The organism is Paenibacillus sp. FSL R5-0341 (assembly GCF_037975235.1).
Classification (GTDB): Bacteria; Bacillota; Bacilli; order Paenibacillales; family Paenibacillaceae; genus Paenibacillus; species Paenibacillus amylolyticus_A.
Window position 1 is genome coordinate 1 of sequence record NZ_CP150241.1, and the last position, 922,746, is coordinate 922,746.

Consider the following 922,746-nt stretch of genomic DNA (forward strand, 5'->3'; position numbering starts at 1 on the left):
GTGGACAGCCATACTTCTGATTTATGGCAGCAAATTTTATCAATCATACAAAACAAACTCAGCAAACCCAGCTTTGACACCTGGTTCAAAGCAACCAAAGCCACCAAGCTGAATGACCGTTCAATCGTCATTTCCGCACCAACTACATTTGCCGTCGAATGGCTGGAGAGCCGTTACACCAAATTGGTTGGCTCGACGGTATACGAGCTGCTTGGCAAGCAAGTCGATGTGAAATTTGTCATCGAGGAGAACAAGCCTGCTGAACCGGACCCGCAACTGCCGGCGCCAACGCCTACAGTCGTACAGGAAGAAGCGGTACTCAGCATGCTGAATCCGAAATATACGTTCGATACATTTGTCATCGGGCCGGGCAACCGTTTTGCCCATGCCGCATCGCTGGCGGTCGCTGAAGCGCCCGCCAAAGCTTACAATCCTCTCTTTCTGTATGGAGGAGTAGGTCTCGGTAAAACTCACTTGATGCATGCTATCGGACATTACGTACTGGAGCATGATCCGGGCAGCAAAGTCGTTTATTTGTCGTCTGAGAAATTCACGAACGAATTCATTAACTCGATCCGTGACAACCGCGGGGAGAGCTTCCGTAACAAATACCGGAGCGTCGACATTCTGCTCATTGATGATATTCAGTTTTTGGCGGGAAAAGAATCAACACAAGAGGAATTTTTCCATACGTTTAATGCGCTGCATGAGGAACGGAAGCAGATCATCATCTCCAGCGACAGACCACCGAAGGAAATTCCGACACTGGAAGAACGACTTCGTTCTCGCTTTGAATGGGGGTTAATCACGGATATCCAGCCTCCAGATTTGGAAACACGGATCGCTATTTTGCGGAAAAAGGCACGTGCGGAAAACTTGGATATTCCAAATGAAGCGATGATGTACATTGCCAACCAGATTGACACCAACATACGTGAACTGGAAGGCGCCCTGATTCGGGTAGTTGCTTATTCTTCACTGACTAATCAAGATGTAACCACTCATCTCGCAGCTGAAGCACTGAAGGATATTATTCCTTCCAGTCGTCCAAAAATGATCACTATTCATGACATCCAACAAAAGGTCGGCGAGTACTATAGCCTTAAGCTTGAAGATTTCAAAGCACGGAAACGGACCAAGGCAGTTGCTTTCCCAAGACAGATTGCCATGTATCTCTCTCGTGAACTGACAGACTTTTCTCTGCCCAAAATCGGGGAAGCATTCGGAGGACGAGATCACACCACTGTCATTCACGCTCACGAAAAAATCTCCCAAGCGATTAAAAACGATCAGGATCTCTATAAAGTTATCAACAACTTAACCGAAAAAATTAAGAATCCAACCTGAACAAGTCCCAAGCCTATGCACAACGTATACACATGTGGATAGGCTTGGGTGTACGGGTTTATACCCACTTATCCACATATTCAGTGCCCCTATTACTATTATTACTAAAAAGATCTTAAAGATATCATCTCCAAAATAGCCATTTCGGAGCTTAGCCTTCGGCCTTTGAAAAACACCTTTCAACACCCCAACACCCAAAAAATCAGCTAGGAGTGAAACCATGAAAATCAGCATAATGAAAAACTACTTAAACGATTCCATACAGCAAGTATCCAAAGCGATCTCGAGCCGTACAACGATTCCGATTCTGAGCGGTATCAAATTCGACGTGAATCATCAAGGTGTAACGTTGACAGCAAGCGACACCGATATATCCATTCAATCCTTCATCCCGCTTGAAGATGGAGATAAAAGCGTGGTTCAGGTAGAACAACCGGGCAGTGTAGTTTTGCCAGCCAAGTTTTTCGTGGAGATCATCAAGAAGCTGCCATCCCAAGAAGTGCACATGGAAGTCAAAGAGAACTTCAACACCTTTATCTCTGCAGGTGCTACCGAGATTCAACTGGTAGGTCTGGATCCGGAAGAATTCCCGGTACTGCCGAGCATTGAAGAAAACCAAACCGTCTCCATTCCAGGAGATTTGCTGAAAAATATGATCAAACAAACCGTCTTCTCCATTTCCACACATGAGACAACGCCAATCCTTACAGGCGTACTCTGGAGTTTGGGTGATAACGAATTGAAATTTGTGGCAACAGACCGCCACCGTCTTGCTACTCGATCAGCAATGCTGGATAATGCAGAAGGTATTCGCTTTAACAACGTGGTCATTTCCGGTAAAACGCTGAACGAGCTCAGCAAAATCGTTCCGGATCAAAATACCCTTGTGGATATCGTTGTTGCAGATAACCAAGTCCTATTCAAAATCGACCGTGTATTGTTCTACTCTCGTATTTTGGACGGAACATATCCCGATACTTCTAGAATTATTCCAACGTCATACAAAACAGAACTTGTTTTAGATACAAAAAAATTAAGTGAATCCATTGACCGGGCTTATTTGCTGTCGCGTGAAGAGAAAACAAACATCGTGCGTATGCAAACGATGGATTCGGGAACAGTCGAAATTTCCTCAAGCTCTTCCGAGCTAGGTAAAGTAAGAGAAGAAATCGAACCTGCCGAGTTTACAGGAGATCCGTTAAAAATCTCGTTCAACTCCAAATACATGCTGGATGTGCTGAAAGTCGTCGAAAGTGAGCAGCTGATGATCGCTTTTACAGGTGTCATGAGTCCAATCATCTTGAAACCACTGGATGACAGTCACAGCCTTTACGTCATATTGCCATACCGGACGACCAACTAACGAAAGGAAGATCACAGTGAACCAAGTTACGATTCGAACGGAATATATTAAGCTTGATCAATTTTTGAAACTCGCTGATTGCATCCCAACTGGAGGTATGGCCAAAGCTTTGCTTCAGGAGGGACTTGTACGTGTGAATAAAGAGCCTGAGGAACGCCGGGGACGTAAGTTATACCCTGGGGATATCGTTGAAGTGGACGGAGAAGGCACATTCGAAGTTGCCGCAGAATAAGAAGACCAGTTCGATCCTGCTGCCTCCTGACGGACGGGATAAAAGGGAGGTTACCGCGTGTTTGTGAACAGCATTGATCTGCAGAATTTCCGCAATTATGAACATCTGAGACTGGACTCTTTTGGTCCTGTAAACTTATTGATCGGGCAAAATGCTCAAGGCAAGACCAATCTTGCAGAGGCGATTTTTGTACTTGCACTCACCAAGAGCCACCGTACATCCCGTGACAAGGAGTTAATCCGTTTTGGTGAGGAACGTGCCAGACTTGCAGCAGAAGTCGACAAAAAGTACGGAGCGGTCAAGCTTGAACTGTCTCTGTCACAACAAGGCAAAAAAGCGAAGATTAACGGACTGGAGCAGCGCAAGTTAAGTGATTTTGTCGGCGCGCTTAATGTCGTGATGTTTGCACCGGAAGATCTGGAGATCGTAAAAGGCACACCGGGGGTCCGCCGCCGGTTTCTTGACATGGAGATCGGACAGGTTGCACCCGGCTACCTGTATCATCTGCAGCAATATCAAAAAGTGCTGGTCCAACGAAACAATTTGCTCAAGCAGCTATGGGGACAAGGGGCATCGGCCCAGACCATGCTTGAGGTATGGAACGAACAACTGGTTGAGCATGGTGTTAAAATCGTCAAAAAAAGGAAACAATTCATAAAGAAACTGCAAAAGTGGGCAGAAACGATTCATCAAGGGATCACCGGAGGCGGAGAAGTCCTGCGGCTGGCCTACCTTCCTTCCTTCAGCGAAGCCGCTGAAGAAGATGAAGCTGTCTTAATGGACCAATTTATGATAAAATTATCACAAATGAAAGAGCAGGAGATTCGCCGAGGCACAACCCTTAGTGGGCCGCATCGGGATGACCTGTCCTTTTTCATTAACGATCGGGAAGTACAAACATATGGCTCGCAGGGGCAGCAGCGCACAACGGCGTTGTCCCTTAAACTTGCGGAAATTGAACTGATTCACGAAGAAATCGGAGAATATCCGGTCCTGCTGCTCGACGACGTCCTGTCCGAACTGGATCCTTTTCGCCAGACACAGCTGATCGAAACGTTCCAGAGCAAGGTGCAAACCTTTATTACGGCTACGGGGATCGAGAGCCTGAACGTTGACAAGCTCAAAGATGCCAGTATTTATCACGTTCATGCCGGACAGGTTGAACGCTAAGGAGTGAGGGCTTATGTACATTCATCTGGGCGGTGAGAAGATTATCCGTTCTTCCGAATTGGTCGCTATTTTTGATATATCGATTGAAAAATCCTCAAAGATCTCCAAGCAGTATGTCACGCATGCCGAGCAGGAAAAAACAGTGGAACACATCGGCGAAGAGGAAGCCAAGTCCATTGTGGTGACCAAAAACATTGTGTACTACTCGCCTATTTCCTCAGCCACGCTGAAGAAGCGGGCTCACATTTTTCCTGATCTCTAGCATTGGATTGGCATAAAAGGTGTGTCTTTTACTGCTTGTCTTTATGTGGACAGCTGGCTGAATGAAGGACGTTGCCTATTTCAGCAAACATTCTTAGTTAACGCATATTTACGATATTGAATCTATAGAAGTAGGTGAAAGGCATGTCTATGAATCAACCGTCATATGATGCGAATGAAATTCAGGTCCTTGAAGGATTGGAAGCCGTACGGAAGCGTCCGGGGATGTATATCGGTTCCACCAGTTCCAAGGGCCTGCATCATCTGGTCTGGGAAGTAGTGGACAACAGTATCGACGAAGCGCTTGCTGGTTACTGTGACCACATTGAGGTCAGTATCCATGAAGATAACAGCGTAACTGTAGTCGATAACGGACGGGGTATTCCTGTCGGCGAACATGCCAAAATGAAACGTCCTGCACTTGAGGTAGTTATGACTGTCCTCCACGCAGGAGGAAAATTTGGCGGCGGCGGATATAAAGTATCCGGTGGTTTGCATGGTGTTGGTGTGTCCGTTGTAAATGCTCTCTCTGAAAAAGTGGTTGTAACGGTTAAACGTGAAGGACATATCTACCAACAGGAATATCGCCGTGGAGCTCCACAGTATGACCTGAAAGTGATCGGTACAACTGACGAAACAGGAACAACAGTTAGGTTCCATCCGGACCCTGAAATTTTCACGGAAACGAGAGTTTATGAATATGACATCTTGCTTGCCCGTATTCGTGAGCTGGCGTTCCTGAACAAGGGTATTGGTCTTACATTGACGGATGAGCGTACAGGTGCAACCAACTCGTTCCTGTACGAAGGCGGCATTATCGAATACGTCTCCTTCCTCAACCAGAAGCGCGAAGTATTGCATGAAAATCCAATTTACGTTGAAGGTTCCAGAGATAACATTCAGGTGGAAGTTGCCCTGCAATACAATGACAACTACACCGAGAACATCTATTCCTTCGCGAACAATATCAACACGCATGAGGGCGGAACGCATGAATCAGGCTTCAAGAGTGCCCTTACACGGATCATCAATGACTACGCCCGTAAGGCGGGAGTAATCAAGGACAGCACCGGCAACCTTTCCGGAGATGATGTGCGTGAAGGTTTGACGGCTATTATTTCGGTCAAGATTCCGGAACCGCAATTTGAAGGACAGACGAAGACCAAGCTTGGTAACAGTGAAGTACGTGGTATTGTCGAATCCTTGTTTGCCGAGAAGCTGCAGGAGTTCCTGGAAGAGAATCCTTCCGTATCCCGTCGCATTTTGGAAAAAGGTCTGCAAGCTGCCCGTGCACGTGAAGCTGCTCGTAAAGCACGGGAACTGACACGGCGTAAAGGTGCACTGGAAGTAAGCTCACTTCCAGGTAAACTGGCCGACTGTTCATCCAAGGATGCTTCAATCAGCGAATTGTACATCGTCGAAGGTGACTCTGCGGGCGGATCAGCGAAGCAAGGTCGGGATCGTCATTTCCAAGCGATTTTGCCGCTCCGTGGTAAGATTCTGAACGTGGAAAAAGCTCGTCTGGACCGGATCTTGGGTAATGCGGAGATTAGAGCGATTATTACGGCGATGGGTACAGGTATTGGTGATGACTTTGATATTGCCAAAGCTCGTTATCACAAAATCATTTTGATGACCGATGCCGATGTCGATGGTGCTCATATCCGAACACTGTTGCTGACATTCCTGTATCGGTACATGCGCAAAATCATTGAGGCAGGTTATGTATATATTGCGCAACCGCCATTGTTCAAGATTGAGCGTAACAAAGTGATTCGCTATGCTGGTTCCGAGAAAGAGCGCGATGAAATTATTGCAACGCTCGGTGAAAATGCGAAATTCAACGTTCAGCGTTACAAAGGTCTCGGTGAGATGAATGCCGGACAATTGTGGGAAACGACGATGGATCCGGAGAGCCGGACCATGATGCAAGTATCGATCAACGATGCCATACTTGCTGATGCCATGTTCGACACCCTCATGGGGGATAACGTTGAACCGCGTCGTGACTTTATCCAGGAAAATGCGAAATACGTGAAAAACCTCGACATTTAACGATAAGAAGAGGCGCCTGAGAGGGCGCCTTTTTATATTATTGGAAATATCGAAGAGGGAGACTAATAGACTCCCGTATTGGTTTTTATCGACGTACACGTCTTTTGGTAGCTGAGGCCTGTGCTTTAGGGGATGGACGAGAGCTTTTGCTCTTTTTGGAGGGCAGACGACCGTAGGCAATCGCATATCGTTTGATCTTCCGGTAGGTCTCCTTGTCCGGTAGTAAGCCAAAAGCATAAATGCCTGGCAGTGTATTGACTTCAAGAATCCAGGGGCGTCCTTCTTCGTCTAGTGCAATATCTATACCAATCTCCTTGAGCCTTGGAAATGATGTTTGCAATTGCACGGCGGTATGAATGCCTAATCGGTACAGCTCATGGCGAAGCTTCTTGAAGCCATCCTGATGCAGATGGGGGAGTACGAGTTCTTCGAACGTGGCCAATCGTCCACCACCATGAATGTTGGTGATGATTTTTCCCGGGGCGGCGACTCGTCCCAGTACACCTGTTGTCTCCCAGTTGTGTTGCAGATTTTTCTGGGTTAACACGCGCAAGTCAAAAGGCAAACCTTCATGCTTCATCAGCGGGATCCCTTGTTGAATGATATAGTCACGTTTCTGTATACGATCATTCAGTGCCCGTTCAAGATCGTCCAAGGAATGAAATAACCTTTCCTCTGTTCCATATTGGAGTTGATATGTTGTTGTGAGTTGGGTAGCTCTGGAGGTAACAACACTTGCTTCGGTATCTTCGGATAGGTTCCGATCATTGTGTTCTTCAGTAACCTCTGTATCTGTGGTGGAATCTTCGGAATAAAACACAGGTTGGTACATACGGGTGGTTTTCACCCGCATAACTCCATTGCCGTAAGTGCCACGGTCCGGTTTGATATAGTTCGACTCGAATAATTCAGTCATCCGTTCCAGGGTTTGACGGCTATATTTTCGGGTCACAGGGATATATTCATTCACATTGCGACTGCGTTGTAACACAGCTGTTTTGGCCCATTTGCTGGAGACACGCTGAATACCCAAGATTCATCAGTCCTTTCATGTTTTGCTCAGTTCTCAAGAGGGGAAGACACGGAGAAATCGAAGGACAAGAGACGATTTCAGTGGTATAATAGAGAAATATGGCGTTTTGTGCGATGAGCTGCACAATTTGCAGTTTGATCGTAGAACGGGAACGGCTTTAGCCTCGGTGGGCACAGTACATATGCCGCTTTTTCTAGCATTGTATGTGCAATTGGGGAGGAAGGCAGGGCGAATCCCCAGAGACGCAGAAGTTCCCGGAAGAAAGGCTATTGCCCAGCGGACGTTTAATTGTGTAACTTTTGTGAAAGTAATATAATAAAGAGTAGCGTTCTTGCGCGGTTTTAGCCTTGTTAGGCTTTTCACATATAATCAATTTTTTTAGCATGACGGAATGGAACGTTTGTTTAGGACAAGAAGGAGGTCCAGCATGGCGGAAGAAATGAACTCGCAGATTACAGATCGGGATATTGGCGTCGAGATGCGTGAATCGTTTATGGATTATGCGATGAGCATCATTGTTAGCCGTGCCTTACCTGACGTGCGTGATGGATTGAAGCCGGTTCACCGGCGTATTCTGTACGCAATGTCGGAGCTTGGCATGACACCCGATAAACCACATAAAAAATCAGCCAGAATCGTCGGCGAAGTTATCGGTAAGTATCACCCGCACGGTGACTCTGCTGTTTACGAGACGATGGTACGGATGGCACAGGATTTCTCCCTGCGTTATATGCACGTAGATGGACATGGTAACTTTGGATCGGTCGATGGCGATATGGCAGCAGCGATGCGTTATACCGAAGCTCGTCTGTCCAAGATTGCAATGGAAATGCTCAGAGATATCAACAAGGATACGATTGACTTCCAGCCGAACTATGACGGTGAAGAACATGAACCAATCGTTCTGCCTGCTCGTTTCCCCAACTTGCTTGTCAATGGGGTCGGCGGGATCGCGGTAGGTATGGCGACCAATATTCCTCCTCATAATTTGGGAGAGGTCATTGACGGCGTACAGGCCATGATTCAAAATCCTGATATTACATCCATGGAACTGATGGATTACATTCAAGGACCAGACTTCCCAACGTCCGGTTACATTTTGGGACGCTCCGGCATTCGTCAAGCGTATCAGACCGGACGTGGTTCAGTAACGATGCGGGCCAAAACCAACATCGAAGAGAATAACAATAAAGCGAGAATTATCGTTACAGAGCTCCCTTATCAGGTGAACAAGGCGAGACTCGTTGAGAAAATCGCTGAGTTGGTACGTGATAAAAAGATTGATGGCATTACAGATCTTCGTGATGAGTCTGACCGTAACGGTATGCGGGTTGTAATTGAGCTTCGCAGAGACGTGAATCCGGGGGTTGTTCTGAACAACTTGTACAAACATACATCGATGCAATCCACTTTCGGAATTAACATGCTTGCGATTGTAAATAAAGAGCCTAAAATCCTGAACTTGCGTGAAGTGTTGTATCACTATCTGCAGCATCAGATTGAGGTTATTCGCAGACGTACGCAGTTTGAACTGAAGAAGGCTGAAGCTCGTGCACACATTCTGGAAGGCTTGCGCATTGCGCTGGATCATATCGATGAGATTATTACGTTGATTCGTTCATCCAGTAATGCAGATGCAGCCAGAGAAGGTTTGATTGAGCGTTTCTCACTCAGTCATGATCAGGCTCAAGCGATTCTCGATATGCGTTTGCAACGCCTCACAGGTTTGGAACGCGAACGTATTGAAAACGAGTATAACGAACTGATGGTCAAAATCAGGGAGTATCGTGAAATCTTGGCTAATGAGCATCTGGTGCTTGAGATTATCAGTACGGAGCTTCAAGAGATTCGCGACCGCTTTAGCGATGATCGCCGTACAGAGATCACGGTAGGTGAAGAGAGTATTCTGGATGAGGACCTGATTCCACGTGAAGAGGTTATTATCACGATTACCCATACAGGCTACGTGAAACGTCTGCCGGTATCCACATACCGCAGCCAGAAGCGTGGTGGACGTGGCGTTGTAGGGATGGACACCAAAGATACCGACTTTGTTGAGCATCTATTTGTGACCAACTCTCACAATTACCTCATGTTCTTCACTGACAAAGGTAAAGTGTATCGTCTCAAAGCTTACGAGATTCCAGAGCTTGGACGTACCGCACGGGGAACACCAATTATCAATCTGATCCAGATCGAGCAGGGTGAATCGGTTAATGCCGTGATTCCAGTTCAGGAATTTGAAAGTGACAGATACTTGTTCTTTGCTACCCGTCAAGGGGTTGTGAAGAAGACGCCACTTGAGGATTACACCAATATCCGCAAAGGCGGCCTGATCGGTATTTCCTTGCGTGATGATGATATCCTGATTGATGTTAAGCTGACCGATGGACAGCAAGAGATCATTATGGGTACAGCTCACGGGATGTCTATCCGATTCTCGGAAGGTAATGTACGTTCCATGGGACGTAGTGCAACCGGGGTTAAAGGGATCACTTTGGATGAACAGGATGCCGTTATTGGCATGGATGTAGTCGATAAAGAGCTTGATGTTCTGATCGTTACAGCCAAAGGTTACGGTAAACGTACACCTGTCAGTGATTATCGGATGCAGACTCGTGGTGGTAAAGGGATTAAAACCATCAATGTCACAGAGAAGAACGGCGCTGTAGTCAGCCTCAAAATGGTTAAAACCGAAGAGGATCTGATGATTATCACGTCTAGCGGTACTTTGATCCGGATGAGCATGGAAGGCATATCGACCATGGGTAGGTACACGCAAGGTGTGAAACTGATTCATATTCGTGATGAGGATTCGGTGGCCACAGTCAGCCGAATTGATAAGAATGAAGAAGAACCAGACGACGAATTGCTTGAAGGATCGGAAGGCGGGGAGACCCAAACTCCGGCAGTAAGCCTGGAAGAAGGCACCATTTCTGACGCGGAAGCTGATGCTGAAGTTGATGGCGACGATTCCGGTTCGGAAGCATAAGAATAGAATTTCTGAAAACCAATCTCTTGGAGATTGGAATAAGACTAAGAGGGCTCCCACTGGGGGCCCTTTTGTTGTATAAAGGAACCATCACTTTGATTAATCAGAATCTAGGATGTACAGCCTGATTTTTGAGTAATATAATGGGAAATATCATGAAAAAACCGGGACTATGGTCTTGTTTTGTTATTAACATAGAAGAACGATGAGTGAGGAGAATAAACATGGGATTAATCACCCTGTCAGAAGTCAAACCAGGACTCAAACTTGGAAGTGATGTGCAAACGCTTCGCGGCAACGTTCTGCTTCAGAAGGGCAAAGTCATTTTACCCAAGGATATGGAAGTTCTCAGAGCCTTTATGATTCACCAGGTAGATATTGAACAAGAAAGAATGGTATCAGGCAGTACAGGCACCAAAAGTGCATCTGGGCCCGCAGGAGGTACAACAAATGAGAATAATGGGGAACGGTCAGGGAAGACAGGGAACGTCACCACAGCTCCTGCAGTAACGTCTCTACAGGATGAGTATGAGAAGATGGTCGGACTAACCAAAAATGCATTCCTGTCCTCTCTGGCGGCTGAATTGCCTGTATATGAGTTGCGTACACAGTTGGAGTCTGTGTTTGTACATCTCAAACAATATAATGTACTTACCTTCAGCCCACGAGTAATGCAAGAACATGATTATGTATATCACCATGCTGTACTGAGCGCGATCACATCGTATCAATTGGCCCAATGGATGGATCTCCCCTCTAAGGATTGGATGCAGGTTGCTTTTGCAGGCTTGTTCCATGATATTGGTAACAACAAAGTAGATCCGCAGATTCTCCATAAACCATCCACATTGACGGTAGCAGAGCAGGAAGAGATCCGCCAGCATACCAAATACGGTTATCAGGTGCTTAAACAGGCAAAAGCCATTAATGAGGGGGCTAGACTTGCAGCCTTGCAGCATCACGAAAAAGTGGATGGATCGGGCTACCCATTACAGCTTAGCGGAACGCAGATTCATATTTACGCGAAAATTGTAGCTATCGCTGATATTTTCCACGCCATGACGTTAGAGAAGATCTATCGTAAGGCACAATCACCGTATCTGGTCCTGGAACAGATCCAGAGTGAAGCGTTCGGGAAATTAGATCCTGCAATTGTAAGTGTATTTGTTCAACGGTCGACCCAGATCCATAATGGCATCCGAGTAAAACTGAGCAATAACCAAATTGGAGAGATCATATTCTCTGATCGGGATCATCCTACGCGGCCTATGGTGTCAGTAGAAGGAACCATCATTAACTTAATGCAGCAGCGGCAGCTCCACATTCAAGAGGTTATCGGTTAATTATAGATAGTAGAGAAACTTGATGAGAGGGTCTTTCTTTTATAGAGAGGCCTTTTTATGTGAAAAAAGTGTAGTCATGTAGATAAATCACGATGATTATAGATAAATTAATAATTAAACAAAAAAAGACTTGCAATCAAAATCTGTACATGGTATATTCTAATTCCGGCCAAGAAAACACGATTTACACGGTGCGGCAAGCAAAACAAATAAGCTTCGAAAGAAACTTAAAAAAAGAGCTTGCAAAGTTGGTTCGGATGTGATAAGATATAAAAGTTGCTGAAGAGAACAACATTCGGTAACGAAACAAGTTTGATCTTTGAAAACTGAACAACGAGTGAGTAAATATTCTGCTTGCAGAATGAACGCGAAAGTTGAGACGAGCCTTGGCTTGAATCGACTGGAGCACAAATGAGATTTTTAATCTCGTCAGATTCAAAATGAGCTTATCGCTCTTTTCAATACTTTATTGGAGAGTTTGATCCTGGCTCAGGACGAACGCTGGCGGCATGCCTAATACATGCAAGTCGAGCGGACTTGATGAGAAGCTTGCTTCTCTGATGGTTAGCGGCGGACGGGTGAGTAACACGTAGGCAACCTGCCCTCAAGTTTGGGACAACTACCGGAAACGGTAGCTAATACCGAATAATTGTTTTCTTCGCCTGAAGAGAACTGGAAAGACGGAGCAATCTGTCACTTGGGGATGGGCCTGCGGCGCATTAGCTAGTTGGTGAGGTAACGGCTCACCAAGGCGACGATGCGTAGCCGACCTGAGAGGGTGATCGGCCACACTGGGACTGAGACACGGCCCAGACTCCTACGGGAGGCAGCAGTAGGGAATCTTCCGCAATGGGCGAAAGCCTGACGGAGCAATGCCGCGTGAGTGATGAAGGTTTTCGGATCGTAAAGCTCTGTTGCCAGGGAAGAACGCTTGGGAGAGTAACTGCTCTCAAGGTGACGGTACCTGAGAAGAAAGCCCCGGCTAACTACGTGCCAGCAGCCGCGGTAATACGTAGGGGGCAAGCGTTGTCCGGAATTATTGGGCGTAAAGCGCGCGCAGGCGGTCATTTAAGTCTGGTGTTTAATCCCGGGGCTCAACCCCGGATCGCACTGGAAACTGGGTGACTTGAGTGCAGAAGAGGAGAGTGGAATTCCACGTGTAGCGGTGAAATGCGTAGATATGTGGAGGAACACCAGTGGCGAAGGCGACTCTCTGGGCTGTAACTGACGCTGAGGCGCGAAAGCGTGGGGAGCAAACAGGATTAGATACCCTGGTAGTCCACGCCGTAAACGATGAGTGCTAGGTGTTAGGGGTTTCGATACCCTTGGTGCCGAAGTTAACACATTAAGCACTCCGCCTGGGGAGTACGGTCGCAAGACTGAAACTCAAAGGAATTGACGGGGACCCGCACAAGCAGTGGAGTATGTGGTTTAATTCGAAGCAACGCGAAGAACCTTACCAGGTCTTGACATCCCTCTGATCGGTACAGAGATGTATCTTTCCTTCGGGACAGAGGAGACAGGTGGTGCATGGTTGTCGTCAGCTCGTGTCGTGAGATGTTGGGTTAAGTCCCGCAACGAGCGCAACCCTTATATTTAGTTGCCAGCATTTCGGATGGGCACTCTAGATAGACTGCCGGTGACAAACCGGAGGAAGGTGGGGATGACGTCAAATCATCATGCCCCTTATGACCTGGGCTACACACGTACTACAATGGCCGGTACAACGGGCTGCGAAATCGCGAGATGGAGCCAATCCCAACAAAGCCGGTCTCAGTTCGGATTGCAGGCTGCAACTCGCCTGCATGAAGTCGGAATTGCTAGTAATCGCGGATCAGCATGCCGCGGTGAATACGTTCCCGGGTCTTGTACACACCGCCCGTCACACCACGAGAGTTTATAACACCCGAAGTCGGTGGGGTAACCGCAAGGAGCCAGCCGCCGAAGGTGGGATAGATGATTGGGGTGAAGTCGTAACAAGGTAGCCGTATCGGAAGGTGCGGCTGGATCACCTCCTTTCTATGGAGAATCGTTTCCTGCAACGGAAACATTCAAATATGTAGCTAAGCTACAAAACACTCACTCGTTGCTCAGTTTTGAGAGCTCAAACTCTCAAACAGCTTGCTTTTGCATGGAGCTTGTTCTTTGAAAACTAGATATCGAAACGAAACAAACGCGAATTAGAACATTCCTTTTTAGCTGAACTTGTGTTAAACAAGTTTAATAAATTGGTACTTAATTGCTTTTGCGATGGTATTGGGTGGGAGCGACTTTTGGCTTTGGACGTAGTCCAAAACAAGGGAAGCGAGCAGTCAAAACCGGAGCAATATGGTTAAGCTACTAAGAGCACACGGAGGATGCCTAGGCGCTAGGAGCCGATGAAGGACGTGGCGAACAACGAAACTGCCTCGGGGAGCTGTAAGCAAGCTTTGATCCGGGGGTGTCCGAATGGGGAAACCCAGCTGGGGTAATTTCCAGTTACTCATAACTGAATACATAGGTTATGTAGAGGCATACCAGGGGAACTGAAACATCTAAGTACCCTGAGGAAGAGAAAACAATAGTGATTCCGTCAGTAGCGGCGAGCGAACGCGGAGAAGCCCAAACCAGAGAGCTTGCTCTTTGGGGTTGTGGGACGTCTCACATGGAGTTACAAAGGAACCGATTAAGCGAAGAGGTCTGGAAAGGCCCGCCAAAGAAGGTAAAAGCCCTGTAATTGAAAGTCTGTTCCCTCCGAGACGGATCCCGAGTAGTGCGGGGCACGTGAAACCCCGTATGAATCCGGCAGGACCATCTGCCAAGGCTAAATACTTCCTAGCGACCGATAGTGAAGCAGTACCGTGAGGGAAAGGTGAAAAGCACCCCGGAAGGGGAGTGAAATAGAACCTGAAACCGTGTGCTTACAAAAAGTCAGAGCCCGTTTTAGGGGTGATGGCGTGCCTTTTGTAGAATGAACCGGCGAGTTACGTTCCCGTGCAAGGTTAAGGTGAAGAGCCGGAGCCGCAGCGAAAGCGAGTCTGAATAGGGCGATGTAGTACGTGGACGTAGACCCGAAACCGGGTGATCTACCCCTGTCCAGGGTGAAGGTGCGGTAACACGCACTGGAGGCCCGAACCCACGCATGTTGAAAAATGCGGGGATGAGGTGGGGGTAGCGGAGAAATTCCAATCGAACTCGGAGATAGCTGGTTCTCCCCGAAATAGCTTTAGGGCTAGCCTCGGAAAACAGAGTCGTGGAGGTAGAGCACTGATTGGGTGCGGGGCCCGCAAGGGTTACCAAGCTCAGTCAAACTCCGAATGCCATAGACTTACTTCCGGGAGTCAGACAGTGAGTGCTAAGATCCATTGTCAAAAGGGAAACAGCCCAGACCATCAGCTAAGGTCCCCAAGTGTGTGTTAAGTGGGAAAGGATGTGGAGTTGCACAGACAACCAGGATGTTGGCTTAGAAGCAGCCACCATTGAAAGAGTGCGTAATAGCTCACTGGTCGAGTGACTCTGCGCCGAAAATGTAACGGGGCTAAACACACCACCGAAGCTATGGCTTGATGCTTTGCATCAGGGGTAGGGGAGCGTTGTATAAGGGTTGAAGGTGTACCGTAAGGAGCGCTGGACATTATACAAGTGAGAATGCCGGTATGAGTAACGAAAAGATCAGTGAGAATCTGATCCGCCGAAAGCCTAAGGGTTCCTGAGGAAGGCTCGTCCGCTCAGGGTAAGTCGGGACCTAAGGCGAGGCCGAAAGGCGTAGTCGAAGGACAACAGGTCGAAATTCCTGTACCACCGTAAGCCGTTATGAGCAATGGGGGGACGCAGTAGGGTAGTGACGCGGACTGATGGATGTCCGTCTAAGCAGTAAGGCTGATGTGTAGGCAAATCCGCACATTGTAAGGCTGAGCTGTGATGGGGAGTGAAAATTACAGTAGCGAAGGTCATGATCTCACACTGCCAAGAAAAGCCTCTAGCCAGGTGATGGTGCCCGTACCGCAAACCGACACAGGTAGGCGAGAAGAGTATTCTAAGGCGCGCGGAAGAACTCTCGTTAAGGAACTCGGCAAAATGACCCCGTAACTTCGGGAGAAGGGGTGCCCCGGTAGTGTGAATAGCACGAGGGGGCCGCAGTGAAAAGGCCCAAGCGACTGTTTAGCAAAAACACAGGTCTGTGCGAAGCCGTAAGGCGAAGTATACGGGCTGACGCCTGCCCGGTGCTGGAAGGTTAAGGGGAGTGGTTAGGAGCAATCCGAAGCTGTGAACCGAAGCCCCAGTAAACGGCGGCCGTAACTATAACGGTCCTAAGGTAGCGAAATTCCTTGTCAGGTAAATTCTGACCCGCACGAATGGCGTAACGACTTGGGCGCTGTCTCAACGAGAGATCCGGTGAAATTTTAATACCTGTGAAGATGCAGGTTACCCGCGACAAGACGGAAAGACCCCATGGAGCTTTACTGCAGCTTGATATTGAATTTGGGTACGATCTGTACAGGATAGGTGGGAGCCTAAGAGACATGAGCGCCAGCTTGTGTGGAGGCAACGTTGGGATACCACCCTGATCGTATCTAGGTTCTAACCTGGTACCGTAATCCGGTGCGGGGACAGTGTCAGGTGGGCAGTTTGACTGGGGCGGTCGCCTCCTAAAGAGTAACGGAGGCGCCCAAAGGTTCCCTCAGAATGGTTGGAAATCATTCGAAGAGTGCAAAGGCATAAGGGAGCTTGACTGCGAGACCTACAAGTCGAGCAGGGACGAAAGTCGGGCTTAGTGATCCGGTGGTACCGCATGGAAGGGCCATCGCTCAACGGATAAAAGCTACCCTGGGGATAACAGGCTTATCTCCCCCAAGAGTCCACATCGACGGGGAGGTTTGGCACCTCGATGTCGGCTCATCGCATCCTGGGGCTGAAGTAGGTCCCAAGGGTTGGGCTGTTCGCCCATTAAAGCGGTACGCGAGCTGGGTTCAGAACGTCGTGAGACAGTTCGGTCCCTATCTGTCGTGGGCGTAGGAAATTTGAGAGGAGCTGTCCTTAGTACGAGAGGACCGGGATGGACGTACCGCTGGTGTACCAGTTGTTCCGCCAGGAGCACCGCTGGGTAGCTATGTACGGACGGGATAAACGCTGAAAGCATCTAAGCGTGAAGCCCCCCTCAAGATGAGATTTCCCAGTATGTAAGACCCCTTGAAGACGACGAGGTAGATAGGCTGGGGGTGGAAGTGCAGCAATGCATGGAGCTGACCAGTACTAATCGGTCGAGGGCTTATCCAATATGCAAGTTCTGATCGCGTAAGTTTCGTTTCGAATCTAGTTTTCAGAGAACGATCTCTGAATGTAAGCTAAGCTATGCGTTTGGTGGCGATGGCGGAGGGGTTCCACACGTACCCATCCCGAACACGACCGTTAAGCCCTCTAGCGCCGATGGTACTTGGACCGCAGGGTCCTGGGAGAGTAGGACGCCGCCAAGCAATTAACCACTGCCGATGTTATTCGGTGGTGGTTTTTATTTGTTTATAAGGATTAAATATAATGAGCAGAAGCCCTAACATGATCGATATTGGAAGGTAACATTTTTGTTACGGATAACAGCGGTAAAACCAGTATAATAGGACTATGTTAAATATGCTAAAAGTACCTGACCACAGAGCTGGAATGTGCAGCTGTGAAAAGGAGGGTGTGTGTGTTAAGTTGGCGGAGACTTGGACTACAATCATTTCTGTTGCTTTGTCTGACTGTTGTTCTGGCAGGATGCGGTGAAGCTTCAGGAGCTGTATGGACTTCATATGAAGGTGCGGTTAACGAGAAGAGTTTTCCGGTACCTAAAGTAGCGAATAAATCTGACCAGTCCGAAAATAATTCGGATATGGATTATGTTCGATATACGCTGTCTGGTATTAGTGAAAGCACTAGCTTGCCTGAGGTATATTTAGACGAGATTAAAAGCTGGGGTTGGACAGAGAGGCAAGCCAAGGGTACATCCAATGAATCCAGTACCTTGCGTGTATTTGCAAAGGAAGGACATACTGTGCATTTAGCGGTACATGATGGTTCCTTTACACTAATGGTTCCTAGAAATGATGCTACTCAAACGACAGTTAAATCATTGGCTGAAGACGATTGAGCTGTTGCAGGTAAGGTTGGATATGATTAATTAACGCTGTGATGTTCCTTATATAGTAAAGCTCCCGTGTACTTGATCGGGGGCTTTTTGTTATTTACGAAGTAAGCTTTAGTAGTAATGGGAGAAACGATCGCCCGCGTAAAGCGCAGGAGAGGGTATGAGAGTTACACAGAAAGTGTATTAGAATTTATGGAACAGGGATAGGGGTATGTGTGCTTGAACTATAGGGGATTGGTAAGCTTTAAATACAGAGGTGTAGATTTCTATAAAAGCATTGTGAGGTATTGAATGACTGGTGAACACGGCTTAACTAGAAAGGAAGATAGAGCTGAGACTGAGTCAGAGATCGCTCAAGGCGAAAGTTCTACGAAACAAATCAGGTTATGAGATATGTAACAACAGGCGAAAAAGATTTGAATAATGGAGCCTGGTGTGGGGATAACTCATTTAACTATGCCCATGCTGTGGATAATGGATGAGAAAGTACGACAAATAAAGGTTATCCACAGTGGATAACCTTTATTTAAGCAAGTGAGTTGAATCAGCTAGATGATACCACAATCCTGTATTGTATCAGAATATCCGAAAGGGCTCAGCCATTATGTATTACAGGTAATTGAGGTACATGTTCTACTGATGAATGAAGGGCAATTATTGCAGATAGTATGAGACATCTTGTTCATTCAATTTGATGAGTCCATCTTTGCGCTCGCGGGAGAGAACCATGACAACATATAAGCGAGGGCCCAGCAACCACAGATGCCAGAAAATCAGCGAGAGGGTGAAGGACAATGGCGACCATATCAAACATATTGTAATGATACATAGCCCAATCCAGCTCATGTTTAGATGTACCCGGACAAACATACGGAAGCTGAAATGCTGATCAGGGATATAACCTAACCAGGGCATACGCAGATTCCAGCGCCAGCGTTTGGCATAAGAGGTACGGACCAGAAGTAATATGGTTCTTGCGATGACATAATGAATCCAGATGGTAATTGGGCCTGCCAGCACAAAAAAGAAAAGGCCAGTCCAGGAGAATGCAAGTAGATTGAATAAGAGCATGATGACCGGCAGACATAGATAGCTATAAATGACGCTGCGGGCGATAGCCTTTTTTTTCAGAAGCCGGTATTGATAAAATGTTGCCTTATTCTCCGGTTCGGCGATCATACGATTATATATCCTCCTTCGGATTCACGTTTGTGTGGGGTAGGTATTCGTTTTTACACGTGTAAAAGGGAAAGAATCATGTATGTATATATGAACCTTGTATCTCACGCCATGACGATTGTACAAGATATTGAGATTCGACGGAGCTTATCTCAGTATACTCCCGAATGCACGGACTGTCAGGCTTTGATATCGTTATCATGTATTATATATCGGCTGAGATTCCAAGTTTTTTTAAGGAAATTGAATATAAGTTTGAGTCAGGCCAAGGGATGCGTGATGTAGAGGTAAATGCGGTGGAATGTAGGATAACTGTATTACATAAGCAAGTGAATGTTCTTGTAGGGAGAATGAATGTATTTTTCGGTACAGACACCCAAGAGGGGGTGGGCGAATATATATATTTTATAGAAAGAAAGCACTATGAAAATGTTTAAAATAATAGAAACTGTGCAATACTGATAGTAAACGTAAAACAAGGTGGGATGGTTCATGGAAGAACATGCCGAACACACATGTATTATCTGCGAGCAAAGAAAAAGAGAAGGTATTTTTATTGTATCTGAATTCATATGTGACACTTGTGAAGCAGAAATGGTTCATACCGATGCGCAGGATGCCAAGTACAATTATTTTATCAATCAGATGAAACAGATTTGGGTACAAAAGAACGCATAGTCAATGTTGCCATAGAAGTAGAAGCTAAACATCGCATTGCAAGGATGCTGATGTGTATAGAGGCCCAATGGGCCTTTTTCTGTTTTTATGAGGAGAGATTGTCTTGTCTGCCATCCAAGGAAGGCGTATGCTGATATAATGATATGGGAAATTTGCAGTAACGCGTGTGAAAATGGGGAAGAAGGGCGTTGCTTAGATTAGAATGCATTTTGAAGCGCATCGGGCGCACATTATATATGTACAGGATGGTACTTCATGGATCATAAAAATAAATCAAGTAGAGCCCCTTTATATGAAGCGTTGCTTGCGTATCGTGATTCGAAGCAGCGTTCTTTTCATGTGCCTGGGCATAAGAATGGACAAGCTTACCGACATTTGGTGGAAGAAGCAGAAACGGGACAACTTCCTATTAAAGAAATTGTTAATGAAGAACACCAGCAAAACGGAGAGACTCAGAGGGATGTAGGTAAGAATGCTAACCATAGGGTAGAGCGTTTCAGTTCGGTGGATGAACATGGGGCTGATCTGGGTAGTGGGAAACGTTCTGGCGATGAAGGGGCTTGTTCGGAAATAGAACTGATACCGGTGCGTTCATTTCTGGAGATGATGGAGATGGATGTTACGGAGATTACGGGCACCGACGATTTGCATCATCCGGAAGGTGTGATCCAGGAAGCGCAGGAGCTTGCGGCAGATTGTTTTGGTGCCGAGGAAAGTTTCTTTCTTGTGGGAGGCAGTACGGCAGGTAATCTGTCCTTATTGCTCACTGTGTGTGATGAGCCGAACAGTATTGTACTGGTGCAGCGGAATGTACACAAATCCGTTATTCACGGGTTAATGCTGGCAGGTGCAAGAGCTGTATTTCTGGAGCCGTGGGTCGATCCTGCGTCTGGACTTGCGGTCATGCCGTCGGTAGAGACGGTTCAGGCTGCTGTCCAGTCCTATCCTGAGGCAAAGGGCGTACTCGTCACTTTGCCCAATTATTACGGCATGGGCGCTGATCTGACGCCTATAGCCGAGGTATGCCACGCTGCTGGCATGCCATTGCTCGTGGATGAAGCGCATGGCGCGCATTATGGGCAGCATCCGGAGCTGCCTGTCTCTGCACTGTCGTGCGGAGCAGACGGTGTGGTGCAGTCGACACATAAGATGCTGACGGCTTTCACCATGGGTGCCATGCTGCACATTCAGGGACCACGGTTAAATCGGTCCCTGTTAAGGCAGCGCCTGGCCATGGTGCAAAGTTCAAGCCCATCATACCCGGTGATGGCTTCGCTCGATCTGGCGCGCCGGCTGCTGCACGTGCAGGGCGCGAACACATTCACGGCGGGGCTCGCCGCCGTGAATGCCTTTAAGCGCGGCCTTGCGGAGCTGCCGCGCTTCCAGTTGCTGCAGCCTGCACAGCCGCTGCAGCAAGAACCGCCAGCCGGAACAGCGAAGCCGGCTGGCATGTCCGTGTCCGCTGCGCAGCAGACACGGGAGGGCCTGACCGCGGCGGCAATGCCAGCTGCCGCGGGGTATACCGCTCAGGACTCATTTAAGGCCGTCATCTATGACGGCACAGGGGTACTGAGCGGTTATGGGCTACAGCAGCAGTTGGAAGCATGCGGCTGTGTGCCTGAGATGAGCGACGAGCGGTACGTCGTCTTGCTCTTCAGCCTGGGCTCGACGGTGCAAGATGCTCAGCACCTGTTGCAGGCTTTACACCACATCAGCTCTGCCAATGGGCATGAGCAGATCCAATCCAATGCAGAGCCACCGCAACAGCTTGCCAAAGGTTCTGCTCATTATATTTCCACGTGGAACAATTTACAAGAAAACACTCGCTACTCGGAACCGATCTCCTTTACACTGCAACCGATTGTGGAGACGGATACGATCAATGTCCCGATAGAAGAAAGTGCGGGCTGTCGATCAGCTGAGATGGTAGTCCCGTATCCTCCAGGGATTCCGCTTGTATATCCGGGGGAACGCCTAAGCCCATCGATGGTGGCACGTATACAACTCCTGCGGGATGAAGGAGCAAAGTTTCACGGAATATCAGATGCATCTCTACAGGTATTGAAGGTCATGAAGGATTAAAAGTTACACATAAAAATCTGAATTGCATTCACCAATAGGTAGTCTATATGACCAATACGGATATCAATAATGGACCCTACACATGTGAGGGTCTCTTGGTCATTATCTACTTGCTAGGATGTGTCTTCAAACTCAGGCATGCATTACGTTGAAGGATGTCAGTGTCCAACATCTTGAAGTCCAGGCTCGCTGATCCTGGCGAATCGTCCAGACGATTTTCTAAGGAACCGAGGACGTCTTATTGAGTCTTCGAGTCCTCCTTTTATTTTGTAAGGAACCTGAGACACGTTGTTTACCAGATTCACCTAACAAACATGCTGTAAACGGCTGGTTACTCCAATATGGCGTGTTACAGATTCCTTAGATTGTTGCGGGCACTTCAAATCGCTGAATAAGACGTCACAGGTTCGTTAGCGCTCCTGCTCCATGCTCTGCTCCAGACACGTTTAGTTACATTCCGGCTTTCGGCAGGTTTGAAGACACGCTCTGGTTCAACTTACAAAGGTAGACATAAGAAAGAAGGGACCACTTTGGGTATTCCGCTAAAAAAATATACAGGAATAGTCCTGCAAGTTTTGTTGATGTACGGTTTTTATTGGATTGGAAACTTGATTCAAGCTCTATTACATTTGCCCTTAACAGGCAGTATTGTGGGCATGCTGGTATTGTTTATTGCCATTCAACTGGGATGGATCAAAATGAGTTGGGGAGAAGAAGGGTCAACGTGGCTTCAATCGCATCTGCAATTGTTGTTCATCCCACCCACTGTAGGTATTATTAATCATTTTGATTTTTTTAGAGCCAACACATTGGTATTGGTCCTAGGTTTGATCGTTAGTACATTAATTACATGTCTGATATCTGCCAAATTGAGTGAGTGGCTCATGACATGGAGATCGTCTCATGCAGGTAAAAAGGAGGCGATCCCTTGTCAGCATTCATCCTCGGAATTGGAATGATCGCGCTAACCATTGCTGTATATATTCCAGCCACTCGTCTATATAAAAGACTGAAATGGCCGATACTTATGCCTGTACTCACAACGACTGCCATCCTGATCCTGATCTTGGTGATTTCCGGTATAAAGCTGGATACTTACATGCTGGGTGGCAAATGGATACAAGAGCTTTTGGGCCCAGCAGTCGTTTCTCTCGCTTTTCCTTTGTCCAGGCATCTGCATGTGCTGAAGCAAAATATCATTCCAATTGTGGGTGGAACGATCGGAGGCAGTATTACAGGTATTGCCACGGGCGCTTTAATCGCCATTTTGCTCGGGTATCCTAAAGAGATGGTCATCGCTTTATTGCCAAAGTCCGTGACTACTCCTGTGGCTATTCAACTTGCTGATCAGGTTGGAGGCAACGCCTCGTTTACATCGCTGTTTGTGATGATTGCAGGTTTCTCGGGGATATTACTGGGGCCGATGCTGTTGAAATGGGCCAAGGTTCGCAGTGAACATGCCTATGGAATCGGACTGGGTTCAGCTTCTCATGCCCTCGGCATGGCAAGGTCTTTCGAATATGGAGAGAATGCGGTAGCCCTCAGCTCGGTATCCATGATTGTCAGTGCTATTGCCGGATCCATCATGCTTCCATTATGGGTATGGATGATCTACGGTTGACACTTTACTTTGTTGTTCATCTTGGAGTAACTGCTGACCTATAGTATTATAGAAAGAAAACAAGCTTGTATTATTTTTGTGTTATTATTACGTACCAGTATAGCTGTAGCTATACACCTCTGGGCGGGGTATATCATATCCTGTAGCAAGAGGGTCTAAGCATATTTGTTAATTCAGCAATAGATGCAATTATCGACATAGAAAGCAGGGAAGCATATGCAGGGCAGAGGTAAATTCATTACGCTGGAAGGGGGAGAGGGTTCCGGTAAAACAACGATGATCGGTAGAATAGGTTCTTATTTTGAAGAACGGGGTATACCTTACGTAGTTACGCGAGAGCCTGGCGGGATTGAGATTGCGGAGAAAATACGTTCCATTATCCTGGACCCTCTTCATACGGCAATGGATGCTCGAACCGAAGCGCTATTGTATGCAGCTGCACGCAGCCAGCATCTGGCGGAGAAGGTAGAGCCTGCACTGAGAGCTGGAAAAGCAGTCATCTGTGACCGATTTGTCGATAGCAGTCTGGTCTATCAAGGATACGCCCGTGGACTTGGGATAGAGAATGTATGGGCTATTAATCGCTTTGCGATTGGTGATCTTATGCCGGATGTGACCTTATATCTGGACATCGAGCCTGAAGTGGGGCTTGCCCGGATCGACGCTCATGATGGCCGCGAAGTGAACCGTCTGGATCTGGAGAACCTGGAGTTTCACCGTAAAGTGCGAGAGGGTTACTTCCTATTAAAAGAGCAGTTCCCGGAACGGATCAGAGTTATCGATGCTTCCATGAAGCAGGAGGATGTCTTGGCAGCGATGATTTTGTCGCTGGAGACAGGGATTTTGAAGGATTTTGACGAGTAATTGTCTAATATATAGACAGGGCATTTAGTAAGGTGCTTATTCTAAAGGAGGTTATGCAGGATGAAACTGATTGTTGCGATTATACAGGATAAAGACAGCAACCGATTATCCAGCGCATTGGTCAAAGCAAACTTTCGGGCAACGAAGCTTGCCAGTACGGGTGGATTTTTGAAGGCAGGCAACACGACGTTTATGATCGGTGTCGATGATGGTCAAGTCGAGTCCGTAATGAACGTCATTCGCAGCAGCTGTAAGGTTCGTGAACAGCTCGTGACTCCGGTCACACCGATGAGTGGAACAACCGACTCTTACCTGCCGCTACCTGTTGAAGTTCAAGTAGGTGGAGCTACTGTATTTGTTCTCCCGGTAGATCGCTTCGAACATTTCTAATTAAACCTTTTGCATGGATCATCCCATGAGGGTCTTTCATGATTGATAAGCATGTTGGAAACGATGGATGAAGGAAGATTTAGACAGAGTTCGTGCGTGCCGCTGATGGAACGCCTTTCTTGATCAGAAGAATGGGCACACTCTTTCCGGATGAGCATTTCCTGACTGGGGAATGCTCATCCGGAAAGAGGTTGACTACAAACAAACAAGTCCTTGATGGTAACGTGTATCTAACATTATATATAGAATGTGATCAGCATATATAAAAGCCTCATCCTCACGCACAGGCGCAACGCGCACTGTGCTGATGGGCGATTGGCTAACTATGATAGAAAGCGGGCGTATCCATGAAAATCAATCCTGGATTCAGACCGATTCAGAGCGGGATCAGTTCTACTGATTCAGGCTCCAAACCGGTTCAATCCAAAAATTTCTCTGATATGATGAACCACCAGGGGGAACGAGCCTCACAAGCTGAACTGAATCGCCGGTTTAGTGAAATCCAGCTTCAGGGCGATCGCTTGGCACGTTCCATGACGATTCGTGAACTGAAGGCGTATAAGCAACTTGTGAAAAGGTTCCTGGAAGAGACCGTTCGTCGCGGTGTATCCATGAAAGAGACAAGGGGTTGGGATCGTCGCGGCAGAGGCAAGCGGTACAAGCTGATTGATGAAATTGACTCCGCTCTGTTATCCATGGCTGATGAACTGCTGGATACAGAAGAAGGAAAAATCTCTCTATTACAACAAGTAGGCGAAATTCGGGGGATGCTTATTAATTTAAGCTTCTGAGGAGGAAGTATGTCCTTTCAACAGATTATGGGTCAACAAGCGGCCAAGCAAATGTTACAGAGCAGTTTGAGACGTCAGGCCATAAGCCATGCGTATTTGTTTAGCGGGCCATCGGGTAGCGGGCAACGGAAGACGGCAATTACCTTTGCCAAGGCAATATTCTGTACAGAGCTTGAAGATGACGCATGCGGGCAGTGTCTCGAATGTCGTAAGGTGGAACATGGTAACCATCCGGATCTAACCATGCTTGCACCAGATGGAAACAACATTAAAATAGATCAAATCCGGGATCTGCAGCGTATCTTTTCATACCGATCCGAGGCAGGCCATCCCAAGGTATATATTATAGAACAAGCCGAGAAAATGACGGTGCAGGCAGCAAACAGTTTGCTGAAGTTTCTGGAGGAACCACAGGTTCCCGCAGTCGGCATCCTGATTACAGATAATGGACAGGCCATGTTGCCTACGATCCGTTCACGCTCCCAATTGGTGCCGTTCAGTGCATTGAATCCAGAGGAGATGTTGCAATCTCTGATTGAGGAAGGGCACCCTGCCAATCTGGCTCGCTCTGCCGTCCATTTAGCGTCAGGATTGGAAGCATGTAGAGAAATTCTCCAGCAGAATTGGTTTGCAGAAATTAGAAACGTAATGTTACAATTAGGGAAGGAGTCCCTGGGTAGAGGAAGTACATCATTGATCTCTGCACAGCAGAAGCTTTTTAAAACCGGACTCTCTGAACACCTGGACATGTTACTAAGTTTGTTCCATCTATGGTTTAGGGACATGCTGTATGTTCAGTACGATAGGCATGAACATATCGTTTTTATAGATCAGTTAGACATGCTATCTCAGTTGGCACATACCCGCAGCACAGAGCAGTGGGTCTCCTATATGGATATGGCCGCGGCATGCAGAAAAAAATTGCGTTTCAACGTCAATGGCCAGCTTTGTCTGGAGCAATTTTTGATCGGTTTGGCATAAGACTGGGAGAGGGCAAAGTTAGCTCCAATCATATGCAAACGGTTATAACTTCGGCCGGGTTCCCTAAGAAGACAGGGCTTCAGACGAAGTGGGGTTGGCTTACAAGGGGGTTAATTTTTTGTACAGTGTAGTGGGTGTCCGTTTCAAAAAAGCGGGCAAAATTTATTACTTCGATCCCCTGGACCTTCCCATTGAGAAAGAAAACTGCGTTATCGTGGAGACAGCGCGGGGGGTTGAGTACGGTAAGGTTGTCGTAGGTAAGAAGGAAGTGGGCGAGTCCGATGTGGTGTTGCCGCTGAAGAAAGTCATCCGCGTTGCGGGCGAGACAGATGCCCGTGTAGTTGATGAGAACAAGCGTGCAGCCAAAGAAGCATTCGGTACTTGTTTAAATAAAATCAAAGACCATGGCCTCAAAATGAAGCTGGTCGATGTGGAATTTACGTTTGATCGCAATAAAATCATATTTTATTTTACAGCTGAAGGAAGAGTTGATTTCCGGGAGCTGGTTAAGGATCTGGCAAGTATTTTCCGGACACGAATCGAGCTGAGACAGATTGGTGTACGTGATGAAGCGAAGATGCTTGGCGGAATCGGACCATGCGGCCGTGTGTTGTGTTGTTCTTCCTGGCTGGGAGACTTTGAGCCGGTATCAATCAAGATGGCTAAAGATCAGAGCCTGTCACTGAATCCGACGAAAATTTCAGGGTTGTGCGGAAGACTCATGTGCTGTCTGAAATTTGAGCATGATAACTATGAAAGTGTGAGAGAAGAACTTCCGGCTGTAGGCAAATTGGTCGTCACCTCATTGGGTGAAGGAAAAGTTGTCGGAATTAATGCCGGTAGCCGCACAGTCCATGTTCAACTGTTCGACATCAGTAAAGTCAAAGAACTTCCGCTGGATGACGTCGTTATCAAGTAAACCATAAAGGTTGCTTCGGGGTGGAAACTTGGAAAAGAAAAATCTGTTTACGCACATTCATGAAATGGAAACCCAATTGGGTCAGTTGCACGGTGATTTAGGAGAGTTAAAAATGATTGTGAAGGAGCTGCTTGAGGATAATCAGCGGCTTACCATCGAGAATGAGCAGTTACGCAAGCTGCTCAAGCGTGAGGCTCCGGCAGATCTGCCGATCTCCTCAGCACTTGCTCCCGTAGCAAGACCAGCAGGTCCGGCTACAGGTGAAGATGTTGTGGGTGAAGGGTATGATAACCTGGCCCGGTTGTATCACGAAGGCTTCCATATCTGCAACGTCTATTATGGACATCTGCGGACGGAAGGCGATTGTCTGTTCTGCCTGTCTTTTTTGAATAAATGAAGTGACCGTAGGGATCCCCTACGGTTTTTTTTCAAGGTTACAAACCTAAACTTAATGAACATGAGATATAGAGTACCGGAGGATGAGCGTAACATATGAAAGCAAATGAAGTAGTGTTACATGAGTCAGAGCGGATTGATGATCTGCTCTCTCATGATCTGAGAATCATTCAAAGTGATGAAGTATTCAGTTTTTCGATGGATGCGGTATTGTTGGCTCGGTTTGCTTCCGTACCCAAACGGGGACGTGTACTTGATTTGTGTACAGGTAATGGGGTGGTTCCCATTCTGCTTACAACGCGTACGCAGGCTAGTCTGGAAGGGATTGAGATTCAGCCACGTTTGGCTGATATGGCGCGTCGCAGCGTGCAATTAAATGAACTGGACGAGTCGATTATGATTCGTGAAGGTGATTTGCGAGAACTGGTGAAAGAAACGGGTCACGCTGTCTATGATGCAATAACGGTTAATCCCCCATACATGCCTCTGAATGGTAGTGATCTCAAAATGAATACACACCAGGCAATGGCACGTCATGAGATCGGATGTACGCTGGAAGAAGTGATCCAGGCTTGCAGTCGACTTGTACGTAATGGGGGCAAAGTATCGATGGTTCACCGTCCACAGCGTCTTGCAGAGATTATCTCGCTCATGCGCGATTATAAGCTGGAGCCAAAACGGATTCGGATGGTACATCCCCGTGCTCATCTGGAAGCCAACATGGTATTAATTGAAGGAATGAAAGATGGTAAACCCGAAGTAAGGATGCTTCCTCCACTCATTGTCTACAATGAAGAGGGGAAATACTGTGATGAAATTATGGATATTTACTATGGTCAGCAGCATGCTGAGCGTACAACGAAGGGAGGACTTTAGATGACTTTGCATATTCAGAAAAGTTATGCGGAGCAGCCTGAAGGATCAGGTAAGCTGTATCTGGTTGGAACACCCATTGGTAATCTGGAGGATATGACCTTCCGGGCAATCAAGACTTTGCAGAGCTGTGACATCATTGCAGCAGAAGATACACGCCAGACTCGAAAGCTGCTTACCCATTTTGAGATTACACCGTCCATGTTGTTTAGTTATCACGAGCATAATAAGGGAGCAAGTGGCCCTGAACTGATACGCTATATAATAGAAGGAAAAAATCTGGCACTCGTCAGTGATGCCGGTCTGCCAGCCATTTCGGACCCTGGTTCCGACCTTGTGCAGCTTGCGCTGCAAGCCGGAATAACGGTTATTCCCATCCCTGGACCCAATGCTGCGTTGTCTGCTCTGATCGTGTCCGGATTACCGACGGAGCGTTTTACATTCGGCGGTTTTTTGCCGCGGGAGAAAAAGGACATGCGAAAAGTGCTGGAGGCTTTTGACGAATCCAACGGGACTTTGTTATTTTATGAATCACCTCACCGTATCCGAAAAACATTAGTCCACCTCGAAGAAATTTTGGGTGATCGCTCGATTGTCCTGGCTCGTGAACTAACCAAGCGTCATGAAGAGTTCGCAAGGGGGAGTGTGAAGGAATGCATAGACTGGCTTGAAGAGCACCCACCTCTTGGCGAGTACTGTTTGCTGGTAGAAGGCATTAAGGAAGAGGAGCGTAAGGCTGAGCGCGAAGCATGGTGGCAGCTCATGTCACTTGCGGATCACGTCAGCCATTATGAGGGTGAAGGACATAACCGTAAAGATGCGATGAAAAAAACGGCAACCGATCGTGGTCTGACGAAGCGGGATGTATATAATGCGTTAATCGAGTAGCTAAACTAAACAAATATCTTCTGTAATGGGGAACATAACCTGAAAAGAACCTTATACCCAACCTTAGTGGAATCTTAAAAAAGCAGAGCGGTTCAAAAAAACTCCAAATAAAATTTACCGCTCTCTCCCATTTGGCGTGTGACAGACCCGTTTTGGGTAATGGAACCCATAACAGGGCAAAAAAATACCTTCCACGGTGGGGTTCACACCGGGAAGGCCATTAAGGAATATTAAAAAGGTTAGAAATAACAATTTAGATAAGTCCAGTATACCTGTTTTTTCTTATTTTGTCACAGGTGCAGGGATTTCGGAAATACATTCGTTACAAACAATTTTACCTTTGAAGTAAGTAACGTTCTCTGCATTACCACAGAAGATACAAGCAGGCTCGTATTTTTTCAACATGATGCGCTCGCCGTCAACATAGATTTCCAGAGCATCTTTTTCACCAATACCGAGCGTACGGCGCAATTCGATTGGAATAACTACCCGTCCCAGTTCGTCCACTTTTCTTACAATACCTGTTGATTTCATCATTATAATCAGTGCTCCTCTCAGCTAACTATCATTGTCATTATTCGACATTATTTTATGTTTTATGATACTCATCATACCAACGATTCCCAAAACAGTCAACCTTAAAATTAGCTTAAAATTAAGGCTGTTTTTCACAAGGTTACTGGTGGTAAGGGATTGTAAGCCGTTTTTCGTATTTAAACATCAATGTCAGCTTTGTCGATTTGGAAAACGACAAAACTACGTTATTCGACAAAGTTCGTCATTTTGTGTCGAATCTTTGGTGAATTGTAGAGATCAAAGCGTTAATATAAGAGAAATTAAAGGAGTGAGTCGATATGGAACAACGTTTAACGGAAGAGAAAGTGTTTAAAGATCCGGTACATAATTATATTCACGTGCAAGATCCAGTTATATGGGAGTTAATTAACACTCCCGAGTTTCAGCGTTTACGCCGGATTCGGCAGTTGGGAACTTCTTACCTTACCTTTCATGGGGCAGAGCATAGTCGTTTCTCACATTCACTGGGTGTTTATGAGATTACGCGAAAGATCATTTCTCAATTTGAAAGAAGTCATTATTCGGATTGGCCGAAGGAAGAAAAGATTGTAGCTCTGTGCGCAGCTTTACTTCATGATCTTGGGCATGGGCCATTCTCTCACTCCATCGAGGAAGCTTTTGACATGAATCACGAAGATTGGACTTGTCGCATCATTACAGGTGATACCGAAGTAGGGGCGATCTTAAGACGGTATGCTCCTGATTTTCCTGAGAAAGTGGCTTCTGTAATTCAAAAAACGTATGAGCAGCCGATTGTGGTCAATCTGGTAACCAGTCCTCTTGATGCGGACCGAATGGATTACTTGCTCAGGGATGCTTATTTTACAGGAGTAAACTACGGAACAATCGACCTTGATCGTATCCTTCGCATGCTGCGCCCTTATCATGGACGGATTGTAGTCAAAGATTCAGGCATGCATGCTGTAGAGGATTACTTAATGTCTCGGTATCAGATGTATTGGCAGATTTACTTCCATCCGGTAACCCGTAGTTCCGAAATTATATTGCGGCAAATATTCAAGCGAGCGAAAACACTGATACATGAAGGTTTTCAATTCCGCTTCATGATCGATCCACTACCTCAATTATTTGAAGGAGAACTTTCGGTAGAGGAATATTTACAGTTGGATGAAGCTTTGATTCAGACGGCATTTACGCAGTGGCGCAAGGAGGACGATGCTGTTCTGAGTGAGTTATGCGAACGTTTTATGGATCGCAAGTTATATAAGTATGTAGAGCTTGAACAGACCGACTTGACAATGATGGAAGAGATTCGGGAAGCTTTTGTTCAGGCAGGTCTCAATCCCGAATATGATCTTGAAATTGATTTTCCGTCGGATAATCCGTATGATGTGTTTCGTCCGGATGAATCTACGGATAAGCAGATTCTGCTGCTCGATCGACAGGACAAGTTACATGAGTTGTCAGAGGTATCCGACATTGTCCGTTCCATCAGTGGGCTGCATCGGGGAAAACATCATTTGTATTACCCGCAAAACAAGGTGGATGCGATTATTCACGAATTACCGTCCCATATACGCCCCTATTTCTTGTAATGGTGAAGATACAACTTGGTGAAGAATTTCGATATCAAAACACTTTCTAAAAGAGCTATTTTTCATGATACAGTAATCTGCTTTAATGGGGAGTATATGTAGATCGACATAATTTTGTAAAAGAAAGTAGGTTGAGTCATCATAAGTAGCGATATATAGATCTAAATATCCGTGTATCTTCTATATATTGTAGTTTGTGAAGAAATGAGAGTAATGATGGGCAATCCACGGATTTTTAAAATTTTCTTTACGCAGCATTAAAATAATGGATTTTCTAAATTAAATTTCCAAGAGAAGATAGTCGTTAGTTCGACATGAAGGGAGATATAAACATGATGCTGTTCGACACACATACACATCTGGATGCACCACAATTCGACGAGGACCGCGAGGACATGATTCAGCGTGCTGTGGACGCCGGGGTTGGTCGCATGATCAACATTGGCTTTAACCGGGAGACGATTCCAACGACAATGAAACTGGCCGAAACGTATGACTTTATATATGCAGCTGTAGGGTGGCATCCGGTAGATGCGATCTCGATGCAGGAGGGCGATCTGGAGTGGATTGCATCTTTATGCAAGCATGAAAAAGTAGTTGCAATCGGTGAGATTGGATTGGATTATCACTGGGATACTTCACCGAAGGAAGTGCAGCATCGCGTATTACGACAACAGATTGCATTGGCTCGTGAAGTGAACATGCCAATTGTCATCCATAATCGGGATGCACACGAGGATATTATAAGAATTTTGCGTGAAGAGAAGGCGGGCGAGGTTGGCGGTGTGATGCACTCGTTCTCCGGCAGCTGGGAAACCGCGAAAAGTTGTCTCGATATGGGCTTCCATCTGTCCTTCGGAGGTCCAATCACATTCAAAAATGCAAAGCAGCCAAAAGAGGTTCTGGAGAAGGTTCCTATGGACCGGTTTTTCATTGAGACAGATGCGCCATATTTGACACCTCATCCGTACCGTGGAAAACGAAATGAGACAGCGCATGTACGTCTGGTTGCAGAGGCAGCTGCGGAAATTAAAGGCATTTCGGTAGAGGAAATTGCTGCAATAACCACCAAAAATGCCATGGAACGATTTGGGATTCGTTAAAAAAACGAGTAAATCAGGTGAAAAAGGGAGTTAAGCGGAGTTAATTTGCTCTTTGATCCAAATAAATCAAGAATATTACAATATTTTAACCAAATATTCAGAAAAACGTACTTGATCAACGCTTTACAACATGCATCAAAACAGGATATCATCTTTTCAGTGAATTGTTGTGCGGAAAATTGGACAGATGTTCGGGGGATGAACAAAGGGACACTTTCCGAGGAAGCAACATTACTTTCATGAATCAGTCTCGCTGAGTCTCCGTTAACGGAGAGCGGGGGAACCAATAGGGCTTAAACATCGGTGTATTTGGCCGGTGCGCATCATTCGCTGACCCAAAAGCAGCGAAAGGATCTGCGAAGCCGTATTTGATTTCTTCTTTGGGTCTCGGGGTGAATTCAAGGGCGTCCGCCATGAGCGGGTGACCTAAGATAGGGCGGCTCTCTTTCGCCCGAACCCGACAGCTAACCTCGCAAGCGGAAAAAGAGAGGCAACCTCGTGCATGAATTTCCGATATTCAGAATCATTCGGAAGCCACGAAAGAGTTCCTCTTACACTCTTTCTTTGGCTTTTTTGTTTTTGAATAAAAGAAATGTTGTCATCATACGGTAGGTATTCAGGAGGATGACATCATGTTGCGAAGATTGATTCATGGTGCAGAACCGGATTATGTTGGTCCAATCTGTGTTCTGTAGAAAATTTGGTATAGTCACGTCAAAGACATCATGCATTACTTTAGACGACGAGGCTATGAAGGAGGACGGAGAAGTGGGCACATTCCAACCAGAAGAGACCCATGAGTCACGATCATCCAGTAAGTCTTTCGCGTTGCGGTGGAAGCATGAGAACATGCGTCAAATGGCATTGATCGCGATTTTCTCAATTGCGCTTACAATCATGATCTTGTTAGTCGTTTACGGTCAGGCCGGGAAACAAATTTCACTGGTTATTGATGGCAAAGCTCAGGTGGTAGAGACTCGTACAGGAATGCTTCAGGAAATGCTGGAGGAGCAGTCAATCACAGTCAGCCCTCACGATAAGGTATCCATGTCCATGAACGGGGCGATTACAGATGGAGACCGAATCGTTATTGAGCGGGCCGTTCCAGTTAACATTACGGCAGACGGAGACACCAAGACTCTGTATACAACCGATTCATCGGTACAAGAGGCAATTCAAAAATCAGGTATTCAAGTTGCAAGTAATGACAAAGTGTATCCGGCGCTTGGAACTACAGTCAAAGCGGATATGAAAATCCGTGTAGTGCGGGTAACAAAGCGTACAGTGGATGTAGAACAACCGATCGCTTATAAAGTGATCAAAACGGCTGACCCTAGCTTGTACAAAGGGGATAACCGTGTTGTTGTAAACGGCAAAGAAGGCACACTTGTCCAGCATATCGAAAAGGTATTTCAGGATGGAGAATTGGTCTCCAAAAAAATGGTCGGCAAATCCGTCGCGAATAATCGTGTAGATAAAGTGATCGCAGTCGGCACCAAAGCAAAACCGGTCGTAAAAGAGCCTGTGATTCAGACCGTATCGGCTCAAACTTCAACAACCAAACAGGCAACAACAACGAACTCGAAGAAAACCTCTGCCTCGGGCAGCAAAGTGATTACCGTATCCGGAACTTCTTTTAAATACTCCAAAGTACTTAAAAATGTATCCATGACTGCCTACTCTTCCGAAGAGCCTGGCATCGGCACTAAAACAGCTTCCGGTACTCGTGTAACGGAAGGGCGCACCATTGCGGTTGATCCCAAAGTCATTCCAATTGGCTGGTGGGTATATATCGAAGGTCTGGGCTTCCGTCGTGCGGAAGATACAGGCGGTGCCATTAAAGGCAACAAAATTGATGTATATTATGACAGTGTGAAGCATGCTCTGAATTTTGGACGCAAGAAAGGCAAGACGGTCTACGTGATCGGTCCGGTGAAGCCGGAAGCGAACTAAAATCGTTTTACTTTGAAATGGGAATGCTATAAAATAGTTGCATGAATGATTCATGCGGAATATGCGGCGGAGGGGTCTGAATTCAGTCTCCCCCGCCGTTTGGCAGAGAAGAGGATATTCCTCTTCTTTTTGCGTTAGAAAGGAAGAAATGGAACATGATAAAAGAAGTCATAGTGGTGGAAGGCCGTGACGATACGGTAGCCATTCGTCGGGCCGTGGAAGCCGATACAATAGAAACAGGTGGATCAGCCATCAACCAGCGCATTTTGAAGCGGATTGCGCTTGCTCAGGAGAGACGGGGAGTCATCGTACTGACAGATCCGGATCATGCCGGCGAACGCATTCGTAAAATTATTGCGAACAAGGTCCCTGGCTGCAAGCATGCCTTCATTCCAGAAGCGGATGCGACGCGCAAAGGGGACATTGGAGTGGAGAACGCCTCACCGGAGGCGATACGGCACGCGCTGGAACGCGTACATACTTCATACGAAGGTGCTCCGAGTCTGATCGATTGGGAGGACCTGATCGCGGCAGGACTTATCGTGCATCCACAGGCTGCCGCACGTCGCATGGAGATGGGCAATCTGCTAGGCATCGGATATTGTAACGGGAAGCAGTTCCACAAGCGTCTCAGTGTATTTCAGATTACACGGGAAGAGTTCTCTACAGCATTAGCGCAAATTGAACGTGAAGGATTGTGAGCATATGAAGGACATGGAAGAGACGATAGAAATTGCAACGCCCAAGCGAACCAAAGAGATTATTCAAAGACACGGATTCTCATTCAAGAAAAGTCTGGGTCAGAACTTTCTGATTGATCAAAATATACTGAACAAAATCGTGAATGCAGCCGATTTGGACGAGTTCAAGGGCGCGTTGGAGATTGGGCCGGGTATTGGAGCACTTACGGAGCGTTTGGCTCGGGTAGCAGGTCCTGTCACAGCTGTAGAGATTGATCAGCGCTTGATCCCCATCCTGGGAGAAGTGATGCAGCCTTATTCGAATGTACGTGTTCATCATGGGGATGTACTGAAGCTTGACTTGGCTGAGTTGTTTAATACGGATTTTGCATCCGTGGACAAAGTTAGTGTCGTGGCTAACCTGCCTTACTATGTAACGACCCCAATCATGATGAAACTGCTGGAAGAGAAGCTGCCGGTAGACAGCATCGTTGTCATGATTCAAAAAGAAGTGGCTGAACGCATGGCTGCTGCACCAGGATCGAAAGACTACGGAAGTCTGAGCATCGCGGTTCAGTACTACAGTATGCCGGAGCTTGTGTGTATTGTGCCTCCTACGGTCTTCATTCCGCAACCTAACGTGGAGTCGGCTGTTATTAAGCTGAAGGTGCGTGAGCAACCGCCCGTGGAGATTCCGGATGAAGCACACTACTTCGAAGTGGTACAGGCTTCTTTTGCCCAGCGGAGAAAAACAATCTCGAACAACCTGAAAGCACGTTTTTTCACGAAGGAGAACCGGGAACAGGCAGACATTCTGCTGGAGCAGGCAGGTATTCAACCGTCCCGACGCGGAGAGACGTTAAGTTTGCAGGAGTACGCTACACTCAGCACCGTGATGTGGGAAGCAGGGGTACGCGCCGCGCTGTAAAATTCGAATGAACCAAACCGGGTCTCTGCCCATACGATGGGGTAGAGGTGATTACGTTGATGAATATCGGAGACTTGGTCGTTCGGAAGTCATACGGCGGCGATGTGACTTTTCGGGTGGAAGGCCTTCAGTTGGATGCTGCGGTCATTAAAGGGACTGAGTTCCGGCTGATTGCTGATTCCCCGGTGGACGATTTGATACAGGTTCCCTACGAACCACAAAGCGCAAAGACCAGACAGGCGCATATTAAGGCACATCAGACCTTGTCCCGCCTGCAGCAGAATCGTATGGAACAGGCAGAGCGGAATCGTGAAGGTCTGGTGCAGGATTGGTCTGCCCAGCAGGAACCGGCTTATTTTGAAATGCCTGGCAAGGTGCTTCATCTGGACGGAGATCCGAATTATTTGAAAAAAAGTATGGATCTCTATGAGCAACTTCGTGTTCCCGCAGAGGGACAATATGTCCATGAATCCGCAATGGCAGATACCTTATACCGTTTATTACCCAAAGTACGTCCGGATATCGTGGTCATTACGGGTCATGATGGGGTACTTAAGACACGTCAGCCCTACGACTTATATAGTCTTGGTAGCTACAAGAACTCGCAAAATTTTGTGTCAGCCATTCAGGTGGCCAGACAATACGAACGCCATCTGGATGCACTCACCATAGTGGCAGGAGCCTGTCAGTCCCATTTTGAGGCACTGCTGCGCGCTGGAGCGAACTTTGCCAGTTCTCCGGGCAGAATTCTCATTCATGCACTTGATCCGGTCTATGTGGCAGCCAAGGCCTCCTTCACATCTGTTAGGGATACCGTCAACATGAACGATGTCCTGCACAATACCATCAGTGGTAGCCAGGGCGTGGGTGGTGTGGAGACACGCGGGAGTTACCGGGTAGGTCTGCCGGGATTAAATGATTTATCTACGCTAAAAGTGAACCCATCGGCAGTCTGATGTAGGCCATTTAAAGTCCCAATTTGGGGCTTTTTTTGTTTGCAAAAAAATTCATTGACAACAACTTTTTGATGCTGATATAATAATTAGTTTTGATTTGACAATGACTGTAAAATCCGGTATAATGGACAAGAAAAGAGGTGGTCGTCGACAATGGCTAAAAACACGCTGTTGGATATCAAACGCAATCTCGACGCACATATAGGTCAGAAAATTATGTTGCGGGCTAATGGTGGCCGCCGTAAGACCATTGAGCGTACGGGTGTATTGGAAGAAACGTACCCTTCTGTTTTTATCGTTAAGCTTGATGAGGAGCAAGAAACCTTCAAGCGAGTATCTTATAGTTATGCGGATATACTTACGGAATCGGTGGAAGTCATGGTCTTTGACCCGGGCAGCCAGACGCATAGCTCCTACATGGAGACGTAAGTATCGTTTTACAGGCGATTCGCCCCACAAGGCGGATCGCTTTTTTGTTTTTACTAAATCCCCAATTCACCTCCAAAGGTAAACGATACATACGCAGGAATGAGCGAGGAACGGTCGCGGCATACTACTTGGACAGGTGAAGGAACAGTTTCCTAAAGCAAATGCAGGAGCTGAACCGGGCCTGATGCTAAAATGTCCAAAAGGTGAACGAACTCATCACATCATGAAATTACTTTGGAGGAGGATGGTTCATGAGTCGGAGAAGAAGAAGTGTCATGTCAGAGGATCTGAAGAATGAGCTGGCAAAAGACCTGGGTTTCTATGATACGGTGCAACAGGAAGGCTGGGGCGGAATTAAAGCCAAGGATGCAGGAAACATGGTGAAAAGAGCCATTCAACTGGCTGAGCAGGCTGCGCGCAAATCTTAATCCGGTTCAAGCAGACTGAAAAGCGGGGAAATCCGTGAGGAATAACCCCGCTTTTTCCCCTTAGATGCGGAATAGAAATGACTTGACAGCCCCATTTTGATATAATATGTTAAGTTGTCTTAGGGAAAAGGTGAGGACGGGTGAACGCCTTGAAAATTTACGAAAAAGCGCCTGCTAAAATTAATTTGATGCTGGACGTTTTACATAAAAGAAGCGATGGATTCCATGAGGTTGAAATGATCATGACCATGGTCGATCTGGCTGATCGGCTGGAAATGTCGGAGTTGCCGCGAGATACCATTTTCATCTCCAGTCAGGCTGGATATATCCCGCTGGACGAGAAGAATCTGGCCTTCCAGGCAGCCAGGCTTATTAAGGAGCGCTATAACGTGCGTACGGGCGTCCATATTCATCTGGATAAAAAGATTCCGGTTGCAGCTGGACTTGCCGGAGGCAGCAGTGATGCAGCAGCAGCGCTGCGTGGATTGAACCGTCTGTGGCGGCTGAATATACCGGATCACGAACTTCAGGAGCTTGGAGCTGAACTCGGTTCGGATGTTCCATTCTGTATCACAGGAGGGACTGCACTCGCGACAGGGCGTGGTGAGAAATTGACTCCCATACCTAATCCGCCGCAATGCTGGGTGATTCTGGCCAAGCCTCCGATCAATGTGTCTACAGCCGATGTCTACGGACGGTTCCGCAGTGACAAGATTGTTCGTCATCCGAGTGCGTCCAAAATGGAGCAGGCTATTCGTAACCAATCATTTACGGAAGTGTGCAACCAGATGGGCAATGTGCTTGAAGATGTAACGTTGAAGCTGTATCCGGAAGTTCAGCATCTGAAGGATGCCATGATTCGTCTCGGTGCAGACGGCGTGTTGATGTCCGGCAGTGGTCCAACGGTATTCGGTCTGGTCTCCAAAGAATCCAAGGTTGCCCGGATCTACAATGGTCTGCGCGGCTTCTGCAAAGAAGTATACGCTGTACGTATGTTGACTTAAAATTCGCTTTTATAATGTACAAACACGTATAAAGGTGGTATATTTTTAAATAATTATTCGGATTTGGATGTTTCCGTGATCGTGAGGATGGATCTCTGTGAAGAAGTTAAAACGAAGCGCAAGGCTGGTTGAAATGACGCAATACTTATTGTCCAGACCGCATACGGTTATTCCGTTGACCACATTTGCCGAACGCTATGGAGCTGCGAAGTCTTCGATTAGTGAAGATTTGGCGATTATCAAGGAAGTGTTCGAAGAAGGTGGGTCAGGAGAACTGCATACACTGGCTGGAGCAGCCGGGGGAGTAAGATGGATTCCGAAAGTGTCTCGAGAACTGGCACTGGCATTTGCGGAGCGACTGTCGACCCAGCTTGCGCAGCCTGATCGGATCTTGCCTGGAGAATACCTGTACATGTCCGATCTGCTTGGACAACCCGCATTGATGAATGAAGCCGGCAAGATCTTTGCAACGGCCTTTGGCAATATGAATATTGATGTGGTTATGACGGTAGAAACCAAGGGAATCCCACTGGCTTATGCGACCGGAGCCCAGCTCAACCTGCCTGTCGTGCTCGTACGCAGGGACCATCAGGCTACAGAAGGATCGGCCGTAAGTATCAATTATGTATCCGGGTCCCATAAAAGTCTGCATACCATGTCCCTGTCCCGCAGAGCGATGCGCGAGCATTCCAGAGTACTCATTGTGGATGACTTCATGAAGGCCGGTGGTACGGTGCAAGGAATGATCGATCTTTTGGCCGAGTTTAATGCTACGGTAGCCGGGGTAGGGGTACTGGTGGAATCTGGTTCTGTAGATTCAGAGGAGCGCTTGCTAACGGATTACGTCTCTCTGGCGAAGCTGACAGCGGTTGATGCCAAGAGCAGACACATTTCCGTCAAGCCTGGTAACTATTTCGACCTGTAGAAAGATGACGAATTTTGTGTCGGTAAAGGTTCTTTTCCATCGACCTGGCACTAACGTTGTCGAATTGTGTATTAAATAAAAAAATTCCTGAAATTAGGAAATTTTTGTGGTTATAAAAAGAAGGAGTTCGTATAGGCTGTGTGGAATTATACACCAAGTTCTGATGGAAAAAGGTGGTGAACACACACATGCAAATTACGGATGTCAGACTCCGCCGTGTTAACTCGGAGGGGAGAATGAAGGCTATCGCATCCATTACCATCGATAACGAATTCGTCGTTCATGACATTCGTGTCATTGATGGTAACAACGGAATGTTTGTTGCTATGCCAAGCAAGCGTACTCCTGACGGAGAGTTCCGTGATATCGCCCACCCGATCTCTTCCGGTACTCGTGAGAAGATTCAGGCAGCAGTTTTGACTGAATACGATCGTGCAGCAACTGAGGAAGAAGTCATTGAAGAAGGTGCCTGAGAACATTATTGGGGTTCGAAGGAAAAGAGAGCCATGTCTTATGGCTCTCTTTTCTTTTTGACCGGAATAAGATATATTCAGTATTGAGTTTATTAGCAGAGAACAAAAAGCGCATCGTGCGCTTGGTGGCAGGGCGGCATCTTAGGAATCATTGGGATTCGGTTAAGCTCGCAGGTACACGGCGTATACATATAGGTCACGATTCGTTGGTGTCCGCGTTGTTACGTGTGATTACAGAGACAGCAGGCGATGAACAGGACCGGCTTGAAGCCGGCTGAACGATACTCATTGGATATAGATCAGCAATGCAATTCAATGGGATTTTCAGAACAGGAGGTCGTTAATTTTGAAACGAATGGCAATCGTTCTTGCCGCAGGGCAAGGGAAACGAATGAAATCAAAATTGTACAAAGTACTGCATCCCGTATGCGGTAAACCTATGGTTGGACATGTGCTGGATGCAGCACTCAGCGCAGGCGTTGAACGCAGTGTAGTTGTAGTCGGTCATGGTGCCGAAGCGGTGCAGTCATTTTTGGGTTCCAGAGCAGAGTATGCACTTCAGGCGGAACAACTGGGTACAGGTCATGCAGTGAAGCAAGTTAAATCCTTGCTTGGCGGTGAAACTGGATCTACAATTGTGGTCTGCGGAGATACACCACTTGTGACCAGTGAGACGTTGGAAGGTCTGATGAAGCTGCATGAGAGCAGCGGAGCTGCAGCCACAGTTCTTACGGCTCAGTTGGACAATCCCAAAGGCTATGGCCGCGTGATTCGCGGAGAAGATGGGTCTGTACAACGGATTGTGGAACAAAAGGATTGCACAGAGCAGGAAGATGCTGTGAATGAGATTAACACGGGCACATACTGTTTTGATAATGCAAAATTGTTCGCAGCCCTGGAAAAAGTGACGAACCAGAACGCTCAGGGAGAGTATTATCTCACAGACGTGGTTGGCATTTTCCGCAATGATGGAGAAGTCGTTGAGGCTTATATGTCAGATGACATCGCAGAATCCATCGGGGTTAACGACCGACTCGCGCTTTCACAAGCCGAAGCCTTCATGCGTGAACGTCTCGCCGTACGCCATATGTTGAACGGTGTTACAATCATTGATCCGTCATCGACATATATCGGAGCGGATGTTACGATTGGAGCAGATACGGTATTGTATCCGGGGACGATCCTCAAAGGCACAACTTCCATTGGTGAAGCATGCCATATTGGTCCTCAGGCAGATGTGGAAGACAGTGTTATTCAGGACGGAGTTACGATTAAACATTCGGTAGTATCCAATGCCGAAATTGGTTCTGATGCAACGGTAGGTCCATATGCTAATTTGCGTCCAGGGACTAAACTGGGTCGCAACGTAAAAATTGGTGACTTTGTCGAAGTGAAAAATGCTACAATTGATGAAGGTTCCAAAGTATCTCATCTCAGCTATATTGGAGATGCCAAAGTAGGCAAAAACGTAAATGTTGGATGTGGGGCAATAACTGTCAATTATGATGGTTATAATAAAGCTGTGACAACGATTGAAGATGATGCTTTTGTAGGCAGCAACGTCAATCTGATTGCACCGATTACGGTAGGAAAAGGCGCTTATGTGGTTGCTGGTTCCACCGTTACCCATTCCGTTCCCGAGAATGATCTGGCCATTGCTCGTCCACGTCAGGAGAATAAACCTGGCTATGCGGAGAAGATTCGCGGACGTGCCAAAGCCAAGAAACAAAATGCCAAACCCCAATAAGGGGTTTTGATAACAAGATTGCCTCCCGAAGACCGGGAGGTGCCGACATGTCGCAGACGCTTATTGATTCCAATGAACCAGCACGGAGGGTTTTTATTTTATGACTTATTTTGATTCGAAATTAAAAATATTTACTTGCAATTCTAACCCCAAGCTCGCCCATCAAATTGCTGATTATATCGGGATTCCCATGGGTGAATCTCACACAACTAGCTTCAGTGATGGCGAAATTCAAGTGAAACTCTCCGAGAGTGTTCGGGGTTGTCACGTCTACATCGTGCAGTCCACTTGCTTGCCGGTTAATGACAACCTGATGGAAATGCTCGTTATGATTGATGCACTTAAACGGGCATCTGCCAAGACGATTAACGTCGTTATTCCTTACTATGGCTATGCAAGACAGGATCGCAAGGCACGTTCACGTGACCCAATTACGGCGAAACTGGTTGCCAACCTGATCGAAAAAGCGGGTGCAACCCGTGTTATCGCGATGGACTTGCATGCAATGCAGATTCAGGGATTCTTCGACATTCCGGTCGACCATTTGCTCGGCGTGCCGATTCTGGCTCAATATTTCCGGTCGAAACAGATCGAAAATCCAGTTGTCGTGTCACCTGACCACGGTGGCGTAGTCCGCGCACGTAAACTGGCTGATTTCCTGAATGCACCTCTTGCGATTATCGACAAACGTCGTCCTGAGCCGAATGTGAGCGAAGTGATGAACATTATCGGTAACATCGAGGGTAAAACAGCCATTCTGATCGATGACATTATTGACACGGCGGGAACGATTGTACTGGGAGCGAATGCTCTGATGGAAGGCGGCGTGAAAGAAGTATACGCGTGCTGTACTCACCCAGTATTGTCCGGACCTGCGATGGAACGTTTGGAGAATGCACCATTGAAGGAAGTCATCGTAACGGATACCATTCCAATTACGCATGCTAATCCGACAAGCAAACTCAAAGTGTTGTCTGTAGCGCCTTTGCTCGGAGAAGCAATTATCCGGGTTCATGAGGAATTGTCAATCAGCAAGCTGTTTGAAATTGAATAAGGAAGTCTGCATAAAGTAGTAGAGGGGTTACGTTTTCCGGTTCAATGGAAAATGTAACCCCTGTCGGCGTGCCGTTTTATTAAAGGTGAAACAGACGCTGGTCAGTCCATATAAGTTTGAACTACTCATTTACACAATAACGGAGAGGGCAGAAAAGATCTGAAGAAGCGAAGCGTTCGCCTTTATCACCGGATTTTCCCTTTGAAAAGGGAATCAAAAAATTTGGGGATAACAGCGATCGGAAGATGTTTCTGCACGCGCAGTGATCCAGTGTAAAATGGTTCGTTCATCTTATATGGTTAATACCCGGGGCGGGAGATAAATCGGAAACGACGCCGATGAAAGAGCGTGTCGGCAATCTCGACGAATTGATTATCGAAACGAGTGATGAGACCAATCTCAATATGGGTGTCGCGGTCGTATACCTGTACAGGTACGTGATATTCGAGATGATAGATAAAATCGCTATGTTGAGTCAGTTGTCCGTTGTCTTCGCGCAAAACCCGCTCACCTTCCTGGGTTGATAAAATAATAACTGTGAATACTACAGTAAATTCGGATCTTTACTTTCCTGATATTATATGAAATATAACATTCGAAGTCTATGCCTCACCTCAGGCTAATCCGAAGGAGGGAACAAGATGAAGTGGATTGTCGGACTTGGAAATCCAGGCTCGAACTATGCCAAAACCCGTCATAATATCGGTTTTATGGCACTGGATCGGTTGGCTGATCGTCATAGTATCTCCATTACACAGAGTAAATGTAAGGCGCTGATTGGAGAAGGCAACATCGGCGGTGTGAAAACAGTACTGATCAAACCAATGACCTTTATGAATTTATCTGGTGAATCGGTTCGAGCGTATATGGACTTTTATAAAGTTAGTCTTGAAGATCTGATTGTTGTGTACGACGACATGGATACAGAGATTGGAAAAGTTAGATTGCGTTATCAAGGCAGTGCAGGCGGACATAATGGGATCAAGTCCATTATTCAGCATACCGGTACACAGCAGTTTAACCGGGTACGCATGGGAATATCCCGGCCTGAACCAGGACATGCCATTGTCGATTATGTACTGTCGACATTTATGAAAAAAGAAAAAGAGGCCCTTGATCAGACCATTGAGCAAACGTGTGATGCCCTGGAGCATAGCTTGACTCATACGTTTGAACAAACAATGGCGAAGTTTAACGGTTAATTCTGTAAGACATACTGGTAAAATGATCAAAAAGACGGGTTCGATTCAGCCATACTGGACATACTGGACGTATAAACCATGTTCAGGAGGCATAAACATGTCAGTGAATTACGTATGTCGGCATTGCCGTACCTTTATTGGACGAATCGATTCTGCCCGGATAACGGAAGTAGAGCTTGGCTTTCATTTCTTGACCCCCGACGAGCGGAGGGATATAATAGCGTATAATTCCGGTGGTGATATTACCGTTCGGATTACATGTGATTACTGTAAGGAAGCCCTGGAGCACAATCCAGAGCTTAGTCTGCTCGCGAGTCCGCTTCAGTAGACATCGCCTGTAACAGGATCGAATGACAGTTGAGGGCGGTTGCGTAATAACGCTCCACCTTTTATAGCCTTGGCAGCCTGCTGAGGCTTCTTTTCAGTTGGAACGAAAGCCAGCGCTATCTCGAAATCAGGCTCAGCCACATCAACAGATGTGGCAATGTTGCGAGTAATCCTTTATGATGAAACAGGACAAAAAGGAATTTGTATCCATTTTAATAGTGATGCTACGCGTATGCGTGAGATAATCAAGTAAGTTATAAGAGAGGTGCCCCTTTTGTTACAAGCACTTATACAGGCTTTTTCCAAAGATCCGGACTTCGGGTCCATTACAGCCGGAATCAAGTCCGGCATGAAGGAACAATTGGTTTCAGGTCTATCCGGCTCGGCGCGTCAGATTATGCTGGCTGCTCTGCATCAGGAAATGAACCGACCATTGCTCGTAGTAACACACAATATGTTTTCAGCTCAAAAAATTGCAGAAGATTTACAGGAAGCGCTTTCACCAGATCAGGTGTTAATCTATCCTGCCAACGAACTTGTCGCTGCTGAAGCCGCTGTTTCCAGCCCGGAAACATTGGGTCAGCGTATTGATGTGTTGGTCCGCTGCGCCCAGGGATTCCGGGGCGTTGTTGTTATTCCCTTTTCTGGCGTAAGACGTTATGTCCCGCTTCCTGAAGTGATGGCCAATGCTCGAATTTTGATAAAACAGGGCAACACACTTCAGCTGGATTCCTTCCTGCTGGAGATGGTAAAGCTCGGATATGAGCGTGTGGAGCGCGTAGAATCTCGCGGTGAGATGAGTGTACGCGGAGGTATCATCGACTTCTACCCGGTTACTTCATCGATCGCGTATCGAGTGGAGTTATTTGATGATGAGATCGACTCCATTCGGACGTTCGACCCAGCAGATCAGCGTTCGATTGAACGGATCGAAGAAATTACGGTTCTGCCATGCAAGGAGTTAATCGCAGACCGTGAGCGGATGGAAAAGGCTGCCGATGCAGCTGCCATTTTGCTCGAGCAACAGCTGGAGAAAATGACGGACCGGCAGGCGAAGCTGCGTCTTCGTGAAGAAATTCACCGGGAGATCGAGCTTTTGCGGGAACACGTGTATTTCTCCGAAATGTATAAATATATTTCTCCGCTCTATCCGGAGAACAAAACGATCTACGACTATATGCCGGAAGATACCCTGCTGGTCCTTGATGAGCCTGCCAGACTATCGGAGACATCGAAACAGCTGGACCGTGATGAATCGGAGTGGAATCTGCATTTGATGCAAAACGGAAAAACACTTCCGGATCTTCCATTATCCGCAGACGGTGATGAACTCTTGTATGAGCGTCCATTCCAGACGCTGTTTATGTCGATCTTTTTGCGTCAGGTTCCACACACCCAACCACAGAACATTCTGAACTTCATCAGTCGTGGTATGCAGGATTTCCATGGACAGATGAACGTACTGAAGGCAGAGATGGAGCGTTGGCAGAAGGCTGGAGTTCAAGTGCTGATGCTGGCGAACGGTGAGGAAAGACTGGATCGGATGCGCCGCGTTCTGATGGACTATGATATTCCAGAGCCGGAGATGCTGATCGGTAACTTGCAAACTGGGTTTGAAATGCCGTCCATTCATTTGGCTGTCGTGACTGAAGGCGAGATGTTCTCGCAAAAACAGCGTAAAGTACGCAAACCAATTCGGAATGTAGACAACGCGGAACGGATCAAATCCTACAGTGAGCTAAAAGTGGGCGATTATGTCGTTCACCAAAACCACGGGATTGGTAAGTACCTCGGGATTGGTACCCTTGAGGTTGGCGGCATTCATAAAGACTACATGCATATTCTCTATGCAGGTGGAGACAAACTGTCTGTACCTATTGAACAGATCGATCTGATTCAGAAATATGTAGGTTCAGAAGAGAAAGAGCCTAAAATATACAAGCTGGGCGGCAATGAGTGGACACGAGTTAAAAATAAAGTCCGCACATCCGTACAGGATATTGCTGATGATCTGATCAAGCTGTATGCAGAGCGTCAGACGTCCAAAGGATTTGGATTCGACAAGGATTCTGCAGAACAGCAGGAGTTTGAGGACATGTTCCCTTACGATGAGACACGTGACCAGGTCCGTGCGATCGAAGAAATCAAGAAGGACATGGAACAAAACCGTCCGATGGACCGTTTATTATGTGGGGATGTTGGTTACGGCAAAACCGAGGTGGCTATTCGTGCTGCGTTCAAAGCAGCGATTGAAGGCAAACAGGTGGCTGTACTCGTGCCGACAACGATTTTGGCGCAGCAGCATTTTGAGACGTTCCGTGAGCGGTTCTCCGGTTACCCGTTCAATATTCATGTGCTTAGCCGTTTCCGCTCGCGTAAAGAGCAGAATGAAACAGCCAAAGGCATCAAGGCAGGTACAGTGGATATTGTCATCGGGACGCATCGACTGCTGTCGCAGGATCTGGTGTTCAAGGACCTGGGACTGCTCATTGTCGACGAAGAACAGCGATTCGGAGTAACTCATAAGGAAAAACTGAAGAAGTTGAAAACCAATGTGGACGTGCTCACGCTGACGGCAACGCCGATTCCACGTACGCTTCATATGTCCATGCTGGGTGTGCGTGATCTGTCCGTTATCGAGACTCCACCAGAGAATCGTTTCCCGGTGCAGACCTATGTGGTTGAACACAGTCAGGCGCTTGTCCGCGAAGCGATTGAGCGTGAGCTTGCCCGTGGAGGTCAGGTGTATTACCTCTATAACCGTGTTCAAGGAATTCAGGAGATGGCAGCCGAGATTTCTGAACTTGTGCCTGAAGCCAAGGTTGGTGTGGGTCATGGTCAGATGTCGGAGACCGAGCTGGAGAAGACGATTCTGGACTTCCTGGATGGTGAATATGACGTGCTTGTGAGCACAAGTATTATCGAGACCGGGGTAGATATTCCGAACGTAAATACGCTGATTGTACATGATGCGGATAAAATGGGGCTCTCCCAGCTGTATCAGCTACGCGGACGGGTGGGTCGTTCCAACCGTATTGCGTATGCGTACTTTACGTACCAGCGGGATAAAGTGCTTACTGAAGTTGCCGAAAAACGTCTGCAATCGATCAAAGAATTCACCGAACTGGGTTCGGGATTCAAAATCGCCATGCGTGACTTGTCGATTCGTGGAGCGGGAAATCTGCTAGGAGCAGAGCAGCATGGCTTCATCGCTTCCGTCGGGTTCGATCTATATTCCCAGATGCTCGCGGAGGAGATCAACAAACGCAAAGTTACGATGCTTGGCGAGGAGCCGGTACCTTCCGACCAGTGGAACACAACCCTGGATCTCAGTATCGATGCTTACTTGCCGTCCGATTATATTTATGACAGTATTCAGAAGATTGAGATCTACAAAAAAGTGGCGGTCATTGCTTCCTTCGACGATGCAATGGAGCTGGAAGACGAATTGGTTGACCGATTCGGTGATCTTCCGGAGGCCGTCATTAACTTGCTGGCTGTTGCACGGATGAAAGTATACGGCAAAATCTACGGTATTGAGTCTATTTCCCAACGTGGTGAGGACATTACCGTGAAGTTCTATGAAGGCCGTGAACATGCCTTTGAACTATCGAAAATCGCGCACATTGGAAATCAGTTCGAAAGACGTGTACAATTTGAACAAGGACCCCATATGCTGATTCACGCTAAAGGCAAGGGGCTTGGGGATAAGCAACTGATGGAGCTGGTAGAGAAAATTCTGGAGTCCATGAAGACGGCTTTTAAATCAAAGGGGGAACTAAAAGATGTTACCAAAGTATAAAAAAGTAGGAAAAGTACTGTCTGTGAGCATGGTCGCAGTACTGTCCTTATCATTGCTTGCTGCTTGCGGCAAGAAGGAAGAAGCGAAAGCACCGGAATCGACAGATACGAGTGCTGTAGTCGCTACGTATGATGGTGGTACCATTACAGCCAATGAATTCGATATGGAACAACGCGTTATGAAATTCTTGTATCCCGAATATGCACAAATGATGGATATGGACGATTTCAAGGAGTACCTGGTGAAACAGGAAGTTGCTTATGAATACCTGAGTGGCAAAGCAAGTGAAGAAGCCAAAACAGCAGGTGCCAAAACAGCAACTGAGCAATTCGATAAAATGAAAGCTTCTGTTCAGGCAGATCAATGGACTGAGATGCTGAAAGCTCAGAACCTGACTGACCAGAACATCAAGGATTATATGACACGCATCATGACGGTAATCAAAGACAAGGAAACTGGCGTTACGGAAGATGCGATTAAGGCTGAGTTTGAGAAAAACAAAGATCAGTTCACAACGGCTTCCGTTCGTCACGTGCTGATTAACTTCACAGATCCAAAAACGCAAAAAGAGCGTAAAAAAGAAGATGCACTGAAAATTGCAAAAGAAGTAAAAACCAAGTTGGATGGTGGAGCTGATTTTGCTGAAATTGCAAAAGAATATTCCGAAGATCCAGGTTCTGCTGAAAAAGGTGGACTGTATGAAGAAACACCTGTGGGCAGCTGGGTAGAAGCATTTAAGGAAGCTGCAAAAACGTTGCCACTGAACAAAATCAGTGATCCGGTTGAAACGGAGTACGGTTACCACATCATGAAAGTGGAAGCTCGTACAGAAGCAGACTTCACTAAATTGACGGCTGAGCAAAAAGAAAGTCTGAAGAGCCAATTGGCAGCTGCTGAGATCGATACGTTCATGCAAAATGAACTGGACAAAATCGTAAAAGAAGTTAACCTGCCAAAAACAGAAAAAGCTGAAGAAGGTACGACTGAAGGCACAACAGGTACAGGAACTGAAGGAGAGCAAACAACCGAACCAAAAACGGATGACTCCACAGGTACAGATACCAAGACTGACCAAGGTACGACTGGAACAGATAAAGATGCAACGACAGACGAAGGTACAAGCAGTAAGTAATATGGCTGTGTTAGCATACGTTCAGGGGTAAATCCGCCCGAATGAGTGCCTTGTACAACAAAAATATGGACAACCATACAGAGAAGCAAGGGGAGGACTTAGGACCTCCTTCTTGCTTCTTCTTGTATATATTCAAGCCGTATGGGTATATGGTCGCCTTCTTCGAAAGTTACACAACTATATTCTCCGATGTATGTATAAGGAAATGGGAACAGATGAATACTATGGTCAAGATATCACACTAAACGTTCTGGGACTTTCCTCTACCCATTAAGGAACAGTAGTTGAAAAATCTTCTCGAGAAAGTGGGGCAACATGTGAAATGAAAGCTACTGGTATTGTCCGCCGTATAGATGACCTTGGTCGTGTGGTCATTCCAAAAGAAATCCGCCGTACGTTACGTATTCGTGAAGGTGATCCACTGGAAATTTTCGTGGACCGTGATGGAGAAGTTATTCTTAAAAAATATTCGCCGATTGGCGAGCTTGGTGATTTTGCCAAAGAATATGCAGAATCCCTGTATGAGAGTACAGGACATGTAACGATGATCTCTGACCGGGATACCATTATCACGGTGGCAGGGGGCTCCAAGAAAGAGTATTTGGACAAGCAGGTAGGCCAACTGTTGGAGGGCTGCATGGAAAACAGAAAGACCATATTGGAAACAAACAACGGTTCTTATGAGCTTAGCAAAGATCATGACGAGACGTTATCCTCTTTTGTTATTGCGCCAATTATCTCGGGTGGTGACCCCATCGGAACGGTTATCCTGTTCAATAAGGATGAATCGGTGAAGATGTCTCAGATGGAAGTGAAGATGTCTGAGACGGCTGCTGGTTTCCTTGGCAAGCAAATGGAACAATAGACAGCAGATCAACTCCTGGTGCCCTGATTTGGGCATACGGGAGTTTTTTGCTTTTTAAGGGGCAAGGTGTTGATCCGGATGATTGTCATGGGGGAGGGTTAGTCTGCGCGCCTTCAGGCAGGTATAATAGCAAGGTATGCTTAATTGAACGCAGGGACATACGCAGGAGGGAATTATGAAACAGCCGTCTACAGGCTCAAGGCTGCTACAGGGTGCATTTGTACTTGGGCTTGCCGCCATTATCTCTAAAATCATTGGTGCTTTTCAGAAGATTCCGCTGCAGAATCTGGGGGGAGACGGTGTATTTGGCATCTACAATACGGTGTATCCGTTATATATGCTCATTATCACGCTTGCTGCTGCAGGACTGCCGCTGGCCGTATCCAAATTCGTAGCAGAACAGAACGCACTCGGAAGACCAGACGAGAGCAGAAGAATTATTCGACTGTCTTCCCTACTGCTCGGGGGAATTGGAATTATAATGGCGCTCTTGATGTATGCAGGTGCGCCGCTGATCGCCGAGCTGATCGGCAACCGACATGTCGTTCCATCGATTCGCGCAGCTTCATGGGCGTTATTGTTCGTACCGGTGATGACAGGGCTGCGTGGATATTTTCAGGGATTACAGCAGATGGTGCCGACAGCGGTATCGCAGGTTGTGGAGCAGACGATACGTGTCACCGTCATGATTGTTTTGCTTCTCTGGCTGATGAGGCGGGATGCTTCGCTTGAAACTATCGCTGCTGGTGCCATGATGGGCTCCGTTGCGGGCGGAATGGTTGGGCTACTAGTCATGTTAGGGTACATGGTCCGACATCGACGGAAAGACAGGGAAGTGGTCACCGGACCATTGATTTCGGAATGGAGCAGTAGAGGTGAAGAGGTTGGAGCAGACAGGCATGAGCGTCAGGAGCATAGGCCGGTTACGTCGCTGAAGAAAACGGTGAGCGCTATTCATCCCGCTCTGGGAGAAAGGCCACGATCCAACGGGGAATGGATCAGGACGCTGCTCATGTATGCTATTCCTGTCTGTCTCGGGTCGCTGGCCGTACCGCTGATGAATCTGGTGGATACCTTCACTGTGCCCCGGCTGCTGCGGGGAGAAGGGCTGGATGAGCTCCAGTCGATGGTTTCCTTCGGCATCTACAACCGTGGATTGCCGCTGGTTCAACTGGTGACGATGCTGGCCACGTCACTATCTGTGCTGTTTATTCCGGCGATGGCGGAAGCCCGGTTAAAGGGCGGGCCAGAAGCCGTCCGGCAGCAAGCAGGCCTCGCGCTGCGCTGGTTCTGGTTGATCGGCCTGGCGGCATCCGCGGGTCTTGCGGTGCTGGCGGAGCCGATTAACCGCATGCTGTACGGAGATGCCGCAGGCACGGAAGCACTGCGGTATATGGCGCTGACGGCTGCGGGCAGCACCGTCAGCATTATTGCGGCGGCGCTGCTGCAAGGCCTCGGCGCCGTGCGTGCACCCGCGTTCAGCATGCTGGCCGCCGCAGGCGTCAAGGCGCTGCTGAACGTTATGCTTGTGCCGGCGCTGGGCATCAGCGGCGCGGCCCTGGCAGGCGCAGTCGCCTACATGCTGGCGGCTGGCCTGAATGTGGCGCTGCTGGCGCGACTTGTCGCCCTGCGCCCTGCCCCTGGCGCCGTCCTGGCGAAGCCGGCGCTGGTGATCGCCGCCATGAGTCTGGCGGCGGTAGGCACGGCCTGGGCCGCCGAAGCCGTGCTCGGCGGCATGGGCATCGCGGCCGACCGCCGGCTGGCCGCGATGGGCGTGAGCCTGCTGGGCATTGCCGCAGGCTCGGCCGTGTTCTTGCTGGCAGCGGCCCGGATAGGGCTACTGACCGCCGCAGAGCTGGCGGCCGTGCCCAAGTTGGGTCCGCGCCTTGCCAAGCTGCTGCGCAGACTGCGTGTGCTGCGCTAGCTTCATGCTCACGGTGCTTCTGCATCCAGCACTAAGAATATGCAATTATAGGATATCGAATGATTCTGGTATAATACGTGTAATTATAGAGCGCCATCCTGTTCCGATATGATGAATATGTGAGCTTGAACAGGATGGTTCGGATGGAGGTTTACGTAATGAGTGCAGCTTTAACCGTAGTTGGTCTTGGATCTGGAGATGCAGACCAACTGACCGTAGGTATTATCAAAAAAATGAAACATGCAGCTACGCTGTATGTACGCACCCTGGATCATCCCGTATTGAATGATCTGAAGCAAGAGGGGCTGGATATGACATCATTTGATGCCATCTATGAGGCGAAGTCTTCCTTCCCCGAAGTGTATGATGAGATCGCGAACCAACTGATAGAGGCCGCTCGCAAGGGCGAGGCCGGAACTGAGATTGTGTATGCCGTTCCGGGTCATCCCATGGTGGCAGAAGCAAGTGTACGTTTGCTCAAAGAACGTTGCCCACAGATGGGTATTTCACTGCGTGTCATGGGTGGAGAGAGCTTCCTGGACGAAGCCTTTATACGGCTTGGTTTCGACCCAATCGAAGGATTTCAACTCCTGGATGCCAGCAGCCTGAACACGGAATTGGTACAACCACAGCTACATACGTTGATCGGACAAGTCTACGATGTGTTCACTGCTTCGGATGTGAAGCTATGCCTGATGGAGGTTTACCCGGATGATTATCCCGTATTTGTGGGTCATGCGCTGGGTGTACAGGGTCAGGAGGTTATTCACAAAATTCCGCTACACGAACTGGACCGGATCGAAGGGTACGGCAATCTGTCACTGATCTATGTACCGAAGAACACCGATGATGCCTTGCGTCGCCGATCCTTTGCGCGTTTGCATGAGATTGTGAACATTCTTCGCAGTCCAGGTGGCTGTCCATGGGATCAGGAGCAGACACATCAGTCCATTCGCAAAAACCTGATTGAAGAGACCTATGAAGTCATTGAGACGATCGACGAGGATGACCCCGACCATATGAAAGAAGAGCTGGGTGATCTGCTGCTGCAGATTTTATTGCATTCCCAGATGGAAGAAGAGGTTGGCACATTTAATGTGTATGATGTCATCGAAGGTTTGAATGATAAGCTGATTTTCCGTCATCCGCATGTGTTTGGCGATAATCAGGCAGAAGATGCGAATGAAGCTCTTCAGAACTGGGAACAGATGAAGGCAGAGGAGAAGAAACGCAAGGGTCTGGATCAGCAGAAGGTTTCCGTGCTGGACGGCATACCGCGTGACTTGCCTGCATTGATGAAAGGATACAAGCTACAGAAGAAAGCAGCCAAAGTGGGCTTTGACTGGGATGATGTTGAAGGTGTGTTTGCCAAGATCGAGGAAGAGCTGGCGGAATTGAAAGAAGCGGTGCAACAAGGCCAGTCTGCAGAAGAGCGGAAGCTTGAACTGGGTGATTTATTATTCGCAGCTGCGAACGTTGCAAGATTCATCGATACAGACCCGGAAGAGGCACTCGCTGCCACCAACCGCAAGTTCGTTGGGCGGTTCCAATACATCGAAGAGCGTTTGCGCGAACAGGGAAGAACACCGGTAGATAGCAATGTAGAAGAGATGGAGCAATTCTGGCAGGATGCGAAGAAGGCAGGATTATAAGGGGTTCAATTTTCTGGAAAATACCGATAAACCTTATTCCATCATGCTATGCAGTGTGTTATGATATACGAACATGTGTTCATCTGTGTAAACTGGAGTTGGTGTTTAGCGACGGATGGTTTCGGGTACTGGTCTTAGACTGTCCCCTGCTGACCATCGACAAAAAGCTAAAAAAAGTCGCGGACCAAGGCAGGATTTCAGATGCCAAGCCAGAATACATGTGTAGTAACCTTACGCGAAACCAGTGGCAATCGAAGTATTGTCAGGAATCGCAGATACTTTTTTTTCAATTTGGGAGGCTTTTAAAAATGAACAAAACAGATCTGATTAACAACATTTCAACCAAAAGTGGTTTGACTAAAAAAGACGTTGAGTCCGTATTGAATGGCTTTTTGGGAGAAATTACAGATGCACTTGCCAGCGGAGACAAAGTACAATTGATCGGCTTTGGCACTTTTGAGACCCGCAAACGTTCCGGTCGTACCGGACGTAACCCACAAACAGGGAATGAAATCGTGATTCCTGAGTCCACTGTTCCTGCATTCAAAGCAGGCAACAAACTTAAAGAAGCCGTAAAATAATGCGTCTTGATAAATTCCTGAAGGTCTCCCGGCTAATCAAACGCCGTACTGTGGCCAAAGACGTCTCTGAACAGGGACGTGTTCTGGTGAACGGACGTGAAGCGAAGCCCAGCGCCGCTGTTAAAGTAGGCGATGAGTTGACGGTTCAGTTCGGTCAGAAACTGGTCACCGTGAAGGTGGAACGAATTGCTGAGAGCACTAAGAAGGATGAGGCGAGTAGCCTCTACACCTTGGTTAAGGAAGAGCCGATCGCCAAGGATAACGGGATGAACTGGTAACAGTCCACCTGGTATGATTGAATACTCATTCAATGCAAGTTGAATCGAAACGTCCTCCTGTAACCGGGAAGGGCGTTTTTCTTTTATTAGATGCCGTGTTATTTGTTCAACAATGCTGGTTCTATTCCAACCTCTTCATCCATAAGCTAGGTGTAAGAAGGAGGGGTACATGCCATGGTTGAGCACGGTAAGGCCAAACAGCATCATCTGAGCATGCAGAATCGGAAACTGCTGGATCTGACAGGTGTCTCCAATGTGGAGAGCTTCGACAGTGAGGAATTTTTGCTGCAGACTGAACTTGGGCATCTGACCATCCGAGGGCACAATTTACATATCAAAAACCTGAGCCTGGAGGAAGGTCTGTTATCCATTGAAGGCACAGTCAGTTCACTCCAATATCTGGACCCCGGTTCCCAGTCCAAAAACAGTAAAGGCCTGTTTGGCAAGATGTTCCGATGAGTCCGGATACTCAATGGATCACATTGATGTGGATGCTTACTTCGGGGGTCGTGATGGGAATGGCCTACGACAGTTACCGGGTACTGTCCGGACAGCTGCGGTTTCCGAGATGGAGCATCCACACCCTCGATCTGTTGTACTGGGTTGCTTCCGCGCTGTTCGTTTTTCGGATGCTATACGCCGGAAACCACGGACAGCTGCGGTTTTATGTCTTTTTGGGGCTGATTATAGGGGTTTGCTTCTATTTTTGGCTTTTAAGTGTTACAACCCAGCGTTTTGTGGTAATGTTAATTAAACTCGCAAGAACGCTGATTCATTGGTGTGGACATATCCTTAACATCCTGATCGTTATGCCGGCTAAGGGGATTTATAAGTTAATTCGCGTATTATTCGGTTTTGTAATTGCGATACTATTATTCCTGGGCAGGCTGGTGCTGCAATGTTTGGTACCTTTCGGCAAGTTGTTCCTCTGGATGTTTAGGCCGCTCCTGAAATATTGGGTAACGCCGCATTGGATGATCCGTGTGGGTACAAGAATTGCAGCGATGTGGAAACGCTGGTTTTAAGGAGGTCCGTAATGGGTAAAACACCTGTGGGCAGATCAAAGGCTCCAACTAACCAAGGAAAATCTGCCGGTGCACGAAGGCGCCTCATGCTTTGGATGACGTTTATGATTGTATTTGTAATATGGGCAGGATATACATTCCTTGTGCAGAATGCACAAATTTCGGACAAGAGTTCTCATCTGGCTACTCAGCAAGCTTCAAAGGAAGATACGTTGAAGAAGCTGGAACAGTTGAAGTACGAAGTCAGCCGGTTGAATGACCCCGAATACATAGGACAGCTGGCACGGAAAAAGGGATATTATCTTCCTGAGGAAACGCCGATCCAGGTTGAAGAGTCAGGGAACTGATGGAATTCGGTCCATTACCGAGCTAGGTTTGTTATCCGTGTGTCTGAAGCCGTTAAACCGGAAAAAATAGGCTCTCTGATGGGGTAGTGTTCAGTTGACCTTGGTTTACGGCATAAGGTATAATTACATTAGCGCAGCATTGATTTTGGCATTCAAAAAATCGGGTTGTATATTTTTAAGGGAGGATCATTTTATTCTATGGCAATTGAAGTGGGCACCAAGTTAGAGGGCAAGGTGACAGGAATCACGCATTTTGGAGCATTTGTGGATCTGTCAGGAGGTGTCACGGGTCTCGTTCACATCTCGGAAATCGCCGACAATTACGTCAAAGATGTCAACGACCACCTGAAGCTGAATGACCTCGTTACAGTAAAGGTTATCAACGTTGACAAGGATGGCAAGATCGGACTTTCCATTAAGCAAGCTGTTGACAAACCGGTTGAGCAACAAACACAATCCAGACCCCCGAGAGCTCCTAGACCGGAACGCAGTGGAGGAGATCGCGAACGATTCAGCGGCGGAGGCCCAAGTGGTGGCCAAGGTCGTGGTGGCGGCGGCGGTGGATTTAACCGTGGTGACCGCGGAGGCCGTTCTTTCAAGCCCGCAGCAGGCAAACCTTCATTTGAGGATAAAATGTCACGCTTCCTGAAAGATAGTGAAGAGCGGATCTCTTCGCTTAAGAAGAACACAGAAGGCAAACGCGGAGGCCGTGGAGCCAAGCGTGTGTAATCTGTCTCAACCTGATCTAAACATATAAGAAAAACCGTTAGCCCGAGGGCTAACGGTTTTTTTGCGTTTACGTTCAACTTTTACAGATAAGTAGTTGAATAGCTTTTTTTGTAAATTCAAGCTCCATATCCCCAGTTTTTTTGCACGGCAAAATGGAACCATAAGAACATTTGTCGTATACCATTTTTTACCGACAGGTTTCCGTGGCATTCCACAGCTATCCTGCTCAAATGATGGCGAGGCCAAACCAACTCCGGTTCAAAATCAGACATTCCGCTTGTCGGAAACAGGTAGGAGAATGAATGAAACCACAATAAGGCCGGGGGTTTCGCACCACCGCGCCATGCTCGTTTCTTTTGTCGTAAACTTTTTGAACCCTGCCCACCTATTCTGACAAACTACGTCTTCTAATCTATCTATAATCAGAACCATCGAGAACGAAACACGAAAATTCAAATTAATCGAATGGGGTGCCTTGAGGATGATGGAAAAGTGGAATGTCATTCAATTTCCGGGAATGAAAGCAGGTAAAGGAGGTACGGAAGCTCGGGAGGAGCTGTCGGTACGTCTGAAACAATGGCTTGGCTCCCGCAAGGCTGTCCAAATGGTTGCTTCCCGCAAATGGGTACTGCTGCTTACATTTATGGGGTTCCTGCTCGGAAAGGCGATGATTCTGAATGAATTATCACCCTTCGCCATTGCCTACTTCGCTGTGATTGCATTCATGCGCAGGGATTACATCATTCCGGTAGGTGCCGCGCTACTCGCAGGCAGTCTCTTTGCACCGTTCCCAGTACCGCTCATTGTTGCATCGGAGATCGCCATCTTCTATCTGCTCTTCCGTGGACTGGAGTCATATGATCGTGCTGAATTATCTTATGCGCCAACGATGGTGTTTACCACTACATTTATGGTGAAGTTATTCGCCGTCGTGATTGGACCATCCTTCAGCTGGTACGCAATGCTGATGCTCACGATGGATTCGGTACTAAGCTTCGTGCTCACCCTTGTTTTTATACAAGCCATACCGATCTTCACTTACCGCAAAAAAAAGTTCAGCCTAAAGAACGAGGAGATCCTCTGCCTGATCATATTGCTTGCTTCCGTCATGACGGGAGCTGTAGGGTGGACCATTCAGTCCTTGTCCGTCGAGCATATGCTCTCCCGTTATCTCATATTAATCTTTGCGCTGGTGGGCGGAGCCCCCCTCGGAGCCTCAGTTGGCGTCATTACCGGCTTGATTCTGAGTCTGGCTGACATGTCAGCAGTGTATCAGATGAGCCTGCTTGCTTTTGCCGGGATGCTTGCAGGTATGCTTCGAGAGGGTAAACGTGCGGCGGTTGCACTGGGCATGCTGCTGGGTTCGTCCATTCTATCCATATATCTGGGAGGACCGGGCGATGTCATGAACTCATTATGGGAGACGTGTGCAGCTATCGTACTATTCATGTTAACACCTAAAAGTCTGATGACGGCGATATCCAAATATGTACCGGGTACGCAGGATCATACCAAATCGCAGCATGAGTATGCCAAACGGATACGGGATATTACGGCAGAGCGGGTAACCCGTTTCTCACAGGTATTCCGTCAATTGTCCCGCAGCTTTGATCAGATGTCCGGTGCGGGAGAGCCGATACAGAAAGAAGGTGGAATGGATCATTTCATGAATGCGGTTGCCGAGGGTACCTGTGCGAGCTGCTTCAAACGTGCGCAATGCTGGGATGCGAAGTTTATTCAAACCTACAAATATATGACGGACGTGATGAGTACGATTGAAGGAAATCCGGAGATCTCAGGCAAGCAGATTCCAGTGGACTGGAACAGGGTGTGTGCGAAACCGGAAGAGGTCCTTGAAGTCATGCGTGCCCAGTATGGACTGCATCAACATAACATGCAATGGAAGCGCCAGATTATCGATAGCCGGCAGCTGGTTGCAGAGCAATTATCCGGTGTATCTCAGGTCATGGAGGACCTGGCCAAAGAAATTCAGCGGGAAAGCGAGGAGATGGTACAGCAGGAGGAGCAGATTCGGGACGCATTGGAGTCACTGGGCCTCTCCATTCATTCTATTGAGATCATCAATCTGGAAGCGGGCAATGTTGAAATTGAGATTGTGCATGCATATACACGGGGATTCGATGAGTGCCGGAAAATGATAGCTCCGCTGATCTCGGATGTATTAGACGAGCATATTGCCGTCTTGCATGAGACCATGACAGATCCTCGTCAGGGACTGGCGACCGTTACGTTTGGTTCAGCCAAAACGTTCGAGGTAACCACCGGTGTTGCTGCTGCTGCCAAAGGGGGAGATGTGATGTCAGGCGACAGCTTCAGTACGGTTGAGTTAGGCAACGGTACATTCGCGGTGGCGCTCAGTGATGGAATGGGCAATGGGGAACGGGCGCGCATGGAGAGCAGTGCGGCGCTGAATATTCTGGAACAGCTGCTACAGTCCGGCATGGACGAGAAACTGGCGATCAAATCGGTGAACTCCGTTCTGATGTTGCGCTCACCTGAAGAGATGTATGCCACAGTGGATATGGCGCTGATTGATGAGTATACGGCGGAGACCACGTTTATGAAAATCGGATCGACGCCTAGCTTTATCAAACGTGGACAGGAGGTTATTCAAGTTTCAGCCAGTAATTTGCCAATCGGTATTATTAAGGATATCGAAGTGGATCTGGTGACGGTACAGCTGCAACCGGGGGATATCCTCATTATGATGACGGATGGCATCTATGATGCACCGGGGTATGCGGTGAACAAAGAGCTATGGATGAAGCGGCTCATTCAAGAGATTGATACAGATGATCCGCAAGATTTGGCCGATTGCCTGCTTGAGAGTGTTATCAGATATCAGCAGCATGAAATTTTGGATGATATGACCGTCGTTGTTGGAAAAGTAGAGCATTTCCGCCCTGAATGGGCCACACTACGTGTGCCTGGCATCAACCGGATGGAGCGTCCACGGACTGTCAGTTAATTGCATATTCTTCTGTTTGAAGTCTCTTCATTCTGGCAATGCTAGTCATAGAGTTGGAGAGTAACGAATAACGGAGGGATATCGGATGAAGCAAATCTTGTTGATCACCGACGGTTGTTCCAATGTAGGACTAAGTCCGGTGCTAGCAGCGGCCGAAGCGCGGGAAGAGGGGATTACGGTTAATGTGGTAGGCGTGATTGATTATGGAACCATTGGTGAGCTGGGTAGCCGGGAGATTGAGGATATTGCCAGAGCCGGAGGTGGAATCAGCCAAATTGTAGGTACACGGCAGCTTGCTCATACCATGCAGATGATGACAAGGAAAACGGTGGTTCAGACTATTCAGCAGGCGGTTAATAGAGAGTTAACACAAATTTTGGGAGAGAAGGAGCCCAAAACGGTAACGGATCTGGAGCCTGCTCAACGCGCCCGGGTCGTGGAAGTGATGGATGATATGGCTGAAACTACAGCGTTACAGGTGATATTGCTGATTGACGTCAGTGCCAGCATGAAGCCCAAACTGGCTGCGGTAGAAGAAGGCATTCGCGATTTAATGTTAAGTTTGCAGGCGCGTATTGGTGAGAGCAAGCTTTCCGTATTTCATTTTCCTGGGCGACACAGTGGAGAAGATGCGGTAATGGATATTGACTGGACAACGGATCTAGGCCGTGTTCGTTCCTTGTTTGGACGTTTGCAAATGAAGGGCGCAACGCCGACAGGTCCTGCAATTCAGAAGGTGATTGATTTTTACCGTTATGGTACACTGGAGGAACAGCAGGAAATAGAAGGGAACTATCGCATTGAAAGAGAAGGGATGCTCGGTGACAACGTTGTCTGACGCCTCTTTCCCGCCAGGCACAGTGGTTACAGGGAAATGGAATCGCAGTCGTTACACGATTCGTAAGCTACTGGGCAAAGGAGCCAATGGCATCGTTTTTCTGGTCCAACGGGGTGAAAATGGCAAACACTACGCGCTTAAAATGGGATTTGACCCGGTAGATCTGCAATCTGAAGTCAATGTGCTCAAATCTTTTCAACTACAGCGTAATCATGAGGCCCTTCGGCAGAGCGGCATTCCTTCCTATCTTAAAGATGTGGATGATTATGCCGTTCGTGGCCGGGATATTCCTTTTTATGTGATGCGTTACGTTCGAGGTGAGGCTCTTCATCACTTCATTCGGCGTCAGGGGACAGACTGGACACTTCTGGTTGGACTTAGACTCCTGCAGAAGCTGGCGCAATTGCATCAGGCGGGATGGGTGTTTGGTGATCTCAAACCTCAGAATGTGCTGGTATCCGATTATGGGCAGGTGGAATTGATCGACTATGGCGGAGTTACGTCTATTGGTCGAAGCGTCAAACAGTTCACTGAATGGTATGATCGGGGTTTCTGGAATGCAGGTAGTCGAACAGCAGATGGTACCTATGATGTATTTGCTTTTGCATTATTGTTGATTCATGTACTTGAAGCAGACGCGCTCAAGGCATTGGCAGCCGAAGGGTTGCCGCAACTGCGAAGTGTGAATCAGCTTGTAGCGCTGGTGGAGCGCAGTGAACGACTGGGTCCTTTTCGTAACTGGACGATTCAAGCCTTACGAGGTCAGTTTCGTGATGCAGGTCATGCGGCACAAGGATGGAAGGAAATGATGGCACGCCCCACGCCTCTCCGCCGTCGTTCCAACAGTACAACACCGCGCTGGCTTAAGAACGCATTTGCTGTATCTGTGATATTACTTATTGGGGTGCTCATCTATGCACTACGTTTCTGATCTGTGAGGGTGCATATACATAACGCAAGGAATGAGGAACAGGTATGGAGGCTTTACGCTGGAACATGCTGGTGAATAACGTGCTGGATGCAGCGGAAGAGCATCAGTTATGGGTTCCCGGGGATCGGATTGTCGTCGCAGTATCGGGCGGGCCGGACTCGGTGGCTTTTTTGCATATCATGCACGAGATCAGCAAGCGGCATGTGCCACTTGAATTGATCTGTGCCCACGTGCATCATGGCTTCCGGAGTGAATCTGATGATGAAGCGGAAAAAATGATGGAACTGGCACAGCAGCTTGGTATTGCTTTTGAATGGATCAAGGCCGATGTTCCTTCATATATGGAGCTGACGGGTCAAGGACCACAGGAAGCGGCACGCAACAAGCGATATGCCTTTCTACATGAAGTGGCTGCCAAATATAATGCGGCAAGCATCGCGTTGGCACATCATGCCGATGATCAGGCAGAGACGGTCATGCTTCATTTGCTTCGTGGAACCGGCTTGTCAGGACTCGCAGGAATGAAGTTTAAAAGGCGAGAAAAAAATGTGGAACTTATTCGTCCATGCCTTCGTATAAACAAGACAGACCTTGTAGAAGCTTGTAATACCCAGGGTTTTATGTATTTCAATGATGAGAGCAACGCCTTGCGTAAATATCGGCGTAATGCCATTCGCTTGGATGTGCTTCCTTTTTTGGGGCAGTATAATGGACAACTCACGCCGTCATTGAATCGGCTTGCCGAAATTGTGGGTGATGAAGACGATTTCATGGAGCAGAGTGCATATGACACATACAGGTGTCTAGTGCAGGTGAACGGCGGAAGGCAAACCTTTGAGGTGCCTTCCTTCTTGAAGTTACATGTCGCTTTACAACGAAGGTTGATTAAACTAATATTGAATTATCTGCCTTTGGACAGTGATTTTGTCGACTTTACCCGTATAGAAACCATTCGGCGCAAGGTCATGGAGACCCATGTGACGACCTGGAGCCTGGATATAGGACAGACACTCGCCTGCACTCGGGAGTATAATCTGATTTCTTTTGGCATACGGACAGACGTACAGGATCAATCTTACGAGTATCGTCTTGCGCAATGGAGTGGAACTTATGAGCTTTCACTCACCCAAATTAACCGGTATATTCGGTTGATGTCGGTGAGTCCCGAGGACTATCATGTACCAGAATCGGCGGATCAAGCCGCGTTTGATGCGGATCAACTGCTTATGCCGCTGGTTGTGCGTTCACGGTTACCTGGAGATACCATGAAAGTGATGGGATTAAACGGAAGCAAAAAGGTGAAAAATATTTTCATCGATGAGAAAATCCCCCCATCTGTCCGTCCACGTATTCCTGTGGTATGTGATGGAGCAGGTCATATCATCTGGCTACCGGGTGTTCGACGGTCCAATGTGGCTCCTGTCAGGGATAGCACTTCCGCAATCCTGTACATGACTGTAGGCGATTCAGCGATTCAGGGGTAGTGGTTATGGTTCAGGTAAGGCTTTCATAGTATAACTTAGGGGGTTCGCACAGTTGCAGAACGACATTCAGGAAGTATTGATCAGTGAAGAAGAAATTCAGAGTAAAGTCAAGGAATTAGGCGCAACACTAAGTGCCGAATATGCAAATCGCAATCCTTTGGTCATTTGTGTGCTCAAGGGTGCGTTTATATTTATGGCTGATTTGGTTAAAAACATAACGGTACCTGTTGAAATGGATTTTATGGCGGTATCCAGTTATGGCGCTTCCACCAAGTCATCAGGTGTTGTCAAAATCATTAAGGATCTGGATGTATCCGTTGAAGGACGGGAAGTCCTGATTGTCGAAGATATTATCGACAGCGGACTTACACTCAGCTACCTGATTGAACTGCTAGAGAACCGCGGTGCCGAATCGGTGCGTGTGGTTACGCTGTTCGACAAGCCTTCAGGCCGTAAAGTGGAGTTGGAAGCTCATTACACAGGCTTTGACATTCCTGACGCGTTCATCGTTGGTTACGGTTTGGATTTTGCCGAGAAGTACCGGAACCTGCCCTATATCGGGATTTTGAAGCCGGAAGTCTACAGTAGCTAATATCCTGCCCGACCCAAGCCTTGAGCTGTTCTTGGCTTCTGTTGAGAAGCCATGTCGGGCTATGTTAAAATAATTAAAGTGTCTCGAGAGGAGGTAGGGGATGAATCGGTTCATCCGGAATTCTGGTTTTTATTTGATTCTTTTTTTAGTTGTGGTGGGGATAGTCCAGTTCGTCAGCAATGGCGGCGAAGCCACCGATAATCCTAGATATGATCAGTTGCGCACAGCGATCAAAGCCAACAATGTCTCTGAATTGACGGTTCAATTCAACGGTCAAACGTACCTCGTGACCGGTCAATACAAGAAGGCACCTGATGGCGCCAAATCAGAAAATTTCTCAACGTATATTCCTCCTACGGATGAGGCAATTAGTGAACTTGTAGCTGCAAGTGAAACTAACAATTTCCAATATCATCAGGAGCCAATGAAAGGTGACAGCATCTGGTTGACGTTGCTGACTTCCTTTATCCCTTTGATCATTATGTTCCTGCTGTTCTTCTTCCTGTTCAATCAGGCTCAAGGCGGCGGCGGTAAAGTAATGAACTTTGGTAAAAGCCGTGCTCGTCTCTATAACGAAGAGAAGAAGCGGGTTACGTTTGAAGATGTTGCGGGTGCTGACGAAGAGAAACAGGAACTTGTTGAGGTTGTAGACTTCCTTAAGGATCCTCGTAAATTTGCGGCAGTAGGTGCACGGATTCCTAAGGGCGTATTGCTCGTAGGTCCTCCAGGTACTGGTAAAACGTTGCTCGCTCGTGCCGTTGCCGGTGAAGCAGGTGTACCATTCTTCAGTATTTCAGGTTCCGACTTCGTTGAAATGTTTGTCGGTGTCGGTGCATCACGTGTACGTGATTTGTTTGAAAATGCGAAGAAAAATGCGCCATGTATCATCTTTATCGATGAGATTGATGCTGTAGGTCGTCAGCGTGGTGCTGGTCTTGGTGGTGGTCACGATGAGCGTGAGCAAACACTCAACCAGTTGCTCGTTGAAATGGACGGTTTCGGAGCTAACGAAGGTATTATCATCGTAGCCGCAACGAACCGTGCAGATATTTTGGACCCTGCCTTGCTGCGTCCAGGACGTTTTGACCGTCAAATTACGGTTGACCGCCCTGATGTAAGAGGTCGTGAAGCTGTCCTGAAAGTACATTCCCGTAATAAACCACTGACCAAAGATGTGAAGATGGATATTATCGCGAAGCGTACAACAGGTTTCTCTGGTGCAGATTTGGAAAACCTCTTGAACGAAGCGGCATTGCTTGCAGCACGTCGTAACCGTAAAGATATTTCCATGAAAGAAGTTGACGAAGCGATTGACCGTGTCATCGTCGGTACGGAGAAGAAAAGCCGTGTCATCAGTGATCGCGAGAAACGCATCGTTGCTTATCACGAAGCAGGTCATACCATTGTAGGATATTTCCTCGAACATGCTGATATGGTACATAAAGTGACCATTATTCCGCGCGGACGTGCGGGTGGATATGTAATCATGTTGCCAAAAGAAGACCGTATGCTGGTTACCAAGCAAGAATTGTTGGATAAAGTAACCGGACTCCTCGGAGGTCGTGTAGCTGAAGAATTGTTCATCGGAGAAATTGGTACTGGTGCATACAGTGACTTCCAGCAAGCGACAGGGATTGTTCGCAGCATGGTTATGGAATACGGTATGAGTGAGAAATTGGGACCTATGCAATTCGGAAGTTCACAAGGACAGGTATTCCTTGGTCGGGATATCGGTCATGAACAGAATTACTCAGATTCCATTGCTTACGAGATTGATCAGGAAATGCAACGCTTTATCAATGAATGTTATGAGAAATGTAAGGACTTGCTTGTTAAACATTCAAAAGAGATGCATCTGATCGCTCAAACTTTGCTTGAGGTAGAGACTTTGGAAATGGATCAGATCAAGCAATTGATCGAAACAGGTTCTTTGACGCCAAAAGCAGAGAATGACAATGATGGTGAAGGTACGCCAACTGAAGGCGGAGAGCCAATCATCGACAACATCGGTGATGTTCGTGTTCGCATTCAAGGTAAAGATGAAACGCCTGAGCCACCAGCCGGAGATATTCCGAACGAAGCTCCGAATCTGGAAAAGGGTAATAACAATAACCCGGATGATGGCGGAACGAAGCCAACGTCTTAATGAATATTACATCTGGCTAGGACAGCAGGTGAAATCAAGAGAGCCCGCGGGCTCTCTTTTTTTGTCCATTATTTTAAAAACGGATAGATAAAGATAAATGGGAGTTAGATGGCGAACCAGTTAGTAAACGGGTGGTTACGGTGCAGTTCTGGGCCTTTTTCATTTATTGACAGAGTCGTGAACGTTGTGTAAATTAGTTGTTAAACCGCTTGTGATTCGTTTCTCAAGCGAAGATAACGACTTAGGATAGCCCTACGAAACAGCGCATGACGCTGTCCCGATAAAGGAGAGGATCACAGGTGGAAGCTCTGGCTTTAGAGCGCAAGGCTGAGATGAACCGCGAGCTGCGTGAGCGGCTTATGGAGTTGAAGAAGGAACGTAATGCCATTATTCTTGCCCATTATTACCAACGTGACGAGGTACAGGAGGTTGCTGACTTCCGTGGAGATTCGTTTCTATTAGCCCAGAAGGCAGCACAAACAGATGCGGATGTGATCGTATTCTGTGGTGTTCACTTTATGGGTGAAAGCGCTAAAATTCTGGCGCCCAACAAAACCGTTATTATCCCGGATGAGCGTGCGGGTTGCCCGATGGCAGATATGGTAAATGTGGATGGACTACGCAAATTGAAAGCACAACACCCTAATGCCAAGGTGGTTACGTATATCAATTCCTCGGCTGAGATCAAAGCAGAGACCGACATCTGTTGTACATCGGCGAATGCGGTCCGAGTTATTCAATCGGTGGATTCTGACGAAATTATCTGGGTACCGGATAAAAATCTGGGACATTATGTGCAGCAGCATACAGACAAAAAAATGATTATCTGGGAAGGTTACTGCAACACGCACGATATGCTCACAGTCAAAGATGTGGTGGAGATGAGAGCCAAGCATCCGAATGCTGAGTTTGTTGTCCATCCAGAGTGTCGCCCTGAAGTTGTAGAGATGGGTGATTTTGTAGGCAGTACAACAGCCATTCTGGAGTATTGTAAAAATTCATCAGCGAAAGAATTTATCGTAGGTACCGAAGATGGTACCGGATATCAGCTGCGTCTGGATAGTCCGGATAAACAGTTTCATTTTGCGACCAAGTTCCTCGTATGTCCCAACATGAAGGTGAACAACTTGAAGAAACTGGTGAAATGCCTGGAAACGATGAAGCCGCAAATCTATGTGCCACCGGCCGTTGCCGACAAAGCCAGAGAATCACTAGAGCGCATGTTATTGGTGAAGTAGAATGCGCTACTCTTGCTCCAAGACAGGTGAATAACATGATACCGCAATATTTAGTTGATTTCGATCTGTCTGCGCTACCCATGGTAGAGACGGATGTACTGGTTATAGGCTCAGGAATTGCTGGTTTGTTCACCGCCATTAAGGCAAGTGAGCAACAACGCGTATTAATGATCACGAAGAAGTCATTACTTGAAAGTAACACCAGGTATGCGCAGGGAGGCATCGCTGCGGTTATTGCTGAAGATGATTCGCCTGCTTACCACTCGCAGGACACACTTGTAGCAGGAGCGGGCTTGTGCCGCTCCGAGGCGGTAGAAGTATTGGTGAATGAGGGTCCTGACGGAGTGAAGGAACTGATTCGTCTGGGTACGTTGTTTGACCTGGAGAACGGCGAGTTGGCGTTGACGCAGGAAGGTGCGCACAGCCACCGCCGTATTTTGCATGCCAACGGGGATGCAACGGGATATGAGATTGTACGTGCACTTGCGGTCGAAGTGAATGAACACCCCGGAATTGAAGTATGGGATGAGCATTTTGTTATTGATCTGATTACGGATCGAGATCGAGGGGAATGCATCGGCGCTCTGATACAGAAGGATGATGGATCGAAGGTGTTCGTGAAGGCACAGGCAACCGTTCTCTGCTCTGGTGGGGCAGGACAACTGTACCGATACACGACGAATCCGGATGTAGCTACTGCCGATGGTGTAGCCATGGCCTACCGGGCTGGGGCTATCGTTCGTGACATGGAATTTATCCAGTTCCACCCCACATCTCTTTGTTATCCGGGGGCGCCACGGTTTCTTGTGTCAGAAGCCGTACGCGGCGAAGGAGCATATTTACGCAATGTGAAGGGCGAACGCTTCATGGATCGATACCATGCCCAGCTTGAACTGGCACCACGCGATATCGTGGCACGAGCGATTGTTAGCGAGATGGAGTCTACCAACAGCACTTTTGTGTATTTGGACATTACTCACGAACAGCCAGAAATGATCAAGCATCGATTCCCTACCATATATGAGACTTGTATGCGTTATGGATTGGATATGACAACGGACTGGATTCCCGTTGCACCTGCTGCCCATTACATGATGGGCGGAGTGAAAACGGATCTTAGCGGAGAGAGCAGCATCTCCCGGTTATTCGCTTGTGGTGAGGTGTCTTCTACAGGAGTGCATGGAGCTAACCGTCTGGCAAGCAATTCCTTGTCAGAAGCGATTGTATTTGGCCGGAGAATTGTTGATCGCATTCGATCTCTTCCTTCGCTTGGTTCATTACAAGTAAGAGGAACTGCGACTGCATCTGTGGATATGAATAGCAAGATTATGAAAGAGCAAAAGCCAATATCGGAAAGACGCTTACGACTACAGAAAATGATGGTTCGTCAGGTAGGCTTGCGCCGGAATGGTGAGAACCTGCAGAAGGCTATGGACAAGCTGCAACAGGAATTGCAATTTTTTGATCAGACACTTACCCATAAGGAAGAGCTGGAGTATGCCAACCTTCTGACCTGTGCCTGGTTAGTCACTAGCGGAGCATTACACCGCGAGGAGAGTCGGGGAGCTCACTATCGAGAGGACTTCCCGGCACGTGATGATATCGTGTGGCAGAAGCATAGTCTGCAGCAGCGAGAACAAGCGATTGTGGAGGAATTAATGTCATGATACTGAACGGATATAATGATGGGCTTATCGAATCAATTAAAAACTGGCTTCGGGAAGATGTTGGTGCAGGTGACGTTACAACGAGTGTAACGATCCCAGCAGGAAACCAATCCAAAGCCATTATACATGCCAAAGACAATGGTATTATTGCAGGCATGACCGTAGCCGAACTCGTATTTCAGATAGTCGATCCTAGTCTTGTATTTACACCAAAGGTAACTGACGGAGACAAGGTTAAGCATGGCACGATTTTGGCTGAGGTAGAGGGAAGTACACATTCACTGCTTACGGGGGAACGACTGGCACTCAACTTGCTGCAGCGTATGTCGGGAATCGCTACGCGTACGCGTGCCTATGTGGACATGCTGGATGGTCTTAAGACTAGGCTCGTGGATACACGTAAGACTACGCCGGGTCACCGGTTACTTGAGAAATATGCAGTGCGTGTGGGTGGCGGAGCGAATCATCGATTTGGACTGTACGACGCCGTTATGATTAAGGATAACCACATTAAGGGTGCAGGCGGAATTACCGAAGCGGTACAGCGTGCACGAACAATTATTCCACATACGATGACGATTGAAGTGGAGACGGAGAATATAGAGCAGGTGAGAGAAGCCTTGCAAGCCGGGGCAGATATCATTATGCTGGATAACATGCATCCAGAGCGGATGCGTGAAGCAGTTGAGCTTATTCGTGAACAGGCTCCGCATGTGAAGGTTGAAGCATCAGGTAACGTCTCTCTCCAGACCATTCGTGGAATTGCAGAGAGCGGTGTGGATGTAATTTCGGTTGGCAGGTTAACCTATTCTTTTGAGAGCCTGGATATCAGCCTGGATTTAAATGAAAAGAAAGAGGGGTGAACCTCTTTGATTCTAGTTGTAGACGTGGGGAACAGCAATATGGTGCTCGGCGTATATCAAGGCCGGGAGTTGCTGCACCACTTTCGTCTGAGTACATCACGTCAGTCAACAGTGGATGAATACGGCGTATTGATTTATAATTTATTTCATATGTCCGGCATCAGGGCAAGCGACATCGAAGGTGTCATCATCTCATCTGTGGTTCCGCCACTGGTGAATGTGATCGAAGCGATGTGTGAGAAATATGTGGGCAAAAAACCGTTACTCGTTGGGCCTGGTATCAAAACCGGCCTGAACCTGCGATACGAGAATCCACGTGAAGTGGGTGCGGATCGCATTGTTAATGCAGTGGCAGCCGTTGAGAAGTATGGCGGCCCTCTCGTCGTGGTCGATTTCGGTACTGCAACGACCTTTGACTGTATTGACGAGAAAGGTCATTACCTGGGGGGAGCCATTGTACCTGGAATTCACATTGCCACCGAAGCGCTCTACGAGCGGGCATCCAAGCTACCTCGTATTGAGCTGGAGAAACCCAAGAAGGTCATTGGGCGTAATACTATTCATGCGATGCAAGCGGGCATTATCTATGGCTATGCAGGACAGGTAGATGGTATTGTAGAGCGCATTCGTGAAGAAATGGGAGCTAAGCCCAGAGTCATTGCAACGGGTGGTCTCGCTACACTAATCGCGGAAGAAACCCGTAGTATAGAGGAAGTTGATCCGCTGCTTACGCTTGAAGGGCTGCGTATTATATATGAGCGGAACCGGGAAAGGTGAGCATAAAGACGGCATACAGCGGGCTGAGATTACAGCTTAAGTGTTGTGCCGTTTTTTCTGCGTTACTACTATTATGGCGATACGCCAAAGGAGGCTGAATGACTTGGAAAACAACAACAAGCATGACCGGTTAATTCGTGGTACAGCAATGAATGGAAAGGTAAGAGCCTTTGCTGTCCAGACGACACAACTGGTTGAGGAACTACGCAGAAGACATGATACGTTTCCCACGGCTACAGCTGCCATGGGGCGTACGGTTACAACAGCAGCTATTATGGGTGCGATGCTCAAAGGTGATGAGAAGCTAACGATACAAGTCAACGGTGATGGCCCCATTGGACAGATTGTAGCTGATGCCAATGCGAAAGGTGAGGTGCGGGGTTATGTTTCTAATCCGCATGTACATCTGCCAAGCAATAGTGTGGGAAAACTGGACGTTGCAGGCGCAGTTGGAACCGAAGGCTTCATCAACATAACGAAAGATTTGGGATTGAAAGAGCCATACCGTGGCAGTGTGCCTATTATCTCAGGAGAACTGGGCGAAGACTTTACGTACTATTTTGCCCAATCGGAGCAAACTCCTTCTGCTGTAGGCGTTGGTGTGCTGGTCGATACGGATAATTCCGTTATTGTCGCAGGCGGATTCATTATGCAGCTGTTACCGGGATTGACAGATCAAGAGATCACAGCGATCGAAAATGCCATTGGTACGTTGCCACCAGTGACAACGTTGCTGGATCAGGGACTTGAACTGGAAGAGTTGCTTCGCCGGTTACTACCGGATGTACAGGTGATGGAAGGGTTGGATATTCAATTCAGCTGTGAGTGTTCACGTGAGCGGGTAGAGAAGACGCTAATCAGCCTGGGCCAAACGGAGATGGAGCAATTAATTGAAGAAGAGGGCCGTGCTGAAGTAGTTTGCCAATTCTGCAATGAAGCTTATGACTTTAACAAAGAACAACTTGAGACCATCCTAGAGCAAGCCAAGAACTGATCTATGCGGGGACGGGATGCGGAATGACAAGACAGGAAAAAGGGTTGTGGACAGCTGTAATTGTCTTGACGCTGGGCATGCTGGTTATGGGAACGGTGATGGCTATGCATGGTCTCAGACAGGGCAAAGACGAGGCAGATGCATCCCATGATGCCAATACGGAAGAAGGAAGCACCGTAGCGACGATCAACGGAGAAGTTATCACGGACAAAGAGTGGACCGATGCGCTGAAACGACGTTACGGCAGTGAGTTATTACTCCAGATGTTAAACCGTAAAGCAGTATATGCCGAAGCAATTGAACGCAAGCTGATCGTCACTCCCCAAGAGATTGCAAGAGAACTTGCGGCCGCGATGGATGGGTACGATTCAGAGAAATCGTATTTTGACGAAATGAAGTCCCAGTTGGGCTTGTCGAAACAGGAGCTTGAATTGGAAGCCGGCTATAGGCTACTGCTTGAGAAAATTGCAACGATCGGCATACAGATCAAGGATGCAGATATTGAGCATTACTGGACTGAACACCGTGAGGATTACGTTTCCCCCGAGAAATATGACTTGTCCATCATCGTAGTGAAGGAAGAGGAGGAAGCCGATTCCTTACTGTATGCGTTGGAGAAGGGGGAAGACTTTGAAGCAGCTGCCCGCAGTCAATCGACAGACAGCTTCTCTCGTGATGCTGGTGGCAGGTTGGGATGGATTGAGCGCAATGATCCATTCCAGTCAGAAGAAATCCTTCAACTCGCTGCCGGGCTGGATATAGGCGATATGGCTGGTCCAGTTCAAGTGGAAGAGGGCTATGCTATTATCAGACTTAATGATAAAGAAGAACGCCAGGTGCAGTCGGCCGAAGAGGTCCGTGAGGAGATTCGAATGCAACTGGCTTTGAGTCAGGCTGATCCGTTGCCACAGGTAGAGCAAATGTTGCGCAACAAGTATGAAGCCGTGATCCTGTCCGAGATTCCTGCCTCCTGAATGCAATGGAAAAGATTGTATCGTACTGCTGCATCTTGATAAAAATACTCTGTCTGCGGTCTTAGGGCCGAAGGCAGGGTATTTTTTTTGAGTACTCATATTGACAATAAGGGTTAACGTTGATAAGATGAAAATAATAAATACCTACTCGTTTACTCGGATATAAAAGCTTTTATTTGTGAACAAAGAAACTTTCGGAAACCTTCGCCCTTTCTAGAAATCTTAGCAGTTAGGGATAGGATCAACAGGATTTCCGCAGTTCTTCTATAACATCCAGAGGCTATCGGCCGCACAGTATAGGTTAACAGGACTCAAGTTTTATTCATCCACTAAGGAGGGCATTCATATGGCTAAAGTAGTTAATAACGTAACAGAACTCATCGGAGGTACTCCGCTTGTTCGTCTGAACCGTATCGTACCTGAAGGCAGTGCTGAAGTATTCGTGAAGCTGGAGTACCAGAATCCAGGTTCAAGCGTGAAAGACCGTATCGCAATTAGCATTGTGGAAGAAGCGGAAAAAGAAGGCAAGCTGAAACCAGGTGATACCATTATCGAAGCAACAAGTGGTAACACAGGAATCGGACTCGCGATGGTGGCTGCAGCCAAAGGCTACAAGTCCGTTATTGTAATGCCTGAGACGATGAGCTTGGAGCGTCGCAACTTGCTTCGTGCGTATGGTGCTGAGCTTGTGCTTACACCGGGAGCCGAAGGTATGAATGGTGCTGTTAAAAAAGCCGAAGAACTGCTGAAGGAAAACCCATCCTATTTCATGGCTGAGCAATTTAAAAATAAAGCTAACGTGAAGATCCACCGTGAAACGACTGGCCCTGAGATTGTTGACGCGATCCAATCTGTGGGCGGTACGTTGGATGCTTTCATTGCGGGAATCGGTACAGGTGGAACAATTACTGGTACAGGCGAAGTGCTGAAAGAAGCTTTCCCTGGTGTTAAAATTGTTGCAGTTGAGCCAGCAGCTTCGCCAATTCTGGCGGGCGGCAAACCAGGACCTCATAAGATCCAAGGGATTGGTGCCAACTTTATCCCTGAGATTCTGGATCAGGAAATCTATGATGAGATCATTCACATTGAGAATGATGATGCATTCGAGACGGCTCGTCAGGTAGCGAAGGAAGAGGGCATTCTGTCCGGTATTTCTTCCGGTGCGGCGATCCGTGCAGGTCTTCAGGTTGCGAAACAGTTGGGTGAAGGCAAACGCGTTGTCGTGATCGTGCCAAGTAACGGCGAACGTTACCTCAGCACACCACTCTACAACTTCGAAGCCTAAGCCTACAAATGACAAAACCAATCCTCCTTGCCCGTATGACGGGTATGGAGGATTTTTGGCGTAATGCTTTTAAAAGGGGCGGCGCTTTAGTATACTATCAGACAATAGAACTAGCGACAGATGGAGGGCGGCAAACCGCAATGACACACCTGATGACAACATACGCCGACTGGATGGAGTGGGCTGGACAAGGCTGGACCATGATGCCCTATATCACGAAGTCGGATGAGGGACCGTATCATGGCGGTTTACCGTTATCGTGGGAGGCAGTCTGGCAGCAGGCGTCACCATACGCAATTGTGCTGGAGAATGGCAAAGGCGGAAGATATACATTTCTGGGGCTAGACCCCGTATCTGTTATTTCCGGCAAGGGTCAAGAAGTGGTTATTCATGATGTGACGCAAGGAACCACCTCGACAGACAGCGGCAAGCCGCTTGATGTATTGAAGAGATGGACAGCACCTTATAGCGCACCTAAAGTTACTGGGGCACCAGACTTTGGGGGTGGCTACGCAGGTTATCTCAGCTATGATGTAGCAAGATCGTTGGAGAAGCTTCCAGCTTTGGCTGAAGATAACCCGGCTCTGCCGGATTATTGGTGGATGCGTTTTGAAGAAATATGGGCGTACGACCATCAGCAACAGGCGCTTTTCTGCATGGTTCATCTGGCTATAGAGCCTAATCAGAACGAAACCGATATCCGTGGTCTATATGCAGTGGCTGAAGCACGAGCGACAGCGATGCAGCAACGATGGCTTCATATTATGGGATTTGCACAGGCCGAAGAACAACAGCAGGCACTGGAACGCCGCAATAGGCAGGTCAATCGTACCCCGCAGCCTGAGGATGCGGAAAGGGAATCCGAAGGGTGGGAAACCTCCTTTCCACAGGAAGACTTTGAAAAGGCTGTACGCACGGTGCAGGAATATATCAGGCAGGGTGATGTGTTCCAGGTGAATCTGTCCTTAAGACAGGAAAAGCGGCTTCATTCAAGCGCTGAGCATATTTATGAATGGCTGCGTCTTGTGAATCCATCACCGTATATGGGTATGCTGCGTAGCCCGGACTTCCAACTGGTAAGCGGGTCTCCCGAACTTCTGGTCAAAGTGGAGAATGGCAAAGTCAGTGCACGTCCCATCGCAGGGACCCGAAGAAGGGGCCGTGATGAAGCAGAGGATAAAGCTATGGCGGATGAACTGCTCAGCAGTGAGAAGGAACGGGCAGAGCATATTATGCTCGTTGATCTGGAACGTAATGATATCGGACGGATTGCGGCCTACGGTTCGGTTCATGTGCCTGAATTGATGACCATCGAGAAGTATTCCCATGTCATGCATCTCGTTTCCCAAGTGGAAGGCAGGCTGGCAGAAGGGTTATCCGTATTTGATGTGATCGCTGCGACATTCCCGGGTGGGACGATTACAGGAGCGCCCAAAGTGCGTACCATGGAGATTATCGAGGAGCTTGAGCCTGTGCGGCGTGGGCCTTATACGGGTTCCATCGGTTGGATGGATTACAGTGGAAATATGGAATTGAACATCGTCATTCGTACGCTTGCGATCAAGGATGGTATTGGTTATGTACAAGCCGGTGCAGGTATTGTTATTGATTCCGATCCATATCGGGAATACAAGGAATGCCGCAACAAGGCAAGAGCGATGATGAGAGCTGTGAACTACAGCGAAGAGGCGGAAGCGGACAGAGCTGTCGAACAAGAACAAGCGAAACGAACGGAAGCTGTTAAACTAAAATAAAACGAAGCAACCGTCACTTGCGTTGACGGAAGATGAGGAGGAGCAGGCATATGATACTGGTTATCGATAATTACGATTCCTTCACGTACAACCTGGTTCAATATCTGGGTGAACTGGGTGAGACGGTGGAAGTTCGCCGCAACGATGAGATTGATTTGGCAGGTATAGAGGCATTGGCGCCTGATCATATTCTGATTTCTCCGGGTCCTTGTACACCGAATGAAGCGGGCATCAGTCTGGCAGTCATCGATCACTTCAAGGGAAGCATTCCGATCTTTGGGGTCTGTCTGGGACATCAGTCTATTGGACAGGCGTTTGGTGGAAATGTCATTCGCGCGGAGCGCATGATGCATGGCAAAACATCCGAGATGCACCATAATGGAACATCTGTATTTGCCGGATTACCTTCCCCATTCACAGCTACCCGTTATCATTCCCTGATTGTGGAACGTAGCAGCTTGCCTGATTGCCTGGAGATTACAGCGGAGACAGCTGAAGGTGAGATTATGGGTCTGCGCCACAAAGAATATGCGATTGAAGGGGTTCAATTCCACCCGGAATCCATTATTACAGATCACGGTCACCAGATGCTTCGCAACTTCCTGTCCCAACAGGTGAAGGTATAACATGCAATATGCCGCGATAAACGGAGAGTTGGTTCATATGGCGGCAGCCGTGGTTCCTGTAACGGATCACGGCTTTTTGTACGGACTGGGATTGTTTGAGACGTTTCGGACGTATCAGGGGGTCCCTTATCTGCTGGAACGGCATCTGGAGCGAATGGCTTCAGGGTGTGAAGAACTGGGCATTCCTTTTACAACGACTGCGGCAGAGATGACAGATTGGATTCAACGCTTGATGAATGCGAACGGACTTCAGGATGCGTATGTGCGATACACGGTATCAGCCGGTGAAGCACCGCTAGGCTTACCTTCTGGTGATTATTCGAAGCCGAATCATATTGTACTGGCAAAAGCATTACCTGAACCTTCTCCCTCTTTATATGAGAGCGGCAAAATGCTTCAACGGTTGTCTACACCTCGCAACACGCCTGAAGGAGAAGTGCGGTTCAAGTCGCTGCATTACATGAACAGCATTCTGGCGAAACGGGAGCTGAACCGGTACGGGCAGTATGTGCAGGGGGCAGAAGGGCTACAATTAACTCGTGATGGTCATGTCGCTGAGGGCATTGTTAGCAATGTATGTTGGGTACGGGAAAATGTACTCTACACGCCAGCACTCTCAACCGGCATTCTGCCGGGCATCACGAGAGCTGTGGTACTTGAGATCGCCACGCAGCAAGGAATTGCCTGCATAGAAACGCTAGCGGCTTGGGAGGATCTCCTGCAAGCCGATGAAATATTTTTAACCGGCTCGGTGGCGGAACTGGTTCCTGTTACGACTCTGCGGGATCAGGAAGGAATCGAAACGATAATCAGCAACGGACATATAGGCCCGGTTACAGCAGTCCTTCTGGGTATGTACCGGCAGAAAGCGGGGTATACTTCATGACACTTACACCTGTCATCTATGAACGGAACTATGCATGGGGGCCAGCTGAGTTGAAGCTGGGTACAAGAACACAGATCATGGGCATTCTTAACGTCACGCCTGACTCGTTCTCGGATGGTGGACGTTATACCAACGTGGAGCGGGCGGTTACCCATGCCAAGCAGATGATGGAGGACGGGGCGGACCTGATTGATATCGGTGGGGAGTCCACCAGACCTGGTTCAGCAGTCGTCAATGCCGATGAAGAGCTGAGCCGGATCATTCCGGTTATCGAAGCATTACATCAGCAAGCCCCGCACATTCCAATATCGGTAGACACGTATAAGGCTGATGTTGCGCGTCAGGCCATTCTAGCCGGTGCCCATATCATTAATGATGTGTGGGGTGCCAAGGCAGACCCAGATATGGCCCGCACGGCAGCAGAGCTCGGGTGTCCCATCATTCTGATGCATAATCGGCAGGCGAGAGATTATACCGATTATCTGAGCGATGTCTTCAGCGATTTGCAAGAGAGCATACAAATTGCGCTGGGGGCCGGAGTGAAGGCAGATCAGATTATCCTGGACCCGGGCATTGGTTTTGTGAAGGATTTGAAGGAAAATCTGGCACTCATGTCATCACTCGGTTTGCTCAATGAAATGGGATATCCCGTGCTGTTAGCCACCTCACGCAAAAGATTCATCCAGAATACCCTGGATGTTGGTGCGGATGATGCGCTGGAAGGAACGGCTGCGACCGTTGCATTTGGCATTGCCCAAGGCTGCCAGATGGTTCGGGTTCATGATGTGAAGCCGATTCGGCGGACGGCAGACATGTGTGATTCCATGTTATATGCTTCTCCGGGTATACGGAGGAAATAATGCTGGCGGGTCCGAGTGACCCGTCCAGTGGAAGCGTAGCGTTTTTCAAAGGCACAGCAAAGGGAGAACTTCAAATAGATTAAAATTTCAATATATATAGAGGGCAGGCGGATCGTATGGATAGAATGGTATTACACCGTATGGAGTATTACGGATATCATGGGGTTTTTGCAGAAGAACGGAAGCTTGGGCAGCGGTACTATATTGATCTGGAGATTGATATGGACCTCAGTGAGGCTGGACGTAACGATGATCTGACCAAAACGATCAACTACGCAGAGATCCATGAGCTGGTAAAACAGATTGTTGAGAATAAATCATTCCAGTTAATTGAAGCTTTGGGCGAACATATTGCATCTTCTTTACTAGACACTTATACTATTATCAATGCATTGACAGTCAAGGTGACGAAGCCACATCCCCCATTCGATATTCATTTTGAGGGCGTAACGGTAGAGCTTCGCCGCACAAGAAAGTGAGAACCGATCATGATTGCACATTCGACCTCTGAATTTTCAGAGGCTTATATTGCTTTAGGGGCCAATTTGGGTGACCGGGAACAGACGCTGCTTGAAGCATTGTCTTTGCTGGATGAACACCCTCATATATCCGTTCTGCGCTGTTCTGCGCTATATGAGACGGAACCTGTAGGATATGTAGATCAGCCTGCTTTTCTGAATATGGCAGTCGCCGTAAAGGCGATGCTGACACCTGAGCAGTTGCTCACGGAATTATTGGATATCGAGAACCGACTCGGTCGTGTTCGTGATATTCGCTGGGGACCGCGCACTGTTGATCTGGACCTGCTCTGGATGCACGGGGAGACGCGAGATACCGAATTGCTACAATTGCCTCATCCCCGTATGGGCGAACGGGCTTTTGTGCTGGTACCGCTGTCGGATATCGTACCGGAGGGCGAGGAATCAGGTCTATATACCTTTGTACACTCATCGTTGTCTGTACTGGATGGAAAGGATGGAATACAGCTTTGGAAAACATGCAATTGGCCAATCGAATCCGGGCATTCCGGAAGCTGAAAGGTTTAACACAACATGAACTTGCTGCCGAGACCGGCATCTCGCTGGCCATTCTGGGAACTATTGAGCGGGGAAACCGTAAGGTAACACCGCAAGAGTTGGATCGAATTGCCGGAGTGCTGGCGATCAGTATCGAGGAGTTGCAGGGCAAGTAAGACCGTTTTGTTTTCGTCAAGCTACAACAACAGAGACATCGATCGATCTTTATATCGTGATATATACAGAATTAAAAAAGGAGTGGAACGACTACCGTGCTTAACATTGGTGGCATTGAAATGAAAAACCAGGTCGTACTTGCGCCGATGGCTGGCGTATGTAATCCGGCTTTTCGTTTGATCGCAAAAGAATTCGGAACAGGTCTCGTATGCGCGGAGATGGTGAGTGGCAAAGCCATCGTCCATGGTAATCAGCGTACACGCGAGATGTTGTTTGTAGATGAGCGTGAGAAACCGCTGAGCCTTCAGATTTTTGGGGGAGATCGTGATTCCCTTGTAGAAGCAGCCAAAATCGTGGACAAAGAAACGAATGCAGACATCATCGACATTAACATGGGATGCCCTGTGCCAAAAGTGACGAAATGTGATGCAGGTGCACGTTGGTTGCTTGATCCGAACAAAATCTATGAGATGGTATCCGCGGTCGTGGACGCGGTCGAGAAGCCGGTGACGGTCAAGATGCGTATCGGCTGGGATAACGAGCATATCTTCGCGGTTGAAAATGCGCTCGCGGTTGAACGTGCTGGTGGACAGGCGGTAAGTGTACACGGTCGTACGCGTGAGCAACTCTATACAGGGACAGCTGACTGGTCACACATCAAAGATGTAAAAGAGGCGGTCTCTATTCCCGTGATCGGCAATGGTGATGTCCATACTCCAGAGGATGCACGCCGTATGCTGGATGAAACAGGTTGTGACGGAGTTATGATTGGTCGTGCCGCCCTGGGTAATCCATGGATGCTGTATCGTACCATTCAATACTTAAGCACGGGTAAATTGCTTCCTGACCCGAATGGTGAAGAGAAGATCCGTGTTGCCATCCTTCATATGGATCGCCTGATCGCACTCAAGAACGAGACGGTTGCCGTACGCGAGATGCGTAAACATCTGGCTTGGTATTTGAAAGGCTTGAAAGGATCTGCCCGCATCAAGGACGTTATTATGGAAGGAACCAAGCGGGATGAGATGGTACAGATTCTGGAGAACTTTGTGGGTCAGTTGAGAAGCGAAGGTAATTTGGAGTCAGAACCGGTAATTGCCGGAAATGCATCTTAATTAAGACTGTAAAACGTTTACAGTTATAGAGGACGTAACATTGACTTTTCGAGATCGTTCCCCTATACTTTCACAGTATAAATTCGCCATGTGCGTTAATTAAAGGCTAGTCATCAGGAGGAATATTCTATTTCTCTGGAGAACTTCATATAGTTTTGAAGATGTATGCGGGCGGAGCTATGTAATTTAGAACTGATTCCGTTGCCGTACAATCCAAATTATTCCCATGACAGGAGAATCGGTTGAGATGAGCGACAAGGAAGTTATCCTTACACCAGAGGGACTTAAGAAGCTGGAAGAAGAACTGGAAACATTGAAATCAGTGAAGCGCCGCGAAGTGGCTGAACGGATTAAGGTAGCCATCGGGTATGGAGATATCAGTGAGAACTCTGAATACGAGGATGCCAAGAACGAACAGGCCTTCATTGAAGGTCGTATTATTACTTTGGAGAAAATGCTTCGGAACGCACGCATTATTAACAGTGATGAGATTGACACCGATGTCGTGAGTGTAGGTGCAACAGTTACTGTGGAAGATTTGGAATTCGGTGATATCACAGAATATACAATTGTAGGTTCTGCTGAATCTAACCCGCTTCAGAACAAGATTTCAAACGAAAGCCCTGTTGGTAAAGCGATCCTGGGCAAGAAAAATGGTACAGTTGTTGATGTAAGTGTGCCTGCTGGCGTAATTCAATATAAAATTATAGACATTAAAAAGCTATAGCAACGAAGCAGTTGGGCACGGTAAACAAAAGCTTCCTTAGGGAAGCTTTTTCAACATTTGAGGGATAGCGTCCTCTCGCGATGCCTGCAATGTAAATAAGGAGATGAATACAGATCATGACGGATGAAGTCTTGAATCAGGAAACCGAACTTAGCGAGCTTTTACAAATTCGCCGTGACAAATTGGACGAGCTCCGCAAATTGGGAATCGACCCTTTTGGCCAAAAATACGTACGTACCGAAGAAGCCGGCTCCATTCTGAAGAAGTATGAAGAACTGACCAAGGAAGAGCTGGAAGAGAAGCACATCGAAGTCAGTATTGCCGGACGGATTATGGCGAAGCGGGGAATGGGTAAGGCAAGCTTCGCACATATTCAGGACCTGAGCGGCAGAATCCAGATCTATGTTCGTCAGGATACCGTGCCTGAAGACAAGTATGCGGCATTCAGCCTGCTGGACCTTGGCGACATCGTTGGGGTAACAGGCGTGATCTTTAAGACCAAAACAGGTGAAACTTCTGTCAAAGTTAAAGATCTTGAAGTGCTGTCCAAATCGCTCTATCCGCTTCCGGATAAATTCCATGGTCTCACGGACGTTGAGCTGCGTTACCGCCAGCGTTACGTTGACCTGATTATGAGCCCGGACGTACAACAGACTTTCATCACACGTTCCAAAATCATTCAATCGATGCGTCGTTACCTCGATTCCCTTGGATATCTGGAAGTGGAAACACCTACGTTGCATACCATTGCCGGGGGAGCCGCAGCACGTCCGTTCATCACGCATCACAACGCGCTGGATATGGAACTGTACATGCGGATTGCGATTGAGCTTCACCTGAAACGTCTGATTGTTGGCGGACTGGAGAAGGTATATGAGATTGGCCGTGTATATCGAAACGAAGGTATGTCCACACGTCACAATCCGGAGTTCACGATGATTGAATTGTATGAGGCATATGCTGACTACAAAGATATCATGCATTTGACGGAAAATCTGGTTGCTCATATCGCACAAGAAGTACTGGGCACACAAGTGATTCAGTATGGAGATTATGAAGTGGATCTTAAACCGCAGTGGCGCCGTGTTACGATGGTGGATGCAGTTAAGGAAGTTGTGGGCGTAGACTTCTCTGTACACATGACGGATGAGGAAGCACACAGCTTGGCGAAGGAGCATAAGGTTCCGGTTGAGAAGCATATGACATTCGGTCATATTCTGAACGCATTCTTTGAAGAGTTTGTAGAAGAGACGTTGATTCAACCGACATTCATTATGGGACATCCTCTTGAAATTTCACCGCTGGCGAAGAAAAACGATGTGGACCCACGCTTCACGGATCGCTTCGAGTTGTTCATCGTTGGACGCGAGCATGCCAATGCCTTCACAGAGCTGAATGATCCAATCGATCAGCGTCAGCGTTTTGAAGCTCAGATGCTGGAGAAAGAACATGGGAACGACGAGGCTCATGAGATGGATGACGACTTCATCCGTGCGCTCGAGTATGGTATGCCGCCAACAGGCGGACTGGGAATCGGAATCGATCGTCTGATCATGCTGCTCACGAACTCCCCGTCTATTCGTGACGTACTGCTCTTCCCGCACATGCGTCCTCGTACACAAGATTAAATAAGGAACGTAGTATACGTTCATAATAGAAGAGGAACCTGCCGTTCAGTATCATGCTGGGGCAAGTTCCTCTTTAGGTTTACATAGGCGCTAAAACGGAAGTTTGTCAGTAGGTCTTCCTGTTCATATTGCGCCACTATGGGAGCACAGCTTCTTGCATTTGTTTAGATTAACCTGTTCGTATTTTGTTAAAAGAGGTGCCCTTCATGAAGTTCAGGCTTCACTTTGCCAAATTCTTATCACCCCCGTTAATCCTGGTCGGCGGATTTCTGCTTATTATTGCGATTGGAACGGTGCTTCTCATGTTGCCCATCTCCAACCAAAGCGGTGAGTATTTGGCGTTTATTGATGCTCTCTTTACATCAACCTCTGCCGCATGTGTGACTGGACTAGTCGTTGTGGATGTTGGGACGACGTTTAACTTGTTTGGTCAGATCGTCATTATGGTGTTGATGCAGCTCGGTGGACTCGGCTTCATGACCATGGCTACCCTCTTTGCGCTAGTATTGGGCAAACGAATCTCGCTCAAGGACAGGCTGTTGCTCAAAGAAGCCATTAATGCAGACAGTATGGAAGGGATTGTACGCATTATCCGCAAGGTGTTAATTTTCTCCTTTACCATTGAAGGGGTGGCTGCTGTCATACTGGCGCTGCGCTGGGCAACGGAGATGCCGTTTGGCCAGGCCGTATACTATGGAATATTCCACTCCGTTTCATTGTTTAATAATGGCGGTTTTGATTTGTTCGGCAACAGCTTTCAATACTACACTGGAGATTGGATATTCAATCTGACCGCTTCTGTGCTCGTTGTCTCTGGTGGACTCGGTTTTGTTGTATTGAATGATCTGTTTGAGTATCGCAAACGCCGTCGTCTATCCCTGCAGTCCAAACTGGTGCTGTCTGTATCGGGGGCTTTGATTGGTATAGGAGCGATTGTGCTGTTTGTTTTTGAATTCACCAATGGACACACACTGGCTTCACTCACCTGGAGCGAGAAGATCTATGCTTCCTTCTTCCAGTCTGTCTCTACACGTTCGTCCGGAACAAGTACCATTGATATCACGGAGATGAGGCAGGCTACCCAATTCTTCTTCATCCTGCTGATGTTTATCGGAGCTTCCCCAGGTTCAACCGGGGGCGGAATCAAGACGACTACATTCCTGATCATGATCGGTGCAGTGTATGCCATGATTCGGGGGAATAAGGACATCGTATTTTTCCGCCAACGTGTCCCGAAGGAGCTGCTTATGAGGGCGTTGACTATTATTATGGTTTCGCTGATCATATTCATGATCGTGGTGATGCTTCTGCTTACGACAGAGGATGCACCATTCCTTTCACTGATGTTTGAAGCTGCATCGGCAATTGGTACGGTGGGGCTTTCGGTGGGAGTAACTGATGAGTTGACCAATTGGGGAAAAATCATTATTACCTTTACCATGTTTGTAGGTCGGATTGGGCCATTAACCATCGCGTATGCTCTTCGTCCGCGCAAAGAGAAGAAACTGTATCGTCATCCGGAGGGCCGGATCATTATCGGATAAAAAGAAAAACCGTCAGACATTCAGAACTAACTCCTGTGATCGTAACAGGCTTTAGTCACAACGAATGTACTGCGGTTTTTTTTGTTTAACGACATAAGGAAGCAAGATGCAACGTGAGAACATCGTCCATGAGCTTGGCATTCATCTGATCGGGTCTAAGCACGGTATGTATACCCAAGCCATCTACCAGTGCATACAATCTCTCGATCTCCAGTTCTTTGTCCAGATCAGGTCTGGAGAGATCAACCTTAATCAGGTAAGTGATAACAGAGCCTACAGCTTGTTTGAGTTCATCATACACTGTATCGGCAAGTTCCTTGAGCGTAGAATCTGTTTTGGATCTGGCTGTAAAAGCGTACCATACCTCCATTTCGGCCAGTTTTTCTTCCGTGTTTGGTAAGAATTCGAACAATAGGCATTTCATATTGTCCATGGGAGAGCCGGTGAAGGACATTTGTTGGACTCGATGGGATACCCGTTCGGATACCAGATTCATAGCATATAGTAATAGTTCCGACTGTGTAGAAAAGTAGTGACGCATCGAACCGACCGAAATTCCTGCTTCTTCAGCGATATTCCGAACAGAGGCCTGTTCCATACCATCTCTTCGTATAATACGCCAAGCTGCTTCGGCCACGAGCACACGTTGTTTATCATGATCAACAATTTTAGGCATAGGAAGATTATATCACTGTTGATTATTATAATACAAATGTGCTAAATTGTATTTAATACAAATGTATTATAAAAGGAGGGGACGATAAATGATTGGTTATTTCATTATAGGGTGTGAGATTGCCTTCTGGATGTTTGTGTTTGCGGGTTTGAGTGTCAGGTATCTTCTTGGTATGAAAAGATTAGGCATCGGTTTGTTGATGGCAACACCTATTGTGGATCTCTTATTGCTGGTAGCTACAGTGATGGATCTTCAGCGCGGAGCTACAGCGGGCGTGATTCATGGTATTGCCGCGGTGTATATAGGGGTAAGTATTGCTTATGGTCATCAGATGATTGCTTGGGCAGATCGATACTTCCTATATTGGTTCAAAGGCGGAGAGAACCCTCGTAGTAGCAAGTTATATGGCAAAGAACATGCAAGTCGTGAGCGTAGTGGATGGTTTAGACATCTTTTGGCTTGGGCTATAGGCAGCGCATTTCTATTCGCCATGATATGGTGGATTGGTGATGCTGAACGGACAGCCGTCTTCTATAATTTAATTAAGATGTGGGGAACCATACTCGGTATCGATTTTCTGATAAGCTTTAGCTATAGTTTATGGCCCCGAAAGGTTCCGGTCCGAAATATTAAACAATAAAAAAAACAAATGGACGTGCATACAAACATTCTAAATTGGGAGAATACTACATGTACGTCCAAGTAGTATCATCTAGATCAATAGTTTAAATTCAAAAAAAGACTTGCAATCAAAATCTGTACATGGTATATTCTAATTCCGGCCAAGAAAACACGGTTTACACGGTGCGGCAAGCGAAACAAATAAGCTTCGAAAGAAACTTAAAAAAAGAGCTTGCAAAGTTGGTTCGGATGTGATAAGATATAAAAGTTGCTGAAGAGAACGACATTCGGTAACGAAACAAGTTTGATCTTTGAAAACTGAACAACGAGTGAGTAAACATTCTGCTTGCAGAATGAACGCGAAAGTTAGAAACAAGCCTTGGCTTGGATCGGCTGGAGCACAAATGAGATTTTTAATCTCGTCAGATTCAAAATGAGCTTATCGCTCTTTTCAATACTTTATTGGAGAGTTTGATCCTGGCTCAGGACGAACGCTGGCGGCATGCCTAATACATGCAAGTCGAGCGGACTTGATGAGAAGCTTGCTTCTCTGATGGTTAGCGGCGGACGGGTGAGTAACACGTAGGCAACCTGCCCTCAAGTTTGGGACAACTACCGGAAACGGTAGCTAATACCGAATAGTTGTTTTCTTCGCCTGAAGAGAACTGGAAAGACGGAGCAATCTGTCACTTGGGGATGGGCCTGCGGCGCATTAGCTAGTTGGTGAGGTAACGGCTCACCAAGGCGACGATGCGTAGCCGACCTGAGAGGGTGATCGGCCACACTGGGACTGAGACACGGCCCAGACTCCTACGGGAGGCAGCAGTAGGGAATCTTCCGCAATGGGCGAAAGCCTGACGGAGCAATGCCGCGTGAGTGATGAAGGTTTTCGGATCGTAAAGCTCTGTTGCCAGGGAAGAACGCTTGGGAGAGTAACTGCTCTCAAGGTGACGGTACCTGAGAAGAAAGCCCCGGCTAACTACGTGCCAGCAGCCGCGGTAATACGTAGGGGGCAAGCGTTGTCCGGAATTATTGGGCGTAAAGCGCGCGCAGGCGGTCATTTAAGTCTGGTGTTTAATCCCGGGGCTCAACCCCGGATCGCACTGGAAACTGGGTGACTTGAGTGCAGAAGAGGAGAGTGGAATTCCACGTGTAGCGGTGAAATGCGTAGATATGTGGAGGAACACCAGTGGCGAAGGCGACTCTCTGGGCTGTAACTGACGCTGAGGCGCGAAAGCGTGGGGAGCAAACAGGATTAGATACCCTGGTAGTCCACGCCGTAAACGATGAGTGCTAGGTGTTAGGGGTTTCGATACCCTTGGTGCCGAAGTTAACACATTAAGCACTCCGCCTGGGGAGTACGGTCGCAAGACTGAAACTCAAAGGAATTGACGGGGACCCGCACAAGCAGTGGAGTATGTGGTTTAATTCGAAGCAACGCGAAGAACCTTACCAGGTCTTGACATCAGCATGACCGGGCTAGAGATAGTCCTTTCCTTCGGGACATGCTAGACAGGTGGTGCATGGTTGTCGTCAGCTCGTGTCGTGAGATGTTGGGTTAAGTCCCGCAACGAGCGCAACCCTTATATTTAGTTGCCAGCACTTCGGGTGGGCACTCTAGATAGACTGCCGGTGACAAACCGGAGGAAGGTGGGGATGACGTCAAATCATCATGCCCCTTATGACCTGGGCTACACACGTACTACAATGGCCGGTACAACGGGCTGCGAAATCGCGAGATGGAGCCAATCCCAACAAAGCCGGTCTCAGTTCGGATTGCAGGCTGCAACTCGCCTGCATGAAGTCGGAATTGCTAGTAATCGCGGATCAGCATGCCGCGGTGAATACGTTCCCGGGTCTTGTACACACCGCCCGTCACACCACGAGAGTTTATAACACCCGAAGTCGGTGGGGTAACCGCAAGGAGCCAGCCGCCGAAGGTGGGATAGATGATTGGGGTGAAGTCGTAACAAGGTAGCCGTATCGGAAGGTGCGGCTGGATCACCTCCTTTCTATGGAGAATCGTTTCCCGAGTGGAAACATTCAAATACGCAGCTTAGCTGCAAAACACTCACTCGTTGCTCAGTTTTGAGAGCTCAAACTCTCAAACAGCTTGCTTTTGCATGGAGCTTGTTCTTTGAAAACTAGATATCGAAACGAAACAAACGCGAATTAGAACATTCCTTTAAGCTGATCTTGTGTAAACAAGTGAAGTGTATAAAGGTAGTTAAATTGCTTTTGTGATGGTATTGAATGGGAGCGACTTTTGGCTTTGCGCAAGCAAACCAAGGGAAGCGAGCAGTCAAAACCGGAACAAAATGGTTAAGCTACTAAGAGCACACGGAGGATGCCTAGGCGCTAGGAGCCGATGAAGGACGTGGCGAACAACGAAACTGCCTCGGGGAGCTGTAAGCAAGCTTTGATCCGGGGGTGTCCGAATGGGGAAACCCAGCTGGGGTAATTTCCAGTTACTCATAACTGAATACATAGGTTATGTAGAGGCATACCAGGGGAACTGAAACATCTAAGTACCCTGAGGAAGAGAAAACAATAGTGATTCCGTCAGTAGCGGCGAGCGAACGCGGAGAAGCCCAAACCAGAGAGCTTGCTCTTTGGGGTTGTGGGACGTCTCACATGGAGTTACAAAGGAACCGGTTAAGCGAAGAGGTCTGGAAAGGCCCGCCAAAGAAGGTAAAAGCCCTGTAGTTGAAAGTCTGTTCCCTCCGAGACGGATCCCGAGTAGTGCGGGGCACGTGAAACCCCGTATGAATCCGGCAGGACCATCTGCCAAGGCTAAATACTTCCTAGCGACCGATAGTGAAGCAGTACCGTGAGGGAAAGGTGAAAAGCACCCCGGAAGGGGAGTGAAATAGAACCTGAAACCGTGTGCTTACAAAAAGTCAGAGCCCGTTTTAGGGGTGATGGCGTGCCTTTTGTAGAATGAACCGGCGAGTTACGTTCCCGTGCAAGGTTAAGGTGAAGAGCCGGAGCCGCAGCGAAAGCGAGTCTGAATAGGGCGACTTAGTACGTGGACGTAGACCCGAAACCGGGTGATCTACCCCTGTCCAGGGTGAAGGTGCGGTAACACGCACTGGAGGCCCGAACCCACGCATGTTGAAAAATGCGGGGATGAGGTGGGGGTAGCGGAGAAATTCCAATCGAACTCGGAGATAGCTGGTTCTCCCCGAAATAGCTTTAGGGCTAGCCTCGGAAAACAGAGTCGTGGAGGTAGAGCACTGATTGGGTGCGGGGCCCGCAAGGGTTACCAAGCTCAGTCAAACTCCGAATGCCATAGACTTACTTCCGGGAGTCAGACAGTGAGTGCTAAGATCCATTGTCAAAAGGGAAACAGCCCAGACCATCAGCTAAGGTCCCCAAGTGTGTGTTAAGTGGGAAAGGATGTGGAGTTGCACAGACAACCAGGATGTTGGCTTAGAAGCAGCCACCATTGAAAGAGTGCGTAATAGCTCACTGGTCGAGTGACTCTGCGCCGAAAATGTAACGGGGCTAAACACACCACCGAAGCTATGGCTTGATGCTTTGCATCAGGGGTAGGGGAGCGTTGTATAAGGGTTGAAGGTGTACCGTAAGGAGCGCTGGACATTATACAAGTGAGAATGCCGGTATGAGTAACGAAAAGATCAGTGAGAATCTGATCCGCCGAAAGCCTAAGGGTTCCTGAGGAAGGCTCGTCCGCTCAGGGTAAGTCGGGACCTAAGGCGAGGCCGAAAGGCGTAGTCGAAGGACAACAGGTCGAAATTCCTGTACCACCGTAAGCCGTTATGAGCAATGGGGGGACGCAGTAGGGTAGTGACGCGGACTGATGGATGTCCGTCTAAGCAGTAAGGCTGATGTGTAGGCAAATCCGCACATTGTAAGGCTGAGCTGTGATGGGGAGTGAAAATTACAGTAGCGAAGGTCATGATCTCACACTGCCAAGAAAAGCCTCTAGCCAGGTGATGGTGCCCGTACCGCAAACCGACACAGGTAGGCGAGAAGAGTATTCTAAGGCGCGCGGAAGAACTCTCGTTAAGGAACTCGGCAAAATGACCCCGTAACTTCGGGAGAAGGGGTGCCCCGGTAGTGTGAATAGCACGAGGGGGCCGCAGTGAAAAGGCCCAAGCGACTGTTTAGCAAAAACACAGGTCTGTGCGAAGCCGTAAGGCGAAGTATACGGGCTGACGCCTGCCCGGTGCTGGAAGGTTAAGGGGAGTGGTTAGGAGCAATCCGAAGCTGTGAACCGAAGCCCCAGTAAACGGCGGCCGTAACTATAACGGTCCTAAGGTAGCGAAATTCCTTGTCAGGTAAATTCTGACCCGCACGAATGGCGTAACGACTTGGGCGCTGTCTCAACGAGAGATCCGGTGAAATTTTAATACCTGTGAAGATGCAGGTTACCCGCGACAAGACGGAAAGACCCCATGGAGCTTTACTGCAGCTTGATATTGAATTTGGGTACGATCTGTACAGGATAGGTGGGAGCCTTTGAAACGTGAGCGCCAGCTTGCGTGGAGGCAACGTTGGGATACCACCCTGATCGTATCTAGGTTCTAACCTGGTACCGTAATCCGGTGCGGGGACAGTGTCAGGTGGGCAGTTTGACTGGGGCGGTCGCCTCCTAAAGAGTAACGGAGGCGCCCAAAGGTTCCCTCAGAATGGTTGGAAATCATTCGAAGAGTGCAAAGGCATAAGGGAGCTTGACTGCGAGACCTACAAGTCGAGCAGGGACGAAAGTCGGGCTTAGTGATCCGGTGGTACCGCATGGAAGGGCCATCGCTCAACGGATAAAAGCTACCCTGGGGATAACAGGCTTATCTCCCCCAAGAGTCCACATCGACGGGGAGGTTTGGCACCTCGATGTCGGCTCATCGCATCCTGGGGCTGAAGTAGGTCCCAAGGGTTGGGCTGTTCGCCCATTAAAGCGGTACGCGAGCTGGGTTCAGAACGTCGTGAGACAGTTCGGTCCCTATCTGTCGTGGGCGTAGGAAATTTGAGAGGAGCTGTCCTTAGTACGAGAGGACCGGGATGGACGTACCGCTGGTGTACCAGTTGTTCCGCCAGGAGCACCGCTGGGTAGCTATGTACGGACGGGATAAACGCTGAAAGCATCTAAGCGTGAAGCCCCCCTCAAGATGAGATTTCCCAGTATGTAAGACCCCTTGAAGACGACGAGGTAGATAGGCTGGGGGTGGAAGTGCAGCAATGCATGGAGCTGACCAGTACTAATCGGTCGAGGGCTTATCCAAATATGCAAGTTGTAATTCGCGTGTTTCGTTTCGAATCTAGTTTTCAGAGAACAACAACTCTGAAATGTAAGCACCGCGTTTGGTGGCGATGGCGGAGGGGTTCCACACGTACCCATCCCGAACACGACCGTTAAGCCCTCTAGCGCCGATGGTACTTGGACCGCAGGGTCCTGGGAGAGTAGGACGCCGCCAAGCAATTAACCACTGCCGATGTTATTCGGTGGTGGTTTTTATTTGTTTATAACAGGATAATTGAAGTTCAATAAATAGCCTAGAATCAGCAGATTTATAGCTAATTTGCATCAAACGTGTACGTGAAGAGCCTGGTTTCTATGTATATAAAAAATAAACGTCGCTTAATATGAGTTGGCGTTTTTTTGTTATAATGATTAGACTTGTCCGCATGAGAAAAACAGTTGTATTCATCAGACAACACACCTGATATAACCAAGTACTTTTCCTTGACAGTCTAAATATCGCTTTGCTAAGATGGCAATAATAAATTTTTCAGAAAACGTATTTTCGGCGTAAAATACAGCCTGGAATCTTCGGGTTTTGGACCGTAAAGCTGAGCAAACATAAGGAGGAACACTTGCGTGTGGGAAGATAAATTTGGTAAGGAAGGCCTCACCTTTGATGATGTATTGCTAGTGCCACGGAAATCCGAGACACTGCCTAAAGAAGTAGATGTATCTATTCGTTTGAGCGATAGTGTAAAGTTAAACATTCCTTTGATTAGTGCGGGTATGGATACGGTAACTGAAGCGACGTTGGCTATTGCCATTGCACGTGAAGGCGGTATCGGTATTATCCATAAAAATATGTCAGTTGAACAACAGGCAGAAGAAGTAGATCGTGTTAAACGTTCGGAGAGTGGTGTTATTACGAATCCATTCTCACTGACGGCAGATCATCTGGTATCTGATGCGGAAGCAGTAATGGCGAAATATCGGATCTCCGGTGTACCTATTATTGAAGGAGATCAGAAGCTGGTTGGTATTTTGACCAATCGCGATTTGCGTTTTATCCATGATTACGGCATCAAAATTAGCGAAGTCATGACTCGTGAAAATCTGGTTACTGCGCCTGTAGGCACTACACTACAAGAAGCTGAAGGTATCCTTCAGAAGCACAAGATTGAAAAACTTCCATTAGTTGATGAGACAAACACGTTGAAAGGTCTTATCACGATTAAAGATATTGAGAAAGCCATTCAATTTCCTCATGCAGCCAAAGACGCTCAAGGACGTTTGTTGGTTGGTGCAGCGATTGGTATTTCCAAAGATACATTTGAACGTGCAGATGCTTTGGTACAAGCTGGTGTCGACCTGATTACGGTAGACTCGGCTCACGGACACCACATCAATATCATTGAAGCTGTACGTCAGCTTCGTGAACGTTTCCCTAGTCTGACCATCGTTGCAGGTAACGTCGCTACTGGCGCAGCTACTCGTGACCTGATCGAAGCAGGGGCTTCGGTAGTCAAAGTAGGTATTGGTCCAGGTTCGATCTGTACAACACGTGTTATCGCTGGTATTGGTGTACCGCAAGTAACTGCAGTCTACGATTGTGCAACAGTGGCACGCGAATATGGAGTTCCGATTATAGCGGATGGCGGAATTAAATATTCTGGTGAAATTACGAAGGCACTGGCTGCAGGCGCACACGCGGTGATGTTGGGAAGTTTGTTTGCCGGCACAGCGGAAAGCCCGGGGGAAACTGAAATCTTCCAAGGACGTAGCTACAAAGTATACCGCGGTATGGGTTCAATGGCTGCAATGAAACAAGGTAGTAAAGATCGTTACTTCCAAGATGATGACAAGAAACTGGTTCCGGAAGGAATCGAAGGTCGTGTCGCTTACAAAGGACCATTGTCTGATACGATCCACCAACTGATTGGTGGTCTGCGTTCGGGTATGGGATACTGTGGTACAAGTAACTTGGAGCAACTTCGTAACGATACAGGCTTTATCCGAATTACAGGTGCGGGATTGCGCGAAAGTCATCCGCATGATGTACAGATTACAAAAGAAGCACCTAACTACTCGTTGTAATACGAAGAGAGTTAATCATTTCCAGGACAGGCTCGGTGATTTTCACCGGGTCTGTCTTTTTTTGCAGATACCCCTGTGATAGAATAGAACAAGCGGTGACGATCCAGGGTTGGATTAAGGCGTTGCCGCGGCTATTTGACGTGAATCTATGAATATGGTTTTGAAAAAGCAAATGGAATGCCAGTAAAGGCTGGCAGCTAAACAGAAGCGCGGACGTCCTTTTACATAAGCATTCGCAAAATGCGGACTAAGTGACAATCGATAACGAACTTTAGGAGCAATAATATTGCTCGTTCGATATAGCGCATATATCACACAACTCATACATCATTGCACAGGTTAGGGAACAAGAAAATTGCAGCTCAAGCTGCACTGAAGCATTTAACAATGCTTTGGATCGAAGGGAGTATTCATCATTGAAAGCCAAACACATGAATAAAAAGAAACGCCAAATGCTCAAAAAGAGCGTAGCCTCGGTAATGCTAATTAACATGCTTTGCATGTCTGCAGTAATGCCGGTCTTGGCTGCTGCGGACACCTCTGGTCAGGTTCTGACTGCTGCGGCAACAACAACGAAGACGGAGAAAGCTGTACAGGTGCCTGGGGTAGACTCGCTTGGGCTTGAGGTTAGATCAGCCGTCCTTATGGAAGCCTCAACGGGACAGATTCTGCTAAATGTCGATGCGGATAAAGCGATGCCGCCTGCCAGTATGACCAAGATGATGACAGAGTACATTGTCGCTGAACAGGTCAAACAAGGTAAATTCGGCTGGGACGATATTGTAACTGTTAAAAAGAATGCTGCACAAAGTGTCGGCTCACGTATCTTCTTGGCGGAAGGGGACCAACACACAGTCAAGGATCTCTATATTGCTATGGCTGTTGGCTCTGCCAATGATGCTACGGTAGCTTTGGCTGAGTATGTTGCAGGTTCGGAAGAAGCTTTTGTGAAAATGATGAATGATGAAGCGAAGCGTATGGGTATGAAAGATACGTTCTTCATTAACTCTTCCGGTCTGGATCGGGCAGATATGCCTGCTGACTTCCGTCCAGCTGAAGACAAGGAAACAGTGATGTCCGCACTGGATGCTGCAATTCTGTGCCGTTATATCATTATGGATCACCCGGACTACAAAGAATTTACAACGATTCAGTCCTACAAGTTCCGTCCTAATGATAAAGCGCCAATTATCAACTACAACTGGATGCTGGAAGCGAATAAAAATATAACCAACTTCAAAAGCTATGCCTATGAAGGTCTGGACGGAATGAAAACAGGCCATACCACGAACGCAGGTAATAACTTTACAGGTACAGCGGAACGTAACGGTATGCGTCTCATCAGTGTTGTTATGGGCACAGATTCGGAATCTGCACGTTTCAGAGAAACCAAAAAGGTACTGGACTTTGGATTTAACAACTTTGAAGTAAAACAGGCTGTCGCAGGCAAGACCAAAGTGACGGGCTGGGAAGCTGTACCTTTGAAAAAAGGTAAAGAAACGACCGTTCCTGTTGTGACAGATAATGCGGTAAGTTTCGTTGTTCCCAAAGGTACTCAAAACCTGGATGTGACGTTCAAAGCCAATGTAACTGAGGCTGACCAGCTGGTAGCACCAATTAAGGCAGGTACAAAGGTTGGTACGGTGACGTACACGTATAAAGCAGAGGGAATTGAGCCTCAGGAAAAAACAGTGAACTTGATTACTGCGGAAGAGGCAGATAAAGGCGGATGGTTCCGTCTGTTCTTCCGTGCTGTAAAGGATTTCTTCGTGGATCTCTTTGACGGAATCAAAAACCTGTTCTAACCCTTAGCAAACTTCATGAAAAGAGTATGATCATGATTTTGATGTTTATGTGATCAAATCATTGACAAAATACAAGTTATTCCGACCGGATGGATTGTATATTTACAATTTTTCCGGTAAAATATCAAGTTAGAATTCACGTATGATGAAGCGAAAAAGTCCAATGTTCGTTAACCATATGCAAGATCGTGGCTGGTCAGGAGAAGGAGAATGATCATATGAAGATCGGTGTTTTAGCACTTCAAGGAGCTGTCACAGAGCATATTCGAAGCATTGAACGTGCTGGAGCAGAAGGTGTGGCTATCAAACAGGTTCAGCAATTGCAGGACTTGGATGGTCTTATCCTGCCTGGCGGCGAAAGCACGACAATCGGTAAACTGATGCGCAAGTATGGGTTTATGGATGCGATTCGAGCGTTCGCAGCTGAGGGCAAACCGGTATTTGGTACCTGTGCAGGTTTGATCGTTATGGCTAAACATATTACAGGGCAAGAAGAAGCTCATTTGGAGTTAATGGATATGACTGTATCCCGAAATGCATTTGGACGGCAGAGAGAAAGCTTTGAGACAGACTTGCCAGTCAAAGGCATTGAGGAAACGGTAAGGGCTGTATTTATCCGAGCGCCCTTGATCGAAAGTGTCGGAGACCAGGTGGAGGTTCTCTCCACATACAAGGATGAGATTGTTACTGCTCGTCAGGGGCATTTGCTGGCTTGCTCCTACCATCCGGAGTTGACGGATGACTATCGTCTGCATACTTATTTTGTAGACATGGCCAGATCCTATAAACACACGGTAGACTCTAAATAATGCATGATGTACAACCTATGATCTCCCGGTCATCGGATCACTCCCCCAGAAGCCTTGTAGGGCCGCAGGTTGGCAGTTGCATCTGAACGGATGCCTGATGTTGCCTGTATCTGCTTCATAGCGGGAATCGCAGCGGAGGATGACACCGGGGCATAGGTTGTTTTTTAGGTTACAGGATCCGATAAGTATATAGTAAGGTATATACATTAGAGTTTTGAGAATGGATTTAACATAAACATAAGGCTTCACTTTGTGAGGTTATTTAGGAGGGTTATATCGTGCTTGATGTGAAAATATTGCGGAATGAGTATGCACGTGTAGAAGAAGCATTAACTAAACGAGGCAAATCGCTGGATCTTGTTGCTGGATTCACCGAGATGGATACCAAGCGTCGGGAACTGCTTCAAGAGAGTGAAACACTGAAGAGCCGTCGAAATACGGTCTCCGCAGAAGTTGCTAGACTGAAGAAGAATCGTGAGAATGCTGATGATCTGATTGTGGAGATGCGTGAAGTCTCTGATCGGATCAAAGCTATGGACGAAGAAGTTCGTGAATTGGAAGTGAAGATCAATGATCTCACCATGGCGATCCCGAACATTCCTAACGAGAGCGTACCCGTTGGAGCTTCTGAAGAGGACAATGTTGAGATTCGTCGTTGGGAAGAGCCTAAGTCCTTTACTTTTGCACCAAAAGCACACTGGGAAATTGCACAGGATCTCGATATCCTTGATTTCGAAGCGGCTGCCAAAGTAACAGGTTCCCGTTTTACCTTTTATAAAGGTCTGGGTGCACGTCTGGAACGTGCATTGATTAACTTCATGATGGATCTGCACAGCGATCAACATGGATATGAAGAGATTCTGCCTCCATACATCGTTAATCGGGATAGCTTGTTTGGAACCGGTCAATTGCCTAAGTTTGAAGAAGATCTGTTCAAGTTGAAAGATACTGAATATTATCTGATTCCTACTGCTGAAGTTCCGGTAACGAACTACCATCGAGAAGAGATTCTGAATGTGGATCAATTGCCTAAGCATTTTGTGGCATACAGCTCTTGTTTCCGCTCTGAAGCCGGTTCGGCTGGACGGGATACACGTGGATTGATTCGTCAGCATCAGTTTAACAAAGTAGAGCTTCTCAAGCTCTCTACTCCGGAAACTTCATATGAAGAGCTGGAGCAAATGACTCAAAATGCGGAGCGTGTGCTTCAATTATTGGGCTTGCCGTATCGCGTCCTGACATTGTGCACGGCAGATATGGGCTTCACTTCAGCTAAAACGTATGATATTGAAGTATGGTTGCCTGAGAGCAATACCTATCGAGAGATTTCTTCCTGCTCTAACTGTGAGGACTTCCAGGCACGTCGTGCCAATATCCGCTTCCGTAGAGATGCAAAAGCCAAACCGGAATTTGTTCATACATTGAACGGGTCAGGATTGGCCGTTGGACGGACGGTAGCCGCTATTCTGGAGAACTATCAACAGGAAGATGGTACGGTTGTCATTCCTGAAGCATTGCGTCCTTATATGGGCGGTACAGGTGTGATTGCACGTCGCTCTTAAGTAACAGTTAGCTAACCATCCTCATCAAGGGAATACAAATCCAATCCGTCATTTTGGAATGACGGATTGGATTGTTTTGTATAACGGGGGCAGTTGTCTGATACGGGATCATAATTTTAATATAAAAAGGTTGCATTATATTATCGAGATGTGGTATGATACTTTTCGTGGCAAGTTTATAAAATTTAATTTCCCTGGAGAGGTACCGAAGCGGTCATAACGGGGCGGTCTTGAAAACCGTTAGGGGGCAACTCCACGTGGGTTCGAATCCCACCCTCTCCGCCATACTACACTTATAACAAGGATTTGAGCGATATCGCTCAGGTCCTTTTTTGCGTTTATGCACGTGCTAAGTTGTGAGCCATATAGGTTGGCGGCCGATGTATACGTTGTCCAATACAATGCTATATTTCAATAAGATTGTTATGTATAAAAACATCTTCATCGCCGCACTTTATAGGAGTGGAGGTGGTAAGATGAACCGCGAGTTAAACATCGATCAGACAGAGCTTGTAGGGGCCTGGCAAGAACGTTTGCCCGAAGTCCTGAATGTAGGTGATCAGGCTCAAGTGATGGCTGATGAAGCCGATCAGCAGGCTATTCGGATACACATCGCGACAGCAGGTCACGAGATGTACTCTTTTGATTTCAAATGCGCATATGTCGATTCACGTGAGGTCAGCGTACAGCTGATTGATGTGGAACGGGATGGACGAACGACCGATGAGCGTACAGAACCGATTCAGGAACTGGCTCACGATTATACACGGCACATTCACGAATGCGCTCAGTCGTTACAGTCCCAGACGAGACAATAGCCTGAATTCTGAAGGAGTGAACTTCAATTGACGAAAGCCAAAGCGGGAGTGGACAAAAACCTGCAAAATGTAGTCGATGATCTGGAGCAGCCAGCTGTAAACAGTCATCATGCCCAGCAAATTCAGCAAGATATTAATGATCGCCGTCATCAGGATGCACTGAATCATGACAAAACGGAAGATAGGGACCCATCCCATTCCTAACAATGATGAGGGGGCAATATTATGAGCAAACCAAAAACAATTCCCGTACCGGAAGCGCAAGCATCCGAACAGCATCGTCATTCATCCAAACGCTCTTCCATGCAGGAACCACTATCCGGTTCCAAAAAAGTGAAAAATCAAAATCATGTGGATCATTTAAATCCCCAAGGTTAATAGAAGAAACAGATTCACGCAAAAGCCCCTTGTTACCTAACAGGGGGTATTTGCGTATTCATACATATATAAAGACAGGCACATGCATAATCCCAAACCTTACATAGGTCTTTGTAGCCATTTTAAAGAGGAAAGATCACATTTTTCCCAAATTAGGTTTCGGTATCTGGTGATATGGTATATCATTGATATTGAATTACTTTTTTTGGGGTTATCACGAGAGGAGAGAAACAAATGACTAAACGTATGGGGGCGCTTCTTCTTACGTTGCTGTTGACCGTATCTATGGCCTTGACAGCATGTAGCAGCAAGCAGGAACCAAAAGAGGCATTGAAGACGGCTGCGGCCAATGCTTCCAAACTGACTTCGTATGAAATGAGTTCTAACTTCACTATTAATGAATTGAGCTATAAACCTGGAGATGCTTCACAAACGGATCCGACCATGGCTCAATTTATGAGCATGCTGAAGGACGCTCAGTTGAATGTAACAGGTGTATACCAAAGTGAGCCAATGCAGACAGAGATGACTCTTGGCATTGAACTTAAAGGCGACATGGGTATGACCTTTAACATTCCAATGGTGATGACGGCTGAGAAACTTTATGTGAAAGTGCCGAATATTCCGTTCTTCCCGATTCCGGAGAACATTGTTGGCAAATTCTTGGAACTTGACCTGAAAGAACTGGCTGAGCAAGAGGGGACTGAATGGAACCCTGATGCTATGGACGCAGCCAAAACGCAAAAGCTGAGCAATGAAGTCATGGACGCAGTGCTGAGCGAATACGATCAAGCTAAATTCTTCAAAAACCTGGACACCAAAGATGCACAACTTCCTGAAGGTGTAGATGCGAAGCAGGTTGTACAATTCTCGGTGAATAATGACAATGTTAAAGAAGCGGTTACTGTACTGGTAACGAAAGCTATGCCTAAAGTATTGGATATTCTGTCCAAAGAGGAATATCGTGAAATGCTGCAAATGGATCAGGCTGATATCGACAAAGCTAAAGAAGATCTGAAGATCACTGAAGCAGATCAGGCTGAAATGGCTAAAGACTTGGATAAATTGAAAGATGTTCTGACAATCAACCAATTCAACATTGATTTCGCATTGGACAAAAACGACTTCCCTGTATATCAAAAGATGGTCGCTGATGTGCTGATCAAGCCAGAAGGTACAAAAGACGAAGTGAAATTGGCATTTACCGGTTCCAATACGTACACCAAGATTAACGAAAAAGCAGCATTCAAAATCAACATCCCTACTGGCGATGACGTAATTACCATGCAAGAGTTCGAAGAACTGATGAACGCTTCGTACGGATACTAATCTCGTCGAGTCAGTCCAAAGATAAACCGCTTGTTATTCAAAGTGAAGGATGATCTCCTTCCGCTTGGGTACAGGCGGTTTTTTTGTATAAAATTAGAGTCTATACAATGAATGGGGCGGAAGATAAACTATTTATAAATGACAGGAGATCAGGGGGCTACTCAATGATAACACCAGATGAAGAACAGCTTGCTTATGAATTCATTGAGCATCCTGTTCATGTATGTGGGATTTATCGTACTGTATTGCGTGCAGACATGATTTACGATGGGCACCGGGAGAAACGAACAGAAAAAAGTGCTTTGCTGCTGGTGTTACACGGACAAGCAGCGTTTCATTTTACGAATACGGATGGTACAAAATATCTTTATCATATGCAACCAGGCAAGGCTTTTATCGGGGGTAAGAATATGCATCTGGAGATCCATGTCGGAGACAGGAACTTTGAGTATGTATTAGTTCATTATTTACCGGCAATGCAAAAGGAAGAGGCACTTCATTCATTTCATACCGATCAGGTCTTTGAGCTGCAGATGAGCTTGAATGATTCAGAGTCCCGAGTTCAAGGGGAATTGATGCTTGCTCTCCTTAACGTTGCCTCGAATCCGGGGTACATGAATCAATTGGAGAAACAGACCCTATTTTATCAACTGCTCATCTCGGTATTACGTGGAGCGAGAAGCTCGAGGAACACATCAAATGGTGCATGGATACATTCAGCTCAGGAATTCATTCAGCATCAGTATGCTGAACCACTGACGCTTGAAGGTGTTGCTGCTCAATTCGATATGAAACCGAAATACTTTTCACATATGTTTCAAAAATATACGGGGATGGGTCCAATGCGTTATCTGATGCAGTATCGTCTGAATCGTGCACAGGAGCTGCTGGAGATCGGAAGTTACACCGTGAAAGAGGTGTCTGCAAAGGTAGGTTATGCGGACCCATACTACTTCAGTCGGGTGTATAAATTGCATAAGGGCTGTGCCCCGTCTGAAGTGAGAAAGATTATGGGACATGGAAAGAATCCATCCTGAATCGGACAGTGTCCATTGTACAGGCGGATATCACTGATATAATTGATAATGATAATTGTTATCATAAATTCGCTGAAGTAATTGGAGGAGCACTAGAGATGCATAGAACAAGATATAAGAGTTGGGTCATGCTTGTTGCAGTATTGAGTTTAGTTTTACTATTGGCTGCCTGCTCGTCGGGTGAAAAAAAATCGGAGCAAACGACAAGTCAAACGGAGCAAAGTGCTACCCGTACAGGTGAGAATTCCGGCTCATCATCTGAATCCCCTGATGAATCGACTGATAACTATCCACGTACGGTACAGACTGCTCGAGGAGACATGGAAATCAAACAACAACCCAAAAAGATAGCTTTGGCTCATTGGGGATTGAGTGATGATCTGCTCGTATTTGATCTGGATTCCGTGGCTATCACGCTTCCTTTTACAGAAGATCAATCGTTATTGAAAAGTGACTTGTACAAACCTTATGTTGAAAACAAAAACACGATTGATATCGTGGGTGAGAATACACAAGTGAATCTGGAGGCATTACTTGCTTATGAACCGGATTTGATTATTGCCGGCAATGAGACGAACAAGGACATTCTGGAGCAACTCGATCAGATCGCACCCACTGTTGTACTGGATGAGACCAAGCAGGATGTATTTAAGGAATGGCGTAAAGTCATTACAGATCTGGGGCAGATTTTGGGACAGGAAGAAACGGCTGTACAGTATATTAATGATTTTGATCAAAAACTTGCAGATGGCAAAAGCGAGCTTCAATCTATTGAAGGAACAGTTGCATTCATGCAGGTTCGTGAAAAACAGGCTTATCTTCAAGGTGCCGACTATATCACGGAATATTATGATGGTCTGGGACTAACGCCTCCGTCCACAGAGGCTGGAGAGCTTACATTGGAAGGAATTGCGAAGCTCGACCCGGATTATCTATTTTTGGGGTACTTCAATATGGAAGATCCATCTCTGTCTGCTGTAACGGATGAATGGGAGAAAAGCGCTGTCTGGAAAGGACTCAAGGCAGTGAAGAATGGGCATGTTTATAAGATAAATGGACAGGTCGCCTTTGGTTTTGGACCGGTAAGTAAGTCTTACGGCGTAGAGCAAATAACGAATAGTTTGAAAGCCCAATAAAAAAAGTGTCATACGAATAAAACCGCACTCTTCCCTAACTAGTAGGGTAGTGCGGTTTCGTATTTTGAATTTGTATATTGTTGAATTGGAAATGTAGACGGTGTGAGGAATAAGCTTCTTCTTATTAGTTTGCAAGTTCGTCCAAGTCTTCAGCAAGTACAGCATAGATCTGATGATCCTGATATTTGCCGTTGATCTTGAGATATTTGCGAGCAGTACCTTCAACCTGAAATCCGTTCTTCTCAAGTACTCGCTGCGAACCTTTGTTGGTGGGTAATACTGCAGCCTGAATCCGATTTAACTTCAGCGCACGGAAGCCATAAGCTACGGCCAGTTTAACCGCTGCTGTCATTCGTCCGCCGCCCTGATAATCCGGATGGATAAAGTAACCCATATCAGCATAATTGGCAACGCCCAATACAACATTGTTGATACTTACTTGTCCAATCAGCAGGCTGTCTTTAATGGTATAGATTCCAAATTGATATCCTGTACCTTCTTCTGCTGCTTTGACACGATCCTCAATCCGCCGAGTCTGAGCCTCCAGTGTGTAAAAATCATTCTCTCGCACGGGTTCTACAGCTTGATATGGGACACGTGTGACCTGAATCAGGTCCAGATAGGATTGTGTATCCTGAGATGTGAGCAACCGAAGGCTTATGCCATTGGCTGTATCATAGAGTGTTAGTGCCATTGCAGCACACTTCCTTTCCAATTGGAATGTTCGTAGTGCTATATGAATTGAACTAAAGAATATTACACTTGCCACTCCGATGACAGAACAACCTTCCGATCGCTGTTATCCCCCGATTTTTCGATTCTATATTATAGAGGTGGAAATCTGGGGATAAAGGCGAACGCGTTGCTTCTTTAGGTCATTTCTGTCCTCTACGTTCTCATGTAAATGTTTAGTTTCAATTTATATAGTTTATTTTTATTTTTTACGCAGACGTCTGAAAAATTGAGTCAGCATCGTGGAGCATTCAGGCTGAAGAATATCCGCAAGAACTTCGGTACGATGGTTAAAACGAGGTTCTTGCAGCAGGTTCATCAGTGTCCCTGCACAGCCGGCCTTGGGATCAGCCGTACCATAGATGACGCGGGGGACTCTGGATTGTACAATTGCACCTGCGCACATCGGACAAGGTTCCAGTGTGACGTACAGAGAACAGTCCAATAAACGCCAAGCTCCAATGGTCTCGCTGGCCTGACGGATAGCCACCATCTCTGCATGGGCGGTGGAATCCAGCGTAGTTTCACGCAGGTTGTATCCTCGACCAATGATTTGGTTGTTTTGTACGATTACAGCTCCAATCGGAACTTCCCCAAGAGCCTCAGCTTTGTAGGCTTCGGCAATAGCCTCCCGCATCCAGTGCTCATGCTGAGCTTCCTCGGATAATTGCGCAAGATCAGTCTGGAGAGAATGGTCAGTCATTACAATATAACTCCTTCCAAAAGCGTTTATTCAGCGAACAAGCATTCGGGTTGTTAACATGTTGTGTATAGAATTGTGGATAACCGTGTAGTTGCTCACATAGTTATAAACAAACTATCCACAAGCCTGTGGATTTGTGGATAAATATAGTGATTAATTTCATTGTAGAGTTCAAAAAGGCAAGAAACAACGAATTTCGAGCTTTTCAGCCAAGCGGTAACTTTTGGACAAGGGTCAATTATCCTTTTCAAAAACACATACAAGCGTTATGATGGATATAGGTTTTGCCATATATCGCCAGAGGGTACAAGCCGAGAGGTGAACAAAAAAACTTGTCTATTAAAACGAAATTATCCATGATTATGTCGTGCTCAGTGCTCGTTATTTTAGTGTTGAATATCGCACTGAGTTATTATACTACAGAAGAGAATCTGAGGCAGGACAGTGAAACCAAGATGGTGCTCACTGCGAAGCAGATTGCAATTGCTGTCGAACAGAATCAATACAGTTCGGATTATGTAAAAAGACAGATTGGAAACAATCTGTGGCTTGCTGCTGTCATGGCGGCAGAAGAATTGGACCCGGATATTAATAATATCACAAATGAAGAACTTGTACGCTTGAGCCAAAAGGTCGGCGTTTCGCATATTTCGTTAATGGAGCAGACGGATGATGATATTGTGGTTAGCCGCTCCTCCGATCCGAGAGAGCTGGGGCTGTCCACCAAATCCATGACCTATTGGTATCAGGCATTTAAGCAGTTGTTTGAGAAACAACAGGTGACGATTCCCCAAGGGCAGAAGTTGGAACATTTCTGGTCAGATGGATTCGAGTATTCGACGTCTAGTCCTTCGGATATCGATATCTGGGGTTACTACCATGATGGAAAGAGAAACTACATAATCAATCCCTTCTATAATAATACGGAAGTTGATGACTATGTGAAAATCTCTAGTCCGGATGAGATTTTGAATAAAATTCGTGAGGTCAATCCCTCCATTCTGGAGATTACAGGCATCAATCCGTTAACTTTCGGCAGCCCCAACATGGGTGATGACGGAAGAGATTCGAACTTTAGCAAGTTGAATAACAGACCGATTCGTTTCGGCACATACCAATATGGTTCTACGGAAGAGGACCACCGTGCTGTGGTGCGCGCCATTCGAACAGGGCAGAATGTATCTTTTGTCAGCGAAACACACGAACAGAAGGTATTGAAGAGTTTTATTCCCATTTTCACACCCAATCAGTCTTCCTATGTCATCAGTATTGTCATGGACTATAAGCAAATATCCTCCATGGTATCTGAGCAGCTGGTGAGCCATGCCTCAATATCTTTGGTTTTGCTGGAGATCGTGATCTTTGGCAGCTATTTGCTCGCAGGCTATATTACGCGCCCGATCCAATCCATACTGGGCAAAGTGAATGATGTAGCCGATGGACACTTTGACTTCCGTCTGAAAGTCCGGAGGAAGGATGAACTTGGCCAACTGGCTAATCGTATTAATGCCATGATTCGCAATCTGGGCCATTATACGAGCCGTCTGAAACAGATGTATGAAGAGAATCGAGCGGTGAAAGAGCATCTGGAATCCATTATCAATCAGACAGCGGATGCCATTCACATTACGGATCTTGAAGGGAAAGTGCTGCGGGTTAACCGGGCATTTGAACAATTATATGGCTTTCGAAGTCGTGAGGTGGAAGGTCGTAACCTGAAGATCATTCCGCCAGAGGCAGAAGAAGAAATGAAACGTCAGCATGCCCAACTCGTTGAGGGGATGTCCATTACGTCCAACGAAACCACCTGGATGAAGAAAGACGGGACCCGGGTAGAGGTTAGTGTCAGTACGGCCCCGGTACGAGATGAGGCTGGAGAGATTACCGCGCTCATTAGTGTCTCCAGGGATATTACAAGTCGTAATCGTATGGAAGAGCTGCTCAGACGCTCTGAGAAGCTTACAACCGTGGGTCAGCTTGCAGCAGGCGTGGCGCATGAGATTCGTAATCCGTTAACCACGCTGCGCGGGTTCTTGCAGTTACAGCAAGAGAGCAATAAGCTGAATCATCGTCATCTGGATCTGATGTTATCGGAGCTGGATCGCATCAACCTTATTGTCGGTGAATTTCTGATTTTGGCCAAACCGCAGGCGGTTCATTTTCAGAATCGGGATATTCGTTTTATTCTCGGCGATGTCATCTCGTTACTGGATAGTCAGGCGCATCTGCATGGTGTAGAATTTGTACTGCGTGCCTCATCCGATTCTGCTATGGTACACTGTGAAGAGAACCAGTTGAAGCAGGTATTCATCAATTTGCTGAAAAATGGTATGGAGGCCATGCCAAATGGAGGAAGTATTCATATCAAGCTCAAGCATGATGAACAGCTCAACAGGGTCAGAATTGAGATCAGGGATGAAGGGATTGGTATCCCTGAAGAGATGATGCCCAAGCTCGGGGAGCCTTTCTTTACGAACAAAGAGTCTGGAACAGGGCTTGGCCTGATGGTCAGTCAGCGCATTATTCAATCACATAAGGGCATGATGGATATTAAAAGCGTCATGAACAAGGGAACAACGGTTATTATTGAACTGCCTGCATCCGAGCAACAACCGGAAGTTATTGAGGCAGATCAGGTAACGGATGACACACTTACAGATGAAGAGAAATAGATGAGGTGAGATTACCTTTTGCGTATTAATAAATTTATTAGTGAAACAGGTTATTGCTCCCGGCGTGAAGCCGACAAGTTGGTGGATAGTGGTCAGGTAACCATTAATGGAGTTAAGGCTGAACTGGGCAGTCAGGCAGAAGAAGGCGACGATGTACGAATTAATGGTAAGCCGATCAAGGAAAAGAGAAAACACGTATATATCGCGCTGAATAAACCGATTGGAATCACAAGTACAACCGAGCAGCATATTCAGGGTAATATCGTTGATTTTGTCGGGCACGATGAACGTATTTTTCCAATTGGACGTCTGGATAAGGACTCGGAAGGTTTGATCCTGATGACCAATGATGGGGATATTGTTAACCGGATTCTTAGAGCAGAAGGACGCCACGAGAAAGAGTATATCGTCACTGTTGATCGATCTGTAACCCCGAGTTTCCTTAGAGGTATGAGCACAGGAGTCAAGATTTTGGGCGAAATGACACTGCCATGTACAGTGACCCGGATGACGGATCGTGTATTCCGTATTATCCTGACCGAAGGAAAGAACCGCCAGATTCGGCGTATGTGTAGTGCCTTTGGATATGAGGTTCGTAAGCTGAAGCGGGTTCGGATCATGAACATCCATCTTGGAGAAATGGCAACAGGTGCATGGAGAGAGCTTACTGCCGCCGAAAAAGCGGAGCTGGGCGGACTGTTGGACTATTCACTGGAATAGTCGATTCGACTCTGAACAATTAATTTAACTAATTGAAGCTCTGCTTTCCATAATGGAGAGCAGGGCTTTTTCGTTGCAGTCAAAGAAGTCAGGTGAATTATCCGAAATAATGTGAAAAATATATAGAGATAAACCAAAAAGACCGTTCTCCTTGTTCCTGGAGAACGGTCTTTGGTTAATGAATCGCTGCAGGCTTCTAGTTTCCTTCGCCCACGGCTTTTACATTGGTATTGTTACTTTGATACTTCCGAATGATCGAAACCTCTACGCGGCGATTCTGTGCCCGTCCGGTATTGGTGTCATTGCTGGCAATCGGGTGATACTCTCCATAACCACTTGGTGTGAATTTGGAAGGGTCCAATTGCGAGTTTAGCAACAGGATTTTCAGGAAGTTGAGCGCACGATCTGCGCTTAGATCCCAGTTATCCTTATATTGGTTGTTCGAAATGGGAATATTATCGGTATGACCGGATACAACCACTTCATATTCAGGGAACTCCTGCAGCATGCTTGAGATTGCTTTGGCCAGGGATCGTGATTCAGGCTTCACATCTGCTCGGCCTGAGGAGAACAGGGCGTTATCACTGATGGTGATCTTCAATTCAGACTGATTCAGCTTGGTGTTCAGCTGGTCCGAGAGCCCGTTCTTCGAGATATATTTGTCGAGTCGCTCTTTGAGTTTCTCCAAATCTTCTTGTTCTTTCTTAGCCATCTGTGCATCCGTAATCTGAGCTGGTGTTTTCTTGGTGATTTCTGTAGGTTCCTGTTTGTTCTTACCCAAATCAGCACCTGGCGTATCCGGATTCATGGACGAATGGTCAAGAATTCCGGAACCTCCATTTAATGCACTGTTTAGTGCGGAAGCCATTTGCTCGAACTTGGCTGCATCGATTGAACTCATACCGAACAATACAATAAACAGAGCGAGCAACAAGGTCATCAAGTCGGAATAGGGAAGCAACCAGCTCTCGTCTATATGCTCTTCATGTGGTTCGTGCTTCTTAGCCTTTTTCACCTGATGAGCCCTCCTTCTCTTCCAGTTGTTTACGTTCGGAAGGTGTCAGGAATACAGATAATTTCTGATTGATGGCAATGGTGGAAACACCAGATTGAATCGAGAGCAGACCCTCAACCATCATGAGTTTGATTTCCATCTCTTGCTTGGACATCCGCTTCAGCTTGTTGGACATTGGATGCCACAGTACATAACCTGTGAAGATACCCAAGAGGGTAGCGATGAATGCTGCTGCAATCGCTTGAGATAGCTTATCCATATCGCTAAGGTCCGCAAGGGCTGCGATCAAACCAACTACGGCTCCGAGAACGCCAAGTGTTGGAGCATACATACCTGCTTGGGAGAAGATCAGTGCACCACTGCGGTGACGTTCCTCTGTAGTGTGAATATTTTCCATTAAAACATCGCTAACAAAGTCTTGATCGTTCCCGTCGATAATCATTCGCATGCCGCTGCGAAGGAAATGATCGTCAATATCTTCTACTTTTGATTCCAGTGCAAGCAAACCTTCACGACGGGTAGTGGAAGCCCAGTCCATAAACGTGCCGATTAGGGATACGCGATCGATCAATTTTTGCTGTTTGAACAAAACTCCGAAGAGCTTCGGAATTCTTTTGACTTCTGACATAGGGAATGCCATAAAAATACTTGCTGCGGTACCAACAAATATAATCATGTAGGCTGCTGGGTTGTTGACCAGATTAATTACGGGAGCATGCTTTAACATCATACCGATTACAAGTGAAGCGAGTCCCAAAACAAGTCCAATAATTGTTGAAATGTTCATCATACACCTCATCCATGAGATAAAATTGAATCCTTTCAAGCGGCTATATTCGGGCTTCCGGACGAACGTTGGCCGCAATTCGTTTAATGCTTGGCACGCTTTTTGATTGCCAAAACAGTTAAAACGGTCATGTATAGTATTTATCGACCAATAGGCCTTTTTTTTTAAGGGTTATTTTCAGGTATAATAAGATCAAATCCGCTCCTTAGGGGCCGAATAGGAGTGAAAAGCCAATGGGCGTAAAGCATGGACGGGATTATGAAGGAATTTTGACAGATTTGACAACGGCAATCGGACGCATACCGGATCGGTATGTTTTCTTTGAAATGGACGCGGAAGAGTGGGAGAGACTCGGGGCACCTGAGCAACTTGAAGTGGACGAGGCGTTGGCGGAGGATCTGTTCTATGCGCTGGGTGAGGAGTCTGTCATTCCGGTTGGAAGTGGAGTGGTCATCCATGATAAGGAACAACACCGCATTCATATTTTGATTGGGGAAGAAGAGTTAACGTTTGTGCCATTAATTTAGTATGTGTACATGCCAATTTCGGGGGGATAAGATGGAGAATGAATTCTTCTCAAAGCCTTACGGTTATTGGTTCTATGGCATGTAGTTGATTGGATTTTGCAGCTTGTCCGTGGTAAGATGTTAGTCGTGAAATGGGCCAACCGCATGGCGGTGAGCCTGGCCTTTGAGGTTGCTGTGAATCGCACCGAAGGTCTCGATGGTTATACGGACGGATGTCGTCTGTAAGGTACCATCTTATGGGGAGGAAGATAACGCATGGTTTTTTCGCAAGAGGAAGTCGAAGCTCATCTGGGGAGGCTGGAAGGCTGGGAACTGGAAGAGGGACGGTGGATTGTACGTAAATTCGTGTTTTCCAACTACATGAAAGGGATTGCATTTGTGGATGAGGTCGCTGCGATCTCGGAAGCATTCAATCATCATCCTTTTATTACGATTGATTATACAACGGTTACGCTGCGTCTCACGTCATGGGATGCGGGTGGTATTACATCTGTAGATATCAAGGAAGCAGGACAATATAACGAAGCTTATGACAAAATGAGGTCCGAATAACGAGATTGGTTATTATGGCGCGGCCGGAAGTGAGTGAACCATACATGTCAGACTATAATCAGAAACAACCTCTTATTGCTGTCGTAGGCAGTCTCAATATGGATCTCGTGGTGAAGACAGATACGATTCCGGAAGAGGGAGAGACGGTGAGCGGTGAGGAGCTGCATTATCTCGCTGGTGGCAAAGGCGCAAACCAAGCTGTTGCCGCTGCGCGTCTGGGTGGACAGACCGCGATGATTGGTGCGGTAGGGTCGGACGGTTTTGGCGAACGTCTGCTGCACAGTCTGACGGAAAGTGGTGCAGATGCCTCGCAGGTTCGGATATTGGAAGACACGGTTACAGGGACGGCATCGATTTGGCTCTCTCGGGGAGATAACCGGATTATTGTTATTCCTGGCGCGAATGGACAAGTGGTGCCTGAGATGCTGGAAGAGGCGGATACGGTAAAAAGCCTGACTGCAGCCGCAGCGGTGCTGCTGCAGCTGGAGATTCCGCTGCCAGCGGTCACCCGCGCCGCCCAACTGGCGGCTGAAGGCAGCGCACTGGTGGTGCTCAACCCGGCTCCCGCGGTGCCGGGTCTGCCCCAGGAGCTCCTGCGGTGCGTCGACGTTGTCACGCCGAACCGCAGTGAGCTCGCCGTGCTTACCGGCCGGGATCATCTCCGGCCGGAAGACCTGGATGCGGCGGTCGCAGAGCTCGCCGCATCCCTCGGGGCCGCTGTCGTCACGACGCTCGGCCCCGAGGGGGCTGTGTACGCGGCGGCGCCTGGCGGCCGCGTACAAGCAGGGCGTGCCGGCGCGTGCCGTGCGCCCGGCTACGCCGTAAGCGCCGTCGATACGACCGGCGCTGGCGATTGCTTCAACGGCGCGTTGGCAGTAGCCCTCGCGCGCGGTGAGACTTTGGACGCGGCCGTAGGCTTCGCCATGGGTGCGGCCGCGTTATCCGTGACGAAGCTCGGCGCCCAGTCCGGGATGCCGTCCGCACGTGAAGTCGAGGCCTTCCTGGCTGAGCAAGCGCCAGAAGCTCAGTAAAGGATAGAACAAAGAGGCTCTTATTCTCCCAACAGGGGATTAAGGGCCTCTTTGTTATGCGTGTGCAAAGATTATTTCTTCTCTGACAGCCACATGGCGATATTGGCAATCTCTTCATCCTGCAGTCTGCCCTTGAAGGCAGGCATGCCACCTTTACCTTTGACAATCGTGGAATAGATCTTCTCCAGATCATCCTGGCTGCCGATGTTCGCCAGAGCAGGTCCTACGCCACCTTGAAGCTGATCCCCGTGACAGGAAATACAATTGGCTTTGACCAGTGCCTCAGCCTGTCCTGCATCCATCGTCACTTCCGGCATGGTTGGTTTCGCTTCTTCAGCCACTTCCTCTTTCCCTGGAAGCGTAAACATTAAAACAATAGCTAAAGCGCATGCTGCAAAAAATACCCCGCTCATGATCCATTTGTGCATCCCTTATGTCCCCTCCAGAATGAAAGATCATCTAACCTGAAACTATCCATATCATTATAACGGAACCTGTAGTGACATCATAGCATTTTGTGGTAATTTTTTGAACTAATCACATAACAAGGGGCAGATTTGGCTGTTTTGCAATGAATTCTACTCACGAGGCCCCTCATAAACCATACAGTGAAAGGGCATTAAACCGCTTGGGGTCTGTCGTTCGTATGTATCCTGGGTGACAAATCCATTCTTCAGATAGACTTGAATGGCACGGGCATTCCAGGTGAGAACTTCCAGATCGATCTCATTCGTCCGATTCCGGCGAATGGCTTCCTGTACAATGGCGGTGACAAAAGCTTTCCCTTGACCCTGACCACAAAGCTCTGGATGCATGCCGAGGCCAATCCGGGTTACCCCTTGAAGTGGGAAGTATTGAGCGAATCCGCAGATCCGATCATGCTGATCTAGAACAATAGCATATTGTTCCTGTCGCAGCTGTGCATCCCCAAACTCCACTTCCAGTGCTTTCATCTGCTCCCAGGGTAGCCAGCTATAGATATTGTAAGGCGGGTCATACTGCCAACTGCAGATAAGCTCCGCATGTTCTTCTTGCATGGGTACAACATGAAACGTTACAGGGGCTTCATTCATACATCTGCACGCTCCTCTCATTCATTACCAAACTCTCTGTCCACTCTACAAAAGAGCTGTTCATTTAGCAAGTCTCCCTTTCCAGGAAAAAAATGAAACAAAAGTTCCGGTAATTCCGTTTATATTATAACGGGATGGGTAAAAACATCATAAGGGCACGGACGAGCGAACGAAAAATGAACCTGTTGATGTCGCAGGATATACCTCGTGTGTAACTTGCAACGTAAAAACGTGAACAGGGAATGAAGCACAAAAAAACCGCCGGATACATTCCTGCGGAGAATGTACCGGGCGGTTCTGTTATGCTTCTTGCTTCGTTCCAGTATGGTTAATGGTTACAGCATCATGTTGCTCAGCTTGTCCCTAGTCAAGGGCCAGTGATTCATATGCGTCCGTGCTCATAATCCGTTTAGCGCCAACATAACGATTGGCCCAATAGTTTTCACTCAATGCACTGATCGTAACACCTTTGGAAGAAGAGGAGTGTGCGAACTTTCCATCCCCTACAAAGATTCCTACATGAGATACGCCTTTACCTGTTGTATTGAAGAAAACCAGATCGCCAGCTCTCATCTCCATGCGGGATACGGAATCACCCATGTCGAATTGGGAACTCGATTGGCGTGCCAAATCAATACCCAATTTGTCGAATACATACCGTGTAAATCCGGAGCAGTCAAAGCCGTTAAGCGTTGTTCCCCCACTTTTGTATGTAGTTCCCATTGCTGAATCAATTACTTTGTCCATCTTTGAATCTGCGAATGCGCTGCCTGCACCAAGCGATAACGCGAATGTGAGGCTAAGTACAGCTGCGGTTAATTTCTTCTTTAACAAGAGATATACCCCTTCCAACGCCTGCGAGGTTAGCTTAAGGATTCGGTTGAAGGTCCCCTATGATCCCTCTGTAGCAAGATCAATTCACCCATAACTGGTTCCCCCGCTTCCCAGGTGCCAGGAATTTGGCTATGCTAGTTATGCACCTGCGAAATCAAGAAATGACGATTTAATTTTAAGTAGTTACAAATATGAATGTAAAGATTACAAAGTTGTTACTAAAAACTCACTGCGATTATTGTAACAGAGGAGTACCGGTTTGGCAACGTTTAGCAACAAAATTAGCAAAAAAAACCTCGACCTTTGACGGGGAAAGGTTGAGGTTTGCCTATTTATAAGTACATATCAGGCCATAAGTTTAACATGTGATGGTAACAATTTTTAAACTATCTGCTCTAACCTTTGGATGTTTTGGACTGCCATAACCGGAAATGGGCGCATATTTTCCACAGGCTCAATAGACATCTGGCAAGTGGATACGTCTGTTGTAGTATAAGTCCGGTGAGTCCCGTTAGTAACCATGAGGCTGAAGTGAATGCCCCGAAGACGAGCAGGTGAACTCCGCCCAGCAGCAGTGCAATGCCGATCACAGCGATGAGATGACGCAGTGCAATCCAGAGCGCCTTGAGTGTACCGTGAGCCCCACCTTCCCCTTCCGGTGCCGAAACACCGAACTGCATGTAGAGCAGGGTGTGGTGAATAATCCAACCATATACGATCCAAGCAGCAACATAAGGTATGCCGGGCAAGAGTAATTGAAGGGAATGAAATCCATCCATTAGAATCGAGTACAGCTTTGGCACGAGCCAGTAGCCAGGCAGAAGCACCAATAATGTACGAATGGTGTGGAGCAGCAGCATCGGTTTCCACAGATTTTTAATCCCGCGGACGAATGGAATTCGCTCTTCTGTACTATTATAGTGCTGAAGCGAGTAGAGCAGTCCTGCCTGAATGAGGGGGCTGATTAACATACGAAGCAGTAGCATAGCCCCCAGAATCCACAGATAACGATGAACCTCCGGATGGGTAGACAGGTTCAGTTGGCTTTCCATTTTGAACAAAAGCGTACTCAGCTCCCCGGCATCAGTATCCGGATAACGCAGGAGTAGTGGGACGACAGCCGATTGTATCATTCGATAGAGGAAATATCCCCATATAAGTTGATAAAGAAATAAAAGTGCTGCAATGAACATATGCTGACGGACGAGAAACCAGCCTTCACGTATTTTCGCTTTCACCGTTTCCACCTCACCATGACAGACTTCCGAATATGGCTTCTATTAGTTTGGTTACACTCATGCTCCAGCGGGACTTCGCCTGCTCATCCAGTCCGGCTTTCAGGAAATTGTTCATATGGCGGTTCTCCAGCACGATCGTGTAGAGGGGATCGGTCATGGCCCAGGACACGGGAGATGTGTGAGTTAATTTATAGGTGATGCGATCTTCTTTGCCATCCCATTGCTTGGTGAGGATATGTCCGTCTTCAAAAGCAATTCGAACAGGAACGGCGTTGTAATCACTGCCTTTTTTCGCAATTGTTACGGATGACTCGTACAATGTTTGGCCGTCTTTCTGTACGGGTGTAACATGAATCTTCTCTACAGCAAAGTCAGCCATTCCGTTACCATAGACATATTGTTCAAAATAATCAGACCAGGAAGTACGGGTCACTTGTTCCACAACTTTTTGAAAGTCAGTCGAAGTGGGATGTTTGAAACGGTACTTTTTCACATAGGTAGAGAGAATGCGTTCCATCTTTTTCGCACCGACTTGATGTTCAATACCGAGCAATACAAGCTTGCCACGTGTGTAGACATTGGCTGCATACTCGTTCTGGGAATCGAACTTCCAGGATTCTTGTGTTAAAGATGAAGGAGACGTAATCAGTCCCGATTGCACCGGCAGGTTTGGGATCAGTCCGTATTCCTGCTCCATCAGTTTGTCTTCTGCATAAGAGGTGAACCCCTCATCCAGCCAAGCTTCCTCGAACTCGTTGCTGGCAACCATGCCATAGAAGTATTGATGTCCAATCTCGTGGACTACGGTTCGTTCCAGGTCATAACCTGGCGTGGTGTCATCCGCTCCAAAGGCTGTGATTAGCGTGGGATATTCCATGCCCCCGGCACCATTCCCCGTTTTAGGTGGAACAACGATGGACAAGGTGGCGTAAGGATATGGACCAAACCATTTGCTATAATTGGATAGAGCGGCCTTCGCAGCGTAGAAATAACGTTCTTTCAGATCCTGATGAGCAGGGTCCAGATATAACTTGATTCGTACACCAGGAACGTTGGGCGCAGAGAATGGCTCTTCGGCGTACACAAAATCGGGCGAGGCTGCCCAGGCGAAGTCATGCACATCATCGGCATAGAATTGATAGACTTTTTCTCCATTCTTCACTACAGCTTGCTGCGTTGGAAATCCGGTAGCAGCCACCTTGTATGTTTCAGGCACCCGAATACGCACACTATATATACCGAAGTCGGCGTAAAACTCCGAATTGCCGTGGTATTGGTGCAGATTCCAGCCTTCCGTTGTTCGTCCACGCCTGCCCACAGGTTCATAGGCACTTAGTTTGGGAAACCATTGACCTGCCATAACAAAATCATCAGCGGTTCCCATCCGGGCAAAAATCTTGGGCAGATTCACTTCGAATCGGGTGTGGACTGTGATGCTTTCCCCGCCTTTGACGGGTTTGGGCAAGCGTACTTTAATGAGGGTGGTGTCCTTGATATTTCCGTCATCTGGCTGCACATACTGCATCCGGTGCAGCAGAGAGAGCCCGTCCTCCGTTTTCATTTCGGTAATATGCATGGAGCCATAGCCATTGGTAGGCATGACATCACCCCGAAGCTTTCCGCCGGATTCCTTCATAAAGGTGGTGTCAGCAGAAGAGAAGGCATTGGGGTACATATGAAAATAAAGCTCATTGACGGTTTTTTTGCCTGGATGTGTCCATGTAATCGTCTGAGTTCCTTCCAGTACATTCCCTTCTGCCAGTTTTACATCCATGTGATATTCCACAATACGGTTACTGTACACTTCGGCGGTAGGGGTCTGTACACTTTCTGGAGGTGCTGGCGTTGGAGCTATTGCCTTGGGCTTGCCCGATTCCGGGGCGAGTACTGGCAATTCAGAATGAGTGGAGCGATTGTAACCCAGAGTGATCCATATCCCTCCGGCCAGCACACATAGGGCCAGGGATGCGGTGAGCCAGCTCTTGGCGCGTCGTGGAATCATCGATAAATACCTCCCGTTGACAAGCATCTACAGCATGTATATGTTTGCAATGGGCCAATTATTAGTTAAAATATTTGTATCAACTCTTGGAGGCTATAAACATGGACCAAAACGAGCAAAACGGCAAAAAACAGATTGCCTTGAATATCGTTAGTGCAAAAAGCAAGCATAAAGGCTTCGGTGCAGGCTCCATTGATCTGAACAACCTTTCTCCGGTCATTATTGATAATGGCGAAGCCAAAATTGATATCGGTGCGATGCATGCGAAGAGCAAAGTGGAGCGCAATATCAAGTTCTCGACGAATCGTGAGGATGTACCCAATGGACGCCAAGTATGGCTGGTGTGGGTAGCTGTGGATCGCACAGAAGAAGGGCAACTGTATGGTGGAGCAACGGCATGTGAGATGTGGATTGACACAGAAGCAAGACGTGGATGGAAACTGCTGGCGGAACATGTGAATCGCATGGATTATGCCATGAAGCGCCGTTTCATGCTGGATGAGCTCGGACCGGAAGCTCGGGCCGCACTCAAGACGCTGTTGATCTCGCACAACGAAGATTGGTGGAATGCTTCTCCGGATGTATTGAAGGAAGCACTCGCCTAAGTTAGATGATTCAACACAGTATAAAAGAAAAAAGCAAAAGGCCCCTTACCGGAAAGTTCGGTGGGGGCCTTTTTGCTTGTGTATTAACAGTATTCATCACTCTGAATAATTACGAGTTTTTATCCCAAGTGAATTTCCATATGCTCAATGTAACCAGGGGTCAAAGGTGACGCAACTAAGTCATTGCGCATTTGCGTCATTCTACCCACCAACGTTTGAAATCTCCCCACCAGGAATGCTTCTCTTCCTGTATGCCTTGTTGATTCTGTACCTGACGGGTTTTCTCATCTTCTCCTGCATCCGAATCATCCGTCGTACCATGACATACCTCTTTCGGTTCGGTGCCATCAATAAAGACTTCCAGTCGCTTCTCTTCACAGCCATTGCCTGCCAGCTTGCCGGATTCCGGGTCGATATAGACACTGACAACATGATCAGGTACGGTGAAAATTTTGGGTGGTACGCTCGCAAGGGCCTGCTCTGTGAACTGGGCAAAGATCGGTGCCGCCCGGCGGCCATCCGAAGTGGAGATGGCTTTGCCTTGGTCGTAACCAACCCATACCGCGGTGGAGAGCTCAGGTGTGAATCCAACCAACCAGGCATCGGTATTGGTTGTGCCCGTTTTTCCGGCTACCGGACGTTTAATCGCTGCAGACACCCGGTTACCCGTTCCCCCACTTTCGAAGACACTTTCCATTAAACGAGTCAGTACATAAGCTGCCGCAGGTTCCACAACAGTCTCAGCCTTCGTCTGCGGCGATTCGTAGAGCACACGGCCTGCGGCATCCGTCACTTGTAGAATAGCGACAGGTGGTGTTCGTTGTCCACCAGCAGCGATGACAGAAAAGGCGGAAGCCATCTCCAGCGGACTAACAGGTGAGGTTCCCAGTGCAAGAGAGGGCACGGCGCTCAGGTTACTTGTAATGCCCAGATTTTTTGCCATACTCACAACCTGCTCAGGACCGATCTGCATAATGGTGTTCACCGCATAGATATTGTCTGAAGCCGCGATCGCCTGCCTAAGATCAATCTCACCTAGATACTTGTCTCCGAAATTGCCAGGTTTATAGGTTTTGCGGTCGTTGTCATAATGAAACAGGGTAGGTTCACTGTTAAACATGGATGCACTGGTAAGCTGTTTGGACTCCAGGGCTGCCAGATACATAATTGGTTTAAACGCCGAACCCGGTTGGCGTGTAGTCGCTAATACATGGTTTATCTGATTGGTGCGGTAATTCTTGCCGCCCACCATGGCTTTGATGTAGCCTGTGCGAGGGTCAATGGACACGAGGGCCGTCTCCAGCTCGCTTTTGGCATCCATACCTTTCGCTATGGCGTCTTCAGCTGCTTTTTGTACACGTAGATCCAGGGTGGTGTAGATGTTTAATCCTCCGTGATCCAGCATTGCTTCACTGATTCCCAGTTCTTTGATAGCCAGACTCCGAATATAGTCACGGAAATACGGGGCGCTTTCCACCGTTTTACGCTCACTTTCCGGTTTGAACGAAAGCACTTTCTCATAGGCCTTATCGGCTTCGGTCTGTGTGATCTCACCGATATCAGCCATGGCATTCAGCACAATTTTCTGCCGGTCTTTGGCATTCTTCATATGGTTGTAGGGTGAATAGTAGGTGGGTCCTTTCGGGATTCCTGCCAACATGGCGCTCTCTGCGAGATCCAGCTGTTTGGCTGATTTGCCAAAATACATCCGCGAAGCCGCTTCGATTCCGTACGCTCCATGCCCATAATAGATTTCATTCAGATACATCTGCAAAATTTCATCCTTACTGTATTTCATCTCCAATTGCGCCGTGTACATGGCCTCCTTGGCTTTACGAGTCCATGTTTTCTCATGAGACAGATACAGGTTGCGCGCCAGTTGTTGGGTCAATGTACTTGCACCCTGCGACATCTGCATATGTTCGAGGTTAACGAGCACAGCCCGTCCCATTCCTTGCACGTCGAAACCGTAGTGATTATAGAATTTGCGGTCCTCTACAGCCAAAGTGGCATGGACCAGGTCTGGAGCGATGTCCTCCAGTTGAACAGGTACAGAATCTTTGCCACCTGCGGAGAAGGTAGCGATCACTTCACCTTGACTGTCCAGCAATCGGGAATTCCGATCAGAGTCTGCAAGAGGCAGGCTGGTTGCGTATAGGTACACCAATCCCGCAGCGGTAGCAAGCATGGCGAGAACGGCGAGCAGAGACAGGTTTTTAATGAATTTTCGTACACGGAACCCGCGTTTGCGGGTCTTTTGATTTGGCTTGGTCATGGAACGGGCTCCTCTCTTTTCTTCCAGTATGGGACTTGATTGGCAGGGATATTCAATCGGGTGCATAAGCAAACAAAATGTAGCATTTTCAACGGAAAAACCGTTTTGCAGTATAAACGTCAATCGCGTATAATGCAAAAGGGTAATGAAAAGGTAAGATTCGGCACAAGATACTAAAGCGCGTAAGGACGAACAGACGAATGGTCATTGTTTCATTGATTAGTCAGACGCTCTGCACGCTCTGGTCAAATTTAATCTATATAATGAAGTGAACCGCGGACCTTTCCCGCAGGCCAGCAATCATAACGCGATAATGGCGCCGAACGCTGGACGTGCTTGGGCGAACCGATTATAGTGCATAGCGCTTGGTCGGGTATGGCTGATCATTAACTTTACGGAAAGAAGGTAGAGATTATGGAATTGTGGTTTACGGAGAAACAGACCCCGGTATTCGGGATCACCGCGAAGATTAAGCAGACCTATGTTACAGAGAAAACCGATTTTCAAGACTTGGCCATGGTAGAAACCGAGGAATTCGGTAACATGTTGCTCCTTGATGGCATGGTGATGACTACCGTAAAAGACGAATTCGTATATCACGAAATGGCGGCACACCCTGCGCTGAACACTCACCCGAATCCAAAAAAAGTTCTGGTTGTCGGTGGCGGCGATGGCGGCGTCATTCGTGAAGTCATTAAGCATGCTGCTGTAGAAAAAGCAGTTCTCGTCGAAATCGACGGTAAAGTCATTGAATACTCTAAAAAATATTTGCCTGAAATCGCCGGCAAGTTGGACGAGCCTAATGTTGAAGTACTCGTAAACGACGGCTACATGCATATTATTGAACATAAAAATGAATACGATGTGATTATCGTAGACTCCACGGAGCCTGTAGGCCCGGCTGCGCCACTGTTTGAGCGTGGTTTCTACCAAGGTATCTACGAAGCACTCAAAGAAGACGGAATCTTCGTTGCCCAAACGGACAACCCGTGGTTCAAAGCGGATCTGATCCAGAAGGTGAACAAAGACGTCAAAGAAATCTTCCCGATCGTACATGTGTACGGCTGTAATATTCCAACCTATCCAAGTGGTTTGTGGACATTCACCATGGGTAGCAAGAAACATGACCCGCTTGAAGTGGATGAGACTCAAATCCCGGAGATGGATACCAAGTATTACTCTCCGCGTCTGCACAAAGCAGCATTTGTACTTCCTAAATTCGTGGAAGATTTAACGAAATAAAGGGGAAATCATTAATGAAACTGGATCAAGCTTATTCAGGAAACGTATTTATTTGCAGCTCTGAGGATTATGAGAACTCGAAAGCAGTTATCTATGGTATGCCGATGGATTATACTGTCAGCTTCCGTCCGGGTTCCCGTTTCGGCCCATCTCATATCCGTCAAGCATCGGTTGGACTTGAAGAGTACAGCCCGTATCTCGACAAAAGCATTGTAGACATGACGTACTTTGACGCTGGAGACTTGCTCTTGCCTTTCGGTAACGCGGGACGCAGCCTTGAAGTGATTCATGAATACATCGGCAGTCTGCTCGCTGACGACAAATTCCCAGTTGGTCTCGGTGGCGAGCATCTGGTTACTTGGCCAGTCATCCAACAGATGTACAAGAAATACCCGGATCTTATCCTGATTCATATTGATGCACACGCAGACCTTCGTGAAAACTATGAAGGCGAGCCCTTGTCCCACTCCACGCCAGTACGTAAAGCAGCTGAGTTGATGGGTGGCAAAAACATCTATCAGTTCGGTATCCGTTCCGGCTCTCGCGAGGAGTTCCAGTACGGTCGCGAGAACATCAACTTCTATCCGTTTGAAGTGGCAGCTCCGATGAAGGAAGCTCTACCGAAGATGGGCAACCGTCCGGTGTATGTGACCATCGACATTGATGTGCTTGATCCGTCAGCAGCACCAGGAACAGGTACAGCAGAAGCGGGCGGCATTACGTCCAAGGAACTGCTGGAAGCCATTCATATGATCGCAGGATCTGATGTAAATGTCGTTGGTTGTGACTTGGTTGAAGTTGCACCAATTTATGATCCAACACAACAGACACAGATTGTAGCTGCGAAGCTGATCCGTGAAATGCTGCTTGGATTCGTGAAATAGTCACAGAATAATTGATAAAAATCATGCTCTCTGTCTGCGCGGCTTCAAACCTGTGCAGGGGAGGGCATTTTTTTATTGATAAACGTTCATCTGCCTGTCCTCAACTACTCCAGCTTAAGGAACGGACTGGATGATAGATCAAAAAGTATTACGGCACACCCAATAACGAGGTTAAATTAAGTTAACTTAACTTAACTTAATTTAACTTTTATTCAGAGCTGTGCTATACTGACTACATCAGTATTTAGTAGTATATTAATTGATATATTACACTCGTGAAGTATATGGTGATCGGGTTCGGTCATATACTAAATAGAGCCTTTACCGCGTCAACGGTAAAGACTCATAGGACCCGAAAGGCTGTGGATTGCCACGGCACGCATGAACTAAATAATGCTATTCAAGCGAAACCCACCGTCAGGCGTCCAACCTTATGAGGTGGGTTTTCGCTTGTTACGAAACTTTTTGCGCAACCAACGGTAAAGCTTTCGCCCACTCAGTACAATACTGAGGATCGCAGCAATCCATCGGATTACATCAAGCAACGCCACAAGTTTGACCATCGACGTCACCCCCTTTCGGGAAGCTGCGCCGTGGTCTGGAAAACATCCACCGATATTAAAAGTCCATAACATTAATTATAGCACGTATGTTCCCGTGTCTCTACCATTTATTTCTTGTGTTACTACAGGCTCGCACATGCAGATATCTTGCCTTGGCATGACTCTATCTTAATATTTATGTATAATATGGAAATAGAGGTAGGTGAATGTGTATGCGTGTGATTCGGGCTCAATTGAGTATGTATCCCAAATGGCTAACTGTAGTTTTTATAGTGTTTGTCATCAATTTTGTATTAGCAGTGACGATATTTCTCAACTTTACGTTGATGGTGGCTAATCTGGCCATGCTTTTTGCTGCATATAGTATTCGGGAATATAAATACAACAAAATATATTTTAGTTTATGTCTTTTATTAAGTATCAGTTTTGTTATCCTTGCTGTGATGACGTATCCCATTTAACTTAGAGTACACACCGTTTGGTGATGAACCACCCTTGCCTACATGATCCAATCATGGGTAAAGGTGGTTTTTTTCTTGCGAAATTGTCATCGGGGTTTATCAGCTTGTTACGTTATAACCATCCGATTTGGGTAAAACCATAGAAGGAGGTGTTACGATGACAACCAAGAGTACAGTGACATGGAAGCGGATTGGTGCACTCGCATTATCGTTAACGCTGGCTTGGGGGATGGGACCGGTACATACGCTATCAGGTGCTAACGCTACATCCTCGCAGGCATGTGGAAAGGGAGATCATGGACTATCTACTACATTGAAAAAGGGCAGCGGTGTGGAGGAGCAACACCTGCAATTTACTGACATTGATTTTCTTAATGATACGACTGGACGAGCTGGGGGTGAAGGCTTCCTGATCGGTACCTCGAATGCAGGATGTACGTGGCAGTCCATATATACCGGGCAGTGGCAATTCTCACAGCTTGATTTTCCGAATAATGTGAATGGATATGCGTTGGCACAAGTGAAAAATTCACCTGCAACCTATCTGATCCGTACCCATGATGGGGGATCGCACTGGAAGCGGATCGATACGCCGGGCATTCAATTCACTCGAATCGATTTTCGCAACAAAGATGTAGGTTATGGTTACACCTATAATGGTGCATATCAGACGAAGGATGGCGGGGTAACCTGGCACAAAATGAATACACCTGCCAACACACGTGCAGCTGCTTTTGCGACAGAGAAGCAAGGGTATGCCGTCGTGGTTGTACCCGGATCGGGATATCATTTGAAGCAAACGAGTGATGGTGGCAAGAATTGGACAACCTCTCTTCGAGTTGTCTCAGACACCTGGAGTGGAGCAGATCTGTATGCACATGGCCAGCAAGTATGGGCCCTTCTGTATGGTGATGCAGGTATGTCCCAACAATCCTACTCCCTCTATGCGAGCGGTAATCAAGGCAAGAACTGGACCCAAGTATTTGCGCAATCTACAGCAGGAGGAGGACCTGCACCCGGTACAAACAGTACGGGCAAAGGAACCGGACCAGCCAACCCGGGTGGTCATCCCGGCAACATGGCGTTGATTGGTAATCAGACGGCTTATCTGTCCGCAGGTTCACCGGCAGCTGGCAAAGTGGGTATTGGGCGTTCTTATGATATAGGTTCCACGTGGAAAAACGTTGACTTGAAAGATCCAGGGTACAGTTCGCGTATCTCTTTCCCATCGGCCAAGACGGGTTGGCTCGTCGTAACAAGTGATAACTCCCCTGCGATTTATCAGACTACAGATGGTGGAACGACGTGGATACAAAAAATGTTGTTGCCTTCAGAGCAGGATTAAGTGCTTGTTATCTGAAATAACAACCAGGCAAATCCAAATTAGAAATGAATGATAATCAATTTGGTATGTCTCTGCATGGATTCTATAACAAACAAGCCTCTTCCTAAAAAATACACAGGAAGAGGTTTGTTTGTTATAGAAATAAAAACGGTTGAAACCTACTCCAAAACGAGTTATTGTAAGCGATAACAATACAATTTATGGGGGTTGAAATCATGGTTGATGTTATTCTAAAGGCAGATTCAGACCAAGGATTAATAAATCGCAATATATATGGTCATTTTTCCGAACACTTGGGACGTTGTATTTATGAGGGGCTGTGGGTAGGAGAAGATTCACCTATTCCGAATACGGATGGGATTCGGAATGATGTGTTAACGGCCTTGCAGAAGCTTAATATACCAGTGCTTCGCTGGCCAGGAGGTTGTTTTGCCGATGAATATCACTGGAAGGATGGTGTAGGTCCGAAGAGTGAGCGTGCTCGTATGATCAATACGCACTGGGGTGGTGTGGAAGAGAACAACCACTTTGGTACGCATGAATTCATGAGATTATGTGAGTTGCTCGGCACGGAGCCATATATTAGTGGCAATCTGGGTAGCGGTACAGTGCAGGAGATGCAGGAATGGGTGGAGTACATCACGTTTGACGGCGAATCCCCGATGGCGAACTGGCGGAAAACTAACGGCCGGGAAGAACCGTGGAAACTGAAATATTTTGGCGTGGGAAATGAGAACTGGGGATGCGGCGGAAATATGCGCCCTGAATATTATGCGGATGAATATCGCCGGTATGCTACATATGTACGTAACTATTCCGGAAACGAGATTTATAAAATCGCTTGCGGACCGAACGAAGGTAACTATGAATGGATGGAAGTCCTGATGCGGGAGGCTGCTCGCTTTATGGATGGAATCAGTCTTCATTATTACACTATCCCTACAGGAGAGTGGAATGATAAAGGCGCAGCTACAGGATTTGGTGAGGCTGAATGGTTCACTACCTTGAAAAAGACGCTCCATATGGATGAATTACTGGTGAAGCACTCCGAGATTATGGACAAATATGATCCAGAAGGCAGAGTCGGCATTATTGTGGATGAATGGGGTACGTGGTATAACGTTGAGCCGGGAACCAACCCAGGTTTCTTATATCAACAGAATACGATGCGGGACGCTGTGCTTGCAGGCGTTAACCTGAATATTTTCAACCAACATAATAAACGGGTACAGATGGCAAATCTTGCTCAGATCGTCAATGTGCTTCAATCGCTTGTGCTCACGGAGGGTGACAAAATGCTCCTGACCCCTACGTATCATGTATTTGATATGTATCAGGTTCATATGGATGCGCAGCGACTGGATTTGAATTATGAAAGCCCAGGATACACATTCGGAGAAGAGACCATTCCGCAGCTCAGCTTATCAGCATCCCGCAACAAAGATGGGATCATTCATGTGACGGCTTGTAATCTGAGTCACACGGATGAGTTGGAAGTCGTGTGTCAGCTGGAAGCAGCTCAAGCGGCTAAAGTATCCGGGCAGATTTTGCATCATGCTGATTTTGGTGCATTCAATACGTTTGAACAACCGAGTCAAGTTCAGCCTATGGCGTGGGATGGAATCACACTGGAGAATAACACATTGCGTTTTGTACTTCCACCAGCATCGGTTGGGGTGCTCGCTGTAGAGGGTTAATGAATGAAAAGGCAGGAACCTTGCAAGGGATGCAATGATCAGTATGATGTGAAGATCAGCGATGCCAAAATGGCCAGACTTGTGGAGATGGCCTCACGCTCGCGTTCGACCGTACAGGATGAGGAATATGAGCGGCGACTATCCATCTGCTCTGCCTGTCCAGGATTACAATATGGCACAACCTGTAGGCATTGTGGTTGTCTCGTACAGGTGCGAGCGAAGCTGAGCGAGTCGACATGTCCTTTTCCTTATGAATCCCAATGGGCCTGATCGGATGAACGAATCTTATTATAATGAAGCAAAAGGGAGTTGCACTTTACAGGTGTGGCTCTTCTTTTTTGGCTTGATGAGGAAAAAACTCTGAATTTGGATTTGAATTGAGCGAGGGAACTGGATATAGTTATACAGTAGAGTGTAGGATAGCGAGCTATCCGGGAATATGAGCGCGTATAGCGACACAACAATACGGGAAGGGCTGTTCTCACCGGCCGTGCCTGATTTTGCGTCGCCTCGAATATAATGGAGGTTAACATTCATGTCGAACATGCGACCGGTACACATCCGGCTGCACAGCCGTTATGAAGGTGAAGATGTGCTGCAGGAAATGCAGGGTGAAGCCGTGTTGAAAGGGTCCGTTCTTTATGTTCGTTATGAAGAACCGCAGGTTGGACCCGAGGGAGGCATAACCCGCACCACATTGAAGCTGGGCGGACAATCCATCAAGATTATACGTCATGGTGAGGTTGAATCGGAGCAGACTTTTGAATTGAATCGGAAGCTTCCTGGTTTCTACCGATCGCCATACATGTCGTTTGCCCTGTCCACGCATACACAGCAGCTGGAACTTTCCATTCAGGGATTGAGCGCACGCGCAGCGTGGAGCTACGACTTTTACCGCTTTGATGAAGAATCCGGACATTTCGCGATTAGTTTGCATATACAGGAGGAACCAATTTCATGACACGTAATCCACTAGATACGATTAACGAACGGGTAAGCACGGCCATCGGTAACGCCATTGTGGCTGCCGGAATTGTCACGCAGGATGAATTGCCAGCCATCACACTGGAAGTGCCGCGTGAGAAGACTCACGGGGACTTGGCGACCAATGCTGCCATGCAGCTGACCAAGATTGCCAAGCGCAATCCGCGTCAGATTGCTGAAGAGATCATTGCCAATCTGAATCTGGCTGAAGCAGGAATTGAGAAGGCAGAGATTGCTGGTCCGGGATTCATTAACTTCAAATTGGACAAGAGTTACCTTTACCCAGTACTTGCGCTTGTGCAAGAGCAGGGTAAAGATTACGGAAGAATTAGTATCGGAGAAGGACGCAAAGTCGAGATGGAGTTTGTCAGTGCCAACCCGACAGGCAGTTTGCATCTGGGTCATGCCCGAGGAGCAGCTGTAGGGGATGCACTATGTAACATCCTTGACTACGCAGGATATGATGTAACCCGTGAATACTACATTAATGATGCAGGTAATCAGGTGTTTAATCTGGCTCGTTCTATTGAAGCTCGTTATCTGCAAGAGCTGGGTCAGGATGCTGAGATGCCTGAAGACGGTTATCATGGCGAAGATATTAAAGGATTCGCCAAGCAGCTTGTTGCTGAAAAGGGTGAAGAATTGCTGTCCATGCATCCCGGTGACCGTGCGGCTTATTTCCGTGACTTTGGTCTGGAGAAGGAACTGGACAAGATCAAACGTGACTTGAATCGCTTCCGTGTTAACTTTGACATCTGGTTCAGCGAAACTTCCCTGTATGACAACGGAGAAGTGCTGCGAGTATTGGATGAATTGCGTGACCGCAATGAGATCTATGAGCAAGACGGGGCAACTTGGCTGAAAACGATGCAGTATGGTGATGACAAAGAACGTGTATTGATCAAGAACGATGGCACATATACTTACCTGACGCCGGATATTGCTTATCACCGTGATAAGTATGCGCGTGGATACGACACGATGATTAACATCTGGGGTGCGGATCACCATGGATATATTCCACGGATGAAAGCCGCGATGCAAGCACTGGGCAATGACCCTGAGAAACTGGTGGTCCTGATTGCACAGATGGTGAGCTTGTTCCAGAACGGTGAAAAAGTGAAGATGTCCAAGCGTACAGGTAAAGCTGTAACGATGGAAGATCTGATGGATGAAGTCGGCATTGATGCCATCCGTTACTTCTTCACCATGCGCAGCATGGACTCCCATCTGGACTTTGACATGGACCTTGCGATTTCGACATCCAATGAGAATCCGGTATTCTATGTACAATACGCGCATGCACGTGTATGCAGCGTATACCGTCAGGCTGAAGAACAAGGTATTGAACTGCTGCCACTGGCACAGATTGACCTGTCCAAGCTGACAACAGAGCATGAGTATGACCTTCTCCGCAAAATGGGAGAGTTGCCTGAGGAAATCTCGGCAGCAGCAACAGGATATGCGCCTCATCGTATCATCCGTTATGTATACGAGCTGGCATCCCTGTTCCACAGCTACTACCGTGCAGAACGTGTCATTACGGAAGATGCGCAGCAAACTCAGGCACGTCTGGCACTGATCGGTGCTGTTCGTACCGTTATTGCAACAGCGCTTCGTCTGGTAGGCGTAACCGCTCCTGACAAAATGTAAATTCCATGCGAGCGGCACATCGCCGCTCTGCCTAAAACAAAAAGTCTCCACGTCCACGTTGAGTGTTTTCAACGTGGTACATGGAGACTTTTTTTGTGTTGTACCCGGGGCTGCAGAAACCTGCCTATCCCCTGGTACAACACAAGGTCTGCTCAGCCCTGCTCTGTCATTACAGCGGGAGCAAGCTAGAGGATTTGCCGCTATGCATTGCCTCTTCGCGCGTACTGTGCCGGGAGAGCTACTGCGTTTCGCGACCAAGCTTCAATCGAGTCCTGCTGATGGCCGGCAGAGCTGGATCACTCCCCGCCCTCCTGCATTAGCCGCAGGGCGTCAATCTCGCCACCGCGTACCTTGCTTTTCGCGGTGGTGGTCTTACGAGCGCGCAGCGGGATCGTAGCACGCTTGACGAGCGTTTTGATTTCACTAGGGGATAACCCCGGATGTTTTGCGAGCAGCAAGGCGATAGCGCCACTTACATGCGATGTTGCCATGGATGTACCACTCATCTCGTGATGCTTGCCCTGTACCCAGGAGGAAACGATTTTATCTCCAGGTGCATAGACATCCACGTATGCGCCGCGATTGCTGAAGGACGCAATACGTCTGTTTTTGTCGGTTGCCCCAACAGATATGGTCTGCGGATACCGTGCCGGATAATCAATACTGCGGCGTTTGCCGTCATTTCCTGACGAGGCAACAATGACGATTCCAGCATGGTATGCACGATTGACCACGTCAAGAAGCGCCTTGCTACGTGTTTTCATGCCAAAACTCATATTGATGATATCGACCTTGTTGCGCACACACCAGTCGATGCCAAGTACAATGTCGGATACATAAGCCGATCCGTTGTGGTCAAATGCTTTCACCGGATAGATCAGGGAGCGTGGAGCTACACCAATCATGCCTGCGGTGCTGTTGGCTGCAGCGATGGTCCCTGCAATGTGGGTGCCGTGTCCATTATCATCATGGGGAAGCAGGCTGCGATTTAACAGATTGATTCCGCGTGCCAGAGAATAACGAAGATCGGGGTGGTGGTAATCAGCACCTGTATCAATTACGCCGATTTTAATTCGGTGTCCGGTAGACACAGACCACACTTTGGGTGCCCGAATCTGCTTCACTCCCCAAGGTATGCCTTGGGCATTGCTCGGTTTACTGTGAAGTGCAGCGGCGTGAAGGGAGATGGGGACGTCTGCTTCAATCGTAATTTCATCCCCATAGCGGTACAGATCCTCCGGGCGTTGCACTGGGGCGATAATGGAACGAGCGAGTCGCGAAGAGCGAACAGCTCCAAGGTCGGTGAATTCGTTCCGCATTCGGGACAATTCCAGGAGACAGGCTTCATACTGCTGTGGTTTGGCAAATCGGATCAAATATCGCCCTCCCTGTTCTGGTTCAGGGCGTCGCATTCCGTCAATCAATTGATGCAATAAACCAGTATAGTCCATAATGGGCAGCCCCCTTCGGGATGAACATGCTGAGGTATTCTATGAATGCGCTCATCCCGCCGCATGGGGAACTTGCCCTTTTTTTACAAAAACACATTCTCTTCGTGTCAAAACGGGCGCAGGGACATATGATGGATGGAGAGCTAGAGGGCTCTTGCGGGGAACCTGGTGAGGAGCAATCCTTCAAGGGTATACAGTCAGAAGGCGGAGGGGACTCCGTCTTTTTTATTTTGGAGTTGTCTTTTTTGTGAATGAGGATATTTCAAGGAGTTTGATGTCAACTCACGTTCAATATATGGACATATTGGACCTGCTCTCCGCATTTGCATCACATCCATACATAAAAACTTGCTTTTTAACGCTAAATAGGTTTTACTTAGGTTTGTTAATGGATATGTTATACGTAACAGTCCAGTTCGTAGGGGTTAAAAAGTGAATTTTGTGTGAGAGGAAGTGTCTGCAGTGAGTACCTCGCTCAATTTGAAAATTGATAAAGAAAAGGTAAAAGAGATCCCTTTGGTGGACCTTGCCTTTATGGTGCTGAAAGCGGCTAATACGCCGTATTACTATCGTGACTTGATGAATGAGGTAGCGAAGCAGCGCGGAATGACTGATGAAGAAATCAACGAGTTTATCGCCCAGCTATATACCGAGATTAATATCGATGGTCGTTTTGCTTGCGTCGGTACGAGTCTGTGGGGCTTGAAGCGCTGGTATCCGGTAGCTGGAACAGAAGATTCCATGACGGGTGCGAAGCGTCCGCGTATCATCAACGATGAAGACGATGATCTGGAAGATGAAGACTTCGGTGAAGAAGAAGACAGCTATAACAGCGACGAAGACTTCGACAGCACGGATAAAGACGAAGATGAAGACGAAGAAGATGAAGACGAAGACGACATCTTTGATGAAGAAGACAGCGAAGAAGAAGTGCTGGTCGAAGATGACGATCTGGAAGATGAAGACCTCGAAGAAGACGAAGAAGAGTCCGAAAACGAGGATGAATTTGACGACGATTCTGATAATCGGTAGTCATTTTTGACGTCTATAATTTACCCGTTTCCCCGGAATAGTCAGCCTTGACAGCGGACGGGGTAACGGGTAAACTATTGCATGGGCTTATGAATGAGCGATAATATATTTATGTTTTTTATAGAAGGTGCCCCGTCCTGCGGGAGTACTTTTTTTTGTATTTTTAGAGGCATAATTTTGCAAAATGTTTTCATTTCCGCATGCTCCCGGCCAACATTTCGTGGCCCGTTTTTGTATATCAAAAACACCAAATGGAATGAAGGCTACCGGAATGTTTGCGCCATTTTTTGCTGTAGAACAACGTTTATTTAAACCGTCTTCGCAGAAAGAGCAGTTCGCAGATGCAGGGAATTTCTGCCATTGCTCTTTTTAACGATGATTACCTGGGAAACAGGTTACGATAACACCATATATCGCCTGAATTTCTGTACTTATATTAGGAGGGTAATAACAGTGACAAAGTATATTTTCGTGACGGGCGGAGTTGTGTCCTCCCTGGGCAAAGGGATTACGGCTGCTTCGCTGGGCAGATTGCTGAAAAACAGAGGGCTTAAGGTAACGATTCAAAAATTTGATCCATACATCAACATCGACCCAGGGACAATGAGTCCTTATCAGCACGGCGAGGTTTTTGTTACGGATGATGGCGCGGAAACGGATCTGGACCTTGGCCACTATGAACGTTTTATTGATATCAATCTCTCCAAAAACAGCAACGTCACGACTGGTAAAGTATACTCTTCCGTCATCAGCAAAGAGCGACGCGGGGAATATCTGGGCGGAACGGTACAAGTTATTCCACACATTACGAACGAAATCAAAGAGCGTGTATTCCGCGCTGGACGTGAAGCAGGTTCGGATGTTGTTATTACGGAAATTGGCGGAACAGTGGGCGACATCGAGAGCTTGCCTTTCCTGGAAGCTATTCGTCAAATCAAGAGTGATGTGGGTCGCGACAATGTAATGTACATCCACGTAACGCTTATTCCTTATATCAAAGCAGCTGGTGAAGTGAAAACAAAACCAACGCAGCACAGTGTTAAGGAATTGCGCAGCATCGGTATTCAACCGAATGTGATTGTATGCCGTACGGAGTATGAATTGTCTGACGACATGAAAGCCAAAATCGCTCTCTTCTGCGATATTGATGAGAATGCCGTGGTTGAATGTCGTGATGCAGACACGTTGTATCAAGTACCTCTGAACCTGCGTGAAGAAGGCTTGGATGAGATCGTGGTAAACCATCTGAAACTGACTACTCCTGCACCGGATATGAGCGAGTGGGAAGGGTTGGTTGACCGGATCAACAAGTTGGAGCATACGGTTGAGATCGCTATTGTTGGTAAATATGTTGCGCTGCACGATGCATATCTGAGTGTTGTTGAGTCCTTGTCCCATGCAGGATTTGCATCCAATGCTGATGTGAAAATTCGCTGGGTTCCTTCTGAGGATATTACAGATGAGAATGTAGGCGACCTGTTACATGGTATTGGCGGTATCCTTGTTCCTGGTGGATTCGGAGATCGTGGTATTGAAGGTAAAGTATCGGCAATTCGTTATGCTCGTGAGAAACAAATTCCGTTCTTCGGTATTTGCCTGGGTATGCAGGTTTCCGTTATTGAGTATGCACGTTCCATCGTTGGTTTGAATGGGGCAAACAGCTCCGAGATTAATCCGGCTACGGAATTCCCTGTGATCGATCTGTTGCCTGAGCAAAAAGATATTGAAAATCTGGGTGGCACGATGCGTCTGGGTCTGTATCCTTGTAAGCTTCAGGAAGGTTCTTTGGCGATGGCTTGTTATGATGACGAGCTGGTGTATGAGAGACACCGTCACCGGTATGAGTTCAACAATGAATACCGTGAAACGATCGAAAAAGCAGGACTGGTTATCTCGGGTACATCCCCGGATGGACGTCTGGTTGAGATCGTGGAACTTCCAGGACACCCATGGTTCCTGGCAGTACAATTCCATCCGGAATTCACTTCACGTCCGAACCGTCCGCAACCATTGTTCCGTGAGTTTGTAAAAGCTTCTCTGGAGAATGCGCAGAAGTAATACATGGTTTTAGTGTTAACGTAAAAGATATCAGGGATGTTCCTGGCAACCATAGCGGATGCCAGAACATCCCTTTTTTTGTGTAAAAAGCAGATGGAAATGCTTTTTGTCATTTTGTGAAGGTAGCAGGATTTTAATGGAAGAGGTAGAATACTTATCATGACGACTATGGGATAGTTATCCAGATTCGAAGATGTACATGCTTTCCTAATTCTAGGAGGTTACAGAGTGGAAGATAAAAAAGTTTTGATTGTTGATGACCAGAATGGTATTCGAATCCTGTTAATGGAAGTGTTCAGCAGTGAAGGATATAACACGTTTCAAGCACCCAACGGCAAGGTTGCCCTGGAGATTGTGAATAATGACAAGCCTGACCTAGTATTGCTCGATATGAAGATTCCTGGGATGGACGGTCTGGAAATCCTGAAGCATATTAAAGAAATTGATCCGGATATCAAGGTCATCATGATGACCGCTTATGGTGAATTGGACATGATTAAGGAAGCCACGGATCTTGGAGCTCTCATGCATTTCACAAAACCGTTTGATATCGATGAGATGCGAGTGGCTGTGAATATGCAACTTCGCAATGGGGCCGCCAATAAATGCAGCTGAATCCTGTAGATACAGGATTTTTTTGCGTGTGAAGAACATAGATGGTACTTGGTGGAACAATGGGGTATTTCACTCCTTCATCCGGGGAATATTGGAAATGGGGAAGTCATAAAGCGGTGTCTATGAAAACTGTGCTGCAAAGCACAGCATTTTTGCAAATGCTTGTTTAGTATTTGACATGGGATGTGGTATAATAAGCCCGTATGTGATTTCGGCTAAAAACCATAGACACAACCCAAACCCCTAGGAGGATTGAAACCATGCCATTAGTATCTATGACAGACATGTTGAACAAAGCACTCGAAGGAAAATATGCAGTTGGTCAATACAACATCAATAACCTTGAGTGGACTCAAGCGATTCTTGGTGCTGCTGAAGAAGAGAAATCCCCAGTAATCCTGGGTGTATCCGAAGGCGCAGCACGTCACATTGGTGGCTTCTACACTGTAGTTAAAATGGTAGAAGGACTTATCCACGACATGAAAATCACTGTTCCAGTTGCAATTCACCTGGACCATGGTTCAAGCTTCGACAAGTGTAAAGAAGCGATCGATGCTGGATTCACATCCGTAATGATCGACGGTTCCCACCACTCCATCGATGAGAACATCGAAATGACTAAAAAAGTTGTTGAATATGCACACGCTAAAGGCGTTTCTGTAGAAGCTGAAGTAGGTACTGTAGGCGGACAAGAAGACGACGTTATCGGCGGCATCATGTACGCTGACCTGAACGAGTGTATCCGTATCGTTAAAGAAACAGGTATCGACACATTGGCACCAGCTCTTGGTTCCGTACACGGTCCTTACCATGGCGAGCCTAACTTGGGCTTCAAAGAAATGGAAGAAGTTCGTGACGCGGTACAAGTTCCACTCGTATTGCACGGTGGTACAGGTATTCCTAAACACGACATCGACAAAGCTATTTCCCTGGGTACATCCAAAATCAACGTAAACACAGAGAACCAAATCGCTTTCTCAAAAGTGGTTCGTGAAGTGCTTGCAGCTAAACCAGATGCTTACGATCCACGTACATTCATCGTACCAGGCCGTGATGCAATCAAAGAAACAGTTAAAGGTAAAATCCGCGAGTTTGGTTCCAACAACAAAGCGTAATTTATCTTTACCAGTTCCATACTGTGAAATGGAAAAACACCGCCTAGCCGGTGTCTTTCCATTTTCACACCTTATTTCTACATCGGAAGCCAACAGCACGTATTGCCGTTCATCGGCTGCAAAACACGTAGGGGGACATTAAGCTTTATGGAAAAATTGATGATTAGTGGCGGACGTCCGTTACAGGGAACTGTAACTATAAGCGGCGCCAAGAACAGCGCCATTGCGCTTATTCCTGCAGCATTGCTTGCCGAGTCAGAAGTCGTGTTGGACAACCTGCCGCTTTTGAGTGACGTGGCGGTTTATGCAGAAATTTTGGAGGAACTCGGAGCACGTGTGACTTGGGAAGGTAGTCAGATGAAGATTGATCCTTCTGACATCAAATCCATTCCTATGCCGAATGGTCCCGTGAAGAAGCTTCGCGCTTCGTATTATATGATGGGTGCATTGCTAGGGCGTTTTAAAGAAGCGACCATAGGTTTACCAGGGGGCTGTAATTTTGAGCCTCGTCCAATTGATCAACATATCAAAGGGTTTGAAGCGCTTGGCGCAACCGTAACAAACGAACACGGCTCCATTCATCTGCATGCCAAAGAGCTGCGCGGAGCAAAGATTTATCTTGATGTAAGCAGTGTCGGTGCAACCATTAACATTATGCTGGCGGCTACTCGTGCCAAAGGCTCTACAATTATCGAAAACGCGGCTAAAGAGCCTGAGATTATAGATGTAGCAACACTTCTGAATTCCATGGGTGCCAGCATCAAGGGTGCAGGTACCGAAACGATCCGTATTGAAGGAGTTTCGGAGCTTAAAGGCTGCCGTCATTCTATCATTCCGGACCGTATCCAAGCAGGTACGTATATGATTGCTGCAGCGGCAACGCGCGGAGATGTTCTGATTGACAATGTGATCCCCAAACATCTGGAGGCTTTAACGGCAAAGCTGCTGGAGATGGGTGTTGGCATTGAGGAATTGGATGAAAGTATACGTGTCATTGGTAAACCAAATTATAACCATGTTGACGTGAAGGCACTTGTATATCCTGGTTTCCCAACAGATCTACAGTCACCGATGACCAGTGTTTTGACACAGGCTACTGGCGTGAGTGTCCTGAGCGACTTTGTATATAGTAATCGATTCAAGCATGTGCCTGAGCTGGTGCGGATGGGTGCAAAGATTCGGGTAGAAGGACGGTCAGCGATTATTGAAGGCAGTGCATTGAATGCGGCCAAAGTAAAAGCATCCGATCTTCGCGCTGGAGCGGCGCTAGTGATTGCGGGTCTCACCGTCAGTGAAGGTGTGACTGAAGTAACTGGGGTCGAATATATCGACCGTGGTTACGATCATCTGGTGACCAATTTGCGTCTGCTTGGTGCAGATGTATGGCGGGAAACCGATTAATATGGCAGTATCATGCATGATTCAGTCATACACATGTTATTTTAACTGAACTGCATATCCTTTCAGTAATTGGGTAAACCTGTTTTAATAGAGTTCTCAGTCTCTCCGGCATAAGACGAAATGTTTCTGTTTCCTTTACCGGAGGGTCTTTTTTTGAGTCAAACTTCATATGGCTGTAAGAACATCATTTCTCTTCCCCAACCCCCGGTTTTGTTTGAACCTGCGCTCCATAGCCGGTCTATCCGGATTGATCGCCTCAATGCATCGTGTTCACTCATTAGCGGATCTTGCCGAATATTGGCCATCCCACCCGGAAACTTACACTCAAAGACAAGTATTTGCATTATAACGGTTACATTCCGTACAATGGACAGAAGAGATTGTGGCAGATGCTGCGCTCTATAGCCGGAACATCTAGCGAAACTATCCATTTCACACGGACTTATTAATTGAATAGGTGGTTATTATATGGATCTACAAATTTCCGATTTGGAAGAAATGAAATTAACGGACCTCTACAAGCTGGCCAAAAAATATCAGATACCTTACTATGGTACGTTAAAAAAGAAAGAATTAATCTTTGCTATATTACGCGCACAAGCTGAACAGAGCGGTCTGATGTTCATGCAAGGCGTACTCGAGATTTTACCTGAAGGTTACGGATTCTTAAGACCCATTAACTACTTGCCAAGTACGGAAGACATCTACATCTCAGCTTCTCAGATTCGCAAGTTTGACCTAAGAACAGGTGACCTTGTATCAGGTAAGTGTAGAACGCCTAAGGAAAACGAGAGATACTTCGGATTGTTGCAAGTCAACGCTGTAAATGGTGAGAATCCATCGGCGGCTGCAGAGCGACTTCACTTCCCGGCACTAACCCCACTGTATCCGCAGAAAAAACTGGTTCTCGAAACATCCCCCAACCATTTGTCCACACGCATTATGGATGTGCTCGCCCCGGTAGGATTGGGACAGCGCGGATTGATCGTAGCACCTCCCAAAGCGGGTAAAACGCTTCTCCTCAAAGAAATTGCCAACAGCATCTCAACTAACAATCCTGAAATTGAACTGTTTGTCCTGTTGATTGATGAACGTCCAGAGGAAGTAACGGATATGTCGCGTTCGGTAAAAGGGGAAGTTGTGGCTTCTACATTTGATGAATTGCCTGAGAATCATATCAAGGTGGCAGAGTTGGTGCTTGAGCGTGCGCTTCGTCTGGTTGAGGCGAAAAAGGATGTCGTTATCCTGCTGGATAGCATTACGCGTCTTGCGCGTGCATATAACCTGGTTATTCCACCATCTGGTCGTACACTTAGTGGTGGTATTGACCCAGCTGCGTTCCATCGTCCGAAACGTTTCTTCGGTTCTGCCCGGAATGTGGAAGAAGGCGGAAGCCTGACCATCCTGGCAACGGCATTAATTGATACTGGTTCGCGTATGGATGACGTAATTTATGAAGAGTTTAAGGGTACGGGTAATATGGAGCTGCATCTGGACCGTCGTCTGGCTGAGCGTCGTATATTCCCGGCGATCGACATTCGTCGTTCGGGTACGCGTCGTGAAGAAGTATTGCTCAGCAAGGAAGAGCTGGATACGATCTGGACGATTCGTAAGAACATGAATGATTCCCATGACTTTGTCGAAGGTTTCCTCAAGAAACTTCGTAACAGCAAAACGAATGCAGAGTTTTTGGCGGCATTTGATTCAGCTGGTAATGCTCCGACAAGTAATTCGGGGACAACAACAACCCGTCGCTCACCGAGACAGACAGCTACGTCAGGTACATCGACATAAGTGTCGTTTGACCAATAACATGCTTTTACAGCGTTGCTGTGAATTTTACAATACACTCGTCGTTAGGTTTAACCCATTAGATGTGAGGAGAACATCATGTATTTAGTATACGCAGATGAAAAAGGTAATGTATTTGATCACCCTTCCCTGTACGGGCTTGCCCGCAGTGGAGATATGATCGTTGAGATTATGGAGGATGAGTTGATTCCTTTGCCAGAGGGTGCAACGTTGGTTGGACTCCCAAGTACCCGGCCCATTGGTATGGACCCGGACACAGGTGAGATGCTGCCGATGCCAACAGACACACAGGCTGTAGGTGCGTTGCTTCCACAAGGATTCACTCGTTTGTGTCTCCCTGGTTATGTGAAGACGGATAAGGAGTATAAGTTGCCGTTGTTCGGTTATTCCGCAGTAGTTTGGAAAGACGGCGGTTTCTATGTCACGGCTTCGAAGTCGGATAGTCCCGACAAATGGAATCCGCTGAACTGTGATCGGGACGATGTGCGTTCCGGAGTTAAACGGTTGACGGAGCAATATCCCGAGAACCGCCTTTATACCCACCTGTCCAATTGTGCACTGGGATATGAATGTCTAACTTCGTCGAACACGTTCCTGAATCGTTGGGAAGGCGGAGTACCGGTATCTTATTCCTGTAATGCGGGCTGTTTCGGATGTATCTCCGAGCAACCGGATGACAGTGGCTTTGTTTCACCGCAGACACGTATGAACTTCCGTCCGCGTGTGGATGAGATTGTCCAGGTCATGATGGAACACCTGAAAACGCCGGAATCCATCATTAGCTTTGGACAAGGTTGTGAAGGGGAGCCCTCCACGCAGGCCAAGCTGATTATTGAAGCGATTCGTGAAGTGCGTTCTGTAACGGATATGGGGTATATCAATATTAATACCAATGCCGGTCTGAACGATCACATTAGAGGCATTGTAGACGCTGGATTGGATCTGATGCGTGTAAGTACAATTAGTGCACTGGATGACCATTATAACGCCTACTATAAGCCACGTGGTTATACCTTGGCTAATGTCGAGAAGTCGATGAAATACGCAGCGCAGCAAGGCGTATACACATCCATTAACTATTTGATTTTCCCGGGCGTAACAGATCGTGAAGAAGAAATCGAGGCAATGATTGAGTTTGCACGAAGAACGGATCTACGCCTGATTCAGATGCGTAACCTCAATATTGATCCGGAGAGCTACTTGGAATTAATTCCCCCAGCTCAAGGCGATATCTTAGGTATGAAGCAGATGATTGAGATCTTTGAAGACGAGCTGCCTGATGTGGTGATTGGTTCGTATACCCACGTTCCACCAGCTGGAATGGCACGCCCTAAACGGTTGATTACCTCTTAACAATAATGGATTGCAACAGGCAATAGGCCGTGTTATAATCTCAGAGTTGTGCCATTTACTCTGGGTCCGCTTGAGGCTCAGGGCGGAAAGAGGTGAAAGGTAATGAAAGAAGCAATTCATCCTAATTACACGATTGGTCAAGTATCTTGCGCTTGCGGGAATACTTTTGAGACAGGTTCGGTTAAAGACGGACTTCGTGTAGAGATTTGCTCCGCGTGCCACCCGTTCTTCACAGGTAAACAGAAGTTTATCGATGCTGGCGGCCGTGTTGATCGTTTCAAGAAGAAATACGGAATCTAATAGGACAATTCTCGGAGTTGTCTGCTAATTGCATCCAACCCACCCCTGCTGAACTGGCAGGGGTTTTTATATGTTTTATGTGTGCCTAGTTGTCTACGCGTTCCTTCTGGTTGCAATTTGGATAACCTTACGTTATACTATTTCTTACCGTGCTAGATGGGGAGGTAGCGGTGCCCTGTAACTCGCAATCCGCTATAGCGAGGTTGAATTCCTGCTAGAGGTTTTGTCGATGTGAGGTTTGGTCCCTAAACGTGGTGTTGACGGTTGGGTCCTCCGCAATGAGTACTCATGAACCTGGTCAGGTCCGGAAGGAAGCAGCCATAAGTGAGATCACTCTTGTGCCGGAGGGTTGCCTAGCCCGAGCTATTGTTCAGGGGTGCCACTTGGATCGCAAATATCGATAGCAGGTGCACGGCTTACCATTTAAATGTAGAGACCTTTGCAGTTGTATGTATGCAGGGGTCTTTTTGATATGCCTTAAAAAACCACGCATGAATGAGTCAGATAAAGTTTGGATTCACCCCGGAATATAGTATAATAGGGGAACGACAAAGGACTCGAATGCGAAGTGGAAGGAAGGTAACGCATCATGGAGCATATCGCGTTATACCGGGCTTGGCGTCCCCAGTCGTTTCAAGATATGGTGGGACAACAGCATATTATTCAGACCTTGCAGAACGCGATTCGTGAACAGCGGACTTCCCATGCCTACTTATTTAGCGGGCCCAGAGGAACGGGAAAGACAAGTGCCGCCAAGATTTTGGCCAAAGCTGTGAACTGCGAACGTGGACCTGCGCCTGAACCTTGTAACGAGTGTGAAGCTTGCCGCAGGATTACGACTGGCGCTGTGATGGATGTGCAGGAGATTGATGCTGCATCCAATCGAGGCGTTGAGGAAATCCGTGATCTTCGGGAAAAGGTTAAATATGCGCCAACCGAAGTCCGGCAGAAAGTCTATATTATTGATGAAGTGCACATGCTGACGACGGAGGCATTCAATGCTTTGCTCAAAACATTGGAGGAGCCACCACCACATGTGATGTTTATTTTGGCAACAACGGAACCACATCGCCTGCCGGCTACCATTATATCGCGTTGTCAGCGATTTGATTTTCGTCGGGTTTCCCTGGAGGAGCAGACAGCAAGGCTTACACTGATCTGTGAACAGGAAGGCATGGAAGCTGACCAGGATGCACTCCAATACATTGCCCGTTTATCGGACGGTGGAATGAGGGATGCACTTAGTGTGCTGGATCAGATCTCTTCATTTACGGATGGACGAGTAACGTACCAGCAGGTTATGGATATGACTGGTGGAATTGCCTCAGAGCAATTTGCCAAATTGGCTGCTTCGCTACTCAAAGGTGATGTTGGTCACATTTTGCAGATGATTGAAGGCTTCATGCACGAAGGAAAGAGTGCAGACAAGTGCATGGAGAATTTACTGTATTATTTCCGTGATTTGCTTATGATTAAGATGGTGCCTGATGCAGATAAACTGACGGATCGGGTACTTAATCCGGAATCTTTCCGTGATATGGCCGATTCCTTCACAAAGGAACAACTGTTCCATATGATCGACACCCTTAATCGGTACCAGAGTGAAATGAAGTACGCGGTACAGCCACAGACATTATTTGAAGTCGCGTTGCTTAAACTGTGTAGTATTCCAGCACAAGGAGAGGCTTCTGTTCAAGTTGGAGCTTCGTCTCATGCGGCACCTGCTGATGGGGGAGAGATCAACCGCTTGAAGCAGCAACTTGCTGAGCTGGAGAAGAAATTGGATCGAGCACTTAAAAGTGGGTTGTCTGGTGGAGAGGGTGCATCAAGTGCTCCATCGCGTCCGGCAACAAGAGCCCCTGTATCGAGAGGGAACTCGCCTGCGAAGCTTCCTGCACAGTTGGATCAATATGTTGCGCGCAAGGGAGCGCCTGAGTTCACAGAAATCAGCAAAAAATGGAGTCAGATCCTTCAGCGAGTGAAGGAGGAGCGGGTTACCGTTCATGCCTGGTTTGTGGATGGTGAGCCAGTATCATTGCTTGAAGACAACGTTCTGGTTGCTTTTAAAAACAATATCCACCGTGAAACAACGGAGAAGCAGGCTAACCGCGAAGTTATTGAGCGGGTGTTGTCCGAACAACTTGGGCGTCCGGCACGTTTGGTGACGATGATGCTCAAAGATTGGACCGGGGCAATGGAAGGAGCTTCTGAAGCGCCAAAGGAGGACTTTAAGCTTGAACCTGAGCATGAAGACGGCGGTTCAGGCAACAAACAGCCTTGGATTGATGAAGCCATCCAGCTCTTTGGTGAGGACCTTGTAGTGATCAAAGAATAATGCGCATAGCGCGATAACCATAACAAAGGAGATGAACAATTATGAACAACATGAACCAAATGATGAAACAAGTGAAGAAAATGCAGGAGCAAATGCTGAAAGCACAAGAGGAACTGGCGGACAAAACAGTCCAAGGTACTTCAGGTGGCGGTGTTGTGACGGCTGAAGTTAACGGACACAAGAAATTGCTTGCTATCACGATCAAACCTGAAGCGGTAGATCCGGAAGATGTTGAAATGTTGCAGGATCTCGTTATGACAGCTGTTAATGATGCAATGGCCAAGGCTGATGAGATTGCCAACAAGGATATGGGCAAGTTCACAGGTGGCATGAATATTCCGGGATTATTTTAATTAAAAATTGATCCTGTCAAAGGAGACACAATCGATTGTATTATCCCGAACCGATAGCCAAGCTGATTGATGCCTTCACCCGGTTGCCGGGTGTGGGTCCCAAGACTGCGGCGCGTTTAGCTTTTCATGTGCTTAACATGAAGGAAGATGACGTTATCGATTTTGCCAAAGCACTCGTGAGTGTGAAGCGTAACCTTCATTACTGCTCTGTGTGTTGTAATATCACCGACACGGATCCGTGTCGAATCTGTCAGGATAAGTCCAGGGATGTCTCTGTAATCTGTGTAGTCCAGGATTCGAAGGATCTGGTGGCGATGGAGCGCACCAAGGAATTCGATGGGTACTATCATGTGTTACAGGGTGCGATTTCACCTATGGAGGGAATTGGCCCAGACGATATCCGTTTGAAGGAACTCCTGATTCGATTAAGTGATGAACGGATAAAAGAGATCATTCTGGCGACGAACCCCAATATTGAGGGTGAGGCTACAGCGATGTACATCTCCCGCCTGGTGCGTCCGTTTGAGATTAGTGTGACCCGGATTGCCCATGGATTGCCTGTAGGTGGCGATCTGGAGTATGCGGATGAAGTGACTCTTTCCAAAGCGCTGGAAGGGCGTAGGGAGATGCGTTAGTGTGTTAGAATTGGTTTCGCACAGTATACTTCCATAGAAACTTCGGATGCTAAATATGCTTTGATGTGCAAAGAGAGCCCTAGGGCTCTCTTTTTTTATGATTAAAATGAAACGTCCAAGTTCTAAGTTTGTCCTTTCCCTGATAAGTATGAGAATATGCTGTGCTGATCAGGAGGAGGAGAGCTTATGTTTATGTGGCGAAATACACGGAACTCGGTAGAGAAACACAACAGAATGTTGAAGGATCTTGAGGCGGACCAGATCTATGCAGATATTCAGACGGCAAAGCAGGAATGGGAACGGGCTATGAGACAGTTCGAAGAAGCGCAGGGGCAAGATGAGATTGATTATGCCATCTATGTATTGGAGGCGGCCGAGCGGAAGTATCAGATCCATTTAAAGAGAGCCAAACGTGCCAGAGCTAATGATGAGGTTGAAACACAGCGAGGGATTAGTATGTAGATTCAGATTTACACTATACATGGAGGTGTTGGATGTGAAGAGTATCATATTGGGAAGTGTATTGGTTATATCATTACTGGGGCTTATCGTTATTTTATTCAGAAAGCGGATAGGTTTATCGTTTTTCACATCGTTTGGAATTCATCTGGTGTTGGCAGCAGTAGGTATATATATCGTCAATTATTCCGGCTGGTTAACTGGAACCTATATCCCTCTGAACCCTGCAACCATAGGAACTGTAACTGTTTTGGGATTGCCGGGTGTGGGGCTATTATTGGGATTGAAAATTTCTTTGTTTGGATAGTTGACTTCGGAGATATTTATATGGTACATTATATCTCGTTGCTTTGCTTGCTTGGTTACATGCTTTTGATGAAATAAAGAAGTTCATTACGAGCTTCGAAAAAGAATTTCAAAAAAACACTTGACCAAAACAAACGAAGTATGATATATTATAAAAGTCGCCGCTGAGAGAAAATGGTGACAAAAAAACAAGTTTGATCTTTGAAAACTGAACAACGAGTGAGTAAACATTCTGCTTGCAGAATGAACGCGAAAGTTGGAGACAAGCCTTGGCTTGAATCGGCTGGAGCACAAATGAGATTTTTAATCTCGTCAGATTCAAAATGAGCTTATCGCTCTTTTCAATACTTTATTGGAGAGTTTGATCCTGGCTCAGGACGAACGCTGGCGGCATGCCTAATACATGCAAGTCGAGCGGACTTGAAGAGAAGCTTGCTTCTCTGATGGTTAGCGGCGGACGGGTGAGTAACACGTAGGCAACCTGCCCTCAAGTTTGGGACAACTACCGGAAACGGTAGCTAATACCGAATAGTTGTTTTCTTCGCCTGAAGAGAACTGGAAAGACGGAGCAATCTGTCACTTGGGGATGGGCCTGCGGCGCATTAGCTAGTTGGTGAGGTAACGGCTCACCAAGGCGACGATGCGTAGCCGACCTGAGAGGGTGATCGGCCACACTGGGACTGAGACACGGCCCAGACTCCTACGGGAGGCAGCAGTAGGGAATCTTCCGCAATGGGCGAAAGCCTGACGGAGCAATGCCGCGTGAGTGATGAAGGTTTTCGGATCGTAAAGCTCTGTTGCCAGGGAAGAACGCTTGGGAGAGTAACTGCTCTCAAGGTGACGGTACCTGAGAAGAAAGCCCCGGCTAACTACGTGCCAGCAGCCGCGGTAATACGTAGGGGGCAAGCGTTGTCCGGAATTATTGGGCGTAAAGCGCGCGCAGGCGGTCATTTAAGTCTGGTGTTTAATCCCGGGGCTCAACCCCGGATCGCACTGGAAACTGGGTGACTTGAGTGCAGAAGAGGAGAGTGGAATTCCACGTGTAGCGGTGAAATGCGTAGATATGTGGAGGAACACCAGTGGCGAAGGCGACTCTCTGGGCTGTAACTGACGCTGAGGCGCGAAAGCGTGGGGAGCAAACAGGATTAGATACCCTGGTAGTCCACGCCGTAAACGATGAGTGCTAGGTGTTAGGGGTTTCGATACCCTTGGTGCCGAAGTTAACACATTAAGCACTCCGCCTGGGGAGTACGGTCGCAAGACTGAAACTCAAAGGAATTGACGGGGACCCGCACAAGCAGTGGAGTATGTGGTTTAATTCGAAGCAACGCGAAGAACCTTACCAGGTCTTGACATCCCTCTGATCGGTACAGAGATGTATCTTTCCTTCGGGACAGAGGAGACAGGTGGTGCATGGTTGTCGTCAGCTCGTGTCGTGAGATGTTGGGTTAAGTCCCGCAACGAGCGCAACCCTTATATTTAGTTGCCAGCATTTCGGATGGGCACTCTAGATAGACTGCCGGTGACAAACCGGAGGAAGGTGGGGATGACGTCAAATCATCATGCCCCTTATGACCTGGGCTACACACGTACTACAATGGCCGGTACAACGGGCTGCGAAATCGCGAGATGGAGCCAATCCCAACAAAGCCGGTCTCAGTTCGGATTGCAGGCTGCAACTCGCCTGCATGAAGTCGGAATTGCTAGTAATCGCGGATCAGCATGCCGCGGTGAATACGTTCCCGGGTCTTGTACACACCGCCCGTCACACCACGAGAGTTTATAACACCCGAAGTCGGTGGGGTAACCGCAAGGAGCCAGCCGCCGAAGGTGGGATAGATGATTGGGGTGAAGTCGTAACAAGGTAGCCGTATCGGAAGGTGCGGCTGGATCACCTCCTTTCTATGGAGAATCGTTTCCCGAGTGGAAACATTCAAATATGTAGCTTAGCTACAAAACACTCACTCGTTGCTCAGTTTTGAGAGCTCAAACTCTCAAACGTTTGGTGGCGATAGCGAAGGGGTTCCACACGTTCCCATCCCGAACACGACCGTTAAGCCCTTCAGCGTCAATGGTACTTGGACCGCAGGGTCCTGGGAGAGTAGAACGCCGCCAAGCGTAACCCATTTTGGGTTCAAATAGTAAATATAATGTGGGCCCTTAGCTCAGTTGGTTAGAGCGCACCTCTGATAAGGGTGAGGCCGGTGGTTCGAGTCCACCAGGGCCCACCATTTACATCTTTTAAACTTTATATGGGGCCATAGCTCAGCTGGGAGAGCGCCTGCCTTGCAAGCAGGAGGTCAGCGGTTCGATCCCGCTTGGCTCCACCAAAAATGATTTACAAGTTTGTTCTTTGAAAACTAGATATCGAAACGAAACAAACGCGAATTAGAACATTCCTTTAAGCTGATCTTGTGTAAACAAGTGAAGTGTTTTTATAAGGTAGATTGCATGAGCGAGTGATCGAAATGGAACGACTTTTGGATTTGCGCAAGCAAACCAAGTGGAGTGACAGCTCGAACACGAGCGATATGGTTAAGCTACTAAGAGCACACGGAGGATGCCTAGGCGCTAGGAGCCGATGAAGGACGTGGCGAACAACGAAACTGCCTCGGGGAGCTGTAAGCAAGCTTTGATCCGGGGGTGTCCGAATGGGGAAACCCAGCTGGGGTAATTTCCAGTTACTCATAACTGAATACATAGGTTGTGTAGAGGCATACCAGGGGAACTGAAACATCTAAGTACCCTGAGGAAGAGAAAACAATAGTGATTCCGTCAGTAGCGGCGAGCGAACGCGGAGAAGCCCAAACCAGAGAGCTTGCTCTTTGGGGTTGTGGGACGTCTCACATGGAGTTACAAAGGAACCGATTAAGCGAAGAGGTCTGGAAAGGCCCGCCAAAGAAGGTAAAAGCCCTGTAATTGAAAGTCTGTTCCCTCCGAGACGGATCCCGAGTAGTGCGGGGCACGTGAAACCCCGTATGAATCCGGCAGGACCATCTGCCAAGGCTAAATACTTCCTAGCGACCGATAGTGAAGCAGTACCGTGAGGGAAAGGTGAAAAGCACCCCGGAAGGGGAGTGAAATAGAACCTGAAACCGTGTGCTTACAAAAAGTCAGAGCCCGTTTTAGGGGTGATGGCGTGCCTTTTGTAGAATGAACCGGCGAGTTACGTTCCCGTGCAAGGTTAAGGTGAAGAGCCGGAGCCGCAGCGAAAGCGAGTCTGAATAGGGCGACTTAGTACGTGGACGTAGACCCGAAACCGGGTGATCTACCCCTGTCCAGGGTGAAGGTGCGGTAACACGCACTGGAGGCCCGAACCCACGCATGTTGAAAAATGCGGGGATGAGGTGGGGGTAGCGGAGAAATTCCAATCGAACTCGGAGATAGCTGGTTCTCCCCGAAATAGCTTTAGGGCTAGCCTCGGAAAACAGAGTCGTGGAGGTAGAGCACTGATTGGGTGCGGGGCCCGCAAGGGTTACCAAGCTCAGTCAAACTCCGAATGCCATAGACTTACTTCCGGGAGTCAGACAGTGAGTGCTAAGATCCATTGTCAAAAGGGAAACAGCCCAGACCATCAGCTAAGGTCCCCAAGTGTGTGTTAAGTGGGAAAGGATGTGGAGTTGCACAGACAACCAGGATGTTGGCTTAGAAGCAGCCACCATTGAAAGAGTGCGTAATAGCTCACTGGTCGAGTGACTCTGCGCCGAAAATGTAACGGGGCTAAACACACCACCGAAGCTATGGCTTGATGCTTTGCATCAGGGGTAGGGGAGCGTTGTATAAGGGTTGAAGGTGTACCGTAAGGAGCGCTGGACATTATACAAGTGAGAATGCCGGTATGAGTAACGAAAAGATCAGTGAGAATCTGATCCGCCGAAAGCCTAAGGGTTCCTGAGGAAGGCTCGTCCGCTCAGGGTAAGTCGGGACCTAAGGCGAGGCCGAAAGGCGTAGTCGAAGGACAACAGGTCGAAATTCCTGTACCACCGTAAGCCGTTATGAGCAATGGGGGGACGCAGTAGGGTAGTGACGCGGACTGATGGATGTCCGTCTAAGCAGTAAGGCTGATGTGTAGGCAAATCCGCACATTGTAAGGCTGAGCTGTGATGGGGAGTGAAAATTACAGTAGCGAAGGTCATGATCTCACACTGCCAAGAAAAGCCTCTAGCCAGGTGATGGTGCCCGTACCGCAAACCGACACAGGTAGGCGAGAAGAGTATTCTAAGGCGCGCGGAAGAACTCTCGTTAAGGAACTCGGCAAAATGACCCCGTAACTTCGGGAGAAGGGGTGCCCCGGTAGTGTGAATAGCACGAGGGGGCCGCAGTGAAAAGGCCCAAGCGACTGTTTAGCAAAAACACAGGTCTGTGCGAAGCCGTAAGGCGAAGTATACGGGCTGACGCCTGCCCGGTGCTGGAAGGTTAAGGGGAGTGGTTAGGAGCAATCCGAAGCTGTGAACCGAAGCCCCAGTAAACGGCGGCCGTAACTATAACGGTCCTAAGGTAGCGAAATTCCTTGTCAGGTAAATTCTGACCCGCACGAATGGCGTAACGACTTGGGCGCTGTCTCAACGAGAGATCCGGTGAAATTTTAATACCTGTGAAGATGCAGGTTACCCGCGACAAGACGGAAAGACCCCATGGAGCTTTACTGCAGCTTGATATTGAATTTGGGTACGATCTGTACAGGATAGGTGGGAGCCTTTGAAACGTGAGCGCCAGCTTGCGTGGAGGCAACGTTGGGATACCACCCTGATCGTATCTAGGTTCTAACCTGGTACCGTAATCCGGTGCGGGGACAGTGTCAGGTGGGCAGTTTGACTGGGGCGGTCGCCTCCTAAAGAGTAACGGAGGCGCCCAAAGGTTCCCTCAGAATGGTTGGAAATCATTCGAAGAGTGCAAAGGCATAAGGGAGCTTGACTGCGAGACCTACAAGTCGAGCAGGGACGAAAGTCGGGCTTAGTGATCCGGTGGTACCGCATGGAAGGGCCATCGCTCAACGGATAAAAGCTACCCTGGGGATAACAGGCTTATCTCCCCCAAGAGTCCACATCGACGGGGAGGTTTGGCACCTCGATGTCGGCTCATCGCATCCTGGGGCTGAAGTAGGTCCCAAGGGTTGGGCTGTTCGCCCATTAAAGCGGTACGCGAGCTGGGTTCAGAACGTCGTGAGACAGTTCGGTCCCTATCTGTCGTGGGCGTAGGAAATTTGAGAGGAGCTGTCCTTAGTACGAGAGGACCGGGATGGACGTACCGCTGGTGTACCAGTTGTTCCGCCAGGAGCACCGCTGGGTAGCTATGTACGGACGGGATAAACGCTGAAAGCATCTAAGCGTGAAGCCCCCCTCAAGATGAGATTTCCCAGTATGTAAGACCCCTTGAAGACGACGAGGTAGATAGGCTGGGGGTGGAAGTGCAGCAATGCATGGAGCTGACCAGTACTAATCGGTCGAGGGCTTATCCAATATGCAAGTTCTGATCGCGTAAGTTTCGTTTCGAATCTAGTTTTCAGGGAGCAATCCTTGAATGATGTTGAAGATTGTTATTTGGAGAGATACCCAAGTGGCTATAAGGGGACCCTCTGCTAAGGGGTTAGACTGCGTAAGCGGTGCGAGGGTTCGAATCCCTCTCTCTCCGCCATCTTTACCTAAAGATGGACAAGCAATCAAGACACAATTAATATGGCGGTGTAGCTCAGCTGGCTAGAGCGTACGGTTCATACCCGTAAGGTCGGGGGTTCGATCCCCTCCGCCGCTACCATATTACCCAGGAGGCTTAGCTCAGCTGGGAGAGCATCTGCCTTACAAGCAGAGGGTCGGGGGTTCGATCCCCTCAGCCTCCACCATATACGCCGGTGTAGCTCAACTGGTAGAGCAACTGACTTGTAATCAGTAGGTTGGGGGTTCAAGTCCTCTCGCCGGCACCATTAATGCCTGGAACCGTGGTGTAGTTGGCCTAACATGCCTGCCTGTCACGCAGGAGATCGCGGGTTCGAATCCCGTCGGTTCCGCCATTAATCCTAAAAATTAAATATGGCTCGGTAGCTCAGTCGGTAGAGCAGAGGACTGAAAATCCTCGTGTCGGCGGTTCGATTCCGTCCCGAGCCACCTTTAATCCTTGGAGGATTAGCGAAGTGGCCAAACGCATCAGACTGTAAATCTGCTCCCGTACGGGTTCGGTGGTTCGAATCCATCATCCTCCACCAGTTTTATGAGTCATTAGCTCAGTTGGTAGAGCACCTGACTTTTAATCAGGGTGTCGAAGGTTCGAGCCCTTCATGACTCATCTTTAAGAAAAGAGTGATTAATCATAAATTTGATTAGTCGCTCTTTTTTGTTATGTAATTTTAACGAAATATGGATATTTATTAATGCTGGGCAAGATATGATAAACTAATAGAAAACATGCAGAGTGGTGACGTTCATTATATGAAGCTCATACCTGATCTAAAACAGCAAATTGAAGTCATTATAGGCACAACTTTGGACGAATATGAAATCACAATACAAGAATGGACGCAATCCGTAGTAAAACTGGTTGGTCTTCATGGGAATTCAGAGATCTTTGGTAATGAAGGTGAGATTCAGGGGTTATCTGATCACTCTATATCCCAAAGTACATTATCCGATGTGATCAGTTTGAACACGGGAGAGCGCATCTTTTTTAAGGTTCGGATGAATGAGAAAGAAGAGACTGTCGTGTGTTGGGGATGCGTAGCCAGATCTATTACTGTGGAAACACGGCGGTTTATTGAGCTTTTGATCCGTACTAACACGGGACTAGCTGACGAGACACAGCCTGTTGTATATGAGAATGATAGAGAGCAGTATCTGACTGAACTGGGTCTCTGGCTTAAAGAGCAGATCAAACAACCAACCAAGCAGGAATCTGAAAGTGTTCCTGATCGCTTTGTGGTGGCTGCAGGATTGAATGCTGAGAAGATTCTGTTCTTGCTACAAGGGGATACACCTGATGCACATCGTTTACGATCCAAGGAACTGAACAAGTTGCTTGAGAGTTACTTTGGCGAGGAGATTGTATTGATTCCTTTAGGAGAGCAAGAGTGGATTTTTATGGGTGATAAAGAGATTGTTACAGAAGAAGCCGAGGAAGATACAACGGAAGCCAAAAAAGATTCACTAAACGCATTTTGTCTGGGACTACATGAATTGGTCGCGAGTGAGTGGGCAGGTGTATTCCATCTCTCTGCATCCCTGCCATGCATTCCTGCACAACAACTAGTATCGGTCACTGCTCTTCTTAAAGAAAGTGTTCAATTGGGCAGAGCATTCCATGTTACGCAGCACATTCATCTCCCATGGGAGATGCATCTGGAACGTTTGGTAGCGAGCATTCCAGATGAACAACGTATACGCTTTATACAGGAAACAGGCAAGGACACGTTAATCTTCAATGATAGTGAGACGCTTGCTACGCTGGAGACCTTTTTTAGCCTGGACTGTAATGTTAGTGAGACAGCCAAACGACTTTTCATTCATCGAAATACGCTGGTGTACCGTCTGGACAAGATCAAACAAGAGATTGGTTATGATGTAAGGCACTTCGAAAGTGCCGTTCTAGTGCAGTTTTTACTGCTTATGTACAAAGTGACGAAAAAGCATTGATATTTTTGTGCAGTTTGCGAATAGTCAAACCTCATACAGATAGGGTAATATAAAAATACAAATTGTATTCGATTACAAAATGATCTCTGAGGAGGCAACAATCATGGCTGGAGTACGTTTAGAGCATATTTTCAAAAAATACCCGGGTTCTGATAAAGCAACTGTAGTTGACATTAACCTGGACATTAAAGATAAAGAATTTCTGGTATTGGTAGGCCCGTCCGGTTGTGGTAAATCAACAACACTGCGTATGATCGCAGGCCTTGAGGAAATTTCTGAAGGTAAACTCTATATCGGTGACCGTGTCGTTAATGATGTTGCACCTAAAGACCGCGATATCGCGATGGTTTTCCAATCCTATGCCTTGTATCCGCATATGAGCGTATATCAAAACATGGCGTTTGGTTTGAAATTGCGTAAGGTTAAAAAAGATGAGATCGACAAACGTGTACGTGAAGCAGCTAAAATCCTGGATATCGAGCATTTGCTTGAGCGTAAACCTAAGGCATTGTCCGGTGGTCAACGTCAGCGTGTCGCTTTGGGACGTGCGATTGTCCGTGATCCACAAGTGTTCTTGATGGATGAGCCTCTCTCCAACTTGGATGCCAAACTGCGTGGTCAAATGCGTGCGGAGATCACTAAACTTGCGAAACGTTTGGAAACAACTGTTATCTACGTAACGCATGACCAGATCGAAGCGATGACGATGGGTGATCGGATCGTTGTTATGAAGGATGGTATCATCCAACAAGCAGCTTCTCCGGAAGAGTTGTATAACCTGCCGGCTAACCTGTTCGTAGCTGGTTTCATCGGTTCCCCGACAATGAACTTTATCTCGGGTAAACTGGCTGAGCAAGGTGCTAACTTGCACTTCGTAGCTCCAGGCGTGGACGTTGAAATCCCGCAAGGTAAAGCACAAGTGTTGAAATCTAGAGGATACATTGGCAAAGAAGTCATTCTGGGTGTTCGTCCAGAAGACATTCACGAAGAGCCAGTATTCCTGGAAGCATCCCCGAACTCTGTATTCTCTACACACGTAGATGTTACAGAGAACCTGGGTCACGAAATGCTCCTCTACTTGAGCGGTGTTGGTAACGATACAACGATCGCACGTGTAGACGGACGTTCTAACACTCGTGATGGTTCCACAGTTAAAATGGCCATCGACATGAACAAGGTTCATATCTTTGACAAAGAGACTGAAGTGAACGTACTTCTTCAAGACTAATACTACTGAGATTCCTCGGTGACGATGGAACCTGACAGTTAACGCAATTATACATTGTAATGAGAGCCCCTTCCGTTATTGCTGGAAGGGGCTTTTTTTAAGATTATAATTTATAAGTTTTCAGCGGGCTGAAGAATTCGATAACTTAAGAAAAGCAACCGTTAAACCACGAATATAGCATCTTCGAAAGTGCTTCGATCAGAGAACTTTTTTTACTAATGGTTGTGGGAGGCCGAGATTGCATTCAGCCCGGAATTCATTTAAGATTATTTGAAGGTCTGTCTTCTTATGATTAAGAGAATGGACTGTTGGAAGGGTATGCATCTGTACCCCATGTTGTGAATGCGCTAATAATGGAAAGAACTGATACACGATCTGATGTACATAGAGGCACAGCGAATGCTGAAAGGAAGAGACAAATGGCGAAAAAAGTGAAAGTATCCGAATTGGTGCAGCAGTTTCAGTTAGAGGTTGTTTCTGGATCTCACGGACTGAAAAGAGTCATTACGGTAGATGATCTGAACCGTCCTGGTCTGGAAATGGCCGGTTATTTTGAATACCATCCACAAGAACGGGTACAGCTACTTGGAAGAACGGAGTTAGCCTTTTTTGCAATGTTGCCCGAGCAAGAGCGGCGCGATCGTATGCAACGTCTTTGTACGGAAGAGACGCCTTGTATCGTTGTCACGCGTGGACTGGAGGTTCCGCAAGAGCTGATTGATATCAGTGAAGAGCAGAATCTGGCTGTACTTCGCAGCAACATGGCGACAACGATTCTATCCAGCCGGATTACCGGTTTCCTGGAGAAGAAACTGGCACCTACAGCAACCATTCACGGTGTACTTTGTGATGTCTATGGCGTAGGTATGCTGATCACGGGTAGTAGCGGTATTGGTAAGAGTGAAACAGCACTTGAACTGGTTAAACGTGGACACCGACTAATTGCCGATGATGCGGTAGAGATCCGTCAAACGTCAGATTTTCAGCTCCACGGTACTGCACCTGAATTGATCCGCCACTTGCTCGAAATTCGAGGTGTCGGTATTATCAACGTCATGACATTGTTCGGAGCCGGTGCGGTTCGGAATAACAAACGGATTACCTTGGTTGTACGTCTGGAAGCATGGCAGCAGGATAAACAATATGATCGTCTGGGTCTGGATGAAGAGACTACACGCATCATTGATACCGATGTGCCTCTCGTTACGATTCCTGTTCGTCCGGGACGGAACTTGGCCGTTATTATTGAAGTGGCTGGCATGAACTATCGCCTAAAACAGATGGGTCTGAATGCTGCACTGCAATTCACGAACAAGCTGACAGCAACCATCTCGGAAGATATGGAAGACATGGATTAAGAAATATTTTATACAAGGAAGTCAAGACAAATGGTTGACATGAACTGCTTCTCTTAAGGCGCAGGGTATGCCAACCATTCGTCATGCATGCGATTGATTGAATTTATAGGAGTGTGAATGAATGGATACATTATTACTGTTGAACCCAATTGCGTTCTCTATTGGAGCGTTAAAGGTTCACTGGTACGGGCTTATTCTTGGTGCTGCGGCACTGATAGGATTACTGCTCGTGATCCGGGAGGGCAAACGCTACAATATTCCGCAGGAAGTGTTCATGGACATGGTTCTGCTGGGTGTGCCTTCTGCCATCATTGGTGCCCGTATCTACTACGTTGCATTTAAATGGGAAGATTATAAGGATAATTTCTGGGATGTCTTTAAAATATGGAATGGCGGTATCGCCATCTACGGTGCACTTATTGGTGCTATTATCTGTGCAGTTATTTTCTTCCGTCGTAAAGGATATAACTTCTGGCGTATGGCCGATATCTGTGCGCCTGGACTGCTCGTTGGACAGTTAATCGGACGCTGGGGTAACTTTGTGAATCAGGAAGCCTACGGCGGTCCTGTGGAAGAATCATTTTTGAGAGACAAGCTTCATCTGCCGGACTTTATTGTAAATCAAATGAACGTAGAAGGCGTATTCCACCATCCTGCGTTTTTGTATGAATCGATGTGGAGTCTCGTTGGTCTGGTCTTGCTGTTGGTTCTGCGTCGTCAGAAGTTTCTGCGTTCAGGTGAACTGTTCATGTCTTATTTCATCTGGTACTCTATCGGTCGCTTCTTCATTGAAGCTTTGCGTACGGATAGTCTGGGCTTCCAGGCTCCGCAGTGGGTTGCTTCATTAGTGAACGGGCTGTGGTCTCCAATGACTGCAATGGGCTTTGAACAAGGATATCTGGATCCTGCTTACGGTAACGTACGAATCTCACAACTGCTCGCTATTGGCATCATTATTGTTGCTGTTGTATTCATTGTGGTGAGAAGAGTGACAGGCAAAGCGGATGTTCGTTACAGTGATCCGATTGTATCGTCCAAAGTCCCTGCAGATGATATGGAGCATACGGGAGCGGCTACTGGCAAAGAGAATAAGGTGACACCTCCAGCCAAAGATGAATCCAAGCAAGTTGAAGATAAAAAGGAGTAATGCAACATGATTGACACGGTATTGTTTGATCTGGATGGAACGATTATTGATACCAATGAGCTGATTATCAGCTCATTCCAGCACGTCATGGGGGGATGGGAACATTCAGCTCCATGGACACGGGAACAGATTATTCCGCATATGGGTGGCACACTAGAGCAGCAAATGCGGACTTTCTCTGGCCAGGAGGAAGTCTCCGAGTACGTGAAGGGTTACCGTGCCTATAATGATATCCATCATGAAGCGATGGTTAGACCTTTTCCACATGTTATTGAGGTAGTAGAGGCGTTGCATCAGGCCGGCATCGTAATGGGTGTAGTCACGACCAAAATTCGTCCATCTACATTAAAGGTGTTGGAGCGTTTTGACCTATTGAAGTATATGAAGACGATTGTAACAGTGACCGACGTAACGAATCCGAAGCCGCACGCTGAACCTGTTCTCAAAGCCATGACGGAACTAGGGGCAGATCCTGCTAAAACCTTAATGGTGGGTGACAGTCCGGTGGATATCCAATCGGCACAAAATGCTGGTGCTCTCTCGGCGGGGGTTGCATGGTCTCTTAAAGGAGAAACGATCCTGAACGGATATGGCCCGGATCACATGTTGCACGACATGAGAGACTTGTTGAAACTCATCCGCATTGAAACGGGACGTTCATGAGAAAAGTAACCCGCTATCCGGTAGAGGACCAGAATGCACTTTGGCATATCTACAAGACAGTGAGTCCGTGGAAGGGCGTTCGTAATTTTATCTGGATCCAATTGTCACGCTACTGTCCGATTCTATCGGTGAAGAACTGGATTTACCGCCGGATGCTCGGTATGAAGGTGGGAAAACATACAGCCTTTGGCCTGATGGTGATGGTGGATGTATTCTTTCCGGAAAAAATAACGGTCGGTGAAAACTCGGTCATCGGTTACAACACAACGATTCTCGCTCATGAGTATCTCATTAAGGAGTACAGGCTCGGTGAGGTGATTATCGGGGAAAATGTACTGATTGGTGCCAACACAACGATTCTGCCCGGAGTAACTATAGGGGATGGAGCCGTTGTGGCAGCGGGAGCAGTCGTACATAAGGATGTTGCACCAGGAGCTTTTGTTGGAGGCAATCCACTACGTGATTTATCCCGTTCAGCAGCTTCTACGGAAGAGACGGTCTTTAACACGGATAATTCTTCTCAGGGTAGTTTGCATTAAATCAATAAAGTAATGAATAAAGAAGAATCGATGAAGATGATTCGAAGTAAAAAGCTGCTGATGGCAGCTTTTTTCGTATATAAATACCGATTGGTGAGGGCAACGGCGTGTGTATAAAACAATATGTCCATCCAGGGGTGATCAAGCTTCGGTATTGTTGACGGTAGTGCGGATTTCATGTTATCATATCCCATATCCTTTAGTTTGTTAGCACTTTACCATGTGAAAGTATTCGGGGAGAATGTAACGTGATAAAGGTTGAACTAAACCAATAGTTGAAGGCTTTTGAAGCATTACGGTGATTCAGGGTTACAAGATAGAATGGGGATTTACATTACATAAATCCTGTTGAAATAGAACGAGCAAAACTCTTAAATTACTGACTCGGGGTGAATAATACCAATGTCCAAACCAAAAGGCTTTGAAAAACCGACCGGATTTCGCGACTATACGCCACATGTAGTATCCAAGCTGCGGACGATTGAGCGGAATGTACTGGAATGTATGGAACGCTGGGGTTACCGTCAGATCATCACACCAACGATCGAATACTACGACACGGTAGGTGTAGCGAGCTCCACATCAGATCGCAAATTGTTTAAATTATTGAACAGCCGTGGAACCACGCTGGTACTGAGATCGGATCTAACAGCTCCAATTGCACGTGTCGTTTCATCCATGCTCAAAGATGAGCAGTTACCGCTGCGTCTGTCCTATCATGCGAACGTATTTCGTTCCATTGAAGAGGAAGCTGGACGTGAGGCTGAATTCTTCCAGACGGGCGTGGAGCTGGTTGGAGACGATTCACCTGAAGCGGATGCAGAAGTTGTTGCGCTTGCGATTGCCTCTTTGCAGGCAGCGGGCGTGTCTTCTTTTAAAATAGCCATGGGCCACATGGGATTCCTGAACGGGTTACTGGAGGAAGTGATTCCAGGCCAGACCGCTGAGCAAGAGCAATTGAAGGAAGGGTTACTCGGACGTGATTATGTCGGCTATCGCCAGTCGATTGAAGCATTGAATCTGGAGCCAAAGCTGAAAGAACAGCTTGAAGCGATCCTTCGTCTGCGCGGTGGTAAGGAAGTATGCACACATGCGGTAGAGCTAAGTTCAAGTGCTGAAGCAGCCCAGTCGATTGCACATCTGTGCGCAGTATTCGAAGTGCTGGAAGCATACGGTGTATCCGAGCATGTGCTGATTGATCTAACGATGATCGGTGATTTCTCCTATTATACGGGTATGACGTTTGAAGGGTATGCAGCAGAACTGGGCTCCCCGGTATGTAGCGGCGGACGGTATGATAATCTCTTACAACAGTTTGGGCGCTCGTTGCCAGCTACAGGATTTGCACTGAAAACCAACCGGATTATTGATGGCGTTCACGGCATTACCATTGAAGAGAAAAAACCGGTGCTTATCCAATATAGCCCGAAACGTCGGGCGGAGGCATTAACTGAAGCGGCAAGATTACGCAGTCTGGGACAAAATGTAGTGACACTCCTTCTTCCTGAAGACGGGGCTGGGGCAAGTGCTATATCTGCTGGAGCAACAACCGTCCAGGCTGAGCAGGTTATTACTTACGGATCTGAAGAAGGAGGACGCTGAGATGTCGGATATTCTGAAGGTGGCCATGCCGAAGGGCCGAATCTATAAAAAAGCCTCCAAATTGTTCCGTGAAGCGGGGCTGGATATTCCAGAAGACGTGGACGATACACGTAGACTGGTCATCGAAGTACCGGAAGCCGGAATGGAATTCATTATGGCGAAACCCGTGGATGTTCCAACGTATGTGGAGTACGGTGTTGCCGACATCGGAATTGTCGGTAAAGACGTGCTGCTGGAGGAAAATCGGGACGTGTATGAACTGTTGAATCTGGGAATCGCCCAGTGCCGTATGTCTGTCATTGGACTTCCGGACTGGAAGCCCGGCATCCAGCAACGTGTCGCAACGAAGTATCCTAGGATTGCTTCGCAGTATTTCCGGGAGCAGGGACAGCAGGTCGAGGTGATCAAGCTGAATGGTTCTATTGAGCTCGCACCCCTGATTGGTCTGGCAGATCGAATCGTCGATCTGGTGGAGACAGGTCAGACGCTGCGCGAGAACGGACTCGTGGAGATGACAGGCATTCTGGATATCACGAGCCGACTTATCGCGAATCGGGTAAGTTATCGGATGAAAAATGCACGAATCCAGGCTTTGTGTGATGCACTTCAGCAGGTCATTCCGGCATCGAATGAGATTTCGGCGGGAAGCTTTCGGGGATAAACTAATGCGTTGGAAACATAGATGAGAAACATGCAAAGCAGAAGCAAAAGCAAGAATAAGAGTAAGAGACACAACAAAGAAATGAATCGGCTATAAGTCGGCATTACAGGGGATAAGGAGGTTGTACGCATGAAAATTGTACCTGCACGGGATTTTGATCTGAAGCGGGAAGTGGAGTATGGCACGCCAGAGCAAAATGAAACGGTACGGCGTATTGTCAGCGACATTCGCCGTGAGGGTGATGCGGCACTGCTGCGTTACACGGAGCAGCTGGACCGTACGAAGCTGACGGCCGCGGAATTACGCGTGCCGCAGGAAGAGCTGCAGGCGGCTTATGCAGCCGTGGAGCCATCCTTTGTGACGGCGATTCGACAAGCCGCCGCCAACATTCGTGCGTTTCACGAGAAGCAGAAACGCAACTCGTGGATGGATTGGCAGCCGGACGGCAGCCTGCTAGGCCAGGTCATCCGACCGCTGAAGCGGGTCGGGGTCTATGTCCCTGGCGGCAAAGCAGCGTATCCATCGTCTGTGCTGATGAATGTAATTCCGGCACAGGTGGCAGGCGTGCCGGAGATTGTTCTGGTGACGCCGCCGTCTACGAACGGTGGCGAAGGTATTAACCCGTACATTCTCGTGGCTGCTGCGGAAGCAGGCGTGAGCGAGATGTACCGGGTTGGCGGCGCTCAAGCCATCGCCGCCCTCGCTTACGGCACGGAGAGTATTGCCCCGGTCGATAAGATCTGTGGACCGGGCAATATTTACGTGGCGCTCGCGAAGCGCGAGGTGTACGGTGCGGTCGATATCGATAGTATCGCCGGGCCGAGTGAGATTGTGGTGCTCGCCGATGATACGGCGAATCCAGTGTATGTCGCCGCCGACCTTTTGTCGCAGGCGGAACATGACGAGATGGCATCGGCCATTCTCGTCACGAATTCGGCCACGCTGGCGGAAGCCGTGCAGGGCGAAGTGCAGCGCCAGCTTGAAGTGCTGCCGCGGCGCGATATCGCTGCTGCTTCGGTAGAGCAGTATGGCGCGATTATTGTGGTCGATTCCATCGATGAGGGAATCGATGTGGTGAACCGGCTTGCACCGGAGCATCTGGAGATCATGGTGCAGGAGCCGATGGCTTACGCTGGCCGGATCGAGAATGCCGGTGCGATCTTCCTCGGCCCGTACAGTTCGGAGCCGGTAGGAGACTATTTTGCCGGACCCAATCACATTATTCCGACCAATGGAACTGCACGGTTCAGTTCACCAGTGGATGTGGATGATTTTATCAAAAAATCGAGTCTGATCTATTATAGTAAAGAAGCGCTGCTGCAGAACGGAGCGGCTATTATAGAGTTGGCCCGTCATGAGGGTCTTGAAGGGCATGCCCGTGCAATCGCTGTACGGTTAGAACAGGAAGGAAAGGCGGAATCAGACAATGGATAAGCAAAATAATGGTGTGGAACTTGAAAACAAAGGCGCAGTGCGCCAAGCAGAGGTTGATCGTAAAACAAACGAGACCAATATCCAATTGGCTTTTGCCGTAGATGGAACAGGACAATCCACGATTGAAACGGATGTACCGTTCCTGAACCATATGCTGGATCTGTTCACGAAGCACGGACAATTCGACCTGAACGTTCAGGCTCGCGGAGATATTGACATCGACGATCATCACACGGTTGAAGACATTGGAATCTGTCTCGGACAGACGTTGCGAGAAGCATTGGGTGACAAACGTGGCATCAAGCGCTACGCCAGTGTGTTTGTACCGATGGACGAGGCGCTCGCCCAGGTTATTATCGATGTGAGTAACCGACCTCACTTTGAATATCGTGCAGAATACCCTTCCCAACAGGTAGGCAGTTTCTCCACGGAGCTGGTGCATGAATTCCTGTGGAAATTGGCATTGGAAGCTCGGATTACTCTACACGTCATTGTGCACTATGGACAGAACACGCACCACATGATTGAAGCGATCTTTAAAGCATTGGGACGTGCGCTGGATGAAGCAACGATGATTGATCCACGTGTAACGGGTGTGCCTTCCACGAAGGGAGTGCTGTAGACGATGGCGATTGCAATTGTCGATTACGGTATGGGGAACCTGCACAGCGTCGGCAAAGCGGTCGAACGTCTTGGCTACGAAGCGCTGGTCACGGGTGAACGCGAAGAGATTCTTGGCGCAGATGGTGTCATTTTGCCAGGCGTAGGTGCTTTTGGTGATGCGATGGTTCACCTGCGGGAGAGTGGACTGGATACGGTGGTGAAAGAAGCCGCTGCAGGCTCCAAGCCACTGCTTGGTATCTGTCTGGGCATGCAGTTGTTATTCAGCTCAAGTGAAGAGCATGGCGAGCATGAGGGACTGGATATTTTACCAGGTAAAGTGGTACGATTCGCACCAGGAGAGCTGAAGGTTCCTCATATGGGATGGAACCGTTTGGAATTCCTGCACGCGGAAAACCCGCTATTTACTGGGCTTGAGGCAGGTCACGTCTACTTTGTCCATTCCTATCATGCACTTACCGAAAACAGAGACGATCTGCTGGCAGTGACGGATTACGGACATCCGGTTACAGCCATTGTAGGTAAAGGATCGAACTTCGGTATGCAGTTCCACCCGGAGAAAAGTGGCGAACTTGGGATGAAGCTGCTCGGCAACTTTCTAGCTCTGACAGGCGCGCCTGTCCAAAGGTAAATACCTCTGGAATACGTTCTGTGGATGACAGGACTGGTGCAAGAGAACGGATGTATCGTCTACGGAAGCCTAAAGAAAAAGTTTTTAGCTGAATTTCAATTTTATATGATCAGAGACGGATGACTCACTGCTAAGGTGTGTTAACATTGCATGCCTGGTATGGAGATTGCGCGACTCTTCTAACCTATAGAAATACCTGAAGTTAAACACGCGGGCACAGAATCCAGCGTACCGATAGAATTCATATCGTCAGTATGTAATTAAGCGTACAAATCTAATCCATATTCAGGAGGCCTTTTATGTCATCTTTTATCCTATATCCGGCGATTGATATCCGGGACGGCAAATGTGTAAGACTGGTGCAGGGAGATTATAATCAGGAGACCGTTTATAACGATGACCCGGTTCAAGTGGCTATTTCCTGGGAGAAGCAAGGCGGTACATACGTCCATCTGGTGGATCTGGATGGGGCCAAAGCAGGACGTCCCGTTAACGATGAGCTGATTGGACGGATTGCCTCGGCGGTGAACGTACCCGTTCAGGTTGGTGGCGGACTTCGTACGGTAGCGGATGTAGAGCGTTTGCTGGGTCTGGGTGTTAGCCGGCTGATCATCGGGACAGCAGCGATTGAGGATCGTGCTTTTACAGAGGAAGTATTGGGACGTTACGGGGATAAGGTTGCAATTGGTATCGATGCACGTAACGGTTACGTGGCAACTCGCGGTTGGCTTGAAACATCGGAAGTACAGGCAGAGGTGCTTGCTAAGGAACTGGCGGCATATGGAGCAGAAACGTTTATCTTTACGGATATATCCCGTGATGGCATGATGCAAGGTCCTAATGTGGAAGCGATTGTGTCTCTTGCCAAGACGAGCGGACGGACGGTTATTGCTTCCGGTGGTGTGAGTGTGATGGATGATCTGCTTCGTCTGAGTCGTCATGCGGATGATGGTGTTGGTGGAGCGATCGTGGGCAAAGCGCTGTATACTGGTAGTATCGATCTGTCTGAAGCAGTACGTGTGGTAAATAAGTAAAGGATATCCGGTTAGAGAGGAAGAGGTAGCATGCTGGCAAAAAGAATCATTCCCTGTCTGGACGTGAAGGACGGCCGGGTCGTCAAAGGCGTCAACTTCGTTAATCTCCGCGATGCGGGTGATCCGGTAGAGCTGGCGGCGCTATATGACCGCGAGGGCGCGGACGAATTGGTATTTCTCGATATCTCCGCTTCGGTAGAAGGCCGCGAAACGATGGAAGAAGTGGTACGGCAGACAGCCGGCGAGATTGCGATTCCATTTACGGTAGGCGGTGGCATCTCCAAAGTGGAGGACATGAAGCGGATTCTCCGTGCAGGTGCAGACAAAATTGCAGTGAATACAGCTGCTGTACTTAATCCGCAGTTGATTGCAGATGGTGCACGTCGCTTTGGCTCCCAATGTATCGTCGTAGCGATCGACGCCAAATATAATGAAGCTTGGGGCGAGTGGGAGGTCTACACGCATGGTGGACGGAAACCCTCTGGGATCAAGGCGCTTGAATGGGTTAAACAGGCAGAAAGCTTGGGCGCGGGAGAAATTCTGCTGACAAGTATGGACGCGGACGGAACGAAAGACGGTTTCGATCTGAAGCTGACGGCAGCCGTATCCGAATCTGTGCGTATTCCAGTCATCGCATCGGGCGGTGCGGGCAAGGAATCTCATTTTTATGATGTATTTACCACAGGCAAAGCGGACGCAGGTCTGGCCGCAACGATTTTCCATTACAAAGAAATCGCCGTACCGGCGCTTAAACAACATTTGAGAGAACAAGGGGTGGAGATCCGTGACTAAAGTGAGTGATGAAATCAAGGAACAGTTATCCTTGGAACAGGTTGTGGAACACATTCGTTGGAGTGATGATTTGGTTCCTGCCATTGTGCAGGATGTGGATACTCGTGAAGTTTTAATGATGGCTTATATGAATCGTGAATCCCTGAAGTTGTCGCTGGAATCCGGTGAGACCTGGTTCTGGTCGCGCTCTCGTCAGGAGTTGTGGCATAAAGGTGCAACCTCTGGTAACGTGCAGACGATTACTTCCCTGAAATATGATTGTGACGGCGATACCTTGTTGGTTGAGGTCAAACCCAATGGTCCTGCTTGCCATACAGGTGCGGTGACTTGTTTCCATAATGAAATCATTGGTTTGCCAGAGAATTTGGCAGACAAGGTTTCGGATGAAACGGGTGCGGCATCTGCTTCTGCAAGTTCCAGTTCCGAAAGTCGCTTCGAGGTATTGGCTGAACTGGAATCCGTTATTGCAGAACGTGAACGTGAGCGCCCTGAGGGTGCATATACAACGTATCTGTTTGATAAAGGTGTAGATAAAATACTGAAAAAAATCGGTGAAGAAGCGTCCGAGACGATTATCGCCGCCAAAAATAAAGATAATGACGAGCTTCGTCTGGAAGTCAGTGACCTGATGTATCACCTGCTCGTCCTGTTACAGGAGCGCAAGCTGCCGCTGGACGACATTATGTCAGAGCTGAGCCGCCGTCATGAACGGCCTCGCCGCGATTAGGAGGCGAGTTACGTGCGTATAGACTATCACACACACCATGAGCGGTGTGGACATGCAGTCGGTAAACTGGAGGAATACGTGCAACGTGGTGTGGAGATCGGACTATCCCAGATTGGATTATCCGATCACATGCCATTGTTGCATGTCGATCCAGCTCAATATTATCCGGAAATGGCGATGCCTATGGATGAACTGCCGCGTTACATAGAGGAATGTTTCTCCCTGAAAGAACGTTACCGTGGACAGATTGACGTACGTGTTGGTCTGGAAGGTGACTATATTGAAGGCTGGGAAACAGAGATCCGTGCAATCATCGAGCGTTATCCATGGGACTATGTGATTGGCTCCGTTCATTTCCTTGGGGAATGGGACATTACGGACTTCCGCCAGACCCATCACTGGGAGGGCAAAGACGTCCTTGAAGTATATCGTCAGTATTATGATGCTGTAGGCAAGGCTGCTGCGACGGGCATGTACGATATTATGGGCCATACGGATGTCATTAAACGGTTTGGCTTTGTTCCTTCAGCGGAGCAGACAGAAGAACGTATCACATTGGAGAACGCAGCGCTGCAGGCTATAGCCAAAACCGGCTGCGCCATGGAGCTGAATGCTTCCGGATTATCGAAGCCTTGTGCCGAGATGTTCCCTAGTCGCAGAATGCTGACAGAAGCTATTCGCTTGGGTATTCCATTAACCATGGGCTCTGATGCACATGACCCAATGAAGCTGGGCGATTATTTGCCCGAAGCTGAAGCTCTTTTACGTGAGTTGGGCTGTACGGAGGTCGCTGTTTTTGAAGGCCGTCATCGTTCTTTCATTCCTTTAAATGTATAAGCCAGTGGAGTATAATGAGGGTAGGAAATAACCTTTTAGATAAGGGATTATATAGGGATTTCAACCCTCGGGAGGGCATTATGCAGCATTCGTTACGTATTTTTTCCGGTTCATCGAACCCTAAGCTGGCAGAACAGGTATGCGACAAGCTGGGAGTACAACTGGGCAAGATCAAGCTGTCCCGGTTCAAGAGCGGAGAAATTTACGTTCATTATGAAGAAACGATCCGTAATTGTGATGTGTTTCTGGTACAGTCGTTGTCTCATCCGATCAATGAGCTGTTTGTCGAGCTGCTTGTGATGATTGATGCCGCAAAGAGGGCTTCAGCGCGCACTGTGAACATCATTGTTCCGTATTACGGTTATGCTCGTCAAGAGCGTAAATCTGCTCCTCGGGAGCCGATCTCGGCCAAGATGGTAGCAGATGTATTAACGACAGCTGGCGCCAATCGGGTAGTAACGATCGATCTGCATGCAGCGGCCATACAGGGATTCTTTAACATTCCGGTTGACCATATGACATCGCTGGATCTGATTAGTGACTATTTGTTAAGCAAAGGAATCGAGAATCCTGTTGTGGTCTCTCCGGATGCGGGACGAGCATCGATGGCAGAGAAGCTGGCGAATCGTCTAGATTCCCCATTTGCCATTATGATCAAGAAACGTCCAAGCCATAATGAATCGGTGATCACCCATGTCATTGGTGATGTTGAAGGCCGAACACCCATTATTATTGAGGATCTGATCGACACCGGAACAACGATTCTGAATGTCGTGGAAGGGTTGAAGGAACGTGGGTCCAAAAATGTATATGTATGTGCAACACACGGATTGTTCTCGGATGGGGCAGTGAGTAAATTGAATCACCCGTCTATTGAAGAGGTGGTGGTTACAGACTCGATCGCCCTGCCAGATGATCACCCTGAATGCTTCAAAGTGTTACCTGTTGCACCCATGCTGGCCCGCGCCGTACGCATTATTGTGGATGGCGGCTCCATGGCCACATTGTTTAAGGATTCTGGAATTTAGAGCATCGAGGATTTATCGGTGTACTGCCAGATTAACTGATCCGTGTCTGAGTTGTTGTCTGCTCAGCACGGTTTTTTGCTTTTGACTCTGCGAATTCAATTCTTGCTTTGCTGCTCGGAGGCTTGTGCTATAATAACATAAAATCAGTTATGATAGCGTTATCATATGGTATTCAGCCCTGAGGTGAGGATGCTGAACAGTAGAAACCACGGCTGAGAACATTGGCATCGTGGAGTGAGGAGTGGGGTCTATTGTCTCGTAATTGGTACTACCGGTTACTGTTCTCGTATTTCCCGATTTTTTTTCTTACGGTGACCATACTCATTTTCATCGCGTTTGTCTTCATTAATGACATCTCCAAGGAGGAAACGAAAAAAGCAGACCGGATCTCCTCCAGTTATATGTTAGATACGGTGGATCGTACAATCAGAGATATTGAACTATCTATCCTTGAAACGGCACAGAGTCAGCAGGCCTACAAACTCTATTTTAATAACACAAACCAGACCAGCTCAGACACGGTATATGCGATTGCGCAAAGTTTACGTGAGCTAACCAATTCATCCTCATGGATTCAATCCATCTATCTGTATGACAAGCGAAATAAACATGTACTGACCGTAAGTGGTTCCAGAGAAGTGGAAAGTTTCTCGGATAAGGCATGGATTGATCAAATGGAAGCCGGGTCTATCGGTTCAGGCTGGCAGCCGGTCCGGGAATTCGATGCGGACTCTGTTCAACGTACCCCTATTCGCGTATTAACGGTGAACAAGGATATGCCTTTGCCTTTTGGCTCTCAGGGCACACTGGTCATTAATATCAAGATGAGCAGCATTGAGCAGAGTGTAGACAGTATGGTTAATGGTCAGCTCTCATTCCTGACGATTACGGATCGGGAAGGTAAGGTTGTGTACAATGCACACTCGGACCAAGAAGGCTCGATAGATGGTCAGGAACTGAATACGCTACCGCTAGAGAGACTGGGCTGGACAATATCCAGTGGAATTAAGGCCGGCAACTTATTTGGCTGGGTATCTGTAGTGTCTTATGTATGGGTAATCATTGCGATTGTGACTGTCATCTGTGCGATTGTGTATATCGTGTACATTACTCGCCGTAACTATAAACCCATTCAGATCATCATGAACCGGATTGAGTCTCATCAGATTCGGGCGTTTGAACACTCGGGTGCTCGCACGGATGAGATGAAGATGATTGACGGTGTGCTTGAAAATCTGATTAATCACATGATGGATTATGATAAGAAAAGCAGGGAAAATGTACTCATGCAGCGCAGCAAGTTGTTCAATGCCCTGTTGCATGGTGAACACACGGAAAACGCAGCAGAGCAATTAAAAGAACTTTCTCCACTGAATGATGTGCATGACTCGTCGCGCTTTGTCGTTGTTGTTGGAGAGATTAACCGTTATGAGAAGGGTTTTCAGGAGAGGTACACGAGAGGTGAACAAAATACGCTGAAGTTTGCCTTAATGAACGTTTTGCAAGAGCTGTCACGTAATACTGGAGTACAATGCTGGACGGAATGGATTAGTGTAGATCGAATTGCGATCCTTTTTGTGTTCAAAGAACAGAGTGATAACAACTTGGACATGTCTGGGCAGATTCGTGTTGTAGCTGAGGAATGCAAATCTTGGGTAGAACAAAATCTACGTATTTCCTTAAGCTTCGGTATTGGACCTATTGCTCAGGGAGTTGGTGCAATACGAGACTCCTATGCGGCTGCAGAAGCGGTAATGCAACGCAAACTGTTGATGAATGGAGATGTGGGCCAAGCCGACTGCGGTGAACCACAGCATCCTTTACTGGATACCTATACTTATCTGCAGATGATTGCGGACTTTGTTAAGCGGTTCCGGATGTCGAGTGGACAGTGGCGGGAACAGTTGGAGGAGATCTTTACAGCATTTGAAAAGAACAAACTGCCGGATGACGAGATTCGTTCTCTGATTCAAGCCATGTTACAGATGCTCAGCCGAGAGGTGGCCATGATGTCGGAAGGGCTTCAGGAAGAGCTGTCCGAAGAAAACATCAACAGATGGTTGAGTGCTGTGGAAGAGGCGGAGACGCTTACGGATGTGAAGAGTCTTTTGTTCGATGGCCTGACGGACCTGTTCAGAACGTATGTAGCGGTCACGGAAACCAAGAGTTACAAAGCCATGGTTAACGAAATGAAAAATTATATCGAAGAACAGTTTGCGAATCCGGATCTTTCATTGAAACATCTGAGCGACCGATTCCAGATTACGGGCAAACATGCGAGTTATTTGTTCAAGACAGAATTCAACATGAAGTTTGTTGATTTTGTTACAGAGCTGCGTATGAAGGAGACGGAGCAGCTTCTGCTCAATACGGATTACTCTTTGCAGGATATTGCCCTGAAGGTTGGGTATGCAAATGGAATTACGTTGGGACGTGTATTTAAGCGGGTAACGGGCATTACACCAGGAGATTATCGTCGTTTGAAACGTGAACATCGAGAACCCGAAGAGTAACGCAAAAGTGATCATATTCTGAGATCTGTACATCAGGATAGCACAGGGTGAATTTCATGCAGTCACTTTCCACCAGGAGAGCAGGCTCGCAGAGGTTCGCCCTGTTTTCGTTGAACAGTTCTTTGGTATCCGAGATCGATGCAACGGTTTTCGCAGGATAGCAAGCTAATATTCCTATTTTTCCCCGTTTACGAATATAGGCGGTGTGTGAAAATGGTTTATCCGAATGGGGACAGGCAGTTCCGAGTCGTGAGGTGTTGAGAGCCATCACAGCCTAGAGCAGCGCAGCTTTGGGAAAATAATCAGTCTGCGAAAATGTGCTTAACATATAAACCATAATCCGTTTGTAAGCGCTTCCGAAATTGGTTTATTGCTAGAGGTCGGAAAGATGTGGAATACTCGGAGCAAGCCTTAAACATTCACGCAAAGTAAAAGGGGATGACAAAATGATTGGAAAAGCAACCAAAGGGAGTAAGAAGAAATGGATGGGTCTGGCACTTACAATAGTAATGGGAGTGTCCTTACTTGCGGGGTGCTCGTCTGCATCAGAAAAAGAATCAGCAGAAGGCGGGGCAACAACTAATGGTGAGCGTGTTACTTTGAAAGTGGAGGTTTTCGATCGTGGTAACAGTCCTTCTCCACATACGATTACGAACAACTACTTAACTAAATTTGTTCAAGAGAAATTCGGCGATCCGAATAACATTGATGTGCAATTCGTACCTGTTCAACGGTCAGAAGAAACAACCAAACTCAACGTGTTAATGGCCAGCCCCAGTGACGTTCCAGATATTGTGTTTGTATACGACTCCAGTGTGTTCTACCGTTATGCTCAGCAAGGTGGTCTAACTGACGTAGGTGAACTTCTTAATGAACATGCACCTAACTTAAAAGAATATCTCGGCGATGACCTGTTGAAATTCGGTCAGCTTGAAGGTCAGCAATTCGCTATTCCGGGTAAACGTGCCATTACGGCTCGTTACAACTCCTATATCCGCCAGGATTGGCTCGATAAAGTCGGCATGGAAGCTCCAACAACAACGGATGAGCTGTACGAAACGTTGAAAGCATTCAAAGAGAAAGATCCGGGCAATCTGGGCAGCAAAAACATCCCAATGGGTATGGCACTTGCCCCAGCGCAGTACGAAACATTGATTTACTCCTTCATTAAACCTGTACAAGATGGGCTTACGTACAGTCAGCGCTACGAGCTACCATTGCATGATGGCTTCAAAGATGCGATGCAGTTCCTTAACAAGCTTTACAATGAAGGTCTGATCAGCAAAGATTTCAGTCTTGACGAAGAAAAAACGCAATTGGTCAAAGACTTCCAGAACGGTAATATTGGCTACATGTCTGAGGACGTAGGTCAGATTCTGTATGCAGATGGTATGCTTGATAATTTGTATAAAAATGTACCGGATAGCAAAGTTGTAGCAGTTGACGCTTACACCAACTCGAATGTGGACAACAAACACATCAAATCACGTTATGGTAGCAACGGTATGTACATCATGATTCCAAAAAGCAGCAAACGTTCCGTTGAAGCAGTGAAATACCTAGACTGGATGGCTTCTGGAACGAACTTGCTGGAGATGAACACCGGTGTCGAAGGTGAAAATTACGATATGGTTGATGGCGTTCCAGTTGTTAAAGATGATGCACCACAGGATGTCAAAGATCGTCTCTACAACGGTGGTGACATGGCCATTATTGCCAACGGTAAAGTAGTTGGAGATCAGGCAGCTAATGAAGCCGCATGGATTGCTGGCTTCCCAGAACGTAACCATGAACTGATGAGACAGTCTATTGATATCGCTAATACGGATACGATCGGCCCGGTTATCTTCAGCAAACCAATTGAAGCAGAATCTAAATATGGTACAGCGCTAAATGATAAGTTGAAAGTGCTTATTGTGAAAACTGCGATGGCTAAACCGGCAGACTTCGAAGCGGTATATGAAAAAGAAATAAATGATTTTATGTCACTGGGTGGCACAGAGCTGAAGAAAGAGCTTGAAGCAGCACTTCAGTAAGCGTTATCAAATAAACAGATTTATCTTGTGATTACTAAATCAATATGTAATTTACCGCATAACTTTGGAAGGAACGCGTGCCGCCAGTATGGGCGGCACAGCCGTTTCTCTGTTGATAGGAGGAAACCGACTTGACCATCACATACTTGAAAAGGTATTGGCAATTATATGCGCTCATCTCACTGCCTCTGATCTACTTCTTGATCTTTCGTTACGGCCCAATGTACGGGGTTCAGATCGCTTTTAAGGATTTCAACTTGTTTCAGGGCATCAACGGGAGTGAGTGGATCGGTTTCGATGCTTTCCGTGAAGTATTTGGAATGCGGGACTTCTACACCACATTACGAAATACCTTCATGCTAAATTTCCTCGACCTGCTTGTTTCGTTCCCTGCTCCAATTATATTGGCCATCATGCTCTATGAAGTTCGATTCAAATGGTTTAAAAAAATATCGCAAACGATTCTGTACATTCCTCACTTTATCTCCTGGGTTATCATCGGGGGAATTGTATACCAATTGTTCGGTAATCAATCCGGTATGGTTAACGGTGTGTTGGAGAGTATGGGCTTAAATTCAATCCCATTTTTGACAGAGAAAAACCCATGGCTTGTGACGTACCTGTTCACAGGTGTCTGGCAAAGTGCAGGATGGGGAACCATTCTATATCTGGCCGCATTAACCGGCGTCAATAAGGAATTGTTTGAGGCTGCCGAGATTGACGGAGCTTCAAGACTGAAGAGAATCTGGCATATTACGTTGCCAAGTATCAAGCCAACCATTGTGACCTTGCTCATTCTTAATCTCGGACATATGGTCAGCATTGGTTTTGATCGACCTTATATTATCGGTAACACAGCCGTACGTGAATATTCAGATGTACTTAGTACTTTTGTATACAGGGTCGGCCTTGAATCAGGACAATACACGCTGGCAACTGTCGTAGGACTATTCCAGGCTGTTGTTGGGCTAATCTTTGTACTTGGCTCTAACTATATTTCAAAAAAGGCAACCGGCGAAGGCATTTTATAAGTTATCAAAGCATGAAAGATACGCCAATCGGCTTGTATGTATAGACTATCAGCAAAGGAGCTGTGCGCATATGAGTGAACGCACCTCAAATCGGATTTTTGATATCGTTAATATCTCCTTTATCAGTTTGTTTGTTATATTCTGTCTGGCTCCATTTCTGCACACCATTGCGATATCACTAAGTTCTAACCGGGCTATTACTTCGGGAGAAGTGACCATTTTTCCTAAAGAATTCAACTGGGATGCGTATATCCAAGTATTCTCTGATCAATCCATGCTATATTCACTTGGCTTTACGACTGTTCTGACAGTGGCAACCACAGTGTTGTGCATGTTATTCACACTTGCTGCTGCATACCCCCTAACCAAGAAAAAATTGAAAGGGCGCAAGCTCTTCATGTATGTCATCATCATTACGATGTTCTTCAGTGGCGGGATGATTCCCGAGTATTTGCTCATTCGTGATCTCAATATGCTTAACTCAGTCTGGGCACTGATCTTACCGGGACTGGTAAGTCCATTTAACCTGATTATCCTGATCTCATTTTTCAGAGGCATTCCTGAAAGTCTGGAAGAATCAGCAGAAATTGACGGCAGCTCACATGTTCACACGCTATTCAAAATCATATTGCCATTATCCATGCCTGTACTTGCCACATTAGCGCTATTCTATGCAGTTGGTCGCTGGAATGGATTCCAGGATTCACTGTTGTATATTAATGATCCCAAGTTGTATCCACTACAACTGAAGCTCTTCCAAATGGTTCAAAACAACATGGTAAGCGAACTTACATTGATGGAAGGTGCTAACCGTACACCACTGACTCCGGAAAGTCTCAAGGCAGCTACAGTTGTATTCGCAACGGTACCCATTCTGCTTGTCTATCCGTGGCTGCAAAAGTATTTTGTCAGCGGTGCCATGCTTGGCGCGGTAAAAGGTTGATATAAAACTACTGGGCAAGCTCTAGCTGTTGGGGAGGAGAAGGAAATCAGATGCAGCAAAACGATAAAGGTATATATTCATTTTCGACATGCTGGAATATCCGAAAACATGATGTTGGGGAAGACATGATACGGGAGATTGCGGATCTCGGCTTTCGCCGAGTGGAGCTCAATTATAATGTGACGAAGGAAATGCTCAAGACGATTGAGCCCATGATTGAACGCGGAGACATCGGCGTCTCCAGTGTTCATAACACGTTTCCACATGACCCTGATCCCGATTATGGTACGGATTCCATCTTGCTCGGCTTCGAAGATGAAGTGAAACGTAAGCGGGCGATCGAGTTGCTGGTAGAGTCGGCTGAATATGCCCAGCGTTATGGTGGAGAAGCTGTTGTTGTGCATCCCGGAGAAGTACCTTTTCCTCAGGATATCAGCAAAGATCTTGGCAAGCTCTACAACGAGGAAGGTCCGGATTCACCGAAGTATCGCAGCAAATGGGCGGAACTGATGGAGCGGCGAGAGGCACTCAGTTCTGGTTATGTCGAGAAAATTATCGCCAGTCTGGATGAGGTGTGTAATCGAGCGGCAGCTAAAGGTCTGGATGTTCGTTTTGGAATCGAGACGAGATCCAGACCGCAACAGATTCCTACCCTTGCCGAGGCCAAGACCATCATCACAGCTCTCAAAGGAGCGCCGGTTGGTATCTGGTACGATACGGGTCATGCCATCATGATGGACCGGCTGGGCCTCTATGATAGTGTGGGAGAAATGCAGGGGCTGATGGATGATATCGTAGGTGTTCATATCCATGAGACACTCGGTCTTTCTGATCACTGGTGCCCTTATGTACACAGTAAGGACATGAACTTTTATGATGCTTATCTGCCGATGATTCGCCGGGCACAGGTGAAGGTATACGAATTGAAATCTGTCTGTAAGCCAGAAGAGATCCACGAGAGTCATGACTTGCTTATGAAGAAGCTTGAAGTGGCAGAGTAGGGACGGTGATATGGGGAACAGTGTGCTTGTTAACAACGTGTGTTAACGATTGTTTCCTCGGTGATGAAGACCCATAAATACGTAGTGAATTAAGAACGGATTTTCTAGCGACTTTTGTCGGTAGATGGTATATACTGACGAGAAAAATGAACTCACCTACGGGCGGTATGAGTAAGCTTCCGGTCTGAATTAAGGGGCTGAAGCAACTTACTCCGCACCTCGGGAGAATGCATTGGTATGGAGGGGACTGCATATGTACAAACAACTGGTGGACAGTAATGACAGAGCGGTAGAAAGAGGCATATCGCGGCAGATGCTTGACCCGGAAAGCCGTTACTATGGAGGGACAATTGATCCCTTCACAGGTGTTGCCTGGGTTAACCACACGACTGGAACGCCCACGGATATGTGTTACTGGGGAGCTGCGATCTCCAATCCGGATTCCATCTATTACCGGGATGAGGCGTTGTTAAATCGGCTGCTGTTAGCTACGGAATACGTACTTCGCTTCCAGCATGAAGATGGTTCAATATCGCCTGGCTGGACCAATTACCATTCCCCTCCCGATACCGCATTTGTCGTTGTAGGGTATTCACAGTTGTACCAGCTTCTGCAGCAGCAGGAATGGGAGCCACTGCAACCTGTACTGAACAATATGAGGCTGTTTCTGGAACGTACAATCCCAACCATGCTTACGGGAGGATGTCATACACCTAATCATCGCTGGGTGCTATGCGCGGCGCTCGGTTTCTTGCATGAAATATTTGATCTGGAGGAAGCTGTGCAGCGCGCAGAGCAGTGGATGGATGAAGGGATGGATATTACTCCCGATGGGGAGTGGACAGAACGAAGCAATGGGATATACAGTGCAGTTAGCGATATCATGTTAATTCATGCCGCACGCCTGCTCAATCGTCCTGAACTGCTGGAACCGGTGAGGCTCAATCTCCGCATGATGGTGTACCTTGTGCATCCAACGGGTGAAATTGTTACGGATTATTCAGGTCGACAGGATCTGGGCAGTGTTCATGATCTGTCACCTTATTATTTACCTTATGCCATTTTGGCCCGGCTGGACGCTGACCCACTCTTTGCCGGCATGGCAGCCTGGGCCGGAGATACATTAACAGATCCGGGAGTATGCTCAGTGAATACGCTCATTCGGTTGATGCTTGAGCCTGAGCTTCAGCAAGCGAATGAGGCACGTGATGTATTACCAGAACAGTATGAGGTCATGCTGAATGAACACTTTGTACGCGACGAATATCTGGAGCAAATGGACGCAGTAGGGCATCATGGACGTATCTCGCATAGTCGTATGCATACGGATTTTGGTGCTCCCGTAGCCCGAATTCGGGATGGGGCTACTAGCATGACAGTGATGACAGAAGTTCCTTCCTTCTTCGCTCTTCGTCATGGTAAGGTGCGCTTACTGGCTGTGCAGCTGGCCTCTTACTTTAATCCAGGATATGTACCTATGCAGCAAATGACGAGGTTGTCCGAAGGATATCAACTGACTGGCGAGCAGAAAAAAGGCTATTACGGTCCAGTCCCTGCGAACCTGTTGCCAGAATCGGCTGCATCAGCCATCAGTCCATGGTACTTGCTACCTCATCAGAGCCGTCAGCTCACTCATGAGCAGACATTCCGTGTAGGGGCAGAAGTGCAACCAACGGAAAATGGATGGACCATGCATCTCTCAGGGCAGGAGCCGGAAGACATTATGATGCAGCTATCCTTTGTATTCGGAAGCGAAGGGGAGCTGACCTGCGAGGACGCGATTGAAACGAGTGAGGGCCACTACTTGTGGAAAGGCGGTACGTTACGCTATACCTGCGGAGAAGACTGGCTGGAGATCACCGGGGGTGAGCTGGGGCATCTGGCAGCATCGGTGCGGGAGGCGAAACTGCCAGACAAGTGCAAGGTTGTGCTGGTCAATTTCATGACGCCATTTGATAAGACCATTCATATTTCACTTTCGCCTTCAATGGCGTTGAAGCTTTAAGTCATAACTGTAGGAGACCGAGCCTTTGGGGCTCGGTCTTCTTTTTTGCGGCTGATTACGGCAAAGTTCACTATATTCCACGTCTTATAGTTGTGACCTATTATTTCAGTTGCTCTAAAGCAGCTTCAATTGGTTTAGTTAATAGAGGATACTCTTTGGTATTACTCCAGTAAACGATGAGAGCATTTTCTTTCTCATATAGAAAAGGGAATGTTGTAAAATGGGCACCTTCCATATTCTTATTGAATTCTGTAGTCCCTTTCATGCGATCCTTTTCAGAGTTGAAAATATAAAAATGTATAAATTCAGGGTTATCCTGTTCCTCTGCAGCTTGCACCCCAATGGAGTACACCTCAGGTATAACATCATTTAATTTCATTGGGTACCCGGTTATGCCAAAGGATACTAAATTCAGTTTTTGAGATTCAAGCGCTGTTACTACATCATCTAGTGTGAGAATATTTTCTTCATTTTTTATATCTTCTGAACATCCGACCAAGGCAAACAAGCATATTAAAATGAATACAAGTGCTTTTATTTTCGAGATAAGCAATAGATCATCTCCTTAAAAATAAGAATGATGCTGCCTTGTAATATGAAATGACACCGGAGCTAAAGAATAAAAAAGTCGCACGTATTTGATTCGTATACAAAGCATTTATGAAAACCATTCACAGCAGAATCAGATCATGAGCTACATTTATCTTACCATAACCGAAAGAAGCCAGTTGAATGGCCCTAACCGATAAAGATGGAAAGTCATCTTTATTTGCATTTTTTTCATAAACGACATGAAACTACATATTGAGAAGTGGGCCTTAAGATGTGGTATACTGAAGAGTATGAATGAAATGCAAAGAGGAGGTGCCTTGGAAGATGAAGGGCAAGCTAGTGCGGGCTGAGGGACACCTTGCCAATATTATACCGATTCACTTGGATGCTTCTTTCTTCTTTGAAAGAGCTGTCCGCTCGCTGGACCGTAATCATGTCGACAAGGCATTAAAATATTTTCGCAAAGCTGTTGAATACGAACCGGAAAATCCGGTGAATCATTGTAATATGGCGGGTATATTATCGGAGAAGGGCGATTACGAAGCGTCCAATGCCATTCTGGCTAACGTGCTGGAAGTGGTAGATCCGTCGATGACGGAATGTTATTTTTACATGGCGAACAATTATGCAAATATGGATCGGTTTGAGGAAGCCGAGAAAGCACTTGTTACCTACTTGGAGGAGGACACCCAGGGTCAGTTCATGACGGAAGCTGAAGAGATGATGGAGCTTCTGTACTATGAGCTGGATCGTCCGGCCAAACTGAATCGAATTAAATCACGCAAAGGTGTAGTGGAGCACGATCAGGCACGGGAACTGTTGGAAGAGGGGAAATTCGCACAGGCTGCTGAGCTGCTCGAAGGCATGTCATCGGATTATCCTGACTACTTGGCTGCCCGTAACAATCTGGCACTCGCCTACTATTATATGGGGCTGTTTCCCAAAGCCAAAGAGACCATTGCCGAAGTGCTTGAACAAGAGCCCGGTAATCTGCATGCACTCTGTAATCTGGCCATTTTCCATCAAAATGAGAACCGGGCTGACCAAGTGCTGCTTTTGATCGAAAAATTGCGTGTCATCGTGCCATTCCAGCACGAACAAGTCTACAAACTGGCTACAACGATGGGAATTCTGGGCCAACACGATACGGCTTATGTTCATTTCCGTCGTTTGCTCAAGGACGAAGAGACAGCTGCCGATCCGGCACTTGCTCACTATGCAGCAGTGGCGGCTTATAATACAGAGCGTTATGACGCTGCTGAGCGTCTATGGCATCATGTGTCCAAGCTTGATCCGGGTTCCGAAGTATCTCGGTACTATCTGTCCGGTCTTGAGGCCGTACGGCAAGGCGAGCAAGAGCCGGAGAAGCTGAGTTATCACTATCATCTGCCGTTTGACGAGCAGTTCAGACAGTGGGAGAACTATGGTAACGGCATACCTGAAGAAATGAAGAATGATCCACTGATTCGTTCATCGTTCTTCTGGGCATTGCGACACGGTGATCGGGCAACCAAGCTTCAGGTTATTCATGCACTCGGGATGATCGGTGATTATGAGGTGCAGCAGGCGCTGCAATCCTTTATTGAAGAACCGGGAGAAGAACAGGATCTGCTTGAGGCAGCACAAGCTGTGCTGGATGGATTGAAATCGGCTGAACATGAGGAGCAGAATACTCAGGTAGTTCGTCCCTTTTCTCCTGTAGCTTTGAAGTCCATCGGGAAGGCTCAGTCCATATCAGAGCAATCGCAGACTCACTCAACTTCCCATTGGCAGGCTGTTGTCGATCGAGCGCTACAGATGTCTGAAGCGAAGGCTGAGTTGCAGCAAGAGATGGAACGACTCTGGACGGACTATGTATCCCGGGTACATCCCGAGGTTCCGAGTACGAAGCAGATTGAGGGCTGGGCTGCTGGACTTGAATATTTGGCTGCCAAGAACCACAGCCGACCTGTTACCTATCAAAGCATCGCTGAGCGGTATGGCATATCGGCATCAACGGTTAGCAAGTATGCTAAACAGATCCATCGGGTTTGTAGCAGCAAACCACCACTTGTATAGAAAGAAAGTTCGCTTCAACTCGTTTTCAGAAAGACATCATCAGGTGAAGGATACAACAACCGGGAAAACGGGTAAACTTAACGAATGGGCCTCGTAAACGCCTGTAGGATATCATCTTGGCAAGTTCATCGCTAGTACAACACACTCTCACCTTATTAAGGAGGCTGTATCTATATGTCTAAATACAGAACGATTGTGATCGGAACGGGACCTGCGGGTCTGACAGCAGCGATATATCTAGCTCGTGCTAATCTGAACCCACTAGTTATCGAAGGTCTTCAACCGGGTGGTCAATTGACGACGACAACGGAAGTTGAGAATTTCCCTGGTTTCCCGCAAGGTATCATGGGTCCGGAACTGATGGACAACATGCGTAAGCAAGCGGAACGTTTTGGAGCGGAATTCAAAAATGGTTGGGTAGAAGAGGTTGATTTCAGCAAACCGCCCTTCAAGATCAAAGTTGGAGGAATAGGTGAACTGGAAGCTGAATCGATCATTATCTCCACAGGTGCTTCCGCTCGTTATCTCGGTATTCCGGGCGAGCAGGAAAATGTGGGACGTGGTGTAAGTACATGTGCAACATGTGACGGCTTCTTCTTTCGCGGCAAAAAAATCGTGGTCGTTGGCGGTGGTGACTCCGCCATGGAGGAAGCAAGCTTCTTGACTCGTTTTGCAACGGACGTCACATTGGTTCACCGCCGGGATGAGTTGCGTGCATCCAAGATTATGCAGGATCGGGCTCGCAGCAATGAGAAGGTGAAGTGGGCACTGAACCGTACTCCTCTTGAGGTCGTGCCTGAAGCGCTGGGTGTCAAAGGGCTGAAGGTGCGTAACAACGAGACGGGGCAGGAAGAGTTGCTTGAGGCAGATGGCGTATTCGTTGCCATTGGTCACACACCGAATACCGGATTCCTGGGTAATGCGATCGCACTGGACGAACATGGCTATGTTGTGGTTAAACCGGGAACAACGGAGACCAATATTCCGGGTGTATTTGCCTGTGGTGATGTTCAGGATACAAAATATCGTCAAGCCATTACGGCAGCCGGATCAGGTTGTATGGCCGCGATGGATTGTGAGAAGTTCCTTGAAGGAAGCATTGTGCATGACTGGAGCGAAACGCTGGATAAGTAAGCATGACATGCGTGAGGTTAGGCATATGTTAGGAATAAGAGACAACGGGAAGTCTCATGAAATGAGAGAAGCCGGAAGGCTTCTCTTTTTTTGAAACTACAGTGGGCATGAGTTCGTATACATATGGGGCATATTAGCTGTGAGGTGAAGATTTTGGGGGAAATGATAAAGGATTGGTTACAGAATGCAACAGTGAGGCGGTTTTTGATTCTGCTCTTGTTCTGTTTAATTTTGTTCAGTATGGGGAGTATGCTGCACATGATTCTGCTGTTGTTCCTGGTGACATATGTCATGAACAGGTTGCAGCATTTCATTACAGGTGGTTTGAATCGGTTATTTAAAATCAATTATAAAGTCGTGGTCATCCTGCTCTATATGATCGTTATCGCAGTGATTGTACTGGGTATCTCCAGATATTCACCACGGATTGTTGATCAGGTCGTTCAGTTGACGAACGAGATTATGAAATTTCTGGACAGTGCAGATGGTGATAATTTTGCATCCAAGATTGCGGGTTACCTCCAATCCTTCGATATCAAAAACTACACCAATGATGCATTGAAATATATTTTCGCTTTGAGCAAATGGTTGGAGTTTATTCTGCTTGTTATCATTCTGAGTCTGTTCTTCTTGTTGCAGAAGCAGGAGATATCCAAATTCACATCCAAGTTCAAAACAAGCAAAATCGGCTGGTTTTATACTGAAGTAGCTTACCTTGGGGACAAGTTCGTATCTTCTTTTGGTAAAGTTATTGAGGCTCAATTGCTGATTGCCGTATTCAATACGGTGCTGACAATGCTGGGGCTCTGGATTCTGGGTTATCCGTACTTGTTCGCGCTGACCATTCTCGTATTTATGCTAAGTTTGGTACCCGTGGCAGGGGTGATCATCTCTCTGGTGCCGCTCTGTCTGATTGGATATCAGATGGGTGGACTGAAACTGAGTATTATCGTGATCATCATGATTATTATCATTCATGCGTTGGAGACGTATTTCCTGAATCCAAAGCTGATGGCACACAAGACCAAATTACCGATGTTCTACACCTTTATCGTACTGATTTTGTCGCAACACTTCCTGGGGATCTGGGGACTAATCATTGGTATTCCAATCTTCGTCTTCCTGCTCGATATTCTGGATGTGAACAAGATGGAGAAGACAGAAGAGCCGGTACGTGTGGAAACGAAGTTATAACGTATAGCTGAAGAACGGCTGAATGCTGTGTAGTAACGATGTGTATAAAAAGATTAAAACGCCTCCAGTTCGCTGGAAGGCGTTTTTTCTATGCCATACACCAGAAGGTGTAATGGATCGTGAATGAAGTTCTATCTGGACCATATGTCTTGTATCGCGAATAAAAGTCCTATGACAGCCAGCCTTTCTCCTCGGCAATGGAGACGGCTTCCATCCGGTTCTTGGCATCTAGCTTGGCAAAGGCCTCTGATAAATAGTTACGTACAGTCCCGTAGGAGAGATGTAGAGAAGTAGCAATATGATTGGCATTCATCCCGGTGGCAGCCAGCTTGAGCACTTCCTTCTCCCGTTCTGTTAGCGGGTTGACGGCTTTGGCCGCGCCAAAAACAAGCTCAGGTGAGACTTCCCGCCCACCGTTCATTACACGTCGAATGGCCTCGGCTAAACGGTCACTGGGCTCATCCTTGAGCAGATAGCCCTGAACTCCGGCTTGTATAGCCCGTTCCAGGAATCCAGGTCGAGCAAACGTTGTGAGGATGATGATCCGACAACTCAGACCAAGCTGCTGAATGCGTTCAGCCACATCAAGTCCACTCATCACAGGCATTTCAATGTCCATCAGGCAAAGATCTGGCTGGAGAGTAGCAATCTGCTTCAGAGCTTCCTCTCCATTACCCGCTTCTCCAATGACTTCAAAATCATCTTCAAGATCAAGCAGGGAGGCTAGAGCACCACGCAGCATACGCTGATCTTCGGCAATTAATATACGAATCATAATGATATCCCTCCTTGTGGCTCGCTGGCGATTAAGGGAAAGAAAACGACGACTCGGGTTCCTTTAGAACCGGAGGAAATCTGAAATGACCCATCGATCAAATCCAGGCGCTCGGACATTCCCTTCAGCCCGTTTCCATGATGTTTATCTGAACTGATGCCAATGCCATTATCTTGGACCATAATCCTGATTCCATCAGGTATTCGTTCAATTTGAATAATCCCTATAGTGGCTTTGCTGTGCTTTACGATGTTCGTTACGGACTCAAGAATGCAGAGACTTGCCATGTTCTGAGTCAAATCAGGCACATCAGCATAAGATCCTTGTTCTCCGATCAGTCGCAGTTCAATGTTGGCACTTTTCAAGGTTTCTTTGGCATCAGCCAATGCCTCCACAATGCTGATTGCCCGCATATCGGAGACAAGTTGACGTACTTCTCGTAAGGCAGCACGGGAGGTGCGCTCAATTTCGCGTGCTTCTTGAATGGCACGTTCGGGATTTTTGGCGATAAGTTTGGTAACAAGTTCACTCTTCAATGTAATCAAAGAGAGCGTGTGCCCCATCGTATCGTGCAGATCCCGGGCAATACGCATGCGTTCTTCTCGTTTGATCAGCTCTTTAATATGCTGGTGCGCTTCATCGAGCTTGGCTTCCAACTGCTGACGATCTAGCATGGTTTTGATGCCATAGGGAGATATCAGCATGATTAGATAAAACGGAATAAAGAACAGTAGCTGCTCGGTACGAAGTTGATCGAGGGCTATGGTAATGACCATCGGAACGGTCTGTATGACAGCGAAGATAAGCAAAAAAAAGCGAAAGGTACGCTTTTCCGAATACCATCCAATGAAATTCGCTGTGAAAAATCCAAGAAAAAACATGTTAGGATCAATGATCAGGCTAAGAATGAGAACACAACCCATTTGCATACAGAGCCAATAGGAAAAAAGATATGTGCCTGCGTTCATGTAGAGTTGTCGATAGGTAAGGACGAAAACGATAAAAGCTGTGATTCCGATGTACTGCTGAAGCCCTCGCTCATTCCACAGATAGTATAAAGGCATGGCTAAATAGATCATCCAGATATATGGATAGACACCGTATCGTTTAGGGAAAAGTTCAAAACCTTGAAGCATGCGTCGAAATTACGCCTCCTTCTGTTTGCTGCGGATATATGTGGATAGTAACATAAATCCCACCAGATATGCTGCTAAAATAAGGATATCTCGCATATGAGGCATATCTCCAGCTATGATGACCCATGCTCCGTTGCCGAAGCTGTGTGAAGGCAACCAGCTGCCGATCTGCCTCAGCCAGTCTGGCATGACATCAAGCGGCATCCACATACCTCCAAGCAAGGCGAGGGAGAGATACAGAGCGTTGCTCAATCCGCTGGCAGTGTCTACCCTGCGGAACGTGCCAATGCATGTACCGAGCGCAAGAAAAGGCAAAGAGCCAGCCAGAATCCAGAGCGCAGAACCAATCCACTGTGATGCCGTGAGGGAAACACCGTTAATCAGATAACCGGATATAAAAATAATGATAATCGAGCACAGGTGGATGAAGGTCTGACCAATCATTTTACCACCAAAATAAATGGAGTTTGGTAGCGGTGTAACTCGAAGATAGGTAATCCAGCCGTGCACCCTCTCCTGAACAAGACGAATACCAAGAGTCATGATAGATGAGCCCATCACGCTGAAGCAGGTCATGGACATCAGATAGTGTGCATTCCATTGCTGAGCATCCACAGCATCTGTGGTAAATATGCGGGTATACAGGATATAGAATAGTACAGGCATCAGTAAAGACCAGAATACAAAATAGACATTACGTGACATGCGAAGCATCTCTACTCGGGATTGGGCCAGCAGCATGGACATCTTAATGATCCTCCTTTATGGTTTCGAGCAATGTTGCGTAAGCATCGTCGAGCTGTCCGGCTTCAATGCGGATCTCCTGAACGGGAAGCTGAATGGTAATGATGTGGCGAATGAGTGCATCTGTATCTTGGGTATGAAGAATGCATCGATTTTTACGATACTCAATCTTGTCTACCCCGGACAACCTTTCAACTTGAGTGCGAATGTCTAAATCTGAGGAGAATGAAAAGGATAGTGTTCGCTTCGTGATTCCGCCTTTGATGCTGTCGGGGGTTCCGTCTGCAACGATGGAGCCTTCATTGAACAGGATAATTCGATCGGCAGCTTCATCTGCTTCGTGAAGGTAGTGGGTGGTGAAGACCACAGTTTTGCCTTGCTGCGCAAGCGCACGGATCTGTATCCAGAAATGCCTGCGGGTCTCGGAATCCATTCCGACAGTAGGTTCATCGAAGAAGAGAACGTCAGGGTCACCGGCCATGGCCAGTGCAAAATTCAGGCTGCGCTTCTGTCCGCCGGACAGCTTTTCTGCTCTTCGATTCAAGGCAGCTGGCGCAAGACCGGTTAAGCCTTCAATCACGTCTGTATCCAGCGGGGTAGGGTAGTAGCTGTGAACCATGCGAATAATCTCTCGGACGGTAAGTCCGTCCATGACACTGACATCCTGTAACATGACACCCATGCGTTGACGAACCTGTTTATGATCCGGTGCCACTCCCAGGACAGTCACTTCACCAGAGGAAGGGCTGGACAGGCCGAGCATCATTTTCATGGTGGTTGTTTTGCCAGCACCGTTAGGTCCGAGTATGGCCACAATCGAGCCGCTGGTGATATTTAGTGAGATATGCCGAACGGCGTGTTTGTTTCCAAACTGCTTGCTTACATTGTTCAAATGGATAACCGTTGAATCCATATTCATCGTTATTCACGTCCCTCGTCTGTTCAATAAGATAATTTCATCTTACGGAAAAAGTCGTGGGTGATTTAGTAAGCATTGTCATGACTTTCAGGTGACAGTTGTCATCTTTTATGAATGGAACGAGTGAACATGAAATATCATGAGTTGAGGCTTCCCTTTCTATGAGGGAAGAATAAAGCTTGCTTTTTAATAGGAGAAAGGGAGGATGTATACGTATTCAAAAATGGTGTGTGATATGGTTCACAACCCCGGCGGAGCAGGAGGTACTAGAGGTCTTCTCGTCTTGACCCAGGCGTATCCTTCAATTATAGTTGGTACGTAGGACTTAAACTATTTTAGATAGATAAAGGTGGCTTGCAGCATGTCTGAGAAAATCTACGTTGGGGTCGATCTCGGCGGAACAGCAATCAAGGTCGGTATATGCGATGAACAAGGTCAGCTAATGCATACGTATGAAGGACCGACTGAAGTGGATAAGGGCGTAGACACGGTCATCGCCAACATCGAGAAGTATGTCCGACATATCGTAGCCGAATCACCTTACAGTTGGGAACAGCTTGAGGGTGTAGGTGCTGGTGTGGCCGGGTTCACGAATGTACGTGAGGGAATTATCGTTCATGCCCCTAACATCGGATTTCGGAATGTAGCCATTCGTTCGATTTTGGAGGAACGTCTGGGCAAGCCAATCAAAATAGATAACGATGCCAATGTAGCTGCACTGGGTGAAGTATGGGCAGGTGCGGGCAAAGGCGTAGACAATTGCGTATGTTATACACTCGGTACGGGCGTTGGTGGAGGCTTGATCTTGAATGGTAACATCTATCAAGGATTCTCCGGTATGGCGGGAGAGCTGGGTCATATCAGTGTTGTCCCTGATCTGGAGGCCATCAAGTGCGGCTGTGGTAAAATGGGATGTGTTGAGACGGTATCGTCTGCAACAGGTATTATCCGTATGGCGAAGGATGCCGTAGAACGCGGTGATCATACGTCACTGGCACTCGTTGACAAGATTGCAGCCAAAGAAGTATTTGATGCTGCGAAGGCAGGCGATGAAGTAGCACAGCGCATTGTAAACCGTGCGGCCTTCTACTTGGGCAAGTCCATGGCTACTGTAGCGGCTGTCATTAACCCGGAGATGTTCATCATCGGTGGTGGCGTATCTAAAGCGGGTAACTTCCTGTTCGACGAAATACGTACCGTATTTGCTAAGTTGACACCGGAACCGTTGCAAGAAGGGGTTCAGATTTTGGAAGCTACACTTGGTAATAATGCAGGTATTGTAGGTGCAGCAGGTCTTCTCTTGCGTTCCTAGTAACCTCGTAACAATATATGAAGACAGCAATATGATAAGGAGGGGACATTTATGCTTGAAGGTGAAGGCTCACCAGGCACAGGCGCCACGCTCATTATCATTACGGGCATGTCCGGAGCAGGTAAAACCATTGCAGTACAGAGCCTGGAGGATTTGGGTTTCTTCTGTGTGGATAATCTGCCGCCGGTATTGATTCCAAAATTTGCGGAACTGATTGAACAGTCAAACGGCAAGATCGGTAAGGTTGCATTGGTTATCGATCTGCGCGGGCGTGAATTCTTTACGGCTCTGTCCGAGTCTTTGAACTATATTAAAGATCATTTTACCATTCATTGCGAAATTTTATTCCTGGATGCTACAGATTCTGTACTTGTTCAGCGTTACAAAGAAAGCAGGCGCAGACATCCGCTGGCTCCTGAAGGCATGCCGTTGGACGGCATCCGGTTGGAGCGTAAGATGCTGGAGGAACTCAAAAACTCCGCTACACAGGTACTGAATACAAGTACAATGAAGCCTGCTCAACTGAAAGAACGCATCATATCCCGCTTTTCTCATCTGGAAAGCCAAATGCTGTCGGTGAATATTACGTCGTTTGGATTCAAGTATGGCATTCCAATCGATGCCGATCTAGTATTTGATGTACGTTTTTTACCGAATCCGCATTATATTGATCATTTGCGTCCGAATACGGGACAGAATAGTGATGTGTATGAATATGTTATGAAATGGCCAGAGACACAGGCGTTTCTGACAAAGTTGCTGGATATGCTGCATTTCCTGATTCCGCAATACCGGAAGGAAGGCAAAAGTCAGGTTATTATTGGAATCGGCTGTACCGGAGGCAAGCATCGTTCGGTAGCAATATCGGAATATTTGGGCAAGATGTTGGGAAGCAGCGAGACTGAAGCTGTCACCGTGAGCCATCGCGACGCTGACCGGGACCGTCATTAAAGAGGGTGAAGGGATGAAAGAGGCCGGACCACGAAGAGAACGTCCGAGAATAGTTGTAATGGGCGGCGGAACCGGATTATCCGTGATGTTGCGCGGTTTAAAAGAAAAACCGCTGGATATCACGGCCATCGTCACAGTTGCAGATGACGGTGGAAGTTCAGGCATCCTGCGCAATGAGCTACAAATGCCGCCTCCGGGCGACATTCGCAACGTGCTTACGGCACTGGCTGATGTAGAACCATTGCTTTCAGATATGTTGAAGTACCGTTTCAATACAGGCGCGGGGCTTGCAGGCCACAGCTTGGGGAATTTAATTTTGGCTGCAATGACGGATATTTCGGGCGACTTCGTGACCGCGGTGCGGGAACTTAGCCGCGTGTTTGCCGTTCGAGGTGAGGTATTACCAGCCGCCGGTCAGGCCGTGGTGTTGCATGCCGAGATGGAAGATGGGACAATTATTACAGGTGAGTCCAAGATTCCGGAGGCAGGTGGACGCATTAAACGCGTTTTCCTTGAACCGGATCACGTGGAGCCGTTGCCAGAAGCGGTAGAGGCTATTCGTCAAGCTGACGCCATTCTGATCGGACCAGGCAGCCTCTATACAAGCATCCTTCCCAATCTGCTCGTACCAAAGCTGGCAGAGGCTGTGGTAGAAGCTGATGCGGTGAAGATGTTTATCTGTAATGTGATGACACAGCCGGGAGAAACAGATAACTATACAGTAAGTGACCACCTTAAGGCGGTACACGAGCATATAGGTCATCAGCTCTTTGACTATGTTATCGTAAATAATGGTGATATTCCGCTGCAAGTGCAGAATAAGTATGCGGAAAAAGGAGCAAAACCGGTTGTATTGGATATGAATGTACTCGAAAGTGCCGGCTATCAGGTGGTTGCAGATACCCTTGTTCTGTTCAAAACCTATCTGCGTCATGATGCCGACAAGTTGAGTCATCACATCTACCAACTGGTACAAAATTGGATGTTACGGAAGAGGTGAAGTCCCATGTCGTTTGCAGCACAGACCAAAAAAGAGTTAACCATGATCGAGAGCGAACCGTGCTGCGAAAAGGCGGAACTTTCAGCCCTCATCCGTATGCTTGGTGCAGTGCAGTTATCGAATAAAAAAGTGATCTTGGATATTTCGACGGAGAATGCCGCCATTGCAAGAAGGGCATACTCTCTGCTTAAAAAGCATTTTCAAGTGCATACGGAACTACTGGTCCGCAAAAAAATGCGGCTGAAAAAGAACAATGTATATATTGTTCGTATTCCAACCATGGTACAGGAGATTCTCAATGGTCTTCATATTGTATCGGAAGGATTTCTGTTCACACCAGGGATTCATGCGGAGCTGTTTCAGCAGAACTGTTGTAAACGGGCCTATCTTCGCGGTGCATTTCTGGCAGGTGGATCGGTTAATAATCCGGAAGGTTCTTCCTACCATCTGGAGATTGCGTCCATGTATGAGGAGCACTGCCAGGCACTGGTCGATCTGGCGAATGAATTTCATCTGAATGCCCGGTGTATAGAACGGAAAAAAGGATTCATCCTATATATCAAGGAAGGCGAGAAAATCATTGAGCTGCTTAGCATCATTGGTGCTCATCAGGCCTTGTTCAAGTTTGAAGATGTACGGATTATGCGCGACATGCGTAACTCCGTTAACCGTATTGTCAATTGTGAGACGGCCAACCTGAATAAAACCATCGGAGCGGCGGTAAGGCAGATTGATAATATCCGGTTGTTGCAAAAGGAAGTTGGTCTGGAATCACTGCCTGAGAAGCTTCGCGAAGTGGCGGAGGTTCGACTCGCTCATCCAGATATCAACTTGAAGGAAGTGGGCGAACTCCTTAAAGGGACAGTCAGCAAGTCGGGAGTGAACCATCGGCTTCGCAAGATCGATGAGCTGGCTGAGAAAGTACGTACAGAACGTTATGGTTAAGACGGAGTAGGGTAAAGTGACAAGGTCAGCTGTTTCTGTTGAACAAAAACGGAGCAAGAAAGCCTGATGTAAAGGAGCCAGAAGAGTCACTCAGGCAGCTTGGTGCCATGTGCAATGGTAATGAAATGGGGCATCATAATGCCCTCCATAGCACCCTGAGTTTTTTCTTCTAGTGTCCGGCACAGGTTAATGTTATAATGTTGTATAAATATAATTGTGTATTTAATGTCCAGATTTCATAATAGGGGGTAAGTTTCCATGACAAAGCACCCGGTAGTTGTCCGTTTGAAAACGGGTCTCCATGCCAGACCTGCGGCACTGTTCGTTCAAGAGGCGAATAAGTACTCATCTGAAGTGTTCGTCGAGAAGGACGACAAAAAAGTTAATGCAAAAAGTATCATGGGGATCATGAGCCTTGCGATCAGCACAGGTACGGAAATCCAGATTAGTGCAGAAGGCGCGGATGCCGAACAGGCTGTAAACGCTTTAGTTAGTCTGGTAAGCAAGGAAGAGCTTGAAAACCAATAAGATATGATTCTTTCAATGAAGAAGTCCCGAAAGGGGCTTTTTTGCGTTTTTATTGTTTTCGCTATCGTCAAGTGCAACATTATGGAATTTGTCCCGTCTGTTAAGGTATCAAATGCTTTAAAGTTTGAGATGTTAACACATAAGGGGGCTATCGTGATGGGTAAACAATGGATGAAACCGTTTGGTGCGGTGCTGGTGGCAAGTACGTTGCTTGTTGGAGGAACAGCATGGGTTGCACCAGGTAACTATGCTTACGCTGCAGAGGTTCAGGGCGTACAACAGAATGTGATTAATGTCGTGGGTAAAGGTGAGATTCAGGTGAAGCCGGATATTGCTTACCTGTCCATTGGCGTGAACAGTACTGCAGAGACAGCTGCATCTGCCCAAAAAGCAAATGCTGCCAAAGTTCAAAAGGTATCCAACTTGCTGAAGAATACGTGGAAGATCAGTGCAGATGACATTCAAACCAGTCAGTTCTCTGTACAACCGAACTATACTTATAGCGAAAAAGACGGACAACAAATTAAAGGATACACAGCACATCATACGCTGACGGTCACATATCGTGAAATGGACAAAATCGGTGAGCTGCTCGATGCTGCTTCACAAGCAGGTGCCAACAACATTGAGAACGTGCGCTTTACTGTAGAAAATCCGGAAAGTTATGAGTCCCAAGTGATTGAGAAGGCTGTTGCCAATGCAGATGTGAAAGCTGGCGCCATTGCAAAAGCGGTTAAACGTCAACTGGGTGCTGTTCTTTCCGTGAGCCAAGGCGATGCCAATGTGCCTGTATTCTATGCAAGTGAGGCTTTGATGTCCAAAGCACTAGATACAGCAGGTAGCACTGAGATTGAAACAGGCCAGGTTAAAGTAAGCACAATCTTGAATATCACGTATGAAATGAAATAAACAAGAGTGAAATAAGGATTGTAAGCTAAATTAACCTTTCAAGTGTCATTTGAAGGGGTATAAAGAAATAATGACAAAGACTTTGTCCTCAGGACAGGGTCTTTTTTTGTTGTAAAATCAAACTTTAATGAAGTTAGAAGGGATGATACCCTTTTGAAAATAAATGAAATGCTGTTTTTTGGTATCTTTTTTGTATAGTTGTTCGTGACAAAAAGGTCATATCCCGTTATATTTTCCCTCCGATAATCATCAACATTGTAACTCGAGCTGTAAACCTTTCCGAAATTGGGTTAATTATAATAAAGAGGTGAGCGTATGAGATATGCGATCAGTTCAGGATTACATACGCAATGATCCCTAATTGTAAATTCAGAGAGGAGTTTTATATATGACATCATGGAAAAAATGGACAAGTGCGTTGCTGGCAGCAGGAATTATTGTGGGGAGCGGTGCAGTGTGGCAAGATAGTTCGGTACAAGCGGCTTCTGTATCCTCCAAAGTGACAACCCCGGCTGAGGTGACCCTGAAATCGGGTGGGAAAACACTGACTCAAAAAGGACTTCTTCAAGGTGGCTCAACTTGGGTCTCTCTTACGGCAGTTAAAGATGTGGCAGGTGGAACCTTGAAATATGATGCGAAAACCAAAGAGTATGCTCTGACAGCAGCCAATAACACGCTGACCATCAGCCTTTTGGACGGCCAGCCGAGTGTTCGAATTAACAACTATTATCCTCAAGTGGACGCCAAGCTGATCAACGGCAGACTATATATCCCATTCTCGGCGATGAGAGATTATCTGGGTGTGCAGGGGAACTGGGATGGCAAAACCAAAACGTTGACACTCAGCAAGGTGAAACAAAATAGCGTGAAAGTTAAAGCGGCAACCGTTAATGTCACTGTGAAAAATGCTGAAGTTGATGTTCAATATCCGCAGGTGAGTGGACTTGCCAGCAAGGAAGCTGAAGCGGCAATCAATAAAGTGCTTAAAGACGAAGTGGATGCATATGTAGCTGACTTCAAGAAACAGACATCTGAGTTCGGTGGCGCAACCGCCAACCGCCCATATGCATTTGAGAGCTCTTATGTGGTGACCTACAATGAAAGAGGCGTGCTGGGACTCATTACACAACGTTACGAGGATTATGCTGGCGCTCATGGTATGACAACCCGTACAGGCCACACCTTTGCGCTGGACACAGGTAAGGAGCTTACGTTAGATGATGTGCTGCAAAACAACAAAACCATGCGCGAGACGGTGGGTAAAAAAGTCGGTGAACAGCTGAAAGCCCGCGGTGGATACCTCGAAGGTTACAAAGAGTTAAATAAAGATCAGGATTTCTATGTGACACCAACAGGGGTGGTCGTGTTCTTCCAGCTGTATGAGTATACAGCGTACGCAGAGGGATTCCCTGAAATGCCATTTACGTATAAAGAGCTTCTTCCTAAAGGCACAGAACCTTTTAGCAATGTAACGGGAACCAAGTAAAGAATGATCATCGTGCACTCTTAAGTTATCTTTCTTATAAAATGAAAAAAAGAAGCCCCTATCATGTGATCATGATGAGGGCTTCTTCTCTTATAGACAACATAATTATATGTTGCTGATTACGTTAGGTGTTGATTATGTTAACGCGTAGACCGTGGTCTACGTCACACTTAGATGCCTTGGGAACCTACGTTTTCGATAACTTTATCAATGATACCGTAATCGGCAGCTTCAGCAGCACTCATGAAATAGTCACGATCTGTGTCTTTCTCGATCCGCTCCAGCGGTTGACCTGAACGCTCAGAGATGATGCGGTTCAAGGTATCACGCATTTTCAGGATGCGGCGAGCACGAATTTCGATGTCCGAAGCTTGACCTTGAGCACCACCAAGTGGTTGGTGAATCATGATTTCACTGTTAGGCAACGCAAAACGTTTCCCTTTCGCACCGGCATTCAGCAAGAATGCACCCATGGAAGCGGCCATACCTACACAGATGGTAGATACATCCGGTTTGATGAATTGCATTGTATCGTAAATCGCCATACCGGCTGTAATCGATCCGCCTGGGCTGTTGATGTATAAGTGAATGTCTTTCTCCGGATCTTCCGCAGCCAGGAACAACATCTGTGCCATAATGGCATTAGCCACTACGTCATTAACATCGCTACCAAGGAAAATAATACGATCCTTCAGCAATCTGGAGTAGATGTCGTAGGCGCGCTCACCTCGGTTGCTCTGTTCAACGACCATTGGAATAAAACTCACGTGAAAAACCTCCTCGGAATGTAAATGTTATTGGTGTTTATACTTAAACTGTTACCGTATTACCCACATAATAAACAATTCCAAACAAAAAGTCAAAGAAAGTCAAACTAACTTGCAAAAAAAAGAAACCTTTCCGGTTTCATTGGTTAAATGGGTTATGAGCTGTTAGATAAAAATGGCGCGCCCGCCAAGAATCGAACTTGGATCTCAGGCTTCGGAGGCCTACGTCATATCCATTGGACCACGGGCGCACATTATGTGACAGCAATAATGATTATAGCTCATGAAATATTTAATTGCAAGCAGTTCGTTGTGGTATTGGTTTGGATTGAGTTAAAAATGATCATGATGAAGAAGAGTGGATAAAGAGTGCATTTAAGTAAATGCTATTAGAGGTTTTGGACATGCCGTGTGAAATGTGTTTCTGAGCGATATGTAGACGAAAATAATTTGTTTCTTCTATATATGGTATGCGTGAGCTAGTCCTTGATCATGGAAGTCTAGGATTGTGAAAATAGGCGCGTACAAACGCTGGAAGCGTGTCGAAATAAGACGTTGAAACACTTGCATGTCACGTCAGTTTTAGGTAGAATAGACGTGGGACTTAAAAAGTTAACCCGGGACGTTTTAGGGCCACGAAAGAGAGCTTGGAACGAGAACTTGCGGGAGTGGAAAGCATGCGAACGATTTTAGAAGTACAAAAGCAGCTTCTGCCTGATCTCATGGATATCTTGAAAAAGAGGTATACGATTCTGCAACAGATCATGTTATCGGATGTGATCGGACGGAGAACGTTAGCTAATTCCATGCAGATGACCGAGCGGGTTCTGAGGGCTGAGACCGATCTGTTAAAGGCTCAGGGACTTATCGAAATTGACAGTGCAGGAATGAAGATCAGCGAGGCAGGGTATGATTTGCTGCAGCAGTTAGAGCCCGTTGCCAAAGAGTTGTTCGGATTATCCGAGCTGGAAGAGCGCATCAAGCAAGCCTACGGTCTGCAAAAGGTAGTTGTGGTTCCTGGCGATTCGGATGTTTCTCCATTTGCCAAAAGGGAACTGGGCAGAGCCGGAGCGAAGGCTCTCGGCAATATCATGAGTGACAACGACGTTGTCGCCGTAACTGGCGGATCAACAACGGCCGAAGTCGCAGAGCAGCTGACTCCGCCAACATCGCTCAAAGGTGTCTGGTTCGTACCAGCACGCGGTGGACTTGGAGAAAGCCTTGAAATTCAGGCGAATACGATCGCATCCACAATGGCAAAACGGGTAGGAGCGCAATACAAACTCCTGCATGTACCGGATTTGCTTAGTGATCATGCCTATGAATCATTAATCCAAGACCCCAGTGTTCAGGAAATTCTGGAGCTGATTCGGAAATCGCGGATTGTTATTCATGGAATTGGTGATGCCGTGGAGATGGCGACAAGACGTAAACTTGCGACGGAGATTATAGATGAACTCCAAGAGCAAGGGGCCGTATCTGAGTCTTTCGGTTATTACTTTAATGATCAGGGTGAGGTGGTACATACCATGCTTACACTGGGAATGCGACTTCAGGATATTGAACGAACCGATGTCGTGATCGGAATTGCAGGTGGCAAAAGCAAAGCTGCTGCCATTCACTCCGTGTTGCGATTTGGTCAGGAAGATATTCTGATTATTGATGAGGCTGCTGCCGAAGTCATCGTAGCCGAAATGGAATAAGAGTTTACTTTTCATTACAACCATTGTTGTCTTGACGGACTTCACCGTCTGTCTTGAATATATAAGTTTCATAAAAAAATTAATCAAAACTTGGGAGGAACTTACTCATGATTAAAGTAGGTATTAACGGTTTTGGACGTATTGGACGCTTGGCATTCCGCCGTATTCAAAATGTAGCAGGCATCGAGGTAGTAGCAATCAACGACTTGACTGACGCTAAAATGCTGGCTCATTTGCTCAAATATGATACAACTCAAGGTCGCTTCGATGGCGATGTTGAAGTACACGATGGCTTCTTCAAAGTGAACGGCAAAGAAGTTAAGGTATTGGCTAACCGTAACCCAGAAGAACTTCCTTGGGGCGACCTGGGCGTAGATATCGTTCTGGAATGTACTGGTTTCTTCACAACTAAAGAAGCAGCTGAGAAACACTTGAAAGGTGGAGCTAAGAAAGTTGTTATCTCCGCACCAGCTACTGGCGACATGAAAACCATCGTTTACAACGTAAACCATGAAATCCTCGACGGTACTGAAACTGTAATCTCCGGCGCATCTTGCACAACAAACTGCCTGGCACCTATGGCAAAAACACTGCAAGACAAATTCGGAATCGTTCAAGGTTTGATGACTACAATTCACGCTTACACTGGCGACCAAAACACGTTGGATGCTCCACACCCTAAAGGTGACTTCCGTCGTGCTCGCGCAGCAGCTGAAAACATCATCCCTAACACAACTGGTGCTGCTAAAGCAATCGGTCTGGTAATTCCAGAACTGCAAGGCATCCTTGATGGTGCAGCTCAACGTGTACCAGTAGCTACTGGTTCCCTGACTGAGCTCGTAACTGTTCTGAACAAAAAAGTAACGGCTGAAGAAGTTAATGCAGCTATGCAAGAAGCTTCCGATCCAGAAACTTTCGGATACACTGAAGACGAAATCGTATCTTCCGATATCCAAGGAATCACTTTCGGTTCCCTGTTTGATGCAACTCAAACTAAAGTTCTGACTGTTGGCGACCAACAATTGGTTAAAACTGTAGCTTGGTATGACAACGAAATGTCCTACACTGCACAATTGGTTCGCACTTTGGAGCACTTTGCAAAAATGATTAAGTAATATCTGCAATAACATAGAGCGGAAACAGATGCTATTGTTTCCGCTCTTTATATATCTACATTTTGCAAATTTCTCAAAAACACCAGGATTGACAAGGGATTTCAGCTCTTGATTGGTCCACCAAATACATGGGTGCGGAGGAAATACAGATGAACAAAAAAAGTGTACGCGATATCGAATTGACAGGAAAACGGGCTTTTGTCCGTGTAGATTTCAATGTGCCGCTCGAAGATGGTAAAATTACAGATGACAAACGTATTCGTGCAACGCTTCCTACAATCAACTTCTTGATTGAAAAAGGTGCTAAAGTCATTTTGGCAAGCCACATGGGTCGTCCTAACGGCGAAGTGGTTGAATCCTTGCGTTTGACTCCAGCAGCTGAGCGTTTGTCTGAATTGCTTGGTAAAACAGTTGTTAAAGCTGACGATTCTGTTGGTGACGCTGTTAAAGCTCAAATCGCTGAACTGAACAACGGCGACGTATTGTTGCTTGAAAACGTTCGTTTCCACGCAGGCGAAGAGAAAAATGATCCAGAACTCGCAAAACAATTCGCTGAACTGGCTGACGTTTTCGTTAACGATGCGTTTGGCGCGGCTCACAGAGCACACGCTTCGACTGAAGGAATCGCTCACTTGCTTCCAGCAGTGTCCGGTTTGTTGATGGAGAAAGAACTTGAAGTGTTGGGTAAAGCAATCTCCAACCCTGAGCGTCCTTTCACAGCCATCATCGGCGGATCCAAAGTTAAGGACAAAATCGATGTAATCGACAACCTGCTGAACATTGCAGATAACGTGATCATCGGTGGCGGTCTGACTTACACGTTCTTCAAAGCACAAGGACATGAAATTGGACAATCCTTGCTGGATGAATCCAAACTTGATGTTGCTCTCGGTTTCATCGAAAAAGCGAAAAAACTGGGCAAGAACTTCTACCTGCCGGTAGATATCGTAGTGTCTGACGATTTCAGTGCAAAAGCTAACACGCAAATCGTTGACATCGACGGCATCCCAGCAGATTGGGAAGGTATCGACATCGGTCCTAAAACACGTGAGATCTATGCTGACGTAATCAAAAACTCCAAATTGGTTGTATGGAACGGACCAATGGGCGTATTTGAAATCGAGCCATTCTCTCACGGTACTCGTGCAGTAGCGGAAGCTTGCGCAGAGACAGAAGCTTACACTGTAATTGGTGGCGGTGACTCCGCAGCAGCAGCTGAGAAGTTCAAATTGGCTGACAAAATGAACCACATCTCTACAGGTGGCGGTGCATCCCTCGAGTTCATGGAAGGTAAAGTACTTCCAGGCGTAGTGGCATTGAACGACAAGTAAGTTTTAGTCTATAGCATGAAGGAGTTGAAACCCATGAGAACACCGATTATCGCAGGTAACTGGAAAATGTTCAAAACGGTTTCCGAATCCAATGACTTCATTCAGGAAGTTAAAGGAAAAGCGGAAGTTGAAGGCGTGGAGACTGTAATCTGCGCACCGTTTACAAATCTGCCATCCCTGGTAGAAGCCGTTAAAGGCACAAACATCAAAATTGGTGCACAAAATCTTCATTTTGAAGACAACGGTGCATTCACAGGTGAAATCAGCGGCGTGATGCTGAAAGACCTGGGTGTGGATTATGTCATTATTGGTCACTCGGAGCGCCGTCAATATTTTGCGGAAACCGATGAGACTGTCAATAAAAAGTTGCATGCAGCATTCCGTCACGGATTGACTCCAATCTTCTGCCTTGGTGAGACGCTTGAAGAGCGTGAAGCGAACCAAACAAAAGACGTATGCAAAGTGCAAACAGTAGCTGCTTTTGAAGGTCTGTCTGCTGAGCAAGCGGCACAAGTCGTTATCGCTTATGAGCCAATCTGGGCGATTGGTACAGGCAAATCCTCCACTTCCCAAGATGCGAATGAAGTTATTGCTTACATCCGTACGCTGGTGAAGGATCTGTACAACGAGACGGTAGCTAATGCAGTTCGTATTCAATACGGCGGCAGTGTTAAACCGGAGAACGTAACAGAATACCTCGGACAAAGCGACATCGACGGCGCGCTTGTTGGCGGTGCCAGCTTGCAGCCGGCTTCGTTCATCGCGCTTGTTGAGGGGGCGAAGTAAGATGACAGCTCCAAAACCTGTAGCACTGATCATCATGGATGGCTTTGGTCTGCGTAACACGGTGGAAGGCAATGCGGTCGCGCAAGCCAAGAAACCGAACTACGACCGTTTCATGAGCCAATTCCCACACACAACACTCACTGCTTGCGGTGAAGCTGTAGGTTTGCCAGAAGGGCAAATGGGAAATTCCGAGGTAGGTCACCTGAACATTGGTGCCGGCCGGATCGTATACCAGGATTTGACCCGTATCTCCAAATCCATTCGTGACGGCGAGTTCTACGACAATGAAACACTTGTCAAAGCTGTTCGCGAAGCGAAACAAAGCGGCAAAAAGCTTCATCTCTACGGCTTGTTGTCCGATGGCGGCGTACATAGTCACATCGACCACCTGTTTGCTATGCTGGATCTGGCTAAAAAAGAAGGAATGAACGATGTATATATTCATGCCTTCATGGATGGCCGTGATGTTATGCCAGACAGTGGTAAAGACTTCATGCAGAAACTGATCGCCAAGATTGAAGAAGTTGGTGTAGGTAAAATCGCAACGGTTCAAGGTCGCTATTACGCGATGGACCGTGACAAACGTTGGGAACGGGTTGAGAAATCATACCGCGCCATCGTTTATGGAGATGGACCGAAATACACTGACCCACTCAAAGCGGTTGAAGAATCGTATGAGAAATCCGTATTTGATGAATTCGTTGAACCAACGGTTATCGTCAAAGCGGATGGTGAGCCGGTAGGTTTGGTAGAGAGCGGCGATTCCGTTATCTTCCTTAACTTCCGTCCTGACCGTGCGATCCAGTTGTCGCAAGTATTCACGAACCAGGATTTCCGCGGTTTCGATCGTGGTCCGAAGTTCCCTGTGGGCTTGCACTTTGTATGCTTAACTTTGTTCAGTGAGACGGTTGAAGGTTATGTGGCTTATTCGCCGAAGAACCTCGACAACACGCTGGGTGAAGTTCTGGTACAGAACAATAAAAAACAACTGCGTATTGCAGAAACTGAGAAATACCCGCACGTTACCTTCTTCTTCAGCGGCGGTCGTGATGTGGAGCTTCCGGGTGAAACTCGCGTACTGATCAACTCACCAAAAGTTGCAACGTATGACCTGCAACCGGAGATGAGCGCGTATGAAGTGGCTGATGCATGTGTTCGCGAGATCGAAGCAGACAAACATGACGCCATCATTCTGAACTTTGCTAACCCTGACATGGTTGGACACTCCGGCATGCTGGAGCCTACCATCAAAGCGGTTGAAGTAACAGATGAGTGCATGGGACGTGTTGTGGATGCAGTACTTGCCAAAGGCGGCGTTGTACTGATCACTGCGGATCATGGTAACGCGGATATGGTGTTCGATGAGCAAGGACGTCCGTTCACAGCTCATACAACGAACCCGGTTCCATTCATCGTTACCGATGCAAATGTAACCCTGCGTGAAGGCGGAATCCTGGCGGATATCGCGCCAACGATCCTTGACCTGATGCAATTGCCTAAACCGGAAGAAATGACAGGAACATCTGTTATCGCTACCCGTAAATAAGTTACGCAACAACATATATGAAATTGGGAAGTTTGGAGTTTACCCGGAACGAAGGCAGCAGAAATAGTCTGAAGAAGCGGAGCGTTCGCCTTTATCACATGATTCCAACTTATGACGATAAGTTCAAAGAAATCAGGGGATAACAGAGATCGGAAGACGATTCTGCTAACGTAGTGGAAAAGGGAAAACACAAGTGGTCCTAATTTTTAATAAATTTAAATTTAAAGGAGATTATCACAAATGACTATTATTTCTGACGTGTACGCTCGCGAAGTCCTCGACTCCCGCGGTAACCCTACAGTAGAAGTTGAAGTATACCTGGAGTCCGGCGCAATCGGACGCGCAATCGTTCCATCCGGTGCATCCACTGGTGCCCACGAAGCAGTTGAGCTTCGCGATGGCGACAAATCCCGTTACCTCGGTAAAGGCGTTCTGCAAGCTGTTAAAAACGTAAACGAAACAATCGCTCCAGAAGTTATCGGTATGGATGCATTGGATCAACTGGGAATCGACAAATTGATGATTACTTTGGATGGTACGCCAAACAAAGGTAAACTGGGTGCTAACGCAATCTTGGCTGTATCCATGGCAGTAGCTCGCGCAGCTGCTGACGCTCTGGACCTGCCATTGTACGTTTACCTGGGCGGATTCAACGCTAAAGCACTGCCAGTACCAATGATGAACATCATCAACGGTGGTGAGCATGCTGACAACAACATCGACGTTCAAGAGTTCATGGTTCTTCCAGTTGGAGCACCAAGCTTCAAAGAAGCTCTTCGCGTAGGTGCGGAAATCTTCCACAACCTGAAATCCGTATTGAGCTCCAAAGGCTTGAACACAGCTGTAGGTGACGAAGGTGGTTTCGCACCGAACCTTGGTTCGAACGAAGAAGCAATCACTACAATCATCGAAGCTATTGAAAAAGCAGGTTACAAACCAGGCGTTGACGTATTCCTGGGTATGGACGTTGCTTCCACTGAGTTCTACAAAGATGGTAAGTACACACTTGCTGGCGAAGGTAAATCTTACACTTCCGCTGAGTATGTTGACCTTCTGGCTTCATGGGTTGAGAAATACCCAATCATCACAATCGAAGACGGTATGTCCGAAGATGACTGGGATGGTTGGAAATTGCTCACTGAGAAATTGGGAGACAAAGTACAACTCGTTGGTGATGACCTGTTCGTAACGAACACTGAGCGTCTGGGTAGAGGTATCGACGAAGGTATCGGTAACTCCATCCTGATCAAAGTTAACCAAATCGGTACATTGACTGAAACATTCGATGCAATCGAAATGGCTAAACGTGCAGGATACACAGCTGTAATCTCCCACCGTTCCGGTGAGTCCGAAGACAGCACAATCGCTGACATCGCTGTTGCAACTAACGCTGGTCAAATCAAAACGGGTGCTCCTTCCCGTACAGACCGTATCGCGAAGTACAACCAATTGCTCCGCATTGAGGATCAACTGGGTGAACTGGCTCAATACAATGGTCTTAAAGGATTCTACAACCTTAAAAAATAAGCTGGATATCCAGCTTTTACGGGCAAGCCGGGTAACCGGCTTGTCTTTTTTATTGAAACAGAATAGTGGTATATCGTGCAGATTACGTAGATGGTGAAATTTAGGGCATTGTATGAACTGCACTACTTGTATCACAACAATAGCTATGTTACAATTAAAGTAACTGTTTTTATGGTGAGATGTTATGCCCACATGGGTAGGAGGTGGAAAGAATGGATATTGCTTTGAAATTGCTGCTCGTTGTCTTCTCGATCGGTCTAATCACTGTAGTATTGCTGCAGCACGGAAAAAGCGCTGGTTTGGCGGGTGCCATCTCCGGTGGTGCGGAACATCTTTTCGGTAAAACGAAAGCGCGCGGATTGGATCTCTTCCTGCAACGTGCAACGGTGGTACTGGGTGCAGGATTTATGATTTTGTCTATTATTGTTACGGTTGTTTCCAAGTAAGACTTGGAACTGCTGAGCAATGAATAGCTTAAGCCAATGGCTTCATTGATGAACCTTCGTTTCGTGGAGAAACGGGGGTTTTTTAATAAATTCTTACGCGTCCAAACTTTTCCAACGATTTATTGACTCCATGATTTCGGTCTTCTTCTCACTTCTGTTCGGTTTTCCTTCCTTAGTGGCAACACACCCCTATCATGTATGGTATGTCCTCGCTTATTCGTTACGCGAACTTACTCCTTATAATGAATGTCATGTGTACAGAAAATTTTCGGATGTGGTCGTTTTACAGATGCGTGCAGCACGTGTATTGCATAAAATGTCTGTAGAGATACGTGAAAGCGTGATTTTAGAGGAGCGCCCGGCAACTGTGGTTTTTTTGCGAGGTACGGATGGGCCGGATTGAATTCGTGTATACTAGGGTATGAGATAGTATGGTTGCACGACTACACTCTTCACGACAGTTACATTGTACTGCATGAAAATGGTATGGATTCCGATACATAAAGAGATGAGACCCGATTACACTTTTATGTTTCCCGAGGTGAATATATTAATGATAACAGAACAACAATTGCTCGACTTCATGCGGGAAACCGCTTATAAACCGATGACTTATCAGGAGTTGGAACAGCACTTCGGGCTCGAAGATGCAGCTGATTTCAAAGCCTTTTTGATTATGCTTAATACGCTGGAGGAATCCGGTAAAGTTTTGCTGACACGTAACAATCGCTATGGCATGCCAGAGCGCATGGATTTGGTACGCGGACGTTTACAAGCTCACGCCAAAGGTTTTGCTTTCCTTATTCCAGAGGATCGGGAGCACCCTGATGTGTACATTCACGCCAATGATATGAAGAGTGCGATGAATGGTGACACCGTATTGGTTAAAGTTACTTCTCAAGGACCTTCTGGCGGCCGCCTGGAGGGTGAGATCGTTCGTATTGTTACTCGTGCTGTGACACAAGTGGTTGGTGTGTTCCAGAGCCATGAGGTGTACGGCTTCGTCATTCCGGATGACAAACGGATTAATCGCGATATTTTCATCCCGCGTACGAATTTTGCTGGGGCGGTTGATGGACAGAAGGTTGTAGCCAAAATCCTCAGCTATCCGGAGGGCCGTGCGGCAGCTGAGGGTGAAGTGATTGAGATTCTCGGTCATAAGGATGAGCCGGGTATTGATATTTTGTCCGTCATCCGCAAGCATCAGCTGCCTGAAGCTTTCCCGGATGAAGTGGTAGAAGAGGCGGAGAAAGCACCAGACTCCATCACGGATCAAGAGATTGTACAACAGGGGCGCCGTGATCTGCGTGGACTTAACATTGTTACGATTGATGGCGAAGATGCCAAGGATCTGGATGACGCTGTTAACGTAGAGAAGCTGCCTAACGGGAACTATCGTCTGGGTGTTCATATTGCCGACGTTGGCTATTATGTGCAGGAGAATTCCAAGCTGGATCAGGAAGCTTATAACCGCGGATGCAGTGTGTATTTGGTAGACCGGGTTATTCCGATGTTGCCACAACGTCTGTCCAACGGGATTTGTAGTTTGAACCCACAGGTAGACCGTTTGACTTTGTCTTGTGAGATGGAGTTTAACGACCAGATGAAGGTTGTGAAACATGACATTTTCACGAGTGTAATTAAAACTAAAGAGCGGATGACGTATTCCAACGTTCGCAAAATCCTTGAAGGTGAAGAGCCCGAATTGCTCGAGCGTTATAAGGATCTGGTTGACGATTTCCATCTGATGAAAGAGATTGCTTTGAAACTTCGTGCTATGCGTATGCGCCGTGGTGCGGTTGACTTTGATTTTGAAGAATCCAAAATCATTGTGGATGCAGAATGCAAACCGGTAGATATCGTGAAACGTGAGCGCTCGATTGCAGAGCAAATCATTGAGGAGTTCATGTTGGCAGCGAACGAAACAGTGGCAGAGCATTTCCACTGGTTGAAGGTTCCGTTCATTTATCGTGTGCACGAAGACCCGGATCAAGAAAAACTGCAAAATTTCCTCGCCTTTGCGGCGAATTTCGGACACCAGGTCAAAGGACGTGGCAACGCGATTCATCCACGTGCACTTCAATCATTGCTTGAAGATATCAAAGAAACGAAAGAGCAAACCGTGATCAGTACGATGATGCTCCGTTCCATGAAACAGGCGAAGTATGATTCCGAAATGTCGGGTCACTTTGGCCTCGCGGCAGAATTCTATAGTCACTTTACGTCTCCAATTCGTCGTTATCCCGATCTCGTCATTCACCGGGTGATTCGCGAAGTCATTGAAAATAATGGTGCATTGCCGGAGAACCGTCAGGAGTATTTGGCAGCACGTATGTCCGATATTGCGCAGCAGTCTTCGGAACGTGAACGTGTGGCGGTAGAAGCTGAGCGGGATACGGAGAAAATGAAAAAAGCCGAGTACATGCTCGACAAAGTAGGCGAAGAGTTCGAAGGCATGATCAGCAGTGTGACCAGCTTTGGTATGTTCATTGAACTGGAGAACACGGTTGAAGGTCTAATTCGCTTGAGTGCACTCACGGACGACTATTACCATTTTGACGATCAGCATATGGCTCTGATTGGTGAACGTACCTCGAAAGTCTTCCGCATCGGTGATGAAGTGAAGATTCGTGTGGCACGTGTAAGCATGGAAGAGTATACGATTGATTTTGAAATGGTCGATATGAAACCTCGCGGTGAACGTCCTGGCGGCGGCTTCGGTGGCGGACGTGGCGGTAAAGGTGGACGCCCAGCAAGTGGTGGCGGACGCGGCGGTGCCAAGGGTGGACCAGGTGGATTCAGCGGTTCACGTGGCGGCAAAGGCAGTTCGGCAGGTGCTGGAGCCAGTCGTGGTGGCAGATCAACGGAAGAAAGCAGCAAAGGTGGACGTGGCGGTCGCGGTGGAGCAGCGAGTGCAGGCGCGAGCGCAGGCTCATCCGGTGGCTACGCAGGTAAAGGCGGCGGTAAACCAAAAGGTGAGCGTCGTACTGGTGAAGCTGGCGGATCGACTGGCCGGGGCAAAGGTGCGGTGAGCTTTGGTTTTGGCTCCGGTAAAGGCGGATATAGCTCTACATCGGGTGGATCGGATAGTAGTTCAACCGGTGGACAAGGAAGTGGTCTGAACGGCGGCAGCGGTCGCGGTGAAGGAAGCTTTAAGTCCGGCAAGGGCGGCGGTAAAGGTGGCAAAGGCGGAAGTGGACGCAAAAACACTTCGCCGAGCGGTGTATTTATTGGAGAGAATGCAACTCCTGGTGGCGCTCAGGAAGGCGGAGCACCACGACGCAAGCGGAAGAAGAGCAAAGGTGCAGCTGGTAACGGCACGGCAGCTTTTGTACGTAAAAAGAAAAAATAATAAGGCTACAGTCACTTGGAGAGCTGGACTGCAATTAGTTCCTCCAAGTTAAGCGTTAGAGAAATAGTAACTTCAGCCGGTGTATTGTTTCGCACAGTCTGAAAGTGGTGTAATGAGGAGGGGCGGCAGAGGTCGCCTCTTTCTTGATTTTAACAGCCGTACTTGCTACAATTAAGGTCTGGCACGTGGTACCTTGGTGCAACATTGGGTGCGCTGCTATAGAGCATGGTACCGGCTTATTTTACGGAGAAGGAGTGAGGACATGGGCAAGAATGATGGACAGAGTAAAGTGCTCGCACAGAATAAAAAGGCTTCCCATGACTACTTCATTGAAGATACGTATGAAGCGGGCATGGTGCTTACCGGAACGGAGATCAAATCTCTTCGTAACGGCCGTGCGAATATTGGTGATGCGTTTGCCACGATTCGGAACGGTGAGATTCATATTCACAATATGCATATTAGTCCTTTTGAACAAGGGAACCGAAATAATCCGCTCGATCCAACTCGTACGCGCAAGTTGTTGATGCATAAAGTGCAGATTCACAAGCTGCTCGGGCTGTCGAAACAGGACGGATACAGCATTGTGCCTTTGAAGATCTATATCCGCAACGGTTATGCGAAGCTTTTGCTCGGACTGGGTAAAGGTAAGAAACAGTTCGACAAACGTGAGACTGCAGCCAAGCGGGATGCACAACGTGATATTCAACGGGCAATGCGCGAGAAGCAGAAGGTTGCGCGTTAAGTGGATTGTTGGGCGTGGAAAGCTGCATCTTAGGTGTAAGTTAGTTCTCGTATGGAGCTAGGAAGAGTGTTGTACGAGTTAAGGAGTCTCAAGGTTTGTCCTGTATTGGGCAAGATTGAGGCTTTTTTTATTTGTAGTGTGGAAGGTGATTTGATGTGAATAGCTGAAATATGAAGTTGGCTGATTTTTGTTGTGTGTGATTAAGTAAATTGCTAGGAGTATGAAGCTAAGTGCGGTGAGGAATCTAAATTATCAGCTGTTGCGTAGTTTGTCAGGGTAGTGGGTAAGATACTTAGGTACAGTTGTTCGTGATCGGATCTGGGTAAACTTTACTTCCGATTGGTGACGCGGTATAATATGTAGACGATTGAGCCTGTTGTACTGGATAACCTTGCACACATGCTCAGCCTGCTGGAATGTCTTCCAGCAATCTGTACTATTTCGGTGATGTGTCCTGTGTTATGATTATTCATGTAGCAGACAGGAATGCCGAGTTTGAAAGAAGCATCTTTTTACCTTGGAGGAAAAAGATGTGTAGCACCTTTGCTCCGTATTCACGGATTAATCCTGGAGCCCTTCTTCATTGAGGGGGCGTTTATGGATTCGACGGGGATAGTTCGAGCATGGGTAGCGGGTAGTGGGGACGCGTCCGCTTCATCAACGCTAAAGCCTATTAAACGGCAAACAACAAACAAACTACGCTTTCGCAGCCTAAGAAACTGTGTGCGTGCTTCTAACCTGCATCGCCCATGTGACAGGATTAGGGGCTAACAAGTAGTGGGATACGCTGTCACATCTCCGCCTGGGGTGTGCTGAAGAAGACAATCAGGCTGACCCAACGTATAGCCGGTTACGGGGCGATACTCGGGTGACATCAAAACTGTGACTACACCCGTAGAAGCTTATGTGTCGTTATCTTCGGACAGGGGTTCGACTCCCCTCGCCTCCATTAGTCAAATCCACAACCGCATCTGGTTGTGGATTTTGCGTTTAATACATCATTCATTTAAAGGAGAGTGGATGAGTACGAAGAAGTTTTAAAGTAGATTATTAAAGGAAGTTGCAGTGAATTTGTTTCTTATGAACAGCAATCCCCTTTATAGTTTGAGTACTACTGACTTTGCTAGATGAGCGTTCAATCATTCCAAAAAAGAATAATTCGACTGTTTTATTGCTTTTCTTTGCAGAATTCAGTTCATTTACAATATTTTTGAATACTGGGGCAAATACTCTTAGTCGGGCGAATGTCTTAACTTTGTCTTGTGTTCTGAGAGTAATGGGTGTTTTTCTCAGGTTGATTTCATACCAATCGAAACCATCCTTATCTTTTTCAATCTTATCAACACTACTGAAAATCCCTCTCATCACTATTAAGTCTTTTGGTTTTGGTGAAGAAAATTTGTTATAAAGCTTGTCCCAGTTTTCAAAATATAGGTTCATCCAATTGCTTGTAACACCAAAGAAACTAAACTCCATAAAATTTATTGATTTATCTTTATCCCACTCATGAGCAACTTTAGCAATTGCTTTTGCGGAGTTAATATAATCCGATAGCTTTGTGGTACTTGAAGTGTAGTTACTTCTTAAACTAGTGGATTTATCTTTTTCTTTTTCTTTTATGGGTATGAATTCTTCAGACAAAACCTTCATAATGTTAAACTTTAGTTCAATTGGTATGTTAATTCGAATCTTTAAGTTTTTATTAGCAACTACCCCATGAACTTTACTTGTAGGTTTTTTAATGTTTTGATGAACATTAGCCTCAAAGTCGCAGGGATTACCATTTACAAGATTGTGTGAATGTCCGTTCTTTAAACGAAATAAATGTGAGATATATACCTCATTTCGAATATGTGACCTGACAAAAGTTATTGGCGATTTACAATACTTACATTCTAAATTTGTTCGTAACAGGTTATCCATTTCTGCATCTTCAGATGTTATTATGCCTTTGATTAAATGCCTTGCTTCCTCCATGCTTTTTCCTTTTGTTTTGGTCACTGTAGCCATCTCCAAAGGTTATTTAGTGTCATAATTATACTTCAATAGAGGTAAATCCCTTAAATTGTCGTGTGGAATTGAAAATAATAGATTTATTTTAATAACCTAGGCTATCACATCATATTTCTCAGCATCATGTGGCGACAAATTGTAGTTTTGCACAGCCACGGTTCGCCCCCATCACTAGGAACACCATCCGCAGAAACATGGTGTTTTGCTTTTTATGTTGTTATCGGATGGGAGTGGGCTTCAATGATTGCAGCGGCGTGTCCACGGTCGAATTGATGATTAACCATATCCACCGTAAAGTCTTCGGCTTTCTGGGTATTCATTTTAAAATGCAAGCCATTGTAACGCAGAAATATAACTAGTGCTGTAAATGCTGTTCGTTTATTTGCATTGTGAAAAGGATGGTTTTGACCAAGTGATTCGAACAAAGCGGCAGCCTTTTCATAAATAGTAGGATAAGCATCATTACCAAATACCGTAGATTGTGGTCGGTGAACAGCCGATTCGAGCAATCCAGGTTCTTTAACGCCAATATGTTCCCCTGGACTGTAACGTTGAATCATAGCTACATTAATGGCTATTACTTCCTGAACAGATAAATAACGAGTTTGCGTCATCTATCTTTGAGTCCCTGAAGTGTTTGATCGTATTCCTCGATGACATCGGTCAAAGCGTTCATAAAGTCTGGACTAATTCCTACAGGCAAAGAGACTTTTGTTGACTTCTTAATAATAATTTCCCCTGAGTCTGGACTAACCTCAATGTTGACTGTATCACCTTGATCCAATCCAATTTGCTTCAAAGCGTCAGTCATGGTTATACCTAGACTGTTACCAAATTTGGATACTTTTCGCTCCATCTCAACCATCCTTTTCATATGTGCTCCTCCTTATCATCATATTCAACTGTTATAACAATTATACAATTATAGACGTAGAATTCAACCTATACGGGCGTCTGTTCAGGTGACATCAAAACTGTGACTACACCCGTAGAAGCTTATGTGTCGTTATCTTCGGACAGGGGTTCGACTCCCCTCGCCTCCAAGATGGTACTTAATTAGTAAGTACTATGTTGAAGGCGTTTAGAGAAAATCTCCAAGAAAAAAAAGAATCAGACGGTGAGCATCTGAATGATGTTCCACCGATCTGATTCTTTTTTTATTACAATCTGACGGAACATGGATTGCACAAGTAGCTTTTGCGTCTCAGGTTCGATCAGTACCCAGTTATCTTTCAAGTTGCCATCATGTCTTTTATTTCTTCGGTTGTCAGCTCATTGATGTAATAATTATCAGGACTGTTTTGTTTACGTATATATTTTTATCAAGCAGCGTGTCCGGCTCTTATTTGTCTGAAGCTCAGCGGTGGCCTTGCGCCCCAGTAAACGTTTGACGATCTGGACCACTTAATAATACTTGTCTGCACCGGTAGAGGATTACTGCTGTCATAACACTGGTGAAGTCCTTTTTTTGTTTTATTTTGTTCATTATTTCTAAATTAACAATATATACACAATTATTTACAAAATGTGGTTGAAAGAGTTTGTGGATCGATATAATATACAAAATGTAACAAAATCCCAATTAAGGAGTGATATTTTTGTTGAACAAAGCGTGGAAAGTTGGAGTTGCCTTCGCATTATCTAGTGTTATGATGGTAGGAACATCGGTCGGTGCCTTTGCTTCAAGTTTACCACAAGAAAAAATCATTACTGAAATTGAAACTACTATTACAACGCCTACTGTAACTCCTATTGTAAATGAAACTATCAATGCAGCACCTGGTAACGATAATGTTGAAATTCAAGGTAAGGCAAAGGTTGCATCAGCCGCAATTAAGGCATTGTCTAAATTCGTAAAGAATAACTCGGATACAATTCGTGATCTCTTGCCTGGCGATAAATTGAAAGATGCCTGGGATGAAGCTAGTTGGAATATTACTAATGAATTGGATTTCTTAGCTTCTTTAGGTGACGCGGTTGAAGACCAAGTTCAAAATGCTATTGTACAAGCTATTATGGGCGTAGCTCAAGGATCTATTAGCAGTTCAGTGGCTAATAGAATTGCTAATGTAGTAATGTTGTTCTTATAAAAAAGGAGTAATATAATACTATGCCAAACGAATCACTAGAAGAGAAAGTAGAAAGATTGGAACTGTACGTTACGCTCCTGCGGCAAATTGCTGTAGATCCCGAGGAATATCGATTGTGGGATTGGGTGATTGCAAATGAACTAAACGTTGATCAGTATAATTCAATTAAGAATGTATTAAAATTATGTGTTCGAGCAAATCTTGCGGCCGAGAAAGATCCATCTGTGAAAATTCCTACATTGGAAGAACTGGTTGATGACTTAGTCCCAATTCTATCTCCAAATCCGAGAATAGCACATACTAAGGGTGTTATCGAACTGTTACGAAATGCTGTGAAAATGACACCTTACCTATCTTTACAAAAATACTTATAAGCGTATCAAAGCAACGAATTTTGACTTTGAAGGGTTTTGGAAAAGCTTCATCTTGCAGTAAATCTGCGGATGGAGCTTTTTTCATGTTGAATAACGAACGTACATTCGCATATAATACAAACAAACGTTCTTATTGGAGGGATATACATGCCAGTGAAATACTTGGGTTGTTTAGTTGAAATCATTTACGAGGATCAAAGCGGAAAGATAACGAAGCGTCGTATCCAAGTTAAAAGCATTCGATCCGGAATGGTCAAAGTATTGTCAGGGCAGCCGCGGACATTTAAGGAATCCGGTTTACTGGCATGTCATCCGATCATGACGACAGCACAGGGGGCATAAACATGTTGACTGATTACGAACGGAAAGTACTAAGGATCTTGTTTAATTACAGTAGCGGCCGCAGACGATTACCAACGGTCCATGAACTTACGGTTAAGACAGGTAAGGGGAAGCCAGATGTTATGGCTGCTTTGGACTCTCTTGTGACTGCTGCATACATACATTGGGAGGACAGGTCTGAATCTGCCCACATAGTGATACTGGAAGGCTGGGAACGTGAATCGGAAAAGCCTAAGCTTCCCAAGGCAACACCATTGGAACAGCAGAATGATTTAAGTTACTGGACCCAATATTAAGAAGGCGTTTATATGGGCAGGCACATTCTTATTCATACGAAGCATCTTTTTTTGTATATTTCTAGACTGATCAAATCGGCTGGCAAGTGTACTGAGATTTGTCTGAGGACAAGAAAATATTCACAGTAAGAATCGCTATTTTAGCGGCACATGTAGGTGAATATCTAAATAAAAAAACGTATGTATTTTAAACCTCTATAAGTGCCATAACACATGACCTCCAGCGATTACTTTTCGAACAACCGAAAAAAACCTTTATTTCCTTAATAACCCAGTTCATAATATGTATGAGATTACATACTTTATTAGGAGGGTTTTTATGATTAAAAAAATGTTATCATCTTTACTTGTTTCCGCACTTATAGTTACAGGAAGTTCTGCTGCTTATGCTTCGCCAGATGAAAGTGCCAAAGCTCCCACTATACAAACTAATTCGATCAGCAAAGATTTGTATACTGTTGATGGAGATTTCCTTGGTAGTTTGAACAAAACCACAACTATAGAACAAGTAACTGATGAAAACGGTAAAGCCTCGTATACCTCTACTGTGACTAAGGATTACGAACTAACAGAAGCATATGCAGCTATTCCGGCATATGCAGAAAAATTCGCAGATTCAACCGAAGTTAGAACATTTTCTGTTAATGAAGAAAATGAACTTGAAGTTAATGGTGAAGTGATTTCAGAAAATGATTTCCCTACAACCTCATTTAGCCGCCCTGGTTTCGGTGGTACTTCATTCGCATTAAACTCTAGCGACGCTGGTGGCCCTCCTACAATTTCCCATTACTACAGCAACAGTGATAGAACTAGATATACCTTTGGTACATATAGTGGTGTATCTTTTAAATTTGATCATGGGGTATACGTTGGTCCTACTGGAAGCAATGCTTCCAGAACCAGTATAACGAAGAGTAATAATTATTTCTATGAAGCTAAAGCAGCTATGGATTCCGCTGAAACTAATTATCGTGACACTTATGTAAGTGCGGCATCGTTTTCGTTCGCAGCTACTCTTACATTTTTCTCTATGGGTAATGTACTTACATTTTTACCTGCTGGAGGCGCACTTGGATTTGCTGCAGTAGACCTTTACAATACTTTTAGCGATCTTCAAGATGATGTTGCAGATGCCTATTATGCTGTCTCGCATATGTAACTAATACACGTAATTATTCAGATCTTTAGATTTTTTCATGCAATTGATACAAATTAAAGACAATAAAGGAACCTACTACTCCATTTTATTTTGGTAAAGAGGTTCCTTTATTTTGTTTATGGAGTTATTGTTATTAATAGCATAAATAATACAAGGGGCGTGAGATTATTAACTGGACAGTTTTTGTAGGCTTGGGTTTATATATTTACATTGTTATATTAGTGAGTTATCGGTTGATAAAAAAAGATACAACAAAACACCATATATCGAACATAGCATTCTTAATACTCTCTATTATTTGCATAAACGCGATAGATTCAGTAAACATATTTAGACCGATAATTATGCTGGTTACGTTTGTGATTTTAGTTATATATGTATCTATTTTAATTATAAAAATTGTTAAGAAGAGACTGGATTAATTAACCAGTCTCTTTTGTTCTTCTATATATAGATCTCTTTACCGAGCGATGCAAATTTTTCTTCTATTATAAAGGCGAATCAGCAGTTATCAAATATTAAGTACCAAATGGGGGGCGATGCCCCCTGCCTCCATTAGAGTCAAGAAACCATCAACCAGCGTTCTGGGTTGGTGGTTTTTTAGTTTATGATATAATAAACAGAAATTTAGATTGGGGGACTCCAGATGTTTGAAAATCGAGAACAGCTCCAAGAAATTTTGAAAAAAGCAAATCAATATGCACGGAAACAAGCTAAAGAATCAGGTGCCTCTATCTATTATATAAAGAATAACAAACGCGTTCGTGAGGATGCTGAAGGCAATAAATTTGAAATTATTTTTGATGCTACTGGAAAACGGCAGGAGTTTGAGTATCATGAGTGAAACCAAACCAGTCATGACTGTGTTTGCTGGAACCAATGGAGCAGGGAAAAGTACACTCAGCATGCAAATGAAAGAGTGGCTTGGTGAACTGGTTGATCCTGATCAGATTGCCAGAGAGTTGAAGCCAGAGAATCCGCGCAGTGCTGACCTGTCTGCTGGCAGGGAAGCTGTGAAAAGAATCCGATCTCTGATTAAAAGTGGTGTAAACTTCGCTATTGAAACGACATTGTCCGGATCATTTGTTTTAAAACATATGGAAATAGCAAAAGAAAACAGTTACGAAATTTTTGTATACTATATCGGCCTTGAGGATGTCCAAATGCATATAGATCGTGTAGCCTCACGTGTTGAACAAGGTGGGCATTGGATTGCAGAAGAAGATATTCGTTATCGATATGGTGAGTCATTGAAGAACCTTAAACCGGCTCTAGCTATCGCAGATCAGGTTATCATTATTGATAATACATACGAGCCTTTAATTGTTGCGGAAATCATACAGAGTGATTTGATCTATTGTGTTGAGTCCATACCTGCTTGGGCCAATCCTGTTCTTAAGGATTACTGATACTTGGGTGACATCAAAACGGTGAATACACCCGTAGAAGCTTATGTGTCGTTATCTTCGGACAGGGTTCGACTCCCTTCGCCTCAAATCCACAACTTGTAGCTTAAAGATGACGTGACTCCATATATTCCTTGTATACGAGTACCTTTTCTTCGTAATTACCAATCAACTTCTTGATTTCAAGAAGGTTACGTCTAGAGATGTGGTCCTTAAGTCAGAAAGCAGTTGTTGCAGATATTCTTCTGTAATGACTGCTTTTTCTTTTACCTAAGGGGCTTCTAACAACTTCGTTTCCAGTTCAACCTTTTGCTGCTCTAATGCCCCTGAATTTCAAGAATGATAGGCTTATTAAACCACTAGCTACTACATTTAGAATGTTCTCGTTCTGAAATTCTACATCTACTAAACTTTTGGACAGGTGCCGTTTTGAATAGTAAGAGATACAGGGGGAGTTAGTTTGAGGAATACTCGAAAAAACAGTAGTGACTGAGTGGCTTGTTTATGTGACTCATTGCAAATTTTAATAAGTATGCCTCCAGACAGAAGAGCATGATCGCAGGTGCGATCAAAGGTTAGATTAGAGAGCAGGTGAAGTTGTGATTTCTTGACTAGACCGCGGCGTATAGACATGGAATAATAAGGGGGATGTAGCCAGTCAATTGCAGAGAGGGGGTATTATTTATGGTCAATATCGCGATGGTAGAGCAGGAGTCTGTTCGGGAAAAGGTTGTGGCGTTCACGTTTGATGATGGGCCGCATCCGGTGTACACACCTCAAATGCTTGAGATTTTCCGCGCTGTTGGTGGGCGGGCGACGTTTTTCATGATTGGCCAAGAGATGGAGGCTCACCCGGAGATTGCGGCAGAGGTGCACCGGGAAGGGCATGAGATCGCCAACCATACGTACACGCATCCGAACCTGACCAAGTTGACGCTGGAGGAAGCCAGGGAGGAGCTCCAACGCGCAGAAAATCTTGTCCAAGAAGTCACGGGGCAACCTGCCCGCAGCTTCCGACCGCCCTATTTTGGAGTAAATGATGATATACTGTCTCTGGCGGCGGAGCGCGGATATCGCACGATTGGTGCGGTCAACGGTGATGCGAGAGATTGGGACAATCCCGGCGTTGAGCACATTCTGGAGCATACCCGGTCTGCGGTGAAACCCGGCAGCGTGCTCATATTCCATGACGGATACGGGGATCGTTCCCAGACGGTGGAGGCGGTTCGTGTGTTGGTGGATGAGCTGGTCGCGGAAGGGTATAGATTGGTGACAGTAAGTGAGATATTGGACATTTCTCATGTGAATGATATAAAGACGACATAATCAAGTGGGCCCATCATTCTTTGAATGAAAGGGTCTTTTTTTAATATATATAATGCATATGAAGAACGGAGCGGAAGCACAAATTTTGCTTACCAACCTAATCTACTTTATAATAATAGGCTAAACTAGACTGCGTTAGGAGGAAACAATGGACTTTATCAGAAATCAACTAGAGGGAATGGGCATGAGTGAGCCATCCATTGGATATCTTTCGAATATAATTATGGTTATTTTTATAGCGGTGATCTCGGTGGTTGCGAATTTCATAGCCAAAAAGATTGTGCTGAAGACGATCAACCATATCGTTAACAACAATCGGTACAAGTGGGGCAACATCATTGTGGAGAAAAAATTATTCCATAAGTTGTCGCATCTCGTGCCGGCGATTATCATCTATTATTCGGCTTATATTTTTCCGTCCTACCAGGCCTTGATTGAAAAGGCTGCGATGACATACATGATCGTTATCATGATTACGGTGCTCAACGCACTGCTGAATGTCTTCGATGATATCTATCGTTCCTATGAAGTGTCGAAGATTCGCCCAATCAAGAGTTACATTCAGGTAGCTAAGATCGTCTTGTTCATCATTGGTGGAATTATCGTCATCTCCAGCCTGATTGGACAAAATCCGCTTATTATCCTGAGTGGACTTGGTGCGTTATCGGCTGTACTGATGCTGGTTTTCAAGGATTCCATATTGGGTCTGGTAGCCGGCGTTCAACTATCTTCGAATGACATGGTGCGGGTCGGTGACTGGATTGAAATGCCCAAATATAATGCAGACGGTGATGTCATCGACATTACATTGAACACAGTGAAAGTGATGAATTTCGATAAAACGATTACGATGATTCCAAGCTACGCCCTCATTTCAGACTCGTTCCGGAACTGGAGAGGCATGCAGGTCTCTGGGGGCAGACGGATTAAACGAAGCGTCTATATCGATATCAGCAGCATTCGTTTTTGTACAGAAGAGATGGTCGCCGAATTTGAGAAAATTCACTACTTGAGCGATTATGTTTCCGCAAAATTGAAGGAAATTCAAGCATATAACATGGAGCACCAGGTGAATACGGAAAGCAACGTGAACGGTAGACAGCTCACCAATGTGGGTGTGTTCAGGGAATATATCCATCAGTATTTGAGGAATCATCCGAAAATCAATAAAGATATGACGATGATTGTGAGACAACTAGCACCAGAAGATCGCGGGCTGCCTCTGGAAATCTATGCATTCAGCAACGATATTAACTGGGGTGTGTATGAGAATGTGCAAGCGGATATCTTTGACCATATTTTTGCGGTTGCACAAACCTTTGGACTTCGTGCGTTCCAGAATCCAACCGGGCATGATATTGTGCAACTGAAAGAGGATAAACAATTTGCACGAGAATATTAGGTTTTTTTCAATTCATAAGCTGTTAACCCATCTGGGTTGATGGCTTTTTGTCTGTGATATAATAGGCATATTTTAAGAACGAAGAAGTAGGGGGAACGTGTATGGATTGGGAAGCCCATATCGAAAGGTGGAGCCGAACTGCCGTTAGATTGCTGGATATTCGGCATTATCGTGCGGAGCATGGAACGGTTCCTGATCACTATGTGGCGCATACGAACTTTTTCTTAATCACTACTCATGGAGAGGCTAGGGTGAGCATATCGGGCAAGGTCTACCAGACCCGTTCATCTTACATATTACATGGGGGAGCAGATGCTGAGCTGAGTATTGTGCCGCTGGGTCAGGACTTTGCCTGTTATCTGATTTTATATACAGCCGAGTGTCTATCGCCGGAGGAACGGAAGAGCTTCCAGGTGACGTATGCGTTTGCTCCGTATGCAGTACTCCCTGTTCAGGAAAAGTGTGAATCTATGAACCGTTTGTGGCAAGAACCCGCTTCCATAGACAAGCTACAGGCGCAGTCGGTCTTTCTTCCATTGGTGTACGAGATCATGCGGCAACAGATCCAGACATTGGCCAAAAAGGAAAGCAGCAGACCCAACATCGTCACTGAGGCAATCCACTATATTCACGATCACTATAGCGAGCCGATTACAGCCGAGGAACTAGCCAAGAGATACCATTGCAGCGCCAGCTATTTATCCCGTTTGTTCAAAAACCAGATTGGACTAGGACCCATTGAATATCTCATTCATGTGCGCGTTCACAGATCAAAGCAGTACCTTCTAAAGTCCGAGGCACGTATCCAGGAAATCGCGAGCAACGTAGGTTATGCAGATGTGTATTATTTCAGTCGCTTGTTCAAAAAGCATACCGGATTATCGCCACTTCAGTTTCGTGCGGAACATCGGCAACAGATCCAGGTTCAGTATAATCCATTACGCGGGTTAGAATCGTCTATTGTAACCCCTAACTCCGGTTCTCATAATGAGAATGAGACTTATTATCAACGGATTAGGGAAGGGGACACATCCATGTTTAGATTTTCACGACCGGCCTTTGGGGCGATGATGTTATTATGTACATCCTTGCTTCTAAGTGCATGCCAGACAAGCAGTACTCCAGGAGCAGCGGCTTCCCAGCCAGCTTCATCAGATACGACTACTGCTGTAACTACAGACAGCGTAGCTACGGAAACGCGGATGTATAAGCATCTGAAAGGCGAAGCCGAAATTCCTGTGAATCCACAGCGAATTGTCAGCTTCTATCACTTGGGTGAGTTAATGGCGCTTGGGGTGAAGCCAGTTGGCACAACGACATTTATTTTAGATAATCCACTTATAAGTGATACTTCCGGTATTTCAGATGTGGGTGTTCCGCCAGATGCGGAGAAAATTCTGTCACTGGAGCCAGATCTGATTGTTACAACGGCAGCATTTGCGGAGGCTGTGGAAGGCGGGTATGATGCACTGAGTCAGATTGCTCCAACCATTGTTGTCGAGCAGTACAACGACCCGATTAAAGATGTGGAGATGTTTGGTGATATTCTTGGGAAACAAGAGGAAGCACGGCTATGGAACGAGCAATTCACGGCTAAAATCGCGGAGTATAAAGATAAGATTAGCCCTTATGTAGGTTCCGATGAGACGTTCTCCATATTAAATGTGCGTCCGGATGCACTTTTTGTATACGGGGATACCAATATGGGAGGCAATATCATCTACAAGTACCTCGGGTTGAAGCCAGCCGCCAAGGTAGAGACAGACGTGATCAAAGGTGAGACGTGGGAAATTTCTTCTGAGGTGATTCCTGACTTTATTGGTGACCGGTTATTCCTTGCTGTCAATGACGGGGCGGAGGATAAACTCAAGGATGTACAGAAACTGATTGAGCAATCGCCAGCAGGGAAAGCGAATAAGGTCTACAATATTGATTTTGACGAGTTTCTGCTCAGTGACCCCATTTCGGTAGAGCAACAGCTGGACATCATTGTTGATATACTGGTCGGAAACAACGAATAGAACGTCCAATACCTTGTGGTCTCTCTTATGCCAAATTGATTCAAGCCCACTGGGAGGGGTAGAATAACGAGAGGATGATCAATTTTTAACAGTCTAATCTCGGAACGAAAATCCAACCTTTTGGCAAAGGAGAGTTCTCACATGAAGCATCACATTCCGGAATATACATTGAACGATGGCTTGAAAATACCCGCAATTGGATTTGGTACCTATAGTTTAAAAGGTGAAGAAGGCGTTAAATCGATCGTATCCGCGATGGATGCGGGTTATCGATTAATTGATACGGCATATAACTATGAGAATGAGGCAACAGTGGGCAAAGCAATCAAGCAGAGCTCCGTTGCCAGAGAAGAGCTGCTGATTTCGTCGAAGCTGCCGGGGCGCTATCACGCTCATGATAAAGCGCTCGTAGCGATTCAGGAATCCCTGTATAGAGCCGACCTGGATTATTACGATCTGTATCTGATTCACTGGCCCAACCCCAAAAAGGATGTGTACGTGGAGGCATGGCAGGCTCTAATTGAAGCGAAAAGACGCGGATATATCCGATCCATTGGAGTGAGTAATTTCCTGCCCGAGCACAATGAACGCCTCATTAAGGAGACGGGGGTAGCACCGAGTCTGAATCAAATTGAGCTGCATCCATTCTTTGACCAAGCCGATCAGCGGGAACAGGATAAGAAACATGGCATTGTGAACGAGTCCTGGAGTCCAATCGGACGTGGCAATGATGCTGTTCAGGACATCGTCAAAGACGAAAAAATTCTCCGCATCGCGGAAGCTCACGGGAAAACGCCTACCCAAATCATCTTGCGCTGGCATATCCAGCTGGACTCCATTCCAATTCCGAAAGCCGGCTCGCTTCAGCATCAGCAAGAAAATATTGATATTTTCGACTTTGAGCTGAATGCGCAGGAGATGGAGATGATCTCTTCGTTTAGCCGTCCAGATGGACGATTGTGGGATCAGGACCCGAGTGAGTATGAAGAATTTTAAGGCCAACGTAACCACTGGCTAAATTGGTTGCTGTATAATCTATCATCTGTAATCAGAAACCCCTATGAATAAACATGGTACAGCCTGCTGGCTCTACCGATGTTATTCCGGGGGGATTTTTGTATTTTCGGCGATAGAAGATATATTAGTTTAATTAATGATTTACACCGTAACGGAGAGGACAGAAAAAACCTAAAAAAGCGAAGCGTGCGCCTTTATCCCCAAATTTCCCCTTGAGGAATAATCGAAAAATATGGGGGTAACAGCGATTGGAAGGTTGTTCTGTCATTGTAGTACCAGTGTGAATAATATTTAGTTGAACTTATATAGTAAAAAGAAAAAGAGTGCCCCTGTCATGAATGACAGGAAGCACCCGTAATATGAACGGCTATGCTACATAACTTATCGATAAATGTACCCGCTACGCGTTCGCAATCCGGAAGGTTAGAATCTCATACGGTTTGATATCAAAAGAAATTCGACCATTTTCCACGGCGCATTCCGCTTCGTTATTTTCCAACAGATCACACGCATATGCTTTAGCACTTGATCCTTCAGTAAGTTGGAGGGAAGCCCGAGTGCGGCGGCCATGCGCTTCGTAGACTCGGATGATCATATCATCGTTGTTCTCGGCTTTTTTGATAACCTCTAACACGACATTCTCTTGATCGACCGATGCAATTGACCATGTTCCCGGCAACGTACCGGTTTGCGATGCAATCTCACGAGCAACCAGCGGACGGTTGAGATCATAAGCAGCTTGGATGACACGTCCTTCACGGAAGTCGCCCTGATGCGGATAGAGCGCGTAGGTGAATACGTGTTGCTCTTTGTCGGCATTTTCATTCGGGTACGTTGCGCTCTTGATCAGTGACAGTCGCATCACCGAGTTATGAATATCATATCCGTATTTGCAGTCGTTCAGCAGAGCAGCGCCGTACCCGTTCTCCGCCAGATCGGCCCACTTCTGTCCGCATACTTCAAACCGTGCCTGATCCCAGCTCGTATTGCGGTGAGTAGCACGCTCAACGTTGCCGTACTGGATTTCGTAGACGGCCTTTTCACTCCAGATATCGAGCGGGAAGGCGGCTTTCAGCAGCAAATGTTCCTGCTTCCAGTCTACGAATGTACGGAAATCAATCCGGCGAGTATGCGCATAGAAGATGATTGTCTGCTCAATGATCGAGTCCAGGAACTGTCGCTTCACTTGCAACACAGAACGCACCGGTCCACTTTCAACCCACTCCAGCGACTCTAGGTCGCTAATCTCCCACATATGCTGTTCATAGTAATCATCAATGTTCCACGCTTCGTATTCCGCAGGTCGATCCTCGAATACTTGCAGCACGTTACCACGCTTTCCAGACTGAAGCAGCTCACGGCCTTCCAGCTTGTCCCAGACCGATACGAACTCGGCAGATTCATTCAGATGGATATCATACCAAGGTGTATGGATGTGGCGCTGATCTGCTTCCCACTGTACAACCGATACCCCCGCGACAAGCTCGTCTGTCAGATCCGGTGTAATTCGGAAGGATTTATACCCGGATGCAGGCACGTTCTCTGCAAGGAACACAAGTCCGCCTTCGGGAGTTCGCTGGCTTGGTACAGGGTGATCTCCATCGTAGACGGTTACTTTTCTTGCAAAAGCAGGCAGTTCAACCACATCCGTGCGTACAAATCCGGTGGTGTTAAATACCACAATGGCTTCGCCATCAGATGTAATTCGACTGGAAATGCCGTTCAGTGCGCTGTCTTTCAGCTCATCTGTGACACGCAGAACTTCTTCATATTGCTCCTGGGAATCCACATAGACCTGCTCAATGGAGCTGCCCGGGAGAATATCATGGAACTGGTTCAGCATCGTCAGCTTCCATGCATGCTCCAGTGCATTGGTTGGATAGGTCGCCTGTGCATTCGCCTGACGATGAATCATGGCATACAACTCAGCATCGGCCAGCGCAAATTCACTATGCCGGTTATACCGTTTATTGCGAGCCATGGACGTGTAAGTCCCCCGGTGGTACTCCAGATATAGCTCACCCGACCAGCGCGGAACGGAAGGAACATCCGCCAGATTCTGTTCCAGCTTCTCGAAGAACTCTCGTACAAAAGTACGTTTCACGTCCGGTAAGCCTGGTAATCCTTTTTCAAGCCGTCTGCCGTGCTCTAGCATCTCCTCCGTTGGTCCGCCGCCTCCATCTCCAAATCCGAAACATTGCAGGACATCTGCATTAATGTTTTTGTTCTGATATCGCTGCCACGTGCCTTTCACTTGCGAAGCATTAAACCGTCCATTATAGGTGGTTTCGAACCGCCGTTGCCTGAAATCGGGATACTTGGCATAGTCTGTCGCTGTGATGAAATGCGTTAAAACCTCAGATCCATCGATTCCTCTCCAGTACATCGTATCGTTCGGAATCTGGTTTGTATCATTCCAGGCAATTTTGGTTGTCATAAAATAATCAATACCGCTCTTGCGCATAATCTGCGGCATCGCTGCACTATAACCAAATACATCTGGCAGCCAGAGAACACGGTTCTCCACGCCAAACTCTTCCTTGAAGAAACGCTTTCCGTAGATAATCTGACGGATCATGGATTCACCCGAAATCAGGTTGCAGTCGGCTTCCAGCCACATTGAACCTTCCGCTTCCCAGCGTCCTTCGGCTACCTTTTCCTTGATTTTCTCATAGAGAGACGGGTAGTCTGCTTTCAGGTACGCATATAACTGCGGTTGCGAGGACATGAACGTATACTCCGGGAACTTGTCCATCAAGTAGAGTACACTCGCGAAGCTCCGAATGACCTTCTCCCGAGTTTGGTCCAGAGTCCATAGCCAGGCCACATCAATATGGGTATGACCAATGCAGTGAACGGTGGGAATGTGATCACCTGCAGGCCGAGTTTCACCGTAGATATGATTTTGCATATAAAGGCGGGCTTCCAGCACCGATACATGAAAAGCAGTACTGTTTTCCTGACGCAAATCCAATAGATTTACCGCCTGATTCAGATGTTCAATCAGCTTCAGCCGCTCCAGGTCATCCTCACGCAGTAGATCCGCGGCATCGAGTGCAGCCTTAAGATCGTAATATAAATCTGTAACAGGCTGATGATGCTCAGCTACATATACATTGAGGAAGACATCCGCTGCCGAAGTACTACAGTACGCATATAGTGCCAGTTCGAATTCTTCACCTTTTACCGCAGTAGGTGTTAGGTCAATTTCCGTATGATTCACGTCCAGACCGCAGATCAGTTCCCCATTGAGGAATGCCAGAAATTGCGGGTTATCATAGTTCCAGATATCATCAGCACCGGTGACGATGGTACAAACGACTTTTTTTCCTTCCATATGATCCGGGATTTGAATGCGGGTTTTGAAGCAGCTGTGTACATCTTTACCACCCCAGCCATCCCCCTTACGGAATACGTTCCAGGAGGAAGGGTCCTCATGAACCAGTTCCCAGGAGTGGTAACCACTCTCTTTATGATAAAGCTCTGGTATATATGTCTTTGAGGTCAGTCGTGCACGTTCCAAGTGTTTCACAATGGTATGGATCCGAGTATACAAGGAATTCATTTTCATGTTGGTTTCCCACCTTGGTTTGTAGTAAGTACAGGCTGTAGTCGTTGTTGGAACGAGAATGCTGCAAGCGCTAACATATCAACTTTATCATACCAAAAGAGAAATGGGCGAAACTATGTATTGTATGCTGAAAATAACGTCTTTTTATTGCATTTCATGCTAAAATAAACTCATTAGAATCGGGATAGGGGGCATGTCCATGAAACCATCGGTTTTGGCATACGAGCAGGGATATGCGATCCATGTAAACGAGCCTGGAGATTCACTTTTTTATAATCTGGATTATGACGAACGCTCTCATGAACTGAATATGGAGTTTCAGCATTTCCACGATTTCTATGAGATCTGTATTCTTCTGGATCGCACGGCTGCACATATCATTGAAGGCAGTATGTACGAGATTCAGCCGTATGATATCGTTCTGCTACGGCCTTCCTTACTACATAAAACGCAATATCCCAAGGGAGTGCCACCCAAACGGTTGATGATTACCTTTGCCATGCCACGCAATACACCCGGTCTTGAGAGCGGTTACACAGAACTGTTTTCGATTTTTGAAGAACCAATACCGATATTCCGATTTACAGAAGAACGGCGTCAGGCGGTATTAGCTCCTTTAAATGAAATCTTTTCTTTATCGCAGAATCCCTCCGTACTTCAATCAGTTGCAATTCATAGCAAATTCGTTGAGTTTCTCTGTACAATCCATCGATACTCAGCGGAGAATAGCTACGTTCGTGAAGAGACAGGTTCGTCTATGTCGCAGCGGATGTATGCCATTGCATCGTATATTCACAGCCATTATCAGAATGAGTTGTCGCTTGAAGAGATATCCAAACGGTTTTTCGTGAGTGCCCATCATCTATCCCGTCAGTTTAACAAAGTCACAGGCTTTACATTTACCGAGTATATTCAGATGACCCGAATTCGCAACGCCCAACAAATGCTCCTGAACTCTAACCAAAAAATCACCGAGATTGCAGCACAGTGCGGCTTCGCCAGCTTCTCTCAATTCAATCGCATCTTCAATAAACTGAATGGCATGCCACCAAGTGCATATCGCCGAAGCAGACAATCGCAGAGCGAACGTGAAATGATGAAGAGAGATAAAACGAATGCGAGATAAAGAGAACTGGATCAAAAATAGAACGAAGTACTTAAATAGTGAATTGTTAAAAGAAGAAGATAGGTCAAATGAACTATAAAAAAATCGTATAATTTGGTACTATTAAGAAAATAGTGTCAATGATATTGACTAAAAGAGGGGCCAATTATGAGTATACATTTAGAAGATTTATGTAATGATTATCATGAGAATAAAATTGTTCCTCTCATAGGCGCAGGGCTATCTATGCCTTTTAATATACCCAATTGGGGAAACTTAATAAGAGAAATAACTGCAAAGTATGCTGTAGGTGATTCATCTTTTGTAAAGTTGGCTGTAGAAAAGGATTTGGAGAAATATGATTACTGGCAAGCAATCGATATTTTAAAAAGATATACAACAGTTCAAGAAGAAGACATTCAAGAATATATAGCAACAACGATACAGAGTAAAAACAAAAGAATTGATGATGATCTACTTCATAATTATTTAGATTTAAAAGAAATGAATTTCAATCTTTTCTTGACTACAAATTATGAAAGTATACTTCACAAATATTTAGATTGCGAATTAGATCCAATTTTACTGAGAGATATAAACTTTAATACACAAAATTTGTTTGATCAAAAAAGGGTTTGTCAGTTACATGGTACGATTTCCAATTCCGGAACCATTGTCATTAGTAAAGAAAGCTACCAACAGCTTTATAGTGATAAGAAGTATGAGAATATTTTGAAATTAGTAACAGGTACTAGGAAGATACTTTTTATGGGTTTCTCTTTTGATGATCAGTTTATAAGAACACTTATAAAAGAACACAAAGATTTTTTTAGTACAAAACATTATATAATATTAGCCGATCCAAGTTCTGAAAAAATTAGAGAGCTTAGAGAGGAATTTGGCCTACTTACTATATCCTATAGCACAAAAGAATTTACTCATGCTGAAGGTATAAGAGCGATTTTAGAGAAGATGAAGGGAAAAACTTCTAGCGTAATTGGAAAAGATAAGGATACAGCATTACCTATTTCTAAAATTGTAGTCGGTGCAGGTATTGAAGATCTTCAAAAAGATGTGGCTAATAATCTTTTTTATAAAAAGTTAAAGATTGAACAGATTGATGATTCTTTAATTGAACTTAGTTCTGCATTTTATGTAGCCTCAGAAGAGTATATTCGCGAATTGAAAAGAGCTGCCATTCCGTTAAATATAATAGATATGATGCTTAGAAAAGTTTTTATAAAGTACAAAGAAAGATACGCAGATACTTATAAAGAGTATGGTAATAGTGAGGAGTTTTTAAAAATTGTACACTCCAGTTTGAAAAACTTAGACTACGGAAGGTTGAAACAATTATTAAAAGACAATTTGGCAGATGAGGATGAGATCAGAGGCTTGATTCATCTTTTAGCAGAAGATGAAAAGTTGGAGGTATGGTGGGGAGGAAATAGATGTTAAGGGATAGGGATGGGTACTTGTCGGTTCCGTCATCTATTGAATTACTTTTTGAAAATGAAAAATTAGAATTAATGAAAGTACTTTGTTTGATTAGTTCTATGTCATCAAAAAGAAGAAAATATTTATCAGTTTCAGAGATTGTGTTTTATTATGCGATTGTAAATTTTAACCTTATCACAATATTTGAAGATGTAAATATAACTAGTTCCCCCAATCAATTTTTTCGTTTCCAATCAAGGATTAGTAATATCATAATTCGAATGGAAAATTTAAATTTTATCGAATTAAAAGCAACTTTATCGACAAAGAAAGATGATATTAAAATTAGAATTTCAAGCAGTGGAATGAAATTCTATGAAGAGCACAACTCAGTTTTTTTTCAGGAGTTGCAAGAAAGGTACGTATCAAGTTTCGAGAGGGTTAATTATACTGCTAAAAATTTAAAAAGATTAAAGGAGGGTAAGGCTTGAGTCAGATAATATTAAGAAGATTAATTTTGCAAGGTATTTCTTTTAGAAGAACTATCGAATTCAATAAGGGCCTTACAATCATTAGCGGTGAAAAGACTTCAGGAAAATCATTAATATTAAGCTTGATTGATTATTGCTTAGGAAAAAGCGAAAAAATTGATCTAACTGTTCAAAAAGAATTGAATACTTATTGTGATCAAGTTTATCTTGAACTATTGATTAGTGACGAAATTATTACTCTTAATAGGGATTTGAAAAAAAATTTCGATAAGATAAGAATGTATTACTGTCCATTCAATAAAATAGAAGAATTCACTCCGAAAATTGTAATCATCAAAGAAGCAATGAACATTATCATGCAAAAATTAAGTATTAATGAGTACAAACTAATTAGACATAAACAACACAGTACAGAAAAGGAAATTGAAGTAGTCTCTTTTAGAGACATATTTAGGTATGTGTACATACATCAACACAACCTAGGGACGGATAACTTTCTCGAAAATAACAGCGTTTTTAAAGCAAATAAAAATCCACATGCGTTTAAATTGATGTTTAACTTAATAGAAGTTGACAAAGATACATTAAATGAAAAAATAGTAGAGATTCAAAATCAAATTTCAGAAGCGAGAAAAGAGATAGTCGGTTTGATATCTTACCTAAGGGATCGGGATGCGGATGATCCTATAATGTTACAATTGAAGATCGATAGAGTAGAGAGAGAAATAGAAAATACAAAAAAAGAAAAGAAGGAAGTAGTTCAGAATAGTAAGTCTAATGAGAATAAAGAAAACCAGTTATATATTAAACTGAAAAGAGATATAGAAGATATCTCAAATGAAATTTTTAATTTACGTAAAGAAGAGAAATCATTGAGTTTATCTATATCTTCAAAATTACTTTTATTAGAAGAATATGAAGTAGAACTTGTTGAAATAAAAGAAACGTTAGAATTGAATTATAAGCTGATTATTGCTGATCAAACGCTTGAATGCCCTTTGTGTAACTCACAAATAACCCATACCCATACCAACTCATCATTAAATACTGGTGAAACAGAAATTGTTTTACAAAAGGCAAAAAAAGAGATTGAAGGTAAAAAAATTCTAGTTGCAGGTTTAATAGAGACTGAAAAAAAGAAAACAGAACAACTAAATTATGAAATAAGCAATCTTAATCAAAGACGTGAAATTTTTGATGAAGCAATTAAAGTTTTTAGCAAAAAAACAGAAGTTCCCTTCCTTTCTCAACTAGAAACTTTAAACAGCATGATTAATCGACTGACAAAAGATCAAGAAATTCTTAGAGAAAGCATGAGAATCTACCATAAAATTGAGGAAAAAGAATCTCTTATTATTGCGCTAGGGTTAGAAGAAGAAAAATTAAAGGGCAGACTATCTGCCTTACAAGTAAAAGGTATAGAAAAAGATGAGATTCTTAATTTACTTGATATAGAGTACCGAAAATTTATGAAAAGATTAAAATATGATCCTCTTGATGAAACGTATATTCATAGAGAAAAATTTATCCCTTATTATAATGGAGCCAGTGTATATTCTCATGAAAGTGGAGGATTGCTAGAAAGCATGCAGTTATCGTATCTCGGCGCTATTCTCAAAAGCAAGGAAGCTGGTTATGCTAAAGGTCATCCAGGTTTATTAATGTTAGATTCAATTAGTAAGTATGTAGGGACTCTGAAGAAAGATAGCAAGGAATCACATGTTGTCGAAGGGTCAACAAAAAATCAAGTTAGAGACCCAGAAGTTTATGAAGAGTTTTATAAAATTTTAGTTGAACTAGGCAATTACCATCAAATAATTCTTGTTGAGAATACGCCCCCGACTCAATATGATAGGGCTTATACTAAATATACTTTTTTCAATGGGAAAAATGGATTAATAGATGAAGAAGCAAATGAAATAAAAGAATAGTATATATGCATGATCTACAAAAAAGGCAAACCCTCTAAAGTTACAAAGGGATTGCCTTTTCCTTCTAATGTATATATTACGTCAGAAGTATATATATCTAGAAAATAATTAAACTTGATCCTTTGGCGCCAGTTCAATAGCAGAGCGGATGGCAGCCAGCATGCTTTTATCATCGGCAATATTTTTGCCAGCGATATCGAAGGCTGTACCGTGGTCAACAGACGTACGGATGATACCACCTTTCAGGCCAACAGTGATGTTCACGCCTTCCTCGATGCCCATTACTTTGATCGGTGCATGGCCTTGGTCGTGGTAGCAGGCTACGACGATATCGAAGTCACCGCGACCAGCGCGGAAGAAGAGTGTGTCCGCCGGGAGTGGACCAACCACGTTAATGCCTTCCTGCTGTGCACGCTCAATGCCGGGCTGCAGCTTCTCTTCTTCTTCTCCATTACCGAACAAGCCGTTCTCTCCGGCATGAGGATTGATTCCGCATACGGCAACGCGCGGATTCTCAAAGCCTGCTTTTTTCAGCGTATCATGAGCTAGCTTCACGACGGTGTAGGTTCTTTCCGGATTAATACTCGCAATAGCATCGATCAGACCCATGTGTGTAGTCAGGTGAATAACTCTAAGATTAGGCGTGGTCAGCATCATCGAGAAGTCCTGCGTATCCGTCAGGTCAGCCAAAATTTCGGTGTGTCCCGGGTACAGGTGCCCCCCTTGATGCAAAGCTTCTTTGTTCAAAGGCGCGGTGCAGATAGAATGAATCTGCTGCTTTTTGGCAAGATCAATGGCTTTGGCGAGAAATTGGAAAGCTGCATCCCCAGCCACGGCAGATACTTTACCGTATTCGAGATCCGCAGGAACGAGATTCAGATCAATCACATCCACGGTACCAAATTCATACTTGGCTTCGGAAGGCTCTTGAATCGCGTTAACGTTCAGACTTGAGCCGATGACTGGCAACACACGCTCCAGAATCTTCGCATCACCGATAACGAGTGGATTGCACTGATCGTACATCTCTTGATGACCCAGTGCTTTCATAATAATCTCCGGTCCAATACCTGCTGCGTCGCCCATTGTAATTCCAATTGTAGGTTTCATACAAGAATACCCCCTTTTAATTTTTGAATCGCATGGATAAAGACATCGGGTTTGCCGAATCCGCCTGCTTTGGTAACCACATGCAGATCATCAATCCCGATGAACTTGGAAATCGGCACGCCGATTTCAAGCTCATCCAGCAGCTCGAAGCCGCTAATATTCCATTTCAGACAGATCTGTTTTGCCGTATCGCCACCGGTCATGGACACCCCTTTGAAAAGTCCCTCTTCCAACAATCTGGCACAGATCTCACCCATCGCAAGTACGATTTCGTTGCTGACTTCCGTGTGATTGAGACCTCGAATTTCGCCCGTTGCCCGTGCCAGTTCGATATCCACTTGTTCTGCGGTGGAGTAGAGGACGACATCTTGTCCTTCCAGTGCTTTGTCTCGGACCTCGTTATAGACACGTTCCATCTCTTCCGCGCGATCTGCGGTTGCGGATACTGCTTTGAAGGAGTGGAATGAAACGGATGCAATCTTAGATTGGCGCAGCAAGCGATACAATTGTTCGCGGGAGTTTTTATTTACGCTACCCACAACCGTCAGGATCGGACCGGGATTCTCGGGTATCGTGAGTTCGGTGGACTTGGATTCAAGCTCGAAGTGAGCAGGGAGGTAGTTGGCAATGCCAGCAGACCCTGCCCAGGCAAAGGTATAATCCAGCTCGCGAGTCATTTGCAAGATCATCTCCAGATGCCGTTCTTCTGTAGAATCTACGAGTACATATGGAATGTTATTTTGCTTAAAATGTTCTAGTTTCGATTGAATGTGACCTTGGCCAACGTCCAGATCAGCAACCGTTATTTCGCCCACCTCATAATTCGTCTGTTGTTTCAGCAGGTCCGGAAGGTAGGAAAGAGTTACGGGCGTCTTTGGATCATTCGCAATCTCGGTTTCCGCGAGCGGAACGCCGTTCAGATAATGAATCCCCTCATGGATGGTACGGTTATTTTTTGGATAACCCGGAGCGATCATCATGAAATCAGGTTTGACGACATCATACAGGGCATCAATCTCGATGCCGATATTTCCACGCATGGTCGAATCCATCTTTTTGAAAATCGTCTCAAACCCAATGTTCTTCAGCAATTCAGCAGCCTGATATACACGGTTATACGCTTCCTGTGAGGATATGGAACGACTATCTGTATCAAAGACGACGGCATCGTAACGTGTAAGAGGGCCTTCATCCATATTAAAAAGAACACTGGTTTTCAAGCCATGACGGGCAAGCTGCACCCCGCTGTCATTGGCACCGGTCAAATCATCTGCAATAATGGCTAATTTCATGCAGTCATCCCTCCTTTGTAAGCACAATTTAATAAAAAGTCCGTTCAGATCATCCATTAAGCACAGATTAAGCACATTAGTTCAGGAGCAAACCCTTTATGTGCTTGGTCGTTGATTGTATTTCTCGACTCCACCTGATTTCTCCAGTCGTTTGGAGAGGAACCCGATGAAGATCGGCAACAGGATGGCTGTAGTAACAACGCTCGCCGCAATCTGCACCGTAGCAATCTCGGCAATCGGGCCAAATGAAGCATTAGCAGCCACGATGGCAGCAGGTGTACCTACCGCATTACCAGCGGTTGAACCTTCGGAAGCACCAACGATGGGGTTCCAGCCAATGGCTTTAAAGAGCAGGTATCCAATTCCGCCTGTGAGAAGTACGGTCAGAACACCAAGCATGATTCCGCCAAGTCCACCTTGGATAATCGAGGAGAAGTTGATTCCCATACCCAGTGAGAAGGCGAAGAATGGAACAAGTTTGTCGCTGCCTTTGTGCAGCCACTCCGCCAGATTGCGGTCCAGATTACCAATAATGACACCAACGATGAGCGGAAGCAATACAGCAACGAATGCCATGGGAGAGAACATGCCGTTGGCGAAACCCATTGCACCGAAGATGGAGAGCGCTACCATGGTCAGGAATGGACCATCGCTGAGCGCGAGGAATGGATAGGCTGCTTTATCATCTTCTTTACCGTATTGACCAGCGAGTGCGATGTAAAGACCACCGTTAGAGTTGGTCATCGCAGCGATAATGGCAAGTGGGGCCAGACCCAGGAATAACCCGCTTGAGTCTGCAAACAAAATGGCAACGAGACCAAGTGCTGCACCGATCGCCCACTTGACGACAAGCAAGGTAACACCCTTGCCGACGGACGAACCAGCTGTTTTGAACGTAATCTGTGTACCGGCAATTAACAGGAACAGTGCAATCAATGTACTGGAACTGTTAACGAAGAGAGCTTCCGTGAATCCGCCAATGCGCAAGGCATTTGGGAAGAATGTATTAATGGTTGCACCGAGTAACAGAGGAACGACCATCATACCGCCAGGGATGCGATCTAAAGTTGCTTTAATGTTCATAGTAGTAGCTCCTTATGAAGTAATCGTTTTTATGAAGCGCTTGCAGGGATTATGTTATCCCATATCGTTTAATATAGCAACATTAAATTATTGTAAATTTAAAATACATACGTAACTGTTTAAAAATGCAACACATAAAGGCGAGAAAAAAGACGTAAACTTAAAGTTAATCTTTAAGTTTACGCCATAATGTGGCCCGGTTAATCCCCAGACGCTCTGCGGCCTTCGATTGATTATTATTTTCCTCCTGGAGCACGAACTGAATAACTTCCTTTTCGATGTCCTTCAGAGTTCCATTCAACTTCATTTGGCTTGAAAGAGGTTGTTGATCCAGTAAACGAGACAAGGTAGCGGTGGTAATTACATACTCCTGTTCATTGAGTGCAGCCTGCTTGATCAAATGTTTCAACTGGTTGACATTCATATGTGTGATCTGATCCCGGATCAGCTGTAGTGCATCTTCTTTTATTCTCACCGCAGTAGTTCCGTATTTCTGGTAATAACCCGTAAGGAAATGCTGCATCAGTGGAGCCAGATCCTCTGGTCTATCCGCAAGATTTGGCATCATGATCGTATTAAGCTCTAAGTCGAGTGACCATAGGGGGTTCAATGCCTGCTCCCCGAGTATAAACACGCCAATCTGGCTTTGAAGGCAGCTCTGGATAAAAGAGAGCAACTCCTCATCTTCCATACGTGCTTCCATACGGTTAATCTCTACATTCCGAACCTTGGCTAGTGGTATCTTGTGCAAATGACCGGGCGGAACTTGCGTGAGATCAATCTGTAATAGCAGCCCACCACCGGAGTACATCTGATGAATATGTTTGACCAGAAAAGATTTACCGGAATCCGCTTCACCCAGCAGATAGATCGGTTCATGATGCTCGTAGAGTGCCCGAATGTTCTTCAATACCGCCTGCATGGCAGGGGATTCTGCAACGATAGGTTCCATCGATGCGTCCGTGAACGTTGTTATGCCGAATTGTGCAAAGGCATAAGGTTGTCCTTTTTCCAGCATATATACCTTGTAGCTCTTGTTGTCCAGGGTCGTTTCATAGGCGTTAACCGTGAGCTGGTAATCGTCCACGATAAACACATTTTGGATCTGGGATTGATGGAAATCCAGGCTGGTGTTGGTCAGATACATATGATTATCGGTTAGCGGATTTTTCTCAAAATCGGTCAGGTTCTCGAATACGACTTCATTCCGTTCATTTAAAATAAGTAAATTGGGATGTTCCTGTGTAACCAGGTCATTCAGTATGATCGATATCGCATGATTTTTGCTCAAATAACGGTAGACCAGCTGCGCATCCTCCATGGCTCTAAGGATAGATTCCTGGCCAGATTGGATTAACAATCCCTCCAGACCATAGGTCTTCGCGGTGTTGACGGTGATCACATCCCCGACAATCTGGCGGTAACCAGAAGCCTTCAACTCCAAGAGCAATCGTGCCACATCTTCCGAGCTATGTATGGTATAGACCTTGAGGGGCAGATCCATCAGATCAATAATCGATTGTGCACCAGAGGTGATGTTGGAGAAGCCAACGATGGCTGTTTGGCCGTTAAATTGGCTTGCCAGTGTAAGCGAACGAATCATATCATAGCCTGATAGCTGCACATCGATGACGGGAATGGTCACTGCTTTCTTAATCAGTTGGGCGGTTCCGCCGCGGCTGATGATAATCTCCGCACCGTTTTTCTCAGCTTGGGTTGCTAATTCCACACCGTTCGCCAAATCGCCCACGTCCGTCTGAATGGCCAACTGGGGAAAACGAGGAATGCACTCTTGTATAATAGGAATCATCGATTCGTAAGGAGCGATAAAGTGAACTCGTGTACGCATAATTTTCCTGCCTTTTATAGAAATCATTGATCCCCTTATTATAGCCAACTTGCGGATGAATGGCACCTATGGGAGAACCAACACGGCCATGCCTGTAAAAATACCTAAGGGGTATGTCGCCATAACTCTTCGAGTTGAATGTGATGAAGTGCACTGAATCGAATCCTTAACTATTTCAAAATTAATGGATAATTGCACACGATAAGTATAGAGAAATGAGGAAATTTCATATGGGAGATATTCATAAAGTGGCTGAACCGGATCACATCATTAAGGATGTTGTCGGAAAGTTCCCGTGCAGGGTGCTGTGGAGTGAGGGCCGTCCATGTTTGGAGTATCAGAGGGAAGAGGATGTAGCTCTAATCACAGAATACGTCCGCACGACGTATAACGTTGAGCTGTTGGATGTGTTTTTCACAGCGGTGGAGAGTCTTTTGGTTGAACCGTAGTTAGGTAGGGAGCTGTAGAGTTTATATAAGGTCATCAGGCGACACTATAAGTGCTCGTCTTTTCTTATATTACGCTATTATAGTATGGATTTGGATCGTATTAACTCCACTTGCCATCGTGAAATGTGAAACGTATGTCGCCGTATTCATGTATTATAGTATACATATGAACTTTTCGGAGGAGGAACAAGTCATGGGAATCTTATCGAGGTTTAGAGACGTGATGAAGGCCAATGTGAACCACATGCTGTCTCGGGCGGAAGACCCGGAGAAGAGTGTGAATGAGTATATGCGCAGCCTGAGCAGTGATCTGGGTCAGGTGAAGGCCGAGACAGCAGCGGTGTTGTCAGATGAGAGCCGGGCGAAGCGAGCATTGGATGAGTGCAGTGCCGAGGTCAAGAAATTACAGCGGTACGCTGAGAAATCAGCGGAGTCGGGAGACGAAGACAAGGCACGTGGTTTTCTGGAGAAGAAAGTGAAGCTGGCTGACAAAATGAACGAATTGCAGGCTGCCTATGAACGGGCTTCCGCCAAAGCCAAGATGATGAAGCATATGAATGACAAGCTCGTTGCAGATTTGGGGCAACTGGAAGCGCGGCATGCAGAACTGAAAGGCCGAATGGCAGATGCGAAGGCTCAGCAACAGGCCAACGAACGGAATGCATCTGCGGGCAGAGCTGATGCTGCATTGAAGGCCATGGAAGACAAGGCGAATCAGGCGCTGAACGAAGCAGAGGCTTTGGCAGAACTACGCGCTGGGGCACAGGAAGATGACTTGGACGAATTAATAGCCCAGTTGGAGAGGGACATGAACGCAGATACGGGTAATAATGAGAGTGCGTCGCCAAGTGCGGAGGAAGAACTCGCAGCGATTCAGGAGAAGTTGAAGAATAAGTAATACGTTATACCATTTCGTTAACATTGAGGTGAGCAGATGCCGGTTATTGAATATAAATGTCCCAACTGCGGGAGTGGCATGATCTTTGACAGTGTGTCAGGTGCATTGTCCTGTCCCAGCTGCGGCCGCCAGGACAACATAGAGCAGATCCCAGATCCGTTGAAGAGACAAGTGTTTACCGAAAATGAGGTCAAGGAATACCACTGTAACAGCTGCGGAGCTGACATCGTGACGGAGCCGGAGACCAGTGCGACGACATGCAGCTTCTGCGGTGCAGCGGTTGTACTGAGTGATCGGCTGACGGGCAACCTGGCCCCCGCGATGGTGATTCCCTTTTCGATTAACAAGGACCAAGCCAAGCAGGCTTTCAAAAAGTGGTGCAGAAACGGCCTGTTAACGCCAAGTGGCTTCATGTCCGCCGATCGGATTCAGAGCATTACCGGCATGTACGTGCCGTTCTGGTTGTATGAGTTACATAACAAAATCGAAGTGCATGGTCGTGGCACCAAGGTCAGGTCCTACACCCAGGGCGACTACCATTACACGGAAACACAGCATTTCGATATATACCGCAGAATTCGGCTGAATTACGTGAATCTGCCCATTGATGCATCGGAGAAAATGAAGGATGAGCTGATGGATAAGCTGGAGCCTTTCCCATATAACCAGCTGAAATTGTTCAAGACCCCGTATCTGGCGGGGTACATTGCGGAAAAATACAGTTATACGGACGAAGAACTTTTTCCACGGGCCAAGGATAAAACGAGATCGTACATTGATTCTTATATTGCCTCCACCGTATCCGGATATAGCAGCGTGAGCTACACGGACAAACAGATTGATACCAAGCTCAAACATGCGGACTATGTGCTGCTCCCGGTGTGGATGGTCAACTATGACTATAATCGTGCACAGTATACCTTTGCCATGAATGGTCAGACAGGTAAAGTGGTCGGTAAACCGCCGATCAGCAAAGCCAAAGTGGCCGGATGGTTCGCAGGAGTCTCTGCGGTCTCATTGCTGTCACTGAAGCTGGTTTCCTGGATGATGGGAGGTGGATTCTTATGATGAAAAGAACCCCTCTGGCCGTGATAGCTACGCTCATTTTACTTATGATAAACCTTGTCGCACCGTCGCTTCCCATGTCATCGGCATCCGCAGCGGAGAGCAAAAACCTCATCTATGATGAGGCCAACCTGCTGAGTGAGCAGGAGAAAAGTGAATTGAATCTACTTGCGAATCAGTATGGCGCGGAACGGCAGACGGACTTTGTTATCTATACAACGAATAATGTTGAGAATCAGGATGTTATGCTCTTAACGGAAGATTTTTATGATGAGCAGGGGTTAGGGTACGATAAGAAATTTGGTAATGCTGTCATATTGACGATGGATATGAATAATCGCGAAGTGTATCTGGCTGGATTTTATAAGGCAAAAGAATATCTGAGCGATCAGCGGCTTGATGCTATTCGTACGCGAATTACTTCTGACTTGTCTAGTGGGGATTATAAACTCGCATTTGAGAAATATATTGAGCTCTCTTACAAATATATGGGGTATGAACCCGGTGTAAATCCGAACAATATTTTGTTCAACGGCTGGTTTCAGTTGGGAGTATCTGTGGTCCTTGGCGGTATTGTTGTTGGTATGATGACTTATCGTTCCGGGGGACGTGTCACGGTCAATCGTGCGACTTATGAGGATTCAAGCAATTCCAGTGTAATTGATCGTCAGGATCGTTACATCCGTACAACCGTAACCAAGCGCAAAATCGAGAAGAACAATAACAACGGTGGAGGCGGTGGAGGTGGAGGTACCTCCCGAGGCGGTCATTCACACAGTGGAAGTAGAGGTTCGTTTTAGTAACGGAGTCTGCGAATTATGTTAATATAGAAGGGATGGAAACGAATATGGGATTTTTCAGAAATCAATTTTCGAATGTGGTGGAATGGGAAGAGTTCAGAGATGACATGATATTTTGGAAGTGGAGCAACCGGGAGATCAAGAAGGGGAGTAAACTCATTATCCGTTCGGGTCAGGACGCCATTTTCCTGAATAACGGTAAAGTGGAAGGCATTTTCGAGGACGAAGGATCGTTTAATATTGATTCCGAGATCATTCCGTTCCTTTCTACCTTAAAAGGGTTCAAATTCGGATTCAACAGCGGCATGCGGGTCGAAGTACTATTTGTAAATACGAAAGAGTTCACCGTGCGCTGGGGCACGCAAAGTCCGGTATTGATTCCAACAGCACAACTCCCGGGTGGGATGCCGATTCGGGCCAACGGCACATTTAATTTTAAAGTAAGTGACTATGTCACTCTGATCGATAAGATTGCAGGCATTAAGCAGAGTTATCTGGTGGAGGATGTCAAAATCCGAATCACTTCTGTGCTGGATCAACTTTTAATGAAGTGGATTAGCCGTGAAGGGAAGGATATGTTCAACCTGCAGGCCAATGCATCAGATATTGCCAAGGGGATTCAGGAAGATCTGGATATGCAGATGATGGACATCGGCATTGGGATTACCGGTTTCCAAGTAATGAGCTTCAATTATCCAAAAGAGATTCAGGATATGATTACGAAGACCGCTTCGCATGAGATGATTGGTAATCTGCAAAAATATCAGCAGGTTAGCATGACAGATGGTATCTCATCCGGTAAAGTACAGGGCGGCGGCGCAGCTTCGGATATGGCGGGCATGATGATGGGTATGAACATGGCCAATGAAATGATGAAAAACATGAACCAGAATCAAGGCCAGAATCAGAACAACAATGCGGGTTCGTCCCAAAATCAGAATAACGACCAGAAGCCAGCGGGAAATAGCAACGGTGATTCAGGTAACTCTTCATCTACAGAAGGCAACAAGAAGCCAAACTTCTGCCCGAACTGTGGAGCCAAAAATGAAGGAGCCAACTTCTGTCCAAATTGTGGTCAAAAGCTGGGTTAATCAAATAAATACATGTAGGGCTAGGTTCGTAGTAAGTGAAACTAATGCGGAGCTAGCCCTTTTTTGTCTGGATTCATAGTTAAAGCAACATGGAGTAGAGCAGAGGAACGGGGGCAGTAATTTAATTTTTATAAAAGAGTTGACAACCGCTCACAAATCATTTATCTTTAACTTAAGATATTTAATTTAAATATAAATAACAGCCAAGAACAAATATCTTTAATCCATTACATGAGGAGAGATCAAGATGATGATCCCAACATTGACCAGAATAAATGAACTTTCAAGAAAAGCCAAAGAGGGCGGATTGACGGAGATGGAGAAAGAGGAACAGGCTCGTCTTCGCAAGGAATATCTGCAAACTTTTCGCGGTTCGGTCAACGACATTCTGCTGAATGCAACCATCTATGATCCAAACGGCGATGACGTGACTCCTGATAAATTGAAACAAGAACAGGCCAATCAAAATAACGACTAGCATATTATTTGCTAGACCATATATCTTAATTTAAAGATAATACAAATTACTATAAATCAACTAACTAACTCAAATATCTCTAACACCTAATCAATTTAAACATGCTTACCACACCAAGGAGGAATTAATCATGACTATTCAAACAGCAGGTATTCACCATATTACAGCTTTCGCAGGCGATCCACAGGCCAACGTTGATTTTTATGCCGGAGTTCTGGGACTTCGTCTCGTGAAAAAAACAATTAACTTCGATGCACCTGATGTATATCATCTGTACTTTGGAGACGAACACGGAAGCCCGGGTACCATCATTACCTTCTTCCCATCGGCTGGATCACCACGGGGCAAAATTGGCGGAGGTCAGGTCGGCATCACTTCCTATGTCATTCCTCCTGGGTCGATTGGCTTCTGGCAGAACCGGCTGGAACAGTATAACATTGAGGTAACCAAAACAAGTCGCTTCAATGAAGAGCTGCTTCAATTCGAAGATAGCGAAGGCCTGCGGCTTGAACTAGTTGAACGTGAAGAAGGAGCAACCAGCACTTGGGCGCACGAAGGGATTCCAACAGATAAAGCGATCAAAGGCTTCGGCGGTGCTGTCCTGTTCAGTGTTAATCCGCAAAGAACGATGGATGCTCTTGAGAAAATCATGGGATTTGTCAGAGTGAGTGAAAATGATGAGTATGCTCGTTTCCGGTCCAGCGGGGATATCGGTAATGTCGTAGATGTTCCAGTGACCCGTATACCTCTGGGTATGGGCGGCGCAGGAACCGTGCACCATATTGCATGGCGCGCAAAAGACGATGAAGAGCATGCACAGTGGAGCGAAGCTGTACGTGATTACGGATACCAACCGACTCCTGTTCGGGATCGTCAGTACTTTAACGCAATCTACTTCAGAGAAGCTGGCGGCATTCTGTTCGAGATTGCTACCGATCCTCCGGGCTTTGCCAAAGATGAACCTGCTGATTCGCTTGGACAAAAATTGATGCTGCCAGAGTGGTTTGAGAAATACCGCCCTCAAATTGAGGATAATCTGCAACCGATCGTGGTAAGAACGCTCGTACCTGCTACAGCTGCGAATTAATAAGAGGGGATAACAGCGATTGGAGGGTTATTCTGTCATCGGAGTGTATGTGTAAATGAAAAACCAAAGGAGCATTGAAGGATGATGGAGAAAAAGGTTACCTGGCTGGAACTGTTCTACGATCTGCTCTTTGTAGCAGCGGTCTCCAAAGCGGGTCATGTCTTGTTGCATGCCGAACACGGAGTAATAACGTTTGAATATTTAATGAAGTTTGTGCTTATTTTCATCCCTGTTTGGTGGGCATGGGTCGGTCAGACCTTGTTTATTAATCGCTATGGTCAGGATATCCTGATCCATCGAATATTCCTCATCCTTCAGCTCCTGTCCGTGATGGTCATGACGGCGAGCCTCTCTACCCATTTTGACCAATACTATCTTTCCTTCTTCATCGGGTATATCGGTTCACGGGCGTTTACGGCCATTCAGTATCTGACGGCTCACAAGTCAAAAAGCGAGCATCAGCAGCAAGCGGCTCGTTACTTGGGTATCTGTTTCCTTATTGGCATATTGATCTCATCAGGTTCATTGTTCTTCGATTCCTGGTTACGATACGTGATTTTGTATGCGGGTATTGCTGTGGATATCGTACTTCCGCTGATCGGACGCAAAAACCTGGTGAAGGTACCGGTTCAGACCCATCACTTGTTGGAACGTTTTGCACTCTTTACACTTATCCTGCTGGGTGAATCGGTGGTGAGCATTATCGCTGTGCTGCAAGCCGATCATTGGGACATGAAATCCATCTTGTTTGCCGCCTTTACGTCCATCTTTGTCATTGCGATGTGGTGGCAGTACTTCGACAACGTGGAGAAAAAGGTCAGCAAAGAGATTCAGACTGCCGGGCAAGCGATCATATACGGCCATCTGTTCATCTACATCTCTATGAGCATGATCGCTGCATCGATTCAGCTGTTATATCAGAATCAGTTAAACTATGTGTTCATGATAGGGTTTGTATTTGGATCAGCACTACTGTATTTCTTGTCGACCTCCCTTGTGTTCCACCGTTACAGACACGCACATCTACGACTCCGGCCACGTCATCTGGCGGTGATGGTAGGGCTGCTGGTGGCATTTGTCCTTGTAGATCTGGTCTACCGGGTTCCAGGCTATGTCATCATGGGCGAAGACATGTTATTCTTCCTGGTGTATGCGAAACTTACAACATAATAGAATATTGATATGAAAAAAGAAAGCCACGAACAGGTCTGTTGGTGGCTTTTCGAGCTATTCATGAGCTGTCTACACCTAGATTAATAGCACGTGTTGTTAATTAAGTCTAAGATATTCTTGAATGACTTACGGAATCCCGGAATAGTCTTGTTATATTTAGAAGTATTATTCTGATAATCTACTATATTGATTTTGAGAGGAGCGTTATAAGATAAGTCTGACGTTCCTCTAAGACCTTAGGAGTCCATACTGAACTCTGTTCAATGAAGACTTTATTCGCACTAAAAGCATCAATTCTCTTTTTTAAGTAAATTTGTTTTTTAGTTATGAAATCATGATTACTCAAAGCACTATTTTTCTTTTTACTGATTAATACAAGATTAGCTATTCGATCAGTCCAATAACCTCTAGCACCTTCCGTAAAGTCATTTAGCCATTGACTATTTTTTTGAGGATTTTGCGGTAGAATATGTTCGACAGTAATATACTGATAATTTGATAAATGTACCGTATTGTCCCCAGATAAATATTCGATTTTTAGAAGTAAGTGTCGTGCGAACTGTTTTTTGTAAATACTTCCTTCAATATTGGTTCTTAGTTCTTCAGGGTCAACATAGAATAATTTTCTGTGATTTAATAAATCGTTTAAATTGTTTTCATTAGTTTTATCTATTTCCTTAAGTATGTTATTCATTGCATCTAATCGTACTGTAGGTGAAATACCACAGACCCAATCCCCAGTGAATTTATATTCTAATTTTCTAAGAAATAATTCTAATTTTTCGATACCGAATTTAGCATAGTAGTGCATCAGTGGTGGTATCCAATCTTCAGAACGCAATCCTATTTTCATGACAGTAAGTAAATTTTTAATACTATTACTTAGATTTTCATCTTGTAATTCAATAATTGATTCATATATATCATTGTATCTGTTAACAAAGTCTAACGTATCTTTACCTAAGCTAAGAAGTGGTGTTTTGGGTGACTTAATTTGATAAATCTTATCATTGAACTCTTCCAGTAGGTTAGCTCTAGCTTTTTCTTGTACTAAAATTGTTCGTAAGAATTGTAAGAAACGATCAAAATCATCTCCGTGCTTCCCTTCAATTTCTTCCCATATTGTTGCATACTTGTTTTTTTCTTTTTCGTTGGATAACGCTCCAATATTCTGTGATTTTAATATATCCGCATTAGTTAAAGGAATGCCCCGATTGTTTAGAATTGTAAAGAGTCGAAAAGCATCTTCTGTATTCTCTGTAGATACATAAATAAATATTGCCTTATTAAATATAAATTTTATAAATTCTTCAAGGTTACAATTTTCTTCCATTGTAGAGAACTGTTTATGCATTTGTAATATAGCATTAGACATATTAGATATAGAAACGTTAACATTTACTATTTTGGATTGTAATTCACTAAAAGAATTCGTCCCATCTATTTTTACAATATAATTTTGAATAAAGTCTTCAACGTTGTCCCTTATTCTATAAGTAATTCTGGTTCGAGATGGTATACTTTCTAATGAATTTTCTTCTTGAAAAATTTTCCTGTGCAATGTATCCTTGTTTTTTTGATTTATTATCATATCTCTTAGAACAGCCATCATTATAAAAAATGTTGTCAATCTTTGCTGACCGTCTAAGACTTCGTACTCGGGAAAAGAGCTATCTTTAAATTTCTTAAGTACAAGCGAGCCGAGGAAGTATTCACTTTCTGGTTTATTAATGAAAGCAAAATATAAGTCATCTAATAGTTCAGTGATGTTATCAGTTTGCCACACATATGAGCGCTGATATTCAGGTATTAGAAACCAAAAATCTTCTGAAAATATTTTCTGGAGAATCTTTTTATTTGCTTCAATGGTTCCTGTGGACATTTAGTTCACACTCCTACTAGAAATAAGAAAACACATGTAAAAACAGGGATATTATAACATACATTCCTCCCATACGTATTATTTCGCATAATATCTTATTCAGGGTTTTTGAAAGATTATTTGTAATTATTAAAAGAAATAGTGTGGATAAAATTATAAGCAAATGCGAAATTAAGCCCTGATTGAACCCTGTATCTTGCACTTTAACTTCTCTTGAATTAAATAGGAGTCAATGAAATTCGATCCGATCAAGTACTTTGGTGTTATTATTTACTAAACTGATCATGAACATTAACATAAAGAAGAACGGGCTGATAATGACGCTCCTATTAATTTTCTATCATTTTTTTGAGTAAACCTTCTTCTTTCTTCTACTATAGTAAAGTGAAAATCATAAAATTTCATTGGTCTTACGCTATTGTTCATCTGATAGATGTTTAAATCAATTTAAAGCATATTTCTCATATATTTTCATGCATGTAATCTGTTAATATGAGACTATGTACAAGTGAATCTACCAGATCATAGAATAGTCTATTCGTTTTTAGATATGGGGATGACAATCAGGAGGGAAATCATTGAGCACACATCAAATCGGAGTTCCATTGGAAGGGTTTGCAGAGTTTAGTCGTACGGTTGCCGCAGAAGGAGCCGTTCTACTCAGAAATGAAGGCCAAGTGCTTCCGCTTCGCGAAAACGAAAACGTTTCAGTTTTTGGTCGAATTCAAGTCAATTATTATCGGAGCGGTACGGGTTCAGGCGGTAGTGTTCATGTGGCCTACACAACAAATCTGCTGGATGGTCTTCGCAGCAAAAAGAATATTACGGTGAATGAAGAGCTGGCAGCTGTCTATGAGAAGTGGATTGAGGAAAATCCATTTGATGATGGCGGAAAAGTATGGGCAGCCGAGCCATGGAATCAGAAAGAAATGCCTTTGACGGATGAACTTGTTGCACAGGCTAGAAGCAAATCCAGCAAAGCCATTATCGTGATTGGTCGTACAGCGGGAGAAGATCAGGATAATGCGGATGCGCCAGGAAGTTACCAACTGACAGAAGATGAGAAAGCGATGTTGAAGCAAGTCACTTCGCAGTTTGAACACACAATCGTTGTGCTGAATGTCTCGAATATCATCGATATGAGCTGGTTAAACGAAACGTATCTACATCCAATCCAAGGTGTGATTTACTCCTGGCATGGCGGTATGGAGGGTGGTAACGCGATTGCTGATGTGCTGGCGGGAGACGTTACACCAAGCGGTAAACTGACAGATACGATTGCATATTCCATCGAAGATTATCCTTCGACAAGCAACTACGGCAATGAGTTCAAGAACCTGTATCAGGAAGATATCTATGTAGGTTATCGTTATTTCGAAACGTTTCGACCTGAGCGCGTTCAGTTTGAATTCGGTTACGGCCTGTCTTATACGACGTTTTTGACCCAGCACGAAGAAGCGAAATCCGTGTCCAAAGACGGCGAAACCTACATTGAAGTTCGTGTCAATGTGACCAACTCAGGTACAACATATGCGGGCAAAGAGGTAGTGCAGGTCTATTATGAAGCACCACAAGGCAAACTGGGACAACCGGTGAAGGCTTTAGTAGCTTTCGGCAAAACAGGATTGTTGCAGCCGGGCGAGTCAGAACTTCTGACGATCAGCTTCCCGATCCATGCCATGGCATCCTACGATGATGCAGGTGTTACAGGTCATGCTTCCGCATACGTATTGGAAGAAGGCACTTACCGACTACATGCAGGAACCAGTGTGAAACAAGTGGATCTCATTAGCATCGATGGCCAGGATGGCTATGTTATTGAATCCCTTCAATTGGTGGAGCAACTGCAAGAAGCGATGGCACCAACTGAAGATTTTACACGGATGAAACCGGGTCTGCGCAAGGAAGATGGATCATATGAACTGACTTATGCTGAAGTGCCGAAGCGTAAAGTTTCCATGGCGAACCGGATTGAGCAGAATCTCCCGCAAACGCTGGAGCAGACGGGTAACCAGGGCTACAAGCTGAGTGATGTTAAGGCTGGCAAAGTGAGTCTGGAAGCCTTCATCGCTCAACTGAGTGATCAGGATCTGGCGGCAATTATCCGAGGCGAAGGCATGAGCAGCCCGCTCGTTACTTCGGGAACGGCATCCGCATTTGGTGGTGTCAGCGACAGTCTGTTTAACTACGGGATTCCGGTAGCATGTACGGCAGATGGCCCGTCCGGTATTCGTATGGATAGTGGCGAGAAGGCAACACAGGTATCCATTGGTACATTGCTTGCGGCGACATGGAACAAAGATCTCGTTGAAGAGTTGTATGTGATGGAAGGACAGGAACTGCTGAGAAATCAGGTGGATACCCTGCTCGGACCTGGACTGAATATTCGCCGGAGCCCGCTTAATGGCCGGAACTTTGAGTACTTCTCTGAAGATCCACTGATCTCGGGTGTATTTGCTGCAGCATGTACGAAAGGTATCATGAAGGGTGGTTCCAATGCCACACTGAAACACTTTGCCTGCAACAACCAGGAGAAGCACCGTAGCAAAGTAGATGCTGTTGTCTCTGAGCGTGCCCTTCGTGAAATTTACCTGAAAGGGTTCGAAATCGCTGTAAAAGAAGGCGGAGCGAACTCCATCATGACCTCCTACAACCCGGTTAACGGACACTGGGCGGCATCCAATTATGATCTCAACACCACGATTCTCCGTGGCGAATGGAATTTTGAGGGTATCGTAATGACCGACTGGTGGGCGATTATGAACGATGTGACCGAAGGTGGAGAGGCTGATCGCAAATACACCAACTGGATGATTCGTGCGCAGAATGATCTCTACATGGTTGTACCGAACTACGGCGCAGAGATCAACGGTTGGGATGATAACACGATTGAATCTTTGGAAAATGGAACATTGACGCGCGGAGAACTGCAACGCTCTGCGATTAACATCTGCAAGTTCATCATGAATGCACCGGTGTCCGGCAGAAAACACGAGATCGTGGAGAACGTCGCTTCGTTCCAAGCGAATGCATCCCTATCTGCTGCGCAAGCTCAGGCGCTGGTGGAGAACGCACAGGTGAAACCTGTGGTAGCTGAACCCGTCTACATGAAAGTGGACGAGGCAGGCCATTACCGGATTATCGTACAGATCATGTCCCCTGAGCCGGAACTGGCTCAAAGTGCATGTAACCTGCTCCTGAATGATCAGTTGGTGACCACCATCCAAACGAATGGTACGGAAGGCAAATGGATCAGACAGAAGCTTGTCAAAGTAGATCTTGAAGCAGGACTGTATGAATTGAAACTGGACTTCACCAAACCAGGCCTCCAGATTGATTGGATCGAATTCAAGCAGGTGTAGAAGATAATCGGATATATCAGGTGATAACAGCAATCAAAAGGTTGTTCTGTCATCAAAAGTAGAATACGTGGGTACATGCAAAGGACACTGTTCGCGGGTGTCCTTTGTTGTAACACGGAATAGCTACTGTTATGATAGTGTTATGAGATTCGTAGTTCTGAACAATGGGGTCAGGAGTGTTGCGAGGAATGAGAAATTATAATTTTTTGAGTCCAATCCTGCTGGTTGTAGTGGCGCTGATTGTAAGAGGCCTGGTGACTAACCTTGGAGTTCTTTTTGGCTTATCACAAGAAGTGGCAAGTAATATTGCCATGATAGCCATGATCATTGCTGCACTGATTATGTTTAATCGAATGACGAAGGCTCGGCGTAAAAAATAGAAAAAGCTCGGATAACCGAAAGGTTATCCAAGACATGAAGACACCCTCTGGGTGTCTTTTTTTGTATTGACGTTCTGATCCTAACGTTTTAGACTATTGCTAATAAATAATAACATTAAAAATAACGAAAATAACAAAAATTATCAGACAAAGTACATGATGTCCGTTGCGCTCTCTATTTGCTAGCCCATTCCGGTCCCCAAAGGAGAATCCAATCATGAAGATCATTGCCGACAAACAATATATCTTTCAGGAAGGTCAGCCTTTTCAGATTGAGATCTGGAAGCTGACCGTCGTCAAATAATGATGAAGAAGGACCGCAGGAGCGCTGATGAAGTGTTCAGTCGGTCCTTTATGTCATGGATCAGGCTGTGTGCAGTTCGAGTGATATCTATCGATGCGGGTTAACGGTTCTGGAATAATCTACGATGAAGTGAAGGGAGCGACCTTATGGAAAGACAGCCTGTATTGGAAGTCATTACTGTGAATGTGGAAGATGCCAGAGCCGCCGAACAAGGTGGTGCAAACCGAATTGAACTGGTGTCAGCGATGTGCGAAGGAGGACTTACCCCCAGTTATGGTGTCATGGAGCAAGTGATGTCCAAGGTCTCCATCCCGGTGTATGTCATGATCCGTCCGCATAGCCGCTCGTTCTGCTATAGCACTGATGACATTCAAGTCATGACCCGGGATGTACGCGTGGCTAGAGAACTTGGAGCCGCTGGCATCGTGATCGGCGCCCTTACAGGAGAGGGTGAAGTGGATCTTTTATCCATGCAATCATGTATGGCGGAAGCTCAGGGGTTGGGCGTTACGTTTCATCGTGCAATTGATGTGAGCGCAAGCCTGACTGAGACGCTCAAGGCCATCAACACATTGGGCACCGTCGAGCGTGTGCTTACATCGGGAGGGAAACAGACAGCGCCTGAAGCCATGCTGGAACTGAAACAGCTTCAGGAACTGGGGGAAACCTTGAACATCGCTGTCATGGCTGGCTCTGGGATAACCGTAGATGGGATTCAGATCCTCGTCCAACAAACGGGTATCACAGAGATACATATGGGATCAGGCGTGCGGTATGAAGGCAGCTTTAATTATCCCATTGCTCCACATTTGGTCGAAGAAGCCAAGCAGCAGTTATGGTTTGCTTCACAGCAATTCATGAACAGTAGTGCAATGAGTAGCGGTCCAAGCGATGGTGGTCTAGTGACATAGGAATGCATGAAATAAAAGGAGTGATACGCCATGAATCAAGAACTGCAAACATCCGAATGGATTAAGTCCGTAGCACAGGTAAGGCCATCGGAACGCCAGTTGAGGTGGCAGGAGATGGAGTTCTACGCGTTTATTCATTTTACGGTAAATACATTCACGGACCGGGAATGGGGCACTGGGGAGGAAGACCCGGCGATCTTCAATCCTTCTGAACTGAGTGCAGCGCAATGGGTGCAGGCGTGCAAGGCTGCGGGGATGAAGGGGCTGATTTTGACGTGCAAGCATCATGATGGATTTTGTTTATGGCCAAGTCAGTTTACAGCGCACACGGTTTCGGCAAGTCCATGGAGGAACGGTGCGGGGGATTTGGTTCAGGAAGTCGCCGATGCCTGCCGTCAGGGCGGGTTGAAGTTTGGCGTGTACCTTTCTCCTTGGGATCGGCATGAAGCCTCCTACGGGGATTCGGAGAGATATAACGAGTTTTTCCTCCAACAGTTGCGCGAGCTGCTCACGAATTATGGCGATATCTTTTGTGTATGGTTCGACGGCGCGTGTGGGGAGGGTCCGAATGGCAAAAGGCAGATTTATGACTGGGATGCCTATTATAAGCTTATTCGTGAACTTCAGCCCGAAGCTGTCATCTCGGTATGCGGGCCGGATGTTCGCTGGTGTGGCAATGAGGCAGGGCATACACGGGAATCGGAATGGAGCGTTGTGCCAGCGCATATGCAGGATAATGAGAAAATTCAGGAGCAATCACAACAGGTGGATGATGGTGAGTTCGCCACAAGGATCAATACGCAGGACAGTGATTTGGGAAGCCGAGAGGTCATTCGTTCCCAAGGTGACCCACTGATCTGGTACCCTGCCGAGGTAAATACCTCGATTCGCCCAGGATGGTTCTATCATGCCAGTGAAGATGATCAGGTCAAAACATTGGAAGAACTGCTCGCCGTCTATTACGGCGCAGTGGGGGGTAACGCCACCTTTTTGCTGAATCTGCCACCGGATAGGCGTGGTCTCATTCACGAACGGGATGTGGAGCGACTACAGGAATTGGGAGATTCGCTGCGTACCATTTTTCAGGAAAATTTCGCCTTGCAGGCGCCGGTAAAAGCATCGGAGACGATGGATGAACAACATGCCGTATCGGAAGTGCTGACGGAACGCCAGGAAACGTATTGGTGTCCTCACGAAGGAACGGAGCAGGCTTGGATCGAGCTGGATTTGCAGGAAGAACGATCGTTTGACCGGGTGGTGCTGATGGAACATATCCAGACAGGCCAACGGATTGAGCGTTTTACACTGGAGTCGCAGAGGGCAGATGGTGGTTGGGAAGAATTTTACAAAGGGACGGTGGTGGGGTATAAGCGAATTTGCTGTTTCCCACAGGTCACATCGAGAAAGATGCGTTTAAGCATTCATGAATCCAGATGGTGCCCTACGTTGTCCGGGTTAGGCATATATCTGAGCGAGCGAGGAGGGTTGTAACATGGCGGTGCTGACGTATAAAGGTTCACAATTTATGTATGATGGCGAGCCCATTCGGATTTTGTCGGGTGCCGTCCATTATTTCAGAGTGGTCCCCGAATATTGGGAGGATCGGTTACTCAAGTTGAAAGCCTGCGGTTTCAATACGGTGGAAACGTATGTGCCGTGGAATGTTCATGAGCCGCAGCCGGGGCAGTATTGTTTTGAAGGTTTGGCTGATCTGGAACGATTTATTCGCACTGCGGGAGATATAGGTCTGCATGTGATTGTTCGCCCAAGTCCTTATATATGTGCCGAGTGGGAGTTTGGCGGATTACCTGCCTGGCTACTTGCTGATGATGACATCCGTCTGCGGTGTAATGATGCAAAGTTTCTGGAAAATGTGGATCGTTATTATGATGTGCTTTTGCCCAAATTGAAACCCCTTCTTAGTACCAATGACGGGCCGATTATCGCGATGCAGATTGAGAATGAGTACGGTAGCTTCGGTAATGACGCGAGTTACCTGCAATATTTACAGGATAGCATGGTAGAGCGCGGTATGGATGTGCTTCTGTTTACTTCCGATGGACCGACAGATCACATGTTGCAAGCAGGATCGGTACCGGGGCATCTGGCTACGGTCAATTTTGGATCAGGGACTCAGGGAGCGTTCGCCAAGCTGCGTGAATATCAGGTGGACGAACCTTTGATGTGCATGGAGTATTGGAATGGCTGGTTCGACCACTGGGGAGAGTCACATCATACCCGAGAAGCCGCAGATGTTGCTGGTGTGTTTGAAGAGATGCTTCGAGCGGGAGCTTCGGTTAACTTTTATTTGTTCCACGGTGGGACTAACTTCGGATTTTATAACGGGGCGAACTGTCAGCAGAAGGATCAATACGAACCAACGATTACAAGTTACGACTACGATTCACTACTCAGTGAATCCGGGGAGCCGACAGCGAAGTTCCATGCAGTGAGGGACCTTATTGCTCGGTATAGCAACAAAGATCTGGGTGAGCTTGTGCTGCCAGAACCGAAGGGGACTATCGCCTATGGGCGAGTGGAGATGACTCAGCAGGCATCCTTACTGGCGCAGATGGACCGGATATCAGTCCCGGTACAACGTACAAATCCGGAACCGATGGAGAAGCTAGGTCAGGATTATGGCTTTATTTGTTATCAAACCCGGATATCCGGTCCCAGGGAGCGACAGGAACTGGTGGTTCAGGAGGTGCGTGACCGTGCGCTTGTGTTTGTGGATGGGCAATTTCAGGGCGTGCTGGAACGGGGGAATACAGCAGTATCGATTTCCTTTGAAGTGCCGCCAGAGGGCGCAGATCTATTGATCCTTGTTGAAAATATGGGGCGAATCAACTATGGTCCGTACCTGAGAGATCCGAAGGGCATCACCGAGGGTGTGCGACATGGCTTTCAATTTTTATATGATTGGACGATTCATTGTCTGCCATTAACTGATCTGTCGGGTTTACAATTCAGCGATGCGATTAGCGAAGCAATTAACGAAACAATTAATGAAGTACAGGGACCAGCATTTTATCGAGGAGAGTTTAATATCACGGATGTAAGAGATACTTTTCTGCGATTGGATAACTGGACCAAGGGAATTGTATTTGTAAACGGATTCAATCTGGGTCGATACTGGAATAAAGGGCCGCAAAAAACGTTATATGTACCTGCTCCACTTCTTCGCGAGGGTGAGAATGAAATCATGGTATTCGAGCTTCATCGGACGGCTGATCTGGCCGTAACGTTGGTGGATACACCGGATTTGGGCTAGGAAAAGGAAAATAGGTGAGCCAAACGATTATTGAGAATTGTCGTGTCCGCCGGAAAAAGGTATACGTTGGGTATGGACATTGACTACGTGAGAGGATGAGGAAAAATGAAAGTTGGACTCAGCACCTACAGTCTGCAACAAGCATTGGATCGCAAAGAATTAACTGTGCCGGATGCCATTCGTTGGATCGCCGATCAGGGTGGGGAACATGTGGAGATTGTGCCGATGGGATTCAGTCTGATCGATAACCCCGAGTTGATTAATGAGATCAAAGCTGTGGCAAAAGAGGTTGGAATCGATATTTCCAATTATGCCATCGGTGCTAACTTTGCTGTACAGGAGGACGCCGAAGCGTTGGAGCAAGAGATCCAGAATGTGATGCGACATGTGGATGTGGCTGCAGCGCTTGGCGTGAAGCTGATGCGTCATGACGTGGCATTCCGCCCTGCACCAGAGGGAACCGTAGCACAGTTCGAGATCGACCTGCCGGTACTGGTGAAGGCATGTCAGCGGATAGCCGATTATGCAGCGGATTTTGGAATCACAACAAGCGTGGAGAACCATGGATACTACGTGCAGTCGAGCGAGCGAATTCAGCGTTTGCTACACGAGACGGCGCGGGATAACTTCAAGACTACGCTGGATGTCGGAAATTTCCTCTGTGTGGATGAACATCCGGTGAGTGCCGTAAAAAATAACATTCCGTACGCGTCGATCGTGCACGCTAAAGACTTCTACTGGAGACCTTCCTACCGAAATCCCGGTGAAGGCTGGTTCCAAACCTCGCATGGCAATTACCTGCGCGGCGCCATTGTGGGCCATGGCGATATCGACATGCCTGAGGTATTCCGTGTGTTGAAACAATCCGGGTATGACGGATATATCTCGGTTGAATTTGAAGGCATGGAGGATTGTAAAACCGCCTCACGCATTGCTATGGATAACGTCCGCCGCCTGTGGGAAGAGGCATAGGGCTGAGTACTTGTTTTAAATGAAATATGAATAGTTACGTATGGCTCAAACGGAAAGTTAATTCAGTCAGGAAAAGTAGTGGAGGGGGCGAAATCGGTTCTGAAGAAACGAAGTTAAAAGCTTTCTGTAAGAAAGCTACTTCGTAAGCATTAACTCGCCTTTATCACCGGATTTCCCCTTTGCAATAAAGGGATTAAAGAAATCTGGGGATAAGAGCGATCGGAAGAACGATTCGCAACCGGAACGTCTACCCGCTGGACGTCAATTATTTTATTTATGGAGGAATCAGCACGATGTCCAAATTGAAAGTCGCCGTTATCGGTGCCGGATCCATATCCGATTGTCATTTGCAAGCCTATGCCAGTAACCCGGACGTTGAAATATACGCTATCTGCGACCTGAATGAAGCACGTGCCACAGAAGTGGCGAAGCAATATGATGCACCCCATGTGTTTACCGATTACAAAGAATTACTCGCACTGCCCGAGATTCATTCCGTCAGCATTTGTACATGGAACGACTCACATGCCGAAATTAGCATTGCTGCTCTGGACGCGGGCAAAAACGTGTTATGTGAGAAACCACTATGCCAAACGGTTGAGGATGCACTCGAAGTAGAGAAGGCTGTTCATCGTAGCGGAAAGCTGCTGCAAGTCGGTTTTGTTCGCCGCTATAGCGACAATGCACAGATTCTAAAGAAGTTCATTGACGAGGGTGAACTGGGCGAGATTTATTATGCCAAAGCCTCCAGTCTGCGTCGTCTGGGCAATCCAGGTGGCTGGTTCTCGGATATCAACCGCTCCGGCGGTGGCCCGCTGATCGATATCGGGGTGCATGTGATCGACATTTGCTGGTATCTGATGGGCAGACCGAAGGTGAAATCCGTCTCCGCTAACGTGTCTAACCGATTGGGGAACCGCTCGAACATTAACAATCTGTCATTCTACAAAGCAGCCGACTATGATGCGGAGCAAAACACCGTAGAGGATATGGCAAATGCCCTGATTCGTTTCGAGAACGGCGCGAGCCTGCTCGTGGATGTCAGTTTCACGCTCCATGCCAAAGCGGATGAGACTTCGGTCAAGTTATATGGTGACAAGGGCGGTGCCGAGTTGGAGCCGGAAATTTCGATTATTGGCGAGAAATTCAACACTATTTTGAACATGACCCCACAGGTGGATTTCAAATCATTCGACTTTATGGGCTCGTTCCGCAATGAAATCAACCATTTTATCGATAGTACACAGGGCCGCAAAGAAACACTTAGTCCCGTCGAGGACGGCGTCGAAGTGATGAAAATGCTCTGTGCCATCTACGAATCAGCCCGTCAGGGTCGCGAAATCACGTTGTAAAAGGGCTTTGCAATACGGAGATGCTCCAAGTTGATACTTTACTACTCCCGTGGCATTGAACGTTATGAGCAATTCGCTCCTTTTCAATGAAAAGCTCCACTCCGGGCGGGATTTGGGGTCGTCTTCTTGGCCCGCGGTTGGAGCAGAGTAGGGAGTGAACTAACGAATCTGAGGCGTCTTATTTAAGGCTCTGAAGCACCAGTAGAAATCTAAGAAACCTGAGACACGCTATATGAGAATAAACAGCAGTTTACAGAGTTTTTATCAGCAAATTTCGGGAAATAGCGTGTCTGATGTTCCTTACAATTTAAAAAGAGGACCAAAAGGCTAAATAAGACGCCCTGAGTTCCTTAGAAAATTTTCTACCTATTCGCCAAGATCAGCCGCTTGTATTTCCCTATAGAAACGAGGGAAATAAGGGATCCATAGTAATTGGAGAGGGCACCGCAATCGAAATAACAAAGTTACTACGCCCTGTATAGGTTAAGCGAACCGTTTACACTAAAACGGAGAACACAAAACCAATCCAATACAACAAAGCGCACTCTCTCTGCCCTCGGATTTCCCTATAGAAACGAGGGAAATAAGGGATCCACAGCAATTGGAGAGGGCACCGCCATCGAAATAACAAAGTTACTACGCCCTTTAATAGTTAAACTAGCGTTTACGCCAAAACGGAGAGTGCAGAACCAATCTGAAGAAGCGAAGCGCTCGCCTTTATCACCGGATTTCCAACAATTTTAAAGTGAAATAAAAGAAATCCGGGGATAACAGTGATCGAAAGACGGTACTGCACTCGGAGTGACCAGGCGTAACATGCATGGTTTATCTTTTATCCAATCCAAAGGAGATGAAACAGGATGAGCGAAACCAAAGAAACCGTACTGGAGCAGGAAGAGCAGATCGTCGAAGCCGGGGTGCACAATTTTAGCAAAGAGGATGAGTGGATCAAGCCGGAGGAACCGCTGCTCAATGAGCGGCTGGAGTGGTTCAAGGACCAGAAGTTGGGGCTGATGATGCACTGGGGGCCGTATTCCCAGCTTGGCCTCGTGGAGTCCTGGGCGCTGAGCGACGAGGACGGCGATTGGTCGCGCGATGACATCGACTGGACGGATGACATGGAAGACTTCAAGCGGGAATATTTCGATCTGAACAAAACCTTCAATCCGATTCGCTTCCAGCCTGAGGAGTGGGCTCAGATGGCGGCAGATAATGGGTTCAAATATTTCCTGTTCACCACCAAGCACCATGACGGTTTCTGCATGTGGGATACCAAGACGACAGATTACCGGATTACGGGCAAGGACACGCCTTTTCATACCCATAAGTACGCGGACATCTGTCGCGCATTATTTGACGCTTTTCGGGCTAAAGGACTCGGCATCTCAGCGTATTTCTCCAAAGCGGACTGGCATACCCCGTATTACTGGGCACCGGGCATGGAGCGTGGACGTCATATGTGGCGCGGCCCTTCGTATGATCCCCATAAGTATCCGTGGCTGTGGGAGAAATTCGTGGAGTTCACACATGAGCAGATCATGGAGCTGCTGACGAATTACGGGCGAATCGAATGTCTGTGGCTGGATGCTGGATGGGTGCGCGAAGGTCGCCATGGTCAGGATATCAGGCTCGGAGAGGTTGTGGAACGGGCGCGTCAGACCACACAACCTTGGCTTCTGTCCGCAGATCGTACTGTCGGTGGGCCGTATGAGAATATCGTTACCCCCGAGCAGACCATACCGGAACATCCGATGAACATTCCATGGGAGAGCTGTATTACAGTTGGTAACTCCTTTGCTTTCGGATTCGATGATCAGTATAAAACGGGAAGACAGCTGGCACATATTCTACTTGAAGTCGTGTCCAAGGGTGGTAACCTGGCGTTGAATGTAGGCCCGCAACCCGATGGGCGTCTGCCAAAAGGGGCAATTCGAGGCATCAAGGGCCTCGGTGAATGGTTGGGAACTCATGGAGAAGGCGTCTATGGAACCCGGATCTGCGGGCCATATTTTACGAAGGATTGGGCTTTCACCCAGAAGGAAGAGATCAACACCGTATATGCTTTCCGTATATACCGTAACGAAAATGAGACCGTACAACCTCAGTTAATCATTCCTTATCTGGAAAAGGTAGAGCGGATCGAACTCATCGGTAGCGATGACGTACTTTCGTATAAGCAGACGGAAGACGGGCTTCTCGTGGAACTGCCACAATCCGCCGCGACCAGTGCAGCACCCATCACACATACGTTCAGATTGGTCACAAGCGCATAGAACCACATAGAACGCCATGTCAATTCCGGGGGAGATATCGCAGCCTCCGGGATTTTTTTATTCATACATAAGGAATACGAATTCCAATAGAAACGGCTCGCAATCGCTTGTCACACAAGGGTTTGTGGAATAAAGAGGAGTCGGAGAAAATTGCAAATTGATAAAAGTTTATCAGGCGATGTACTATCAAATCAAGAAAGCGCTACCTGATATGAATGTTTACATCATCTTTGTGGGAGAAGGAACTAAGAACAGAAAAAAGGATGTTTAAGGGATGTAAATGTAATGTATTATTACACTTGAGGTGTAGAAGGAGTGACGCATATGAGTCGAGCTACGGAAAGCATACCCGCCAAGATGGAACTCCAGCAGAGGAAACATGTGGAGCCCAAGCGGCAGCATCCATTCATCAAAAGCCTCAAGAAACACTGGGAGCTCTACCTGCTCGTGCTACCCCCGGTGTTGTATCTGTTGATCTTCAAGTACATTCCTATGGTGGGTGTCCAGATCGCCTTCAAGGACTTCAGCGTGGTCAAAGGAATCTGGGGAAGCCCTTGGGTTGGATTCAAACATTTTGAAGCCTTCTTCCAATCTCCAAACTTCTGGCTACTGATTAAGAACACGATAGGCATTAGCTTCTATTCCTTAATCGCCGGTTTCCCTATTCCGATCCTTCTGGCGCTGGCGCTGAATGAGATTCGAACGGGTTACTTCAAAAAGACCGTGCAGATGGTCACCTACGCTCCACATTTTATCTCCACCGTTGTCATGGTATCCATTATCATTCTGATGCTCTCCCCGCATGTCGGCGTAGTAGACAAGCTGTTCACACTGCTCGGCTTCCCGATGACGAACTTCATGGGCATTCCAGAATACTTCAAATCGATCTACGTTTGGTCTGGTGTATGGCAGGGCATGGGGTATTCATCCATTATATATATCGCAGCTCTTGCTGGTGTTGATCCATCTCTCTATGAAGCAGCAAAGATGGACGGCGCCTCAAGACTTCGGAAAATATGGCATATCGACCTCCCATCGCTCGTTCCAGTCACCGTTATCATGCTGATTCTGAGTCTGGGCAGCATTATGGGTGTAGGCTTCGAGAAAATATATCTGATGCAGAATCCACTCAACACAAGCGCCTCGGAGGTCATCTCCACGTATGTGTACAAGGTGGGTCTGATCGGAGCGAATTTTAGCTTCTCCTCGGCAGTAGGATTCTTCAACTCCATTATCAACCTGATCCTGCTGGTTATCGTCAACGGCATATCGCGCAAAGTATCCCAGAACAGCTTGTGGTAAAGGAGGAGCTTATCCATGTTCAACCTGATTAATCGTAACCGGATCAAGGACCCGCTCGGTGACCGCATTTTCATGACACTTAACTACATCTTTCTGTTCGCCATACTGCTAACGGTGTTTTACCCGCTCTTGTATATCATCAGTTCTTCGTTTAGCTCTTCACGAGCCGTGACATCCGGTCAGGTGTGGCTGTTCCCGGTAGACTTTAACATCAAGGCGTACATCTCCATTTTCAAAAGCCAACAGCTTATGCTCGGTTTTTATAATACGATCATCTACACCGTGGTGGGCACGTTCATTAACGTGGTGCTGACCGTCATGCTGGCGTATCCTTTGTCACGAAAATCGTTCTATGGACGAGGGGCCATCATTATTTTCATGATGATCACGATGTTCTTTGATGGTGGTCTGATTCCCACCTACCTCTTGATGAAGGATTTGCACCTACTCGATACACGCTGGGCGATGTGGCTGCCCGGGGCGCTCGCGGTGTTCCAGGTCATCGTGGCGAGAACGTTCTTCCAATCATCCATCCCGGAAGAGCTTGGCGAGGCCGCGGAAATGGACGGATGCCGGGATATCCGGTATCTGATCAGCGTGGTTCTTCCCTTATCGAAGCCCATTCTGGCGGTCATGACACTCATGTATGCCGTAGGTCACTGGAATGCGTATTTCGATGCACTGATCTACCTGCGCTCCGAGAAGTTGTTCCCTCTGCAATACGTGCTTCGTAATCTGCTCATCCTCAACGCGGCTGATCCGGCGATGCTCGCCAATACCAGCCAACAGATGCGGGACCAAGGGTTCGAGCAGGTGTTGAAATATGCACTGATCGTTGTCGCGAGTATTCCAATTCTGATCATGTATCCATTTGTACAGAAGCATTTTGTTAAAGGGGTCATGGTTGGTTCCCTCAAAGGTTAATCCTTGTGAGTTAAGCCCGGTTGCCTCTTGAGAGGGGGTGGAAGGAACACGCCGGCTTCCGGGGTCGATTTTATACACGTGCAGTACAAGTCAATAGTTTGCCGTTATAAACAAAAAGGAGGAGTCAGATTGAGAAAATCTTGGATTTCGATGTTGTTTCTGGTCTTTGCTTCGATGGCTTTGTTGTCCGCATGCAGTTCATCCGAGGAATCGGGTGGAAGTAGCGACGGTAGCGGGGAGAGCGGCGGTCCTGTAACCATGACTTTCTTTGCTCCACAAGGCAAAGCGTCTATGGAAGAGAATGAATTCACCCAATTTATCGAAGACAAGTTCGACGTTACCTTGAAATGGGATCTGGCCCCAACGGACGCTTTGCAGGATCGCAGACAATTGCTACTGGCTAGTGGTGATTATCCCGAAGTGTTTCTTCACGGCAAGTTCACCACCTCAGACCTTCAAACCTATGGAAAACAAGGCGTGTTCCTTCCGCTACAGGATCTGATTCAGGAGTATGGTCCGAACCTGACCAAGATTATGGAAGAGAAGCCATACTTCAAAGAAGCCATTACGGCACCGGATGGCAACATCTATGCGCTGCCGATCTTCAATGAATGTTATCACTGTACGTATGCACAGAAATACTGGATCAACACGGAGTGGCTCGATAATTTGGGTCTGAAAATGCCAACCACGACAGATGAATTGTATACCGTTCTGAAGGCGTTTAAGACACAAGATCCGAACGGTAACGGGAAAGCGGACGAGATTCCACTCACGGGCGCACCGAACAAGTATGTATGGAATGGCAACATTGATGCCTACCTGATGAACAGCTTTATATACAATGACAACGACAAATACCTGATCGTGAACGATGGCAAGGTGAGCTTTGCCGCCAATCAAGAAGGCTGGAAGAAAGGGCTGGAATACATGAACAAGCTGTATGCAGATGGCCTGATTGATCCGGCTTCCTTCACGCAAAACGATCAGGCGATTGGACAGCTGGGGAACAAGGAAGGCGATGAAGTGGTCGGCTCTATTACGACGGCGCTGGTCAGTTATCTCGTGAATACCTATGACAAAGACATCACCCGTCACCAGCACTGGGAGATCGTACCTCCATTGAAAGGGCCGGATGGAGTGCAGACGACAGGCGCTACGCAGAGCGTAGGTGAGTTTGAGTTTGCCATTACCAACAAAGCGACAGAAGCACAGCAGATTGCCGCCATCAAAATCGTAGACTACATGTTCAGTGAAGAAGGTGCGCTGTACGCGGAGTATGGACCAACTGAAGGCAAGGGCTGGAAGAAGGCAGATGCCGATGAGAAGAACATCAATGGCGAGCCGGCCAAATACAGCTACTACAACCTGCCTGAGCGTGATCCGAACGTTGTTGTGAACGAGAGCTGGTCACAGATCGGAGCACATGACTTGTCCAACACGTTCCGTAATCTGTTTGCGGAAGGACAGAATCCTCTAGAAGCAGAGGGTTATGGTACACGTTTGGCTCAAGCGACCAATGTGTATGAACCTTATGCACCCAAAGAAGTATACCCTGCGAACGTATTTATTCGTCCAGAGGATACGGAATCAGCTGCACAACTGACTACGGCCATCAAGGATTATGTGCAGACGAATATGGCGCAGTTCATTATTGGTAGCAAGAGCATTGATAAGGAATGGGATTCGTATGTTAAAGGCTTTGATGGTCTGGGGTTGAGTAATTACCTTGAGATCTACCAGCGTGCCATTGAGAAGAATCAATAATTGAAGGATTCCATATAGAGGCTGTCCCGTCTGTCACCCGTGACCGGGACGGTCTTCTCCTATGACAACCCCACGTCATCCGATATAATGTACTGAACATTTATGGGAAATTAGCGATCAGCACAACTATTTGTCGTCATTCAGCATGAACAGTAACGGTGGGGGGATCTCGGAGATGAATAACAATTGGTTTAGGCGTTTGCTGTTATCGTATCTGCCTGTTTTCTTTATTGTGACGACCATTTTATTCTTTATTTTCTTTCAGGTATTCAATGAACAGAATCGTAGAGAAGCGCTTAAGGCGAATGAATTCCTTGCCTCACAGGTCACGCAATATCTGGACAACTCCCTGCGTTCTATCGACTTCAAGGTACTGCGTGAAATTTTGACCAACCCTAACTTGAAGAATTATTTCTCGGTATCTGGCAGCGAAGATGTGTATGCAGGCATTCAGGCGGTCCAGGTAGTTGATGAATTGAAAATAGAGTATCCGCTGATCGATTCGATATATCTCGTTCGATATGGAGATGGCACGGTCTTCAGTAACGGGAAGGCTGTTCCGATTGAAGAGTTCCCGGATGCAGACTTCATTGCAGATAGCCGGTCAAGGGATGAACAGAAATGGGCAGGAGCACGAGCGTTCAGGGCTTTTCCTTCGCAAGCGACGGAGCAGGTGATTACGATTGTGCGAAGTGTAGGGAACGGCAAAGGACTTGTGGTCACGAACGTGGATCTGAGTACCTTGAGAAAATCCATCATGCAGATGTATGATCCAGAATTTACGTTCGTGAACATCTTCAACCGATCAGGCGGCAATCTGTGGGATAGCAGCATGCCAGAAGGGGTTACAGCTTCTACTAAAACCACTTCGGGAGAAGTCTTCTCCGAATTTACGTCGAGTTACAGTGGTTGGAAGGTGAAGACAGGTCTCAACAATGGCAAAATCGTCAAATTGGCTCTGCAATTTTATAATATCTGGTTTGCCTTTGCTGTAGTGGTTGTGTTAATTGGCGTGGTATGGGTGATCTATGTGACCCGCAGAAACTACAAGCCGATTCAGCAGATTGTCACGTTAATTCAGACCGTCTCTTCACAGAAGCAATCGGGGCTGAACTATGGCAAAGAGAATGAGTTCCGATTCATCCATACAACGCTGGAACGCATGATTGATCAGACGAGACAATATCGGGAGGAGCATGAAGAGAATCTGATTTTGCAGAAAAAAATGTTCTTTCAGGAGTTGCTGGAGGGCACACGAGACTTTACGAGCACGGAGCTGACAGCAGAGATGAGGAAGTTCAAACTGCCTGAGCTGGAGCATCGTTGGGCCGTCATGGTAGTCGAGATGGATCGGTATGATGCATTTGTAACGGAGTATCATGATCAGGACCAATCCCTCCTGAAATTCGTGTTATCCAGTATTCTGCAGGAGAGTGCGCGTCATGAAGGAACGGAAGTATGGGCTGAATGGATCTCCGATCAGCGTCTGTACGCTATCCTCTGGATTCCGGAAATGGAACAGGCTGAGGAGACCGAGCATCGATTGCTCGCTGGTTATCTGGACAGAATCGATCAGTATCTGAACTTCACCGTGACCATCGGTGTTGGTCGGGTCGCTGTCGATATTCGGGGACTGAGAGCTTCATTGAAAGAAGCTGTGCACGCGCTGGAGTACAAGGCTGTACTGGGGATGAATCGCATCATTCCGTGTAGCGATGTACCGAATTCGACCAATGATGTGTATGAGTTCCTGAAGACCATCTCACTGCTGGTGCAGGCGATGCGCTTATCGGACGATGTGTGGGAAAAGCATTTTGAAAGACTATTTGAACAGATTAGTGAGTCCGTCCTGTCCCGGCAGGAGATTATGAATACGATCCAATTGTTATTTCAACATTACAATCGGGAATTCGCCGAACTTCCACGAGAGTACCAGGAGTCGTGGGCTGCTATATTCACCCCACTTCTGCCAAGGCTTGAGGGCTGGGAAACGTTAGACGATCTGCGTGAGCTGTGCTGGGAAGGGTTCAGGGAACTGGCGCTGCAGATGCAGACGCTGCATTGTTCTCGAAAACACAGATCACATATTCTGGAGATTCGCAAATATATCGAAGAGCATTACAACAATCCTGATCTGTCGCTGAACTACCTTAGTGATCTATTCGATATTAATCCGAAGTATCTGAGCAAGCTTTTCAAGGATGAGATTGGGGAGAAGTTTGTGGATCTGCTCATTAGTCATCGCATCGAAAAAGCCAAGCTGCTCATGCAGGAGACCGATAAGGCTATTCAGGAGATCAGTGAGGAAGTGGGATACACGAACTATAATTCCTTCAACCGGGCTTTCAAGAACGTGGTGGGTGTGGCACCGAGTGACTACCGCAAAGCCATGTGATGTAAGTGCACGCGCCTAACTAATTCCGAACGCATAAGGAGAATGTGCATATGGACTATAAAGATGCTTCGCTTCCTATTCAGGAGCGAGTTCAGGATCTGATTGGACGGATGACAACGGCAGAGAAGATTGGACAACTCATTCAGCCGATGGGCTGGAAGACGTATGACAAATTAGCTGATGGTACAGTACGGGTGACGGAAGAGTTCAAAGCGGACATGGAACAGGGCGGTGTCGGTTCTCTGTACGGTGTGCTTCGGGCCGATCCATGGACTGAAGTGACGCTGGAAACGGGGCTGACCCCACGACAAGGAGCTGTTGCTACAAATGTCATTCAGCAGTATGCCATGGAGCATTCCCGGCTGGGCATTCCCATTTTGTTCGGAGAAGAGTGTTCCCACGGGCATATGGCGATTGGGGCGACAGTATTTCCGGTACCGTTAACGGTGGGCAGCACATGGAATATGGAGTTATACCGCAGGATGTGTGAAGCCATCGCTGTGGAGACCCGGAGCCAGGGGGGAGCGGCAACGTATTCCCCGGTGCTTGATGTAGTGCGTGACCCAAGATGGGGACGGACAGAGGAATGTTTTGCCGAAGATCCATATTTAATCGGTGAGTTTGCAGTAGAAGCGATGAAGGGACTACAGGGTGATCGCCTCGATTCCAACCAGACAATTGTCGCGACACTCAAGCATTTTGCGGCTTATGGCAGCTCGGAGGGTGGGCGTAATGCAGCACCTGTGCATATGGGATTACGTGAATTGCATGAAATAGATCTGTTGCCGTTCAAAAAAGCAGTGGAAGCCGGGGCATGTTCCGTGATGACCGCTTATAACGAGATTGATGGTGTACCTTGTACGTCCAGTACGTATCTGTTGAATGACCTTCTGCGTGAGCAGTGGGGGTTTGATGGATTCGTCATTACTGATTTTGGCGCCATTCAGATGCTGGTCCATGGACATAACACCGCCGAGAACGGGGAGCAGGCCGTAGCACAGTCCCTTCAGGCCGGGGTAGACATGGAGATGTCCGGGTACATGTACCGCAAACATCTCGGTCAGGCGCTGGAGCAGGGATTGATCGAGGAGAAGGATCTGGACTTGGCTGTGTGGCGGGTGTTGGAGATGAAATTCAGACTCGGGTTATTTGAAAAGCCTTTCGTTGATCCAGACTTTGCAGAGCAGGTTATCGGATGTGAAGACCATACTCAGCTGGCGAGGGAAGTAGCGCAAGAGGGAATTGTTTTACTGAAAAATGAAGGGGCTACCCTCCCACTCGGCAAAACAGGTACAAAGCTGGCTGTCATTGGTCCAAACGCGAACCATATCTATAACCAGCTTGGGGACTATACCTCGCCACAGCCGAGAGAACAGATCGTCACCGTACTGGATGGCATTACGCGCAAGTTTGGCGCGGATTCGGGTCAGGTGCTGTACGCACCGGGTTGCCGGATTAAAGGCGATTCCAAAGAGGGATTTGAGCAAGCACTCGCCTGTGCGGAACAGGCGGATTTCATCGTGATGGTGATGGGTGGGTCCAGCGCCCGCGATTTTGGTGAAGGTACCATAGACTTGCGGACAGGAGCGTCTGTGGTAACGGATGATCCATGGAACGACATGGAGTGTGGCGAGGGCATTGACCGGGCTTCCCTGAATCTCATGGGTGTTCAATTGGAGCTGGTGCAGGAGGTACATAAGCTGGGAAAACCCGTTATCGTGGTGTATATTAACGGCCGCCCAATAGCTGAACCTTGGATTGATGAGCATGTTCATGCGATTGTGGAAGCGTGGTACCCCGGGCAGGAAGGTGGTAACGCGATTGCGGATATTCTGTTTGGCGATGTGAATCCATCGGGCCGCCTTACCATCTCCATTCCCAAGCATGTTGGGCAACTTCCGGTCTATTATCATGCCAAACGCACTCGTGGCAAGCGGTATCTGGAGATGGATCTTGCGCCGCAGTATCCGTTCGGATATGGGCTGAGCTATACCGAATTCAAATACGAGAATGTAAGGGTTATACCAGATGTGATCGGCCCGGACGATGAAGCTCAGGTGATGGTTGAAGTCACGAATACCGGAGCGGTTGCCGGAAGTGAGGTTGTGCAGTTGTATATCACAGATGTATCAGCTTCGGTCACGCGAGCTGAAATGTCACTGAAAGGTTTTCGTAAAATTCATCTGGAGCCAGGACAGACTCGGACCGTTACATTCTCTGTGCAAAAAGAACATCTCGCACTGGTCGACTCTCGTCTTCAGTCTGTCGTGGAACCGGGTGAATTCAGGCTCATGGTTGGCCGCAGTTCCACAGAATGGACTGCTTGCAGTCTGCAGATCCAGAAGGTGGGGGTGGAAGTATGATTCGAATTCAGCGATTCATCGAGGATCTGAAGCAGCGGCAATGGCTGGATACGATCGAGCTTCCAGCGTGGGAGATGCAGAGGGCCAGATACATTCGGCCAGGAGAATACGAGTACGAACAGGCAGAAGTAAATGAAGATGAGCAGGCAGACAAGGCCATGCAAAGCTTGAATCCGCTGAACAGCGTACATGGAACGACGTATTTTCTGCGCAAACGTGTGGAGATTCCGGAGGAGTGGCAATATCAGGCTATTGGGCTGATCTTCGAGGCTGGAGGAGAAGGGCTGCTGAAGGTGAATGGCATGCCGTATCACGGACTGGACCGGAATCACGGGTTCGTCCCCCTTCCGAGAAGTCGGGTAGGAGATACGCCGCAGTTGGAGATTGAACTCTATGATCCGATTCCAGAGCCGGATGACCCACTCAACCGACAAGCTGTTATTCAGCCGCCTATTCAGGGTATTCGGGCAGCATTGGTTCATATCAATCAGCCGTTACAGAGCCTGATGTACAGCGTGACGGTACTCGCTGAGTCGCTCCGGGCATATAACGAGAAGGAGCCCAAGCGGATGGCGCTTATCCAGGCCATTCATCAGGTGATGGATGACATGTACAATGACCCGGAACGCTGGAGTGATGCAGCTTGGATACAGAACTTCGAATATGCATTAGCACAGTCGGTACAGCAGGAAGACCCGGAGGAATATCGAAGTGGCTTCATGCATCTGGTTGGACAATCCCACATTGATATTGCCTGGCTGTGGCCTGTACGTGAGACGGTTCGCAAGTCCAGTCGCACGTTTTCGACCATGTGCACCTTGATGGACACGTACCCGGATTTCGTGTATTCCCAGAGCCAGCCGCAGTTATATGCCTTCGTGAAGGACCATTACCCGGAGTTGTATGAGCGAGTTAAAGCCCGTATTGCTGAAGGGCGCTGGGAGTTGGTCGGAGGCATGTGGGTCGAGCCGGATCTGAATATTCCGAGTGGCGAGTCGTTAGTTCGGCAGATTCTGTATGGACAGAACTTCTATCAGGCGGAGTTTGGCAAACGCTCCAACATCGAGTGGCTGCCGGATACCTTTGGCTACTGTGCTTCCTTACCGCAGATGCTGAAGCTCGCGAATATTCCTTATTTTATGACCACCAAGCTGAATTGGAATGATACCAATGCGTTTCCGTATGACCTCTTCGACTGGGTAGGCATTGACGGAACTTCCGTGCTGGCGTATCTGAATCATGGCGTGAATGAACATACGCGTCCCAAAGATGTGGATGAACACTGGCAATCGTATAAACAGAAGGATGTGCATCCTGAGCAGATGTTGCTTTATGGACATGGCGATGGTGGTGGCGGCGTGACGAATGAGATGGTGGAGTTTGCGGAGCGATCCCATTTGATGGTCGGACAGCCGATCAGCAAATTCAGCACGGCTGGTGCTTTTTTTGAAGACATATCATTAAATCATCCGACGTTGCCGAAATGGCACGGGGACTTGTACCTGGAGCTGCATCGCGGAACCTACACGACTCATGCGAGGAACAAACGTAGCAATCGAAAGGCAGAGGTACTGTATCGGGAAGCGGAGATCTGGGGGCAATTTGCCGGAGCTTGGGCTGCACACACGAAGAATGATCTGGATGAGGGCTGGAAGCTGATTATGCTCAACCAATTCCATGACATTATTCCGGGAACGTCGATTCCTGAAGTATACGTAACGTCCACCGAGGAGTACACGAAGGTATTTGCATTAGGTACATCCGCACTGCGGGAAACGTTGGATACCCTTGCGGAGAACATTGCAACAGATGAAGTCGATGGTCTTCCCTACATTATATTCAACAGCCTCGGCTGGGAACGGGGAGAAAATGTCACCATTACAGGCGATGCCCATCTCGCAGGGCTTGCTGCATTTGATCGTCAAGGAAAGCGTCTGGCCTGTGATCTTGAACAAAAGGAAGACAAGTATACGCTGCTCGTGCATGTTCCATCGATTCCTGCTTTTGGGTATACAACCATATGGCTGCGCGAGGCATCGGATGTTATCCTTCCAGTAAGGGGAGAAGAATCTTTCCCTTCCACATGGGAAACTGAATTCTACACGCTTGAGTTCAATGAATTGGGAGAGATCACCCGATGGTATGACAAATCGGTAGGACGCGACTGGCTGAAGCCCGGTGATCGGGCGAATGAGTGGCAGTTTTTCCACGACAAACCGACGTACTGGGATGCATGGGATATCGATCCACGGTTTGAATCCCAGCGAGCTGGTGCGGTGCAGTTGATCTCCAGAGAGGTTGTACAACGCGGGGCTACGCGAGATGTACTGCGTTTTGTCTGGAAGCTGAATCAATCGGAGATCAGTCAGGATATCATTTTGCATCGTCACCAGCGGCGTGTTGATTTCCATACAAAAGTGAAGTGGAATGAAAGTCATAAGCTGCTCAAGGTGGCCTTTCCAGTGGATCTGGTGGCAGCCAAAGCAGCCTATGAAATTCCGTTTGGAGCGTTGGAGCGTCCAACTCATAACAACACCAGTTGGGAGCAGGCGCAGTTCGAGGTCTGCGGGCATCGTTGGGCGGATATCTCGGAGGGAAACAGCGGTGTGAGTTTGCTGAATGATTGCAAGTACGGGTATGACATCAAGGATCGGACGATCCGCCTGTCCCTGCTTCGTGCCCCGAAATGGCCGGATGAACATGCCGATCAGGGCGATCATGAATTCACGTATTCGATCCTGCCCCACCAGGGCGATTGGCGACAAGCCGCCGTGGTTCGCCGGGCGATGGAGCTTAATCATCCGGTGGAGGTTGTGGCAGCGAGTCAGTCTTCCGGTCACTTGCCAGCTGAACATGCTTGGGTTCAGTTCCACAGTGAGCATGTCATACTGGATGCAATTAAGCCCGCAGAAGACGGCTCGGGAACGGTGCTGCGTTTCTACGAATCATCTGGAGGTCGGGAAACGGTGCAGGTTCAGTGGGCTGAAAAGGAAATCAAAGCGTCCATCATTAATCTGCTGGAGGATGAGATCCATCCGTTGGCTTGTCCAAACGGAGCATTCGAACTGAGATTCAAACCGTATGAGATTAAGTCGGTGAAACTTGTTCCAGTGAATCCAAATACGTAATCTTCAGGAGGTATGACATGAAATTAACGAATAAGATTGGTGTCATCGTGGATAGTTTTGGCGTAGGTGTACGGGAAGGGTTGAACAAAGCCAAAGACGTAGGTGCAGAAGGTGTGCAGATCTATGCCGTCAAGGGAGAGATGGACCCTGAAAATTTGTCACCTGCGGCACGCAAAGAGTTAAAGAGTTACATCGATTCTCTGGGTCTTGAAATTTCAGCATTGGTCGGTGACCTGGGCGGACATGGGTTTCAGGTCAAGGAAGATAATCCGTGGAAAGTGGAGAAGTCGAAGCGGATCGTGGATCTGGCCCTCGATCTGGGCACTAACATCGTCACAACACATATCGGCATTGTTCCACATGACCCTTCATCGGAGGTCTATGCTACGCTGCACGCTGCTTGTGAGGAGCTGGGCCAATACGCCAAGAGTGTTGGTGCGTACTTTGCCATTGAGACAGGACCGGAAACGGCTGCTGACTTAAAAGGATTCCTGGATACGCTGTCGACCAACGGAGTATCAGTGAATTTTGACCCGGCGAATATGGTGATGGTGACTGGAGATGATCCGGCGCGGGGCGTTCATCTGCTCAAGGATTACATCGTACATACCCATGTGAAGGATGGTGTGCGGCTGAAGGAAGTTGACCCACGAGACGTATATGGAGCGGTCGGTTATGCCCCTATGGATCACGATAAGATTGCCGAGATGGTCTCTTCCGGAACATTCTTCCGCGAGGTTCCTCTGGGCGAGGGTGGCGTTGATTTTGACGGATACTTTGCAGCGCTTCAGGAGATTGGTTACACCGGTTATCTTACGATTGAACGTGAGGTTGGGCATCAGCCGGAGCAGGACATTCGCAAGGCGGTTCAATTTATCCAACAATATCGATAGGGAGCTGAGCAGATGAAAGTGGGCCTGAGCACGTATAGTTTGTTGAACGATTTGAATTCGGGTGAGATGACTGTGCTGGATGTGATCGACTGGATTGCGGCGAACGGCGGCGAGCATATGGAGATGGTGCCTTACGGTTATACCGTGGAGGATAATCACGATCTGGCGGATGCAATTCGAGAACGGGCAGCGTCTGCGGGTATTGAACTGTCCAATTACTCGATGCCAGCGAATTTCGTGCAGGAGACGGAAGAGGCGTTTGCAGAAGAGATGGCTCGGGTCAAAAGGCATGTGGATGTCGTACACCGGATGGGTGTAAAACATCTGCGTCATGACGTCACTGCGTTTACTCTGCCGAAGGAGAAGATGACCATTGCCTGGTTCGAGCAACATCTGCCTCTGATGGTGAAGGGAAGCCAGATCATTGCGGACTATGCCGCGCAGTTTGGAATCACCACGACCATTGAGAATCACGGCTTCAGTGTGCAGGCGAGTGATCGGGTGCAACGTGTGCTGCATGCTGTAGATCGTCCGAACTTCAAAACAACACTCGATATAGGCAACTTCATGTGCGTGGATGAGAACCCGATCATCGGCGTCATGAAAAATCTGCCGTACGCTTCTCTGGTCCACTTCAAAGACTTCTACTTCCGTCCTTATGATGAGCATCCGGGTGAAGGTGAATGGTTCACCACAGCCTACGGCAACTTCCTGCGTGGTGCCATCGTTGGGCAAGGGGATATTCCAATCCGCAAAATTGTAAAGCTGATCAAAGAGTCCGGCTATGATGGCCACATTACGGTGGAATTCGAAGGCATGGAGGAATGCAAATCCGCATCCAAAATCGCCATGGACAACCTGCGCCGCTTCTGGGAAGAAGCGTGACAAATATCATAGAGAGATCATCAAGTGCCACGTTCAGACGTGGCTCTTTTTCTCATGTTATAGCAACTGAAAAAGCCTATCAGAATATGGTTCTGCGCAAGGATTAAGTTACGAGCATCACAAGTGTGGTATAATGGATATATTCAGCCTGATAATAACTGGCTATGGATAGGAGAGGTCGCTGATCTATGCAGGTATTCGAGGACTGGAATCAGAAAGTAAAGAAGACGTTTAATGCTACGAACCCCGAGGTAGTATTGACGGTATCGGAAGCTGGAAGTTTGCTCGGCTTGACCAAAGACCAGATGAAACTGTACGTGGACAAGAACAAACTAACGAAGGTCCCGATCATGAGAAGTGTTCACCGATACCTCTTATTGAAAAGTGAAATAGATAACATCGTTCAAGCTCGATAACTTCATAGGATTGAACACAACCATTTTACCGACAGGATTCGGGAGAGTGGTCTTTTTTTTATCGGAAAGGGGACAGAACATGCTGAATAAAGTGTCAAATTGGTTCTATCAGCGGGTCAATTGGAAATGGGTTGTAGCTGCAGTTGTTATATTTGCCTGTTTCATTGCATTTATTCTGCCCTGGCAGGCGGCAAAGTCGGAGGAGGCCACAGGTGGCGGGCAGTCCCCGGACTCCTCCTTTTTGTACACGGCGAATGATCTTTATCAGATGGCTGAACAGTATGGTGAAGCAGGGCGGAGCGCCTATATTCAGGCACGATTCACATTTGACCTCATATGGCCCTTGGCCTATCTATTTCTATTAGTTGTTCTGTTATCCGTACTCTATCGCGTGCTTCCGGTAAAGAGTCGCTGGCGCTGGGTGAATCTGGTTCCGGTCTTAGGTTGGGCTATGGATATGCTCGAAAATGTAGGTGCATCCCTGATTATGTATCGCTATCCTGAACGTACGCCTGTGCTTGCTGAACTCACTCCGATATTTACCCTGATGAAATGGTGTCTGATCTATGCCAGTTTTGCAGCACTGGTTCCGGGTGTTCTGATCACGCTTCTCTACTATATGCGTAAGCGCAAGCAGTAGTGGAGAGAGGGATGGATTCAGAATATGTTGGTAACCCTAATTATGTAAAGGTCCGCAGAGATGAGTGCCGAGATATACGCTTGTCAAAGGACTACCTGTTCATATATACTCTTGTCGCAAGTGGCGTGAATCGTATAATTACAAGAGCCCAAGGAGATGAAGAACGCATGTCGATCAGCTTGAATGTGTATCTGGTAACAGACGGTAATGGACGTGAAGCGGTAGAGTTTTATCAAAAGGCATTTGGAGCGGAAGTGCTCGCGCTTCAAACATTTGGCGACGGTCCATCTGACCCGAATCACCCCATTCCGCCCGAAGCGAAAGACCGTATTATGCATGCTTCATTGCAAATTGGCAGCTCGGTATTAATGTTGTCCGACACATTTCCAGGCATGCCGTACACTGTAGGTAATCATGTTACGGTTACGGTAAACACGGATACTGCGGATGAAGCCAAAGCAATTTTCAACCAACTGCAAGACGGCGGCGAAGTGAAAATGCCGATACAAGAGACATTCTGGAGTCCAGCCTACGGCTCGGTTGTCGATAAATTTGGTGTACAGTTTCAGATTAGTGCTACGCCGGGACAAGCTTAAGAGCGTACTTTTCGCTAATATAGCCTTCAAATGGAAAAAACCTCCGCGGTCTGCCTTGAGCAGTTGTGGAGGTTTTTTTGTGCTAATTTTTGCAATGATTCGTGATTATCTCACTTGATTAGCCTTCCTTCTGAATCTTGGAAGGGTTGTTGATTTTATAAGGAACCGGGTTACGTGTCAGCTTCTTCTTAATGATTTTCGCTTCAAACGTGATAACGTCTCCCACTTCGAGTTCCTGTTTCTTAACCGTAGCACTGTGGCTTGACCAGGCTTCTCCAACATCGATGACGTCTGGCTCCGTTATGGTAACTGCTTCGTAGATGATGACTTCATCATCATTGTCAGAGAAGTGATTCGGTACGGTGGTGAATTCTTTGACCACGGCACTCATCTTCACTTTGCCTTCGGGCAGATCAATCTTGACGGTTTTGGCTTTGCTCGCTGTTTTGGCCTTAGGTTTGGCTTCACTCGCTGCTCCGGTTTGAGGTCCAACATACTCTTCTACCAGTCCATCCGGATCACCCTTCAGCCCCGAGGAGAATTCATCTGTGTCCGTGTCGTCCGAATCATCCAGATCCGTAGGGATTTCATCCGGGTTATCCAGTGCATCGGGAGTTGACGTAACATCGGCAGGGGTACCTGGTGCGATGGTATTCGAAGTTGTCGATTCTGTGCTTCGATCTGACCCGGCATTGCTTATGCTTCTGGCGCTGTAACTGGACGCTTGCATTTCCTTCAGATACGAAGGGTGAATACAATGCTTTTGTCCATTATCCAGTTGAATAACGGCTGCCATGTGATCAACATATCCAATGATGGTGCAGGGCATGTTCAATCCGTTTCCTTTATAATAGAACGTTTTGAGTTTGGTCGCTTTACCGGAAAGCAGGCCCCACTCCTGACATTTCTCAATTAGCTCGTCTTCGTTATCCAGCGCAATAAAATCCTGCGGTTCAATCATAAATGCGTATGTCATATGGAATTTCCGCCCTTCCAATCCATTCTTCATGTTCATCGTTTCCAAATTACAACCAGTGTATCACAAATGAGCATTTTGCTTAAATCGAAACGCCGAAATCTGTACTCGGAGATAAAGATTCTCAAAGCCTGCTTACAGAGGGCTATGCTATAATTTGATCAGAATAATAGGGTGAGGAGATATAGCCTTGATATACATATTTCAGGAAGGGAAGATCTATATGGATAAAAAGGTGAATCATCAAGCCGTATGGCTGGCTATAGGTGTTGCTATGGGAGTCAGTATTGGTACGGCTACACAGCAGCTTGGACTCGGGATTGCTTTTGGCTTGGCGCTTGGCATTGTGATCGGTTCGGTAGTTAGCAAACGTGCGGGGGCAGACTCGGAACATATGCTCAGCGAACATGTCCGCGAATTGCACAAACTTGGTGACTGGGAAGACGCGCTTCATCGTTCGCAGGATCATCCGGTGCTCATCCTGAAGCATAGCACGACTTGTCCGACGAGTGCGAGAGCGTACAGAGAGTTTATGGCGTTTGTGGGCACCCATGCATCAGATCCCAAACAACCTATGGATTACCGCATCGTCAAAGTGATTGAAGATCGTTCGTTATCCCGCCACATTGCGGAAGAGACAGAGGTTCGCCATGAGTCACCGCAGGTACTTCTGCTCGATCAGGGAAAAGTCGTGAATCATACCTCCCATGGAAAAATTACGAAAAAGAGATTATTGCAGTGGGCACAGAATCCATTTGGATGAATAATACAATTTCATAGACCCGTTCTTTTCAGCCCCTAGCTGAGGAGAGCGGGTCTTTTTTTACGCTTTTTTTACACCCATAGAAGCATTTCTTTACCCCTTTTTTACAGCGTTTCGTATTACGATTTAACATGCAGCAGGTGCAGAGAACGGTAGAGAGAGGGAGGAAGGGTGCATGGTGAATGATGCCACGATGATTGGATTGGTTGTGCTGTTGTTTGCGGTGTTTTGGGGATTTGTGAAATTCTGCGAGAAGGCTTGAGGCTAGAAAGGGGGAGCCAGATGATCGTCATCGGCATGATTGTACTCGCACTGGTGATTTATCTCGGTTATGTGCTGGTGCAGCCGGAGAAATTCTGATGCTGACGATGTGCGTAATGCGGAACAAGGGAACATCGAATAGGGAGGAAATGCGGATATGGGTATCGGTGTAGTGCAAGTAGCGGTGACGCTACTGATTATTCTGCTGCTGGTTAAACCGGTGGGAAAATATATAGTGAACGTGTTCGATGGACAGCGAACGGGGCTGGATCGGGTTTTTGGCGGACCGGAGCGACTGCTCTATCGAGTGATGGGCGTACGCGAGAATGAGTACATGGGGTGGAAAAAGTACCTCACGGCCGTTCTCCTCTCCAACTTTGTAATGTTGATATTGATGTTTCTGGTGCTGCGACTGCAAAAATATTTACCGCTCAATCCGGATGGGATCGGCAATATGCCAGCGGCGCAGGCATTTAATACGGCCGTATCGTTCATGACCAACACGAACTGGCAGTCGTATACGGGCGAGAATGCTCTGTCGTACCTGTCACAGATGCTGGCAGTGACGTTCCCAATGTTTACGTCGGCAGCGACGGGATTTGCAGTGGCTATTGCATTCATTCGCGGACTGGTAGGCCGCCGGGATGATCTGGGGAACTTTTACGTCGACCTTGTACGGTCGATTACGAGGATTTTTTTGCCGCTGAGCTTCATCGTAGCCTTATTCCTCGTGTTCCAGGGTGTGCCTCAGACACTTGCAGGAGCGGTGAACGCTACCACGTTGGAAGGTGGACAGCAGACAATTACACGTGGACTGGTCGCTTCACTGGAGTCAATCAAACACATTGGTACCAACGGTGGCGGCTGGTTTGGAACCAATGCTGCACATCCATTCGAGAATCCGACAGCCCTGAGCAATCTGGTGCATATCGTCTGTATGATGCTGTTACCGACTTCTCTGGTATACGCATTCGGCTTGATGGTCAATAACCGGAAGCAGGGTTGGGCCTTGTTCGCAGCGATGAGTTTTCTTTTCCTGGTGATGTTGACCACCGTATTTGTCTCCGAATATCGCGGTGTGCCTGCGCTGGATGCAGCGGGTCTTCAGGGCAATATGGAGGGGAAAGAGGTCAGGTTTGGCATACCCGAATCGGCTTTATTCACGGCAGTCACGACAGCGGCTACTACAGGTTCGGTCAACAATATGCACGAGTCACTCACTCCACTTGGAGGCATGGTATCACTGGCTCAGATGATGCTCAATAACGTGTTTGGGGGCAAAGGGGTAGGGCTGATCAACGGACTGTTGTATGTGATTCTGGCTGTGTTTATCTGTGGATTGATGGTGGGACGAACACCTGAGTTCCTGGGCAAAAAAATCGAGGGCAAAGAGGTGAAGCTCGCATCCATCGCCTTGCTCATTCATCCTTTGATTATTCTGGCGCCAACGGCACTCGCGCTTATGCGGCCCGAAGCCATTGCTTCCATCTCAAACGGGGGCATGCATGGCCTGACCGAGGTTCTCTATGCTTTTGCTTCGGGTGCAGCCAATAACGGATCGGCCTTTGCCGGACTGAATGCCAATACAGACTTTTATAATATCGCGATTGGTATCGTTATGCTGCTGGGGAGGTACGTTTCGATGATCGCTATGCTGGCTATTGCGGGTTCACTCACCACCAAACGGGTTGTGCCGGTAACTACAGGTACGCTACGTACACACACACCTCTGTTTGCTGGCATTCTGGTTATGATGATTGTTGTTGTCGGCGCACTCACATTCTTCCCGTCGCTTGCCCTTGGACCGATCGCAGAACACTTGGCAATGATTCAATGAGGGAGATGACAGGGGTACTACAGAGGAAATGGTGTAAGGACGTAACGTATGGAGGTGGCAGTGCACGATGAATGCAGTCGAACGAAAGAAGGAGCAGACGATGCAACACATGGATACAGAAATGTTCAGAAGGAAGGCCAAGGAGCCGGATAACAACCGCGGTAATATTCAACGTGATCCCGGATCGAAACGGTCGTTAAGCAAGGAGATGATACTCCAGGCTTTAGTAGATGCGTTCAAAAAGCTAAATCCGGTGGTCATGATCAAAAATCCGGTTATGTTTATTGTTGAGGTTGGTACATTCATTACGCTCTTACTCTGCATCAATCCAGATCTCTTCATCGCATCCGAGGCTGGGCGCGGGTACAACATTGCTGTATTTTTCATTTTGCTGTTCACCCTGCTGTTCGCTAATTTCGCGGAGGCGCTTGCAGAAGGAAGAGGTAAGGCGCAGGCGGATACGTTACGCAAGACGAAGTCGGACACCATGGCCAATCTGGTGCAGAAGGATGGAACCATCCGGCAAGTGTCTTCGACCCAGTTGAAAAAAGGCGATATGGTCCGTGTGGAAGTCGGTGAACTGATCCCGACGGACGGTGAGATTATGGAAGGCTTGGCCTCCATTGATGAATCGGCCATTACAGGAGAATCCGCCCCGGTCATCAAGGAAGCAGGAGGTGATTTCTCCTCGGTTACCGGAGGTACACGCGTCGTGTCCGATTACATCATCATGCGTGTTCAGACCGATCCGGGTGAGTCATTCCTTGACAGGATGATCTCTCTGGTTGAGGGTGCTCAGCGCCAGAAAACACCCAATGAAATCGCGCTGACCACCCTGCTCGCCGTATTAACCCTGATCTTCTTAATCGTCATTCTGACGATGGTTCCGATGGCAAATTACCTGGGTATTCGACTGGATCTGGCGACATTGATCGCACTGCTCGTCTGCCTGATCCCAACCACAATTGGTGGATTGTTGTCCGCCATTGGTATTGCCGGAATGGATCGGGTTACGCAGTTCAATGTGCTCGCCATGTCGGGTAAAGCGGTGGAAGCGGCCGGGGATATTGATACATTGATTCTGGACAAAACGGGGACGATCACATACGGAAACCGTATGGCATCTGAATTCATTCCGGTTCAGGGCATTACTTCATCAGAGATGACGCGGGCTGCTTTACAGGCTTCTGTGCGAGATGAGACCCCGGAAGGGCGTTCTGTGGTGGAATTGGCAGGCAAACAAGGTCAGAGCTGGTCTGAGACGGAGTATGCGAATGCGGAAAATGTGGAATTCACGGCAGAGACCCGGATGTCCGGTCTCAATCTGATCAGTGGAATGAAGATCCGCAAAGGTGCGGTGGATGCGATCAAAAGATATATTACTTCCGAAGGAGGCCGCATACCGGGTGATCTGGATGAGATTGCAAATCGTATTGCGAAGGCCGGAGGTACACCGCTTGCTGTGGCCATCGATGAGCGAATCTACGGTGTGATCTATCTGAAAGACACTGTGAAGCCAGGGCTAAAAGAGAAGTTCGCTGAGATGCGCGCCATGGGCATCAAGACCATAATGTGTACTGGCGACAATCCGCTGACGGCAGCAACTATAGCGCTGGAAGCGGGCGTGGATGATTTTATTGCGGAAGCGAAGCCCGAGGACAAGATTGCTGCGATCAAAAAAGAGCAGCAGGAGGGCAAACTCGTCGCCATGACAGGCGACGGTACCAACGATGCTCCTGCTTTGGCGCAGGCCGATGTGGGCCTGGCGATGAATTCGGGCACCATGGCGGCCAAAGAAGCGGCCAACATGATTGACTTGGATTCAGACCCGACCAAGTTATTGTCGGTGGTCTCCATTGGCAAGCAGCTGCTGATTACACGCGGCGCACTCACAACCTTTTCGATATCCAATGATATCGCGAAATATTTTGCCATCATTCCAGCGATGTTCATTCTCGCCATGCCGCAGCTTCAGGCGCTGAATATTATGAATCTGGCTTCACCACAGTCTGCGATCCTATCGGCACTCATCTTCAACGCCATTATCATTCCGCTGCTTATTCCCATTGCGATGAAAGGGGTTAAGTATCGGGCGATGTCAGCCGAAAGGCTGCTTGGTCGCAATGTGTTCATCTATGGCGTAGGTGGTGTGATTGTACCTTTTATCGGCATTAAGCTGATTGACATGGTTCTGTCGGGGATTCTTTAACGAGATAACAACGCTTATCAAAATTGTTCTTTTATCCTAATGAATTCAGGAAGTGATCTGTATGAACATGTTCTTACCCGCCATAAGGCTATCTGTTGTGCTTATGCTGATATGCGGCTTAATCTACCCGCTTGTAACAACTGGTGCAGCCCAACTTCTCTTTCCTGCGCAAGCGAATGGCAGTCTGATTACGCAAGATGAGAAAATCATCGGATCGTCCCTGCTGGCGCAGGATTTCCAATCGCCGGGGCTGTTCCAGCCCCGGGCTTCAAATGCCGGTTATGACCCAACGGCTTCAGCCGGTTCGAATCGCGCGGTAGCTTCGGAGGAATATATCGGCGAGATGAAGGAAAAGATGGCTCAGCTCCAGCAGGAAAATCCGGGATTGAAGCAGATCCCTGCTGATCTCGTGACGGGTTCAGGCTCGGGGCTTGACCCGGACCTCTCTCCCGAAGCCGCTGAGGCACAGATTCCACGCATTAGCGAAGCAACAGGGCTTAGTGAACAGCAGCTTGTACAACTTGTAAATGAGCATACGGAAGGTCGTCAGATGGGTATATTCGGGGAACCGCGTGTGAATGTAACGGCTCTGAATCTGGCGCTGACAGCAGAAATGAACTAATGAACATATTAGCCTGCTCACGATATATCGGGAGGGGCTTTCTCCATTTTTATCTTCACATTAACAAGAAAGGGGGGAGGACGGATGGAAGACAGCTTCAAGCGCAAGTCACCGGAAGAGATGCTGAAGATGATTACGAAGCTGCAGCAGGGTACGCTCAAAATCTACATCGGCCCAGTCAGCGGATCAGGCAAAACGTATCACATGTTACGAGAAGGGAACACGTTGCGCGAGCAGGGCATTGATGTGGTCATCTGTGCCGTGTCCACGATGCGCAGACCGGAAACGGTAGAGCAGCTTGGCGCACTTGAACGGATACCAAGCATTCACTGGTTGCGCCAGAGTGATGATGTAGAGATGAAGGATCTGAACCTGGATGCACTATTGGTGCGTAATCCGGAGGTTGTGCTGGTGGATGGTTTGGCTCATCGCAACAGAGAAGGCGCTCGGTATGCTACCCGGCTGGAGGACATTCAGTTCTTGCTCCGAAACAACATCAGTGTCATGACGACGGTGAATGTGTATGAACTGGAAGGGTATACCGAGCTGGCACGACAACTTACGGGTATCGCAGCAGAACATACGGTACCTGCGGATACACTGGAACTTGCGGATGAAGTCAAGCTGATTGACGTCACACCAGAAACCATACTGAGCCGTCTGGCAGAAGGTCATCTAAAGGGGCATGAGGGGGAAGCTGTATTTCGTCAAGGTAATCTGGGTATTTTGCGCGAACTGGCCCTGAGATTGGTTGCAGAAGGGGTGAATGAATCCCTGCGTGAGCATCGGGAGGAGATGGGAATTACCGTTACAACAGGCATCATGGAACGGATTCTGGTGTCCACGCAATATCATTGGAACGGCTCGATCTATATTAGGCGTGGACAACAGATTGCCAAACGGCTGAATGGTGATTTGTGCGCCGTGGTTTTTCGGAATATGAAGCAGCCATTAACCAAGGAGGCAACCGTATTTCGGCGCAATATGATCAAGTTGGTAGAGAAGTTTGGCGGCCATATGGAAGAGTTGTCTATATTGCACCGTCGCAACATCCCGTCTACGCTGGCGCGTTACGCCATGGAGCACCAGATTACCCGGATTGTGATGGGACACTCCCGGCGTACGCGCTGGCAGGAATTGTGGCAGGGGTCCGTTGTTAACTCGCTGCTACGCAGATTACGTGGTGTCGACCTGTTTCTGGTTGCTGATCGAGCAGCTCGGGAGGGTGAACGTGTGGTTCCAGCTAAGGTTAACGATGTGGAGTCGCTGACATACCGCAGACTAAGCGAGCAGGAAATGAAGGAACAGATAGGTCAGATTCAGCGCGGCACATTCAAAATATATATCGGAGCCGCACCAGGTGTAGGCAAAACCTACATGATGCTGCGGGAAGGCAATGATTTGCTCCGTAAGGGCATCGATGTACAGATCGGCTTGTTGGAGACCCATGGGCGGGCGGAAACCGTGGAGCAGATGGGTCACCTATCTGTGATCCCTCGCGCACAGCGAGTGTATCAGGAGGCTCGTCTGGAAGAGATGGACGCGGAGGCTATTCTGTGTCTTTGTCCGGAAGTGGTGCTTGTGGATGAACTGGCGCATACGAATGTACCTGGAAGTGTCCGGCAAAAGCGTTATGAAGATGTCCTGCTCCTGCTGAATGCCGGCATCTCGGTGATTACCACAATAAATGTGCAGCATCTCGAAAGTCTGAATGATGCCGTTGAAAATATTACCGGTGTTCGTGTCCGCGAGACCGTACCCGATCGGATCATTCAGATGGCGGATGAGGTGCAGCTGATTGATGTGGCACCCCAGGCCTTGCGGCAGCGCATGAGGGAGGGTAAAATCTATGCAACTACCAAGGTCGAGCAAGCCCTTGCGAATTTCTTCAAAATCGGCAATCTGATTGCCTTGCGTGAACTTGCCCTGCGTGAACTGGCGGACGATGTGGATGAAAGGCTTGAAGCACAGCAGGCCAAAATTGCACTTCGAGGACCTTGGCGCAGACAGGAAGCCGTCTTCGTATGTGTAAGCAGTGACCATCATGCCGAGCGGCTGATCCGGCGCGGATTCCGCATGGCTTATCGTCTCAAAGCCATCTGGCATGTACACCATATCCACATCGGTGAGTCCATGAGTGACGAAGTGAAGTGCCATCTGGAAGCCTTGGAACAGCTGACGATTCGGCTTGGCGGTCAATTTCACATCCACCACAGTCCAAAGCTGCGGGATGTACCTGGGATATTGGCAAGAAAAGCATCGGAGGCGCGAGCAACCCAGCTGGTGGTGGGGCAGGCAAGACGGGTGTGGTGGCTGAATGGTTACCGCGGCTCAGGCTCGGTGGTCAACCGACTTGTACGCTTGTCGCGGCATCTGGATGTATTGATCGTTGCAGATTACGATTATGAATTGAGCGGGATGTGAATGGATATTGTCTGAACGAATAAAAAAAGAAACACTGCCATCCCATGGGAAACGGGTTCCGGCATATGTATGGGTGACCCTTGGGGTGACGCTGTTAACCTTGCTGCTTCATGCCATCGGCATGAGTGGTGATCTGGTTAATGTAGCGCTTATATATCTGTTTCCCGTACTGGTGAGTGCCGTGTATTGGGGAATGGGGCCAGCTGTATATGCCGCGAGTTTTAGCGTCATTATGTTTGACTTCTTTTTTGTACCGCCATATTTGAGCTTTACGGTTGAGGACTTGAGATATCTCATCTCCTTTGTCGTGTATCTTGCGGTGGCCATCTTGACAGCGAGTCTTGCAGGTCGGTTGCGACAACAACTGGAGATGGTTAAAGCACGCGAGGCCACGACGAACTCCCTGTACGCATTGAGTCGTCAGATGACAGCCATTACAGATCTGAATACCTTACTGGTTAACATTGCAACCCAGGTTTCGCTCACCTTGGGCAAACCAGCAGCTGTGTATCTTCCGGATGGGCAGGTGGATCTGCTGGTTACAAGCTCCCCTGCATCCACATCAGAAGGGGAAAAGGATGGCTGGGGAGATGGGGAGTCGGAGATTGCCATTGCCAAATGGGTGTATCACCACGGACAGATCGCTGGTAAGGGATCATCGACTTTACGGGAATCTCCCGGACTTTACGTGCCGTTACGCACAGAGGAGCAGATTCATGGCGTGCTCGCCGTGAGCATGGACGCTGGCGAAGTTCATGAGCAGCAAGAACAGCTTCGTCTACTGGAAGCATGCGGAGGTCTCGCCGCAGGTGCCATTGCCCGAGTGAAGCTGGCGGAAGAGGCCCGTTTGGCGCAGATCACTGCTGAATCGGAGCGCATACGTACAGCGCTGCTGGACTCTGTCTCTCATGAGTTGCGTACGCCCCTAACCGCGATTATCGGCTCGGCTACGGGATTGTTGGAGAACGATGCGCTTTTTACACCCGAGGATCGGAGAGAATTAACGGGCAACATTCGGGATGGAGCCTTGCGTATGAATCGTCTCGTCACGAATCTGCTGGGTATGGTTCGGCTGGAGAGCGGCATGCTGCAACTGAACCGGAAATGGTGTGACGTGGGAGACATCATTAGCGTTGTACTGACACAAGTTCGGGGATTCAGTCCGCATCGCAACATTCAAGTTGAACTGCCTGATGACCCTGCCTTCATTTACGGAGATGAAGTATTGCTGGAGCAGGTGCTGGTCAATATCATCAGCAACGCCATCAAATATTCGCCTGATGAGAGCCGAATTGTCATCACGGTGACGAGTGATAAGAGCCTAAGTCAATTGATGATCTGGGTAGCTGATCAAGGCATTGGTATACCGGAAGCGGAAAGAACACGTATATTCGATAAGTTCTATCGCTCGGAGTCCACTCAGCATGTTACAGGAACGGGGCTTGGTCTGGCGATCTGCAAAGGTATTGTGGAGGTCCACGGAGGTACCATTGTGGCAGAGCCGAATCCGGGCGGGGGAACGAGAATGCGCATAAATATCCCCATGGAGGCTCACGGATTGCGGTTTCCCTATTCAGAACAAGGAGAGGTTGAAGAATAACATGAACGGACCACTAGGGGCTCGCATATTGGTGATCGATGATGAGCCGCAAATTCGCAAATTGCTCAAGGTCACCCTACAGGCGCACCAATTCGAACTCCACGAGTGTGGGGATGGCGAAGAGGGCGTCATTCAGGCCAGTATTGTACATCCGGATCTGATCATCCTTGATCTTGGTTTGCCGGGCATGTCTGGCATGGAAGTACTTCGCCGGATTCGCGAATGGTCACAAGTGCCGATAATCGTGCTGACAGCGAAGGATCAGGAGGGAGACAAAATTGCCGCGCTGGATGGTGGTGCAGATGATTATGTGACCAAACCATTCGGAATGGGTGAATTGGTTGCACGTATTCGGGTGGCGCTGCGTCATGTAGCCAAAACGACGGATGAGCCGATACTGCGCTTCGGATCACTTACGGTTGATCTGGCCCAAAGGCAAGTTGAACTGGAGGGTACTTTGGTCAAATTAACCCCAACCGAATATGAGATGCTGAAGGTGCTCGCCTCGAATGCGGGGAAGATCATCACCCAGCGTCAGCTTTTGCAGCAAGTATGGGGAGGGCATCATCATGAGTCTGACAGTCACTATCTGCGGGTATATGTGGGCCATCTGCGTAAAAAATTAAATGAAGATCCGACAAATCCCCGATATATTCAGACGGAGCCTGGTATTGGTTATCGCTTCTTGCTTTCTGCCGAATAAGGTTCAAGGGAGCGGGGCGTTTCTTATCAAATGAATGCGATGCACGCTTTAGTGGGTGAGCGCTACGGAACGAACAAAACACCGTCCCCTTTAGCAGTAAAGGAAACGGTGCTTTTTTATTATGACGTGTATTTTGGCAACCAGTCGCCGTGAGCTTCAATCAACTCATCACACATCGCTACGATGTCATCGATAGACAGTTCGGCAGCCGTGTGTGGATCAAGCATGGCGGCGTGATAGATATGTTCTTTTTTGCCGGTAATTGCCGCTTCAATCGTCAGGAGTTGAGTGTTGATGTTGGTCCGGTTCAATGCCGCGAGTTGTGGAGGCAGGTCACCAATGTACGTAGGGCTGATCCCTGATCCATCCACCAGACAAGGTACCTCGACACATGCCTCGCGCGGCAGATTCGTAATCAATCCGTTGTTCATGACGTTACCGCCAATTTTGTAAGGTTGGTTCGTCTCCATAGCCTCCATAATATGCGACGCGTATTCCCGGCTACGGGTATGTTCAATATTTTCGCTGGCAAACAGCTTGGTACGCATCTCTTTCCAGCCTTCAATCTGGTTCACACACCGGCGTGGATACTCATCCAGTGGAATGTTGAAGCGTTCGATTAGCTCCGGGTAATTCCGTTTGATGAAATAAGGGTGGTACTCGGCATTGTGCTCGGAGGATTCCGTTACATAATAGCCAAAACGCTGCATCAGCTCAAAACGAACCATGTCGTCATGCTGTTCCTTCTGTTTTTCTTTCGCCAAACGTTTAATCTCGGGGTACAGATCCTGCCCGTCTTTTGTAACTTCGAGCAGCCACGCCATGTGGTTGATGCCTGCAATTTTGGCTACGACGCCTGTCTGATCGATCCCCAGTGCATCGAACATATGCGGCACACATACCTGTACACTATGACACAATCCTACGGTTTTGATCCCACCATGCACGTTCATGACGTTGGTAAGCACAGCCATCGGGTTGGTATAGTTCAGGAACCAGGCATCCGGACATACTTCTTGCATATCCCGGGCAAAATCCAGCATGACCGGAATCGTACGCAGATTACGGAAAATTCCACCGATGCCGAGTGTATCTGCAATCGTTTGACGTAGTCCGTATTTTTTCGGAATCTCGAAGTCCGTAATGGTACATGGATCATATCCACCGACCTGAATGGCGTTGATGACATATTTGGCTCCACGCAGCGCTTCTTTGCGATCATGATATACGTTAATGACACAACGACTTCCAATCGAACGGGCCAGACTGGTCAGCAATCGCTCTGAGTCGCTCAAACGTTCAGCATCGATATCAAACAATGCCAGCTCAAAATCCTGCAGTGCTTCAGTCATCATGACATCACCCAATACATTTTTAACAAAGACGGTGCTTCCTGCACCGAGAAACGTAATTTTGTTCATCTTAAGTTCAGCCTCCCTGAAAAATGTTGTACCCCAACTATAGGCCGATTCGGCACATATAACTATGGCTCAACCCCTTTCAAACATGGCATAATCCCATTTTTGTTTCCGTTTTCAACTAATATTTATTGACTTTAGCTGTTATAATTTAATTAGGTATATAAATGTTGATCTGCAAAAGGAAATAAGGAGGGAGGGCGAAAAAGTGAGTCGCATTGAGATGAATGTGGTTCCCGCCGGCTGGACACAGATGGAATTGATTTTGTTGTTTTTCGGGTGGGAGGCATGTGATCCTGCGCATTATTGGGGACCGGGTGTACGTGATTCTTACATTGTGCACTACATCCATGAAGGACGGGGCACCGTGTACATGGGGGATCGGGAGTACAAGCTGAATCGGGGACAGGGCTTTGTGATTCTTCCAGATACACTTATTCATTATGAGGCAGATCCGCAGGAGCCCTGGACGTATTCGTGGTTTGGATTCAAGGGCGTACAAGCCAAAGCATTCATGCAACGTGCCCAGTTAAGTCCAGAGCGACCAGTGTATGATGCCCATGATACGAATACGATGGAACACTTGTATACGGAAATGGTTCAGGCTTCTACACGTCCGGGAGGTGATGTGATGAACCAGAGTCTCTTGTACCGCTTGATGGCAGAATTAATCTCCTCTTCTCCTGTGGAGGAGGAAATAGGACAGCTCCTTTCGAGCAAAGAGACGTACATCCGACAGGCAGTTCAGTTTATGGAGAACAGGTACAGCCAGCGAACCTCCATTCTGGATATTGCACAAGCTGTGGGGCTGGATCGCACGTATCTATCGGGGTTGTTTAAGGAGCGCTATGGCATGTCGCTACAGTCCTTTTTCCTGGAGTACCGCATGAATCGAGCTGCTGAACTTCTACAAAATCCAGGGCTGTCGGTCAGTGAAGTGGCACATTCAGTTGGCTATACGGACCCATTATTGTTTTCGAAGATGTTTAAGCGAGTGACCGGTGTATCTCCAAAGGGTTCGAGAAATCGAGATTAGCCGCATCTAGTGTTTCAAATTTAAAAGAAAAGTTTTGATCATTAATCGTTGTCCCGCTATACTGATACAGAAGTGTAATTGAATATGTGGAACTTGGTGCTTTGCCCGTCAGGGTGGAAGCTTAATAGGGAAGTCCGGTGTGATACCGGCGCGGTCCCGCCACTGTAACAGAGGAGTCAGGTAGCGATAAATCCACTGGTTTAAGCCGGGAAGGAGCTGCAAGTGACGATGATTCTGGAGCCAGGAGACCTGCCAGGTTTAACAAACACAGTAGTACCCTACGGGAGATAGGAAGGTGTTTAGAGAGCATGATTTTTTCTGAAAATCTGTTTATTTAAGGCGTCCTCATCCAGTAACACGGAGAGGGACGCTTTTTTTGATATGTAGGAGAACATCATGGCACATACATAAAGTTTTGGGGAAGGGCGTTTGAGCACTTGAGCAGATATATCGTTAAACGATTAGTACAACTGGTAGCCGTATTGTTCGGCATCACGTTCCTGACATTCCTGCTAACCTACCTGTCTCCTGGAGATCCAGCCAGACTTATGCTCATGTCTACAGGTGTAACGCCATCGGATGAGCTGGTCAGGCAGGTGAGGTCAGAGCTTGGATTGGACCAACCCTTTCTCTATCGATATGGGACATGGCTGGGACAGGTGGTGACCGGAGACTTCGGTACGTCATATAAATACAATCGTCCAGTACTGGATGTGCTCATGGCACGGCTCCCGGCAACGCTTTGGCTGACAGGAAGCGCCATGCTTCTGGTTATTCTGGTCTCCTTTCCACTGGGAATGCTGTCGGCTGTCTATCGCAACAAATGGCTTGATTATGTCATTCGTTTGTTCTCCTTTGCCGGATTATCGATGCCCAGCTTCTGGTTGGGTATGTTGCTCATGTTGGTCTTCGGTGTACAGCTAAAGCTGCTGCCAGTGATGGGCAATGCCGGCTGGAACAGTCTGATTCTGCCCGCATGTACACTTGCGATTCCACTTGTTGCCCAGTACAGCAGACAGATTCGTACGGTCCTGCTTGAGGAGACAAGCCAGAACTATGTGATCGGAGCAAGATCCAGAGGTGTGAAGGAGTCGATCATTATTTTACGTCATATTCTCCCTAATGCTCTGCTGCCGATCGTTACCCTTATGGGCATGACGACAGGTGCCTTGTTAGGTGGTGCAGCCATTGTGGAAAGTTTATTTGTGTGGCCGGGTGTTGGCCAGATGGCGGTGGATGCCATTTTTACAAGGGATTATCCTCTGATTCAGGGGTATGTCATCTGGATGGCGATCATATATGTCACGCTGAATCTGCTGGTTGACGTATGGACACATCTTCGTGATCCTCGAATCCGACTGGATGTGGATGTATAGATGAGAGCCTTCAGACTTGTATTACTGCAAAATCGTTGGTTCACATTCCTGCTGTCTCTAACCGTCTTCTGGATAATTCTCGCCATGGTTGCACCGCTACTTGCACCACACGATCCACTAGCAACGAACTTTGCCAAAGTGTTGCAGCCATCCGACGCCGAATATCCCCTTGGAACCGATCAGCTTGGCCGCTGTGTATTGTCACGTCTTCTGTACGGGGCACGAACCTCGTTGCTGCTAACCTTTATGATGATTGGTATTGTGTTCGTACTAGGTGTAGCAATTGGGGTCATCGCCGGATTTGCGCGGGGTCTGACGGATACGGTGCTTATGCGGCTGTCTGATACATTAATGGCGTTTCCCGGCCTTATTTTTGCGATCGCTGTGGTAGGCATGCTTGGACCGGGATTGTTCAATACGGTGCTGGCACTGTCGGTTGTCTGGTGGGCGAAATATGCACGGATGGCCAGAAGCCTGGTGATTTCCCTTCAGCAAAAGGAATATGTCGCTGCCGCTGCTTTCAGCGGAGCACGTAAGATCCAGATCATCGGCAGGACGATCCTGCCTAATATGATGTCTCCACTCATCGTCATGGCGATGATGGATGTGGGGGGGATGATGCTGTCCATCTCGGGGTTGTCGTTTCTCGGGCTTGGCGCGCAGCCACCGAACCCCGAGTGGGGGGCCATGTTAAATGAAGGCAGAAGATATTTGCAGACTGCGCCGTGGTTGTTGATTTATCCGGGCCTGGCGATATTTAGCACTGTCATTATTTTTAATTTACTGGGAGACAGCCTGCGAGATGTACTTGATCCCAAGAAAAATACAGCTTAACTGGAGGAACCAGAATGAAGAGGAATTTACAAAAATCAATCCTGCTCACCATCGTATCCATGTTCGTTGTGTTCTTGCTTGCAGCTTGTGGTACTACCAATAATCCATCGACCTCGTCGGATGCAACGGAGAAGTCGGCGGCTACGGACAATGGTACGACAAGTGCACCAACGCATCTGAATGTGGCCCTGTTCTGGCTTGGCAGCAACCTGGACCCGGCAGAAGAATGGAACGGCTGGACACTTACGCGTGCAGCGATTGGTGAGACACTGATTCAGTTTGAAGAGAATATGAAGCTGGTTCCTAAAATTGCAGATACCTGGGAACGTGTGGATGATACGACATGGCATTTTCATATTCGAGAGGGTGTAACTTTCCATAACGGAAACAAAGTAACCGCCGACGCGGTGAAAAAATCGATCGAACGCTCCATTGAGTTAAATGAAAGAGGTAAAGCAACTGTGCCAGTTGCGTCGATGACTGCTGAAGGACAAGATCTGACGATCAAGACGACAGAGCCTTACGCATCCTTGCTTGGCAATATTGCCGAGCCGCTGTTTATCATCGTGGATACTAGCGCAGATACATTCAAATTCAAGAGCGAGCCGATTGCTACTGGACCATTTATGGTGACAGGATATACGCCGGATCAGGAGATCCAGGTGAAAAAGTATGACGGGTATTGGGGCGGTGCGGCAGATGTCGACACATTGACGTTGAAATACATCAAGGATGACAGCACACGTGCTCTTGCTCTGCAATCTGGTGAGATTGATGTAGCAAGTAACGTGGGACGCAGCAGTCTGGCATTATTCCAGGACAAGAGTCAATATACCATTGATGAAATTCCAAGCCTGCGCACCCAGTTCGTATGGTTCAACACGACCAATCCACTGCTGAGTGACCCGGAGGTTCGCAGGGCGATCTCTTATGGTATTGATCGGGAGATGTACGCAAATACGCTGGTGGGCGGTCAGGCAGCCAAAGGACCATTCACCTCAGCTCTGCCTTTTGGCTATGACAAGATCAAAGGATATGATTACGAACCCGAGAAAGCTAAACAGCTGCTGGATGGGGCTGGATTCAAGGATGCAGATGGCGATGGCATTCGTGAAAAAGATGCCAAGAAGCTGACGCTACAACTGATTCTCAACTCCGCTTACGAGTCCGATTCAATTGTGGCTGCTGCGATGCAGTCCCAGCTTAAGGAGATCGGTGTTCAATTGGAGATGACCTCTTATGAGGATCTAACCGATCATCAGAAGAGCGGAAATTACGATCTTGCTTTAACAAGTATCAATACAGGCATCACGGGTGACCCGCAATATATTTTGGATTTCTACTTTATGACGGGTGCGGAATGGAATGTGGGCGGATATAGCAATCCGAAGCTCGATGAAGTCATTACTCGTCTTCACTCCGAGTTTGATGTGGAGAAAAGGTATGCTCTCGCAGCAGAGGCTCAGCAGATGATTCTGGATGATGCAGCCTATATGTTTTTGACCTATACCCCGATTAATATTGTGAGTAAAAGTACCGTGCAAGGTGCGACGATGTATCCCATCGACTTTTATCTGTTGGATCGTAATATTAAGGTTGGGCAGTAATGAAGCCGCTGCTTAGTGTCAATAACCTTTCCGTAACCTACAAGGGTGATTCTCTGGCTCTACAGGAATTGTCCTTCTCCATGAATAAGGGGGAGATTATCGGAATTGTAGGTGAAAGTGGGAGTGGAAAGTCGACCCTGATTCGGGCCTTGCTTGGCCTGTTACCAGAAGGTGGTCGGTACACCGGAGGAGAGATCTCATTTCAGGAAAAAATGCTTCTACGTGACTCGCGATTGGATTGGGCTGGAGTGCGCGGGAAGCGGATCGCCATGGTGTTTCAGGACAGTGGTTCGTACCTTAATCCGATTCGCAGCATCGGCAGTCAGTATATCGAAGCAATTCGTACTCATTTCACCTTGTCCAGAAAAGCTGCTCGAATCATGGCCGTAAATATGCTCTCGGACATGGGATTGCATGATCCGGAACGAATTATGTGTGCATATCCCTCGCAGCTTAGTGGGGGCATGAAACAACGCACGGCAATTGCTATGGCGGTTACGATGGAACCTGAACTCTTACTTGCAGATGAGCCGACAAGTGCATTGGATGTGACGACACAAAATGAAGTAATGAATCGATTGAGCGAGCTTCGCTCCCGTCAAGGGACAGGCATGATCATCGTCACGCATAACATTGCCGTTGCAGCTCATATGGCTGACCGAATTGGTGTCATGTGGGGTGGTACATTGGTTGAAATGGAAGATACTTTCCGCGTCATATCCGATCCTCGGCATGAGTATACTCGCAAGCTACTTAGTGCTGTACCTGAATTGGAGGGAAATGTTCATGGCTCATGAGGAGTTACCGATTCTGGAACTGAGAAACCTGTGCAAAACCTACGAGTTAAAGGGGCACAGGACAGTTGATGCACTGAAAGCTGTTCATTTGGAGCTGTATCCGGGAGAATGTCTGGGGATTGTCGGGGAGAGTGGGAGCGGGAAGAGCACACTGGCTAGATGTGTAACCCATTTGGAGCGATTAACTTCAGGACAGATTCGATATCGTCAGCAGGATATTACCCGATTGAACGGAAAGGCGCTACGGCAGCAACGAAAACAGATCCAGATGGTATTCCAGGAGCCTTCGGCTATCTTTAATCCGCGAATGAAGATTGGAGCTTTTATCCGGGAGCCACTCATTAATTATAAAATAATGAAAGGCCAGCAAGCGGAGCAGGAAGTGCTCAGGCTGTTGGGAAGGGTAGGATTGTCTGCCGCTACGGCGGATAAATATCCGCATGAACTGAGCGGGGGAGAGCAGCAGAGAGCAGTTATTGCTCGTGCGATTGGAGTAGAGCCAGACATCATCCTGTTCGATGAAGCCACCTCCGCACTGGATGTTTCCATTCAGCAGCAGATCCTGGATCTGTTGGTGGAGTTGAGAAAGGATACAGGTATCTCATCTATTTTCATATCGCATGATCTGGCGGTGGTCCAGCAGGTTAGTGATCGAATTGCCGTGATGTACCAAGGCGAAGTCGTTGAGGTTGTGGAGAGTTCACAGCTAACCAGCTCAGCGAATCATCCCTACACCCGTAGCCTAATGGCCTCGGTGTTGTCCGTGAGGGAAATGAAGCATAAGGTGCAGGCGCAGAAGCAGGAAGCGGAACAAGAACAGGAACAGGAACAAGAGAAGGTGGAGGTTCTTCAGGAAAGTCTTTCGGGATAACTCGATGTGCGGTTCGGTAGAAGTTTAAGTCAGGTTATAAAAAGAGAATTACAAAAAAAATGGGTTCCCCGGAAGTCTATAGATGACTTTCAGGGGAACCTTTTTGTTGTATAACAGGCATGTTTTGTATAGTTGGGACGTGATATAGAAATACAGCAATAGCTTGTGAATGCTTCATCGTATGTCGTTTAATACACCTATGTCATTCAGTACACCATAGTTTTGCGTAGAATGTATAGTACTTATGCTGGCACTTCATAGTTATTTCATCATACAATTATTGATTGCTTTATTGGGTTATTATCGCTATAAATACAGTCAGTCTTATTTTGGAGAGGTACACCGCACAAGACTCTTCTGTCCACATGTAGTTGTCTACATCTGCCTAGTCAGTTGTATTGACTTGGGTGATTCAAGCTAGTGTGGTACTTGGGATTGGAAATCGTTCCGACTGGACAGATCAGCATGGTAAAAGACAATATCGCCATCCTTCAGCGGCCAGGTTCTACCTTGGCTGTCAGTTGGTGTGTTGTTGAAACCTTCCATCTGCCATTGATTCATCAATGGTGCATGAATATATTGCAGATGGGGTGCCTCTGTATTTCCATTCCGCAGGCTCTCCATGTTGAAGTTGACCACAATATAGCCATTTTTCAGAAAAATATTCGATTTCTCATCTAGTTGATTTTGTCGGGCAAGGGGTTCGAGATCCGTACCTTTTGGTACGGCATATACATCGGCTGGTAAGCTGTACTCCCCGTACCAGCGTTGGATTGCTGCATTGGCCCGGTCCACGTTGACCCCGGAAGGAATGTCCGTTTTGGGCCCAATAAGCGTCCTAATCGGAGCGGACAGGATCATCCAGTCATAGCGACCTACCCACGTTTTTTGATGAGAAGTCTGATCGACCAAGCGGACCATATGTTCTGCCAGCGTACGTTGGTTACGTTCTTCCGCTGACAGTTCATAAGTATACTGATAACGCGCTGTATCGCCTAACTCTGTGCCGGGTACATTTCGAAGCCTTGAGTTCAGGACAACAAAGCGTTTCTCCAGATCCTGTGCCGATCCGATACGGATTAGGCGTTCCTGACCGCGATGGTAGTACAGATCCACTTCTTGCCGGGAGGCCCCGTCTTTACTCACAAAAGCAAAAGTGGGTGTTATTCTAATCCCATCCTGTTTGCCAAACATATTGCCCTTGGTCTTCAGATCGAACTTGAAATGGTACCCCGTCTTCACAGACGCGTTAGCGAATCCCTGCACCGGATGGCTTCCTGGTCGGATGGGCAATACAAATGGAGCCAGGTTACCTCGTGGATTACCATCAATGCTATTCATCCCAGTCCAGTAGCTATAGCCCGTTGGTTCGGGACTGCCCAATCGCTTGCGAAATACATTTTCCCAGTTGTAATCGGAGATATCAGTGACGTGAAAATCATATAACCTTCCGATGACATCTACGGGTACGGTGTCTGCTGCAACATGATGTGCCAAATGGGTATTGGCATCCTGTTGCTCGGTAAAGTTTGCCGGTGCATTCTCTGCAATGTTGCGGAATACAATGTGATACTTGCCTTCGTCTACCCATACAGGGAGATAGAATGTGGTGTCCAGTTGATTGACCGGAATATCGACCCATGTCTTGGCAGGGATAAACTGACTCCGGTCAGCGTTATAGACATCAAACGGGAATTGTACCTGTTTGATCCGAAAATATTTGGCATAGTCCCGATTTCCATAACCGGGATAACTCGCTGCGTCCAAGTGCTGTCCTGATGTGGGAATTCGCACAATGAACGGACGCTCCAGAATGAGTGCAGCGCTGGTTGGGTCCGGTGCGGTTTTCTGATTATGCGGCTGATCATCCGATACCCAGGCGTAGTTGACGACAGGGGTGTGTACCGTGACGGTATTGATGCCGTTAATCGGCAATACTTTGTTGGCGCCGCCGTTCACGTTACCCGGTAGCAAATCATAATAAATCTCTCCAGAGCTTGTGGTGTCTGCTTTATTCAGCAGAGAATTGCTGATCATATTACCCGGTTTGTACAGTACATCGCGCCCAATTGTTGTTGGATTAGGAATGTTGGATGGTGTTGGGCCATCTTTGGTTGCTTCCACATCATTCATAATGGTTGTGCTGTTGAATTTTACTAGATCATTATTCACTTTACTTTGAGGTGTGTTGGATTCAGCCATGCCTTTTAACCGTGATGTATCATCAGGCACACTGGGAGGTTGATTCAAACCACCTGTTATTTTGGGTGGAGTATATGATATTGAAGTGGTTTGCCCTGGTCGAACATGGCTTTCTACAGATTCATCATTTCTAGACTCCAGTGTTGGTGGTGTGTATCCTGTTGGATTCATCGTAACGCTCTCACCAGGCAAAGCGTAATTATTCATGGTTGCTTTAGCGATCTTGTATACTTCCAGATTGTTAATTTTCCAATAGGAGTAATCTCTTGTGATTTGGAAGATGTATGGCTTGGGTACCGTGTCGTTCGCGGGTATGGGCGGTCCTGGTGTACAACCATCATCATCACATATTTCTGGTCCAGGTACTGTCCATTCTCTGTCGTAAGAGATTGTGATATTGCAGTCGTATGTAACTCTACCGCTCATTTTCGCCCAAGCTTGTTTAAACAGGTAATTGTCAGCTAAGGCATTCGTGTAGAGTGATTCAGAAGTAGGGATTCCTTTTAATACATTGAATGTCTCATTATCTCTGTTATCTGACTTAATAACACCATTGGCATTTGGATCGAGATCATTCATGCTCATGATGGTCCCAGCAGAAGGTGGTCCAATCGTTGGCGTGCAACCTCCACCACCGCCTCCGTTACCGTTCTCACCACCAGGACCCGGATCTTCTTCAACGCCAATGTTTGTTGTGGTAGTTAAGGTGAAATCGTCTTTTTCCCACAATACGGTGATGGTTGTTGTTCCTCTACTGACGGCTTGAACTAATCCGGAATTACTAACGGTAGCGACACCAGGATTGGAAGATTCCCATGTAGTTGTACCACCGCTGCCAGTGTTTACATTGGTCTCCGCTCCAAAGTTTCCATCTCCAGTTTTCGTTTTGACCGTAGCATTCAATTGTTTGGATTGGTTCAAGCTAAGTTGCCCGCCAGCGGTTAGGTTGATCTCTTTGGTTATTTCAACAAGACCTTTCCAGTAAAGATCTGTATTGAAGATGTAATCTGCCGACCATTTAGGTGAGTTATATTCTCTAGCAGCTGTTGCATTGATAACGCCCCCTATTTTCATTGTGAACACTGTTCTTCTACCATTGAAGGAGTCAACAGAAACAAGTTTAGGCATGTTTAAATCCGCATTGTAATATTGGTTGTCGTCCATATAATGAGGCGTTAGAGAGACCTCGGTTAATTCTGATCTTGGATAAGGATCGCTGTTCTTATCCATGTAAACTGCAGGTTTGTAAACTTCTTTATCGAGATCAAGATCAACACAAACTGTCGAAGAAACAGGACGATTCGTTGAAGGGTCGTTAGTTAGCAAAACATGATCATTAGGCCCACTACATCCGCCATCAACACTCCATCTTAAATCGTCAATTTGATAAATATAAATACCGAGATTGGTCATTTTTTGTCCTTCAACAGGTGTAACTTTTCGTTGAGATTTCGCAGGTGTTTCAGGCACCATATATTGAGGTTTTATTGCAGGTTTAGTACCAGGTCCGCCACCAGCGTACACAAATGAATAAGGTGTTAATAAAGCGCAGATGGTTAGAAAGGCTATCAGTAATTTACTGATAGCTGGCTTTAACCTTAGATCTTTTATCTTATTTTGTATCGATGACACTAAAGATTGCCCCCTCTTTGGTTTCTAAGGTCACAGCCCTCGTCACAGATTGATTAAAATGTAACATTCCTTGTGCCCAATATATAGGGTTTGTAACTCCAAATACTCCTCTGTTCAAAGTGTAATCTCCTGTTTTTGGAGCTCCGTATGACAAAAATGATTTTGACTGAGGGGAAGCCAGAGGATTAAAAGTAGCTGAATTAAGGAGACTTCCGGCTTGTGGTTGGTTCATGGATGCCGATTTAATATTTAAATCAAACTCAACAAAAGAAAAATACCTATCATTTTGGAGTTTTACTCCTTCATCTACAAAAACGGGATAATAAATGCTACGGCTATTACTAGCGACATTAGTATCAACAATAATCCAATTCAAAACTTTAAGATCTGCATAATTTGTATCGGTAACGATCTCTTTATTTCTAACTTTTGAAAAGTCATCGTTCACAACCTCATCGTACTTCTGATTGCTGGATAGAATAATTTTTCTTTCAGGTGTTTTTTTAAAAGAATTTGCAATAACACTCAAATTCGTCCCCGTCAAACCCACTGCTCGCAGCTCATTTAAACCTTGAAAATCGTCAGGCTTAGTCTTGGCAACTGCTGCATAACGGGCAATTAACACAGCAACTTCTGCCCGAGTGGTGGTACGATCCACACCAAATGTTTTATCGTTTGCTACACTCATTAATCCCGTTCCCAGGGCAACGGCTACTGCATTCTTTTGAGCGCTTGCGAGTTTGCCTGTGAAATATTCCTTTGCAGGCACAACGGTGTTGGTCACATCAGAGAATGCTTGTTTGTACTCAGGATCAACTACGGTTAATCCTTGCGTCAACCATGTAGCCATTTCGCCTCGTTGAAGAGCACCTTGTGCATCCAATTTCCCCTTGTAATTAGAAGGGCTGATAAAACCTTTTGCTATAGCAATAGAGACACCGCTCTTTGCCCACTCGGGTATGTCCGTGAAATTGTTTTGTTCTTGTGTTGATGCATTAGGCTGGTCGGATAGACGTCCTAGGATACTTGCCATTTCAGCTTTGGTGACAGGTGAGCTTGGTTTAAATGTTCCGTCGGCATATCCTTTGAAATACCCTTGTTCCACGGCCGAATTAATTGCTGAGGATGCCCAGTGTGTAGCTGGAACGTCCTTGAATTTAGTTGTGGCTTGTGCGGCTTCTACAGAACTCCCAACACTTCCAAAACCTACGATACCCCCTGTTAATAAAGCCAATGCCGTTACGCCAGAAATCATCATTTTTCTCATGAATCTTACTCCTCTCAATTGTGAATTTTTCTCCTTGATATGTACTATTCAGGTTACTAGATACTAAATTTGTGATAATAATCAATATTCTACCATGTAAAACTAGGCTATTGGTATGATTTATCAACAAAATTCCTCCTCTGCATAGAACTCTTACTACTTCTCTAGACCTATATTTCCTCCAAAAAACACAAAAAAAGGCCACGAATCCGCAGATTCATAGCCTTATGCTTTAAGGTCTCCAACATATGTAGTTCCTTCAATAGTCAATTCAATAGTCAATTCAATAATCAATACTTCAAGAATACTAGATTTCCAAACATTTGAAAAGCCCATATTCTTCGAACTCAAAATAAACTCAGGCTATCGGTGTTCCATTTGGCAATGGACTATCCGGTGTGAGCAAGACAACATCACCTTCACCAGGCACGCCGCCCAGCACGAGTACTTCAGAGACAAAACCGGCAATCCGCCGGGGTGGAAAATTAACTACAGCAATCACCTGTTTGCCAATGATCATGTCAGGCGTGTAGCGTTGGGTAATCTGAGCACTGGAACGTTTCAGGCCAAGTGGTCCGAAGTCGATCGTCATTTTAATAGCGGGAATGCGAGCTTTTGGAAAGGGTTCGGCTTCCACCACTGTACCAACCCGGATGTCATGTTGCATGAACTCTTCAAAAGTAGCCATAGGGGTAGATCTCCTTTCAACTATTAGGGACTATTATAAATGAAAAATCGACAAAAAATCCAGATTACGCTGTATCGTAACCTGGATTTCTGTTGAGGTGCTTTGCAGCTAGTTAAGCCCCATTCCAATTCTCTCCGGTGAGGTATTTCTCAGTGAGGATGGATAACATTTGAATGCCTACTTCATTATGTCCGCCTTCTGGAATAATGATATCAGCATACTTTTTGGATGGCTCGATAAAAGCATCGTGCATCGGTTTTACCGTTTCGAGATATTGTTTGTACACGGATTGAATTGTGCGTCCGCGTTCCTCGATGTCCCGCAGTACTCTCCGCAAAATCCGCACATCGGAATCAGTATCAACAAATACTTTGATGTCCATCAGACTGCGCAGATGTTCGTCGATCAGCACATGCAATCCTTCTACAATGACAATATGGTTCGGTGCCAGTTCAACCGTCTCATTGGCAGCACGGTTATCTATGGTGAAGTCATATACGGGAGCATACGCCGCTTGGCCTTTTTTCAACAGGGTGAGATGCTCAATCAACAGATCATTATCGAATGCAAACGGGTGATCGTAATTGGTGAGTCGACGTTGCTCAGGTGTGAGCTGCGACTGGTCTTTGTAATAATTGTCTTGGGATATAAATGTGACCTTACCTGATCCCAGACGGTCTATGACGGAGCGAGCTACCGTCGTTTTACCGGAGCCGGTTCCTCCGGCGATACCAATAATGAGCATGGTTGTTCCATAAGCCTCCCTAGAATGGCAGCATAATCATGGATAAAGGGCACTGATTCTCAATCGATTCAGCACCTTTACCCACTTGTCTGTCTGTGAATACACAATTCCTTCATTGTACCATAGCGCATTGCTTTTTTCATCTGCTTTGCAGAGGCATGTATTCCCTGATAAAGGAGGATTGACATTCTTGTGAACAGGCCTATAATAATACTTATATTCATAACACGGACTGTTACTGGGCGAACCAGGCATGACCGAATTCGATTATTTAACTGTAATCGCTTTCGGTCTTTTTTTATTTTCATCGGGGGGTGAGGACATTGAAGGTTATTAAGAAAGTAAATAACAACGTGGCGATTGCCATTAATGATAACAATGAAGAAGTATTTGTCGTAGGTAAAGGGGTAGGATTTCTGAAAACGCCTTATGAGCTGACAGAGACGGACTTGGTGGAGAAAATTTTCGTAGCACCGAAAAATATCCGTATGTATGACCTGCTGAACAGTATTCCGATTGAGGATATATATCTCGCTGAGGAAGTGATTAAGCTAGGCAGTCAGATTCTGAATAAACAATTTAACCCGAACCTGCTTCTCACCCTGTCCGACCATATCAGTTTTGCATTAACCCGAACCAGAGAAGGCATCAGTATCAAAAATCCGCTGGAATGGGAAGTGCGGACACTCTATCCGGACGAGACCCGGGTGGGGGAGGCTGCGCTGAAGCTGATACAGGAGCAAACGAATCTGGCTTTGCCGACAGCCGAAACGACGCTGATTGCTCTACACTTTGTCAATGCACAGGTTGGCTCGGGAGAGATGACGGATACGACCAAGGTAACCACAGTTACAGGTGAAATTCTATCCGTGATCAAATATGCTCTCAAAATTGATTTTCAGGAAGACTCCATTCACTTTATGCGATTTGCGACACATATCAGATATTTCATTATGCGGCAAATGAGCGGTAAATCGCTCAAAGACGAGAATGAATCGCTGTTTCTGATGGTGAAGGAGAAGTTTCCGAAGGAACTTGCTTGTGTGGAGAAGATTGCTGATTTTCTTAAAAACAATTACGGCTGGACCTGTTCGGATGATGAAAAATTATATCTGATTCTGCATATCCAACGATTAATCTCGAACTAACCGAATAATCCATATTGGACTGTTACTGATTCGATCAGGCATGACCAAGCGTAGGGAATGACGATTCCCCGGCTTGGTCATTTTTTATATAACTATTTCAGTAGATGTAGAGGAGAAGGGTCATGAACAACAAAGACTTGGCTAAAAACGTACTTGATCTTGTTGGCGGCGAGCAAAATATATCGGGTCTGACACACTGTGCAACCCGTTTGAGATTCGTATTGAAGGATGATAACAAAGCAGATCTCAAAGCGCTGGATCAGCTCGAAGGCGTGCTTAAGGCACAAAATTCCGGTGGACAGGTTCAGGTTGTTATCGGCGCAAAGGTAGATGCAGTCTACAGTGAAGTGAGGAACCTAACCTCTGACCAGATTGGCGAGCTTTCGGAGTCTACAGACAGTGGACCTAAAAAGAGACGCAACCCCGTCAATGTCGTGCTTGAAACCATCGCAGGTATATTCACACCTGTGCTGCCAGCACTTGTTGGTTGCGGGATGATCAAGTGTTTGGCTACCGTAATAACTGCAATGGGATACCTGGAAGGCTCCGGTTTCCTGACGATCATTAACATGATCGGGGACTGTATTTTCTACTTCATGCCGTTCTTCCTGGCTGTTAGTGCAGCAAACCGTTTCAAAACCAATCCCTATTTGGCGGTAGCTCTTGCTGCGGGATTAATGCATCCAACCATTTTGAACGCTGCGGCTCTGATTGCTGAGACGGGTGTAGACAGTATTGATTTTCTCGGCATGCCAATTCTGTTGATGAAATATTCCTCTTCCGTCATACCAATCATTCTGGCGGTGTGGATTATGAGTTATGTGTATCCAATCGTCAATCGAATGATTCCCAAGTTTCTACAGGTCCTGCTTACCCCAATGATTGTTTTGTTCATTATGATTCCACTGGAATTAATCGTGCTTGGCCCAGTAGGATCATATATCGGGGACTGGTTGACCAATGGCATCGACTCATTGTTCTCCACTGCAGGTGTTCTTGCAGGTGCGATTCTTGGATTTTTCAAACCGATTATGGTCATGTTCGGTATGCACTATGCCATCATGCCGATTCAGGTTCAACAAGTGGCTACACTGGGTGCAACCGTGCTGTTACCAACAGCACTGGCAGCGAATTTGGCTCAGGCTGGAGCAGCCTTCGGTGTGTTTGTACTAACGAAGAGTAAAACGATGAAATCAGCCGCTGCTTCAAGTGGATTCACCGCATTGTTCGGGATTACCGAGCCGGCGATCTATGGTGTAACGCTGAAATACAAACGTCCCTTTTTCGCAGGTTGCCTGGCAGGTGGATTAGTCGGTGGATTCTACAGCTTGGTGCATACAACAGCGAATGCAATTTCACTTCCAGGTGTATTGGCAATTGGCACGTATACCTCTGATCGTTACATGTATGTCGTTATTGGCTGTATTGCCGCAGTTGTACTCGGGTTTGTGTTCACGCTGTTGGCTGGCATCAAGGAAGATACAGATGGAAATAAATCGAAGCAACAAGCTACGAATAAAGTAAATAGCAATCAGACAGTCGTTGCCTCAGAGGTAACTCCAGCATCCGTATCATCACAGACATCCACGTCTTCTGACATGCTTATCGTTAGTCCAATGACAGGGGAGATCAAACCCATCTCTGAGGTAGAAGATCAGGCATTTGCCCAAGAGTTAATGGGTAAAGGTATTGCAATCTTTCCGACAGATGGCAAAGTATACGCTCCTTTTGATGGAGTAGTCGAGGCCCTTTATCGCACCAAACACGCCATCGGTTTGAAGGCAACGAATGGTGTCGAGATCCTGATTCATATCGGGGTGGATACCGTCAGTCTGAAAGGGAAATATTTTAACGCCCATATCGAACAGGGACAGACAGTCCAGGCTGGGGATTTATTAGTGGAGTTTGATCCAGAAGGCATTACGTCAGCAGGCTATAACACCGTTACATCGATTGTGGTAACCAACATGCAACAGTATGGAGACGTACTGACCACAGCGACCAGCGGCCCGATCCGGGAGAGTGAAGCTTTAATTAAGCTAATCCCATGAAACTTGTAATAAGACCTTAATAACACGTAATAACAGGAGGAAACTAAAATGACGAATTCCAATTTTCCAAAAGACTTTTTATGGGGCGGTGCACTATCTGCCTGTCAGGCCGAAGGTGCATATAATGTGGATGGCAAGAGCTTGACCATTCCAGAAGTGATGAAGTTTAACGAGAAGAACGATCGCAAAGTGACCAAGCAGATCAGAGTGAATTGGGAGATGATTGAAGAGGCCAGGAATGACCCGGATACCGTGAAATATCCGAAGCGCCGGGGGATCGATTTTTATCATAACTTCCGTGAGGATATCGCCTTGTTTGCCGAGATGGGATTCAAAGTATTTCGTTATTCCATTTCATGGGCGAGAGTATTTCCAGGTGGCGACGATTCCGCTCCGAACGAAAAGGCACTAGAGTTCTATGATCAGGTTATTGATGAATGTCTAAAACAGGGTATGGAGCCCCTGATCACCATCAGTCACTTTGATACGCCAATTGTACTGATGGACAAGTTCGGAGGATGGTATAACCGCAAGTTGATTGATCTGTATGTGAACTATTGTGATGTACTGTTTAATCGCTACAAGGGCAAAGTGAAATATTGGGTGACGTTCAACGAGATCAACATGAGCGTGAAAGCATCAGCCAAGACGCTGGGAATCATTGATTATGATGCTGCCAATTATGAGGAAATGCTGTTCCAGGGGCTGCATCATCAATTTGTAGCTGCGTCCAGAGCAACCAAGATGGCTCATGAGATTGATCCGAATAACCAGATCGGAAGTATGGTGGCTTATTTTACAACGTATCCTTACACTTGCAAGCCAGAGGATGCACTTCAGATGCAGCAGGATGATCAGATGAAAAATCAGTTCTATCTCGATGTGCTCAATAAAGGTGAGTACCCTTACTATAGTAAAACGTATTTCAAAAACAAGGAGATCCAGTTGAGCATCGAAGATGGCGATCTGGATAGCATTCGCGCACATACGGCTGACTTCGTGGGGATGTCGTATTACAACTCGATGATTTCCAGCAGTGATACAGAGCAGCTCGAACTAACGGCAGGCAATGTACACAGTGTATATAAAAACCCGCATCTGCCCGCTAATGAGTGGGGTTGGCAGATTGATCCGATTGGCCTGCGTTATACGCTTAATCTCGTCTATGATCGGTATCAAAAACCTGTCTTCATTCTGGAGAATAGCTCAGGCTTCTACGATAAGATGAATGAAGATGGAACGATCAACGATCCCTACCGGATTGATTTCCTGAGCAAACATATCGAACAGATGGGACTCGCCATTGCAGATGGAGTCGAAGTGTTGGGATACACGATGTGGGGGCCGATCGACATGATCAGTTCAGGTACTTCCGAGATGAGCAAACGGTACGGATTTATCTACGTGGATCAGGACGATTACGGCAATGGTACGCTGAAAAGATATCGTAAGGATTCGTTCTTCTGGTATCAGAATGTGATCCGTACCAACGGAGCAGAACTGTAACAGAGCATGAATATTCTGGGTCGTATCAAAAAAATACCCGGCGGCTTGCTGATTGTTCCTATGCTAGCCGCCGCGGTGATCAACACGATTTTCCCGTCGTTCTTTCAGATCGGAGATCCAACGACAGCACTATTCACATCGAAAGGTACCATGGTGCTGATCGGCATGATTTTACTGATATCAGGAACACAACTTAACTTGTCACAGCTTCTGGTGACTTTGAAGAGAGCAGGGGTGCTCTGTATCTCCCGTATCCTCATCAGCTGCCTGTTCGGCTGGGCGTTTGTACACTTTTTTGGCATTAGTGGGGTCGGGGGAGTTTCTGCGGTAGCCTTCATTGCCGTTCTGACCAGCTGTAATCCGGGATTATATCTGGCCTTGATGAACACATATGGAGATGATGTGGACCGTGCTGCGTTTGGCATTCTGAATCTGATTGCCGTACCGGTTATTCCGGTTATGATATTGAATTCGGCAAGTGGCGTTGGTATCGATTACCTCAGTGTAATTGCTACGCTAGTGCCTTTCTTCATCGGTATACTGCTTGGTAACCTGGATAGCAATATACAGAAGATGTTCGCTCCGGGAACACTGATTCTGCTGCCTTTCCTGGGCACAAGCTTCGGGTCCAATATTGATCTGCGTATTGCATTTCAGTCCAGTTTGTCCGGCTTGCTGGTCACAGTGTTATTTTTGCTGATCTGCATGCTACCGCTCATTGGAATCGATCGCGCGATACTAAGGCGGCCCAGTTACGCAGCGGCTGCGACATGTTCGGTTGCTGGATTGTCCATGGTGGTGCCTTCGATGGCTGCCGGGTTTAATCCGGCGTATGCGCCATATGTGGACACAGCTATCGCTCAGATTGCGTTTGCCGTGATCCTGACCTCGGTGACCGTGCCTTATATCGTGAAGCGTTTGGCTGGAGGAACAGCGAGGGAAGGTGTTGTACGGGCGAATCAATAAAAAAACAGCATGTGTTCTGTCAGGTCCTGACGGATCACGTGCTGTTTTGCTTTGTACATCTATATGATCTCCTGAGGGAGGAGAGGGATCGATCGGTTTATTTTACAGACCCAGCAATTGTTTAACACTTTCAGCTACCGCTTTGCTGGATTGCGGATTCTGTCCTGTGACCACGCGGCCATCTGTTGTGACATAAGAGCTGAAGGCAGCAGCTTTATCATATTGTGCAGCGCGTTCTCTCAACGCATCTTCCAATAGGAAAGGAACATACTCGGTTTGTTGAGCCAATGTTTCTTCTTCATTCGTGAAGCCGGAAACGGTTTTGTCATTGATCAAAAGCAGGCCGTTGGACAGCTTCACATTCAACAGAGCTGTAACCCCGTGGCACACGCCGGATACAACCCCACCTTTTTCATAGATATCACGAGAAAGCTCTTGAAGTTCAGCATTGTCCGGGAAATCCCACATCGTACCGTGACCGCCAGTGAAGTAGATTGCATCGTAGTCACTCGCGTTTACTTCGCTAGGTTTCAGCGTATTTTTCAATTGATTCATGAACGTTTCGTTCTCGAAATAGGCTTTGGTGCTCTCATCGAGGGAGTCGCCGAGACTTTTCGGATCAAGAGGCACGTTCCCACCTTTAGGGCTAACCAGATCGATCTGAACATTTTCGTTTTGATCAAACTCTTCAATAAAGTGCGTTGCTTCGCTCAGCCACAAGCCGGTAGGCTCGTCCTTCGTTGCGTATTTATCGACATTTGTTAGAACAACCAATATTTTTTTCATATAAAAAACCTCCCGTAAAGTATATAATATTCATTTATATTAAATATCACAAAATTAAATTGTGTAAAATGTATTATTAAATATAACATAACTATTATTTAAAGTAAAATCATGAACGTATCTTCGATCTCTAATGTGACTTTCAAGTGTAGGAGTAAAGAACAATCTAGTCGTAGTAAATATGCCCGTAAGAATGCACTTTTACTTATAATGCCCTGTTTATTTTACTCATATTGTAAGCCGAGGTAGGCGTGTGTAAGGTATATCAAAATTAATTCAAATTTGATGTTAATTTGATTGAACAACTAGTACTTTTGATTTAGAATGACGGAAGATGCCAACAAAAAACTGGTACATATTACATATGGACTCGGAGGAACAGTTATGAAACGTTCAGGTAAATTTTTCGCTTCATCCGTAGTTGCTGCTGTCGCTGCAGTATCTATCGTCTCTTCAGCTTCAGCGAGCACAGTTTCCGTCTCCAACATCTCTGGCGTAACACCTATCAACTTTAGCAGTATGGATATCGAAACAGCTTTGATGATGGTCCAACAAGAACGTACCAAATTACTGGATGCACAATTGCAAACGCAAATCCAGGAGGTGCAGAACCGTAATCAACAGATCGCGGATTTGAACTCTCAATTGCAGATAGCCCAGCAAAACGGGGATGAATCAGCTGTTCAAAAGCTGAAAGGCCAAATTGACGCAGCGAGCAACTCCCAACAGATGGACATGCTTCGTCTGCAGTCCATGTCCAACAAGCGTAATGAAGCATTTGATGTCATGACGAACTTTATCAAAAAAATGCAGGATTCAAGATCATCCATCATCGGTAACATGCGTTAAGAACGGATGATTAACTGCAACAATACAAAAAGAGCGAAGCCGGAATTTTAATTCCGAAACTTCGCTCTTTTTGTGTTTCTTATTTATTTGATTTCTCTGAAATCTGATTTTTGGCTTGTACTGTAAATTTTCTATCAAGTTAGCCCGACCAGTCACGACGCCGAGTGAACAGGTCTTTCAGCTCTTCCGTCGACAATTCGGTAATCCAGTTCTCGGAGCTTGTGATGATGTTATCGCTGAGCTGCTGTTTGCTCTCCAACATCTCGTCGATCCGCTCCTCCAATGTGCCAAGAGAGATGAACTTATGCACCTGAACATCCTTGGTCTGACCCATCCGATAAGCCCGGTCGGTGGCTTGATTCTCAACAGCCGGGTTCCACCAGCGGTCAAAATGGAAGACATGATTGGCTGCGGTCAGATTCAGCCCGACACCGCCAGCCTTGATGGACAGAATAAAGACCGATGGTTGCTTATCCTCAGGCAATGTACGGGATTGGAATTCCTCAATCATACGATCCCTTGCTGTCTTGGATGTGCCCCCGTGCAGGTAAAGCACAGGCTCTTGCAGCTCCTGACGCAGTACCTGTTGCAGCATCTGACCCATACCGATATATTGGGTGAAAATCAGGCATCGCTCGCCCTCGTCCCGCAATTCTCGGATAAGCTCCATCAGTCGTTCCAGCTTTGCGGAGCGGCTGATCAGCATCGCCATATCCTGCGGGCTGTACACGTCATAAGCAGATGTCAGTGCACCGTCTTCGGGCAGTTCCTCCGGCAAAGCTTCTTTCGTTAACAGCAGAGGGTGATCACACAACTGTTTAAGCTGGGTTAACGCCGATAGAATTGCACCTTTGCGCTTGATGCCTTCCAACTCTTTCATTTTATCCATCAGGGCCTGCACGGATTGGTCATACAATGCACTTTGTTCGCCCGTAAGGTGAATGTAAGTCTTCATTTCGTTTTTGTCCGGCAGATCAAGCTGGATATTCGGATCTTTTTTCTTCCGGCGCAGCATGAACGGTTTCACTAATTGCTGCAGATCCTGCATTCGCTGCTCATCCTTATCCTTCTCTATGGCACTGATAAAGCGAGTCTGGAATGCCCTTGCACTGCCCAGATATCCTGGATTGGTAAAATCATAGATCGACCACAGCTCGGACAACCGATTCTCAATTGGTGTGCCTGTCATGGCAATGCGGTGTTTCGCCGGGAAACTGCGAACAGCCAGGGACTGCTTGGTCTGAGCATTCTTAATATTCTGCGCTTCATCGAGACAGATGCATGACCACGTATACGTCTGCAACATTTCCTGATCCAGTGTAGCCGTAGCAAAAGATGTGATAATAATGTCCACCTGCTCCGTCTGCTCCCGGAATTCTTCCCCGCTTAATCGGCGTGCTCCGTAATGCAGGCTGACATGAATGGAAGGCGCGAAGCGGCTAATCTCCTTTTGCCAGTTGCCCAGTACGGAAGTCGGACAGATCAGAAGTGCCGGAGCTTGTCCCGGCTTACGTGGTTCATGTTCTTTGATGTGTAACAGATACGTGATGAACTGAATGGTTTTCCCTAGACCCATATCATCGGCAAGACATGCCCCAAGCCCGAATCTGCGCAGGAAACCAAGCCATGCAAAACCTTCCTTCTGATACGATCGCAGCTCGGCATGAAGCCCTGTCGGAATGGGCAGGGAAGGCGCGCCGCCTTGTCCGCCTCCGAGTTGTGCGATAACGCGATTTAGATGTTCGTTAAGTTCAACCTCCAGCCGAATGTTATCATTAGCCTGCGGTTGCTCTTCCTCCTCGGATTGTTGTCCTTCCTTCCATTTCTGGTTGCGGTATTCGCGCTGCTCATTATGTAGCAGATGCAGGTGCAGAATGTCCTGAAATGAGAGTCCCTGTTCCCGATCTACACCGCCCATGGCGCGACGTATCTGTTCCAGCAGGTCGGGGTCGAGAGGAACCCATTCTCCGCGGAAGCGAACCAATCGTTCATTACGGGCAACAAGGTCGGCGAATTCATCTTCGCTGAGATCCGTGTCACCAATCGCAATTCGCCAGTCAAAATGAATAATCGAGTCCAGTCCAAAGAACGACTGGCCTCGCTCACTGCCTTCCTCCGGTTGCACCTTAGCGCGCAGCTTTGGCTTCTTCTTACGTGCTGCTTCCCACCAACCAGGTAGCAGAACTTGCCAGCCCGCTGCGAGCAACCGTCCGCTATCCTTTGTCAGGAACTGCCAGGCTTCCTGATCTCCCAAAGGGTCACTGAGAACATCCCGTCTGCCGCTAATGGAGCCTCCAAGACGCGGCAGATGTGCACGAAGCTGATCCAGCCATCCGGCGGAGCGATCCAGAATGAACGGTGCCCACACCTCTGGCCATTCCCCTTCAAGCCGGCCCCGTGAATCGAGCATGACGGGCACCAATACAGCGGCATCCAGCTTGTTCTGCAACACTAGTCGCAGCCGCCAAGATGGCTCATCCTCGTCTGGCTCCTGCAATTGCAGCATGGGCCTGAATGGTGCGGCATCTGCTTTCCAGCCAATGGATACGAGCCAGGACTGAGCATCCATCCCGGCTGTTTTGGGTAGAGTGCCGCGCTCTGGAAACAACTGTGGGAATTCACGGCGCAGATCGGTTGCCGCTTCCTCCGAACTATACCAGCGCTGGAATACGAAGGCAGAGTAGGTCGCCCCGAGTCCCTCGGCATAGCTCTCGTCCGTTTGCTGAATCGCTTTGGCAAGCGATGCTCGATCCTGCTTTTTCAAGCTGTCCGGGTCCCAGGTCCACTGAAGCTGTCCTGCACGGTAGGCTTCAAAGCTGGGCACGTATTTGCGGTTCTCAATGGAGGCTGCGAGTGCTGGAGCCAATCGAATCAGATGTTCCGCTTGCTCGTCCCACTTCCATTCAATATGAAGCAGCGTATGCATCTCGGCAAAAAAGGGAATCACTTCTTCCGCAGGCAGAACAACCAGCTCAATCTCCTCAATCTGCCGAACTTCCAGTTCGGTGCCGTAGAAGGAAGGCACATGCCAAGCGAATAACCGCTGCTTAAGCGACTGTCCCGATACAAAATGGTGTGTGTTGAGTGCTCCGTAAAACAAAGCATCGCCATATCCGGTTAAAGCGACGTGAACCTCGATCGTTTCAGTGTAAGGATGAATTAAGCTCATGAGATCAGTTTACCTTTCCGAAGCTCTTCCTGCAGGGCACGCAGCCGACTGTTACGAACGGCGAGTGTGGTGATGAACTGCTCCCAGTGCGCTTCTTGCTTCAACTTTTTATAGATTTTGGAGAGGCGTTTCAGCAGCTTCACCGCTGCTTTGTATCCGTCCCTGTTCTTGTGTCCGATATAACGCTCCACCGCCTGATGATAGAAGGGGAGCAGCAGTTCAGGTGCATCTTTTTCAATCGGTTGCAGCACGGCTACGCGAAATTCGAGAGGCTCCGTCCCTGTGCTCAGCTGAAAATCAATCCACCTGCGCCACTGACCACGAGAATGCATGGCATCTTCATAAGCGGGGCGGGAGTGGGGAAGCATGCTGACAAGCGTGTCCCACATGCGGTTCTCTGAATCTGGCAGATGTTGAATGGCAGTATCCCACAGATGCATGTAATCATTCAAAGGTGTATTACGCCGATTCGCCAGGAGGGGGCCAAGTTGTACTAACCAATCCCCAAGTCGCTTCCATTCAGCCGAATCTGCGAGTACATGGAGAAAATGCAACAGTTGTTCTGGCGGGAAACCGTAGGCCGAGCTTCCATGGATGAGTCGCTGCCATGCCTGATCATCCTGCCCCAGATGGAAGTGCATCCAGCTCTGCGCGAGTATGAGTGGTAGGGGCAGTGTTGCGGCTTTGCCTGGTCTATCACTACTACTTCCATTACTTTGAGTGCTACCCAAGACACTCCCACCTGACTGTGAAGGTGGCGAAGCGGCGATTATACCGCGCTCTATATCATTTAAGATAGCCTGTTCCGATGATAGCATGTCCGGCGCCCCATGAAGCTCAGGTACGATCCAGTTCAACCACAGCTGTCGATAGATTGGCGTGAAGAACATCATGCTTGCCGTCTCAGACATCATATGTGTACGTAAATAGGCCGAGGTTTCGGCCAGTCTGTTCCAATGTTGCTCCAGCTTTTTCCCCTTTAGACCCGGCAGGTCTAGCTGATGGTTAAAGATCCGATCGATGCCTTTCAGAAGTGCATCCACCGCCAGCTGGGCAGGGTAGCTCAAGTACACGGGGGTATGCGTAATTGAGTTACGGGCCGGAGGCACGCAGAATCGGATGAGGTACAGTTGCACATGTAGTTCAAAAAGTTGGTCCATCGCAGCAGACAGCCTTGGCTTAATGGCATATAGCTCGTCCGTTGCTTCCTGCACGTAGGATGTGTTTGCTGTGCCGGTACCCAGCCGTCTCAGAGAGGAGTGAAATAGCTCATGCCATTCCGAGATTTCAAGATCGGCAAGCTCTGTTGCACGCTCCTTAATCTGGCTGTATTGGTTAACCGGAATATCCATATCCTGCTGTTCATCGGCATCTGCATAGCGGGATGTTCCTGCGGCCATGGCCCCAACGGGTTTGGTTGTTTGTTTAAGGGCGGTACTGGAGTGCGCATTCACAATCGCATGCACAGGTCGCTCCAGTTGCTCGGCATAACTCATCAATACAGCAGTCATATGTTTGCATAGGGAACTCACCGGACAGGTACAATGACTGGTAGACAGAGATTGCATGCTAAGGGTGACCTCATACTCTTCCGATCCTTGTACAACGGCCGAGACCCCTTGTTGTTCGGAATAGGTTAATGGTCCGACACGTTTCTGTTTATAATATTGGAATCCACGCATGATCGTCAGGTTATTAAAATGCTCCGCAACCTGCCTGATCAACTGTTGCCACTGCGCATCATCCATCCTCATGTTATTCGGTATGTTCATCGTTCCATCTCCTGGGGTAAACATAGGTTCAGTAATCACCACGTCTATGACGTTATGTTGTGAATTTAATGTATCCATCATATCAGTTATGAGCCATTCCGTGCATGGGTTATGAAGAATTTGAAGTTATTTTAGACCAACAGGAATCAGGATGAACACGTCGGTTCTGCTGGCGGACGGAATGCATGATTGCACCATATTGTGTATGCTTATGGTATGTATTCCTTTCAGGAACGATGCAGGCCGAGGAAACGGTCATATTACAAACAACAGGAGAGAGCATATGAAAATACTGACGTTAAACACTCACGCTTGGGCGGAAGAGGATCAACTGAACAAGATCAGTCAGCTGGCTGATTTTATCAATACACATCAATTCGACGTAATTTCCATGCAGGAGGTCAACCAATCCATGCAGGAAGCAGCGCTTTCTGAAGAAGAACTGAAGATGTATTATGCTACTGAATCGGATGCTGTGATTAAAAAAGATAACTATGCCTACGTCCTGCTTCAGCAGCTGACCGAGCAATATTACTGGACGTGGATTCCCGCGCATGTCGGGTTCCAAAAATACGATGAAGGACTGGCGATCCTTAGCCGGACGCCGATTAAGCAGGCTTTTGGAGAATACGTGTCCCACATGCGGGATTATAACAATTACCGTACACGCAAAATTGTTGGAATCCAGACGGTCGTCCAAGGTGAAGCAACCTGGTTTGTGAACGGACATTATAACTGGTGGGATGATGCGCAGGAACCTTTCAAAGGACAGTGGGAGTTGACGGAGAGCAAGCTTGCCCCCTACATGGATCAGCCGTTATATATAATGGGTGATTTCAATAATGTCGCTGAAGTACGTGATGAAGGCTATGATTATATGATGAGCAAAAGCTGGAATGACCTGTATACCACAGCATTGCAAAAGGATGACGGAGCAACCGTGGTGAAGGCCATTGCCGGCTGGGCAGACAACAAACGCGATCTGCGGATCGATTATATTTTCTCCAATCGTCCAATCCAGGCCAAGTCTTCCACCGTGGTCTTGAACGGTAAAAACGGGCCGGTCGTGTCCGACCATTTTGGCGTCGCTGTAGAAATATAATAGTCATTCGACTATAAATGGGATATCACCACAAATACGTAACAAAGCCTCCGCTAACTTCCTGTAAAGGGAAGTGTAGCCGGAGGCTTTTTGCATTCAAAAACATTTCCTATGTACATGTAACATTGTTTGTTCTTCTTGTTGCTGTGGAACTGGCCTACTACTCGAGTGACAGCATCTGATGTACAAACTTTTTCAGATTCGCACTTGTCTCACTAAGCTGTTCGATACTTTCCATGAACTCGGTAACGAGCTTGGCCTGATCTACCGTTGCGGTTGTAATCTGACCGATTTCTTGCTCCATATGTTTCATGGAATCTTGTACACTGCCGAGTGATGATTCAATATCAGCTGCTGCTTGCTTCGTATGATCCGACAGTTTGCGTACCTCACTGGCAACCACACCGAATCCTGCTCCCTGATCGCCCACACGAGCCGCCTCAATCATGGCATTCAGTCCAAGCAGGTTGGTTTGTTCCGATACTTCACGAATGACGTTCGTTACTTTAGATACACTGACCGAGTTCTCTGAAGCTTTTTTGGAGTTACGCAGAATCTCTTCCGAGGTGGCGGAGAGTTCTTCGGAATGTGCTGCAATCTGCTGAATGCCACCAACCAGAGCATTAATGGTTGTTTCATTTTCACGAATTAGATTTTCGAGGGTCATATGGCTATCCAGTGCGTAGTTCACACCCAATATACCTACGACCTGATCGTTTTCCTTAATGGGAATAAGGATGGCGTCGAAAGGTCTGCCTTGCAGATCACCAGGCATACGCGCCACGGTACGGGAATCCTTGTTGGTGAGCATTTTGAAGTTTTTATAATCATCATGCAGCTCATCCCCAACCTTCACGCCAATCTCCAGACTTTTTGCTTCGGAAAAATACAATACTTTCTCATGATCATTAATGGATATGGATATATCGTCGCGGAACATTTGGCTAACAAAAGGCATAGCATTTACCAGAGATTCAAGAGTATTCAATGTTTATCTTTCCTTCCCGATACAAAAAGTGGAATTTTTCAATCTATATAAGTTGAACTAAAGATATATTCACACGTACACTCCGATGACAGAATAACCTTCCAATCGCTGTTATCCCCAGATTTTTTTGATTCCCTTTTCTCAAGGGAAAAATCCGGTGATAAAGGCGAACGCTTCGCTTTTTCAGTTTTTTTCTGTCCTCTACGTTTCTGTGCAAATGATTAGTTCAACATATATAGTTTCTATATCGGTAACATTTTCCGGTTTTTTGAATTAATTTCCCAATGAAGGTGTAATTGGCGAAGGAAAAACCAAATCTTCTGATTTTTTGTAAGCGTAAACAAAATTCTATAGCCACCACAGAGCATGTCAGTTATACTGGGATTATTATTCGGCTGTTCTGAAGATAACCAAGGGACATATCTATTTCCCAGTAAGGGGATTATTCACCTAGGTTAAGCGCTATACTTAAGCGTTATGTATCCATATTTTACTCCAGTGTGGATGGTATGAATGCATTGATATAAGATTTTATTTCAACGTGAGAAGGATGTGTGCCGTCGATGACGACCTATTTCAGTGAACCGCAGAGCATGTATTACCGATTTGGAGAAGATCAGGATCAGGTGCTGAAGGTGCTGGCCGAGAGGTATATCGGGGCCAATGCACAGGCTGATTTTGTATATCGGGTATTTCAAAAGTCTGGTATTTTGCAAAATGAAAAAGGGCTTTATGATCTGAATTTAGGTAAACGCTTTCCTAATACACCCAAAGACCATATGTCTTATGCAGCTGCACTGGTCTGGGGGGATGAGGACCGAAATCTGGATGTGCTGATCCGCTGTTATGGACCTGTTCGCTTCTATTTCAATGAGCAGTTGATCTACCGCTCTACGGTAATGGATGAGATTAGTCCTGATGCAACGGTGAAGCTCAGCATCGACATCAAGCCCGGCTGGAACACCATATGGCTGGAAATGAAAAATACGCCTGCTGGCTTCGGCTGCCAATTTGGCTCAGATGAAGGTAAAGTGCGCATTTTGAATGTATTTGCTCCATTCCAGGAGAGACAGGGGCAAGCGGGATGGGTGTTCTCCCAACCGAACCCAGCCACAAGTAAGCAACCAGACCTGCTGGGAAAAGAGGCAGATTACAGTTTGAAGTGGCTGCCTGAGACAGGCTGGTCTGATGAAGATAAAACCAAGCCAGCTTTCGAGCGAATATTCGGAAATCTTTCTGGTAAGCATGCTTATGCTTGGACCCATCTGAACAATAACGATTCAACCGGGAATGCAGTACGATTGTCAGGTCAATCTTCCGGTTCTCTAAGTATATGGATTAGCGGCAAACCTGTGGCGCAAGTGAAGGAAGCGGGTTCGTTCGAGGTGGATGTACCAGCCTCTTTTGGACGGAGTGACCTGCTTGTCCGAAGTGAGTGCATTGATACGGCGGCGGGACCGTGGCATTTTAATTTGAACGCATCCGTTTCGGGTAAGCCACTTTCACTGGAACTTCCTCAGCGTGTGCACGGTGCTTCCGGAGAATCTTGGTTATATGTCGGCCCTTTTGAGTTGGAGGTTGAACCGGACTTGACGGATCTGACTCGAACGGACCGAGTGTATCAAACGGGGCAAGGACAGACATACTGGCGCTTAGATCGACCGGATGCTTGGATCAGACCTTATTATGAAAATGCCATGTTAAGCAACAAATGGACAGTGGGCAGTGTGACCAATTATGGTCGCTGGGATTATCCGTTGGGTGTCACTGTATATGGTCTGCTACGGACAGGACGTTATTTGCAGAGACCGGACATTACACGTTATGCAGCTGAACATGTGCAGGCTTGTACCCAGATGTATGAGTACTCCCTATGGGATCGGGAGCAGTATGGTTTCCCGGCAGTCAATCAACAATTGGTCATGCTGAAAATGCTGGATAACTGCGGTTCTTTTGGTTCAGCCATGCTGGAAGCGTATTCAGAGTGTCATGAACCGACGTTTCTCCCGATTGCTGAACGGATTGCGGATTTCATGCTTTCCCGCCTGGAGCGGCAGGAGGATGGTGCGTTTTATCGCACATGCGTGGGAGAGTATGCCGAGAATACCATGTGGGCAGATGACCTCTATATGAGCACGCCGTTTCTCGTTCGTTATGCACGGGTGACCGGAAACTCATCCGCATTGGATGAAGCCGCCAGACAATTTTCCTTGTATCGGAAGTATCTGTTTATGCCTGAGTTTAAGATCATGTCCCATGTGTATGATTTCAAATACGGACAGGCAACGCAAATTCCATGGGGACGGGGGAACGGCTGGACACTGTTTTCCTTGACAGAGGTATTGGAAGCTTTGCCAGTAGAGCATCCCGAGCGCCCAGCTTTAATTGATTTCTTCAACGAGCTGTGTGAAGGTTACGTGGCACTTCAAGAGGAAAGTGGGTTGTGGCATCAGGTATTGAATGATCCGCAGACGTATGAAGAAGCCTCCTGCACGGCGATGTTTGCCTATGGTTTTGCGCGGGGTGTACGCTTTGGCTGGTTCACAGACCCTGAAGTTTACGTCACAGCTGCCCAGCGGGCATGGAAGGGACTCATCTGTAAAGCGATTGATCGTCAAGGGAATGTGCATGGCGTGTGTAGCGGATCGAGATATGCGTTCACGGCAGAGTATTACGATCAGGACTTGCGTACTGTCACCAATGACAATCATGGAATTGGCATTATGATGCTGGCAGGAACTGAGGTAGCCAAAATGAAGGAACATCTGGCTGAGCACAGGGTGTCATCACCTGCCGGCTCACTGTCCTAACAGACCACCGAGGTCTGATTTTCATACTATCGTTTCTATACAACACGTTGTCTTCTGCTCCACGTACTACATTTCTATCCCCGTAATCATATCTGATACGGGAACATCACCGCCGGGAATGTCATTCCCGGTGGTTTTTGATTCCGATAACTCCTTACTTTTTTGACAGGAAAGCTTACTTTTGTTTATGTCATGTGCAGCAATGGACCGATACAATAGGTTTTGTAAGCGATTCCATAAATGCAAGAAGGGGAGGAAATTCATTTATGATGATCACGAAAAAGTGGGTAACCCTGTTCTGCCTGTCCCTGTTATTGTTCGCTACAGCCTGTTCTGGAGGGGCCGCCAATACACCATCTTCTTCTGGTGAAGCAAGTGGAAGTGAGGGAGACTCTTCAGGCAAGATTGAACTACGCATGACCTGGTGGGGATCACAGACTAGACATGATCTGACGACCAAAGTCATCCAATTGTTTGAAGAGAAACATCCGGGAATCACCATTAAGCCTGAATACTCCGGTTGGGACGGTTATTTTGACAAGTTGACTACACAGGTAGCTGGTTCGAATGCACCAGATATCATCCAGATGGATTACGCTTTTCTGACTGACTTTGCCCGGCGTGGTGCCTTGCTTGACCTGACCCCGTTTGCAGAGAGTAAAGACCTGCGGACAGAGGATCATGATCAGAGCATGATTACAGCCGGTTCGATTGACGATAAATTATATGCGATTACCCTCGGAGTTAACGCACCAGGAGTCATCTATGATACTACCGTATTTCAGGAATTAGGTATCGAAGAACCGCAAGAGAGCTGGACATGGAAGGATTTTGGGGATATTGCGACGAAGATCGCCGCAGCCAAAGGTGAGGGATTCTATGGATCTGCAGACATTTCCGGTACAACCAACATGTTCGAGGTGTTTATCCGGCAATCTGGGAAAGGATTGTTCGACGGAGGCACGATGACTGCTACCAGCGAGGAGCTTCAACAATGGTTCGATATGTGGGGTGCACTCCGAGAGAATGGTGGAGTGACCACAGCGGAGATCACGGCATCCACAACGAATGCACTGGAGACACGCCCAATCTCACTGGGTACAGCTGCCATGGATTTTGCATGGTCTAATCAATTGCTGACTTTCCAGCAGGTGAACAAAAACCAGGATCATAAGCTTGGCATCCAAGTGCTTCCGCATGGTGTTAACGAGCAGCAAATTGGCGAATACCTGAAGCTAGGCCAGTTCCTCTCTGGTTATGGCAAAACCAAACATCCGAAGGAAGTTGCCATGTTCATTGATTTCATGGTCAATGACCCAGAAGCAACCGCTATTCTTGGTTCCGAACGTGGGGTGCCAGTTAATTCAAGCATTCGTGAGCAGATGCAGCCAACGCTGCCGGAAGCGGAGCAAACCATTTTCCAATTTATCGACACCGTATCGAAGCATTCCAGTGAGATTGATCCACCATACCCGCAAGGATTTGCTGAAGTTGACACGAGTTTCAAGAGCGCAAGCGAGCAGATCGCCTTCGGTCAAGGCAGTACGCCAGATGTCATTGCCCAGTTTATTGAAGGAGCCAAGGCTACGCTTGCATCGAGTCAATAAACCATTGAAACCATTTCAGACTTCTAATTCTGCGGGGAGGTTGCGAAGATGACGACATCTCAGGTCAGTCAAGCCCGAATCGAGCGTGTAGCTACCCGGCGGGTCAAACGGAGATATGCGCATAATGGAGCCGCACTTCTATTTCTCGCCCCATGGCTTGTCGGATTGTTATTTCTCACCTTGGGTCCCATGTTGGTATCGTTATACATTTCGTTCACCGATTACAGTATCCTGGCCGCCCCTTCCTGGGTCGGTCTGGATAACTACACGACGATGTTTACGTCCGATAAACTGTTCACCAAATCACTCCAGGTAACGTTCACATATGTCGCTGTATCCGTACCGGTCAAACTGATCTTCGCGCTGCTTGTAGCGATGTTGCTCAACAAGGGGATTCGAGGGCTCGGTATTTACCGGACAGTGTATTACATCCCGACATTGCTTGGAGGTAGCGTGGCGATTGCAATGTTGTGGCGTAAAATGCTGGGTGGGGACGGGCTGCTCAATAGTGTGCTTGCCATGGTAGGCATTAAAGCTCCCGATTGGGTAGCGAATCCGAAGTATGCCCTGTACTCCATCGTGCTGTTATCCGTGTGGCAGTTTGGATCATCGATGATTATTTTCCTCGCAGGCCTGAAGCAGATTCCACCCGAGTATGATGAAGCCTCAGCGGTAGATGGTGCAGGTCCTCTGCGGAGATTCTTCTATATAACGTTGCCGATTCTGTCACCCGTTATCTTCTTCAATCTCGTTATGCAACTGATTACGTCTTTTCAATCATTCACACAGGCTTTTGTCATCAGTAACGGTAGCGGCGGGCCAGTGAACTCAACCTTAATGTACTCTCTGTATCTGTACAAAAAAGGATTCTCCTTCTTTCAGATGGGCTATGCTTCCGCGATGGCCTGGGTGCTGGTGATCCTGATTGGCGTATTTACATTGCTCGTATTCCGCAGCAGTAAGCTGTGGGTGCACTATGAGGATGGTGGAAAATCATGATTGGACAACGGAACTCCACAGCATGGGTCGTCGGCAAACATGTGCTGATCTCTGGCATCGCCTTTGTCATGCTCTATCCAATTCTCTGGATGCTCGGCAGCTCGTTCAAACCGGGACATATGATCTTTACAGAGACCTGGTTTTGGCCGCAGGAATGGAATTGGCAAAATTACATGAATGGCTGGTCGGGAATTCAGGGTAATCCGTTCTCCCGGTTCCTTAGTAATTCTGTTATCCTGTCGCTTGGTGCCGTACTGGGCAATGTCATCTCCTGCTCTATGGCGGCTTATGCCTTCGCCCGACTGAATTTTCGTTTCAAAGCCATCTGCTTCGGTCTAATGCTCATGACGATCATGCTGCCACATCATGTGACGCTGATTCCGCAGTATATTCTTTTCAACCACTTGGAGTGGGTGAATACGTATCTGCCGCTGGTGGTGCCGAAATGGCTGGCTACTGACGCATTCTTCATTTTTCTCATGGTACAGTTCTTCCGAGGGTTGCCCAAAGAGCTGGATGAAGCGGCCACTATTGATGGATGCGGTCCTGTGAAAATATACACCAAAATCATCATTCCACTGGCTTTTCCAGCATTAGTCACTACGATGATCTTTACGTTCTTGTGGACATGGGACGACTTCTTCAGTCAGTTGATCTACCTGAGTGACGTGAGCAAATATACAGTGCCGTTAGGTCTACGCCTGTTCCTTGATTCCAGCTCTCAATCCGATTGGGGTCCGATGTTTGCGATGTCGGTGTTGTCGCTAGTGCCATGTTTTATTGTATTTATCGTGTGTCAAAAGTACTTCGTGGAAGGAATCGCAACCTCTGGACTCAAAGGGTAATTCCAAGACGAAACGAGTTGATTTTCGCATGCGGAAAGGAAGATGGTCTTCATATATTAATCAAAAGCTGCAACAAAGCAAGCTCTCCACATTGATGGTGACTTGCTTTATTGCGTTTAACCTGTTGCTCGTCTCGGTGATCGTCTGGCTGGCATATCAGTCATTCTCAGCGGTCACCTTTGCCGAGATTAGCAAAGCACGCCTGGCTCTTCTGAACGAGAGCACACGCCGGGGATTTGATTTCATCACAGGGGTAACCGGAACAGCTTATGCTTTGGCGAGCAATCGGGAGCTGTCCAGTCTGCTTGAGACAATGGAGACCGGAAGACTTTCGCAGATTCATCAACGGCGGGAAGTATCCCGCATATTGGATCATACTCTGGTCGTCAGTGAAGGCATTACTTCTATAGAGTTGTACACGGATGCATTTAACGGTGTAGCTGTTACCATGCCTGATCGCATCTTCCCGGTAGATACGATATCCGGCGATTCCTGGTTCGAAGCACTGGAGCAGGCAGATGCAGCATGGGTACCTTTGCGCGAGAATGAATCGGGTCAATCCCTAATTGGTTATGCCCAGCGAATCTTTGACAGCCGAGGTGGGACGGTAGCCTACGTGCTTATTCGGCTGAGCCGCGCAGACATCGTACGCAGGTTTTCGGATATGCCCATGGTATTGGAAGGCAAGGTGCTGCTGGTGGATACGGCTGGTAATGTCGTCATGCAAATGGGTGAATCTGATTCCGTTGAGGGACCTAAGTGGTCTGATAACCCCACTACAAGTGGGGGAGATGGAGATTCTTCTTCTATTATAGATAGTGTATGGATTCAGCAACACGTCCAGCGTGGAGAAGACGGATTCGAAGTGGTTTCCGGTAAACCCGGTGGCGCTCAGCTTGTGCTGTACTCCAGACCAGCGATGCTTCAGTGGCGTCTGGTGCAGACTATTCCGGTTCATATGCTGTTATCCCCGGTCAGACACGCAGGGTGGCAGATTCTTGGCATTGCAGTACTGGGGTTGTTATGCTCGGCATTACTCGCATTTCTGTTCGTGCGGCGGATTATTCGTCCTCTACGCCAACTGATCAAGCGAATGAGACAATTGGAGAAAGGGGATTTTGATACTCGGGTACAACTGTCATTCACAGAGGAATATGCCCATTTGGCGTATGGATTCAATCACATGGCTTCACAGCTCACGACGCTGATGGAACAGGTGAAGGATGAGAGCCGTGCTAAGCGGGAAGCCCAGACGGGCTTGCTTGAGGCCCAGATCAAACCCCATTTTCTATACAACACTCTCGACATGATCCACTGGCGTGCGCTCGATTACGAAGCCAAGGATATCAGTCGTATGATTGTGCAGCTCAGTAAGCTTTTACGGATCGGACTGAGTGGGGGGAGATTATTTATTCGGGTACGGGACGAGTTGGAGCATGCGCGTTGTTACGTCAGCATTCAGTCAGAGCGTCTACCCTTCTCTATTCAATATCTGGAGCAGATCGATCCGCGTATTCGTGGCTGTTTTATTCCCAAGATTATCTTACAGCCCTTTATTGAGAATGCCGTTATGCACGGACATCCGGAAGAAGGCACACTTCGAATTCAGGTGTATATGCATGAGGCGGAAAGCTCTCAACCGGATATCGTCATTCGTATCACGGATAATGGCCAAGGCTTGCCAGAGGGTTGGGAACTCGAAGCGACGTGTGGCATCGGTGTACGGAATGTTCATCAGCGAATTCAGCTCTATTGCGGGAAGCGATATGGCGTTCAACTGAGGGATGGAGAGTCGGGTGGTGTGGAAGTGACGATTACACTCCCTCGTATTGAGACCGATGAGCAATTAAATCTGTGGCTGGACGGTGAAAAAGGATGAAGACCATCATGCTTGTAGATGACGATCCGCATATTGTAAAGGCACTAACGGAACATATTGACTGGCCTTCCCTGGGCCTCAGCATTGTAGGCACTGCTTCGAATGGCCTGGATGCGCTTGATCTTTTTCACCGCATGCATCCCGATCTTGTTATGACTGACGTTTATCTCCCAGGGATGACCGGGCTTGAGATTACGCAGACGTTGCGGCGTGATCATCCCCATCTGCCGATCATCATCCTTAGTGGATATGACGAATTCGAGAACGCCCGAGCAGCCATGCGCTGGGGTGTGAATCACTTTTTGCTGAAGCCTGCGGAGGTGGAGGAGATTGAGTCTGTGCTGCGGGAGGTGTTACTGGAACAAGATGTGCGAGAGCGGCATGAGCGGCTAGAGCGGACGTACAAGCAGGAGGTCGGACGGGTACTTCCGTATTTGCGCAAACAATTTCTACACGAACTGCTGACTACGCGATATCGGCCGGAGGAGCTGCTTAAAGAACGCATGGACTATATAGGCATTCATATGTCCTCACAAGCACGCGCCATTAGTCTGCAGCTGAATCGCCCCGTATTTTTGACACGGATGAAAGAACGGGATTGGCAGCTTCTCCGCTATGGGGCGGCTGATATTATCCAAGAGACGGTGAAGGAGCATGCGGCGCGCATGAATGATCTGGTAGAGATTGTTGATTATTCGGATCAGGTCTTTGTGTTGCTTCTATTAGGAGATACAGAGGATAAGGATCAGCTAGAGGATATCCTGCCACTCGTGGAAAGGATGATGGATCAGATCTTTACGTATTTGAAAATCGAAGTAAGTGCTGGAATAGGAAGATCCAAAAGTCACCCATGTGAGGTGATAGATTCTTATTTGGAGAGCAGGGAAGCGGTGGAAACAGCAGAGTTTCAAGGTGGAAGTCGTATCTACCACTATGAAGCGTCAGAGGATACAGAACCAAGTGTGACCGATTATTCGCTATTACTTCGTCAATGGAGTGAGGCTTGGACGGATATCAGACCAGATCTGGCGGAAGAGGTATGGCATCATATTTGCCTTTTGCTGAAAGAGGGCAACTGTGTTGGCATACAGGATGTACAGGTGGTGGCCGTCAGTCTGTTTGACACGTTGATTCATAGCTGGAACCGACTTCACCCGATGTTACCCCCGCCGCTGGCGATGAGTGATTTTTTGCGTGAAATTCAATCGAAATATGCGTTGCATGATCTGGTAAGCTGGATGGATCGTATTATCTGCAACTGGCTGGAACAGATACGCAAGGAGATGGGCGAGAAGAAAAGTAATAAACTGATAGAGCAGGTGAAACAATATGTGGAGCTGCATTACGCCGAAGAGATCAGTTTTGAAGCGATTGCCAAGGGGCTATTCGTGCATCCGAAGTATCTGAGTCAACTGTTCAAAAGGGTGACCGGGGAGAATTTCGTGAGTTATTTGAACGGGTACCGAATTCAAAGAGCGTTGGAACTGTTGCAGTCGGGACATTACATGGTATATGAGGTAAGTGAGATGACGGGGTTCCGTAATGCCACGTATTTCAGCCAGGTGTTCAAGATGCTTACAGGTAAGAGTCCGTCTGAGGTGGGGTAGAGCGGTAGAGAGTATGGAATATTTAATTAAAGTGGAATAGGTGGAATGGTTCTTATGATTATCGAACAACAGGAATATTACGTTAAAGGAGTATCTTACTCGATTAGATTGGCAGAGGAAAAGGATGCTGAGGCCCTGTCTTCACTTCGTGTACAACTGGACGGAGAAACTGAGAACATGGATCGTGAAGAGGGCGAGGCGTATATCGACCCAGCCAGTTTCAGGCGTATCATCCATGTGGACACCGAGAAGTCGCGGAATCTATTCCTCGTTGCTGTAGTAGCGGGCGAGATTGTGGGATACTCCCGATGTGAAGGTACAGAGTTGAAGCGCTTTTGCCATAAGGTTGAGTTCGGCGTGTGTGTAGCCAGAGAGTTCTGGGGACATGGGATTGGCATGAACTTGTTGGAGCAGTCGATGGAATGGGCAGACCAGACTGGTGTAGAGAAGATGATGTTGAATGTACTGGCATCAAACGAAAAGGCAATCAAGTTATATCAAAAGAGTGGCTTCGGGATTGAAGGCGTTTTGAAAAGGGATCGTAGACATGCGGATGGACAGTATTACGACACGATAGTGATGGGCAGGTTCAAAGCGTAACAAGTAAAGAAGTGAGGACCATAACTTATCAAGCTCACAGAAGAGTGAGTTCATTACTATACTCGAAATCAAAATAATAGATAGCATTGTTCCATATGATATTGTGTTTCTTATTATATAGAAGGTAATGATGTTGATTGGTTCTGTTCGTAATCTATATAGAGGCAGAATAGACTGGCGAGTGTATGTAGGGTATAGTAAGAGGATATTGCCATCGAGAAGATAGTTTGAAAAGAGATTATATCAAGTAAACGAGAAATTCATTGATGGAATATTTTACAAGTAGTAATTATGTTGTGCATATGGTATATTCTATTTCCGGCCAAAAAAAACACGAAAAACATAGTGCCGCAAGCAAAATAAATAAGCTTCGAAAGAAACTTAAAAAAAGAGCTTGCAAAGTTGGTTCGGAAGTGTTATGATATAAAAGTTGCTGAGGAGAACAACGCTCGGTAACGAAACAAGTTTGATCTTTGAAAACTGAACAACGAGTGAGTAAACATTCTGCTTGCAGAATAAACGCGAAAGTTGAGACAAGCCTTGGTTTGGATCGGCTGGAGCACAAATGAGATTTTTAATCTCGTCAGATTCAAAATGAGCTTATCGCTCTTTTCAATACTTTATTGGAGAGTTTGATCCTGGCTCAGGACGAACGCTGGCGGCATGCCTAATACATGCAAGTCGAGCGGACTTGATGAGAAGCTTGCTTCTCTGATGGTTAGCGGCGGACGGGTGAGTAACACGTAGGCAACCTGCCCTCAAGTTTGGGACAACTACCGGAAACGGTAGCTAATACCGAATAATTGTTTTCTTCGCCTGAAGGAAACTGGAAAGACGGAGCAATCTGTCACTTGGGGATGGGCCTGCGGCGCATTAGCTAGTTGGTGGGGTAACGGCTCACCAAGGCGACGATGCGTAGCCGACCTGAGAGGGTGATCGGCCACACTGGGACTGAGACACGGCCCAGACTCCTACGGGAGGCAGCAGTAGGGAATCTTCCGCAATGGGCGAAAGCCTGACGGAGCAATGCCGCGTGAGTGATGAAGGTTTTCGGATCGTAAAGCTCTGTTGCCAGGGAAGAACGCTTGGGAGAGTAACTGCTCTCAAGGTGACGGTACCTGAGAAGAAAGCCCCGGCTAACTACGTGCCAGCAGCCGCGGTAATACGTAGGGGGCAAGCGTTGTCCGGAATTATTGGGCGTAAAGCGCGCGCAGGCGGTCATTTAAGTCTGGTGTTTAATCCCGGGGCTCAACCCCGGATCGCACTGGAAACTGGGTGACTTGAGTGCAGAAGAGGAGAGTGGAATTCCACGTGTAGCGGTGAAATGCGTAGATATGTGGAGGAACACCAGTGGCGAAGGCGACTCTCTGGGCTGTAACTGACGCTGAGGCGCGAAAGCGTGGGGAGCAAACAGGATTAGATACCCTGGTAGTCCACGCCGTAAACGATGAGTGCTAGGTGTTAGGGGTTTCGATACCCTTGGTGCCGAAGTTAACACATTAAGCACTCCGCCTGGGGAGTACGGTCGCAAGACTGAAACTCAAAGGAATTGACGGGGACCCGCACAAGCAGTGGAGTATGTGGTTTAATTCGAAGCAACGCGAAGAACCTTACCAGGTCTTGACATCCCTCTGATCGGTACAGAGATGTATCTTTCCTTCGGGACAGAGGAGACAGGTGGTGCATGGTTGTCGTCAGCTCGTGTCGTGAGATGTTGGGTTAAGTCCCGCAACGAGCGCAACCCTTATATTTAGTTGCCAGCATTTCGGATGGGCACTCTAGATAGACTGCCGGTGACAAACCGGAGGAAGGTGGGGATGACGTCAAATCATCATGCCCCTTATGACCTGGGCTACACACGTACTACAATGGCCGGTACAACGGGCTGCGAAATCGCGAGATGGAGCCAATCCCAACAAAGCCGGTCTCAGTTCGGATTGCAGGCTGCAACTCGCCTGCATGAAGTCGGAATTGCTAGTAATCGCGGATCAGCATGCCGCGGTGAATACGTTCCCGGGTCTTGTACACACCGCCCGTCACACCACGAGAGTTTATAACACCCGAAGTCGGTGGGGTAACCGCAAGGAGCCAGCCGCCGAAGGTGGGATAGATGATTGGGGTGAAGTCGTAACAAGGTAGCCGTATCGGAAGGTGCGGCTGGATCACCTCCTTTCTATGGAGAATCGTTTCCCGAGTGGAAACATTCAAATATAAAATCTAGCCAGGTCGGCTAGTTACTCACTCGTTGCTCAGTTTTGAGAGCTCAAACTCTCAGACAGCTTGCTTTTGCATGGAGCTTGTTCTTTGAAAACTAGATATCGAAACGAAACAAACGCGAATTAGAACATTCCTTTAAGCTGATCTTGTGTAAACAAGTGAAGTGTTTTTATAAGGTAGATTGCACGTACGATGGTATCGGGTGGGAGCGACTTTTGGCTTTGCGCAAGCAAAACAAGGGAAGCGAGCAGTCGAAATCGGAGCACGAGGTTAAGCTACTAAGAGCACACGGAGGATGCCTAGGCGCTAGGAGCCGATGAAGGACGTGGCGAACAACGAAACTGCCTCGGGGAGCTGTAAGCAAGCTTTGATCCGGGGGTGTCCGAATGGGGAAACCCAGCTGGGGTAATTTCCAGTTACTCATAACTGAATACATAGGTTATGTAGAGGCATACCAGGGGAACTGAAACATCTAAGTACCCTGAGGAAGAGAAAACAATAGTGATTCCGTCAGTAGCGGCGAGCGAACGCGGAGAAGCCCAAACCAGAGAGCTTGCTCTTTGGGGTTGTGGGACGTCTCACATGGAGTTACAAAGGAACCGGTTAAGCGAAGAGGTCTGGAAAGGCCCGCCAAAGAAGGTAAAAGCCCTGTAGTTGAAAGTCTGTTCCCTCCGAGACGGATCCCGAGTAGTGCGGGGCACGTGAAACCCCGTATGAATCCGGCAGGACCATCTGCCAAGGCTAAATACTTCCTAGCGACCGATAGTGAAGCAGTACCGTGAGGGAAAGGTGAAAAGCACCCCGGAAGGGGAGTGAAATAGAACCTGAAACCGTGTGCTTACAAAAAGTCAGAGCCCGTTTTAGGGGTGATGGCGTGCCTTTTGTAGAATGAACCGGCGAGTTACGTTCCCGTGCAAGGTTAAGGTGAAGAGCCGGAGCCGCAGCGAAAGCGAGTCTGAATAGGGCGACTTAGTACGTGGACGTAGACCCGAAACCGGGTGATCTACCCCTGTCCAGGGTGAAGGTGCGGTAACACGCACTGGAGGCCCGAACCCACGCATGTTGAAAAATGCGGGGATGAGGTGGGGGTAGCGGAGAAATTCCAATCGAACTCGGAGATAGCTGGTTCTCCCCGAAATAGCTTTAGGGCTAGCCTCGGAAAACAGAGTCGTGGAGGTAGAGCACTGATTGGGTGCGGGGCCCGCAAGGGTTACCAAGCTCAGTCAAACTCCGAATGCCATAGACTTACTTCCGGGAGTCAGACAGTGAGTGCTAAGATCCATTGTCAAAAGGGAAACAGCCCAGACCATCAGCTAAGGTCCCCAAGTGTGTGTTAAGTGGGAAAGGATGTGGAGTTGCACAGACAACCAGGATGTTGGCTTAGAAGCAGCCACCATTGAAAGAGTGCGTAATAGCTCACTGGTCGAGTGACTCTGCGCCGAAAATGTAACGGGGCTAAACACACCACCGAAGCTATGGCTTGATGCTTTGCATCAGGGGTAGGGGAGCGTTGTATAAGGGTTGAAGGTGTACCGTAAGGAGCGCTGGACATTATACAAGTGAGAATGCCGGTATGAGTAACGAAAAGATCAGTGAGAATCTGATCCGCCGAAAGCCTAAGGGTTCCTGAGGAAGGCTCGTCCGCTCAGGGTAAGTCGGGACCTAAGGCGAGGCCGAAAGGCGTAGTCGAAGGACAACAGGTCGAAATTCCTGTACCACCGTAAGCCGTTATGAGCAATGGGGGGACGCAGTAGGGTAGTGACGCAGACTGATGGATGTCTGTCCAAGCAGTAAGGCTGATGTGTAGGCAAATCCGCACATTGTAAGGCTGAGCTGTGATGGGGAGTGAAAATTACAGTAGCGAAGGTCATGATCTCACACTGCCAAGAAAAGCCTCTAGCCAGGTGATGGTGCCCGTACCGCAAACCGACACAGGTAGGCGAGAAGAGTATTCTAAGGCGCGCGGAAGAACTCTCGTTAAGGAACTCGGCAAAATGACCCCGTAACTTCGGGAGAAGGGGTGCCCCGGTAGTGTGAATAGCACGAGGGGGCCGCAGTGAAAAGGCCCAAGCGACTGTTTAGCAAAAACACAGGTCTGTGCGAAGCCGTAAGGCGAAGTATACGGGCTGACGCCTGCCCGGTGCTGGAAGGTTAAGGGGAGTGGTTAGGAGCAATCCGAAGCTGTGAACCGAAGCCCCAGTAAACGGCGGCCGTAACTATAACGGTCCTAAGGTAGCGAAATTCCTTGTCAGGTAAATTCTGACCCGCACGAATGGCGTAACGACTTGGGCGCTGTCTCAACGAGAGATCCGGTGAAATTTTAATACCTGTGAAGATGCAGGTTACCCGCGACAAGACGGAAAGACCCCATGGAGCTTTACTGCAGCTTGATATTGAATTTGGGTACGATCTGTACAGGATAGGTGGGAGCCTTTGAAACGTGAGCGCCAGCTTGCGTGGAGGCAACGTTGGGATACCACCCTGATCGTATCTAGGTTCTAACCTGGTACCGTAATCCGGTGCGGGGACAGTGTCAGGTGGGCAGTTTGACTGGGGCGGTCGCCTCCTAAAGAGTAACGGAGGCGCCCAAAGGTTCCCTCAGAATGGTTGGAAATCATTCGAAGAGTGCAAAGGCATAAGGGAGCTTGACTGCGAGACCTACAAGTCGAGCAGGGACGAAAGTCGGGCTTAGTGATCCGGTGGTACCGCATGGAAGGGCCATCGCTCAACGGATAAAAGCTACCCTGGGGATAACAGGCTTATCTCCCCCAAGAGTCCACATCGACGGGGAGGTTTGGCACCTCGATGTCGGCTCATCGCATCCTGGGGCTGAAGTAGGTCCCAAGGGTTGGGCTGTTCGCCCATTAAAGCGGTACGCGAGCTGGGTTCAGAACGTCGTGAGACAGTTCGGTCCCTATCTGTCGTGGGCGTAGGAAATTTGAGAGGAGCTGTCCTTAGTACGAGAGGACCGGGATGGACGTACCGCTGGTGTACCAGTTGTTCCGCCAGGAGCACCGCTGGGTAGCTATGTACGGACGGGATAAACGCTGAAAGCATCTAAGCGTGAAGCCCCCCTCAAGATGAGATTTCCCAGTATGTAAGACCCCTTGAAGACGACGAGGTAGATAGGCTGGGGGTGGAAGTGCAGCAATGCATGGAGCTGACCAGTACTAATCGGTCGAGGGCTTATCCAATTTGCAAGTGATAATTCGCGTGTTTCGTTTCGAATCTAGTTTTCAGAGAACAACAACTCTGAAATGTAAGCACCGCGTTTGGTGGCGATGGCGGAGGGGTTCCACACGTACCCATCCCGAACACGACCGTTAAGCCCTCTAGCGCCGATGGTACTTGGACCGCAGGGTCCTGGGAGAGTAGGACGCCGCCAAGCGAAACCCCATTGGGGTATTTTTTTTCGAAAATTGATAAGGGCCCTTAGCTCAGTTGGTTAGAGCGCACCTCTGATAAGGGTGAGGCCGGTGGTTCGAGTCCACCAGGGCCCATAGCAAGACCACAACAAGAAATACACCAGAGTATGGGGCCATAGCTCAGCTGGGAGAGCGCCTGCCTTGCAAGCAGGAGGTCAGCGGTTCGATCCCGCTTGGCTCCACCATTCCCTGATAGCTCAGTTGGTAGAGCACTCGACTGTTAATCGAGTTGTCACAGGTTCGAGCCCTGTTCGGGGAGCCAGTAAGGCCCGTTGGTCAAGGGGTTAAGACACCTCCCTTTCACGGAGGTAACAGGGGTTCGAATCCCCTACGGGTCATAATATGGAGGCTTAGCTCAGCTGGGAGAGCATCTGCCTTACAAGCAGAGGGTCGGGGGTTCGATCCCCTCAGCCTCCACCATATAACTTTTATAACGACGCGGGGTGGAGCAGCCCGGTAGCTCGTCGGGCTCATAACCCGAAGGCCGCAGGTTCAAATCCTGCCCCCGCAATTAACTTTCCTTGAGAAAGTATTATGGAACCGTGGTGTAGTTGGCCTAACATGCCTGCCTGTCACGCAGGAGATCGCGGGTTCGAATCCCGTCGGTTCCGCCATTTTTTAATTAAGTAAGGCTCGGTAGCTCAGTCGGTAGAGCAGAGGACTGAAAATCCTCGTGTCGGCGGTTCGATTCCGTCCCGAGCCACCATATATAACACCTGTAATACGCCGGTGTAGCTCAACTGGTAGAGCAACTGACTTGTAATCAGTAGGTTGGGGGTTCAAGTCCTCTCGCCGGCACCATGTAATCCTGGAGGATTAGCGAAGCGGCCAAACGCATCAGACTGTAAATCTGCTCCCGTACGGGTTCGGTGGTTCGAATCCATCATCCTCCACCAGTTTTTCTATGAGTCATTAGCTCAGTTGGTAGAGCACCTGACTTTTAATCAGGGTGTCGAAGGTTCGAGCCCTTCATGACTCACCATTATATGCGCGTGTGGCGGAATTGGCAGACGCACTAGACTTAGGATCTAGCGTCTTTGACGTGGGGGTTCAAGTCCCTCCACGCGCATCCCTTATTTGCGGAAGTGGCTCAGCGGTAGAGCATCGCCTTGCCAAGGCGAGGGTCGCGGGTTCGATTCCCGTCTTCCGCTCCAATATTTTGCGCCCTTAGCTCAGCTGGATAGAGCGTTTGACTACGAATCAAAAGGCCGGGAGTTCGAATCTCTCAGGGCGCGCCATTATAACTTCATATTTTGCCGGCGTGGCGGAATGGCAGACGCGCTCGACTCAAAATCGAGTGGGAAACCGTGGAGGTTCGAGTCCTCTCGCCGGTATAGATAACGGGATGTAGCTCAGCTTGGTAGAGCACCTGGTTTGGGACCAGGGGGTCGCATGTTCAAATCGTGTCATCCCGATTGTTGTTATGCGGGTGTAGTTCAATGGTAGAACTTTAGCCTTCCAAGCTAATAGCGTGGGTTCGATTCCCATCACCCGCTTAAATATTGAAAAGAAAGAGATGGTACTCACCGTCTCTTTCTTTTTTTGCGTTCATAGGTATATTGGAGATTGTAGTACACCATGACCACAGATTATATAGCTCACTAGATGTACCAGTATGTATCCCATTCTCACGAGAGATCGTTCCTCTCATAACTCTTAGTAATTGTGGAAAGTTCTCAAATGGAACAGGTCTAGCACAACACATCCTCCAACACTAAATCTAAGCTTCTTTGTCACATTTTATAAAAACGCTTACAAAAATAGCTTGCGTAAATCATCAGCCTGTAATACCATATCAATTAAGCGCTTAACCTTTAGGGGTAAGGCGCTTAAACTTAACTTAGATTAAGCGCTTAACCCGTAGAGGAAAGGATGGCGATCATTTCATGACAACAATTCGACTGACGATGGCTCAGGCATTGCTTCGATTTTTGGATCAGCAATATATCTCGGTTGACGGGGTGGAAACCAAGTTTGTGAAGGGAATCATCGGTATTTTTGGACATGGCAACGTAACAGGCATTGGAGAAGCGCTGGAGCGTAGTCCCGGAAGCCTGACGTATATGCAAGGAAAGAACGAACAAGGCATGGTGCATACGGCAGCAGCCTATGCCAAGCAGAAGAACCGCAGACAGATCTATGCATGTACAACATCCATTGGACCTGGTGCTTTGAATATGATTACGGCAGCAGCTACCGCAACGGTAAACCGGATTCCGGTTTTATTGCTTCCTGGAGATAACTTTGCTACACGGGAACCAGACCCGGTGTTACAGCAGCTGGAAGTAAGCAGTGATTATACAATTTCAGCTACTGATCCATTCAAAGCCGTCAGTAAGTACTGGGATCGCATCGTTCGTCCCGAACAGTTGATGATCGCTGCTACACAGGCCATGCGTGTGCTAACCGACCCGGCAGAGACCGGAGCAGTAACACTCGCACTGCCACAGGATGTGCAGGCAGAGGCGTACGATTACCCGGAATCGTTCTTTGCCCGAAAAGTACATTATCTGGACCGTCGACCGCCGGTACAGGCAGCCATTGAACGGGCAACGCAGCAGATTGCCCGTAGCAGAAAGCCGCTGCTCGTTGCAGGCGGCGGCGTGTTGTACTCTGAGGCATCTGCTCAATTAGTGGAGTTCGCAGAAGCATTTGGCATTCCGATCGCCGAGACGCAGGCGGGTAAGAGCGCAGTCTCTTGGGACCACCCACTGAATGTGGGGGCCATCGGGGTTACTGGCTCTCTGGCAGCCAACAGACTGGCGAGAGAAGCGGATGTGGTGATCGGCGTCGGTACTCGGTTCTCGGATTTCACGACGGCGTCCCGCTCTGCTTTTCAGCATCCGGAAGTGTCATTCATCAACATTAACCTAAACAGCATGGATGCCGCCAAGCTAGGCGGGGAAGCCATTCTGGCAGATGCACGTGAAGGGTTACAGACTTTGCAAAAGGAATTGCAGCAAAGACAATACCGCAGTGCATATGGCGCATCCGAAGTCGCTGATCTCCGAGTTGAGTGGAATGCAGAAGTAGATCGGCTGTATGGAGCACAACATGAAGCTGGACTCGCGCAGACTACAGCAGTCGGCGTAGTTAACCGGACGATTGATCCATCCTCCGTTATTGTGTGTGCGGCAGGCAGTCTGCCAGGCGATCTGCATCGTCTATGGCGAGCGGCTGAACCAAAGACGTATCACATGGAGTATGGATTCTCCTGTATGGGGTACGAGGTAAGTGGAGCGTTCGGAGCAGCACTTGCCGAGCCGGATCGTGAAGTGTACGCGATGGTAGGGGATGGCAGTTATCTGATGTTGCATTCAGAGTTTGTGACCAGTTTGCAGGAACAGAAGAAGATGACTATTTTATTATTCAACAACAATGGATTTCAGTGTATCCATAATTTGCAGCGGGAACATGGCAGTGACGGGTTCGGCAATGAGTTCCGTTATCGTGAATCCGAGAGTGGACGACTGACCGGGGATTATATGCCAATGGACTTTGCAGCTCACGCCCGAAGCATGGGAGCCAAATCCTATAGAGCCGAGACAGCAGAACAGCTGGAACAGGCACTCCGAGATGCGAAGAACGAAACGGTGAGTACGTTGATTGAAATTCCGGTTGTGCCTGGAACCAACGCAGGTGGATATGAGTCGTGGTGGAATGTAGGTGTGCCAGAAGTATCTGCCGAAGAGAAGGTAGTTCGTGCTCATCATACGATGCAAGCCAACCGTGCCAAAGCAAGACCTATTTAATCCGATTTTGAGCACTGCATTCCGATTGAACCACTATGTTGAACGAAAAAGGAGACGTGGAGCAATGAGCAAGCTGCCATTCCAGCTTGGGATTCATCCGATCAATTGGGTAGGTGAAGATGTGAAAGAGCATGGTGATGCGACAACGTGTGCACAGATTCTGGATGACATTCAGCGTCTTGGGCTGACAGGTACAGAGATGGGACGCAAATATCCAACCGATCCTGCTATACTGCGTGAGGAATTGAGTAAAAGGAATATCAATCTGGTCTCCCAGTGGAAATCAGTATTGTTCTCCGATCCAGCGTATCGTCAGTCGGAGTTGGACAATTATCGCAAACATGCAGAATTTCTGCAATCCATGGGTAGTAAGGTGATCAGTACAGCGGAGGTAGGCGGTTCACTTCATTTTGATCCAAGACGGACACCGAATGAAAAAGAAGTGCTCAGACTCAGTGAATCGGAATGGCATATCCTCGCTGAAGGATTAAATGAAGCAGGAGCCATTGCACGTGAACACGGGTTGAAGCTTACGTACCATCATCATGGAGGTACAGTGGTAGAGCAACCGGATGAGATTGATCGACTGATGGAGCTAACCGATCCTTCTCTCGTGTATCTGCTCTATGACACAGGTCATGCCTATTATGGCGGAGCCGATCCACTTGAACTGCTACGCAAACATTATGATCGGATCGCTTATATCCATCTGAAAGATATCCGCCCGCATGTGCTGGATGAAGCACGCGCGGAGCAATCCGACTTTGTCGGTTGTATTCGTAGAGGGGTGTTCACTGTACCAGGGGATGGATGCATTGACTTTGCTCCTATTCTGCAAGAACTGATCACACGAGGGTACGATGGCTGGGCGATGCTTGAGGGAGAGCAGGATCCGGCGATTCATAACCCGTATGAGTACGCCAAACGCTCCTTGAACTATATGGAGTCCTTATTCCAGCATAGCTGATATAGGCATAGCGATGGGGAGAGGACCATACCCATGAAGTGAAAAAGGAAGAAGGCCAGTAAGAGTATAAGGTTACGATTGGAAAATAAACTGACCTACTCTAGCCGTGTACTAATCCTCACGATGGAATGAGTAACCAGTCTAGATATTCATATACAACATGTAAAATTCCACCACAGAAAGGGGCTCACATACAATGACTTACGTATCCTTTCCCGTATCCAGGAAGAAGGATTTTACCGCGATTGGCCGTCTGTGTATCGACTTGAATGCCAATGAGATCAATCGCCCAATGGAAGAGACGATGACGTTTACGAAATATGTGGGTGGCTCTCCGGCCAATATTACGATTGGCATGTCCAGACTGGGTATGGAGACAGCTTTTATTGGTAAGATCGCGGGTGACCAAATGGGCAGATTCATCCAGAGTTATTTGGAGAAGAACGGCATCGACACATCGAATGTAGTTACAGATGACACCGGAGCGGTGACAGGGCTCGCTTTTACCGAAATCAAAAGCCCAACGGATTGCAGTATCCTAATGTACCGGGACAATGTAGCTGATCTGTTATTACAGGCGCAAGAGGTGCAGGAGCAGTTAATTGCTGACTCCAAAGTGCTGCTAATCTCAGGTACAGCCCTCGCGCAGAGCCCATCCCGTGAAGCCGTATTACAGGCACTTACGTATGCGAAAAAACATGGCACAGTTATTGTGTTTGATCTGGACTATCGCCCATACACATGGACATCGGACGAAGAGACGGCGGTCTATTATAACCTCGCAGCCGAGAAATGCGATATCATTCTGGGCACACGTGAAGAGTTCGACATGATGGAGACATTCGACCACAATCCGGATCATAGCGATCAGGTGACTGCGCAGAAATGGTTCGATTTCTCAGCGAACATCGTTGTAATCAAACATGGCAAGGAAGGTTCCATTGCTTATACGCGTGAAGGGCTTTCCCACCGTGCGGACAGCTATCCGGCAAAAGTGGTCAAAACGTTCGGTGCAGGCGATTCTTATGCGGCAGGGTTCCTGTATGGATTGATGCAGGGCTGGACGATTGAGCGCAGTATGGCGTACGGCAGTGGCGCAGCAAGTATCGTCATTTCGAGCCACAGCTGTTCGGATGCGATGCCAACGGTGGAACAGGTGAATGACTACATCGAACGTTGCAATCGGGGCGAGATTACCGTGTCTTGAAGCACGTTGCAATACTTTGAATAACACACTCATACAGATCAACATCAATGATATAAGTTCAACATAAGGGATCACACATAAGCGAAGGGAGACAGGGCTATGGGAAAAGGGATTTCTGAAGCGTCTGCAACAGTGACAATGGTACAAAACTGGATCGGAGGTGCCTGGGTAACCCCAGCGTCAACTCGTACGGAGCCGGTTGTGAATCCGGCGACGGAAGAAGTTATTGCACATGTGCCACTGTCCGAACAAGCGGACGTGGATCTGGCCGTTCAGACAGCACGAGAAGCGTTCAAGTCATGGAGCAGCACACCGGTTCCACGCCGTGCACGTATTCTGTTCCGCTACCAGCAGCTGCTGGTGGAACATTGGGAAGAACTCGCTCGCCTGGTGACGCTGGAGAACGGTAAAAGTTATGCCGAAGCTTACGGCGAGGTATTGCGTGGCATTGAATGCGTCGAGTTCGCGGCCGGTGCCCCGAATCTGATGATGGGCAAACAACTGCCTGACATCGCGACAGGACTGGAGTCGGGCATGTACCGCTACCCGATCGGTGTTATTGGGGGAATTACCCCATTCAACTTCCCAATGATGGTACCGTGCTGGATGTTCCCGCTGGCTATTGCGTGCGGTAACACCTTTGTCCTGAAGCCGTCCGAGCGCACACCGCTACTGGCAGGCCGCCTGGCAGAGCTGTTCAAGGAAGCGGGGCTTCCGGACGGCGTGCTCAACATCGTTCACGGTGCGCATGATGTCGTGAACGGGTTGCTGGAACATAAGGATATTCAAGCGATCTCCTTTGTCGGATCACAACCTGTGGCTGAATACGTCTACACTACTGCATCCAAGCATGGCAAACGGGTACAGGCACTCGCGGGTGCCAAGAACCACTCCATCGTTATGCCAGACGCCGATCTCGATCTAACCGTGAAAGAGATTACCAGTGCAGCTTTTGGTTCAGCAGGGGAGCGTTGCATGGCATGTGCGGTTGTTGTGGCTGTGGGTGATGTGGCTGACGAACTGGTACAAAAGCTGGTGGAAGCAGCTGACCGCATTACCATTGGTAACGGTATGAATGAGGGCGTGTTCCTCGGTCCCGTCATCCGTGGACCACATAAAGAGCGCACACTCAGTTACATTGAAGCGGGAGAGCAGGAAGGCGCGGCATTGATCCGGGATGGACGCAAAGATCAGGCGACAAGTGAAGCTGGTTATTTTGTGGGGCCAACGGTATTCGACCAAGTTGAGAGCAGTATGAAAATCTGGCAGGATGAGATCTTTGCTCCGGTACTCTCGGTGGCAAGAGTGTCTACGCTGGAGGAAGCGGTAGAACTGGCGAATCGTTCAGACTTTGCCAACGGGGCGTGTCTGTTCACCCGCAGCGGGGCGAGTATGCGTCAATTCCGTGAAACGATTGATGCGGGCATGTTGGGTATTAACCTGGGCGTACCTGCGCCAATGGCATTCTTCCCGTTTTCCGGGTGGAAGAAATCCTTCTACGGTGATCTGCATGCCAATGGCAAGGATGGTGTTGAATTCTACACTCGCAAGAAGATGGTAACGGCGCGCTGGTAACAACCAGAGCATAACTCGGGCTAAGGGGAACGCCCAGCCCATATGGACGCACATAGGGAGGATAACGGAATGGGCAAGGACAAAGTGAGAATTGGCATCATCGGTGCTGGACGGATCGGCAAAATTCATGCAGACAATCTCCTGCGCAACCTGCATGCCGAGATTGTGGGAATCAGTGACTTGTTCGCGGGTCCTGATTTGGAGGCTTGGGCCTCCAGACGTGGCATTCCTGTTGTAACGACAGACAGCAGTCAGTTGATCTCGATGCCTAATGTAGACGCGGTGCTGATCTGTTCTTCAACAGATACACATGTGCCGCTGATCGAACAGGCCGCCCAGGCGGGCAAACACATCTTTTGCGAGAAGCCGGTCAGCATGGATCTAGCACAGACTCAAGCGGCTGTAGCGGCGGTCCAGAAGGCTGGCGTGAAGCTGCAAATCGGATTTAACCGCCGCTTCGATCACAACTTCAGACGGGTACGTGCACATGTGCAGGATGGTACGATTGGTGATCCACATATTATCAAAATTACGTCTCGTGACCCGAGTCCGCCGCCTGCGGAGTACATTCGGGTATCTGGCGGGATCTTCATGGACATGATGATTCATGATTTTGACATGGCACGCTATCTGTCCGGGAGTGAAGTGGAAGAAGTATACGCCCAGGGCAATGTGCTGATTAATCCGGTCTTTGCAGAACATGGTGACGTGGATACAGCGATTGTAACGATGACGTTTGCCAACGGAGCGATTGGTGTTATTGATAACAGCCGTCAGGCTGTATATGGATACGATCAGCGTGTTGAAGTATTTGGTTCGATGGGCAGCGCGGCAGCAGCGAATGATCATCCGAATACGGCTGAGATCAGTACAGCGACCGGGCTGATGCGCGACAAACCGTTACACTTTTTCCTGGAACGTTACAATGAAGCGTATGTACAGGAGACAGCCCTCTTTATTGATGCAATCATTAATGATACACCGGTTATCGTAGATGGCCATGATGCAGTACAGGCAGAACGAATTGCGCTGGCAGCAAAAATGTCCATGGAGCGGGGAAGACCTGTGAAGCTGAGTGAAGTCCCTGGGGTGTCCCTGGAATCGCAAACGGCAACGTCATAGGTGGATAATTAAAGTCACTTTTTTGAATAGAGCGCATGAATAGTCCAATTTTTGTTTTTAGAAGTATCATGTTGTTGTGGACGACTACAGAAAGGAGTGGATGGCTAGATGTCAGAACGTATTGTGAAACCCGTGGTCAATCCGGAGGGGGACGGTACGCTTATCAACGTAACACCGGAGTCGGCGGGGTGGGAATATGTTGGCTTTCAGGTAGCGAAGCTGGCGGAGGGGGAGACGCTAACCCGTGAGAGCGGTGATCAGGAACTCTGTGTGGTGCTCCTCAGCGGTTTCGCCAATGTAAGTACCCGGGAGCACACATGGGATAATATCGGAAAAAGAATGAGTGTTTTCGAGAAAATCCCGCCGTATTCGGTCTACGTCTCAATTTCCGATCAAGTGCAGATCACAGCGCGTACTGAACTAGAAATTGCTATATGTGTTGCGCCCGGAAAAGGCACGTATCCGGCTCGTCTCATTGCACCCGAAGATGTAGGGGTAGAGGCGAGAGGATATGGCAATCTGGAGCGCCAGATTCACAACATTTTGCCGGAACAAAAGGAAGCGGACAGTCTGCTCGTTGTTGAGGTGTTCACACCAGATGGGCATTGGTCCAGTTACCCGCCACATAAGCATGATCGGGACGCACTCCCGGATGAATCTTTGCTGGAAGAAACGTATTATTTCCGTGTGCAGCCTGAGCAGGGGTTTGCCATTCAGCGTATATACACGGATGATCGCTCTGTGGATGAGACGCTTGCAGTGAAAAACGGTGAAGTGGTGCTTGTTCCGGACGGATATCATCCGGTAGGTGCTCCTCCGGGGTATGAGGTCTACTATCTGAACGTGATGGCTGGCCCAACCCGGACATGGAAATTCCATAACGACCCTGACCATGAGTGGTTGATGAAAAAGTAAAACAGTTCCTGCTACGCACATTGTGCTCGCTTCAAGTTGCGTATGCAGACTTCCCCCTGCATAATGAGAAGAGAACAATTATCTATGTATAACGAAATTTATATATAGCACAAATGGGGAAAAACAATGAAAGCAACCATATACGATATAGCACGCGAGGCGGGTGTATCCATTGCAACCGTCTCGCAGGTCATTAATGGCAAAGGCAAAATCAGCGAGAAGCGACGCGCCGAGATTATGGAGATCATGGAACGCCTACATTATCAACCCAGCGCGATCGCAGCTGCACTTACAGGTAAGCAGACGTATACACTGGGGCTGCTCGTACCGGACATTTCGAACCCGTATTTCGCAGAACTGGCGAGAGCAGTCGAGGATCGAAGCCGTCAATTGGGCTACAGTGTGGTCATCTGCAGTACGGATAATAAGGACGAGCGGGTAGAGCGTTACCTGAATCTGCTTCAGCAAAAAAGGGTAGATGGCATGATGGTCGGAACCGGAATCGATAATGCCGAAATTTTGTCACCTCTCTTGCAGCAGTCCATCCCTGTCGCTTTGATTGCCCGTCATATGCCGTCCCTGTCGGTTCATACAGTCACCATTGACGACATACTCGGCGGAGCACTCGCAGCGGAGCATCTGCTTGAACTTGGGCACACCCGTCTAGCGGTATTGTCGGAACCGTCCAAAGTCAGCAGCAGTCAGGAACGTGTACGCGGATTCCGTGAAACACTGATTAAGGCAGGTCAGACGCTGGAACCGAATCAGATCCGAGAATCGGCAGCTGACCTGAGCTCGGCCAAAAAAGAGGCGCTACTGCTGCTCGGTGAGAACGATCACCCAACAGGTTTGTTCTGTTGTAATGACATTCAGGCCATTGGTGCTCTTCAGGCAGCCAAAGAGCTGGGGCTACGTGTGCCAGAGGATGTGTCGATTATCGGGTTTGATAATACCATTTTGGCTTCGGTAACCAGTCCACCGCTTACGACCGTTGCCCAGCCAATTGAAGAACTGGGACATCGGGCTGTAGATCTGTTGATTGAAGAGTTGAAGGATGAGCGTAAAGAGCCGCAGAAAATTGTGCTGAAGCCTGAGCTGGTTATCCGAGATTCAGCAGGCCGTGTATTGGGCTGATAACAATTAGGTTTCCAGCGTGGGCTGACCAGCCGTGAGGCCAAACGGGCCAAGCCTACTTGTGTCATATTGAACTTTTATCCAGATACGGGTGCCGTATCATCCCTCATTCGGAATATGTAACATAACAATGTAACAAACAAGCCGCGTTCCCCCAATGGGAGAACGCGGCTTGTTGATTTAAATCTTGAACTTCTTCACTTCCTCGGCGAGCGTATTAGCTTGTTGAGCCAGTTCATTGGAGCGCTCCGAGATACTCGTAATGTAATTGAACTGTTCCTGCGTAGAGGAAGCAACCTCTTCTGTGGAAGCGGCGCTCTGTTGCGACATGGCCGCTACGCTGGAGATCACTTCAGCAATTTTGCCCGAGCTGCTGTCCAGTTCAGTTGTTGCAGATGATACCTGCTGAAGCTGGTTGTCGATGCCTTCAATGGATTGTTTGATTCGCATAAACGAATTTCGCATCTCATGCACCGCAGCGACCTGCTGCTCAATACCATGTTCAGCAGAATCAACCTCGCTCACACTTTGACGACTAGCCGCCTGGATTTCATTCAGCAACACGATGATATCCTGAGCAGATCCTGCGGATTGTTCAGCCAGTTTGCGTACTTCCTCGGCAACCACCGCGAATCCACGTCCATGTTCACCCGCTCTGGCCGCTTCAATGGAAGCGTTCAAGGCAAGCAGGTTGGTCTGGGAGGCGATACCTTGAATCATGCTGACGATGTCTTCAATCTTCTGTGATTTGTCTGCCAGTAGGGTGATCGATTCACCTACGCGGTCGATGGATTGACGGTTGCCATCCGAAAGTTCCACCTGGTGATCTACCGCCTGCAGTCCAGCCAGCATGGCTTCTCCTGCTTCGCGCATCATCGTTACGGACTGCTCCACACTGCGATTAATACCGCCCACACTATTGCTCATCTCCGACAGACGGCTTGAGCCATCATACACCGATTCAGCCTGTGTACTGGAGCCTTGAGCGAGTTCATCCGTGGCAATGGAGATCTGCTCCGCGATGCGCTTGGTGTTGTCCGTATGCTCCTGCATCTCACCCGAGATACTTTGTACGCGATCAGCAGAGGCCGTTACTTGTCTGAACAGCGTGCTAAGCTGATCTGACATCTGATTGAACGCCATGCCAAGCTCAGCGAACTCATCTTTGCCTTTGATCTGCACCCGTCCTGTAAAGTCACCACTCGACATCTGGCGTGACGTTCCATGCAGACTTCTCAGCGGCTTGATGAAGAGTGTTGCGATCCAATAGGCACCTGCCAATACAACCAGCAACGTAATACCGATAATGAGAATGTAGTTATTGCGCAATTCATAATACTCAGCGTAGGCCAACTTCTCGGAGATGATGGAGCCTACAGCCCAGCCGGTGCTTGGAATCTGATGATAGAACAATAGATAATTCTCGTCATTATATTGGAAGGGCTTCTGACCTGACGGATTCGCCTGCATATCTGCCAACAGCGGGTTTAACTCCGCATTATCAGCGGCTGAGGTGTTCACGAGCTTATCATCAGGGTGAGCCAGAAGCAGCCCGTTTTTATCGATTAAAAAGGTATAGCCCAACCCGTCCAGGTTTATTTTCCCCACGGTATCGGTAAGTGTAGAGAGCAACAGGTCGCCTGCGACAACCCCTTGCATTGTGCCTTCTTTATTTTGAACCGGCATGGCAATCGATACCGCGTATTGCTCCGACATCATATCCAGATAAGGATCAGAGTATGTCAACTGATTGGCTTGCTTCGCTTCCTGGTACCATGGACGCTGTCTTGGGTCATAATCGGCATCGGGAGTCCAGTCTGAACCATTCATGAAGCTGCCGTCCTGCTCTGAACCGTAATACAGATCCGACAGACTCTCTTTGTTACTGCCCAGCTTCATAATGTTAAAGTATTCTTCCGTGAGTTCTCCCTCAGGCACGCCTTCCTGGATGACAAAACCTAACGTTTCGATGACTTTGGCATTACTGCTGATCCAACCATCCAACTGATTTGCTGAAGAGGCCATTAAGCCATTCAATTTGGAGTCCACATTACGCGTGGCTTGCTTTTCAGTTTGAACCAAGCCAAGGGAAGCCAGTGGTAGTGCAGTAATCAATACAGCGGCCAGAAACATAATCATTAATTTTGGTTTGAGCTTCATTACAATTCCCCCTAGCGTTTAACAATTACATGCCTATACTTCTTCAAATAACATATTATCGTGCGTGGCGAGCATGGTGTTCCAAGCTGATTTGTTGATAATGCTCACTTGTTAAAACTGGCCCGAGTATAATCTCGGGATGTCATGGATGTGTAAGAATGAATGGAGCTTATGAAGTATATCGTCATTTTTAGTTTAAATTTTAGATAATCAAACAAGTTAGTTAGCGAGCATAGAAATTTATTTTAATTACTAAATTTGAAAACGGAATCATGATCTGGAAGTCTTGTATACGTCGACTACATAATTTTTTCGCTACCGTTCAAGCATTATCAGTAACTATAGTTTAGGCAAAAACGTTATCGAAATGGACAGGGTAAATAAGAATTTACTTTGGAACAGCAGGAGTGAGATGATATACTGGGAAGTATCATTAATTACCATTTTATATATGTTTTGTGGTATATGGAGGAGAGCGGTATGATTAAAAGAATTAAAATCATTATGAGTATCGTCATGATTATTGTTGTTGTAGCTATTGCAGTGCGTATGTATACCTCTGGTCAATACACTATGTATATCCCCAGCAAACATACGACGTTTCGAGCAGAGGTTACAGATCATATGAGCATGCTGGATAGATTGGATCGACTGACAATTAGGAAAATTTCAAGTGCAGATCTGTATAGTGAAGAAGATGAAGTGACGATTACAGATCCCAAAGAGATTAGAGATATGCTGAAGCTGTTGAAGGATGTTGAACTTAAAAGAGTACAGAAATTCGACGTTTCCAAAAGGAATCCATATTACTATGAATGGCGACTTACCATTAATAAAGAAGGTCGATTTACCGATCGATTCGGATTGACATTCTATAATGAGCATGCCGTTTCAATTTACAGTGAGTACAAGACACGAGACCAACTTCAAGATTACGAAATTACTAATGAGCTCAATATAAATGAGATGGAGCGCCTTTTTGAAAAACTGAAGGAGGAGCAAACATGACCAAGAAAAACTATCATATACGTCCGATCGAAGAACAGGATATCCCTTTTCTGTGGGAGATGTTATACGCATCCCTGCATACACGAGAAGGCGATGAACCGCTACAACTCGAAAGTGTACATACTCCTGAGCTATCCAAATATGTTGAAGGCTGGGGAAGAGAAGGGGATTTCGGGTATGTTGCGGTAGACCAGCATGGTAAAAGATTAGGTTCGATAACATTACGATTCTATACGGACCAGAATGCGGGTTACGGTTATGTGAATGCAGCTACGCCAGAGATGGGGATGGCTGTAACTGAAGATGCACGTGGAAAAGGTGTAGGCACCTTACTGCTTCAGACTGCACTGGATGAAGCCAAACGGCGGGGAATTGAAGCAGTCTCGCTCAGTGTAGACCCGGATAACGAAGCGATTCGTTTATATAGGCGGCTAGGGTTCGTGGAGGAAGGCTTCTGTGGTACATCAGTAACGATGGTGCGTGTAAGTAGCTTGGAATCTTAAAGGATCTGCGATCTTTCTGCTGAATTAATAAAAAGGCGCTCCCTCATGGGAAACGCCTCTTTCTTTTGTCGTGTATAGCACATACATGTTCTCTTTAAACTCACGCTGTAATACTTCGATTTATTTCAACAAAAATGCCAAAGCCTCGTCATACGTTTCCCATTGGAATTCAGTCTGGTGCGCCGATTCTTTGGAAATCCGATTCAATTGCATTTTGGCGATCGCACCACCAACGGCTACGCTGGCTCGCTTCATCCCCCACTGTGTCAGTAATTTCTGGTGTTCCACGATTTTTTCTTTCGTATCCTGAGGGAATGCCTTCATGCTTCGCATATCGACTAGCACATCAAACGAATTCCCTAATTGCTCCGCTAATCTCTGAATCTCTGTATTCGCTTGTTCGACATGTTCAGGGGAGACAATACCTTCCCAAGTAATTTCAATAATAGGTTTAGTTGAATCCAAACGTCTAACAGACATGTAGGCAACTCCTCGATAATAAAATGATATGTATTAATATGAGACTATAAGCCTATTAATTATACCTTTTTATAGCATGAATGAAAACTTAAATCAAAGTTATGTGGTTCTTATGAACTACTTCTTCCTAGTGGAGTTAAATTCAGGGATTGCTTCCATATCGTCAATTGGAAGGAGGTTGAATAGCTAAGAAGCCGTCCAGAGTATGAACTCCAGACGGCTTCTAAAACGGTGACACGATAAAGTGAAAGTCCTACGTCAGTTAGAGTCCGATCTTCAAACTGTTACCTTCCGTTGCTACACCTTTGGAAAGGGAAATGCTTAGCTTTTGTTCTGCCGAGAAACCAAGTGTTTCCCCGTCATGCAGTGTGACGTCGTTTTCAACCACATACGTTGTGGTCATGAACATCATCTCAAATACATCGCTTAAGGACTCCGAGGATTGCATAATCTCCATCTCTTCTTTGCCAAAGTTACGTAGTCCGTAAGTGTAAGCTGAAGCGCCTTCGGCATTTTGGTATAATCCGATGAAAATCCAGAGCGAGACGGGCATCTCATCATGCTTGATTCCACGGCTGGTCTCGACATATTGACTGGCTTCAACCACAAGCGGGGCCATGTATATTGCGAGCGCGTGATCCAACTGCAATAAGGCACTCGCTGTCTGAGTGAACAGAACATGTCCCTCAATAGCATCTGTTGCGTTCAGAACAGAGACAATAATCTGAGACTGGTGTCGTGAGGTAACTTGCTCTGCTTCTCGCCAAAGGATGTTAAGTTTGGCATTCTCCTCAACTTCACGGTCAGGCACAGGCGCGGCAATGTGGGCACATACCACCTGCATTCCATTCACTTCAAAAAAGAGATTGCCCTCCTCCGAGCGTTCCTCAATCTCAATATTCCATTCGTTTTTCATATTTTTGATGAAGAGGTCAAAATCACAATCTTCACGCTCCAGCAGAACAAAACCCACGATGGTTTCACTGTAATTCGTCGATTCGACAGCACCACCTGCAGGTACCTTCTCCTTTTTGCGCCGCCGAAGCTTGTCAAACAATCCCATGACATGTTCTCCTTCCAATTCCAGATCGATTCTGGTCATTGTACACTGCTATCTATTCACTACCTTACCATAAAGGAGTTAACATGAATCGAAGCAATGTACTATTCGACAGAAATTACAGGAACAGAACTAGCAACAATGCAATGATCGCAGGCAATCCTTGTTTAATAATGATGGAACGTGAAGAAGTAGCCCCTCCATAGAGGGCCGCGATAATCACACACGCCAGGAAGAAAATCTGAATATGCTGTCCAACGGCAACATCCGGATATACGAGTCCCCAGATCAGACCTGCCGCAAGAAATCCATTGTAAAGACCTTGATTGGCCGCGAGAGATTTGGTGGATTTGGCGAATTCCGGCGTGAGATTAAAGGTTTTCATTGTGCGTGGACGAGTCCACATAAACATCTCCATCACCATGATATAGATGTGTTCGACAGCTACAAGAGCTACAAAAATGATACTAATCAAAGGAAACACCTTACTTTCTATATGTAATTTATTTACTTGTCCATCTTAGTATAAATGTTTGCAACGAGAACGGAAAGAACAAAATTAATTTTCAACAATTTAATTGTGTATTATCTAAAATGTTTATCATTTTCCAAGTGCGTTATGATGTTGAAAATAAAAAAATGGATACAAAGGTAAGCATACGCCGATTGTCGAAAATCCATTCATTGGGTAATAATGAACAATAAAGAAGCAATATTGCTCAGGAAAGAGAGGAGATTACTATGGGAACTGTTCAATTCGTCTTGTTGGCTGATGATCCATCCACTTTTGTGACGCGAGTTGTTCCTTTTATCGACATCGAGCTTGCGGGAATTCCGGGTGACCGTCACTATGGTTTGCTTCATCCGGCGGACTCCCGTCAGAAAATCTACAAGCGCGGCATACCGATTGCGAATCGTCGCCAGATCAGCATTGTGTCTGAGGAAGAATGTGCTCTTATCGCTGAGAAAATGAACATTCCTGAAGTGCGTCCAGAATGGCTTGGTGCCAATATGCTGGTCCGTGGCATTGATCGATTGACTGAATTGCCTGCTGGAACGCGGCTTCTATTTCCAAACGGGACGGGGTTAATATGCGAAGGAGAGAATCTTCCCTGTGTGCATCCGGGGAAAATGATTGAGCAATTCTACGAACAGGACGGTTTGCGTAAAAAGTTCGTGCCAGCCGCTCGCAAAAAACGTGGGATCGTCTGCTCGGTTGAACGTGAAGGTGTAATCCATACGGGGGATACCATCGAAGTCATTCGCCTGTCCTGATTTTCAGGACAGGTTTTTAATTCATCAGCCCATAGCGCGCGCCATTCGGTTGTTTAGAGTGTATATACTCCTCTGGTGTGCTTCCGATAATGGACTTGAAATCTCGGATGAAATGGGATTGATCATGATATCCGAGATCCTGAGATAGCTTAACCAGATCATAGTGAAGACCACGCTCCATCCATTCTGCAGCATTTTGCAGACGATACAATTTAATTACGGTTTTCGGTCCAATACCTACATACTGATTGAACAGGCGCTGTAGCTTTCTTTTATGAATTTTCCAATACGAAGACAGATCATCTACTCTCAGCATCTCACGGTTCTGTTCAATCTGTTGCACAATATCGTTAACCAGCGTCGCTTGGGCATCTTCAGCTGGAAGGTGCGCACATAATAGCTGATCGATGTAACCGATTTTATCCGCATCATCATCCCCATCCTGAAGTAGCCGTTCTTCCAAGGAACCTGCTGTGACCTCAAGAATACGGGATACATCCATCGGTTGTCCGTAAAGTGAAGAGACAGGAACCCGAAGGAAGGGATAGAATCCTCCTGGTTTGAACTTCACACCAAATACACGGCCCTTCCCGCTCACAAGATAGGAGAATTTACGTCCCGACGGTCCGAAGCAAAACGTATTGTTCCGCTCCACAACCAGATTGACACAGGGGTTAGGCACGATATGTTGAGGATACAGTTCAAGTCCAGTCAGATCCCACGATACGATCCAATAATGTTTAACAAAAGGGCGAAGTGCTTCGGAAGGAGCATGGCGCGTCAGTTGATATCTTTGGTCACCTTCATTCAGATTCAGCAGGCCCATACTTGGTCTGTCTCCTTGATCTACCTGTTTCATCCGGACCATTCCTCCTGCTCATCTCACATTATTTAGGCTCTCTGAACAACAATGCCCGCACAGCAAAACGGGGTAAAATGAGTTGTCTACGCCATCTCGAAGGTTGACTGAGAAGGCGATAGAGCCACTCCAAATTAAGCTTCTGCCATATCGCAGGGGCACGTTTGGTTTTGCCAGCCAAGATATCGAGACTACCTCCCACTCCTATGGCTACACGAGCGTTCAACTGATGGCGATACTTGTTAATCCAGTGTTCTGCATGGGGTGCGCCAAGAGCTACGATAAGAAAGTCCGGTTGAGCAGTACAAATCTCTTCTACAATCTGTTGTTCCTCATCTGCCTGAAAAAAACCATGGTGTCTGCCTTTGACGACAACTCCCGGATAGCGTTGCGCAATAACCTTCACCGCCTGTTCACTGACACTTTCTTCTGCTCCCAGCATGTAGAATGACCAGTGTTTTCGATCGCCTTCCTCCAATAAACGAAATAGCAGATCACAACCGGTTACCCGTTCAGTCAATTGTCCACCCCGCACACGGGATACCATTACAATGCCAGCACCGTCAGCGGTAACCAACCCGGCTTGATCGACAACTTGGCGAAGAGAGGCATTATTTTGACAGGACATGACGATCTCGGGATTTCCTGTGATGACATGGAACAGTTCAGTGCTTTCCTGATCTACGACTTCACCAAGGATCGCAACAGTTTGATCCATCGTGACATTGGGAAAAGGGATACCCATAATATTGGTTGATTGGCTCATGTCTCATTTCCTTTCTGATTCCGACCCATGAGTGAATGGGGGACAAGCTTATGCGTGTGAAGTTCATGTATCATACTGTCAATCAGATTATCGAATGCATGTACGTTTGGATCATAATCGTGTAACAAATACAGTTTGCCTGAACGGCCAATAGCTGTGACTGCAGAATAGTAGTATCCGGTTAATCCAAGACAATAACAATCTTCATTAGCGTATTTCAAGATCGAATGCATCTCTGCGGAACAACGTAGCGTTTCTTCAGCATTCGGAATAAAATGAAATTCATATTCATGCCAAGGGCTTTCAGCAGGCACTTCCCCGGCAGTGTGGCTATAGTATTTAAAATATATAAGTTCATCTATTCCCCAAAACTCTTCAAGAAACGATCGCGCAGCCGGAAATAAATCTGCGGATGTAGAGCACTGCTCAATGTATGCCGAGATGTCAACGCATCGGTTCTCATACCAGCCTGCTTTCTGCAGCAACTGAATCATTTGTTGATAAGGTAACAATGAGGATTGTGACGTTCCAGTCATACTGAACAACTCCTGTTATTTCATTCCAGTTCAGTATATCTGATCTTCTGAAAAAGGACTATATAACCTGATGTCGCGTTTTTACAATACGACCTTTGGGGTATAACGATAGGATAGGAGTGCGAGGTTGGCAGATCGCATATCCAATACATAAAGGGAGTGAGTCTATGGAACTCAAATATGAGTTTTATATCAATGCAGGGCTGGAAGATGTGTGGAATGCTCTCATTTCGCCAGACGGCACACGGAACAGCTTTTTCGGTAGTGAACTTCGTACGAATTTTCAGCCAGGTCAGCCGTTTGCTTATGTAGGGCCGGGCAATGATGGTCCAGAGACTGTCCATGTGTATGGAGATATATTAGAATTCGAACCTTTGTCCAGACTCAGCTATCAGGAGCATCCAGGTCCATCATATCATGCGAACCATGCCGAGCTTCAATCCAGAGTGGCTTTCCAGTTGGAGACTGTGGGGGGGTGTACGAAGCTTACGCTGATCAATGATCAATTTACAGATAACCATCCTTCCTTTGCCAATGCACAGAGCAGCTGGTGGATGATCCTGAGCAGCATCAAAACTTGGGTAGAGACGGGAAAAACACTGAATTTTGGCTGGTAGTTAGCTGGCAAGAGGCAGTCATGAATGATTGATTATAATAATAAAAAATATATATAACAAATGAACCAGTGCTGATTCAGCGCTGGTTCATTTTGTTTATACAAATTAAGACTATAGCTCTACATTTAATGTCTAATTATGTCGAAATATATATCATATGACCTAAGAGGAGAAATGAACATGTTTCGTAAAAGCACTGAATCTACCAAACAACTTCGTATAGATGAGCATCAAAAATTACTGGAGTATAGTCGTAAGCTGGTTGCAAACGCAGAAAAGGGCGACTATGGTACATGGGTCGAAGATGGTATTGAATTTCAGAATACCAATGAAATAGCCAGTAACATCAAAAAAGCAGTACATATGATGAAAGCACAAAACGAAGCTGTGGAAATGCGTCTTAAGATGCTGAATCAGGCGATGAATGTGGGATTATGGGAATCTGAAATCGTTGCCGGTGATGCGCTGGATAACAATAATATCATCGCATTTTCGAATGAATTCCGCCAAATGTTAGGTTTCCATAATGCCAAGGATTATCCCGATTCCTTTGCAAGCTGGGCCAAATCTATCTATCCGGATGACAGACCTCAGCTAGTGCAGGAGATTATGAAACATGTGAATGACCCTGGAGCAACGAATGCTTATAACGTAATTAGTCGTATGATTACAAAAAGTGGAGAAATCCGCTGGTTCCGATGTCTTGGACAAGTCGTCCGAAATCAGGCTGGCGTTCCGGTCAAACTTCTGGGCATCATGTTTGATATTCATGAGGAAAAAAGTAAGTCCGATGAGCTGGAAGCACTCGTCACCCGATATGATCTGGTTAACCGCGCCTTGGTGGAGGCACCGTGGGATATGACCGTTGTGGCAGGAGATGTGGTTAACCCGAATAATGAATTTTGGTGGTCACCCCAGTTCCGCAGAGAATTAGGGTTCAAAGACGAGCAGGATTTCCCGAATGTGTTCAGCAGCTGGAGCAGCCGATTGCATCCGGAAGACCATGATCGGACGATCAATGAATTTGCCAGACATATGAATGATTACAGTGGCCGTACGCCGTACGATCTGGATTATCGTCTGCAACGCAAAGACGGGGAGTATCGGTGGTACCACGCGGGTGGAGAGACCATTCGGGATCAGGATGGAGTACCGCTCCGTGTAGCTGGAACGATTCGTGATGTAACCCATGAGAAGAACAAGGAGCAGATCGTGGAAGCCATGAATATGAAAACAAAACAATTGTCGGAGTCCATTGGTGAGATGGTACGTGGAATCAACTCGATTACTGATCAGGCACAGGATTTGGTAACTGCACAGGAATTGTCTGCCGATGCAGCCATTCAAGTGAAAAGCAGTGCAGATGATACGAAGAATATCACCGTGTTTATTCGAGAGATAGCCAGTCAGACCAATCTACTCGGTCTGAATGCAGCCATTGAAGCCGCGCGAGCGGGAGAGCTGGGACTGGGGTTCGGCGTCGTTGCAGGTGAAGTGCGTAAACTGGCTGATCACAGTTCGGAGGCCACAGTAAATATCGAAGATAGCATGCAGCAGATGAAAACACTGATTGATCAGATTCTTGAGCACATCGGTAATATGTCCACATTAACGCAAAATCAAGCTGCTCTGACACAACAGGTAAATGCTTCAATGGATGAGATCAACACCATGTCACAGGATCTGGTTAATTACTCGCGGAATCTATAATCTCGAAGCCGTTTGTTGTAACATCACGATCATTGGCACACATCATCAACAAAAAACCACCGGGAGGCATTTCTGCTTCCGGTGGTTTTTGTATTCCTTATTTATAGCTAAGATTATAGCTACAGTTTCAGCTATTTGATTAAACTTGTTGAACCTTGATCAGGTTTGTATTACCAGATTGACCGATTGGAACACCAGCGGACAATACAATGATGTCACCTTTTTCGATGTAACCTGTTTTGATTGCGTTACGAGTAGCAGACTCGAACATTTCATCCGTAGTGGTTACTTTGTCGCCCATGACCGGAATGACACCGGAGAGCAGGCAGATTTTTGCCAATACTTCTTCGTGTTGTGTAACTGCGATGATTGGTGCTTTTGGACGATACTTCGAGATCATGCGTGCTGTGAATCCACTCTCAGTCGAAGTGATGATTGCTTTTGCATTCAGTACGAGGGAAGAACTTACAGCGCCCTGACTGATAACTTCAGTAATATCAGCGATCTGTTGAGCCGATTTTTGTGCGAATTGCTCTTTGTAATCAATCATTGTTTCAGCTCGGCGAGCAACAGCAGCCATCGTGCGCACGGATTGTACCGGATATTTACCAGCAGCCGATTCACCAGACAACATCACAACGTCTGCACCTTGGAGTACGGCGTTCGCTACGTCACTTACCTCGGAACGAGTAGGACGCGGGTTCACTTGCATGGACTCAAGCATGTGTGTAGCTACGATAACCGGTTTACCAGCGCGGTTACATTTATCGATCATTTCTTTTTGCATCATTGGTACGTCTTCGATCGGTACTTCAACCCCGAGATCTCCACGAGCTACCATGATACCGTCAGATGCTTCAATAATGTCATCCAGGTTGGTCATACCTTCCTGGTTTTCAATTTTGGAGATGATCTGAACGTGGTCTACACCGCGTTCTTTCAAAATGCTGCGGATTTCACGGATGTCGTCGCCTTTACGAACAAAGGATGCTGCGATAATTTCGATATCGTTTTCGATCCCGAATCCGATGTGCATAACGTCACGCTCAGTTACACCTGGCAGTGTCGTTTTGATTCCTGGCAAGTTAACCCCTTTGCGTGGTTTCAGAATGCCGCCACTGATAATTTTACAATGGATATCGGATCCTTCCACGGACAATACAGTCAGATCCACAAGGCCATCATCGATGAGGATACGATCGCCAGGCTTCACAACGAGGTTCAGTTCTGGATAGTTTACTGAGATACGCTCAGCGTCACCGAGAATTTCTTCAGTAGTCAGGATTAGTTCTTTACCAGCTTGCAGGTGGCAGGATGCTTCTTTCAATTTGCCGATACGTACTTCCGGCCCTTTGATGTCCATCATGATTGGTACATAAGTATTCAGTTCGGAAGCTGCTTTACGGATATTGTTGATCCGTGTCACGTGATCTTCGAGTTCGCCATGAGCCATGTTCAGACGGGCAACGGTCATACCTTCCTGAATCATTACTTTCAACAATTCGATTGAGTCACAAGCAGGTCCCATGGTACAAATAATTTTTGTTTTTAACATGCTAATTTCCTCCTCATATTTTAAGCTTATATGTGTATTGTAGCGTTTTCTGTCGAAACAGGGTATGAACTATAGTACAATGATTAGAGTATAGTCCAGTAATGAGGTGTGTTATGGTCACTCCACTTGAAGTACGGCACATTAATGGTGTTGGTTGGTACGAAGAAGGTGTGCAATCCCATGAGACTTGGCGGCTTAGTTTGGTTACTTATGGAAAATGTGTATATTGGGTGAACGGTGATAAACAGATCATGGAAAAGGGTGAATTGCTACTCATTCCAGGTGGCGTCCCGTATTACGGCAAGAGTATTCCTACGGTAACGCACACGCAGATTGTGATTCAACTGCAACGCGACCATACAGAAGGTCTGCCTGCACTGGAGCGATATGAGGCTTTGCGGCATAAACCCGGTTGTTATGAACTGATTCATCAACGCATGAGTGCTATTTATCAACAATGGCAGGAGCGTCCGTCTTATTATGTCATGATGAGCCAAGCCTTATTGATGGAAGTGTTGATTTATATGAACAGGGAGCTGGATCGGGGAGTTATTCCTCCGGAGAGGCATATTCATGTGGAACGGATGAAGCGATACATTGAGCGGCATTATCGGGAGAGAGTGACGAAGGAAGAACTCGGAGACGAGATCAACAAGACACCCAATTATGCTGCTGCATTATTCAAAAGCATGACCAATCAGACCATCAGCCAATATGTCCATGATCAACGGATGAAAAGAGCGGTATATCTGCTCACTGAGTCACAACTCTCAATCCAGGAAATTGCCGAATTTCTCGGCTACCGGGATCTGTCCTATTTTTACCGCATATTCAAGCGTATAACAGGAAGTCCACCATCCGATCTGCTCCATGAACGCCCACCTATAGCATGAAACGCATAGTCCAACCCCAATAAGTTCTTCTATATAATAGGTTCAATTAAATCAGTACAAAAAAGAGGGCCTAGGCCCTCTTTTACTTTATGGCAGGATCATCATCCTACCTGTTACATATAATAATGTCACTATACATGACTGCTTGGATTAGAAGCCGTGAGTGGTTGTTTGCCTTTCTTTCGTGCCTGCCCAAGACGAACGGCAAAGACATGGACAGTCCAATACGCGGCCTCTGCAAATAAAATGCCTCCGGCGATGTCCAGCAAGGAATGCTGTTTTACAAATACCGTCGAAGCAATAATTAACCATAGCCATACCGACCAGGATATCCGTGCTAACGGCTTAAAGTTCAAGTGGCGGATAATGATAATGAACAGCAAGTAGCTGGTCAGAACGTGAACACTCGGGAAACAGTTAAAAGGCGCATCATTCGTATAGATAAACTGTACTAACACGCTGCTCAGATCGGTTCCGCCGACTTCGGGGCGTGGTACATGGGTAGGAAACACCGCAAAACAGACATTGGCAGCCATGACACCAACATTATAGGTAATCAGCGTACGCCAGAATAACGACTTGTTCGTCAGACCCAAATATAGAAAACCAAGATACAGAATGGGCATCCAGCTAATGTACGGATAAATAAATTCTTTGAGAAAAGGAATCTGTGTATCAATCCAGGCATAATTGTAGAAGACATCACTTCCGGTATTACTTCCTAGAAATACGTAAATGGAGCCTTGGAGCGGTATGCACAGAATAGCCAGTAAATGCCCCCAGCGCTGAAAGAATGCTTTCATAGTATCCCCCTGATTTCATTATGCATTGTGAAACTATCGTTATGGGTACTTCATAGATATATGACGTTGGAGAGTCGCCACACCCCTGCAGCATTGAACTCTTGTAATACTATAATGGACAGATTCAGGTATAAGCCATACCTGATTTTAGGGGAAAAGCAGTTAGGATAAGTCTCTTTTTTGTTACTTTTATAGTTTTATCCATAATAGGGATATTCAATATACGGGTGATGTGATACAACTATATTGACATATAAATTCATATGACAACGAAAAAAGTAAATGAAACGAGGTAGGCAAATGTATGATAAATCAGCAATCCGAGCCAAAACATTCCTTTTCTGAGCGCAGACCTGTGCTCACCGTCGTGATTATTGAGCTACTTCTCTTGTTAGCCGTATTTGCTGCAGGGGCCATTGCGACAATAAAACAACTGGACTACACTTCCCCTGTACTCATCTCCTTTACACCAATTGCAATTGTTCTGATCATCTATATGACGTTAAGGCGCAAGTGGGGAGAGACCGGATTCCGGTCCTTACGAAGTATCCCGGCAAACCATGCAAAGTATTATATTCCACTACTCCTTGTACTGGGTACACTTGCCCTGAAAGGATTTGGGGAGCTGAGCTTGTCCCGGGTAGCCTTTTTCATCTTTTTCACCGTGCTCGTAGCTTTTGTTGAGGAAACGATCTATCGTGGACTTATTTTCAAAACATTGCTTCAAAAAAGTGCAGTGGCCGCAGTTGTGACCTCCAGCATCTTGTTTTCAATTACACATCTCCTGAATGCATTGTCTGGTCAGAATCTGACGGATACGATCATGCAATTGGTCTATGCGCTGCTTCTGGGAGCTGCACTGGCGTTATTGATGCTGAAGAACGGAAATATTGTACCGCTTATTTTGTTTCATTTCATACATAATCTGATTCAATTCCTCGGGAATGACCTGGAGGATAGAGGAACACTTCCTTACGATCTGTTTATACTGGCGGTATTGATTGCATACTGTGTCTGGTTAGTGTGGAGTCACCGAAAGAATTCATCGATTCCTTCCAAAGGGAGTGAGCAGGCCAATACGGTTGTTCATTAAGGGAATTGCTTGGAAGTAGTTATCATACAGTTTCCCGTCAGCAGTTGGATCATGGTATACTTCAGTCTGGCGGGAAGACAGGTATGTTCAAGATACGAGGTATGCCTATCCGTACATTAGGTTCAGACAGTAGGTGATATTGTGGAAAAGACAGCACAAGGCGTAGCAGAATGGATGGTTCAGGAGATTAAATTCACAGGAACACTTCATCAGGAAGCTGCCATAGAATATGTGAAGACCCATTTCGGTGAAGAGTTTGTTTTTGTGAACGAGAACGGTAATACTTCATTGTCCAAGGAAGTGAAGAAAGCTTTCCGGAAGCTTCATCGTGGACAAATCGCCTGGGATCGGGATGCATTTATGTGGGCATGGACATAGTGTGTTACACTGTAGTAAGATGATTCTTTGGTTGTGTTGGATATGCATGTCAGAATTTTATATAAAAAATGTATAAGTTGGATTAGATCTGCATATCCTTTCATAAGACCGCGCACGAGCGACCAGGCACATAAGCGTGATAAACCCTGTCCCCGTGCTAGTTAATAACATGTATTTCCAAAGCTGTTTGAAAAGAAAATACAAAGATTTGCTTTTTGGCTGAATTGGAGTTATAATAAAAACAAGTTGTAGAGAGTGGAAAACCTAATTCATATATTGTAAAGGGCGATCACTTATAGGTTTATGACTGGTACCTTTTTCAATGTGTGAATTTTTATTTGCTTGCTGCAAAGAACAAAGGAACATGTTAATCTTTATTTGGAGGTGTAATTCACATGCAAAACGGAACAGTAAAATGGTTCAACGCTGATAAAGGCTTCGGTTTCATCGAAGTTGAAGGCGGAGAAGATGTATTCGTACACTTCAGCGCTATTACAGGCGAAGGCTTCAAAACGCTGGACGAAGGTCAACGCGTGCAATTTAAAATTGTACAAGGAAACCGTGGTCCTCAAGCAGAAGAAGTTGTAAAACTGTAATTAAAGCATAGCTGCCTTTAACATGTTATAATGGTAAAGGCAGCTTCTTTTTTTTGATCAGTTATATGTATGAAAGTCGGCCCAATAGTTGTCGAGGCAGAAGTTCAGTGGGACGTAAGACTTCCGCTAAGTAGTGTCTTCTGTGAAATAACGTCGGTTAGATGTTTTTCCATAACAAAGGGGGTAGAAGTCATGTATAATCGCAAAAAACCGTTGGAAGAGATTCCACAAGCTGATGCGGCAATCTGGGAGTGTACGAGTGATACGTGCAAAGGATGGATGCGGGACAATTTTGCGTTTGATAACGTACCTACTTGTCCGATATGTGCTTCTGAGATGGTCAGCACGACTAGGATGCTACCATTGCTTGAGAATTCGAATAGCAATCTGAAAACGATGCCTAAAGGAAATCGGATTTAACATAGCTTACCCGCCTCTAACGAGGTGTTTTTTTTTAGATTAAACAGACACCCTGTGCGAAGGTAAGGGTATTAAATATGAAGTTCCCGGCATTCGTTTTAGCGAATGCCTTTTTTTGTATCATTTTTTAACAGAAAGTGTATTGTAATTGACGTGAATCGTATGAAAAAGACAAAGACCCTTTTCGCTATAAGCAAAAAGGGTCTTTGTTATGACTATAGTTTTAACACGATCAGATTGGAGTTTAGATGAACAGGAATGGCAGCAGAAACAATGTTGCTACCAGAGCCAGATCGATCCCCGCTCCGTAGCCGTAACCCCCACCGTATCCCCCGTAACCATATGGACCGTAGGCCGAAGATTTAACTTTCTTTGTTGCAACAGCATTTTTCTTGCTGCTTTTGACCAGCTGCTGTTTGGATTTTACTGAACATAGCCGTGGTCCCTCGAAACACCCGTTCAAATAAACTTTGCCATCACGACATTGACTAAGCGTACCATACATATGCTTACCGTCGTTCATAACGAGACAAACGGAACGTCCAACGTGCGGAGAAACCGTTTCTTCACATACCGGATTAATTCTGTACATGCATATCCTCCTCATTAGATGCAGTTGCCGCTTGAATTCAACGGTTTGTATATCATAGTAAAAAGAAGACCAATTGGTATGGACGAGTACCCGGAAAATCAAATAGGGAGGAGCCGTTTTTGAATCTGCTCCATACACTGGGAGGAGTGAGGAGGGGATGGCGCGTGGATTATCATGACATGCTGGCTCGGTTAGGGGAGGGGAGTGCTCATCCCGGAGGATTTATGGCAACGATGAAGTTGCTGGATGGCTTATCTCTGCCTGGAGGTAATCATATCCTTGAGATAGGATGTGGCACTGGGAGGACCGCGTGTTACCTGGCTAAAAGTGGTTATCGGGTAACGGCGATTGATCTTCATCGCAATATGCTGGATAAGGCAGTTCGGCGAGCTAGACGAGAACGGGTGGATGTTCGATTTGTTCAGGCCGATGTAGCAGCGCTGCCTTTTCCAGAAAATCATTTTGATGTGGTATTCGTAGAATCGGTTACGATATTCACCCAATGGCCGAGTTCGCTTGCTGAATATAGAAGAGTGCTGAAGCCTGCCGGACTTTTGGTGGATCGGGAGATGGTTCTATCAGGCAGGAAAACCGAATTGATGAGCCGCAGGTTGAAGCAATTTTACGGTATACGAACTCTGGCAACAGTAACAGCATGGAAAAAACGCCTCACACAGAGTGGTTTCACCAAGGTCGAAGTCCAAGAGCAATCGCGATCCATGGGAAAATGGGGCGTGGATCATGATCCGCATCGGGAGATGGATATGACTTGGTTTGAGGATGAACGTATGCAGCGAATGAGTCGCACCAATGATCGCTTGCTCGCTAAATACGGCAATAAATTGGGATATGCTGTTTTTGCGGCTAGGAAACCGTTGGAGGTCAAAAAGGAAAGATAGGAAAAAGGCAACTCACAATAGTGTGGGTTGCCTTTGATTTGTTAGGATATCCGCTATTATAGCATATCGTTGTCAATAATCCGCCAGTGGTGCTTAAGTAGAGCTTCCAGTTGGTTTTTATCCTTGGATCGAAAAGCGCTTAAAATTTGACGATGCTCTTCATTAACTTCGAGTAGTACCTCAGATAGCTTTGGCTTATTATCACTAACATACGACTGCCGGATGAAGCTGTTCTTCAATGTGTTTAACATCTCAATCACTGTGGCGTTACCACATCGCTGGATATACAGGTTATGGAACTGATATTGGTTCTTGTTGTAGGAAGCGAGATCAAGCTGGCTGATATCTTCGTCCATTCGGACAACCAGAGTTTCCATCTCCAGTAGTTCGGATGGTTTGAGGTGGTCTGCTGCGAGTGTGGCAGCAAGTGCCTCCAATGCACCGATCGCTTGGGAGAACTCCAATTTTTTCCCTGCATCAAAAGGAGTGACAATAAATCCTCTGCGTGGGATGTATTGCAGCAGATTGTCTGAAGCCAGCTGGAAAAGGGCCTCCCGAGTAGGCGTGCGACTGATGTCCAGCTTTTTGCATATCTCGGCCTCGTTGATCTTCTGGTTGGGAAGCAGGGTCCCGTCCTGGATCTTCTGGGCAATGTAATCGTATACGTGATCTTTCAAGGACCGGTATTTAGGTACCTCCATACCGAATCCTCCTTTCTATGTATAGTGATAATTGGATGGGCGTGGGGCCGTGCTGTATGCGCCGTTCAGGAGTTTCAAGTTTTTATCATCTTAACACCGAGGGGGAAGTTGGGCAAGCAAACTTCATGTTTCAGGCGATGTAAGTGCTGTGTTATATATACTACATTTTATGGAATTAGAGCGTATAAATGTTTAAATAATGATTGTGATAAAGCAAATTGTTTGTTAGTATTACTTACATATAAGTCCATATATTGTCTTATGTATATTGTATACAAATTATTATGCTACTCATTCAAAAAAAGAATAGGGGTATGATGTGTGAAAAAAGTGCTTTTACCAATGATGCTGTTGTTAGTGGTTGTAATCATGTCTGCTTGTGGGCAGGAAAAAACGACAGGAACCGGATCGGACGCTGCTTCGTCTTCCGGAAGTGGCTCTGCGGAAAAGAAAGTAATTGTACTTGGAACCAGTGCGGACTATGCACCCTATGAATTTCATAAGAAAATCGATGGTAAAGATACCATTGTAGGTTTTGATATCGAGATTGCCAAAGCCATTGCGGCTGATTTGGGAGCCGAGCTGAAGATTGAGGACATGGACTTTGACGGCCTTCTTATGGCCCTTGGTACAGATAAGGTTGATTTTGTAATATCAGGCTTAACCCCTACCGAGGAACGGAAGAAGAACGTTGATTTTACAGACATCTACTATTATGCCGAGCAGGCTGTACTTGTTAGAGAAGGCGACGATGTGGCATTAAAGTCCGTGGATGATCTATCGGGCAAGCAGGTTGGCGTACAAAAGAGTTCCATTCAGGAAGGGATCGCTCAGGAAATAGAGGGAGCAAAGCTCACTTCTCTGGCTAAAATACCTGAACTGATTCTGGAGTTGCAGACGGGGCGCGTAGACGCACTCATTCTGGAGAAGCCGGTGGCTGAACAGTATGTGAATAACCAAGAGGGCCTTGTTGTTGCGGGTGTAGAGATTGAACAGGCTGAAGATGAGGGTGGTTCGGCCATCGCGGTGAAGAAAGGTAATCAGGAGCTGCTCGATCAGATCAACACTACATTGGAAAAACTCAAAACCAACGGAGATATTGAACGTTTTGTCGTTGAAGCCAATGAGATGCTCGGCGAATAAACCGGACGAGTGAGGGATATGCCGTGAATTTAGATTTTTCCTTTCTATTAGAACATTGGCAGGACTATGCACGAAGTGCGTGGGTGACGCTTGAGCTTTCCTTCTTCGGCGTATTGTTTGGTACGTTGCTTGGTGTGTTCATGGCACTAATGCGGATATCCCGAATATGGCCTATTAAATTTGTGGCATCGGCGTATATTGAACTGATTCGAGGGACGCCGATGCTGGTACAGATTCTTATTATTCATTATGGTCTGACGGTTATAGGTGTGAACTTGCCGGCATTTATGTCGGGGGTGGTAGCTCTAACCATGAATAGCTCAGCTTATATGGCGGAGGTGTTCAGGGCCGGGATTCAAGCGATTGATAAAGGACAGACCGAGGCTTCGCGCTCCCTCGGCATGACGCATGGGATGACACTTCGCTACATTATTTTGCCGCAGGCTTTTCGTAACATGCTTCCAGCTATCGGCAATGAATTCATTATTATCATTAAAGATTCTTCGCTTGTTTCCATGATCGGTATAGCCGAGATTATATACACGGCCAGAACGATTCAGGGGGTTACATTCCAACCACTTGCTCCGCTGCTTGTTGCCGCAGGTCTCTACTTTATAATCACATTCACACTGGCTAATTTATTGTCTTGGCTGGAACGTAAATTGTCTACTTCTCGCTAAGGGGAAGATACTTGGAAGAGAGTTGGAGTAGGCTGGCGTGGAAAATGAGAGATGTAGTCGTAAATGGTGATGGTATCGCATACATTGATATTGTATTTTGTATACAATATTTCGGAAAGGTGATGGGTGTGTATGTCGGATTCCAAAATGTTAATTGATTGGTCGGAGCGTTATGCTGCACCTAATTATCATCCGCTCCCTATTGTTATTGAACAGGCGGAAGGGATATGGGTGGAAGACCCTGAAGGCCGTCGTTATATGGATATGTTAAGTGCATACTCAGCATTGAATCATGGCCACAGACATCCTGTAATCATACAAGCGCTCAAGGACCAGGCAGATCTGGTTACGCTGACATCACGGGCATTCCACAGCAGCTCCGCTTCTCTTTTTTATCAGAAACTCTCACAATTTACGGGGAAATCGAAGATTCTTGCCATGAATACAGGAGCGGAAGCGGTGGAGACTGCGGTAAAGGCAGTGCGCAGATGGGCTTATCGTTGCAAAGGTGTACCGGAGAATCAAGCCGAAATCATCGTATGCTCTGGTAATTTTCATGGAAGAACGCTAACGGTAACTTCCTTTTCTTCTTCAGCGGAGTATAAAAAAGATTTCGGACCGCTCACACCTGGATTCCGGATTATTCCCTATGGAGACATTGAAGCGCTGAAGCAGGCCATTACGCCAAATACGGCTGGCTTTCTTGTAGAGCCTATTCAGGGCGAAGCTGGAATCGTTATCCCGCCTGATGGATATTTGGCAGAAGTTTTTGCTCTGTGTAAGAGTCAGCAGGTGTTGACTGTGTCTGATGAGATCCAGACCGGATTTGGAAGAACGGGTCGCCGTTTTGCCTCCGACTGGGAAGGGGTAAAACCAGATATCTGGATTATGGGCAAAGCGCTGGGGGGAGGAGTCATGCCTATCTCGGCTATCGCTGCTGATGCAGAAATACTGGATTTGTTTGAACCGGGGTCTCATGGTTCTACGTTTGGAGGGAATCCACTCGCCTGCGCCGTGGCTATAGCGTCTCTGAAAGTTTTTGAAGATGAAAAGCTCGCTGAGCGATCAGAGCGATTAGGGAACTATTTTATGAAAAGACTTCGTGATATTCGGAGTTCAGTTATACGGGAAGTTCGAGGCAGAGGGTTATTTATAGGTGTTGAGCTACATGAGTCAGCACGTCCCTATTGTGAGCGATTGATGTCTGCTGGTTTGCTATGTAAAGAAACCCATGAGACGACCATTCGCTTTGCTCCACCACTGACGATTATGGAGTCCGAGATTGATTGGGCAATGGAGAGAATTGAGCAGGTATTGATCAACAATGAGGGAGCTGACCTACATGAAAAATGACGAGGATGTCCATGGTGGAATAAAAGATACTTCTAATGATACAAGTCAAACATCTGTGCAACGTAATGTTGCTATCATTAAGGTTCCTTTTGGACTCGGTGGAGCAAGAGGTGGAGCGGAGTTAGGGCCCGATGAATTGATTACAGCTGGACTGAAGCGGGAGATCGCGAGTCTTGGGTTAGTGCTTTCCAAAGAAGTGCGGGTAGAGTGTCCTTCTGAACCTGCTGTCTCTGCTGGGCGTAATCGTGTGAAACACTTAAATGAGGTACGCCAAGTCAGTGAGAAGGTGTGTCATGAAGTATCGGTTGCTGTAAGGGAAGGAGCCTTTCCGCTTGTACTTGGAGGAGACCATAGTGTAGCGATTGGCACTTTTGCCGGGTTAACTGCGCACTATTCGAATTTGGGTGTGATCTGGTTTGATGCGCATGCAGACTTGAATACGGAAGAACGCAGTTTGTCTGGGAATATGCATGGGATGAGTGTGGGTGTAGCCTTGGGGCATACTGCTTATAATCTGTCGCATATTGCTGGAGCAGGAGCGTTTATTAATCCAGCTAATTTAGTCTATATTGGACTGCGTGATCTGGATGAGTATGAGAAAGAACAGATTAAAGGACTGGGAATCCGAGCATTTACGATGCATGATATTGACCGGATGGGAATACAGCAGGTTATTGAGCAAGCAAGAGCTACAGCGGGACAAGGGACAGATGGTATTCATGTCAGCTTCGACATGGATTGTTTGGATCCGCGGGAAGCTCCGGGTGTGGGCACCCCAGTACCTGGTGGTCTGAATTACCGGGAGGCACATTACGCATTGGAGATACTTGCTTCCACAAATCAAGTTACGTCCATGGAACTGGTGGAAGTGAATCCGTTGTTTGATCATAACAGACATACAGCAAGGCTTGGCGTGGAATTGATCGCTTCGTTACTTGGTAAGCGCATATTGTGAGCGTTGAGAAGAGAAGTGTATGTCGTGCTTGAGATAAGTTTTTCTTCTTTATATAGAAGAAAAGGAAAAAGAGATCCCCAAAAACCAGGGCCAGTTACAATGAATGTCCTCTGCAAACTTAGAGGGTGTGGCTTCCCTGGTTAAGTATATTGGATAAGAGTAATAGAAGCTTCGTAATAAGCTGATGAAGTTATTGATATTACAGGAGCACAGATTACATATTGCGCGGATGAAGTAGGCTATGATCATTTATCAAAAAAAGACTTGCAATCAAAATCTGTACATGGTATATTCTAATTCCGGCCAAGAAAACACGATTTACACGGTGCGGCAAGCGAAACAAATAAGCTTCGAAAGAAACTTAAAAAAAGAGCTTGCAAAGTTGGTTCGGATGTGATAAGATATAAAAGTTGCTGAAGAGAACGACATTCGGTAACGAAACAAGTTTGATCTTTGAAAACTGAACAACGAGTGAGTAAACATTCTGCTTGCAGAATGAACGCGAAAGTTTGAAACAAGCCTTGGCTTGAATCGGCTGGAGCACAAATGAGATTTTTAATCTCGTCAGATTCAAAATGAGCTTATCGCTCTTTTCAATACTTTATTGGAGAGTTTGATCCTGGCTCAGGACGAACGCTGGCGGCATGCCTAATACATGCAAGTCGAGCGGACTTGATGAGAAGCTTGCTTCTCTGATGGTTAGCGGCGGACGGGTGAGTAACACGTAGGCAACCTGCCCTCAAGTTTGGGACAACTACCGGAAACGGTAGCTAATACCGAATAGTTGTTTCCTTCGCCTGAAGGAAACTGGAAAGACGGAGCAATCTGTCACTTGGGGATGGGCCTGCGGCGCATTAGCTAGTTGGTGGGGTAACGGCTCACCAAGGCGACGATGCGTAGCCGACCTGAGAGGGTGATCGGCCACACTGGGACTGAGACACGGCCCAGACTCCTACGGGAGGCAGCAGTAGGGAATCTTCCGCAATGGGCGAAAGCCTGACGGAGCAATGCCGCGTGAGTGATGAAGGTTTTCGGATCGTAAAGCTCTGTTGCCAGGGAAGAACGCTTGGGAGAGTAACTGCTCTCAAGGTGACGGTACCTGAGAAGAAAGCCCCGGCTAACTACGTGCCAGCAGCCGCGGTAATACGTAGGGGGCAAGCGTTGTCCGGAATTATTGGGCGTAAAGCGCGCGCAGGCGGTCATTTAAGTCTGGTGTTTAATCCCGGGGCTCAACCCCGGATCGCACTGGAAACTGGGTGACTTGAGTGCAGAAGAGGAGAGTGGAATTCCACGTGTAGCGGTGAAATGCGTAGATATGTGGAGGAACACCAGTGGCGAAGGCGACTCTCTGGGCTGTAACTGACGCTGAGGCGCGAAAGCGTGGGGAGCAAACAGGATTAGATACCCTGGTAGTCCACGCCGTAAACGATGAGTGCTAGGTGTTAGGGGTTTCGATACCCTTGGTGCCGAAGTTAACACATTAAGCACTCCGCCTGGGGAGTACGGTCGCAAGACTGAAACTCAAAGGAATTGACGGGGACCCGCACAAGCAGTGGAGTATGTGGTTTAATTCGAAGCAACGCGAAGAACCTTACCAGGTCTTGACATCCCTCTGATCGGTACAGAGATGTATCTTTCCTTCGGGACAGAGGAGACAGGTGGTGCATGGTTGTCGTCAGCTCGTGTCGTGAGATGTTGGGTTAAGTCCCGCAACGAGCGCAACCCTTATATTTAGTTGCCAGCATTTCGGATGGGCACTCTAGATAGACTGCCGGTGACAAACCGGAGGAAGGTGGGGATGACGTCAAATCATCATGCCCCTTATGACCTGGGCTACACACGTACTACAATGGCCGGTACAACGGGCTGCGAAATCGCGAGATGGAGCCAATCCCAACAAAGCCGGTCTCAGTTCGGATTGCAGGCTGCAACTCGCCTGCATGAAGTCGGAATTGCTAGTAATCGCGGATCAGCATGCCGCGGTGAATACGTTCCCGGGTCTTGTACACACCGCCCGTCACACCACGAGAGTTTATAACACCCGAAGTCGGTGGGGTAACCGCAAGGAGCCAGCCGCCGAAGGTGGGATAGATGATTGGGGTGAAGTCGTAACAAGGTAGCCGTATCGGAAGGTGCGGCTGGATCACCTCCTTTCTATGGAGAATCGTTTCCTGCAACGGAAACATTCAAATATGTAGCTAAGCTACAAAACACTCACTCGTTGCTCAGTTTTGAGAGCTCAAACTCTCAAACAGCTTGCTTTTGCATGGAGCTTGTTCTTTGAAAACTAGATATCGAAACGAAACAAACGCGAATTAGAACATTCCTTTAAGCTGATCTTGTGTAAACAAGTGAAGTGTTTTTATAAGGTAGATTGCACGTACGATGGTATCGGGTGGGAGCGACTTTTGGCTTTGCGCAAGCAAACCAAGGGAAGCGAGCAGTCGAAACCGGAGCACGAGGTTAAGCTACTAAGAGCACACGGAGGATGCCTAGGCGCTAGGAGCCGATGAAGGACGTGGCGAACAACGAAACTGCCTCGGGGAGCTGTAAGCAAGCTTTGATCCGGGGGTGTCCGAATGGGGAAACCCAGCTGGGGTAATTTCCAGTTACTCACAACTGAATACATAGGTTGTGTAGAGGCATACCAGGGGAACTGAAACATCTAAGTACCCTGAGGAAGAGAAAACAATAGTGATTCCGTCAGTAGCGGCGAGCGAACGCGGAGAAGCCCAAACCAGAGAGCTTGCTCTTTGGGGTTGTGGGACGTCTCACATGGAGTTACAAAGGAACCGGTTAAGCGAAGAGGTCTGGAAAGGCCCGCCAAAGAAGGTAAAAGCCCTGTAATTGAAAGTCTGTTCCCTCCGAGACGGATCCCGAGTAGTGCGGGGCACGTGAAACCCCGTATGAATCCGGCAGGACCATCTGCCAAGGCTAAATACTTCCTAGCGACCGATAGTGAAGCAGTACCGTGAGGGAAAGGTGAAAAGCACCCCGGAAGGGGAGTGAAATAGAACCTGAAACCGTGTGCTTACAAAAAGTCAGAGCCCGTTTTAGGGGTGATGGCGTGCCTTTTGTAGAATGAACCGGCGAGTTACGTTCCCGTGCAAGGTTAAGGTGAAGAGCCGGAGCCGCAGCGAAAGCGAGTCTGAATAGGGCGACTTAGTACGTGGACGTAGACCCGAAACCGGGTGATCTACCCCTGTCCAGGGTGAAGGTGCGGTAACACGCACTGGAGGCCCGAACCCACGCATGTTGAAAAATGCGGGGATGAGGTGGGGGTAGCGGAGAAATTCCAATCGAACTCGGAGATAGCTGGTTCTCCCCGAAATAGCTTTAGGGCTAGCCTCGGAAAACAGAGTCGTGGAGGTAGAGCACTGATTGGGTGCGGGGCCCGCAAGGGTTACCAAGCTCAGTCAAACTCCGAATGCCATAGACTTACTTCCGGGAGTCAGACAGTGAGTGCTAAGATCCATTGTCAAAAGGGAAACAGCCCAGACCATCAGCTAAGGTCCCCAAGTGTGTGTTAAGTGGGAAAGGATGTGGAGTTGCACAGACAACCAGGATGTTGGCTTAGAAGCAGCCACCATTGAAAGAGTGCGTAATAGCTCACTGGTCGAGTGACTCTGCGCCGAAAATGTAACGGGGCTAAACACACCACCGAAGCTATGGCTTGATGCTTTGCATCAGGGGTAGGGGAGCGTTGTATAAGGGTTGAAGGTGTACCGTAAGGAGCGCTGGACATTATACAAGTGAGAATGCCGGTATGAGTAACGAAAAGATCAGTGAGAATCTGATCCGCCGAAAGCCTAAGGGTTCCTGAGGAAGGCTCGTCCGCTCAGGGTAAGTCGGGACCTAAGGCGAGGCCGAAAGGCGTAGTCGAAGGACAACAGGTCGAAATTCCTGTACCACCGTAAGCCGTTATGAGCAATGGGGGGACGCAGTAGGGTAGTGACGCAGACTGATGGATGTCTGTCCAAGCAGTAAGGCTGATGTGTAGGCAAATCCGCACATTGTAAGGCTGAGCTGTGATGGGGAGTGAAAATTACAGTAGCGAAGGTCATGATCTCACACTGCCAAGAAAAGCCTCTAGCCAGGTGATGGTGCCCGTACCGCAAACCGACACAGGTAGGCGAGAAGAGTATTCTAAGGCGCGCGGAAGAACTCTCGTTAAGGAACTCGGCAAAATGACCCCGTAACTTCGGGAGAAGGGGTGCCCCGGTAGTGTGAATAGCACGAGGGGGCCGCAGTGAAAAGGCCCAAGCGACTGTTTAGCAAAAACACAGGTCTGTGCGAAGCCGTAAGGCGAAGTATACGGGCTGACGCCTGCCCGGTGCTGGAAGGTTAAGGGGAGTGGTTAGGAGCAATCCGAAGCTGTGAACCGAAGCCCCAGTAAACGGCGGCCGTAACTATAACGGTCCTAAGGTAGCGAAATTCCTTGTCAGGTAAATTCTGACCCGCACGAATGGCGTAACGACTTGGGCGCTGTCTCAACGAGAGATCCGGTGAAATTTTAATACCTGTGAAGATGCAGGTTACCCGCGACAAGACGGAAAGACCCCATGGAGCTTTACTGCAGCTTGATATTGAATTTGGGTACGATCTGTACAGGATAGGTGGGAGCCTTTGAAACGTGAGCGCCAGCTTGCGTGGAGGCAACGTTGGGATACCACCCTGATCGTATCTAGGTTCTAACCTGGTACCGTAATCCGGTGCGGGGACAGTGTCAGGTGGGCAGTTTGACTGGGGCGGTCGCCTCCTAAAGAGTAACGGAGGCGCCCAAAGGTTCCCTCAGAATGGTTGGAAATCATTCGAAGAGTGCAAAGGCATAAGGGAGCTTGACTGCGAGACCTACAAGTCGAGCAGGGACGAAAGTCGGGCTTAGTGATCCGGTGGTACCGCATGGAAGGGCCATCGCTCAACGGATAAAAGCTACCCTGGGGATAACAGGCTTATCTCCCCCAAGAGTCCACATCGACGGGGAGGTTTGGCACCTCGATGTCGGCTCATCGCATCCTGGGGCTGAAGTAGGTCCCAAGGGTTGGGCTGTTCGCCCATTAAAGCGGTACGCGAGCTGGGTTCAGAACGTCGTGAGACAGTTCGGTCCCTATCTGTCGTGGGCGTAGGAAATTTGAGAGGAGCTGTCCTTAGTACGAGAGGACCGGGATGGACGTACCGCTGGTGTACCAGTTGTTCCGCCAGGAGCACCGCTGGGTAGCTATGTACGGACGGGATAAACGCTGAAAGCATCTAAGCGTGAAGCCCCCCTCAAGATGAGATTTCCCAGTATGTAAGACCCCTTGAAGACGACGAGGTAGATAGGCTGGGGGTGGAAGTGCAGCAATGCATGGAGCTGACCAGTACTAATCGGTCGAGGGCTTATCCAAATATGCAAGTTGTAATTCGCGTAAGTTTCGTTTCGAATCTAGTTTTCAGAGAACAACACTCTGAAATGTAAGCACCGCGTTTGGTGGCGATGGCGGAGGGGTTCCACACGTACCCATCCCGAACACGACCGTTAAGCCCTCTAGCGCCGATGGTACTTGGACCGCAGGGTCCTGGGAGAGTAGGACGCCGCCAAGCGATTTCCCTTTGGGGTATTTTTTTTGCCCCCCTTGCCAAGGAATAAGGGATGTATAAGGGCCCTTAGCTCAGTTGGTTAGAGCGCACCTCTGATAAGGGTGAGGCCGGTGGTTCGAGTCCACCAGGGCCCATAGCAAGACCACAACAATGAAATATACCAGAGTATGGGGCCATAGCTCAGCTGGGAGAGCGCCTGCCTTGCAAGCAGGAGGTCAGCGGTTCGATCCCGCTTGGCTCCACCATTCCCTGATAGCTCAGTTGGTAGAGCACTCGACTGTTAATCGAGTTGTCACAGGTTCGAGCCCTGTTCGGGGAGCCATATGGAGAGGTGTCCGAGCTGGCCGAAGGAGCACGATTGGAAATCGTGTAGGCGTCACAAGCGTCTCGAGGGTTCGAATCCCTCTCTCTCCGCCAGATAATTTTTTTAGCAAGGCCCGTTGGTCAAGGGGTTAAGACACCTCCCTTTCACGGAGGTAACAGGGGTTCGAATCCCCTACGGGTCATAATATGGAGGCTTAGCTCAGCTGGGAGAGCATCTGCCTTACAAGCAGAGGGTCGGGGGTTCGATCCCCTCAGCCTCCACCATATAACTTTTATAACGACGCGGGGTGGAGCAGCCCGGTAGCTCGTCGGGCTCATAACCCGAAGGCCGCAGGTTCAAATCCTGCCCCCGCAATTAACTTTCCTTGAGAAAGTATTATGGAACCGTGGTGTAGTTGGCCTAACATGCCTGCCTGTCACGCAGGAGATCGCGGGTTCGAATCCCGTCGGTTCCGCCATTCTTTAATTAAATATACACCGTGCCGGTGTAGCTCAACTGGTAGAGCAACTGACTTGTAATCAGTAGGTTGGGGGTTCAAGTCCTCTCGCCGGCACCATTTTTAGTAATTACATCTGAATTTGTGATAGAATGTATATTATAGATGAAGTTACTAATACTAAGATACTCTTAGTGGATGAATGGCTTACTCTATGGCGATCGTGGCGAAGTGGTTAACGCACCGGTTTGTGGATCCGGCATTCGGGGGTTCAATTCCCCTCGATCGCCCCATGATTTTTTAATGGGGATTAGCCAAGCGGTAAGGCAACGGACTTTGACTCCGTCATGCATAGGTTCAAATCCTATATCCCCAGCCATTTCATTATGAGTCATTAGCTCAGTTGGTAGAGCACCTGACTTTTAATCAGGGTGTCGAAGGTTCGAGCCCTTCATGACTCACCATTATATTTTGCGGTCGTGGCGGAATTGGCAGACGCGCACGGTTCAGGTCCGTGTGGGCTAACCCCCCGTGGAGGTTCGAGTCCTCTCGACCGCACCATATGTTTTGCGGAAGTGGCTCAGCGGTAGAGCATCGCCTTGCCAAGGCGAGGGTCGCGGGTTCGATTCCCGTCTTCCGCTCCAATATTTGCGCCCTTAGCTCAGCTGGATAGAGCGTTTGACTACGAATCAAAAGGCCGGGAGTTCGAATCTCTCAGGGCGCGCCATTATTTTCATAAGTATCGGGATGTAGCTCAGCTTGGTAGAGCACCTGGTTTGGGACCAGGGGGTCGCATGTTCAAATCGTGTCATCCCGATTTTTTTTATTTTGCGGGTGTAGTTCAATGGTAGAACTTTAGCCTTCCAAGCTAATAGCGTGGGTTCGATTCCCATCACCCGCTTCCTAGTAACACACAGAAAAGTCTTTGCTTATAGCAAGGGCTTTTTTTGTGCGTTAAAAAGAATAAGTGTATTCCTTTCAAAATAGGGTCAATTGTCATTTGATTAAGGATGGAATTTTTGTTTAAATAAACAGAACAATTCTTATCTGATTAACCGTATTTATAAAGGAGGACAAACAGTAATGAAAAGAGCTCTGGTCATTGGCGGAAATGGAACACTAGGTAAAGCTGTTGTTGCGAAGCTGAGAGATCATTCCGTTGAGGTTATTACAGCGGGTAGACAATCTGGGGATGTTCAGGTGGATATGACGTCGACAGAGAGTATTACTTCTCTCTTTGAGACGGTGAGTAACATTGATTACGTCATTGTTGCAGCAGGCCAGACCCATTATGCGAAACTGGAAAAACTGACACCTGAGAACAATATGATTAGTGTGCAGGGAAAACTGCTTGGACAGGTTAATATCGTGTTGATTGGTCAGCACTATATTAACGACAAGGGGAGTTTCACGCTGGTCAGTGGCATTATACAAGACCACCCTATTGAGAAGGGGGCATCAAGCGCTATGGTCAATGGGGCTATTGATTCGTTTGCCAGAGCGGCAGCGTTTGAGTTACCAAGAGGTATTCGTATGAATTCAGTTAGTCCTAATCTTTTTGTAGAGTCGGCGGAAAAATATAAGGATTTCTTTATTGGATTTAATCCCGTACCTGTAGAGCGGGTTGCCAATACGTTCATCCAGAGTGCACTTGGGATTGAAACAGCCCAAAATTATAAAATATATTAAAAGCCGCACAGATATATATGATATTGATGATTATCTATCCCTAATTAATTGTAGGATGAGAAGGGTGTACATGAAGTGCATTTAAATGTTAAGCATGTAGAATCATTTTTCTTGAAACAGGACTGAGTGAAGCCATTTGGAGTATAAAATATAAAGGAGATCCACCGAAAATCCGGTGAATCTCCTTTTGTTTGCTGTGGATGAAACAGACGGTATGTTTACTATTATGGAGCAGGTAGTCCAAGAACTTCGAGCATTTCATTACGTTTGAGCGATTCGGCAATGGGACCGTCAATGAGCCATTTCTTAGCATTGAGGACATAGACATGACCATTTTGGACAGCGGGAAGGCTTTTCCATACTTGGAGTTGCTGGATTTCGTTGAGTTCATCTTTTGTTTTTTGCAACGCTTCAGCTGATCCATCTGAGCTAATGGACACGATAAACAGATAGTCTGCTTTGATTTCAGGCAAAAGCTCAACCGAGATACTGGCATTCATCCGTTCCGGATTTTCTGCCTCGAGTTTGGTAACGAGAGCATCGGGAGTGAATCCAATCTCATAACCCGCTCCTACATAACTGGAAGCCGGGAATGGCGTGGATGGAATGGACGAGAAGAACAAACGCATATCTTTCTCTTCCAGGCGCAGGAATGCAGCTGTAGGTTTGGTCTTGGTGATATCGGCTGCGAGCTTCTGAGCTTCAGTTACTTGATCTTTATTTTTTTGTAAAAGCTGTTCAGCCCGCTCATCAATATCCAGTGCAGTAGCTACCTGTACGATAGATTCCTGCCAATTACGGCGATCATAAGTGATCGTAGGCGCGATCTTCTCGAGTTGTTCGAGAATTTTGGCATCCAAACTGGCATTGGCAATAATGAGGTCCGGATTAGCGTTGACTACAGCTTCAAAATTGACACTTTCATTAATGGGTTCGACAGCCACGCCTTGGGCTTCAAGTTGCTCGTTCAGGTAGTCTTGCCGGCCAATAGGTGTAGCGAGTACCAGTGGCACCTCCAAGGAGAGGAGAATGTCCTCCATATTAATGGACACAATCCGTTCAGGATGTGCCGGGATTTCTTTGCTGCCACTGGCGCTCTCCACGGTCTTAGTAGCTGATTCAGCGGATGAGTCGCCATCTGTCTCCGCAGCTGATTTCACGCCATCTGCAGATGGCTGCGAAGTGCTTGCAGGTGTCTGTCCACACGCAACAAGTAACATGGCGAGTATGAAAAGGATCCCCGTTATTTTGACAAAATGCTGTTTGTACATCATAATCCCCCTGTGTTTCTAATGATATTGATTCTCAGTACACTTTATATTGTAGCGGTCTCATGTTGGGGGAGACATAGCCTTCTGTGCTATCCAGTCATGGATTAATGTGCTGAGTGCCACCAAAGAGTTTGATGGTTTCATCGATAATTTGATCATGGGCATACGGTGAATAATCTAACCAAGGCATTTCATCTAGCATATATACATGCTGGTTTTGCACGGGTTTCAAATCTTGCCATAGCTGAGTATGTTGTAGTTTATGCCAACGTTGCTGGGATTCCGAGTCCTGGTCCACAATTAGTAACATGCGATCTCCAGCCATTTGAGGCAACTCCTGCTCATCCAATGCGCGATAGACTTGCCCTGGAAGCAGATCGTGTGAAGGTGAAACACCGAGATCGTTATATAGAACAGCGCCCCCATTGCGTCGCCCGTAGATTAACAGATGACCCATCATGATATGAATGATGGAGATCGTATCTTTACCGATTAGATGATTAAGCTGCTCTTTGGCATGGGTTACTTTGTCATCATACAGCTCCAACCATTGCTGAGCTTCCTGTTGTTGTCCCACAATGGAGGCAACTTGTACGAAATGTTCCCGCCAGCTCAATCCTTTCCATGGGATAACGATGGTAGGAGCAATTCGCTGCAGCGTTCTTTTTAACGTATGGGCTTCGTACTCATTACAGAGTATGAGGTCTGGGCTCGCTTGCATCAACAACTCAACATTGGTTTGCCAGATACGAGGATTCATGCGTTTGCTACGTCCCAGATGATAAGGAATATTCGAAAAAAACAGATTCCTGTGTTGATCCCGTCGGTTATCAATCAGTGCCGCATGGGGGATAATCTGCAATGCTAGCAGGTGGCCAGTCGTTCCGAAAGAAAGAGCAGCGATTTTATTGCGTTTCTGTCGTTGATAGGTAGAGGGAGACACGCCAACATATTTTTTGAATTTGCGACTAAAATAAAACTCGTCCTGAAAACCAACCTGTGAGGCGATATGTTTGATGGTTTGGCCGGGGACGAGCAGCATCTCTTTGGCCCGGTCCATACGGATACTATTCACGTATTCCATGGGGCTGATGCCAGTGCGGTTTTTGAATACCCGCGAATAGTGCCATACACTCATGCCTGCCACTCCAGCAAGAACTTCCCGAGATAGATGTTCAGCATACCCAAGTTCAATAAGTTCAAGCGTTTGATCCAAAGCAGAGGTGTGCTCCGAATCCCCTAATGCACTCTCTTTGGGAGGAGCATACACATGGGTCAACAATTCATGCATCAAAGTCTGAATACGAAATGGACGATTTTCTTGAGGTACAGAGATGCATTCATGGAGCTGGGAGGCAATTCTGGTACATTCCTGAAAAAGTTCATGCGGTAATTCATCAGCGTAAGATGAACGAAGTAACCCTTTTTGGTATACCTCCATTACAGTAGATCCAGAAGTGGTTCTGTTCATATCTGAAATGGGCTTTAACAGATCAAAATATATCGCGAGTCCTTGTAAAGGATGAACTTCATCCGTTGTATATTCTATCGCTGTTCCTGGCAGGATTAGATACATCTTGCCAAGTGTGGCATGATTTTGCCTATGCCCAATACGGATAGTGGCTTCACCGCCAGTACAGATGAGCAGAAGATGTGAGTCTGTTAATACGAATGGGGGAAGAAAAGACGCTTGATCTAGAACTTCGGATGTCTTGAATCTTGCATATAGGTCACGGGTATGATCACCGTTAGATATCAGTGGTAAGACTTGCAAAGTCACCAGAATCCCTCCTTAACTTGCAATAGTAACATTACATATGATGTATTTGAGAATAATTATCAATTATCGCATATTGTCATACAAATAAGAAGTCCATATGATAATATGAAATGATATACAGAAGAGAAAGAGAAGGGGGTATATAGAATGTGGTTTTTACTTGGTTTTATTATTTTAGTTTCGATATTTGGTATTCGAACGACGAGTCGATCCAATAAACTAAAACAGCAGTTCGGATCAAGGTTACATGCAGTAGGGATTCATCAGTCAGGGCTTCCACAAGTTGCGGAAGGCATGCGGGTGGATGTGCTGATAGGTAATGGAAACTTATATATTCAAAGTGGTCAGCAAACGTTTGAACTCTCATTAAGAAAAATCGGGAGTGCAGGATATCCAAATAGAACAGGTAGCTCAAACTCGAGAAATTACCTCGTAATACACTATGAGATGAATGGTAGGTACGTCCAATAGTATTAAGATTTATGAAGCCTGCGCACGCTAAAGCATTTCTATGGGAAATCGAGGGTCAGCTATTCACGCGAAACTCAAGTGATGGAATTATAAGACTTTAGAAATTCTGAGCATTGAAGCGCGTAACTCTCCACTAAAAATTGAATTGATATAGGTTACCGAGCTGGAAAATAGCCAATACATAGTTCCCATCATCCAAACTGTTGAGATAATAACCGGTAAAATCTCAACCGATGTTAATCGTAGAATTACTTAAATAACAGATCATTTAATTCACTACGCAAAAAAAGACAAGCTCCTCTCCTACGATGTCTGCAGGAAGAGGAGCTTGTTTTTTAGCAAGATATAGCGATTAGTATCTTTCCAGAATGGTCTGTGTCTTCAAGCCATCGGCAGGAATCAGCCAGTTTTTGTTCTCCAGCAATTGCAGCAGTTGGGTACGCAGTCCGGATACGGCTACAGCATCATCGGTTTTGAAAGAAACCTCTACGATATTCTCAATACCTGTACCTGCTGCGTTGCGGATTGGCCATACTTCGAGTGTAAGTTCTTGACCATTCCATGTACCTTCATAACGTTGGAATGTGATCGGACCATATGCACGGGATTGCGTAAGTTGTTGTTTGCCCCAGTTGGAGGAAGTCCAGTTTTTCAATTTGCCCGGGAGCTTGTCCAGTAACATGTTCAGGGCATCTTGCTCCGAAGGAAGTTGAACACCTGTTGCTTTGGTATCGACTTTTTTGGTGTTGGAGAAGCTCAAGGTTTGTTTGCCATATCCCCAATCAATCTCAGCCTCGTAATTATCATCCGATTTGTCGAATCCTTCTTGGTTAGCCAGAGTCAGCGCTGCGTTGATATCGCCATTGATCACAGGGTAGCGTTTTTTATAAGTCAATTCGTAGTTATTCTTGTCATCTTTTTTGCGAAAACGAACGTTCCATCCTTGTTGATCCAATCCGAGAGCATTGGTGTCGAAGTACTCTACGTTAATATTTCTTGGCGTGGAATTCAGTCCGAGTGTCTGAATCACCTCACTGCGTGGTGTCCCATCTGTATTCAATACAAGTTCCGGCTTGGCCAGAAACTTCACTTCATAAGCAGGAACGGCATTGGCAGCAGCTGAAGCCTGGGGTGCTCCCAGAAATGTCATTCCACTTCCCAATGTTACGATGCTCAGCATCAATGAGGCAGTTACCTTTTTCCACTTTTTCAAAACCAATCACTCTCCTAATCTGGATTAACGTACAGACTCACTTTATCGCCCGAATATATGAAAGCGATTAAAGGGAAGCGCACATTGCGTTAACCCTGCATAGATTTGATGAATGGCAAACGATAGTTTATAGCGGATCAGGGCAATCAGCCATGGAAAATGGGGAAGCCGTGACTCACCTCTCGTAGCACTTCTTTGAAGCGGTTTACCTGAACTGAAGGGTGGCGGTCCTTGTTATGTACCGTATAGATATGGCGCGGCGCTTGCTCTCCGGGAATGGGAAGAACCTGAATGAGCCCCTGCTGTTCTTCCCATTGTACGGCCATCCGAGACATGAATGAGACATGCCCCCCGATTAACACGAGCTGTTTGATCGCTTCCAGGGAATCCATCTCCACCGTGCTACGCAAACGAATATCATGTTGCGCAAGCCATTGGTTGGTTAACCGACGCGTACTGGATTCATTGCCATGTAAGGCAAAAGGAATCTGCGCGATATGATCGGGTGTTAGTGTATCCTTCTGGGCCAAACCATGTTGCGGAGAACAGATTAATACCAAGTCATCTTCACACAGCGTCTCGGCTTGGAGGGCAGGTCCAACAAACGGCTCGGAAGAGATCACACCCAGATCAATCTGATGACGAATTAACATTTCGCGAATAACAGGTGATGGTTTGACGGATAAGACGATACGAATGCCCGGGAATTCCTGAGAAAAGGTATTGAGTATGGTGGGCAGCAAATATGTAGCCGGTACATAGCTTGCTCCAATGTGCAGGGTGCCCCGATAGAGACTGTCATATTCCTTTACGACCCGCCTTGCCTCTTGGGTCAGAGCATTGATTTTGACAGAATAGTGGAGCAAAGCCTGTCCGGCTTCGGTTAAAAAGGTCTTTCCACTGCGCGATTCAAATAATCGCACACCCATCTCTTCCTCCAATGACTTCATATGAAATGTAACGGTAGGTTGTTTGATCCCCAGTAACTCGGCCACGCTTGTCATGTGATGATGCTTATCGATCAGCTCAACAATTTGTAGTTTGATCAGATTCAATGTCCCAACACTCCTCTCACTTCTACTATATAAATTGAACTAAAGGTTATTTACACAGACACTACGATGACAGAACAACCTTCCAATCGCTGTTATCCCCAGATTTTTTGATTCCCTTTCTCAAGGGAAAATCCGGTGATAGCGTATGCTTCCGATGTAGCTTTCTTTCAGAAAGCTTTTAGGCGAACGCTCCGCTTTTTCAGGTTTTTTCTGTCCTCGCCGTTATCGTGCAAATGATTAGTTCACCTACTATAGATTTAATCTATGAACATCAACAGAATTCATCTAAAAAGTTAATTCCAATTTTACATACAAGACATACAACTCGCGAAAGCGGACGTTAGACTGAGAACAGTGCAAGAGATCAAGTAACAGAAGACAGGCAGGGATGCTTATGAAATTAGAGATAACTGGAATTCAAAAATCATTTAATCAAACACCCGCACTGCTGCCGACAGATCTAACGCTTGAACATGGAAAGTTCACGACACTGCTCGGCCCATCGGGCTGTGGCAAAACAACACTGCTCCGTATGTTGGCCGGGCTGGAACAGCCGGACGCGGGGGAGATTCGTGCAGATGGTCAGTGTATCTACTCTGCGGCGAAGCGGATTGATATACCAACACACAAGCGTAATCTGGGCATGGTGTTTCAGGATTTTGCATTATGGCCGCATATGACCGTATACGAAAATGTAGCGTTTGGCCTAAAGGCCGGAAAACAAAAATCAGATCTGCGGCAAAAAGTGAACGAAGCACTTGGTATGGTTCGCCTGCAAGGCATGGAAGATCGATATCCTCATCAGCTGTCGGGTGGACAGCAGCAACGGGTTGCTTTTGCCAGAGCTGTTGCGGTCAGACCTGGTGTGATCCTGTTCGATGAGCCACTGAGTGCACTGGATGCTGTACTCCGGGAAGAGATGCGGATTGAGATGATGTCACTGGTTCGGGACATGGGATTGACTGCGCTGTACGTCACACATGATCAGATCGAGGCAATGTCGATGTCGGATGAGATTGTGGTGATGCAGAAGGGGCGGATCTTGCAAAAGGGCAGCCCGGAAACGATCTACTCGGCACCAAGTGATCCGTATGTCGCTTCGTTTATCGGAAAGTCCAACTGGCTCACGCCTAATCAATCGATGGTGCGTCCAGAGCATGCCACCTGGAACAAAACAGGTCATGATGATCTGTGTTATCCGGGGACGGTACTTAGTGTCAGCTATGTAGGTGAGCGTTATGAAGTACGAGTGCAGATGGAAGGGCTGGGCGTATGGACAGCCTATATGAACCAAAGAGTGCGCCTAGGGGAGCGGGTTCAGCTCTATGTTGCTCCCGAGCGGATATGCCGAATGGATGGTTATGACCACCCGAGTATGAAGCAAAACGAAGCGATCGCAGTGGCATATTAAATTGTTGAATGAGCACGCAGTTGGAAGCAGGAGTACACATTTTATTAGAAACCAGGGGAGATGGACGAATATGTTGGGTATGAAAACACGGAAAAAGAGTGCAATGCTGTTATTAACTGCGGTAATGAGTATCAGTTTGTTCGGATGTAGTACGGGCAACACAACTACAGGCAACGCGGCACAACCCGCGGGTGAAGGAAACACAGCAGCAGCTGCGGAAACAACGAAACCGGCTGGTGGCAAGCTTGTCTTGTACAGTGCTGGTCCACAGAAGCTGGCGGATAACATCGTGAGCGGATTTACGGACAAAACGGGGATTGAAGTCGAGATGTTCCAGGGAACGACAGGCAAAATTCTGGCTCGTATGGAAGCAGAGAAATCCAATCCGGTGGCAGACGTTGTAATCCTGGCCTCTTTACCTTCAGCACAGGCTTTGAAAGCGGATGGACTGACTATGCCTTACCCCGAAGCAGCGAATGCAGACAAGCTGAACAAGGACTGGTCGGATGCAGAAGGTAATTATTTTAGCAGCAGTGCTTCCGCACTGGGTATTGTTTATAACACCAAACTGGTATCTACACCACCAACAAGTTGGACAGAGCTTGCTACGCCTGCGTGGAAAGATGCAGTGAACATTCCCGACCCTACATTATCAGGTTCAGCACTCGACTTCATCACAGGATACCTGAGTGCGAATGGTGAAAAAGGATGGGATCTGCTGAGTGCCTATAAAGCCAATGGTGTAGCGATGGCGGGCGCCAATCAGGAAGCACTTGATCCGGTCATTACGGGTGCTAAAAGCATCGTAGCAGCAGGTGTGGATTACATGGCGTATTCCTCCAAAGCAAAAGGTGAACCCCTGGATATCGTATATCCTGAGGAAGGCACGGTAATCAGCCCAAGACCGGCAGCGATTCTGAAATCCAGTCCGAATGTAGAGAATGCCAAAGCATTCATTGACTACCTGTTGTCCGATGAAGCACAGAAGCTCGTTGCAGATGCCTATCTAATTCCAGGCCGCGAAGACATTGAAGCGACCAACCGTGCCAATGTGAAGGATATTCCACAACTTAAAGTGGATTGGAACTGGATGAGCGAACATGGCGAAGAGACAGCGGCGCGTTTTTCCGAGACTTTTAAATAATAGGATAGAGACAACTAGGCAAAAGGAATACCTGCTGTCTGTGGAAAGTCATGTGAGGTGAACGTAGTGAAACCTGTTGTAATGGACAACAACCGTATTTTTCGGAGAGTGGGCGTGATTCTGGCCCTCTTTCTGCTGACTATAAGCATTGGGATGCCGCTCTTGCTGATCTTCTGGCAAAGTGTGTATCCGGATGGACAATGGGACTGGATGGCTCCGATTCGCACGATTACAGGTCATCATCTATCAGGTGTATTGCTGAATTCCGTCTGGCTTGGCATCTGCGTTGTAGCGGTAACCACACTGCTGGCGCTGCCGCTTGCCTGGATGATGGCGAAGACCCGAATGGGGGAGCATCGCTGGGTGGATGTGATCCTGATGATCCCGTTCATGACCCCGCCGTATATCGGCTCGATGGGCTGGATTCTGTTTATGCAAAAAGGGGGATATCTGCAGCAATGGGTACCATCATCTGCAGGCTGGAGTGAGTTGTTCTTCAGCTTCTGGGGCATGGTGCTCATCATGAGCTTGCATCTGTTCCCATTCCTGTATCTACTGCTTCGGGATGCATTGATCCGCATCGGTGGCAATCTGGAAGAAGCGGGGGCTGTGCACGGTGCACGTGCAGGGTACCGTTTCAGACGCATTATTTTACCCCTGTTATTGTCGTCCTACGGCATGGGGATCATGCTGGTCTTTGTCAAAACGATTGCGGAATTCGGAACACCGGCGACCTTCGGGCGCAAGATTGGCTATTATGTCATGACCTCCGAGATCCATAAGTACATCTCCAGTTGGCCGATTGACTTCGGTAAGGCGACTTCGCTGGCATCGGTGCTGCTGTCCGTCTGTCTGGTGATGTGGTATATGCAGTCTGCCATGAGTCGCAAGTTCACGTATCGTCTGGTTGGTGGCAAAGGGCAACGTTCGAAGCGATATTCTCTTCGTGGCGGAGCAGGATGGTTGTGTGGGGCGTATCTTGCGATTCTGTTGATCCTGTCGATAGGTATCCCGTATTTCTCCATCATCGCCGCTTCGACCATGAAGTTACGGGGATCAGGAATTGCTTTTGATAATCTGACCTTGGATCATTACAAGGAGCTGTTATCTTGGGGATCAGTGAGTATGAAGGCCATCGGGAACAGTCTGGGATTATCCCTCGCGGCTTCAACCGTTGCTGTTATTATAGGTACGGGGTTTGCACTCGCGATCGGCAGATCATCTTCATTCATGCAGCGTGTGATTGACTTGTTCAGTCTGTTGCCTAATACGGTGCCGGGTATCGTAATGGTGGTGGGTCTGATTCTTTTCTGGAACTCACCTTGGATGCCCGTCACGTTGTATAACACCTACAGCATGGTTGTGCTCACGTACGTTGTTCTCTTCTTGCCTTACACGGTGCAGTATGTAAAATCGAGCTTTACCCAGATTGACGGAACATTGTTCCAGGCTGGGCAAGTCTTTGGCGGGAAGCCGCTGTATATTCTGCGGCGAATTCTGATCCCGCTAATCCTACCCGGCATGCTGGCCGGCTGGATGATGACCTTTACGATTGCTACCCGTGAGTTGGTAGGTTCGTTGTTGATTCTTCCGCCGTCGATGCAGACGTCGGCTACGTATATTTTTGCCCAGTTCGAACAAGGTCAAGTATCACTCGGAATGGCGATGGCCGTGGTGACGGTAGGCATGACGGTGCTGATGCTGCTGGGAATCGAACTGCTGAATTCAAAGAGAAAGTGGAATGCATCATGATCAAACTGAACGTATGGGGCGGTGCAGGGGAACACGGACGTTCCGCCTATCTCCTGAGCGGGAGCCGGTTTCGCCTTTTGCTGGATTGTGGTGTGAAAAAAGAAGGCACGGGCGAGTATCCGCTAATTGACCCGGAGATTGTTCCGAAACTGGATGCGGTCCTGTTGTCCCACGCCCATGAGGATCATTCGGTCGCCATCCCTTTGCTGTATAAGATGGGCTACCAGGGTGAAGTGTGGACGACGAGAGAGACGATGGCGCAGCTGCGTACGTATTTTGCCAACTGGCGTAGGTTTGTAGAGCGTATGGGCGAAGAACTTCCTTATGATGAAGCAGATGAGCAAGCTGTTCGTTATCGGTATCTGGAGGATGCGGTTGTATCCCAAACCTGGTTCGAACCCATTCCTGAAGTAAAAGTGATGTGGGGCCGGAGTGGACATCTGGCTGGATCGGTGTGGTTTGGGGTTGAAATGGAAGGTAAGCGGATTTTCTATTCCGGGGACTACACGTCCGAATCGCTGCTTTTACAGGAGGATTGTCCAGCGGAGGTGTTCTCGCAGGTGAGCATGATTCGTGAAAATACGTTGTTTGATACTCCGAGCAGTGAACGGTGGGATGCGGAGGAACTAATCGCTATAAACAGTGGGCAAAAGGCTGGAGGATTCATAGCTTCACAGGATCGGATAACTGTTGCATCAGAAGCGTCGTCAAGAACACTTGTATCCACGGAGACACTCATGAAGCAGGGGAATTTCACATCCAACGAAGCAGATGGAGTAGGCAGAGCAAATGTAGCAGGCAGAGCAGATAGAGCAGCAGTATCTTCCGTCGGGCTGGTGGATCTGGCGATCGTTGATGCGGCCTATGGTACGGACCAGGATACACAGGCTGACAAACTGGAACAGCTTGAACGAGTCATTCGTCAGACGATTGCCTGTGGTGGAAAGGTGCTGCTACCCATGCCTGTCGTAGGGCGTGGACAGGAGATTATACTGTGGGCACAGCAACAATTCCCGGATATCCCAATTGTAGTGGAACAAGGGCTGGTGGACGGCATGAAGCAGCTTATGCATGTTCCATACTGGTTGAGGGAACAGGGGGAGCATATCACTGGAGGTTCGTTGCAAGACGAAATTGATTGCTTTCTGACCGGACAAGGATGGGATCTGCCTACAACCACCCAAGAGCGTGAACAATTGTTGAAGCATCATGCTGCATCGCTATGGTTCATTCCGGACGGGATGATGCAGTCCTCGCTTGCCCGTTGGTATTATAGTCAATTATCGGACAGGAAGGAGAATTTGATTCTGCTCACCGGGCATGTTGCTCATGGTACATTTGCTGATAAGCTGCTACGGGTTCCTGACAAGTATGGAGTGTGTGAGGTGCGGAAAATGCGCTATAAAGTACATCAGGGCTGGAAGGATGTTGAACGGATGCTGCATCAGGTTCCAGCAAGGCATACGGTCCTTGTGCATGCTGACCGGGCAGAGACGGACAGATTAAAAGAAGGTTTGCTCAGAAATAGCCCGTCACCGGGAACAGTTATACATTCACTGTCTGCTGGTGACGAGCTATATGTGTGAATTGTGCATGAATCGAATTAATGCGTCAGATTGGAACGTCCCTGGGGACGTTCTTTTTCCATTGAATTGTTATAATTTAAGGTTCGCGATGAATGGGGTGCTCCAGTTCGGCGATCCTGCTGAAGGATCGCCTCTTATTGCTTTTTATGAAAATAAAATTATTGCAATTGCAGTGCTTTAGCTGTTTTTGCCTCAACTTCATCCAAAAGTGAAGTCATGTCCATACCTGCATGATTGCCGAGCAGGATAATGGTGATATCATCGGACAGATTACGTGAAAAGGCTGTAGCAAACCCGCCACCACTACCGTTGTGGAAGACGGTACGGTTCGTGCCGTTCTCTTTCAGAATCCAGGCGTAGCCATAGTTTTTATCAGAGTAAGGTTCATACATTTGTTCAATCGTATCCTGGCTTAGAATCTGGTCCGTATACAAGGCACGATCCCATTTGAGCATATCGTCCACCGTGGAATAGATGGTTCCTGATCCGGATTGAGATACATAGTAAGGAGCAGTTACCCATGCGTTATTTTGTTGAACAAAACCACTAATGGTATGCACTTTACGGGAGGCTTCTCCCGAATTTTTCATGCCAAGTGGCTTCAGTATAGTCTGCTGCACGTAATCGGCATAACTCATGCCGGATACCTGTTCAACGACGTAAGCGAGCAGAACATACCCGCTGTTGCTGTACAGATAAGCACTCCCTGGTTCAAACTTCAGCGTTTTGTGGCGAATCTCCTCTACAGTCTCTTCCATAGAAGTTCCTTCACCCCGACCGAATGCGGATGGCAGACCTGAGGTCTGAGATAAGAGCATATGCAGCGTGATCTGATCTCCCTTCGGTATACCGGAGATGTACTTGGAGATTGGATCTTGCACATCAACCTTTCCTTCTTCCGCCAGACTAAGAATGGAAGCGGCCGTGAAGGATTTGCTCAGCGATGCGATTCGAGTCTTCTGATCCGGACGATTCAGTGTCTGTTCGTCGGCAAGTCCGTAGCCTTGCTTTAGAAGTACTTCACCATCACGGGCAATCAGAGCCATACCTGGATAGTTGATCTCGCGCAGATACGTATCTACGCTGGCAACTTCGCTCTTCAGCAGGCTGACTTGATCGGTAACCATATTCACACTCATCTGACCTGTAGCTGTGCGTTGGACCTTGATATCGGCCTTGATTGCATTAGCCATGGCCCGGACAGGGACCATCAACGTACCATTAACTGTACGTGAATTGACACCTGTGGCCAGATCGACTTGGTTTACCCTAATGGAATTACTGCCAGCCTGATGGACCAGCTTGTCTCTGCCAACGGTAATGGTAGCCGTCTTGGTGCGATTATCCCATTTCAACGTGCCTTTAACCGATGTGACCACATCCCGTAGTGGAACAAACGTTGAACCTTTGATGATAAGTGGTGCGTTCTTCCAGGATTGTTGCTCACCATTCACTTCAATGTGAACTGCTTGCGTCGTCTGCGCTGCAGATGCCGTGGTACCAGCTTGTCCCAGAATCGGGCCTGCGCACAGGATGAGCGCTAACAGAATGCGGAACATGGATGAATATACAGTGGAAATGCGTTGCCTTTCATTTAACTTGCGTAAGATTTGAATCCTCTCCTTCCAATCGTTTCATGAATAGCCAGCTTATGAGCATTGTAAACGATCTCGCTAAGAGGGTCAAAACGAAAAGTAGGATAAGGTGAATCCATCCAACCTGACCGAAAAGATTAAATTTATTCTAATTTAGTATCTATACATAATATTTTTACAGGAATTGTCCGATAAAAGGATGGGTGAAGATTATGATGGGGGATAGTTAAAATGAAGAAAAGGATTCGAAATTGGTTTACTTTAACCGTAAAAAAACGCCTGATTGCTGCATTGCTCCTGTTCCTGGTAGTACCGAGCATTACCGTGGGATGGTTGTCTTATCAAAAAGCTGCTGACCAGGTTAAGCTGGAAATTATTCGTTCCGCACAGGCCAAAACAGAAATGCTTAGTCTGCAGATAAATCAAATGCTGGAAATGGAGAAGGATAACGCAGCACAGATGGCCGCGGGTATTACTTCAAACGATATTATTAATCAGTCCCCTGCGCTTCAAAGGCAAATGGACCGGATGTCCCAGAATCATAAGGAACTGGGTGTGCTTACCGCAGGTGCCGAAGATGGTAGCTGGATGAAATCCCCTGAATCCGAGGAACAGAATTATGATCCTCGAGAACGTTCATGGTATAAGATGGGTATGTCCCAGGATGAACCGGTAATCTCAGATACGTTCCAGTCGGCTTCGACGGGCGAATGGGTTGTGACCGCAGCAGCCAAACTGGCTGATGGTAAAGGGGTATTTGGGGCCAATGTCAGTCTTAATCATCTGAAAGAATCCGTTGATCAGATCCGTATTGGTAAAGAAGGAAAACTGTACATGCTGGATAACGGGGGTAAATTCCTGTTCCACTACAATATTGAATCCGGCACACAGTCGGATGAAAGCTATATTAATGAGATGTATACGCAAGAAAGTGGGACCGTGAAGTATACATATGGTGGTCACGAAGTGGAAGCTGTGTATTTTACTAATCCGGTGACGGGTTGGAAAATTGTTGGTGAGATGGTTCCTTCGGAAGCAACGGAAGCCGTAATGCCTATTTTGATCCGTGCAATTACAATTGTGGCATCTGCATTGGTTATTGGGTTGGTTCTGCTTATTTTCATTATCCGCAGCATTCACCGACCACTACTGCAATTAACGCAGGCAGCATCCAAAGTAAGCGCCGGGGATCTCACCGTTCGGGTTGGTTTGCAGCGCAAGGATGAATTCGGACAGCTTGGAGAAAGCTTCGATACAATGACGACTTCACTACGTAGTGTGCTTGGAGAGGTACATGATACGTCCAGCCAGTTGGCAGCTTCTTCTGAAGAGCTGATGGCAAGTTCCGAGCAGACATCCAAAGCCACAGAACAGGTAGCTGAACTGATGCAGGATGCAGCTGCGGGAACGACTTTGCAGAACAACAGTCTTGCTGCTACTGGCCAACTTGTGGGCGAAATGTCCATTGGAGTGAAAGAAATCTCATCAAGTGCTGAGGACACCGCTCGTATCGCTCTTGATGCTTCCACCAAGTCGGAAGCGGGTATGGTTACCGTAGAAGAAGCGGTTACGCATATTCAGCAGGTGAATGACGAGAGCAAAGCCATGTCTGTGGTCATTGAGGATCTGCGCGCGAAAAATGAAGAGATTCTTGTGATTGTGGCCGAAATTACGGCCATCGCCAAGCAGACCAACATTCTCGCATTGAATGCATCAATTGAAGCTTCAAGAGCTGGCGAGCAAGGTCGCGGATTCGCGGTCGTAGCGAACGAAGTGAAGACACTGGCTCACAGTTCTGGCGCATCAGCCGAGCGCATTAACGAGCTTATGCATGAGATGCAGGAGAAAACCAATGCAGTGCAATCGACCTTTGCCCGTACAGGAGAAGGTATGGTCAAGAGTTCGCAGATGGTTACGGAAGCGGGCGAAGCCTTCCATAACATTCGTACTGCTGTACAGTTGGTTGCTGCACAAGCTGGAGAAGTATCCGCTGCTTCCCGTCAAATTGATGGAGGCATGGGTCATATCAACAAGGCCGTAAATGATACGATGGTTCTGTCAGACAAAATTGCTTCTGGAACGGAAGATGGATCAGCGGCTGCTCAAGAGCAGTTGGCTACAATGGAAGAGGTAGCAGCATCCTCGGCGGCATTGTCACGTATGGCTGAAGATCTGCAAAGCATGATTGAACGATTTAAGTTGTAACAGGCATTGAAATGAGACAATGAGTCATGAAGAATACTTAAGGAAGGCGCTGAAATGCTCTTTCTGCAATGAGACTGCAGGGTTGCGACCCTGTGGTCTTTTTTCTATTGAACAAGGGGTATCCGGTATGTCTTCGAACAGAACATTCCTTTCAGTTATATTGACATAAACTAAACATAATTATATTATGTCTATAAATAAACAAACAAAAATATAAATTAGTTGATTGATATTCGGTTGAAATGAACATAACAATAATAAAAAGGAGCTTTTACATGAAATCATCGGAATCCGGGTTGCAAACCGCTTCGTTGGAAGAGATCAAGCGTGGTTATATGGAGGAAGGTCCTGCCTATATATGCGTCTGCTGCGGATACAGGACGGAAGCGGGAATTATTTACCCTGAAGAAGGGGTGCTCTATGAGGCTGCCCGCTATATGCGTGTTCATATCGAGAAAGCTCATGGATCGGTATTTGAGTATTTGTTGGAGCTGGATAAAAGTGTAACCGGATTGTCTGATGTGCAACGGGGCTTGCTGGCCCAATTCTATGAAGGCAAGAAGGATGCTGAAGTACAGAAGGCCCTTGGCATCGGGAGTGCTTCCACAATCCGGAATCATCGGTTTGTATTGAAGGAGAAGGAACGGCAGGCCAAGATATTTCTGGCATTAATGGAGCTTCTCAAGAGTAAGGATATCCAAGCTCCGGCTGAGTGGGTATCACCTGTGACAAGGCATGGACATACGATCCATCGTGACTCATTTGATATTACAGAACAGGATCGGGAGAAGGTGCTGAACAAGTATTTTCCAGAGGGTACCAGTGGTCCATTAAAGACGTTTCATATGCAGCAAAAGCATAAATATATCGTGCTCACTGAGATAGCCAAACGATTCGAGACAGAGCGCAAATATTCCGAGAAACAGGTCAACGAGCTGCTGAAGGAAGTTCATGATGATTACGTGGAAATACGGAGGTATCTCATCGACTATGGTTTGCTGGAACGTGAGCCAGACGGCAGTCAGTATTGGCTGGGAAGCCGCGCAGATCAACAGAGCGCCGGAGATGGAAAACAGGAACGCAAAGAAAAGGGGGAGCAGGAGAAGATGAATCGTCGCAAAGAATTGCAGGAACAGGCCAAAGAAGTTAAAACGGAAGCGGGTATCTACCAGATTCGGAATGAACGTAACGGTAAAGTCTATATCGACAGCACACTTAATCTGAAAACCATTAACGGACAACGGTTTATGCTACAGATGGGTAGCCATCTGAATCGAAGATTACAGGCTGAATGGAATGAATATGGAGAGACTGCCTTTGTAATCGAGGTGCTGGAGACATTGAAACAAGACGATAATCCCTATTACGATCCCAAAGATGCGTTGGCTAAATGTCTGAATCGCTGGTTTGAACAGTTAGAGCCTTATGGAGATCAAGGGTATCACGGAGATAAAAAGCAATCTGCTGAATAGGAGAGGCATTTTCCTCTCTAAAATACCTGACCTTTTATAAACTAAAGCCCCTTTGCCAATATGATGGCAAAGGGGCTTTGGATATTACAGACTACTTAATTTTATAAGTTGAACTAATCTTTTACACGATAACAGCGATTGGAAGGTTGTTCTGTCATCGTAGTGTCAGTGTAAATAATCTTTGGTTCAACGATTACAGCTTGAATTGTTCCACCAGCTTCTGCAGCTTGTGAGCCAGATGTGCTAGCGAGTCAGCAGAGGATGATATCTCCTGCATGGAAGCAACCTGCTCCTCCGTAGCTGCAGAGATGTTCTCTGTTCCGTCCGCATTGGTTTCGGATATGGTGTGGATCTGGTCAATGGATTGTACCACTTCGGCTGTACTTGCAGACATCTGTTGTGAGGCTGCTGCAATGTTCTCAAGCTGATGATTGACGACACCCACAGCCTGACTAATCTGGGCAAAAGCTTCATCTGCAAACTGAACGGCGCGAATGCCGTTGCTTACATCCTGTTGTCCGATCTGTACATTGTGATTGGCCATTGAAATCTCCTGTTGAATCGCTCCAACCATCTCTACAATCTTCTGGCCGGACAGGCTGGATTGCTCCGCGAGCTTGCGGACTTCGCTGGCAACAACGGAGAAGCCGCGTCCATGCTCACCTGCACGTGCTGCTTCAATCGAAGCGTTGAGTGCAAGCAGATTGGTCTGTGCAGCGATGTCTGTAATGACAGATACCATCTCGCCAATGGAAGTGGAGTGCTGTTCAAGTCGTCCAGCAGTGTCTGCCATACCTTGCACAAAGCGACTGACGGAATCCATCTCGGATACGGCCGTCTGCATGGTGGCATTCCCTTTATCTGCGAGCTCACTTGCTTGCATGGCCGCTTCAGATACTTGCTGCGTACTGTGTGTTACCTGCCCCACACCTCCGGCCAGCTCATTCATCTGCTGTGCCGTATGCTTGAGGCTACTTGCTTGTTTCTCAAGTCCAGCTGCGGACTCTTCCGTGATCAAGGCAACTTGTTCTGTTGCTTTGGTTGTCTCCGATGAGTTGACTGCCAATTGTGTTGAAGAAGCAGTTAACTCGTCAGCCGTGTGTCGCACGTCCTGAATGACGGTTCGCAAAGATTCGCTCATTTTATTGAAGCTGGTACTCAGCTTGCCGAATTCATCTTGCCCCATTACAGCAACCTCGATGGTCAGATTACCACCACTAATTTCGTCAGATGCCTTCACCAAGCGGTTCAGCGGTTTGGTGATGGACTGCACAATCCAGAAAATGATGATGGAGCTTACAGCGATTGCAATCGCTACAACGACAAGTGTGGTATAGAGGATTGGCCGAACAGACGCGGTCACTTCACCACTGTCAATCACACCAACCACGGTCCAGCCCGTCGTTTCATTGGTGGCGAAAAAGGCATGTTCCTGGTTTCCATTTAGTGTATAAGTCAGGCTTCCGTTCTTCTGTGCAAAAATATCATTATAGGGTTCCATGGTTCCTTCGGTCCCTGGTTTTTCGGTAGGATGTACAATGATTTTGTTGGCATTATCAATGATATAGACATAACCCTTCTCGCCAATCTTGGTGGAATTAACCGTCTTGGAGAGGGCTTCAAGCGACAGGCTGACAGAAACGACACCATGGCCATCCGCTGAGGTCTGGGCTACCGAAGCAACAACATTGCCGGTATTGCTTGATATGTAGGGTGTAATTACGGTAGGCACATCTTTGTTCTGCGTAGCAGCCTGATACCACGGGCGTTCGCGCGGGTCGTACCCTTCTTTGTTCACGGCAGTTACAGGGGAGTTAATATACACACCCTGATCGGTACCGATGGAGGCGAGTTCTACGTCATCATGGGTTTCCTTATACGCATCGAGCAAGGTACGTATGGTATCTGTTTCGTCACCCTGGTTGGGTCCGACATTGCCTGCGTCCAGCTGACTTGCTAGGAAATCAACATTTTTGCGTGTCGCACCAATGATTTGGTCAATAGTCTGGTTAAGTACGGTAACACTGCTGATTGCGTTCTCATACATTTTCTCTTCAACCTTGGCATCGGCTGTTTGGAACGAGATAATGCCCAGACTTATTGTTGGAATGAGTAGTACGATGGCAAATGACAAAATCAGTTTTTCTCTCATCTGCAGCGTTCTTTTGGCCCCTTGTTTACGAATCTTCTTCATACACATTCCCCCTCTGTGTAACCCATCCCTATGTCTGGTGGACAAGTCAATCTGGTAAAAGATAGTTCATTCCATCCTTTCCAGATGTTTCTGGTGCTATCGTATGACAAAATTCGAGTTTATTCAACAATATTTATGAGTTTTACGAAAATATTTTTCGGTTTTGTAGGTATTTAGGATTACATCTGTTCTATAAAAAGTAATCTGTCTCTCCCTTAGTGCACATCTTGTGGTATATTTCTGAATTAATGCGAAGTGAAAAATGAACCTGAATGCATATATATCGATATATATCGGTTTATGGAGACCAAAATTGGAGAGGGGTTGTACCGGAGTTGGACCAAAGTACATTACAGATATCTGGACAGGAGAACACAGAAGAGGTCCAGGATCAGGCTACATTCATGCAGGGGGTCAAAGATTGTATCCCAACGCTGCTTGGCTATTTGAGTATTGGCTTTGCTGCGGGTGTCATTGAAATGACAGCAGGTCTGAGTCTGGCGGAAACGGCCTTGCTCAGCCTGATTTTATATGCAGGATCGGCTCAGTTCATTGCAGCAGGCATGCTCGCATCGAATGGATCAGCAGTAGCCATCATGTTCACCATATTTTTCGTGAATCTACGTCATTTGCTGCTCAGTGCAGCTGTATCACCGTATTTTCGTCATCTGACCCCACTTAAAAATATGTGGATTGGTTCACTGCTTACGGATGAGTCTTTCGGTGTGGCGATGACTCGTGCTATTGGCAGGGAAAGGCTCACTGAACGCTGGATGCACGGTCTGAATATTACCGCATACCTAAACTGGTTCGTGGCTAATATGGCGGGAGCGTACTTTGGACGCTGGATCACTAACCCGGAAAGACTGGGTCTGGATTATGCCCTGCCAGCGATGTTTATTGGACTGGTCGTACTCCAGTTGGTGCATCGTAAAAACAAAAAAATACACATTAATGTGGCTATTATCGCCGTTGTCTGTGTAATCTTCGCCAGCATGGCTTCACTTGGCAGCATGAGTGTCATTGTGGCTGCGGTCATTGCGGCAACGATGGGAGTGTTCATGGAACGATGGAAGTAAGATGGGATGTATTTTGGATTATTATGGGTTCGGCACTGTTAACATTTATTCCGCGTGTACTGCCACTGATGCTGTTCAGCAAGATACAGATTCCAATGTGGTTGTTACGATGGCTGGAGTATGTACCTGTAGCGGTCATGGCAGCCCTGATTGGTCAGGAACTGTTTATGTCGGACAACCAGTTAGTGCCGATTACGCACAATGCAGCTCTGTGGGCATCCCTGCCTACGATTGCAGTCGCCATCTGGACACGCAGTCTGCTCGGAACCGTATTGGTCGGTATTGTGGCTATGATGATTTTGCGATATTGGATCGGATAGTTGAGCTAAAGAATATTTACACTAAACACTACGATGACAGAAGGTTGCTCTGTCATCGTAGTGTCAGTGTAAATATATGTAGTTCAACTTATATAGTGATGAAAACGCTATTTTCTATTGTGGCCGAAAGGGATAAAATGGAGACTGAGGTGTTCAGTGTTTCCATTTTGCACAAGAGGAAGGAACGATTTCAATCATGAGTACAAGTCCATCCGTTATATTGTTTCAAGGAGACTCGATTACAGATGGGGGAAGATCACGCAATGATGATCCGAATCATTTTCTCGGTCACGGCTATGCGTATCTGATCTCCAGCAAACTGGGTATGGAACTGGCGGGAAAGCAAAAGACGTTCTATAACAGAGGCATCAGCGGGGATCGGGCATCCGATCTGTATGCACGCTGGAATGAGGATACGATTAGTCTGAAACCAGATCTGATTAGCATTCTAATTGGGGTTAATGATGCCTGGCGCACGATGAATGGTGAACCTAGCGGGATTACGGATCGTTTTGGACGAGCGTATCGCCATTTGCTCGAAGAAACACGGGAAGTGATGCCCGATACGGGACTGGTTTTGCTGGAGCCATTTATTCTGAAAACCGGAGCGACTGTGGAGAAATGGGAAGCCTGGGAAGAGTATATCGGTCAATATCAGAAACTGGCCCAAGGTCTTGCTGAAGAATTCGGAGCGGTGTGGGTGCCATTGCAGCAAATGTTCAATGATGCTCTGAAGCAGGCGGATGCAGCCTACTGGTTGTGGGATGGCGTACATCCAACCGCAGCAGGTCATGAGCTGATTGCACGCCAATGGTTGTCTGTTGTGCAAAAATCTCCACTTGCGATTGTGTAACCAAAACGGAGGACCTGACGAAGGTTCTTCGTTTTTTTCATATAGGAAGGAGAAGGACTTCGGGTTGTGGAAAGGGTTCAATGGATAATTCTTCAAAAATGCTATCATATCCGGTAAAATGAAATCGATTACATTATTATGTTTGTATGACAATCCATTAACGAAGAGTGGTGAATCCAGTGGAAGATTCCATTCACGAAGTCGAAAATGAAAACATAAACAAGCGTGGAAACGAGAGCAAAGCAGTGAGTTCCCTAAGTGCCAACAGGCTTCGAGAGAAGTTATCCCGACCTGAATTGGCTACGCTATACACGGACTTGAAGTCATATGGTGAACGCGCTTTGATTGAACCCATGCCTTCCTTAACGTTCCGTCTATATCGCCAGTTCAGAGATACGGGTGAGCGGAAAGCCTATGAACAGGCTTATTTCGATCGGAGGGGCCGGTTGGCTGCTGTGGCGATGCTCGCATTGGACACGATTAGGCCGGATGCACTGCAAGCGCTGGAAGAAATGTTGTGGGACGTGTGTGATGAGTATACGTGGTGTTTGCCAGCGCATCTGGGTACAGGTGAGGTCAACCAGGTGGATGGAAACATCGATTTGTTCGCCGCAGAGACGGTACAGATGTTGGCCGAAGTTGTAATGATTCACGCCGAGCGGCTGGACCGCCTTGTCATAGAGCGGATCAGGTCTGAAGCAGATAGGCGTATCTTCACCCCGCTTTACCGGGATCAACGGAAGTTCCACTGGCAGACAGCGGATCACAACTGGTCTGCTGTCTGTGGTGGGTGCTGTGGCATGGCCGCATTGTTGCTGCTCAAGGATGAGTCCACGCTACAGGAATCGATCTCCCATACGATCAGCTGTATGAACGCATTCCTGAGCGGTTATGGCGAGGATGGCGGCTGTGCCGAAGGCATTGGATATTGGGTATATGGATTTGGTTATTTCACCTATTATGCCGAGATGCTCCGTGAATATAGTGAGGGCGAAATAAATCTGCTGACGGGTTCAAAAATAGCAGCCATCGCAGCCTTCCCGCTGCGAGTTCATCTGTCGGGCGGCACATATGTGAATTATTCGGACAGTGCTGAGCAGGAAGAGGTCCCTTCCGGATTGCTGTCCCTACTCGCATCCCGGGTTGGGTTGCAGGTGGATCTGCCGCTTCATATTCCACTGCTGACCAATGATCCCTGTCATCGCTGGGCACATCTGTTGCGCAACATAATGTGGAGCGATCCGGCAGTGTACGGTGATGGAGGTGGCTCTGCACCGGCTGAACGTGGATTTATTTTTCAAAACCTGGGCTGGATGATTGCAAAAGGGGCGCTCGATTCTTCGGATACAAAACGTACGAACGGCGAACCCCTTCATGTGGCTATTTCCGTTAAAGGCGGACATAACGATGAACCTCACAACCATAATGATCTGGGGCAGTTCATTATCCATTGCGGTGGTGAGAATATTCTGTGTGATCCAGGAGCAGGGTTGTATAGCCAAGCGTATTTTGCACCAGGCAGAGAGCAACTGTTCCACATCTCATCATCCGGGCATAGCGTTCCGCTCATAGAAGGCCAAGAGCAAAGCTCGGGTAGGCAAGCGCAAGCTCAAGTTTTAGAGGCAAAGTTGGTTGAGGGTGGCGGAGAACTGGATATTACATTGAATCTGACATCTGCATACTCTGGGGCTGCCTCACTGGCACGTTATACGCGCCAATTCAATTGGAAGATGGCTTCTGACTGTCCCAAAGATAGAGCAGAATTGTGTCTGATTGATCGTTTTCGATGGAAAAGCAGGATGGTGTCTTCGGCTGAACCCTTCTCGTCGGTGGACGATTCAGATACAGGATGTTCAAGCGTTGTAGAGCGATGGATGAGCAGAGTACAGCCTGAAGTGGTGAAGAGCGGTGACCTTCGCTGGCAAGGTACACATGGAACGGTCCATATGACGTATGATGCGAACCAGTGGCAAGTCCTTACGGAGGCAATAGACACAGTTGATCATGACAATGTTCCAATCATATTCTATCGGACGTCACTATCATGGACAGGTGTGAATAATGAGACGGATGTTCGGATAGAGAGTCCTAATTCGCTTGAAACGGTATGTGAGGTGCGCTTCATTATTGAACCGAATATGGTAGAAACCGAGGTGAGTATGCGTGAGTAAATATACATCCGCGTCCACGTATCCATGGAAAGATGAACTCGAACGTTACCGTACATTGGCAGAACAAGCGGGTCCCGCTCCGGCAGAAGGCTGGAAAAGGGATCGTAAGCTGGCACTTGTTGAGAGTATTGTTCGCGCTTACACACCTTATCAGGACAGCCAAGGCGCAATTATCGATCCATTCTCGGGTGTGGAGAGATATTATTCTACACCAGCCTATGCGATGGCTGCGGCGGTTCTGGTTGATGCGGGACGTACAGATCTTATTGATTCCGCAGCGGCAGCCCTGTCACAGAGCATTGATGCCGTGGTCAAAGGTAGCGCACCAGACAATCACCCCGACTTTTTTCCAGTGCTTATGTTGAGAGCTTATATGTTGTTGAAATCACATCTGCCTAAACAAGCGGAGATCTGGGCTGAAGCACTCAAGACCATCAGTCCTGAACAAGATTATGTATTTACGATGAGCAAGATGAACAATCCCAACCGCATGATCAACTGGAACGCCATTATGATCTCTGGTGAGTATCTGCGGTGGCGTGAACAGCTGGCAAGTGAGGATACCAGGTGGATGGATCGTTATCTGGAAGCCTATCATGTGCCCCGATTTACGGCGCTTGGGTTGTATCAGGATGGACCGCTGGACCGCCCAAATTGTCCGTTTTCCTATGATATTGCCACCCGGTATCACCTTGGGGTGATGCTTGAAGCTGGTTACGAGGGAGCTACTGCCGATACGTTACGTGAGCAGTTGCGACATGGTGCGTTCAGCTCGCTACTGACGCTCTCACCGCTAGGTGAGATTCCACCGCGTGGTCGCAGCTCCCAGCACCAGTGGAACGAAGCAGCCGCGGCTTATGTATGCTCCACACATGCAAAACTAGCTTTGCAGGCGGGAGATCAGGTGATGGCAGGTGCTTTTGCACGTGCGGCCAATCGGTGTTTTGCTGCTGTAGAGCGCTGGAAAATGGATGATGGGCGCCTGAAAATTGTACGCAATGAGTACGCGCCAGAAGATCGCCACGGGTACGAAATCTATACCAACCATACCTGTTACAACCTGTGGACGGCAGCAGCACTGGCTCATGCTTGTCTCAGTGATCCGGGAGACGATGTGAGCGAAGTATACCTTCCTTCCGAGGTGGGCAGCCGAGTTTTGCAGACGGATGGGTGGTTCGAAACCGTGATTGCTTCCATACCTGGTCAGCAGCTGGTATTACACACGGCGATGAATGATCCGTATACGATCCCTGGTTTGGTACGGATTCAGCAGATGGGGTTACCTGGTCTGATTGGTCCGTCCGCTGCCAGCCATGTGCAGGCTGGATTCACGGAATTTGCCGAAGGGGAGGTCCGTCCGCTCAGCTACTGTCCTGCCTGGAAGACACCAGATGGGGTATGGCACAGCCTCGCAGAGGGCATTCCATCCGGTGGGGCGTATGATCGTGATGTTGGATTAGACCCTGCTCAGGGAGGTGGTTCCATTATGTACGAGAAGGTGGAACTTGATACACGAAATCAATTGGAGCAGCATCTGGCGGAAAGAGCGGCAGAAGATGACGAAAACGCCTCGGAGAATTCATTTGCCGTGACATGGGTTGGTCCGTTACCCGGAATTGAAACATTGCGTACCCATTACGTGCAACAGGCGGATGTGCTGACCATAACGTATGAATTCGAAGGTGAGATCGCGGCGGCAGGGGCACTGATTCCATTGATGTTTCATGATGGTCGCGATCAGGCGGTGATTACTCAAACGGATCATAGCGTAAGAACGGAGTATCGGGGGGCCTATGTAGAATCTACAGCGCTGGATCAGGAAGCCATAATTCATCTGGAAGAGCAGGCTGTGGCTTCCCGTAATGGGTTGCTGAAGGAAGCGCGAATTGAAGTGAATGGAGCCCGTAGTCTGACATTTGCGATCCGATTGGGCGAGGTTAGTGATATTAACTGATAGATATTGCAGTTACGGCATACGACGCTATAGATAAGTTGAGGATGAGCTGGAGCATCAAGCATAGATGTCCGGTATTGAATCGAGGAGGGATATGTTCATGAACACATCAACGTCGGTAAAATGGCTGGAGGAAGCGTGGCAACAGGGAGCTGCCAAGACAATTCGGAATGCAAAGCGGATCAAGGATACTTTTCCGCACATTGCCCCGCAGGGGACGTATGACCGGAATGATCCGGAGTGGTGGACAGCAGGTTTCTGGCCTGGATTGTTATGGCTGGTCTATAGGGATGCGCCAGAAAGTGAAGCGGTCGCTCCACTATATCGTATTGCCGAAAGCTGTGAGCGGCAACTGGAAGGTTGCCTGCGTGATCCCGAATCGGCCGATCACGATCTGGGGTTCATCTGGCTGCTTAGTGGCGTAGCCAACTACCGACAGACGGGCAGCGCGGATGGACGGCGGCGTGGTATGCTTGCCGCCAACCTGCTCGCCGCCCGCTTCCACGTGCGCGGTGAGTTCATCCGCGCCTGGAACTTCAGCTCGTCAGCAATGGATACGCGCGGCGTAGCCATCATTGACAGCATGATGAACCTGCCGCTGCTCTACTGGGCATCCGAGCAGAGCGGCGACCCTCGCTTCCGCTGGCTGGCGGAAGCGCATGCGGACACCGTGGCGCGCGAATTCATCCGCGCTGACGGGTCCATCTGCCACGTGGTGGAGTTCGATCCACACACGGGGCAGAAGCTGCGAGAGCATGGCGGACAGGGCCATGCTCCAGGTTCCGCCTGGGCGCGGGGCACCGCCTGGGCGTTGCACGGGTTTGCGCTGTCTTTCCGGTATACGGGCGAAGCCCGATATCTGGAGACAGCGGAGCGCGCGGCCGATTTCTTCCTCGCCATGCTTGGCGAAGAGATCGTGCCGGTGTGGGATTTTCGCGCACCTGCGGAGCATCAGGTGGCGTGGGACTCGTCCGCTGCGGCGATTGCTGCGAGCGGGTTGCTTGAGCTGGCGAAGCTGTCGCCACGCGGGGAAACCTATGCCGCCGCGGGAGAGCGTATCGTCCGCGGCTTGCATGAGAACTATAGCTCCGGCGACTCAGCAGCGGAAGAAGGTCTGATCATGCAGGGAACGGTGCATTACCCGGAAGGGCGAGGGTTGAATGTGCCGATTATATACGGCGATTATTTCTATATGGAAGCGCTGGCGAAGCTGCGTGGACGTGAGGGGTTATTTTAGAAGAAGCATTGAGAATTACGTGCTGGAGGAACTGAAGATCAGAACTGATCTGTAGGTCGTATTCGTGTTATTAACCTGTGAGTTGTTGCCTTAGATTCAATCCATAAAATCAGTTATATGTTCAGTAGTCAGTAGTATCAGTAGCCAATCATCATCACCTGTCCGCGTGAGGCTGTCTCCAGTATTAGCGACGATATCCCTTCTATTGGAGGCGGAGTATACCTAAGGGTATTCCTGAAATAGACAGATCAAGATGAGCGGACAGGCGGATGATATACATACGCGAATGAAAGAAGAATGAAGAACCTAACATACGATGATCTCACTCATGCGGTTCCCGCTGGGGAACAGATGTGTAGTTGTTATACATTATTAGAACGAATTTATCTCACTTCGAAGGCGTACGTCTCAGGATAACAAAGTCGGCAGAAGACTGATCGGGATAGCGCTGCGGAATAATCTCATGAACTTTGAAATCAGGATAATCGAAGAGATAATCGAACAGATTACGGTCCTGGATCGTATCGATCCCCGGATTGCCGTTTTCTTTCAAACGCGTGTATAACACCACCCATGCTGTGGAAGAGTGCAGAACATCATAGAGGGTATTGCGAAAATCGGTTTCATCCGTAATGTGATATAACACATCCAAACAGACCGTCAGATCGGCTTGCAGGAAACCACGGTTAATCCACAGACCAGGTGTATATAGCATGAAGCTCTTGGACGAATCCTTGGCAAACTGGGAAGCACAGCGTTTTACCGAAGAGGCAGCCACATCAACACCGAGGTAATCCTCATAGTTCATATATTGCAACTGGTTGCCATCCCCACATCCAAACTCAATGACTCGATGAATGCCTTCACGCTGGATCAGTCCGTTCACAACCTCGGCTTTGAATTCGGCCAATACCCCGTATGATCCCCTTCCGGAAGTCTCACCCGAACGATACGTTTGCTCCCAATATCCTTTGTAATCAAAAGGTTGACGCATATGTTTCCCCCGATCCTGTGAAATGAAGTTCAAGACAATCACTATACATAGGTTATGCGCAATATTCGTAGGTATGAATTAGTTAGGAAATGAAGAAAGAATGAATTAATTTCCACAGAATTCCCTGAAAATTTCCTGAAAGTCTAAACATCTGGAAAGGACTTGCCGACATTAAACATAAGGAAAAAAATGATGATAATCGGGGGGAAATGATGTTAAAGCCAAGATTGACCAAGTACATGGTGATGATGCTGGTGTTGATACTGAGTATATCCAACGTAGGCTTGGCCGCTGCGGCAGACAAAGAACTGTCCAAAATTGTGGTTTCCAAGAATGAAATGTCGCTCGAAGTTGGTGATTCCAGTTCCGTTACGGTGACAGGGGTATATTCTGATAATACGTCAGCAAACGTAACGATCAGTTCATCCTGGAGTACCAGTGATACTTCGATAGCAACTGTATATAATGGTGCAATTACAGCCAAAAAGGAAGGTACAGCGACGATTACCGCAGCTTACCAGGGTCAAAGTCAAACCGTTCAAGTGAAAGTGACGAAAAAGGTCAAAGCTCTTTCGAAAAACGTGCAAAGTCTGGATTTGCGCACGGGAGATACGAAAGAAATTATTTTGACAGCAACGTATAGTGACAATGAAACAAATAATGCAGCAGCAAGTACCGCAGAATGGTCTACCAGTGATGAGAAAGTGGCTACCGTTGTGAATGGTAAAGTAACTGGACAAAGCGCAGGTACAGCGGTTATCACAGCCAAAGTTGGCAGCCAAAGTGTGACGGTGGATGTTAACGTTGAAGTGGTTAAACGTGTAGATGTAGACAAACAACAGGTTAATCTGTTGTTGAACAAAAGTGAAAGTGTAAAAGTAACGGCTACTTATCCAGATGGTACAACCAAAGATGTAACGGATCTGGCGGAGTGGACATCCAGCAATGAGAAAGTCGCAGATGTTCTTAAAGGCGAAATTACAGGATACTCGGCAGGTTCTGCCAAGATCACAGCGAAATACGGTACGAAATCCGTATCCGTTGACGTGGATGTGGATCTGACCAGCAAACTGAGTGTGGTGAAACAAAATATTTTCTTCCGTTTGAGTGATACAACCAAAACGGCTAATGTCGTTGTAACGGCTTCTTATCCAAACAGCAGCGATGTGAATGTAACAGATCAGGCAACATGGACATCGAGCAACGAGAAGGTTGCAACGGTATTCAAGGGACAGATCACAGCGATTAGTGCAGGTTCAACAACAATCAAAGCAACTTATAGTGGCAAAACCGTAGAAGTTGCTGTGGATGTAGATACGGCAAGATATTTGGATATCAAAGATGTGACTGACAAGCTCGCCATGAGTGTTACAGGTGAGAACAAGTCCAAAAAATTGGTAGCCAATGCAGAGTATATTGATGCAAGCACAGAAATTGTAACTTCCAAAGCAACATGGACTTCAAGCAATGCAGATGTTGTATATGTATCGAACGGCGATCTGATCGCGTACAAATCCGGTACGGCTACGATCACTGTAGCTTATGGCGGTAAAACGGTTAAATTTACAGTAAATGTAGACGTTCCGGACAAGTATGAAATGGATAAGAAAAAAGCATCAGTAGCTGTTGGTGGAACGACTTCTGCCAAAGTACTGGCGTTGTATGGTGAAACATCCAAAGATGTATCCGAAGATGCAACTTGGAGCAGCAGCAGCGACAAAATCGCTGAGGTAGATAGCAAAGGGGTTATCACAGGTGTTGCTACAGGTAAGGTAACCATCACAGCGAAGATTGAAGGTAAAACACTGACTCTGCCTGTCGAAGTAGGTATGGCTAGTGGACTGGAAGCAGATGTGAACTTCGTTGTTCTGTCCGCCAAAGAAACACAGACCATCCTTCTAACAGGTACGGATGAGGACGGCAATACGCTGGATGTTACATCCGAAGCAACTTGGAAATCCAGCAATGCACGTGTAGCTGACGTGAAAAAAGGCGTGATCACAGGTAACAGCAGTGGTAAAGCCAATATTACGGCAGAATACGGCTCCAAAAAAGTAACCATTCAGGTCGAAGTGGATGTCATCTCACGTATTGAAGCTTCCGAGCCGGCTCTGTCCCTGAAGTCAGGCGATACAGCTGATCTGACGGTAACTGCGATCTTGAGCGACGGTAGCGAGCGTGATGTTACGGACAAAGCTGAATGGAAAACGAACAGCTACAAAGTAGCTCAAGTGACCAAAGGTAAAGTCAAAGCTACAGGTTCTGGTAAAGCCAAAATTACTGCAAAATACGGTAGCAAGTCTGTCACGATCGCTGTAGATGTGGATACACTGAAATATTTGCAGACAGATAAAGTAACGTTGACCATGAAACCTGGTGAAAAGGTAACTGTAGCGGCTACTGCAACGTATGCCGATGGCAGTGAAGCCAATGTATCCAAACCGGCTCTCTGGAAATCTTCCCGTATTGCAACAGCATCGGTGAAAGATGGAATCATTCAGGCGAACGGCAAAGGTAAAGCAACGATTACAGTAACATTTGCAGGTGTGAAAACCAAAGTAACGGTAGTGGTTGAAGCGAAGTAAGTTGATTTTAGTATTCCTTGCGGAATTTAAAAAGCAGAGATGACAATATAGATACTGTCATCTCTGCTTTTTTTTTTGTTTCTCGTGGATTACATTTTTAATTATTAATAGTAATTTTTGAGATATTATTAAAATAAATCTGGATGTATGTTTAAGCATAGATACACTGAAAATTGATATTTACAACTAAAATATAATTTACATATATTGAAATATATTTAATAATAAATGTGTATTTCATCCAATAAAACAATTATATGGAAAGTAATGATTTTTTGAATATTAAACGTATGCTTATGGTTATGTGTTGTACATTCTTAGTTACTTCCCTAATTACCCCTGCTATTTCAGCAAGAGAAGAATTTGATATAGTTGAAGCAAAACAAGAATTAGTTAATAGAGCCTCATTGAAGTCAAAGAATTTAGTGGAAATCAATGTTGATATTGATTACACTTTGGCGAAATTAACAGCAGAGGCTAAAGATGAAGAAGAAATTACGGATGTGATGGAAAGTTTAGGTGTATATAAACTTGAGATTCCTAAGGAGTATAATGATGAGTTTTTAGGTGCATTAGCAATTGATAATAGTAATATTACCATGACTAAACCAAACATTTACTATGATAGTAACAGTAAGGAGTGGGTAGTCGTTGGCGGTGGTTGGCGGTGGTTATTGGAAAAATGATAATTGGATCGAACATAATCCATTGGTTTGGCCAGGGATAGGTAGGGTTGGAGAAACATATAATGTTGGTGGTGTGGAAGGCTTTGGAGTTGGTTACACTAGTATGGGCGGCACATACAAATCGAAAATTAATAGTGTATATGGGTATATCTCTGATGGTAATGGTAATGAAGTAACTACAAGCAATAGATCAGACGGAGACGGAAGTAAGGGATTCGGTTTCCAGATTCAAGATAAAATTAGAGTTAAGAAAACTTGGCTTGGCATAACTCCAACAACAGAATACTTTTCATATATTGGTAAACATTTTGCGGGATTAGCGAGATACTCATCGGATTTTTCAAGTTCAACTGGTGTAGCAACAACATACTATGTCCATACTTGGAATTCGACTTCCATTGACAGTGTTAAGTTTGGTGTATCTAGTAAAACTGCTGGGGTTGATGTATCTTATAAAAACGCTGGATCAAGTTTTCCTGCTTTTAGCAATGACGTTAGATTTTAAACGAATAAATGTTTATACTGTTATCTAGTCTATACTTATACAAACATTAGGAGAATGACGTGATGGCCCTACCATTGGCTCTTATAATAATAATATTTGTATCCGCTGTAATTGTTCTTTTATTAAACACTCTATTGAGGAAAAAAAGTACATTGCAAATCGGTTTATTGGGAATTGAAATGGGGATTTTAGGTCTTTTTTTAACAAGCCAATTTCAACTCAACAGTTGGTTAGGTATGGCAGGAATTATTTTATTAGTCGCGGGTTTTATTCTGGTGACTATTGCTATGGCAAGAAAAAGTTAAACAATGCAGGATTAGGTAGAATAGGCATACCGTGAACGGTATGCCTATTTTTTATGTCTAATAATTAGATTGATATAAACTACATCGTGTGAGACAGTACCAGCGCACCATAGGCAAATGCGATCACGATCAGAATGGCTGGGTGCAGCTTGGTCTTGGTCATGACCCAGAGCGAGATGCCTGCAATGATCAACGTCTGCCAGATGCCGATGGAATCGGTGGATAGCTGACCGAATTCCCATGTGAGCAGAATCATGAGCACAGCGATAACAGGCTGCACGAGTAGAGTCATACCTTTGACTTTCGGTGAAGTACGATGTTTGTTCAACAGACGAAGTAATATAATTAGTGCGGTTGCCGAAGGTACAATTGTGGCAAAACTTGCGATAAATGCCCCAAACCAGCCTGCCACGTGATACCCGACAAATGCAGCAATTTTGGTTGCAATCGGACCGGGAAGGGCGTTACCAATCGCCAGCACATCCCCGAATTGTTCTGTGGTCATCCATTGGTAATGGTTCACAATCTCTTCCTGCATTAGCGGAATGGACGCCGGGCCGCCCCCATATCCCAATATGTTTGCTACGAAAAATCCCCAAAATAATTCCCACCATGTCTGGAGCATCCTTAGGACACCCCCTTATCGGATTTGCCTTTGGATTTGAAGCGCTGGACCAGATCCAGATGGAAGACACCATATCCAAGGAAAACCGCGATCACAATCCCTGGATGGATATCCAGCAGCTGCAACAGTACAAAGGCAATTACGCCGAAGAGGGCGGCAAAAGCTTTGCCGAGTCCCTTCCAGGCTTTCATGGCGAATTCATAAGCCATCATGCCCAGCATGACAAAAATGACTGGCCGAACAGCGGCTACCATGCCTGCTACCACTTTCGACTCGCGCAGCGCGTACATGGAACCGAGCAGAGCAATGATGGCAATGCTTGTCGGCAAAATATGAGCGAGTACGGACACAATTGCGCCCAGTACACCTTTGGTTTTATAACCGAGATAGGCGGCCATCTTGGTCGCGATGGGACCCGGCAGGGCGTTGGCGATAGCCAAAATCTCGCCGAACTCCTCATCACTGACCCATTTGTAACGCGTAACGGCTTCGTAACGGATCAACGGGATCACCGAAGGGCCGCCGCCATATCCGAGAATTCCGGTTCGTACCATTCCGATCACGAGACCGTTGTAATCTTTCCAACCCATGCTGATTTCCTCCTAGAGTCTCATGCCCATCCGGCTTTTATATCGTTTTAATAACAGCTGTGATTCCACTTTGACGATGCCTGGCATCTTGTAGAGCTTCTCCAGCAAGAACTGCTCCATCTCTTCCATATCCGCAAAAATACCGTGCATGTGCAGGGTACTCGGGCCTGTCATATGATAGAGGCTGGTGACAGCTGGCTCTTCGTCTAGTTTCTCTGCCACTTCATCCAGGAAGGGTGGTTCGACATCCACATTAAAAAAGGCCGAGACCTGAAGTCCAACCTTGCCAGGGTTGATCACAACGGTGAAGCGTTCAATGATTCCTTTTTCGGATAACGCATTGATGCGTGCTTGGACTGCTACACGTGACAACCCGATTTGTGTTCCCAGATCCGTATAGGATATCCGGCTGTTCTTGTGAAGCGCAGCGATGATTTTGCGATCCATCTCGTCGAGATTGTACATTTGCGGAATTTCTCCTCCCTTGGAGGAGCGTTTCTCTGACATGTTGACCATCCTTTTCTCTCGCTATATAAAATGAACAATGAAATTTTACTGAACATACAATGTGTATGTGGCATTCATAGTTTAATGACGAATCGTAACTCAAGTCAATCTATTTATCATGATTATTGAATTTAACCGATTTTGATCTTTCATTTTGTTATTTTGACCAATTGAAAAAAATAAAAAGGCCACTCGCGCGTTCCAATAGCGAGCAGCCGTTAAATAATAGATAGATGGAGTGAAGCGCAAAGCACGATGCGAAGAAAGTCGGTTATGCTTGTGCTGTCTTGGGCAGTAAAAGGGTAACGGTGGTCCCTTCGCCAGGCTCGGAAGACACTCTTAACGTTCCTCCTGCACCACGGGCACGCTCTTCCATGCTGAACAATCCAACGCCATTGCCAGCGGTTGCTTCGCTGAATCCAGCCCCCTGGTCTTCAATAATAACCATCGTCATGTCCTCAGCATCTTCGACAGTAACACGTGCCTCGGAAACATCGGCATACTTTGCGACATTCGTTAAGGCTTCCTGAATAATCCGGTATATGGAAATCTCCCGATTCATCTCCAGTCGCTTGCGCAAATTACATTCCAGATCGACTTCGATTCCGTAGTGACGGGTGTAATTCTCAATATACGTCCGAATGGCCGGAACAACACCCAGATCATCCAGAACGGATGGTCTCAGCTCCCATGCCATACCGCGCACATCTTCCATGATGCCCGTGACCTGCTTCCGCAGTGCTTCAACACCCGGTTGAGGCTGGTCTGCCAGCAGTCGGTCCATCTGAATAACCAGAGAGAAGAGACTCTGCCCAATCCCGTCATGCAGTTCACGTGAGATCCGACGTCGTTCCTCTTCCTGAATGTTCATCACTTGGGACATCATCTTCTGTAATTCGGCTTCGACGGATTTCAGCTTGGTTACCTCACTACGTACAGCCAGGTATTGATAGGGTTCACCGTCATTATCGAGGAAAGGCACGATGGTGGTGTTAACCCAATAATAACTGCCATCCCTGGCACGATTGCGAATTTCCCCGTTCCAAACCTTACCTGAGGATATCGTGTCCCACAGGTTTTTCATAAAGGTCTTGCCATGGTATCCGGAATTAATGATTCGATGATCTTTACCGATCAGTTCCTCGCGCTCATACTGCGAGATTTCACAGAATTTATCATTCACATATTGGATTTTCCCTTTGCGGTCCGTGAGGGCAACGATAGAGGACTCATCCAGAGCAAATTTCAGATCACTTAGTTGATGAAGGGAACCTTTCAACCGGCTGCGAAATTCGTTATCCGTAATATGATTGTCGATTTCGTTCAGCAGGAGCCGTACGGGTTGGTCTGCGAGTCCACTTAGTCTGTTCTTGCGTGCACTACTCAAAGTTCAGCAACCCCTTTTTCATGGCGAACTTCACAAGTTCGGGTCTTGTACGCAGACCAAGTTTCTCCATCAGATTGCTTTTATGGGATTCGACCGTTTTGACACTGATGATCAGATGTTCGGCGATCTCCTTGTTGGCGTAGCCTTTGGCAATCCAGGACAAAATCTCTTTCTCCCGCTCGGATAACGTGTCATACGGTCCGGCGTTTTCCTGTTTGGCTTTGTCCAGGTATTCACTCATCAGCCGCTTGGTTGCACTGGGGTACAGATAGGCGCTACCCTCTGCTACGGAACGAATCGCGGCAAGCAATTCTTCATGCGGCGCACTTTTGAGTATATATCCGGATGCTCCCGCGTGGATGGCGCGGAACAGATATTCTTCATCGTCATGCATGGTTAGTATCAAAATGGAGACATCCGGCATCAATTTCTTCAATTCAGCCGTAGCCGTCAGACCGTCTTTGCCCGGTGGCATGCTGAAATCCATCAATACCACATCTGGCTTCAATTCTTGAGCCTTGGCAATGGCTTCATCGCCGTCAGCGGCATCTCCAACGATATGTATATCATTCTTTCCTTCGAGTAAGGCGATCAGCCCGGAACGCACGACGACATGGTCGTCTACAACTAATAGTTGAATCACATGATTTCCCCCTGTCCGCTTCCTCAGTTCTATCTATATCATAACAAAAAAAGAAGCGATTCAGAGCTTAAATCTCCGAATGGCTTCTCTCACTCTATAGTTCAAACTTTTATCCAAACACCTTCGGCTGAAGATGTAGAGCGACTTGCTCCGTCTGCCGGACCATGTCCGGTGAGAAGGTACAAGGCAGTCTGCTGCCAACGAGCAGCACGGCGCCAGGCACGCTTCCTTCCTGGAACACAGGTACCGCTATGGCACTTACCAGCCGCTCAGCAAGCATTAACGGGCAGCGACCGGGTGTATGCTCCCCGGTGGATTGTGCATCAGATCGGGCTGTGCGTCCAGTCCGAAGGGCTGTGCCTACCAGATCTTGTCCGGGACGCATTTCCATGCGTTTCACCCGTTCATTACTAGCCCCAGAGGTATACTTCCAGCGCAGCATCGTCCCGTTCAGACAGGCAAGTCCGCAGAAGTCGCTGGATGTGTTCAGGCGCAGGCCGTCGATCATCTCCTGAATGCCAGATGGCAGTTCATCATGCATGAGAGGACACTTCCTTTTTCGGAATTATAACGTACGTAAAGTAGAATCAATATCATTAACCTTTGCTAGGATCATCTTAAAGTAAGGGTATTACGATGTTAGTTCTATTGTAGTCCCTTTCTCGTACATTGTAATTCAGGGAAAACCCCTATTTCCGTTCTAGAATCTACTGAACCTGGGCCGTGGAGGGTTCCTGAATAAGGTGCACCAAGGGATTGAAGAAATGCGAAGGATGAGGCATATCGGTGAAATGTGACTTTTCTCACAGCAAATTCAGGGAGTTTCTCGCCAAGGATCAGGTAATCCCCCGATAACCCTGAAGCTACTTTCGCGATATGATAGATACATAAGGAATCACGGAGGGGGACGAAGGTTATGGGTACAGTATTTGTAGAAAGAACAACCCAAAGAACAGAGCAGAAACAAACGGAGGCGGGCAAAATGACACGAGAAACAGGCGGAATCCTTTCGTTCGTTACACCTGAGCAATGGGACCTGATTGAAGCGAAAATGCAGCCCAAACGGGTAAAGTCGGGGTATAGTCTCTTTCTCGAAGGCGATGAAGCCGGATATCTGTACTACATTCGTTCGGGACGAGTGAAAATGACCAAGTCGACGGAGGATGGCAAGGAAATTATTTTATCCATTCAGCAAAGCGGCGATCTCATCGGTGAATTCGGGGGCATCGGCGGATTGAATCATAGCTACAGTGCAGAGATGGCGGAAAAAGGGGAACTGGCCATTATCTCGCTTAGCGACCTGGAAAGTATACTCAGCAAACATGGCGACCTTGCTTTGAAATTCTTGCAATGGATGGCACTGTCGCAGCGAATCACTCAGTCGAGATTCCGTGATTTGCTGCTCTATGGCAAGGCGGGTGCACTCGCTTCGACTCTGATCCGTGCTAGCAACTCGTATGGCAAGACTACACCGGATGGCATCGTGCTAGACATGAAGCTGAACCATACCGAGCTTGCCGAGATGATCGGAGCGACCCGGGAGAGTGTAACGCGGATGCTGGGGGCATGGAAGGAACAAGGTACGCTAGATATGATGGACGGCAAACTGATGATTCGGGATCTGGAAGCCTTGCGCTGCATGTGCGGATGTCCGACATTCCCAAGCTGCCCGGCAGAGCTGTGCCGATTGTAAGTTAGCTTGTCCGGGTGTTCCGAGGCTTCACCTCCATTGGCGATTGGGGTCGTTACGGAGAGTAAGAAAAAGCTGGCATCCGTATCGGTGGTGTCAGCTTTTTGGTGTGCGCGGAGAATACGAAGAATTACATATGTAACGTTTGGTCTCCATTGGTTGCCCCATATTCACTGGCGAGAATCGAATAGAGCACCGAATCATGAAAGGAGCCTTTGTAGAACCAGTGCTCTCGCAGCAGACCTTCACGCTGCATACCAATCTTCTTCATAACGTTCTCCGAAGCCGTGTTGTGCGGACGACATTTAGCGTAAATGCGGTGAATGCCAAGTTCGTTGAAACCGAAACCCAGTAAAGCGCGAGCTGCTTCAGCGGCATAACCTTTCCCTTGGTAAGCAGGGTTGAGGACGTAACCGATCTCTGCATTGGTTTTCTCCATAACGTGAATGCCGACTCCCCCAAGGAGAGTCCCGTCACTTTTTAAACATATCGCAAGTTCAAAGCCCTCTCGTGGATGTGCCTGCTGCGTGTCCAATACAAACTGCACGTATGCCCGTGTATCCTCTTCCGTATTCGGTCCCCATGCTGTATGCTGTGTAACTTCCGTCATGGAGGTATAGGCATGAATTCTCTCCCAGTCGGTCTCCCGAATCTCCCGGATGATCAATCTGTCCGTCTCCAATTGCATCGTTGTTCACTCCTTTACGTTTGATAACTTTAATGTACATTGTACAACAAAAATAGCCCACAACAGATTCAACGAATGAATCGGTTATGAGCCATGATGTAGATCTATGATGTATGTGGAATGCTATTGTGGTTGTTTACATTGAACTGCGGGATACGTATACGCCAGCTTGCGGATAATTTCCTTTTGCCATTTCGTATCACCCAGATTGGTTGCCAGGTTCAGAAGATCCAAGTAATCGTCAAGCTGCAGGTCAGCCTTTTGCAGAGGTGTATTCATTCGATGTTCGTTCCCCTTTATCTATAAAATCGTAAAATCATATGCAGTAGACAGGTACATAGAGACAAGTTCAATAATGATAATCATTATCACAGTTATTTACTCATTATGCAATGAACGATGGCAAAATGCAATCCCAAGTCCGTAATGAATTCAACTTTTTTCTGAAAACAGGCTCATCCACAGCACATAGGGGATGTATACACCCAGATATGCAGCCGGATACAGGAACCAGCCATTCAGCAGGAAATGGTGAATCTCGGTGGTGAATGTGGTCATATGGGCATTGGTCGCATACACATCACCTGCGATGACCGTTGCCGCACTATAAAAGCAGAGCAGCGCAACAATATGGAACAGTCGGGTAACCATCCGAGAACGAAGTGCAACATAAGCCATAATTAGAGGAACAATCAACAAAGGTATTAAAAATATAAGCTTCGTCATAATCTATCATCTACTCCTTCGACTATGTAAGGTATGATCAACAGTATGGGCAAATAGACTCAACTTCTAAACTTTTTCATAAATTTTACAAAAATATAGAGGAATTCATCATATGAACAATTAAATTAAAGGAGGATAACCCATTATCAGGTAATTTGGAGGAGGAGAAAGGGAATATGAAGAAGGCGTTATGGCAGCACTGGATCGGGGCATTCCTGGTCTTTATCATGATGGCAACCGCATTGCTCGGGCCGGGTTCGCAAAGTCCGGTACAAGCTGCAGCACCACTTACTGTATCTCAGGCCATCGCTGCCCAGAGCGGTGGAGGAACGGCAACGGTTGAAGGGATCATTGTTGGACATGCTACCGGCTCGCTTACAGCCAAGTTTACATCTCCGTATGCCAATGATTTTAATGTTCTGATTGCAGATTCAGCGTCAGAGCGAACCAACGCCAGATTATTGGATGTACAAGTTCCCGCATCTTTCCGTTCGCAATATGGACTGGCTTCCAATCCGAGTCTTGTAGGTAAAAAGATCATCGTAACCGGAACCTTAGGTGCCTACAACAGCTATGCAGGAGTCAAAAACCCAACGTCCATCGCGCTTTCCTCCGGAACAACCAATCCTGATCCAGAACCGAACCCAGGTACAACATTACCGGATGGTACTGGCAAGAAAGTATTGTTCGATAATACCCATGCCCAGACAGCAGGTGCTGCCGACTGGATTATTGACGGGGCATTTTCGGATTTTGCCACTGGTCTGCGAAACGCAGGCTTTGCCGTGGATCAGCTGGAACGCAGTATCCCGTATACATTTGGTGAGCAAGCCATCACCTATAATAAATTGAAAGATTACCACGTCTTTGTCATCGGCGAAGCCAACGTGCCGTTCAAGGCGACTGAGCAGGCTGCGCTGGTGCAGTATGTACAGAACGGAGGAAGTATCTTCTTCATCTCCGATCACTATAATGCAGACCGCAACAAAAATCGCTGGGATTCTTCCGAAGTATTCAACGGTTATCGCCGTGGTGCCTTTCTGAATCCAGCCAAAGGCATGTCTTCGGCTGAAGCTGAATCACCTGCCATGCAGGGTGTGATTAGCTCCGATTGGCTGGCGACGAACTTTGGTGTTCGTTTCCGCTACAATGCTCTCGGCGATGTGAACGCATCGGATATCGTTGCACCTGCACAATCCTTCGGCATTACGGCTGGCGTTAATTCTGTAGCCATGCATGCCGGATCGACCATTGCAATTATGGACCCGAACAAGGCCAAAGGCTTGGTGTACGTACCAAGTGGTGTGTCCAAGTGGGGGAATGCCGTGGATCAGGGCGTATACAATGGTGGTGGACGAGCTGAAGGAGCCTATGCCGCCATCGCGAAGATTGGTGCGGGCAAAGCCGCATTTATCGGCGACTCTTCCCCTGTAGAAGACGCTACTCCGAAATATTTGCGAGAAGAGACTGGTGCTACCAAGAAGACTTATGATGGATTCAAAGAAGTGGATGATGCTACTTTCCTCGTGAATACCGTGAAATGGCTCGCAGTCAAAGAGAGCTATACCAGTCTGGCGCAAGTGCCAGGACTGACATTGGATACGGCAACAAGCCTGCTTCCGATGGAAGCTCCGGCTGCATCGACCGAGCCGCAACTTGAGCCGTGGGCTGCACCCGCAGCAGGGTACAAGTGGTATGACCCGACTACATTTAAGGCAGGTTCATACGGAAAAGCTCAATAAGTGAAATAGGCAAAGATCAAATTATTATGCGAATAGGGCCTGACCGTGAAGGTTTGCGGACAGGCTCTTTTTTTACTTGTTATACCCGTTGCAATAAGACCTTGATTAGCTCATACAGCCTTGCTGTCATTGCATAAATACCTGCTCCGAAGGGGAAGTTATGGGTACTAATGATGTGGTGCGAGGTACAACAGGTCCAACCCAAAAAGGAGGCGACGAATGATGAATCGGCAAGCAGACTGTGACAGTTCTTCGATGAGACAGAAGCTCAAGGCGGACCTCCATCGTGTGGCGGATCGAATGAATCTGACGTTATCCCGGTTTGACAATGACAGTGCCTGTCTGTTGGGACAATTTGCAGAGATTCGAGCGGAGATCAAGCAGATCGAGGTACTCGCCTCTTCGTTTTATCTGGATTGTTATCTGTCACCCTTTACCGAGAAGTTTGCCGAATTAACATCGAGCGTACAGCATCTATCTGACCGGAGATATGGTGCGCTGATTGTGATTGAACGCGAAGTTCCGTTGGAGTCGATCATCCATTCAGGGGTGGCGGTGGATGCGAGAGTGACGCATGCGTTGCTGGAATCGCTGTTCATTCCCGGTGCGCCTCTGCATGACGGGGCCGTACTAATTCGTGGCAATCAGATCGTATCCGCGGGAAATGTGTTGCCATTGTCGCAGGCAGAAGTGCATGAACGAAAGATCGGCACCCGTCATCGCGCTGCGTTGGGACTAAGCGAATTGACGGATGCGGTTGTGCTGGTCGTTTCTGAAGAGACGGGGCAGGCCTCATTCGCTGTAGATGGCGATTTGCATCCAATCAATGTGGTTGAGATCCTTTCTTAAAATGTGAACCGATGCTTCTCTGACATTGCGATGTGATTTTGCACAAACTGGGTATTCATGGGTACAATAGAGGATGGTAATTAAATAGAGAACACTGCGATAGGATCGCAAAAATGGTTGGAGGAGACGGTTAGCACATGAGTTGGTTTGAAGCAATGGAGCATCACGATTATGAGGAACTGGTTCTGTGCCAGGATCGAAATTCAGGGTTAAAAGCAATTATCGCCATACACGACACTACACTCGGCCCTGCGCTGGGAGGGACGCGGATGTGGACTTACGCTTCAGAAGAAGCAGCCATTGAAGATGCCCTGCGCCTTGCCCGTGGTATGACATATAAGAATGCGATATCAGGCCTCAATCTGGGCGGCGGCAAGACCGTTATCATCGGAGATCCGCGGCGTGACAAAAACGAAGCGATGTTTCGGGCGTTTGGACGATATATTCAAGGATTGAACGGACGTTATATCACGGCCGAGGATGTGGGAACGACGGAAGAAGACATGAACTTGATCTATCAGGAAACTGATTATGTAACAGGCATCTCGGCAAGTTATGGTTCATCCGGGAATCCATCGCCTGCAACGGCTTGGGGTGTATATCGCGGGATCAAGGCAGCAGCCAAAGAAGCATTTGGAACAAATATGCTGGAAGGCAAAACGATAGCGGTTCAAGGCGTGGGCAATGTCGCAATGCATCTATGCAAATATCTGTATGAGGAAGGTGCACGTCTGATCGTTACGGATATCCATAAGGACTCGGTCAAGCAGGCTGTGGATCGCTTCGGCGCGACCGCTGTGGATCCCGCAGACATCACGGGTGTGGATTGTGATATCTATGCACCATGTGCGCTGGGTGGCACGATTAATGACGACACACTCAAGACGCTCAAGGCGAAGGTGGTCGCGGGCTGTGCGAATAATCAGCTTCTAGAGACCCGTCATGGAGATCAACTATATGATATGGGCATCGTATACGCGCCTGACTACGTCATCAATGCTGGTGGTGTGATCAATATTGCAGATGAGCTGAATGGTTACAACGCGGATCGGGCGTGGAGCAAGATCGGAGAGATCTATACCAATTTGGAGAAAATATTCGAAAGCTCACGTACCGAAGGCATCGCAACTTATGTTGCCGCAGATCGTCTGGCTGAGCGACGGATCGAACAGATGAAGAATACGCGTAGCACATTCCTGCAGAATGGTCATCACGCTTTGAGTTCCCGGAGATTGCGTAAGTAAGCTTCATCCATTCATCGTATAATCTGAAAACTGTCTGTTAGATAACGGCAACATCCATTCCAGAGATGGATCATGTCGATCTGACAGGCAGTTTTTTTTATGCTTTCAGAATATAAAAACAAAAAACAGTGGCAATTTTTCTCTAATACATCAATTCTAATATTGTTTTTTCCGATAAAGTAAATACATCGATCAGATGGAGATGGTTCAGGGAAGTGGGGAGAAGTGGAAATGGGGAAAACGGGGGAAAAGCAAGGGATAGGGTATAGGATCAAAAATGTGTCGCTTAAAATTAAGCTACCAATTATGCTTAGCTTTCTGGTAATTGTGGTGCTGATCGGGACAACGGCCACGAGTTACATGATTTCATCTGATGTTGTGGTCAGGAAAAGCAAGGATGAGATTAACGTGTTGGCTGACCGCCTTGGGGAAGGGCTCTGGACAGCGATGCAACTTCAGCAACAATTGAGTCATGCTATATCCGTACATAGTACTTTCAAAGAACTCTTGGATTTGCGTAATACCAATGAAATGACAGATGAGACCTTCTTCACAGATGAGAATCCATACTTCAATAGAGCGAATACGATTCTTACCGACAGTATATCTGACACGATCGGCACCAAGCCGGACCTATTCGTGTTTGATAAGGAAGGAATCATGGTGGCGGGAACCATGCCGGAAGTGATTGGGCAGTCACGGGGAGATCGGGAATATTTCAAGGAGTCTATCCAAGGGAGATCCTTCATCAGTGATGCCGTCGTCTCAAAGACTAGCAAGAAGCTAATTATTGCATTCTCGGAGCCCATCATCGATGATGAGGGGAATATACTGGGTGTGTTCGCCATGTCGGTGGATAGCAACTTTTTCCTGGGGCAACTCGGAGACATTAAGATCAATGGTCAAGGCAAAGTTGAAGTGCTGAGCCGGAGCGGCATCATTATGTATGATTCAATAGACCCTTCCGTTGTGGGACAAACGCTGGAAGAGGATAAAGACGCGATGGGAATTATCGAAGCCAGAGCCACAGACAAAGTGAAAATCACTTCGATGGATCGAGACGGTACCTACTATCGTATTAATCAGATTCCGGGTGCAGATCTCTCTGTGGTGATTATTGACGACTATGATGATATAAGACGCCCGGTGGAGGATATGTTCAAACAGATGCTGGTCGTTACTGCAATCGGAATCATGCTGGCAATCTTTGTTGGGTTGCTCATATCTCGTAATATAACGAAACCAGTCATTCGCCTTACAGGTCTGTTCAAGCAACTTGCCGAAGGGAATCTGACCGTAAAAGCAGACGGCAAGTATAACAGCGAATTCAAGGATCTGGCTGAGAGTTTCAATGGCATGGTGGAGAAAAACAGGATCCTGATTACCGATATGAATAGTTCGATTCATGTCCTTCAGGCCAGCACGCAGGAGCTGGAGGAGACATCCAGACAGACGGCCAGATCCATTGATGAAACATCGGCGACGTCCATGGGGATCGCGAAGGCGATGGAGGCCCAATCGGAAGATACGGAGCAGATTGCAGGCAAATTCAACAGCTTCGGCGATAAAGTGGCTGCCATGAACAGCAGTGCACAGGATGTGAAGGCAAGAGCGGATGAGATCGAAAATGTATTTCACAACGGGAATGAAGTTGTCAATGAACTGATGCGTATCAATGAGGTGAACGAACGGGAAGTGGAGAAAATCTCTGAGATTACCGTCAAACTTCAAACCAGTTCGGGCAGTATTAGTCAGATCACGGAAGCCATCAGCCAGATCGCTAAGCAGACGAACCTGCTTGCATTGAATGCTTCAATTGAAGCATCACGGGCTGGAGAGCATGGCAGAGGATTTGCGGTAGTGGCCGAAGAGATCCGCAACCTGGCAGAGCAGAGTGCCCGCCAGTCCAAGGAAATCTCTAGCATTATCGAACAGAACCTGGCCGATGTCGCCGAGAACAACCAAAGTGTTGCGGAAATTCACACGATCTCGTCCAGGCAGGATGAGCTTGTCATTCAGACCCGTCAGGCGTTTGATGTGATTTTGGAGAAGGTGACGGTCATTAATCAACAGATCGCCACGATGGCAGGACAGATGCAAGAGATGTTGCAGAACAAGGACGACGTACTGGAGTCAGCACATAGCTTGTCGGCTTCAGGAGAGCAGGTATCTGCATCGGTTGAAGAGGTAACGGCAACCATGATGGAGCAGTCTTCGACGGTACAGCAGTTGGCGAACATGGTCGATACGATCGATCAATTGACGCAAAAGCTGGCCGAATCGGCCGCAAGATTCAAGGTGGAGTAAGCGCTAGTTGAATATGATATAGAGGGAAAAAATAACGCAAAAAAAACACTCTTCGGAGTGTTTTTTTTGTTTTGCAACCAGCACCCCTGTCTCCATCTAAGTAATGCGTAAGAAGGCAATGTTCCGTGTGATGGTGTTGTGGTATAGGTTGCACTCTTAAAACGTAATGCACTTCTGATTCAGCAGCTTCATGAATTGGTCCAGCGCACTGCTGACATAACGATCCTCACCGCGGACAAAGGTTGTCGTGGTATGTGTAAAACGATCTGCCAGATCGAATACGGAGAAATCATTCGGTTTCTTGTGAATAACGCTGCACGGCATAATGGTAAAAGCAATGCCAGACTCCACACAGCTAAGCAGGTTTTCCATCGTACTAACTTCAATGATATTACGGGCGGACAGCCCCTCTTCCTGCAAAAATTCTTCGGTCATTTCACGATACGGGCAGCCCTCAGGGAAAACAACCCACGATACTTGGCACAGGCTTTCGGGTGGTGCGTCTGTCTTTTTGGAGATGATATGAACGGTGTCCTGCATCTCGTATTCCACCTTCAAACCTTCTTTCACACAAGCCCCGCTAATAAAAGCACCATCAATCTCATAGTCCTGTATTTTCTTGCGCAGTACTTTGGGTGAAGTGGCGTTGACGAGTGAGATGGATACCTTCGGATAGGTTATTTGATACTCATTCAGAATTTCCATAAAGCGGCTAGATGCCGCCGTCTCCACAATGCCGATTTTTAGCATGCCAGAAGGCTCCCCGGGATCGGTCATATCCTGCTTCAGATCGTGCAAAAGGTTGTGAATGCGTGTAGCGTATTCAATAAACTGTTCTCCTTTGGAGGTCAGCACAACGCCTTTGGGAAATCGATTAAACAGCTGTATCTGATATTCCTGCTCCAGTTTTTTGATGCGTGTGGTGACATTGGATTGCGCGTAATTCAGTTCTTTGGCGGCCTGTGAGATTTTGCCTGAACGTGCCACCGCGAGAACAATATCGATATCGGAAAGTTCCATGCTATGTCCTCCTGAACGTGGATTAACTTCAATTGCTTCCGCAGATGTGGATGTTAGGTATCTCTATGAGAGATACATCTATATATTTCAATCATTTTACGATATATCAGAGCCGCCTTACAATATCCATAATGACGAAGAGAGTAGGGATATGACATGGATAACACGAATACACGTTCAACATTATTAAGCCCGGTAACGATTCATCAGTGGCAATTAAGGAACCGAATTGTGATGGCACCGTTGACCCGGGGATTTGCTGATGATCGGGAGGGGACCGTGACGGATGAGATGGTGGCGTATTATGAGCAGCGTGCGCGAGATGGTGTGGGGCTGATCATTACCGAGGGCATTAACCCGAATCTGGCAGGCAAAGGCACTTACGGCATCCCCGGTTTATATACAGATGAACAGACGATTTCTTGGAAAAGGGTAACAGATGCTGTTCACAGACATGGAGGCACCATTATTGCTCAACTGTGGCATGTCGGAAGATTGTCTCATTCCGATCTAATCGGAACCGCTCCATTGGCGCCCTCCAGCCTTGCGGCAGAGGGAAGAGTTCATAAGCTTCATAAGCTGTATCAGGTTCCTCAGGCGATGAGTGCACAGGATATAGCGGATACTATTGAGCATTTTCAGACGGCCGCCCATAATGCGGTTCTGGCAGGGTTCGACGGGATCGAGCTGCATGCTGCGCATGGGTATCTGATCGACCAGTTTATCAATGAGAAGACCAACCACAGAACAGATGAATATGGAGGCGACACTGCGGGTAGATTGCGGTTCCTGCGAGATATTATTGTGGCTGTGAAAAAAGAGATCCGTGTGGATCGCATATCGGTACGATTCTCTGAGAAAAAGGATGATGATGCATCCTATGCTTGGGCAGATAAAGCTGGAATGATAGATGCATATCTGAACTTGTTCCGCGAGACGGGAATAACAATCTTGCATCCCTCAACAGATCATTATGCGAAAGCGTGGGATGGTGAGCAGTCCTTTCACGAGCGGATTCGAAGTCAGTGGGATGGAATCATCATTGGTGTGGGGGATCTGGATGTTCAGACTGCGGAGCACGCTATTGGCAAGGGAAGCATAGATCTGGCTGCGTTCGGAAGACCGTTTATCGCAAATCCCGATCTGGTCCGGAAATTGCATGCCGGTGAGCAGTTGGTGGAGTATGATGCGAATACGCATCTGCCTGTATTGGTGTAAGAGAGAAAGCGAGTAAGAAATCGAAAAAATTAAAAAAAATGAAAGAACACTACTGACATACTGTTGGCAAGAGCGGCCTTGTATGATCAAGATATACACATACTAAGGAGGACATTACATTATGTCAGCAATTGGACCGGATTTCATTTCACTTCAGGTTAGCAATCTTGAAAGCTCTGCCGAATTTTATCAAAACTATCTCGGACTGGTACGCTCACAGGCGGGACCACCTCATGCGGTAGTTTTTGAAACAAAACCTATTGCATTTGCTCTGCGTGACCTATTGCCGGGAACCGAACTTGGTTCAGGTGCTCAGCCAGGACTTGGTGTTGCTCTGTGGCTCCATGCCCCGGATACGCAAGACATTCACGACAAGCTTGTTGCAGCAGGCGTAAAAATTACATCTGCACCAATAGATGGACCATTCGGGAGAACCTTTACATTTGCCGACCCAGATGGGTACCAAGTTACCCTTCACAGTAAAGTCTAATACGCAAATGTATCCATCTTAATCATAGTGATAACTTCCTGTCACAGGGAAGCCAAGTGGGTATTACAACAGTAAGGGCAGAGCTAATCTTGATGATTAGCTCTGCCCTTACTCCGTTAATCAGATTGAACGATATATTCATTCTATTCATTGCTGACGACTACGGCTTTCTTTTCCGTAAAGTAATACACCAAAGCAAGCAGTGGCATGATCAGGCCAATCAGCGATGTGAGACTCCAGCCCCCATGGGCGTAAGACCAGCTTCCAAGAGAAGATCCAATAGCTCCGCCGACAAAAAAGATCGACATGAATATGCCATTCACGCGTCCTCTCGCTTCACTTCCTAACGAGTAGATGATGCGTTGACCCAGCACCAGATTTCCCGAGACAGCCATATCCAGTGTGATTGCGACGATCACAAGCAGGATCAATGCAAACGTGGAGTGGCTCTGGAACGCATAAGCAAGACCGAATGAAGCAGCAGCGATCACCATGGCAGCACCCGTCAGAATACGCGTTAGTCCGCGATCAGCCAGTCTCCCGGCAATGGGAGCGGCAATAGCACCTCCGACACCAGCCAGAGCGAACCAGGCAATGCCTTGCTGTGACATGCCAAAATCGTTAGCCAGTCTCAGCGGAACCGTGGTCCAGAACAAGCTGAAAGCACCAAACAGACTGGCCTGATAGAACGCCCGGCGGCGCAGCAGCGGCATCGTTCTGAACAGTGTGCCCAAGGACACGATTAATTGACCGTATTTTAAGGCGGGTTCAGGTTGGCGAGCAGGAAGAGCACGTGATAGGAGCAGCATGAGAAGTGTTATGACAATGGCGGAGAATACAAAAACTGTCTGCCATCCGAAGAGACTGGTGATAAAGCTTGCGACAGGACGAGCCAGCATAATGCCCAGTAGCAACCCGCTCATTACATTGCCCACAACACGCCCGCGCTGCTCTTCGGAAGTAAGATACGTTGCATAGGGCACCAGAATCTGAGCGACAACAGAACCTATGCCAATGAATAGAGAGGCAGTCAGAAATATAACAGCCGTGGGCGAGAAAGCCGCAGCAATTAGGGCAACGACCAGTGCGATGAGGAAAAGTACGACCAGACGCCGATTCTCGGTAATGTCACTGAGCGGCACGATGAATAACAAACCAATAACATAACCAATCTGAGTCAACGTTACGATCAATCCGGCAGCGGCAGAAGAAAGACCCGTGGTTATGCTGATCGGTCCGATAACGGTCTGAGCATAATACAGGTTTGCCACAATCAATCCACAAGCTGAGGCCAGCAAAAAAATAATCCACGTGGGCACAGGTGCCTGCTTCACTTGTTGTCTCATATTCATCGTAATCATCCTCCACAGATATAAATTAATATTCCCTATAAACAGTTCATAATAAAAGTATTAATTACTAAACGGTGTGTTCACTAATTACAAACATATAATAAACTAAACGTTTAGTATTGTAAATAGGCATCACATAATTCTAATGAAACTTTAAATGAGAACGAAAAGGTAAGCGGAGTATGAATTGTGTGTACTCATCACTCTTTAGTATAATGAACGTATCGTTTTTATGAATATTACTGATGATGCTATATATGATTTGCATCCAGGAGGGCTCAAGATGACTGCCAAAAGAGGACGTCCGCGTAACATGGAAACCCAGAATGCCATTCTTACAGCATCGTACGAGTTGTTGTTGGAGCACGGCTTCGGGACAGTTACGATTGAAAAAATTGCTGAACGTGCACAGGTGAGCAAAGCCACCATCTACAAATGGTGGCCGAATAAAGGCGCCGTCATCATGGACGGATATATGTCTGCTGCAACGGCAAGATTGCCAGTACCGGATACAGGCTCGGTATTGGAGGATATACGCATACATGCGAGTAATCTGGTTCGTTTTTTGACCAGTCGGGAAGGAAAAGTGATTACGCAGATTATTGGAGAAGGGCAGTCGGATGAAGGGCTTGCCGAAGAGTACCGTACACGATACATCCAACCACGTCGGCGTGAAGCTCGGGGAATTCTGGAGAAGGGTGTGGAGCGCGGCGAATTGAAGAGTGGGATAGACATTGGATTGTACATTGATCTGATCTACGGACCAGTGTTCTATCGCATGTTAGTGACGGGTGAAGCAATGGATGATCGGTTTGTAGATGTGTTGCTCCGTTCATTGTTTGAAGGCATTCAGTCCAAGTAGGTACAGGAAGACCGACGATACAAGTGGGAGTACGAGGGAAGAGGGCGATTCGTAGGAATCACCCTGGAAGGAACTCGTGTATATTGTACGGGGCAACTAAACCTGGAATATAGGTGAGATGGCTGTGGGCCATGAATCTGTAGCATTAGAGGAAAGGAAGGATGAGTGCTGGGTTAACACCGGGGGTTCATTCCATACCGAACTGGGCAGTTCTCGGCGTAAGACAGGGGCCACTTCCTTGGCAAAACGCTCCACTTGCTCCAGCTGCTCGCTATGCGTCAGTCCATCTACGCTGATACTCAGCACCTGATGTCCGTAAGCGGCATGATAATCCAGAATTTTCTCAATGACCTGCTCCGGACTGCCGATTAATGCAGGACCTCGTGCAATGTTATCCTCCAGATCGGTGAAGGGAGACTGGTTATGCTGTGCGGCGGCGGTGGCATGGAACGCTTCATAGTATGGCTTGTAGTGACGGATGGCTTCTTCACCGGTATCGGCAAGGTAGAGACTGCCGGCACCGGAGCCAATCACTGCCTGCTGCGGATCATGACCATAATAATCGAGGCGCTCCCGATAGTGATCAATTAACGCTTTGTATTTGGCCTGAGGGTGAAAAGAGTTCGACGTGAAGAGCGGCTCGCCATATTTGGCAGCGAGTTCAGTCGAGACCGTGCTGGACGCGCTACCGTGCCAGATCGGGATGGATTGCTGAAGCGGTCTTGGCCAGGTGGTTACTCCCTCAAGAGGAGGGCGATACGTTCCCTGCCAGGTTACATTTTCTTCAGACCACAGCCGTCTTAGCAGATGATAGCGTTCATCGAGTGAATCCCATTGTTGCTCTTCGCTTATGCCGAACAGCGGATAGTGCCGAGGGTCATTGCCTTTCCCGATGATCATCTCCAGCCGTCCGCCCGATAATTGATCCAGCGTGGCATAATCCTCGGCAACCCGGACCGGATCAAGTATACTAAGAACAGTGACGGTGGTTAGTAACCGGATGCGTGTAGTTGCTGCGGCTATTGCGGTTAATACGACAGGTGGCGAGGAAGATAGAAAAGGTGCACCGTGTCGTTCACCGATTCCATAGGCATCGAATCCCAGTCGTTCAGCCAGCTTCGCTTGCTCTAATATATTGTGGAATTTCTGTTGAGTCGTCAGCGCTTCCCCGGTTACTGCATTAGGCAGATTCATCATGAGACTAAACAAGGCAAATTTCATCTGACCTTCTCCCTGAACTGATTTGATAATGTCTGTGTCGTATAATCCTATTGAAATAGTAGGATATGTAAGTTGGATTAAATGTATCACGTTCTCACGAATTCTTCTAATGGATTTTTTCTATAAGCAGGGATATTCAGGCTTCCTTGCATATATGTGAAGGAAATTGCCACGATTTTTATTGACCGCTGTAAAATTTAGGATTAAAATTGTGCTTATCATATAAATTCAAAATTATGGATTTTCATTGTGGAGGTGGGATACATGGAACCTACAACTACGATACGCTCATATATTGAGGACTACATCAGGAAACAGGGGTACACCCTTCAGTATTTTGCCGATATATCGGGGGTTAACGCTGGAACGCTTAGTGCGATTATTAAGGGGACTCGGCCCATCGCTATGGCTCAACTGGATCTGATTACCCAAGGCATGAAGCTGGAAGAGGGATATTTCTACGAGGTCTATGGGGCTGAATGTTTCGTGGAATCGGCGCCCCATTGGAGAAGACTGGAGCCATTCCTGCAGCGTTGTGCTGAATTGGACAAGCTGGAATGTATTCAGAAGGTTATCCAGCAAGTGACGGATGATCGCTCGTATATCTCGGAGTTGTTCGAGATGGCGGAAGGCATGCTTGAGCGTGGACAGACGAAGGCTGCACGGATGTTGTACGAATGTGTGGCGGAATGTGAGAAGTATCAGCACTCGGAGCGTCTGGCTCTGTGTCAGTATCGCATCTTTACGCTATCTCTCGGTCAGGACCAGCATGAGAATCTTCGTGCGGCCGTACATTTTGAACCATATATTAACCGGCTGGATGAGGAACGGCAACTGGATGCGATAAAAGACCTGGCGAATACATACTTGGCTCTAAGATACTGGGACAAGGTATTCACTTTGGCTGAAGATCTAGAGCAGAAGACTAAAATTTTGCAATCCTACACAAAGAAAAAAACGGATAAAAGTGATCGGATAACGGCATATCCTTTGTTTGTATATAGAGCATATTCAAATTTGCTGAAGTCTTCCGCATGTGAGAGACAAGGACGCTACGAAGAAGCTCTACAATATACAGAGCTCTACGCCAGTCTTACAAAAATTGCTGAACCGGATGAAGAAGATCAGATTTATATTGATAAATTCGAGGGTTGGACGGAAGCAAATAGCTATCTATATAAGTTAATGATGGGCGATCAAGGTGTTTTGCCGGCTTACGTGAATTATATAGAGCAAAATGAAATGGAATTGCTGCCAGCAATGATAAATATTTTGGAGGCGGCTAATAAATTTGATCATAATATTGATGATATCATTTACAAGTTCAGCGATCAGATTAATTCAGAAGTTACGCGATTAAAGGGATATACTGAACAGGTGGAATTAGATATGTACATCACGTTCTTACTTGAACGCACTATCTATCATCTCAATCGTTGTGATTATCCAGAAGGTATGAGGCAGCTGATGCATTGTTTGGAAGAAGCCGTCAAAATAAAAAATCAAACAGACATTATCCATTGTGTAGCGTTATATGAGAGATATAGAAATATAGCAAATGCTGAAATTGAGCATCAGTATAAATTAATAATGATGGAGGTTCAGAGCTATTATGATAAAAAAGAAAATCCTGCATTTAATCTTGCTTAGCTTTATTGTTATTAACATTAGTCAATTGGTTACTTTCGACGATGTGTCACCTATTCAAGCATTATTCCACGTGCATGGAGGCGGCGGTCTGTAGTTATTAAATCAGAAATTTGTTGGTTGCTATAAACTTACTTCCTGAAAGGGGAGTGAGTTTTTTGTTATGTGGAGATTGACCACTGTAAAACACAAGATTAGAATTACATTTATTATAACTTATTGAATAATTAATTCATTTTGGTTGATGGAGGTGGGAGAATTGAAACTTGCACCTACGATACGCACATATATTGAGAATCACATGAGGGAACATGGATTTAAATTGCAGCAATTCTCTGATATTACTGGTGTTAACGTTGGAACCTTGAGTGCTAGTCTTAAAGGTAGCAGACCAATGGCAGTGAGTCAGCTAGATCAGATCACTGCAGGTATGGGATTGGAAAAGGGTTACTTCTATGAAATGTACAGTGTGGAGTTCTTTATTGAAGCGGCTCCGCATTGGAGACGTTTAAAGCCTTTCCTTCATCGTTGTGCTGAGTTTAATAAGTTAGCTTGCATTCAAAAGGTTGTCATTCAAGTTACGGATGATCGCTCCTACATTTCAGAATTATTTGAGATGGCCGAAGAATTTAATAAGAATGGGCTGAGTGAAGCTGCACTTATTTTATATGAATGTGTGGCAGAGGGAGAAAAATATCAGCATTCGGAGCGGTTGGCTTTATGCCAGTACCGTATTTTTTTGCTCCATAAAACCATTAAACAATTCGATAATCTAAGTGCAGCGATAAAATTTGAGCCATATATTGAGAAGCTCGATGAAGAGATACAATTGGATGCAATCAAGGACCTAGCAAATGTTTATAACACAATACATCATTGGGATAAAGTTGATAAATTGGCGGATGCACTTGAACGGAAAGTTGATTTTCAGCTCGAACTTCAATCTCGAAGACGGAAAAATATAAAGAGGGTTGCCTTTTATCCCATATTCACATATAAAGCGTACGCAAATTTATTAAAGGCGAGTGTATGTGAAGCACGAAAGGAATTTGAAAAGGCGCTGGAATACACAGATATTTATGCAAAAGTTGTTGAAGTTTCTAACCCGACTGAGGAAGAACAGATATTAATAGATCGTTTCAAAGGATGGGCAGAAGGAAATCGATATTTATATCGCTTAAGTAGTGGAAAGCATGAGGTTATTGAATATTATTTAGATTACCTTGAATCCAATCCTCACGAAATCTTAATAGCATTCGTAAATATTGTTCAGTCAGCTAATCAACATTTGCTTAACATTGATTTTGCATTGGATAGATTTGATTCGTATATTACAGATTTTAATACGGAGAGACATTTAGAAGGAACCTACAACCAGCAAATGTTAAATCATAGGTATATACGCTTTTATTATGAGTTAGCGAAGTACAGGCTCCACCAGCAAAAGTATATGATGGGTATTGAAGCTTTGCTGACAAGTTTGGAACTGGCTTCAAGTAGTAGAGATGACCTTATGTCTATTAAATTAATTGATCTTTATGGGAAATTTAGAAGCCAAGCAACTATTGAGCAGGAAGAACTGTACACTGGATTAATAACAAACCGAAGTATAGAAAACTATATATAAAATACTACTCTACAAAGAATATAAGCTCGTGCAATGCACTTAAACATATTGCTTAAGGTGAGATTTAGATTTTTGCAAAGTATTCGATTATCCATTGTTTAGAGAATGTACCCTAGAATAGGTTGAAAAAGGGGGGGCATGCTGTGAGTGAACTGATACAGATCAGAGACCAAATAGAACAGAGTAAACAACATCTTCGTCTCTTGGTAGAGCAACATGGCATGCAAGACTATAAAGTTCTTCAACAGTCTAGGGTTCTAGATGAACTGATTAATAGATATATTCATCTTAATAAGAATAAATTAAAAAGGAAGTAGTTATTAAATATGACATAACGAAAAGAGGATTCGCCATTGCAGATTGATATACAAAAGCTTTATGACAAATATATAACGTTAAACATTCCTAATCCATTCACTTTAGAGCAGATCCATGAACGACTAACAGAGAAATACTATGCTGAGAAGGTCGATTTAGAGGAGTTTTCCGACTTGCGTAACGACCCTTATGCCGGATTCGATCAGGCGGTTGCAGCTTATGTATTTAAGGATGAGAGGGGAACTAAGCAATTAATTAGCCTGAACAAGGATGAAGATATCCATGAGCCACTAGAATTTGCATGGATAATTGAATCTACTGTGCGAGGATTTTCTCTTGTATTAAATCTTGAAATCAGCGTATTTTATGGAGTGGAAGAGAGTGAGATGACTCTTGGTAATCAGCGTTTTGAGGAATATCTGATCCTGCTCTATTTAACATGTTACATTGAGTTTGAAAATGATTACTTCATAAATCCATTGCGTGCTCGTTATCGAGAGGGATACAGACTTCGTTATTTTGGCATGCAGAACGGTGATGATAATTATCTATATGAATAGATTACTTTCTGATAAAGTTATTAACTTTTTGGAGAGAAAGGTACCAAAAACACGTGGGGAAAAAATGATAATATGTCCATGACTCACTTTGGTGTCAATTGATTTGAACTTTCTTGAATACGATATGTAGACATGCTATAAATTTCTTTGCCCACATCTTGTAGAGATGAGGAGAGTTCATGTCTCCATGCAAAATGCTTGATGTTGAAAGTATCTCGATGTAAATAAATATTTTATTCTGCAAAGGAATAAAATATGAATTTTTTGGCAATGTATCCTAAAATGTTATACAAAGAGGGGGTGCATGCTATGAGTGAACCGAGGCAGATCAAAGATAAAATCGAACGGAATAGGCAAGAGTTAAGTCGTTTGGCGGAGAATCATGGCATGCAAGACAACAAAGTCCTTCAACAATCGATGCTACTGGATGAACTGATTAATGAGTATAATCGTTTTAAATATAAGACCGGATTTATGAATAGGCAACCGATTGCATAATGCAGTCGGTTGTTTTTAGTTGGAGTATATGGGGCGGAATAGAATGGGAGAGAGGCTCCGTTCGTTCCAAGCCTAATGCCAATAGAGCTAATAAAGATAAACAAGACTCCAAAACCACGTAGAAGTGGATTTGGAGTCTTTGGACTGTCTCAATTCATTCGTGCCTCAAGTCGTCTTGCGACAATGGACAGCGCGTAGTTGATGACAAAATATAGTACGGCTGCAAGCAGCAGGGCCGGGATGATGTAATCGAAACTTTGGCCGCCAAGGATCTGCACGTTGTGCATCAGCTCCGGCAGGGAGATGATGATGGCCAGTGATGTATCCTTCAGAAGCGAAATGAACTGGCTGACCATCGGCGGAGACATGCGGCGTAGTGCCTGTGGCATGATGATGCCACCGAGAGTCTGCATGTAGCTCAGGCCCGAGGAGCGGGCAGCTTCTACCTGACCACGCTCAACGGACTTCAGACCGCTACGGACGATCTCAGCGATCATCGCGCCTTCGAACAGACTCAGTCCAACGACCGTGGACCAGAAGACGGACATTTTGATCCCGAGTTGTGGAAGTACGATGTGGATGAAGAAAATGATGAGCAGCAGCGGTAGATTCCGGATCGTATCCACAATCACCGCCACGATCTGCGACAGAATGGGGATGCGGGTAAACCGCAACGTACCCAGCACAGTGCCAAGCATGAAGCTGAATACAATAGACAGCCCTGCTACCTGCAGGGTAATCAGGAATCCTTGAAGCAGGAAACGAAGGTTGGGCCAGGCATAGGCCCCGCTAAAGTCCATATTTTATTAGCCTCCTTCTGTATGCAGGAATGAAATATCAGATATATCTCCCAAAAAATCTGTACCGAGAAAAAGGTCGATCTGTTACATGGTGACCTGACCTGCTGGTTTGTTCTTCTTTGGTTTGCCCTTGGTGCTACGCGCCTCTGCATCGCTCTGCCCGAACCTGCGCTCCATATAATGCACCAGGAAGCTGAGTGGTAGTGTCAGCACCAGATAGAACAGCGCAACAATGGTGTACACACTTAGCGGCTGGAACGTATCCGAGTTAACGAGGTCGGCAAAATACATGAGATCCATGCCGGCGACGACGGCAAGAATGGATGAGTTTTTAACCAGGTTGATGAACTGGTTGCCAATGGACGGCAACACAATCTTGATGGCCTGAGGCAGAATGATCAGGTTCATGGCCTGTACATAGGACAAGCCGGAGGATCTTGCTGCTTCCAGCTGTCCACGCGGCACAGTCTGAATGCCCGCTCGGATCGCTTCAGCAATGAAAGCGGCCGTGTAGATGGTTAGGCCCAGAGTACCGGAGACAAACCCATCCAGCGAAATGCCGAGTGCAGGCAGTCCAAGATAGAAGAAAAATACAACCAACAGCAGTGGGATGTTCCGGATAAATTCCACAAACCCCGTACCGATCCAGTTCAGCGGTTTCACAGGCGATATCCGAAAAATGGCCAGAATAGCGCCAAGGATAAAGCTGCCGATCAGAGCCATAATGCTCACTTGAATGGTGTTCAGGAAACCTTCCAGAAACCGATCCGAGTGTCGCATCAGTACGTTGAAATCCAATGTGCCCATATAGGCGAAGCCTCCGTTCTCCAGATGTAGAAACGGCGATTACGTCTGCTTATGCATCGCATCCAGCAGACGAAGTCGCCGCTTACTCATCATTAATCGGGGTTACTCGGGCTTCGCGCCCAGCCATTTCTCATGTAATGTGTCGTATTCCCCGCTGTCTTGCATGCTTTTGAGCAGTGTGTTGACCTCTTCGACGAAGGCGGTGTCGCCTTTGCGAATGGCCATACCATAGGGTTCACTTGTGAAATTTCCGCCAACCAGTTGGAAGCTGTTATCCGTCTGTTGCATACCGATAAGGATGATGTTATCTGTGGTCAGCGCTTCGCCTTTACCGGCTTTGAGAGCGGTGAATGCATCCTGATAGTTATCGAATTCGAGCACCTCAGCATCCGGGGCTTTCTCGCGAATGTTCTGAGCGGATGTGGAGCCTTTCACCGCGAGCACTTTCACACCGCTAAGGCTTTCCAGGCCAGTAATCGCACTATCATTTTTTACGAGCAGGGACTGCCCTGCTTCAAAGTAAACGTCACTGAAATCCACCTGTTCCTTACGCTCATCCGTAATCGTCATCGTGGCGATAATGATGTCGATGTCTCCATTTTGCAGCATGGGAATACGCGTCTTGGAAGTGACCTCTTTCAGCTCGACCTTTGTTTCATCTCCAAGAATTTGTTTGGCGAGTGCCTTGGCGATATCAATGTCGAACCCCTCAACGTTGCCACTTGCGGGATCTTTCAATCCGAATAGCTTCGTATCATATTTCACGCCAGCAATGAGTTTGCCGCGCTCTTTAATCTGCTCAATCGTGCCTTTCGTCTCGGCATCACCACCACCGCTCGCAGAAGGTGTATCTGTACCTGTACTACAACCTGACAATACAAGCGAGAGAATGAGGATAAGCATAAATGATGGCCATTTCAATAATTTCTTCATGAATAAAGACCCCTTTCAAAATGGAATAGTGGATTATTCTCAATGATGAATCAGACGGCTCAGGAATTGCTGTGCTCGTTCTTCTCTGGGGTTGTCAAAAAATTCAGCGGCGGTGGCCTCTTCTACAATTCGGCCTTCGTCCATGAAGATGACCCGGTCCGCAACTTCGCGGGCGAATCCCATCTCATGGGTAACGACGACCATGGTCATGCCATTATGGGCAAGGGAGCGCATAACATCGAGGACTTCCCCGATCATTTCGGGATCGAGTGCAGAGGTGGGTTCGTCAAAAAGCATAATTTTGGGCTCCATGGCGAGTCCCCTGGCGATGGCTACCCGTTGTTGCTGTCCACCGGACAACTGGGAGGGATAACTGTCTGCTTTGTCGGCAATGCCTACCCGGGTCAAATACTTCATTGCTGTTGATGCTGCTTGTTCTTTGGGTTGTTTGCGCACCTTCATGGGTGCAAGGGTAATGTTATCGATGACTTTTTTGTGAGGATAGAGATTGAAGTGTTGAAATACCATGCCGATGTCACGGCGGAAGAGGTTAATGTCCACCTTTTTCTGATGTAGAGGGATCCCACTGACGACAAGTTCACCTTCGGTAATGGTCTCCAGGCGATTAATACAGCGGAGTAATGTGCTTTTGCCGGAGCCGGAAGGTCCGATAATGACGACGACCTCTCCTTCTTCAATGTGAAGATGGATATCTTTGAGGACATGAAAATGACCGAAATGCTTTTGGACACCCCTAAATTCAATCAAGAGTACACCCCATCCTTTCTGCAACGTTTGTGTGGAAAAGGAATAATAAGGAATTAATTGAAACTAGTTATTTAATCATACATAGTCATCCTGCTTATGGCAATTGGTTTGTGATAAAACATGACATAAGTAATGGTATTTCTAGGGCTATAGCCAGTAATTGTGTTATATATCTGTCAAGTTATTAAATCTCTTGTGACGAATCCTGACAGAAAAATGAATCTAATCTCCTAGTTATTTACCAACCTTTGGAATAGATGTATAGAGTATACTGAAAGTGATGTTCGATTTATGACTCTGATCAACAGAACAAATTCCATCAAGTTCTAACCGTACATGGCAAAAAAGCTCAACCCTGTGCATCATGCCATTGATATGATGGAGCGGAGAGCACCCGTCTGAACGTAAAAAAAGAAGGTCGTAACGAAATATTGATCCCATAACGATACATTACAAGTAGAGAGGATGATTCTGCACGATGAATACATATCACTCCCCATTATCGACAGGAGCAAGTGCCCAGTCCGATGTTCGAGCTTATGAAGTTAATTTGCCTGTCATTCCTGCTCAGGAATTTCAAATTACAGACTATGGAGCTGTTGGAGACGGTGTAACGGATAATACGGAGATGTTCAGACTTGCCATTGCGTCATGTGCCGAAGCAGGAGGTGGCAGAATCGTAATCCCTGCCGGGGTATGGCTCACAGGCCCGATTGTAATGCGTAGCCGTATCGAACTACATGTGGAAGCAGGGGCACTGGTGACGTTTAGCCGAGATTTTGATCAATACCCATTAATTGCGTCAAGCTTCGAAGGCTGGCAGGTGGTACGATGCCAATCCCCGATCGATGGGGATCAGCTGGAGGATATTGCGATTACTGGTGAGGGAATATGGGATGGTGGCGGGGAAGCGTGGCGTCCGGTGAAACGCTCCAAAATGACCACTTCACAATGGAACCGATTGGTTGACTCGGGTGGCGTTGTTGAGCAATCCGGTGGAGATGAAGAGATCTGGTGGCCATCCGCATCTGCACGTGAAGGCGGTACCATTGCGAATCGTTTGCATCAGGAGCAAGTACGTGACGTGGCATCTTATGAAGAAGTCAGAGACTTTCTACGCCCTAACATGGTCAGCTTGCGCAGATGCAAACGGGTATTGCTGGACGGTCCAACGTTCCAGAACTCGCCTGCATGGAATCTACACCCATGGGCATCGGAGCATGTAACCATTCGTAACGTGAGTGTACGGAATCCATGGTTTTCACAGAATGGAGATGGGCTGGACATTGAATCCTGCCGTCATGTGGTGGTGGAGAAGAGTGTATTCGATGTCGGTGATGATGCGATCTGTCTGAAATCAGGCAAGGACGCCGAAGGTCGTGAACTGGGTCTCCCATCCGAGTACATCACCATTCGGGATTGCACGGTGTATCACGGTCATGGCGGTTTTGTCATTGGCAGTGAAATGTCCGGTGGTGTGCGGCATGTGCGTGTGTCGGATTGTACGTTCATCGGTACGGACATAGGACTTCGCTTCAAAAGCGCACGTGGACGCGGCGGGGTGGTAGAGGATATTCAGATCGAGCGCATATATATGAAAGATATCATTATGGAAGCGATCTCGTTTTCCTTTTTCTATGCGAATCAGGAAGGGTCTGCTCGGGGCAGTGATCTGTCTCAGGAGATTAGCGAAGAGACGCCAATGTTCCGGGATATTCGAATATCGGATGTGGTCTGTGCCGGTGCCGACACTGCATTGCTCGTGAGTGGGTTGCCGGAGTTGCCTTTGGATGGCGTTAGAATCGAGCGCTACAACGTGCAAGCCCGCAGTGGTGTTCAATGTGGTCATGCGAAACATCTGCATATCGCTGAATTACAGGCGCAGATCACGGAAGGTCCGCTGATTCATTTGCATCAGTGCAAAGGGGCAGAGTTAGAGAGCATTCAGGGTAAGGGGGCAGATGGGCGACTTCTGATGGTGACCGGACACGAGTCCGCAGGCATTGTATGTCGTGAAGGTGATGCCGACACAGATGGGCGTCAGATCTCTGTTGGTCCTGAGGTACGAAGTGGTGTGATCATTCGCAGGTAAAAGGTGTGTAACAGGTAAACGGTATGTAATTAGGTTTATATAAGTTGGTCTAATTCAGCCGTAGTGGCGTAGCTATAGATCCAGTAACCAAGGCGCTTCTCGCTATAAGAGGTGAGTAATCTCTGGAGCAAGGCTACCCACTCGGCTTCTATATGATGTTATTTAATGATCTACCGGTGTTCCTTGCGATAGCGCAGCGGTGTTGTACCGGTGACCTGTTTGAATGTTTTGTTAAAATGAGCCGTATGCTCAAATCCTACTTTCTCTGCGATCATCTGGACACGCTCTTGTGTGGACAGCAATCTTCGTTGTGCTTCCCGGACACGAACAACACGCAAATATTCGCTAAATCGAAACCCGGTAAACCGGCTGAACATCCGGCTCAGATAGGATGGACTGATATAAAAACGATTGGCTGCACCCTCCAGCGTAAGTGGTTCGGTATAGTTTTTATTCACATAAGTAACAATTTCACTGATTTTGTCCTGCATCGGATGCAACGGACCTGGGCATGACTGCCGGATGATCTCCTCCACCCGATGAATACGAATCAAAAGTTGGGCAAGCAGACTTCTGACCGCAATCTCATAGTGAGGTCGGCGCTCTTTGCATTCCTGCAGCATCTGCCACAATATACGCTCCATCTCGGGCTGTTCCGCTTCAGGCAGGCGAAGGAGTCTTGAGCAATTAAAAGGCAGCAGACCACATATGCCGAGTTCCATCCCCGTCGCAAAAGCAGGCGAAAAACCGATTAGAATCCGCTCAAAGCCGGGAATGCTTCCTTTGGAGGTGGTATGTACATCGTGTGGATTAATCAGAATAAAATCACCCTTGCGGGCGGATAAAATCTGACCATTCATGGAGTAGACCCGTTCCCCTTCAAGCAGGTAATACAGTTCGTAGAATGGATGTGCATGAGGCTGTGGCATACCGTTCCCATCCTGTCTGCGCATATGTTCAATGGTAAATGAATGTTCCCCGATTCGATATTTGGGCCCAATCCGATCCTCTATGAGACTCATGGTACAGCACCCCTCTGCTTCACGGATTAACAACGATATCCATATCATAACGGAAAATCCATCTTTTTGTAAACGCTATCATTGGAAATGAAATATTTCTTTAATCATATCGTTAAATACCGGGAGAACGAATCTGGCATGGCCCATGTGCGCTGTCAAGGTGACAAAACTTGAATGATGTTTTAGAGTAGGGGGAGAGAGGCAAAACTCTGGTTAAGGAGTGTCTCGACTATGATTTGGAAGGAAGGAAACAGGTTATGACGACACATGAATTATCGCCATTGGTTGCTGCGCTCAATATGCAGCCTCACGTTGAAGGCGGTTGGTATAAGGAAGAATGGAAGGCATCCTATCAGATTCCACAATCCGTTCTGCCGGATACATACTCCGGCCCACGATTCTCGGCAAGTTCCACATATTTCTTGCTGCACGCACATGAGATCTCCGAGTGGCATACGGTTCTGTCCGATGAACTTTGGCTGTGGCACAGCGGCAGTCCGGTTGAACTGAAGCTGGGCGGCAACGGGGAGAACCCGGAGAACGAGGAAGTTCTTGTTCTGGGAATGGATATTGCTGCAGGACAATCACCACAGGTGCTCGTTCCCGCTGGTGTATGGCAGACAGCACGCCCGCTGGGCGATGAGCCTGTACTGGTAACTTGCGTGGTAGCGCCAGGGTTCCACTTTGATGATTTCAAGCTGGTATCCAAAGGCGAATAGTAAATACTTGATATGAGAAATGAAAATCCCGATCCGAGATGCTCAGGCATCCGAATCGGGATTTTTTAGTTATTTGAATGATGTAGTTAGAAGTTAAAGTTGTCTGGATCCGAACCAAAGCGTTTGTTCTCGTTCAGGCCGTTAATCTGCTCTACTTCTTCCGAAGTTAATTCAAAATCATAGAGATCGGCATTCGCGTGAATACGCTCAGGCGTAACGGATTTCGGTATGGTCACGATGCCGTTCTGCAGATCCCAGCGCAGAATGACTTGTGCGGGGGACTTGCTGTATTTGGCGGCGATGTCCTTCAGCAACGGATGATCCATCAGATGGCCTTGCCCAAGCGGAGACCATGCTTCGATCTGAATCTGATGTTTGTTGCAGTACTCCCGCAATTCGGTTTGAATCAGTAGCGGATGAAGCTCCACCTGATTAACCGCAGGTTTGATCGTGGCATCGATCATCAGGTCTTCCAGATGGTGAATCTGGAAATTGCTCACGCCAATCGCGCGGATGCGTCCTTCTTTATGAAGTTTCTCCAGCGCTCGCCATGTATCTTTGTACTTGCCTTTAACGGGCCAGTGAATAAGATAGAGATCCAGGTACTCCAGTTCGAGTCGTTCCATGCTTGCTTCGAAGGCAGCGAGCGTGGATTCATATCCCTGATCACTATTCCATACTTTAGTGGTAATGAACAGATCCTCACGGGCTACTCCGGATTCACGAATACCTTGAGCAACACCTGTTTCGTTGTTATACGCTTTGGCTGTGTCGATACTACGGTACCCGGCTTGAATGGCCGTTTTGACAGCATGAACGACTTCGTCTCCGTCTTTAACTTTGAATACGCCAAAACCCAGCCATGGCATTTTGACTCCGTTGTAGAGCGTGGTTGTGTCCTGCACGTGTTTCATGGTCCGAAATTCCTCCTCTTATTGATCCATTGTTCCACTATGTAATTACCCTGCTGTTCCGCGGCCAATCGATATCGAAGGGCCGTCTTAATTGATTATACTAAAAACTTCCTTGTATTGGAAAATATCACGATTCATCTTGCAAAGTAAACGCCGTGATTATGCTTTTTCTTCAACCAGAGGTTTGGTTTTGACGCTTGTGGGTGATAAGATGAAGTATACGATATATGGAAGTCGAAATTTTGCTATTGGAGATTTTACATAAGAAACGAAGAAGTGCGGAATCGAGTACAGGCCGGGCCGTACGATTAACGATAAAGGAGCAAGAATACAATGGCTAAACCTAAACAAACCAAAAAAGCAGCAGCCTGGTCTCTCGTGGTGATGGGAGCAGGATTTGCTGCATCCCTGCCTTTCCAAGGCGTGCCCGTGGGCAAGTTGCTGGTAGGATCATTTGAAGCGGGACTCGTGGGTGGACTGGCGGACTGGTTCGCAGTTACGGCGCTATTCCGTCACCCGCTGGGTATCCCAATTCCGCATACGGCTTTATTGCCAAAAAATCGGAATAAAATGACCGAAGGTCTGGTCTCCGCAGTAGAGAATAACCTACTCAACAAAGACAGCATTACCGAGAAAATTGCAGATTTCAAAGCAGCAGAGACGGTGCTCGATACATTGACGCGTGAGCTTCACAATGACGGGATCAAGACGATGATTGATACGCTCTGCAAACGAATTCTGGCGGGTCTGCCGTTAGAGCAGATGGCTCCCCTTGTAGCGCGTGAGATCAAGTCACAGGCGGGCGCCTTTGATCTGGGACCGATTCTGGAACGGGCTGCTCACCAGATGACAGAGCGGGGTTATGACGCCAAAGCGTTGGACTACGGACTGAAGCAAGCCGAAGAGTGGCTCGTTAAGCCCGAGACAATTATGTTTTTGGGTGAAAGCGGCATGAAAGCCATCAGCGGTATTCAGATGAACGGGTTGATGCAGTTTGCGATGAATGCATTCCTTGGTTACATGAACGAGGAGCGCCTGGGTGGCATTTTGCAAGGATATCTCTTCGATCGGGTAGAGGATATGAAACGTGAAGGTAGCGCGCTAAGGTACAAAGTGCTGGATCTGGTACGTACCCAGACCGTAAGGCTCGCGATAAGTGATAGTGTGCAAGATGGAATTAACAGCTGGAAGAACAATATGCTGGATGGCTGGAACGCCGAGGAAACCGTGCTGAACAAGCTCACCGAACTGAGAGATAAAGCGCTCGCCGCGATGGAAGATGGACAGTATGTAGATACGTATGCACTGCCTGCCATTGAGCGGGTATTGGTTGATCTGCGGGCAGATCACGAGTTGATGACGGGTATGAATGCCAAGATTGTGGATGGCGTTACTACACTGCTGGAGAAAAACCATTCCAAAATCGGTAAACTGGTGCGCGAAAATGTAGACAAAATGGATAATGCCACTTTGGTTTCGATGATTGAGGATAAGGTTGGACAGGATCTGCAATGGATTCGGATCAACGGAGCCGTTACGGGATTTGTTATCGGTATTGCGCTGACTGCGCTGCAGATGGCATTGGCATAATAGTTCAACATGGCATAAAAAGGGCCGCTCTATCGAAGAGCAGGCTCTTTTTGTCGTGAATCGGAAAAAGCACAATACTCTATAGAATTATGATGCAAAATTCAAGAAATCGGGTAATATACACGCGAACACGCATATGAATCATTTAGGAAGAAAGATACATAAAAACGATGCTCTCAGCCGATGTGGCGATGTTGATTTTGTACTATGATTCAGGTAACACAAGATAAAGGCATGAATGAGTGAATATTCCTGATTCTATGGGTGCACATATACATTGAAATCATAAGAAGAAGGTGATGGGTATGGGGCCAATACAAAAAAGGGTAGGTGTATTCTTTTTAATTGCGCTAGCTATCTTTATTTTGGGAGGTTGTCAGGACATGAAGGAAAGCGAGAAACAGGCACTTTTTCAGGAAGCAGAGACAAAAGCAGTAAACTATTTCAAAGACAAGTATGAGCTCAATGTTGTTATTACCAGCAAGGAGTTACTGCCCGAAATGGCACTTGATTCTATTGCGATGGAAGGGCACGTGGTCGAGCAAGAAGAACAAGAGTTTACCATTTCATATGATTATACCGATAAGAAAATCAAAAATTTTGGTATGAGTCCTGCGATCAAAGCAGCCATTATTGCGAAGGGCTATGATCCTTTTGCCAAGTAGATTGTACTGATTCTTTGGAGGTGAACATAACATGAGCGATACACCACGAATTGATGATGAAACATACCGACTGATGTCGGAACTGGCTTACGAAAATGCTAAAGCAGGCACCGAATATGCGAATCTGCCAGGATGGCAAGTGCTTGAGGATACGCATGGTAACGGTTATTCCGGGTTTGATGCAGTAACTTTCTATAATCCGGAAACGGATCAGGCGGTCATTTCTTACCGGGGAACGGAGGGAAGTGCCGGCTGGGATCGTAAAGGGCTTGATTTTCTGGCGGATGGTCAGATTGCGATCCCGGAACTGGGCAGAAAAATTGAACAGTCTACCGATTTCACACCCGATTGGTTATCAGGTGGCATTCAAAAGGTAAAAGACGTCACCGGACTGACCCATTTGGATAATGCAGTGGGTGAGCTTGATCGACAGCTTGATAAAAAGTTGAATCCTTTTCCGAATCAAATGTATGAAGCAGAAGACTACGCAAAGGATATGCAGAACAAATACAAGAATTTGGACTTCTCCTTGACCGGTCATTCGCTAGGCGGCGGAAATGCCCAGTATGCAGCAGCGCATACGGGAATGACAGCAGTAACCTTCAGTGCGCCATCTGTCATATCCAGCTTGACTCCATCACTGAAACGTAAGGCAGAAGAGGGTGGATTCGATAGTCAGATCACAAATTTCGGTCACCCGGGTGACTTTGTTGCCAGTGGATTCTTTGGTGGATATGATCGCCATGTTGGTTCCATGTATTACATCAACTCCAATTATGAAGACATGAACGGCAGCATGAGCATGTTGGATAAGATCAATAACACCTTTGGTGGAAAGGAATACCACGACCTGAAGCAGTATCAGTTTGAGAATGGTTATATTTCCAATGATCTGTACGACCCTACCACGGGTGAAAAAATCAATAAAACGCCTCGTGAGCCTTCCAATATCATGACGGAGCTTGCAGATATTATGCGTAGTTTTGGAGTGCAGACCAGTAAGATGGTTGCAGGTGTGGGTGCCGTGGGAGGAGTTTCCGGTCTGATTCAGGTAACGCCGGAAGAACTGAAGAGTGTCGCATCCCGGTGGAAGCAAAATGCACAGCAATGTAATGCGGAGCTGAATCAGGTCCGAAGCCGAATGGCTCAATACCTGCATACGAGCCGCAGTCGCAGACTGGAGCCAATTGTCACCCAATTGGACGCGTCCATTCATGAGCTTGGCACATGGCATATGAAACACACCAGCCAGTTCCTGAACTTTATCGATGAGAAGGCGGATGCCTTCCGGCAGGCGGACGAAAGTCCGGTTCATTTTTAATTAGGATTCCTAGGTTAGCGTTGATATCACGTACATAGGGGGAGGGAACACGAGTGGGTGGACAATTGCTGGTGGAATTGAATGATCTTCGGATTGCGGAAAAAGAACTGACACAGCTGCTTGCCCGTCTGCAAGCCGATGAACAGGAAGCGAGGGCGCTATACAGTCGCCTGAATGATTGGAAAGGGCAGTCTGCAGATCATACAAGGCAGCAGATTGAAGAGTTTTTTGCGGGCCTGTCCAGACGTATTCAATCCATCGAACAGCAGAAGAAAAGCTTGCTGCAATACATTGAGATTATGATCCAGACGGATCAGCAACGCTAAAGAGTGGTAAGGCTGATGTCATATTGCGGATGGCAATCAGCGTTAAGATGAGTGTGACAGTGGAGAGGCATTGCTTGAGCGCATAAACCACGGATCGTAAAGAACATGAGTAGTCAATCAAGATCATGATAGCTAAAAAAGCCTATGGCACATCGGGTTTGAACCCGTATGCCATAGGCTTTTTTGTTATCTGAACTCTTCTTAAGTGAGCGTAAATTGCTGCACGTTAGTTCTTAACGTTTTTTGCGACGTGTAGCCAACGCGATCCCCAAGAAGGACAAGATCAGGGCCAGAATGGATACGATCAATGTTGCTTGTTGAAGCTTCAGCGTACCCGGGTCTGTATCCGTGTTGTTCGGCTCACCTGTAACGGTGTCATTGAGTGCATCGCCGAGTGTGGTGTCATCGTTTGCTTTGCTATCGTCGGTAGCTGCATTATCCCCAGCGGCTCCTTCTGTACCTGCACTATCATGTCCATCGTTGGCATGACCTCCACCTGCCGCAGCATTACCAGCAGCAGCTGGATCTTCGCTAATCGTTGTAATACTGTGCGGGTTGGAGTCACTTGGTTGGCCTGTCCATTCTACGATGCTGCCGTCGCTGTAGTATTGGAACGCATCCCAAGCCACTTCAGCTTCAGCCGTTGGGTTCTGTGCAACGAAGTTGAACTGCTGGAATTGTCCTGCCAGAATTCCTTCGTTATCGCCGTCAATTTCCCACGTAATCGATGTTACTTCATTGGAATCGTTCTTCTCGGTGGTGATTTTCCAGCCTGCCAGTGGTTGGTATTGCTTGAATGCAACACCTTCTGGAACTTTCATCGTGATTTTGGTCGTAGGCAGTTCCTTCTCGGATGGAATCTTAATGGTGTACGTCTGCCATGCGCTTGTCTGTGCAACGGATGGGCTAACGGTAACGTGAGCGCTCGCGAATCCGGCGAATAACATGAATGCTGCGGTACCTGTTGCGATAGTGGATGTTAGTTTGGAAATCCATGATGTTTTCTTCAAAATAAATAACCCCTCTCAGTTCTTATCATATATGATGCGGCCCATTTTCTTAAATGAGTGTCTACGTTCTGCAAAGGCCGTTTCGGTTACGAATGGTCTTTCGATCACCGTTATTCCCGGTTTTTTTTGATTCAAATATATAAATTGAACTTAAGATGGTTTACACATGCACTCCGATGACAGAATAACCTTCCAATCGCTGTTATCCCCAGATTTTTCGATTCCCTTCTCTCAAAGGGGAAAATCCGGGGATAGCGTATGCTTCCGATGTAGCTTTCTTTCAGAAAGCTTTTAGGCGACCGCTTCGCTTTTTCAGGTTTTTTCTGTCCTCTCCGTTTCAGTGTAAATAATAGTTCAATTTAAATAGTAATAAGTTGAAATCCCGGAATAAAGGCGAGTGCTACGCTTCTCCAGAATCAATTTCGTTTCCTTCACTACATTTGCAGTTTGTAGAAACACTAATTTTAGATTGGGTCACTTTTCAATCTGAACGTTGTGTAACTATGGCTTGGCGGTGTCGATCTCGAATTCGGCATCTAGTGCATCCAACGTTTTGGTCAGAAGATGTACCTTGATATTCCAGCGTCCAGGCATGGAGATGTAATCTTCAGCCTTGTACACGCCGGTGTCATTTTTCGGAATGGTGATCTCATAGATCCCCATATCCATGTCCAGATGTGTGAGTGACAGGGTGATCTGTTCCAGATCATTGACGATACTACCATCTGCACTTTTGACGTCCACTTCAAATTGGTTCTCTCCCGTTACATTGGGACTCACCTGAAGTGTGATCGCTGAGCCATCTTCTGTAGTCTTTGTCTCCTGATACGGTCCGATTGCTGCTGGTTGCCCCGGAGACAGGTGGGTCAACACGGCAGCCAGAGCGAGAATTACAGCGCCGGTGGCAAGCTCGGCTTTCAGGCTACCGGATAATCTGCTTCCCGTTGCTGCTCTTGCCAGTCTGGCATGACGCCATGCGAAGACAAGCATCACAATTAGCAGGACAATCTTGCCGATCAGGACAAGACCATAGGCTGTAGTGAACAAGGAGGTCAGCACGGGTGCAGGCAGAATAATGAGACTGCTGTATATTCCTGTAGCGACCAGAGCGGCTACGGCGCCAATCCCCCAGGCGGTAAACCTGCGAATGGCAACCCAGTATACTTCTCCTCGAACCTTCGATGGCAGCTTATCCGCCAGTGGAGGCAGACATATCGCCATGGCCGTCAATGCGCCAATCCAGAAAGCGGCACCGATCAGATGCACGAAATCCATGGTAATGGCGAGTCCGCGTTGATCGGCAGCAGCCGGGTGTCCTGTCATGGCATGTGTGAACAACCAGCCGAGCACGAGCACAAGTGAGCCATAGGAAGACCAGATGCGCACACGGATGGAGCGATCCCGATCATATCCAGATAGAATGGTGACTGCCAGCAGCATCACGACCAGCATCTGTACCATCCAGATCTGGCCAAAGGATGTCAGCTTGAGCGCACTTCCGATCAGTCCCCAACTCAGCTCACCCAGCGCCACGCCAGATTCGTATAACGTGTTCAGTGGAAGGCTGACCAGAGCGGCAAAAGAAGCGGCAGCATAGCTGATCCACAACAGTCTGTAGCTCCCCGGAACGTCCATAGGTTCTCTTGTCATGGAAGTCGGAGCGATCCGCAGCAACATGAACGCGAGTGTACCCAGAATGACAGAAAGTCCGAGATACTGAATCCAGTCGGTTAGGGATACGATCCATTTCAGCGGTCCACCTGTTGAACCGGAACCGGATGTAAGATCACTCAGCCCGGCAGGCGATCCGGAAGGTTCACCGATATGGAAAACATACACTCCCTGAATCGGATGCCCATCGGCAGATACAGCCTTCCAGTTGACGGCATATGTTCCGTTGCCAAGTCCGGTCTGCAGGCCAGTCTCCAGAATATGAGGGCGACCCGCATCAATCTGCACCTTTCCATCGTCTGCCTGAGTGCCGTCAGGTCCGGTAATTTTGATATCATAAAAGGCCGTCTGCAAGGATTCGTTGAACTCCAGCGTCAGCCGCTCCGGAGCAGTTACGAGTATCTCGTTCTCTCCAGGCGAAGCCTTAACAATATAAGCATGGGCAGATGCCCACTGTGGCATAACAAGGCAGCACACGAGCATCAGGCAGGTGACTAATGCCCAGTGCCGTTTGCCCCATTTCAGGGTAAAGCTTGTAAAAATCAAAAAATCATCACCCTCAGGTTATAGATTTATAGTCACTCATGGCGTTTGGAACACAATCTAACCCATTATAACTTTGTCCAAAATGACTGCGTATGACTACATTGGGCTATAAAAAAACGATTTGGTCTGCATAATTGTGACAAAAGCATGAATGCTATGACATTCCGCACCTATGCATTCCATTTCGAAGCAGCGAGTTTATTTGCGAAGCTTGCGCCCTGCCAGCCCGCTCTCTAGTGCATAGCGGGTAAGTTGTACCCGATTTTCAAGCTGCAACTTCTGCAAAATGTTTTTCAAATGATTCTTCACCGTCTGGTCGGAAATGCCGAGCTGATCGGCGATCTCCCGATTGGTATATCCTGCGGATACCCATTGCAATATCTCAAGCTCCCGTGCCGTGAGCGGGTTATCTTGCACATCTTCACTGCGTGGCGCGGGAAACTCCTGCAAAATCCGGTAGGCCAGTTCTTTGCTAAGTGGTGCATCGTCACTGACGATGGCGCGCAGGTACTCCAGCCAGGTGGAAGGCGTTAGATTTTTCAGCAAATATCCTTGAGCGCCTTGTTTCAGTGCTTCGAACAGAAAGGTCACATCATCGGATACCGTGACCATAACGATAATAACATAAGGGAAGCGCAGCTTGATCTGACGGGTAGCTTCCAGCCCATCCATGTCAGGCATCTGCACGTCCATCAGGATCAGGTCAGGCATCCATTGTCCGGTTAACTCCAACGCTTCCTGTCCATTCGAAGCTGTACCAATCACTTCAAACAGACTATCCTCGGATAAAATGCTACAGATCGCTTCACGCGCATGCGCATGATCATCAACAACCAATACACGTACATGTTCCATGTTAGGCATGCTCCTTTCCAATCGTCATTCGTGTATGCCCCGGTCTTGAATCGAGGGTAAAAGACCAACCCATCTCGGCAGCACGCTCTTTCGTAATTCGCAGTCCGTACCGATCCTTCAGATGAAGAGGATCTCCACTTAGTCCATTCCCATTATCCTGAATATAAATGAACCAGGCAATCGGGTTACCCTCCGCATGAATCTGTACGCGGGTAGCCTGCGCATGTTTGCGTACATTTAGTAAAGCCTCCCGGATACAGGCCAGCAGTTCCACTTGCTCCTTGGCAGTGAACGTTACACCGCTTAGATCCCAGTGAATCTGTGCACCAGGTACTGTCTCCTTGACGAGCACTTCAACCTGCGCATGCAGTGAGATAATCTCGGGTGCCGCCGTAGAGGAGGGAACATAACGCAACTGGGCAATGGCTTGCCTCACATATGTATTGACTTCATGCACCGTTTTTTGAATCTCCTGGATCTCATGCTCATGTCCGCTTCCGGCCAGACTGCGGCCCGCTTTATCCGTCTTTACCGATAGAAGGAAAAGGGATTGGGATATGCCGTCGTGAAGCTCTCGTGCCAATTGATCTCGGGCTTCCAGTGCGGCTTTGGCAGCCCGCTCTTGCTCCAGAGCAGCCCTGGCGCCTTCAAGCATGCGGAACAATCTGCTGAGCAGAGTCACGCTCACGAGGTAAACGATGACGGGCGTTAACCAGTTTCCGGCATCCATCGAAAGGTACGGCATCAGGAACTGATGGCGAATATATTCCCAGATGCCTACTGTGAATGTGGGGATCAGCAGAATCATCCATTTGATTTGTTTATAGGACATGAATGCAGAACTCCTTTGATCTAGGATTAGCTGAATAACGTACTTTAATTATGCAGGGATGGGACCATTATAACGCAAGCTTGTCCAAGACCCTAGTCTGTGTCTTTGGAGAAACCTGGGGAGGATCAGGGAGTATTTAGAAGGATATCTAAGAACGACAAGGGGTGAAATGTTGTCACGCTAGGTGAGGGTTGGTGTATCCAGCTGAGGAAGGCTGAGTCCGTTTTCCCTATCGGAGAAGGTCCTCTATACTTAATATAGAACGTGAATTCATTACAAAACATGTTAAGGAGTGACGCAACAACATGAGTCAAGAAGTATTGGAACGTCGCAGTGAATTGCTCAAAAAGAACATTCATCAGATGCTTGTTCAAGACAATCAGCACGGTATCAGTCGCCAAGACAACATGTTTTTGCAGCAGATGATTAAAGAGCTGCATCAGACCTCACATGAGATGAATACCAAATCTTAATGTAGAATCTGCACGAGAATGAAGTTGTCTGGTGTACGATTCATTCCATGAAAATGAAAATGGCGCTATCTCCGATCAGACCGGGGATAGCGCTTTGACTTTTTAAGGGGATATAGAAGAAGCTTCGTTCATCTTACAGCAACTGTTGCTGAGCGGTTCTTTTCTCAATATATCGAATGAACAACTCCGCAAGCTCCGGATCGAATTGTGATCCCGAACATGCGCGTAGCTCCCGAATGGCTTCCTTCACATTCTTCGTCTCCTGATACGGGCGTTCTGTCGTCATGGCATCAAAGGAGTCGATGACGGTCAACATCCGGCATAGCCGAGGAATCTCGTTACCCTTCAGACCATAAGGATAGCCTTTGCCATCATAGCGCTCGTGATGCAGCTCAATATAAGGAATCAGATCGGCGAAGCGATCGTTCGTGATCACCATTTTTTTGCCCCAAGTGACATGCCCTTTGATTGTTTCCCATTCTTCTGCGGTGAGCTTGTCCTTCTTGTTCAGAATGGACCAGGGAATCTCCAGTTTGCCGATGTCATGAATTAATGCCCCCAACACGAAACGCCGTTTCTCTGCATTGTCCAGCTTGAGCAATTCACTGATATCCAGTGCGTATTTATAAACCCGTTTGGAATGTTTGAACGTATCCATATCCTTGTATCTGAACAGATTGAGCTGCTGCTCGATGTCACGAACATCCTGTACCAGATCAATCTCGTGCTCCATACCATCATTACTGCCGTGACGGTGCACGTTGTTCTTGCCTTGTTTCTTCGCATAATACAGTGCTTTATCGGCTTGATCCACGAGCTGGGATTTGTTATACATATCCACCTGATAGGGTGCGACGCCGCCCGAGAAGGAGAGACAACCGTGCGGAAACACTTCAACGCCTTCAAACGGTGTATCGTTCAGTTGCTTGCGCAGCTTGTTCATGAACTTGTAGGATTCGTCCAGCTCCATGCCTGGCATGAGCAACGTGAACTCTTCTCCGCCATAACGAAAGGCGGTAACAGGTGTACCTTCCGTCTTTCGCATCAGAAAATCCCCCAGCAGGGCTAACAGGCTGTCACCTTGAAGGTGACCAAACCGGTCATTATACTTTTTGAAATCATCGATATCTAGTAGTCCCAGACAGAGCGGGGTTCCTTGCGTTCGAGCGTTACTCAGTTCACTTTCTAACATGCTTTCGAAATAACTATGGTTGAACAGACCCGTACGTTGATCCGTGTTGGCCTTTTCCTCAATCGTCTGATACATCACGAACAACTGTCTGAATGCATGGGAGAGCAGAATGCTAAGACTCAGATACAACAACAGGCCAAGTACGCCATTGTGCACAACCAGAATGGTCAGGACAAGCGCCAGAATCAGCGTACACAGATAAACCAGCAGGGATTCGGTAACGAATGCCCGCTTCATCTGCTGTAATGCATCCTTCGTCGAGAAATGAAAGAACAAGCCGAGCGTGATCGTGTTAATAATGAAGTAGGCTGCGAGCGCTGCGAAATAAGGAAACAGGTTATATCCATTTAACGTACCCGATTGACCACCCGTCCACTCAAACACGGCAGCTGCTCCTGTAATCATGAGACTGTAGATGCTGAAGTTGACAATGTGTTTCCACCAGGTGAGCTTGCGCTCTTTGATGAGCAGAATGATGGACACTGGGAGCAGCACGGACAGACTGAACGCTCCGCCAAACATGAATATACAGGCAAGGTACACCGATGAGTCCATGGATTGCTGATTGCCTTTGGGTGGAATCTGGAACGTGAAATAATCCAGAATCAACGCCGCACCCAGCATGGTGTAGACCATAACCCAATCAGACGTAGATAGATGAAGATAAGACCATTTGTTCATGTACAGAAAAACACCGATACCGGTGCAGCTAAGCAAAATAACATACAGACTGCTTCGATCTGCCTTATGGATAAGGTTACGAATAAAGTTCATAAAAAATCTCCTGCTTGGGTTTAGTCTACTCTTGATGTGTATATAAATTGAGCTGATAGGTATTAACACTTACACTTCGATGACAGAACAACCTTCCGATCGCTGTTATCCCCAGATTTTTTGATTTCTTTTCCAAAAGGGAAAATCCCGGGATAGCATATGCTTCCGATGTAGCTTTCTTTTAGAAAGCTTTTAGGCGAACGCTTCGCTTCTTCAGGTTATTTCTGTCCTCTCCGTTCTCGTGTAAATGTTCAGTTCAATATATAATTGGTGTTCTTGTATAGAGGTATACTATATAGATGTATAACATATCAAGTTGACTACCAAAAATCCAGAAAGAAAAAACAGGCCGCGGGCAGCCTGTTTGTCTTGTTTGGCGGTATGGATACTAGCCGCCCAGCTTGTATCCCGAAGTTAATGCCACAACGACAGAAGCCACGATGATTGCGTTGATGACAATGCGGGAATATTTCACACCTTCAAATTTTTTCATGGAGGAGACCTCCCTTCCTTGGAGTCTGACTGATCTTCTTCAAGCCTGATGAGTTTTAGCCGGTTGTACAGCCTTTTTATCCCGACTCACCATCATGTACTGGATAAATAGGAATATGCCAACGTTCATGACCACATCACCGATGCTAATCACCTGAGTCCGTGGATAAGGGCTGGACAGTGGGATGATATCACCGAGAAAAGGCAGGTGTGTAGACGCATCCATCATGAAATGCTTCGATATGGCTCCGCCTTCCCGAAGCATGTCTACATAATACGGTCCCAACACAGCGGAAGCTTCCACAGAAACCGGCATGCGCCCACCGTTGACAGCCATCACGGCAAAATTAAGAAAGACCCCAATCCAGATGAGCATGAAACCGGTATGATGCCTGTTGAGCCATAGAAATGCGAGCCCTGTAATGTAGACGGCAGCAAAGAGGTAACCATTGATGGAAGCCACCCATTCGAATCGTTCCTGCAAATAGAAAATAAAGAACTGGATAAGTAGCAACACAGGGAAAATCCAACCACTTCTTAGCTTGAGTGCTGCAAACTGGTTGAGCCCATGCTTCAACCCGCCCCGAAAAAATCCAACGATCAAGCCGAGTAGAATACCGTCATATACCATGAGTAACTCCTGTTCGTGCGGAGATATGCAATGTAATTGCGTGTTTGTGTACATATAGGATTCGACCTTATATTGGTAATTCCTGCATGAGAAAAATGATTTTTTAGAAGAAATTTGCAAAATGCTGAACAAAAAACCGTCTTTACGAATCCAGAGGTCGAAACCCTTGTGAAATTCGGTAAAGACGGCTACTTATGATGCCAAAATACGAGCTTTAATTCGGTTGGAGATGGAATTTATTTTATTCGGAACCACCGTTCAGGTAATTGAAGAAAGGCTGATCCACCCAGAAGTCATACGTCGTAATATCCGCATCAGGCGCCAGCTTCAGGAAGCCTTCACGAATGGCTTTGGCATTCTCTTTCAGAGAGAAGGACTGAGCATAGTAATTGCCAAGCGCAATCTTATTATTGGAAATGACCGGATAGTTTGCCAATGCAGTTGGTGAATAATACAGCGGCTGCCACCAGGAGCTGAGAATCAGTGGAGATGTGCTATCGCTGTTCTTCTTGGCATATTTCAGAACAATGTCGTTGAAGCGAACTTTGTCTGCCACATTGTTGAACTCGAATTGAATGTCATATTCCTTCGCAGAGGCAATATAGTTGCCATTCTCGATCTGTGTCACTTTATAGTCAGGCGTTTCTTTCGGCTCGCCCCATTCCTTCAAATAAATGAAGGCAGATGTCTTCGGCTGGAATTGTACATCAGCATCAATACCTTCGCTACGCAGCAAACCAATTAATTGTACAGCGTGCTGGATATTATCGTGGCCGTAAGTAAGTGTCAGCTCATCGATAAAGTTGGAATCAAAGCGGCTATCCTTTAGATTGTAACCTGTGACGAGATCATCTCGCAGGGCCTGATCCACAATTTTTCTCAGTTCAGGTGACTCGATCAGATCCGCTGTGCGATATGCAGCATACAATTTGGAATAGATGTCTGCATCACCGGAACGTCCAATCTCGTGTTTATATTTTCCTTGGCTGATCAGGACGCGTCCAAGCAAGGTATTAGCGAAATCTTTACTTGCTACGCCACCCTTAAGAAGAGCAGGGTACAAGCTTTCGGGAATCAGACCCGTATCAATCGCTGCAGCGAGTTCCTGTGCGGCTTGTCCCTGAACACGGTTTGGGCTAATGCCAACCTTGGCAAGCGCTTTGGCTGTTTTCTCAGCAGGATATGTATAGGCGAGTTCCTTGAATCCAGCTGCTTTTACCGCGATGAAAACAGCTGCATAGGCGCTCAGTTGATCCTTGGCACGTACTTCTGTACCTGTAAGAACCCCATTATTGTATAAGGATACGGCAGCATCATAGGAAGAATCACCAGAGGCCAGATCCGTAAAGGCTGGAGCCTCAGCTGCACTGTCGCTTGCTTGAGCTGCTGTCGTGATGGATGCAATGGCTTGAATGAAATCACCTTTGGTAATCTGTTGCGGCAATTGAATACTGTATTTCGCTTGCAAGAATTGAGCAAAATCCGCTGCGCTTTCCGTATAAGCAACAGGAGCCTGGGCTACCGGTCCTTTGACACTTTGTGAGGTGGTTGGTTTAGCCGGAGTTGCAGATGCTGCAGAAGCAGAAGCGGGCAAGCTCAGGCTGCCGAGTGTTACCGGAGCGGCGAGCAGGGCCGCCAGTGTGATCTGGGTGATTTTTTTCAAATGAATAGCCTCCTTAGAATGGGTTGGAAAATAATCAGCTTTGGGTTATAATTCTGACAAATCCTATATGAATAGAATAATTGGATTGACTTTAGCACGGAGACGCGCTGTATGTCAACGAAAAAAAAGCTTGATATAGAGCGCTTTCCAGAGCTTGGAAGAAAGCAAATCGTCAATTATATTCTAATTGAGTGTATACGCTCAAAGATTTATTGACAAGGATCGACAGTATCCGCTAGGATAAGAAAAAAGAATGTTGAAAAGGGGTATTTTCAAAATGAAAAGAGGTTTATCGTTCGTCTTATCGATCATCATGTTGGCTATTTTGTTGGCAGCTTGTGGAACTTCGGCTTCAAAAGACGAACAATCCGCCCAAGGCAGTGATTCGGAGAAATCTCTTCGGATGGCCCTCGTACTTCCCGAAAAAATAGGGGTTAACCCTTTCTTTGTACAGATGGATGAAGGCTTCAAAAAAGCAGGCGAAGAATTCAAAGTAGATACCAAGACGATTGAATCAACAGACCCGGCAGCATTTGAACAAAATCTGCGTGCTGCGGTTGCCGAGAATTATGATCTGATTATTACAGCTACTTTCCAGGCAGAAGATGCATTGAAGAAAGTCGCTGCAGAAAATCCGGACAAGTCCTTTGCGATTGTAGATACCACCGTTGATCTGCCTAACGTACGTAGCGTTGGTTTCCGTGAATATGAAGGGGCGTACCTGCTTGGTGCCGCTGCCGGATTGTCCACCAAAACAGATAAAGTCGGCATGATCGCAGCAATGGATGTTCCATTGATCAAGAAATATACGGAAGGTTTCAAAGCGGGATTGGAATCCGTGAATCCAGATGCAGAATTCTTGGTGAACTATGTAGGTGGATTTAATGACCCAGCCAAAGCAAAAGAATTGGCGCTGGTACAATTTGGTAAAGGCGCTGACTTCATCGCTGGCGCATCCGCTGTAGGTGATCTCGGCGTGTTCGAAGCAGCGAAAGAAAAAGGCTTCTATACTTCCGGTCAAGATACGGACCGCACAGTTGAAGACCCGGAACATATCGTATTGTCTCAATTGAAATCAACCGATACGGTTGCTTATGAGACCGTGAAAGATTTCGTAGAAGGCAACTTCAAAGCAGGCGCTGTTAACTACGGTTTGAAAGAAGACGGTGTAGGCCTGACTTACGTTACTCGTGATAGCGAATCTCCGCTGAATGCTTTTGTTGGACAAGAAGTGATCGACCAAGTTAAAGCAATCAACGATGATATCGTATCCGGCAAAATCGTAGTCAAAGATCCATTGCAACAATAGTTTTAAATGTTCTTTTCAATGAATGAGTGATGGAATTGATCAGCCGGCTGCCCGATCAGGCAGCCGGTTTTGCTGCTATTAAATGACCAGTATATGTTCAACTTATCGTTTACACGGTAACGAAGAGGACAGAAATAACCTGAAGAAGCAATGCTAAAAGCTTTCTGAAAGAAAGCTGCTTCGGAAGCATACTCCTCGCCTTTATCACCGGATTTCCCCCTTTATAAAAGGGAATCAAAAAATCTGGGGATAACAGCGATCGGAAGGTTGTTCTGTCATCGTAGTGGCGAGTGTAACCTTATTAAGTTGAACTGAGGGGAGCGAACGCGAGATATGCTGTTGGAGATGGAGCAGATTACGAAGAAGTACGGCGGCTTCACCGCTAACCGTGACATCCGTTTTAATTTGCGTGAGGGAGAGATTCATGCCCTGGTAGGTGAGAACGGAGCCGGGAAAACAACCCTGATGCGCATGCTGTACGGTATGGAACAGCCCACGTCAGGTACAATCAAAGTCCGTGGACGCGAGGTGAGCTTTGCCACGCCGTCCCAGGCGATGGCAAGTGGCATCGGCATGGTGCACCAGCATTTCATGCTGTTCCCTTCCTTTACGGTGGCGGAGAACATCGTGATCGGACGTGAACCGGCTAAGGCAGGTGCATTTGACCGCAAAAAAGCAGCGGCCCAGGTGAACGAGCTTGGCAGACAATATGGCATGCCGGTTGAACCGTGGAAGAAAGTGTCCGAGTGCCCACTTGGCATGCAGCAGCGTGTTGAAATTCTCAAAGTGCTGCATCAGGGCGCAGACATCATTATATTGGATGAACCTTCGGCGGTACTGACTCCGCTTGAAGTGAAGGAACTGCTGGCGAACATGAAATCTCTCGCTAAGCTGGGCAAAACCTTTGTACTGATTACACATAAGCTGCAAGAAGTCATGGATGTAGCCGACCGAATTACGGTGCTTCGGGATGGTCAGGTGACAGGTACCTTGGAAGCCAAGGATACACATGTGGAGGAATTATCTCGTCTGATGGTTGGTCGTGAACTTGTGCGTATGGACAAGCAGCCGTCGGTTCCAGCGGAGGCTGTGCTTCAGGTGGAAGGGGTCAATCTGTCCGGGGCTAAGGATCGTTCGGCGCTCAAGGATATCCACATGGAGGTTCGAAAAGGCGAGGTCGTTGGCATAGCAGGCATCTCGGGTAACGGCCAGTCAGAACTAATTCAGGTCATTGCAGGACTGCGTAAGGCAGACAATGGTCGTGTCTTGCTTTCAGGTCAGGATACTACGAACTGGCCTGTGCGACGCATTCGGGAGCATGGACTTGCTCATATCCCGGAAGATCGCTACATGTGGGGAGCGGCAAAGGACGCAAGCGTTCGTGAGAATGGACTGATGGGACACCATCATCGCCTGCAGTCACGTGGCATTATTAAAGCCAAAGCGGCAAGAACGATGGTAGAGGGCTGGATTAAACAGTTTAGCATCAAGACGGGTTCTGCGGAGACGAAGGCACAGTTTTTATCCGGAGGAAACTTGCAGAAGCTAATTGCTGCCCGTGAATTTGCACAGGATACGCCGTTTCTGATTGCAGCTGAACCGACTCGTGGTGTGGATATTGGAGCCATGGAGACGATCCATGCTGAATTGTTACGCAAACGCAGTGAGGGTGCGGGTATTCTACTCATTTCATCCGAGTTGTCCGAGATTTTGCAATTATCTGATCGGATTATTGTCATGTATGAAGGTGAGATTGCCGGAGAACTGCGAGCAGAGGAAGCGACTGAGGAACAAATCAGCTTGTTAATGGCAGGAGGGAAAGAGCGGATATGAATCGGGTAAAAGAAACACTTCGCGGACTCGTACAGCCGCTGCTTGCCGTATTCATCGGTCTGCTTGCAGGGGCTGTAGCGATTCTGATCGTTGGTGGTAATGTGGTAGATACGTATGCGGAGATGTGGAAAGGGGCCTTCGGCAACTTCTACTTCTTCACCAATACGTTGGCTCGTTCCACACCAATCATCTTGGCGGGGCTTGGCGTAGCATTGGCATTCCGTGCCGGATTTTTCAACATGGGAGCCGAAGGCCAGATGATTCTTGGCGGGCTCAGTGCCGCGCTCACGGCGCTCTATCTGCCAGGACCAGGCTGGTTCGTGTGTATTGCTGCGATTGTGGCTGGTATTGTTGCCGGGGGAATCTGGTCGCTGTTTGCAGGTTGGCTAGATGCTCGATTCGGCATGAACTTGTTGATCACTACTTTACTACTTAATTATATTGCCATTTACTTTGGCGGATACATGGTCTCCTATCCATTCAAGGATCGGACTGGATCTGCAGCAATGGCCCAGACACCGATGATTGATCAGAGTATCTGGTTGCCGAAGTTGTTTCAGGGTATGGGACTGCATGCAGGCTTTATCATTGCCATTGTAGCGGCTATTCTGATCTACTGGTTCACTCACAAAACGGTGACTGGTTACGAGATCCGCATGCTCGGCAGCAACCCGTCCTTTGCAACCTATGGCGGTGTTCGCCGCATCCGCATGATGATGCTGTCCATGGTCATCAGTGGTGGACTTGCTGGACTCGCGGGTGCGGGGGAAGTGCTCGGTACACAGTACCGTTTCCTTGATGGCTCATTGTCATCGGCGAGCTACGCATGGAGCGGCATTATGGCAACGCTGCTTGCCCGCTCGCATCCACTCGGTACAGCTGTGGCAGCTATTTTGCTGGCTGCGCTACAGACAGGTGCCATGGGGATGGAACGGAATACGGATGTGCCTCTGGAAGTCGGCAGTGTCATCCAGGCTGTATTGACGTTATTTGTATCAGCTCAGATCGGTTATTCATTCCTGAAGCGGAGAAAGGAGAAAAAGTCCAATGCAACAACTGTTTGATGCAGCCATGTTTGGCTCAACCTTGCGGATTATGACTCCAATCCTGCTTGCAGCGCTCGGTGGGGCTTTATGTTCTCGTGTCGGTCTGTTTAACGTGGGTCTTGAAGGACTGGTTCTGATCGGTGCATTCTCCGCCATTGTCGGCAATTATCTGTTTGGCAATGTGCTGCTGGCTGTACTCTTTTCCATTATAATTGTGATGTTATTCTCGGCGCTCTTTGCCTTTATAAGCATTAATCTGAAGGCCAACGCCATCGTGGTCGGGATCTCGCTTAACTTCCTGGCTGCGGGGGTGACAACCTTTGCACTGCGTGCGATTTTTGATGTAAAAGGTGCATACTACGACAAAGACATGGTGGGACTTCCCAAGTGGGATATTCCGCTGATCAAGGACATCCCGTGGGTGGGCGATGTATTATCGGGACATAGTCCCCTGGTCTACCTCGGCATTGTGCTCGTAATTGGACTGCAATTCTACCTTTTCAAAAGTGTATCTGGCTTCCGTCTGCGCTCGGTCGGTGAGAACCCGATTGCAGCACAGAGCATCGGGATCAAGGTACGTGGCATCCAGTATGGTGCCGTTCTGATGTGCGGCGTGTTGTGTGCTCTCGCTGGAGCACAGTTGTCGCTCGGTCAGGTAACGATGTTTACCGAAGGTATGACCGCTGGTCGTGGCTTTATCGCGCTGGTGGCAACGATGTTAGGACAAGCGAATCCGCTTGGCGTCATGGGCTCCAGTGTGCTGTTCGGCTTCATGGAAGCATTGAGTATACGTCTGCAAGGATTCTCCCTGCCAACCCATTTCACGTTGATGCTGCCGTATATTGTGACGCTGGTCGCGATGTTCTTTTTCAAAGACCGTACCTATGCACAGGATGCACTGAAAGCGGGCGGAAGCTCGCGTTAATTCCTGAATGCCTATGCTAGAGACAGTAAAAGAAGGAGGGATTCCACTTGCATAACAAGGCTGAACGTTTGAAAAAAAGTAAAAGCCCGGCATCCAAAACAGGCAACGATCACGGAGATCGGCTGCCGCCGGGACAGATGCTGACGGAGAAATTCCCGATTCTGCATGAAGGGGAAGTGCCGGAATATGACCTGTCCACGTGGGATCTGAAGGTATTCGGCGAAGTCGAAGAGGAAAAGGTCTTCTCCCTAGCTGAGTTGCAAGCGATGCCTCAGGTGAATACGGTGAGTGATATTCACTGTGTCACACGCTGGTCGAAATTCGATACGCCGTGGGAAGGGATTCGCTTTTCCGATTTTGTGAAGCTTCTGGGGGTTAAACCGGAAGCAAAATACGTCATGATCCATGCGGATCATGATTATGAGACGAATGTACCGCTCGAAGAGTTGATGCATGATGATGTATTGCTTGCATTCAAATATAACGGCGAGCCACTAACGCCCAAGCATGGTTTTCCGCTGCGTATGGTCGTGCCACAACTCTACTTCTGGAAGAGTGCGAAGTGGATACGTGGACTGGAGTTTATGACAGAAGACCGGAACGGATTCTGGGAAGTGAATGGTTTCCACCATTTTGCCGATCCGTTCAAGGAACAACGATTCTCGGGTGAAGACCTGCCAATTCCGGAAGACGAGTGGACGAAGAAGGAGTTTGATTGAGATGTTGATGCCTATTTTGCAGATTCATTCGGAAGACATGCCGGCATACGCCATCGTCTGTGGCGATCCGGCACGAGCGGAGAAGATTTCCCGCAAGCTGGAGCAGGCGAAAGAACTGGCGTTCAGTCGGGAGTATCGCACGTTTGTTGGTTTGTATGAAGGGGTACAGATGGCTGTAGTCAGCCATGGTGTAGGTTCACCGGGAGCAGCTGTCTGCTTCGAGGAATTGATTCGCGCGGGTGTAACGACTCTGATTCGTGTTGGTACAGCGGGATCGTATACAGCCGATTATCCGGCAGGTAGTGTGATTGTGAGTACAGCCGCTGTTCGATCAGACGGATTGACTCGCCAACTGGTGCCAGATAGTTTCCCTGCGGTAGCGGACATTGGGGTGACACAAGCGTTGATCGAAGCTGCTCGTGAGCAGGAGAGCGCAGATGCTGCAACATTTGCAGGCAAAGTGGGCGTTGGTATCACCGTAACGCTGGATGCGTTCTTTGCAGGCGTGGAAGAGATTCCACACCGCAAGTACAAGCAGGCTGGAGCGCTTGGGGCCGAGATGGAAATTGCGGCCCTCTACATCGTCAGCACCTTGCGCGGTGCTCGCGCCGGAGCGATTGTCGCGATCGATGGATTCGCAGACAGCGATCTGGCTGCCGAGTATGATCCGCATACGGATGCGGTTGGACAAGCGGTGGAGCACGAGATTAATGCAGCGCTACGTGCGCTAGCGGTGCTTGCTCGTCAGGATCAAGCGTAATACGAAGCTAGTAATTTAATCGGTTAAACGTCCAGCTTAGATGTGGACATAAGAAGAGGGCATCCTGTAAGGTCATGAACATGACCAGTGGGATGCCTTTTTTGTGCTTTAACGAGAGTGCATCCACTTAACGAACTCAGCACATCTTATTCGGGCGGAAATCGCAAGTGCGAAATTCTAACGAATCTTATGGAGCTAGAATAAAAAGTGGACACCCGTTAACGGACGGAAGGATAATAAGACTAACGGAGGTGTCCACATGGGAGAACAGCGGCAACGATATAACGAAGAATTCAAGAAACAAACGGTCAAATTCATTCAAGAGCAGACGAAGACACTTGGAGATTTGGCAGAAGAACTCAACATCCCAAAAAGTACGTTGCACCAATGGATGAGTAAGTACCGCGAACTAAAACATGAGCCTGTTGCCAGCGTAGATCGAGTGAAGGAACTGGAAGCAGAGCTTCAAGAGATACGTCGGTTGCTTCAAGAGAAAGAGCACACGCTTGCGGATACACAAGAAGAACTGGCGATTGTAAAAAAAGCAGTGCACATCTTCAGCAAACCAAAGAGCTAAGATTTCAGTTTGTGGAAGACCATCGCTCCGAGTTTTCTTTGGAGAAGATGTGCAGTACCTTTCAAGTCTCACGGAGCGGATATTACAAATGGCGAATGGACCGAACCAGCATGCGGCAGAACCGAAAAGACGAGGTCATGAAGCGTATTCGGTATCATTTTTACGACCACCAGATGCGGTGTGGAAGCCCTAAAATTACGTATCTGCTCCATTTAGAAGGGTTGCGAATCTCTTCCCGTACCGTCAGTATATACATGCGTCAAATGAATCTACGTTCTGTAGTCATGCCCAAATATCGCGTTCAGACGACGGATTCCAAACACAACCATCCCCTTGCGCCAAATACGCTGAATCAGCAATTTAAAACGTCCAAACCGAATACGGTATGGGTTACCGACATCACCTACATTCCTTGCCGAGGAGGTCGTCTATATCTCGCCAGCGTTCTGGATTTGTGCACACGTGAAATTGTAGGCTGGCGTCTATATAACCATATGGAAACCAGTTTGGTGATGGGTGCACTGGAGGAAGCTTACAAGGCCAAACGCCCCGCTCCGGGATTACTCCATCACTCGGATCGCGGCTCTCAATACACGTCAAAAGAATACGTGGAACAACTAAAATCATACGGAATGGAATCAAGCATGAGCCGCCGAGGAAACTGTTATGATAACGCCTGTATTGAGTCATGGCACAGTATTTTAAAGAAGGAACTCATTTACTGCAACCCTCGTTTTAAGACGCCGGAAGAGGCTTATACTGCCATCTACCAGTACATTGAGTTCTATTACAACCGCAAGCGAATGCATGGCGCGCTAGGGTATCTTTCCCCTGCTCGTTTTGCGATGAAATTTACGGACAAATCGGCAGCGTAGTGTCTACTTTTTTGACATAGGTCCATTAGGCACGCTAAAGCCTGGATAGGCCCCTTTTTTCCAACCAATTCGATGAATTACTGTGATATAACGTGTCTGAGATTCGTTACATTTTCATTTCGCCTATATTTGCCCTTATAAGGTGTGTACGATTCGTTAGCTCTGACGCCTGTCTCTCGTGGAGAATGATAATGCAGAAAATGGGCACGTTATATAAAGGAACATCAACATGAATACGAAAAAAAGGGAGGACTCTACGATGACACAGAACAATCAACCTCAGGACGAGGCGGAAATTCGCAACAAGCTGGATGAAGACGGGGATTCCTTGATGGAGAAAAAGAAAATTTTAAGCGGAGTGGACATTGAGCCGCAAGCGGATGAATGGGCAGCGAAGCCATCACCTGTTGCTTTTAATGAAGGAAATGCTTCTTCGAAAAAATAAACAATGAGCATCACATGGGCTTGATGGAATGAAGATAAATTTAGCGAAGCAGGTACCCTTATGGTATCTGCTTTTTGGTTGTATAATAATGTAAAATTCATTGGATGGAAGAGTGATGAGGATGAGTACTGGGACGATTAACATCAGAAAGGCAGAAATGAGGGACTACTCTGGCGTGTCATTGCTGATGGATGAGCTGCACCAGATGCATGTCGAGGCGCGGCCGGATCTATACAGAGCGTTAGAGACCAGAATGGAGAAAAAGGAGTTCTCTGAACTGCTGGAAACGGACAAGCGTTACCTATATGTTGCCGAGTCTTCGGAAACGGGCTTGATTCTGGGTTACGGGAGTGCGCAGTTAAGTGTAATTCAAGATAACCCATTGATGGTGGACCAGAAGATGTTATACATCCATGAACTTGTAGTGGATACCAAGCATCGGGGCCAAGGGACAGGCAAACAGTTACTACAAGCATTCATCGAGCTAGGGAGAGAGCTTCAGGCAGACAGCGTGGAATTATCCGTGTCGACGTTTAACTCTGGCGCACAGGCCTTCTATGAACAGATGGGTCTGGTCGTCCGCAGCAGCAGGATGGAGTATACCTTGTAAGGCGGGACCAGTAGAGTGATAGGAACATTGGCATGGAGGGGAGGGAGGCGCATGAAGGGGATGAGAAGCATTAATGAAAAAGAGCAACTGGGCCAGAATAGCATTCTGCAATCTACTGAGGATGTGGAATATCTTGTTCGCAGTGTGCAAAAACTGTTGGAGGAGCCTGACGCAGTAATACAATATTGGGAAGTTGAACGCATCAATCCAGGGCTACTTAATTTCACCACATCAGGTATTTATCGAATTCGTGGAACGGCTACCGTAGTTGGAGGATCGCTGTCATGGTCACTTATTTTGAAATGTATTAAACCGGACTCAGCAGAGAAGGAAGATGTTACATACCATAACTATTGGAAAAGAGAAGCAGAGATCTTCTCATCAGGGCTACTCGATCATTTACCAGGGCGTATCATAGCTTCACATTGTTTCGCTATACAGGATAGACCGGATCAAACCATTGGGTTGTGGATGGAAGATGTGTCTGGTCACTCGAAGTGTGAACATGTCTGGCCTCTGGACGATTGGGGTTGGATTGCGGAACGCCTTGGTGAATTTCACGGAGCTTATCTCACGGAAACTTCACTACCCCAACAAGAATGGATCTGTCCGTATTGGCTCAAATCCTGGGTTAGGGGGTGTCGTCAGTATGCCCCTTCAATTCAAGAGCCTAAATTGGAAAGTGGACGTGGTGATGATGATACTGGAGCTAGAGGAAGGCATATCGGAGTAGGAGATTCTGTGAGGTATGCCAGTGGGGGAAGCAAACAGGAGCAGGCCCACTCGATCTGGCAGTGGTTCAACCAATATAGTGGGCAGATGGACAAGGTTATAAATTCACTAGACCCATTACCACGAGTTCTATCTCATCAGGATCTGGCGCAAGGCAATATATTTATGCCATCAGAACGTCTGGACGATAGCGTACTTACTCTCATTGATTGGCAATTCATGAGTAATTCTGGCGTTGGTGAAGAGTTAGGAAAGCTATTTGGGGTTAACGCAAGTTTGGGTCATATTGCAGAAGAGGACATATTGAGAGCTAAAGAGGAAATGTTCGATCGTTACATGTATGGACTTCGGACAGCAGGGTGGATAGGCGATGAAAGACTTGCAAGATATGGATACTGTGTCGCAGTTGCAGCTAGAAGTGTGTGGGAAGTTCCTGAGTGGTTGAAATGGGTGGATCAGTCATGTACTGCTTCAGATAGTAATGAGGAACTTGATCGGAAAATAAGTACCCGTGCCCGGATCATAACTATTCAGAAAGAGATGTCATTCGAAGCAGCTGAGCTGGCTCATGTTTTATTTAATCAGGAATAAGCCAATCCATATTCAACAAAATATCAGAATGCTCTTGAATACCCCCATGGGGTATGTTACTCTTAGAAAAGAACGAAAGAAAAGGGGTGTTCATGATGGATCATCAGAGCCATCCCGAGGAACCTTTGCAATCCTCCGTGTCAGATTCAACTGAAGCTTTAGGTACAGATCAAGAAGCGGTATCCTGTCATGCCGAGGGCAGTGACGGGAAGCATGTGCGTAAGAGTCACCATTCGCAGGAGATGAAGAGTAACCTGGTTTCTCGCTTGAACCGTGTGGAAGGTCAGATTCGCGGGATCAAGGGATTGATCGAGAAGGATACGTACTGTGATGATGTGCTGACGCAGATTGCGGCGGCTCAGTCTGCTCTCAATTCGGTAGGTAAGCTTTTGCTTGAAGGCCATATGAAGAGCTGTATCGTTGAGCGCATTCAGGCTGGTGAACATGAGGTTGTGGATGAACTGCTGGTTACGATGCGGAAGTTAATGAAGTAAGCTGAATTTATTTACCAATTCAAATCTATCATTTTAATATACCCCAAGGAGGAATTTACAATGTCTAATGTTACGTTAAGCGTTACAGGAATGTCTTGCAATCACTGTGTGAAGTCGGTTGAAGAGGCTGTGAAGAATGCTGGGGCGAATGGTCAGGTTGATCTGGCGGCGGGAACCGTAGCTGTGGAATATGACGAGCAGAAAGTAAATGTAGATCAGATCAAGGCTGCGATTGAAGATCAGGGGTACGATGTAGTCTAACCGCATCACAGGCTTAAACCGAACATGCTCATGGGCGAAAAAGAGGTCAATGGCCTTTTCCCACGAGCCAGGTTTAAGCCTAATTTTCTGTCTGATATATACCCCTTAGGGGTATGTTAATGCAACATACAATAAATTGAATCGATATGAAAGGAGCTGACATGATGGATAACTCAACAAGTAAACCAACGGACAGATCATCTCAACCCACACCAATGTCACCTATGGCAGACGCGCCAGGACTAAAGACAACACTGCACATCACGGGGATGACCTGTGCTGCGTGTTCGACCCGAGTGGAGAAGGGCTTGTCCCGTATGGAAGGGGTGCAGCAGGCCAATGTGAATTTGGCCATTGAACAGGCAACCGTTTCTTATGATCCGAAGACAATCAACGTGAATGCGTTGCGAGATAAGGTGGAAGCATTGGGCTACGGTACGGTGTCCGAATCCGTTGATCTGAACATCACGGGTATGACGTGTGCTGCTTGTTCTGCCCGGATCGAAAAAGGTCTTTCCCGACTACCGGGGGTATCTCAGGCGAATGTGAATCTGGCGCTGGAAACAGGGCATATCGAATATGCGACTGGCGCACTCAAACCTTCGGATATTACCGCCAAGATCAAGCAGATGGGCTACGGTGCTGAACTGCAATTGACGCAAGAAGAGACCAAATCGGTTCGTGAACGTGAGCTGCAACGCAAAAAGTGGAAATGGATGATATCTGCGTTGTTATCGATTCCTTTGCTGTGGGCAATGGTCGGGCATTTCTCGTTCACATCCGGAATCTATGTTCCTAAGCTGTTCATGAACCCTTGGTTTCAGCTGCTGCTGGCAACGCCGGTACAGTTCGTCATTGGGTGGCAGTTCTATGTGGGGGCGTACAAAGCATTACGTAACCGCAGCGCCAATATGGACGTTCTCGTCGCATTGGGTACCAGCGCAGCGTTCTTCTACAGTTTGTATTTGACGCTGTCCAGTGGGTACTTACCTTCTACAACCATGGATCATGGGGCAATGGGAACGAGCACAGCCGCCATGCCTTCGGTAGAACTCTATTATGAGACAAGTGCAATTCTAATAACGTTAATTTTACTTGGAAAATGGTTCGAAGCTGTGGCGAAAGGTCGCTCTTCACAGGCGATCAAAAGCCTGATTGAACTGGCTCCACGTGAAGCCCGTGTCATTCGTGATGGACAGGAAGTTATGGTTCCTGCCGCATATGTTGCGGTAGGCGACTTAGTTCTAGTGAAGCCGGGGGACAGCATCCCGGTAGATGGTATCGTTGAAGAGGGCCAATCCTCTGTGGACGAATCCATGCTAAGCGGAGAGAGCCTTCCCGTGGATAAAAAAACGGGAGATGCTGTCACAGGTGCTACGCTGAATAAAAACGGGGTATTACGACTGCGTGCGACCCGAGTGGGATCGGACACGGCTTTGTCCCAGATTATCAAAGTGGTGGAACAAGCTCAGGGCTCCAAAGCACCGATCCAGCGGATTGCCGATGTCATATCAGGTATATTTGTTCCGATTGTCGTGGGTATTGCGGCGCTGACATTCCTGATCTGGTATCTGTTTGCAAGTCCGGGTGACTTCGCTGGTTCCCTTGAAAAAGCGATTGCCGTGCTCGTTATTGCCTGTCCATGTGCATTGGGACTGGCAACGCCAACCTCCGTCATGGCTGGATCAGGACGTGCAGCTGAATATGGCATTCTGTTCAAAGGCGGTGAACATCTGGAGTCGGCACAACAGATTCAGACCGTGGTGCTCGACAAAACAGGTACAGTGACCCAGGGTAAACCGGTCCTTACCGATGTCGTTATGGCTCCAAATTGGACGGAATCGGATCTGCTTGAGCGTGTAGGAGCGGCTGAACAGAGTTCGGAGCATCCGCTGGCAGAGGCGATTGTTGCAGGTATCCGTGCCAAGGGTCTGGATCTGACCCCAACAGAGAAGTTCGAGAACATACCGGGATATGGTGTGCGAGCTTCATTAAAAGGGCAGGAAATTCTGGTCGGTACGCGGCGGTTACTTGCGGATGCACAGGTGAATGTCTCCGAGGAAACCGTTCAGCACATGAACCATCTGGAGGAGCAGGGACGTACAGCGATGCTGGTTGCAGTAGACGGTCAGTGGGCAGGGATCGTCGCTGTGGCTGACACCATCAAGGATACCTCTCGTGAAGCCATCGGTCGTCTTCAGGCGATGGGGATCGATGTTATCATGATTACGGGAGACAATGAGCGAACTGCTCGCGCTGTAGCAGAACAGGCAGGGATCGGTAAAGTTCTGGCTGAGGTTCTGCCGGAAGGCAAGGCTGCGGAAGTGAAGAAACTTCAGGAGAGTGGCCTGAAAGTCGCTATGGTAGGTGACGGGATTAATGATGCTCCGGCACTCGCCACAGCGGATATTGGGATGGCCATCGGAACAGGAACGGATGTAGCGATGGAAGCGGCAGATATTACGTTGATGCGTGGTGATCTGAACAGCATTGCAGATGCCATTGAGATGAGCCGGCGCACGATGGGTAACATCAAACAAAACCTGTTCTGGGCACTCGGATACAACGTTATTGGTATTCCCATTGCGGCAGTTGGCTTCTTGGCTCCATGGCTGGCAGGGGCTGCGATGGCGTTCAGCTCCGTGTCGGTTGTCCTGAATGCGCTGCGTCTGCAACGCATGAAGCTGAAGAGAAGTGAATAACTGACCTTTGTTTGGAGATATATTCAACGTCTCATTGTAATGAAGTGAGGAGAAATCAATGCGCGGTTCGCTGCGGCGGACCGTGTTTTTCTGTTGAGAAAATACGGTCTGAATCGCCAGAAAAGTAGGTCTGAAACGTTGGTATAAGTGTTCTTTTCTTTGGGAAAAGAATATCATAATGCCCATTTGTGAAAATGGATAAATTGTATTCATGAATAAAGCTTACGTTTTCTGAATTTTTCAAAAATCAGTTGACAATATGGTCATATTCACATAAAATTTAAACGATCGTTTGATTCAAACAATTGTTTAAATCAAATTAGAACTAATTGAGTAATGGAGGACACCTTTTATGTTGCAGGCATTACGTACATTGTTTAAAAAACCGCCAGTGATCGTGGGGATCGTAACAGCACTTATGTTCCAAGTGATCTTTAGCGTGATCTGGATGACCGCATATTCGGGAGTAAATGACCGTACGAAAGAATTGACGGTTGCGATTGTGAATGAGGATGGTGAAATGTCCAAAGGAATCGCAGATTCGCTCGCAGGAACACTGCCTTTCCACACCGTATCCAATCTGAGTGCGGCTGAAGCGTTGGATCAGCTGAATCATCACAAAGTACACATGGTGATGGATATCCCGGCTGGATTCAACGAATTGCTTCAGACGGCTGGCTCAACCGCTGAGATTAAATACACCATTAATGAAGCGAACCCGGTTACGATTAAAAGCATGATGCAAGGTGTATCACAAAGTGTGACAAACACGATTAACAAACAAGCTACAGCACAAGGGGTACAGACGGTGTTGACCGCTTCAGGCGCACCTGCGGATCAGGCAGCTGAAGCTGCTACGAACCTGACTACCCGAGTGGAAGGAACGACAACGTCCATCAACCCGGTTAACGGGATGAATAATCAGATGGTGCCAATGATGATGGTACTGGCTTCGTATGTAGGAGCCATGATCATGGGGATGAATCTCCAGACAGCGATGGGCATGTTGTCCTCTACCTATTCCCGCTTGACTTTGTTTGGCGCAAGAGTAGTCATTAACGTGGGTTCCGCATTGGTCGTTTCCTTGCTAGGATCATCATTGATCGTGGCATTGGGTGGACAAATTGAACAAGGATTCGTCGCATTTTGGTTGTTCCAGGCGCTCTTCCTGTGCACGTTCATGTTCTTCTCCCAGTTCTTCCTGATCTGCTTCGGACCGGCAGGAAGTCTGTTCAACATCATCTCACTGTCCTTGCAACTGGTATCCTCCGGTGCAATGGTACCGCGTGAATTGCTGAACAGCTTCTATAGCGGTATTGGGCAGTACCTGCCTGCAACATACGCCGTTCAGGGTATTCTGAGCGTACAATTGGGAGGCCCAGGAGTTCAGTCTGCTGCGGGCTCTATCGTGATTGTACTGTTGGTTGCCGTTGCTTTGTCACTGGTCGTGACGTTGTTGAAAAAACAACGCATGCCAGCTGGGGCACCAAGCCCGGCTCAAGCGGCGAACAACTAATACAGTCATATTATTGACTCATAGGATAGGACAAGCACCCCGATGATTTTCATCGGGGTGCTTGGTGTAATATAATAGACAGATAGATTACCTGACTACAGCCCTTGAGCTGGAGCAAATGAAATGAACGGACAAGAGGGAGCGGGACGGAATGACGGAACCGGAGTTGGATATCAAAACGAGGATACTGCTTGCAGCCAAGAAGCTTTTTGCACAGCAGGGGTATGACGGGACGAGCGTTCGTCAAATCTGTGATGAGGCGGGTGCGAATGTATCGCTGGTCTCATACCACTTTGGCGGAAAAGAAAAGGTGTTCGAGGCGTTATTCGAGCATTTTTTCCCTGGACATATGATGAACTCGCTGGCGGAAGAGTCCATGTCCTCGCCTGTGGAAGGTATCCGACGCATTATTGGTGAAGTTGTGAAGTTCACGATGACGGATCGGGAGATGAGCGATATTGTGCAGCTTGAAATTACACTGCGTACACATCGCACAGCTACCGTATTTCGTTTTCTGGACCCTGTCTGGACCCGTGTGAGGGAACTCCTGCAAGAAGGAAAAGACCAGGGATTGTTCCAGGTCGAGTCCGTGTCATATGCCATGCTTCAGGTTATGGGTGTGGCTTTGGCGCACAAACGGGCCAAGAATTCACGATTTGGCTTTGATTATCAAGATATGAATACAGACGAGCTCGCTGAGCAGACGATTGAGTTCGTACTTCGAGGATTGGGAGTGAACAGCCATGAATGAAACGATTGAGTTGATGATGAAACACCGCTCTGTACGCAAATTTAAGCCAGACCCGGTGAGTGATGAGCAGCTTGCAGCCATCGTAGCGGCTGGGCAGATGGCTTCCTCTTCAAGTAGTGTGCAAGCCTATACTGTGATTGCTGTGACGGACTTGGAGCAGAAAGCCAAGCTGGCTGAATTGGCAGGCAATCAGGCCTACGTCAATGAATGCCCTGTGTTTCTTGTATGGTGTGCTGATCTGTATCGGCTGAGTGATGCTGCGAAACGTCATCTTCCTGAGAAGGAATCGTATGCTGATTCCACAGAGAATTTCATGGTAGCCACAATTGATGCTGCACTGGCTTCCCAGAATGCTGCTCTTGCAGCTGAGTCACTTGGCTTTGGAATTGTATATATTGGCGGGCTTCGTACCCGGATTGAGGAAGTAGCCGAGCTGTTGGGATTGCCGGAGGGCGTATATCCGGTGTATGGCATGTGTATTGGTATTGCAGATCAGGAAACGGGAATTCGGCCACGTCTGCCACTTAATGCAGTGCTGCATCATAATCGCTATAATGCCGAGCAGAGCATCAAAGGTGTTGAGCAGTACGACGAGACAACGACGGCGTACATGAAAGAACGGACCAATGGTGAACGAACGACCCCATGGTCCGAACTGATGGCGAAGCGCCTGACTGAGCCAACACGGTTGCAAGTGAGACCGTTCCTGGAAGGCAAAGGATTCTTGAAGCGTTAAGTTGAACTGAAGGTAGTTACACTTGCCACTCCGATGACAGAACAACCTTCCGATCGCTGTTATCCCCGGATTTTTTGATCCAATTTTGTGAAGGTGAAAATCTAGTGATAGCGTATGCTTCCGAAGTAGCTTTCTTTCAGAAAGCTTTTAGGCGACCGCTCTGCTTCCTCAGGTTATTTCTATCCTCTACGTTCCTGTGTAAAAATTTAGTTCAACTGATATATATATATATATATAGTAAATTAGAAGTCAGTCGGTGGCGAAGCCGACTGGCTTCTTTGTGCTGTGCTTGCGCTACCAGATTGTACTTAAGTTAAGCCATAGAAACGCTTCGTATTCTGATAAAAGAGACGGGCGGCCCGTTCGGTTCCCATGCCGGTGATCTCACTCCATGCTTGAATGACCTGTCTGGTCATGGCCGGGTGTGTCATTCGTCCCTGAAATGGTCCTTCGAAGGGCCAAGGTCCGTCGGTCTCGGCCATCACTTGTTCCGATGGATACTGCCGGGCGAGTTCACGGATCTCTTCTTCATACCGAATATCCGGCGTGAAGGAGATGAAATAGCCATTGTCCGCCATACGCCTTATGGTTTGGCGAGATCCTTTGAACCAGTGGAAATGAGCGCGTCGGAATTGATATTTCTCCAGCAGATCACAGACGATATCCGCATCATCGTATACCGCATGAAGGACAAGTGGTTTGTTGTGCTTTTTGGCGAGTTGGATGAAACGTTCGAGCAGTTCGATATACCCGCTCTGATCGAAGTGCTGTCCTGCCTGCTCGGCTTCCATACGGTTGTAATAGGGAAGCCCAACTTCTCCTATGGCTATGGCTTGTCCCATATGCTTCTCAATCCATTGGAAGAACAGGTCCATTTCTGGAACGGAGGGCAGTTCCTGTTCCGGATGGAAACCGAAGGCCGGATAGATGGTGCCTGGATGTTGTTTTGCAAGCTCCAGATTGGCCTGGGCAGAAGCAAGATTCATGGACACGGCGATGACTGCTTCGACTTGCTGAGACGGGAAAGATAGCAGCATCTCACGCTGTTCATCAGGCGTATACTGATCGAAGTGAATATGAGCATCAATTAAGGGCGCGAAAGCTTGAGCATGCACGAGGGAATTCCTCCTTGTGTTCATTTATATTTTAACTATGTTACGCAGAATTTCTTATGGCGGATCACCCATTAAAGGAAAATAATAACTTAAAAAACCCGCGCTATTATGATAGGCGGGCTTTCTGCTGTTCTTCTCTCATCCACTGTGCAATCTGCCGTTTACGCTCAAGGAATGCGGACTCCTCCGTAATTTCTTCTCGTCTTGGGCGATCAAAAGGAACATGTACTTCGTGCAGCACCGTTGCAGGTCGGTTGGATAACACATAGACCCGATCGGCAAGCAGCAATGCTTCTTCGATGTTGTGGGTGATGAACAGCACCGAGCGGCGGTTCTGTTCCCAGATATCGAGCAGCCAGCGCTGCATGTCGCTACGTGTCAGGGCATCCAGCGCGCTGAAAGGTTCGTCCAGCAGCATCAGTTCCTGCGGACTGAGCAGGGCACGCAAAAAGGCAGCACGCTGCTGCATTCCGCCCGACAGCATATGAGGATAGGCCTGCTCAAACCCAGCAAGACCCACGCTGCTTAACCACTTTCGAGCCTCTGCAAGTGCTTCGGCCCGAGGGGGAGCGCTGGAAGCTACTTCACCAGCAAGTAGTACGTTATCTTCAATGGTACGCCAAGGGAAAAGAGCAGGCTGTTGTGGCATGTAACTGATCTTGCCACGTTGGCCGGTCACATTGAGATCATTCATCAGCACTTGCCCTTCCTGGGGCTTCAGCAGACCGCCGATGATATGGAACAGGGTGCTTTTGCCGCAGCCAGAAGGCCCAACAATAGCGACAAACTCGCCTTGCTCCACAGTCAGGGACAGGCCGTTCAGAACCGATAATCTGCTCCGTCGTTCGCGGAATGAGGCATGAACATTAACAACGTCCAGTGCAGGTGGAACAAGAGCAGGAGTAGCATTGGCAGGTTGATCAGGGGTAGCCGAGTGAAACTTTTCACCATGCTTGGGCTCCATTACGCTTGCTCCTCCTCTAGGCAGGACTTGTCCGTCCTGTTGCCGATTCATATGATCATCACTTCCTAATATACAGATTACATCTTTACTATCGCTTCTGTGGCCGCCAGCGCACGAGCAGCTTCTCCAGCAGCGCAATGAGCAGGAAGAGCAGCAAGCTGAGCGCGACAATAATCATGATCGCCACGAATAGGCGGTCCGTACGATAAGCTGACTTTTGCAGCATCATATAATAACCAATACCCTTGTCTGCACCAATCCATTCGGCGATGATGGCACCCATCACGCTATAGGTAGCGGCGATTTTGACACCGGAGAACACGGATGGCAGCGCATGGGGAAGCTCCAGCTTCCAGAAGATCTGATGACGTTTCGCACCAGCCATGCGCATATAGTTCATCATCGCTGCATCTGTACGGGTCAAGCCGTCCATGGCCGCCACTGCAACGGGGAAGAAACAGACCAGGATGATCGTAATCAGCTTGGGCAGCAGCCCGAATCCGAACCAGATTAAGAGGAGCGGTGCGAGCGCGATGGTCGGGATATTTTGACTAAGAATAAGTAAAGGATACAGGGCTGACTTGAGAAAAGGGACCAAATGCAGCACCATCGCAATCAGCAATCCGACCGCTGTGCCAGCCGCAAATCCGATCAGCGTTAACTGAATGGTTGCGGAGGCATGCATGCCAAGTCGCTCGGCCTGGGTTGTCGCTTCGCGGGCGATGTCGGACGGTGCAGGCAGCATCCATTTCTCAATATGGAACAGGGAGACGGCTCCCTGCCATATCGCTATAAAGAGAATAACCGCCACAATGGGCGGCCATACACTTTTGAAATAGGCAGGCATTAGCGATACTTCTCCGTCAGGGTATCCATGCTGAAGCCAGTAGGGCTATGGGCGATTTTGATCTGAGAGATGATGCTTGGGCTGCCAGCCTCTACGAGTACCTCGTGCATTTTACGGACAACCTCGAGCAGTTCTTCCAGTTCCCCCTCCATCGTGGTGTCGAGCGCGTTCACCTGATACTTCAGGCCAGATTGCTGAATAACTTCAATGGCACGATCTACGTAAGGATAAGAGTTCTCGCCATTTGGCGTTTTCGGAATAACCTGAATGCTAAGTAGTGTGCTTGCCATGAGAGATCACGGCTCCTTTCGTGATAAATTGCATGAATTGAACCAGATTTACACTTATAACTTCGATTGCAGTACCCTCTTCCGATCACTGTTATCCCCGGATTTCTTTAATGAATTCTAATGGAAGAAATCCGGGGATAGCATATGCTTCCGAAGGAGCTTTCTTTCAGAAAGCTTTTAGGTGGGCGCTTCGCTTCTTCAGATGGGTTCTGCACTCTTCGTTCTTGTGTGAAAAAGTTAAACTTAAGCAATTTTTATTGGGGTAAAAACTCGTTTGTATATGCTTTGCTCACATCGATCTGTTCATCCAGCAGTTGTTTGCTAAACATCCAGTCGGTGTAGTTCTGCCACACTTCCTGTTTTTGTTCACCCCAGCGTGGGGCGTCATCTGTGTACTTGGGACTGAGCCATTTCTGGCTTGCCAGTACCAATTCCTTGTCCAGATCCGGTACAGCTTTGATCAGAATGTTCGCTGCATCTTCGGGATGATCAATCGCGTATTGATATCCTTCGGAAGTGGCTTTCAAGAATGCTTTCACCAGCTCAGGATCGTTCTGAATCGTCTGCTCGTTCGTTACGAGGACAGGTGTGTAGTAATCCAGTGCATCTGAATAATCTTTCACATATAACATGTCGATCGGTTCTCCGCGCAGTTCGGCTTCAATACCCGTCCAAGCGTAGAAAATCCACGCGAAATCGATGTCCCGTTTGACTGCGGTGAAAAAGTCAGCGTCACCCATGTTAATGTTTTTCACTTTGGATACATCAGCTCCGTCGCCCTCCATAATGGATTGCATCACGGCTTCTTCAACAGGAGAGCCCCAACCGCCATAAGTTTTACCTTCAAAATCTTTGGGTGACTTGATATTTCGATCCGCCGGAGCAGCGAACCCGGATGTATTATGCTGAATAACTGCTGCAATGGAGACGAGTGGAACACCCTGTGTGCGGGCTTGAGTTACACTCTCCTGATAACTTACGCCAAAAGGCACTTCATTCGATGCAACCATCGTATCTGCTCCACCAGCACCTGGTTGAACAATCTCCACGTTCAAGCCTTCTGCCTTATAAAAACCTTGATCCACGGCCGCATACAGGCCGGTATGATTCGTATTCGGTGTCCAGTCGAGCACCACTCTAATATCTTTCAGAGCGGCAGTGTCACCTTCGTTGCTGCTTTCCGTATTCGTGCTGCCGTTCTGTTCTGCCGGGGCAGCTTCTTTGCCGCCACATGCGGCCACCGTCACCAGTAGTACGCATAAGAGCAACAATCCCATTGTTTTACGCCAATTCATTTTTGATTCTCTCCTTCGGTATGTCCGGCCGATTGGCACGGGTACTCCTTGGCTTCATATCCAATCATCTTGCATAAATCGACAGATTTATACCAGTTGGATCTGGATGACTTATTTTTGTTTCGATAAATAAAACAAAAAAAGCGTCCCGTAATCCGGGACGCGTGCAGGCGTTAGAGAGGTGGCGTTCAGCCATAGGGCTGTGCCATTTCGATATACTCCGATTCCTACGCTGGCATGATCCAGATCAGGTCTAAGGGTTAGTATCTTGGTGGGATACACTCTCAGCCGGCCAATTCCGACTCCCCTGGGAAACTATGAAGTTACGGGCATTACTAGGTGTAATTATAGGCCAGCGGGTGGAACGTGTCCAGTCAGGAACTGGATAGAGTGCGGTCGGAGTGGAGCATGCCATCCATCAAACGAATTACAGAGGTCATTATTGAACCGTCCTAACTGTCCACACTCCAGCTGAATTTCTCAACGTTGGAAGAATTCGATCCATTCTTTCTCCGGACCATAGATGAAGAAATAACGGTAACCGTTAGGCAGTGTGATGATTTCTCCATCGATAAATTCGGCTTCGGTGGCTTGGACGCGTTTGTACTCAGAATCAAGGTCATCTACATGGATGGCAAAATGGTGCACCGTACCTTCGGCAGGCAGCTTGTCGCTGTACCCTTGAATTAACTCTATTTCCGTCTCATTGCTTCCATTGAAGCCGAGGAAGGCAAGCTGAATGACGCCGTTTGTATGTGTCACCCGGTCTTTCAGTTCCAGTCCAACAACCTCCGTATAGAAACGGAGTGTGGTATCCAGATCACGAACGGCAATGCCGACGTGGTCGATGCGCTTTTGAAAACTCATCGTAGTAATCCCCCTTATGATCCGTGAATGTATTTTTGACCAACATTTCCCTAGCATATTAAGGAGTATGATAGTTGTATAAAACCTAGCTGTCAAGTAGGGATTAGTGATATGTACACGTGTGAAATTGAGCTGGAGTAACCATCTATTTATTATGTAGTTCACAGAATGTTCACTTATGTGGTGGGGTTCATCATCTCTATAATTACGAAGGTAAACAGAGAGGATGAGAGAATTGCCAACAAGCAAGAAGGAACAAATTATTTTCGGATTAATGATGTGTACAGGGATGGTCGTGGTCATGATGTTCTTCAATCTATGGCACAGTGGGTTACTCGGTAAGATGTCCCCGCTTGAAATAATGCTTCAATTCATATTGTGTTTTGTCATCGCGTTTCTGGTGGAATCCTTCATTGTTGGCCCTGTGGCGAGAAAGATTGCATTCTCCTTGCCTTTCGACAAGTCCAACAAGATTCTTGGTGTGCTCGCCATGTCATTTTTTATGGTAATTGGCATGGTTCTGATCATGTCCATGTATGGAATGATCTCGGCATATCTTGCGGATCAGTTAAGTGGGGGTTCCATATTCCGTACCTATCTTCAGACGATCGCTCGTAACTTCAGCTTGGCACTTCCATATCAGTTGATCGTTCTGGGGCCACTCGTCCGATATGTATTCGGTAAATTTATCAAGGATAACGGGCCCGTAATGCCTGTCGTTAACAAAAGTGTGTGATTCAGATGGGCCTAAAGTATTTCCTGGGCAATCTTGTGCAAAAGAATAGTTCGCATGATCACCTTTCATGAAAGGTGATTAGAGAGGAAAAGATAGGGCACTTCCCACCATGATAACAGTGCTAACGAATCGAGGACACCTTATTAGGCCAGTTTCTAGGGAATGAGAAATCTAACGAATCTCAGCGGCGTTATTATGCAAAAAACCTCCAACGAGACCTTGAATTTGAGATAATTAACTATAATAACGTCTCTAGGATTCGTTAGATTTCAAATATCCTGAAATGCAGATGAATAGCGTGTGCCAGGTTCGTTAGAATGGAATAACGCTACAAAAAAGATGTCCACTGTCAGGTCATGAAGGTGGGCATCTTGATGTATTTAATAGGTACTCTAATTCTGATTCTAATTCTCAGGACTGCATCAACACATAACTGTTAAGTTGCTGGATCTACGACATATTTGTTCTGCCATTGATATGTGATCACGCTAATGACAAGCAGGCCAACCGCAAAGATCGCAAGCATCCATGCAGACTGATTAACCGCCAGATGATCAAGACTCCACCCCGTCGTCAAAGGCAGAATGGCACCGCCAACCCCGCCTGAGGCAATCAAAATGCTGGGTGTGGATTCTTCGGTTCCAGGCAGCAGTTTACTGGCGAAGACAAGGGCAATGGAGAAAATTCCTGACATCGCAAGTCCAAGCAGCAAGATGATGAGAAACGCAGACCAGATTTGGTTCGTAAATGGAAATACCATTAACAAAAGAACAGACGCGAGACAACTGTACAGGACATACACGCGGTATTGGAATTTCTCTGCGATATACCCGGCGAAGAGTCTTCCCACAGACATGGCAATCCAGAAACAGGTGACGCTAAGCGCTGCTCCGGCTTCCTTCATGTTCATTTTCTCAATCAGGATCGCTGGCATGAAGTTCGCAAGACTCATCTCCGTGCCAACGTATAGGAAGAAGAACAGGACGAATAGTACTAGCAGAGTCAGGTTACGTCCGCGATAGGTTGGGCCGGATGAACTGGCAGGTGCGGTGTGCATCTCACCCGATGTTCCAGCAGAGTGCGTATGTACCGAAGCATGATTTGAACCTCGTCGATCCAGCACCTGGTCTAGCTCACCGAATGATCCTTTCGCCCAGAATATAAAGGTTAGTGCTGCGCAGATCGCAACAACGAGAAAGGAAAGGCGCCAGTATCCGGCAGCAATCAGACCACTGGCAATGAGCGGCATGACCATCGCCCCGATTCCGAATAACACTTCCAGTCGACTCATGGCAACGGCCGTATTGTCTTTGATTGCAGCGATGATAATGGTGCCAATGACAGCTTCAACCATTCCGAATCCGAAGCCGGCTGCGGGTGCGATGACGAACATCCAGCCCCATGGTGGCAACAGCATGTAGGATAATTCTGCAATACAGAGCAACCCTGTGGCGATTAACAGACCTCCCCGTTTACCGAAACGTCTGTTCAGCCATGGGGATAACAATACACCACCCAGGAATCCGGCAAATTGAGCGAAGATCAGCGTTCCGCCTTGGCTATAATCTTTGCCGTAATGTTCAAGTGCAACCGGTAGAATGGAACCGAGTACAACGTGTGCCAGTCCAATCAGGAAATAGGACAGACATCCGATCCACAGTAATTTTTTCATAACGAACTCCTTCTACTTATATACATAAATTGAGAATCAGAATAAAGCGTAATCATGGAGACAAAGTCTATCATAACAGGACATGTCAAGTTGTGCCATGAATTCCTGATCGATACATAAGGTTGCAATTTGGTCTGACGATCGTATATACTGAGACACAACAATTACAGATCGGACCATGCCGTTGAAGAGCATCCAACTCGGAGGCGTTTTCGCCAGGGGAGCGATATTTCCCCAAGTTAACCGGAACCGCCCGTTATCGCGGACCAAGAGGCTGGAAGCAGGATATCCTGATTCAGCAAGTTGGGTGGCACCGCGAGCAGAGCGCTCCTCGTCCCAAGGGATGAGGGCGCTCTTTGTATTTTTACAGCCAAAGGAGACGGTGACCATGTTAGAAATGAAATGGATTCGGGCACATGCAGAAGAGGTTCAGGCCGCAGCAGACGGGAAAAAAATCAAGATCAACATTCGTACATTGCTGGAGCGGGATGAAGAACGCAGAGCACTTTTGCAGGAATCGGAAGAAGGACGCAGATTGCGCAATACGTTATCCGCGGACATTGGCAGACTCATGCAAGCCGGGAATAGGGAACAGGCCGAGGGTTTGCGGGCACAGGTGAAACAGCTCAATGAACAGTTGGAACACGTGGAAGCTAGGCTTGCCCCTGTGCAGGAGGAAGTAACCAAGTTGCAATGGCTGGTACCCAATATCGTATCCCCGGATACCCCGAAAGGCACGTCGGACGCGGATAATGTGGAGGTACGACGTGTGGGAGAGGTGCCGACATTCGAGTATAACACCAAAGATCACGTGGAACTGGGGGAATTGCACGATCTCATCGATATTCCGCGCGGGGTGAAGATTGGCGGGACGCGAAGCTATGTATTGAAAGGTGCTGGCTTGCTACTGCACCGTGCTGTGCAGCAACTTGCGCTGGATCTGCTGCTGAAGCACGGGTTTACACCGATGGAAGTACCTCTGATGGTCAGGGAGGATGCGCTGGTGAACACCGGATTCTTCCCAACTGGTCGAGATCAGGTCTATGAACTTGAAGGGGAGAACAAGTGGCTCGTGGGAACTTCTGAAGTACCGCTGGTCTCGTATTATGCGGATGAGATTGTTGATGTTGCAGAGCCTGTGAAGCTGGCTGCGGTATCGACGTGTTTCCGCAGTGAAGTTGGCTCCGGCGGACGGGATGTACGCGGATTGTATCGTGTGCATCAGTTTGCCAAAGTTGAGCAGGTCATTCTCTGTGCCCCTGATGCGGAAGAATCGGAGCGCATGCTGCAAGAGATTACGGGACACGCGGAGGAATTGCTGCAATTACTGGAACTGCCGTATCGTGTTGTAGCCGTGTGTACCGGAGATATGTCGCAGAAAACGTACAAACAGTATGACATCGAGACATGGATGCCGAGCCGAGGTGCATATGGAGAAACCCATTCGTCGTCAAACCTGCATGATTTCCAGGCTCGCCGTTCGAACATTCGTTGCCTGGACGCCGAAGGCAAGTTGGCCTATTGTCACACCCTGAATAATACGGCGGTGGCATCGCCGCGTATCCTGATTCCGTTGCTTGAGAACCATCAGCAGGAGGATGGAAGCATCCGCGTTCCGGCAGCACTGCGGCCCTATATGGGCGGGGCCGAGAGCTTGATTTTGCCAGAGCAGGATGAAGTGAAGTAGAGAGGTTATGTGACTCTTTAGGAAGTAGAAAAGGGGATGTTCCACACGTCATGTTGCATGTGACGATGGACATCCCCTTTTAAACGGTAACACTATTTAACGAACCGATCTCCTACTATGTTGGGCTAAATTTAACTGGTCTGGTTAGTGCTTGGATCTAAGATATAGCTTACTGCCTTGATCACAAATTTCTTCTCTTATGTAAATAAATAAAATTATTTCTTACATGTTAATGCAGCTTCCATTCACGCTCGTTAATGATTTCAATTTGTCCAGATTCAAGGGCTTTTTTGAAACGATTGCGGGCTGTTTTCATCAATAGAACCATCTCGTCTTCAGGACGAATCTTGGTGGATGTCGAAGTGACAATAGCTTTCATACGTTTACGGTTATTTTTAGGTGAAACCATATCAAGCAAATTCTTTTCGATCATACATATCCCACCCCCATCTTTTAGGTTTATTAAAACAGTATTACGCGACCGTCCCATATTATACAATGAAAATCATGAATTGTTCCAACACTCCCACTTACGTTATTCAACTTTATGCAATTCGTATCCGATATAATATAATAGAAGTAAAATATTGGATTATGGGAGATGGAGATAGAGATGAATAGAATCAAACTGGCGCTTCGTGGCACGCTTGCTCTAATTATGGCATTAACAATATTGGTCCCTTCGTTGGCCTTGGCGGCTACCGGTGACGTGACATCGATTGAAATAACCAATAGCAGTCCGCAGAAGATGAGTGTCTCCGAAACCGCTGCGCTTCAGGTGATGGCAACGGTAGAAGGTTTTGATAACAAGCAGGATGTTACCGAAGGCGTGACATGGTCCACCAGTAATGCAACTGTAGCGACGATGGTGAAAGGCAAAGTCAAGGCTGTGGCCGCAGGCGAAGCAACCATTTTTGCAGAAGTAGACGGGGCTAAAGCCCAGTTGGTTGTGCAGGTGCAGGAGAAGATCAAAAGCATCAAAGCTTCACCGAACTCCTATAATTTTGTTAAAGGCAGTGAGAGCACCCTCCCGAAAGTAAGCATTACACGTGCGAATGGTAAGGAAGAGGATGTGACGTCTGAGATTGTGTGGTCCGTATCCACTCCTTCTGCTGTGCTGGAAAACGGTAAAATCAAAGGCGTTACACCCGGCAGAGTATTGCTGCAAGGCAAGTACGGAACAACGATTGTGAAAGTCCCTGTTGCTGTGACTGACGAAATTACCAAAGTCGAGGTCACTCCTGCCACAATGCAGCTAAACATCAAGAAGTCCAAGGCGTTGAAGGTTATCGGGACCTACGCGAACGGCAAAACCATTAACCTTTCGAAACAGGTCATATGGACCTCTTCCAATACAAATGTAGCTATCGTGAAAAATGGAGCAGTCAAGACGCTGACAGAAGGACAAGCGACCTTGACAGGAACTTATCAAAATCAGACAATAAAGGCAGAGGTTACCGTTGTACCTTTACTCAAAAAGCTGATTACAGGCCAGAAAAAACTCGTCTTGTCTCCACAGGGAAGTACAACGCTGAGTGTGATGGCCCAGTATGATACAGGCAAAACCACTGTTGTGACCAACAGTGCGGTATGGAGCAGCACAAAGCCGGGCGTAGCGACAGTAACAAATGGCAAGATTGTCGCTGTAGGTAAAGGTAAAACATCCATAACGGCCAAATGGGGTAACAAAAAAGTGACGGTTCCTGTTACGGTAAAATAAATATTTATATTAATGAAGTGCTTTGCATCAATTCAAAGATAAAATCAATACATGACACGTTAAAATCATCAATATCATCAAGGTAACAGACAACCAAGGGGCGTAGACATACGCTCCTTTTTGGATATATAGAAATTTAATGAGATCAAGGAGTGAGCTTGGTATGACAGATCCAATGCAACCGGAAAACTGGCCTGCCTGGGCGACAGAGTCGGTAGAGATTGCTCCGGCCAACCCCAATTGGGGCGCGCAGGCTCAAGAAGAAATCCGGCAACTCAAACGTCTTCTACAGCAGTTTAATATCCATCAATTCGAACATATCGGAAGCACGTCCATTCCAGGGTTACCCGCTAAACCCATTATTGATCTGATGGCAGAGGTACAGTCCTGGGATGACATGGATCTGATTGCGGATCAGCTGAATCCGTTGGGCTGGAACTACGTTCCGCCTGAACTGGATGGCAGGGAATATCGACGATTCTGGGTCAGGGTTAATGATGGCAAGAGAGCTGTGCACCTTCATCTTATGCGCCCAGGAGAGGAACGTTGGGATCGTCAAATTCGGTTTCGGGATGTTCTGAGAAAACGGCCAGATCTGGTGGAAGCTTACGCCGTCCTGAAGACGAAACTTGCTGACGAGAATAAGGAAGACAGGGAATCGTATACCGCTGCCAAAACGCAATTTATTTTACAAGTGCTTGATGAAGGCGTGTGATGGATTGAAAAGCGTACTTATCAGAGACAGGCTGATCTATTTCTTCGCAGTTATGTTGACCATGGCGGCAGGACTCGCATCCAGACACTTTGGTGAACGATTGCCGGATTGGGTGCATGAACATTCCGGAGACGCATTGTGGGCAGGACTGATTTATTTTGGAATACGCATGGTGTGGCCTCGTTCCAGCCTGGTATGGGCGATGAGTTTTAGCTGTATATTCAGCTGGATGATTGAGTTCTCACAGTTGATCCAGATGCCTTGGCTTATTGAGATACGCTCAACTGTATGGGGTGCTCTTATTCTGGGACATGGTTTTCTGGTGATCGATCTGATTCGATATATGGTCGGTATTCTGTGCATGGTGATAATAGATCGTTATTTCCTGAGAAATAAGATGGCTGGATCATGAACTCAATTTGAATCATGGAGGTGCCCTGAGTGAATGTAGAAAAACTTTTTGCCGAATCGCCCGAATTCGAAACACAGCGGTTAAAGCTGAGGCGCCTTGCGATGGATGATCTCGATGAATATTATGCATTTGCCTCTGATCCGCGAGTGAGTCAGCAGAGCTTATGGAACTGCCATGAGACGGCGGAGGATTCGATTCAATATATTCAGCGGGTGCTGGATAATTATGAACGGAAAACGGTCCATATCTGGGCTTTTATTTTAAAGGAAACAGAGACCTTGATCGGGAGGGGTGGCATCTTTCATATCAACGAACCCATGCAGAGTGCTGAACTGGGATACGCGATAGCCAGCAGTCAATGGGGCAAGGGACTCGCAGCAGAAGCGATGCAACCCATCGTGGATTATTGCTTTCGGGAATTGGACTGCAATCGGTTGGAGGGGAAATGTAATGCAGGCAACATAGGCTCTGCACGCGTAATGGAGAAGCTGGGCATGTCATACGAAGGTTTGCTACGCAAACAGTTGAAGATCAAAGGTGTATTTACAGATCAAAAAGTGTACTCCCGTATCCGGGATGATCTATAATACTTCCAATGACGCATAGGTTACATCGCAGAAATTGAAGGAGGCGGAACCATGATCTATAGTATTATTTCCCGTTCGTTGTGGGAGCAAGTGTCGAAGGGGACTGAGTATGCACCAGATAGCCTGGAGACAGACGGATTCATTCATTGTTCCACCAAGGAACAGATTCCATGGGTAGCCGGGCAATATTATGCAGGTCGTACAGATCTGGTATTGCTCAGTATTGATGAGAAAGCGTTAAAGCCGGAACTGGTGTATGAAGATCTCTACGAATTGAACGAACTATTTCCACATATCTATGGAGAGCTGAATCTGGATGCTGTTCGTAAAGTCATTCCATTTGAACCGAATGCAGACGGTACGTTCTCATTTCCTGAATAAAATAACATGTGACGTGTCTTTCTGAACGTAATCAGGCGACATCATACTTTTTCAAAAAGGCGGTTAGCGGATGGATATGAATCAGGTTTTTCTAGAGACGGCGGAGAAGCAATTTCTGTATTACAAGCAGCTCGGGGAAAAAGCTATGGCGCAACTGGATTCCGAGCAATTATTCCAATCCTGGAATGAAGACGCGAACAGCATTGCGGTTATCGTAAAACATCTATGGGGCAATATGCTGTCCCGTTGGACCGATGTACTGACAACAGATGGTGAGAAACCGTGGCGTGAACGGGATGCCGAATTCGTGAATGATATTGCTTCCCGGGAAGAGTTACTCGTCAAATGGGAGGAAGGCTGGAATTGTCTACTTGAAGCCATTCGTTCGTTTACCCCGGAACAATTGTCTCACATCATATACATTCGCAATGAAGGACACACCGTCATGGAGGCAATTATTCGGCAATTGGCGCATTATCCCTATCATGTAGGGCAGATTGTATTTGCCGCGAAAATGCTTAAAGAAACAGCTTGGGACAGTCTTTCGATTCCGAGAAACGGTTCAGATCAATATAATGGCGGCAAATTTGCCAAGCCGAAGGCACGAAAACATTTTACAGAAGACGAACTTCATATAAAAAAAGGTGAGGAACAACAATGACTCAAATTGCATTGATTCGCCATGGAAGCACAACGTGGAATAAGGAAAAACGTTCGCAGGGACAGACGGATAATCCGCTGGATCAGGAGGGCAGGGAACAGGCAGTATTACTTGCTGCGAGACTGGCCGAGGAATCCTGGGATGCTATCTATGCAAGTGACTTGGAACGTGCAAGTGAGACAGCCCGCATCATTGGTGACCGCTTGGGCGTTCAGGAGATTCATCTGGACCCTAGGCTTCGCGAGATGGGCGGAGGACAGGTCGAAGGAACGACGGAAGAGGAACGGTTAGCCAAGTGGGGAGCGGACTGGAGTACCCTGGATCTGGGACGGGAGCTTGCGGATGCAGGGACTGTTCGAGGCAGTGCGGTGCTTGAGGATATTGTACAGCAGCACCCCGATGGAAGAGTAATCGTTGTCAGTCACGGGGCCATCCTGCGGAATACACTGCGAGGTCTGGTGCCTGAACTGGATATCAGCGTGAAGCTGTCCAACACATCCATTACCCGGATCGCCAAGAAAGAGAATGTCTGGCAATGCGAACTGTACAATTGCAGCGTGCATTTGGATTCTTCCAGGGAGTCTCAATAGATGGATGCCCTGACGTTAGAACGCTAGCAAACTTAGTGGATAAGGGGGAGGTGGCACATGAGCGAATTGTCGTATTCATGGACGGAGGAGATTCTATCTCCATTGGGTGAGACAGCTGTTATCATCCATTGCGGGGAGCACTTGTCTGAAGCGGTGCAGCAGAGAGTGATGTCTGTATGTGCATTGCTGGAAAAAAGCACTTTGCCAGCCATGATCGAATGGGTGCCTTCTTACACGTCCGTTACACTATTTTATGATCCGTTCATCTCCCCGTACCCCGAGTTATGCCGCACTCTGCTTCAGCAGTTGAATCAAATGAAGGAATCCGTACAAGACAAGTCCAGAACGGTTACTATTCCTGTATGTTACGGTGGAGAGTGGGGGCCTGATCTGGACTATGTTGCCAGTGAGCATGGACTGACCGCAGAGGACGTTATTGCGATTCATACATCCGGGGAGTATCTCGTACATATGATTGGGTTTGCACCGGGTTTTCCGTATCTCGGCGGGTTGTCAGAACAGATTGCTACGCCCAGACGGGCAACGCCAAGGCTACGGGTTGAGGCGGGTACAATAGGTATTGGTGGCAAACAGACGGGAATCTATCCGGTGGACACACCCGGAGGATGGCAATGTATTGGTCGAACGCCACTCCGGTTGTTTCGGCCGGGTGAGAACATACCGAGTTTGCTGGCAGCAGGTGATCGGGTTCGATTTGAACAGATTACGATGCAGGACTATCTGGCGTTGAAGCGGAAGGAGGGCGAACGATAAGTATGGAAGTGATTCGCCCTGGTCTGTTATCTACCGTTCAGGATGAAGGCAGAACCGGCTATCGCCGGTATGGTATTCATCCTGGCGGGTTCATGGACACCTTTGCAGCCAGAGCAGCGAATATGCTTGTTGGTAACTCTCGTCATGCGGCAGTACTGGAGATGACGATGACGGGGCCAGAGCTTCAATTTCAGGAGAGCAAGCTTATCTCATTATGTGGAGCTGATTTGACGGCAACCGTGGATCATCTGCATGTACCTTTGTGGCGTCCTGTGCTGGTACGGGCTGGAAGTGTACTGAAGTTTGGCCAATGTCGTCATGGCTTGCACGGTTATCTGGCGTTTGCGGGTGGAATAGCTGTGCCTGAAGTGATGGGCAGTCGAAGTACAGACCTCAAGACAGGTCTTGGCGGTTTGGAAGGGAGAGCCCTGCGTGTGGCAGATCTGTTATCTACGGGTGAACCTTCTGACGAAGCGCAAGGTTGGATGCAGCGTATGGAAAAGCACGCAGAGAAGAGTGATCCGGGACGCCGAATATTGGCGCCTGCATGGTTCTTGTCTGAGCGTGAAAGACCTGACTATTACGGTCAACCTGTTATTCGTGTGATGGAGAGCAAGGATAGTTCGCTGTTCAGCGAGGGAAGTCTGGGACAATTTTATGCCGAAAAATACGTGATCACTTCACAATCCGATCGGATGGGCTATCGCTTGCAAGGCTCCAGACTGGAGCTGGATCAGCCGCTGGATCGGTTGTCTGAAGCCGTTACCTATGGGACGGTGCAAGTGCCTCCGGATGGGCAGCCGATCATCTTGATGGCAGACCATCAGACGATTGGAGGTTATCCTGTCATTGCACAGGTAGCTCAGGTGGATATGCCAATCCTGGCTCAAGCTAAGCCAGGAACCCGAATTGCTTTTAAACAAATTACGCATGATCAGGCCCGTCAGTTGTACATGGAACAGGAACGCAACATGCAGCTCATGGATAAGCTGATTCGCAGAAGAATGGCAGAAATGGAGGGCACTCAATGAATACCTTGAAAACCCTGGATATCAATTGTGATCTGGGCGAAAGTTATGGTATATATCGCACTTTATCGGACGAAGCCATTCTGCCCTTCATTACGTCTGCCAATATAGCCTGCGGGTTTCATGCAGGGGACCCGGCTACGATGCGACTGACGGTGGAGGGTGCATTGGAGCATCAGGTGGCCATTGGAGCCCACCCTGGGTTGCCGGATTTACAGGGGTTTGGCAGAAGACGTATGGACATTACACCACGGGAAGCATATGACATGGTGGTGTATCAGATTGGTGCACTGGATGCCGTTGCCCGGGCAAGTGGAGGTCGCATGCATCATGTGAAACCACACGGCGCCTTATACAATATGGCTGCAGAAGATGCGAAGCTTGCTGAAGCTATTGCCGAGGCGATCTATCAAGTACAGCCTGAACTGTATTTGTATGGTCTGGCAGGAAGTGAGCTGATTCATGCTGCGGATCGCATCGGTATGCGCAGTGTGAGCGAGGTATTTGCGGATCGAACGTATGGGGCGGATGGGAAGCTAACCCCTCGCAGCCAAGCCGGAGCCGTTATTGAAGAGTCGGGACAAGCGATTGCGCAAGTGCTCCAGATGGTGAAAGACGGCGTGGTTGTATCCACGGCTGGTACGAAAGTTCCCATTAAGGCTGAGACGGTCTGTATCCACGGTGACGGAGCAAACGCGTTGACATTTGCGCAAGAGATTCGTCGCGTACTGGAATCGGAAGGCATTAAATTATCTGCGCATACCACGGGATGATACCCATGTTCAGCAGAACAACAGTAGTATCAGGTTGTTCGGATTGAACTTTGAAATTTTGGAATGACAAGGAGTGAATGAACAGAATGAAACCCATACGCAACTCGGCGAAGGCCGTCATAGTGCAGGATGGTCGGTTGCTGGTTATCCGATTGGAAGACCAATATGGCACCGCTTATGTGTTTCCAGGTGGAGGACAGGAGAAGGGTGAAGAACTCAAGGATGCGGTCGCACGCGAATGTCTGGAGGAGATTGGTCAGGCCGTGAACGTGGGAGAGCTGTTACATATCCGGGAATATATCGGGAAAAATCATGAATTCGCCGAATGGGATGCAGATATCCACCAGGTTGAATTTTATTTTGCGTGCAGCCTGATCGATCCGGAGGCAACCGTTTTTGAAGGCTCCAATCCAGACGATCATCAGGTCGCCGTGGAACGGATTGCCCTTGAAGACCTGTCCCAGATTCGTTTATATCCAAAAACGATTGGCGAATTGCTGCTTCAATCAGACTCTTCCTCCATCTATCTTGGAGATTTGAATTAAATCAGCGATGAATAAATTTCGCACTAATCCCTTTATGTAAACATTTTTATAAAGAACTTTTCCAATTTTGTCACGTTAGCGTATCGGTTCATGGATTCACCATAGGTGAGGTGGGTACACTATAAGTACAGACGTATTACACTTAACGTAAGCTGACTGTATTTATACACATTAACGGAGCGGATAAAACCTAAAGAAACGAAGCCTGCAAAGTTAAGTACAGGTTTCTGTTTGAACTTTAGCTTACCCACTCCTCAAATTGGAAGAACAGTAGACGTAGTGAAGGGGACGGAATCGATTCTGAGGAAGCGAAGCATTCGCCTTTATCACCGGATTTTCCCTTTGAGAAAAGGGAATCAAAAAAAAATCTGGGGATAACAGCGATCCAAAGAACGATCCGTACCCGGAACGGCCGCCTACAAGAGTCCTTCCAATATACCCCCAAAACCGAAAGGAGCAGTTCCCATGAACCAGACTGAATTGGAACAAAACATTGTAAAAGCATTGGAAAACAACCCTTTTTGCAGCTTCTCCACTGTGGAGGATGGTAAACCGAAATCCCGCTATATGGCGCTTTTCAACGATGGACTGAACATTCATCTGGCAACGAACCGCCGTACACACAAAGTAGAGGAACTGGAGAATAATCCGAATGTTAGCCTACTACTTGGTTATGAGGCTGGTGGCTCCAAGGAAGTGGTTGAGATCGAAGGAACTTGTGAAGTGACGAAGAACGAAGGTTTGCGAGAACAAGTGTGGAACGACGAACTGAAGGCCTGGTTCGATGGACCTAACGATCCGAACTATGTCATTCTGGACATCACACCGGCTCGTATTGAGTATACGGGCAAAGACCATGAACACCACGTGTGGGAACAATAAGTCCAATATGAAAATAACCTCTGCGAATTAGCATCCTTATGCGGAAAACCGTGCAGATTTCAATTCAACCGTGAAAGCCTTCTAGGCTTCACGGTTTTTGTTGTGAATGAAGAACGCTGAACTGGATATAGTTGTAAGGTGCATGTAATATACGTATTTTGAAACAAACAAGCACTAAATACCTACTAAAATGTTGAAAAAAATGTCGAAATCACGCATGATAATGTAAACTCGGACTGATATGTGCGGGTAATGTAAAAAATAATGCTTTTCAATGGCTGAACATTGCGTTATGATTTGGAATGTAAACGACAAGCACAGACATAAATAGATGTTCATGTGAGATAAACTTACCTGAAATTCCGATGCATGCCATCAGAGCGTCAGTACGCACAACCCATGAAATCTATCTTTTTTCTGCGCTCTTCGTTTGCCCAATAATGCATGATTCAATGTACATAACCGGGAGGGGTTATTTTGAAAACGAGTAAAAAAGTATTATCGAGCCTGACTGCCGCTTTGGTTGCATTAAACGTGCTTGCGGTATTTCCGGTACCTGTGTCGGCTGCGGATGCTGCCAAAGTGAAACTGCGGATCATGGAAACCACAGATATTCATACCAATCTGGTTAACTATGATTATTATTCCGACAAAGAGACAGACCAATATGGACTCGCCAAAACAGCAACACTGATTAAGAAAGCCCGTGACGAAGCGAAAAACAGCCTGCTGTTTGATAACGGGGATCTGATTCAGGGAAATCCGCTAGGAGACTACGCTGCCAAAATTGATCCACTGAAAAAGGGTGAGACTCACCCTGTATATAAAGCGATGAATCTGCTCGATTATGATGCAGGGAACATTGGTAACCATGAGTTCAACTATGGTCTGGATTTCCTGGACATGACGCTGGAGGGAGCAAACTTCCCTTACATTAATGCCAATGTCTATGTAGACGATGGTGATGATGATGAGACAAATGACAAAAATTATTTCACACCGTATGAGATTTTGGATAAGAAAGTGACGGACGAAACGGGTAAGGAACACACGATCAAAGTGGGTGTAATCGGATTCGTGCCACCACAAATCATGCAGTGGGACAGCGCTAACCTTGAAGGCAAAGTAATCGCCAAAGATATTATCGCTACTGCGAAAAAATTCATTCCTGAGATGAAAGCAAAAGGTGCCGACATTATTGTAGCTATTCCTCACTCCGGATTTGAGGAAATTCCTCAAACGGATCTGATGGAAAACTCCGTATTGTATCTGAGCCAAGTTGAAGGCATTAATGCCATTTTGTTTGGACATGCCCACAAAGTATTCCCAAGTGCTGATTTTGCCGGCAAAAAAGGGGTAGACCTGGAAAAGGGCACCATTAACGGCGTTCCTGCTGTAGAGCCAGGATTCTGGGGGGATCACCTGGGGATTATTGATCTGGATCTAGAACAAGTGGACGGCAAATGGAAAGTGGTGGATTCCAAAACGGAAGCACGCCCAATCTATGACACAGCCAACAAAAAACTATTGGTAGAAGCGGATCAGGACATCATTGATGCGGTTCACGAAGAGCATGAAGGCACATTGGAGTATGTTCGTGGTCCGGTGGGCGAAACGACTGCACCAATCAACAGCTTCTTCGCTCTGGTTCAGGATGATCCATCCATTCAAATCGTAACGAATGCACAGAAGTGGTATGTTGAAAAACATATGCAAGGTACGGAATATGAGAAAATTCCTGTATTGTCCGCAGGTGCTCCATTCAAAGCCGGTGGACGTTCAGGTGCTTCGTATTACACGAATATTCCTACTGGCACCATTGCCATCAAAAACGTTGCTGACTTGTACGTGTATCCAAATACGGTACATGCTGTAATGGTTAACGGTGCAGAATTGAAAGAATGGCTGGAATGGTCCGCAGGCCAATTCAACCAGATCGACCCGGCCAAAGGTGGACAACAACAACTGATCAACAATGACTTCCCGACGTACAACTTCGACGTTATTGATGGCGTAACGTATCAGATTGATGTAACCCAACCAGCCAAATACGATAGCAAAGCTACGATAGTTAATGCATCTGCAAGCCGGATCAAAGATCTGAGCTTTAACGGTAAACCGATTGACCCAGCACAAAAATTCATTGTAGCGACGAATAACTACCGTGCTTCTTCATCCAAACTGGCTAACCCGGACGGCAAACGAATCGTTCTGGCTGCACCAGATGAGAACCGTCAAGTGATCATCGACTACATTCGTGAAAATAAAACGATTAATCCAGCAGCGGACGGCAACTGGTCCCTGGCACCAATCAAACCATCTGCTGGTGTAACTACAGCAGCGCTGAATGATCTTGAAGTGGTATTTGCTTCTTCCCCGGATGCGAAAGATCTGGTTGAAGCGAATCCGGCAATGTCATTCATTGGTACGAACAAAGAAGGTTTTGCAGAGTATGGCTTGAAACTGACAGGTGAAGCAACGACAACACCTGAAACAGGTGTGGAGCCAGCTCCGACGCCTAAACCAACTCCAACGCCGACACCTAAGCCACAACCTGAGAAGCCGGCAACCAACAACAAAGTTGTATATGTGGTGAAAAAAGGGGATAACCTGTACCGCATTGGTTTGAAATATGGTGTGGACTGGCGCAAGCTTGCGACAGCTAACAAAATCTCAAATGTGCATAACCTGAAAGTTGGACAGAAAATCGTGATTCCCGCTTCATAAGTTTAATAAGCGGTGAGGAGGAGACCGACAGTCATCAGACTGTCGGTCTTTTTTTCTGCAATTTTGAATATATTTGTTTCAATAACCGTCATATAGGAAGTCATCAAAACAGTAGAGATTAATTTCAAGACCCATGATATAATATTTACAAACTTTGGGTATATACAAGTGAACATTAATGGACATGGAATCATAAATTGGCAAGGGGGTCCTACATGAATTGCAGTGGCTGCAGTCCAATCTATCCTATAGAGGGTCAAGGTACCTTATACCTGCGTCCCATTTCCCCCGCTTTGCTGGAAGCGCTGCAAACGCCGGGAAGACATATCGAGACGTCGGATGATATGATGTGGATGCATTTTACGAATCTTGAGGCGGTTCAGAGCTTAATAGAAGAAATCGGCGAAATTGATCCCACTTTACGTGATTCCCTAACCGTTCAGATTACACCTTTATATGAACAGGCTAATGAAGAAGACTGGATCAGTCTATACATGCAGGAGTCCCGTTTCAAGCATGCGGAACTCGTTTCCATTATTTTGGAGCATCAATTCAGCAGTCATATGCAGCCCATCGTTGATGCATCGGAGCAGATAATCGGATATGAGTTTTTGCTTCGTCCTGCTGAGAATGGAAAACCCTTCAGTTCCTATGAATTATTTGAAGTTGCGCGCGAGACCGGATTACACTCTTTTCTGGATCGAACGGCGCGTATTATCGCCATTGAGACCAGCGCCCTTTTTCTGCCGCATGGTGTCAAACGCTTCGTGAATTTCCTGCCTTCCTCCATATATAATCCCGAATATTGTCTGACACATACGTTTGATGCGATTGAACGTCTTGCCCTTGACCCTAAAGATTTTGTGTTTGAAGTCGTGGAAACAGAGCAGATTCAGCATATGTCCATCTTGCAGCACATCTTTGAGGTGTATCGTTCACGCGGAATGTCGGTTGCGTTGGATGATGTGGGTGCCGGATATTCGACAATAGAGTTGATGAATCGGTTAGAACCGGATTTTGTCAAAATAGATCGAAGTCTTATTGATCGTTGTGATCAGGATTCGACCAAACAAGAGAAGATTCTTGATATTGTTGAGATGTCGAGTCGATTTGGGGGTCAAGTCCTTGCCGAGGGGATCGAACGAATGGAGGAGTTTGAATTCTGTCGTTCCATCGGGATTGAGCTTGCCCAAGGTTACTTTTTTGGTAAACCCGCGGCACACCCTCTAGACGGTCCATGTTCCAACACTTGACCTAAATTCATGAAAAATTTAGTACCTCGTACTTTGTACAAGTCACTTCTGCTCAGAGGTGGCTTGTTTGACGTACCTGCACATTTTTCTCTCAAATAAATACCCTCATTCAGCCGATATATAAGATAAGCCTTGTAGATTGATCCATACATACAAAGAAAGAGGGCATTTTTAAATTAAGAGGGGGAGAAAGAAATGAGTGGAGATCAAAATAATAAACCAATGAAAGCAACAAAACCCGCTAAGCCAAAACAAAATAAAAATAAAAAGAAGAATAAAAAGAAAGGTTTTGTCTGGAATATAAGGAACAAATTATTAGTCTCCTTCCTGGCAGTTCTGCTTCTGCCAAGTCTGGCAGTCGGCTTGATCACACTTAAGATGGCTGAAAACGGCGTACAAGGACAATTGGTGGATAGTGCCCTGCAAAGTGTGAGCACTGCCAATACCATTGTAGAAAGCCAAGTGAATTACAAGATTCATGACATTAATTATTTTGCGGATTCTCTTGATCCGAACCTGATTAAAGGGGAGAACGATAGTACTGAGCTTCAGGTGAAGCTGGAGCAATATCTGGGCTTGCATCCCGATGCCTTAAATATTTTTGTAGGAACGACAGAGGGGGTCATGGTTCGAGGTAAACCAACAGCGAGCAGCACGCGGGGAGATGCATATGATCCACGGGAGCGGGAGTGGTACAAGCTTGCGATAGAGAAGCCGGGTACGACTGTGGTGTCACCTGTATCCATCAATACGGATGGCGTTGCCGTTGTGTTTATTTCCAAAACATTAAAGGATCAATCCGGTGTAATCGGTTTGTCTCTGGACCTGACAGACCTGCAAGAACAGGCATCCATTAAGGTGGGCAAAGAGGGCTACGTCATCATTATGGATGCGAACAAAAATTATGTCGTTTCTCCAGTAGTTGATGCAGGTACACAGGAAACGAGCGGTTTGCTGGATGAAATGTATGAGAGTCAAGAAGGTCAATTCGATTACGTATTCAACGATCAGCCGAAAATGATGATCTTTGCGACAAATGAAGCAACGGGCTGGAAAATTGCCGGCACGATGTTCAAGAGTGAAATAACCAATGCGAGCAAGGACATTCGCATGATTACATTTATAGTGATTCTTGCGGCCACGTTCCTTACGCTCATCTTTATTATCTGGTTTACACGCTCCATGCTGCGTCCGATCAAACGACTGCAGGAATCTGCGAGAGCTGTAAGTAAAGGTGACCTGACTGTGAAAATGGAAACAGGGCGTAAAGATGAAGTCGGTGATCTGGCGAAGTATTTCGAGCGTATGGTGGATAATCTGCGAATGATGATTCTGGGTGTACAGGAAACGACAGAGCAGGTATCCGCTTCTTCTCAAGAATTGTCTGCCAGTGCAGAACAAACCACCAAAGCAATTGAACATTCAACACTAGCCATTCAAGAACTGGCTGAAGGTGCAGAGCAACAAGTGAACAGTGTGAAAGACGGATCTGGACAGATGAGCCGAATGGCAGAAGATGTTCGAATGATGTCGGAGCGTGTGCAATCGATCACGGCAAATATGCGGAATACATCTGGTGCGGCTTCTTCGGGTAATGAGGCAGCAGGACAGGCGGTAGAGCAGATGAACAGCATCCAGGAGACGGTGGAGCAGCTGGGAACGGTAGTTCAGTCACTGAATGCCCGTTCGGTAGAGATTGGCAGCATGGTTGATGTCATTGCTTCCATCTCCAAACAAACGAACTTGCTCGCATTGAATGCTTCCATTGAAGCGGCAAGAGCGGGTGATGCGGGTCGTGGGTTTGCCGTCGTAGCGGGAGAAGTACGTAAACTGGCAGAGGAATCCGGTAGCTCGGCAGCGCAGATCGGTGAGGTGGTTCACAATATCCGTCATGATATGGATGCCGCTCTAATCGCCATGAATGCCGCTCAGACTCGGGTGGGAGAAGGAATTCAGGCCGTGAATACGTCCGGACAATCGTTTGCCCAGATACGGGAGGCGGTGGAAGATGCCGTTCATACATTGGATGACTTGTCCGAAACAACAAAGCAACTAGAGAAGGGTGCATCCCACGTTGCCAAGGCGATGAGCGATATTTCGAATGTGACCCAGGAATCGGCTGCAAATACAGAATCCGTGTCTGCATCTTCGCAAGAGCAATTGGCGTCGGTAGAGGAGATTGCATCATCCTCGGCACATCTGAATAGCATGGCAGAACAATTACAAGGACTGCTCGGCATGTTCAAGATGGTGGAGGATACACCGAAGGATAAGGGTAACGATAAATCCTAACGTCGGGACAGCGAAACCGACTATATAAATTGAACTAAACGTTTACACGAACGGAGAGGACAGAAAGAACCTGAAGAAGCGGAGCGTTCGCCTTTATCACCGAATTTACCCCTTATATAAGGAATCAAAAAAATCTGGGGATAACAGCGATCGGAAGGTTGTTCTGTCATCGGAGTGTCCAGTGTAAATATTTTTAGTTCAACTTATATAGATATACAAGAAAATAAAGATAGACATTGCTCCTGCGGCCCTGTATAAATATATCGTCTGGTTCTTCCGCGCATCATGCGGTGTAATCTTACAATATAATGATGGAATGAACGATAGATTATATCGAGACAGGGTACAGCAGGAGGCTCTATGGTATACGTAGCAATATTGATTTTTGCAGTAACAATCACCTTGGTGATTTGGCAACCTCGTGGATTGGGTATCGGCTGGACTGCCTCGGGTGGGGCATTGCTTGCCCTGCTGTGTGGAGTCGTCAGCTTGAACGACGCATCGGATGTGGCATCCATTGTATGGAATGCAACGCTGGCTTTTGTCGGTATTATTATGATTTCTCTCATTCTCGACGAGACGGGTTTCTTCGAATGGGCTGCCCTTCACATGGCAAGGCTCGCTGGAGGAGATGGTCGCAGACTGTTCTTCTACTCCATTTTATTGGGGGCCGCAGTATCTGCTCTGTTCGCGAATGACGGTGCGGCACTCATTCTGACGCCAATTGTACTGGCAATGGTACGTGCATTGAAGTTCGATGAGCGGATGGTGCTGGCTTTTGTAATGGCGAGTGGATTTATCGCGGATACCACATCGTTGCCGCTCGTCGTCAGCAATCTGGTTAACATTGTGTCCGCTGATTTCTTTGGTATTACATTTGTGGAATATGCGGTGCGCATGGTTGTACCGAATCTGTTCTCGATCGTAGCGAGTACGGGCATGCTGTTCTTGTTCTATCGCAAAAGCATACCCCGTCGCTACGACATCTCCGCGGCACGCGACCCGAAGGAAGCGATACGTGATCCCCGGATGTTTCGAATCGCCTGGTTCATGCTTGGGCTGTTATTGGTGGCCTACGCATCGAGTGAGTTTCTGCCGATTCCCGTGTCGGTTATCGTTGGCTCCGTTGCATTGCTGTTCGCTTTACTGGCACGTAAGAGCGAGGCTGTTGATCTGAAACGGGTAATTAAGGAAGCACCATGGTCGATTGTGGTATTCTCGGTGGGCATGTACATCGTTGTATATGGACTGCGTAATGCAGGGTTAACCGATCATCTGAGCCGCTGGCTGGATGCCATAGCAGAGCATGGTCTGCTGGCTGCTTCGCTCGGGATGGGCATCATAGCGGCCGTATTATCATCCGTCATGAATAACCTGCCGACCGTGTTGATTAACCTGCTAGCCATCCAGGGTGCTCATACGGAGGGGATCGTTCAAGAGGCTTTGATCTATGCCAATGTCATCGGTTCCGATCTGGGTCCCAAAATGACCCCGATTGGATCACTTGCCACATTGCTGTGGCTGCACGTGTTGTCTCGCAAAGGTGTGAAGATTACATGGGGTTATTATTTCAAAGCAGGTATCATCCTGACGATCCCAACATTGTTAATTACCCTAGCTGGATTGGCATTGTGGTTATGGATCCTGGGTTAGTAAAATTAGATTTTACATTAGGTATTAATAAGATAATCTGTTTTCATGTAAAAGCTGCTCTCACAGCTGGTGCTATGCACTGGCAGTGAGGCAGTTTTTTTATTTCCTGCTTTTGCATCTTCTATAGAAGAAATGAATTCTGTTTCTCTGTTAAGTACCTAAGCATTTACACAAGGTCAGCCTACAATAGGGCTGGCCTTCTTTGCCTGCACCCCAAGCAGAGATTGAAATGTCTGGGAGCAAGAAGCGCTGACACAGCGCAGGGAAACCGCGATCGTAGTGGAGGAGACGGAATCGATTCTGAAGAAGCGAAGCGTTCGCCTGAAAGCTTTCTGTAAGAAAGCTGCATCGGAAGCATAAGCTGTCTCCCAATTTCAACAATTTAAATTGTTGATAAGAGAAATTTGGAGACAACAGCGATCAGAAGAACGATCCGTAACCGAAACGGACACTGTGAGTGTTGAATTTATATTTATTTTATTAATGTGTAAAATCTTCACGGAAATCTGGACACAATACGGATTGAAGCAACGTCCGTTCCCGAAGCGACCTCTTCAGCGCTAGATTAAATCCCAGATATTTCAATATGCAGCCGATATTTTTAACATTGCGTTTACAAAACACTGATTTTAAGATGACATACCGAAACTACAATGAGTAAAGAGTTGATGGTGAACAAACAAATTCACAAAACGCCATCACTACATTGGGGGAGGAAAACAAAACATGTTTAAAAAGTTGCCGTTTATTTTGATGACCTTAACGTTCGTACTGGTGCTCGCTGCATGCGGATCGAAAAATGACGCTGGTACAGAGGGTGCCGCAAGCAATGGATCAGGAGAAGCTGCTACTGAGCTTAGCGGTAACATTCTGGCAGTCGGATCGACAGCATTGCTACCTCTGGTAGAACAAGCTGGACAGAAATTTATGGCAGTTGATGAATATAAGAACGTAACGGTTCAAGTTCAAGGTGGCGGTAGTGGTACTGGTTTGACACAAGTATCCGACGGACAAGCTACAATCGGTAACTCTGATGTATTTGCAGAAGAGAAGCTGGAGGACGAAGCCAAAGTAAAAGAATTGGTTGACCATCAAGTAGCGGTAGTAGCTATGGCGCCAGTTAGCAACAAAGATACAGGTGTAGAAGATTTGACGAAGCAACAACTGGTTGACATCTTTTCCGGTAAAGTAACGAACTGGAAAGATGTTGGTGGTGCGGATCAAGCAATCGTTATTGTAAACCGTCCAAGTAGTTCCGGTACTCGTGCAACTTTCGAGAAGTATGCACTTGGTGCAAAAATGGATGATATCCAAGGTTCCATTCAAGAAGATTCTTCTGGTAACGTAAGAAAATTGGTAGCTGAAACGCCAGGTGCTATTGGTTACCTCGCCCTGTCTTACTTGGATGACAGTTTGCAAGTGTTGAAATACGAAGGTGTAGAAGCAACAGTTGAGAACGTAGAAGCAGGAACTTATCCAGTATGGGCTTACGAGCACATGTACACGAAAGGTACGCCAGATGCAGCAACACAAGCATTCCTGGACTACATCTTGAGTGACGAAATTCAACAAAATGACGTGACAGAACTTGGATACATTCCAATGTCAGGTATGAAAGTAAAACGCGATGCAGCAGGTAACGTGGTTGAGTAATCTTTGAACTTGCGCATACAGCGAAAGAGGCGGACTTAGGTCCCGCCTCTTTACGCGGTTTGCTCTAAAATAATCCCATATTTTGCATTAATTCTACTATAGAAGGATGGTTGTTATGGAACAGACCGAAGGGGGAACGGTAATGAATAACAAGTTGAAACCGCGCCGGCCCTTAAAAGAGAAACATTATTGGGAAGAGTGGACGGGACGGATCTATACGTCGATTTGTGTCGTTTTCCTGATCGTTGTCATGTTTTCCATTGTTTATTTTGTAGCGTCCAAGGGACTATCAACATTTTTCCAAAATGGAGTAAGCATAAGTGAATTCCTTGGTGGAAAAACGTGGAATCCAACGGGAGAACCTGCTTTCTATGGGGCATTGCCGTTCATTACAGGTTCCTTCATTACAACCTTGCTTGCAGCGCTTATTGCAAGTCCGCTTGGTCTGTGTGCAGCACTCTTCATGACAGAGATTGTACCGGGTAAGGGGAAAAAGATCTTGCAGCCTGCCATTGAGCTCTTGTCCGGTATTCCGTCTGTTGTGTACGGATTTATCGGTCTGAGTGTCATCGTACCTTTGTTACGCAGTATCTTTGGTGGAACAGGCGTCGGGATTGCAGCCGGATGTCTCGTTCTCGCTGTAATGATTCTTCCTACGGTGACAAGTATTATGGCAGATGCATTGTCCGCATTGCCCAAAGGATTGCGTGAATCCTCCTACGCACTCGGTGCCACTCGCTGGCAAACCATCTACCGTGTCATTATTCCAACGACTTTGCCAGCCTTGTTGACTGGTGTCGTATTGGGTATGGCCCGTGCTTTTGGTGAGGCACTTGCTGTGCAGATGGTTATCGGTAATGCACCGCATGTTCCAACATCCTTGCTTGAATCAGCTTCAACATTAACAAGTGTAATTACACTCAGCATGGGTAACACCACGATGGGTTCTGTTCATAACAATGCACTGTGGAGTATGGCGCTTGTCCTGTTGGTGATGACCTTTGTCTTCGTCATTCTGGTTCGCCTGCTTGAAAGGAGAAACCGGGTATGAAAATGAAGGCAAAGACGGTAGATAAAATTGCAACATCCGTTATCGTTGTATTGGCCCTGTTCATTGTTATTCTATTGCTCGGCCTGCTTGGCTTCATTATGTTTAGAGGTATTGGGCATATTAACTGGCACTTCCTGACGAGCGCTCCACAGTTACTCAAAGGTGGCGGCGGGATTGGTCCACAGCTCTTCAACTCCGTATTCTTGCTGGTCCTGACTTTAATTGTTACCATTCCACTGGGGTGGGGCGGCGGAATTTACATGGCGGAATACGCCAAGCCAGGTAAGATTACCAGCTTCATTCGTCTGGTCGTTGAAGTATTGTCATCATTCCCATCCATCGTTATCGGTTTGTTTGGTCTCTTGCTACTAGTAAATCAATTTGGTCTTGGTTTCTCCCTGATCTCGGGTGCCTTGGCTCTGGCGATCTTTAACTTGCCACTGATGGTACGGACAACGGAGCAGGCCTTCCGCGCCGTTCCGAAGGAACAGAAGGAAGCAGGTCTGGCGCTTGGACTGTCCAAGTGGAAGATTATCACTTCCATTCTACTGCCTGTGGCATTGCCGAGTTTGATTACGGGTACGATCCTGGCATCGGGCCGGATCTTCGGTGAAGCAGCCGCGCTGATGTTCACCGCAGGTATGAGTAGTCCACCATTGGACTTCACAGATTGGAATCCGACGAGTCCAAGATCACCGCTTAATCCTTTCCGTCCGGCAGAGACACTTGCTGTCCATATCTGGAAAGTAAATAGTGAAGGCATTGGGCCAGATTCCAAAGAAGTGGCAGCAGGGGCATCCGCCGTGCTTGTCATTCTCGTGCTGGCGTTCAATCTAAGTGCACGCTGGATCGGTCGGGTTGTATTCCGCCGCATGACAGCTTCGAAATAAGGAGGAACCAACATGGCCATACCTTTTGGTACGGAACAGTTAAGCATATATTATGGACATTTCCAGGCGGTCAAGCAGATCAGCCTGACGTTTCCCGAAGCAAGCGTAACAGCGCTTATTGGGCCGTCTGGTTGCGGTAAATCCACGTTCCTCCGGTCGCTGAACCGGATGAACGACGAAATTGCCGGTTCTCGCACAGAGGGGCATATCTGGATGGACGGTAACGATCTGAATGAGCCTGGAACCGATGTAATCAAGCTTCGCCAGAAGATTGGCATGGTATGGCAGAAGCCGAACCCTTTTCATAAGTCCATCTACAACAATATCGCGTTTGGCCCCCGCTACCGTGGTACGAAGAGTAAGAAGGCACTGGATGAAATTGTGGAAAAAAGCTTGCGCCGTGCTGCGCTCTGGGACGAAGTGAAAGACAGGCTGAACGAGTCAGCCCTGTCTCTCTCAGGTGGACAACAGCAGCGTCTATGTATCGCACGCGCCTTGTCTGTTGACCCGCAGATCCTGCTGCTCGACGAGCCAGCATCTGCACTTGACCCGGTATCAACGGGTAAGGTTGAGGAATTGATTACCGAGCTTAAGAAAGATCTGCGGATCGTCATTGTTACCCATAACATGCAGCAGGCAGCACGCATCTCGGATTATACGGCTTATTTTTACCTGGGAAGCATGGTTGAGCATGGGGATACAGAGCATATTTTCACCAACCCCGACAATCGTCTGACGCAAGAATACATTATGGGTCGTTTCGGTTAATTGGATCATGGAGTGTCACATAGAGTAACGGACAGAGAGATAGAGAAATAATAGAGACAAAAGAAAGCACAATGCCTGAACGGTTGTTCGGGGATTGTGCTTTTTTTAATTTCTTTTTGGAAGAATTTGCTGTATATCAAACAATCATGCTACGATAATCAGTATTGAGAGAGCGTTTACATATCTTCGAAGGGGGATGTTGATAATCACTACGGATCAGTTGTCTTACGACTACATGGCAGCCCAGATCATACAGAACTATAGCATGGAGAAACCTGTCGTTTCCTATATTCGTCACAATGAAAATCTGACGTATCATGTCGTCGATGAAGCCAGCGGGCAGAAGTATCTGCTACGGATACACAAAGCTGCCTATGCAAGTATGACAGGTATTCAGCATACGCTTCCTGCACTAGAGGCGGAGATGAACCTGCTTCATGAGTTAAATGCAACGACAACATTGCGCGTGCAGCATCCGGTACGGAATGTATTGGGAGACTGGGTCACGGTATGGACAAGTGAAGCGGGTAAAGAAATCTGTTGTACAGTGCTGGAGTGGATTGAGGGCAGGGACATCCAGCAGGGAGAACGCCTGACAACAGAGCAGATCTATGATCTGGGTGTCCAACTGCAGACGCTTCATCAATATGGACGTGTGCAAGATACGGCCGAAGCCACTGAGGGAACGGTTGATGGTAAAGGAGTAGTGGATGGCAACGATCATCAGCGGACAGGGAGAGAGATGAGCCAGCTAGATCGAACGAAGGTGCGCCCGGCATATGGCAACATCCATGAGAACCTAGTCATGCTAGGACAACTGGAGGAAGGCGTCCGACTTGGGATTTTTACAACGGAAGACTTCGATCTGCTTCGTGAGACGTTCGAGAACATTAATGAGCAGCTGGAAACGTACCCGCAGCATACGGAGATATGGGGCGTCATTCATGGAGATATTACGCGTAACAATCTGCTGATAACAGATCAGGGGATTTCCATGATTGATTTTTGTCTACATGGCTATGGTTACTATCTTTTCGATGCGGGAGGGGCTGCGCTGATGTTCAATCGGGAAGAACGTGACATATTCTTATCCGGTTATACGAAACAGACCGCACCACTGACGGATCGTGATATCCGATTAATGGAAGGGTTCATGTTGATCTTTACACTAGGTTATTATGCTTTTCAGATGGCAAACGTGTCGAGGCACGAATGGATGAAAGACCGCATGCCGAAGCTATGTAGCAAGTATTGCAGACCTTATGTACAGAACGAGAGTATCTTCTACGAACTGTGAATGATAATCCAGATGTGCAGACCCAGATGAGCTACTGAGCAGTGTGGTTCAAAGATGATGTTTGCCTGAGCACCCGAACGTTTTCATGGACAACATCATAAATAGTAGTAAGCACATCATTGTATGGATTACAGGAAAACGAAATGAGCTGTTGAAAGATCTTTTATCGTATTAATGTGATGAAAGCTGACAAAATATTCTGCTTTTCGTTGGCTCAATAGGAAATGAAGGAAATATACCCAAAGAAATCGTTAAGTTTGTTGACACTGATCTTCCGGTCGATTAATCTTAATGAAGAAGAAATTAACGACTTCCATTACTATTCTGTATAAGCTCAGAATGGTTCCATACAGCGGATGATAACGAGCGGGAGAGACCTGATTAGCTGAGCAAAATGGCTAGTGTTCAGGCACCGAAGGAGCAAGCTGCTGCGCACCCGGCGCAGTGGTTAATCTCTCAGGTAAATGTACCATCGTTGGACGCAACTCTGGAGAGTGCGCGAACTGCGCCACCCAAGGGGTATATGATCAGTCAGTCCGGTGATCTTGTCTGTAATCGCAGGCAATACACCTTGTCGTGAGACACTGCTGATTGTGAAACTCTCAGGTATCGAGGACAGAGAGAGGGCCTGAGGCCTTCTTCTGTCCTTTTTTGATGTCATCATTCAGTAAATAAGGAACAATATGGCTCAGTTTCTGGATGGAAATGACGAATACAATTGGAGGGTTACAAGGTGCGATTTAAAGATGTTTTCTCAATTATTGGTCCGTCCATGACAGGTCCTTCAAGTTCACATACAGCTGGAGCAGCCCGGCTGGGAAGAATTGCTCGTCAGTGGCTGGGCTGCACGCCGAATCGTGCCCGGCTGACGCTGTACGGTTCATTTGCAGATACGTATCAGGGGCACGGCACGGATCTGGCATTGATCGGCGGTCTGCTGGACTATGTCACAGACGATCCGCGTATCCCGGATGCAGAGCAATACGCAGAGGAAGCGGGCATGGAGGTTGAATTTTATACAAGTGGCCTGCCGGCTCCTCATCCAAATACGGTCAAAATTGAATTGTGGCATGGCGAACGTGCTTGCTCCTTGATCGGAGCTTCCATTGGTGGTGGTAGTGTATCGGTGCATGCGATGAATGATTTTCGTGTTCAGATTAGTGGTGAGTTTCCAACACTCGTTCTGCGTCATGCGGATAAAGCGGGGGTGCTCGCATCGGTGACGTCCACGATCAGTTCATCCGGGGTTAACATCGGCTATATGCAGGTAGATCGGAAAGCCCGGGATGGTGAAGCACTGACGGCAATGGAGATGGACGGCGTGCCGAATCCTGATATGCTGAAGCGTCTGCGTACGCTCGACCATGTACTGGACATTCGTGTCATTGATTTGAAGAGAGGAGTTGATTCGGATGCGGTTTAAACATCTGCACGAACTGAACACGATCTGTACAGCGGAATCCAAAACGATTGCTCAGCTGATGATTGAGGAGCAGGTCCAAGAAACGAATACGCCTGAAGCGGATGTTGTGCAGCAGATGTCTGAATATTATCAAGTGATGAAGGAAGCGGTACGCAAAGGATTAACGGAAGATACCACTTCACGCAGTGGATTAACGGGTGGAGACGGCAAAAAAATGGCCGAATACATTCGCAAGGGTGAGACTTGCTCGGGAGATGCTTCCGCACTTGCCATGGCGTATGCCCTGTGTGTATCTGAAGTGAATGCCTCCATGGGTCGGATCGTAGCAACACCAACAGCCGGTTCCTGCGGCATCATCCCCGGTGTTTTTATTAGCTCACAGGAGCGATTTGGCTGGACGGACGAACATTTGGTGAACGGGTTGTTCTGTGCGGGGGCGATTGGTTATGTTATCGCCAACAATTCATTTATCTCCGGTGCCGAAGGTGGCTGTCAGGCGGAAGTGGGTTCCGCGATCGGCATGGCTGCGGGTGCCATGGTTGAACTGCGTGGAGGTACACCGGAACAGGTCGTTCATGCCGTTGGCTTGGCGTTAAAAAATACACTGGGCCTGATCTGCGATCCAGTTGCAGGCCTCGTTGAAATTCCGTGCATCGTCCGTAACGGACTGGGTGCCGTTACGGCACTGGCTGCGGCCGACATGGCCTTGGCCGGAGTGCGTAGTGCCATTCCGTCAGACGAAGTCATCGACGTCATGCTGGAAGTGGGTAGTGCGATGCCGAGCCGCCATCGGGAGACAGCCCAGGGCGGACTGGCTCAGACACCAACCGGCCGCAAAATGATGCAGAAGCTGGCTAAACCGAAGGCAAAGCGAGCAGAGCCTGAGACGGAAACACAGGGTTCAAATACCACTGACGACTCAAACACAACTGTAAGTGAGACAGACACGGATTCTCAAGGTTAATCTGAAAACAGGTACTTCCGAGAAACGAGTCTACGAACTTATCCATAACGGCAAATACACAAAATACACCAAATAAGCGTCCGCAACCCTGGAATCCAGGTCTGCAGGACGCTTATTTTTTGTAGCCAGGTGAAGCTAAGCTGATTTCTTAAATGTGACTCTTGATGTATGTGTATTATGAATCTAGTCCTGGCCCACAGCCGTACTCAGTACGGCATATCCATACGCAGGCAGTTCAATCGCAAGCACGCCATCTTCCTTGGCGGTACGATGGTTTCCGCCGAATAACTCAGTCCATTCCTCGTCACCAGCCTCCAGCTCGACAATGGCCGTCTCTTCTGAGCGATTGAACAGAACCAGAATGCGTTCCTTCTCATTTTGCCGCTCGAATACCAGTTGGCTACCATCGGAACGAGCCTGCAGGAAACGAATGGTGCCTTCTGCACGCAGAGCAGGATGAGCATGACGCAGGGAGATCAGCTTCTGATAAAAGTCGAACAGCTCCCGGTCTTGCTTCGCTTCATCCCATTCCATGCATTTACGGCAGCCCGGATCATGCTCGCCGTCCATTCCAATCTCGTCTCCGTAATAGATGCACGGAGCGCCCATATAAGTGAACTGGAATAACGCAGCCAGCTTCATCTTGCGCTGGTCGCCTTCACACAGCGTGAGCAGCCGCGGGGTATCGTGGCTGTCCAGCAAATTAAACGCCACTTCGCTGGCCTGAAGCGGATAGCGGGATAACTGCCGACCAATGGAGTTCGCAAACTGTTCGGCGTGCATTGTACTTTTCACAAAGAAAGCATTCACGGCATCGGTAAACGGATAGTTCATGGACGCATCGAACTGATCGCCTTGCAACCAGGAGGAGGACTCGTTCCATACTTCGCCCAGAATATAGGCTTCCGGATTAGCGGCCTTGACTACACGACGGAAATCACGCCAGAATGCATCATCCACCTCATCTGCCACATCCAGTCGCCAGCCGTCCGCACCCACTTCCTTGATCCAGTACTCGGCAACCTCCAGCAGGTAGGCCTTTACCTCGGAATTCTCCGTATTCAGCTTCGGCATGTGCGCTTCGAATCCGAAGGTCTCATACGTAGGAATGCCGTCCTTCACATCCAGCGGGAATTCTTTTACATGGAACCAGTCTTTGTATTTGGATTGTTCACCGTTCTTCTGCACATCCACGAACGGCGCAAACGTCTTCCCGGAATGGTTGAACACGGCATCCAGCAGTACGCGAATTCCGCGCGCATGGCACAGCTCGAGCAGTCGTTTCACGGTATCTGCGTCACCGAAGTGACGGTCTACCCGCAGATAGTCCTCGGTATCATATTTATGATTGGTGGTTGCCTCAAAGATAGGTGTGAAGTAAATCGCATTAATGCCCAGCTCGCTGATGTAATCCAGATGGTCGATCACGCCCTGAAGGTCACCGCCGAAGAAGTTGAAAGGTGTCGGCTCACCACCCCACGGCTCAACCTTTTCCGGACTAATATCCGGGTTACCATTGGCGAATCGTTCAGGGAAAATCTGATAGAACACCGCATCCTTAACCCACGCAGGGGGTGTGAATACAGCTCCGGCATGAATATAAGGGAACTGGAACATACGACCCGGATCGTCCGGCTCTTCTTCCTGGAAGTCCGTCTCGGTCATCCAGATCTGTTCGTCTCCGTTTTTAAGCAGAAAAGAGTACTTCAGCCGGTGGTAGGGAGGTTTCACCTCGCCCTCGTAGTAATCGAACATGGAGTCAGAGGTAAACTTGGTTAAGGGAACCAGCGCTTTGGTTGCATCCCAAGCGTATTTGTCACCGGTCAAGGCGTGTACCTCAGTCAGATCATTTTTTTTGGTACGCAGGCGCAGATGGATTGTATCTTGGTCATAGGCATAGGCCCAGTTCCGTTTCGGTTGATGATAGATGGCTTCCAGCAGCATAATGAAATTCCTCCCGTCAGGTGTAGAACTAATATGTACTTGGTAGACTTGATGGATATGACATTACCCAAGGTAATGGATAAGCTATAATTAGAATGCGTGGCAACGTGAGACTTCAACATTTCAATAAGACATGAATCCATAGGTTATAGGCAGCTTTTATCATTATTATGCTCAGATATATCATTAACCCAATGGGGGCAGAAAGGAAACGAATATTCGGATGAAAACCAAACTGTTATATATTGAAGACGATACGGAAATTGCGACTTGGGTCAGAGCCGATCTGGAGGAACGCGGTTATGAGGTGCAATGGCTCGGAAGTGGTGAAGGTGCCGCGGAGGCTGCTGTCGGTTGCTCCCTCATTATCCTGGATGTCATGTTGCCAGGATTGGATGGATTTACGGTGGGCCAGCGACTCAAAAAAGAATATCCCGCCGTACCCATTGTCATGCTCTCCGCCAGAACGTCCATTGACGACAAGCTGCATGGTCTCGATTTTGCTGATGACTATGTGACCAAACCATTTCATCCCGATGAACTGGCTGCCCGGATTGAGGTTCAACTGCGTAAGGCAGGAACAGCGGTCTCATCGGATGTAGCCCTGAAGCTGGATCATCTCTCCATCTATGAGAAGGACAATCGGATCGTCAATGAGGAGACGGGGGATGAGATTATTTTATCAGGAAAACAGTTTCACATCTTCACTTACCTGCTACGACATATGGGCATGATTCGAACGAAAGAGCAGATTTATGAAGCTGTCTGGAACGAGCCCTATCTGGATGGGGATAAGACTTTGATGGTACATATTCGACATCTGCGCGAAAAGCTGGAGCTTGATCCGGCCAATCCTGGTGTTATTCAGACGGTCCGCGGTGTGGGATATCGTGTGAAAAAGCCATGATCCGGCGGTTCAGAGAACGGAAAATCATGAAGAGAGGACAGAAGGGAGAACGAGGCATGGATCAAAAGCAATCTGGGCGACGCAAGCTTCGCTTTGGGCGGTCCTTGATGTCCAGATATATGATCCTGATTCTCGCGGCAGTATTATTCGTGCCCGTCGTTCTTCCGATCATATCCATCATTTATGTTGTGGTGGTGAATAACACGAATTCGAATCAAGCGTCACCATATGGTGACGTTACCCGAATCAGTAACTTGTGGTTGCGTGAAGCACAGAAACTGGATGGTGCTACAGATGGAGAGGTTAGCGCACGGTTGAAGCAGTTACATCGCAAGTATTCCAAAGCTTCCATGTATCGAGTGAATGCTCGTGGTGAGACGGTTTTTATTCTGGGTGGTGAAGATGTATCGCTGGTGAAATCCACGTCGGCGGATGGCAAATCAGACACGATATTGAAGTGGTCATTGGATTCAGGGAAAACTACAGAGACCCGAATTCCAGCTGAATGGAATGCGAACAATACCGTGCAATTCATGAAAGAAGCTACCTATCGTGATCCACTAACTGTAGTTGCCTATGTAGGCGGAGATGAACAGGACAGAGGACAGGGCTTCATGGTCATTGAAGTGCCGCGATCTCTTTTGCAAATGAAACAGAACAATTGGCCAATGGAACTCTTGTATCTTGGCATTGTCATGACTCTCATCTTTCTGATCTTCATCATCATGTCGATTCTCTTCTTTGCACGTATTCGCAAGCGACTTATTCGTCTGCAGACGGCGATGATGACCCCGGGCAAGGAAGGCATTCCACTTCCGGTGGATATCCGCCGGTCAGATGAGATCGGTCAGCTGGAGGAATCCTTCAATCAGATGGTGCATCAACTGTCCGACAGCCGCGAGCGTGAACGAGAGGAAGAACAATTGCGCAAACGTCTCATTGCGGGGCTTTCCCACGATCTGCGCACCCCGCTAACAGTAATTCGTGGACATATGCATGCTTTGCACAAGGAAGCGCTTAGTGAGCGAGGTGACCGTTCATTACATCGAATGGAAGCGAAAATGGAGGATCTCGGCGGGCTCATCGACAACATGTTATCCTACAATTTGCTCACGAGCGGGAAATATACCCTGAAGCTGGAGGAGAAAGATATGCTGCGGATCGTCAGGGAAACGGCGGCGGCCTGGTACCCAGTCTGGGAGAAAGAAGAGTTCGAGATTGATATTGACCTGCCAGAGGAACCGCTGATCTGGCATATGGATGAACAGGGCATGCGTCGTATCCTCGATAATCTGTTCCAGAACGTGATCCGTCATGCCGCCAGCGGGAAATACATTGGCATCTCAACCCAGGAGATTCAGGGCGAGACCGCTATTGTTATTCAGGATCGGGGTCCGGGAATGCAACCGAGTTCCGACACGAAGGGGACGGGTCTGGGGCTATCCATTGTAGACCTGTTGATTCGTGAGATGGGACTGCGGAAGCGGGTGGACAGTTCCAATACCGGTGTTAGGACATATATCTACAGTGGTACGGGAAACAGGGAAACAACAAACCGCTGAAATCCCTTTTTTTAAACTAAATTTAAACTGGAGACTACCTTGGCTTTAACCTTGGAAGGTTACGATAGTTCCGAGGTGATCATACAGTGAGTGAAAATATTATTCAAACGGCGAATTTATGGAAAACATACCGGGACCGTGCAGCGGTCCGTGAACTTGATCTGCATATTAAAAAGGGAGATATCTATGGCTTCCTCGGTCCCAATGGTGCCGGCAAGACAACAACGATTCGCATGCTTCTCGGCTTGATTAAACCAACCAAAGGCGTGATCCGGGTCTTCGACAAGGATATTCGCAAGGAGCGCATGGACATTTTGCGTCGTGTGGGCTCCCTAGTTGAATACCCGTCCTATTACGGACATCTGAACGCAGTAGAGAATCTGGAGACCTTGCGCCGCATTATCAATGTGCCGAAATCGAGAATTGCTGAAGTGCTGTCCATTGTAGATCTGACGAAGGATGCCAAACGTTCGGTGAAGGGATATTCCCTTGGGATGAAGCAGCGTCTGGGGATTGCCAGCGCTTTGCTGGGTGAGCCGGAGCTATTGATTCTGGACGAACCGACAAATGGGCTTGATCCTGCCGGTATTCAGGAGATTCGGGAATTGATCAAACGCATGCCTCTGGAACATGGCATTACTGTTCTGGTGTCCAGCCACTTACTGAGTGAAGTTGAACAGATGGCAAGTCGCGTCGGTATTATCCGTGAAGGCAAGATGGTGCTTCAGGATACCATTGCGAGTCTGCATAGTCAGACGGGCAGCTCTATCCGGTTAACGGTATCGGAGCCGGAAGAGGCCATGAAGCTGGCCAGAGAACAGGGCCAATATGGTCAGCGGCAGGGTTCTGCGTTAACGTTCCCTTATATGGATAACCCTTCGGTGGCACTGCTTGTGCGCCGATTAATTGAGCAGGATCATGATGTGTATCGTGTAGAGGAACAGCGTCAGTCTCTGGAAGATCTGTTCATGCGGGTCATCGGCGAGGGGGCATCCATATGACCAGGCGTGCATTATCATCGGATTGGCTCAAGATTCGCGGGAAAGGCATCTGGTTTCTCGTCTTCCTGGCTCCGATTGGATTGATAGCCATGCAGGCGCTTAATTTCGGGCTACGGCTGGATTATCTGAAAGAACAGTACGCCGATAACCTGTGGGGTGGGCTATTGGGCAATGTGGTTATCTTTGTGCCTTTGTCTCTGATGCTGGGGGCAACCATTCTCAGCTCGATGATCGCTAATGTTGAGCATGAACAGGGATCGTGGAAGCAGCTGCTTGCGATGCCGATTCCTAGACCGGCTGTGTATCTGGCTAAGTTTCTGCTTGCTTGTCTGCTGCTGATGATCTCCTGCCTGCTGTTAACCGCTGGAATCGTGGGTCTGGGACTGATCCTCGGATTCCATGCCAGTGAGATCCCTTGGATGCAGGCGATTAAGCTGGGGCTGCTACCTTTGGCTGGTGCGCTTCCCGTGTTATCTCTGGAGTTATGGCTCACGATGGTAAACAAGAATCAGGCGCTTCCGGTCACCCTTGGTATTGTGCTAGCGATAACGGGCATGTTCGCACTCAGTATCTCACCGAACTTTCCACTCGCTTGGGCGCAGATGGCCTGGAATGGACCCAATCCATATCTGTATGCAGGCATGGGTGCAGGTCTGGGAATCTTGATTCTGTTGCTGGGTATGGTGCACTTTAGTCGGAAGGATGTGGCCTGACATGAGCTTCGCGACAACCTATTTCCGAATTCTATCTGCTGAACGGTTGAAAATGGGTAAATCGCCCATATGGCTGCTGATCCTGCTGAGTCCACTCATTGCGCTGCTCATCGGACTCTTGTCCACGCCTTCTGGGAATTGGCAGGTTTTGATGGGCACCATGGTATTTCTGCATGGATTGCTCCTGTTGCCAATGCTGACCGGCGTGTTTACGTCCTTTATCTGCCGATTTGAACATGCAGGAGGAGGGTGGAAGCAGATGCTGGTTTTGCCGCTCACACGTTCAGGTGTATATGCAGGCAAACTGACGATTGTACTCATGCTTCTGGCGGGTACACAAGCATTGTTGCTGATGTCCATTCTGCTGGCAGGGTTGATTCATGTCATCACAGGGCCAGTCCCTTGGGGATTCTTGGTGAGCAAGCTCCTGCTTGGATTATTGGCCTGTGTACCACTGGCTGCCCTGCAGATGTTCGTTTCATTGGTGTGGAGCAGCTTTGCCGCACCACTCGCACTGAATTTTGCACTGACCGTACCGAATATTCTCATCGTAAACTCAGCTACATTTGGGCCGTATTATCCATGGGCACAACCGATGATTCTGATGACGCCAATGGATGGCGGAGGTTTCGGAGCCTATAATGTTCCGTTGATGACGATGCTGGCGGTCGTCGGAGGCAGTGCTGTCATTTTCATTGGGATAGGCATGATGTATTTTGCAAAAAAAGAAATTTGAATAATCTGTTATAAGCCTGGTTATCGTAAGATCAAGATCCTCTTTAAGCAAAACATGCAAAGCTCTGTTGTATGTAGGCTTGAGGAGGATTTTTTCTAATGTCTGACCCACCCATCGTGAATGGTTAACTCCCGAATGATTTTGGCCGGGGCTCCGGCTACAAGTGTATTCTCGGGTACGTCTTTAGTTACCGTACTTCCTGCAGCCACGACTGCATTTCTGCCAATCGTCACTCCGGGCAAAATGAGTGCGCCTGTGCCAATCCAGGCATTATCCTGAATGATGATGCTTTTGGCGGTCTGGCTCCCGTCATCCAGCGAATCAATGCGGTGATAGGCACTGTCAAATATGCTTGTTCGAGGACCGATCATGACATTATTGCCGATCGTCACCTCTACGTTAGCCGCAATCCCCACACCGGCATTAATCATGACGTCATCTCCAATGGTTAATCGTGCTCCTTTGACCACGGTTAGCTGGGTTCCCCAAGGTTTGCCTATGATGTTAAGCCGTTTTCCCACCTGCAAATCACCCAATTTATTCAGATAAACCTTACCCCTAATTCGTGGCAGCAGGCCCATTGAGGGTTGAATTTTACCAAAGATGGCCAAGCCTCTTAGTTTGCCATAAACAATTTTAACTCTGTTGGGCAGCATGATTCATCCGTCCTCTCCGTAGTCAAATAACGCTTTTTAACGATTATATCTTTTTTGATACAATTTGTATCGTTGAATTTCTGAATTATAATAAAGTAGAAATTTAAATTCCAACTATTACATCACACTTCATGTGAATTGAATCATAGATTGTAAGCAAAAGCACACGAGAATCTGGTAAAATAAAAAAAGCTGTTTCTAGGCAGGCTTACATGGTTATTCGAGGGTAGGCCCATTTCTACGGAAATAATTAATTCCTGCTGTTAGATGAAGATATTGGCTGAGAAAAGAGGGGTAAGCCTTGGATATTAATAAAATGGAAACCCTGAAGCGCATTATTTCTGAGGGAAGTTCTTACCAATCATTGTTTTTTAACCACCCGGATGCCATTTATGTGATGGACATCCATGGAAACTATATTGATGCTAATCCCTCGGTAGAGCGGATATCAGGGTATACACTGGATGACTTGATTCGTAAGAATCAGAGTGAGATCTGTCCTCCGGACAGTGAAAATTCACGCAAAGAATATATTAAAGAGGTACTGGCTGGACGTTCAGTCAGTAATTCCATTACTTTTTATCATAAAGACGGATCTTTGAAACACGCAGAGATAACGTATGTGCCCATCACGGAGGGTGAAGAAGTTGTTGGCATCTATGGTATTGCCAAGGATGTTACCGAGACGTTAGAAGTGGAGCGTGAGCTTCGGGAGACACAAGAGAAATATCAGGTGCTCGCTGACCATGCACAAGATCTGATTACGACCTGTGCAACGGATGGAACGTTGTTGTACGTCTCACCTTCCGTGTACAGCTTGCTGGGTTATAAGCCAGAGGAAGTTACAGGAAAGTCCTTCAAGGATTATTGTTATCCGGGAGATTATCCTGATCCTATGGAGCTTTCCGAGATTGGCAATGGCTGTAAGATGCGCGTGTTACACAAAAAAGGACATTATATCTGGATGGAGACATTGGCGAAGCCTGTGGCTGGAGTGCGGGGTAAGAAAATTCAGATTGTAAGCATTAGCAGGGATATTACCCAGCACAAAGATGCGGATAGACGTCTTCGAGAAAGTCGTCAGCGTTACAGATCACTGTTCGAACATAATCCGGCAGCCGTGTATTCATTGAATATGCAAGGCCAATATAGTGCGGTGAACAGCAAGCTTGTACAAATGCTGAATGTTCCACGCAATAAGCTTATTGGTAAATCGTTTTTATCCAATCTGGATAAATGCGAAGTGCAATACGGCCAAACGAATTTTGAAATGGTGAAGCAGGGCGAACCGCAATATTATGAGACCCGAATTGTCAATTCAAGTGGTCGGAAGATCGAAGTATCCGTTACGAATGTGCCTATTATTGTGGATAAAGAAGTGGTAGGTGTCTATGGAATCGTATCCGATATTACAGAGCGTAAGGAATATACGGAACGGATTCAGGAGCTTAGCAAGCAACATGAGCTGATTCTTAACACGGTTACGGAAGGAATCTATGGTTTGGATGCAGATGGAATCACCATGTTTATGAATCCTGCAGCAGCTTCGATGTTCGGTTATGAACCGAAAGAATTCATCGGCAAAAACTCACATCCCATTATCCATCACACGCGTGCAGACGGGAGTCATTTCCCAAAAGAAGAGTGCCCAATCCACATGACCGTTTTGGATGGACAGAGACGCTCAATCAAGGAAGATGTGTTCTGGCGTAAAGATGGCAGCAGCTTTCTGGTGCAGTATCAGGTGACGCCGATTATTGAACAGGGACAGATTCAGGGCGCGGTGGTCGTGTTCAATGATGTGACTGGCGAACGTGAAATTGTACGTGCCAAAGAGACAGCTGAGCTCGCAGCTCAGGCCAAGTCAGAATTTCTGTCGATGGTCAGCCATGAGATCCGGACACCGATGAACGGGATCGTGGGTATGACCGAGTTGTTGATCGGTACCGATTTATCGGAGGAACAGCGAGAATACGCCGAGATTATTCAAGATAGCGGCGATGCTCTGCTGAACATCCTTAATGATATTTTGGACTTCAGTAAGCTGGAATCCGGGAAAATGGCGCTGGCTTATGAACCATTTGCATTACGCAAGATGCTGGAACAGGTTGCCGAACTGTTTAAACCCCGTGCAGATGAGAAAAATCTGAAGATCAGATTTCGTCTCAATCCAAGTATCCCTGAGTTCATGGTAGGCGACTCCATACGTATCCGACAGATTCTGGTGAACCTGGTTGGCAATGCGCTGAAGTTCACAGACCGGGGAAGTATTGATGTCACCGTAGATATCATCAAGGGCAGAAAGCCCGAAGACAGCGTTCTTGATTTTGCGGTGCAAGATACGGGGATTGGCATCCCCGCTGACAAGCTGGATCAGTTGTTCCAATCCTTCTCTCAGCTGCATCCGGTGATTAACCGGAAGTATGGTGGTACTGGCTTGGGCCTGGTCATCTCCAAGCGACTCGTAGAGATCATGGGAGGCAGTATCAGTGTCGAGAGTATAGAAGGAGAAGGTTCGACCTTCCGGTTTGCTGTCCCTGCGACGAGTGTAGAAGCTTCAGCGGAACAGACAGCAAGTCAGTTCCATCATGATCGCACACGTCAAAGTGACAAGGTCGCCATGCGTATTCTGGTGGCGGAAGATCATCCGGTAAACCGGAAGATTCTGCGAGAATATCTGGAGAAGCTCGGATACCAGGCAGATGTGTGTACCAATGGCGTAGAGGCGATTGATGCCATCTCTCAGAATGCTTATGATATTGTCCTGATGGATATTCATATGCCTGTGATGGATGGACTGAAGGCGACAGACCTTTTACACCGCCTGATTCCACAAGACCGAATACCGCCAATTATTGCTGTTACAGGCAATGCCAAACGTGAAGACAAGGAAGCTTGTTTGGAGATAGGTATGCGTGACTTCATTAGCAAACCGGTTATGCTGAGTGAGTTGAAGCGGGTGTTACAGCAATGGGGACCAAGGGACGAACCTCAGCTTGCACCGAATTGAACAATAGTTCGACCGTGAAAAATAATAAATACAAACATGCCAATAATCCTCCTCAGATGGAGGATTATTGGCATGTTTGCGTTGACAGGCTTTTGAAATTGAGCTGATGCATAGAATTGGAGCTTATACGAATGGCTTATGCCAGTGTCAGACGATTGATGTTACCTGATAGAATTTCACAGGAGTTATTGAACTTCTGGCGTTCTGTTGCATCCAGATTCAATTCGATAATCTCCTGAATGCCATTTCCGCCGATAATTGCAGGAACACCGACGCAGACGTTATGTTGCTCATACTCTCCGTCCAGAATAGCTGATACGGCGATGATTTTGTGTTCGTCATTGAGGATGGAACGGGTGATGTGCGCGAGGGCGTTGCCGATCCCGAATTGGGTAGAGCCTTTGCGAGTGAAGATCTCCCAGCCGGCATCTTTCGTTTTGCGTGCGATATCGTCCAGATCCAGATGTTTGAAGCGCTCCTTGTGCTGATCCATAATATGCATAATCGGTTTACCGCCGATGGTCACATGCGACCAGGCCACGAACTGGGATTCTCCATGCTCCCCGAGAGCATAACCATGCACGCTGCGTGGATCGATGGAGAAGACTTCAGACAGCAGCGTTTTGAGTCGTGAAGAGTCAATGGACGTGCCTGTACCGATGACATGTTCGCGCGGGAGGCCGGATAATTTCCATACCATATAAGTTACTATGTCAACCGGATTGGCAGCGACGACAAAAATCCCGTTAAATCCACTGTTCATGATGGGAACCACGATGTCTTTGGCAATGGACTCCGCTTCCTCCAAAATATCCAGCCGTGTCTGTCCTGGCTTGGGATTCGCCCCGGCGGTTAAGATAATGACATCCATATTGCCGCAATCGGCATACGTTCCTGCATATACTTTGGTGCGATTATGTGTGAAGTCCATGCAATGGGAAAAATCCAGTGCCTGTGCTACAGCACGGTCATACGTCCGGTCCACCATCATAATTTCCCTGCATATCGATTGATTAATCATGGAATACGCACAACTCGAACCGACAAGACCCGCCCCGATCACCGCTACTTTACCTGATTTGCCTAACACTGCCGTTCAGCCCCCATTACATTGATATTTATCCGTCACTTACGCGTCCTATGTTAAGTATAGTCCTTTATTTTATGCTGAAATGTATTTCTACGTTACATAAGATAACACATAAAAAAGCTATACAGCAATGATATCCGCTATCGCGGGAGCGTACTGGAGTAACGAAGTTAACAAAATTGACATGGAAAATTCATAATCCGTTGATTTGACGGCATTTGCACCTGTCTTATTCGACATGACAGCATTCATGCTCGTTGTCGGATCAAGGGTTATTTGTGCGAATCATATACCTGACAAAAGTTCTTAGGAATCCGCAGAAACAGAACAAAACCGCCAAAGGGATCTGCCGAGAAGCTGACGAATACATACGGACAAGCAAAAGATAAGCATACATGATCCATAAGACAGGTTGCCCCGATCCGATGACGGTTCCATACAGGAACGCTGAAGCCATAATGTTTTTATCCAAGAATCAATTTCATAACTCACTAAAGATATTATGAAATTGATTCCCAAAAGACTTCATTCCGGGAGGGAATTAATGATGATTGAAGAAGCAGGAGCAACGACGGAAACGGCCAAGAGCCTGGGCATAGGTGCCAGTACTCTTCGTAAATATGCGGCGGCACTGGAAGAGCAGGGATACCGGTTCGAACGTTCCGCCAACAAATCCAGACTATTCAAATCAGACGACATCGAGTGCATTGAACGCTTGATGACCGAACTTAGAGAGCATAATCTGCCATTAGCTGATGCTGTGGTGACTGTATTGGCTCCAGACATACCTGTCGTAGAAGTAAATGTAGATGTACCCGCAGTGAGAATTGAAGGTCTCTCAGAGCCAGAATGTGCAGCAACATCGATGTCATCTGTATACCCTGAAGAACCTGAAGTAACAGGTAATCTGAGATCCTATGAGGGTCTGGGGCAGCTGGTAAGTGAGGTCACTTATGGTGCTGTGGAACAACAACAACAGGATGATCGGGTACAGCTGCTGCAACAGCGGGTCGATGAACTGGAGTTGACTCTTCAGCATCTGGCCGATACACATATGGCGCTTCAGGAACAGATGGAAAAACAGCGTCTATGGATGAACGAGAAACTGGAAGAGGAGCGGGATCGTGAACTCGTGACCAATCTGCGCAGCTTTCAGGGAAGAAAACGTAAACCCAAGGGAGCATCCCTGCGTATGTTGTTCGGGCTGCTGCCCAAGAAGCATAAGGAAGCTTGAGCAACAGGCTTTTGCCCATCGTGATTTTACAGTATCGGCCTGATATAATAAGCTCCATACAACATGAAGACTGGTAACGGATTGCTCGGTATAGAATTAGACCGGGGAGATCTGGAAGCTGGCATGGGAGGATCTGTGGAGCTGCGACGAAGTTGGCAAAGATTGCTCGGACTATGGACTGACCGTCCTAGGCGTCAGGGGACGACCATTGCTGAGCGTTATACGATACAGGAATTGCTGGGCATGGGGAGCTATGGGCTGACATATCTGTGTACAGATGACCAGACTGGTCATGAAGTGGCGTTGAAGGAGTCCAAGCCCAGCAAGGGCAGACTCGCTGCGCACCTGTTGGAGCGGGAGGCGGACGTGATGGAACGTCTGCACCATGAGGCGATCCCTGACCTATTGGATGTGTTCACATCAGGGAGAAAAAGCTATATCGTTACCGAGTATATTCGTGGACAAACGCTTGAAGATTGCATATTTGAGCAAGGACTTCAATATTCGGAGCGGGAATGTCTGGAACTGGCAGGTCAACTGCTTGCTCCGGTGGCTCATGTGCATGAACAGGGGTATATTCATGGAGATGTACGGATTCCCAATGTTATTTTACGTGAAGGGATGTTGCATTTGATTGACTTTGGCCTGGCGAGACGCTTGGGGGAGCCGTTGTTGCCGGAGCTGAAGCGACGTATGCGTGAAGTCCCTGAGCCAGAAGATGAACAGGCTACACCGGATCATGATCTGCAGGATATCGGTCACTTTCTTCTATTTATGCTGTATTCCGCCTATGAGCCAGAGAAGGGCCGAGAACCTGCCAGCTGGCAGGAGGAACTGAAGCTTACGCCTGAATTGCATCAGATGCTGGAGAGACTTCTTGGACTCCGTCCAGGTTATGAGGGTGGGGCGCCAGAGTTACAGGCAGAGATTGAGAATGTGTTGCTGAAATTACAATGAAATAAGCTCTGTAGGCGGACCTATATTTGTTATCCGTGACCTCTTCGTATGATAGCTGTAGGGGTCTTTTTCCTTTTCGCTTTTATAGAAACAATAAGAGGTGTTCTGCAGACCGTGTGTACGGCTGTCGAACACCCCTTTGTTACATATTCAATAATTGTAGCGTCCAATAGACCGAGGCGATCATTGCTCTTTAAAGGCACTAGTGAAAGCAGCTTAGCTGGAGCTGTATTTTCTGCTTTTGTAATACCCGGAGCCACTGCGGCTATCCCGATATTTCACATCCGAAGAAGAATAGCGCTTGTAGGAACGCTTGCCTGAGGAACTGCTGTGACGTTTATATGAGCGCCTGTCCGAGGAGCTATAACGTTTACGGTGAGATGAAGATTTCGAATCGATCAGTTTGCCAATAATCTTTTTGAACATGAGCTTTCACCCTTTCGAATTCAACTGTTTTTAACCATATACGTGGTCCGATATGAAGGGGTTTCGAGTTTTTCATGGAAAATTGTATTCATTGGACAGGAGCTTGGCGTATAATAGGATGTTGCTGATTCCACGGAATTTTTTATTTTGAGCGTTTAGCGTTACAATAGAGGACAGGATAAGATTTTAACGGACAAGGAGTAGTTGTTATGATTACGTTGAAGACCAAAGAACAGATTGAATATATGAAAAAAGCCGGAGAAATTCTCGCCGCGTGCCATAGAGAAATTGCAAAAATGATTCGACCGGGCATCACGACACAGGAGATCGATCAGTTTGCAGAGGCTTTTATGAAGAAAAATGGCGCTACGCCGGAACAAAAGGGATACAACGGCTACCAATATGCGACATGTGCGTCGGTTAATGATGTGATCTGTCACGGGTTCCCGGGGAAATATGCACTGAAAGACGGCGATATCGTTACAATCGACATGGTTGTTAATCTGAATGGCTGGCTGGCTGATTCGGCGTGGTCTTATGCCGTAGGTGAAGTGACTCCGGAAGCACAACATCTGCTGGACGTAACCAAAACCTCTCTGTACAAAGGCATTGAACTTGCTGTGGTTGGCAACCGGATCGGAGATATCTCCCATGCCATTCAAGTGTATGCAGAAGGTGAAGGTCTGTCGGTTGTACGTGAGTTTATTGGACACGGCATCGGTGAGAAGATGCATGAGGAACCACAAGTCCCTCACTATGGTCCACCACATCGGGGTCCACGTCTCAAGGAAGGCATGGTTATTACGATTGAACCGATGCTGAACATTGGTACGTACCGCAGCAAGCTGGATTCGGATGGATGGACTGCGCGTACGATGGATGGAAGTCTATCTGCCCAGTATGAACATACGATTGCGATTACAGCAGATGGTCCTGTGATTTTGACAGCACAATAATAGCTAAAAGCAGCTACAATGTGACGATATTTGCATATTTCAAGGCGGCCCACGTTTGTGATCCGCCTGTTTCGGTTTAAACTAATAAGAAGTGATAACACAGAGCCAGTGGTGAGTGATCTCAGCTGACAAGGGTTAACCTTGCGTCCACTTGGCAACAAGGAGGTAATTTTGGTGTCTGTAAATAAACAGATCGTACTTGCGTCTCGTCCCGAAGGTGCCCCATCCAGAGAGAATTTCAAATTTATTGATGCACCCCTTCCCGAACCGGAGGCTGGGCAAGTCCTGGTACGTACATTATATTTGTCGGTCGATCCGTACATGCGGGGCCGCATGAAAGATACAAAATCCTATGCTGCACCGTATGCATTGAATGAAGTGATCAAGGGTGGAGCCATTGGACAGGTTGTGGAATCTTCGGAACCGAATCTGCGCAAAGGAGATCTCGTGTCCGGCATGTGGGGCTGGCAGCAATATGCCGCAGTGAATACGGGTGACCTTTCGCTGATTGATACGGAAGAGGCACCGATCACGGCTTACTTGGGTGCGCTGGGCCTGACGGGGCTGACGGCTTATTTTGGTATGGAAGACATCGGCAAACCCAAGGACGGCGAAACGGTAGTGGTATCGGGAGCAGCCGGAGCGGTAGGCATGATTGCAGGTCAAATTGGTAAAATCGTAGGAGCACGCGTGGTCGGCATTGCAGGCTCTGACGAGAAATGCGATTATCTAAAAGAAAAACTGGGTTTCGACGTGGTGTTGAACTACAAGAAGGAGCAGGATATGTCAGCAGCCATTGAACGGGCTTGCCCGGATGGCGTAGACGTCTACTTCGACAACGTGGGCGGTGACATCTCGGATGCAGTGTTACGCCATATCAATCGGAATGCACGTATTCCGTTATGTGGTCAGATCTCGTCTTATAATCTGGAGAAGCCGGATATCGGGATGCGCCCACAGACGCTGCTGTTAACGAATACAGCATTAATGAAAGGTTTTCTGTTGGGTGACTACACCAAATCCTTCAAAGAAGGCCGCGCGAAGTTGGCGAAATGGATCAAGGAAGGTCATATTCAGTATGAAGAGAACATTGTGGACGGATTCGAACAGACGCCGGAAGCATTCATGGGTCTTTTCTCGGGAGATAATCTGGGCAAGCAGCTGGTTAAAGTTGCAGATCCTGAATAGATATCGAATGGTTTTACATTTATAAATAGGTTGAGAACACCAAAAGACACGTTCTGCACACTAATGGTGCAACAGAACGTGTCTTTTGTCTGTGAAACTGTGCGTGGTCTACGGTGACTAGTGTTCGGCAACCAGCACTTCTTTGTAGTGTTTGTACATATATACACGCCAGCGTACAATCATGCCAAAAGCCAGCAGGAAGAACAATCCGCCCGTTTGCGGAATGCTTACATACCGCTGAATGACTTCATGCAGGATCAGGCGTACGGCCAGCAATCCGAGCAGAATGAAAGCAAAGCTGCGGGAACGCGTGGCGAAAATCTCTTCGCCTACTCGTTCAAACCGTGTACTTCGAATGAGGGGATACGAGAAGAGAAACCAGCCCACCAGCAACGCAATGAATGCCCAGAGTAGAGGAACATGCGTCTCCGGTACAACAAACATGAGAAATCCTGTGCTCATGCCGAGCGGAGGAATAAGGATTTTGCGAATGGTCACAGGTCTGTGACTGGCTTTCATGCGGATGAAAATAGCAAGCAAGGCCATGACAAGCATGCCCACGGTTGCTCCGATTTGCAGGTAGTACGGACTGATTTGAGCCACGTAGAACTCCCTCTTTCTGGAATAATATGTTATCCGGAGATCCGGAACCCAGTACGAATTGCCGGAATTTTCAGTTCCTATTATATCACAAACGTAGAAAGCCGATAGAAAGCTTAGTGTATCATATACCCGATATGTATTCACAGGGTGTATTTGAAAATTTTGTATTATTGTGCCCGTTGTAAGGCCGTTTATTCGATTAAGGGGAAATCATGCAATGATTGGACAAAAATGGATGTACATTAAGCTTATCGGTTCACATCGCACAGGTTGGCTTGCCAGTAATACAGATTGGTTAGTACATGTGGTCAGCCTGATCTGTGCAAGTGTGATGCTTCTTTTGCTGGTTATCTACGGTTATATCTTATGGACGAAATATAACAGCAGACGCAGGGAAAAGGTTAAGATAGTACTGGTGCAGGAATTACTTGCGGAGGGATCGGTTTTACAGCGGTACCTTGACCACGGAGAAATTGGCGTAGAATTATTAAATATGAGCAGAGATCAACAAAGTGTGTTGCAGCAGTTGTTATTGCAACGACTCGCTCAAGGTGCGGAAGAGCACGAGATCTTGCGGATTCGCCTGTTATCCTGGCAAGTCTTTGGCGGTTCATACCGGTCGGTACTGAAGAATGGAAAATGGAATCAACGAGTGAACACGTTGTTATATATTGAACAATTTCATATGGTGGAGCTTCTGCCCAGGTTAGAGGATATGCTGCGGGTTAGCTCATGTACGTTACTTGAACGCTTCATCATTTTGCGCATATATGCCAGAACCGGTTATTTCAGAATTGTGAAGGAACTAATGCGTGAGAAATATGTATTATCCGATTCGCAGTATCTTCAGATTCTGCTGTTGCTTACCGAGTCATCCTGGACTCGTCTTAAGGAGCATTTCAAGGATGTACCTTATCAGGTCCAGTCTAATATCATCCATGCCATTCGTATTCGGGATGATCAGACGGATGGCACTGTTGCTCTACTGGAGAAGCTCATTCTCGGAGACGATGCGCAGCTACGTATTTGCTCTTATCAGGCACTGGCTCACGTGGGCAGAGGTCGTGAAGATTTGTTGAAGGGGCTACTGTTGATATGGAACGAACATGGTGAGGAAAGGCAGCGCTCTGAACGACTAACAGTGACCCAGCTTATGGGTACTGTTCACGCGGATGCTTTTATCCCTCGTCTGAAGGTGATGATGGGTGATCCTTCTTTTCAGATCAGGCAGGAAGCGGCGAACTCTCTTGCCCGGTATGAACAGGGACTTGAAGAACTTCGGGATACGGCTGTGAATCATCCGGATAAATATGCAAGGCAGATAGCGGAAGAAACGCTGGAAAGGATGCAGTATGGACGAGAGATGGATTGAGATGCTGCGGAGTTTTATTTTGGCGTGTTATGAGGGAATGTTTATGTATCTAGTGCTAGCCATTGTGATGTGCAGTGTACTGGTTGTCGCCGCTGCTCGGACATTGATCCGTGGGAGGGATCTGGACCCGCTGCAATATCATGAGATGTTAGATGAGGAACTGGCTCCGGCGGTCTCCCTGCTTGTTCCGGTGCGGAATAGCGAGGATACGATTGTACAGCGAATTAGCTGTCTACTGGATATTCAATATGCACGCTATGAAGTGATTATCATTAATGATGGGTCAGAGGATGGGACTATGCGGCGTCTAAAGGAAACCTATGATCTGATGCCCATTCAGAGTAAAGTTCATTATTCGAGACTCGGCCAGGAGACGGCTCAGATTAATGGGGTCTACCAATCCAGGCTGCATCATCGTCTCATTGTGATCGACAAGGCGTATGGAGGACGAATGGACTCCCTAAATGTAGGCCTGAAAATTTCGCAGTATCCCTACATCGCCTCCGTTGGACCTCACACAGTTCTGGAACGGGATGCATTGGTGAAGATCATGAAACCCGTTATGGATGCTCTCCCGGGAGAAGAGGTCGTTGCTTGCAGTGGACGAGTAGATCTCATGGCACCGGGAAATACGAATCATGCGGATTCAACCGACAACGGCGCAAGACGGACGGGCAGTACGTTGTTTGTAATGCAGACCATTGAATACGTGCGTGCTTTTCTGATTAGCGGCGTGGGACTCGTTCGGTACAATATTAATGTGCTTTTATTTACGGCTGAAGTATTCGGTGTATTCAAAAAGAACCGGGTGTTGGAAGTGGGGGGTTACAAGCGCGATGACCAGGTCGCTCACATGGAACTGGTGATGCGGTTACAGAAACATATGAAGCAGATCCGGGAGCGTGGCCGTATTATATATATTCCCGATCCAATCTGCAGGGTAGAAGTACCCGGTACATGGCGTCAGCTGTGCAGACAGCGTATCGGTTGGCACATGCAGCTTGCAAGCAGTCTGTGGACTCAGCGGAGCATGATCTTCAATCCGGCCTATGGCTGGATGGGGATGGTATCCATCCCGTATTTTATTTTGATCGAATTGTTGGGGCCTGTGTTGGAACTGGGAGCGATCCTGCTGTTCATTGCAGGCATAGGGCTGCAGTTGGTGGATATTAACCTATGTATCATTCTCGCTCTGTTGCTGACACTCTATGGTTCCTTGTTGTCCGCAAGTGTGGTGATGTTCGAAATATGGTGTTCACGCAAGGCATATACATCCCGAGAGGTGACACGTCTGCTGGTGTATGCATGTACGGAGACGTTCTGGTTCAGACCGCTGAATAACATATCCCGTATAAATGGAATGTTGCAGGCTATGGGATTAAGGAAGGCAGAGGAAAAGGACAGCAGACATGGATTAGGGTAATCTACTGACCAATCCTGACAATACCTTGGAACAGAGCAAGGAGGAATACGCTTCATGAAAAAAAGTTACAGGCCAGCCACGATGTGGACGCTGGCTTGTTTTACAGTGGTATCGGTGGTGCTGGTTGTCCCCTGGATTATGTGGCAATCTCAGGCCCCGGTTCCGCTTAACATCATGATTATAGACAAGAGCAGACCTGATCAGTCTTACCAGGGGCACAAGGGATTGGTCTGGCTTCTGAATCAGCAGAAGATCGTACAGCAAACAGGGGAACACTATTCCTATGAAGAGGATTATTACGGCTATGATCTTCAGGACGGGCTTCCTCGGATGAAACGATTGTTGCCTGATGAGGTGACGGATACGGATCTGATCTATCTGACGGCGAATCGGAGTAGTCTGTCTGCACACAAGAATGAACGGAAGCAAGACGGAATCTATGAAGGCTTAACAATATATGATGTACAGAAGATTCGCGAGGCTGCTTATAAAGGCGTAACGATTGTCGCCGAATACAGCGCATTGGCGAATACAGCTTCCAAGATGACAAAGGACCAGCTATATCCCATCTTGGGCGTGAACAGCAGTGGATGGCAGGGGAAATCGGTATCTAATCTGCAAAGTATAGAAGAAGTACCCCGTTGGATTCGGACGAACTATGAGCAGCAGGAGAAGAAGAAATGGCCTTATCACGGAGCTGGCATGCTACTGGTTCATGTGGACGGACAGGTCATGGTACTTGAAAAAGGTCCGGATGTGAAGGCGGGCAATATACAGATTGCATTTACACCGGAAGGCAGTGATTGGAGCGGCATAACTCAGGATATACATTATAGCGGGTGGTTCGATATCATTGTGCCGCAAGAGAAGAACTCCATACTGGCCTGGTATAAGACGGATCTGACGGAGAAAGGCGAGCAGAAGCTGGTGGCTGCAGGAATTCCTGCGGCATTTGCTGCACTTGTCCGATATGACGACTATAATCGATCGTACTACATGGCAGGCTCCTTTGGAGAGATGAAGCACTATTCTTTCTGGCGCCGAATCCAAGGATGGGAGGTCGTCAGGTCCAAGTTTACGCCCGATCAGAAAGAGATTCCTGACATGTTCTACTGGAAGGTGTACGTGCCCGTGATGAAGCATATTTTAGAGGAAGTGCAGGATGGTCGGCAGCAATGGCCGTAGGGTGGCTGTAAATTAAAAAACGTTCGGATGGAGAGTAGACAGCGAAAGGCGGCTCTACTGGAATGAGGAACGGGAGATGTACATATTAGAAGTGTGTAGATGGGATGTACCAGTACACGACAACATAAAAAGGACTGCAGCGGATCTGCAGTCCTTTTTCGTAATGCTATGCGGTCTTTACTAATTTTCATGAAGATGCCGGAGTCCGTGCAGGAATGCGGATACGGTTAGACGCAGACTTTCGTCTGGATCAAAGTTCATGCCGAAGCCCCCCTGTGCCTCAATGGAGGCAAATCCATGGCAGAGGCTTCGCAAACCACGAACGGCGTGCAATGCTTCCGCTTCGGTGAGCGGGTAGGGCTGCAAGCTGTGCAGCAGCAACTCCAGCGTGGCTGTGCTGGCCGCGGCGAGCTGTGGCTCCTCGCGGTCCGGGGCATGAAATGAGGCTTCGTAGAGCCCGGGGTGCTCGCGAACGAAGCCAATATATGCCGCGGCGATGGCCTGAATGGCCTCATCGCCAGTGCGGTCAGCGATAGCCGCGGTTAATGCGCGGCTAAGCTGTTGTACGGACATCAGCGCCATTTCCTGGCGAAGCCCGGGCAGTCCGCTGATGTGGTTGTAGAGCGACGGCGAGCGCACATCCAGCCGCTGGGCCAACGCGGCAAGTGTCAGCGCCTGAAAGCCGTCGCTGTCAGCAAGCTGGATCGCGGCGCTGAGCAGAGCGCCGCGATCCAGCCCTTGCCGGGGGCTCACAGCTGCCCCCCGGCAAGACCAAGCCGCTGCTGTGCATCAGCGGCTGCCGCGCGCATGGCGGCCGCGGGCTGGCGCAGCATCCGTCCGTGGCCTACAGCCAGCACGGACGGTTCCAGCTCCGCCAGGCGCTTCGCGCTGGCCAGAGCCGCTTCGCGGTTCCACGTCGCCAGCGCGGGAAACGGGAAGAGCGGGCGCACGCGGCCGGATACAGCGAGGCCGCCTTGCAGCTGATACGCGTCGCCAGCGATGAGCACGCGGCTGCGCGTATCCATGAAGGCCATATGCCCCGGCGTATGGCCTGGTGAGGCAATGGCGACCAGTGATCCAATCTGGTCACCGTCATCCAGCAAGTGGTCCGGCTGGGTGCGGACCACTTTGGGTTTGGGTACGCCGCCGCGTACCGGGGTCTGTGGCTCACCTGGAAGAAGTGAGGTATCTCCCGCCAATAGCCGGGCATCCCGTCTGGAGATGAAGAACTCCGCTTGGGGGAGTGCCTCTTTGAGAAGATCCAGTGCACCAATATGATCGCTATGCGCGTGAGTCAGAATGATTTTGGTAATGGGTTTGCCAAGGGACTGGGCAGTTGCCAGAATCCCTTTAAGACTGAACGGCATTCCGGCATCAATCAGGGTTAATCCATCTTCCTCTTCAACAAGATACACGTTCACAGGGAAGAGCTTCGGAAGGAATGTAACTTGAACGACATCAAACTCTCGGGTAATGCGCATCGATAAATCCTCCTTAAAACTAATGATATTAGTATAATAACTAATGGTCTTAGTTTTAGCAATACCTATGGTTCATTTTGTTCGAATAAAAAAATTTTTAAATAATGATGCACTTTACAAAAAAAGCGTTTTCAAAATGTAGATTACCGATTATAATAATCACGTAAGCCCTTTCATATGTCTATCTTATTGGAGCCCTTCGCTTAGCGAAAGGCTCACTTTTTTGTTCATTTTGAATTGAAATGCAGATGGGATGTGGCTCCTGGCTTGATTGTATAAGGTGCTGTAAGTATTGGTATAACAGGAAAAATCACGTTTGGTCTCCAGCTTGGGCGAGAGTTGACAAACATAACTGTTATTCATATAATGACAGTTATACTTACCTTGGGTTGAAGTTCATCGGTGTTGTATGCCGGGAAGGGAGTAAGTTATGAACAGCGAATTTACCATAGCGGTGCATTGTCTTGTTTTTTTGTCGATGAGAGATGAGTGTATGGCCAATAGTGAAGATTTGTCCCAAAGTGTGGGTACGCACCCGGCCAGAGTCCGTAAGGTACTTAGTGTTCTACGCAAGCATGGTTACCTGACGACCAAGGAAGGTGCTCATGGTGGGTACTTGCTTAGCCGTCCAAGTGAGGAGATCAAGCTTGGTGAATTATACAGACTGGTAGCTGGTGGATCACTTGGTCCCAACTGGTGTTCAGGGGAGTCTGGTTCATCGTGCGTGGTATCTTCCAATATGCAGGATGTGATGGGCAACATTTATAACGGAGGCGAAGAGGCGCTCAGCGCTTATTTTGACCGTATATCCATTCAGGATGTGAAAGAGCGCATAGGTCATGGGGAAACATTAACTTTGTCGCTGAATGGATTGCCTGCAAAGGAGAAGTCCTGACGGAGTCCACAACGAATGGTCCTTCAAGACATGGCCTTGGTTAGTCAGGCATGATGGACAAGTTATGGCAAGGTCGTATGCTCCGGTGAAGATCCATCGATTTCTCAAGCGATTCCGGGCATAACGTGAACACAGATGGGGAGAGATCGTCTGCGCTGATGTTATTTTCGGAAGGCAAGTCCTTGGTAGAGATGACTTCAAGATTACCTTGCGAAAGTAAAAAGAAGAATACAAACAAAATAGATTCTGGGGAGTGGAACACATGTCAGGCATTGAAAAAAATGAAACACTTCGCGTTATTAGCGAACGCCATGCTGTCAAAAAGTACGAAAAAGGGTTTGAATTGCCTGAAGCTGATCTCAATGCGATTTTGACAGCAGCTGCTGAAGCACCATCTTCATGGAACCTGCAACACTGGAGATTCCTCGTAATTGAATCCGAAGCAGACAAAGCGAAATTGCTGCCAGTTGCTTACGGTCAAAGTCAAATCGCGGAAAGTTCAGTTACAATTGCTGTTCTCGGAGATTTGGAAGCAAACCGTAACACGGTAATCTACGATCAAGCTGTTGAAGCCGGCGCACTGACTGCTGAGGTTCGTGACGCATTGGTTGGACAGATTAACGGTGCTTACCAAAACGCACAAACGGCTCGCGATGAAGCGATCCGCAATGCATCCTTTGCTTCCCAAAATATTATGCTTGCTGCACGCTCCCTGGGTTACGATACATGTCCAATCGGTGGATATAATCCACAAAAACTGATCGAAACATTCAACATTCCTGCACGATTTGTGCCAACGTTGTTGATCACTGTAGGTAAAGCTGCACAGCCAGCTCGCCCGTCAGGACGTTTGCCATTGTCTGAGGTTGTTGTTAAAGGTTCTTTCTAAGTTAAAAAGCTACATCTGATGATTGCATCAGTGATATAGGTATAATTCAAACAGCCGCACTTCCCTGTTGAGGGAAAGTGCGGCTGTTTGGCATATTGAGGTTGTATGGAAAAGTCCAAACTCACTGGAGGGTGACTCCAATCGAGCGGATTCACCACTCAAGTGAGTTCTTAGCTTCCACCATGAAATGATTACTTTTCAGGTGTTTCCGGGATTTGCGGTGCATGGAACGATTCCAGATACTCGATTGCGTTATACATCATAACGGCTGCTTCAGCACGAGTAATCGTTTGTTTGGGATTGAAGTTGCCGTCAGCATCCAGTTCATTGATTTTGAGAACGAGTGAACGTTGAATAGCACCTTGATACTCCGGAGTAAGTTCCTGTTCGTCGGCAATGTCCACAGGTTGGATTTTAATCATCGGCAGACCACCTTTGGCCTCGATGCCTTGCATCAGGAACAGCGTGTATTGTTCACGAGTGAGCCCTTTGGATGGATCGATATCCTGTGACATCTGAATTCCATTAAATTGGGCGCGGATAAATGCATCACTGTACCATACGCCATCTTTTACAGCAGAGAAGTAGTCACTTGGTACCGGCATTTTGATAAAACGAATCGTGTCCAGATTCAGATTCAGGCCGTCCGCAATCAGTTGAATGCCCTGAGCGGTATTTAACTCCAGTTCAGGTTTGAACAAGCTGTCGCTCACACCTTTGATGAATCCATCCTGATGGAGAGATTCGATTTTGTCGGCTCCTGCAATACCTTGAATATCCGTGAATTGGGTCTGTGCAGCGTGGATTGGACCTGCACTTAGAGAGAGCGTGAGCAGAGCTCCCGCGGTTAATGTAGCAAGTATATTTTTCTTCATTTTGAATACGCCTCACTTTTCCAGGAATGATCCCTTTATATAAAAGTTATTTGCTCCTATAGACGACCTTACTGTTCGAAAGGTTGCTGTAATTTGCAAATAGAATTGGCGACAACAATTCTGAAAGATGTAAGTGAAGCACTGTGAAGGCACTGCATCTATCCTTTGGATTTATTTCGGTAATCCGTGGGAGAACGGCCCATCATTTTGCTGAACAGTCGGGAAAAGTAGTACGGGTCCTTGAATCCAAGCTCGGAACTGATCTGCTTGACGGTCCAATCGGTAAAATCCAGATAGCGGCAGGAATGCTGGATCTTGAGCCGCAGGAAATAATCGATGGGCGAATGCCCGGTAGCTTGTTTGAACAACTGAGAGTAATGGGGGACAGAGAGCCGGGCGTGTGCTGCCAGTTCCTTGAGAGTGATTCCGTTCTCCAGATGCTTCAGCATATATTGAACAGATTGTTCAGCCGCACGTTTACTGCTCATGACCCCGCCATCTGTTCCTGTCGTCTCAGGTCCATAAGCGAGCATACCCAGCATATAACCGATAATCTGGGAGGCATATGTCATCGTCTGCATGGAGTAACCCGTTTCTAGCGCGCCGTAACATTCATGAAAAAGCTCAAGCCATTTTTGAGCCTTGGCTGGTGGCATGGTAGTAATATGGTGGGCTAACAAGGGTTCTATGTAGGATAAAGCGTGTTCCCCGCGCAGATGAATCCAGAAGATGCTCCATGGTTCGGCTGCGTTGGCTCCGTACACATGAGGAACATGTGCAGGCAATATAATGAGGTTTCCCGGGCGGACATCATATGTCTTGCCGCCATCCATCGAATACCAGCCTGTGCCTTGGGCACAGTACATCAGAATGTGTGATTCACAACCATCGGGACGGTCACGGTAATGATGCTCTGCTTCGTGAAAGTAACCGATATCGGTAACATATAATCCGGACGTGACCGGATAAGCTGCGGTTTCTTGCAGCAGCGGGTCAGGAAGCACAATGAGTTTTTGCATACGAAATCCGTCAGATTTACGCTGTAGGGGTGGTCGGTTGTTAGGTCTCATACTTTGTATTATGGTGAGAGGGGATAGGGGAGTCAATGACAGATATGAGAGCGCTCACTGAGGTTATACTCGATTTAGAAAGCCACGTTACAGGAAGTGAAGCAGTTGCCCGTGAATTGGGTAAGTACATACCAGTGGGAAGAATCAGACCAATGAATATATAGGATAAGGGAGAGATTAGATATGGAAACAGTCACAACCCAGGAAACGCTTTTCTATACAGGTACGTATGCTTCAGCAGATGAACCAGGAATATTTCTATGTGCGTTGAATGCGGATACAGGAGAGATGCGAATCGTCAATCACATGGAGGGTGTAAGTAATCCTTCTTATCTGGCGTTATGCCCGGATGGAAATTGTCTGTATGTGGCGAGTGAGACGGATGAGGGAGAAGTGTTAGTCTATCGCAGAGATGCGGCAACGAGTGAGCTGCACCTGATGGATCGAAAGCAGACCAGAGGGGCTTCTCCCTGTTATGTCTCTGTCGCCAAGGATGGTCAGTGGGTGTTCTCATCCAACTATAGCAGTGGCAGTGTCAATGTATTCCCGGTAGGCGATCAGGGAACGCTCGGTGAGATGAGTGCATGGGTGGAGCACACGGGAAGTGGAATCAACGAAGAACGCCAGGAAGGGCCGCATGCGCACTCCATCCAGCCAGATCCGTCTGGACAGTATGCTGTCGTATGTGACCTCGGTCTGGATCAGATCATTGTGTATCGGTTGGAAGAGGGACGTCTGGTTACCCATCGTGAGACGGATCAGCCACCAGGCGCAGGGCCAAGGCATCTTGTGTTCCATCCCAATTCGAAGTGGGCTTATGTAATCAACGAATTGAACAACACCGTTACGGCATTCCTATATGATGAGCGTAGAGGGGAGTTCACTGCGGTGCAGCACATCTCGACACTTCCAGAAGGGCATAAAGGAGAGGGTACGGCTGCAGACATCCGTGTATCTCCATGTGGACGTTTCCTGTATGCATCCAATCGGGGAGATGACAGCATCGTGCTCTATCATATTGACCAGGAGAGCGGCGAGTTGGAAGCTGTAGAGTGGACGTCCACGATTGGGCAGACACCGCGTAATTTTAATATTTTGCCAGGCGGGATTCTGGTCGTGGCGAATCAGGACAGCAATAACCTCGTAGGTTTCCACATCAGCGAAGAGGACGGACGCCTGACGCATAATGGATTCAAGCTGGAACTGCCTCGTCCGGTATGTATTGCGCCTGTGGCATAAGTTGTAATGCGGTGAAGTAAAGGTGGAATATTACATCTGAAAAGTGTTCCATAAGCTGTGAAATCATGGGGAAACACATGGTTTTACAGCTTTTTTTAGTCTTTTTATGTGATTAACTTGAAAATAGTGGCAATTATCACATTTTTTTATTGACCAACGTTCGAACGTTCATTATGATCAGAATATATGGTGATGAAACCTAAAATCTGGATGTTGCACGAAGGGTGGTGCTTTCCTTGGAACCTGCAAATTCAATTCGGGAGCAATTAACCCAGTTTATCAATAAGAACAGCATGACGCTCTCCCGATTCTCGGAAGTATCTGGCATGAATACAGGAACAATTAGTCGTATTTTACATGGGAATCGTCCCATATCCGTGAGTCAGTTGATTGCGATCTCATCAGGAATGGGCGTGGCAGCAGATCATTTTTTTGCCGACTATGTGGAAGAATGTTTCGCTTACTCCGTCTCCATGCGGCGGATCAGACCTTTTATTCTCCGAAGTGCGGAGTTAAATCGGCTGGATTGCATTGAACAGATTCTTCATCGGCTACTGGACGACCTGGATTATGCGACAGAACTATTTGAGATGGCAGAACAGTTGTTTGAACGGAATCAGCGGTCTGCCGCAGCGTTGTTATATAAGAGTGTGAGTGAAGTTGAGAAATATCAGCATTCCGAACGGCTTGCGATGTGTCAGTATCGGTTGTTTTTAATTGCACAAGGAGAGAACCTGGAGGAAAATCTAAGAACGGCTATCCTGTTTGAGCCCTATGTTGACCGGTTGGATGACGGATATCAACTGGACGCGCTGAAACATTTGATTCATTCTTTCGGCTCAGTGCATAAGTGGAACAAGGTTAATGAACTTGCCAACAAAATGCTTCATTTAGCCCAAATACAGTATGAGGCACCTAGAAATCGTAAACGTAAGGATCAGGAGCTGAAACGAACAGAGCGACCACTATACTTTTATATATTGTACTCCTGGTTAGTCCAATCCACTGTATATGAGGAGCATAGGGACTATGTCCGAGCACTCGACTTTGTGAAGTTATATGCTGACGGACAAAGATGGGTGAAAGAGGACGATGAAGAGTCCCGTCGTATATTGAAGCAGTTTGAAGAGTGGGCTGTAGCTAATACCTATCTCTATCGTTTAATGTCTGGCGAAGTGGATGTTATTCCCGATTATGTAGACTATATTGAGGGACGTAAAGACGAAATCTTCATCGCCCTTCGATATATAGTACAAGCTGCAAATAAATTTGACGTTAATATTGATCACATTTTGGATCGCTTCTCTGATCATATCCCCTTACGTACGTACAAGACTGAATTTGGGGAGTACAATCATGCGATTATGGGCGAGAGTTACGCACAGTTTTTAAGTGATTTAGGAGTATATAATCTTAGCAAACATCGTCGTAATGCAATTAATCTAATTTTGGAAGGTTTGCATTTTTCAGTTAAAATAAATAGTGATCGGAATATCATCACGTGTATGACCCTGTTTGAGCAATACAGGGATCAGGCCGATTCAGTTGCAACACAAAAATTCAAATCTCTAACAAGTGAGGTGCATCGGATCAATGCAGAAAAAATGGTCGTTACTTCTATTTCTATGTAGTTCCATCATCATAAATCCTGAGATTATAGTGCTAATGGGACATGGATGGGGTGGAGGATAAACAGTTGAAATGAAAACTGTGCACCAAACAATCTTGTTTTAAATGCTGTACCTTAGAGTCGAGGGAGAAATCCTTCGGCTTTTTTATGTATAAACCATTTAATTACTAAATTAGACCTATAGATGGAATTATATGTTTAATTTAAAATGAATATATTAAAGCGCTTACATATAAGATGGCGCTACAAGGGCATCGGGCTTACCAATACAATTGGGGAGGCAATTGTTTATGGGAAATCGATCATCATTGTGGAAGCGCACATTACGTACAGCCGGAGTATCGCTGCTGAGTTCCGCGTTACTGGTCACTTCGCTTGGCTTGGGCGACACGCCGGTAACACATGCAGCGGGAGCAAGGCAGATGGAATATCTGGATCGCGGTGTGGTAGCTGTGAAGACCGGGGCAGGTGTGTTTGTCAGTTGGCGGCTTCTGGGAACGGAAGGGTCGAATGTATCGTTTAACGTCTATCGGGATGGAACCAAGGTGAACGCTACGCCCATAACGAACAGCACCAACCTTCAGGATGCGAGCGGGACAAGCAGTTCCAAATACACGGTTCGCGCTGTGGTCAGTGGAACAGAGCAGGCTGCTTCAGCGGCAGCGAGCGTATGGGGCAACAATTATCTATCTGTACCGCTCAGTGTGCCCGCAGGTGGGACAACACCCGATGGAGTAGCCTACACCTACAGTGCCAATGATGCAAGTGCAGGAGACCTGGATGGTGACGGGGAGTATGAATTGATCGTGAAGTGGGACCCCTCCAACTCCAAAGATAACTCTCAGAGCGGTTATACCGGGGAAGTGTTTATCGATGCCTACAAATTAAACGGAACACGCCTCTGGCGGATTAGTCTGGGCAAAAATATACGTGCCGGCGCTCACTACACCCAGTTCATGGTGTATGATCTCGACGGTGACGGCAAAGCCGAGGTTGCGATGAAAACAGCCGATGGTACCAAGGATGGTACTGGCGTGGTCATCGGGGATGCAAGCAAGGATTACCGCAATTCCAGCGGTTATGTGTTGTCTGGCCCCGAATTCCTGACGGTCTTCAACGGTCAGACTGGCAAGGCGCTCTCCACGGTGAACTACGAACCGGCACGTGGCAATGTGTCCGACTGGGGAGATAACTACGGCAACCGGGTGGACCGATTCCTTGCTGCAATTGCTTATCTGGATGGGGAGCGTCCAAGTCTGGTCATGGCGCGAGGGTACTACACCCGGACAGTGCTCGTGGCTTATAACTGGCGAAATGGACAGCTGACCAAGCAATGGACGTTTGATTCCAATACATCTGGCAATTCGGGTTATGCCGGGCAAGGAAATCACAATCTGAGCGTGGCGGATGTGGATGGAGATGGGAAGGATGAGATCATCTATGGTGCCATGGCGGTGGACGATAACGGCAAAGGATTGTACACGACAGGACTTCATCATGGCGATGCCATGCATCTGAGTGACCTCGACCCGGACCGCCCTGGACTTGAGGTATTTCAGGTCCATGAGACACCGTCCAATGCCGGAGTGGAGTTCCGGGATGCAGGTACAGGTCAGTTAATCTGGGGAGTCAAAACAACGAAGGATATTGGACGTGGCATGGCGGCAGACATCGATCCAAGATATAAAGGTGCCGAAGTATGGGCAGACGGCAGTCTGTATACGGCCAAAGGGCAGAAAATCGGGACAACCCTGCCGTCCTCCACGAATTTTGGGATCTGGTGGGATGGTGATTTGCTCCGTGAACTGCTGGACAGCAACCGAATCGACAAGTGGAACTATGCCAATAACACAACGATGAACCTGCTCACCGCTTCCGGCGTATCTTCGAACAACGGAACCAAGTCTACGCCGAATCTGCAGGCCGATCTGTTCGGGGACTGGAGAGAAGAAGTAGTATGGCGGACGAATGACAGTTCGGCGCTACGGATCTACACCACAACAGCAGTGACGGACAAACGCATCTATACGCTGATGCATGATCCGGTGTACCGTCTTGGCGTCGCTTGGCAAAATGTAGCCTACAATCAACCGCCACACACCGGTTTTTATCTAGGGGAAGGCATGAACACACCACCGGTACCCAATATCCGGTATGCGGGCAGATGAGGAATGGACTAAGCGTAGCGGTCCAATTTCGTTCATGTTTACAATAGACAGCGAAGCATGGAATTCGCTGAAAGGAACAACGGACGATGATTCGTTGTTCCTCTTTTTTTTGCCAATAGCGCAGAAATCCGGTAAAAATCGGAAAAAACGTTTGACAGGTATATAGACTGCCTTTATTATACGTATATAACTTACTAAACAGGTAGGAATAATAAAAATGAATCTGTTTTCATCGTGAAAACGGTCATTTTACAGACACATGCAACCATGCATCCTGAACAGAATAACGTTCTCACCGTATAGACGGAGGAACACCGCAGCGCATCATTTCCAGATGAAGCATACACAGCCCAGGGGCTGGCATGACTTTATGAGGGAGAAGTGCGCGGGGGTTCCTCCGTCTTCTTATTTTTTACGGGGCGTTCCATCCTGTTCAGCCGGCCTGAGGTAGTCATGCAGATCTATATCGGGGGAGTGTTATTCATGAAAAAGAGAATTCACAAGGGTATTTTGGTTGGTCTGGCACTGGTGTTAACAGGGGTACTGGCAGCATGCGGATCGGATAGCGGCGGGTCCAGTGCGGCAGGAACATCAGGGGGAGCAGAAGGCGGTACAGAAAAGGCCAAAGCTATCGAGCTGCTGAATGTTTCCTATGATCCAACGCGGGAACTCTATGAGCAATATAACAAAGCGTTTGCGGCGCATTGGTTGAAAGAGAAGGGCCAGGAAGTAACCATTAAGCAATCCCACGGGGGATCGGGCAAGCAGAGCCGTTCTGTTATTGACGGACTGGATGCGGATGTGGTGACACTGGCATTGGGATACGATATTGATGCGATTGAAGATAAAGGTCTGATTAATGAGGGATGGCAGGATAAATACGAGCATAACAGCTCTCCGTATACCTCTACGATTGTATTCCTTGTACGTAAAGGTAATCCAAAAGGCATCAAGGACTGGGATGATCTGATCAAAGGGGATACCCAAGTCATCACACCGAATCCCAAAACGTCCGGCGGGGCGCGTTGGAACTACTTGGCGGCATGGGGATATGCCCTTAAACATAATAACAATGATGAAGAGAAAGCGAAGGAATTCGTGGGTGAGCTGTTCAAGCATGCGCCTGTACTGGATTCCGGTGCTCGCGGATCTACGACAACGTTTGTTGAACGTGGCATCGGGGATGTGCTGCTTGCCTGGGAGAATGAAGCGTTCCTATCGGTAAAAGAGTTGGGTCCAGACAAATTCGATATTGTCGTGCCTTCGGTGAGTATCTTGGCTGAACCACCCGTTGCAATTGTGGACAAAAATGCAGACAAAAAAGGAAGCCGCGACGTAGCGGATGCCTATTTGAAATATTTGTACAGTGAAGAAGGACAGACGATTGCTGCTGAAAATTATTACCGCCCAACGCTGGACAGCGTGGAGGAAAAATTCAAGGATCAGTTCCCGGCGCTTGAACTATTCACGTTGAAAGATGTATTCGGCACATGGCGGGATACTCAGGCGAAACATTTTAATGACGGTGGTATCTTCGACCAGATCTATGTTCCAGGCAGCTGAGGTTGCTCTGTTCAATGAACACCCGATCAATCGCGCTGTGAGCGGCCAACCAGCCTTACCGGCTGAAGGCAGAGAGGATGAACGTGCATGAGCAAGGTGATGGTGGCGCGGAGACGCACATTGCCAGGATTCGGATTAACGATGGGTTACAGTGTGTTCTATCTGAGCCTGGTTGTACTTATTCCATTGGCTGCGCTGTTGTTTAACTCAACAGGGCTGACGTGGGCAACCATGATTGAGGTTGCGACCAATCCCAGGGTGCTGGCTTCCTTCCAGGTCAGCTTCCTGACCGCAGGTGCAGCGGCCCTGATTGATCTCGTGCTGGGGTTACTCCTGGCATGGGTGCTTGTTCGGTATGAATTCCCTGGTAAAAGGCTGTTTGATGCGGTCATTGATCTGCCTTTTGCCTTGCCGACGGCGGTAGCAGGGGTTGCCCTTACGGCGATCTATGCCGGCAATGGTTGGATTGGACAGTTTGTAGAGCCCTTGGGCATTAAGCTCGCCTATTCACAGGCTGGGATTACGCTGGCGCTGATGTTTATTGGAATTCCGTTCGTGGTTCGTACGGTGCAACCGGTGTTGGAGGAGCTGGAGGCAGAGGTGGAAGAGGCGGCTGCCACACTAGGGGCAGGAAGATGGCGGATATTCCGTACGATTCTGCTGCCTGATCTGATTCCACCACTGCTGACGGGCTTTGCTCTGGCCTTTGCTCGGGGCATCGGTGAGTATGGCTCCGTTGTATTTATCTCAGGCAATATGCCGATGAAAACGGAGATTGCTCCCTTGCTGATCATGGCCAAGCTGGAGCAGTTCGATTATGCAGGAGCTACAGCTGTAGCGTTGCTACTGCTACTGGTCTCTTTCATCCTGCTGCTAATCATTAATTCCTTGCAGCGTTGGAGCCGGAAGGCGGGCAGAGCATGACCATGAAGCATGATGCAATATGGATACGAACAGATGTCACTCACCCAAACCAAAGGAGGTGCAGCGTATGGCGGGTTCCGTTCCACTGAGCCCTGTTCCACCTGTGAAGACTGGCCGTGGAACTAACCGTGCAACAACGGAAGCTCCATGGGTCAAATGGTTGTTGATTGGACTGGCGAGCCTGGTACTCATATGGCTGCTTATTTTGCCACTGGTTATTGTACTCATGGAGGCGTTGAAGCAGGGCTGGGGTGTGTACATCGCCGCTCTTACCGAGCCGGATGCCATGTCTGCACTGAAACTCACGTTATTGGTTGCGGCGATTACAGTGCCGCTGAATACGATATTTGGTGTGGCTGCTGCCTGGGTGATTACCAAGTTCCAGTTCAAGGGCAAGGGACTCATGATCACCCTGATTGATCTTCCCTTTTCCATCTCGCCTGTGGTGGGCGGGTTGATCTTTGTATTGGTCTTTGGTTCCAATGGGTGGTTTGGGCCGTGGCTGTCCGAACATGATATCAAAATCATTTTTGCGCTGCCAGGCATTGTCATAGCAACGTTATTTATTACCTTCCCTTTCGTAGCGAGAGAACTGATTCCGCTGATGGAGGACCAGGGAACCCGGGAAGAGGAAGCGGCGGTTACGCTGGGTGCCTCCGGGTGGCGAATCTTCTGGAGTGTAACTTTGCCCAATATCAAATGGGGACTGTTGTACGGTATTATTCTTTGTAATGCCCGTGCTATGGGTGAGTTCGGAGCGGTATCTGTGGTGTCCGGACATATCCGCGGGGAGACCAATACGCTGCCGCTACATGTCGAAATTTTGTATAACGAATATCAATTCTCAGCTTCATTTGCCGTAGCTTCCCTGCTCCTGATTCTGGCTCTAGCCACGTTGCTTCTCAAGAGCTGGCTTGGACACAAAGCCGTTTCAGAAAAGTGATGATGAGAAGAAAAAAATACAGATTGACAGCTACTGGAAGCCCTGCTAATGTATAAACCAAGTATATAGGTTGGATAAGAATGATTTATAAATCCGTTGGATGATAGCGCACTTAGGAATATGGCGGGCAGTAGCCCGAGAAGAGGAGGCGGCTCTATGGCTAAGCCGTTAAAAGTGGATGAGGTATGGTTGGACCGAATTGCCGGACAGCTGAATGACATGGAGTTTGGTTCTTTGCACATCGTGGTGCACGAAGGTCAGATTGTGCAGATGGAGCGGACCGAACGCAAGCGTTTTGAAAACACGCCCTCAGGCAGCGCCTCCAAATCCGGAAGCACGGCACGAAGCAGTTCAGCCCGTTCACTACGCGGATCGAATGCGAGTGCGAAGGGATAGAGAGTGACTAGCGTGAGGGAAGCGGGGATGGGTGCATAGGAAGACACACGTATACTTTCCAGAAACTACTCATGGGAAATGTATGTTCCATATCGTCCCACCTATTGCGCGTGACTCGTCTCCTTATGCTCGTTATACCAATGATTCGCTTCAAGCAGCACCTGTTGCCCACCTGCATCCATAAATTCTTCCACAAAGGTATCAAAATACTCGACAGGCTGATCGCCAGTGATGATGGAGATATACGCTCTGTCTCTCATGCGAATCAGCTCAGATGAATATTGAATCAGGGCAGGGGTTGCAACCTCCAGGCGATTATAGATACCATTCTCCGTTAATCCTGCAGATGCAGCCCACTGTTCACGTTTATCCGAGGGCGTACCTGGAACAGTCATACCGATACTTGAACCGATCATATTGGTGTAATTCTCTATTCGATTATATGGAGGGAGTAAGTGGAATGATCTTGAAGCTTCGGTGCTCCAATCCCAGTGCTTTCCTGGAAGGCCATACTCCATTTTGATCTGCTCCACCGGATCGGGGTTGGCACTTACATAATCGAGTATCTCCAAAATTTTCTCCAGTTTTCCCGGCTCTTTTGCAGCCTCAGCACCTATAGCAATAAAATTCATCAGCAGATTGTTCCCTTTGGAACCGCTTTGTCCATCCGGACCAATAACAGGAGAACCAAATACAACCTCTGCAGCTGCATTCTTCTGTAGCAGCTCATTAACATTGAACGAGGCTCCCACGGGGGTTTCTTTACCATTTCCATTGAGGACACTGTAATCTCCCTCTTGATTCCAATGATAGTAGTTGCCCATTGAGGTCATCCCAATTTTTCCGTTAATAAAAGTATGGGATAGATGTTTATAGCCGCCTTTGTTTTCACCTGTTATGAACTCAGGGTCGATAATCCCGTCCCGATACCATTTTTGCATATAAGTCAGGGCTTTTTTCATCTCAGGCTGCAAAGCGCCGATCACGAGATTGTTGTTGTTTTCATTAAAATATAGCTGCTCAGTGAAAACGGACTGTCCAAAAGCGCCAAACACCACATTTAAGCCCTCTCTGGATAGACCATACGTATCCTGTTTACCATTCCCGTCGGGATCACCTTTGGCAAAGGCATACATGACCGTTTCAAATTCCTCTAATGTCTTCGGTACGTCCAGACCAAGCCGCTTAAGCCAGTCCTCTCGATATACGACAGGAGTTCGATAGATGTTGGTCTCATTGATGGCCGGTATTCCATATAAGCTGCCGTTTATTTTTCCATACTCCAGGTAACGTGAGTCATAATCGCGAATTCGCTGAACAATATTTGGTGCATATTGTTCAAGGACCTCTGGGGAAATTTCCGCTAGGACCCCTTGCATTTGATACTTAAGCAGATCATGCGGCTGCCTGATTCGGAACAGATCCGGTATCTCCCCTTGAGCCAGCTCCATATCCAACAGTTCCTCGTACCGCTTGTTCTCAAGGTTCCATACTTCCAGATCGACATCAAACCGATCCTCTATATATGCAATCATCTCTGCGTCCTCAGGAACAGCAACATTTTGATGCATGGTCCAGGATATCGTATACTGCGGTGCTGTATCCTTCTCAGCGCTTGCCAAATGGCCTTGCTGCTGCCCTTGTGATCCTTCCCTGTTTAGAAAGGTACAACCGCTCATCAATCCTATAAGAATAGATGTAGCAATCAATAGACATAGCGTTCTTAAATGGTTGATGTTCATAGCAGCTCCTTTACTAATTTTAAATTCTATATAGCTTCAATTTAACATTTACACAAAAACGGAGAGGACAGAAAGAACCTGAAGAAGCGAAGCTAAAAGCTTTCTGAAAGAAAGCTGCATCGGAAGGTTGTTCTGTCATCGGAGTGTCCGTGTAAATATTCCTAATTGATCCTATATAGACCCCTGTTCCATTAGACTGCGCATGAAGTTTTTTGGTGTACAGCCGTGAATTTCTTTGAACTTTTTAATGAAATAAGCAGGGGTACGGTAACCGACCGTATTTGCGACCTGCTCAACCGTAATTTCGCGTTGTGTCATGAGTTCCCGTGCGCGTTCCATTCTCTGATTCGTAACATATTCGGAATAGACAATCCCGGTTTCTTCCTTGAACAGTTTACTGAGATATTTAGGGCTGATGAATACTTGTTCTGAGACATGATCCAGCGTGAGATCGCCCGAAAGATGCTCATAAATATAGGCTTTGACAGCCGAGATGGTATCCACACTCCGTACCTCGCTTCGCTTCTCCATATGCGTCACAAATTCGGTCACGAGATGAATCATCCACTCCGAATAGTGGTTGATATTGTAGAACAATGAAAATTGCTTGTACAAATTCATCGTGCTTGTCTCGGCGGGTTGCAGGCGGACCTGATTAATACATTCAGCGTAAGTAGATACCGTTTTTAATAATATGATCCGACTGTATTCGGCCGAATATAGGCCTTCCTTTATTGTCGAGACCAACTCCTGAATGGCCTGAACCGTACCTTGCATATCCCGAGCCTGCAATTTCTTCTCAAAGTTTACGAGGTATGAGTCCGCAATCTCCAAGCTGCTGGTTTCCCTGTTCAGAAGATCAAGATCCTGAATGGCGGACTGCTCTGGAAAGAAGTAGCTGTATCGAATCAAGGCATTCGCCTGATGATAGCTTGTGTGAATCTTCGTGAAGTGCTCTACCCATCCGCCTAAAGATAGTGCAAATTCCAGACCGAATCTGCTTCTCGCCTCAGCGTGAATAAAGTCTATAATGTGATCAGAGAGAGGTTCCTCGGGTTGATTGGTACAGATGATGACCGCAATTTTGTGATCCTGCATTTCCTCTGCGAGCAGTTGAGTTTCGTCTATATTTGCGATCTCAAGTTGCTGAATCATCGTGTACAACGTATGCTGCAACTGTCGTGGCTGCAGATCTTTCCACTTCTCATTGACCGGGTCAATGACGATGCAACGGAAGCGGGAGTAAGCCATCGAAATGTGAACGGAGTGCAGTTGCTCTGTAAGCTCCTCCGGTGTAAATCGGTTATTTAACATGTTCAGCATGATACTATGCTTAATCATCTTATGATTGGCTTGTAGTGTTTCCTCAAGACTGTCAACTTTGTTGGACAGACGGTTAATCGTTGTATCGATGAACCGATATTCGTCCTGCTTCAAGCTGGTTGGGTTATCCATCCGGCTCTTGATGTTATTCAGGATTCGCTTAAGAGGACTATAGTTGGCCCTGGTAAAGATGGACGACATCACGATCCCAACCGCAACAGCCAACAAGCCAAGAAGAACTGAAATTTCCTTCAAGCTATCCAATTTGTAATAGAAGCTTTCATTAGGTGTGGTCGTGTAAATCCGCCATGCATTTCCTTTAAATTGATCCTGGGTAACGACTTGCGAGTCATGGTTAAATACAGGCGTGAAGCTCTCTTCTGATGAATGAAAAGAGAGTAGCGACTGCGTTAGATTCTCCTCCGTGGAGCTGCCTAACAACGTTTTGTCCGCGGCAGAAATGACGGTTCCATCCTGATCTATGATTAATGTATTCGCATAGTCAGCAGGGAGCATATTTTTAATGATCTGACTGATCGCTGATTCTTTGATATCAATCGCAATCATGGCTTTACTGTCTTGTCCAGAAGATTGAAACGGGTAACTGTGGACATAGGAAATTAGAGGACTCATGTTGCTCTGTTCCCGCGATTCGATATAAGCATCCTGAGGAATCATACGAGTCTGAATCCATAAGGAGCTTTCTTTGGTCTCTTTCATCGCAGTAATCCAATCCGTCGTATGATCCACACTCGAAGGCATGTCCTCATAGAGCATCAGGCCGTACACAGATGAGACGATGAAGTGGTTCTTCGCATCGTACACATGAATAGCTTCAATGAGATCGGAATAGTTTTGCACCATATTTTTGAGGGACTGTTCGATGTCCAGAATTTTGCTATGGTTTCCTTTTAAGCTATCTAAATCGATACTTGCAGCGTTACCCAGTGCCAGGGACAGATAGACCTGATTCACCTTCTGGATCACGGAACTCTCAATAGTATTGACAGTGCTTTTCAGCGACAGTTGATTATTGATACGGATCTCTTTGCTGTATTGATGGGAGAAGAAGGAGTATAAAATGGAGCCGAAAAGAAGCGCAATGACAAGAACGACAGCGAGGTAGGAAAGAACCATTTTGGATCTCACAGACTGAAATGGCTTACGCATTCTTTTTCCCCCTTCATTTCTCGTTTCTAAACAACTTCATCATTATATAGCAGGCCGAGGACTAGAAATCATGTTGACCGAAATTTAACAAACTTCCCCCTCTCATTTTACACACATTTAATAAAGCGTTTACATAAAAAGATATCATAAATAACGAAAGTAGTATGCACTCCATTTTTTCAGGGTGAAAAGTGTCAGAACGTACGATTTTGATATAAAGCGGAATTTGTTCTATAGATACCAAACGCCCCCTAATGCTACAGTAACGGCAGATCAGACATCTGGATAGAGACTTTCTTACTCATTTGCTGACGCAGAAGCAAAAAAATTATTTCTATAATGGGAGCGTGTATTTGTAAGCCATGAGAAAACCACTTAAAAAGTCACTGGCACTACTTCTAATGTTGTCTATGGTAGGTCCGACGTTTGCAGAGAAGAGTTTTGCAGCCGATCAGAAGATTCAGTTCTCTGATATTAAGGGACACTGGGCGGAAGCAAATATTCAAGCATGGGGTGATGAAGGCTTAATTCGAGGCTATCTGGATCGTTCATTTAAGCCGAACACGTATATTACCAGAGCAGAATTTATGAATTTGGTAAACGGTGCATTTGGATATTCCGGACAAGCTAAAATTACCTTTAACGATGTGTCTGAGAGTGCATGGTATTACGAAGCAATTTCTATTGCAAATGCGAATGGATATATAGATGGATACACCGATGGCACAATGAAGCCGCAAGATCCGATCACCCGTCAAGAAGCAGCTAAAGTGATCGCTGGCATTTTGAATCTGGAGTTAAATGAAACAGCAGCGAATGTATTTAGCGATTCATCGTCTATTGCGGCGTGGAGCAAAGGGGCTGTAGGTGGAGCGGCAGCAGCTAAAATTATCGCCGGATATGCAGATGGAAGCTTCAAACCGCTTAATTCCATCACTCGTGCAGAAGCAGTGTCTGCGCTCGTTAAGGCTGTGGAAGCAGATGCTACTACAGCTGCCAAACCAGCTAAGCCAAAAGGAACGACAACCGTACTGAATGTTAACCCCCCGGCAGATGAAGCTCGGTTGTCCGCCGTGAAGCACGGAGCCAATGCCGGAGACGACACCTTGAAAAATATTGCGGAAACCAATCCGTTTATTGATATTTTGGACGGTTTTGATCAAGTATGGTCCATGAACCTAGCGGATTGGAGAGATGGAACAGCGGCAACTAAAATTGGAGCTGACGGGAAGAATGCAAAGTATGGCGATGGACCGACTCCATATTATGACGGCTTTAAGAATGATCCAACCGTAGCTGTCGCTGATCAGAAAACATATGCAAATGAAGAGATCCGCAACAAAGCGACTTGGGAAGCCAATATCAAATATGTAGAAAAGGTCACGCAAAATCGCACAGGTGAAGAGACATTGGCAGCCTATTATGATGACCAAAGAGATAAGATCTATAGCGTGATGGAGGGCTTTGGTCCGTTGGCTAACACGTATGTAGATATCATCAAGCCAAAGACAAACGTTGAACGAACGGTGGACGAGATGAATGTGGTATTGACCGAAGAAACAGTGGAAGATGAAAGCCAAGGCATTGGAGATTGGGAAGCAAAGACGGAACTTTCAGACTTGGTCAATTTAGTTGATCTGGTTCGATTCAAAATTCCTGCCTCATCTAATCCCTCTAAATATTTCTACTCTTCCCCTAGACCGTGGAGAATGAATTCCAATGGAGAAGTGAAAGAAGTTGTTGACAGCAAGGGACTGCCTGTATGGGAAACCTTGGGCGAAGGTGAGAAAAAAGAAGTACCTTTGGCTTCAGGCGGCACCAAATCAACAGGAGAAAAACATTACCAGCAATACGAAACTAACGTTAAGCTTATTCCTGCGTTAACTTATGTCAAACGAATCGCTGAGGATGGAAGAGGAAAAGATGGCGCATTTCCGAGCGGACATACCAGTGCAGCTTACTTATCCGTATTTCCTTTGGCTTACGCTACACCAGAACGATTCACTGAATTGTTAACGAGAGCAGCTCAGTTGGGCGAGAATCGAATCGTAACGGGGATGCACTCACCGCTTGATGTTATAGGAGGAAGAATACAATCTACAGCCATGGCTGCATATGCACTTAATAAGGCTGAGAATAAAGATGTGTTAGAGAAAGGTTATGAGAATGCAGGAGAAGTATTTGGAGCTGCAGCCAAGGAAAAAAATATGAGTCTGTATGAGTATGCACATACCGTAACAGAGGATTACACGTTCAAGAGTGCTTACGATGAACACAAATGGGAAGATCACGATGCCAATAAAGCCTTCTATAGAGAAAAGATGACTTACGGTCTACCACAAACCGGAACCAAAGGTTTGGCTCCAGTTGTACCTCAAGGAGCAGAAGCTCTGTTGGAAACGCGTCAACCATATTTAACAGATGAGCAACGCAGACAAGTATTGTATACAACATCCATTGACTCTGGATATCCTGTACTGGATGAATCCAAGGGCTGGGGTAGAATTGATCTGGTCACGGCAGCGGATGGATACGGTGCATTCTTGAACAATGTAACTGTGGATATGGACGCTTCCAAAGGGCGCTTTAATGCAGAAGATTGGTGGAGAAACGATATCACGGGTAGTGGAATGCTTACGAAAAAGGGAACAGGGACCCTTACATTAACAGGGAAAAATAGCTACTCAGGCGGAACATTACTGCAAGCAGGAACGCTGGTAGCTGAATCTGAAGCTGCTTTTGGTACAGGTGATCTGTATGTAGAAAATGGAACTGTTGTTGTGAATGTCGATGGAGCATTGAACTTGAATAGAAACTTCACCATGGATAATGGTACTTTGGAATTGGTAGTGGCTGACGGCAACAGTCAACTGAATGTCGGCAGAAAGCTCTATATTGATGGAGGAAGTCTCAAACTGGACTTGTCCAACTATAAGATCGAAGGTTCCAAAGATATTACGTTAATCACGGCAAATGGAATTACAGGTGAATTCGACAGTGTAACGGCAGATGGTTATGACGTGACTGTCACGTACGAAAACGGCCGTGTCATTGCACATGTTGTAGCGAAATAAGTGAAGTAATTGTCCATGATATAAAGTGAACTAAAGAATCTTACACATGCCACTTCGATGACAGAATAACCTTCCGATCACTGTTATCCCCAGATTTTTTTGATTCCCTTCTTCATAGGGGAAAATCTGGGGATAAAGGCGAACGCTTCGCTTCTTCACGTTATTTCTGCCCTCTCCGTTTCTTGTGTAATTATTAAGTTCGTTTTATATCGTTTAATTCTTCGCAAGAAAAGATTATAGAAAAGGGCTGAAACTACATTGTAGTTTCAGCCCTTTTTCGTGTACAAACGTTGGATATAGTTAATGAAAGTCCGGCCATCTAAATTAAAAAAAGTGAGCTAAGCGTAAGTTATTCGTCGGTGTTGGTACCAGATGTACGACGTGTATTCCCTTCAATTTCCGTAGAGACTTTCTTCGCTGGTTCCAGTTCCGTATGTCCTGCGTAGGGGCGGTCACTTCGAGAGCGTGTACCAGTCAACCCGAAACCCGAAGTGAATATAATCAGTTGTAATCCCAGGGCATAAGGAGCAGCAACAGGTCCAATCAGATGGAATAAGGAGCATAGCGCGATCAGCAAGGAGAGCGTTTTGGTTACTGTACCTGGCGTATCCCGGCGTGGGCTTGCCCAGAGCAGATATCCATACATAATGGTGATCATCAGGGATACCGCGCGAATCCATGGCAAGATGCTGTCCCATGAGTCCACAGAAACGTCCAACATCCGCTGACGAAATACCAGATCTGTAACCAGAAATCCTGTGGCGGCCAGTGCGGCTGGTTCAGCTACGGGCCGAAGGATGGTCCAGACCGCTGTGCCCCAATGATCTGCATGAGTATCCCGGCTGAGTTCATCCGATAATACGGTGCATTCTCTTTCCAGTGCTCTATGCATCAGTCCGAGTCGGGCAGGATCATGTTCCTTAATACAGTCACGGATCTGGTCCTGTAGCTGAGGGGATAGGTAAGATGCAGCTTTGCAGGCTAACATAGCCGTTATCAGATCGTTATGTTCGTGTTCCGACTGTTCATATTTCCGAATTTCCTGGATGGTAAGTTGTCCCAAGAGGGCTGTACTTATGTATAATGTATCTCGTATCCTTCTCATTCGCCTTTCGTGGCTGCGGCGAACTTCAGTGGCAGACCATATGTATATCCCTAGAAGCAAAGCCATGACTCCAAGCAACACAGCCACAGCGCCTGGGCGCGATGTTAGATCTTCAATCCAACGTTGAAACACACTTGTTCCTCCTTTGCACCAACTTCACGTATCATGAAACACGCTTCACGTAAGCTTTCTCTCACTATTACACAGGAAGTAGATGAATTCAAGCAGAAAGGGGCACAATTCATGGATCAAGTGAATATTGAACACACACCACCCGCAGCAGTGGAGTATCTTTCCCTGCGGCAAATTGCCGGCCTTAGTGCAATGAGCAGGGAAGGGGCGGAGATTGGACTACCGAACAGTCTGTTTGCCGTATGTCTGCGTGAAGAAGATATGCTGATAGGTATGGGGCGAGTGATTGGAGATGGCGGTTGTTTCTTTCAGGTCGTCGATATTGCTGTACATCCGGATGTTCAGGGCATGGGTTATGGAAAACTGATCATGAGCGAGATTATGAATTATCTGCGTGACGCTGTGCCTGCTCGCGGTTTGGTTAGTCTGCTGGCGGATGTTCCAGCTGATCGTCTGTATGCTCAATTTGGATTTGAATACACAAGCCCAAAATCCGAAGGCATGTGGTGGAGACAGGGAGAGTAGTGAACTAGTTAAATAACATATTCGGCGGACCTTTGGATATCCAAAGGTTTTTTGCTTTACAACCATATATTTACAGGTATAATGTAAATTAAAACCAATTTACGATTTACAAATTACGATATACGCATACACTCGTGAGAATGGAGGAAATGAATATGTACAATGACCAGAAAGCTCAGTTTAACCAGATGGTGGAACGATCTGTGGAGCAGGCGAACAAAAACCTTTCGGGAGCCAAGGGAGTCGTTTCCGTCCGATTAAGTCAGGAAGAGATTGATATCATTGATCAGCTTGTATTTCTTGAATTAGCCAAAAACCGTTCTGATGCGACTGCAATGTTGATTAGGGAAGGCATACGAACCCATCAGACCTTATTGGACGAGATACGCGAGTATACGGCTGAACTTGAACGGGTAAAAGCCAAGATACAACAGACCATTCGAGATTCAGGTTTGGTTACGCGTCTGCATCGTATTAGTGATGATGAATCTGTTATGTACGAGGGAGAGGCGCGTGAAAAAGATGAAAAATGAAATTCGCGGCGACAGTTATCGGGCGGTTTTGCGCCTTCCTTCTTTTGTTGTGCTTCTTGTTGGTAGATTGATTTCTGGCGCTGGGCAGATTTTATTTTCTATGGCGACGATGTGGTATATCCTCCAATTAACGGAGTCGGCACTTGCTGCCGCACTGATTCCGATGTTGCCGTACTTGATCTATGCATTTTTGGGCATTCCTTTGGCTACGATCAGTGATCGCCTGCCGAAAAAGCAACTTTTGATCTGGACAGATATATTGCGTGCAGGCATAGCTTGCATATTGGCTCTTTTGTTCATGACAGGAGCCATGCTTCCGTGGCATATTTACGCAGCCAATCTGCTGATTGCAATCCTTGGTTTTTTGTTCAATCCGGCAACCCAGACAGTCATCCCCGCTATTTTGCCAGAACCTACAAAACAATTAGCTCCAGCGAATGCATTACTGAACTCTTCCTCCAAAACGATTGAATTGCTTGGATACGCCTTGGGGGGCATATTGATCGCGCTCATCTCCGTTCAGTCCATCCTTTTCATCTATGCCGTTACATTTCTGCTGTCCGCCATATCCATTTTCTTTATCCACATCCCTGTAACCAAAGTAGTGAAACAAAAAGGAGTCTCCGGTTTTGTTAAAGATAGCATGCAGGGAATTACGTTCCTGTTTTCCCGTAAAATTTTGGCCTGCTGCATTATCTTTGGAGCCATTATCAATTTTGCGGGTGCGCCGCTGCATATTTTCACGCCGATTTTTGCCAATATGGTGCTGCAAGCCGGACCACAAGGCTACGGCCTGCTTCAGTCAGCTTTTGCCGCTGGCAGTATTGCAGGCTCTCTGCTCAGTGGTAAATATGCCAAACGACTCTCACTCGCTCACTGGTTTTTGATCAGTTATCTTATCTCAGGTACAAGTTTGCTGCTCATGCCGATGTTTCCCAACCTGTATATCGCTATTGCGTGTTCATTTTTGTTGATGCTAGGACTTGCTCTTGTGAATGTTCCACTAGTTACCTCCATTCTATTATCCACCCCGGAAGAAAAAAGAGGACGTGTCATGAACAGTATGGGTGTCTTGATGAGTGGCATTAGTAATCCGCTGGGGTTGTTACTGGGTGGCTGGTTCATTGAAACGTACAATCCTTCATGGGTGTACATGGGGATTGGTACATTTGTTATTTGTATGGGCGTGGCAAGCCTATTTGTCAGACCTTTCCGCGAAGAACGGAGCAAGCGTACTCAACAACAAACGAGTGCGATATAGTTTGAAATTTGATGTCATATTACTCCTCTTTTTAGTCCGGTTAAACAAGGAATTTGACATGGTTAGGGGATATAAATGGATTGTATAAATAATTTATGTAAAATAATTCAATTAAAAAGAAGGAATATCAAAATTTATGTAGAAATTGGTTTATAAGAGGGGGAGACAAATGGGAGGTAATTTATCATGGAAAACAAGGAAATTTTATCTGTACAGGATTTGATGGCACTAGAGGTTGAAGAGGATAACAACATGTTTGAGGAAACAAGCTTGTGTACAGTGTGCAGCTGGACTAGCTCACAAACGATCGTTGTCGAAAGCTAGGAACTTCCTTACACGCTCTAATCACTGAATCATTTGAAAGATAAGTCTTTGATTTTCTCGCATTACTAAAATAATTGTACCTCCCCCTCTTACTTTATCTAAAAAGGAGTGATTCTCATTGAAATTCGCAAGCGTAATCCCCAGGAAGGACGCCTTTGAGAACGCTTTGGATCATATAATCCGGGAACTTCCCCAATCCATCCAATGGTCGAATGACGGCCATTGGATTTGTTTTAGACCGGAGGAATTAAGGCTTCCCGCGCAGGGGTGGAAAATCCATTTATCGGTTATCCCTGTGGAAGGAGCTAAATTGCTGCGACGCATTACACCTGTACTATCAGAAAATGAAGTGCAATGGAAGGTAGTGAGCAGTGGGCTGAAACTGATTGAAGCATCTAACGGTTCCATACCTCTCCCTCAGACTGGGAAGTGTGTCACCATCTACGCACGAGACGAAGAACAGTTCTTGAAGTTACTTGAACTAATGCATTCATGTACAGGTGATCTGGAAGGACCAGCTATTCCGACAGATCGGGCATACCTAGGTAGCCAGTGTGTATTTTATCGTTATGGTGCATTCACTGATCGTTTCTACTATGACCGTTACTCGGGTGCAAAAGTGTATGCCATCCAGAATCCAGAAGGCAAGCTGGAGGAGGATCACAGAACACCGGGCAGGTATAAACCGGAGTGGGTGAGTGAACCTGAGGAATTACTGCGGATTCAGGCGATGGAGAAGAATCGGGCTGCTTCTCGTCATTCCGATTCCAATAACAATGAGTTTGGTATACGAAATATTCGTGTGAGACGTGTACTCAAGAAATCCGGCAAGGGAGGAGTATTTCTCATCTCTGGCACATCCTATGAACAGGCTGTCATGAAAGAAGCGGTGTACCGCATGCGTGTAGACGGTGGTGGACGGTCTGCTCATGACTATCTGGACAATGAGTATCGCGTGCTTGATCTGATGAAGGATACGGGGGTTACCCCAAGGCCGCTTGATCTGTTTAGTACTGAAAATAACCGTTATCTGATCCTGGAGTATTTTGAAAGCATCAGCTTGCGTGAATATATCCATCGCAGACATGTAGCCGCAGATTACAACCGGGCGGATATGCATCGGATGGGTATACATATTCTCAATATGGTGCAGCAATGTCACGATAAAGGAATTGTGATCAATGATCTGACGCCCAACAATATTGTTGTGCTGACGGACGGAAGTGTACGCCTGATTGATCTTGAACTGGCTTATGTCAGAAGTGATGAGGATCAGGCCGATCCATTGACCGGTCATACTCCGGGCTATGTGCCACGGGGACGTGAGCACAGCAAGCGATCCAGTTATGAGGATGATCTGTATGCACTGGGAGGCGTCTTCTATTACATGTCTTCATCCATCGACCCCTATCTGAAATACCAGCAATTCCATCTGGAAGCTGCACAGGATTATCTGGATCATCAGAGTAATACACAGCTTCGTGGCTTGGGGAGTCTGGGCATCGAGATCATGTCTGGCGGACATGTGGAGTTATCAGGAATTCGTGAAACACTGATTGCATTGCTAGAGCAGCGAGAGGTCAATTCAGGAGAAAGCATGGATGGACTAGAGAAAAATGAATGCAATATGGAGCCAGAAGAAGTACTCCGTCAGGCCGAGCGTAGGGTAAAGACACTGTATACTTCTCTTGATTTTAATAACCCCTTGCAACTGTTCCCAGAAAACAGCATGAGCAAGATGTTTCATCCGGCGAATTTCAACTTTGGATGGACAGGGATGATCTTTGGTTTTAATCAGCTTGGTCAGATTACACAAAACAGACAATACCATCAATATGCGTATGAAGTATTGGAATGGATTTTGACGAATCACCCTTACGTTCCAGATGAGACACCTGTAGCATTATACTTTGGATATGGCGCTGTTCCCTGGGCAATGGCAGAGACGGCTGAACGATTAAATGATCCATCGTTGCTTCGACGTGCAGAGGATCTGGCATTGGAAATCACCCGGGATGAGCCAGTACAGACCAATATTAGTCATGGAGCGGCGGGGTTGGGATTGATGCTGCTTGAGATATACCGTATTGGCGGCCGCCCTGAACTTCTGGCAAGAGCAGAGGAGCTGGGGGTTTATATTTTGGAACAAGAAGAGCAGACAGATGAATCATTGAGTTTGTGGAAAGTGAAAGATAAATCGGACAAAAAAGGCCATTATTCCCTTGGATTTTCTCATGGCATCGCAGGTATCGGGTATTATCTGCTTGCCTTGGCGGAGCGTACAGGAAAGGAAGCGTACTATTCTGCTGTGAAGCGAATTGTAGATACACTTGATCGTACGAGTCATGGAGGACAGAATGGCGTGAGCCTGTGGCCTGCATCCCCGGAAAAACCGGATACACTCTGGGTACATTGGTGTAATGGATCGGCGGGTATTGGGCGATTTTTGATGGCAGCGGCTGATATTTTACAAGATCCCCTTTGTACCAGACTTGGACTTCAAGCAGCGGATGCAGTGGCACAGGCAACGGTATTTGCTTCTTTTGGACAGTGTCACGGAATTGCAGGCAATGGAGATTTTCTGCTCTTGGCTAACCGCAAGTTCCCAGGCAGATATGAAACCAAACTAGCTGAGTATACACAGAGCTTGTATGTATTGCGAAGTGATCCACAGGAAGACATATGGATGTGGCCTCTGGAGGACATGGAGTCCTTCTCCCCGGATTATATGACCGGTTATATGGGGATCTATACATTCCTGCTACGCCGGTTTTATCCGTCTGTTGCATCCGAACCACTGGTTTATTCAGGTTTCGATTATAACAGGGAGGGGGAAGCGTATGATGCTAACATCCATATCTGATATCCTGCCGCAATGCCAGCAAGAATCGGGGAAGACGGGGGATCGCTATTATGCAGTTGAACCTGGAAACGACGAAACCCTATCTTCGTTCATGATGATTGATCAGGGTGAGGGGCAGTACACATTGGATTTATGGAGTGAAGCACATTCTAATCATTATTGGGAAGATCGGATTTTATCCATTTTGGATAAAATCACATGGTCCTCTCTATATGCAACTGTTCCTGCCTCATTTCCGTGGGAGAAGCTTGGATACCGGGCGGATATTCTTGCCCATCGGTATCGATTTTTCGGCAAGTTGAAGGACGTTCCCATGCCGGATATGCCACATGAAGACGCGGTTTGGATGTCTGCGGAGGGGCAGGCGGATTCCCTTGCACACTTGCTCCAGGCCAGTGATCCTACCTGTCCAGGTTGGGAAGCTGCTCGTCAAGCTATCGGGGATATTTATCAGGGTGTATATGGCAAGCTGCTGAAAGGTTCCGGGCTTGTGGAACTGGAGGGAAGGAAGATTGGGGGCTGTCTGTTAAGCGATGAGTTTGGCAGTGTACTCCTTGCTCATATATTCACGATACCTGCAGCGAAACGTCAAGGTTGGGCCCGATGGCTTGCTGCATATGGTCTCCATCGGTGCAGTTCAGATCCGGATCAGTGGATTAAAGCTTCACTTGATGCAAACAACCGGGGCAGTTATCAATTGATGACGGCGCTGAATTTACAACAGGTGCCTGAACTTATACACGTATGCCGAATCACGAAAGAGAGTGAACTTTCATGATGCCTGTCTCACTGGAAAGTACGGATTATCATGATCTGAGAAGTATATGGTTTCGTGAGAGTCATGAACCTGGATTGTTTGTTGTTGAAGGGACATCAGATGCGGTGAAGCATGAAATTCACAAACTGAAAACGCATTGGCAGGATAAGGTTATACAAATTGCGGTTGGTGATCCGTATGCTACTCTCCCACTGATCTATCAACTAAATCCATTTCAGCCAATAGATGATCTTGTGGCATGTAAAAATGCGTTATTGAGATTCCAAAGATCAGGGTGGACGCCTGGTAATCGGAAATGGGTTCTGGTTGAAGTATCTTCCTACCTTCACCCTGCGGATCTGGGAGCCATCCACTATATCCTGTATCGACAGAAACTAAGGGGAGTAAGTGTAGTGCTTTTTTTTCATCGATATCCAACCATGGCGAATAATCCTGAGGATATACCCAAACTTCCGGTATCTATTGTCAGGGATACGCCCGATCAGACCCGACGTTTGTTGGGAGAACAGCTACAAATGGTAAGCAAGGATAATGGAAAGGAAGAAGAGGCAGCGTTGGCGCTCTACAATAGGCTGGCCTGGGTTTTGTTGTCCAAATCGGCTGATCCGGCCCGTTATAGGTCCTGTTTTCATTTTTTCGACCATAATTCTTTATTTCAACGGTTGTCGGCGACACAGCAGGCAGTACTCTGGTTTGAGTTGGGTCAGCTGTTGACCAAAAACGGGAAGCAGTATACCGAAGCACGACACTGTTATTCGAAAGCTCGGGAAATCATTGCCCATGAAGAACTAACTGAAACGTATCGTACTGGGAAATGGGCTGCGCTTGATAATGGTGAGGCATTAATTGAGATGCAGGAGGGCAATGTAGAACGCGCAATTATGCTGGAGCAACAGGCGGGCCAGCGTATACGCCAGCTTTCTGATGGACCCGATAAGCGAGTTTTTCAGATTCAGACGTTACTAAACATTGCGGGCTTGCAGCTCCGGGCGGATCTCTATGCAGAGGCAGGTAAGACGTTGCTGGCTGCGGAGAAGTTATGTGTTGATGCGTATGTAGATTGGCTGGGGCATGTACTGCAATTAAAAATGGTATTACATCAACAGCTGGGTGAGAAGGAGCTGGAATATGAACTGTTGATTCAGTTGTTACGTATGAAGACAAACACTATCCATTCCAAACTGCTTGGCCGTGCGGTGGAAATCGCTGGTGCGCTGATTACTCAAGGGTTAGAGGAACGAGCATCCCGGGTGTACCGTCTATTGATGATGGGGCTGCCGGTTGCCAGTCTGCCACAGATCAGATTGATTCGTGAAACATTAGGCAGACTGGGGACCGTTACTCCCCTAGATGCATACACGCAGGACCAGTATATTGATAAACTGGAATCGCAATTGGAGGGATGGGAGCAGTTAAAACACTGGAATGAAAGGAGGAAATCCGGTTGGGTTATCCATTCCTGACACGAATGAGTGTGAATAAGGAACGAACGAGTATGCTCTTGGGCTATGATGACAATACATGCGAATGGTGCAGTCTTGATGATACAGGCCGGATTGATAGCCGTCAGAGCCTTTCTGAACATGGGACAGAGTCAGATCAGCACACGCAGCATATTCAGTTTATTGGAAGGAATCGTGTTCTGGTGATTACTCAGGACAAGACGGGGAAATGGCTTCATATATACGAGAATGAGAAGCAAGCAATTCTGGTTCAGAGCCTTTTTGTGAAGTTTCCATTTCCTGTGATGCAGGCCGCTTGGCAAGAAGGGCAATTAATTCTGCTATTTTCCATTAGACATCGTTCAGGAGCTGTCCGCATAGGTCTTTACGATCCCGAGAAGGATGAGGCGCGATGGGTTACTCCTGATTTGGACAATCCGCAATTTGTATTCTGGTCTGCATCAACACGAGAGGTTGGTGTAAACGTTGGTGGATTCGGAAGAGTGTACTCATATTCCAAAGATATCTTTCCATCATCCGAAATACCCTACACGGAGTATGCCTACCCTGTGATGGATAAGCAGGGGGATCTGATAGCCGTTTCTATTCCTGTGGAAGATGGCTTCCAGCCGGGATGGATCAGGCAGGGAGAGGATCGGGTGCATGAATGTTCAACGGATAGCCAACCCTTCTCTGAAATGATTAGAATGCAACTCGATCTACATCAACAGCTAGTCCTCTGCGAAGGGATAACCTGCGGCAGGTGGCAATATGTTCAATATACATTGGACAGAGAGAAGAGGTATGATCTGTATGATTATCCGGGAATCTTGACACAGGCTGTGCTCAGCAAGGACAGGCAGGGCTTGATCGGAAAATATGAATCTATCGTAAGTCCTCCGGTGCCGGGGATATACCGGTTTTTGGAACAAACGCGTACGATTACCCGTTTCCCGGTTGAGCGAGATGAGAGAATTGGCAAGCATCCTGACGAGGAACCCGATGTAATCTATGGATGGGTTCGTTATGGACATGAGATGATTCCGTACATGGACATACACCCGGAGGGCGCAGAACACGTGGTCATCTATCTTCATGGCGGACCTCATAATTGCCTGTTTGACAGCTTTAGTCCGGTCATCAGCGGATTATATCAGGCAGGAGTGCGGGTTATCGGGCTGAACTATCCCGGTAGTTCAGGGTTCGGCACGGATTACAGGATGCGCATTCAGAACGATTGGGGCGGCGTGGATGCAGATGTCATCCAGTTCATGCGGGAGCAGATGTTATCTTCCTATTCACACGTATCTCTCTATGGGGTGAGCTATGGGGCTTATCTGGCATTGCTGGTAGCAGGTAAAAGTCCGGCTTTATGGAGTACTGTGGTTGCCTGTGCACCATTTACGGATCTGGAAGGACTGTACGCAGGCGGAGGAACGAAGCTGAGGTCATTCTTGGAAACTGAAATCGGTGAGCTTTTGCATGATCCATCTGCCCTGCGGGACAGAAGCCCAACAGCTTATGTATCCGGGCTCAGTGAGGTGAATATTCAGCTCATTCACGGTCAGTCTGATCAACTGTGTCCCGTAGAACAGACGGAGAGGTTATATCTGGATATCACTAAAAACAAGCAGATGTCTGGAGCTGTAGGCAGGATTGATCTTCATATTGTACAGGATATGGCGCATGAGGCTTATTCGGAGCGAATCTGGGCGCAGAAGGCTGTTGATTTTCTAACCTGCAGTAGAGTATCCACGTAAGATAAATACGTGATTGAAGCCGCAAATGCGGCTTTTTTGGCGATGTTTAAGGTCATGATATGGAAAGGAAAAGCGGTTGGGGAAGTGTTGTTCGTGGTCTGATGCGTAGCTTGAGAGGTTAAGCGAATGAACATTAGCGTTTACAAGATGTCACATCCGGTTTAAGATGGCGTGAGCCGTTTAAGGTATATAACAATAGGATTAAGTATTAAAATAACGGTAAGTTGACGAGATGATATCTACAGAAAAGAGGGAATTATTATGAAAGTAGCCATTTTTGGAGCAACCGGAGCGATTGGCAAGACGATACTGTGGGAGCTGATGGATCGTGGGCATGAGGTGACAGCGGTAGTGCGTGACCCGTCGAAAGTCGAGATGGTGCATGAACGCTTGCGTGTGGAACAGGGAGATATGCTCAACCCAGATCAGGTGGCTGATTTTGCAGCGGGTCAGGAAGCGGTTGTGAGTGCATATGGACCGAAGTTCGGTGAAGAAGAAGAGATGCTGGAAGTGACACGATCGTTGATCGAGGGTGTGCGCCGGGCAAAAGCAGGACGTCTGGTGGTAGTTGGTGGAGCGGGAAGCCTGATGACCGATTCCGGTGAGATGCTAATGGACACGCCGGGATTCCCGGACGAAGTCAAACCACTGGCAAAAGCACATGCAGAAGCATATGACCTGATTGAAGCATCAGGTATTCATTGGACCTACATGAGCCCTGCTGCGACAATCACAACAGGACGCCGGACTGGCCAGTTCCGGGTTGGCATGAACCGGGTGATTACGGATGATATCGGGGAAAGCTCGATTTCCGTTGGCGATTTTGCAGCGGCTTTGGTGGACGAACTGGACGATCCGCAATTTATACAGGCACGATTTACAGTAGGTTACTAAGCGTAGACAGGCTTTGGAATGGATAATTTAATCTGAAGGTCTCGTACACGGAATCGATAGAGTTTCCGATGATGTATCGATTGGATTGTGGTAACTGGATAAGGTAAGGGAATATAGTGATACACTTACAGAACACAGCGTTTAGGTGCGAATTTGCTACTTTTAGGTAAGAGATGAGCTTGTCACGGGGAGGGATGAACGTTGTTTATCGTAACCGCTGAACAGATGCGGGCTGTAGACGAGTATACTATTCATCAGCTCGGTATTCCGGCAGCAAGTCTGATGGAGAATGCAGGCCGCGCCATAGCCGAGGAAGTCATCAAACTGTGCCGGGAAGGGCAACCAGAAGGACGGCTTGCGGATTCAGGGCAGCTTGGCTATAGCAGCCAGACAGGTGCGAGGCAGGCACACACCGGGCCCGGTGATCGGCAAGGTTATGGTGGCGACATCATCGCCGATCCGGCGCTGGTGATGGAGCGGCCGGGAGATCAGCAATGGTACATGCTGATCGGCAAGGGCAATAATGGCGGCGATGGGCTGGTGGCCGCGCGCCATTTGGTTGAAGCAGGGCTTGGCGTGACATTGGTCTACGCCGATGCCCCTGAGGCACTGCGTGGCGAAGCTGCAGTGCAACGGGATGCCGCTGCTCAGCTCGGCATCCCTGCTCTTGTCCACGGGCGCGAAGCCGTGGACTTCAGCCGGTGCACAGGCATCGTGGATGCGCTGCTGGGCACCGGGTCGCGGGGAGCGCCGCGGGGGGATTACGCGGCGCTGATTGAGGCGGCGAACGACAGCGGCAAGCCGGTCGTGTCCGCCGATGTGCCGAGCGGGCTGGACGCCGACACCGGAGAGGTGTACGAGCCCTGCATTCAAGCCCGGGTGACGGTATGCCTCGCGCTGCTCAAGCGCGGGCTGGTGCAGTACCCGGGCGCTTCTGCCGCGGGGCGCATCGTGGTGCGCGCCATCGGCATTCCCGCGCTGCTTGCGCCAGAGTATGGCCCCTCGGTCCGTCTGCTGACGGACGAGGTGCTGCGCGTTGCGCTGCGCGTGGACACAGGCCGTCTACGGACACCGGACGGCCACAAAGGCACCTACGGCCACGTATTGCTGGCCGCAGGAAGCCTGCCGATGAGCGGCGCAGGCCTGCTCTCGGCCAAGGCCGCGCTGCGCGCAGGCTGCGGGCTCGCCACATGGGCGCTGCCCGCGGCACTGCTGCCGCATGTCATCGGCACCGTGCCCGAGCTCATGCTCGCTGCCGCCGCCGATGGCGACAGCGGCGAATGGAACGCGGCTTCCGCTGGCGTCGTGCTGCGCCTCGCGGAGAGCCGCGACGTGCTCGCGACCGGCCCCGGCCTCGGCCGCTTCAAGGGCGACACAGACTGGCTGCGCCGTCTGTGGCAACAAACGGATCGTCCGCTCGTCATCGACGCGGACGCCCTCAACATGCTGGCAGACGCTGGCCCACATGGGCCTCGCGACTGGGGCCAGCGAAGTGCGGCGACGATCCTGACGCCGCACCCTGGCGAGATGGGTCGACTGCTGGGCATGTCGACCCGGGAAGTGCAGCGTGACCGCATTGGACACGCTGCAAAATACGCCCGCGAGCAGGGCGTAACCCTTGTGCTCAAAGGAGCACGAACGGTCATCGCAACGCCATCCGGCGAGGCGTACATCAACACTACCGGGCACGCTGGCATGGCGACTGGCGGTGCCGGAGACGTATTGACCGGCATCATCGCCGGTCTGCTTGCCCAAGGTCTCAGCGCGGAGCGAGCCGCCGCGTTCGGCGTATATCTCCACGGACAGGCCGCCGAACGAGCAGCCCTGCTGTGCGGTGACCCATCGTCGCTGCTAGCCGGAGACATCATCGACGCACTGTGACGACGGGACAGATGTGGGACAACTCGCAGTTTTGGAATACTGCCTATGACGACTCGTTCCCAAATGCAAGTGATTCAACGAACCAGCACACCAAAAGTAGATGACTACTACTGAAAAGGGAGCCCTGTCATGATCATGACGGAGGCTCCCCTTTATTTGCTTGTATGTCCACGCTACCTGATCCTTGCTCACCTATAACCTGACTATAACCTGCCTGAAATTTGCATCTAGCCTACCCCTAAACTACATCCGACCTACGTCTACTCCGAATTCTCCCGGCATCCTGCCTACAACCTGAAACGCAACAACTCCTGATGCATCTCGGCACTGATATCACGCAGTGACTTCACCTTGATACTCGCTTCAGCGAAGGAACGTTGTTGTTCCGACGTGGAGGCGGTAATCTCTTCACTGCTGGCAGCCGACTGCTCGGTGATGGCACTGATATTTTCAATGGCCTGTTGCACCTGCGTACTGAATTCATTGGAATGCTGCATGTCCTCAGCAAGCTGACGGATGCCGGTACTAATGCGCTCCACACTTCCGCGAATGGCAGAGAAGGATTCCCGGGTCTGGCTGGTGGCTTGTTCCTGTTCCCCGAATAGCTGCATGCTTTGCGCTACCGAGTTCTTCACCTTGTCCATGGAGGTTGTAATCTCGCCCACAGCCGCGTAGATATGCTTGACCGATTGCGCAGATTGTTCTGCAAGCTTATTCACCTCGCCCGCAACAACAGCGAAGCCACGTCCGGCTTCTCCGGCACGAGCAGCCTCAATGGAGGCATTCAACGAGAGCATGGTCGTCTGCTTGGCAATCTCCGATACGTATGCAGTCATCGTGGTGATTCGAACCGCGCTGTCTTCCAATTCCCGCACCGTTTGTTCTACCTCGTACATTGCCAGACGATTCACTTCGGCCAGACGGAGTTGCTCTGCGACGGCTTTATTGCCTTCTTCAACGGTAGTTAATACTTCACGACCATCGATCACGGATTGGGAAGTGGCCTCCAGATTACTGTTGAAGGTAGACTGCATTTTGTCCACGACCATCACCGTTTCACTCAGATCCTCAGCAATCTTTTGACTGCCAATTGATAGTTCTTCCGTGGTACGGGATACTTGCTGCACAATCGCTTGGGCCGTATCGTTGCCACGATCTATGTCTTGTGCCATCAGATCGACACGATGACCCGCTGCACCAATGGATTGAATAATACCTCGGATATTATGGGTCATAATACCGAAGGAGCGACTCAGGTCATCGAGTTCATCTTTGCCCCGAGCTTCCGGTAATTGTCCGGTAAGGTCGCCATCCGCAATTTGTCCTGCTGCGTCTTTGAGCGTACGAATACGCTTGGCGATCTGACGTGAAGTATACATATTGAACAGCATCACCGCGACGAGCAGTACGATGGCTCCACCGAGAGCGATTTGCCACGTTTGCTGGATATCTCGCTCCAAATCAACGGTATATTGATCATATCGATCCCGAGTTATTTCATCCAACGAATAGATATCATTCTGTATGCCCCGAACCCGAGTGCTATACCGTTTCGCTTCCGCTCCGTCCATCTCTGTCATGGCCGCGGTAGCTCCCTGACTCAGAGCAGTGAGTTTTATCTGGATGGACTGAATAAGCTGCAACTGCTGATCCGTTTCAAGTAATCCGTCCGTAAGCTCCTGAATCATCGCTTGACCTTCATCCAGCAAGCGGAGCGCTGTGTCCTGATTTCCTGCTGTCATGGAGAACGAATAGACATCCAGCGCCTGCTGGGTCTGAATCTGATTGGCATTTAGTTCACTTACCTTGAGCATGGCAGGTACCAGATTTTGATTTTTGGCATTCATGCCGAGCAATTCCGTGATGATAAAGGCTACCAGCGCAAGGCATAGAAGTAGCGAGATTAGAGCATTAAGTATCAGTTTTCCCTGTAGTTTCATGTGCGTACCTCCTCGAATCCGATGGGTTATTGATCAAGCGTAATTTTGATTTGACCGGAAGAGATCTGTGTTTTCAGATCTTCGAAGGTTTTCTGCTGTTCATCACTGAGCGTGATATTATGTAGTGCGGTCAGGCCCACGGCGTTCTCCGCCAGCCCCTCCACGATTTCCTTTTGAGGGAAGGCATGATTGTTTTGAATAAACGAGTTAACGGCATTATAGATGGATACATCCACATTTTTCAGCATGGACGTAAGAATGGCTTTTTCCGCCAAAAAGAATTGATCGGTATCTACACCGATGGCGTATTTCCCTAATTTTTGAATCTCCGTCAGTGCGCCCACACCTGTGAGACCGGCAGCCACATAGATCACGTCAGCGCCCTTGTCCTGAATCATCTGTGCAGCGAGTTGTTCACCCAGATCGGCATTACCGAAGTCCCCTGCGTAGACGACATCAACGGTTGCATCCGGCTTGACAGCAAGAACACCTTGCTCAAAACCCTGCTCGAAATTACGAAGGACCGGGATCTCCATTCCACCAAGGAAACCAACATGATCCTCCGTTGAAGCCATAGCGGCAATAACGCCTGCCAGATAACTTCCTTCTTCCGCCCGGAATGAAATGGAGGCAATGTTAGGCAGTTCGGACCGACTATCAATCATGAGGAACTGTTGATCAGGATATTTGGCTGCAACCTTCTCCATATCCGCTTGGACCGTATCGCTGAGGCCGATAATCAGATCGAGTTTGGCTTCTGCAAACTCCTCAAAAGCAGCTTCGGCGGTTAAATTGCCGCCCGGTTCACGATAGTCAAAGACAATGCTTTTCTCGTCTCTGGCCTGAACCAGTCCATCAAAAGCAGCATCATTAAAAGAACGGTCTCCCAGACCCACTTCGGTAAGTACGATCCCGACTTTTGTTCTTGTGTCTGTTGCCGATGTTGTATTATTGGCTGAACAAGCCCCCAGGATCAGTACCGTCAGGATCATCATTAATGTGAGACCAAGACCTGCGCGTCTGTTCTTGTTTGTTTTCATGTGTGGTACCCTCATTTCTGTAGTCGCATTTTTCTGATTTGAATTGTTCTTCAGCTCTAGGGAAATACGCATATATGGATGACACGTGTGGTGAGGATTTCCCTTTATCTATATCGGACAGAAAGGTACGGTGTTTTATGGTATGTAGTGAAAATTTACAAAAATCTAAATATGTTTCATGAATTATACATTAGTTTTACATTTCTCTGGTTAAAAGGGTGCATGAATAACTACAGTATGTTGTTTACTGACGTTAAAAGCTCCAAAAAGACACAACAGAGATGACATGAATCATCTCTGTTGTGCCTTTGAATAACATCATATATGGTTCAAAGCTGGTTTGTCCCTATATTGAAATGACATGAGTTTTACCAAGCCGCAATCGAGCCATCCGCTCGGGTTTCCGTACCCCCACATAATACGCCATTGTTCGGGTTGCGCCAGATGATCTGACCGCGTCCAAACTGGGATGGATCGAGCGCTACTTGAATATCATGTCCCTTGCGGGCAAGTGCCTGTGCAATGTGCTGCGGGAAGCCAGGTTCCACGAGAATCGTTTTGCCCTTCGTCCACTGCCAGCGTGGAGAGTCCAGTGCGGCCTGGGGATTCAGGTGATAATCGATCGTATTCATGACCACCTGCACATGACCCTGCGGCTGCATGAAACCGCCCATGACACCGAATGGCCCAATCGCTTCGCTGCCGCGGGTGAGGAACCCCGGAATGATGGTGTGATAGGTTCGTTTACCCGGCTCCAAGGCGTTTGCATGATTCGGGTCCAGTGAGAAATTATGTCCGCGATTCTGCAAGGCAATGCCTGTCCCCGGAACGACGAGTCCAGATCCGAAGCCCATGTAGTTACTCTGGATAAAGGAAACCATGTTGCCTTCACCGTCAGCCGTAGCCAGATAGACCGTTCCACTTGCTCGTGGATCGCCTGCCTCAGGTGCACGTGCGGTATCACCAATGAGTTTGCGCCGTTCTTCAGCGTATGCCTCGGACAGCAGTTCCTCCACCGTCACGCCCATTTTACGTTCTTCGGTAATATATTTCTCCCCATCGGCAAATGCCAGCTTCATGGCTTCCAGTTGCTGATGATACGCGAGAACGGATTCTTTCTCGTCAAACTCGTAACCTTTCAACAGATTAAGCGCTGCGAGAGCAATCAGCCCTTGTCCATTCGGTGGGATTTCCCACACATCGTATCCGCGATAGGAGACAGAGATGGGATCAACCCACTCGGGCTGGGATGCTGCCAGATCTTCGCGAGTCAGATAACCACCGTGTTCTGCCATAAAGGAATGAATGCGTTCCGCCAGTTCCCCTTCGTAAAAGTCTCGCGCTTCGCTCTCGCCAATCTGGCGCAAAGTCGCCGCATGATCCGGCGAGCGCCACATCTCTCCAGCTGCGGGAACACGCCCGCCGGGAGCAAATGTCTCAAACCACGCACGCCCTGCCTCCGCATCACCCTGGCGTGCATAGATCTCGGCTGCCCTTGCCCAGTGGCGGGCCAGCCCAGGCGCAAGCGGGTAACCTTCCTCCGCATAGCGGATGGCTGGTTCCAGCGCTTCCGCCAGCGTGAGCCGCCCGAAACGGCGGCTCAGCTCAGCCCAACCCGCCGGTGCGCCAGGCACCGTCACCGGAACAACCCCAAGCTTCGGCATCTCCGTATGGCCTGCCGCTTGAAGCGCCTCAATGGATATGCCCTGAGGCGCAGGGCCGCTGGCATTCAGGCCATGCAGTTTGCCCTCGGTCCAGACGAGGGCAAAAGCATCGCCACCAATGCCATTGGACGTAGGCTCCAGCACGGTGAGTGCTGCTGCAGTTGCAATGGCGGCATCAATGGCGTTGCCGCCTTTTTTCAAAACATCCAGGCCAGCTTGTGCAGCCAGTGGCTGTGACGTGGCGACCATGCCTTGCTTGGCATATACAGGCACGCGGTAAGAGGGGTACGGTTGGTAGAGTGGATCGAAGTTCATCAGGTTGTTCAGCTCCTTGTCGCAAGATGTCAGGTTCCGGTATAACCGGATCATACTCCTAACCCTCTTCGCAACCGGACAACCGATATCCTGCCACACCTGCCAAATCCAACCTGACATCAGTTAACGATATCATCCACTTTACCCTAAGTTGTTACCATATCGCCGCCATTTACATGAATGCATTCACCTGTGACGTAAGATGAATCGCGGGAGGCGAGATAGACGTAAGCTGCCGCCAGTTCGTAAGGCTGGCCAGCCCGACCCATGGGCGTATCTGTTCCAAATACCTGTACATCCTCCGCAGAGAAACTAGCAGGGATGAGCGGTGTCCAGATGGGGCCAGGAGCAACGGAATTCACGCGGATTCCCTGTGCAGCAAGCGATTGGGAGAGTACACGAGTCAGCGACACGACAGCTCCTTTGGTGGAGGAGTAGTCGATCAACTGGATGTTACCTTTATATGCCGTAATGGAAGCTGTATTGATGATGGAGGCACCTCTGCACAGATGGGGGAGAGCGGCCTGGATCAGAAAGAAATAGGCGAATACATTCGTCTGAAAGGTGTGATAGAGCTGCTCTTCCGTAATATCAACAATGCTCGGCTGCACATACTGTACGCCATGGTTGTTAACCAGAATATCGATCTTCCCGTAGGTTTCCATCGTCGTGCGGATGACAGCCTCACAGTTTTTCTTTAAGCGGAGATCAATCTCGATTAACAGACAGCGCTGCCCCAGTTCTTCAATCCGCTCGCGAGTCCTTTCGGCATCTGTCCGTTCATATAGATAAGCAATGACGATATCCGCACCTTCCTTGGCAAAAGCGATGGCTGTCGCCCGGCCGATTCCACTGTCACCACCTGTGATAATCGCAACTTTGCCTTGGAGTTTGCAACTGCCGATATAAGCAGGATCTTCGCTAATTGGTTCAGGCACCATCAGGGTTTCCAGACCAGGTTGCTGTTCCTGATGCTGGGGTGGGAATGCCAGCTTTTGCTCTTTACACACCGTTTTCTCACCATAAAAAGGATAGACAGGGTTCATGTGCTAAACATCCTCCTCGAACGTTCATTGATACGGATAAACTATGCATTCGCCCAGAAGAAGGTGCGAGGGGAGGCAGCAGAGTTGTTGTTTTTTGCACAAAATATACCATAATAAGGATAGGTCCTTAAATTGATGGAGGTGTCAGGAGCCACATGAATATTCAGGGAATTAATCATTTGTGCTTTTCCGTATCCAATCTGGAGCGGTCCATTACCTTTTTTGAACGGGCTCTCGGTGCCCAGATTCAGGTGAAGGGACGCAAACTGGCGTATTTTGAGCTTGCCGGTCTGTGGATCGCCTTGAATCAGGAGGATGTTATTCGCAACTATACGGAACGAACCTATACCCATATTGCATTTACCGTTACAGAAGAGGAGTTTGACGGGTCTGTGCAGCAGCTGCGAGCAGCTGGGGCTGACATTCTTCCCGGAAGGCCCAGAGATCCGCGGGATGCGTTATCTGTTTATTTTACCGATCCGGATGGTCATCTGTTTGAACTGCATACAGGTACGATGAAGCAAAGGCTGGATTATTATCGCGAAGACAAAGCTCATATGACCTTTTATCCGTGAGTTTGAGATAAAAATGGGGAGATTCGGAATTATAACTCACATATCTATTGTCTAAACATTGTCATTACCTATAATATGGACAAATGGTACCTTAATTTACCAATGTTGAATTCATTGGTTCAATTCCAAGGAGGTTTGTCATGATTCAGTTCCCTAAACCGGATGTCGAGCAATATTTTCAGACGTACCGAATTTCGCATTTTGCCGTATCGGCCGACGAGAAACGTTTGTTCATGGACAGCAATCTGAACGGTCAGCCAAATATTTGGGCGATGGATTTGCCCGGAGGGTACCCGTATCCTTTAACGTACTTGAATCAGAGCAGTCAATTTATTAAAGCAGACCCGCAAGGACGTCATCTTCTTACCGCCTTTGATCGGGATGGTGACGAGAACTATCATCTCTATGCACTTAAGCCAGAGGGTGGTGTTCCACTGCCTGTTGTACCGGCAGAGCCGAATGATCGCTGTTATTTCTCTGAGTTGTCCGAGGATGGACAACGTCTCTATTATGTCACCAGCGCGGGTAATCCGAACTATCTGAATTCACGCCGCATCGATCTGGAGACAGGTGAGGATGAACTGTTATACAGTGGAGAAGAGGTTACGAGCAGCCTGGTTGCTGTAAGTCCTGACGAGAAGAGTTATGTCATTTTAAAAATGTATTCAAATACGTATCAGACAGCTCATCTGTATCGTAACAATGAAGAAATGGTGATTCTGCCAGCCTCAGAGCGGCAGAGTCAGGTATCCGATCTGATTTTCGCAGATGACAATCGCCTTCTGCTGATCACTAATGATGACTCATCATACTCATATGTGGCTGAGTACCGCATCGATTCCGGCGAGTTCCGTCCATTGTGTAAAATTGAAGGGGAAGATGTGGAGAACATCCGCTGGCATCAGGCTTCCGGGACCTTATATTTCTGGACACTTACAGGGCCGGAGAATCGTATGTACGTATTGGGTAAAAATGTCGATGAGCCTCGGCGCATAGAGATGCCGCTGGATACAATTGAGCAGGTGACTGTTACGAAGGCAGGTAATGTATATATTCTGGGGCGTGGAGCAATCCTGCCGCATAACATTTATCGCAAAGTGGCAGGTGCTGAATCCTGGGAGCCGCTGACTGCCAATCGGGTAACCGGGCTAGACCCAAGTGATCTCGTGTACCCAGACGTCATTCGGTATAACTCCTACGACGGACTGGAGATTGAAGCGCTTTTGTTCAAAGCAAAGCCTGAGCAGGCCAATGGTTACACGGTATTTTGGCCGCATGGTGGGCCGCAAGCATCGGAAGCGAAGTTTTTCCGGCCAATGTTCCAGATGATGCTCGCTCAGGGCTATCATATCTTTGCACCGAACTTCCGTGGCAGTACCGGATATGGTGCGGAATTCGTCAAATTGGTTGAGCGGGATTGGGGCGAAGGCCCAAGGCTGGACTGTGTTGCCGGAATTAACTGGCTGTTTGATCAGGGAATTACCTCGCCGGAGCGGTTGTTTGTGGTAGGTGGAAGTTACGGTGGATACATGACCCTGCTACTAGCAGGGCGCCATCCGGAGCTGTTCCGGGCCGCGGTCGATATTTTTGGGCCGAGCAACCTGTTCACATTCCTGGAATCCGTGCCGGAAGACTGGAAGCCGATGATGGATAACTGGCTGGGTGATCCGATCCGTGACCGCGAACGCCTAACGAAGGATTCACCGATTACGTATCTGGATCAGATGGTAAACCCGATGCTGGTCATTCAGGGAGCCAATGATCCAAGAGTCGTGAAGGCTGAATCCGATCAGATCGTGGCTGCGCTTCAGTCAAAGGGGCTGGATGTGGAATACATCGTTCTGGACGATGAGGGTCATGGCTTCTCCAGAAAGACAAACGAGATTCTCGTGTATCGCCGGATGTTGGAGTTTTTGCAGAAACATCAGGAGTCACCCGTCGCACAGGCTTAAGTTGAGCGGGGTTTCATCGTTGATCGAAATATATCGTGGTAGGACGAAAACCGCCAGAGATCATCATTGATCTTTGGCGGTTTTATGCATTCGCCCGGATGTTGGGCGACATATATGGAAGTATACATACGTAAGTTTGGAAGGCCGATATCCTTTGAGCACCCTGTCTAAATCTAATCATCCAGTAATGCAAGAATTGAATCAATGGATTGCTCTGCCCACTGTGCAAAAGGCAGGTCGGCTGCCCACGTCACTTGTCCTGTCGCTTTGGCTTCACCCCACCACAGGATACGTTGATAGAGCAGATGCACGCTGAGACGTGCACGGAAGTGCTGACATTTCTCCACATCTGCTGCACAGACCAGATCCCGGTAGCAGCGAAGGAACTGTGCGGCCAGTTCTGGCTTACCCTCACGGACATACCTGGTGGACATTTTGGTCAAGTCGGCTGTGCCGTCTCCGAAATAGGCAGTTGTAAAATCGAACAGACCACTAATTTGCCAGTCTGAAGAAGGATCATCCTTTTTTTGAACTAGCACATTCTCGACCTTGAAGTCTCCCATGACAAACCCGGGAACAGCTTTGGACCGAAATGCCGGTTCCGCATTCTTGAATTGCTCGTCCACCCACTGCACATCTTCATCCGTAATCACCGAGTACTGTTCAGCATCATGTAACCAGTGGCGGATAGTTCCGTACAACCAGTCCAGATAATCGCCTGCAAAGGAAACAATCTGCTTCGCTACAGGGTCATATTCCCCAGCATCAGGCACCTTCCAGCGGTGCAGTTCAGCCAAAGTATGGGCAAACATACAGGCGATCTCTTCCTGATCTTGCTGTGACAGTGAGATCTGGAATGCTGGATCATACAGGTGATTCCCGGGCAGGCGCGGCATGATGGCATAACTCCAACCTAGAAGATTGATATCTTCATGTAATAAATAGGGGGCAGGGACGGGAATGGACGTATGCTTCGCCAGTTGTTCTACGAAGAACTTTTCTTCCTGTAACTGTCCTGAGTATAACGGATTACCTTTCAGAATATATTCTCCACGGGAAGAGCGGATGAGCAGTGTCTGACCCATAACGCCTTTATCCGTTCGTTGATAATCTTCAAGGGTTCCCAGATCGTATTCATTCAGCGCATCTTGCAATGAAGCTGCGGCCACTTCGCCGAGCTGATTGGAACCAAAATATATACGGGTTGTCATATGGCCGGACCCTCCTGGATTTTAGTCCTCATCCTGTTCGTCAGACAGGTCATACGTATCCTCATCGAGCAAGCCACGGATGAAAGCTTCAAAATTCGGCGCAAGATATGTAATCTCATAATCATTTTCCTGATCCACATGAACCACACAAGGCTCGCCTTCAGGACCACAGAATCGATAATCCAGCATAACGACATCATGACCAGCGGACGGACAATCACAGATTACAATCCCCAGATCGGGGTATCCCCAATCTTCGATCATGAACCGACTTCCCAACTCACCGCCCAGCGCGTATATCTTATCGTGTCCGATTCCCATAATGCTTGAAATGGCGATGTGATCATCAGCCCAGGAAGTCGCTTCTTTGGTAGGAAATACAGTGCGCGCGGGGATGCCGCCGTTCTGGGTATTCATTAAATGAATATAGGAAGCGGGCAGCTTGTACCCCAGTTCCTTCTCAATAGACACGATCTCTTCTTCATCAAAAGGTTCCGATACATGATTTTCCTGCGCATAATCGCTGTGTACCCAGAACGTTGCGGGAGCGTAAGTCCCTGATGCCGCTCTTAGATGGTTCTGTGTGCCGCTCTGCTCCAATGCTGCGATATTCTCTTCATGGCGTTGACGATCCAGCCGCATCTTCTCCGCTTGGGGACGAATCTGGCGAAGGAATTCAAGGGTAGATTCATCATGAGGCAGAAGTTCGTCAGCTCTCTCAAAAGCCAGTAGTGCCTGTTCATAACTTGCGATGTAACAGTATGCATAACCCAAGCGATATTGCCAGAGCGGGTCGTTTACCCCTTGCTCCTCGACAGACAACAAATGTTGAATAGCTTCGCGGTATCGTGCGTCATTATTATAGGCTCTGGCGAGTTGACCAATCAGATCATAATCCCGCTCTGAGACGGGGATACGTTCAATACGTTCGATAATGAGTCTGAATTGGTCCTGCTCATGCCACAAGTTGATTTGTTCCAGCAGTTCTCTATCCATTAATAGGCCTCATTTCAGTCGGAGGGATGTGAATCTCTTCCAAACTATCTTACTAGGTTAAGGGACAAAAAAACACTCCCGCATGCAGATAGCCATGAAGGCATTCTATCCAAGGGAGTGCTTTAATGTGTGCTTATTTATATTGGTAATACTCGATCAGTAGAGTTTACAAATCGTCAAATCCGTTATCGTCGCCAACTTTACCGTAGTTACGGGATTTGGCTTCGAAGAAGTCGGTTTTGGTTGCATTCAGTGCTTCATCGGAAAATGGTTTGATCCAAGGCATGCAGTTTACATCCACACCTTCATACGCTTTCTCCATACCCATCAGACGCAGACGTTTGTTGGCGATGTACTTGATGTAGTCTTCCAACTCGTTCAGGTCAATACCGCGTACGTTGCTGAGTGTGTAATGTGCCCAGTTGGTTTCAAGCTCAACAGCACGATGGATGGTTTTGTATACATAGTCCATGTTCTCAGGTGTGTTCAGTTCAGGGAAGTCTACCAGCAACTGTTTGTACACTTCAGCGAAGAAGTAGCAGTGTTGGTTTTCATCCCGCTGGATATACGAGATCATTTGGCTGGTTGCCATCATTTTCTGGTCACGGGCCAGATTGTAGAAGAAGGCAAACGTACTATAGAAGAAGATTCCTTCGAGTACCAGATCGGCTACCATCGCTTGGAAGAATGTCTGTGGAGACGGCTCGTCCCGGAAGTTTTGATAGATATCAGCGATGAAACGGTTGCGGTCAAGCAGAACTGGATCATGTTTCCAGTATTCAAAAATTTCTTTTTGCTCCCGATCGGATACGATCGAAGACAGGACGTAGGAATACGATTGGTTATGAACGACTTCCTGTTGTCCGATAATGGCCGAGATCGCTTCGAGTGAAGAATCAGTAAAGTAACGTTTTACGTCACCAACAAACATCGTCTGCATGGAATCAAGTACCGCGAGCAGGGAGATATTGATTTTGAACGTACGTTGTTCTTCCTCGTCCAGTTGAGCAAACTGGGAAGCATCTTTGGACATTGGAATCTCGTCTGCGATCCAGTGGTTGAGCAGCAGTACTTTGTATAATTTGTACATATGAGGCATGCGAATGTCGTTCCAGTTCAGGATACCGGAGCATTCACCTTCAATAATACGGGTCGATTGGTTAGGGGCTTCGGTGTTGAAAATTTTCTGTACTTGCATTGTTCCGTTCACTCCTTGAATTTCATAATGTTCTGCCGACAGAACTTTGGAAAAGCATCTATATCAACATCTTGCGATGCTGTGATCGTATTTTAGGCAAAAAAGAACCAGGGCAACGCCATTTTGCAATCAAAACAGGATGCCCTGGTGGTCACCTTGAATCTAGTAAATCTTCTCTATCGTGGATAAAACGTAACTTGCGATAAAATCAAGCTTCTTCAATCGTTAATGCCCGGCTACGAACATAATAAGTTGATTTCATGCCGGCTCTCCAGGCGTGCAGATGCAATTCCAGGAATTCGGTTGCTTTGATATCCGGTCGAACGTAGAAGTTGAAGCTTTGTCCCTGATCGACGTGACGCTGACGGGCAGCTGCCATATTAATGGAAGCATGTTGATCCACCATGAACGCCGTTTGGTAATAAGGGCTTGTTTTTTCGGACAGATCCGGAGCCGGATTGGCAATTTTGTACGTTGTTTTCTCTTCATAAGATAACAGCTCATAGAGCGGATCAATACTAGCCGTTGAACCGGCAATGATGGACGTGGAACCGTTAGGTGCAATGGCGAACAACCAAGCATTACGTACACCGTTTTGTTGTACTTCAGCTTGCAGTTCTTTCCACTGTTCGGTTGTCACGAACTCGCCTACACGCTCACCTGACGTGTACTCGCGTTGGTCAAAGTAGTGACCACTTTCCCAATCGGAACCTTTGAATTTCGGATAATGTCCTTTTTCTTTGGACAGCTCCATACTGGATTTCACGAGCAGGTAGTTAATTTTTTCATACAGATTGTCGTTATATGTTACCGCTTCTTCAGACTCCCAATGAATGCCTTCGAGAGCAAGCAGGTGGTGAAGTCCAAACGTTCCCAGACCGACTGCGCGATATTGGCTGTTGGTATATTGGGCTTGCAACACTTCAATGTTGTTAATGTCGATAACGTTGTCCAGCATGCGCACCTGAATCGGAACGAGACGTTCCAATACATTATGAGGTATAGCACGTGCCAGATGGATGGAGTTCAGGTTGCAGACAACAAAGTCGCCAGGCACTTTGGAAATCACGATGCGAGTTTGTCCATCTTTGGTTACGAGTTCTTCCTTTTCAATCACAGTGGCAGACTGGTTCTGCATGATTTCGGTACACAGGTTGGAGGAGTATACCATACCGTGCGCACGGTTAGGATTCGCGCGGTTAACCGTATCCCGGTAGAACATGTATGGCGTACCTGTCTCCAGTTGGGATTTCAGTACACGCTTCATGATATCGATCGCCTGTACTGTAATCCGGGACAGCAGTGGGTGATTCACCGCTTCTTCGTATTTATCACGGAACGCACCTTCGCCAAAGGACTCATCATAGAAATCTTCCAATCCGAGTGCACGACCATTTTCGTCTTTCCAGCCCATCACTTTCTTCGTTTCGTGCGGACAGAACAGGCTCCATTCGCCGCGAGTGGATACCCGCTCCATGAACAAGTCAGGCAGACAGATGCCGTGGAATACGTCATGCGCACGCATCCGCTCGTCGCCGTTGTTCAGCTTCAGATCGAGGAAAGCCAGGATGTCTTTGTGGAAAACGTCCAGGTAGACGGCAATGGCACCTTTACGTGTACCGAGCTGGTCTACGCTGACCGCTGTATTGTTCAGTTGGCGAATCCAAGGGATTACACCGGAACTTGTATTTTGGTGACCACGGATATCCGAACCACGAGCTCTGACTTTGCCGAGGTAAACGCCGATGCCGCCACCCATTTTGCTCAGACGTGCTACATCCGTGTTGGAATCGAAGATACCTTCGAGTGAGTCGTCCACCGTATCAATGAAGCAGCTGGAGAGTTGTCCGGCTACTTTTTTTCCTGCATTGGACATCGTAGGAGTAGCTGCGGTCATGTACATGTTGCTCATTGCCCAGTAAGCTTCCTTGACGAGATCCATACGTTTCTCGGCAGGTTCCTGATGCATTAGGAACATGGCGATTACCATATAACGTTCTTGCGGCAATTCCATTACTTTTCCATCAAAATCGTGAGCGAGGTAACGTTCTGCCAGTGTGAGCAAGCCGATGTAATCGAAGAGCAGATCGTTGCGATAGTCAATGCACTCAGCAAGTTCGTCGATCTGTTCTTTGGTGTAACATTCCAGCAATTCTTCGCGGTAGATACCTTTCTTCACGAGATCTACAAGGAGAGGATGGAATGCCCCGTAAGGCTCGTCCGCGTAAGATTTGTATCTGCGGTTGGTAGCCGCTTTTTTGTATAGGGAAGTGAGCAGGGAGCGTGCCGCTGCAAATTTCCAATTAGGCTCCTCTTTAGTTACGAGTTCCAGTGCGCTCATGATAAAAGCGTTGCTGATTTCGTCTCCGGTAACTTCATCACGGCGGAGCTTGCTGTTTACCCCACGTACCAGACGTTCCTTGTCCAGCATTTCCAGTCCTTCCAGAGTACGGTCTGCATATACCGAGATGCGCATATCATCAAAGGCAAGCTGGCGGTTGTTCGGCTTGGTCACAACTTGTGGCATGAATATTCCTCGCTTTCGCATGTTTAAGAGATAAATTGGAGAAATTCTTTATATAAAGAATTGAGTGTCTTCTTACGGTGAGAAAAAGGTAAAGGTTGCGTTTGGCGGACTGAAACGGCGGTGACAGGTCATGTCTTAAATCGCTCAACTTGAGGAGCACAAAACAGCACAATGCAGAACATGCTCATATAAAAAGCATTCTCCCCGCCTCGCGGCTGAAAATGCCCATGGATGCTCTGGCTTCCTTACTGTCTTAGAGGTTCAGTATATCGACAGAAAAGGGTGCTTATGTAAGCTTTTGTCTATTGCAGATGTACCTGTAGTTTGAGGATACCGGATGCAGTCCAAACAGCCCCGTTAACCTCCGAGTCAACTCTGTTTCGAGAAAGCGATTTACACCTACAGGGACGTGCCTTTGGAGGTGATTTCATCCTGTTTTTCGCGAGAATGCAGAAGGTGACTAATAGAAGCGGAGAAATCTAGTGTTACTACATTTTGTAGCTGTCAACATACTGTAACCCAACATATTGTGTTTGTAAAGTGGGCCGATACAGTAAAACGTAATTCCGAGTATACCATTTAAGCCAGGAATCCGCAAAGGAAAAGGACTGGAAGATTTGAAGATTTATCAAAAAAAAATTTTGACCAATTTGAATGACGTCTTCACGTCAGTTTGAATTGTAACGTATTCAACTGGTAGAATAAAAACAGTCAAAAATCGACTAAAAATAAGTGGCAGCGGTTGTTCACGGGGCCCAGAGGAGGCGGAGCAAAATGGCAATAGCAGAAGTGACTGTAATTCCAATTGGAACAGGTACGACGAGTCTGAGCAGTTATGTGGCAGACATGCAGAAGGTATTGGAACATCAACGGGGCATTACATATCAGTTAACTTCCATGAGCACCATTATTGAGGGGCCGCTTAACGAGGTCTTTACAGCAATTGCGGCTTTGCATGAAGCACCGTTTTTGTCAGGAGCTCAGCGTGTATCCACATCTGTCAAGATCGACGACCGTCGGGATAAACCGGATGCCTCAAGCATACAGAAGCTACAATCGGTTCAGGACAAACTGACATCACTTCAGACAAGACCTAATTAACCAAGTACAACGCGTGAAAAAAATAGTCTCAAATCACTACTGCAAGTCCCGGTCCGGGGCTTGCAGTTTTTGCTCTTTATTGTGGTTTTCAAAGTTAGAAGATTCTTGCAAGGATTCTTTCAGAAATTCGCAGATTCTGCCGTGTCTTTCAACGAGAGATCACATGTTTTATAGTATACTGTCAAGCTTTGTCGACGGTGGTATAAGAGGAAAGGAGCGATGAAAATGCCCTATAGTACAGGTCTCCTCTTTAACTCTCCAAACGGGGTTGATCGTGCCACACAATTAATTGTGACCTGTTTGAATGATTCGGTTAACATCCCGTCCAACATTGAGCTTCAGGTCTTTCGCTGGGACACTTCACAGAACGCGAGAATTCCAATACGTCATGATCTGTTCCAGCTACCAGCTCAAGTGTCCAAAACTTTATTGTACACCCTGAACACTGCTGATTATTTTGAGGTGCAGAGTGACTTTTTCAGCGCAACCAGCACGATTATTCAGGCTTATAGTTTGGACTCCGTAGGCAATATCACGCAGCGTGTGCTGCAATCGGAGATGATGTGGATAGACCGCTTTACCAATATTCCATAATTTCAATAGGCGGAGGTGAATGCAGATGCCGGTTGTAAATATTACAGGAGCACTGGGTGGCAGTCAGTTCGAACCGTCCATTGCGGTTAATATATTACTTCCCAATATTATGTGCGTTGTTGCGGTCGATACAAGTGCGGGACCGACACGGACCGGATTCTATCGTTCCATTGACGGGGGGCAGACCTGGACGACAGCAATCTTGCCACAGCCTGCCGGATACGAAGGTGCGGAAGCGCCTACGATTGATTATACCTTTCCGAGTACATTCATTGTGACGGTGCATGTGTTCAATGGGGAGAATGACGGAACGATTATCAGCTATACATCACTTGACGATGGGGTGACCTGGACTCCGCCTGTATTTATAAACAGAGGTTACGGACTCGTTGTCCACAATGATGAACCGTTTATTGCCTGTGACCGCACACCAGGCAGTCCGTATCGAGGGAATGTTTATGTTGGCTATACCCCGCTGGCAACGGCAGCGTCTTCAATCTTTTTACAACGATCTGAGGATGTGGCGTCAACCTGGCAGATTCCGAGTCGAATTTCCATCCAAGAGGTTTCCATGATCGGGCGACCATCGGGATTGGATTCACAGGGGAAGTCTACGCCGGTTATATCCTCACGGGTCCTGGGAGTGCGTATGCGTTACTTCGGACTTCCTATGACGGGGGCACTACATTCCAGCCACCTATTAGCAATCAGTCCACTCTAATTGCCTCCGTTGTACCTTCACCGCAGGTTTTGCCTGTACCCAATTATGCATTTCGTGTCCAAAAAAACCTGAATCTGGCTGCGGACATATCCAACAGTATCTACAGTGATACTGTTTACGCGGTATGGAATGATGCCCGGAATGGGTATACGGATGTATTCATGTGTACCTCACCCGATGGATTGCTCTGGAGTGAGCCAGTGAGTATTACAGGAGCACCGGTGGGGACACAGAATTTCTTTCCTTCCATTACCGTATCTCCGTTCACCGGTGTAATACGGGTTATCTACTACACCAACCAGCTCGATGGTTTTTTGCTGGATGTCTATGTGGCGGAATCGTTTGACGGGGGGGGGGCGACTTTTACGAATCGGAGGCTTACTACAACATCGTTCAATCCGAATGGGAACTCGCCTACACCTACGGTACTCATTGGCGACTATATCACTGCTTACACCCAGGCACCTGACAATCTGGCTGCGGTATGGATGGCGACAACCCCGCCCACAGGGAAGCTGGATGTATATTTCGGGTCATAAAACAGAGATGTGTCTATAAATTAAAGGACAAAAGGACCAGCTTAATGTTCATTAAGCTGGTCCTTTTGTATATGCATGTAACATATTAATCTGCAATTACCAGTGAAGCACCAATCAAAGTAGCATTGGTATAACCACCACCAACATTTTCAAAAGAGAAGTTGGTAATTGGCGCACCGAAGAACTAACCCTTTATGTATATGCAATTAGAGAATAGTCGATGGAAAAAACAGCCCATTTTCGACCTGAGCCCGGTCCCATGTGTGATCGGTGCATATAGTGAACTGTACCTCAAATCAAAGGAGGGGTTTACATGAGTGGAGTAGTAGGTGGATACGGCGGCGCATGGACATCGACTGGCGCGATCTTGGTTCTCTTTATCTTGTTGGTCATCATCTCTAAAGCATTCTTGATCTAATAAACCGTTTGGACCCTAATATATTCGTAAAGGAGGGTTCTGCATGAGCAAAGTAGTTGAAGGCGTAGGATACGGCGGCTGGACATCGACTGGAGCAATCCTGGTTCTGTTCATTCTTCTCGTAATCATCACTAAATCTTTCTGGGTATAATATGGCGAGCTCTGCCGGGCAACCGGTGGGGTTTTTTTTGTAGAGGACAAGCATGGGAAGGGCACCCAACGGTTAAACGCCCATTTTGTCAAAATGAGGGCAATAGCCCGGTCCAGAGGTAGGCTAAATACATAGCTTAGGGGTGTAGGCAAATGTTAAGGAGGAATGAACAATGAGCGAAGTAAAACCGAATTCACCGAACGGACAGGGACACGTATACGGACATACGGGAGGTTATGAGCATATGCAAGGATACCAATACACAGGTCATGAAATGCATGGGTATGGATATGGTTGTGGAACAATGCCAATGGGATATGGCTATGGGTACGGACACCATGCCAATCAGGCTCCAATGATGCACGGTTATCAACAGGGTTGTGGGGTATCCTACGGTCATGGCGGCAGCAGCTGGGGCTCCATGGGTACGATCCTCGTATTATTCATCTTGCTGGTTATTATCTCTAAAACCATGTTTATCTAATTAGTAGTGAGTGCAACGCGGCTTTGCTGAATGTGGATCGTTACGATAGGTGCTCTAAATAAACTCCGAGTTTGAGTTCCATGTTGGGGCATAACGTACCTATGATTCAGAAAGGGACAGCGTAGGGAATTATCCTGCGTTGTCCCTTTTTTTATAAGAATTAAGTGAAGGAGCGTGGGGATTAGAATGGGAAAAGGGGAGGTCTGCTCGAATTAACGAACTCCACAGGCTCTATTCCATGAATTTCTGCCATTTCGATAATTTAACGAATCGGAGACATCTTATTATCTGAATTTGGGCATGTTTGGAGCCTATACTGATGAATTGACATCGATTAACGTGGCTGAGATTCGTTAGATTTTACATAGCACAGAAATTCTCAATATAAGGTGTGCAGGATTCGTTAGCGTCTGGTGAGCGCAAGGAGAGACTTTTCTCAGTGAAGGAACGGTGTCCAACAGTATGTAGATGATGCTGAAATGTGTATGTAGACATGGATAAACACCCGGAACCCAATTCCGGGTGCTTGTGTATGTTTTCAATCTTCTCAAGAATAAGTGATATCCAAAACAACAAAAGCCCTACCTCTCTTTTGTCCTTGCGGCTCCGATGACCGCGCCAGTGTGAATGGGAACATCTTGTGAAACTCTGTACTACCGGGTTATTGTTATGCAGGTTCTTCAATCTTCATAGGTTGATTGTGCTTATTCGCTGCGGTCGCAGCATGAAGAAAATATTCCGGGGTTTAAAGAAGACAGAAATCATATGAGGTTGTTTAATACAACTCTTATACTATACCACAGGTTGTAATTTTTTGCAATAAAAAGGAAAGCTGCGAACAGAGCAACATGTTTTCAGACTGTTTTTAAGTTAGAAGTTGAAAGGTTAGTTTGAAAAGATACAGAAAATTCTTCAAACTATTTCTCCATTGAGGTAATCCTCTTCAAAAGTTTCTGCGTAGGTTATAATAAGAGGGAAGAAACAGAAAGGGGCCCTCGCATGACTGAATCGATGGAGGACAGCAGGTTAATGCGGCAGATTGCGGAACGAGATGCTTCCGCACTGGAGCTTTTATATGACCGTTATGAGCGAGCGGTATACTCTTTTGCCTACCGGATTGTTGGTGATCCCATGACGGCAGAGGAGACCGTTCAGGAACTTTTCCTGCGGGTCTGGAATAATGCTGAACGATACGATGCCTCACAGGGGAAGCTGACCACATGGATGTTTGCGATTACGCGTAACATTGCAGTGGACATGCTGAGGCGGAAATCAAAAGGAGCAGCGGCTACTTCAGTTGAACACGAGACACTGGCGGCCTATGCCGATGAAGATACGAACACGGAAGAAGAAGTACAACGTAAATGGGAAGGCACCCGGATTAAAGAGGCGTTGTCCCAGTTGAACGGTGATCAGCAACAAGTTATCGAATCGATTTATTATGCGGGATTAACCCAGCAGGAAGTATCCAGCCGATTCGGGATTCCGCTGGGTACAGTAAAGAGCCGTGTCAGGCTTGCCATGCGGCAGCTCCAAAAGTTGCTGGCCGATGCTGAATTGCATCCGGACGCGGGAAGGGAGGGCATACATCCATGATAGAACGACATGAGGAGTGGTCTGATCTGGCACCGATGTATGTGCTGGGCGGACTGGAAGCAGAGGAAGTGGCGGCGTTTGAAGCGCATATGGCCAATTGCGAACCTTGTCGCCAGGAGGTGAGGGAATTGCAGGAAGTGACTGGCTTCCTGCCACTTGCGGCGGAACCTGTAGCACCGCCGCCTGGCATGCGAGCACGTGTGCTGGGCAACGTGCTCGGACATGTGCAGGAGAGCGCCGAGGCGAAGCCAGCGGCTGCTCCTGCACAGCCTGAAGCACCCGTGGTGCTTCAGGAGGACCTTGCGCCGCAGCACGAACGTGCGGCCCGGGTGGAAGAGGCTGCCCAGGCACAGCCATGGCAGCCACAAGCACGCGCGCGTGCGCGCAGCAGCAGCGCCTGGCGCATAGCCAGTGCCGCCCTTGCGGCAGCGGCACTGTTGCTGGGCGTGTACACGGCGCAGCTGCAGAGCCAGATCGACTCGCTGACGCAGCAGGCGGCGGGCTCGTCGGCTACGCAAGAGCAACTGGTGCAGGCACAGGCGCAGAATGCGCAGCTGCAGGAGCAGCTGGCATCAGCTCTGGAACCTGCACAGGGCATGCAGACGGGCGAGGCAGTGAAGCTTAATCCTGCAACGCAGGATATTGTAGCTCAGGGTCTCGCAACCATCGTGATTGACAGCAAGGGCACTCACCTGGTTGTGCAGGCTGAGAACTTGCCGAACCTGGAAGGCAACGAGGCATTTCAGGTCTGGTTGATCAAGGGAGATACCCCTCAGAATGCGGGGACTTTCCTTAGTCGTGACGGCACGGGAGCGGTATACTACACATTGGATTCGGCGAACGACTATGATACGGTTGCGATCACGCTTGAACCGGATGCCATGGGAGATGAGCCGCGCGGTACGATGATTTTGGCTGCCAAGATCAAAGGATAAATATAGGATATATCAGAAAAGGCTGCTCCTTCGTGGAGCGGCCTTTTCTTGTTGTCCGGATTGCCACCAAGTTACCGCGCAAAGGGTCAAATATTTTGAAACGTTTCGATAGATGGAGTTTTGGTGTCTAATCAGCAGATTTTATTAATTTTTTTGGTTTGAATAACCGATAAACAAATAGGAGGCTATACCCTTAATCTCCCCGTGACATCAAGGGAGAACTGGTTGCACATAGAGAGCGAGGGGTTCAGTTGGAAGTATACCGTTCATTTATTTTTCGTCTGCTACGCAATTATCTGATCGGTTCACTGGCAGCTGTTTTTGTTGTCGGTACAATGGTTATGGTATCCACCTTGCAGATACCCAATATTCAATTTGTTCGACTCATCTTCATTGTGTTGATATCACTTTTGTTCATGCTTGTTGCAGAATTAATTACACTGTGGGCGCAGCTTGGACCCATAAGGCAATTTTTTGCTTCCGAGCATCACGAGAAAGATGAACTGAACCGCATGTATGAGAGTGTTCATCGTTTCCCTGGACAGACCATATATCGGATTATGGGTCCGCACATGCTTGGTTTTTCAATTCCGGCAGCCGGATTAACAATATGGATGATATCCACGGGGTGGCTTGACTTCCCTTATGGGTACGTTGTGGTGGCAGCTGCGTGTGCAATTTTGATCGCCGTCATGCATGCACTGATTGAGTATTATCTGACGGTGCGGGCAGTTAGACCCTTGCTGCTTGAGATTCGTCATCGAGGCAAAGTCCAGTATGGGATGGAACCTTCACTGGGAGGACGCATCCTGGTGTCGATTCAGCGTAAATTTCAGCTAAGTACGGCACTGATCGGATTATTTCCTTTATTTTTGTTTTTTCTGGCTACATATATTCGGCTTCAGTATATGGATAGTGAGTTTGCAAAAGAGTACATCCTGTGGGGCGTATTTATCGTCATTCTAGGCGCTGGGTTTGCACTGGTTGGCAGCTGGCTGTTGATTCGGGATGTTCGTGATCCGGTTGCTGAACTGACACATGAGATGAACCGAATTCAAGGGGGAGATCTTGGCAGAAGAGCCCCAGATCTGTATGCGGATGAATTTTCGGCGTTGATCTCCGGCTTCAATATGATGATTAATCGGCTTGAGATGAGACAGGAACGTAATCGGCAGCTGCTGCAAAGTTATTTTTCTACGTTGGCGGCTGCATTGGACGCCCGAGATAAATATACGGCAGGGCATTCGATGCGTGTGGCAGAGTATTCGCTGATGATCGGCAAGCTGAGTGGAATGGATGAAGAACAGGCGGATTTATTGTACAAATCAGCCCTGCTCCATGATATCGGGAAAATCGGCATACCTGATGAGGTGTTGCTGAAGGATGGAAAACTAAGCGATGAAGAATTCGCAATTATTCGGACACATCCCGTACAGGGGGAGAGCATTCTGCTCCAGATTGAACCAATTGATGCCATGGCTGACTTTTTGCCTGGTGTACGATCCCATCATGAAAGATACGATGGCAAAGGGTATCCGGACGGAATGGCAGGTGATGAGATTCCGCTATTTGGCCGCATCATTGCGGTTGCGGATGCCTTTGATGCCATGACGTCTGATCGACCATACCGGAATGGGATGAGTCACGAGAGAGCGCTAACGATTTTGGAAGAAGGAAAAGGGACCCAATGGGACCCCTATTTTGCAGGTTTGTTTATTGATGAATGGAGACGACAACAGCATATTCAGAAACCGTCGAAGTGAGGGATCAGCTGATCCCCTCTGTCCACTTCGATTCTTTTCTGCGTCTCCGGTATTGAGAGAGGCCAGTTATGATGGTGAGAACACATTCGCCGAGTATGACTGCACCCAGGGCATCGTAAATCACATGCTGTTTGATCATTAGCGTGGATACGATAATGGTTGCTGCCCCGGCGGCCACCAGAATCTTGATGGGTTTGCGGATGCTTGGAACCGAGAGAACGGCACGCATAACGAGATAAGAGTGAAGAGAATGAATACTTGGAAAACAATTATAAGGGCGATCCTGGCTATAGAGCCACCCCAGAACAGATGCTCCCAGACCTGTCCCCGTTAGTTCCGGACGCGGTACCATGGTCTGAAAGTTGAAGTAGATCAGATAACAGATCCAGACACAGATATTCATGGATAACAAAACGCGGTAATACGTCAGGCGATCCTTAGCACACAGGTAAGCCAGCACACCAAATACAAACGGGTACCAGCCCAAATATGGAATGGACATGGCAGGCACATAGGGAATGAACCGGTCAAGCGAGGAATCAAGCACTACGAACCCGCGTTCCGGACTATTTAAAATATCGTAGAACAGCCCCATGACGGCCAAAGACAGCATTAAACTCAATGACAGCCAATAGGATTTGCTTTTTAACAATTGCACAACATCTTTCTCCTTTCATTCATGTTCCGACGAACATGACCCCAGCAAATAACTATATAAGTTGCACTATACATTCATTTACACGAGAACGGAGAGGACAGAAATAACCTGAAGAAGCATACGCTTCGCCTTTATCCACGGGTTTTCCCTTTCAGAAAAGGGAATCGAAAAAATTTGGGGATAACAGCGATCAGAAGGTTGTTCTGTCATCGGAGTGGCAAGTGTAATTATTCTTTAGTTCAATCTATATAGTAGTTTAAATTTAAACAACAATATATTTTACTACGTCCAGCGCACAAATTGAATCCTGATTTGTGTATTTTTGTGTATTTTTTTGACGAAGAAGGAATGCGTAAGCTTCAATGGGCATGATATGATAGAAACACATACGGACGAAGGTAATTTGGCCAGTAAAGTCGGGACAACAGGAGTGAGTGAATGCAATTTTCAAAAATGTTCGTATTGAATATGGGGATGCTTATAACGATTGCCTATCTTGCTAGTGTGTTCTATAAATATATCGTAATACGTATCTCTTCTCGAATGAAGCAGATCAGCTCCGTGCTTGTCCTTATTTTTGCAGGTTGGATCAGCACGGTTTTTGGCCTTCAACTTACCGATGAAGTGATCTTTGATCTTCGTTATGTCCCTTTAATTGTTGCCGTTTTAACGTATAGACAACCCTATAGCGTAATTATCGTAGGTGTCGGGATTGGACTGTCGAGGCTGACTTTTGGCATCACGGACGCTACTGTAGCAGCGGTAATTAATATGTCTCTTCTTGGACTGATATGTGCGGGTTTAAATATATGGATGAGACGCAGCAACTTTAGACTAATCAGTAAAGGCGTATTAGTGATACTCATCGTCAACGTATTTAATAGTATAGGCATAGCTATTTTTGGGGTAATCCCGGCTACATATTTTTTCTCGCATATTATGCCGTATACGCTTCCTACAGGTATTGCGCTCAGTTTGATGTTTGCATTCATTTTACGTGATTTTCAGAATGAACAGAATCGCATTTTGCTTATCCAGAGTACAAACAGGCTATTGTCTGTGCAAAAAGAAGAGTTACAGAAAGCCCAGATTGTGCTGGAGGATCGAGCAAAACAATTGATGATTGCCTCCCAATACAAATCGGAATTCCTGGCGAATATGTCACATGAGCTGCGTACACCACTGAACAGTGTCATTAACTTCGCCCAGATGATCAGTGAGAACGCTGATACGATGGATCAGGAGGAGATTGTACGTTTTTCCACCATGATTGATCACTCTGGCCAGGAACTGCTCACGCTCATTAACGATATTCTGGATCTGTCCAAAGTGGAAGCGGGACGGCTGGATATTGTACTGGAGGATATCAGTGTCGCACAACTTACAGAAGATGCCATGAGTCACTTTCAGCTGGTTGCCGAGAAAAAAGGTATTGAGTTGCAAATGGATAAAAAGCCAGGACTGCCCGAGACACTCTGGTCTGATCCTCAGCGGGTTCAACAGATTTTGCGGAATCTGATGTCGAATGCCATCAAGTTCACTCACCGGGGGAAGGTCACGCTGACCGTAAGCACCAAGCAGATTAAGAATGCAAGTATTCAGAATCGATGGCTCGTTTTCTCCGTTCAGGACACAGGCATTGGTATTTCTGAGGACAAGCATCATTCCATATTTGAAGCATTTCAGCAAGCAGATGGATCGATTAGCCGCAAGTTTGGCGGGACTGGACTCGGTCTTTCGATCAGTCGGGATCTGGCCAGATTACTGGGAGGATCGATTGAACTTGAGAGCGTTGAAGGGAAGGGCAGCACCTTCCATCTCTATCTTCCGTTGAACCGTGAAAAAATGAGTTGACAACCTTCGCGCCGTGAGTAGAATTTGGGGTGACAACTAGCATCGACCGGCGTTCGAGACCCGGTCTAAGGAGTGTATCCCCATACAGAAGACGGTCAACGTTAACCCTCCCCCGTTAGCAAGCAAACCACGGCGCAAGGGTTCGACACAACGCACGAATTTATCGATTGCAACATGGGAGGGTGTACCGGCAATTATTTTACAGACATTGCTGGGAGGCCCGTTTTTAACCGGGTTTCTGCTGTACCTTGGGGCCGGGTCGAGACATATCGGCTTTGTGCTCGCGATTACCACGTTCGTGAACATTGCCCAGATCGGAGCAGCTTACTGGATGCAGCATATTCGCAGCCGAAAACGCATGCTGCTGCTATTTGTGGGCACACATCGTATCTTATGGAGTGCGACGGGACTGATCCCGTTTATATTTCCCAAAGAGTGGTGGGTAAGCGTATATATTGGTGTGTATACGGTTGCTTTTATATCAAATACCATCGGCGGCATGATCTGGACTTCACTGATTGGCGATATCGTACCTGCCAAGGTGAGAGGGCGTTATTTTGGAATTCGAAATACGATTCTGAATGCACTTGGAAGCGTATGCTTATTCGCAGGCGGCATTGTTTTGGATCGTTATCCCGGAGAAATGGGCTTTTTGATCCTATTTATTCCGGTTTGGATCTGTGCAATCGCGAATACAGTCATCTATTTCTTCTATCCGGACGTGCCTTTTGAACGTTCTACCGAAAAGGTTTTCTGGCGGATGTTTATCAAGCCGTTCCAAGATCGTTCTTTTCTTAAAGCAACGCTGTTCCTGGCTGTCTGGTTATTGATTCAGACCTTGATTGTTCCGCTTTATTCCTATGTGATGTTGGATCTATTGAATATTAATTATCAGACCGTGTCCCTGATCACGGTAGTCCAGACGCTGGTTATGATGGCCGGTTTCTATGTCTGGGGCAATCTGAATGCCAGATTCAGCAACAAAACTCTTTTATTTTGGACATTGCCTGTCATTGCACTCTCCTGTCTGTCGTGGGGGTTAATGTCGTTCATGCCTGTATTGGTCGCGCTCTTTCTATCTCATATCTTCCTTGGGATCGGTGTAGGTGGATTCAATCAGCTGGCATTTAACTTTACGATCGGAGATACACCGAAAAGCGAAAGACCCATGTTTGTCGCCGTGTATTCGGCTCTGACGGGAGTGACTTCGTTTCTTGGGCCGCTGATGGGCGGCTGGCTGTATGAAAAGATGGAAACCTGGTCCGATGCACTGGCCTGGATCTCTGCCTACGGATTTCAGGTGGGGGTTGGTCTAGTGATGCTGGTTCTTACATTTACCCTTGGACGTCGTGTACTGTTAAAATAGATATTGAATATTTACACTGGCACTTCGATGACAGAACAACCTTGTAAATGTTTAGATTGATCATATGTATCTGGTATGACTTCAAAAAAAGGTAGCGAAGTGGAGGGATGTATTTGAATCGTCTCGAACGGAAAGCCATGGTGATTGGAGCCACTGGGCTTGTAGGCGAATTACTGGTTCATCATCTGCTGGAGCACTCGGCATACAGCCTGATTCGTGTTCTGGTTAGACGTCCGCTTGAGCTGCAGCATCCTAAACTGGAACAGCATGTGGTGGACTGGGAACAGCTGGAGAGCCAAGGCCACTTATTCGATGGAATCGATGACCTGTACTGTTGTTTGGGTACAACGATCAAAAAAGCAGGCAGTCAGGAGAATTTCCGTCAGGTGGATTACCATTACCCGGTTCGTGCAGCTACGATTGCGAAGCAGCACGGAGTATTACAGATGCTTGTAATCTCCTCCATGGGAGCGAGCGCAGGTTCCCGTGTCTTTTACAGTCGGACCAAGGGGGAAATGGAGGATGCATTGTCCGATATCGGTTTTCAGTCATTGCATATCTTCCGCCCGTCCTTAATCCTGGGAGATCGAAACGAGAAGCGGTTCGGTGAACAGATGGCTGCTCATGCGATGAAGCTTCTGGATCGCTGGATGAAAGGCAGAGTGGACAAATACCGGGCGGTCCATGCTGCGACCATTGCACAGGCCATGACGAATATTGCGCTGGTGCAAACCAAGGGAAACCATGTGTATCCGAATGATGTCATTCATGTCCTTGGTGTAGACGGAGGTTAATAAACCTTTAAGCTAGCTGTTTGCTTCATGTGGCTAGGGAGGGGCGTTTCTCGCTTGAGGTAGATCGTGGTATAATAGGCAACAAAAATGAGTTCGAACCCTGACTCCTTGTGGCAGCAGGATAACGAACATGAAGGAGAACTCGTCCATGAAAAAACCAATCTCTACCGATCAGGCGCCAGGCGCCATTGGTCCATACAGTCAAGCCGTTGATGCAGGCGATTTCATCTACACTTCCGGACAACTTGGTCTGAATCCTCAAACGGGAGAGTTCGGCGCAGATGTACAGGAGCAGACACGTCTGTCTTTGAGCAATGTGAAGGCTATCCTTGAAGCAGCAGGTACAAGTATGGATAAAATCGTGAAAACAACGGTGTTCCTGAAAGACATGAACGACTTCGTTCCTGTGAATGAAGTGTATAGCACGTTCTTCGAACAGCCTTATCCTGCACGCAGTGCAGTGGAAGTTGCTCGTTTGCCAAAAGATGCACTGGTGGAGATTGAAGTTATTGCCCTGAAATAGGACAACCTAGACTCGCGCCGGTATACATAAAAAGCCGATTTCAGGTCAAATGACCAGAATCGGCTTTTTGCATTTTTACGTTATATTTAAGCGCTATATAGAAGGGGAAAACTCAATCACGATCCTGATTACGGGCGAAGAACAGCCATACCGCGTAGATGGCCAGTAAGATCGCAATGATGATTGCCGTATAATATACGGAAGTGACATCCTTTTGTTTAAGTGCAATGGCAATATACGCCCATGTGAATACAAGAGGGTACACACTGTCCCGATAACGGAAGCTAACGAGAACAGCTAGCACCATACCGACAATCAGCATGATGATCGTCCAGGTCGGTTCGCTGATACCAAAACCATCCCAGCCTATTTTATATAACAGCACCGCTGCATTTACAATGGTTGCCACGCTAATCCATCCCAGATAGATGCTGAATGGCAGCTTTACAAGCCAGATCTCAGCCGTGGTCGGAACAGTAATGGTACGTGTTTTTACATACAGCACGATCAGAGACAATAGAAGCAGTACAATGATCAGTAAAGCGAGACCGGTCTGCAAGTTTTGAAAAGCAAAAATCCATGCTACATTGAAGGCACAGCTTGCCAGAAACCAACACCCGAGACGGGTAATCGAATCCCTTTTCCAGGAAGCGGGCACGAACTGATAGATCACAAACCCTGCCAGCAGCAGGTAGATCAGACCCCATATAGAGAAGGCATAGCCTGAAGGTGTGAGCAGCACAGGGTACATATCCGATACTTCTTTGTTGGTCTTGCCTCCGATTGGCAGAGCGTTGGAAAGGTAGTTCACGATAATTACAGCGATAAAACCAATGGCGTTTAACCACTTGTACGGATTGTTACGTGACATTGAGTTTCCTCCTTGGTTTAACGAAATGAATGAACCACGGGTCAGTCTACAATGAATATACCCAGTTCTCGCACATTCTAATAACAACCGCAAAAAAATTCACAAGATGACCTTTCAAATTCTACTGCTTTGCCGCTACGTTGGAATGGTACTCTGTCCCAATGTACGCGAAGCGAAGCAGGAATATGTCCACACCATATTATGTCCCACATGTCCAACGGAGGAGGAGAAGAATGCTTTCGAGAGAAACGATGGAGAAACAGCAGACTTGGTTCTATGTAGTTGCACTGTTCGTAGGAGCAGCGATAGGGCTGAGTAATCCAGCATGGGGGAATATTTTGGGCTACACCGTGTCTCCGATACTTGCCATTCTGTTATATAGCATGTTCGTACAGATTCCCTTTCTACAGTTAAAAGAATCCTGGTCCAACCTGCGATTTATGGGCGCGTTACTAGTGGCTAATTTTATCGTTGTACCTGTAGTCGTATGGTTGCTCACACTTGTCTTTCCGCAATCACCAGGCGTTCTGATCGGAGTTTATCTGGTACTGCTAACACCCTGTATTGATTACGTCATTGTGTTCACACAGCTCGGCAGGGGCGATGAGAAACTGATGCTCGCCGCAACACCTCTCCTGTTTGTGATACAAATGATCCTGTTGCCGTTTTATTTATGGCTATTAATGGGTACCGAGGTAGCGCAGATCATGCAGGTAGGTCCGTTTGTGGAGGCTTTTCTGTTCCTGATCGTTATTCCACTGTTGCTCGCTGTCGTTACACAAGTCTTCTCAAGAGGTAAAGTGAGCGGGGAGCGTGTCATGAAAGCCACGGCATGGCTCCCGGTTCCGATGATGGCACTCGCGCTGATCGTGGTTGTCGCCTCCCAGATTGGCAAAGTCTACAATGATATGGCGATCATCGTGAACGTGATCCCGATCTACGTTGCTTTTATGATCATTATGCCTTGGATATCACGAATCATTGCTAAGCAGTTTCGATTAAATACAGGCGCAGGGCGTGCGTTAATTTTCAGTTCAGCCACACGGAACTCGCTGGTTGTTCTGCCGCTAGCGCTGGCACTCCCTCCAGAATGGGCAACCATAGCTGCGGCAGTCATCGTTACACAGACGATAGTGGAGCTTGCAGGGGAGCTAATCTACATTCGACTTGTACCTGCGGTGATTTTGCGGAATCGGTGAGCAGACTAGGACGTATGTATGTTATGATTTAATATAATTAATAAAACCATTTTTGGTAAATAAAAGGAGGAGATGAGTATCCCTACTTATCGGAAGATCATGTTCTACCTGGATATTATACTTGTACCGTTTATCGTTATCTTTTTTTCCATAGCAGCTCATACAACAGGAAATAAAATTTATTATCTCTACTTTGGTGTAGCTGTAGCCGCAATCTTTCGAAGCATATCCTATCTTAGAAAAGAAAGAGCCAACAAATCGTCATGATATAGGCTATTTTCTATAAAAGTAAAATTAAAAAGAGTACTTCCGATGGGTTATGCCGGGAGTACTCTTTTTAATTCTGATCAGGTACTCGTTACGTACCAGCCTCCAATAATGTTTTTCGATATTCCGCTGGCGTGATGCCCTCCATTTTTTTGAACACTTTGCTGAAATACTTTTCGTCCTGAAACCCAACCATCTCCGAGATTTTAGCGACTCGCAGGGAAGGATTTTGCAGTAACAGCTTAGCGTTGTTGATCCGCAGTTTGCCCAGATATTCCGACCAGTTCAGACCAAATTGCTGTTTGAATTTGCGTGAGATATACTCCCGGCTCAAGTAGAAACGCGCGGCAATCTGCTGTAAGGACAGGTCCTCCTGATAATGGGCGTCCATATAACGTGCAATCTCATTCATGGGATCAGGATTGGCGGGGTGATGGGCAGTGAGCACCTTTCCGGCTGCAAGCAGCCGTTGTTCTAACAATGAACGAAGCAGCGGGAAAGATATCAGTCCTTCAGCGTCAAAAGGTAACTCGGCAAAGGGAATAGACTGCTCCTCCGTCACTTCCTCCTCTTTGGATGGCAAACCTGCCATATCATCAAGCCAGCAGCTCAGCATCCATTCGAGCTCATCGATCCATTGCTGGATCTGCTCGGCACTGACAACCTCAAGGTCAGTAATCGGGTCAAGCCATTCCGCGACCGCAGCAGATACACTGGAAGCCCGGCAGCTCATGGCTGCCATACGCAGGGGTTCTTCATGGGCGGTTAAACGCCTGATTTTATTCCCATTTGATGATTCCACTGAGGCATGGATTCGCTGTTTAATTTGCACAGCATTACGTCGCCACAACCTTGAACTTGCTTCCAGATAGGCCGCTGAGATTCCGCCAGGATAAGACTCACAGGTGGAGATGCCAAAATGAAGCCGGCGCTGAATCGTCTGCTCCAATCCCTGATTGACCTTGTCTAGAATATGTTCCAATGAAGTAGATGGGCCCCAATGCAGCAAAATAATTTCGTCCGGTTGATCCAACTGGCGGAACATTACACCTTCATCAGGTGTGGATAACATCTCTGCACAGATATTGAGTACCGAGAACACAAGCAGATCTGGTTGACTGCGGTATTTTGCCAGACAATCTGCATCCAGATGGGACAGGCTGGTGACAGCGACACGACAGACAGGGATTAGACTGGGGAGATTCAACTCATCCTGCAATCGCTGCATGTGTGATGGGTTGCTGCCTCTTCCGACGGCAAGTTCGGTGAGCAGACGATCCTGATAGTGGGGGCGCATTCGATTAACGACAATGGATTGTCGGGTGGATTGTATCCGAATGGCGTCTTCCTCTTCCCAAGCTGTAACGGCCTTTAATAGAGAGCCGTTCAGCTCATCTGCTTCCACGGGTTTCAGCAGGTAGTCCATGCCACCATGCCTGATTGCATGCCTCACGAGTTCAAAATCATCATACCCGCTAATAACCAGCACCTTGCTGTGTGGGGCATGAGCGGATATCCATTCAAGTAATGCCATACCGTCCTTGCCCGGCATACGCATGTCACTGAGAATGATTTGAGGCTGATGTGCCGTTATGGCGGCGATGGCTTCATCCCCGTCTGCTGCTTCAAGTAATGTATTAATTCCAAAATCTTCCCAATGACCAAGCAACCTTATGGCATCGCGGACATGTTTTTCATCATCTACAAGCAGTGCCTTCATGTTGTTCACTCTCCCGCGTATAGTTTAACCTTGATCTTCACACCATTTGGTTCCCGATTGCTGATCTCAAGTGTGGCTGAGTGACCGGGATGTGAGTTCAATTGAAGTCTGCGTATCACATTTCGTAGTCCGATGGACTCGGACTCGTCGGATTCCTGTGTGACTAACCCGGTTGCTGTGTGATTTTGGTGCAGCCATCCCCGGATCTCCAGTAATTTAGCTTCAGGTATGGAGGGTCCGTTATTATTCAGTTCGATTTCAATCCAATGATCACCAATCCGGCGGCTGGATAGGGAGATGTGGCCTTTGCCTGGCTGAATATCTGCCCCATGTTTGAAATAGTTCTCAATTAAAGGTTGTAACGTCATTCTTGGCACTTCGACAGATAGGGTATCTTCGGCAAAATCTAAATCCACCTCAAGGCGGTCACCGAACCGCTCCTGTTGCAATTCCAGATATAATCGGGCATGCTCCGCCTCTTCGCGTAAAGTCACGCAGGTCTGATCCCGCATGCTGTAGCGCAGCATTTTGGACAGGGAAGAGAGTAGGGTATACGCCCGCTGTCCTTGCTGTTGAAGGGCAAGTGTACCGATGGATTGCAGTGTGTTATACAGAAAATGCGGATGAATTTGCGCTTGTAACGCTTTGAGCTGATTGGTCTTATTGGCGATCTCCAGTCGATATTCCCGCAAAATCAGGTTATTGACCGTATCCATCATATCTCGGAAATGACGAGCGAGCACCCCGAATTCGTCACGGCTGGATAGATGGATATCCACATGCAGACGCCCGGCTTGAATCTGGTTCATATACCGCATGAGTTGCTTGAGCGGACCGGTGATTCGGATGGAGATGAACAAGGTTGCAACAATGACCAATACAAGTGCCGTAATGGCAATCAGTGCGTTATTCCACGTAAGTGTGGTGGCTCTGGCATATAACGTCTCATTCGGGATCTGTTTAACGATGGTCCAGTCGGCGTACGTGCTACCAAGCTGCTGGTATACATACATGGAACGATCCTGTTCAAAATGTCCTGCGACATTCTGGGCTGTACCAGCGCTAGATCGTGCAATATTCAGTTCGCTAGCCGTTTCATCTCGTAATGATTCCGTATGATTGACCTCAGAACGTCCCTGGTAAATGATCTGATTCTGTCCATCCACAACATAGATCTGTTCCTTAGCCGGATCATACAACCTGCCGGTTATCGCTGCAATGGTATTCATATTCAGATCAATAGCGAGCACACCCAGACGCTCGGTGGACGGAATATCCTTGATCACTCGATGCAAGGTAATGACCGTTCTGGCAGGGTCATCTGGGGAGGCAGCCTTGAATCCGTACGTGTGACTCATATGGGCCGATTCCACCCAGATATCTGAGCTGCCACCGCCCATTTTTCCATGAAGTGAGTCGGAATAGGCCTGTTTGCGTTCTTCCCGCTTTGGAAAGGGGTTCGTAATTAAGGTGGATTGATCAGCAGCAAAAGAGTGCAAATAAAGCTGGAATACATCCGGCACAGCAGCGCGGATCGTCTGCAAAGTAGTGTACACTTCGGCCACCGCACGATAATCCCCAGGAATCTTCGCCAGGTTACGCAGAAAGTTCGGGTCATTATACACAGCGAGCGACGCTCTGGCCACGTTATCCACATAGTTATTAAGATTCGTAGATGCTTGGTAGATCAGGCGTTTGTTCTCTTCAACAGCCTGTTCCCGCAGGGCCGTCTTAGTCTGGATAAACGTCATGCTGATCGACGCGAGCAGCGGAAGTGTGGTAGCAATGAGCATAAAGGCAATCAATTTCGTGCGTATACTGTAATATTTCGACATCGGAACACCCCTTCTGGTTGCAGGTTAAGAGAGGACAATATTTTACCCCCAACTGTTCACGAGGGTCGGTGTTTCCCTGCGCGATATTGGGGTTTAATAGAAAAAGAGACCAATTTCATCCATCTATAGAAGGGGAGAACGATATGAAGCATCGCAAATCTTCACAGCTGTTACAGCAGCTCGTGTTCGTGGGTCCCTCCATCGTGTTTTTTATTCTCATCATCGTGGTCCCTTTCCTGCTTGGCATGGTGTATTCCTTCACGGATTGGAACGGGGTATCCGAGAACATTAATTGGGTAGGGTTCGATAACTTCGTGCATGTTTTTGCGAATGATCCCAAGTTCCAAACGGCATTTTGGTTTACGGTGCGCTTCACCGTGGTTGGTGTGGTACTGACCAATGTGATTGGATTTTTCCTGGCGTATTTCCTGACCAAACCGCTGAAGACGAGAAACATTCTGCGTACGATCTTTTTTATGCCTAACGTGATCGGTGGGTTGTTGCTCGGCTTTATCTGGCAGTTCATATTTGTGAAAGGGTTTTCAGCAGTAGGCGATGTAACAGGCTGGTCCTTCTTCAACCTTCCTTGGTTGGGAGACGAACCGACCGCCTTCTGGGGAATCGTGATTGTATTTGTATGGCAGACCGCAGGATATCTGATGGTCATCTACATCTCATCTCTGACAAATGTATCTCCTGATCTGCTGGAAGCCGCCGAGATTGATGGCGCAAGTCGCTGGCAGGTACTGCGGAGCATCATTCTTCCGCTCATTATGCCGGGTGTAACGATCTGTCTGTTCTTGGCGATCTCCTGGTCGTTCAAAATGTTCGATCTCAATCTTTCGCTAACCAAAGGTGGACCATTCGGATCGACAGAGTCGGTTGCACTCAATATTTACAATGAAGCCTTTGTGAATAACAGATATGGCATCGGAACCGCCAAAGCGCTCGTGTTCTTCGTAATTGTTGCCATCATCACCATGATTCAGGTGCGTCTGACGAAGAGCAAGGAGGTAGAAGCCTAATGGAGACGACGAAAAATTACCGCCTAAGTACCATTCTAACCGAGATTGTTATGGTGCTCATTGGACTTTTATTCCTGGTTCCGTTCTACTTCCTGTTCGTGAATTCGGTCAAAACCTTCGGTGACTTGCTCACCAATTCGGCTGCATGGCCGGAAGTATTCCAATGGGGCAATTATGCAAACGCCTGGGAGAAAATTAACTTCCCGTCCGCGCTGATGAACTCGCTTATCGTTACCGTAATCAGCAACCTGTTGCTTGTGCTGATCAGTTCCATGGCCGCGTATCGAATGGTCCGCAGCAATACCCGGTTCAACCGGATTTTGTTCGGCATGTTCATTGCCGCTATGGTGATTCCGTTCCAGTCTATCATGATTCCCCTCGTTACTGTAACCAGTAATCTCGGGCTAATCGATAGCCTTGGCGGACTCATCATCTGTTATCTCGGTTTCGGGGCACCGATGTCTGTCTTTCTGTTCCACGGATTTGTGAAATCCGTCCCACTGGAGATTGAGGAGGCGGCTCGTGTGGATGGAAGCTCTGCCTACGGGGTGTTCTTCCGGATCGTATTTCCACTCATGAAACCGATGTATGTAACCGTCATCATTTTGAACACACTCTGGATTTGGAATGATTATCTGCTCCCATCCCTGATCCTGCAAAGTTCTAACTTGCGTACGATCCCGATTGCGACCTTTGCGCTCTTCGGACAATATACGAAGCAGTGGGATCTGGCTTTACCGGCACTTGTGCTCGGTATCATGCCGATCATTATTTTCTTCCTGCTGATGCAGAAGTATATCATTCAGGGGATTACGGCTGGATCAGTTAAAGGGTGAGTGCGAGGGCAAGATCGCTGCGGGATCAAGTTGCGCTTTCGGTCGCTGTTGCTCCTCGGTGGCCTGAATGGATTGGGGCAAGGAAGCCACCGAGGTTCAAAGCGCTAACGAACCCACCGCATCTTAATAGGTGGATAATCAAGGAATCCAAATTGTAACGAATCTCAGCAACGTTATTCGGGTACAAAACGGCGTCAGAGCCTTAAAATTCGAACAAAACAACGAAATAGCATCTCTGTGATTCGTTAGGCTGAAGATTTGCGCAAATAGGAGCGAATAACGTGCGCTCGGTTCGTTAGAATGAAAACACGCTTCAAGGGAAGGTTATTCTGTCATCGGAGTACCCGTGTAAATATTCATTAGTGGAACTGTTATACTGAAACTACTATAGGGAGAGTGTATGTATGAAAAGAATGACGAAGTTGACGTTGCTTATGCTGATTGCTTTTTCGGTAATGCTCGCAGGTTGTGGCAACGGGGATAAAAGCGGCAGTCCAGTCAACACGGATACTCAAGGTGGTGGCGAAGCTGCTGCCGGGGACAAAACCATTAAAATCTTTCAATTCAAAGTCGAAATTGCGGAAGCGCTTAATCGTCTCAAAGCGGAATATGAATCCTCCCATCCAGGCGTCAAACTGGACATTCAAACCGTGGGTGGCGGCAGTGACTACGGTGCTGCATTGAAAGCCAAGTTTGCCGCAGGCGAACAACCGGACATTTTCAACGTAGGTGGTTATCGTGAATTGGATACATGGCTTGAATATCTGGAAGATCTGTCTGGAGAATCATGGGCCAAAGATGCGCTCGAAGTAGCCAAAGAGCCAATGACCAAAGACGGCAAGCTCTATGGACAGCCACTCGCGCTGGAGGGTTATGGTTTCATTTATAACAAAGACCTTTTCCAAAAAGCGGGTATTACCGAAATTCCAACGACACTGGAACAATTGGACCAGGCTGCACAGAAACTTCAGGCCGCAGGTATTACGCCTTTCTCGAACGGATATCAGGAGTGGTGGGTATTGGGGAACCATAACGTAAACGTGGCATTTGCGAATCAGGCAGATCCGGTGAAATTTATTCAGGGGCTCAACGAAAGCACGGAAAAAATTCCTGGCAATCAGGTGTTCACCGACTGGATTAACCTGCTCGACTTAACGTTGAAATACAGCAACAAAAACCCACTGACAACCGACTACAATACACAGGTAACCTTGTTTGCGAGTGGAGAAGCGGCGATGATGCAGCAAGGGAACTGGACTCAAGTTCAGATCGATGGAATCGATCCGAATCTGAATCTGGGTATCCTGCCAATGCCAATTAACAATGAACCGAATGACAAATTGTTTGTCGGCGTGCCGAACTACTGGGTTGTGAACAAGAATTCCCAAGTGAAAACGGAAGCGAAAGAGTTTCTGGAGTGGCTTGTAACTTCGGATATCGGTAAACAATATATGACCAAAGAATTCAAATTCATTCCGGCGTTCAGTTCCATCACGGCATCCGAAGAGGATCTGGGTGACCTCGCGACAGATATTATGAAATATAGTCAGGAGAACAAAACACTGAGCTGGAACTTTAACCGTTTCCCTGAAGGTGTTCCGCAGGAATATGGTAGCACGATCCAAGCTTACGTTGCAGGCAAATCGGATAAAGCCGGATTGCTCGATGCGTTGCAGCAGAACTGGGATAGTCTGAAAAAATAACAGATTCCCATTCATTTAATTAATGTGTGAATAACAAAAAGACATGTAAAAGGTGGCTCCAGATTAATCGGAGTCACCTTTTTTATTCGGAAAATTTCCAGTTAGAAAGTGCAAATATGAAAGAATGGATCGACTAATACAGAAAGTAGAGGTGTTTGTATAATGTCTACAACCTGTTGTTAGTACAAGATATGGCAACAAATAGCCAAAATTTAAATATTTGTAATTTTTAGATTGACAGTCCCAACCGATATCCATATTATAGAAAAATATAGCAGAAAGTAAAGAAATTTGAATTGGAGGTGAAGTTCTTTATGAAGGATATCGTATTCCTGTGTGACAAGCGGATTAACACCAAAACCGGGTTTCTCGATGCCTTGTCCAAAATATCGGATACAACCAACATTTTGTTGGTGGAACAAGGATATGAACAATTTTCCTCATTACCAGAGGGGTTGTTTAGTGCTGTGTTCGAAGTGAACGATATTACTCGGATTGATCAAGTGGAAGAGGTTTTTGAGCGCATTTTGGATGAGTATGATGTGGAACGAGTGATTGCCCCCACTGAAAATGTAGTGGAAACAGGAGGGTATCTCAGAACACGTTTTGGTATCCCTGGCATTCAGAAGAACCAGGCCGAGACGGTGCGAAACAAGTGGATCATGAAGGAGACATTGCGGCAGGCGGGAATCCATACGTCACAGACACGTATTGCGTCCAATGCAGTACAGATTAGAAAGATCGTTGCAGGTATTGGCTTTCCCATCATTATCAAACCGATTAGTGGCTGGGCGACGATCATGACGTACAAGCTTAGCAATCAAGAGGAGCTTGAGCAGTATATCAGCCATTCCTGGAATCGAGAATCAGTGCTCATTGAGGAATTTATCACCGGCAGGGAGTTCCATATAGACTCCGTCGTTTCAGAAGGTAAGCTTATGTTTTCCTCTGTCTCTGAATATTTGTTCAATTGTCTCGAAATCGTCCAGAATGATCGCCCTTCCGGCACGATCTGTTATCCCACTAACACCAACTACGAATATGTGGAACGGATGCAGTCATTCAATGAAGAGATCATACGGACGCTTGGAATACGTAACAGTGTGTTCCATGCAGAGGTATTCCTTCTGCCGAATGGTGAGATCTGTTTTGGAGAGATTGGAGCACGTATTGGAGGCATTGTCATCATTCCGCCAATGGTGTTGAATTCCCACCAGGTTAACCTGTTTGATGCAGCCATTCAAACGGAACTGGGAATATATGAGGCCCCAACCCTTGTTAATTCAGGCAAATACACTGGTGCGATTAATTTCCCATCTGCTGTGGGCAAGATCGAAAGTATCTCATCAGCAGAAGATTTCAAATCGATGGAAGGACTTATTGATATCCGAATTAACTATACATCGGGTCAGTCCATTTCAGGTGGTCGCGATACGATGTCTAGATCCGGATTTGCCATTGTGGAAGGTCCAGATATTGAATTCGTTAGAAAACAACTTCTAGAACTACATGACAAGTTTGTCCTGGTTCACCAATAAACCATTCTAGGAGGGCTTTGGGTTGTTGCTAGATAACGCTGATGTGAAGAGATTGGATAGTCATGATTGGAGAAAGCAGGAATTTGAGCATTTTGAAAAGGACATGACCAGTGAGAGTCCACGGTTTCCCTGCATATTCGGCTCGATGGGACTCAACCGTAATGAGCTGCGGTTCTCTTTTTTTAATGATATAGAAGATGATTCCATAGAAGAGCTTGCAAAGGCATTGAGAGAATATGTGGAACAGGCAAGGAGCTTCGGAAACTACACCTCCATGGTTACATTCTTTAATATTGACAAGGATTTATCCATCCATGAATATCAGCATACATTTTGGTCCATCCTGACCCGGCTGCACAACATCGACTTGAAAGAATGGCCAGAATCCATACCGAATGAAGAGAATGATCCTTTATGGGAATTTTGTTTTCATGGGGAACCCATTTTTGTCGTTTGTAACACACCAGCACATGAGATGAGAAGGAGCAGACGTGCGAATACATACATGATTACCTTTCAGCCCCGATGGGTCTTTGATTCGATTGGCTTGGGAACACCAAAAGGAGATAAATCCAAGGATTTGGTGCGAAGCTTGCTTCGGCAGTACGATGCAATTGATCCATTCCCGCATCTTGGGATCTACGGAAGTCCCAATAATCGGGAGTGGCTGCAATATTTTATTCCAGATACCAACGAAGTTTCTGCTACAGCGCAATGCCCATTTCATCATATGAGGAGGAATAGTATGAGTTCAGTTCAATATATCCAGGGGTCTGACGTCACACTTGAAGAAGCTGTAATGCAATTGCTGCCTGTAACCGGTTCAGTCGAGGTTCAAAGAGATACACCATTCAGGGAGCACAAATCCCATACCCATCCAACAGACGAAACTCTTTTAATCATAAGCGGAGATATTACTTTCTATACTGAAGAGGGGGAGCTGTATTGCACGCCTGGTGACCGCATTCTGCTTCCGGCTAATACGGTGCACTCCTCCAAGGCTGGGGAGAATGGGACGTTGTATATTATTGCTTTGGAGTTCGTGGAGCAGCCGAAAGAAGAGGTTCTGGCATGAGTCGGTCCTCCGTTGGTCTGCTCATGAGAAAAGGTTTTTCCCTGCACGGGGATCATATTGAAGCTCTGGGGAGAATTTTTGAGGAGGTCCATTTATGGACCTCTGTTCCTGGGTATGAACAAGATCCGCGCTTTCGGTCGGTTCAGCTTCTTCCCAAGTATGAGAATGTGGAAGAAATGATTGAGCAGGCGAAAGAAAAGGGAGTCCCGTTTTTTGTTACCTGGCAGGAGACGGATATTGTGCTGAATGCCAGATTAAATGAAGGATTGGGAAGACAGGATATCCCTGTTCGGGCAGCTGAGATTGCCAGAGATAAGTCCAGACAACGTCAGTTTTTGCAGCAGCAGAACACAGCCTGTCCGGTATTTCATGCTGTAAATACGATGGATGAGGCCGTATCAGCAGCAGCAAGTGTAGGTTATCCGGTTATTATCAAACCGACACTGGCGGCATCCAGCAGTCACGTAGCGCTCGTTCATTCTCTTACCGAATTGAAGCAGGCCTTTGATAGCATATCGCAACTTGCCGTTTCGCAATCCGGATTGTACTTCGATGATGAATGTCCTGCAATAGCGCTGATTGAAGAGTTCCTTCCGGGCGAGGAGATCACACTGGATGGAGTGGTCGTCCACGGAACGTTTTATCTGGGGGGAATACATAACAAACTCAGAATGCCAGGTCCTTATTTTGAAGAGGATGAATATACCCTGCCTTTCCAGGGAGAATCCAATGTGGAACAAGATCTTTGTGAGATGGCTCGGCAAATATGCACAGGTCTCAAGCTTGAAAATGGACTGTTTAACGTTGAAGCCAGACAAAACGCAAACGGGGAGTACAAAGTGGTGGAATTCAGCTGTCGTATCAGTGGGGGGCATGTCTATCGCAATATCCGCGATGTGTACGGGACCGATCTGGTGACCGCCCATGCTTACGGTCTTCTGGGCGAGGATGCGCTTGCTGCCCATTTTGCGAAACGAACGGCTCCAAAGTGTGCAACCTGTATCAAATTTGTCTATCGTGACGGGAAAGTATTAAATAATGCCAGCGGTGAGGCAGCGAGCGATGTCAGGTACCGGGCTTATTATCCGGTAGCTGCCAAAGGAAGAGTGGTCCACTCTGCTCCAAAAGGATTCGACATCACAGGTCTGCTGTCTGTGCGTACCCAATATGAGGGTCCTGAGGACATTGAATCGGTTAAACTGGCTGCAAGGGTTCTTGAACAAAAGCTTGATTTGCAAGTTGCTGAGGTGAGACAGCTGCAATGATGCAGACTATTCTGTTCATCCTCTTCCTGTCTATTACCCTATGTGGAGATACCATTCTGAATATTACTCTGATCTGGTCTGTACTGGAACAGGGCGGGTCCATTACTCATCTGAGTATCATTATTACGATAATGAGTTTGGTGCCTATTTTACTGCAAAAGTATAGCTTTTTTCTTAAAACGGCCCTTAAAGAAAGACCATTACTAATTTTCAGCTTGGCCCGTATTCTGGGCATTGTGTTTCTGCTTGTGTTTTTGATTCAATTTTCAGGTAATACCAATGTGTATGGTTTATATCTGATTGGTGGTATTTTCTCCGTGATTCTGTTTTTGTCCAATCAAAGCCTGGAAATCTACATGTCCCAGATGGTATTGGACGGGAAAATCAAATCACACAAGGCCTCGCATGACTTGCAGACTGCAATTCAGATTGGTGCATTTGGAGGGAGTGCGGTAACTGGAATCCTGCTCAGTATAGGTGGGTTGCCAATGATCTCGACGGTACTGATGGTGACGCTGGCTGTGGGCATGATGGCTCCATGGCTCATTCCGATTCTGTCCCGATCCGGTCAGGTGGATCAGAACGTACAATCAACGGAGGCGCCGCAGATTGCGTACTCCGACGTCGTGCGGAAAAAAGTACTGAACATGACCATACTGGCGGTAGTTGTATTAACCGTGCAATTGGGAGCAATCAATTTTATAGTACCGATTTTGTTCCATGATATCTATAACTGGGATTCATCCCGGTATGGGGCCATGGGCGCAGCAATGGGTCTGGGTGCTTTTCTGGCAACGATGATTCGTAAGTGGGAACACCGAATTCCAATGTATCTATTTATATTGATTGGTGTGATAGATATCATCATTGGCACAGTACAGGTGTTTGCGGTGTCGTTGATCTGTGGATTCATGCTTGGGTTTGTATTTAACCGGACTCGTATCATGCAAAGGTCTGTCATGTTTGATAACTTGCGCAGCCGCGAAGAGACCATGAAGTGGTCGGGGAGATCAACGTTCGCCACTCAATTTACAAGATCAGTTGTCCCACTGGTGCTGGCACTTCCGCTATCTCTGATGGGGCAGGAGAACACGGGCGTGCTGTTAGGAACACTGGGTGTTACGGTGACAGTTATCTTGTTTGTCGCCATCCGACTGGAGAACAGATTGCCGCTTCAAGGCACCGAATCGATCATTGCTGGGGATAGTAAACCTTCAGTTTGAAACAAGGATACAACCCGTATCGGTTGGAAAATGAATTATACGAAGGGTCAGCCAGGTACGTTCTGGTTGGCTTTTTTTTGTTGTATCCACAGGAAGATATGTGGACAAGTAAGGAGGAGTTGGAGCATAAGAGCCTCTTTTGTTAACAGAAAAACTTGTTTTTATTTAACTAGTACTATATAGTTCTAAATATGACAAATCAAAAATCGAACACAGTCCCTGCCAAATCCAAGAGTACCAATCCGGTGAACCGGACCAAGGCAGTTGAAGTGGCTGCACAGTTATTTCTGCGTCAGGGGTACACCTACGTCAGCATGGATGAGGTTGTACGAGTGAGTGGAGTATCCAAGTCGAATATCTATTATCATTTTAAAAACAAGGAGGAATTGCTTCAGGCCGTGGTGCAATATTGGATTGCCCAGTATGAATCGGAGCTGTACCTGCTGCTCAGTCAGCGCGAGCGAGGGGTAGAGGAACGTATTTACTCATTCATGGCTATGCTGTCAGCAGGCATTGAGGGCCGGAATTACGAAGGAAGCTGTCCGTTTGTCACGCTATATATGCAGACACCCGATAGTGCCCCCCAAGTGAAGGAAAGCATATCCAGATTCTTTCGTGAGCTTAGACCGATGGTGGAGAAGCTGTTTCAGCAAGGTTTGGATTGCGGTGAATTTCGCAAAGAAATCGAACCGGGACCGGCCGCGTTGTTGTTTATTGCAGCATTAGAAGGTTCATTAATCCTCGCTGGAACTGCCCGTGATGTTGGGATTATAGAACAATCGGCACGTACATTTTGTCAGATGCTTCGTTAATCGAAGCTCTTTTTTTGAATATAACTAGTACTATATAGTACTAAAAGGAGCCGAAACAGAATGAATGTACATACTAACCATGAAGCAACCACGACCATTTTTATGACAGGTAGCACAGGTTTTATCGGCAAAGAAACGGTCAAACAACTCACGCAGGGAGACGCACAATTGCTCTTGTTGGTTCGTTCGGAACAGCGAGCCAGAACTGTGCTGAAGGCTTATGGAGTGAAGGATTTCAACCGAATTACTTTTATTACAGGTGATTTGTCCATTTGGGGTCTTGCCCTTACCGCAGCGGATCGGGAGCGTGCTCTTGAAGCGAGTGTGATCATTCATGCGGGTGGAACAATGGACGTCACTTTGGAACGAAAGGTAGCCGAGCAGATATTTATGAACGGGGCCAGAGAAGTGGCTCAGCTTGCACAAGAAATTCACCGTACCCGTGGACTGCGGCACTTTATCCACGTTGTCGGTTTCATGAGCCCTTATGGAGAGCGGAATGAACAGGGGAATTATCTACAGGTTGAGCATGTGGATAACAATGAAAGTGCGTATGAAGAGATGAAGTTTCATGCTGATTTGCATATTCGGGAGCATGCAGAGCAGCATAACTACCCCTTATCCGTTGTGAACCCGAGTACAGTGGTTGGACCGCGTCCCACCGGTGAAACAGAGCAAACGGGTGGGATTGGGCTGCTTATCCAGGCCATCCAGAGAGGTCTTATGCCCGTAGTACCTGGAGGTTCGTCCTATTGGTTACCCCTTGTGGAGAACGATATTGTTGCACAGACGCTTGTTTTTCTATCCAGGGAAGCTGCTCCAGTCGGAGGCACCTACCCACTGTTGGCGCGGAAGGAAGACAGTCCCAATATGAAGGTGTTGCTGCATCTTCTGGCACAGCAATTGGACGTATCCAAACCCATAGGGGCCGTACCACTATCATGGATTCAATGGGCTATGAAGTCAGGTGGTACACGTATCAGTGGTGTTCCAGCGGAGTCGGTTGCTTTTATTACCAACAGGTCATTCCCGGTTGAAGAGACGGAGGCTCTGTTCACACGTATGGGGCAATCCTGGCCGGACATCCGGGAACAGCTTCCGCTGGTTACAGCCGATCTGGATTATCGTCTTCGTTATACGCCGTTACCTGAGGGTTTTCCGACAGATTATATCCGGTCACGGAGTGGGGATATGGCTATGCTTGGTTGGGAGGGTGAAGGGGAGCCTTGGATCATTGTGCATGGCTTGCTTCAATCTGCCGATGAGATGTTACCGTTGGGACGACAGCTTAGGGAACGGACAGGGAACCCGGTATGGTTAATCGATCTCGCTGGATTCGGACGGTCCCCTGTGCATCAGGGAGATGAGGCATTTGAAGGTCAGGTGAATGCACTACTTAAGGCGCTTGGTGAGTTCGAAGGTCCTGTGAAGCTGGTGGGTCATTCGATCGGTGCAGCTATTGCAGCTGCAGCACAGATGCATAGCGGGCGGACAGACATTCGGCTGGGTTTGCTTCAGCCAGTCGCTAACAATTCGAATCCGAATGTACTGAGATGGATTTCCCGTTTGCCAAGAGGTGTGATGCGCTCCATGCTGCGTGGCAGATCGGAAAAAAGTTGGAACCGGATGTTCAGTGCATACAGCGATGGAGAAGACAACAGTGTTAGGTATCATACGATGGCCAAGAGAATACGCTCCAGCCTCCAATCTCCTCGAATTGCGGGAGCACATGCGGATTTGTTGCGGTGGATCCACTCCGGTCAGCGAAAAGGCGCCAGATCAACGTTGTGGGCGAAATTAGAGAGTCAGCACCGCGCTCAGAATGCATTAGTCATATGGGGCAAGGCAGATCGAGAATATCATTATCCCCGGGATATGAACCCACTGATCAAACACATAGAAGTGCCCTATGGGCATTACTTTCCGACGTTTCAGTATAAGGAAACAGCTGCAATCCTCGCCGAATGGTCCGATACCGTGAGATGAGTTCAGATTCGGACATGCAGGAATCCCATGCCAATTGTCGAAAGGGTCAAGTCGGGTTGTGAAGAGATACACCATAGACAGGAGAGATAAATGTATGAGTCAGCAACGTGTTGAAATCAGTAAAAATGTGCTAACCGAGTGTCTGGGGCTGCGTAGCGGAGAGAATCTTGTGGTTGTCGCAGACGATATGAAACGGGATTTGGCGGAATCCATCTATGAGGCAGGAAAAGCACTTGGAGCAGAGTCGGTCCTGCTAATTATGGAGGAACGCAGCAGATCTGGAGAAGAGCCGCCTGCACCCATTGCAAAGGCCATGATTCAGGCGGACGTAGCCGTGTGTATAACGCGGTATTCATTAACCCATACCCAGGCACGCAAACAAGCGGCTGCATCAGGGACCCGAGTGGCAACGATGCCTGGTATGACCGAGGATATGTTTATGAACGGAGCAATCACGGCTGAATACTCACAAGTAAAGGCATTAACCGAGAAGGTAACGGATCTATTAACGGCAGGTCGTCATGTACGAATAGAAAAGCAGGGCCATAGTCTTTCCTTTTCCATAGAAGATCGTAACGGTGTACCGAGCACAGGTATGTACTTGAATCCCGGTGAATCGGGCAATTTGCCATCTGGAGAAGCCTATATAGCTCCGGTTGAGGGTAAAGGCGAAGGCCGTATTGTTGTAGATGGTTCCGTTGCTGGAATAGGTGCACTCCGTGAGCCTATGCTACTAACCGTCAAGGAAGGACGTTTGGTGTCAGCTGAAGGCCCGGATGGGGCTCAATTACTGGCAACACTTGGCGAGGGGGATGGTCGCTTTCTTGGTGAATTCGGGATTGGGACCAATAACAAAGCGCGAATCACGGGTGTAGTGCTGGAAGATGAGAAAGTGTATGGCACAATTCATATAGCCTTTGGCAGCAATAATACATTCGGTGGAACGATTGCCGCCGGTGTGCATATCGATGCAGTTGTACAAAAGCCGGATGTGTACATCGATGATAAGTTGATTATGCGTCAAGGTGAATTGGTCGAATAAATGAATCACTGAATAACTTCATTGAAGGGAATTGGGCATGTCCACAACGTGTCCACAGTGATGGATAACTAGAGCGAAAATTCAGATTTTACGTCAGATTTACAAACAAATACACAACATGTCCACATTAAAATAATGAATATCCACATGAAATGCTAAACATATCCACAGCATGTGTGCAATATGTGCACAACTTATCCACAAATCAGGTATAACTCATGTTTTCATTCGAGAAAACAGTCCTTTTGGAGTAATAAAACGAGTTATCCACAGAAATCTCAATTTTTTGTTCCAAGTATTTGAAAACATAGAAACAGATCCATAAATATGGGGATAAAAAAGACCAAAGATCAGCTTCGTGCCGATTTTTGGTCTTTTCACATGTGAAATAATGAAATTGAATGTTAGGTTACTTACTCTCCGTATTGAAACGACTAACTTCCAAGAGCAACTGATCTGCATGATCCGATAATGCCTTGGCGGCTTCTGCGATGTTACCAATAGATTCGGATTGCTCCGTTGTGGAGGATGCAGCTTCTTCCGTCGAAGCAGCACTTTGCTCGGCAACCGCTGCGAGGCCTGTAATGACGTCAGAGACCTGAGCTGCACCTGATTTGATGCTGTTCATGCCCGAAGTAATGGAATTGATCTGATGAATAATCTCTTCAATGGACTGACGTATATTCTCAAATGATGCTGACGTCTCTGCCATAGATTCGGATTGGGCTGTACTATTCAATCTGAATTGCTCCAGCTCTGCTGCACTTTGCTGACCTGCAGTATTCAGATCATTCAGCAACTGATCGATACCCGCTACAGACTGTGAGGACTGTTCTGCCAGTTTCCGAACCTCACCAGCCACCACTGCGAATCCTCTGCCATGCTCTCCAGCACGGGCAGCTTCAATAGATGCATTCAAGGCCAGCAGATTGGTTTGGGCCGCAATATTCTGAATACTGCCCGTAATTTCGGAGATTGCTCCAATTTTGCTAAGGAGTAGTTCATTGGATGTTTCGACTCGAGTAGTGGATTGTTGCCCGACTTCAGAAAGATTCATCTGGCGGCTGATAGCACTTGTACCACTTTCCATGGCCTGAGTAACATCCAGTATCGTTTGAGAGGCTTGATGAGCCTCATCTGTAATCTGATCAATCACTTGATTAATGCCAGATACCATTTCTGCACCGGATTGGATGGATTCAGCCTGTTCGCTTGCACCCTTGGCAATCTCTTCAATGACTGTGGAGATCTGACCTGCAATTTCATTGCTGTCGGAAGCTTCCTTGTACATCGTTTGAGAAGAGGCCTGTACTTGCTGTGCGGAGTGATCCACCTGTTGAATCAACTGACGCAAAGAAGTAGACATGGCATTGAAAGAAGTACCTAATTGGGCAATTTCATCTTTACCTTTGACGTCAACTTGCACCGTAAGATCTCCTGCGGCCAATTGTTGCGCACTGTTCTTCATATTCAGCAGGGGTTTGATCGTTCTGAGTGCTAAGAAGTAGGCCAGAGCGGCCAGCACCACGGTGAAAATAACGATAAACGCCAGATACAGCTGTTTTGTCTTGGTGAATTCCGCCAAGGCAGCAGCTTTGGAGATGGAGGTTGCTACAATCCAGTTGGTATTCGGAATTTTCTCGTAATAGATTAACTGCCGATCGTTATTATACGTATATTCGGACAATCCGCTAGGTTGATTAAGCATCGTACTCACAATATCGGTATAGTCACTCTGCTCGGCGAGAGGTGTGTTCAACAACTCTTGATTCGGATGTGAGAGCACAACGCCCTTTTGGTCCAGCAAAAAGGTAAATCCGTTGTCTGTGTGGATTGAACTGATCTCATCCTTAATGGAATCAAGTGATATATTTTCCGATATGGCCCCTTGGAAATTCCCATTCTCGTCATGTAGTGGCACGCCGATGAAAATGGACTGTATACCGGCTTTGGTGACATAGGCATCACTGAACGTAAGCGCGTTCGAAGCTTTGATGGCTACGTACCATGGACGCTCTCGTGCATCGAAAGTGGCATCTGGTATGAAGCCTGCTCCGTCTAAATATGTACCGTCTTCGAGGCCGAAGTAAATGGTGGCGATATCCTCTTTGTTAGAGGCCAGTTGGAATGCTTGTAGATGCTCCATGCTGATCTCATTGAGGGGTACCGTATCATCAATGACTTTGCCCAGTGTTTCGATGACTTTGGCTTGAGTCAAAGCCCATCCATCGACTTCTGTTACTGCTTTTTGAACTGTGCTTTGCAGCTCATTGTCTACGGATTCTGTCGCTTGCTTCTCAATCACGTACAGCGCGATATAGCTGAGTGGCGCAGCGAGCAGAATGCAGATGGTGGTGACGATGACAATGACTTTAGTTTTGAGCGTCATGATTTTCCTCTTTTCTAATCCTGTATATACTATTTATATCGGCAGTTGATGCGGTAATTTTATATGGCTGTTGGTAGGGGGAGTGAGCGATTCAAGATCAGATTTCTTCACGGGCAGAAACAGTTACACAAGCGGCCCTTTCATCAGACGTAATCCAAGGAAATGGAATTTTGTTGAATCCAACCAGGGCAAATGAGCAGAGCGGAGACAGCAACCGTAATGCAACGTTTGTTGAAGTTGGCAAAATTGATCTGAAGCCTAAACATTTGACTGAAAATAACCGATACACCAAAGTAACATCTAATGAGACGAAAGTAGTCTGATTATACGGAATGAGAGGGTATGGGGATAATTATGGATGAGGGCATGCAATATATTAATTTTTCGGTAGGAGACCAGATCTTTGCACTACGAATTGATGAAGTTCATGAGATCATCAGAATGGTGCAGGTGACAACGGTGCCATTTGGAAGTCCGGAGATCAGAGGTTTTGCTTCGTTGTATGGTAAGGTCGTTTCGGTTGTGAGTCTACGTGTATTGTTAGGCATGCCAGACCAGGAGGATACCACTTCTACACGTATTATTGTGGTGCCTTACAAAGGTGGATTTGTACCGCTGATCGTAGATATGGTCGATTCTGTCGTAAGTTACGATCGTTTTGAGGAACCTGCTGAGGAACATCGCCGTTTCATGCTTGGCGTTTTTGACAAAATCGGGTTCTGTGAAGATCATCGTGCTGGCATTTTGAACCTGGATGTATTGCTGGGCAGCTTGATCAGATCATAGTAATATAACGATCCGTAATTCTTTGAATATTCAGTATTATCCTTCGATTTACCCAAATGTTCCTCATCCGCTTTTCGGGAGAAGGGACATTTTTTTGTACCGCTAGGGCGTGTCTGAAAACTCCGAAGGATGCACTTCAGTGAGTTTTGAGACACGCCTTAATCATCGAAATAACCACTTTTTGTGGGTAAAGGTTTTTAAATCCGGTCATTTTCGTATATGATGGAGAGTAACAATGCGAAGGGATGACGGGAGACTTTAATGATGCAATCGCTGTATGGAGTATGGCTTGGTGACGTATTTTTTTGTTTTTCCGGTGAAACATCGGAACCACGTGTGGATGCATGGAGCCACGTGGTAAGAAGGTTGAATTTTGGCGACGGGGGTCGTCTGTTTCAGCCTGCCGCTCTGCGTCTTGCGGAGCTGCGCTGGCCGAATCCGCTGAGGAACACGGCTGAAGCCAAGAACACGAAGCGGCGTCAACTGCTGGGACGCACATTGGAAGGATTGGCAGTCTCGCCCAAGGATGCCTTCAGGCTACTGCTGCAATGGGATGACCGTTTGTTAAATGCAGCCGGAATTCAGGTTGGAGAAGAGATGCGTTACTGGATCAAAGCGGCGCAGTTCACACAGGAGCTGCTGTTGCGAGGAGCAATTGCTCCATCGGCTGAATTCGCAGCAAAGACCGGCGCACGGCGACGGACCGGGCAAGAAACATTGACGGGAGTATGGCGGCCACGCTTGGAACAGGAGGAGGACATCGAACGATTCCGTGATCTTGCTGAAGCGATGCCTCCCATCGGATTGGCTGCTCCCGGAGCCTATGCTTCATTGGAACCGGAAACGCGTGAAGAAGCAGGGGCGGCGGTATTATTTTCATTCATGAGTGGAATGATTCATGCTGTAGTGACAAGTGAGTTGGAGGGTATGGACAGTGAACTGTCCCGATACCGTACTCCTTATCGACGCGGATCTTCGCCAGTAGCCGAGCTCTGGTGGAATAGTCTGATCTCGATGTTCCGTCCTGTAACAGTGCAAGGGCCGACGGACGACATGACAGCGTTTATTCATACGTTGCAAGAAGCTGGTGGAACGACGATGCCGATCGTGGGAGCCGAAGAAATGGCGCCTGCCGAAGGCCAATTGAAGCTGGTACTCCGTTTGGAGCCGCCACTGGGCGAACATGAAACGATCTGGGGAATAAGCTTTTGGGTAGACAGTGAGCAGGAAACGAGCCTGAGGTTGCCTGTACGTACCATCTGGGCACATCCAGAGCGAGATCTGGACCGGGGGAAAGTATTATATACCTCGGCGGCAGAGCAGCTGTTGATGGCACTCGGGCATGCAGCAGAACTGGCACCTGAACTGGAGACGGCGCTGCTCACCGCTCGTCCCGAGGGAATTAAGCTGGAGCAGCAGGGTTTCTTTGAATTTCTCACGCATGCGGTTCCACGTTTGCAGAAGGCCGGGATAACCGTTCTCATGCCTTCAAGGTGGAGTCGTGCCGGGAAACGTCGGGCGGGACTACGTCTACAGATGTTGAATCGAGGAAACGAGCGGTTGCCTGGAGCCACATCGGCACTGGGCATGGAACAATTGGTTGCTTTCAAGGCGGAGCCTATGCTGGATGGCAAACCCGTCACGGCAGAGGAACTGGCAGCACTGGCTGAATCCACAGTTCCCTATGTTATGTTCCGCGGTGAATGGATTGAAGTGGACACGAAAGAGATTCGCCAAGTCCTGCGTTATATGAAAAAAGAAGAAGAACAATATATGCCTCTATCCGAATGGCTGCATCTCGCAGCGGATGAAGGGGAGGATTCCGCATGGAAGGGCCTTTCCGTCTTCGGTGCAGAATCTGATGGGCTGCTCGCTTTCCTGCTCGATGGACAGGTGCTTCGTAGCATTGAGCCTCGTCAGGTTCCGGCAGAATTGCACGGTGAATTGCGTCCTTATCAGGAAAGAGGTTACCAATGGTTATCAGCCATGCGCGAGCTGGGCTTCGGCGTATGTCTCGCAGACGATATGGGACTTGGGAAGACCATTCAGGTAATTACCTGCCTGTTGGACCGCAAACACGAGGAGCGCCAGGCAGCCGAAGAGGAAGCCCGCGAGAATGAGATGCTGAACGGATCTGATGATGTATTCCCAACGGATCAGCATACGCAGGTGCAGCCTGTTCATCTGCCTGCACTTATTGTGTGTCCTACCTCGTTGCTTGGAAACTGGCAACGTGAGCTGAAGCGGTTTGCCCCGGATCTGTCACTGTACATTCATCATGGCGGACAACGGTTGCACGGGAACGATTTTCAGGCAGAAGCGCAGACGCATGACATTGTACTCACGACCTATCATCTGGCAGGTAGAGATGGACCGGATCTGGCTTCGTTGCACTGGTCCACCATTGTGCTGGATGAGGCTCAATATATTAAGAACTACCGTACCAAACAAGCGCAAAGCGTGATGCGTCTGTCTACACTTCATCGTATTGCGATGACAGGAACACCTGTGGAGAACCGCTTGAGTGAACTCTGGTCCATTTTCCAGTTCCTCAATCCGGGGTATCTGGGCACAGCTTCATCGTTCCGCCAGCGGTATACGGGACTCGGCCCATCTGAAGAAAATGCGGCATCCTTGCGTGAACTTCATCGATTGGTATCTCCGTTCATGCTGCGCAGGCTGAAAAGTGATCCGGATATTCGCAAGGATCTGCCGGAGAAGCTTGAACTGAAATCCTATTGTTCTCTGACGCCGGAGCAGACGGTGTTGTACCAGCGTGTGGTGGACGATCTGATGGGTGGTCTGGATGGCAGAAACGGGATTGCCCGCAAGGGAATTGTTCTGTCATCTCTGACCAAGCTCAAGCAGATCTGTGATCATCCGGTGCTGGCGGACAGCAATCGGAAAGACCACGGTAAGGCTGAGGCATCCGGTAAGATGGAACGTTTGCTTGAACTGTTGGACGCCATCCGTGATAACGGAGAATCTGCCCTGATCTTCACGCAGTATGTTGCTATGGGGGATCTGCTGGTGTCGAGGTTGAAACAACGATATGAGGAAGAGCCGTATTTCCTGCATGGTGGTGTGTCGAAGGCGCAAAGAGACGATATGGTGGATACTTTCCAAAAAGGTGAGGGGCCGTCCATGTTTGTTCTATCTCTTCGTGCCGGAGGTGTAGGTCTGAATCTGACCCGCGCGAGTCATGTCGTTCACTATGATCGGTGGTGGAATCCCGCGGTCGAGAATCAGGCGACGGACCGGGTATTCCGAATCGGGCAGAATCGCAATGTACAGGTGCATAAGCTGATCTGTCAGGGAACACTGGAGGAACGGATTGATGAGCTGATTGAAAGCAAGAAGGCACTGTCCGAGCAGGTCGTCGGTTCAGGTGAGAATTGGCTGACCGAGATGTCGGATGATGAGCTGCGCGGTCTAATCTCACTTCAGGGTGAGACGTGGCTGTGACCTTGAAAGCTCAGGAGAATATAGATGTTGAGAAAGGGGGATTGTTGTGAGCGAAAAATGGAAGATCGAGATGCATATGTCCCCCGGTGGATGGACAGCAGAAGTAAATACAGCAGCGGAAGCGGAACAGGAAGTTTCCGTTTTCGCTTCCGCTGCTGAGGGCAAGACCGGATCAGCCGCAGGCGTGTTCACGGTCACGGGAACGCCATCGCCACTGAGCGAAGCCCAGCGCGAGGCTGTACTGGCTCAGCTGCGCAAGCGCCCGCTGACGCTGTACGCTCTGCTGCGCGGCGGCCCGGCGCCTGAAGAGCTTGCCGGGCTACTGCCGGCTGCGCAAGCGCCCGAGGGCTCGCCAGGCGCAGCCACGGCCAGCTCGGCCGTGGCGTGCACCTGCGGCCGCCCGAGCTGCGCGCATGCCGCGGCCGCTGAGCGCGCCGTAACCGCGCGCCTCGCGTCCGAGCCGCTGCTGCAGCTGGCGCATGCCGGCCTGCCGCGCGAAGCGCTGCTCGCCGGCGTGCTGGGGGCATGGGCGGAGGAACTCGCCCATGATCCCAGCGGCCCCGGCCGCGCAGCAGAAACGGCTGGCCGCCCGCAGGCGCGGGGCGGCGAAGGCGGCGCAGCCGTCGGCGAGTGGATCGCCGAGGCAGCCGCAGACGGCGCCATGCACCAGCCGGGGCCGGGCTTTGGCGCCGTTGAGGTGCGCCTCGCGCAGCCGGGCAAGCCGCCGGCTCTGCCGGAGCTGACGCGCTGCTGCTGCCGGGCGTGCCGGCCACCGCAGGGCTGGACTTGATCCGCGAGCGTGTAGCCGCGCGGATGTGGCAGGCTGTCCAGAAGAAGACGGACAGCCCGGCAACCAAATGATGTACTCATCAGAGCGGGGGAGATCTCAGATCACCCCTGCTTGTTTTTTATTGCATAATCACTTTTGGATATATGAAGGCATATTCCCATTTCACTTCTATTGTGTACAGCACTGGGATGTTGCTCTAAAAGTCCAAAAAACGATCATATAAGCTGTACAGCGCGTATATATTCATCCGGATCTCGTCTAAAGGAGGTCTTTACCGGTGGAGCTTCGCTCCCAATTAAGGTATACTGTCGCAGGGAACATTGCACGCAGACAACTAGACAGCAACATTTATATTATGGCGATAGGAGTTTTTACATGAAATCACATACAGGAAGACAGCGCCGCATGGTGGTTATGCTGTCCTCATTGATGATATGCGGAGTATTGCTTGCCGCGTGCCAGAACGGTTCAGGCACAGAGGAGAGCCAGAATCCGAATGGAACAGGTAACACACAACAGGAGACGGACGGCACTACGGTTCATTTTACGGAGGATAAAGGAACGGATGGCGACAATGCTGGCGGTGATGACACATCATCTTCTGGCAACAACGGTGAAGGCACGGATAGCGAGTCTGGGAATGCTTCAGCGGGCGAAGGGCAGGGCTCTTCGGACAATGGTAACGGGGCGACAGCGGAAGATCCATTGCTGGAGAAACGCAGTATCAGCGCACTGCAAACGACAATTGATGCAAAATCCGTGGTGACCAATGCCGAGTCTATGACCGTTATTGTGAACAAGCAACGGAGTCTGCCTGACGGTTACGAGCCGGACGATCTGGTAGAGCCGAATGTACCGTTCTCCTTCGACGAACCACACGAGAAGCGGCATATGCGCAAGGAAGCAGCCGAGGCACTGGAGAAGTTGTTTGCAGGTGCAAAAGCGGATGGCATTGAGCTTCGTGCGGTGTCCGGTTATCGTTCATATCAGCGTCAGGTATCCATCTATAACAATAATGTCAAAACCAAAGGTCAAGAATACACGGATCGCGTGAGCTCTGTGCCGGGCCGAAGCGAACATCAGACGGGTCTTGCCATTGATGTATCCAGCCCGAGTGTGGGCAATGTGCTGGAAGAGGTATTTGGCACATCGAAGGAAGGTCAGTGGCTGGCTGAACACGCTGCAGAATACGGATATGTCATCCGTTATCTGAAAGGTGAAGAAGATACCACAGGTTACGTCTATGAGCCTTGGCATATTCGGTACATCGGTACCGATTTGGCACCGGATGTGGCGAAGAGTGGGTTAACTCTGGAAGAATACTTCGATGAGGCTAATATCAAGTTGTAATTTAAATCCCCGAATGAACCGTCCTTGATCTAACCAATGGGCAGTCATTCAGGGGATTTTTTTCTGTGCAAAAATGTTAATGGAGTTAAGATAGAATTAAACTTGATTCCATTGTCCGAGATGATGGGAGACTGATATAATTCATGTTTAATCAGATGAGATAAATACAACCAAAGCGAGGGACGAGAAAATGAGTAGACAGCAAGTATTTACCGGTTCCCCATGGGGAACCGTTGGTGGGATATTGCCGTGCCATCCGTGTAGGTAACCGAATTGAAGTGGCGGGTACAACCGCGATGCAAGATGGTGTAGTTGTTGGGGCAGGTGATCCGTATGCACAGACAAGGTTCGTTTTGCAGACGATCGAGAATGCACTGAAAGAACTGGGGGCGGACATGTCGCATGTGGTGAGAACCCGGATGTTTGTGACCGATATCTCCAGATGGGAGGAAGTTGGCAAGGCGCACGGTGAATTTTTTGGACAGATCCAGCCTGTAGCTACCATGGTTGAAGTTAGCGCACTCATTGATCCCTTGTTGATGGTTGAGATTGAAGTGGAAGCGATTGTTGAAGATGAAACCCAAGCCGGTTGATTCTGGCGATACCCGGAAGATTTTCTAAGGAACACGGGACGTCTTATTTGGCGATAAGGTCCTCTTGCTAAAATGTAAGGAACATCAGACACGTTATTTCCCAAATTCCTTTGATAAAAATGCTGTAAACAGCTATTTATTCAAACATAGCTTGCCTGAGATTCCTTAGATTCCTGCGGGTGCTTCAAATCCTTGAATAAGACACCTCAGATTCGTTAGCGTTAACTCCGCTTGCTCTTACATTCAGTATGCAACGTATTTCGTATGCAGCGCACATCGCACGTGTCTGCTCCGGACAAGTTTCAGATATCCTTCGGTTTTAAGCAGTTTGTAGACACACTCTAAAAAACCAGAACCAAAACCAGAACCAAAACCAAAACCAGAACCAAAACCAGAACCAGAACCAAAACCAAAACCAGAACCAAAACCAGAACCAAAACCAGAACCAAAACCAAAACCAAAAAAAACAACCTTATCCATGCCTGTCAAAAGACAAGCGGATAAGGTTATTTTGAATTGACTTCGCCGCCTGGCCGCACGGCCGAGCTCTTGATGCACCAAACTCATGACACTGCGCGTCAGGAGCTACATGCGGATGGCTGGTCATTATGATGCTCCACACTCATGACCCCGCGTTAAGCGATGCACGCGGTCGTCTGCAACAACATATAACATGTGTTTCAGCCAGACGTTTTTCTAACCGTATTATTTCGCTTCCAGCTCTGCTGCAGGTGTTTCTAGAACCACTTTCCAAGCTGTTCCGATTGGAGGCAGGCTGCGTGTCAACACAGGGCTGTAGAATCCAATGACTTTAGTTCCTTTGGTCAGTTCTTCAGCTTTCACTGTTTCACCTTCGTGGTTCACGATCATTGTGTCTTTAGCAATGTTCAGCACGACATGGTCAGGGGCTGTTTCTGTTAACCGTGTACCTGTAATCTCAATCTGTGAGATGCTGCCTTCAGCTGTTGTTACATTTTCAATTGTACCCGCTGTACCCAGAAGCTCTTTAGGTTGTGCTTCAGATGTTGTAGCCGTATCCAGCACAGTGACTGTATAGGTCGGCGTTTGTGGTGGCAGGCTGCGGGTAGTGATCAGGGAATGCTCAGCTTCCACATTCATGCCAATGGCCAGATCAGTCAGTGCAATCTCTTTCCCCTCAACTGAGATGAATTTCGTCTCATCGCTCAGATTGAGCACAATACCCTCCGTACCTGCACCGCCAATCTGGATGGACTTATATTTATCTTGGTTCGAGATTCTGGTAATTACACCACGTTCAGTAACCGTCTTCACGTCCTCTTCACTGGAGATAGTCACTTGATTCCCCGTTGTGTTCACTTGTCCATGCAGTACCTTTTCAGCAAAAGAAGCAGGTACATACAAAGTGCCGCCTGTGATTTCAGGCGCTGTGCCCAGCGTGAGCAGCATTTTATTTACGGAATATTGGTCCTTGCCTGTAATTACCTGTGTCCACAGAGCACCCCGAGTCAGCTCTGCAGTTTTAGTTTCTTTATTCCATTTAAGTTCAATACCCAGTGCGTCGGTAAGATCACGCAGCGGGATCATGGCTACTTTGCCATCCTTTTTCCAATAACCATCGGAGATGGATGCACCATTCACGGATACGTTTACTACACTCACTGCGTTACTATCTGCTGAAACGGATGTTTGATGGACTGGTTGTGTGTGGTCCAGTGTTGCTGCATAAGCGGCTCCACCACCCAATGCCATGGATAGGGCCATCAGTGCACTTACTTTTTTCATGTTGTTGTTCATCAATATTCATCCCTTCTAATCTGTGTACTGACGCGGTAAAATCTTCCTTAGGGCCGCGCTTCAAGTTAATAGACGGGACAAATCGTCTAAGTGTTGCAGTTGAAATGTAATGAATGTAAGCGGTAGGTTAGTTTAAATTAGAAATATCGCTTGTATTGCAGGTTATCCGCAGCAGGATCAGGTTAATTTCAGGTAAGTGGCCAAACCTTTGTCCTATTTCACATTCAAGTACGAGGAGGAACGGATTAGATGAGTGATATGTTGGTAGCGCTCTATCGTTTACCGGAGCAAGAGAGTGGACTGAGAGCGTTGGAGGAATCTTCTATTGTGATTCGAAGAGCCATTGCCCCAGAGAAACAACTTGTATTGGATTGGGTGAGGTCACATTTTAGCCAGGCTTGGGTGGATGAATGTGAAGTTGCTTTTGCACGTCAGCCGGTGTCCTGTTATATTGCGGTTGAGCATGGGAAAATGATTGGATTTGCCTGTTACGAAGCGACATGTCGCAACTTCTTCGGACCGACAGGTGTGAGCCAGGATGCACGGGGCAAAGGTGTAGGCACAGCCTTGTTACTGGCCTGTATGCATGCAATGAAGGCGGACGGTTACGGGTATGCGATTATCGGATCAGCGGGACCTGTGGATTTCTATGCCCGGACGCTGGGTGCCGTGAAGATTGAAAATTCAACGCCGGGTATTTACGAAGGCATGCTGCGGGCAGACTAAGACGATAATGATGTTATGGAAGTTGTGGAAAAGGAAGGGAGGACGATGATGAGCACGAAACAAATGTTGCACATCGGAATGATCGGTACAGGATCAATCTCGGATCTTCATATGAGGTGTTATGCCAAAAACGAGGATGCCGTCATCTATGCCATTTGCGATCTGAACGAAGAACGGGCTAGGGCTGCTGCGCAAAAGTATGATGCCCAATCCGTGTACACCGATTATCGGGAGATGCTGGAGGACCCGCATGTGGATGCCGTCAGTATCTGTACCTGGAATAATACACACGCCGAATTTGCCATTGCTGCACTGGAGGCAGGCAAGCATGTATTGTTGGAGAAACCAGTAGCAACCAATGTGGAAGATGCACTGCGGATTGAAGAAGCGGTGAAGAAGAGCGGACGTACGTTTATCGTTGGTTTTGTGCGGCGTTATGATAACAATATGCAGATGATGCGCAGATTCATTGATGCCGGGGAGTTTGGTGAACTGTATTATGCCAAAGCTTCCATTCTGCGGCGTCACGGCAATCCAGGCGGTTGGTTTGCTGATAAAAGCCGTTCCGGCGGCGGTCCCCTGATCGATCTGGGCGTACATATTATCGACCAATGCTGGTACCTCATGGGCAGGCCGAAACCTGTTTCGGTCAGTGGTAATACGTATCGGAAGTTGGGCAATCGTGCCCATATCGAACATCTTTCTTTTTACAAAGCAGCCGACTACAGCGCAGCTGTGAATGACGTGGAAGATATGGCGAATGCGCTCATACGGTTTGAAAACGGGGCTTCGCTGGCGGTGGATGTGAGCTTTACCCTGCATGCACGCGGAGATGAATCTTCGGTGAAATTATACGGCGAGCGTGGTGGGTTCGAACTGGAACCGGAGACACTGATCGTCACGGAGAAAAATAATACCATCCTGAATATTGAACCCCAGACGGACAATACGGGTCTCCATATTCATAGTGCATTCCAGAACCAGATTGACCACTTTGTGGATTGTTGTCTGAACGGTACAGAGCCGATCAGCCCAATTGCGGATGGTGTGGCTTCCACGCGCATGTTGTGCGGAATCTACGAATCCGCTGAGAAAAGGCAGGAAATTCGTCTGGATTGAGTTCATTTTACACATGGCAGTTGTCCTTCATCATACTTAAAAAGCATGCGTCTTCCGCGTGATCTGCGGTTACGCATGCTTTTTGGCATCAGGTCATTTATTCAGTGGTGAATTCTCGTATCCAGGGTCATCATAATCCGTATCCTGCAGCCTTGGAAGTACGTTCATACTCTCAATTGCCTGCCGGGTATCTGGCGTACCATGGTCATACAGAAAGGTATACAGCAAGGTCATGCCATCCGAAAATTGCTCTGTTGCCTCATCGTGGTCTGCCGACTTGTAGGGTACGGGAGCCCGTTGCAAAGTATATGCATCGTCATCCTCCAGCACCTTCATCAAATCTTTCAATCGGCCCAACTGCCCGTCATCCACCAACACTTCAAAGGGTGTAGATTCGTTCTTTGTTCGTTCAATCAGGTTATGAGTTACCGATACATACAGATGTTGTTTGTCGTCCTGCATAATCCAACCCCCATTCTGAAATGGAAAAAAGACGCTTCTACTGTTAATAAACAGCAAAAAGCGCCCTGAAACGAGCTAGTATGCTCGTATTATTTGAGTTATTTCCCAAATCTCCCCGTTACGGGAACCTGGCGGGTACCGGCCTCCATCGATCCTGAACACAGGGGACAGGCGGGAGGGCCCGATGATGCCTTCTTGGTTACTTTAGAAGGCACAGAAGGCTTCTGTCTTAGCCACGCTTTACAGGTGGATGAACTGCACTTCCAGACCGCAACGGTCTCCGTACGCTCAGCATTACCTGAACCTGAAGTGTACGAATGTGAACTAGAGGAACTCGCAGCTGTCGGACTTATGCCTGTGGTGCTGAATGCCTTATGGTTGCGAATTTCACCACTGCCACGTCGTTCACCGAAGCGATCCTCATCACGTTCGTTGTGAACCTCGTAGTCACGACGGTCACTGTGGCTGATGGCACGACGCTGTGCCACATCCCGACCTTCGGAACGGGCACCTGAGCCCGAGCGGGTATACGGTCCATTACCTTTACCATATGAAGCCTGACTGCTCGTCCGGCTCTCCTCACGAGGTTTACGTTTGTCCGGAACTTCCATGCCGAAGGCTTCAAGCAGGAAGCGGGACACATCCGCTGGTTTTCCGTGATGGCTCGCCGGTGAGGTAACGTACAAGTACTGCTTGGCCCGTGTGATGGCAACGTAAGCGAGCCTGCGTTCTTCCTCCAGTGCCATGTCCAGCTCCGCGTCTGTCTGCTGCACAGCAAGCGCAGCTTTCTGATCCTCAGGGATATCCTGGCGCAGTGCTGTACTGTGAGGCACAATGCCTTCACTGGCTCCGATCCAGTAGACACAAGGGAACTCCAGTCCTTTGGCCCGATGAATGGTCATCAGCTGCACTGCGTCACTGTCCTGTGCGCGGCGCAGAGATTCCATCTCCCGGTGTCTGCGGGAGAGCTCATCCGCGAATTGAATGAACTCTTCCACGGTTTCGAATTTTTTGACGGCAGCTTCGAATTCATCCAGGGTTTCCAGCATCGTTTCCTTATAATGGGTGAAGATGCTGGGATCACCACTTTCCATATACTTATCGTAGAACTGCCTGCGCATCTCCTGAATGGCGATGAGGGGCTTTAGTTTGTGCAGCGATTTGATCAGCTTGATACGTTCTTTGACCTGTTCCTGCTGGAACGGTTTCAGCTTGTCCCATTTTACCAAATGAATAAGCGGATATTTCTTCGCCTGTTGTTGTTCACAGCGCTGAATCCATTCCAGGCCAGCATCCCGTGAAACATAGAGCGGTCCCAATGCACTGGGGAGAGCATCCATGGCACGTGGATCAAGGGACAGACGCAGATGATCCATCAGGGGTCTGATGAGAGACTGGTCATAGAACACCGGAGAAGCACCATGCTGTACAAATGGTACGTCTTTCAACACAAGCTGCTCGAATACAGCCCGGCTGCTGCTGGCTGTCCGGTGCAGAATCGCAATATCACGATAGGTGTGTTGCCCTTCTTCAACCTGCTGGCACAGCTGGTTTACGACCCACGCCGCTTCTTCCTCCGCATTGGAAGGTGTAGCGAAGCGCGGCGCATCTCCGCGATTTCCGGCGGCACGAAGCCGTTTGTCACGTCTACGTTTATTGCGGGCGACCAGTTCACTTCCGAGCCCCAGAATGCGTGCATCACTGCGATAGTTGATATCCAGCGTCACGATGCGTGCACCGGGGTATACTTTATCGAATTCCAAAATCGATTCCTGGCGTGCGCCATTAAAGGTATAGATCGTCTGGTCATCGTCTCCCACAACCATCAGGTTGCGGTGGGCGGAAGCCAGTTTTTGCACAATTTCATACTGTAGATGGTTGGTATCCTGGAACTCATCGACCATAATGTACTGGAAACGCTTTTGAAGCGGCCCCAGAACAGCAGGATCACGAAGCAGAGCAGATGCCCGTAGCAAAATATCATCAAAATCCATTTTGCCCCGATCCTGCTTCCAGGCTTCGTAACCTAGCAGGACACGCTTGGCGTCGCGTTCTTCCTGTGACTTTTCGGGCAGGTCGGTGGTTTCCGATCCTTGCATCTTCCATGCGGACAGCATGGCCAACAGACTTTCGGGCTGGAAGGCTTCACTCATGCCATTTTGGCGAAGAAGCATCTTCAGTACGGTGTGCTGAGCACGCGACTCGCCAAAGATCTCTTCCTGCACACCGTAATGACGCAGCAATGTCAGCGCAAAAGAGTGGAAGGTGCGAGCTTGTACCGCTCTTGCGGCTGCCGGACGTATACCTGGCAATGCGGCAATTCGGTCTTTCATCTCCGTGGCGGCCTTGTTGGTGAACGTCACCAGCAGGATACTACCCGCATGTACGCCACTGACCTCTATGAGGTAGCCGGCTCTTGCAGCCAGCACAGTCGTTTTGCCACAGCCAGCTCCGGCGAGCGTCAGAATAGGTCCTCTGCCGTGACGGACTGCCGAGATTTGTGGTGCATTTAGCTTGATGCCCGCCTCTTCCAGAGAACGAAAATAAAAGGCATCCTGTTGATCATTACCCACGAGTTGCCGACTGGTCTCCAGCGGAGCAGACGGGGACTGGGGCAGGGACGCCGCCGGGGTAACCCCGAGCGGACGGGGGTAGAACGTTGAGTTCGGACTTAACATGTTTCATCCACCTCTGTATGCATTCAGGGATAGGACTATCCCGGTTAAAAGTAAACCATTTGCCCTTTTCACAATCGCATTGTAAATTGGTATGATAGAGTTATTCGCCTAAACAGGCGGTTAAGTATGGCCAAAGCTTCATTATACCCGAACATATGGTCTTGACGAAAGCCCCCGATTTCATCCAGTATCGGTATAAAACGGGCACCAGCACGAGATTACGCAACTTTTTGGCATGATATCGTATAAGTTATATGCCTGAGCATTTTGCATGAAAGATGTAATATGCTAATCTACTAAAATTTGAAATGATAGAATCAATTTCATGAATCATTAAAAACGTTTATGAAATTGATTCGCTAATATTGGTTTTGACGGGACAGAGGAGGAATGGTCATGAAACTGCTTCAGCGCATCAAAGACGGAGCGAACAAAGCAACAGAGCGTGCCCAGCACGCCGTTGAAATTGGGAAATTGAACAACCAGATTGTGGGCTTGCAACAGGAACAGGAAGTCCATTTTACAGATATGGGTCGCATCTTCTATGAGGGTTATCGGGCACAGGATATGACGCGTGCGGAAAAAGAAATGGTGGATCTGTCGCAGCTTTGCGACGAATTGCAGGACGAGATTGATGGTCTGCGCAACAAGATTGCACAGCTTAAGAACGAACGGTTGTGCGAGTGTGGACACGTCGCTTCCCTGGATGCCAACTTCTGCCCTAAATGCGGACGCAAGTTGGGCGAGTTCAAGACACCAGCACCTACAGTAGGAGCTACAGGAGTCGCAGGAGCCACCACAGCCGCGAGACAGGAGGCAGCTGTAGCTCAGACCCAAACTCCGGAGCCGGACTTCTACGATGTGCCACCTGAATTGGAACTGGAGGAAGATGAGCCGTATCACACGGTCATTCCGTCCATAGCCGATCTGGAGACCGAATCGGAATATAACAGTACCGAGTTTACCCAAGAAGAAAAGGAAGCGTTCGATGCGGAATGGGAACGTCGCAGAGATGAAGAGATGCAACGCGAACGTGAGCGTCAGCAGGAGCTGGACGAACGCATCCGCTACTGGAAAGAAAATAACCCGATCGTGAATACGGTGGACGTACAGACCGAAGTGTCACGCGAAATGGTGAATTGTCAGATTTGTGCAGCCGAGCTGCCCAAAGGGTCGAAGTGGTGCCCGCGCTGTGGTGCCGAACAGATCTGATCTGATGCAGTAGAAGCACTGCCGCATCAGTGTGAGGCAGTGTGGGTTGCTGACAGCATGGGGGGACGGGAATATGGACCAACTGCTGCATCATTTGCGTCATCTCGGGTTTACCGAGATGGAATCTAAAATTATGGTGGAACTCGCTCGTCAGGGATCAGCCTCAGGATATGAGGTTGCGAAGCGGCTGGGCGTGTCCCGTTCCAATGTATATGCGACCCTGCAACGGCTGGAACAGCGTGGGTTCTTGCGGTGTAGTCCGGGGGAGCCTGCGAAGTATAGTGTGCTGAAGCCTGAGGAGATGACACGCATGATCTCTGATCAGATGCGTACCTCTCTGGATTATGTCCAGAGTAGCATGCCCAAGAGCGAACCGGAGAAGCCTGTCTTCTATAACATTGAAGGTGACAAAAACGTGTTTGAGAATCTGAGCCGTGAATTGGCCGAGGCTCAGCATGAAATTGTCGTAGACGTTTGGCGTGAGGAGGCAGAGCTGCTACGTAATGACTTACAGCAGGCTGAGGCTCGCGGTGTGCGGCTGTTATGGTCGTGTGATGGCGGCGAAGGCATGCTCGATCAGCCTGTTCCTTTGCCGGGATTGCCTTTGTATGGCACAGGTAATGGTCGGAAATTTTCCTTGGTAGTGGATCGCCGCTGGTGCATGCTTGGCATGCGCGGTGAATCCTGTGCCACACAGGCAGTGATGACGGAGCATCCGGTAATGACCGGACTGCTGCTGAATCATTTTGCTCAAGAGCTGGTGTTGTACGAACTGGAACAGGATATGGGTGAGGAACTGGAGTCCCGCTACGGGCACCGGTACGAAGATCTCTCTGCACGTTACTGGTCTTCTCCTTCAGGAGAGGATGACAAGAACTAGGCAGATCGGCGACTTAACCACTTCTGATGAAGTGAACACTTCAGCACATAATATCTTTCTTTGATGAAATGAATATGTGTACATAAAGCAGGCGCTGCCTTGAGGCAGACGCCTGTTTGTGCTGATTTGAGATATGACAGTGATGTTCGTCACAGCATCTGTTTCCAGTCAAGTCGATAGTAAAGGTATGAAGTTATGCTATTTTTGAGAAAATGAAGCTATGAACATTCGATTGAACGGGATCGGGTTGAACAGGAACGTACATGATCAGTCTTTGGGCACGTGATATAGAGCTTCGAGCACGTCCGTATAATAAGCTGTGCCATGGGGCACGAAATCCGTTGCCCGAATCTCGCGAACGATACGTTCCGTTTCAGTCAACGGCTGAGTCTGAACTCCGGTAGCTTGAATGACGTCGATCTCACTACGGAACAAAGCGAGCAGATCATCCAGCGGCACTTCATACAGGCTATCTACCTCGCTGGGCTGTAGAACGTAGGCTTCGAGCGGCTGATTCAGACATAATCCATAGACCGCGCTGAATTCCCGATCTACAAATGGCACACCACGCACCTCGCCTTGGAGCTGCTGTGTAGCCGTGAGTAGATAGGTTAGTGCCTCAAATGGAGCATTCACACCCAATTCTTCCTCCAGCTCACGACTGGCGTCTTGCAGTTGCTCACCAGCGGTGAGATGACCTGCTGCTGTGATGTCATAACATCCGGGGAAGGTATCCTTAATATCACGCCGCCGCTGAAAAAGAACGAGTCGCTGCTCGCCTTCGTCACGCACGATCCAGCAGTGGAATGAACGGTGCCAATATCCTTTGGCATGGACCTCGCTGCGTAGTGAAGTGCCGATCCAATTTTGCTGATCGTCATAAATGTCGAAACGTTCTGGGGTCATGAAACGTATCTCCTTATATAGCAGTTTTTAAAGTTCAAAATTTCACAAAGTATGTTTTACACGAAAGGGGAACGATCGTATGGAATGCATTGTACACTTTCAGGTGATTTATCCGCAACCTCAGGAACGTAAAAGTCTCAGAGGACTTATATTTGTAGGACAAGGTCAGGAACCGGCTAACAGTCAGTTAACCACCATGTTTAAGGATATGGGATTCAATGTACGTTTGGAAGATGAGGCCCAGTTGTTGTTCAAGCCAGTGGATGCTTCGGCTAACTTTGAATATATTCGGGTGACGGAGCTTGATACCGGGGAAGAAGTTTACAAGGAAGATAAGGATCTGAAGTCGATCCTGGAGCATTTGCTGCCACGTCGTTTCTAGTTCATGAGCGTGAGTGCAAATGAAATTCATGGGGGAGCACATATAACGCATGTATGTTAGGCACAAAAAAGGCCCCACCTTTACGGTGGAACCCTTCAAACCTTTAAGCTACGCAACGAATTGTTAATGAAGCCCATATGGCTAGCTTTTCATACATAAACCCTAGCAAGTGAGCGGTTGAACCCCCCGCATCAGGATTTATATATTCGTAATTCAACTCGGTGAGTCTGTTAAACGCTCATTGTGGTTACGCCGGAGCGCTGCTTCCTTCTGCTTCAAGCTCTGAAGTACAGTGCGAGCAGCGGGTAGCTGCAGCCGGAATTTCAGATAGGCAATACTTGCAAGCCTTGGTCGTTTTTTTCGGCTCGGGCTTTTTGTGTTCTTTGCTTTTCAGATAGTTAATACCCTTCACGAGCATGAAGATACAGAACGCAACGATGAGAAAATCAATCATGACGTTGATGAACTGTCCGTAAGCAATCACCGTAGCGCCAGCTTCATTCGCTTGAGCAAGTGTGGTGATGTCCTGTCCGTTTGCTGTTTTGATATCCCCGTCCAGGTTGATGATTTTCTGGCTGAAGTCGATTCCGCCCATCAGTTTTCCAACTGGAGGCATAATGATATCATTCACAAGGGACGTGACGATTTTACCAAAAGCAGCCCCAATAATGACACCGACCGCCAGATCGATGACGTTGCCGCGGACGGCAAACTCTTTGAATTCTTTAAGTACGCCTTTCATGTCTGCATATCTCCTTTGATCATTTCATAATATAGGCCGCGTCTCCATGCATTCTCCGTTCAGATCCGCACTTCCGTTCTCATATTGTACATAAAAAACACATTCCAATCACCCCTTGTTTGCAAATTAAGACAAGTTTCCGCAACTTCCATGAAAATACTTCTTTATTTCACGCCGCCGATTGGGTATACTTCTAACATTGTCAGTTATGTTTAACCATTTACATTCAGGTTCGCGATCATACATTGTAACGAATCATGGAGCCAAAAATTAAATATGCCGTTACTCGTATATGTGCAGGAATAGGCCTGCATGTCTCTACCCGATCACCGGAATGATCGGACTACGGGAAAGATGTTGCAATATTTTGTGTGGTTGGGATGAGATCATCCTCAGACAGTTTGACTGAAGAGCAGGTTCGGATAGCTTCTATCTGTTTCTGATTAGTCTGCTTGGACTTTCTCGCGTCAGGAGTCATATCCTGTCTTTCTGTTCTTCCATTACACTTGTAGCGTCCATACGGCTTGTCCATATACGTACAAGTCCGTCTTTCCCGTCTCCGGTTATTCCGCAGCGTGTGAAAAGGCGGGCTTTTTGTTTTTTTACCATGGGATTGGAGGGGCATGTTGGCATCTGTGCGGAGGGCATTCAGGGGGAAGAAATGCAATGCAATTGTTAAAAGACAAGGTAAGACAGGAAGGTATTGTCCTGTCCGAGCAAGTACTCAAAGTGGATTCATTCCTGAATCACCAGATGGACCCAGTTCTTATGAAGGAAGTGGGCAAGGAATTCATTCGCCGCTTTGAAGGAGAGAACATCACACGTGTATTGACGATTGAGTCGTCAGGGATCGCACCGGGCATCATGACCGCATTGGAACTGAACGTGCCGCTGATTTTTGCACGGAAGCAGAAGTCCCTTACCCTGACGGAAGATATTCTGGTGGAGAAAGTATACTCTTTCACCAAGCAGGAGACGAATGAAATTACTGTTGCCAAGAAGTTCATGAAGCCTGGCGATCGCGTGCTGATCATTGATGATTTTCTGGCGAACGGTGAAGCAGCATTTGGTCTGGCTCGTATTGTGGAGCAGGTTGGAGCAGAAGTGGTTGGTATCGGTATCGTGATTGAAAAAGCATTCCAGCCGGGAGGTCGCTTGCTGAAAGAAGCAGGATACCGTGTGGAATCTCTGGTTCGCATCGGGGCGCTGTCGGATGGACAGGTTACCTTTGTGGACGAGGAGGGCACGAACTAATATGGCACGCGAACGTATTTTTCAGCGGCATCGGCACCCGATCAAAACTTTCTCACTTGGACTACAGCACGTGCTTGCGATGTATGCAGGAGCCGTCGTTGTTCCACTGATCGTCAGTAAAGCATTGGGTTTTACACAGGAACAACTAACTTATCTGATTGCCATTGACTTGCTGGCCTGTGGTGTGGCTACTCTGCTTCAGGTATGGGGAAATAAATATTTCGGCGTAGGATTGCCGGTCATGCTCGGTTGTGCGTTCCAGGCTGTGTCTCCGATGATCCTTATCGGGATGAACAGTGGGGTATCTGCCATTTATGGAGCAATTATTGCCTCAGGGCTGTTCGTGTTGATCTTCTCTGGTCTCTTCGGGAAGCTCATTCGGCTTTTCCCTCCTGTAGTAACGGGTTCCGTTGTGACTATTATTGGTCTGACTCTGATTCCGGTTGCTTTCCACGATCTAGGTGGCGGCCAAGGCCAACCGGACTTTGGTAGCGGAACGAATCTGTTGCTTGGATTCGGTGTACTGCTCTTTATCATTCTGATGACGCGTTTCACAACTGGATTCATTCGTTCCATCTCGGTACTGATCGGTTTGCTCGTAGGTACGATAGCAGCAGGATTCATGGGTAAAGTAAAATTTGCTCCAATTCTTGAGGCAAGTTGGTTCCATGTTGTTCAGCCGTTTTACTTCGGTAGACCGACGTTTGAGATTGTACCAATTCTGACGATGATCCTGGTGGCGATTGTCAGTGTAGCTGAGTCCACAGGTGTATTTATGGCTCTGGGCAAAATCCTGGACAAGGACCTGTCTTCCAAGGATCTGGCCCGTGGTTATCGTGCGGAAGGTTTGGCTATTGTATTAGGCGGTATTTTCAACTCGTTCCCATATACAACGTATTCACAAAATGTAGGACTTGTACAGATGACACGTGTGAAGACGCGTGATGTCATTGTTGTAGCTGGTGGAATCCTGGTGGTCATCGGATTTGTACCGAAGATTGCGGCACTGGCACAGCTCGTTCCAACAGCAGTTCTTGGCGGAGCCATGGTGGCCTTGTTTGGCATGGTGGTATCATCCGGTATTCGAATCATCGGTAGTCAGGTCGATCTGAACCGTCATGAAAATTTGTTTGTCATTGCTTGTTCTGTAGGTATGGGCCTGGGTGTTACTGTTGTGCCTGAGTTGTTCGCTGGTGCACCGGATTGGGCTCAGATTATGCTCGGTAACGGCATCATTGCAGGTAGCTTCACGGCGATCTTCATGAACTTGCTGTTTAATGGTCTTGGCACCAAGGAAACGGCTGCCAAGATGGCTGAACAACAGGCAGATGCCATCCTTGGAGAGACGGGCAAATCGGCTTAATTAGCCAACGTAGGCTAGATTTGTCATCCAGCATGATTGTTATGTTAACTCTTCTGAATAGATGCTTAACAGGATGAATATTCAAGCGGATTAATACATGCTGATATACAGCATGAATGGTTTATGACATACATCATTTATGCTATGAATATTTAATCACATTAAAGTATGAAGGCATTCCTCTAAATCATAATTAAAAGACGATCCAAACCCAGTTGAAAAGGGAAGGATCGTCTTTTCTTTTGATCAAGTCTCCTAAAGTTACAGATGTCGCATCTGTTTCTCAGCAAAATCGCCGACCCACGGCAGCTTCAACCATTTTCCCTGCAGGCTGGTGACGACCATGATGAGCCAGACCACCACACCGAGCAGGGATAACAGCGATGCCACCAGGGGTCCAAACAACGGAAGAAAGGTCGATAAGACATGCCCGACCATAATGATGCCAAAGACCGTTACGGATTGCAGCGCATGGAATAACACGAACCGACTCCGCTTCTCTACAGCGAGAAAGACAATCCCGCCCACAAAGGTGAACAGATAACAGAGCATACCGGCAATATTTTCATCCAGACCGCTAGACGATTTCATGGGGGACATCCGGTCCAGCCTCCTTTGTCCTTTTTAACTAGGCTATGAAGGAGTTGGACAGAACTGAACCGGTGAATTTATTTGCTGATTAAACGAACGTAATTCTTATCCTCCCTCGATCTGTCTACGAGGGTTTGTGATCTTGCCAATTTTATCGGTGTCATTTTCTTTGGGCACCAAACGTTCATCGGTACGTCCTTCATGGTGATTATCATATGCATATTCCGTCAGTTTCCATTCCGACTTGCCGAGAACCGGATCAGCCGGGAAGTGTTGCCCCCGATGCAAATGTTCCTCACGTCCAGCTTCGTTGATGTAGACTCCATCTACTTCCACCTTTTCATGCGAAAGGGGCAGCATATCCTGTTCTTTGCGTTCCATGAAACGGCGCCTCCTTTGGATACCAGTAATTTAACTATATGGGTTGTCCGTGATAATATCCCCCGAATAGTTCAGTGTTATGCTGGATATATTAATTCCGTATAGAATGACGGCAATCATAACTTATGATTCGGAATTAAACTTTTTGGGCATGAAAACCGTTATATTTATTAGAGGAAATCGTCAAGTCGTAAGATACTTCCGAATATGCTACAATAAGATTATGATTCATTCCGAATCATATCGGGTATTTATAGTGTCAGGTACTTGCTTTCTAGCGAGGTTCCCGACCTAAAGCTTGCTTTAAGCCGCGCACACAACTTCATGGATGGCATTTAAGACTTATTCGGCATTCTCTAAACGGAGCATTCACTTTCAACGTTTTGGGAGGGAATTACAATGGCAACGAAAGGTCACAATGAGGTCAAAGAAAGTTTGAGGGAAATGACTCGGATTTTCCGTCCTAAGGATCCAAAAAAATTCGTGAAGGAGTACGTGAGAAAATACCGGATTACGGGTGGATATGAGGAAGAATTGACTTCTGTGGTTGAGCATGAGCTTGTCAAGATGGATTCTTCCGTGTCCTGAAACAACACACAACTCTGATTATACTGTTCCGATAATGAATAGAACCGTCTCTCGGGCGTTAAGCTCCGGCAGGCGGTTTTTTTTGCGTTCCTGCTGCATATATATGGGAGTACACCTATAGCGGGAAGGATGAATGCATGTGGACCCTATACTGAAAACCAAAGAAGAGATTGGCTACATGCGGGAAGCAGGACGAATTTTGTGGAGCTGTCACCAGCATATTGAGCAGTGGATGGTCCCTGGGATCACGACAGCAGAGATCAACGAGCGGGTGGAAGAGTTTCTCGCAGAACATGGGGCTACACCGGAGCAGAAAGGGTACAAAGGGTATCCTTACGCGACTTGTGCCTCCATCAATGAAGTGGTCTGCCACGGATTTCCGGGTGATGAGATTCTGGCGAGCGGAGATGTGGTGACCATCGATATGGTGGTAAACAAAGACGGCTGGCTTGCTGACTCGGCCTGGACATATGGAATCAATGAACCAAGCAGATCCGTTCGCAAGCTGATGAGACGTACAGAGAAGGCGCTTGAGCGGGCCATTGCACAGGCAGTTCCAGGCAACACGCTCGGAGATATTGGAAGTGCCATTGAACGAACGGCAAGACTCTATCGATACGGCATTGTGAAGCCGCTCATCGGTCATGGGATTGGTCAGTATATACATGAACCGCCGAATGTACTGCCTTATGGCAAACGCAGAACGGGCATGATGCTCACCGAGGGCATGGTTATTACCATTGAACCGATCTTTACAAAAGGCAGTTCAGGAGCCGTTGTATGGGATGAGGATGGATGGACGGTGAGGACGGTGGATGGCAGCTGGGGTGTTCAGTATGAGCATACGGTTGCCATAACCGGAGACGGCCCTCTAATTCTGACCAACGGTACGTAAGATGAAGTGCGCGAAGCAGATAAGCTGATCGGGCTACAATTCGAGAGCTAGGATTCAAAAAATCTCAGAATTCTTCAAATGCTCCATGCTGTTTGAGTTTGAATAAAGCAGTATGGAGCGGAATGTATGACTTCCAGATGAATATGGAAGATGTTATCCATAAAATTGGATCTTTCTTTTGCATAATCCCGCATGTTTTCAATGTGAGAAAAATCGCCAATAAATCAAGTTTTATCACCGAAATTTGGCAAAAATTTTCAAATGTAGAGAGTAATATTTTTAACTGAAATCGTTTACAAATCAAGTTGCAGAGCGGTTTTTTACATAAAGTGAACAATTTGTGAACATGTGTCCAAAGATTGACAAAATCATACCCTCAACTTATATTTAATAAGTGATTGAAGCATATAGAATGAATTGGAAGAATACGCAGACATGCCCTGAGCAGGAAATGACGGGAGTACTGGAAGCGTTATTTTTGTAAGCGTTCTGTATGACGAAGAGGATTATGCGTATCGTGCTGAAACGTACCTTTTGTTGCCTTTCTACCGAACGACAACGGTAATCTACGAAAACGTAAAAAAGTGGGGTAGATCAATGATGAAACAGTGGCAGGTTGCAAAGCGAATTCTCCCCTTGCTGGCGGTGTTCTCTTTGCTGCTATCCGCATGCGGGCGGGAAGACTTGTCGGTAATGAAACCTCAGGGTCCTGTGGCGCAAGGCCAATATGATCTGATGAAGCTGTCCATCGCGATTATGATTGTGGTGCTCATCATTGTATTCGCCATTGCGGCCTATGTCCTGATCCGGTTTCGCAGACGGGCCGGGCAGACTGAGATGCCCGAACAGGTTGAAGGAAATTTCAAGCTGGAAGTAATATGGACAGCCATTCCGTTATTGCTGGTTATTGTGCTGGCAGTACCGACGGTACAAACGATTTTTGCCCAAGGTGAAGATCTGTCCAATGACAAAAACGCACTTAAGGTCCAAGTCACCTCGCATCAGTACTGGTGGGAATTCACTTATCCTCAATATGACGTAACCACCGCTCAAGATCTCATCATCCCGACCGGAACCAAAATCGCATTCGAATTGAAAACCGCTGACGTGCTTCACTCCTTCTGGGTGCCGTCACTTGCGGGCAAAATGGACACAAACCCGGATGGAACGCTAAACAAGTTTAGTTTCTCCGCACCAAATGAAGGCGTTTACCGCGGTAAATGTGCCGAGTTATGCGGCAGATCGCATGCTTTCATGGAATTTAAGGTAAAAGCAGTGAGTCAGGAATCCTTTGACAGATGGGTGAATCAGATGAAAGCACCCGCAGTCCTTCCTGAAGATGCTCAATTGGCCGAAAAATTCAAAACAAATTGCCTTTCTTGCCACGCTGTTGGCGACCAAGGTGGACCTGTTGCACCTGACCTGACGGGAATCGGCGGCAAAGAATCTGTCGCAGGCATTCTGCTGAATTATCGTGAGGGACAGGAAGAAGGAAACCCGGTACTGGATAACATGAAAGAATGGCTCCATGATCCACAATCCGTGAAGCCGGGCAATACCATGCCGAATCCCAAAGATCTTGGGTTGACGGATGAAGAAATCGACGGAATTGCCGAATATCTGGCCAACTACAAATTGGACTATGAATAGAACAGCAAGGACGAAGAAGGGGGTACACAACCTTGGCTCATGCGCATAGCGTCAAGAGGTACAGGGGCTTGATGGATTGGATCACCACCGTCGATCACAAAAAAATCGCCATTCTCTATTTGGTTGCAGGTGGATTTTTCTTTGGAATCGGCGGCATTGAAGCCATTTTGATTCGGATTCAACTGATGAAGCCGATGAATGATTTTGTATCGGCACAGGTCTTTAACGAATTGATTACCATGCACGGAACAACGATGATTTTCCTTGGTGTCATGCCACTTATATTTGCCGTTATGAATGCTGTCGTGCCTTTGCAGATCGGGGCGCGGGATGTGGCTTTCCCGTTTCTTAACGCGCTGGGTTTCTGGACGTTCCTGTTTGGGGGATTGTTGCTGAACCTGAGCTGGGTTATGGGCGGGGCACCGGATGCGGGCTGGACCTCATATACGCCGCTTTCGGGCAGTGAATATAGTGGAACGCATGGTGTGGATTTCTACACCATCGGTCTCCAGATCGCAGGTCTGGGAACACTCATCGGGGGCATTAACTTTCTCGCAACGATTATTACCATGCGTGCTCCAGGCATGTCTTACATGCGGATGCCGATGTTTACATGGACGACATTTATTACATCTGCCATTATCCTTTTTGCTTTTCCTGCCATCACGGTAGGGCTTGTACTTTTAACGTTTGATCGTATTCTGGGAGCGAATTTCTTTGATGTCGCAGGTGGCGGTAATCCGGTACTCTGGCAGCACATCTTCTGGATCTTCGGGCACCCGGAAGTATACATTCTGATTTTGCCGGCATTTGGTATCATCTCGGAGGTTATTCCGACCTTCTCGCGTAAGCGGTTGTTTGGATACAGCTCCATGGTATTTGCCACCATCCTGATTGCCTTCCTGGGCTTCATGGTATGGGCGCATCACATGTTTACAACAGGTTTGGGTAATGTAGCCAACGCGCTTTTCTCCATCTCCACGATGTTGATTGCCGTACCAACCGGGATCAAAATCTTTAACTGGCTCTTTACGATGTGGGGTGGACAGATCCGCTTTACGGCGGCAAATCTGTTTGCGGTTGGATTCGTTCCAACCTTCGTTATGGGTGGTGTTACAGGCGTCATGCTGGCATCTGCTCCGGCGGATTTCCAGTTCCATGATACGTACTTTGTTGTGGCCCACTTTCACTACGTTATTGTAGGGGGACTGGTGCTCGGATTGTTCTCGGGACTGCATTACTGGTGGCCGAAGATGTTCGGACGTATTCTGAGCGAAACACTGGGTAAATGGACATTCTGGACATTTATGATCGGTTTCCAATTAACGTTCTTTGTACAGCATTTCCTCGGTCTGATGGGGATGCAGCGCCGGATCGTTACATACTTGCCGAATCAGGACTTTGACCTGCTCAATCTGGTCAGCTCTGTCGGTGCGTTTCTGATGGGTGTTGGGGTTATTATGTTCCTCGTGAACATCGTAATCACAACAAGAAAACCGGCTGGTGCGCCGAACGATCCGTGGGAAGACGGACGTACACTGGAATGGTCCATTCCTTCCCCGCCACCGGAATATAACTTCAAGCAGACTCCACTGGTACGCGGAATCGATGCGTATTGGAAGGAAAAGATGGCAGGACATACAGAGATGACACCGGCAGAACCCGTAGGTTCGATTCATATGCCTTCAGCAACGCCGTTGCCGTTTGTAATGTCTGTAGGTATCTTTATCGCAGGACTCGGCTTGATGTTTAGCAAGGATGATTTCGGCAATGCGTTTATGAACGGATTATTCAACAATTATATTGTGGTTATTATTGGACTCGTAATCACATTTGGCGCAATGGCACTTCGTTCACTTTATGATGATCATGGCTGGCATATTGAACCGGAGGATCAGGATGAGAAGGGGGCTAGAACATGACAACCTCACATGCCGAACCGGTGAACGACAAATTGCCGCATGAACCGGAGAAAGCAACGCTGGAAGGACGTAACAAGCTTATCGCCTTCTGGTTGTTCCTTGGCGGCGAGACGGTACTGTTCGGTACACTCTTTGCTACCTTCCTGGCTCTTCGTGGTCAAACCAATGATGGACCTACGGCGAATGAATTGTTCCACCTGCCACTGGTGGCCGCTGCAACGTTTATACTCCTGGTCAGTAGTTTGACGAGTGTATTTGCGATTCAGGCCATGCATAAGGGCAAGCGAGATGCACTAGCGTTGTGGCTGGGCATCACGGTGGTACTGGGTATGGGATTTCTCGCACTGGAAATATACGAGTTCTATGAGTATGTGAAACATAAAGAGTTCGGTATGACCACGAGTGCATTCAGTTCAGCATTTTATACACTGGTCGGGTTCCACGGAGCCCACGTTGCTTTCGGTATTGTGTGGATCGGAATCATTATCGGGCAGCTGTTCAAAAAAGGATTGACGGTCGTAACTGCACCTAAAGTATACGTCTCCGCAATGTACTGGCACTTTATTGACGTGGTCTGGGTGTTCATCTTTACGGTCGTGTACCTGCTCGGAAAGGTGGGGTAACACATGTCTGCACAGGATAAGACAGATCAACAGCCTGTGAAACACCGTCACCGGACGGAAGGGCCGCAGAAACACGTCGTGGTGTTTATTTTCTCCATTATTCTTACGCTGATTGCGTTTGCGGCTGCTTCTGCCGGAGGGGTCAACACAACCTTTACGATTATTATTTTGCTCGTTATGGCTATTCTTCAGGTATTCGTTCAATTGGGTTACTGGATGCACATGAAGGATAAAGGGCATCTGATGCCGATTCTGTTCATGGCCTTTGGATTTTTCGTAGCCTTTACGTGCATTATTATGGCACTGTATTGGGTCTGGTGGTAAAAGAGATGGCGGCGGCGCATTGCCGCCGTCTTTTCCCCTTTTTGGCGAAAGGATCTTCTCAAAGGAATACTGGCAACAATCAAATTAGGTCACGGGGAGGTTTCCCGTATGCTCGGGTTGCAATATTTTAGCTTTAACGACTTATGGAGTCCGCTTATATTGGCTTTATTTCTGATCATTGCTGCAGCCTATTTGGTGCTTGTCGGACCATTAAGCGAGCAAATAAAGGATGCAGAGCCAGCGACTGCTGCACAGAAAATCATGTTTATTACGGGGTTGTTCGTCCTGTACCTGGCTCAAGCAGGGCCCTTTAATTTGCTCGGTCACGTGATGTTTAGCTTCCACATGGTAAGCATGGCGTTCTCCTATCTGGTAGCCCCGCCGCTGATGATGAAAGGATTGCCGATCTGGGTATGGCGCAAAATCGTACGTTGGTTGCCTACACGCCAGCTATCGTTCCTGGCTCATCCGATCGTTGCGGCAGTACTCTTTAACGGACTGTTCTCGCTGTATCATCTGCCAATTGTACATGATTACGTGATGTTGAATTTTACCGTTCACCGGTTGTATTATATTGCCCTGTTTATCACCTCCATGCTGATGTGGTGGACATTGCTGAATCCATTGCCAGAAGGCAGACAAGCATCGGGGTTATCCAAGATCGGTTTTATTTTCTTGAATATGGTACTGCTTACGCCTGCGTGTGGCTTGATTATCTTTGCGTCCGAGCCGTTGTATCAGACGTACAGCAACCCTGCAGTATGGGCTGAAGCGATGAGGTATTGTGTGTCTGGAGATTCTACAGCGTTACTTCGCTCATTTGGTGGTCCGGCCTTCTTCAACTTTTTGTCTTCCGCGAAGGAAGATCAGCAGGTTGGTGGCATTGTGATGAAGTTTATTCAGGAGGGGATCTTTGCCTCCATGCTGGCCTATGTATTTTTCCAATGGTATCGGAAAGAGAAACAGGAAGATGATGATGATTCGTATCCCGCAGGGGGTACAGGAGGGCCGCTTAATCCGGCTGCCAAATAATGAAGTCAATGTTCTAACAAGAGGGGGAACACACGATGGATATGTATTTTTTGCTACCCACGATCAGCACTTCGTTCATTGTGATTAGTGCAGTATTGGTGGGGATCGGATGGGCACTGATTATTCGAGGCAAACGTGAGGCACACCAGACCGCTATGGTAGCGGGAGCGATTGCGGCTCTGATCTTCTTTGTGATCTATATGTCCCGAACGGTGTTTGTGGGCAATACGGCTTGGGGCGGGGACCCGGATCTGGAGATCTTTTACCGGATATTTCTGATCTTTCATATTATCCTGGCTACCGTGGCTGCGGTATTCGGCATCTCCACACTGGTGCTGGGATTCAAAAAGAAGTTCGGAACGCATCGCCGCTGGGGCAAGTTCACGTCCATGATCTGGTTCGGCTCAGCACTGACAGGTGTTATCGTGTATGTCCTGTTGTATCTGTTATATCCTGGTGGTCATACACGTCCGGTATGGGAAGCTATCCTCGGCGTATAAAAGTAGAGGGATAACGTCCGGCTACTCGGGCGTGCGTCACTATGTCCTTCTGAAAATATGAAAATGGACAAATCTAGCAGACGATTCGTCCACGCTTCCTCTCTCATCCATTCATAGAATGAGTTCGAGAGGGGGAAACAAAATGAAAAAAACAGTCAACGTCAGTCAAACGTATCCGCGTCTTACCGTGTATTCAGAAGAGAACTACAGAGGGAGAAGCCGCATCTATCGTGGCAACACAGGTCTTCGTAACCTGGACAATATTTTGGACGGGGTAGAGAGCCTGCGCTTTTTTTCAACAAGTTCCAACGCAACACTGGTTGTGTTTACGCGGCCTAACTTTCAGGGTGGATTCCGTGTCTTCCGAGGCAACACCAACTTGAGAGATTTGGATGATCTGATCCGTGGCAATGACGTGGAATCCCTGATCTCTACGAATGAGCGGTTGACTCTGGCCGAGATTCGTGCGATCCGTAGCAACCGCAGTCTGCCTAGCGGCTATAACCTCGTATAATCGCAAGGCCTCTTCTTCTAACAGGTGCTAGAGAACGGCAAAGGGCTGTACCCGAATTGTGTTTACACAATAATGGGTACAGCCCTTCTTTTGTGATTAGGGAATAGGGTTTAATCCCCACTGCTGTCATTGCTGCTACCATTGTCGCTGTTGTGATGAGAATGTGTGCCTGATGAAGAGTCCGAATCATGGTATTTGTGATCTGGTGTGTGTCTGGAATGTCGATCATAAGAGTCATCTCCTGTAATGACCGGATATCCCGAAGCAGAGTCCGCATAACCGTTGTTACGGCGGATGCGGTGTCTGCCTTTTTTGGCAGAATGACGATGAGGTTCATCCCGGAGGATCAACCAGATGACGACGATAAGGAAAAGGAGGACAAACCCGATCTCGATCAGCCAATCCATAGCTGTAATCTTCCTTTCTTTGGTTCGTTACTATAATCATTTTAACGTAAATTCGAACTATGTCCCATCCCGTCTTCCTGATTCAGGAAAATTAGGGGTTGACGGGATGGGAAATCGGTCTGTATACTGTGTATATTGATATATACAGTAAACACCATAAGCAAGATGAGTGGATGACAGGTGAAAGGCAGGCGTGCATATGAACGAATGGAAGCAGGCGTGGTGGTTGACCCGCAGCCAGATGCATAAGGATAAGCTCCAATGGCTATGGTCTGCATTATTCATGATATACACTGGCAGCATGAGCGGTGTGATGTTATTAGGACAACAACAGACAGATTTCATTAATCCTGTAGTGGATGCCTTCTTTTTGATCATGTTGCCATTTCAAGGGTTCATGTTCTGCAGGCGCTCCTTCCGTTACATACAGGAGGATTCCTATACGCAGATGCTGGCCTACTATCGCAGAATTCCCATCCCGGAACAAGCGGTGATGTGGTCCAGGTTACAGCAGTCTCTGATGGCGTTTGCTTACAATGGTATCTTTTTCTACGGATCGTTATATGTAGTTAACCTGCATGCCGAAGGATTCCGATGGGATCAATATCTGGCCTTTAGCCTTACCTGTACGGGTTATGGACTTGTGGTAACAGGATTGTATATTTACGGAGAGTTTCTAAACAGTGGCAAGAAATACTTGGTTCTTAGTATGCTTTTTATACCAATCGCGATTGGCCTATCCTTGCTGATTCGAATGTCAGACAGTTACGGATTGCGAATGGTAATGGATGCAAGTAAATCATGGGGGCTGCTCTCCCCGATCATGTGGATTGCTCTGATAGCTGGCGTAGCTGGATTATGGCTGTTTAGTCGCTTGACGTTGAAGAAGTTGGTTCTTCGGGATTTGAATTAAAATGAGAGTTGAGCTTATGTACGAATACAGGATGAAACCGGCATGGTCAGCTAACAGCCTGGAGTGTACCGGAGGGCGAGGTGCAAGATGTGAAAATACCCATTCAAATTAATGAAAATAGCGCTGAACCTTTATACCACCAAATTGAAAATCAGTTAAGATCGTTAATTATTACGGGTCAGTTGGGGGAGGGAACACATTTGCCGTCCATTCGTGAGTTCGCCGGAGCGCTGAATTGCAGTGTCATTACGGTTAGACGGGTCTATCAGGATCTGGAGAATGAAGGCCTGCTTCGTACGAAGCAGGGGACAGGTACATTTGTGGCCCAGGTAGAAGCCGGCGACAGAGAAAATTATAGATTGAAGGCCGCACAGGAAGCGATGCAGGCAGCGGTGCAATCCGGGAAATCGGTAGGATGCACGGAAGACGAGATGGAGAGCCTGTTCCGGGAAGTCCTGAAGACTATTTACGCGAAGTAAGGGAGTGATGCATACATGGAACCCATAGCAATCCAGTTGAACGGCGTATCCAAAATGCGAAAACGCAGAGTTATTGGCCCGATTGATCTTTCCATCCCGGAAGGGTATGTAGTCGCTATTCTCGGTCATAACGGTTCAGGTAAAAGTACACTTCTTAACATGCTGCAGCAAGTAGTGCTGCCAGATGCCGGACAGATTATATGGTTTGGGAAGGAACATGAGGGGCCACTCCCCGTTGAACTGAGACAACAGATTGGTTTTGTGGCTGACAACGCTGGTTCGGAAGAGAACCGGATAACAGCACAGGAAGCAGCTCATTTTCGGTCCTACTGGTACCCGCGTTGGGATATGAAGTTGTTCGACCAACTGATCCATGACATGGAAGTACCTGTTGATGTGAAGCTGAACAAGATGTCCAAGGGAGAACGGCGAAAGTTTGAGATTGCAGCTGCAATTGCAGCTCGCCCAAGATTATTACTTTTGGATGAGCCGTCATCAGGACTGGACCCCTTTGCCTGGAAAGTGATGGTTGAGCAGTTCCGTACCTTCATGGCTGGGGGAGACACCACGATTCTGATTGCCACCCATATTGCGGACGAAGTCAAAAGGCTTGCGGATTACATCGTATTGATGCACCGTGGTCAGTCACTGGGGATGGCCGAAAAAGATATGGTGCTCGATCAATGGAAAGAAGTCTGGTATGAAGGAGATTTAAGGCCAGAGAGTATCCCAGGTGTTGTGGAATCTTCTTTGGAAGAGGGAGGTCTGGTTCGCGTCATTACAACTCGGGTCAGCGAAGCGCAGGAAAGGTTGGAGTTGTCCAGTAACCGAGTATTGAAAATCCGTAACCTGGAATTGGATGAAGTGCTGGCATTCTGGATTGCCGGGTATGCACCCGTACAGTGGAAATAACCGAAGGGAGACGATAAATGATGAACCGATTGGAATTGAAGCAAGTCGTCAAGCAATATGCAGACAAAACAGCCGTTAATGGAGTCACGCTCAATGTAAAAGAGGGGGAGATTTACGGACTGCTCGGAGCCAATGGTGCAGGTAAAACGACAACAATGCGCATGGTGCTCGGACTGATTCACCCTGACGGAGGCAATATCCTGTACAACGGAAAGCCCTACAACACGGAGCTGCAGCAGATTATGGGTTATCTTCCGGAAGAACGCGGATTGTACCCGAAGGTGAAAGTCAGCGAACAGATTAATTACCTGGCACGGCTTCGTGGCATGAACGGCAAGGACGCAGACCAGAGCCTCAAGTACTGGCTGAACCGGTTTGAGGTACCTGAGTATTACGATAAAAAGATTGAGGAGTTATCCAAAGGTAATCAGCAGAAGATGGGCTTTATCGCAGCCGTAGTGCATAGACCGCAGATTCTCATTCTGGATGAAGCGTTCAGTGGACTGGATCCTGTGAACGTGGAATTACTCAAATCCACCGTCAAGGAGTTGCGTGACGAAGGCACGGCCATTCTGTTCTCAACACACCGTATGGAGCATGTTGAAGAGTTGTGTCGTCAGATCACCATTCTGCATCGTTCCAACACTGTGGTACAAGGAGAGATCAAGGAGATCAAGAGCCGGTATCCGCGTGAACAGGTGTTCCTGGGTACGACTGGAAATGTGGAAGGGCTCGAACAATTGTCTGGAGTGAAGAAAGTTGAGCGGAATGAGCGCGGGTACCTGGTACATATTAGTCAGGTGGAAGCGGCTCAAGAGATTTTGAGAACAGCTATGACCCAGACGACAGTGGAACACTTTGAACTCAAGGAACCAACGCTTAACCAAATCTTTATTCGTGAGGTAGGTGAGTCGAATGAATAAAATGGGAACGATTACGGGTTTTACATTTAAAAACAAAGTTAAAACGAAATCATTCATGGTGACGACCATTGTACTTGCACTTTTAATTTCAATCGGACTCAATGTTCCGTATTTCATTACCTTATTCAACGGGGGTTCCATTGGCGGAGCTTCAAGCAGTAATCCTGTAAATATTGGTCTTCTGAGTTCAGGGCAGCCTGAAGTTTCCGAGAAACTGGAGAGCTTCTCTGCGGCTCAAGGAGATCAGGCCTATCGATTCATCACCAGTGGCGACAAAGATGAGGCAGCTCTTGCGGCAGATGTGGAAGCAGGGCTTACCGATGGCTATCTGAAGTTTGAAGCCGTTGCCGGGCAAGAGTTCCCGCAGCCGATTCTCTATTCAGCAGAAGACGTATCACCTCAGATCATCGCATCTATTGAAGCTGCGTTGCAGAGTGTGAAGCTGGATGTAGTTGTGAAGGATGTACTCACAGCGGAGCAGAAGGAACTGATTACAACACCTGTGAAGCTCACCGAGCAAAGCTTGAGTACAGATGAGAGCGGAGCAGGTGCTGAGTCTGAAGGTGCAATGAGCCCGATTAACTATATTGTGGTGTACTTGCTGATTATCCTGCTGTTCACTTCGACTATGATGACAGGCAACATGATTGCCTCTGAGATCACAGCTGAGAAGAGCTCACGTATTATGGAGATTTTGATTACGAGTGTATCACCGCTCAGTCAGATGTTTGGTAAAATCATTGGTATTTTCATGGTGGGGATGCTGCAAATCGGGATCTTCGGAGCGGTGGTTGCCGGAAATATCTTGCTGCCGCATAACCGTGCAGTATTAGGTGATTTCAATATGAGTCTGAGTGATGTGAATATTGCGGTTATTGTGTACGGACTCATATTCTACATTCTGGGCTACTTCCTGTATGCGGTGTTGTTCGCTGCTATCGGTTCAATGGTAAGCCGTACTGAAGAACTCGGTCAGGCTGTGCTGCCGATTACGATGTTGTCGCTCGTTTCCTTCTATATTGCGATCTTCAGTATTTCTACGCCGAACATTCTCTTGTTGAAAATCGCAAGCTTCATTCCATTCACGTCGCCGACCGCGATTCTGGTACGAATCGGCGCAGGAGTTGCGCCAACTTGGGAGATTCTAACCTCCTTAGCGATTCTCATCGTATCTATTATCATCTTCGGATGGCTTGCAGCCAAAATTTATCGCACGGGTGTGCTGATGTACGGTAAACGCCCAACCTTTAAAGAGTTATTTAAGGCTATGAAAGCTTACAAGATCTAAGATAGGAACTTACCCTGCCTGGGCTAGAGTAATGCTGTAGTGAGTGAGGCAACCACTACAACATTAAATTAAAAACGATTCAAATAAACACTATGGAGGTAATTAATATGATTAATCAATTAAATAGTAAGTCCTATAAGTTAATGAGTGCAGGAGTAGTTGTACTACTGTTAGCATCAGTTATCAGTGGAGAAGGCTCTCTAGTGAAGGATGCCGTTCAAGGGGTGATGATGGGAGCTGGAGCTGTTTTCGCAGCTGTAGGTCTCTGGATGGCTGGGAGTAAGAAATAAGAAAAGATAAGAAAGGTGTTACTCTAGAAATGGAGTGACGCCTTTTTACTATTTAATCAACTAGACTTGTTAATTAAAACTTAAATCGGCTTTTAAAGCCACCTCTTAATCAAGAATGAAGGTGGCTTTTGCATATTTTCGAGGAGGAATCGTTATATGTCTATTTTCGCTAACGTAGGTCGTCGATCATTTCGCTACGCAGCTTTTTTGTCTTGTTAACCTGATGCGGAATAAACAGGACTTGAATTTTTTGCTCTTACAAGGAGGCTAACAGGAACGATTAGTATCGTCATGAATTTTTTAGTTAAGTATCTATCCAGTCTTTTATTCTTAGGACAAATATCCGCAATGATTAAGGAGTACATTCCTAAATTTGATTATCCAACTTCATATGTACGTGCCCAAAACATTACCGAAATGGTTGGATTATATGGTTCACCTGTTAGTGGTTATGAAAGGGTTCAAATCTATAGATTTTGAAAATGGCGAAATGGAACGCGGGAGTGTAATAAAAGAATATGTTGACGAAACATTTATACTAACTTAATCCAAGGGATTACAACTTTGTACCACAGTACATTCTGTGATAATGAAATTAATGAGATTGAAGAATGTTTGAATCTTATAAGAAGTGGAAAGAAGGGGCTTCTACGTACAGCCCCTTCTATTTCAGCGTAGTTTTTCTTGTACTTCATCCTCTATGTCACTAATTATTCGCTTTTCTAAATCTGATACAACCGATGATTTATCGACGTATTCTTCACTGGTCTATCCCAATATGATCTAGTATGTTCACTAATCAAGTCTCCCATATTATAATTATCACAATATCCTGTGGTGTCTGCACACTCGTAATAGTACATTATGCTTTCATCTATTTTTTCTTTACAGATTTGTTCAATCCATGAAGGACAATTTTCTTGTGCTTCAAAAAATTCATCCAAAAGATTTATTGTCATAACCAATTCATCTAAATCTAGGTTTTCCAATAGATTAGAAATACTATCTTGTGAGTAAATAAATTGGTCTATTGAGTAGAACCTGTAAAAATCGTTGCTAAGTAAAGCAGACAAGACCTCAAAATGATTGAACCAATTTACATGTGAAAAGTTATAATAATAGGAATTGGATAGATAGTCAAAGATTATGGGAGTATAATTTGTGTTCTTTATATGATATTCAGAGACTTTTGATGTAATAAAATAATTCTTTTGATGTGTATCGGCAAAGTCAATTTCGTGAACTGCCCCATCAAGGATTAGTTGACAGTAGATATTAAGAAGTTCTTCTTTTGTATAGCATCTTTCAAATTGAAGGGAATTACATATGGAATCCCGAATAGCACTTAGCTCTAAAAAATTATTTGTAAACACCAGCTTCAGATAATCATTTACAGAAGGGTTAACTACTCCGATATGTTGTTTGCCTTTAATATCAACAATATTATTCTATTCCTGTTGTACTATGTGGCATGCCTAGCTCTCTCAGAATTCTTGCTAAAGAAAGACAACTAGACAGAAGGTTCGTTACTATGGTGCAGATGAGGGGATTTGAATATTCAACAGCAGAGTGGAAAATTATGTGTCTGGTCACTCGTTACGCTAAATAGCTTGTATGTTTAAGGCTTTTTGGACTCTTGCATCTCTCATAGTGCGGGTTGCTTGAGTTTGAGGATGCATCCCAGTGTAGAAAGAGCAAAAATTAAAATTTGAAATAGTGTTATAAAGCAAATTTTGGTACATATATTATGATTCATTTATAATAAACTTGAGAATTTCCAGCAATATCTTCGAAAGAATGCTTCAATTTTATTCTTGTATTAAGTTTGAAAATATTTGAAGAATCCAGTAAAAAAGTCAAAGTGAAACTAGCTTGAGGATGCGAGTATGTTTAATGCTAATTATCTGGAGAGTATTTATTTAGTTTCTGCGAAATGAGTTTAATCTAAACAAATAGAATACGTTAGACTGAGACTGCTATCCATAAAAGATAGTGGTTTTTTCTGTATAATTAAGATTAAGATAACGCATAAAAACGTATCCATTATGATGCATAAAGATGCAAATTGAGTTTTGCGCTTTTTCTCACTCATTGTGAAAATATTGAATATTTTAAATTGGAATGATAAAGTTTTCTCGCTCTTTATGGAAATTTGTATGGATACATAGGCTTTTTTTGACGTTTTCTCTCACTAATTATGACAACGCACAAAAAAAAGTAAGAACTACTCTGTTCACAGCATAAATACAAATGAAAAGCCCTTGTTTGACAACGGGCCTTTCTTCATGCATTTAAATCCATCTCGCAACAATGACTACAAAACCGCAGTTTTCGGATGAATTATTGTCCGTATTTCCGGTTCTAGCGGCTACGCGGTACCGATTGCAATAGGAGCGATTGCAGAATTAGGAGTTGTCGCGCATTGAAACACTGATGGGTACTCCCGTGAACAAAGAGTTTCACGTTCCGGTGATTTCGTAATAACTGGGTGTGAAAAGGTCAAGATATCATACGCATACGTTCTTGGTCATACTTATTGTACAAGTGATACTCATCGTTGAAATGTCGTGCTATGCAGTGGTCGAGGACGTCTCCTCACTTTTGAATCGAGTTAAACAAGAAATTTGTAGGTTCTTCTAATAAATTTTCAAGGTACAAACAAATTATTATGATATAATAATTTTTGGGACCATTTCCCACTTTTGTTCGTAGAATCTAAGTATGTCTATTCTATTAAAATGGATAGGCAAAGTAATTCACCAAAGGAGAATACATAATATGAAGAATTGGAAACGAATGCTCTTATCCCTTACAATCTCGTTAGGCCTGCTCGGAACTGCCGTTCCGGCAATGGCTGCTTCGCAGGAGACTTCGGTCAAGGTCAACGACGAGGCTGTGAAATATGCCACAGGAGCACCCATCTTAGATAAAGGCACAACACTTGTTCCATTGCGCACAACGTTGGATGCTATGGATGTAAGGCTGACCACTGCTAAAGATGATACGATCACAGCTGTGGTAGATGGCAAAACGATTACACTTAAAAGCAAGTTAACACGCATTGATGGTGTAACGTATGCGCCAATCCGCATTGTTGGTGATGCAGCAGGTTATGAAGTCCGCTGGGATGCTACAACGCGTACAGTACTATTGGTATCTAAAGGTGGAGCAACCGAAACTGCTCAAACTGGTGGACGTGGCTTCATGTGGGAAGTTGAAAGCAATGGGAATACGATCTATCTGGTAGGTTCAATGCATATTGCTGATGAAAGCTTCTACCCGCTTCGTCCGGAGTTTGAAGAGGCATTTGCTGAAGCAGATTATCTTGGCGTAGAGATTGATATTAGTAATGCAGCCGATGAAACCACACAAAAATTGATCCTAGATCTAAGTATGTATGAGGATGGAACTACACTGAAAGACCATATTTCCAGTGAGACGTATTCCAGTCTGGTCGAGCTTTTGAAGAAAAGTGGTTTAGAGCCGAAAGCTTTTGATGCATTTAAGCCTTGGGCGGTACAAAGTGCACTTGTAACATTGCAATCCACGACGTCTGGATATGAAATGTCATCTGGCGTGGATATGTATTTCATACAGAAAGCTATAGAGCGGAAATTACCAGTCATTGGGCTAGAATCCTATGAGTCTCAACTCGGTATGTTTAATGACTTTTCTAAAGAGTTGCAAGAAGAAATGTTAAAAGGAACAATAGATAACTTTGACGTACTAGATAGCAGTGTGAATGAAACGGCGGAGATGTGGAAAACAGGTAATGACGAGCAACTGCTTGAATTGACAGACACCTTCTCTGACAACGAAGAATACAACAAAGCAATGCTTGTTGATCGTAATATCGGTATGGCGGACAAAATCGATGGCTACCTGAAAAACGGCAAAGGTGAGGAGTATTTCATTGTTGTCGGCGCGGCACACTACCTGGGCGATCACGGCATCGTGAAACTGCTTGAGGATAAAGGATACAAAGTAGAACGTAAGTAAATAAAGATTACTTTATAAGGTAGCCCTTTCTTCTCGAACATGAGAGTTGAGAGGGCTACATTCTATATATAGAAGAAAGACGGATTAAGTAGAGATGATTAAGCTAAAGGAAACTACAATGTAAACTAAGATTTCATCCTAGATTCATGGTCGTTAATACAGTTAAAATGTGGATTTTATACTTTTAATAATTAACTCTTTACAAGTGCTTGTTCTGCGTGGTATATTATTTATCCGGCCAAGAAAACACAAGATACATGGTGCGGCAAGCGAATGAAATAAGCTTCGAAAGAAACTTAAAAAAAGAGCTTGCAAAGTTGGTTCGGACATGATAATATATAAGAGTTGCTGAAGAGAAAAAAATTCGGTAACAAAATAAGTTTGATCTTTGAAAACTGAACAACGAGTGAGTAACGATCTTGCTTGCAAGATCGACGCTGAGAAATGGGTACAAGTCTTCGGACTGTATGATTTCGAAGCATAAATGAGATTTTTAATCTCGTCAGATTCAAAATGAGCTTATCGCTCTTTTCAATACTTTATTGGAGAGTTTGATCCTGGCTCAGGACGAACGCTGGCGGCATGCCTAATACATGCAAGTCGAGCGGACTTGAAGAGAAGCTTGCTTCTCTGATGGTTAGCGGCGGACGGGTGAGTAACACGTAGGCAACCTGCCCTCAAGTTTGGGACAACTACCGGAAACGGTAGCTAATACCGAATAGTTGTTTTCTTCGCCTGAAGAGAACTGGAAAGACGGAGCAATCTGTCACTTGGGGATGGGCCTGCGGCGCATTAGCTAGTTGGTGAGGTAACGGCTCACCAAGGCGACGATGCGTAGCCGACCTGAGAGGGTGATCGGCCACACTGGGACTGAGACACGGCCCAGACTCCTACGGGAGGCAGCAGTAGGGAATCTTCCGCAATGGGCGAAAGCCTGACGGAGCAATGCCGCGTGAGTGATGAAGGTTTTCGGATCGTAAAGCTCTGTTGCCAGGGAAGAACGCTTGGGAGAGTAACTGCTCTCAAGGTGACGGTACCTGAGAAGAAAGCCCCGGCTAACTACGTGCCAGCAGCCGCGGTAATACGTAGGGGGCAAGCGTTGTCCGGAATTATTGGGCGTAAAGCGCGCGCAGGCGGTCATTTAAGTCTGGTGTTTAATCCCGGGGCTCAACCCCGGATCGCACTGGAAACTGGGTGACTTGAGTGCAGAAGAGGAGAGTGGAATTCCACGTGTAGCGGTGAAATGCGTAGATATGTGGAGGAACACCAGTGGCGAAGGCGACTCTCTGGGCTGTAACTGACGCTGAGGCGCGAAAGCGTGGGGAGCAAACAGGATTAGATACCCTGGTAGTCCACGCCGTAAACGATGAGTGCTAGGTGTTAGGGGTTTCGATACCCTTGGTGCCGAAGTTAACACATTAAGCACTCCGCCTGGGGAGTACGGTCGCAAGACTGAAACTCAAAGGAATTGACGGGGACCCGCACAAGCAGTGGAGTATGTGGTTTAATTCGAAGCAACGCGAAGAACCTTACCAGGTCTTGACATCCCTCTGATCGGTACAGAGATGTATCTTTCCTTCGGGACAGAGGAGACAGGTGGTGCATGGTTGTCGTCAGCTCGTGTCGTGAGATGTTGGGTTAAGTCCCGCAACGAGCGCAACCCTTATATTTAGTTGCCAGCATTTCGGATGGGCACTCTAGATAGACTGCCGGTGACAAACCGGAGGAAGGTGGGGATGACGTCAAATCATCATGCCCCTTATGACCTGGGCTACACACGTACTACAATGGCCGGTACAACGGGCTGCGAAATCGCGAGATGGAGCCAATCCCAACAAAGCCGGTCTCAGTTCGGATTGCAGGCTGCAACTCGCCTGCATGAAGTCGGAATTGCTAGTAATCGCGGATCAGCATGCCGCGGTGAATACGTTCCCGGGTCTTGTACACACCGCCCGTCACACCACGAGAGTTTATAACACCCGAAGTCGGTGGGGTAACCGCAAGGAGCCAGCCGCCGAAGGTGGGATAGATGATTGGGGTGAAGTCGTAACAAGGTAGCCGTATCGGAAGGTGCGGCTGGATCACCTCCTTTCTATGGAGAATCGTTTCCTGCAACGGAAACATTCAAATATGTAGCTAAGCTACAAAACACTCACTCGTTGCTCAGTTTTGAGAGCTCAAACTCTCAAACAGCTTGCTTTTGCATGGAGCTTGTTCTTTGAAAACTAGATATCGAAACGAAACAAACGCGAATTAGAACATTCCTTTTTAGCTGAACTTGTGTTAAACAAGTTTAATAAATTGGTACTTAATTGCTTTTGCGATGGTATTGGGTGGGAGCGACTTTTGGCTTTGGACGTAGTCCAAAACAAGGGAAGCGAGCAGTCAAAACCGGAGCAATATGGTTAAGCTACTAAGAGCACACGGAGGATGCCTAGGCGCTAGGAGCCGATGAAGGACGTGGCGAACAACGAAACTGCCTCGGGGAGCTGTAAGCAAGCTTTGATCCGGGGGTGTCCGAATGGGGAAACCCAGCTGGGGTAATTTCCAGTTACTCATAACTGAATACATAGGTTATGTAGAGGCATACCAGGGGAACTGAAACATCTAAGTACCCTGAGGAAGAGAAAACAATAGTGATTCCGTCAGTAGCGGCGAGCGAACGCGGAGAAGCCCAAACCAGAGAGCTTGCTCTTTGGGGTTGTGGGACGTCTCACATGGAGTTACAAAGGAACCGATTAAGCGAAGAGGTCTGGAAAGGCCCGCCAAAGAAGGTAAAAGCCCTGTAATTGAAAGTCTGTTCCCTCCGAGACGGATCCCGAGTAGTGCGGGGCACGTGAAACCCCGTATGAATCCGGCAGGACCATCTGCCAAGGCTAAATACTTCCTAGCGACCGATAGTGAAGCAGTACCGTGAGGGAAAGGTGAAAAGCACCCCGGAAGGGGAGTGAAATAGAACCTGAAACCGTGTGCTTACAAAAAGTCAGAGCCCGTTTTAGGGGTGATGGCGTGCCTTTTGTAGAATGAACCGGCGAGTTACGTTCCCGTGCAAGGTTAAGGTGAAGAGCCGGAGCCGCAGCGAAAGCGAGTCTGAATAGGGCGATGTAGTACGTGGACGTAGACCCGAAACCGGGTGATCTACCCCTGTCCAGGGTGAAGGTGCGGTAACACGCACTGGAGGCCCGAACCCACGCATGTTGAAAAATGCGGGGATGAGGTGGGGGTAGCGGAGAAATTCCAATCGAACTCGGAGATAGCTGGTTCTCCCCGAAATAGCTTTAGGGCTAGCCTCGGAAAACAGAGTCGTGGAGGTAGAGCACTGATTGGGTGCGGGGCCCGCAAGGGTTACCAAGCTCAGTCAAACTCCGAATGCCATAGACTTACTTCCGGGAGTCAGACAGTGAGTGCTAAGATCCATTGTCAAAAGGGAAACAGCCCAGACCATCAGCTAAGGTCCCCAAGTGTGTGTTAAGTGGGAAAGGATGTGGAGTTGCACAGACAACCAGGATGTTGGCTTAGAAGCAGCCACCATTGAAAGAGTGCGTAATAGCTCACTGGTCGAGTGACTCTGCGCCGAAAATGTAACGGGGCTAAACACACCACCGAAGCTATGGCTTGATGCTTTGCATCAGGGGTAGGGGAGCGTTGTATAAGGGTTGAAGGTGTACCGTAAGGAGCGCTGGACATTATACAAGTGAGAATGCCGGTATGAGTAACGAAAAGATCAGTGAGAATCTGATCCGCCGAAAGCCTAAGGGTTCCTGAGGAAGGCTCGTCCGCTCAGGGTAAGTCGGGACCTAAGGCGAGGCCGAAAGGCGTAGTCGAAGGACAACAGGTCGAAATTCCTGTACCACCGTAAGCCGTTATGAGCAATGGGGGGACGCAGTAGGGTAGTGACGCGGACTGATGGATGTCCGTCTAAGCAGTAAGGCTGATGTGTAGGCAAATCCGCACATTGTAAGGCTGAGCTGTGATGGGGAGTGAAAATTACAGTAGCGAAGGTCATGATCTCACACTGCCAAGAAAAGCCTCTAGCCAGGTGATGGTGCCCGTACCGCAAACCGACACAGGTAGGCGAGAAGAGTATTCTAAGGCGCGCGGAAGAACTCTCGTTAAGGAACTCGGCAAAATGACCCCGTAACTTCGGGAGAAGGGGTGCCCCGGTAGTGTGAATAGCACGAGGGGGCCGCAGTGAAAAGGCCCAAGCGACTGTTTAGCAAAAACACAGGTCTGTGCGAAGCCGTAAGGCGAAGTATACGGGCTGACGCCTGCCCGGTGCTGGAAGGTTAAGGGGAGTGGTTAGGAGCAATCCGAAGCTGTGAACCGAAGCCCCAGTAAACGGCGGCCGTAACTATAACGGTCCTAAGGTAGCGAAATTCCTTGTCAGGTAAATTCTGACCCGCACGAATGGCGTAACGACTTGGGCGCTGTCTCAACGAGAGATCCGGTGAAATTTTAATACCTGTGAAGATGCAGGTTACCCGCGACAAGACGGAAAGACCCCATGGAGCTTTACTGCAGCTTGATATTGAATTTGGGTACGATCTGTACAGGATAGGTGGGAGCCTTTGAAACGTGAGCGCCAGCTTGCGTGGAGGCAACGTTGGGATACCACCCTGATCGTATCTAGGTTCTAACCTGGTACCGTAATCCGGTGCGGGGACAGTGTCAGGTGGGCAGTTTGACTGGGGCGGTCGCCTCCTAAAGAGTAACGGAGGCGCCCAAAGGTTCCCTCAGAATGGTTGGAAATCATTCGAAGAGTGCAAAGGCATAAGGGAGCTTGACTGCGAGACCTACAAGTCGAGCAGGGACGAAAGTCGGGCTTAGTGATCCGGTGGTACCGCATGGAAGGGCCATCGCTCAACGGATAAAAGCTACCCTGGGGATAACAGGCTTATCTCCCCCAAGAGTCCACATCGACGGGGAGGTTTGGCACCTCGATGTCGGCTCATCGCATCCTGGGGCTGAAGTAGGTCCCAAGGGTTGGGCTGTTCGCCCATTAAAGCGGTACGCGAGCTGGGTTCAGAACGTCGTGAGACAGTTCGGTCCCTATCTGTCGTGGGCGTAGGAAATTTGAGAGGAGCTGTCCTTAGTACGAGAGGACCGGGATGGACGTACCGCTGGTGTACCAGTTGTTCCGCCAGGAGCACCGCTGGGTAGCTATGTACGGACGGGATAAACGCTGAAAGCATCTAAGCGTGAAGCCCCCCTCAAGATGAGATTTCCCAGTATGTAAGACCCCTTGAAGACGACGAGGTAGATAGGCTGGGGGTGGAAGTGCAGCAATGCATGGAGCTGACCAGTACTAATCGGTCGAGGGCTTATCCAATATGCAAGTGATAATTCGCGTGTTTCGTTTCGAATCTAGTTTTCAGAGAACAACAACTCTGAAATGTAAGCACCGCGTTTGGTGGCGATGGCGGAGGGGTTCCACACGTACCCATCCCGAACACGACCGTTAAGCCCTCTAGCGCCGATGGTACTTGGACCGCAGGGTCCTGGGAGAGTAGGACGCCGCCAAGCAATAGGAAGACACACTTGATGATATCGAGTGTGTCTTTTTTTGTTAATTTTTTCTGCGGATAATTAAACTAACTATATTAAACTAACTATATAGATAAGACAGCATCAATATTTCATTAATCTGAAGACTCTTAGAATTAAAATTGGACTATGGAGTAATGCTGATATACATACTTCAATACGATAAACTTCTGATTCTTAGCTCGTTCAGCAACCTTTCAGTTGAATTTAACGTACAACTCATTGGATTAGGGTATAGTGGAGCCAAGTAAAGAGGAGGAGAACCATAATGAATATATCTTCTGCAGCCAGTTCCACTACATCTTACATATCGACATCTTCGAGTACGGACAATTCAAGTAGCTTGGAGAAACAAAAGACGAAGCTTGAGGCTCAATTGGAGAAAGTGCAATCCAGCAAGGACGATGAGAAGACCAAGGAGACTAAGACCAAACAGCTTGAACAGCAGATCAAGCAGATTGAGGCACAGATTGCACAGCAAAGCTCTCAAGGAACCGGTACAACTGCTACGAAGGAGGCGCCACCTGCCCAACCAACATCCAATGGAATGGGCGTAGCTACCCCTAAGGAAATTGCGAACGCAACAATAGACAGCAATGGTCGTTTTGATATACGCATCTAATTACATCTAATTTAGGATAAAACAAAGCCCTGACCGATCTATATTGATCGTGCAGGGCTTTGTTTTATTTGTTTGTTAAATTTATTATGAGGGATACCTACATTCCATCTACGTTCCATTTATTTGCTATCTGTTGCCGTTAGTATCTGTGAGCGTTACTCAGACTGCAACGCGTTTATTCGATCCGTAAGGGATCGTTTTCTATAGTATACGGCTATGGTTGCGAGAACCAGCATTTCGGACAGTGGTACGGCAAGCCATACACCCGTGACACCAAAGAATGAAGGGAGGATTGCAATCAACGCAATCATGATGATCATTTCACGCGCAGCTGTAATCCAAATGGCCATTTTGGCATTACCTACAGATTGGAAATAGGTGCTCATGACAAAGTTAACACCCATAAATACATAGGCAAATGTAAATATCCGTAATCCGTAGACGGCATTATCTGTTACGCCGGTACTGAAGTTTCCAAAGATTTGCACGAAATAGGGTGCACCAATTTGAACAACAAGCAGTAACAGTAGACTACATGCCAAAGCCGTTTTGGTGGCTAAACGTATCGTTTGTTGTACCCGGTTAATCTGTTTCGCACCGTGATAATAGCTGATCAGAGGTTGGGCAGCAGACGCCAGACCCAGGAACGCTAACAGTACCACACCATGAATATAGTTCAATACGGTAAAGGATGCTACACCATCCGTGCCCGCAATGCGGTCCATGGAGATATTGTGAGAGACAGAGAAGACCGACATACCGAGTTCAGCCAAAAAGCTGGGGAAACCTATGAGCAGCAGGGAAGCCAGCAGTTTGTTATTCCATTTGAACCGGGTGAACGTGAGATTATTAGTTTTTTTGAAAAAGTGAGTGAACAGGACAAGTAGCGCAAGAGACGCCGATACAATTGTACCGAGGGCCACACCGCGTACACCCCATTCGAGTACATATAGTGTTATATAATTGATGATGATATTGGCTACAGCAAATGTAATCTGAGCATACATGGATGTGTTGGGATTCCCATCATTCCGTACAAAAACAGAGAGCGCATTCTCAATGGTGAAGACAAACCCGAACAACAACATGATATTCATATAGTCCGAAGCAAACGGGAAGGTCTCGGCATTAGCACCGAGGGAGAATACCAGCTTGTCTTTGAACGTAAATGCAGTATATCCAATGGCTATCGTGACTAGCATAATGAGCATAATGGATTTGGTGAAAATTTCTTTGGCTGATGTGATATCTTTTCTACCCATCGCGTTGGAGTACAGGGTTGCCCCGCCCATACCAATCCACAGCGACATGGCAACAAAAAGCGTGTAGACAGGTGAGGCAATGCCGATCCCGGCCATCGCGGTAGAACCCAGTTTGTGTCCAACCATAATGCCGTCGATAATAAAATTAAAAGCAACTACCAGCATCCCCAATACGGAAGGCACGAGGTAGCTCATAAAAGCTTTACCTACAGTTTGCCCTTCCAATGGATGCGTCCAATTCGTATTCATAATGACCTCCGTTAGTAAACTGAATGTTCATTCTGTATTTATTAATACTGAACGTTCGTTCTGTATGATAACACGGCTTGATTTCGCTTGGCAACTTTTACGTTTAAATATCGTTTATGTGGTAGAGTAGGTGGATATTTATATGGCGGGAGGAATCTCTTGATGAAACAAAATAAATACGATGAGGCTGAGTTTTTCCAAAACTATAGTAAGATGGCTCGTTCTGTTCAAGGGTTGGATGCAGCGGGGGAGTGGCATGAATTGCAGACCTTACTGCCTGATTTGAAGGACAAGCGTGTGTTGGATTTGGGATGTGGTTTTGGTTGGCACTGCCGGTATGCGCGAGAGCAACAAGCGAGTTCAGTGATCGGTGTAGATCTGTCTGAAAATATGCTTCAGCGTGCTCGTGAAATGACGGACGATCCACAGATCCAGTTCAAGCAACTGGCAATTGAAGATATTGATTTTGCACCAGGACAATTCGACGTTGTGATTAGTTCACTTGCTTTGCATTATATTGAACGGTTAGACACGGTGTACGCTAAGATCAATGATTGTCTCGTAGAAGGGGGCACATTTGTACTATCTTCCGAACATCCCATCTTCACCGCTCGCGCTGCGCAGGATTGGCATTACGGACCCGAAGGTGAAATCCTGCACTGGCCCGTGGATGATTACCACGAGGAAGGGAAGCGTGTGGCAAACTTTCTGAATCAGGACGTAGTCAAATATCATCGTACACTGGCAACACATATGAATGAGCTTATTAAGGCAGGGTTTGCTATTGGGCAGGTAGCTGAATCCAAGCCATCGCTGGAGATGATCGAACAGGTTCCAGGCATGAGAGACGAGAACCGGAGACCAATGTTTCTGATGATTGCTGCGGTTAAAGTATAACGATGAAAATGTTACGTTAGACCAGAGGACAGAAAGAAACTGTTGAAGTGGAGCGTTCGCCTAAAAGCTTTCTGATTGAGATTACTAACTACGTAAACTTGAAGGAATCAGTGTGTTCAGCGATGTTGAACATGCTGTTTTTTATTTTGCTAAAATATCAAGAAATAATGTCCAAAATAGGGAACTAATTCACAGTAGACTCAGTCATATTAAGTGAGGTGAACAACAGTTGGATTATCAATTTCTGGCACAGGCTCAGACGATCGACAATTACACACTTAGCAGCATGATGGATGACTACGGAAATGACGTGTGGAATTACGCTTATTTTCTGACCAAAAGTGCCGAACAGGCAGATGACTTGTCACAGGAGGTATTTATCCGAGCATACTCGGGGATTGCCCAGTATCGGGGAGAGTGCTCACTGAAGACGTGGCTACTGACGATTACTAGAAACACCACTTTTACATATCGAAAATCCAGATTCTTTCGTAGCAGCTTATGGGGAGAGACACTACCCATTGAGACAGAGCGTGAGCTTTCGGGCCGGAGCGTAATGGTTCCATCTCAGTCTGCACATCCTTCGGCCGAGATGGAAGTGATGCGCAAGGAGCATGTCCATGAAATCTGGGATATTGTTCTGGCGTTGCCGAAGAAATTCCGGGAGATTCTTTTGCTGAATCTGAGGTATGAGCTCACGACGAGTGAGATTGCAGAGATGTTGAAAATCAGCTTAGGCACAGTAAAATCCAGACTATCGAGAGGTAAGGATAAGGTACGGAAACAATGGGAGGAGCGAAGCGAATGACACACAAGGATAAGCAGTGGGAAAAGGAAATCCGGAAGGGGCCGTTTGCGTCGTCTCCTTTTACAGAGGATCACAAGCGAAAGGTGCTTCAACAGGTGGAGTGGATGAAGAAGTCGGAAGTGGGAAGCAAGGGAGATTGGTCAGAAGGCAGTTCTGGGCCATCCAGGCCGTTTAGACCGCAAGTGAACAACGCGTCACACAAGCGTCGCTCTAGAAGAGGGCCTCTTGTTGCAGGTACGGGTGCGTTGGTTATTGCTGCTGGATTGTTTCTATGGAGCTGGGATGATGGACAGCTGGTGAAGCCTGTGATCGAGCAGGTCTATCCCACGGCAGCGTTACAGTTATCTGATGATCTAAGCACGAATCTGCTAACGGATAAGATGAAAAGAAATGTTGCGACTACCATGCGAGACGATCTGGGTAAACAGCTGAAGATTACGAAAGTGGAAGACTTGCCTGTGTCCGGCAGAATATATGTAGAGGCTGGAAAAGAAAGTGAGAAGGAGTATGCGCAGATATGGCTTGATGCGGCAACAGGCAATCTGCGTGAAGTACAGATGAGACGTGAGATGCAGCCGAACGAACTGGAGCACCGTTATATGCGTCAAGTTCCATCGCTTTTGCAAAGTATAGGCAGCACTCCAACGCTTAAACCTGTATCAGTTCAACGTTATGTGAGTATGAAGCAAGGAGAATTGGAGCCGATATCGCATACGACATTAACATTAGTGAATGAGAATAATTATGGAGAGATTGCATGGCAGCAGGAGCAAGCCGTATCCATTTCAGGTGATCTTAGTCCTGATCAGGTATCTCATTCAGTATTGGCAGATGCCGAGGATGCCGTTAAGGCAGTATTCGGTGAAACATCTCTAAAACTTAGGGGCGTAAGTCGTAGCAAAGATGATGAAATTGGGAGAGATATAATTAATCTTAGTTTCAATGATCATTACTTAGTTCAAATGACTGTAGCAGAAGAAAATAAGGTTTACTCTATTATTGGGGAGAATTCTTATCGAAATGATTTTAGCAATTGGGATGAAGTAGAGGCTTACCATCAGAAGATTTATGATGTGAAGGAACCCCTCCTTAGGGACAAGGTAGGGCCGATGATTAAAGAAGTATTTAACGTTAACCTCCAAGAATACAGTCTTCATAGGGAAGTTGACAATCCGGGAATGGCCACATTTGAACTAGAGTCGACGAAGGATGTTATACAGGTTCGTTACAATGAAGATGTAAAAATTACGATGATTACCAGAGGTGAGCTATAGGGCTTGATCTTATATGTTACAATTTACTTCATAGATGGAATGGGCATAAGGAGATAACGATGAAATATTTGGTGAGTTCATGTCTGGCGGGGGTAGCCTGCCGTTACAATGGAACAGCTAGCCTGGATGAGAAGATTCAGGAACTTGTGGAGCAGGAGCAGGCGAAGATGGTGTGTCCGGAGTTGCTCGGTGGATTCTCCACACCCCGTGAACCAGCTGAGATTATCGGTGGTACGGGCAAAGACGTATTGGCAGGCACTGCGAAAGTGATCGAGAAAAGTGGCAAGGACGTCACAGAGCTGTATATCAAGGGAGCCTATCAGACATTGGAATGGGCCAAAAAATTGAATGTGTCGTGTGTTGTGTTGAAAGAGTTCAGTCCGTCCTGTGGAACGAAAACCATTTACGATGGAAACTTCGCTAATCACAAGGTACAAGGTGAAGGTGTTACCTCCGCACTGCTTCGGCAAGAAGGATACACCGTTATTTCGGAAGAAGAATTCATGGAACAATTATAGGCGTGATTAGTATATCTTCACGATTATTTTATCGCCGAATTCATGGGGAACAGACAGAAAAAAATTAGAGTTGTTGTGTTTGGAGGTTGAATATTACCATGGAAGAATTGAACAGGCTGATTGACACATTCTTAAACCAATTATACAGACGTCTCGAATGTTGTGACACTAGTGATTCCGACGTACTTGACGAGATAAGCAGGATTTTGCAGGTGTGGCCTGAGGTGCCGAGTTCTGGAAAACTTCCTAGCCCATCAGAATCCACTGTCACCAAATATCTGGATGCTGCTATGAAGCTTGGTCACACAGGCGCCGAATCAAGCCTGATTGCAGCGATCAGACCTTTGGCACCTTTCCTTGACTGGACCTTCGGTTATCCACCACATCCGCTGTATCCTAACCTAGAATCACAAGTAACTTTTACGCAATTTATCGGACCGGAGGATCTGGGAACGGCTGATCACTTGCTTATGGGCCTTACCTTATTAGCTCCAAAAACGTATTATCCACCACATGTGCATCCTGCAAATGAATTATACATCCCCCTTGGTGGTACAGGAATATGGACCAAAGGTAGCGAAGAGCCTTTACCAAGAGAACCTGGGTCTGTTATTCTGCATCCAAGTGGGGTCATCCATACAACTGAATCGAGAGAAGACCCAGTCTTAGCCCTCTACATCTGGCGAGGCGACCTTATAACGTCATCAAAATTCATAACGGACCAAGAAAGTTAACTGAATAATAGGATACTCGTTGCAAGTGATTGGTGTTAATATCATTCGTGGATATTCACAGAAGGGGATTCCCAATGTGGCTATTTATGTTGTCAGAATACAATACTTACTTTTATAAACTAAGAAACAATATTGTGCGTACTTTTCATTTTTGGATATAGATTCTAAACTAATACTTAAGCAAATCAAAACTGGAGACTGATGCTTCAACATAAAAAAATATAAAAAGGACGTGGAGTTTCATGGAAGATACAACACAGGCAAAGAAAAAGGAAGACATTTTGAAGGCATATCATTTCCGGCATGCAACAAAGGTATTTGATAATACCCGCAAAATCTCAGATGAGGATTTCCAATTTATATTGGAAACAGGCAGATTATCTCCAAGTTCCATTGGTCTTGAACCGTGGAAGTTTCTGATTGTACAAAATCCGGACCTGCGTAAACGTCTGTCCGAAGTCTCTTCCGGTGCTCAAAAGCAATTGGCGACAGCAAGCCATTTTGTTGTTATTTTGGCCCGGTCAGATGCTAGTTATAATTCTCCCTATGCGGAGTACATGCTGAAGGAAACAAAGGGAATGCCGGATGATGTATTTAAGTTAACAAGCGAGGCTTATGGAAAGTTTCAAAATAACCAGAGAATTCTGGACAATCCACGATCATTATTTGACTGGGCATCCAAACAGACGTATATTGCACTCGGCAACATGATGACGGCGGCAGCTCAGATCGAGATTGATTCCTGCCCGATTGAAGGTTTCAGCCGTGAGAATGTCCATGGGCTGTTGGAAGAAGAGGGCTTGCTGGAGAATGGCGCATGGGACGTCTCGGTGATGGCAGCCTTCGGTTATCGTGCTGAGGAGCCCACGCGTGAGAAATCCCGACAATCTATTGAAAAAATTACTCAGTGGATTAACTGAATTCAGCAAGAATTCAACATGAATCCAAAAATGATGATCTAAGATCTAACATTATAGAACAGCATCAAAGCAGGATCGAAACAGCCCGATATTTTCCTCATGCTTTACAGGTGGAAAGGGCTGTTTTTCTTATTAAAAAATAAGCACTTGAAAATACATAGATATCTATGTATAATGAGGTCATGCCAAAATACAACGCAATTGCATTAATTGCAAGAATCAGAGATCATGTCAACAAACGTATTGTTCACGAATTGGAACAGCATGAAGTGACAGGCATTGTACCTTCACATGGGGATATATTAATGTTCTTGTACCGGGAAGAGACACTGTCAATCAAGATGCTGGCGGAACGTGTTCAACGCACGCAACCAACAGTAACGGTACTGGTCAACAAGCTGGAGAAGCTCGGATATGTTGAACGCAGCAAGAGTGCCGAAGATAGCCGGGTGACGATGATTCGCCTTACCGAACAGGGGAAGCAACTCGAACCGATATTCGATCAGGTGTCAGAACAGATTAATGACCTCATCTATAGTGGCCTGTCCGATGAACAGTCGGAGCAATTGGAGAGCTTGTTGTCCACCATTGTCCGAAGATTATAGTGAATGAACTCTTCTGCCTGCAACCCTTCCTGATTTGAATGCGGTGGAGGCAGAGGAGCCCAAATATTTTTTTGTCCACATACATAGATATCTATGTATGCGAGACGTATCAATGTAAACCTATCTTCACAATTTAACTCAAACCAAACCTGGAGGGATTAACACTATGAAACATCTTATCGTATATGCTCACCCACACACAGACAGCTTCAATAACGCAATCCTCAATACTGCTGTAGAAGCTCTTGAAGCTCAAGGCCACGAAGTAGTTGTTCGTGATTTGTACAAGCTTGGATTCCAACCCGTACTGACTGAAGCCGATACAGCTTCCATGCGTGCAGGAGAGACACCACAGGATATTGCAACAGAGCAACAGTTTGTTACGGATGCAGAAGCCATCACATTCATCTATCCGATCTGGTGGACAGGTCTTCCCGCCATTTTGAAAGGATATGTTGACCGTGTATTCGCTTATGGTTTTGCTTATGCGGCGGGTGAAGCGGGAATCGAGAAATTGCTGACAGGCAAAAAAGGACTCATCATCAACACACATGGTACACCAAGTGAAATCTACGATCAGATTGGTATGACTGCTGGGTTGAAAGTAACCTCAGACGTAGGTATCTTCAACTTTGTAGGCATTGAAGCCGTAGATCATCTGCTCTTCGGTAGTATTGGTTACCTAGATGCACCAGCATATCAAGCGATGTTGGATCAGGTTAAGCAGACGGTAACGACCAAATTCTAATATAGTTTTGGAATCTCTATAGGATTCCATATGATACCAGACCGACTCGATCACGAGTCGGTTTGTTTGTTCATGTGCTTGCAAAATGGATGAAAGGGGGTATAATCGTACCCATGGAACCTATACTTATATTCAAAGCGTTATCTAACGAGACACGTAGACAAATCTTGTTGTGGCTCAAAAACCCGGAGCAACACTTTCCACCTCTTGAACTATCTCAGCATCCGGATGGTGGCAAGAACGGAATCTGTGTCGGCACGATTCAAATGAAGGCTGGGCTGGCCCAGTCGGTCATATCCAGTTATCTGCTGACCATGCTCAAAGCAGGGTTGCTGCTCTCCGAGCGAAGAGGACAATGGACGTATTATCGGCGCAACGAAGAGACAATCCGTCAGTTTGCCGAGTACGTGCAGAACGAGTTATAAGCCGGATGCCGGAACGGAAGCTAGGATGCACATGCAGGCAAGGATTCCGTCCGGATGTAAACGGCTAATTCAGTATTACATCGTATTCAATTGCGGTATAATTAATCTATATATCTGGATATACAAAAATATAATCATCGAGGAGATTAAACGATAATGACTACAGAAAATACGGCTTCATCCCATAAAGAACATATTCATGACGTTAAGCTTTCCATCCTGGATCTGGCTCCCGTCGTTGTGGGTGCAACACCCGCTGATGCGTTGCGCAACAGTTTGGATCTGGCCCAACATGCAGAGCGGTGGGGATATCACCGTTACTGGGTAGCTGAACATCACAATATGCCGGGTATTGCCTCTTCCGCAACTTCGGTCGTTATTGGATATCTGGCTGGTGGAACCAAGACGATTCGCCTAGGTTCAGGCGGCATCATGTTGCCTAACCATGCACCGCTTGTCATCGCTGAGCAGTTCGGTACATTAGAGTCCCTGTATCCAGGCAGAATCGATCTGGGACTGGGTCGTGCACCCGGCAGTGACCGCCGTACATCGCTCGCGCTACGCAAAGATCTGAACAGCGGGGAAGATTTCCCGGAACTGTTGGCAGAGCTCAGAGCATACTTTGATGCTTCGGCGACATCTTATCACGCGCCTGTTCGCGCTGTACCGGGAGAAGGCCTGAATATTCCGATTTACCTGCTGGGCTCCAGTGATTTCAGTGCACGTCTGGCAGGTCAGCTGGGATTGCCGTTTGCTTTTGCCAGCCACTTCTCGCCCGATTACACCCGTATTGCACTGGAGACGTATCGAAACAATTTCCAACCATCTGATAGCTTGAAGGAGCCACATGTGATTGTGGGTGTTAACGCTGTTGTTGCGGATACAGACGAGGAAGCAGCATGGCTGGGTACAACGATGCAACAGCAGTTCTTGAACATTATTCGCGGCACAACGGGATTGGTACAGCCTCCGGCAGAGATGGAAGGCAAATGGACGGACCGCGAGAAGGCGGGCGTTGAGCAGACGCTGAAAGCAGCTGTTAACGGTTCACCAGAAACGGTACGTGGACAGCTGGAATCCTTCATTCGGCAGACACAGGCAGATGAACTGATTATTACGTCGATGATCTATGATCATAAGGCACGTCTGCATTCCTATGAGTTAATCGCACAATTGGCGGGAAAAGCTTAATCTTCATTTTCAGCGTAAAAGCTGGCTTGATGGTAAGCTATAGCTACAAATTAACGGTTCGTCTCCCAGTGAGGCGAGCCGTTTTTGAATAGGGAGAATTTGCAAATGGTTGGTGTGGGGCAGAAGACTCATTTTGGGGTAAAATGACTTTACCGGTTTAATTTGAAACGGTTAAACAGCACCATACGTATAAAACCAGAGTGTTATACATATGTTGGCTTGTACAAGGTATTTTATTTTTTACAGGCAAGGGGCATTTATCTAGATTTATAGTTTAATTGTGATTAAGGTTACATGAGAGAGGACGACACGCCTATGGAGCAACCTGAGCAACCCCGCGTTTGGCCTGAGCGGTTCAAGCGATTTTTTCTTAACAACAAGTTTGTCCTATTTCTGCTAATTTTGCTGTTGGTGGGACTGAACGTGATGGTTCTGACCAAAGTATCCTTTGTTCTTCATCCGCTCGCAGTACTCATCAAGACGATTGTGCTACCTATTATTCTGTCAGGCATACTTTACTACCTGCTGAATCCGATTGTGGATGTCATGGAAAGGTGGAAAATCAAGCGAGGCTGGTCCATTCTGATCCTGTATCTTGCAATAGGAGGCATTCTGACCGTCGTCGTGCTGGCAGTCATTCCAGTGCTTCGCAATCAGATTATGGGGCTTATCGCGAATTTCCCAACGTACAGTGAGACCGTAAGACAGCAATTTGAGGAATTGACGGGTAGTCAGCTGTTCGGTCAGGTCCAGGAAACACTCAACATGAACTGGCAGGACCTGTGGAGAACAGCTTCCCAGAAGGCCGCGGAAATCCTTGATTCAACCTGGAGCACATTGGGTGGGTTCCTTGGAGCTTTCACTGAAATCGTACTCTCCATTGTGACAGTTCCATTCATTCTGTTCTATCTGCTGAAAGACGGCAAGAAGCTGCCATCGAAAATCCTGTCTTTCTTGCCGATTAAGAGCCGTACGGGTGCAATGCATGTGCTGGAAGACATCAATCACCAGATCAGTTCATTCATTCGTGGACAGATTATCGTCAGCTTCTGCATCGGTATTCTGCTCTACATCGGTTATATGATCATCGGTCTGGATTATGCCCTGATTCTTGCAATTATCGCATCGTTTACGAGTGTTGTTCCGTATCTGGGACCAGCAATTGCGATTACACCCGCGTTGATCGTGGCTTTGGTCACTTCGCCGGTGATGCTGCTGAAGATGGTTGCCGTATGGACAATCGTGCAGTTAATTGAGGGTAAATTCATCTCGCCACAGATCATGGGTAAAACACTGAAGATTCATCCGATCACGATTATCTTTGTCATTCTGACTTCGGGTAATCTGTTTGGAGTCGTGGGCATTCTGCTTGCTGTTCCAGGATATGCGGTGCTGAAAGTATGTGTATCGCATATCTTCAACTGGTTCAAGGACAGATCCGGCCTGTACGATCCGAACAAGAACAATCTTTTGTAACGGCGCGGCAAGCACCAATTGAACGGTAATCAGAAGGAGTAGTTACTTTATATCTATCCTGTATAAAACGGTACCCTTACCAAGAAGAACCCCCGCCCATCGGCGTATAGCCGAGAGGCGGGGGTTCTTCTTCATGAACATGCTGGGCTGCTGCCTAGCTGTGTTTAATATGCTGGAGCGTTTGCAGGAAAATCTGCTCAATATGAGCATCATCCAGAGAGTAGTACACCGTCTTGCCTTCCTTGCGCCGCTTGACGATCCGCATGTTGCGGAGTGAACGCAGCTGGTGCGAAATGGCCGACTGACCCATATCCAGCAGAACCGTCAGGTCATGAACACATAATTCCTTCTGTAACAGCGCATCAATAATACGTAGACGTGTTGGGTCACTGAATGCTTTAAACCAATCCGCCATCTCGGAAGAGGTCTCCCGATCTATGAGTGAAGTGCGAATCGTCTGCACGTCGGCTTCAGTACCTGAGCAGGCCGCATCACATTCGCTTGGTGCTTTAACCGGTTGTTCCATTTCCTATCACCGCCTATGTTAACAACTATAGCTCTATTATATCCAAAAAACGTCTAAAGCGAAATGATTACTATTAGCATAATCTGTATGAAAAATCAACAACGATTGTTGACACTCATGTTTAGGCGTGCATATAATAGGGGTAACCAAACATATGAATGAGTGCTCATATATTGAGTGCAATTGAATGATAACATCGTTTTTGTACTGCAAAGGGGAGAATTCACATGGGAACCGGACAGGAACAGGTGAAAAGGGAACTGCTGCTTGATGGACTGGATTGTGCGAACTGCGCATTGAAGATTGAAAATGGCGTCAAAAAAATTAAGGGCATTAACGAATGCTCTGTCAATTTTGTTACCAAAACATTATCACTACACACCACTTCCGACATGGATGAGCAGGTAGTGGAAGAAACGAAACGCAAAGTCCTTCGACTGGAGCCGCATATTCGCATCTCAGAAAAAGGAAAACCCGTGAACGGACATGTGCACACCCATACAGGGAGTGCAGCTGGTGCGCATAACCACAGTCATGATCATGCCGGACATAATCATGGACATTCCCATTCACATGGCAAACACTCACATAATCATGACCAACATCAACATGGTCACGCACATGATCATACACATGACCACGGAAGTCATGCTGGGCATGATCACAGCCATACCCATGATCATGATGCACATGCAGGTCATTCGCATGAACATGGTGCAGGACAGACGAAAGTATTGCTCGCTCGTCTTGCTGCTGGTTCTGTGTTGCTCGCTGCCGCAATCTGGTCGCCACTGGAGGGCTGGGCTCAGTTTACTCTATATGCCCTCGCGTATCTGATTGCCGGGGGAGATATCGTGCTCCAGGCGTCCAAAAACATTATCCGCGGTCAGGTGTTCGATGAATACTTCCTGATGTCGGTCGCTACCTTGGGTGCTTTTGCCATTGGAGAGTATCCGGAAGGGGTAGCGGTCATGCTCTTCTATCAGCTCGGGGAGCTGTTTCAGGGCATGGCGGTTAATCGGTCACGCAAATCGATTCAGGCGCTCATGGATATTCGCCCGGATTACGCGAATATCCTGACGGGTTCGGGTGGCGAGACGCGTCGTGTATCTCCGGAAGAAGTACAGATTGGTGATCGAATAGTGGTTAAAGCAGGCGAGCGAGTACCGCTGGACGGTATCGTAAGAATGGGGCGTTCCATGGTGGACACTTCTGCTCTGACAGGTGAATCGGTACCTCGTGAGCTGGAGCCCGGAAGTGATGTACTGAGTGGATTTGTGAACAAGAACGGCATGTTGACGATTGAAGTAACCAAAACGTTTGGTGAATCAACGGTATCCAAGATTTTGGAACTGGTGCAGAACGCGAGCAGCCGAAAAGCGAAAACAGAACATTTCATTAGTAAATTCGCCCGTTATTACACACCGGTTGTTGTTATCCTTGCAGCCTTGATTGCATTTGTTCCGCCGTTGATACTTAGTGGTGCAACATTTGCTGATTGGATTTATCGTGCATTGGTCTTCCTGGTTATCTCATGTCCTTGTGCGCTGGTCGTTTCTATTCCACTTGGATTCTTCGGTGGCATCGGAGCGGCTTCACGTAACGGTATTCTCGTCAAAGGCAGTAACTACCTTGAAGCGTTGAATGATGTGAAAGTCGTTGTTTTTGATAAAACGGGTACACTAACCAAAGGTGTATTCAAAGTAACAGCCATTCGTCCCGTAGGCGGACGCACGGAAGAAGAATTGATGAAGCTGGCAGCCACTGCCGAAGCGAATTCCAATCATCCGATTGCCGAATCCATTCGTGCAGCTTGGGCCAAAGATATTCCTACGCAAGGTGTGGAAGGCTATGATGAAGTTGCCGGACACGGGATCAAAGTGAGCGTCGATGGTCAGGAAGTGCTGGTAGGCAATGCTAAATTAATGGAGCAGGCGGGTATATCGTATAGCACACCAGAGACGGCAGGAACGATAGTCCACGTTGCTGAAGCAGGCACGTATGTTGGTCATCTGATCATTGCCGATGAAGTGAAGGACGATGCAGCTGCTGCCATTCAGGCGCTGAAGAAGCTCGGAATCCGCAAAACGGTCATGCTGACAGGCGATGCGAAAGCCGTGGGTGAAGCGGTAGGACGCGAGCTGGGTGTGGATGAGGTCTATGCTGAATTGCTGCCACAGGACAAAGTCGAACGTCTGGAGCAACTGGAAGCTGCCAAGTCTCCGAAGGAAAAAATGGTGTTTGTCGGTGATGGTATTAACGATACACCAGTACTGGCACGCGCCGATGTTGGCGTAGCGATGGGTGGACTCGGTTCAGATGCCGCCATTGAAGCGGCTGATGTGGTCATCATGACCGATGAACCGTCGAAACTGGCGAGCGCAATCCGCATTGCAAAGCGTACACGAATGATCGTGTGGCAAAATATCGCGTTTGCCCTAGGTGTTAAGGCGATTTTCCTGCTACTGGGTGTGTTCGGTATTGCCACCATGTGGGAAGCGGTATTCTCCGATGTGGGTGTCACGGTGCTGGCTGTCCTGAACGCCATGCGTGTACTTCGTGTGAAGAATATCTAAGTTTACGAAACGATTCAGGCGGCTCTTCGTATATACGTAGAGCCGTTTTTTATATTTTTATGGCATGTGGTTTAGGAAGTTATATAGTGAAGGGGAGAACGTTTTGACAGGAGCAGTAGTTGGGATCATCATTGGAGTGTGTTATTTCATTCTGGGGTTAATGGTGTTCAAAAAACCACCGAAAATGATTAACGGAATATATGGTTACCGGACCCCGCGTGCAATGAGTAATCCCGAGCTATGGGACGAAGCGCAAAAGTATAGCGCCAATCTGATGATGCAGTTCGGTGTGATTATTACGATATTCGGCATTATCGGTTTCTGGCTTACAGATGTACGAGCGTTGGTTCTGAGTCTGGTTGCTACAGGATTCTATACGTTTAGACTGTTTACCAGAGTGGAAGGCCGTCTGAAGCAAATGCAGCGTGCACAACAGCAACAGAATGAGCAGAACGCTTAAGGTAAGATTAGTGAATAGGGTTAGAGAAGAGGACTCGCGCGTGAAGCGGGTCTTTTTGTGTTGGAGATAGGGAACGAAAGGCGATGTTTATCTCGCCAAGATTTCATATATAAAATCTAACGTTGACGTTAACGTTAATATTATATATAATTATGTACATAACATTACAGACATATGAAAAGGATGAAAGAGGTGAAGGAATGAGTTTATATAAAATCGACGACGTAGCCAAGGAGTGCGGTTTGACCAAGCGAACCATTCGGTATTATGAAGAGATTGGTGTCATGCCTTCACCTCAGCGTACAGATGGCGGGACGCGGTTGTACACTCGGGAGGATATCGAATATCTGAAAAAGGTGGTTCGCGCCAAAGAGGTACTTGGATTCTCCCTTCAGGAGCTACATACCTATGTGGCAACGGCAGATGCATTGAACGAACAACGTTTTGACTACCAGCAGACAACCGAAGTGAGAGAACGGATCGAGAAGCTCACCACGATGGAAACAACGCTGGATGGTCAGCTGCAACTGATTGAGCAGAAGCTTCAAAGCATACATGCCGTACAGACTGAACTGGAAGAGCTGCGTGAACGCGTTCGGAGCGGTATTCAGAAATTACAGGTACATGATCCGCAGGGTGATGAAGACGGCTAACTAAGTTAGCATCTATTGTTTAATAAACAAAACTGTATACACATAATCGCTACATGGAGTGAGTACCATAGTACCTGTGGCGATCCTGTACAAGCACCGGATGTTCCGGTGTCATTTGTGCCGTTTTGTTACCTCTATTCATGAAAATAGACGCAATGTTTTCATCGTTTTCACGGACATTTTCAAATATAAAGATTAACCACATAAATTATTCACAGGAGGAATTACGTATGAAAAGAGATACATCATTACCAGACGAATTGCCGTCATCACGTGGAGGTCTGCTATCCCAACCGCGAGCGGTATGGGCGGTTGCCTTTGCATGTATCATATCCTTTATGGGTCTGGGTCTGGTTGACCCGATTCTACCCGCAATTGCAGATCAGCTGCATGCTTCGAAAAGCCAGGTGTCACTGCTATTTACCAGTTATAACGCTGTAACCGGGGTAGCGATGCTGATTACAGGTGTCGTATCCAGCCGTATTGGTGTGAAGTGGACGCTACTCAGCGGTATATTGCTGATTATTATCTTCTCTTTCCTCGGTGGTACCTCAGACACGGTGGGTGCACTGGTCGGTTATCGTGGCGGTTGGGGACTTGGTAATGCCTTGTTCATCGCAACGGCGTTATCTGCCATAGTGGGACTGTCCACATCGGGGACAGCCAAAGCGATTATTTTGTACGAAGCAGCACTTGGTCTCGGGATTGCGGTTGGTCCGCTGCTTGGCGGTGAGCTTGGTTCCATCTCTTGGCGTGGCCCGTTCTACGGCGTGGCTGTTCTGATGGCGATTGCCTTTATCAGCATTACATTTATGTTGCCCAAGATGGCAAAACCGAAAACACGCAGTTCTTTGTCCGATCCGTTCAAAGCATTGAGTTATCCTTCATTGAAAACATTGGCGATTACCGCCTTCCTGTATAACTTTGGTTTCTTTACCTTGATGGCTTATTCACCCTATGTCATGAATCTGGATGAGCACGGCTTGGGTTATGTATTCTTTGGCTGGGGACTGATGCTTGCGATTACGTCGGTATTTGTGGCTCCAAGATTACAACGCCGATTTGGATCGGTGCCGTCCATGAGTGTCATGCTTACGCTGTTTGCGATTGATCTGGTTGTTATGGCAGTAGGTACGGTGATGGGTTCACCAACTACCGTTATTGTAGCGGTTATTGTGGCAGGGATCTTCCTTGGGATTAACAACACGTTAATTACAACGGCTGTTATGGAAGCTGCACCTGTGGAACGTTCTGTTGCTTCCGCTGCATACAGCTTTGTTCGCTTCCTGGGTGGTGCGCTTGCTCCATGGCTTGCGGGTAAATTATCCGAGTGGTTCCTGCCGGAAACGCCGTTTTATTTTGGCGCATTAATGGTTCTGGTTGGAGTCGTGGTACTGCTGGTGCGCCGTCATCATCTGCGGGATATCGATTCCGCCATTACATCTCACTAATTCACAGGAGGAATTGCAATGCTGAAACGTATATTGGTTGCTGTTGATGGTTCAGATCATGCGCATAAGGCTTTGGAGCAAGCGTTGATTCTGGCTGAGGATATGAAGCAACCTGCGAATTTGTTGATCGTACATGTTAATCCTGCCATCTCCATTAATGAACCTGCATTGGGTGTTGATCTGGAAGCTCGGATTGCCGAAGAAGGGCAACATATTATAGAACCGGTGACCAGACAGTTGTCCGGACGGAATGTTGCGTATGAAACGCTGCTGATTGCGGGTGATCCCGTTAATGAGATATGCCGTGTAGCGCGTGAACGAGATTGTGGAATGATTGTGATGGGTACAGGTGGGAAAGGCATGCTGGCAGAGATGATCGTGGGCAGTGTCAGTCATGGTGTGTTAAAACATGCAGAGTGCCCCGTCCTGACGGTTAAATAAGGTTGTGAAATCCTTTGTAATGCAACGGTTCGAGATCGCCACAATGGCTCATCAGGTACGTTACAAGCTATGATTGTCGCATGCCGTAGTGGGTTGATGGCACGGAAATAGTGTATAAATAGATTATATAAATTGAACTGAACTTTTACATGAGACAGCGATTGGAAGGTTGTTGTGTCATTGAAGTGGCGATGTAACATTCAATAGTTCAATAAGGTTCGAAAAGAATGGAGGATGCAGCATATGAAAAAACAACATCTGTTCATCGGTGGCAAACCGACCGAATCCGTAGATTATAAATCACTTCAAGCACCATACTCCGGGGAAACGCTGGCAGAAGTCTCGTCGGCTTCAGCAGAGGAAGCGGAGGCTGCTGTTGCAGCTGCGGTTCAGGCTGGGAAGGCAATGCGCCAGATGCCTGCACATCAGCGTGCAGATATTCTGTACAAGTTGTCCTCCATGCTTGAAGAACGCAAAGAAGAAGCAGCGCGAATCATTGCGCTTGAGGCAGCGAAGCCGATTACCGCAGCACTGGCCGAGGTTGATCGTACGGTGGAAACGTATCGTTTTGCCGCTGAAGAAGCCAAGCGACTGACCGGAGAGACGGTTCCGATGGATGCAGCCAAAGGCGGAGAAGGGCGCATCGGGTATACGATGCGGCAACCTTTAGGCGTCATTGGCGCAATCACGCCGTTTAATTTTCCCATGAACCTGGTAGCTCACAAGGTAGGTCCAGCGCTGGCAGCGGGCAATACGATTGTTCTCAAACCTGCGGAGCAGACGCCGCTGTCTTCCTATTACATTGCTAATCTGCTTCAGGAAGTCGGATTGCCGGATGGTGCACTGAACGTGGTGAGCGGTGATGGTAAAACGATTGGTGATGTGCTTGTCGAGCACCCCCATGTTGCTCACATTACGTTTACAGGCAGTCCAGCGGTAGGGACGAGCATTCGTAGCAAAGCAGGGCTGAAACGCGTGACACTGGAGCTTGGGTCGAATGCAGCGGTGATCGTGGATAAGGACGCAGATCTGGACAAAGTGATTCCTCGATGTGTGACGGGAGCTTTCACGTATCAGGGACAGGTATGTATCTCGCTACAGCGGATTTACGTACATCGTGACATCTCGGAAGAATTCATCCGGCGTTTTGCTGAAGCGGCGAAACAAGTGGTGGTTGGAGACCCTCTCGAGCCGGATACGGTAGTCTCTGCGCTGATTACGTCTAAAGATGTGGAGCGCACGCTCGATTGGATTGAAGAAGCCAAGCAGGCCGGGGCTGAAGTAGCAGCAGGCGGTCAAGCTGAAGGAGGCGTTCTGCGTCCAACCGTGCTGGTTAACGTTCCCCGTGATGCCAAGGTATCCTGTCAGGAAGTGTTTGCTCCCATCGTGGTGATTAATACCGTGGATTCGGTTGAAGAGGGCATTGAACATGTCAACGATTCCATCTATGGACTTCAGGCTGGTGTATTCACGAACGACATTCATACGGCTCTCCATGCCGTCGATCAGATTGAAGCAGGCGGAGTTATGATTAATGACATTCCAACGTTCCGCGTCGATCACATGCCTTATGGTGGTGTGAAACAGAGCGGTATTGGACGTGAAGGTGTAAAATATGCGGTAGAGGAAATGACGGAATTGAAGTTTGTCATGTTTAATAAAAGTTGATTTTTTTCGTTTCCCGTACTCGATATTCCGTATCCCAATGAAAACATAATGATATGATCCTGTGCCACGATAATGGCGCAGGATTTTTTTATAAAAAAATCGTGGAAAATAGTTTCAAAAATACATAGTGATTCTTCACTGACTGCGGGTTCACATCTGATGAGACGGGTATAACATAGTTAACATACCGCAACATAACTGACCATACGCCGCTCATATCACCGAAGCATGATGTACCCATCCAGAGCACGAGCGGAATGAAGCGGTACAGCATTGCCGAAAGTCTTATATTCTCTCATTATTCAAATAAAATGCAGTATGAATTAAGCCTGAACTCTGTAGTTGCAGGACAGGCAGGAGGTGTATTCAAATGGCATATTCCATGGTTGACGTATCCGGAATGTCAGGCGTGAGTCTGAACGAGCTGAGCCAGTATGCGGAGACAGGTCTCCTGAATCCGGCCTTTGGTGGTTTGGATGAGGATACCTATTATGAAAAGCAAGAACTGTTGAGACTCCAGCAAATTCTCTTCTGTAAGGAAGTAGGCATGGAGGAGAATGAGATTGGATCGATGCTCCGCGATAATCCTCAGGACGTCATTCGCATCATGCAGCAGCATCGCATTGAGATTCTGGAGAAGGCACTCCGTCTGCATGGATTGATTCAGACACTGGACAAAACGATTTCTCATTTGCAAGGTGAACAGGAACTGGATGAACATGAGTTATATATCGGTTTTGTAAATAAGGGACGTCACCAGCTGCTGAATGAAGCGAGTTCTAACCATGTAGTCAATAATGATATGAATCAAGTGCCGACGGAGGACGTTCAGAGGTCCGACATCCAATCTTCCCATTCGTCCGCATTGTCTGAAAACCAGGAACTGAAGTCAAAGGAAGATTATCTCGATTCCCAGGCAAAAATTGATCTGGTTCATCTCGACTTGCAACAGGCCATTGAGGATGGATTGGAACCGGGGAGTGCGAAAGTACAACGGATTATTGGCAGGCATCTTGAATGGATTAAGGGTTATTATACGCCCACTGCTGAGATCTATCGGGATCTGGCCAATCTGTACGTCGAGCATCGAGATTTCCGCAAAATGTACGATGGTTACCACCCGAGGCTGGCTGAATTCCTGCGCGACGGGATGATGATTAAAGCGGAACAGGATTTATCCTAGATGCATAAAGTAACATGGGCGAGCAAGAACATGGGTGTGAAACGTTAATGGATAACAAAGAGCGCAGACCTCTGAGAGGACTGCGCTCTTTGTTATTACGGTTGTTCGCTTACAACTGCTCTGAGAGCAGGCTTACGGCTTTCTCCAGGAAGACGCGGTCTTCGTCGTCAAAACGGTTTTTGATCGGGCTGTCGATATCCAGCACCCCGTAAAGTTCGCCGTTTTTGATAATCGGTACGACGATCTCACTGTTCGATGCTGCATCACAGGCAATGTGGCCTGGGAAAGCATGAACATCGTCAACGACCAGGGTACGTTTTTCCGCAGCAGATGTACCGCATACGCCACGTCCCAAAGGAATTCGGATACAGGCAGGCAATCCTTGGAATGGCCCAAGGACCAGTTCTTTTCCATCATACAGATAGAAGCCGACCCAATTGGTGTCGGTCATAAATACATTGAGCAGCGCAGCAGCGTTCGCCAGATTGGCAATCGCACTAGGTTCATCGCGGATCAGAGCACTTAACTGTCCCAGGACGGCGGTGTGCTGCTCACTTCGTGTTCCTTCATAGGAAACAGCTTGAAACATGGTAAATCACCCTCCCGAGCAAAATGGTACTTATTTTCAAGATAGTGCAGAGGATGCGGTTAGTCAAGCGGAGGATTTCGGAAAGGGAAGGGAATACCTGAAGAATCCTCCTGTTTCTCAGCTTCTTGGGTGGGGTAATTACTTAGCAACCACGGAGGGCTATAACCCGGGAAGGAGCTTGGCTTATGCATGCAGAGGTACAGAATCTTTTTGTACGGATACATCTACTATATTTCGCGCAAAATCAGGATTTGAACGTTAGCGAGGCGCTGCCCTTATTGGAAGAACGGGGCTATCGCGTTGGAGAGCGGGAGATCAAGCAGGAGCTTGAACACCTGACACAGGAAAACTTCCTGACCGCCCACGGGGACCAATGGAGCCTAACCGGGACTGGCATTGAAGAATTCAAGGAAATCACGGCTGTGTTTGGCCGGGTTAGCGATGAATTACTGGGGAAGGGCAAGAAAACGTCCAAAGCTTAAAATTCATTCGGACAAGCTCTGATGCTGTAATTCACTCAAACTTGAATTGATCCATACGTACAACAAGACCGGGAGCGACATTGGCCCGGTTTTTTGACGTGTGTCCATGACTGAATAGTTGCCATTCGGCGCAGGTTATGATTAGATGACTAGTGAATCTTATGGTCTGCAGAGATAGATCGGATCGGAGTGTCTTATATGTATAAATGCAAGGGGAGAATTCCCGAAATGGAGACTGCGCGGCTTCGTCTGCGTAAAATGCGTCGCCGGGATGCGGCCCAGATGTTCGCATGCTGGTCAGATCGCGAGGTGACCCGTTACATGAATCTTGCACCCATGATTGGGACAAGCGAAGCGGCGGACATGATTGCACTGCTCAATCATATGGCAGGGGAAGAGGATGCGATCCGCTGGGGGATCGAGCTCAAAGAAACAGGCAAGCTCATCGGCAGCTGTGGCTTCAATACATGGCAGCTTGAAGGCGCATTCCGGGGTGAGATCGGTTATGAGCTGGGACGTGATTATTGGCGCCACGGTTATATGACGGAGGCTTTCTCGGCATTGCTGCCCTTTGGGTATGAGACCATGGGTCTTAATCGAATTGAAGCGCTGGTTGACCCACGCAATCTGGCTTCCGGCGAGTTCCTGACGAACCGCGGCTTCACACGAGAAGGGTTGCTGCGACAGGTGCAGCATACGTCCACCGGATACAAGGATATGGTGATGTATTCGATGCTGTATGATGAGTTTCTTCGTAAGAAAAGTAAATAAAAGAAAAAATATATAATTGTTTTTTAATTTACAGGTAAACGGAGAAACAGAACAAAGCTGGAGAAGCACCAATTATATAGAGAAACGAAGAGAGAAGGGTTTGTGTGAATGCAACCGGAGGTTTGAAGCGCAGTTTCATCTTGACGGGGCTGTTGCTCGCGACATTTCTGTCAGCGATAGAAGGCACCGTGATTGGCCCAGCGGGACCAACCATTGTCAGTGAACTGGGGAGTGTACAGCTGCTTAGCTGGATTTTCACCGCATATCTGCTGACGATGGCTGTAAGTACACCCATTTTCGGCAAAATCAGTGACTTGTATGGACGAAAGCCTGTATTTCTGATTGGCTGTGCCTTATTTTTACTGGGTTCACTCCTGTGCTGTCTGTCGCAGAATATGGAGCAATTGATTATTTTCCGTGCTATTCAGGGGATTGGTGCGGGTGCGGTAGTTCCTGTTACGTTTACGATTATCGGAGACATCTACGCCATTGAAGAACGTGGCAAAATTCAGGGCTGGATCAGCTCCGTGTGGGGTATTTCCTCTCTGGCGGGTCCATTGCTTGGTGGTTATTTTGTAGATAATCTGGGCTGGCAGTGGATCTTTGGTTTTAATGTGCCATTTGGTCTGCTCGCGATGTGGTTTGTATTTCGTTATCTGAAGGAAGATATCTCTCCGCGTACAGCCAAAATTGACTATGTCGGTGCGCTGACCTTCACGGTGGGCATTACCGCATTGTTATTTGTCCTGTCGGCGGGTGGACAGTATTATGCCTGGAGTTCTCCGTTGATTGTAGGACTGAGTGTGATTGCCGCTCTGTTTATCATTTTATTTTTCGTGGTGGAAAAAAGAGCTCAGGCTCCAATGGTTCCTCTACATCTGTTCCGAATTCGGGACATCCGTGTGGCGAATATCGCCGGATTGCTAACCAGCACTCTGATGATCGGTCTAACCAGTTATTTGCCGCTCTGGGTGCAGGGGGTTCGGGGAGGTAATGCGACGGAATCCGGGCTGTTGCTCGCACCGATGTCGGTGGGCTGGCTCATTGGTAGTGTGTTGGCAGGCCGCCTGTTAATGAAAATTGGATCACGTATGACCGCATTGATTGGATTAACAGGAATTGCGATTGGATCGGGTGGACTCTTTCTGGTGGGCGGGACATCCCCGCAGGCCGTGCTCTTCATATTGACCTTTATTTATGGTCTCGGCTTCGGATTTGCGTTTACGATCTTCACTATTATTGCGCAGTCCTCCGTAGGGTATAAGGAGCGTGGCTCCTCTACGGCACTGCATACGTTCATGCGTACGTTGGGACAGACGATTGGTGCAGCGGCTTTTGGTACCTGGTTGAACTATCGGATCTCCACGTTATCGAATGAACAGAATCTAGCGGAGGCCGGAATTTCGGAAAATGATCTGAATGAACTGCTCGCACCACATACGGATGCTGCTCTGTCGGATGACAAATGGGCGCTGCTGCGTAACGTGCTGGAAGGAAGTTTGCATTCCCTGTTTGTCATTATGTTTGTCATTGCATTGGTCTCGTGGGTAACGACGCTGGCTCTACGCAAACGTTTAATTCTACCCGAAGATGCAGATGCTCCACCGCAGCCACAAGCATCAAAGTAAAAAGAAGATATATACGAAAAACCGGATTCGCCGATGTCAGGCAAATCCGGTTATTTTTGTTGGCACTTGCGCAATGAATGTTCTAACTGCTTGCTGATAAACGATCTGCAGAATGTGCAAGCCTTCCCAAAAGTTCGGACAGCAGTTCCTTATCTTCCTCGCTCAATCCACTGACAGCACGGTCGATCTTCACCGCATAGCCTGGATAGATTTCATCCATGGTGCGCTGACCTTCTTCGGTCAATTCCACAAAGATGATACGTCTATCTTGCGGACAATGCTTACGGAGTAACAGTCCTTTTTGCTCCAGCTTATCAATCACATAGGTCACATTTCCACTTTGCAGCAGAAGTTGTGCACCAACCTGTTGAATCGGCTGAGCTCCTTTCATATATAACACTTCGAGCACCCCGTATGCGGTGGGGTTGAAGCCATGCACTTTGCTTCCGGATACAGCGTGTTCATTCACGCTCTTGAATGTCTGGGCCAAGGTGCGGTACAGATGAAGTGAACGTTCGGCTCCAATTTCTTGTAATTCCAGCATGCTGATCCCGCCTTTTCAGATTAGTTTTATAAGTTGAAATGATGAAGAGTGGTCCTCTTCCTTATGCTGTTCATGTAAAAGATATTTCAACTTATAGGAGTTGGTTAGTTATGTTTGACGATTCAGGTTGTCGCCATGCTCTTATTGTAAACCTCTGTTTCCACGAAAAACATGCGATATGTCACAAGATCTGCATTTTTAGCATTTAAAATTTGATCATTCATCTTGCAGGAAAATCATCCTTCAGATGTCGCTTCTTCTCCGCCTCTGGCCGGAGGTTGAGTCAAGCCATGCTCTTTTATAATGAGTTCATATTATGAATTCGGAAGGCACTGGAGGAGAAGCAGGATGACAAGTGAGTTAACATTTGAAGCACAACGACCGCTGAAGAATAACCGATCTTTTGTAACATTGATGGTGGCACAGGCCATCTCCAATCTGGGGGACTGGCTGCATCTGCTGGCGATCCTGACACTCGTAGGTATCCGCTGGAATGCAACGCCGTGGGAGATTACGTTTGTCATGTTGTCCGCAGCATTACCCATGTTGGTGACGGGGCCGTTTGCTGGAGCACTCGCGGATCGGATGAATCGCAAATGGTTGATGATTGCTGCTGATGGCGCGCGAATCGTCATCGTGGGTGCGTTGATTTTTGCCGACCAGATCTGGCACGTCTACATACTGCTTGTCCTCAAATCTCTGTTTGATGTCATCTTTTCTCCTGCCAAAAACGGAAAGCTAAAGGAAATTGTACCGCATGAACAGCTTGCACAAGCGGTATCCATCAGCTCAGTGATTGAACAGTTGTCCAAAATTATCGGTCCAGCGCTTGGTGGACTGTTGGTAGCTGCTTTTGGCATTACCTGGTGTTTTGTTCTCGATTCAGCGTCTTTTCTAATCTCCGGCATCATTTTATTGTGGATTCCTGGAACTCGGGTGATCCAAACCGCAATTCATAACGTAACAGAAGTAGAGGAAGAGACAGCTGGGGATGTTAACAACCGCCGAAAAAACTCTTTTTGGAAAGAAACATTGGAGGGCATCCGCATGCTCGCTACTCTTCCCCACGTAGGAACGTCTCTGATCTTGCTTGCTTCAGCCATACTATTTTTGCAATTTGCCGATTCACAGACTGTGGTGTTATTTAGACAGCTTCCCTGCATTTCAAGTGATCTGCTGGGATGGTGCGTGGCGGCCAGTGGTGTAGGAACATTAATTGCAGCGATGAGTGTGCGGAAGTGGAGGCAAGCAGGGCATGTTTTGAAAATGGGTCTGGGAACCTCGCTCACGGGTCTGGTCATTGGTACAGCCGGAATCATTGTCGTGGCCTGGCCATCTGCTGGACTTAGTGCGCACCTGCTGCTTATAACCTTGTTTGCCTTGGCGGGAATCGGAATCGGGTTTGCAGTGGTACCCTTCCAGATCCTGTTGCAGGAACAGACACCTGAGGCGATGACAGGCAGGGTGTTTGGAACGGTAGGAAGCGTGATGACAGCCAGTAATATTATGGGTCCGGTAGTCGGTGGATTCACGGTCACCTCGTTCGGCGTCGTACCGGCTTTTGTCTGTTCGGGCATTTTGCTGACCTTGCTTGGGTTGATTTATTTGATGAAACGCAACGGGAAAAAAGTCGATATGAAAGGCTCCATTGCGCCAAAGAGCATGACTGCGGGCGACTGAAAACATGCCGGACCCGTTCAGGTTAGAAAAGTTGAAATGAAGGTTTGAATTTACTTCAAATTTTAAGTTTTTGATGAAAAAGCGTTTGAGTAAACGCCTTCAAGTTTAATGAGGAACAGGCAGAAATCCCTGTATTCTAATTATTCATAGGGGAAAACTCATATGCCTTGTCCCACCAACGCATTAGCGGAAAGGGGGTGAAGCAACTTGAATGCAAAATTACCAAAATCCATCGTACGTCTTGGAAGCATACCGCTGGCAATACTTGCAGGGACTTTGATGCTGGGGTTTGGATCGTCACATGTGTATGCGGATGATGCTCAGGTATCTTCTGAAAAACCGTCCAGCGGATTGTCGCTAAATCTGTTTTCACGCGATTCGGATGGCGGGTTGAATCTGACTCCATCGGTATCGGTATCCACACCACTACTGGATGTTGAAGTTCCGTCGATCAAAGCGAATGAATCCACAGGTAAGCTGAGTGTATCCGAGCTGAAAGTAGATACACCGCTTGGATCGGCCGGAACATCAGAGATTGGGATTGATGCGAAGAAGGGAACCGTCGAACTGCCGTCTGTAAAGGCGGATACACCGGTGATCAAAGCCGATGTATCAAGCAGTCAGGTGAACCTGAACGAAGGTACAGCTTCCTTGCCCGGGCTTACCGCAGAGGTACCCGAGGTGATCAAGGCAGAGACGTCTGCTGTGAAAACAGACCTTCGGCAGGGTAAGGTTGAATTGCCTTCCGTGAAGGTGGATGTACCTGAAGTTACTTCGGTCAATATCTCTTCATCCCGTGTGGATCTGACTAAGGGAAATGTACAGTTGCCTTCTGTGAAAGCAGAAGTTCCAGTTGTAGACGTATCCGCTGAACTCAATCCTGATCAGGAAAAGGTGGAGATTCCAAGTGTGAAGCCGGAACGGCCTGTAGTCACTCCGGAACAGCCGGTGGTCGTCAAAACACCGAATGGTGAAACTTCCAATACAAGTTCACTCGCAGATCCTGTTTCATCTCAGAACAACGAGGAAGGGCTGGACGCAGTAAAGGTTACAGGGAAAGTGATTGAGGTCACCCCGGAACCAGTAATACGTCCAGAACGACCCGCTGCCCCGCAGGCATTGCCTGTGGAAGGAACCGATCTGACGCAGGATTCCGATGTCAATGCAGAATTGCCAGATAACGAGTTATTCCTCGTAGATCAGCCAACTGCTGAACCATCTGTCACTGAACAAGTGCAGAGTAACCAGGAAGCCATTCTGAAACAAGATGATACTGATGCAGCATCTCCATTGCAGCCTCGCACAGAACGACCCAATAGTTGGTCTGTTGCAGCAACTTCTCCCGGAGCAACTAATGCTTCCGCAGGGACAAGTTCCGTTTCGTCCAGTGTAACTGGAGGTGGAGCAACCGCTCCAGCCGCTGCACTTCCGGGAGCAACAACGGGTCTGGTTACGCCAGATTACGATTTTGCTTTCCGAATGGAACGGCTCGATGGGTTCAGTCAATGGTCACAGGCACCGCCGGGGCGGCCGCCGCAATATACCTCTTTCTCTTAGGCAACAATGGCGTTAATTCAACCAAAATTGAGAAGGAGTGTATATTATCATGAAAAAAGTGAATCGTTGGGTAAAATTGTCGGTATTGTCGGGTACGTTGGTGGCTGGATTGCTGGGAGCTTCGCAGGCAACTTACGCAGATAGCTATAGCAATAACAGCAGTGGCAATCTGGATCTGAATGCAGGTTTGCGTCTGGAGTTGGGATCTCTTCTGTCAGGACACCGTGACACAGGTTACGGGCACAATGGTAGCTACGGAGGTTCATCCAGTGCAAGTGGAGCATTGAATTTGGATCTTGGACTCAATGCCGGCTTATCCTCAGAGAGCACGAACCGATACAATGATCGTTCTTCCGATCACACTGCTGAGCGTAGCAGTTCTGGCAAGCTGGGCCTTGGCTTGAACGCCAATGTGTCGGGAGAAGGTACAACGATGAGCGATTATTCACGAGGCGGCGACCATCGGAACGTGAACAGCAGCTATGCGAGCGAAAGTCGTGGAGCGCTGGATCTGGGTCTGAACGCGAAAGCGGAGGGAGAGAGTGCAACGTGGACTCAATCCGAACGCAACAATAGCGTGAATGACCGTGAGCGTAACGACAGCAGTAGCTATGCGAGCGAAAGTCGCGGCGCACTGGATCTGGGTCTGAACGCGAAAGCCGAAGGAGAGAGTGCAACGATGACTCAATCCGAACGCAATAACAGCGTGAAAGACGGTGAGCGTAATGTAAACAGCAGCTACGCAACTGAAAGTCGTGGAGTGCTGGATCTGGGTCTGAACGCGAAAGCGGAGGGAGAGAGTGCAACGATGGCTCAATCCGAACGCAATAACAGCGTGAAAGACGGTGAGCGTAACGTAAACAGCAGCTACGCAACTGAAAGTCGTGGAGTGCTGGATCTGGGTCTGAACGCGAAAGCGGAGGGAGAGAGTGCAACGATGGCTCAATCCGAACGCAACAATAGCGTGAATGACCGTGAGCGTAACATAAACAGTAGCTATGCGAGTGAAAGCCGTGGAGCACTGGATCTGGGTTTGAACGTGGATGCGGAAGGAGAGAGTGCAACGATGGCTCAATCTGAACGCAGCAATAGCGTGAAAGACAGTGAGCGTAACGTGAACAGCAGCTACGCGAGCGAAAGCCGTGGAGCACTGGATCTGGGTCTGAACGTGGATGCGGAAGGAGAGAGTGCAACGATGGCTCAATTCGAACGCAACAATAGCGTGAATGACCGTGAGCGTAACGTAAACAGTAGCTATGCGAGTGAAAGCCGTGGAGCACTGGATCTGGGTTTGAACGTGGATGCGGAAGGAGAGAGTGCAACGATGGCTCAATCTGAACGCAGCAATAGCGTGAAAGACAGTGAGCGTAACGTAAACAGCAGCTACGCGAGCGAAAGCCGTGGAGCCTTGGATCTGGGTCTGAACCTGGATGCGGATGCAGAGAGTGAAACTACATCTGTGGTGGAGACAAATCGGTAATATGAGATTTTCATCGTAATATAAAGAAGCAGGGGCTCCGGAACCCCTGCTTCTTTTTTGCATTTATAAGACATATGAGCTAGCGTTCTACTGAATGTTCTTCTAATAAGCGTACTATCTTTTCAAATGTATACTCGCCTTCGGCAATCTTGACCATAAATTCAACGGCATATTTACGTTCCATCTGCAAATGGTACCCATTCACTCGCAGAAAGGACTTGGTTACAAGATAAGCTGTACGTTTATTTCCGTTATAGAAACAGTGGTTTTTAACCAATGACTCTAATAAGGCAGTAGCTTTATCAAATATGGAAGGATAGGCATCCTCTCCAAACAAACTTTGGAGAGGTCTATTTATCGCAGAATCCAACAAAGCAGAATCCTTGACCCCAGCTTGTGCTGTATCATTCATCTTCTTCATCATAAAATGGTGAGCGGCTACTACTTCTTCAATGGTAAGGAATATGGTCATCTTAACGATCCCTTAAATCATTGAGGATATCCTCATCTTCTTCGAAAACGTCGAAGAAAGCTTCCAGTACTTCGGGTCTTACATTTTCGGGTATTTTCATTTGTTTCACCTTTTTTAGTACAATTTCTCCCTGACTGTTTTCAATAAATTCAATCTCATCGCCCTGAGAAACATGGAGCTTATCAATCAAAACTTTGGGCAAGCTAACGCCCAAGCTGTTTCCCATTTTGCCTATTTTGCGAGAAAGGATTTTTCTTTTGGAATGCTCCTCTTTCATCTGAGCCCCACCATTCATGATATATTCCTCCTATAGTATGATCCAACTTATGAAAGTAATACGTTAGTATGTATTAATGTTAGTATGTAATAACATTATAACATGATTTGTAATTCAAAATGCTTAAAATGATCAAACAAACAGCCCGCAACTCGATTACAATAAAACTAAAGAATGAAATAAACGCCTGATTAGAACAGGGAGTGAATGATATGGGAACGGAATATAAAAGCACGGAAATACAGGAGTCCATATTAGACGTACATATTACCGAGGCAGGATACGAGCCGGGACAATCGACCATACGCAATATTCGAATGAATGTGGCGCGGGGAGAGCTGGTAGGTATTATCGGACCGAATGGTGCGGGCAAAAGTACCACGATCAAAACGCTGCTGGGTCTGCTGGAACATGCGAAATATGAAGTGACGATTGGAGGAGATGGTCGTTATGCCTATATCCCGGAGCAACCGGTTTTTTATGAATATATGACCCTGTGGGAACATCTTGATCTGGCTGCAGCGGCGTATGAAATGGAGGAAGAAGGTTTTGTTGCCAGAGCGGAGGAGCTGTTGGTTCGTTTCAGTATGGACCATGTTCGGAATGATCTTCCAGCCAGTTTTTCGAAGGGCATGCGGCAGAAAATGATGCTGATGATCGGATTTCTGTCTTCGCCGGATATCTATATTGTGGACGAGCCATTCATCGGACTGGACCCTCGTGCAACCAAGGATTTTCTAAAATTACTTGATGATGAACGTCGCCGCGGTGCGGGTGTGCTCATGTCTACGCATGTGCTGGATACCGCTGAACGAATCTGCGACCGGTTTATTCTGATTGCTTCGGGCAGATCTGCTGCCGAGGGAACATTGGATGAAATCCGTGAAGCGGCAGGATTGCCGGAAGCCTCTTTGTTTGACTGTTTTGATGTACTGACGTCTTAGATAGAGAGAGGGTGAGAGAGAATGGAAACTTCCCAGCGTTATACCCCACTTCGTTTATACAGGCGAAGACGCAAAGAGCACTTCAGGGAACAAATGAAAAATCTCAGACTCGTCGTGGATTGGACGGTGTGGGTATATCTGCTTGTTCCGGGTCTACTCTATCTGATTGGGTGGTACACGAGTCTGTGGACCAAATCGCTGCCTGCTTGGGCGACAGGATTACCACTACCCGTACTGACCGGGCTGATCGACGTCATTATGCTTACAGGGGGTGTGTTGATATTTGTGGAGGAAGCGGATGTATTGTTTCTGAAATCAAGGCCGTTGTGGATGCACACGTTAATGAGGCAGGGGATCTACCGCGCCTGTCTGCAACATCTGGGCAAAATGATCTTGGTTACAGCACTCACTGCACCTCTGTGGTCCCGTGTCTATGAGATGTCGAATCTTCAGATTGTTCTTATGGCTGTCTGGTTCGGTGCAGTAGCTTCATTCCAGGCCATAACACTACATATGACGAAGGTTCGACTTACAGGATGGCGACGCTGGATTCAGATGATCCCTCTCGTCATCGGCATAGGTTATATGACCATTCATGCGACATCATGGATGCATGGGCAGACGTGGAAAATCAGTTTCGGTATCGGGGTGATCATGCTTCTTCTGATTACAGTCGGACAGATGAGGCTCTTGATGAAGGGAACGTTTGAAGGGGATGTACGGGAGGATCTGCGGAGCAGGCTGCAGCTTACAGCTCTAATGTTAAGCCGGGCGGTGAGTAAACCGAAAGCCCCGCGAACAAGGTCCATCATCTTCCGCAAACCGCGTAAACTGTTACGCAATCGTTCCATCGCGAATCGCACAGCGGAGATTGCGTTCAAGGCATTTTTCCGAAACTCAGCTACGATGAAATTGTATTTGCAGCTTGGAGGGCTATCCATCGCAGCAGTCGCATTACCACCTTTTCCGGTCAACGTCATCGTGTGTGCGTTATTAATCATCATGTTGACGGTAATGTTTTATCGTTCCTGGGATGTTTTTGCCACGTCCGACTATGTTCAGCTCATAACGTATGACTCGGAGGCGCTGCATCGTGCAGGTTCGATGATGGTTCGGATGTTATTCGTCCCGATTGGCATTCTTATGGGATTCACGCTGGGATTGGCCTGGCTCGGGTGGATCGTCGGTATTCTGACAGCCGCAGGTGCGGTGGCCTTTGGACTCTGTGTGTTATCTATTGCCGGATGGGTTCGGCTGACCCGGGCCTAGGACGTGTCTCAAAAACTCGCTGAAGTTCATCTTCTACCGCCTTTTCGCCCCATGCTGTGTCACTTACCCTTGACGTGCCCCGGCACGCCTGCGGAAAACTTCCTTGCTTGGAACGAAAATTCGGCAAAATCTGCTTCCTTCGGAGTTTTCAGACACGCCCTGAAGGAATTCCTTTCTAAGTCAAAGCATATCGTGCGCTATATCTGCCCATGCTATAGAAGAAGAATCTCATCTATGGGTGATGAGAGATTAGCTGTAGCAAGGAGGAAGAGACGATGATGGATAATAGCGAACTACAGGTGCATTTCGCAGACGGTTCGGCGTTGAATGCCGCCAGGGCAACCTTGGAGGAATTGGGATATAAGCCGTATCAGTCCGGTCCGCTGGAATTGTACATCCCGACAGATCGCCAAGATCCTCAGTCTGCCGTAGAGATTGTACAATCTCATGGAGGAAGTGCCGTATTTGCCTCGCAAACGGAAGAGCTTGATCAGTTTCAGAATATATCGATTCCGGCTCATCTCGTGAATGAGGATTGGAACGATGGTTATACGAGCGGAAACCAGGGGAGCCAGGCTGAGCAAGGTGCACATAACTATAGCGAGGACCCGGCATACGATGATTCGGCTGATGGATTCTCGGGCAGTGTCAAAGCCTAGAAGGCAAAAATCACAAGCGAAGAGTGGTTCGATCCACCTTTCTAAAATGGAACAATGCTGAAAACCCCGATACTCCACGGATAGTGGACATCGGGGTTTTTGACATCTGAAGCAATTCAGCATGGGTATGAAGTGTGTAATACCTATTATGATGTGGCGTGTTTATATTCAGCCGCATGCATACCAGCCGTATATCCTGTGGAGAAAGCAGCGGTGATATTATACCCCCCAGTGTAGCCGTGAATATCCAAAACTTCACCGCAAAAGAATAGTCCAGGCAGCAGCTTGGATTCCATTGTTTTTGGGTATATCTCCTTTAAGTGGATTCCTCCCCCAGTAACGAAGGCTTCTTTGAGCGATCTTGTTCCGTCTGCACGGAAGGTAAAAGCCTTCATTAGCCCGCACAAATTGCTTAACATGCCTTTGGGAAAATGGTGGAACGTGAGGTCATCGCTGATCTCCGCACGTTTCATCATTAATGGAATCATGCGTTCCGGAACCCATGTTTTTAGTATGTTTTTGACAGCCTTGCGGGATTCTTGTTCCAATACCTGTTGGACCTGGGTTTCCAATGCACCTGCGGACAGTTCAGGGAACAGATCAATGCTCATGATAACCTGTGGGTTTCCAGACTTCATCTGAACCTTGCGGATAAATTGGCTGCAACGCAGTGCGACCGGTCCGGACACACCAAAATGCGTGAAAATCATATCCCCGCGATGGGAGATGACGGGTTTTCCTTTGGCGTCGATAACAGATAAAGCGACATCTCTCAAGGATAAACCTTGCAGTTCCTTGGACTGAATCCAACTCTCCCCAGACACAATAGGCACTTCAGTTGGATATAACTCTGTAATCGTATGACCGGCAGCTTCGGCCCAAGGATAACCATCTCCGGTTGATCCAGTTTGAGGCACGGATTTGCCGCCAGTAGCGATAATAACAGAGCGTCCAAGGATGGTTTTACCTGAGAGCAATTTAACACCCTGTACCTGCTGACCGTTCTGAATGAGTTCCTTAACCGGTTCTTTGGTGCGAATCTCAACGCCGAGGGAGACGATTTTGCCTACCAATGCATCCACGACTGTTTTCGCTTTATCGGTTACGGGGAACATTCTGCCGTTATCTTCTTCTTTCAGGGCAATTCCGAGATTCTCAAAAAAACGCATGATCCCCTGGTTGTCCAGATTCTGAAACGAACTATATAAAAAGCGGCCATTACCCGGAATATGCCGGATGAGTTCATCCGTTTCCTTGGCATTGGTTACATTGCACCGACCTCCGCCAGAGATGCCGAGTTTACGACCCAGTTGATCTCCTTTATCCAGCAGAAGCACAGAGGCTCCATGCTCGGCAGCTGCAACGCAAGCCATCAGGCCCGCAGATCCACCACCAATTACAATGACATCATACATACGTTATTACCCTCTTTTTTCATTGATTTTGTCTGTTTTACGTAAAACGTGTCTACTCCTGCCTTTTTCTGAAATATAATGGAGTTAGGAGAAGTTCTATTATGCAGTCTTAAGGGATATATTGTAATATACTGTCGCCTATGTTTTAATCAGAAATACATGAGGGAATGTGCAGGCAGAGGAGGAGATGGCATTGTGGTTGCGTTAAAGGACATTCTTTTACAAGTACTGCTGGCAGGGTCGGCGGTATTCCTGATTCCCTTATTCCATCTGGGGCTCCCCAGGCGGGCTATTGCCAAAATGGAACATGCCGGAACAGTACAACCCAGTTTAGCTGTGACAAGTGTCGCGAGCATGCTGCTGTGTTTGCTGTTTGCGCTTTTTGCGAGTCCAGTGGCCGTACCCATATCATTAAGCATCGTACCTGTGATACTTGTTATTTTGTATTGTAAGTCCGCTATAGGCTTAACGCTGTCCATTCTACATATTCTCTTCTATTTTCTTTTTGCGCATCCCTATGATCTGTACGGATTTCTCCTTCATACGGGCATTCTTCTCTATCCTATTGTATGGTTGTCTGCCAAACGATTCAAGCATAATACGTCTTCGCGCAAAATGGCGATCCTGATCTCCCTGATTGCAATGGAACTAATTGTAACGAGCCTGTTGTGGATCGCATCCCACCAGAATGACTCCACATACTCTGCAACCTACATGATACTTACAGCTCTTGGATATACTGCTGGTGGCATTGTTGCGGGCAGTCTGAGTCTGCTATGGCTGGAACGGATGAAACATTATCGTGGGCTGGAGCAGCATCTCTCCGAAGTTCACCACCGATACATAACCGAAACGGAGAAACTTCATCAGATTCTGAATGCAATTCCCCTCTCCATTGCCACTGTAGATAAAGAAGGCACGGTCATGTTCGTCAATGAGATGATGGAGCAAACAGCGAGAGAGCAGTTACCTTGTACCTCCACGCCTGATCTCATTGGACAGCCTGCCAGTCAATTTGTTGAACAAGGTCAGGCGGACAAGATGGATAAAAGCATTCGCAGAGCCGTCATTCATGGTGAGATTAGTGGATTGACCGTTCGTTACGGTGCTCACGTATTTCAGTCCCGAACCGTGCCAATCTATGCCTTTTCAACAGAGCCTGCCAGAGAAGTTACAGGGGCTATGCTAATTATTCAGGATATCACGGAGCTAGAGATGCTGCGAAGTGAGCTGGATAATGTGGACCGTCTCAGTCTGGTGGGCCAGATGGCTGCGAGCATTACGCATGAAGTACGCAATCCAATGGCTGTTGTGCGTGGCTTTCTTCAACTCATGCAGGAAAAAAGTCCGGAATCCCTGGATCACTATTACCGGATCGTCCTGGAAGAGCTGGACCGGGCGAATAGTATCATTAATGATTTCTTGTCTCTGGCTCAGAATCGCATTGCGGAGAAAGAAGAATCCCAGCTGCATGATATCATTCATGAACTCAGTCCATTGTTATGGGCGGATGCGAATCTGCGTGGTCAGAGCATTGAACTCCTGCTCGCACATGATGTGCCGAAGCTGAATCTCAATTCAAAGGAAATCAAACAGGTGGTATTGAACCTGGCCCGTAACGGGATGGAAGCCATGAATGAGAAAGGCGTGCTTACGCTGGAGACGCGGATGGTAGACGACAGGGTGGAGCTGTGTGTACGTGACACAGGACCGGGTATACCGAGGGTGAAAAAGGAGAAGCTGTTTGAACCTTTCTATACGACCAAAGCCAAGGGAACCGGACTCGGATTGTCCATGTGCCTAAGTATTGTGGAACGACATAATGGAACCATTACAGTGGAATCGGAGGAAGGTCAGGGGACCACCTTCAAAGTGGCATTTGAACAATAGGTATTCAGCATATTTTGCCAGACCATGAGACATAATATTATGGAAGAAGCCTTTCCGCAGGCGGTTTCTGAATCTTGCTTTCATTGCTTATGGATGTATAATAGGAATAGCACATCATTACATCCATAATTTTCGATATGAATGTAACGTTGTTTTGGATAGCTATTCGCCTCTAATTCTAACGAGATTATAGAACAACCATTTATAAGGAGTGAAACCGAATGTCAATGTCATTTGATCAATACATGAAAGATATGGTTCAACCTATGCGGGATGAGCTAACTCGTCTGGGCATTCAGGAGTTGCGTACTCCTGAAGAAGTGGAAGCAAGTCTGCCGGATGCAAAAGGAACAGCGCTGATCGTCATTAACTCAGTCTGCGGATGTGCCGCAGGTCAATGTCGCCCAGGTGTATCTCAAGCCCTTCAGAACGATATTACACCGGATCACCTGTACACTGTATTTGCTGGTCAGGATAAGGAAGCAACTGCAAAAGCACGTGAATTCTTTGCACCGTATCCTCCATCTTCACCGTCCATCGCCTTGATGAAAGACGGAGAACTCGTTCACTTTATTGAGCGTCATCAAGTGGAAGACCGTTCTGCAGAGGAAATTGCGGCTGATCTCACTAGTGCATTTGAACGTTACTGCCGTTAATTCGCTCCATAGAACGCCCCGCCCTTCGGATAACCGATGCCGGGGCGTTTCATTTTGGATAGATAAGGTTATTGAACCATTCGGACCTTTCAAGATGGACATCAAATTTCATTAATTTAGAAACGGGGTGTGTGAACGATGAGTTTGCAACAACAGATCATCGCTGAATTGAAGGTTAAACCAAGCATTAACGAAGAAGAGGAAGTTCGCAAGCGTGTTGATTTTCTGAAGACGTATGTTAAAAATGCGGGTGCCAAGGGTTTGCTGATTGCGATCAGCGGCGGTATTGATAGTGCAGTAGCTACGGCGCTTTGTAAACAAGCGACGGACGAGCTTACACAAGAAAACAATCAAGAGTACAAAACTCTCGGTGTATTCCAACCTTACGGTGAACAAGCCGATATCGACCACAGCTACGCTGTAGCGAAAGCATACGATTTGAAGCATGTCGTGGAAACCAATATCGAAGATGCCGTTAACGAGATTGCACTCGAAGTGGAGCAAGGCTTCAAATCCTTGGGCAGCCCACGCCATATGACTCACCAAGGCAAAGGTAACGTTAAGGCAAGAACTCGTATGGTTATGCAATATGCGCTTTCGTTTGAAGAAAACCTGCTCGTTGTAGGTACGGATCACGCGTCCGAAGCCATCACGGGTTTCTATACCAAATGGGGCGATGGCGCTGTGGATATCACGCCACTGAGCACCTTGAATAAACGTCAGGTACGCCAGCTGGCAGCATATCTGAACGTGCCACAAGCTATTTTGGACAAGGCACCATCTGCGGGATTATGGGAAGGTCAGACGGACGAAGATGAGCTGGGGATTTCGTATGAAGCGAACAGCGACTATCTCGAAGGCAAGCAGATTGATCCGGCTGCACAAGAGCGCCTCGAAGCGTTCTATACGCGCACACATCACAAACGTAATGCCATTCCTGGTATCTAATACGGGTGGATGCGCACGCACGTTATAAGCTGTTAACACCAATATTGAAATACCGTCCCTCTTAGGGAATACAAAAAGAGTCACTGCTCACGCAGTGACTTTTTTTGTTATGTGGAACGAGAAACCGCAAAAATCCGGGTGACTACTATATTAAAGAGGAGTTAGCTATTCCATTCTTTGATCTGTTGCAGGGTTTGGGTGATGGCTTGCTCCAGTTGCGGAGTGGTTTCCTTAAAAGGATGTACCGTATTAAAGGTGTGGTTCCCTTCAGGTATCTGGTGCCATGGAATATCAGGGCGGGCTTGAACTAATGCGGCAGAACCGTCCCGCAGACGCTGGGGATCTTCTGTTCCCTGAATGAGTGCGACGTGCAACGTTGAAGAAGCCAAACGGTCAATGATCGCGTAACGTTCGTGATGCTTGTCCAGGTCCTCCAGAATAGAGACGTCCAGTGGCATCTGCTGGCCTGTACGTCCGTTAACGACATGGCTGCGGCCATGCGTACGCATTTCTTCTTTTTGCTCCGCTGAGAAGAGATCCAGATTGGTTACCCCATTCCAGGAGATGACACCTGCCACCTGCTCGGGATGATCCAATGCATAAACGAGACTTACGCCCGCACCACGGCTATGTCCAACCAGGTATACAGGAAGTCCAGCGAGTTCAGGTTGTATAGCTACATACTCAAGCACTAGGGCCAGATCAGCAAGCTCCCGGCTGTACGTATTCACTGCGAACTTTTCAAGTTCAGAGAATTGCTCCAGATATTCGCCAATACCGTTGTGAGAGAAATTGAAGGTCAGCACATGATGTGTCTTGCTTAGTTGTGAAGCTGCATAGGGGAACATGCCCCAGTCTTTGAAGCCTTTGTATCCGTGAGCCAGAATGATGACCCCTTGAGCGGGTTGTTGTGCAGGGAAAAAGTCCCCGCGAATGATAGCATCTACGTCAGTGGGCAATTCAAAAGTTATAGGCATTATTCAGACCTCCTAAGAGTTTCAGATGATTCCTGATTCATATTTTAGCATAAATGGGAATGCGGATAGGTACTCGCTTCTGGTCGCCCCTCCTGCTACAATAGAATACGTGTTCGGAGAGTTACGGATCATGTGATTGAATGGAGATCTTTTACAGTATAAAAGATTAAGCGGGTGAAGCGTTGATGATATATGGCATTGGCAATGATGTGCTGGAGATTGGACGTATGCGCAAGCTGCTGTCTGGTCGCCATGCGGAAGCTTTTATAAAACGAATTTTAACGCCAGCAGAGCGGGAGATCGCGGCAGAGCGGGGAAAGCGGATGACGGAGTTTGTATCCGGTCGATTTGCAGCGAAAGAAGCGGTGTCCAAGGCATTTGGCTGCGGGATTGGTGGCATCATGGGCTTCACTGACATTGAAGTGCTACCTGATGGGACAGGGCGTCCCGTGGCCTCGCTGTCCAGTCAAGCCTGGGAACGTCTGCAGCTGCCATATGATAAGCAATATGACATTCATTTGAGTATTACGCATCAGACGGAATTGGCAGCGGCCTTTGCGATCGTAGAACAGATGGAAAAGTAGTTAGCTTGGCAATAGGAGAGGACGGAACTATGGGTTTACAGGAACAGAAACAACATTTCAGCGTGAATTTGCTGGACTGGTATATGGTCAACCGACGGGATTTGCCGTGGCGTCGCCACAACAATCCGTATTTCACATGGGTATCGGAGATTATGCTTCAGCAGACTCGGGTCGATACGGTAATTCCGTATTTCAATCGTTTTATCGGAAATTTCCCGACCGTGCAGGCGTTGGCGGAAGCACCCGAAGAGGATGTGTTGAAAAATTGGGAGGGACTCGGGTATTACTCCCGTGCACGTAATCTTCAGGCAGCCGCGAGACAAGTCATGGAGCTGCACGGAGGAGAGATGCCTCAGGAGAAACAGGCTGTCTTTGCATTAAAAGGGGTGGGCCCGTATACGGCCGGGGCCATTCTCAGCATTGCCTTCAACCAGCCGCAGCCTGCGGTAGATGGCAATGTCATGCGGGTACTGTCCCGATACTTCCTCATCGATGAGGACATTATGAAGGGCAGCACCCGGGTGTTGATGGAAGAGCTCGCAGGAGAGCTCATTCCGGAAGGGCGGGCGCGTGATTTCAATCAGGCGCTGATGGAGCTTGGTGCGCTGGTGTGTACACCCAAAGCGCCGCACTGCCTGACTTGCCCGGTCATGGAGCAATGTTCCGGCCGTATCGCCGGAAGAGAGCTTACGCTGCCGGTTAAGACCAAGGCGAAGCCGCCGCGCCCTGAGCAGCGGCTGGTCGCGATTGTGGAGGGCCGCGGTGCTCATCGCGGCCAAGTGCTTGTGCGCCAGCGCCCAGACACGGGCCTATTGGCCCGCATGTGGGAGCTGCCACATGTGCTCGCGGCGCCCGCCGCAGCGAGCAAGAAGGCAGCGCCGCTGGCGGATGAGCCGGCCATGGCATTGCTGGCCGGCAGTCTATGGGCGGAAGGCTTCGCTGCCCGCCCGGAAGGGCTGGCTACCCATGCGGAGCATGTGTTCAGCCACATTGTCTGGAGCCTGCAGGTGTACAAGTGTACCGAGCAGGACCAGAGCAGTGAGCTTCCGCTGATCGCAGCGGAAGCCAGAGCCGCCTACGATGCACAGGCGGCAACAAGGGAGGGCACAGCCTCATCATCAGCTGTGTCACCTGAATCAGACACAACGCATTCATCGGAGCCGGGCACGCCTAATGCGCAGAACATCTCAACATCGCTTAACGATGGAGAGATGTTGATGTCATCATCTGACGTTAGTGATCCTGCGCTGAGCACGCTGACACTGACAGGTAAAGGTGATGGCTTGACCTACCGCTGGATCGGTCCGGAAGATATGGACAAGATGGCATTCCCCAACATATTTCTGAAGCTGATCAGCAGTTATTTTGCTGGTGCGTATGATCAAGTGAATAATTAAATGGGGGAGCTAACGAACTCCAGAGGTTTTATCATGTGGATATACCACAATTATAAATTCTAACGAACCTGAGTGACGTTATCATAGCCAAATCAATCCAAAAGTACGCATCAAAGCCCGTATTTGGAGAAATAGCTACTCTGAGATTCGTTAGGTTCGCGATACGATGAAATATGGAGCAATAGCGTGTCCTGGGTTCGTTAAAAACAAAACACCCATTAACTATAACTATAGCGATAGCAAAAAGAGAGCCTGATCACGGTCACAACGACCGAATCAGGCTCTCTTTTATGTTAACTGTTGCATACTAACAGTCTTATTTTGCAGAAGCGTAACGTTTGTTCACTTCATCCCAGTTGATTACATTCCAGAAAGCGGCGATGTAGTCAGGACGTTTGTTTTGGTAGTTCAGGTAGTAAGCGTGCTCCCATACATCCAGACCCAGAACCGGAGTCAGACCTTCGAAGAGAGGGCTGTCTTGGTTAGGTGTGCTAGTGATGGACAACTTGCCATCTTTGCCAACTACGAGCCAAGCCCAGCCGGAGCCGAAACGAGTTGTAGCTGCTTTAGCGAAATCTTCTTTGAATTTATCAAAACCACCCAGTTCGCTATCGATAGCTGCTGCGATATCACCTGTAGGAGCGCCGCCGCCGTTAGGTCCAATGATTTCCCAGAACAAGCTGTGGTTAGCATGTCCACCACCATTGTTGCGAACCGCTGTGCGGATGCCTTCAGGTACGCTGTCAAGGTTAGCAATCAGATCTTCCAAGCTTTTTTCTTGCAGTTCAGGAGCGCTTTCCAGAGCTGCGTTCAAGTTAGTTACATAAGTATTGTGATGGCGATCGTGGTGGATTTCCATCGTTTTTGCATCGATATGTGGTTCCAGTGCGTCGTTAGCGTAAGGAAGTGCTGGTAATTGAAAAGTCATAATGAAATACCTCCTGAGATTTTAGTTTTTTTGAGAACAGGTACATATGTAATAATACCCTTGCCACTAATATTAAACCGCATTCGAGCTAATTAAGCAACATTTTTGTTTATTAAGTCCCCCGAAGCGTTGATCTAATGATGGGCCAGAGATAACAAACATATTTTACCCATTATGCAACTATTTATGTGTTTTCAGGCGTTTAAATGGATGAAAAGTTTAATATTCGTATGTAAACGGTTACAATTAAGCGCTTTCAAAAGAAAATGCGTGTTTTATGGAGAAAAGTATGGTTTAATTGACGAAGAAGCGGTATTTTCTCGTTTTTTGTCATTATATGAACATTGGGTTTTTGGTAAAAAGGGATTCCCTTTTTGTAAAAAACCTCATCTAAGCTAACGAAAAGGGAGATTTAAGACATGCACGTTCGTTCCTTTCAGTTGAGTGATGCAAGCCAGATGACGGAGCTTCTCCAGGTTGCACTATCGGAAGAGTGTTATGAGAACACGATGGGCCCGTTTGCCCGTCAATTGTCATGGGATTCTGACCTGATCATGGTTGCGGAAGAAGAGGGAGACCTCGTAGGCGCTTTGATCGGTACGATTGATCACAACCAGGGTTGTATCTACCGTATTGCGGTACATCCAGACTATCGTCGCCGTGGAGTCGGCAAAACACTTGTCGAGGCTATGGAACAGCGGTTCCAGCAGCGTAAAGTCAGCCAGGTATGGGTGGCGGGTGATGAGCACAACAAAGTAGCCATGCCTCTATATGAAGCAATGGGTTACGGTGCCAATCAGATTATGAGCGCTTTCCAGACTCTTAGTATTTTGTCCAAAGCTTAGTTTGCATGTTTAAAAAGAAATAAAAAAAGATTTTCATTTCATATTAGGCATATCTCTTTAACGTGTAAGAACGTGAGGGATGTGCCTTTCTATTTATATGAGTGTTCTTCACGTCATATTCCTCTGGTTCCCTCATTTTATGAACATGCTTCGGAGTCTCCGAATTCTATTTAAATTAACGCGACTATCCCGGCTGTATTCACGATAACGAAGGTATTGGTGCTCATAACCAATTGTTTCACTCTCCCAAATGAAGTAGACTGAAAGGGAGTATGGTCACCATGTTACAAGTTTAATTCAACTATTTAATAAATGAGGTGTCCCTTTGAATTCCAATAATTATTCAATGGAACATGTGACTTCCGAGCAACGTAATGAACCGTCAAAGCCTGAACAACCGGGGAAATCCTGGGTGGTCGAGCTGTGGGACTGGGTCAAAACGATTGTTGTTGCTTTTGTAATCATGATGCTGCTGAACCTGTTTGTGTTTAATCTGTCAATGGTCAAGGGACAGTCCATGCAGCCGACACTGGTTGAGCGAGATCGCCTTTTCGTCAACAAAATCGTATACCATCTGGGTACTCCTTCCCGATCAGATGTGATTGTACTTCGTGATCCAAGTGAAGGTGTAGAGAAGAAGGATTTTCTGGTGAAACGGATCGTTGGACTTCCGGGAGATACAATTGAGGTCAGGGATCACCATCTATATGTGAACGGCGAGCAACAAGCGGAAACGTACACTGATATTGAAGTGCAGGACCCTGATTTTGGCCCAATCACATTGGAGCCGGATCATTTCTTCGTGATGGGGGATAATCGTCATGAAGGCAAAAGTAAGGATAGCCGAGTATTTGGCAGTATTACATCTGATGAAATTGTAGGCAAGGCTGAATTTATTTTCTGGCCATTCTCTGAATTGAAGAAATTGTAAAATGATTACAGCACAACAACTTCAGAGCGCATATTGCGTTAAAACATATAGACTCGTTCCGTTTGAATTCAATTATGCAAGGCATATATAGAAATTAACGCCTGTCCTCTTACGTGAGGCGGGCGTTCACTATTTACGGAATAAGTGTCGGAAGAAGAGAGGAAAGAGAAATGACGAGCGTACAGACCGGGGCAGCACATGCAGCCTCCGTATGGGAAAAGTTAAAGCAGGAGATCAAGGCAGCTGGCCCCGGACTGGGCATTGATGATATCGGATTTGCTTCGGCAGAGCCCTTCGTAACGCTAAAATCCATACTGGAACAGCATCGGGCTAAAGGGTACGAGTCCGGATTCGAAGAGCCTGATCTTGAGAAAAGGGTTCGTCCAGAGTTGAAGGATGGTGAGCCTGCTTCACTCATAGCGATAGCTGTGGCCTATCCATCCAAGATGGTGAATCCGCCGAAGTCGGAGCCGGGAGCCTACCGGGGGATTTTTGCCCGCTCCGCGTGGGGGCAGGATTATCATCAGGTTCTGCGTACAGCGATGGACAAATTGGTTAATTTCATAAAGGAACGCGTACCTGAAGCGATGATCGAAAGCATGGTAGACACAGGTGCGTTGGTGGATCGTGCGGTATCCCAGCGTGCGGGGATTGGTTTTAGCGCCAAAAACTGTGCGATTATCTCACCCAAATTCGGATCATGGATTTTCCTCGGAGAACTGGTGACGAATATTCCGTTTCAGCCGGACACCCCTGTGACCGAGGACTGCGGTGAATGTACGAAATGTATCGATGCCTGTCCAACAGGAGCATTAGTGGGGCCTGGACAGTTGAATTCACAGCGGTGTATTTCGTTTGTAACCCAGACCAAAGGGTTCGTGGATGAAGAATTTATGCTGAAAATTGGCAACCGTCTATACGGTTGTGATACGTGTCAGATTGTTTGTCCGAAGAATCGGGGCAAGAACTGGGATCACCATCCCGAGTTTCATCCTGATCCGGAGATTGTGAAGCCGCTGCTGCTACCACTTCTGGACATCGGTAACCGGGAATTCAAGGAACGTTTCGGTCAAAGTTCCGCCGCCTGGCGGGGCAAGAAGCCGATTCAACGCAACGCCGTTATTGCCCTGGGCAATTTCAAAGACAAAAGTGCTGTACCTAAACTTACAGAAGTACTAAAACGTGATCCGCGCCCCGAGTTGCGGGGAACCGCAGCCTGGGCGTTAAGCAGAATTGGAGGAGAAGACGCCATGAGAGCAATTGGGGAAGCTGCCGCTAACGAACAAGATGGGAACGTACTAAGCATGCTGCAGAAGGCTGAGGAGCGACTGAGTTCGTCCGAGACCTTACCCAAACAGCCACAGGCTGGGCAAGTGAATGAGAAGCAGCCAGAGGAACAGAAGAACAATGAGCATAATTCTTTACAGGCGTTACAGCAGGATTTGAAAATGGAAGCAGCGAACGAACCGGGGAATGAGCAGTCTGGACAATCTGTCAAACCGGAAGCCGCAGCGTGGAAACCTTCAGCAGTTACGGGGCTTCATGGCAAGCCTGTGTACTACGATGAGGTACTGACACCGATTGGTACACTCACGTTATGCGCTACCGATGAAGGACTGTGTCACATTGATTTTGGCGCCTTTCACGTACGCGAAGCCCACCTGCAACAATGGGCCCGTACCTGGATCGGCGAGTATCGATATGAGAAGAATGAAGAGAAGCTCAGCGAAGCTGCAAAGCAGTTACAGCAGTATTTTGCAGGGGAGAGAAAAACGTTCGACTTGCAGCTTGATCGGCTTGGAACACCATTCCAGCTACAAGTATGGCAAGTTCTGTCCGATATATCTTATGGAGAGGCCTCATCACACCAACAGGTTGCGGAAATCATCGGCAGACCCAAGGCTGTTCGTGCAGTTCTGGACGCCATTAGCAAGAATCCGATTCCGATTATTATTCCCTGTCACCGCATCAGCGGTAAAGACGGCACCCTGGTGGGTTATGTAGGCGGTCTGCAAACCAAGGAGCAATTGCTCGCATTGGAGCAGCGATCGTAACGTAAGAGCGGGGGACGTTCATGAAATATGTAAACGTGGAGAGCGTGGAAGCGGGGGAGCTTCTGGGCAAGACGGTATATTCCAGTAACGGTACGGTACTGCTGTCTGCCGGAGTCCAGCTCACCGTATACATGGTCAATACGTTGAAGCGTATTGGCGTGACCATGTTATACATCCAGGATGAAGCGTATAAAGATGTGGAACCAGAAGACATTCTGGATGAAACCACGAAACGGGCAATAATTAACGAAATGAGTGTGACACTCGAAGCGGTTCGTTCCGGGAAGGATTGGAGTCCCAGAAAGGTCGCCCTCAGTATAGATAAGTTGCTGAACGATGTACTGAACGGGCGTGAACTGCTAGTGCAGCTCACTGATATTCGCACCAAAGACAATGCGCAGTATGTTCATGCGATGAATGTGTGTTTGTTGTCTTCGGTCATCGGAATGAATATGGGACTCAACTATAATCAACTGAAGGATCTTGCTGTGGGAGCACTGTTACATGATATTGGCAAAGTGGGGGAACCTCCCGGCAGTAGTTCTGCCGCTAATTCTTCGCTGCATCACACGTGGCGTGGATTCGAAGTGATTAAGAACAAGCGGGAGTTCAGTCTGTTGGTCGCTCATACAGCGCTGCAACATCATGAGCATGTAGACGGTACAGGCATGCCCAGGGGCATCAAGGGAAATGATATCCATCTGTTTGCGAGAATCGTTAGTGCAGCTAACATCTATGATAATCTCATTAATGGGTTATCGAGAGATAGCCTGTTGCCACATGAAGCTTGTGAAGAGATGATGGCGCTGTCTGGTACCAAGCTGGATCGGGACATTCTGATTGAGTTCAACAAGAGTGTATCTGTGTATCCCAATGGCACAGCTGTACGACTGTCTACCAAAGAGACTGGAGTCATTGTGCGTCAGCATCGGGGATTGCCAGGCAGACCTGTAATCAGGGTGGCGCGCGGAAGTACGCGTTATTCTCTGGATGTGGTTGAAATTGATCTGGCTCTGCATACAACCGTTTTCATTGAAGCCGTCATGAGTTAGCCTACAGGCGGTTAAACTGGAAAATCCGTTTGCTCAAGGCGTGCGGAAATGCTATGATACTTTCAGGAAATCCGGTCTGTGTCAGGTTTGCAACGTGTGCGTTGAACATCATGGAGTGACACGGATTATCAGGCTTTTTAGAATGCATACAGAGGTGTCTAAGAGATGGATATTGTAATACCGATTATTACATTGGTTGTTGGTCTGGTCGGGGGATTTTTCATCGGGGTGTTCTACTTGCGTAAACAACTTGAGAAAATGCAAAGCAATCCGGACATGCTTCAGAAAATGGCGAAGCAAATGGGCTACAACCTGAATGGCAAGCAAATGCAGCGTGCCCAGCAGATGATGAAGAACCAGCAGCCAGGAGCGAAAATGCCTCAGCCGCAACAACATCCTGCGCGTAAAAGTTCGGGCCGCCGAAAATAATAGCAGTGAAGTGAATAACTGCTTACCTTATTGTGGTTCGAAAGGAGGCGTTCGGCAGTGGCTGGCGTTAAAGATTATATGAATTCAAAAGTATCCGACAATCGGGAGAAGATCGAGTATCATGTAGAGCAGATCCTGAAGTTGATCGGAGAAGATAGTACACGTGAAGGGCTGCTTGAAACGCCTGCACGTGTGACCCGAATGTATGAAGAGATTTTTGGCGGATATGAAGTAGACCCGCGCGATGTGCTCGGTGTCACGTTTGACGAGAATCATGAAGAACTGGTTATCGTTAAGGATATTGTCTACTACAGTCAATGTGAGCACCATATGGCGCCGTTCTTCGGCAAGGTGCACATTGGCTACGTACCAAGCGGCAAGATCGTCGGTCTGAGCAAAATGGCTCGTCTGGTCGAAGCGGTAACACGTCGCCTGCAGGTTCAGGAACGTATTACTTCACAGATCGCTGACATTCTGACAGAGGCCGTTGAGCCTCACGGGGTTATGGTCGTCGTGGAAGGCGAGCACTTGTGCATGTGTTCCCGCGGCGTGAAGAAACCGGGAAGCAAGACGGTAACGTCTGCTGTACGTGGTTCTTTCCGTGAGAATCCGGCACAACGTGCCGAGTTCTTGTCTTTGGTGAAAGATTAAAATCAGGTATGTCTACTCGTTGGACAAGCCAGATGAGCAGGTTCCTTTGGTTTGGGAAGCAGCAGTTACTGAGCCATTGGATGTGATATAAATAAGCCGTGTTCCCTGGGGAACCGGCTTATTTATATATGGCGTTGTCATTCCTATATATACTGAATACATACGAATTCGTTAAGCCGGAGGTAATGGAACGATGAGTGTACCTTCCCAATCAGATCAACCGGTTCAGCCGGAAAAGGGACCACAAGCAGATCAACATGCTACATTGCGTCTGCAAATCTGGGAGACACCGCTCATGCGACAAGGCAGCAGTGTGCTTGAAGCTTTCGCATGGGAGGAAGTCATGTGCCGGCGGGTTGGAGCAGGGCATCTGCCTGTTGCACATATATGGAGACACCCAGATGCCTTTGTAGCGGGTCTGCGCGACCGCAGGTTGCCACAGGCTGTAGAAGCGATGGAACAGATCAGAAGCCAAGGTACAGCGGTCTGTGTTCGTCCTTCTGGTGGAGCGGCCGTACCCCTGAATCCAGGGGTGGTCAATGTGTCGCTGATCCTGCCTAATCCAGGACATGCCATCAATATTCATGATGATTTCCGGGAGATGGCTTCAATTATTGCCGAGTCGCTAACGCCGTGGTCGAATCAGGCGCAGACAGGCGAAGTTCAGGGTGCATTTTGCCCGGGGGATTATGATGTCAGTGTAGGTGGCCTAAAATTCTGTGGTATTGCCCAGCGCAGGCAGGCCAAGGCGTATATCATTACTGCTTTTATCATCGTGGAAGGTCTGGGAGATCAATTGGCAGCAGATGTGCGTCGATTTTATCAGCATGCGGCAGGTGGGGCGAGTGAAGGATATCCCGATGTTCAGCCTGGCACGATGGCAAGTCTGAAAGAGTTGGCAGGTGTACCTTCTGCTGCGGCATATACTGCGGCTTTGGTTCGAACACTGCGCGATCGCTATCCGCAGGCGGAGACCAGCAGGGTGCTTAGTGTTGGATCTGAAGAAGTACGCCTGACAGCTGAGCAGATGAAGCTGCGCTACGATTAGCATTTTTTACTAGGGCTTGGAATTGGTTAATAGAGATGATATGATGTGATTTCGGAAGGAGAGTGTTAGGATGGACACATTGAGATATACGTATTTATATGAGGTTGTATCAACAGGCGAAAAATCCGAGTTCAGCCAAATGGCAACAAGCAAGGAAGAGGCTGCTACACTGATCGTTGCACGTATAGCTGATCTGGAGTTTACAGATGAGTCTGATATCAAGCTGGGCGATCTGATCTCCATTAGCAAACAGGTTGGCGACAACTATGTGGCGTGCGAGGGCTGTGCTTCTTAAGTGAGCATTTAGAAATAGGAAGTCTCTCAAAATACAAGCAAGTCTCTTATTACAGGAGGCTTGCTTTTTTGTATACAAATTTTGTAAGGGGATGCGAAAAATAGCCTTTTTACATGGAAAATGTCGAGTAATGTTCAGAATCGGTTCAGAGCTGACAGTTATAATCCTCTTCATAAACAGAAAGAGAAGGGACAGATTATAATGCAGCAGCAAGGTTACAAGAAAAACACTATTTTCAGGAGATCAAATATGATATTACTGGCCTTCTTATTTGTCTGGGCCACCTTGCCCGGATTATTTGGACAGGCTGGGGTTAAGGCGAGTAGCTGTTTTGAAAATACAGAGATAGATGGGGCAGGTCAGCTATGGAATTTAATATCTACTCCCCAGGAATTGGACTGTGTGCGGCAAGATTTGAGTGGGAATTTCAAATTAACTAATAATATTTCGAAAGAAGACATGGAAAGCTTTTTGATGGATTCTAGCACACACACGATTCGCTCTTGGGAGCCTATTGAAGGGGCAGATGATGAACCTTTTACAGGGAGATTTGATGGAAACGGTCATAGTATAGAGGGTTTGACGACGCAGATACCAGATATGGAATATGTGGGTCTCTTCGCCAGACTGAAAAATGCAAACATCAGTAATTTGAAAATCGTTAATGCGAATATTGTTGGTAATGAATCTGTAGGTGTACTTGCGGGAAGATCCGATAATTCAATGATAGATAAGGTCCATGTAACCGGGCTGGTCAGTGGTTATTATCGGTCAGGAGGATTAGTAGGCTATTCTACTGGAAGTCTCATTAGTGGTAGCAGCGCAACGGTGGATGTATCTGGCCTTGAGAGTGCTAATGGAACGTTTGGAGGATTAATAGCTAGAAGTAAAAATGATATCATCGTCGGAAACCGGGCTTATGGAAATGTATTGGTCCAAGAAAACGCCGATTCCGCTGGTGGATTAATTGGAAAAGCGGAGAACAGTAGCATCGCACGTAATTACGCGTTGGGCAATGTGGAGGGGAATTATGAGGTCGGGGGCCTCATTGGCGAATTAGAATATGAAAAGCCAATGAGTATTGTTAATAACTACGCTGTCGGAAAAGTTATATCCAAAGGTAATGGTACAAATGGAGACTTTAGTGCCGAGAAAATTGGGGGTTTGTTTGGCGCACTGGATTTAAACTTTGATGAGCCTAATGAAATCCTTGAAATTCATAGTAATTACTATGGAGGCTCTCTTGAAATCATAGACGACAGTACGGATGGACTTAGTATTGATTCAGGCAGTGTGGGTGCTTTTCTGGGTGAAAAGGGTATTACTAACGATCATGTGGAGTTTTTAAACAACTATTTTGTATCGGTTAATGATCCAGCATTTGAGCTTGACCAATCTAACTATGCTACAGGAAAAACTCCAGCTGAAATGCAACTTATGGATACTTTTAAAGAATGGGACTTCAATATTATTTGGGATTTCCAACTAGGAGTAAACAACGATTTCCCTGTATTACGGCCATATCCTGGTAACCAAACACCAGCACCAGCTTTTGAACCGGGTTATCCAATGTTGAGTACAGTTACGCCGTCAATGACCAAAATAGTCGTGAAGCTTAATAAGGCTGGAAGAGTATATTTTGACAATCAGCCTCTGGATGAATTATCCGACCAGACAAGTGAAACCACGAAGTTAAATGCAATAAGTCAACAAGCTTATGTTGATGTGCAAGCAAATGAAGAAAAAGCATATCTCATTAAAGATTTGAGTCCTGGTACTGATTATAGTATTTTTATTACTGCTGAGGACACACAGAGTAAATTAGTAGACTATCCAGAAAAAAGGAATTACAAAACTCATAAAGCTTCACCAATCATTCCGCATAATGTCATCGCAACGGCAGATGATGGTCAAGCGATGTTAACATGGACATTTGAACAGGGTGCTATCTACGAGTTATATCTCTATGAAGGAAGCGAAGCACCAGAAGATCCAGAGGATTGGGTCGCGGTAGGGAACTATCATAATCAGTTTGTTACAGGGCTGACGAACGGTATATCTTATGTCTTTGCTGTCAAAGCATATTATATCGAGGATGGTAGTGTATCCGAATTCATCCCATCCAATGTGGTTACACCACAAGCAGCTGGGACGCCAGTGCTACCTGATGCACCTGAAACTATTGTTGCACAAGCTGGAGATGGAAAAGCTACTGTTTATTGGGCTGGAGTAATCAATGTAAATCAATTTGTACTCTATAAATATCAAGGAACCCAAGCACCCCAAGATAAGCATGATTGGATCAAGGTGAAAAGTGGTATTGAAGCCGCATCGTATACCGTTGATGATTTAACGAATGGCCTTCCTTATGTATTTGCAATAAGATCATCGAATGAGAATGGGCTATCCGACTATAAGGTGTCCGGTCCTGTAACACCTAAAGGATCAGGAAATGAAGGTGGCGGAACACCTACACCAGGACCAACACCGAATCCGACACCAACGCCTTCTCCATCAACATCAGCACCTTCAGTAACTCCGGCACCGCAAAAGGAAGTTATTAAGGTGAACGTAGAGAATGGAGATCAAGCTGCTACCGTTGCATCATTGGAAATCAGTCGTACTCGGGGAACGGATGGTACAGTAAAAGACGAACTTCAGCTCAGCCAAAGTAAAGCACAGTCAATCATTGATCAGTTGAAGCAGACGGGTTCCAGTACAGCAGTTATTCTTATTCCGGATGTGAAGGACGAAGTAACGCAATGGGATCTGACTCTCTCTTCAGGATCGTCTGCGCTGTTGGCTGAGCAAGGTGTGAACCTGGTTATTTCTAACCCTAACGTTCGTATCACGATTCCAGCCAGCTCTTTAAAAGATCGTACAGACGATATCTACTTCCGCCTCGTACCCGTCAAAAAAGAGGCTGAACGTGCAGATATTCAAACGAGAGCACAATCTAATGAGTCGATTTTACAATTCGCAGGTACAAAGGATATCCAGATTCTCGGCCGTCCAATGACTATCGAAACCAATTTGCAGAGTCGTCCTGTAACGCTCGTATTGCCGGTTATAGCTAACCAGCTTGCAGGTGTGAATTCTGAAGAGCTGGGTGTGTATATTGAGCACAGTGACGGGACCAAGGAGCTTGTACACGGCAAACTGGTCACACTGAATAGTGATAATCAACAAGGAGTGGAGATTGAAGTAGACCATTTCAGTACGTTCTCCATTGTGAAAGTGAAAGACTGGACAGACAACACCTTGAAAGCACAGCCTTATATTCAAGGGTATGCTGATGGCAGTTTCAGACCCGAACGCTCCGTAACTCGTGCGGAGATGGCTACGCTGATTACTCGTGTTCTGGGCACGTCAACAACGGAAGGGAATCACACGTTTAAAGATGTGAAACCTACTCACTGGGCAGAATTGGCCATTGCGGCTGCTGCCCAATCCGGTTACGTTAAAGGCTACACGGATGGCAGCTTTAAGCCAGATCAAGCAATGACTCGTGCCGAATTAGCCAGCGTGTTACAGCACTTGTTAAACACTGAACAGACAGCTGATGAAGCGAATACATTTAATGATGTGAACGATCATTGGGCTCAGCAAGCGATAGCTCGATTGAACGCGGCAGGAGTAGTTACAGGGTATGCTGATGGTACCTTCCGTCCAAGTCAGCCTGTAACTCGCGCTGAAGCCGTCACGATGCTCAACAAACTGATCGGTCTTGATCCTGCAACGAATGCAGTAAGACAGTGGTCGGATGTGCCTAATACACATTGGGCTTATAAAGCAATTGAAGCGGCATCGATTAGTCAGTAATACTGATATACTAGTATCAACCCAAAAGAGATATCATTCAGTCATTCGGCTGGAGATATCTCTTTTTTCTATCCATCTAACCCAAAGCTTAATAAGGCGGCCACAATAGCTTGCGTGCCGTTTCGTACCGCTCGGCTACAGCCGGCCAGTAGACCACATTCCACCAGTCTTCAATATACTTTTTGCGCTCGTTCTGATGCTTCAGATAGTAGGCGTGTTCCCACACATCCAGTGGCAGGAGAGGAACGATGTCGGACTGGGACAGGTTCTGGTGTTTTTCCGCCTGCAAAATCTCCAAACGGTGTGCTCTCGGGCTCCAGACCAGCATCGCCCAGCCACTGCCTTCCACTTTGTTTGCGGCTTCCGTGAATTGATTCTTAAACGCTTCATAACTTCCGAAATCGCGCTTAATCTGCTCTGCGAGCATGCCAGAAGGTTTGCCGCCGCCAGCAGGGTTCATAATCGTCCAGAAGATCGTGTGCAGGTAGTGGCCTGCCCCGTTAAAGGCGAGTTCACGTTCCCAGTGCTTGATGAGTTCAAAGTTATTCTTTTTTCGCGATTCCGCCAGTTTTTTCTCTGCTATATTTAGTCCGTCCACATAAGATTGATGGTGTTTGTCATGATGGATACGCATCGTCAGCTCATCAATATGTGGCTCCAGCGCATTGTACGCATAGGGAAGGGGAGGAAGTGTGTGTCCTCCAATGGGTACCGGCTTTTCTTTGACCTGAGGTGAGGTAGAGACAGGCTGGCTCGCAGCACTTCCGCTGGGGGAAGGCTGAAGTGCTGCGGATTGGATCTGTGCTGAAGCAACAGGTGCATTTTCATTTCCCTCTGGGGAAGCTGGAGCTTCTGAAGCTTGGCGATGGATGCTTCCTGACCCTGAGGCATGCAACGCATTTTCCAGCAAAAGTGATGGCTCGGAATCCGTTTCTCGCAAGATGCCAGGTTGACCGAGCGTATCCAATACACCCAGAAAGTACTCCGATTCGCGAATAAAATGCAGAATGAGTACTTTGGCAAGCGGAACAGCTTGCACAGCAGTACTTTGCTCCAGAAGAACATACAGCTGCTTGATGAACTCCCTGGATTGCTGACGAGCTGCCGCCACAAGTTGATCGATACAACGAATGATGTAAGGAGCAGGTGGATGAGTTGCGGGCAATAGTTGTTTTAAAATCTGATTCGCTACTCGCTCGCTGTTTGCAAAGATAGCCTCCCATTCCTCCAATACCTTGACGTATGCGGGCTCCAGATCAGGAACCAGTGCACGAATAACGAGCGTATGTTCCTTCTCCTGCTCCTTCCAGAAACGAATTTCCTCCAATATCCGCAGAGGCAGCAGGTGACCATATTCATACCAGTTCATATACGCGAGACCTCCTCCAGATGAAATTCAAAAATGCAAAATAGTTCATACAGGTAACCTAATCCGACCAATGATCTATGCGTTCAGACCGTCTGTTCATGCGTCACAAGAGTATATTCCGCGAGCCTGTTGTCCTATGAGTGCAAAAAAAAAGAGCCCCTGAGGGCTCTGGAATGAACGAAAAGTTCGAGGATTGAAATTTGGTTATTGTCCACTATTCGTGTTTTGCACATCGTCACTGCTTGTCTTCGTTACATGACTCAGGAAAGTTGAGACACGGCGCAGGTATTCTTTCGGATGCTCCCGGAAAATAAGTTCATGATGCGCGTCCTGGACAATCCATACATCCGAATACGGATTAGTCTGGTTGGCGGCGAGTTGCTCTGCAATCGGGTATGGAGCCTTCTCGTCTTCCGTACCATGAATGAAGAAGATCGGGAACGGATAGTCCTCTTTTTTCACTTCCTGATAAGGGATCTGTTGCAATCCGGTACCATTCAGAACAGGGAACAACAGCTTCATGATCTCCAGTGTAGGCTGACGCGGGAGATCGATCTGGTTGTGAATGTTGTGATACAGCGTATCTGGCTCCAGCAGGAACGCACTGTCCAGAATCATCGCATCGACTTCCTGCGTAATCAGTCCGGTTTGTAGCGCCGTACCGGCACCCATGGAGAAGCCCCAGACAACCAGTTCCTGTGCACCGCGCTGCTTGGCAAACTGGATCGCGCCCAGCAATTGCTGTGACTCAGCTTTGCCACCGGTGGCTACAGCTTTGTTCACCTGGGAGGCGAAGCCATAATCGAACATGACGACGTTGAACCCAAGTTGATGGGCATAGTGTGCCAGGTCATACATGGGTACCCATGTTTCTTCACGATTGGCACCATAGCCGTGACTGAAAATAATCGTTTTGCTTGCGGCATTGTCAGCAGGAATATACCATCCCTGCATCGTCCGGCTGCCATCTGCTGCCGGGAACGTGATGTCTTCGTACTTCATATTCTTGGCCTGCATCGGATTGGAGAAGACCGGCGCTACTGTTGGATTGGATAATACCCATGCGATATAACCATGCAGTGCAATAAAACAAAACAGTAGAAAAAATACAACGGAGAGCAGCAACGCTACGATAATATGTTTGAACCGAATCAGCCTCGGTGATAGCGAAGAGGGCAGATCGGACACTTTTGTTTGCAGCGGGGCTTCGCTCTGGGATGTTGGATACATGAATGCCCCTCCTTTGAAGTTCAGTTGAAGATAACAACGACATGAAAAGAGAATTGCGTCTATTTCAGAGCCTGCTTCAGAGCGATATCTTAATGTAATATATCTTTATCGTATGTTCCAATATAGTCAAAGTCAATTGATTGAGGGCATTTGTTACGCAATTGTTATATAGTTCTTAAGATATATGGGTAACATTACCTTAGTGTGCAAATTACAGGGGATTAAGTCTTATAAAAAGGAAAATTTTACACTTTCTCCTATTCTGAATTTGGCTCTTTTTGGTTTACAGATGAGACCGTTTCTCATATAATTTATGTAACCAAGTTTCATGTGATGAAACATGAGGAGGGCATTATGCCATGGAAGATCGTAAGTTAACCGTCCGGGCTGTGGAACGGGCGCTGGATATATTATTATGTTTTACCACACGCAGTGATCTGGGACTCACCGAGATTGCCAGCCAGATTGGTTTGCACAAAAGTACAGTGCACCGCCTGATGGCTACGCTGGAGGATCGAGGGTTCGTGATCCGGGATGCGGCAACGGAGAAGTACCGACTTGGCATCCGAATCTGGGAGCTGTCAGCTCATATGTCCCGCAGTGATGATCCGGCTATTCTATTGCTGCCTGCGATGGAGCGACTGAGAGATCGATTGGGGGAGACGGTAAGTCTGTACCTGCGTGATGGCAGTGAACGGATTCGGATTCAGGCGGTGCAAAGTGATCAGGCGATTCGCCGTGTCGCTCCCGTTGGCGTTAGACTCCCGTTGTCTGTGGGGGCTTCCAGCAAAGTCCTGATGGCTTTTGCCACGGACGATGATCGTGAAGAACTGATGAATGGACCGGAATGGCCAGTGTTTATTGATCCGGCGGTGTATTTGGCGCAGATGGGAGACATCCGGGATAACGGATATGCCACAAGTTATGAGGAACGTGAGCCGGGGGCTGCCGCGGTATCGGTACCAATTATGGATCGCAGAGGCAATATTGCAGCTGCCCTCTCGGTCTCGGGACCTGTCAGTCGACTTTCACAGGAGACTTTGCATGAATATGCACCTGTATTAAAGGAATCGGCTACGCAGATGGGGCTCATGTTATCCTGATGTTGATGTAAGGTTCGTCTCCAATGGAGTTTGATCATTTGGAATATAAAGGTTGTTTTTATGTTCCGGTTGCGCTAATCTGTTATGGACGGCCCATCGGGGCCAGCTTCATTGAATATGAACTGCGGCGTGTGTATGCTGCAACTTGTTAACGTTACTGGGGGAGTCCGAATTGTCCGGACTGAGACGGAATCGCATGAGATTCCGGACCCTTTGCACCTGATCTGGATCATACCAGCGTAGGGAAGTAATCGGCGATATGACCACAACCACCACATGATGTGACCCTTGTAGTCTCCGTTAAGGAGCTGCATGAAGGTGCATTATTGGTGATGGACATTAAAAGTCGGTTCCTTCGGGGACCGGCTTTTTTATATACAGTGAACGGGCGATATAGCACATACTCCATGGACTTCTTTTTCAGTAACCTGCGAAAGTGGATTAGGCCAAAGAGAGAAGTCGCCATAGATCCATGATCTGTGGTAACCTCCGTTCTGTTGTTAACTGTACATGAATGATGTCTCCCCTGGTCTGGCGTAGGATCGCTCTTTCTTCTCTGCATTGCGCATGATTTGGGACAGGTACGTAACCAAGTTAATGATGATACCAACCAAACCAAGCGAACGAACACTGAGGAGGAGACAATCGAACATGAGTACAGGAAATCAAACGGGACAACAAGCGATGGAACAGGAACATAACGGTCAGCAGGTGGAAAAGGAAACAAGCGCGGCCGGACGGGTTCAGCCCTTTCCGGGTAGCCGTAAAGTCTACATTCAGGGCTCACGGCCGGACATTGCTGTTCCGGAGCGTGAAATAGCCCTTCATGACACGAATACTCCCCAAGGGGTGGAGCATAACGAACCGCTGCGTGTCTACGATACGAGCGGCCCCATGACTGATCCCGCATTTCACGCGGATATCCGCGCAGGTCTACCAGCTCTGCGCACCCGTTGGATCACAGCGCGTGGTGATGTCGAAGCTTACCAAGACCAACCGGAGGATAACGGACTGAAGCCCGGAGGAAAGAGAGCTGGAGCCGAAGAGTACCCTGGATTGCGCGGAAAACCGCTACGGGCACAGCCAGGACGCTGTGTGACTCAGATGCACTACGCGAGGCAGGGAGTCATTACGGCAGAGATGGAATTTGCCGCCATTCGTGAAGGCGTGGAGCCGGAATTTGTGCGGCAGGAGCTGGCGAGTGGACGGGCCATTCTGCCATCCAACATCAATCACCCGGAGAGTGAGCCGATGTTGATCGGTCGTCATTTTCACGTGAAGATCAATGCCAACATTGGTAATTCTGCCGTATCCTCTTCCATCGAGGAAGAGGTGGAGAAGATGACTTGGGCGGTACGTTGGGGATCGGATACCGTGATGGATCTGTCCACAGGCAAAGACATTCATACGACCCGGGAATGGATCATCCGCAATTCACCAGTGCCGATTGGCACGGTGCCGCTCTATCAGGCGCTGGAGAAGGTGAATGGCGAAGCGGAAGCGCTGACCTGGGAGTTGTACCGTGACACCCTCATTGAGCAGGCAGAGCAGGGCGTGGATTACTTTACGATTCATGCAGGCGTGCTACTACGTTATATCCCGATGACCGCCAAGCGAATGACAGGCATTGTGTCTCGAGGCGGGTCCATTATGGCAGCATGGTGTCTTGCGCATCATCAGGAGAATTTTTTGTACACCCATTTTGAAGAAATCTGCGAGATTATGAAAAGGTATGATGTGGCATTTTCACTGGGAGATGGACTTCGTCCAGGCAGTATCTACGATGCCAACGATGAAGCGCAGATGGCGGAACTGGCTACGCTCGGGGAGCTGACGCAGATCGCGTGGAAGCATGATGTGCAGGTGATGATCGAAGGTCCGGGGCATGTGCCGATGCATAAGATCAAGGAGAATGTGGACTTGCAGATGGAAATCTGCAAAGAAGCACCGTTCTACACACTTGGGCCGCTAACGACCGACATTGCGCCAGGATACGATCACATCACGTCCGCCATTGGGGCGGCTATGATTGGCTGGTTCGGCACGTCCATGCTCTGTTATGTTACGCCAAAAGAACATCTGGGCCTGCCCAACAAGGATGATGTGCGCGAAGGGGTTATTGCCTACAAGATCGCTGCTCATGCCGCCGATCTGGCGAAAGGCCATCCACGTGCTCAACGCCGAGATGATGCATTGTCCAAGGCGCGCTTCGAGTTCCGCTGGAGGGACCAATTCAATCTGTCTCTGGACCCGGAACGGGCATTATCCTACCATGATGAGACGCTGCCGGCAGAAGGCGCCAAAGAAGCTCATTTCTGCTCCATGTGCGGACCGAAGTTCTGTAGCATGCGCATTACGCAGGACATTCGTGCCTTTGCAGCGGACAAAGGATTGTCTGATCATGAAGCTGTAGCAGCGGGCATGCAGGAAAAGGCCGAGGAGGAGTATCGAACACGTTCCTAGGCGTCACTACAGCGTAAGCTGGGCAGTCTGAAATAGAGATAAAGCCGTCCCTCTCTGTCATTGCAGAGAAGAACGGCTTTTTTTGCTGTGACATGAGTTTATTTTAAACTAGGCTAGCGCTCTCCATGTTATTCAGAATTAGCTTTATGATTGTTCTGTGTCCATATCTTATACAGAATGCCTGCGATAACAAATAGGAGGGCGTCACTGAGCTTAGGAGCTCCTCCATATAGAAATGCAGAACAGGAAAAACCCACTATGAATAGTACTATAATATAGAGGGAACGCATATTAGTTCACCTCGTTAATTAGTGGTGTTAGTTAGTAAGTGGTTTCATTGCGGAGCCACGCCCAAATGCTTCTCCAAATACGTTGCAAGCAATGCCAGCGGGCTATGGGTTGCCAAGCCCGTATCTGTTGCAACCTGTGCAGCAGCGGGAGCCATAGAAAGCTGGGCTGCGATTACCCTTTTACCCGGATACTGTTCAGCAATCTGTTGTAAGCCTTCACGTACCGCTTCGAGGTACCCTTTCTGATCTCCACGCATAATCAACTCAAATGTCCCCGGGATGCACACCGCTTCCGTCTGAGATACCTTGGCGACGTGTAATTGCCCACTCTCATTCTCTTGCTCATGCTTTTGCTGTAACGCCTGATTCACCCGTACCATCGTTCCTTCAACAGTTGCCGGGTTGGTGAACACGATGATGAACTCTCCCGGTACTCTCCGCATTTCCTGCAATAGCGGATCATCTATGCCAATCACCGGCACGGGGACCTGTTTGGCTTCCTGCTCCAATACTGTCGCAAATAGGGTGCAAGTGACCAGAATGGCATCGGCATGACACTCAGCGATCCATTGGAGCGTCTGGGCTACCTTCTCATGAATAACGGCATCGGAAAAGTCAGCGTCATGTTTAAGACGGTCCAGACCTGGATCGACGTAATGGACCAATTCAACTTCATAAGGAGCAAGCGTCTCTTCAATTAAGGCGATGTTGGAATAATGAGCGTGAAAACAACCAATGGTGATCATGTGATAAGTCCCCTTTTACAGTTCGGATATGTCATGGATCTCGTAGATATTTAAACCATTATAAAAACATGACTGAGGACTGTACAGTCGTATATTGCTCAACGCCAATAACCGCCATTCCGCCAAGCTGCGGAAAGACGGTTGATAACCGGACTCGAATACGGTCAGGTGTCCATTTTATCGAAGGGAAGGAGAAGCATTCTTCTTCGCCATTTTTTGCTGTAGAATTTCATGAAAGGATAGACCTTGAGTGTTCTCATTCTCCTTTTTAGGAGCAGTGGTCGCCGTGTTGCGCGGATATTGGTGGTGGTACGGGATCATTTGCTGAATAGGCATGCGGATCATCTTGGTTCCTCCTTTGATGCATTTTTTGAATTATGTATTTCGACTGGTGATATTGCCAGGTGCGCATATAGGTACATATGACTTGTTAGACGAAATAGATGACTTTAGAATGTAATTCCAATTGGATTGTAGTGATTTTACCCGGTTTTAAGGAGATGTAAACGTTTTTAGGGAAATTCAGGAGGAAAGGACCTGATATGAAAGGTTAGATATGGGAGGATCGAATTGGTTGTTATGCGAATAGTCCCAATTTTAAGGAAGTCAATGGTACCCGCATATGAGGCATATTGTCTGGTTGAATAGGTAGGTTACGTGCTAACTAACTTGGTACTATAGGCGGTTGTATCATGGGTTAAACATCAAAAAAACCGCCGAGCGAACCCGGCAGCTTGTGTGATATGAAGAAGGATGTGAGGATGCTTTTACCCTGTTTGAGATGCATAGTATTGTCTTTATCTACTTTGGCGAACGGCAATGTATATATCGACTTGTACACTTTCAGGATTCAGACTGCGTTCATCATACAATTCGAAATCTCCTGTGAACGTACGATCGCTTTGTTTATCCCATGCCCACACGGCTCCCCATGCTTCGCCAACAACCTCTGCCATCGGTCCTTTTCTGGAAGTGAATACGGCGTAAGTCGCAGGAGGGAGCAGAATATCATTGAATCCTTCAGGTAATGTTTCATCGGAGCTGACCTCATGCCCCACTAGTATGGTGTACTCTCCGGTAATGCCATCCGTGTAATCCGCGTAACAGCCATAGCGGGTAGCTTCAGGTGCAGGGAGGTGCTCTGAGGCAAAATAATTGTTCCAGAGTCTCTGAATACAGCCTTTGCCACTGATCTCAATGGCATTGGTTGTGCGGGCGGATACGCCTGCAAGACGTTTGCCGGGGAGCGTGACATAACGAACGGGCTGGGCAGATAACAAGGGATGGATTGTAACCTGACCCGGTATAGCAGAAGTGGTAGAGTTTTCAACCAGAGATTCTGCATGCTGATCCGTTGTATTCGTGCGCCAACGTTTCAAAAAAGGAAGCTGGTTTCGCAACATCGAACGAGCGGACTCCTCGTCCATGCCCTCGTCCTTCAGAATGGCAGTGCACATCTCCGTCATGCCTTCGAGTGAAATACCGGGTTGCTCGAACTGGCCCTCTTTGTAACAATAGATACAGTACTCACGGGTTGTGCTTCCATCTGCTTCCGTTCCGAATTGGGCAGGGGTTGTGAGCGGCATGCCGCAGCTTTGACATACAGTGACGTTCATGATGGGTTCCTCCTTGTATATGTACAAATTGAATATATCTGAAGTATACGGGGAGGAACTGGACAGCTGTCTGTCAGGTTTGAGTCGGAGGTATATAATTTTGTACAATTTGCCCGGCGATACGGCAGATCTCGTCCCGAATATGCTGAGGTTCCAATACCTCAACATCTGCGCCGAAGCCCAGAATGAACCCATATAACCAGGCATCCTCGGGAAAAGCAACCTGGCTGATATAATATCCAGTCCCATCAGGGATGACGTTCTCGATCCCAAACCATTCTTCCGCAATATGACGAACGCGAGCATGGAATTTCAAGGTTAACCCAGCCTGATTGCCTGGGCGGGTCCATTCCTGCTGCCAGGGTCTGTCCTGTGGGTTGATTACTTTACGCTCGAAGCGCTCATCAGCAAGTGTGACATCTTGCATGCGTACGAGTTTGAACATGCGAAATTGATTCCGCTCGTGGCAAAAGGCATACAGGTACCAGGAATGCTTCTTGAGCACGATGGTATGAGGGTCGGCAGTTCGGTGAGTCTGTGCACCTTCTGCACTGCAGTACGTAAAGGTGACGGGCCGTAATTGATCCATGCCCTGCTCGATAAGTTGAAGCTTGATTTGCAGGGCTTCGGGATGCGTCCAAGTCGAATAATCAACGATGAAACGATTGGTGTTGGCCTGAAAATCGTCATTTTTGGCTTCAGGCACGATACTGCTGAGTTTTTCCACCAGAAGCTCACGTGCCGCATTGGCATGAGAGGTGGATACACTGCGCAGCGCCGTGACGATGGAAGCGAGGTCCTTGTCTGTTAACACGTTTCGATCCAGACGGTAGCCCTCAGCCAAACCAATGCCACCACTTGCCCCTTGATACGTCACCACCGGAATGCCAGCTTGGCCCAATGTGTCGATGTCCCGATAGATGGTCCGAATGGATACTTCGAACGTATCTGCCAAGTCTTTGGCTTGTACTCGTCCACGATTGATGAGCAAAACTACGATAGCTAACAAACGCTCCAGTTTCATATCTATGGATTCCTTTCATTGGTTTATCTGTTGGATTCAAATATGTTATAATGCCCAGCATCACACATAGGAGTGGAATAAGCAATGAAGCGAATTACGATTCTGATCGCAGACGATGAAGTTGAGATCGCTGATCTGGTTGCTTTACATTTACAAAAAGAAGGATATCACATCGTTAAGGCCTTTGACGGGAAGGCGGCGGTACAAGCTGTTCAGACCCAAGCGATAGATTTGGCGATTCTGGACATTATGATGCCTGGCATGGACGGGTATGAGGTGACCCGTAAAATTCGGGAGCAGCATCATTTACCGATCATTTTCCTGAGTGCCAAAACGTCAGATATGGACAAAATTACGGGACTCGTGATGGGTGCGGATGATTATATGACCAAACCGTTTAATCCGATGGAACTTGTTGCTCGGGTTAACTCTCAGTTACGTCGATCTCTGCAATTCAGCCAGTCTGCGCCTGTTCAGCGCTCTATTCTGGAGAAGGGCGGGCTCATCATCACGCCGGATCAACATCGCGTTACACTCTACGGCAAACCAGTGGAACTAACACCGAAGGAGTTCGACATTCTGTATCTACTCGCGAGTCACCCTAAGCAGGTGTTCAGTGCGGAAAGCATTTTTGAACAGGTGTGGGGAGAAGCCTATTACGAGAGTGGGAACACGGTGATGGTCCATATTCGCACCTTGCGCAAAAAGCTGGGAGAAGATGTGAACAAGAATAAGTTTATCAAAACCATCTGGGGTGTGGGGTACACGTTTAATGACTAAGCGAAGAAGTTTTCGGACAACCATGATTATGCTGCTCGGTCTGAGCATGTTGTCTTCTGGCGTCGTAACATTTATCGTGTACAGGCTGTTGCAGATGTATTATGCAGGGGTCAGGAGAGAAGATCCGTTGGCGGAATATCGTAATATCATGAGAAGTATTGGTGACATATATGTCTTTATGCTGCTCTTTATCCCGCTTGCAATTTTATTTTTCTACTTGTTTACGAGACCTTATGTCACGTATTTCAAAGAGATTTCCGCAGGAATTAACCATTTAGCGAATGGAGACTTTCAGCATCGTGTGCAGATCTCCTCGAAGGACGAGTTAGGTACGATTGCGGAGGATGTGAATCTGGCAAGTGAGAAGCTGAGGGAAGCGGTGGAACGAGGGGATTTTGCTGAAAATAGTAAAGACCAGCTTGTTGTCAATCTGGCGCATGACCTGCGAACTCCGCTGACCTCTGTGCTTGGATATTTGGATCTGCTTATGAAGGATGATCAGCTGACCGAGGAGCAGGTCAAGCACTTTACGTCGATTGCATTCACGAAGTCACAGCGTCTGGAGAAACTGATTGATGATTTGTTTGAAATTACTCGCATGAATTATGGCATGTTGCCTATAAACAAGACACAGCTGGATCTTAGTGAGCTGCTGAAGCAGATGAACGAAGAACTCTATCCTGTATTTGAAAAGAACCAATTAGTCGCCCGATTAAAAATAGACACTGACCTTACGGTCTCTGGTGATGGCGAGTTGCTGGCACGTGTGTTCGAGAATCTGTTAATTAACGCTGCACGACACGGCAAGGATGGCATGTACGTGGATATTAACGGATATCGGGATGCAGAACAGATCATCATTCAGGTGATTAACTATGGGGGACATATTCGTCCGGAGGAATTGCCGCATATCTTTGATATGTATTACACCGGAGATCGTGCTAGGACCCCTCAGGAGGGTGGGACAGGCCTTGGCCTGTTTATCGCTCGCAATATAGTTGAGCAGCATGACGGTACGATTTCGGCCCAGAGCGATGTGGTACGGACGTTATTCGAAGTTCGTTTGCCCGTATTCCAATAAGATTCGACGTTAAATTTAAGAAAAACTTTAAAATTGCCCTGCTTTTTCTTTAACTTGTGTTGTCTATCCTTGATGTATGAGGTAAAAGGAGGAACAAGCATGAAGAAGTGGGGCTTTTTGATATGTATTATTTTGATCGGATATATCGTTACGCAATCACCGGGATGGATTCAGCAGAAAAATGAGCTGCCCATCGAAATTCAGAATACACGTGAAAATCCTGCAGGTTATACGGTATCCGTCACGGGAAATATTCAGGATCAGGTACATAAGGGAAACTTGTTACTGGTTGATAAGCAGTACCCCGTTCACCCGGAAGGGGTTAAATCCGATATTGTATATGTGGCACATGAGGATGATCTGCTTCGTGGATATGGGATACTGGATCAGAAAATCATGTTATCACGACAGGTGGCGCATGAGTTTCAGAGGATGGTTGAAGCAGCAGGCGAAGAGGGAGTCCGATATTTTCTCGTCAGCAGCGGGTACAGGGACTTTGAAAAGCAGGATGAGTTATATCGGGAAAAGGGTTCAGACTATGCACTTCCTGCGGGACACAGTGAGCACAATCTCGGGTTATCCCTGGATATCGGTTCCAGCTTGGCTGCCATGAATGAAGCGCCAGAGGGTGCATGGCTGGAGAAGAATGCATGGAAATACGGATTTATTTTGCGTTACCCGAAGGATAAAGTGCGTATCACGGGTATACAGTATGAACCATGGCATTTTCGATATGTAGGGCTGCCGCACAGTGCTGTCATGTATAAGAATAATCTGGTGCTGGAACAGTATCTGGATTTGCTAAAAGAGAAAGAGAACATTACTGTGGAAGTAGAGGGTGAAGAATACCATATCCGCTATTATAGGGCCGCCCAAGATACGACCGTTTACATACCTGAGCAAGGCCACACTGAAATATCGGGTGATAACATGGATGGAGTCATTGTCACCGTAAAGAAATAACAGGGCAACGCAGGGGAGGCAGAACAACATGAAGCATAACAACCAGAAGAAAACCAAACATTACATCCTTTGGATTGCCGTTTTCATTATCTATTTATATCTGTTGACGAAGCTGATCCTGTTCAAAGGAAGTCCAGTCGATTTTGGCATCGTGAAGGATCGACTGATGGCGTTCTTGCAACAACCGGATATGGTCCATACGCGAACCGTCAACCTGACGCCATTTCAGGAAATCTCACGAGACTGGAATAGCCTGTCTTTACATCGTCCAGGTACCGCAATCCATCTGGTAGGCAATATACTGGCTTTTATCCCACTCGGCATCTTCATTCCTGTGTTAACGGGCAACAAGTTATTCTCTGGCGTAAAGGTACTCTTGCTGTCTCTGCTGCTCAGTCTAGGCTATGAAGTGACACAGTTAGTGACGGGCATGGGCATATTCGATGTGGATGATCTGATGCTCAATACGCTCGGCGGCTTGATTGGATATATTGTTTTCACTATGGCCATGGGTCTGAAAAGGGTGTTGGTGGGAGGAGAATCCCGCGTGACGACGAAGAAGTTAAATTCTAAGGAAAGTCATGTGTAAGGAGGGATTACGTTGATCATCATGGCTGTACTGTTCATTAGCGCAGGGTTAATGTTTCTTGTGTATCCACACAGTATAACGGATGCTTCGGAGAAACAGATTACGGAGCGAGTAATCATGTCGCGATGGGTTGGCGGCTCGCTCATTATCATGTCATGTCTGTTTCTGATCATGGGTACGATTCAACTGATAGATCAAGCCTCACATCACATTGCGCATTAAAAGGAAGATGGCCTTGAAGCAACGGAGGACACACATATTGAAACCAAAGGCTCTCCATCATTGTGCAGTCTGCACAATGATGGAGAGTTTTTTGCTGTTTCATAAGGTATCCAATTTAGGATGGGATCAGTGAACTTTGCGAGTAACATCGCCAATGAGGTAGAGTAGAGATGATGCGTTAGTACCTATACCTTACCAAGAAGGAGGACATATATGTATTCATTAGCTAAAGAACTGGCAGGCACAATGAAAGCCATTATGCAAATTGAAAGCGAAATTGCTGAAGCTAAGATTGATCACTACGACGAAGAGGTAGTGCGTGATCTAGAGCGGAAAAGAACTGATCTGATAAGAGCCTGTACACGTGATGAGTTGCTGGTGATAAAAACGATCATGAATGTGGGGCAATCGGAGAGAGGATATCGACATCATTTCAATTCGTATGACGTTGAGATTATTCACCTACCCATTGAGTTAAACGAGCATGAGTTGATGCAGAAATATTCCTATTACCTGATACATAAGACTGAACGTGAACTTGGGGATAGCATTGAGTACTATACCGCTGTGTCAGAACAACTGAAAGAAGGTATGGAGATCTTAAAGCTCTAACTGTGATCTGTAAGTTCTAGGAGGCTAGTAAAATGATAATGAAAATTGTGGTCTATCACTTTGATGTGTTCTACTACTACGTTCCTGATCAATATGCAGGACAAATTGCCGAGTGGAGAGGAGAATTTATCGATTTTTTGCAGAGCCTAGAGTATAAGCACCCATTCACCCTGTATATCGAGTCTATTGATCATGAGGGAAATACGGAATATGCTCACTTTATCCGTAGTTACGGGGCTGATGACTTTGTGGACTGGATGAACGTGGAGAAATTAAACTGCAGAGGTGTATTTCGTATTGCTGAGCCACCTGATGATTCAGAAGTTGGTTTAAACTTTGAGTTTTAAGTGATAAGAACCTACTTGAAATTACATACCTATCGTTAAATAATTCTAAAAAAGCTCCCCATTACGTGCTGAGTGCACGTGGTGGGGAGCTTTTCTGTATGACTACATCACATTAATGATTCATGTCATTAAGCTTTTTTCATCATTTGACGCAATACGGTTTGCAGGATACCGCCATTATGGTAGTAATCCACGTCAACCATGCTGTCCAGACGAGCAATGACAGGGAAGTCGAACTGTGTACCGTCTTCACGAGTTACGGTAACTTTCAACTCTTGTCCTGGCTTCACATCATTGCTGAGGCCAGTAATGTCATACGTTTCACGTCCGTTCAGGCCGAGGCTGGACCAGCCGTGACCTTCCTGGAATTGCAATGGCATTACGCCCATGCCGACCAGGTTACTGCGGTGAATCCGCTCGAAGCTTTCTGCGATAACGGCTTTGACGCCGAGCAGGAATGTTCCTTTTGCCGCCCAGTCACGGGAGCTTCCTGTACCATACTCTTTACCTGCGATAACGATCAGGTTCTGTCCTTCATCCTGATACTTCATGGAAGCATCGTAGATGGACATTTCTTCGTCCGTTGGCAGGTACTTCGTAATACCGCCCTCGGTGCCCGGAGCCACCTGGTTACGAATACGAATGTTGGCGAACGTACCACGCATCATTACTTCATGGTTACCACGGCGTGAACCGTAGGAGTTAAAGTCTTTGCGCTCTACGCCATGCTCTTTCAAGTACAGTCCAGCCGGGCTGGATACGGCAATATTACCTGCTGGCGAGATATGGTCCGTTGTTACGGAATCCGCAAGCAATGCCATCACGCGTGCAGAACGGATATCTGCAATATCGTTCAATTTGTCGCCAATCTCTTGGAAGAATGGAGGGTTCTGAATGTACGTGGAGTTCGGATCCCACTCGTACAATTCGCCTTCCGGTACAGAGATTGCATTCCAACGCTCATTAGCTGTAAATACGTTCTCGTACTTGTTGCGGAACATCTGAGCGTTCAGGGAACTAGCGATGGTATCCTTGATTTCCTCGGAGCTAGGCCAGAGGTCTTTCAGGAATACAGGCTCATTGTTCGTATCATAACCGATTGGATCGGTTTCAAAGTCAATATTCACTGTACCTGCAAGTGCATATGCCACAACGAGTGGTGGAGATGCCAGGTAGTTTGCTTTAACTTGTGCATGCACACGGCCTTCGAAGTTACGGTTACCGGACAATACAGCCGCTACGGTCATATCGTTCTCAGCAATAGCTTCGCTCACTTCGTCCGGCAGTGGACCGGAGTTACCGATGCATGTTGCACAACCGTAGCCGGCAACGTTGAATCCGAGTTTGTCGAGGTACGTGATCAGGCCTGCTTTTTCCAGATACTCGGTAACAACAAGGGAACCTGGTGTCAGACTGCTTTTCACATATCCTGGTTTGGTCAAGCCGCGTTCAACTGCTTTTTTCGCCAGCAGTCCCGCTCCGACCATAACACTTGGATTCGAAGTATTCGTACAACTTGTGATCGCCGCGATCACAACAGCGCCTGCTTTCAGTTCACTAGAGGAACCGTTCGGGTGCTTCAAAGGTACGGTTTGTTCGATTTTCTCATCGCTCAGACCGTAGCCGCCTTTATCTACAGGTGTACGGATGATGCTGTTGAAGCTTTCTTTCATTTGTGTCAGCTCGATGCGATCCTGTGGACGTTTTGGTCCTGCAAGACTTGGTACAACAGAGCCGAGATCCAGTTCAATTACATCTGTGAATTCAGGATCAACGGTGCTGGAAGTACGGAACATGCCTTGAGCTTTGTAGTAAGCTTCAACCAATTCAACCTGCTCGTCAGGACGACCAGTGCTGCGCAGATAGTTCAACGTTTCACTATCGACAGGGAAGAAGCCGATGGTAGCTCCGTACTCTGGTGCCATGTTGGCTACTGTTGCACGGTCAGCCAGACCGATGTTGGCAAGACCTGGTCCGTAGAACTCAACGAATTTACCAACAACGCCTTTTTTACGAAGCAATTGGGTAACGGTCAGTGCCAGATCCGTTGCTGTTGCGCCTTCACTCAGGCTGCCTGTCAGTTTGAAACCGATAACGTCCGGTGTTACAAAGTAAAGCGGTTGACCCAGCATGCCTGCTTCGGCCTCGATTCCACCAACACCCCAACCAACAACGCCAAGTCCGTTGATCATGGTGGTGTGGGAGTCTGTACCTACGAGGGAATCCGGGAATACAACGGTCTCGCCGTCCACCGTTTTCGTTGCTGCCACGGAAGCCAGATACTCCAGGTTAACCTGGTGAACGATCCCTGTGGATGGTGGAACTGCACGGAAGTTGTTGAAAGCCGTTTGTGCCCAACGCAAGAAGCGGTAACGCTCTTCATTACGCTCGAACTCGACTTGGATATTGTAATCAAGTGCATCGTTGGTGCCGAAAGCATCAACCATAACGGAGTGGTCGATAACGAGATCGACGGGTACGAGCGGGTTGATCTGTTTCGGGTCGCCGCCTGCTTTTTTCACAGTATCACGCATTGCAGCGAGGTCAACGACAACCGGTACCCCGGTGAAATCCTGCAGAACGATACGTGCAGGGATGAATGGAATTTCCTTGTTATTGTCACGGCCATCTGCCCAGCCGGTCAGTTGTTTTACGTGTTCTTCGGTAATGGCACGTCCGTCGAATTGACGAATTGCTGCTTCAAGCAACACTTTAATGGAGAAAGGGAGCCTGGAAAGATCGCCGTGGCCGCCTTCCTGAAGAGCATCGAGACTGTAGTAGCGGTAAGACTTGCCTCCAACCTCAAGACTGCGAGCGGCGGAGAAATGATTCTTTGCTGACATACATGTACCTCCTTGGGATGTGTCGGTGAGATGAAGAAAACGTTCATTTAGGTGAAGAACAGGCCTTCATCGTTCCGTGTTCTCGTTCGTTAGTTTCATCAGGTGAAACGTAATTTCATAATCATAACTTTAGTTTTAAGTATACCGTTTTCACCTCCGTACGTAAAGGGCTTTTTACCTGTTCAATCAAGCTTTTGAACCAATGAAGGCGTTTTCGTGAAGCAAGAAGGAATAAGAAATATCATGTACCTGTATTTGCCGAATTTTGAGTCTTCATCCCGAGCTATGTACATACAACTGAAGACCGTCTCATATGAATAGTAGGAGTTTATATATGCAATGAAATATTCCAGACAGAACTCATGCCAAAGGGGGACATAGGCTTGGAACGGGAATGGAAGAGTGCCTTATATACTTACGTGAACCAGTACAATCGCTGTGAGATCGACTACCGTCCACAGACCAGCGAACGGATCGTTACTGATCCTGACTTCGTGGTGGAACGGGGAGAGCGTATGGCAAGGCTGGACGAATGGTACCGTAAGCGGCGCGCCGTGCCTCTTCGCAGTGAGACCAGCGCCAAGCTTGTGCGCACGCTAATGGATGGACAGGAAGAAGCGGTGGTGGATGTACAATTGTACAGCAGACTGTTCTACGAGAAGAGCGGGATCACACACCGGGAGGACCGGATTGAGCGAGAGCGGTTAACCTTTCTGCGGCAGAGTGGTGGATGGATCATTGGACGGGTCGAGCGGGAAGTGCCGGAGCGTCGCCCCGCTGGGGAAGGACGTCCGTTTCAACAGGCCGATTTTGTACAGGCGATGAACCGGCCGCTGCTGAATCGGGAAGTTTTGGGTCAAGGCAGAAGCTCACGTCAGCAGGCATATCGCAGGGATCTGGCGGTTGCCTATGCGGATCGATGGTGGAATGCGGGGAATCCGGCATTTGAGGAATTTGATGTGGATTGCACCAATTACGTGTCCCAATGTCTCTTTGCAGGGGGCGCACCCATCCACTATACTGGTAGAAGAGAAGCTGGTTGGTGGTATAAAGGGTATGTAAACGGCTCCGAAATGTGGAGTTACAGCTGGGCAGTCTCCAATAGTCTGGAGCGTTATTTATCAGGCAGCAGCTGGGGTCTGACTGCAACAGTTGTGGATCGTCCTGAGCAGCTGATGCTGGGAGATGTTATTCTCTATGATTGGGATGGAGATGGGCGATTTCAGCATAGCACCGTTGTAACCGCGTTTGATGCGGGTGGTATGCCGCTGGTTAACGCACATACGGTTAGCAGCCGTCACCGATATTGGGATTACCGGGATTCTTACGCTTGGACGGAGCGGACGGTATACCGGCTTTTTCATATTGCAGACGAGTTTTAATGACGAAAGATTTTCGGGATGCGGTGACGCAGACATCCAGTTCCGTGTAAAATAAGACCATGTAACGCAAGCAGAATAACAAGGGTGCTGAGCATGCAAGGATGACAGCATCAGGCACAGATAATCGGAGGTTACGCATGAGTATGGATAAATTAAAAGTAGGCGTCGTGTACGGCGGAAAATCGGGCGAGCACGAGGTGTCGCTGCAGACGGCGTTTGCTGTAACGAACGCATTTGATTATGAGAAGTATGAACTGGTTCCTTTTTATATCTCCAAGCAGGGGACGTGGAAAAAAGGACCTGTCATGCATGCGCCGTTCGCACAGATTGAAGATTTGAAGCTGGAGCAATCGGCAGGTGGAACTCAGGATGCGCTAAACGCACTGTTTGGCCGTTTGTATGGCGGAGCGGAAGCGCTGGACGTTATGTTCCCTCTGCTGCATGGTACATTTGGTGAAGATGGTACCATTCAGGGCATGTTCGAGATGGCGGATATGCCATATGTAGGTGCAGGTGTACTCGCTTCAGCTGGTGGCATGGACAAAGTGGTCATGAAGAAGCTGTTCGCACAGGCTGGCATTGACCAATGTGCCTTTACGTATTTTAACGCGACACAATGGATGCAGACAGAGCACGAGATGATCGTACAGGTCGAAGATCAGCTAGGGTATCCTTGTTTTATCAAACCGGCAAATCTGGGCTCCAGCGTAGGTATCTCCAAAGCTCGTAACCGTGATGAGTTGAAAACAGCTGTCGAGTTTGCACTTCGGTATGATACGAAGGTTGTCATTGAAGAGTTTGTTGAAGCACGCGAGGTTGAGGTCAGCGTCCTTGGCAATGACGAGCCTATGGCTTCCGTTCCAGGCGAGATCGTATCTTCCGGTGAGTATTACGACTATGCAGCCAAGTATATTGATGGTCAATCCCAGATGCTGATTCCGGCTCCACTGGACCCTGAGGCCGCAGATCGCATTCGCGAAGCAGCATTACAGGCGTTCCGTGCAATTGAAGGTAACGGTATTTCCCGTGCGGACTTCTTCATTCGGAAAACAGACGGCGCATTACTTATTAATGAAGTCAACACGATGCCTGGTTTCACACCGTACAGCATGTATCCACTCTTGTGGCGTGAGACAGGTGTATCTTATGCTGAGCTACTGGATCGCATGATTGAGCTGGCACTGGAGCGTTACAACCGCAAGCAGGCACTGAATTACGAGAACGGCGTACAGGCGTAGCCTGAGACGACAAGATCAGGAGGGGTATGCATGGGATTTCAGACTGAATTCAATTCCGTATGCAAGTTCAAGAATGAGCAGGAGCTGTTCGAATTGCTTGAATACGGACGCGGCAAAATGGTCAAACAGGGCTTCCGGGTATTTCCTACCGGCCAGAAAGTGATTGCATACACACCGGATAACGTGGCTGTAGCCATCGTCAAGATCGTGGTTTCCATTGCAGAGATCAACTTCCAGGGGCAAGAGGTAACTGAGGTGGAGATGCAACTCATCCGCAAATTGACTGAGGAAGAATCACGCATTCAGACTGCCCTTGCGGATGAGATGTTCTTTGGGGAGCAAGCACAGGAGTAGTTGTTGACTGTAAGTGCGGGTCGGAAGGACTGATTTGCCAGAATACGATTATGGTCACTCTTTTAGGGTAAAACTTGGTTATATACAGTGACGGTACATCCTGACGGCTGAATATGCCGTGCGGGTTCTCCGCCCTAATAGAGAGGAAGAGATTCATGCTCGTACGCTTTGGTTACGTGGCAATGTCCGTGCTTATAGAGAACGCCTCGCCTTCCCGGACCATGACCATGTCGAGTTTTAACAAAATCGATGACAGGGAAGCAGCGATCCGCAAGCTCGAACGGATTGCAGCCGAGAACCTGCACAATACATTACGTTTGCTCAGGCACAACAAGGGTAGCCATATTCATGTATATCGCTTCTCTTCCAAATTGATTCCACTGGCAACACACGAGGACCTGAATGACTGGGACCCGTTCCCGGCACTGAAGCAGGACTTTGCGGCCATTGGTGATTTTGTGAAGGAAAATCATATGCGTGTGTCCTTTCATCCGGATCATTTTACCGTACTTAGTACCCCCCGCGAGCAAGTTCTGCACAACTCGATTCGCGACCTTCGTCATCATGTTCGGATGCTGGATGCCATGGGGCTGAATGCCACTGCCAAGAACAATATACATATTGGTGGTGCATACGGGGACAAGCCTTCGGCGGCGCTTCGTTTTGAAGAAAACTTTTTGAAGCTCGATCGGGACATTCAGGAGCGGCTCACACTCGAAAATGATGACAAAACGTTCAATGCGCCTGAGACACTTGCCGTGTGCCAGCGCTTGGGATTGCCCATGGTACTGGATATCCATCACCATTGGGTGAACAACGAAGGAGAACAGGCATGGGATCTGTGGCCTGATATTCTAAAGACCTGGCAGTCACCGCTTGCCCAGGCAGATTCACCGGCTGATCAGCCATTGCCACCCAAAATCCATGTCTCCAGTCCAAAGAGTGAGAAGGATCTGCGAGGTCATGCCGATGGTGTGGAGGTAGAGCCTGTGCTCGACTTCTTGCGTCATATCGCGGCAGATACCCCGAGGCTTGACGTGATGATTGAGGCGAAACGCAAGGATGAGGCTCTTGTGCAACTGATGCAGAAGCTGGCATTCTATCACGAAGAGGGTGTGGAGTGGGTGGACGAGTCTACCGTCATCATTCATCCGTAGTGCCAAAAGGGGCCTGGGCAACGAGAAACTTTACGACCTGTGGGGCGTATACTTTTAACAAGTATTTCAACTTTTCGTAGATTGATATAGAAAGTAGAGTGAACGCTTTGAATGAGAAGGAAAAGACACCTTATGTCGTGACAAGCAAAAGCTATACTGCCGTTGCCATTAATGCAGCTTCCAAAGCTGGCGAATGGATCAAAAGCCGTCTTGGGACGGTAGCTGAACTTGGCACCAAATATTCACCCCAAGATCTGGTGACCGAAGTGGATAAAGGAGCGGAGCAGATGATCCGCCGCCTGATTCTCACGCATTTTCCCCACCATGCCATTCTGGGTGAAGAAGGCGTCGAACCGGGACCGGAAGCTTCGGCAAAAGCACTGAAAGAGGCCGAGGAAGAAGAGTTCCTGTGGATTGTTGATCCTGTGGATGGAACGACGAACTTTGTACACGGATTCCCGTTTTATTCGGTGTCCATTGCATTGGCTCACAATGGTGAAGTCATTGTCGGCGTGATCTACGACCCTTCCCGTGATGAAATGTTTGTTGCGGAAAAGGGGAAAGGAGCATATGTTCACGGAAACCGGATGCTTGTATCTGGTGAACAAAAACTGGCTCAGAGCCTGATTGCGGTTGGTTTTCCGGCAGACACAACCTTTGCGTTGCCACTGAATATGGCCGCTGTACAGGCGCTTGCTCCGCAAGTTCGTAACTTGCGTGCAGGCGGATCTGCCGCCCTTCATCTGGCGTATGTTGCCGCAGGACGTCTAAGCGCCTACACCGAGGTTGGCCTGAAACCGTGGGATATAGCCGCAGGTGCGCTACTGGTTGAAGAATCCGGCGGCAAGGTGACAGATACTATCGGAACGCCTTATCAACTGTCTGTGAATCATGTCGTTGCCAGCAATGGTAAAATCCATGATGCATTAACAGGTGTGTTGAAGGAAGCAAAGGCTACTGGGTTAGAGTGAAATTGATTATAAGGAGCGAAAACAATGGATGAATCCAAAGAACTGGAACGACGGCTCAGTGATATGCTGACGGAAGGGGACATGGAAGAGTCCGGCGACACCGATCAGCGGGAACGCCAGCTGATTCCTCCCAAATATGAAGTGCGGATTCAGACGGAACGTGATCCAATCGTCGAGGAAACGTTAAAGTACCGGAAGATGGCACGCGAAGTGGACGATCGTTATGATCGGTATCTGGAGCGAGCTACCGGGAACAAACCGGCGAGCGACACGGATCAATCGAATTCGGAAGACTCGAATAAGCCGCAATCTTAATTAATCACTGAACGTCATATCTGAACTTAGTCAATAACAGGCTCCCCATCAGGGAGTCTGTTATTTCATGTGTGTTCTCAGCAGAGAGGACAACGACTACTTTAAAATGATAGAATAGAGTAACACGAACTGATATCATTGGAATGACCGATGTACTATATATTAGGGAGGTAGTTCAAAAAGTCCGCTTTTGATTACCAAGGATGCCTATGAGGCATCATCAGCATCGAATATGGAATTCAGCCGAAATAAGCGGGAGGCTTACGAAGTATGTTTCCAAAGGAAACATTTTGGTTGCTCACGTAGTTTTCCTACGCTCCGCTACTCCATTTCTAGCTTCATCCCATCTTCTCGGTACTGAAAACCGACCTTTTTGAACACGTATATTAGTGTAAATTATTATAGATTCACGAAAAGGAGTGTTACCCCGAATGAAGCGTAAACGTATATGGGAAAATACAGCTGCAGGTTTAACAGCCAGCATGCTGGCAGGGATGCTGCTCTTCACATCGTCTGCATTGCCTGCACATGCTGCAGACGCCAAAACAGGCGTATTGCCGGCGGGTACAAACGAGGCATCACTGACTGCCAAGAAAGATGCAGTAGCCGTAACGAAGGAGTTCCGAATCGTTACCTTGGGAGACTCCATAACCGTAGGTTATGAGCCCAACACAAAAGAGCTGCCTTATGGTTATGTAGAACGTCTGCAAGAGCAGGGTTTGCTTCATGGACGTACAAAGGTGGACAACTACGGGATTGCAGGATTAAAAACCAGTGGCTTGAAAAACTTCACTACTGCAATTAAGGATGGCAAAACGCTGACTTCTGAAGCCATTCAACCAAGTCTTCCCGATCCAAGAGCGGGACAGATTGGAGCCAATACAGCTGCTATTCGCGAGAGTATAGCACAGGCGAACTTGATTGCAATTACCATCGGGGGAAATGATGTATCGGAGTTGCTCGGTACAGCAGACAAACTGAGTGATCAGGAACTACAAGAGAAAGTAAAAGAATTGCTCGCCACATATACAGCCAATGTTAGTGCAACGATTAATGATATCCATGAGATTAACCCGACAGCTAAAATTGTCATTGCTGATCAGTATCAACCGATGCCAGAAGTAGCAGGCAAGGCATTGTACGCTAAACTCATGGAGGCATCCCAAGGCTTCACACAAACCATTGATGGTATCGCAGCACAATTCACTGCTCAGGGTACCGATGTCAAAGTGGCACACGTGGCTAGAGAATTTGTTGGCGGCGAAGGCACCATGACACATATGATCAAAAATCGTGATTTCCACCCGAATCAATTCGGATATGCAGCCATTGCCGAAGTATTTGCCAAAACGATCTGGGGCGACTACACCAAGCTGACTGCACCTGCGACAGGTGAGCCGATGAACATTATTGTGAGTGGCAAAACATTGAATACACCGTACAAACCGATTATCCGTAACGGCAAAAACTTTGTGGCAATCCAAGACATCGTGAACGCTGTCGGTGCTACTACGGTTTGGGATAACAAGACTTCAACTGCAACTATTACATACGGAGACCGGAAGGTTGCCGTGAAAATTGGTGCCAATGCTGTGCAGGTCAACGGAGCATCCGTTACCGTGGATACACCTGCATTCCTGAACAAGGTAGGCAAAGAGTCCAAAACATATGTACCCCTTGCCATGGTAGCTGAAGGCCTTGGCTTTGACGTGCAATATGTAGCGAAGCTGAAAACCGTGTTTGTTAATCCGTAATATGCATTTCGTGTTCTAACATAGCATGTTATTTAATAGCCAGAATTCCTTGATCCGTTCAAGGCGTTCTGGCTGTTTTACGTTCTATGAGAGTTCCTTACATAGGTGTATACCTTCTCTAGTGACCTAAAATGTTGCATAAATATATCTTGTCAGATGACCATGGATGTGTAAATATGAAAATAACTGACAATAAAATAACTAACCCATAGCACGACAGCACCCTTCGCAAGCCAAAGGAGCGCTTAGGATGAGTAAAATTAAGAACGCTTTCACAACACTGCCAATTCATCACAAAACGATTCTTCTCATCGGACTTTTGATGTTAATCAGCTTTACGTTTTATGCATCCGTACTCCGATATGTGTTCAGTATCTATGATCGGCAAATCTATGAGAAATCCTCGCAAGTCCTCAATATGTCTTCGGTAGGCATTGAGAATCAACTGCGTGAGATTTCCAATCTCTCCTTCAAGGTGATGTCGGACGAGCCGCTCCAGCAATATTTGCTTCAACTGAAAAAGGTCGAAACGGGTTACGAGAAAAATGGATTGCGCAAAAAGATTACCAACAGATTAGTCGCTTACGCGGGTTCCGAAAAATACGTCTATTCCATGCTATTTATCGATAATGATAATAATGTTATGGCCGCAGGCAATCGGGAGGGAATTTCGGAGTCAAAGCAAAAGGAACTGGTTGCACTGGGGCAGCAATATTCCGGCTCCAATGCCTGGCACACCAGCGGGGATAAACAGTCCAGACTTTTGTCCGTCCGACAGGTGAAATCCTTTGTTGGCGGAGCATTCACATTGGAAGACCTCGGTACATTGATCATCCGCGTGCGTTTGGACCGAATTGTACAGGATCAGATGCAAGAACCGGCTGAGGACTCTCAACTACTCATTACGGATGGAAAAGAAGTGATCTATCCAACAGAATCGTCGGTCAGTGAAGCCGAGCTTGAGTCTGAATTAAAGCGCACTCAGCCTTACGGAATTGCCATGTTGGAGCAGGGAAGACACTTTGTTGCCCGTGCCCATTCTTCCTATACGGATTGGACCTATTTGTACACAACCCCGTTTGACCAGATGTTTAAACAGATCCAGTTTGTCAAACAGTTGGTCACGGTTATCTTTATCATGATTTTTCTCGCAGCGCTTATCATTGGAGCAAGATTCTCTCGCAGTATTACACACCCGATTGCCCAGTTGATCAAGAAAATGCGTAATATCGAAAAAGGCGATCTGGATAAACTGGAGGAGGCAGCCCTCGGCAATGTTCCGATATCTCCACAGAATGAGGTCGGACTGCTGCATCGTACATTTAAGATGATGCTTCAACGAATACGTGAATTGATTGATGAGAATTATGCGAAGCAACTGGTGATTCGTGAGACTGAGTTGAAAGCGCTTCAGGCGCAGATTAATCCACATTTTCTATACAACACGCTTGAATCCATCAACTGGCTGGCCAAAGTACAGAAACAACGTCAGATCTCGGAAATGGTTGAGGCACTCGGTTTTCTGCTGCGTAGTTCTGTGAACATGTCCGAGAAGTGGATCACGCTGGAAAGAGAATTGGATATTGTCCGCAGTTACGTGACGATTCAGCGCACTCGTTTTGAGGAAAGACTGGATTTTGATATGGAGATTGCCCCAGAGGTAGGGACGGCCCGAATTCCGAAGCTAACATTACAGCCGTTGGTGGAGAACGCCATTCACTATGCACTCGAGCCAAGCATTGACCCTTGCCGGATTCGGATCCGGGCGAGAGCAGAGGGAGATAAGGTGATCATTGAAGTCGAGGACGATGGTCCGGGGATGACACCGGAATTCCTGGAACAACTACACGAAGGACGTATTCAGACAAGAGGACAGGGCATTGGGTTATCTAACATCCAGGAACGAATCAGACTGACCTTCGGTGATGAAGGTGGAATGGTGATGAGCAGCAAGCCCGGATCAGGAACTGTAGTATCGATCAGCATACCTTGGATTAGAGAGGACGATGACGATGTACAAAGTGATGCTCGTAGATGATGAACGTGTCATTCTGGAGGGGATTTCCCAAGTGGTCGATTGGGCCGCGGCAGGTACGGAATTGGTGGGAACGGCGAGGAACGGGATCGAAGCATTGGACAAAATCGGACAGTCGAGACCCGATATTATCATTACGGATATTTCTATGCCGGGTCTGGATGGTCTCGGACTCATAGAGAAGGCATCCGAAGCATATCCGGGAGTACGTTTCATTATGTTATCTGGCTATAAGGAGTTCGAATATGCCCGCAGAGCGATGCAATATGGTGTGAAGCATTATTTGCTCAAGCCCTGTAACGAGAATCAGATCCATGATGCACTGACTGAACTGTTGCAGGAACATCAGGATGCCCAGGTGAAGGAGCATGTTGCCGGTGAGATGAAACAGCGGCTGCAACGGGTACTTCCGCATGTGAAGGAGCAATTTTTGCTGGAGTTCATGACCAACCGCACCTATGGGCCAGTGGATTTGGAGTATTATCAGGAGCTATTCGATCTGGAGCTTGAAGAGAACGCGGTTCGGTTGCTGCTGTTCCGAATTGTGGATGAACATGATTACAGTCACTTATTTGCGATCAAAAACATTGCCAGTGACCTGCTCCCGCATGTACTGTTAAGCACAACCATCGAAGGCAAACTCTTGATTCTGCTCGCGGATTCTGCTGATCCGGCTGGACTGAAGGAGAGCATTGAAGAAGTTCGGGCTGCGTTTACCCGACTATATAAATTGGAAGTGACCGCTGCGCTGAGTGAAGCAGATCGAATGATCCAGTCCCGGCGGTTGTTTCGTGAGGCATTGCAGTATCTGAACCATCGCTTCTTTATCGGTGAAGGCAAGCTGATCACGAAGAATGATCTGGTATTGGCCGGAGAATGCGACGGGGTGCATGTAGAGCAGGATGCGGAGCAACTGTGTCAGTTGATCAAATCGGGCAATACCGAGGAAACAGCGTTAGAGGTGGAGCGTTTGTTTGATCTATTGTCGCGCCAGCAGCTGGAAATCGAGGTGACTCGCTCTTACGTAGTGCAGCTCTACTCCGCGATGGTTCATGTCTGTCCGCCTGAGGAGGCAACGGAATTCACCCAGCGTATGGCAGAATTGCCTCATATCGATACGTTATCTGGTTTGAAATCTTTTGTTGCAAGTAGTGCATCCCGATTAACTTCCGGTTATTACAAAAACCATATCAGTCGCCAGTCTTCTGCCGTGGAGAAGATGATGGATATCGTGGATCGTCATTTTGGAGAGGCAGATCTCTCCCTCAATGGAGTCGCCCATCAGATGCTTTATATGAATCCAGATTATCTGGGCAAGATTTTCAAAAAAGTCACAGGCGAGAATTTTTCCAACTACGTGAATCGCCTGCGCATTGAACGCGCATGTGACCATATTCGCAGAGGCGGGGATGTGAAAGTATTTGAGCTTGCTGAATTGTTCGGATTCGGCGGGAATTCACAATATTTCAGTCAGGTGTTCAAAAAGTGGACCGGGATGACTCCTACGGAATTCCGCAGGATCGGCATATAACAATGGGCTACCAATCATGTGATTCATGTCTGGGGAGGACGAACAGCGCCGAGAGGGGGACTGTTGTCCTCCTCTGTTTTTTGAACCAACAAGACGGTTTTGTGTATTCAACTATGGTCGTACATTTGCGAAAATGACATTAACAAGTTTGTGAAAGCGTTATCAGAAACGAGAGGATAACTCGTTCACACAACCATATCAACATAAAAGGGGAGATTGGCATGGTGAAAAAGGCAATATTCCTGATGATGGCTGCATTGCTCGTTTTTACAGCGGCTTGTAGTTCAGGTGGAGGAACTGAAGGAGCATCTGGAGATGACTCAGTTACCCTGCGGATCGCTTGGTGGGGCTCCGATGCAAGGCATGAATATACACAGAAGGTCATCGACCTGTACAAAACGAAAAATCCGAATGTCAAAATCGACGTGGAATATGCTTCATTTGATGACTATTGGAAAAAGCTCGCACCACAAGCAGCGGCAAATCAGTTGCCTGACATCGTTCAGATGGATATTTCCTACATCAGCCAATATGCACAGAATGGTCAGCTTGAGGACCTAGCGCCTTATCTGGGCAACCAGATCAAAGTGGACGATGTGTCCGAGAATGTTATCAGCACAGGTGTAATTAACGGTAAACAATACGGTGTACCTGCCGGTGTTAACGTTCTGGGCTTCCAGTATGATCCGGCGTTGCTTAAAACAGCAGGTGTGGATGCAATCCCTGAGAATATGACTTGGGAGTCGTACGAAGCATTGGGTAAACAAGCCGCAGATAAAGGCCTGTATTTGGATGGAGGAGTAGCTCCGGATATTTTCTTCCACTACTTCCTGCGTACCAAAGGACTGTCGCTTTATAACGCTGAAGGAACAGGGCTTGGCTATGATGATGACCAATTGTTTGTGGAGTTCTTCGGACTTATGCGCCGCATGATTGAGCAGGGCGCAGCACCTACGCCGGACGTAGCTAACCAAACCAAAGGCATTATTGAGGAATCGGATCTGGTGAAGGAAAAAGGAATTGGCGTATGGCAATGGTCCAACCAGTTCGTAGCCTTGCAACAGGTAGCGAACCGTCCACTCGATATCGCGCCAATGCCAGGACCGGATATGGAAAAAGGACTTTATATGCAACCAAGTATGTACTGGGGTGTAACGTCCAACTCCAAAGTGAAGGAAGAAGCGGCTAAATTCATCGATTTCTGGGTGAATGACGTGGAAGCCAACAAACTGATCAAAGGTGAGCGCGGTGTGCCAATCTCGGGAGCAATCAAAGAAGCCATCGCACCTGAGCTGAGTGATGCAACGAAACAGGTCTTTGAATTCGTGGCAGCCATGGAGCCTAAAGCTTCACCAATGAGCCCTCCGCCACCGGTTGGTTCACCTGAAGTAATCTCTTCTCTGGCAGATGTGGTTGAAGAGTTGAACTTCGGCAAAATTACACCCGAACAGGCAGCAGAAACATTCCGCAAGAACGCTGAATCTGTACTTGCGAACAATAAATAACAGTTGAATGATAGCTTGCTCGTCCCACCACTGGGATGGTCGGGAAAGGGGCTACTCGCGAATGCGAGGGCCTTTCCCCGTCCAGATAACCCGAAGCAAGGATTGAGGCAGCAAGCTGATCCATGAAGGAGGTTCGTTCCATTGAGGCAGTATTCATCGCTACGTAGAAACTTAACCGGATATGCGTTCATCAGCCCGTTTATTATTGGATTCCTGGGTTTCACGCTCATCCCCATGTTTGTTTCCTTATATATGTCGTTCACGAGTTATAACTTGTTCACTTCTCCGCGGTGGATTGGGCTCGATAACTACACCAAAATGTTTTTTGATGACCCGAAATACTGGAATTCGGTCAGAGTGACGTTTCTGTATGTATTCATTGGGGTACCGTTAAGATTGATCTTTGCCCTCTTCGTAGCGATGGTCCTGAACACTGGCTCTCGTATGATTGGAACGTACCGGACACTGTATTACCTGCCATCCATTATCGGTGGTAGTGTAGCCGTATCCATTATGTGGCGTAACCTCTTTAGTAATGAGGGTGTTATCAACAGTGCTCTAACGGCAATTGGGATTGGGCCTATCAGCTGGTTTGGTGACCCGAATGCGTCCCTGGTTATGCTTATCTCCCTGTCTGTGTGGCAGTTCGGTTCGTCCATGCTGATCTTCCTGGCTGGTCTCAAAAATATCCCTACTGAGATGTACGAGGCAGCAGGTGTAGATGGTGCGAATCCTATTCGGAAATTTTTCAGCATTACCTTGCCGCTCCTTAGCCCGATCGTTCTATTCAATATGATTATGCAAACGATTGGTGCATTCATGACATTCGTACCAGCCTACATTATCTCCAAAGGAGAAGGCGGTCCAATGGATGGTACCATGCTGTACTCTTTGTATCTGTTCCGTCAGGCATTTATGTTTAACAACATGGGTTATGCTTCGGCCATGGCTTGGATCATGCTCATCATGATCGGTATACTCACGGTAGCCGTGTTCCTGACATCCAAGTACTGGGTGTTCTACGAATCTGAAGGAGGGAAGTAACGATGGTTTGGAGAAATGTAAAATGGCCCATTTATCACCTGTTCGTTGCAGCGCTTGCCCTCCTGATGTTGTATCCCGTACTTTGGATGCTCTTTAGTTCATTCAAGGAAAGCCGTACAATCTTCGTCACTGCGGATACCCTGTTCCCTACCGAGTGGATATGGAGTAACTATGTGGATGGTTGGAAAGGAACGGCTGGAAGACCGTTTATGGATTACATCACCAATTCACTTGTTATCGTAGTTATTTCCACCATCGGTGCCGTGATATCGTCATCGCTGATCGCTTTCGGTTTTGCTAGACTCAACTTCAAGGGACGTACATTCTGGTTCTCCTTGATGATGTTAACACTGATGTTGCCACATGACGTGGTATTGGTTCCTCAATACATTATCTTTACGAAGCTGGGCTGGTTAAATACCATTCTGCCAATCGTAGTCCCTACATTCTTCGGAATGCCGTTCTTCATCTTCCTGATGGTACAGTTCATTCGAACGATTCCGAAGGAGTTAGATGAGGCTGCAACCATCGACGGATGTAACAAGTTCAGACTGTATATTCAGATTATTATGCCGCTGATCAAGTCTTCTCTGGCGACTGCAGCCATCTTCTCTTTCTACTGGAGATGGGAGGATCTGCTCGGTCCGGTATTGTACCTGAACTCGCCTGATAAATACACCGTGTCGATGGCGTTGAAAATGTTCCTGGATAGCGAATCTGCTTCCAACTGGGGCGCGATGTTCGCCATGTCCATCGTCAGTCTGGTTCCGGTTGTAGCGGTGTTCTTCATCTTCCAGAAACAAATTGTTCAAGGGATGAGCACTAGCGGATTGAAAGGATAAGCAGGATTCAATGTATCTTCGTATCTTCGCCCGAATGAACGTTTACGAAAGTTAAACAAGGAGGTTGTCGCTTTTGAATAAAGCTCAGGGTAGTCAAACCGTTGCCGTGGAGGCAGCGGCTGAGGGCCAGGCAGTGTCCGTGACCAGCTGGAAGTTTAACTTTGGACCGGACTCGGGAAGAGAAGAAGAGACAGGAGATTATCTGAATGTGACTGCAACAACCACATATGAGGAACGCGGAGGATACGGATTTGAGGCAGGATCTCTGGTGTATGAGAAACAACGCATTCGTGATGACGATGTGTCGGATCCTACGAAACAACATTATAACAATCCGGGGCAGACAACCATGTCTGCCCGATTGCGTTCAGGCTTCTGTATTCCGCTCAAAGCATCGTTCATCGTGGATGTTCCCGACGGAACCTACCAAGTATTACTCGTTGCAGGTGATGAATTGGCTGAGACAGTGACCCGCGTGAAAGCTGGTGAGGGTAGACTTGTACTGCCAACCATTCGCACACTTCCCGGACAATGCGCAGAGGTTCGATTCTCGGTTGTTGCTCGTGGCGGCAGACTTCGTCTGTCATTTTCCGGTCCTGCACCAAGAATTAATGCGTTAGAGATTACCCTTGCGAATCAGACCATGACTGTATTCCTTGCAGGGGATTCAACTGTAACGGATCAGCCAGAAAGTGGATATCCGTATTGTGGTTGGGGCCAGCTGTTGCCTGCACAGTTCAAACATGATGTGGCAGTGGATAATCACGCACAGTCAGGCCGAAGTTCCCGAAGTTTCATCAATGAAGGCAGACTCAGCGCCATTATGGAGCGAATCAAGCCGGAAGATTTTTTGTTTATTCAATTTGGACATAACGATGAGAAGCCGGACCCTGAACGTGGGACCGACCCATTCACAACATATAAGGAATATTTGAAAAAGTATATCGATGCCGCCCGCGAAGCCAAAGCTCGTCCAGTGCTCGTGACCCCGGTGCATCGGCGTTATTTCGCGGACGACGGTACTTTGACCGATACGCACGGCGATTACATTATCGCCGTGCGTGAGCTGGCGGAAGAGGAAGACGTTCCGCTGATCGATCTGGCGGAGCGCAGCCGTCTTCTGTTCGAGCAGGCGGGCGTGGAAGGCAGTAAGGAAGACTTTATGTGGGTGCTGCCAGGCGAATATGTGAACTTCCCGTCAGGCGTGGAGGATAACACACACTTTCAGGAGCGCGGCGCCTCCCGCCTTGCCCAGCAGGTGGCAGAAGCCATCCGCGAGTTGCAATTGCAACCGTTGCAGATGTATCTGCGGTAGGTTCATGTCTTTAATTATTAAGCGAGTTAAACGAAGTAACGAGCCAGCAAAAGTTGCCCAGCGAGTAGCGGCGGCAATAATGTTTTAAATCATTCCGGCGAGCGTTGCGGCGGAGGAGGGCGGAATCGGGTAGAGGGAGCGAAGCGTCCGCCTTTGGAGCGGGATTTCCCCTGCTGAGGGGGAATGAATAGAAATCCCGAGCCAACAGCGGCCCGTAGCCCGATCCGCCCACCGAAGCGACCGCACCGCGAGCCGCCCCCACGTTTTTAATTTAATTATTGGAGGATATACTCAAATGACATTGGACCCGACCAAACAAGATACTTCAGCCCATAAGACGGCTCCAACAGCTGCAGGTCACACCTATTGGGTGATTCCGGATGGCTACATCCCGCCGGAGAGTAGCGGCACACTGGAGAGTCATGAGAGCATCTGCGTATTAAACACAGGTGCAACAGATGCGGAGTTGCAAATCACGATATACTTTGAAGACAGAGATCCACTTGAAGATATTATAGCTGAAGTGCCAGCGAGAAGAACAAAGCATATTCGTACTGCATCGCTTCGCTCCGGTGAGCAGTCTATTCCGGCAGGCGTACCTTATGCGATCACTGTTTCGAGCAACATCCCCGTCATCATCCAGTACAGTCGCTTGGACACGACCCAGCCTGAATTGGCATTGATGAGTGTCATGGCGTATCCACTGGGATAACATGGCGACTTGGTTTCAAAATTCAAGCCAAAAAAGAAGACCCGTAACCTTGCATTTATTGCAGGTGTACGGGTCTTCTTTCATTACAATCACTTACTGTATTTATACGTGCTTGCATTAAGGATATCCACATGAACTTCTACTTTGCCAAGCTTGAAACGCTCCAGGGGGTCAGCACGTTGGGAGACCTCTTGTTGCCATAATGGAAGATTGTGGCGATAGAGGTGTTCCGCCAGACCGTATGAATCGATTTGGCGTGACTTGGTTTTTTCGAACGTATCTCGGATTTGGGATTCGATTTGTTTCTCCGCTTCCTGTTCCATGGCATGTGGAGACCGAGGAGCCCCGTGATCTTCGGTGATGGAGCTTTTGACCGAGGTAACCAGATCGAATGTGACGCCATCTCCTTGTTTTCTCGCCGTGATTCTCGTCTTGGGATTACGAAGCATCAGGGTTAAGTCAGGAGTTTTCCCACCATTCCCATCTACGTATAGTGGGTACTGATGTACGCGCTCATAATTTACGTATCGTGTACCATCTGCGTCTGCTCCTGCAACTCTACCCTGACTTGTGCCTTTGGAAATGACATAAAACCCATCCATTCTAACAAGGGGGGGAGTTTTATCGCCGTTGAACCAGGTCTCGTTTCTCGTTGAAACCGAGGGTAAAAGAACGACGGAAGCCGGCTCCCGTAGTCCATCGAGAAGCTGGTGAAGCCGGATAGGTTCGTAACCGGAATGCTGTTTGTATAGCCTCATGGGCTCAAATAACTCAATGGTTTGAGCGGATTGGTTCAACAATGCAGAGGGAGAGAGTATATCCGGAATGTTATGCTCTGTAGCGTAGATCCAGGGTGTATATCTTAGTTGACCTGAATGAAGAAGTGTATTAAAGATATCCTCCAGTCGACCATCTAGCGCTTTTTTGGATAAGACAATAGCTTTGACATGAGTCCAGAGCGTTTGCTGCTGTGACGTTTCATACAAGTCGTTAATAGCCATGCTCAGAGTTGTACCTTCGCCACGTCCAGTCCAGATATCCCTTGTCTCCCGGGAAGTTGGCGTTTCCTGTTTTGCAATACTGGAGAAGTCAATCAGTTGGGCATAAGCAATGTACTGGTTGTCCACGTAATCTATTCCAATGGCCGTGATGAAGTTAATACTTTGCACTTCTTTGGAATCCCAGCACCCCGTTAGCAGAATCAAGCACCCCACAAGTAGGCCAATCATGGATGTACATCTGATCATGGCCCTTTTCTCCGACGAGTGGAATCTTGGGTATGAAGTGCTGCTGGACGTTTGGTTCTTTTCATGGAAGGCGGCATGGATACGGCCTGAGTGAAATCTCCGGGAATGTAGGGAGATACGGGAGCCAGATAGGATACGCCATAACACTCCAAGGATACGAGGTGCACCAACAGGGCGAATAGTCCAATCATAAATCCGAATAATCCAAGGACGGATGAGATGAGAAGCATCCAGATCCGGATATGGGCAGTAGCCCCGCTCAGCACGGTGTTCACGAGAATATAACTGGAGATGGATGAGATCGCTACCGTGACTATGATGGTGGGAGATGTAATCCCTGCACGAATAGCCGCATCCCCAATGATAAGTCCGCCTACCACACTCACGGTCTGGCCTAATGCACGGGGCAACCTGCGACCGGCTTCGTTAAATAGCTCAAACATAAAAATCATCAGAAATGCTTCCAGCGTCACTGGCATGGGCAGGCCCATCCGAGTACCAGCAATCGTAGCCAAAAGAGGCAGCGGGATCTGTTCCACATTGAAACTGGTCAAGCCGATATAGAAGGCTGGGAAGAAACAGGCAATCAGCAGTCCGGATATGCGCAAGATTCGTTCAAAGGTAACGATGAAAAAGGGTGTACTTTCGTCTTCAGGAGATTTCAACTGATTGAAAAGTGTAGTTGGGGCGATGACCGCTACAGGAGAACCATCAATGAGAACGGCAAAACGTCCATTTAACAAGGAATCAACAACAAAATCAGGACGCTCGGTATTATCTGTAAGCGGAAAGATACTCCGAACGCCTCCCATTACAGCCCTTTCCATGATCGAGGTACCCAGAATGCCATCAATCTCAATCTGATCCAGATTATGTCGTGCTTCTTTCAGAATGTCTGGATTGATAATATCTTTTACATATAAAAGGCCAATGGCTGTCTGGGTACGACTGCCTTTGACGTATTTCTCATAACACATCGAAGAGCTTTTCATTCGTTTGCGAATAAGGGCAATGTTTGTGGTGAGTTCTTCGGTAAATCCGTCGCGTGGCCCTTTAACTGATGTCTCAATGGCTGATTCTTCTGGACTGCGTCCAGGGATATCAGCAATATCCAGACTGCAGGACTGAACGCCATTGCCGAAAATGATCAGCAGTTGTCCGCTAAATATCAACATATTGAGCTTATCTGTATCTGTGAGGTCATCCAGTGGATTTAATGTTAATCCCAGTTCTTTCGGATGGGATTCCTCAATGATCAGGGAATGCTGTTCCAGACGGGGAATAATAAATTGGTTAATTTGTTTACCGTCGACAAGACCGTCGCAATACAGCAGTATCACAGGCTGATCGGATTCGTCTTTAACAGGAAAAGTCTGAATTACTACATCTGCACATGGATTGAACTGCTCTTTCAAAGAGGCAAGCAGTGTTTCATGGGACGTGGTGTCAATCGCTTGATGCTCCATGATGTTTCCTCCTCTGATGGCGTGAATGGATAAAGGCAACTGTCGTTGCGATAATCGCAAGTCCGCTCAGATACACGAGATTGAACGGGAATATGTATTCGACCAGAAGCTTTTCAAAGGTCATATCATCCAGAGGGAACAACATGGTTAGAATAAAGAAGACACCTAACGAGATACAACTGATGAGCCTTCTGGTAGAATTCTTAATATTCCATATTTCAATTACAATATACATGGCCAGACTGATTCGGGTGAACGACCCTGCGAGCCACTGGTAGATAGAAAAGAAGTCGGTTTGGGCAATGTATTTGCCCAAGGAGGCAATACGCCATTCTTCAAAGGCGGGATATCGCATTTTGGCAGCCTCAAAAGGATCGAATTCCACAATCGCCCCAATGAGTGGGCCTACAGTCAGTCCCACAATAATGAGTGCGAGCAATAGATACTGCCATACACGTATACGTTTGGTGAGATGAGGCTGGATGTACCAGATGAACAGCAGTTCAAACATGCCTGAAAGACTGTAAACCATGCCTTTAAAAACAGGGTGCCAACCATGTTCAAGCACGGGCAACAGACGACTGTAATCCTTGTATTGGGTATTCACGATAGCCACATAGAAGCCCAGCAGTACCACCAGTGGAAGGATCAATCCTGCCGTAAATGCCAGCGAGCGAATACCTTTATACGCAGCGTAGGCACAGAGCGACATCAAGGCAATGCTGGTGACCAATATTGGCGTCTCTGTCAGGTAGTTCGTTTTGGCCCAAGTGGTCGTATCGTGCAGGGTGAAATAGATGACGCATAGAAAAAACAGACTGTTCCCAACTCGAAAGAACAGGCCAATGGGCTTGCCGAGACGGGATGTTAGCCATTCATGCAGGGTTTGATGCTGGAGAAAACGAGAGACATAAGCGAGCATTAGCGCAAATATCAGAAATGGTCCGGCTGATAGCAGGACGGAAATCCAAGAATCCCTTTTGGCCGCAGCCAAAAGGGCAGGAATAATCAGAACATGGCTGATCAAGCCAACGGACAACATGATCAACATCATGGCTTGTAAGAAAGAAGGCTGTGTTCGCTTCATGCTGAGGGTCCCCTTTTCCCAGTAGACTGTCCTCAGCAGTGTTAACGGGATTGGAGCGCTTCATACTGTCAGTCAAAATAACGAATACCCATGGCTTCTCTTACCTCTAACATCGTTTCCACGGCTGCTTCATGTCCTGTCGTATCCCCTCAATAAGAATTTCTTTCACCTAATGCGTATCACGCTTTGATTCCACTGACCAGCCTATGTTTGCGACCGCTCATATTGGTGCCAAGCACACCGGTGATGATCAGTAATGCTCCGATAAAATGATAACCACTAACAGGTTCATGCAGTATCCATGCCCCACCTACGATGGAGATGAGCGTGGACAGGTTGCTGAATACACTCATTTGGGAAGCCTCCAGATGGGTCAGGGCATAGCTCGCAAGCAGGGTGGAGATCATGGTGGAGAGGATCGCCAGATAAGCGAGTGCACCCAGATAGGATGCATCTCCAAGTGGTTTGATGTAGTCCATCATGGAACCGCTGGACGCATGTCGGATCAGTGAAGCGGCGTTAAACACAATACAGCCAACCATTAGGGTGACCCATGTTAATTCCATCGGTTTATACTTCTGGGTTAACGGTCTCGCAAGCACACCATAACCTGCAAAACAGACTGTGGATAGCAGCAATAATGCAATGCCCTTCAGGTTACCCACAGACATGCCATTTCCTTGCATCATGAAAATAAAAACTACTCCAGCGACAGACAGAAGCAGGAACAGCTTCTGCATCGTAGATGTGCGTTCCTTCAGGAAAACTGAAGCGAGAACGAGTGTGAATACAGGGGCCATAGCCTGAATAATACCGGCTTCCGATGAGTTGGAAGATACGAGCCCAAAGGCTTGAAAGGCAAAAAATAATACGGGAGATAGTAGCCCCAGCGGAATAATTCGCCACAGATCACGAAGGCTAAGTCGAATTTTGATCCAGCCAAAAATGACAGGAATGCTGACAACGATCAACGACAGCGCGAATCGGTGGGCAAGCACATCAATCGGATGTGCAACAGTGACGGTCATTTTAACAAATAGAAAAGATAGACCTATAATAGCCGCGTATAGAATAGCTGCGATATAAGCGTATCCCCGAGTGTGTGTTGTGTTCATGAATGCTCCTCCAATACAGTAGTCATAGCGTTTTATCTTTTATTATCCTGAAATATGTCAGGTTCGAGGCATGTGCTGGCCTTATTCAATATACTGCCGGGTGCATCGTGCTACAATAGATAAAAGGTTGAACTGTATCGGTACAGTTGTTGGAGAGGGATGATTGCATTGAGAAAATACGAAGTGATTGCCGAAGCATTAAAGCAATGGATTCAGGAACAGATGCAGCAGCAGGATCGTCGCCAGTGGGCAGATAAGGGCATTCGACTGCCAGCAGTTCGAGTTGTAGCAGAACAATATCAATGCAGTGTAAGTACAGCGATTCGAGCATATGAGTGGCTGGAACAGCGGCATTTGGTGTACGCCATACCTCAATCTGGCTACTATGCTGTACAGAACGGGACAGGTGCTCAGGATATGGACTGGCAGGGAGCGCTGGACTTCGCTTCGGCTGCTCCTGATCCGCGGGTGTTCCCTTATGCAGACTTTCGTCATTGTGTGGATCAGGCGATGGAAAAGAAGCAGGCAGAGCTATTCATGTACGGTACAGATCAGGGATTACCATCGCTTATTCTGCTGTTGCAGAAGCAGTTTGCGGATTATCAGGTGTTTGCGAGAACAGAGCAGTTCTTTATCACATCAGGTGTGCAGCAGGCGCTGGCTGTACTTGCATTGATGCCTTTTCCCAATGGAAAGAGAAAAGTATTGTTGGAACTACCGACGTATCACAATATGCCCTCGCTACTCAGTGGATTGAATGTGCCGATTGCCGGTGTGAGACGTGCCCTGGATGGATTAGACTGGGCATCACTTGAACGTCAGTTTGCTGAGGGAGATATTAAGTTTTTCTATGTCATGCCGCGGTTTCACAATCCAATTGGCACATCGTTAACGGTTGCTGAGAAAAAGAAACTGATCCGGTTAGCACAGCGGTACGATGTCTATCTTGTTGAGGACGATTATCTGGCCGATTTGGAGGACAATACGAAACAGGACCCGCTCTGGTCCTATGATACTGAAGGTCGGGTCATCTACCTGAAGAGTTACTCCAAAATTTTGTTTCCAGGTCTGCGTATTGGTGTAGCTGTTCTACCTTCGCCTCTAATTGAATCGTTTGGTGCCTACAAAAAAATGCTCGATATCGACACGTCCGTTCTGTCTCAAGCTGCTCTGGAGATCTATGTGCACAGTGGAATGTTTGCTCATCACAGAAAAGTGATTCGTAACCGCTATGCTGCCCGGATGCACACGGTGCATGAGCAACTGGATACGTATCCAGACTTTGCTCCGTTTAAGGACGCCCCTCATACAGGAGGGGAGCATACCGTATTGCCTTTGGCAGGTGATGTGCCGCTTCGTGTTCTGGTTTCCCGGCTCCAAACTCGTGGAGTCATCGTCGATACGACAGAACGATATTATCCGGAGGGAACATATCAGGTGCATGAGGATCAAATGCTGCGATTGAACATCTCCAATGTGCCGAAGCAGAGAATCGAAGAAGGGATGCAGGTGATCCGGGAGGAAATTTTGAAACTTCAGATCAGGCAGAAATAACGTGAAGAATCGGAGTGTTGTCCGTATATAACAAAAGGCGTCCACACAAGTTGATCACTTGTTGGACGCCTTTTCCATGAATTGTTTTCCACCGACCATACAGCTTGTACGCTATATTGTAGATGGAAATAATCCGATTTATTCCTGAGCCATCGCCTTGAAGGAAGCTTCTGCAGCTTCCAATGTAGCCTGAACATCCTCGTCTGTATGGGCCGTGGTCAGGAACCAAGCCTCATATTTGGATGGAGCCAGGTTAATGCCACGGTTCAGCATGTGACGGAAGAAGGAAGCAAACAGCTCTCCATCCGTGTCTTGAGCATGATCATAATTCGTAACCGGATGGTCACAGAAATGGGTGGAGAACGCACCGCGGATCCGGTTGATTGTCAGTGCAATCCCATGACGGTCAGCAGAAGCTTGCAGACCTGCCGTCAGGTCGATAGCAAGACGTTCCATCTCTTCGTATACACCCTCGCCTTGCAGGACCTCCAGACATGCGATACCAGCCGAGATGGATGCAGGGTTACCAGCCATCGTTCCCGCCTGATAAGCAGGGCCGAGTGGGGCAACCTGCTCCATAACATGTTTGCGTCCGCCGTAAGCACCGATTGGCAGGCCGCCACCAATAATTTTACCAAGAGCCGTCAGATCGGGTTCAATCTCCGCATGATTATCGAGTCCGGCATACGTCTGTGTAGAACCGTAATGGAAACGGAAAGCCGTAATAACCTCGTCATAGATAACCAGTGAGCCGTTGGCCCGTGTCATGGCACAAAGGCCTTCCAGGAAGCCAGGTTCCGGCATAACCATTCCGAAATTCCCAACGATCGGTTCAACCATGACCGCGGCAACATCGTCACCCCAGTGCTCCAAAGCATCCTTCAGGGCTTCCAGATCATTGTAGGGCACAGTAATGACTTCTTGTGCAATACTGGCTGGAACTCCCGCACTGTCAGGAATTCCGAGCGTGGACGGGCCTGAACCTGCAGCTACAAGCACCAGATCCGAGTGACCGTGGTAACATCCGGCGAATTTTACGATCTTGTTGCGTTTGGTGTAGGCACGGGCTACGCGAATCGTAGTCATGACCGCCTCCGTACCGGAGTTTACAAAACGAACTTTATCCATGGAAGGAATGGCTTCTTTCAGCATTTTGGCGAGCCTGATCTCAAGCTCTGTTGGGGTACCGTACAGCACACCATTTGCTGCAGCTTCCGTAATTGCCTGCGTAATATGAGGGTGGGCATGTCCTGTAACAATTGGACCGTAAGCGGCCAGATAGTCAATATAACGGTTGTCATCGACATCCCAGAAGTGGGCGCCTTGGGCTTTTTTCATAAATACAGGTGCACCGCCACCAACGGCTTTGAACGAGCGTGATGGGCTGTTAACACCTCCTACAATATGTTCAAGTGCTTCTGCGTATAGAAGTTCGGAACGGGAACGTGATGTATTCATAAGATAACTTCCTTTCGTAATGCAAAATATGATAAAGGTACAAGCTACAGAAAGATATGATGATTTTCTCATAATAGTATAGCCGGGCACAACGAGAGGGCAGCGTAATGGCTGCCCTCTGCATGTTTACATTACTGAGCCGGTTGCTCTGACTTTTGATCGTCACCACTGGCTGTTTTATCTTCGGTGCTGGTTGTACTATCATCCGTTGTAGCAGGCGGGTGAATAATATCCTGAATATGCTGCTTCAATTTCTCTTCATTGGTAACCGTCAATACTTGCGCACCGCCTGCTGTACGTTCTTCTTTCAGCAGATTCATTGGCGGGATCTGCTCACTGCCATTCATGCTGCTCTGGTAACCGAGGCCACCCAGTTTCCACATATCGGAGAGTGTCAGATTCGTATCCACATAAGGATTAACCTGTTCCAGAATGGAAGGCAGCTTGGCAATGGTTGTTGTTGACTGCATTTTCGCCGTCACAGCTTTCAGCAACTCACGCTGACGCTCGGAACGAGCGAAATCCGACATCGCATCATGGCGGAAACGAACGTACATGAGGGCTGTTTCGCCATCCAGATGCTGATACCCTTTTTTGAGATCAATATCGTATTCGTTATTGTCTGCTTTACTTGTATAGTGCATGTCTTTCTCCACATCAAAATCAACACCGCCAACGGCATCCACCAATTTGATGAATCCCTGGAAATCCGTATACACATAATACTGTACAGGAATGCCGAGCAGGTCGCCGGCAGCTTGCATCGCTGCATTAGGACCATGGGTGATGGCAGTGTTGATCCGTTCCTTGCCATATCCGTCAATATTGACGTAAGTGTCGCGCAGAATGGAGAACAGATTGATTTTTTTGGTAAGTGGGTCGAGCGATACAACCATCATGCTGTCGGAGCGGGGAACTTCACCTTTTTTCAATCCGCGCGCATCGACACCCATAACGAGAATATTTACCGTTTCTGTGCCTTCCCATTTTGGAGGGTCAGGAGTATTTACTTTCTCCACATTCTCGATACCTGCGAATGGTGATTCGTCGCCGTCTTTTGCCAAACCGTCCAACTGATTGAGAATAGAACCGAAATAATATGCCGCTGCTCCTCCGATAATTAACACGAAGGCGGCAAGAGAAATCCATATGGTTCTCTTCGTCTTTCTGGTCATGCTAGCTCTCCTTTGTATTTGAGATGAAATAAAAAACGAGTTCGGGTATTGCTGAATTTTGACTGATACCATTATAATTTCTTTTTGGGCTACAAGCAATTTCAACAAAATCCAAGTGAGGTATAATCATGCTGGCGATTGATGTCAAAGATTTGCGCAAGTCGTTTAGCGTCCAGAAAAGCCGAGGTGGGCTGAAGGGCGCATTCCAAGACCTGTTTGCACGTCAATACCAGGAGGTATTGGCTGTAAATGATATTTCATTTCAGATTCCGCAGGGCGAAATATGCGGATATATTGGGGAGAACGGTGCCGGTAAATCAACAACAATCAAGATGTTGACCGGCATTTTGGTGCCTACTTCAGGGCAAATATCGGTTGGTGGATATGTTCCGTATCAGGAACGGGAGAAGTTTGTACAGAATATTGGTGTTGTTTTTGGTCAGCGCAGTCAATTGTGGTGGGATATTGGTGTTATTGAATCCTTCCATTTATTGCGCAAAGTATATCGTGTAGGAGAGGCTGATTTCCGCAAAAGGTTGGATGAACTGGTTGAGCGTCTACAGCTTCAGGACCTGTTAAGCCGTCCGGTACGTAAGCTCAGTCTTGGTCAGCGCATGCGCTGTGAGTTGGTGGCAGCCTTGTTGCATAACCCGAGTATTGTTTTCCTGGACGAGCCAACCATTGGCTTGGATATTGTCGTGAAGTCGGAGATTCGGGATTTCTTGAAAGACATGAACAAGGAGCATGGAACGACCATTCTGCTCACAACCCACGATTTACAGGACATTGAGGCCCTGTGTTCCCGGGTCATCATGCTTGATGCAGGCAACATCATCTATGATGGAGGTCTGGATCATCTCAAGTCCCAGTGGGGTAAAGAGCGGGAGATCCGCTTCAAATTTGGTTCAGCTCACAACATCAGTCAGATGCAGGAATGGACTGCAGCGTTACCTGTACGTTGGACGGTTGAGAATGAATTGTCCGCATCCGTATGGATTCCGCTGGAACTGAATGTTTCGGATGTACTCGGACGTGTCGTTGGACAGGCCGATATTACCGATATTCAGATTATCGAGATCAATACGGATGAGATTGTGCGCAGTATATACCAATCCGGTTCCGCCGAGCGTCCCGAGATTGTGGGAGCAGGGAAAGAAGCGGTGGGTGTATCCTGAGATGAATAGTGCATTTATTGATTTTATGCGCATCCGTTTTTTAACGATGCTGGCATACCGGGTGAATTATTACTCCGGCATTTTGATATATACGCTGAATATCGGCGTGTATTACTTTACCTGGCAAGCCATTTACGGTAGCAGTGGTGAACTTGGTGGCTTCACGGCAGCTCAGATGACCACGTATATCGCTGTATCCTGGATGGCACGTGCCTTTTACTTTAACAACCTGGATCGAGAGATTGCCGCAGACATACGGGATGGCTCCATCGCGATTCAATTCATCAGGCCGATCAATTACGTTATGGTCAAAATGATGCAAGGCCTGGGCGAAGGCATTTTCCGCTTTCTGCTCCTCATGATTCCGGGGATGCTCATCGCCATTCTGCTGTTCCCGGTTGAACTGCCTACGGCACCATCCGCTTGGATTGGCTTTCTCGTCATGCTGTTCTTCAGTTTCCTCATTAATTCCCAGATTAATGTGATAACAGGACTGGCGGCATTCTTTGTGGAAAACAATGAAGGCATGATGCGTATGAAACGCGTCGTGGTCGATCTGTTCTCTGGTCTAATCATCCCGATTAGCCTGTATCCAGGCTGGATGTCTGCGGTGATGAAGGTATTGCCTTTTCAGGCCATTACGTATCTGCCCGGTTCCGTTTTCACTGGAAGAGTGGAAGGTACCGCCATCTGGAGTGTACTCGGTATTCAGGTGTTCTGGTTTGCCGTGCTGCTGCTTCCGATGGTATTGATCTGGCGTAAGGCGCGCAAGCGTCTGTTCGTGCAAGGGGGATAACAGATATGTACTATATGGGTCTGATCTGGGAATATTTGAAGAATTACATGAAAACACGACTCACGTACCGTGCCGATTTCTGGGTGGAGATCCTATCGGATCTGCTGTTCCAGGCAACCAACCTGATCTTTATCTTTGTGGTTTTCCGTCATACGGATAACCTGGGCGGCTGGAGTGAGAGTGAAGTACTCTTTGTTTATGGATATTTTATGGTGCCCTATGGCATCTTCAGTTGTTTTATCAATCTGTGGGGATTCAGCGAGCGGTATATCGTCAAAGGTGAGATGGATCGGATCCTGACACGCCCTGCTCATAATCTGTTCCAAATATTGCTTGAAAATGTGGACCCGCCTGCACTCGTGGGCTCGTTTATCGGCTTGATCATCATGATCTTCAGCGGAGCAGAGATGGGCTTAATGCTGGAGTGGTGGCATATTCCGGCCTTGATTATTTTGGCACTCAGTTCAGTAATGATCTATGCCGGCATTTATACCACACTGACTTCGTTGTCCTTTTATTCGGACGCGCCAACAGGTATTCTGCCATTGATGTATAACATTCAAGGATACGGACGCTACCCGGTAACGATCTATAACCGTGCCATTCAGGTGCTGTTAACCTGGATCATTCCGTTTGCCTTCGTGGGCATCTATCCGGCAGCCTTGTTCCTGGAGAGGTCCGAGATGCATCGCATGGCGCTGCTTACACCTGTAATGGGACTGGTGTTTGGCTCGATGGGCTTGCTGCTGTGGAATTATGGCGTGAAGCGGTATCGCGGAGCAGGATCATAATAAACGCACTATAACAATTCATGGGGAAGATTAGGGAGGAATTGACATGACGTTAACTGTAGGTGAATTGGCACCGGATTTTGAGCTTCCGTCCAGTACCGGAGAACGGGTGAAGCTTTCGGATTACCGCGGACAGCGGGTGCTGCTTTATTTTTACCCTAAGGATATGACATCGTCCTGTACGCAACAGGCTTGTGATTTCCGGGATCGACATGCTGAATTTGAGGGGCTGAACACTATCATTCTCGGGATCAGCACCGACCCGATGAAACAACATGACAAGTTTATTGCCAAGTATGGACTGCCGTTCACCTTGTTGTCGGATGAAGAGCACGTTGTAGCCGAGCAATACGGTGTATGGCAGCTGAAGAAAATGTATGGCAAGGAGTATATGGGGATGGTTCGCTCCACTTTTCTGATTGATGAAGAGGGAACGTTGATCAAGGATTGGTCCAAAGTTCGGGTCAAAGGACATATCGAGGCTGCACTTGAGGCTATAAAGGCCATATAGGCTGCCCCGACAGCATATTCACCAACAATAAAAAAAGGCTGTGCTCGCGGAAGTTGCCGTGAACGCAGCCTTTTATGTATTCGGATTTTCAGCACTTTTATCTGATATTCAAAAAAAATATACAATTAGAGGGAGTTGCTTTGCTTCCTTTTGCGGGAGCGAATGCGATGAACCAGCAGGAGGAACAGCGGGATAATAAAGCTGACAGTGATATCCCAGTCTACCCAAGCAGGCATGATGGTAGTGGTATAGAAAATAACATTCGGAGCAATAAGGACACCGAGGGCGAATAATAACAGAGACGAAGGCAGAATAAGAGGCTTATATGTCTTCAAACGAAATAATTGTGCTGTTCCCAGAACAAAAGCAAATAGATACAGCAAACTTTTGAAATAAGTAGATATTAACCAGGAGATAGCCATGAACGCTTCGATTCGTTCGAAGAAGTTACCTATATTAATTTTCTGCGAAAGGGCGTATGAGATATAAATGCCATGTTGCGTCAGTATAGGTCCCATCACCATGAGCGAGATGAGCAGCAGCAAGCTTAGAAGTAATCCTCCAAAGAGGGTTGCCAGCAAGAAGTCCCGTTTGAAATGAGGCCCGGAGTTCACATACGGGAGAAACACGGAAAGAACGATAAGCTCGCCAAAGGAAGTAAAAGCTGCGCGGAAGATGGACTCCACAAGATGTATCCAGGGTGTGCTGAAATACGGCTGCAGATTGGCGCTTTCAGCTTGAGGCAGGAGCCCCAAATAGAGAGAGATAATAAACACCAAAACGATAGGGGTCAACAGTTCGGAGCTCAAGCCGATAGTTCGAAAACCATGGGTAAGCCCCCAGGCAAGGGTGCAAATGATCATCAGAATAATGACCCGAATGGGGGTCTTGAGATAAATTTGGGTAGTCAAGAAGTCACCGACCTCACGGACACATATGGCTGCACCTATGGCAAAATAAAATAGGTAAGCAACTGAGAGCATGGAACCAGCCCAAGTCCCGAGTACTTTTTTACTGATTTCAAAAAGACTCAACTGAGGATGTGTTCGATGGAGTGTATACAAAACCCACATGATACCAACACCGATCGGTAGACTAACTAGAGAACAAAACCATGCGTCCTGCTTGCCAACTGCGGTGACGAGTGAAGGGTAGATGAGAACCATATCTCCAACCATAACCAGGAAAGTGAGCAGGGTGAACTGCCGAATCGTGAGTTTTTCTTTCATCAACATGTTCTATACTCCTTCCGGTAATTACTGTTTTAAGCTCCCTCCAGAATTATCCCTCAGTTGTTGGCTGGGGCTGTGAATTGGATTTTCTGCGGGACTTCACTAATTGAATTAGAACCAACATACCCGGAAGAATGATACCTAGCGTAGTATCCCAATCTACCCAATACGGAACGATGGTGATAATGATAAACGTCAGGCTAGGCGCGACGAGATTGGCCATTCCATATACAAGCATGGACGATGGCAGAATGAGCATCTTGAACTGTTTTAGCTTGAAGAGTTCTGCGCATCCAACAATAAATGCATATAAGTAGATCATCGCTTTGAAGTAGGTAGAGATGAGCCACGAGCAAGCCATGATCACCTCGATTCGTTCGAAGAATCCGCCGATGCTAATCTTCTGAGATAAAATAAAGGAAGCGTATATATTGTGTTGGGTAAGAAAAGGTCCGAGTACGAGCATGGATATCGTAACCAGAACAGCAAGGATCAGGTTGCCCAGCCCTGCTGAAATGATGATGTCACGCATACGATGGCGGCTTCTTGCAACGTAGGGCAGGATCATCAAAATGGGAACAGTTTCGCCAACGGGATAGATGATACTCACCAGAATACCCTGAGCTATGGATACAACGCCCGTATCTGTTACGGGCTCCAGATTACTAGTGTCCACCTGTGGAAGAAGACAGAAAGCGAGTATTACGATGAACAATATAGCGATGGGCATGAGCAATTCACTTGTTCTCGCGATGGTCTCCAAGCCATGATATACACCACATCCGATGGCAATAACAAACATAAGGATAATTACACGTATAGGAGTATATTGAAAAATTTGGGAGGTCATGAAGTCTCCAACCTCTCGGGTATGTGTCGATGTACCAATCAAGAAGAAGAACAGGTAGAAGCATGAAAAAAGGGTACCAGGCCAAAAACCCAACGTACTTCGGGCAATCTGCACCAGGTTTTTCCCGGGATGCATATTGGCCAATTTCATAATCAGGGCCATGAGAGCCATCCCGAGTGGAACACCAATAAGAGCACATATCCAGGCATCTTGCTTGGCATAGGACGTGATGACGGAGGGGTAGATCAGCATCATATCTCCAATCACTAACATAAATGTTAGGGTGGACAATTGTCTTGTTCCGATCCGTCCCTTTTCAAGCATGATGTACCACCCTCCTCTCCTAAGTTCCAGTCAAACGTGCTAATAAATGGTTCACGGGGTCATAGATCCACATAATGATATAAAGGGGGCTGGGGAATTCCCACAAATTAGACGCTATGACACCGAAGACTGTAGCCGTAAGAAGCATTACACTGTATACGGCAGTTTCTCTCCATTCCTTTCGGCGAATGAGGACAGGCAGATCAACCCAGCCAATAATGACTGCTACGACGATAACCGCGAGTGTTAGCAACACAACTTCTCTCACTCCTTCAATTGATCTTTAAATGAATCGTCCAGTGTACCTACACGTTTAATCTGCACATTGGCTTTGTACTTGATATCCAGTTCTTCAAAATATTTGTCCCAGTCATTTTCCATCGTCTTAAAAAGCTTGGGATCAGCATGGTACACATCCTGTCCGAAACCGAATATATCGACATGGAATTTGCGTCTTACTGAATTGATGGATTTCTGCATCAGTTCAATTAACCGCTCTTCACTATCTGTTTCAAGCTCTTTGAGAACTTTCATGGAACCAATCTTGATGTCACATTCGACTGCACCGATGGAAGAGACATTCTTGATATCAATGTTAATTACAGGCTTACCGTTTACGATTTGGGCTTTTCTCTTCGTTGTTGTGCGGAGGGCCTTAAACGTCACGTTGCCCTTCTTGCGACAAGGCAAGTGGCTTACGGTAGATTGCACATTGTCACGAATGTAATTGTAGCCTTTAGATTCATCCTCCGTTAACCAGCCAATCAGCTTGTCTTTCCTGAATACACTCAGCCCCGTTGAATTAAGGCGGGCAGGTGATCGGATGGTGGCTATATTCTCTTTATGACCACTTTGTTCTTGGTTACCGAGAATCTCTATTCCCGTAATAACAGGCTGAATGCCAGGAGATAACATGAATTCGATTAATTCATCCCCGGTTACTGTAGTGGTGGGGGACCAGGTCTTGGAGGATACATCCAGGGAATTAAACAACTTCTCCGCAGGAATATTCTCTAAAGGTGTAAGCACATCAAGTACTTGGGAGGCCGTTGTATTCTTTGCCACCATAACGTAATAATCAGGTCGAACCGTAGGTTCGCGCATCAAGGCTTCCATAACATCGTAAATGCCTTCCTTGCGGGCATACTCTTCACCAAATACCAGCACGCGGATATGCGCCATGAATATGCGGCGTGGACTAGTCTCCGTTAATTTCTGAATCGCTTCAAACAAAGTGGTAGCAGATGCTTGATACTGGGTAACTGGCGTCCCTTTCCCTCCGCCCGCCTTGGAAGATACCTCATTTGGAACAACGACCTGAGCACTTACTTTGATCATATCGCCATCTTTGTCCACGCCAAGGCCCAACATAATACCAAGTTCATTCAACTCCTGGCGATCCCAGCATCCGGTAAGGAGAGGAAGCAGAATGGCACAGGATAAAATTAAGCGTAAGCATCTGTTCATGGATGTGCACTCCTTACCGAATTACCGCTTCGTTTTTTTGGTGGACTGTCTGACTTCATTCGTTGTGTTAGTAGAGAGCGGGCGAGTTTTCATATGGGACCAGGGTACACGAAAGATTGTGTCTTTGAGATCTTTCTGAATAAAAGGTGCAAAAGGAGACATGTAGGACACCCCAAATGAACGTAAGCTGCATAGGTGGGTCACGGTAATTAACAGTACAATCAGGATGCCATAGAATCCAAAGGCAGCGGCCAGGATCATTAATACGAACCGCAAAATGCGTACCGAGATAGAAAGTCCATTTTCTGGAATGACATAGCTGGATATCGCAGTGATGGATACGATGATGACCATTGCAGCGGATACAACCCCCGCATCTACCGCGGCTTGACCAATAACAAGCGTTCCGACAATAGAAACGGCTTGACCCACTGTCTTGGGAATCCGAATGCCTGCTTCCCGCAATATTTCATATGTTAGCTCCATAAGTATGGCTTCAATGAAGGCGGGAAAAGGAACACCTTCACGCTGGGCTGCCAGACTGATGAGCAGGTTGGTAGGCAACATTTCCTGATGGAAAGTGGTAATGGCAATATAAAAGGATGGGGCAAGCAGGGCGATAAAAAAGGCTAGATATCGGATCATTCGAATCAGCGTACTGATATCGGCTCGTTGATAGTAGTCTTCTGGAGACTGAAAGAAATGAACAAACAAAGCGGGAACAAGCAATACAAAAGGTGTCCCGTCCACAATGATTGCAACACGCCCTTCAAGCAAAGCGGCAGACACGGTATCAGGTCTTTCACTATTGTAGACCGTGGGAAAGATCGTTCCCGTCTTGTCCTGTACCAGTTCCTCGATATATCCACTCTCAAGGATACTGTCGATATCGATCTCATCTAGCCTTCGACGTAGTTCTTTGACAATCTCCTGATCCACAATATGTTCCAGATATAGTACAGCAACTCGGGTTTTGGTAACCCGACCTATTTCTCTTTCTTCGATCCAAAGATGAGGATTACGGATTCGTTTGCGGATCAATGATGTGTTGGTACGCAGGTTTTCGTTGAAGCCCTCCATAGGTCCCCGAACGACAGTTTGAGAGACAGGTTCTCCGACGGATCGATCTTCCCAGCCTGCTGCCCCAATCTTCAATCCTCGTACAGATCCTTCAAGCAGTAAGATGGCCGAACCCGAAAGAAGTGCATTCATTACTTCATGCATATCATCGACCAGCAATACATCACTGGCGATCAAGATATCATTCTGGAGGTAACTGAGATGTTCATCGTCTGCAGAGAATTCAGGGAGATCACGCTTTTGCAATAATGATTCCATGATGGAGTGATTCAGAATCTGCACGTCCACCAATCCATCGATGTATAACATGACGGCAGGCCATTTATGTAGACACTGGAGAGGTCGTATCATCAAGTCGTTGCTGTTCCCCATCACTTGTTTGCAATATTCCATATTTTCGTGCAGATCCGGAGAGATTTGTTTCTGATCCTGACGGTCCAGTTTCGATTCGCCCATCCCTTCACCTCCCTATACACCCTATATTTTCAAGTTAGTATGACCTGGATGAATTCGGATTATCACAAAAACATAAAAGAATGATTAGTTCTTACACCGTTAGGATAAACGCAAAAAAGGAGCCGCGATGATACGTGGCTCCTTACTTATAGATAGACGTTCGTTTGAATTCACTTTTGTCTTTGTCGAACAGGGGCAGGCTTTGATACGGATCTTGTTGTCCATGCTTTGCGGTAACGGTAAAGCACGGCTACGATGAGCAATAGGCCGATTCCTCCCACGATATATGCTGCATATTGATGAGCCAGATGGAATACGGCATTCCATTGGGGCCCGAATATTTTACCAATGCCCAGAAATAAAACAACCCAGAACAATGCGCCTGAGTAGGCGTAGAGAGCGAATTTGCGAAAAGGAACAGCAGCTATGCCTGCGAAATACCCGGTGAAATGTCGTACTCCCGGAATGAAATAACCGATGAAGATCAAGGCATTACCATACTTGGCAAACCAATTTTGTGTTTTATCGAGCTTGTCCTGTTTCAGTAGAAACCACTTTCCGTAACGTGTTATGAAGGGCAGACCTGCTTTGGCTCCAATAAAATAAGTGATGGTCATGCCAATCGTCGTTCCCAGAAAAGCTAGTATGGTGAGGATTCCGAAATCGAGATGTCCCTTGTAGGAGAGAAACCCTGCGTAAGCCATCGTTGTTTCACCCGGAAAGGGGAGTGCGATGAATTCAAGCAACAAGCCAAAAAACAAGACGCTGTATCCGTAGGACCCAAACAGATGTTGGATCTTCTCAAGCAATTCCAATAGATTTCACTCTCCTGAAGACGGGGTGGGAGCATGATTCCTCTCCAAGGTGTTTTGTACACGTTCTGCCTGTCCATTATGCTACCTAATCCGAGGCGAAGAATCAATCACGCTCCATACCAAATTGTGAAAAATTATTAAACAAAATCGCGTCTTTTTTCAATGAAGCCTCCATATAATTCTAACAAATCTGCTGAAGTCTATCAGCAAATTACTAGAGACGGTGGAGGTCGATTCGTAAATGGTACAGAGATCGGAATTTAGCATCAAGGAAAAAGGGGAAAACCTTGCAACATCCATACATATGTTTTTATCTGGACAATGGTCTGTCATTCTAGTGCGAATTGCTATATTGTTATGTGCATTTACTGTATATGCAGGCACGGCTGATGCCTCTTCTGCTTCTGACTCAGATGAGGTCTCGGCAGAAAAGAATAATCAAGATAAGGTAGTCTATCTGAGTTTTGACGATGGACCGGGTAACCATACCCGTGAAGTATTGGATATTTTACGCAAGGAGCAGGTTCCGGCTACATTTTTCGTATTGGGTGAGCAGGCAGAGCGTTATCCCGAGTTAATCCGGGCACTTGTGGAGGATGGACATGCACTGGGCAATCATACGTTCAATCATCAATATGAACAGCTGTACAGTGATTTCAAAGTGTTCTGGAAACAGATCAAGCAGACAGAGGCAGTGCTGGAGCGTATCACCGGCTTCCGTCCGGATCTGGTCCGAGCACCTGGCGGTACCTATGGTCATTTTGACCAGAGTTATTTTGATTTGCTCCAACTGGGTGGATACACGGTCATGGACTGGAACGTCGACAGCGGGGATTCCAAGCGCAAAGGTGTCCCTGCCAAAGAAATTCTCAGCAATTCGACCAAAGTACCTGCGGGAGCACGTTCGGTCATAGTTCTGATGCATGACGGAGGCGCACATGCTGAAACGGTCAAAGCTCTTCCGGGTATTATCAAATATTATCGTGATCATGGATATCGTTTTGACACCATGAAGAGTACGGATCAACCGATTCAATTCCGTGTACATCCAGATGGTAAGTATAAGGCGCGCAAGGCACCAGGAAAGGCCTGGATCGCAGAGCATGTAGAAGCGAATGCGACGTTGTGGCTCGCAAGCAAGAAGCTGAAGGTAGAGGTGGGATTGGCCGCGGCTACCTTGCAACCGGGTGAGTTTCGCATGGAAGGTCAGCGAATCATGGTGCCTTTGCGTACATTTATGAAAAAATTCGGGGGCAGCACTCGCTGGGACTCTGAAACAAGGACAGCCACAGCTGTATGGAAGGAAAGAACGATGCATGCAGACAGTGTGAGCGGAACACTGACAACGACGGGGGCAATTGAAACGGGAGCAGTACAGAGTCAGGGGGGGACCATCTGGGTTCCGTTACGTGAGTTGCTGGAGCAGATGGGATTAAGGGTGAATTCCTTAACCAGTAATGAAGCAGAGTGGTCGGTGAAGGCAGGATCTTCCATATCCATTTCGGCAATGAACTTCATATATAAGTATAAAATGATCTGAAGAAAGTCATTCTTGCAGGACTATTCTCTCTACTTCTGGGCAACACTGAATCATAGATTACTATGGCTCAGAAATGCTGATGGACGGAAGGAGAATAGGAGAAATGTCTTATATTCGAATGGAACATGAACATGCGGTTGAATTGCTAAACAGAGTCATGAAGCGTGTTGAAAGTGTGATTATTGGCAAAAAACAAGAGATTCGTTATGTTCTCACTGCAATGCTCAGTGGAGGCCATGTACTTCTCGAAGATGTACCGGGTACTGGGAAAACGATGCTGGTTCGTGCTGTTGCTTCTGCGCTGGATTGCTCCATGGGCCGGATTCAGTTCACGTCCGATGTGATGCCGGCAGATGTTACGGGCACTTCAATCTACCACCCGCATACAGCTGAATTCAAGTTTCGGCCCGGACCCGTCATGTCCAACATCGTACTGGCTGATGAAATAAATCGGGCTTCACCCCGCACTCAGTCTGCCCTGCTGGAGGCAATGGAGGAACGACGTATTACGGTTGATGGCACAACCTATGCCTTGCCACGCCCATTCTTTCTGCTGGCTACACAGAATCCGTTACAGTTCGAGGGTACGTACCGTCTGCCTGAAGCGCAGCTGGATCGATTTATTATGAGGATTGGACTGGGGTATCCCGATCCAGAGCAGGAACTGGAATTGTTAACCCGCATGCAAGGTAGAGAAGAGCTTGATGAGCTTCGCCCTGTCCTGCTTGCTGAAGAGGTCGTAGCCATGCAGCGTGAAGTCAAACAGGTACATGTTGATCCGGTCGTTAAACAGTATCTGGTGGCAGTTGCTGTGGCCTCTCGCAGCCTTCCGGCGGTAAGACTGGGCATCAGCCCGCGTGGAACATTGGCCTGGATGGCTGCTGCGCAATCATTTGCCTATCTTCAAGGACGCAGCTATGTCATTCCGGATGATGTCAAAGAGGTGGCTGTGCCTGTTCTTTCCCATCGTATTCAATTAAAGGCCCAGAACAGAGCGGAGATTTGGGGGCAAGTACAAGTCATTGAAGAAGCGTTGTCATCGGTCCCGGTACCTGTACAAATGGCATCACAGGGAAGGGGACGCAGGCAATGACTGCTCTGGGACAACGGATTTTGAGTGCTGTCTTGGTGGTGGCTTTCGCTTCCTTGTATCAGTGGCATGGGGGCAGAGCGGCGTTGTTTCTATCCATTATGGCTTTCTTGATGTTCACAGGAGGTCTGCTTCTCCATTGGTTCAGACCACGGCGTATTCACATCCATCGGAAAATGCACACGAACCGGATTGAGGCAGGCGATCAGGTGCGGGTTCTGGTCGAGCTGGAATTCGAATGCCGTATTCCATTGTTATGGATCGTACTGTGTGAGAACACACCTGCAGGTGTTCATCGCAAATTGATTTTTCCGGGAACACGGCGTCAATTTACCTATCAATATGAATGTTCTGGTTTACGCAGAGGAGTCTATAGATGGGATACCGGAAGATTGTACTGGGGAGATATTTTTGGCTGGAATACGCTATCCGCAGAGACCACAGGTGACACGCCCTTGATTGTTGTTCCTCAAGCAACGGCTTGGGGGAAGGGAGATTCGGTAGAATTCGCAGCGATGATCGAAGGGACGCTGTCTGAACGAAGAAACAGTCAGGGAAACCGTAGTCCTGAATTCCGTGAATATCAGCAAGGGGATCCGCTGGGACGTGTTCATTGGAAAAGTACAGCCAAAACGGGTCGACTTCAGACCTTTTTGCCCGAAACCACAGATTTAGCTTCGCTGGGCATCCTTGTATATGAAGCCGCGTCGGGTTATGACGTGAAACAGGCGGGGATCTTGGATTCACCTGCTTTTGAACGTGTGGTTCGTACAGCTGCCCGCTGGGTTCATACCGCTGAACGGGATGACATTCCTTATCATCTGTGGATGGAAGGTGGCAATAAGAGCTATGACCCACAAGATTACAGGCAACAGGGACCATTCCATACGAATGATGAGAATCATGGACTGGACAAGCTTGCGGGGGCACGAATATCCAAGGCAGAATCTGTCTCGATTTCGCTCCGCACGGAGATGCTGGATAGATTGGCGAGCGGGTCTCGTATTGTGGTTCTCACAGGTAAGCTGGATCAGGTTCTGGCAGAATGGATCATGTCTGCAATCGGGTTGGGTTATCGCGTAGAGGTGCAGCTGACTGAATCCACAGAGTTAGGATCAACCAATAGGTCGATGAATGGATTGGGATATGACAGTTTGAGTTTGGAGCAGCTTCGTCACAGCGGGGTGCCGATCCATTCGGTGACAGAGAGCGCGTTATCTTCAATGGGAAAGGCGGAGGTAACGGATGTGGGAGCATAATGGAAACGATCGACCGAATTCTACTGCGGTAGACAGGGAGTCCGTAGAAGCCAATATGGGATCGGCTCATTCTATATATCAAGCTGTGAACCAGACAATGGTTACCGATGTAAAGGATGAAGGTCATGTTGCAGTACCTGTCCTGTACAAATTTTTTATTTCAGCCATTTTACTCATACTGTCTCTGGAATGGATATATCCTGTGACGTCATCGAATCAGCAGGGCAGTGAACGGTTCTTGTCCGTGATGGCGGGATTAACGGGAGCTTTGCTGCTCGCGGGGTTAATTCGTACAGGCTGGGTCACGGGAGTACTGATCCGATTGGTCATTGCACTCGCTGCGCTATGTCTGATGTACGGAGGAAGTGATCCTGCCCGTTGGGCAGTTGCATACCCGGGAATACTTTCAGCGGATATGGACACGTTTATGAATAACTGGCGATTTCATTCGATTAGTACAGAAACGAGAGGTTTGTTCATGATGTGCGGCTGGAGCATGCTCATGGCTTCGGTACAATCCCTTGTATTGCACCGTCGTAGCGTTATGCTGTTTGGCAGTGCAACGGTGCTCTATTTGCTTCTGCTTGAATCCTTTGCTGGGCTGGATGTATATGCTTCAGTGATAAGGTCTGTCCTATGGATTATTCTTATTCAGGCGCTGCTTCAGCTACTTCGTCTTAACGGAGGAGTAACTACCCCGAGTTATCGCGGCAGTCCCTATGGTCGTTGGAGTGTTGTAACCATTGTGGCTTCTGCAGGTATGGTACTTTGCTCTGCATTACCTGGTCAGTTCGCTTCCATACCTCAACCGGAACGCATATCCCTGGAACAGATGGGTGAACGCTTAGCTCGCTGGGCAGGTTATACACAGAACAATAGTATCCCTGCTGCAACAGCGGTCACTGGATATAGCACAGCGGATGCGCCAATGGGAGCACCTTTGGTGCAGGGCAATTCCATCTTTTTTACGGCGAAAAGTCCGGAAGTGACGTATTGGCGGGGAGAGACCCGTTCATATTATAACGGTAGTACTTGGAGTGATCCTGGTCAAAGCTTCGAAATGGCGAGTCCGGCCGGATTGCTGCGAACAGATGGATGGGAGAATCCAACCTATTGGAGTCGCATTCGTCAAACCGTTACGATGCAGCGAGAGTGGAAGGGACCGAATCCACTTTTTACCGGGGGCATACCGGTTAACGTATCGTTCCAGGATAAGAATAAGGATAATCAGGAGAACTTGCTCTCTTTGCTGTCTAATCGAGATTCCGCAACGTTGTGGCTCGCAGGCTCCGGGAATGATAAGACGGTTAAACATTATACAGCGGACATCATGGTTCCAGTGGCATCGCCTGAACAGTTACGTCAGCTTGGGGAGACGGATAAAGGGAAAGATCCGGCCTCTATTCGGAGAACATATCTGCAATTACCCGCGACACTCCCGGGTCGAGTGAAGAGTCTCGCCAAGGAAATCATGCAAGGAAGTGATACGCGTTATGACGCTGTGCAAGCCGTGAAAACTTATCTGGCTGCTCATGCGGAATACACGTTAGATACCCGTATGCCACCGCGAGGAACAGATTTTGTGGACGATTTTCTATTCGTCACACGGCAGGGGTATTGTAATCATTTCTCGACAGCCATGATTGTGCTGCTGCGTGCAGAGGGAATTCCCGCACGTTGGGTGAAAGGCTTTGGCTCGGGCGTAGCTGACCCGGAAATACCCGGTCAGTACATCATTTCCCAAGGAGATGCACATTCCTGGGTAGAAGTGTATTTTCCGGGTGCAGGCTGGATGCCGTTCGAGGCCACGCCAGGCTTCACCATGGCGCAAGGCGTGGGCGAAGATGCAGCAGCGCTCGCCGGGCCGCAGCCTGTTGCGGAGACTCCGCCGTACATGGGCGGCGGAGTGGCTTACGCGGGCGCATGGCTGATCGCCCGCGCACGGGCTTTTGCCGCGGAGCCATGGCTCGCGGCAGCCCTTGTGGCAGCGGCCCTGCTGGGCGCCGCTGCCACGGTCCGCATGCGGCGGCTACGCCCCGCGCTGCGGATCAGACTGCTGCTGGCGTGGCCACGCAGCAGCTTTCCAGACCGCGAGCGGCTGCTAGGTGCCGCCGCTCCGGTCTGGGCCGCGCTCGCGCGCCGGTACGGCCCGCGGCCGCCGGGCATGACGCTGCGTGAATATGCAGCGTCACCGGCTTTGGCCGCAGGCGTGGACGGCGCGGTCATCGCGCGGTTTGCAGCCGACTGGGAACGGCTGCTGTACGGGCCAGACCGTCCGCTGCGCGCGGACAGTCTGGACTTCCTGCGCCGGGCGCTTCGTCTGGCCCGGCGATTGCAGGCGTTGTAACACAGGGATGTTACAACAAGGACGCCACACAACCTGCCGTGGAGTTATCTCTCGCTATCGCTTTCCGATACAGTTTGGCAGGTTGTTGACGGATGATGCTCACCACGGGCATATCTATTCTATGGTTTACTGTGCAGTGTTTGTTGATCGTTGCATGCCATACATAAGACGCCTTTCTCACTATGCTGAGAACGAGGCGTCTTTCCACGATCATACACCTGATCCATCATCTTGCTGACAAACTTTCTATCCGGAATTTCATATTCAGAGACATTCGGTAACCTTTGTTTTGAGATGTCGAAAAAAGGAGTTTCGCCTTTCCTTGACGGTATGTTTTGTCGTTGCGTATAATTAGTTTCATTGAATTGAGGGAGGCACGGTTATGAATAAGCAGAATGAGATTGTGGTTGTCCTTGACTTTGGGGGCCAATACAACCAGTTAATCGCCAGAAGAATCCGGGATCTTGGCGTATACAGCGAGCTTTTGCCGTATAATACACCGGCGGAAAAGATCGCAGAAATGGCACCAAAAGGAATCGTATTCTCGGGTGGTCCGTCCAGCGTATACGCTGAGAACGCTCCACACGTGGACCCAGGTGTTTATGATCTGGGCTTGCCGATCTTCGGTATTTGCTACGGAATGCAGCTTATGGCTCAACAGCTTGAAGGTAAAGTAGAACGTTCCGAGAAGCGAGAGTACGGTAAAGCAGACCTTGAGTTTGCTGCTGGGTCTACACTGGCAAAAGGCATTGAAGGCGAACATACCGTATGGATGAGTCACGGTGACCACGTGGTTACACTTCCTCCAGGTTTCAAACTGGATGCAGGCACGGAAAGTGCGCCAATCGCTGCCATGAGCGACGATGAGCGTAAATTGTATGCTGTTCAGTTCCATCCGGAGGTACGTCACTCTGTTCGCGGTAACGACATGATTCGTAACTTCCTGTTCGAAATCTGTGGTTGCGAAGGCAACTGGACGATGGAGACATTCATCGACGACACGATCAAAGACATTCGTGAAAAAGTGGGCGACAGCAAAGTGCTGTGTGCGCTTAGCGGCGGTGTAGATTCTTCCGTTGTAGCTGCATTGCTTCACAAAGCCATTGGTGATCAACTGACGTGTATGTTTATCGACCACGGTCTGTTGCGTAAAGGCGAAGCAGAAAGTGTAATGGAGACGTTTGTCGGCAAATTCGACATGAAAGTTGTCAAAATCGATGCACAGGAGCGCTTTATGTCCAAGCTTGCTGGCGTGGATGATCCAGAACAAAAACGTAAAATTATCGGTAACGAGTTTATTTACGTATTTGACGAAGAGTCCAAGCAGTTCGATGATTTTGCATTCCTGGCGCAAGGTACACTCTACACGGACATCGTGGAAAGTGGTACAGCGACTGCACAGACGATCAAATCCCATCACAACGTGGGCGGTCTGCCTGAAGACATGAACTTTAAACTGATCGAGCCACTGAGCACGCTGTTCAAGGATGAAGTACGTAAAGTCGGTACCGAGTGTGGCCTGCCGGACGAAATTGTTCACCGTCAGCCGTTCCCTGGTCCGGGTCTTGCGATCCGTGTTCTTGGTGAGGTTACTGAAGAGAAACTTACCATCGTTCGTGATTCAGACTACATCCTGCGCGAAGAGATTGCCAAAGCCGGTCTCGACCGCGAAATCTGGCAGTACTTCACAGCCCTGCCGAACATGAAGAGTGTCGGCGTTATGGGTGATGCACGTACGTACTCCTACACTGTAGGTATCCGTGCCGTAACATCCATTGATGGTATGACTGCAGACTGGGCACGTATCCCTTGGGATGTGCTGGAGAAAATCTCCGTACGGATTGTTAACGAAGTGGATAACGTAAACCGTATCGTCTATGACGTAACTTCCAAACCACCTGCAACGATCGAGTGGGAGTAGGACGTAATATAAATTTAAATGTATAATTAAAATACTCTTCTCTATCTGTGAATTTCAGCAAATAGAGAAGAGTATTTTTTGTGCTCAAGCTATTTTGTTAAGTATTAAGGTTTGGAAGGATAATCTATATACAATTTCTTAGTTGCATTGCTCCATTTAATGTTTGCGCCAAGAAGAGACGGGAGATCCTTTGCTTTAACATATGAAGTTCCCGAGATATTTCTGGACTGTGTCAGGGGACTGCCATAGAGCACTGGTAACTTCTTGGAGGAATCATAGCCTACGACAACACCGAAGGATTCGCTGATAGCACGTAAAGGAATGTATACTGACCCACTAACGATGCGACCTGAATCTGCAATTATTTTGCCATTTATAATAACTTGTACTTCTATTGGCTTGGAATCTGATCTAATTACGGTAGCATATGGCTCAGGCTCTGCATTCATTATGGCGGCAGTAGCAGGTGTTACAACTTTAATCTTCTTCTCACCAGTTATAGAACCGAATGTGACCTTTACTGAGGCGGTTCCTAAGCCTACAGCTTGAATGTTGCCGTTTCCATGGGGCTGTAATACTTCTGTGTTTGTTGAATGCCATGTGACCATATCCGTTACATAGACAGCATCTCCATTTTCAAAGTATGCAAGTGCATTCAGTTCGTTGCCATCATTTAAACTGAAAATGAATGGTAGAAAGTCAGGTCGCATTGTCCCTGCAACAACGAAAATGTTCTTTGGCATAGAAACGAAGATATTTGCTGGTGTTGTGTTATAACTCTGAATTGTTTCTCCAGTATGATTTACCAAGAGAGTCATAGCAGGTAAAACTTCAATAGACGTTTGTTTATTCAAACTGTCCTCTTTAGTTTTTAGATAAAAAGATATAAATGCTTCGCCGGAGGAAGAACTAATCGATTTACCATTTTTGGCTGAAATCGAAATAATAATTTCTTGTTTACCGTCATTAGGGTCAAGATCTGCGGGTTCTGGATTTTGGATCGTGTAATCCTTGGATTCAAAATAGTCGGTAGGAATGATAAAGGCATCGTCTCTCCATATGTATTTTCCTAGTGTTTCGTCAAACCGTAGTACTTCAGCTTCATCCGTTGTAAAAATATTCTCATCATAGCTCAAAACGATAGTCGCTGATTGGACGTCTCCCTTTTCATGAGGGGCGCCAGGGTTGAGAATTCCAACGTTCACCGAAATACCTTGACCAGGTATTAGGGTTGAATTGCTTGTTACATCAATAGAAAACCCCTTGGCTTTCGAATCCTTTGCTACGACAGCGCCAGAAAGACATCCCGCTATCAATAGAAAAGACAACACTCCCATAACTAATTTTTTTCCGAAATACATCTCATAACATCCATAATACGTAATTTTCTTGTTTTATATCGGTAATTTTATAATGATAGTTAAGTTTGTAGAGGTAGTCAGTAACTTTTCATTAGATCAAAATAATTAGCCTCTACCTGATACTTGATTGGAGTCTGCAATTTCATCCCATTTTAAAGTTCACTTCATGACCCTTTCAGGTCCAGCCTGTACAATAAGTACATACTAAAGGCTATATGGCTACTGAAGGGAGAACTGAATGTATGCGTAAAACCGACTATATGAGCAAATGGAAGATGGGCATAGGAAGTGCGTTTCTGATGGTGATGCTGGCAGGATGCGGTTCAGGTGTGCAAGACCTGGCTTCCGGTTCGGGGGACTTTCCATTTGTGAACTTAGAGGCAGCGGATGCTTCTTCCGATCAGACCAGAAACCAAGAGTTATCCTCTGACGTAACAACGAACACGAATCAGGATCGACAAGAGATACAGGATGCTCCGCAGACAGAGATTTAATTAACATAGGACTGATCCGGTAAAAAGTAGCTCCGGAACATGTCGCAAATTGCTCCATATACCTAATCATTATATGATTTCGGAATACCAGACATCGTTATTCCAAGATCAACATCCCCTGATCAGAGGCCTTCTTGCCCTTTGATCAGGGTAGTTTTTTTATATTAATCTGCTGATCTTTCAGTCTGACAGAATGAACATATTCCCTTGAGATCTCATCGAAAAAAGCGTATTCAATTGGGTTGTAAACCGCTGAACTGGTTCAATCTGTTAAATAATACGAACGATATTATATAATTGTGAGATTAATATTCGTTTTTCTCATTGACAAAAACATACTGCCCTCCTAAAATAGTGATGGGAAACAAACAAATAGCGCATACTAATTCGTATAATCCCGAGAATTGGCTCGGGAGTCTCTACGAGATCACCCTAATGATCTGGCTACGAAGAGGAGAAGGCTAAGCACATGAATTCTACATGATTGCGGGGACATCACCGCACATTAGAATTTTTTTTGTTCTTAGTAAAGGCATCGTGCCGCTCCTTGTCAGCTGAACCCTGGGTGAAGAATCTTCATCAGGGTCATTTGTCGTTTTTCAATATGGCTTCAACATCTCTAAGGGGGAGTTAGTGAATTATGGATCGTTTCTTTAAATTAAAAGAAAACGGAACAAACGTTAGAACGGAGATTGTTGCGGGTCTCACTACGTTTATGACAATGGCGTACATTCTTTTTGTGAATACGTTGTTCTTGGGTCAAGCCGGGGCGGGGATGTCGGATAATGCAGTATTCTTTGCAACAGCCGTCGGCGCCGGATTAATGACTATTATTATGGGATTGTTCGTGAATATTCCGATCGCGCTCGCACCAGGTATGGGATTGAATGCGTACTTCATGACTGTCGTTCTAAGCTCGAATGGAGCGATTACTTGGCAAGCTGCTCTCGGAGCGGTATTCCTTTCCGGTATCGTGTTCATTATTTTAACCGTGACGAAGATTCGGCAAATGCTGCTTGTTGCAGTTCCGCAGTCGATCAAAATGGCCATTACGGTAGGTATCGGTCTCTTTATTACCATTATCGGTTTCAAACTTGCTAATCTCGTGGCTGTAACAGTTAATGTTGCACCAGACGCAGATCTGAGTCAGCCGATTCCAGGTAGCAGCTTTAATCTATCATTAGGGAACTTTATAACGCATCATGATGCATTGCTTGCACTGATTGGTTTGCTCCTTATTGCTATATTGATGGTTATGCGCATCAAAGGCGCTCTATTGATCGGGATCGTAGCAACAACGCTGATTGGTATTCCGATGGGCGTTACGAATCTCAGTGGTCTTTCAGGCGCAAGCTGGTTGCCTAACTTCAGTGATCTTGCGGTAGGACAGCTGGATTTGAAAGGTGCTATCAGTCTCGGATTGTTTGAGATTATCTTCATCTTTACCTTCGTTGAATTGTTCGACACGTTCGGTACGATGGTAGGTACTGCAACACGTATGGGCATTATGAAGGATAAGAAAAAAGGCGAGAAAACCATCGGTAAAGCGATGCTCGTCGATGCAGTTGGTGTTAGCGCAGGTGCTGCACTGGGTACAAGTACCATTACTGCATACGTTGAAAGTGCTTCAGGTGTTGAGGCAGGTGGACGTACAGGACTGACTTCCGTGACGACAGGTTTGCTGTTCATTTTGGCCCTGTTTATCGCGCCACTTGCGCTAGTTGTCCCATCCGCTGCAACGGCTCCGGCATTGATCATCGTGGGTGTGCTTATGATGAGTCAAGTGCGCAGCATCGAGTGGGATGATTTCCTGCAAGCTTTCCCAGCGTTCCTTACCATTGTATTGATGCCTTTCACAGGCGGAATTGCGAACGGAATCTCTGCTGGTATCGTATCTTATGTGATTCTGGCGGTGTTCAGTAACTTGGTGACAGAGCGCAAAGTGAAAATTCACTGGCTCATGTGGATCCTAGCGATCATCGTAATCTGTCGATACGTATTTATTGGCGGGGAGTAAGGGTCCGTTAGGTGTAACGAAGAGCTATCTGAGATACGTTTCTTATCTTATAAATGAAAGAAGCGGAAGCCACGGGATTAGACCCGGAGCTTTCGCTTTTTTTTGTATTCTTTTCTTGGGATAAAAGAATTCCAAAAATGTTTTCCTTCTATATAGAAGGAATGAATATAATGATCTATGATGTGTTAGTTGTTTATCCAATGAAATCATCGGTTAATAAGTTTCTATAACCTGATGAGTCTGTACTCTAAACAACATGAGTTTCTTTATAATTGGATAGGGAGTATACGGGGAACCTTTTGCGCATGTAAGTTAATTGCTCCGATTCGTCAAAGGAAGTGCGCAGATGTATGATTTGGACGGCTATAAGGAGATACTTGTTAAAAGGACTAAAGGATACTTGTTTTATAGAGGATTAATGTTTTTTAAAAAAAGACTTGCGTTACTTATCTGTACATGGTATATTCTAAGTCCGGCCAAGAAAACACGGTTTACATGGTGCGGCAAGCGAATGAAATAAGCTTCGAAAGAAACTTAAAAAAAGAGCTTGCAAAGTTGGTTCGGACATGGTAATATATAAGAGTTGCTGAAGAGAACAACTTCGGTAAACGAAACAAGTTTGATCTTTGAAAACTGAACAACGAGTGAGTAAACATTCTGCTTGCAGAATGAACGCGAAAGTTTGAAACAAGCCTTGGCTTGAATCGGCTGGAGCACAAATGAGATTTTTAATCTCGTCAGATTCAAAATGAGCTTATCGCTCTTTTCAATACTTTATTGGAGAGTTTGATCCTGGCTCAGGACGAACGCTGGCGGCATGCCTAATACATGCAAGTCGAGCGGACTTGATGAGAAGCTTGCTTCTCTGATGGTTAGCGGCGGACGGGTGAGTAACACGTAGGCAACCTGCCCTCAAGTTTGGGACAACTACCGGAAACGGTAGCTAATACCGAATAGTTGTTTTCTTCGCCTGAAGAGAACTGGAAAGACGGAGCAATCTGTCACTTGGGGATGGGCCTGCGGCGCATTAGCTAGTTGGTGAGGTAACGGCTCACCAAGGCGACGATGCGTAGCCGACCTGAGAGGGTGATCGGCCACACTGGGACTGAGACACGGCCCAGACTCCTACGGGAGGCAGCAGTAGGGAATCTTCCGCAATGGGCGAAAGCCTGACGGAGCAATGCCGCGTGAGTGATGAAGGTTTTCGGATCGTAAAGCTCTGTTGCCAGGGAAGAACGCTTGGGAGAGTAACTGCTCTCAAGGTGACGGTACCTGAGAAGAAAGCCCCGGCTAACTACGTGCCAGCAGCCGCGGTAATACGTAGGGGGCAAGCGTTGTCCGGAATTATTGGGCGTAAAGCGCGCGCAGGCGGTCATTTAAGTCTGGTGTTTAATCCCGGGGCTCAACCCCGGATCGCACTGGAAACTGGGTGACTTGAGTGCAGAAGAGGAGAGTGGAATTCCACGTGTAGCGGTGAAATGCGTAGATATGTGGAGGAACACCAGTGGCGAAGGCGACTCTCTGGGCTGTAACTGACGCTGAGGCGCGAAAGCGTGGGGAGCAAACAGGATTAGATACCCTGGTAGTCCACGCCGTAAACGATGAGTGCTAGGTGTTAGGGGTTTCGATACCCTTGGTGCCGAAGTTAACACATTAAGCACTCCGCCTGGGGAGTACGGTCGCAAGACTGAAACTCAAAGGAATTGACGGGGACCCGCACAAGCAGTGGAGTATGTGGTTTAATTCGAAGCAACGCGAAGAACCTTACCAGGTCTTGACATCCCTCTGATCGGTACAGAGATGTATCTTTCCTTCGGGACAGAGGAGACAGGTGGTGCATGGTTGTCGTCAGCTCGTGTCGTGAGATGTTGGGTTAAGTCCCGCAACGAGCGCAACCCTTATATTTAGTTGCCAGCATTTCGGATGGGCACTCTAGATAGACTGCCGGTGACAAACCGGAGGAAGGTGGGGATGACGTCAAATCATCATGCCCCTTATGACCTGGGCTACACACGTACTACAATGGCCGGTACAACGGGCTGCGAAATCGCGAGATGGAGCCAATCCCAACAAAGCCGGTCTCAGTTCGGATTGCAGGCTGCAACTCGCCTGCATGAAGTCGGAATTGCTAGTAATCGCGGATCAGCATGCCGCGGTGAATACGTTCCCGGGTCTTGTACACACCGCCCGTCACACCACGAGAGTTTATAACACCCGAAGTCGGTGGGGTAACCGCAAGGAGCCAGCCGCCGAAGGTGGGATAGATGATTGGGGTGAAGTCGTAACAAGGTAGCCGTATCGGAAGGTGCGGCTGGATCACCTCCTTTCTATGGAGAATCGTTTCCTGCAACGGAAACATTCAAATATGTAGCTAAGCTACAAAACACTCACTCGTTGCTCAGTTTTGAGAGCTCAAACTCTCAAACAGCTTGCTTTTGCATGGAGCTTGTTCTTTGAAAACTAGATATCGAAACGAAACAAACGCGAATTAGAACATTCCTTTAAGCTGATCTTGTGTAAACAAGTGAAGTGTTTTTATAAGGTAGATTGCACGTACGATGGTATCGGGTGGGAGCGACTTTTGGCTTTGCGCAAGCAAACCAAGGGAAGCGAGCAGTCGAAACCGGAGCACGAGGTTAAGCTACTAAGAGCACACGGAGGATGCCTAGGCGCTAGGAGCCGATGAAGGACGTGGCGAACAACGAAACTGCCTCGGGGAGCTGTAAGCAAGCTTTGATCCGGGGGTGTCCGAATGGGGAAACCCAGCTGGGGTAATTTCCAGTTACTCACAACTGAATACATAGGTTGTGTAGAGGCATACCAGGGGAACTGAAACATCTAAGTACCCTGAGGAAGAGAAAACAATAGTGATTCCGTCAGTAGCGGCGAGCGAACGCGGAGAAGCCCAAACCAGAGAGCTTGCTCTTTGGGGTTGTGGGACGTCTCACATGGAGTTACAAAGGAACCGGTTAAGCGAAGAGGTCTGGAAAGGCCCGCCAAAGAAGGTAAAAGCCCTGTAATTGAAAGTCTGTTCCCTCCGAGACGGATCCCGAGTAGTGCGGGGCACGTGAAACCCCGTATGAATCCGGCAGGACCATCTGCCAAGGCTAAATACTTCCTAGCGACCGATAGTGAAGCAGTACCGTGAGGGAAAGGTGAAAAGCACCCCGGAAGGGGAGTGAAATAGAACCTGAAACCGTGTGCTTACAAAAAGTCAGAGCCCGTTTTAGGGGTGATGGCGTGCCTTTTGTAGAATGAACCGGCGAGTTACGTTCCCGTGCAAGGTTAAGGTGAAGAGCCGGAGCCGCAGCGAAAGCGAGTCTGAATAGGGCGATGTAGTACGTGGACGTAGACCCGAAACCGGGTGATCTACCCCTGTCCAGGGTGAAGGTGCGGTAACACGCACTGGAGGCCCGAACCCACGCATGTTGAAAAATGCGGGGATGAGGTGGGGGTAGCGGAGAAATTCCAATCGAACTCGGAGATAGCTGGTTCTCCCCGAAATAGCTTTAGGGCTAGCCTCGGAAAACAGAGTCGTGGAGGTAGAGCACTGATTGGGTGCGGGGCCCGCAAGGGTTACCAAGCTCAGTCAAACTCCGAATGCCATAGACTTACTTCCGGGAGTCAGACAGTGAGTGCTAAGATCCATTGTCAAAAGGGAAACAGCCCAGACCATCAGCTAAGGTCCCCAAGTGTGTGTTAAGTGGGAAAGGATGTGGAGTTGCACAGACAACCAGGATGTTGGCTTAGAAGCAGCCACCATTGAAAGAGTGCGTAATAGCTCACTGGTCGAGTGACTCTGCGCCGAAAATGTAACGGGGCTAAACACACCACCGAAGCTATGGCTTGATGCTTTGCATCAGGGGTAGGGGAGCGTTGTATAAGGGTTGAAGGTGTACCGTAAGGAGCGCTGGACATTATACAAGTGAGAATGCCGGTATGAGTAACGAAAAGATCAGTGAGAATCTGATCCGCCGAAAGCCTAAGGGTTCCTGAGGAAGGCTCGTCCGCTCAGGGTAAGTCGGGACCTAAGGCGAGGCCGAAAGGCGTAGTCGAAGGACAACAGGTCGAAATTCCTGTACCACCGTAAGCCGTTATGAGCAATGGGGGGACGCAGTAGGGTAGTGACGCGGACTGATGGATGTCCGTCTAAGCAGTAAGGCTGATGTGTAGGCAAATCCGCACATTGTAAGGCTGAGCTGTGATGGGGAGTGAAAATTACAGTAGCGAAGGTCATGATCTCACACTGCCAAGAAAAGCCTCTAGCCAGGTGATGGTGCCCGTACCGCAAACCGACACAGGTAGGCGAGAAGAGTATTCTAAGGCGCGCGGAAGAACTCTCGTTAAGGAACTCGGCAAAATGACCCCGTAACTTCGGGAGAAGGGGTGCCCCGGTAGTGTGAATAGCACGAGGGGGCCGCAGTGAAAAGGCCCAAGCGACTGTTTAGCAAAAACACAGGTCTGTGCGAAGCCGTAAGGCGAAGTATACGGGCTGACGCCTGCCCGGTGCTGGAAGGTTAAGGGGAGTGGTTAGGAGCAATCCGAAGCTGTGAACCGAAGCCCCAGTAAACGGCGGCCGTAACTATAACGGTCCTAAGGTAGCGAAATTCCTTGTCAGGTAAATTCTGACCCGCACGAATGGCGTAACGACTTGGGCGCTGTCTCAACGAGAGATCCGGTGAAATTTTAATACCTGTGAAGATGCAGGTTACCCGCGACAAGACGGAAAGACCCCATGGAGCTTTACTGCAGCTTGATATTGAATTTGGGTACGATCTGTACAGGATAGGTGGGAGCCTTTGAAACGTGAGCGCCAGCTTGCGTGGAGGCAACGTTGGGATACCACCCTGATCGTATCTAGGTTCTAACCTGGTACCGTAATCCGGTGCGGGGACAGTGTCAGGTGGGCAGTTTGACTGGGGCGGTCGCCTCCTAAAGAGTAACGGAGGCGCCCAAAGGTTCCCTCAGAATGGTTGGAAATCATTCGAAGAGTGCAAAGGCATAAGGGAGCTTGACTGCGAGACCTACAAGTCGAGCAGGGACGAAAGTCGGGCTTAGTGATCCGGTGGTACCGCATGGAAGGGCCATCGCTCAACGGATAAAAGCTACCCTGGGGATAACAGGCTTATCTCCCCCAAGAGTCCACATCGACGGGGAGGTTTGGCACCTCGATGTCGGCTCATCGCATCCTGGGGCTGAAGTAGGTCCCAAGGGTTGGGCTGTTCGCCCATTAAAGCGGTACGCGAGCTGGGTTCAGAACGTCGTGAGACAGTTCGGTCCCTATCTGTCGTGGGCGTAGGAAATTTGAGAGGAGCTGTCCTTAGTACGAGAGGACCGGGATGGACGTACCGCTGGTGTACCAGTTGTTCCGCCAGGAGCACCGCTGGGTAGCTATGTACGGACGGGATAAACGCTGAAAGCATCTAAGCGTGAAGCCCCCCTCAAGATGAGATTTCCCAGTATGTAAGACCCCTTGAAGACGACGAGGTAGATAGGCTGGGGGTGGAAGTGCAGCAATGCATGGAGCTGACCAGTACTAATCGGTCGAGGGCTTATCCAAATATGCAAGTTGTAATTCGCGTGTTTCGTTTCGAATCTAGTTTTCAGAGAACAACAACTCTGAAATGTAAGCTATGCGTTTGGTGGCGATGGCGGAGGGGTTCCACACGTACCCATCCCGAACACGACCGTTAAGCCCTCTAGCGCCGATGGTACTTGGACCGCAGGGTCCTGGGAGAGTAGGACGCCGCCAAGCAATAGGAAGACACACTTGATGATATCGAGTGTGTCTTTTTTTATTTGTGTTTTGATCGTTCAACTATAATACTTGTGTGAGTTATAAATAGCTTTTTTCTTTTTTGTATAATTGAGTATGGATTGTTAATTATTCCATTAATAATACCGATATAAGCTAAAGGGAGCTATTATCTACCTAAACATGATAACAAGGGGACTGAGGAATGAGAAAGTTAGTGATATATTGCTTCACATTCGTGCTAGTAATTACTATGCTTGGCTTACCTGCTGTACAAGAGAAGGCTGAAGCGGCAACAGCGATACCAATTTTAGTAAATGGTGAAAAGGTAAAATTTGAGGTTGACCCTATACAAACGGCGGGTACAACGTTAGTGCAGTTTACTCCGATTTTTCAAAAGCTAGATTTGCTTTATCAGTGGAATAATGCTACTAAAACCGTCACAGCAATGAAAGAAGGCTTAACAATAGAGCTTACCTTAGGGAAAAAGCAAGCGATCGTCAATGGTAGCTTGATTACCTTGCAGGTTGCGCCACGACTTGTGAAAGGGAAAATGTTTGTACCGTTGCGTCTAGTAAGTGAAGCGACTGGTGCAAATATTACTATAAAAAAGAATACAATATACATAGCAACATCCAATTCTAATGCTACACCTGATCAAACTTTAGAAACAAAAACACCTTCTAAAAATACTAGCTCTGCTAGGAAAGCAATTGCGGATGCTATTTTAAATGATTTAGCTAAAAATAAGAGTCAACTAATTTACGATGGAATTGTATATGAGAATGAATACCTCGTGGAGATTTCATATGATAATAGTCTAGAGATCACGATGCTGTATGATATTGAAAGTATCGATCACATTTATGATGCAGAGTATAATGACCAACAAGCTTCGATCTATATGACGGTACCTATTTCGGATTATTTGCATGAGAAGTATGAGTTTACCAATATTCATATTCACCAGGCTTTTAGAGGCGTTTATGATAGCGATCCTTCAGGTGATGGGAATGATAATTTGCATGAACCTAGTTATGTGAAATACTTAAATGGTAAGTATGTTGTAACTGCTGTCGTGACCTCAAGTTTGTTCGAATATACAACCAATAAAGTAACCTTAATATTTAATACTTTTAGTGGTTATCCATCAACCATTGCTGTAATTACTATCCCATAAATAAAAAAGGTTCAAAATTTCTTAGCAGGTTCACTTGTGAGGAGTAAAGTGTGTAATGGGAAAGCGTGTCGACAAAAAAATGGCTAAAAGAATCCTTATTTAGTAAGGATTCTTTATTTTCAATAAAATAGAAGAAATGATTTAATTTAGAGATTCTTCACGTCCACTACCAGATCCGAGTGTCTTCTCATCAGAACTCGATGCCACAGCTCTCGTGATTAAGGGTAATTGATAATGAATATTTTTTTAATAAAATTAGTACCAAGTACTAAGACTTAGTGCTATAATGGTAAAAAACAAGTGAGGTGATCACCGGTATGAATCATCAATCAAAGGCAACCATCACGGCAATGGGGACGTATGTACCGGATCGAATATTAACGAATGCTGATCTGGAGAAATTGGTCGAGACAAGTGACGAATGGATTGTACAGCGTACAGGTATGAGAGAACGAAGAATTGCAGCTGAAGATCAGTTTGTATCTGACCTGGCTACGAAGGCTGTGGAAGACATGATACGCCGTTACCAAGTAAGTATAGAAGATGTGGATATGATCCTTGTGGCTACAAGTACACCTGAATATGCTTTCCCAAGTACGGCATCCAGAGTACAGGCTAATCTCAAGATCCCACACACGGGTGTACTGGATTTAAATGCTGCATGCGCAGGTTTTACTTATGGGCTACAGCTAGCTGACAGTCTGGTGACCAGTGGAATGTACCGCAAAGTATTGGTTATTGGAGCAGAGACATTATCCAAAATTACGGATTATACAGACCGCACGACTTGTGTATTGTTTGGTGACGGAGCGGGAGCCTTCTTAGTGGAGAGATCAGCGGGTGCTGAAGGTGACTTTATGGCAGCCATATCAGGTACGAATGGAGATGGCGGTGTACATCTCTATAAGAGTGGCTTGTCTTCAGAGATGAATGGTGTGCCTTTACAGGGCGAAGGTTGTTTAGTTCAGAATGGCCGAGAGATCTATAAGTGGGCTGTACGGACGATTCCAGAGCAATTGGGTAAGCTTATAACAAAAGCTGAATTAAGCCCTGAGCAGATTGACTGGTTTGTCCCACACAGTGCTAACATGAGAATGATTGAGGCTGTTTGCGAACGTGGACCGGTTCCCTTGGAACGTACTTTAACCAGTGTTGAGTATCGTGGGAACACATCTGCCGCTTCCATTCCGCTGGCGCTACAGATTGCAGTGGATGAAGGGAAGTTGAAAGAAGGACAGAGCGTAGCTCTCTTTGGCTTTGGCGGTGGTCTGACGTACGCAGGTTTGGTGCTGAAATGGGGCGTGCCGGACAGGGTTCAGTAATAAATAACATACGACGTATGCAACATAAAGTAAAATAGGGGAAATAAAAGAGACCACCCAGACTTCATGTAGTCATGAAGAGGGTGGTCTCTTTAGTGGGTTAACTCGTTTCAAAAAAAGTGATATGAATGCATCTTATTTTTTTGTGTTAACAAGAATTGCTTAACCCCATAAATATTTTACGGCGTAAGCTTAGGAGCTTGGCGGTGATGAGTTCCTTGTTCGTAGCTATAAGCTAGCTTGATCAAGGTTCCTTCATCAAAGGCACGACCCAGGAATTCCATACCTACGGGCAATCCATCGGTTGTGAAACCGGCAGGTACAGTGATCGCCGGGAAGCCGGAGAATGGACTCAGACGGTTGTTACCACCAGATGTTTGACCTTCGCCGATCACGCCAGCGGCTTGTGTAGATGTAGGATAGATGATGGCATCCAGGTTATTGTCTGCCATAACTTTCAGCAGGGACTCACGTGTAACTTGGGTACGTTTCAGGACGATGTCCTTGTATTCGGTAGTCTCCAATGTTTGGCGTGCATCCCGAGTCTTCATGGATTGCTCCTGAGATTTGTCGAACTCTCCGGAAGCGATGATCTCGGACAGACTGTGATAGGGAGCATCTGCGCCCAATGAGTCCAGATAGTCATTTAGTTGGAACTTGAATTCATATCCACTAAGGCTTGGATATTTGTTGATCTCAGTCAAGTTCGGGATGGAAATGGGAACTGCGGTAGCGCCTAGTGTCTTCAGTTCTTCCACAGCGGTGTTGATCACGTCAGCAACGGCTTTTTCTTCAGCTTTGGTACTTGGGATGAGTTCTGTGGCCACACCGATGCGTGCACCTTTCAGTCCGTTTACATCCAAGAAGTCTGTATAGCTGGAAGGGATTTTTCCAACCGCGTAAGCTGTAGCGACATCCTTTTTATCATATCCGGCTGTAGCATCTAACATGATTGCAGCGTCACTAACCGTACGAGCCATAGGTCCACCTACATCCTGTGTCAAAGCCAATGGGATAATGCCTTCACGGCTGGACAGTCCGATGGTTGGACGGATACCCACAAGGCTGTTAAAGCTGGACGGGATTCGGATCGAACCGCCAGTGTCTGTACCCATGCCGGCTGCGGCAAAGTTAGATGCAATGGCAGCACCTGTTCCACCGCTTGAGCCACCTGGATAGTGGTCCAGGGCGTAAGGGTTCAGTGTTTGTCCACCCAATGAGCTGGATGTCGTGATGCCGAATGCGAATTCATGCAGGTTCGTTTTGCCCAAAATAATGGCGCCAGCTGCTTTGAGCTTCTTCACTTGTTCAGCATCGTGAGCAGGGACGGAATCTTTCAGACAGATACAGCCTGCGGTTGTAGGCATGTCATTGGTATCAAAATTGTCTTTCACCAGAATTGGAACGCCATGCAGAGGTCCGCGAGCACCTTGAGCTGCACGTTCTTCATCCAATTGCTCCGCAATTTGGAGTGCATCCGGGTTCAGGGTTAATACGGCGTTGATGCTTACACCTTGATCATCGTATTTCTCAATGCGGTCCAGATATTTCTGAACCAGCTCTTTTGATGTCAGTTTTCCTTGCGTCATTGCAGCCTGGAGATCCATGATGGTTGCTTCCTCCAGCACAAACGGTTTTATGTAGTTATAAATGCGATCTTTCAATATGGAGAGGTCATTCTCCGTAAGTACAGCGTTTGGAAGGAAGAGGGATTCCGTATAACCTTTCATCAATCCCGCAGTGTTCAATGCACCAACAGCACCTGCGAAAGTGGCTTCATCCGGGACATCCTTGAATGATTCGGAAGTCGAATCAAGTTCGAGCCATTGTTGCAAGGCGACAGCAGCATCTTTACGTTGTACGGTTGTGCCAGAGAGCTTGTCCATGGTAAAAGGAACACCTGCAAGTGTAGCCGCTTCTTCCATGGCCTGAATAAATGCTGCCGGAGTAGCAGGGGCTTTGCCTTTGGATACCGCAGCAACTGTTGTTTTACTCGTAGGCGTTGCCGATGCAGCTAATGCCGAAGGCACCGTTCCTCCCCATGTTGTGGCAACAACAGCTCCCGCCAGTAACAAAGCTCCACTTTTTTTCAATACAGATCCATGATAAGTCATGCATCCACGCTCCCTTCCTGTGTCTCATTGATGTGTTGTAGCAGCGATTCTGTTTCTATGCTTTTGACACATTGTATAGTCATGTTAGGTAAACTTACAATGTTTATATTTATCCAAAAAAACGTATACATCAATACTGTACCGTGTTAATACTTATTGATGCTTCTGATTCCGTGTACTCAGGAAAACTACTAATCTCCTATGTGTAATAAAATATGACATACATACGACATTGTGATTAAACATGAGGTTACATGATGCAAACAGATTAGGAAAGAGAGATGACAGAGCATACCTTTACCATGAAATGATATAATGAAAAGATAGGAATAGAAGAGACATAAGGCATTACAGAGAGGAAGAGATATGAAGTGAAGACATTGGTACTCGCAGAAAAACCGTCTGTAGCACGCGAAATAGCCAGAGTTATGGGTGCGCGTGATAAACATAAAAGTTATATGGAAGGCCCGAAATATATCGTTACCTGGGCGCTTGGACATCTGGTTGGATTAGCTGAACCGGAGGATTACGACAAGAAGTATGCAACATGGAATCTGGAGGACCTGCCCATTCTGCCAGAACGTACGAAGCTGAAGGTGCTTAAGGAAACCAACCATCAATATAAAGCAGTACAGCAGCTGATGAAGCGTCAGGATGTGGGTGAACTTGTCATTGCGACGGATGCGGCACGTGAGGGAGAATTGCTGGCTCGTTGGATCATGCAGATGGCGGGATGGAAAAAACCTTTTAAACGCCTGTGGATCTCATCCCAGACAGATAAGGCGATCAAAGACGGATTTGCATCGCTGAAGCCAGGCAGTCAGTTCGACCGTCTCTATGAATCTGCACGTTGCCGGGCGGAGGCCGACTGGATGATTGGGCTTAACGTAACCCGTGCGTTAACCGTTCGTTTTAATGCGCAGTTATCAGCTGGACGGGTTCAAACTCCGACATTAGGTATGATTATGGACAGAGAAAGTGAAATTAACGGTTTCCGCTCGCAGGAGTATGAGACGTTAACGGCAGATTTGGGAGGTTTTCAGGCTGTGTGGCGGGCAAATGGGGGAGATTCACGAATCTTTGACCCTCAGGAAACGCAGGAATTGAAGAAACGGGTAGACGGGCGCAAGGGGACAATTGCCCAAGTGAAGAAAAGCGAGAAGGTAGAGCCTCATCCACTTGCATATGATCTGACGGAACTGCAACGGGATGCCAACCGGAAATACGGTTTCTCTGCGAAGCAAACATCAAATGTCCTGCAACGTCTGTATGAACAGCACAAGCTCGTAACGTACCCACGTACGGACAGCCGATACCTGACTTCCGATATGACAGCTACATTGAAAGAACGTCTGGACAGTGTAGCCATTGGACCTTATGCCTCTCTGGCACGTCCTTTGCTGCGTAAAAATCTGAATATCACGAAACGTATTGTGGATGACAGCAAAGTGACCGATCACCATGCAATTATCCCTACGGAGCAAACGGTGCTTCTGAATCAACTGAATCCGGAGGAACGCAAATTGTACGATCTGATCGTACGTCGTTTTATAAGCCTGTTCTATCCAGCAGCGAAGTATGATTCGGTAGCGATCACGGTTCAGGTGGGGAACGACTCCTTCCATGTCAAAGGTACAACGGTGAAAGAAAGTGGATGGCGTGAAGTATACGGCGGCGATTACAGCGATGATGACGATGACCGGGCTGACGATGCAGCAGACCATGAGCGTGCGCTTCTGCCAGATGTGCAGCAAGGACAGTCCGTAACGGTTCAGCGTTGCCATATTAAAAGTGGACGGACGATGCCGCCCAAACGGTATACCGAAGCCGCTTTGCTTTCCCAAATGGAGAAGCATGGACTCGGCACTCCGGCTACACGTGCGGATATTATCGAGAAGCTGGTCAGTTCCGATACAATAGATCGTCAAGGCAACAGCATGCACCCGACTGGCAAAGGAAAACAGTTGATTGAACTGGCTGCTCCGCAGCTTCGTACACCGGATCTAACTGCTCGCTGGGAAGCTGAACTGGAACGCATCGCTCGTGGGCAAGGGAAACCGGGGCCGTTTCTGGATAGTATCCGATCCATGGCAAAAGAGCTGGTGTCTACGGTAAAAGGCAGCAAAGCGGAGTATAAGCCACATAATGTGTCGAATAGCCATTGCCCGGACTGTAATGCACGATTACTGGAGAAGAAGGGCAAGCGCGGTAAATTCCTTGTATGTCCTACCGAGGACTGCGGGTATCGTCGTTCGGCAGAGAAGAGACTGTCCAATCGACGTTGTGCACAGTGCCACAAAAAGATGGAAATCAAAGAAGGTAAGGCGGGACTATACGTGCAGTGTCTTCCTTGTGGTATTACAGAGACTTTGGATAAGGACAAACAGCATGTGAACAAACGCGATCAGCAAAAATTGGTGAAGCAGTATGCGAAGCAAGAGTCGATTGGCTCCAATCTGGGTGATCTGCTGAAGGCGGCTATGGAGAAAAAAGGGCAGTAACACGCTTGAGGTAGTTGAGATCGTGCCTCGTGCGGTACGAGCCATACGAATGATGTACTCATTTACTTCAAAAGGACTGACTATAACTTTTCTCTACTCATCTATGTGAAGTCGTATAAGATCCTTCGTTTTCAGGCAACGTAAGCCAAGGAGGTGATACCTACATGCCGCATAACAAACCAGAGAAAATCCATAATCAGCAAAACAAAGACAGTATTCGGGAAGAGAGTATCGCTGTGCGTCCGGATAAAGCAGCCAAAAGAGCGCCAAGCCTGAACGGTATTCCCAAACAGGAGTCCTAGAGTCAGCGCGAGGTTACCATTCTTACACAAACTTGCGGTTCCCTACCGGTGCGTTGAACATGTCTCTAATGAGGATTATAATGGAGACAGGGAGATGTCCCGGGACAGGGGGATCGCTAGAATTATATGCAAACCGGACTTATATTGTGGTTTCTATTTATTAATGTAGTTGGTTATCTGGTGATGTCGGATGATAAGAGGCGTGCACAGCAACGTCGTGATCGTACACCTGAACGGACGTTGTTTTTGCTTGCGTTTATTGGTGGTGCTTTGGGAGTCTGGATCGCGATGTATCGGAAAAGGCATAAAACCAAACATCCCAGCTTCACCATTGGCATTCCGTTGTTGTTGTTCCTGAATGCCGTAATCTATGGTTACTTTATTCAATGAATTCATGTGAAATGGTAATCAGTAATTTGTCTGATATGTAAATTCATTCGTATAAATGGTTCATAGTGACTCCGGGATGTTTAAGGAGTTATATGGTTCTGTTAGTTTATTGCATGTCAGACCGAAGCTTGCTTCGCGTGCTCTACATATAAAGGAAGGGACGGGATTCACATGTTATTTTCCAAAATATTAGTGGCTTATGATGGTTCCAAAGCTTCAAATAAAGCACTCGATCGTGCGATTGAGCTAGCTAAAGTGTCCCCGGATGCTGTATTGGATGTTATTCATGCTTTTGATTTCCCGCGTGTATTCATTGGTGAAGGGTTAGCTCCATTGCCGCCTTCGCTTAATAATGACTATTACAATCTGGCGGTGCAGACGACGGATGAAGCGAAAGAACGAATTCAGGCTGCTGGTGTAACGGCCAACGTAGACCTGATTCAAGGAGCGGCTGCGGAAGTGTTGCTTGATTTTGCCAAAGAAAATGATTCTGATATCATTATCATTGGTAGCCGCGGACTAGGCGGAATTCGGGAATTTGTCCTGGGTAGTGTCAGTCATAATGTGGTGCAGCATGCTCAGGTTCCAGTACTGATCGTAAAATAGTGAATGAAGTGTGCATGCACGAGAGAGCAAAAAGCCGGTTGTCTTCGAGAGATTGAAGAGGAGCCGGCTTTCTTTTATGGGATGAAATGGATGACTAAGCGAAATTAATGAAGCAATTCCCGAACATTATATTTGTCAATATGTTAAATGTTCGTCTTTAAGTTGACATTAGCTGTAGGGGATTGTTAGAATGTTAGATGTGTCGATCAGGTAAGAATAAGGTCGAGTAGGAACGAAATGTGTAACAAGATATATCAAAATGAATCAAGATGGTTTGAATAGATATTTGCTCGTATAACGCCGGGAATAGGGCCCGGAAGTATCTACCCGGGAACCGTAAATTTCCGGACTACGAGGAGATACGGCTGAGAGTCGCATGCAACCAGATGCGGACAGCAAGCCCCCTTTTGGCATGCCCAAATGAGGGATACGTATTTCTTGGAGTCCGGTGTCCGGAGAAAATGTGATGTTTTCGCGGGTAGCGGATTTTTTCATTTCACACGTAAAATGAATTCCTTATTAGCAAGTGTAATCAAAAAAGCTCAGACGGGAGTTGGATGTATTCATGTCACTGCAAGTCGCTGTAATTATGGGCAGTAAGTCGGATTGGGAAACGATGAAGCATGCGTGCGAGGTTCTGGATGAACTGGAGATTGGTTATGAGAAAAAGGTTGTCTCAGCCCATCGTACACCGGATTTGATGTTCGAATACGCAGAGCAGGCGATTGATCGAGGATTCAAGGTGATCATTGCAGGCGCAGGCGGGGCGGCACATCTACCTGGTATGGTTGCAGCCAAAACGATGCTCCCAGTCATTGGCGTTCCGGTTCAATCCAAAGCATTGAATGGTCTCGATTCCTTGTTGTCCATTGTTCAGATGCCTGGCGGAATTCCCGTTGCAACCGTTGCAATCGGTAAGGCGGGGGCTACCAATGCAGGGCTGCTCGCTGCTCAGATGATCGGTGCATTTGACCCGGATGTCCAACGTCGCTCTGAAGCTCGAAGAGAGCGCATCAAACAAGAAGTACTCGAAAGCAGTGAAGAACTATGACTAGAGAAGGTTTACAGTCGGGTGCGGCAGGAGAGCTGAAAAATGTCCTGCTGCCCGGGAAAACAACCATCGGCATTCTTGGAGGCGGACAGCTCGGACGTATGATGACGCTGGCAGGAACGGCAATGGGGTATCGATTCGTTACTCTTGATCCCGCTGCGGATGCACCTTGTGGACAAGTTGCTCGTCAGATTGAAGCTGGATATGATGATGCCAAAGCTGCACTCGAACTCGCTCGGCAATGCGATGTCATTACGTATGAATTCGAAAATGTGGATGCAGAAGTCGCTGGGCTGCTCGAGCGTGAGTCTTACGTTCCGCAAGGAAGTGCGCTACTGTACACCACACAACATCGGTTGCGTGAAAAACGTGCGATCGAAGCCGCCGGAGTGAGGGTCGCGCCTTATCGGGAAATCACAAGTGCGGATACAATGCTTGCTGCTGTAAGCGAACTTGGAGTGCCCTGCGTACTGAAGACGGTGACTGGAGGCTATGATGGCAAAGGCCAACGGGTAATCCGGGAATCAAGTCAGGCTGTTGCCGCATACGAAGAACTTGCAACTACAGGTGCGGAACTGGTGCTGGAACAATTCATTAAGTTCGAATGCGAGATATCTGTCGTTGTAGCGCGTAGTACAAATGGGGAGATCAAGACGTTCCCACCAGCGGAGAATATTCATGTGAACAACATTTTGCATGCGTCAATCGTACCGGCTAGAGTTGCTGCAGACATCCAGATTGAAGCTCAAAAGCTGGCAGCAGCGGTGGCAGAATCGATGAAAGCTGTTGGATTGCTGGCTGTGGAACTGTTTGTAGCGGCGGATGGAAGACTGTACGTCAACGAACTGGCACCAAGACCGCATAATTCTGGTCACTATACGATGGAAGCTTGTGCGACTTCTCAGTTCGAACAACATATCCGTGCCATCTGCGGGTTACCACTTGGGGACACTTCGTTATTGAGTCCGGTTGTTATGGTCAATGTGCTTGGAGAGCATCTGGAAGGCATTATCGCAAGAACAGGGCAACCTGATGCGGAAGCGATAGAACTCGGTGTGATTCCCAAGCTTCATATATATGGTAAAAGTGAAGCGAAAACAGGACGGAAGATGGGGCATGTGAATCTGCTTTGTCAAGATGTTGAAGAAGGATTGCAATGGATTGAACAAACTAATCTCTGGAGGAATACAAATTCATGATTGAACGTTATAGCAGACCCGAAATGAGAGCCATCTGGACAGAAGAGAACAAATTCCAATCATGGCTGGAAGTTGAAATTTGTGCATGTGAGGCGTGGGCTGAACTGGGTGTTATCCCTAAAGAAGAAGCAGCATTGCTTCGTCAGAATGCATCTTTTGACATCGACCGCATCTATGAGATTGAACAGGAAACACGTCATGACGTTATCGCATTTACACGTACAGTATCTGAGAGTCTGGGTGCGGAGCGGAAATGGGTGCACTACGGACTGACTTCCACAGATGTCGTGGATACGGCTCTGGGATATGTATTGCGTCAAGCGAATGAGATTCTGGAAAAGGATATCGTGAATTTCATTGAAATTCTTCGCGAAAAAGCACTGGCTTATCAGCACACACCAATGATGGGACGTACGCACGGGGTACATGCAGAGCCAACGACTTTTGGACTGAAAATGGCGTTGTGGCATGAAGAGATGAAACGGAACCTGGAGCGTTTCCGTCATGCAGCAGACAATGTACAATACGGCAAAATCTCAGGCGCAGTAGGAACGTACGCGAACATCGATCCGTTTGTCGAAGAGTTTGTCTGCGAGAAGCTGGGCACGAAACCTGCGCCGATCTCGACTCAAACATTGCAACGTGACCGTCACGCAGAATATATGGCTACACTGGCGTTGATCGCAACGTCCCTGGACAAGTTTGCTACAGAGGTACGTGCACTACAGAAGAGTGAATTCCGTGAAGTGGAAGAAGCTTTTGCAAAAGGTCAAAAAGGATCTTCCGCAATGCCGCACAAGCGTAACCCAATCGGTAGTGAAAACATTTCCGGTCTGTCCCGCGTCATTCGCGGACATATGGTATCGGCATACGAGAACGTAACGCTCTGGCATGAGCGCGACATCTCGCACTCTTCCGTAGAACGTATCATTCTGCCGGATGCAACGATGCTGCTGAACTACATGCTGAACCGTTTTGGTAACATCGTGAAGAACCTGACAGTGTTCCCTGAGAACATGAAACGCAACATGGAGCGCACCTACGGAGTACCATTCTCCGGTCGCATCATGACAAAGCTGATTGACAAAGGTTTCAGCCGCGAGCAAGCGTACGATACCGTTCAACCACGTGCGATGCAAGCATGGGAAGAGCAACGTCAGTTCCAGGATATCGTGAAATCCACACCGGAAATCACGGAAGTACTGAACGAAGAGGAAATCGCAGATGCATTCAACCCGTCATGGCACCTGAAGCACGTAGACACCATCTTCAAAAAGCTCGGTTTGAACGACTAATATATTAAGGCTTTGAATTATTCTATTCCCTAAAAGTATAGGTTGATTATGTGTTCACGCTGGAACGGAGAAGGCAGAAAAAACCTGAAGAAGCAAAGCGCTCGCCTTTATCCCCGGATTTTCACTTTGCAAAAGTGGAATCAAAAAATCTGGGGATAACAGCGATCGGAAGGTTGTTCTGCATTCGTAGTGGCCCCGCGTGAAGAGGGGAATTGGACGTATACTTTACATCTCCTGAAAGAAGGTGAGCCCATGGCACTGTCCACTGCGGCAGATCTCGTTAAAGCACCTCTGTTATATAAAGGAAAAGTACGTGAATTGTACGATCTGGGTGAACATTTTCTAATCGTGGTTACGGACCGTATCTCGGCATTTGATTATGTGCTGGACCCGGCAGTTCCCGAGAAAGGAAACGTACTGAATAAACTCAGCAGCTTCTGGTTTGAACTGACAGGTGACATGATGGAGAATCACGTCGTTCATACCGATGTGAATCAACTGGGTGATCTCATCACAGACCCTGAATTGCTCAAAGACCGCATCATGGTAACCCGCAAAGCAGAACGCATTGATATTGAGTGTGTTGTACGTGGATACATCACGGGTGGTGGATGGAGACAATATGAGACAAGCGGAGAAGTGAACGGGATCAAGTTGCCTGATGGACTTCGCAAAAACGCCAAGCTCGAAGTTCCCATTTTCACCCCGGCAGCCAAAAACGATGTTGGTCACGATGAAGACATCCCAATGGATCGCATGAAAGAACTGGTGGGAGACGCACTCGCAATTGAGCTTCAGGAAAAAAGCTTGCGCCTGTACGAATTCGCCCGTGATTACTGTGATCAGCGTGGCATCATTCTGGCAGATTGCAAATTCGAGTTCGGCATTGTGGATGGCAAGGTCATCCTAATTGACGAAATCTTCACTCCAGACGCTTCACGCTTCTGGGCCAAAGAGAATTACGAACTCGACATCGAGATCGACAGCATGGATAAAGAGCCAGTGCGCACCTATCTCGCCGGAACCGATTGGGACAAGAACAGCAAACCCGATCCACTCCCACAAGAGGTAGTTGAAGCAACAACCGCAAGATATGTCGATATTTATAACCGTTTAACGGCACAATAAATTTAATTGTTTTCATGTAATGGTTAGTCTAGACCATTACCCACCGTGCAACGTAAAGGTTTAGGCCTTTAAAAAAACGTCGCAAGGACTAGCGGAGGGGCGGAATTGTTCTTAAAGGAGCGATAGCGTTCGCCTTTGTCCCCGGGTTTTGACCGCACAGCGGTTCAAAACAATCAAAAAACCTGGGGACAACAAGTGACCGGAAAGAACAATCCGCCCCGGAGCAAGCTCCACACCCCATTTTTAACAGCATAAAGCATTTATCCCGTTCATTACTGAGGAGGAACATAAGGATCATGATCAAAGCAACCGTATATGTCACTATTAAGCAAAGCGTACTCGACCCGCAAGGCGTAGCTGTTCAAGGAGCCCTGCATTCCATGGGATTCAACGAAGTGGAAAGTGTACGGATCGGTAAAGTCATGGAATTGAACCTGGATACAACAGATCGTGCGGAAGCGGAGAAACGATTGAAAGTCATGTGTGAAAAGCTGCTGGCCAACACCGTTGTTGAAGATTACCGCTACGAATTGGAGGGTTAATCTCATGAAATTTGCAGTTCTTGTGTTCCCTGGCTCCAACTGCGACATCGACTGTTACAAGGCAGTGGAAGATGCCATTGGGCAAGAGGTTGATTATGTATGGCACACGGCTACAGATCTATCGGCTTATGATTGTATTTTGGTTCCGGGTGGTTTCTCTTATGGTGACTACCTGCGCTGCGGAGCGATTTCCCGCTTTGCACCGGTAATGAACGAGGTAGCGAAAGCTGCTGAACAAGGTAAATATATTTTGGGTATTTGCAACGGATTCCAGATCCTGACCGAAGCGGGATTGCTTCCAGGTGCATTGATCCGCAACACTTCCCTGAAATTCCGTTGTCACGATACAGTATTGAAAGTGGCGAATGCAGATACGCCATTTACACGTGACTATGCACCTGGCGAAGAGATTATCATCCCGATTGCTCACGGCGAAGGCAACTATTATTGCGACGAGGAGACGCTCGCGAGTCTGCAAGCGAACAACCAGATCGTATTTACGTATGGCAACAACCCGAACGGTTCCCTGGGTGATATTGCGGGAGTCTGTAACGAGGGTGGCAACGTGGTCGGCATGATGCCGCATCCAGAGCGTGCAGTGGACTCACTGCTAGGTTCGGAAGACGGCAAACGTATGTTTACATCTATTTTGAAAGCATGGAGGGATCGGCATGACGCAGCAGCTATCCGCTAAGGAACCGACAGCAGAACAGGTCGCAGAACATAAACTTTACGCACAAATGGGCGTATCTGACAGCGAGTATGCGCTGATCTGTGAGTTCATGGGGCGCAAGCCAAACTACACGGAAATTGGTGTGTTCAGTGTAATGTGGTCCGAGCACTGTGCTTATAAAAACTCCAAGCCATTGCTGCGCCGTTTCCCAACGTCTGGACCACGTGTCCTGATGGGACCTGGTGAAGGTGCCGGTATCGTGGATATCGGTGATAACCAGGCCGTGGTATTCAAAATTGAAAGCCATAACCATCCTTCCGCAGTTGAGCCTTATCAAGGTGCGGCAACAGGTGTGGGCGGCATTATCCGTGATATTTTCTCCATGGGTGCAAGACCGGTAGCAATACTGAACTCCCTTCGTTTCGGCAAGCTGGAGAGCGATCGCGTTAAATATTTGTTCGAGCATGTTGTATCGGGTATTGCCGGATACGGTAACTGTATCGGTATTCCTACCGTTGGTGGCGAAGTGATGTTTGATGAGAGCTATGAAGGCAATCCGCTGGTTAACGCCATGTGTGTGGGTCTGATTGATCATGACAAGATCCAGCGCGGCGTAGCTAAAGGTGTAGGTAACCCTGTTTATTATGTTGGGCCGCCAACAGGCCGTGATGGTATTCATGGAGCAACCTTTGCATCGGTTGAATTGACGGAAGAATCCGAGTCCCAACGGACAGCCGTTCAGGTTGGTGACCCGTTTATGGAGAAACTGGTGATGGAATCCTGTCTGGAATTGATCGACACTGGCATCGTGCTCGGAATTCAGGATATGGGTGCTGCTGGTCTGACATGTTCAAGTGCAGAGATGGCAAGTAAAGCGGGTAACGGTCTGGAATTGTATCTGGATCAGGTGCCACAGCGTGAAGAAGGCATGACACCTTACGAGATGATGTTGTCCGAGTCCCAGGAACGGATGTTGTTCGTCGTTGAGCCGAAGGATGAGGCGCAGGCGATGGAAATCTTTGAACGTTGGGGCGTAATCTGTGCCAAAGTCGGTAAAGTGACGGATGATGGTCGTTTGAAATTGATCCACCACGGCGAAGTGGTCGGAGATATGCCGGTAACGGCTTTGGTTGATGAATGTCCAGTGTATGACAAACCTTCTTCGGTACCTGCATACTACGAGCAAAGTGCTTCCATCGACACGCTTCGTTACGACGAAGTGTCGGATCTGGGCGGAGCACTGAAACAAGTGCTGGCTTCACCAACAGTAGCAAGTAAAAAATGGATTTATGATCAATACGACTACATGGTGCGTACAAGCACTGCCGTTCGTCCAGGGTCGGATGCAGCCGTAGTCACGATCCGTGGCACACGCAAAGGTCTCGCGATGACAACGGACTGTAATGGACGCTATGTGTACCTTGATCCTGAGGTTGGCGGACGGATTGCCGTAAGTGAAGCAGCGCGTAACATTGTATGTTCTGGTGCTGAGCCGCTGGCGATTACGGATAACCTGAACTTCGGTAATCCGGAGAAGCCGGATATTTTCTGGCAAATGGAGAAAGCGGTAGACGGTATGGCAGAAGCTTGTCGTGTGCTGGATACGCCGGTCATCGGTGGTAACGTAAGTCTGTATAACGAAAACGCCAAAGGCTCCATCTATCCAACGCCAGTTGTCGGTATGGTAGGTCTCGTTCATGATACGGATCATATCACGACACAAGCATTCAAATCCGAAGGTGATGTTATCATCCTCCTCGGTGAAACGAAAGCTGAACTGGGTGGCAGCGAGCTGCAATACGCGGTTCATGGTCAGACGGAAGGTCGTCCACCAGAACTGAATTTGCAAACGGAAAAAGCGCTGCTCAGCACAGTGCTGGAAGCAATACAATCCGGTCTTGTTCGCTCGGCACATGACTTGTCTGAAGGCGGCTTGGCTGTTGCACTCGCAGAGTCTTGTATCAGCGGTAACGTAGGAGCACAGGTGAATGTGGAGACTGCACTGCGTGCAGATCACGCTTTGTTCAGTGAGAGCCAATCACGTATCTTGTTGTCGGCTACGCCAGAGCAAGCGGGTAAGCTTGAAGCATTTGTACGTGAGCGCGGTGTACCTGTAGCTGTGATTGGACGTGTGGAAGGAAGTAACCTGACGATTGAACTGAACGGAACATCAGCCGTGAGCGAACCTGTAGGAGGTTTGGCTCAGGTCTGGGAGGATGCGATTCCATGTCTCATGAACTGACGACAGGACCGTTGTGGACAGGCGATTATTATAATGAAGGGTCCGGCAAGGAAGGACTCGATAAATTGAAGGAAGAATGCGGCGTGTTCGGGGTGTTCAGACACCCTGACGCGGCTTCGCTCTCCTATTATGGACTGCATGCGCTGCAACATCGGGGCGAAGAAAGTGCAGGCATGTGTGTGAGTGATGGCACCCAGTTTAACTATCATCGCGGTATGGGTCTGGTGAAGGAAGTATTCACCAAAGACCTGATGCAGACGTTGACCGGGGATATTTCTATTGGACATGTCCGGTATTCAACAAGTGGTGACAGCAAACTGACGAACGCACAACCATTGGTATTCAAATACCGTGATGGCGATTTGGCAGTAGCAACCAACGGTAACATTGTGAATGCACCAACGATCCGGCGCGAGCTGGAGCAGAGCGGTTCCATTTTCCAAACAACGAGTGATACCGAGGTTATTGCGCATCTGATTGCACGATCCTCCAAAGGGCTTGTGGAAGCGGCAAAAGAGGCATTCCAGCGCATTGTTGGCGGTTATGCATTTCTGATCATGACCAATGACAAGTTGCTCGTGGCTTCCGATCCACACGGACTTCGTCCGCTCACGATGGGCAAGCTAGGGGATGCATATCTGTTTGCATCCGAGACGTGTGCACTCGAAACGATCGGCGCAGAGTTGATTCGTGATATCGAGCCGGGTGAATTGCTTGTGCTGGATGCAGATGGTCTGCACGAGGATCGCTTTGATCATCACAAACACCGCAAGGCATTATGTGCAATGGAATATATTTATTTTGCTCGTCCGGATAGTGACATGAATGGTGCGAACCAGCATGCGGCCCGTAAACGGATGGGAAGCCGGATGGCCATTGAGTCATTTGTGGATGCGGACTTGGTTACGGGGGTACCAGATTCCAGCATCTCGGCAGCAATTGGATACGCTGAACAGACAGGTATTCCGTATGAGATGGGTATGATCAAGAATAAATACACCGGCCGTACGTTTATCCAGCCAAGCCAGGAATTGCGGGAGCAGGGCGTGAAGATGAAGCTGAGCGCTGTGCGTCGTGTTGTGGAAGGCAAACGTGTGGTTATGATTGACGATTCCATTGTACGGGGAACAACTTCCCGGCGGATCGTGAACATGCTGCGTGATGCAGGAGCTACCGAAGTCCATGTGCGCATTACATCACCACCGTTCAAAAACCCGTGTTTCTATGGCATTGATACCCCGGATAGCCGTGAATTAATTGCTTCACAGTTGTCGGTGGAAGAAATTTGCCGTGAGATTAATGCGGATTCCCTGTCGTTCCTCAGTCCGGATGGACTGATTGCATCGATTCAGGGAGATAATCAGAATGATCCCAAAGGCGGGCTTTGCCTCGCATGTTTTGATAATGATTACCCAACCCGCCTCGACTTTGGTGGCGAAGAAAAATTCGGCTGCAGTTGCTAGCTGTTATGTGGCAAGACAAATGTATCTTGCCGCCCCGGGCGTAGCCCGAGCCCTCAGCCCCGCCTTACGGAGTAACAGGGGCCAGGGCAGCCAAGCGAAGCCAGCTGCCACCGGGCCTAGCCCGCGCCCTTAAGCCCCGCTTTGCGGAGCAACAGGGGCTAGGCAGCCGAGTGAAGCAGCTGCCCCCGGGTCTAGCCCGCGCCCTTAAGCCCCGCCTTGCAGAGCAACAGGGGCTAGGGCAGCCAGGCGAAGCAGCTGCCCAGCGGGCTTGCCCCGCAGCGTAGCTGAGCGGGGTTCGCTGACCGATGGCTTGCAGCCAACGGAATCGGCGAACAATCCCGCGAGATCACGCACGAATCAACCATAGCAAGATCACACCAGCCACCTCTGCACCGCTTTTTTTGGCGGGTGTCCAGAGGGCCTGCCAAGGTCCTATGGGGTCCTCCCGGGCGGGAGGATTTAGGTGGGGCGAAAAAAAAGGAGATGATTCCACTTGTCTGAAGCATATAAAAAGGCCGGCGTCGATATCGCGGCAGGTAATGAAGCGGTTGAACGGATGAAAAAACACGTGAAGCGTACCTTCCGTCCGGAAGTGATGACGGATCTGGGTGGATTCGGTGCACTGTTCGGTTTGAACAAAGATAAATACGATGAGCCGGTGCTTGTATCCGGTACAGACGGCGTAGGCACCAAGCTGAAAATTGCATTTGCCATGGACCGTCACGATACCATCGGAATCGACGCGGTAGCGATGTGTGTGAACGACATTGTGGTACAGGGTGCAGAACCACTCTTCTTCCTTGACTATCTGGCATGTGACAAAGTCATTCCTGAGAAGATCGAAGCTATTGTTGCGGGCATCGCTGAAGGCTGTCATCAGTCTGGTTGTGCGCTGATTGGTGGCGAGACGGCGGAAATGCCAGGTATGTACAGTGAAGGCGAATACGATATTGCCGGATTCACGGTAGGCATCGTGGACAAAGCGAAGATCATCAACGGTACAACCATCGCACCTGGCGATACAGTGATCGGACTTGCCTCCAGCGGTGTGCATAGTAATGGATTTTCGCTGGTACGCAGACTTTTGTTGGAAGATGCGGGACTTGATCTGCATGATGAAGTAGCGGAACTGGGCGGTAAACTAGGTGATTCTCTGCTGGAACCTACGAAGATCTATGTTAAACCGCTGTTGTCCCTGCTGGAAAAAGTAAAAGTAAAAGGTATGGCACACATTACAGGTGGTGGCTTCATCGAGAATATCCCACGTATGTTGCCAAGCAACGTGAATGTGGATATTGACTACGGATCTTGGCCGATCCTGCCGATCTTCAACCTGTTACAGGAAAAGGGCGCTGTCTCGAACCGTGACATGTTCACCACATTTAACATGGGTGTTGGGCTTGTACTGGTCGTTAATGAAGCAGATGCAACGGAAGCGCTGCAACAACTGAAAGCATCTGGTGAAGAAGCGTACATCATTGGCCGTGTTACCGAAGGAGATGCGCGAGTAACCTTCACGGGAGCGGATGTTTAATGGCGAACTACCGCATAGCTGTATTTGCCTCGGGTGAAGGATCCAACTTTCAGTCATTGGTCGATGCAGTACGAAACGGTGGGCTGGATGCATCCGTAGATCTGCTTGTATGTGATAAACCGTCTGCACGCGTTGTGCAGCGGGCACAGGACGCAGGCGTGGATTGTCATCTGTTTACTCCGAAAAATTATGCTTCCCGTGAAGCCTATGAGGCAGAGATCGTGGAAGTGCTTGAATCCAAAAAGATCGACTTGGTTGTTCTTGCGGGATACATGAGATTGCTGACTTCTGTTGTGGTGGATCGTTACGCTGGGCGGTTGATTAATATTCATCCGTCCTTGCTACCGGCATTTGCAGGTAAGGACGCGATTGGACAGGCTCTCGAATACGGCGTGAAAGTTACGGGTGTGACCGTGCACTTTGTGGACGGTGGCATGGATACAGGGCCGATTATTGCCCAGCATCCCGTTCCTATTTTGCCAGAGGATACTGCTGAATCAATCAGCCGTTCCATCCATGCTGCCGAACAGCAGCTTTACCCTGAAGTGGTATCCTGGTTCGCGCAAGGTCTGGTTCAATTAGACGGACGTCAGGTCACAGTACAGAAAACGGTTTGATATAAGTTGAAATTTTTTACACATTAACGGAGAGGACAGAAAAAACCTGAAAAAGCAAAGCGTTCGCCTTTATCACCGGATTTTCCCTTTAAGAAAAGGGAATCAAAAAATCTGGGGATAACAGCGATTAGAAGGTTGTTCTGTCATCGGAGTGTCCCGTGTAAACATCTTAGTTCCACTTATATAACATAAGTCGAATATTGGTACGCATTTTGTGATATTTCTCGGGAAATAAATCGGCTGTGTTTCGTCAGGAAACGCGAAGCCATGGGACATTAAAGGAGGAGCATATTGTGAGTATCAAAAGAGCGCTGGTCAGCGTATGGGATAAAACAGGCATCGTGGACTTTTGCCGCGAGCTGTCGCAAATGGGTGTGGAGATTATTTCGACAGGAGGTACAAGCAGCCTGTTGTCGAAGGAAGGCGTACCTGTCATCGGGATTTCGGATGTGACCGGGTTCCCGGAAATCATGGACGGACGTGTCAAAACTTTGCATCCGGCAGTTCATGGTGGATTGCTGGCTGTTCGTGACAGCGAAGAGCATAAGCGCCAGATGGAAGAGAACGGACTGGATTATATCGACCTCGTTGTCGTAAACCTGTACCCCTTCCAAGATACCATCGCCAAACCGGATGTGACGTACGAAGACGCGATTGAGAACATTGATATCGGTGGTCCTACGATGCTTCGTTCTGCTGCCAAAAACCATGCCTTTGTTAGTGTCGTTGTTGACACAGCAGATTATGGCAAGGTGCTTGAAGAAGTTCGCAGCAATGGAGATACGACTCTCGAAACACGCAAACGGCTTGCGGCAAAAGTGTTCCGCCATACAGCGGCTTACGATGCAGTTATTTCTGACTATCTCTCCAACCTGAACGGTGACCCGTTGCCAGAGCGTCTGACGGTTACTTACGAAAAACTCCAGGATTTGCGTTACGGCGAAAATCCACACCAGCAAGCGGCATTCTACCGCAAACCACTGGCTGCTCAAGATACGCTGACAACAGCCGAGCAATTGCATGGCAAAGAGTTGTCTTACAATAACATCAACGATGCGAACGCAGCATTGCAGATTGTGAAAGAGTTTGAAGAACCGGCCGTTGTCGCGGTTAAACATATGAACCCATGTGGCGTGGGTATTGGCGTAAGTATCTATGAAGCTTACAGCAAAGCATATGCTGCAGATCCAACGTCTATCTTTGGTGGCATTGTGGCAGCGAATCGCATTATCGACAGCGATACAGCAGGTAAATTGAGCGAGATTTTCCTGGAAATCGTACTTGCTCCTGATTTTACGCAAGAGGCTCTCGATATCCTGACGAAGAAGAAAAACATTCGTTTGCTCAAAACGGGTGAGTTGAATGCTGCTCGTAAACGGGAAAGCCAATTCGTGGTAACGTCCATCGACGGCGGCATGATCGTGCAACAGTCGGATGTGCATTCCATTGAAGCGAGCGAGCTGAACGTGGTAACGGATCGTGCGCCATCGGAAGAAGAACTGAAACAGCTGTTGTTTGGCTGGAAAGTAGTTAAACACGTGAAATCCAACGCGATTGTACTTGCTGCGAATGACATGACGGTAGGTGTAGGCGCTGGACAAATGAATCGTGTGGGTGCAGCCAAAATTGCGATTGAGCAAGCTGGTGAGCAAGCAAAAGGTGCTATTCTGGCCTCCGATGCGTTCTTCCCAATGGGTGATACGCTGGAACTGGCAGCAAAAGCCGGAATTACAGCAGTGATTCAACCTGGCGGTTCGATCAAAGACGAAGAATCCATCAAAGTAGCAAATGAATACGGAATTGCCATGGTCTTCACAGGCGTTCGTCACTTCAAACACTAGAACGAAAAAGGTTTAATAAGGGGTGTCGCCTGTCATGTTAATGACTTATGGTACACCCCCTCTTTTTTAGGTTTTTGACACGCAATAGCCTAACAAATTCAGTTATGCACGGAGGGGAACAGAGCGAATGGATATTCTGGTAGTAGGCGGCGGTGGCCGGGAGCATGCAATTATCTGGGCACTGGCGAAGAGTCCAAAGGTAGACAAGATTCACTGTGCACCGGGAAATGCAGGCATTGCTCAGTTGGCTGAGTGTCATGCCATTGCGGTAAATGAATTCGATAAATTAACAGCTCTTGCTGTAGAGCTTAAAGTGGGTTTAGTGGTTATTGGTCCGGATGATCCGCTCGCGGATGGGATCGTGGATGCATTTGATTCGACAGGTATTCCGGTATTCGGACCTCGTCGCAATGCAGCAGAGATCGAAGGAAGTAAAACGTTCATGAAGGATCTGCTGCACAAATACAATATTCCAACCGCAGCCTATGAGAAATTCCATAGTTACGAACAGGCTCAAGCATACCTGAATGAACAAGCAATTCCGGTTGTTATCAAGGCAGATGGACTGGCAGCGGGCAAAGGTGTGACGGTAGCTTATTCGCGTGAAGAGGCTGATCAGGCACTTCGCAGTATCATGGTGGAGAAGGTATTTGGTGAAGCGGGAGCCAAAGTCATCATTGAGGAATTCCTCGCAGGGCAGGAAATGTCCATTCTGGCCTTTGTCGATGGAGAGACGGTTCGTCCGATGGCCGCAGCACAGGATCACAAACCTGTATTCGACAATGATCAGGGGCCAAACACAGGCGGTATGGGTACATACTCACCATTGCCACATATCCCTGCATCCATTATTGAAGAAGCCGTGGAGACGATTATCAAACCAACGGCCAAAGCAATGGTGTCCGAGGGACGTCCGTTCCAGGGAGTATTGTTTGCCGGGCTGATGATCTCGCCGGATGGCAAACCCAAAACGATTGAGTTCAACGCACGTTTTGGTGATCCGGAAACACAGGTTGTACTGCCGCGTCTGAAGAGTGACTTGTTCGATATCTTCTGGGCAACTGTTCATGGCAAACTGGCTGACATTGAGATTGAATGGAGCGATGAAGCCGCAGTATGTGTAGTGCTCGCTTCAGGAGGTTATCCTGGTCCTTATGCCAAAGGTGTAGTCATTGAAGGATTGGACCAAGTAGATGATGCCGTAGTATTCCACGCAGGTACAGCACGCAGTGAAGCAGGAGACTGGGTTACGAATGGTGGACGAATCCTGGGCGTAGTTGGCCTTGGTGCGGATATTGCCGAAGCCAGAAACAAAGCCTATGCACAGGCGGAGCGTATCCGATTTGATGGTAAACATCAGCGGACAGACATTGCTGCCAAAGCACTCGTATAGAATGAATACAAGAGCCCGTAATGATGTATACCGGAAAGGTATTTGCATCCTGCGGGCTCTTTTTTGCGTATATAGATGTATCTTTTGTAAACGACCGAACTTGTCCGTACGAGAAAGCCATGGGAAAGACGCAAACTAGGAGCAGATCAGCATGATCACGCATGTTTAATGCCCTAAACTAAAGGGTAGTATTTTTATAAATTGGACTATACTAAACATGTGAAGATTATCACATTATGAGGTGATAACCATCATATTATAGAAAGTACGTAACATACATAAAGACTAATTTGTGAACATTATACTGTAACCTTGTTCCAAACCATAACGTGCAACTGGATGGTTGAGCGGGAAACATGGTATACTTTTCGGAAACAGGAATGAGTATGAGGGGAGGTGGATATCTATTGGGTAGGCGATATTGTAAATTGTCCAAATGGCGAATCTAGGTGGAGTTGAGCGAGGAACAATTGACAGCATGAGGGGTAACCCGATTTGAATGAAGAAGTTTCTGCAAGTCATTGACTTCATCTTGAATTCCTGTTTTGTAATTTTACAAGGTCAAACGTAAGACTTATACAAAAGATATCATTGAAATCGATTTTATATAAGGCAGACGTCGTGTTGAAAGAATAACAGTTGATGAATGGTTAACCTAGTTAACGGATCACACTGTAACTATCTCTGGAGGTGAATCCCTGAGAACCGGGGAAATCATTGGACATAATTACCATATTGAATATCGCTTTACTTATTATCTTGATTGCATTGACTGCATTTTTCGTAGCATCGGAGTTTGCTGTAGTCAAAATTCGTACATCAAGAGTGGATCAACTGGTCGCTGAAGGCAATAAAAAGGCTGTACTAGCCAAAAAAGTTGTCTCAGACCTGGATTATTATCTGTCAGCCTGTCAGCTCGGTATTACGGTCACTGCACTAGGACTGGGAGCGCTCGGAAAACCGACGGTTGAGAGATTGTTATACCCGGTATTCGATTACCTGAACGTATCACCTTCAATCTCGTCGATTGCTTCCTATGCAATCGCCTTTATCCTCGTTACGTTCTTGCACGTGGTTATTGGTGAGATGGCACCCAAAACGCTGGCGATTCAGTTTTCGGAAAAACTGACGTTGATGCTCTCCCCATCCCTGTATTGGTTTGGTAAAATCATGTATCCGTTCATCTGGGCGCTTAATGGAACCTCACGTGTTCTTCTGCGAGGATTCGGTGTAAAGCCTGCCAAACATGATCAAGCCTACTCGGAGGACGAGATTAAAATCATTATGAACCAGAGTTATGAAGGTGACGAGAATAACAAGACCAAGCTTTCATATCTGGAAAATGTATTTGTGTTCGACGAACGTGATGCCAAAGACATTATGGTACCACGTACAGAACTGGTGACATTAAATCAGGATATGACCTATGACGATATTATTCCTATATTGGATGAACATAACTATTCACGTTACCCTGTCATCGAGGATGGGGACAAGGACCGCATTATCGGCGTTGTGAATGTGAAAAAGATTTTGCCAGACATGGTTGCCGCAAGATCGTATCAACTAAGCGAGTTCGTTCGTGAGATCCCATTCGTGTCCGAAGTTACATCTATCCAGGATGCGATGATTAAAATGCAGCAGGAACGTGTACACATGGCCGTGGTCGTGGATGAATACGGCGGTACTTCGGGAATCATTACGATGGAGGATATCCTGGAGGAGCTGGTCGGTGAGATTCGTGATGAATTCGATGCCGATGAGGTGGCCGATATCCAGGAGACTGGAGAGAATCAATATCTCATTAATGGCCGGGTACTTTTGGATGAAGTGGAGCGGCAGTTCGGACTTATCTTTGAAGGTAATGAAGAGATGGATACCGTGGCCGGATGGATTCAGTACCAGAAGGGTGTAGGTGTGGAAAAAGGCGACACGGTAGAACACGGTGATTATGTCTGGACCGTCGTGGATACCGAGAACTATCACATCAAACAAGTTCTTCTGGAGCGGGTAAACGGCGCACAGGTTGAGGAAGCGACTAGCGATCTGGCGTGATGTTGCGGAAATTTTTTAAAAATTTAAATGTTTTTGCGATAACGGAGAGGACAGAATAGACTGAAGAAGCGAAGCGTCCGCCTTTATCCCCGGATTTCCCCTTTTATATAAGGAACTAAAAAATCTGGGGATAACAGCGGTCGGAAGGTTATTCTGTCATCGGAGTGGTCTGTGCAACCTTAATATAAATTTTACTTGGAGGTGAATCCCTCAACCTGAGGGAAATCATTGGACGGAATAATAGCCTTGAATTTATTTTTAGTAGCCGTATTTATCGGCCTGACAGCCTTTTTCGTTGGAGCTGAATTTGCAATTCTTAAAGTACGGATGTCCCGAATCGATCAATTGATCTCGGAAGGCAACAAAAAGGCAGTACTCGCCAAAAAAGTGGCGCACAACCTGGATTATTATCTGTCTGCATGTCAATTGGGGATTACCATCACGGCGCTGGTATTGGGAGCCTTGGGTGAACCTACCGTTGAGAAAATGTTACACCCGTTGTTTGAGCGCATGGAAGTGCCGGCGGCGTTGTCTACTGTGCTTTCCTACGGTATTGCTCTGGCGATCATTACGTTCCTGCACGTGGTTATCGGTGAATTGGCACCGAAAACACTGGCGATCCAGTTTGCAGAGAGAATGACGTTGTTGCTGGCACCACCACTTTACTGGTTCGGTAAAATCATGAATCCGTTCATCTATGCATTGAATGGAGCTGCGCGTCTGTTGCTTGGCATATTTGGTGTAAAACCTGCCGGGCATGATACCGTTCACTCGGAAGAAGAGCTGAAGCTGATTATGGCACAGAGCTATGAGAGTGGCGAGATCAACCAGACGGAACTGGACTATCTCAAAAATATTTTTGCTTTTGATGAGCGTCTACTTCAGGAGATTATGATTCCACGAGATAAAATTGTTACGCTGAATAAAGAAATGCCGCTTGATCAGATCATTGAGATGCTGAATCGACACGAATACACGAGATACCCTGTTATTGCAAATGGGAATCAGGATCATTTTGTTGGTTTCATCAACACGAAAGAAATGCTGACAAGTGTGGCTGCGGGCCGCGCCTTCAATATGGAGACATTTGTTCATAATACGCCGAGTTTCTCCGAGAAATCTCCAATCAAAGACGTGTTGATTCAGATGCAGCAAAGCCGTGTACACATTGCAACCGTGAAAAACGAAGCAGGTGCTACGGTAGGTATGGTTACAATGGAGGATATCCTTGAAGAGATTGTGGGCGATATCAAGGATGAATACGAGCACAAAGATTTGGTGAATCCGCCAAAAAGAATGAAATTGGTTTAAAGAAGCATTGGTACAAAGGTAAGACAGGATGAGCAAAGCGACGTAATCGTTTTAACGAGCAGGCTCCCGATGTGATCGGGGCCTGTTTTTTGTTGTGGAATCTTAATTTTGAAATAAATGCTTGCATATTGCTTTGCAATGGATTAATATAAATTTAAAGAATCTTAATTTAAAGATAAATAACAAAAACGAAATAAATAAAAGAAGCTAAATAAGTCGAAATAATAACTTACACGTAACGAAGAGGACAGAAAAAACCTGAAAAAGCGAAGCGTTCGCCTTTATCCCCGGATTTTCCCTTAGGAAAAGAAATCAAAAAAATCTGGGGATAACAGCGATTGGAAGGTTATTCTGTCATCGTAGTGCCTGTGTAAATAAACCAAGGGAGTGGAGATTATGTTCAGAACTTCAGGAATTCATCATATTACAGCTTTTGTTGACGATGCGCAGAAAAACGTTGATTTTTACGCAGGGGTGTTGGCGCTCAGACTGGTGAAAAAAACTATTAACTTTGATGCACCAGACGTGTATCACTTGTATTACGGAAACGAGCAGGGTGCACCGGGCACAATTATCACCTTTTTCCCACAGCAGAATTCAAGAAGAGGTGTCATTGGTTCAGGTCAGACTGGAGTTACCGTATATGCGGTTCCTGTGGGCAGCCTGCCATTCTGGAAAAAACGTCTTGCTTCCTTCGATATTCCATATGAAAATAAAACGAGATTCGGTGAGCAGTACATTCGTTTCTTCGACAAAGGTGGTCTGCTGCTTGAACTGGTTGAACGCGAATGTGGTCAGCCAAGCAAATGGTCTTTCAACGGTGTAACACCAGAGCATGCCATCAAAGGATTCGGCGGTGCCGTATTGTTCAGTCATGTTCCTGAGAAAACCATGGACGTATTGGTGAGCAAACTGGGTCTGGAGCAGGTTGGCGAAGAGGACGGACTCCTTCGTCTTCAGGCAAGTGGCGATATTGGCCAGATCATCGATATTCAGTCTACAGGCATCCAACGCGGGATTGGCGGAGCCGGAACGGTTCACCATATTGCATGGCGTGCAAAAGATTATGTAGAGCATGAACAAATCCAGCAGGATCTTGAACAATCCGGATATCATCCAACGCCAGTCATTGACCGTCAATACTTCAACGCTGTGTATTTCCGGGAGCCGGGAGGCATACTGTTCGAATTGGCTACGGATCCTCCGGGATTTGCACGGGATGAACCAGCAGAGAGCATGGGCGAGAAACTGATGTTGCCTGAATGGTATGAGACACAGCGTGAGCAGATTGAACAATTGTTGCCACGAATTGAAGTACGTGAATGGAAAGGAGAGTCCAAATCATGACCACAACCAATACAATGAAACACATCTATAAAGCAGGTGCTCAGCCGGATGCGCCAACAATTCTGTTGCTTCACGGTACAGGAGGAACCGAGAACGATCTGATCGGTCTGGCGGAGATGATCGCACCAGGAGCTGGCATTCTTGGGGTGCGGGGGAACGTATCGGAGAACGGGATGCCCCGTTTCTTCCGTCGTCTGGCCGAAGGCATTTTTGATGAAGAGGACCTGATTGCTCGTACGGCGGAGTTGGGATCTTTCGTAGATGCAGCTGCGGTGGAATATGGCTTCGACCGTTCCAACGTGTATGCACTGGGCTACTCTAATGGCGCCAACATTGCGGCGAGCCTGATCTTCCATCAAGCGGATGTATTCAAAGGTGCAATTCTGCATCATCCGATGGTACCGCTGCGCGGACTGGAATTGCCGGATCTGAAAGGTCTGCCTGTGTTCATTGGTGCGGGCGAGAACGATCCGATTGTACCAAGACGTGAAACCGAGGAACTTGCTTCGCTGCTGAGCGGTGCAGGTGCCGATGTAAACACGCATTTGGAGCGTCAAGGTCATCAGTTGACTCGTACCGAGGCAGAAGCTGCGGCAGCTTGGTTTAAGACACAGGCGTAAATTGGCTGGATAGACGGTTATGAAACAGGTGAAGACAGCCTGATCGTGAAGATCGGGCTGTTTTTTCTTTTTATTTATCATGGTCAGGAAGAGGAAATGATTGTCTGGTGTTATGTAACCGTTACTAACCGGGTAAACATTTGAATGTGTGGTAGATAACCTTGTATGCTTAGTGATATAGCTATGCATCAACATCATGAACTGGAGGGGTTAATGTGGAACGTAACATCAAAGAACTGGTACAGCGGATGACACTGGAAGAAAAAGCGGGTATGTGCTCGGGACTGGACTTTTGGCATCTGAAAGGGGTGGAGCGTCTTGGCATTCCATCCGTCATGGTGACGGACGGACCTCATGGGTTACGCAAACAGGATGGGAGTGCAGATCATCTGGGTTTAACGTCGAGCGTGCCTGCAACCTGTTTCCCATCTGCGGCAGGATTGGCTAGTTCATGGGACAAGGAGCTGGCGCGTCAGGTAGGAGTGGCCTTGGGTGAGGAATGTCAGGCCGAAGATGTAGCGGTACTGCTTGGGCCGGGTGTAAACATTAAACGTTCCCCGCTGGGCGGGCGTAATTTTGAATACTTTTCCGAAGATCCGTTGTTATCTACGCAGATGGCTACCGGTCATATTCAAGGTGTGCAGAGTCAGGGTGTGGGTACGTCTCTCAAACACTTTGCAGTCAATAATCAGGAAGAGCGGCGCATGTCGATTGATGCGGTGGTAGATGAACGGACGTTGCGCGAGATTTATCTGGCGAGCTTCGAAGGTGCGGTGAAGGATGGACAGCCGTGGACGGTGATGTGTTCGTACAACAAGGTGAACGGTACGTATGCAGGTGAGAATGAATGGTTGCTTACGGATATCCTGAAAGACGAATGGGGTCACGAAGGTCTTGTGGTATCAGACTGGGGTGCGGTCAATGAACGTGCAGACGCCCTTGCAGCAGGACTGGAACTGGAGATGCCAACAAGCGGTGGAATCGGTGAGCGTAAAGTGATTGATGCCGTAGAGAGCGGACAACTGCCGCTGGACAAGCTGGATCGGGCAGTGGAGCGTCTACTTAAGCTGATCTTCAATGCCGTTGATCAAAAGCAAGAAGGGGCTACATATAACAAGGATGAGCATCACCAACTTGCGCGCAAGGTAGCAGCCGAGAGTATGGTTTTGTTGAAAAATGAAGAAGGTCTCCTGCCGCTGGGCCGTGAAGGCGAAGTGGCGTTAATCGGAGCATTTGCCCGTAAACCCCGCTTCCAGGGCGGCGGCAGTTCCCACATTAATCCGACCAAAGTGGATGATATTGTGAAAGAAATGACACAGGTGGCTGGCGAAGGTGTAACCTTCTCCTATGCTCCGGGTTATCGGATTGAAGCGGATGATGTGGATGAAACGTTAATGCATGAGGCTGTTCAGGCCGCACAGTCAGCGGATACCGCCGTGGTGTTCGTTGGATTGCCGGATCGTTATGAATCCGAAGGGTATGACCGTGCGCATCTGCGTCTGCCTGACAATCATATTCGGTTAATCGAAGAGATTGCTAAGGTTCAATCACGTGTGGTCGTTGTGCTGAGCAACGGATCTCCCGTGGAAATGCCATGGCTGCCGAAAGTACAAGCGGTGCTCGAAGCTTATCTTGGTGGACAGGCCGTTGGTGGAGCGATCGCAGATCTGTTGTATGGAGAGGTGAATCCATCCGGTAAACTGGCGGAGACGTTCCCTGCCAAGCTCAGCCATAATCCATCTTATTTGAATTTCCCTGGTGAAGGGGATCGTGTCGATTACCGGGAGGGTATCTTTGTTGGTTATCGCTATTATGATAAAAAAGAGCTGGAGCCACTGTTCCCGTTTGGCTATGGACTGAGTTACACGACATTTGAATATGCTGATCTGAAGGTAGATCGCACAGAACTGACCGATCAGGATGAAGTGAATGTGCATGTTCGGGTTACCAATACCGGAGACCGAGCAGGCAAGGAAATTGTGCAGCTGTATGTCAGCGATGTAGAGAGCACAGTTATTCGTCCGGTCAAAGAACTGAAAGCTTTTGCCAAAGTGGCTCTGGAACCTGGAGAATCCGAAGTGGTGAGCTTTACACTAAACAAGCGTTCATTCGCCTATTACAACGTGGATATGAAGGACTGGCATGTGGAGACCGGAGAGTTCGAGATTCAGATAGGCAGTTCCTCACGGGACATTCATGTTCACACACGTGTGAACGTAGAGTCTACAGCGACATTCCTGCCAACCTACACGCGTAATAGTACATTGGGGGATATACAACGTGATCCGGCCCATAAACAGCTGCTGGAACAGGCTTTGCAGCAATTCCAGGAGGCCAGTGGATTTGGCGGTGATGATGCTGGGGATCACGCGGATATGATGGATGCGATGATGAAATATATGCCGCTGCGTGCACTTGTTGCGTTTAGCGGTGGGGCCATGACGGAAGAAGCGATGAATGAGCTTCTGGAGCAGTTGAACAACAAGGATCATGGTATTCGAGGATAAGGGTCGGTACCCTTAAACCGAGATTTGTCCATCCTTGGATTCAGCGATTGTGCAATCCGTGCAGGAACTGCGCACGAAGCAACAAGAATGTGTATATGATGGCCAGCCGCATAGTGCTGGGACAGTTACCCGATCCGATCATGGATCGGGTTTTCTTTTTTGCATAAGTAAAAGGAGGGTTAAAGAAACGGTGGGATAGGGATAATCCTTGCAACGTGACAGAGGCGCAGGACTGCTGTAACTTGATGAAGCAATATGGTTGTCGTATAGCATAGATTATTCTATAATGAAGTAATTGATAATCATTTTCAATTAGATTCGGTGAAAGATGACTATGCTTGTAATCAGGAGGGGAATATGAATCCTAACCCTAGCTCACATACGTTTGGTTCAAGTGCGTTTGTTCAGACCCGTGATGGTCGCAAACTACATTATATGTCCAGGGGAACAGGAGAACTGACGGTGGTGTTTGAATCCGGTATGGGCGCCTCCAGATCGAATTGGGGACTGGTTGCACCTGCCATTGCTGAGCATGTACGTGCAGTCGTGTATGACAGGGCTGGGGCGGGACGAAGTGATATCGACTCTGCTCCCCGCAGCCTTGAACGCATTGCAGAGGATCTTGGAGAACTGCTGACAGCTCTGGGCCCGGGCCCATTCATTCTGGTTGGACATAGCTGGGGAGGTCCGATTGTACGGGCTACGGCAGCTGCACATCTATCTCGATTACGTGGCATTATTCTGGTAGATCCATCAGACGAGCATTGTGAAATGTATTTTTCCAAGCTTACTAAAAAGAGCTTTGCCATCAATGGTTTCATTATTCCAATCATGGCGCGTACGGGCTTATATAAGTTGCTCGGTAGCAAAGCGGGAATCATTCAGCCTGACGATGTGGCAGCGGATCACCTCAAGGAGGATTTCACTGTACGGGCAGCCAGCACGATGCTTGCGGAAGGCAAAACATTTCTGGATGACATGGCAGCGTTGCTGGAACATCCTCCGGCTCTGGGTGATCTGGAAGTCAGCGTGATCTCGGGTACGAAACCGGGCAAGGGAGAAGCGAAAATCAGACCTGCTCTCATCACGGCGCATCACCAGACGGTGAGCCAGCTGTCCAATGCGAGATGGATTGGGGCGGATCAATCGGGTCATATGGTTATGTTTACAGACCCTCAGGTTATTATTGATGAAACTGTACGAATGATAAATGATGTGAGCTCAGGCGCAAGAACAGAACAAAAGTGATACAATACAAAGAAAAGCAGTGCGCGACATTGCTAGACCATAAAAGCGGAGTGTGGAGACAACATGAAACCAGTTGAACAAGAACCAACGGGAACCACAAGTCCCGGTCGTGCCAGTGTTGGCATGGAAGATATCGTGCGCGCACATCATGTGCTGCGTGAGGTCATTGTAAGAACGCCGTTGCAGCGGGATGCTGTATTGTCGGCCAAATATAACTGTAATGTGTATCTGAAAAGGGAAGACCTTCAAGTGGTGCGCTCGTTCAAAATTCGGGGCGCCTATAATATGATTCGCAGTCTGACACCAGCCGAGATGGAGAAGGGTATTGTCTGTGCAAGTGCGGGCAACCATGCTCAGGGTGTTGCTTTTAGCTGTAATGCACTCGGAATCAACGGCAAAATCTTCATGCCGAGTACAACGCCGAACCAGAAGGTGAAGCAGGTACGACGCTTTGGAGGAGACAACGTTGAAGTGGTGCTGATCGGGGATACGTATGATGATGCATACGCAGAAGCGATGCGTGCATGTGACGAACAGGGTATGACGTTCATCCATCCTTTTGATCAACCCAAGATTATTGCAGGTAATGGTACGGTAGCGATGGAAATCATGGAAAGTCTCGATGAGAATGCCGACTATGTGTTCGTTACGATTGGTGGCGGTGGGTTGGCAGCCGGCGTGGGAACCTATATGAAGACCGTGAGTCCGGAGACACGCATCATTGGTGTTGAGCCACTCGGGGCAGCTTCCATGAGTGAGGCGATGTTCCGTAAACAGGTTGTTACGCTGGATGATATTGATAAATTCGTGGATGGCGCAGCGGTGAAACGGGTCGGTGATCTGACCTTTGAGATCTGTAGTAGCGCACTGGATGATATTGTGAAAGTGCCAGAAGGCAAAGCCTGCACAACCATTCTGGAGCTATATAATGAAAATGCGATCGTTGTCGAGCCTGCCGGTTCCTTGGCTGTTGCGGCGCTTGAGCAGTATCGTGAACAAATTGTGGGCAAGACGGTGGTCTGCGTTATTAGCGGTGGGAACAATGACATCGACCGGATGCAGGAGATCAAGGAACGTTCCCTGATCTATGAAGGTCTGAAATATTATTTCATGGTTAATTTCCCGCAGCGTGCAGGAGCTTTACGTGAATTCCTGGAGGAAGTTCTAGGGAAGAATGATGATATCACGCGATTTGAATATACGAAAAAGCATGATAAGGAAAATGGCCCTGCCTTGGTGGGGATCGAGCTGATGTACAAGGAAGATTACCAACCACTCATTGAACGTATGAACCGCAAAGGTATCGCCTATACCGAGCTGAACAAAAATCTCAATCTGTTCAACATGTTAATCTGATGAATCATTCCAGTATGCAATCAGATCACCAAGAAACATCTCCTCTGATCAGACCTGCGCGTATAGAAGATGCAGATCGGGTCATTCCGTTACTGTATCAGGCGATAGGGGATATTGCATATGCGCTTGCGGGTGAGGCGGATCATGAGAAGGCGATGCAGATTTTGCAGGAGTTCTATGTACAGGAAAACAACCGGATTAGCTATCGTCATGTAACGGTGATGGAGCAGGATGGACTAATCGCGGGGATTCTAGTGGCCTATGATGGCGGTGAAGCGGATCTTCTGGATCAGCCGATTCTGAATCGTCCTGGACGAAATCAGGATGAGAAGTATACTTTGGTCAAAGAAACCCGTCCTGGTGAGTATTATCTGGATACTCTCTCGGTAAGTGAAGCTTATCAGGGGCAGGGCATCGGCCGGGCACTGATGGCTGCTTTTGAGCAGCAGGGCAGAGATCTGGGTCACTCGCAGGTATCCCTGATTGTAGAGCGGGACAACGGACGTGCGTTAATGCTGTACGAACGGCAGGGATATGTCAAAGACGATGTGATTGTCATCGCAGGACATGAGTATGATCATATGGTCAAACCGATTCAATAGAGCAGGGAGCTGACGGGTTCAGACAGTTTTTTGACTATAGAAACAAGAAGAAACCGCCACAGGGAGAATCCTGTAGCGGTTTTTGTCGTGGTGATATGTTGGAATTGAGCCCGAGTTTTGGCTTGGCCCGAATATTAACTAGGGGAACGGATTAACTCAAAAATTTGCATAATCGCTGACCGGGATGTTCTGCTCCAACCATTTCTCGACAGCAGTCGTTTTCTCGAATTTGGCGTCGGTGACGATATCCATGAACTTCTCAAGTTTGGTTAGGAAGGCACTATCTTCAGATGAGTTACGTTGTAAGACAGCTTTGTAACCTTTCTGGGCATTGGCAGTCATTTTATTCGTTTCATAGTCAAATAGAGGCGTATTATTCAGGCCATAAAACGTATATAAGGTATAGTTATTCATCAGGTTGTTCACTTGTTTTACCCGATTGGACTTCGAATATTCGTCCAGGAATCGTTCCTGATTCATAGCGCGATTGAGTATTTCCTGATAGCCAATGACCAGTGCACCATCATCTGCGGCAAGGTTACTGGTTTCGACTGCCATGATATTGATGTATTGTTTGATGTCAGGTTTCACGTACGAGATATATTTCTGAAAAGCCATATAATTCATGATCGGATAGAGGGAACCTTCCAGCATGACCAGGCGATAACCGCTATCCCGTGCTTGCTGGAGCAGTGCACGCAGACTGGCGTCGTTGGTGCGGCTCATCAGTTGGGTGAAGCTATCATTCCACTTGTAGGCCTTGATCATCTTGTCTTGAACATTAGGCACCAGTAGACGGTCCGTCATGGCTGTTAACGCCTTATTGCGGGCATTTTCCAGTTGTAAGACCATCAGAGTTGCATGATGAGTGGTGACTTGATTGATATGAGATTCGAGATAGGTATCTGCGGCAGGTAAGCCGTTCTTTTTGTAGAGCATGGACTGAAATGTTTTATATATGGTTGTTGAACTGGCAGTCGTGACTTTGGTATCTGTACTGGAAGATGCGGCAGCAGCGACTCCAGATAATGGAGCTACGGTCGTTTGGAGCAGCATGACGATGGCGGTAGCTGTAATGAAGGTGCGCATGCCTTTACGTTTGGCAGAGTGGAACGATGATGTCATAGATATGAACCTCCCGTAGTTAAGAAAATGATAGGCGTTGTTCACTAGTCACTATACATTAACCCAATTGGTGCAGGATGTGGTTGCGGAATGGTGACAAATTCTTCTGTTATTTTTAACTTTTGGAGGGTGGAAGATAGAGGAATATTTCTGCGAAAATATTTTTTGTACAACTGGAAACTTTTAAGCTGATCGGAACGTCTTAGTTGTGCATAGGTAAATACAGGAATTAAATGAAATGAACAGCGAAAACTATTTCGATGTTAACTAATTGCGAGAATGGGGATATGGGAGATGAGGAAAGCGGGAGGAAAACAAGTGAAGAAGGTCATGTCAGCGCTGGCTGTATCAGCTATGCTGATGTCCGCACTTCCAACGTCGGTTATGGATGCAGCTGCGAGAATCAGTATATATATTAATGATGCAGAGTTATCATCTGCTCAGGCACCTGTCATGAAAGGTGGACGCGTACTGGTTCCACTTCGGTCGATTTTTGAAGGATTGGATGCGAAGGTACAGTACACCAACAGAACCAAAACGATTGTTGCAACTCGCGACGATCAGGAAGTTACGTTGACACTCGGTTCCAAAACGGCATACATCAACGGGGAAGCGATCTCACTGGATGTACCTGCGAACACGATCAAGGGCAACACGATGGTTCCCATTCGTTTTGTCAGTGAAGCTTTTGGAGAGAAAGTATTCTGGAACTCGCGCAATCAGCGTGTAGATATCAAGACAACGGCAACGCCTCCAGTGGATGAGACACAATATGCTGCATGGAACATCTATGGTTCGGTATCCGGAAGTAATGGGGATGGTCGTGATCTGACCGTGAGCTTCACACGTCCAACTTCAGAGAGTGCAGTATCTGCGTACCGAATTATGCTGGTGAAAACTCGCGATGTGAATAGCTTCACGGAGTCCTCAGCAACTGCCGTACCTGCTGCGAACTATACATCCGTTACACCGAATGGCAGCAACCCGAAACTGACGCTTAATGCACAGACGCGTGACGTAAACGGGGATTTGCTCAATAGCAATGAAACGTATCGCCTGTATGTACTGACTGTTGGAAACAGCAACAATAATTATAAAAATGCATTGAATTGGTCTTCCCAAGCATTGAAACTTAATAATGTGAAATCCACAGTACAGGCGGTTACAAGCCTGCGCGCTGCAGATATTAGCGACTATGGCGATGGCCGCGATCTGGAGATCAACTTCACGCAGCCGAGCACGACATCGAATATTACGTATTATCGTGCTTTTGTAGTCAAAGCGAAGGACTCCTCCGCATTCAATCTGGCTGCAGCGAACAAGGTGTCCAGTGCAAACTCCACGATCATTTACAAAGGCAACACTGCTGCGGTCAAGAGCCAGCTGACTTCTTCAACACGGGATACGTCAGGCGAATTGATTAAAAGTAACACAGCGTATGTTGTCTACATCCTGTCGGTAAGTACGAATGAAGCAACAACAGACAGCAAGTTGTCTGCAGCATCATCTTCACTTACGCTGTCCGTGAACACAGCAACGTCTCCAGTAATTACACAGGTTAGAGATAACTCCGATTATGGGGATGGACGTGATATTCAAGTGAGTTTCAACCGCTCATCGGATGAGTCCAAGGTGGCAAACTATCGTGTCTTCGTGGTGCGTAACTCGGTTGCCAGCAGCTTCAATTTGGCGACAGCAAGTAACCTGTCCTCCAGTCTGTACTACACAGTGAACAAAACTGGTAACAACATTACAACGACTTTGCCTTCATCCATGAAGGACACAAGTGGCTATAACGTAACGAATCTGCAAGATTATCGCATCTTCGTGATGGCTGTTGGCAATCAGCAAAATGGATACACCAATGCGCTGTCTGCTTCCTCCACTGTGCTGAGACTGACAACGAACGGTAACGCGGGAGTGATTAGCAACCTGGCTGTTGCGGATATCAGCGACTATGCTGATGGGCGTGATCTGCGGGTTTCTTTCAACAAAGCTGCGGATGAATCCAGAATCTCTGCTTACCGAGTATATGTAGTTCGTTCCGCTAATGTGGGTAGCTTTACGCTAAGCGCAGCTAATGCATCGAACAACTACACGCAGGTGAACAAAACGGGTGGTAACCTGTCAGTTACACTTCCGAATGCATATGATACAAGCGGTTCTAAGGTCCAAGAAGGTGTTAGTTATCGTGTCTTTGTTGTATCGGTGAGCAACAGTGGGAACGCTAGCCAAAACGCAATATCAAGTTATTCAGCATTAATCACATTATCCAAAACTGCTGCGTTGACTGCACCAACAAGCATTACAGCAACAGATATCGGCGATAATGGTAATGGTAGTGACATAAGTGTGAAGTTTAATAGATCGGCGAATGAGACTAATGTTCATCACTACCGTGTATTCGTGGTAAAGAAAACGAATGTAAGTGGATTTGATCTGGCAGAAGCGAATCGGAATCCTAATTTTACCCTCCAGAGTAAAAATGCAGGAAGCGGAGACTACATTTTGACTTTAGAGAATGCTAAAACGACAGATGGTACAAATATTCGTAATGATGAAGACTATCGTATATTTGTACTGGCGGTGAGCAATACCGGTACTATTTCGAATGCTCTATCTACGGTTTATTATGATGTTAGGTTGTCTGTAACTAGTGAAGTTGGGAAAGTTACAATTACTAACGTTGAAGTTAAGAAAGAAGAGCAAGCTGCAGGTAATGCTACCGATGTAAAAGTGACATATACAAAACCAGTCCCTGATCAAGCCATTGGACGTTATGTGTTAATGGTAGTACCTGCATCTACAACTTTCGATCTAAATGCGGCCAAAAAAACTGCGAAATCCAGCAATTCACTCGATGTTTCTACAAGTACAGTTACAGAACTTCCTATTTCTTTATCCGATAGTAATGGTGACGAGATCAAAGCTGGAACATACAAGGTTGTTATTTTATCCGAATCATCTGATGGTAAAAGGGAATCAAATATAACTACGTCGACACCTTTCATAATTAAAGCAAAAAAACAGGAAGCAACGACTGTCGATAAGGTAATAGATCTAAAAACAACTGTAAGTACTTCTTCCATTAATATAAGTTTCACTAAGCCAAATGAAGTAGGCATCGCTCGTTACGATGTGTATATCATTAAAGAAGAGAGCAGCTCAGGAACTACTGGGAGAGTTTTAACAGATGTTAGTGTAGGTGGTACTTCTTCAGGGACAGCAATAGTGGATATTGGAAATTCCGCCAATGATTCAAATAATATGGCTTTTGGAGCGGGTAAATACAAAGTTTTGGTAGTCTCAGTGGTGAGTGAGCCGACGAAATATACATCTGTCAGTGCAGAAGGCACATTTGAGATTTTGCCAGCTTCTTCTGGCAATGGTCAGGGAACTGACAATCCGGGCGCGGGAAATTCAGGTGGTAATGGCACTCAATCATCTGCTGCAGACCTCTCTACGCCAGGTTCATGAATCCGGATAGACAAATGCGGTTGAAACGCATACTGGGTAATTAATTTTTAGGAATTTAAAGCCATTAACTCCCTTTCCAACCGGAAAGGGAGTTTTTAATATTCCCGCGTAGACACCGCTTAACATCCTCGCGGCAATTCACTTGATAAAAAAATTGTCGCCAAAAAGGTTCCTAAGACCATTGTTACATCGTGAACAAATAATGGATAATAAAGGGAAATTGGCTATATAGATTGAACTTACATTTACACGAAACGGAGAGGACAGAAATAACCTGAGGAAGCGAAGCGTGCGCCTTTATCCCCGGATTTTACCTTTTAAAAAAGGAAAACCAAAAAAAATCTGGGGATAACAGCGATCGGAAGGTTGTTCTGTCATCGGAGTGGCCAGTGTAAATATCTTTAGTTCACTTTATGTAGAAGCCTATGAGCCGAAAGGAATGATGGAATGCTTGCATTTCGTTTGACGGGTCTGCCGGATTCCCGGTTGCCGCTATACCTGTATTGTGTGGGCACGCAGGAAGAGAAAGGTCTGCATAGACCGGATGGATTTCCGGTGTATCAGTTGTTTTTGTCACGCGGTGAAGGGCAGTTTAGGATTCCGGGAAAAGGAACATGGACCATGGGAGCAGGGCAATTATTCATCGTGGAACCCGGAGTGGCGCATGAGTATGTGCCGCATTCGAAAACAAGCGGTGAACTGGGCTACATCGGTATTGGCGGTGTATCAGCTGAATCGGTACTACAATCCACGGGTTTGCTTCAGATCGAGCCGTGCCATATCTCCGGTTTTGAAATCATCTGGTCACGAATGACCAATCTCTGGCACGCGCTGGATCAAGGAGCAACGGAGATGTGGAACACATCAACGCTGATCTACCAACTCATTCTGGATATAGCGCAATCTAAAAATCCCTCTGATGTTGGTAGCGTAGGTATTGGATCATCTACGGCGCAGGGCGAGACTATAACATACTCTAATCGAGAGTCTGATCCGGGCAAAGATGCACTCATCCGAGCAGTAGCATTGATGCATACACATTATCAGGACGATCTGTTATTGAAGCATGTAGCTGACGCGGTGGGTTACTCGGTGCAGCATCTCAATCGGTTATTTCATCAGCATTATGATGTCACAGGGCATCAATATATGCAGCGATTACGTTTGCAGAAGGCTTCAGACTGGCTGGATAAGCATCCAAGAGCTAGTGTAAGGGAGGCAGCAGAGACTGTAGGCATGGAAGTGAACTATTTCATCCGGATGTACAAGCGGGAATTTGGAGAGACGCCAGGCAAGGGAATCAAACATCGCAATCAGCTGCAAATGGAAAAAGACCTCACGAATTCGTGAAGCAAACACGTGCCCTTTTTTCGCGTGAATATTATCAGAAGGATTAATTGGGTCAGAATATAAAAAGGGACCCAAAAGGCCCCTTAATCGTCCATGTATCTTGTTATCCTGTTTTCTTTGTTCCAAAGAAAGGACGTAACGTTGCAAGTCCAATAACTCCGATCGCCGCGCTCACCCACGGAGCCAGTGCAAATACCGGAAGCTTATCACGCAATGGATACCCCACAAACAGCACGAGTACCACGATTACGATATAGATGACGATTCCCTTAAGGTTAACCCTAGGTACGGTGTTCTTGTCCGCTCCTTCATCATCCGGTCGCTCTGCAAGGCGGCGAAGCATCTCAACCAGAGCAATTCCGCCAACTGCCGCAACGATTAGAGAGAAAAGACTAATGTGTTGGAACGGTTCCGTATCTCCGCCAGTCCAACCCACAAACAATCCGGCACACCCCTGAATTAACATGACGAATGACAAAGCCGCCCAAGCGATCATGGCATACCACTTCGGTGTCCGTTTCACTGGCTCTGGATTCTCAGTTGGCTGCGGTTCTGCAACGTTGGCTTTCTTTTTCGCTGAAGGGGATGGACTTGTAGCACGGGTTGGATCGGATTTACCCACCTCAACGGCATCCGTCTTCTCCGGTGCTGTATTTGTTACCCCGAGCTGTGCAAGGATGTCTTGCTCCAGATCAGGTCCATATAGCTCGCGAGCGGGCTTATTATCCTTCTGAGCCTGCACGATCGCTCTTCCTGCGGAGAGAATCCACTCTTCCTGTGTTCTCTCGTCAGCTGGCGCATGGCGCGCTATTGTGCTGATCTGGTCATACAGTTTTACATTTTCAGGTGTCATCCGACTCATCTCGGTTATTTGCCGATTCTGTATTTCTTTAAGCTTCTTGTAGGAAATCCCCAATGATTGCTCCCCCTGTCTACACACGTTCTGATCTCCCAATATATGAAGACCCTGACGGTATTTTAGTATACGGGAAGGGCTCTCGTTTCGCAAAGTCATTCCTTATAAAAAAGCTGCTCATGGTGGACCCATATCCATACACAGGCCAGTATGACACAGGTGCATAACAGCACCAGTTTTCCGTGATGTTGAATCCATTCCAGTAGATGTCCCATGAATTCATTCCTTTCGGCAGAAGGATTCCGAGGCACATGCTGCCTATAATTGTTGGTTTATTTTTCCCGATTCATGTAAAAAAATACCCTCACATCATCCAGTTCTAACGATTGTGTGAAGTATGCATAAAGAGCAGTCGATTCCATCACAATAGTAGCATTTCCAACAGAAATCCGAGATTGGAGTGTGCTTGTTATGGATAAACAAACAGATTTGACGCGGAAGCTGCTAATGAACAGCAACTCCCGTGGAGTGGTGGACGAGGTTGTATCCTTTGAGGAGAACCTGGAGGATACGGAGTATGCAGAAGAGCTGACAGATGGCAATCTGAGGGGAAGAAGTTTCTGGGACAACAGTGATTCCGGTCACGAACATGAATGGAATGGACGGGTGGAGACCCATGAGATGTTCCGTAGAAGCTACGAATAGCGATCCTTGACCCAAGCCGTTTGAAGTCCAGAAAATATCCGGGCCAGCTGTAACCAGCTTGGCCCATTTTTTTGCGCTCATCTACCGATAAAATGTAGACTGGCAGTAGAGTTACAAAGGGTTCTTACTTACGTTGACTTGAAGGTTGCGGGATGATAATATATTACTATCATCTTAATGCACACTAAACTTATCGGATTATATATATTTAATAAATAGAACATCGACAGGCTTCGTATGGAAAGGGGAAATCGGCATGGAACGTCAGATCAGTATCCGTCATGGACAGGAAGAATTAACAGCCACGATTCATTATCCGGTTGTGAAAGATATCAAGGAGGAGAAGAGTCAGCAACGAGTACCTCTGGCCGTTATCTGCCACGGCTTCGTTGGTAGCCGGATCGGCGTGGATCGTCTGTTTGTAAAGACTGCACGGGAGCTTGCCGAAGACGGTTATCTGGTACTGCGCTTCGATTACATCGGTTGCGGAGAGAGCAGTGGTGAGTATGGAGCAGAGGGACTGGAGTCGATGGTGCTACAGACCCGCTCGGTGCTGGATTACGCGGTGAATTGCAGTGATGTAGATCCTACGCGCGTTACACTAATTGGTCATAGTCTGGGTGGTGCAGTTGCATTACTAACTGCTGTGCGCGACAAACGTGTCAAGAATCTGGTTATGTGGTCCTCTGTAGGTTATCCATTCAATGATATCGTGAAGATTACGGGGCGGGAAGTATACGATGAAGGCGTGAAACTGGGGGCGGCTGACTATCTCGGATACAAATTCACACCAACCTTCTTCGAGTCACTCGCTGAACAACAGCCATTCCAGGAAGCAGTTAAGTTTAATGGCGATGTTCTCGTCGTGCACGGCACGTCAGATGAGATTATCCCTGTAGACTACGCATTCCTGTATCAAAAGGTATTTTGGATGCGCCAGGAAGGCCGTTGCGACAAGGAGATCATCTTCCAGGGCGATCACACCTTCTCTTCAGGTAAAGAGCGGGAACAGCTGATTACGCGTACCAGAGAGTGGCTGGGTGAACGCCAGAAGATCGAGCAGGATTGGCAGCACTGGATGATATAAATGGCAGGATTGCAACTGTTTGGGGATGTCAGCTTGGAAAAGCACCTTCTTAGGGGTAAAATAGAGGAGTAAGCATTCTATCCGTGTCTGGAGGTTGGCAGCAATGACATTACCCGCACTTTTCATTGCGCATGGTTCTCCCGCTCTGGCGGTGGAGAGCAATGACTACACTCATTTTCTGAACCAGCTTGGAGACAGGCTGCCGGCTCCGAAAGCCATTGTCGTATTTACGGCGCATTGGGATTGTCCTGAACCGTCCGTGACGATGGATGATACACATCAGACCTTGCATGATTTTTACGGATTTCCCTCTACGATGTATACCATGGAATACCCTGCATCTGGGCAGCCAGATCTAGCGAATGAGATATGTGCTTTGTTCACCCGCAGCAATCTGGCGCATCAGCCGATTCGAGGTCGGGGCCTGGATCATGGCGTATGGGTACCGCTGCTACATATGTACCCCCAGGCTAATATCCCCGTGATCGCCGTATCTGTAGACTCGCTGCGTACGCCGCAGGAACAGTATGATATTGGCCGAATGCTGGAACAGCTGCGTCATGATGATGTGCTGATCATTGGCAGCGGTGGAACGGTTCACAATTTGCGATTGCTGGGCAATACGGATGAGCCGCAAGAGTGGGCAGTGGAATTTGATAACTGGATCGGGGAGCGCTTGGAGCAGTGGAACACGAGAGAGCTGTTTCAATATGAGAAAAAAGCCCCTCACGCACGCACGGCAGTTCCGTCTTATGGTACAGAACACTTGGCACCTTTGTTCTACGCTATGGGGACAGCGGACATGTCCAGATCAGCGAAGCGTCTATTCCAGTCTTATCCTTACGGAACGCTCAGTTTGAACTGCTGGCAGTTTGGAGACGGCGTGTAACTTGGAACAGACAACAGCCTGATTAATGGCTAACTAGTTAGATTTGTATGGATAACGTGGGTTAGAGTATACGATTAAAATAAATAAACAAAAAAAGGTTTCTGTACCCGCTTGAGGGGCTACAGGAACCTTTTTCGATACCAGCTCTAATTTATTTGTGCAATAGGCCCTTATTTACGGATTTCAAACAATTCACAGTCTGTACGCGAATGATAAGCGAGTTCACTGACACTGGATTGGACAACCACGGTGTTGCTGTCAAAACGGATAATGATGCCACCGGAGTCAATCTGGTGATTATCTTTGAAAACTCGAACCTTATGCTTCATATTCATGGCTTCCTGAAAGTCCGCATCAGTCTCAAGACGGCGCTGGGTCGGCATATCGTGTACTCCTTTGATGTTCAACTTTATGTTTATCATAATACGGTTTTCTGTGACAGGGCAAGTCAAGCGGGGGCATCCGGGCTAATTTTGAAAGCAAAAAGCCCTGCTCTCCGGGGGATGGAGAGCAGGGCTGAAAATTTGATGAATGATTGCTATTGCTTAAGCTGTTTTTTGAGTAGGGCTAATCGTTGGTGTGTCTTTAGGATGATTGCCTTTGTTGCGAGTGATCAATCCGCGAAGGTAAGGCAGTACCCAGTGATCCAGACCGATTTTACCAGCATTTGCACCAGCAACAACTAGGAAGATTTGCATCAGAACCAGTTGAGCGTTCGTGCTTACTGTACCCGAGAAGAGGAACGCGAAGTTCATCACGAGAGCCATCAGTGCAGCCAGTGTTGTGAAGCATCCGAGTATGAGTCCTACACCTACAAGGAATTCACCGAGCGGGATGATGAAGTCGAACAATCCTGCGTTTGGTACAGCGAATTTCTCAAGGAATGTTCCCCACCATGCTTGAACTGTAGGGTTTTCACCCGTTGCTTTGCCGACTGCCCCAGCGAGGAACCCGCCAGCTTGGAATCCGCCGGTCAATTTGCTCCATCCGTGAGTCATCCAATCGTAACCGATATACACCCGAAGTACTGTCAAAATCCACATTGCTACTTTGTTTTCTCTAAGCCATTGGTTGAAGCTGAACATATGAACCACTCCTTCATGGAATCTAGTGTGTGTTGTTTTTGTTTTTTCTAAGTGATCACCTTTGATGTCTTTATTGTATAGTTCAAAAGTCGTTTTGTTTGTGATTAAAATCACAATCTAGTTCAAATTTTAAGTAAGGTTTGAGAAGTTCACATTTAGGACATATTTTTCTGACGATATGCTGTTTCAAATGTGAATTTAACGCTGTATCAAGGCCTCCTGGGCGCAGACAAATCAGATGGTGTGTGATTAAATGGAAAGAAATACGTGAAATGGTTGCCTACATGAGACATATATCACAACTTAGAACCAGGCCATATCGTTCAGGAGGTCCTATATTGAAGCTTTTTAAATGGAACAAAGCTGCATCAGCTGCATCCCTGTGTATTCTCGCATTGAGTCTAGTTGCCTGCCAAAACCAGGAGGTGGCCCAAATGCCACTTCAGCCAGAACCGACTCCAGCACCTGTGCAAGAAGAACAGAATGTGGAGGAGCCAAGCACGTCTCTTTACACAGCACCACTGACAGGTCTTCCTGTAGATGAAGCGATTACGCGTCGACCACTCGCCGTGATGATTAATAATGCTCCAGCAGCTCGGCCCCAATCGGGTCTGAGTTCAGCAGATATCATTTTAGAGGTCCTCGCAGAGGGAGGTATTACCCGTTTTATAGCCATCTTCCAGAGTGAAGGCGCTGCTGAGACGGTCGGACCCGTACGCAGCATACGTCCATACCTGATTGAGCTGGGCGAAAGTTATGATGGTGTACTTGTTCATGCCGGAGGTAGTCCGGAGGCTTATTCCATTTTGCAAAGGCAGCAGAAACAGCATATGGATGAAATATCGAATGGCGGGCCTTATTTCTGGCGTTCCTCTGATCGTAAAGCTCCACATAATTTGTACACTTCAGCGGACAAGCTGAGAGAAGGGGCAGATATCAAGGGATACAGTCATGACTTCAAATCTCCGGTATACATCTATAACGAAGACGGTGCGACATCAGCAGGAGAGACGGTGAAGCAATTTGATATCCATTATTTATTGGATAGTTACCGGGTGACGTATGATTATGATGAAGTTAGCGGACGATATATGAGAATGGTGAATGGCAAGGCAGATCAGGATCTGGATAACGGGAATCCGCTTGGTGCAGCGAATATCATTGTTGCTGGTGCAGATCACAAAGTGCTCGATAGTGTAGGCCGGTTGTCCGTTAATTTGGATCAGGGCGGGGAAGCCATGCTGTTTCAGAAGGGCAAGATGATTCGTGGACAATGGGTGAAGAAGCAGGGGGATATTATCCGTTTTGTTCGGGACGGCAGTGAAGTGGCTCTTGTACCTGGCAAAACTTTTATCAGCATTGTTCCAAATCAACCGGAATTTGCGAGTCATGTCAAGCTGGCTGTTCAATAAAGTTGTATGCAATGAAAGAAAGCGATGAAACAAGTATGCATTTTGTCGCCCCAAAGACATGATATTGTACCTTTGCGTGAAAAGCAGAATGGTGTCGAATCTGAATTCTCATGTCGAATTGTAAACGCAGTGTAAAATCTCGACTTGAATTTGCCATTATTCCAAATAATTAAGATTCATTTCAGATTAATGTGATAAGAATATAAAAAAGGATCACACCTTTTGTACAAACCATGAAACAAATATGATAAGATATCAAAGGTTGTCATTTCATGTTTCATCGGTTATCGGCAATTTTTTCCGTAAAGGGGATAGGGCTATGAAGCTTAAGAAGAAGAAGGATATATTTTTTGAGACACTGGAGAACATGGCAGATACGGTTGTTCAAGCGGCAGATTATTTCTCCCAGCATGTTTCCAACCTTCAGGATGTGACTCTTTTTGCCAATGAAATGAAGAAGTACGAGTCCCAATGTGATGACTATGTTCACACAATCATTACGGAACTCAACAAAACGTTTATCACGCCGATCGAACGCGATGATATTATGGAGCTGACAACAACACTTGATGACGTATTGGATGGACTTGAAGCAACGGCTTCCCGTTTCTATATGTACCAACTGACGGATCCTGACGAATATATCGTGCAATTTGCTGAAATTTTGCGCCAATCGGCTTACGAAATTCAGAAGGCCATTCATTTGCTGTCTCAGAAAAAATTGCTGGCGATTCGCGAGTACACGATTCGATTGAACGATCTGGAAAATCAGGGTGATGAAGTATTGCGCATGTGTATCAAGAACCTTTTCGCTACCGTTCCTGATCCGATTGAATTGATCAAACGTAAAGAAATTTACGAACGTCTTGAGACAACAACGGATGCTTGTGAACACGTAGCAAATGTGCTCGAATCCATCATCATGCGTAATTCTTAAGGAGCCAGAGAATAATGGAAACAACGATTTGGGTATTAGGTATAGTCGTCTTCCTTGCACTGGCGTTTGACTTCATCAACGGTTTTCACGACACGGCCAATGCCATTGCCACTTCAGTATCGACACGGGCTCTGACGCCACGTCGCGCGATTCTTTTGGCAGCGGTAATGAACTTTGTCGGTGCGATGATGTTTACAGGCGTTGCGAAGACGATTGGGGGGAGTGTAACCGACCCCACCACGCTGGATAACGGGATCGAGGTCGTCATAGTCACCTTGATCGCTGCGATTATCTGGAACCTGGTTACATGGTGGTTTGGTATTCCGTCTTCTTCATCACATGCACTGATCGGGGCCCTTGCAGGTGCCGTGCTCGTTGGCGCTGGTTCTGACAAAGTGAAGTGGAGCGGGTTCATTGATATTGTCGGAGGTTTGCTATTATCACCTCTAATCGCATTTGCCATCGGTTATGTGGTCATGACGATTCTCAAATACATTTTTGCCAAACGCAGTCCGCATAACGTGAATAAAGGTTTCCGTACAGTACAGATTTTCACGGCAGCACTGCAAGCTTTCACACACGGTACGAATGATGCACAGAAAGCGATGGGTATTATTACGTTTGCTTTGGTAGCAGCAGGTGTACAAGATCATCTGGAAGTGCCGCTGTGGGTTAAAATCTCAGCAGCAACCGCGATGGCTCTGGGTACATCCATTGGTGGTTGGAAAATCATCAAAACAATGGGTACCAAAATCTTTAAAATCGAACCGATTAACGGATTCGCCGCCGATCTGTCAGCTGCTTCCGTTATTTTCACAGCAACGTTGCTTCACCTTCCAGTTAGTACAACGCACGCGATCACATCAGCTATTCTGGGTGTGGGTTCCGCGAAACGTTTCTCTGCTGTAAAATGGGGACTTGCTGGACGTATCATTATTACGTGGTTCATTACAATTCCAATTACTGCCGGACTTGCAGGATTGCTGTACTGGATCATTTTCTAAAAAGAGAAGTTATCCCGAACGAATTCGGGGTTACCAGACAAACTGTTCATAACTGTGTGAATATCGGGATATGTGGACAATTATACAACCAAAATCAAGAGACGCCTGTGCATGAACGTGTGGACAGGCTGGATATGTGGATAGCCATCCGTGGAATGATAAACCAAAAGAAGATATTCCTGTGGATACAGGGAACTGTGGATAGGGAAATGAGAGAAGCCAACAGGGTTGGCTTTTTTTGTTGTCGAGTTTGAATGTGTTTGTGGATATTTTGGCTACGTTGGAGACGTGCCTATGGTTAAAGTTGTACAATGACGTAAAGATACAGGACAAGGACGTGGTCTAATTTATGATTCGTACACTCGCTATTACACGAGAGCATCAAGTCTCCGTTAACGTACCACTTACACAGCTGGATTTGAACGATTACGCCTGGGTATGGGCGGATTTTAACCAGCCAACGGAAGAGGAAAGCCGTTTGCTGGATACATATTTTCATTTTCACCCCTTAGCTATAGAGGACTGTCTGCATGTGTTACAGCGGCCGAAGCTCGATTATTATGAAAATTTGCAGTTTCTTGTACTGCATGCTCTGAATCCATCCACTTTGGAAGCCGAGGAGGTGGACTTGTTTCTCGGAGCGAACTTCCTTGTTTCCTTCCATCATGGTGTATTGGAGGAAGTGGATGAAGCGTGGGAACGGTTGTTGCATCATGCACATGAACGAACCATCTGGGCGAGAGGTCCGGTGGCAGCAGCGTATACGGTGATGGACAAGCTGGTCGATCATTATTTCCCGTCTCTATTTGCCATTGAGGATGAACTGGCTGAACTGGAGAACCGCGGTGGACAAGAGTCGGTTGAAGACCTGATGAACCAAGTGTTTGACCTGCGCAGTCGATTGCTGAAGCTCAGACGAACGGTTGTACCGATGCGGGATCTGCTCTATCGGGTGGTCAATTCCCAGCATGTGCAGCGAACAGGCGAACATACGGCTTATTTTACCGATATCTACGACCATTTGTTGAAGCTGACGGATATGATTGAAGCCGATCGGGAGATGACGGCTGACCTGCGCGACAGTTATATTTCCCTGAACTCCAACCGGATGAATCAGATCATGAAGACACTCACGGTGATTACGACTGTATTTATGCCCCTCACGCTGATTGCGGGAATCTATGGCATGAACTTTGCTTATATGCCTGAGCTTCAATGGAAGTTTGGGTATGGGGCAGTGTTGCTGTTGATGTTTGTGCTTGGCGGAAGCATGGTGGCCTGGTTTGTAAAACGGGGCTGGTTTAAGTGAGAACGAGTGTAATTAGATGTTAGTAACATAAACTTGTAATAACGTGTATCCAAAGGTAAAATATAACGATATGTGAATAGATTCTGGATGAATTATCCATACATATCATTGTGGAAGGATGGGATACGATGAGATTGGCAGAGGCTCTTGTACTGCGTGCAGATGAGCAGAAGAAGATAGCTCAGCTCAAGCAACGTCTGGAACGCGTAGTCAAAGTTCAGGAAGGTGAACAGCCAGCAGAGGACCCGCAGTTGCTTATGATAGACCTGGAGAATACGATCCGGAGCCTGACGATATTGGTTAAGAAAATTAATAAGACCAATGCGCAGACTGACTTCACTGCTGGAGTTACGCTTGCTGATGCCCTTGCAGAGCGGGATGGAATCATGCAAGAAAGAGCATCCTTTAACGAAGTTTTGCAGAATGCGTCCATCCGCCAGGATCGGTACAGTCGTTCTGAAGTGAAGTATGAGCGAACCGTGAACATCGCAGATATTCAACATAAAGTGGATAGTCTTTCGAAATCTTACCGGGAACTGGATTTTAAAATTCAGGAGAAGAACTGGACCATAGACTTAATCGAGGAATAAAACTGCGTCGGTAACCCTATCCAAATGAAGCGAGCATAACCCACCAACGGGAAGTTGGAAACCTGGTAGACGCTGGGCCATGTCTAACCCACATCATCATTTAGCCCAATATTGTTACAAGAATGCGCAGCATGGATGTATCGTGTATCTTTCTAATTGTTACGACCATATGCAGGTCTTTGGATAGCGGTGAGGGTGGGTAAGGGGAATTGCAGTTTGAACTACATAAGAAGAAGGCCACTGGGCCATGATCTCAGGCAGTAATATCTGTCTGGAGATGATGTTTGCCAGGTGGCCTTTCTGATTCTTCTATAGAAGTACTAGAGGTATTGAAAGTATTGTATCCACATGTGAATAACTATTCCGCTACAATAGACTGTGTATAACTTATGATGACTTCCTTTTACTCCATTTCAAGAACAAAAGAAGTCATTGCTGCCTCTTTACCATTCACTACAATCGTTAGCGTATGCAAGCCGGCGTAATATTTTCTCGTGGTAATGACTTTGAACGATTGTTTGGTGGCTACCTTGGTTCTACCCGGCGGATACATTTTATCGGAGCATTTGAATCGTTTGGGAGCCTGCTTGCCGTTCGCCTTCATGTAGCCCATCTCATATTCAATTCTCAGCATCTGAGACTCGCCACTCTCATTGACCACATCAAAGGAAAAATGAAGATCCTCGCCAATAGCGACTGTATCGTGGGCAAGCTGAAGCTGCTCAATGTGAATGGCATCCTGCTCGTTGTAACCAAAAAGACTTAGCGCTTTGCGATGTCCTTTCTTCAGTAATGACCTGCTGGCATGCCGGACAATCCAGTCCGTGTGCGTATGTTGTCCGTACCAGGTCGTGGCTAGATCCATCACCAGTTCAGGGTGGTCTTTGGAGATGTCATTCAGATGATTGGCCACACTTTTCCGGACATAGAGGGACTCGTCCGCTTTTAACGCATGAAGAATTGGCAGTACAGGTGTTGGATCGGTGATGAATCCCTGGAGTTTAGCTCCCCATGGCAAACGGGGCCGACTACCTTCACTGGCAAGTCTGCGAATATGCTCGTTGTTGCTATCTGCCCACGCCATCATATGTTTCATGGTTTGGATCGGATAACGATCAATAAACGGGCGTACCGCGAACTCGGAGCTGGAATAAGGTGTGAAGACGGTCAGATATTTCATGGATAGCTCGTAATCTTCTGGGTCCAGTCCGTTCACTTCGATAAAATCCGGTACAAACAGATATTCAACGCCTCTCATATGGGGGGCAGCTTGTTCGATGATATGTAATGCTTCTTCATAATTGTCAGGTAGCACTTCCGTTAAGGCCAGTGTGATTCGGCGTATCCGTGCTTTGAACTCCAACTGTTCCCAACCTTCAGCGAACACTAATTCATGAAATTGCTGGGTATCCAGCTTCGGGTAGAATTGACGCAACAATTCACCGGTCCGATCGATTAATGCGGGAGTGTATTTGTCTTTGAAAAGTTCCATGGTCCGCCTCCTTTAGTTACTATCCAGTATACCTCAAATTACAGGAATAAGAACATAAGTTCCTGAATTTTCTATGTGTATTGAAGAAAAGAGTTAAGGCACCCACCTTCTATAAGGGGGTGCCTGGATGGGTTTAACCTTTGCGACTTTTGGGACGGCGCTTCGTGGAATTGGATTTGCGACGGGTTGGCGTCGTGTTGCGACGACGTGGGACATTCGTTGGTTTGTTCTGGCGCTTGCGCTTACGTTTCCGGGGAGTCTTATATTCTTCATAGTCTGCATCAGCCGCGCTGTCATTCGATTTTCCTTTTCCAAAAGGCAGAATGCCCATAACGAGCTTCATCATCGGAGCCATCTGCTGGATGCCGCCGACGACCTTCTGCATTTTGCCTATTCCACTCATGATTCCATCAATCCCGCCGAAGCGGTCGATCATTCCTTTTAACTCACCAATGTTAGCTAACGAAAAGCCGGAACCGCCTGTTGAAGCAGGCGCCTGTACCGGAGCTGGGGGGACCACCTGGGCTCCACCTCCATAAAAGTTCCCGCCAGGGACACCTTGCCCATAGGGTACGATGGCTGATGCTTCGACTTCACCAAAGCCCGGGTAATGAGGCTCTACGCCAGGATACATCGGTTGGATCTGAGTTTCATTCAAAGACCGCGGAACCACACCGGGCGGCATATAGGCAGAAGTATGTGCCTGCCGATGAGCATGAGAAGACGGACGCTGCCCTTGTGCTGGCTGGCGGTGATAATAATGCTGTGGCATGAACGATCACGTTCCTTCTATGTTGGATTTCGGAATTGCGTTCCATGAGTTACATGACAGATGAACATCATAGACCCTACTGGAACTCCCTTTTGCTATACTGTATGTCATTCGCGGAGAGACGGCGTAGGCGGGTATCCCGGAAAACGGGATATTTGCGGATTTGGGCGCGTAGACATGCTGGGAGGTATCCATACAGGAAAATGCAGTTTAGACACAAAATTGTAACAATTAGGTTGATTGAATTCCTACATAAGTAATCGGAAATATACAGGTGAAAACTGGGATATAGCGCGATAATTTCGCTAGATGTGCGCGAGGAGAGGACAATAGTACCTTTTGTAAGCGGTAACATGTATTTTTATTCTGTAGTGCGTGAAATCGGTAACGCTTGAAATACCAACTCAGGGTGAGTACAATGTAGGTACACAGTAACCGCTAGGGGATGATGATGAAATGCAGCTGAAAAAGCTAAATGATAAAAGCATTGAACAACTATTTGAGGCTATTTTGACTCTAAAAGATATTGAAGAGTGTTATGTCTTCTTTGATGACCTCTGCACCGTAAACGAGATCCAATCCATGTCACAGCGGCTGGAAGTGGCTCGTATGTTGGGCAAAGGCAATACGTATAACCAGATTGAAGCTGAGACGGGTGCGAGTACTGCTACGATTTCACGTGTCAAACGCTGCCTGAATTACGGCAATGATGGTTATAAAATGACGCTGGAACGCCTGGGACGCTAACATGAAGAAGCCGGGTGTACTCATCATCAGTCACGGTTCTCAGGAGCAGACCTGGGTGGAATCCGTCGATGACGCGATCTCCCGGTTAAATCTGCCCCGCCCGTTGCCGGTTGAAGCCGGATTTCTTGAATTGGTGGAAGGACGCCTGATCCAGGACGGTATCGACCGACTGGAAGCGCAAGGCGTAACCGATATGCTGGTTGTACCTTTATTCGTTTCATCTGGAAGTACACATGTGGATGAAATTGAATTTGCCATTGGTGCAAAGGAAGCACCTGAGCGGGAAACAGATCTGGAACCGTTCCAGGTCACAGCGCGGGTTCACTTTGGTTATCCAGTGGATAATGATCCGGATATTGCAGTGATGGTGTGGGACAAAGTCCGATCGCTCTCGCAGCAACCGGAGCAGGAAACGATTCTGCTGGTAGGGCACGGTAGTATTCATGATGGATTTCGCGAGCATTGGGAAGCGGGAATTTCCTCTCTTGCACAGCGTGTACAGGAAGTTAGTGGCATAGCCCATACGGATTATGCATTGTTGAATCCAGAGAGTGTGTACGACAAAGTGAAGTATTGGAGCGAAGAGCGGGGGAACCGAGTCATTGTGGCGCCGCTGTTTTTGAGTGCCGGTTACTTCACGAGGAACGTAATCCCGGACCGGCTGAAGGAACTGGATTATGTGTACAGCGGTGAGACGCTGTTGCCACATCCATTGCTTGGGCAGTGGCTGGAGCGCCAGATCCAGATTTTGCTGGAAAGATGTAATGAAGTTAAAGCTTCTTCTTGAAGTGATCACATCGCTCGCAGTAATGTCGCATCAATTGATTTGAACTCCATAGCTTCATAAACAATTAAACCACGTCGAAGGACGTGGTTTAATTGTTTGTTGTAGATCACTTGAACGAGGATTAAATTATCCATTAATGGGTGCGTGTAATTGCAAATGTAGCTCCAGTAGATCTATTAATTGGTCAACGATCTCCTCGGCCGGATAAGGCATGGAATTCATAATCCACCACTCCAGAAGACCGACTGCAGCGGAAGCAAGGAACTGTATGGTAATCTCTTTTTTCATACCCTCCTGAATGCCACAGGCATCCATTTGTTCCTCCACTCCCTGGACCAACAATTCCATCAACTTACTACGGAATGCCGGAATCCCTTTTTTGGTTAGAAGTGTGGTATAGGTAGAGGCATGCTGTTCCAGATAACGGAAAGTTCTGAGCAGCGCATCCTTGGCCGTAACGGGTGTTGTAGTAGAGGTTTCGATCATGCAGGCATCCAATAACTGCTGCAAATAGGTCTCAATGCATTGATCCAATAGGTCGAACTTGTCTGCATAATGCAAATAGATCGTTCCACGGTTAACATTGGCTCGATCAGCAATCTCATTTATCGTAATTTGCTCAAACTCTTCTTCCGTCAATAACTCCACAAAAGCTTCGATTATCGCATTTCGTGTCTTGAGTACTCGTCTGTCCATGGCCCCTCCTATGATGGTTTTCAACAATAAGGAATCATTCGTTGATTATTCAACAAAAACAGATATTTTAGCGATTGAAGCACGCCAGTTGCTTTGATACTCTTATTTTATCAACAAATGTTCATAAAGCAACGGATATTGATAAAATATGAAATAGAGGGATAGCCAATGAAGATATTAGTGTATGGTGCAGGTGTTTTGGGCAGTCAACTGGCGCAAGTTCTGGTGCGTGGCGGCAATGATGTCACTATTCTGGCTAGAGGGAAGCGGGCAGAGGAGCTGGAGAAGGATGGAATCGTTATCCGGCATGTTTTCCAATTCAAAACGACAGTTGATCCGGTTCGGGTAGTCAGAACGTTGGAGGCAAATGACCAATATGATCTGATTTTTGTTGTCATGAAATACAACGATTTTCCTTCCGTGTTACCTATTCTGGCAGAGAATCAGAGCAACAATATTGTGATCGTGGGAAACAACGCAGATGCACGAAGCATGCAGACCTATCTGGAAGAGCATAGTCCGAGGGGAAAACAGGTCGCGTTCGGATTCCATGTGAGTGGAGGTAGGCGTGACAAGGACCGCATGTTATCCATCGGTGGAGGGAGCGCACAAATGGTGATCGGCAGTCTGGACGGTGAGATAGGCTTCAAACCTTTGCTGGATCAAGCTTTCCAACGTGTGAAATACAAGTTAAATTATTTAAGCGATATTGATGCCTGGCTGAAAAGCCATATCATCCCGATTCTAATGCTTAATGCAGTGAGTTTTAATGAGCAGTATGAGTTAAAAAAACTGGATGGCAACAAGCGGCAACTTGTGCATATGATTGAGGCGATGGATGAGGGTATCAGTGTACTGGAGGCTATGGGTATATCGGTTATACCAGAGATTCAAGGCAGATTGATTCGTAAACATAAACGCATGTTGTATCTATTATTGAAAATCTATAGCCTTCTTCCGATGCATAAACTTTTAGCTGGTGTTTTTGGTGAAATCGAAGCGTTAAGTGACGCATTCACGGATTGGAAAAAGACAACAGGCACCCCGACTCCCCATTGGGATGTATTGAAAAGAGATTTTACTCGCCTTAAATGAAATGTTGCTCATTGCCCCAATACCGACTACAATAAAACCAACTAATAAAATGGGGATAAGGAGATATGTAGATGCGGGAAGTGCCCATGCGCTATGTGAAAGCGAATCAGGTTGGTATTGTATTGTTTGTTTTGCTCTCGTTTGTGTTCAATCCTCTGGTAGTTCTGGGGGGGCTGTGGATCATTCAGGTGGTTGGGCTGGCTTCCGGTGGCAAATTGAATCTGTTCGTACAGATTGGCAAAGCAGTGCTGACTGGTAAAGGTACAGAAACGCAGGCGGTGGAGCTACAGCGATTCAACAATATTCTGGCCGTGCTCTTCCTGTCTCTGGCACTCATCTCGTTCTCGCTCGGCTGGGTAGTCGCAGGTTATGTATTCTCCATCATGCTTCTCGCGGCTGCAAGTGCGGCTCTGCTGGGTTATTGTGTGGGCTGCACGGTGTATTTCTGGTACAAACAGCTGCGCGCAGGGAGAAAAATTGGATTTTGAGGTTAGCTGAAGAAACGAGAAGAAGACAGGGCTGAAAAGGTAAGCTATCGATTCACTATAGCCTTATATGAAAATCCCCCTCAAGTGAGCTGTTCACTTGAAGGGGATTTTTTTATCTAAACCAAGCCTTGTTCAGATTGTTGGTGAAATTGTTATCGTTGAAAGGCACGTTAGCGCTACCGAAGTTTGTTGTGTTAAGTGCATTTCGTGCTGCAGAAGTCAGATCGTCCCATCCGATCAAAGGCTGAGTTCCACCAACAGCGCTGGTAACGCCGAGCTCATGGTTTAGCGGCCAGGTACTATTATAGGAAATTAACGGATGGTTACCTTGTGTGTTGCTGCTGCTTGGTGTGACGTTGGTGAACTGGCCGTGACCGGAATACGCGATGGAGAGGATTTGGGGATTAGCCGCTGCCGGATTATCTATCCACACGACGATTCCTTCCCAATCATGACGATGGCCGAGTCCGGAGGAGGGGGAGTCTTTGGGAAAATACCACGAATACATGATGGCCCATGCCCCATTATGCCAGGCGGAACGGGAGTAGACCTGTCCTGTACTTGAGCTACAGTTTCCATTCGATGACCCGGAGGTGTTCAAGCCGGCGCTGGTATTGCCCTGTTGATCCACTGCCGGGAAAGGCACGCATCCATGATAGACTTTCAGAAAAGGTTGAAAAAGCTTAGCTGCTTGTTGCGTTACGGTGACTGGTGTAACTTCCTGGAATCCGACAACCTGATCATGATTAATTTCTGCCGCTTCAACAATGGTGACCCAAGGAACACAGGCCATAAGCGCAACCATGAGCATTAACACGATTTTTTTCATTCACAGTTCTCCTTCACGGGTATGATGTGATGCGGGGGTGAGGGTGCACTAAGACTATAGTGGAAAAAGGTTTGTATTATTTATCTTTTCATCTTAAGATTTGTAAATTTGTAGCATATCTATGTCATAATAATATGAAGGCATCACAATTGAAGACTAATTCCTGCCCAAGCGGGCAGAATGATTGATGAATGAGACTATTTTACATAAAAGGTAGTGGGAAAGATTCGGGATTGGTGCAGGAGGTTTATTGGGTAGAGGAAGGATTCGTGGATACATATATGAAAAAATATACTTATAGATTACAGCATTCCCGAATGAGAAAGCCCAATTCTTTAGATGTGGGATGAAAGTGAGGTCGGATACGGAGTATCACTATTGTGATGCTTCAAGTATCCGAAATGTCTGCCTTCTTAATTTTTTTAGTTTGTTTCAATTCATTTATTAAACTGATACAATATAGATATGAATGAATATAGAAGAACAAACACAACCGTATCTTTGTTGAACTATCATTTTGTGTTCTGCCCACGATACAGAAGAAAGATATTTCTCAAATTAGAGGTAGAACAGCGCTTCAAGGAACTGGTGCATGAGGTATGTGCAGAGCTTAAAATTGTGATTGTTGCCATGGAGTGCGACAAAGACCATACACATATGTTTCTCAATGCACTTCCAACATTAAGTCCTGCTGATATCATGGCAAAAATAAAGGGAGTCACATCAAAAAAACTACGAGAAGAGTTTCCACACCTTCTGCATTTGCCCAGTTTGTGGACACGTTCCTATTTTGTTTCTACCGCTGGCAATGTATCAAGTGAGACCATCAAGCGTTATGTTGAACAACAAAAGACAAGGGGGTGAAGTAACTGTCTCAGACCCTAACGGTTAAGGTAAAGCTGCTGCCGACTAAAGAGCAGATCCAACTATTGCAACAAAGTAGTCATGAATATATCCGAGTTGTTAATACACTCGTGGCCGAGATGGTAGAAGAAAAGAAAAGGTTGAAGAAGACAACAAAAGACATTCCTGCGAATCTACCAAGTGCAGTAAAAAATCAAGCGATTAAAGATGCGAATAGTGTCTTCTCTAACAAAGTTAAGAAAAGTAAATACGCAATCATACCGATCCTAAAGAAACCGATTTGCGTATGGAATAACCAAAACTATTCTCTTGACTTCACGCACATTTCCATTCCATTCATGGTAGAGGGAAAATCTAAGCGTTTAAAAATTCGTGCATTGTTCATCGACAAGGACCATCGAAGCGTTGACCTTTTGAAGCATAAACTTGGTACGCTCCGTGTCACGAAAAGCTCAGGTAAGTGGATAGCCCAAATTGCTGTCACCATGCCAATAACTGAAAAAACGGGTATGCGGATTTTGGGCATTGATTTAGGTCTGAAAGTCCCTGCCGTAGCCATCACAGATAATGATCACGCTCGATTCTTTGGGAATGGGCGAGAAAACAAATACAAGAAACGGAAGTTTCGTAGTGTTCGTCAAAAACTAGGAAAACAAAAGAAAGTGATCGCTATTCGCAAGTTAGATGATAAAGAACAACGATGGATGAAAGACAAAGACCACAAAGTCAGTCGTGAAATCGTTAATTTCGCAGTCGAAAATAAGACTTCTGTCATTCGCTTAGAGCAACTAACGAATATAAGGCAGACGACAAGAACAAGTCGTAAAAACGAAAAGAATCTACACACATGGTCATTCTACCGTTTGGCACAATTCATTGAATACAAAGCAAACATGGCAGGGATCAAAGTGGAATATGTGAACCCTGCATATTCAAGTCAAACCTGTCCAGAATGTTCAAAAAAGAACAAGGCGCAAGATAGAAGATATACATGCCCATGTGGATTCAAGAGACATCGTGATATCGTTGGGGCGATGAATATTCGCTACGCAACTGTGATTGGCGGTAACAGTCAATCAGCCTAAGGTGCTATATGCACTGTCTTAGGAGGGGTAATGGCATACCCTAATCTTAGCATCTGTCCAAAGCAGAAATGAAATGAGGACGTTAAGCTTAGCTAAGAATCCCAATCACTTTAGTGATCTTGCCCCTTTAGGGATGGGAGTGTCAAAGGCTAGGACATCTTTACATTTGATGATATGATAGGAGATAAAGGCTTTGGAATAAGACGGAATTCCTGATGCATAGATATAGGTAAGACGAAAGATTAGAGCAGCATTAACGGAAGTTCATTATTGTGTAAAAAATATGCCCTTTTGTGAACTCGTGCAACGTAAGAATATGAGGTCGTTCAGACTCATGGATAATGTGGAATAGGTGGCGTATGAGATGAAAAAAGCTCGCTTAATATATAATCCGACCTCAGGCCGGGAAGAAATGAAGAAACGTCTGGCTGATATTTTGCAGCGTTTGGATCAAGGTGGTATTGAAGCTTCATGTCACGCAACAACGGGTGAAGGTGACGCAACCCGGGAAGCTGAACTCGCGATTGAGCGCGGCTATGACATGATTATTGCTGCTGGCGGCGATGGTACATTGTACGAGGTTATTAACGGTATGGCCGAGCGGGAGAACCGTCCTCCGCTGGGTGTGTTTCCTTTGGGAACGACGAATGATTTTGCACGTGCACTCGGCATTCCGAGACAGTGGGAAGATTACGTGGATCTGGTCATTAACCAGCAGCTTCGTCCGCTCGATCTGGGCAAAGCGAATGATAAATATTTTATCAACATCGCCGGTGGTGGATCATTGACTGAACTGACCTATGAAGTACCGAGTCGTCTGAAAACGATGATTGGACAACTGGCCTATTATATGAAGGGTATTGAGAAAATGGCGAGCCTGTCTCCTCAGGAGCTGATTATTCGTGCCGACGGTCAGGAAGAGATCCATGATGAATTCATGTTATTCCTCATCGCCAATACCAATTCGGTCGGGGGCTTCGAGAAGCTGGCTCCAGGTGCAACCATTGATGATGGTCTGTTCGATGTGATCGGTGTCCGCAAATGTAATCTTGCCGACATGATCCGCCTCGTAACGCTCGCGCTGCGTGGGGAACATCTGAACGACAAGAAAGTGGTTCATTTCCAGACGAGTCATATGGAAGTTACATCGCCAGGCTATGTGCAACTGAACCTGGATGGAGAGTTAGGCGGCACGTTGCCAGCTACATTTACGAATTTGCGTCATCACTTGATGCTGTATCGTTAAACTTGGCACTTGGCGCAGAGTGTTGGTCGCTTGCGGAAAGTATCGATGCCGAAGTGTTGTTGCATAGCATCGCATAAGTGGTGAGGAGAGTTGGATTCAGCTCTGCCGTAAGGCGAGATGGAAGTGCATTTTCCAGTTGCTGTGTATGGTGGGATCGCGTATAATCTCATGTGGTCACCCGTGTGTTGAGCTTAACGAACTCGAAAAGCCTTAATGTGGCGAAATGGTCGAACCTGCGAATCTAACGAATCTCAGCATCGTTATTTTGGAGAAAATGACCGAAAAAGGTCGGAAAACACCATCTTAGGATGATATAACGTTTCTGAAGTTCATTAGAAATTCGGAACGTTATTTTTGATGTGATACCATATAAGAAGAAAGAAGTGAATGTACGTTGTCAAATACGAACCGCAGCGGTCGTGGAAAAAACCGCCGGAATTCGGCTGCCTCTCAGGGGCAAGGGAACGCTTCAGCGTCCCGTCAGCCAAGTCAATCATCTCGTCCATCTACACGTCAGCAGGGAAAAGAGGTGCGGCCACAAGGCGCATCTCTTTCTGCCGTTCGTTCAAAGGGGAGAGCGCGTGAATCTGCACCAATCGAAGGTCTGCCCGTTAGCAAAAATGAAGAGACCGTCATCGACATCATTGGCATGAACCATGACGGCGAGGGTGTAGGTCGTGCGAATGGATACACGCTCTTTGTGCAGGGTGCGCTTCCAGGTGAAACCGTGCGTGTGCGCGTGATGAAGACCAAGAAGCAGTATGGTTACGCCAAACTGCTGGAGATCGTGAAGGCAAGCCCGGATCGAGTGTCTGCGCCTTGCCCGATCTATGATCAGTGCGGCGGCTGCCAGATTCAGCATATGAGCTATGCCGGACAGCTTGCGTGGAAACGCCAGTTGGTGGTCGATAATTTGCAACGGATTGGCAAGTTGAACGTGATGGTGGAGGATGCAGAAGATGCGGATCAGGGCATTCTTGTCCTGCCTACGATGGGCATGGACGAGCCATGGCGCTATCGGAATAAGGCGCAGGTGCCGATTGGAGCAGCCGAGGGTGGTTTGGTAGGTGGTTTTTACGCTAAAGGGAGTCACCGGATCATCGATATGGAGAGCTGCCTCATTCAGCATGAGCACAATGACGAAGTGGTCGCGAAGGTGAAGGAGATCGGCAGTCATTTTGGAATCAGCGCCTACAACGAAGAGACAGGTCGCGGCTTATTGCGCCATGTGGTTGTGAAGAAGGGGTTCCGTACAGGCGAGATGATGCTTGTTCTGGTTACGAATGGTCGAGACATTCCGTACAAGGACGAATGGATTGGCAGTATCCGTGAAGCGATTCCGCATGTGGCGAGTATCTGCCAGAATGTGAACAAGAAGCAGACCAACGTCATCTTTGGTGATGAGACCCGCGTCCTGTGGGGCCGTGATGTAATCTATGATTATATCGGTGATGTGCAGTTTGCAATCTCGGCTCGTTCGTTCTATCAGGTGAATCCGGTGCAGACGGAAGTATTGTACGGGAAAACGGTGGAGTACGCAGGACTGAGTGGAAAAGAGACCGTGATCGATGCCTATTGTGGGATCGGAACGATTTCTCTTTTCCTGGCGCAACATGCGGATCAGGTGTACGGGGTTGAGATTGTGCCCGAAGCGATCGAGGACGCGCGTAGTAACGCGATGTTGAACGACATGAAGAACGTGAAGTTCGAAGTGGGTGCATCCGAGGATGTTATTCCACGCTGGAAAGAACAAGGCATCGAGGCCGACGTGATCGTTGTCGATCCGCCGCGTAAGGGCTGTGATCCGCGTTTGCTGGATACAATTTTGGAGATGAAGCCCGAGCGAGTGGTGTATGTGAGCTGTAATCCGAGTACGCTGGCACGTGATCTGCGTGTACTTGAGGATGGCGGATATCGGACGGTTGAGGTAACGCCGGTGGATATGTTCCCACACACGGTGCATGTGGAGTCGGTGGCGATGTTAGTTAGGGATAATACAGATACTAAGAACAATTGATATTTAAGAGATTATCGTCTGATGCAAATATCCTTGGTTTATATAAAAGAGTACCCGAAGCAGAATTACCGCAAATATGCTTAAGGCTCTAAACTGAAGAAGACTAACAGATGATAAAGAAATGAAAGACGCTGGGAAGAAATTTACCCAGCGTCTTTTTTGTCAGTTTGCCTTTTAATCTATACTAAATGGATCCTTGGATTTATCTGAAGCTGCTGTCTGTACTTTACAGGCGGCAGCTTTTTCAAATTCCATGGTCCTCAATCATGATTGTAATAGAGATCGTTAATCAATCGATTCCATTTGCAGCTCAGCACAAATCATTCGTTCAGGCGATTTTATTATAGGAGGGAACCGCTATTCAATGCTGAATATTGTCGATTCAATACATAAACATGATAAATTTTACTTTTTTCCACTTTGCAATAAAGATGGAATCTGATAGGATAAGTTTATAAATACGATGGTTTTAGTGAGGATTAAAAAGGAGGCCGCCTTGCCATGCAAGAATTAACACATCTGGATCAACTTGAGGCTGAAGCGATATACATTATCAGAGAAGTAGCAGCGGAGTGCGAGAAACCGGTCATGTTGTATTCCATCGGCAAGGACAGCTCGGTCATGCTGCACCTGGCCCTAAAGGCTTTTTACCCCGAGAAGCCGCCGTTCCCATTCATGCATATCGATACTACCTGGAAATTTAAGGAGATGATTGAGTTCCGTGACCGAAAGGCGAAGGAATTTGGTATCGAGATGATCGTGCACTCTAATGAAGAGGCTATTCAACAAGGAATCAACCCCTTCGACCATGGTTCCGCATATACCGACATTATGAAAACCACAGCCCTGAAGCAGGGATTGGACAAATACGGATTCACGGTTGCGTTCGGTGGCGGAAGACGTGATGAGGAGAAGTCGCGTGCGAAGGAGCGGATTTTCTCGTTCCGTAACAAGAACCACTCGTGGGACCCGAAGAACCAACGTCCGGAGATGTGGAAGCTGTTCAACACGCGAATCAACAAGGGAGAGAGCATTCGAGTCTTTCCGCTGTCCAACTGGACTGAGAAGGATATCTGGCAATACATTCGTCGGGAGAACATCGATATCGTTCCGCTTTACTCCGCGGACGTAAGACCAATCGTTAATCGTGACGGGCATATCATCATGGTGGATGACGGGCGGATAAAGCTTGAGCCTGGCGAGAAGGTAGAGATGAAGAAGATTCGCTTCCGTACGTTGGGTTGTTACCCGCTCACGGGCGGAGTCGAGTCCGATGCCGTTACGCTGGATGAGATCATTGAGGAGACATTGGGTGCGTTATCTTCCGAACGTACCAGTCGGGTTATCGATCAAGAAGCGGCGGGAAGCATGGAACGACGCAAACGGGAGGGCTATTTCTAACATGAAGAGTCTACTTAAATTCATTACCTGCGGAAGTGTGGATGATGGTAAGTCCACGCTGATCGGACATATGCTCTATGAGGCCAAGCTGCTGTTCGCCGATCAAGAACGCGCGCTTGAGCTCGATAGTCGATTGGGAAGCCGAGGCGGCAAAATCGACTACTCGCTGCTCCTCGATGGTTTGCTGGCCGAACGCGAACAAGGGATTACCATTGATGTGGCATATCGTTATTTTACGACGTCTCATCGTTCCTTCATCGTGGCGGACACACCAGGACACGAAGAGTATACGCGCAACATGGCTGTAGGCGCTTCCTTTGCCGATCTAGCCATCATTCTGGTGGACGCTACCAAAGGCATCATTACCCAGACCAAACGCCATGCCCGGATCTGCGCCCTGATGGGGATCAAGCATCTCGTATTGGCTGTGAACAAGATGGATCTGGTCGGCTTCGATCAGAGGACGTTCGAGGCGATTAAGGAAGAGTTCATCCAAACGACGGCTGAATTCCAAATCAAGAGCATCCAGGTCATTCCCGTGTCCGCTACGGAAGGGGACAACATTACAACCCATTCGCCGAATGCTCCCTGGTACGAGGGGTTAGCTTTATTGCCGTATTTGGAAAGTATAGATGTTCATACTACCGATGATACGAAGCCTTTCATGATGCCGGTTCAGCGTGTAAGCAGACCGGACCATACGTTTCGTGGGTTCCAGGGCCAGATCGAGGCTGGAAAGATTTCGGTCGGAGACGAACTCATGACTCTGCCAAGTCGGGAGAAAGCCAAGGTTAAGCGGATTTTGGTGACGGACCAAGCTCAGGATTCGGCTTATGCTGGCCAACCGGTTACGATACAACTGGACCGCGAAGTGGATGTCTCGAGGGGCTGCGTGCTTACGACGGACAATCAAGTCCAAGAAGCTGACAGCTTCGCTTCTACGATCCTGTGGATGGACGATTCCGTCCTGACTCCGGGCAAACATTATTGGGTAAAGGTCGGAACGAAGACTCTTCCAGGCACAGTAACGGCGATTACCCATAAAATTGACATTAACACGGGCCATGCCGTTCCGGCCGATCAAATTGTTAAGAACGAATTGGCCAAGTGTGAATTCACGCTGTCAGATCAGATCGTCTTCGATTCCTTTGAACACAATAAGAGCATCGGAGGTTTTATCCTCATTGATCGTGTCACCAACATGACGTCTGCTTGCGGAGTCATCGATCAAGCGCTGAAGGGAGAAAGCCGATTTGCCACGCTGGATACGGGGATCACGAGAGATGTTCGCGCCCAGCAGAAAGGACAATCTCCGCTCACGGTCTGGTTGGCTGGCTCGGATACGGTAGCTCTCGCCAAGGAAGTGGAGAAGCGACTAATGTCATCCGGTTACCATACGATGCTGCTTGAGAGCGTCAGTGGAGAAACGCTCCGCGGTACGGCGGAGATGGCAAAGGTGTTGAACGACGCCGGTCTGATCTCACTGGTATCCCATGGTTCTATCAGTGCGGGCGAACTTGAGACAGCTCGAGAGATCATCGGGGGCAAAGGATTTATCGAAGTTAACGCGGAAGAGATCGGCGGAATGTCCACCCAGGATGCCGCGAAATCCGTGGTTAAACGAGTCGTGCAATCCGTTATCGATCACAGTCCTTCGAATAACTACGACATTTAATAAGCATGTCCGATAAAGCGGTTGCCGATCAGGCAGCCGCTTGTTTGTTTCGTCAAGATCCCTTTATATGGGGAGAGGGACCTCTGGATTTGCTTTATCCTGAGGAAGGAGATCTGTATATAACCCTATTGAAGGCTTCTGATTTGATTAAAACACTGAAAGGGTTTCCCCATGCAAGAAGAACTGCATAAGGGGAACCCTTTTTGTCTTTGTTTCAATACCATCCATTAACTACAATAGTCTAAAACTCCCCATCATCCCAAGCGGTAATTAATACACATGCACATCCGTACCAAGCACGGATTTATTTTGTACGGAATTACCGGATAGATATACCTTTTGCAGATCAGGCAGCTGGCTTAGGGGCTCGATATTGGAAATGGCGTTGTTCTCGAGATGAAGCTTTTCTATGGCTTGCCAGTTGCTCATGAATTCGAGAGAAGCCAGATTGCTGTCTTGCAGAGTGAAGGAACGTAGAGCGGACAATTTGGCAAAGTAAGGCATCATTTGGTCAACTTCAGTAACTGAGGTGTTGTTTATACTGAAATATGGCTGCTCTAAGGTCAAATGTTCAAGCACGCTGTTCTTCGTGGCCGTCTTTTGTTCAAAGTTCAGCCTACACTCGGAGCACATCAGAGATTTGACCTGCTTCAAACGAAATAAGGCATCGCTTTCCTCGAACAGTGACGAGTCGTAAATGTTTAAGGTCTCTAGGCGGGACAAGCCGTCCAGGGTGGCAAGACGGGTTATTTCATCGATCTCCCAGAGCGAGAGTTGCTCCAGTTTCGGGAATTTCCCCAGCGCAGCCAAGTTCAATTCCCCACTTCCGCCACGGAGCGTCAGACTGGTTGTGGCCGCGGCCTCTAGCCCGGGGAGAAAGGAGCTTGGAATTTCCACTCGCTCTACTTTAGGCAGTGTCAGCGCTTCTGCATTTTCGTAGTAGCCGGACAACGTTAATTCCCGCAGAGAGGGCAGACTGTTTATGGCTTTTACCGAACCAAGATGACTTAGAGAAGCCAGGCGCAGCGTAGTAATGGAGTTTTTACCGGTCAAGTGCTCCAGATTGGAAAAGTTCACATTTTCGATATCTAACGTTTGTAGAGCAGGCATATTTTGCACAAAGTCGATGGACTTTACATTCGATAAATAGGACAACTGAAGCTCCTGAAGCTGGGTCAGGGCGTACAGCGGCTGCAGGTCTGTGGCTTCGCTGTACTGTATGGACAAGGATGACAGCCCGGTCATGGACGATAACCATCCGAGTTCATCGACAAAGGTGAGCGACAGGGACTTGATTGGCAGTTGGTTTAACAAGTGAAAATCTGTTACAGACTCATCCACATAGGTAATGGATAAAGAGTTCAGATTGGGGAATTCCAGCAACATGGCCAATTCCTGATTGCTGCGAAGCTGAGTGGTAAGCTCCGTGATTTTAGACTTGTCGCCAAAGTAGCCCGAAAATGTACTAAAGGATTCGTTAAAAGCGCCTCCATAACTTTTTAATCCGGGCAAATGGGCCAAAGTGGTTTGGTCCGTCTGGGAGATTTCATAGGTATTCGTCAGGTCCAATGCCGTCAGTCCCTTAAAAGCTTCAAAATCTCGCTGATCAATCCGCTGGCTATTCAGTTTCTTGTCCTGAGTAATATAAGTGATCTTCTCGGCCTGTTCATCGCTGAATGGATCGGAGAGACTATATGTAAACTTCCACTGATCATTCTCCGAATGCTCTACGGTTAAATAGCGAATACGAGCCAATTCATCCTCTGTTGGCAAGGCAGACCCTTTATCGAAGATATCTCGCAAAAAGGAGAGTAGAACCTCGCTTTCAGGCATCGTTCGTACAGTCAGATTGGCTTCTGTATTTGAATAGGTGGAGCTGTTGCTATAATAAAAATATGTACCGATGGCGCCAATTAGGACGAACATCAGTATCAGCATTGCCTTTACGGAGGCAGTATGCTTCAACGGTGCTTTAGGGGGTGTTCCGTGGTAATGATTAATGGTCTGGTCTACGTAATAGACATGATTTTGCTTCAATAAAAGCTCTGTTTCACAATAGGGACACTTTAAAACCTCATCCTTCTTGTATTCAATTCTTCCGTTGCAATTGGGGCAGTTTAGCGGGATAAACGCCACGAATGTCCCCTCCTTCATTATGATGGTCATAAGATCATGCTGAACGGTTATCTGATTTCATTATACCTTGTGAATTTACGTTTGATGAGAGAAAGAAGTTTCACATAGCAAAGGAGCAGGGGAATCCTGCTCCTTTTTGGTCTTATTTAAAGTGTGGCTGGTGGTAGGCATTGTTTAATAAAGGTGATCGTGCTTTTTTGAACGATATGTGGTTCATCTGGAGTGAAATAAAAGGTTATTTTCTCCGAATCAACATCTACAATCTGATTTGAAATATCTTTCATATTAATTTCGTTTAAGCTAACCACATCGAAGAGGTCGATGTTTCATTATTCCGAATTTTAATCCGTTAATCTACGGCAAAATGCACAACTGCACTATATAACATTTTGGTACGAATAGGGTCAAATGTTACTTGATGTTGAACTTGCTTCACTCGCAGCATTAGCGCTTTGTTGATTTCAATTCGTTCTTCAATCGCTCGCGCCAGTTCGTGAAAGTCATAAGCCTGCAAGCATTCGACTTTATCTTTAATTATATCCAGTGAAATTTCCATATTTAAGTCAGGCCACCTCCAAATCTCTATTTGCAGGTTAAAAGCCTGCCGAGCTTCATTTTAGAGGAGCTTTTCCAGTTCGGCAAGAGTAATCGTGCTGAAAATCAAATGAAGACGTGATAAAATCGGGAAAGGGAATTTCGAAATCACCGAACTTTCAATAATCTGAAGGTCTAATGGAAGTGCTAACAGATACTGATGTTTGAAGGAAGTTCATTTGCATGGTATAAGTGAAGAAGAAGCAAGGGCACCATAATGTGAATTGCAACGAAACTGCGAATGATCATGTAAATGATAGGCAAGCAGATGCATGAGTTGCGAGTTTTACTATTTTTATTATTAATGAGGACATAGACTGTCCTGGAATGTATAGAGGAGCTTTTGAGATGACAAAGGAAAACTTTTGGCGTGAATTGCCACGACCATTTTTTATACTGGCACCTATGGAAGATGTGACGGATGTGGTGTTCCGGCATGTCGTAAGTGAAGCGGGCAGACCGGATGTGTTTTTTACGGAGTTTGCGAATACAGAGAGTTATTGTCACCCGGAGGGGCACCATAGTGTGCGCGGACGTTTGACTTTTACAGCGGATGAACAGCCGATTGTGGCTCATATCTGGGGAGATAAACCTGAATTCTTTCGTGAGATGAGTATCGGTATGGCGAAAGAAGGCTTTAAAGGTCTCGATATTAATATGGGCTGTCCTGTAGCGAATGTTGCGGAGAATGGAAAAGGTAGCGGACTGATCTGCCGGCCAGCCCTTGCGGCGGAGATTATTCAGGCGGCGAAAGCCGGAGGATTGCCTGTTAGTGTAAAAACAAGGCTCGGTTTCACAGCTGTAGACGAATGGCGTGACTGGTTAACTCATATTTTGCAACAAGACATTGTTAATCTATCTATTCACTTGCGGACGAGAGAAGAAATGAGCAAAGTAGACGCTCACTGGGAACTGATTCCGGAGATTAAAAAACTTCGTGATGAGATAGCACCTAATACTCTTCTAACGATTAATGGGGATATTCCTGACCGTGAGACAGGCCTCAAACTCGTGGAGCAATATGGTGTGGATGGCATTATGATTGGACGAGGTATTTTCCAGAATCCATTTGCTTTTGAAAAGGAGCCGAAGGAACACAGTAGTGAGGAATTACTTGGTCTGCTGCGGCTGCATCTGGATCTCCATGATCAATATTCCGAGCTTGAACCGCGTTCGTTCAGCCCACTGGCCCGTTTTTTCAAAATCTATGTTCGTGGCTTCCGCGGTGCTAGTGAGCTGAGAAACAGCTTGATGAACGCCAAAACAACTTCTAAAGTACGTGAATTGCTCAATGAGTTTGAAAGTAATGAACAGGCGGAGTAGAGTAAGACGTAATCATGGATACGGAGTATGATTCAGGTAGATTTAAAAGAAAAAAAAGAAGCGGTAACTCTTCCGCTTCTTTTTTTCTTTTCTGTTTAACGCGTATACGCAGGCTTTTCCATAGCGACCGGCTGAGGATTCGCTATTACCCATAACACAGCCAACTCGGATAATCGGGCAGGCGCATCAAAATCGTATCCATTGCGAAGCCTACTGACCAAATCTGCTGCCTCTTGGAGATGTGCCTGGGCGAGTGGCGCACCAGTGCTCAGGTGATGAATCAGTGCTTCCAGCATCTTGCGATACTCCGCATCCCAGTTTCCTCCGCCATTATCCAATACTTCATGGGATACGCGCCCTGTGATGCGGATAACCTCTCCTTGTACTGTTTGCGCATGTCCCTGGGCCGGGATAAGATATTCCCACAGCTCTTGGTGCTGTTTGGTCCAAGTGGTTGCCTTTACCTGAATAGGTGCAGTCCCATCGTGCATGATCCGATTCGCTACCGGCTCGACATCAAATAGCCGATACAGTTTGATCAGTGCGTCTGAAACTCCATCGACCTTGTCCTTATTGAACTTCTCACGGACGAATTCAAAATCCTTACCGATCCGCTGCACCGATTCTTTCATATCCGGGGTGACCGATGCTCCGGCATCCAGCAGAGTTGCGGCAATCTCTGCCAGATTGACTATATCGCTATTCCTGCAATTGACTAACCCCTTAGCTAAAGGCGTATTTCCCTGTTTATTTTCTACGTTAATCGTAGCGCCCTGGTCTACCAACTCTTGAACCACTTTGGTTCGATATCCACTGACCGCTGCATGTAACGGTGTTTCATTTTGGTAATCCACAGCGTCCAGATCCGCACCTAATTCAAGGAACAGGGGTACATTTCCTGACCAGTGCGAGGCATGGGCATGTAAAGGCGTGCGTTGATATTTGTCACGTGCATTAATGTCTGCCCCTTGTTCTACCAGCCAGCGAACCAATTCATCCGAAATATGCCGAAAGCTGAGGGTTGTACCTTTGCTGTAGCCCCCGCGGGCATCCCATTCGCATTGCTCGAAAACTTCTTTTACAGTAGCGATATCGTTATCTTTAACGAGTTTTTCCATATGAGCAGGTAAGGTTGCTTTCTTCTTAGCCATTACACTCTTCCTCTCCTTTGTAAATAACAACGTATATTCCAATGGTAGGCTATGACGATTTAAGAGTAAGTAGACAATTTTCTGCAAGTTTATCACAGAGAGGAATTTAAAACCAATAACTAGGTTTCTTCCGTCTAAAGCAAGGCTTCCAATCAAGATGAGACGTTGCTTTGTTTGGCTGTGTTATAATTTTAGATGAGTTTCATATGGTTGTTGGGTTGAAAAAAAGATATTTGATATAATCGCCGCAATTCGTGCGGTAGGCTTTTAATAATAGGAGGATCTATGTCCTGGAGCAAATTGAAGCAACAACTGGAGAGTTTCCTTAGTCCCGCGTTAGTTGGAAGGGTGGAGTACCGTGCAACCAGCTATCGCTATTCACCTGATAAATCAGGAAATTGTTATATTACCGTAGATAAAAAGAATGTACTCAACATGAGTGATGCAACAACTGCAATCCGATGGTATCAGACGGAGCAGGAGATCAAGAGCGACCCGGAGATCATGATTCCTGTGACCCATGAAGAGATTGAAGCTATTCGAAAAGATTCCAAAGGGCCCATTCCCGAGGATCGCCTTCAAGTCATGGCAAGAAGCAGAAAAATCTCTGTGCATGCCAAAGAGCTTATGTTGGCACAGGCTGCGCTCAGTAAATCGAATTTTACCGTTGCAGCTACGACATTTTTATCTACTTCTATAGAAGATAATCTGGAGAGTAATGATATCTTGTTTAATATTCTGGCTTTGATGGACAGACGCGTTGGCAAAAAGCGAATCCTGAATATGTCCGAGCAGATCAAGTTAAAGCACCCAGCTGTACAGTATTTCTATGAACTGCGTCGTCGTACGGTGTGAAATTTAATAACTTTCACGGATAGAGGTACACTGTGTCGGTGACGGTTTCACTGAAATGTGCCTAACAAGTAGATATAGCTTTTAACTATAACCAGTTATGGTTTTTAAGTATCTCTTCTAACTGCCCTCGGCGTGATATGATAATTGCATACAACGAGGGGGTTTTTTACATGACTGATAAGTTCCAGATCGTAGGAAGTTTATTGCGGCCGGATGAGCTGCTGAAATATAAAACGCAAATTGAGCATAACGATGATATCCAATATCCGTTCTATGAGAACTACGAAGGATATGAGAAGTGTGAGACGGAGGCAATCAAACAAGTTGTGGCAAAGGAAATAGAACATAACTTGTCCGTGGTTACCGATGGCGAATTTTCCAAATCGATGTGGCATCTGGACTTTGTATGGGGATTTGGCGGAGTGAAGCGTTACATCGCGGATCACGGCTATTTTTTCAGAGATGTGGATGGAACGTCGAAATATGAAACACGCAAAGATATTGGACTGCGCATCACTGACAAATTGAGCGGAAAGAATCATCATTTCATTCAATTGTTCAAACAACTGCAAGACACGGCTGGTGAGCAGCAAACGAAACTTTGTGTGCCATCTCCTTCCCATATCTTCGGTGAGCTTTCCTGGTCGGATAACATCGGTGGTACAGATTCCGTTTATCAGAACAAACAAGAGCTCAAAGAGGGTCTTGTGATCGCATATAAAGAATTCGTCGAAGAATTCGCTGCTATAGGTGGTAAAATCCTGCAATTCGATGATTGCTTGTGGGAACTGTTTGCAGACGATAACCCGAACTCTCCGTTTACAGGGGAGCATATTAATCAAGATGAAGTATCAGGTCTCGCAACTGAATTTATTGATATTAACAATACTGTGATTGACTTCGGACATAGTCTGGGCTTGAAAATGTGGACACATAACTGCCGCGGCAACTATGATTCCCGCAACATGGGCGGTGGATCATACGTGAAAATTGCTAATCTGTTCCTGAAGCAATTGAAATATGACCGTTTCTTCCTGGAGTGGGATGATGACCGCGCGGGTTCGATCGAAGCCCTGGAAGTGTTCAAGGACAGACCTGAAACGGAAATTGTACTAGGGTTGCTTTCATCCAAAACGAGCACACTCGATGATGAAGCGCGCGTTGTTCGTTTGTTGGACGAAGCATCCAAAATTATCGATAAGGATCGGCTGCTACTGTCTCACCAATGCGGCTTTGCATCCTGCGATGGCGGTAACGAATTAAGTGAAGCTCAGCAATGGGCGAAGATTGATCAAGGTCAGAAGATCGCCAAGCAATACTGGAACAACTAATTTGAAATAGCACCATCTTGAATGAATAGAGATGACTCATGGGCCGTTAATGGACCTGTGAGTCATCTTTTTTTATGAGATACGAATGTGATTCATCTCACTTTCATGCCCTGTCAACTACTTTACACTTAATGGAATGTGTATGAGGAGGAGAATGGATGATGATGCCTCAGATGAAGCCACGCGACTATGCGAAGTATCCGTTCATCGTGATCTGGGAAGTGACTCGGGCGTGTGCGTTGAAATGTCTTCATTGTCGTGCAGAAGCCCAGTATAGAGCCGACCCAGGGCAGCTTACAACAGAGCAGGGGAAAAGACTGATCGATGACATTGCGGCAATGGAAGAGCAGCCGTTGTTTGTCTTTACGGGTGGCGATCCGTTAATGCGTCCGGATTTATTTGAACTGGCGGAGTACGCAATTAAGGAGAAGCAGCTTCCTGTATCTATGACACCCAGTGCGACACCGAAGGTGACGAGAGCAGCGATTACCAAAGCCAAGGAAGTGGGCTTATCCCGCTGGGCGTTCAGTCTGGACGGGTCAACAGCCGAGATCCATGATCATTTTCGCGGAACCAGAGGTTCTTATGATATGACGATGAAAGGGATCGAGTTCCTGCGAGAAGCTCGTATTCCGGTTCAGATCAACACGACCGTTTCCCGGTATAACTTGCACGATTTGGAGGCAATAAGCCACAAGGTGAAAGAGATGGGCGTGGTGCTATGGAGTCTATTTTTCCTCATTCCAACAGGTAGGGGTCAGGAGAAAGACATGATCAGTCCGGATGAGCACGAGCAGGTCATGAAGTGGATGGTACACATTGCGCATGGGATGCCTTACGGGGTGAAGTCAACGGAAGCACCTCACTATCGCCGGGTGATGATACAGGAGCGTACGTCAGCAGGATTGGAGAAAAGCTCAGTGAAACGTGTGGATATGCTGGGGCGTGCGCCGCAAAGTGTGAATGATGGTGATGGTTTTGTATTCATTAATCACACGGGGGATGTCTATCCCAGCGGGTTCCTGCCGGTAGTCTGTGGCAATGTGAAGGAACAGTCTTTCATTGATGTATACAGGGAATCCCCGGTGATGCAGACGTTACGAGACAAGTCCCAACTGAAGGGCAAATGCGGAGTCTGTGAATTTAAGACCATGTGCGGTGGCTCAAGGGCAAGGGCGTATGCGATGACGGGAGATTATGTGGCGAGTGATCCTGCGTGCGCTTACATCCCAGCGGCGCTGCGAAAATGATGATACGGTGGGAAGTGTGAAATGGAAAAAGAGCGCAGGAAGCGAGTGGTTATTGCTGGCGGTGGTATAACGGGATTAAGTGCAGCTTATTATGTTGATCAGTTGTGCAGAGCGCATGATGTGGCTGTGGATATTGTACTGGTGGAGAAAAGTGATCGATTCGGCGGACATGTACATACTGGAAAACGGGACGGATTTGTGATCGAACGGGGACCGGACTCTTTTCTTGCGCGCAAAACATCGATCATTGAACTCATGCAGGAACTCGGCATGGAAAATGAAATCGTCGGCACACGACCCGGGGTGTCGCACAGCTATATTGCATATCGGAATCAGCTGCATCCTATTCCGGATGGTTTTATGCTGGGTGTGCCGACAAAGTGGAAGCCGTTCATTACGACAAAGCTCTTGTCGGTACGAGGGAAAGTACGCGCTGCTGCAGATCTTGTTTTGCCAAGGAAACCTGGCGCGGAAGATGAATCCCTGGGACAACTTTTACGCAGGCGATTGGGAGATGAAGTGCTGGAACAGATTGCGGAGCCGCTGCTGGCAGGCATCTACGCAGGTAATGCGGATGGGCTGAGTGTGCAAGCAACATTTCCTATGCTGCAAGAAACAGAACAAAAGCATCGAAGCCTCATTGTAGGCATGCTTGGTGTGAGTAAGAGCCGAAGCCCGAAGCAGCAGGCCACACGATCGCCCGGAACTGCGAATACGGCGAAGAAGAGCATGTTCCTAAGTGCACGTGGAGGACTGGAAGAGGTCGTAAACCATCTCGAAAAGGCGTTAACTTCCAGAGCACTCATGATAAAAAATACAGAAATATCAGGTGTTGTACAGGAAGAGAACAGTTACGTTGTTCATTTGGAAAATGGCACGACGCTCCATGCAGATGCGATGGTGATCGCTACACCAGCCCATGTCGCAGCAAGGCTGCTACCACATGAGCGGATCGCCAATCTGCTGCGTTCCATCCCATATGCGTCTGTGATGAACGTCGTGCTTGCTTATCGCGAGCAGGATGAGGGAATCTCCCTGAATGCGTCCGGCTTCGTCGTTCCTCGCAAGGAGGAGCGTACGGTTACTGCGTGCACTTGGACGTCGTCCAAATGGGAACATACGGCTCCGAAGGGGCATATCCTTTTACGCGCCTACGTGGGCAAATACGGTCGCGACCATACGAACCAGCAGCTTTCGGACGACGAATTGATATCCAATGTACGTCGTGAATTGCAAGAAATGATGGGCATATCTGCACAGCCGATCTTTACCGAGGTGAACCGTCTGCCGCTTTCCATGCCACAATATCAAGTAGGTCATTTGGAACGGATAGGGGAGCTTGAGGCAATGCTGGAGAATCTCATGCCAGGTGTTTATCTCGGCGGTGGCGGTTACCGGGGTATTGGAGTTCCAGACTGTATATCCCAAGGTAAAGATATGGCGAAGAAAGTATTGAGCAGGTTAATGGATGGTAGGATGTAGGCTAAACATGTTGAATATGACGAATGTGTTGCACATGCAGTTATATGGTTTATCTGACTTAATCATAATCGTCGCGGCTCCATGGAGTGGCGGCGATTGTGGTTTTTTTTAACATGTCAGTGTGCAGGAAATAGGGGGTGTGAGTCGGTTCTAAATGTATGGCTGTTGTACAATTGTGATAAAATAAAGAGGTCCAATTAAACATTAAATTATACATATAAATTTTATATTGAAAGGGGCTATCGCCTGATGAACATGGAAGAGATTATGCAAGAGCTTGAAGCCCTCGGTAAAGAACGAACGAAAAAAATCTACATCTCCAACGGTGCGCATGAACCGCTATTTGGTGTGGCAACCGGGGCGATGAAACCAATGGCGAAGCGGATCAAAAAGGATCAACCTTTGGCGGAGCAATTATACGCGACAGGTAATTATGATGCGATGTACTTTGCGGGCGTGATTGCCGATCCCAAAGTGATGACGCCCGCCGATTTTGATCGTTGGATCGATGCCGCTTATTTTTACATGATCTCTGACTTCATCGTTGCTGTGACGTTGGCTGAGACAGACATTGCGCAAGAGGTCGCCGATGCGTGGATTGATAGTGGTGATGAACTGAGGATGTCAGCGGGATGGAGCTGTTACTGCTGGCTGCTTGGAAGCCGAAAGGATGCTGAGTTTTCTGAGAATAAACTGATGGAGATGCTCGAACGCGTGAAAAAGACCATTCACGAATCTCCGGAACGAACAAAATATTCGATGAACAACTTCCTATATACCGTCGCGACATCCTATCAGCCGTTGCACGATCAGGCCGTGGAGACGGCTAAGATCGTTGGCCCTGTTGAAGTAAATAAGGACAAGCCCAAGAGCAAGTTGTTGAATGCCTCCGAGAATATCCAAAAGGCAGTGGATGCAGGGCGGACTGGGTTCAAGCGCAAATATGTAAGATGTTAATAGTAATCGCTGTAATAGTTTAAAACATCAGGAGATGTAACACATACAGGAGGTGCTCGTATGAATGTAGAGAGTGTCTCCCTTTTTGTGTTGTTGTGAATATCACGTGTACTTGGGTAACTGAAATCTAGTAACCGTCAAGCAACAAGTTAGTCAACAAATTCTCTGTCGATCCTTTATACTAATAAAGCCAGAAACATATCTAAGGAGTTGCCAAATCCAATATGAATAAAAAAGAAGTCGCGCATATACGCAAGCAATTTAAACTCGATCACGATCTACTGAATATTTACGATATTCTCAACGTGTATATCACGAAGGAAACGAACGAAGTCTATCACTGGGAGCGTCATCCGTTTGAACTGGTGGATCGAGAAAAGCAGGAGCTGTACATGGGCAATTTCAAAAAGCTGCTGACAGGCGACTTGGATCAGAAGTTGTTCGAACTGAAGTTCCAGGAAGCGGCGGAGGACCCGGCACAGGTACTGCTTCACCAGGCGCTGGTAACAGGTGATCCGGATGAGTGGCAGGATCTGATGCTGCTGCTCGTGGATCGAATGTTGGTGGATACGAAGTTTGAGCGGGATATGGTAGCTACGTTCGTGCGTGGACAGTATTATCTGCCGACCAAGGCTAGAAACGAAGCCACGGAAGAGAGTGAGAAGAATGAGGTGTTCGCCCATCCGTTCATTCTGTGCAGCGTAAATTCCACGGAGAAGCAGCGGAAGACGCTCTTGTTTGATTACGTGGAGAGAGAATTCAAATATAACATTATTGTCGATCCGATTATCAAATTAAGCACGCCAGAGCAAGGGTTCCTCTACCCTAGCGTGACGGACAACTACTCTGATGTGAATCGTGTTCTATATTGTACAGGGAAATCCAATTTCCCGGATCCGCATTTTGTTGAAAATGTATTGAATGGAGAAAGATCCGTAACCGCATTGGAAGAACGGGCGATTTTCGAAGATATCGTTAAGGAAGTAGCCGGTGAACAGCTCGATTCAGCCACCATTGCTCATGTGTACGAGGAGATCAACCGAGTCATCGAAATTAACGAAGAGTCCCATGAGGAAGAACCTCCGAAACTGGATTATAAAGATCTGGAACGTGTACTGACCGCAAGCGGTATAGAGGATCTGACGACGGAGAAAGTGGAACGTGCCTTCGAAACGATTGTGGACAACAAGAATTATGAAATGAAGGCGACTAGTGTTATGCCGAAGTTCACGTCCAAGTCTATTAAGATTGAAACCAAGGTTGCTACGATTTCGGTTAGCCCGCAAGACCTGAGATATGTGAAACAGGTGAACTATCAAGGCAGACGTTGCATCATGATTGAAGTGGACGAAGATGTCGTGATTGAAGGGTTTACCCTTAATACAGAAAAACTTATAAATGAATGATTGATTCTAGACCATGATGATGTAAAATCATCGGACAAGGACGAACGAGCGTCCAACTATTGCAAATAGCCCAAGCCTAAAGCAAGACTGAGCTGCTCCCTGTCATAGTAGATCGTAAAAGACTATGATGGGAACAGTTCAGTATGCCAGCGCATGGGCTTATTTGCTGTTTCATGATTGACGAAGTAGTTGTTTGATATCCGCTGCCGGACTGGAGCCGAGCTCCTCTTTGAGCAATTCCTCCAGCACCAGATATTGTCGCTGCGCTTCGGTTCTTCGTCCAAGCGACAGATAGAGCAGGATGATCTCGCGATGAATATCTTCCCGAATCGAATCAATCTGGAGGATACGTTCAAAATAATACAGCGCTCGTAACGGCTCGCCTGCCTTCGCGTGATAGTGGGCAGCAGTTTCCATCGTCGTGATGAAATCCAGCTCCAGCTGTCTGGACCACGCGAAAGCCCACTCATAATGCCTTCCTTTCAGAAGTTCACCCGTATATAACGTGTCCATACGCTCGAAGAGATCGGGTCGATGTGCCGAGGCCTGACGCATCTGCCGGAACAAAGTCTCGAACTCGTACAGATCGCAGTCAATCGCTTCCCGGTCGATCCGGATACCGTTCCGGTCCTTGAGTATGATCGGCACGTCACTGTTATCGCCGATGGCACGCCGCACATAGTACAATGTGGAATTGATGTTCGTCCAGGCCTTCTGCGGACTGAGATCCTTCCACAACGTATCGGCCAAGGCATCTCGGGTGGTTGATTTGGTATACAGCAAGAATGCCAGCAATTCTTCCGTCTTGGGCGTTCTAAGCTTGATGGGACTGTCTGCTCCGGCTCCGCCGAACACGGTGAATTCACCGAACAGACGAACATTCAGCTTGGGTGCAGGAGTCGTCGGTTCGGAAGGGGCGACGGACTTGTGAAGCTTTTCCTGCAACCGCTTAATGCTACGGTTCAGTCGCTCAGCCGTGACGGGCTTGATGACGTAATCGATCACCTCTTTGTCGAAGGCCTGCACCGCATATTCCTCATATCCGGTCACCAGCACAATGGAGAGCGAAGGGTGATGCTTGCGCAATTCACCAATGAGGTGCATACCCGAGATACGAGGCATCGTAATGTCCAGAAAGGCCGCATCAAAGCTATTTTCCGCCGCATATTCGCAGGCTTCCTCCGGGTCGTGAAATGCGCGAGACACCTCAACTTCTCCACTTTCTGTCAAAATGCGATTCAGTCGCTTCAGCGACAAATCCTCATCATCCACGATGATGACTTTCATCATGTTTCGTAACCCCCGTTCCCATCTGTGCTTAGACGTTGATTTGGAAGATCAAATGTAATCCGCGTTCCCTCGCCGTCCAGACTTTCCATCTGAAGGTGTCTGCCATACAGCAGGTTCAACCGGCTGGAGATATTCCATAGTCCCACGCCGTTACTGCCATCGGTGGATTGCCGAATTTCATCCATCCGTTCCCTGGTTATGCCAATTCCGTTGTCCTCAATGGTGAAGCGTGTTTCCGTCTCATTCAGATTACGTATAGACAACATGACGCGGCCCCCGTGAATGCTGGACATCAGGCCATGCCGAATCGCATTTTCAATCAGAGGCTGTAACGTGAGGGGTGGAATGTCCATGTTCCGGTTCACGTCCGCATCCACGTCGATGATGACCTCCAACCGTGGGCCAAAGCGAGCTTGTTCAATGGCTACATAGGCCTCGATCATCTCCAATTCGTTCATCAGGCTAGTTTTGGAGTCCAGATGTTTAAAGTGCACACTACGTCGTAAGTAACTCGATAATTGCAAAATCAATTGTTCTGCCCTGTTCGGCGCATCCACACACAATTCGGCAATGGCATTCAGGGCGTTATATAGAAAGTGAGGGTTCATCTGTGATCGCAAAAAGGATATTTCGGCATCTCGCGCAGCTTGAACGGATGTTTTCATCCGGGTCAAACCGCCGATCCGGGCCAGCAATTCCTCCGATTCGAACGGTTTGGATACAAAATCATTGGCCCCTTTCTCCAAGGCCAGCTTCAACTGATGGTCTTTGTTACTTGCCGTCAGCATGAGTACGGGCAGTTCGGAAGGGGAGTAGCGCTCCCTGATCCGTTCCAGCAATTCGTAACCCGACATGTCAGGCATCATGATATCAGCAATGACAAGATGCACGGTAGGTAGCTTGTCCAGCAGATCCAGTACCGAAGGTGAGCGTGCAGTGACCGCATAACTGTATCCTTCCAGCTTCAAGAGATTAACAATAGTCTGCAAATTAGCCGAATCGTCGTCCACGACGATGATCCATTCGTCTTTATTTCCTTTCACAATCGTTGGTTCTTCGAACCGGAACAGCCGTTTACCAGGACTTGTAGGAGCTATGGCGAGTGGCATAACGTTGGATCGCTTCTCTCCTTTGCCATCCGCCAGCGGGAAGGTCAGGATGAACGTGGCACCTATACCGGGTACCGATTCCGCATGAATAGTTCCGCCATGCAGCTCAACCAGCTTGCGCGTAATGCTTAGGCCTAGACCGGTGCCTCCGGCAACCACTGGTCCCGTATCTGCTTCCTGCTCGAACGGAAGGAAGATATGCTCCAGTTTATCCGTACCAATGCCACGGCCAGTATCTACAATGCGTAATTCCGCTTTGCCTTGAACTACTGTAGCACTAATGCTTACGGTGCCACGTTCCGTGAATTTGATGGCATTACCGATCAGATTATGCAAAATCTGAATCAGTCGGTTGCCGTCCGCATAGATCGGCGGGAAATGCGCCGGGATACGGTTGATAAGCTCCACCTTTTTCGCGCCAAGCAGGAAGGAATGCATACGCATGACCGATTCGACAAACGAATACAGATCGGTCGAAGACCGGTGGAGCGGGATGTCGCCATGTTTCATTTTCGAATAATCCAGCAATTCATCTACCAGATAAGTTAATCGTCGGCCGCTTCCCGTCACGATCGCCAGATTGTGCGCCTGTTCGTCGGTAAGTGGACCTTCGGCGCCTTTGAGCAGGCTTTCACTGATATTTACAATCGCGTTCAGCGGTGTTTTGAGCTCGTGCGAGGTATTGGACAGAAAGTCGTCCTTCACCTTGTCCAGCAAGAGCAACTGATCTTTGAGAGTGCGGACCGTACGATAGGCCTCGAAGAACCGAAGCACCGCCAGAAACAGCATCAGGATGCTGAACAGGACAATGGAAGCCTGCCCGATGTTCATGTTTTCCTTGAGCGAGATCGAGAAGAGATTAATGTCCAGACAGTACAGCATGATGCTTAAGAGAGCCGCATACCACAAGAAAGTAGACAGCCGTTCGCCCGTCTCACTGGTTAGGAACTGTGATGCGCATTGATACAGCAACCAGAGCAGCAGCAACGTGTACATAACGACAACATAAGGTGCAGCAATCCCATAGACGGAAATAGGCAGAAGCGCGACCATGCATAAGTAAGCTCCGAAGATGATCAGAATCACTGCCGTGAGCATACCTGACAGGATACCTGTTTTGAATCGATAGAAGTAAAAGGTCAACAGACCCAGACATGCCACGGAGCAGAAATCTTTTAATTTATAGAGTGTGCTAAAGGGGATTTCCGTGCCCACAAGGGACAGCACACGTTCACTGATCATGCCGTTATAGAGGGCATACAGCAGACAGATTAGACCAAGCAGCAGCAGGGAATCATCTCTGTTTCGGTAGAGTGCAGACCCCAGGTAACTGATGAGGAATATGATCGAAATGGTAGCCAGTACAGCCAGTGTGCCGAATTCGATAGCTGTGCTGGTTTGATGTTTTTTCAGCATGGCCGCTTGTTCGCCGAAAAAGAGTGGACCTGGAATGCCAGAGTCCGTGTAATCGTAATTAGCCACCCGAATCAAAATCTCAATGTCACCGCCGTGATAGGGGAAAAAGCCAATCTGGGGGGAGTTGCCTGGGCGGTAACCCGCAGATTTTGCCACGGCATGCCCATCTTCCAGCAGCTTATTGCCATTGATGTAGATTTCGCTGGCAAAACGAATATTCATTTTTTTGATCGCCAGCGTTCCCTTAATAGGTGCATTACGCAGCACTAGTCGATACGTGGCGTAGCCATGGGTAGGTAATCGTTCTCCACCCACTTCAAGACGATTCCAGGAGCCGGGAACGGTTGCATAGGTATCGGGTGCTTTCGTTGGACCAGCCTGACTCAGAGGTGTAGATTCGTCAGGAAGCAATCGCTCCCAGTAAAATTCCCACTCCCCGTCCAGCTTGATCCGCTCGTCCTGTTCAGGATTCCAAGCCGAGAGGTCCAGGACACCTTGACGAGCATGAAGCGCCGCAGATTGTGGTTCTCTGATCGTTGACAGGAGCAGTACGGTAATGGCAAGTATAACAGTCAGGACAACGCCTGAAATTTTTAATAACACGAAATGCTGCTCCTTTAGAGTTGGTTTCAAACCTTCGATAGATTCAAACAAAATCTCTTGTATTCTATCGGCATTGTAGCGAATATCTCCGGGGGGCGCAATCACATTTCGACAAATTTCTTCTGTTTATTGCTTGTTTATTGTGATCCATTATAATGCGGAAGCAAGATATGTCGAACGGACGCAGAAAAAGCATCGAAAGACCTATCTTTGCGCGACTATGGGCTGATGGAGTTGAGAAAATGGAGAGAAGCATCACATCTTGGCGTTTGCGGCGGCGGATGATTGGCATTTTGGCTGTACTGATTGCTGTGGCATGTCTGAATGGGTATACGGGTTCATCTGTCGCGAAAGCGGCTGGGACCGGACAAGTGGCTGTATCGGGAGCTGAAAAAGTGTATCAATCCGCGGCGCAAGCTGTCTTTTACTTGAAAGCGTATCGTAAGGACGGAACGCTTAAAACGGTAGGTACCGGTTTTCTGATCGGTGATGGTAAAGCACTTACAGCAGCCCATGTTGTGAAGGACGGGGTTACTTTCGAAGCGGTATTTGAAGATGGTTCCATCCAAAAGATAACGGTTCTGAGCGCTGACACGGAAACCGATGTGGCTATGTTGTCTGTGCAGAATAGCAAAAAACGTCCGGTACTTACCCTGTCAGGGGACAAGCAGCCTGCAAGATATGGGCAACGATCGTTCGCCATCGGATATCCGCTGAAGGATGGCAAGATCATTACGGAGGGCATCGTGAATGCACCAACCGCTGAGGTGAACGATGTCATTCGCTTGCTGACTTCCGCGCAGGTGTCTGCGGGCATGTCGGGTGGTCCTTTGTTAAACGAAGAAGGTCGCGTGATCGGCTTAATCTCCGGTTCGTTCCGGACAATGAATGGCATTCATATCTGTGTAACGATCGAAGATATTCGCAAGCTGATGAAGAAGTCGAATACATAACGGGAAAAAGGGGAATCTCGCATGTTCAAAAAGTTATTACTTTGCCTGCTTGCCGCTTTGCTGACGTTGACGTCTGTGAGCTGGCCACACCTGCCGACCGTTTCCGCAGCTGCGGAGTACGCGTATGTTAATATTCCGAACGGCGGTGGTAAGATCATCAATCGGGGAGACATGTCTTCCTGGAACAATAAAATCGACAAGTTTGAGGCGAACAGCTTTGGTATATTTGCTGCCGGTGCGCCGGGTACTTCAATGGAAAAGGAAGATATTGAAACCGTAAGTGCAAGTCATGTTAGAACGAAGGGAGCAGGTTTATTTAAAGCCAAGATTTCGGTGGCAAACAATCCATCATTAAGACGATTGGCTGAAGGTGGAGACGCCAGAATGCTCCTTAAGATTGGATCGATTGACGTTTTTATCGGTGGTATGAACGTCCGAGTCGATGTTAACGGCAAAGAGAAGTTCAATCAGTTCAATCATGATAAGTCGGCTAATTCGTCATGGATCGCTTTCGGACCCAATGATACGATCGAAATCACATTGTTTGGTTTTTTTAAAAGTGCCAGTGACATTGAGCTCTATTTCGCCGACATCACACCTCCTACATACAATGGCAATACACTGAGCCATACCGGGGCAGTTCGATTCAATGCCGATCCGGCAGTGCAAAAGAATGAATTGTTCCTGAAGCAAGGGAGCAACCTCAACCTAGCGCTGAAGTTCAGCGAGCCGGTGTTTCCAAATTCTGCAGAGAATGCCTCTGACCGGATTGATGGCAAATTCAGCTTCATGCGTACAGAACTGTTCAGTAATCCGGGTGGAGACGGCTTCGATCCGTCTGTTTATTATCTAACGAGCGCGGATAGCGGATACGGGGACTTTGCGCAGGGTGGACTGGATCGGAACATTCATGCACGCTCCACTTTTAACTTTCGTTATCAGGCTGCGGTAAATGATAGCACAGGCAACATTCCTATTGATCCGAAGCGTCTGATCGCGCCCTCCGAAGAGGATCGTCCAACATTACTCGAACGGATGAATGAGGCTGGTTTCATCGATGGTGCGGGTAATCCCGTTGCAGCTTTTAACGGCATTGGAACAGTTCCTTTTGCCGATAACGCGAATCCGGGCGGTACATTCCGTACCATTATCGACGCACGTGTACCTCAGTACTCAGCATCCCGCAACGGCGTGCAGCCTGAAGTATTAACGGGACTTGTGCTGAACAAGGGCGACGTTGTTGATTTTACCGTGTACCTCAACGAACAGGTGATCAGCGCGTTTACCCCGACGGAGGATACACGACTCAAGTTTGCCAACGGCTTGACCGCCGCATATGTTGGTGGCCAGAACACAAATACATGGACGTTCCGTATGACAGTGCCAGACGGCAGGAGTATCGAAACGTCATTGCTGCAGACAGCTGCTTTGGAGCATGCCAGCAATCCTGGCGACGGGAAGGCTCTGACGGACTACGCCGGCAACGTGCTTACTGAGCCAGTCAAGAAGATTGATTGGGCTGGATTGTCGGTGGACAATACGGCACCTGAAGTGAATTTTGTCTATGAGAATCAGGACGGAGAAATTATTCCTGAAGGACAATACGTAGGAAATGGATCATTCACGATCAATGCATTCGATCCCGACTTGAACGGTCAGACGAGCAAAGGATTGTTCCGTCCAGGCAGTGGTTCAGGGCTCGTGTATTATGTGTTAAACCAGAGTCCGAATGATCCCTTCGCTGGGCAAAACGACAACTTTGCCGCAGTGAAACGGTATTCCCTGACGCAGAAGCAGCCTTCTGAAGAATTGTATGCATCTGGTTTCCAGGATGTTGTACTGTCTACCGGACAGAATGGCGTGAAAGTAGAATTGCCGGATGACGGCACAGGTTTGAACGGGAACTGGTATTTGCATACGTGGACTGCCGACATGAGTTGGGACTCGGCTCGTCAACGGATGCAATACGACAAAGGCAGCAACGAACGTGCAGCTTACCTTGCCCAACATCCGGATGCGACACCTGCCGAGCTGGAGGAATATTATCGCTCAAGCATTCTGCCGAATCTGTCTGATTACGGCAATACAGTACAGTGGCCTTTGGCCGATTTCAAACAGGATGATTCCAATTGGTCGTACCATGTCGGCCTGTTGAAGATTGACAATGACGATCCAACTGTCGAAGTTGCGAACATCGTGGACAATAACTCCGACAATGTGAAGATTACGGTTAAGGCCTCTGATCCGACTTCTTCTATTAAAAATAACAAGGTGCAATATCAGTTCGTGGCCGTGGGCAAGAGCCCTGCCGCTTCCGGGTGGCAGGATGCCGAGCTGAATGCACAAGGTGAAGCTGAGATATCAACATTGAATGATCCGGCGATCTCCAAAGGTGGACAATACGAGCTACATGCGAAAGCCGAGGATGTGGCGGGCCATTCAGCCACCGCCGAGCCCAAAGCAGTTGATGTGCTTGTCATCTCAACCAAGTTCAAAGCCTATCCGGGCACCTATGCGATCAATGACGGACCCGACTTCACCGTAGCCGGTGTTCCAATCGATACAATTCAATATCAATACAGTGAAAGTTCCGAACGTCCTGTGGGCAACAGCAAATGGGTTGCTTTTGAGGATGAACCGAAGGAAACGAAGCTGGGGGATGTTCCCGCCGAGCGCTACAGCTTCCCTGCCGACAAAACGTTGAACGGGACCTGGTACGCCCATGTGCGCATCAAGCAGCAGGATACCGGACGTTTCTACTACTATTATCAGGAGTACAAATTCGACCATCTGCCACCTGTTACGAAATTTGGTTCGCAGGGATACCTGTATCCGATGCCAGAGCAGACGGTACAGATTGATGTGTCTGACACGTTGGTGGACTTTAACGGTGTTGCAGCCAAGAACATTCGTTACCAATGGATCAAGGTGGTTGACGGGCAAGACGAACAAGAGCCAGATCCGGAAGGTAAGGGCTGGAGTGTGTCGCCTGCGGATCGTTTGATCACTTTGCAGGTAGACAACAAAAAGGACAACGGTAATTACCGTCTATACGTCCATGCCAGCGATAGCTTGGGTAACAGTAAGCTTTACCACACAAGTGGTCTATTCTCCGTGTTTTATCTGAGCAGTGAACCACCTGTTGGCAGCGCGCGTTTGATTCGGACTGAAGGTCCAGGAGATGACGGATACACTGCCATTATGGAACTGACGGTGGATGTGCCGGCACAGGAAGGTTACTTCTATTCCGTTTCCACCAACGGCGGAGACAATTGGAGCACTTGGCTGCCGTATACGAACTATGTCGGCGTTCCTGTTGATACGAATGATTCGGGACAACTCAAGTCACAGGTTCGGGTCAAATTCAAAGGCTACTACGACAATATCAGCGATATCGTAACACCTGAGATCCAGCTTCAGGATGCCCCTGCCTATGGGCTTGCTTCACTAGAGCAGATCATGCCGGTTCGCGGAGGCGAGAAGGTGCAGGATGGTGGGCAGAACGAAGGACAAGAGATCCTGTTCGACCTCGTGGATGGCAAGACCGTGAAGCCAACGAACAGCAACCCGGAAATGCCGGAAACGCTGGAGGCGAACAAACGATTCAAAATATACCGCAACGGAAGCTACTCCTTCACCGTGAAGGATGGCAGCACTACAGCAACTGTGTTCATCGTGGTCTCCAACTTCGATGATACGCCGCCAATGGTAAATGTGAAGTATTCCACCATTGCGGCAACGAATGGCACGGTTAAAGTAAGTCTGCAATCGAGTGAACCGATCCGCATCACCAATCTGCCGACGTCGTCCAAAACGTTCCGCGAGAACGGAGAATTCACGTTTGAGTACGAAGATGCGGTTGGCTTTACAGGCAGTGTGACAGCAACAGTGAGCAACATCGATACCACGCCGCCGGAAGCAGACATTGTCATGCACTACAACCATCCCGATCTCAAAGCGTTGATCCGTTACGGTAGTGGTACTGCTGTCGTGGATAGCGCAGGTGACGGATACAATGCCAACGGAGAATTTACTCATTTCGCAGCACCGACAACAGGTAATGTGATCGCGTCTAATCTGATCGTGGCGCAAGTGCTGCCGAAACAGGGACAAGTTCAGGATTACCAGGTGGTCTCCAATAGCTCAGGGACGAACCAATCCTCATTGGTCATGACTTCAGGCAGTAAAGCACGCTTCTCGCTGGCAGATGCCGCAGGGAATAATGCGAAGCTGGAATCCGAAGCGATTACAACACTCGTTGGATCGATTCCCGCAGTAGAAGAGATCACGATGGTTCGAGTAGACAACGACGGACAGATCATCGATGACAGCAAGCTGGTGCAGATCGGCGATCAGGCTTACTCCAAAGGCAAAGTGCGTGTTGGCTTTGTAATGCCATCATCTGTAGTAGAAGGCAATACGATCTATGCCGGGGCAACCCCGGTAGCGAGTTTTAGCGCCGACTACGCCAGCAATGGCGAGCATTCAATTTTACTTTCAGACGTACTTGGTAACAAGAAACAGGTTAACTTTACGATTACGGGTCTCGATAATACGACACCAACGATCCGTCTGAACAAAGCTTCCACCACGGTTCTGCAAAATAAACCAGGCTTCGATCTGGTCACCGATCTGGGCGGATACACAGTGAGCGATAATCTCACATCTGCGGAGCAGATTCAGGTGACGGCTGCGGAATACGTGCTGGAAGGCGGACAATACGTGGAGAAACCACTGAATCTCACGGTGACGGGCAAACACACGATTCGTTATACGGCGAAGGACCATCTCGGCAATGCGGGCTACGCGCTGCAAACGGTGTTTGTTCGATCGACAGATGGCATGTTCGTTACGGCCAATGGCGTTCCGTTGTCGGATACCGAATCCGAAACAGCAATCGTGAATACAGGTACGGTCACGTTCAATGTGAACAACTTCCGCACGATCGAGACTGCTGGGGGAACCAAGCTGGAGAACGAACTCGGCACGTACGATATTTATTATTTCCCGGGTCTGGTGCGCGAAGGACAGATGAAATATATCGCGACCCGAGTGACCTATAAGGAACTGATCAGCAAAGACTTCAAGATTACACTGCCCAAAGCAGGATGGTACACCATCATTGTGCAAAATCAGGAGCGCGAACGCGTATACTCCACGCTGCTTGTTAATCGAGCCAATTAGAGAAACGGAAGGGGTTCACCCATGCGACGGAACAAAATTATTCGGATAATCGCAACGTTGATGGCCATGGTCATGCTGATCAGCGTCTTGCCGCTTCACATCGCGGCAGCGGCCGTTTCCTCAGCGGGAACGACATCCATTAAGAACGGGTTTATCAAGGTAACAGTGGACAATGCAAGTGGGCGCTTCAGCATTCGTACAGAAGACGGCCAGCCAATCCGCAAAAAGGATAACGGCGTGGATATGATCTTTGGTGGAGATAACCCGGAGACATCGTTCACGACATTCCGCATCAACGGAACGGATCTGATCTTTGGTAATCCGTATAAAATGGCACCGAACTGGACCTCGGAGGTTACACCACCAAAGGTCGTTACGGGAAATGACGGTACCCAGAGTCTCGTGACCGTATGGACCGTTCAGGGCATTCGTATTAGCCAAGTGATCACTTTGCTTTTGAAGGAAGACAAGGATCAGGGCGGTAATGCGCGTGTTCAATATGTAGTGGATAATACGACAAATGCCAAGGTAGAGATCGGGTCACGTGTGTTGCTGGACACGTCGGTCGGTGGCAATGATGGCCCGGCCTTCCAGATCGGGCAGAATTATTCCGTTCCCCTTACGGTGGAGCGCAAACTGGTTCACGAACCAGAGAAGCTCGGTTATGACAAAAACGTGGACGAGCAGGCGTACAATCTGCATAAGCTGCCACCTTACTGGGTGATGCGGGACAAGCTTGATCTGAGCAACCCGCTGGCGACGAATGTCATTGCCTATGGATTCAACAACCTGTTTGAGGGTGGTATTAACATTGTTGATGAAATGGTGGTAGGCCATTGGGCCAATCTCGCCGGAACGAAATGGGAATATGAACCGGACGAGAACCTTGATTTTACACAGGATACAAATGACTACGGTACAGCCGATACGGCCGTGGCTTTCTATTGGGAGCCTGATTCGGTTCAAGCTGGCGGCCAACACTCGTATGAACTGGTGTACGGCTTGGGCGAGATTGTATCCCCGGAGAAGGTATTCGATGTTCGTTTCCTAGATCCAACCCAGAAACTGGAGACCAATGAGGAAGAGACGGGTTACGTGAATGACGGCGTGTTCGAAGTGAACACGGAGATTGAGAACCTAGAGATGTTCAACACCAACCATAGCCAAATCGATGTGACTCTCACACTGGAGAACGGTCTGAGCTTTGTGGATGAGAATGGGAAGGAACTCAATGCAACAAGCCAGAAGCTTACCTTCCGCAAGGATGTTCCGCCGGAACAAGCTGCACAGGGCATCGAATTCATTCCATATAAACCGGGCGAGGTCATCGCAGCCAAATGGCGAGTGAAGGGTACAGGTAAAGCCTGGCCTTCAACGCGCCAGTATATGGTGACGGTGAGCAGCCCGGAGACAGAGAAAAAGCTGGAGACGGCTGCTCAAGAAAGCGAAGGGCTTCCGGAATCGGAAATTCGCGCGATCTATGAATCGTCAAGAGCGGGTTTTATTTTCCTGCCACCTGTTGGCGAATTAAGAGAGACATTAGTCTACGCCATGTCACCGGAGGAAGCGTACAGTAAGGACGAGAAGTACATCACGCTGAACGTGTCCAATATCGCTGCCTACAACGTCGGCAATGAAGCAACGTCTACCGCAGCCAACTTTGACATGTATCTGGTGAACGTGAAGAAAGGGGATCGTTACAAAGTGCCGGTGACCCGTTCCGTAACATCTCAGCCGCTAGGAAACGGGTTCGCGGGAGATTTGAAGCTGGTATATCGTGGCGGGGAAAAGGTGAAGGCGGACGGCACAACGCTTGAAGTGCTGAACGATGCGTTCTTGCCGCTTGGAGAATATGCCGTGCAAGTGGACTATCGGGACAAGTCAATTCCCGAGCTGGCCGAAGCGCTGAGCTTCAAGACCGACCAGACTTTTGCCATAACCGAGAACGAAGAGAACCGGGTTCGCAAAGCCGGAATTCTCGCTGTGTATAAAACTAAATTGGACCTAAACGCGGGTGCTGGTGAGAAAGCGACGTTTGCGAGCGTGCTGCCGTGGACGTACGGTAACCTGACGGACGCGCAGTTCAAAACAAAGCTGGATCAGGATCGGGCGAGACTGACTGCTGCCAAGCAGGAAATGGTAGCAGCTTCACGCAAGCTGGACCCTGCTCTCGATGTAGCTGGAGCCATCGATGCATCGGCTTCGCCGGTATATGCGGTCCAAACGTTCGAAAATGAAGCAGCCTTCGAAACGTTTAAAAAAGGACTTGATGATGCTACCGAGCAGGAGGTTGTTCTGGAAGTGCGCGGTAAGATCGTGCAATCCGGTACGGGTGCAAACGCCCAATATACGGTTCAATCGGATACTGAACCTGCGATTCTTAACAAGAGTGTAGCTTACAGCGGGAAAGACCTCACCATTTCAACAGGGAATTTCCCGCTGGCCAAAGATATAAGAGCAAATACGGATACGCCGTTCTTGCAGACTCTCTTTGTGGGTGGCGACGGTACCCTAAGTGTGGCGAATAGCGGTTTCGTATTCCATTCCGGCGAATGGACCGTTGATTTCTACAACGGATTCGATAAGTCACTCGGAACGGAATCGAAGCTTACGGATGAAGAGCAGGCATGGGAGGAAGGACGTAATCCGGCAGACCCTACCCTGAATGGAACTCTGACTTGGGCTAACGGTATGCTGGGCGATGCGCTCAATCCTTACCGAAATCTGCTTGTCTCCTATGTGTACTTTAATAAACATACGTTGTTTTCAACACCTACCTTCTCGCTGAACGGCTTTGGGTTGAAACTCAATGACTTCGTACTGCGGCAGGATGGTGTGTCCTTCGGTGGTGCAATGAAGATGTTTATTGTAAATGGAGAAGTAAGCAATGTGATGTTCAACCAATCGGGATTCGTGGGCATCGATTCCTCACTGGCGTTTGAATTGGATAATAGAATCGGTTTGTTCAAACCGGACTCCGAGGATAGCGTAAAAGGCGGTATCAATGTTACACACTATAAAGACCCGAACAAATACGGCGTCATGAATTCGTACGGCGTTAACTTCGAGGCCAAACTGGAGAACTTGTTCTCCATTAGTGCGGAGCTTGCCTTTAAACGGGTTCCCGACGGACGGATTATTCCGGACGTCATTGCTTTTGGATCGGACCTTCCTGATCCGGGCATCATGATCAATCCGGCTACCAAAATCTCAAGTATTCGCGGCGCCATCCGTGAACTTGCGATGACGATTGCCGGTGGTACCGAGCGCTTGCCGCTGACGCTGGAGGCAGGCATCGACATGGAGCTGGGACAGAAGCCAGCTGTATTCTCAGGCAGTGTAGACCTTACACTGAAAGCTACCGGCTTCAAAGTGGTGGGCAAACTGGGCTTCGGTGAAGGCAGCAAAGTCATCCCGATGCTGACGGAAGCACTTGTCCAGACCCAATGGGCCAGCCCGATGTTTATCCGAGCCAGGGCACAGATTGATGTCGGTGGATGGGATATCATCGTGGGCAGTGCCAGCCTGTTTATCGGCGAGAACCTGGAGAAGGGACGAGTTGATTTTGAAGGCATGGTCAGCTCCAAAATACAGATACCAAGTTCAGTGCCGGTTGTCGGCGGTTTAGGATTTGGAACCCGTGCAGGCGTGAATAACGATGAACTGTGGGCAGGGATTTCCTTGTTATTCCTCACCTTGGGCATCAAATATTACTGGGGCGGCGGCATCTCGTTTATGACCGATGGATCGGCATTGGATAACGAGGCACTTGCACACCTGTCGATTAATGATCCAGAGCAGGGTCCGCGCCTGTTACAGATCGGAACGGGAATCGAGACGCTTGCGACCTCATGGGAGAATGAGGAGCCTGAGCGTTACGAGATTCGGTATACTGCCGTTGGGGACGGCATTGATATGATCGAGGACAGCTCGCAAAATCTCGGCATTGGCGGCATTCGTACGTCCAATGGAGGGAAAACACATGTGATCCCGATGAGCGGAGTGACAGGGGATGCGCTCCTTGAATTAGAGTATTTTACAACAACCAGACCTACCCTGACTCTGAAGCGTGACGACGGAAGCACGTACGATATCGTGTACGGAGAAGCAACCGATCGGAACGCAACCGCGTTTGAACAGATTATCAAAGCACCTAAAGAGGGCGATCTGAAGAGTGACGGTACAACAGTGACCAAAAAAGAAGAGCTTCAGGGCACTGATATCCGTCGGATCTATGTAGCCATTCCACAGGAAGACGCGAAAACGGGAAGCTGGACACTGACGTCCAGTCAATCGGTCAAGTCCAAGCTGATGAACATTCCGGTACTTCCGGAACTGTCTTCGACGGAACTTGCAGTAGATACTCAGGATGCGGACCAATTCACAGCAACTTGGACCGTGGACAACGCTTCGCCTGGAGATACGGTAGATCTGTATCTGTCTTCGGACCGTTTACAGGCAACACCTACACCGGATGAATCCGTTGATCCAGGGATCATGATTGCCAAAGGCATCGAGATTGAAAGTGCCGATATTGGTGCTGACGGTCGTGCATCCGGCGAGATGACCTTTGACGTGAAGCAGATTGCGTACCTCGGCGGAGCAGACCTTCGTGGTTTGCTGCAACAAGGGACATATTATCTGCGTACGGAACTGAAAACGGACATGGCATTCTCTGTCTTATCTTCACAAGAAGGGTATACGCTCGTAGATCCGTTTGCTCCGAACGCCGTGCCAGAAGTGGAAACGAGAAGCATTGGTAACGGGCAGTTCGAGGTCGCATTCCCGGCGATCACGAAAACAGTAGAAGAAGAAGCGGAGGAGTTCACTTATATTCTGACCGCATCGGACGAGCAAGGACATCTGTATGATCCGTTCGGCGAAGAAGGATACAGTGAATCCGACTTGAAAGCTACGCTCAAGGATGGCAAGTATCATGTGACTGTGGGCGGATGGAATGCACTAGGAACGCCTAAGCTGGGTGCTGACGGCAAAGTGCAGCGCAATGCAGACGGCACCATTGCCATGGAGGATAAAGAGGTACGCCATTCCGGACTGGAGCCGGGCAAATCGTATCGTATGGGCGTTACGGTTGCACGCAAACCGGCTTCCGACGAGCAAGCGAATCTTCGTTTATCCACAACGACGTATAGCGGGTCGAAGCTGCTTCCTGCCCCTACAGGGCCAGTGCTTTCGCTCGATAACAAACAAGTGGTCAACAACAAATACGAGGTGGTTACAAGTTCGAAGCAGGTGACCGTGAACGTGGCTTCGAATCAGTCGAACGTTGTTGTAGAGGCTTCGACGGACGATGGTTCCCTCGGCACCACTAACCTTGCAACAATAGACAAGCTGAAGTTCAACTTTGAGGTGGATGGTGTATATGCAGTCCAGCTCAAAGCTCGAAATACTAACACAGGGGATACGTCAGTCACGATGCTGTATGTCACGATTGATACGACGGCTCCGATGATCTATCTGGATTCACCTTTACAAGGCGAACGGGTACAGGGAGGCGTTGCCCTCGTACAGGGTACAACGATGACCGACGCCCAAGTGACAGTTACGGATGCCGATAGTGATCAAGAATTGGCACAGTTCAAACCGGACGAGAACGGAGTCTTTAAACATGAGGTGCCGATTGATGTGAACCGCATGAAGACCCGTCTCCGAATTAAAACCGAGGACGCGGCAGGCAATGTGAACTCTGCCGTTGTCGAGGTGCTGAACGGCGACTTCAAGCTGCCGCGCAGACTGAAACTGGTTATGCCGGATGAACTTGTTGCCGGTGGAGAACAAGCTGCGGTTCAGACTTATGTGGAGTATACGGATGGGACTCGTGAACTCGCAGATAACGATAGCATCACCTACAGTGTGGTTATGGGTGAAGCGAATGCAGCCGTTCAAGATGATGGTCTTCTTGACGGAAAACGTGTTGGAGCTGCTCTAATCCAGGCTGATTATACATGGCAAGGTACCGAGCTTAGCACAACGGATATTGTATCCGTTGTTGCACCGAAGACGGGAGCTGCACCACCGGATTACATGGATACGATTAAAGCATCCACGATCGGAACGGGCAAAAAGGGAGAGACACGTGTCTCGATCAGCGCTGCCGGACACAAAGGCAACATGGTTGGCAGTGAACTGGCATACCGTATCTTCACGGACCAATCGCAAGTGATGCTGCCAACGTTTGAACAGGATATCAGCGGATGGAATACGCTGCCTTCCGATAAAGTCATCAAAGCAAAACCAGGCGAGTGGGTTGTTATCGCCAAACGAACAACGAGTGAGCCAAAACTCACGACAGCATCATCTGCTGCGGTAAAGGTGAATGAGCGGATCTCTTCAAGCGCGGAGCCAAGCGTGCCAAGTTCGGGCGGCAGCAAACCACCCGCATCGAATGTACCTGTTGGTCCGTTGACGGTGGGTGGCGTAGCCATCGATAGTGCCGTTGGAGGTAAAGACATGAAGATACCTCTGGAACTGGATGCAGTGCAGAAGGATGGATTGTTGCTGGTCGATGTTATGCCAGGCGTAAGTGGTCCGACCGTGGTTGCTCATCCTGTGCGAGAAGCGCTGCTTGATGCAGCCGAGCAAGGACAGCGAATTCGTTTGCACGTTGCAGGCCAACTGGAGCAACTACGCTTTGAGCTGGATGCGGATCTGATTAAACAACTCGCTGCCAAAGATATTTCTATGGATCTGGAAAGCGATTGGGGTAGCTACCGTTTGGATTGGAATGCTATCGATCTGAACGCACTCGAAGCAGCTTTCCCGGCGCAAAAGGCCGAGGATATCAAAGTAAGCTTAAATGTAGGTAAACCGGATCAGGCATACGAACGGCTTGCTGCGAAGCTTGCCAGCGAAGGTCGCACGATTCCAAGAGGAACCCCGGTTGCCTTCAACATAACGGCAAGCGACGGTAGCAAGTCAATCGAGATCGATAAGCTTTTGAAAATGACAACCAAAGAACTTTATCTGCCGGTCGGAGAGGACGAGCGCTCCGTATCGACCGTGGTCGTTCTTGAAGCTGACGGCAGCTTGCGGCATGTGCCTACCCGATTCGAAGTGCGGGAAGGTCGGATGGTTGCCATCGCAAGCAGTATGACCAACAGCGTGTACTTGCCGATCCGATATGACGCTTCGTTTAGCGACATGAAGAGTCACTGGGCAAGCGAAGCGGTTCACGATCTGGCATCACGTCTGGTTGTGAATGGCGTGTCATCTACCCGCTATGAGCCTTCGCGTAGCATGACTCGGGCAGAGCTTGCTGCACTGATGGTGAGGGCCTTTGGCCTGAAACCAGACACAGGCGCAAGTTCACCATTCGCAGATGTTAAGGCAGCAGATTGGTACAACGATGTGGTGCAAACGGCAACTGCCTATGGCCTCATGACGGGCTACAGCGGTAATCGTTTCGGTCCACAGGATGCCATGACACGTGAGCAAGTGATGGTCATGCTGATCCGTGCATACGAGATGGCAGGACATACTGCACCAGCTGTGAGTAGTGCAGCTAATAGCCTTGAAGGTTATACCGATACATCAACGTTGTCTGATTGGGCCAAAGACAGTGCCGCGCAAGCGGTGAAACTGGGTCTGATTCAAGGCAAATCGGCAACGACACTTGAGCCAAAAGCTCCGGTAACGCGTGCCGAAATGGCGACGCTTGTCCGCAGATTGCTTGTGGAACTGGATTTGCTGTAAACATGAAGTTATTGATTTGATCTGGAAAAGCCCGAAAGTCATCACGACTTTCGGGCTTTTTTGCACCTTTTTTTATGAGTAGGGTTATAGCTTTGGACATAAACTCATACCCACCCCGTAAATTCCAATATCGACGCTTTTGCAGACTGTGCTTCTGTATGAGCCCCTTTGCGCCAGGCTTTGGGCGATTCTCCCATCAGTTTGGCGAAGCAGCGGTTAAAGCTGGAGATGGATCGGAAACCGACCTGCTCAGAGATAGACAGAATGGACGCCTCCGTGCTTTTCAACCGCTTGCATGCCTCTTCGACCCGTGTACTATTCAGAAAATCGAGCGGTGTGGTTCCCATAATTTCATGGAACTTGCGGCGAAAATGCGTTGTACTCAGATGACACAGATCAGCGAGGTAATCGATGGTCACGGGCATCATATAATTTTTGGTGATAAACTCCAGCACGGGTGAGATGACCAAGTCACCTTGAAGGTCCCTTTCCTGATCCTGCGCTGACCAGCTCTCGTTACTCGCATGAACTCGAAGCAGTTCGATATATAGAGACATCAACAAGCCGTACGCGCTCTCCCGATAGTAGGGGGACTGCTGTTTCATTTCTTCTACGATTGATGTTGCGAGCATATGAATTTTGGGATGCTGTTCCTTATTCAGAATGCAATTGGTTCCCTGAATGGCCCATAAATTCGGTTCAATGTGAGTTTGAGCGGTATTGAGCGAATGACGGAAGAGCTCTTCCGGTGAAAAAAAGATATAAGCCCACAGGCTGGCGTTATTAGGCGAGCTGTATGTGGTATGCGGAAGATAGCGAGGAATGAACGTGATGTCGCCTGCCCGAAAAGGTACAGATTCCCCCTTAATCTCCATGATGCCTCCATCCGAATAACAGATGCCAATCTCCATGTGGTTATGGAAATGAAGATGCTCACTCTTGATATCGGATATTCTCCAGCGGTCTCCACTGAGTAACAGGACAGGAAAATCAATGGGCAGACTGTAGTGACGATATTCAATGACAGGTTTCTTCGGTTTGGGCATTTTCGAGGACTCCTATGTATAAATGATTGAAATTGCACAGTTTTGTTGCGAAAATGCTTAGATTGAGACTATTTTACTGCGTACAATGGAATAAGTAAAGCGTTTACAAAAATGGACGGACACCTCTCAGGGCGCACTTGGGGGCGTGTGCGCAGGGAGAGGGGAATAACAATGCTTCAAGTGAAATATGACAGAGAACAGATTCTAAACGTAATCGAGAGCGTTACCAAGAAAACACTGGATATGGATCTGACATGGGATTGGCCCGGCGGTGTGGCTTATTATGGCGTATCCAGAGCCTATCAAACGACAGGCAACCAAGAGATTCTGGACAGGCTGGTGAAATGGGCGGACGAATATATCGAGCTGGGTCTACCGAGCTGGACGGTAAATACTTGTGCCATGGGTCATGTGCTCATCACTTTATATGAAGAAACCGGTGATCAGAAGTATTGGGATATTGTCCTCAGCAAAGTCGATTATCTCCAGAACCATGCGCTTCGCTTTGGAGACAATGTGCTTCAGCATACGGTATCCGTTTCCAATGATTTTCCGGAACAGGCTTGGGCGGACACCTTGTTTATGGCGGCATTTTTCCTGCTCCGCGTAGGTAGCAAATTAAAAGATGAGGCCATGATTCAGGATGCGCTGAATCAGTATTACTGGCATATCAAATACCTTCAAGATCCGACCAGCAGTCTGTGGTATCACGGTTATAACAATATCAACAAGGATCACATGTCCGGCTTTTACTGGGGAAGAGCAAATGCTTGGGGAGCCTATACGATGTCTCAAGTGAAACCGCAATTGAACGACTGGTATTTGTATCCGCAGTGTATGGATGTAGAATGTGCTCTTCGCGATCAATTGGCGGCTCTCAAGCTGGTGCAGACCGAGAACGGCTTGTGGCGTACGGTTTTGAATGACGAAGAATCGTATGAAGAGGTGTCAGCTTCCGCTGGTATTGCAGCAGCCATGATCAATAATGGCAATCCACTGCATACCAAATATGTGCAAAAGGCACTCGAAGGCATCCTGAGCAACATTAGCGAAGATGGGCGTGTGCTTGGTGTATCTGGCGGTACGGCGGTCATGAAGGATCGGGATGGTTATCGCAATATTCCAAAAGACTGGATTCAGGGCTGGGGTCAGGGCCTGGCACTCGCTTTTCTGTCCGATATGTTGAGATAGGGAGGGAACCAAAATGTCCAAACCAACCAAAGGCTCTTTTACACTACCGGGAGAATCTGGTTATGAGGCACTGACGCTGGAACTTGCCGATCGCTGGGGTGCCGATGTAATCCGTGACAGTGACGGTACAAAACTGTCCGATGAAATTATTAATGCCGGATATGGCATCTATTCAACCATTTGCATTATTCGGGATCATAATGAGTGGGCATCCCGTAATCTGGATAAGCTGCAACAATGTTTTCTAATAACGAATCCGAAGGTTGCTGTACAAGATTATATATCCATCTATCTGATGGAGGACTTCTTTGCTGAACAATTCAGGGTGAATGATTCCAAAGAAGCGTTTAAATATTGGCAAGTTTATGATCGAACGACTGGGGAAGAAGTTCCTAGAGGACAGTGGAATTATGAAAGGGAATCTGGCAATGTTGTGATTACCGGCGTTGCTCCTTGGCATAAATACACGGTGAGTTTCATGGTCTATCGAATATGGGAAGAGATCTCCATGTACAATCATACGACCAATAACTGGGACAAAGAGCATCTGATGCAAATTGATCCGATCTATACGGAAACGCAAACGTATCTGGTGGATTGGATGGAAACGTGGTGTCAAAACCATCCGGAAACAACGGTTGTACGTTTTACATCCCTATTTTATAATTTCGCCTGGATCTGGGGCAGTGATGAGCGGAATCGCCATCTGTTCTCGGATTGGGGTTCATACGATTTCACGGTAAGTTCGAGAGCGCTGGATCTGTTTGCTCAAAAATATGGGTATTCACTCTCGGCTGAGGACTTTGTGAATGGCGGTAAATATCAGGTCACTCATATGCCTGCGGATCAGCGCAAACTGGACTGGATGGCATTTATCAATGATTTTGTGATTGAATTCGGTAAAAAGTTGATTGATATTGTGCATAAACATGACAAGCTGGCGTATGTCTTCTATGATGACAGCTGGGTAGGCATGGAGCCGTACAATGATCGCTTTGAGGAATTTGGATTCGACGGCATGATCAAATGTGTGTTCTCCGGTTATGAGGCAAGAATGTGCTCAGGCGTTAAGGTCGATACCCATGAGATTCGCTTGCATCCATATTTGTTCCCAGTTGGGTTAGGCGGGCTTCCTACCTTCAAGGAGGGCGGAGATCCTACCCTGGATGCGAAGAAATATTGGATTAATATTCGGCGTGCATTGCTTAGGGAGTCGATTGACCGGATTGGACTAGGTGGATACTTGCATCTAGTTGAGCCTTACCCGGACTTTGTGGATTATATCGAGAAGATTGCCCATGAATTCAGGGAAATGAAAGAGCTGCACCAAGAAGGAAAACCGTATCAGATCAAAACAAAGGTAGCCGTGCTGCATAGCTGGGGCAAGTTAAGATCGTGGACCTTGTCCGGTCATTTTCATGAAACGCATATGTATGATCTGATTCATGTGAATGAGGCGTTATCCGGTTTACCGATCGAGGTCAAATTCATTGATTTTGATGATATTCGTCGGGGTGTATTGAAGGATGTGGATGTTGTCATTAATGCGGGTTCTGCTGGTTCTGCCTGGAGTGGTGGAGAGCACTGGAACGACCACCGAGGTGTAGACATCCTGACCCAGTGGGTGTACGAAGGCGGTACCTTTATGGGTATCAACCAGCCTTCAGCGGCCCACGGGTACGACAGCTTTTTCAGAATGGCGCATGTGCTTGGGGTAGATGAGGATACAGGTGCAAGAGTCGTTCATGGAAAATGGTCGTATGAGGCTCACGATGCGCACGGCCTGGTGCCGGAAGGTGCTAATATCGCGTCAAAAGGTAAAGGTAGCATATATCTTACGGATGGGACAGCCAAGGTATTGCACGAGACAGATGGCAACATTACGTTGTCCACGCATGCTTTCGAGAAAGGGCAAGGAATCTACTTATCTTCGTTCGAATTCAATTGGGAAAACACGAGATTGCTGCAGAATCTGATTCGTTTTGCCGGGAATGAGGTGGGTGAGGCAAAGTATATTCCGGATAACCTGTATACCGAGTGTGCCTACTACCCTGAGAGCAACATATTGGTTGTGATCAATAATAGCGATCAGGTTCAATCCACGACGATTGATACGGAGCATGGAAAACAAACCGTGGAATTAGATCCGTATGACACGGTGATCACCAAGATTGGCGCAATTAAATCAGTGTAGGAACGGATATGGGTTCTATTTTATAACGAAAAAGCTCAAGCCTGCGGCGATCAGCCAATGCTTGAGCTTTAGTTGTATTCAGTGTCTATTAAAGCCTGTATTCCCTACTGGATTGATAAGTTAAATGCGTATTATACAAGAAATTTTATGGAAATGCAAGAGGAAAAAGGTTGCTTTTACGTAGGCTATCGTTTATTCTAAAAAAAGGAAGTCTACTATATTTTAATAGGAGGTATGGATGATGGAAAATATGATGATGATGAACATGATGATGAATATGTGCATGGAAGAAATGATGTGTAAAATGAAATCCATGAAGATGATGATGGAATGTATGGAAGACAAAAGCATGATGGAAGGCATGGATATGAATAAAATGATGTCCTGCATGCAAGAGTGCGACGAAATGATGACCACGATGATGGGCATGATGAGCAACATGAAGAAAGCATCCATGTAATTCATTGAGTACCAAGTTTGAATTGTAAAGCTGGCGGGCTTTACAACTCTGCAGAACAGTTCACTGTATGCAGTCCAAAATAGTAAGCCTTTCAATAGGGCGGGTTGAGCAGACGAACTGCAGACCGGCTTTTTTTCTTATTTATTATTGATATTGAAGAATCTTCCGCGATACATCGATCCGCATCAGCTTTAATTTGAACCATTGCTCCTGCAAGGATTCAGTCTGGTATCCTTCTGAAGCGACTCTTAGCTTGCTAAAAATATCCACCAGTTGCTTGTTGATTCGGTCATAACTTATAAGCAATTCACGGAGCAGTATAGCTTTTCGTTCTTCCTCCAGCAACGCATCCTTCTGATCACGAAGCTTTCTGAGAATATCTTCAGCCCATTCCGAGTCTTCTATAGTACGGGCAAAATTATATAAGTCCAAATAATCGTTAACCCAAGTTTCTGTCAAAGAATCCATGGCGTTATTCACTCCAGTCAGCTACGCTTTTCTATATACCTAGTATTATACCCGGAATAATACAATTTACAAGTGCTGAATGAGAATTTTCTGGATTTTTTTCCGTTGTAGTCTTATATATGCGATTCATGTGATCCATGTTTAATGATATGAATGATTTTGTGCTTAGCGTCTTTGGCTTCAGGAATCGGATACAGCACGAAGACGTGATTCATTTTGGGATATACGAAAGTATGATGCTCAATACCTTGGTCCGTCAGCTTTTTATCAAGCTCCATGTTGTCCGGAAATAAACCTTCATGGGTTCCGATGAAGATGCTAATCTTGCCAAGCCCTTCGAAATCCCCGTAGATTGGACTAATGAGCGGGTCATTCAGCTGTTTATCGGCTGCCCAAATCCGACGAATCACATCATACCCTTCCACAGCCAGCATGGGATCTCTGGTCTCATAGTCGAAGATAACGGGATTATCCAAAACCATATCCACACACGGTGATAATAGAATAATGTCTTTGGGCTGAGGAAGAGAATTCATCTTCAGGTAGTGTGCAAGACTTAGCGAGATATTTCCTCCTGCTGAATCTCCCATAATGGTTAGCTGTAAGGGACTTTTTATGGATGCAATGATATCTCGATACAGATTTAGAAGTTTTGGATACGTATGCTGATAGTTGAAGTGAGGCAATTTGGGATAGATGGGGGCGATTACTTTGGCATTCAGCGCCTGAGCCATATGATCCATGAATTTCCAATGGAAGGACAGCGGTTGATGCGTATGTGCTCCTCCATGAATATAGAGAATAACCCGTTGATCAGGGGAACTCTGGTCATTTAAAGTAAACACCTGCATGTCTTCATAGGAACGCTCCTTGATAGGCGAAGTTAATTTAACTTTACCTAATTGATAGGGCTTAATGTTCTCAACGCCCATGTGCTCCAGATGTTTCTGTGTATGTTCCCGTGTGGATAGATTTTTCTTGCTATCTAATGTTCCGATGTATTTTTCTAATAAATAGCTCGTTACAGAGCGTCTTTTATTATAAATTTGTATGCTCATTTAAGGATCGTCCTCTCATCATTGAAGGTTGATATGTATAGTATAAAGGTTGAAGTATACTTCAAGGTCAAGGCTGGCATGCAGCAGGTACCAATCCTTATGGTATAGAATGAAACTTATGAGCGCATCTATGTTATGATCTTTATATATTCAAAAGTTTGAATAAAGGGGTATAACGTATGAATCAGAGCATACAACAGTTTAAAGCGGATTTTTTCAAAGCCTTGGCTCACCCCATGCGGATTCAGATTCTGGAGTTGCTGAGTGAAGGGGCAAAGAACGTCAACGAGTTACAAAGTATCCTGGGGTCTGAAGGCTCCGCTGTTTCGCAACAACTGGCTGTATTACGTAGCAAAAATGTTGTGCAGGGTCTGAAGGAAGGGACTACGGTCATATACTCTCTGCGTGATCCTTTGATTAAAGACTTGCTGGAGGTTGCCAAGCAGATTTTTGACAATCATCTGGTCGATGCCATTTCCATGTTGGAAGATATCCGCAAAGAATCATAAACACGCGAAACAAGAGGAACCGGAAGTAAGTTCAGGTAACTTCTTGTTTTTTTGCATGTAATCCACGTCTCAGGTTGTGAGCATTTCGATTGACAGGGTGCTCGCACGGGCGTAGTCTTTTTATTATATTCAAATATTCAAATATATAAAGAAAAGAAGGTTAAGTCAGATGAAATGGATGGGGAGATATGCAGGGTACAATGGTTCTGCTTTTCGGAAGGATCTGTTATCAGGGCTAATTGTAGGTATTATTGCGATTCCACTCGGTATGGCGTTTGCTATCGCTTCCGGGGTCAAACCGGAGTATGGCTTGTATACCACGGTGATCGCAGGGATTCTCATTTCCTTGCTTGGTGGTTCCAAATTTCAGATTGGCGGGCCGACGGGGGCATTTATTCCGATCCTCTTCGCCATTGTGATGCAGTATGGATATGAAAATCTGCTGATTGCCGGAATTATGGCCGGAGTGATGCTTGTACTAATGGGGTTGTTTAAGCTTGGGGCGTTAATCAAGTTTATCCCACGACCCGTGACCATTGGATTTACGGCGGGTATTGCCGTCATTATTTTCAGTGGGCAGATTGCTAATTTTCTGGGACTAAGCGGGATTGTGAAACATGAAGATTTTTGGTCCAATATGAAAGAAATCGGGGCGCATATCTCAACCATTAATATATATAGTTTGCTGACAGCAGGCTGTTGTCTGACTGTTATTCTGCTTGTGCCGAGATTTGCACCGAAGGTGCCTGCATCACTGGTAGGTCTGGTTCTATCGACGGTAGTCGCAGCGTTGTTTTTTGAAGGGCAGGTGACTACGATCGGATCATCCTTTGGTGCGATACCAAGCTCCTTGCCTCAATTTCATGTGCCTGAGATGACGTGGGAGCGAATCGTAAACTTGCTGCAACCCGCTTTTGTCATCGCCATGCTGGGGGGAATTGAATCGTTGCTATCCGCTGTTGTGGCCGATGGCATGACCGGAAGTCGCCATAACAGCAATCGGGAGCTTATTGGGCAGGGGATCGCTAATATGGTAACGCCGTTATTTGGTGGTATTCCTGCAACAGGAGCGATTGCACGTACGGCAACGAATATTAAATCCGGAGCTGTATCACCATTGTCTGGGGTTATTCATGGTGTAGTAGTCCTATTAGTCATTGTTCTGTTCGCATCCTATGCTTCCCATATTCCACTTGCCAGTATGGCTCCAGTTCTGATGATGGTTGCCTGGAATATGAGTGAACGGAGATCGTTCATGCATGTCATGAAAACTAAAACGAGCGATTCGCTCGTTCTGCTTATTACCTTTTTGCTTACTGTATTTACTAGTTTAACGACAGCTGTAGAAGTAGGGTTGATTCTGGCTGTTCTTTTATTTGTTAAGCGAATGAGTGAGATGTTGAAGGTTGCCAAAGTGCTGCCCGATCCCAATCATAAACATGAGAAAGTTATGGCGCACATGGTCCGTGAAGGACATGATTGTCCGCAAATAAGCCTGTATACCATTGAAGGGCCACTATTCTTTGGTGCCGCGGATAGGTTCGAGAAGTCGGTCATGGATTCGATTCATCGGCGACCAGGTATTTTGCTATTGCGCATGGGCAAGGTGCCCTTTATGGATACGACAGGTGAATCCAACCTGGCCCATATTGTCAAATATATGGAGAGTTCTGGAGGAAGGGTTTTACTTTCAGGCATTCAGGCACAACCGTTGGAGATGCTGAAGAGAACAGGCTTGATTGAACGGATTGGTCCTGAGCATATGTTTGAACATACGGGTGAAGCTATCAATTATGCGTTAGTGCATCTGGATGAACAGAAATGTAGGGGATGCAAACATTTTGCCTTTCGTGAATGTGCTGCATTGTCGAGCGATGGAACTATGGGAGTCCAAAGAGTATTTACCCATCAAAATATATATTCTGGAAAATAAATTAAAATTATACTATGTTATAGGTTGATAGGTGAAAGGATTACATCGTTCATCAGATTAGAAATAATCATATTAAACCGAAGGAGCAACCATATGTCCATTCAACCGACTGCTTTACGTTCAGTGCTTAACCCCAGGTATCTGGAGTCTGCATTGAGTAATCAATATGACATGGGAACATGGGAAGAATGTTTATTTTGGCTTAGAGGATTGAATGATACCTACCGGGTTCGCACGTCCACTGGCATGTATATTCTCCGTATCTATCGTACTGAAATCACGGAGGCAGATGTACAGTATGAGCTATCTTTATTATCTCAACTGAAGAACGTTCTAACTTCTGCGGAACATACCGACATTGGAGAATACATCGAGAAGAAAGATCATACAGGATATACGGTGTTGGAGGCTGCGGAAGGCAAGCGAGTGGCTGTAATGTTTCGGTATATCGAGGGTACGGAGAACAACCTGGAGGATGATGAGTCTTGTTACGCCTTTGGCCAGTCTGCTGCTGAATTACATAAGGCTATGGATCAGGTGAACGTGGAGCTGCCACGATATGAGCTGGATCTGAAATTTCTTATTGACGAACCTCTTGAGAGAATTATCAACTACATCGGTGAGAACAACGAAGCAGCAGCATTTCTCCACACGTTTGCCACAACGTTAAAAGAACGAATCGGTGCCGCTTCCAGACAAGGTCTGGACGTTGGTCTGTGCCATGGCGATATGCATGGGAATAACAATGCGTTTCAACAGGATCATCAGTTTATCCATTACGACTTCGAGTGGGCAGCCAAAGGCTGGCGTGCCTATGATTTAGCTCAAGTGAAAGTTCGAAAAAGGCAGTCTGCTGAGCGAAAAGTAGCATTATGGGATGCGCTAATGGCAGGGTATCGTTCGGTGAGAAGCTTCTCTGCCGAAGATGAGCAGGCGGTTGATCTCTTTATTGTCGCTCGCCGATTCTGGGTGATGGGTCTGGATGTTGCTTTTATTGAAAGTGATATGGGGGCGCTGGACTATGGTTCGGATTGGCTGGATAGTTTCGTGGAAGAGTTCCGGGATACAGGAATTGTACCCTAGTGAATGATCAACATTATTTTAGGTGTAGGTTTGAATGTTGTAAGACCCTTCCGAGTGAACTTGAACTCGGGAGGGCTTTTTTCTAATTATTTTGAAGCTAACATTGAAGTTAACATGGTTACTTTTAGCTTGACGATGATGAAGAAGCAGCTGCAGCCGATGCTGCGGCCGCTGCGGTCAAGGCCGCCTGCTGGGCGATTATAATATTCGTGATACTGGTTGAGATCGCTGTCGTAAGCACACCGTTTCGCAGATTCTCCACATGTTGAATGGCGATCAACGCAGATGAGAACAGGAGCAACTCCTGTTTATCGATCGACCAAGCACCGAAGCCTTTTTGAGTCCGTAACCAGTCATTTGTTTCCGCGACTTCATCAACTAATGAGTCTCTGTCCGAAGGCAGTAGGGAAAGGATGCCGAGAGAGGGTAATGTGTACGTTTTATCCATTCGGAGATCCCTTTTGCGAAAAGCTTCATTTAAGGCAATCACACGAGCACTTGCATCCGGGGTATCATCTCCAAGAACCAGTACCTGTGTTAACGCCTGCACACTGTTTCTGGAGGAGAACTCTGGCTTTAATTCGCCATAAAGTTGTTCCATGCGTGCCACACCAGACTCCACGTCGAGATCGGAGAGGGCTAACATGGCAGCGAAAATGTAGTCATCCTGTCCAGTGAGGAAGCGATGCTCTGCTTTCATGGCGTCGTAAAATGATTTAGCCCGCTCCACCGTAGGTTGAAACTGGTCAGGCGATACCTGAGTAGCGATCTGATAGGCGGCAATAACCAGATAATCCGAAGTGCGGAATTTGATTTCTTTCATCAGGTCATAGACATGTAGTGTATCTGCCAGTTTCGTGTTCTCATCCGTTGTAAGGGAGAGCATCGTAGCAATGCTAATGGCAGAATTACCTCTGAATGCAGAGAAGAGTTTGGTGTTTTGCTTGATCAACTCATGGTTTTCACGAATGGCTTCTCCATCGGCTGTTTTATTCTCTGCTGCATAGAGCAGGGCGGCCAGACGATGCATCATCGCATGTTGCCATTTGAACGACTTCTTGATGATCTGGGTGTTGGAAACGAATAGTTCAACTCGTTCTGCATGATGTTGTTGCATAAGTAGACCTCCCGAATGTAGACATTTTCAACAGTTTACTATATAAGTGTATGTTCAAAAAGAGCGGTTTTCTTTACCGCTTATACGCAGACCTCCATTTAAGAAAAATAGGTTGTTTGCTCTTCATTACCCTTTTATTTTAGGTGTACCATTTCCACAGAGAAGAGGGAGTTTTATCAATATAAAAAAGACCGCAATTAGCGGTCGTAGGTTTGATTGATCGATGATACAGGACTGATCTAATTGAAAGAGATCGTGTAGGCTACGTTAGGGTATGCCGTTGTCGAACCTGGAACACGTTCTACGACAGTGATCAGCGTGCCCGGGTTGTAGTAGGCTGAACCGCCGAAGTAAGTATTGTTGTTTACGATGGCTGTACCCAGATCGAGTGTCGTATTATTGTAGCTCCAGTAATAATGCAATTGAAGGGTATTGGCTGCGTTTGTCGTAATTTTCACGCTGGTACCGGTCGTTTTGGCGTTAGGAAGAATGTAGGCGTAGCCTTGCCCGGCCGAGAGTGCATTGGAATAGGTGCCTCCATAGATTACGATGGAGGGATTAGCGGAAGCGGTCAGGCTAAACAGAAGGGAGATGCCTAGAATAAGTGCAAAAAATGTGCTAATGCGTTTTTTCATAGAATGCCCATCCTCTCAAAATAAAGTGTTTTTATAGTTTAACTCGATGTAAACCAAAAACCTTTTCGAAACGGATTGGAGCCCCTCCTTATTCAGTTTATGTTAACGCTAACATTCCTAACGGCTATACTATATACCAATAAAATACAGATGTAAATAGTGGATCAGATTAGATAATTAGGAATATCAAATGAATTAAAGCGATTATTCCCATAGGGTAGATCAATGATCTGGAAAAACCATTTTTAAATTCATTGCGAGGGTGCTTTTCGAAAAAGAAGTGCAGTACGGTATGTATGATGAAAAAGATATCCAGGACCCAAAATGTAATGGTTTGATACGAGCTAAAAAGTAGAGAAAGAATGACCGTGTACATAGGTAAATGAATCCAAGTGAAATATCTGTAGGCTTTATCATCTTCCATATCTTTTAACACGATAAATAATTTCCACTCGGACCGCCTGATGGCATCCATTTCGTGAAGCAGGAAGAGAGATAGGTTAAACAAAAATAAGATTAGTAAAAAGTCAGGCATGTGAACCTCCCATTTTTCAATTTTGTATAAGCAGGTCAATAGCGTAGCGAACAAGTCACATACGGTATTGCGACCAAATATACAATACGTGAGTTGTCCTTCGGGGGTTCCCACAAGAATTGTTGAATGAGCTGACTGCCATATGTATTAAGCGGTTATCCTATATCTATATGTGTAGTGAATCCGTTTCCTCACATTCCTTGTTGTATTTCTGCCGCACATCTCGTACAATTTGGTGGAGCAATTCTGCATTGCGTTAATGTGAATATGAAAATTAAAGATTACATCAGGAAGCTGTACACAAGAAAAGGGGAGAATCGTTTGGAGTCAAAGCAACTATCTAGAGGGCTAAAGCCCCGCCATGTAGAGCTGATTGCACTCGGAGGTACAATCGGCGTTGGTTTGTTCATGGGATCGGCGAGTACGATCAAATGGGCAGGACCATCCGTGCTGCTGGCCTATTTACTGGCCGGTATCGTTATCTTTTTTGTCATGCGTATTATGGGTGAAATGTTGATTCAGGAGCCGGTAACCGGTTCGTTTGCTACATTTGCTCACAAATATATTAGTCCGCTTGCCGGATTCCTGACCGCCTGGAGCTATTGGTTCCTGTGGGTTACGGTTGGTATGGCGGAAGTTACGGCGATTGGTATCTATGTCGGGTATTGGTTCCCGGATATTCCGCAGTGGCTGCCAGCACTTGCTGGAGTGCTCATCATTGCGGCGGCGAATCTGGCGGCCGTGAAGTTCTATGGGGAATTTGAATTCTGGTTTGCGATGATCAAAGTGACGGCTATTGTGGCGATGATCGTGATCGGAACGGGGCTCATCTTCTTCGGCTGGGGCAATCGGGGGCAGGCCATTGGTCTGTCGAATCTGTTCAGCCATGGTGGTTTTTTCCCTGGAGGCATCAAAGGTTTCCTCTTCGCGCTGTGTATCGTAACGGCTGCGTATCAAGGGGTAGAGATGGTCGGTATTACAGCAGGCGAAGCGGAAAATCCGAAATACACCTTGCGTAAAGCGATCAAAAATATCGTGTGGCGTATTCTTATTTTCTACGTTGGTGCCATATTCGTTATCGTAACCTTGTACCCTTGGAACGAGGTAGGCGAGACGGGCAGCCCGTTTGTACTCACCTTTGCCAAAGTTGGCATTGTGGCTGCAGCGGGAATCATTAACTTTGTGGTACTCACGGCGGCCATGTCGGGATGCAACAGCGGGATCTACAGTGCGGGACGGATGTTATACACGCTGGCTGAGAATGGGCAGGCACCTGCCTTTTTCAAAAAGCTGTCCAAAGGGGGAGTTCCCCGCAACAGTATCGTCATTACGATTTCTTTACTGTTGATTGGGGTTGTGCTGAACTACCTGATGCCGGACTCCAAGCTGTTCCTGTACATCTATAGCGCAAGTGTTCTTCCGGGTATGGTTCCATGGTTCGCGCTGGCGTTCAGTCAGTTCCGATTCAGAAAGCGTTGGGGCAACGAGATGGCAGATCATAACTTCAAGTCCAAATGGTTTCCGATCAGCAATTACATTATTATTGTGTATCTGATCCTCGTCATCATCGGTATGGCGTTTAACCCGGATACGCGCTTACCCCTGATTGTAGGAGCTACGTTCATGGCCATCGTGGTGGCTGGATATTACGCATTTGGCATCGGAACAAGACAACGGATAGATGGCGGCGAAGATCGCTAGTCTAATATTCAGAAATCAACTTATATCGTAATACTATACATGCATTCCTTGAAATGATTGAAGAGCCTGCGGGTGATTCAGCGACATTCAGGGAGTGCATTTTTTTGTCACAAATTCATGCTTGAATCTCCTGTAACTGGAGGTTTTAAGATTGGGATTATAAAGATTGCACTAAAGTCTATTTACACTTGCCACTTCGATGACAGAACAACCTTCTGATCGCTGTTATCCCCTGATTTTTTGATTCAATTTTACAAAGGTGAAAATCTGGGGATAAAGGCGAACGAATCCGCTTCTTCAGGTTATTTCTGTCCTCTACGTTCTCGTGTAAATGTTTAGTTCAATTTATATAAGATTCTGCCACACAAGATCAGTTCGCGGCAGACAAGGGGGCATACATCTTATGAGGACAGTAGAATGGATTTATCTTATTTTCAACCTGCTTATGTTCGTGGGGGTAATCGGGATTGGGAGAGAGCATCAACATTTTCGGAAAATGGCATGGGGTGGATTCGCCATATCGAGCGTGCTGCTGATCATCCATGGTGTGGTCGAAGGACTACGTTGGCCGATGATCCCGGCATATCTGCTCACGTTGGTTCCAATGGTTGTGTTATTTACAAAGGCAAGACGCCAGCAGCAGTCAGGTGCAACCTTGCCGAACAGTAAAGGTTCCAGGGCATCCGCTTCCACATCGACTGTGGCGGGGAAACTCGGACGTGTTCGAATCATCTCAACGTCTCTGCTGGTATTGGTATACGCTGTTGTGAGCATTGGCTTACCGCTGCTGTTCCCGGTGTTCTCGTTTGCCAAGCCAGCAGGCCCTTATGGAATCGGAACGGTATCCTACGACTTGACAGATAATAGCCGGGAGGAACTTCTGACGAGTAACGCCGGAGAGAAACGGGAGCTGATGGTACAGATCTGGTATCCGACAAATCCAGAAGCAGAGGGAGCAACAGCCCCTTATGTTAATAAGCCGGAGATCTACGGGACAGCCTTCAATGAAGTGCTGAAACTGCCAAAGCTTTTATTTTCCAGTCTGAGTCAGGTCAAAACGCATGCGATTCAGGAAGCTCAGTTATCTGATGCCGAAGCCACGTATCCGGTTGTTCTTTTCTCTCATGGTCTACATGGTTATGAAAATCAGAATACGTTCCAGGTTGAGCAGCTGGTCAGTCAAGGTTACATTGTTGTAGGTATTAATCACACGTATAGCAGTCTGGTATCCGTATTCCCGGATGGACGTGTGGCGCAGTTTGAATCCGAAGGAAAAGAAGGCTTTGAGCAGCTGCAGTTCAGTTACATGGACAAGTTGAATGAGACATGGGTGAAGGATGCACAGTTTGTATTGGATGAGGTAGAGAAGTTGGCTGAGAGGGACCCGATTGGACGCTTTACAGGACATATGGATTTGGACAATATCGGCATGTTTGGGCATTCATTTGGTGGAGCAACGACAGTACAGATGTTAATGGATGATCCACGTGTGAAAGCAGGCATGAATATGGATGGTGTATTGTTTGGCGAGAAGCGTATCCCTGCCGAAGGTGTGGGTAAGCCGTTCCTGATGATGAGTGCAGATTCAACCGTTGCAGGCACAAGTGTCATGAGTGACGAGGAAATTGCTGCGATGGGCACGACCCGTCCGGAAGCCGAGAAATATTATGAGGAAGTGTACGCTCGGTATGAACCGGTAACCGCAGGAGGGAACTACTGGATGGAGCTGACCAACACCAAACATCTGAGTTTCTCCGATCTCTACCTGATCTCTCCACTGCTCGAATGGACACAGGGTGTAGATGCACGGGGGACGCAACAGCTGGTCAACGTTACAACGATTGATTTCTTCAACCACTATTTGAAAGGGCAACCGCTCCATATGGACAAGGCCGTGGGAGAACATGAGTCCTATTCGTTGAAAAAAGGCTAAACGTAAAAATGGAAGGAGACTGAAATTCAGTCTTCTTCCATTTGTTTTAAACGTAACCGCATGCCCTCCTGCAACAGGTTAATGCCATCTACAATCTGGCTCCATTCGGGATTCATCACCTTGCACAGCTTGTTAAAACGCAGAATGCGATCAGTCACGGAGTCCAGCATATATCGGGCCTGTTTGCCAAAAAATACTTCAGGTGCTTCGGCATGCTCAGCACTGGCATACATCAACACAAAGTCCCACGCTATGCTTTGCACAGCAGGGCTGTCGATGGCCCACCCCTTATCCAGAGCTTCGGTCGTGCGAATGCGAATAGCCTCCATTTTTTTGACCCAGACGTCCGCTTCAACTTGTGGCTGGTTCGCCATAATGAAGAACGGAACCTCCAACCTAGCCAGATCAGCCCAATAGGCCGGATCGTTGATCAGCTCCTGAATTTCCTTCCAGGCCAGTGTTTGCTGAGCCGTCAGTTTCGTATCTTTCATCATGTATTTATCGAAAAAGTGTAGAAACGAAACTCTCCAATCCTGCGGAATGCTGTCCAGCAGATGAGATTCATCCACCTTGGTAGCAACGAATTGTTTTCGCCTGCTTGCATTGGCCGTTAGCGATTCTACCAGATTGGAGATATACGTGAGAGACTGTTCGGAATGCAGGGAAGTGTCTTCTTCATGCCGCCTCGCTTGCTGCAAAATGGAGAGCATGGAATTCATCGTGCCGATCTGGGTTTCCAAGGCCTCAATCTGTAGATCTAACGCCTGTGCTACCGCCAGTTCACCGGACATGAGTTTTCGAATATCCGGTATGCTGAAATTCAAATAACGGAGTGTTGTAATGAGTTCGAGTTGCCACAGGTCTTGCGTTGTATAGAGTCGATGCCCGCCTTCCGTATGACTGGAGGGCTGTAACAGTTCAATCTCATCGTAATAACGGATCGTTTTCACCGTGGAGCCGATCAGTTTGGCTGCTTCACCGATGGAATAGGGTTCTTTATTTGCATTCAACGAGATCACCTCATGTTCTATTATACAATCTCCAGTTAGAGGAAATTCAATGCTAGACGACTGTCAGGAATTCTGGCGGGCTTAGTTTAAAATTCACCCATCTCGGTTACAAAGGAAAGAGTGCAACATTTATGAAAATAACTTCTGAACATAAATTTAACATTTACATGATAACGAAGAGCACAGAAATAACCTGAAGAAACGAAGTGCTCGCCTAAAAGCTTTCTGCAAGAAAGCTACATCGGAAGCATACGCTATCCCCGGATTTTCCCCTTAAATAAGGGAGAGAAAAAAATCTGGGGATAACAGCGATCGTAAGGTTATTCTGTGATCGTAGTGATCAATGTAAATCACCGAGGAGGAATTTGAACATGGCTAATCAAGACCAACACACCATGCAAGATCCAACGACACAATATCCGAAGGCTACACCGGAGTGGAAACAGCAACAGGATGAGCCGGGGCTCCAGCGTGAGATGACTCCTGTTCCCGATGCGGGTGAGAAAAGTTATAAGGGAAGCGGACGTTTAACGGGACGCAAAGCGGTTGTGACCGGAGCTGACAGTGGAATTGGCCGGGCGGCAGCGATTGCGTTTGCCCGTGAAGGTGCAGATGTCGTTCTGGCCTATCTGCCGGAAGAGGAAGCAGATGCACAGGAAGTCGTGAAGCTGATTGAGGAAGCAGGGCGCAAAGCGATTACGAAGCCAGGTGACCTGAAGGATGAGAAATACTGTGAGGAGCTCATTGAATCTGCGGTAAAAGAGCTTGGCGGGATTGATATCCTCGCTAACGTGGCAGGTAAGCAGCAGTTTGTAGAGCAGATTGCAGATCTAACCACCGAGCAGTTCGATGCGACGTTCAAAACAAATGTCTATTCCATGTTCTGGCTCTGCAAAGCAGCGGTAAAACACATGAAACCGGGTAGCTCCATTATCAACACATCATCGATTCAGGCGTACAAACCTTCGCCAATCCTGCTGGATTATGCGACAACGAAGGCATCGATTAACACGTTCAGCAAAGCTCTGGCCCAACAAGTGGGTAGCAAAGGGATTCGTGTCAACGTTGTTGCACCAGGCCCGGTATGGACTCCGCTTCAGGTCGTGGGTGGACAGCCAATCGAGAAGCTCGCTGATTTTGGCTCCAATACACCGCTTGGTCGGGCAGGACAGCCTGCCGAGATGGCTCCGGCATTTGTCTTCCTGGCAAGCCAGGAATCCAGTTATGTGAGCGGCGAGACATTGAATGCGAATGGCGGTACGGTTAGCCCGTAAACGTTGGATATAAAACAAAGAACTCCATTCCCGATGAAGGTGAATGGAGTTTTTTATTGTTATGGATTTATTTCTTGGGCTCAACGTTATATCTATAGTAGGTTGTAATCAAAATTTCCTTTACTAGTTTAAGTCCTGTAGAACAGCAGAACACAGATTGTCAGAATCTTTTTTTAGAGGCTCGAGAGGTCACGGTGACCCGTACACCTTCCGATTATGCGGATCATGTGCGAGAGATGATCGAAGCTTACGGGGAGTTTTCACTCGAAGTTCTGGAGTTGCTGACGCAAGGCGACAAAGTTTATGTGCGCTGGAGACAAACAGGTACCCATGTTGGCGAAGTGGACGGATACAGCCCAACCAACCTCCCAGTGATTGAAATTGCCAGTGCGGTATACCGAGTGGAAAACGAACGAATTGCAGAGTATTGGATACAGATCGACAGGTTGGGCATCGAGAAACAATTGGAACGTAATCGGAGCTGAGTTTCGCAGCTCTTTTTTAGTTTTCAGTTCTTTGTAAGCGTTACCGTGTTATAATGAACAAAGTTGTATACAAGTTACCTAAAACGTTTTCTGTCTTTTGACTCTATTATCTGAAAGTGAGGTTCAGTGATGATTAAAGCAACGGAAGATAATCAATATGTTGAACTAACAAGCCCGACAAGCTTACCGAAGGCATCCGGATTCCTTTGGAATGAAAAGATGATGATTCATGTGAATTGCCGGGGATACGCGGTGGCCCAGTTCATGCAACCCGAACCTGCCAAATACTCGTATGCACCCAACCTGGAAGCCAAGACGTTTATGCAGCCGGAGCAGCCATACTATGCCCACCATCCGGGACGGTTTATCTACATTAAAGATGAAGTAAGCGGGGAAATCTTCTCCGCCCCGTATGAACCCGTTCGCAAGGAAGCAGATAGCTATACGTTCGCTGTCGGTAAACATGATATTCACTGGAAAGTGATTCAGGACGATATATGCATCGAGATGTCTCTGCGTCTGCCGAAAGAAGATGTTATGGAGCTATGGCGTGTGAAGGTAACCAATCTGTCTTCGAGAAAACGCAAGCTTAGTATCTACCCATATTATACGGTCGGTTATATGTCCTGGATGAACCAATCCGGTTCATATGTGGAAGATTTGCAGGGCATTGTCTGCTCGGCGATTACGCCGTATCAGAAATATCAGGATTATAGCAAAATCAAAAATTACAGCGACAAAACCTATCTGCTTGCAGATCACCAGCCGACCGGCTGGGAAGTAAATCATGAGAGCTTTGAAGGCGAAGGCGGACTTCATAATCCTTCTGCTCTTCAGTCGGAGACACTGGCTGGTGGAGATGCACGGTACGAGACACCTGTAGCTGTATTGCAATATAGAGTCGAACTGAAAGCGGGAGCGGAGCAGGCGTATCGATTCATCTTTGGCCCGGCTCATGATGAGACAGAGATTGAGGGCATTCGTCAGCATTATTTTGTGAAGCAGAATGAAGAAGGACAGGATGGGTTCACCGCAGCCGAGCAGGAGTATGCTGGTTATATTGCGGAAGGGCAAGGAAACATTCAGATCCAGACACCGGACAGCTGGCTAGATAATGTCGTGAATCACTGGTTACCTCGCCAGATGTACTATCATGGCAAAACCAATCGTCTGACAACCGATCCGCAGACGCGGAATTATTTGCAGGACAACATGGGCATGAGTTATATTCAACCCCAGATTGCACGCGCTGCGTTTTTGACCGCTTTGTCTCAGCAGCATATAAGCGGCGCGATGCCAGACGGCATTATTTTACACCCGGACGCAGAATTGAAATATATTAACCAGGTTCCTCATACCGATCATTGTATCTGGCTTCCGGTCTGTATGAAGACTTATTTGGATGAAACGAATGACTATAGCATTCTGGAGGAACAGGTTGCTTTTACAGACAGTGAACAGAAGGTTTCGGTATTGGAACATATGAATCTTGCGATGCGCTGGTTGATCCATGAGCGGGATGCGCGTGGGTTGAACTATATCAATCAGGGTGACTGGTGTGATCCGATGAACATGGTGGGATACAAAGGCAAAGGCGTATCCGGCTGGCTGACCATTGCGACGGCATATGCATTCAATGTGTGGGCAGATATTGGTGAACAGGCAGGGCATGCCGAGGTTGCAGCGGAATTCCGTCAGGAAGCCAATCAGACCAATGCGGTAGCCAATGATTATCTGTGGGATGGGGACTGGTATGCCCGCGGAATTACGGATGATAACGTAGTGTTTGGTGTAAGCAAAGACGTGGAAGGACGCATCTATATCAATCCTCAGAGCTGGGCACTTATGAGCGGTGCTGCGGATCAGGAGAAGCAGGAGAAGTTAATACGTGCGGTAGAGGAGCAATTGGAGACGCCATATGGTGTCGAGAAGCTCGCGCCGCCTTTCACAGCGATGCGGGAAGATGTAGGCCGTGTTACGCAGAAACATCCAGGAAGTGCGGAGAACGGTGCAGTGTACAATCATGCGGCGGCGTTCTATATTTATGCGTTGTACCTGGTGGGCGAGAAGGAGAAGGCGTACCGTCTGCTGCGTAAAATGATCCCTGGCCCTGATGCCGAGGATATTCTCCAGCGGGGTCAGCTACCCGTATTTATCCCGAATTATTATCGCGGAGCCTATCGTCAATTCCCACGTACAGCCGGGCGCTCCAGTCATCTATTCAACACCGGCACGGTGCCTTGGGTGTATCGCTGCCTGATCGACGGATTGTTTGGACTGCAAGGTCATGCACAAGGACTTCAAGTACGTCCGCAGTTACCAGAAGATTGGAACGAGGCATCGGTTACACGTTTGTTCCGCGGGGCTGAGCTGCATGTAAACATGAAGAAGGATGCATCTGTCCAGACAATTGAGGTACATGTTGACGACCAACGGATTGAAGGCCACATTATCAAGAACATACAAGCCGGCGTGAAATATGAGGTGCTGGTGAAACTGCCTTTGTAGAAAAGCGCAGGGGGTACTGCTGAACGATGTGAAGAGTTTTGGACAATCACGAAGACAAATTAAAAACTGCCTTTCCTTTTTAGAAGGAGGGCAGTTTTTGGTTTGAGCATGGTCAGGACTCATTCCATTCTTTGACTCTGTACCAATAGCTATAGATTTCCGAATAACCCAGCTTAGCGTAAAGCTTCAAGGCAGGTGCATTATTCGCAACCACTTGCAGGTAACTGGAGGTAGCGCCCTGTTTTTTTGCCCAATGCAGAAGGTGCAGGATCATCTGTTCAGCAAGTCCACGATTCCGGAAGTTAGCGTCTGTAATGATGTCATATAATCCAATGTAGCCACGTTCAATTACACCGAACCCACACGCGACGACTTGCCCGTCGATCAACAGCGAGATGAAACCTGCTTGTGTACGGATATTGTTCAACATTAGTTCTGTCGTTTCCCGTTGCAGATCGTTCACCTGATTTAGCCTACAAAAGTGATCCAGCCACGCTGTGGTCAACTGTTCGTCAATCTGCACAGCTTGGTGCTCGGGTTCTTTGATGTCATCCAGGCTCCGAGTTTGGACACGGGTCAGATCTACAACAGCATACCCTTTGTCTTGCAAAAGCTGGTCGAGATGATCCGGTTGAATAAACGGCGTGATCTTAAATATGGTATTTAACTGATTGGAAGCATAGATGCGCTCACATTCTTCAATCTTTTCATGCACATCCAGAGTGGAGTAGTGGATAGGTTGAACGGAGTTGGCACGTTTGGTATATCCTTTGGCAAAACGCAGTACCCAACCGTCATACAGTAAGGTGGACAAGGGTTGCCAGTGGTTAAGGGATAGTTCTTCAATGGTTTTGTGTTCTGAATCTATAGTATGCGTCATAACCAACCTCCGATTTCATAATTAAATAATAATACATAATGATGTATAAAAATACAACAAGAATATATATATCGCGAACAGTATGCATTATAGCCGGAGATGGTATACAATTTGATTTGGTTAAAAGAATAACTTCAGAAGCGGAGCGCGTTATGTTAACTATAGAATTAAATAATCACAGTATTAACTGTCATATTGAATACGGCAAACGCAAGAAAGTGTCCATCACGATGGACTTGCCTTACATGGTAACGATCAAAGCACCCAATGGTACCAGTGAAGACATGATCCGGCAACTTGTAGAGCAGCACGGGGATGTGATTTTGAAGAAATCTGCTCTGATGCAGCAAGCGCTCGACGGTCCTCAAGCCAAGGAATACGAAGATGAGGGCAAAGGGAAGTTTTTGCTTTTTGGCAAGGAGCATGCACTGCATGAATTAATCCCTGTAGAGGGGCTTACAGAAGAGGAGCTGCGAGCGAATCTGAAGAAGTTTTATTTTGCCGAGTGTAAACGCATGATTGGGGAGCGCATCGGACGCTATCAGCAAGAGTTGAAGGTGAAGCCAAAGTCAGTAGAGATCGTAGATTCTCCCACCAAGTGGGGCAGTTGTAGCTGGGACAAAAAGCTGACGTTCAATTATCGCCTGGCGATGGCACCACTGGAAGTGATCGATTATGTCATCATTCATGAACTTTGCCATATTCACCACATGAATCATGATCGCTCTTTCTGGCGGCGTATTGGAAGTATCATGCCGGATTACAAAGCGAAAGAAGATTATCTGATGCGCAATGGTCGAGCCATGACGCTATAATTCTAAGCTTAAGCCTTCACTTGGATGCGCCATACCCCTTCATTATAATTCGTAAAATCCGCGAAGGTCCCACTGTTGCAGTGAGCGGCTTCGCGGATTTTTGTTGTGTCTGGATATTAGGAGTAAGATAATTGAACGCCGTATTGTTTGAAAAAATGAGTAACCGCATCCATGTCCATTCGATCATCGAACAGATGCTCAGGATAATAGACGCCTGGAGCCATAGGCTCATCCGCAGGCATCATCAGTATCTTCTCGGCTTGCACCGCAGCGCCGAGTGCAGTCATATGAGTTTGACCGAGTGGGTCAGAGACCGTCATCGTTCGTTCAACCTGGTTCCCTTTCGCATCCAGTCCTTTCAGTTGAATGACGAGATGATGTGCACTCCCGATCCCCGGATTATAGAGCAATTTTCGCCGGAATGGCTGGAATCGTTCACCACTGATCATCTTCCATACACCCGTTTTTACTAATCCGGCGAGTGCATAGGTAGATACTTTACTATCAAATGAAATGCGGAAGCTAGCGGAATCGATATGACTCGTATGAGGCAAAGTGACATGATCGGGTGTGTCCAGTCTGTAACATGGGGTCGTATACCCGTTCGGGAAATGAACTTTAATCGGATCTGTCATGGGGTAGACGAGCCGGTTCGTGTTCGATTCAGTTACCTGAAAAGGAATACTCATCCGATCCATGAAGGCTGCTGAATCAGGCCCGGCTTTATCTCGCAGCGAGTACAAGGCATGAATGTTTACTTCGACATGTTGCAGCGAGTTAGAAAGTATCATGGCAAATAGAGAGGCTGTTCCTGCCATCCATCCAGAGGACAGCACTACAGGGGCATGAAGTTGCTCCTGCTCTACTGTACGGATCGCTTGATTGAATACCTCAGTCCAGCGTGTTACATCGATGAGTGGAATTTTTCTCCGCACTGCTGATACCAGTAGCCGATCATCCAGATCGTTCACTGCATTAATGATTAATGATATATTTTCTCCTGCGTGAATTAGTGGATCTTCCGCATTGGTATCAACAACAACTGTTTGGACACGATTGGATGGAAAAGGTGCTGCTTTACCCGCAGATCGACCTCCCAGCACCAATTCAAGATCAGGATGCCTATCATGCAAAATGCGAGCAAGCTGTGCACCTACAGCACCATAGCCTCCAGCGATGAGAACTTTTTTTCTAATCATTCGTTAAACCTCCGTTGATATGTTTATGTACTTATATGTTTAAACTTTTAAACGTAATAGAGTGAAGAAAAGGAATGCAGTTCACCAGCGCGGTATGCGCTAGCTCTGACATTCCACTTCCACGAGATGAACGAGCTGTTTGAGCAATTCGATCGCATCGTTGAATTCCAGCTTGTAATACATCTCTGTACCTTTTTTCTGAACCGTTAACAGTCCGGATTGACGTAATATTTTCAAATGATGAGAGACCGTAGGGCGTGACATAGGGACATGCTCTGCAATCTGTGATACGTTCATGCTCTCTTGATCAATGAGCAGCGATATGATTCGCTGGCGAACGGGATCTCCCAAACCTTGAAGATAAGGACTTAGATTCTCGAAAATATCAATAACTTTTTGGTTACCCATCGACTCGTTCATGGCTCACTCCGTTATAATGTTTAATTGTTTAAACGTATTATAAGGCTTAGTTCACTTAAAAATCAAATTTAACATTGCAAGTTGCAGGAAAATAGCTGTTCCGCTTGTCCATTTGAAGTACAATATAAGCAAATATGCCCGTACCACGAATCCATTGATGTATCCGTGGTGGAAGGAGTCCAAGATGGCTGAGAGTAACCATTATTCTGTGCTGGTAGATGAATATATCTCGGAGTTTGCACCTGATGTACAGGTGAGATTACAGGCAATAAGACAGATTATTCGTGAAGCGGCTCCGAACGCCGAAGAGAAGATCAGTTACAAGATGCCGACGTATGCACAGCATGGGAATCTGGTTCATTTTGCCGCATACCAGTATCATATTGGGTTTTACCCTGCTCCCAGGGGAATTCAAGCCTTCAAGGAGGAACTCTCCAAGTATAAAGGGGGAAAGGGATCAGTCCAGTTTCCGCTGGATCAGCCATTGCCCGAGGATCTCATCCGCCGGATTGTGGAGTATCGGGTGAAAGAAAATGTGGAGATCGCACTGGAAAAGAAACGCAAAAATTGAGTGTTGCGGCTGACAAGCCTACTATGGAAGGAGATACCGGGTGAATAAAGGGTTAATTGTACTTGATGTGCAATATGGGCTCACAAGTCTAAGGGATGTAACTGTTCCAATTGCGAAGATTCAGTCTGTCATTACCATTTTTGAAAAGATGAACTGGCCTATTGTGTTTACCAAACATCTGGACCAGGTCAACGAAGAATCCTCTCTCTATTATGAGAAAAGTGCCAATTTGGAGATTGTTGTCGATACTGGGGAACATCCTATTCTGGAGAAAAGTAAACCGAGTGCGTTTAGTAATACGGAGCTGAAAAAGTGGCTGCTGGATCATCAGATTGAACATGTATTCATTGTTGGATTTAACATGGAGTATTGTTGTCTGTTCACAGCAATTAATGCTGAACATGAGGGGTTTAAAGTAACCCTGATTGAAGATGCGGCGGGTACAGTAAATACAGCAGAAACGTATGAAATGAAGGGACTAGACATACAGGATTTTATTGGTTCGATTCTGAATTGGTCAGGTTGTATTGAGGTTCTATACATGAATGAATTCAAGGAACAGTATACTTAGATATTTTTGAATTTAATCTGCACTACAGCTTATAAATTGAACTAGACGTTTACACGTGAACGTAGCGATCAGTAGGTTGTTCTGTCATCGAAGTGGCAAGTGTAAATATTCTTTAGTTCGATCTATGTAGTAAACAAAAGTTCCTATCATAAACAACAAAAACAGTCGGATGCCTAGAGATTCCGACTGTTTTTGTTTTTAGATTTTAGGTTTTACTCGGGTCGTACTTCATTCTAATTTAGTTTATTCCTATGCTCTTGCTTCGCTTCTATTCAAAGTAATACGTAACGTCTGAATTACTTGCTGTAGGAATCAGATACATAAAGCTTGGGTCCACTTGCAAGTAGATGGTCAGGTCTGACACGCCCAGATTAGGAACAGTTAGACTGAACCGACCGTTAGCGTCCAGCTTCACCGTTTCAGTGCGAATATGTTTTTCGTCAGGTGAAGGACCGTGGATCTGGAATGAGAATGTTTTGCCTGCATAAGCCGTGAGTGTTCCCCGTACTTTCAGCGTACGATCCGCTGTATATTCGAACTGCATCAGATGGTTATCCAGGTAATCCTCGTTCCCCGTATCTGGGTTCTGGGGATCTGCTCCAGGGTCTTGTGGATCTGTCCCAGGATTCTGTGGATCGGTTACAGGTTCTTGTGAAGGATTACTAACCGAGAAGAAACGTGTCTGATATGAAATTTCTGCTTTGGACCCATCTTTCTTTTTCAAACCGGTAATGCGAACGTTGAACGTATCACCTGCCTTCAGGGATTTCAAGTTATCCGGGCGGAAAATGACAGCGTAGTTATATCCATAACCATCGGTATTTACATTGAAAAAGGCCTTTGCAGGATCACTGCTTACCGGAGTTTTCGCTCCTAATACCCAAGTTTTCTGATCCGATGAACGCACGATCTCCACCTGTACCTCCGAATTGGAAGGCTTCACGAAGACGTCCGGATTCAGCTGTGCAGACCAGGCTTGTGACACATTGAATGCCTCAATCGGGAATGCCCCTTTGTTAGGGTACAAGTTGTAATTGTAATTGAGTTTTCCTGAACGGCTCGTATCCATCACTTGCATGGTGCTGAAGTGGCTAGCATAGTTTTTGTTGTCCCGGGATGCAATCCCGAAACCAACTTTCTTCAGTTGCGGACTCAAAATCCAGCGGCGATGGCCGAGTGCAGCAATGTTGCTGGCATCCGAATCATCCATATAAGCTTCAACGCTTTTGACTGCAAGGTTTCCTTGAGCACCATAGGAAGCGTACAGGTTGGAGCTGGAAGTGGACTTGGCTCCCAGATCAAAAAAGTCTTTCGCCATATCTGCCGGACGAGCCGGGAAGTGAGTCAATTCTCCGGTAGACACAACGACCGCTCCATGTTGGGCTTGACGATTGAGTGCAGCGTCCAGAACGAGATCTCCATCCAGACCGGAGAGATAACGATAGAAGTTGGCTGCACCTAGAGCCTGCTCTAATGTGGAATTACTTACTACACCAGCGACGTAAGGTGCCTTGGTCGAAGGATTTTGTGTGAATGTTGCTGTCTGGTCCTTGTTACTCATCCATTGTGTCCATTTCTGACTGATTTCTTGCTCACTTCGCTCAGGCAGCAGACTGTCGACAGGGGCTGCAGTGATCTGCTGGGTCCCCAGCAGCATGAATAACAGGCCTGCCAGAGGAAGAGAGAGTAACGAGCGGATGTACCTTTTTTGAATAAACATGTTCTAATCTCCTTCTAGTATAAAATGATAATATTATGTATCCGATGTATATTATCGACATTAGAGGGATAATTCGTTAGTTTTATGAATGAAATTGTTTGTTCGAATTCAGCGATTTTTCAGCCAGAGCCATTATAATACTCACGGAATCCTGTATTCGAAAAGGAGTTTTGGCATGTCTAAGATGCTGCATAAGTCGTTTTATCTCATTTTGCTCGTGTTTGTTGCGGTATTCATTGCTTCGTCCTTGTTGATTCGTGCACAGTACAACTACGCCTTGTATGGGGACAATCCCATTTTGGGCATGCAGCAGTGGAGTGTTTTCCTCCCGGTCATTCTTTTGCTCCTTGGTTCAGGTGTTGGGTTATACGCTCTGTGTCTGAATCTGAACAAATACAGCCCGAAGGTTGTCATTCCGATGGTGCTGCTCAGTTCTCTGGCCATTCAGATCATCATCATTTTCGTATTTCCGAGAGTGCCCACCGATGATTCACAGACTGTTCTCTCACTCGCCATGAATATGCTGTACGACCAAGACTACTCGTCGTTTGAAACGGGTGGTTATCTGCACATGTTCCCGTTTAACTACTCGATCGTGCTGTATCTGAAGACATTGCTGTACCTGTTCCCGGACAACTATCTGGTCATCAAACTATTTAATATTTTGTTTTCAACATTAACGACGTTCATGATTTATCTTATCTACAAACAAGTGAACGACAGATCCACGGAACGTGATTACGGTGTGTTGATCTTTGCAGCGACGTACCTGCCATCCCTGTTCCTGAACAACCTGATCTATAACGATGTGATTGCCACAGCATTTCTGACATCGTGCTTATACTTCTTCATTCGTTTTGTACGTGAAAAGTCTTGGAAAACAATCGTCATTGCCGCCGTTTTTCTCGCGATGGGCAACTACTTCCGAAGCATCGGCATAATCATGCTGATCGCTGCCATCATAACTATCCTGCTGAATATGCGGAGCATCGGAATGAAGAAAGTCATCATTTCCATCGGTGTGCTGGGTATGTTGTTTAATGTACCAACCTGGACTCAGAATGCGGTTCTTCAATCCTCCGGTGCAGTGAGCGAACCTGTGGGAGAGAATGCCTCGCCGGTCTATATGTGGCTGAACATGGGGATTAACCTGGAGCGTTTTGGCTTCTGGGACAATATGGAGAGCTATCAAATCTATCAGAGGCAAGCCAACTACAATAAGGCTGAAAGCGCAGATTTGTTCAAACAAGAGATCAGCAATAAACTATCCGAAGCAAGTGCAAGTGACTTGGTGCAGATGTATTACAAAAAGATCATATGGACCTGGACCGAAGGAACGTACCAGATGGACCGATACGGAATCGGCAATGAAAGTTCCTTGGGTGCAGGAAGAGGCAGGGGAGGCGGAATCGCAGGCTCCTACAGTTATACCAATGCGATAACAGAACTGTTGCGGGGGGATTCGGCTTATCGGACAGGTTTGCTCTGGATCGTATATGTGATGAATTTCTTGATGTACTGTTTTATTCTCATCCGGTTGGTCGGTGGAATTCGTCGTAAACGGTATGATGAAGTCTCATTGATCCTGGTCATTCTCGGATTCATCGGATTTTATATTCTATGGGAAATTAAGTCCAGATACATCTACCCTGTATATCCACTGTTGGTTGTGCTGTCCTATATGGGATTCAAAGATACGTATGATCTTATATTCCATCGTAAACGTACCTTGGAGAGATATTCCCTGAGAGAAAGGTGATCATATGCGAAAAAATAAATATTTCACATCGGTTACGCTGCTCTTGCTGCTGGGATGTTCGGTTATGTTGACGGCTTGCGATGTGATAACCGCCCAAAATATTACCAACACCGGTTCTGCACAAGGCATGAACGGTGGCGGCATGCCGAATGGCGGTGGCATGGGCATGAACGGAGGAACACCTAGAGGTGGAAGGGGCGGCACGGGTATGAATGACCGTACAGGCAGTCCGGACATGACGCAGGGGATGATGGATGCCGACATGACAGGCAGAGTCATCTCCGTGAATGGAAACACAGTCACGCTGGCGTTACTTGAAATGCAGGACACCTCATCTCCAAGCATGGAATGGAAGGATACTGGAATGGAAATGAAGTTGGATATAAGTGATGATGTCACTATTACTGAAGGTATGGGCACGCCGCGTTCGGGCAAATCCAGCCCAAGTGCAAATTCGTCCATTCAAGTGTCAGATATTCAAAAAGAAAACATCGTGATGGTGTGGTATAAGGACAACACCGAGACCGTTGAACGGGTGATGGTTGTCCAGTAAAAGACGATGGGAATATCGTCATTTTGTAATTGCTTACATTCGGTATATGGGTTATTATGGAAACAATTGGTCTTTCGAAGGGAGTGAGCGTCATGAAACGACGGTCTAAGATGGTATGCTCTATTACTACAATGAAGGTAAGCATAAACTGAATAATTCCGGTAGGTCATCAGATGCAGGTTGGAACACATTTCGTTTCCCAGACCGATCTGAGATCTTCCGACATATAGGGATATAACTGCTCAATTTTTCTGGCGTATGCGAGGTTTATTTGCTTGTGCAAATTTCTCATATACTCAGAATTTTTAAAAGCCGCAGGCATAGCCTGCGGCTTTTTGCGCGCAAAAATAGGCATTCGTGTGTTACAGACAATCCATAACAAACGATCAAAAAGGAGAAATGCCCATGTTAAAATTAAAATATTTATTTCAACATCATGATCTTGCCGAGATGATCCTAAAGAATTGGAACTATGATCCCGAATCGCTGGATATGTTTCAGTATTATCGCATATCCTCCAATGCCGTGTACCCGTTCAGAGATCAGGGGGAAGTTCGCTTGCTTCGTTTTGCCCCGGTAGAGGAGAAAAATCAGGTCAATCTTAGCGCTGAACTGGCGTTCCTACGTTATCTTCGAACGAATCATTATGGAGCCATGGAGGCTGTACCTTCTCATTCAGAGACAGAAATCGTAGAGGCTCACACCCCATGGGGAACGTACTATGCTTCTGTATTCAAGCGAGTACCCGGATCGCAGTTAGGAAGCCTTGATTTGAATGACTCCATCCTGTACAGCTATAGTCAGGCACTGGGTGAGCTGCATCATCTATCGCGCGCATTCATACCTGAGCAGGAGGAGAAGCGGCGCTGGACCTATACGGATGTTTTGAATTGGATGCAGGAGATTCTGAAGGGATTTCCAACAGAGACGGCTGCTCTGAACGAGGTGGAATTTCTCCAAACGTATTTTGCGACTTGGACGATGACCCAGCAAAATTTCGGTCTCATCCACTACGATTTTGAACTGGACAATGTCTTCTATAACGAAGAAAGCCAGTCTTGCTATGCCATTGATTTTGATGATTCCATGTATCATTGGTACGCGATGGATGTGGAGCGTAGCTTGGATAGTTTACGTGAGGAAATCGAGCCTGAGCAATGGGAGCAAAAAAGGGAATTGTTTCTGAACGGGTACTGGTCCAAGGCAGGAGAACGTTATGATCTGGAGAGCATGTTCCCTGCATGTCGCCGTTTTGCCAACCTATATGGTTATGTGCGTGTGCTTCGGTCTGCTTCAGAACAGTGGTTACATGAACCGGAATGGATGAGTGGATTAAGAGCGAGGTTAGCGAGGATAATGAAAGAAAAGGCAAAGCAATTCGGTCATCCAATTTAAAGTCTACACGTAAAAAGTTATATCCACCAATACATTGAACATTGAACATTGAACGTATGTCATGTCTCATACCAGAATCAGTCCTCATAACAAACAAACCAGCTTGGGAAATCGAATGTAGCATCCCCAAGCTGGTTTTTACATGTTACTCCGTATAATCACTTATCGCTGTACGCCCCGCCTCTACACTGATCCAGTAGGAATAATCTTCGCGTACGTCCACATAGAGATTAAGTTCCTTCGCGTCAAGGTTACTTACCGTCAGTTTAAAATTGCCATAGGCATCTGTTGTAACCTGCTGCGTCTGGATGTGCTCTACAGCAGGCGAAGGACCATGGATTTTGATCTGCATCGTCTGGTTGGCATACGCCGGGAACGTTCCTTGAAGGATCAGCGTGTGATCGTCAGAATATACTGCTTTCATGGTCTGATCCGGTAGTCCACCGTTCTTTTCATTCTCGGTAGCTTCAGTGGCATTCTTCGGTCTGCTCCATAGTTCGAAGCCTTTTTCCTTCAGGTTCTGGAGAAAAACAACGGCCTCTGCCCGGGTCAAGGATTCTTGTCCCGCATAACCTTGCACCGTAGCTGCCGTTTTGCCGGAAGAGTATCCCATGTTCAGCAGATACCTGATGGCATCTTCATCCTTGATATAATTTTTACCGCCAAGACCAGCTACAATCACAGCTACTTCTGTCCGGTTCAAGGCATGATTGCGAAGCTTTGGATTCTGCTTGCTGGCATCCAGATTCAGATTCAACGCGGATGCATAGGTATAGTAACGATCACTCCAGATGTTTCCTTTGGCAGCTTGCCCCTCCACAGCATCGATGCTCTGAATGACATGGGAATTCGCATACAGCTTGAACAACATGGAGAGAAATTCGGCCTCACTTACCTGATTGTTGGGTTTGAACGTTCCATCCTCGTATCCACTGACCATCTCCTGTTGAACGGCCCATTGAATGGCATCTTTCGCCCAATGTGTGCGGATATCACTTAATTGGGGGATTCCCGTTACCGTAACAGAGACAACCGCTTCTTTTCCTTCAAAACGAATCCTTATTTCGGCTTTACCAGCCTGAAGACCGAGTATTTTGCCATCCTTGATGGCAATGCGATCCGACGTCGTCGTGAAGGAAACATTAGAATGTGGAACATAGGATGTTCCGTTATTATTCACGGCAGTGATCGAAGGCAGATCAATCTGTTCTCCTGTTCGAACGTTCAGGTTTTGTTGTCCTGGTGTTATACGGGTAAGAGTGGCGTCTTGAACACCGTCAACATGGAAGAAACGCGTGGAGTATGTGATTTCCGCTGCTGTACCGTTCTTCTTTTGCAGACCTGTAATTCGAATGTTGAACGTATCGCCGTTCTTTAACATTTGCACATCATCGGGACGGAAGATAATAGCGTAGCCATATCCATATCCACCTGTCTCTACATTGAAATAGGCTTGATTAAACCATTGTTTATCCGCAGGGTCCACGTTGTAATAACCTGTTGGAAAGCCACTGTTCTGATTGTGGGCATTAAAAGTCCACGTACGTTGATCGGAAGTTCGAGTCATCTCGACCTGTACGTCAGACAATGAGGGTTCCGCGAATACATTAGTATTCAATTGAACAGACCATGCCTGTGTACTGCCAAAGGCTTCGATTGGAAAGGCGCCCTGATTTGGGAACAGACTGTAGTTAAAAGGGGCTGACCCAGTTCTGCTCTTGTCGAATACCTGCATGGCACTATAGTACTGATCATATGTCTTGCCTGCTTCACTACGAGTGGCGAGTCCAAATCCGATTCGTTGCAATTGTGGACTCAAAATCCAGCGTCGGTGACCCAATCGATCAATATTGGAGGCATCCGAATCATTCATGTAGGCCTGGATGCTTTTTGTCAGGACGTTATTCTTGGCACTGCTGGTAAGGTACAGATTGGAGCTGCTGGCAGACTTTGAACCTATGTCAAAGAAATCCTTTGGCATATCTCCCGGCTGCTCTGGATAATGGGACAGGTATCCACCCGTGGAGACCACAACAGCCCCATGCTGGGCTTGACGATTTAATGTCGAATCAAGGACAAGATCTCCCTGAAGACCCGTGATAAAACGATAAAAGTTGGCTGCGTTCAGCCCATGCTCCAGATAGGCGTCACTTACCACACCAGCAGAGTAGGGAGCACTTGTCGAAGGTGTCTCTTTATACAAGGGAGATGCATCATTGCCATTCATCCACTGATTCCACTTCTGAACAATTTCTTGCTGACTTCGCTCTGGGAGCAAACTGTCGATCTGTTCTGCATGCGCCGCTTGAGCACCCCATAACAGAAACAGCAGGCCTGCCAAGGGCAGAGTGAACAGCGAATGCATTTTATTTTTTCGGTAAACCATGTTTCCAACCCCTCTCAATTCTGAACGTACGAAGAACGTATGCCTTTACAACATCATGGTATATTCATCGACATTACAGCTGATTTTGCTTAGAGGCAGGTATGGGAGCATAAGGTCGATCGTGTGAAGGAGTGAGAGGGAAATGAGTAGAATTGGAGTTTTAATTGTGAAAAAAAAGAACACAGGCTGCCCCCGCCGATTCGGGACAGCTTGTACTCCTCATACATATGTATCTACTTTTTTAATCGAGACTCAGGTCGAAATCAGGCTCACACATATAATCTAATGGGTACAGATCATCTCGGGCCGAGATGAGTGCACGGAAATGAAGATAAAGATTATTGGGCTGTACCACAATGCCACCAACACGATGAGGCATAAGTTCAGCCACGACGAAGACATCTTCGGCATTGTTACATCTAAAAAGAACATTCTTCGTATTAATGACTTCCTCCAGGTAACTGTATGTCATCACGTGAAATATTTGTCCACGCCAGTTTGTCTTAATCACTTTATAGGACTGTGTGCGAACCAGATCTAGATAACGTTCCAGCTGGAACGTATGCTCAAATTGCGTAATGTAGCCTTTTTTGTCCACATCAATTGTAAACTCCACATCATAGCTCACATGCATTTCATCTTTATAAGTTCCGTTCATGATCTTCATGGGGTCAAAGTGTGATCCGAATTCCAAATCTTCCACATATGGGATTGTAACGAGTTCAGGATTAACATGATCTGTAATCTGGCTGTTACTGGAAGGTGCGTTGTAATACTTCGATGGCTGAAGATCAATCGATCCAATCATGCTTCCTGGGAAACCGGGGCTGCAAGTTATTCGCATAGTCATCTCCTTTAAATTTAATCAGTAATTTGACGAACGACTAAGAAGAAAGTTGCACCAGAATTAGGAAATGGAGGACAGGATGAACATGAATACGGGCACTATTTCCAATCTACCTACTCTTTTGATACAGTAACTGTAGGACATATCGGAGATACATATCAATTATCAGACAATGTTTTCATGAATGGATCATGGAGAATCATGCCCCATATCGCTCTCGGAGAGGAGTCCATCTAATGAATGTGAATGATAAAGTGGTCGAACAGCAGTCCCTTAGCTTTGTGGGCATTAAACGAACGTTCTCTTGTGTGGATGGCGAGAATTTAAGAGAAATTCCAAAGATGTGGCAAGATGCATTGGCAGATGGAATTGAGGAACGTTTAAACGGGTTCAATAACGGAGCCATTCCTGGTCTGGTGGGAATCTGTGTAGATCAGCGAGAGCTGCAGGACAATCAAATGGAGTACTGGATTGCTACCTCTCACTCAGGTGAAGTGCCTGAAGGTTTGGTGTCAATCGAACTTCCCGCGTCCCATTGGGTTGTATTTGAGGCCGATGAATTAGAGCCGGAGGCGATACAACGGTTGTGGCACCATATTATGACAGAATGGTTTCCTTCCACTTCATGTCAGCATGCAGGCATTCCGGAACTTGAAGTATATAAAGGTCACGGCACGCCTCCCCAAATCTGGATACCCGTCAAATTGAAATAGGAGGTTCTTCAAAAAGTCCGCTTTTGATTACTAAGGATGCCTGGGGGCATCGAATATGGAATTCAGCCGAAATAAGTGGAGGCTTACGGAGGTTGTTTCATGCAGAAACATTGCGGTTGCTCACGTAGTTCTCCCTACGCTCCGCTACTCCATTTCTAGCTTCATCCCATCTTCTCGGTACTGAAAACCAATCTTTTTGAACAGGTATTATGAGCAAAATTGAAATAGGAGGGCTACGATGTTATCCAATAAAGTGATTGATCATTGCCAGGAGCAAGGCTGGTGGCATGAAGATGTTCCAGCAGCATACGAAGAAGGATTACGGAAGCTAGAGATCGATCTACAGTCAGATTTTGCACAATTTTATTTACATGCAGAGGATGGACCGACTTTCTACAGCAGGCATCAGGAGTTGTATCAGATCTGCTGGTTTATGGAGAACACCGTATATATGGAAGACATGAATGTAGCACAGCTTACACTGGGGCTTCCCGAGGCGTATATTCCAATGGATAGTTTTGAAGGTGAAGGTGGATTTTTCTACAACCGTCAGACGGGAGAAGTGGTGCTGGTGGAACTGGGGGAGTCCATCGAACGGTTTCTCAATGGCGAGAGTGAGCCTCAGTGGGCTGATTTCAATGCTTTTCTGGAGTGGTATTTCGTCCTGGAAGAAGAGACGGTGCAATGAAAGATCTAACACCGGAACATGCCGAACTGGAGCGACAAATTATTGGAACGGTAGAAGCTGGTAATGTGCTGGATGAGACGCAACAACATGAACAAGCACTTACCTATTATGATCAGGCATGGGGCATGTTGCCCGAGCCGAAGATGGAATGGGAGATTGCAAGCTGGATCGCATCCTGCCACGCGAATGCACATATGGATCTGAAGCAATATGAACTGGCGAAGCCGTGGGCTGAGATATCGCTGCAAACACGGAGTACGGATAGAAATACGAGTCCGTTGATCGATCTCGGCATGATCTGCTTGAGACTTGAACAGCATGACGAGGCGTATTCGTATCTGCATCAGGCGTATGAGTTCGGCAAAGAGCGCGCATTTCAGGGAAGCCCAAGGGACGTGTTGATGTATTACAAAGAGGAGCGTGCTAAGCGTAAATAGCGTGATACCCCGCCATACCGTCAATAGAGAAGGGTACCCCAGTTGGCCAATGATTGACCACAGGAGTACCCTTTCGAGTTGAATATTCGTTTATTACCGGGATGGTCTGCTTAAATCTAATCCGAAATGTTACGCGTATAATATTCAATAATATCCTTACGACGGATAATACCGAGGAAGACACGATCGACATCTACCACGGGCACAAAATTTTGGTCTGCCGCGAGTGTCAGCATATCCTCCATTTCAGCCTCAATGTATACACATTCATTATATACCCGATTGTTAATCTCATGGACCTGAACCTGATCCATCGTATCAAAAGTCAATCCGGGTGTATTTCGCATTTTCCATAACAAATCGCCTTCGGACAGGGTAGCAACATATTTTCCATCCTGGTCAATCACGGGAATGGCGGTGTAGTGCTGCGATTCCAGTTGCTCAATAGCATCTTTCATGGAAGCGGTAGACTTGATATAGGCCACTTCGGCTTTGGGGAGTAAAAAATAGCTGATTTCCATCATCGGGCTCCTTTTCAGCCTTTTGCATAGCAAAAAAGCTTTAGTATGTAATCTCACTCTTCTTATTTAAACATATTATGTGAGCTTTCGGCTATTTTTAATGATAAATTCGTCAGATTTGTTTCATTGTTTAAATGGCTCTGGAAATCTATAGTGTATATTAGAGGTGATGTAACCATGAAATCCAAGCGTAAATTAATGTACGGACTGCTGCCCATCTTATTTGCAGGTGGAATCGGAATGTATCTATACATGCAGAATAACAAAGAAGCAGAGGCCAAGCCCCAGACCACCGTGAATCAGTACATAGAGCATCTGCAGAAAAAAGAGTTTGACCAGCTGTATACGTTGATGACGCCTGCTTCGCTGCAAGACTCGGGCATGAACAAGGAACAATTTGTTGAGAAATACAATGCGATCTATTCGGGTATGGAAGTATCCACCGTCAAGGCGGAAGTTAAGCCAGTGGATGTTGCCGAAACGGCGTCTGATGACAGCAAGGCAACTGCAGAGAATACTAACCCGGATACGTATGAAGTGGATTATGATCTGCAACTGACAACCTTTTTGGGAGAAGTTAGTGAGACGCATACACTGAATCTGGTGCGGCAGGAGCTTGAAGACGGGAGTAAAACCTGGCAAATTAACTGGCAGCCTTCGCTGATTCTGACTGACATGATTAAGGGCAGTAAGGTACGCGTGAGGACGCTGTTCCCGGATCGTGGAAACATTGTGGATCGCGATGGTTTGCCGCTGGCTACCAAGGGTACGATGAACGAATGGGGCATTGTACCTGAGAAACTTGGTGATAACCCGGACCAGATGATCGCCCGAATCGCGAGCTATTATCAGGTTTCGGAAGATGCCATTCACAAGGCGCTTGCGCAGACATGGGTGAAACCGGAATATTTTGTCCCGATTGCTTCCACGGAAGAGTTTGACGTACCTTCGTCTTTAAGCGGGGTTACGATGCAAAGCAAAGAAATCCGTTATTATCCACTCGGTGAGGCAGCTGCACACCTGATTGGTTACGTGCGGAAAGCCACCAAAGAAGATCTGGATAAGGATACGGAAGGGTATTATCGCGCAGAGGACTGGATCGGCAAAGCAGGTTTGGAGCAGTCCATGGAGAAACAGCTGCGTGGTGAACGTGGCGGTCTGATTGAAATCACGGATGAATCCGGCAACTCCCGCTCTGAGCTTATTCGTAAGGATGCTGTAGATGGACAGGATGTGCAACTGACGATTAGCTCCAAGCAACAAAAGAAACTGTATCAGACATTATCCAGCGGAGGAGATGCCGGAGCGATGGTACTGATGAATCCAACGGACGGCAACCTGCTGGCGTTGGCCAGTGCGCCTTCCTATAACCCGAACAAGATGGTTACAGGACTTACTCAGGCAGAGTGGGATGCATATTCGGCGAATGAGAAGCTTCCTTTTATCAACAGAGTCACTACCCGGTATGTACCGGGATCAACCTTCAAAGCGATTACAGCCGCAGCTGGACTGATGGAGAAGGTGACCAGAGCGGACAAAACACATGATATCTCTGGCTTGCAATGGCGCAAAGACGATAGTTGGGGCGGTTATTATGTCAAGCGTGTGAAGAGTTTATCTCCGGTGAATATGGTCGATGCACTGGTGTACTCGGACAATATTTACTTTGCCATGGAAGCGATCGAGATGGGCAGCGCCAAGTTTATTGATGGGATCCAGAAGTTTGGTTTTGGTGATAATTTTGGACTGGATGAATTGTATTTGAAGCCGAGCCAATACGCCAACGAAGCGAATCTGGATCTGTCGTCTGAGGTGTTGCTCGCGGATACGTCCTATGGGCAAGGGGAGATGTTGATGTCACCGATTCATCTGGCAACGTCATTTACACCTTTTATTAATGAAGGAAAACTGGTGAAGCCTGTTCTGATTGAGGGAAAAGAAAGCACTGACCCTGAGGTGATTATTACTCCAGAAGCCGCAAATACGGTTAAGGATGCTTTGGTAGAAGTCGTTTCCCGGCAGGGAGGCACGGCCCACTCCTTGAATTCAATCGCTGGAGGACTCGCGGGTAAGACGGGAACAGCGGAGCTGAAAGCGAAGAAGGGAGAAAAGGGTCAAGAGAACGGATTTTTCGTGGTATTTGATACCAACTCTCCGACCTTCCTGTTATCCGCTGTCATTGAAGAAGTGAACGGCCGGGGCGGAAGCCACTATGTCGTGGATAAGTTAAAGCCTTTCTTGGAGAAGTTGGAAATGCCCGACAAGGTAAACAATGGAGCCGAGTAAGGTATGCGAAGAAAATAGAGTGAGGTTATAAATAACAAAAAAACACCGGTTACGGTGTTTTTTTTGTTTGCGGCTATACCAAGGGTACACCAAATAGATTATATCTTTGTTAGGTATTCGGTTAATTGATCGAATGTTCCGGTAAATCCTGCTTGTACCATCTCTTGTGAAGCCTCGAAAGTTTGAATTTCTTCCTCCGTCGGAGATACGGGAGCAACAGTCATTATAAGGGTTGTTTCCCCTTGGTCTTCGCTGAACGTCATGGTATTCAGGGTTTTCATAGGCCAACTTTCGTCAAAGGGCGCACGTACAGTGTCACCGTTCTCATTAGAAAAGAAACTGGTGTAAACAATTTTTTCTGATGTAATAATCTCACTGTATGTGAATTTAACCCACATGGTGTCGCCGTCAGCAGGTTTCTGGCTGTAATGAAAGACACCGCCCGAACGAAAATCTGATTCAGCAACATCAAATGTCCAACCTTTTGGGCCCCACCATTTCTGCAGGTGTTCTGATTCGGTAAATGCCGTAAACACAAGTTCACGTGGAGCATCGAAACGATAAGTGATTTCAACTTGTTTTGACATTATGTTTCCCCCAATAGTTTTAGGATAAGGTTGGCCATTATTTCCTTGCAGTAATCATGAAGCGTGCCGAGTTAGTACGAATGCCCTTCTCGTCGTGATGATCATTCACAAACTGCTGGAATCGCTCAAAGTCAGTTTCTACCTTCCCAAAATCAGGAATGATGGGTGCATGGGTTAGGAGAAACATCAAATCTTCGGGTGTAGCATAATGCTCCACCACATTATATTCACGGGCCTGAATGTCCTGGAAACCTACTTTTTGAAGTTCATGCTTGTATCGTTCCATCAATGTGCCAGGTTGAATGCCAAGACTCTGTCCTCGGCCAAAAGCTTCTGAAATGTTGGATTTATCTTGTTCACTGACCTGCTGGGTTAGAAATATCCCACCCTCATCAAGCACTCTGAAGACTTCTGAAGCAGAGAATCTGGAGTGTCTGGAGGATACCACATCAAAGAAGTAATTTGGAAAAGCCAGTTTCTCTGCGTCCATACGCAGAAAGCGTACATTGGGATGAGCTCCCGCAGCGAGAAGGTTATGCTGTGCAGTTTCAATCATTCCTTGAGCGAGATCGATCCCAACCAATAACAAGGCTTCTTTGGCAATGGACAAGATAGCTTCTCCACCACCCGTCCCAATATCCAGCAACAGGTCGGACGAGCGCGTATGGCGAACAACTTCCTCATAGAAGTTCCATCCGATTTTTTCCGAGACAACATTCATGGAGCTGAAGTTCCAGCCATTCGTCCGGCCTACTCGTTCATAAAAGTCAGCGTAATCTATTTTATTTTTCATTTGTATGTTCCTCCAATGTGAGTTTGTTTGAATAGGACAAGAGAGTTGTGCGAAATCGTTCTATTGTAAGTGGTCGAATCGGATCAAATGGACAGACGTGTCCCTTGATAACTGGTACGCGTTTTGACCCAGCCCGACGTCTATTTACTTCGAACCATTCGGAGCAACATCCATGTCACCTCACAAGTTGGAATGTCTCCATTATATTCAATTGACAGCGTATACGCGAGGTGTTATTTTGAGGTGGAATCTATTCTATGAGTTCGAGGTGATCCATGGTGGCTATTCGTGCTAAGCAGATTTTTGTCAATTTACCAGTCCAAGATTTGAAGAAATCCGTTGAATTCTTTACCAAAGTAGGGTTTGAGTTTGACGCCAATTTTACGGACGAGTCCGCTACTTGTATGATCATCGGAGAAAATATTTACGCCATGCTTCTGGTGGAGGAACGGTTCCAATCCTTCATCTCGAAAAAAATCTCCAATGCTGCCGATACAACCGAAGTCATCGTTGCACTGTCTGTAGATAGTCGTGAACAGGTGGATGTGATTGTACAAGCTGCCCTCGATGCAGGAGGGAAACCATCCAACGAACCACAGGATCATGGATTCATGTATGGATGGAGTTTTCAAGATCTTGATGATCACCTGTGGGAAGTTTCCTATATGGATCTAAGTGCTTTTCCTTCGGAGTGACAAAATGAAAATAACTAGAGCCTTCCTATATTAAAGTAGGAAGGTTTTTTTGCATCCAGTATGACTCGTTCAAACGTGATATCTATAGAACATATGGTGTATTTTACCTTTTTGCTATATGATAAATGTCGATTCACGTTGGCGATTTGAATCGAAGCATGCAACATGCTGAAGTATCAGAGAGTAAAGGTTACATATGTTTTTTAGATGGAGGGATCAGGGTGTATTGTCACGTATGTGGGACGAAAAACAGCCCGGGGGATAACACGTGCAGAAAGTGTAGCACCAAATTGAAAGAAACAGCACCAGCCGAATCACTATCCCGGCAACAACAACCTGCACCAAGGCAAGAAAGTGCCAATCAAGGTCGTACATTTAGCTGGATCATTCCCCTGCTATTGGCAGCGGTAATGGGTGCTCTGTTGACGTACTATTATAATCAGGAGAGCGGTATAAACGCAGAGGTAAAAGCGCTGCATCTGCAAGCAGAACAAGCTGCACTGGACGGAAAATACAAAGAGGCTTTGCAACTCCTGGATACGGCTCTCGCGAAACGTCCGAATGTAGATGCGCTTATACAGGATCGCCAAATCACGGCAAAAGCGTTCAATCTGATGAATCAGTTGAACGAGGCTTCCACAAGTCTGAAAACAGGAAAATTGTCCGCAGGAGACAAAACTATTCAGGCTGTATCCAAAGCGTTGAGAGAACGAGAGGAGCCGGTTTTTGCCAAAGTCCGTGCCGCGTTAAGTAACAGAAAGGTCACGCTGGCTGTACTGAAGGTGAAAAAGGAGATTGATACTTTGACAACGGTTGAGGGTCTGGCAGAGAAACTCAAAACAGTATCAAACTTGAATGGCAAGGAAGCCGAAGCAGTAGAGAAGCAGATTGTAGATAAACTGACCGGGATTAGCTATAAACAGGCTGAGCAGCAAGTGAAGAAAAAGAATTTTACAGCGGCACTGCAAACCGTTGATCAAGGGCTGTCTTATGCTCCAGAGGAAGTTAAACTGACAACGTATCGAGAAGAGATATTGCGTGAGAAGAAGGCATTTGAGAAAGCAGAAGAAGAACGTATCCTGTTAGCGGAACAACAAGCAGCTGAGGAAGAATTGAGAAATCGCACAGGAGCAGTAAGTGTTGTAGAGCTGACAGCGGAACTGGATATTTATGGTGATCTACATATTAGTGGGATGGTAACTAACAAGGGTACGCGCCCGATCTGGTCAATTGCACTGATAATCAATATTAATAGCACGGATGGTGATTATATTGGTGAGACAGATGCATATGTGTATCCAGTCACATTGGGTACTGGAGAGCAGGGTTATTTTGAAACCTATTATTATGGTGTGTACGAAGCAGCAGACGTATCTGTTTCGAGTGCAACATGGTATCTGGAGTAGGGGGAGTTAGAATGTCCAAAAGAACTTGGAGTACAATCCTATCCAGTGCAATCATTATCGGGGCTGGGGCAGGAGGCGTGTTATGGATACATCAGCACTCGGCTGATGAATTGGAGGTTGGTCCCAGATTGGCTGTCGTCACTGCAAAGGAGGTTGAAACCCCTCAAGAGAAGTCTGCCTCCAAGACAATCGTGAAGAAAACGCGTAAACAGATCATTGAAGAGAGTCAGAAAAAAGTGGTTACGATTGAGAGTAGCAGTGGATTGGGTTCCGGTTTTCTATACAATGAACAGGGAGATGTTGTGACTAACGCGCATGTCGTGGAGGGATCAAAGGAAGTGACCATCCGTACGTTGAATCATGAGGAATATAAAGGTACAGTTATCGGGATCGGGGAAGAAACGGATGTTGCTGTGATCAGAGTACCTGATTTGAAAGAAGTACAGCCGTTGCCCATTGCGAAGTCCAAAGCGGAAGTTGGAGATGAGATTCTGGCGCTTGGCAGCCCGTTAGGCTTCGAAAACACAGTAACAACGGGAATCATTAGCGGTGTCGAACGCAGTTTTGAGATTGCACCGTACATTTATACGAATATGTACCAAATCTCCGCACCTATCACTAACGGTAATAGCGGTGGCCCACTGATCAATGCAGAGACGGGCGAGGTGCTTGGTATTAATTCAACTGGGGTAAAACAGGAAGCCGGACTGGGATTTAGTATCCCGATCACTAGTGTGTTGAAGCAGGTGCAGGCATGGTCCAATACTTCGTCTATCACAAAAGCTGTCCAAATGGTAGGTGAAGGTACTTCGAGGCTATCTGCTTCTTCTATTGAAGCCGAGGCATTGGTTACTGATTTCTATAGCTATCTGAACTTGAGTGACTATGTCGAATCCTATGCATTACTCGGAAGTGACTGGCAAAGCGGCACAACTTATGCCAAATTCCGTGAGGGGTATCTTAACACCGATTATGTAGTTATCGGGGAGGTCTCGTCGTCGGACAAGGGGAATGATGAGATAGAAGTCACCGCCGTCATTACAGCGGATGAACGCAGGGATGGCGAATATGTAACGGCGAAATATAAGGTTACGTATCAGGTTGGTTACGAGAATGGTCAACTGAAAATATTACATGGTCAAGGTAAAAAGATGAAATGAATCAGGTAAGGAGAGTTGGCATAATTGCCGATTCTCCTTTTTCATTGCTTATATTCAATGCATCTGTTAAAATACAGAACGAATGTTCAGTATGCATGGGACGGAGTGGAACGAATGAATATGAATAAAAAACAACTTCAAACCGAGCAGACCAAGAAGAAACTTGCGGATGCTTCCAAAGCCCTTTTTGTACAAAAAGGCTATAAAGCAACGTCCATTGAGGATATTGTAGCTGCGACGGGCAGCAGTAAGGGCAATATATATTACCATTTTAAAAGCAAAGAAGGCCTGTTCCTTTATCTAATCGATGAGTGGGATCGGGAGTGGGAAGCGAGTTGGGCAGCTAAAGAACATCTCTACCGCACCTCCACGGAGAAGATTTACGGCTTGGCGGAACAATTGATATTGGATGATATGAATCACCCGCTGACCAAAGCAGCCGATGAGTTCTTCACTGGGGAGAAGAAAGAAAATGATATCGAGGAGCGTATCTCCTTGATGTTTGAGCGGCATCTTCAATTTAACAAACAAATGATCGAACAAGGCATTGAGAGCGGTGAGTTCAAAGCAGACAATGTAGATAATCTTGCGCTCATATTGGAAAGTACCATTATTGGTCTTAGCCAGATGTCACGGGGCATGGAATCCGATCAGGCTCTCGCTCTATATCGCCAGGCCGCTAGTGTATTCTTGCACGGGATTGCAAAAGATAAAGATTAAGCAACATTTTGACAACTACGGAGGATGGAATCATGGCATTACTAACACGGAACAGGGGCGCACTGCTGCTGTTAATGTTTAATATTTTTCTCGTTTTTACGGGTATTGGTCTGGTTGTACCGATCATGCCTGCGTATATGGATCTGTTGCATATCACCGGATTCACGGTTGGATTGCTGGTAGCGGCATTCTCCTTCACTCAATTTCTTTTCTCCCCGCTTGCGGGTCGATGGTCGGATACGTGGGGACGTAAGAAAATTATCGTTGGCGGCATGCTGATTTTTGCCGTATCCGAGTTTATGTTCGGTGCGGTCAACGCACCAGTGCTGCTCTTCGCAGCCCGGATGCTGGGTGGTATTGGAGCGGCGATGATCTTCCCGGCAGTTATGGCCTACACCGCGGATATTACGACAGAGGAAGAACGCGGTAAAGGTATGGGTTTGATTAATGCAGCCATTACAACCGGGTTCATCATCGGTCCGGGAATTGGTGGATACATTGCGGACTTTGGCATTCGAATACCGTTCTACGCTGCAGGAGTTGCTGGTTTGCTGGCAGCGATCATTACCTTGATTATTTTGCCGGAATCCGCACGAAGCACAGGAGAGCAGAGTAAACCTGTCCCTGGCTTAGTGAAGGTCAAAGCTCCGGGTATGGTATCCCAATTGCTAAATTCGTACCGTGAACCCTACTTTTTCAGCTTGATCATCGTGTTTGTTATGGCATTTGGTTTGGCGAACTATGAGACGGTATTTTCATTGTTTGTGGATCACAAGTTTGGTTTCACGACAAAAGACATTGCATTCATTATTACATTTGGTTCCATTGCGGGTGCGGTTGTGCAAGTATCCCTGATCGGTTGGTTGCTCAACCGGTTTGGTGAAAAGATGGTCATTTCGGTCTGTCTGTTGTTTGTAGCGGTATTTGTACTGTTAACCTTGTTCGTGCATACGTACTGGCTCATTCTTGTGGTAACGTTTATCGTCTTTCTGGGTATGGACATTTTGCGTCCGGCAATCAGTACACAGATGTCCAAATTGGCCCAAGAACAACAGGGCTTTGTGGCCGGACTGAACTCGGCGTATACCAGTTTGGGGAATATCGCAGGTCCGATCGTAGCTGGAGCACTGTTCGATGTGAATATTAACTATCCTTACGTTTCAGCAGCAGCTGTTTTGGCGATCTGTTTCCTGTTATCTCTGCGGGTACTCAGAGGGGTCAAAACGGTGAAACAACCGAAGGCTGAAATGTAATTGTGCGGAAAAGACGTAGGAGCATCGATTTTTGGTATAATAAGAATTGCTGGAAGTGAATTAGATGGGCTGGGTTGCATAATAAGTTACCGAGGACGGTCATTTTTAAGCATATACAGGATTATTGGAGTGATAACATGAGCAAAGCAAAAGGAAAAGGCGGCACCGGCCGTGGTACTGGCAAAAAAGGCTGGAACCGTTGGCAAGCAGCTGCTAACCGGGCGAAAAGTACCCCGAAGCCTTATAAAAGTAAAGGTACGAAGAAGAAGGACGATACCGAAACTTCAAGTGGCAAGCCCGAGTAAGTGTGGCTTGACGATGCCAGAGGAGAGAGCTGCCTGACTATCGGGTGGGTCTCTTTTTGTTTGAAAAGATAAAAATTAAATTGACAGTATTGTAGATATGGTAATAATATAGAGCTTACGCAAATTAGATGGTAGTGCTACTATTTAGAGAAAGGAGCATCAGCATGCCTGTTAATATGGATGAAAATCCACTCGGATTGATTTTGTCACGGACGTATCTGGCATACAAAAAAACAACAACCAGAAATCTGAGTGAACAGGATATTACTCCGGAACAATTTGCCGTTCTGAATGAATTGAGTAAGGCGGGAAGTCATATATCGCAGAAGAAGCTGGCTGAATTAACCGTTCGGGACCAGACAACTGTAGGCAAAATTATAGACAAGTTAATTCGCAAAGGTCTGGTGACGAGAGAAGAAGATCCACAGGACCGCAGAGCGGTATTGCTTTGTTTGACGGCGGAAGGATTGGAAATGAATAATGTCCTGACACCAAAGGCTAAACAGCAAGAGCAAGAGGCACTTGTCCAATGCTCCCCTGAAGAGCTTGAAACATTCATAAATGTTATGAATCGCATCTATGAGAAGATGAAATAAATTTTTTTGGTCTAATATGTGCACATGCATATATATGTAGTGCAATTATTTTAATTTTAACTAATAGGAGTCGTGAATGAATGAAAAGCTTCAAAGAATTTCTAAAAGTACCACAGACAAAAATAGGATTGGTTTTTGCTTTGGTTGTTCCGTTGTTATTTGTTGTAATCTGGATGACGGGGTATCATCAGGCCACGGAGAGAGTAGATCAACTTCAAGTTGCTCTGGTGAACGAAGATGGGACACAGGGGACAGAGGTGCAGAAGCAGATTGAAACGCTCGCGCCTTTCCATGTTAATGTACTGGATTCTGCCAAGGAAGCCGAGCAACAGATGAATGCAGGTAACTATGCAATGGTTATTGTTATTCCGGAAGGGTTCGCTGACCAGATTGGCGGCGGTGCAGACGCGAGCTTGTCCTTTTATATCAATCAGGGAAATGCCGATGTAGCCAAATCAATTGTGGAACATGCTGCGACCGGAATGACTGCACAAATGGGACAAGGGATTTTAGAATCCAAGGTTCAAGTGACACTTAATAACGATAGTATAAATAGCGAAGATTTAAGTGCAGCTATTGGACAAGCGATGGCGAAGATGAATGAAGGGCCTGTGAAGGCTGAAATTAATAAAACGAACAGCGTGAGTGATTTTGCAACATCGATGCTACCCATGATTCTGGGTTTTATCACCTACATTGCTTCGATGACTATGAACATTCAGTTCAATATCACGTCGAATATCATGAAGCGTAACCACTCCAAATGGGAAATCTTCTGGGGACGACAAATGCTGTTGTTGTGTATAGCAGTAATCGTTCCTCTAATTGTGGATACAGTAGCCCTTAAGTTCACGGATGTTGCGAGCTCCTTCGGTGCGTTGTATCTGTATCATGTGTTGGTGAGTCTGGCTTGTATCTGTTTTACACAAATGAGTTTTGCCCTGTTTGGCAATGCAGGTCCTCTATTTAATGTAGCGATGGTTCCGCTTCAGTTGATGACAGCAGGAAATATCATTCCAGCAGAGATGCTGGCGCCATTCTACCGCTATATTGGAAACTTTCTGCCCGCCTCCAATGGGGTACAGGGATTTATGCGTTTGATCTATAGTGGAGAAGCTGTGGGTGGATTCATGATTCATCTTCTGTTGATCTCGGTGATAACGTGGGGAATTACGTTGCTGAGAGTTGGCATGCAAAAGAATAAGTCAGGCCAACCCGTTGCAGCAACTGTTACAACATAAACATAATAAGAAAGGTCTAAGGTGTAACAACGGTTCTGTAGATACGAGATATCGTATCTACAGGACCGTTGTTTTAGTTGTTGAACCTAATCAGCAGAGATACTGTATTAACGGTTACGAAGCCGATATCTGTTTCAGAAAGTACAGTTATTACTTCATACGTGCCTGTTATGACATGAAAGTTTAAGTGATGAGATTGAGTGCTACACTAGGTTTACATAAAAGGCACAACAAATCTGGGAGGTAAACTTATATGCAAACGGTATTTACTGGAGAGAATATTCAATTCAGTTATAACAAAAAGAAACCAGTACTAAAACAATTATCCTTATCGGTTGGTGATCGTCAAATTTACGGATTACTTGGTCCCAATGGGGCAGGAAAATCTACTTTAACCAGAGTTATGTTAGGGCTGGATAAACCTCAAAACGGAAAGATTCAGTGGTTTAATGAACATCTCAATGCAAGCACAAACAAACGAGTGGGTTATGTTCCACAGGATTTGGCATTGATTTATGATCTATCTGCTTATGAGAATGTATTGTTTTTCGGTAAACTGTACGGTTTGAAGGGAGAGCGTCTGAAAAAACAGGTTCGCTTTGCCCTTGAGTTTGTTGGATTGTGGGAAGAACGCAAACAAAAACCTAAAAAATTCTCTGGTGGTATGAAAAGAAGACTCAATATTGCTTGTGGTATTGTCCACAATCCGGATGTCATCATACTGGATGAGCCAACGGTGGGTGTTGATCCGCAATCACGTAATCGAATTTTGGATGCGATTATAGAGTTGAATCAACTTGGAACAACCGTTATCTATATTTCTCATTACATGGAAGAAGTTGAACGAATTTGTTCTCATGTCGGAATTATTGATGATGGACAATTGCTCTGCCAAGGCAAGCTCAATGATGTTATTCAGGAACATACAGACCAGGCCATTATCCGTCTGGAACTACAACGTAAAAGTACAGCTTATACCAAGCAGCTTGAGGATTATGTTGTATTACTGGCAGAAGGGAACAATGTTGAGTTGGGAGTCCCTAAAAATGACGTGAATGCCATAAGTCAGATCAAAGAGTCTTTTGGCGAAGATGTGAAAAGCTTTCAATATATTACCCCTAATTTGGAACAAGTGTTCTTCAAATTAACAAGAAAGAATTTGAGGGATTAGAACTATGTGGACGATATTTGCAACGAGTATGAAGCGTAAGCTTCAGAATCCTGTCGTATTTGTCAATTACATCCTGCTTCCGCTTCTTTTGATTCTTATCCTTGGTAATGCACTGTCCGGTGTGTTCCAGACAGGAGATAAGGAAACGAAGTCTACCTTCGTATCTCAGATTTCAACAGTTGTGGTCAATGAAGATAGCGGGGATGTAGGGAAAAATATTGTTTCATTCCTTAGTAGTGAAAACAATAAAGAGATGTTTGATGTCAAGGTAGAGTCCAGTAGCACACAAGCGCTTAAGATGCTGGAGTCTGGTGAAGTAGAACAGTATATTTATCTGCCTAAAGATCTAACAAGTGAGTACGAGGATAAGAAGAACGGTAACATCATGGTATATGGTAAGGATAACAATATTGAGAAAGTTAATATTACAGATCTGGCCCTATCAGCCTATGGTGATGGATACCTGGCAATGGAAGTTGCAAGTACCAACAATCCGAATATTGTATATTCACATGAGTATAGTAATATGTTGGCTGCTCCGGGAACTACAACAGAGGCTTCCACTGAGAGTGGTTCCAATATTTCAGCGATGAGCTACTATGGAGTGACTATGCTAGTTCTAATTCTTGTGTATGGATTGGCTAATACCATGAATTTTGTACAAGAAGAGTACAGTGAAGCACTAGGAGATCGTTACCTTGTTAGTCCTATCTCAAAAACAGCACTAATTATGGGACAGTTTTTAACGGGTTGTACGATATCTATTCTGCAAGGAGCAGTCATTGTATTTTGTGCAAAGCTGTTCTTCAATGTCAGCTATGGAGACAACATGATGTTTGTATTTTTCATCATTATCGCAGGTTCAATTTTCTTTAACGCTCTAGGTTTGCTCTTGGGGGTTATTGGGCGTCGAATCAAGCAAGTGGATGGTGTAGTGACATTGTTGATTCCGGTTATGACATTTGTCGGTGGTGGATTCGTCAAACTGGATATGGGAGAGCTCAGTTCCATAAGTATTAATGAAGTGTTTCAACGTCCAATGTTTGATTATATTGGGCAAGGCGTAATTGATTTGATGCCTGTGTTTACTGCACTTATTGCTGCAATGGGTTTTGTTCTAATTGCAGTATACTCGCTCACAAGAAAGGAGGCGCGATAAGATGCGGGTATTCGAACTTTATTTAAGACGTATTTTCAAGCGAAAGCTTACCTTTATCTTAATCTTGTTGTTGCCAGTTGTGTTTACGTATTCTGTAGTAGCGCAATATGAGGAAGCAACGAAGGTCACACTTACGATGTATGTAGAAGATTCAGCTGTGAATTCTTATGTCACCGCTATGCTGAAGAAGCAGAATGTCACTATTACTCAAGCAGTATCAGCAGATGATGCTATTCATCATAGTACCAATCTGGGGATCGTATTTACTTCAAATATTCAGGACATATTTAATGATCCGGATCTGCTAAAAGTAAATAGTTACGTGAATGAACAAAATTTTAATTCAAACTCGTTGGAGATTAAACTTAACAGTGTATTCTCTGTTCTAAAAACACTGGCCAAAAATGCCACCAGTGAAGAATCATTGACTGCAGGTATGAAAGAAACCGCAGCGAACAAAGCTCCAATTCAAGTGGAACAGAAGATTCTTGGAAACCCTAATGCAGTGGTGTTAACGAGTTCTTTCAATATGATTGTGTTTATCATTATGTTCCTTACAATGACCAATACATTGTTATTCCTTGGTGATAAAGTGCATACCACGACTCAACGTTTATTACTGGCAGCCAGCAGTAAATTGAGTTACTACTTGCAGACCGTAAGTGTGTTTGCAGTCATTGGTGTAGGACAATTCATACTCATGATTGCTCTTATGACTGGGGTCTTCCAAATTGATCTTTCTTTATCTGTCGGAGAACTTCTATTGCTCGTGTTAGCGTATGGCTTACTAAATATGATTGCGGCAGGTATTGGTTTACTGCTTGTAAGTCGTACAACCAAAATGTCTACTGGACGGTTGCTTATCACTGTAGTATCGCTTCCTCTAGCGATGTTAGGGGGAACACTGTGGCCAAGTTCAATTATGCCTGAAGGTATGCAAAAGATTGCAAGTGTACTGCCTACCCATTGGATTACAGAGTTGAACAATGAGATGTTCAGTGGATTTAAAGGTGATAGTAGCATGATTACAGTGCATATTATCAGTCTGTTCGTCTGTGCTGCGATTATTTTTGTGTTACTGACAAGAGTGAGAACGGAAGATATCTAAGCTCTTCTGAAGTGTATAAAATATAGAAGAACCTCGTTCCCCGGTAAATCCTCCAATGATGGAGATACCGGGGATACACGATGGAGATAGGAGGAAGCATTATCTTGGCCATTCAGGTTGCGCAAACAATCGAACTATCCAATCTATCATCTCTACACGAAAAAATTCTGTATGCCGAGAAGCATCGTAAGAATTATGATATATTCTTTTCCGTGAAATATGATCCTAAGTGGACGGCTACTTATATAGCTGATGCTATTGAACGAGTAATGGAAGGCCATAAAGCTTTAGGGCTAACCATTGTTCAGAAAGAGTCTCGGTATACTTTCTGTTCTAAGTTAAACGCTCCTAATTCATTTAGAAGTCATGTTCCTCTACAGGATACCAAGCTGAATGTTTTTGAGGGAGAAGGGCTGGCAAAATACTATATAAATGAAGAGGATTGCAGAATTGAGTTTCTTATCCATCATTTGGTGTTTGATGGTGATTCAATGAACGAATTTATGACCGCTTTGGAATGTTCAGTGCTGAATGGAGAATTCTCTGTTCCTGCTGATCTGTATGAACTAACGGAGAAGTCCCTAACGATTGGAAAAGAAAATTCAACGATGATCCGTGAGTATTTCGAATCATTTAAGTCTAAATCCCTTTTCTCTACTCACGAGCATTTAGAAAATCCAGTCTATGGAAAAGTGAAATTGTCATTAAATGTATGGGAAGCCATTGGATCATTGGCACAAAAACTCCGGATTACCAAATTTGGTGTCATACTATATGCAATAGCTCTCGCAACGGAGCGTAGGCAATCCCGATTTGGGATAGTTATATCTCGGAGGAATCATCAGACAGAGCAGAATCATATTGGGAATTTCACAGATGTTGTTCCTTATTCATTCCAATTGTCAGATCAGCTGAACTACAAGGATAACGCTAAAGTTCTTTTCAAAGATTTTTTTGTGGCTATCGAATCTTCAAGTGCATTAACTTATGAGGAATATATGAATCTCATTGGCTCGATGGGGTTTGACTTGGTAGTCTCTTATACACGAATGTCAGATCCAATCGCCCATTCTGAAGTGTTCTCAGCATTTGTTCTGGGAGATTATTTGTACAAATATGATAACCATACACAATTTAATGAATATGAAGACGGTCTATATATGGAGTTTCGTTACGATAACACCTTAGTAAAGGGCATATGCGATCGTTTGGGAGAGATGATACTTAAGTTGGATAGTATTAATCTCGATGAGCAGTTAAGTATTGGTGGGCAGGAAGCAAGTGTTGGAAAAGGTGAAGTTGAGGGGAAAAACAGCGAAACTATTTGTTCTGGTAAAGCTCAGCGGAGCTCGACACTTCAACTTCTTTTTGAGCGATATAACGATGAAGATAATCTATTGGATACGGATATCACTTCTTTCGAAATTGCTCAGATCATCACGGATGCCTACGAGTACTATAAAGTGCAACTATCTTACCATGATATTTATACTTCCTCTACAATTAAAGAATTGAAACAGAAACTCAGTAAAAAGTCCATTGCAGAACAGGAGGATGGGCCGGAATCGAATAATCCTAAGCGTTATCATCTTCCGGGCTTCTTGAAAACCGTCTTCATTGATAGTTTTCGGTTCGTAAATACGGATATGTACAATGTAAGTTATGCATTCCGTCTAACATCTCAGGCAGCCAGTCATATGGAAAGAGTTAAGGAAGCTGTTGAACAGGTTATTCAAGGAAATGATATTTTTTTCACTTCATTTGAAATGCAGGATGGCCATTTTATGGCTTCAGTAATGCCTCAGCGGCAGGTACATATTGAATTGGTGGATGTGGAAGCGTTAGCCGATCTACAGTTAGATCAAGAGACACTTCGTATACACCCTCACTCGAAATTATGGGACTTTAAACTTGTTCATTTGAGGTCGACAGGAGATATGTATCTGTACTTCAATATTCATCATTTACTTATTGACCATATGGGTATTCAGATTCTTAAAAATCAGATAACAGAGTGTTATAACTATCAGGAGCCTGTTTATTCGCAATATGCTTCATTGGCAGAGGAGTACAGTAATGCTACATCTATAGCCCTTAAGCAGTGGGGAAGTCTTCTTCCTTACAAACAATTCTATAATCCGGGTAAATCGTCTCTTGGGAGTGGATACTTTCATCAATATCACTGGAACCTGGATACAGGCATAGAAAATTTCGAAGAGACAGAATTAAGGATACTAAAAGTAGTCAATTATTCATTATCTAGATATTTTGATTACGAAGAGGGTTATATTGGTGCTGTTTATCATGGGCGCGTTATAGCACGAACTAGTCAGGTAATTGGTTCATTTGCAAGAGTCTTACCTTTGTTCTTCTCTACTACGAATTCGGATATTCTGAAGAGAAGCTTATATATTGCAAGAATGAACCAAGCGGTTTCTCTAATGGATTTGAATCAAAATGGATTTAATCTATCTTATCCCCGTGTTGTTTTTCAAACGTTGCAAGAAGGGGATCAGCATGAGGATTCATCTATATTTGATCAAACAATTGAATTTGAAGGATTATCCAAGTTTCAAATTTTCGTTCAACTGCGTAGAGGTATTTCAAATTCCCAACTGAGTGTATTTATCGATCGCAACGTATATGACTCGGAAGAAGAAAGACGGATAGTTGTTATATTTGAGCAAGCTTTGAGGGAGTTTCAAGGAGTTTCTATGGATATTGAAGGGGTGTTAACATCAGATGGAACTTCTTCAATCTAGTGAACTGACGTATATACAAAGAAAAATGTTTATCTGCAATAATTTGCCTGTGTATCGTCTGCCCTTCATTTATGAAATTCCAGAAAACGTTGATCTTAATGAAGTTTACACTGCTCTTTTGATTACATTACAGGAATGCCCGACCCTGCAGACCCGGTATACTTATGACGCGGAGCGCCGAATGTTTAACCAGTGTTATCATCGTTTGGATGCAATTCAATTTGAGATTCCACATATCACTTTAGATGAACATCCCGAAATATATTTGAAGCAAAGGAAGGAAATGATCGATCTCACAAAAGAATATCCCTGGAGAACTCAATTCGCAGAGTATGAACAAAAGAGGTATTTGTTAATTGAATTTCACCATATCTGTATTGACGGATGGGGAATTAGAAATTTTGAATCTATGTTTGTGGATCGCCTTGCAGGACGATCCCGGAATTCTCCGTATACCGACTTTGGCTTCTATCAACGAATTAATGAGTTACAAGCCAATAAGTCTTCTTTTACTAAGGAAGAATTCTTAAGGCTATCTGAACAAAATATTCAGGTAACAACTAATAAAAGTCATTTAGGTCGTCTCATAAAACTCTTAAAACCTGAACAATTTCAACATATTGAGCAAATCTCAACAGCGTTGAAAGTAACCAAGAATTCAGTTTTTCAAGGATTATGGGAATCGGTATTAGAACAGACTTGTACAGGCTGCGTGTATGGAACCATAGGTAATTGGCGCATGAGTATGGGGGCATTTCATGAGGTCGGTTGTTTTGTACAGATGCAGTCCCGAAGAATTGCAAGGGGACGTGACACTTTAACAACCATCAAACAAATATCCTTGGATAATCTCAGTGCGTTCGCAAAGCGGGGTAAGGAATCACTAACACTATGTACTATTGATCACCCGGTTGTCTATTCCTACGAAGAAGACATGTTTAATTACTTTCAATATATTCCTGCGGATAACTTAAACAAATTTGAACTATATATCCGTGTTTTTCTGGTGAATGGTAAAGCACAGATCGAAATTGAATATAATCCAAGCAAATACAGTGAAGTGCAGGTTCGTTTTATGTTAGATCAAATCGATACAACGCTGGAAAACTGTCTTGTCTAATAGGGGGATTTCTGATGAATGTATTAGAAGAATTAGAGTGGAGTTTCGATACGTATAAGGAGAAGACAGCAATTAAGGGATCCTCAAATACGCTTACGTATAGTCAATTGGATAAGCTAACAGCCAGGGTAGCTTCACATTTAATGCGGCAAAAAATTGCCAATGAAGATGTAGTAACTATTGAGGCGGAGGATAAGTTGGAAGCGGTCATTCTCATGCTTGGAGTTGTTCGAGCGGGGGCGGCATATTGCGTCATCCCTCAAGACTACCCGGATTATCGCAAAAATAAAATGCGGGCTAAAGTGAATGGAAAAGCCATCCTTCATAGTCTTAAGGAAATAGAGAAGCAAGAGAGCGCTCTTCAACAAAATGTGGTACAAGACGTATTGGGAGTAAAGCGTGCTTCTCGCCAAGAAGACAGTCTTTTATACATTATCTTCACTTCAGGATCAACAGGCGAGCCTAAGGCTGTAGCTATTCAAGATCGGTCCATTGAAAAAATTGTGAGGCAAAATGAATTCTACCAAGGCAATGTAATTGGTCAATTTGCTCCTCTTGAATTCGATGCATCAGTCTACGAAATTTTTGGCGGATTACTAAATGGAATGACACTTAGAATGGTGAGTAAGGACGATAGTCTTGACTTTGATATCATTCCAGAGATTTTGGCAGAGATAGATACGGTATTCCTGACAACACGATTGTTCAATCTATATGTTGAAGAATGTGTGGAGGAGCTGGGGAAGCTACAACTCATTTTAACGGGTGGTGAACGTGCTTCTATCAAACATCTGCATGAAGCAGCGCAATATTGTAACGTGTACAATGTGTATGGCCCAACGGAGACGACAGTCTTTGCCACGCGGTATAAAGTAAAAGGGGATGAAACAGAAATACCGATTGGGAAGATGTTTGACCAAGGGAATTATCTCATTCTGGATGAAAGTGGTGTTCCGGTGAGCCGCGGGGAACAGGGTCAATTATTGTTATCTGACTCAGGTTTGATGAGAGGATACATCGACAATGATCAAGCGAATCAAAAAGCGTTTGCGTACTGGGAGGGGCAACGCTATTATCGGACAGGCGATGTTGTTTGTGAGAGTGCAAATGGAGAATTGAGCTATATCGAGCGAATAGATCGGCAGGTTAAAGTCTCTGGATATCGAATCGAACTTGGCGAGATTGAACGTTGTGCATACAACTATGGCTTGAATAAAGAATGTCTTGCTCATTTCGATGGTAAACGTCTGTACCTATTTGTAACGGAAATGATCGAACTAGAACCATTCCGGCAGCATCTTCGCAATATACTTCCAGATTATATGATACCAACGGTTAAGGTGGTGGACAAAATCCCGATGAATAAGAATGGTAAAACAGATATGCAAGCAATGAACCAACATAAAGATCAGAAGTCCAACAGTATGAATAAGGTTGCAGAAGTCATCACAAGTGTACTCCAACTTGAGCTAATCATGAATAAGACCTTTCTGGAACTGGGTGGTGACTCTATTAAAGCAATGGAAGTCATCTGGAAACTAGGAGGAGAGGGTTATCCGATGGATCTGGATATGCTATTTACACGCACCTTAGGAGAGATTGTGAATGATGTTAAAGCCGGCTAGTGATAGTGAGAAAAGAATTATTAATAGCAGTCTACTCAATCCTACGGCTTATAATATTCCCATGATTGTGAAGTTTGGGAAAGGGCTAAATATTGCCAAGATGTATAATCTGCTGACAGTGTACTTTGAACATTACGATATTTTCCGGACTTCCTATCGAATTGGTTCTGACATCGAAAGATGGATCACGGCAGCAGTTCCTACAATTGAAATTTGCTCACAGTCTATTTTTGAACCCCAAGCAATGCTTGATGCTCACTTGATATCGGTTGAAGATAAAGAGTTAGTCAAAATTGTATTATGTAAGGTGGCGGATGAAACCAATGATTACCTATTTGTTAATGTACATCATGCGTTACTTGATGGCTTAAGTATTAATCTATTTTTACAAGATGTAATTGCAGCATATCTATCGGATGAGCCACTGGACTTCCAATGTAGCACTGTGGATGAACATACGAAGAATTCTAATAATAACTCACAGCGTGCTACAGTAAATTTCGGAGAATATGAAGGATTTAAATCTCGGTTACTCAACAAACAAATTGAGCATGTGAACTATCGAAGTGAAACGGTAAAATTGGGGAATGTAGTCAAACAAAAATACACCGATTTCTCTTTATGTCTTACTGCGTTTGCAATAAGTGTGGCTGGCTGGTTGAACCATAACTCCGTGTATCTGGCTTATCCGTATTTGGGTAGAAATCAGACCAATTTCAGAGCACTTGGAAACTTTGTTCAGTTAGTTCCCTTTCATAAGAGGCTTGAGACACAGAATTATTCAAGCGTTGAGAAACTAACTGCAGAAGTTCAACAACAGATATTCAAGGATATGACAACGAATAGTCATTATGATGATGTGAGATATCATGAATCGATGCAATGTATGAACATATTTCGGGATATCATATTTGACTACAAATCAGGAAGTCTAATCGAGACTACACTTAGTCATGAGCATGAAATAACACTTCATGAAATCGAGACATACCGTGATGAAAAATATGGTATTCACTTCTCAATTTATAAACATATGCATGAACTTCATATAACAATGATATCGAGTGAATACAGCTCAGAGGATATGGAAAAACTATTAACCATTTTTTGTCGTAATGTCGATGCAGTGTACGCTGATTCAGAAATAGAGCTGGATCAAATGTTACGTTTGAAAGATGAAATTAAACTAGATGGAGATAGCGTTTCTCCAAGCGTTATCTTAAGAGAAGACAATTATGAAGTTATATATAAAGAGGTGTCTGGGATGGTATGTACATTGCTGGATGAGCAGACTGTACACGCAGAAGAGAGCTTTTTTGATCTCGGTATGGATTCGACACTCTTGGTAAAGTTCAAAAAAAGAATACGAGAACAATTCAAGGTGAATTTAAAAATAAGTGATTTCTTTAATCACTATACTTCCGAAATGCTGACACATAAAATTCTTGAACGATTATAGGGAGGACAACTCGATATGAAGATTGCATTAATGTTGGCGGGACAAGGAACTAAAATTAGCGAGGAAGTAAAAGAAATATGGCTGAAAAATAAACAAACACTAAAATGGATTGAGCAAGCAGAGGCACAGTTGCAGGAGCCGATCCGAGAGTGGTTCTGTTCTGATCTAAGCCTAGACACACGAAAAGCACAATTGGCAACTTATGTAGGGTCCATGTGCATGTATCAACTTTACCGGGAACATGTGGGTTTATATCCGAGTGTAGTTCTTGGGCATAGTCTAGGTGAGATTACAGCGCTAACCATTGCAGGTGCTCTAAGCTACAGTTCGGGATTAAACCTGGTAGATATTCGAGGAACCGCTATGAAAAACGCAATTGATGCACAAGAGAGTACAGGTATGACAGCTGTATTTGCTTCACCGGAAAAGGTTGAAGCATGGTTGGGTGATAGACAAGATATCTTTGTAGCCAATTATAATTCTCCCAAGCAAACAGTTATTGCCGGTACGAAGGATAATCTGCAGGAATTCGTCAAACAAAATAAGATAGAGTCTGTACCTTTAGGGGTGAGTGGCGCTTTTCATACTCATTACATGCAAGAAGCAGCGGATGAAGTGTACAACCAGTTGAACAGTTTTACGTTTAATCCATATTGGAGTACTGAAGTAATTAGTAACGAATTCGCAAGAGCATATCAGCCTTTGGATATTCAAAAAGGGATTTCCAGTCAGATGGTAAACCCTGTTCGCTGGACTCAATCTGTAGATTATGCAGTGAAGCAGGGCGTGCAATTATTTATTGATTTATCTCCAAATGGAATGTTTGTCAAAATGCTTGGCAATCAGGTCCAAGTCCACGCCCTCCACAACGAAGAGCAACTCTCCAAGCTTAATACGGAACTGAAAGATGATATCGAAGTTAACAAGCACTACAATGTATTTTCTCGAGCTTTAGGGATTATTGTCTCGACCAAAAATAATAATGAAGATCCAGAAGCTTACGAGAATATTGTGATTAGTGGATATAACCAGATCAAGTCACAGATTGGAAAAGAGGCAACCGCTGAGGACGTGGAAAAAACGTTATCCTTGTTGGAACTCATTCTGCGGACGAAAAAAGTTCCAGAGGAACAAATTATGCATTATCGTAACAAATTAGCTTGGAAAGCGGGATAATTCCCTAGAAGCTGAGCAAGGAGAGGAGGAGAACTATTGAGTTTAGGAGATATCGCTATTATCGGCATGGACCTTGCCCTTCCAGGGTGTGGGAATATGAATGATGTATGGAATAAAATACGAGACAAGCGAATTTCCGTTGGGAAATTCCCGAATAATAGGCATGCACAGATTGGTGAACTGGTTGATGCAGATATATTCATGCCAGGTTCATACCTTGAACATATCGATCAATTTGATCATAAATATTTCAATATAGCACAAAAAAGTGCTGATTATATGGATCCTAACCAGAGAATGACCCTGCTATCAGCCACCCGAGCACTGAATGATGCTGACTGTCTTGAGCATATTCGCGGTACGCAAACCAGTGTGTACGCGAGTGTGAACTCTACACAGCAGTATCAATATCAATTATTGTTACAGCAGCGTAGATTAAAACCAGATCTGCTGGGGATGTTAAACTCGACCATATCAAGTCGTATCCAATATATCTATGACTTGCGTGGTGCTTCAATAATGACCGATACGGCCTGTTCATCGTCACTAGTATCTATTATTCAAGCATCAAATGATCTTAGACAAGGTATTATTGATCAGGCTATAGTAGTTAGTTCTAATCTTTATGTAAAGCCGGGGTACAAGTCCGATAAACTGGTTGACATTTTGGCAACAGATGCGAGGACGCGTACCTTTGACGATCGAAGCACAGGCACATCAATTGGAGAGGGTGTAGGTTCTGTCATTCTCAAACGGAAGGAGGATGCAGAAAGGGATGGTAACTTTATCTATGGTCTGATCCGTAGCTACGCCATGAATAATGATGGTCAAACTATGAATATGTCGTCACCTAACCCGGATGCGCAAGAACGACTAATAGAGCAGGCTTGGGCTCCTCTTCAGAATGAGATGCAGCAGCTGGCGTTTATTGAGGCGCACGGTACGGGGACAGCGATAGGGGACACGATCGAATTTGAGAGCTTGAGTAATTACTTTTCAGAGCGTGTTAAAACAAAACAGAAAATTGCTTTGACAGCATGTAAGTCCAATTTCGGACATCTGGATGTTACATCAGGATTGTTCTCATTGATTAAGTCGGCCTTATCTTTACGTAACCGCTTAGTGTTACCTCATCCGGATTTCCAGATTCCTAATGAAGAGATTGATTTTGAAACA

The 922,746-nt window shown here is 47.2% G+C and carries 769 protein-coding genes, 46 tRNA genes, 21 rRNA genes, 2 other RNA genes, 2 pseudogenes and 9 riboswitches (1 of these 849 only partly in view); of the genes and pseudogenes, 653 read left to right on the top strand and 187 right to left on the bottom strand.

Translation table 11 applies throughout. The features are described 5' to 3' along the window. The 6 genes from dnaA to gyrB all read left to right on the top strand — a co-directional run bounded on the left by dnaA (position 1) and on the right by gyrB (position 6,428). Positions 1 to 1,347 (top strand): chromosomal replication initiator protein DnaA, encoded by a 1,347-nt coding sequence (gene dnaA, locus MKX75_RS00005; protein ID WP_036611990.1) that lies wholly within the window; start codon positions 1 to 3, stop codon positions 1,345 to 1,347. Positions 1,348 to 1,567: 220 nt separating this feature from the next. Beyond that, the gene (gene dnaN / locus MKX75_RS00010; protein WP_062836515.1) at positions 1,568 to 2,710 is read left to right on the top strand and encodes a DNA polymerase III subunit beta; all 1,143 of its coding nucleotides are present in this window, start codon (positions 1,568 to 1,570) and stop codon (positions 2,708 to 2,710) included. Between the two features lie 16 nt (positions 2,711 to 2,726). After that, positions 2,727 to 2,942 (top strand): S4 domain-containing protein YaaA, encoded by a 216-nt coding sequence (gene yaaA / locus MKX75_RS00015; RefSeq protein WP_036611994.1) that lies wholly within the window; start codon positions 2,727 to 2,729, stop codon positions 2,940 to 2,942. A gap of 57 nt (positions 2,943 to 2,999) precedes the next feature. Next, positions 3,000 to 4,112 (top strand): DNA replication/repair protein RecF, encoded by a 1,113-nt coding sequence (gene recF / locus MKX75_RS00020; RefSeq protein ID WP_062836513.1) that lies wholly within the window; start codon positions 3,000 to 3,002, stop codon positions 4,110 to 4,112. A 13-nt stretch (positions 4,113 to 4,125) separates the two neighbouring features. After that, entirely contained in the window at positions 4,126 to 4,374 is a 249-nt protein-coding gene (locus MKX75_RS00025) for an extracellular matrix/biofilm biosynthesis regulator RemA family protein (protein ID WP_017691405.1), read from the top strand. A gap of 143 nt (positions 4,375 to 4,517) precedes the next feature. Continuing rightward, positions 4,518 to 6,428 (top strand): DNA topoisomerase (ATP-hydrolyzing) subunit B, encoded by a 1,911-nt coding sequence (gyrB, locus tag MKX75_RS00030; RefSeq protein ID WP_062836512.1) that lies wholly within the window; start codon positions 4,518 to 4,520, stop codon positions 6,426 to 6,428. 85 nt (positions 6,429 to 6,513) lie between these two features. Here gyrB and MKX75_RS00035 read toward each other — a convergent pair whose 3' ends face one another. Continuing rightward, complete coding sequence (locus MKX75_RS00035; RefSeq protein ID WP_076332222.1) at positions 6,514 to 7,461, bottom strand: YheC/YheD family protein; 948 nt, start codon at positions 7,459 to 7,461, stop codon at positions 6,514 to 6,516. 427 nt (positions 7,462 to 7,888) lie between these two features. Here MKX75_RS00035 and gyrA point away from each other — a divergent pair, with 427 nt between their 5' ends. The 6 genes from gyrA (at position 7,889) to MKX75_RS00065 (ending at position 17,902) form a co-directional block, all read left to right on the top strand. Continuing rightward, positions 7,889 to 10,453: a DNA gyrase subunit A gene (gyrA, locus tag MKX75_RS00040; RefSeq protein WP_076332223.1), complete on the top strand. Its 2,565-nt coding sequence runs from the start codon at positions 7,889 to 7,891 to the stop codon at positions 10,451 to 10,453. Positions 10,454 to 10,677: 224 nt separating this feature from the next. After that, complete coding sequence (locus MKX75_RS00045) at positions 10,678 to 11,796, top strand: HD-GYP domain-containing protein (protein ID WP_339167906.1); 1,119 nt, start codon at positions 10,678 to 10,680, stop codon at positions 11,794 to 11,796. 466 nt (positions 11,797 to 12,262) lie between these two features. After that, positions 12,263 to 13,815, top strand: a 16S ribosomal RNA gene (locus MKX75_RS00050). A 311-nt stretch (positions 13,816 to 14,126) separates the two neighbouring features. Further along, positions 14,127 to 17,052 (top strand): 23S ribosomal RNA (locus MKX75_RS00055). A gap of 80 nt (positions 17,053 to 17,132) precedes the next feature. After that, positions 17,133 to 17,249, top strand: a 5S ribosomal RNA gene (gene rrf, locus MKX75_RS00060). The 16S, 23S and 5S rRNA genes sit together here, the layout of an rRNA operon. Before the next feature lie 212 nt (positions 17,250 to 17,461). Next, positions 17,462 to 17,902 (top strand): hypothetical protein, encoded by a 441-nt coding sequence (locus tag MKX75_RS00065; RefSeq protein ID WP_082763048.1) that lies wholly within the window; start codon positions 17,462 to 17,464, stop codon positions 17,900 to 17,902. Positions 17,903 to 18,553: 651 nt separating this feature from the next. Here MKX75_RS00065 and MKX75_RS00070 read toward each other — a convergent pair. Further along, the gene (locus tag MKX75_RS00070) at positions 18,554 to 19,078 is read right to left on the bottom strand and encodes a hypothetical protein (RefSeq protein WP_076334086.1); all 525 of its coding nucleotides are present in this window, start codon (positions 19,076 to 19,078) and stop codon (positions 18,554 to 18,556) included. A gap of 167 nt (positions 19,079 to 19,245) precedes the next feature. Here MKX75_RS00070 and MKX75_RS00075 point away from each other — a divergent pair, with 167 nt between their 5' ends. The 13 genes from MKX75_RS00075 to rsmI all read left to right on the top strand — a co-directional run bounded on the left by MKX75_RS00075 (position 19,246) and on the right by rsmI (position 29,561). Beyond that, entirely contained in the window at positions 19,246 to 19,515 is a 270-nt protein-coding gene (locus tag MKX75_RS00075) for a hypothetical protein (protein WP_339167907.1), read from the top strand. A gap of 55 nt (positions 19,516 to 19,570) precedes the next feature. Beyond that, entirely contained in the window at positions 19,571 to 19,756 is a 186-nt protein-coding gene (locus tag MKX75_RS00080; RefSeq protein WP_062838106.1) for a sigma factor G inhibitor Gin, read from the top strand. A 255-nt stretch (positions 19,757 to 20,011) separates the two neighbouring features. After that, a complete protein-coding gene (locus MKX75_RS00085) occupies positions 20,012 to 21,838 on the top strand; it encodes an aminotransferase class I/II-fold pyridoxal phosphate-dependent enzyme (RefSeq protein ID WP_339167909.1) in 1,827 nt (608 codons plus the stop codon). Between the two features lie 581 nt (positions 21,839 to 22,419). Next, positions 22,420 to 22,797 carry a CidA/LrgA family protein gene (locus tag MKX75_RS00090; protein ID WP_153028332.1) on the top strand — a complete coding sequence of 126 codons (378 nt, stop codon included), beginning with the start codon at positions 22,420 to 22,422 and terminating at the stop codon, positions 22,795 to 22,797. Beyond that, positions 22,767 to 23,459: an LrgB family protein gene (locus MKX75_RS00095; RefSeq protein WP_083679751.1), complete on the top strand. Its 693-nt coding sequence runs from the start codon at positions 22,767 to 22,769 to the stop codon at positions 23,457 to 23,459. Before MKX75_RS00090 ends, MKX75_RS00095 begins: the two co-directional genes overlap by 31 nt. A 216-nt stretch (positions 23,460 to 23,675) precedes the next feature. After that, a complete protein-coding gene (gene tmk / locus MKX75_RS00100) occupies positions 23,676 to 24,323 on the top strand; it encodes a dTMP kinase (protein ID WP_017691392.1) in 648 nt (215 codons plus the stop codon). A 60-nt stretch (positions 24,324 to 24,383) separates the two neighbouring features. Next, the gene (locus MKX75_RS00105; protein ID WP_017691391.1) at positions 24,384 to 24,713 is read left to right on the top strand and encodes a cyclic-di-AMP receptor; all 330 of its coding nucleotides are present in this window, start codon (positions 24,384 to 24,386) and stop codon (positions 24,711 to 24,713) included. A 347-nt stretch (positions 24,714 to 25,060) separates the two neighbouring features. Further along, positions 25,061 to 25,504, top strand: a complete 444-nt coding sequence (locus tag MKX75_RS00110; protein WP_017691389.1) for a YaaR family protein — start codon at positions 25,061 to 25,063, stop codon at positions 25,502 to 25,504. A 9-nt stretch (positions 25,505 to 25,513) separates the two neighbouring features. Continuing rightward, positions 25,514 to 26,485: a DNA polymerase III subunit delta' gene (gene holB / locus MKX75_RS00115; protein WP_062838101.1), complete on the top strand. Its 972-nt coding sequence runs from the start codon at positions 25,514 to 25,516 to the stop codon at positions 26,483 to 26,485. Between the two features lie 118 nt (positions 26,486 to 26,603). Beyond that, positions 26,604 to 27,404: a stage 0 sporulation family protein gene (locus MKX75_RS00120; RefSeq protein ID WP_053778939.1), complete on the top strand. Its 801-nt coding sequence runs from the start codon at positions 26,604 to 26,606 to the stop codon at positions 27,402 to 27,404. 28 nt (positions 27,405 to 27,432) lie between these two features. Beyond that, complete coding sequence (yabA, locus tag MKX75_RS00125) at positions 27,433 to 27,801, top strand: DNA replication initiation control protein YabA (protein ID WP_017691386.1); 369 nt, start codon at positions 27,433 to 27,435, stop codon at positions 27,799 to 27,801. A gap of 95 nt (positions 27,802 to 27,896) precedes the next feature. Beyond that, positions 27,897 to 28,676, top strand: a complete 780-nt coding sequence (locus MKX75_RS00130; protein ID WP_339167915.1) for a tRNA1(Val) (adenine(37)-N6)-methyltransferase — start codon at positions 27,897 to 27,899, stop codon at positions 28,674 to 28,676. After that, complete coding sequence (gene rsmI, locus MKX75_RS00135; RefSeq protein WP_339167918.1) at positions 28,677 to 29,561, top strand: 16S rRNA (cytidine(1402)-2'-O)-methyltransferase; 885 nt, start codon at positions 28,677 to 28,679, stop codon at positions 29,559 to 29,561. A gap of 282 nt (positions 29,562 to 29,843) precedes the next feature. On the opposite strand, the gene MKX75_RS00140 is transcribed toward rsmI, so the two are convergent. Next, entirely contained in the window at positions 29,844 to 30,098 is a 255-nt protein-coding gene (locus MKX75_RS00140; RefSeq protein ID WP_024633700.1) for an AbrB/MazE/SpoVT family DNA-binding domain-containing protein, read from the bottom strand. Between the two features lie 317 nt (positions 30,099 to 30,415). Between MKX75_RS00140 and MKX75_RS00145 the strand changes: the two genes are divergently transcribed. From MKX75_RS00145 to MKX75_RS00210, 14 genes are all read left to right on the top strand, one after another. After that, complete coding sequence (locus tag MKX75_RS00145) at positions 30,416 to 31,693, top strand: HD domain-containing protein (protein ID WP_339167921.1); 1,278 nt, start codon at positions 30,416 to 30,418, stop codon at positions 31,691 to 31,693. Between the two features lie 332 nt (positions 31,694 to 32,025). Then, positions 32,026 to 32,796, top strand: coding sequence for a TatD family hydrolase (locus MKX75_RS00150; protein ID WP_339167923.1), 771 nt, complete (start codon positions 32,026 to 32,028; stop codon positions 32,794 to 32,796). A 241-nt stretch (positions 32,797 to 33,037) separates the two neighbouring features. After that, positions 33,038 to 33,291, top strand: a riboswitch (cyclic di-AMP (ydaO/yuaA leader). 273 nt (positions 33,292 to 33,564) lie between these two features. Further along, positions 33,565 to 34,749 (top strand): 3D domain-containing protein, encoded by a 1,185-nt coding sequence (locus MKX75_RS00155; RefSeq protein ID WP_076334091.1) that lies wholly within the window; start codon positions 33,565 to 33,567, stop codon positions 34,747 to 34,749. A 155-nt stretch (positions 34,750 to 34,904) separates the two neighbouring features. Next, positions 34,905 to 35,450 carry a ribonuclease M5 gene (rnmV, locus tag MKX75_RS00160; RefSeq protein WP_062838096.1) on the top strand — a complete coding sequence of 182 codons (546 nt, stop codon included), beginning with the start codon at positions 34,905 to 34,907 and terminating at the stop codon, positions 35,448 to 35,450. A gap of 4 nt (positions 35,451 to 35,454) precedes the next feature. Beyond that, the gene (gene rsmA / locus MKX75_RS00165) at positions 35,455 to 36,357 is read left to right on the top strand and encodes a 16S rRNA (adenine(1518)-N(6)/adenine(1519)-N(6))-dimethyltransferase RsmA (RefSeq protein ID WP_339167925.1); all 903 of its coding nucleotides are present in this window, start codon (positions 35,455 to 35,457) and stop codon (positions 36,355 to 36,357) included. A gap of 59 nt (positions 36,358 to 36,416) precedes the next feature. Continuing rightward, complete coding sequence (gene yabG / locus MKX75_RS00170) at positions 36,417 to 37,313, top strand: sporulation peptidase YabG (protein ID WP_062838095.1); 897 nt, start codon at positions 36,417 to 36,419, stop codon at positions 37,311 to 37,313. 153 nt (positions 37,314 to 37,466) lie between these two features. Beyond that, positions 37,467 to 37,742: a Veg family protein gene (locus tag MKX75_RS00175; RefSeq protein WP_053778931.1), complete on the top strand. Its 276-nt coding sequence runs from the start codon at positions 37,467 to 37,469 to the stop codon at positions 37,740 to 37,742. A 251-nt stretch (positions 37,743 to 37,993) separates the two neighbouring features. Next, positions 37,994 to 38,170, top strand: a complete 177-nt coding sequence (locus tag MKX75_RS00180) for a small, acid-soluble spore protein, alpha/beta type (protein WP_017691375.1) — start codon at positions 37,994 to 37,996, stop codon at positions 38,168 to 38,170. Positions 38,171 to 38,319: 149 nt separating this feature from the next. Then, a complete protein-coding gene (gene ispE / locus MKX75_RS00185; RefSeq protein ID WP_062838109.1) occupies positions 38,320 to 39,174 on the top strand; it encodes a 4-(cytidine 5'-diphospho)-2-C-methyl-D-erythritol kinase in 855 nt (284 codons plus the stop codon). 97 nt (positions 39,175 to 39,271) lie between these two features. Then, entirely contained in the window at positions 39,272 to 40,099 is an 828-nt protein-coding gene (purR, locus tag MKX75_RS00190; protein WP_062838094.1) for a pur operon repressor, read from the top strand. A 188-nt stretch (positions 40,100 to 40,287) separates the two neighbouring features. Then, positions 40,288 to 40,572 carry a septation regulator SpoVG gene (gene spoVG, locus MKX75_RS00195; protein WP_017691372.1) on the top strand — a complete coding sequence of 95 codons (285 nt, stop codon included), beginning with the start codon at positions 40,288 to 40,290 and terminating at the stop codon, positions 40,570 to 40,572. A gap of 83 nt (positions 40,573 to 40,655) precedes the next feature. Further along, positions 40,656 to 40,850: a hypothetical protein gene (locus tag MKX75_RS00200; protein ID WP_124118801.1), complete on the top strand. Its 195-nt coding sequence runs from the start codon at positions 40,656 to 40,658 to the stop codon at positions 40,848 to 40,850. 68 nt (positions 40,851 to 40,918) lie between these two features. Then, positions 40,919 to 42,319 (top strand): bifunctional UDP-N-acetylglucosamine diphosphorylase/glucosamine-1-phosphate N-acetyltransferase GlmU, encoded by a 1,401-nt coding sequence (gene glmU, locus MKX75_RS00205; RefSeq protein ID WP_339167927.1) that lies wholly within the window; start codon positions 40,919 to 40,921, stop codon positions 42,317 to 42,319. A gap of 100 nt (positions 42,320 to 42,419) precedes the next feature. Beyond that, positions 42,420 to 43,373, top strand: coding sequence for a ribose-phosphate diphosphokinase (locus MKX75_RS00210; protein ID WP_017691370.1), 954 nt, complete (start codon positions 42,420 to 42,422; stop codon positions 43,371 to 43,373). 299 nt (positions 43,374 to 43,672) lie between these two features. On the opposite strand, the gene MKX75_RS00215 is transcribed toward MKX75_RS00210, so the two are convergent. After that, positions 43,673 to 43,873 carry a hypothetical protein gene (locus MKX75_RS00215; RefSeq protein WP_024633712.1) on the bottom strand — a complete coding sequence of 67 codons (201 nt, stop codon included), beginning with the start codon at positions 43,871 to 43,873 and terminating at the stop codon, positions 43,673 to 43,675. A gap of 141 nt (positions 43,874 to 44,014) precedes the next feature. On the opposite strand from MKX75_RS00215, the gene pth reads away from it, so the two are divergent. From pth to MKX75_RS00400, 37 genes are all read left to right on the top strand, one after another. Then, positions 44,015 to 44,575 (top strand): aminoacyl-tRNA hydrolase, encoded by a 561-nt coding sequence (gene pth / locus MKX75_RS00220; protein WP_062838091.1) that lies wholly within the window; start codon positions 44,015 to 44,017, stop codon positions 44,573 to 44,575. 97 nt (positions 44,576 to 44,672) lie between these two features. Further along, positions 44,673 to 44,903: an anti-sigma-F factor Fin family protein gene (locus MKX75_RS00225; RefSeq protein ID WP_017691368.1), complete on the top strand. Its 231-nt coding sequence runs from the start codon at positions 44,673 to 44,675 to the stop codon at positions 44,901 to 44,903. Positions 44,904 to 45,176: 273 nt separating this feature from the next. Next, complete coding sequence (gene mfd / locus MKX75_RS00230; RefSeq protein WP_062838090.1) at positions 45,177 to 48,704, top strand: transcription-repair coupling factor; 3,528 nt, start codon at positions 45,177 to 45,179, stop codon at positions 48,702 to 48,704. Continuing rightward, positions 48,688 to 49,836 (top strand): peptidylprolyl isomerase, encoded by a 1,149-nt coding sequence (locus MKX75_RS00235; protein ID WP_062838089.1) that lies wholly within the window; start codon positions 48,688 to 48,690, stop codon positions 49,834 to 49,836. The genes mfd and MKX75_RS00235 overlap by 17 nt, the downstream gene beginning before the upstream one ends. A gap of 322 nt (positions 49,837 to 50,158) precedes the next feature. After that, on the top strand, positions 50,159 to 50,701 hold the full coding sequence (gene spoVT / locus MKX75_RS00240) for a stage V sporulation protein T (RefSeq protein WP_036606123.1): 543 nt from the start codon (positions 50,159 to 50,161) through the stop codon (positions 50,699 to 50,701). Between the two features lie 175 nt (positions 50,702 to 50,876). After that, a complete protein-coding gene (locus tag MKX75_RS00245; RefSeq protein WP_339167930.1) occupies positions 50,877 to 52,625 on the top strand; it encodes a polysaccharide biosynthesis protein in 1,749 nt (582 codons plus the stop codon). A 158-nt stretch (positions 52,626 to 52,783) separates the two neighbouring features. Continuing rightward, positions 52,784 to 54,277 (top strand): nucleoside triphosphate pyrophosphohydrolase, encoded by a 1,494-nt coding sequence (mazG, locus tag MKX75_RS00250; RefSeq protein ID WP_062838087.1) that lies wholly within the window; start codon positions 52,784 to 52,786, stop codon positions 54,275 to 54,277. Between the two features lie 308 nt (positions 54,278 to 54,585). Beyond that, complete coding sequence (locus MKX75_RS00255) at positions 54,586 to 54,858, top strand: HU family DNA-binding protein (protein WP_017691362.1); 273 nt, start codon at positions 54,586 to 54,588, stop codon at positions 54,856 to 54,858. Beyond that, positions 54,858 to 55,136: an RNA-binding S4 domain-containing protein gene (locus MKX75_RS00260; protein WP_036606120.1), complete on the top strand. Its 279-nt coding sequence runs from the start codon at positions 54,858 to 54,860 to the stop codon at positions 55,134 to 55,136. Before MKX75_RS00255 ends, MKX75_RS00260 begins: the two co-directional genes overlap by 1 nt. 174 nt (positions 55,137 to 55,310) lie before the next feature. Further along, positions 55,311 to 55,595: a sporulation protein YabP gene (gene yabP / locus MKX75_RS00265; RefSeq protein WP_056697424.1), complete on the top strand. Its 285-nt coding sequence runs from the start codon at positions 55,311 to 55,313 to the stop codon at positions 55,593 to 55,595. Next, positions 55,592 to 56,161, top strand: coding sequence for a spore cortex biosynthesis protein YabQ (yabQ, locus tag MKX75_RS00270; protein ID WP_339167933.1), 570 nt, complete (start codon positions 55,592 to 55,594; stop codon positions 56,159 to 56,161). Before yabP ends, yabQ begins: the two co-directional genes overlap by 4 nt. 11 nt (positions 56,162 to 56,172) lie before the next feature. Then, positions 56,173 to 56,508, top strand: coding sequence for a septum formation initiator family protein (locus MKX75_RS00275; RefSeq protein ID WP_062838085.1), 336 nt, complete (start codon positions 56,173 to 56,175; stop codon positions 56,506 to 56,508). Positions 56,509 to 56,706: 198 nt separating this feature from the next. Continuing rightward, positions 56,707 to 57,237, top strand: coding sequence for a S1 domain-containing RNA-binding protein (locus MKX75_RS00280; RefSeq protein WP_017691357.1), 531 nt, complete (start codon positions 56,707 to 56,709; stop codon positions 57,235 to 57,237). Between the two features lie 481 nt (positions 57,238 to 57,718). Beyond that, entirely contained in the window at positions 57,719 to 60,226 is a 2,508-nt protein-coding gene (gene spoIIE / locus MKX75_RS00285; RefSeq protein ID WP_175623839.1) for a stage II sporulation protein E, read from the top strand. A gap of 85 nt (positions 60,227 to 60,311) precedes the next feature. Next, complete coding sequence (locus MKX75_RS00290) at positions 60,312 to 61,064, top strand: VWA domain-containing protein (protein ID WP_339167938.1); 753 nt, start codon at positions 60,312 to 60,314, stop codon at positions 61,062 to 61,064. Beyond that, on the top strand, positions 61,048 to 61,995 hold the full coding sequence (locus MKX75_RS00295; RefSeq protein WP_062838083.1) for a protein kinase: 948 nt from the start codon (positions 61,048 to 61,050) through the stop codon (positions 61,993 to 61,995). Before MKX75_RS00290 ends, MKX75_RS00295 begins: the two co-directional genes overlap by 17 nt. 44 nt (positions 61,996 to 62,039) lie before the next feature. Then, positions 62,040 to 63,479, top strand: coding sequence for a tRNA lysidine(34) synthetase TilS (gene tilS, locus MKX75_RS00300; protein WP_062838082.1), 1,440 nt, complete (start codon positions 62,040 to 62,042; stop codon positions 63,477 to 63,479). Positions 63,480 to 63,531: 52 nt separating this feature from the next. Then, positions 63,532 to 64,071 (top strand): hypoxanthine phosphoribosyltransferase, encoded by a 540-nt coding sequence (gene hpt / locus MKX75_RS00305; protein WP_017691352.1) that lies wholly within the window; start codon positions 63,532 to 63,534, stop codon positions 64,069 to 64,071. Positions 64,072 to 64,171: 100 nt separating this feature from the next. After that, a complete protein-coding gene (gene ftsH, locus MKX75_RS00310) occupies positions 64,172 to 66,217 on the top strand; it encodes an ATP-dependent zinc metalloprotease FtsH (RefSeq protein WP_062838081.1) in 2,046 nt (681 codons plus the stop codon). A 299-nt stretch (positions 66,218 to 66,516) separates the two neighbouring features. Beyond that, the gene (gene nadA / locus MKX75_RS00315; protein WP_017691350.1) at positions 66,517 to 67,455 is read left to right on the top strand and encodes a quinolinate synthase NadA; all 939 of its coding nucleotides are present in this window, start codon (positions 66,517 to 66,519) and stop codon (positions 67,453 to 67,455) included. Positions 67,456 to 67,490: 35 nt separating this feature from the next. Further along, positions 67,491 to 69,122 carry an L-aspartate oxidase gene (gene nadB / locus MKX75_RS00320; RefSeq protein ID WP_062838080.1) on the top strand — a complete coding sequence of 544 codons (1,632 nt, stop codon included), beginning with the start codon at positions 67,491 to 67,493 and terminating at the stop codon, positions 69,120 to 69,122. Next, positions 69,119 to 69,985, top strand: coding sequence for a carboxylating nicotinate-nucleotide diphosphorylase (gene nadC / locus MKX75_RS00325; RefSeq protein ID WP_339167941.1), 867 nt, complete (start codon positions 69,119 to 69,121; stop codon positions 69,983 to 69,985). The genes nadB and nadC overlap by 4 nt, the downstream gene beginning before the upstream one ends. Positions 69,986 to 69,991: 6 nt before the next feature. Further along, positions 69,992 to 70,762 (top strand): type III pantothenate kinase, encoded by a 771-nt coding sequence (locus MKX75_RS00330; RefSeq protein ID WP_062838078.1) that lies wholly within the window; start codon positions 69,992 to 69,994, stop codon positions 70,760 to 70,762. A 73-nt stretch (positions 70,763 to 70,835) separates the two neighbouring features. Beyond that, positions 70,836 to 71,756, top strand: a complete 921-nt coding sequence (gene hslO, locus MKX75_RS00335; protein ID WP_062838077.1) for an Hsp33 family molecular chaperone HslO — start codon at positions 70,836 to 70,838, stop codon at positions 71,754 to 71,756. A 23-nt stretch (positions 71,757 to 71,779) separates the two neighbouring features. Further along, entirely contained in the window at positions 71,780 to 72,730 is a 951-nt protein-coding gene (locus tag MKX75_RS00340; RefSeq protein WP_339167943.1) for a peptidyl-prolyl cis-trans isomerase, read from the top strand. A 346-nt stretch (positions 72,731 to 73,076) separates the two neighbouring features. Then, positions 73,077 to 74,015: a cysteine synthase A gene (gene cysK, locus MKX75_RS00345; protein ID WP_062838075.1), complete on the top strand. Its 939-nt coding sequence runs from the start codon at positions 73,077 to 73,079 to the stop codon at positions 74,013 to 74,015. Positions 74,016 to 74,155: 140 nt separating this feature from the next. Continuing rightward, complete coding sequence (locus MKX75_RS00350) at positions 74,156 to 75,769, top strand: anthranilate synthase component I family protein (protein ID WP_339167945.1); 1,614 nt, start codon at positions 74,156 to 74,158, stop codon at positions 75,767 to 75,769. A gap of 50 nt (positions 75,770 to 75,819) precedes the next feature. Beyond that, positions 75,820 to 76,395: an aminodeoxychorismate/anthranilate synthase component II gene (gene pabA, locus MKX75_RS00355; protein WP_036606106.1), complete on the top strand. Its 576-nt coding sequence runs from the start codon at positions 75,820 to 75,822 to the stop codon at positions 76,393 to 76,395. A gap of 1 nt (position 76,396) precedes the next feature. Then, positions 76,397 to 77,281, top strand: a complete 885-nt coding sequence (locus MKX75_RS00360; protein WP_339167948.1) for an aminotransferase class IV — start codon at positions 76,397 to 76,399, stop codon at positions 77,279 to 77,281. Further along, a complete protein-coding gene (gene folP / locus MKX75_RS00365; RefSeq protein WP_339167949.1) occupies positions 77,278 to 78,141 on the top strand; it encodes a dihydropteroate synthase in 864 nt (287 codons plus the stop codon). Before MKX75_RS00360 ends, folP begins: the two co-directional genes overlap by 4 nt. A 116-nt stretch (positions 78,142 to 78,257) precedes the next feature. Then, positions 78,258 to 78,620: a dihydroneopterin aldolase gene (gene folB / locus MKX75_RS00370; RefSeq protein WP_062838071.1), complete on the top strand. Its 363-nt coding sequence runs from the start codon at positions 78,258 to 78,260 to the stop codon at positions 78,618 to 78,620. Positions 78,621 to 78,629: 9 nt separating this feature from the next. After that, positions 78,630 to 79,178 (top strand): 2-amino-4-hydroxy-6-hydroxymethyldihydropteridine diphosphokinase, encoded by a 549-nt coding sequence (gene folK / locus MKX75_RS00375; RefSeq protein ID WP_062838070.1) that lies wholly within the window; start codon positions 78,630 to 78,632, stop codon positions 79,176 to 79,178. After that, positions 79,139 to 79,333 (top strand): helix-turn-helix transcriptional regulator, encoded by a 195-nt coding sequence (locus tag MKX75_RS00380; protein WP_235599598.1) that lies wholly within the window; start codon positions 79,139 to 79,141, stop codon positions 79,331 to 79,333. The genes folK and MKX75_RS00380 overlap by 40 nt, the downstream gene beginning before the upstream one ends. Before the next feature lie 96 nt (positions 79,334 to 79,429). Next, the gene (gene dusB / locus MKX75_RS00385; protein ID WP_062838068.1) at positions 79,430 to 80,449 is read left to right on the top strand and encodes a tRNA dihydrouridine synthase DusB; all 1,020 of its coding nucleotides are present in this window, start codon (positions 79,430 to 79,432) and stop codon (positions 80,447 to 80,449) included. 247 nt (positions 80,450 to 80,696) lie between these two features. Beyond that, on the top strand, positions 80,697 to 81,176 hold the full coding sequence (gene greA, locus MKX75_RS00390; RefSeq protein ID WP_062838067.1) for a transcription elongation factor GreA: 480 nt from the start codon (positions 80,697 to 80,699) through the stop codon (positions 81,174 to 81,176). Between the two features lie 116 nt (positions 81,177 to 81,292). Beyond that, positions 81,293 to 82,804, top strand: a complete 1,512-nt coding sequence (lysS, locus tag MKX75_RS00395; protein ID WP_062838066.1) for a lysine--tRNA ligase — start codon at positions 81,293 to 81,295, stop codon at positions 82,802 to 82,804. 206 nt (positions 82,805 to 83,010) lie between these two features. Continuing rightward, entirely contained in the window at positions 83,011 to 84,348 is a 1,338-nt protein-coding gene (locus MKX75_RS00400; RefSeq protein WP_339167953.1) for a TrkH family potassium uptake protein, read from the top strand. Positions 84,349 to 84,433: 85 nt separating this feature from the next. On the opposite strand, the gene MKX75_RS00405 is transcribed toward MKX75_RS00400, so the two are convergent. Continuing rightward, positions 84,434 to 85,024: a TetR/AcrR family transcriptional regulator gene (locus tag MKX75_RS00405; protein WP_339167955.1), complete on the bottom strand. Its 591-nt coding sequence runs from the start codon at positions 85,022 to 85,024 to the stop codon at positions 84,434 to 84,436. 88 nt (positions 85,025 to 85,112) lie between these two features. Here MKX75_RS00405 and MKX75_RS00410 point away from each other — a divergent pair, with 88 nt between their 5' ends. The 15 genes from MKX75_RS00410 to MKX75_RS00480 all read left to right on the top strand — a co-directional run bounded on the left by MKX75_RS00410 (position 85,113) and on the right by MKX75_RS00480 (position 101,819). Continuing rightward, complete coding sequence (locus MKX75_RS00410) at positions 85,113 to 85,664, top strand: hypothetical protein (RefSeq protein WP_339167958.1); 552 nt, start codon at positions 85,113 to 85,115, stop codon at positions 85,662 to 85,664. A 440-nt stretch (positions 85,665 to 86,104) separates the two neighbouring features. After that, positions 86,105 to 87,657 (top strand): 16S ribosomal RNA (locus MKX75_RS00415). A 308-nt stretch (positions 87,658 to 87,965) separates the two neighbouring features. After that, positions 87,966 to 90,891: ribosomal RNA gene (locus tag MKX75_RS00420) — 23S ribosomal RNA — on the top strand. A 78-nt stretch (positions 90,892 to 90,969) separates the two neighbouring features. After that, a 5S ribosomal RNA gene (gene rrf, locus MKX75_RS00425) occupies positions 90,970 to 91,086 on the top strand. 401 nt (positions 91,087 to 91,487) lie between these two features. Beyond that, a complete protein-coding gene (guaB, locus tag MKX75_RS00430; RefSeq protein WP_062838151.1) occupies positions 91,488 to 92,945 on the top strand; it encodes an IMP dehydrogenase in 1,458 nt (485 codons plus the stop codon). Positions 92,946 to 93,361: 416 nt separating this feature from the next. Beyond that, positions 93,362 to 94,750 carry a D-alanyl-D-alanine carboxypeptidase family protein gene (locus MKX75_RS00435; RefSeq protein WP_339167961.1) on the top strand — a complete coding sequence of 463 codons (1,389 nt, stop codon included), beginning with the start codon at positions 93,362 to 93,364 and terminating at the stop codon, positions 94,748 to 94,750. 218 nt (positions 94,751 to 94,968) lie between these two features. Continuing rightward, the gene (gene pdxT / locus MKX75_RS00440; RefSeq protein WP_062838149.1) at positions 94,969 to 95,559 is read left to right on the top strand and encodes a pyridoxal 5'-phosphate synthase glutaminase subunit PdxT; all 591 of its coding nucleotides are present in this window, start codon (positions 94,969 to 94,971) and stop codon (positions 95,557 to 95,559) included. A 278-nt stretch (positions 95,560 to 95,837) separates the two neighbouring features. Then, positions 95,838 to 97,121, top strand: a complete 1,284-nt coding sequence (gene serS / locus MKX75_RS00445; RefSeq protein WP_339167963.1) for a serine--tRNA ligase — start codon at positions 95,838 to 95,840, stop codon at positions 97,119 to 97,121. Positions 97,122 to 97,317: 196 nt separating this feature from the next. After that, positions 97,318 to 97,406: transfer RNA gene (locus MKX75_RS00450), tRNA-Ser, on the top strand. A 191-nt stretch (positions 97,407 to 97,597) separates the two neighbouring features. Next, positions 97,598 to 97,939 (top strand): hypothetical protein, encoded by a 342-nt coding sequence (locus MKX75_RS00455; protein ID WP_062838147.1) that lies wholly within the window; start codon positions 97,598 to 97,600, stop codon positions 97,937 to 97,939. Between the two features lie 27 nt (positions 97,940 to 97,966). After that, complete coding sequence (locus MKX75_RS00460) at positions 97,967 to 98,143, top strand: hypothetical protein (protein WP_017691325.1); 177 nt, start codon at positions 97,967 to 97,969, stop codon at positions 98,141 to 98,143. Positions 98,144 to 98,164: 21 nt separating this feature from the next. Continuing rightward, positions 98,165 to 98,317, top strand: coding sequence for a small acid-soluble spore protein P (locus MKX75_RS00465; RefSeq protein WP_036607296.1), 153 nt, complete (start codon positions 98,165 to 98,167; stop codon positions 98,315 to 98,317). 234 nt (positions 98,318 to 98,551) lie between these two features. Further along, positions 98,552 to 99,646 carry a hypothetical protein gene (locus MKX75_RS00470; RefSeq protein ID WP_076334195.1) on the top strand — a complete coding sequence of 365 codons (1,095 nt, stop codon included), beginning with the start codon at positions 98,552 to 98,554 and terminating at the stop codon, positions 99,644 to 99,646. Positions 99,647 to 99,810: 164 nt separating this feature from the next. Next, positions 99,811 to 100,683 carry an AraC family transcriptional regulator gene (locus MKX75_RS00475; RefSeq protein ID WP_076334194.1) on the top strand — a complete coding sequence of 291 codons (873 nt, stop codon included), beginning with the start codon at positions 99,811 to 99,813 and terminating at the stop codon, positions 100,681 to 100,683. 98 nt (positions 100,684 to 100,781) lie between these two features. After that, positions 100,782 to 101,819, top strand: a complete 1,038-nt coding sequence (locus MKX75_RS00480) for an ABC transporter substrate-binding protein (protein ID WP_254848004.1) — start codon at positions 100,782 to 100,784, stop codon at positions 101,817 to 101,819. 124 nt (positions 101,820 to 101,943) lie between these two features. On the opposite strand, the gene MKX75_RS00485 is transcribed toward MKX75_RS00480, so the two are convergent. Then, entirely contained in the window at positions 101,944 to 102,513 is a 570-nt protein-coding gene (locus MKX75_RS00485; RefSeq protein ID WP_339167966.1) for a GNAT family protein, read from the bottom strand. A 240-nt stretch (positions 102,514 to 102,753) separates the two neighbouring features. Continuing rightward, complete coding sequence (tadA, locus tag MKX75_RS00490; RefSeq protein ID WP_145153767.1) at positions 102,754 to 103,254, bottom strand: tRNA adenosine(34) deaminase TadA; 501 nt, start codon at positions 103,252 to 103,254, stop codon at positions 102,754 to 102,756. A 332-nt stretch (positions 103,255 to 103,586) separates the two neighbouring features. Between tadA and MKX75_RS00495 the strand changes: the two genes are divergently transcribed. Both MKX75_RS00495 and rluF read left to right on the top strand, forming a co-directional pair. Continuing rightward, entirely contained in the window at positions 103,587 to 105,926 is a 2,340-nt protein-coding gene (locus tag MKX75_RS00495) for an ATP-binding protein (protein ID WP_076334191.1), read from the top strand. A gap of 18 nt (positions 105,927 to 105,944) precedes the next feature. Beyond that, positions 105,945 to 106,646 carry a 23S rRNA pseudouridine(2604) synthase RluF gene (gene rluF / locus MKX75_RS00500; protein ID WP_062838140.1) on the top strand — a complete coding sequence of 234 codons (702 nt, stop codon included), beginning with the start codon at positions 105,945 to 105,947 and terminating at the stop codon, positions 106,644 to 106,646. Positions 106,647 to 106,842: 196 nt separating this feature from the next. On the opposite strand, the gene motB is transcribed toward rluF, so the two are convergent. Together motB and motA are read right to left on the bottom strand one after the other, a co-directional pair. Further along, on the bottom strand, positions 106,843 to 107,661 hold the full coding sequence (motB, locus tag MKX75_RS00505) for a flagellar motor protein MotB (protein ID WP_062838139.1): 819 nt from the start codon (positions 107,659 to 107,661) through the stop codon (positions 106,843 to 106,845). Further along, the gene (motA, locus tag MKX75_RS00510) at positions 107,648 to 108,448 is read right to left on the bottom strand and encodes a flagellar motor stator protein MotA (RefSeq protein ID WP_062838138.1); all 801 of its coding nucleotides are present in this window, start codon (positions 108,446 to 108,448) and stop codon (positions 107,648 to 107,650) included. The genes motB and motA overlap by 14 nt, the downstream gene beginning before the upstream one ends. Before the next feature lie 233 nt (positions 108,449 to 108,681). Between motA and MKX75_RS00515 the strand changes: the two genes are divergently transcribed. The 4 genes from MKX75_RS00515 to rbsK all read left to right on the top strand — a co-directional run bounded on the left by MKX75_RS00515 (position 108,682) and on the right by rbsK (position 110,558). After that, positions 108,682 to 108,975 (top strand): hypothetical protein, encoded by a 294-nt coding sequence (locus MKX75_RS00515; RefSeq protein ID WP_062838137.1) that lies wholly within the window; start codon positions 108,682 to 108,684, stop codon positions 108,973 to 108,975. A 66-nt stretch (positions 108,976 to 109,041) separates the two neighbouring features. Next, positions 109,042 to 109,200: a hypothetical protein gene (locus MKX75_RS00520; protein ID WP_339167971.1), complete on the top strand. Its 159-nt coding sequence runs from the start codon at positions 109,042 to 109,044 to the stop codon at positions 109,198 to 109,200. 30 nt (positions 109,201 to 109,230) lie between these two features. Continuing rightward, positions 109,231 to 109,527 (top strand): 4a-hydroxytetrahydrobiopterin dehydratase, encoded by a 297-nt coding sequence (locus MKX75_RS00525; protein WP_062838136.1) that lies wholly within the window; start codon positions 109,231 to 109,233, stop codon positions 109,525 to 109,527. Between the two features lie 14 nt (positions 109,528 to 109,541). Next, complete coding sequence (rbsK, locus tag MKX75_RS00530) at positions 109,542 to 110,558, top strand: ribokinase (protein WP_339167973.1); 1,017 nt, start codon at positions 109,542 to 109,544, stop codon at positions 110,556 to 110,558. Positions 110,559 to 110,629: 71 nt separating this feature from the next. On the opposite strand, the gene MKX75_RS00535 is transcribed toward rbsK, so the two are convergent. The 5 genes from MKX75_RS00535 to MKX75_RS00555 form a co-directional block, all read right to left on the bottom strand. Continuing rightward, on the bottom strand, positions 110,630 to 110,986 hold the full coding sequence (locus tag MKX75_RS00535) for a cytochrome c (RefSeq protein WP_062838135.1): 357 nt from the start codon (positions 110,984 to 110,986) through the stop codon (positions 110,630 to 110,632). A gap of 150 nt (positions 110,987 to 111,136) precedes the next feature. Further along, positions 111,137 to 111,631, bottom strand: coding sequence for a GNAT family protein (locus MKX75_RS00540; protein ID WP_339167975.1), 495 nt, complete (start codon positions 111,629 to 111,631; stop codon positions 111,137 to 111,139). A 363-nt stretch (positions 111,632 to 111,994) separates the two neighbouring features. After that, the gene (locus MKX75_RS00545; protein ID WP_062838133.1) at positions 111,995 to 112,465 is read right to left on the bottom strand and encodes a C40 family peptidase; all 471 of its coding nucleotides are present in this window, start codon (positions 112,463 to 112,465) and stop codon (positions 111,995 to 111,997) included. A 3-nt stretch (positions 112,466 to 112,468) separates the two neighbouring features. After that, positions 112,469 to 112,606: riboswitch (cyclic di-AMP (ydaO/yuaA leader) on the bottom strand. Positions 112,607 to 112,860: 254 nt separating this feature from the next. Next, positions 112,861 to 113,703: a hypothetical protein gene (locus MKX75_RS00550; RefSeq protein ID WP_339167976.1), complete on the bottom strand. Its 843-nt coding sequence runs from the start codon at positions 113,701 to 113,703 to the stop codon at positions 112,861 to 112,863. 10 nt (positions 113,704 to 113,713) lie between these two features. Continuing rightward, entirely contained in the window at positions 113,714 to 115,705 is a 1,992-nt protein-coding gene (locus MKX75_RS00555; protein ID WP_339167977.1) for a M1 family metallopeptidase, read from the bottom strand. Positions 115,706 to 115,806: 101 nt separating this feature from the next. Between MKX75_RS00555 and MKX75_RS00560 the strand changes: the two genes are divergently transcribed. Beyond that, positions 115,807 to 116,310 (top strand): YwhD family protein, encoded by a 504-nt coding sequence (locus tag MKX75_RS00560; protein ID WP_062838130.1) that lies wholly within the window; start codon positions 115,807 to 115,809, stop codon positions 116,308 to 116,310. Between the two features lie 196 nt (positions 116,311 to 116,506). On the opposite strand, the gene MKX75_RS00565 is transcribed toward MKX75_RS00560, so the two are convergent. Then, complete coding sequence (locus MKX75_RS00565) at positions 116,507 to 118,585, bottom strand: PBP1A family penicillin-binding protein (RefSeq protein WP_339167978.1); 2,079 nt, start codon at positions 118,583 to 118,585, stop codon at positions 116,507 to 116,509. A gap of 414 nt (positions 118,586 to 118,999) precedes the next feature. Here MKX75_RS00565 and speE point away from each other — a divergent pair, with 414 nt between their 5' ends. Both speE and speB read left to right on the top strand, forming a co-directional pair. After that, positions 119,000 to 119,827: a polyamine aminopropyltransferase gene (gene speE / locus MKX75_RS00570; RefSeq protein ID WP_017691306.1), complete on the top strand. Its 828-nt coding sequence runs from the start codon at positions 119,000 to 119,002 to the stop codon at positions 119,825 to 119,827. 14 nt (positions 119,828 to 119,841) lie between these two features. Next, positions 119,842 to 120,711 (top strand): agmatinase, encoded by an 870-nt coding sequence (gene speB, locus MKX75_RS00575; protein WP_036607280.1) that lies wholly within the window; start codon positions 119,842 to 119,844, stop codon positions 120,709 to 120,711. Between the two features lie 431 nt (positions 120,712 to 121,142). Here the strand turns inward: speB and MKX75_RS00580 are convergent, their stop codons facing one another. After that, positions 121,143 to 121,274 (bottom strand): hypothetical protein, encoded by a 132-nt coding sequence (locus MKX75_RS00580; RefSeq protein ID WP_260986711.1) that lies wholly within the window; start codon positions 121,272 to 121,274, stop codon positions 121,143 to 121,145. A gap of 618 nt (positions 121,275 to 121,892) precedes the next feature. Between MKX75_RS00580 and MKX75_RS00585 the strand changes: the two genes are divergently transcribed. From MKX75_RS00585 to argS, 5 genes are all read left to right on the top strand, one after another. Beyond that, positions 121,893 to 123,080, top strand: coding sequence for a hypothetical protein (locus tag MKX75_RS00585; protein ID WP_339167981.1), 1,188 nt, complete (start codon positions 121,893 to 121,895; stop codon positions 123,078 to 123,080). Positions 123,081 to 123,295: 215 nt separating this feature from the next. Further along, a complete protein-coding gene (locus MKX75_RS00590) occupies positions 123,296 to 124,777 on the top strand; it encodes an alpha-N-arabinofuranosidase (protein WP_339167983.1) in 1,482 nt (493 codons plus the stop codon). Between the two features lie 3 nt (positions 124,778 to 124,780). Beyond that, positions 124,781 to 125,047, top strand: coding sequence for a DUF6171 family protein (locus tag MKX75_RS00595; RefSeq protein ID WP_076334183.1), 267 nt, complete (start codon positions 124,781 to 124,783; stop codon positions 125,045 to 125,047). Between the two features lie 265 nt (positions 125,048 to 125,312). After that, positions 125,313 to 125,738, top strand: a complete 426-nt coding sequence (locus MKX75_RS00600) for a DUF1934 domain-containing protein (RefSeq protein ID WP_076334182.1) — start codon at positions 125,313 to 125,315, stop codon at positions 125,736 to 125,738. After that, entirely contained in the window at positions 125,735 to 127,414 is a 1,680-nt protein-coding gene (argS, locus tag MKX75_RS00605) for an arginine--tRNA ligase (protein ID WP_062838124.1), read from the top strand. The genes MKX75_RS00600 and argS overlap by 4 nt, the downstream gene beginning before the upstream one ends. 296 nt (positions 127,415 to 127,710) lie before the next feature. Here the strand turns inward: argS and MKX75_RS00610 are convergent, their stop codons facing one another. After that, entirely contained in the window at positions 127,711 to 128,865 is a 1,155-nt protein-coding gene (locus tag MKX75_RS00610) for a S8 family peptidase (RefSeq protein WP_076334181.1), read from the bottom strand. A 462-nt stretch (positions 128,866 to 129,327) separates the two neighbouring features. On the opposite strand from MKX75_RS00610, the gene rpoE reads away from it, so the two are divergent. From rpoE to MKX75_RS00855, 49 genes are all read left to right on the top strand, one after another. Then, the gene (gene rpoE / locus MKX75_RS00615) at positions 129,328 to 129,897 is read left to right on the top strand and encodes a DNA-directed RNA polymerase subunit delta (protein ID WP_062838121.1); all 570 of its coding nucleotides are present in this window, start codon (positions 129,328 to 129,330) and stop codon (positions 129,895 to 129,897) included. Positions 129,898 to 130,350: 453 nt separating this feature from the next. After that, on the top strand, positions 130,351 to 131,955 hold the full coding sequence (locus tag MKX75_RS00620) for a CTP synthase (protein ID WP_062838120.1): 1,605 nt from the start codon (positions 130,351 to 130,353) through the stop codon (positions 131,953 to 131,955). Between the two features lie 228 nt (positions 131,956 to 132,183). After that, on the top strand, positions 132,184 to 132,570 hold the full coding sequence (locus MKX75_RS00625) for a response regulator (protein ID WP_076334180.1): 387 nt from the start codon (positions 132,184 to 132,186) through the stop codon (positions 132,568 to 132,570). 260 nt (positions 132,571 to 132,830) lie between these two features. Further along, complete coding sequence (gene fba, locus MKX75_RS00630) at positions 132,831 to 133,685, top strand: class II fructose-1,6-bisphosphate aldolase (protein ID WP_076334179.1); 855 nt, start codon at positions 132,831 to 132,833, stop codon at positions 133,683 to 133,685. Between the two features lie 147 nt (positions 133,686 to 133,832). Continuing rightward, positions 133,833 to 135,086, top strand: coding sequence for a UDP-N-acetylglucosamine 1-carboxyvinyltransferase (locus MKX75_RS00635; RefSeq protein WP_062838117.1), 1,254 nt, complete (start codon positions 133,833 to 133,835; stop codon positions 135,084 to 135,086). A 468-nt stretch (positions 135,087 to 135,554) separates the two neighbouring features. Next, positions 135,555 to 136,880 carry a transcription termination factor Rho gene (gene rho / locus MKX75_RS00640; RefSeq protein WP_076334178.1) on the top strand — a complete coding sequence of 442 codons (1,326 nt, stop codon included), beginning with the start codon at positions 135,555 to 135,557 and terminating at the stop codon, positions 136,878 to 136,880. Between the two features lie 96 nt (positions 136,881 to 136,976). Beyond that, entirely contained in the window at positions 136,977 to 138,251 is a 1,275-nt protein-coding gene (locus MKX75_RS00645) for a radical SAM protein (RefSeq protein ID WP_062838115.1), read from the top strand. A 102-nt stretch (positions 138,252 to 138,353) separates the two neighbouring features. Then, positions 138,354 to 138,551, top strand: coding sequence for a 50S ribosomal protein L31 (gene rpmE, locus MKX75_RS00650; protein ID WP_036607255.1), 198 nt, complete (start codon positions 138,354 to 138,356; stop codon positions 138,549 to 138,551). 147 nt (positions 138,552 to 138,698) lie between these two features. Then, positions 138,699 to 138,966, top strand: an RNA gene (ffs, locus tag MKX75_RS00655) — signal recognition particle sRNA large type. Positions 138,967 to 139,140: 174 nt separating this feature from the next. Beyond that, on the top strand, positions 139,141 to 140,886 hold the full coding sequence (gene dnaX, locus MKX75_RS00660; RefSeq protein WP_076334177.1) for a DNA polymerase III subunit gamma/tau: 1,746 nt from the start codon (positions 139,141 to 139,143) through the stop codon (positions 140,884 to 140,886). Positions 140,887 to 140,927: 41 nt separating this feature from the next. Then, positions 140,928 to 141,239: a YbaB/EbfC family nucleoid-associated protein gene (locus MKX75_RS00665; protein ID WP_036607248.1), complete on the top strand. Its 312-nt coding sequence runs from the start codon at positions 140,928 to 140,930 to the stop codon at positions 141,237 to 141,239. 35 nt (positions 141,240 to 141,274) lie between these two features. Beyond that, the gene (gene recR / locus MKX75_RS00670) at positions 141,275 to 141,874 is read left to right on the top strand and encodes a recombination mediator RecR (protein ID WP_062838113.1); all 600 of its coding nucleotides are present in this window, start codon (positions 141,275 to 141,277) and stop codon (positions 141,872 to 141,874) included. 234 nt (positions 141,875 to 142,108) lie between these two features. Next, a complete protein-coding gene (locus MKX75_RS00675; RefSeq protein WP_254848005.1) occupies positions 142,109 to 142,336 on the top strand; it encodes a DUF2508 family protein in 228 nt (75 codons plus the stop codon). 34 nt (positions 142,337 to 142,370) lie between these two features. Beyond that, positions 142,371 to 142,640, top strand: a complete 270-nt coding sequence (locus MKX75_RS00680) for a pro-sigmaK processing inhibitor BofA family protein (protein ID WP_076334175.1) — start codon at positions 142,371 to 142,373, stop codon at positions 142,638 to 142,640. 348 nt (positions 142,641 to 142,988) lie between these two features. After that, a 16S ribosomal RNA gene (locus MKX75_RS00685) occupies positions 142,989 to 144,541 on the top strand. Positions 144,542 to 144,640: 99 nt separating this feature from the next. Then, positions 144,641 to 144,757, top strand: a 5S ribosomal RNA gene (gene rrf / locus MKX75_RS00690). A gap of 36 nt (positions 144,758 to 144,793) precedes the next feature. Further along, positions 144,794 to 144,870, top strand: a tRNA-Ile gene (locus tag MKX75_RS00695). 23 nt (positions 144,871 to 144,893) lie between these two features. Continuing rightward, positions 144,894 to 144,969: transfer RNA gene (locus MKX75_RS00700), tRNA-Ala, on the top strand. A gap of 203 nt (positions 144,970 to 145,172) precedes the next feature. Next, positions 145,173 to 148,098 (top strand): 23S ribosomal RNA (locus MKX75_RS00705). A gap of 83 nt (positions 148,099 to 148,181) precedes the next feature. Continuing rightward, a tRNA-Ser gene (locus tag MKX75_RS00710) sits at positions 148,182 to 148,273 on the top strand. A gap of 43 nt (positions 148,274 to 148,316) precedes the next feature. Then, a tRNA-Met gene (locus MKX75_RS00715) sits at positions 148,317 to 148,393 on the top strand. Positions 148,394 to 148,402: 9 nt separating this feature from the next. Then, positions 148,403 to 148,478, top strand: a tRNA-Val gene (locus tag MKX75_RS00720). A 5-nt stretch (positions 148,479 to 148,483) separates the two neighbouring features. Further along, positions 148,484 to 148,559 (top strand) — tRNA-Thr (locus MKX75_RS00725). A 9-nt stretch (positions 148,560 to 148,568) separates the two neighbouring features. Then, positions 148,569 to 148,646 (top strand) — tRNA-Asp (locus MKX75_RS00730). A 21-nt stretch (positions 148,647 to 148,667) separates the two neighbouring features. Further along, positions 148,668 to 148,740, top strand: a tRNA-Phe gene (locus MKX75_RS00735). Between the two features lie 12 nt (positions 148,741 to 148,752). Further along, positions 148,753 to 148,838, top strand: a tRNA-Tyr gene (locus tag MKX75_RS00740). Between the two features lie 7 nt (positions 148,839 to 148,845). Further along, positions 148,846 to 148,918, top strand: a tRNA-Lys gene (locus MKX75_RS00745). Between the two features lie 119 nt (positions 148,919 to 149,037). Continuing rightward, the gene (locus MKX75_RS00750; protein ID WP_339167990.1) at positions 149,038 to 150,258 is read left to right on the top strand and encodes a helix-turn-helix domain-containing protein; all 1,221 of its coding nucleotides are present in this window, start codon (positions 149,038 to 149,040) and stop codon (positions 150,256 to 150,258) included. Between the two features lie 103 nt (positions 150,259 to 150,361). Next, positions 150,362 to 151,486 (top strand): sn-glycerol-3-phosphate ABC transporter ATP-binding protein UgpC, encoded by a 1,125-nt coding sequence (gene ugpC / locus MKX75_RS00755; protein WP_062837775.1) that lies wholly within the window; start codon positions 150,362 to 150,364, stop codon positions 151,484 to 151,486. 419 nt (positions 151,487 to 151,905) lie between these two features. After that, on the top strand, positions 151,906 to 152,844 hold the full coding sequence (hprK, locus tag MKX75_RS00760) for an HPr(Ser) kinase/phosphatase (RefSeq protein ID WP_017691278.1): 939 nt from the start codon (positions 151,906 to 151,908) through the stop codon (positions 152,842 to 152,844). A 121-nt stretch (positions 152,845 to 152,965) separates the two neighbouring features. Beyond that, positions 152,966 to 153,991, top strand: a complete 1,026-nt coding sequence (lgt, locus tag MKX75_RS00765) for a prolipoprotein diacylglyceryl transferase (RefSeq protein ID WP_076333450.1) — start codon at positions 152,966 to 152,968, stop codon at positions 153,989 to 153,991. Positions 153,992 to 153,997: 6 nt separating this feature from the next. Further along, a complete protein-coding gene (ppaX, locus tag MKX75_RS00770) occupies positions 153,998 to 154,654 on the top strand; it encodes a pyrophosphatase PpaX (RefSeq protein ID WP_017691276.1) in 657 nt (218 codons plus the stop codon). Further along, entirely contained in the window at positions 154,651 to 155,193 is a 543-nt protein-coding gene (locus MKX75_RS00775; protein ID WP_076333451.1) for a DapH/DapD/GlmU-related protein, read from the top strand. The genes ppaX and MKX75_RS00775 overlap by 4 nt, the downstream gene beginning before the upstream one ends. A 402-nt stretch (positions 155,194 to 155,595) precedes the next feature. Then, a complete protein-coding gene (locus tag MKX75_RS00780) occupies positions 155,596 to 156,795 on the top strand; it encodes an ATP phosphoribosyltransferase regulatory subunit (RefSeq protein ID WP_076333452.1) in 1,200 nt (399 codons plus the stop codon). A gap of 1 nt (position 156,796) precedes the next feature. After that, positions 156,797 to 157,456, top strand: coding sequence for an ATP phosphoribosyltransferase (hisG, locus tag MKX75_RS00785; RefSeq protein WP_076333453.1), 660 nt, complete (start codon positions 156,797 to 156,799; stop codon positions 157,454 to 157,456). A 129-nt stretch (positions 157,457 to 157,585) separates the two neighbouring features. Next, positions 157,586 to 158,890 carry a histidinol dehydrogenase gene (hisD, locus tag MKX75_RS00790; RefSeq protein ID WP_076333454.1) on the top strand — a complete coding sequence of 435 codons (1,305 nt, stop codon included), beginning with the start codon at positions 157,586 to 157,588 and terminating at the stop codon, positions 158,888 to 158,890. Beyond that, the gene (hisB, locus tag MKX75_RS00795; RefSeq protein ID WP_062837768.1) at positions 158,883 to 159,512 is read left to right on the top strand and encodes an imidazoleglycerol-phosphate dehydratase HisB; all 630 of its coding nucleotides are present in this window, start codon (positions 158,883 to 158,885) and stop codon (positions 159,510 to 159,512) included. The genes hisD and hisB overlap by 8 nt, the downstream gene beginning before the upstream one ends. A 3-nt stretch (positions 159,513 to 159,515) precedes the next feature. Then, entirely contained in the window at positions 159,516 to 160,142 is a 627-nt protein-coding gene (gene hisH, locus MKX75_RS00800; RefSeq protein WP_076333455.1) for an imidazole glycerol phosphate synthase subunit HisH, read from the top strand. 299 nt (positions 160,143 to 160,441) lie between these two features. Beyond that, complete coding sequence (gene hisA / locus MKX75_RS00805; protein WP_339167993.1) at positions 160,442 to 161,176, top strand: 1-(5-phosphoribosyl)-5-[(5-phosphoribosylamino)methylideneamino]imidazole-4-carboxamide isomerase; 735 nt, start codon at positions 160,442 to 160,444, stop codon at positions 161,174 to 161,176. A 30-nt stretch (positions 161,177 to 161,206) separates the two neighbouring features. Further along, positions 161,207 to 161,968: an imidazole glycerol phosphate synthase subunit HisF gene (gene hisF, locus MKX75_RS00810; protein ID WP_017691268.1), complete on the top strand. Its 762-nt coding sequence runs from the start codon at positions 161,207 to 161,209 to the stop codon at positions 161,966 to 161,968. Position 161,969: 1 nt separating this feature from the next. After that, the gene (gene hisIE / locus MKX75_RS00815; RefSeq protein WP_339170281.1) at positions 161,970 to 162,695 is read left to right on the top strand and encodes a bifunctional phosphoribosyl-AMP cyclohydrolase/phosphoribosyl-ATP diphosphatase HisIE; all 726 of its coding nucleotides are present in this window, start codon (positions 161,970 to 161,972) and stop codon (positions 162,693 to 162,695) included. A 12-nt stretch (positions 162,696 to 162,707) separates the two neighbouring features. Next, complete coding sequence (hisJ, locus tag MKX75_RS00820) at positions 162,708 to 163,532, top strand: histidinol-phosphatase HisJ (RefSeq protein WP_339167994.1); 825 nt, start codon at positions 162,708 to 162,710, stop codon at positions 163,530 to 163,532. An 80-nt stretch (positions 163,533 to 163,612) separates the two neighbouring features. Next, entirely contained in the window at positions 163,613 to 164,560 is a 948-nt protein-coding gene (locus MKX75_RS00825; protein ID WP_036616184.1) for a ribose-phosphate pyrophosphokinase, read from the top strand. A 251-nt stretch (positions 164,561 to 164,811) separates the two neighbouring features. Then, positions 164,812 to 167,073: a helix-turn-helix domain-containing protein gene (locus tag MKX75_RS00830; RefSeq protein WP_339167996.1), complete on the top strand. Its 2,262-nt coding sequence runs from the start codon at positions 164,812 to 164,814 to the stop codon at positions 167,071 to 167,073. Between the two features lie 446 nt (positions 167,074 to 167,519). Beyond that, on the top strand, positions 167,520 to 169,109 hold the full coding sequence (locus MKX75_RS00835) for an extracellular solute-binding protein (protein ID WP_076333459.1): 1,590 nt from the start codon (positions 167,520 to 167,522) through the stop codon (positions 169,107 to 169,109). 131 nt (positions 169,110 to 169,240) lie between these two features. Then, the gene (locus MKX75_RS00840) at positions 169,241 to 170,140 is read left to right on the top strand and encodes an ABC transporter permease subunit (RefSeq protein ID WP_062837760.1); all 900 of its coding nucleotides are present in this window, start codon (positions 169,241 to 169,243) and stop codon (positions 170,138 to 170,140) included. Positions 170,141 to 170,210: 70 nt separating this feature from the next. Next, positions 170,211 to 171,083: a carbohydrate ABC transporter permease gene (locus MKX75_RS00845; RefSeq protein ID WP_062837759.1), complete on the top strand. Its 873-nt coding sequence runs from the start codon at positions 170,211 to 170,213 to the stop codon at positions 171,081 to 171,083. Between the two features lie 50 nt (positions 171,084 to 171,133). Next, a complete protein-coding gene (locus MKX75_RS00850; RefSeq protein ID WP_339167999.1) occupies positions 171,134 to 172,084 on the top strand; it encodes a TIM barrel protein in 951 nt (316 codons plus the stop codon). A 253-nt stretch (positions 172,085 to 172,337) separates the two neighbouring features. Continuing rightward, positions 172,338 to 174,089: a hypothetical protein gene (locus MKX75_RS00855; protein WP_339168000.1), complete on the top strand. Its 1,752-nt coding sequence runs from the start codon at positions 172,338 to 172,340 to the stop codon at positions 174,087 to 174,089. Between the two features lie 100 nt (positions 174,090 to 174,189). Here MKX75_RS00855 and MKX75_RS00860 read toward each other — a convergent pair whose 3' ends face one another. Beyond that, a complete protein-coding gene (locus MKX75_RS00860; RefSeq protein ID WP_339168002.1) occupies positions 174,190 to 174,642 on the bottom strand; it encodes a hypothetical protein in 453 nt (150 codons plus the stop codon). Between the two features lie 323 nt (positions 174,643 to 174,965). On the opposite strand from MKX75_RS00860, the gene MKX75_RS00865 reads away from it, so the two are divergent. The 3 genes from MKX75_RS00865 to MKX75_RS00875 all read left to right on the top strand — a co-directional run bounded on the left by MKX75_RS00865 (position 174,966) and on the right by MKX75_RS00875 (position 179,027). Further along, positions 174,966 to 176,699 (top strand): tetratricopeptide repeat protein, encoded by a 1,734-nt coding sequence (locus tag MKX75_RS00865; protein ID WP_339168004.1) that lies wholly within the window; start codon positions 174,966 to 174,968, stop codon positions 176,697 to 176,699. A gap of 174 nt (positions 176,700 to 176,873) precedes the next feature. Next, positions 176,874 to 177,833 (top strand): thioredoxin-disulfide reductase, encoded by a 960-nt coding sequence (trxB, locus tag MKX75_RS00870; protein ID WP_062837754.1) that lies wholly within the window; start codon positions 176,874 to 176,876, stop codon positions 177,831 to 177,833. A 162-nt stretch (positions 177,834 to 177,995) separates the two neighbouring features. Further along, positions 177,996 to 179,027, top strand: coding sequence for an AI-2E family transporter (locus tag MKX75_RS00875; RefSeq protein ID WP_076333536.1), 1,032 nt, complete (start codon positions 177,996 to 177,998; stop codon positions 179,025 to 179,027). A 169-nt stretch (positions 179,028 to 179,196) separates the two neighbouring features. On the opposite strand, the gene MKX75_RS00880 is transcribed toward MKX75_RS00875, so the two are convergent. Genes MKX75_RS00880 through MKX75_RS00895 form a run of 4 tightly spaced genes read right to left on the bottom strand, consistent with a single transcriptional unit; the run spans position 179,197 to position 182,595 of the window. Further along, complete coding sequence (locus MKX75_RS00880; RefSeq protein WP_062837752.1) at positions 179,197 to 179,802, bottom strand: response regulator transcription factor; 606 nt, start codon at positions 179,800 to 179,802, stop codon at positions 179,197 to 179,199. Further along, positions 179,799 to 180,938 carry a sensor histidine kinase gene (locus MKX75_RS00885; RefSeq protein ID WP_339168006.1) on the bottom strand — a complete coding sequence of 380 codons (1,140 nt, stop codon included), beginning with the start codon at positions 180,936 to 180,938 and terminating at the stop codon, positions 179,799 to 179,801. Before MKX75_RS00885 ends, MKX75_RS00880 begins: the two co-directional genes overlap by 4 nt. 9 nt (positions 180,939 to 180,947) lie before the next feature. Continuing rightward, the gene (locus MKX75_RS00890; RefSeq protein ID WP_062837750.1) at positions 180,948 to 181,685 is read right to left on the bottom strand and encodes an ABC transporter permease; all 738 of its coding nucleotides are present in this window, start codon (positions 181,683 to 181,685) and stop codon (positions 180,948 to 180,950) included. A gap of 1 nt (position 181,686) precedes the next feature. Continuing rightward, complete coding sequence (locus MKX75_RS00895; protein ID WP_062837788.1) at positions 181,687 to 182,595, bottom strand: ABC transporter ATP-binding protein; 909 nt, start codon at positions 182,593 to 182,595, stop codon at positions 181,687 to 181,689. Between the two features lie 367 nt (positions 182,596 to 182,962). On the opposite strand from MKX75_RS00895, the gene MKX75_RS00900 reads away from it, so the two are divergent. From MKX75_RS00900 to MKX75_RS00930, 7 genes are all read left to right on the top strand, one after another. Next, on the top strand, positions 182,963 to 183,913 hold the full coding sequence (locus MKX75_RS00900; protein ID WP_062837749.1) for an ROK family glucokinase: 951 nt from the start codon (positions 182,963 to 182,965) through the stop codon (positions 183,911 to 183,913). A gap of 51 nt (positions 183,914 to 183,964) precedes the next feature. Beyond that, positions 183,965 to 184,864 carry an RNase adapter RapZ gene (rapZ, locus tag MKX75_RS00905; protein ID WP_017691251.1) on the top strand — a complete coding sequence of 300 codons (900 nt, stop codon included), beginning with the start codon at positions 183,965 to 183,967 and terminating at the stop codon, positions 184,862 to 184,864. A 13-nt stretch (positions 184,865 to 184,877) separates the two neighbouring features. After that, positions 184,878 to 185,864: a YvcK family protein gene (locus MKX75_RS00910; RefSeq protein ID WP_017691250.1), complete on the top strand. Its 987-nt coding sequence runs from the start codon at positions 184,878 to 184,880 to the stop codon at positions 185,862 to 185,864. A 6-nt stretch (positions 185,865 to 185,870) separates the two neighbouring features. Next, positions 185,871 to 186,809 carry a DNA-binding protein WhiA gene (whiA, locus tag MKX75_RS00915; protein ID WP_339168010.1) on the top strand — a complete coding sequence of 313 codons (939 nt, stop codon included), beginning with the start codon at positions 185,871 to 185,873 and terminating at the stop codon, positions 186,807 to 186,809. A gap of 258 nt (positions 186,810 to 187,067) precedes the next feature. Beyond that, on the top strand, positions 187,068 to 187,337 hold the full coding sequence (locus tag MKX75_RS00920) for an HPr family phosphocarrier protein (RefSeq protein ID WP_017691248.1): 270 nt from the start codon (positions 187,068 to 187,070) through the stop codon (positions 187,335 to 187,337). 156 nt (positions 187,338 to 187,493) lie between these two features. Next, the gene (locus MKX75_RS00925) at positions 187,494 to 188,246 is read left to right on the top strand and encodes an SIMPL domain-containing protein (protein ID WP_339168012.1); all 753 of its coding nucleotides are present in this window, start codon (positions 187,494 to 187,496) and stop codon (positions 188,244 to 188,246) included. Between the two features lie 388 nt (positions 188,247 to 188,634). Further along, entirely contained in the window at positions 188,635 to 189,732 is a 1,098-nt protein-coding gene (locus MKX75_RS00930; protein WP_339168014.1) for a DUF4163 domain-containing protein, read from the top strand. A 170-nt stretch (positions 189,733 to 189,902) separates the two neighbouring features. Here MKX75_RS00930 and clpP read toward each other — a convergent pair whose 3' ends face one another. Further along, positions 189,903 to 190,499, bottom strand: a complete 597-nt coding sequence (clpP, locus tag MKX75_RS00935) for an ATP-dependent Clp endopeptidase proteolytic subunit ClpP (protein ID WP_017691245.1) — start codon at positions 190,497 to 190,499, stop codon at positions 189,903 to 189,905. A gap of 176 nt (positions 190,500 to 190,675) precedes the next feature. Further along, a tRNA-Arg gene (locus MKX75_RS00940) sits at positions 190,676 to 190,750 on the bottom strand. Positions 190,751 to 191,176: 426 nt separating this feature from the next. On the opposite strand from MKX75_RS00940, the gene MKX75_RS00945 reads away from it, so the two are divergent. From MKX75_RS00945 to ssrA, 11 genes are all read left to right on the top strand, one after another. After that, entirely contained in the window at positions 191,177 to 192,202 is a 1,026-nt protein-coding gene (locus tag MKX75_RS00945) for a sugar-binding domain-containing protein (RefSeq protein ID WP_062837745.1), read from the top strand. A 107-nt stretch (positions 192,203 to 192,309) separates the two neighbouring features. Continuing rightward, positions 192,310 to 193,317: a type I glyceraldehyde-3-phosphate dehydrogenase gene (gap, locus tag MKX75_RS00950; RefSeq protein WP_017691243.1), complete on the top strand. Its 1,008-nt coding sequence runs from the start codon at positions 192,310 to 192,312 to the stop codon at positions 193,315 to 193,317. Between the two features lie 149 nt (positions 193,318 to 193,466). Beyond that, a complete protein-coding gene (locus tag MKX75_RS00955; RefSeq protein WP_310342101.1) occupies positions 193,467 to 194,648 on the top strand; it encodes a phosphoglycerate kinase in 1,182 nt (393 codons plus the stop codon). 33 nt (positions 194,649 to 194,681) lie between these two features. Further along, a complete protein-coding gene (tpiA, locus tag MKX75_RS00960) occupies positions 194,682 to 195,434 on the top strand; it encodes a triose-phosphate isomerase (RefSeq protein WP_076333467.1) in 753 nt (250 codons plus the stop codon). A gap of 1 nt (position 195,435) precedes the next feature. Then, complete coding sequence (gpmI, locus tag MKX75_RS00965) at positions 195,436 to 196,980, top strand: 2,3-bisphosphoglycerate-independent phosphoglycerate mutase (protein WP_076333468.1); 1,545 nt, start codon at positions 195,436 to 195,438, stop codon at positions 196,978 to 196,980. 240 nt (positions 196,981 to 197,220) lie between these two features. Further along, positions 197,221 to 198,507 carry a phosphopyruvate hydratase gene (gene eno, locus MKX75_RS00970; protein ID WP_062837741.1) on the top strand — a complete coding sequence of 429 codons (1,287 nt, stop codon included), beginning with the start codon at positions 197,221 to 197,223 and terminating at the stop codon, positions 198,505 to 198,507. 212 nt (positions 198,508 to 198,719) lie between these two features. Continuing rightward, the gene (gene secG / locus MKX75_RS00975; RefSeq protein ID WP_062837740.1) at positions 198,720 to 198,953 is read left to right on the top strand and encodes a preprotein translocase subunit SecG; all 234 of its coding nucleotides are present in this window, start codon (positions 198,720 to 198,722) and stop codon (positions 198,951 to 198,953) included. 253 nt (positions 198,954 to 199,206) lie between these two features. Next, on the top strand, positions 199,207 to 199,356 hold the full coding sequence (locus MKX75_RS00980) for a hypothetical protein (protein WP_339168015.1): 150 nt from the start codon (positions 199,207 to 199,209) through the stop codon (positions 199,354 to 199,356). 150 nt (positions 199,357 to 199,506) lie between these two features. Then, positions 199,507 to 202,305 (top strand): ribonuclease R, encoded by a 2,799-nt coding sequence (gene rnr / locus MKX75_RS00985; RefSeq protein WP_339168017.1) that lies wholly within the window; start codon positions 199,507 to 199,509, stop codon positions 202,303 to 202,305. A 262-nt stretch (positions 202,306 to 202,567) separates the two neighbouring features. Next, a complete protein-coding gene (gene smpB, locus MKX75_RS00990) occupies positions 202,568 to 203,050 on the top strand; it encodes an SsrA-binding protein SmpB (protein WP_062837738.1) in 483 nt (160 codons plus the stop codon). 587 nt (positions 203,051 to 203,637) lie between these two features. Further along, positions 203,638 to 204,002, top strand: a transfer-messenger RNA (tmRNA) gene (ssrA, locus tag MKX75_RS00995). A 98-nt stretch (positions 204,003 to 204,100) separates the two neighbouring features. On the opposite strand, the gene MKX75_RS01000 is transcribed toward ssrA, so the two are convergent. The 3 genes from MKX75_RS01000 to MKX75_RS01010 form a co-directional block, all read right to left on the bottom strand. Beyond that, positions 204,101 to 205,051: a hypothetical protein gene (locus MKX75_RS01000; RefSeq protein ID WP_339168018.1), complete on the bottom strand. Its 951-nt coding sequence runs from the start codon at positions 205,049 to 205,051 to the stop codon at positions 204,101 to 204,103. Positions 205,052 to 205,272: 221 nt separating this feature from the next. Next, the gene (locus MKX75_RS01005) at positions 205,273 to 205,677 is read right to left on the bottom strand and encodes a type II toxin-antitoxin system death-on-curing family toxin (protein ID WP_339168019.1); all 405 of its coding nucleotides are present in this window, start codon (positions 205,675 to 205,677) and stop codon (positions 205,273 to 205,275) included. Next, a complete protein-coding gene (locus tag MKX75_RS01010) occupies positions 205,674 to 205,937 on the bottom strand; it encodes an AbrB family transcriptional regulator (protein ID WP_339168020.1) in 264 nt (87 codons plus the stop codon). The genes MKX75_RS01005 and MKX75_RS01010 overlap by 4 nt, the downstream gene beginning before the upstream one ends. Before the next feature lie 724 nt (positions 205,938 to 206,661). Between MKX75_RS01010 and MKX75_RS01015 the strand changes: the two genes are divergently transcribed. From MKX75_RS01015 to MKX75_RS01065, 11 genes are all read left to right on the top strand, one after another. After that, entirely contained in the window at positions 206,662 to 207,153 is a 492-nt protein-coding gene (locus MKX75_RS01015; protein WP_339168022.1) for a hypothetical protein, read from the top strand. Positions 207,154 to 207,173: 20 nt separating this feature from the next. Continuing rightward, positions 207,174 to 207,527, top strand: a complete 354-nt coding sequence (locus MKX75_RS01020; RefSeq protein ID WP_315936587.1) for a DUF1878 family protein — start codon at positions 207,174 to 207,176, stop codon at positions 207,525 to 207,527. Between the two features lie 147 nt (positions 207,528 to 207,674). Next, a complete protein-coding gene (locus MKX75_RS01025; protein ID WP_339168026.1) occupies positions 207,675 to 207,869 on the top strand; it encodes a hypothetical protein in 195 nt (64 codons plus the stop codon). A 2-nt stretch (positions 207,870 to 207,871) separates the two neighbouring features. Then, entirely contained in the window at positions 207,872 to 208,165 is a 294-nt protein-coding gene (locus MKX75_RS01030) for a hypothetical protein (RefSeq protein ID WP_339168028.1), read from the top strand. A 319-nt stretch (positions 208,166 to 208,484) separates the two neighbouring features. After that, on the top strand, positions 208,485 to 209,324 hold the full coding sequence (locus MKX75_RS01035) for a hypothetical protein (protein WP_339168030.1): 840 nt from the start codon (positions 208,485 to 208,487) through the stop codon (positions 209,322 to 209,324). 646 nt (positions 209,325 to 209,970) lie between these two features. After that, complete coding sequence (locus MKX75_RS01040; protein WP_339168031.1) at positions 209,971 to 210,168, top strand: hypothetical protein; 198 nt, start codon at positions 209,971 to 209,973, stop codon at positions 210,166 to 210,168. Further along, positions 210,161 to 210,733, top strand: a complete 573-nt coding sequence (locus MKX75_RS01045; protein ID WP_076333478.1) for a zeta toxin family protein — start codon at positions 210,161 to 210,163, stop codon at positions 210,731 to 210,733. Before MKX75_RS01040 ends, MKX75_RS01045 begins: the two co-directional genes overlap by 8 nt. Before the next feature lie 681 nt (positions 210,734 to 211,414). Further along, positions 211,415 to 212,056, top strand: coding sequence for a polysaccharide deacetylase family protein (locus tag MKX75_RS01050; protein WP_339168033.1), 642 nt, complete (start codon positions 211,415 to 211,417; stop codon positions 212,054 to 212,056). 148 nt (positions 212,057 to 212,204) lie between these two features. After that, entirely contained in the window at positions 212,205 to 213,458 is a 1,254-nt protein-coding gene (locus MKX75_RS01055) for a mechanosensitive ion channel domain-containing protein (protein WP_062837733.1), read from the top strand. 101 nt (positions 213,459 to 213,559) lie between these two features. Next, a complete protein-coding gene (locus MKX75_RS01060; protein ID WP_339168034.1) occupies positions 213,560 to 215,479 on the top strand; it encodes an AraC family transcriptional regulator in 1,920 nt (639 codons plus the stop codon). Between the two features lie 141 nt (positions 215,480 to 215,620). After that, the gene (locus MKX75_RS01065) at positions 215,621 to 216,475 is read left to right on the top strand and encodes an aldo/keto reductase (protein WP_339168035.1); all 855 of its coding nucleotides are present in this window, start codon (positions 215,621 to 215,623) and stop codon (positions 216,473 to 216,475) included. A 421-nt stretch (positions 216,476 to 216,896) separates the two neighbouring features. Here MKX75_RS01065 and MKX75_RS01070 read toward each other — a convergent pair whose 3' ends face one another. After that, positions 216,897 to 220,067, bottom strand: coding sequence for an alpha-mannosidase (locus MKX75_RS01070; protein ID WP_339168036.1), 3,171 nt, complete (start codon positions 220,065 to 220,067; stop codon positions 216,897 to 216,899). 199 nt (positions 220,068 to 220,266) lie between these two features. On the opposite strand from MKX75_RS01070, the gene MKX75_RS01075 reads away from it, so the two are divergent. From MKX75_RS01075 to MKX75_RS01090, 4 genes are all read left to right on the top strand, one after another. Continuing rightward, positions 220,267 to 221,193, top strand: coding sequence for an AraC family transcriptional regulator (locus MKX75_RS01075; RefSeq protein WP_339168037.1), 927 nt, complete (start codon positions 220,267 to 220,269; stop codon positions 221,191 to 221,193). A 147-nt stretch (positions 221,194 to 221,340) separates the two neighbouring features. Then, positions 221,341 to 222,630 carry an SIR2 family protein gene (locus MKX75_RS01080; RefSeq protein ID WP_339168040.1) on the top strand — a complete coding sequence of 430 codons (1,290 nt, stop codon included), beginning with the start codon at positions 221,341 to 221,343 and terminating at the stop codon, positions 222,628 to 222,630. Beyond that, a complete protein-coding gene (locus tag MKX75_RS01085) occupies positions 222,624 to 223,100 on the top strand; it encodes a hypothetical protein (RefSeq protein WP_339168041.1) in 477 nt (158 codons plus the stop codon). Before MKX75_RS01080 ends, MKX75_RS01085 begins: the two co-directional genes overlap by 7 nt. Beyond that, on the top strand, positions 223,097 to 225,031 hold the full coding sequence (locus MKX75_RS01090; protein ID WP_339168042.1) for a hypothetical protein: 1,935 nt from the start codon (positions 223,097 to 223,099) through the stop codon (positions 225,029 to 225,031). Before MKX75_RS01085 ends, MKX75_RS01090 begins: the two co-directional genes overlap by 4 nt. A 108-nt stretch (positions 225,032 to 225,139) precedes the next feature. Here MKX75_RS01090 and pdxA read toward each other — a convergent pair whose 3' ends face one another. The 4 genes from pdxA to MKX75_RS01110 all read right to left on the bottom strand — a co-directional run bounded on the left by pdxA (position 225,140) and on the right by MKX75_RS01110 (position 230,365). Further along, complete coding sequence (gene pdxA / locus MKX75_RS01095; RefSeq protein ID WP_062837729.1) at positions 225,140 to 226,141, bottom strand: 4-hydroxythreonine-4-phosphate dehydrogenase PdxA; 1,002 nt, start codon at positions 226,139 to 226,141, stop codon at positions 225,140 to 225,142. Further along, positions 226,138 to 227,433, bottom strand: coding sequence for a four-carbon acid sugar kinase family protein (locus tag MKX75_RS01100; protein ID WP_339168043.1), 1,296 nt, complete (start codon positions 227,431 to 227,433; stop codon positions 226,138 to 226,140). Before MKX75_RS01100 ends, pdxA begins: the two co-directional genes overlap by 4 nt. Positions 227,434 to 227,529: 96 nt before the next feature. Then, positions 227,530 to 228,516: a 2-keto-3-deoxygluconate permease gene (locus tag MKX75_RS01105; protein ID WP_339168044.1), complete on the bottom strand. Its 987-nt coding sequence runs from the start codon at positions 228,514 to 228,516 to the stop codon at positions 227,530 to 227,532. Between the two features lie 166 nt (positions 228,517 to 228,682). Then, on the bottom strand, positions 228,683 to 230,365 hold the full coding sequence (locus tag MKX75_RS01110) for a PrpR N-terminal domain-containing protein (RefSeq protein WP_339168046.1): 1,683 nt from the start codon (positions 230,363 to 230,365) through the stop codon (positions 228,683 to 228,685). 230 nt (positions 230,366 to 230,595) lie between these two features. Between MKX75_RS01110 and MKX75_RS01115 the strand changes: the two genes are divergently transcribed. The 8 genes from MKX75_RS01115 to MKX75_RS01150 all read left to right on the top strand — a co-directional run bounded on the left by MKX75_RS01115 (position 230,596) and on the right by MKX75_RS01150 (position 237,403). Continuing rightward, on the top strand, positions 230,596 to 230,814 hold the full coding sequence (locus MKX75_RS01115) for a hypothetical protein (protein ID WP_339168047.1): 219 nt from the start codon (positions 230,596 to 230,598) through the stop codon (positions 230,812 to 230,814). A 193-nt stretch (positions 230,815 to 231,007) separates the two neighbouring features. Then, on the top strand, positions 231,008 to 231,712 hold the full coding sequence (locus MKX75_RS01120) for a PspA/IM30 family protein (protein ID WP_339168048.1): 705 nt from the start codon (positions 231,008 to 231,010) through the stop codon (positions 231,710 to 231,712). 36 nt (positions 231,713 to 231,748) lie between these two features. Beyond that, on the top strand, positions 231,749 to 232,780 hold the full coding sequence (locus tag MKX75_RS01125; protein ID WP_339168049.1) for a TFIIB-type zinc ribbon-containing protein: 1,032 nt from the start codon (positions 231,749 to 231,751) through the stop codon (positions 232,778 to 232,780). Next, positions 232,780 to 233,577 carry a TPM domain-containing protein gene (locus MKX75_RS01130; protein ID WP_339170284.1) on the top strand — a complete coding sequence of 266 codons (798 nt, stop codon included), beginning with the start codon at positions 232,780 to 232,782 and terminating at the stop codon, positions 233,575 to 233,577. Before MKX75_RS01125 ends, MKX75_RS01130 begins: the two co-directional genes overlap by 1 nt. A gap of 47 nt (positions 233,578 to 233,624) precedes the next feature. Further along, entirely contained in the window at positions 233,625 to 234,668 is a 1,044-nt protein-coding gene (locus MKX75_RS01135) for an SPFH domain-containing protein (RefSeq protein WP_339168050.1), read from the top strand. Positions 234,669 to 234,918: 250 nt separating this feature from the next. Next, positions 234,919 to 235,146: a DUF896 domain-containing protein gene (locus MKX75_RS01140; protein WP_076333539.1), complete on the top strand. Its 228-nt coding sequence runs from the start codon at positions 234,919 to 234,921 to the stop codon at positions 235,144 to 235,146. Between the two features lie 130 nt (positions 235,147 to 235,276). Continuing rightward, complete coding sequence (locus tag MKX75_RS01145; protein WP_339168052.1) at positions 235,277 to 236,233, top strand: ring-cleaving dioxygenase; 957 nt, start codon at positions 235,277 to 235,279, stop codon at positions 236,231 to 236,233. Positions 236,234 to 236,314: 81 nt separating this feature from the next. Beyond that, on the top strand, positions 236,315 to 237,403 hold the full coding sequence (locus MKX75_RS01150; RefSeq protein ID WP_339168053.1) for a low temperature requirement protein A: 1,089 nt from the start codon (positions 236,315 to 236,317) through the stop codon (positions 237,401 to 237,403). Between the two features lie 184 nt (positions 237,404 to 237,587). On the opposite strand, the gene MKX75_RS01155 is transcribed toward MKX75_RS01150, so the two are convergent. Next, complete coding sequence (locus tag MKX75_RS01155; protein ID WP_339168055.1) at positions 237,588 to 239,288, bottom strand: DUF262 domain-containing protein; 1,701 nt, start codon at positions 239,286 to 239,288, stop codon at positions 237,588 to 237,590. A 578-nt stretch (positions 239,289 to 239,866) separates the two neighbouring features. Between MKX75_RS01155 and MKX75_RS01160 the strand changes: the two genes are divergently transcribed. The 19 genes from MKX75_RS01160 (at position 239,867) to MKX75_RS01250 (ending at position 267,425) form a co-directional block, all read left to right on the top strand. Beyond that, entirely contained in the window at positions 239,867 to 242,650 is a 2,784-nt protein-coding gene (locus MKX75_RS01160; RefSeq protein WP_339168057.1) for a glycoside hydrolase family 3 C-terminal domain-containing protein, read from the top strand. Between the two features lie 188 nt (positions 242,651 to 242,838). Continuing rightward, entirely contained in the window at positions 242,839 to 243,030 is a 192-nt protein-coding gene (locus MKX75_RS01165) for a hypothetical protein (protein WP_062837718.1), read from the top strand. 450 nt (positions 243,031 to 243,480) lie between these two features. Further along, entirely contained in the window at positions 243,481 to 244,245 is a 765-nt protein-coding gene (locus tag MKX75_RS01170) for a copper homeostasis protein CutC (protein ID WP_339168059.1), read from the top strand. Positions 244,246 to 244,275: 30 nt separating this feature from the next. Beyond that, positions 244,276 to 245,736: an alpha-L-fucosidase gene (locus MKX75_RS01175; RefSeq protein WP_339168061.1), complete on the top strand. Its 1,461-nt coding sequence runs from the start codon at positions 244,276 to 244,278 to the stop codon at positions 245,734 to 245,736. A gap of 1 nt (position 245,737) precedes the next feature. Further along, on the top strand, positions 245,738 to 247,519 hold the full coding sequence (locus MKX75_RS01180; protein ID WP_339168064.1) for a beta-galactosidase: 1,782 nt from the start codon (positions 245,738 to 245,740) through the stop codon (positions 247,517 to 247,519). A gap of 105 nt (positions 247,520 to 247,624) precedes the next feature. Further along, positions 247,625 to 248,491, top strand: a complete 867-nt coding sequence (locus tag MKX75_RS01185) for a sugar phosphate isomerase/epimerase family protein (RefSeq protein WP_339168065.1) — start codon at positions 247,625 to 247,627, stop codon at positions 248,489 to 248,491. Between the two features lie 293 nt (positions 248,492 to 248,784). Further along, on the top strand, positions 248,785 to 249,843 hold the full coding sequence (locus tag MKX75_RS01190; RefSeq protein ID WP_076210238.1) for a Gfo/Idh/MocA family oxidoreductase: 1,059 nt from the start codon (positions 248,785 to 248,787) through the stop codon (positions 249,841 to 249,843). A gap of 860 nt (positions 249,844 to 250,703) precedes the next feature. Next, positions 250,704 to 252,116 (top strand): alpha-L-fucosidase, encoded by a 1,413-nt coding sequence (locus MKX75_RS01195; RefSeq protein ID WP_339168067.1) that lies wholly within the window; start codon positions 250,704 to 250,706, stop codon positions 252,114 to 252,116. Positions 252,117 to 252,473: 357 nt separating this feature from the next. After that, on the top strand, positions 252,474 to 253,418 hold the full coding sequence (locus MKX75_RS01200; protein ID WP_223868815.1) for an ABC transporter permease subunit: 945 nt from the start codon (positions 252,474 to 252,476) through the stop codon (positions 253,416 to 253,418). A 15-nt stretch (positions 253,419 to 253,433) separates the two neighbouring features. Next, a complete protein-coding gene (locus MKX75_RS01205) occupies positions 253,434 to 254,342 on the top strand; it encodes a carbohydrate ABC transporter permease (protein ID WP_082763028.1) in 909 nt (302 codons plus the stop codon). A gap of 129 nt (positions 254,343 to 254,471) precedes the next feature. Continuing rightward, the gene (locus MKX75_RS01210) at positions 254,472 to 256,109 is read left to right on the top strand and encodes an extracellular solute-binding protein (RefSeq protein ID WP_264935608.1); all 1,638 of its coding nucleotides are present in this window, start codon (positions 254,472 to 254,474) and stop codon (positions 256,107 to 256,109) included. A gap of 175 nt (positions 256,110 to 256,284) precedes the next feature. Next, a complete protein-coding gene (locus tag MKX75_RS01215) occupies positions 256,285 to 258,504 on the top strand; it encodes a helix-turn-helix domain-containing protein (protein ID WP_339168070.1) in 2,220 nt (739 codons plus the stop codon). Positions 258,505 to 258,554: 50 nt separating this feature from the next. Then, the gene (locus MKX75_RS01220; RefSeq protein ID WP_339168072.1) at positions 258,555 to 260,867 is read left to right on the top strand and encodes a glycoside hydrolase family 3 N-terminal domain-containing protein; all 2,313 of its coding nucleotides are present in this window, start codon (positions 258,555 to 258,557) and stop codon (positions 260,865 to 260,867) included. Further along, positions 260,864 to 263,995, top strand: coding sequence for an alpha-mannosidase (locus tag MKX75_RS01225; protein WP_339168074.1), 3,132 nt, complete (start codon positions 260,864 to 260,866; stop codon positions 263,993 to 263,995). Before MKX75_RS01220 ends, MKX75_RS01225 begins: the two co-directional genes overlap by 4 nt. A gap of 17 nt (positions 263,996 to 264,012) precedes the next feature. Beyond that, on the top strand, positions 264,013 to 264,888 hold the full coding sequence (locus tag MKX75_RS01230; protein ID WP_047841499.1) for a sugar phosphate isomerase/epimerase family protein: 876 nt from the start codon (positions 264,013 to 264,015) through the stop codon (positions 264,886 to 264,888). Between the two features lie 12 nt (positions 264,889 to 264,900). Then, the gene (locus tag MKX75_RS01235) at positions 264,901 to 265,773 is read left to right on the top strand and encodes a sugar phosphate isomerase/epimerase (protein WP_145153429.1); all 873 of its coding nucleotides are present in this window, start codon (positions 264,901 to 264,903) and stop codon (positions 265,771 to 265,773) included. A 188-nt stretch (positions 265,774 to 265,961) separates the two neighbouring features. Further along, entirely contained in the window at positions 265,962 to 266,189 is a 228-nt protein-coding gene (locus tag MKX75_RS01240) for a hypothetical protein (protein WP_062837704.1), read from the top strand. A gap of 79 nt (positions 266,190 to 266,268) precedes the next feature. Continuing rightward, entirely contained in the window at positions 266,269 to 266,829 is a 561-nt protein-coding gene (locus MKX75_RS01245) for a hypothetical protein (protein WP_339168077.1), read from the top strand. Between the two features lie 167 nt (positions 266,830 to 266,996). After that, positions 266,997 to 267,425, top strand: a complete 429-nt coding sequence (locus tag MKX75_RS01250) for a VOC family protein (protein ID WP_091038708.1) — start codon at positions 266,997 to 266,999, stop codon at positions 267,423 to 267,425. A 118-nt stretch (positions 267,426 to 267,543) separates the two neighbouring features. On the opposite strand, the gene MKX75_RS01255 is transcribed toward MKX75_RS01250, so the two are convergent. Continuing rightward, on the bottom strand, positions 267,544 to 268,401 hold the full coding sequence (locus tag MKX75_RS01255; protein ID WP_339168080.1) for a hypothetical protein: 858 nt from the start codon (positions 268,399 to 268,401) through the stop codon (positions 267,544 to 267,546). A 190-nt stretch (positions 268,402 to 268,591) separates the two neighbouring features. On the opposite strand from MKX75_RS01255, the gene ytxJ reads away from it, so the two are divergent. The 8 genes from ytxJ (at position 268,592) to MKX75_RS01295 (ending at position 278,820) form a co-directional block, all read left to right on the top strand. Continuing rightward, positions 268,592 to 269,164, top strand: a complete 573-nt coding sequence (gene ytxJ / locus MKX75_RS01260) for a bacillithiol system redox-active protein YtxJ (RefSeq protein WP_339168082.1) — start codon at positions 268,592 to 268,594, stop codon at positions 269,162 to 269,164. A gap of 228 nt (positions 269,165 to 269,392) precedes the next feature. After that, positions 269,393 to 269,524: a potassium-transporting ATPase subunit F gene (locus MKX75_RS01265; protein WP_339168084.1), complete on the top strand. Its 132-nt coding sequence runs from the start codon at positions 269,393 to 269,395 to the stop codon at positions 269,522 to 269,524. Between the two features lie 64 nt (positions 269,525 to 269,588). Then, on the top strand, positions 269,589 to 271,262 hold the full coding sequence (gene kdpA, locus MKX75_RS01270) for a potassium-transporting ATPase subunit KdpA (RefSeq protein WP_339170286.1): 1,674 nt from the start codon (positions 269,589 to 269,591) through the stop codon (positions 271,260 to 271,262). A gap of 208 nt (positions 271,263 to 271,470) precedes the next feature. Further along, positions 271,471 to 273,471, top strand: a complete 2,001-nt coding sequence (kdpB, locus tag MKX75_RS01275) for a potassium-transporting ATPase subunit KdpB (protein ID WP_339170287.1) — start codon at positions 271,471 to 271,473, stop codon at positions 273,469 to 273,471. A 61-nt stretch (positions 273,472 to 273,532) separates the two neighbouring features. Continuing rightward, on the top strand, positions 273,533 to 274,093 hold the full coding sequence (kdpC, locus tag MKX75_RS01280) for a potassium-transporting ATPase subunit KdpC (protein WP_076333511.1): 561 nt from the start codon (positions 273,533 to 273,535) through the stop codon (positions 274,091 to 274,093). A gap of 84 nt (positions 274,094 to 274,177) precedes the next feature. After that, positions 274,178 to 276,517, top strand: coding sequence for a histidine kinase (locus tag MKX75_RS01285; RefSeq protein WP_339168087.1), 2,340 nt, complete (start codon positions 274,178 to 274,180; stop codon positions 276,515 to 276,517). A gap of 7 nt (positions 276,518 to 276,524) precedes the next feature. Continuing rightward, complete coding sequence (locus MKX75_RS01290) at positions 276,525 to 278,117, top strand: ATP-binding protein (RefSeq protein ID WP_339168090.1); 1,593 nt, start codon at positions 276,525 to 276,527, stop codon at positions 278,115 to 278,117. A gap of 1 nt (position 278,118) precedes the next feature. Beyond that, positions 278,119 to 278,820, top strand: coding sequence for a response regulator (locus tag MKX75_RS01295; RefSeq protein ID WP_339168091.1), 702 nt, complete (start codon positions 278,119 to 278,121; stop codon positions 278,818 to 278,820). 119 nt (positions 278,821 to 278,939) lie between these two features. Here the strand turns inward: MKX75_RS01295 and MKX75_RS01300 are convergent, their stop codons facing one another. Next, positions 278,940 to 280,241, bottom strand: a complete 1,302-nt coding sequence (locus MKX75_RS01300; protein ID WP_076333514.1) for an alpha-glucosidase/alpha-galactosidase — start codon at positions 280,239 to 280,241, stop codon at positions 278,940 to 278,942. A gap of 205 nt (positions 280,242 to 280,446) precedes the next feature. On the opposite strand from MKX75_RS01300, the gene MKX75_RS01305 reads away from it, so the two are divergent. The 6 genes from MKX75_RS01305 to MKX75_RS01330 all read left to right on the top strand — a co-directional run bounded on the left by MKX75_RS01305 (position 280,447) and on the right by MKX75_RS01330 (position 286,759). Continuing rightward, positions 280,447 to 281,274, top strand: a complete 828-nt coding sequence (locus tag MKX75_RS01305; RefSeq protein ID WP_339168092.1) for an AraC family transcriptional regulator — start codon at positions 280,447 to 280,449, stop codon at positions 281,272 to 281,274. A gap of 77 nt (positions 281,275 to 281,351) precedes the next feature. Beyond that, positions 281,352 to 281,546: riboswitch (cobalamin riboswitch) on the top strand. 165 nt (positions 281,547 to 281,711) lie between these two features. Then, entirely contained in the window at positions 281,712 to 282,650 is a 939-nt protein-coding gene (gene nikB, locus MKX75_RS01310; RefSeq protein WP_062837696.1) for a nickel ABC transporter permease, read from the top strand. Beyond that, entirely contained in the window at positions 282,651 to 283,484 is an 834-nt protein-coding gene (nikC, locus tag MKX75_RS01315) for a nickel transporter permease (RefSeq protein WP_062837695.1), read from the top strand. It begins immediately after the preceding gene. Between the two features lie 14 nt (positions 283,485 to 283,498). Further along, a complete protein-coding gene (locus MKX75_RS01320) occupies positions 283,499 to 285,091 on the top strand; it encodes an ABC transporter substrate-binding protein (RefSeq protein ID WP_339168094.1) in 1,593 nt (530 codons plus the stop codon). Beyond that, the gene (locus MKX75_RS01325; RefSeq protein WP_339168096.1) at positions 285,091 to 285,888 is read left to right on the top strand and encodes an ABC transporter ATP-binding protein; all 798 of its coding nucleotides are present in this window, start codon (positions 285,091 to 285,093) and stop codon (positions 285,886 to 285,888) included. The genes MKX75_RS01320 and MKX75_RS01325 overlap by 1 nt, the downstream gene beginning before the upstream one ends. Beyond that, positions 285,878 to 286,759 (top strand): dipeptide/oligopeptide/nickel ABC transporter ATP-binding protein, encoded by an 882-nt coding sequence (locus tag MKX75_RS01330; protein WP_339168097.1) that lies wholly within the window; start codon positions 285,878 to 285,880, stop codon positions 286,757 to 286,759. Before MKX75_RS01325 ends, MKX75_RS01330 begins: the two co-directional genes overlap by 11 nt. A gap of 417 nt (positions 286,760 to 287,176) precedes the next feature. On the opposite strand, the gene MKX75_RS01335 is transcribed toward MKX75_RS01330, so the two are convergent. The 4 genes from MKX75_RS01335 to udk form a co-directional block, all read right to left on the bottom strand. Further along, complete coding sequence (locus MKX75_RS01335; protein WP_339168099.1) at positions 287,177 to 290,191, bottom strand: DUF5704 domain-containing protein; 3,015 nt, start codon at positions 290,189 to 290,191, stop codon at positions 287,177 to 287,179. 382 nt (positions 290,192 to 290,573) lie between these two features. Next, positions 290,574 to 291,860 (bottom strand): S-layer homology domain-containing protein, encoded by a 1,287-nt coding sequence (locus tag MKX75_RS01340; protein WP_339168100.1) that lies wholly within the window; start codon positions 291,858 to 291,860, stop codon positions 290,574 to 290,576. Positions 291,861 to 292,218: 358 nt separating this feature from the next. Then, complete coding sequence (gene csaA, locus MKX75_RS01345; RefSeq protein WP_076333520.1) at positions 292,219 to 292,548, bottom strand: chaperone CsaA; 330 nt, start codon at positions 292,546 to 292,548, stop codon at positions 292,219 to 292,221. Positions 292,549 to 292,660: 112 nt separating this feature from the next. Next, entirely contained in the window at positions 292,661 to 293,293 is a 633-nt protein-coding gene (gene udk, locus MKX75_RS01350) for a uridine kinase (RefSeq protein ID WP_017691162.1), read from the bottom strand. A 314-nt stretch (positions 293,294 to 293,607) separates the two neighbouring features. On the opposite strand from udk, the gene MKX75_RS01355 reads away from it, so the two are divergent. The 4 genes from MKX75_RS01355 (at position 293,608) to MKX75_RS01370 (ending at position 298,964) form a co-directional block, all read left to right on the top strand. Continuing rightward, positions 293,608 to 294,441 (top strand): PRD domain-containing protein, encoded by an 834-nt coding sequence (locus MKX75_RS01355; protein ID WP_235599575.1) that lies wholly within the window; start codon positions 293,608 to 293,610, stop codon positions 294,439 to 294,441. A 122-nt stretch (positions 294,442 to 294,563) separates the two neighbouring features. Then, the gene (locus MKX75_RS01360) at positions 294,564 to 296,492 is read left to right on the top strand and encodes a beta-glucoside-specific PTS transporter subunit IIABC (protein WP_339168102.1); all 1,929 of its coding nucleotides are present in this window, start codon (positions 294,564 to 294,566) and stop codon (positions 296,490 to 296,492) included. Between the two features lie 48 nt (positions 296,493 to 296,540). Then, positions 296,541 to 297,998, top strand: coding sequence for a family 1 glycosylhydrolase (locus MKX75_RS01365; protein WP_076333522.1), 1,458 nt, complete (start codon positions 296,541 to 296,543; stop codon positions 297,996 to 297,998). 6 nt (positions 297,999 to 298,004) lie between these two features. Next, on the top strand, positions 298,005 to 298,964 hold the full coding sequence (locus MKX75_RS01370; protein ID WP_339168103.1) for a 2-keto-3-deoxygluconate permease: 960 nt from the start codon (positions 298,005 to 298,007) through the stop codon (positions 298,962 to 298,964). Between the two features lie 102 nt (positions 298,965 to 299,066). Here the strand turns inward: MKX75_RS01370 and MKX75_RS01375 are convergent, their stop codons facing one another. Further along, positions 299,067 to 299,750: a type 1 glutamine amidotransferase domain-containing protein gene (locus tag MKX75_RS01375; protein ID WP_062837686.1), complete on the bottom strand. Its 684-nt coding sequence runs from the start codon at positions 299,748 to 299,750 to the stop codon at positions 299,067 to 299,069. 324 nt (positions 299,751 to 300,074) lie between these two features. Between MKX75_RS01375 and MKX75_RS01380 the strand changes: the two genes are divergently transcribed. After that, on the top strand, positions 300,075 to 300,599 hold the full coding sequence (locus tag MKX75_RS01380; RefSeq protein WP_339168105.1) for a hypothetical protein: 525 nt from the start codon (positions 300,075 to 300,077) through the stop codon (positions 300,597 to 300,599). A gap of 139 nt (positions 300,600 to 300,738) precedes the next feature. Here the strand turns inward: MKX75_RS01380 and MKX75_RS01385 are convergent, their stop codons facing one another. Both MKX75_RS01385 and MKX75_RS01390 read right to left on the bottom strand, forming a co-directional pair. Next, the gene (locus tag MKX75_RS01385; protein WP_339170290.1) at positions 300,739 to 303,759 is read right to left on the bottom strand and encodes a DEAD/DEAH box helicase; all 3,021 of its coding nucleotides are present in this window, start codon (positions 303,757 to 303,759) and stop codon (positions 300,739 to 300,741) included. Positions 303,760 to 303,764: 5 nt separating this feature from the next. Continuing rightward, positions 303,765 to 305,540 (bottom strand): SWIM zinc finger family protein, encoded by a 1,776-nt coding sequence (locus MKX75_RS01390; protein WP_076333527.1) that lies wholly within the window; start codon positions 305,538 to 305,540, stop codon positions 303,765 to 303,767. 283 nt (positions 305,541 to 305,823) lie between these two features. On the opposite strand from MKX75_RS01390, the gene MKX75_RS01395 reads away from it, so the two are divergent. Continuing rightward, positions 305,824 to 306,642, top strand: a complete 819-nt coding sequence (locus MKX75_RS01395) for an endonuclease/exonuclease/phosphatase family protein (RefSeq protein ID WP_076333528.1) — start codon at positions 305,824 to 305,826, stop codon at positions 306,640 to 306,642. A gap of 160 nt (positions 306,643 to 306,802) precedes the next feature. Here MKX75_RS01395 and MKX75_RS01400 read toward each other — a convergent pair whose 3' ends face one another. Beyond that, positions 306,803 to 307,630, bottom strand: a complete 828-nt coding sequence (locus tag MKX75_RS01400) for a methyl-accepting chemotaxis protein (RefSeq protein WP_083679694.1) — start codon at positions 307,628 to 307,630, stop codon at positions 306,803 to 306,805. A 563-nt stretch (positions 307,631 to 308,193) separates the two neighbouring features. Here MKX75_RS01400 and MKX75_RS01405 point away from each other — a divergent pair. The 34 genes from MKX75_RS01405 (at position 308,194) to MKX75_RS01570 (ending at position 334,291) form a co-directional block, all read left to right on the top strand. Beyond that, on the top strand, positions 308,194 to 310,440 hold the full coding sequence (locus MKX75_RS01405; RefSeq protein ID WP_076333529.1) for a glycoside hydrolase family 88 protein: 2,247 nt from the start codon (positions 308,194 to 308,196) through the stop codon (positions 310,438 to 310,440). A 266-nt stretch (positions 310,441 to 310,706) separates the two neighbouring features. Next, complete coding sequence (locus tag MKX75_RS01410) at positions 310,707 to 312,047, top strand: sugar ABC transporter substrate-binding protein (RefSeq protein WP_339168108.1); 1,341 nt, start codon at positions 310,707 to 310,709, stop codon at positions 312,045 to 312,047. A gap of 48 nt (positions 312,048 to 312,095) precedes the next feature. Next, positions 312,096 to 313,046 carry a sugar ABC transporter permease gene (locus MKX75_RS01415; protein WP_082763022.1) on the top strand — a complete coding sequence of 317 codons (951 nt, stop codon included), beginning with the start codon at positions 312,096 to 312,098 and terminating at the stop codon, positions 313,044 to 313,046. Continuing rightward, positions 313,043 to 313,891 (top strand): carbohydrate ABC transporter permease, encoded by an 849-nt coding sequence (locus tag MKX75_RS01420; protein ID WP_076333531.1) that lies wholly within the window; start codon positions 313,043 to 313,045, stop codon positions 313,889 to 313,891. The genes MKX75_RS01415 and MKX75_RS01420 overlap by 4 nt, the downstream gene beginning before the upstream one ends. 28 nt (positions 313,892 to 313,919) lie before the next feature. After that, the gene (locus MKX75_RS01425) at positions 313,920 to 315,770 is read left to right on the top strand and encodes a sensor histidine kinase (protein ID WP_339168109.1); all 1,851 of its coding nucleotides are present in this window, start codon (positions 313,920 to 313,922) and stop codon (positions 315,768 to 315,770) included. Positions 315,771 to 315,778: 8 nt separating this feature from the next. Further along, positions 315,779 to 317,377 (top strand): response regulator, encoded by a 1,599-nt coding sequence (locus MKX75_RS01430; protein WP_339168110.1) that lies wholly within the window; start codon positions 315,779 to 315,781, stop codon positions 317,375 to 317,377. Positions 317,378 to 317,431: 54 nt separating this feature from the next. Further along, positions 317,432 to 317,977: a GNAT family N-acetyltransferase gene (locus tag MKX75_RS01435; protein ID WP_339168112.1), complete on the top strand. Its 546-nt coding sequence runs from the start codon at positions 317,432 to 317,434 to the stop codon at positions 317,975 to 317,977. A gap of 620 nt (positions 317,978 to 318,597) precedes the next feature. Continuing rightward, a 16S ribosomal RNA gene (locus MKX75_RS01440) occupies positions 318,598 to 320,150 on the top strand. Between the two features lie 312 nt (positions 320,151 to 320,462). Further along, a 23S ribosomal RNA gene (locus tag MKX75_RS01445) occupies positions 320,463 to 323,388 on the top strand. A 77-nt stretch (positions 323,389 to 323,465) separates the two neighbouring features. After that, positions 323,466 to 323,582 (top strand): 5S ribosomal RNA (gene rrf / locus MKX75_RS01450). A gap of 38 nt (positions 323,583 to 323,620) precedes the next feature. Further along, positions 323,621 to 323,694 (top strand) — tRNA-Ile (locus tag MKX75_RS01455). A 34-nt stretch (positions 323,695 to 323,728) separates the two neighbouring features. Next, positions 323,729 to 323,804 (top strand) — tRNA-Ala (locus MKX75_RS01460). A 1-nt stretch (position 323,805) separates the two neighbouring features. Then, a tRNA-Asn gene (locus tag MKX75_RS01465) sits at positions 323,806 to 323,881 on the top strand. Positions 323,882 to 323,885: 4 nt separating this feature from the next. Continuing rightward, positions 323,886 to 323,957 (top strand) — tRNA-Glu (locus MKX75_RS01470). Positions 323,958 to 323,963: 6 nt separating this feature from the next. Continuing rightward, positions 323,964 to 324,039 (top strand) — tRNA-Val (locus MKX75_RS01475). Between the two features lie 17 nt (positions 324,040 to 324,056). Beyond that, positions 324,057 to 324,130 (top strand) — tRNA-Met (locus MKX75_RS01480). A 25-nt stretch (positions 324,131 to 324,155) separates the two neighbouring features. Then, a tRNA-Asp gene (locus MKX75_RS01485) sits at positions 324,156 to 324,233 on the top strand. Between the two features lie 16 nt (positions 324,234 to 324,249). Further along, positions 324,250 to 324,325, top strand: a tRNA-Phe gene (locus MKX75_RS01490). A gap of 19 nt (positions 324,326 to 324,344) precedes the next feature. Next, positions 324,345 to 324,420: transfer RNA gene (locus tag MKX75_RS01495), tRNA-Thr, on the top strand. 9 nt (positions 324,421 to 324,429) lie between these two features. Next, positions 324,430 to 324,515, top strand: a tRNA-Tyr gene (locus MKX75_RS01500). Between the two features lie 10 nt (positions 324,516 to 324,525). Next, positions 324,526 to 324,601, top strand: a tRNA-Lys gene (locus MKX75_RS01505). A gap of 6 nt (positions 324,602 to 324,607) precedes the next feature. Beyond that, positions 324,608 to 324,688, top strand: a tRNA-Leu gene (locus tag MKX75_RS01510). 10 nt (positions 324,689 to 324,698) lie between these two features. Then, positions 324,699 to 324,773: transfer RNA gene (locus MKX75_RS01515), tRNA-Gly, on the top strand. Between the two features lie 7 nt (positions 324,774 to 324,780). After that, positions 324,781 to 324,857, top strand: a tRNA-Arg gene (locus tag MKX75_RS01520). 17 nt (positions 324,858 to 324,874) lie between these two features. After that, positions 324,875 to 324,953, top strand: a tRNA-Leu gene (locus tag MKX75_RS01525). A gap of 7 nt (positions 324,954 to 324,960) precedes the next feature. Further along, positions 324,961 to 325,034, top strand: a tRNA-Pro gene (locus MKX75_RS01530). 10 nt (positions 325,035 to 325,044) lie between these two features. Beyond that, a tRNA-Gly gene (locus MKX75_RS01535) sits at positions 325,045 to 325,115 on the top strand. Positions 325,116 to 325,505: 390 nt separating this feature from the next. After that, on the top strand, positions 325,506 to 327,371 hold the full coding sequence (gene iolD, locus MKX75_RS01540) for a 3D-(3,5/4)-trihydroxycyclohexane-1,2-dione acylhydrolase (decyclizing) (RefSeq protein ID WP_339168113.1): 1,866 nt from the start codon (positions 325,506 to 325,508) through the stop codon (positions 327,369 to 327,371). 64 nt (positions 327,372 to 327,435) lie between these two features. Next, complete coding sequence (gene iolE / locus MKX75_RS01545) at positions 327,436 to 328,338, top strand: myo-inosose-2 dehydratase (RefSeq protein WP_076334237.1); 903 nt, start codon at positions 327,436 to 327,438, stop codon at positions 328,336 to 328,338. A gap of 196 nt (positions 328,339 to 328,534) precedes the next feature. Further along, on the top strand, positions 328,535 to 329,545 hold the full coding sequence (gene iolC, locus MKX75_RS01550; protein WP_047841171.1) for a 5-dehydro-2-deoxygluconokinase: 1,011 nt from the start codon (positions 328,535 to 328,537) through the stop codon (positions 329,543 to 329,545). 99 nt (positions 329,546 to 329,644) lie between these two features. Then, the gene (locus MKX75_RS01555) at positions 329,645 to 331,120 is read left to right on the top strand and encodes a CoA-acylating methylmalonate-semialdehyde dehydrogenase (RefSeq protein ID WP_339168116.1); all 1,476 of its coding nucleotides are present in this window, start codon (positions 329,645 to 329,647) and stop codon (positions 331,118 to 331,120) included. Between the two features lie 69 nt (positions 331,121 to 331,189). Then, positions 331,190 to 332,242 carry an inositol 2-dehydrogenase gene (iolG, locus tag MKX75_RS01560; protein ID WP_076334238.1) on the top strand — a complete coding sequence of 351 codons (1,053 nt, stop codon included), beginning with the start codon at positions 331,190 to 331,192 and terminating at the stop codon, positions 332,240 to 332,242. A gap of 108 nt (positions 332,243 to 332,350) precedes the next feature. Beyond that, positions 332,351 to 333,157: a 5-deoxy-glucuronate isomerase gene (gene iolB / locus MKX75_RS01565; protein ID WP_076334239.1), complete on the top strand. Its 807-nt coding sequence runs from the start codon at positions 332,351 to 332,353 to the stop codon at positions 333,155 to 333,157. 126 nt (positions 333,158 to 333,283) lie between these two features. Then, a complete protein-coding gene (locus MKX75_RS01570) occupies positions 333,284 to 334,291 on the top strand; it encodes a LacI family DNA-binding transcriptional regulator (RefSeq protein ID WP_339168119.1) in 1,008 nt (335 codons plus the stop codon). Positions 334,292 to 334,471: 180 nt separating this feature from the next. Here MKX75_RS01570 and MKX75_RS01575 read toward each other — a convergent pair whose 3' ends face one another. Next, positions 334,472 to 336,451, bottom strand: coding sequence for a methyl-accepting chemotaxis protein (locus MKX75_RS01575; RefSeq protein WP_076334241.1), 1,980 nt, complete (start codon positions 336,449 to 336,451; stop codon positions 334,472 to 334,474). Between the two features lie 480 nt (positions 336,452 to 336,931). On the opposite strand from MKX75_RS01575, the gene MKX75_RS01580 reads away from it, so the two are divergent. Then, positions 336,932 to 337,459, top strand: coding sequence for a hypothetical protein (locus MKX75_RS01580; RefSeq protein ID WP_339168120.1), 528 nt, complete (start codon positions 336,932 to 336,934; stop codon positions 337,457 to 337,459). Continuing rightward, positions 337,456 to 337,962 (top strand): GNAT family N-acetyltransferase, encoded by a 507-nt coding sequence (locus tag MKX75_RS01585; protein ID WP_339168122.1) that lies wholly within the window; start codon positions 337,456 to 337,458, stop codon positions 337,960 to 337,962. Before MKX75_RS01580 ends, MKX75_RS01585 begins: the two co-directional genes overlap by 4 nt. Positions 337,963 to 338,082: 120 nt before the next feature. Here MKX75_RS01585 and MKX75_RS01590 read toward each other — a convergent pair whose 3' ends face one another. The 3 genes from MKX75_RS01590 to MKX75_RS01600 form a co-directional block, all read right to left on the bottom strand. Then, positions 338,083 to 338,442, bottom strand: a complete 360-nt coding sequence (locus tag MKX75_RS01590) for a hypothetical protein (RefSeq protein WP_339168124.1) — start codon at positions 338,440 to 338,442, stop codon at positions 338,083 to 338,085. A 262-nt stretch (positions 338,443 to 338,704) separates the two neighbouring features. Then, on the bottom strand, positions 338,705 to 339,544 hold the full coding sequence (locus MKX75_RS01595; RefSeq protein ID WP_339168125.1) for a DUF4261 domain-containing protein: 840 nt from the start codon (positions 339,542 to 339,544) through the stop codon (positions 338,705 to 338,707). Positions 339,545 to 339,620: 76 nt separating this feature from the next. Next, a complete protein-coding gene (locus MKX75_RS01600) occupies positions 339,621 to 339,977 on the bottom strand; it encodes a DUF1304 domain-containing protein (RefSeq protein ID WP_076334246.1) in 357 nt (118 codons plus the stop codon). A gap of 266 nt (positions 339,978 to 340,243) precedes the next feature. Between MKX75_RS01600 and MKX75_RS01605 the strand changes: the two genes are divergently transcribed. After that, positions 340,244 to 340,777 carry an MOSC domain-containing protein gene (locus MKX75_RS01605; protein WP_339168126.1) on the top strand — a complete coding sequence of 178 codons (534 nt, stop codon included), beginning with the start codon at positions 340,244 to 340,246 and terminating at the stop codon, positions 340,775 to 340,777. A gap of 16 nt (positions 340,778 to 340,793) precedes the next feature. Here the strand turns inward: MKX75_RS01605 and MKX75_RS01610 are convergent, their stop codons facing one another. From MKX75_RS01610 to MKX75_RS01620, 3 genes are read right to left on the bottom strand one after another with little or no spacing between them, the layout of a single operon-like run. Next, positions 340,794 to 341,636, bottom strand: coding sequence for a helix-turn-helix transcriptional regulator (locus MKX75_RS01610; RefSeq protein ID WP_339168127.1), 843 nt, complete (start codon positions 341,634 to 341,636; stop codon positions 340,794 to 340,796). A 28-nt stretch (positions 341,637 to 341,664) separates the two neighbouring features. Beyond that, positions 341,665 to 342,402, bottom strand: a complete 738-nt coding sequence (locus MKX75_RS01615; RefSeq protein WP_076334248.1) for a WecB/TagA/CpsF family glycosyltransferase — start codon at positions 342,400 to 342,402, stop codon at positions 341,665 to 341,667. Continuing rightward, a complete protein-coding gene (locus MKX75_RS01620) occupies positions 342,399 to 342,938 on the bottom strand; it encodes an SUKH-3 domain-containing protein (RefSeq protein ID WP_339168129.1) in 540 nt (179 codons plus the stop codon). The genes MKX75_RS01615 and MKX75_RS01620 overlap by 4 nt, the downstream gene beginning before the upstream one ends. Before the next feature lie 167 nt (positions 342,939 to 343,105). Here MKX75_RS01620 and MKX75_RS01625 point away from each other — a divergent pair, with 167 nt between their 5' ends. Together MKX75_RS01625 and MKX75_RS01630 are read left to right on the top strand one after the other, a co-directional pair. Continuing rightward, entirely contained in the window at positions 343,106 to 343,555 is a 450-nt protein-coding gene (locus tag MKX75_RS01625) for an SRPBCC family protein (protein ID WP_339168130.1), read from the top strand. Between the two features lie 180 nt (positions 343,556 to 343,735). Continuing rightward, entirely contained in the window at positions 343,736 to 345,265 is a 1,530-nt protein-coding gene (locus MKX75_RS01630; protein ID WP_339168132.1) for a PAS domain-containing protein, read from the top strand. A 139-nt stretch (positions 345,266 to 345,404) separates the two neighbouring features. Here the strand turns inward: MKX75_RS01630 and pyk are convergent, their stop codons facing one another. Next, entirely contained in the window at positions 345,405 to 346,820 is a 1,416-nt protein-coding gene (pyk, locus tag MKX75_RS01635) for a pyruvate kinase (RefSeq protein WP_062838171.1), read from the bottom strand. 113 nt (positions 346,821 to 346,933) lie between these two features. On the opposite strand from pyk, the gene MKX75_RS01640 reads away from it, so the two are divergent. After that, complete coding sequence (locus MKX75_RS01640; protein ID WP_062838172.1) at positions 346,934 to 347,713, top strand: AraC family transcriptional regulator; 780 nt, start codon at positions 346,934 to 346,936, stop codon at positions 347,711 to 347,713. Positions 347,714 to 347,844: 131 nt separating this feature from the next. Here the strand turns inward: MKX75_RS01640 and MKX75_RS01645 are convergent, their stop codons facing one another. After that, entirely contained in the window at positions 347,845 to 348,516 is a 672-nt protein-coding gene (locus tag MKX75_RS01645; RefSeq protein WP_145153828.1) for a phosphatase PAP2 family protein, read from the bottom strand. Between the two features lie 304 nt (positions 348,517 to 348,820). Here MKX75_RS01645 and MKX75_RS01650 point away from each other — a divergent pair, with 304 nt between their 5' ends. The 4 genes from MKX75_RS01650 (at position 348,821) to MKX75_RS01665 (ending at position 351,003) form a co-directional block, all read left to right on the top strand. Further along, on the top strand, positions 348,821 to 349,609 hold the full coding sequence (locus MKX75_RS01650; protein WP_339168136.1) for a CPBP family intramembrane glutamic endopeptidase: 789 nt from the start codon (positions 348,821 to 348,823) through the stop codon (positions 349,607 to 349,609). A 141-nt stretch (positions 349,610 to 349,750) separates the two neighbouring features. Beyond that, the gene (locus MKX75_RS01655) at positions 349,751 to 349,987 is read left to right on the top strand and encodes a hypothetical protein (protein WP_036607962.1); all 237 of its coding nucleotides are present in this window, start codon (positions 349,751 to 349,753) and stop codon (positions 349,985 to 349,987) included. Positions 349,988 to 350,382: 395 nt separating this feature from the next. Next, positions 350,383 to 350,583 (top strand): cold-shock protein, encoded by a 201-nt coding sequence (locus tag MKX75_RS01660; RefSeq protein WP_024633772.1) that lies wholly within the window; start codon positions 350,383 to 350,385, stop codon positions 350,581 to 350,583. Between the two features lie 192 nt (positions 350,584 to 350,775). Beyond that, entirely contained in the window at positions 350,776 to 351,003 is a 228-nt protein-coding gene (locus tag MKX75_RS01665; protein WP_017691121.1) for a cold-shock protein, read from the top strand. A gap of 244 nt (positions 351,004 to 351,247) precedes the next feature. On the opposite strand, the gene MKX75_RS01670 is transcribed toward MKX75_RS01665, so the two are convergent. After that, complete coding sequence (locus tag MKX75_RS01670; protein WP_062838175.1) at positions 351,248 to 351,595, bottom strand: hypothetical protein; 348 nt, start codon at positions 351,593 to 351,595, stop codon at positions 351,248 to 351,250. Between the two features lie 164 nt (positions 351,596 to 351,759). On the opposite strand from MKX75_RS01670, the gene MKX75_RS01675 reads away from it, so the two are divergent. Next, on the top strand, positions 351,760 to 352,494 hold the full coding sequence (locus tag MKX75_RS01675; RefSeq protein WP_339168139.1) for a class I SAM-dependent methyltransferase: 735 nt from the start codon (positions 351,760 to 351,762) through the stop codon (positions 352,492 to 352,494). A gap of 56 nt (positions 352,495 to 352,550) precedes the next feature. On the opposite strand, the gene MKX75_RS01680 is transcribed toward MKX75_RS01675, so the two are convergent. Next, entirely contained in the window at positions 352,551 to 353,195 is a 645-nt protein-coding gene (locus MKX75_RS01680) for a GntR family transcriptional regulator (protein ID WP_076334254.1), read from the bottom strand. A gap of 321 nt (positions 353,196 to 353,516) precedes the next feature. Here MKX75_RS01680 and MKX75_RS01685 point away from each other — a divergent pair, with 321 nt between their 5' ends. The 25 genes from MKX75_RS01685 (at position 353,517) to MKX75_RS01805 (ending at position 365,356) form a co-directional block, all read left to right on the top strand. Next, entirely contained in the window at positions 353,517 to 354,338 is an 822-nt protein-coding gene (locus MKX75_RS01685) for a transporter substrate-binding domain-containing protein (protein ID WP_339168140.1), read from the top strand. 23 nt (positions 354,339 to 354,361) lie between these two features. Continuing rightward, entirely contained in the window at positions 354,362 to 355,018 is a 657-nt protein-coding gene (locus MKX75_RS01690; RefSeq protein ID WP_339168142.1) for an amino acid ABC transporter permease, read from the top strand. Positions 355,019 to 355,150: 132 nt separating this feature from the next. Beyond that, positions 355,151 to 356,371 (top strand): ornithine--oxo-acid transaminase, encoded by a 1,221-nt coding sequence (locus MKX75_RS01695; protein ID WP_339168144.1) that lies wholly within the window; start codon positions 355,151 to 355,153, stop codon positions 356,369 to 356,371. Further along, positions 356,361 to 357,326: an arginase gene (gene rocF / locus MKX75_RS01700; protein ID WP_339168146.1), complete on the top strand. Its 966-nt coding sequence runs from the start codon at positions 356,361 to 356,363 to the stop codon at positions 357,324 to 357,326. The genes MKX75_RS01695 and rocF overlap by 11 nt, the downstream gene beginning before the upstream one ends. 601 nt (positions 357,327 to 357,927) lie before the next feature. Beyond that, positions 357,928 to 359,480, top strand: a 16S ribosomal RNA gene (locus tag MKX75_RS01705). Between the two features lie 307 nt (positions 359,481 to 359,787). Further along, positions 359,788 to 362,713 (top strand): 23S ribosomal RNA (locus MKX75_RS01710). A gap of 79 nt (positions 362,714 to 362,792) precedes the next feature. Beyond that, positions 362,793 to 362,909 (top strand): 5S ribosomal RNA (gene rrf, locus MKX75_RS01715). Positions 362,910 to 362,966: 57 nt separating this feature from the next. Continuing rightward, a tRNA-Ile gene (locus MKX75_RS01720) sits at positions 362,967 to 363,040 on the top strand. Positions 363,041 to 363,075: 35 nt separating this feature from the next. After that, positions 363,076 to 363,151, top strand: a tRNA-Ala gene (locus tag MKX75_RS01725). A gap of 1 nt (position 363,152) precedes the next feature. Continuing rightward, positions 363,153 to 363,228 (top strand) — tRNA-Asn (locus MKX75_RS01730). 3 nt (positions 363,229 to 363,231) lie between these two features. Further along, a tRNA-Ser gene (locus MKX75_RS01735) sits at positions 363,232 to 363,323 on the top strand. 17 nt (positions 363,324 to 363,340) lie between these two features. Then, positions 363,341 to 363,412, top strand: a tRNA-Glu gene (locus MKX75_RS01740). Between the two features lie 6 nt (positions 363,413 to 363,418). Continuing rightward, positions 363,419 to 363,494 (top strand) — tRNA-Val (locus tag MKX75_RS01745). A gap of 17 nt (positions 363,495 to 363,511) precedes the next feature. Beyond that, positions 363,512 to 363,585 (top strand) — tRNA-Met (locus MKX75_RS01750). A 25-nt stretch (positions 363,586 to 363,610) separates the two neighbouring features. Further along, positions 363,611 to 363,688, top strand: a tRNA-Asp gene (locus MKX75_RS01755). Between the two features lie 23 nt (positions 363,689 to 363,711). Then, positions 363,712 to 363,787 (top strand) — tRNA-Thr (locus tag MKX75_RS01760). Between the two features lie 97 nt (positions 363,788 to 363,884). Next, positions 363,885 to 363,960: transfer RNA gene (locus tag MKX75_RS01765), tRNA-His, on the top strand. A gap of 11 nt (positions 363,961 to 363,971) precedes the next feature. Further along, positions 363,972 to 364,046: transfer RNA gene (locus tag MKX75_RS01770), tRNA-Gln, on the top strand. A gap of 9 nt (positions 364,047 to 364,055) precedes the next feature. Beyond that, positions 364,056 to 364,131 (top strand) — tRNA-Lys (locus MKX75_RS01775). A 9-nt stretch (positions 364,132 to 364,140) separates the two neighbouring features. Then, positions 364,141 to 364,228, top strand: a tRNA-Leu gene (locus MKX75_RS01780). Positions 364,229 to 364,236: 8 nt separating this feature from the next. After that, a tRNA-Gly gene (locus tag MKX75_RS01785) sits at positions 364,237 to 364,311 on the top strand. 6 nt (positions 364,312 to 364,317) lie between these two features. Continuing rightward, a tRNA-Arg gene (locus MKX75_RS01790) sits at positions 364,318 to 364,394 on the top strand. A 16-nt stretch (positions 364,395 to 364,410) separates the two neighbouring features. After that, positions 364,411 to 364,484 (top strand) — tRNA-Pro (locus MKX75_RS01795). 13 nt (positions 364,485 to 364,497) lie between these two features. Continuing rightward, positions 364,498 to 364,568 (top strand) — tRNA-Gly (locus MKX75_RS01800). A gap of 182 nt (positions 364,569 to 364,750) precedes the next feature. Next, positions 364,751 to 365,356 carry a short chain dehydrogenase gene (locus MKX75_RS01805; protein WP_339168147.1) on the top strand — a complete coding sequence of 202 codons (606 nt, stop codon included), beginning with the start codon at positions 364,751 to 364,753 and terminating at the stop codon, positions 365,354 to 365,356. 224 nt (positions 365,357 to 365,580) lie between these two features. Here the strand turns inward: MKX75_RS01805 and MKX75_RS01810 are convergent, their stop codons facing one another. Beyond that, positions 365,581 to 366,630, bottom strand: coding sequence for an ABC transporter substrate-binding protein (locus tag MKX75_RS01810; protein WP_339168148.1), 1,050 nt, complete (start codon positions 366,628 to 366,630; stop codon positions 365,581 to 365,583). Between the two features lie 94 nt (positions 366,631 to 366,724). After that, positions 366,725 to 368,407 (bottom strand): helix-turn-helix domain-containing protein, encoded by a 1,683-nt coding sequence (locus MKX75_RS01815; protein WP_339168149.1) that lies wholly within the window; start codon positions 368,405 to 368,407, stop codon positions 366,725 to 366,727. 147 nt (positions 368,408 to 368,554) lie between these two features. On the opposite strand from MKX75_RS01815, the gene MKX75_RS01820 reads away from it, so the two are divergent. Continuing rightward, positions 368,555 to 368,878: a hypothetical protein gene (locus MKX75_RS01820; protein WP_339168151.1), complete on the top strand. Its 324-nt coding sequence runs from the start codon at positions 368,555 to 368,557 to the stop codon at positions 368,876 to 368,878. Positions 368,879 to 369,230: 352 nt separating this feature from the next. Here the strand turns inward: MKX75_RS01820 and MKX75_RS01825 are convergent, their stop codons facing one another. Both MKX75_RS01825 and MKX75_RS01830 read right to left on the bottom strand, forming a co-directional pair. Continuing rightward, on the bottom strand, positions 369,231 to 370,091 hold the full coding sequence (locus MKX75_RS01825; protein WP_339168153.1) for a hypothetical protein: 861 nt from the start codon (positions 370,089 to 370,091) through the stop codon (positions 369,231 to 369,233). 146 nt (positions 370,092 to 370,237) lie between these two features. Further along, on the bottom strand, positions 370,238 to 371,146 hold the full coding sequence (locus tag MKX75_RS01830; protein WP_339168155.1) for a LysR family transcriptional regulator: 909 nt from the start codon (positions 371,144 to 371,146) through the stop codon (positions 370,238 to 370,240). A gap of 394 nt (positions 371,147 to 371,540) precedes the next feature. Here MKX75_RS01830 and MKX75_RS01835 point away from each other — a divergent pair, with 394 nt between their 5' ends. From MKX75_RS01835 to MKX75_RS01850, 4 genes are all read left to right on the top strand, one after another. Further along, positions 371,541 to 372,557, top strand: coding sequence for an ABC transporter ATP-binding protein (locus MKX75_RS01835; RefSeq protein WP_339168157.1), 1,017 nt, complete (start codon positions 371,541 to 371,543; stop codon positions 372,555 to 372,557). 70 nt (positions 372,558 to 372,627) lie between these two features. Then, positions 372,628 to 373,701, top strand: a complete 1,074-nt coding sequence (locus tag MKX75_RS01840) for an ABC transporter substrate-binding protein (protein ID WP_339168159.1) — start codon at positions 372,628 to 372,630, stop codon at positions 373,699 to 373,701. 81 nt (positions 373,702 to 373,782) lie between these two features. Further along, positions 373,783 to 375,453 carry an iron ABC transporter permease gene (locus MKX75_RS01845; RefSeq protein WP_339168161.1) on the top strand — a complete coding sequence of 557 codons (1,671 nt, stop codon included), beginning with the start codon at positions 373,783 to 373,785 and terminating at the stop codon, positions 375,451 to 375,453. Continuing rightward, entirely contained in the window at positions 375,450 to 377,039 is a 1,590-nt protein-coding gene (locus tag MKX75_RS01850; protein ID WP_339168162.1) for an MBL fold metallo-hydrolase, read from the top strand. Before MKX75_RS01845 ends, MKX75_RS01850 begins: the two co-directional genes overlap by 4 nt. A 158-nt stretch (positions 377,040 to 377,197) precedes the next feature. Here MKX75_RS01850 and MKX75_RS01855 read toward each other — a convergent pair whose 3' ends face one another. Then, the gene (locus tag MKX75_RS01855; RefSeq protein WP_339168163.1) at positions 377,198 to 378,598 is read right to left on the bottom strand and encodes a serine hydrolase; all 1,401 of its coding nucleotides are present in this window, start codon (positions 378,596 to 378,598) and stop codon (positions 377,198 to 377,200) included. Between the two features lie 267 nt (positions 378,599 to 378,865). Between MKX75_RS01855 and MKX75_RS01860 the strand changes: the two genes are divergently transcribed. After that, on the top strand, positions 378,866 to 380,839 hold the full coding sequence (locus MKX75_RS01860) for a methyl-accepting chemotaxis protein (protein WP_339168164.1): 1,974 nt from the start codon (positions 378,866 to 378,868) through the stop codon (positions 380,837 to 380,839). A 275-nt stretch (positions 380,840 to 381,114) separates the two neighbouring features. Further along, positions 381,115 to 382,311 carry a DUF2087 domain-containing protein gene (locus MKX75_RS01865; RefSeq protein ID WP_339168165.1) on the top strand — a complete coding sequence of 399 codons (1,197 nt, stop codon included), beginning with the start codon at positions 381,115 to 381,117 and terminating at the stop codon, positions 382,309 to 382,311. Between the two features lie 193 nt (positions 382,312 to 382,504). Here MKX75_RS01865 and MKX75_RS01870 read toward each other — a convergent pair whose 3' ends face one another. Next, positions 382,505 to 384,505 (bottom strand): methyl-accepting chemotaxis protein, encoded by a 2,001-nt coding sequence (locus tag MKX75_RS01870; RefSeq protein ID WP_339168166.1) that lies wholly within the window; start codon positions 384,503 to 384,505, stop codon positions 382,505 to 382,507. Between the two features lie 404 nt (positions 384,506 to 384,909). On the opposite strand from MKX75_RS01870, the gene MKX75_RS01875 reads away from it, so the two are divergent. From MKX75_RS01875 to MKX75_RS01900, 6 genes are all read left to right on the top strand, one after another. Next, a complete protein-coding gene (locus tag MKX75_RS01875; protein ID WP_339170293.1) occupies positions 384,910 to 385,584 on the top strand; it encodes an AzlC family ABC transporter permease in 675 nt (224 codons plus the stop codon). Further along, positions 385,575 to 385,904, top strand: coding sequence for an AzlD domain-containing protein (locus tag MKX75_RS01880; protein ID WP_062837141.1), 330 nt, complete (start codon positions 385,575 to 385,577; stop codon positions 385,902 to 385,904). The genes MKX75_RS01875 and MKX75_RS01880 overlap by 10 nt, the downstream gene beginning before the upstream one ends. A 196-nt stretch (positions 385,905 to 386,100) precedes the next feature. Further along, positions 386,101 to 386,757, top strand: coding sequence for an SGNH/GDSL hydrolase family protein (locus tag MKX75_RS01885; RefSeq protein ID WP_339168167.1), 657 nt, complete (start codon positions 386,101 to 386,103; stop codon positions 386,755 to 386,757). A gap of 179 nt (positions 386,758 to 386,936) precedes the next feature. Next, a complete protein-coding gene (locus MKX75_RS01890; RefSeq protein WP_339168168.1) occupies positions 386,937 to 388,928 on the top strand; it encodes a heparinase II/III family protein in 1,992 nt (663 codons plus the stop codon). Next, a complete protein-coding gene (locus tag MKX75_RS01895; protein ID WP_339168169.1) occupies positions 388,921 to 390,882 on the top strand; it encodes a glycosyl hydrolase in 1,962 nt (653 codons plus the stop codon). The genes MKX75_RS01890 and MKX75_RS01895 overlap by 8 nt, the downstream gene beginning before the upstream one ends. Positions 390,883 to 390,982: 100 nt before the next feature. Then, on the top strand, positions 390,983 to 392,119 hold the full coding sequence (locus MKX75_RS01900; RefSeq protein ID WP_339168170.1) for a glycoside hydrolase family 88 protein: 1,137 nt from the start codon (positions 390,983 to 390,985) through the stop codon (positions 392,117 to 392,119). A gap of 388 nt (positions 392,120 to 392,507) precedes the next feature. Here the strand turns inward: MKX75_RS01900 and MKX75_RS01905 are convergent, their stop codons facing one another. Then, positions 392,508 to 393,113, bottom strand: a complete 606-nt coding sequence (locus MKX75_RS01905) for a class I SAM-dependent methyltransferase (RefSeq protein ID WP_339168171.1) — start codon at positions 393,111 to 393,113, stop codon at positions 392,508 to 392,510. A gap of 245 nt (positions 393,114 to 393,358) precedes the next feature. Here MKX75_RS01905 and MKX75_RS01910 point away from each other — a divergent pair, with 245 nt between their 5' ends. From MKX75_RS01910 to MKX75_RS01925, 4 genes are all read left to right on the top strand, one after another. Next, on the top strand, positions 393,359 to 395,698 hold the full coding sequence (locus MKX75_RS01910; RefSeq protein WP_339168172.1) for an Ig-like domain-containing protein: 2,340 nt from the start codon (positions 393,359 to 393,361) through the stop codon (positions 395,696 to 395,698). A gap of 257 nt (positions 395,699 to 395,955) precedes the next feature. Beyond that, a complete protein-coding gene (locus tag MKX75_RS01915; protein ID WP_339168173.1) occupies positions 395,956 to 396,384 on the top strand; it encodes a hypothetical protein in 429 nt (142 codons plus the stop codon). Then, positions 396,350 to 396,889: a hypothetical protein gene (locus MKX75_RS01920; protein WP_339168174.1), complete on the top strand. Its 540-nt coding sequence runs from the start codon at positions 396,350 to 396,352 to the stop codon at positions 396,887 to 396,889. Before MKX75_RS01915 ends, MKX75_RS01920 begins: the two co-directional genes overlap by 35 nt. Before the next feature lie 62 nt (positions 396,890 to 396,951). Beyond that, positions 396,952 to 397,194, top strand: a complete 243-nt coding sequence (locus MKX75_RS01925) for a hypothetical protein (RefSeq protein WP_076332599.1) — start codon at positions 396,952 to 396,954, stop codon at positions 397,192 to 397,194. Positions 397,195 to 397,273: 79 nt separating this feature from the next. On the opposite strand, the gene MKX75_RS01930 is transcribed toward MKX75_RS01925, so the two are convergent. From MKX75_RS01930 to MKX75_RS01955, 6 genes are all read right to left on the bottom strand, one after another. Continuing rightward, a complete protein-coding gene (locus tag MKX75_RS01930; protein ID WP_017691072.1) occupies positions 397,274 to 397,819 on the bottom strand; it encodes a chromate transporter in 546 nt (181 codons plus the stop codon). A 2-nt stretch (positions 397,820 to 397,821) separates the two neighbouring features. Further along, complete coding sequence (locus MKX75_RS01935) at positions 397,822 to 398,409, bottom strand: chromate transporter (RefSeq protein ID WP_062837150.1); 588 nt, start codon at positions 398,407 to 398,409, stop codon at positions 397,822 to 397,824. A 12-nt stretch (positions 398,410 to 398,421) separates the two neighbouring features. Further along, complete coding sequence (locus MKX75_RS01940; RefSeq protein WP_062837151.1) at positions 398,422 to 398,916, bottom strand: Lrp/AsnC family transcriptional regulator; 495 nt, start codon at positions 398,914 to 398,916, stop codon at positions 398,422 to 398,424. A gap of 271 nt (positions 398,917 to 399,187) precedes the next feature. Then, positions 399,188 to 400,303 (bottom strand): PAS domain-containing protein, encoded by a 1,116-nt coding sequence (locus tag MKX75_RS01945; RefSeq protein ID WP_062837152.1) that lies wholly within the window; start codon positions 400,301 to 400,303, stop codon positions 399,188 to 399,190. Further along, positions 400,296 to 400,946: a response regulator transcription factor gene (locus tag MKX75_RS01950; protein ID WP_017691068.1), complete on the bottom strand. Its 651-nt coding sequence runs from the start codon at positions 400,944 to 400,946 to the stop codon at positions 400,296 to 400,298. The genes MKX75_RS01945 and MKX75_RS01950 overlap by 8 nt, the downstream gene beginning before the upstream one ends. Positions 400,947 to 401,055: 109 nt before the next feature. Continuing rightward, on the bottom strand, positions 401,056 to 401,487 hold the full coding sequence (locus tag MKX75_RS01955; protein WP_076332600.1) for a GAF domain-containing protein: 432 nt from the start codon (positions 401,485 to 401,487) through the stop codon (positions 401,056 to 401,058). Positions 401,488 to 401,862: 375 nt separating this feature from the next. On the opposite strand from MKX75_RS01955, the gene MKX75_RS01960 reads away from it, so the two are divergent. After that, the gene (locus MKX75_RS01960) at positions 401,863 to 402,639 is read left to right on the top strand and encodes a Crp/Fnr family transcriptional regulator (RefSeq protein ID WP_339168176.1); all 777 of its coding nucleotides are present in this window, start codon (positions 401,863 to 401,865) and stop codon (positions 402,637 to 402,639) included. Between the two features lie 127 nt (positions 402,640 to 402,766). Here MKX75_RS01960 and MKX75_RS01965 read toward each other — a convergent pair whose 3' ends face one another. From MKX75_RS01965 to MKX75_RS01975, 3 genes are all read right to left on the bottom strand, one after another. Then, the gene (locus tag MKX75_RS01965; protein WP_339168178.1) at positions 402,767 to 403,324 is read right to left on the bottom strand and encodes a GNAT family protein; all 558 of its coding nucleotides are present in this window, start codon (positions 403,322 to 403,324) and stop codon (positions 402,767 to 402,769) included. A gap of 123 nt (positions 403,325 to 403,447) precedes the next feature. Continuing rightward, positions 403,448 to 403,603, bottom strand: a complete 156-nt coding sequence (locus tag MKX75_RS01970; RefSeq protein WP_167350941.1) for a hypothetical protein — start codon at positions 403,601 to 403,603, stop codon at positions 403,448 to 403,450. A 153-nt stretch (positions 403,604 to 403,756) separates the two neighbouring features. Beyond that, positions 403,757 to 404,050 carry a hypothetical protein gene (locus MKX75_RS01975; protein WP_076332602.1) on the bottom strand — a complete coding sequence of 98 codons (294 nt, stop codon included), beginning with the start codon at positions 404,048 to 404,050 and terminating at the stop codon, positions 403,757 to 403,759. A 227-nt stretch (positions 404,051 to 404,277) separates the two neighbouring features. Here MKX75_RS01975 and MKX75_RS01980 point away from each other — a divergent pair, with 227 nt between their 5' ends. The 4 genes from MKX75_RS01980 (at position 404,278) to MKX75_RS01995 (ending at position 410,192) form a co-directional block, all read left to right on the top strand. Next, positions 404,278 to 405,792: a DUF6359 domain-containing protein gene (locus tag MKX75_RS01980; RefSeq protein ID WP_339170295.1), complete on the top strand. Its 1,515-nt coding sequence runs from the start codon at positions 404,278 to 404,280 to the stop codon at positions 405,790 to 405,792. Between the two features lie 219 nt (positions 405,793 to 406,011). Next, positions 406,012 to 406,641: a sporulation-specific diadenylate cyclase CdaS gene (cdaS, locus tag MKX75_RS01985; RefSeq protein WP_339168179.1), complete on the top strand. Its 630-nt coding sequence runs from the start codon at positions 406,012 to 406,014 to the stop codon at positions 406,639 to 406,641. 137 nt (positions 406,642 to 406,778) lie between these two features. Further along, positions 406,779 to 407,885 carry a Glu/Leu/Phe/Val dehydrogenase gene (locus MKX75_RS01990; RefSeq protein WP_339168181.1) on the top strand — a complete coding sequence of 369 codons (1,107 nt, stop codon included), beginning with the start codon at positions 406,779 to 406,781 and terminating at the stop codon, positions 407,883 to 407,885. A gap of 360 nt (positions 407,886 to 408,245) precedes the next feature. Further along, positions 408,246 to 410,192, top strand: a complete 1,947-nt coding sequence (locus MKX75_RS01995; RefSeq protein WP_339168182.1) for a methyl-accepting chemotaxis protein — start codon at positions 408,246 to 408,248, stop codon at positions 410,190 to 410,192. Between the two features lie 156 nt (positions 410,193 to 410,348). Here the strand turns inward: MKX75_RS01995 and MKX75_RS02000 are convergent, their stop codons facing one another. Then, positions 410,349 to 411,212, bottom strand: coding sequence for a LysR family transcriptional regulator (locus MKX75_RS02000; protein ID WP_339168183.1), 864 nt, complete (start codon positions 411,210 to 411,212; stop codon positions 410,349 to 410,351). A gap of 156 nt (positions 411,213 to 411,368) precedes the next feature. On the opposite strand from MKX75_RS02000, the gene MKX75_RS02005 reads away from it, so the two are divergent. Both MKX75_RS02005 and MKX75_RS02010 read left to right on the top strand, forming a co-directional pair. Next, the gene (locus MKX75_RS02005; protein WP_339168184.1) at positions 411,369 to 412,430 is read left to right on the top strand and encodes an alkene reductase; all 1,062 of its coding nucleotides are present in this window, start codon (positions 411,369 to 411,371) and stop codon (positions 412,428 to 412,430) included. Between the two features lie 121 nt (positions 412,431 to 412,551). After that, positions 412,552 to 412,920: a VOC family protein gene (locus MKX75_RS02010; protein WP_339168185.1), complete on the top strand. Its 369-nt coding sequence runs from the start codon at positions 412,552 to 412,554 to the stop codon at positions 412,918 to 412,920. A gap of 143 nt (positions 412,921 to 413,063) precedes the next feature. Here the strand turns inward: MKX75_RS02010 and MKX75_RS02015 are convergent, their stop codons facing one another. Further along, positions 413,064 to 414,272 carry an MFS transporter gene (locus MKX75_RS02015; RefSeq protein ID WP_339168187.1) on the bottom strand — a complete coding sequence of 403 codons (1,209 nt, stop codon included), beginning with the start codon at positions 414,270 to 414,272 and terminating at the stop codon, positions 413,064 to 413,066. Between the two features lie 283 nt (positions 414,273 to 414,555). Here MKX75_RS02015 and MKX75_RS02020 point away from each other — a divergent pair, with 283 nt between their 5' ends. Beyond that, positions 414,556 to 415,134, top strand: a complete 579-nt coding sequence (locus MKX75_RS02020; protein ID WP_339168189.1) for a TetR/AcrR family transcriptional regulator — start codon at positions 414,556 to 414,558, stop codon at positions 415,132 to 415,134. Positions 415,135 to 415,230: 96 nt separating this feature from the next. Here the strand turns inward: MKX75_RS02020 and MKX75_RS02025 are convergent, their stop codons facing one another. Continuing rightward, on the bottom strand, positions 415,231 to 416,355 hold the full coding sequence (locus MKX75_RS02025; RefSeq protein ID WP_339168190.1) for an LLM class flavin-dependent oxidoreductase: 1,125 nt from the start codon (positions 416,353 to 416,355) through the stop codon (positions 415,231 to 415,233). A gap of 264 nt (positions 416,356 to 416,619) precedes the next feature. Between MKX75_RS02025 and MKX75_RS02030 the strand changes: the two genes are divergently transcribed. From MKX75_RS02030 to MKX75_RS02050, 5 genes are all read left to right on the top strand, one after another. Next, a complete protein-coding gene (locus MKX75_RS02030; protein WP_076332610.1) occupies positions 416,620 to 418,005 on the top strand; it encodes a helix-turn-helix transcriptional regulator in 1,386 nt (461 codons plus the stop codon). Between the two features lie 256 nt (positions 418,006 to 418,261). Then, the gene (locus MKX75_RS02035) at positions 418,262 to 419,629 is read left to right on the top strand and encodes an XRE family transcriptional regulator (protein WP_339168191.1); all 1,368 of its coding nucleotides are present in this window, start codon (positions 418,262 to 418,264) and stop codon (positions 419,627 to 419,629) included. 143 nt (positions 419,630 to 419,772) lie between these two features. Continuing rightward, positions 419,773 to 419,946, top strand: a complete 174-nt coding sequence (locus MKX75_RS02040; RefSeq protein ID WP_339168193.1) for an aspartyl-phosphate phosphatase Spo0E family protein — start codon at positions 419,773 to 419,775, stop codon at positions 419,944 to 419,946. 36 nt (positions 419,947 to 419,982) lie between these two features. Further along, positions 419,983 to 420,507, top strand: a complete 525-nt coding sequence (locus tag MKX75_RS02045) for a pyruvate kinase (RefSeq protein WP_339168194.1) — start codon at positions 419,983 to 419,985, stop codon at positions 420,505 to 420,507. A gap of 309 nt (positions 420,508 to 420,816) precedes the next feature. Further along, positions 420,817 to 421,005 (top strand): aspartyl-phosphate phosphatase Spo0E family protein, encoded by a 189-nt coding sequence (locus MKX75_RS02050; RefSeq protein WP_062837171.1) that lies wholly within the window; start codon positions 420,817 to 420,819, stop codon positions 421,003 to 421,005. 149 nt (positions 421,006 to 421,154) lie between these two features. Here MKX75_RS02050 and MKX75_RS02055 read toward each other — a convergent pair whose 3' ends face one another. The 4 genes from MKX75_RS02055 to MKX75_RS02070 form a co-directional block, all read right to left on the bottom strand. Then, positions 421,155 to 421,805 (bottom strand): amino acid ABC transporter permease, encoded by a 651-nt coding sequence (locus MKX75_RS02055; RefSeq protein WP_076332613.1) that lies wholly within the window; start codon positions 421,803 to 421,805, stop codon positions 421,155 to 421,157. 84 nt (positions 421,806 to 421,889) lie between these two features. Then, entirely contained in the window at positions 421,890 to 422,612 is a 723-nt protein-coding gene (locus MKX75_RS02060; RefSeq protein WP_062837173.1) for an amino acid ABC transporter permease, read from the bottom strand. Positions 422,613 to 422,714: 102 nt separating this feature from the next. Continuing rightward, the gene (locus MKX75_RS02065; RefSeq protein WP_339168195.1) at positions 422,715 to 423,545 is read right to left on the bottom strand and encodes a transporter substrate-binding domain-containing protein; all 831 of its coding nucleotides are present in this window, start codon (positions 423,543 to 423,545) and stop codon (positions 422,715 to 422,717) included. A gap of 39 nt (positions 423,546 to 423,584) precedes the next feature. Then, on the bottom strand, positions 423,585 to 424,337 hold the full coding sequence (locus MKX75_RS02070; protein ID WP_303048971.1) for an amino acid ABC transporter ATP-binding protein: 753 nt from the start codon (positions 424,335 to 424,337) through the stop codon (positions 423,585 to 423,587). 454 nt (positions 424,338 to 424,791) lie between these two features. Here MKX75_RS02070 and MKX75_RS02075 point away from each other — a divergent pair, with 454 nt between their 5' ends. Further along, positions 424,792 to 426,405: a glycoside hydrolase family 28 protein gene (locus MKX75_RS02075; RefSeq protein WP_339168197.1), complete on the top strand. Its 1,614-nt coding sequence runs from the start codon at positions 424,792 to 424,794 to the stop codon at positions 426,403 to 426,405. A gap of 170 nt (positions 426,406 to 426,575) precedes the next feature. On the opposite strand, the gene MKX75_RS02080 is transcribed toward MKX75_RS02075, so the two are convergent. Beyond that, entirely contained in the window at positions 426,576 to 427,427 is an 852-nt protein-coding gene (locus MKX75_RS02080) for an AraC family transcriptional regulator (RefSeq protein ID WP_339168199.1), read from the bottom strand. A gap of 257 nt (positions 427,428 to 427,684) precedes the next feature. On the opposite strand from MKX75_RS02080, the gene MKX75_RS02085 reads away from it, so the two are divergent. After that, entirely contained in the window at positions 427,685 to 428,146 is a 462-nt protein-coding gene (locus MKX75_RS02085) for a cupin domain-containing protein (RefSeq protein WP_062837177.1), read from the top strand. An 86-nt stretch (positions 428,147 to 428,232) separates the two neighbouring features. Here the strand turns inward: MKX75_RS02085 and MKX75_RS02090 are convergent, their stop codons facing one another. Beyond that, positions 428,233 to 429,060: an aldo/keto reductase gene (locus MKX75_RS02090; protein WP_339168201.1), complete on the bottom strand. Its 828-nt coding sequence runs from the start codon at positions 429,058 to 429,060 to the stop codon at positions 428,233 to 428,235. 333 nt (positions 429,061 to 429,393) lie between these two features. Here MKX75_RS02090 and MKX75_RS02095 point away from each other — a divergent pair, with 333 nt between their 5' ends. From MKX75_RS02095 to MKX75_RS02110, 4 genes are all read left to right on the top strand, one after another. Further along, positions 429,394 to 430,650 (top strand): DUF445 domain-containing protein, encoded by a 1,257-nt coding sequence (locus MKX75_RS02095; protein WP_145152139.1) that lies wholly within the window; start codon positions 429,394 to 429,396, stop codon positions 430,648 to 430,650. A gap of 383 nt (positions 430,651 to 431,033) precedes the next feature. After that, positions 431,034 to 431,315 carry a hypothetical protein gene (locus MKX75_RS02100; protein WP_264933461.1) on the top strand — a complete coding sequence of 94 codons (282 nt, stop codon included), beginning with the start codon at positions 431,034 to 431,036 and terminating at the stop codon, positions 431,313 to 431,315. A gap of 31 nt (positions 431,316 to 431,346) precedes the next feature. Further along, positions 431,347 to 432,636: a hypothetical protein gene (locus MKX75_RS02105; protein WP_339168203.1), complete on the top strand. Its 1,290-nt coding sequence runs from the start codon at positions 431,347 to 431,349 to the stop codon at positions 432,634 to 432,636. Between the two features lie 53 nt (positions 432,637 to 432,689). After that, positions 432,690 to 432,962 (top strand): hypothetical protein, encoded by a 273-nt coding sequence (locus tag MKX75_RS02110; RefSeq protein ID WP_264933465.1) that lies wholly within the window; start codon positions 432,690 to 432,692, stop codon positions 432,960 to 432,962. 233 nt (positions 432,963 to 433,195) lie between these two features. Here the strand turns inward: MKX75_RS02110 and MKX75_RS02115 are convergent, their stop codons facing one another. From MKX75_RS02115 to MKX75_RS02130, 4 genes are all read right to left on the bottom strand, one after another. Beyond that, positions 433,196 to 433,972, bottom strand: a complete 777-nt coding sequence (locus tag MKX75_RS02115; protein ID WP_339168204.1) for a YcnI family protein — start codon at positions 433,970 to 433,972, stop codon at positions 433,196 to 433,198. Between the two features lie 501 nt (positions 433,973 to 434,473). Then, positions 434,474 to 436,189 carry a copper resistance protein CopC gene (locus MKX75_RS02120; protein WP_339168205.1) on the bottom strand — a complete coding sequence of 572 codons (1,716 nt, stop codon included), beginning with the start codon at positions 436,187 to 436,189 and terminating at the stop codon, positions 434,474 to 434,476. A gap of 198 nt (positions 436,190 to 436,387) precedes the next feature. Then, positions 436,388 to 437,044 carry a response regulator transcription factor gene (locus MKX75_RS02125; RefSeq protein WP_062837186.1) on the bottom strand — a complete coding sequence of 219 codons (657 nt, stop codon included), beginning with the start codon at positions 437,042 to 437,044 and terminating at the stop codon, positions 436,388 to 436,390. Position 437,045: 1 nt separating this feature from the next. Then, the gene (locus MKX75_RS02130; protein WP_339168207.1) at positions 437,046 to 437,876 is read right to left on the bottom strand and encodes a histidine kinase; all 831 of its coding nucleotides are present in this window, start codon (positions 437,874 to 437,876) and stop codon (positions 437,046 to 437,048) included. A gap of 305 nt (positions 437,877 to 438,181) precedes the next feature. Between MKX75_RS02130 and MKX75_RS02135 the strand changes: the two genes are divergently transcribed. Then, positions 438,182 to 438,349: a hypothetical protein gene (locus MKX75_RS02135; RefSeq protein WP_167350943.1), complete on the top strand. Its 168-nt coding sequence runs from the start codon at positions 438,182 to 438,184 to the stop codon at positions 438,347 to 438,349. Between the two features lie 133 nt (positions 438,350 to 438,482). Here MKX75_RS02135 and MKX75_RS02140 read toward each other — a convergent pair whose 3' ends face one another. From MKX75_RS02140 to MKX75_RS02150, 3 genes are all read right to left on the bottom strand, one after another. Next, positions 438,483 to 440,315, bottom strand: a complete 1,833-nt coding sequence (locus MKX75_RS02140; protein ID WP_339168209.1) for a diguanylate cyclase — start codon at positions 440,313 to 440,315, stop codon at positions 438,483 to 438,485. 532 nt (positions 440,316 to 440,847) lie between these two features. After that, complete coding sequence (locus tag MKX75_RS02145) at positions 440,848 to 441,438, bottom strand: DUF5317 domain-containing protein (protein WP_339168211.1); 591 nt, start codon at positions 441,436 to 441,438, stop codon at positions 440,848 to 440,850. A gap of 241 nt (positions 441,439 to 441,679) precedes the next feature. Beyond that, positions 441,680 to 443,101 carry a hypothetical protein gene (locus tag MKX75_RS02150; RefSeq protein ID WP_083679606.1) on the bottom strand — a complete coding sequence of 474 codons (1,422 nt, stop codon included), beginning with the start codon at positions 443,099 to 443,101 and terminating at the stop codon, positions 441,680 to 441,682. A 277-nt stretch (positions 443,102 to 443,378) separates the two neighbouring features. Between MKX75_RS02150 and MKX75_RS02155 the strand changes: the two genes are divergently transcribed. From MKX75_RS02155 to nfsA, 17 genes are all read left to right on the top strand, one after another. Beyond that, the gene (locus tag MKX75_RS02155) at positions 443,379 to 444,410 is read left to right on the top strand and encodes a BMP family protein (protein ID WP_062837191.1); all 1,032 of its coding nucleotides are present in this window, start codon (positions 443,379 to 443,381) and stop codon (positions 444,408 to 444,410) included. 333 nt (positions 444,411 to 444,743) lie between these two features. Next, positions 444,744 to 446,243, top strand: a complete 1,500-nt coding sequence (locus tag MKX75_RS02160; protein WP_339168213.1) for an ABC transporter ATP-binding protein — start codon at positions 444,744 to 444,746, stop codon at positions 446,241 to 446,243. Then, on the top strand, positions 446,240 to 447,307 hold the full coding sequence (locus MKX75_RS02165) for an ABC transporter permease (RefSeq protein ID WP_062837193.1): 1,068 nt from the start codon (positions 446,240 to 446,242) through the stop codon (positions 447,305 to 447,307). The genes MKX75_RS02160 and MKX75_RS02165 overlap by 4 nt, the downstream gene beginning before the upstream one ends. Then, the gene (locus tag MKX75_RS02170; RefSeq protein ID WP_076332630.1) at positions 447,291 to 448,214 is read left to right on the top strand and encodes an ABC transporter permease; all 924 of its coding nucleotides are present in this window, start codon (positions 447,291 to 447,293) and stop codon (positions 448,212 to 448,214) included. The genes MKX75_RS02165 and MKX75_RS02170 overlap by 17 nt, the downstream gene beginning before the upstream one ends. A gap of 47 nt (positions 448,215 to 448,261) precedes the next feature. Continuing rightward, a complete protein-coding gene (locus tag MKX75_RS02175) occupies positions 448,262 to 448,933 on the top strand; it encodes a sulfite oxidase-like oxidoreductase (RefSeq protein WP_062837195.1) in 672 nt (223 codons plus the stop codon). Between the two features lies 1 nt (position 448,934). Continuing rightward, complete coding sequence (locus tag MKX75_RS02180) at positions 448,935 to 449,693, top strand: nucleoside phosphorylase (RefSeq protein ID WP_339168215.1); 759 nt, start codon at positions 448,935 to 448,937, stop codon at positions 449,691 to 449,693. A gap of 259 nt (positions 449,694 to 449,952) precedes the next feature. After that, on the top strand, positions 449,953 to 450,270 hold the full coding sequence (locus tag MKX75_RS02185; RefSeq protein WP_339168216.1) for a transposase: 318 nt from the start codon (positions 449,953 to 449,955) through the stop codon (positions 450,268 to 450,270). An 11-nt stretch (positions 450,271 to 450,281) separates the two neighbouring features. After that, complete coding sequence (locus MKX75_RS02190) at positions 450,282 to 451,145, top strand: IS3 family transposase (protein ID WP_339168218.1); 864 nt, start codon at positions 450,282 to 450,284, stop codon at positions 451,143 to 451,145. A 259-nt stretch (positions 451,146 to 451,404) separates the two neighbouring features. Then, the gene (locus MKX75_RS02195; RefSeq protein ID WP_017691007.1) at positions 451,405 to 451,590 is read left to right on the top strand and encodes a hypothetical protein; all 186 of its coding nucleotides are present in this window, start codon (positions 451,405 to 451,407) and stop codon (positions 451,588 to 451,590) included. A gap of 121 nt (positions 451,591 to 451,711) precedes the next feature. After that, positions 451,712 to 452,200, top strand: a complete 489-nt coding sequence (locus MKX75_RS02200) for a GNAT family N-acetyltransferase (protein ID WP_339168220.1) — start codon at positions 451,712 to 451,714, stop codon at positions 452,198 to 452,200. 51 nt (positions 452,201 to 452,251) lie between these two features. Beyond that, positions 452,252 to 453,523, top strand: coding sequence for a hypothetical protein (locus tag MKX75_RS02205; protein ID WP_339168221.1), 1,272 nt, complete (start codon positions 452,252 to 452,254; stop codon positions 453,521 to 453,523). A gap of 95 nt (positions 453,524 to 453,618) precedes the next feature. Beyond that, a complete protein-coding gene (locus tag MKX75_RS02210; protein ID WP_235599553.1) occupies positions 453,619 to 454,017 on the top strand; it encodes a metal-sensitive transcriptional regulator in 399 nt (132 codons plus the stop codon). 60 nt (positions 454,018 to 454,077) lie between these two features. Beyond that, positions 454,078 to 454,278, top strand: coding sequence for a copper ion binding protein (locus tag MKX75_RS02215; protein ID WP_062837199.1), 201 nt, complete (start codon positions 454,078 to 454,080; stop codon positions 454,276 to 454,278). A gap of 224 nt (positions 454,279 to 454,502) precedes the next feature. Next, the gene (locus MKX75_RS02220) at positions 454,503 to 456,980 is read left to right on the top strand and encodes a heavy metal translocating P-type ATPase (protein ID WP_339170299.1); all 2,478 of its coding nucleotides are present in this window, start codon (positions 454,503 to 454,505) and stop codon (positions 456,978 to 456,980) included. Positions 456,981 to 457,332: 352 nt separating this feature from the next. Next, on the top strand, positions 457,333 to 458,496 hold the full coding sequence (locus tag MKX75_RS02225) for an ABC transporter permease (RefSeq protein WP_339168223.1): 1,164 nt from the start codon (positions 457,333 to 457,335) through the stop codon (positions 458,494 to 458,496). Between the two features lie 151 nt (positions 458,497 to 458,647). Then, positions 458,648 to 459,247 carry a TetR family transcriptional regulator gene (locus MKX75_RS02230; protein ID WP_062837201.1) on the top strand — a complete coding sequence of 200 codons (600 nt, stop codon included), beginning with the start codon at positions 458,648 to 458,650 and terminating at the stop codon, positions 459,245 to 459,247. Further along, positions 459,240 to 459,983, top strand: a complete 744-nt coding sequence (gene nfsA / locus MKX75_RS02235) for an oxygen-insensitive NADPH nitroreductase (RefSeq protein WP_339168224.1) — start codon at positions 459,240 to 459,242, stop codon at positions 459,981 to 459,983. The genes MKX75_RS02230 and nfsA overlap by 8 nt, the downstream gene beginning before the upstream one ends. 308 nt (positions 459,984 to 460,291) lie before the next feature. Here nfsA and MKX75_RS02240 read toward each other — a convergent pair whose 3' ends face one another. The 6 genes from MKX75_RS02240 to MKX75_RS02265 all read right to left on the bottom strand — a co-directional run bounded on the left by MKX75_RS02240 (position 460,292) and on the right by MKX75_RS02265 (position 465,361). After that, positions 460,292 to 461,122 carry a TatD family hydrolase gene (locus MKX75_RS02240; protein ID WP_339168226.1) on the bottom strand — a complete coding sequence of 277 codons (831 nt, stop codon included), beginning with the start codon at positions 461,120 to 461,122 and terminating at the stop codon, positions 460,292 to 460,294. A gap of 82 nt (positions 461,123 to 461,204) precedes the next feature. Beyond that, complete coding sequence (locus MKX75_RS02245) at positions 461,205 to 462,113, bottom strand: ABC transporter ATP-binding protein (protein WP_339168227.1); 909 nt, start codon at positions 462,111 to 462,113, stop codon at positions 461,205 to 461,207. A gap of 37 nt (positions 462,114 to 462,150) precedes the next feature. Beyond that, positions 462,151 to 462,909 carry an ABC transporter permease gene (locus tag MKX75_RS02250; protein WP_339168228.1) on the bottom strand — a complete coding sequence of 253 codons (759 nt, stop codon included), beginning with the start codon at positions 462,907 to 462,909 and terminating at the stop codon, positions 462,151 to 462,153. Beyond that, positions 462,909 to 463,199: a thiamine-binding protein gene (locus MKX75_RS02255; protein ID WP_017690996.1), complete on the bottom strand. Its 291-nt coding sequence runs from the start codon at positions 463,197 to 463,199 to the stop codon at positions 462,909 to 462,911. Before MKX75_RS02255 ends, MKX75_RS02250 begins: the two co-directional genes overlap by 1 nt. Positions 463,200 to 463,453: 254 nt before the next feature. Beyond that, positions 463,454 to 464,494, bottom strand: a complete 1,041-nt coding sequence (locus MKX75_RS02260) for an ABC transporter substrate-binding protein (RefSeq protein WP_339168229.1) — start codon at positions 464,492 to 464,494, stop codon at positions 463,454 to 463,456. 206 nt (positions 464,495 to 464,700) lie between these two features. Continuing rightward, a riboswitch (TPP riboswitch) is annotated at positions 464,701 to 464,813 on the bottom strand. Between the two features lie 161 nt (positions 464,814 to 464,974). Next, entirely contained in the window at positions 464,975 to 465,361 is a 387-nt protein-coding gene (locus MKX75_RS02265) for a VOC family protein (RefSeq protein WP_339168231.1), read from the bottom strand. Between the two features lie 226 nt (positions 465,362 to 465,587). Between MKX75_RS02265 and MKX75_RS02270 the strand changes: the two genes are divergently transcribed. Beyond that, complete coding sequence (locus MKX75_RS02270) at positions 465,588 to 466,097, top strand: hypothetical protein (RefSeq protein ID WP_339168232.1); 510 nt, start codon at positions 465,588 to 465,590, stop codon at positions 466,095 to 466,097. A gap of 436 nt (positions 466,098 to 466,533) precedes the next feature. Here the strand turns inward: MKX75_RS02270 and MKX75_RS02275 are convergent, their stop codons facing one another. Further along, positions 466,534 to 467,769 carry an MFS transporter gene (locus MKX75_RS02275; protein WP_339168233.1) on the bottom strand — a complete coding sequence of 412 codons (1,236 nt, stop codon included), beginning with the start codon at positions 467,767 to 467,769 and terminating at the stop codon, positions 466,534 to 466,536. Positions 467,770 to 468,157: 388 nt separating this feature from the next. On the opposite strand from MKX75_RS02275, the gene serS (MKX75_RS02280) reads away from it, so the two are divergent. Next, positions 468,158 to 469,456 (top strand): serine--tRNA ligase, encoded by a 1,299-nt coding sequence (gene serS / locus MKX75_RS02280; RefSeq protein ID WP_339168235.1) that lies wholly within the window; start codon positions 468,158 to 468,160, stop codon positions 469,454 to 469,456. 229 nt (positions 469,457 to 469,685) lie between these two features. On the opposite strand, the gene MKX75_RS02285 is transcribed toward serS (MKX75_RS02280), so the two are convergent. Continuing rightward, positions 469,686 to 469,889, bottom strand: a complete 204-nt coding sequence (locus tag MKX75_RS02285) for a hypothetical protein (protein ID WP_062837211.1) — start codon at positions 469,887 to 469,889, stop codon at positions 469,686 to 469,688. Positions 469,890 to 470,069: 180 nt separating this feature from the next. Between MKX75_RS02285 and MKX75_RS02290 the strand changes: the two genes are divergently transcribed. The 23 genes from MKX75_RS02290 to sdaAA all read left to right on the top strand — a co-directional run bounded on the left by MKX75_RS02290 (position 470,070) and on the right by sdaAA (position 494,495). Continuing rightward, positions 470,070 to 471,176, top strand: a complete 1,107-nt coding sequence (locus MKX75_RS02290; protein ID WP_339168238.1) for an Ig-like domain-containing protein — start codon at positions 470,070 to 470,072, stop codon at positions 471,174 to 471,176. A 163-nt stretch (positions 471,177 to 471,339) separates the two neighbouring features. Beyond that, positions 471,340 to 471,891 (top strand): GrpB family protein, encoded by a 552-nt coding sequence (locus tag MKX75_RS02295; RefSeq protein ID WP_339168240.1) that lies wholly within the window; start codon positions 471,340 to 471,342, stop codon positions 471,889 to 471,891. 4 nt (positions 471,892 to 471,895) lie between these two features. Next, complete coding sequence (locus MKX75_RS02300; protein WP_339168241.1) at positions 471,896 to 472,303, top strand: DUF2809 domain-containing protein; 408 nt, start codon at positions 471,896 to 471,898, stop codon at positions 472,301 to 472,303. 29 nt (positions 472,304 to 472,332) lie between these two features. Continuing rightward, entirely contained in the window at positions 472,333 to 472,890 is a 558-nt protein-coding gene (locus MKX75_RS02305; protein ID WP_076332648.1) for a GNAT family N-acetyltransferase, read from the top strand. Positions 472,891 to 472,941: 51 nt separating this feature from the next. Beyond that, positions 472,942 to 473,271 (top strand): DUF952 domain-containing protein, encoded by a 330-nt coding sequence (locus tag MKX75_RS02310; RefSeq protein ID WP_062837216.1) that lies wholly within the window; start codon positions 472,942 to 472,944, stop codon positions 473,269 to 473,271. A gap of 70 nt (positions 473,272 to 473,341) precedes the next feature. Next, the gene (locus MKX75_RS02315; RefSeq protein WP_339168243.1) at positions 473,342 to 473,932 is read left to right on the top strand and encodes a DUF1572 family protein; all 591 of its coding nucleotides are present in this window, start codon (positions 473,342 to 473,344) and stop codon (positions 473,930 to 473,932) included. After that, entirely contained in the window at positions 473,929 to 474,522 is a 594-nt protein-coding gene (locus tag MKX75_RS02320) for a histidine phosphatase family protein (RefSeq protein ID WP_339168245.1), read from the top strand. Before MKX75_RS02315 ends, MKX75_RS02320 begins: the two co-directional genes overlap by 4 nt. Before the next feature lie 57 nt (positions 474,523 to 474,579). Beyond that, entirely contained in the window at positions 474,580 to 475,296 is a 717-nt protein-coding gene (gene pxpB / locus MKX75_RS02325; protein WP_339168248.1) for a 5-oxoprolinase subunit PxpB, read from the top strand. 2 nt (positions 475,297 to 475,298) lie between these two features. After that, a complete protein-coding gene (locus tag MKX75_RS02330) occupies positions 475,299 to 476,327 on the top strand; it encodes a biotin-dependent carboxyltransferase family protein (protein ID WP_339168249.1) in 1,029 nt (342 codons plus the stop codon). A 5-nt stretch (positions 476,328 to 476,332) separates the two neighbouring features. Beyond that, entirely contained in the window at positions 476,333 to 477,097 is a 765-nt protein-coding gene (locus MKX75_RS02335) for a 5-oxoprolinase subunit PxpA (RefSeq protein ID WP_339170302.1), read from the top strand. An 86-nt stretch (positions 477,098 to 477,183) separates the two neighbouring features. Beyond that, positions 477,184 to 477,642: an NUDIX domain-containing protein gene (locus MKX75_RS02340; protein ID WP_339168250.1), complete on the top strand. Its 459-nt coding sequence runs from the start codon at positions 477,184 to 477,186 to the stop codon at positions 477,640 to 477,642. Positions 477,643 to 478,107: 465 nt separating this feature from the next. Then, positions 478,108 to 478,524, top strand: a complete 417-nt coding sequence (locus MKX75_RS02345; protein ID WP_062837223.1) for a pyridoxamine 5'-phosphate oxidase family protein — start codon at positions 478,108 to 478,110, stop codon at positions 478,522 to 478,524. Positions 478,525 to 479,001: 477 nt separating this feature from the next. Next, on the top strand, positions 479,002 to 481,251 hold the full coding sequence (locus MKX75_RS02350) for a bifunctional 2',3'-cyclic-nucleotide 2'-phosphodiesterase/3'-nucleotidase (RefSeq protein WP_339168251.1): 2,250 nt from the start codon (positions 479,002 to 479,004) through the stop codon (positions 481,249 to 481,251). A 215-nt stretch (positions 481,252 to 481,466) separates the two neighbouring features. Continuing rightward, positions 481,467 to 482,504, top strand: a complete 1,038-nt coding sequence (locus tag MKX75_RS02355; RefSeq protein WP_062837225.1) for an EAL domain-containing protein — start codon at positions 481,467 to 481,469, stop codon at positions 482,502 to 482,504. Positions 482,505 to 482,699: 195 nt separating this feature from the next. Next, positions 482,700 to 484,796 carry a methyl-accepting chemotaxis protein gene (locus MKX75_RS02360; RefSeq protein WP_339168254.1) on the top strand — a complete coding sequence of 699 codons (2,097 nt, stop codon included), beginning with the start codon at positions 482,700 to 482,702 and terminating at the stop codon, positions 484,794 to 484,796. 360 nt (positions 484,797 to 485,156) lie between these two features. Beyond that, positions 485,157 to 486,449: an arsenic transporter gene (locus MKX75_RS02365; protein ID WP_339168255.1), complete on the top strand. Its 1,293-nt coding sequence runs from the start codon at positions 485,157 to 485,159 to the stop codon at positions 486,447 to 486,449. Between the two features lie 726 nt (positions 486,450 to 487,175). Continuing rightward, on the top strand, positions 487,176 to 488,102 hold the full coding sequence (locus tag MKX75_RS02370; protein ID WP_062837228.1) for a phosphate ABC transporter substrate-binding protein: 927 nt from the start codon (positions 487,176 to 487,178) through the stop codon (positions 488,100 to 488,102). A gap of 142 nt (positions 488,103 to 488,244) precedes the next feature. Then, positions 488,245 to 489,153: a phosphate ABC transporter permease subunit PstC gene (gene pstC, locus MKX75_RS02375; RefSeq protein ID WP_139331924.1), complete on the top strand. Its 909-nt coding sequence runs from the start codon at positions 488,245 to 488,247 to the stop codon at positions 489,151 to 489,153. A 2-nt stretch (positions 489,154 to 489,155) separates the two neighbouring features. Continuing rightward, positions 489,156 to 490,043: a phosphate ABC transporter permease PstA gene (gene pstA, locus MKX75_RS02380; RefSeq protein WP_062837355.1), complete on the top strand. Its 888-nt coding sequence runs from the start codon at positions 489,156 to 489,158 to the stop codon at positions 490,041 to 490,043. 12 nt (positions 490,044 to 490,055) lie between these two features. Further along, positions 490,056 to 490,811, top strand: coding sequence for a phosphate ABC transporter ATP-binding protein PstB (gene pstB / locus MKX75_RS02385; RefSeq protein ID WP_062837230.1), 756 nt, complete (start codon positions 490,056 to 490,058; stop codon positions 490,809 to 490,811). Positions 490,812 to 491,007: 196 nt separating this feature from the next. Then, positions 491,008 to 492,108, top strand: a complete 1,101-nt coding sequence (locus MKX75_RS02390) for a phosphotransferase (protein WP_339168259.1) — start codon at positions 491,008 to 491,010, stop codon at positions 492,106 to 492,108. Between the two features lie 357 nt (positions 492,109 to 492,465). Continuing rightward, a riboswitch (glycine riboswitch) is annotated at positions 492,466 to 492,589 on the top strand. A gap of 252 nt (positions 492,590 to 492,841) precedes the next feature. Next, positions 492,842 to 493,531, top strand: coding sequence for an L-serine ammonia-lyase, iron-sulfur-dependent subunit beta (gene sdaAB, locus MKX75_RS02395; protein ID WP_339168261.1), 690 nt, complete (start codon positions 492,842 to 492,844; stop codon positions 493,529 to 493,531). Continuing rightward, the gene (gene sdaAA, locus MKX75_RS02400; RefSeq protein ID WP_339168263.1) at positions 493,521 to 494,495 is read left to right on the top strand and encodes an L-serine ammonia-lyase, iron-sulfur-dependent, subunit alpha; all 975 of its coding nucleotides are present in this window, start codon (positions 493,521 to 493,523) and stop codon (positions 494,493 to 494,495) included. The genes sdaAB and sdaAA overlap by 11 nt, the downstream gene beginning before the upstream one ends. Positions 494,496 to 494,678: 183 nt before the next feature. Here the strand turns inward: sdaAA and MKX75_RS02405 are convergent, their stop codons facing one another. Beyond that, positions 494,679 to 496,439 carry an alpha-glycosidase gene (locus MKX75_RS02405; protein ID WP_339168264.1) on the bottom strand — a complete coding sequence of 587 codons (1,761 nt, stop codon included), beginning with the start codon at positions 496,437 to 496,439 and terminating at the stop codon, positions 494,679 to 494,681. 223 nt (positions 496,440 to 496,662) lie between these two features. Between MKX75_RS02405 and MKX75_RS02410 the strand changes: the two genes are divergently transcribed. The 5 genes from MKX75_RS02410 to MKX75_RS02430 all read left to right on the top strand — a co-directional run bounded on the left by MKX75_RS02410 (position 496,663) and on the right by MKX75_RS02430 (position 501,358). Continuing rightward, positions 496,663 to 497,346 (top strand): response regulator transcription factor, encoded by a 684-nt coding sequence (locus MKX75_RS02410; RefSeq protein WP_339168266.1) that lies wholly within the window; start codon positions 496,663 to 496,665, stop codon positions 497,344 to 497,346. A 26-nt stretch (positions 497,347 to 497,372) separates the two neighbouring features. Then, on the top strand, positions 497,373 to 498,908 hold the full coding sequence (locus MKX75_RS02415; RefSeq protein ID WP_339168267.1) for a HAMP domain-containing sensor histidine kinase: 1,536 nt from the start codon (positions 497,373 to 497,375) through the stop codon (positions 498,906 to 498,908). Between the two features lie 86 nt (positions 498,909 to 498,994). Then, positions 498,995 to 499,909 (top strand): ABC transporter ATP-binding protein, encoded by a 915-nt coding sequence (locus MKX75_RS02420; RefSeq protein WP_062837239.1) that lies wholly within the window; start codon positions 498,995 to 498,997, stop codon positions 499,907 to 499,909. After that, positions 499,906 to 500,622, top strand: a complete 717-nt coding sequence (locus MKX75_RS02425) for an ABC transporter permease (RefSeq protein ID WP_062837240.1) — start codon at positions 499,906 to 499,908, stop codon at positions 500,620 to 500,622. Before MKX75_RS02420 ends, MKX75_RS02425 begins: the two co-directional genes overlap by 4 nt. A 1-nt stretch (position 500,623) precedes the next feature. Beyond that, positions 500,624 to 501,358, top strand: coding sequence for an ABC transporter permease (locus MKX75_RS02430; RefSeq protein WP_339168268.1), 735 nt, complete (start codon positions 500,624 to 500,626; stop codon positions 501,356 to 501,358). 95 nt (positions 501,359 to 501,453) lie between these two features. On the opposite strand, the gene MKX75_RS02435 is transcribed toward MKX75_RS02430, so the two are convergent. Further along, complete coding sequence (locus MKX75_RS02435; RefSeq protein ID WP_062837242.1) at positions 501,454 to 502,014, bottom strand: DapH/DapD/GlmU-related protein; 561 nt, start codon at positions 502,012 to 502,014, stop codon at positions 501,454 to 501,456. A gap of 301 nt (positions 502,015 to 502,315) precedes the next feature. Here MKX75_RS02435 and MKX75_RS02440 point away from each other — a divergent pair, with 301 nt between their 5' ends. Continuing rightward, positions 502,316 to 505,024, top strand: coding sequence for a PAS domain S-box protein (locus tag MKX75_RS02440; RefSeq protein ID WP_339168271.1), 2,709 nt, complete (start codon positions 502,316 to 502,318; stop codon positions 505,022 to 505,024). A 136-nt stretch (positions 505,025 to 505,160) separates the two neighbouring features. Here the strand turns inward: MKX75_RS02440 and MKX75_RS02445 are convergent, their stop codons facing one another. Beyond that, a complete protein-coding gene (locus tag MKX75_RS02445) occupies positions 505,161 to 506,114 on the bottom strand; it encodes an L-lactate dehydrogenase (RefSeq protein WP_062837244.1) in 954 nt (317 codons plus the stop codon). Positions 506,115 to 506,658: 544 nt separating this feature from the next. Here MKX75_RS02445 and MKX75_RS02450 point away from each other — a divergent pair. Both MKX75_RS02450 and MKX75_RS02455 read left to right on the top strand, forming a co-directional pair. Continuing rightward, positions 506,659 to 507,348 (top strand): hypothetical protein, encoded by a 690-nt coding sequence (locus tag MKX75_RS02450; RefSeq protein ID WP_339168272.1) that lies wholly within the window; start codon positions 506,659 to 506,661, stop codon positions 507,346 to 507,348. A 63-nt stretch (positions 507,349 to 507,411) separates the two neighbouring features. After that, a complete protein-coding gene (locus MKX75_RS02455) occupies positions 507,412 to 508,305 on the top strand; it encodes a protein kinase (RefSeq protein WP_339168273.1) in 894 nt (297 codons plus the stop codon). Between the two features lie 216 nt (positions 508,306 to 508,521). Here the strand turns inward: MKX75_RS02455 and MKX75_RS02460 are convergent, their stop codons facing one another. Beyond that, positions 508,522 to 508,731: a hypothetical protein gene (locus MKX75_RS02460; protein ID WP_017690946.1), complete on the bottom strand. Its 210-nt coding sequence runs from the start codon at positions 508,729 to 508,731 to the stop codon at positions 508,522 to 508,524. Between the two features lie 209 nt (positions 508,732 to 508,940). Between MKX75_RS02460 and map (MKX75_RS02465) the strand changes: the two genes are divergently transcribed. After that, positions 508,941 to 509,687 (top strand): type I methionyl aminopeptidase, encoded by a 747-nt coding sequence (map, locus tag MKX75_RS02465; protein WP_062837247.1) that lies wholly within the window; start codon positions 508,941 to 508,943, stop codon positions 509,685 to 509,687. Between the two features lie 174 nt (positions 509,688 to 509,861). Next, the gene (locus tag MKX75_RS02470) at positions 509,862 to 510,875 is read left to right on the top strand and encodes an NADP-dependent oxidoreductase (RefSeq protein WP_339168275.1); all 1,014 of its coding nucleotides are present in this window, start codon (positions 509,862 to 509,864) and stop codon (positions 510,873 to 510,875) included. A 117-nt stretch (positions 510,876 to 510,992) separates the two neighbouring features. Here MKX75_RS02470 and MKX75_RS02475 read toward each other — a convergent pair whose 3' ends face one another. Next, on the bottom strand, positions 510,993 to 511,478 hold the full coding sequence (locus MKX75_RS02475; RefSeq protein WP_264933607.1) for a cytochrome c biogenesis protein CcdC: 486 nt from the start codon (positions 511,476 to 511,478) through the stop codon (positions 510,993 to 510,995). 217 nt (positions 511,479 to 511,695) lie between these two features. Between MKX75_RS02475 and MKX75_RS02480 the strand changes: the two genes are divergently transcribed. Genes MKX75_RS02480 through MKX75_RS02490 form a run of 3 tightly spaced genes read left to right on the top strand, consistent with a single transcriptional unit; the run spans position 511,696 to position 515,458 of the window. Further along, a complete protein-coding gene (locus MKX75_RS02480; RefSeq protein ID WP_076332665.1) occupies positions 511,696 to 512,850 on the top strand; it encodes a HEAT repeat domain-containing protein in 1,155 nt (384 codons plus the stop codon). Then, a complete protein-coding gene (locus MKX75_RS02485; protein ID WP_083679613.1) occupies positions 512,831 to 514,273 on the top strand; it encodes a glycosyltransferase family 2 protein in 1,443 nt (480 codons plus the stop codon). The genes MKX75_RS02480 and MKX75_RS02485 overlap by 20 nt, the downstream gene beginning before the upstream one ends. A gap of 54 nt (positions 514,274 to 514,327) precedes the next feature. Then, the gene (locus tag MKX75_RS02490) at positions 514,328 to 515,458 is read left to right on the top strand and encodes a hypothetical protein (protein WP_076332666.1); all 1,131 of its coding nucleotides are present in this window, start codon (positions 514,328 to 514,330) and stop codon (positions 515,456 to 515,458) included. A 180-nt stretch (positions 515,459 to 515,638) separates the two neighbouring features. Here MKX75_RS02490 and MKX75_RS02495 read toward each other — a convergent pair whose 3' ends face one another. Beyond that, complete coding sequence (locus tag MKX75_RS02495) at positions 515,639 to 516,211, bottom strand: TetR-like C-terminal domain-containing protein (RefSeq protein WP_339168279.1); 573 nt, start codon at positions 516,209 to 516,211, stop codon at positions 515,639 to 515,641. Continuing rightward, positions 516,208 to 516,939, bottom strand: a complete 732-nt coding sequence (locus MKX75_RS02500; protein WP_339168280.1) for an MBL fold metallo-hydrolase — start codon at positions 516,937 to 516,939, stop codon at positions 516,208 to 516,210. Before MKX75_RS02500 ends, MKX75_RS02495 begins: the two co-directional genes overlap by 4 nt. Positions 516,940 to 517,369: 430 nt before the next feature. Between MKX75_RS02500 and MKX75_RS02505 the strand changes: the two genes are divergently transcribed. Beyond that, complete coding sequence (locus tag MKX75_RS02505; protein WP_062837254.1) at positions 517,370 to 517,834, top strand: Rrf2 family transcriptional regulator; 465 nt, start codon at positions 517,370 to 517,372, stop codon at positions 517,832 to 517,834. A gap of 262 nt (positions 517,835 to 518,096) precedes the next feature. Beyond that, positions 518,097 to 518,723 carry a nitroreductase family protein gene (locus MKX75_RS02510; protein ID WP_062837255.1) on the top strand — a complete coding sequence of 209 codons (627 nt, stop codon included), beginning with the start codon at positions 518,097 to 518,099 and terminating at the stop codon, positions 518,721 to 518,723. Positions 518,724 to 518,914: 191 nt separating this feature from the next. Here the strand turns inward: MKX75_RS02510 and MKX75_RS02515 are convergent, their stop codons facing one another. Next, positions 518,915 to 519,598, bottom strand: coding sequence for an S-layer homology domain-containing protein (locus MKX75_RS02515; RefSeq protein ID WP_339168281.1), 684 nt, complete (start codon positions 519,596 to 519,598; stop codon positions 518,915 to 518,917). Between the two features lie 158 nt (positions 519,599 to 519,756). After that, entirely contained in the window at positions 519,757 to 520,617 is an 861-nt protein-coding gene (locus MKX75_RS02520) for an AraC family transcriptional regulator (protein ID WP_339168282.1), read from the bottom strand. Positions 520,618 to 520,851: 234 nt separating this feature from the next. Here MKX75_RS02520 and MKX75_RS02525 point away from each other — a divergent pair, with 234 nt between their 5' ends. From MKX75_RS02525 to MKX75_RS02560, 8 genes are all read left to right on the top strand, one after another. After that, positions 520,852 to 521,907 (top strand): lactonase family protein, encoded by a 1,056-nt coding sequence (locus MKX75_RS02525; RefSeq protein WP_339168284.1) that lies wholly within the window; start codon positions 520,852 to 520,854, stop codon positions 521,905 to 521,907. Positions 521,908 to 522,143: 236 nt separating this feature from the next. Next, positions 522,144 to 523,538: a helix-turn-helix transcriptional regulator gene (locus tag MKX75_RS02530; protein WP_339168285.1), complete on the top strand. Its 1,395-nt coding sequence runs from the start codon at positions 522,144 to 522,146 to the stop codon at positions 523,536 to 523,538. A 421-nt stretch (positions 523,539 to 523,959) separates the two neighbouring features. Then, positions 523,960 to 525,705, top strand: a complete 1,746-nt coding sequence (locus MKX75_RS02535) for a rhamnogalacturonan lyase (protein WP_339170305.1) — start codon at positions 523,960 to 523,962, stop codon at positions 525,703 to 525,705. Continuing rightward, a complete protein-coding gene (locus tag MKX75_RS02540) occupies positions 525,692 to 525,871 on the top strand; it encodes a hypothetical protein (protein WP_339168286.1) in 180 nt (59 codons plus the stop codon). The genes MKX75_RS02535 and MKX75_RS02540 overlap by 14 nt, the downstream gene beginning before the upstream one ends. A gap of 317 nt (positions 525,872 to 526,188) precedes the next feature. Next, positions 526,189 to 527,268, top strand: a complete 1,080-nt coding sequence (locus MKX75_RS02545; protein ID WP_062837359.1) for a sulfate ABC transporter substrate-binding protein — start codon at positions 526,189 to 526,191, stop codon at positions 527,266 to 527,268. 87 nt (positions 527,269 to 527,355) lie between these two features. Beyond that, positions 527,356 to 528,192 carry a sulfate ABC transporter permease subunit CysT gene (cysT, locus tag MKX75_RS02550; protein WP_017690928.1) on the top strand — a complete coding sequence of 279 codons (837 nt, stop codon included), beginning with the start codon at positions 527,356 to 527,358 and terminating at the stop codon, positions 528,190 to 528,192. A gap of 67 nt (positions 528,193 to 528,259) precedes the next feature. Further along, complete coding sequence (cysW, locus tag MKX75_RS02555) at positions 528,260 to 529,135, top strand: sulfate ABC transporter permease subunit CysW (protein WP_076332673.1); 876 nt, start codon at positions 528,260 to 528,262, stop codon at positions 529,133 to 529,135. Between the two features lie 156 nt (positions 529,136 to 529,291). Further along, entirely contained in the window at positions 529,292 to 529,531 is a 240-nt protein-coding gene (locus tag MKX75_RS02560; RefSeq protein WP_036607453.1) for a YezD family protein, read from the top strand. 101 nt (positions 529,532 to 529,632) lie between these two features. On the opposite strand, the gene MKX75_RS02565 is transcribed toward MKX75_RS02560, so the two are convergent. Together MKX75_RS02565 and MKX75_RS02570 are read right to left on the bottom strand one after the other, a co-directional pair. Continuing rightward, a complete protein-coding gene (locus MKX75_RS02565) occupies positions 529,633 to 531,273 on the bottom strand; it encodes an extracellular solute-binding protein (RefSeq protein WP_339168288.1) in 1,641 nt (546 codons plus the stop codon). A 171-nt stretch (positions 531,274 to 531,444) separates the two neighbouring features. Beyond that, positions 531,445 to 533,766 carry an AraC family transcriptional regulator gene (locus tag MKX75_RS02570; RefSeq protein ID WP_339168290.1) on the bottom strand — a complete coding sequence of 774 codons (2,322 nt, stop codon included), beginning with the start codon at positions 533,764 to 533,766 and terminating at the stop codon, positions 531,445 to 531,447. Between the two features lie 362 nt (positions 533,767 to 534,128). Here MKX75_RS02570 and MKX75_RS02575 point away from each other — a divergent pair, with 362 nt between their 5' ends. Continuing rightward, positions 534,129 to 536,840: an S-layer homology domain-containing protein gene (locus tag MKX75_RS02575; RefSeq protein WP_339168292.1), complete on the top strand. Its 2,712-nt coding sequence runs from the start codon at positions 534,129 to 534,131 to the stop codon at positions 536,838 to 536,840. A 349-nt stretch (positions 536,841 to 537,189) separates the two neighbouring features. Here MKX75_RS02575 and MKX75_RS02580 read toward each other — a convergent pair whose 3' ends face one another. Beyond that, on the bottom strand, positions 537,190 to 538,077 hold the full coding sequence (locus tag MKX75_RS02580) for a hypothetical protein (RefSeq protein ID WP_339168293.1): 888 nt from the start codon (positions 538,075 to 538,077) through the stop codon (positions 537,190 to 537,192). Between the two features lie 111 nt (positions 538,078 to 538,188). On the opposite strand from MKX75_RS02580, the gene MKX75_RS02585 reads away from it, so the two are divergent. The 10 genes from MKX75_RS02585 (at position 538,189) to MKX75_RS02630 (ending at position 550,338) form a co-directional block, all read left to right on the top strand. Next, positions 538,189 to 538,602, top strand: coding sequence for a GNAT family N-acetyltransferase (locus tag MKX75_RS02585; protein ID WP_339170307.1), 414 nt, complete (start codon positions 538,189 to 538,191; stop codon positions 538,600 to 538,602). A 155-nt stretch (positions 538,603 to 538,757) separates the two neighbouring features. Continuing rightward, positions 538,758 to 539,135, top strand: a complete 378-nt coding sequence (locus MKX75_RS02590; protein ID WP_062837265.1) for a hypothetical protein — start codon at positions 538,758 to 538,760, stop codon at positions 539,133 to 539,135. After that, positions 539,125 to 540,396 (top strand): MFS transporter, encoded by a 1,272-nt coding sequence (locus MKX75_RS02595; RefSeq protein WP_339168296.1) that lies wholly within the window; start codon positions 539,125 to 539,127, stop codon positions 540,394 to 540,396. The genes MKX75_RS02590 and MKX75_RS02595 overlap by 11 nt, the downstream gene beginning before the upstream one ends. A gap of 186 nt (positions 540,397 to 540,582) precedes the next feature. Next, positions 540,583 to 540,720 (top strand): hypothetical protein, encoded by a 138-nt coding sequence (locus tag MKX75_RS02600; RefSeq protein WP_161799395.1) that lies wholly within the window; start codon positions 540,583 to 540,585, stop codon positions 540,718 to 540,720. Positions 540,721 to 540,838: 118 nt separating this feature from the next. Beyond that, entirely contained in the window at positions 540,839 to 543,583 is a 2,745-nt protein-coding gene (locus tag MKX75_RS02605) for a lanthionine synthetase LanC family protein (RefSeq protein WP_339168297.1), read from the top strand. Next, on the top strand, positions 543,561 to 544,361 hold the full coding sequence (locus MKX75_RS02610) for a hypothetical protein (RefSeq protein ID WP_339168299.1): 801 nt from the start codon (positions 543,561 to 543,563) through the stop codon (positions 544,359 to 544,361). Before MKX75_RS02605 ends, MKX75_RS02610 begins: the two co-directional genes overlap by 23 nt. Then, the gene (locus MKX75_RS02615) at positions 544,358 to 545,824 is read left to right on the top strand and encodes a hypothetical protein (protein WP_339168300.1); all 1,467 of its coding nucleotides are present in this window, start codon (positions 544,358 to 544,360) and stop codon (positions 545,822 to 545,824) included. The genes MKX75_RS02610 and MKX75_RS02615 overlap by 4 nt, the downstream gene beginning before the upstream one ends. After that, on the top strand, positions 545,806 to 547,563 hold the full coding sequence (locus MKX75_RS02620) for a prolyl oligopeptidase family serine peptidase (RefSeq protein ID WP_339168303.1): 1,758 nt from the start codon (positions 545,806 to 545,808) through the stop codon (positions 547,561 to 547,563). Before MKX75_RS02615 ends, MKX75_RS02620 begins: the two co-directional genes overlap by 19 nt. A gap of 261 nt (positions 547,564 to 547,824) precedes the next feature. Beyond that, a complete protein-coding gene (locus MKX75_RS02625; protein WP_076332684.1) occupies positions 547,825 to 548,457 on the top strand; it encodes an NAD(P)H-binding protein in 633 nt (210 codons plus the stop codon). Positions 548,458 to 548,658: 201 nt separating this feature from the next. Further along, the gene (locus MKX75_RS02630; RefSeq protein WP_339168305.1) at positions 548,659 to 550,338 is read left to right on the top strand and encodes an NAD(P)H-hydrate dehydratase; all 1,680 of its coding nucleotides are present in this window, start codon (positions 548,659 to 548,661) and stop codon (positions 550,336 to 550,338) included. A 287-nt stretch (positions 550,339 to 550,625) separates the two neighbouring features. On the opposite strand, the gene MKX75_RS02635 is transcribed toward MKX75_RS02630, so the two are convergent. The 4 genes from MKX75_RS02635 to MKX75_RS02650 all read right to left on the bottom strand — a co-directional run bounded on the left by MKX75_RS02635 (position 550,626) and on the right by MKX75_RS02650 (position 556,343). Further along, positions 550,626 to 552,278 (bottom strand): methyl-accepting chemotaxis protein, encoded by a 1,653-nt coding sequence (locus MKX75_RS02635; RefSeq protein ID WP_339168306.1) that lies wholly within the window; start codon positions 552,276 to 552,278, stop codon positions 550,626 to 550,628. A gap of 26 nt (positions 552,279 to 552,304) precedes the next feature. After that, on the bottom strand, positions 552,305 to 553,318 hold the full coding sequence (locus MKX75_RS02640; protein ID WP_339168308.1) for a BMP family ABC transporter substrate-binding protein: 1,014 nt from the start codon (positions 553,316 to 553,318) through the stop codon (positions 552,305 to 552,307). Positions 553,319 to 553,686: 368 nt separating this feature from the next. Beyond that, positions 553,687 to 555,297 carry a gamma-glutamyltransferase family protein gene (locus MKX75_RS02645; RefSeq protein WP_339170308.1) on the bottom strand — a complete coding sequence of 537 codons (1,611 nt, stop codon included), beginning with the start codon at positions 555,295 to 555,297 and terminating at the stop codon, positions 553,687 to 553,689. A 146-nt stretch (positions 555,298 to 555,443) separates the two neighbouring features. Further along, on the bottom strand, positions 555,444 to 556,343 hold the full coding sequence (locus MKX75_RS02650; RefSeq protein ID WP_339168309.1) for an SDR family oxidoreductase: 900 nt from the start codon (positions 556,341 to 556,343) through the stop codon (positions 555,444 to 555,446). Positions 556,344 to 556,498: 155 nt separating this feature from the next. Here MKX75_RS02650 and fosB point away from each other — a divergent pair, with 155 nt between their 5' ends. Further along, entirely contained in the window at positions 556,499 to 556,918 is a 420-nt protein-coding gene (fosB, locus tag MKX75_RS02655) for a metallothiol transferase FosB (RefSeq protein ID WP_076332688.1), read from the top strand. Between the two features lie 140 nt (positions 556,919 to 557,058). Beyond that, a complete protein-coding gene (locus MKX75_RS02660) occupies positions 557,059 to 558,870 on the top strand; it encodes a S9 family peptidase (RefSeq protein ID WP_339168311.1) in 1,812 nt (603 codons plus the stop codon). A 173-nt stretch (positions 558,871 to 559,043) separates the two neighbouring features. On the opposite strand, the gene MKX75_RS02665 is transcribed toward MKX75_RS02660, so the two are convergent. From MKX75_RS02665 to MKX75_RS02680, 4 genes are all read right to left on the bottom strand, one after another. Next, complete coding sequence (locus tag MKX75_RS02665; RefSeq protein WP_339168312.1) at positions 559,044 to 560,081, bottom strand: aminoglycoside phosphotransferase family protein; 1,038 nt, start codon at positions 560,079 to 560,081, stop codon at positions 559,044 to 559,046. A 21-nt stretch (positions 560,082 to 560,102) separates the two neighbouring features. After that, a complete protein-coding gene (locus MKX75_RS02670) occupies positions 560,103 to 561,077 on the bottom strand; it encodes an SMI1/KNR4 family protein (RefSeq protein ID WP_339168313.1) in 975 nt (324 codons plus the stop codon). A gap of 166 nt (positions 561,078 to 561,243) precedes the next feature. Further along, complete coding sequence (locus MKX75_RS02675) at positions 561,244 to 562,275, bottom strand: ribonucleotide-diphosphate reductase subunit beta (RefSeq protein ID WP_062837278.1); 1,032 nt, start codon at positions 562,273 to 562,275, stop codon at positions 561,244 to 561,246. 208 nt (positions 562,276 to 562,483) lie between these two features. Continuing rightward, complete coding sequence (locus tag MKX75_RS02680) at positions 562,484 to 564,802, bottom strand: ribonucleoside-diphosphate reductase subunit alpha (RefSeq protein WP_339168315.1); 2,319 nt, start codon at positions 564,800 to 564,802, stop codon at positions 562,484 to 562,486. Between the two features lie 774 nt (positions 564,803 to 565,576). On the opposite strand from MKX75_RS02680, the gene MKX75_RS02685 reads away from it, so the two are divergent. From MKX75_RS02685 to MKX75_RS02730, 10 genes are all read left to right on the top strand, one after another. Then, complete coding sequence (locus MKX75_RS02685) at positions 565,577 to 565,903, top strand: MTH1187 family thiamine-binding protein (RefSeq protein ID WP_076332692.1); 327 nt, start codon at positions 565,577 to 565,579, stop codon at positions 565,901 to 565,903. 219 nt (positions 565,904 to 566,122) lie between these two features. Next, on the top strand, positions 566,123 to 566,497 hold the full coding sequence (locus tag MKX75_RS02690; RefSeq protein ID WP_339168317.1) for a hypothetical protein: 375 nt from the start codon (positions 566,123 to 566,125) through the stop codon (positions 566,495 to 566,497). A 25-nt stretch (positions 566,498 to 566,522) separates the two neighbouring features. Continuing rightward, positions 566,523 to 567,218 carry a sialidase family protein gene (locus MKX75_RS02695; RefSeq protein WP_339168318.1) on the top strand — a complete coding sequence of 232 codons (696 nt, stop codon included), beginning with the start codon at positions 566,523 to 566,525 and terminating at the stop codon, positions 567,216 to 567,218. A gap of 29 nt (positions 567,219 to 567,247) precedes the next feature. Beyond that, on the top strand, positions 567,248 to 567,757 hold the full coding sequence (locus tag MKX75_RS02700) for a hypothetical protein (protein WP_339168320.1): 510 nt from the start codon (positions 567,248 to 567,250) through the stop codon (positions 567,755 to 567,757). A 313-nt stretch (positions 567,758 to 568,070) separates the two neighbouring features. Further along, positions 568,071 to 568,175: a hypothetical protein gene (locus tag MKX75_RS02705; protein WP_017690880.1), complete on the top strand. Its 105-nt coding sequence runs from the start codon at positions 568,071 to 568,073 to the stop codon at positions 568,173 to 568,175. 43 nt (positions 568,176 to 568,218) lie between these two features. Next, a complete protein-coding gene (locus tag MKX75_RS02710; RefSeq protein ID WP_201028111.1) occupies positions 568,219 to 568,326 on the top strand; it encodes a sporulation protein YjcZ in 108 nt (35 codons plus the stop codon). Positions 568,327 to 568,498: 172 nt separating this feature from the next. Next, entirely contained in the window at positions 568,499 to 568,810 is a 312-nt protein-coding gene (locus MKX75_RS02715) for a hypothetical protein (RefSeq protein ID WP_076332695.1), read from the top strand. A 999-nt stretch (positions 568,811 to 569,809) separates the two neighbouring features. Beyond that, on the top strand, positions 569,810 to 570,406 hold the full coding sequence (locus tag MKX75_RS02720; RefSeq protein WP_062837286.1) for a sigma-70 family RNA polymerase sigma factor: 597 nt from the start codon (positions 569,810 to 569,812) through the stop codon (positions 570,404 to 570,406). Further along, the gene (locus MKX75_RS02725; RefSeq protein ID WP_339168321.1) at positions 570,403 to 571,341 is read left to right on the top strand and encodes an anti-sigma factor; all 939 of its coding nucleotides are present in this window, start codon (positions 570,403 to 570,405) and stop codon (positions 571,339 to 571,341) included. Before MKX75_RS02720 ends, MKX75_RS02725 begins: the two co-directional genes overlap by 4 nt. A 251-nt stretch (positions 571,342 to 571,592) precedes the next feature. Then, a complete protein-coding gene (locus MKX75_RS02730) occupies positions 571,593 to 573,104 on the top strand; it encodes an HD domain-containing phosphohydrolase (protein ID WP_339168322.1) in 1,512 nt (503 codons plus the stop codon). 4 nt (positions 573,105 to 573,108) lie between these two features. On the opposite strand, the gene MKX75_RS02735 is transcribed toward MKX75_RS02730, so the two are convergent. Further along, on the bottom strand, positions 573,109 to 573,762 hold the full coding sequence (locus MKX75_RS02735; RefSeq protein WP_339168324.1) for a phosphatase PAP2 family protein: 654 nt from the start codon (positions 573,760 to 573,762) through the stop codon (positions 573,109 to 573,111). A gap of 438 nt (positions 573,763 to 574,200) precedes the next feature. On the opposite strand from MKX75_RS02735, the gene MKX75_RS02740 reads away from it, so the two are divergent. The 4 genes from MKX75_RS02740 to MKX75_RS02755 all read left to right on the top strand — a co-directional run bounded on the left by MKX75_RS02740 (position 574,201) and on the right by MKX75_RS02755 (position 578,299). Further along, the gene (locus tag MKX75_RS02740) at positions 574,201 to 575,616 is read left to right on the top strand and encodes an ATP-binding protein (RefSeq protein ID WP_339168326.1); all 1,416 of its coding nucleotides are present in this window, start codon (positions 574,201 to 574,203) and stop codon (positions 575,614 to 575,616) included. A 208-nt stretch (positions 575,617 to 575,824) separates the two neighbouring features. Then, entirely contained in the window at positions 575,825 to 576,982 is a 1,158-nt protein-coding gene (locus MKX75_RS02745) for an MFS transporter (RefSeq protein WP_339168328.1), read from the top strand. Between the two features lie 107 nt (positions 576,983 to 577,089). Beyond that, complete coding sequence (locus MKX75_RS02750) at positions 577,090 to 577,776, top strand: oxidoreductase (protein WP_076332701.1); 687 nt, start codon at positions 577,090 to 577,092, stop codon at positions 577,774 to 577,776. A 148-nt stretch (positions 577,777 to 577,924) separates the two neighbouring features. After that, positions 577,925 to 578,299 (top strand): RidA family protein, encoded by a 375-nt coding sequence (locus tag MKX75_RS02755; RefSeq protein WP_017690870.1) that lies wholly within the window; start codon positions 577,925 to 577,927, stop codon positions 578,297 to 578,299. A gap of 112 nt (positions 578,300 to 578,411) precedes the next feature. Here MKX75_RS02755 and MKX75_RS02760 read toward each other — a convergent pair whose 3' ends face one another. Then, a complete protein-coding gene (locus MKX75_RS02760; protein ID WP_076332702.1) occupies positions 578,412 to 579,170 on the bottom strand; it encodes a tryptophan-rich sensory protein in 759 nt (252 codons plus the stop codon). Between the two features lie 233 nt (positions 579,171 to 579,403). On the opposite strand from MKX75_RS02760, the gene MKX75_RS02765 reads away from it, so the two are divergent. After that, positions 579,404 to 580,369 (top strand): arsenic resistance protein, encoded by a 966-nt coding sequence (locus MKX75_RS02765; protein ID WP_339168330.1) that lies wholly within the window; start codon positions 579,404 to 579,406, stop codon positions 580,367 to 580,369. A gap of 358 nt (positions 580,370 to 580,727) precedes the next feature. Here MKX75_RS02765 and MKX75_RS02770 read toward each other — a convergent pair whose 3' ends face one another. Together MKX75_RS02770 and MKX75_RS02775 are read right to left on the bottom strand one after the other, a co-directional pair. Beyond that, on the bottom strand, positions 580,728 to 582,356 hold the full coding sequence (locus MKX75_RS02770; protein ID WP_339168331.1) for a response regulator: 1,629 nt from the start codon (positions 582,354 to 582,356) through the stop codon (positions 580,728 to 580,730). Between the two features lie 5 nt (positions 582,357 to 582,361). Beyond that, positions 582,362 to 584,191, bottom strand: coding sequence for a sensor histidine kinase (locus tag MKX75_RS02775; RefSeq protein ID WP_339168333.1), 1,830 nt, complete (start codon positions 584,189 to 584,191; stop codon positions 582,362 to 582,364). Positions 584,192 to 584,334: 143 nt separating this feature from the next. Here MKX75_RS02775 and MKX75_RS02780 point away from each other — a divergent pair, with 143 nt between their 5' ends. The 10 genes from MKX75_RS02780 to MKX75_RS02825 all read left to right on the top strand — a co-directional run bounded on the left by MKX75_RS02780 (position 584,335) and on the right by MKX75_RS02825 (position 596,696). Further along, positions 584,335 to 585,216 (top strand): sugar ABC transporter permease, encoded by an 882-nt coding sequence (locus MKX75_RS02780; protein ID WP_036607341.1) that lies wholly within the window; start codon positions 584,335 to 584,337, stop codon positions 585,214 to 585,216. Beyond that, positions 585,216 to 586,052, top strand: a complete 837-nt coding sequence (locus MKX75_RS02785; protein ID WP_339168335.1) for a carbohydrate ABC transporter permease — start codon at positions 585,216 to 585,218, stop codon at positions 586,050 to 586,052. The genes MKX75_RS02780 and MKX75_RS02785 overlap by 1 nt, the downstream gene beginning before the upstream one ends. A 404-nt stretch (positions 586,053 to 586,456) precedes the next feature. Then, positions 586,457 to 587,755, top strand: a complete 1,299-nt coding sequence (locus MKX75_RS02790; RefSeq protein ID WP_145151910.1) for an ABC transporter substrate-binding protein — start codon at positions 586,457 to 586,459, stop codon at positions 587,753 to 587,755. 314 nt (positions 587,756 to 588,069) lie between these two features. Further along, positions 588,070 to 589,293 (top strand): ATP-grasp domain-containing protein, encoded by a 1,224-nt coding sequence (locus MKX75_RS02795; protein WP_339168338.1) that lies wholly within the window; start codon positions 588,070 to 588,072, stop codon positions 589,291 to 589,293. Between the two features lie 22 nt (positions 589,294 to 589,315). After that, positions 589,316 to 590,368 (top strand): YqcI/YcgG family protein, encoded by a 1,053-nt coding sequence (locus MKX75_RS02800; protein ID WP_339168340.1) that lies wholly within the window; start codon positions 589,316 to 589,318, stop codon positions 590,366 to 590,368. Then, positions 590,365 to 591,633 carry an ATP-grasp domain-containing protein gene (locus tag MKX75_RS02805; protein ID WP_339168342.1) on the top strand — a complete coding sequence of 423 codons (1,269 nt, stop codon included), beginning with the start codon at positions 590,365 to 590,367 and terminating at the stop codon, positions 591,631 to 591,633. Before MKX75_RS02800 ends, MKX75_RS02805 begins: the two co-directional genes overlap by 4 nt. Further along, positions 591,630 to 592,856, top strand: a complete 1,227-nt coding sequence (locus MKX75_RS02810) for an MFS transporter (RefSeq protein WP_339168344.1) — start codon at positions 591,630 to 591,632, stop codon at positions 592,854 to 592,856. Before MKX75_RS02805 ends, MKX75_RS02810 begins: the two co-directional genes overlap by 4 nt. Positions 592,857 to 593,101: 245 nt before the next feature. Continuing rightward, on the top strand, positions 593,102 to 593,668 hold the full coding sequence (locus tag MKX75_RS02815) for a TetR/AcrR family transcriptional regulator (RefSeq protein WP_339170310.1): 567 nt from the start codon (positions 593,102 to 593,104) through the stop codon (positions 593,666 to 593,668). Positions 593,669 to 593,728: 60 nt separating this feature from the next. Continuing rightward, on the top strand, positions 593,729 to 595,654 hold the full coding sequence (locus MKX75_RS02820; RefSeq protein WP_339168346.1) for an alpha/beta fold hydrolase: 1,926 nt from the start codon (positions 593,729 to 593,731) through the stop codon (positions 595,652 to 595,654). A gap of 94 nt (positions 595,655 to 595,748) precedes the next feature. Beyond that, entirely contained in the window at positions 595,749 to 596,696 is a 948-nt protein-coding gene (locus MKX75_RS02825; protein WP_339168348.1) for an aminopeptidase, read from the top strand. 409 nt (positions 596,697 to 597,105) lie between these two features. On the opposite strand, the gene MKX75_RS02830 is transcribed toward MKX75_RS02825, so the two are convergent. Next, positions 597,106 to 599,085, bottom strand: a complete 1,980-nt coding sequence (locus tag MKX75_RS02830) for a methyl-accepting chemotaxis protein (protein ID WP_339168349.1) — start codon at positions 599,083 to 599,085, stop codon at positions 597,106 to 597,108. Between the two features lie 173 nt (positions 599,086 to 599,258). On the opposite strand from MKX75_RS02830, the gene MKX75_RS02835 reads away from it, so the two are divergent. The 6 genes and pseudogenes from MKX75_RS02835 (at position 599,259) to MKX75_RS02860 (ending at position 606,069) form a co-directional block, all read left to right on the top strand. Then, complete coding sequence (locus MKX75_RS02835) at positions 599,259 to 599,408, top strand: hypothetical protein (RefSeq protein ID WP_339168350.1); 150 nt, start codon at positions 599,259 to 599,261, stop codon at positions 599,406 to 599,408. Between the two features lie 19 nt (positions 599,409 to 599,427). Next, positions 599,428 to 599,871 (top strand): chemotaxis protein CheW, encoded by a 444-nt coding sequence (locus tag MKX75_RS02840; RefSeq protein ID WP_076332714.1) that lies wholly within the window; start codon positions 599,428 to 599,430, stop codon positions 599,869 to 599,871. A 261-nt stretch (positions 599,872 to 600,132) separates the two neighbouring features. Then, positions 600,133 to 603,336: a DEAD/DEAH box helicase gene (locus MKX75_RS02845; RefSeq protein ID WP_339168351.1), complete on the top strand. Its 3,204-nt coding sequence runs from the start codon at positions 600,133 to 600,135 to the stop codon at positions 603,334 to 603,336. Between the two features lie 46 nt (positions 603,337 to 603,382). Next, positions 603,383 to 604,126 carry a hypothetical protein gene (locus MKX75_RS02850; protein WP_339168352.1) on the top strand — a complete coding sequence of 248 codons (744 nt, stop codon included), beginning with the start codon at positions 603,383 to 603,385 and terminating at the stop codon, positions 604,124 to 604,126. 375 nt (positions 604,127 to 604,501) lie between these two features. Continuing rightward, positions 604,502 to 605,476 (top strand): M15 family metallopeptidase, encoded by a 975-nt coding sequence (locus MKX75_RS02855; RefSeq protein ID WP_076332717.1) that lies wholly within the window; start codon positions 604,502 to 604,504, stop codon positions 605,474 to 605,476. A gap of 190 nt (positions 605,477 to 605,666) precedes the next feature. Further along, positions 605,667 to 606,069: pseudogene (locus tag MKX75_RS02860) on the top strand (RidA family protein). 243 nt (positions 606,070 to 606,312) lie between these two features. On the opposite strand, the gene MKX75_RS02865 reads toward MKX75_RS02860, so the two are convergent. Together MKX75_RS02865 and MKX75_RS02870 are read right to left on the bottom strand one after the other, a co-directional pair. Further along, complete coding sequence (locus MKX75_RS02865) at positions 606,313 to 606,636, bottom strand: hypothetical protein (RefSeq protein ID WP_339168353.1); 324 nt, start codon at positions 606,634 to 606,636, stop codon at positions 606,313 to 606,315. A 138-nt stretch (positions 606,637 to 606,774) separates the two neighbouring features. After that, on the bottom strand, positions 606,775 to 607,845 hold the full coding sequence (locus tag MKX75_RS02870) for a copper amine oxidase N-terminal domain-containing protein (protein WP_076332719.1): 1,071 nt from the start codon (positions 607,843 to 607,845) through the stop codon (positions 606,775 to 606,777). Positions 607,846 to 608,094: 249 nt separating this feature from the next. Between MKX75_RS02870 and MKX75_RS02875 the strand changes: the two genes are divergently transcribed. Together MKX75_RS02875 and MKX75_RS02880 are read left to right on the top strand one after the other, a co-directional pair. After that, positions 608,095 to 608,571 carry a GNAT family N-acetyltransferase gene (locus MKX75_RS02875; RefSeq protein WP_017690853.1) on the top strand — a complete coding sequence of 159 codons (477 nt, stop codon included), beginning with the start codon at positions 608,095 to 608,097 and terminating at the stop codon, positions 608,569 to 608,571. A 48-nt stretch (positions 608,572 to 608,619) separates the two neighbouring features. Beyond that, positions 608,620 to 609,690, top strand: coding sequence for a Gfo/Idh/MocA family oxidoreductase (locus MKX75_RS02880; RefSeq protein WP_076332721.1), 1,071 nt, complete (start codon positions 608,620 to 608,622; stop codon positions 609,688 to 609,690). Between the two features lie 93 nt (positions 609,691 to 609,783). On the opposite strand, the gene MKX75_RS02885 is transcribed toward MKX75_RS02880, so the two are convergent. After that, positions 609,784 to 610,152, bottom strand: a complete 369-nt coding sequence (locus MKX75_RS02885; RefSeq protein WP_076332722.1) for a hypothetical protein — start codon at positions 610,150 to 610,152, stop codon at positions 609,784 to 609,786. Positions 610,153 to 610,250: 98 nt separating this feature from the next. Beyond that, complete coding sequence (locus MKX75_RS02890) at positions 610,251 to 612,830, bottom strand: UvrD-helicase domain-containing protein (RefSeq protein WP_339168355.1); 2,580 nt, start codon at positions 612,828 to 612,830, stop codon at positions 610,251 to 610,253. A 396-nt stretch (positions 612,831 to 613,226) separates the two neighbouring features. Here MKX75_RS02890 and MKX75_RS02895 point away from each other — a divergent pair, with 396 nt between their 5' ends. Beyond that, on the top strand, positions 613,227 to 614,042 hold the full coding sequence (locus MKX75_RS02895) for a zinc ribbon domain-containing protein (protein WP_339168357.1): 816 nt from the start codon (positions 613,227 to 613,229) through the stop codon (positions 614,040 to 614,042). 73 nt (positions 614,043 to 614,115) lie between these two features. After that, entirely contained in the window at positions 614,116 to 614,922 is an 807-nt protein-coding gene (locus MKX75_RS02900) for a TrmB family transcriptional regulator (protein ID WP_076332725.1), read from the top strand. A 267-nt stretch (positions 614,923 to 615,189) separates the two neighbouring features. Here MKX75_RS02900 and MKX75_RS02905 read toward each other — a convergent pair whose 3' ends face one another. Further along, on the bottom strand, positions 615,190 to 615,828 hold the full coding sequence (locus MKX75_RS02905) for an NUDIX domain-containing protein (RefSeq protein WP_076332726.1): 639 nt from the start codon (positions 615,826 to 615,828) through the stop codon (positions 615,190 to 615,192). A gap of 79 nt (positions 615,829 to 615,907) precedes the next feature. Here MKX75_RS02905 and MKX75_RS02910 point away from each other — a divergent pair, with 79 nt between their 5' ends. Then, positions 615,908 to 616,210: a hypothetical protein gene (locus MKX75_RS02910; RefSeq protein ID WP_056695593.1), complete on the top strand. Its 303-nt coding sequence runs from the start codon at positions 615,908 to 615,910 to the stop codon at positions 616,208 to 616,210. A 247-nt stretch (positions 616,211 to 616,457) separates the two neighbouring features. On the opposite strand, the gene mscL is transcribed toward MKX75_RS02910, so the two are convergent. Further along, on the bottom strand, positions 616,458 to 616,952 hold the full coding sequence (mscL, locus tag MKX75_RS02915; protein ID WP_076332727.1) for a large conductance mechanosensitive channel protein MscL: 495 nt from the start codon (positions 616,950 to 616,952) through the stop codon (positions 616,458 to 616,460). A 266-nt stretch (positions 616,953 to 617,218) separates the two neighbouring features. Beyond that, positions 617,219 to 617,318: riboswitch (purine riboswitch) on the top strand. 300 nt (positions 617,319 to 617,618) lie between these two features. Here mscL and MKX75_RS02920 point away from each other — a divergent pair. Continuing rightward, positions 617,619 to 618,206: a xanthine phosphoribosyltransferase gene (locus MKX75_RS02920; RefSeq protein ID WP_339168359.1), complete on the top strand. Its 588-nt coding sequence runs from the start codon at positions 617,619 to 617,621 to the stop codon at positions 618,204 to 618,206. A 1-nt stretch (position 618,207) separates the two neighbouring features. After that, on the top strand, positions 618,208 to 619,569 hold the full coding sequence (locus MKX75_RS02925) for a nucleobase:cation symporter-2 family protein (protein WP_339168360.1): 1,362 nt from the start codon (positions 618,208 to 618,210) through the stop codon (positions 619,567 to 619,569). Positions 619,570 to 619,830: 261 nt separating this feature from the next. Here MKX75_RS02925 and MKX75_RS02930 read toward each other — a convergent pair whose 3' ends face one another. Together MKX75_RS02930 and MKX75_RS02935 are read right to left on the bottom strand one after the other, a co-directional pair. Continuing rightward, complete coding sequence (locus MKX75_RS02930) at positions 619,831 to 620,169, bottom strand: hypothetical protein (RefSeq protein WP_076332729.1); 339 nt, start codon at positions 620,167 to 620,169, stop codon at positions 619,831 to 619,833. 96 nt (positions 620,170 to 620,265) lie between these two features. Then, on the bottom strand, positions 620,266 to 620,541 hold the full coding sequence (locus MKX75_RS02935; RefSeq protein ID WP_062837332.1) for a hypothetical protein: 276 nt from the start codon (positions 620,539 to 620,541) through the stop codon (positions 620,266 to 620,268). Between the two features lie 399 nt (positions 620,542 to 620,940). Here MKX75_RS02935 and MKX75_RS02940 point away from each other — a divergent pair, with 399 nt between their 5' ends. The 9 genes from MKX75_RS02940 (at position 620,941) to MKX75_RS02980 (ending at position 628,589) form a co-directional block, all read left to right on the top strand. Then, on the top strand, positions 620,941 to 621,129 hold the full coding sequence (locus tag MKX75_RS02940) for a hypothetical protein (RefSeq protein ID WP_017690840.1): 189 nt from the start codon (positions 620,941 to 620,943) through the stop codon (positions 621,127 to 621,129). A gap of 133 nt (positions 621,130 to 621,262) precedes the next feature. Beyond that, on the top strand, positions 621,263 to 622,024 hold the full coding sequence (gene map, locus MKX75_RS02945; RefSeq protein WP_076332730.1) for a type I methionyl aminopeptidase: 762 nt from the start codon (positions 621,263 to 621,265) through the stop codon (positions 622,022 to 622,024). A 597-nt stretch (positions 622,025 to 622,621) separates the two neighbouring features. After that, positions 622,622 to 623,674: a cytochrome c oxidase subunit II gene (gene coxB, locus MKX75_RS02950; protein ID WP_062837334.1), complete on the top strand. Its 1,053-nt coding sequence runs from the start codon at positions 622,622 to 622,624 to the stop codon at positions 623,672 to 623,674. A gap of 32 nt (positions 623,675 to 623,706) precedes the next feature. Beyond that, the gene (ctaD, locus tag MKX75_RS02955; protein ID WP_339168362.1) at positions 623,707 to 625,596 is read left to right on the top strand and encodes a cytochrome c oxidase subunit I; all 1,890 of its coding nucleotides are present in this window, start codon (positions 623,707 to 623,709) and stop codon (positions 625,594 to 625,596) included. Beyond that, the gene (locus MKX75_RS02960) at positions 625,593 to 626,219 is read left to right on the top strand and encodes a cytochrome c oxidase subunit 3 (RefSeq protein ID WP_047840264.1); all 627 of its coding nucleotides are present in this window, start codon (positions 625,593 to 625,595) and stop codon (positions 626,217 to 626,219) included. The genes ctaD and MKX75_RS02960 overlap by 4 nt, the downstream gene beginning before the upstream one ends. Positions 626,220 to 626,222: 3 nt before the next feature. Then, the gene (locus MKX75_RS02965; protein ID WP_076332731.1) at positions 626,223 to 626,543 is read left to right on the top strand and encodes a cytochrome C oxidase subunit IV family protein; all 321 of its coding nucleotides are present in this window, start codon (positions 626,223 to 626,225) and stop codon (positions 626,541 to 626,543) included. 108 nt (positions 626,544 to 626,651) lie between these two features. Then, complete coding sequence (gene ctaG / locus MKX75_RS02970; protein WP_062837338.1) at positions 626,652 to 627,575, top strand: cytochrome c oxidase assembly factor CtaG; 924 nt, start codon at positions 626,652 to 626,654, stop codon at positions 627,573 to 627,575. 35 nt (positions 627,576 to 627,610) lie between these two features. Next, on the top strand, positions 627,611 to 628,075 hold the full coding sequence (locus MKX75_RS02975) for a DUF420 domain-containing protein (RefSeq protein ID WP_062837339.1): 465 nt from the start codon (positions 627,611 to 627,613) through the stop codon (positions 628,073 to 628,075). A 142-nt stretch (positions 628,076 to 628,217) separates the two neighbouring features. Then, a complete protein-coding gene (locus MKX75_RS02980) occupies positions 628,218 to 628,589 on the top strand; it encodes a hypothetical protein (protein ID WP_062837340.1) in 372 nt (123 codons plus the stop codon). A gap of 110 nt (positions 628,590 to 628,699) precedes the next feature. Here the strand turns inward: MKX75_RS02980 and MKX75_RS02985 are convergent, their stop codons facing one another. Then, a complete protein-coding gene (locus tag MKX75_RS02985) occupies positions 628,700 to 628,996 on the bottom strand; it encodes a hypothetical protein (RefSeq protein ID WP_339168364.1) in 297 nt (98 codons plus the stop codon). A 199-nt stretch (positions 628,997 to 629,195) separates the two neighbouring features. Between MKX75_RS02985 and MKX75_RS02990 the strand changes: the two genes are divergently transcribed. The 11 genes from MKX75_RS02990 to MKX75_RS03040 all read left to right on the top strand — a co-directional run bounded on the left by MKX75_RS02990 (position 629,196) and on the right by MKX75_RS03040 (position 643,966). Beyond that, positions 629,196 to 629,909: a hypothetical protein gene (locus MKX75_RS02990; RefSeq protein ID WP_076332753.1), complete on the top strand. Its 714-nt coding sequence runs from the start codon at positions 629,196 to 629,198 to the stop codon at positions 629,907 to 629,909. Between the two features lie 89 nt (positions 629,910 to 629,998). After that, on the top strand, positions 629,999 to 630,388 hold the full coding sequence (locus MKX75_RS02995) for a GntR family transcriptional regulator (RefSeq protein WP_062837362.1): 390 nt from the start codon (positions 629,999 to 630,001) through the stop codon (positions 630,386 to 630,388). Between the two features lie 15 nt (positions 630,389 to 630,403). After that, the gene (locus MKX75_RS03000) at positions 630,404 to 631,300 is read left to right on the top strand and encodes an ATP-binding cassette domain-containing protein (RefSeq protein WP_339168365.1); all 897 of its coding nucleotides are present in this window, start codon (positions 630,404 to 630,406) and stop codon (positions 631,298 to 631,300) included. 20 nt (positions 631,301 to 631,320) lie between these two features. Then, positions 631,321 to 632,223 carry an ATP-binding cassette domain-containing protein gene (locus MKX75_RS03005; RefSeq protein WP_339170314.1) on the top strand — a complete coding sequence of 301 codons (903 nt, stop codon included), beginning with the start codon at positions 631,321 to 631,323 and terminating at the stop codon, positions 632,221 to 632,223. After that, positions 632,216 to 633,511, top strand: a complete 1,296-nt coding sequence (locus MKX75_RS03010; RefSeq protein ID WP_339168366.1) for an ABC transporter permease — start codon at positions 632,216 to 632,218, stop codon at positions 633,509 to 633,511. The genes MKX75_RS03005 and MKX75_RS03010 overlap by 8 nt, the downstream gene beginning before the upstream one ends. Positions 633,512 to 633,618: 107 nt before the next feature. Next, the gene (locus MKX75_RS03015) at positions 633,619 to 633,801 is read left to right on the top strand and encodes a hypothetical protein (protein WP_339168367.1); all 183 of its coding nucleotides are present in this window, start codon (positions 633,619 to 633,621) and stop codon (positions 633,799 to 633,801) included. A 2,778-nt stretch (positions 633,802 to 636,579) separates the two neighbouring features. Further along, entirely contained in the window at positions 636,580 to 637,800 is a 1,221-nt protein-coding gene (locus MKX75_RS03020; protein WP_339168369.1) for a TraB/GumN family protein, read from the top strand. Positions 637,801 to 638,339: 539 nt separating this feature from the next. Next, positions 638,340 to 639,892: ribosomal RNA gene (locus MKX75_RS03025) — 16S ribosomal RNA — on the top strand. A gap of 311 nt (positions 639,893 to 640,203) precedes the next feature. Continuing rightward, positions 640,204 to 643,129, top strand: a 23S ribosomal RNA gene (locus tag MKX75_RS03030). A gap of 77 nt (positions 643,130 to 643,206) precedes the next feature. Then, positions 643,207 to 643,323 (top strand): 5S ribosomal RNA (rrf, locus tag MKX75_RS03035). 289 nt (positions 643,324 to 643,612) lie between these two features. Next, the gene (locus MKX75_RS03040) at positions 643,613 to 643,966 is read left to right on the top strand and encodes a FlxA-like family protein (RefSeq protein ID WP_076334283.1); all 354 of its coding nucleotides are present in this window, start codon (positions 643,613 to 643,615) and stop codon (positions 643,964 to 643,966) included. A 155-nt stretch (positions 643,967 to 644,121) separates the two neighbouring features. Here the strand turns inward: MKX75_RS03040 and MKX75_RS03045 are convergent, their stop codons facing one another. Beyond that, positions 644,122 to 645,477, bottom strand: coding sequence for an MATE family efflux transporter (locus MKX75_RS03045; protein ID WP_339168371.1), 1,356 nt, complete (start codon positions 645,475 to 645,477; stop codon positions 644,122 to 644,124). 162 nt (positions 645,478 to 645,639) lie between these two features. Here MKX75_RS03045 and MKX75_RS03050 point away from each other — a divergent pair, with 162 nt between their 5' ends. The 11 genes from MKX75_RS03050 to MKX75_RS03100 all read left to right on the top strand — a co-directional run bounded on the left by MKX75_RS03050 (position 645,640) and on the right by MKX75_RS03100 (position 655,073). Then, positions 645,640 to 646,374, top strand: coding sequence for a class I SAM-dependent methyltransferase (locus MKX75_RS03050; RefSeq protein ID WP_339168373.1), 735 nt, complete (start codon positions 645,640 to 645,642; stop codon positions 646,372 to 646,374). Positions 646,375 to 646,603: 229 nt separating this feature from the next. Beyond that, positions 646,604 to 647,182 (top strand): RNA polymerase sigma factor, encoded by a 579-nt coding sequence (locus MKX75_RS03055; protein ID WP_339168375.1) that lies wholly within the window; start codon positions 646,604 to 646,606, stop codon positions 647,180 to 647,182. Then, a complete protein-coding gene (locus MKX75_RS03060; protein ID WP_339168377.1) occupies positions 647,179 to 648,456 on the top strand; it encodes a hypothetical protein in 1,278 nt (425 codons plus the stop codon). The genes MKX75_RS03055 and MKX75_RS03060 overlap by 4 nt, the downstream gene beginning before the upstream one ends. Before the next feature lie 59 nt (positions 648,457 to 648,515). Continuing rightward, positions 648,516 to 648,974, top strand: coding sequence for a DUF523 domain-containing protein (locus tag MKX75_RS03065; RefSeq protein WP_076334278.1), 459 nt, complete (start codon positions 648,516 to 648,518; stop codon positions 648,972 to 648,974). Between the two features lie 98 nt (positions 648,975 to 649,072). Next, the gene (locus tag MKX75_RS03070) at positions 649,073 to 649,708 is read left to right on the top strand and encodes a dimethylsulfonioproprionate lyase family protein (protein WP_339168380.1); all 636 of its coding nucleotides are present in this window, start codon (positions 649,073 to 649,075) and stop codon (positions 649,706 to 649,708) included. A 242-nt stretch (positions 649,709 to 649,950) separates the two neighbouring features. After that, a complete protein-coding gene (locus tag MKX75_RS03075; protein WP_339168382.1) occupies positions 649,951 to 650,628 on the top strand; it encodes an NAD(P)H-dependent oxidoreductase in 678 nt (225 codons plus the stop codon). A gap of 182 nt (positions 650,629 to 650,810) precedes the next feature. Continuing rightward, on the top strand, positions 650,811 to 651,233 hold the full coding sequence (locus MKX75_RS03080; RefSeq protein ID WP_076334275.1) for a MarR family transcriptional regulator: 423 nt from the start codon (positions 650,811 to 650,813) through the stop codon (positions 651,231 to 651,233). A gap of 166 nt (positions 651,234 to 651,399) precedes the next feature. Then, entirely contained in the window at positions 651,400 to 651,981 is a 582-nt protein-coding gene (locus MKX75_RS03085) for an NAD(P)H-dependent oxidoreductase (RefSeq protein WP_062837658.1), read from the top strand. A gap of 113 nt (positions 651,982 to 652,094) precedes the next feature. Continuing rightward, complete coding sequence (locus MKX75_RS03090; RefSeq protein ID WP_062837657.1) at positions 652,095 to 652,406, top strand: helix-turn-helix transcriptional regulator; 312 nt, start codon at positions 652,095 to 652,097, stop codon at positions 652,404 to 652,406. A 156-nt stretch (positions 652,407 to 652,562) separates the two neighbouring features. After that, complete coding sequence (locus tag MKX75_RS03095) at positions 652,563 to 653,597, top strand: LLM class flavin-dependent oxidoreductase (RefSeq protein WP_145326496.1); 1,035 nt, start codon at positions 652,563 to 652,565, stop codon at positions 653,595 to 653,597. A 294-nt stretch (positions 653,598 to 653,891) separates the two neighbouring features. After that, positions 653,892 to 655,073, top strand: coding sequence for an AI-2E family transporter (locus MKX75_RS03100; protein ID WP_339168384.1), 1,182 nt, complete (start codon positions 653,892 to 653,894; stop codon positions 655,071 to 655,073). Positions 655,074 to 655,227: 154 nt separating this feature from the next. Here MKX75_RS03100 and MKX75_RS03105 read toward each other — a convergent pair whose 3' ends face one another. After that, positions 655,228 to 655,599: a metalloregulator ArsR/SmtB family transcription factor gene (locus tag MKX75_RS03105; RefSeq protein ID WP_036614212.1), complete on the bottom strand. Its 372-nt coding sequence runs from the start codon at positions 655,597 to 655,599 to the stop codon at positions 655,228 to 655,230. Positions 655,600 to 655,826: 227 nt separating this feature from the next. On the opposite strand from MKX75_RS03105, the gene MKX75_RS03110 reads away from it, so the two are divergent. The 7 genes from MKX75_RS03110 (at position 655,827) to MKX75_RS03140 (ending at position 664,031) form a co-directional block, all read left to right on the top strand. Continuing rightward, positions 655,827 to 658,175, top strand: a complete 2,349-nt coding sequence (locus tag MKX75_RS03110; protein ID WP_339168385.1) for a heavy metal translocating P-type ATPase — start codon at positions 655,827 to 655,829, stop codon at positions 658,173 to 658,175. 103 nt (positions 658,176 to 658,278) lie between these two features. After that, positions 658,279 to 658,635, top strand: coding sequence for an SdpI family protein (locus MKX75_RS03115; RefSeq protein WP_062837654.1), 357 nt, complete (start codon positions 658,279 to 658,281; stop codon positions 658,633 to 658,635). Between the two features lie 200 nt (positions 658,636 to 658,835). Next, a complete protein-coding gene (locus tag MKX75_RS03120) occupies positions 658,836 to 659,288 on the top strand; it encodes a MerR family transcriptional regulator (protein WP_339168386.1) in 453 nt (150 codons plus the stop codon). A gap of 230 nt (positions 659,289 to 659,518) precedes the next feature. Continuing rightward, a complete protein-coding gene (locus MKX75_RS03125) occupies positions 659,519 to 660,739 on the top strand; it encodes an MFS transporter (protein ID WP_339168388.1) in 1,221 nt (406 codons plus the stop codon). 18 nt (positions 660,740 to 660,757) lie between these two features. Further along, positions 660,758 to 661,180, top strand: coding sequence for a universal stress protein (locus MKX75_RS03130; protein ID WP_339168390.1), 423 nt, complete (start codon positions 660,758 to 660,760; stop codon positions 661,178 to 661,180). Positions 661,181 to 661,423: 243 nt separating this feature from the next. Next, complete coding sequence (locus tag MKX75_RS03135) at positions 661,424 to 662,848, top strand: aldehyde dehydrogenase family protein (protein WP_339168392.1); 1,425 nt, start codon at positions 661,424 to 661,426, stop codon at positions 662,846 to 662,848. Positions 662,849 to 663,218: 370 nt separating this feature from the next. Continuing rightward, a complete protein-coding gene (locus MKX75_RS03140; protein WP_339168394.1) occupies positions 663,219 to 664,031 on the top strand; it encodes a TipAS antibiotic-recognition domain-containing protein in 813 nt (270 codons plus the stop codon). A 109-nt stretch (positions 664,032 to 664,140) separates the two neighbouring features. On the opposite strand, the gene MKX75_RS03145 is transcribed toward MKX75_RS03140, so the two are convergent. Beyond that, positions 664,141 to 664,620: a GAF domain-containing protein gene (locus MKX75_RS03145; protein ID WP_339168395.1), complete on the bottom strand. Its 480-nt coding sequence runs from the start codon at positions 664,618 to 664,620 to the stop codon at positions 664,141 to 664,143. Between the two features lie 185 nt (positions 664,621 to 664,805). On the opposite strand from MKX75_RS03145, the gene MKX75_RS03150 reads away from it, so the two are divergent. The 3 genes from MKX75_RS03150 (at position 664,806) to MKX75_RS03160 (ending at position 667,501) form a co-directional block, all read left to right on the top strand. Then, the gene (locus MKX75_RS03150; protein ID WP_036614170.1) at positions 664,806 to 665,102 is read left to right on the top strand and encodes a hypothetical protein; all 297 of its coding nucleotides are present in this window, start codon (positions 664,806 to 664,808) and stop codon (positions 665,100 to 665,102) included. A 228-nt stretch (positions 665,103 to 665,330) separates the two neighbouring features. After that, on the top strand, positions 665,331 to 665,873 hold the full coding sequence (locus MKX75_RS03155) for a GNAT family protein (protein WP_339168398.1): 543 nt from the start codon (positions 665,331 to 665,333) through the stop codon (positions 665,871 to 665,873). 122 nt (positions 665,874 to 665,995) lie between these two features. Beyond that, positions 665,996 to 667,501, top strand: a complete 1,506-nt coding sequence (locus MKX75_RS03160; protein WP_339170316.1) for an MDR family MFS transporter — start codon at positions 665,996 to 665,998, stop codon at positions 667,499 to 667,501. An 82-nt stretch (positions 667,502 to 667,583) separates the two neighbouring features. On the opposite strand, the gene MKX75_RS03165 is transcribed toward MKX75_RS03160, so the two are convergent. Then, complete coding sequence (locus MKX75_RS03165; RefSeq protein WP_076334262.1) at positions 667,584 to 668,045, bottom strand: MarR family transcriptional regulator; 462 nt, start codon at positions 668,043 to 668,045, stop codon at positions 667,584 to 667,586. 348 nt (positions 668,046 to 668,393) lie between these two features. Between MKX75_RS03165 and MKX75_RS03170 the strand changes: the two genes are divergently transcribed. From MKX75_RS03170 to MKX75_RS03180, 3 genes are all read left to right on the top strand, one after another. Beyond that, positions 668,394 to 669,725 (top strand): MFS transporter, encoded by a 1,332-nt coding sequence (locus MKX75_RS03170; protein ID WP_339168399.1) that lies wholly within the window; start codon positions 668,394 to 668,396, stop codon positions 669,723 to 669,725. 207 nt (positions 669,726 to 669,932) lie between these two features. Next, the gene (locus MKX75_RS03175) at positions 669,933 to 671,282 is read left to right on the top strand and encodes a hypothetical protein (protein ID WP_339168400.1); all 1,350 of its coding nucleotides are present in this window, start codon (positions 669,933 to 669,935) and stop codon (positions 671,280 to 671,282) included. A 49-nt stretch (positions 671,283 to 671,331) separates the two neighbouring features. Then, entirely contained in the window at positions 671,332 to 672,762 is a 1,431-nt protein-coding gene (locus tag MKX75_RS03180) for a hypothetical protein (RefSeq protein WP_339168401.1), read from the top strand. Positions 672,763 to 672,841: 79 nt separating this feature from the next. Here MKX75_RS03180 and MKX75_RS03185 read toward each other — a convergent pair whose 3' ends face one another. Beyond that, the gene (locus MKX75_RS03185) at positions 672,842 to 673,234 is read right to left on the bottom strand and encodes a type II toxin-antitoxin system death-on-curing family toxin (RefSeq protein WP_145153211.1); all 393 of its coding nucleotides are present in this window, start codon (positions 673,232 to 673,234) and stop codon (positions 672,842 to 672,844) included. A 1-nt stretch (position 673,235) separates the two neighbouring features. Continuing rightward, positions 673,236 to 673,529, bottom strand: coding sequence for an AbrB/MazE/SpoVT family DNA-binding domain-containing protein (locus tag MKX75_RS03190; RefSeq protein WP_175623818.1), 294 nt, complete (start codon positions 673,527 to 673,529; stop codon positions 673,236 to 673,238). Between the two features lie 194 nt (positions 673,530 to 673,723). On the opposite strand from MKX75_RS03190, the gene MKX75_RS03195 reads away from it, so the two are divergent. The 3 genes from MKX75_RS03195 to MKX75_RS03205 all read left to right on the top strand — a co-directional run bounded on the left by MKX75_RS03195 (position 673,724) and on the right by MKX75_RS03205 (position 676,383). Next, positions 673,724 to 674,455 carry an ABC transporter ATP-binding protein gene (locus MKX75_RS03195; RefSeq protein WP_339168403.1) on the top strand — a complete coding sequence of 244 codons (732 nt, stop codon included), beginning with the start codon at positions 673,724 to 673,726 and terminating at the stop codon, positions 674,453 to 674,455. 21 nt (positions 674,456 to 674,476) lie between these two features. After that, positions 674,477 to 675,724, top strand: a complete 1,248-nt coding sequence (locus MKX75_RS03200; protein ID WP_339168404.1) for an ABC transporter permease — start codon at positions 674,477 to 674,479, stop codon at positions 675,722 to 675,724. 275 nt (positions 675,725 to 675,999) lie between these two features. After that, entirely contained in the window at positions 676,000 to 676,383 is a 384-nt protein-coding gene (locus MKX75_RS03205) for a hypothetical protein (protein ID WP_062837637.1), read from the top strand. A 146-nt stretch (positions 676,384 to 676,529) separates the two neighbouring features. Here MKX75_RS03205 and MKX75_RS03210 read toward each other — a convergent pair whose 3' ends face one another. Next, the gene (locus MKX75_RS03210) at positions 676,530 to 677,798 is read right to left on the bottom strand and encodes an NAD(P)/FAD-dependent oxidoreductase (protein ID WP_076333867.1); all 1,269 of its coding nucleotides are present in this window, start codon (positions 677,796 to 677,798) and stop codon (positions 676,530 to 676,532) included. A 195-nt stretch (positions 677,799 to 677,993) separates the two neighbouring features. Between MKX75_RS03210 and MKX75_RS03215 the strand changes: the two genes are divergently transcribed. The 3 genes from MKX75_RS03215 (at position 677,994) to nadE (ending at position 681,292) form a co-directional block, all read left to right on the top strand. Continuing rightward, entirely contained in the window at positions 677,994 to 679,688 is a 1,695-nt protein-coding gene (locus MKX75_RS03215; RefSeq protein ID WP_339168405.1) for an ATP-binding protein, read from the top strand. Between the two features lie 221 nt (positions 679,689 to 679,909). Then, positions 679,910 to 680,344 (top strand): BrxA/BrxB family bacilliredoxin, encoded by a 435-nt coding sequence (locus MKX75_RS03220; RefSeq protein WP_062837635.1) that lies wholly within the window; start codon positions 679,910 to 679,912, stop codon positions 680,342 to 680,344. Positions 680,345 to 680,482: 138 nt separating this feature from the next. After that, positions 680,483 to 681,292, top strand: a complete 810-nt coding sequence (gene nadE, locus MKX75_RS03225; RefSeq protein ID WP_145153218.1) for an ammonia-dependent NAD(+) synthetase — start codon at positions 680,483 to 680,485, stop codon at positions 681,290 to 681,292. 161 nt (positions 681,293 to 681,453) lie between these two features. On the opposite strand, the gene MKX75_RS03230 is transcribed toward nadE, so the two are convergent. Further along, on the bottom strand, positions 681,454 to 682,269 hold the full coding sequence (locus MKX75_RS03230; RefSeq protein WP_339168406.1) for an alpha/beta fold hydrolase: 816 nt from the start codon (positions 682,267 to 682,269) through the stop codon (positions 681,454 to 681,456). 185 nt (positions 682,270 to 682,454) lie between these two features. Between MKX75_RS03230 and acpS the strand changes: the two genes are divergently transcribed. Further along, positions 682,455 to 682,853: a holo-ACP synthase gene (gene acpS / locus MKX75_RS03235; RefSeq protein ID WP_339168407.1), complete on the top strand. Its 399-nt coding sequence runs from the start codon at positions 682,455 to 682,457 to the stop codon at positions 682,851 to 682,853. 29 nt (positions 682,854 to 682,882) lie between these two features. Continuing rightward, positions 682,883 to 684,250 carry an A/G-specific adenine glycosylase gene (gene mutY / locus MKX75_RS03240; RefSeq protein WP_339170317.1) on the top strand — a complete coding sequence of 456 codons (1,368 nt, stop codon included), beginning with the start codon at positions 682,883 to 682,885 and terminating at the stop codon, positions 684,248 to 684,250. A gap of 316 nt (positions 684,251 to 684,566) precedes the next feature. On the opposite strand, the gene MKX75_RS03245 is transcribed toward mutY, so the two are convergent. Beyond that, the gene (locus MKX75_RS03245; protein ID WP_036614138.1) at positions 684,567 to 685,178 is read right to left on the bottom strand and encodes a superoxide dismutase; all 612 of its coding nucleotides are present in this window, start codon (positions 685,176 to 685,178) and stop codon (positions 684,567 to 684,569) included. 419 nt (positions 685,179 to 685,597) lie between these two features. On the opposite strand from MKX75_RS03245, the gene MKX75_RS03250 reads away from it, so the two are divergent. From MKX75_RS03250 to MKX75_RS03290, 9 genes are all read left to right on the top strand, one after another. After that, positions 685,598 to 686,023 carry a GNAT family N-acetyltransferase gene (locus MKX75_RS03250; RefSeq protein WP_017690782.1) on the top strand — a complete coding sequence of 142 codons (426 nt, stop codon included), beginning with the start codon at positions 685,598 to 685,600 and terminating at the stop codon, positions 686,021 to 686,023. A 325-nt stretch (positions 686,024 to 686,348) separates the two neighbouring features. Next, complete coding sequence (gene lepB, locus MKX75_RS03255) at positions 686,349 to 686,954, top strand: signal peptidase I (RefSeq protein ID WP_339168408.1); 606 nt, start codon at positions 686,349 to 686,351, stop codon at positions 686,952 to 686,954. A gap of 170 nt (positions 686,955 to 687,124) precedes the next feature. Beyond that, positions 687,125 to 689,008 (top strand): tRNA epoxyqueuosine(34) reductase QueG, encoded by a 1,884-nt coding sequence (gene queG, locus MKX75_RS03260; RefSeq protein WP_339168409.1) that lies wholly within the window; start codon positions 687,125 to 687,127, stop codon positions 689,006 to 689,008. Positions 689,009 to 689,028: 20 nt separating this feature from the next. Next, complete coding sequence (locus tag MKX75_RS03265) at positions 689,029 to 690,060, top strand: HD domain-containing phosphohydrolase (protein ID WP_339168410.1); 1,032 nt, start codon at positions 689,029 to 689,031, stop codon at positions 690,058 to 690,060. A 165-nt stretch (positions 690,061 to 690,225) separates the two neighbouring features. Next, on the top strand, positions 690,226 to 690,489 hold the full coding sequence (locus MKX75_RS03270) for a YneF family protein (protein ID WP_062837628.1): 264 nt from the start codon (positions 690,226 to 690,228) through the stop codon (positions 690,487 to 690,489). A 57-nt stretch (positions 690,490 to 690,546) separates the two neighbouring features. After that, entirely contained in the window at positions 690,547 to 691,140 is a 594-nt protein-coding gene (gene folE, locus MKX75_RS03275; RefSeq protein ID WP_062837627.1) for a GTP cyclohydrolase I FolE, read from the top strand. A 193-nt stretch (positions 691,141 to 691,333) separates the two neighbouring features. Beyond that, a complete protein-coding gene (locus MKX75_RS03280) occupies positions 691,334 to 692,188 on the top strand; it encodes a lipoate--protein ligase family protein (RefSeq protein WP_339168412.1) in 855 nt (284 codons plus the stop codon). Positions 692,189 to 692,258: 70 nt separating this feature from the next. After that, on the top strand, positions 692,259 to 692,483 hold the full coding sequence (locus MKX75_RS03285) for a hypothetical protein (RefSeq protein WP_339168413.1): 225 nt from the start codon (positions 692,259 to 692,261) through the stop codon (positions 692,481 to 692,483). 249 nt (positions 692,484 to 692,732) lie between these two features. Beyond that, entirely contained in the window at positions 692,733 to 696,305 is a 3,573-nt protein-coding gene (locus MKX75_RS03290) for an S-layer homology domain-containing protein (RefSeq protein ID WP_339168414.1), read from the top strand. An 88-nt stretch (positions 696,306 to 696,393) separates the two neighbouring features. Here the strand turns inward: MKX75_RS03290 and MKX75_RS03295 are convergent, their stop codons facing one another. Together MKX75_RS03295 and MKX75_RS03300 are read right to left on the bottom strand one after the other, a co-directional pair. Continuing rightward, positions 696,394 to 697,674, bottom strand: a complete 1,281-nt coding sequence (locus MKX75_RS03295) for a Fe-Mn family superoxide dismutase (protein WP_076333861.1) — start codon at positions 697,672 to 697,674, stop codon at positions 696,394 to 696,396. Between the two features lie 204 nt (positions 697,675 to 697,878). After that, positions 697,879 to 698,904 (bottom strand): alpha/beta hydrolase, encoded by a 1,026-nt coding sequence (locus tag MKX75_RS03300; RefSeq protein ID WP_062837624.1) that lies wholly within the window; start codon positions 698,902 to 698,904, stop codon positions 697,879 to 697,881. 359 nt (positions 698,905 to 699,263) lie between these two features. Here MKX75_RS03300 and MKX75_RS03305 point away from each other — a divergent pair, with 359 nt between their 5' ends. After that, positions 699,264 to 700,007, top strand: a complete 744-nt coding sequence (locus MKX75_RS03305) for an IclR family transcriptional regulator (RefSeq protein WP_076333860.1) — start codon at positions 699,264 to 699,266, stop codon at positions 700,005 to 700,007. A gap of 149 nt (positions 700,008 to 700,156) precedes the next feature. Continuing rightward, positions 700,157 to 700,270: riboswitch (TPP riboswitch) on the top strand. Between the two features lie 421 nt (positions 700,271 to 700,691). Next, the gene (gene thiC / locus MKX75_RS03310) at positions 700,692 to 702,470 is read left to right on the top strand and encodes a phosphomethylpyrimidine synthase ThiC (RefSeq protein WP_339170320.1); all 1,779 of its coding nucleotides are present in this window, start codon (positions 700,692 to 700,694) and stop codon (positions 702,468 to 702,470) included. A 334-nt stretch (positions 702,471 to 702,804) separates the two neighbouring features. On the opposite strand, the gene MKX75_RS03315 is transcribed toward thiC, so the two are convergent. From MKX75_RS03315 to MKX75_RS03330, 4 genes are all read right to left on the bottom strand, one after another. Continuing rightward, positions 702,805 to 703,506, bottom strand: coding sequence for an aspartate/glutamate racemase family protein (locus MKX75_RS03315; protein WP_339168417.1), 702 nt, complete (start codon positions 703,504 to 703,506; stop codon positions 702,805 to 702,807). A 177-nt stretch (positions 703,507 to 703,683) separates the two neighbouring features. Then, positions 703,684 to 703,851, bottom strand: coding sequence for a hypothetical protein (locus MKX75_RS03320; protein WP_017690769.1), 168 nt, complete (start codon positions 703,849 to 703,851; stop codon positions 703,684 to 703,686). Between the two features lie 452 nt (positions 703,852 to 704,303). Then, on the bottom strand, positions 704,304 to 705,122 hold the full coding sequence (locus MKX75_RS03325; RefSeq protein ID WP_339168418.1) for a zinc ribbon domain-containing protein: 819 nt from the start codon (positions 705,120 to 705,122) through the stop codon (positions 704,304 to 704,306). A gap of 73 nt (positions 705,123 to 705,195) precedes the next feature. Beyond that, positions 705,196 to 706,146 (bottom strand): YafY family protein, encoded by a 951-nt coding sequence (locus MKX75_RS03330; protein WP_339168419.1) that lies wholly within the window; start codon positions 706,144 to 706,146, stop codon positions 705,196 to 705,198. Between the two features lie 84 nt (positions 706,147 to 706,230). Here MKX75_RS03330 and MKX75_RS03335 point away from each other — a divergent pair, with 84 nt between their 5' ends. From MKX75_RS03335 to MKX75_RS03365, 7 genes are all read left to right on the top strand, one after another. Beyond that, complete coding sequence (locus MKX75_RS03335; RefSeq protein WP_062837618.1) at positions 706,231 to 706,926, top strand: response regulator transcription factor; 696 nt, start codon at positions 706,231 to 706,233, stop codon at positions 706,924 to 706,926. Beyond that, entirely contained in the window at positions 706,919 to 708,007 is a 1,089-nt protein-coding gene (locus tag MKX75_RS03340) for a HAMP domain-containing sensor histidine kinase (protein ID WP_062837617.1), read from the top strand. Before MKX75_RS03335 ends, MKX75_RS03340 begins: the two co-directional genes overlap by 8 nt. A 99-nt stretch (positions 708,008 to 708,106) precedes the next feature. Then, positions 708,107 to 708,970, top strand: coding sequence for a M15 family metallopeptidase (locus tag MKX75_RS03345; RefSeq protein WP_339168420.1), 864 nt, complete (start codon positions 708,107 to 708,109; stop codon positions 708,968 to 708,970). Positions 708,971 to 708,998: 28 nt separating this feature from the next. Beyond that, positions 708,999 to 709,559, top strand: a complete 561-nt coding sequence (locus MKX75_RS03350) for a VanZ family protein (protein ID WP_076333853.1) — start codon at positions 708,999 to 709,001, stop codon at positions 709,557 to 709,559. A 12-nt stretch (positions 709,560 to 709,571) separates the two neighbouring features. Further along, entirely contained in the window at positions 709,572 to 709,781 is a 210-nt protein-coding gene (locus tag MKX75_RS03355; protein ID WP_339168421.1) for a hypothetical protein, read from the top strand. 213 nt (positions 709,782 to 709,994) lie between these two features. Further along, complete coding sequence (locus MKX75_RS03360; RefSeq protein WP_339168422.1) at positions 709,995 to 710,393, top strand: hypothetical protein; 399 nt, start codon at positions 709,995 to 709,997, stop codon at positions 710,391 to 710,393. A gap of 32 nt (positions 710,394 to 710,425) precedes the next feature. Then, positions 710,426 to 710,740, top strand: coding sequence for a hypothetical protein (locus MKX75_RS03365; protein ID WP_339168423.1), 315 nt, complete (start codon positions 710,426 to 710,428; stop codon positions 710,738 to 710,740). Between the two features lie 128 nt (positions 710,741 to 710,868). Here MKX75_RS03365 and acnA read toward each other — a convergent pair whose 3' ends face one another. After that, positions 710,869 to 713,583: an aconitate hydratase AcnA gene (gene acnA, locus MKX75_RS03370; protein WP_339168424.1), complete on the bottom strand. Its 2,715-nt coding sequence runs from the start codon at positions 713,581 to 713,583 to the stop codon at positions 710,869 to 710,871. Between the two features lie 377 nt (positions 713,584 to 713,960). Between acnA and MKX75_RS03375 the strand changes: the two genes are divergently transcribed. The 14 genes from MKX75_RS03375 (at position 713,961) to MKX75_RS03440 (ending at position 729,738) form a co-directional block, all read left to right on the top strand. Continuing rightward, entirely contained in the window at positions 713,961 to 714,965 is a 1,005-nt protein-coding gene (locus MKX75_RS03375) for an amidase domain-containing protein (protein ID WP_062837669.1), read from the top strand. Between the two features lie 137 nt (positions 714,966 to 715,102). Continuing rightward, positions 715,103 to 716,203 (top strand): D-alanine--D-alanine ligase, encoded by a 1,101-nt coding sequence (locus MKX75_RS03380; RefSeq protein ID WP_076333850.1) that lies wholly within the window; start codon positions 715,103 to 715,105, stop codon positions 716,201 to 716,203. Between the two features lie 30 nt (positions 716,204 to 716,233). Next, positions 716,234 to 716,557 (top strand): hypothetical protein, encoded by a 324-nt coding sequence (locus MKX75_RS03385; protein WP_036614107.1) that lies wholly within the window; start codon positions 716,234 to 716,236, stop codon positions 716,555 to 716,557. A 155-nt stretch (positions 716,558 to 716,712) separates the two neighbouring features. Continuing rightward, positions 716,713 to 717,714: a UV DNA damage repair endonuclease UvsE gene (uvsE, locus tag MKX75_RS03390; protein WP_074093415.1), complete on the top strand. Its 1,002-nt coding sequence runs from the start codon at positions 716,713 to 716,715 to the stop codon at positions 717,712 to 717,714. Between the two features lie 98 nt (positions 717,715 to 717,812). Further along, positions 717,813 to 718,685, top strand: a complete 873-nt coding sequence (locus tag MKX75_RS03395) for an inositol monophosphatase family protein (RefSeq protein ID WP_339168426.1) — start codon at positions 717,813 to 717,815, stop codon at positions 718,683 to 718,685. A 24-nt stretch (positions 718,686 to 718,709) separates the two neighbouring features. After that, the gene (locus MKX75_RS03400; RefSeq protein WP_076333847.1) at positions 718,710 to 719,000 is read left to right on the top strand and encodes a hypothetical protein; all 291 of its coding nucleotides are present in this window, start codon (positions 718,710 to 718,712) and stop codon (positions 718,998 to 719,000) included. A 431-nt stretch (positions 719,001 to 719,431) separates the two neighbouring features. Beyond that, complete coding sequence (locus tag MKX75_RS03405) at positions 719,432 to 720,754, top strand: stalk domain-containing protein (protein WP_339168427.1); 1,323 nt, start codon at positions 719,432 to 719,434, stop codon at positions 720,752 to 720,754. Positions 720,755 to 721,004: 250 nt separating this feature from the next. Beyond that, entirely contained in the window at positions 721,005 to 722,792 is a 1,788-nt protein-coding gene (locus MKX75_RS03410) for a histidine kinase (RefSeq protein ID WP_062837606.1), read from the top strand. Beyond that, positions 722,767 to 724,320 carry a response regulator gene (locus MKX75_RS03415; RefSeq protein WP_076333845.1) on the top strand — a complete coding sequence of 518 codons (1,554 nt, stop codon included), beginning with the start codon at positions 722,767 to 722,769 and terminating at the stop codon, positions 724,318 to 724,320. Before MKX75_RS03410 ends, MKX75_RS03415 begins: the two co-directional genes overlap by 26 nt. A 221-nt stretch (positions 724,321 to 724,541) precedes the next feature. Then, positions 724,542 to 725,825, top strand: a complete 1,284-nt coding sequence (locus tag MKX75_RS03420; RefSeq protein ID WP_339168428.1) for a sugar ABC transporter substrate-binding protein — start codon at positions 724,542 to 724,544, stop codon at positions 725,823 to 725,825. A gap of 141 nt (positions 725,826 to 725,966) precedes the next feature. Then, entirely contained in the window at positions 725,967 to 726,869 is a 903-nt protein-coding gene (locus tag MKX75_RS03425) for a sugar ABC transporter permease (RefSeq protein ID WP_062837603.1), read from the top strand. Positions 726,870 to 726,871: 2 nt separating this feature from the next. Further along, entirely contained in the window at positions 726,872 to 727,711 is an 840-nt protein-coding gene (locus MKX75_RS03430) for a carbohydrate ABC transporter permease (protein ID WP_076333843.1), read from the top strand. Positions 727,712 to 727,913: 202 nt separating this feature from the next. Continuing rightward, a complete protein-coding gene (locus MKX75_RS03435; RefSeq protein ID WP_339170323.1) occupies positions 727,914 to 729,026 on the top strand; it encodes a rhamnogalacturonan acetylesterase in 1,113 nt (370 codons plus the stop codon). A gap of 295 nt (positions 729,027 to 729,321) precedes the next feature. Further along, positions 729,322 to 729,738 (top strand): sensory rhodopsin transducer, encoded by a 417-nt coding sequence (locus MKX75_RS03440; RefSeq protein ID WP_339168429.1) that lies wholly within the window; start codon positions 729,322 to 729,324, stop codon positions 729,736 to 729,738. 89 nt (positions 729,739 to 729,827) lie between these two features. Here the strand turns inward: MKX75_RS03440 and MKX75_RS03445 are convergent, their stop codons facing one another. The 4 genes from MKX75_RS03445 to MKX75_RS03460 form a co-directional block, all read right to left on the bottom strand. Next, the gene (locus MKX75_RS03445) at positions 729,828 to 730,985 is read right to left on the bottom strand and encodes a Ger(x)C family spore germination protein (protein ID WP_339168430.1); all 1,158 of its coding nucleotides are present in this window, start codon (positions 730,983 to 730,985) and stop codon (positions 729,828 to 729,830) included. After that, the gene (locus tag MKX75_RS03450) at positions 730,982 to 732,451 is read right to left on the bottom strand and encodes a spore germination protein (RefSeq protein WP_076333840.1); all 1,470 of its coding nucleotides are present in this window, start codon (positions 732,449 to 732,451) and stop codon (positions 730,982 to 730,984) included. Before MKX75_RS03450 ends, MKX75_RS03445 begins: the two co-directional genes overlap by 4 nt. Beyond that, positions 732,432 to 733,538, bottom strand: coding sequence for an endospore germination permease (locus MKX75_RS03455; RefSeq protein WP_339168431.1), 1,107 nt, complete (start codon positions 733,536 to 733,538; stop codon positions 732,432 to 732,434). Before MKX75_RS03455 ends, MKX75_RS03450 begins: the two co-directional genes overlap by 20 nt. Positions 733,539 to 733,717: 179 nt before the next feature. Further along, positions 733,718 to 734,653 carry a DMT family transporter gene (locus tag MKX75_RS03460; protein ID WP_339168432.1) on the bottom strand — a complete coding sequence of 312 codons (936 nt, stop codon included), beginning with the start codon at positions 734,651 to 734,653 and terminating at the stop codon, positions 733,718 to 733,720. A 159-nt stretch (positions 734,654 to 734,812) separates the two neighbouring features. Between MKX75_RS03460 and MKX75_RS03465 the strand changes: the two genes are divergently transcribed. Beyond that, positions 734,813 to 736,207, top strand: coding sequence for a PLP-dependent aminotransferase family protein (locus MKX75_RS03465; RefSeq protein WP_339168434.1), 1,395 nt, complete (start codon positions 734,813 to 734,815; stop codon positions 736,205 to 736,207). A gap of 138 nt (positions 736,208 to 736,345) precedes the next feature. Here MKX75_RS03465 and MKX75_RS03470 read toward each other — a convergent pair whose 3' ends face one another. Further along, positions 736,346 to 737,665 (bottom strand): glutamate-1-semialdehyde 2,1-aminomutase, encoded by a 1,320-nt coding sequence (locus MKX75_RS03470; RefSeq protein ID WP_339168435.1) that lies wholly within the window; start codon positions 737,663 to 737,665, stop codon positions 736,346 to 736,348. Positions 737,666 to 737,796: 131 nt separating this feature from the next. After that, the gene (locus tag MKX75_RS03475) at positions 737,797 to 738,840 is read right to left on the bottom strand and encodes an LCP family protein (protein WP_091018703.1); all 1,044 of its coding nucleotides are present in this window, start codon (positions 738,838 to 738,840) and stop codon (positions 737,797 to 737,799) included. Between the two features lie 128 nt (positions 738,841 to 738,968). Between MKX75_RS03475 and MKX75_RS03480 the strand changes: the two genes are divergently transcribed. From MKX75_RS03480 to bcp, 4 genes are read left to right on the top strand one after another with little or no spacing between them, the layout of a single operon-like run. Continuing rightward, a complete protein-coding gene (locus MKX75_RS03480) occupies positions 738,969 to 740,015 on the top strand; it encodes an ABC transporter ATP-binding protein (RefSeq protein ID WP_062837593.1) in 1,047 nt (348 codons plus the stop codon). Position 740,016: 1 nt separating this feature from the next. Beyond that, positions 740,017 to 740,811, top strand: a complete 795-nt coding sequence (locus MKX75_RS03485; protein WP_036614077.1) for an ABC-2 family transporter protein — start codon at positions 740,017 to 740,019, stop codon at positions 740,809 to 740,811. A gap of 5 nt (positions 740,812 to 740,816) precedes the next feature. Then, on the top strand, positions 740,817 to 741,602 hold the full coding sequence (locus MKX75_RS03490) for an ABC-2 family transporter protein (protein ID WP_076333833.1): 786 nt from the start codon (positions 740,817 to 740,819) through the stop codon (positions 741,600 to 741,602). A gap of 46 nt (positions 741,603 to 741,648) precedes the next feature. Then, positions 741,649 to 742,113, top strand: a complete 465-nt coding sequence (gene bcp, locus MKX75_RS03495; RefSeq protein WP_339168436.1) for a thioredoxin-dependent thiol peroxidase — start codon at positions 741,649 to 741,651, stop codon at positions 742,111 to 742,113. A gap of 125 nt (positions 742,114 to 742,238) precedes the next feature. Here the strand turns inward: bcp and MKX75_RS03500 are convergent, their stop codons facing one another. The 6 genes from MKX75_RS03500 to MKX75_RS03525 all read right to left on the bottom strand — a co-directional run bounded on the left by MKX75_RS03500 (position 742,239) and on the right by MKX75_RS03525 (position 748,337). Further along, positions 742,239 to 743,348 (bottom strand): endospore germination permease, encoded by a 1,110-nt coding sequence (locus MKX75_RS03500; RefSeq protein WP_339168437.1) that lies wholly within the window; start codon positions 743,346 to 743,348, stop codon positions 742,239 to 742,241. Between the two features lie 46 nt (positions 743,349 to 743,394). Continuing rightward, on the bottom strand, positions 743,395 to 744,519 hold the full coding sequence (locus MKX75_RS03505; RefSeq protein WP_076333830.1) for an endospore germination permease: 1,125 nt from the start codon (positions 744,517 to 744,519) through the stop codon (positions 743,395 to 743,397). Between the two features lie 19 nt (positions 744,520 to 744,538). Further along, positions 744,539 to 744,775, bottom strand: a complete 237-nt coding sequence (locus MKX75_RS03510; protein WP_076333829.1) for a hypothetical protein — start codon at positions 744,773 to 744,775, stop codon at positions 744,539 to 744,541. Between the two features lie 8 nt (positions 744,776 to 744,783). Then, the gene (locus MKX75_RS03515; protein ID WP_076333828.1) at positions 744,784 to 745,986 is read right to left on the bottom strand and encodes a Ger(x)C family spore germination protein; all 1,203 of its coding nucleotides are present in this window, start codon (positions 745,984 to 745,986) and stop codon (positions 744,784 to 744,786) included. Positions 745,987 to 746,007: 21 nt separating this feature from the next. After that, entirely contained in the window at positions 746,008 to 747,522 is a 1,515-nt protein-coding gene (locus tag MKX75_RS03520) for a spore germination protein (RefSeq protein WP_339168438.1), read from the bottom strand. Between the two features lie 170 nt (positions 747,523 to 747,692). Further along, on the bottom strand, positions 747,693 to 748,337 hold the full coding sequence (locus tag MKX75_RS03525) for a DedA family protein (RefSeq protein WP_339168439.1): 645 nt from the start codon (positions 748,335 to 748,337) through the stop codon (positions 747,693 to 747,695). A gap of 241 nt (positions 748,338 to 748,578) precedes the next feature. On the opposite strand from MKX75_RS03525, the gene MKX75_RS03530 reads away from it, so the two are divergent. The 5 genes from MKX75_RS03530 (at position 748,579) to guaA (ending at position 756,494) form a co-directional block, all read left to right on the top strand. After that, positions 748,579 to 749,877, top strand: a complete 1,299-nt coding sequence (locus MKX75_RS03530) for a polysaccharide deacetylase (RefSeq protein ID WP_339168440.1) — start codon at positions 748,579 to 748,581, stop codon at positions 749,875 to 749,877. Between the two features lie 103 nt (positions 749,878 to 749,980). Further along, entirely contained in the window at positions 749,981 to 750,970 is a 990-nt protein-coding gene (locus tag MKX75_RS03535) for a MoxR family ATPase (RefSeq protein WP_062837582.1), read from the top strand. Next, positions 750,967 to 752,226 (top strand): DUF58 domain-containing protein, encoded by a 1,260-nt coding sequence (locus MKX75_RS03540; protein WP_076333824.1) that lies wholly within the window; start codon positions 750,967 to 750,969, stop codon positions 752,224 to 752,226. Before MKX75_RS03535 ends, MKX75_RS03540 begins: the two co-directional genes overlap by 4 nt. Beyond that, a complete protein-coding gene (locus tag MKX75_RS03545) occupies positions 752,213 to 754,573 on the top strand; it encodes a transglutaminase domain-containing protein (protein ID WP_339168441.1) in 2,361 nt (786 codons plus the stop codon). The genes MKX75_RS03540 and MKX75_RS03545 overlap by 14 nt, the downstream gene beginning before the upstream one ends. A gap of 382 nt (positions 754,574 to 754,955) precedes the next feature. Further along, positions 754,956 to 756,494, top strand: coding sequence for a glutamine-hydrolyzing GMP synthase (gene guaA / locus MKX75_RS03550; protein ID WP_062837579.1), 1,539 nt, complete (start codon positions 754,956 to 754,958; stop codon positions 756,492 to 756,494). Positions 756,495 to 756,598: 104 nt separating this feature from the next. Here the strand turns inward: guaA and MKX75_RS03555 are convergent, their stop codons facing one another. After that, entirely contained in the window at positions 756,599 to 757,855 is a 1,257-nt protein-coding gene (locus MKX75_RS03555; protein WP_339168443.1) for a hypothetical protein, read from the bottom strand. A gap of 242 nt (positions 757,856 to 758,097) precedes the next feature. Here MKX75_RS03555 and MKX75_RS03560 point away from each other — a divergent pair, with 242 nt between their 5' ends. The 7 genes from MKX75_RS03560 to MKX75_RS03590 all read left to right on the top strand — a co-directional run bounded on the left by MKX75_RS03560 (position 758,098) and on the right by MKX75_RS03590 (position 768,623). Further along, a complete protein-coding gene (locus tag MKX75_RS03560) occupies positions 758,098 to 758,349 on the top strand; it encodes a hypothetical protein (protein WP_076333820.1) in 252 nt (83 codons plus the stop codon). 367 nt (positions 758,350 to 758,716) lie between these two features. Continuing rightward, positions 758,717 to 758,816: riboswitch (purine riboswitch) on the top strand. Positions 758,817 to 758,989: 173 nt separating this feature from the next. Further along, positions 758,990 to 760,366: an NCS2 family permease gene (locus MKX75_RS03565; RefSeq protein ID WP_062837576.1), complete on the top strand. Its 1,377-nt coding sequence runs from the start codon at positions 758,990 to 758,992 to the stop codon at positions 760,364 to 760,366. Between the two features lie 774 nt (positions 760,367 to 761,140). Next, positions 761,141 to 762,693, top strand: a 16S ribosomal RNA gene (locus MKX75_RS03570). Between the two features lie 307 nt (positions 762,694 to 763,000). Beyond that, positions 763,001 to 765,926, top strand: a 23S ribosomal RNA gene (locus tag MKX75_RS03575). A 78-nt stretch (positions 765,927 to 766,004) separates the two neighbouring features. Beyond that, positions 766,005 to 766,121, top strand: a 5S ribosomal RNA gene (gene rrf, locus MKX75_RS03580). A 205-nt stretch (positions 766,122 to 766,326) separates the two neighbouring features. Next, positions 766,327 to 767,301 carry a copper amine oxidase N-terminal domain-containing protein gene (locus MKX75_RS03585; RefSeq protein ID WP_076333441.1) on the top strand — a complete coding sequence of 325 codons (975 nt, stop codon included), beginning with the start codon at positions 766,327 to 766,329 and terminating at the stop codon, positions 767,299 to 767,301. A 317-nt stretch (positions 767,302 to 767,618) separates the two neighbouring features. Beyond that, positions 767,619 to 768,623 (top strand): ketoacyl-ACP synthase III, encoded by a 1,005-nt coding sequence (locus tag MKX75_RS03590; RefSeq protein ID WP_076333440.1) that lies wholly within the window; start codon positions 767,619 to 767,621, stop codon positions 768,621 to 768,623. Positions 768,624 to 768,802: 179 nt separating this feature from the next. Here MKX75_RS03590 and MKX75_RS03595 read toward each other — a convergent pair whose 3' ends face one another. Then, a complete protein-coding gene (locus MKX75_RS03595; protein WP_076333439.1) occupies positions 768,803 to 770,737 on the bottom strand; it encodes an amidase family protein in 1,935 nt (644 codons plus the stop codon). 371 nt (positions 770,738 to 771,108) lie between these two features. On the opposite strand from MKX75_RS03595, the gene MKX75_RS03600 reads away from it, so the two are divergent. The 24 genes from MKX75_RS03600 to MKX75_RS03715 all read left to right on the top strand — a co-directional run bounded on the left by MKX75_RS03600 (position 771,109) and on the right by MKX75_RS03715 (position 800,560). Continuing rightward, complete coding sequence (locus MKX75_RS03600) at positions 771,109 to 773,238, top strand: DNA topoisomerase III (RefSeq protein ID WP_076333438.1); 2,130 nt, start codon at positions 771,109 to 771,111, stop codon at positions 773,236 to 773,238. Between the two features lie 164 nt (positions 773,239 to 773,402). Beyond that, positions 773,403 to 773,540 carry a hypothetical protein gene (locus MKX75_RS03605; RefSeq protein ID WP_017690703.1) on the top strand — a complete coding sequence of 46 codons (138 nt, stop codon included), beginning with the start codon at positions 773,403 to 773,405 and terminating at the stop codon, positions 773,538 to 773,540. A 126-nt stretch (positions 773,541 to 773,666) separates the two neighbouring features. Continuing rightward, on the top strand, positions 773,667 to 773,930 hold the full coding sequence (locus MKX75_RS03610; protein WP_017690702.1) for a DUF1294 domain-containing protein: 264 nt from the start codon (positions 773,667 to 773,669) through the stop codon (positions 773,928 to 773,930). A 171-nt stretch (positions 773,931 to 774,101) separates the two neighbouring features. After that, entirely contained in the window at positions 774,102 to 774,536 is a 435-nt protein-coding gene (locus MKX75_RS03615) for a universal stress protein (RefSeq protein ID WP_062836206.1), read from the top strand. A gap of 270 nt (positions 774,537 to 774,806) precedes the next feature. Continuing rightward, a riboswitch (purine riboswitch) is annotated at positions 774,807 to 774,908 on the top strand. Positions 774,909 to 775,101: 193 nt separating this feature from the next. Next, positions 775,102 to 775,587, top strand: coding sequence for a 5-(carboxyamino)imidazole ribonucleotide mutase (gene purE / locus MKX75_RS03620; RefSeq protein ID WP_017690699.1), 486 nt, complete (start codon positions 775,102 to 775,104; stop codon positions 775,585 to 775,587). Further along, a complete protein-coding gene (gene purK / locus MKX75_RS03625; RefSeq protein WP_076333437.1) occupies positions 775,584 to 776,786 on the top strand; it encodes a 5-(carboxyamino)imidazole ribonucleotide synthase in 1,203 nt (400 codons plus the stop codon). The genes purE and purK overlap by 4 nt, the downstream gene beginning before the upstream one ends. Next, positions 776,783 to 778,081: an adenylosuccinate lyase gene (gene purB / locus MKX75_RS03630; protein WP_047840491.1), complete on the top strand. Its 1,299-nt coding sequence runs from the start codon at positions 776,783 to 776,785 to the stop codon at positions 778,079 to 778,081. Before purK ends, purB begins: the two co-directional genes overlap by 4 nt. A 252-nt stretch (positions 778,082 to 778,333) precedes the next feature. Then, positions 778,334 to 779,209 carry a phosphoribosylaminoimidazolesuccinocarboxamide synthase gene (locus tag MKX75_RS03635; protein ID WP_339168444.1) on the top strand — a complete coding sequence of 292 codons (876 nt, stop codon included), beginning with the start codon at positions 778,334 to 778,336 and terminating at the stop codon, positions 779,207 to 779,209. Positions 779,210 to 779,505: 296 nt separating this feature from the next. Then, positions 779,506 to 779,751, top strand: a complete 246-nt coding sequence (gene purS / locus MKX75_RS03640; protein ID WP_017690695.1) for a phosphoribosylformylglycinamidine synthase subunit PurS — start codon at positions 779,506 to 779,508, stop codon at positions 779,749 to 779,751. Between the two features lie 4 nt (positions 779,752 to 779,755). Then, complete coding sequence (gene purQ, locus MKX75_RS03645) at positions 779,756 to 780,445, top strand: phosphoribosylformylglycinamidine synthase subunit PurQ (RefSeq protein ID WP_062836209.1); 690 nt, start codon at positions 779,756 to 779,758, stop codon at positions 780,443 to 780,445. Further along, positions 780,423 to 782,666, top strand: coding sequence for a phosphoribosylformylglycinamidine synthase subunit PurL (gene purL, locus MKX75_RS03650; protein WP_076333435.1), 2,244 nt, complete (start codon positions 780,423 to 780,425; stop codon positions 782,664 to 782,666). The genes purQ and purL overlap by 23 nt, the downstream gene beginning before the upstream one ends. Next, positions 782,651 to 784,129, top strand: a complete 1,479-nt coding sequence (purF, locus tag MKX75_RS03655; RefSeq protein ID WP_339168446.1) for an amidophosphoribosyltransferase — start codon at positions 782,651 to 782,653, stop codon at positions 784,127 to 784,129. Before purL ends, purF begins: the two co-directional genes overlap by 16 nt. 493 nt (positions 784,130 to 784,622) lie before the next feature. Beyond that, a complete protein-coding gene (purM, locus tag MKX75_RS03660) occupies positions 784,623 to 785,663 on the top strand; it encodes a phosphoribosylformylglycinamidine cyclo-ligase (RefSeq protein WP_076329579.1) in 1,041 nt (346 codons plus the stop codon). Beyond that, positions 785,663 to 786,280 (top strand): phosphoribosylglycinamide formyltransferase, encoded by a 618-nt coding sequence (purN, locus tag MKX75_RS03665; protein ID WP_076333434.1) that lies wholly within the window; start codon positions 785,663 to 785,665, stop codon positions 786,278 to 786,280. The genes purM and purN overlap by 1 nt, the downstream gene beginning before the upstream one ends. 293 nt (positions 786,281 to 786,573) lie before the next feature. Beyond that, positions 786,574 to 788,121, top strand: a complete 1,548-nt coding sequence (gene purH, locus MKX75_RS03670; RefSeq protein ID WP_076333433.1) for a bifunctional phosphoribosylaminoimidazolecarboxamide formyltransferase/IMP cyclohydrolase — start codon at positions 786,574 to 786,576, stop codon at positions 788,119 to 788,121. 127 nt (positions 788,122 to 788,248) lie between these two features. Then, positions 788,249 to 789,514 carry a phosphoribosylamine--glycine ligase gene (gene purD, locus MKX75_RS03675; protein WP_339168447.1) on the top strand — a complete coding sequence of 422 codons (1,266 nt, stop codon included), beginning with the start codon at positions 788,249 to 788,251 and terminating at the stop codon, positions 789,512 to 789,514. 717 nt (positions 789,515 to 790,231) lie between these two features. Next, positions 790,232 to 791,569 carry a hemolysin family protein gene (locus MKX75_RS03680; protein WP_062836216.1) on the top strand — a complete coding sequence of 446 codons (1,338 nt, stop codon included), beginning with the start codon at positions 790,232 to 790,234 and terminating at the stop codon, positions 791,567 to 791,569. A gap of 228 nt (positions 791,570 to 791,797) precedes the next feature. Beyond that, the gene (locus MKX75_RS03685; protein ID WP_145152915.1) at positions 791,798 to 792,880 is read left to right on the top strand and encodes a hemolysin family protein; all 1,083 of its coding nucleotides are present in this window, start codon (positions 791,798 to 791,800) and stop codon (positions 792,878 to 792,880) included. A gap of 393 nt (positions 792,881 to 793,273) precedes the next feature. Further along, positions 793,274 to 794,227: a ring-cleaving dioxygenase gene (locus tag MKX75_RS03690; RefSeq protein ID WP_339170324.1), complete on the top strand. Its 954-nt coding sequence runs from the start codon at positions 793,274 to 793,276 to the stop codon at positions 794,225 to 794,227. Positions 794,228 to 794,241: 14 nt separating this feature from the next. Beyond that, positions 794,242 to 794,847, top strand: coding sequence for an alpha/beta hydrolase (locus tag MKX75_RS03695; protein WP_339170326.1), 606 nt, complete (start codon positions 794,242 to 794,244; stop codon positions 794,845 to 794,847). 215 nt (positions 794,848 to 795,062) lie between these two features. Continuing rightward, positions 795,063 to 797,354 carry a glycoside hydrolase family 3 C-terminal domain-containing protein gene (locus MKX75_RS03700; protein WP_339168449.1) on the top strand — a complete coding sequence of 764 codons (2,292 nt, stop codon included), beginning with the start codon at positions 795,063 to 795,065 and terminating at the stop codon, positions 797,352 to 797,354. Between the two features lie 357 nt (positions 797,355 to 797,711). Further along, complete coding sequence (locus tag MKX75_RS03705; protein ID WP_339168451.1) at positions 797,712 to 798,602, top strand: alpha/beta hydrolase; 891 nt, start codon at positions 797,712 to 797,714, stop codon at positions 798,600 to 798,602. Between the two features lie 63 nt (positions 798,603 to 798,665). Then, the gene (ilvA, locus tag MKX75_RS03710; protein WP_339168452.1) at positions 798,666 to 799,958 is read left to right on the top strand and encodes a threonine ammonia-lyase IlvA; all 1,293 of its coding nucleotides are present in this window, start codon (positions 798,666 to 798,668) and stop codon (positions 799,956 to 799,958) included. Then, positions 799,958 to 800,560, top strand: a complete 603-nt coding sequence (locus MKX75_RS03715; protein ID WP_339168453.1) for a GNAT family N-acetyltransferase — start codon at positions 799,958 to 799,960, stop codon at positions 800,558 to 800,560. The genes ilvA and MKX75_RS03715 overlap by 1 nt, the downstream gene beginning before the upstream one ends. Before the next feature lie 156 nt (positions 800,561 to 800,716). Here the strand turns inward: MKX75_RS03715 and MKX75_RS03720 are convergent, their stop codons facing one another. Then, positions 800,717 to 801,685, bottom strand: a complete 969-nt coding sequence (locus MKX75_RS03720; protein WP_339168454.1) for a hypothetical protein — start codon at positions 801,683 to 801,685, stop codon at positions 800,717 to 800,719. 318 nt (positions 801,686 to 802,003) lie between these two features. Here MKX75_RS03720 and MKX75_RS03725 point away from each other — a divergent pair, with 318 nt between their 5' ends. Beyond that, on the top strand, positions 802,004 to 805,162 hold the full coding sequence (locus MKX75_RS03725) for a copper amine oxidase N-terminal domain-containing protein (protein WP_339168455.1): 3,159 nt from the start codon (positions 802,004 to 802,006) through the stop codon (positions 805,160 to 805,162). 447 nt (positions 805,163 to 805,609) lie between these two features. Next, complete coding sequence (locus MKX75_RS03730; RefSeq protein WP_339168456.1) at positions 805,610 to 806,512, top strand: AraC family transcriptional regulator; 903 nt, start codon at positions 805,610 to 805,612, stop codon at positions 806,510 to 806,512. 103 nt (positions 806,513 to 806,615) lie between these two features. On the opposite strand, the gene MKX75_RS03735 is transcribed toward MKX75_RS03730, so the two are convergent. Beyond that, the gene (locus tag MKX75_RS03735; RefSeq protein WP_339168457.1) at positions 806,616 to 807,428 is read right to left on the bottom strand and encodes a hypothetical protein; all 813 of its coding nucleotides are present in this window, start codon (positions 807,426 to 807,428) and stop codon (positions 806,616 to 806,618) included. Positions 807,429 to 807,839: 411 nt separating this feature from the next. On the opposite strand from MKX75_RS03735, the gene MKX75_RS03740 reads away from it, so the two are divergent. The 3 genes from MKX75_RS03740 to MKX75_RS03750 all read left to right on the top strand — a co-directional run bounded on the left by MKX75_RS03740 (position 807,840) and on the right by MKX75_RS03750 (position 810,049). Then, complete coding sequence (locus tag MKX75_RS03740) at positions 807,840 to 808,073, top strand: hypothetical protein (protein ID WP_339168458.1); 234 nt, start codon at positions 807,840 to 807,842, stop codon at positions 808,071 to 808,073. 256 nt (positions 808,074 to 808,329) lie between these two features. After that, entirely contained in the window at positions 808,330 to 809,160 is an 831-nt protein-coding gene (locus tag MKX75_RS03745; RefSeq protein ID WP_062836226.1) for an alpha/beta fold hydrolase, read from the top strand. Positions 809,161 to 809,263: 103 nt separating this feature from the next. Beyond that, positions 809,264 to 810,049: a class III extradiol ring-cleavage dioxygenase gene (locus MKX75_RS03750; RefSeq protein ID WP_339168459.1), complete on the top strand. Its 786-nt coding sequence runs from the start codon at positions 809,264 to 809,266 to the stop codon at positions 810,047 to 810,049. Between the two features lie 170 nt (positions 810,050 to 810,219). Here MKX75_RS03750 and MKX75_RS03755 read toward each other — a convergent pair whose 3' ends face one another. Continuing rightward, positions 810,220 to 810,432 carry a hypothetical protein gene (locus tag MKX75_RS03755; RefSeq protein WP_145152891.1) on the bottom strand — a complete coding sequence of 71 codons (213 nt, stop codon included), beginning with the start codon at positions 810,430 to 810,432 and terminating at the stop codon, positions 810,220 to 810,222. A 162-nt stretch (positions 810,433 to 810,594) separates the two neighbouring features. Further along, a complete protein-coding gene (locus MKX75_RS03760) occupies positions 810,595 to 811,134 on the bottom strand; it encodes a DoxX family protein (protein ID WP_215078003.1) in 540 nt (179 codons plus the stop codon). Positions 811,135 to 811,472: 338 nt separating this feature from the next. Between MKX75_RS03760 and MKX75_RS03765 the strand changes: the two genes are divergently transcribed. The 5 genes from MKX75_RS03765 to MKX75_RS03785 all read left to right on the top strand — a co-directional run bounded on the left by MKX75_RS03765 (position 811,473) and on the right by MKX75_RS03785 (position 816,386). After that, positions 811,473 to 812,546: a DUF3048 domain-containing protein gene (locus MKX75_RS03765; RefSeq protein WP_339168461.1), complete on the top strand. Its 1,074-nt coding sequence runs from the start codon at positions 811,473 to 811,475 to the stop codon at positions 812,544 to 812,546. Positions 812,547 to 812,865: 319 nt separating this feature from the next. Next, on the top strand, positions 812,866 to 813,483 hold the full coding sequence (locus MKX75_RS03770; RefSeq protein WP_062836231.1) for a DUF47 family protein: 618 nt from the start codon (positions 812,866 to 812,868) through the stop codon (positions 813,481 to 813,483). Positions 813,484 to 813,497: 14 nt separating this feature from the next. Next, positions 813,498 to 814,487 (top strand): inorganic phosphate transporter, encoded by a 990-nt coding sequence (locus tag MKX75_RS03775; RefSeq protein ID WP_062836232.1) that lies wholly within the window; start codon positions 813,498 to 813,500, stop codon positions 814,485 to 814,487. Positions 814,488 to 814,836: 349 nt separating this feature from the next. Next, positions 814,837 to 815,796: a magnesium/cobalt transporter CorA gene (gene corA, locus MKX75_RS03780; protein WP_076333421.1), complete on the top strand. Its 960-nt coding sequence runs from the start codon at positions 814,837 to 814,839 to the stop codon at positions 815,794 to 815,796. Between the two features lie 128 nt (positions 815,797 to 815,924). After that, complete coding sequence (locus MKX75_RS03785; RefSeq protein WP_339168462.1) at positions 815,925 to 816,386, top strand: DIP1984 family protein; 462 nt, start codon at positions 815,925 to 815,927, stop codon at positions 816,384 to 816,386. A 403-nt stretch (positions 816,387 to 816,789) separates the two neighbouring features. Here the strand turns inward: MKX75_RS03785 and MKX75_RS03790 are convergent, their stop codons facing one another. Both MKX75_RS03790 and MKX75_RS03795 read right to left on the bottom strand, forming a co-directional pair. Further along, the gene (locus MKX75_RS03790) at positions 816,790 to 817,878 is read right to left on the bottom strand and encodes a DNA alkylation repair protein (RefSeq protein WP_339168464.1); all 1,089 of its coding nucleotides are present in this window, start codon (positions 817,876 to 817,878) and stop codon (positions 816,790 to 816,792) included. 133 nt (positions 817,879 to 818,011) lie between these two features. Further along, positions 818,012 to 818,650, bottom strand: coding sequence for a tyrosine protein kinase (locus MKX75_RS03795; protein ID WP_339168466.1), 639 nt, complete (start codon positions 818,648 to 818,650; stop codon positions 818,012 to 818,014). Positions 818,651 to 819,106: 456 nt separating this feature from the next. On the opposite strand from MKX75_RS03795, the gene MKX75_RS03800 reads away from it, so the two are divergent. Beyond that, positions 819,107 to 819,397 (top strand): YerC/YecD family TrpR-related protein, encoded by a 291-nt coding sequence (locus MKX75_RS03800; RefSeq protein ID WP_017690665.1) that lies wholly within the window; start codon positions 819,107 to 819,109, stop codon positions 819,395 to 819,397. A 1-nt stretch (position 819,398) separates the two neighbouring features. Next, positions 819,399 to 820,184, top strand: a complete 786-nt coding sequence (locus MKX75_RS03805; protein ID WP_339168467.1) for a CbiX/SirB N-terminal domain-containing protein — start codon at positions 819,399 to 819,401, stop codon at positions 820,182 to 820,184. Positions 820,185 to 820,310: 126 nt separating this feature from the next. Here MKX75_RS03805 and MKX75_RS03810 read toward each other — a convergent pair whose 3' ends face one another. After that, a complete protein-coding gene (locus MKX75_RS03810) occupies positions 820,311 to 820,880 on the bottom strand; it encodes a TetR/AcrR family transcriptional regulator (protein WP_076333417.1) in 570 nt (189 codons plus the stop codon). 168 nt (positions 820,881 to 821,048) lie between these two features. On the opposite strand from MKX75_RS03810, the gene MKX75_RS03815 reads away from it, so the two are divergent. Together MKX75_RS03815 and MKX75_RS03820 are read left to right on the top strand one after the other, a co-directional pair. Then, complete coding sequence (locus tag MKX75_RS03815) at positions 821,049 to 821,975, top strand: 2-dehydropantoate 2-reductase N-terminal domain-containing protein (protein WP_339168470.1); 927 nt, start codon at positions 821,049 to 821,051, stop codon at positions 821,973 to 821,975. A gap of 71 nt (positions 821,976 to 822,046) precedes the next feature. Further along, positions 822,047 to 822,463, top strand: a complete 417-nt coding sequence (locus tag MKX75_RS03820) for a DUF4395 domain-containing protein (protein ID WP_339168472.1) — start codon at positions 822,047 to 822,049, stop codon at positions 822,461 to 822,463. Between the two features lie 112 nt (positions 822,464 to 822,575). Here MKX75_RS03820 and MKX75_RS03825 read toward each other — a convergent pair whose 3' ends face one another. Next, complete coding sequence (locus MKX75_RS03825; RefSeq protein ID WP_339168473.1) at positions 822,576 to 823,292, bottom strand: NPP1 family protein; 717 nt, start codon at positions 823,290 to 823,292, stop codon at positions 822,576 to 822,578. A gap of 465 nt (positions 823,293 to 823,757) precedes the next feature. Here MKX75_RS03825 and tnpA point away from each other — a divergent pair, with 465 nt between their 5' ends. The 6 genes from tnpA (at position 823,758) to MKX75_RS03855 (ending at position 831,580) form a co-directional block, all read left to right on the top strand. Beyond that, entirely contained in the window at positions 823,758 to 824,156 is a 399-nt protein-coding gene (gene tnpA / locus MKX75_RS03830) for an IS200/IS605 family transposase (protein WP_047840510.1), read from the top strand. A gap of 5 nt (positions 824,157 to 824,161) precedes the next feature. Then, positions 824,162 to 825,241 carry an RNA-guided endonuclease TnpB family protein gene (locus MKX75_RS03835; RefSeq protein ID WP_076333413.1) on the top strand — a complete coding sequence of 360 codons (1,080 nt, stop codon included), beginning with the start codon at positions 824,162 to 824,164 and terminating at the stop codon, positions 825,239 to 825,241. A 364-nt stretch (positions 825,242 to 825,605) separates the two neighbouring features. Then, positions 825,606 to 826,487 carry a diacylglycerol kinase gene (locus MKX75_RS03840; RefSeq protein ID WP_017690659.1) on the top strand — a complete coding sequence of 294 codons (882 nt, stop codon included), beginning with the start codon at positions 825,606 to 825,608 and terminating at the stop codon, positions 826,485 to 826,487. A 394-nt stretch (positions 826,488 to 826,881) separates the two neighbouring features. After that, on the top strand, positions 826,882 to 828,504 hold the full coding sequence (gene rlmD, locus MKX75_RS03845; RefSeq protein ID WP_339168476.1) for a 23S rRNA (uracil(1939)-C(5))-methyltransferase RlmD: 1,623 nt from the start codon (positions 826,882 to 826,884) through the stop codon (positions 828,502 to 828,504). A 501-nt stretch (positions 828,505 to 829,005) separates the two neighbouring features. Continuing rightward, the gene (gene cysD / locus MKX75_RS03850) at positions 829,006 to 829,905 is read left to right on the top strand and encodes a sulfate adenylyltransferase subunit CysD (protein ID WP_339168478.1); all 900 of its coding nucleotides are present in this window, start codon (positions 829,006 to 829,008) and stop codon (positions 829,903 to 829,905) included. A 1-nt stretch (position 829,906) separates the two neighbouring features. Continuing rightward, positions 829,907 to 831,580, top strand: a complete 1,674-nt coding sequence (locus MKX75_RS03855) for a GTP-binding protein (protein ID WP_339168479.1) — start codon at positions 829,907 to 829,909, stop codon at positions 831,578 to 831,580. 270 nt (positions 831,581 to 831,850) lie between these two features. On the opposite strand, the gene MKX75_RS03860 is transcribed toward MKX75_RS03855, so the two are convergent. Together MKX75_RS03860 and MKX75_RS03865 are read right to left on the bottom strand one after the other, a co-directional pair. Beyond that, complete coding sequence (locus tag MKX75_RS03860) at positions 831,851 to 833,617, bottom strand: leucine-rich repeat domain-containing protein (RefSeq protein ID WP_339168483.1); 1,767 nt, start codon at positions 833,615 to 833,617, stop codon at positions 831,851 to 831,853. Positions 833,618 to 834,065: 448 nt separating this feature from the next. Next, positions 834,066 to 834,272, bottom strand: a complete 207-nt coding sequence (locus MKX75_RS03865) for a DUF2536 family protein (protein ID WP_062836253.1) — start codon at positions 834,270 to 834,272, stop codon at positions 834,066 to 834,068. 386 nt (positions 834,273 to 834,658) lie between these two features. On the opposite strand from MKX75_RS03865, the gene MKX75_RS03870 reads away from it, so the two are divergent. Further along, the gene (locus MKX75_RS03870; RefSeq protein ID WP_339168484.1) at positions 834,659 to 835,633 is read left to right on the top strand and encodes a tRNA-dihydrouridine synthase; all 975 of its coding nucleotides are present in this window, start codon (positions 834,659 to 834,661) and stop codon (positions 835,631 to 835,633) included. Between the two features lie 95 nt (positions 835,634 to 835,728). On the opposite strand, the gene MKX75_RS03875 is transcribed toward MKX75_RS03870, so the two are convergent. Further along, entirely contained in the window at positions 835,729 to 836,784 is a 1,056-nt protein-coding gene (locus MKX75_RS03875) for an ankyrin repeat domain-containing protein (RefSeq protein WP_339168486.1), read from the bottom strand. Between the two features lie 285 nt (positions 836,785 to 837,069). On the opposite strand from MKX75_RS03875, the gene MKX75_RS03880 reads away from it, so the two are divergent. The 6 genes from MKX75_RS03880 (at position 837,070) to MKX75_RS03905 (ending at position 844,065) form a co-directional block, all read left to right on the top strand. Continuing rightward, complete coding sequence (locus MKX75_RS03880) at positions 837,070 to 837,639, top strand: hypothetical protein (protein WP_076333405.1); 570 nt, start codon at positions 837,070 to 837,072, stop codon at positions 837,637 to 837,639. 170 nt (positions 837,640 to 837,809) lie between these two features. Then, complete coding sequence (locus MKX75_RS03885) at positions 837,810 to 838,970, top strand: 5-methyltetrahydropteroyltriglutamate--homocysteine methyltransferase (RefSeq protein WP_076333404.1); 1,161 nt, start codon at positions 837,810 to 837,812, stop codon at positions 838,968 to 838,970. 161 nt (positions 838,971 to 839,131) lie between these two features. Further along, complete coding sequence (locus MKX75_RS03890) at positions 839,132 to 840,220, top strand: TIGR04053 family radical SAM/SPASM domain-containing protein (protein ID WP_076333444.1); 1,089 nt, start codon at positions 839,132 to 839,134, stop codon at positions 840,218 to 840,220. Positions 840,221 to 840,241: 21 nt separating this feature from the next. Next, positions 840,242 to 841,702 (top strand): protoporphyrinogen oxidase, encoded by a 1,461-nt coding sequence (gene hemG, locus MKX75_RS03895; RefSeq protein ID WP_339168488.1) that lies wholly within the window; start codon positions 840,242 to 840,244, stop codon positions 841,700 to 841,702. Positions 841,703 to 841,951: 249 nt separating this feature from the next. Beyond that, positions 841,952 to 842,659: a DNA alkylation repair protein gene (locus tag MKX75_RS03900; protein ID WP_339168489.1), complete on the top strand. Its 708-nt coding sequence runs from the start codon at positions 841,952 to 841,954 to the stop codon at positions 842,657 to 842,659. A 224-nt stretch (positions 842,660 to 842,883) separates the two neighbouring features. Beyond that, the gene (locus MKX75_RS03905) at positions 842,884 to 844,065 is read left to right on the top strand and encodes a DUF4317 domain-containing protein (RefSeq protein WP_036668338.1); all 1,182 of its coding nucleotides are present in this window, start codon (positions 842,884 to 842,886) and stop codon (positions 844,063 to 844,065) included. A 171-nt stretch (positions 844,066 to 844,236) separates the two neighbouring features. On the opposite strand, the gene MKX75_RS03910 is transcribed toward MKX75_RS03905, so the two are convergent. Further along, the gene (locus MKX75_RS03910; RefSeq protein ID WP_339168490.1) at positions 844,237 to 845,355 is read right to left on the bottom strand and encodes a response regulator; all 1,119 of its coding nucleotides are present in this window, start codon (positions 845,353 to 845,355) and stop codon (positions 844,237 to 844,239) included. Further along, positions 845,352 to 848,483 carry an ATP-binding protein gene (locus MKX75_RS03915; RefSeq protein WP_339168491.1) on the bottom strand — a complete coding sequence of 1,044 codons (3,132 nt, stop codon included), beginning with the start codon at positions 848,481 to 848,483 and terminating at the stop codon, positions 845,352 to 845,354. Before MKX75_RS03915 ends, MKX75_RS03910 begins: the two co-directional genes overlap by 4 nt. A 242-nt stretch (positions 848,484 to 848,725) precedes the next feature. Between MKX75_RS03915 and MKX75_RS03920 the strand changes: the two genes are divergently transcribed. The 3 genes from MKX75_RS03920 to MKX75_RS03930 are packed head-to-tail and all read left to right on the top strand — an operon-like array spanning position 848,726 to position 862,333. Then, positions 848,726 to 849,436 (top strand): serine protease, encoded by a 711-nt coding sequence (locus MKX75_RS03920; protein WP_339168492.1) that lies wholly within the window; start codon positions 848,726 to 848,728, stop codon positions 849,434 to 849,436. A gap of 21 nt (positions 849,437 to 849,457) precedes the next feature. Then, on the top strand, positions 849,458 to 854,620 hold the full coding sequence (locus MKX75_RS03925; protein ID WP_339168494.1) for a hypothetical protein: 5,163 nt from the start codon (positions 849,458 to 849,460) through the stop codon (positions 854,618 to 854,620). Positions 854,621 to 854,641: 21 nt separating this feature from the next. Beyond that, a complete protein-coding gene (locus MKX75_RS03930) occupies positions 854,642 to 862,333 on the top strand; it encodes an S-layer homology domain-containing protein (RefSeq protein ID WP_339168495.1) in 7,692 nt (2,563 codons plus the stop codon). Between the two features lie 104 nt (positions 862,334 to 862,437). On the opposite strand, the gene MKX75_RS03935 is transcribed toward MKX75_RS03930, so the two are convergent. Continuing rightward, positions 862,438 to 863,379 (bottom strand): AraC family transcriptional regulator, encoded by a 942-nt coding sequence (locus MKX75_RS03935; protein ID WP_076333397.1) that lies wholly within the window; start codon positions 863,377 to 863,379, stop codon positions 862,438 to 862,440. A 171-nt stretch (positions 863,380 to 863,550) separates the two neighbouring features. Here MKX75_RS03935 and MKX75_RS03940 point away from each other — a divergent pair, with 171 nt between their 5' ends. The 3 genes from MKX75_RS03940 to MKX75_RS03950 all read left to right on the top strand — a co-directional run bounded on the left by MKX75_RS03940 (position 863,551) and on the right by MKX75_RS03950 (position 867,224). Beyond that, a complete protein-coding gene (locus MKX75_RS03940; protein ID WP_076333396.1) occupies positions 863,551 to 864,570 on the top strand; it encodes a glycoside hydrolase family 88 protein in 1,020 nt (339 codons plus the stop codon). Positions 864,571 to 864,583: 13 nt separating this feature from the next. After that, entirely contained in the window at positions 864,584 to 866,764 is a 2,181-nt protein-coding gene (gene gnpA, locus MKX75_RS03945; RefSeq protein WP_339168496.1) for a 1,3-beta-galactosyl-N-acetylhexosamine phosphorylase, read from the top strand. A 238-nt stretch (positions 866,765 to 867,002) separates the two neighbouring features. Further along, on the top strand, positions 867,003 to 867,224 hold the full coding sequence (locus MKX75_RS03950) for a hypothetical protein (protein WP_249913525.1): 222 nt from the start codon (positions 867,003 to 867,005) through the stop codon (positions 867,222 to 867,224). 144 nt (positions 867,225 to 867,368) lie between these two features. Here the strand turns inward: MKX75_RS03950 and MKX75_RS03955 are convergent, their stop codons facing one another. Next, positions 867,369 to 867,692, bottom strand: a complete 324-nt coding sequence (locus MKX75_RS03955) for a hypothetical protein (protein WP_339168498.1) — start codon at positions 867,690 to 867,692, stop codon at positions 867,369 to 867,371. Positions 867,693 to 867,805: 113 nt separating this feature from the next. Beyond that, positions 867,806 to 868,750: an alpha/beta hydrolase gene (locus MKX75_RS03960; protein WP_339168499.1), complete on the bottom strand. Its 945-nt coding sequence runs from the start codon at positions 868,748 to 868,750 to the stop codon at positions 867,806 to 867,808. Between the two features lie 179 nt (positions 868,751 to 868,929). Here MKX75_RS03960 and MKX75_RS03965 point away from each other — a divergent pair, with 179 nt between their 5' ends. The 3 genes from MKX75_RS03965 (at position 868,930) to MKX75_RS03975 (ending at position 872,275) form a co-directional block, all read left to right on the top strand. Further along, positions 868,930 to 869,259 carry a metalloregulator ArsR/SmtB family transcription factor gene (locus tag MKX75_RS03965; protein ID WP_339168501.1) on the top strand — a complete coding sequence of 110 codons (330 nt, stop codon included), beginning with the start codon at positions 868,930 to 868,932 and terminating at the stop codon, positions 869,257 to 869,259. Positions 869,260 to 869,428: 169 nt separating this feature from the next. Beyond that, positions 869,429 to 871,192: a sulfate permease gene (gene sulP / locus MKX75_RS03970; RefSeq protein ID WP_339168503.1), complete on the top strand. Its 1,764-nt coding sequence runs from the start codon at positions 869,429 to 869,431 to the stop codon at positions 871,190 to 871,192. Positions 871,193 to 871,285: 93 nt separating this feature from the next. Next, positions 871,286 to 872,275 (top strand): phosphotransferase, encoded by a 990-nt coding sequence (locus MKX75_RS03975; RefSeq protein WP_339168505.1) that lies wholly within the window; start codon positions 871,286 to 871,288, stop codon positions 872,273 to 872,275. A gap of 124 nt (positions 872,276 to 872,399) precedes the next feature. On the opposite strand, the gene MKX75_RS03980 is transcribed toward MKX75_RS03975, so the two are convergent. The 3 genes from MKX75_RS03980 to MKX75_RS03990 form a co-directional block, all read right to left on the bottom strand. After that, positions 872,400 to 873,392, bottom strand: coding sequence for a DUF4003 family protein (locus tag MKX75_RS03980; protein ID WP_145152695.1), 993 nt, complete (start codon positions 873,390 to 873,392; stop codon positions 872,400 to 872,402). 239 nt (positions 873,393 to 873,631) lie between these two features. Continuing rightward, the gene (locus tag MKX75_RS03985; protein ID WP_062836300.1) at positions 873,632 to 874,027 is read right to left on the bottom strand and encodes a hypothetical protein; all 396 of its coding nucleotides are present in this window, start codon (positions 874,025 to 874,027) and stop codon (positions 873,632 to 873,634) included. Between the two features lie 169 nt (positions 874,028 to 874,196). Continuing rightward, positions 874,197 to 874,562, bottom strand: a complete 366-nt coding sequence (locus MKX75_RS03990; protein WP_339168507.1) for a DUF6713 family protein — start codon at positions 874,560 to 874,562, stop codon at positions 874,197 to 874,199. Positions 874,563 to 874,883: 321 nt separating this feature from the next. Between MKX75_RS03990 and MKX75_RS03995 the strand changes: the two genes are divergently transcribed. After that, positions 874,884 to 876,263: an amino acid permease gene (locus MKX75_RS03995; protein WP_339170331.1), complete on the top strand. Its 1,380-nt coding sequence runs from the start codon at positions 874,884 to 874,886 to the stop codon at positions 876,261 to 876,263. A 403-nt stretch (positions 876,264 to 876,666) separates the two neighbouring features. Then, on the top strand, positions 876,667 to 878,196 hold the full coding sequence (locus tag MKX75_RS04000; RefSeq protein WP_339168508.1) for an acetylhydrolase: 1,530 nt from the start codon (positions 876,667 to 876,669) through the stop codon (positions 878,194 to 878,196). A gap of 26 nt (positions 878,197 to 878,222) precedes the next feature. On the opposite strand, the gene MKX75_RS04005 is transcribed toward MKX75_RS04000, so the two are convergent. Further along, on the bottom strand, positions 878,223 to 879,206 hold the full coding sequence (locus MKX75_RS04005; protein ID WP_339168510.1) for a MerR family transcriptional regulator: 984 nt from the start codon (positions 879,204 to 879,206) through the stop codon (positions 878,223 to 878,225). Between the two features lie 371 nt (positions 879,207 to 879,577). Here MKX75_RS04005 and MKX75_RS04010 point away from each other — a divergent pair, with 371 nt between their 5' ends. The 3 genes and pseudogenes from MKX75_RS04010 (at position 879,578) to MKX75_RS04020 (ending at position 883,473) form a co-directional block, all read left to right on the top strand. Continuing rightward, on the top strand, positions 879,578 to 880,480 hold the full coding sequence (locus MKX75_RS04010) for an SDR family oxidoreductase (RefSeq protein WP_062836304.1): 903 nt from the start codon (positions 879,578 to 879,580) through the stop codon (positions 880,478 to 880,480). A gap of 185 nt (positions 880,481 to 880,665) precedes the next feature. After that, a pseudogene (locus MKX75_RS04015) lies at positions 880,666 to 880,965 on the top strand (ester cyclase); the annotation flags it as partial. A 129-nt stretch (positions 880,966 to 881,094) separates the two neighbouring features. Next, the gene (locus tag MKX75_RS04020) at positions 881,095 to 883,473 is read left to right on the top strand and encodes an NdvB protein (protein WP_339168512.1); all 2,379 of its coding nucleotides are present in this window, start codon (positions 881,095 to 881,097) and stop codon (positions 883,471 to 883,473) included. 112 nt (positions 883,474 to 883,585) lie between these two features. Here the strand turns inward: MKX75_RS04020 and MKX75_RS04025 are convergent, their stop codons facing one another. Further along, on the bottom strand, positions 883,586 to 884,353 hold the full coding sequence (locus tag MKX75_RS04025; RefSeq protein WP_076333384.1) for a GNAT family N-acetyltransferase: 768 nt from the start codon (positions 884,351 to 884,353) through the stop codon (positions 883,586 to 883,588). 152 nt (positions 884,354 to 884,505) lie between these two features. Between MKX75_RS04025 and MKX75_RS04030 the strand changes: the two genes are divergently transcribed. Further along, positions 884,506 to 885,168: a SprT family zinc-dependent metalloprotease gene (locus MKX75_RS04030; RefSeq protein ID WP_076333383.1), complete on the top strand. Its 663-nt coding sequence runs from the start codon at positions 884,506 to 884,508 to the stop codon at positions 885,166 to 885,168. A gap of 116 nt (positions 885,169 to 885,284) precedes the next feature. On the opposite strand, the gene MKX75_RS04035 is transcribed toward MKX75_RS04030, so the two are convergent. Further along, entirely contained in the window at positions 885,285 to 886,367 is a 1,083-nt protein-coding gene (locus tag MKX75_RS04035) for a saccharopine dehydrogenase (RefSeq protein WP_076333382.1), read from the bottom strand. 99 nt (positions 886,368 to 886,466) lie between these two features. Further along, positions 886,467 to 886,787 (bottom strand): metalloregulator ArsR/SmtB family transcription factor, encoded by a 321-nt coding sequence (locus tag MKX75_RS04040; protein ID WP_076333381.1) that lies wholly within the window; start codon positions 886,785 to 886,787, stop codon positions 886,467 to 886,469. Positions 886,788 to 886,971: 184 nt separating this feature from the next. Between MKX75_RS04040 and MKX75_RS04045 the strand changes: the two genes are divergently transcribed. After that, the gene (locus MKX75_RS04045) at positions 886,972 to 887,358 is read left to right on the top strand and encodes a DUF1801 domain-containing protein (protein ID WP_076333380.1); all 387 of its coding nucleotides are present in this window, start codon (positions 886,972 to 886,974) and stop codon (positions 887,356 to 887,358) included. 40 nt (positions 887,359 to 887,398) lie between these two features. Then, the gene (locus MKX75_RS04050; protein ID WP_076333379.1) at positions 887,399 to 887,929 is read left to right on the top strand and encodes an isochorismatase family protein; all 531 of its coding nucleotides are present in this window, start codon (positions 887,399 to 887,401) and stop codon (positions 887,927 to 887,929) included. 268 nt (positions 887,930 to 888,197) lie between these two features. Here MKX75_RS04050 and MKX75_RS04055 read toward each other — a convergent pair whose 3' ends face one another. Continuing rightward, positions 888,198 to 889,649 carry a CAP domain-containing protein gene (locus MKX75_RS04055; RefSeq protein ID WP_339168515.1) on the bottom strand — a complete coding sequence of 484 codons (1,452 nt, stop codon included), beginning with the start codon at positions 889,647 to 889,649 and terminating at the stop codon, positions 888,198 to 888,200. Between the two features lie 175 nt (positions 889,650 to 889,824). Between MKX75_RS04055 and MKX75_RS04060 the strand changes: the two genes are divergently transcribed. The 3 genes from MKX75_RS04060 (at position 889,825) to MKX75_RS04070 (ending at position 893,356) form a co-directional block, all read left to right on the top strand. Next, positions 889,825 to 891,408, top strand: coding sequence for a glycosyltransferase family 39 protein (locus MKX75_RS04060; protein WP_339168517.1), 1,584 nt, complete (start codon positions 889,825 to 889,827; stop codon positions 891,406 to 891,408). A 4-nt stretch (positions 891,409 to 891,412) separates the two neighbouring features. Continuing rightward, the gene (locus MKX75_RS04065; RefSeq protein WP_339168518.1) at positions 891,413 to 891,961 is read left to right on the top strand and encodes a hypothetical protein; all 549 of its coding nucleotides are present in this window, start codon (positions 891,413 to 891,415) and stop codon (positions 891,959 to 891,961) included. A gap of 405 nt (positions 891,962 to 892,366) precedes the next feature. After that, positions 892,367 to 893,356 (top strand): phosphotransferase, encoded by a 990-nt coding sequence (locus tag MKX75_RS04070; protein WP_339168520.1) that lies wholly within the window; start codon positions 892,367 to 892,369, stop codon positions 893,354 to 893,356. A 145-nt stretch (positions 893,357 to 893,501) separates the two neighbouring features. Here the strand turns inward: MKX75_RS04070 and MKX75_RS04075 are convergent, their stop codons facing one another. After that, the gene (locus MKX75_RS04075; RefSeq protein WP_339168521.1) at positions 893,502 to 895,742 is read right to left on the bottom strand and encodes an S-layer homology domain-containing protein; all 2,241 of its coding nucleotides are present in this window, start codon (positions 895,740 to 895,742) and stop codon (positions 893,502 to 893,504) included. Positions 895,743 to 895,983: 241 nt separating this feature from the next. After that, a complete protein-coding gene (locus MKX75_RS04080) occupies positions 895,984 to 896,586 on the bottom strand; it encodes a hypothetical protein (protein WP_076333373.1) in 603 nt (200 codons plus the stop codon). Positions 896,587 to 896,825: 239 nt separating this feature from the next. Here MKX75_RS04080 and MKX75_RS04085 point away from each other — a divergent pair, with 239 nt between their 5' ends. The 3 genes from MKX75_RS04085 (at position 896,826) to MKX75_RS04095 (ending at position 898,427) form a co-directional block, all read left to right on the top strand. Continuing rightward, complete coding sequence (locus MKX75_RS04085; RefSeq protein WP_076333372.1) at positions 896,826 to 897,302, top strand: GyrI-like domain-containing protein; 477 nt, start codon at positions 896,826 to 896,828, stop codon at positions 897,300 to 897,302. 238 nt (positions 897,303 to 897,540) lie between these two features. Then, positions 897,541 to 897,990, top strand: a complete 450-nt coding sequence (locus MKX75_RS04090; RefSeq protein WP_076333371.1) for a hypothetical protein — start codon at positions 897,541 to 897,543, stop codon at positions 897,988 to 897,990. Further along, entirely contained in the window at positions 897,987 to 898,427 is a 441-nt protein-coding gene (locus MKX75_RS04095; protein ID WP_076333370.1) for a hypothetical protein, read from the top strand. The genes MKX75_RS04090 and MKX75_RS04095 overlap by 4 nt, the downstream gene beginning before the upstream one ends. A 116-nt stretch (positions 898,428 to 898,543) precedes the next feature. On the opposite strand, the gene MKX75_RS04100 is transcribed toward MKX75_RS04095, so the two are convergent. Beyond that, entirely contained in the window at positions 898,544 to 898,948 is a 405-nt protein-coding gene (locus MKX75_RS04100) for a CBS domain-containing protein (RefSeq protein WP_062836321.1), read from the bottom strand. A gap of 177 nt (positions 898,949 to 899,125) precedes the next feature. On the opposite strand from MKX75_RS04100, the gene MKX75_RS04105 reads away from it, so the two are divergent. Then, a complete protein-coding gene (locus MKX75_RS04105) occupies positions 899,126 to 901,234 on the top strand; it encodes a penicillin-binding transpeptidase domain-containing protein (RefSeq protein WP_339168522.1) in 2,109 nt (702 codons plus the stop codon). 98 nt (positions 901,235 to 901,332) lie between these two features. On the opposite strand, the gene MKX75_RS04110 is transcribed toward MKX75_RS04105, so the two are convergent. Together MKX75_RS04110 and MKX75_RS04115 are read right to left on the bottom strand one after the other, a co-directional pair. Then, positions 901,333 to 901,821 carry an SRPBCC domain-containing protein gene (locus tag MKX75_RS04110; RefSeq protein ID WP_076333368.1) on the bottom strand — a complete coding sequence of 163 codons (489 nt, stop codon included), beginning with the start codon at positions 901,819 to 901,821 and terminating at the stop codon, positions 901,333 to 901,335. 37 nt (positions 901,822 to 901,858) lie between these two features. After that, complete coding sequence (locus MKX75_RS04115; protein WP_076333367.1) at positions 901,859 to 902,614, bottom strand: class I SAM-dependent methyltransferase; 756 nt, start codon at positions 902,612 to 902,614, stop codon at positions 901,859 to 901,861. Positions 902,615 to 902,892: 278 nt separating this feature from the next. Here MKX75_RS04115 and MKX75_RS04120 point away from each other — a divergent pair, with 278 nt between their 5' ends. The 17 genes from MKX75_RS04120 to MKX75_RS04200 all read left to right on the top strand — a co-directional run. Next, complete coding sequence (locus MKX75_RS04120) at positions 902,893 to 903,309, top strand: VOC family protein (protein ID WP_047840603.1); 417 nt, start codon at positions 902,893 to 902,895, stop codon at positions 903,307 to 903,309. A gap of 290 nt (positions 903,310 to 903,599) precedes the next feature. Beyond that, on the top strand, positions 903,600 to 904,715 hold the full coding sequence (locus MKX75_RS04125; RefSeq protein WP_076333366.1) for a hypothetical protein: 1,116 nt from the start codon (positions 903,600 to 903,602) through the stop codon (positions 904,713 to 904,715). An 11-nt stretch (positions 904,716 to 904,726) separates the two neighbouring features. Continuing rightward, positions 904,727 to 905,875: a trypsin-like peptidase domain-containing protein gene (locus MKX75_RS04130; protein ID WP_076333365.1), complete on the top strand. Its 1,149-nt coding sequence runs from the start codon at positions 904,727 to 904,729 to the stop codon at positions 905,873 to 905,875. A gap of 120 nt (positions 905,876 to 905,995) precedes the next feature. After that, positions 905,996 to 906,595 carry a TetR/AcrR family transcriptional regulator gene (locus tag MKX75_RS04135; protein WP_062836340.1) on the top strand — a complete coding sequence of 200 codons (600 nt, stop codon included), beginning with the start codon at positions 905,996 to 905,998 and terminating at the stop codon, positions 906,593 to 906,595. Positions 906,596 to 906,627: 32 nt separating this feature from the next. Next, on the top strand, positions 906,628 to 907,848 hold the full coding sequence (locus MKX75_RS04140; protein ID WP_062836327.1) for an MFS transporter: 1,221 nt from the start codon (positions 906,628 to 906,630) through the stop codon (positions 907,846 to 907,848). A 137-nt stretch (positions 907,849 to 907,985) separates the two neighbouring features. Further along, positions 907,986 to 908,153, top strand: coding sequence for a DUF3934 family protein (locus MKX75_RS04145; RefSeq protein WP_076333364.1), 168 nt, complete (start codon positions 907,986 to 907,988; stop codon positions 908,151 to 908,153). A 164-nt stretch (positions 908,154 to 908,317) separates the two neighbouring features. Further along, on the top strand, positions 908,318 to 908,749 hold the full coding sequence (locus MKX75_RS04150) for a MarR family transcriptional regulator (RefSeq protein ID WP_339168524.1): 432 nt from the start codon (positions 908,318 to 908,320) through the stop codon (positions 908,747 to 908,749). 80 nt (positions 908,750 to 908,829) lie between these two features. Then, positions 908,830 to 909,990, top strand: coding sequence for an ABC transporter permease (locus MKX75_RS04155; protein ID WP_339168526.1), 1,161 nt, complete (start codon positions 908,830 to 908,832; stop codon positions 909,988 to 909,990). A 253-nt stretch (positions 909,991 to 910,243) separates the two neighbouring features. Next, positions 910,244 to 911,161, top strand: coding sequence for an ABC transporter ATP-binding protein (locus MKX75_RS04160; RefSeq protein ID WP_076333361.1), 918 nt, complete (start codon positions 910,244 to 910,246; stop codon positions 911,159 to 911,161). Between the two features lie 4 nt (positions 911,162 to 911,165). Then, complete coding sequence (locus MKX75_RS04165; protein ID WP_339168528.1) at positions 911,166 to 912,320, top strand: ABC transporter permease; 1,155 nt, start codon at positions 911,166 to 911,168, stop codon at positions 912,318 to 912,320. A 1-nt stretch (position 912,321) separates the two neighbouring features. Next, the gene (locus tag MKX75_RS04170) at positions 912,322 to 913,428 is read left to right on the top strand and encodes an ABC transporter permease (protein ID WP_076333359.1); all 1,107 of its coding nucleotides are present in this window, start codon (positions 912,322 to 912,324) and stop codon (positions 913,426 to 913,428) included. A 104-nt stretch (positions 913,429 to 913,532) separates the two neighbouring features. After that, positions 913,533 to 916,190: a condensation domain-containing protein gene (locus tag MKX75_RS04175; protein ID WP_339168529.1), complete on the top strand. Its 2,658-nt coding sequence runs from the start codon at positions 913,533 to 913,535 to the stop codon at positions 916,188 to 916,190. Next, positions 916,171 to 917,310: a condensation domain-containing protein gene (locus tag MKX75_RS04180; RefSeq protein ID WP_339168530.1), complete on the top strand. Its 1,140-nt coding sequence runs from the start codon at positions 916,171 to 916,173 to the stop codon at positions 917,308 to 917,310. Before MKX75_RS04175 ends, MKX75_RS04180 begins: the two co-directional genes overlap by 20 nt. Positions 917,311 to 917,324: 14 nt before the next feature. After that, complete coding sequence (locus tag MKX75_RS04185) at positions 917,325 to 918,935, top strand: non-ribosomal peptide synthetase (protein ID WP_076333356.1); 1,611 nt, start codon at positions 917,325 to 917,327, stop codon at positions 918,933 to 918,935. Continuing rightward, the gene (locus MKX75_RS04190; RefSeq protein ID WP_339168533.1) at positions 918,916 to 920,394 is read left to right on the top strand and encodes a condensation domain-containing protein; all 1,479 of its coding nucleotides are present in this window, start codon (positions 918,916 to 918,918) and stop codon (positions 920,392 to 920,394) included. The genes MKX75_RS04185 and MKX75_RS04190 overlap by 20 nt, the downstream gene beginning before the upstream one ends. A 15-nt stretch (positions 920,395 to 920,409) precedes the next feature. Further along, a complete protein-coding gene (locus MKX75_RS04195) occupies positions 920,410 to 921,570 on the top strand; it encodes an ACP S-malonyltransferase (protein WP_076333354.1) in 1,161 nt (386 codons plus the stop codon). A 36-nt stretch (positions 921,571 to 921,606) separates the two neighbouring features. Beyond that, a protein-coding gene (locus MKX75_RS04200) for an SDR family NAD(P)-dependent oxidoreductase (protein ID WP_076333353.1) crosses the window boundary here: on the top strand, positions 921,607 to 922,746 show its 5' end (the start). 2,637 nt of this gene lie beyond the right edge of the window; only the first 1,140 of its 3,777 coding nucleotides appear in the window; its start codon is at positions 921,607 to 921,609; its stop codon lies off the right edge, out of view.

Coding starts and splice junctions, on each gene's coding strand:
- MKX75_RS02290 (WP_339168238.1), top strand. CDS start 470,070: ATGAATAGAATCAAACTGGCGCTTCGTGGCACGCTTGCTCTAATTATG.
- purK (WP_076333437.1), top strand. CDS start 775,584: ATGACTAGAGAAGGTTTACAGTCGGGTGCGGCAGGAGAGCTGAAAAAT.
- MKX75_RS03145 (WP_339168395.1), bottom strand. CDS start 664,620: ATGTTTCAAGCTGTTTCCTATGAAGGAACACGAAGTGAGCAGCACACC.
- spoVT (WP_036606123.1), top strand. CDS start 50,159: ATGAAAGCTACTGGTATTGTCCGCCGTATAGATGACCTTGGTCGTGTG.
- MKX75_RS00845 (WP_062837759.1), top strand. CDS start 170,211: ATGAGTGAACGCACCTCAAATCGGATTTTTGATATCGTTAATATCTCC.
- MKX75_RS04030 (WP_076333383.1), top strand. CDS start 884,506: ATGTTAACTATAGAATTAAATAATCACAGTATTAACTGTCATATTGAA.
- greA (WP_062838067.1), top strand. CDS start 80,697: ATGAGCGACAAGGAAGTTATCCTTACACCAGAGGGACTTAAGAAGCTG.
- MKX75_RS02755 (WP_017690870.1), top strand. CDS start 577,925: ATGAAAAAACCAATCTCTACCGATCAGGCGCCAGGCGCCATTGGTCCA.
- MKX75_RS03985 (WP_062836300.1), bottom strand. CDS start 874,027: ATGAAAAAACGCATTAGCACATTTTTTGCACTTATTCTAGGCATCTCC.
- MKX75_RS01415 (WP_082763022.1), top strand. CDS start 312,096: ATGACGACATCTCAGGTCAGTCAAGCCCGAATCGAGCGTGTAGCTACC.
- map (WP_076332730.1), top strand. CDS start 621,263: ATGCATGTGGACCCTATACTGAAAACCAAAGAAGAGATTGGCTACATG.
- motA (WP_062838138.1), bottom strand. CDS start 108,448: ATGAACATTTCAACAATTATTGGACTTGTTTTGGGACTCGCTTCACTT.
- MKX75_RS02590 (WP_062837265.1), top strand. CDS start 538,758: ATGTACAATGACCAGAAAGCTCAGTTTAACCAGATGGTGGAACGATCT.
- MKX75_RS02480 (WP_076332665.1), top strand. CDS start 511,696: ATGATTGGACAAAAATGGATGTACATTAAGCTTATCGGTTCACATCGC.
- MKX75_RS03920 (WP_339168492.1), top strand. CDS start 848,726: ATGGAGAGAAGCATCACATCTTGGCGTTTGCGGCGGCGGATGATTGGC.
- MKX75_RS00540 (WP_339167975.1), bottom strand. CDS start 111,631: ATGAATGAAGCCCCTGTAACGTTTCATGTTGTACCCATGCAAGAAGAA.
- MKX75_RS00290 (WP_339167938.1), top strand. CDS start 60,312: ATGAAGCAAATCTTGTTGATCACCGACGGTTGTTCCAATGTAGGACTA.
- MKX75_RS01820 (WP_339168151.1), top strand. CDS start 368,555: ATGTGGTTTTTACTTGGTTTTATTATTTTAGTTTCGATATTTGGTATT.
- MKX75_RS01365 (WP_076333522.1), top strand. CDS start 296,541: ATGACGAATTCCAATTTTCCAAAAGACTTTTTATGGGGCGGTGCACTA.
- pabA (WP_036606106.1), top strand. CDS start 75,820: ATGATACTGGTTATCGATAATTACGATTCCTTCACGTACAACCTGGTT.
- MKX75_RS02360 (WP_339168254.1), top strand. CDS start 482,700: ATGAGTGGAGATCAAAATAATAAACCAATGAAAGCAACAAAACCCGCT.
- MKX75_RS01840 (WP_339168159.1), top strand. CDS start 372,628: ATGTTGGGTATGAAAACACGGAAAAAGAGTGCAATGCTGTTATTAACT.
- MKX75_RS02500 (WP_339168280.1), bottom strand. CDS start 516,939: ATGCGCATTACCCGAGAGTTTGATGTCGTTCAAGTTACATTCCTTCCG.
- MKX75_RS02830 (WP_339168349.1), bottom strand. CDS start 599,085: ATGACGCTCAAAACTAAAGTCATTGTCATCGTCACCACCATCTGCATT.
- MKX75_RS02905 (WP_076332726.1), bottom strand. CDS start 615,828: ATGACCCCAGAACGTTTCGACATTTATGACGATCAGCAAAATTGGATC.
- MKX75_RS03605 (WP_017690703.1), top strand. CDS start 773,403: ATGCCGCATAACAAACCAGAGAAAATCCATAATCAGCAAAACAAAGAC.
- MKX75_RS03405 (WP_339168427.1), top strand. CDS start 719,432: ATGAAGCGTAAACGTATATGGGAAAATACAGCTGCAGGTTTAACAGCC.
- MKX75_RS00565 (WP_339167978.1), bottom strand. CDS start 118,585: ATGACCAAGCCAAATCAAAAGACCCGCAAACGCGGGTTCCGTGTACGA.
- MKX75_RS03785 (WP_339168462.1), top strand. CDS start 815,925: ATGAGATTGGCAGAGGCTCTTGTACTGCGTGCAGATGAGCAGAAGAAG.
- purE (WP_017690699.1), top strand. CDS start 775,102: ATGTCACTGCAAGTCGCTGTAATTATGGGCAGTAAGTCGGATTGGGAA.
- MKX75_RS01195 (WP_339168067.1), top strand. CDS start 250,704: ATGAGCGAAACCAAAGAAACCGTACTGGAGCAGGAAGAGCAGATCGTC.
- MKX75_RS02770 (WP_339168331.1), bottom strand. CDS start 582,356: ATGAAGGCACTGCTTGTAGATGATGAAAAACATGTCCGCGATGCCATA.
- MKX75_RS02215 (WP_062837199.1), top strand. CDS start 454,078: ATGTCTAATGTTACGTTAAGCGTTACAGGAATGTCTTGCAATCACTGT.
- MKX75_RS02315 (WP_339168243.1), top strand. CDS start 473,342: ATGGATATGAATCAGGTTTTTCTAGAGACGGCGGAGAAGCAATTTCTG.
- MKX75_RS02060 (WP_062837173.1), bottom strand. CDS start 422,612: ATGGGCACATTGGATTTCAACGTACTGATGCGACACTCGGATCGGTTT.
- MKX75_RS02870 (WP_076332719.1), bottom strand. CDS start 607,845: ATGAACAACAACATGAAAAAAGTAAGTGCACTGATGGCCCTATCCATG.
- MKX75_RS04165 (WP_339168528.1), top strand. CDS start 911,166: ATGTGGACGATATTTGCAACGAGTATGAAGCGTAAGCTTCAGAATCCT.
- MKX75_RS03635 (WP_339168444.1), top strand. CDS start 778,334: ATGGCACTGTCCACTGCGGCAGATCTCGTTAAAGCACCTCTGTTATAT.
- cysK (WP_062838075.1), top strand. CDS start 73,077: ATGGCTAAAGTAGTTAATAACGTAACAGAACTCATCGGAGGTACTCCG.
- MKX75_RS03865 (WP_062836253.1), bottom strand. CDS start 834,272: ATGGAAATTTCACTGGATATAATTAAAGATAAAGTCGAATGCTTGCAG.
- MKX75_RS00275 (WP_062838085.1), top strand. CDS start 56,173: ATGGGTAAAACACCTGTGGGCAGATCAAAGGCTCCAACTAACCAAGGA.
- MKX75_RS02015 (WP_339168187.1), bottom strand. CDS start 414,272: ATGAATATGAGACAACAAGTGAAGCAGGCACCTGTGCCCACGTGGATT.
- MKX75_RS03930 (WP_339168495.1), top strand. CDS start 854,642: ATGCGACGGAACAAAATTATTCGGATAATCGCAACGTTGATGGCCATG.
- MKX75_RS01640 (WP_062838172.1), top strand. CDS start 346,934: ATGGTCACTCCACTTGAAGTACGGCACATTAATGGTGTTGGTTGGTAC.
- nfsA (WP_339168224.1), top strand. CDS start 459,240: ATGAATGAAACGATTGAGTTGATGATGAAACACCGCTCTGTACGCAAA.
- MKX75_RS04065 (WP_339168518.1), top strand. CDS start 891,413: ATGCGAAAAAATAAATATTTCACATCGGTTACGCTGCTCTTGCTGCTG.
- MKX75_RS03295 (WP_076333861.1), bottom strand. CDS start 697,674: ATGAACTGGTATGAATATGGTCACCTGCTGCCTCTGCGGATATTGGAG.
- purQ (WP_062836209.1), top strand. CDS start 779,756: ATGAAATTTGCAGTTCTTGTGTTCCCTGGCTCCAACTGCGACATCGAC.
- MKX75_RS03065 (WP_076334278.1), top strand. CDS start 648,516: ATGAAATATTTGGTGAGTTCATGTCTGGCGGGGGTAGCCTGCCGTTAC.
- MKX75_RS00885 (WP_339168006.1), bottom strand. CDS start 180,938: ATGCTTCAAGGTTTTGAACTTTTCCCTAAACGATACGGTGTCTATCCA.
- MKX75_RS01625 (WP_339168130.1), top strand. CDS start 343,106: ATGGAACTCAAATATGAGTTTTATATCAATGCAGGGCTGGAAGATGTG.
- MKX75_RS03825 (WP_339168473.1), bottom strand. CDS start 823,292: ATGAAAAAAATCGTGTTAATGCTCATGGTTGCGCTTATGGCCTGTGTT.
- MKX75_RS03455 (WP_339168431.1), bottom strand. CDS start 733,538: ATGAAGCGAACACAGCCTTCTTTCTTACAAGCCATGATGTTGATCATG.
- MKX75_RS02435 (WP_062837242.1), bottom strand. CDS start 502,014: ATGCTGCCCAACAGAGTTAAAATTGTTTATGGCAAACTAAGAGGCTTG.
- MKX75_RS03590 (WP_076333440.1), top strand. CDS start 767,619: ATGAATCATCAATCAAAGGCAACCATCACGGCAATGGGGACGTATGTA.
- hisF (WP_017691268.1), top strand. CDS start 161,207: ATGCTGGCAAAAAGAATCATTCCCTGTCTGGACGTGAAGGACGGCCGG.
- MKX75_RS02140 (WP_339168209.1), bottom strand. CDS start 440,315: ATGAACTTTATTCGTAACCTTATCCATAAGGCAGATCGAAGCAGTCTG.
- MKX75_RS03410 (WP_062837606.1), top strand. CDS start 721,005: ATGAGTAAAATTAAGAACGCTTTCACAACACTGCCAATTCATCACAAA.
- MKX75_RS03760 (WP_215078003.1), bottom strand. CDS start 811,134: ATGTTCAGCTTCAACCAATGGCTTAGAGAAAACAAAGTAGCAATGTGG.
- MKX75_RS03480 (WP_062837593.1), top strand. CDS start 738,969: ATGCTGGCGATTGATGTCAAAGATTTGCGCAAGTCGTTTAGCGTCCAG.
- MKX75_RS02545 (WP_062837359.1), top strand. CDS start 526,189: ATGAAAAAGAGAATTCACAAGGGTATTTTGGTTGGTCTGGCACTGGTG.
- MKX75_RS04010 (WP_062836304.1), top strand. CDS start 879,578: ATGGCTAATCAAGACCAACACACCATGCAAGATCCAACGACACAATAT.
- MKX75_RS01040 (WP_339168031.1), top strand. CDS start 209,971: ATGTTTGAAAATCGAGAACAGCTCCAAGAAATTTTGAAAAAAGCAAAT.
- MKX75_RS02975 (WP_062837339.1), top strand. CDS start 627,611: ATGGATATGTATTTTTTGCTACCCACGATCAGCACTTCGTTCATTGTG.
- MKX75_RS02725 (WP_339168321.1), top strand. CDS start 570,403: ATGATAGAACGACATGAGGAGTGGTCTGATCTGGCACCGATGTATGTG.
- MKX75_RS03210 (WP_076333867.1), bottom strand. CDS start 677,798: ATGTATGATGTCATTGTAATTGGTGGTGGATCTGCGGGCCTGATGGCT.
- MKX75_RS02715 (WP_076332695.1), top strand. CDS start 568,499: ATGAGCGAAGTAAAACCGAATTCACCGAACGGACAGGGACACGTATAC.
- MKX75_RS04085 (WP_076333372.1), top strand. CDS start 896,826: ATGAATGTGAATGATAAAGTGGTCGAACAGCAGTCCCTTAGCTTTGTG.
- MKX75_RS03840 (WP_017690659.1), top strand. CDS start 825,606: ATGAAAAAAGCTCGCTTAATATATAATCCGACCTCAGGCCGGGAAGAA.
- MKX75_RS01335 (WP_339168099.1), bottom strand. CDS start 290,191: ATGGATAAGAACAGCGATCCTTATCCAAGATCAGAATTAACCGAGGTC.
- MKX75_RS02670 (WP_339168313.1), bottom strand. CDS start 561,077: ATGGATAGAGAACTGCTGGAACAAATCAACTTGTGGCATGAGCAGGAC.
- MKX75_RS02030 (WP_076332610.1), top strand. CDS start 416,620: ATGGAACCTACAACTACGATACGCTCATATATTGAGGACTACATCAGG.
- mazG (WP_062838087.1), top strand. CDS start 52,784: ATGAGTGCAGCTTTAACCGTAGTTGGTCTTGGATCTGGAGATGCAGAC.
- MKX75_RS03810 (WP_076333417.1), bottom strand. CDS start 820,880: ATGGACAGACGAGTACTCAAGACACGAAATGCGATAATCGAAGCTTTT.
- MKX75_RS02710 (WP_201028111.1), top strand. CDS start 568,219: ATGAGCAAAGTAGTTGAAGGCGTAGGATACGGCGGCTGGACATCGACT.
- iolC (WP_047841171.1), top strand. CDS start 328,535: ATGACTTACGTATCCTTTCCCGTATCCAGGAAGAAGGATTTTACCGCG.
- MKX75_RS01165 (WP_062837718.1), top strand. CDS start 242,839: ATGAGAAATTATAATTTTTTGAGTCCAATCCTGCTGGTTGTAGTGGCG.
- MKX75_RS01695 (WP_339168144.1), top strand. CDS start 355,151: ATGTCGGATTCCAAAATGTTAATTGATTGGTCGGAGCGTTATGCTGCA.
- acpS (WP_339168407.1), top strand. CDS start 682,455: ATGATATATGGCATTGGCAATGATGTGCTGGAGATTGGACGTATGCGC.
- MKX75_RS00225 (WP_017691368.1), top strand. CDS start 44,673: ATGTCAGTGAATTACGTATGTCGGCATTGCCGTACCTTTATTGGACGA.
- MKX75_RS02805 (WP_339168342.1), top strand. CDS start 590,365: ATGAGTCGGTCCTCCGTTGGTCTGCTCATGAGAAAAGGTTTTTCCCTG.
- MKX75_RS02390 (WP_339168259.1), top strand. CDS start 491,008: ATGTTGATAATCACTACGGATCAGTTGTCTTACGACTACATGGCAGCC.
- MKX75_RS01125 (WP_339168049.1), top strand. CDS start 231,749: ATGCCGGTTATTGAATATAAATGTCCCAACTGCGGGAGTGGCATGATC.
- MKX75_RS04055 (WP_339168515.1), bottom strand. CDS start 889,649: ATGTTTATTCAAAAAAGGTACATCCGCTCGTTACTCTCTCTTCCTCTG.
- MKX75_RS01650 (WP_339168136.1), top strand. CDS start 348,821: ATGATAAATCAGCAATCCGAGCCAAAACATTCCTTTTCTGAGCGCAGA.
- MKX75_RS00890 (WP_062837750.1), bottom strand. CDS start 181,685: ATGTCCATGCTGCTGGCCCAATCCCGAGTAGAGATGCTTCGCATGTCA.
- MKX75_RS02505 (WP_062837254.1), top strand. CDS start 517,370: ATGAACAGCGAATTTACCATAGCGGTGCATTGTCTTGTTTTTTTGTCG.
- MKX75_RS02910 (WP_056695593.1), top strand. CDS start 615,908: ATGGAATGCATTGTACACTTTCAGGTGATTTATCCGCAACCTCAGGAA.
- MKX75_RS01605 (WP_339168126.1), top strand. CDS start 340,244: ATGGGAACTGTTCAATTCGTCTTGTTGGCTGATGATCCATCCACTTTT.
- MKX75_RS01145 (WP_339168052.1), top strand. CDS start 235,277: ATGACTATTCAAACAGCAGGTATTCACCATATTACAGCTTTCGCAGGC.
- MKX75_RS03505 (WP_076333830.1), bottom strand. CDS start 744,519: ATGCTTGAAAAGGGACGGATCGGAACAAGACAATTGTCCACCCTAACA.
- MKX75_RS03005 (WP_339170314.1), top strand. CDS start 631,321: ATGAACCGATTGGAATTGAAGCAAGTCGTCAAGCAATATGCAGACAAA.
- MKX75_RS02000 (WP_339168183.1), bottom strand. CDS start 411,212: ATGGAACTTTCCGATATCGATATTGTTCTCGCGGTGGCACGTTCAGGC.
- speB (WP_036607280.1), top strand. CDS start 119,842: ATGAAACTGGATCAAGCTTATTCAGGAAACGTATTTATTTGCAGCTCT.
- MKX75_RS02575 (WP_339168292.1), top strand. CDS start 534,129: ATGAGAAAACCACTTAAAAAGTCACTGGCACTACTTCTAATGTTGTCT.
- MKX75_RS02285 (WP_062837211.1), bottom strand. CDS start 469,889: ATGATCGAAAAGAATTTGCTTGATATGGTTTCACCTAAAAATAACCGT.
- MKX75_RS03445 (WP_339168430.1), bottom strand. CDS start 730,985: ATGATCAGATGTACATCCATGATTGGCCTACTTGTGGGGTGCTTGATT.
- MKX75_RS02680 (WP_339168315.1), bottom strand. CDS start 564,802: ATGCCACAAGTTGTGACCAAGCCGAACAACCGCCAGCTTGCCTTTGAT.
- MKX75_RS00045 (WP_339167906.1), top strand. CDS start 10,678: ATGGGATTAATCACCCTGTCAGAAGTCAAACCAGGACTCAAACTTGGA.
- MKX75_RS02055 (WP_076332613.1), bottom strand. CDS start 421,805: ATGGACTTTAGCGGGGCCTATGCCTGGCCCAACCTTCGTTTCCTGCTT.
- MKX75_RS02595 (WP_339168296.1), top strand. CDS start 539,125: ATGAAAAATGAAATTCGCGGCGACAGTTATCGGGCGGTTTTGCGCCTT.
- MKX75_RS01255 (WP_339168080.1), bottom strand. CDS start 268,401: ATGACATACGCATTTATGATTGAACCGCAGGATTTTATTGCGCTGGAT.
- MKX75_RS00560 (WP_062838130.1), top strand. CDS start 115,807: ATGGACCAAAACGAGCAAAACGGCAAAAAACAGATTGCCTTGAATATC.
- MKX75_RS03340 (WP_062837617.1), top strand. CDS start 706,919: ATGACTAAGCGAAGAAGTTTTCGGACAACCATGATTATGCTGCTCGGT.
- MKX75_RS02080 (WP_339168199.1), bottom strand. CDS start 427,427: ATGAGTCTCATAGAGGATCGGATTGGGCCCAAATATCGAATCGGGGAA.
- MKX75_RS03555 (WP_339168443.1), bottom strand. CDS start 757,855: ATGTATTTCGGAAAAAAATTAGTTATGGGAGTGTTGTCTTTTCTATTG.
- MKX75_RS02765 (WP_339168330.1), top strand. CDS start 579,404: ATGCTTTCGAGAGAAACGATGGAGAAACAGCAGACTTGGTTCTATGTA.
- MKX75_RS04115 (WP_076333367.1), bottom strand. CDS start 902,614: ATGAAAAATAAAATAGATTACGCTGACTTTTATGAACGAGTAGGCCGG.
- MKX75_RS01150 (WP_339168053.1), top strand. CDS start 236,315: ATGATGGAGAAAAAGGTTACCTGGCTGGAACTGTTCTACGATCTGCTC.
- MKX75_RS03100 (WP_339168384.1), top strand. CDS start 653,892: ATGAGAGAGGACGACACGCCTATGGAGCAACCTGAGCAACCCCGCGTT.
- MKX75_RS01860 (WP_339168164.1), top strand. CDS start 378,866: ATGAAGAAAAGGATTCGAAATTGGTTTACTTTAACCGTAAAAAAACGC.
- MKX75_RS00865 (WP_339168004.1), top strand. CDS start 174,966: ATGAAGGGCAAGCTAGTGCGGGCTGAGGGACACCTTGCCAATATTATA.
- MKX75_RS00410 (WP_339167958.1), top strand. CDS start 85,113: ATGATTGGTTATTTCATTATAGGGTGTGAGATTGCCTTCTGGATGTTT.
- MKX75_RS01070 (WP_339168036.1), bottom strand. CDS start 220,067: ATGAAAATGAATTCCTTGTATACTCGGATCCATACCATTGTGAAACAC.
- MKX75_RS02085 (WP_062837177.1), top strand. CDS start 427,685: ATGACGACACATGAATTATCGCCATTGGTTGCTGCGCTCAATATGCAG.
- nadB (WP_062838080.1), top strand. CDS start 67,491: ATGATACCGCAATATTTAGTTGATTTCGATCTGTCTGCGCTACCCATG.
- MKX75_RS02345 (WP_062837223.1), top strand. CDS start 478,108: ATGAACCAGACTGAATTGGAACAAAACATTGTAAAAGCATTGGAAAAC.
- MKX75_RS00600 (WP_076334182.1), top strand. CDS start 125,313: ATGTCGAACATGCGACCGGTACACATCCGGCTGCACAGCCGTTATGAA.
- MKX75_RS01170 (WP_339168059.1), top strand. CDS start 243,481: ATGGAAAGACAGCCTGTATTGGAAGTCATTACTGTGAATGTGGAAGAT.
- MKX75_RS03230 (WP_339168406.1), bottom strand. CDS start 682,269: ATGCCTATAACTTTTGAATTGCCCACTGACGTAGATGCTATCATTCGC.
- MKX75_RS02510 (WP_062837255.1), top strand. CDS start 518,097: ATGTCAGGCATTGAAAAAAATGAAACACTTCGCGTTATTAGCGAACGC.
- MKX75_RS00175 (WP_053778931.1), top strand. CDS start 37,467: ATGGCTAAAAACACGCTGTTGGATATCAAACGCAATCTCGACGCACAT.
- MKX75_RS02460 (WP_017690946.1), bottom strand. CDS start 508,731: ATGTTCAAAAAGATTATTGGCAAACTGATCGATTCGAAATCTTCATCT.
- MKX75_RS00255 (WP_017691362.1), top strand. CDS start 54,586: ATGAACAAAACAGATCTGATTAACAACATTTCAACCAAAAGTGGTTTG.
- MKX75_RS03440 (WP_339168429.1), top strand. CDS start 729,322: ATGACATTGGACCCGACCAAACAAGATACTTCAGCCCATAAGACGGCT.
- MKX75_RS03565 (WP_062837576.1), top strand. CDS start 758,990: ATGGATCGTTTCTTTAAATTAAAAGAAAACGGAACAAACGTTAGAACG.
- MKX75_RS00930 (WP_339168014.1), top strand. CDS start 188,635: ATGACATCATGGAAAAAATGGACAAGTGCGTTGCTGGCAGCAGGAATT.
- MKX75_RS02820 (WP_339168346.1), top strand. CDS start 593,729: ATGAATGTACATACTAACCATGAAGCAACCACGACCATTTTTATGACA.
- hisB (WP_062837768.1), top strand. CDS start 158,883: ATGGATAAGCAAAATAATGGTGTGGAACTTGAAAACAAAGGCGCAGTG.
- MKX75_RS01225 (WP_339168074.1), top strand. CDS start 260,864: ATGATTCGAATTCAGCGATTCATCGAGGATCTGAAGCAGCGGCAATGG.
- MKX75_RS00235 (WP_062838089.1), top strand. CDS start 48,688: ATGTTACCAAAGTATAAAAAAGTAGGAAAAGTACTGTCTGTGAGCATG.
- rpmE (WP_036607255.1), top strand. CDS start 138,354: ATGAAAGAAGCAATTCATCCTAATTACACGATTGGTCAAGTATCTTGC.
- fba (WP_076334179.1), top strand. CDS start 132,831: ATGCCATTAGTATCTATGACAGACATGTTGAACAAAGCACTCGAAGGA.
- MKX75_RS02640 (WP_339168308.1), bottom strand. CDS start 553,318: ATGAAAACAAACAAGAACAGACGCGCAGGTCTTGGTCTCACATTAATG.
- MKX75_RS03360 (WP_339168422.1), top strand. CDS start 709,995: ATGTATTCATTAGCTAAAGAACTGGCAGGCACAATGAAAGCCATTATG.
- MKX75_RS03460 (WP_339168432.1), bottom strand. CDS start 734,653: ATGAACACAACACACACTCGGGGATACGCTTATATCGCAGCTATTCTA.
- MKX75_RS01590 (WP_339168124.1), bottom strand. CDS start 338,442: ATGTCTGTTAGACGTTTGGATTCAACTAAACCTATTATTGAAATTACT.
- MKX75_RS02880 (WP_076332721.1), top strand. CDS start 608,620: ATGAGCACGAAACAAATGTTGCACATCGGAATGATCGGTACAGGATCA.
- MKX75_RS00910 (WP_017691250.1), top strand. CDS start 184,878: ATGAAAGAGGCCGGACCACGAAGAGAACGTCCGAGAATAGTTGTAATG.
- MKX75_RS02130 (WP_339168207.1), bottom strand. CDS start 437,876: ATGTCCTATAAACAAATCAAATGGATGATTCTGCTGATCCCCACATTC.
- MKX75_RS03795 (WP_339168466.1), bottom strand. CDS start 818,650: ATGCCACAGCATTATTATCACCGCCAGCCAGCACAAGGGCAGCGTCCG.
- MKX75_RS03515 (WP_076333828.1), bottom strand. CDS start 745,986: ATGAACAGATGCTTACGCTTAATTTTATCCTGTGCCATTCTGCTTCCT.
- MKX75_RS00405 (WP_339167955.1), bottom strand. CDS start 85,024: ATGCCTAAAATTGTTGATCATGATAAACAACGTGTGCTCGTGGCCGAA.
- MKX75_RS03815 (WP_339168470.1), top strand. CDS start 821,049: ATGAAGATATTAGTGTATGGTGCAGGTGTTTTGGGCAGTCAACTGGCG.
- MKX75_RS03320 (WP_017690769.1), bottom strand. CDS start 703,851: ATGATCCGCATGCCTATTCAGCAAATGATCCCGTACCACCACCAATAT.
- MKX75_RS02985 (WP_339168364.1), bottom strand. CDS start 628,996: ATGGATTGGCTGATCGAGATCGGGTTTGTCCTCCTTTTCCTTATCGTC.
- whiA (WP_339168010.1), top strand. CDS start 185,871: ATGTCGTTTGCAGCACAGACCAAAAAAGAGTTAACCATGATCGAGAGC.
- MKX75_RS03520 (WP_339168438.1), bottom strand. CDS start 747,522: ATGGGCGAATCGAAACTGGACCGTCAGGATCAGAAACAAATCTCTCCG.
- MKX75_RS01965 (WP_339168178.1), bottom strand. CDS start 403,324: ATGCAATTGGAGACGGACAGATTGATCATCCGGGAGATTCGGGAGACC.
- MKX75_RS04040 (WP_076333381.1), bottom strand. CDS start 886,787: ATGAACGAGTCGATGGGTAACCAAAAAGTTATTGATATTTTCGAGAAT.
- MKX75_RS03165 (WP_076334262.1), bottom strand. CDS start 668,045: ATGCTGGAATTACAAGAAATTGGAGCCGAACGTTCACTTCATCTGTAC.
- MKX75_RS00585 (WP_339167981.1), top strand. CDS start 121,893: ATGACAACCAAGAGTACAGTGACATGGAAGCGGATTGGTGCACTCGCA.
- MKX75_RS04060 (WP_339168517.1), top strand. CDS start 889,825: ATGTCTAAGATGCTGCATAAGTCGTTTTATCTCATTTTGCTCGTGTTT.
- MKX75_RS04025 (WP_076333384.1), bottom strand. CDS start 884,353: ATGACGCATACTATAGATTCAGAACACAAAACCATTGAAGAACTATCC.
- MKX75_RS02065 (WP_339168195.1), bottom strand. CDS start 423,545: ATGAAGAAATTATTGAAATGGCCATCATTTATGCTTATCCTCATTCTC.
- MKX75_RS00635 (WP_062838117.1), top strand. CDS start 133,833: ATGGAAAAATTGATGATTAGTGGCGGACGTCCGTTACAGGGAACTGTA.
- MKX75_RS01325 (WP_339168096.1), top strand. CDS start 285,091: ATGAAGCCGCTGCTTAGTGTCAATAACCTTTCCGTAACCTACAAGGGT.
- spoIIE (WP_175623839.1), top strand. CDS start 57,719: ATGATGGAAAAGTGGAATGTCATTCAATTTCCGGGAATGAAAGCAGGT.
- MKX75_RS03585 (WP_076333441.1), top strand. CDS start 766,327: ATGAGAAAGTTAGTGATATATTGCTTCACATTCGTGCTAGTAATTACT.
- MKX75_RS03420 (WP_339168428.1), top strand. CDS start 724,542: ATGGTGAAAAAGGCAATATTCCTGATGATGGCTGCATTGCTCGTTTTT.
- tpiA (WP_076333467.1), top strand. CDS start 194,682: ATGAGAACACCGATTATCGCAGGTAACTGGAAAATGTTCAAAACGGTT.
- iolE (WP_076334237.1), top strand. CDS start 327,436: ATGAGCAAGCTGCCATTCCAGCTTGGGATTCATCCGATCAATTGGGTA.
- MKX75_RS03500 (WP_339168437.1), bottom strand. CDS start 743,348: ATGTTGATGAAAGAAAAACTCACGATTCGGCAGTTCACCCTGCTCACT.
- MKX75_RS03325 (WP_339168418.1), bottom strand. CDS start 705,122: ATGAACGTCACTGTATGTCAAAGCTGCGGCATGCCGCTCACAACCCCT.
- MKX75_RS00580 (WP_260986711.1), bottom strand. CDS start 121,274: ATGGTCAAACTTGTGGCGTTGCTTGATGTAATCCGATGGATTGCTGCG.
- MKX75_RS02205 (WP_339168221.1), top strand. CDS start 452,252: ATGAAGGGGATGAGAAGCATTAATGAAAAAGAGCAACTGGGCCAGAAT.
- MKX75_RS03200 (WP_339168404.1), top strand. CDS start 674,477: ATGGAAACTTCCCAGCGTTATACCCCACTTCGTTTATACAGGCGAAGA.
- MKX75_RS00260 (WP_036606120.1), top strand. CDS start 54,858: ATGCGTCTTGATAAATTCCTGAAGGTCTCCCGGCTAATCAAACGCCGT.
- MKX75_RS03300 (WP_062837624.1), bottom strand. CDS start 698,904: ATGTATCCAACATCCCAGAGCGAAGCCCCGCTGCAAACAAAAGTGTCC.
- MKX75_RS03365 (WP_339168423.1), top strand. CDS start 710,426: ATGATAATGAAAATTGTGGTCTATCACTTTGATGTGTTCTACTACTAC.
- MKX75_RS02825 (WP_339168348.1), top strand. CDS start 595,749: ATGAGTCAGCAACGTGTTGAAATCAGTAAAAATGTGCTAACCGAGTGT.
- MKX75_RS03075 (WP_339168382.1), top strand. CDS start 649,951: ATGGAAGATACAACACAGGCAAAGAAAAAGGAAGACATTTTGAAGGCA.
- MKX75_RS03820 (WP_339168472.1), top strand. CDS start 822,047: ATGCGGGAAGTGCCCATGCGCTATGTGAAAGCGAATCAGGTTGGTATT.
- MKX75_RS01430 (WP_339168110.1), top strand. CDS start 315,779: ATGCTTGTAGATGACGATCCGCATATTGTAAAGGCACTAACGGAACAT.
- MKX75_RS01930 (WP_017691072.1), bottom strand. CDS start 397,819: ATGCTCCAGACATGGTGGGAATTATTTTGGGGATTTTTCGTAGCAAAC.
- MKX75_RS02310 (WP_062837216.1), top strand. CDS start 472,942: ATGATCTATAGTATTATTTCCCGTTCGTTGTGGGAGCAAGTGTCGAAG.
- MKX75_RS03020 (WP_339168369.1), top strand. CDS start 636,580: ATGAAGAATTGGAAACGAATGCTCTTATCCCTTACAATCTCGTTAGGC.
- rocF (WP_339168146.1), top strand. CDS start 356,361: ATGAAAAATGACGAGGATGTCCATGGTGGAATAAAAGATACTTCTAAT.
- MKX75_RS02405 (WP_339168264.1), bottom strand. CDS start 496,439: ATGCTGCTGGAAGCCATCTATCATCAACCGAAACGGAACTGGGCCTAT.
- MKX75_RS01100 (WP_339168043.1), bottom strand. CDS start 227,433: ATGAAATTAGCCATTATTGCAGATGATTTGACCGGTGCCAATGACAGC.
- gpmI (WP_076333468.1), top strand. CDS start 195,436: ATGACAGCTCCAAAACCTGTAGCACTGATCATCATGGATGGCTTTGGT.
- MKX75_RS00945 (WP_062837745.1), top strand. CDS start 191,177: ATGCGAACGATTTTAGAAGTACAAAAGCAGCTTCTGCCTGATCTCATG.
- MKX75_RS04105 (WP_339168522.1), top strand. CDS start 899,126: ATGAAATCCAAGCGTAAATTAATGTACGGACTGCTGCCCATCTTATTT.
- MKX75_RS02540 (WP_339168286.1), top strand. CDS start 525,692: ATGCGGGCAGATGAGGAATGGACTAAGCGTAGCGGTCCAATTTCGTTC.
- MKX75_RS01880 (WP_062837141.1), top strand. CDS start 385,575: ATGGAAGTAAGATGGGATGTATTTTGGATTATTATGGGTTCGGCACTG.
- MKX75_RS02330 (WP_339168249.1), top strand. CDS start 475,299: ATGGAAGTGATTCGCCCTGGTCTGTTATCTACCGTTCAGGATGAAGGC.
- MKX75_RS03775 (WP_062836232.1), top strand. CDS start 813,498: ATGGAAACAACGATTTGGGTATTAGGTATAGTCGTCTTCCTTGCACTG.
- MKX75_RS02840 (WP_076332714.1), top strand. CDS start 599,428: ATGGGGATAATTATGGATGAGGGCATGCAATATATTAATTTTTCGGTA.
- MKX75_RS03610 (WP_017690702.1), top strand. CDS start 773,667: ATGCAAACCGGACTTATATTGTGGTTTCTATTTATTAATGTAGTTGGT.
- MKX75_RS00340 (WP_339167943.1), top strand. CDS start 71,780: ATGACAAGACAGGAAAAAGGGTTGTGGACAGCTGTAATTGTCTTGACG.
- MKX75_RS03245 (WP_036614138.1), bottom strand. CDS start 685,178: ATGACTTTTCAATTACCAGCACTTCCTTACGCTAACGACGCACTGGAA.
- MKX75_RS02415 (WP_339168267.1), top strand. CDS start 497,373: ATGAAGAGAGGACAGAAGGGAGAACGAGGCATGGATCAAAAGCAATCT.
- MKX75_RS02240 (WP_339168226.1), bottom strand. CDS start 461,122: ATGAACACAAGGAGGAATTCCCTCGTGCATGCTCAAGCTTTCGCGCCC.
- MKX75_RS03935 (WP_076333397.1), bottom strand. CDS start 863,379: ATGCCCAAACCGAAGAAACCTGTCATTGAATATCGTCACTACAGTCTG.
- MKX75_RS00465 (WP_036607296.1), top strand. CDS start 98,165: ATGAGCAAACCAAAAACAATTCCCGTACCGGAAGCGCAAGCATCCGAA.
- MKX75_RS04195 (WP_076333354.1), top strand. CDS start 920,410: ATGAAGATTGCATTAATGTTGGCGGGACAAGGAACTAAAATTAGCGAG.
- tadA (WP_145153767.1), bottom strand. CDS start 103,254: ATGACTGACCATTCTCTCCAGACTGATCTTGCGCAATTATCCGAGGAA.
- MKX75_RS00025 (WP_017691405.1), top strand. CDS start 4,126: ATGTACATTCATCTGGGCGGTGAGAAGATTATCCGTTCTTCCGAATTG.
- purS (WP_017690695.1), top strand. CDS start 779,506: ATGATCAAAGCAACCGTATATGTCACTATTAAGCAAAGCGTACTCGAC.
- MKX75_RS03250 (WP_017690782.1), top strand. CDS start 685,598: ATGCACGTTCGTTCCTTTCAGTTGAGTGATGCAAGCCAGATGACGGAG.
- MKX75_RS02340 (WP_339168250.1), top strand. CDS start 477,184: ATGAAACCCATACGCAACTCGGCGAAGGCCGTCATAGTGCAGGATGGT.
- MKX75_RS00645 (WP_062838115.1), top strand. CDS start 136,977: ATGTATTTAGTATACGCAGATGAAAAAGGTAATGTATTTGATCACCCT.
- MKX75_RS01130 (WP_339170284.1), top strand. CDS start 232,780: ATGAAAAGAACCCCTCTGGCCGTGATAGCTACGCTCATTTTACTTATG.
- MKX75_RS01080 (WP_339168040.1), top strand. CDS start 221,341: ATGAGTATACATTTAGAAGATTTATGTAATGATTATCATGAGAATAAA.
- iolG (WP_076334238.1), top strand. CDS start 331,190: ATGGGCAAGGACAAAGTGAGAATTGGCATCATCGGTGCTGGACGGATC.
- rsmA (WP_339167925.1), top strand. CDS start 35,455: ATGAAGGACATGGAAGAGACGATAGAAATTGCAACGCCCAAGCGAACC.
- MKX75_RS02195 (WP_017691007.1), top strand. CDS start 451,405: ATGACACAGAACAATCAACCTCAGGACGAGGCGGAAATTCGCAACAAG.
- ppaX (WP_017691276.1), top strand. CDS start 153,998: ATGATTGACACGGTATTGTTTGATCTGGATGGAACGATTATTGATACC.
- hisH (WP_076333455.1), top strand. CDS start 159,516: ATGGCGATTGCAATTGTCGATTACGGTATGGGGAACCTGCACAGCGTC.
- MKX75_RS00875 (WP_076333536.1), top strand. CDS start 177,996: ATGATAAAGGATTGGTTACAGAATGCAACAGTGAGGCGGTTTTTGATT.
- MKX75_RS02865 (WP_339168353.1), bottom strand. CDS start 606,636: ATGAGTTTGGTGCATCAAGAGCTCGGCCGTGCGGCCAGGCGGCGAAGT.
- MKX75_RS03750 (WP_339168459.1), top strand. CDS start 809,264: ATGACATTACCCGCACTTTTCATTGCGCATGGTTCTCCCGCTCTGGCG.
- MKX75_RS00855 (WP_339168000.1), top strand. CDS start 172,338: ATGTACAAACAACTGGTGGACAGTAATGACAGAGCGGTAGAAAGAGGC.
- MKX75_RS02355 (WP_062837225.1), top strand. CDS start 481,467: ATGAATTGCAGTGGCTGCAGTCCAATCTATCCTATAGAGGGTCAAGGT.
- MKX75_RS03070 (WP_339168380.1), top strand. CDS start 649,073: ATGGAAGAATTGAACAGGCTGATTGACACATTCTTAAACCAATTATAC.
- hslO (WP_062838077.1), top strand. CDS start 70,836: ATGGCGATACGCCAAAGGAGGCTGAATGACTTGGAAAACAACAACAAG.
- MKX75_RS03280 (WP_339168412.1), top strand. CDS start 691,334: ATGAGTGTACCTTCCCAATCAGATCAACCGGTTCAGCCGGAAAAGGGA.
- MKX75_RS01420 (WP_076333531.1), top strand. CDS start 313,043: ATGATTGGACAACGGAACTCCACAGCATGGGTCGTCGGCAAACATGTG.
- trxB (WP_062837754.1), top strand. CDS start 176,874: ATGTCTAAATACAGAACGATTGTGATCGGAACGGGACCTGCGGGTCTG.
- MKX75_RS00895 (WP_062837788.1), bottom strand. CDS start 182,595: ATGGATTCAACGGTTATCCATTTGAACAATGTAAGCAAGCAGTTTGGA.
- MKX75_RS01020 (WP_315936587.1), top strand. CDS start 207,174: ATGCCAAACGAATCACTAGAAGAGAAAGTAGAAAGATTGGAACTGTAC.
- MKX75_RS01060 (WP_339168034.1), top strand. CDS start 213,560: ATGGATTGGGAAGCCCATATCGAAAGGTGGAGCCGAACTGCCGTTAGA.
- MKX75_RS03305 (WP_076333860.1), top strand. CDS start 699,264: ATGGAAGATCGTAAGTTAACCGTCCGGGCTGTGGAACGGGCGCTGGAT.
- MKX75_RS02180 (WP_339168215.1), top strand. CDS start 448,935: ATGTTGATGCCTATTTTGCAGATTCATTCGGAAGACATGCCGGCATAC.
- MKX75_RS04185 (WP_076333356.1), top strand. CDS start 917,325: ATGAATGTATTAGAAGAATTAGAGTGGAGTTTCGATACGTATAAGGAG.
- MKX75_RS03800 (WP_017690665.1), top strand. CDS start 819,107: ATGCAGCTGAAAAAGCTAAATGATAAAAGCATTGAACAACTATTTGAG.
- secG (WP_062837740.1), top strand. CDS start 198,720: ATGGATATTGCTTTGAAATTGCTGCTCGTTGTCTTCTCGATCGGTCTA.
- ilvA (WP_339168452.1), top strand. CDS start 798,666: ATGAAACCAGTTGAACAAGAACCAACGGGAACCACAAGTCCCGGTCGT.
- MKX75_RS03890 (WP_076333444.1), top strand. CDS start 839,132: ATGATGCCTCAGATGAAGCCACGCGACTATGCGAAGTATCCGTTCATC.
- argS (WP_062838124.1), top strand. CDS start 125,735: ATGACACGTAATCCACTAGATACGATTAACGAACGGGTAAGCACGGCC.
- MKX75_RS01910 (WP_339168172.1), top strand. CDS start 393,359: ATGATGCTGGTGTTGATACTGAGTATATCCAACGTAGGCTTGGCCGCT.
- MKX75_RS01995 (WP_339168182.1), top strand. CDS start 408,246: ATGATTTCATCTGATGTTGTGGTCAGGAAAAGCAAGGATGAGATTAAC.
- MKX75_RS03980 (WP_145152695.1), bottom strand. CDS start 873,392: ATGCAACAACATCATGCAGAACGAGTTGAACTATTCGTTTCCAACACC.
- MKX75_RS01105 (WP_339168044.1), bottom strand. CDS start 228,516: ATGAACATTAAAGCAACTTTAGATCGCATCCCTGGCGGTATGATGGTC.
- MKX75_RS03790 (WP_339168464.1), bottom strand. CDS start 817,878: ATGGAACTTTTCAAAGACAAATACACTCCCGCATTAATCGATCGGACC.
- ctaG (WP_062837338.1), top strand. CDS start 626,652: ATGCTCGGGTTGCAATATTTTAGCTTTAACGACTTATGGAGTCCGCTT.
- MKX75_RS01320 (WP_339168094.1), top strand. CDS start 283,499: ATGAAGAGGAATTTACAAAAATCAATCCTGCTCACCATCGTATCCATG.
- MKX75_RS01845 (WP_339168161.1), top strand. CDS start 373,783: ATGGACAACAACCGTATTTTTCGGAGAGTGGGCGTGATTCTGGCCCTC.
- MKX75_RS01615 (WP_076334248.1), bottom strand. CDS start 342,402: ATGAGCCAATCAACCAATATTATGGGTATCCCTTTTCCCAATGTCACG.
- MKX75_RS03925 (WP_339168494.1), top strand. CDS start 849,458: ATGTTCAAAAAGTTATTACTTTGCCTGCTTGCCGCTTTGCTGACGTTG.
- MKX75_RS04110 (WP_076333368.1), bottom strand. CDS start 901,821: ATGTCAAAACAAGTTGAAATCACTTATCGTTTCGATGCTCCACGTGAA.
- MKX75_RS02960 (WP_047840264.1), top strand. CDS start 625,593: ATGACAACCTCACATGCCGAACCGGTGAACGACAAATTGCCGCATGAA.
- MKX75_RS01110 (WP_339168046.1), bottom strand. CDS start 230,365: ATGCGTACACGAGTTCACTTTATCGCTCCTTACGAATCGATGATTCCT.
- MKX75_RS04150 (WP_339168524.1), top strand. CDS start 908,318: ATGCCTGTTAATATGGATGAAAATCCACTCGGATTGATTTTGTCACGG.
- rbsK (WP_339167973.1), top strand. CDS start 109,542: ATGGCGCGGCCGGAAGTGAGTGAACCATACATGTCAGACTATAATCAG.
- MKX75_RS01155 (WP_339168055.1), bottom strand. CDS start 239,288: ATGTCCACAGGAACCATTGAAGCAAATAAAAAGATTCTCCAGAAAATA.
- MKX75_RS02160 (WP_339168213.1), top strand. CDS start 444,744: ATGCTGTTGGAGATGGAGCAGATTACGAAGAAGTACGGCGGCTTCACC.
- MKX75_RS04090 (WP_076333371.1), top strand. CDS start 897,541: ATGTTATCCAATAAAGTGATTGATCATTGCCAGGAGCAAGGCTGGTGG.
- MKX75_RS02525 (WP_339168284.1), top strand. CDS start 520,852: ATGGAAACAGTCACAACCCAGGAAACGCTTTTCTATACAGGTACGTAT.
- MKX75_RS02230 (WP_062837201.1), top strand. CDS start 458,648: ATGACGGAACCGGAGTTGGATATCAAAACGAGGATACTGCTTGCAGCC.
- MKX75_RS02075 (WP_339168197.1), top strand. CDS start 424,792: ATGAATACATATCACTCCCCATTATCGACAGGAGCAAGTGCCCAGTCC.
- iolB (WP_076334239.1), top strand. CDS start 332,351: ATGTCAGAACGTATTGTGAAACCCGTGGTCAATCCGGAGGGGGACGGT.
- MKX75_RS02210 (WP_235599553.1), top strand. CDS start 453,619: ATGGATCATCAGAGCCATCCCGAGGAACCTTTGCAATCCTCCGTGTCA.
- MKX75_RS01405 (WP_076333529.1), top strand. CDS start 308,194: ATGACGACCTATTTCAGTGAACCGCAGAGCATGTATTACCGATTTGGA.
- rsmI (WP_339167918.1), top strand. CDS start 28,677: ATGACTTTGCATATTCAGAAAAGTTATGCGGAGCAGCCTGAAGGATCA.
- MKX75_RS00775 (WP_076333451.1), top strand. CDS start 154,651: ATGAGAAAAGTAACCCGCTATCCGGTAGAGGACCAGAATGCACTTTGG.
- MKX75_RS01935 (WP_062837150.1), bottom strand. CDS start 398,409: ATGGGTTGGAAAGATTACAACGGTCTCGTGATCGGAATGGTACGAACC.
- MKX75_RS04000 (WP_339168508.1), top strand. CDS start 876,667: ATGAGGACAGTAGAATGGATTTATCTTATTTTCAACCTGCTTATGTTC.
- MKX75_RS00210 (WP_017691370.1), top strand. CDS start 42,420: ATGACTTATTTTGATTCGAAATTAAAAATATTTACTTGCAATTCTAAC.
- MKX75_RS01140 (WP_076333539.1), top strand. CDS start 234,919: ATGATCCCAACATTGACCAGAATAAATGAACTTTCAAGAAAAGCCAAA.
- thiC (WP_339170320.1), top strand. CDS start 700,692: ATGGAACAGGAACATAACGGTCAGCAGGTGGAAAAGGAAACAAGCGCG.
- MKX75_RS02200 (WP_339168220.1), top strand. CDS start 451,712: ATGAGTACTGGGACGATTAACATCAGAAAGGCAGAAATGAGGGACTAC.
- MKX75_RS01960 (WP_339168176.1), top strand. CDS start 401,863: ATGGGTACAGTATTTGTAGAAAGAACAACCCAAAGAACAGAGCAGAAA.
- MKX75_RS02135 (WP_167350943.1), top strand. CDS start 438,182: ATGAGTCAAGAAGTATTGGAACGTCGCAGTGAATTGCTCAAAAAGAAC.
- MKX75_RS01180 (WP_339168064.1), top strand. CDS start 245,738: ATGGCGGTGCTGACGTATAAAGGTTCACAATTTATGTATGATGGCGAG.
- MKX75_RS02685 (WP_076332692.1), top strand. CDS start 565,577: ATGGCAATAGCAGAAGTGACTGTAATTCCAATTGGAACAGGTACGACG.
- MKX75_RS02225 (WP_339168223.1), top strand. CDS start 457,333: ATGTTGCAGGCATTACGTACATTGTTTAAAAAACCGCCAGTGATCGTG.
- MKX75_RS02515 (WP_339168281.1), bottom strand. CDS start 519,598: ATGAAGAAAAATATACTTGCTACATTAACCGCGGGAGCTCTGCTCACG.
- MKX75_RS01680 (WP_076334254.1), bottom strand. CDS start 353,195: ATGGAGGTACCTAAATACCGGTCCTTGAAAGATCACGTATACGATTAC.
- MKX75_RS03755 (WP_145152891.1), bottom strand. CDS start 810,432: ATGCCGACCCAGCGCCGTCTTGAGACTGATGCGGACTTTCAGGAAGCC.
- dnaN (WP_062836515.1), top strand. CDS start 1,568: ATGAAAATCAGCATAATGAAAAACTACTTAAACGATTCCATACAGCAA.
- mscL (WP_076332727.1), bottom strand. CDS start 616,952: ATGAAAGGCGTACTTAAAGAATTCAAAGAGTTTGCCGTCCGCGGCAAC.
- MKX75_RS01915 (WP_339168173.1), top strand. CDS start 395,956: ATGGAAAGTAATGATTTTTTGAATATTAAACGTATGCTTATGGTTATG.
- MKX75_RS03720 (WP_339168454.1), bottom strand. CDS start 801,685: ATGACATCATCGTTCCACTCTGCCAAACGTAAAGGCATGCGCACCTTC.
- MKX75_RS03430 (WP_076333843.1), top strand. CDS start 726,872: ATGGTTTGGAGAAATGTAAAATGGCCCATTTATCACCTGTTCGTTGCA.
- ugpC (WP_062837775.1), top strand. CDS start 150,362: ATGGCTGGAGTACGTTTAGAGCATATTTTCAAAAAATACCCGGGTTCT.
- MKX75_RS04190 (WP_339168533.1), top strand. CDS start 918,916: ATGATGTTAAAGCCGGCTAGTGATAGTGAGAAAAGAATTATTAATAGC.
- MKX75_RS02565 (WP_339168288.1), bottom strand. CDS start 531,273: ATGAACATCAACCATTTAAGAACGCTATGTCTATTGATTGCTACATCT.
- MKX75_RS00145 (WP_339167921.1), top strand. CDS start 30,416: ATGGAACAACGTTTAACGGAAGAGAAAGTGTTTAAAGATCCGGTACAT.
- MKX75_RS02005 (WP_339168184.1), top strand. CDS start 411,369: ATGGATAACACGAATACACGTTCAACATTATTAAGCCCGGTAACGATT.
- MKX75_RS00850 (WP_339167999.1), top strand. CDS start 171,134: ATGCAGCAAAACGATAAAGGTATATATTCATTTTCGACATGCTGGAAT.
- MKX75_RS00075 (WP_339167907.1), top strand. CDS start 19,246: ATGCACGGACTGTCAGGCTTTGATATCGTTATCATGTATTATATATCG.
- MKX75_RS01240 (WP_062837704.1), top strand. CDS start 265,962: ATGCAGGTATTCGAGGACTGGAATCAGAAAGTAAAGAAGACGTTTAAT.
- MKX75_RS02810 (WP_339168344.1), top strand. CDS start 591,630: ATGATGCAGACTATTCTGTTCATCCTCTTCCTGTCTATTACCCTATGT.
- fosB (WP_076332688.1), top strand. CDS start 556,499: ATGAATATTCAGGGAATTAATCATTTGTGCTTTTCCGTATCCAATCTG.
- MKX75_RS02705 (WP_017690880.1), top strand. CDS start 568,071: ATGAGTGGAGTAGTAGGTGGATACGGCGGCGCATGGACATCGACTGGC.
- MKX75_RS01665 (WP_017691121.1), top strand. CDS start 350,776: ATGTATAATCGCAAAAAACCGTTGGAAGAGATTCCACAAGCTGATGCG.
- MKX75_RS00835 (WP_076333459.1), top strand. CDS start 167,520: ATGATTGGAAAAGCAACCAAAGGGAGTAAGAAGAAATGGATGGGTCTG.
- MKX75_RS03270 (WP_062837628.1), top strand. CDS start 690,226: ATGGATATTGTAATACCGATTATTACATTGGTTGTTGGTCTGGTCGGG.
- MKX75_RS02170 (WP_076332630.1), top strand. CDS start 447,291: ATGCAACAACTGTTTGATGCAGCCATGTTTGGCTCAACCTTGCGGATT.
- MKX75_RS03705 (WP_339168451.1), top strand. CDS start 797,712: ATGAATCCTAACCCTAGCTCACATACGTTTGGTTCAAGTGCGTTTGTT.
- MKX75_RS02270 (WP_339168232.1), top strand. CDS start 465,588: ATGAGAGAATTGCCAACAAGCAAGAAGGAACAAATTATTTTCGGATTA.
- MKX75_RS03960 (WP_339168499.1), bottom strand. CDS start 868,750: ATGAGCATACAAATTTATAATAAAAGACGCTCTGTAACGAGCTATTTA.
- MKX75_RS03330 (WP_339168419.1), bottom strand. CDS start 706,146: ATGAAACTGGAGCGTTTGTTAGCTATCGTAGTTTTGCTCATCAATCGT.
- MKX75_RS04035 (WP_076333382.1), bottom strand. CDS start 886,367: ATGATTAGAAAAAAAGTTCTCATCGCTGGAGGCTATGGTGCTGTAGGT.
- MKX75_RS00525 (WP_062838136.1), top strand. CDS start 109,231: ATGGTTTTTTCGCAAGAGGAAGTCGAAGCTCATCTGGGGAGGCTGGAA.
- kdpC (WP_076333511.1), top strand. CDS start 273,533: ATGAACATGTTCTTACCCGCCATAAGGCTATCTGTTGTGCTTATGCTG.
- MKX75_RS01200 (WP_223868815.1), top strand. CDS start 252,474: ATGGAACTCCAGCAGAGGAAACATGTGGAGCCCAAGCGGCAGCATCCA.
- MKX75_RS02610 (WP_339168299.1), top strand. CDS start 543,561: ATGATGCTAACATCCATATCTGATATCCTGCCGCAATGCCAGCAAGAA.
- pdxT (WP_062838149.1), top strand. CDS start 94,969: ATGAAGATCGGTGTTTTAGCACTTCAAGGAGCTGTCACAGAGCATATT.
- MKX75_RS00400 (WP_339167953.1), top strand. CDS start 83,011: ATGAAGTTCAGGCTTCACTTTGCCAAATTCTTATCACCCCCGTTAATC.
- MKX75_RS02780 (WP_036607341.1), top strand. CDS start 584,335: ATGAAGCATCGCAAATCTTCACAGCTGTTACAGCAGCTCGTGTTCGTG.
- MKX75_RS01230 (WP_047841499.1), top strand. CDS start 264,013: ATGAAATTAACGAATAAGATTGGTGTCATCGTGGATAGTTTTGGCGTA.
- MKX75_RS02600 (WP_161799395.1), top strand. CDS start 540,583: ATGGAAAACAAGGAAATTTTATCTGTACAGGATTTGATGGCACTAGAG.
- MKX75_RS02455 (WP_339168273.1), top strand. CDS start 507,412: ATGAAGACTGGTAACGGATTGCTCGGTATAGAATTAGACCGGGGAGAT.
- MKX75_RS00110 (WP_017691389.1), top strand. CDS start 25,061: ATGAAAATCAATCCTGGATTCAGACCGATTCAGAGCGGGATCAGTTCT.
- MKX75_RS01870 (WP_339168166.1), bottom strand. CDS start 384,505: ATGAAGAAGATTCGTAAACAAGGGGCCAAAAGAACGCTGCAGATGAGA.
- MKX75_RS00750 (WP_339167990.1), top strand. CDS start 149,038: ATGCAGAGTGGTGACGTTCATTATATGAAGCTCATACCTGATCTAAAA.
- MKX75_RS04070 (WP_339168520.1), top strand. CDS start 892,367: ATGTTAAAATTAAAATATTTATTTCAACATCATGATCTTGCCGAGATG.
- MKX75_RS02660 (WP_339168311.1), top strand. CDS start 557,059: ATGATTCAGTTCCCTAAACCGGATGTCGAGCAATATTTTCAGACGTAC.
- MKX75_RS01585 (WP_339168122.1), top strand. CDS start 337,456: ATGACCAAGAAAAACTATCATATACGTCCGATCGAAGAACAGGATATC.
- MKX75_RS00245 (WP_339167930.1), top strand. CDS start 50,877: ATGAAACAGCCGTCTACAGGCTCAAGGCTGCTACAGGGTGCATTTGTA.
- MKX75_RS00900 (WP_062837749.1), top strand. CDS start 182,963: ATGTCTGAGAAAATCTACGTTGGGGTCGATCTCGGCGGAACAGCAATC.
- rnmV (WP_062838096.1), top strand. CDS start 34,905: ATGATAAAAGAAGTCATAGTGGTGGAAGGCCGTGACGATACGGTAGCC.
- yabG (WP_062838095.1), top strand. CDS start 36,417: ATGAATATCGGAGACTTGGTCGTTCGGAAGTCATACGGCGGCGATGTG.
- pstB (WP_062837230.1), top strand. CDS start 490,056: ATGGCCATACCTTTTGGTACGGAACAGTTAAGCATATATTATGGACAT.
- MKX75_RS00360 (WP_339167948.1), top strand. CDS start 76,397: ATGCAATATGCCGCGATAAACGGAGAGTTGGTTCATATGGCGGCAGCC.
- folP (WP_339167949.1), top strand. CDS start 77,278: ATGACACTTACACCTGTCATCTATGAACGGAACTATGCATGGGGGCCA.
- MKX75_RS02450 (WP_339168272.1), top strand. CDS start 506,659: ATGATGATTGAAGAAGCAGGAGCAACGACGGAAACGGCCAAGAGCCTG.
- MKX75_RS02585 (WP_339170307.1), top strand. CDS start 538,189: ATGGATCAAGTGAATATTGAACACACACCACCCGCAGCAGTGGAGTAT.
- MKX75_RS02895 (WP_339168357.1), top strand. CDS start 613,227: ATGAAACTGCTTCAGCGCATCAAAGACGGAGCGAACAAAGCAACAGAG.
- gnpA (WP_339168496.1), top strand. CDS start 864,584: ATGTCCAAACCAACCAAAGGCTCTTTTACACTACCGGGAGAATCTGGT.
- lysS (WP_062838066.1), top strand. CDS start 81,293: ATGACGGATGAAGTCTTGAATCAGGAAACCGAACTTAGCGAGCTTTTA.
- purB (WP_047840491.1), top strand. CDS start 776,783: ATGATTGAACGTTATAGCAGACCCGAAATGAGAGCCATCTGGACAGAA.
- spoVG (WP_017691372.1), top strand. CDS start 40,288: ATGCAAATTACGGATGTCAGACTCCGCCGTGTTAACTCGGAGGGGAGA.
- hisD (WP_076333454.1), top strand. CDS start 157,586: ATGAAAATTGTACCTGCACGGGATTTTGATCTGAAGCGGGAAGTGGAG.
- MKX75_RS02245 (WP_339168227.1), bottom strand. CDS start 462,113: ATGAATCGGCAACAGGACGGACAAGTCCTGCCTAGAGGAGGAGCAAGC.
- MKX75_RS01050 (WP_339168033.1), top strand. CDS start 211,415: ATGGTCAATATCGCGATGGTAGAGCAGGAGTCTGTTCGGGAAAAGGTT.
- MKX75_RS01010 (WP_339168020.1), bottom strand. CDS start 205,937: ATGAAAAGGATGGTTGAGATGGAGCGAAAAGTATCCAAATTTGGTAAC.
- MKX75_RS02920 (WP_339168359.1), top strand. CDS start 617,619: ATGCAATTGTTAAAAGACAAGGTAAGACAGGAAGGTATTGTCCTGTCC.
- MKX75_RS02885 (WP_076332722.1), bottom strand. CDS start 610,152: ATGCAGGACGACAAACAACATCTGTATGTATCGGTAACTCATAACCTG.
- MKX75_RS01555 (WP_339168116.1), top strand. CDS start 329,645: ATGGGAAAAGGGATTTCTGAAGCGTCTGCAACAGTGACAATGGTACAA.
- MKX75_RS04075 (WP_339168521.1), bottom strand. CDS start 895,742: ATGGTTTACCGAAAAAATAAAATGCATTCGCTGTTCACTCTGCCCTTG.
- csaA (WP_076333520.1), bottom strand. CDS start 292,548: ATGGCTACTTTTGAAGAGTTCATGCAACATGACATCCGGGTTGGTACA.
- MKX75_RS02425 (WP_062837240.1), top strand. CDS start 499,906: ATGACCAGGCGTGCATTATCATCGGATTGGCTCAAGATTCGCGGGAAA.
- MKX75_RS02020 (WP_339168189.1), top strand. CDS start 414,556: ATGACTGCCAAAAGAGGACGTCCGCGTAACATGGAAACCCAGAATGCC.
- MKX75_RS02675 (WP_062837278.1), bottom strand. CDS start 562,275: ATGCAAGTACAGAAAATTTTCAACACCGAAGCCCCTAACCAATCGACC.
- MKX75_RS02155 (WP_062837191.1), top strand. CDS start 443,379: ATGAAAAGAGGTTTATCGTTCGTCTTATCGATCATCATGTTGGCTATT.
- MKX75_RS01595 (WP_339168125.1), bottom strand. CDS start 339,544: ATGACCAGAATCGATCTGGAATTGGAAGGAGAACATGTCATGGGATTG.
- MKX75_RS02145 (WP_339168211.1), bottom strand. CDS start 441,438: ATGGTATATGACGGTATTCTACTCGGCTTGATCGTTGGATTTTTTCGG.
- MKX75_RS02255 (WP_017690996.1), bottom strand. CDS start 463,199: ATGGCAAGCACACTACTTAGCATTCAGGTTATTCCGAAAACGCCAAAT.
- MKX75_RS03315 (WP_339168417.1), bottom strand. CDS start 703,506: ATGATCACCATTGGTTGTTTTCACGCTCATTATTCCAACATCGCCTTA.
- MKX75_RS03350 (WP_076333853.1), top strand. CDS start 708,999: ATGAAGCATAACAACCAGAAGAAAACCAAACATTACATCCTTTGGATT.
- MKX75_RS01235 (WP_145153429.1), top strand. CDS start 264,901: ATGAAAGTGGGCCTGAGCACGTATAGTTTGTTGAACGATTTGAATTCG.
- MKX75_RS01810 (WP_339168148.1), bottom strand. CDS start 366,630: ATGATGTACAAACAGCATTTTGTCAAAATAACGGGGATCCTTTTCATA.
- MKX75_RS02900 (WP_076332725.1), top strand. CDS start 614,116: ATGGACCAACTGCTGCATCATTTGCGTCATCTCGGGTTTACCGAGATG.
- folK (WP_062838070.1), top strand. CDS start 78,630: ATGATTGCACATTCGACCTCTGAATTTTCAGAGGCTTATATTGCTTTA.
- MKX75_RS03140 (WP_339168394.1), top strand. CDS start 663,219: ATGGCATATTCCATGGTTGACGTATCCGGAATGTCAGGCGTGAGTCTG.
- MKX75_RS02010 (WP_339168185.1), top strand. CDS start 412,552: ATGTCAGCAATTGGACCGGATTTCATTTCACTTCAGGTTAGCAATCTT.
- MKX75_RS00555 (WP_339167977.1), bottom strand. CDS start 115,705: ATGATTCCACGACGCGCCAAGAGCTGGCTCACCGCATCCCTGGCCCTA.
- MKX75_RS02650 (WP_339168309.1), bottom strand. CDS start 556,343: ATGAACCCTGTCTATCCTTTTTATGGTGAGAAAACGGTGTGTAAAGAG.
- MKX75_RS03090 (WP_062837657.1), top strand. CDS start 652,095: ATGGAACCTATACTTATATTCAAAGCGTTATCTAACGAGACACGTAGA.
- MKX75_RS03805 (WP_339168467.1), top strand. CDS start 819,399: ATGAAGAAGCCGGGTGTACTCATCATCAGTCACGGTTCTCAGGAGCAG.
- MKX75_RS03345 (WP_339168420.1), top strand. CDS start 708,107: ATGAAGAAGTGGGGCTTTTTGATATGTATTATTTTGATCGGATATATC.
- purL (WP_076333435.1), top strand. CDS start 780,423: ATGACGCAGCAGCTATCCGCTAAGGAACCGACAGCAGAACAGGTCGCA.
- MKX75_RS01955 (WP_076332600.1), bottom strand. CDS start 401,487: ATGCATGATGAACTGCCATCTGGCATTCAGGAGATGATCGACGGCCTG.
- MKX75_RS02105 (WP_339168203.1), top strand. CDS start 431,347: ATGAGCGATACACCACGAATTGATGATGAAACATACCGACTGATGTCG.
- MKX75_RS01340 (WP_339168100.1), bottom strand. CDS start 291,860: ATGAGAAAAATGATGATTTCTGGCGTAACGGCATTGGCTTTATTAACA.
- iolD (WP_339168113.1), top strand. CDS start 325,506: ATGACAACAATTCGACTGACGATGGCTCAGGCATTGCTTCGATTTTTG.
- MKX75_RS01980 (WP_339170295.1), top strand. CDS start 404,278: ATGATGGCAACCGCATTGCTCGGGCCGGGTTCGCAAAGTCCGGTACAA.
- speE (WP_017691306.1), top strand. CDS start 119,000: ATGGAATTGTGGTTTACGGAGAAACAGACCCCGGTATTCGGGATCACC.
- MKX75_RS03950 (WP_249913525.1), top strand. CDS start 867,003: ATGATGGAAAATATGATGATGATGAACATGATGATGAATATGTGCATG.
- MKX75_RS02185 (WP_339168216.1), top strand. CDS start 449,953: ATGGGAGAACAGCGGCAACGATATAACGAAGAATTCAAGAAACAAACG.
- MKX75_RS03415 (WP_076333845.1), top strand. CDS start 722,767: ATGTACAAAGTGATGCTCGTAGATGATGAACGTGTCATTCTGGAGGGG.
- eno (WP_062837741.1), top strand. CDS start 197,221: ATGACTATTATTTCTGACGTGTACGCTCGCGAAGTCCTCGACTCCCGC.
- MKX75_RS03595 (WP_076333439.1), bottom strand. CDS start 770,737: ATGACTTATCATGGATCTGTATTGAAAAAAAGTGGAGCTTTGTTACTG.
- MKX75_RS00675 (WP_254848005.1), top strand. CDS start 142,109: ATGTTGAAGGATCTTGAGGCGGACCAGATCTATGCAGATATTCAGACG.
- MKX75_RS01025 (WP_339168026.1), top strand. CDS start 207,675: ATGCCAGTGAAATACTTGGGTTGTTTAGTTGAAATCATTTACGAGGAT.
- lgt (WP_076333450.1), top strand. CDS start 152,966: ATGGATACATTATTACTGTTGAACCCAATTGCGTTCTCTATTGGAGCG.
- MKX75_RS03155 (WP_339168398.1), top strand. CDS start 665,331: ATGGAGACTGCGCGGCTTCGTCTGCGTAAAATGCGTCGCCGGGATGCG.
- MKX75_RS03475 (WP_091018703.1), bottom strand. CDS start 738,840: ATGACCAGAAAGACGAAGAGAACCATATGGATTTCTCTTGCCGCCTTC.
- MKX75_RS00080 (WP_062838106.1), top strand. CDS start 19,571: ATGGAAGAACATGCCGAACACACATGTATTATCTGCGAGCAAAGAAAA.
- holB (WP_062838101.1), top strand. CDS start 25,514: ATGTCCTTTCAACAGATTATGGGTCAACAAGCGGCCAAGCAAATGTTA.
- MKX75_RS01205 (WP_082763028.1), top strand. CDS start 253,434: ATGTTCAACCTGATTAATCGTAACCGGATCAAGGACCCGCTCGGTGAC.
- MKX75_RS02520 (WP_339168282.1), bottom strand. CDS start 520,617: ATGCAAAAACTCATTGTGCTTCCTGACCCGCTGCTGCAAGAAACCGCA.
- MKX75_RS00920 (WP_017691248.1), top strand. CDS start 187,068: ATGACAAAGCACCCGGTAGTTGTCCGTTTGAAAACGGGTCTCCATGCC.
- MKX75_RS03010 (WP_339168366.1), top strand. CDS start 632,216: ATGAATAAAATGGGAACGATTACGGGTTTTACATTTAAAAACAAAGTT.
- pth (WP_062838091.1), top strand. CDS start 44,015: ATGAAGTGGATTGTCGGACTTGGAAATCCAGGCTCGAACTATGCCAAA.
- MKX75_RS02645 (WP_339170308.1), bottom strand. CDS start 555,297: ATGAACTTCGATCCACTCTACCAACCGTACCCCTCTTACCGCGTGCCT.
- MKX75_RS01580 (WP_339168120.1), top strand. CDS start 336,932: ATGATTAAAAGAATTAAAATCATTATGAGTATCGTCATGATTATTGTT.
- MKX75_RS04100 (WP_062836321.1), bottom strand. CDS start 898,948: ATGGAAATCAGCTATTTTTTACTCCCCAAAGCCGAAGTGGCCTATATC.
- MKX75_RS01865 (WP_339168165.1), top strand. CDS start 381,115: ATGAAATCATCGGAATCCGGGTTGCAAACCGCTTCGTTGGAAGAGATC.
- uvsE (WP_074093415.1), top strand. CDS start 716,713: ATGCTCGTACGCTTTGGTTACGTGGCAATGTCCGTGCTTATAGAGAAC.
- MKX75_RS02930 (WP_076332729.1), bottom strand. CDS start 620,169: ATGTCCCCCATGAAATCGTCTAGCGGTCTGGATGAAAATATTGCCGGT.
- nadE (WP_145153218.1), top strand. CDS start 680,483: ATGAGTTTGCAACAACAGATCATCGCTGAATTGAAGGTTAAACCAAGC.
- MKX75_RS02560 (WP_036607453.1), top strand. CDS start 529,292: ATGGCTAAGCCGTTAAAAGTGGATGAGGTATGGTTGGACCGAATTGCC.
- MKX75_RS02490 (WP_076332666.1), top strand. CDS start 514,328: ATGAAAAAAAGTTACAGGCCAGCCACGATGTGGACGCTGGCTTGTTTT.
- MKX75_RS00150 (WP_339167923.1), top strand. CDS start 32,026: ATGATGCTGTTCGACACACATACACATCTGGATGCACCACAATTCGAC.
- MKX75_RS01120 (WP_339168048.1), top strand. CDS start 231,008: ATGGGAATCTTATCGAGGTTTAGAGACGTGATGAAGGCCAATGTGAAC.
- MKX75_RS04140 (WP_062836327.1), top strand. CDS start 906,628: ATGGCATTACTAACACGGAACAGGGGCGCACTGCTGCTGTTAATGTTT.
- MKX75_RS03170 (WP_339168399.1), top strand. CDS start 668,394: ATGACAAGTGAGTTAACATTTGAAGCACAACGACCGCTGAAGAATAAC.
- tmk (WP_017691392.1), top strand. CDS start 23,676: ATGCAGGGCAGAGGTAAATTCATTACGCTGGAAGGGGGAGAGGGTTCC.
- MKX75_RS02220 (WP_339170299.1), top strand. CDS start 454,503: ATGGCAGACGCGCCAGGACTAAAGACAACACTGCACATCACGGGGATG.
- MKX75_RS01045 (WP_076333478.1), top strand. CDS start 210,161: ATGAGTGAAACCAAACCAGTCATGACTGTGTTTGCTGGAACCAATGGA.
- tnpA (WP_047840510.1), top strand. CDS start 823,758: ATGAATGAATATAGAAGAACAAACACAACCGTATCTTTGTTGAACTAT.
- MKX75_RS02025 (WP_339168190.1), bottom strand. CDS start 416,355: ATGAAATTTGCCTTGTTTAGTCTCATGATGAATCTGCCTAATGCAGTA.
- MKX75_RS03285 (WP_339168413.1), top strand. CDS start 692,259: ATGGACACATTGAGATATACGTATTTATATGAGGTTGTATCAACAGGC.
- MKX75_RS03015 (WP_339168367.1), top strand. CDS start 633,619: ATGATTAATCAATTAAATAGTAAGTCCTATAAGTTAATGAGTGCAGGA.
- MKX75_RS03105 (WP_036614212.1), bottom strand. CDS start 655,599: ATGGAACAACCGGTTAAAGCACCAAGCGAATGTGATGCGGCCTGCTCA.
- MKX75_RS00350 (WP_339167945.1), top strand. CDS start 74,156: ATGACACACCTGATGACAACATACGCCGACTGGATGGAGTGGGCTGGA.
- kdpB (WP_339170287.1), top strand. CDS start 271,471: ATGATACTCCAGGCTTTAGTAGATGCGTTCAAAAAGCTAAATCCGGTG.
- MKX75_RS00825 (WP_036616184.1), top strand. CDS start 163,613: ATGCAGCATTCGTTACGTATTTTTTCCGGTTCATCGAACCCTAAGCTG.
- MKX75_RS01065 (WP_339168035.1), top strand. CDS start 215,621: ATGAAGCATCACATTCCGGAATATACATTGAACGATGGCTTGAAAATA.
- MKX75_RS01360 (WP_339168102.1), top strand. CDS start 294,564: ATGAACAACAAAGACTTGGCTAAAAACGTACTTGATCTTGTTGGCGGC.
- sdaAA (WP_339168263.1), top strand. CDS start 493,521: ATGCGGTTTAAACATCTGCACGAACTGAACACGATCTGTACAGCGGAA.
- MKX75_RS03205 (WP_062837637.1), top strand. CDS start 676,000: ATGATGGATAATAGCGAACTACAGGTGCATTTCGCAGACGGTTCGGCG.
- MKX75_RS03535 (WP_062837582.1), top strand. CDS start 749,981: ATGTCTTATATTCGAATGGAACATGAACATGCGGTTGAATTGCTAAAC.
- acnA (WP_339168424.1), bottom strand. CDS start 713,583: ATGTCAGCAAAGAATCATTTCTCCGCCGCTCGCAGTCTTGAGGTTGGA.
- MKX75_RS01875 (WP_339170293.1), top strand. CDS start 384,910: ATGCAGGGGGTCAAAGATTGTATCCCAACGCTGCTTGGCTATTTGAGT.
- MKX75_RS01620 (WP_339168129.1), bottom strand. CDS start 342,938: ATGACTGGAACGTCACAATCCTCATTGTTACCTTATCAACAAATGATT.
- MKX75_RS03940 (WP_076333396.1), top strand. CDS start 863,551: ATGCTTCAAGTGAAATATGACAGAGAACAGATTCTAAACGTAATCGAG.
- MKX75_RS03770 (WP_062836231.1), top strand. CDS start 812,866: ATGAAGCTTAAGAAGAAGAAGGATATATTTTTTGAGACACTGGAGAAC.
- MKX75_RS00085 (WP_339167909.1), top strand. CDS start 20,012: ATGGATCATAAAAATAAATCAAGTAGAGCCCCTTTATATGAAGCGTTG.
- MKX75_RS02720 (WP_062837286.1), top strand. CDS start 569,810: ATGACTGAATCGATGGAGGACAGCAGGTTAATGCGGCAGATTGCGGAA.
- MKX75_RS02740 (WP_339168326.1), top strand. CDS start 574,201: ATGCAATTTTCAAAAATGTTCGTATTGAATATGGGGATGCTTATAACG.
- MKX75_RS02570 (WP_339168290.1), bottom strand. CDS start 533,766: ATGCGTAAGCCATTTCAGTCTGTGAGATCCAAAATGGTTCTTTCCTAC.
- sulP (WP_339168503.1), top strand. CDS start 869,429: ATGAAATGGATGGGGAGATATGCAGGGTACAATGGTTCTGCTTTTCGG.
- MKX75_RS03540 (WP_076333824.1), top strand. CDS start 750,967: ATGACTGCTCTGGGACAACGGATTTTGAGTGCTGTCTTGGTGGTGGCT.
- MKX75_RS01075 (WP_339168037.1), top strand. CDS start 220,267: ATGAAACCATCGGTTTTGGCATACGAGCAGGGATATGCGATCCATGTA.
- MKX75_RS00090 (WP_153028332.1), top strand. CDS start 22,420: ATGTACGGTTTTTATTGGATTGGAAACTTGATTCAAGCTCTATTACAT.
- MKX75_RS01190 (WP_076210238.1), top strand. CDS start 248,785: ATGTCCAAATTGAAAGTCGCCGTTATCGGTGCCGGATCCATATCCGAT.
- MKX75_RS01380 (WP_339168105.1), top strand. CDS start 300,075: ATGACGGAAGATGCCAACAAAAAACTGGTACATATTACATATGGACTC.
- MKX75_RS01300 (WP_076333514.1), bottom strand. CDS start 280,241: ATGAACAAAATTACGTTTCTCGGTGCAGGAAGCACCGTCTTTGTTAAA.
- MKX75_RS02410 (WP_339168266.1), top strand. CDS start 496,663: ATGAAAACCAAACTGTTATATATTGAAGACGATACGGAAATTGCGACT.
- MKX75_RS00455 (WP_062838147.1), top strand. CDS start 97,598: ATGAACCGCGAGTTAAACATCGATCAGACAGAGCTTGTAGGGGCCTGG.
- MKX75_RS01245 (WP_339168077.1), top strand. CDS start 266,269: ATGCTGAATAAAGTGTCAAATTGGTTCTATCAGCGGGTCAATTGGAAA.
- MKX75_RS02790 (WP_145151910.1), top strand. CDS start 586,457: ATGAAAAGAATGACGAAGTTGACGTTGCTTATGCTGATTGCTTTTTCG.
- MKX75_RS03530 (WP_339168440.1), top strand. CDS start 748,579: ATGGTACAGAGATCGGAATTTAGCATCAAGGAAAAAGGGGAAAACCTT.
- MKX75_RS01940 (WP_062837151.1), bottom strand. CDS start 398,916: ATGTCAGAGAAACGCTCCTCCAAGGGAGGAGAAATTCCGCAAATGTAC.
- guaA (WP_062837579.1), top strand. CDS start 754,956: ATGAATAAGCAGAATGAGATTGTGGTTGTCCTTGACTTTGGGGGCCAA.
- purF (WP_339168446.1), top strand. CDS start 782,651: ATGTCTCATGAACTGACGACAGGACCGTTGTGGACAGGCGATTATTAT.
- MKX75_RS02695 (WP_339168318.1), top strand. CDS start 566,523: ATGCCGGTTGTAAATATTACAGGAGCACTGGGTGGCAGTCAGTTCGAA.
- MKX75_RS03040 (WP_076334283.1), top strand. CDS start 643,613: ATGAATATATCTTCTGCAGCCAGTTCCACTACATCTTACATATCGACA.
- purN (WP_076333434.1), top strand. CDS start 785,663: ATGGCGAACTACCGCATAGCTGTATTTGCCTCGGGTGAAGGATCCAAC.
- MKX75_RS04130 (WP_076333365.1), top strand. CDS start 904,727: ATGTCCAAAAGAACTTGGAGTACAATCCTATCCAGTGCAATCATTATC.
- MKX75_RS03060 (WP_339168377.1), top strand. CDS start 647,179: ATGACACACAAGGATAAGCAGTGGGAAAAGGAAATCCGGAAGGGGCCG.
- MKX75_RS04155 (WP_339168526.1), top strand. CDS start 908,830: ATGAAAAGCTTCAAAGAATTTCTAAAAGTACCACAGACAAAAATAGGA.
- MKX75_RS03745 (WP_062836226.1), top strand. CDS start 808,330: ATGGAACGTCAGATCAGTATCCGTCATGGACAGGAAGAATTAACAGCC.
- MKX75_RS00470 (WP_076334195.1), top strand. CDS start 98,552: ATGACTAAACGTATGGGGGCGCTTCTTCTTACGTTGCTGTTGACCGTA.
- MKX75_RS02370 (WP_062837228.1), top strand. CDS start 487,176: ATGTTTAAAAAGTTGCCGTTTATTTTGATGACCTTAACGTTCGTACTG.
- MKX75_RS01285 (WP_339168087.1), top strand. CDS start 274,178: ATGGAAGACAGCTTCAAGCGCAAGTCACCGGAAGAGATGCTGAAGATG.
- MKX75_RS03000 (WP_339168365.1), top strand. CDS start 630,404: ATGGAACCCATAGCAATCCAGTTGAACGGCGTATCCAAAATGCGAAAA.
- serS (WP_339168235.1), top strand. CDS start 468,158: ATGTTAGAAATGAAATGGATTCGGGCACATGCAGAAGAGGTTCAGGCC.
- MKX75_RS01570 (WP_339168119.1), top strand. CDS start 333,284: ATGAAAGCAACCATATACGATATAGCACGCGAGGCGGGTGTATCCATT.
- MKX75_RS03880 (WP_076333405.1), top strand. CDS start 837,070: ATGTCCTGGAGCAAATTGAAGCAACAACTGGAGAGTTTCCTTAGTCCC.
- MKX75_RS04170 (WP_076333359.1), top strand. CDS start 912,322: ATGCGGGTATTCGAACTTTATTTAAGACGTATTTTCAAGCGAAAGCTT.
- MKX75_RS01395 (WP_076333528.1), top strand. CDS start 305,824: ATGAAAATACTGACGTTAAACACTCACGCTTGGGCGGAAGAGGATCAA.
- rnr (WP_339168017.1), top strand. CDS start 199,507: ATGATAACAGAACAACAATTGCTCGACTTCATGCGGGAAACCGCTTAT.
- MKX75_RS03955 (WP_339168498.1), bottom strand. CDS start 867,692: ATGGATTCTTTGACAGAAACTTGGGTTAACGATTATTTGGACTTATAT.
- MKX75_RS01645 (WP_145153828.1), bottom strand. CDS start 348,516: ATGAAAGCATTCTTTCAGCGCTGGGGGCATTTACTGGCTATTCTGTGC.
- coxB (WP_062837334.1), top strand. CDS start 622,622: ATGATGAAACAGTGGCAGGTTGCAAAGCGAATTCTCCCCTTGCTGGCG.
- MKX75_RS01030 (WP_339168028.1), top strand. CDS start 207,872: ATGTTGACTGATTACGAACGGAAAGTACTAAGGATCTTGTTTAATTAC.
- MKX75_RS03400 (WP_076333847.1), top strand. CDS start 718,710: ATGGATGAATCCAAAGAACTGGAACGACGGCTCAGTGATATGCTGACG.
- MKX75_RS03220 (WP_062837635.1), top strand. CDS start 679,910: ATGTCAATGTCATTTGATCAATACATGAAAGATATGGTTCAACCTATG.
- MKX75_RS01835 (WP_339168157.1), top strand. CDS start 371,541: ATGAAATTAGAGATAACTGGAATTCAAAAATCATTTAATCAAACACCC.
- MKX75_RS01855 (WP_339168163.1), bottom strand. CDS start 378,598: ATGTTCCGCATTCTGTTAGCGCTCATCCTGTGCGCAGGCCCGATTCTG.
- MKX75_RS01425 (WP_339168109.1), top strand. CDS start 313,920: ATGCGGAAAGGAAGATGGTCTTCATATATTAATCAAAAGCTGCAACAA.
- rho (WP_076334178.1), top strand. CDS start 135,555: ATGGATCTACAAATTTCCGATTTGGAAGAAATGAAATTAACGGACCTC.
- MKX75_RS03180 (WP_339168401.1), top strand. CDS start 671,332: ATGAAAAAAGTGAATCGTTGGGTAAAATTGTCGGTATTGTCGGGTACG.
- MKX75_RS04095 (WP_076333370.1), top strand. CDS start 897,987: ATGAAAGATCTAACACCGGAACATGCCGAACTGGAGCGACAAATTATT.
- gyrB (WP_062836512.1), top strand. CDS start 4,518: ATGTCTATGAATCAACCGTCATATGATGCGAATGAAATTCAGGTCCTT.
- MKX75_RS00130 (WP_339167915.1), top strand. CDS start 27,897: ATGAAAGCAAATGAAGTAGTGTTACATGAGTCAGAGCGGATTGATGAT.
- MKX75_RS00780 (WP_076333452.1), top strand. CDS start 155,596: ATGTCCAAACCAAAAGGCTTTGAAAAACCGACCGGATTTCGCGACTAT.
- MKX75_RS02615 (WP_339168300.1), top strand. CDS start 544,358: ATGATGCCTGTCTCACTGGAAAGTACGGATTATCATGATCTGAGAAGT.
- cysD (WP_339168478.1), top strand. CDS start 829,006: ATGCAAGAATTAACACATCTGGATCAACTTGAGGCTGAAGCGATATAC.
- MKX75_RS02535 (WP_339170305.1), top strand. CDS start 523,960: ATGGAATATCTGGATCGCGGTGTGGTAGCTGTGAAGACCGGGGCAGGT.
- MKX75_RS03265 (WP_339168410.1), top strand. CDS start 689,029: ATGAAATATGTAAACGTGGAGAGCGTGGAAGCGGGGGAGCTTCTGGGC.
- MKX75_RS02365 (WP_339168255.1), top strand. CDS start 485,157: ATGGTATACGTAGCAATATTGATTTTTGCAGTAACAATCACCTTGGTG.
- MKX75_RS00475 (WP_076334194.1), top strand. CDS start 99,811: ATGATAACACCAGATGAAGAACAGCTTGCTTATGAATTCATTGAGCAT.
- MKX75_RS02295 (WP_339168240.1), top strand. CDS start 471,340: ATGACAGATCCAATGCAACCGGAAAACTGGCCTGCCTGGGCGACAGAG.
- MKX75_RS02625 (WP_076332684.1), top strand. CDS start 547,825: ATGAAAGTAGCCATTTTTGGAGCAACCGGAGCGATTGGCAAGACGATA.
- MKX75_RS03185 (WP_145153211.1), bottom strand. CDS start 673,234: ATGACCATATTCCTTACCATTGAAGAAGTAGTAGCCGCTCACCATTTT.
- MKX75_RS02250 (WP_339168228.1), bottom strand. CDS start 462,909: ATGCCTGCCTATTTCAAAAGTGTATGGCCGCCCATTGTGGCGGTTATT.
- cysW (WP_076332673.1), top strand. CDS start 528,260: ATGGCGGGTTCCGTTCCACTGAGCCCTGTTCCACCTGTGAAGACTGGC.
- MKX75_RS00880 (WP_062837752.1), bottom strand. CDS start 179,802: ATGATTCGTATATTAATTGCCGAAGATCAGCGTATGCTGCGTGGTGCT.
- hisA (WP_339167993.1), top strand. CDS start 160,442: ATGTCATCTTTTATCCTATATCCGGCGATTGATATCCGGGACGGCAAA.
- dnaX (WP_076334177.1), top strand. CDS start 139,141: ATGGAGCATATCGCGTTATACCGGGCTTGGCGTCCCCAGTCGTTTCAA.
- MKX75_RS01390 (WP_076333527.1), bottom strand. CDS start 305,540: ATGAACATACCGAATAACATGAGGATGGATGATGCGCAGTGGCAACAG.
- MKX75_RS03470 (WP_339168435.1), bottom strand. CDS start 737,665: ATGAATACATCACGTTCCCGTTCCGAACTTCTATACGCAGAAGCACTT.
- MKX75_RS02845 (WP_339168351.1), top strand. CDS start 600,133: ATGATGCAATCGCTGTATGGAGTATGGCTTGGTGACGTATTTTTTTGT.
- MKX75_RS02690 (WP_339168317.1), top strand. CDS start 566,123: ATGAAAATGCCCTATAGTACAGGTCTCCTCTTTAACTCTCCAAACGGG.
- MKX75_RS01660 (WP_024633772.1), top strand. CDS start 350,383: ATGCAAAACGGAACAGTAAAATGGTTCAACGCTGATAAAGGCTTCGGT.
- MKX75_RS02320 (WP_339168245.1), top strand. CDS start 473,929: ATGACTCAAATTGCATTGATTCGCCATGGAAGCACAACGTGGAATAAG.
- gyrA (WP_076332223.1), top strand. CDS start 7,889: ATGGCGGAAGAAATGAACTCGCAGATTACAGATCGGGATATTGGCGTC.
- MKX75_RS00485 (WP_339167966.1), bottom strand. CDS start 102,513: ATGGCACTAACACTCTATGATACAGCCAATGGCATAAGCCTTCGGTTG.
- MKX75_RS01850 (WP_339168162.1), top strand. CDS start 375,450: ATGATCAAACTGAACGTATGGGGCGGTGCAGGGGAACACGGACGTTCC.
- folB (WP_062838071.1), top strand. CDS start 78,258: ATGGATAGAATGGTATTACACCGTATGGAGTATTACGGATATCATGGG.
- MKX75_RS03050 (WP_339168373.1), top strand. CDS start 645,640: ATGAAACAAAATAAATACGATGAGGCTGAGTTTTTCCAAAACTATAGT.
- hemG (WP_339168488.1), top strand. CDS start 840,242: ATGGAAAAAGAGCGCAGGAAGCGAGTGGTTATTGCTGGCGGTGGTATA.
- MKX75_RS03855 (WP_339168479.1), top strand. CDS start 829,907: ATGAAGAGTCTACTTAAATTCATTACCTGCGGAAGTGTGGATGATGGT.
- MKX75_RS03870 (WP_339168484.1), top strand. CDS start 834,659: ATGACAAAGGAAAACTTTTGGCGTGAATTGCCACGACCATTTTTTATA.
- MKX75_RS01900 (WP_339168170.1), top strand. CDS start 390,983: ATGAACACATCAACGTCGGTAAAATGGCTGGAGGAAGCGTGGCAACAG.
- MKX75_RS03150 (WP_036614170.1), top strand. CDS start 664,806: ATGCATGCAGAGGTACAGAATCTTTTTGTACGGATACATCTACTATAT.
- MKX75_RS01055 (WP_062837733.1), top strand. CDS start 212,205: ATGGACTTTATCAGAAATCAACTAGAGGGAATGGGCATGAGTGAGCCA.
- MKX75_RS03730 (WP_339168456.1), top strand. CDS start 805,610: ATGCTTGCATTTCGTTTGACGGGTCTGCCGGATTCCCGGTTGCCGCTA.
- purD (WP_339168447.1), top strand. CDS start 788,249: ATGGATATTCTGGTAGTAGGCGGCGGTGGCCGGGAGCATGCAATTATC.
- MKX75_RS00105 (WP_017691391.1), top strand. CDS start 24,384: ATGAAACTGATTGTTGCGATTATACAGGATAAAGACAGCAACCGATTA.
- MKX75_RS02260 (WP_339168229.1), bottom strand. CDS start 464,494: ATGAATTGGCGTAAAACAATGGGATTGTTGCTCTTATGCGTACTACTG.
- MKX75_RS01885 (WP_339168167.1), top strand. CDS start 386,101: ATGAGTACAAGTCCATCCGTTATATTGTTTCAAGGAGACTCGATTACA.
- MKX75_RS02875 (WP_017690853.1), top strand. CDS start 608,095: ATGAGTGATATGTTGGTAGCGCTCTATCGTTTACCGGAGCAAGAGAGT.
- MKX75_RS02430 (WP_339168268.1), top strand. CDS start 500,624: ATGAGCTTCGCGACAACCTATTTCCGAATTCTATCTGCTGAACGGTTG.
- MKX75_RS00180 (WP_017691375.1), top strand. CDS start 37,994: ATGAGTCGGAGAAGAAGAAGTGTCATGTCAGAGGATCTGAAGAATGAG.
- MKX75_RS03490 (WP_076333833.1), top strand. CDS start 740,817: ATGTACTATATGGGTCTGATCTGGGAATATTTGAAGAATTACATGAAA.
- MKX75_RS01630 (WP_339168132.1), top strand. CDS start 343,736: ATGTTTCGTAAAAGCACTGAATCTACCAAACAACTTCGTATAGATGAG.
- map (WP_062837247.1), top strand. CDS start 508,941: ATGATTACGTTGAAGACCAAAGAACAGATTGAATATATGAAAAAAGCC.
- MKX75_RS01185 (WP_339168065.1), top strand. CDS start 247,625: ATGAAAGTTGGACTCAGCACCTACAGTCTGCAACAAGCATTGGATCGC.
- MKX75_RS01250 (WP_091038708.1), top strand. CDS start 266,997: ATGTCGATCAGCTTGAATGTGTATCTGGTAACAGACGGTAATGGACGT.
- MKX75_RS03875 (WP_339168486.1), bottom strand. CDS start 836,784: ATGGCTAAGAAGAAAGCAACCTTACCTGCTCATATGGAAAAACTCGTT.
- MKX75_RS02750 (WP_076332701.1), top strand. CDS start 577,090: ATGTATTTGAATCGTCTCGAACGGAAAGCCATGGTGATTGGAGCCACT.
- MKX75_RS01295 (WP_339168091.1), top strand. CDS start 278,119: ATGAACGGACCACTAGGGGCTCGCATATTGGTGATCGATGATGAGCCG.
- MKX75_RS00535 (WP_062838135.1), bottom strand. CDS start 110,986: ATGCACAAATGGATCATGAGCGGGGTATTTTTTGCAGCATGCGCTTTA.
- hprK (WP_017691278.1), top strand. CDS start 151,906: ATGGCGAAAAAAGTGAAAGTATCCGAATTGGTGCAGCAGTTTCAGTTA.
- hisG (WP_076333453.1), top strand. CDS start 156,797: ATGTCGGATATTCTGAAGGTGGCCATGCCGAAGGGCCGAATCTATAAA.
- MKX75_RS01610 (WP_339168127.1), bottom strand. CDS start 341,636: ATGAAACAGGTAGATCAAGGAGACAGACCAAGTATGGGCCTGCTGAAT.
- MKX75_RS02275 (WP_339168233.1), bottom strand. CDS start 467,769: ATGAAAAAATTACTGTGGATCGGATGTCTGTCCTATTTCCTGATTGGA.
- MKX75_RS03905 (WP_036668338.1), top strand. CDS start 842,884: ATGAATAAAAAAGAAGTCGCGCATATACGCAAGCAATTTAAACTCGAT.
- MKX75_RS02090 (WP_339168201.1), bottom strand. CDS start 429,060: ATGAAACACGTGCAGGACACAACCACGCTCTACAACGGAGTCAAAATG.
- MKX75_RS03095 (WP_145326496.1), top strand. CDS start 652,563: ATGACTACAGAAAATACGGCTTCATCCCATAAAGAACATATTCATGAC.
- MKX75_RS02485 (WP_083679613.1), top strand. CDS start 512,831: ATGGACGAGAGATGGATTGAGATGCTGCGGAGTTTTATTTTGGCGTGT.
- MKX75_RS01215 (WP_339168070.1), top strand. CDS start 256,285: ATGAATAACAATTGGTTTAGGCGTTTGCTGTTATCGTATCTGCCTGTT.
- tilS (WP_062838082.1), top strand. CDS start 62,040: ATGGAGGCTTTACGCTGGAACATGCTGGTGAATAACGTGCTGGATGCA.
- MKX75_RS01670 (WP_062838175.1), bottom strand. CDS start 351,595: ATGTACAGAATTAATCCGGTATGTGAAGAAACGGTTTCTCCGCACGTT.
- MKX75_RS02100 (WP_264933461.1), top strand. CDS start 431,034: ATGAAGGAAAGCGAGAAACAGGCACTTTTTCAGGAAGCAGAGACAAAA.
- MKX75_RS03195 (WP_339168403.1), top strand. CDS start 673,724: ATGGGAACGGAATATAAAAGCACGGAAATACAGGAGTCCATATTAGAC.
- MKX75_RS03125 (WP_339168388.1), top strand. CDS start 659,519: ATGAAAAGAGATACATCATTACCAGACGAATTGCCGTCATCACGTGGA.
- pxpB (WP_339168248.1), top strand. CDS start 474,580: ATGAGCGAATTGTCGTATTCATGGACGGAGGAGATTCTATCTCCATTG.
- MKX75_RS03695 (WP_339170326.1), top strand. CDS start 794,242: ATGAAACACATCTATAAAGCAGGTGCTCAGCCGGATGCGCCAACAATT.
- MKX75_RS04020 (WP_339168512.1), top strand. CDS start 881,095: ATGATTAAAGCAACGGAAGATAATCAATATGTTGAACTAACAAGCCCG.
- udk (WP_017691162.1), bottom strand. CDS start 293,293: ATGCTCATTATTGGTATCGCCGGAGGAACCGGCTCCGGTAAAACGACG.
- MKX75_RS02775 (WP_339168333.1), bottom strand. CDS start 584,191: ATGTCGAAATATTACAGTATACGCACGAAATTGATTGCCTTTATGCTC.
- MKX75_RS03485 (WP_036614077.1), top strand. CDS start 740,017: ATGAATAGTGCATTTATTGATTTTATGCGCATCCGTTTTTTAACGATG.
- MKX75_RS02665 (WP_339168312.1), bottom strand. CDS start 560,081: ATGACAACCCGTATATATTTTGGTTCCAATCAGCTCGGCGAAGTGGCC.
- MKX75_RS04180 (WP_339168530.1), top strand. CDS start 916,171: ATGGAACTTCTTCAATCTAGTGAACTGACGTATATACAAAGAAAAATG.
- MKX75_RS02890 (WP_339168355.1), bottom strand. CDS start 612,830: ATGTTAAGTCCGAACTCAACGTTCTACCCCCGTCCGCTCGGGGTTACC.
- ftsH (WP_062838081.1), top strand. CDS start 64,172: ATGAATCGGTTCATCCGGAATTCTGGTTTTTATTTGATTCTTTTTTTA.
- MKX75_RS01575 (WP_076334241.1), bottom strand. CDS start 336,451: ATGAAGCTCAAACCAAAATTAATGATTATGTTTCTGGCCGCTGTATTG.
- MKX75_RS02095 (WP_145152139.1), top strand. CDS start 429,394: ATGGCTAAACCTAAACAAACCAAAAAAGCAGCAGCCTGGTCTCTCGTG.
- cdaS (WP_339168179.1), top strand. CDS start 406,012: ATGATGAATCGGCAAGCAGACTGTGACAGTTCTTCGATGAGACAGAAG.
- MKX75_RS03560 (WP_076333820.1), top strand. CDS start 758,098: ATGCGTAAAACCGACTATATGAGCAAATGGAAGATGGGCATAGGAAGT.
- MKX75_RS02165 (WP_062837193.1), top strand. CDS start 446,240: ATGAATCGGGTAAAAGAAACACTTCGCGGACTCGTACAGCCGCTGCTT.
- MKX75_RS01035 (WP_339168030.1), top strand. CDS start 208,485: ATGATTAAAAAAATGTTATCATCTTTACTTGTTTCCGCACTTATAGTT.
- MKX75_RS02785 (WP_339168335.1), top strand. CDS start 585,216: ATGGAGACGACGAAAAATTACCGCCTAAGTACCATTCTAACCGAGATT.
- nikC (WP_062837695.1), top strand. CDS start 282,651: ATGAGAGCCTTCAGACTTGTATTACTGCAAAATCGTTGGTTCACATTC.
- MKX75_RS01925 (WP_076332599.1), top strand. CDS start 396,952: ATGGCCCTACCATTGGCTCTTATAATAATAATATTTGTATCCGCTGTA.
- MKX75_RS01990 (WP_339168181.1), top strand. CDS start 406,779: ATGAGTTGGTTTGAAGCAATGGAGCATCACGATTATGAGGAACTGGTT.
- MKX75_RS00140 (WP_024633700.1), bottom strand. CDS start 30,098: ATGATGAAATCAACAGGTATTGTAAGAAAAGTGGACGAACTGGGACGG.
- MKX75_RS03885 (WP_076333404.1), top strand. CDS start 837,810: ATGACTGATAAGTTCCAGATCGTAGGAAGTTTATTGCGGCCGGATGAG.
- queG (WP_339168409.1), top strand. CDS start 687,125: ATGACGAGCGTACAGACCGGGGCAGCACATGCAGCCTCCGTATGGGAA.
- MKX75_RS03965 (WP_339168501.1), top strand. CDS start 868,930: ATGAATCAGAGCATACAACAGTTTAAAGCGGATTTTTTCAAAGCCTTG.
- MKX75_RS03190 (WP_175623818.1), bottom strand. CDS start 673,529: ATGAATGGTGGGGCTCAGATGAAAGAGGAGCATTCCAAAAGAAAAATC.
- MKX75_RS04135 (WP_062836340.1), top strand. CDS start 905,996: ATGAATAAAAAACAACTTCAAACCGAGCAGACCAAGAAGAAACTTGCG.
- cysT (WP_017690928.1), top strand. CDS start 527,356: ATGAGCAAGGTGATGGTGGCGCGGAGACGCACATTGCCAGGATTCGGA.
- MKX75_RS00380 (WP_235599598.1), top strand. CDS start 79,139: ATGCAATTGGCCAATCGAATCCGGGCATTCCGGAAGCTGAAAGGTTTA.
- MKX75_RS01135 (WP_339168050.1), top strand. CDS start 233,625: ATGGGATTTTTCAGAAATCAATTTTCGAATGTGGTGGAATGGGAAGAG.
- rapZ (WP_017691251.1), top strand. CDS start 183,965: ATGCTTGAAGGTGAAGGCTCACCAGGCACAGGCGCCACGCTCATTATC.
- MKX75_RS03135 (WP_339168392.1), top strand. CDS start 661,424: ATGAAAAAACAACATCTGTTCATCGGTGGCAAACCGACCGAATCCGTA.
- pyk (WP_062838171.1), bottom strand. CDS start 346,820: ATGTTAAAAACAAAAATTATTTGTACCATGGGACCTGCTTGTGACTCA.
- MKX75_RS00280 (WP_017691357.1), top strand. CDS start 56,707: ATGGCAATTGAAGTGGGCACCAAGTTAGAGGGCAAGGTGACAGGAATC.
- MKX75_RS04080 (WP_076333373.1), bottom strand. CDS start 896,586: ATGCGAATAACTTGCAGCCCCGGTTTCCCAGGAAGCATGATTGGATCG.
- MKX75_RS04145 (WP_076333364.1), top strand. CDS start 907,986: ATGAGCAAAGCAAAAGGAAAAGGCGGCACCGGCCGTGGTACTGGCAAA.
- MKX75_RS01370 (WP_339168103.1), top strand. CDS start 298,005: ATGAATATTCTGGGTCGTATCAAAAAAATACCCGGCGGCTTGCTGATT.
- MKX75_RS03990 (WP_339168507.1), bottom strand. CDS start 874,562: ATGCCTGACTTTTTACTAATCTTATTTTTGTTTAACCTATCTCTCTTC.
- MKX75_RS02125 (WP_062837186.1), bottom strand. CDS start 437,044: ATGGAACATGTACGTGTATTGGTTGTTGATGATCATGCGCATGCGCGT.
- MKX75_RS01220 (WP_339168072.1), top strand. CDS start 258,555: ATGGACTATAAAGATGCTTCGCTTCCTATTCAGGAGCGAGTTCAGGAT.
- MKX75_RS03740 (WP_339168458.1), top strand. CDS start 807,840: ATGGATAAACAAACAGATTTGACGCGGAAGCTGCTAATGAACAGCAAC.
- MKX75_RS01435 (WP_339168112.1), top strand. CDS start 317,432: ATGATTATCGAACAACAGGAATATTACGTTAAAGGAGTATCTTACTCG.
- pstC (WP_139331924.1), top strand. CDS start 488,245: ATGAATAACAAGTTGAAACCGCGCCGGCCCTTAAAAGAGAAACATTAT.
- MKX75_RS02965 (WP_076332731.1), top strand. CDS start 626,223: ATGTCTGCACAGGATAAGACAGATCAACAGCCTGTGAAACACCGTCAC.
- MKX75_RS03615 (WP_062836206.1), top strand. CDS start 774,102: ATGTTATTTTCCAAAATATTAGTGGCTTATGATGGTTCCAAAGCTTCA.
- MKX75_RS01905 (WP_339168171.1), bottom strand. CDS start 393,113: ATGCGTCAACCTTTTGATTACAAAGGATATTGGGAGCAAACGTATCGT.
- pstA (WP_062837355.1), top strand. CDS start 489,156: ATGAAGGCAAAGACGGTAGATAAAATTGCAACATCCGTTATCGTTGTA.
- MKX75_RS02980 (WP_062837340.1), top strand. CDS start 628,218: ATGAAAAAAACAGTCAACGTCAGTCAAACGTATCCGCGTCTTACCGTG.
- smpB (WP_062837738.1), top strand. CDS start 202,568: ATGGGCAAGAATGATGGACAGAGTAAAGTGCTCGCACAGAATAAAAAG.
- MKX75_RS03045 (WP_339168371.1), bottom strand. CDS start 645,477: ATGAATACGAATTGGACGCATCCATTGGAAGGGCAAACTGTAGGTAAA.
- MKX75_RS00610 (WP_076334181.1), bottom strand. CDS start 128,865: ATGGACTATACTGGTTTATTGCATCAATTGATTGACGGAATGCGACGC.
- MKX75_RS03910 (WP_339168490.1), bottom strand. CDS start 845,355: ATGATGAAAGTCATCATCGTGGATGATGAGGATTTGTCGCTGAAGCGA.
- MKX75_RS00590 (WP_339167983.1), top strand. CDS start 123,296: ATGGTTGATGTTATTCTAAAGGCAGATTCAGACCAAGGATTAATAAAT.
- MKX75_RS03900 (WP_339168489.1), top strand. CDS start 841,952: ATGAACATGGAAGAGATTATGCAAGAGCTTGAAGCCCTCGGTAAAGAA.
- corA (WP_076333421.1), top strand. CDS start 814,837: ATGATTCGTACACTCGCTATTACACGAGAGCATCAAGTCTCCGTTAAC.
- MKX75_RS01175 (WP_339168061.1), top strand. CDS start 244,276: ATGAATCAAGAACTGCAAACATCCGAATGGATTAAGTCCGTAGCACAG.
- MKX75_RS00515 (WP_062838137.1), top strand. CDS start 108,682: ATGGGCGTAAAGCATGGACGGGATTATGAAGGAATTTTGACAGATTTG.
- MKX75_RS01375 (WP_062837686.1), bottom strand. CDS start 299,750: ATGAAAAAAATATTGGTTGTTCTAACAAATGTCGATAAATACGCAACG.
- MKX75_RS03380 (WP_076333850.1), top strand. CDS start 715,103: ATGAGTATGGATAAATTAAAAGTAGGCGTCGTGTACGGCGGAAAATCG.
- MKX75_RS02925 (WP_339168360.1), top strand. CDS start 618,208: ATGGCACGCGAACGTATTTTTCAGCGGCATCGGCACCCGATCAAAACT.
- MKX75_RS02855 (WP_076332717.1), top strand. CDS start 604,502: ATGAAATCACATACAGGAAGACAGCGCCGCATGGTGGTTATGCTGTCC.
- MKX75_RS03450 (WP_076333840.1), bottom strand. CDS start 732,451: ATGGAGCATCAAGCGATTGACACCACGTCCCATGAAACACTGCTTGCC.
- MKX75_RS00665 (WP_036607248.1), top strand. CDS start 140,928: ATGAACAACATGAACCAAATGATGAAACAAGTGAAGAAAATGCAGGAG.
- yabQ (WP_339167933.1), top strand. CDS start 55,592: ATGAGTCCGGATACTCAATGGATCACATTGATGTGGATGCTTACTTCG.
- MKX75_RS04160 (WP_076333361.1), top strand. CDS start 910,244: ATGCAAACGGTATTTACTGGAGAGAATATTCAATTCAGTTATAACAAA.
- yabP (WP_056697424.1), top strand. CDS start 55,311: ATGGTTGAGCACGGTAAGGCCAAACAGCATCATCTGAGCATGCAGAAT.
- MKX75_RS00480 (WP_254848004.1), top strand. CDS start 100,782: ATGCATAGAACAAGATATAAGAGTTGGGTCATGCTTGTTGCAGTATTG.
- MKX75_RS03085 (WP_062837658.1), top strand. CDS start 651,400: ATGAAACATCTTATCGTATATGCTCACCCACACACAGACAGCTTCAAT.
- MKX75_RS04045 (WP_076333380.1), top strand. CDS start 886,972: ATGGCTGAGAGTAACCATTATTCTGTGCTGGTAGATGAATATATCTCG.
- MKX75_RS00595 (WP_076334183.1), top strand. CDS start 124,781: ATGAAAAGGCAGGAACCTTGCAAGGGATGCAATGATCAGTATGATGTG.
- MKX75_RS03545 (WP_339168441.1), top strand. CDS start 752,213: ATGTGGGAGCATAATGGAAACGATCGACCGAATTCTACTGCGGTAGAC.
- MKX75_RS03335 (WP_062837618.1), top strand. CDS start 706,231: ATGAAGCGAATTACGATTCTGATCGCAGACGATGAAGTTGAGATCGCT.
- MKX75_RS03975 (WP_339168505.1), top strand. CDS start 871,286: ATGTCCATTCAACCGACTGCTTTACGTTCAGTGCTTAACCCCAGGTAT.
- MKX75_RS02990 (WP_076332753.1), top strand. CDS start 629,196: ATGAACGAATGGAAGCAGGCGTGGTGGTTGACCCGCAGCCAGATGCAT.
- MKX75_RS03130 (WP_339168390.1), top strand. CDS start 660,758: ATGCTGAAACGTATATTGGTTGCTGTTGATGGTTCAGATCATGCGCAT.
- MKX75_RS02760 (WP_076332702.1), bottom strand. CDS start 579,170: ATGTCACGTAACAATCCGTACAAGTGGTTAAACGCCATTGGTTTTATC.
- MKX75_RS03080 (WP_076334275.1), top strand. CDS start 650,811: ATGCCAAAATACAACGCAATTGCATTAATTGCAAGAATCAGAGATCAT.
- MKX75_RS03715 (WP_339168453.1), top strand. CDS start 799,958: ATGAATCATTCCAGTATGCAATCAGATCACCAAGAAACATCTCCTCTG.
- MKX75_RS01970 (WP_167350941.1), bottom strand. CDS start 403,603: ATGAATACACCTCTGCAAAAGGCTGACCTGCAGCTTGACGATTACTTG.
- MKX75_RS02635 (WP_339168306.1), bottom strand. CDS start 552,278: ATGAAACTACAGGGAAAACTGATACTTAATGCTCTAATCTCGCTACTT.
- MKX75_RS01115 (WP_339168047.1), top strand. CDS start 230,596: ATGGGAGATATTCATAAAGTGGCTGAACCGGATCACATCATTAAGGAT.
- MKX75_RS00925 (WP_339168012.1), top strand. CDS start 187,494: ATGGGTAAACAATGGATGAAACCGTTTGGTGCGGTGCTGGTGGCAAGT.
- MKX75_RS02795 (WP_339168338.1), top strand. CDS start 588,070: ATGAAGGATATCGTATTCCTGTGTGACAAGCGGATTAACACCAAAACC.
- MKX75_RS00955 (WP_310342101.1), top strand. CDS start 193,467: ATGAACAAAAAAAGTGTACGCGATATCGAATTGACAGGAAAACGGGCT.
- MKX75_RS00070 (WP_076334086.1), bottom strand. CDS start 19,078: ATGATCGCCGAACCGGAGAATAAGGCAACATTTTATCAATACCGGCTT.
- MKX75_RS01330 (WP_339168097.1), top strand. CDS start 285,878: ATGGCTCATGAGGAGTTACCGATTCTGGAACTGAGAAACCTGTGCAAA.
- MKX75_RS03465 (WP_339168434.1), top strand. CDS start 734,813: ATGATTGCATTGAGAAAATACGAAGTGATTGCCGAAGCATTAAAGCAA.
- MKX75_RS02265 (WP_339168231.1), bottom strand. CDS start 465,361: ATGAGTTTTCAAAAGCGCATCGACCACGTCGGCATTGCCGTTCGTGAT.
- pdxA (WP_062837729.1), bottom strand. CDS start 226,141: ATGAAACCTACAATTGGAATTACAATGGGCGACGCAGCAGGTATTGGA.
- MKX75_RS01005 (WP_339168019.1), bottom strand. CDS start 205,677: ATGACGCAAACTCGTTATTTATCTGTTCAGGAAGTAATAGCCATTAAT.
- bcp (WP_339168436.1), top strand. CDS start 741,649: ATGACGTTAACTGTAGGTGAATTGGCACCGGATTTTGAGCTTCCGTCC.
- MKX75_RS01085 (WP_339168041.1), top strand. CDS start 222,624: ATGTTAAGGGATAGGGATGGGTACTTGTCGGTTCCGTCATCTATTGAA.
- gap (WP_017691243.1), top strand. CDS start 192,310: ATGATTAAAGTAGGTATTAACGGTTTTGGACGTATTGGACGCTTGGCA.
- MKX75_RS01975 (WP_076332602.1), bottom strand. CDS start 404,050: ATGACGAAGCTTATATTTTTAATACCTTTGTTGATTGTTCCTCTAATT.
- MKX75_RS02940 (WP_017690840.1), top strand. CDS start 620,941: ATGGCAACGAAAGGTCACAATGAGGTCAAAGAAAGTTTGAGGGAAATG.
- MKX75_RS03110 (WP_339168385.1), top strand. CDS start 655,827: ATGGGAACCGGACAGGAACAGGTGAAAAGGGAACTGCTGCTTGATGGA.
- MKX75_RS02935 (WP_062837332.1), bottom strand. CDS start 620,541: ATGGAACGCAAAGAACAGGATATGCTGCCCCTTTCGCATGAAAAGGTG.
- MKX75_RS01410 (WP_339168108.1), top strand. CDS start 310,707: ATGATGATCACGAAAAAGTGGGTAACCCTGTTCTGCCTGTCCCTGTTA.
- MKX75_RS02050 (WP_062837171.1), top strand. CDS start 420,817: ATGAGTGAACCGAGGCAGATCAAAGATAAAATCGAACGGAATAGGCAA.
- MKX75_RS03290 (WP_339168414.1), top strand. CDS start 692,733: ATGATATTACTGGCCTTCTTATTTGTCTGGGCCACCTTGCCCGGATTA.
- MKX75_RS03120 (WP_339168386.1), top strand. CDS start 658,836: ATGAGTTTATATAAAATCGACGACGTAGCCAAGGAGTGCGGTTTGACC.
- MKX75_RS03385 (WP_036614107.1), top strand. CDS start 716,234: ATGGGATTTCAGACTGAATTCAATTCCGTATGCAAGTTCAAGAATGAG.
- MKX75_RS01805 (WP_339168147.1), top strand. CDS start 364,751: ATGAAAAGAGCTCTGGTCATTGGCGGAAATGGAACACTAGGTAAAGCT.
- mutY (WP_339170317.1), top strand. CDS start 682,883: ATGGGTTTACAGGAACAGAAACAACATTTCAGCGTGAATTTGCTGGAC.
- nadC (WP_339167941.1), top strand. CDS start 69,119: ATGATACTGAACGGATATAATGATGGGCTTATCGAATCAATTAAAAAC.